The sequence below is a fragment of the Micromonospora sp. WMMD710 genome (assembly GCF_029626045.1).
Taxonomy (GTDB): Bacteria; Actinomycetota; Actinomycetes; order Mycobacteriales; family Micromonosporaceae; genus Micromonospora.
On the sequence record NZ_JARUBD010000001.1, the window covers coordinates 3765822 to 4688567 of the forward strand.

Below are 922746 nucleotides of genomic sequence, written 5' to 3' on the forward strand. Positions count from 1 at the left end.
TTCGACGGCGGCGATCGTGTTGGCCACGGCGCAGGCGGTGTCGTTCTGGGCGTGCATGCCGAACAGCTCGGGGTCGACCCCGAGCCGGTTGGTCAGGTCGAGGATCACGGCGGTCACCTGGGACGGCAGCATGCCGCCGTTGGTGTCGCAGAGCACCATGCGTTCGGCGCCGGCGGCCAGCGCGGTCTGCACCACGGAGGCCCCGTACGCGGGGTCGTGCCGGTAGCCGTCGAAGAAGTGTTCGCCGTCGACGAAGACCCGACGGCCCTCGCGGACGAGGTGGGTGACGGTGTCGTGGATCATCGCGAGGTTCTCCGCGCCGGAGGTGCGCAGCGCACGCTCAACGTGCCGGATGTCGGCCTTGGCGACCAGGGCGATCGCCGGGGTCTGCGCGTCCAGGAGGCCGCGCACCTGGGGATCGTCGGCGACGGCGACACCGGCCTTGCGGGTGGCGCCGAACGCGACGAGTACGGCGTGCCGCAGGCTCAGCTCGGTGTGTGCCCGGCGGAAGAACTCGGTGTCCTTGGGCACCGCCCCCGGCCAGCCGCCCTCGATGAAGCCGACGCCGAACTCGTCGAGCAGCCGGGCCACCGCCAGCTTGTCGACCACCGAGTAGGTGAGCCCCTCGCGCTGGGCGCCGTCACGCAACGTCGTGTCGTAGACCTGGAACGTCATCAGGATCCTTTCTCGGAGCAACAAAAAGACCCCCCGCGGATGCGGGAGGTCTGCGCGCTCGGCCGAGGGGAGGGCCGGCGCGCTAGGTCGCAATAATCAGGGCGGTGCTGGTCATGCCGTTACTCTGCCACCCCTCTCCCGGTTTTGGGAGAAACTATCCACATCGCGGGACGCTGGCTGAGGATTCGTTCATTCAGAACCATCGCTCGTGATCGGCTTCACAAGCCATCAGGCCGCGCACCGGCAGGAGCAGCCATGCGGCAGCATCTGGAACGGATCCAAGGATGGCCACCGCGCCATCCGCAAGGAGGACGTGTGCTCACCGTCAGTGACCGCTTACCTGAGCACGAACTCTTCGCCGGCGTATCGCGGGGCGCCAACAACGCGTCCGAGACGATCAACCACACGTCCCACGAGGGCACGTGGCGGCCGGTCTCCGTCGGGCCGGTGGAGCGCGCCTCCATCAGCCCGGCGGAGGCCGTCGACCGGGACGCACAGCTCCTCGGCAGCGGGGTCTGAACCATGGGCCTCGACGCGATCAGGGCGGCCCTTCCGGAGTACGCCCGGGACATCCGACTCAACCTCGACTCCACCATCGGCACCTCGGCGCTGAGCCCGGTGCAGGCGTGGGGCACGGCGCTGGCCTGCGCGGTCGCCGCCCGCAACCCGGTGGTGCTCCGCGAGATCGCCGCCGAGGCGCTCGGTCACCTCGGACCGGAGGGCGTCGAGGCCGCCAAGGGCGCCGCCGCCATCATGGCGATGAACAACATCTACTACCGGGCCACGCACCTCATCGGCGACGACCAGTACGCCTCGATGCCGGCCCGACTGCGGATGCAGATCACCGCGAGGCCGGGCGTGGACAAGGGCGACTTCAAGCTGTGGTGCCTCGCCGTGTCGGCGATCAACGGCTGCGGGATCTGCATCGAGACGCACGAGAAGAGGCTGCGTGCCACCGGCTGCACCCCGGAGCAGATCCACGAGGCGCTGCGGATCTCCGCCGTCGTGCACGCGGCGGCCGTCACGCTGGACGCCGAGGCCGCGCTGACCTGAGGCGCGCGTACGCCCGTCGCCGCTTCCGGGCCCCGACCGCCGCCTCAGGCGACGCGCTGCTCGCGATTCTCTGGATGTGGCGGCTCCGTTTTGGGCGTCATGCGCATGCCCAGCGTCGTACCGGTACGGATCAGTCCGATCGATCAGTCGCCCGGATCACGCGTACCTCCTGAACTCCGAGCAGCCCGGTGAGGAGGACTCGCCCCTCTCGCTGGGTCGGATCGACGGTAAAACCTCCGTCGCGGAGCAGGCCGAGCAGCATCTCGGCCAGCGGCATCACCATGTGCCGGCCCCAGCACCGCTCTGACACGTGGCCGAAGGGTAGGTAGCCGGGGGTGTTCTCCGGGTCCAGGTCGTTCCACCGTTCCGGGCGGAACTCGTCAGGCGCATCCCAATTTTCTGGGTCGCGATGGCTGACGAGTGGAAGCACGAGGACGTCGTCGCCTTCGCCGATACGTGAATCGATGATCGGATACTCCGGAGAGGCGTTGCGCAGCATGTTCCACGAGGGCGGGAGCAGCCGCATCGATTCCCACAGGATGTTCCGGTTGGAGACGTCCGGTCGGAACGGCGCGCCGAGCCAGAGTGCGTTGGCGACCAGGGTGGAAATTGTGAAGCACACCGGCGCGGCGGTTCGGCGGTACATGCCCATGGCGAACCGACGTTCCCGATAACCCGCAGCTTCGGCGGTCACGCTCGCCAGGTTGCCGATCGGTTCGGCGGCCTGCGGCCATCCGGGCAGCGCGGCGCCTACCGCGATGACCGCCGAGGTCAGTTTGGGGGTCAGCTCAAGCGCTCGGTTCATGAGGAGCTGAAATCGGACGGGGTCAGCGCCGAGGATCAGGTCGCGCAGGTACACGTGCCCCACGTGCGGCCAATTTCCCGAGAGGTCGACGTCCGTGGGTGCGTCATTTTTGAGCGCGACGCGTACGTCGCGGCCCACGGCCTGCATCATCGTGGCAGCCAGATTGCGGGTGATGGACCTGCCGAGCAGTGGCTTGAAGGTGGGACGTTCGACCTCCGTGGCTGGGCGGGCGCCGAGGATCCGGTCCATAAGATCAGGACCGGCGACTCCCACCGTGTCCGGCTCCAGACGAAAGACGTCTTCGCCACGATGGTCGTCAAGGAGCGCTTGGAGCCGCGGGGCGAAGGTGGTGCTCCGGCCAGATGGTCCAGCACTGGTGATGCTACGCATTGCTCCTCCACAAAGCCCCGGCCCGTGCCCTGTCACAGGGCACGGGCCGGGTTGGGGCGTCTAGTACCAGAGGTACCAGGCGTGGGCCTTGAGGCTCTTCTTTGCCGCGAGGCGACTCTTGAGAGTGAACAGCGCCTTCATGCTGCGTGATCCTTCCTTTTGGCGACTATCCCGATCGCTGATGTCGCGACCGAGGTCCACAAAAAAGACTGGATCATGGCCAAACCAGTTGGGTAGCAGAAAGGTTACAATGCGGCAAAACGCCACCTCCTCGCTGGACGTCGACGGGGGCGACGGCGGCGACGGCGGGCGCTTTTGACCTTCCGGCCGTTACCGTGTCAGCGTGGACGCCATCGACGACAACCGACACATCCCGCTGCCCGCGACCTTCAACTTCCGCGACGTCGGTGGCTATGTCGGCCACGAGGGCCGCACCGTACGCCGGGGCCGGCTCTACCGGTCCGACTCCCTCCACCGCCTCGACGAGCAGGACCGCGACGCGTTCGCCGCGATCGGCATCCGCACCGTCATCGACCTGCGCCGCCCCACCGAGGTGCAACGCGACGGTCGGGTGCCGGCGTACCAGGGGCTGGTCTACCGGCACATCCACCCGGAGCACACGGACTGGGCCGAGACGCCGCACGAGGAGGGCGCCAGCCTGGCCCGCTACCTTGCGGACCGGTACGCCGACCTGGCACAGACCGGCACCGCCGGACTGGCCGAGGCGGTCGGGCTGATCGCCGACTCCACGAACGCCCCGGTGGTGGTGCACTGCGTCGCCGGCAAGGACCGCACCGGCATCGTGTGCGCGCTGACCCTCGCCGTGCTGGGCGTCGACGACGCCGACATCACCGCGGACTACGCGCTGAGCAGCGAGGCGTCCGCCCGGTTCAGTGCCTGGCTGGCCGAGACCACGCCCGGCGGGGTGGACGTGCCGGCGCCGTTCCTGGCCTCGCCCGCTGAGGCGATGCAGATCTTCCTGGACGAGCTGCGCGCGGGGCACGGCTCGATCGAGGCGTACCTGCGGCACGCCGGGGTGACCGACGCGCAGCTCGCGGCCCTGCGCGAGCATCTGCTCGACGAGGCTTAGACCGCCGCGCTGACCGGCCCGTCCGTCCGGGACGGGCCGGTCAGCGGCGGACGTCAGAGGACCTGGTGCACCCAGCCGTGCGGGTCGGCGGCCTTGCCCCGCTGGATGTCGACCAGCTGCTGGCGCAGCGACATGGTCACCCGGCCGGGCTCGCCGCCGCCGATGAGGAACTCGCCGTCGGGGAATCGGACGCCGCCGATCGGGGTGATCACGGCGGCGGTGCCGCAGGCGAAGACCTCGCGGAGCCGGCCGCTGGCCGCGTCGGCCTGCCAGTCGGCGAACGTGACCGGCCGCTCCTCGACCCGGTGCCCGGCCTCGCCGGCCAGCGTCATGATCGCGTCGCGGGTGATGCCCGGCAGGATCGTGCCGGTCAGCGGCGGGGTGACCACCGAGTCGTCGTCGTAGACGAAGAAGACGTTCATGCCGCCCAGCTCGTCGACGAAGCGGCGCTCCACCGCGTCCAGGAAGACCACCTGGTCGCAGCCGGCCTCGATGGCCTCGGCCTGAGCGGCGAGGGACGCGGCGTAGTTGCCGCCGCACTTGGCCGCCCCGGTGCCGCCGGGCGCGGCCCGGGTGTAGTCCGGGGAGACCCACACGGTCACCGGCTTGACCCCGCCGGTGAAGTACGCCCCGACCGGCGAGGCGATCACCATGTACAGGTATTCGTTGGCCGGGCGGACGCCGAGGAAGACCTCGCTGGCGAACATGAACGGCCGCAGGTAGAGGCTGCCGTCCTCGCCGGTCGGGATCCACTCCCGGTCGATCTCGATGAGCTTGTGCAGCGAGTCGACGAAGACCTCGGGCGGCAGCGCCGGCATCGCCATCCGCTGCGCCGACGTGACGAACCGGGCGGCGTTGGCGTCCGGCCGGAACATGGTCACGCCCCCCTCGGCGGTCCGGTACGCCTTCAGCCCTTCGAAGATCTCCTGCGCGTAGTGCAGAACCGCGCTGGCCGGGTCCATCGGGATCGGCCCCCGCGCCTCCACCCGGGCGTCGTACCAGCCCTTGCCGTCGGCGTACCGGACGGTGACCATGTGGTCGGTGAACACGCGGCCGAACCCGGGGTTGGCCAGCAGGGCGGCCCGGTCGGCGGCCGATACCGGCGCGGGATTCGGACGGATCTCGAAGTCGAGCTTGTCACCACCGCTCATCGCGCTGACCTCCCTGCGGGACAACGGCATGCGGGATCGCACACCGACATGGCTGTGCCAGAAACTTACCCCGAACGGTCGTTCAGCGGGTAGCGCCGCTCGGGCGGGGCCGGGCCCGGCCGACACCTGGTCGTCGAGGGCCGGGGCGGTCAGGCTACGGCGTGGGCGGCGAGCCGGTCGCCGACCTCGGTGGTGCGCAACGATACGCCCGGCGTCCGGCCGGCCAGCTCGGCGGCGACCGCCGCGTTGACCCGGGCCGCGGCGTCGACGTGCCCGAGCTGCTCCAGCAGCAGCGCGACGGAGAGCACCGCGGCGACCGGGTCGGCGACGCCCTGGCCGGCGATGTCCGGCGCGGAGCCGTGCACCGGCTCGAACATCGAGGGGTACGCCCTCTCGGGGTTGATGCAGCCACTGGCGGCCAGCCCGATACCGCCGGTGACGGCGGCGGCGATGTCGGTGAGGATGTCGCCGAAGAGGTTGTCAGTGACCACCACGTCGTAGCGCTGGGGCTGGGTGACCAGGAACATCGCGGCGGCGTCGACGTGCTGGTACTCGGTGGCGACGTCCGGGTGCTCGGCGGCCACCGCGTCGAAGGTGCGCGCCCACAGCGACCCGGCGTGGGTGAGCACGTTGGTCTTGTGCACCAGCGTGACCTTCCGGCGCTCCCGGCGACCGGCCCGGGCGAACGCGTCGCGGATCACCCGCTCGACGCCGTGCCGGGTGTTCAGGCTCTCCTCGGTGGCGACCTCGGCGGGGGTGTCGCGGTGCAGCGAACCGCCCGCGCCCGCGTAGAGGCCCTCGGTGCCCTCGCGGACCACGACCAGGTCGACCTCGCCCGGCTTGACGTTGCCGAGCGGGCCGGCGACGCCGGGCCAGAGCCGCGACGGGCGCAGGTTGACGTACTGGTCGAAGGCGAACCGGAGCTTGAGCAGCAGTCCGCGCTCCAGCACGCCCGGCGGGACGGTCGGGTCACCGACCGCGCCGAGCAGGATCGCGTCGTGCCCGGCGAGCTCGGCCAGGACCGAGTCGGGCAGCACCTCTCCGGTACGGTGCCAGCGGGCGGCGCCGAGGTCGTACTCGGTGGCCTGCACGCCGGGCAGCACCGCGTCGAGAACCTTGCGGGCCTGCGCGACCACCTCAGGCCCGATGCCGTCTCCGGCCACCACCGCGATCCGCGCCACGCCCGCACTCCCTACGCTTCGACTGCCCGTCCGGCAACGGTACGTCCCTGTCTCGCCTCCCGGTACGATGCTTCCAATATTTGGGAATCCCGGATGCACAGCACCCTCTCAGCCAAGACTCATGGGGCGATCATCTCCGCTGCCTAGGGTGAGGGTCGGCGGGTCACGGGGGCCCGCGAACGGGCGTCGCGACGACGCGGCGCCAACTGCGAGGGGGCAGATGCCGATGCGCATCGACGAGCAGCCGCGGACCCGCTGGCCGGACCCGTCAGCGTTCCGCAACCGTCGACCGGACCTCCGGCTCGGCGGCCGGCGGCACCGGATCGACCCGGCCGGCGCCACCCCGGGCCGGATCGCCGTCCGGCACACCGTACGCACCGGCACCGCCGAGTACACCCTGATCCTCAACGCCCCCGGATGGCTCGGCCACCGGGGCGTCGGCGAGGCTCTGCGGGACAGCGTCGCCGAGTTGCGTGCCATCGACCTCACCTACGGCCCGAACCGACCGGAGAGCCTGGTCTCGCGGCTGCGCCGAGGTGAGATCAGCCCCGACTCGTACCCCCCGCTGGCCGACCTGGTGGACCGCTGCGCCGCGATGCGCGCGGCCACCGACGGATGGTTCGACGCCTGGGCGGTCCCCGGTGGCTTCGATCCGGGTGGACTGCTCGGCGGCTGGGCCGTGGAACGCGCCGCCGAGCGGCTCCGCGCCGCCGGCGTCCACGACTACGCCGTGCTCACCGGCGCCGACCTGGTGGTCCGCGGCCACGCGCCGCACGGCGGACCGTGGCGGGTGGCCGTCCACCACCCGACGGCGCCCGAGCGCGCGCCGCTGGTGCTGGAGATGACCGCCGGCGCGGTCGGCACCTCCGGCGTGACCGGGCGGCAGGGGCACGTGGTGGACCCGCACACCGGCGAGCCGGCCAACCACCTCGTCGCCGCCACCGTCGTCGGGCCTGACCTGACGGTCGCCGACGCCTACGCCACCGCGCTGTACGCGGCCGGCAGCACCGGGCTCACGTGGTTCCGGGGAAACTCCGACTACCGCGCGCTCTTCGCCCACCGGCGCTGAGCCCCACGTCGCCACACGAGCGCCGTCTCCCCGCGGCGCTCCGGCCATGACCGGCGCTCGGGCGGGTCGGGGATCGCGGCCACACCTCGGCCGGCCGGTCGGGCCTTGCGATCGGCCCCCACAGCCTCGGCAACGGCCGTGGGGGCCGGTCAGCGACGAGTGCGCGTGGCTCGCACAATCGAGGGGTGCGGACCGGTCGGGGCCGGACGTCGACCGCGCCACCCGAAGACGGGCCGGCGCCGCGAACTCGGCCAGTGACCGCAGTCGTACGCTAGCGAATCGACGCAACTCGACGCAAGAGTCTCCACAGCGGACCGTCCCGGACGGAGTGTGGCGGATCAGCGATTGGCCTGCGGCGAGGCAGTTTCGACATGGTGAACGCCGGATGGCACGCTGTCCGCCGTGAGTTTCGATCTGAGTGTGTGGGCCCTGGAGGACGGGGCGACGCCCGAGGACGTGCGGGCAGCGGTCGAGGGTTGCCGGCAGGGGCGGCACGTGGACCGTTACCCGGACCCGCGCGTGGTCGCCTTCTACCGGGCGATCACCGCCTCCTACCCGGACCGGCACCCCGGCCAGGACAGCCCGTGGGCCGTGGCACCACTGCACGCCGCCCACGACCACGTCGAGCTGAACCTGCATCCGACCTGTGCGGACCAGGTGCTGCTGGACATCGAGCGGCTGGCCGGCGAACACGGGCTGATGCTCTTCGACCCGCAGGACGGCTCGGTCTACCCGCCGCCGGCCCGGATGCCCGGCTGAGCGTACCCGGGCGGCGGGACACCCCCCCCCGGGTACGACAAGGGGCCCAGCGGATCGCCGGGCCCCCCGTGGTGCTGCCGTGTGACTACTCGTCGCGCAGGTCCGCCGCGCTGGCCGCCGTCGCGCCGATCGACTCGGCGGCGGAGGTGAGCAGGTCGGCGCCGAGCGCCTGGTCGACGGTCAGCGTCATCAGCGTCTCACCGCCCGCCTCGCGCCGGGCCACCTGCATGGCGGCGATGTTGATGCCCGACTCGCCGAGCAGGGTGCCGACGGTGCCGACGACGCCCGGCCGGTCGGCGTAGCGGAGGAAGAGCAGGATGCCCTCCGCGCCGATCTCCACGTCGAAGCCGTCCACCTCGGTCAGCTTGAGCACGTCGCGGGCACCCGAGTGGGTGACCGTGCCGGAGACGCTGACCGTCCGGCCGTCCGGCAGCGCGCCGCGCACCGTGACCAGGGTGGGCTGCTCCGCCGTCTCGGCGAGGCTGGCCAGGGCAACCTCGACGCCACGCTCGGCGGCCAGGTGCGGCGCGTTGACGTAGGTGACCTGCTCCTCGACCACCGAGCTGAACAGGCCCTTCGTCGCGGCGAGCTTGAGCACCGACACGTCGTGCGCGACGATCTCACCGCGGACCTCGACCGTGACGCTCGCGGCGACGCCGCCGGCGACGGCGGTGAACGCCCGACCGAGCTTCTCGGCCAGCGGCAGCAGCGGGCGTACGTCCTCGGCGACGACACCGCCGGCCTGCACGTTTACCGCGTCCGGAACGAACTCGCCCTGCAGCGCGAGCTTGACGCTCTTCGCCACGGCGAGACCGGCCTTGTCCTGCGCCTCATTGGTGGAGGCACCCAGGTGCGGGGTGGCCACCACGTTGTCGAAGGCGAACAGCGGCGAGGACGTGCAGGGCTCCTTGCTGTACACGTCCACGCCCGCGCCGGCGACCCGGCCCTCGGCGATGGCGTTGGCGAGCGCCTGCTCGTCGACGAGGCCACCGCGGGCGGCGTTGACGATGCGCACGCCCGGCTTGACGATCGCCAGTTCCTTCTCACCGATCAGGCCCACCGTCTCGGGGGTCTTCGGCAGGTGGATGGAGATGAAGTCGCTCTCCCGCAGCAGCTCCTCCAGCCCGACGAGACGGACGCCGAGCTGCGCGGCCCGCGCCGGCTGGATGTACGGGTCGTACGCGATCAGCCGGGTGCCGAACGCGGCGATGCGGGACGCGAAGAGCACGCCGATGCGGCCGAGCCCGACCACACCGACGGTCTTGCCCTGCACCTCGACGCCCGTGTACTTGGACCGCTTCCACTCCCCCGCCTTGAGCGCGGCGCTGGCGCTCGCGGTGTTGCGGGCCACGGCGAGCAGCAGCGCGACGGCCTGCTCGGCGGCGGAGACGATGTTCGAGGTGGGTGCGTTGACGACCATGACGCCACGGGCGGTGGCGGCCGGCACCTCGACGTTGTCCAGCCCGACGCCCGCGCGGGCGACCACCTTGAGCCGCGGCGCGGCGGCGATCGCCTCGGCGTCGATCTGGGTCGCGCTGCGCACGATGACGGCGTCGGCCTCGGAGAGCGCCGAGAGCAGGGCCGGACGGTCGGTGCCGTCGACGTGACGGACGTCGAAGTCGTGGGCGAGCACCTCGATGGCGGCGGGGGCGAGTTCTTCGGCGATCAGTACGACAGGATTCATCGGTCCTCGTAGAGGTCGTGTTTGCGATCGGCTCGGGCGGTGAGGCGCCGCACTGCGCCCTGCGCTGGTCCGTGCCGTGGCCGTCAGGTGCCGGCTCTGCGCACCTACCCGCGATCGTAGGGGCCTCGTTGGCCGGCATGTTCGGGTCTGCGGGGTGAGGGCTCTCACACGCCCGGTCGAGCGACGGACATCGGCCGTTCACCAGACCGACATGGTTGCCCGCGCACGCCACGACCGGGGGCACCCGCCCGGCGGGAGGAGCCCCCCGTGCCGTTCGTCGTGCGCCGCACGCTGCTCGAACGGCTGACCGGCGTCGATCTCGCGCGGATCGGTCCGACGCCGCCGAGGCGTTGGTCACCCGGTCCCACCAGGTGAGCATCCGGCGGTCGCGTGCTGCGCCGGATCCGGCGCGGCAGCACGACGGCCGACGGCCGGCGACCCGCGCCGGGGAGAGCGCTGGGTCGCCGGCCGTCGGTGGACCGTTGGTTCGGTGGGACGGGTCAGGCGGTCTCGGTGATCGGGCGGTCGACCCAGCTCATCATGCCGCGCAGCTTGCGACCGGTCTCCTCGATCGGGTGCGCCGCACCCTCGGCCTGCCACTTGGTGAAGTTGGGCCGGCCCGCCTCGTCCTCGGCGACCCACTCGCGGGCGAACTCGCCGGACTGGATCTCACCGAGGATCTTGCGCATCTCCTCCTTGACCCGGGCGTCGATGATGCGCGGGCCGCGGGAGAGGTCGCCGTACTCGGCGGTGTCGGAGATGCTGTACCGCATCTTCGCGATGCCGCCCTCGTACATGAGGTCGACGATCAGCTTCAGCTCGTGCAGGCACTCGAAGTAGGCCACCTCGGGGGCGTAGCCCGCCTCGGTGAGCACCTCGAAACCGGTCTGCACCAGGGCGGTTGCGCCGCCGGCGAGCACCGCCTGCTCACCGAAGAGGTCGGTCTCGGTCTCCTCGGTGAAGGTGGTCCGGATCGCGCCGGCCCGGGTGCCGCCGATCCCCTTGGCGTACGCCAGGGCGAGCGCGAACGCGGTGCCGCTGGCGTCCTGCTCGACGGCGACCAGGACCGGCACGCCCTTGCCGTCGGCGTACTGGCGGCGGACCAGGTGGCCGGGGCCCTTCGGCGCGACCATCGCCACGTCCACCTCGGCCGGCGGCTTGATCAGCCCGTAACGGATGTTGAAGCCGTGACCGAAGAAGATCGCCTTGCCGGGGGCCAGGTGCGGCTCGATCGACTCGGCGTAGATCTTGCGCTGGGCGGTGTCCGGCGCAAGCACCATGATCACGTCGGCCTCGGCGGACGCCTGCGCCGGCGTGACCACCCGCAGGCCCTGCTCCTCGGCCTTGGCGCGGCTCTTCGAACCCTCCGGCAGACCGATCACCACGTCGACGCCGGAGTCCCGCAGCGACAGCGCGTGGGCGTGGCCCTGGCTGCCGTAACCAATCACCGCGACCTTCTTGGCCTGGATCAGGCCGAGGTCGGCGTCGTCGTCGTAGTACACCTCAACACTCATGGAACTTCCCTTTCGGTACGACGGCCCGGTCGGCCCGTCGTGGTTGGTGCGGATGGGTCGGTTCAGGCGGCCCGCAGCGCGGGACCAGCGGTGATCGAACGCGAGCCGCGCCCGATCGCCACCAGCCCGGACTGGACCATTTCCTTGATGCCGAAGGGCTCGAGGTCACGCAGCAGCGCGTCGAGTTTGTCCGGGGTGCCGGTGGCCTCGATGGTCAGCGTGTCCGGTGCGACGTCGACCACCCGGGCGCGGAACAGGTTGACCGTCTCCAGCACCTGGGCTCGCGCGGACCGGTCGGCGCGGACCTTCACCAGCAGCAACTCCCGGGCCACCGAGACCTGCGGATCCAACTCGACGATCTTGATTACGTTGACCAGCTTGTTGAGCTGCTTGGTGACCTGCTCCAGGGGGGACGACTCCGCGTTGACCACGATGGTGATCCGGGAGACGTCCGGGTTCTCGGTCTCGCCGACGGCGAGGCTGTCGATGTTGAACCCGCGCCGGGAGAACAGGCCGGAGACCCGGGCGAGAACACCGGGCTTGTTCTCCACCAGCACGGACAGGGTGTGCATGGTCATGCGACGGCCTCGCTTCGCTCGGTCATGGCATGACCATGCGCGTCACTGAGCTTGATGATTCGTTCGCGTTGCTCACTCATGGTCAGATGTCATCCTCGTCGAAGACCGGGCGGACGCCGCGGGCGAACATGATCTCGTCGTTGCTGGTGCCGGCGGCGACCATCGGCCAGACCATGGCGTCCTTGCCGACCACGAAGTCGATCACCACGGGGACGTCGTTGATCTCCATGGCGGCAGCGATGGTCTTGTCCACGTCGTCGGCGGTCTCGCAGCGCAGCCCGACGCAGCCCAACGCCTCGGCGAGCTTGAGGAAGTCGGGGATGCGGTGCTTGTGGGTGCCCAACTCGGTGTTGGAGTACCGCTCGTTGTAGAACAGCGTCTGCCACTGCCGGACCATGCCGAGATTGCCGTTGTTGATCACGGCGATCTTGACCGGGATGCCCTCCAGCGCGCAGGTGGCCAACTCCTGGTTGGTCATCTGGAAGCAGCCGTCACCGTCGACCGCCCACACCACCGTGTCCGGCTTGCCGACCTTGGCACCCATCGCCGCCGGCACCGCGTAGCCCATCGTGCCGAGCCCGCCGGAATTCAACCAGGTGTACGGCTTCTCGTAGGAGATAAACTGCGACGCCCACATCTGGTGCTGACCCACACCGGCCACGAAGATCGCGTCCGGGCCGACGATCTCGCCGAGCCGCTTGATCACGTACTGCGGCGACAGGGTGCCGTCGGACGGCTCGTCGTAACCCAGCGGGTAGCGCTCACGCAGGTCGTTCAGCTGGGTCCACCAGCCCCCCAGGTCGGTGCTGCGCCCCGCCGACCGCTCGACCGTCACCGCGGCGATCAGCTCGTCGATGACGTGCTTGGCGTCGCCCACGATCGGCACGTCCGCGTGCCGGTTCTTGCCGATCTCCGCCGGGTCGATGTCGGCGTGCACCACCGTCGCGTCCGGGGCGAACGAGTCCAGCTTGCCGGTGACCCGGTCGTCGAACCGCGCGCCCAGGGCGACGATCAGATCCGCCTTCTGCAGGCCGTACACCGCGGAGACGGTGCCGTGCATGCCCGGCATCCCCAGGTGCTGCTGGTGCGAGTCGGGGAACGCGCCGAGCGCCATCAGCGTGGTGACCACCGGAATGCCGGTCAGCTCGGCCAGCCGGCGCAGCCCGTCGGTGGCGCCGGCCTTGAGCACCCCGCCACCGACGTAGAGCACCGGCCGACGGGCGGCGGCCATCAGCCGGGCCGCCTCCCGGATCTGCTTGCCGTGCGGGTGCAGGGTGGGTCGGTAGCCGGGCAGATCCAGGGTGGGCGGCCAGGAGAAGGTCGTCGGCGCCTGGAGCACGTCCTTGGGGATGTCGACCAGCACCGGACCGGGCCGCCCGGTGCTGGCCAGGTGGAACGCCTCGGCCAGCACCTGCGGGATCTCCTCGGCGGTCTGCACCAGAAAGTTGTGCTTCGTGATCGGCAGGGTGATGCCCTGGATGTCCGCCTCCTGGAAGGCGTCGGTGCCGATCGACGGGCGCGCCACCTGGCCGGTGATCGCCACCATCGGCACCGAATCCATGTACGCGTCGGCGATCGGCGTGACCAGGTTGGTCGCACCCGGCCCGGAGGTGGCCATGCAGACGCCCACCTTGCCGGTGGCCTGCGCGTACCCGGTCGCCGCGTGCCCGGCACCCTGCTCGTGGCGGACCAGGATGTGCCGGACGGTGGAGTCGTAGAGCGGGTCGTACGCCGGCAGGATCGCGCCACCCGGGATGCCGAAGACGACGTCGACGCCGAGCGCCTCGAGGGACCGCACGAGCGAGCCGGCGCCGGAGACCTGAGCCGGAGCGGTGGGGCGTACCGCCGGAGTGGCCGGAATGGCCGCGGCGCGCGTGGTGGCGGGGTCGACGTCGCTGGCCGGCTCGGCGGCCGCGCGGGCCCGCCGGGCGGTGTGGGCGAGGGTCTCGGGCGTGGGTCTCGTCATGGCGGTTCTGGCCTTCGGCTGGAGCGGCTGGGGCTGGTTCAGCGATGCGACTCGGGCGGGCGCCCGTCGCGACAGGTTCCGACGGCAATAAAAACGGCCCTCGTGCAGATGCACGGGGCCAGCGCACTCTCGATGACGGAGAGTGCGCTCAGGTAAGTACTCGCAGCGACCGGTACGACGACATGCGGCTAAGCCTGACGCATCTCACGCGATGAGTCAACTGATCTCACATGTTGGTCAACGGAGTTCGGCGAGTCGGCGTTCGACGCGCCATCACCAGCCGGTATGACCTGCGCGGACCCGCCCCCGGAGCGGCGTGGTGTGGGCAGCGGAGCGGGACGCGCACCGGGCGAGGTCGCCGCCTCCAGCATCGCCTCCAGGTGCTCGGCCGGCACACCCCAGCCGAAGAGCGCGCCCTGACCGAACCGGCACCCGGCGGCCACCACCGCGGCCAGCTCGGTCGGGGTGGTCACGCCCTCGGCGATCACCTCCAGCCCCAACTGGTGGCCCAGCCGCATCACGATGTCGACCATCGGCGCGAACGCCGGGCCGTCCTGGCCGACCGGGCGGACCGGCTCGTGCTCGGCGACCAGACTGTGATCGATCTTGAGGATGTCGATGGGCAGGCGACGCAGCTGCCCCAACGACGAATAGCCGGCGCCGAAGTCGTCCAACGCGATCCGCACACCGGTCAGCCGCAGCGCGGTCAGCCGGCGGATCAGCTCGTCCAGGTCGGTCGCGACCGCGTGCTCGGTGACCTCCAGCACCAGCCGCTGCGGCGGTACGTGGTGGGCGCGCAGCGCCTCGGCGACCTGCACCACGTACTCCGGGGCGTGCAGCTCGCGCGGGGACACGTTCACCGACACCCAGACGTCGTGCCCGTCGGCCAACCAGCGGGAGAGCTGGTAGCAGGCCTGATGCAGCACCCAGGCGCCGAGCGTGGAGATCATCCCGCACTCCTCGGCGAGCGGGATGAACTCGTCCGGGCGGATGTTGCCCAGCTCGGGATGATGCCAACGGAGCAGCGCCTCGGCGCCCACCGGACGCACCGACGGCAGCGAGGCCACCGGCTGGAAGGCCAGCCGCAGCTCGTCGCGGTCGATCGCGCCGCGCATCTCGTGCTCCAACGTCGTACGCCGGCGCAGCAACTGGTCGTAGGTGGCGTCGTAGCGCTCGATCCGGTTCTTGCCGCGCTGCTTGGCGTAGCGCAGCGCCAGGTCGGCGTGGCGCAGCAGCAGCTCCACGTCGGGCTCGCCGGCCCAACCGGCCACCCCGATGCTGACCGACAGGAAGACCGGCCCCTCCGGCTGGTCGTACGGCCGGTTGACCACCCCGAGCAGCCGCTCGGCGACCCGGTCCGCGTCGGCCGGCCGACCCGCCATGAGGACGGCGAACTCGTCGCCGCCGAGCCGGGCCGCCACGTCACCGGGACGCAGGTTGCCGCGCAGCCGGCGGCCGACCTCGGCCAGCACGGCGTCGCCCACGTCGTGGCCGCGCATGTCGTTGACGTGCTTGAAGCCGTCCAGATCCAGACCGAGCAGGACGCACGGGGTGCCCGCCGCCGCGCTGTCGTGCAGGGCGCGCAGCAGTCCCCGCCGGTTGGCCAACGAGGTCAACGGGTCGGTGTGCGCCAGCTCGCGGAAGTGCGCCTCCCGCTCGGCCAGCCGGCCGGCGTAGTCCCGGACGTCCTTGAGGGTCAGGTACTGCCGGGCCACCAGGGCGAAGCCCTCCACGCTGCCGGCCACGATGCCCGCCGCCGTGAACCGGCCGTCCTGCAGGAGGTGGTACATCGCCGAGGCGGCCATCGCCAGCATCGGGGCGAGCGCGTACTCCCCGTCGCGACCGATCAGGTCCAGTTCGACCTGCCCCGGCCGGTCGGCCCGGTACACCGCGAGCGCGACGGTCAGCAGGCCGGCGGCGAGCACCGCCGCCCCGGTCAGCGCCAGCACCGGGCCGGCCTGGCAGAGCCCCGCGCTCAGACCCAGACCGCCGCAGCTCACCCCGCTGATACCGGCGCCGAGCACGGCCAGCCGCCGGCGCGGGGCGGCGGCGCGGAAGATGACGATCACGGCGAGCCCGGCGCCGAGCGCGGCGCTCACCGTGGCGACCAGGATCGCCGGGCAGGCCATCGGGGTGGCGTCGCCGAGCAGTCGGGTGGGCTCGGAGAAGAGCACCCAGCCGACGAACCACAGCGCGGCCGCCATGGTCAGGCCGTCCAGGGCGAGGCGGGCGGTGCCCGCGCCGGTGGCGGCCACCCCCGGCAGCCGGAGCAGACCGGCCGCGAAGGCCAACCCGCTCACCGCGGTGCCGATCGCCGCGACGGTGGCCCATCCGGTGCGCTGCCCCTGCTCGTGGACCCAGTGTTCGTTCGCGGCGAGCGCCGCCACCACCCCGGTCATGAGGCTGAGCAGGGACATCCCGGCGGCCACCGCGAGCAGCACGTGCGCCGGCCGGCGCGGCCCGCTACGACGGCGGGCGACCACGGCCAGCAGGGCGGCGGCCGCTGCGGCGACGAGCCCGCTCAGCGCCGCGACCGCGACCATGCCCGGGGGGAGATGCACGTCCTCCAGAGTGCCGGATGACCGCTCGCCGTGGGGGACCAGGTGTGCATCTGTTGGGACACGGCACACACGCCCGTCGGTGGGTGCGGCGGCGGTGTCATGCTGATACGTATGCCTGAGCTGCGGTCGAAGACCTCCACGCACGGTCGGACGATGGCCGGCGCCCGGGCCCTCTGGCGGGCCACCGGGATGACCGACGACGACTTCGGTAAGCCGATCGTCGCCATCGCCAACAGTTTCACCCAGTTCGTGCCCGGTCACGTACACCTCAAGGACATGGGCGGCCTGGTCGCCGACGCGGTCGCCGAGGCCGGCGGCGTGGGTCGGGAGTTCAACACCATCGCGGTCGACGACGGCATCGCGATGGGCCACGGCGGGATGCTCTACTCGCTGCCCAGCCGCGAGCTGATCGCCGACGCCGTGGAATACATGGTCAACGCGCACTGCGCGGACGCCCTTGTCTGCATCTCCAACTGCGACAAGATCACCCCGGGGATGCTGCTGGCCGCACTGCGGCTCAACATCCCGACCGTCTTCGTCTCCGGCGGCCCGATGGAGGCCGGCAAGACGATGGCGATCGAGGGCGTCGTGCACAGCAAGATCGACCTGATCGACGCCATGATCGCCTCCTCGAACGAGTCGGTCACCGACGAGCAGCTCGGCGAGATCGAACGCTCCGCCTGCCCGACCTGCGGCTCCTGCTCCGGCATGTTCACCGCCAACTCGATGAACTGCCTCACCGAGGCGATCGGCCTGGCGCTGCCCGGCAACGGCTCGACGCTGGCCACCCACGCCGCGCGCCGGTCGCTCTTCGTCGAGGCCGGCCGCACCGTCGTCGACATCGCCAAGCGGTGGTACGACGGTGACGACGACTCGGTGCTGCCCCGCACGGTGGCCTCCAAGGCCGCGTTCGAGAACGCCGTCGCCCTCGACGTGGCGATGGGCGGCTCCACCAACACGGTGCTGCACCTGCTCGCCGCGGCCCGCGAGGCGGAACTGGACTTCGGCGTCGCCGACATCGACGCGATCTCCCGGCGGGTGCCCTGCCTCGCCAAGGTCGCGCCGAACTCGCCGAACTACCACATGGAGGACGTGCACCGGGCCGGCGGCATCCCCGCGATCCTCGGCGAACTGGACCGGGCCGGGCAGCTCAACCGGGACGTGCACGCCGTGCACTCGCCCTCGCTGGCGCAGTGGCTGACCGACTGGGACGTGCGCGGCGGTTCACCCACCCCGACCGCCGTCGAGCTGTTCCACGCCGCACCCGGCGGGGTCCGCACCACCGAACCGTTCTCCACCACCAACCGCTGGTCGTCGCTGGACACCGACGCGGCCGGCGGCTGCATCCGCGACCGCGACCACGCGTACTCCGCCGACGGCGGCCTGGCCATCCTGCACGGCAACCTCGCCCCGGACGGCTGCGTCGTGAAGACCGCCGGCGTTCCGGAGGAGTGCCTGACCTTCCGCGGACCCGCGAAGGTCTACGAGTCGCAGGACGACGCGGTGACCGCGATCCTCGCCAAGGAGATCGTCGCGGGCGACGTCGTGGTGATCCGGTACGAAGGCCCCAAGGGCGGCCCCGGCATGCAGGAGATGCTCTACCCCACCTCGTTCCTCAAGGGACGCGGACTGGGCCGGTCCTGCGCGCTGCTCACCGACGGCCGCTTCTCCGGCGGCACCTCCGGGCTCTCCATCGGCCACGCCTCCCCCGAGGCCGCCTCCGGAGGACTGATCGCCCTGGTCCGCGAGGGCGACGAGATCGTCATCGACATCCCCGGCCGGTCGATCTCCCTCAACGTCCCGCAGGACGAGCTGGAGGCGCGCCGGGTCGCCGAGGAGAAGCGCGACAAGCCGTACACCCCGACCGACCGGCAGCGCCCGGTCTCGGCGGCCCTGCGCGCGTACGCCTCGATGGCCACCTCCGCCAGCGACGGGGCCTACCGCCGCGTCCCGGAGTAGGGGCGCGCGGCCGCCGCACACGAGATCAGCGATATCGGGGTATCCCATCGACCGGACCTGGTCGGACCCCAGATGCGCCGACGAGCGTGATGCCTGTGAGTCATCATGATGACTCACAGGCATCACGCGAATTCAACTAGGCGTCGCGGCACCCTGGGCGAGGGTGCCGCGGCACCAGCCGCCGGGTAGTCGGGATCAGCAGGGACGGCCGCCTAGCTCCGCTGGATGTCGTTGACGCAGCGCAGCACCGGCCGGGAGGTGAGGACGGCAGGGTCCAGCAACCCGTCGGCCCGCACGGTGAACGTCGCGGACTCGCCCGGCAGCAGAGTGACCAGTGCGATGTCCACGGTGGCCGAGACGTCCAGCCGATCAGGGAAGAGAACAAGGTCGCGCAGCACCGTCCGGGCGGTGACCCGGACCCGCTGACCGTCGTCGGCCGGCTCGACCGTCGCGTCCCACGCCGCCGCCGGCCAGTCCACGTCCCGGTCCTCGGCGAAGAACCAGAGCGCCCGCTCGGCGCTCTCCCCCGCCTCCGCGACCAGCAGCTCACGTCGGGCCTCGTCCGGCCGGGCCAGCTCCGCCGGCAGCGCCAGCGTCACCGCCGAGTACGCGGGGACGTCGAGCTCCATCGTCGTCTTGGCCCGCGGTTCGCCGGTGAGGCTCACCCGGGTCACCGAGGCCGACGCCCGCCACGGCGTGCCACCGTCGTTGACCGCGACCAGGGCCAGGCCGCCGTCGCGGGGCTGCACGGTGAGGAGCCGATCGGCGTACGCGTGGCGCAGCGCGTACCACAGGGGTTTGCGGCGTCCGTCGCCGTCGACGGCCGACCAGGAGGTGACCGGCCAGCAGTCGTTGAGCTGCCAGACGATGGTGCCCGCGCAGACGCCGCGGTGGGAGCGGAAGTGTTCCACGCCGAGTTGGATGGCCCGGGCCTGGTTGAGCTGCGTGAGGTAGTGCCAGTCGTCGAAGTCGGCCAGCGCGGGCAGGTGCGCGTCCAGCCCGCGCTGGAGCTTCGCGTCGCCGTTGGCGGCCTTCTGGTGGTGCGCCATCCCGGGCGAGTCATGCGCCAGCGGCTCGTCGGAGATCGACCGGCGCAGCGTCGCATACGCCGGGGGCGCCTGGTAGCCGAACTCGGCGACGAAGCGCGGCACGTACTCCCGGTATCTGGTGTAGTCGTCGGTGTTCCACACGTCCCAGATGTGGGTGGTGCCGTGCGCCGGATCGTTGGGGTGGATCGTCTCGGTGCCCGACCAGGGGCTGCCCGGCCAGTACGGGCGGGTCGGGTCCAGCTCGCCGACGATGCGGGGCAGCACGTCGAGGTAGTAGCCGCGTCCCCAGGTACGCCCGGCGAGCGGCTCCTGCCAGTCCCAGTCGTGCCAGCCCCAGATGTTCTCGTTGTTGCCGGTCCAGAGCACCAGCGACGGGTGCGGTGCCAGCCGGGTCACCTGCTCGGCGGCCTCGGCGGCGACCTCGCTGCCGAACGGCTCCTCCTCCGGGTACGCGGCGCAGGCGAAGAGGAAGTCCTGCTGGACGAGCAGCCCGCGTTCGTCGGCGAGGTCGTAGAAGTCCTCCGACTCGTACCGGCCTCCGCCCCAGACGCGCAACAGGTTGACGTTGGCCTCGGCGGCCTGGTCGAAGCGTCCGGCCAGCCGGTCGCGGGTGATCCGGGTGGGGAACACGTCGTCCGGGATCCAGTTGACCCCGCGTACGAAGACCGGGACGTCGTTGACCGACAGCGCGAACGGGGTGCCGTGCTCGTCGGGCGTGGTGTCCAGTCGTACCGAGCGGAAGCCGACCTGCCGGGACCAGGTGTCCAGGGTGTCGCCGTCCGGCGCGTGCAGGGTCACCTCCAGTGGGTGGCGCGCCTGTTCGCCGTACCCCCGGGGCCACCACAGCGCGGGCTCGCGGACGGCGACGGTCAGCACGGCCGTGCGCTGCCCGGCCGGGACGACGACCTCGGCGCTGCCACCGGCGACGGCGGCCCGGACGGTCAGCGGGATGTCCGCGACCCGCTCGACCTCGACGTGCAGCTCGACCCGCCCGTCGCGGCCGTCCACGGTGACCAGTGGCCGGACGGTGGCCAGCCGGGCGGTCGACCAGGCGTGCAGGCCGATCTCCTGCCAGATGCCGGCGGTGACCAGCGTCGGGCCCCAGTCCCAGCCGAAGTTGCAGGCCATCTTGCGGATGAAGTGGAACGGCTCCGGGTAGGCGTTGGGCCGGTCACCGAGCCGCTCCTGCTGCGCCTCTGCGTAGCGGTAGGCGGAGTCGAACGTGACGATCAGGTCGTTGTCGCCGTCGCGCAGCAGCGGCCGGACGTCGAAGCGGTAACTGCGGTGCATGTTCTCGGTGCGGCCGACCTCGACACCGTTGACGCTGATGGTCGCGACGGTGTCCAGGCCGGCGCAGACCAGGTCGATCCGGTCCTCGTCACCGGTGGCGTACGCGAAGCGCGTCCGGTAGCTCCAGTCGGTGCGCCCGATCCAGGCCAGGGCCAGCTCGTTGTCGTCGAGGTACGGGTCGGGAATCAGCCCGGCGTCGAGCAGGTCGGTGTGCACGCAACCGGGCACGGTCGCCGGCACGTCCCGCCCGGCGATCTCGTCCGGCACCTGCGCTCCGGGTGCCGCCCGCAGGATCCACCCGTGCTGGAGCGCCTGTCCACTCACGACCTACCGCCCTCTCGCAGGCTTGACTGAACCGGATAAGTTCGCCCACCGTATGGTTCGATACCTGAACTGTCAACGGCCGATCGACGCCCCCAGCAGCAGAGGAGCACGCCGGTGAAGCGGCCGACCATCGCCGACGTCGCCCGACGCGCCGGAGTGTCCAAGGGTGCCGTGTCGTACGCGCTGAACGGGCAGCCCGGGGTCTCCGAGGCCACCCGGCAGCGCATCCTGGCCATCGCCACCGAGATCGGCTTCAGCCCGAGCAGCGCCGCGCGTGCCCTCTCCGGCGCCACCGCCGAGGCCGTCGGCCTGGCCCTGTGCCGGCCCGCCCGCATACTCGGCATCGAGCCGTTCTTCATGGAGCTGATCAGCGGCGTCGAGGCCGAACTCTCCGCCCGCTCGTACGCGCTGACCCTCCAGGTCGTGGCCGACCCCGACGCCGAGATCGCGGTCTACCGGCGGTGGTGGGGCGAGCGCCGGGTCGACGGGGTGCTCGTCTGCGACCTGCGCACCGACGACCGGCGCATCCCCGCACTCGAACAGCTCCCGCTGCCGGCCGTGGTGATCGGTGGACCCGGCGGCACCGGCGAGCTGGCCAGCGTCTGGTCCGACGACGCGGCCGCACTCACCGAGGCCGTGGAGTACCTGGTCGCGCTCGGGCACCGACGGATCGCCCGGGTCGGCGGCCTGCCCGACCTGCGGCACACCGAGTCCCGCACCGAGGCTTTCGCGGCTTTGTGCCGGCAACTCGGCCTGGTCGACGCGGTGACCGTCTCGTCCGACTACACCGGCGAGGAGGGCGGTCGCGCCACCCGCCGGCTGCTCAGTTCCGCCCAGCGCCCCACCGCCGTCATCTACGACAACGACGTCATGGCCATCGCGGGGCTCTCCGTGGCACAGGAGATGGGGCTCACCGTGCCGGGTGACCTGTCCATCGTGGCCTGGGACGACTCGCCGCTCTGCCGACTCGTGCACCCGCCGCTGACCGCGCTGGGCCGGGACATCCCGGCGTACGGCGCACACGCCGCCCGCCAGCTCCTCGCCGTCATCGCCGGGCAGCCCGCCAGCCGGGTGCAGGACGAGACGCCGCATCTGACCCCGCGCGGCAGTACAGCTCCGCCCCGGGAGAGGTGAACCGGTTCACCCCGGGCCGTCAGCGGGACGCCGACGGGAACTCCTCGAAGTACGCCTCGACGCGCTCGGCCGTCGCCGGGCGGGCCAGCGCGAAGCCCTGCCCGTACCGGCAGCCGGCCCGCTGCGCCCCCTCGACCTGGCTGGCCAGCTCCAACTCCTCGGCGACGATCTCCACCCCCAGCCGCTCGCCGACGTTGACCACCACGTCGATCAGCGGCGGCTGCCCGTCCGGCCGCGCGCCCACCAGCTCCGGGCCTACCTTCAGCAGGTCGATCGGCAGCCGGCGCAGCTGGGCCAGCGAGGCGTGCTCGGCCCGGAAGTCGTCCAGGGCGGTGCGGACGCCCAGCGACCGCAGCCCGGCCAACCGGGCCACCACGGTCGACAGGTCGGCGGCGATCCTCGGCTCGGACACCTCGACCACCAGCCGCTCCGGCGACACCCCGTACGCGGCCAGCACGGCCGCGGCGCGTTGCACGAAGTCGGGCGTGGTGAGCTCCCGGGTGGTGACGTTGACCGCCATCCACAACTCCCGGACACCCGCCGACCAGTTGGCCAACTGTCGACAGGCGCGGTCCAGCACCCACCACTCCAGCTCACCGATCAGATCCAGGTCCTCCGCGACCGGCAGCAGCTCGGCGGGAAGCACCGTGCCGAGCACCGGACTGCGCCACCGCAGCAGCGCCTCGGCGCCCACCGGCTGCCGGTCGGCCAGGTCGAGTACCGGCTGGTAGACCAGGTCCAGCTCGCCGCGCGCCACCGCACCGGGCAGCTCGCGTTCCAGGTCGAGCCGGCGGACCAGCTGCTCCTCCAGGAACGCGTCGTACCACTCGACCCGGTCCCGGCCCAGCTGCACGGCCCGCCGGCGCGCCAGCTCGGCCTGGCGCAGAACGTCCGCCGGCCCGGCCCCGCTCACCTCGGCCAACCCGATGCTCGCCTGCACCCGCACGGCCGAGCCGCCCAGCAGGTAGGGCGGGATGAGCGCGGCGAGCAGTCGGATGCCCAGCGCGTACGCCAGCACCGGTCCTGCGGCGGTGACCACCGCGAACCCGGCACCCGTGCACCCGGTGACCAGGTCGCCGGGGGCCACGGTCGCGCGGGCCCGGGCGACCGCTTCGGCCAGCAGGTCCTCCCGGGCCGACGGCCCGAGCACGTCGCCGCCGTGCAGGTCGACCAACAGCAGCGCGCCGGCCGGCGCCGGTACGTCGCCGATCGCGGCGAGGGCGTCCAGCAGGGCCGCCCGGTCCCCCGGTCCACCGCCACCCGCCGGAGCGGCTCGCCGGTCGAGCGTCGACCAGGTGGCGCCGCCCTCCGACGGCCAGGTCGTGTCGAGGCCGTTCGAGGCACCGTCGCGCCCGGTCGCGGTGGCGTCGCCCGGGAGCCGATCGGCACCGGGCGGAGGCGGCTGGCCCGAGGCACCCAGCCAGCGGGACTGCGCCGCCCGCCGGTGCCGGACGGCGCGACCGGCACGACGCCGGTGCGCGGCGGTTCGTTCGGGGGTGGCCGCGTCGCCGCCGCGCAGCAGCTCGCGCAGCACCAGCGGCGGCACGGCGGCCAGGGCCAGCAGCACGCTCGTCCGGTCCGGTGCCCGGCCGGCGCCCACGTGCAGGCCCGCGGCCAGCAGCACCACCGCGGCCGGGAGCACCGCCCGGGGCCACGCCGGGTCCGCCGTCGGCGGGGCGCCGGCGGCACCCACCGAGGCGGCCGCGCCGAGCGCGGTGAGCAGCATCCCGAGCACCAGCGGCGGTACGACCAGCAGTGCGGCCCGGCCGGTCACCCCCGGTGGCAGCGCCGCCAACAGGGCCAGACCGAACAGGGTGAGCAGCAGCCCACCCCGGCAGACCGCCGGACCCGATCGCCGGTCCGGGCCGGTGAACGCGCTGATCGCGGCCATCCCCAACCCGCCGAGCACCAGCGCGGTGACCAGCCGGGCCGGCACCGGCAGGTCGTCGTCGGGCAGCAGCAGCCAGCCGGCGAGGGTCAGCCCGACGGCCGGGCCGGCCGCCTCGATCAGCGAGCGCAGCCGGAGCCCGGCCGGGGGTCGCTGCCGTCCGGGGAGCCGACGCAGCCCGGCCACCGACAGCAGCGCCACCACCAGCAACCCGAGCAGTGCCGCAGTGCGGTGCCCGTCGGTGACCAGCGGCAGGACGGCGGCGGCGAGCCCGGCCACCACCACCGCCGCGTCGAGCCGCACGCCGGCCGCCCGCCCGGACGGTGGGGCGGGCATGGGGTCGGTGGGGTGCCGGATGGCCAGCCGGGAGAGTCGGACACCGGCGAGCGTGGCGCCCGCGCCGCCGGCCAGGGCGATGACCACCGAGGTCGGGACCAGATCGGCGGCACCGGCGAGGACGAGCAGCGACACCGCCGTGGAGACGGCGGCCTCCGGCACGGCGCGGCGGGGGACGTGGAGGCGGAACGGGTACGCGAGGAGCACGGCGGTCGCCTTCGTGAGGGGGCACGGGGGCGGTGCGGCGGTGCGGGGCATCGGACGTTGCGGGTCCTTTGCCCACCAGTTGGAAACGACCGGCGGTCGAATCGGTTACGCGCTGGTCATCCGGCGGGAACAATGACCTGTGTCACTGTACGGCGAACCGGGCCGCCCCGGCACCGCCCGCCGGGACCCGGATCCGCCGGGGGTGGGATCATCGCAGGGTGAGTAAGCCCGACACGGTCCGCTTCCGGTACAACCAAGCCATCCTGGTCGCCGCGGTGATCGCCTTCATCGGCGCGCTGCCGCTGGCCAACGCGCGGGGCTACCTGCTGCCGGTGCTGCTCGTCCCGCTCGGGGTCGCGGTGTGGGCCTGGCGGGCCGGCACCGACGCCGACGCCCGAGGGCTGCGCCTGCGCGCCCTGACCGGGCAGCGTCGCATCGACTGGGACCAGGTCGTCGAGCTGACCACCGACCCGCGCGGGCGGGCCGTCGCCCGGCTCGACGACGGGCGGCAGGTCACCCTGCCGGCGGTACGCGGCGTGGACCTGCCCCGGCTGGTGTCGGCCACCGGCCAGACGCTGCCGGGCGAGACAGCCGAGACGCCCGGTCAGTAACCGTCGACCACCGCGTTGATCAGCGGCTGGCCGGCGGCGAACCGGCGCACCTGATCGCCGACCAGCCGGTACGCGCGGGGTAGCAGCCCCCGCACCGAACCGGCCACGTGCGGGGTGAGCAGCACGTTCGGCATCGTCCACAGCGGCGAGTCCGCCGGTAGCGGCTCCGGATCGGTGACGTCCAGCGCGGCCGAGATCCGGCCCGTGCCCAGCTCGGCGACGAGCGCCTCGGTGCGGGCCACCGGCCCCCGGGCCGCATTGACCAGCAGCGCCCCGTCCGACATCGCGGCCAGGAACTCCTTGTCGATGAGACCGCGGGTCTGGTCGGTTAGCGGCACGATCACCACCACCACGTCCGCCTCGGGCAGCAGCCGCGGCAGCTCCTCGACACCGTGCACCCCCTGCTCGGGCCGGGCGGTGCGGGCGACCAGGGTGAAGGTCACCTCGAACGGCGCGAGCCGGTCCCGTACCGCCGTGCCGATCGAACCGGCCCCGACGATGAGGACCCGCTTGCCGGTCAGCTCGTCGGTCGGGGTGATCCCGTCGTACGCCCACCGGCGATCGGCCTGCGCCCGCACGAAGGCCGGGAACGCCCGCAGCTGGGCCAGGATCGCGGTGACGACCCACTCGGCCGTGGACGGGTCGTGCACGCCCCGGGCGTCGCAGAGCGTCACGCCCTGCGGTGTGCGTCCCGCCCACGCGTCGGCACCGGCCGAGAGCAGCTGCACCACCGACAGGTCGGGCAGCTCGCGCGCCAACGCCGTCGAGTCCGAGCCGCCCAGGAACGGCGGCACCCAGAACCGCACGTCGGCCACCGCCGAGGGCAGCCGGTCGGCGTGCTCCACGACCTCCACCGTCACGTCCGGTGGCAGCTCACCGATGAGGTCCAGGCCGGCCTGGTGCGGGATCCATACCTTCACGTCCGCCGACGATAGCCCCCGACGTGGCGACCCGCGCGGGCACCGCGGCGAACGGGCGGAGCGAGGGATGGCGCGCGACGCCGGGGCGGGCGAGACTCGGCACACCGATGTTCGGTCCTGGCCCGCACGAGGTATAACGAAGGGTCGGAGGGCCGGTCGGCCTCCACCCCGGCAGACAGGTTCTCGATGACCGACGGCTCCCCCGCCAGCCCTCGCCGTACGCCCGGCCCACCCGCGGCGCTCGGCGATCCGGCGCGGCTGCGTGCGCTCGCCGACACCGGGTTGGACGCCGCCCCGGACGAGGCGTTGGACCGCTTCGCCCGGCTGGTCAGCGACCTGCTGGACGTCCCGGTCGCGCTGGTGTCGTTGGTCTCCGCCGACCGGCAGTTCTTTCCCGGCGCGGTCGGCCTGCCGGAGCCGTGGTCGCAGCGGCGGCAGACCCCGTTGAGCCACTCGTTCTGCCAACACGTGGTGGACATCGAGGTGCCGCTGGTGCTGCCCGACGCCCGGCTCTACCCACGGGTACGGGACAACCTGGCCATCGAGGACCTCGGTGTGGTCGCGTACGCCGGCATGCCGCTGACCGACCTCTCCGGCCGGGTGCTCGGCTCGCTCTGCGCCATCGACCACAAGCCCCGCGCGTGGTCGGCCGCGCAGCTGCGGACACTCGCGGATCTGGCGGCCGCCTGCTCGTCGGAGCTGCGGCTGCGGATCGCCCTCGACGGCGCGCAGGAGGCCCGCCGACGGGTCGTGCAGGCGCACGAGCGGCTGGAACTGCTGGCCGGTGTGAGTGAGACGTTGGCGGACACGCTGGACGTGGGCGTGGCGCTGCGCCGGCTCGCCGCCACCATGGTGCCGCCGCTGGCCGACTGGTGCCTGCTCACCCTGGTCGGCCCGACCGGGCAACCCCGCGAGGTCGTCGCGGTGCACCGCGACCCGGCCCGGACGGCCGACGTCGACAGGTTCGCCGAGCTGCTGCGCACCGGCCTGAGCCCCGAGTCGATCATCCGGACGGTGCTGCGCACCGGTCAGCCCCGACTCGGCAGCGCGGCGTCCCTGGCCGACGTGTCGCGGGGCACCACGAATCCGGAGATGCGCGCCATCGCCGGGCAGCTGGGCATCGCCTCCTACCTGAGCGTGCCGGTCCGCGCGGCCGGCGGCACCGTGCTGGGAGCGATCACCCTGGTCAACTCCGTCGAACGGCAGCAGTTCGACGACCGCGACCTGCTCACCGCGATGGACATCGGCCGTCGCGCCGGCCTGGCCATCGGCAACAGCTCGATGTACGGCGAGCAGCGGCACGTCGCCGAGGTCCTGCAACACAGCATGCTGCCGAGGCTGCCGGTCGTGGCGGAGCTGGAGCTGGCGGCCCGCTACCAGCCGGCGGCCGATCGGGTGGAGGTCGGTGGCGACTGGTACGACGCCTTCGTCCAGCCCGACGGGGACCTGATCGCGGCGATCGGTGACGTGGCCGGGCACGACATCGAGGCCGCGGCGACCATGGGTCAGCTGCGTAACCTGGTACGCGGCAACGCGTACGGCCGTCCGGACGCGGTCGGGGAGCTGATGACCCATCTGGACGGCGCGATCCGTGGCCTGCGGCTGCCGATCGCGGCCACCGCGACGCTCGTGCGGATCTGCCCCCAACGCGCCGGCGTCCACGAGCTGACCTGGTCCAACGCCGGGCACCCGCCGGCCCTGCTGGTCCGCGCCGACGGCACGGTCGAGGCCCTCGCGGCGACACCGGAACCACTGCTCGGGCTCGCCCGGCCCTCGCAACGGTCCAGCCACTCGGCCAGCCTGGCCACCGGCGACACGCTGCTGCTCTACACCGACGGGCTGATCGAGCGTCGGGACCGGTCCATCGACGAGGGGTTGGCGGAGCTGGTCAACCGGGTGCGGGGCACCGCCGACGTGCCCCTCGACAAGCTGTGTGACCTGCTGCTCGACTCGATCCAGCCCCGCGAGGACGACACCGCGCTGCTCGCTGTGCGGGCCCGCTGAGCGTTCCCGCCCGGGATCCGTGGACACCTGTCGGGCCCGGTGCGGCCGTCAGGCGGGATACCCTGGGCCGGGTGAGCGCCCGTCCCCCGTACCCTCGCATCCGCCGCCTCCGGGCGGTCGTCGCGGCGTCCTGCGCGGCGCTACTGTTCACCGCGGGTTGCAGCTTCGGCGAGCCGGAGCCGGACCCGGCCGGTGAGCCGCCCAACCTGCCGACCCCGTCGACCTCCGGGAGCCCCGGCGTCGCCGGCCAGCAGGCGGTGGCGACCGTACTCGCCAAGGGGCTGCGGGTGCCCTGGGGCATCGCCTTCCTTCCGGACGGCGGCGCGCTGGTCACCGAACGGGACAACGGCCGGATCCTCCAGGTCGGCCCCGAGTCCGGGCCGGACGGGCTCCGGGTCCGGGTGGTGCAGACGATCGCCGACGTGGCGGCGGCGGGCGAGGGTGGCCTGCTCGGTATCGCCGTCTCCCCCGGCTACGCCCAGGACCGGACGCTCTTCGTCTACTACACCGCCGAGCAGGACAACCGGGTGGTCCGGCTGCAACTCGGAGGGCAGCCGACCCCGATCCTCACCGGCATCCCCAAGGCCAACGTGCACAACGGTGGCGGGCTGGGCTTCGGCCCGGACGGGCAGCTCTACGTCAGCACGGGCGACGCCGGCGAACGCCCCAACGCCCAGGACGCGAAGAGCCTCGGCGGCAAGATCCTGCGGATCACCCCGGACGGCAAACCCGCCCCGGGCAACCCGTACCCCGGCTCGCCGGTCTGGTCCCTCGGACACCGCAACGTGCAGGGTTTCGCCTGGGACGCGGGCAAGCGGATGTACGCGGTCGAGTTCGGCCAGAACACCTGGGACGAGATCAACCAGATCACCAAGGGTGGCAACTACGGCTGGCCGGAGGTCGAGGGGCGGGCGGGCGACCGGAGGTACACCGATCCGATCACCCAGTGGGCGACCTCGGACGCGTCCTGCTCCGGGCTGGCCGCCGCGGACCAACTGCTGGTCACCGCCTGCCTGCGGGGCAAGCGGCTGTGGGCGCTGGAGGTGACCGACACCGGCACGCTGCTCGGCCAGCCCAGCGAGTTGCTCACCAACCGCTACGGTCGGCTGCGCGCGGTGGCCGCCGCGCCGGACGGGTCGCTCTGGGTGAGCACCTCCAACCACGACGGGCGGGGCGATCCGGCGGCCGACGACGACCGGTTGCTGCGGGTGGTGTTCGCCGGCGGCGACGGCGGTCGCAGCTGACCTTCGTCACCATCCGTTCAGGTTTGCCAAGATCTCCGGACGGGCAGGTCAGAATCTCAGCATGGACGGGCAGCGCGACGAGCAGCACGACGACGCCGAGGGCCGGGACGACATCTCGGTCACCGGTGTGGTCCCGGCACGGCCGACGGGCCGACGGGCCGGGCCGCTGCGCCGCACCGGGGTGATCCTCGCCGTTCTCGCCGTGGGTCTGGCCGGGGCGGTGCTCGGAGTGCTGGCCGGCGGGCACGTGGACACCGACATCGGGCCGTTCCGGGCCAACCTGACCCTCGCCCCGGCCAGCGAGGGCGGGACGACGATCGACGTGCCGCCGCTCGGCGCGCTGCTGCTCGACAGCCACAGCGGGCCGACCCACCTCACCGTGCGGCTGGGTGCGCTGGACCAGGGGCGCACCGAGGCGCTGCTCGACGACCCGGCGAGCATCAGTCGAGCCAGCCAGAGCGCCGTGGAGGACGTCCGCACCGGTGTGATGCGGCTCGGCCTTCGAACCCTCGCCTCGGCGGTGCTCGTCACCCTGATCCTGGCCGGGATGATCTTCCGCGATGTGCGGCGTACCGCCTGGGCCGGCGGTCTGGCGCTGCTGGTCACCGCCGGCAGCCTCGGCACGGCGGCGGCGACCCTACGCCCGCAGGCCATCGAGGAGCCGCGCTACGAAGGTCTGCTGGTCAACGCGCCGGCCATCGTCGGTGACGCCCGGCGCATCGCCAACGACTACACGAAGTACGCCGAGCAGCTGCAACGCATCGTCGGCAACGTCAGCCAGCTCTACACGACGGTGTCGGCGCTGCCGGTGTTGGAACCGGCGCCCGGCACCACCCGGGTCCTGCACGTCTCCGACATGCACCTCAACCCGACCGGCTGGCAGCTGATCCGCACGGTGGTGGAGCAGTTCGGCATCGACGTGGTGATCGACACAGGGGACATCACCGACTGGGGCAGCGAGCCGGAGGCGTCCTTCGTCGGCTCGATCAGTCTGCTCAAGAAGCCGTACGTGTTCATCCGGGGCAACCACGACTCGGGCAAGACCAGCGCCGCCGTGGCCCGCCAGCCGAACGCGATAGTGCTGAACAACTCGACGACCACGGTCGCCGGGCTGACCATCGCCGGCATCGGTGACCCCCGCTTCACCCCGGACAAGAACACCTCACCCGCCGGCAGCGGCCTGACCCAGCAGGTCGCCGACCAGGTGATCGGTGTCGGCGAGCAGCTCGCGGCCACGGTGCGCCGCTCGCCCCAGCCGGTGAACATCGCGCTGGTGCACGACCCGGCGTCGGCCGGGCCGCTCGCCGGCACCTGCCCCCTGGTGCTGGCCGGGCACACCCACGCCCGCCAGGTCTCCAAGCTGCCGCAGGCGCCCGGCCAGCAGCAAACCGCCCTGTTCGTGGAGGGGTCCACCGGCGGGGCCGGGCTGCGCGGGCTAGAGGGTGAAAAGCCGACCCCGCTGTCGATGACGGTGCTCTACTTCGACCAGCAGAAGATGCTCCAGGCGTACGACGACATCACCGTCGGCGGCACCGGCCAGGCCCAGGTCAACCTGGAACGCCACATCGTGCAGGACCCGAACGCCGGCGCGCCCGCCTCGGTGACCCCCACCCCGACCCGCTGAGGGCCGGCCACCGCCCGCCGAGCCGGAGCCGACCGGTGTGTGCACACGGCGGGGTCACGGTCTGCACAGCGAACACCGCTGGCGCACGCCGCGCCAGCGGTGTTCGTTCGTGACGGGTCAGCCCTGGACGCCGAGGCGCTCCAGGATCAGTTCGCGGACGGTCTTCGCGTCCGCCTGACCACGGGTGGTCTTCATGACGGCACCGACCAGGGCGCCGGCGGCGGCGACCTTGCCGCTACGGATCTTGTCCGCGATGCCGGGGTTGGCGGCGATGGCCTCGTCCACGGCGGCGGTGAGCGCGCCCGTGTCCGACACGACCTCCAGGCCCCGGCTGGTCATGATCTCGGTGGGCGAACCCTCACCGTCGACCACGCCCTCCAGCACCGTACGGGCCATCTTGTCGTTGAGCTTGCCGGCATCGACCAGGCCCTGCAGCTCGGCGACCTGCGCCGGGGTGGCCCCGATGTCGGCCAACTCCACGCCGGACTCGTTGGCCCGCCGGGACAGCTCACCCAACCACCACTTGCGGGCCGCCGCCGGGGTGGTGCCGGCGGCCACGGTGGCCTCGATCAGCTCGACCGCACCGGCGTTGAGCACCGACTGCATGTCCAGGTCGGACAACCCCCACTGCTGCTGGAGCCGACGCCGGTGCACCCGGGGCAGCTCCGGCAGGGCGGCCTTCAGCTCGGCGACCCAGGCCGGGTCCGGGGCGACCGGCACCAGGTCCGGCTCCGGGAAGTACCGGTAGTCGGTGGCCGTCTCCTTCGAGCGCCCCGGCGTGGTGTCGCCGGTGTCCTCGTGGAAGTGCCGCGTCTCCTGGGTGATCCGGCCGCCCGCCTCGAGCACCGACGCCTGCCGCAGCATCTCCGAGCGGACCGCCCGCTCCACCGACCGCAGCGAGTTGACGTTCTTGGTCTCGGTGCGGGTGCCCCACTCCTGACCGGGCAGGTTGAGCGAGGTGTTCACGTCGCAGCGCAGCGAACCCTCCTCCATCCGCACATCCGAGACGCCGAGGGTGCGGATCACGTCGCGCAGCTCGGCGACGTACGCCTTGGCCACGTCGGGGGCGAGCGCGCCGGTGCCCACGACGGGCTTGGTGACGATCTCGACGAGCGGGATGCCGGCCCGGTTGTAGTCGACAAGCGACTCCGTCGCGCCGTGGATGCGGCCGGTGGCGCCACCGACGTGCAGCGTCTTGCCGGTGTCCTCCTCCAGGTGCACCCGCTCGATCTCGATCCGCACCGTCTCGCCGCCCACCTCGACGTCCAGGTACCCGTCGACGCAGATCGGCTCGTCGTACTGGCTGATCTGGAAGTTCTTTGGCATGTCCGGGTAGAAGTAGTTCTTCCGGGCGAACCGGCACCACTGCGCGATCGAGCAGTTCAGCGCCAGGCCGATCCGGATGATCGCCTCGATGGCGGCCTTGTTGGCCACCGGCAGCGACCCCGGCAGACCCAGGCACACCGGGCAGACCCGGGTGTTCGGCTCGCCGCCGAAGTCCGTCGGGCAGCCACACCACATCTTGGTGTTCGTCCCCAGCTCGACGTGGGTCTCCAGGCCGATCACCGGTTCGTAGCGTGCGACGACCTCGTCGTACGCGGGCAGCGTCGTCGTCATCTGGGCTCCTGCCTCACAGTGCCGGTGGGGTGAACGTGCCGACCGCGGACTCCAGCGCGGCCGCGACCCGGTACATCCGGTCGTCGGCCATCGTCGGCGCCATCACCTGCAGGCCGACGGGCAGCCCCTCGGAGAGACCGCAGGGCACCGAGATGCCCGGCCCGCCGTACAGGTTGGTCGGGATGGTGAACAGGTCGGCCAGGTACATCTGGTACGGGTCGGCGGTACGCGCGCCGATCGGGAAGGCCGTGAACGGGGTGGTCGGCGAGATCAACGCGTCGACCCGCTCGAACGCGGCCGTGAAGTCCCGGGTGATCAGCGTCCGGACCTTCTGCGCCTGCCCGTAGTACGCGTCGTAGTAACCCGACGACAGCGCGTACGTGCCGAGCATGATGCGCCGCTTGACCTCCGGGCCGAAACCAGCCTCCCGGGTCAGCGACATGACCTCCTCCAGCGACCGGTTGCCGTCGTCGCCGACCCGCAGGCCAAACCGGACGCCGTCGAACCGGGCCAGGTTGGAGGAGCACTCGCTCGGCGCGATCAGGTAGTACGCCGGCAGCGCGTACGCGAACGTCGGGCAGGACACCTCGACGATCTCCGCGCCCAGCTTCGCGAGGGCGTCCACCGACTCGCGGAACGCCGTCATCACGCCCGGCTCGGTGCCCTCACCGACGAACTCGCTGACGATGCCGAGCCGCACACCGGTCAGGTCGCCGGTCGCGCCGAGCTTCGCCGCCGCCACCACGTCCGGCACCGGCTGCGGGATCGAGGTCGAGTCGCGCGGGTCGTGCCCGCCGATCACCTGGTGCAGCAGGGCCGCGTCGAGGACCGTACGGGCACACGGGCCGGGCGTGTCCAGCGACGAGGAGAACGCCACCAGCCCGTAGCGGGAGGTCCCGCCGTAGGTGGGCTTCGCGCCGACGGTGCCGGTGACCGCACCGGGCTGGCGGATCGAGCCGCCGGTGTCCGAACCGATCGCCAGCGGCGCCTCGTACGCGGCCAGCGCGGCGGCGCTGCCACCACCCGAGCCACCCGGGATCCGGCTCAGGTCCCACGGGTTGTGCGTCGGTCCGTACGCCGAGTATTCGGTGGAGGAGCCCATCGCGAACTCGTCCATGTTCGTCTTGCCGAGCATCACCGTGCCGGCGTCGCGCAGCCGCTGCACGATCGTCGCGTCGTACGGCGGGCGCCAACCCTCCAGGATCTTCGAACCCACGGTGGTCGGCACGCCACGGGTGGCGAGCACGTCCTTCACCGCGACCGGCACACCGGCCAGGGGGCCCAGCTCCTCGCCGGCGGCCCGGCGCTCGTCCACGGCGCGGGCCGCGTCGAGCGCCCCGTCGGTGTCCACGTGCAGGAAGGCGTGCACCCGATCGTCGACCGCGGCGATCCGGTCCAGGTGCGCCCGGGTCACCTCGACGGCGGAGGTCTCGCCGCCGGCGACCAGGGCGGCGATCTCCGTCGCAGTCATTCTGGTCAGATCGCTCATGCCGCCACTCCGCTTCGCTCCGTGACGCCATGAGGCACCAAGGCGCTGAACTTGCCGATTCGCTCGCTGCGCTCGCTCATGCCGCCACTCCGCTTCGCTCCGTGACGCCATGAGGCACCAAGGCGCTGAACTTGCCGATTCGCTCGCTGCGCTCGCTCATGCCGCCACTCCGCTTCGCTCCGTGACACCATGAGGCACCAAGGCGCTGAACTTGCCGATTCGCTCGCTGCGCTCGCTCATGAGGCCACGTCCTCGCTCAGGATCCGCGGTACGCGGAAACGCTGGTCCTCGGAGTCGGGAGCGCCCGACAGCGCCTCCTGCGGGGTCAGGCACGGCGTGACGACGTCCTCGCGGAAGACGTTGGTCAGCGGCACCGAGTGCGAGGTCGGCGGAATGTCCGCGGCGGCGACCTCGCCGACCTGGGCGACCGCCTGGAGGATCACGTCGAGCTGGCCGGCGAAGGTGTCCAGCTCCTCCTCGGTGACGGCGAGCCGCGACAGGCGCGCCAGGTGCGCGACCTCCTCGCGGGAGATGGCGGCCATCCGTGCCCCCTTCTGATGTCCTGCTGGTCGGGCGGTGTGCCGGCCGCGCGGCGCGTGCGGCGTGACGCGCGGTGACCGGAGCGAGTCTATTGTTCCGTCCCCTCCGCCGGCTGCTCGGGTGGGTCAGCGGGTCGAGCGGCGGCCGGCCTCCGGCTCCGGGCCACCGGTCGGACGCACCGGCCGGTAGCGGGCCAGCCAGGTGACCAGCTCCTCGGCGGGCATCGGCCGGGCGTAGAACCAGCCCTGTGCCGCGTCGCAGCCGGCGGCGTGCAGCATCCGCCAGGTCCGCTCGTCCTCCACACCCTCGGCGACCACCCGCAACCCCAGCGCGCCCGCCAACTCGATCATCGACCGGACGATCGCCGCGTCGTCCGCGTCGTCGGCCATGCCGAGTACGAACGAGCGGTCCACCTTCACCTCGGACAACGGCAACCGGCGCAGGTGTTGCAGGGACGAGTAGCCGGTGCCGAAGTCGTCCAGCGCGATGGCCACCCCGATCCGGTGCAGCCGGGAGATGGTCGCCAGCACCCGACGCGGGTCGGCCATCAGGGCACCCTCGGTGATCTCCAGTTGCAGCCGCTCGGCCGGCACCCCGTAGCGGGCCAGCCGGTCGGCGATCTGGTCGGCGATCTCCCCCGTGTGCAGGTCCCGCACGCTCACGTTCAGCGCCGCGCGCAGCCCGATGCCGGCCGCCGACCACTTGGCGAGCTGCTCCACCACATCGTCGACGACCCGCCGGGTGAGCAGTCGCATCACCGCGCTCTGCTCGGCGACCCGGATCAGCTCCTCCGGGTCGACCATGCCCCGGCGTGGGTGCCGCCACCGCAGCAACGCCTCGACGCCCACCACCTCGCCGGTCGCGATGGCGATCTGCGGCTGGTAGTACATGGTGATCTCGCCGGCGTCGTCGGCCAGCTCACCGTCCGGGTGCGCCCACCCGGACGACGGGGACGGCGGCGTCCCCGAACCCGCGTCACCCCGCCGCATCGGGCCGCCGTGCTCCGGCACCGCGCCACCGTTCGGCGACCGCCGGCCAGCCCGACCCGCGGAGTGCCGGTCCCGGACCGGACCGGAGCGGGTGCCGGGGACCACGGCGCGGGTGTTGCGGCCCCGGATCGGGTCGGCGCCGGTGGCGATCCGGTTGATCAGGTCGTCGGCGTGCACCAGCTCCGTCCCGGGCCGCCGTCGGCGACCCCACCACCGGCCACCGACCGTCGGCGCCGTGGCGACCACCGGCGCGGGATCCCCGTGCGGCGCGACCTCGGCCGGCGCGCCGGTGGGCAGTGCCGCACCGTCGCCGCCGCGCACCTCCGCCGCCACATCCAGGGGTACGTCGACCGGCGCGGCGCTGCGATCGTCGCGCTCGCCCGGATCGAGGGTGCGGTCGTCCCGCCCGGTCGGGTCGGCGGTGCGCTCGTCGCGCCCGCCCGGGTCGACGGCGCGGTCACCCGGCTCGATCGCGTCGGCGGTGTGGTCGACGCGCTGGGTCGGCGCCGCCGGCTGGTCCTGCCCGGCGGGCTCGGCACCGAACATGTCGTCGGCCGACGGGCTCGACTCCAGCACCCGGCGCAGGTCGGCCAGGAGACCGAGCCGCTCGGCGGAGTTGTGGTCGGACTCCGGGGCGTACACGGCCACCGTGTCGTTGCGGTGCTTCGCGTCGTACATCGCCACGTCGGCGTGGCGCATCAGGGTGGCGAAGTCCTCGCCGTGCTCGGGGAACAGCGCGATCCCGATCGACCCGCCCACGTCCAGCGGAAGGCCGTCCAGCGGCACCGGCTCGGCCAACACATCGACCACCCGGTCAGCCAGCTCACGCGCCTGACCGACGTCGGTCAACCCGGTCATCACGATGGCGAACTCGTCCCCGCCGAGGCGAGCGATCATCTGCGGACGCGGATCCACCTCAACGAGCCGTGCGCTGACCTCGACCAACAGCCGGTCCCCCACCGCGTGCCCGAGCGCGTCGTTGACGTTCTTGAAGCGATCCAGGTCGATCAGCAGCAGCGCCAGGTGACCGTCGGGTTCGCCGCGAGCGGTCCGCTCGGCGTGCAGGTGCACCTGCTCCGCCACCTCGGCCAGCAGCGCCTTGCGGTTGGGCAGCCCGGTGAGCGGATCGGCGGCGGCGAGGTGCTGCTGCTCAACGGTCAGCCGGGCCATCCGGTACACGGCGAAGAGCGGCACCAGCACCAACGGGATCAACGCCGCGCTGACCCGGGCGGCGGCGACCAGCACCGGAGCGAGCAGCAGCAGCGAGCCGGTGGAGAGCAACTCGAACCCGAGGCCCTGCCGGAGGGTGGGCCACCACCGGTCGCCGAAGCGCAGCCGCACCGCCCAGCTGACCAGCCCGTAGTTGACCGCGAACCAGGCCGCCGTGGCACCCCCGACGGCGACCACGTCGGTCCAGTGCAACCGACCGCCAGAGAAGATCATGCCCGGCCCGAGCTGGAGGACGCCGTACGCGGCGGCGAGGGCGCAGGCGTACTGGCCGACGTTGAACGCGGTCCGCCAGGCGGCGTGCCGCATCCGCCAACCGGAGACGATCACCCCGACGGCCTGCACCGCCACCGCCGGGCCGAGCCCCCACCCGAGCAGGATCGCGAAGGTGAAGCAGGTGGACGGGAAGACCGCCGAGGTCTGCCGGCGTCCCGGCGGGACGAACGGACGGGCGTCGCACACCACGGCGAGGGCCGCCATCGTCCAGAACGCCACCGGCAGTCGGGACAGCTCGGCCGGGAGCGTCGCGAGTGGACCGGCGGCGGTCAGCGCTGCCACCGCCAGGATGCCGACGACGAAGGCGGCGAACGGCGCCACCCGACCAGGCGGGAGCGAGTTGCGCGGGTCGGCGACCTCCACCACACCTCCCGAGCGACGGTCGACGTGCCGGTGTGCACGCCGTGACCCAATGAAACGCCCTCGGCCCCAGGTTTCCCGGTATGACAGTCACGAATCGGTCGTAGTCGTAATTAAGTTGGTATACGCGGCCACCGCCCGCACCGGCCCGCGGCGAGGTCAGCCCTCGACGCGGGCGACCTCCCGGGCGGCGTCCGGACCCGCTTGCAGCAGCAGCCGGAACCCGTCCTCGTCGAGCACCGGCACCTTCAGACCGGCCGCCTTGTCGGCCTTCGACCCCGGGTTGTCCCCCACCACCACAAAGCTCGTCTTCTTGGAGACCGACCCGCTGACCTTGCCGCCCCGGCTCTGCACGGCCTCGGCGGCCTGATCCCGGGAGAAACCGGCGAGCGTGCCGGTCACCACCACGGTCAACCCCTCCAACGGGCGCGGCCCCTCGTCGACCGCCTCCTCCGCCATCCGTACGCCCGCCTCGGCCCACTTGCGGACGACCTCGCGGTGCCAGTCCACCGCGAACCACTCCCGGATGCTCGCCGCGATCGTCGGGCCCACCCCGTCGACAGACGACAGCTCCTCCTCGCTGGCCGCGTCGATGGCGTCCATCGATCGGAAGTGCCGGGCGAGCGCCTGGGCCGCGGTCGGGCCGACGTGCCGGATGGAGAGCGCCACCAGCACCCGCCACAGCTCTCGTTCGCGGGCCACCGCGAGATTGTCCAGCAACTTCACCGCGTTGCTGCCCAGGCTGCCGTCCTTGTTGACGAAGAACGGAGACCGGGACAGCTGCTCGGCGTCGAGCTGGAAGAGGTCACCCTCGTCGGTGATGATCCCCGCGTCGAGCAGGGCCGCCGCGCCCTTGTAGCCGAGCACCTCGATGTCGAAGCCGCCCCGACCGGCGAGGTGGAACACCCGCTCGCGCAGCTGCGCCGGGCAGCTGCGGGTGTTGGGGCAGCGGATGTCGACGTCGCTCTCTTTGGCCGGGGCGAGCGGCGTGCCGCAGGACGGGCAGGTGGTCGGCATCACGAAGGGGCGGGCGTCGGCGGGGCGCAGGTCGACCACCGGGCCGAGCACCTCGGGAATCACGTCGCCGGCCTTGCGCAGCACCACCGTGTCGCCGATCAGCACGCCCTTGCGCTCCACCTCACGGGCGTTGTGCAGGGTGGCCTGGGCGACCGTCGAGCCGGCCACGTGCACCGGCTCCAGCACCGCGAACGGCGTCACCCGGCCGGTGCGCCCGACGCCGACCTCGATGTCGAGCAGCTTGGTGGTGACCTCCTCCGGCGGGTACTTGAAGGCGATCGCCCAGCGCGGCGCGCGGCTGGTCGAACCGAGCCGACCCTGGATCGACACCGGGTCGACCTTGACCACCACGCCGTCGATCTCGTGCTCGACGTCGTGCCGGTGCTCGGCGTAGTAGGCGATGTATTCCGCCACGCCGGCGAGATCGGGCACCACCCGCCAGCGATCACTGGTCGGCAGCCCCCAGGCCTTGAGCGCCGCGTACGACTCGGACTGTGCCGTCGGCCGGAACCCGCGGCGGGCGCCGACGCCGTGCACCACCAGGCGCAGCGGCCGGGAGGCGGTGACCCGGGGATCCTTCTGCCGCAGGCTGCCCGCGGCGGCGTTGCGGGGGTTGGCGAACGGCGCCCGACCCTGCTCGACGAGGCTGGCGTTGAGGTCGGCGAACCCGGCGACCGGGAAGTAGATCTCGCCCCGGACCTCCAGCAACTCGGGTATGTCGGGATATTCGGCGGAGGGCGTGAGCTGGCCGGGCACGTCCCGGATGCTGCGCACGTTGGCGGTGACGTCCTCACCGGTGCGGCCGTCACCGCGGGTGGCCGCCCGGACCAGTCGGCCGGCCTCGTAGGTCAGGTTGATCGCCAGCCCGTCGACCTTCAGCTCGCACAGGTACGGCACCGGGCCGCCGGCGTCACGCTCGACCCGCTCGGCCCAGGCGGCCAACTCCTCGTCGGCGAAGGCATTGTCCAGCGAGAGCATCCGCTCGGCGTGGGTGACCGGGGTGAAGTCGGTGGAGAACGTGCCGCCGACCCGCTGCGTCGGTGAGTCGGGCGTCCGCAGCGCCGGGAACTCCTCCTCCAGCGCCTCCAGCTCACGCAACTGCTTGTCGAACTCGGCGTCGGCGATGGTCGGCGCGTCCAGCACGTAGTAGCGGTACTGGTGTTCGGTCAACTCACGGCTGAGGGTGGCGTGCCGCTCCCGCGCCTGCGGCGTCGGCTCCCCGCCGGCCGCCGCCTCCTGAGCCGGGCTGACCTGCTGACCGATCTGCTCCTCGGACACCCCGCCACCTTCGGACACGCCTGCGACCTCCCCTGATCACGCTACCTGGGCACGGTATCGGGCCGGGGCGACAATCCGCCGTCCGCCCGCGCCCGGGGTGACCTGCCCGCGCGTGGTGGCGTGATCGGCGGCCCGGGCCGTGGCGTGCGAGGATCGCCGAACGAGGCGGCCCACGTGTCGCGCAGAGGCGGAGGTACGGATGCCCGAGGTGCTGCTCTGGGCGGTGGCGATCCTGTTGGCGGTGGCCGCCGGCTGGGCGTGGAACAGCTGGCGGCACCGGGTGGCGAACCGGCGACCGGGCACCCGGCCGGGTCGGGGCGCCCCGACCGGCGGCCGTCGTTCCGCGCCGCCGAGGCCACGAGGCACCGATCGGCCGGCCACCAGGCCCCGCTCCCGCGACACCGACCGGGCGGCCGGCGCTCCCGCGGCGGGCGAGATCTGGTGGGCCGACGTGCCGTACGCCGACGGCAGCGGGTCGAAGGTGCGGCCCTGCCTGGTGCTGCGCACCGACTCCCGGGGGTCCGACGTCCTGAAGATCACCAGCCAGGACAAGAGTGACCGGGACGACCACGTCCGGATCCCCACCCGGGACTGGGACCCCGGCGCCGAGCACGACAGTTACCTGAGCCTGACCGAGCCGGTCCGGATCGGCTCGGCGGACTTCGCCGACCGCGCCGGCCGCTGCGACGCCGACCTGTGGCAGAAGGTCCGCAACCTGCGCCACCTGCCCACCAGCTGACCATCGGCGCCACCCGCTGCCCGTGATCCACTCGCTTTCCTGCAAGTCGATCACGTCGGGCGGCCAGCGCCGCCGGGCCGCGACGCCGGGCCGGAACGTCGGGCCGGAACGCCGGGCCGGGACAATGGGCCGGAACGCCGGGCCGGGACAACGGGCCGAGCCGAGCCGGGACCGCAGGCCGGGACCGCAGGCCGGGACCGCAGGCCGGGACCGCAGGCCGGGACCGCAGGCCGGGACCGCAGGCCGGGATCGCCGGGTCAGTCCCAGGCGGCGCCGAGCGTGGCGAGCTGGTCGGCGTACTCGATGCGGTCCACCCACCCGTGCGGCCAGGCGGCCATCCCGGCGGCCGCGCCCACGAACGCGCCGGCCAGTGCGGCTATCGAGTCGGAGTCGCCGGCGGTGGTGGCACCCCGGGCCAGCACGGCGACCGGGTCGTCGGCGTGCCGTACGGCGCAGAGCAACGCGGTGGCCAGTGCCTCCTCGGCAACCCAGCCCTCCCCGGTGACCCGACACGGGTCACCGCCGTCGTCGGGCTGCTCCAGGGCTGCCGTCAGCCGGCCGAGCGCGTCCAGGCACTCGTCCCAGCCCCGGGCGATGAACTCCTCCGGTGTGCCGGCACCGGCCCGCTGCCACAGGTCACCCAGCCACTGCTCCCGGTACACCCCGCGCTGGGATCGCGCCCGCCCGGTGAGGACCCGGGGAAGATCGGACAGCGTGGCACCGCCGCGCAGGGCGAACACCGCGTACGCGGTCAGCTCACTCGCGGCCAGCCCGGTCGGATGGCCGTGGGTCAACCCGGCCTGCAACTGGGCCAGACCGGCCAGCGTGTCCCCGTCGACGTCGAGCAACCCGACCGGGGTGACCCGCATGTTGGCCCCGCAGCCCTTCGAGCCGATCACCGTCGCCTCCTGCCAGGGCAGCCCTCGGCGCAGCTCGGCGCAGGCCCGCAGGCAGGTCATGCCCGGGGCGCGGTTGTTGTCCGGGCTGATCGCCCAGGCCAGGAAACGCTGCCGCAGCAGCGGCTCCACCGCCTGTGGGGTGAGCGACGGCGCCTCGTGTAGGGCCCAACCCACCGCCAACGCCATCTGGGTGTCGTCGGTGACCAGGGCCGGCTCACCGACCAGCTCACGAGGGCCGGTCGGACCGTAGCGGCGCTCGATCTCGGCGACGGTCAGGAACTCGGTGGGTTTGCCCAGCGCGTCACCGTAGGCGAGACCGAAGAGCGAGCCGGAGGCGCGCAGCGCGGAGGTGGAGATCACGGCGGCCATGATGCCCGGCCGCCGCAACCCACACCAGGCTCAGTCCCAGCAGAGGCAGAAGGGGTGGCCGACCGGATCCGCGTAGACCCGGAAACCCTCGCCCTCGCCGGGCAGCCGCCGCGCGCCCAGCGCGAGCGCGGCCTTCTCGGCGGTCTCGATGTCGTCCACCGTCACGTCGATGTGGAACTGCTGCGGACGCTCCGGATCCGGCCAGGCCGGCGGACGCAGGTTGAGCGCACGCTGGAACGCCAGCCGGGGCTGATGCCCGGGCGGACCGCCCAGCACCACCCACTCGTCGTCAGCGTCACCCTCGGCCAGAGGAATGCCGAGCAGCTCGGAGTAGAACGCGGCCAGAGCCCGCGGATCGGGGCAGTCGATCACCACTGAACGTAGCTGTCCAATCATGACCGTCATCCTGCCCGCCGGGTACGACAGAAAAACCTCAGTCCTCGGTGAACCGCCGGCCGGCGTCCCGGCACGCGGCCAGCACCGCCCGCGCGTACTGCGGGGTCGCTCCGGCCAGGCCACACGCCGGCGTGACGACCACCTGCTCGGCGAGCTGCCGGCGGGGGAAGCCGAGGCGGTCCCAGAGCTGGCGTACCCGATCGGCGACCTGCGCGGAGGTCGGCGCGCCACCGGCCGACGGCGGCCGGGTCGGCACGGCCCCGGCCAGCACCCCGAGGCCGGCGTCGATGGCCTCGCCCAGCGGGTCCAGGTCGGTCACCAGGTCGAGGTCGAGGGCCACCCCGACGGCGCCGGTGGAGCGGATCAGCTCCAGCGGTACGTCCGGAGCGCAGCAGTGCACCACCGTCGGCACGCCGACCGCCTCGACGACCGTGCGCAGCAGCGCCGCCGCATCCACCGACTCCATCGCCCGGTACGCGCCCAGCCCGCTCTCGGTCGGCACCCGGCCGGCCAGCACCGTCGGCAGCGACGGTTCGTCCAGTTGGAGCAGCACCGACGCCCGGGGCAGGACCCGGGCGACCGCCCCCACGTGGGCGCGCAGACCCTCGGCGAGGGAACCGGTCAGGTCGCGGACCGCGCCCGGGTCGCGCAGCAGCCGGCCACCGATCGGCAGTTCCAGAGCGGCGGCCAGGGTGAGCGGGCCACCGGCCTGCACCTTGATCGGGCCGGCGTACTCCTCGGCCTGCTCGGCGAGCTGATCCAGGTCGCGTTCCATGAGGTCGCGGGCCCGGCGCAGGTCCCGGCCCGGGCGGGGAGCGACCCGCCACCGGCCGGTGTACAGCTCCACGGGCAGCTCGACCAGCAGCCCGGCGGTGCGGCCGATCAGGTCCGCGCCCGGGCCGCGGGCCGGCAACTCGGGCAGGTGGGGCAGCGCGGGTAGCTCACCGAGGACCACCCGCTGGGCCTCGGCGATGTCGGTGCCGGGCAGCGAACCAATTCCGGTCGCCGCACCAGCCGGCCAGGGCCACGCCTGATCTGTCACGGGCGAAGGCTATCCCGGTGTACGCCCGGACCGTGCGGCGACCGTGCGTTCAGCCGGTAATGGTGGCGGAGCCGAGGACCACGTCGCCGGCCGGGTCCGGCCGGTACGCCACGATGGCCTGACCGGCGGCGACACCGCGTACCGGCCGGCGCAGCTCGGCGTGCAGGCGGTCACCGTCGAGGGCGACGGTCGCGGGCACCACGTCGCCGTGCGCGCGCAACTGCACCTGGCACTCCACCGGAGCGTCCGGGCGGGCGCCGCCGGTCCAGACCGGACGAACGGCCCGGACGTCGGACACCTCGAGGGCCTCCGCGGGGCCGACGGTCACCGTGTTGGTCTTCGGCGTGATGGAGAGGACGTAGCGTGGCCGCCCGTCCGGGGCCGGCCGGTCCAGGTGCAGCCCACGACGCTGACCCACCGTGTACGCGTACGCGCCGGTGTGGCTGCCCACCACCGCGCCGGTGGTCGCGTCGACCACGTCGCCGGGCGCCTCACCGAGCCGGCCGGCGAGGAAACCGCGGGTGTCGCCGTCGGCGATGAAGCAGATGTCGTGCGAGTCCGGCTTGTCGGCCACCGCCAGGCCACGCTCGGCGGCCTCCGCGCGGACCTGCGCCTTGGTCGAGTCACCGAGCGGGAACATCGACCGGTCGAGCTGGTCGCGGGTGAGCACGGCCAGCACGTACGACTGGTCCTTCGCCACGTCGACACTGCGACGCAGCAGCCCGTCCGGGCCGAGCCGGGCGTGGTGACCGGTGACGACCGCGTCGAAGCCCAGGGCCACGGCCCGGTCCAGCACCGCGGCGAACTTGATCTTCTCGTTGCAGCGCAGGCAGGGATTGGGCGTACGACCCGCGGCGTACTCGGCGACGAAGTCGTCCACGACATCCTCGTGGAACCGGTCGGCCATGTCCCAGACGTAGAACGGGATGCCGATCACGTCGGCCGCCCGCCGGGCGTCGCGGGAGTCCTCCAGGGTGCAGCAGCCGCGCGCCCCGGTGCGGTACGTCTGCGGGTTGCGCGCCAGCGCCAGGTGCACACCGGTCACGTCGTGCCCGGCCGCCACCGCCCGCGCCGCCGCCACGGCCGAGTCAACCCCGCCCGACATCGCCGCCAGAACCCTCACCAGCCCACTCCCTTCCCATCCCCCCAACCAACCCTATCCACCCACCCCACCCCAACCCCAACCCCGCACCACCCGTCCCCGTCCCCGTCCCCGTCCCCGTCCCCGTCCCACCCTTCTCCCGCACCTCCCCTCCCCACCCCTCCCCGTCGATCATGGAGTTGTGGTGGGTGACAAAAGTCGCCGATCGCCGCATCCCGGGCACCACAACTCCATGATCGACCCTCGGTCCCGGGGGCACTGTCCGGCCCACGCGCGTCCCGCCGCGATCTTGCAGTTCGGTCGTTCATTCGCGCTGTCTGCGGCATATGTCGGCACGGAAAGTGCAAGATCGCGGGGCAGAGTGCGGAGTTTTGGCCTGGCGTGCGCTGGGCTGGGCTGGGCTGGGCTGGGCTGGGCTGGGCTGGGCAGCGCTGGGCTGGGCTGGGCTGGGCTGGGCTGGGCAGGGCTGGGCTAGCGGGGGGTTCGGGGGGACGCGGCTCGGCGGGCTCGTTCCACCGCTGCGGGAAGGGCCGCGATGAGGGCGTCGACGTCGGCCTGGGTGCTGGTGTGGCCGAGGGTGAAGCGCAGCGAGGAGCGGGCGCGGTCGTCGTCGGCGCCCATCGCCAGCAGCACGTGCGAGGGCTGGGCGACGCCGGCGGAGCAGGCCGAACCTGTCGAGCAGGCGATGCCCTGGGCGTCGAGCAGCAGCAGCAGGGCGTCACCCTCGCAGCCCGGGAAGGAGAAGTGCGCGTTGCCGGGCAGCCGGTCGACCGGGTCGCCGTTGTAGATCACCTCGGGCACCGCCCGCCGGACCCGTTCGATCAGGTCGTCGCGGAGCGCGGCGACCCGGGCGGCGTACTCCTGCTGGCCCTTGACCGCGGCCTCCACGGCGACGGCGAAGGCGACGATGCCGGCGGTGTCCAGCGTGCCGGAGCGGACGTCGCGTTCCTGCCCGCCGCCGTGCAGCAGCGGGGTGGCCGCCACGTCCCGGGCGAGCAGGAGGGCGCCCGCACCGGTCGGGCCGCCCAGCTTGTGCCCGGTGACGGTGAGCGCGGCGACGCCGCTTGCGGCGAAGTCGACCGGCACCTGACCGACCGCCTGGATGGCGTCGGTGTGGAACGGCACGCCGTGTTCGGCGGCGACGGCGGCCAGCTCGGCGATCGGCTGGACGGTGCCCACCTCGTTGTTCGCCCACATGGCGGTGACCACGGCCACCCGTTCGCCGTACGCGGCCAGCTCGGCGCGCAGCGCCTCCGGGTCGAGTCGGCCGGCGTCGCTGACGGGCAGCAGACCGACCTCGGCGCGCTCGTGCTCGGCGAGCCAGTCGACCGCGTCGAGTACGGCGTGGTGTTCGACGGCGCTGGAGACCACCCGGCGGCGGTCGGTGCCGGCGTCGCGGCGGGCCCAGTAGATGCCCTTGACCGCGAGGTTGTCGCTCTCCGTGCCACCACCAGTGAAGATCACCTCGGACGGGCGGGCACCGAGGACGGCAGCCACCTGCTCACGCGACTCCTCCACGCGGCGGCGGGCACGACGACCTGCCGCGTGCAGGGAGGACGCGTTGCCGACCTCGCGGGCGGTGGCGACGTACGCCTCCAGTGCCTCGTCGAGCATCGGAGTCGTCGCCGCGTGATCCAGGTAAGCCATCACCGTCCAGCCTACGGCCGACAGGTCGGGGCCCGGAGGGCGGAGGGGACTCCGCGCCGGCCGGGGCGCGGCTTCCCACCCCGGCACGGCGCGGGCGGACCCGCTCAGGCGGGCACCGCGGTGACGACGATGTTGTCGCGGTACTTGCGGGCCTTCGCGTCGAACGGGCCGCCGCAGGTGATCAGGGTCAACCGTGGCTTGCCGTCGCGGGCGAAGTACCGGTCCAGCGGAATCTTGGTCTTGGCGTACTCCTCCCGGGCGACGACCCGGTAGCGGCGAGCCTTGCCGTCGCTGCCGATCGCGGTGAGGGTGTCACCCTGGCCCAGCTCACGCAGCCGGAAGAACGCACCCTTGCCCTGCTTGGCGCTGTCCACGTGGCCGGCGATGACCACCGAGCCGGCGGCCGTCTCCAGGCCGGGGCCGTACCGGTACCAGCCGATCTGGTTGACGCCCGGCGGCACCTCGAACTCGTTGGTGCGCTCTTTGACGCCGACCGCGTTGACCGTGGCGGTGACGTTGATCTCGGGGATCACCAGCCGTACCGGCGGGATGGTCTCCGCGTCGGCGGGCAGCTCACCGGCGGTCACCGGGACCGACGGGGCGCTGGCGGCGGCCGGTGGGGTGCTGGCCAGCGTGCTCGCCTCCTCGGCGCCCACACTCTCCGTCGGCTGGGAGCCGCACGCCACCAGGGCGGCGACGGTGAGCGCGGCGACGCCGGCGGCCATGGCCGCCAGCGCGCCGCGGTTGCGCACCGTCACTGGCGACCGGTCCGTGCGGTCGCCATCCGCACCCCGCCGCCGAGCAGCAGGAGTACGCCGGCGCCGGTGAGCACGTACCACCAGGTGTTCACGCCCGTGCCGGCCTGACCACCGTCGCCGCTGGGCACGCCGCCCGGGGCGGAGTGCAGCCCGGTGATGCTCTGCGCGACCACGTCGAGGGTCTTGCCCTCGGCGGAGCCGATCGCGTAGACGATCGTGGCGGTGCCCTCCTTGAGGTTCAGGTCGGCCGGGCCGATGGCCACGGTGTCGGTGCCGGCCAGCACCACGTCCGCCTTCACGGTGCCCGCGTCGACGTCGCCCTTGGCCTCGTTCGGGTTGGTGAGGCCCTTAAAGACCGGGGTGCCACCGGCGCGGACGTCCACCTCGGGGGCGGCGGCGGTGTGCCGGACGATCAGCCGGGCCTTGCCGGCGTCGACCTTGGAGACGTCGTTGACGAACGGCGTGATCTTCGGCTTGCCGGCGGCGTCGAGGTGCGCGGCGATGCTGATGTTCGCCCCGCCCGGTACGGCCGCGTTGTCGACCTTGAGGATCGCGCTGCCGATCGGCTCGCCGGGCTTGGTGAGCGCGATGTCGTAGTCGCCCTCCTCCAGGTTCAGCGGGCCGGCCACGTCGCCGGGCTTGAAGTTGTCCAGCGTCTTCTTGCCGTTGACGTAGACGTCGACCGGGGTGTCCGGGATGCCGTGCACGACGGAGACCTTCGACGTGGCGGCGTACGCGGGGGTGGCGGTGAACGCGGCGACGCCGGCGAAGGCCAGCGCGGCGACCGCGCCGCCTGCGGCGACCCGACGGAAGTACGAGAGCTGCATGTCTGCCTCCTGGTGATTGGTGCTGATTCGTCAGGCCTGGCGTGCAGAACGGGTTACGCCGGCTCTCCGGCGGGTGGATGCGCACCGGACGCGTTTTTCTTTTTCGGCCGCATCCGCATCCGGGTCGGGTGCGGGCGACGAAGAGCTGGTGAGATGACATCGACCGGGAAAGTGGGGCGGAGACTGTGGCAGCTACAGTCGGGCATGCCCCATCGAAGGCGAGCCGCCCGATGACGGCGCCACGACAGGAACCGGACCCCCCGGTGGACGACCTCGCTCCGCGGTTCTGCGCCGGTGACGAGGCAGCGCTGCGCGAGGCGTACGACCGGTACGGCCGCGCCGTCCTGCACCTGGCCACGTCGATGCTGGCCAACCGCAGCGACGCCGAGGACGTGACCCAGGCGACGTTCGTCGCCGCCTGGCTGGGCCGCGACACGTTCGACCCGGCCAAGGGGTCGCTGATCGGTTGGTTGCTCGGCATCGGCCGGCGCAAGGTGATCGACCGGATGCGCGCCTCGGCCCGGGAGACCCGGGTGGTGGAGACGGTCCGGCAGCTGGCCGAGCCGGCGCCGACCGGTCCGGACCCGGACCGGGTGGTGGATCGGTTGGTGATCGCCGACGAGCTGGCCCGCCTGCCGGACGACCAGCGACGCATGCTGGAGCTGGCCTTCTACGACGACCTGACACACCAGCAGATAGCCACGGTGACCGGGGTGCCGCTGGGCACCGTGAAGAGTCACATCCGGCGCGGCATGGCGAGCTTGAAACGCAGATGGGAGGTGGACGGTGCAGCACCTGGACCACGACCGGCTGGTCTTTCTGGCGCTCGGTGAGAGCGAGGCGGACAACGGGGAGAGCACCCACCTCGACAACTGCGCGCACTGTCGGGTGGAGCTGCAGGCGTTGCGGCAGGTGGCCGGCCTCGGCGTGGAGACGCAGGGTCTGGCCGACCTGCCCGACCCGCCGGAGCACATCTGGCAGGGCATCGTGGCCGAGGTCCGGGCGGCCGAGGCCGTGCCGTCGCTGACCGAGGCCCGCCGGCAGCAGGCCACCGAGCCGGTGACGATCGTGCAGCGGTCGAACGGCTCTGCGGCCAAGCCGCACACGCCGGGTGCTTCCGGCGCGGAGTCGGGCGGCAGGTCACGGGCGCGGCGGCGCGGCGGTTGGTCGCGTTGGGCGGCCAGCACGGTGGCCGCCGTGGCGGCGGCGATCGGCGTGCTGGGTACGGTCTCGGTGCTGCGCCCGGACGATCCGGAGCCCGCTCCGACGCCCGCGGTGCTGGCGAGTGCGCCGCTCGCGGCCTTCGGCTCGACGCCAAAGGCGGCCCAGGGCGACGCACGGATTCTGCAGAACGGCCAACTACATCTGCATGTGGCGAATCTCCCGCGCGTGCCGGGGTACTACGAGGTCTGGCTCATCAACCCGACGACGATGCAGATGTTCTCGGTCGGCACCCTCGGTGGCGACGCGGACGCTCTGCTGCCCCTGCCCCCGAATGTCGACCTCAAGAGCTACTCGGTGGTCGACGTTTCCGCCGAGCAGTACGACAACAAGCCCGCGCATTCCGGTGACAGCCTGCTGAGGGGCACCCTGACGGGCTGATCGGCGGGCCGGCTCAGCTCCCCGGCCCGCCGATCAGCTCCCCACGAGAAAGTGGCCGCCCGGCAACGGGCGGCCACTTTTCTCTGTGTCAGACGCTCACTTGCGCTTGCGGATCTCCTCGGCGGCCTGCGGGACGATCTTGAACAGGTCGCCCACCACGCCGAAGTCGGCCAGCTCGAAGATCGGCGCCTCGCCGTCCTTGTTGACCGCGACGATGGTCTTCGAGGTCTGCATGCCGGCCCGGTGCTGGATGGCACCGGAGATGCCGAGCGCGACATACAGCTGCGGGGAGACCGTCTTGCCGGTCTGACCCACCTGGAACTGGTGCGGGTAGAAGCCGGAGTCGACCGCCGCGCGGGACGCGCCGACGGCGCCGCCGAGCAGGTCGGCCAGTTCCTCGACCAGCTTGAAGTTGTCGGCGTTGCCGACGCCACGGCCGCCGGAGACGACCACGCCGGCCTCGGTCAGCTCGGGCCGGGAGCCCTTCTGCTCGGCGACCCGCTCGACGACTGTGGCCAGCTTGTCGGTGTCGGTGACCGAGACGGTGAGCTGCTCGATCGCCGGGGTGGCGGCGGCCGGGGCCGGGGTGACCGAGTTGGGTCGCACGGTGACCAACGGCAGGCCCTTGGTGACCTTGGACTTGACGATGGTGGAGCCGGCGAACGCGACCTGGGTGGCGGTGCCGTCGGCGGCCAGGCCGACCACGTCGGTCAGGATGCCGTTGTCCAGCTTGACGGCCAACCGGGCGGCGATCTCCTTGCCCTCCTGGGCCGACGCCAGCAGGACGGCGGCCGGCTGCACCCGCTTGACCAGCTCGGCCAGCACGGTCGCCTTGGGGGCCACCAGGTAGCCGTCGATGTCGTCACCCTCGGCGGCGTAGATCTTCTCCGCGCCGTACTCGCCCAGCTTGGCGCTCAGCGCCTCCGCGGCGCCGGTGCCGCCGAGCACCACCGCGCTCGGGGTGCCCAGCTCGCGGGCGAGGGTGAGCATCTCCAGGGTGACCTTCTTGACGCCGAATTCCTTGGTGGCTTCGACGACGACGAGAACCTCAGACATGTCCAGACCCGCTCTCACACGAACTTTTCGGTGGCGAGGAACTCGACCAGCTTGACGCCGCCCTCGCCCTCATCGGTGATCTTGGCGCCGCCGGAGCGCGGCGGACGCTTGCTGTGCTCGACCACGGCGCTGGTCGCGCCGTCGAAGCCCACCTCGGTCGGTGCGACGCCGAGGTCGGCCAGCGAGAACGTCTGCACCGGCTTCTTCTTGGCGGCCATGATGCCCTTGAACGAGGGGTACCGCGGCTCGTTGATGGTGTCCCAGACGGAGACCACGGCCGGGGTGGAGGCGGTGACGACCTCGTAGCCCTCCTCGGTCTGCCGCTCGACGGTCAGCGTCGCGCCGTCGACGGTGAGCTTGCGGGCACCGGTGAGCGCCGCGACACCGAGCCGCTCGGCGATCATGTGCGGCATGACCTGGACGCGGCCGTCGGTGGACTCGGCGCCGCAGATCACCAGGTCGGCGTTCAGCTGACCGAGCGCGGCGGCGAGCACCTTCGAGGTGGCCACGGCGCAGGACCCGTGCAGGGCGTCGTCCAGCACGTGCACGGCCTTGTCCGGGCCCATGGAGAGCGCCTTGCGGATCGACTCGGTCGCCCGGTCCGGACCCATGGTCAGGATGGTGACCTCGCCGCCGTGCGCCTCCTTGATCCTCAGCGCCTCCTCGATGGCGTACTCGTCCATCTCGTTGATCACGTTGTTCGCCGAACCGCGGTCGACGGTGTTGTCGTCATTGCGCAGGTTGCGGTCCGCGCCCGAATCAGGCACCTGCTTGACGAGTACGACGATATTCATCGCGCTTCGACGACCCTCCTGTGTGGTGATGCGATTCGCTCGCCCGGTCTGGGGCGCAGCCTCGCGCGTCGGTCGACGCCCGGTCAACCGCGGGCTGTTGTGCAGTTGCCCACGGCGCAATGTTACCTGCCAGTAGGTTGCGGCTCCCGGGCACACAGAGTGACACAGGTCACCGGCAGTGCCGCGGTCAGGCCGGTTCGGCCAGCGCACCCCGGATCCGGTCGATGACCGCCGCCTCCGCCGGCGCCACCCCGTTGTGCGCCCGGGCCGCACGGTCCGCCGCCGTCAACACCACCGACCGGTACGTCTCGACGTCCGTCGGCGCCTTTTCCCGCAGGATCCGCACCGCGCCGGTGAGCGCCGGCAGCACCACCGACTCGATCTCCAGCTCGGAATCGCGGGGCAACCAGGGCAGCGGGCCGGTGGTCAGCGCCTCCTTGACCACGCCGCTGGCGTCGGCCAACGCCCCGGAGGCGGCGAAGCTCTCCCGGAACACCCCCAGCATCCCGGGGTCGGCGTTGGAGACCAGGAGGACGGCACCGAAGGCACCGGTCTTGAGGGTCAACCGCTCCTCATCCGTCAACCGCTGCTCCATGATCACGGAGTGTAGACGTACGGCGTGGTGGTGGTGACCGGGATGAGGCCGAGCCGTTCCAGGATGGGCCGGCTGTCCTCGGAGCAGTCGACCTGCAACAGCGTCCGACCCCGCTGCTCGGCCAGCCGCGCCCGGTAGGTGACCAGCGCCCGGTAGATGCCCCGGTGCCGCCACTGCGGCAGGGTCGAGCCGCCCCACAGGGTGGCGAAACCGGTGTTCGCCGGGAACCGCACCCAGCCCGCACTCACCACCGTGTCGTTCGCCTCGGCCACCACGACGGTGATCGAGTGCGGGTCGGCGTCGATCTCCTTGGCCAGCCCCCACACGAGGTGCGAGCGGTCCTCCTGCCAGACCTCCTCCTCCATGGCGGCGATCCGCTCCAGGTCCTCCCGGGAGGTCACCTCACGCAGGCGTACCCCCTCGGGGGCGACCGGCAGCGCGGCGGCCAGCGGCGCGACCGGCCCGACCACGACGGTCTCCCGGTCCTCCGGCACGAAGCCGGCGGCGCGCAGGCGGTCCGCCAGGTCCGCCGGCTCGTCGTGCCCGTTGAGCTTCCACTCGACCGACTGGCCGCGCTCGCGGAACAGCTCCACCTGCCGGGCGATCAGCTCGTCCAGCGCCGCGCCGGTCAGCCCGCCCAGGTCGCGGTACGTGAGGAACCCTCCCGCGTCGAGCCCGATGATCCGGACCAGCGGCCCGTCCCGCTCCACCGTCACCCCGGCCGGAACCGGGTCGGGGATCTCCGGGCGGAGCTGGTTGTCGTAGGCGTTGCGCAGCGTCAGCACATCAAGATCGGTCACCGGCCCAGGCTAAGCCGGGACGGAAGCGAATAATCGACAGCGTGTGGGAGGCGATCAAGCGATGGTTCGACCCGGCGGAGGCGCGCGCGGTCGGCGAGACACCGGACTACCGGTTCTCGCTGGCCAACGAGCGGACCTTCCTGGCCTGGCTGCGCACCGCCCTGGCGCTGGTCGGCGGCGGGCTGGCCGCCGCGCAGTTCCTGCCGCCCCTGCCGATGGGCCACCTGCGCGAGGTGATCGCGATCGCGCTGCTGCTGCTCGGCGGCCTCGTCGCCGTCCGCGCCGTGGACCACTGGGCACGTACCGAACGGGCCATCCGGCTCGGCGCGGAGCTACCCGCGTCCCGGTTCCCCGCCGTCCTGGCCCTCACCGTCGGCGCCGGCGCGCTGCTGCTGGTGGTCGCCGTGCTGGTCCGGGCGGTCGGCGCAGGGTGAGTGCCGGACGCGATCCCGGGTTGCAGCCGGAGCGGACCCGGCTGGCGTGGCGGCGCACCCTGCTGGCGTTGACCGTGGTGACCGTGCTCGCCGTCCGGCTCGGGTCGACCGGCGGCCCCGTCGGCACGCTGGCCTCCGGCGTCGCCGTGCTGCTCTGGGGCGCCGCGCTGGTGCTGTGCTGGTCGCGGGGCACCGGCACCGGGCCGGCGCGCACCGGTGGCCGCACACTGCCCCTGGTCGCGTTCGGCACCGTCGGGCTCGCGCTGCTCGGTGCGCTGCTGGTGATGAGCGGACTGTGGTGACGGGACGCGGTGCGCCATGATGGGTGGATGGCCCGGCTGTACGTACTCCTCTTCCTGGCGCAGATCGTCCTCGCCGTCTGCGCGCTAATCAGTTGCCTCTCCGCCGAGGAGGGTCAGATCCGCGCCCTGCCCCGGATCGCCTGGGTGCTGATCATCCTGTTCTTCCCGCTGGTCGGGTCGATCGCCTGGTTCGTCGCCGGCCGGGAGCCCAGCTCCGGTGCCCGCAAGCCCTGGCCGACGGGCGGGGCCGCCGACCGGCGGCCGCGCCCGCTCGCGCCCGACGACGACCCCGAGTTCCTCCGCTCGGTGCAGGAACGCTCCCAGCAAGAGGACCAGGAGCTGTTCCGCCGCTGGGAGGAGGACCTGCGCCGCCGCGAGGACGACCTTCGCCACCGCGACGGTGACCCGCCGCGCGAGGGTGACCGGCCGGAGGTCTGACACGAGCCCCCGCCGCCCGTTGCGGGGCGACGGCGGCTGCGGGCGCGCCTCAGGCCAGGTTCGACGAGCGGGGGTACGCGTCGGTCGGGTCGGTGAGCACGTTGACCAGGTACGGCACGCCGGCGTCGAACGCCCGCTGCAACGCCGGGCCCAGGTCGGCGGCCTTCGCGACCGTCTCGCCCGCGCCGCCCAGCGCGCTGACCACCGTGTCGTAGCGCAACTCCGGTTGCAGGTCGGCGGCCACGTCGTAGCCGTACATGGCCTTCATCGGGTGCTTCTCCAGGCCCCAGATGCCGTTGTTGCCGACCACGATCACCACGGGCAGCTTCTGGCGGACCAGCGACTCGACGTCCATCAGCGAGAAGCCGGCGGCGCCGTCGCCCATCAGCACACAGATCTGCCGGTCCGGGTGGCTGACCCGGGCGCCCATCGCGTAGCCCATGCCGGTGCCCAGGCAGCCGTACGGGCCCGGGTCCAGCCAGGTGCCGGGCTGCGCCGGCTCCAGGTAGCGGCCGGCGTACGAGACGAAGTCGCCGCCGTCGCCGATCGTGATGGCGTCGGGGGCGAGCACCCGGCGCAGCTCGCCGTAGATCCGGGCCGGCCGGATCGGGTCGGTCTCGGCGGCCATCTCCTGCGCGTCGCGCGCCTTGGCCGCGTCCTCGGCGGCGCGCAGGTCGGCGATCCAGTCGCTGTGGTCGGCCCGGTCACCGGCGTGATCGGCCAGCGCGGAGAGGATCAGGCGCAGGTCGCCGGCGGGTGCGGCGGCCGGCTGCACGTGCCCGGCGCGCTGGCTGGGCGCGTCGACGATGTGCACCACCTTGGCGTCGCCGAAGTCACCGAAGCTGAGCCGGAAGTCCAGCGGGGTGCCGACGACCACGACCACGTCGGCGCCGGAGAGCGCCGCCCGGCGGGCCTTGGCGAAGGAGAGCGGGTGCTCCGGCGGGAGCGAGCCGCGCCCCATCCCGTTGGTGAACACCGGCACCTGCAACGCCTCGGCCGCCTCCCGCAGGGCGGCGACCGCGTCGCCGGCGTACACGTCGGAGCCGGCGATGATGACCGGGCGCTGCGCGGCGGCGATCAGCAGCGCGGCGCGGCCGACCTCCTCCGGGTCGGGCACGACCGGGTCGATGCCCTCCACGGTGGGCAGTTCGGCCTCGGCGACCGAGAAGACCGTCTCCAGCGGGAAGTCGAGGAACGCCGGCCCGCGGTGCGGGGTGAGCGCGGCGGTGAGCGCGGCACCCACCGCGCGCGGGATGTCGTCGGTGCTGAACACCGTCTCGGCGTGCTTGGTGACCGGTGCGACCAGCGGCAGGTGGTCCATCTCCTGGAGGCTGCCCGACCCCCAGCGGAACGCGGGCGCCCGGCCGCCCAGCACCAGCACCGGTGAGGCGTTGAAGGAGGCGCTGGTCATGCCGGAGATGCCGTTGGTGACGCCCGGCCCGGCGGTGAGCACGGCGAGGCCGGGGCGGCGCTGCAGCTTGGCGACCGCCTCGGCGGCGAAGACCGCGGACTGCTCGTGCCGGACGTCGTAGATCGGGAAGTCGGTCTTGTGCGCGGCGTCGTAGAGCGGGAAGACGTGCCCGCCGGACAGCGTGAACATCTCCCGTACGCCGTGCGCGCGGAGCGCCGCCAGCGCCAACTCTCCGCCGTGGCCCTCGATCCGCTCCGTCATTCGCTGCTCCCCTTCGTCCCGCATGACCGAGGCCCCACGCTACTGGCCGGTAGGAACAATGTGAACCGTTCTCGGCTAATAGTCAGCGGCCGGTGAAGTCCGGCTTGCGCTTCTCCACGAAGGCCGCCATGCCCTCGCGCCGGTCGTCGGTGGCGAACAGCGCCGCGAAGAGCTGACTCTCCCAGGCCAGGCCCGAGTTCAGGTCCATGTCCAGGCCGCCGTCGACCGCGAGCTTCGCGGCGCGCAGCGCCTGCACCGGCCCGTTCAGGTACGGCGTGATGAGCGCGACCGCCGCGTCGTACACCTCGGCGGCCGGGACGACCCGGTCGGCCAGGCCGATGCGCAGCGCCTCCTGGGCGTCCACCATCCGCCCCGACATGATCAGATCCTTGGCGCGGGCCGGGCCGACCAGCCGGGCCAGCCGTTGGGTGCCGCCCGCACCGGGGATGATGCCCAGCTTGATCTCCGGCTGCCCGAGCTTGGCGTCCTCGGCCACGACCCGCCAGTCGCAGGCCAGCGCCAGCTCGCAGCCGCCACCGAGGGCGTAGCCGGTGATCGCGGCGACCACCGGCTTGGGGATCCGGGCGATCGCGCCGAGCGCGCTGGACAGGTTCGCGGCCCGGTCGGCCATGTCCACGTAGGACATCTCGGCCATCTGCTTGATGTCCGCGCCGGCGGCGAAGACCTTCTCCCCGCCGTACACGATGACGGCGCGGACCTCGGGGTCGGCGGTGGCCGCCGTCGCGGCGGCGCGCAACTCCTCCTGCACCTGGGTGTTGAGCGCGTTCATCGGCGGCCGCTCCAGCCGGATGGTGCCGATGCCGTCCCTGGTCTCCAGCCGAACGAACTCGCCCACGCTGCCCTCACTTCCTCGTCGAAGTCGCGTGCCAACCTTACGACCCGGCTCGTTTGGGTAAGTAGTGTGGTGTCAGCCCCGCGGGCGGGAGTCCAGCCATGATCACGTATTACGACGACAGGTCGGTGCAGGTCACCTCCACCGCCGTCCGGGTGGACGGCCGGGCCTATCCGCTGGCCGAGATCACCCTGGTGTGGCACCGCCGAGGCACGCGTTCCTGGCGGGTGCTCGTGGGGCGGGGCGCGATCGGCGCCGCACTGGCCGGCCCGCTGATCGCGGCCGTGCTCGGCATCGGCGTGGCCGTCTGGCTGCACCGATCGCCCACGGTGACGATCGCCATCGTCGGCGCGTCGGTGCTCGTCGGGCTCGCCATCGGGCCGGTCGCCGACTTCCTCTTCGAACACCTGGACCGCTCGTACGCCCGGGGCAGCCGGCAGCTGGAGATCTGGGCCCGCTGGCGTGGCCAGCCGGTGCAGCTGCTGCGCACCGGCGACGCGCTGCGTTTCGGTCAGATCTACCGGGCGGTGCAGCGCGCCATGGAGCACAGCCAACCGGCCCGCCCCGTCACCCGCCGTTAGCCCTCCCGGCGCGGGCTCGGCCGACGTGGACCCGGCCGACGTGGACCCGGCCGACGTGGACCCGGCCGGCGTGAGCCCGGCCGGCAGGGGGTCGGCCATGCTCTCCGCAGAGCCCATGGAGTTGCTGTCGTCAATGCATCGGGGAATGAGGCCCTCGATGTCGCAAGCCCGTGATGTCGTTGACGACATCAACTCCCAAGGACGGCCACACCACCCGCACCCCCCAAGGGGGCTCGCCGGGCCGGGGCCGGTTTGCCTGGTGGTGGTTAGGCTTAGTGATGACCCTCTATTACCGGGACGACGCGGTGCAGGTGACCTCCGAGTCGATTCGTTCGGGTGGTCACGTGGTCGCCCTCTCCGACGTGACGTACGTCTGGCACGCGCGAGGTCCGAAGACGCTCGCGGTGCGCGGCCGGGTGCTCGGTCGCGGTGTTCTGGTGCTGCTGCTCTCGCTGCCGCCGCTGGTCGCGCTGGTCTGCGTCGTCTCGCTGGTCTGGTCGGCGCAGGATCGGGGCAACTGGAAGGTGACGCTGATCGTCCTCGCCGCGTTCGCGGTGGGCGCGTTGGCGTTGATCCCGTTCCTGGAGATCCCGCTCGGCTGGCTCGATCGCTCCTACGAGCGCGGCAGCCACGTGCACGAGCTGTGGGTGCAGCACCACGGCCGGGAGGATCTGCTGGTGCGCACACCGGACGCGCTACGGTTCGGGCAGATCTACCGGGCCGTGCAGCGCGCCGTCGAACAGCAGGGAGACCATCGATGACCACCCGCCGCGGCGAGGCCGTCGCCCTCGCCGGCCTGCTCGCCGCGGCCGGCGTCACCCATCTGGTACGCCCCGGCGTCTACGACCCGATCGTGCCGCGCGCTCTGCCCGGCCCGGCCCGCTTCTGGACGTACGCCAGTGGAGTCGCCGAGTTGGCCGTGGCGGCGGCGGTGGCGCATCCGGCCACCCGCGCTACCGGTGGTCGGGCGGCTGCCGCCCTGTTCGTCGCCGTGCTGCCGGCGAACGTGAAGATGGCGGTGGACTGGCGGCACCGCCGCCCGACGAAGCGGGCCATCGCCTACGGTCGGGTGCCGATGCAGGTACCGCTGATCTGGTGGGCGTTGCGGGTCGCCCGCGCCGGCCGTTAGGGGTCAGCTCAACGGCAGGGTGGTGGCGATCGGCCAGCCCACCAGCACGGCGCCGGGCACGGCCAGCAACCAGCGCGGGGCCGCGTACCGGCGCAGCACGGCCGCCCAGACGACGTGCCAGCCGAGCAGAAACGCGAACAGCGGGACCACCAACAGCACGAACCCGGGTGCGAGGCCGACCAGCGCCGACGCGGTCAGCACCAGCACGGTGACCGCGACGACCAGCAGGTGCCGACCGGTCCGGCCGGCGGCGACCGACTCCACGCCCAGCAGGAACACCAGGCAGGCGGCCAGCACCAGCGGGAGCAGCCACCAGCGGGCACCCACCGGCAGTGCCGAGGTCAGGCCCAGGTGGATCGGCAGCGCGACGGCGAGGACCGCGTACCCGGTCAGTGCCACCGCCGCGACGATCGTCCGGGCCGGGGCTGGCGGTGACGTCTCGCCGACGGCCGGGACCGGCGGTGACGTCGCGCCGGGCAGCCAACGGTGGCCGGCGAGCACCAGCACGCCGGTGACCAGCAGGAAGCCGGTGACATAGCCGCCGACGGCGAGCGGGAGGCGGGTCGTCGGCAGCACCGCGGCGACGGCCGCGCCGAGGCCGGCCGCCACGACCGCCAGCCCGAGCAGCGCCAGACCACCGATCGGCACCCGGTCGGTCGACCGGCCGCCGTTGGAACGTCGGGTCAGGAGCAGGGCCGCCAGCGGGACCACGCCGGCGCCGAACGCGAGCAGCAGCAGCGCCGCCCCGGCGAGCCGGACCAGCGGTCGGGGCGCGGCGTCACCGTCGACGCTGGGCAGCCAGTCGGCGATCTCCTCGTGAGTACGCGGGGCGAACAGCACCGAGATGTGCTCCACGCCCGGCACCACCACGGCCGGCCGCCGGCCCACCGCCGCACCCCGTCCGACGGCGTCGTCGGCCGCGTGCCGGAACCCCGGGAACTCCGCGCCACCGACGATGAGCAGCAGCTCCGCCGGTCGACCCGGGGGCAGCTCGCCGGCGTCGGGCAGCGAGATCGCCACGGTCCGGGCGATCTCGGAATGCCCGGCCGCGTACCGGGTCACGGCGCCGGCACCCATCGAGTGCCCGACCAGCATGATCTGGGCCGGATCCACGTCCGGGAGCGAGCGCAGGTAGCCGACGGCGTGGTCGAGGTCGGCGGCGAGCGTGTCGTTCGAGGTGTCGCCGGCGAGCCGGGCCGGGTTGGCGCCGTGCCCGGCGAAGTCGAACAGCAGGGCGACCGCTCCACGACGGGCGACGGTGTCGGCGATCGGTCGCATCAGTCGGGCCGAGCCGGCGAAGCCGTGCGCGATCACGACGCCGGGACGCCGCACGTCGGACATCGGCGGGTCGGCACGTACCTCGGTCATCGGCACGCCGCCGACGGTCACCTGCCGGGCGGTGAGGCCGGCGTCCGCCCGGCCCAGCACCTGCGCGCCGAGTGCGGCGGCGACCGCCGCGACGACGGCGAGAAGCACGGCGGTACGGGTGCTCGGCGGTTGGTGCGGCGAGGGGGCCGACATGCCGGCACCCTACCGTCGGGCGGGCCGGCCGAGGCCCCACCGGCCGCGGCGGACGAGCGGTTGTGGTGCGGGCGACGCACACTGGATCCCATGGCGATCCCCCTCCCCACACCGGCCGCGATGGTCGGTCTGACCCGATCCGCTCTCGATCAGGCCCTCGGCTCGGCCGCCTCGTTCGCCGCCGTGCCCGCCCGCGCGTTCGCGGTGCTGGACGGGGTGGAGGCGCTGCTCGCCCGGATCAACGGTGTGGTGGACCGGATCGAGACGACCCTGGACCGGACCAACCAGGTGGTCGCGAAGGCCGATGCGGTGGCCGACCGGGCCGCCGTCACCGTGGGGACCGCGGCGGAGGCGGCCGGCACGGCGGCCGAGCTGCTGGCGGCGTACGAGCCGGCGCTGCGGCGGGCCGCACCGATGGCCGAACGGTTCGTCGAGCAGCTCAGCCACGAGGAGATAACCGCCGCGATCCACCTGGTCGACGAGCTGCCCAAGCTCAAGGAGCACCTGACGGCGGACATCCTGCCGATCCTGGCCACCCTCGACCGGGTCGGGCCCGACCTGCACGATCTGCTCGACGTCACCCGCGACCTCAAGCTGGCCGTGGCCGGCATCCCGGGGCTGGGCATGCTGCGCCGGCGCGGCGAGAAGCTGGTCGACGACCCGGCCCTCTGAGCGCTCGCCCGCCAGCGAGGCCCTGCCCACCGCCGGGTCAGCAGTCGCAGGTGATCGTCGAGCGGGGCGCGGTCAGCTACCGCCACCACTTCGGTCGGGTCATGCTGACCTCGCCGTCGGCGTACCGTCGGGCCTTTCGCACCGCGACGGCGACCGGCCAGCCGGCCTGACGCGGGTGGGTCAGCCCCGCGCGTACAGCTCGTCGATCTCGGCCCGCTGCGGCAGCGCCACCGAGGCGCCGAGTCTGCGTACGCAGGCCGCGCCGGCGGCGGACGCCCAGCGCACCGCGTCGACGATGTCGCGCCCCTCACCCCAGCCGACGGCCAGCGCGGCGGTGAACGCGTCACCCGCCGCCGTGGAGTCGACCACGTCCACCTGGAACGCGGGCACGTGCGCCTCGGTGCCGTCCCGGTCGACGTACCAGGCGCCGGCACCGCCGTGGGTGAGCACGGCGCGGGGCACCAGGTCGAGCAGCGCCCGGGGCTCCTCCCGACCTCGGCCGGTGAGGGCCTGCGCCTCGCCCTCGTTGACGACCAGCAGGTCCACCGACGCGAGCAGCTCCGGCGGAAGGTCCCTCGCCGGGGCGGCGTTCAGGATGACCCGCGTGCCGGCGGCGCGGGCGGCCACCGCGGCGGCGGCCACGGTCTGCACCGGGATCTCCAACTGGGCGACCAGGACGTCGGCCCCGCGTACCGTAGCCAGCTCTTCGTCGGTGAGGCCGACCAGCGCGTCGTTCGCGCCGGGGGTGACCACGATGGCGTTCTCGCCCTGAGCGTTGACCATGACCAGGGCGACCCCGGAGGTGCCGTAGACCACCCGCAGCTGGTCGGTGTCCACGCCGGCGGCGGTGATCCGGGCCTTGAGCGTGACGCCGAACGCGTCGGAGCCGATCGCGCCGAGGAACGCGCAGGAGGCACCGGCCCGGGCGGCCGCGACGGCCTGGTTGGCGCCCTTGCCGCCGGGCACCATCACGAAGTCGGTGCCGAGCATGGTCTCGCCGAGCCGCGGCAGCGAGGGCGCCATCGCGACCAGGTCCATGTTGGCGCTGCCCACCACGGCCACGCGGGTCTGGGACACGGTCACCCTCCCTGGTCGCTCAGGCGGCGCGCGCGGTGTAGCGGCCGCCCGACCGCTCGACCACCAGCGGCAGGCCGAAGGTCTTGGAGAGGTTGTCGCCGGTCAGCGTCTCGGCGAGCAGACCCTGGGCGACCACCGCGCCCTCGCGCAGCAGCAGTGCGTGGGTGAACCCGGGCGGGATCTCCTCCACGTGGTGGGTGACCAGCACCATGGCGGGCGCGTCCGGGTCGTACGCCAGCTCGGCCAGCCGGGCCACCAGGTCCTCGCGGCCGCCCAGGTCGAGACCGGCGGTCGGCTCGTCGAGCAGCAACAGCTCCGGGTCGGTCATCAGGGCACGGGCGATCTGCACCCGCTTGCGTTCGCCCTCGGAGAGGGTGCCGTAGCGGCGTTCGGCGAGGCCGCCGACGCCGAGTTGACTGAGCAGGGCCCGTGCCCGCGCCTCGTCGCCGCGGTCGTAGCTCTCCCGCCAGCGGCCGACCACCGACCAGGCGGCCGTCACCACGACGTCGCTGACCTGCTCATCGGCGGGCACCCGCTCGGCGAGCGCGGCGGTGGAGAGCCCGATGCGGGTGCGCAGCTCGTTGACGTCGGTGCGGCCGATCCGCTCACCGAGCACGTGGGCGACACCGGTGGTGGGGTGCAGCCGCCCGGAGGCGAGGTTGAGCAGCGTCGTCTTGCCGGCCCCGTTGGGCCCGAGCACGACCCAGCGCTCGTCCAGCTCGACCCGCCACGTCAGGTCCTGCAGCAGCGCGGTGCCGGACCGGCGTACGCCGACGCCGTCGAGGCTGACCACCAGATCCGGGTCCACGGACGTGGCGGAGGAGGTGGCGTCGGCAGCGCCGGGGATCAGGTCACCAGTCACCACTCCATCCAACCACGCAACGCCGGGGCGCCCCCCACGGGCGGCGCCCCGGCCATAGGGTGGGGCACCGTGTCGTTGATCACCACACTCGGAGGACGGCCCATGCTCGATCGGGGTACGGAGCCGCGCGGATGAGCGCGGTCATCGAGATCGAAGGTCTGCGCAAGACCTTCCACAGCGTGCGCAAGGGCAGACGGGTGGCGGTCGACGGGTTCGACCTGGTGGTCGAGGCGGGTCAGATCCACGGCTTCCTGGGGCCGAACGGCTCGGGCAAGACCACCACCCTGCGCGCCCTGCTCGGGCTGGTGCGAGCCGACGGCGGGCGGATGACCGTGCTGGGTGAGCCCTCGCCGGAGTTGCTGCCCCGGGTGGCCGGCCAGGTGGGTGCCATCGTGGAGAGCCCGCAGTTCTTCGGCAACTTCAGCGGCCACCGCACGTTGCGACTGCTGGCCCGCGCCGGCGGGGTGCCGGTGTCGCGGGTGGACGAGGCGCTGGAGCTGGTGGGCCTGCGCGACCGGGGTGACGAGCGGGTGAAGGCGTACTCGCTGGGCATGAAGCAACGCCTGGCGGTGGCGTCGGCGTTGTTGAAGGATCCGCGGCTGCTGATCCTGGACGAGCCGGCGAACGGGCTGGACCCGGCCGGCATCCGGGAGATGCGGGACCTGATGCGGTCGCTGGCGGCGTCCGGGGTGACCGTGCTGGTGTCCAGCCACATCCTGGGCGAGATCCAGCTGATCTGCGACCACGTCACGATCATCTCGCGGGGGCGGCGGGTGGCGGCCGGCCGGGTGGACGAGGTGCTGGCCGGCTACGACCGGCACGAGTTCCTGGTCCGGGTGGCCGAGCCGGAACGCGCCGTCGAGCTGTTGCAGGCGGCCGAGCTGACGGCGATGGTGGACTCGGGTGCGCTGGTGGTGGGTGGGGTGACCGATTCGACGGTCATCAGCCACGTGCTCGGCGAGCAGGGGCTGTGGGTGGGCGAGCTGACGCCGCTGCGGCCGGATCTGGAGAGCGTCTTCCTGGAGCTGACGGGTGCCGGTGAGCATCCGTCGGTGCCGCGCCAGGTCGACCAGGCGGGGCCGCCGTCCGGCGCGGAGGGCGAGCCGATCGATCTCGACGTACGGGGGGTGGACGCGTGAACCTGGTCCGTGCCGAGGTGGAGCGGCTGTCCGCCCGCCGTTTCGTGCAGCTCATGGTCGTTCTGCTGGTGCTGGCGTTCGGTGTCACGGCGGCGACCACGCTGGCCGGCTCCCACAAGCCGAGCGCCGAGGAACTCTCCGTGGCGCGGGCGAAGGCCAACGAGGCGCGGCAGGGCATGGAGGTCGCCTTCCAGGAATGCCTGGCCCGGCAGAACGAGACGCCCCCGCGGGGGGACACGGAGGGCTACTACCCCAGGGACTGCTCGGAGATCGACCCGATCCGGGGCGATCGGCTCCCGATCGCGGCCGACTTCCTGGTCGGCGTGTTCAGCTTCGCCGAGCAGGCCCGCCCGCTGCTGTACTTCCTGATCGCGTTCCTGGTGTTGTTCGGGTTCCTGATCGGCGCCTCCTACATCGGCGCGGACCTGAACTCGGGCGGCGTGGTGAACCTGCTGCTGTGGCGTCCACGACGGCTGACGGTGCTCGGCACCAAGCTGGCCACCCTGCTCGGCGCGGTGCTGGTGGTGTCGTTGCTGGCCTCGGTGTTCTACCTCGCGACGTTCTGGGTGATCGGGCAGACCGCCGGGTTGGCGGGGCGGTTCAGCGATGACTTCTGGTCTTCGCTGGCCGCGGTGCACGGCCGTGGTCTGGTGCTGGTGCTGTTGGCCACCGCCCTCGGCTTCGCCATCGCGACGCTGGGCCGGCACACCTCGGCGGCGCTCGGCGCGGTTGCCGCGTACGTGGTGGTGTGGGAGCTGGGTGGCCGGCTGGTGCTGGAGATCGTCGACGCCCGGCGGCCGGATCAGCTGATGCTCTCCAGTCACATCGGGGCGTGGCTGACCGGCGAGGCCCGGTTCTGGGATCCCCAGCTCTGCGCGAACAGCCGGCCGGGCGTCTACTGCGAGGGCTTCTACAGCCTGACCTGGGTGCCCGCGCTGCTGGTGCTGCTCATGATCACCGGTGGGCTGACGGCGGCGGCGTTCGCCGTGTTCCGTCGCCGGGACCTGATCTGAGTCGCGGTCGCCGGGCCGCCCACGAAGCGGGGCGGGCGGCCCGGCGGCCGGAACCAGCACGGCAACAGCTTGCAGCTCGACTGTCGGCGGTGAAATATTCCTTCACATGACCGCCCCTGCGGGCTCAGCCGACGGTGGAGCCGAACACCTCGTCACGGACGGCGTTCAGCGCGGTGCGCAGTGCGCCGTGCAGGATCGGCTCCTCGGTCAGCCCGGTGGGCACCACCCGTGGCCGCACCAGGGTGATCGCCGCGACCTCCCGCTGCACCCGGTCGGCGAGCGCCGCCCCGCCGGCCTGGCCGACCTCGCCCGCGAGCACCACCAGCGGCGGATCGAGCACCACGCAGGTGCTGGCCACGCCGAGCGCGAGCCGGCGGGCCAACTCGTCGAGCATCGGGGCACCGTCGGCGCCGGCGGCGACGGCGGCACGGACGGCCTCGGCGGCGTCGCCGTCCGGGTATCCGTGCTCGCGGGCCACCGCCCGGACCGAATCCCCACCGATCAGCTGCTGGAAGGCCGGCTTGGCGCGGCGGGAGACGTCGCGCGGGATGGGCGCGCCGGGCACCGGCAGGTAGCCGATCTCACCGGCCGCGCCACTGCTGCCGTGGTGCAGCCGCCCACCCAGCATGATCGCGAGACCGACGCCGGCACCCACCCAGACCAGTACGAAGTCCGACAGCCCCTGCGCGGCCCCGGACTGCGCCTCCGCCACGGCGGCCAGGTTGACGTCGTTCTCGAAGACCACCGGGGTGTGCAGGTCCTCGCGCAGCGCGGCGAGCAGGCCGCTGTGCCACCGCGGCAGGTTGAAGGCGAAGGTGATGTCGCCGGTGCCGGGGTCGACCAGGCCCGGCGTGCCGAGCACGATCCGCCGTACGCTGCTCAGCTGCGCCTGGGCGCTACTCGCCGCCTGCACCACCGCGTTGTGCACCACGCCCACCGGGTCGTCGGTGTCCCGGGTGGACTGCTCCACCCTGCCGATCACGGCACCGGTGATGTCGGCGCACGCGGCCACCACCCGGTCCGGGCCGACGTCCACCCCGACCACGTGCGCGCTGGCCGGGCGTACGGCGTAGAGCTGGGCGTTCGGCCCTCGCCCGCCGGCCTGTTCACCGACCCGGCTGACCAGACCGCGCTCCTCCAGCCGCTCGACCAGTTGGGAGGCGGTGACCTTGGACAGCCCGGTCAGCTCGCCGAGTCGGGCGCGGGTCAGCGGCCCCCGTTCCAGGAGCAGTTCCAGTGCCGCACGGTCGTTGAGCGCCCGCAACAGGCGGGGGGTACCGGGCAGCCGGGTCGCACTCATGCCACGTCCTCTAGTTTTAGTAAACTTTGCTAACTGTAAACCGACCTGCGAACGGGTAGCCGTAGCGTAACGGCCACCCGCAGGCGGAGCGCTCGGCCGACCCGGCAGGGCGTAGACCACCGCCGGTACGAGGTTCGAACCCGCCGGGCACCGAAGGAGGACGATCACGTGGGGCTGGATCCAGGACTACGTCGGCTCGCGCTGGGCACGCTGCTCGCCGCGTACCCGGGACCGGTCCCGCCGGACTGGGCGGTCGACCTGGTGGCCGACGGGCTGGCCGGGCACACCCTGTTCGGCACCAACGTGCACGATCCGGCCCAGGTGGCGGCGAGCACTGCCGCCCTGCGCGCCGGCCGGGAGGACGTGCTGATCGCCATCGACGAGGAGGGCGGGGACGTGACCCGGCTGGCGCACGCCACCGGCAGCCCGTACCCCGGCAACGCCGCCCTCGGCGCGATCGGCGACGTGGCGCTGACCCGCCGCGTCTACCAGGCGATCGGCGCCGAGTTGGCCGCGCTGGGCGTCACCGTGAACCTCGCCCCGACGGTGGACGTGAACACCGCCGACGACAACCCGGTGATCGGCACCCGCTCGTTCGGCGCGGACCCGGTGCGGGTGGCCGCCCACTCGGCCGCCGCCGTGACCGGCCTCCAGGCCGCCGGGGTCGCCGCGTGTGCCAAGCACTTCCCCGGCCACGGGGCCACCGTCACCGACTCCCACCACGAGCTGCCCACCGTGGACGTCCCGCTGGGCCTTCTGCGTCAGCGCGACCTGCCGCCGTTCGCCGCGATCGTCGCCGCCGGCGCGCGCGCCGTGATGACCGCGCACATCCGCGTGCCGGCGCTGACCGGCGACGGGCCGGCCACCTTCAGCCGGGCGGTCCTGGTGGATCTGCTCCGCACCGAGTACGGCTTCACCGGCGCCATCATCACCGACGCGCTGGAGATGAAGGGCGCGGCCGTGGCGGCCGGCGGGGTCGGGCCGGCCGCGGTCCGGGCCCTGGCCGCGGGCGCCGACCTGCTGTGCATCGGCGCGAAGGTCGACGCCGACCTGGTCGAGCGGGTGGCCGCCGAGATCGTCGAGGCGCTGGGCGACGGCCGGTTGGCGACCGCCCGGGTCGAGGAGGCGGCCGGCCGCGCCGCCGCACTCGCCGCCTGGACCCGGAGCGCCGGCACGACGCCGATCACCGCCGACACCGAGTTGGGGTACGCGGCGGCGCGCCGGGCGGTCCGGGTGGACGGGGTGCTCGCCGACCTGGACCAGCCGCTGGTGGTGCAACTGCACACCGAGTCCACCATCGCCGAGGGGCGGGTGCCGTGGGGTCTCGGTCCGCACCTGGACGGGATCCAGGAGATCCGGGTGGTCGCCACCGAGACCGATCGGGCGACGTTGCGCGGACTCGCCGGCGACCGGCCGATCGTGCTGGTCGGACGGCACCTGCACCGGCTGCCCGGCGGGCCGGAGCTGATCTCCGGCCTGGCCGCCGAGCATCCGGTGACCGTGGTGGAGATGGGCTGGCCGGCACAGTGGCGTCCGGACGGCGTCCGCGCGTTCGTCACCACGTACGGCGCGAGCCACGCCAACGGCCGGGCGGCGGCCGAGGCGCTGGGTCTCGCCGGCTGAGCCGTCCGTCACACGCACCCCACTCTTGAACATGTTCAAGAGCTGTCCTACGCTGACGCCATCGGTAGTTGAACGCGTTCAAGAAAGGCGTCCGCATGGGACATCAAGGTCTGGATGTACGTGATCTACCTCGCGGTCAGCGTCGGCCTGACCATCTGGGTGGCCCGGGCGCTGTCGCGCAACGGGCAGGTCTTCCTGGAGGAGGTGTTCGCCGACGAACGACTGGCCCGCGCGGTGAACAGCCTCCTGGTGGTCGGCTTCTACCTGCTCAACCTCGGCTACGTCACGGTGGCCATGAAGCACCCCGAACCGGTGCTCTCGACCAGCCAGGCGATGGAGGAACTGTCCCTCAAGATCGGCCTGGTGCTGCTGGTGCTCGGCGCGCTGCACTTCTTCAACGTCTTCGCGCTGGGCCGCTACCGCCGCAACCGGCTCCGCCAGTTCGCCACCCACCCGCCCGTCGCCCCGATCGGCCGGCTCCCCATGCAGCCTGCGCCGCACGGTCCCTATCCCGCCGCCCCGCCCCCGACCGGCCCGCAGCCGGGCACCGGGCCGACCGGTCCAGCACCGACCCGATGACCGTGCCACCGACCGACGGCGTCGGCCGGCTCCCGGATCCCACCGCTCACGGGGGCGGTGGGATCCGGGGGTTCACGGTCCTGTTCGACGCGAGCTGCCCGCTCTGTCGGGCCGCCCGCCGATGGCTGGCGTCGCGCGCCCAGCTCGTACCCCTGGAGTTCGTGCCGGCCGGGTCGGCCGAAGCGCGGCGGCGCTTCCCCGGCCTGGACCACGACGCGACGCTGCGCGACCTCACCGTCATCGCCGACACCGGCGAGGTGTACGCGGGCGACGGCGCCTGGTTCGCCTGCCTCTGGGCGCTGGCCGACCACCGCGCCGCGGCCGAGCGGTTGGCCCGCCCCCACCTGATGCCGCTCGCCCGGCAGGTGGTGGCGGCCGCCTCGGCGATCCGGGAACGCGTTCGCGACCCGTGGGCCGAGCCGACGGACGAACTGGCGGGATACGGTGGCCCCGATGACCGACCAACCTGCGCCGACGACCACTGCGGGTGACCCTGCCACCGCCCGAGGCGAGCAGACCCGGCAGCTGATCAGGGACACCGCGATGCGGCTGTTCCGCGAGCGCGGTTACGCCCAGACCACCATGCGGGCGATCGCGCAGGAGGCCGGCGTGGCGGTCGGCAACGCCTACTACTACTTCGGCTCCAAGGACCACCTGATCCAGGAGTTCTACGCCCAGTCCCAGGTCGAGCACCGGGCCGCCGCGCAACCCGTGCTCGACCGGGAGGAGGCGTTCGGCGCCCGGCTGGCCGGGGTGCTGCACGCGGGGATCGACGTGCTCACGCCGTCGCACGAGTTCGCGGCGACCTTCTTCAGGACGGCGGCGGAGCCGACCTCCCCGCTCAGCCCGTTCTCCGCGGAGTCGTCCGGCCCCCGGCAGGCCGCCATCGACCTCTTCGCCGAGGTGCTGACGGGCTCGACCGCCAAGGTCGACGCCGATCTGCGCCCGCAGTTGCCCGAGCTGCTCTGGCTCGCGTACATGGGGGTGATCCTGTACTGGGTGCACGACCGGTCGCCCGGGCAGACCAAGACCCGGCAGTTGATCGACGGCGCCGTTCCCCTGATCGACCGACTCGTGGCGCTGTCCCGGCTCCGGCTCCTGCGCCCGGTGACCCGGCAGGCCCTCGACCTGATCCGCACGCTACGTCACTGAACCGACCGGCATCCTCTGCCAGCTCAGCCGCAGGTCAAGTCCACTATTAGACACTCCGAACCGACAGCTCGTACCTTGCACCGCGCTTGCTCGATACGTAGCGTGATCGGCACGAACCGGCCCGCCCCGTGCGTGGACGGTCGCCCGAAACCGGGACCTGGGGGGAGGTTGCGGACCGTGGATCCGGCCCGGGATCCACGGTCCGCGCCGACGAGGGTCGGGCATCAGCGCGGATAGACCCCGTACGCGCGCCAACCCCGGTCCGGGAAACCCGCCGCCTCGGCGACCCGGGCCGAGGCCACGTTGTCCCACTCGTGCAGGTAGGTGGGCACCGCGCCCTCGTCGAGCACCCGCCGCGCCGCCTGCGCCACCAACCGGCGGGCGAGGCCACGACCCCGCGCGGCCGGCACGGTGCCGATGGCCAGCTCGTGCCCGTACGCGTCGTGCCGCTTGATGCCGGCCCCGGCCAGGTAGGTGCCGTCCGCGTCGCGCACCACCAGCACCGGCCGGTCGAACAGTCGCAGCCAGGGTGGCAGTCCGGGGGCGGTGGACGCGGTCCACTCCCCCACGTCGGGCAGCGGCGCGGGTGCCACACTCCACCGGAACGGCCCGTCGTGCAGGCAGAACTCGGGCCGCCCGACGGCCTCCGGCAGCGCGGCGAGCAACCGGTCCGGTACGTCGTGCGCCAGTGCGCGGATCGCGGCCACCCGGTCCGGCGCCACGGAGAGCACCCCGCTGCGTCCGGTGTCCACGGCGAGCGCCGGGCGCAGTCGACCGTCCCAGGCCGGCCTGGCCCGGCGGTGTGAGCCGACCACGTGCAGGCCCGGCCCGGCCGGCCACTGCCCGAGCCAGGCGGCGAGGTGCAGCTGGAGCCGTCGGTCGAGCATGCACACCTCCCCGCCACCCCGGCCCGTCGTGGATCACCGTACGCCGGGCGGGCCGGGTGGGCGGACGATCCCCCGGGGCCGGAGGGCCGGGGTCAGGACGCCGTCGGGGCGGTGGGGTGCTGGCCGCCGTGGTGGTGCTGGTGCACGACCGCGTGCCCCCTCCCGCGGACGATCAGGGCGCGGTTCACCGTGGGAACCGGGTGGACCCATCGACCGTCATATGCATTTCCATACATGGACACCTTTCTTTGGGACGGTTATCGCATGCCGATTCAGCCGAACGACCGCTGCCACCAGGACCCCGCGCGACTCTGGTCAGCCACGGAGTCAGCCGACCGCCTCCCGGCCCAACCGCGCCACCGGGGACCTCGCGAGACGGGTGACGGCATGTCGTGGGCCACGGTGAACAGGCTGTCCGTCGGCAGCTCCGGCAGGCACGGCCTGAACACGCGCTGACGCACCAACGTCCCGCATCGCAGCGACCGCGGAGGAGCACGGCGCAACCGTGCTGCACTACGACGCCGACTACGACCGGATCAGCCCCGTCACCGGCCAGCCCACCGGGTGGGTGGCGCCGAAGGGCAGTCTCTGAGTTCGCGCCGGACGACACACCGGCGGAGGTCCAGCGGCGGCATTCGCACACCTGTCGGGTAATTTCTTGTGGTCCGGCATCCGGCCTACGACAGGAGAAGCTCCGCGCATGGGCAAGAAGACGATCCACGTCTCCGACTTCACCGGCACCGTTCTGCAGCAGGACGACGAGGCGGTGCGGGTCGTCGTCCTGGAGCACCCGGACCTGGTCGCCGGGCCTGTGCGGTTGGACGCCACCCCCGCCGAGGTGGAGAACATCGACGACGCGGCCCTGGACGTGGCCGTGGTCGAGATCTACGACCGCCACGGTGGTGGCGAGCCGCGTCGGGTGGTGTTGACCGCCAGCGAGTTCGACGCGATGGCCACCGACGTGCCCATGGCGCAGTTGCTGAAGACGGCCGAGCGGGTCCGCCCGCCCAAGGCCCGCAAGAGCGCAGAGAAAATCGACTACGGCACGCTGGAGCACGCCGGCAAGCCGCACCGGGGCCGGGTCACCGAGGAGGAGGCCCGGCTGGTGCGCGACCAGCTCGACGAGGTCAACAAGCGGCTCGCCGACGCGGGCGTGCGCCAGATCGACCCGGCCGATCCGGAGCACGCCCTGCGTTACGGCTTCCCCGAGGTCTCCTGACCCGACGGGTCACTTCTGCCCGACTGCGGCGGCGAGGGCGGCGGACAGGTCGGCCTCGACGGTCTCCTTGCTCAGGCCGAGGTCGGTGAGCACACCCGTGCCGTCCTCCTGCTCCAGCAGGGCGAGCAGGATGTGCTCGGTGCCGATGTAGTTGTGCCCGAGGCGCAGCGCCTCCCGGAAGGTCAGCTCCAGGGCCTTCTTGCCGCGCGCGTCGTACGGGATGAGGTCCGGGACCTGGTCGGCCGGCGGCGGGAGGGCCGCGCCCACCGCCTCCCGTACCGCCTCCGGGGTGGCGCCGCGATCGGTCATCACCCTGGCGGCCAGCCCTTCCGGCTCGGCCAGCAGGCCCAGCACCAGGTGCTCCGGGCCGATCTCGGCCTGCCCGGCGGCCCGGGCCTCCTCCTGCGAGGCCATCACCACGTTGCGGGCCCGGGGGGTGAAGCGGCCGAAGCCGGCGTTCGGGTCGAGCGCCGCCGCGTCGGTCGCCTTCGGCACGAAGCGCTTCTGGGCGGCCTGCTTGGTGACTCCCATGCTGCGGCCGATGTCGGTCCAGGAGGCGCCCGAGCGCCGCGCCTGGTCGACGAAGTGCCCGATCAGGTGGTCGGCGACCTCGCCGAGGTGATCGGCGGCGAGGACCGCGTCGGTGAGCTGGTCGAGGGCGTCGGTGTGCGCCTTCTTGATGGCCTGGATGAGGTCGTCGAGCTTGATCGTGTTGCCGATCTGGATGGGTTCCGTCATGCGTCAACCATAAGTTGACGCGTGCGCTTACGTCAACCGTAAGTTGACGATCGATCCCGCGATGATCACTTAACGCTCAGCAGCGGGGGACGGCCCGAGGGGACTGCTGAGCATGACGTGATCACGACTGGGGTTCAGGCGGCCGCGGCGTACTCCGGCAGGTGGTGCGCGACCGTCGCCGGGGAGGGCATGGCGGCGATCTCCTCGGCGAGCGCGCGGACGGCGTCGCGGTGCTCGCCGTCACGCGGCAGCAGCCTGCGCGCCTGCTCGGCCACGGCACCCGGACGCACCTCGGCAGGCAACAGCCGCAGGGCGGCGCCCGCGGCGGTCACCGCGTCGGCGTTGGCGAACTGGTCGGCGCCCTGCGGCAGCATCAGCTGCGGTACGCCCACCGCGAGCGCGCTGAGGGTCGTGCCGCTACCGCCGTGGTGCACGACGAGGTCCACCTGCGACAACAGCTCCGCCTGCGGCAGCCATCGATGCACCGTCACGTGGTCGGGAGTCTCGCCAAGCTCCTCCGGCGCCACCCGACCAGCGGCGACCACCACCTGGGCGCCCAGCGCCGCCAGTCCGGCGATGACCGTGGTCAGCAGCTCCGGCGTGCCGAACGCCGTACCGAGCGTCAGATAGACCAGCGGTCGGGAGCCGTCACGAGCGGCGGACGGGGGCAGCGGACCCGACGGCGAGAACGGGACGGGTCGCAGCTCGATGCGCCGTTGCGTGGCGACGAAGCCCTTGTCCTGCAACGAGGGAGGGCAGATGTCGAGGTGCGGTCGACCGGCGACCTCAGGGTTTTTCGTGGGCGGTTCGAGGCCGATGTCGTCGGGGAACAGCCGGCCGAACCCGTGCCAGATGCCGGGTATGCCGGCCCGCCGAGCCGCGATGGCCGCCCCCGGCAGCCCCCACTCGTGCACCACCAGATCCGGGCGCAGCCGGGCCAGTTCGGGTTCCAGATCCTCGGCGTACACCTCGTAGAAGGCGTCGCCGGGTCGGAACGGTCGCAGGCCGTTCGCGGCCAGCGGCGCGTGCACCGCCGGACCGGCGGCGAAGTGCACCTCGTGACCGGCGTCCCGAGCGGCGACCGCCAGCGGGATCAACGGATACGTGTGACCGACGGACGCGAGGCTCGCGAACAGCAGGCGCATGGCGTGCGACCCTACCTGCCGCACCGCCGCTGCCGTCGTTGCCGGCGCGCGTATACCGTGGGCTCCGGCCGGGGCCCGGTGCGGCGGAGGGAGGGCGGTCGTGCGGCTAGCCGTGGGATGCGCGATGTGGACCCACCGGGCGTGGCAGGGCCGGCTGCTGGCGCATCCGCTCGCACCGCAGGAGCGACTGCGGCACTACGCGGGCTGGTGCGACGCGGTGGAGGGAAACACCACGTTCTACGCCACACCGACCCGGGAAACCGTCGCCTCGTGGGCCGCGCAGACCGATCCGGGTTTCCGCTTCGTCCTCAAACTTCCCAGGGTCGTCACGCATGAGCGCCGGCTCGCCGGCACCGACGAGCCGCTGCGCGCGTTCCTGGACGCCATCGAGCCGCTCGGTCCGCGTACCCATGCCCTCTGGGTCCAGTTGCCCGGCTCGTTCTCTCCCGCCGACGTCCCGACCCTGAGCCGCTTCCTCGGCCAACTCCCCCGATCCCACCGGTACGCCGTGGAGGTCCGCCACCCGGCGTTCTTCACCGATTCCCGCGCGATCCGGCTCCTCGAACAGACCCTCGGCGAGGCGCACGCCGAGTGGATCCCGTTCGACACCACCGCGTTCTTCACCACCCCTCCGACCAGCGACGCGGAACGGGACGCCTGGATGAAGAAGCCGCGTGTGCCGCAGCGGTCGGTGGCGCTGACCGACCGGCCGATCGTCCGTTACCTCGGCCGCGACGACACCACCCGGACGGTCGAGGGGTGGCAGCGCTGGGTCGACGTCACCGCCGACTGGCTGCGGGAGGGGCGCTCGCCGACGGTGTTCGTGCACACCCCGGACAACGCCGACGCGCCGGTGCTCGCCCGCCGTTTCCACGACGAGGTACGGGCCCGGGTGCCCGGCCTCGACCCGCTGCCCGAGCCGGTACCGGTCGAGCCGTTGACGCTCTTCTAGGGGCGGCGCTCGTCGAGCAGTTCGTCGAGGTGGGTCGCGGTGCTGATCAGCGAGAGGTGGCTGAACGCCTGCGGGAAGTTGCTGGGTGTCATGACCAACCCGCACTACCTGGACATCCTCGCGTCCCGAACGAGCGCCTGACGGGGGCGTGGCGGGGGGCGCGATCAGGTGCCGACGTACGCCGCCAGGTGCTCGCCGGTGAGGGTGGAGCGGGCGGCGACCAGGTCGGCGGGTGTGCCCTCGAAGACGATCCGGCCGCCGTCGTGCCCGGCACCGGGACCGAGGTCGATGATCCAGTCGGCGTGCGCCATGACCGCCTGGTGATGCTCGACGACGATGACCGACTTGCCCGAGTCGACGAGCCGGTCGAGCAGACCGAGCAGCTGCTCGACGTCGGCGAGGTGCAGGCCGGTGGTCGGCTCGTCGAGGACGTAGACGCCGCCCTTCTCGGCCATGTGGGTGGCCAGCTTGAGCCGCTGCCGCTCGCCACCGGACAGCGTGGTGAGCGGCTGGCCGAGGCTGAGATACCCCAGCCCGACGTCGGCGAGCCGGTCGAGGATGGCGTGCGCGGCCGGCGTCCGCGCGTCGCCGGCGCCGAAGAACTTCTCCGCCTCCGACACCGACATCGCGAGCACCTCGCTGATGTCCCGACCGCCGAGGTGGTATTCCAGCACCGATGCCTGGAACCGCTTGCCCTCACAGTCCTCGCAGGTGGTGGCGACGCCGGCCATCATCGCCAGGTCGGTGTAGATGACGCCGGCGCCGTTGCAGGTCGGGCAGGCGCCCTCGGAGTTGGCGCTGAACAGCGCCGGCTTCACGCCGTTGGCCTTCGCGAACGCCTTGCGGATCGGATCGAGCAGACCGGTGTACGTGGCCGGGTTGCTCCGCCGTGAACCGCGGATCGCACCCTGGTCGATCGACACCACGCCCGCGCCGGCCGGGATCGAGCCGTGGATCAGTGAACTCTTGCCGGATCCGGCGACGCCGGTGACGACGCAGAGCACCCCCAGCGGAACGTCGACGTCCACGTCGCGGAGGTTGTGGGCGGTGGCGCCGCGGATCTCCAGTGCCCCGGTCGGGGTACGTACCGCCGGCTTGAGCGACGCCCGGTCGTCGAGGTGGCGACCGGTGATGGTGCCGCTGCCGCGCAGACCCTCCACGGTGCCCTCGTAGCAGACGGTGCCACCACCCGTGCCGGCGCCGGGACCGAGATCGACGATGTGGTCGGCGATCGCGATCGCCTCCGGCTTGTGCTCCACGACCAGCACGGTGTTGCCCTTGTCGCGCAACTGCAACAGCAGCTCGTTCATCCGTTGGATGTCGTGCGGGTGCAACCCGATGGTCGGCTCGTCGAAGACGTAGGTGACGTCGGTGAGCGACGAACCGAGGTGGCGGATCATCTTGGTGCGCTGCGCCTCACCACCGGACAGGGTGCCCGAGGGCCGGTCGAGCGAGAGATAGCCCAGGCCGATCTCCTCGAACGAGTCGAGGAGGTGTTGCAACCCTTTGAGGAGCGGGGCCACCGACGGCTCGTCGAGACCTCGGACCCAGGCGGCCAGGTCGCTGATCTGCATCGCGCAGACATCGGCGATGTTGCTGCCCTTGATCTTCGACGAGAGTGCTTCCCGGCTGAGCCGCGTGCCGCCACAGTCGGGGCAGGTCGTGAACGTGACCGCCCGCTGCACGAAGGCGCGGATGTGCGGCTGCAACGCGTCGACGTCCTTGGACAGGAACGACTTCTGGATCGACGGGATCAGACCGGCGTACGTCAGGTTGATCCCGTCGATCTTTATCTTGGTCGGCTCCCGGTGGAGCAGGTCGTCGAGCTCCCGCTTGGTGTACTTGGCGATCGGCTTGTCCGGATCGAAGTAGCCGCAGCCGCGGAAGATCCGGCCGTACCAGCCCTCCATGCTGTAGCCGGGGATCGTGATCGCGCCCTCGTTGAGCGACAGGGTGTCGTCGTACAGCGCGGTCAGGTCGATGTCGTTGATCGACCCCATGCCCTCGCAGCGCGGACACATGCCGCCGAGGCGGGTGAAGGTCGCCTTCTCGGTCTTCGTCCTGCCCGCGCCGCGCTCCACGGTGATCGCGCCGCTGGCCCGCACCGAGGGGACATTGAAGGAGTACGCGTTGGGCGAGCCGATCTGCGGCTGCCCGAGCCGGCTGAACAGGATGCGCAGCATCGCGTTCGCGTCGGTGGCGGTGCCCACCGTGGAACGGGAGTTCGCGCCCATCCGCTCCTGGTCCACGATGATCGCCGTGGTCAGGCCGTCCAGCAGGTCGACGTCCGGGCGCGCCAGCATCGGCATGAAGCCCTGCACGAACGAGCTGTACGTCTCGTTGATCATCCGCTGCGACTCGGCGGCGATGGTGCCGAACACCAGCGAACTCTTGCCGGAGCCGGAGACGCCCGTGAACACCGTCAGCCGGCGCTTCGGGATCTCGACGCTGACGTCTCTGAGGTTGTTGACGCGCGCACCCTGCACACGGATCAGGTCGTGACTGTCGGCTGCGTGCGTCATCGTGTCTCCATCTGTCGCCCGGCCCGGCCGACCGCTCAGCGCTTCTCCTGAATCCTGACCATGTTGCCAGCCGGGTCGCGGAAGGCGCAGTCCCGAACGCCGTACGGCTGGTCGGTCGGCTCCTGCACGACCTCCGCGCCACTGCCGGCCAGCTTGCCGAACGTGTCGTCGAGGTCGGAGGCGGCCAGGTTGACGCCGAAGTAGCTGCCCTTGGCCATCATCTCCGCGATGACGCGGCGCTCGTCGTCGGTGAGCCCGGGGGTGGCGGTCGGCGGGTGCAGGACGATCGCCGTGTCGGGCTGATCGACGGGACCGACCGTGATCCAGCGCATCCCCTGGTAACCAACGTCGTTGCGGACCTCGAAGCCGAGGACGTCGCGGTAGAAGGCCAGGGAGGCGTCCGGGTCGGTGTGCGGCAGGAAGCTGCTGTGAATGCTGATGTCCATGACAGTCAGGCTAGGTGCGGCTCGAGGTGCGCCGCTTCTCGATTCCTGATCGGTCTGGTCACCTGCTTCGCCACGCAGGAGGGCATCCCCGCCGTCGCGCGTACCGCCTCTCGTCGATAGACGCTCGGCGGGACACCCACCAGCTCGGTGAATCGGGTGCTGAAGGTGCCCAGCGACGAGCAGCCGACCGCGAAACAGACATCGGTGACGCTGAGGTCACCCCGGCGCAGCAACGCCATCGCACGCTCGATGCGCCGCGTCATCAGGTAGCTGTACGGCGACTCGCCGTACGCCTGCCGGAACTCGCGGCTGAGGTGCCCGGACGACATGTGGACGCCCCGGGCGAGCGCCTCGACGTCCAGCGGCCGCGCGTACTCCCGGTCGATCCGGTCCCGGACGCGGCGCAGCCGCGCCAGGTCGCGCAGGCGCTGATCCTCGGCAGGTGTGCTGGTCACAGGCCAAATCGTGCCACATAGCGAGGGCGGTTTGGCAAGCGGAACAATGTTCCGTATAGTTCCTAGCGGAACAGCGCTCCGCTTATCCGAATCTACCCGCTCGTGGAGGGCAGTCATGCAGTACCGCACCTTAGGTCGCACCGGCGTCCAGGTCAGCACACTCGCGCTCGGCGCGATGAACTTCGGCAGCCTGGGGCGTACCACCCAGGACGAGGTCACCACTCTGGTCGGTGCCGCCCTGGACGCCGGGATCAACCTCATCGACACCGCCGACATGTACAGCCAGGGCGAGTCGGAGGAGATGGTCGGCAAGGCCATCGCCGGTCGCCGCGACGACCTCGTGCTGGCCACGAAGGCCGGCATGCCCATGGGCGACGAGCGCAACCACCAGGGCAGCTCACGGCGCTGGCTGGTCACCGAACTGGACAACAGCCTGCGCCGCCTCGGCGTCGACCACGTCGACCTCTACCAGATCCACCGGTGGGATCCGCGCACCAGCGACGAGGAGACACTGTCGGCGCTGACCGACCTGCAACGCGCCGGGAAGATCCGCTACTTCGGCTCGTCGACGTTCCCCGCGTACCGCATCGTGCAGGCCGAGTGGGCCGCCCGGGAACACCACCTGGGCCGGTACGTCACCGAGCAGCCCAGCTATTCGATCCTGCAACGCGGCGTCGAGGCACACGTCCTGCCCGTCACCGAGCAGTACGGGCTCGGCGTGCTGGCGTGGAGCCCGCTGGCCTCCGGCTGGCTGTCGGGCGCGATCCGGGCGGGCCGGGAGATCACCACCAGCCGCTCGACGATCCTTCCGCAACGCTTCGACACCACCATCCCGGCGAACCAGGCCCGGCTCGACGCCGTCGAACGGTTGGCCACGGTCGCCGACGAGGCCGGCCTCACCATGATCCAACTCGCGCTCGGCTTCGTCACCACGCACCCCGCCGTGACCAGCGCGATCATCGGCCCCCGCACCATGGAGCATCTGCGCTCCCAACTCGACGCCGCGGACACCACACTTTCCGCCGACGTGCTCGACGCGATCGACACGATCGTCGCCCCCGGCGTCGACCTCGCCGCCCACGAGAAGTTCGACACCCCGCCCGCCCTGCTCGACGCGGCGCGACGACGTCGCTGAGGCGCCCCCTGCGCTCAGGGGAGGATCGGGATCACGTCGTCCACCCGTCCGGTCTGCGGTAACCCCGCCATCGTGGCGATGGTCTCGACGGCCCCCTCCAAGGTGGTGCTCTCCGGTAGGACGAGTTCGTCGGGCCAGCCCAGGACGTCGTGGGCGGCATAGATCCCACTCATGAATTCGGCGGTGAACTCGGTGACCTGCGGGCGGGTGAGGTGCCGGCGCAGGGTTTCGGGCAGGGACACGTCGAGGTAGCAGAACAGCGACCGTCCACGGTGGCCGTCCCGCAGAGCCGTCAGCATCGGCCGGTAGCGGCTGGAGTGCAGGATGCCCTCCAGCACCACGTGGTAGCCGTGGTCCAGCGCGAACCGGACGGTCTGCCCGATCAGCGCCGGCGCCACACCGCCGGGCCTGTCCCGCTCGCGCAGGAGGATGCGGCGCAGGTAGTCCTGCTCGACCAGCGCACACCCCCGGCCATGCCGCAGCCGCAGCTCCCGAGCGATGCTGCTCTTGCCCGAGCCCGAGTTGCCCCGGACACAGACCAGAATCGTGTCCGGGCTGCCGGTCGGGGAGGCGTCAACGGTCACGATGCCGCGTTCCGTCCTGCGGCAGCCATCGTAGTGCCGCGTCGGCGGTGTCCTCCGGGCTGCTGTTGAAGGCGATGGCCGCGCCGGGTGCATGCTGCCGGACGAGGTTGACCACGGTCTCGAAGAGCGGGAGCAGCGGCTCGTGCTTGCGGATGCCGCCGCCGACCACCACGCAGGCGTACTCCTTCCTGGTGAGTGCCTCGACGATGGCCGCCTCGGCGGTCTCGTCGGGCACCACCAGGCACAGGTCGGCCTCGATGCCGTGCTCCCCGAACCGGGCCTGACCACGCGCGATGGCGACCACGACCGGCTCCGGATCCCAACCCGGGATCCTCTCGGGATCGAGACCGACCACCAGCACAGGTCCCAACGCCATGCGTCCTCCCGCAGAAAGGCCAGCACCGTCGATGCTGCCACAGGAGGTGCCAGATTGAGTACGAGCACTCATCCCGCCGTGTTGGCTGGCCGGCATGCTCGACGCCATGGCTCTCTCCCGCCGGATCAGCGTGCTGCCGTTGGTGGTCTGTCTGCTGCTGAGCGGGTGCGCGCAGCAGCGCGACGGCGACACGCTGGCGGAAAACCACGCGGCGGCCGAGGCGAAGCGCCTCGATGATGATCTCACTCGCGACCGGGTCCGGGACGCCGAGTGGCTCGTCGCGACCCACGTCCCCAAGGCGGTGGAGGGCGACAGCTCAACCATCCGCCGCGAAGCATTCGCCTGGTCGGGGCGAACCGGCATCAACGAGCAGGCCGTCATCGACGTACGGATCACGGTGACGGTGGCGCAAGCCGACGGGGCCACCTTCGGCGACCTGGGCAACTCCGCCGGCCAGGCCACGCGGTGCTACCGCTACCGGCTCGAACTCCATCACTACCTGCCGTACCAGGAGATCGACTGCCCGTCGGGGGTCGCTCCGCCGGTGCCCAGCGCGGCACCGTTCCCGGCGCTGCCCACGGACGCGCGTGACCGGCTCAGCGCGGCGCTGCGCACCGCCACACCGGACACGCTCGCGGGCGCGGTGCGGGCCGCCTTTCCCGCGCAGTACGTCACCGTCGACACGGCCACCCACGAGGGCGTGCTCGTCGCCGCGGTGGGCGTACCCGCCGAGCGGGAATGCCTCCTGTTGATCCGGACTCCCGCCGGAACGATCGAGTCACCCGAGTACAACCTCGGGTGGCTGGAGCCGGGCGAGACGGGATGCCGGGTCGGGCTGTACGTCTCACCGCCGCGCTAGAGCTGGCCCGACCGCCCCTTGCTCACGTGGTCGAGTCACCGGCGCCGCCGGAGCGGAAAGGTTCCGGCGAGATGTCCCCCGGCGCCGCCCCTGCCGTGGTCGCCGTCGGTGGCGCACGCCTGCCCGCACGGACCAGCAGCGAGACGAGTGGCCTTGGGGAGATCGGTGCGGTGCCCGTTCTCACCGAGAGCGAAGGTAGCCGTTGACGGGGTGAGGGTTAGCCTCTTGGGCCATGTCCGCCCCTGCGCCGCGCAGCAGAATGCGGCGCAGGTAGTCCTGCTCGACCAGGGCGCAGCCCCGGCCGTGCCGGCGTCGTAGTTTGCGGGCGATGCTGCTCTTGCCGAAGCCGGAGTTGCCCCGGATGCAGACGAGGATCGTGTCCGGGCTGCCAGTTGGTTTCAGCAAGCACGATGCCTCCTCGGCTTCAACTGTTGCGGACGGTGAGATCCAGCGCAGCGACGGCCAACTGGGTGAGGTCATGAAGTTGGTCCTCGCTGAGGGCGACGCCGCGCACGTTGTCCAGCGGCGTCTTGAGGCCCTGGAGCCGGCTGCCCCGCAGATCGGTGCCGTCGAGCCTGCAAGAGTCCAACTCCAGTCCGGTGAGGTCACAAGACCGCAACGCGATGCGGAGTAGTCGGCAGGATGACCACGCGCCGTTGGTGAAAGTGCAGTCGGTGAACGCGACCGCGCCGGCGGCGACGACGCGTTGGAAGGTGGCGTAGTCGAAGCGGCAGCCGTGGAACAGGACGTCCTTGAGGCGTACGTCGGCGAGCCTTGTGCCGGTGAACCGGGAGCCGGTGAGGGCGCAACGTTCGATGGTCATGCCGGTCAGGGTCGCGCCGGAGAAGTCGGTGCGAGTGATCTCGCAGCCGTAGAGGCTGCCGGCCTCCCAGTTGCTCTCGCTCACGTCCACGCCGGTGATCAGACTGCTGCGGATGCGGGCGTCCTCCAGGTGCGAGCCTCGCCACGCTGCGCCCTCGACCAGGGCCTCGGTGAGGCCGATGCCGTTCACGAGGAGGCCCCTTCGATGCTGGCGGCCGTGGTGGTACTGACGCGGTAGGCGTGGGTGTGGCGGGCCGGCCAGCCGAGGAACCGGTCGAACATGTCGGCGGCGCTGCCCGTGACGCTCGGGTTGAGCCGATGCAGGTCGTCGATCGCGTCGTGCAGGCAGCCGGCCAGGTAGAGGAACAGGCTCACCGGCTCTTCCCGGTACTCGGCGAGGAGCGCGAGCTTCGCCGCGCCGCAGGGCCACGGCTGCCCGCACCGGCGGCACCGCCACAGCGGGCGCATCGACAGATGTTCCACCTCGGCTGGCGCGAGCCGGTTCGCCGCCAGACGGCGCTGCTGGCCGGTCACCGGCGACCGCCCTCTCGGGCCTGCTGCGCGAACAGCCGACGCCACACGAAGGTGAGCAGCGGCGGATCAGCGCGCCGCACCTGCCCCTGTGAGGACGTCCACCTGGGCGCGGGGCGCCGGGGCTGGCTGGCTATCGCGTTACGCGAGACGTACACCGTCATGCCTCCACCCCCGCCAGGATCGATGAGCGGCGGGCTCGCCGGGGGAATGGCGAGCCCGCCGCCGCATCACGGCGGCTGGGAGCAGGCCGCCGATCACCCACCCACGCAGCCCTCATGGCGGTACGCAGGCGGGGAGAACACCGAGACAGTTCGTTCCAGGACGGGCCGAGCCTGCGGCCCAAATCCGTGGTGTGGTGCGCCGCTCATCGATCCCTCCATCTGCAGCTCCCTGTTAGTCATCCCTGACACCGGCATCGACACGCGCCGGTGATCTGGGGTGAACTGAACGTAGGGGCGGTCCGTCCGGAGGACCGGGAAAATCCGTACCGGGTCCGGCGGTCTTCAGCGGGCAGGGTGATGGTGTGCGAGGGATGACGGACGACATGACGATCGGCCAGCGCGTCGCCTTCTACCGGCGTCGACGAGGGCTCTCCCAGGAGGTGCTGGCCGGTCTGGTCGGCAAGACGCAGGAGTGGTTACGCAAGGTCGAGACGAACCGGGCAGACCTCGATCGGCTGTCGGTCATCCGCGCGATCGCCAAAGCCCTCGACGTGTCCCTCGGCGACCTGATCGGTGCACCGAGCCTGTTCGAGTGGTCGGACGACTCAGGACGCGAGACCATCCCGGCCTTGCGGGCCGCGCTTCACGACTATCGTCACCTCGCGCCGACGCTGGCCAGCACGGGGGACGTCGAGGCCCCCGCCCTGCGCGAGATCGAGAACGACGTCGCCGAGATCTGGACCGCCTACCAGCACTCGCGGTACGGCACCCTCGCCCGCCGGCTGCCCTACCTCATCCACGACTGCCTCACCGCCACCGAGGCGTACGACGGAGACGATGGCCAGCGAGCGCACGCGATGACCGCCTACGCCCACCAGCTCGCCGCGTTGTTCCTCACCAAGCTCGGCGAAGGTGACCTCGCGTGGACCGCCGCCAGCCGAGGTCTGGCCGCCGCCAACGCCAGCCACGACCACGTCGTCATCGGCTCGCTCAGCCGCTCCGCCGCGCACTCGCTGGCGTCCATTGGCGAATATGCGCAGGCTCGTGGCCTCGCCGCCACGGCGGCGCAGTTCCTGGAACCACGGCTCGCCAAACCCACTCCGCAGCTGCTGTCGGTCTACGGCAGCCTGCACCTCGTCTGCGCGCTGGCCGCAGCCCGAGACGACGACCGCGCCTCCGCCGACACCCACATCGCCGAGGCCGACGCCGCCGCACAGAGACTCGGTGCCGACGGCAACCACGTGTGGACCGCGTTCGGGCCGACCAACGTGTCGATCCACAAGACGACCGTGGCGATGGAACTCGGCGACGTGCAACGCGCCATCGCCATCGGCGCCCCACTCGACACCAGCACCGTGCCCGTCGAGCGGCAGGTTCGACACGCCATCGAAACCGCCCGCGCCCTTGCCCGGTGGAACCGCATCGATGACGCGCTCGCCGCGCTCCTGAACGCAGAGATCATCGGCGCTGACCAGGTGCGCTACCACCAGCTCTCCCGCGACCTCGTTCGGGATATCCTCACCCGCCCCCGGCCGCCCCGACTGGCCGTCGAACTCAGCGACCGGATGGGCGTCCGGTCGGGAGGGCCGCGCTGGTAACTGAACTCAGATCAGCCGGCTCGTGTAGCCAGCCGCCACCAGGCGCTCAAACGCCGCCCGTACCTCGTCCGGCATCTCCTGCGGGATCGCGAAGCCGCGCTCGGCGTACACCTCGATCCGCTGCGTGTCGCCGACCAGCATGTCCACCACCCGCCGCGGGTCGCCGATGCTGCGCACGTAGTCGTTCAGTTCGAGGGGGTTCGACGCGCACACCACATCAACCTCCGGCCATATCAGCCTGCACGTGGCGTAGGCCCGACGCTGCTGGTAGGGCCGCGACATGATCAGCACCGACTGCACCGGGATCCGGTGTTCAGTCAGGATCTGACGCGAGTACTCCAGGTTTTGAGCGGTGTTCGTGGCACGCGACTCCACGAGGATTGCTTCCGCGGGTACGCCCTGCTCGATCGCGTACTCGCGGTAGTGCACCGCTTCTCCCCTAGGAAACCGTTCGACGGTCGTCGGGGCGTTCGCGCCGGTGAACACGATCCTTGGGAACAGGCCCTCGCGGAACAGTCGCGTCGCGATGACCGCGACGCCGAGGTCATGACTTCCCAGCCCGATTCCCACGGTGCACGGGCGCAACTCGTGGTGCAGGTCGTGGTAGCGCCACAGCCTCTCCACGTCCGCCCGGATCGCGTCAGGGATCACCTCGGCAGGTGCCGCCGCACGCCGGTTCATCAGCACCTACCAGTCCGGTCCGCGCTGGGTTCCCTCATGGCGCCAGCGTAGGGCAACGGCAGAGGCTGAGAGGTGGGCCCTCGCCCTACCGGCTAGCGCCCAATCCCCGCAGATGTGAAACTGTCTATGTAACTAAGTGTGTCCTGGTAGCCGCACTCTGCGACGTGGGTGGTGCCGTTGGAACAGCTTCCGTTGTGGGGACTGAGCACCGACGAAGATCCGAGACCGAAGCCGGTCCTGGCACGACCAGCAAAACTCCGCCTCCTGATCACAGTGAAGGCGGCACCCAACCTCTCCGCGCGGTACGGGGAGACGGTCTGCGTGGGGGCACTGGGCATGGACCCGCCCTGGACCGGTTGGATCCGCCTCTACCCGTTCCACTACCGAGACCTCGACGACGACGGCACGTTCCACAAGTACGACATCATCCACGTCGAGGCACTGCCAGCCAGGCAAGACCAGCGGCGCGAGAGCTGGAAACCGATCGTGGACACCATCACCACCGAGCGGCACCTTGCCAGTCGGCAGGCGCGTCGAAACCTCCTCGATCCGCTCGTCGAAGACTCCATGTGCCGGCTCAACAAACAGGCCCGCGACGACCGGAGCGCACGATCGATCGCGCTGATTCGCGTGGTCGACATCTCGGCGCTTCAGGTCAGGCGGCATCCCGGCTGGTCGGCGGAGGATCGCAAGAAGATCGCCGCGTATTTCAACCAGCTCGACCTGCTGGAACCGGCCAAGCGCAGCCCACTTCAAGCACCACGCTTCACCGGCGCCTACCGCTACCGATGCGCAGACCGTCATTGCCGCGGTCACCGGCAGACACTCTGGGACTGGGAGTTCGTCGCCCTACAACGCCGTCTGAACCAGCTCAGCGACGCGGAGGCTGCTGAGCATCTGAGAAACAAGTTCCTCAACCAGCTCAGCGCCGCTGACCGCGACGTTGCCTTCTTTGTAGGCAACCAAGCGGCAAGACCCCAGTCCTTCAGCATCGGCGGTGTCTACGCACCGAGGCGCCCAGTTGCTGGACGCCGACCGCACCTCAACCGATGATGTCGGCCAGCACGTCGGCATGACACGCATCCTCGACGCGGCACCAGCACGCCAACTGCTTCCCCGTGAGCTCTCGACGCGCCCGGTCAACCAGGGCCGGCTGCCCCACAAGCCACTGCCGATAGAGGCGTAACGCCTCCGCCCGATCATGCTTTCGCAGGCTGAACGGATTGGCCCAGGGAGAACGCCGCAACCCGAAGCCCTGCCGCCCCACATACACGGCACCGGGCGGCACCACCGGGTGATAGAGGTCCCCCTGCACGCGAACCCGCAGCTGTCCCCCCACGCCACCAGCGTAATCACCAACGACTGACTGCTCGAAGAAGCGCAGCGGATGCCTCAGCAACGCCAGCCCGGTCCAACCGCTTCCGAACTCGCGCCGAGCGACCCACCCGGCGTACGCGAAAAAGGCCCCCACCCGGGTGTGAACCACCAGGTCAGGGCCTTGATCGTTGGTGCGCCGCCAGGGACTCGAACCCCGAACCCGCGGATTAAGAGTCCGCTGCTCTGCCAGTTGAGCTAGCGGCGCTCGCTGACAACGACGAGCACGCTAACACGCCTCGGATCGCTCAGTGCGCGGGGTTCGGCGTGTGCGGCAGTCGACCGAGTTGGTGCCAGTTCGTCTCCGCGACCTCGACGCCGTAGTGCTCCGCGGCGGCGAGGATGTTCTGGAAGGCCAGGTCGCGGTCCTTGTCGGTGACGCCCTGCACCTGGTCGAAGCGGGCGATGGCGTTGCGGACGTGGCCCGCGTCGGTCATCGGCTCCTTGCGTTTACCGGGAAACGCGAAGACGGTCTCCGGCAGCTCGCGCTTGTCCTTGTCGGTCAGGCCGCCGTGCTTCTCGTGGGGCTTCCAGGTTGACTTCATCGTCCACCATTACCCACTTGTCGTCCGGTCGCACCACCGGACCCCGAGGTCGGGCCGGGTTCTTTAAGGGAGGTTTAAAGACCTGTCTCGCGCGGGCGGCGAGCGCCTACCATACGGCGGCCGTGACCGTTCGGGTCAGCCTGTCGTCTGCTCTGTGGGAGTGACCTGTGTCGTACGAAGGCCCGCCGCCGTCACGTCATCGTTCCCCGGGGTGGCTCGCCCGCAAGAAGCTGAGCGTGGCCGCGGGCGCGGCTGTCGTGCTCGTCGTCGCGGCCGGGGCCGTGTACCTGGGCAATGGCGCGGTGCAGCCCGAGCCGTCGAACGCGGCCAACGCCCTCGAATACCCATCGCCGTCGGCCGGGCAGGCTCAGTCGCCCGGAGCGGCGGTGTCGGCCGCCGCGACACCGTCGGTCTCCACGACACCATCGACCGGCGCGACGCCGACCGCTGCCGCACCGACAACCCCCAGGACCGGCTGGGTTCCCGTCGACAGTGCGGCCTGGAAGGCGCAGGCCGACGCGTACCGGGCGTTGAAGATCGACCCCGCCCCGGCCGGCGTCGGCAACCTCCCGGAGTTCCGGGCGGACTGCCAGTACAGCCACCGACTGCCGGACGACCCGATCGTCGCTCCCGGCCTCCCGGGCGCCTCACACATGCACTCGTTCGTCGGCAACAAGGCCGTCGACGCGAACACCGTCGCCGGGGACCTGACCACGTTCACGGCCACGTCCTGCAAGCCGGTCCAGGATCACTCCGCCTACTGGGTGCCCACCCTCTACGACAACGCGACCGGGAAGCCGGTCGAGACCACGGGTTTCCGGGTCTACTACCGCTCGCTCGCGAAGAACTCGACCGGCCAGATGCCGATGCCCAACGGCCTGCGCATGATCTCCGGTGACGCCAAGAAGAAGAAGCCGACACCGCGTGGCGCGACCGGCCAGTTCTACTGCGCCTTCTACGGCCCCGGCGACCTCGACGGCGTCGCCCGCAGTACCAACGGCAACTGGCCGATCTGCGGGGGCGACGCGACGCTGCACTTCATGATGCAGTTCCCCGACTGCTGGGACGGCACGCACCTGGACAGCCCCAACCACAAGGACCATGTGGCGTACGGCAGCGGCAACTCCTGCCCGACCAGCCACCCGGTGCGGATCCCGGCGATCACCTTCGACATCCAGTACCCGGCCAAGGGCACCCCGGCGGGCTACTACCTCTCCTCCGACAAGGAGGGCAAGAGCGCCTCGTCGATGCACGGCGACGCCTTCGTCATGTGGGACGTCAACACCATGAACAAGCGCACCAAGAACTGTGTCCTCGGCCGCCGGACCTGCGACAACTACGGCTACCAGAAATAGCCGGGGCCAGGCCCGTGTCGGCCTGGCCCCGCGTTCCGGTGGTGCTCAGCTACGCAACGTCCACTGCTGGTTGGTGCCTCCGTTGCAGCTCCACAGGATGAGCTTCGTGCCGTTGGCGGTGGCGGCGCCGTTGGCGTCGAGGCAGAGCCCGGACTGGGCGTTCGTCAGGGTGCCGTTGGCGTTGACGTTCCACTGCTGGTTCAGACCGCCGTGGCAGTCCCAGATGATGACCGCGGTGCCGTTTGCCGTACCCGCCCCGGAGGCGTCCAGGCACTTGTTGCCGTACACGGTCAGCTGCCTGCTGCTGGTGTGGGTCCACCGCTGGTTCGTGCCACCGGAGCAGTCGTAGAGCTGCACCTGGGTGCCGTTGGTGGTGGTGGAGTTGGGCACGTCCGCACAGCGGCCGGACTGGCCGCCGACGAGCTGCCCGCTCCCGGTACCGCTGCCGCCGCCCTGCTGCTGCCGGACGATCGAGGTCGACTCCGCCGACCGGTTGCCCTGGGCGTCGACGACGAACAGCCGGTACTCCCCCTGGTTGGTCGGCACGGCGATGGACGTGGCGGTGCCACCCGCCCTGGTCATCGTCGGCCCGGCGGTGAAGGTGGTGGTGCCGGAGGGCGCCAGCCACACCGACCTGGTGGCATCGCCGGTGCTCCGGATCGGGATCGATGCCGTGGCGCTGGCGACGAACGTGCTGGCCGGCAGGACGTAGTTCGGCGCGGAGAAGGTGCTCGCCGGGATGATGTCCCGGTAGGCGTCCTCCAGGCCGGAGTTCACCGCGATGCCGTACGCCGTCGCCGGCCAGACGTAGTCGGAGGAGACCAGGATGTCGCCGATCGTGCTGTTCGGCAGGTTCTTGTTCGAGACCTTGTTGATCGGGCCGTAGATCTGCGTGATGGTCAGATCGTGCTTCCGGCCGAAGTCGTCGGAATTGATCATCCAGGTGACGTTCTTGTCGATGCTCAGGACGTTGTCCCGGAACGTCATGAACGCCGATCCCTCATCCGGGTGCAGCCCGTACTTGTGACCGGAGGGCACGCCCTGGAGGTAGTTGTTGGTGATCGTCGTACCGGGCTGAGCGCCGAGGGTGTAGATCGGTGCCGTGTCGCTCAGGCGCTGCACCGTGTCGATGATGTGGTTGTAGCTGATGGTGTTGTTCCGGGCCGTGGTGGTCGGCCGGTTCGGTGTGATCGAACCCGACGACCCGTCGAAGTTCCACCAGCCCCAGCCGAGGGTGATGCCCGACCACGGGGCCTTCTCGATCCGGTTGCGCTGGATGGTGAGGGTGTCGGCGAAGTACGCCGAGATCGGGCTGTGCCCGTTGAACAGCACCGCGCTGTCGTAGAGGTAGTTGTTCCGGATGTCGATGTTCTTCGGCAGCCCCTCGACCTGGGCGGAGTACTTCTCGTTGTTTGTCGACGTGCCGTCTCCGATGAAGACGTGCTGGGGATGCCCCACGGTGATGGCGGACCCGGCGATGTCACTGGTGTGGTTGCCGATCAACTGCGAGCCCTGCACGTCGTTGACCATGTTGATCCCGTCCGCGCCGGTGTGCTGGATCCGGTTGCGGTGCAGGAGGATCCCGTCGGCGTTCTGCACCTGGACGATGCCGGGAGTGACGTCGACGTTGCGGTAGTAGTAGACGTGGAAGTTGCCCTTGGCGTACACCTGGGCGCCGAGGTTGCCCTGCTGCGCCTGCTTGAAGGACGAGCCGGCGACGGTGAACAGGTTCCAGTCGGAGTGCCGCACCGTCAGGCCGGAGAACGTGATGTTGCGGGCGTGGTTGCTGGTCGAGGTGCCGGCGACGCGCAGCACGGTGGTCACGTTGTTCGGCGCGTAGACCGTCGCGGTCGCCATGTTCTCGCTGCTGGCCTTGTAGTAGTAGACCGTCCGGCTGCTCTTGTCGAAGTAGAACTCACCGGGGGTGTCCAGGAACTCGTAGGCGTTCATCAGCTTGTGGGTGCCGCCGACCTGGGCGTTGCCGTTGAACGCGCCCTGGGCGATGGCCGCGCCCGGCTGCTGGAACAGGGCGACCCGGTTCGCGCCGTCGGAACTCGTGGTCACCTGCCGGACGCCCACTATCGCCGTGGTCCAGGTGGTGCCCGTCTCGATCTCGATGTCGTCGTGGTTGCGGGCGATGGCGGGAAAGTCGTTCAGGTTGTATTTGGCGCCGTCACACTGCGACCCCGACTCCCACGCCCACGAGGCCTGACCGGCGGTGATGGTGTACGTCCCGGAACAGCCCGCCGAGCTGACCGTCTTCGACGCCATATACGCGCGCTTGTCATTGACGTAGAGCGCCCGCAGCTTGTTGGCGCGGTCCAGCGGGGCCTTCCAGATGTTGCCGCTGTGCTGGGTCCATCCGGTGACCTGCACACCGCCGTCGAGGACCGGCGTCTCACCGTTGTAGGCGGCGTAGCTGACCCGGAAGCCGTTGTAGCCGGAGTCGCTGGCACCGAACTCGATGGCGCTGCCGACCGGGTAGGTGCCGCCGCGCAGATACACGTTGATGTCGCCGGTCATGCTCGCGTTCATCGTGCGAACGACGTCGCGCGCGCGTTGGATCGTCCGGAACGGGGACGCCAGCGTGCCGGCGTTGGTGTCATTACCGTCGGGGGCGACGTAGTAGGTCGCCTGCACCGCAGCCGAGGCCGGCAGCTGATTGGCCAGCACGGCCGGCACCGTGGCGGCGACGACAGCCGCCACCGCCAGCAGTGCCGTTCGAGCGGTCGACACGATTGACCTCACGGACTGTTCCTCTCAGGTGCCGTCGACAGGGGATCCCGTGCGTATCGAGCGATGAGTACGGAAACAGCGACACCATCTCGGTCGGCGTGGCTTGTCGTCGCCCAACCGCACTCTCTTGTTAATCGCCTCGAAATCTTCCCGAAGCGTAGGTCACACGTGTGATGAATGCAACCATCGATCGTGGGACGTCTATGTATTTATGTGGACGTATTGCGTGAATCACCCTTGGCAGCGGTGCCCGGCCGATCGGTCGTCGGATGAATGCGCGGACGCCGGGCACGACACCGGGCCGGGGCGCGACCTCCGCCCCGGCCCGGCCCTCCTTATCGGACGGTGAAGGTCGCCAGTCGCAGCGGGGAGTCGATCACCAGGTACACGTCGTGGGTGCCGGCCGCCCGGGCCACCTCGGCGACGCCTGTCCGGATTACTGAATTGCCGCTTCATTTCTTACCGAGGTGTTGACAGGTACTGCATTAAAGTGTCCGTCCAGTGCCGAGCACAGGCCACCTGACCAGCGCCGGAGTCCTCCCGAATAGACTTTTCGTGACCGTCGTCGCAATGCCGGTGACACCGCAGGCCGCCTGTTTAAAATCTCTCTCCGGCTGGGACTCGACGTTCGGCCGGTGCACATTTCCCCATTGTTGCGTGACGAATCCCGTCACCACGCTTCGACGAAACGAGATGCCATCATGAGTGAACCGCCCGTGACACCGGAGCCACCCGGCGCCGCGCCGCCGTCGCGCGAGGCGACCGACCGCAGCCCCTGGAACTGGCTGCTCTTCCTCCCGATCGTGGTGCCGCTGGTCCCCGCACTGTTCAACATGGACTCGCCCCGCCTGTTCGGCTTTCCCGCCTACTACTGGCTCCAGTTGGCCTTCATCGTGCTCGGTGTGGCCACCACGAGCGTTGTCTACCGGATGACCAGGGACCGGGCGGTGACGTCGTGATGTGGCGGGATCACCTCACCGAGATCATCGTCTTCACGGTGCTCTTCCTGCTGGTCAGCGGGATGGGCTTCCTGGCGGCGCGGTGGCGGGCCCCGAAGGACATGGCCCATCTCGACGAGTGGGGTCTGGGTGGGCGCACCTTCGGCGGCTGGATCACCTGGTTCCTGGTCGGCGGCGACGTCTACACGGCGTACACCTTCGTGGCGGTGCCGGCACTGCTGTTCGGTGCCGGTGCGGCGGGGTTCTTCGCCGTGCCGTACACGATCATCGTCTACCCGTTGGTCTTCCTGGTGCTGCTCCGGCTCTGGTCGGTGTCGCACCGGCACGGGTTCGTCACGCCGGCCGACTTCGTCCGGACCCGGTTCGGCTCGCCGACCCTGGCGCTGATCATCGCGATCACCGGTATCGCCGCGACCATGCCGTACATCGCGTTGCAGCTGGTCGGCATCGAGGCGGTGCTCAAGACGATGGGCGTCACCGGCGACAGCACGGTCGCCCGGCACCTGCCGATCATCATCGCGTTCGCCATCCTCGCCGCGTACACCTACCAGTCGGGGCTGCGCGCGCCCGCGTTGATCGCGTTCGTCAAGGACAGCCTGATCTACATCGTCATCCTCGTGGCGGTGATCTACCTGCCGTACAAGCTGGGCGGCTGGGGCAAGATCTTCGACGCGGCGGACGCCAAGTTCGCGGCGACGCCCGCGCCGGGTGACGGCATTCTGCTGAACCAGAACAACCAACTGCAGTACGTGACGCTGGCGCTGGGCTCGGCACTCGCGCTGTTCCTCTACCCGCACACCCAGACCGGCGTCCTGGCCAGCCGCAGCCGTGCCGTGATCAAGCGGAACATGTCGGCGCTGCCCGCGTACACCCTGCTGCTCGGGCTCATCGCGCTGCTCGGCTACATGGCCATCGCGGCCGGGGTGAAGCCGCTGCCCGGGGCCAAGGAGGGCACGGTCGACAGCAACACCGTCGTGCCGCTGCTGTTCGACCACACCTTCCCGGACTGGTTCGCCGGCGTGGCGTACGCGGCGATCGGCATCGGCGCGCTGGTCCCGGCGGCGATCATGTCGATCGCGGCGGCGAACCTGTTCACCCGCAACATCTACAAGGAGTACCTGAAGAAGGACGCCTCGGCGGCCCAGGAGGCGAAGGTCTCCAAGGTCGCCTCGCTGGTGGTGAAGGTCGGCGCGGTCGCCTGCATCGTCTTCCTCGACCCGCAGTTCTCCATCGACCTCCAGCTCATCGGCGGCGTCATCATCCTGCAGACGCTGCCGGCCGTGGCGCTGGGCCTCTACACCCGCTGGTTCCACCGCGGCGCGCTCATCGCCGGCTGGGTGGCCGGCATGGGCCTGGGCGTCTGGATGCTCTACCAGATCCCGAACGCGGCGACGAAGCGCGCGCACTTCGGCGGGTCGGCGTTCCCGCTGGAGAAGTTCGGCTTCGACACCCCGAAGACGATCTACGTCGGCATCGTCGCCGTACTGGTCAACCTGGCGGTCGCCGCACTGGCGACGCTCGCGCTGAAGGCGGGCCGGGTGCCCGACGGCACGGACGGCACCAGCCGCAGCGACTACTTCGCCGACGAGGGCGACGAGAAGCTCGTCCCGGCACCGCGCCAGGACAGCGACGAGGTGACGGTCGAGCCTGCTCCCCAGGTCTGAACCACCGATGGGGTGCCCGTGGCGTCCGCACGGGTGCCCCATCGCCCCGGCCAGGGGGCGTCGACCTGCGCGTCAGCGCGGTTTCAGCACGCTTTCAGGCCGCTCAATACGTTCGCGGCATGACAATCATGCATTCCCCGCGCGCGAGGCGCGGGACCGCGGTGGTCGCGATGATCGCGGTCACGGCGGCAGGCGTGCTGGTCGGCGGACCCGCGTGGGCCGACCCCGTCGGTGTCCCCGTCCCCCAGGCGGCGCTCACCGACCGGGCCTTCGGTCAGGTCGCCGAGATCCACATCCAGGGACCCGATCGGATCAAGGCCGTCGCGCTGTCGGCCGAGTTCGTCCAGTGGCACCGGCTGCACCCGAACGCCACGGCCGAACAGGCACAGGCCCAGCTCACCGCACGCAAGCAGCTGCTCTACAGCTCGCTGACCGCGTTCGACCTCCTGGCACCCGAACAGGATCTGCTGCTCAGGTCCGTCGACATCCTGCTCGGCACCCCCGGCGGCGACACCCGGACCGCACCGGAGATCACCGGCCTGGTCGGGTCCGTGATCGGCAGGACGGTCGAACCGTGGGACACCCGCGAGGAACTCGCATCCGGAGCGCTGCGTACCGCCCAGTGGCTGCGCGGCCGCGACGACGCTCTCGCCGCGGTGTGGTCGGCCCTCCGACAGGCGGGAGCAGCCAGCGCGCCGGTCGCCACCGCCTGGAACGCCGTACTCGGTGCGCCGTTCGGGGTGGACGTCACCAGCACCTACGAGGAACTTGAGCAGGATCCCGGGCTGTCGCACGTGGACCTCGACGCGATCCTGGCGTTGCAGGGCGACTCGGTGGCGTACGTCGCGGCGGCGAAGCAGCAGTTGGCCTCGCTGCACGCGCAACTGCTCGGCCTGAGCCTGGAGATCCGCCTCGAGATCGGCGAGAACAACCGCAAGTGCCCGCCGGAGGGTCCGCCGAGCGCCGAGTGCACCGCGGCGGCCAAGAAGGCCGCCGAGGATCGGAACAAGGACCGGCAGCAGACCATCTCCGACATCAAGGCCGGGGTCGGCATGGTGTCCACCATCATCGGGTTCGCCGACCCGGACGCCGGCAAGAAGTCCAAGGTGATCGGGGAGGCGGTCCTCAGCACGATCAGCGCGATCTCCACGTACGCGGCGGCGATCGCCGGCCGTGGCCTGGCGGGCTCGATCTTCAGCACCGCGACGTTGGCGATGACCGGCAACATCTTCGGTGCCGTGATGTCCGTCGTCGGCCTCTTCGGCAGCAGCGCGCCGTCGCTGGACGCGCAGATCCTCGCCCAGGTCAAGGCCCTGCGCGACGAGGTGCGGGCGCTCGGCGACGAGATGCGCGCCAGCTTCGCGCGGGTCGAGGCCCAGATCAACACGGTGTACGCGAACATGATGGCCCAGTTCGACAAGCTGAACGCCGCCATCGCCGGCAACACCGCGCAGATCACCCTCGTCCAGCAGCAGGTCGCCCAGCTCGGTCTGCGGCTGGAGGACATCGCCGCGACCGTTCTCGCCGCGATCGGCGACGCCACCCTGCACGACGCCCGCGCCGACATCAACAAGTACGTCGGCTACCTGGAGAACTTCGGTCAGCCGATCCCGACGTACAACGAGTTCGTCGGCCCGGAGAACGAATTCCATCTGACCGCCACGCAGCTGGCCAGCGGCGCCGCCTTCGTGGTGCCCAAAACCGACGCCGACAACCCGGCGATCGACCCGACCACCGTGCTCAACAGCTTCGGCGAGGCCCGGTCGATCAACTACCTGGGCCGGATCGCCAGCGGCCGTGACCCGTCGATGGTCGAACCGTCCACGCCGGTCGGCAACCCGACGGTGTGGAACCTCGGCGCGCAGGCGTACGCGATGGTGATGCTGCAGAACCCGACGTACGCCGCCCAGGTCAGCGCCAGCCGCGCGGCGCAGATCGAGGCGGAGGGCACCCGCATCGCCGACCTCGCGGCCAGCTTCGGTCGACCCGTCAACGGCAACGCCAACGGCCTGATCACGGGGCTGGTCGACGAGTACGTCGGCGCCACCAACGAGCTGTCGACCGCGTTGGCCGCCTTCCGGACCAACGAGGTCCAGGTCCGCTGGGAGCCGGACGCCAACGGCGTGCAGGTGAGGACGCCGAAGAACTACGACCTGTTCTGGGACGAGGACAAGCCGCTCGCTCCGGCACCGGCGAAGGCCGACGAGGCGATGGTGCCGTCGTGCAGCGGCACCAGGCAGATCGACCGGCCCAGCAACGTCCGCTACGACCTGATGTCGAACGTGGTACGGACGCTCCACTACGCGTACACGCCGCGCCTCGACGAGCCGCCGGCGGGCGTACGGGAATTGCCGGAGGTGGGGTACTGCTACACACCGAGCTGGGTCTACACGCGTACGACGGGCTACGGCACCGGAGTGATCCGCCACTACGGCAAGCTGCGGTTGCAGATCCACAGCCGGTTCCGGCTGAACTCGACCGGGACCTGGCAGAACTCGCGGACCGCCGACTACACCTGGCCCGACGAGCAGGTCTACCAGGTCGACTGCGAGCTGTTCAACTGTGACAGCGAGACCCCGCCCGAGCAGGCGCTGACCCAGAAGTGGCCGTCCGGGCGGTGGACCTTCGCGAGCGCCGCGACCGCCGTGGACAACACGGCGCTCAACGCCTCGCTGACACCGACCCTGCGCGGTTTCCTGCAGGCCCGGCAGAAGTCCATGTACGACCGGGTCCGGGACCTGAGCACCCAGGTGAGCGGGCCGGTGCCCGCCGCGCTGAAGAAGCTGAACACGGCGGCGCGGCTGCTCCAGGCGTACACCCGGTTGGGTCTGCCCAACGCCCTCGACTCGGACGACGTGCTGTCCGCGAACCTGTTCGGGCAGTACCAGATTCCGGTGAACATGCCGACCGATGCCAAGATCGGCAACGCCTACGCCAGGGCGAGCGGGAACTACACGCTCTGCGGGCCGCCCCCGTGTGCACCCGACCCCAGCCGCCCGCTACGCGACCAGGTCAGCCTCAAGCTGCCCTGCGAGCCCGCCGTCGACTCGTCCAACCTGCCCGGTGACCCCCTCGGCGACTGTCTGATCACCAGCGCGCGGTCCCGCGCCACCGCGCTGACGCAGCGGTACGAGGTCTGGGCGGACCAGATGACCGCCGGTCTGCACCACGAGCGGGTGCCGTGGATGAACGACACCCTCATGGGTCTGCGCATCACCACGCGTCTGACCCACGCCAGCTGACACCCGTGGTGCCGGCGCCTCCGGGCGCCGGCACCACTCGTGCCGACCGCCCTGCGCCCGGGTACACGAAAAAGGCCCCGGCCGGTGTGAACCACCAGGTCAGGGCCTTGCTCGTTGGTGCGCCGCCAGGGACTCGAACCCCGAACCCGCGGATTAAGAGCCAGCGTCGAATCGATGCCTCGCGTGCCCGCGCGTCCCACCAGTCCACGCATCGGCAGGTCTCGGCTGATCCCACCGGCAGCACGTACCACACAATCCATACGACGCCGACCCTGTCCACGGCGACCGAGCACCCGCCGAGCACCCGGATGTACGACCATCCGGTTTCCGGGAGTGTCAGCCATGAGCGGTCGATCAGCCGTTACGTGTACACGCCCATCGTCGGTGCCACCAACTCGAAGCGAGTAAGGTGACATCGCTCGCCAGCCCGCCAACACGATCAACAACCGAGTCGGTGGCCGGGGGTGTGCACACCATCTGGAATGTCGGACGTCGCGACGAGACCGACCCCAAGCGCCAGTCAGTCGAGGAACCCAATCACCGGACCCATACCGGTCAGAAGGCCGGCAGCACGACCGTAGCGGACCATCTCCTGGTCGAAGTTCGTGTGCTGGTCCCGCATGTGCGCGACGCCGGGGTCGTCCGGGAAGCCTCGGTAGGTGGTGAACATCGCTCCGGCGCGCTGCGCAGCCAACAACCCTGTCAGCGCCAACGCGCTCACGTCGATGACATTCGCGGACCAGGCCGCCTCGTCTCCGTGCATGCTCATGCTGTCCGACAGCCCCCAAGCGCGGGCGTGCGCAGCCCCGGACAGCAGGTCGTAGAGGGCGGGCAGGTCAGCGAACGCTTCCGTCACCAGAGTGCTGACCTTCGTGCCCGTCGAGGTCTCCTCGCCGCCGCGGACCACCCGCACGCCCTTGAGGCGTGTACCTGGCCGGTCAGCGATCGTCTCGATGCGCGCATCCTCCAGCCGGTCAAGGAGTCCCTGACGCCGCCGCTTGATGCCGTCGCCGGGCGCGGCCATGTATGCGGCTGAGGGAACCTGCTGGGCGGCCCTGATCGCGAGGGTCGCGTCCTCGACCAGGAACGCGACGCCGCGACCCAGCCGGGTGGCGAACGGCTCGCCTTCGGCGAGCAGCCACCACAGCCATGACGCCGACTCGACGGCTCCGCGCGTCAAGGCTGCGTGCGCGTAGACGGGAGCGCCCGGCTCTCGCACGTGGGTCAGCAGTAGTCCAATGGCGCGTACGTGATCGGCGACGTGCACTCCCATGCTCATCGCGGTGAGCACGCAGTCGCGCCAGATCTGCCGGCGGGCCTGGGCACGGACCATCGTGTTGAGCGCCCGGTCGTCGCGGTTACACCACGCGTCCGGCGCCGGGGTGGCGTCATGCACGCGGGTCAGGGTCTGCTGCAACGTGTCGGCCTGCTGCTGACACGCGCGGGCCGCGCTCAGCAGCAGCCGCATGGCAGGATCCCCCTCACCATCCGCCACCATGAAGGGGCGAACGAGGTAATCGTGCACCTGAGCACCGGTCTGGCGCCTGCGGTTTCTGCGCCGGGCTGATCGTGGCTTTCATCCTGAGGCGGCGAGGTAGGTAAGCAGGGTTCTGGACAGCGGGGCCGCGCATCCGGTGTCGGAGCAGGGCTGATCGCAACTCCATATCGTGAACGCGAATCATTGACGGTTCGTCGCTGCTATGCGCCGGTAATGGCCTCACGCAGTCTGCGGAGGCGATCGAGGAGCTGAGGCGGCTTGGCCCCGGGAGCATGTCTCTGCCGCGCGAATCGTTCAAGCACGGCGACCTCGGCAGCGGGGTCGGCCAGTCGGGCGAATATGATGGCGGCCCTCTCGTAGAACCAGGGAGCCACCCCGTATCCCTTGATACGTGAGTCGTTCTCTACCGCGTCGATGCATCGGACGGTCAGGAGCAGCGCCGCGTGGATGTCGTTCTTCTGCATCGTCATGATCTGGTCCACGAGGGTGTGCGGCTGCTGGCCGTCGACCAGGCCGCCCGTCGTGGGCGCGCACCAGAGCGGTAGGGCAGTGCTGTCCGACCACGTACGGCCGTCTCCGCCGCTGACCTTCTCGGTCCAGCCCTGGCCGTCCCAGAATCGGTAGGTCCACCGCCCTGACGGGTCCAGGTACCAGCCAGCGATGACCTGCGGTACACGTTGAGTGGGCACGTGCGCCGCAGCGGCCGGTGTCGGCACCGTACGGGGCCCGGTCCCTTCGGCGCCCACGGCGGCGGCTGTACTGCCGGTCTGCTGGGATGCCAGGGAAGGCGTGGCGGCGGTCCCAAGCATGTCGTCGAGGGTCAGATCGGAGCGGATAGGTATGGCGAGGATGCGTGCTCGCGCTACCTTCGTGTTGTCCTGGTCAGCGGCAGCGACAACGGCGGTAACGACGTTGCGGGTCAGGTTCAGCGCCAGGACGAAGCCAGCCTGGGTGAGGCGATCGCGGACGTCAGCGGACACGGACGGGCTACACCAGACGCGTTGTCCCCTCTGCTTGGCGGCCTGGATGCGGTCCGTGTTCTCTATCTCGGGCGCGGTGAGGTCCGCGAAGTAGTCCGGTTCACCGAGAATTCGTGCGGCCGTGACGAGCTGCCGGTACTCGGTGCTGGTCAGGATGTCGTCGGCGAGTGCCACGTCCCGCAGTCCGTCGAGGTAGCGATGATGCAAAACGCGTACCTGCTGGGCGCCCATGCCGGACTGCCCGGCCAGTCGTGCCAGCGCCTTGGCTTCGACGCCGGTCAGTTTACCGTCGCTGAGTACGCTCCCGACGGCGGCGAGGTACGCCTCGGCCGAGGCGGGGTCGGCGTCGCCAGTGGAGTAGGGCAATTTTCCTAGCAACGACTGGATCCAACCGTCCGCGCCCTTGCGCAGGCCGGTGACCCGGGTACGTGGCCGGGCATGGCGCGGGTACCGCGGCAGCGGGACAGGAGCGGACGGGAACCGCAGGGCGGGCGCGTGGGCCAGGAGTCTGGGTAGAAGTTGGGCGGTTGCCCGGGTGTCACCGAGAGCGGTGTGGGCGTCATGCAGCTCGATGCCGTACACGGTGCAGCAGGACACGAGCTGGAAGTTCGGCGCGGCCAGGACCTGTCGGGCCAGCCGCAGAGTGCACACCGCCGGCAGGGGCGCGGTGCTGATGCCGACTCGAGCGAACTCCTGCGCGATGAACCCCTCCTCGAAGCGGGCGTTATGCGCCACCGCCACAGCGCCGTCGAGCCTGGACAGGATCTCCCCCGCCACGTCCGCGAACGTCGGCGCTCCGGACAGCATGTCTGCGGTGATGTGGTGGACGAAAGTCGGACCTGGGTCGCGGCCTGGGTCGACGAGGGTGGCCCACTCATCGACCACCCGACCTCCTTCGATGCGGACCAGGGCGATCTCCACGATCCGGTCGGACGTCGATGACAGCCCGGTCGTCTCCACGTCCACCACCACGAACGGGACCTCACCCAGGTCGACACCTTCCCTTCCGCCCGCTGACCCGTAGGCGAACAGTCCGACCGACGACATGTGTACCTCTCTATCTCAGCAATTCGGCTTGATCCTGGCCAGAGCGGCTGGCCCTCCAGCGACGGATGCTCATGGGTCACCAGAACGGCCGCGTGCACGAGTGATCCGTTGGACCAACCGGCTTAGCAGGCACCCGTCATCCAAGGCCTCGGCATGTCATGTGGTCGCGACTGGTTGCTCCTGCGCCTGGTTGAGGCTCTGCCGGTACTCCAGGGCCTCCGGGACCTCCTCGTACTGCAGCAGGCTGCCGGTCAACGCCAGCAGGTGTTCCTTGGCCTCCTCCGGCGTGGCGTAGAAGAACTCGCGACGGTGGTTGACCAGGTTGACCCGCCGGTCGGCCAGCCGTGCGTGCATTTTCGCCTCGATGCCGGCGGCGTCTTCGGAGAAGAACAGGGCGTGGACGTCGAAGTTGAAGGGCACCGAGGCGTCACTGAGTTCGCGTACCCGGTCCAGCGGGTCCAGGCGACGGGTCATGCCGACCTTGACCATCTTCTCGCCGAACGCGCCGAGGTTGGAGATCACGTACACGTAGCCGGCCCGGACGTTGGCGGCCCGCCGGTCGACGTCCTGGATCGCGGTGTCGATCTGGGTCAACCGGTCCTGCATCTGGGCGGCACCGTCGGCATCGCCCTTGGCCTGCAAGGCGGCCAGGGCGTTGGCGTAGTGCTGGCGTTCCTTGTCGAGCCGAGCACGTTCGCGTTCGATCTCCTGCTGGGCACGTCGCTCTTCGCGCAGCCGGGCCTTCTCTTCCCGTTCCCGTTCCTTCTCCTCGGCCAGCTTCTCCTGGCAGTCGGCGGTGAGTTCCAACTCCTTGACCCGCAGCCGGTGGTACTCCTCGGCGATCCGAATGTTCATCGTCTTGCCGAGCTTGGCGATGGTTGCCGCCACCTTCCCCAGCCGGTCGACGGCCGAGTCGAGCTTGTACGGCTTCAAACCCCGTACAAGGTTGTCCGCCTCGGCGTTGTAGGCGCGGAGCATGAGCTTTGAGAGGGCGGTCTGAGGATGTTCGACTTGATCTATGGCTTGCGTCCAGTTGGCGATCTTTCAGCGGGTTTCGTCGTATGGCGATCGCTCGATGTTGTGAAAGGTGAATCCTGGTCGTGACCGTCGAGCGGTCGCGGCGTTAGGCCCGTCATGGGTGATCGAAAGCCGTATCCCAGTGACGTCAGTGACGAGCAGTGGGCGTTGATCGGGCCGTTCCTGCGGGCGTGGAAGGCCAGGCGTGTCTCGGTCTCGGGTCATCAGGGCGACTACGACCTGCGGGAGATCGTGAACGCGATCCTCTACCAGAACCGGACCGGCTGTCAGTGGGCGTACCTGCCGCACGACCTGCCCCCGAAGTCGGCGACCTACTACTACTTCGCCCTGTGGCGTGACGACGGCACCGACCAGACGATCCACGACCTCCTGCGCTGCCAGGCACGGGAGAAGGCCGGCCGGGCCGAGGACCCGACCGCGGTCGTACTGGACACCCAGTCGATCCGGGCCGCGAACCACGTCCCGGCCGCCACGACCGGCAAAGACGCCGCGAAGAAGGTACCCGGCCGCAAGCGGGGCCTGGCCGTGGACACGTTGGGCCTGATCATCGCGGTCGTGGTGACCGCCGCGTCGGCCACCGACAACGCCATCGGCATCCATCTGCTCGACAAGGTCGTCGAACACACACCGACGGTCACCCGCGCCTGGGTCGACGCCGGGTTCAAACAGGACTTCGCGCTGCACGGCGCCGTCCTGGGTGTCGATGTCGAGGTCGTCAAACGCGCCGACACCAGGCCCGGCTTCGTGCCGATCCGCAAACGGTGGATCGTGGAGCAGACCCACGGCACGCTCATGCTCCACCGCCGTCTCGTGCGCGAGTACGAGAGCCGACCGGAATCGGCCGTGTCCCGAACGTTGTGGGCATCCACGGCGAACATCATGCGTCGGCTGACCGGGACCAGCACACCCACCTGGCGGCACCGGTGAACCTGCCCGCGATCCTCGACCTGATCGCCGAACGCGAAACCACCGCGCGCCAGGCCGCCGACCAGCTCCGCGAGAAGATCACCACCCTCACCGCAGAACTCGCCCGCATCGACAGCGACCTGGCCGACCTGGCAACCACCCGCACCACCCTGCGCACCCTCGCCGCCACCGAGTTCACAGCCGAGGACCCGACGATAGCCAGCGCCCCCTACCAGCAGATCCTGCACGTCCTCACCACCGCGCCCACCGGCATGCGGGCAAAGGGCATCTGCCTCGCACTCGGCGTCGAACCCTCACCGAAACACGTCGAAGCCACCCGCGCGAAGCTGAAACGCATGGTCAACCACCAGGTCCTGACCGAAGACGAACCCGGAATGTTCACTCTCGCCCCGAAACGGACCTAATCTTTCGAACCACCCTCTGAGAAGTCCCGGAGCATCACCCGGCCCTCGGCGGCCGAGCCGTTGACCGTCCATCCGGTGGCAGCCTTGACCGCTCCCCCATCCTTCCTGGTCATGGCCTTGATCTGGTCCTGAAGCCGGCTGAGCTGGCTCTGGTAGGCAACCGCGTCCGACAGGGGATGCCGGTACTGATAGACACCGGCTTCCTGCAGCAGTGCCGTCTCCTCGGTGACCACGATCTGCTGACGGAGACCGCGCAGGTATCGATCGAGTTCAGCCTTTTCAGCTTCGCCCTTCGTTGTCAGGTCCGCGATCTCACGACTGAGTCGAACCCGGTGCTGCTCGAGCTCGATCGCGGACAGCACGCCGAGCCGTGACATCTCCGCCCGTAGACCCGTCAGCTCAACGCGTACTTGATTGAGCTCGCCGCGGAGCTGCGCATTCTCCACCGCTAGCTCACGCGCCTTGCCCCGGGCACCGAACAGAGGAATGTCCGGACTTGCGTTGCGCTGCTGCGAGACAACGACTGCGGGAGCACCAGCAGCCTGCGGGGCGGCCGTGACGGGCTCCGTCGGGGCCGGAGCCGGCGAATCCGGGATCCATAGCTGCCACCCCGGCGGAGGAGGGCCCCAAGCGGGATCCGGTGTCCAGCCCGAAGGCGGGACCCATCCAGCAGGCGGCGTCGGCCAGTTCGGTGGTGCGTTGAAGCGGTATCCCATTGTTCCCCCAGGCTCGACCACGGCCCGACGACGGTAGCGCCGTAGCCCTCGGGCGGACATCGACGACTCAGATCGGCTGGTCAGCCATCCAGACGGCCACGAACGCCCGAGTGGGGACTTCAGTCTGGTTACCGACAGAAATGAGCGTCGGGAGACAAGTCAGCCGGAGCGGTGCGGGACGCCGTGGGCGGCCCGGGCCCGCACACACCCATTGGCATCTATCATTTTCTCACGTAAGGTCACCACCCAGTCACGTTAAGCGCAACGGACCGGGCGGCGACTTGCGGATGATGACCAACACCCACAGAGCCAACTGCGCAAACGCCCAGAGGCCGGGCTGCACATGCTCCGGCTGCGGGGGCTCACAACACGGCTGGCAGGGATGGACGACCCTCGCCGCCGACCGACCAGAGAAGCGCGACGACCGGCGGCGCGAACTCAAGGAGAAAGCAGAAGCGGACCAACGATCCGGACGCCAGAAGTTCAACGCCCACAACCGCCAGATCTACTTCGACCTCGCACGCCTGGACATCGCCGACTACCTGTGGGCCGCCGACAGCCGAACCAAGACCAACGGCCGGCTACCACGTGATGTTGAACCAACATCGACGTCATCAGACCTTGCCCGGATGGACACCCTTGCCCACCAGGTCATGAAGAACACGTGGCCCGAGATCTCAGCCGACATAGACAGCCTCGTCCGGAACGAGTCTGACGCCAGGGAGGTCAAGAAGCGCCTGGCAGATCACACATGGTGCAGCCTGCTGGTGGCCCTGATCCAGTCGATCGAGAAGATCAACAAGGGCGTCGACCTGCTGACGGATACCGCCAAGCAGTTCATCACCGACGCGTTGTCGCGGCGGTTCGATTCGGGGCTGCCCCGGCTGGTGACCGACGCCGTCATCCGCCTTGTCGTGGACAAGGTGTGGTCAGCCCTGGCGAGGCTGCTGGAGGCTCACTTTCCCCTTCTCGGAACAGACACCCTGCGCGTCCTGAGGATGCTGGCCATCTTCACCTGCCCCTCGGTCGAACACCACCCAGAGGTCTACAGGCACGCCGTCCGGCCGCTCATGGGCGACGCGCACGAGATCATCACGGACGAGATCAAGACGCACGTGGTCACCCTCTTCAGTGCGTGGTGGCGGCGGCGCGCCCCGGAAGCTCTGGCCTGACGCGCCCCGCACACACCCGGCGCCATCAACCCCGGAGAAGACCCAGCGGTGCGCGTCGGACGTACACGAGACCCGCGTTCAGTCCGGGCAACGCCGGCCCCGTCCAACGGCCCCCGAGCACCCACCGAGCCAACACCACCGATGGCCAGACACGAAAAAGGCCCCGACCCAGTGTGAACCACCAGGTCAGAGCCTTGATCGTTGGTGCGCCGCCAGGGACTCGAACCCCGAACCCGCGGATTAAGAGTCCGCTGCTCTGCCAGTTGAGCTAGCGGCGCTCGTCGGCAACGGAGAGAACATTAGCACCCGGCTGAGCCGGGCTCCAATTCGGTTACCCGACTCCCCCCTTCGGTCGAGCTTACCGGGCATATGGCCACAAAAGGGCCGGCGTGCGGAACATGGGGGCGTGGGTCCGGGCGCCGATACGGCACGATGTCCGCCAGGTACGCGAGAACAGAGGTGGGGATGGCACGGTTCAGGCGAGCCGGGGCGGTGGTGGGCGCTCTGACCCTGGCGGCGTCGCTGGCACTGACCGGGTGCGGCGACGAGCAGAAGAAGCCGGAATTCGTGGGTGGCACGTCGTCCGACGCGAGCGCGGGCGCCGAGCCCGGCTCGGCGGCACCCGCGACGTCGGCGACGCCGAGCGGGCCGGCGCTCACGTTGAGCCCGGCCGACGGCACGAAGAACAAGCCGGTGAGTACGGAGATCAGCGCCAAGCTCCCGGACGGCACGAAGGTGTCCGCGGTGACGCTGACGGCCGACGGCGGGGGCGCGGTGGAGGGCAAGCTGCGCACCGACGGTTCCTCCTGGGTGCCGTCCGCTCCGTTGAAGTACGGGACGAAGTACACGGCCACCCTGACGGCGAGCGCGTCCGACGGCACCAGCAGTCAGGGCACCAGCAGCTTCACCACGATGGCCAAGCCGAAGTCGACCATCGGGTCCGGCCTGTACCTGTTCGACGACAAGAGCTATGGCGTGGCCATGCCGGTGGTCACCGAGTTCCACCCGGGCATCCCGAAGAAGGACCGGGCGGCGGTGCAGAAGCGGATGTTCGTCAAGACCGACCCGCCGCAGCCGGGCGCCTGGCACTGGGTGGACAACGGCACGCAGGCGTACTACCGGGCACCGGAGTACTGGAAGCCCGGTACGACCATCACGGTGCGGATCGCGCTGGCGGGGGTACCGCTGAGCAACGGCAAGTACGGCGACGTCGACCGCAAGGCCACCGCGAAGATCGGCCGTTTGTTCGAGATGAAGGTGGACAACGCCACCAAGAAGATGTCGGTGTACGAGAACGGCGCGTTGGTCCGCAGCATCCCGGTGAGCCTGGGCAAGAAGAGCACGCCGTCGTCGAGCGGGACGTTGATCGTGATGGACAAGAAGGAAGCCACTGTCTTCGACACCCGCAGCGATCCGAATCCAGTTAATCGCTACGTCACCGACATCCAGTTCGCCCAGCGGCTCACCTGGGGCGGCGAGTACATCCACGCCGCGCCCTGGTCGGACCACGTGCAGGGGCGGCAGAACGTGTCGCACGGCTGCGTCAACATGTCGACGGCGAACGCCAAGTGGCTGTTCGACAAGACCCGGATCGGTGACCCGATCACGATCAAGGGCACCGAGCGCAGGATCGCCGCCGGCAACGGTTGGACGGCGTGGAGTCTGAGCTGGTCGGAGTTCGTGAAGGGCAGCGCGCTGCCGGTACCCGAGGGTGGGTCCGGCCCGGCACTCTGAGCGTCGACGTCCTCGCGCCGGCCGCTGCGGACGCAGGGGTCGGCGCGTACTCTTGCACTGCCCGCGACGCGACGACGGCGGCGGCGACCCCTCAGTCCCCGGTACGAAGACGAGCCCCAATCACGAAACGCCGGATAGTAGCAAAATTCCGGCATCCTGGTCGGCGTGTTCCGGTTCACCCTCAGCAACCGGGACCGGTTCTGGCGCGTCAGTAGGAGACGATGGGTCAGGGACCACGACTGTGAGGACATCATGCGAGCTAGCCAGGACCAGCTGATCCGGCCCCGTGGGCGACGCCGCGTGCTCGCGGCGGGGCTTCTCGCCGTGGCGCTGGCCGTGACCTCCGCCTGCACCGACGGCAACGGCGGCAAGCCGTCCTCGTGGCAGGGCGGCGGTGAGAGCCCGCCGCCCAAGGCGGCGGCGACCATCAGCGAACCGGCGGCCGACGCCAAGGACGTGCCGGCCTCCACCGGAATCACCTTCACCACGAAGGACGCCGAGGAGACCTCGGTCGAACTCAAGGACGCGGCCGGCAAGGCGGTCGAGGGCACCCTCGCCAAGGACGGCAAGACGTGGCTCCCGGCCGGGGCGTTGGCGTACGGCACGAGCTACACCGCCACCGTGACCGCGACTGGCGACGACAACCGTCCGGCCACCGCGACCAGCACCTTCACCACCATGGCCAAGCCGGCCAAGCAGATCCGGGTGAGCAGCTTCCTCGGTGACGAGCAGGTCGTCGGCGTCGGGATGCCGCTGATCGTGAAGTTCGACCGGGACGTTCCGCAGGACTACCGCGACGACGTGCAACGCCGGATGACGGTGACCTCGACGCCGGCCCAGGAGGGCATCTGGCACTGGGTCAGCCCGACCGAGATCCGGTACCGGCCCAAGGAGTTCTGGAAGGCGAACAGCAAGGTCCGCTACCGCGTGCAGACCGGTGGCCTGCCGATGGGCAACGGCTACTACGGCCGCGCGGACCTCGCGGTGGACATCAAGATCGGCCCGTCGCTGATCATGACGGTGGACAACAAGACCAAGCGGATGACGGTGACCCGCGACGGCAAGGCGATCAAGACCATCCCGGTCAGCCTGGGCAAGAAGAGCACCCCCTCGTCCAGCGGCACGATGGTGGTCATCGAGAAGCTGCGCAAGACCGTCTTCGACACGTACGCGGAAATGGGCCCCGAGGAGGGTTACCGCACCAAGATTGACTTCGCGCAGCGCCTCACCTGGGGCGGCGAGTTCATCCACGCGGCCCCCTGGTCCGATGGCCAGCAGGGCAGCGTCAACACCTCCCACGGCTGCGTCAACGTGTCGATGGCGAACGGCGAGTGGTTGTTCAACAACACCCTGGTCGGCGACCCGATCATGGTCAAGGGCACCGAGAGCAAGCTCCAGAACGGCAACGGCTGGACCGACTGGAACATGAGCTGGGACGAGTACGTCAAGGGCAGCGCCCTGCCGTACGAGCCGCCGGCCGACCCGGACGCCTCGCCGACCCCGGACGGGGCGGACACGCCCTCTCCGACGCCGACCGCCTGAGCAACGCGGACGACGAAAGCCCCCTCCACGGAGGGGGCTTTCGCGTGAGCCCCGCAAACGACTCAGGCCCCCTCGCGTGAGGGGGCCTGAGTCTTGCTGGGGTGACTGATGGGAATTGAACCCACGACAACCGGGACCACAACCCGGTGCTCTGCCAACTGAGCTACAGCCACCATGCCGCCGTCACCCGGTCGATCGCCCCGGGCGGGGTGCGGACCAATAATAGCCACACCGCCGCCGGGGCCGTCCAGCGGGTTCCCGGCTCCGCGGACGGGGGGTGTCCCTATGGGTTTCGTCAAGCTGCGATCGGTGCGGTGGGGCGGGGTTGGTAGGGGATCTTGTCGCGGAGCATGGCGAACAGGACGTCGCAGCGGCGTCGGGCGAGGCAGATGAGGGCGGCGTTGTGGCGTTTGCCTTCGGCGCGTTTGCGGTCGTAGTAGGCCCTGTTGACGGGGTCAGCGAGGGCGGCGAACGCGGCGAGGAAGAACGCGCGTTTGAGGTTCTTGTTGCCGCCGCGGGGTGGGTGTTCGCCGCGGATGCTGCTGCCGGATCGTCGGGTGACGGGGGCAAGCCCGGCGTAGGCGGCGAGGTGCCCGGGGGTGGCGAAGGCGGTTCCGTCGCCGACTTCGAGCAGGATCCGGGCTGCGGTCCTGACGCCGATGCCGGGCATCGAGGTCAGGACCGGGGCAAGAGGGTGCGCATCAAGCATCCTCTCGACCTCGACGGCGACCTGGTCGCGTTGTCGTAGGACGTCGCGGAGGCTGTCGGCAAGGCGAGGCAGGATCGTCTCCGCCGCTGCAGTGCCGGGGACGGTGACGGTTTGCTCGTCCAGGGCGGTCATGATCTGCTCGACGAGCCGCTCTCCCATGCGGGGCGCGTGCACTGCGGCGATCGAGAGCAGCCTGCGGCGGCCGGACTTGCGCAGCCCGATCGGACCGCCGCAACGCGACAGCAGCTCCAACACGGCCTTGTGCTGGACTTTCGGGCCGAGGACCCGTTCCAGGGCGGGGTGGATCTGGGTGAGCAGTCCCCGGATGCGGTTGGACACCCGAGTGGCTTCGCCGGCGAGGTCGTCGTCGAAGCCGACCAGGACTTCCAGCTCAGCCAGAGCCTCGTCGCCGACGTCGACCCGCCGCAGCGTATGCGGCAGGGTGCGCGCCGCGTCGGCGATGACGTAAGCGTCACGCGCGTCGGTCTTCGCCGAACCGGGGTGCAGATCAGCGATCCGACGCATCGCTAGGCCGGGCAGGTAGGCAACCTGATGCCCACACGCCCGCGCCACCGCGACCGGCAAGGCGCCGATCGAGGCCGGCTGGTCGACCACCACCAGAACCGCACCGTGACGGGCGAGTTTGTCGAACAGTTGCCGCAGCCGGGCCTCGGTGTTCGGCAACGGCGCATCGTGCAGCCGCTTGCCGTCCGGGGCCAACCCGACCGCGTGGTGATCACCTTTACCGACGTCCAAACCCAGGAAGACGCCGTATCCGTCGTGCACCACACCCGCCTCCACGCATCGATCCGTGGCCCCGGCCGCTGGTCAGCGTCGGACTGCCGGCAGCCACGTTACGAAGAGACCTACCCCAACACGGGTGGCCGTGTCCCTATCAGCGGTCCGCCGACGCCACCCGACCCGGCGACAACACCCCCCGGATCATCCGAACGACAGGGGCAGGAAGTCATACCGGGCCGGGCGACCGAGGGTCCCCGGCTGGGGACGATCAAAAAGGTAACGGGTCAGAGTTCGGCGGCGATGCCCTTGGCGGTCTCGACGTCGGGGCCGGGCAGCGGGACGAAGATGGTGCGCCGGTAGTACTCCAACTCGCGGATGCTCTCCCGGATGTCGGCGAGCGCCCGGTGCGCGAGGCCCTTCTGCGGCTGCCCGAAGTACACCCGGGGGTACCAGCGGCGGCACAGCTCCTTGATCGAGGAGACGTCGATCATGCGGTAGTGCAGGTGCGCGTCGAGGCGGGGCATGTCCCGGGCGATGAAGCCCCGGTCGGTCGCGATCGAGTTGCCGCACAGCGGAGCCGTACGCGGATCCTTGACGAAGGTGCGCACGTAATCCAGCACCAGGTCCTCGGCCTCGGCCAGGGTCACCGCCGAGCGGCGGACCTCCTCGGTGAGGCCGGACCTGGCGTGCATCGTCTGGACGACCTCCGGCATCGCCTCCAGCGCGGCCTCGTCGGCGTGGATCACCACGTCGACCCCGTCGCCGAGCACGTTGAGGTTGGGGTCGGTGACGAGTGCCGCGACCTCGATCAGTTTGTCTCTGCCGAGGTCCAAACCGGTCATCTCACAGTCGATCCAGACGAGGAGTTCAGCCACCGGCACAGCCTACGCGCAGCCCACACCCCGCGGCTGCGCGCTGTCGGCGGAGCAGACCGCTAGGGTTTCGGAGTGCCAGCAGAACCCGTCGCACCGCCCGCCGTCACCGAGGACGACCCCGGCGGCCGTACGGTCCGTCGGTTGGTCACGGTGGTGGCCCTGATCGCCGTGCTGCCGGCGCTCTACCTACCAGGGCTGGTGCACAACTTCTTCGACCTGAAGATCTACATGTCCGCGATGGACTGGTGGACGGCCGGCAACCCGCTCTACGACTACGTCCAGCCGGACCGGGTGCAGGGCGAGCTGTACTTCACCTATCCGCCGTTCAGCGCGCTGCTGCTGTGGCCGTTCGGGCTGCTGAGGCTCGGCGCCACCGTGACGATCTTCACGGTGCTCACCGTGCTGGCCGTGGTGCTGACGACCCGCTGGCTGGTGACGCCGGTGATCGCCCGGCACGACCTGCCGAGGGCGTTCACGCTCACCGTCGCCGTGCTGCTGGTGCTGGCGGTGGAGAGCACCCGGGAGACGATCACCTTCGGGCAGATCAACATGCTGCTGGTCGTGCTGATCCTGGCCGACCTGCTGGTCGCCGTACCGCAGGCGCGGCGCTGGGCCGGCGTCGGTGTGGGGCTGGCGACGGCGCTCAAGCTCTTCCCCGGCATCTTCATCGTCTACCTGCTGGCCACCCGGCGGTGGCGGGCCGCGGCGGTGGCGAGTGTGACCGCCGCGGCGGCGACCCTGCTCGCGGCGGCGGTCGCTCCGCGGGACTCGTGGCGGTTCTGGACGCACGAGCTGTGGGCCACCGAGCGGGTGGGCCGGACCGACTACACCGGCAACCAGTCGTTGTTCGGGCTGCTCAGCCGCTTCACCGCGCCGGAGAAGCCGGACCGGCTGCTCTGGTTGCTGGTGGTCGCCGTGGTGGCCGGCTACGGGCTGTGGCGGGCGGTCCGCGCCGCGCGGGCCGGGGATCCGTTGACCGGTCTGACCCTGACCGGCCTGGTCGGCGCCCTGGTCAGCCCGATCACCTGGACCCACCACATCTACTGGTTCGTGCCGGCGGTGGTGCTGCTCGCCGACGCGGCGTTGCGCGCCGACCGGCCGGACGAGGTCCGCCGGCGGCGGTGGCTGGCCGCGCTCGCGGTGGCCACCGGTGCCCTGATCATCTACGGCGTCGTGTCGTTTCACGACTGGGGTGTGGCACCGGTCCGCACCGACGATCCGGTGGACTTCGTGCTGCGCAACGGGTACGTGCTGCTGAGCCTGCTGCTGCTGGCGGCCCTGCCGGTCCGCTCGGACCAGGTCGAGGAAAAGTCGCATCAAATGGACAGACTTCCCCAGTAGCGTCGATCGGGGTTAATCTGGTCTCATCTACCTCAAGCTTCGCTCGGGTAGCACCGATCCCCCGGTGAGGGCGGCCCTCCGCGTCGGCAGCGCGGAGGGCCGCTCATCGTTTGTCCTCCACCGTCACCGGCCGGGCCGTCGCCTCCGCCGCCACGGGAGGCCAGGCCAGGCTCAACGTCACCTCGGGCGGGCCGGGTTGCCCGGCTGGCGCGTCCAGGTCGGCGAGGGTGGCCGGCCGGGCCGGCTCGGCACCGATCGCCGAGCGGGGTCGCTCACCCGAGCCGACCGGGGCGAGCTGCCGCACCGTGGTCATCGGCGGGGCCGCCGCGGGATCCCGGACGCCCAGGCCACTGAGCGAGGTGACCCCCAGCCGGCCGGCGAGCACCGGCACCTGGTCCGGTTCGACCACGAAGACCACCTCGCGCGGGCGCTGCGGTCGCAGCAGCAGCAGCACCGCGCCCACCACCAACAGGACCCCAACGGTCAGCAGGCCCCAGGTGGCCGGGCCGGTCCAGGCGGCCTGCAACTCGGCGCGCAGATCCAGGGCCAGGTCGCCGCCGCCGTCCGGACGCATCACCACCAGACTCATCGGTTCGCCGGCCACGTCGTCGGCGCTCCACTCCAGCGAGCCGATGCCCTCGCGTACCCAGAACGGGCGGCCCAGCGGGCTGGCCGCGTCGGCGGCGACGGCCGGGCCGGCCGGGTCCAGCCGGACCGGCAGCGGACCCCGGGCCAGCGCGACCCGGCGGACCGTGGCGTGCGGCACCGGCTCCAGCCAGCGACGCACCTCGGCGGTGGGCGCCAGGCCCACGAACGCCGGGCCGTCGGGCGTGCGGGCGTCCACCCGCAGCCGGGTCTGCGGGGTACGCGCGAACGGCGCCTCCTCCCGCAGCAGCCGGTCGAGGTCGCCGACCACGACGGCGTGCCCCGGTGTGCGGACCGTCTCGAACCGTGCGGCGAAGGCCCCACCGGGGTCGGCGTGCCGGGTCACCAGCCAGAGCGCCCCGCCGGCGAACAGCGCCGGAATCCCGATGACCAACAGCAGCATTCCGGCGATCGCCCGCACGAACCGCATTCGCACCGTCCCCCTCCGTAGCCAGATACCCGGCCGACCTTACCGACGTACGCCGTCTGATCAGGGGATATCCACAGCACGGGCGGCTCCCGTCCCCGGAAAGCACGCTGGCCCGCCGGGTGGTCCGGCGGGCCAGCGGATGTGCGGGGGGTCAGGACTTGGCGACCGGCTCCCGACGGGTCCGGGCGAACGCCAGACCGCCCAGTGCCAGGCCGGCCAGGCCGGCGACGAGACCGGCCACGCCGAGGCCGACCGCGAGGCCGTCGCCCTCGTCGTCATCGTCGTCGTCGGTCGACGCCACGGCGGCGGCCGGCGTGGCCGACGCCGACGGTGCCGCGGCGGTGAGGGTGAGCACCGGCGCCGGCTTCTCCGGCTCCTCGCCGCCCGGCTGCGGCTCGTCGATCCAGCGCGACACGTTGCCGTCCGAGTACGTCTGGAGGGTCTTGAAGACCATCGACTCGACCTTCGGCAGCGGCCCCATCGAGACTCCGAACTCCTGGAACTGGCCGGGCTTCACCGCGACGTCGCCGGCGGCCGTCCAGGTGATCTTGGCGACCGCCTCGGTGATCTGGCTGCCGTGCACCTCGATCGGCGGGTCCACCTTGCGCTTCTCCACCGTCACCGTCCAGCCGGGCACCGGGATGGTCGACACCGAACCGACCGGGGCGTTCTCCGGCATGACCACCTCCAGCTTGGTGGTCGACGCGGTGTCGCTCTCGTTGGGCACCCGGAACGCCACCCGGGCGTAGCCACCCTGGGTCGCCTCCTTCGGGTTCACCGTGACGTGGGCGGAGGCCGGCCCGGCAAAGCCGAGGACGGCGACGGCGGTGAACGCCAGGACGGCAGCGGCGGTTGCGGTACGCCGGAGTCGGGTCATGGGTTTCGCGAACCTCTCTAACGGATGGGCACGGTGGCGGTCACCGTGGCCTGGTCGATGTCGGTCGTACGGACGGTGATCTTCAGTTGCCAGTCGCCGGCGGCCGGCAGGCTGACGTCGCCGTACGCGTGGTTGTCCACCAGTGGCAGCAACGGGACGTCGATCGGCTCGATCCCGGCCGAGGGCAGCGCCACGGTGGCCTTCCACTCCTCCACCGGCAGCGGCTGCGACTGGCCGCCCGGGGCGTACGCGTACAGGTGCACCGAGTTGTTGCCCCGCTGGGCCGGGTCCAGCTCGACCCGCAGGGAGTAGAGCGGGCTGGACAGGGTGGTGCTGAACAGGCCGGCCTGGGTGCCCGAGGGCTCCGCCACCGCGGTCCGCGCGGGTGTGGTCTGCACCAACGTCGCGGACAGCCCCAGCACCACCGCGGTGACGGCCAGCTCCACCAGGACCGCTCGGCGCACCGGCACCGGGCGCTGCGCGGCGGTGCGTCGACGCACCAACTGCCGGGAGTACGCGGCCACGGCGATCACGATCGCGAACAGGCCGATCTTGGCCAGCAGGAGCCGTCCGTAGGTGGTGCTGAACAGGGCGTCGGGGGTGGCCACCTCGATCAACGCCTGGACGGTGCCGGCCAGCAGCAGTGCCGAGACGGCGAGCGCCGCCCAGCGGGACCAGATCGGCAGGATCGCGCCCAGCTCCCGCTCGTCGGCCCGACGCAGCAGGAAGGCGCCGAGCATCAGCAGACCGCCCAGCCAGACCGCCATGCTGCCGAGGTGGACCGCGTCGACGACCACCGACACCGCCGGCGCCGGAGACGCCGCCGGGTGCCCGGCCAGTGGCCAGGTCAGCAGCGCGGCCCCGCCGAGCACGCCCAGGATGATCGCGTCGGTGCGGCCGGACGGGCGGGCCAGCATCGGCCGCAGCAGGAACGCCGAGGCCGCCAGCAGGCCGAGCCGGACCAGGTGGGCGGTGCCGAAGGCGCTGCCGAACACGCTGCCGAACCCCTCGCCGGTCACCTCGAAGAGGCCACCACCGGCGGTGTACGGCACCTGCAGCCACAGGTCGGCGAGGGTGGCGACGGCCACCAGGCCGAGGCCGGTCCAGGCCAACCGGCTCGGCCCCCGGCGGGAGAGCCGCCGCGGCCACAGCGCGGCGAGCACCAGCACCGGCCCGACCAGCAGCACCAGGCCGGCGTAGCCGAGGAAACGGGCCACCTTCACCGCGTTCTCCACCACCGGGTTCGCGCGGCTGTCGGTGCCGGAGTCGACCGGTGGGGTCGACGGTGCGCCCACCGAGTAGGTGAACGCGCCGGAGACGGGGTGGCTGTCGGCGGAGATCACCCGGAAGCTGACCAGGTAGGTGCCCCGAGCGCCGGCCGGGTCCACCGGGATGGTCACCACGGCGCCCTCGAACGACGGCTCACCCCGGTCGGCCCGGGAGCCGTCCGGCGCGATCACCCGGACCTTGCCGGGGACCTTGCGGACCGACTCGGTGAAGGTGAGAACCACCGCGGACGGCCCGCTCGGCACCACCGCCGAGGCGGCGGGGCTGCTACTCGACAGCACCGCGTGGGCGCTGGCGGGGGTGCCCGGCGCGATCAACAGGGCGACGAGGGTGACCAGGAGGCCGGCGGCTGCGGCCAGCCGGGCGATCCAACGGCGGGGGGCGACAGTCATGCCGGCCATGGTCGCCGACCGACCTGGATCTCGGCGACCCGAGGCGGGTGAACGGCTCACCTGCACCCAGCCACCAGTGCCGCGCGTACCTGGTCGCGTGTCATGAGCAGGTAGTCGGCCGGGCGCGGCGAAAAGTTCCCGACGTGGCGCAGACCATCCAAGGGCCGAAGGACCCTGACGCTGCGCCGGGCGCCGCGTAACCTGGTTTTTCGTGATCCCCGTCCCGCGTGACACCGGCGCCTCCGGTCCGGCCCAGCCGACCGGTGACGCCGTCCGGGACCCGGCGACCGAGTGGGCGCTGACCGCCCGCGACGGTGACCCCGCCGCCCAGGCCGCGTTCGTCCGGCTGACCCAGGCCGAGGTCTGGCGTTTCGCCGCGGCCCTGGTCGACACCGACAGCGCCGACGATCTGACCCAGGAGACCTACCTGCGGGCGTTCCGGGCGCTGCCGGCGTTCGAGGGTCGCTCCACCGCCCGCACCTGGCTGCTTGGCATCGCCCGGCGGGCCTGCGCCGACCACCTGCGCACCGTGGTCCGCCGTCGCCGTCTCGACGAGCGGTTGGCGGCGAACGCGTACACCGACCGGCCGCACCCCGACCCGGCCGGGCAGTTCGGCGCCGCCGACCTGGTTCGCCGGTTGAGCGCCGAGCGGCGCGCCGCGTTCGTGCTCACCCAACTGCTCGGCCTGTCGTACGCCGAGGCCGCCGCCGTCGAGGGGGTGCCGGTGGGCACCATCCGATCCCGGGTCGCCCGGGCCCGCGACGAGTTGGTCGAGGCGGTCGGCGACGCCCTGACCGGCTGAGCGCGGAACTTCCGGCGCGGACGGGACGACAAATGAGCGTGACTGCACCCCCCACCTGGGCCGGCCGCTGGCCCGGCGTCCGGCCGTGGCTCGGCGTCGCGGCCCGGCTCGGCCTCGCCGCCGTCTGGCTGATCGCCGGCGCGTCGAAGGTCGGCGACCTGGCCGCGTCCGGTCGGGCCGTCAACGCCTACCAGGTGCTGCCGTACGACGTGGCGACCGTCGTGGGCGCCGCGTTGCCCTTCGTCGAGCTGGCGCTGGGCGTTCTGCTGCTGCTCGGGCTGGCCACCCGGCTCGGCGCGGGGGTGTCCGCCGCGCTGCTGGTGGTCTTCATCGCGGGGATCGCCTCGGCCTGGGCGCGTGGGCTGTCCATCGACTGCGGCTGTTTCGGCAGTGGCGGGCAGCTGGCGCAGGGGCAGGCACCCAGTTACCTCCCGGAGATCCTGCGGGACCTGGGATTCTTGGTGCTGGCCGGATTTCTGCTGATCTGGCCACGTACGCCCGTGTCGGTGGACGGATGGCTGTCCGGCGAACCCGCTGTGGAGGACGAGGATGAGTAGTCGCAAGGGGCAGCGGGACGCGGCCCGGGTGGTCCGCGAGCAACTCGCCCGGGAACGGCGTCGCCGCCGCACGATCTGGGTCTCCGCCGCCGCCGTCGCCGTCCTGGTCATCGCCGGCGTGATCGGTTGGAGCGTCTGGTCCAGCCAGAAGTCGGACACCTTCACCACCCCGCCCGGCGCGAACGCCGACGGCACCGGCATCGTCACCGGCGGCGGGCCGGTCACCGTCGACGTCTACGAGGACTTCCTCTGCCCGGCGTGCAACCAGTTCGAGCAGACCAGCGGGGCGACCCTGGAGCAGTTGGCGGCCGGGAACAAGGCGAAGGTCGTCTACCACCCGGTGGCGTACCTCAACCGCTTCTCCACCACCGAGTACTCGACCCGCTCCTCGGCCGCCTCCGGCTGCGCCGCGGCCGGCGGCAAGTTCCGGGAGTACGCGAAGGCGCTCTTCGCGAAGCAGCCGCCGGAGGGCAGCGCCGGGCTCAGCAACGACGAGCTGATCGACATCGCTGCCGGGGTGGGGCTCGACCGGGGCTCGTTCGGTGGCTGCGTCTCCGACGGCACGTACCGGACGTGGACCGCGCACGTCACCGACGAGGCCAGCCGCAGCGACGTCACCGGCACGCCGACCATCCTGATCAACGGTCAGCCGCTCGCCGACCGCACCCCACAGGGCCTCAACGCAGCCGTGGCGGCGGCCGGCAAGTGATCCGTACCCTGCTGGCCCGCGCCGGCCTGGTCGCCACCGCCGCCGGCCTGGCGACCCTGCTCAGCGCGGCGCCCGCCGCCGCGCACGGCGCGGACGCCCCGGACGGCACCGACTACCGCACCCGGGCCACCGGCGTCACCCCGGCCCGGCCCGGCCTGGAGGTACGCGTCGTCGAGGCCGGCGCCCGCCTGGAGCTGACCAACCACACCGGCCGCCCGATCGAGGTGATCGGCTACTCCGGGGAGCCGTACCTGCGGGTCGGTCCGGACGGGGTGTACGAGAACAGCCGTTCCCCCGCCACGTACCTGAACCGCACCATCGCGGGGGACACCGCGCTCCCCACCGACGCCGACCCGGCGGCGCCTCCCTCGTGGCGGCGGATCGCCGACGGCAGCACGGCCCGCTGGCACGACCAGCGCGCCCTGTGGCAGGAGACGGCGCCGCCGGACGCGGTACGCGCCGCACCGGACCGCGAGCACCGGGTCCGGGACTGGACGGTCCCGCTGCGCGACGGCGCCGACCCGGCGCGGATCGACGGCACGTTGGACTGGTTGCCGCCGCCGGACGCGTACACCTGGTGGGCGGTGACCATCGTGGGGCTGCTCGCCGTGGGGGCGCTCGGCCTGCTCGCCGCCGCCTCCCCCGCCGGGTCCCGGGCGCTGTCCGCGCTCGGGGCGCTGCTGATCGTCGGCGGTGCGATCGCCGTGGTGTACCCGGTCGGGCGGGAGGTGGACGCCGGCGCGCGGGGCGTGGGGGGTGTGCTGATCGGGTTGCTGTCCGGGCAGGTCTGGTCGTTGCTCACCGGCCTCGGCGCGATCGCCGCCGGTTGCTACGCGCTGGCCCGCCGCCCGGGTGCCGACTTCGTGGTCGCGCTGGGCGGAGCCTGCCTGGCGCTGCTCGCCGGAACCGGCAACGCCGCGGTCTTCGCCCGCTCCATCGCCCCGGTGCCCTGGCCCCCCGAGGCCGCCCGGGTCATGGTGGCGGCGCTGCTGATCACGGGCGCGGGTGCGACCGCAGCCGGCATCCTCCGCCTGCATGCCACCTCCCGCGCCGCCGCGGCAGCCCTGACCCAGCCTCGCTGACCATCCGCGATCTTGCAGTTTGTGGTGCACTCTTGTGGCTTTCGCGGCAAAAGCGGGGACCCGGGGGGCTAGGCCGGGGGGGTGAAGCCGTGGGGGAGTTCCAGGCGGTGGCGGGCTAGCAGGGTCTCGTCGGCCAGCAACGTCGGGGTGGGGGCGTCAGCCACGATCCGGCCGTTGTCCAGGATCACCGAACGTTCGCACAGCTCCGCCGCGTACGGCAGGTCGTGGGTGACCATCAGCAGCGTCACCGGCAGGCCGCGCAGGATCTCGGCCAGCTCGCGTCGGGCCGCCGGATCCAGGTTCGACGACGGCTCGTCCAGCACCAGGATCTCCGGATGCATGGCGAGGACGGTGGCCACCGCCACCCGACGGCGCTGCCCGAACGACAGATGCTGCGGCGCCCGGTCCCGGTGCTCACCCATCCCCACCGCCGCCAGGGCCTCGTCGACCCGGGTCGACAGCTCCGCCCCACGCAGGCCCAGGTTGGCCGGCCCGAACGCCACATCCTCCGCCACCGTGGGCAGGAACAGCTGGTCGTCCGGGTCCTGGAAGACGATGCCCACGCGGCGGCGCACCTCGGACAGGGTGGCCCGGTCCGGTGTGACGGTCAGCCCGCCGACGCTCACGCTGCCCTCGGTCGGGGTGAGGATGCCGTTGAGGTGCAGCACCAGCGTGGTCTTGCCCGCGCCGTTGGGCCCGAGCAGCGCCACCCGCTCGCCGCGCGGCACCGTCAGGTCCACACCGTGCAGGGCGACGTGACCATCCGGGTACGCGTAGCGGACGCCACGAACGTCCAGCGAGACAGCGGTCTGCACGGCACCGATCATGTCAGCACGACGGCGGTGGCGGCGATGGAGGCCGCCACCACCGGTACGGTCGCCGCGACCAGCCACTGGCCGGCGGTCGCCGCGCCGTCGCCCTGCCACACGGCGGGCATCCGCCCGGTGTAACCCCGCGACAGCATCGCCAGGTAGACCCGCTCACCCCGCTCGAAGGCGCGCAGGAACAACGCCCCGATCCCGGCGGCGAAGCCACGCACCTGCCACAGGAAGCGCGGGTCGTCACCCCGGGAGATCCGGGCCACCCGCATCCGCCGCGCCTCGCCGACCAGCACGTCCAGGTAGCGCAGCATGAACGTGGCGATCTGGGTCAGCACCTGCGGGCAGTGCAGCCGGTCCAACCCCACGATCAGGTCCCGGGTGGTGGTGGTCGCGGCGAGCAGCAGCGAGGCGAGGACGCCCAGGGTGCCCTTGGCCAGGATGTTCCACGCGCCGTGCAGCCCGTCCTCGGACAACCGCAGACCCAGCACGTCGACCCGCTCGCCGGCGCCCAGGAACGGCAGCGCGACGGCGAACAGCACGAACGGCAGCTCGATCAACGCCCGGCTGAGCAGCCACCGCGGCCCCACCCGGGCCAGCGCCGCCACCACGGCCACCAGCAGGGCGTACGCGCCGAAGGCCCAGAACGCCTCGCGCGGGGTGGCCACCACGGCGATGGTGAAGACCACCATCGCCGCGATCTTGACCTCGGGCGGGAGCCGGTGCACCGGCGAGTCCGACTCGCGGTACAGCACGTGCCCGTGACCGGCACCCATCCGCGTACCCCTGCTCAGCCGTTGGCGCCGGCGTGGCGCCGCTCGTCGGTGGACTCCACGGCGTCGCCCTCGGCGGACGTCGTCGCTTCGCCGTCGGTCGGCGCGGTGCCTCGGCGGCGCAGCAGCCAGAAGCCGCCGGCGCCGATCGCGAAGGTCACCAGCACCCCGAGCACCCCGGACAGGCCGGTGGAGACGAAGCCGTTCCGCACGCCGCGGACGCCGTAGTCGGCGAGCGGGCTGCCGGCCAGCTCGTGGTCCTTCGCCTGCTGGGCCGGGCAGCTACCGGCGACGATGGTGTCGTCGGCGTCGACCGTGCAGCCCTTGAGTAGCGACGAGTCCAGCCCGTCCGGGTGGGACGAGGCGTAGTTGCTCACCACGCCGGCGAGCAGCAGGGCGACCAGCAGGCCGCCGGCCAGGAAGGCCCAGGTGCGGTTCTTCATCGGACACCTCCGGCGACCGGGACGGCGGGAGCGGCGGGCTTGCGCAGCGAACGCAGCGCGTACACCAGGTCGGGGCGCACCTTCGCGACGGTGAGCACCGTGGTCGCGGTGATCAGGCCCTCGCCGATGCCGATGAGCAGGTGGACGCCGGCCATCGTTCCGGCCAGGCCGGCAAGGTTGCCGCCCAGGTCGGTGGTGCCGCCGAGCCAGTACTGCAGGACGAAGCCCTGCGACGCGACGACCACGCTGACCATCGCGGCGACGAAGGCGGTCACCGCCAGGCCGGCGGGCGTACGGGGCAGCACCCGCAGCAGCACGGCGATCAGCAGGTACGCCGCAGCGGTGCCGAGCAGCGCCATGTTCGTGATGTTGAGACCGAGCATCGCCACGCCGCCGTCGCCGAAGATCAGTGCCTGCACGACGAGGACGACGGCCACGCAGAGCGCGCCGACCCAGGGGCCGACCAGCATCGCGGCGAGCGCGCCACCGAGCAGGTGACCACTGACCCCGGCCGTGAAGATCGGAAAGTTGAGCATCTGGACGGCGAAGATGAACGCGGCCACCAGGCCGGCCATCGGTGCCAGCCGGTCGTCCAGGTCACGTCGGCCGCGCAGGACGCAGCCGGTGAGCGCGGCGAGCGCGAGTGCTGCGAAGACCGCCGCCACGGGACCATTGATGATCCCGTTCGAGATGTGCATCGCCAGTGTGTCCACGCGACCTCCCACGCGTCAGCGGACCCGTCCGGGGCCGGCGTGGGTCAGCCTATTTCCCATGCCTCGTTGTTGCCAGATCCTGGCAACAACGGATGGCCTTGATCACCCCCGGTCGGCCCCGCTGGGCGCGTTCCGCGCTGCGGCGCGCCGGCACCGGCAGCACCGGCCGGCCCGGCGGTAGGGTCGGGCCATGACCGCGCCCGACCGCCTCTCCCCCGGCGACCCCGCCCCCGAGTGGACCCTGCCCACCGACACCGGCGACCAGCTCGCCCTCGCCGACCTGCGTGGCCGCAAGGTCGTCCTGTACGCCTACCCCGCCGCGATGACCCCCGGCTGCACCAAGCAGGCCTGCGACTTCCGCGACTCGCTCGCCTCCCTCCAGGCGGCCGGGTACGAGATCGTCGGCATCTCCCCGGACAAGCCGGAGAAGCTGGCGAAGTTCCGCGACCACGACGCGATCACCTTCCCGCTGGTGTCGGACGTGGACCGGTCGGTGCTCACCGCGTACGGCGCGTACGGCGAGAAGCAGCTCTACGGCAAGACCGTGACCGGCGTGATCCGCTCGACCTTCGTCATCGACGCCGACGGCAAGATCGAACGGGCGCTCTACAACGTCAAGGCCACCGGGCACGTCGCCAAGCTCCGCCGCGACCTCGGCCTGGACTGACCGTCGAGCTGACGGAGGCCGGGCTCGACACCGTCGGGGCCGGACGCTCTAGACTCAGCGAGTTGGCGGGAGTGGCGTAACGGCAGCCGCGATAGGTTTAGGTCCTATTGTCCGAAAGGGCGTAGGGGTTCGAATCCCCTCTCCCGCACACATCAACGAGCACCACGCGCCCGATCGGCGGTTGTCAGGCACGTCACGATCTGAGGTCGGGAGCCCGGTCACCGGGTCAGGATGGGCGCCGTGAGTCTGCGCTTCGTCCTCGACCCCGACCTGACGCCCCACCTGCGCGCCGCGATCGTCGACCTCTGGACGGACGTCAGCAATGCTGGCGGGGCGGTGGGTTTCGTGCCGCCGGTCACCGCCGCCGACGTCCGCACGATCGCCGACCCGACCTTCGCGGGCATCGCCGAGGGGCCGGACCGGCTGCTGGTCGGGTACGTGGGCGACCGGCTGGTCGCCGTGCTGGTCTTCTCCGACAACCGTTTCCCGCTGAAGGCGCACTGGTGTGTGCTGAAGCGGGTGATGGTCCACCCGGACACCCAGGGCACCGGGTACGGCGCGGCGTTGATGCGCGAGGCCGCCCGGCTGGGTGCGGAGATGGGCCACGAGGCGTTGCACGTGACGGTGCGCGACGGGCTGGGGCTGGACGGGTTCTACCGCCGCCTCGGGTACCGGGAGATCGGCCGACTCCCGGGCGCGCTGCGGGTGGCGCCCGGTGACGACCGGGACGAGATCCTGATGTGGCTCAACCTGACGGCCGACGGGCTGACCGGCCAGACAGCCCGCTGAGCGGTCAGCCGCACCAGCGGGCGGTGGCCCCGGCCGGACGGGTCGACGGCGTTTCGGCGGGCGGCGCGCTCGCCCTCGCGACCTCGACCGGGCGGGCCGGTGTCGGCGTACCGCCCGGCCGGGTGGCGGACGGCCGGGCCGAGGGGGACTTCCGCGAACTGGTCGACGCGCCCGACCCGTACATCCGGACCGCGCTGGTCTGGATCTGGCCGGGGGCCATCCGGATGCCGGCGACGGTGACCTGGTTTCCGTACACGTCAGTGACCCGGACGCGGAACGGGCCGGCCCCGGCGCCGGAGGGGATCAGCCAGTAGTTGTAGTCCTGCCGGGCGGTCAAACGCCACGGACCGCTGTCACCCTGGCGGACCTCCACGGTCCGCAACGGGTTGCCGTGATTGCCGATCCGGACGGCGAACCACCACTGCGACGCGCCCTCCTTGATCCGGAAGGTGAGGGGGCCGGGCAGCGGCGGGTTGACCACCGCGCGGTAGGTGACCGGGACGAGGCCCTGCACCGGGTTGGCGATCCGGGCGAACGCCTCCCGGGACAGGTCGAGATGCCCGGGCGCGCACTCCGGGCACTGGTCCATGATGAGGACTCGGACGGTGCCCTTCGGTCCGGTCACGTCGAGGAATCCGCCGCAGGCGGCGCCGGCCGCGTACTCGGTCGGGCCGAGCGCGACATAGAGCCGGTTGGCGGGTGCGGCGGGGTTCGAGCAGTTGCCGCCGGCGCCGTTGGAGTCGTAGAAGGTGGCCTTGCCGCTGTGCGTGGTGGTGCCGGTGGGTGGCGCGGCGAGCGTACGACCGGCGGCGCAGGCCGGGGTGGAGCCGGAGCGCAGCGCCAGGGTGAGCCCGAGTGCCGCCGCGAGGACGGTGACGCCGGTGGCGACCAGCCAGGGCAGCGGGCCGGACGAGGACGCGGGCGGGTCGTCGGGAGCCCGGTCCAGGTCGATGTCGATGTCGACGACCGCAGGAGCGCTTCCGTCCGTCACGACGGCGATGGTGCCGGACCCGCAAGTGCCCGGACAAGCGGGCTAAGCCAAAGCTAAGACAGCATCGACGGACGGTGACCGGAGCGTTCCCGCAGCGGACCGGCGGCCGGTGTGGCCGGACCGCGCGACTCGCGATGGCGGCGACCGGACCCGGCCGGTCAGGGCTCGATGACGACCTGGTCGCCCACCGTCACCGGTCCACTGTCGATCGGGACCACGTTCAGTCCGAAGAGGAGGCTCTGCCGGATGTTGCGGTAGCGCCCCAGGGTGCGCAGCGGCTCCCTGGCGCGTACCCCGGTCTCCTGGTCGGTGGTGGTCACCACGCAGCGGTCGCACGGCCCGGCGGCGCGCATCCGCAGGTCACCGACGCGCAGCGACCGGCCGGCCCAGCCGTCCTCGGCCCAGGCCGGCGCGCCGTCGACGACCAGGTTGGGCCGGAACCGGGTCATCGGCACCGGTTCCTCCCCCGCCTCGGCCAGCCAGCCGTTGAGCGCGTCGAGGGAGGCGGCGTTCGTCAGCAGCAGGGGGTAGGCGTCGGCGAAGCTGACCTGGTCGCCGGTGTCGTACTCGCGGCCCTCGACGGCCAGGTGGCGGGTCGGCCGGGCCAGCCAGACCAGCCGGACCGGCCGGCCGAGCAGCGCGCCGAGCCAGGCGTCGGCGGCCGCACCCGCCGCCACGGCGGGGACCGGCAGCTTGCGGCTGCGGAAGGTGCGCACCAGGACCGGGTCGCCGCCGACCGGTTCGGGCACGTCGAGGTCGGGCCGCCCGTCGGCGCGCAGCGTCAGGGCCCCCGGGCGCACGGTGGCGCGCAGGCCGACCAGCCGGGTCGTCTCCCGCTGGGTGACGCCGACGCCGTCGGCGTCCACCACCATCCAGCGTCGGTCGCCGGCCAGGCCCCACGGCTGCACGAACGCGCCGTCGTGGTCGAGCCGGTGACAACCCTTGACCGGGTACGTGTGGATCGAGGTCAGCCGCACCCGGCTACCATGCCACGCCGATGCCGTCGCCCGGGTACCAGTGGTTGGCCGGGCTCTCCCGGTAGGCGAGGAACCGTCGGCCGGTGCGTTCGGCGTGCTCGGCGAGCACGTTGGTGCTGGTGACGTTGTCGGTGAGCAGGATCGCGTCGGGGGCGAGGTGCGGCTCCACCGCGTCGAACTCGCGCTTCTCGTGGGCGCGGCTGTGGTCGCTGTCGTGCAGGAACAGGTCGACGGGACGGTCGAGGGCCCCGATCGAGGCGATCGAGTCGCCGATCACCAGGTCGACCACCTCGGACCAGGGTGCGCTGGCGGCGAGGTAACCGGCCTCCGGGTTGATGTCCAGCGAGGTGACCCGGCCCGGGTCGCCCTCCTGGGCGTTACGCAGCAGGGCGGCGGCCAGTACGCAGGTGCCCAACCCCTTGTCGACGCCGGTCTCCACGACGTGCGCGGGTCGGGTGGCCCGGACGATCGCGTACCAGCCGACCCGGCGGGCGTAGTGGACCCGCTTGTCGGCGAGGCCGCGGCGGGCCGCGCCGGCGGTGGACCGCTCGATGTGTTGGCGCAACACCTGGTCGGACTCGATCTCGTCGATCCACGCGCGGACCTGCTTGACCGGCCGGTCGCAGACCACGCTGACGAACCAGGCCAGGTGGTTGCGGCTGAGCGTGGTGAGCTCGTACGTGTAGTTGTGGTGCTCCCGGGAGGTCACCACCCAGCGGGCCGAGACCCGGAGCACCTTGGCGTCGTGGCGGGCGACCCGGGCGAGCCGCTTGGGGAAGGCGGCGACGGGGGCCAGGGGCGTACGGGCGATGGCCCGGCGCAGCTTCGTGGGGTCCACGGCTGCTTCATACCAGGTTCGTGCCCCCGCTCGTCAGAGAAAAGTTTCAGTCGTCAAGTGGACCCGCAGGGGCACCATCGGGGGTACGTGGCCGTAACGCGAAATCAGTAGCATCGCGAGCATGCAGTATCGCCAGGAGTACGCCGAGCCCGAGACCCAGTTCATCGCGGCGCAGTCACCATCGGAGCCGACGAAGGAGGCGCCTCCGAAGCGTCGCCGGTGGAAGAAGGTCGCCCTGATCACCCTCGTGGTGCTGGCCGTGCTCGCCGGGGGCGGCGCGGTCGCCGGCGGGCTCTACTACCGTTCCATCAACAAGGGGATCGAACGCGTCGACGCCTTCGACGGTGTGCCGGAGGCCGAGCGCCCGCCGGTGGTCGAGCAGGCCAAGGGCGCCATGAACATCATGATCCTCGGCAGTGACTCGCGTGATCCGGAGAGCGACGACGGCTCCCGCACCGACACCATCATCCTGGCCCACCTTCCGAAGGACCGCTCCAGCGCCCAGCTCATCTCGATTCCCCGGGACACCTGGGTGAACGTGCCGAAGTCGGCGCAGGGGCGGGGCGGCCGGGACGCGAAGATCAACGCGTCGTTCGCGTGGGGTGGCGTTCCGTTGATGGTCCAGACGGTCGAGAAGTTCACCGGCGTGCGGGTCGATCACGTGACGATGGTCGACTTCGGTGGGTTCCAGGAGATCGTGGACGCCCTGGGTGGCATCGACGTGAACGTGGAGAAGGGCTTCACCACGCTGTACGCGCTCAACGGCAGCCGGACGTTCAAGGCGGGCCAGCAGCGGATGGACGGTGCCGCGGCGCTCGACTACGCCCGCGAACGCCACGCCTTCGCCGACGGCGACTTCGCCCGGATCCGGCACCAGCAGCAGGTCATCAAGGCGATCCTGGACAAGGCCGCGTCCGGTGGCACGCTCGCCAACCCGGCCAAGCTCAACTCCTTCGTGAAGGCCACGGCGGACGCGGTGGCGGTGGACAAGTCACTGAACCTGCTCGATCTCGCGTCCGAGCTTCGCGACCTGCGCAGCGGCAACCTGACGTTCCTGACCTGCCCCACCAAGGGCACCGGGATGATCGGCAGCGAGAGCGTGGTCCTGGCCGACAAGGAGAAGGCCGCGCGGGTTTTCGGGGCGGTGCGCAGCGACAACGTTCCGGAGATTCTGTCCGCCGCAAAGTAGGAGAGGGAACTGGCTTGCCGGCCATGGTGGCGCGCCCCGGCCGATCGTAAAGTTCGGTCGCCCTACTGGTCGTGGTGTTCTGACCGGGGCATTCACGGGGAGGTCCACAAGTGTCAGGCCAGCAGGCGACCAGCCATTCACCGGCGCCGCAGATCGATGAAGGGCAGTTCGACCCGCCGGGCGACGGGGCCCGTCTCTACGGTGCCCCACCCGTCCCGCAAGCCCGGCAGTCGGAGTCCGAGACGCAGCCGGCCGGCCTGAGCACCACCGCCGTCCTGCCGTACGCGCGATCCCGCACGTCGTCGCGTACCCGGTGGTTGCGGGCGTGGATGATGACCGCGCCGGTCGACGCCGTGGCGCTGCTCGCGCCGCTGTTGCTGACCCACAATTACTGGCGGGGGACGCTGGCCAACGCCGTCCTGACGGTGGCCTTCTTCGCGGCCGGTGGTCTGTACCGGCCCCGCCGGCACGTGAGCATCCTGGACGAGCTGCCCGGCCTGTGCGGGCGGTTGCTGGCCTCCGCCGCGGTGGTGGCGATCATCGCGGCGGAGCGCCACTCCTCGGTGGCGTACGTGGGCGGGTTCATGCGGGGCGTCGCGCTGTCGGCGGGGCTGGTGATCCTCGGGCGGGCGGCCAGCCGGGCGTTCACCGTCCTGTCCCGCAAGCGTCGCTGGGCGGAGCACAACGCGATCATCGTCGGTGGTGGGCCGATCGGCGTCGAGCTCGCCCGCCTGCTGCGCCGCTACCCGCAGTACGGCCTGCGGTTCGTCGGCTGCGTCGACGCTCCGTCGCGCCAGGACACCGCGGCGCTCCCGTTGAGTGGCACGCTGTCCGACCTCGAACACCTCGTCCGGTTGCTGGAGTGCGAGGTGCTGGTCATCGCCGATCCGGACTGCCCCGAGTCCACGCTGATGGAGACGCTGTTGCGGCCCCGCAGCTCGCACTGTGACCTCTGGGCGGTGCCCCGCCTGTGGGGATCCCGTTCACACAGTGGCTATCCGGACCACATCGGAGCGTTCCCGATCGTCAAGATCGCGGACATCTCGCTGACCGGCCCGCGATGGGCGATCAAGCGTGCGTCCGACATGGTGTTCGCGGCGGTCGCCCTCATCCTCCTGAGCCCGCTGCTGCTGCTCTGCACGATCGCCACGTTCATCGACGGCGGTCCGGGGATCTTCTTCCACCAGGAGCGGATCGGCCGGTACGGCAAGCCGTTCAACGTCATCAAGTTCCGGTCGATGCGTCCGGTGAACGAGCACGAGTCACAGACCAACTGGTCCATCGCCCACGACCGCCGGGTCGGGCCGATCGGCCGGTTCATGCGCCGGACCTCCCTGGACGAGCTGCCCCAACTGTGGAACATCCTGCGCGGTGACATGAGCGTGGTCGGGCCGCGACCGGAGCGCCCGTACTTCGTCGAGAAGTTCTCCGCCGAGTACCCGACGTACGCGGCTCGGCACCGCGTCCCCGTGGGGCTCACCGGGCTCGCCCAGGTCAGCGGCCTGCGGGGCGACACCCCGATCTCCGACCGGGCACGCTTCGACAACTACTACATCGAGAACTGGTCGCTGTGGTTGGACGTCAAGGTGGTGCTGCGGACGGTCGCGGAGGTCTTCCGCGCCGGGGGTCGCTGACCGGACGGGCCGCAGCCGACGTCCGTCAACGACCGTTCGGTTGCCACAGAAGGGATTCGGCGGGCAGCGGCCAGCCGCCCGGGCGATTGCAGGTGAAGCAGTCGTCCGGTAGAAAACACCAGCGGCGTACGACTCGTCGTACTGCTCGTGTCGCAAAATGGGGGGCGAAACGGCGTGTCGCTGGTCAATGCTGCTCGGCCGTCGCCGGGCGCCGGCACGACACCGCCTCCCGGCCGTCGCGTGGCGGACCTGCTCCGACGGCTCATCGCACCCGAGCGTCTCTACATCGGTGCCCTCGGCCTGACCGGCCTGGCCGCGGTCCTGTCGGTGGCGCTGCCGCCGGCGGAGCGTGGTGAACTCTCCGCGAACATGGTGAGCGCGACGCTCGGCGCGGCCATCGGTGGCCTGTCGCTGGACACGTTCCTGCTCTCCCGCCCCGGGGGTTGGGTGTTCTCCCGGGGCCGGCTGTGGGTCCTCGCCATGCTGGGGGCGTCGATCCTGCTCTCCGCCGTCGCCGCCGGGCTGCTCACCGCCGTCGCCGGGATCGGCAGCTACCTGGTCGCGGTGGGGTCGGCGGCGGGCCTGACCATCTTCAACACCGTCTCGTCGATCGCGCTGCGGCAGAAGAGCTTCCTGCTCGTCTACGCGATGCGCGCGGTGAGCGGGGCGGTCCTGGTCGGCGGGTACATCGCCCTCTACCTCGCCGGGCACCTCGACGGCGGCCTGTGGAGCATGGTGTGGCTCGCCGTGCAGTGGCTCAGCGCGCTGGCCGTGTGCGCCGTGGTGCTGGGCCTGGTCCGGCGGATCGGGCCGGCACCGACGCCGGAGGCCACCGGGCCGGAGTACCGCGCCGACCTGGCCGCCGTCGGCAACCTCCACCTCGGGATCTTCGCCCAGATGATGACGCTGCGGTTCAACCAGATCCTGGTGGCCCGGTTCGTCGGCGCCGGACCACTCGGCGTCTACGCCCTGGCCGTCGCCGCGTTGGAGTTCGCACAGGCGGGTGCCGTCGTCCGCGCGCAGCGGATCCTGGCCAGCCGGGACGGCGCCGACGGGCCGGACCCCACGCGATCCGTGGTCAGGGCGGCCCTCCCGGTCGCCCTGGCGGCCGTCCTCGGGCTCGCCGTGCTGGGCTACCTGCGACCGGAGTACCGGCACGCCTGGATCCTCGGTCTTGTCCTGCTGCCCGGTTCGCTGGCCACCGCCGCCGGTAAGAGCTGGAGCGCGCTGCTGCTGAAGAGGCGGGGCGAGCGGGCGACGACCGTGGTCGCCTTGATCACGCTGGCGGTAGCCATCCCCGCGTACTTTGCGATCATCCCGTGGGCCGGTGTGATCGGCGCCGCGCTCGCCTCGACGCTCGCCTACGCCGTACACGCCTTCGCCTCCCGAGCGAGTCTGCGACGAGCGCAGTCACCGAATCATGGGACGGTTTGACATGGATGTCTCGATCGTTGTCCTCGCGTGGGAGGACTTCGAACGCACCCGCGCGTGTGTCCTGTCGCTGCCCGCGGAGGCGGAGATCGTCGTCGTGGACAACGGCAGCTCCCCGCACATCCAGGAGGCGCTGAGCGGTTTCTGCGCCGAGCAGGGCGTCCGGTACGTCCAGTCCGGCGCGAACCTCGGGTACGCGCGCGGGATGAACCTCGGCGTACGCCACACGACCCGGGCGAACGTCATCCTCTCCAACAACGACATCATCGTGCACGACGATGCCGTGCCGCGGCTGCTGGCCGCCCTCGACGACCCCACGGTGGGAGCGGCGTTCCCCGGTGTGGTCACACCGTCGGGTGTGTCGCAGACCGAGGGCGGGCGGTTCCTGAGCATGGGCGTCGGCTTCGCCCACGCCACCGGGTTGAGCTTCGTGCTGCCGAACCTGCGGATCGTCGCACCGCCGGAGAAGGCCGACTGGCTGACCGGTCCCTTCGTCGCCATGCGCCGCAGCGCCTTCGACACCATCGGCGGCGTCGACGAGACGTCCTTCTTCTACTCCGAGGACATGCGGCTGTGCTGGGCCGTGCGCCGGCACGGCATGCGGCTGGCGTACGTGCCGGAGGCCGTGATCATGCACGAGGACGACGCGACCGCCAAGCGGCGCTGGTCCGAGGAGGAGATCTCCCAGCGTCGTACCCGGGAGTTCATCCGGGCCAGTCGGGACCTGGGCGGCCGGCGCGGGCGGATTGCCACGACGGCGTACGTGTGCGGGGTACTGCTGCGCGCGGCGGTGGGCGGTAACCCGGTCCGCCGCGCCATCGCGCGTGGCGCCGTCGAGGGGCTGCGTGCCTCGTGAAGGTGTTGTTCGTCTGCACCACCGGCGGCTCCGGCCGGCGGCAGCTCGGTGGCGCCGAACGCATCCTCACCGAGATCATCCCGGCGCACGCCCGAACGGGCGTCGACGTCATGGCCGCGACCTCGGACGACGAGGTGGGCGGCGCGCTGCGCGACGCCGGGGTGCCGTGGGTCGGGCTCAGCGCGACGAGCCGCATCGACCTGGCGTACGCCCGGGAGATCCGCCGCCTCGTCAACGAGGTGCAACCGGACGTGGTCTGCGCGCACCTGCTGTCCGCCGCGATGCACTGCCGGGCCGCGCTGAGCATGGAACGCCGACGGACCCCCCTCGTCGTCACCCTGCACAACAGCCTCTGGCAGTACCGGGACACCGCCGCATCCCTGCCGCAGAAGGCCCTCATCCAGTCCAACATCACGCTGGACCTGGCCATGCGTCGCGCCCGGCCGCACGCCACCGTCGCGGTGTCCGAGTTCGAGGCCACCGAGCTGCGCGAACGCGGGCACGTCAGGAACATCCACCTGATCCCGAACCCGCTGCCCGCCACCTGGCCCGCCCCGAAGCCCGCGCACACGCCGGAGCCGGGTCGCCGGCCGGTGGTCGGTTACCTCGGCCGGTTGGAGAAGGAGAAGGGGGCCGACCTCCTCCCGGAGATCGCCGATCTCCTCCCGGACGTGGACTTCACGGTCGCCGGCGCCGGCTCACTGCCGATCGCGCCCCGGCCCAACCTCGAACTCGTCGGCCGGGTCTCGGCCGCGGATTTCCTCCAACGGATCGACTGCCTCCTGGTGCCGTCCCGGGTCGAGTCGTTCGGGCTCAGCGCGCTGGAGGCGCTGTCCCTGGGCGTACCCGTGGTGCACACCGGGGCCGGCGGTCTGGCCGAAGTCAGCCGGCACGCCACGGGCACCCTGGCGTTCCGGGCGGACCTCGCGCCCGCCGCACTGGCCGGTGCGATCCGGGAGGCCGTCGACCGCCGGTCGGTCGACGATGGACAGCGGGTGGCCGAGTGGTACGCCCAGGAGTACGCCTTCGATCGGTGTGTGGAGCGGTGGCAGAGCTTGTACAGGTCCCTTCTGTGACCACGACGACCAGGAACACCAACAGCAACCGGTACCGGACACCGGTGCTCTGGGCGGTGGCGCTGGCCGTCGTCGTGGCGATCTTCGTGTGGCACACCGGTTTCGGTGTCGCGGCCGCGTTCCTCGCGGTGGCGGCACTGATGTTCCGTGGCCACACCTGGCTCGCCATCTGCACGGCCGCGTGGGGCTTCGTCTTCCTCGCCGTGCTCACCATCCCGGGCCCGTACGACTCCCCGGCCGGTCCGGCGGCGGTGCCGATCCTGGGCATCTACGCGGCCTGCTTCCTGGCCGCCTGGTATCTCGGGCGCCGGTTGGCGGCCAGCAGGTTCAGGTCCGCCCGGTCCGTCGCGCGTCCGGCCCCGGACGCCGGGACGCCGCCACCCGGAGAGCCCTCAGCCGTCGAGTCGACGCAGGGCGAATCGGCACAGGGCGAGTCGGCGCGGGCCGAGTTGCGCTGGCCGTCGGAGAGCCGACTGCGGGTCTTCGTCCTCTTCATGCTCCTACTCGCCCTCATCGGCGCGGCGCTGAAGTTCCGTGGCGACGTGCCGCCCCTGTTCGCCGACAACCCGGACGCGGCCCGCGAGGCGCTGCGGCTGCGCTCCAACCTGGTGACCGGGCTGCTGTCGGAGTTCTGGGGTCTCGGACTGGCGATCTCGCTGCTGCGGGCGCTCACCGGCCGGGCACAGGGGCGGTGGATGTACGTCCTCCTCGTCGTCATCTTCGGGTTCGGCGCGGCCCTCGGGGCGAGCAAGAACTCGGTCCTGCTGGGAGTCGTTCCGGCGCTCGTCGCCGCTCTCTCGGTGCGCCGTTCGGCGACCATCAGCCCGAAGAACCGGCTGCGGATCTCCCTCGTGGTCGTGGTGATCGGGGCCGTCGCGGTCGGTGCCGCCGTCTTCCTCGGCGGTCAACGGACGCTCGCCGGCACCGGTCAGTTCGAGGACCAGTTCCGCGCGCAGTACGGCGCCAGCCCGCTCTACGCCAGCGTCGGCTCACTGGACCTGTCGCTGAGCTCGTCGGTCGAGACGTTCGGGCGGCTGTGGCAGGTGCGGGAGCAGCATCCGCCCACCTGGGGCCGCTACTCGGTGACGTTCACCGGCTCAGTGGGTGAGCGGCTGTTCGGGCCGGCCGACCTGTACGCCATCACCGCTGGGCTGAGCAAGCCGTTCTACATGAACACCGCGACGTTCGTGGCGATACCGCTGCTGGACTACGGGCCGATCGGGGCGGCGCTCTTCCTCGGCCTGCTGGGCCTCTGTGTCGGGGTCGTCGACCGGCGGCTCGCGTCCACCTGGAGTCCCGCGCATCACCTGGCCCGGGCGTTCGTCATCTACTTCGCCACCTTCGGCGTCTACGAGCTCTATCCGGTGGTCCAGCCGTTCTGGCTGGCTCTCGGGCCCGGCCTCGTCGCCCTGTACCTGCTGAGCGAGCCGATGAGGTGGGTCCCGGCATGGCTGAAGCGCTGACGGTCGTCACCGTTCTCTACCGGTCGGGCGACATGCTGACCCAGACGTTGCCGACCTGGGTACGCAGCGCCGAAGGGCTCCCGGTGCGGTTCATCTTCGCCGACAACTGGCCCGAGGACGGCTGCGACAAGGTCGTCGCCGGGTCGCTCGACGACGAGCGGTACGAGTACCTCCCCGACTCGTCGAATCCGGGGTTCGCGGCGGGCTGCAACCGGGCCGTGGCGGCCGCGCGGACGAGCCACGTGCTGCTGCTCAACCCGGATGTCTGGCTCCCCGAGGACGCGTTGGCCCGGGTGTGCGCGGCCATCGCCGAGGCCCCGGGCACGCCGATCGCGGTCGGCCTGGCCATGCACGGCGGGGAGTACGTCGGCATCGACGTGAATCCGATCTCGCTGTTCATCGACCGGACGGCCACCGCGACGCGGGGGCCGCTCGGCCCGTCGGGCGGTGCCTCGGTGTTCCCGACCGACCTGTTCCACCGCTTCGGCGGGTTCTACGAGCACCTCTTCGCGTGGGGCGAGGACGCCGACCTGGCGTACCGGATGTACGCCTCGGGTCTGCGGACCCGCGCGCTGGACCTCATCCTCCCGCACGCCGGTGGGCACAGCGTCGACGGCGACACCAAGCTCCAGGGCTTCCGGGCGTTCCTGCTCGCCCGTAACCGGCTCCTGGTCGCGGCACGGACCTTCACCTGGCCGCTCATGCTGCTGGCCCTGCCGGTGCTGGCCCTGGCGCATCTCGCGCTCGCGGCCCGCCGTGTCCGTCAGGGCCTGCTGGGGCCGTTCCTGCGGGGCGTCGGGCGGGGTCTCGTGGAGGGGCCGGCCGCCCGCCGGGAGTGGAACGGCGAGCGGTTCGGCTTCGCATCCCTCTACCGCTACCTGACAGTTCGGAGAGCCTGATGACCGCACAGCACTGGAGCGTCGTCACGGTCACCTACAACTCGGCGGACACCCTGCACCGGTGTTGGGCCGGCGCGGCCAAGCCGTACGAGTGGATCGTGGTGGACAACTGCTCCGCCGACGACTCCGCGGCCGTCGCCGAGGAGTTGGGCGCCCGGGTGATCCGGCTGCCGGAGAACGTCGGCTTCTCCCGGGCCAACAACGTCGGCGTACGCGAGGCGACCGGCGACTACGTCCTGTTCGCGAACCCGGATCTCGAGATCCAGCCGGACGGCCTCGACGCGCTGCGACGACACCTCGACGCGCACGGTGGCCTGGTCGCCCCTCAGCTGCTCTCCTCGGAGGGCGACGCACAGCCCAACGGCCGCGGATTCCCCTACGCCACGGCCAAGCTGGGCAACCGGAAGATCTGGCCACTGTCCAAAATACACGCGGGGTACCGGGTGGTGGCGCAGCCCGGTACGGCCGTGTACGTCGCCTGGGTGATGGGCGCCGCCGTCGCCGCCCGTACCGGGGACTTCGTCGCGATCGGCGGATGGAACGAGCGTTTCTTCCTGTACTACGAGGACCACGAACTCGGGCTGCGCGCGTGGCGGCACGGCCTTCCGGTGGCGTTGCTCGGTGACGTCCGCTGGACCCACCACTGGGCGCGGGCGACGAACACGTTCCAGTGGTCCCGGGCCCACACCCTCGAGTTGCAGAGCGCCCGGACCTTCTTCGGCTTGTTCCCCGAGTTTCTGGTCGGGTTGCCCCTGGCCGCCCGGCGTAACCGGCAGGCGGCACGCCTGATCGGGTCGCCGGTGCCGGCCCAACGGGACGCGGGCGAGCGGCCGGTGCCCTCGCCGGCCGGCTCCGCGGGAGCCAGCTAACTGAGGCGGTCGTCATTGCTCCCTCTCCTCCAGCGTGCGGCGCGCCGCGCCACGACGTCGCAGCCGTTCGGCGAGGCGTACGGCGGTCGCGCGAACAGCTTCGGCGCCCTCCGGCTCGCGTTCGCGCTCGCCGTGGTGCTGTCGCACGCCGCCGCGCTCGGCTTCGGCCGTCCACTCGTGCAGCGCTTCGACCTGGGCGCCGTGGCGGTGGCCGGCTTCTTCACCATTTCCGGGTTCCTGATCGTCCGTTCCGCCCGACGCACCTCGACACCCCGTTTCCTGTGGCACCGGGCCCTGCGGATCTGGCCCGGTCTGTGGGTGTGCCTGCTGGTCACGGGTCTGGTCGTCGCGCCCCTGCTGCACCAGGACCGGCACGGCACGCTGGACGGGTTGTGGCGCAGCCCCGGCGGCGTCCTCGACTACCTGCGGCAGAACTGGTGGGGTGGCCTCCGCCAGCTCGGGATCGGCGACCTGTTGCAGGGTGACACCCCGTACTGGCGGTGGCAGGGCGGCAACACCATCAACGGGTCGTTGTGGACCCTCGCCTACGAGCTGTTCTGCTACCTGCTGGTGGCCGCCCTGGCCGCCCTCACCATCCTGCGCCGACAGCTGCGCTGGCTCGCGCTGCTCGCCGCCGTCGCGGTGTTCGGCGTGCTCTGCTGGAACCACGTCCGGCACGGCTCCGGCGAGCAGGGCATCTGGATGACGGGGCAGGTCGGCCCGCTGCCCCTGCTCGGCGCACTGGAGCGGGACTCCCTGCTCTGGTACGGCTTCATGTTCCTCGTGGGCGGAGTCGCCGAGCTGTACAGCGATCGACTGCCGGTCAACGACCTGCTCGGGGTGCTCGCACTCGTGGTCGGCGGCGCGTTCGCCCTCACCGGCGACTTCCTCGGCCCGGGGCTGCTCGCCTACGCGTACGTCATTCTCTGGCTCGCCGTGCGGCTGCCGAAGGCCCTGCACCGGGTCGGAAACACCAACGACTACTCGTACGGGTTGTACATCTACTCGTTCGTGGTGCAGCAGGTCATGGCGAAGGCTGGGGTCCAGGCGGTCGGCCTGGTCGGCTTCTTCCTCGCCAGCGCGCTGGTCAGTACCGTGCTGGCGGTGCTGTCCTGGCATCTGGTCGAGAAGCCCGCGCTGCGGCTGAAGGACTGGACACCACGCACCCGCGGTCCCCGTACGACGCCGGACCGTTCCACACTCCCAGGATGGACATCAGCGTGGTCGCCCAGCTCGCGCGCGTGAGCCGTCGCGTCACGCGGACGGCTCCGGCAGCCCGTCGCCGCCTGCCAGGCGCCGACTGGATCGCCGTCGCCGTGCTGCTCGCGTTCCTGCCGGTCGTCCACGACATGCCGACCATGCTCGCGGCCCCCTACTGGCTCGACGAGGCGTGGGTGGCGCTCTCCGTCCGGTTCCCGCTCACCGACCTGCCGGTGGCGACCTCGTCGACCCCGCTGGGCTGGACGTTTCTCCTCCGACTCGTTCCGGGCACGGATCACCTGAGGGTGGTTCCGCTCGTCTTCCACGGGCTTTCGGTCGGCGCGGCGTACGCGCTCGGGCGGCTGCCGAGGTGGCCGAGTCTGCGGGTGGGGATCGTGGCGGGCACCGTCACCGGGGCGGCGGTGCTGCTCCTCCCGGCCCAGCAGGTCCGGCACGACCTCAAGCAGTACTCCGCCGATGCCGCTGTCGCGGTGGGCGTGCTCGCGCTGACCGCGTGGACGGAGCAGTCCTGGTCGCGCCGGAGGCTCGCGGTGGTCGCGGCCACGTTCGGCGGCGGGATGCTGTTCAGCCACGTGACCGCCATCGTCGCTCCGTGCGTGTTCGGTGGGCTGCTCCTGGTCACCGCGATCCGGCGGCAGTGGGCTCGGCTCCTCGAGGTGGCGGTGGCCGGGTTCGTCGCGGCCTGCGCGGCGACGACCATCTACCTCACCATCTCGGCGCGGGCGCGAACCGACGCGATGCGGGACTTCTGGGCCGCCAGCTTCCCCGAGGTCGACGAACTGTCCGGCTATCTCGCGGAGCGTGCCGACGACCTGACGCCGATCCTCGGTGCGCCCGTGCTGCTCATCGTCGGACTGGTCGTGGTCGGCGCCGTGACCCTCGCAAGGTGCAGTCGTCCCGCGACGGCCATCGCGGTCCTCCTGCTGCCGGTGACGGTGCTCGTCCTGGGAGTCACCGAGGTGTATCCACTGCTGGATCCACGTACGTCGCACTTCTTCTTCGTCACGGCGGCGGCGGTGGCGGGCATCGGGCTCGTCGGCGCGGCGAACTCGGCGGCCCGGCTCGTCGGCCGTGCGCTTCCCGGCACACCGTCCACCGTCGTGACCGCCGCGATCTGCGCGATCCTGCTCGGCGTGTTCGGCCTGCACAACAGCGCCTGGTACCGGTTCGACGGGAACGAGCCGGGCCTCGAGCGCACCCCGGTCACGATGATGGACGTCCGATCGGCGACGGAGTACGTGAACGCGCACCGCTCCCGAAACGACGTGGTCATCCTGAACCACTCCGCGTGGTATGGCTTCGCGTTCTATTCCAGCCGCGACGAGGTCGACCTGGTGGCGCCGTTCGGCAACACGGTCGGCTGGTGGGTCAGGATGCCCACCCGGTCGGACGTCGTCATGGCCCCTGGAACGGATGTGGCGGGCATCCGTCTCGGCGTCGACGAGGCGTTGCGGTTGGCCGGGCAGCGCGGGGGCGCGCGGATCTGGCTGATCCGGTCCTTCGTCGGTGCCGAGGAGGCCATCGCGTGGCAGACGGTGCTCGCCGACTACCGCGTGGAGCAGGTGACCGGCGGCATGGAGCCGGTCGTCGTGATCAGCGAGCGATGACAGACCCAGCGCCCCACCCTTCAGCAGTCGGAATTCGATCCATGGACGGACGCATGCAGACAGCCGAGCAGGACAGCCGCGAATCCGCCGCTGCCACGGAATCGACGCCGGCGGGGAGCGATCTTCCCCCCGAGCCGGTCGGGTCGGAGCCTGCCGGCCGGCTCCGGGTCCGGATCGAGTCGGCGTACCGGGACATGGCCGGCCGCTCGCCGCAGATGGCGGCGTTCGCGTGGTTCGGCCTCACGATGCTGATCGCGGGTGTGCCGTCCGCCCTGATGCCGACGCCGGGTTTCGATCCGAGCTGGCAGGCCGGCATCGGCTTCGCGGTCTCCGCGGACCTGCGCTTCGGCACGGACATCGTCTTCAACTACGGCCCGTGGGGTTTCCTCGACTGGCCGCAGCACGTCAGCCGACCGCAGGCCGTGCTGGGCTTCCTGTTCTCGACGACGGCGGTCCTCGCCCTCTACTGGGTCATCTACCTCTGCGTCCGCCTCCGGTGGACCGCCGGAATCGCCGGCCTGATCGCCTTCGCCGTCACGGTCGCCAGTGGTCCGGCCGGGCCGGGCGGCAGGCTCGTCTACGCCGGTCTGCTGTTCGCCCTCCTGACGCTTCACGACCGGGCCGGCAGGGCGACGAGCGGCTGGCGGGACACCATGTCGACCGTCCTCCTCACCGCCGTCGGGGCCCTGTTGCTCCAGGTCAAGTTCTCCGAGGGCGTGGTGCTGCTGGTCCTGGCCGGCCTCGTCGCGGTGAGCGTCGGGTCGGTCCGGGACCTCGTGCGCGGCGTCGGAGCGTGCCTGGCGACGTTCGTGGTGACGTTCCTGGCGCTGTGGCTCGCCGCGGGGCAGCGCATCACCGACATTTCGCCATGGGTACGCGGGTCGCAGGAAATCTCCAGCGGTTACCAGGAAGCACTCGCCATCGAACAGGGCGAGTACGTCGTCGGTTACCTGGCGGCGGGTGTCCTCGCGATCGTCGTGGGAGTCCTGGCACTGCGCCGGGCCCTGCGGCACCGTGCCGTGGCGACGGCCGGAGTCGTGGTGGTCTCGGGCGTCATGCTCGGGTTCGGATTCAAGCACGGCTTCACCCGTCACGACCCGGCGCACGAGATCTCGTTCTTCCTGGCGGCGGGGTTCCTGCTGATCGGCTTCGCCACCTGGGTGCGCCGTCCCGCGGTGGTGGTGGCGGCCGCCACGGCGGCGTTCCTGATGGCACCGTCCAGCCTCGCGAACTACGACCCGTTCCTGGCCCGCAACCAGTGGAGGACCGGTACCGAACTGCTGGTCAACAACGAGTACCGGCTCACCTCGGTCGAGGCGAGCAGGGCACGGGCCCGGGACACGTACCGGTTGCCGGAGAACGTCCTCAGCGAACTGACGGGTCGGCCCGTGCACGTCGACCCGACGGAACTGACCCTGCCGTGGGCCTACGCGCTGGACTGGCACCCGGTACCGGTGTTCCAGTCGTTCTCCGCGTACACGCCGTACCTCGACGAGATCAACGCCGAGGCGCTCGTCGCGGCGCCGGGCGACCAGGTCGTGCTGCAGGAGGCCACCGTCGGCATCGACCGCCGCAACATCCGCTGGGACACTCCCCGCTACCTGCTGGCGCTGGCCTGCAACTACCGCGCCGGTGCCCGCGCCGACCGGTGGTCGGTGCTGCACCACGGCCAGAACCGCTGCTCACCACCGCAGACGACGCTCACCCAACCGGTGACGGCGGGTACGCCCGTCGCGGTGCCGCAGGTCGGGCCGGGCGAGATCCTCGTCGCCCGCTACCGCCCGCAACCAAGCTCGATGCTGGCCTCGCTGGTCCACCTCGGTCTGAAGGACTGGTCACCGATCGAGGTCGGGACCGACGACGGGACCTTCCGGCTGCCGGAGGCACTGACCGACGGCCCGCTGCTGGTCTCTCTCCCGGCCGAGGTGGCGTGGCAGGCGCCCTTCGACGCCTTCCACTACCGCCAGCTCACCTTCAACCGTGGTGGCACCATCGAGTTCCAGGTGATCAGGGTGCAGTGAGGCGTCAGCTGCCGCGACGCCACAGATCCCGCAGCGCGTCCCAGTTGCCGGCGATGCCGTCCTGGCAGAGCGTCTCGATGTAGAGGACGCCAGGCGAGTCGTCCTGGTCCCACCAGATGCCGCACATCGTCCGGCCGTCCTGCAGCTTGAACGCGTACTCGAGATAGCTGCCGGGCGCGCCGGTCTTGTTGCCGTTGGTCCGCGTCGCCTGGCGCAGCCCCGGCGCCAACGCGCCCGCGGCGAGGTTGAGCTGGAGGCGGAACGCCCGGGCCGCGTCCTTCTCCTTGGTCGCCGGGTAGACCACGAAGTGCAGGAACGCGCCGCCGAAGTGGCAGAAGACGTGCCGCTTCTCGTCGGCCGGCAGCTTCGGGGCGCCGAGTTCGTCGTAGGCCGCGCAGCCGCCGGCCTGCGCCAGCCAGGGCTCGGCCAGCGGCGCCAACTCACCCTGGAACTTGGCCCTGTTGATGGACATCTGCGTCGTCTCGAACGGCCCGAGACTGGCCTCGACCGGCGGCGCGGGCGTGTCGTCGCCGCTGCCGCCGATGAGGAAGCCCGCGGTGCCGGCGACCAGGGCGAGCACCAGCGCACCGGCGATCAGGATCCAGTTCGGTCGCTTCGGCTTCGGTGCCACGGGGGCGATCCGCCGGCCGCCGGAGGTGGAGAACGGGTCGAACGGCGGGACCGACGGGGCGTTGTTGGCGTACGCCGCCGACTGCGGGGCGGCGGAGACCGGCTGCGGCGCGGGCGAGGCCGGCGCGGCGGAGACCGGCTGCGGGGCCGCGGACACCGGCTGCGGGGACGCCGAGACCGGCTGCCCGGAGACGGGGGCCATGTGCACCGCCCACGGAAGCTGCGGCATCTCGGACACCAGCTCGGGCGTCTGGGGCTGTGGCGGCCCGCTGGCCTGCTGCGGCACACCGGACACCGGCAGGGCGGGTGGCGCGGAGGTGGGCGGTGCCGACGTGGGCGGCGCGGAGACCGGCTGGTCGGGCACCGGCTGGTAGTCCATGCCGAGGCTCTGGAAGAGCCGCTGCGGTGCGTTGCCCTCCTGCGCTCCGTAGGCCACCCACGGGTGGGCGGCGGTCAGGTCGGCGTCCGCGTAGCGGTGACCGCCGGCCGCCTGCGCCAGCGCGTTCGCCGCGTTGCCGAAGGCCACCCGCCAGCGCTCGTCGGACGCGGCGACCCCGTCCAACACGGCCACGGTGGCGAACTGCCCCTGCCCGTCGACTGCGGCCCAGGCCTTACCAACCTGACACGCGCCCAACATGTGGGTGTACCTGTACGGGCTCTCCGGCTGCATGCCACTCCTTAGCTCACCCGCCGTGGATCCTACAGAGCCGGCGCCATCTCAGCGTCCCGCCGGTCGGCGGATCGACAGGGGGGTGGACGGGTGAACCCTTGCCCTCTGAAAGTTTTCATGCATAGAGTCGCGGTGTGAATGAAGGAGCTGCCGGAGCGCCGGTCGATCAGGTGCTCGACCTGTTCGACGGAGTGCGGCTCACCCCCACCCAGCGCCGGATCGCACACTGCCTCGTGCAGCACGCCCCGGCCGTGGCGTACCTGTCGGCGGCCGAGGTCGCCGAACTGGCCGGGGTCAGCCAGCCGTCGGTCACCCGGTTCGCCGTCGCGCTCGGCCACGACGGCTACCCGGCGCTGCGCCGTCGACTGCGCGACCTGACCGCCGCCGCCGGCCGGCCGACGGACGCCGGCAACGAACTCCAGCAGGCGGTACGCGCCGAGATGGGCAACCTGGACCGGCTGGCCGGCCAGCTCGCCGACCGGGACCGGATCGCCAGCACCGGCCGACTGCTCGCCGCCAGCCGCCCGCTGCCGGTGCTCGGCCTGCGTGCCGCCGCACCGCTGGCCGCGTACTTCGCCTACTTCGCCGCGAAGGTGCACCCGGACGTGCGGGTCCTCGACGACGGCGGCACCATGCTGACCGACCGCCTGGAGCAGGCCGCCGAGGCCGGCGCGTCCGCCGTGCTCGCCTTCGTGCTGCCCCGCTACCCCCGGGAGACCCTGGACGCGCTGCGCGAGGCACGCGCCGCCGGGCTGACCGTGGTGGCGATCACCGATTCGCCGGTGAGCCCGGCCACCGAGCACGCCGATGTGGTGCTGCCCGCCGCGGTCGGCGCCCAGCTCGTCTTCGACCTGCACACCGCACCGATGACCCTGGCCATGGTGCTGTTGCAGGCGATCTGCGACGCCGCGCCGGCCGACACCCAGCGCCGACTGGAGGCGTTCGAAGCCTCCGCGGCCCGCCGACAGTTGTTCCTCGGTTGACCGGAGGAGACCAAAGATGACCCAGCCCGTCCGTGCCGCACGGGGCAGCCAGCTCACCGCCCGGGGGTGGCCGCAGGAGGCCGCCCTGCGGATGCTCATGAACAACCTCGACCCCGAGGTGGCCGAACGCCCCGACGACCTGGTCGTCTACGGGGGCACCGGCAAGGCCGCCCGGGACTGGCCGTCGTACCACGCGTTGGTCCGCACGCTGACCGATCTGCGCGAGGACGAGACGATGCTGGTCCAGTCGGGCCGGCCGGTCGGCGTGCTGCGGACGCACGAGTGGGCGCCCCGGGTGCTGCTGGCCAACTCCAACCTGGTCGGTGACTGGGCGACCTGGCCGGAGTTCCGGCGCCTCGAACAGCTCGGCCTGACCATGTACGGGCAGATGACCGCTGGCTCCTGGATCTACATCGGCACGCAGGGCATCCTCCAGGGCACCTACGAGACGTTCGCGGCGGTCGCCGCGAAGCGGTTCCAGGCAACGCTGGCCGGCACGCTCACGCTGACCGCCGGCTGCGGCGGGATGGGCGGCGCGCAGCCACTCGCGGTGACCATGAACGGTGGCGTCTGCCTGATCGTCGACGTGGACCGCACCCGGCTGGACCGCCGGGTGCACGACCGCTACCTGGACGAGGTCGCCGACTCGTTGGACGACGCGGTGGAGCGGGTCCGCGCCGCCAAGCGGGACCGGCGCGCGCTCTCCGTCGGCGTGGTCGGCAACGCCGCCGAGGTCTTCCCCGAGCTGCTCAGCCGTGGCGTCGAGATCGACATCGTGACCGACCAGACCAGTGCCCACGACCCGCTGGCGTACCTGCCGGTGGGGGTGGAGCTGGCCGACGCCCGCGACTACGCGAAGGCCAAGCCGGCCGAGTTCACCGACCGGGCGCGGGCGTCGATGGCGCGGCACGTCGAGGCGATGGTCGGTTTCCTCGATGCCGGCGCCGAGGTCTTCGACTACGGCAACTCGATCCGCGGCGAGGCGCAGCTCGGCGGCTACCAGCGCGCCTTCGACTTCCCCGGCTTCGTGCCGGCGTACATCCGACCGTTGTTCTGCGAGGGCAGGGGGCCGTTCCGGTGGGCCGCGCTCTCCGGCGACCCGGCGGACATCGCCGCCACCGACCGGGCCATCCTGGAGTTGTTTCCGGAGAACGAGTCGCTGGCCCGATGGATCAAGCTGGCCGGCGAGCGGGTCGCCTTCCAGTGCCTGCCGGCCCGGATCTGCTGGCTCGGCCAGGGCGAGCGGGACCGGGCGGGCGTGCGGTTCAACGACATGGTCGCCTCCGGCGAGCTCTCCGCCCCGGTCGTCATCGGTCGGGACCACCTGGACACCGGCAGCGTGGCCAGCCCGTACCGGGAGACCGAGGGGATGGCCGACGGCTCCGACGCCATCGCCGACTGGCCGCTGCTCAACGCGCTGGTCAACACGGCCAGCGGCGCCTCCTGGGTGTCCATTCACCACGGCGGAGGTGTCGGCATCGGACGGTCGATCCACGCCGGGCAGGTCTGCGTGGCCGACGGCACCGCCCTGGCCGGGCAGAAGATCGAGCGGGTGCTCACCAACGACCCGGCGATGGGCGTCATCCGGCACGTCGACGCCGGCTACGACAGCGCCCGCGAGGTCGCCGAGCGCACCGGCGTCCGCATCCCGATGGCCGAGGGGGCCGCGTGAGCGCGAGGAGTGCAGCGCAGCGGAGCCCCGCAGTCGCGAACATAGGAGGTGCCGCGTGAGCGGCGACCTGGCGAGCCGTTTCCGGGCGCTGTGGGACGAGATCGCGCCGGTCGGGCGGGACGCCGGCAGCGGTGGTTATCTGCGCTACGCGCTGACCGAGCCCGAGCGGGAGCTGCGGGCCTGGTTCCGGTCGCAGGCGCAGCGGCGGGGCCTGCCGGTCACCGAGGACGGCAACGGCAACCTCTTCGCCCACTGGGGTGAGCCCGAGGGCTCCGACGCGGTGCTGACCGGCAGTCACTTCGACTCGGTGCCGCACGGCGGGGCGTACGACGGGCCGCTCGGCATCGTGAGCGCGTTCCTGGCCGTGGACGAGTTGCGTGCCGCCGGTGTGGCCCCGGACCGGCCGCTGGTGCTGGCCGCGTTCGTGGAGGAGGAGGGGGCGCGCTTCGGCGTACCCTGCCTGGGGTCGCGGCTGCTCACCGGCGCGCTGGCGGCCGACCGCGCGGCCGGGCTGCGCGACGCGGCCGGGGTGAGCTTCGCCGAGGCGTTGGGCGGGCCGCCGGCGGGCGCCCGTCCGGACCTGCTGGGCCGGTTCGGCGCGTTCGTGGAGCTGCACGTCGAGCAGGGCCGCGCACTGGTCGACGCGGACGCGCCGGTCGGGGTGGCCAGCGCGATCTGGCCGCACGGCCGCTGGCGCTTCGACGTCGTGGGCGAGGGCAACCACGCGGGCACCACCCGGATGGCCGATCGCCGCGACCCGATGCTCACCTACGCGTTCACGGTGCTGGCGGCCAACAAGGAGGCCCGGCTGCGCGGCGCGCACGCCACGGTGGGCCGGGTCTCCGTCGAACCCAACGCCACCAACGCCATTCCGTCGAAGGTGACCGGCTGGCTGGACGCCCGCGCGGCCGACCCGGAGACGCTGAGCGGGCTGGTCGACGCCGTGCGCGGCAAGCTGGCCGAGCGGGCCCGCCGCGACGGTACGGAGGTGACGGTCACCGAGGAGTCGGTGACCCCGCTGGTCACCTTCGACGGCGGGCTGGCCAAGCGGTTGGCCACGTTGCTCGACGCGCCGGTGCTGCCCACCGGTGCGGGACACGACGCCGGGGTGCTCGCCGCGCACCTGCCGACGGCCATGCTCTTCGTGCGCAACCCGACCGGGGTGTCGCACTCCCCCGCCGAGGCGGCGCGCGACGCCGACTGCGCGGCCGGGGTACGCGCGTTGGCCCGGGTGCTGGAGGAGCTGACATGCCGGTGACGCCGACCCGCTGGCTGGCCGAGTACGCCTGGTTGCCCGATCTCGCCCAACCGACCCCGGACGTGCTGATCGAGACCGACGGGGGACGGATCACCGGTGTGACCGCGTTGGCGGCCCCCGGGCGGCCGAGCGCCGGCGTGGACGTGTACGCCGACGCCGTGCCGCTGCCCGGCCTCACCCTGCCCGGCCTGTCCAATGTGCACTCGCACGCCTTCCACCGGGCGCTGCGCGGGCGTACCCACGGCGGTCGGGGTGACTTCTTCAGCTGGCGGGACCGGATGTACGCCGTCGCGGACCGGCTGGACCCGGACACCTACCTGGCCCTGGCGCGCGCCGTCTACGCCGAGATGGCGCTCGCGGGCATCACCTGCGTCGGCGAGTTCCACTACCTGCACCGTCGACCCGACGGCGGCGCGTACGACGACCCGAACGCGATGGGCGCCGCGCTGGTGGAGGCCGCCGCGCACGCCGGGATCCGGCTCACCCTGCTCGACGCCTGCTACCTGAGCGCCGGAGTGGACGGCCGGCCCCTCGCCGGACCGCAGCGGCGCTTCGGCGACGGCGACGCGGCCCGGTGGGCGCAACGGGTGTCGGCGTTGCAGCCGACCGACGCCCACGTGCGGGTCGGCGCGGCCGTGCACTCGGTACGCGCGGTGCCCGCCGACCAGCTCGGCACGGTCGCCGACTGGGCCCGCGACCGGCAGGCGCCCCTGCACGTGCACCTCTCCGAACAGCCCGCCGAGAACGACGAGTGCCGGGCCGTGCACGGCCGCACGCCCACCGCGCTGCTGGCCGAGCGTGGCGTGCTCGGGCCGGACACCACCGCCGTGCACGCCACCCATCCGACCAGCGCCGACGTGACCTCGCTCGCCGACAGCCGGACCGGGGTGTGCCTCTGCCCGACCACCGAACGGGACCTCGCCGACGGAATCGGGCCGGCCCGCCGGATGGCCGACGCGGGGATCCGGCTGAGCCTGGGCAGCGACAGTCACGCGGTGATCGACCTGTTCGAGGAGGCCCGGGCGGTGGAGTTGGACGAGCGGCTGCGCACCCGCCGCCGCGGCCACTTCACCCCGGTCGACCTGCTGACCGCGGCAACCGCCACCGGGCACGCCGCGCTGGGGTGGGCCGACGCCGGGCGGATCGCCGTCGGCGCCCGCGCCGACCTGGTGACGGTACGGCTGGACAGCGCCCGTACCGCCGGGGTGCCACCGGTCGGCGCGTTCTTCGCGGCCTCCGCCGCGGACGTCGAGCAGGTCGTGGTGGACGGCCGGATGGTGGTGGCCGAGGGCCGGCACCTGAGCGTCGACGTGCCGGCCGAGCTGGCGGCGGCCATCGAGGCGGTGACGCCCTCGTGAGCGGCAGCCTGCTGGTGGACAACATCGGGGAGCTGGTCACCAACGGCCCCGGCGAGGATCCGCTGGGCATCCGCCGGGACGCGGCCGTACTGGTCGAGGACGGCCGGGTGGCCTGGGTCGGTGCGGCCGCGTACGCGCCGGCCGCGGACCGGCGGATCGACGCCGGCGGGGCCGCCGTGCTGCCCGGCTTCGTGGACAGCCACGCTCACCTGGTCTTCGCCGGTGACCGGGCCGCCGAGTTCGCCGCGCGAATGGCCGGGCAGCCCTACACCGGCGGCGGCATCCGCACCACGGTCGGCGCGACCCGGGCCGCCACCGACGACGAGCTGCGGGCCACCGTGCGCCGGCTGCGCGGGGAGGCGCTGCGCCAGGGCACCACGACCATGGAGATCAAGAGTGGGTACGGCCTGACCGTCGCCGACGAGGCCCGCTCACTGCGGATCGCCGCCGAGACCAGCACCGAGACCACGTTCCTGGGCGCGCACGTGGTGCCGAGCGAGTACGCCGACCGCCCCGACGACTACGTCGGGCTGGTCTGCGGCCCGATGCTGGCCGCCGCCGCGCCGTACGCGAAGTGGATCGACGTGTTCTGCGAGCGGGGCGCCTTCGACGTCGACCACGCCCGCGCGATCCTGGCCTGCGGGCAGGCTGCCGGGCTGGGCGTACGGCTGCACGCCAACCAGCTCGGTCCCGGCGCGGGCGTCCAGCTTGGTGTGGAACTGGGCGCGGCGAGCGTCGACCACTGCACCCACCTGTCCGACGCGGACGTGGACGCGCTCGCGGGCGCGCACACCACCACCGTCGCGACCCTGCTGCCCGGCGCCGAGTTCTCCACCCGCTCGCCCTACCCGGACGCGCGTCGGCTGCTCGACGCCGGCGTCACCGTGGCCCTTGCCACCGACTGCAACCCCGGCTCGTCGTACACCTCGTCGATGCCGTTCTGCGTGGCCCTCGCGGTCCGCGAGATGCGGATGACCCCGGCGGAGGCGGTCTGGGCCGCGACCGCCGGCGGCGCGCGGGCGCTGCGCCGCGACGACATCGGTGTCCTCACCCCCGGCGCGCGGGCCGACCTGGTCGTCCTGGACGCGCCGTCGTACCTGCACCTGGCCTACCGGCCCGGTGTCCCCCTGATCCGCCAGGTAATACGCAACGGAGCTCCGCAATGACGACCGTGACCATCCAGCCCACCGGAATCTCCGCCGACGACGTGCTCGCGGTGGCGCGCGGCACCGCCACGGTGCTCCTCGCTCCGGCCACCCGGGAGGCGATGGCGACCAGCCGCGCCATCGTGGACGGCATCGAGGCCGCCGGGCGGCCCGTGTACGGCGTGTCGACCGGATTCGGGGCGCTGGCCAACACCTTCGTCGCCCCGGAGCGGCGGGCCGAGCTGCAACACGCGCTGATCCGCTCGCACGCCGCCGGGGTCGGCGCGCCCATGCCCCGCGAGGTCGTCCGGGCCATGATGCTGCTGCGCGTCCGGTCCCTCGCGCTGGGCCGCTCCGGGGTCCGCCCGCTCGTCGCCGAGGCGCTGGTCGACCTGCTCAACCACGACATCACCCCGTGGGTGCCGGAGCACGGCTCGCTGGGTGCCTCCGGTGACCTGGCGCCGCTGGCGCACTGCGCGCTGGTGCTGCTCGGCGAGAGCTGGGTGCTCGGCCCGGCCGGTGACCGACGCGACGCGGCCGACGTGCTGGCCGCCGCCGGGCTCAAGCCGATCGAGCTGGCGGCCAAGGAGGGGCTGGCGCTGATCAACGGCACCGACGGCATGCTCGGCATGCTGCTGCTGGCCATCCACGACGCGGAGCACCTGTTCGCGATGGCCGACGTGACCGCCGCGCTCGCCATCGAGGCGATGCTCGGCTCGGAGCGGCCGTTCCTGCCCGAGCTGCACGCGATCCGGCCGCACCCCGGGCAGGCGGCCTCGGCGGCGAACATCCACCGGCTGTTGCAGGACTCCCGCGTGATGGACTCGCACCGCGACGACCTGGCGCACGCCGTGCAGGACGCGTACTCGATGCGCTGCGCGCCGCAGGTGGCCGGCGCGGCCCGCGACACCCTGGACTTCGTGCGTACGGTCGCCGCCCGGGAGCTGGTGTCCGTTGTGGACAACCCGGTGGTGCTGCCGGACGGTCGGGTCGAGTCGACCGGCAACTTCCACGGTGCGCCGCTCGGCTTCGCCGCGGACTTCCTGGCCATCGCCGCCGCCGAGGTCGGCGCGATCGCCGAGCGGCGGGTGGACCGGCTGCTCGACGTGACCCGTTCCCGGGAACTGCCCGCGTTCCTCTCCCCCGACGCCGGGGTGAACTCCGGGCTGATGATCGCCCAGTACACGGCCGCCGGGATCGTCGCGGAGAACCGGCGGCTGGCCGCCCCCGCGTCGGTGGACTCGCTGCCCACCAGCGGCATGCAGGAGGACCACGTCTCGATGGGCTGGGCCGCGGCGAAGAAGCTGCGGACCGTCCTGGACAACCTGACCAGCCTGCTCGCTGTGGAGCTGCTGGCCGGCGTACGCGGGCTTCAACTACGCGCGCCCCTGGTGCCGTCGCCGGCCGGCCGTGCCGCCGTCGCCGCGCTGGGCGGGGCCGCTGGCGAACCCGGGCCGGACGTGTTCCTCGCCCCCGTCATGGAGGCGGCCCGCGCGGTGCTGGCCGGGCCAGAGCTGCGCGCCGCCATCGAACGGGAGGTCGGCCCGCTGGGCTGACCTCCGACGGGTGGCTGCCGTCCGCCGCGGGTCAGGCGGCGGGCGGCAGCACCCGGTTCCCGGCCGGCCTGTCGGCTGGTACTGCTAGGTTCGCCGCCGTGGAGATCGAGGAGCCGGGGCTCGACGAGCAGATCCGGGATTTCGTCCGCCGCCAGGCGGCGCTGGCCGAGTTGCCGGCGGCGGCGATCGTCGCCCAGACGATGGAGTACCTGCACGGCGAGGCGAACCCGGCGGAGGTCGAGGCCCGCGCCTGGCCTGTCGTGACCGAGGAGTTGGCCGCGCACCTCACCTTCCAGGCGCAGTGGCCGGAGGTCACCGACAACGACCGGCTCACCGCGGCGTTCCGGACGCTCTCGGCCGCTGGGCTGGTGGCCCGGGAGAACTTCAGCTGCTGCCAGAACTGCGGCGTTGCCGAGATCGGCGAAGAGGTGCCGCGTGGGCGCACGGCACGGGGGTACGCGTTCTATCACCAGCAGGATGCCGAGCGCGGTGTCGACGGCTCCGGGGTGTACCTGACGTACGGCCTCCTGGGGCAGCCCGCGACGGTCGACGTCGGTGAGGAGATCGCGGCGGCGCTGCGCGCCGAAGGGTTGACGGTGCACTGGGATGGCCACACCGGCACCCGGATCAAGGTCTCGCTGACCTGGCAGCGACGCCGGGTCGGCCGGCTGGCCGCGCTGCCCCCCACAGTCGACGACGACGTGGACATCGACGTGGAGCTGCTGAACCGGTGGACGGGGGTGTTCGCCCCAACCGAAGGGCTGTCGTCGGCCGCCCGGCTCGCCGCCCTGCACCTGCCCTGGTTGCCTGCCGGCGTGCGGATCCGGCTGGCCCACGAGGAAGCCTCCGTCCTCGTTCGGCGGGAGGGGGACGTCCTGGTGGGCGCGTACCCGGAGCAGGGCGGGCGGGAGCTGACCGTCGGCCGGTACGACGGCATGAATCTGATCTGTCGGTTGACCGGCGGGTCGGTGCCGACGGTCGCCCTGCCGGCCCCGCCCGATTTTCTTGAGGCGACCTAACAGTACCGCGGTGGCATCCATAAGGACGTGCCTCTGGACGCGGTCGAGGCATGCCTCCTGCTCCGCGCGATGCGGCCACTGAGTAGGGACTTCCTGACCGCCTTCGGCCGCTCCGGTGGCTGCGTGCAGGTCGCCTGGGAGCGCGATGGGCTGTGGCTGGAAGAGCTGAACACGGCGGGGTCCACCTCGACCGGCCGGATCGCCACCATCGCCGAGGCCGAGCGAATGCTCACCGTGCTGGCGACGGAGGACCGCGTACCGATCGACGAGCTGGGCGGTGACCTCGTGACGAAGCGCTGGTGACAGCCGACCCGCCCCCGTGTTGGCTAGGCGGCGGGCGGCAGCACCTTGGCGACCAGCTTGGCGAGCTCGCGCAGCGCCTTGCCCCGGTGGCTGATCGCGTCCTTCTCGGCCGGGGTCAGCTCGGCGTTGGTCCGGTCCTGCCCGTCGCCCAGGAAGATCGGGTCGTAGCCGAACCCACCGTCACCGCGCGGGGCGCGCAGCACCCGCCCGGACTGCCGGCCGTCGACGAGGTGTTCCTTGCCGCCGGGCAGCACGAGAGCGACCGTGCAGACGAACGAGGCCGCCCGCTGCTCGTCCGGCACGTCGGCGATCTGGTCCAGCACCAGTTGGAGGTTGGCCTGGTCGTCGCCGTGCTTACCGGACCAGCGGGCGCTGAACACGCCGGGCATGCCGTTGAGCGCGTCCACCGCGAGACCGGAGTCGTCGGCGATGGTGGGCAGCCCGCTCTGCCGGCAGCCCTCCCGCGCTTTGATCAGCGCGTTCTCGCCGAAGGTCAGGCCGGTCTCCGGCAGTTCCGCGTACTGCTCGACGTCGTCCAGGCCGAGCAGGGCGACCCGGTGCGCGCCGAGCGCGCCGTCCAGGATCCGCTGGAGTTCGACCAGCTTCTTGCGGTTACGCGTGGCCAGCAGGACCTTGTTCACGAGAGAGCCTTCCGCTGGGCTTCGGCCAACTCGGCGCACCCGGCCACGGCCAGGTCGAGCAGGCTGTCGAGCTGGTCACGGGCGAACACGCCCGCCTCACCGGTGCCCTGCACCTCGACGAAGTCACCCGCGCCGGTGCACACCACGTTCATGTCGACCTCGGCGGCGACGTCCTCCTCGTAGCAGAGGTCGAGGCGGGCCTCGCCGGCGATGATGCCGACGCTGACCGCCGCCACCGACCGGTGCATGACCTTCTCCGGCTTGCCGGCGAGGGCCTTGCGGGCGGCCAGCCAGCCCACCGCGTCGTGCAGCGCGACGTACGCGCCGGTGATCGCTGCCGTGCGGGTGCCGCCGTCGGCCTGGAGCACGTCGCAGTCGAGCACCACCGAGTTCTCGCCGAGCGCCTTGAGGTCGATGCAGGCCCGCAGGCTGCGGCCGATCAGGCGGGAGATCTCGTGGGTACGGCCACCGACCCGGCCCTTGACGCTCTCCCGATCGGAGCGGGTGTTGGTGGCTCGGGGCAGCATCGCGTACTCGGCGGTCACCCAGCCGAGCCCGGAGCCCTTGCGCCAGCGGGGCACCCCCTCGGTGACGCTCGCCGTGCAGAGCACCCGGGTGCCGCCGAACTCGACGAGCACCGAGCCCTCCGGGTGGGTGCTCCAGCCACGGGTCAGGGTCACCGGTCGAAGTTGATCGGGCCCTCGCCCGTCAGGTCGCGCCATGCCTGCACCCTATGCGGTGCGGTGATCCACCTCCGCCCGGGTGTCCCGACCAGCGTCCGCGTCGTGCACCCGGAGGAATCCGGCGACCGCCGCCGGCCAGCCGAACTCCTCGGCCCGCTCCCGGGCGGCCCGCCGCCGCTGCGTCTCCGGCCGGGCCGCCAGGCGGGTCACCGCCTGCGCCATCGACGTCGCCGAGCCGTAGGCGGCGACGCCCGCGGCGCCGACCACCTCGGGCAGGGCGCTGGCCGCGTTGACCACCACCGGGGTACCGCAGGCCAACGCCTCCAGCCCGGCCAGGCCGAAGGTCTCCACCGGGCCGGGGGCGAGCACGACGTCGGCGCTCGCCAGCAGCGCGGCCACCGCCGCGCGGTCGGGCAGGAAGCCGGTGAACGTGACCGGAAGCCCGGCGGCCTGCCGGGCCAGCGCGGCGCGCAGTGGACCGTCCCCGGCCATCACCAGGACCGCCGGTACGCCCGCGCGCCGCAGCTCGGCGAGGGCCTGCACGGCCAGCTCCGGCCGCTTCTCCGGGGACAGCCGGGCACAGTGCACCAGCAGCAGCTCCGTGGTGTCGGCGTAGCGTTCCCGCAGCCGTGGCTCGGCCCGGTCCGGGTGGAAGGTGTCCAGGTCCACCCCGAGCGGCACCAGGTCCACGTTGCCGGCGCCGACCCGGTCGAACTCCTCGGCCGCCCACCGGGTCGTGCAGACGATCCGGTCGTACGCCCGGCTGGTCGCCCGGTTGAGCCGGTCGGCGGTCGCCCGGCGCACCAGGTGCGGAACGCCCCACTGGCCGAGCAGCCCGGTCAACGACTCGTGCGACACCATCACCGACGGCACCCCGTGCTCCCGCGCCCACCGTCCCGTCCAGCGCAGCGACGACCGGTCCGAGACCTCCAGCCGGTCCGGGGCCAGCTCGGCGAGCAGGCGGGTCAACCGGCGGCGGCCGGCCAACAGCCGGTAACCGCCGCTGCCCGGCAGCTCCGGACCGGGCAGGGTGACCACCCGCCCCCACGGGTACGACTCGTCGGCGGCCCGTTCGCCGGGCACCACCAGCACCGGATCGTGCCCGGCGGCCCGGTACCCCTCGCCGAGGTGGCGCAACGCCGTGCGCAGACCACCGGAGCGGGCGGTCACGAAGTTGGCGAGCCGCACGATCCGCAGTCCGCGGGCCGTGCCGGTCATGAGGCGGCCGGCAGGCCGACGGTGGCGGTCGAGGCCCGTACCGCGTGGTAGTGCCCGATCAGCTCGTCGCCGACGGCGGCCCAGCTGCGCCGGCTGACCGCGGCCCGGGCGGCCAGGCCGTACGCCCGCCGCCGGTCGGCGTCGCCGGCCAGGTCGGCCACCGCCGCGGCCAGCGCGTCGCCGTCGTTCGGCGGCACCAGCAGCCCGGTGACGCCCTCGTCGACCAGGTCGAGCGGACCGCCGCTGGCCGGCGCCACCACCGGCACCCCGGAGGCCAGCGCCTCCTGGAGGGTCTGGCCGAACGTCTCGTGCGGCCCGGTGTGCACGAACACGTCCAGGCTGGCGTAGAGCCGGGCCAGGTCCTCGCCGTGCTGCACGCCCAGAAAGCTCACCCCGGGCAGCGTCCGGGCCAACTGGCGGCGGGCCGGGCCGTCACCGGCCACCACCACCCGCACGCCCGGCAGCCGGGATGTCGCCGCCAGCAGGTCCACCCGCTTCTCCGGAGCGAGCCGGCCGACGTAGCCGACCAGCAGCTCACCGCCGGGCGCCAGCCGTTGCCGCAGCGCCGCGCAGCGTTTCGCCGGATCGAACCGGACGGCGTCCACACCCCGACCCCACAACCAGATCCGCTGCACCCCGTTGGCGATCAGGTCGGCGGCGGCCCGGGTGGACGGGGCGAGGGTCCGGTGCGCCGAATTGTGGATCTCCCGGATCCGTCGCCACGCCGCCGCCTCACCCCAGCTCACCCGGTACGCCCGGGCGTACGCGGCGACGTCGGTCTGGTACACCGCCACGGTGGGCAGCCCGTGCCGGCTGGCCAGCGTGGCCGCCCGCGCACCGAGGATGAACGGGCTGGCCAGGTGGACGACGTCCGGTGCGGCCGACAGCAGCGCCCCGGACAACCGGGTGGTGGTCGGCACGCCCAGCCGGAAGCCCTGGTAACGCGGCAACGGCACGCTGGGGATGCGCACCACCGGGTACGGCATCCGCTCGATGTCCTGCCGTCCGGCCCCAGGCGGGGAGGGTGCGATGACGACCGGCTCGTGGCCCCGGGCGAGTAGATGCTCCGCCGTACGCACCACGGAGTGCGCGACGCCGTTCACATCCGGCGGGAACGACTCGGTCACGATGGCGATCCGCATGCCCACACCGTGCGGGTGCCATGGGTGCGGCAGACGACGGTCCGCTGACCGGCCGGCGAACAGTTCGGCACAACACCGCCGGCCGCCCCGACGGACCGGGACGCGCCGGGTCAGATGTCGTAGCTCGCGCCGGCCCGGACCACCTCGAGCGGGCCGGTGTACGCGGCGGCGGCCGAATCCAACGTGTGCGCCTCGCTGCCCCACGCGGCCACCAGGTGGGTGAGCAGCAGCCGACCCACCATCGCCTTCGTCGCCGTCTCACCGGCCTCCCGGCCCGTCAGGTGCAGATCCGGCGGATTGTCCACCCCGTCGAGGAAGCTCGCCTCGCACAGGAAGACGTCGGCGTTCTGGGCCAGCCGCAGCAACGCGTCGCAGGGCGCGGTGTCCGACGAGTAGCACAGCGACCGGCCGTTGTGCTCCAGGCGCACCCCGTACGTCTCGACGGGATGGTTGACCCGGTCGACGGTGACCGTGAACGGGCCGATCGGGAAGGTGCCCGGCTCAAGCGCGTAGAACTGGTAGACGTCGTCGATGGTGCCGTCGTCGTGGTACGCGGCACTGAGCCGGTCCGGTGCGCCGGCGGGCGCGTACACCGGCAGCGCCGGGTGGGGGCCTCCCGGGGCGTACCGGCGGACCACCACGTACGTCACGGCGTCGAGGATGTGATCGCAGTGCAGGTGGGTCAGCAGGATCGCGTCCGGGGCGTGCAGCCCCGCGTACCGCTGGAGGCTGGACATCGACCCCGAACCGAAGTCGACCAGGAGCCGGAAGCCGTCGGCCTCGACGAGGTAGGCCGAGCACGGGGACTCGGGGCCGGGAAAACTGCCGGCGCAACCCAGGACGGTCAGTCGCATCGGGTTGTCTCGCTATCACTGTCAGTAGCATCCGAGTCGGCCATCGCTCCAGCCATGATCTCTACCGACGCGTACGCCACGCTGCGCAGCCTACGCCCGGGTGCCTGGCGGCAAGAATCATCCACTGGAAGTTGTCACGAACGTGACACCCGCTCACGGCGCGCCGGGCAGCCTACGGGCCGTCGACGCGCGCATCGACGGCCCGTACACAACGACCATTCCGGTCACGCCCAGAGCTGCCCCTCCAGGGCGTCCTCGGCGTCCGCGAGGGTGCCGCCGTACGCGCCGGTGGACAGGTACTTCCAGCCACCGTCGCAGACCACGAACGCCACGTCGGCGCGACGGCCGTCGCGGACCGCCTCGTGCGCCACCGCGAGCGCGGCATGCAGGATCGCGCCGGTGGAGAACCCGGCGAAGATGCCCTCCACCTCGACGAGCTGCCGGGTGCGCAGCACCGCGTCCCGGGTGCCCACCGAGAAACGCCGGGAGAGCACCGACGCGTCGTACAGCTCCGGCACGTACCCCTCGTCGATGTTGCGCAGCCCGTAGACCACCTCGCCGTAGCGCGGCTCGGCGGCCACGACCTGGATGCCGTCGACCTTCTCCCGCAGGTAACGGCCGGTGCCCATCAGGGTGCCCGTGGTGCCCAGCCCGGCCACGAAGTGCGTGATGGTGGGCAGGTCGTGCAGCAGCTCCGGCCCGGTCGTCTCGTAGTGCGCCCGGGCGTTGGCCTCGTTGCCGTACTGGTAGAGCATCACCCAGTCCGGATGCTCGGCGGAGATCTGCTTGGCGGTGGCGACAGCCTGGTTGGAACCCCCGGCCGCCGGCGAGAAGATGATCTCGGCGCCGTACATCCGGAGCAGCTGGACCCGCTCGGTCGAGACGTTCTCCGGCATCACACAGACCAGCCGGTAGCCGCGCAACTTTGCCACCATGGCCAGCGAGATGCCGGTGTTGCCGCTGGTCGGCTCGAGGATGGTGTCACCCGTCCGGAGCCGACCGGCCTCCTCGGCGGCGCGGACCATGAACAGCGCGGCCCGGTCCTTGATGCTGCCGGTGGGGTTCCGATCCTCCAACTTGGCCCACAGCCGCACCGGTGGAGCGCCGTCGGGCACCGTCGGCGAGAGCCGGGGCAGACCGACCAGCGGCGTGCCGCCGCACGCGTCGAGCAGGCTGTCGTACCGCGCCATGGCGGCCGCCCTCAGCGGGCCGCAGCTGCGGCGCTGCGCTGGCTGGTCGCGGCTGCCGCCGCGCTGTGCGAGCTGGTCGCGGCTGCCGCCGCGCTGTGCGAGCTGATCGCGGCTGCCGCCGCGCTGTGCGAGCTGGTCGCGGCTGCCGCCGCGCTGTGCGAGCTGATCGCGGCTGCCGCCGCGAAGCCGAACGCGCCGCCGGCCACCGCCGGCAGGATGGTGACACTGTCACCGTCGGAGAGCTTGGCGTCCAGGGCGCCGAGGAAGCGGACGTCCTCGTCGTTGACGTACACGTTGACGAAGCGGTGCAGCGCGCCGGCCTCGGTGACCAGCCGGCCACGCAGCCCGGCGTGCCGGGAGTCCAGGTCGACGAGCAGGTCGCCCAGGGTGTCGCCGGCGCCGTCGACGACCTTGGCGCCGCCGGTGTAGCTGCGCAGGATGGTGGGGATGCGAACCTCAATGGCCATGATGTCGTGCTCCTCGCTCGGATGTGCCTACGGTGACGGGACGAAACGGGTGCGGACGCTGACGGGTCAGCGACCGGAACACTCGTAGTCGACCGTCGCCGGGCTCTGCCCGAACATGTACGACTGGACGGCGTGCGGGTCGACGCCGGCCTCCACGATCCGGACCGGCTCCTCGGTCACCACCCCGTCGACGATCCGGAACGACCGGATCTCCTCCGAGTCCGGCTCGCGGGTCGAGACGAGCAGGTAGTGCGCGCCCGGCTCGCCGGCGAAGGAGACGTCGGTCCGCGACGGGTACGCCTCAGTGGCGGTGTGCGAGTGGTAGATGACCACGGGTTCCTCGTCGCGGTCGTCCATGTCCCGCCAGACGCGCAACTGCTCCATCGAGTCGAACTCGTAGAAGGTCATCGACCGCGCGGCATTGTCCATCGGGATGTGCCGGGTCGGGGTGTCGCTGCCGACGGCACCGGCGACGACGCCGCACGCCTCGTCGGGGTGGTCCCGGCGCGCGTGGGCGACGATCGCGTCGATGATCGACCGGTCGATGCTCAGCACGTCCACCAGCCTAACGCCTGCCGGACAGCGCCTGAAGTGGTGCCGGTCACGCCTAGTCGATCAAGGCGTTGAGCAGCGACTCCTGCAGATAACCGAGGTACGCGTAGACCGACAGCTGGAACACCCGACTGGAACCCGGATCCTCGGTGACCGCGTCGTCCAACTCCTCGCCGAGGTCCGTGCCGTCCTTGATCTCCAGCCGGACACCCATCGCGAGCCGGGCGTCGTTCAACGCCCGCAGCCACGCCTCGGCCGCCTCCGCGTCCAGCCGCACCTCGCCACCGGCGTCGTCGGGCAGCGCGGCCAGGATCGCACCCGCCTGATCGATCTTGGCAGTCTTCAGGTCACCCTCGGTGTAGCGGCGGAACTCGGCCGAGTCGGCCGCGTCCTTCGGGTAGACGGCGGGAAAGAGCCGACCGACCACCGGATCGGTGTGGTCGAAGCCATCGGTCAACAGGCCGACCACCTCGTTGGCCACCTTGCGCAGCACCCGCACCTCGTCGACGGCGAAGGTGGCGACGTAACGGCCGGCCTGGCGACGGAACATGCTCACGAGCGATCCACCGTCGCCCACAGGCCGTACGCGTGCAGCTGCGACGCGTCGTGCTCCATCCGCTCCCGGGCACCCGTGGAGACCACGGCCCGGCCCTTGTGGTGCACGTCCAGCATGAGCTGCTCGGCCCTCTCCCGGCTGTAGCCGAAGAGCTTCTGGAAGACCCAGGTCACGTACGTCATCAGGTTGACCGGGTCGTCCCACACGATCGTCACCCATTGCCGGTCAGCCGCCGGCACGTCGTCAGTGTCCGGCGTCTCGACCGGTGCAACCTGTGGAGCCGCCATGCCCCCCATCGTGCCACCGGTTTCCCGGAACCGAGGAACCGGAACGCCGGGCGAGCGAGGATCGCCCACTCCGGCCGCGCCCGAGCCGCCCCGGACGTCGTCCGACGCGAGGGGCGATGCGAGCCCGGAGGGGGAGGCGACCACGCCGTCAGGCGAGCAGGATGCCGTGGTCGACTGCATCGGAGAGCACCGCGCCCAGCGAGAGGCGGATCACCTCGAACCGCCGGGACACCTCCCGGGACAACCCCAGCTCGACCTCCCGCAACGCCCGCTGCGACCAGGCCCGCGCGGCGTTGTGGTCGTCGTTGCCGGGCGTACGCCACTGCTGCCAGCAGCCACCGGAGAGCGCTACCGCGACCGGCGGGAGCACCTCGTCGCGGGACGCCGTCGGATAGCTGGCGAGCGCGTCGATCGCGTCCGTGCCGGTCAGGTTGGCAACCCCGGCCGTGCTGGTGATCAGGAGCACCCGGTCCAGATCGCGGCCGTTGCGGTGATCGGCGAGGCCGTACTGGATGGCGGTGGCGATCCGGCGGCGTACGCCCTCGGCCGGTGGCGCGCCGAGCACCCGGGCCGTCGCGTCCGCCACGATGCCCCGCACCGCGTGGTCGCACTGCGCGGTGGCCAACAGCGACAGCGCGGCCATCTCCCGGTCCAGGAGATCGGGCAGGCCGGCGCAGCCGACCCCGAAGACGATCTCCTGAACCGCCCGTAGGTGGATGTTGGCCAACTCCAGTGCGAGGTGCTGACGGATCCGCTGCGAGCAGGAGCGGGTCTGCCGGTCGAGCCGCTCGGACCAGTCTCCCGGGTCGGCCACGACGGCCACCCGGTCGTGCTGGCCGGGCAGCACCGGCGGATCGGCGCTCGTGCGGTGCAACCCTTCGTCCGCCGACCAGCCCACCAGCGCCCGGCGCAGGTCGGCCGCGGAGTTGGCGTCCTCGACCGGGAACCAGCGCGCGCCGGCCAACGCCGGCACGGCGGCCAGCAGCGCCGCCCGGTGCGCCGCCACGGTCACCTCGACCGGGGTCACCTCGCCCGGCCGTCCACCGGCGGGCGGGACGGACGCCCCCGCGTCCTCCGTCGTCGCCGCGCCGTCGGCCGCGGGACCCCAACCCGCCGAGCCCGGAGTGACCGCGAAGGTGACCTCGACCGCTGCCGGGGCGACCTCGGCGAGCAGGTTCAGCTCGGCGGCGGTGAACGCCTGGTCCGCCGCGATCACGAAGAGCAGCGCGCCGGCCCGGCCGACCGCGTCCAGCAGCACCCGGGCGCCGGCGACACCGAGCGCGCCCGTGTCGGGTGTGTCGATCAGCGTGAAGTGCCGCAACAGGGGCTCCGACACGCTCAACTCGACCCGTCGGGGCGGACGGGCCAGCGCCGGGCCGGCGGCGTCCCGGTCCGCTCCGTACGAGTAGGGCTGCCGGTAGCCGGGCACGAACGCGGCCCGGGTCGGCACCTTGGCGTGCCGGACCACCAACCAACTGCCCGCCGGGACGGTGAGCATCAGCGGGTCGAGCCCGAGCAGGGAGGCGAGCACGGTACGCCGCTCGGCGCCGGCCGGGCCGACGGCGATCACACCGAGCGGCTCACTGGGAGCGGGGCCGGTCACGCCGATGGGGGTGGGCAGGGGGCCGCAGCTGGGTAGATCGGTGTGGCCGGTCATGTCGTCGGACGAGTCGACCGAGGGGAGAGGGCCCTGCTTCATCGGGTGGCCTCCCATGGCAGGTGACCGGGGAACCCGGTCGCGTGGAAATTCCGGTGACGGTACCCGGATGCCGGAAGAGTACGTGTGCCCTGGTCACCGGGCGGAACACTTCGGATACTCACCGGTAATTGCGAGATTACTCAACTTCGGTGCGTGACGGTACGGGCGCGGACCGGACTCGATGGATATGCTGCGCGAATGAGTCGCTGGAAGTTCGTCGGCCGCACCGACGAGCTCAACCGCCTACTGGCGGCGGTGACCGGCGAGGCCGGGCGTGGGCTCTTCTTCAGCGGCAGCGCCGGCATCGGCAAGAGCCGGCTGCTGCGCGAGGGCATGGCCACGCTGCCCACCGACCGGTACGCGATCTGGTCCATCGCGGCGAGTGCCACCACCGCCGCGCTGCCGTTCGGCGGGCTGGTGCAGGTCCTCCCCGCCGAGCAGCCGCAGGGCCTCTCCCCCGCCGGCATCCTGCGGTGGGCACTGGACGTGCTGCAACAGCAGGCCGCCGGCCGACGGATCGTCCTCGCCATCGACGACGCGCACCTGCTCGACCCGCCGTCCGCGGCACTGGTGCACCTGGTCGCCCGCGCGGAGAACGCCACCGTGGTCGGCACCCTGCGCGACGGCGAGCAGATCCCCCTGCCAATCCGTGCACTGTGGACCGACGACCTGGTCGAGCACGTCGAGCTGACCCCGATGCCGCCGGCGGAGACCGCCGGCCTGCTGGCGGAGATCCTGGGCGGTCCGGTCGACGCCGGCTCCGCCGACCGGCTCGGCCGCCTCTCGGCCGGCAACCCGCTGCTGCTGCGCGAGCTGGTGCACGCCGCCAACGGCAGCGAGGAGCTCAAGCGCACGTACGGGATCTGGAAATGGACCGGGCGGCTGGAGCTGGCACCCAACCTGACCGACCTGATCGACACCCGGGTCGGGCAGCTCACCGACGGCGTCCGCGCCGTCGGTGAACTGGTCGCCTTCGGCGAGCCGCTCGGCCTGCACCTGCTCAACCAGGCCGCCGAGCAGGCGGACGTGGAGATGGCCGAGGAACGCGGCCTGATCACCGTGGTGCAGCACGACCGGCGCACCAACGTCCGGCTGGCCCATCCGCTCTACGGCGAGGTGCTGCGGCGGCGCTGCCCGGTCAGCCGCACCCGCCGACTCCAGGCCCGCCTCGCGGAGTTGCTGGAGCAGGTCGGCAAGCGCCGCCGCGACGACCTCCTGCGGGTGGCCGTCTGGCGCCTGGACTCGGGCACCGCACAGGACCCGGCCCTGCTGGTGGACGCCGCGGTGCAGGCGTTCACCCGCTACGACGTGCCGCTGGCGACCCGGCTGGCCCGCGCCGCGCTGAACGCCGACGGCGGCTCCGACGCGGCCGAGCTGCTGGCCACCATCCTGATGTTCGCCGACCGTCCGGAGGAGGCCATCGACGTCCTCGACGCGGTGACCCCGGAGCCGGGCGACGACCGGCGGCTCTGCCGCTGGCTGACGGTCCGGGGGATGGTCAGCTACTGGGGGCTGAGCCAGGAATCCACGGTGGAGGACATCGCGAGTCGTGCCGAGCAGCTCAGCGACTCGGCCGACCGGGCCCGGGTGCACGCGTTCGAGGCGATCATGCGTCTGCACCGGCTCGACACGACCGCCGCCGTACGCCTCAGCCAGCGGGTACTGGACCGGCCGGCGGCCGGCGTGGCCGCCCGCGAGCTGGCCCGCTCCACCATCGCGTACGTCCAGGCCGCGCAGGGCCAACTGACCCGCAGCGGCGCCGCCATCGCGCAGGTGCACTCCGCCGCGGCCAGTTGGCGCACCGACATGCCGTACCTGCAACTGGCCCTGGAGCTGGCCCGGGGCACCCGGCTCATGCTCACCGGCGACCTGGCCGGGATCGACGCGATCGTGGCCGACGAGTTCGCCGACCTCGCGGGCGCCGGCGACTTCCGGCTCGGCACCGGCTACCTGGCCATCCTCCAGGCGTACGCGGCCCGCCTGCGCGGGCAGAGCGACGCGGCGATGCGGACGTCGTTGGGCGCCTGCGCGGTGCTGGCCACCAGCCGGGTCTACGCCGGACTGGCGCAGGCCGAGCGGGCCCAGTCGGCGGCGCTGCGCGGGGACGCGGCGCAGGCCGCCGCCGCGATGGCCGAGGCGGACCGCACCCACGCGCCGGGCATGGCGGTGCTCTACCCGTGGCTGGAGCAGGCCCGCGGCGCGACGCTCGCCGTGTCCGGCGACCTGCCCGGTGCGGTCAAGCACCTCGGCGACCTGGTGGACCGGCTGCGCGCGGACGACTTCTCCGGGCACGAGGTGCACGTCCTGCACGATCTGGTGCGGCTCGACCAGGCGAGCATGCCGGTCGGACCCACCTGCTCCGACGGCGGCCGGCGTACGGTCGCGCAGCGGCTCGCCGAGTTGTCCGAACGGGTCGACGGGGTGCTGCCGCCACTGCTGGCCCGGCACGCCCGGGCCGCGGCGACCGACTCCGCCACGGATCTGCTGGCGGTCGCCGACGACTACGCCGCACTCGAGTTGACCGTGTACGCCGCCGAGGCCACCGCCCAGGCCGTGCAGCGGCTGCGCCGGCAGCACTCGACCGCGGCGAACGACGCCCGGGAGCGCCTGGCGGGTCTGCTCGGCCGCTGCGACCTGGTCCGTACGCCGGCGCTGTACGCCGGGGTGCCGGTGCTCACCGACCGGGAGTGGGAGGTGGCCCGCCTCGCCGCGCACGGCGCACCCAGCCGGGCCATCGCCGAGCGGCTCTACCTCTCGGCACGCACGGTGGAAAACCACCTCCAGCGGATCTACACCAAGTTGGGCGTGACCGGCCGGGCCGAGCTGTGGGCGGCGCTGCGGTCGATCCCGGGCCACGAGGGCGGCGCGGCGGGCTGAACCTTAGGCTGGGGCGGTGAGCACCCTCCGCCCCGCGCTGCTGACCGACCACTACGAGCTGACCATGGTCAGCGCGGCACTGAAGGACGGCACCGCCGACCGCCGCTGCGTCTTCGAGGTCTTCACCCGTCGACTGCCGTCCGGCCGCCGCTACGGCGTGGTCGCCGGCACGGCCCGGCTGATCGAGCTGATCCGTGACTTCCGGTTCGACGAGGCGGAGATCGACTTCCTGCGCCGGACCGGGGTGGTCGACGAGACGGCGGCGGCCTGGCTCGCCGACTACCGCTTCACCGGCGACATCGACGGGTACGCCGAGGGTGAGCTGTTCTTCCCCGGCTCGCCGATCCTCACCGTCTCCGGCGGCTTCGCCGAGTGCGTGGTGCTGGAGACGCTGGCGCTGTCGGTGCTCAACCACGACAGCGCGGTGGCGGCCGCGGCAGCCCGGATGGTGACCGCGGCGCGTGGTCGGGCGCTGATCGAGATGGGGTCGCGTCGGGCGCACGAGGAGTCCGCGGTGGCCGCGGCGCGGGCCGCGTACCTGGCCGGGTTCCGGTTCACCTCCAACCTCGCCGCGGGCGCGCGCTACGGCATCCCCACGGCGGGTACGGCGGCGCACGCGTTCACGCTGCTGCACGACGACGAGCGGGCCGCCTTCGCGTCGCAGGTGGCCACGCTGGGCAAGGACACCACGCTGCTGGTCGACACGTACGACATCAGCCAGGGCATCCGCAACGCGATCGCGGTGGCCGGGCCGGAGCTGCGGGCGGTCCGCATCGACTCGGGTGACCTGGCGGTCATCGCCCAGCAGTCCCGGGAGTTGCTGGACTCGCTGGGCGCCACCGAGACCAAGATCATCGTCTCGGGTGACCTCGACGAGTACTCGATCGCCGCGCTGGCCGCCGAACCGGTCGACATGTACGGCGCCGGTACGGCCGTCGTCACCGGCTCCGGGGCACCGACAGCCGGGCTGGTCTACAAGCTCGTCGAGGTCGACGGCCGGCCCGTGGTGAAGCGGTCCGAACACAAGGCGACCATCGGCGGCCGGAAGGTGGCCGTCCGCCGGCACAAGCCGACCGGCACCGCCACCGACGAGATCATCGTTCCGCAGGGCGTGCCGGACCGGCAGCCCAACGACCGGATGCTCCAGCGCTCGTACGTGGTCGACGGCGAGCCGATGGCCCTGCCGACCCTCGACCAGTCACGGGAGCACCTGCGGGAGTGCCTGATCTCCATCCCGTGGGAGGGGTTGAAGCTCTCCGCCGGCGACCCGGCCGTGCCGGTCACCGTCGTACCTGCCAGCTGAGCCGACCGCCGGCCCGACCTGAGAGGGAGACCCGATGGCCAACGCGCTGATCATCGTGGACGTGCAGAACGACTTCTGCGAGGGCGGCTCACTGGCCGTCGCGGGCGGCGCCGGGGTGGCCGCCGGCATCTCCCGTCTGCTCGCCGCCGAGCCGGACCGGTGGGCGCACGTGGTCGCCACCAAGGACTATCACGTCGACCCGGGCGCGCACTTCGGCGATCCGCCGGACTTCGTGGAGTCCTGGCCCCGGCACTGCGTGGTCGGCACCACCGGGTCGGAGTTCCACCCCGACCTGGACACCGGCCGGGTCGAGGCGATCTTTCACAAGGGCGAGCACGCGGCGGCGTACTCCGGGTTCGAGGGGCACGCCGACGACGGCGAGTGCCTGGCCGACTGGCTGCGCCGCCACGACGTGGACCGGGTCGACCTGGTCGGCATCGCGACCGACCACTGCGTCCGGGCGACCGCGCTGGACGCCGCCCGGGAGGGCTTCGCGACCACCGTGCTGCTCGAGCTGACCGCCGCCGTCGCCCCGGAGACCACCGACGTGGCCCTGCGGGCGATGGAGGGCGCGGGGGTGACGATGCACGGGGATCCTGTGATCAGGGCCGCATGAGGCGGTAATTCGTTGGTCATCGGGCCGTCGCCGGTCGAAGATGTCGCCGGAGGTACGGACCGACGTGAACATGAAGCCTTACCGGACAGCGCTCGCCCTGCCCGGCCTGCGGTCGCTGCTGCTGGTCGCCGTCCTCGCCCGCATCCCGCTCACCGCGACCGGGGTGACGCTGACCTTCCACGTGGTGCTCGACCTCGACCGCGGCTACGGCGCGGCGGGTCTGGTCGGCGCGGCCATCACGGTGGGCGCGGCGATCGGTGGTCCGCTGCTCGGTCGCCTGGTGGACCGGCGTGGTCTGCGGCCGGTCCTGGTGCTCACCGGGATCGCCGAGGCGGTGTTCTGGTCCACTGCGCCCGCACTGCCGTACGCCCTGCTGCTGCCGGCCGCCTTCGTGGCCGGCTCGTTGGCCCTGCCGATCTTCACGGTGGTCCGCCAGTCGATCGCCGCGCTGGTCCCGGAGGACCAGCGACGGCCGGCGTACGCGTTGGACTCGATGTCGGTCGAGCTGTCCTTCATGATCGGCCCGGCGCTGGCCGTGGCCCTGGTCACCGCGATCTCCGCTCAGACCACCATGTATCTGGTCGGCGGCGGCATCGTCGCCGCCGGAATCGCGCTGTGGCTGGTCAATCCCCCGATCCGGGAGGCTGCCGAGACCCCCGGGCCGCAGCGTCGGGTGCCCCGCCGCGAGTGGCTGACGCCCCGGCTGTTCGCCGTGCTGGCGCTCAGCACCGCCGCCACCCTGGTGCTCGGCGGCACCGACGTCGCGGTGGTCGCCGTACTGCGGGCCAGTGGTGAGGTCAGCTGGACCGGCGCGGTGCTGGCCATCTGGGCGGTCGCGTCGCTGGTCGGCGGCTTCGCCTACGGGGCTGTGCACCGCTCGTTCTCCCCGCTGGCGCTGACCGCGGCGCTCGCCCTGTGCACCATCCCGGTCGGGCTGGGCGGCGCGCACTGGTGGCTGCTCTGCCTGGCTCTGCTCCCGGCCGGGGCGCTCTGCGCGCCGACCATCGCGGCCTCCTCCGACGCCGTCAGCCGGCTCGTCCCGGCCGAGGTACGCGGTGAGGCGATGGGCCTACACGGCTCCGCGGTCACCGTCGGCATCGCGGTCGGCGCTCCACTCGCCGGCGCGGTGATCGACGCCAGCGCGCCGCTGTGGGGTTTCGTGGTGACCGGTGCGCTCGGCGCGCTGGTCACCCTCGTGGTGCTGCCGATCGAGCTCCGTCGCCGCCGCAACGACGCCGATCTGCCCGCGCCCGTCGAGGCGGACCTGGCCACGGCAACCCGCTGAGGGTGCGGTAAGCCGCACACCGGAATGCGGCACGCCGTTGGCGCCCCGACCGCAGCGAACCGACCGACGCGGCGCCGCCCCAGCGGTGGAGTGCCGGCCCAGGTGCGGATCGGCACCGGCACCGTCGTCGACCTCGGCGGCGTCGGCGGCGGCGTCGTCGACGGCGGCAGCGGCAGCGGCAGCGGCGGCAGCGGCATCGGCGGCGGTGGTGGCGGTGGTGGCGGTGGCGGCGGTGGCAGCGGCGGTGGCGGCTCGCACGCGATGAACCTGATGCCTGTGAGTCATATTGATGACTCACAGGCATCAGGTATATCGCTGGTCGGTGCCCCATAACCCGGGATATCGCGAGGCCGCGTGGCCGGGCCGCCCTCCAAAGCCAGGCCGCGAGGCCGGGCCGCCCCCCAAAGCCAGGCCGCCAGCGAGGCCGGGCCGCGAGGCCGAAGTCAGGCCGAAGACAGGCAGGCCGAGGACAGGCAGGCCGAACAGGCAGGCCGAGGACGGGCGGGCCGGACATGGCGACGGGCGCCGCTCCCGGTGGTCCCGGGGGCGGCGCCCGTTGTACGGCTCAGCCGGTGCGTCAGTGCCGGTCGACGTCGCTGGCGGTGTCCTCGTTGTAGCTGGCCCCACCGTCCGACTCGCTGGTGAGCGGCTTGGCGCCACCCTCCGGCGGGCCGGCCACGCTCTGGCCGGCGGCCAGCTCGGGGAACTTCGCGTCGAACGCCGGCCGCTCGGAGCGGATCCGGGGCATCCGGTCGAAGTTGCGCAGCGGCGGCGGGCTGCTGGTCGCCCACTCCAGCGAGTTGCCGTGACCCCAGGGGTCGTTCACCTCGACCACGGGGCCGGTCTTGTACGACTTCCAGCAGTTGTAGATGAACGGCAGCGTGGAGATACCGGTGATGAACGCGCCGATCGTGGAGATCGTGTTCAGCGTGGTGAAGCCGTCGCTGGGCAGGTAGTCGGCGTACCGGCGGGGCATGCCCTCGTTGCCCAGCCAGTGCTGCACCAGGAACGTGGTGTGGAAGCCGATCATGGTGAGCCAGAAGTGCACCTTGCCCAGGCGCTCGTCGAGCATCCGGCCGAACATCTTCGGGAACCAGAAGTAGATGCCGGCGAACACGGCGAACACGATCGTGCCGAAGAGCACGTAGTGGAAGTGCGCCACCACGAAGTACGAGTCCGACACGTGGAAGTCGATCGGCGGGCTGGCCAGCAGCACACCGGTGAGACCACCGAAGAGGAAGGTGACCAGGAAGCCGACCGCCCAGAGCATGGGCGTCTCGAAGCTGATCTGGCCCCGCCACATGGTGCCGATCCAGTTGAAGAACTTCATACCGGTCGGCACGGCGATCAGGTAGCTCAGGAAGCTGAAGAACGGCAGCAGCACCTGGCCGGTGGCGAACATGTGGTGCGCCCAGACGCTCATGGAGAGCGCGGCGATCGCGACGGTCGCGGCGACCAGACCCTTGTAGCCGAAGATCGGCTTGCGGGAGAAGACCGGGATGACCTCGCTGATGATGCCGAAGAACGGCAGCGCGACGATGTACACCTCGGGGTGCCCGAAGAACCAGAACAGGTGCTGCCAGAGCATCGGCCCACCGGTCGCGGGGTCGTACACGTGCGCGCCGAGGATGCGGTCCGCGGCGAGCGCGAACAGCGCGGCGGCCAGCAGCGGGAAGACCAGGATCACCAGCAGGCTGGTGACCAGGATGTTCCACGTGAAGATCGGCATCCGGAACATGGTCATGCCGGGCGCGCGCAGCGTGAGCACCGTGGTGATCATGTTCACCGCCCCGAGGATGGTGCCCAGACCGGAGATGGCCAGACCCATGATCCACATGTTGGCGCCGACGCCGGGCGAGTGCTCGACGCTGCTCAGCGGCGCGTACGCGAACCAGCCGAAGTCAGCGGCGCCACCCGGGGTGATGAAACCGGCGGTCGCCATCGTGCCGCCGAACAGGTACAGCCAGTAGGCGAAGCTGTTCAGTCGGGGGAAGGAGACGTCGGGCGCGCCGATCTGAATCGGCACGATGTAGTTCGCGAAGGCGAACACGATCGGCGTCGCGAAGAACAGCAACATGATCGTGCCGTGCATCGTGAAGAGCTGGTTGTACTGCTCGGGCGACAGGAACTGCAGCCCGGGTCGGGCCAGCTCAGCCCGCATGACCAGGGCCATCAGGCCACCGATCATGAAGAACACGAACGCGGTGACCATGTACATGATCCCGATTTGCTTCGCGTCCGTGGTACGCAGCAGCCGCGCGATGGCCGACCCCTTGACCGGCTCCCGGACCGGCCAGGGCCGGGTCACGACCGGCTTGGGTGCGACGGTGGTCACGAGTGGCCTCCGGTTCTCGGTTGTCCCGCTCGGCACACGCTGGTTATCGGCGGGCCGTCATCCGCAAGGAGGATAGTCCCCGGCAGGTCGCAGCGCCGCGTGGGGTGGCGTGACACGATCTACTACGGGCCTACAGCGGGCCGAGCAGCAGCCGGTAGTGCTCCCCGAAGATCCGGCCGCCGCGCCCGCGCAGCAACGGGTCGCGCAGCGCCGGCGGCACGTCCCTGGTCCGGTTGCGGTCGCGGGTCCGGTCGGCCACCCATCGGGTACGCGGACGGCGACGACTCTCGTACGCCACCAGGGCCGCGTCCACGCTGGTGGCGGCGCGCAGCGACTCGGCCAGCACCACGGCGTCCTCCAGCGCCATCGCCGCGCCCTGGGACAGCGTGGGCGCGGTGGCGTGCGCGGCGTCGCCGATGAGCAGCACCCTCCCCCGATGCCAGCGGCCCAGTTCCACCTCGTCGGTGATCCCGACGTGCACCGCGTCGAGCCCCGCCAGCACCTCGGGCACCGGGCCCCGGTAGTTGGCGAAGAGTTCACGCAGCCGGGCGAGGGGGTCGGTGGGCGCCTCAGTGCCGGCCTCGTCGGCGTAGCAGTGCAGCCGGCCGCCGCCGATCGGCACCATGAGGAACCCGGAGCGCTGCCCGAGCAGCGCGGTCCACTCAGTGACCGGCGGGCCGTCGCGCAGCACGGCCCGGTAGACCACCTGCCCGACCGGCCGGGGTGGCCCGCCGAGCGCGGCCAGGGCACGGACCGAGGAGCGCGGACCGTCGGCGCCGATGACCAGGTCGTACTCACCGGTGGTGCCGTCGGTGAAGGTGACGCCGACGGCGCCCGGCAGCAGGTCCAGGGTGCGGACCTCGGCGCCGTGGCGGACGGCGCCGCCGGCGCCGCTGAGCAGCACGCGGTGCAGGTCGGCCCGGGGCAGCGCCCGGCACTCGCCGACGTCGGCCCACAGGGCGTCGAGGTCGACCTCGCAGAGCGGCGCGCCGGCGGCGTCGAAGAACCGTTGCCGGCGGATCACCTGCCCGAGCGGGCGGACCGGATCGTGCAGGTCCAGCCGGTGCAGCGCGCGGGCGGCGTTGCCCGGCAGGTAGAGGCCGGCCTCGGTGGACTCCCCCGGTGGCAGCTTGTCGGTGACGTCCGGCCGGAAGCCCGCCAGGTGCAGGGCCCGGGCGACGGCCAGGCCGGCGATGCCCGCGCCGACGACGAGAATGCGCAGGGGGGAGCCACCCATGGTGGTGTACGCCTCCGGAGGGGGAGCGGCACGCGTTGGAGGCAACACGCTACTCGGAGCAATCGGTGCACACCAGGGTCGATCGGCCCGCCCGGCGACGCTCGCCGGCGGCTCGCGTCGCTTAGCTGGCCGTACGGCGAGAGCCGTCCGGAGGGGCCGTGGGAATCGTCACAATTCACCAGTTTGACGCGTACGGTTGCGCAGCAGTTTCAGGCATGTAAATGTGTCGTTGAGCGTGGGAGCGCTCCCGCATCTGCCCCGAACCCATGCCCCGACCCGTCCGGCGCTCGGGCACGCGCCGCAGTCAAGGAGTGTCATGAAACGTAAGATTCGGGCCCTGGCCGCCGCCGGGCTGCTGGTCGCCAGCTCGCTGGTCGCCGTCGCCCTCGGCGGCAACGCCTCCGCCGACACCCAGATCTGCGAACAGTACGGCTCGGCCGTGATCCAGGGCCGGTACGTCGTGCAGAACAACCGCTGGGGCACCACGGCCCAGCAGTGCATCAACGTCACCAGCAACGGCTTCGAGATCACCACCCTGAACGGCAGCAGCCCGACCAACGGCGCACCCACCGCGTACCCCTCGGTGTTCTTCGGTTGTCACTACACCAACTGCTCCCCCGGCACGAACCTGCCGATCCAGGTGTCCCAGATCAGCAGCGCCACCAGCAGCATCAGCTACCGGTACGTCAGCGGCGCCACCTACAACGCGTCGTACGACATCTGGCTGGACCCGTCACCCAAGCGGGACGGGGTGAACCAGATGGAGATCATGATCTGGCTCAACCGGCAGGGCCCGATCCAGCCCATCGGCTCGGTCGTCGGCACCACCAACCTGGCCGGCCGGACGTGGGAGGTCTGGCGGGGCAGCAACGGCTCCAACAATGTCATCTCCTACGTCGCGCCGTCGGCGATCTCCAGCCTGAACTTCAGCGTGCTGGACTTCATCAACGACGTCCGCAACCGGGGCGCGATCACCAACTCGTGGTACCTGACCAGCATCCAGGCCGGCTTCGAGCCCTGGCAGGGTGGCGTCGGCCTCGCGGTGACGTCGTTCTCGGCCACCGTCAACGGTGGCGGCAACCCGACCACGCCGCCGCCGACCACGCCGCCGCCGGGCGGTGGCGCTAGCTGCGCGGTGAAGTACACGGCGAACTCGTGGAACAACGGCTTCACCGCCGACGTGCAGATCACCAACACCGGCTCCAGCGCGATCAACGGGTGGACGATGACCTACAGCCTGCCCGGCGGGCAGGCGGTCACCAACGCGTGGAACGCCACGGTGAGCCAGAGCGGCTCCGGGGTGACCGCCCGAAACGTGGGTCACAACGGGTCCATCGCACCCGGCGGCACGACCAGCTTCGGCTACCAGGGCACGCTGAGCGGGTCGTACTCGTCCCCGACCAGCTTCACGCTGAACGGGGCAACCTGCTCCCGCACCTGAGCTGTCGTGGGGGCGTGACCATTCGGTCGCGCCCCCACCACTCAGGAGGTCCACTCGGGTTCCTTGAAGTCGGGGCATCCCCGCGATGGGGATACCCCGAGTTCAGGGAACCCAAGTCGATCAAGCCGGGACGGGCGCCGTCGGGGGTCAGACGCGGGTGAGGCGTACGGCGTCGGCGATGACCAGGCCCGACGCGTTGCTCCAGCGGCTCACCGCGACCCGGTTGGCGTCCCCGGCCGGCAGGGTGAAGGTGCCGAGGACGCGCCACTGCCCGCCGGTCACCCGCTGGTCCACGTACACCGTCTTGTTGCCCGTGGTGGTGGCGACGATGTACGGGGTGGCGCTGTTGTAGCCGCTGTTCGTCGGCCACCACGCCTCGACGCGGTAGTTGCCGGTCGCCGGGACGTTGAACCGATACCAGGCGGGGTCGCTCGCGGCGATCGGGTCGGCGTACCGGTAGTCGGCGCCGTAGCGCTGGCTGGAGAACGTCGACACGCCCCAGTTGGCGCTGGCGGTGAACCGTCCGGAGGTGGTGTTGTCGACCGTGGACGACCACGCGGTGCCGCCGCCGGCCATCTTCGCCGCGACGTCGGCGCGCATCACGTTCAGATCGATGAAGGACGGGTCGATCTTGCCGGTGGTGCTGGTCTCCCGGTGGCCCCGGGCGTAGCTGCTGTCCCGGCCGAGCCGGGTGAGCACGGCGGCGGTGGCGGCGATCGACGCGTTGTACTGCGCGGCGGTCATCTCCTGGTTGACGCCGTTGTAGTCGATCTCCCACCCGATCATGAGGGTGTTGCCGTCCCCGGAGGGGATCGGTCCGCTGCCGCCGCTGACTCCGGCGTGGTTGCAGCGGCCGGCGGAGATGACGTGGAAGACGCCGTTGTAGTCGACGAGCGCCTGGCAGAGCGGGCCGGGCAGGTCGGAGCGGCCGTTGATGCAGATGCCGAGCGCCGGGTGCGGGTTGCTGGCGCTGGAGGTCGAGGCGGTGTGGTGCCAGAGCACCCCGATCGGGTCGAAGGAGCCGGGGCGCATCCGGTTGAGCCAGTCCCCCTCGACCACGACCTGGACGCCGGCGGCGCGCAGCACGTCCACGAGCCATCCAATCGTGGCCATCAGGACTCCCCGAGCAGGTCGGCCAGGCACTCGGCCTTCGGGGCGGCGTTCGCCGGGGTGGGTCGGACGACGGTGGTCAGCGCGGCGGCCACCAGGGCAGGGATGGCGAGCACCCCGCGGCGGCGCAGACGGATGTGTGGTGACCGGGCCATGGCGATCCTCCAGCTACGGCGGGTTCACGTATCGACGTACGTGATGACGGGCAGGCTATACCGTCACGAGCGTCGATGTCGATACCCTTCACTGTCGAGACACAAGCTGAAGGAAACCGCCGGGTCAGACCTCGCCGAGCGCGTCGATGTCGCGCATCTCCTCCGCCGTCAGCGAGAAGTGGAAGACGTCGAAGTTGGCGGTGATCCGCTCCGGGGTCACCGACTTCGGGATCACCACGATCTCGTGGTCGATGTGCCAGCGCAGCACCACCTGCGCCGGGGACACGCCGTGCGCGCCGGCGATCCGGGTCAGCACCGGATCGCTCAGGTCGCTGGTCTTGAACGGGCTGTACCCCTCCAGCACCACGCCCCGATCCCGGTGTTCGGCGTGCCGCTGCCGGTCGTACAGCGACGGGCTCCACCGGATCTGGTTGACCGCCGGGTTCTCCTCGGTCGACTGGATCAGCTCGTCGATCTCCGGGGTGCTGTAGTTGCTCACCCCGACCGCCCGGGTCAGGTTCTCGTCCCGGGCGGCCAGCAGCTCCCGCCACATCGGGATGCTGTCCGTGGCGGACGGCGGCCAGTGGATCAGCCAGAGGTCCACCTGGTCGACGCCGAGCGCCTCCAGGCTGGCCTCCAACGTCTGGCGCTCGCGGCCCACCCGGTCCGGCGGGAGCTTCGTGGTGATGAAGACGTCCTCGCGGCGCAGCCCGCTCTCCCGCACCGCCCGGCCGACCTCTCGCTCGTTGCCATACATGGTGGCGGTGTCGAGGTGCCGGTAGCCGGTGTCGAGCGCGGCCAGTACGGCGTCGTAGCCGGCCTGGCCGGTGGCCTGCCAGGTGCCGAAGCCGAGCAGGGGCATCCGCACCTCACCGGGGAGCAGGACGCTGGGCTGGTCGGAGATGTCCATGACGTCCGTTGTACCCCGCCGCACCCCCGGCCGCCGAGCGAACCGGACACTCCGGCCTCCAGCGGTACGGTTTGCCGGAGCATGCGGATGTGACCGACCGGCCGGAGGCGGCCGGGTTCCGGCCGGCGCGGCGTTCCTGATCGTCGACCTGCTCTGGCTGGAGGGCGTGAGCAGCGTCGACGTGCCGTACGCGCAACGCCGTGAGCTGCTCGATGGGCTGGCGTTGACCGGTACGCACTGGCAGACTCCGCCGTGGTTTCCCGGTGCCGGCGACGAGGCTCTGCGCACCGGGCGGGAGCAGGGGCTGCCCGGTGTGGTCGCCAAGCGACTGGACTCGGTCTACGAGCCGGGCCGGCGCAGCCGACGGTGGTTGAGCATCGACGCGGTCTGACGGCGAGGAGCGACGTGTACCTGACCCATCTGGACTGCCCGCGCTGCGGCAAGGAGTACGCCGCCGACGAGTTGCACAACCTCTGCGGGTGCGGCTCGCCGCTGCTGGCCCGCTACGACCTGCCGGAGGTGGCGAAGGCGGTCGCCCCGGAGCGCTTCGGACTGCGTCCGGCCGACCTGTGGCGCTACCGGGAGCTGCTGCCGGTCGCCGACCCGCGGCACGTGACCACGCTGGGCGAGGGTTGGACGCCGCTGCTGCGCGCCCCGGCGTACGGCGCCGAGATCGGCATCGCCGACCTGATGGTCAAGGACGAGGGGTTGATCCCGACCGGCTCGTTCAAGGCACGCGGCGCGGCGGTCGGGGTGAGCCGGGCCCGTGAGCTGGGCGTCGAGCGGATCGCGATGCCCACCAACGGCAACGCCGGGTCGGCCTGGGCGACGTACGCGGCACGCGCCGGAATGGGCGCGACCATCGTCATGCCGCTGGAGGCGCCGAGCATCTGCCGGCGCGAGTGCGTGGCCGCCGGGGCCGACCTGCGTCTGGTCGACGGGCTGATCAGCGACGCCGGCCGGCGGGTGGCCGAGCTGATCGCGGAGTCCGGCGGGGCGATCTTCGACGCCGGCACGCTGCGCGAGCCCTACCGGCTGGAGGGCAAGAAGACGATGGGGTACGAGATCGTCGAGCAGCTCGGCTGGCAGGTGCCCGACGTGATCATCTACCCGACCGGCGGCGGCGTCGGCCTGATCGGCATCCACAAGGCGCTGCACGAGCTGCGTGAGCTGGGCTGGGTCGGCGACAAGCTGCCCCGGTTGGTGGCGGTGCAGTCGACCGGCTGCGCGCCGATCGTGCGGGCGTTCGCCGCCGGGGAGGACCGGGCACAGCCGTGGGTGGACGCACACACCGTGGCGTTCGGCATCACCGTGCCGGCGCCGCTGGGCGACGAGCTGATCCTGGCCGCGCTGCGGGAGTCCTCCGGCACGGCGGTCGCCGTCGACGACGCGGACATCCTGGCCGACCTGCGGGACTTCGCCGCCCGGGAAGGGCTGCTGCTCTGCCCGGAGGGTGCGGCCTGCCTGACCGCGGCACGGCAGCTGCGTGCCGGGGGCTGGATCCGGGCCGGTGAACGGGTGGTGGTGCTCAACACCGGCGCCGGGCTGAAGTATCCGGACACGGTCGACGTGTCCGGCGTACCCCTGATGGTGTGAGGAGTCGGCACCCCGCGGACCGGGCGGTCCGCGGGGTGCCGTCCTGCCGGGTCTACTGGTAGGTGATGTCCGAGGGCGAGTACAGGCAGTTCACGCCGTCGGCGCCCTCGCCGATCTCGGTGGGCTCGCTGCCCTTCGGTACGCCCTTGTACTTGACGCAGATCGAGGTCTCCCGGTCCGGGTCGCCGACGATGGTGATCCGGCTGAACCGGGCGGTGTCACCCCAGTTGGTGTTGATGCCGGCGATCGCGCAACCATCAGCGTCAATGCCTGCCGCTTGCAGGTCTGTTGCAGGATTACGGCCGGCGAATCAGTAGCTCTGCGGCTCGGTCAACCGCCAGGCCGCGTTGATCAGCCCGATGTGCGACAGCGCCTGCGGGGTGTTGCCGAGCTGCGCCCCGGTGGTCAGGTCGATCTGCTCGCTGAACACGCCCACGTCGTTGGAATATCCGGCCACCCGCTCGAACAGCTCCTCGGCCCGCCGCTGCTCACCCGCCATCACCAGGCACTCCACCAGCCAGAACGAACACAGCAGGAAGCCGGCCGGGTCGGTCGCCCAGCGCCGGACCAGTCCGTCGTCCGTGCCCAGCTCCCGCTCCACCATCGCGATGGTCGACCGCATCCGCGGGTCGGAGGCCGGCAGGAAACGCGCCACCGGCAGCACCAGCGCCGAGGCGTCCAACTCCGGCGACCCGAACGCTCCGGTGAACGCCCCGATCCGCTCGTTCCACCCCTCGCGCAGCACGGCCTCGCGGATCTCGTCCCGCACCCCGGCCCAGCGACGCGGGTCGGCCCGCTCACCGAGCCGGCTGGCGAGCCCCACCGCCCGGTCCATCGTCAGCCAGCAGGACACCTTGGACGACAGGTAGTGCCGCTCCTCGTCCCGGGTCTCCCACATCCCCCGGTCCGGCAGGTGCCACGTCGCGGCCACCTGCTCGGTCAGTCCGAGCACCATCTCCCGCAACTCGTCCTCGAACGTCGCGCCGAGGTAGTCGCGCAGCCGCCACACCGCCGATATCACCTCACCCGGCACGTCGAGCTGCCGTTGCCGCCAGGCGTCGTTGCCGATCCGGACCGGCCGGCTGTCGCGATATCCGCGCAGGTGGTGGAAGTGGTGCTCGGTCAGATCACGCTCGCCCTCCACCCCGAACAGCACCGGCACCGCCTCGTCACCGAACCGGCCGATCGAGCGGGCCGCCCAGCCGAACAGACGTGACGCCTCGTCGGGGCAGGCCGCCACCCACAGGGCGCGCATGGTGAGCGAGAAGTCCCGCAGCCAGGAGTAGCGGTAGTCGTAGTTGCGGTCGCCGCCGATCTGCTCCGGCAACGAGGTCGTCAGCGCCGCCACCACCGCGCCGCTGCGGGCGTACGTGAGGCCGGTCAGGATCGTGGCGCTGTGCCGGACCAGTTCCGGATACCGCCCCGGGTACGTGTGCGACTCCCGGTACGCCTCCCACGCCCGCGTCGTCTCGGCGAGCGCGGCCAGCGGATCCATCCGGGCGGGCGGGTCGCCGTACGTCTTGCTGGACGCCACGTCGATCCCGACCACCTGGCCGGCGGACACCTCGAACTCGTGGGTCACCCGGTCGCGATCGGCCCGCAGCGCCAGGCCCTCGGCACGCAGCACCAGCAGCGCGGGGCCGGCGGCGGCCAGCACCCCGCCGCCCGGCTGCTCGTGCAGGTACGGCGTGAGCAGGCCGTACTCCGGGCGGGGCGCGAAATCCAACACCATCCGGACCCGCCCGGACAGCCCCTCGACCACCCGGATCAGCACGGCGGGCGAATTCCTGCCCAGCTCGTGGGCGCGGGCACCGATCTCGGCGGCCAGGGCGTCGGTCACCGCCACACTGCCGTGCGGCGTGTGGTGCACCGTCCGCAACACGAGCGTGTCCGGCCGGTACGCGCGCTCCACCCGGTACCCCGGCCCGCCGACGCCGACCGGGGCCACCTGGAAGTGCCCGGCGTGCGGGTCGAGCAGCCGACCGAACACGGACGCGCCGTCGAAGCGATCCGGGCACCACCAGTCGATCGAGCCGTCCACGCCGACCAGCGCGCCGGAACGGGAATCCGAAAGGAACCCGTAGTCGGAAATCGCCGGTTGCCGCCGCATCCGCCGTGGGTACCCGGATCGGCCCCGATCAGGCCGACGCCACCAGCGTCACTCGGTCGGCGGCTCGTCCTCTCCGGCGGCCTCGGCCGCGTCTGCCTCCTCCTTGGTGTGGTGGACGGCCTGGTCGGCGTGCTCCGGCGGGCCGTACACGGTGTACAGCACCAGGGGGTTGGGGCCGGTGTTGACGAAGTTGTGCTTCGTGCCGGAAGGCACCACGACCAGGTCGCCCGAGACGACATCCCGCTTCTCACCGGCGACGCGGGCCTCACCCGTGCCGCTGACGAACGTCAGGATCTGGTCGATCCCCTCGTGCACCTCCTCGCCGATCTCCCCGCCCGGCGGGATGGTCATGATGACCAGCTGGGTGTGCTCCCCGGTCCACAGCACCCGCCGGAAGTCGGGACTCTTCTCGGCGACGGTCGCGATCGTGAAATGCTCCATGCCGCGCTCATACCCCGTTCGACGGCCCACCACGCCGGGACTCGCGAATGGCGGAATTCGCCACGCCCGGCAGGTTTGGATCCCCACCGACCGGGGATCGTGACGTTGACCGGCGCGAGCGGCCGGTCGAGCCAGGTCCCCGCCGGCGTACCGCCGAACGGCTGCGGTGGTGGGAGACGGCCAGAGCGCGGCGACGTTCCGACCACGGTCGAAGCGGCGCCGTGCGCTCGTCCACGCACCACCTCAGCGGGCGGCGCAGTCTCAGCGGTGCAGCCAGGCGAGCAGGTCGGGTGCGGCCAGGGCCGTCGTCCGCCGCTGGTAGCGGGCCAGGCCGGACGCGTCGAGCAGGTCGCGGCCCTGCCCCGAGCCCCCCCGCCGGAAGAACGCCCGGCGGTCGCGCAGCACTCCGTGGCCGTCCGGGGCCAGTTGGTCGGCGCGCTCCCGCATCCGGCCGAACGTGGCCGCCTCGACCAGCTCCGGCCAGCGCTCGGCGGGGACTTCCAGGCCCCACCGTCCGGCGAGCCGGCGCATCTCGCCCTCCAGATCGGCCAGCAGGTCGTCGTAGTGCACCAGCGCGACGTTCGACTCGTGCCGGCGGGCCCAGGCGTCGCTCAGATGCCACAGCACCCCGGGCAGCGAGTCCAAGTCGGTGCGCGGGTCCGCCTCCCGGTCGACCCAGCTCGCCAGCCACTGCTCGACCGGCCGACGCGGCGCCGGCGGCCCGGCGGGTACGGGCTGACCGGTCAGCTCGGCCACCCGCGCCCGGTCCAGGTTGCCGGCCTGGTGGTAGAGGGAGACCGCCATGTCCAGCGGGTGCCGGGCCACCACCACGTAGTGCACCCGGGGGTCGAGGGGTACGCCGTCCAGCGGGGTGTGCGTCTTGATGATCCGCCGGTGCGGCTGCGCGGCCAGCCGGCGGTACACCACGTCCCGTGGCTCGACCAGCCAGTCCAGCCAGGGTGACAGTTCGGTCAGCGGCGCCGGCAACTCCGTGGTGCCCCGCACCAGCAGCGCGCAGATCATCTGCATCCAGGTGGTGCCGCTCTTGGACCGGGTGCTGATCACGATGTCGCCGGCCCGGAACGGGAAGCCGATCCACCGGCCGCTGTCCTCGTCCTCGGATCGGTAGCGGCGGGGTGGCGTGCGCATCGGGCGAGCGTAGTCGCCGACCCGACAGCCGGGCACCCGGATTCCACCTCGACGACCTGGGAGACATGCATTTACCTGGCTAGATTGAAGTATGGTGCCCGCCCACGAAAGCCGCGCGGCGGGACCGGTCTACCGTCCCATCCTCGCCGGCCGGCGCGGAGAGCTGGAGGCACTGAACCACCTCGACCCGGCCGCAGTCCCGCTGCTCGCCCCGATCCTGGAGGTCGGTGCGGCGGTCCGATCCACAATCGACACCCTGCGCCGGCTGCCCGTCGGGCTGTTGCCGGCCGTCGACGTCACCGCCCTGGCCGACGGCCCGGACACGGAGTTGGTGCGCTGGGGCGTACCGCTGGTGCCGGTGCTGGGGCTCGCGGAGAGCGACCGCCGGCTGGTCGCGCACGGCGCGGCGGCGCGGGCGTACGGCCGGCGTGCGCTGATCCGGCTGCGAGCCGGCCAGGACCGGGCCGGGCCGGACGCGAGCACCGCCTCCGTGGAGCGGATCTGGCGGCTCACCGGGTTGGCGCCGGAGGAGTGCGACCTGCTGGTGGACGCGGGAGACGTGTGCTGCCGGGCGGACGTACGCCTCGCCGAGGCCCGGGTACGCCGGCTGTTGGAGTGGGCACGCCGGCACGCCTGGCGATCGGTGACGGTGGCTGCGGGCGGGATGCCGCCGACGCTGTCCCGCCTGCCCACCGACGAGCCGGTCCGGCTGGACCGCTGGGACTGGCAGCTCTGGCAGCGGCTGACCGACACCGGGGTCGGTTACGGCGACTACGGCGTCGGGCCGGCCGTGCCGGGCACCGGCGAGGCCGGCGACCGGCTGCCCACCGTTCGGTACACGGCCGACGGCGACTGGTGGGTCTACCGCTGGTCACGCCGGGGCGGGCGGGGGGACGGGCGGTTCGCCGACCTGTGCCGCACCCTGGTGTCGGCGCCGCACTGGCCGAGCGCCGGCGCGGCCTTCTCCTGGGGCGACCACGAGTTGCTACGTCGGGCCCGGCGCGGAGCCGGCGCCGGATCGGCCGCCAACTGGGCGGCGTGGAGCACGTCGCATCATCTGGCGCACGTGCTGACCGCCCTGCTGCGCCCGGTCGGTGACACCGGATTCCGGCACCGACCGGATTCGCCGCAGCGAGGTCGGCCGCACGGCGGAGCGACCCGCCGGACTGGCTGAGCCCGCCCTACTGCCGCTCGGTGAAGCCGAACTGGATGATGCCCTCGTCGTCGACGGTGGCATCCACGGAGGCGTCGCCGAGCAACTCGGCGGCATCCGCGTCGAGGAAGATCCGGGCACCCTGGTTGTCGACCACCCGGTCGCCCTGCTCCGGCTCGGGCACCAGTTCCACGGTGAGCGACCCGGCCTCGGCGTCGGCGGCGATCCGCACCCCGCCGTCCTCGGCGACGTCCTGTTGGTTGGCGAGGTCACGGATGACGAGCACGGCGTTGTCGGTCATGGTGAGCATTGGCGGAACTCCTCGTGGAATCTCGGCTCGCGGTCGGTTACCGCGCAGACCGGTCAGTCGGTCCGCGTACGAGCACACGTGGGAGGCGACCTGCACGACGACGATCGTCGCCGTCGCATCGCGGCATCGGGGCAGCTGACAGGCCCCGTCCTGGCCAACGGTGCCCGCTATCAGGCCATCCGTCAAATAGAGCGGGATCAGTCGAGTGCGGCGGCGGGGGCGAGCAACGCGCGGATCTCGTTGACCGCCGCGCGGCCGGCCCGGTTGGCGCCGATGGTGCTCGCCGAGGGGCCGTACCCGACGAGGTGGAGCCGCGGGTCGGCGACCACCCGGGTGCCGTCCATCGTGATTCCGCCGCCCGGTGCGCGCAGCCCCAGGGGTGCGAGATGGTCGAGGGCCGCGCGAAAGCCGGTGCACCAGAGGATCACGTCCGCCGGCACGGACCGGCCGTCGGACCAGGCGATCCCGTCGGGCGTGATCCGGTCGAACATGGGTAGTCGGTCGAGTACGCCACGCTCGCGGAGCCGACGCACCTCGGGAGTGACCGGCAGCCCGGTCACCCCCACCACGCTGCCCGGTGGGCGCCCGGCCCGTACCGCCTCGTCCACCCGGGCCACGGCGGCCCGGCCCAGCTCCGGGCCGAACTCCTCATCGCGGAACACCGGCGGTCGACGGGTCACCCAGGTGGTGGCCGCCGCGACGGTGGAGACCTCGCCGAGCAACTGCACGGCCGACGTGCCGCCGCCGACCACCACCACCCGCTGGCCGGCGAACTCGCCCGGCCCCCGGTAGTCGGCGGTGTGCAGCTGTCGCCCGCGGAACGACGACCGGCCGGGGTAGTGCGGCCAGAACGGCCTGGTCCAGGTGCCGGTGGCATTGATGAGTGCGCGCGTCGTCCACCGGTCGCGGTCGGTGTCGACGTCCAGCCAGCCGTCCGGACGGGAGTGCACCGCGCGGTCTGCCCGGCGTCGGTCGTCGTGTCGATCACAGACCAGCAATCCCGCCCAGCCTGCCCGGATTGTCCTTATGCTGGGGAAATGGAAGATTCCCGTCGCGCAGCTGCCGAGTTCCTCGGCACTCTGCTGCTGGTGTTCTTCGGCGTCGGTTCCGCCGTCGCGGCACGCGTGCAGGGCGGCGTGGTGGTGGTCGCGCTGGCCTTCGGCTTCGTCATGCTGGCCCTGGTGTACACGATCGGCCCGTTGTCCGGCAGCCACGTCAATCCGGCCGTCACGCTCGGCGTCCTACTCTCCGGCAAGATCACGGTGATCGGCGCGGTGGCGTACTGGATCGCCCAGTTCGCCGGCGCGACGGTGGCCGGCTTCGCGCTCTGGGCACTGACCCGCTGGGGCGAGGTGGCGGACCAGACCGGCGCGCTCGGCGCGAACGGGTACGGCGCGCACATCAACCGGGGCGGAGCGGCCGTACTGGAACTCATCCTGACGTTCCTCTTCGTCCTGGTCGTCCTGGTGGTGACCAGCCGCAGCGAAGATCCGGGCGTCGCCGGCGTGGCCATCGGTCTGGCCCTGGCCGCCACCCAGCTGGTCGGCGTGACGCTCACCGGCGCGGCGGTCAACCCCGCCCGCGCCTTCGGCCCGGCCGTCTTCGAGGGCGGCGTCGCCCTGCGCCAACTCTGGCTGTTCATCGTCTTTCCCCTGCTCGGCGGGGCGATCGCCGCACTGGTGGCACCGTTGATCATGGGTGCGCAGCGGCACTACTGGGGCGGGCACGACCGGTCCGTCGGACGGCCGACGTAGACAAGGTCGGCAATAACCTTCGCCAGAGGCCCTTCTCCGGCGAATACCTTCGTGGCAGCATCAGCCCATGCATCGCCGTCTCTTTCCTCGGGCGCTCGCGCTGCTCGCGCTGGTCGCCACCGCGGCCACCGCCGGCGCGCCCGGCGTCACCGCCGAGTCGCCGACCCCCGCGACGACCCAACTTCGCGCCACCATCGACACGATCCTCGCCGACACCCGACTGGGTGGCGCGCAGGCGTCCGTGGTCGTGGTCGACACCAGCACGGGCCAGACCCTCTACGACCGCAACGGGGAGCGGCGGCTGATCCCGGCCTCCAACACCAAGCTGCTGACCTCGACCGCGGCGCTCGCGCTGCTCAGCCCCGGGCACCACTTCACCACCGACGTACGGACCACCGGCACGCGTCGCGCCGGCCTGCTCTCCGGCAACCTCTACCTGCGCGGCGGCGGCGACCCGACCATGCTCGCGGCCGACTACGACGCGCTCGCCGCGCAGGTGGCCGCCGACGGCGTACGGGTCGTGACCGGCAACCTGATCGCCGATGACACCCGTTACGACCGCACCCGCCTCGGCCCCGACTGGACCTGGGACGACGAGCCCTACTACTACGCCGCGCAGGTCTCCGCGCTGACCGTCGCGCCGGACACCGACTACGACGCGGGCACCGTGATCGTGAACGCCGCGCCGGCCGCCCGGGCCGGCGCCCCGGCGGTGGTCAGCACCACCCCGGCCACCGGGTACGTCCGCATCGACAACCGCGCCGAGACGGTCGCCGAGGGCGAGACCTCGATCTCGATCGAGCGCGAGCACGGCGGGAACACGGTCGTGGTGACCGGCCAGATCGCGCTCGGCGACGACCCGGCCAGTGACTGGGTGACGGTCTGGGAACCCACCGGCTACGCGGCCGACGTGTTCCGCGCGGCCCTGAAACGACACGGCGTAAGGGTGCTCGGCCGGACCGTGCTCGGTCAGCCCACCCCGGAGGCGGCGCACCCGGTGGCCCGGCACGACTCGATGAGCCTGGGCGAGTTGATGACGCCGTTCCTCAAGCTCTCCAACAACGGGCACGCCGAGGTGTTGACCAAGGAGATCGGCCGGGTGCTGTCCGGCTCGGGCACCTGGTCCGCCGGCATCACCGCGATCAGCGAGTACGTCGCCGACACCGGCATGGACACCGGCTCGCTGCGCCAACGCGACGGCTCCGGCCTGTCCCGACGCAACCTGGTGCCGGCGGCGGAGTTCGTCGACCTGCTGGCCGCCGTCCGGGCCGAACCCTGGTTCGCCACCTGGTACGAGGCGCTGCCCATCGCCGGACAGCCGGAACGGTTCGTCGGTGGCACGTTGCGCAGCCGGATGGCCGGCACCCCGGCGGCGGGCAACGTGCACGCCAAGACCGGCAGCCTGACCGGCGTGTCCGGGCTGTCCGGCTACGTCACCAGCGCCGATGGCCACCTGCTGGCGTTCTCCATCCTGCTCAACAACTACCTGACCGCGTCGGTCAAGGCGTTGGAGGACCAGATCGCGGTGACGCTGGCCGGCTACCGCGAGGGCGCGACGACCACGGCCCGGATGGCAGCCCCGGCGGTACCGGAGACGCCGCGGACGCCGGAGGGCGTGGAGTGCTCCTGGATCAAGCCGATCACCTGCTGACCGCCCCCGCGGCCGGCGGGACGCTCAGGCCGGGCGGTCGGGTGGACGGACGACAGCCGTGGGATCGCCGCGCTCGATGAGCGCGGCGATCTCGGCGGCCCGCAGCCCGCGCAACGCCAGCACGCGGGTGCCCCAGCGGTGCAGCCGGCACGGGTGTGGGCTGGCGTCGTTGCGGCAGACCACGCCACCGGACCACCGCCGGGGCGCGTGCACCACCACCGCCCGTACCGCGAACTGGGCGTCCTCCACAGTGACGTACGGCGGCAGGGGGATGTCGCGGAGCACCTCCCCGGACGCTTCGCCGGCGCCGGACGGGGCGGCGGGACGGACGCGGTGCGCGGTACTGCTGCTCATCTGCGCTGCCTCCACAATGGATGGTTGCACGGGGACAGCAGAAAGTTACGACGCCATCGACGGTACGCGACGGACAAACTGTCCCGCGGAGCAGTCGGTCAGCGCACCGCCACGGCCTGGAGGCCAACGTTGCCGCAGTGCGGGGTGAAGGCCTTCTCCACCGTCCAGCTCAACAGCAGCCGGGCACCCTTCGGCAGCTGGAAACGGATGGTGAACTGGGCGCTCTGGCTGGTGTACGGGTCCTCCAACCGCACCTTGCTCACCGGCCCACCGGTGGACAGCCACGCGTCCAGCCGACCCCGTGCCATCCAGGTCCCGGCGTAGACCTGGACGGTGCGCGGTTCACCGCTGCCGGCGATCGCGAGGCTGAAGCCGTTGCCGGCACCGCAGGTGTAGACACCGTTCGAGCTGTCGCTCTCCGACCGCTCGGGCGTGCCGTCGCGCCAGCTGACGAGTTCCTGGTTGCCGTCCCAGCCGACCCTGGCACCCTTGCCTCCCCCGTCGACGATCTCCCCGGATCCGCCGCGTTTGCGGACCGACGACGTGCCGCCGTGCAACCCCCAGTGCATCCAGTCCCGGCTGCCCACGGCGGTGAGATCGATCTCGCCGGGAGCCTCGGCCCGGCTCACCGACAGGGTGGGCGCCGTCGACGGTGGCGGGGCCGCGGGCGCACTGGCCGACGGCGTCGGGTCGGGCGACGGTGGACGCTGGCGGGGGCGCAGGCCGGGCGTCGCCGGCCCGACGTCGCCGGTGCGTCCCTCGGCCGCGGGGAAGCCGGAGGGTCGGGTGGCCCCGGCGGGCACGCCCGAGCGACCCGCCAGGTCGTCGCCGGGCTCCGGGCCGGACCGGGTGGCCAGGTACGTGCCCAGCGCCGCTAGGCAGGCGAGGACGGCCAGCCCCTCCACCGCCCAGCGTCGGCGCTGCCGGGCGCGGGCGATTCGGCGCAGTGTGCTGCGGGTCTGCCCGGCGTTGACGGCCCGCCATCGGTGCGATGCCGGCATGTCGGACTGCTCGCCTCCGGCCCGGGAATCCGCCCGCACGCGGTCTTCGTCCGCCACCGACCCTCCACCTCCACCGCCCGGCCACCATCGACCGTCGCGGATCGCACCATCCACTGTGGGCCGTTTGACGTTTGCACCGGCGTGGACGACACGCTAGATCCGGACCGGCGGACCTGTCCAGTCCGGAACCGGACGGTATCGGACAACCGGGCCGCGCCCGGCCGCCCGCCCGCGCGCCCCGCCTCAGCCGATCCGGAAGCCGAGCGCCTGCGTGATGAGCACCGCCTGATCGGCGTCGACGATGGCACCGGCCCGCTCGACGGTCGTGGGGTCGAGCGCCGTCAGGTCGCTGCGACGCAGGTCGGCACCGCCCAGCCGGCTGTGGTGCAGCTGCGCACCGGAGAGGTCGACGCCGGTCACCGTGGCGCCGGTGAGGTTGGCCCCGGTCAGGTCGGCCTCGCGCATCCGGACGTCAGTGAAGCGGACGCCGCGCAGATCCGCGCCGGGCAGCGCGACGAAGGACCAGTCCCCGCCGTCGACCCGCAAGGGGCGCAGGTCGCACTGCGCGAAGGTGCTGCCGACCAGCTTGCAGCCGGTGAACTCGGCCTCGAAGAAGTTGCATCGCTTGAAGACGCAGCGGGTGAAGGCCGAATCGACGTGCCGGGAGGCGTTGAACCGCACGTTGCCGAACGTGCAGCCGGTGAAGACCGCACCCCGGCTCACCGCCTCGGTCAGATCCACCTGGAAGAACTCGCAGCCCACGAAGTGCCGGTCGGTCAACTCCTCGGCGTACCAGTCCTCGTGGCGGAAGGTCGCGTCCTCGGTCAGCTCCGGCATCCGGTCAGGCTAGTGGCGGCCACCGACAGCCCGTGGACGGGCAGGCTGAAGGCTGCCCCCTTCCGGTGCGGGCGTACCGGCTAGTAGGTTCGGCGACGTGAGTGTCGCTCGGAGCATGGACCCGGATCAGCTCGGTTTCGACCCGGCGCGGTTGGCGCGCATCGACGAGCACTTCGGCCGGTACGTCGACGACGGCCGGCTGGCCGGCTGGCAGGTGGTGGTCACCCGCCGCGGCGAGGTCGCGCACTCCTCGACGTACGGGCTGCGGGACCGGGAGTCGGGTGCCCCGGTCGAGGCCGACACGCTCTGGCGGATCTACTCGATGACCAAGCCGGTCACCTCGGTCGCGGCGATGATGCTGTGGGAGGAGGGCCGGTTCGAGCTGACCGACGAGATCAGCCGCTGGCTGCCGGAGTTCGCCGACCTGCGGGTCTATTCCAAGGGTTCGACGCTCAAGCCGTACACCGTGCCGGCGGTCGAGCCGATCCGGGTCTGGCACCTGCTCACCCACACCGCCGGCCTGACGTACGGCTTCATGCAGACCTCGGTGGTCGACGGGCTGTACCGGGCCGCCGGATACGACCTGTACCCGCCGGCGGACGTCGACCTGGCGGGCGCCTGCGCGGCCTTCGGTGCGCTGCCGCTGCTGTTCCAGCCGGGCACCGCCTGGGGCTACTCGGTCGCCACCGACGTGCTCGGTCGGCTGGTCGAGGTGATCTCCGGGCAGAGTCTCGACGCGTTCTTCGCCGACCGGATCTTCGGCCCGCTCGGCATGACCGACGCCCGGTGGTGGGTGGACGGCGACGAGGCGGACCGGCTGGCCGCGCTCTACGTACCGAACCCCCGCAGCGGTCAGGCGGTCCGCCACGACAGCCTCGGCGCGCTCGCGTACCGCAAGCCCGGCCTGCTCTCCGGCGGCGGTGGTCTGATCTCCAGCGCCGCCGACTACCACCGCTTCACCTCTATGCTGCTGCGCGGCGGCGAGCTGGACGGGGTCCGCCTGCTCGGGTCACGCACGGTGCGGTTCATGACCCGCAACCACCTGCCCGGCGGACAGGACCTGGGCACCCTGTCCACCGGCGGCTTCGCCGAGACGACCCTGGACGGGATCGGCTTCGGGCTCGGCTTCGCGGTCACCGGCGACCCGATCCCCAGCCGGGTCCCGAGCAGCGTCGGCGAGTACTACTGGGGTGGGGTGGCCAGCACCGCGTTCTGGGTGGATCCGACCGAGGAGATCACCGCGCTGCTGTTCACGCAGCTGATGCCGTCGAGCACGTACCCGCTGCGCTCGCACCTGCGCCAGCTCGTGTACTCCGCCCTGGTCGACTGACCGGCAGCGGTCAGTCGGCGAGGCGGGCGGGGAAGCCGCCGGTGGCGATCGGGCCCCACGAGTCGATGGTGACCCGGATCAGCGACTTGCCCTGGCGCACCATCGCCGCGCGGTAGTCGTCCCAGTCCGGGTGCTCGCCGGAGATGCTGCGGAAGTACTCGACGAGGGGCTCCAGCGCCTCGGGCAGGTCCAGCACCTCGGCGGTGCCGTCGATCTGCACCCAGGGGCCGTTCCAGTCGTCGCTGAGCACGCAGGCCGACACCCGGGGGTCGCGGCGGATGTTCGTCACCTTGGCCCGCTCGGGGTAGGTGGAGACGACCAGCCGGCCCTGCTCGTCGATGCCGGCGGAGACCGGGGACGACTGCGGGCGGCCGTCGGCCCGGGTGGTCATCAGCACGACGCGGTGTCGCGGCCGGAGGAAGTCGAGCAGGGTGTCCCGGTCTACCCGGGTGTTCTTCGCGATGCTGGGCGCCATGCCTCGTTCCTACCAGGGCGACGGCGGCCAGGTGGCGGCAGGGCGGCGGGTCAGCGGGGCGGGGCCGCCGTGCGGTGCACCGCCTGGCGGGGCACCCGGGGGCGGCCGGACGGGCGCCAGGCCCGGCCGTTGGCGTAGATCACCCGAAAGCCGAGGTACGAGGCGAGCGGCGCCCAGTGGGCCGAGCCCATCCGCAGCTCGGCGGCATTGTGTCGTTGCCCGTTGGCCAGCACGTCGAGGAGAACGGTTTCGAAGGCCGCCGATTCGACCCAGTCCACTTCTCGGGTGAAACCGCAGATCAGAGCGGCTCCGGTGACGTCCAGGAACTCGCGCAGCACGGCGTCCGAGGCGCGCAGCACGGAACAGCTGCCGAAATAGAGTCGACGCCCCTCGCACCGGCCGGCCATCAGATCGGCGACCTCGCTCAACTCCACCGACTGCCAGTCGGTGAGGCAGAGTCGGCTCGGCTCGCCGTGCATGGCGAAGAAGCCGACGCGGTGGTCCGCGTACTGCTTGAGCAGCCACCGGTCCAGGAAGTAGAACAGCTCGTCGCGGGTGGCCGCGTCCTTGTGGATGAAGCGGATCTTGCCGAGCCGCTCCAGCAACTCGAGGGTGGGCAGCACCGAGCCCCGCTCGTTGAGGTCGCGGTGCCACTGACCCTCGACACAGAAGACGCCACCGCGTGCCACGTGCACCTCCGCCAGTCCACCGCCCCGCGCTGACGGTACCGCGCTCCGCGGGCCGAGGAACATCACCCTCGGTGGGGCTGATTGTGACGTTCGGTGGCACTTGACCAACTCAGGGGTGATCGGGAGTAAATGGCTGTTTCGCAAATCAGTCGAATTCACAGCCAAGCCCCAGGAATCGCGGATCGTGAGGACAATTCTCGTTAATTGCCGCCAACCGTCGCGATCAGTGCGAGGGTGGAAATCGCGGGACGCCTCGGTGGATGTCCCGAAGCCACCCCATTCGCTCTCCTATCGGGAGGACTTCTGTGCGCGTAAAGACCTGGAAGCGAGCCGCCGTCGCATTCGCCCTGGCGCTGCCCGGGGCAGCGATCGCCGCGGTGGTCGCCGCGCCGGCGGCGCATGCGGACGGCTGCTACACGTGGAACCGCACCCTGACCCAGGGGCGCTCGGGCGACGACGTCCGCCAGCTGCAGATCCGGGTCGCCGGCTGGGCCGGCTACCGGGACATCGTGGAGAACGACGGCCGCTACGGACCCAAGACCGCCGCCGCGGTCAAACGGTTCCAGCAGGCGTACGGGCTACGCGCCGACGGGATCGCCGGCCCCCAGACCTTCGCCAAGCTGTACCAGCTACAGGACAACGACTGCACGCCCGCCCACTTCAGCTACAGCGAGCTGGACAACGGGTGCGGCGGAAGCGGGTGGAGCGGCGGCCCCCTGTCGGCGGCCCAGACCAAGCAGAACGCGCTGCGCACCATGTGGAAGCTGGAGGCGCTGCGCAAGAGCCTCGGCGACAAGCCGCTCAACGTGTCCAGCGGATTCCGTAGCCGCGCCTGCAACGACCAGGTCGGCGGGGTGTCGGACAGTCAGCACCTCTACGGCAACGCGGCCGACGTCACCTCGCGGACGTCGTCGCTGTGCCAGGTCGCCCGCGGTGCCCGCAACAACGGCTTCAGCGGCATCTACGGGCCGGGCTACCCCGACCACGACGATCACGTGCACGTCGACTCGCGGCGGGAGAACAACAGCGACCGCAGCTCGAACACCACGAGTTGGTCCGCGCCGGACTGCGGCGTCGGCAACTGAGCTGATCGGCCGGAGCGACGTCGGCCCGACGCGGAGGGGGAATCTTCGCGGCGGGCCGACGTCGTGTGCCCCGGGTCGGGCGGGCGGAGGGGTGCCGCGCTCAGCTCGCCCGGGGCCAGCGCGGCGCGGTGACGGGGGGAGTCACCGGCCGGCCAGCAGCGGTCGGTCGTACCCCGGGCGGGACGACCCGCGCGGCCTGCTGCCGCGACGGCCCGGTCGCCGTGAACGGGAAGGGTACGTGCACGAACGGGTTGCCGTGCCGGATCAGCGCCTCGATCTGCCGCTCGTTGAGCCCGTGCGTCTCCAGCACCCGCCGCCCCCAGCGGTGCAGGCGGCACGGGTAGGAGGCGCCGTCGTTGCGGCACAGCGGCCCGGTCGGCCACTCCTCGGCGGTGTGCACCACCACCGCCCGGACCGCGAGCCGAACATCCTCGGGCGTCAGCGGTGCCGGCACCGGCACCTCACCCAGTACCTGATCGATGGGATCCGTCGACTGCTCACCAACTCGCACGGCAGGCCTCCCGCAGTTCGGCAGCGGTACGGCGGACCCACCGCACCGACATCCTCTGCCATAGGTACGGCCGGCACCGGACGAAAGTTCAATTCCCCTACGCGGTAAGCAGATCCTCCGCAGCGGAATGACACGGATGAGGTTGCTCAGACGAGGCCGGCGTCGTGGACGAGCAGGGCCACCTGGACCCGGTTGTTGAGGTCGAGGCGGGTCAACAGCCGCGAGACGTACGCCTTCACGGTCGCCACGCTCATGAACAACTCCCCCGCGATCTCGGCGTTGGTACGGCCCCGACCCAGCGCGACCGCGACCTGCCGCTCCCGCTCGCTGAGCCCGCTGAGCAGCCGCGAGGCACGCTCGCGGCGCGGGTCGGGACCGGCCGGGGTGCCGGGGGCGGTCACGTGGGCGATCAGCTTCCGGGTCACCGACGGGGACAGCGTCGCCTCACCGGCGGCCACCCGACGTACCGCGTGCACGATCTCCGCCGGCGGAGTGTCCTTGAGCAGGAACCCGGCGGCGCCGGCACGCAGCGCCCGTAACACCTGCTCGTCGGCGTCGAAGGTGGTCAACACCAGCACCTCCGGTGGGTGCGGCTGGGCGCGCAGCGCCTCGGTGGCGGTCAGCCCGTCGACCCGTGGCATCCGGATGTCCATCAGCACCACGTCCGGGGCGTACGCGTCGACCGCGGTGGGCACCTCAGCGCCGTCGGCCGCCTCGCCCACCACGGTCAGGTCCGGCAGGCCGCCGAGGATCATCGAGAGCCCGGCGCGGACCAGTGCGTCGTCGTCGACGATCAGCACCCGCACCGGCGACGCGACCGGTTCCCCCGCTGGGCCGGAGGGCCCGGCCACGCCGGAAGGCCCGCCGGACGGCCCGGTCACGCCGGCCACGGCAGCGACGCGGCCAGCCGGAAGTCGCCCGCGTCGTCGCGGCCGTACGCCACCCGGCCGCCCGCGAGGGTGACCCGCTCGGTGATACCGACCAGGCCGGTGCCGGCCCCCGGGAGGGTGTCGCCGGCCGGTGCGCCCACCGGCCACCGGTTGCAGATCGCCACGGTCAGCCCGATGCCCGGCCCACCGGCCAGGTCCACCGTGACCACCGCCCCGGCCGCGTGCTTGCGGGCGTTGGTCAACCCCTCCTGCACGATCCGGTACGCGGCCCGGCCCAGCGCGGCGGGCACGTCCTGCGGCGCGACGACGCCGTCGTTCACGTTCACCCGCACCCCGGCCGCCCGCGACTCGGCGATCAGGGCCGGCAGGTCGGCGAGGGTGGGCTGCGGCGGTTCCGGGGCGTCGCCGCCGCCCTCGGCCCGGAGCACCCCGATGACCTCACGCAGGTCCTGCAGAGCGGCGTGGGCGCTGCCCCGGATCACCCCGGCGGCTCGGGCCACCTCGTCCGGCGGAGCGTCCGGACGAAACTCCAACGCGCCGGCGTGCAGGCTGAGCAGCGAGATCCGGTGGGCCAGCACGTCGTGCATCTCCCGGGCGATGCGGGTGCGTTCGAGGTGGCGGGCCTGGGCGACCCGGAGCTGCTGCTCCGCCTCGGCCCGCTCGGCGCGCTCCCGCAGCGACACGATCAACTGCCGGCGGGCCCGGACGAACATCCCCCAGGCCAGCACCGAGAGGGTGATCACCACACCCCACGACACGGTGGCCCAGTACGGCCATGCCGGGTCCGGGCGCAGCCAACTGAAGACCAGGTTGGTGAGGAGGCCGACACCGGTGATCGCGATCGCGACGGCGGTCCGCCGGTGCACCACCACGGTGAAGTACATGATCAACAGCGGGACGGCGGCGGCCAACGAGAAGAGGGTGAGCGGCAGGGTGGCCACCGCCAGCCCGAGCGGCCACCGTCGGCGCAGCCAGAGCAGCCCGCAGCAGGCCAGCCCGAGCAGCGCGTCCGCGCCGACCATCCAGTCGTGCGGCAGCGGGATCGCCGTCTCGGGAGCCGGCGACAGGCTGTCGACGGTGACGAACAGCACCCAGAGCAGCCCGAGCAGGAACGCCAGGCCGTCCACGATCCAGTCGCGGGTGGTGCGACGCGGATGGGTACGCGCACGGTCGACCGGCACGGCCAGCTCCCCTGGCAGCAGCCAGGGGTGCTCCGGGACGGCGACGCGGGTCACGCGCCCATGCTAGGCAGCACGGGCGCCGACAACCAGCTACCAAAGTCGAGACCCCGCGGTCGACCAAGGTCGGTGCGGCACCGACCGGTGGCCGCTGCAGATGGCCGGGCGGCGCGGGCACGCTCGACCGCATGATCACCGTGGAGAACCTCACCAAGCGGTACGGGCCACATCCGGTCGTCAACGACGTGTCCTTCCACTGCGAGCCGGGCACCGTCACCGGCTTCCTCGGCCCCAACGGCGCCGGCAAGTCCACCACCATGCGGATGATCACCGGGCTCACCGCGCCGACCGCCGGTCGCGCCACCGTCGCCGGCCGCCCCTACCGGGAGCTGCCCAACCCGGGACGGGAGGTCGGGGTGCTGCTGGACGCCTCCGCCCAGCACGCCGGGCGCACCGGCCGCGAGGCGTTGACGCTGTCCGCGTACACCATGGGTCTGGACCGGCGCGAGGTCGCCGCGAAGCTCGACCTGGTCGGGTTGAACGCGGTGGCCGCCAAGCGGCGGGTACGGGCGTACTCACTGGGCATGCGCCAGCGGCTCGGCCTGGCCCAGGCGCTGCTCGGCGACCCCCGGGTGCTGATCCTCGACGAGCCGGCCAACGGCCTGGACCCGGAGGGCATCTTCTGGATGCGCGGGCTGCTGCGCGACTTCGCCGACCGGGGCGGCACCGTGCTGCTCTCCTCCCACCTGCTACGCGAGGTGGAGGCGGTCGCGGACCGGCTGGTGGTGATCGGGGGCGGCCGGATCGTGGCCCAGGGCGACAAGAACGAACTGCTCGCCGGTGGCGGCACGCTCGTGCGGGCGCGCGACGGCGCGGCGCTGCGCCGGGCGTTGGACGCGGCCAACCTCAGCGCCGCCGACGGCACCGACGGCCTGCTCGTGCAGGCCGACGCCGAGACGGTCGGCCAGGCCGCCGCGGACGCCGGCGTCGCGCTGGCCGAGCTGCGGCCCGCCGGCAGCGGTGGCCTCGAACAGCTCTTCCTCACCCTGACCGCCGGCGAATCCACCAAGGAGGCCGTCCGATGACCACCACCACCGCGCCCGCCGCCGGCGCCGTCGCGCCCCGGCAGCACGCCCCGGCAGACCGGCCGTCGCTGGTCCGGCTCACCGTCGTGGAGCTGCGCAAGCTCGTCGACACCCGGGCCGGCCGCTGGCTGCTGATCACCATCGGCCTGATCGCCGCCGCGATCGTCACCCTTCAGTTGATCTACGCGAAGGACGCCGACCAGACGTTCGTCAACTTCTTCACGCCCTCGCTGCTGCCGGTCGGGGTGCTGCTGCCGGTGCTCGGCATCCTGTCGATCACCAGCGAGTGGTCGCAACGCACCGCCCTCACCACGTACGCGCTGGTGCCCCGCCGGGAACGCGTCGTGGCCGCGAAGCTGATCGCCGTGGTGCTGACCGCGCTCGCCTCGGTGCTGGCCAGCCTGGCCATCGCCGCCGCCGGGACGCTGGTCGCCGGTGCCACCGGCGGCGCCGGCACCTGGCGGGTCGAGGCCGCCCTGATCGGCAACGCGGTCATCTTCCAGGTGGCCAACGTGCTGATGGGCGCCGCCTTCGGCCTGCTCCTGCTGAACCCGCCGCTGGCCATCGTCGGCTACCTGCTGCTGCCCACCCTCTGGTCGGTGCTCAGCGAACTGGTACGCCCGCTGCGCGGCCCGGCCGGCTGGCTGGACACCAGCCGGACCATGGAACCGCTCTTCACCGACCACCTCACCGGCGGGCAGTGGGGCCGACTGGCCGTGTCGCTGCTGGTCTGGCTGGTCCTGCCGATGGCCGTTGGTCTGGTCCGGACGCTCCGTCGCGAGGTGTCCTGAGCATGGCCGGCGACGGCTACGGCCCACGCACCGTGGTCACCGGCGGGCCGCTGGAACTGGCGGTCCTGTGGGGCGGCTTCCCGCTGCTCGGCGCCGGCGCCGGATGGCTCCTCGCGGCCACGACGGGCTGGCTCGCCGGCCTGCCCTGGGTGCCGTTCCAGGATTTCATCACGCTGCTGGACCGGCTGCCCGAGCCGCAGGCCACCATCGGCACGATCGCGGTGGGCGTCCTGGGCGGTCTGGTCGTCGGCGCGATCGGCACCGCCGAGCGGCTGATCGTCACCGTCGACGCGGCGCAGGTCCGGCTGCGCCGCGCCGGCAGCGACCGGAGCGTCGCACGGGCGGAGACCCGGGTCGTCTTCGTCGACGACAAGCACCTGGTGCTGCTCGACGCCGACGACGCGGAACTGGCCCGGGAATCGACGGACCTGCCGACCGCCCAGCTCGCGGCGGCGTTCCGCACCCACGGCTGGGGCTGGGCGGACGCCGACCCACACCGGTCGGCGTACCGACTCTGGGTGCCCGACCTGCCCGGATTGCCCGCCGGCGCGGACGCCCTGCTGCGGGCCCGCGAGCGGGCACTCGGACGGGACCGCCACGACGACGCGAGGGAGCTGCGCCGCGAACTCGGCCGCATCGGGGTGGTGCTGCGCGACGAGGGCAAACGACAGTACTGGCGGGCCGTCACCCCGAGGTCGGGCCGGCCGACTTCGGCCGAGCGGGAGCCCGGAGGGCGGTAGCGTTCGTCCCAGAGATCCTGGGAGCGCGCGATGACCGAACAGCAGCCGTACCGGGTGGTGTCCCGACACCCCGGCTTCGAGCTGCGCCGTTATCCGGCCCACCTGGTCGCCGAGGTACGGGTCCAGTCGTCGTTCATCCGGGCGCCGATCGAGGCGCTGCGACCCCTGGCCGGCTACATCGGCGGCGCCAACCGGGTCCGCCAGCCGATCGGGACGACCGCCCCGGTGACGCGGGCGGCCCCCGGGACGACGAGGATCGCGATGACCGTACCGGTGGTCCAGGAGGAGGGTGAGCGGCCGGGCGCGTACCTGATCCAGTTCGTCATGCCAGCCGCCTTCACCGCCGCCACCCTGCCCGAGCCGGTGGATCCCCGGGTCCGGATCCGGGAGATCCCACCGCAGCTCGCGGCCGCGATGCGCTTCTCCGGCCGGTGGACCGAGCGGGCGTTCGGCCAGCGGGCCACCGTGCTCGGCCGGTCGGTCACCGCGGCCGGCCTGCAACCCACCGGTGCCATCCGGTACGCCCGCTACGACCCGCCGTGGAAACCGTGGTTCCTGCGCCGCAACGAGGTCGTCCTGCCGGTCGTGGAGTGAGCCGCGCTACCTCGGCGGGCCGGGCCGGTGGCCGAGCGCGGCCGGCCAGGCCAGCAGCAGCGCCATGCCGAGCCCGGCGAGCACCCCGGCCAGCGAGAGCAGCACGTCGGAATCGGCGGAGTTGATCGGGCTGTTGCCGGCCAGCGCGGTGAACGTCGGGCCGATCGGCAGCAGCCCCATCATGGCGACACCCGCGACCAGCAGCATCGGCACCGGCCCGACCAGCGAGGCGAAACCCGCCAGGGTGTGATGCCGCCAGACCGGCCGGCCTCCCGGCCAGTCCCAGGCCAGCAGGGTGACACCGGTGAGCAGCACCGCGCCGAGGGCGACCATCGGCAGGATTCGCGTGCCGGGCGGGACCGCCCGGATCAGCGCGACACCGGCGACGGCGACCGCGCCGAGCCCGGCGGCCAGCAGGCCGCGGCTCCGCGTGCGGGCCGGGGCCGCCGCCAGGGCGGCGACGACGGTCAGGGCGACCAGGAGTACGCCGGTCACGAAGGCCGCCGGGGTCAGCTCCGGCTCCCGGTCGGTCGGTGACTCGATCCCGGCGGCCACCACCGCGAGCACCCCGGCCACGCAGGCCGTGCCGGTCACCGCCCTCCGGTCGGTGCTGGGCGGCGCGCCGCGCTCCCGCCACGACAGGACCGCCACCAGCGCACCGAGCACCGCGCAGCCGCCCGCGGCGAGCAGCACCGTCGACGGCGTACCGGCCGGGTCGGACCGGTCGATCGCCACGTCGGCCGCGATCCACACACCACCGAGCACCACCGCCGGGCCGCTCCACCTCAGCTGCCCCCGACCGGCCAGCAACAGCCCGAGCACCACCGCGACGATCGCCACGAACCGCAGGTCCCGTGCCCAGTAGGCGTTGTTGCCCGGCAGCCGCTCCGACCAGGGGCCGATCGGCTCGGTCAACGGTTGCAGCACCGTCATCCCGACCGCCCAGAGCAGCACGGCGGCACCGGAGAGAAGCAGCCCGATCGGGCGCGCGGATCGCATTCCTGGACGGTAGCCGTCAGAGGCTCGGCCCGGCAGCCCGCACATCTCGGGCCGGTCGCCCTACGCTGAGCGGGTCGGCCCGCACCGAGGAGGAGCCCATGACCCGGTACGTCGCCCTGCTGCGTGGGGTCAACGTCGGCACCACCCGGCTCGCGATGGCCGACCTGCGCCGGATCGTCACCGACCTCGGGCATGACGACGTCCGGACGTACCTGCAAAGTGGCAACGTGGTGTTCGGCAGCACCGTGCGTGACGCCGAGAAGCTGGCCGGCGGGATCGAGCGGGCGCTCACCGACGAGCTGGGCCTGACCGTGCCGGTGCTGGTGCGCAGCGCCCGGGAGCTGGCGGCGGTGGCCGGCGGCAACCCGTACGCCGAGGTCGAGGCCGACCCGACGAGGTTGCTGGTGGCCTTCCTCGCGACCGCTCCGGCGAAGGCCACAGTGGACGCGCTGACCGTGCCCGGGGGCGAGAACGTGGCGTTCACGGTGACCGGCCGGGAGGTCTACCTGCATTTCCCCGACGGCGGCTACGGCCGGTCGAAGTTCACCAACGCGTACCTGGAGAAGAAGCTCGCCGTCGTGGCCACCACCCGCAACGGGAAGTCGGTGCGCACCCTGGCCGACATGGCCGCCGCCTGAGCCGGCAGCGGCCACGTCCGCCGGCACCGGTCAGAAGTGGTCCGCGGTCTCGTACTCGGGCACCAGCAGCCGACTCCGCGGTGAGATCCGGCGCACCGCCGCGATCATGTCGTCCAGGCGGGCGCGGTCGGCCGGCGCGACGACCGGCGGGTTCCGCAGCGGGGTCTCGAAGTTGTCGTAGTGCACCGGCACCACGACCTTCGGGTAGTCCAGGCCGGCCAGCAGCCGGGGCAGGTAGTCGCCGGTGGTGGTGGCGCTCTGCATGGCCACCATCGCCACGTCCGGCGCCAGCCCGGTGAGGTTGCGCTCGGCGACGTCGCTGGCGCCGGTGAAGTAGACCGACGGACCGTGCTCGACCCGCAGCAGGTAGCCCAGCGTGTCCCCCTCCGGCAGGTCCTCGATGGTCGCGGGCAGCGCCGGCTGGCTCACCCGCACCCCGGGGAACGCCACCGAGTACGACGGGTTGCGGCTGTGCAGCGAGCCGACCACCTCGATGGTGTGGTCGCCGAAGTCGAGCACCTCCCCACCCTTCACCGCGCTCGCTGCGGGCGCTGCTGGACGAACTCACCACCCGAGCTGGCCGGCCTGGACCTGGTGGCCGCGCCCCGCGCCACCGCGCCCGGCTGGCACGACCACCTGCTGGCGGTGTGCCGCCGGCAGGGCTGGCGACCGGCCCGGGTCCGACCGGCCCGCAACCCGGAGTTCCTGTTCGGGTTGGTGCTGGCCGGCGGCGCGGCGGCCGTGGAGCCGGCGACGGCCGCCCGGCGGGAACCTCGGATCGCGTGGCGACCGATCGCCGACACGCCGGTGGTCAAGCGGACGTCGGCGGCCTGGCCGCACCGGTCGGCGCATCCGGCCGCGCCGATGGTCGGGCAGCTCGCCGCCGAGGTGCTGGCCGCCGCCGAGCCCACCCCGCTCGCGCCGCCCTCCGCGGCGGGGGCGCGGCCGTGGCCGGTGCTCTTCGACACGACAGGGTGAACCGAACCGCCGTTGCGCTCGTCACCTTGATTTGGGCGGTGAATCGCCCACCCAGGCGGGTATGGATGAACAGGTAACGAAAAAAAGCGAAGGAGCCGCAGTGGCCAACACGATTCCCGACATCAGCCTGAACGACGGCACCACCATTCCGCAGCTCGGCTTCGGGGTGTTCCAGATCGAGCCGAAGGACACCGTCGCGGCGGTGACCACCGCGCTTGAGACGGGCTACCGGCACATCGACACCGCAGAGATGTACGGCAACGAGGCCGAGGTCGGCGAGGCGGTGCGCATGTCCGGCCTCGACCGGGCCTCGGTGTACGTGACCAGCAAGCTGAACAACGGCTTCCACCGCCCGGACGACGCGCGCAAGGCGTTCGACTCGACGCTCGCGGCGCTCAAGATGGACTACATCGACCTGTTCCTGATCCACTGGCCGCTGCCGACGCTGTACGACGGCGACTACGTCTCGACGTGGAAGGTGCTGGAGGAGTTCCAGCGCGACGGCCGCGCCCGCTCGATCGGTGTGTCGAACTTCCAGGTGTCGCACCTGCAGCGGCTCGCCGACGAGGCGAGCGTCGTGCCGGCGGTCAACCAGATCGAGGCGCACCCGTACTTCACCAACGACGAGGTTCGCGCGTACGGCCGCGAGCACAACATCCTGACCGAGGCGTGGTCACCCATCGCGCAGGGCAAGGTGCTGGACGACCCGACGGTGGTCGACATCGCCGAGCAGGTCGGCCGGACCCCGGCGCAGGTGGTGCTGCGCTGGCACGTGCAGCGCGGCGACATCATCTTCCCGAAGTCGACCACCCCGAAGCGGATCGAGGAGAACACCCGGATCTTCGACTTCCAGCTGGACGACGCGGCGATGGAGCGGATCACCGACCTGAACAAGGGCGAGGCCGGGCGGCAGGGCCCGAACCCGGACACCTTCGCCTACGTCCCCCGCTGACCGCTCGCTCCAATGCGTGATGCCCCACAGTCATCTTGATGACTGTGGGGCATCACGCTCGTTGCGGTGCGGCTCCCCCGGACGGCTCAGGTGCCGACGCGCTCGGCGAGCCGACGGAACACCGCCTGGGTCGGCGAGTCGGGCGCGGGCACGTAGACGATCAGCCGCTGCTCGGTCTCCGGCACCAGCAGCACGCGGCACTCGAACTCCAGCGACCCCAGGTCGGGATGCGGCACCCGCTTGACGATGGGACGGCGTTCCTCGACGTCGTGCTCCGCCCAGAGCCGGGCGAACCGGGGCGAGGTGCCCAGCAGCTCGGTGACCAGCTCACGAATCGCCGGATCGCCCGGGTAGCGGCCGTAGGCGGCCCGCAGGTCCGCCACCGTGCTGTGCACGAACCGGCGTGCGTCGGCATCGGTCCAGTGCGCGTCGGTCACCGCCTGGCGGAACGTCCAGCGAATCATGTTGCGGTCCGCGTCCGGCACGGCCGCGAGATCTCCCACGAAGTACGTGGCCAGACGGTTCCAGGCCAATACCTGGTACGCGGCGCGGCCCCCGGCCCTGCTCCAGCCCGATGTAGTAGTCGATCGACATCCCGGCGAGCTGGGCGACCTCCTGCCGACGCAGGCCGGGGGTGCGCCGACGTACCCCGTCGGGGAGGCCGACCTCGGCGGGGCGCAGGCGGACGCGACGGGTACGCAGGAACGCCGCCAGATCGTCACGCCGCAGGCCGCTGCTCGTCATGCGTCCAGCATGCCCGGGGCAGGACCACCCAGGGTGGTACCGCCGGTCCCAGCCTCGGCCGGGCCCGGCGCGGACGCCCGGTTCGTACCACTGGACGTGACCGACGCCGAGTCGGTGTCCGCCGCCGCCGACCTCAGCCCCCGGTCGGCGGGGCGGCCAGGTCGAGCTGCCAGTCGTTGGAGCGCATCATCCGCCCCGGCGGGTACTCGAAACTCGTCTCGCCGAGCAGCGTGAACCCGGCCTTGCGGCAGACCGCGTTCGAGGCGGGATTGTCGACCGACGGGTACGCGTGCGCGTAGCGCCGGTCCCGCCGGGCGCGGGCCACGTCGAGCGCCGCGCGCACCGCGACGGTGGCCAGCCCCTGCCCCCGGTACGCGGGCAGCACCGCCCAGCCCAGCTCGTACACCGGCTGGTCGCGCCACTCGCGGGCCCAGTAGCCGACGCTGCCCACCCGCGCGCCGTCCGGCAACACCAGGGTGAACATGCACCCCTGCCCGGTGTCGGCGAAATGCACGTACCGGTCGTGCCGGGCGAGCACCTGCTCGTCGGTCTCCGGGCCGCCGGTGTGCTTGCGGGTGTCCGGTGAGTTGAGCTGTCGCAGCAGGTCGAGATCGCTCTCACTCCACGGCTCGATGTGTGCCTGTGCCATCCGATTCCCCCGTCCGTCGACCCCAGTCAAGCCGATCCCACCGACATCGCGGCCCCAAAACACCGCCCGCTAGATCCGATCTAGCGGGCGGCGGCCGTCACCTCGCGCCTTCAGGAAGGGAGGAGGTGACGATGTGACACCGTTGCGGATCGCTGTGATCGTCGGCAGCACCCGGGAGGGGCGGGCCGGCGACCGGGTCGCCAACTGGTTCGTCGAGCAGGCTGAACGGCACGACGACCTGACGGTGACGGTCGTTGACCTCAGCGAGTACGACTTCCCGGCCAGCTACCCGGCCGCGCCGACCGCGTCCATCAAGGCCTTCGTGCACGAGGTGGGCCGGGCCGACGCGTTCGTCGTGGTCACCCCCGAGTACAACCACAGCTTCCCGGCACCCCTGAAACAGGCGATCGACTATGCGTACGACGAGTGGCAGGCCAAGCCGGTCGGCTTCGTGTCGTACGGCTGCCGGTCCACCGGCCTGCACGCGGTCGATCACCTGCGGACGGTCTTCACCGCGTTACACGCGATGACGGTGCGCGACGTCGTCGGTATCGACCTGCTCGCCGGCGAACCGACACCGCAGTGCACCGACGAGCTGAGCCACGACGCCGGCGTCCTGCTCGACCAGCTGCGCTGGTGGGGTCTGGCGCTGCGCGACGGGCGCGCGGCACGGCCCTACGTCTCCTGAACACGCCCGACGAAAGGTAAGGATCATGAATAGACGCACCACCGGCCTGGCCATCGAGGCCGAGGGTCTCACCCGCTCGTTCGGGGAGACCCGGGCGTTGGCTGGCATGGACCTTCAGGTCCCCGCCGGCACCGTCTACGGCCTGCTCGGCCCGAACGGGGCGGGCAAGACCACGGCCGTCCGGGTGCTCGCGACGCTGCTGCGCCCCGACGGCGGCACCGCCCGGGTCTTCGGGCACGACGTGGTCACCGAGGCCGACAAGGTCCGCAGCCGGGTCAGCCTCACCGGGCAGTACGCCTCGGTCGACGAGGACCTGACCGGTACGGAGAACCTGGTGCTCCTCGCCCGCCTCCTCGGCCTGCCCAGGGCGGCCGCCCGCGAACGCGCCGCCGCCCTGCTCGCCGCGTTCGGTCTGACCGAGGCGAGCGACCGGCAGGTGAAGAAGTACTCGGGCGGGATGCGGCGGCGCATCGACATCGCCGCGAGCATCCTCAGCACGCCCGACCTGCTCTTCCTCGACGAGCCGACGACCGGTCTGGACCCGCGCAGCCGCAACCAGGTGTGGGAGATCGTCCGGGCCGTGGTGTCGCACGGGACGACCGTGCTGCTGACCACCCAGTACCTCGACGAGGCCGACCAGCTCGCCGGGCGGATCGCGGTCGTCGACCACGGCCGGGTGATCGCGGAGGGCACCCCGGGCGAGTTGAAGTCGTCGGTCGGCTCCGGCACGGTCCACCTGCGACTGCGCGACCCCGGTCAGCGGCCCCAGGCGGAGAAGGTGCTCCGGGATGCGCTCAACGTGCCGGTGCAGCTCCCCGCGGACCCGGTGGCGTTGACCGCGCGTGTCGGCGAGGCCGGCAGCGACCTCGACGCGAGCGCGCAGGCCGCCCGCGCACTCGGCGACCTGGCCCGCGCCGGCATCGTCGTCGACGACTTCTCCCTCGGCCAGCCGAGCCTGGACGAGGTCTTCCTGGCCCTGACCGATCACCCGGCCGTGTCGGCCGACGAGCACGACGACGAGCTGGAGGCAGCCCGATGAGCAACGCGACCACCACCACGACCGAACGCGCCCCGTCGGTCTACGTCCCGTCCGCCGAGGCGCTGGCGACCGTCCTGGCACCGGGTGCCCGGCCGCCCCGACCGAGCGCGCTGGGCGCGTCGCTGACCTTCGGCTGGCGGGCCCTGCTGAAGATCAAGCACGTGCCGGAGCAGCTCTTCGACGTGACCGCGTTCCCGATCATCATGGTGCTGATGTTCACGTACCTGTTCGGTGGCGCCCTCGCCGACAGCCCGCGCGACTACCTGCAGTTCTTCCTGCCCGGCATCATGGTGACCAGCGTCGTGATGATCACCATGTACACGGGTATCGGCCTCAACACCGACATCGAGAAGGGCATCTTCGACCGCTTCCGCACGCTGCCCGTGTGGCGCCCGGCCGCCCTGGTCGGCATGATCTTCGGCGACGTGCTGCGCTACATCCTCGCCGCCCTGGTGATCCTGGGCGTCGGGCTGGCGCTCGGGTTCCGCCCCGGAGGCGGGGTCGCCGGAGTCGCCGCCGGGATCGGACTGCTGGTGATCTTCTCGTTCGCGTTCTCCTGGGTGTGGACGTTCTTCGGGCTGATCCTGCGCAGCGAGAAGTCGGTGATGGGGGTCAGCATGATGGTGCTGTTCCCGTTGACGTTCCTCAGCAACGTCTTCGTCGAGCCGAGCACCATGCCCGGCTGGCTCCAGGCGTTCGTGAAGGTCAATCCGGTCACCCAGCTGGTGGCCGCGGTCCGTGCGGTGATGGACGGCGCGTCGGACCCGTCGGCCATGATGTGGCTGCTGGCGTGGAGCGCCGGTTTCGTGCTCGTCTTCGGCACGCTGACGATGTACCGGTACAACCGCCGCTGACCCGGTCGGCGGGCTTCAGAGCTGCCAGTGCGGTGGGTTGGCGGGCAGGTAGCGGCAGGTGTTGCCGGTGGAGACGGATTCGCGCAGGTGGCCTGCGAGGGCCGGGTGCCGGTCGTCGAGCTTGCGCAGCGTGTCCCTGATCCGCGCGGTGACCGTCTTGCGGGCCCGCTCGGCCTCGTCGCCCAGCCGGCGGCTCCGGCCGGCCAGCCCCGCCGCGGCGCGCAGCTCGTCGAGCAGCGCGCCGCGCTCGGCGTCCAGTGCGGCCACCTTCCGCTCGTCGTCGCGTGCGGCGGCCCGGTCGATCTCCTCATCGAGGCGTGCCAGGTGCCGCCGGTAGCGGGCCTTCGCCTCGTCGTCGAGGATCGGGTCGCCGCCCATCCGGCGGGCGGCCACCAGCTCCGGGCCGGCGGCCGGGTCGAGCAGCTCGACCGCCGGCACGTCGCTGCCGGGGCGGCTGAGCAGCAGGTGCAGGTCGTGCAGCCCCTTGGCGTCGGGCAGGTGCACCACGACACCGGCGTACGCGAGCTGCCACACCGGCCCGTCGCGCCGAAACTCGTACCCCTCGATGGCCGGCGCGACGGCCTGCCGTGCGGGGCTGGCCTGGGCCGCGGCTGGGGTCGGGTCGGCGAGCCGGTGCGGCACCTGCGTCATGCCGAGGGCGGTGGCCTCCCGGGCGGTGGTGGCGCGCAGCTCGGCCAGCGTCGCGGCGTCGCCCGGATGGCCCCGGCCCGCCACGGCGTTGGCGAGGCCGGCCCGGGCGATGAGCGACCAGGGCCGGGAGCCCATCCGGTCGGCGGAGTCACGGGCGGCCGTGAAGCCGGCGATGGCGTCGTCCCAGCGTTCCTGGGCGGCGTCGATCAACGCCAGCCAGTGGTCGACGGGACCGCTGATGTCGCAGCCGAAGAGCCCCACCGCCCACTGGCCGCGGTGCGGGGCGAGCGCGGCCCGCACGTCGTCGCAGCGGCGCGGGTCACCGGATGCGGCGGCGACCTGCGCGCGTAACCGCAGCCAGAGCGGCGACACCGGACGCGGGTAGCGGGTGCCGGTCGCCTCGATGCCGGCGGTCAGCCGGATCGCCGTCTCGGCGTCGCCGCCTTCGGCGGCGGTGATGGCCCGCAGCAGCTCCCGGTAGGGGTAGTCGATGGGGGCCAGCGCGTCCAGCAGGGTGCCGGCCTCGGCGAACCGGCCCTGGAGCACCAGCCGGGACCAGCGCAGGTGATGACCCATGAACCCGAACTCGGCGTGGCTCGGGTCGGCGACGTCGGTGATGTCGGTGAACCGCTCGTCGGCCTCGGCGAAGTCACCTCGGAAGGCCGCGATGATCCCGCTGTCCACGGCCGCCGCCATCCGGTGTCGGGCGAGGTCGCCCTGCTCGTTGGCGGTGACGAAGGTGGTGAACTCGTCGACGAATCGGGGGTCGCCCAGCTCCAGGAGCGCCACCCAACGCAACGAGGTGGCCCACAGCTCGGTTTCCCGGTCTCCCGTACGACGGGCCACGTCCCGGATCTCGGTGGTCAGCGCGGCACGGGCCGCCGCGGTGCCCAGCCCCCAGGTGGTGTCGTGGCGGGCCCAGAGGCTGAAGGTGAGTGCCTCGTCGTCCTGCCCTCGCCGGGCGATGGTCTCGGTGGCGGTGATCAGGTCGGCGATCAGCGTGCCGACCGACGCGGTGGCGTCCGGCTCGCCGATCAGTTGCCGGTACGCCTCGCGCACCAGTTCCGCCGCCTCGACGGAGTCGGCGGTCTCGACCTGGCGGGCGCGGTTCACGATGAGGGCGACGCGGGCCAGCAGCACCGGGTCGTCGAGTGTGCGGGCCAGCGTCGCGGCCTCGGTGAGCAGCTGGCCGGCCTCGTCCCGGCCGGCGTGGTGGTATTGCGCCTCACCGAACTCGACGAGGATCCGCACCCGTTGCGCCCGGTCCTCGACGACATCCAGCGCCCGGCGGAAGTGCACGGCCGCCTCGTCGGTGGCCAGCCGGGCGAACGCGTCCCGGCCGGCGGCGACCAGCAGGGTGGCCACCCGGGCGCGGTCGAGCGCGGGGCCGGCGAGGTAGGCGTGGCGGGCGAGGTCGGCCGGGACCAGTCGATCGGTGAGTTCGCGGAGGTCGTCGACGGCCCGGACGACGTCGGCGTGCCGGGCCTGCCGGTCGTCGTCGGTCAACCCGTCGTAGAGGGTTTCCCGGACGAGGTCGTGGGCGAAGGCGAACCGGCCGCCACCTCGGGCGGCCACCAGCCGGGCGGTCACCGCCCGGTCGAGCAGCCGGTCGACCTGTGCCGCCGGGGCCGCCACGCTGGCCGCCAGGACCTGCCGGTGAAACTCGCGGCCCAGCACGGCGGCGACGGTCAGCGCCTCGACCACGGGCGCGGGCAACTGGGCCAGCCGCCGCCGCACCGCCTCCCGTACGCCGGGCGCGATGGTGCCGGTCGTGCCGTCGGCGTGCCAGAGTCGGGCGGTCTGCTCGACGAAGAACGGGTTGCCGCCGGTGCGCCGGTGCACCTCGTCGGCCAGGCCGGCGTCGGGCTCCCGTCCGGCCGTCCGTGCCATCAGGGCGGCGACCTCGTCACGGGCCAGGCCGGTGAGCGTGATCGTGGTGGACTTGGCGACCAGCGGCATGAGCAGTGGGCGCAACGGATGCTCGCCTGACTCGACCTCGGCGTCGCGGTAGGTGCCGATCAGCAGCAGCCGCTCGAACCAGGTGTGCTGGGCGGCGAACCCGAGCAGCCGCAGCGAGGCCGGGTCGGCCCAGTGCAGGTCGTCGAGCACGACCACGACCGGCCGGCGCTGGGAGACGGCGACCAGCGCGGCGGTCACCGCGTCGTACAGGGCGAACGCCTCCTGGTCGGCGACGTCCCGGCCGGCGTCCTCGGGCGCCCAGCCGTCGGCGAGCCTGCGCAGGTCGTCGGTGCTCGCCGTCTCGCCGAGCAGGGCCGCGAGGGCTGGTTCCGCGTCGGGCCGTGCGACCGCCCAGTCGTCGGCGGAGCGCCGCAGGGCGCGCAGCACCTGCACCCACGGCCAGTAGCCGGGAGCGCTGTCGGAATCCCAGCAGGCGGCGCCGAGCACGAGCGCGCCGCGCTGGCGGGCCTGCCGCGCCGCCGACGTGACGAGGGTCGTCTTGCCGATGCCGGGCTCCCCGGTGACCAGAACGAGACCCCCGTGGCTGGTGGCGGCCCGGTCCAGCTCGGCGCGCAGCAGACCCGCGGGGTGATCCCGCCCGATGATGGCGTCGCCGAGCCGCGCGTCCATGGTTTCCAGACGGTACTGGAACGCTCCGACAGCGCGGGCGCGGTTGGTTTGGCGTACCCGGCGTTCTCGGCGCGCTCGACCTCGCCGTCTCAAGGGCGGGGCGGGGGTGTTGCGGGCCCTTTGGAGTTGATGCCGTCGACGAATCAGGCCGCGTCATTACCTAAAGTTCCCTATCCGAGCTACCGTAGGGAACGATGATGGAAGACATGTACTCGGTGGAGCAGGTCGCCGACCGGCTCGGCCTACACGTGCGGACGGTGCGCGGCTACATCCGCTCGGGTCGGCTGCGGGCGGTGCGGATCGGCAAGCAGTACCGGATCGCCGCCACCGATCTCGACGCGCTCACCGGGCAGCGCCCGGCGGCGGCCAGCGTCGTCGGGCCGGCGGAGGTGTCGAGCATCGTGCAGATCGACGGGGTCGACCGGGCCGCCGCCGACCGCCTCGGCACGCTCATGCTGGCCAGCGCCAACACCGGCCACGATCAGGCCAACCCGCTGCGGGTGCAGACGGTGCACGACGAGGAGCGCCACCGCCTGAAGATCATCATCCTGGGTGCTCCCGCCGCCGCCGCCGAACTGCTGCACCTGCTCGACGCCGTCCTCAACGCCGACAACGGCCTACTCGACCGGGAGGTCCCCGATGCCTGACGAGATCCAGGAACGCGCGGGCGTGCAGGTGCTGGTCTGCGACCCGGCCGGACCGACCATCGCCACCGAGCAGGACGCGCTGGACCTGATCGGCGCGGCCTTCGCCGGCGCCCAGGTGGTTGCCGTGCCGGCTGACCGCTTCGACGAACGCTTCTTCTCGCTGGGCACCCGCTTCGCCGGCGAGGTGATGCAGAAGTTCGTCAACTACCGGCTGCGCCTGGCCGTCGTCGGTGACATCTCGGCGCGGCTGGAGGGCAGCTCGGCGCTACGCGCCCTGGTGCACGAGTCGAACAAGGCCGAGCACATCTGGTTCGTCCCCGACCTCGACGCCCTCGACGCCCGTCTCCGCGCCACGGCGTAGCGCCATCTCCACCGCGTCCGTTTCCACGCCCCGGGCCTGGCCCTGATCGGCCGCCCAGCGCAGATAGGCCAGCCACTCCTCGGCCGACCAGCCGTTCCGGCGGCCCACACCGGCGTCGGCGGGGAGGCGGCTGGCGACGACGCCATATCGCGGTATCGAGCACGCTCTGCCCGACCCGGATCCGCAGCACGGTCAGATCGGCGGGTCGAACGCACCGCCGGGTACGGGGCCGGGCAAGCTGTTCGGCGCTGGTGACTAGCCGCCCGGTGACCGGGTACGCGCGAGCGATGGGTAGCCACAAGCAGAACAAACACGACAGCGGCGGCGAGTCGGCGCGAGGCCGGCGGCATTCGGGCAGCGGCGCTCCGGGCCGCCAGGGCTCGACCATGGAACACTCGCCCGACCAACGGCACCGCCGTACCGCGACCGGCCCGGCCGGCACCGAGGGTGGCCTGGGCCGGGCCAAGGTCTCGGGCGACGGGCGGATTCAGCGCCAGGGCGGCTCCTGAGCCGATCAGTCGATGGTGCGGCCGCACCGCGCGTTCGCGGGGCGGCCGCACCGGTTGAGCAGTTTCCTACGCCGTCGCGCAGATGGCGTACGCCGTGTCGGACCAGTTGCCGGCGAACGCATCCTCCTCGTACGCGCCCGAATCGACGGTTGTCGGCGCGGTCGCGGGGCCGCCGTTGGGGCGGAAGTCGTCGACCACCGCCCCGGCCACGACGAGACCGAGCACGAGTACGGACGCTCGCCGGGTCTGCTTCTGAGCACGCATGTGTTTCTCCCGTCAGAGGCCCCGCGGCGGCCGTTGGGTCGCCGACGCCGAGGCCGTTGGTGATGACAGGGTTCACGGTGGGTAGTCGGCTGACCAGGCATTATCTTCAAGCCGACTACGTCGTGTAACGGATGAAGCCCGTCCACATATTGACATCCGGCTATGAATTAGCTCCGGATCGCCCTAGCATTCGGACCATGTCCGCTCGCCGTGTCATCGCCGCCGTCGCCGTAGCCACGGTGGCGAGCCTGCTCGCCGTCAACGCCGCACGCGCCGACGGCCCGGCGATCAGCACCCCCGGCAGCCCGACGGTGGTGGTGAACCAACCTCACCAGCTCACCCTCAGCTGGGCACCCTCCACCTGGATCGGCGATCCGGCCGCCGAGCAGCCGATCAACTACGAGGTGCAGGTCCCGCTGGGCCCCAACACGTACCGCTGGCTCGGCACCACGACCGACACCACGATCACGCTGACCGACCTGGCGCCCGGCACGACGTACCGGATCGCGGTTGCCGCCCGCGCACTCGGCGGCTACTCCGACAGCTCGCCCGCCACCACCGTGCGCACCGCCTCCGGCCGCGCCACGGTCAGCTACCTCAACCTCGACTGGGCGCCGACGAACAACCAGATCCAGCACCTCCTGCGGGTCACCAACACCGGCACCGGACCACTGGACCTGACGACGGTGCGGGTGCGCTACCACCTGCGCTTCGAGGGCGGCAACACCTCGCTGGTGCCGAACTGTGACTGGGCGACGCTGGGCTGCGACAGGATCCGGCAGACCGTGCAGTTCTTCATCCCACCGGGCGCGCCGTCGACGATGTCGACGCCAGCGCCGCCCTACCCGCCGCCGGGCACGCCCGTCCCCGGCTGGGTCGAGCTGACCTTCACCAGCGGGACGCTCGCACCGGGCGCGTCGACCGGGCCGATCCAGCTACGGCACCACCGGCACAGCTGGAGCGACATCGACGAACGCGACGACCCGAGCTGGCTCCCCGCCACCGGCCAGTGGACCGAGAACGGGCGGATCACGCTGGACGTCGACGGGGTACGCGAGTTCGGTGACACGAACGCCTGACGTACCCATTCGTCACGCCGGGCGGAGACAGCCCGCGGAGGCACCGACCCGTCCCTTGGAGTATTTCGATGACCTGGCGTCCCACCATTGCCGCGCTGGCCGGCCTGTGCGTCGCGCTCAGCACCGCGCCACTGCCCGCCGGCGCGGCCCTCGCCAATCCGCCCGGCACACCACCGGGGGTCTGCCCGACGGGGACCGGCTACGGCCCGCCGCTGCCGGGCAGTTCCGTGACGGCCACGAAGATCCAGAGTGGCTTCTCGTTCCTCGAAGGCCCGGTCTGGGTCGCCGACGGCGGCTATCTGCTGTTCTCCGACATGGCGGCCGGCACCGGGCCGTACAACGTCCAGCCGTCCACGATCCGCCGGTTCACCCCGCCGGCGACCTTCGACACGTTCCTCGCCAACGCCGGCAGCAACGGCCTGGCCCTCAGCACCGACGCCCAGCAGATCATCGCGGCCACCCACGACCAGCGCAACGTGTCCGCGTACCGGATCAGCGACCGGGCCCGCAGCACCATCGCCACGAACTACCAGGGTCGGGCGTTCAACTCGCCCAACGATGTGGCGGTCCGCTCCGACGGCGTCGCCTACTTCACCGACCCCACCTTCCAGCGCGGCAACCGCCCGGACCAATTGAGCGGGCGTACCAGCGTCTTCCGCGTCTCCGGTGGTCAGGTGTCCCTGGTCGACGACCGGTTGCGCCAGCCCAACGGCATCGCGCTCTCGCCGGACGGCACCGCGCTGTACGTGGGCGCCTACTCCGAGAACAGGATCTACCGGTACGCCGTCCAGCCCGACGGCAGCACCGGCGCCCGCAGCGTCTTCGTGAACTACCTCGGCGGGCCGGACGGCGTCACGATCGACTGCGCCGGCAACGTGTACTGGGCGTCCGGCTCGGACTCCCTGATCCACGTCTACTCCCCCACGGGCAACCCGCTCGGCACGATCCGCTCCGGCACCTCCGGTACGACAAACGTGGCGTTCGGCGGCCCCGACCGGCAGACCCTCTACATCACCTCAGGCCCGAGGAACGACTCCGGCCTGTACAGCGTGCGACTCAACGTCCCCGGCTATCCGTACTGATGAGGATGCCGATCCCCGGTCAGTGTGATCTGTGGGAACGGCATCCTCCGAACCAGCTATCGGTATTCAGGCACCCGGTAACCGAGGGTGACCTTCGGTCACAGCTCGATCGGCCAGCAGTCCTGGTTCCAGACATTGCAGGGGTAGGCCGATGGGCCGACCTCGCCGCTGGCCCCGCCACTCGGCGCACCGCGTCGAGACCCTCCGCGTGGGCAACTCGCGCTATCCCCTCGCCACGGTCGTCGGCTCCGGCGGGGTGTGCGGCCCGCTGGCCGGCCGCTCGTCGCCGTGCCCCGGCCACCACGCCTTGTGCCCGATCAGCGCGGTCAACGCCGGAACGAAGAACATCGACATGACGAACGCCGACAGCACGATGCCGATCGCCACCGCGAAGCCCATCTGCTGCAGGAACGAAATCGGCGCAAGCAGGAGCACCGCAAACGTCCCTGCCAGGATCAGTCCGGCCGCCGCGACGGTCGGGCCGGCGTGTTCCACTCCGATGGCGGCAGCCTCGTGTGGCTCGTTGCCCTCCCGCGCCTCCTCGCGTAGTCGGGCGATCATCAGGATGTTGTAGTCCGTCCCGATCGCCACCACGAAGAGGTAGAGGATGATCGGCAGCTGGAAGGTGACACCGGGCTCGCCCCGCAGCCCTTGGAAGAGGTAGACCGTGGCACCCAGCGTGGCGGCGAAGTTTAGCAGCACCGCGATCACGAGGTAGATCGGCGCGACCAGGCTGCGCAGCAACAGCGCGAGGATGAGCGCGATCAGCCCGGCCGCGACCGGCAGGATCACCGACAGGTCGCGGTTGTTCGCCGAGTTGATGTCCGCGAAGATCGCGGTGGTCCCACCGACCAGCGCCCGGGTGCCGGGCGGGGCCGCCGCGTGCACGGCACCGCGCAGGTCCTCGCGGACGAGGGTGATCGCCTCGTTGGAGACCGGGTTCTCGTTGAGCAGCAGGTTGACCCGGGCCACACTCGGGTCGGTGCTGCGCTCCGGGGGCTGCGCCTGGCCCACACCCGGGGCTTTCGATACGGCCGCGGCGAAGTCGTTGACCTGCTGCTCGGTCAGCTGTGACCCATTACTGGTGGTCAGGTAGACCTCGGTAGGGGCGAGCGCACCGGCGGCGAACCCGCGCTGCAGGTCCTGCGCGGCCTTCGCCGACTCGGTGTCCTGCGGGAAGCCGGCGCTGAAGTCGTAGTCGGCCTTGTAGCCCAGTACGCCTGCCGCAAGCGCGACCAGGAGGACGCCGGATGCCGCCGCGACGAGTGCCGGCCGGCGCCCGACGGCGGTGCCGAGCCGGTGCGAGATGGTCGCCTTGGGCGCACGCTGCCACGCCTTCGACGGCCAGAAGACGTACCGGCCGAGCAGCGAGATGACCGCCGGGACGAGAGTGAGCGAGGTGACCAGCATGACGCCGACCGCGATCGCGAGCGCCGGGCCGAGCGAGCCGAAGAAGCCCAGAGAGGCGAGGAGCAGCACGAGGAACGCGACGATGACCGCCCCGGCGGCCGACGTGATGACCTCGCCGACCCGCTGGACGGAGACGATCATCGCGGTGCGCTTGTCGTCACCGGCGCGCAGCCGCTCCCGGTAGCGGAAGAGCAGGAACAGGATGTAGTCGGTGCCGATGCCGAACAACACGATCAGCAGGATCGTTTGTAGATCCTGGCTGACACTGAGATCGAATGCCTTGCCCGCGGCGGCGACGAGACCCGTCGTGATGCTCAGAACGACGCCGACGACCACCACGGGCAGCAGCGCGGCGATGGGGCTGCGGAAGATGATCAGGATCAGTCCGATGATCAGGATGATCGTCGCGACGCCGACCACGGCGAAGGCGTTGTTGAAGGTGTCCTCGTTGTCGACGAAGCTCGCCACGTCGCCGGCCACGCCCGCGGTCAGCCCACTGTTCGCCAGCTCCGGGCCGATGTCCGCGCGCAGATCGCGTACGGCGTCGAGCAACGCCGGGTCGTCTGGGGTAGGGGCGTCGAGCCCGACGTTGACCACCTGCACCGACTTGTCCGGCGCCACAGCTGGCGGACCGGTCAGGTAGCCGGACGTGCGCGGGATGTTCTTGGCCTTGAGCGATTGGGCGAGCTGCCCCACTCTCGCCTCGTCCGCCGGCGTGAGCTTCTGACCGTCGGCGCGCTTGACCACGATGATCGCCGTCGAGGTGGCCTGCTGCGGAAACGCCTTCTGCCCGAGCTCGGTGGCCTGCACGGACTCGTACGAGCGGGGCAGGAAGCTTTCCTGATCGGCGGAGGTGATGTCGCTCAGCGATGGTGTGGTGAGGATGATGGCGGCAGCCGCGAGCACCCACCCGGCAATCACCCACCACGCCCTGCCCACAACGAATCTGCCCAGCCGCTCGAACATGGTTTCCCCCGTGTGTTCGGCACCGTCGACGTCCGGGCCCGGAGCGCCCAGGGCATCCGCCCGTCACCCAGGCGGGCTTCGCTACCCGCTGTGCAGACTACCTTCGCGTGGCACTCCTTTTGGGATGCTTCAACTCCGAGGGCGGCGTGTGTTGCCGCAGCTACAACGTCGAGGCCGTCTGCCACGTCCCAAATGATCACGCGTCCAGGTTGGCGACATGGGGCAGTGGATCAGCATGATCACCCTCGGCGTCAGCAGGTCACGCATCCGGATGTCCTGGTGAATACGGCGGGTGTGTCCTGCTGTGCCGCGACCTCGCCTGGTGGGTCTGCCAGGTGCGGAGGGCGTTCTTGATGCGGTGGTTCTCGGCTTGGGCGAGGTCGAGTTGGCGACCCCGCTCGTGCAGATCGTGGGCGAGGCGGCTAAGCAGCGCATCGGTGAACGAGCGCGCGCCGACGACCAATGTCACCCGTCGGCCGGCCGGTGCGGCGGCGACCTGCTCGACGAGGGCGCGCAGCGGCGCCAACCCGGTGCCGCCAGCGACGAGCAGCAGATCATCGGATCGTGCCGCGTCGAGGCTGAGGCCGGCGTCGTCGGGTGGGCCGAGCCAGAGCAGCTCTCCGGGGCGTACCTCACGGACCAGGCGGTGGGAGACGGCGCCGGCGGGTACGGCGCGGACGTGCAGCTCGACGGTGCCGTCGGGGCGTGGGGCGTTGGCCGGCGAGAGCCAGCGCCAATGCCCCGGCACGCGGGGTGTGCAGACCGGCACGGCCTGGCCCGGCTGGAAGGGCAGTCGCCGCCAGGGACGTACCGTCAGGATGGCGATGTCGGGCGACGGCCGGTCATGATCGATCACCTGGACGTGCCACCAGGCCGGGCCGTCGCCGACCTGCGCGGCGGCGCGACGGATCGCGCGCGTGGCGCGCTCCACGGCGGCCTTCCACAGGGCATGCGGCCCGTGGCGGGTGACGGTGGCGAGCAGCGCGTCACCTACGGCGGTGGCGTGTGGGAGCAGGTCAAAATAACGGTACGCGCGGGCGAGCACCAGCAGCAGCGCCGCCCGGCCCGCCGCATCGTCCCCGCCTGCCACGAGACTGCCCAGCGCGGCGAAGAACACCGGCGCCTCACGACTGGGCAGCAGGCCGGGCCGGCGATCTTCGAGGGCGCACCAGAAGTCGGAGGCCGCCCGGTCATCGACGAAGGCCCGCCGCACGTGGGCGACCTGCTCGTCCGGCAGGTGGTCCTGCTCCTCCGGCAGCGCCCCTACGAGGTAGTCGACGATCCGGCGGTGCTGCGCCTCCGACAACCCGAGGCCACGCCATTGGTTCGCCTCGCCGTCGAACCCGTGCGCCAGGCTCGCGGTGAGATGCGCGGCGAGCCGATCAAGGTCAACCCCGATGAGGTACGGCGACAGCTCCACGTCCGCCACGACCAGCCGCAGCCAACGGTCGACGATGGCACCTTCCGGGCTTTGCGGGGTGTTCATGGCGGCTCCGAGACGTCGACGGGGTCGGGGGACGCCGGGGCGGGTGGGTGCGGGGCTGCGCCGATGAGGGCCGGACAACTCCGGAGCCAGCACCCGCCCCGGGCCATGCGCCGACCCTCGCGGTTGACCAGGCACGACGGCATGTCATGGTGATCGTCGAGGGCATGCGCTGCGCGTATGCGGTCGACTACGTGACGGCCGGGTCGGGCAGACTGCGGGCATGACGGAACGTCCGGTGCTGCATCTGGTCGTCTGCGCAGCGGGGCCGGCGGAACACATCGACGAGCTGGTCGACCTGCTGATCGCCGACGGGTGGCAGGTGTGCATGATCGTCAGTCCCACGGCGGCCCCCTGGCTCGACCGGGCGGCGTTGCAAGACAAGACCGGCTATCTCGTACGCGTCGAGTGGCGGATGCCCGGCGACCCCGAGCCGCACCCACCGGCTGATGTGGTGGTGGCCGCGCCGCTCACGTTCAACACGGTGACGAAGTGGGCGCTGGGCATCAACGACACACTGGCGCTTGGAGTCCTCAATGAGTCACTGGGCGCGGGCCTACCGATCCTTGCCTTCCCGCACGTGAAGGCGGAGCTGGCCGCCCATCCGGCATATGCGGGCCACCTAGCGGTGCTGCGCGGCGCTGGTGTCGTCGCCGCCGACGGCAGGGCGCTGAGCCCGGCGGCCGGGCGGGAGCGCTGGAACGTGGTCATCGAGGCGGTGCAGATGTATCGCCCGTCCTGAGGTCTCCATGATCGACGGTCCTTGACGATATGCGTCGTGCGTATACCAGCGCTCCACGCACCGTGTTCAATGGATAGGTTCGATGAGGCGAACTGGACGGAGCCGCCGGTGACACACGCGAACTGCCCTCGGTGTGGCGGGCGGCTGGCCCGGGACAACGACAGCGGACGGTGCACGCCGTGCCAGGCTGCCGAGCGGGACCGGCTGAGCTCGCCGCCGATGGTGCCGGCGAGCTTCTGGGAGCACGGGCCGGTGCGGCTGGCCTTGGCCGAGCGGCATCTGGGCCGGGTGATCAGGGCTTACCGATGCCATCCGTACCACGGGCGGGTCGCGTTGCCGCAGACCGTGGTGGCGGGATGGCTCGGAATTACGCAGGCGCAGTTGAGCCGGGTGGAAAACGGACCGCCGCTGGTGCACCTGGATCGGCTGTCGCATTGGGCGCGGCTCCTCCGAGTTCCAGTGGAGAGCCTGTGGTTCCGCCTCCCAGATGCGCCTCGTTGGACCGGTGCGAGCGTCGCAAATGGCGACGATCAGGCGGCCGAACAAGGGGTGCAGGCCGCCGTGACGGTTAACGTGGACCGGGCATCAAGCCGAGGGGGTGACGCTACGGACCGCCGTCGCTTCACCGTATTGGCCGCACTCGCGGGCCTCGCCGCAGCCGGTCATCCTTACCTGCTCGCGGGTCAGGCCGACGAGCCCGGAACCATCGGCATGGAGCAGGTACGACTCGCCAGTTCGCTGGTTGGCGGTCTTCGGCAGGCGGATGCTGCGGTGGGCGCAGCCCAGCTCTGTGACGTCGCCATTCAGGTGCACACCAGGCTGTCGACCTGGGCCGCCAAGGCGAGATACAGCCGAGAGGTAGGCGATGCCCTTCAAGGCGCCCTGGCCGATCTCGGCATCCAGGCGGCGTGGCTCGCCATCGACGCCGAACGCCGGCAGGAGGCCAGACCCTTCCCTAATGAGGCCATCACCCGCGCCCGTATCGCCGACGACCCTCGGGTGGAGGTACGGGCGCTGGCCCTGCTATCGCTCCTACTCCGCGATAGTCAACCCGGCGAGGCACTGCACTGCGCCGAGGCGGCAATACGTGTCTCTGCCGGCTGGGCGACACCTCGACTCACCACGCTGCTGCACCTGCGGAGGGCACACGCGTACGCCGTCCTCAGCGATGCCAGTGGGTTCAGCCGGGAGATGACCAAGGCCTGTCGGGAGCTGGAGCGCGGGCCGCACGAAGACGATCCAGGTTTCGTCGACTTCGTGAACGAGCAAGAGCTGAACGGCATCCAGGGGCTCTCCTACCTCGCTCTGGGCAGGCCCGACCGTGCCGCTCAATCGTTCCGTGCCATCACTGCCAACCCGTCGCCGGGCCATCGGCGCAATCAGGTCCTCTACACAATCGACCTCGCCGAGGCGACCTACCAGCAGGGTGATGCCAGCGGGGCAGCGCGCATCGCTCTGGACGTCATGCCGGCGGTGACTCAGATGAACTCGGGGCGGGTGAGCAGGCATCTTGCACAGGTCCGCTCAAACCTGGCGGCACCTCGGCACGCATCCACAACGACCCGTCAGTTCATCGACGCCTACGATCGGGCGGTGACTGCGTGATCGAGGGCTTGCAGCTTCGCCATCACAACGCCGACGAGGCGCGCGGGATCCTCGATCAGCTCGTGGACTTGTACTTGGCGGTTTACTCAGATGGCGACGAGTTCCACAGCGAGGACCGCTACCGGCGTCAGCTCGACCTGCACATGCAGCGGGCTGGGTGGGAGTTGGTCACCGCGCGAGTCCACGGAATTTTGGCCGGCTACATCTATGGCTTTCCCTTACCTGCGCAGACGCGGTGGTGGGATGGCATCCACGAGCCGGTGCCGGCCGGGTTCACCGATGAGGACGGGACGCGTACCTTCGCAATCAGCGAGCTGTTGGTACATCCGGCCAGGCGACGTCAGGGCATTGCGGCGACTCTGCACACCGAACTGGTGGCGGTCCGGACGGAGCCACGAACCATCCTATTGGTTCGGCCCGAGAATGCTGCCGCTCAAAGGGCGTACCAGTCCTGGGGCTGGACGAAGGTGACCGAACTTCAGCCAAATTGGGAGAAAGCACCGATCTTTGATGTCCTGGTCCGTGCACCCGCCCACCGGAGTGAGTTGGGTTGATCTCTGGTGAATCCAATCGCGCGGCCGACACCCACCCTGATCATGCATTTCACCCACCTCGACAATCTGTCGAGGATTATCAAGACCGGCCGGTTGCTCGCGGACAGCGGCGTAGGGGCGCAGCTCGCCACGAACGTGGGCTCGGTCGAGATCAAAGCACGACGGCGGGAACGGCCCGTGCCGTGTCCTCCGGGTGGTGTCGTAGCGGATTACGTACCGTTCTACTTCGCTCCGCGCTCGCCCATGATGTTCCGCATAGCCTGCGACCATCGAGCAGGCAAGTCGGGGTGTTATCCAGGAGGAGACGATCCCCTCGTCTACCTGGTGAGCTCCGTGGAGCGGGTGCACGCGGCCGGAGTCGATTGGGTGGCAAGTGACGGGAACTGCGCGGTCGGCTTGACCAGGTTCTCGGCCGAGTTGGCCGAGCTCGACACCCTCGTGGACTGGCCCTTGCTGGGAGCCCAGATCTGGAGGGACGTTCCCGACGACATGGACCGCATGCGCCGGCGAGCTGCCGAGTTCCTGGTCCACCGTGAGTTTCCTGTTGACCTGCTCACCGGTTACGCCGTACGGACGACGGACCGACAGGAACAGGTGAGGCAGGTGTTCCGCGACGCTGGCATGATCGAGCCGTACGTTGCTGTCAGACCGGGCTGGTACTACGGGTACACACGGGGGGAGGTGCGCGAATGATCATCATCAGCCACGGGAACCTACTGACCGCTGAGGCGGACGCGCTGGTCAACACCGTCAACACGGTTGGGGTCATGGGCAAGGGCATCGCTCTACAGTTCAAGCGCGCCTACCCGGCAAACTACGCGGCCTACCGCACGGCATGCCGCGAGAACCAAGTCAACTTGGGGCGAATGTTCGTTTTCGACTCAGCGCGACTCGGTCCGCGCAGATACGTGATCAACTTTCCCACCAAGGGCCATTGGCGGGCCAACTCGAAGCTGGACGACATTCAGGCCGGACTGGCCGATCTCGTCCGCGTGGTTCGCGAGCGAAGGATCACCTCTGTGGCGATGCCCGCTCTGGGCTGCGGCAACGGTGGGCTCAACTGGGACGATGTCCGGCCCCTCATCGAAGGCGCCTTCGCCGAGACCCCCGAGGTGCGGGTCCTGCTATTTCCTCCAGAGGGAGCCCCCGACCCGGCCGACATGCCGGTAGCGACCGAAAGACCACCGCTGACCCCCGGACGCGTAACTCTCATTCAGGCCATCGACCGCTACCTGAGCCGAGCACGACGACTCGAGCCACGCGATGGCGTCACCGTCCTGGAGATTCAGAAGATCGCCTATTTCCTCCAGGTGCTGGGGCAACCGCTGCGTCTGGAGTTCAGCCGCGGCAGATACGGCCCGTACGCCGAGAGCCTCAACCACGTGCTGGACCGTCTCGAAGGGCACTACCTGACGGGCTTCGGTGACCGTTCGGCACGGGTCGAGGAGATGCAGCCCATCGGGCTGACCCCGGGCGCAGCCGACGCCGTTGCCGACTGGTCTCGAGCCCATGGCGCAGCAGCAACCGAAACGTTGGATCAACTGGCCCGGCTTACCGACGGATTCGAGGCACCATACAGCCTGGAACTGCTGGCAACCGTGCATTACGCAGCCGCATCACAGCCTCCCACCGACGACCTGGATGAGCTGACCGAGCGGGTTCGTTCGTGGAGTGGCCGCAAAGCTCGGCTCTTCACAGCCGCGCATATCGAATTGGCCTACGAACGCCTGCAGTCGGTCCGACTGCTGCCTGCATTGCCCGTTGCGTGAGTCGTCACACGGATGAGGCGACCTCGACAAATGCGTGACAACTTTTGCCTATACGACCGCCCGCCACGCCCCACCTGTAGATAGGTCGTGTGATTAGGTTGCTCGAATGACGGATCTTGAGCAGGGCGTGTACGAGCACCTGATCACCCGCGAGGTGGCCGACAGCCTCCAGCACGTTGACCCCGCCCGGATCCAGCGCCACAAGCTCGACCCCGCCGACGCCCACCACACCCTCGCACGCCACATCGCCACCCTGGCAGCGAGAGCTCTGCAAGCCGTCCCCAACGGCGACGACAAGCTGCATCACCAGGTCGAAATGGCGAATCGCATAGCCGAAGCCATCGCCACCCTGAGCCCAAGGGCAGCGACCGAACAAGACCAGGTAACCGACGCCAGGCACCTGCTCCACGCCATCGCCGCCCCACCGACGCCACCCGCACAGCCCAGCTTCCCGGAGCGCCCCAACACCCCCCTCTCCACCGGCGCGCTGCTGGTCAACGGTCGCCACCAGCCCCGCATCGGCCACGAGGTCAACCACGAGATGGCGTCGGCCGAGAGCGTCGATCTGCTCTGCGCGTTCATCAAGTGGTACGGCCTGCGCATCGTCGAGCCGGCCATCCGCGAGCTGATCGCCCGAGGCGGCAAGGTCCGCGTCATCACCACGACCTACCTCGGCGCGACCGATCAGCGAGCGTTAGACCGGCTCGCCGAGCTGGGCGCCGAGATCAAGGTGTCGTACGAGACGAGGACGACAAGGCTGCACGCCAAGGCGTGGCTGTTCCGCCGGGCCAACGGCACTACCACCGCGTACGTCGGATCGTCGAACCTGTCGAAGACCGCGCTGGTGGACGGCGTGGAGTGGAACGTCCGCATCTCGAACATCGAGCAGCCGCACGTCATCGACACGTTCACCGCGACGTTCGAGGACTACTGGAACGATCCGGCGTTCGAGGCGTACGACGCGGCCCGGGACGCCGAGCGGCTGCGGCACGCACTCACCGGGGAGCGCCGAGACCAGGCTCCAACCGAGATTTCGAACCTGGATGTGCGCCCGTACCCGTACCAGGCCGAGATCCTGGCGGATCTGGACGCCGAGCGGCTGGTGCACGGGCGCTGGCGCAACCTCGTGGTGATGGCTACCGGCACCGGCAAGACCGTCGTCGCCGCACTCGACTACCGCCGGCTGAACAAGGCAGGCCGAACAGACTCACTGCTCTTCATCGCTCATCAGGAGCAGATCCTGCGGCAGAGCCTGTCGACGTTTCGGCAGGTGATGGGCGACGGCAGCTTCGGCGAGATGCTCGTCGCAGGCGAGAAGCCGAACGGCTGGAAGAACGTCTTCGCCTCGATCCAATCGCTGCACCGCCGGGAGGTGGACCCGGAGGCGTACGACATGGTGATCGTCGACGAGTTCCACCACGCGGAGGCGCCGACGTACGCCCGGCTGTTGGAGCGGCTGCGTCCCCGCGTACTCCTGGGGCTGACGGCGACCCCCGACCGGGCCGACGGCGGCGACGTGCGCCGGTGGTTCGACGGGCGCGCGGCCGTGGAGCTGCACCTGTGGGACGCGTTGGAGCGGCAGCTGTTGGCGCCCTTTCAGTACTTCGGGCTGCACGACGACGTCGACCTGTCGCACGTCGCGTGGAAGCGCGGCCAGGGCTACGACCTGGCAGAACTCAACGGCCTCTACACCGGCAATCACGCGAGGGCGCGATCGGTGTTGCGCGCAGTCCGCGACAAGGTGGACGTCGGGCGGATGCGGGCGCTCGGGTTCTGCGTGAGCATCGGGCACGCGGAGTTCATGGCCGACTGGTTCCGGCAGCACGGTGTCGAGGCGGCGGCGGTGACCTCGCGGGCCGGCACCGATCGGGCGGGACTGTTGCGGGACTTCAAGGCCGGCAAGCTGCGGGTGCTCTTCACCGTGGACCTGTTCAACGAGGGCGTCGACCTGCCGATGGTCGACACGATCCTGATGCTGCGACCCACCGAGAGCGCAACGATCTTCCTGCAACAGCTCGGCCGTGGCCTACGCCTCGACGACGACAAACCCTGTCTCACGGTGCTCGACTTCATCGGCGGCCAGAACGCCAACTTCCGCTTCGACCTGCGGTGGCGTGCCCTGACCGGAGTCAGTCGGAGGGCGGTCACCGAGGCGGTCCGGGACGACTTCCCGAGCCTGCCGAGCGGTTGCCACGTCGAGTTGGACCGGGTCGCCAAGGAGGTGGTGCTCGCCAACCTGAGGACCGCGCTGCCCACCTCGAAGGCCGGCCTGGTGTCCGAGCTGCGGCAACTCGGCAACGTGAGCCTGGCGATGTTCCTGCGGGAGACCGGCCTGGAGATCGAGGACGTGTACCGGTCGGCCAGCATCGGTGGCTGGACCGGGCTGCGGCGGCTCGCCGGCATCGAGACGTCCACCGCCGGGGAGGATGACCGGGAGCTGGGCCGGGCAATCGGTCGCATGCTGCACACCGACGACATCGACCGGCTGGAACTGCTGACCCGGGTCGCGGCCGGACCGCCCGCGCCAGGTCAGCAGGTGTACGCGGGCAACGGCCGACTGCTGGACATGCTGCACTTCAGCCTCTGGGGGCCGAACGCCCCGCTCGCCACGCGTGACGAGCGGCTGGCACGGCTGTGGAAGGAGCCGGCGCGCTGCACCGAGTTGCGGCAGGTCGCCGAAGTGCTGCGGGACCGCATCCACCGGGTCACGCCGGCTGCCGCCTCGGGTGCCGTGCCGCTGCGGGTGCACGCCCGCTACAGCCGCAACGAGGCGTGCGCCGCCTTCGGGATGACCAACCCGGGGTCACTGCGCGAGGGAGTGAAGTGGCTCCCCGACGCCCAGGCCGACCTGTTCTTCGTCACCCTGGTCAAGTCGGAGGCTCACTACTCCCCCACCACCATGTACGCCGACCGGGCCATCACCGACACGCTGTTCCAGTGGGAGTCACAGAGCACCACCGCCGCGGCATCGGCGACGGGTCAGCGCTACACGTCGGGCGGCTCGGCCGTGCACCTCTTCGTCCGGGAAACCCGGGTCGCCGACCGGGACCTGGGCGCGCCGCCGTACCTCTACGCCGGCACCATGACGTACGAGTCGCACACCGGCGACCGGCCGATGCGCGTTCTCTGGCAGCTCGACCACGCCCTACCCGCCGACGTGTACGCCACCGCTCGCACGATCGCCGCGTAGCTCTGCCCGGTCAGGCGGCGTCCGCGTTCGGCGTGAACCTGACGTCGAGCCTCCTGTCGAGGGCGCGCGCGAGGCGTTCCAGGACCGGCAGAGTCGGCACAGTGCCGCCCGCCTCGAAGCGGGCCACCGCGGACTGGGTCATGCCAGCGGTTCGGGCCAACTGACTCTGGCTCCAGCCATGCCCCTCCCGCAGATGGCGCACCTCTTGACCAAGCTCGAAGGCGATCCGAGTGGCCTCGTAGGTCTCGGCTGCCCCTGGCTCCGCCATCCGGCGCTCACGTAGGTCGTTCCAATCCAGGCGATCAGTCATCGCTCTGCCCCCTCGTTCACGATGTGCCGCTCCGCCATGCACCGCTCGAATGCGCGGCGAGCCCGCTCGACTTCCCGGTCCTCCCGCATCCGCGTCTTCCGGAACACCGTAAGCAGGATGATCCTCCGGTCGGAGGCTATCCAGTACGTCACGCGCACCGCATCGCGCTCTAGATAAAACCGCAGCTCTCGCAACTTGCCGTCGAGTTGTCTGGTGTGCGGCTCTCCGAGCAGCGCACCTCGGCCTGCCAGAAGATCGATGTAGAACGCCGCTCGGGCGAAGTCGGCGGTTGGCAATTCCTCCAGCCAGTCTCGGACCTCTGGTTCCAGCTCCACGCTACCCCAACCCATAGCATCGATGCTATGAGTTGCTCGGTCATCCGAGAACTTCATCCGGACGTGTCGTCGATCGGCTTGGCGCCGGTCTCTCGGTGCGACGCCAGGCGCCGACCTGACGACGGCTGCCCTGAAGTACGTCGGCGAGCCTCGCCGCGCGCCTCGACGCTGGTCGAGGCGCGCGGCGATCGGGCCGAGGCCCGTACGTGGTGGTGGAAGGTGTGTCCGCGCGGTCCCGCAAGCTATCGGCGGCTCCACTGCTGGTTGGTCTGGCCGGTGCAGGTCCAGAGGACGAGCTTCGTGCCGTTGCCGGTGCCCTGGTTGACGGGGTCCAGGCAGAGGCCGGACTGCACGCCGGTGATGGTGCCGTTCGCGTTGACGTTCCACTGCTGGTTCGTCCCGCCGTGGCAGTCGTAGATGGTGACCAGGGTGCCCGGGGAGGTGCCGTAACCGGCGGCGTCGAGACACTTGTTGCCGTAGACGGTCAGCGCCTTGCCGGTCGTGTAGGTCCACTGTTGGTTCGTGCCGCCGTGGCAGTCCCACAGCTGCAGCTGGCTGCCGTTGGTGGTGGAGTACCCGGGGACGTCGACGCACCTGCCGGACAGCGTGCCCACGATGGCGGTGGTCTGTCCGCCGCCGCTGCCCGGGTTGCCGATGCTTCCGGGCACCGACTGCAACGCGCTGTACCAACGGGCGGCCATCTTGTCGTAGCCGCCGGCGGTGGGGTGGACGCCGTCGATCAGGTCGGCGGTGGTGAGAGCGCTGTGCATGTCGACCAGGTGCACCCGCTTGCCGGCGTTCACCTTGCTCTGCACGATGCCGGGTATCGCCGCGTTGAACGTGCGGACGGCCGCCTCCTGGTTGCTGTTGGAGAGCGGGATGAGCTGCGCCACGAACACCTCGGCGGTGGGCGCGGTGTTGATGATCTTGTCGATGAGCGTGGACAGGCGGTTCGGCGCGGTGCTCACGTTGTAGTTCTGCAGGATGTCGTTGGTGCCGATGTGCAGCAGGACGGTCTGCGGCCGCTGGGTGTTCAGCCAGCCGACGATGTTGGCGTCGATCTGGTCGATCCGCCAGCCGGGGTGCCCCTGATGGTCGTGATCGCCCAGGCTGGCCGGCCCGTTGAACTGCGACCCGACGAAGTCCACCGTGTACCGGCCGGCGGCGAGGCGCTGCCACAGCCCGATGCGGTACCCGCCCGGCACCTGGGTGCCCTCGGTGATGGAGTCGCCGAGCGGCATCACCCGTACCCCGCCGTTGGACTCCGCGTTGGCCGGGCCGGCGGGTGTCACCACTCCGGCGACCACGACACCGAGCGCGGCGAGCGTCGCGAGCCATCGTGCCCTCGTTCGCATGGATCTCTCCCCTGGTTGGTCGAGCTGGCCGAGGGCATGGGCCGGCCGGTACGGGCCGCCACGGGCAGTCGACAACCGTCTGGGAGCGGGGCCGGCCGGACCGAGCAGCCGCCGGCTGCCGGGCGTCACCCGGCGTGCGCCGATCGCCAGATCGGCATGGCGTTACTGCCTCAGCACTGGGACGAGTGTGAGCGTTAACAGAGATGATTGTAGATTCGTTGGTATGTTCTGGTCTACCTTCGCGGATCCCCGACTGGCCGCGCGCTAGGTTACGAAGATGGAGCAGCGGATCAGCCTGATCACCCTCGGAGTCACCGACGTGCCGCGCGCCAAAGCGTTCTACGAGCAGCTCGGCTGGCGCGGCCAGGAGGTGGAGGAGACGGTCTTCTTCCAGGCCGGCGGTCTGGCCTTGGTGCTGTGGGGCCGGGACAAGCTGGCCGACGACGCCGGCGTCCGGAATCCGGGTACTGGCGCGATGAGCCTGGCCCAGAACGTCCGTTCGCGGGAGGAGGTCGACGAGGTGATCGCCACCGCGAGCAAGGCGGGTGCCGAGGTGACCCAACCGGCGCGGGAGACGTTCTACGGCGGCTACGCCGGCTACTTCGCCGATCCGGACGGCCACCTGTGGGAGATCGCCTGGAACCCCGGCTTCCAGCTCGGCCCGGACGGCACCCTGACCCTGCCCGACTTCAGCGCCACCACCTGAGGCCGGACAACAAGACGCTCACCGCGCCGCGGACCGGCACAGCAGCGGGAGCTGAAGGGGGTCCAGGCAGACCGTCACCAGCGTGGAGTCCGACGGGGACGGCGTCGGGCTCGCGGCGGGCGCGCTCGGTGTGACCGATGCGCTGGGCGTCGGGAGCGCCGGCGTGGGCGAGGCCGTGGGAGCCGGGCCGGGGGTCGGCACCGGCGGGGGCGACGGTACGACCGCCGGGGTCGGAGCCACCGCCACCGGGCGGGCCGCCTGGACCACCGGCCGGGCGGGCGCACTCGGCGCCGCACGGCCCACCACACCGGCCGGAGGCACCACCGGCACCGGGGCGGCCGGCCCACCCGGAGCGGCCGGCCGGACCGGTGACGCCGGACCGCCAGGCAGAACCGGCCCGATGGGACGGGCCGGCACCTGGACCTGAACGGCTGCCGGCACGTCCGCGACCGGGCTCGCCTGCGCCGAGCGTCCCTGCTGTTCCGCCCCGAAGGCACCCGGCCCCAACGTCGCGATCACCACCGCCGTGACGGCGGCGACGGCGGTCATTCGTCGATCGGGGCGTACCGCGGTCGGCGGCGCCTCGTCAGGCCCCACCATCGGCAGCGGTGTGGGCCGGGCGGCCTGGTGGGCCGACAGCAGCGCGTCGAGGTGGGCGGTGAGGGCGGCGCGGTCCCCGGTGGCGGCGAGCGTGAGGTAGAAGCGGAAGTTCACCACCGCGTTGACCGGGACGAGCAGCCCGGAGAGTCCACCGTGGTCGTGCAGCAGGGTCACCGGCACGTCGGGGTGATGGGCGGCGCCGACCAGGTCCGCGTACCGCCACTCGCGCCGGCACTCGCGGCCGGCGAACGCCACCCGTCGGCTGGTCACGACGGCCAGGCCCGCGTCGACGACCCGCAGGCCCGTTGGCAGCGCTTCGCGCACAACGTCGGCGAAGGCACAGAGACCGCCCGGCGTGGGCAGCCCAGGAATATGCCGCGCCTCGGCCTCGACCAGTTCGGCGACGGGGACGACGCGGAAGACGAGTTCGTCGTCGTCGAGATCCACGGGCAGGCCGGTGCGCGGCTGCGTACACCCGAGGAAGCCGGCGGCTTCGATCCGCAGCCTGACCAGGTGGTCGTTTCGGCGCCGCCAGGAGTCGGTGGCGTCGCGGTACGCGCGCCGACGCCGGTCGTTCTCGCGTTCGGCCCAGGCGGTCCGCCACGGTGAAGATGCCAGTGAGGTCACGGTCACACGCGGTACAACCGCTCACGTACGTGACAGGGAACGCGGACGCGATCGATGCTCCCCTTTGGTCCCGAAAGGAGAGAATTACAGGCAACGACCGGCAGCGGCGGAGCTGGCCACGCTGGGCTCGGCTCCACCGCCGCGCATCACCCGCGGAGCGAGGTGAAGAACTGCCTCAGCTCACACGGTCACCCGGCGCGCCGGCGGTGCGGTAGCGGGTCGCGGGCGGGAAACCGCGACCGGGTTCGCGGCGGGTACGCCTCGCAGTGCTCCGCCCACTGCTCGGCGGCGACGGCGAGGGCGTCCGCGGAGACGGTGAGGACCAGCGGGTAGACGGCGGTGACCGGGCGGCGCATCCACGGCGGCAGCGACTCGGCGGAGAACTCGACGGTCAGCTCCAGCCGTCGACGGCGGATCATCCGGGTGCGCAGGACCAGGTTGGGTTCGGTGAAGCGGACCGTCGCGGGTGGCGAGTCGGACCCGAGCGCCGCGGATGCCTGCCCGTGCAGCCATCCGCCGAGCGCGCGGGCCTCCTCGACGAGGAGGCTCGGGTAGTGGTGCGACCAGGTCTGACCGTCCGCGGTGCGGGCGTCGACCTCAATGAGCAGCCAGTCGCGCCAGCCGGGCGCGGCCACGTCGGGGTCGTCGGGCGGGTCGATGCCGGGCTGGTAGCCGATCGGGCGGATCCGTACCCGCGCGCCGTCGTCAGACCGGATCTCCATTCGATCATTGTCGCCGACCGAAGGGGACGTTCGTCCCCAAATCGGTCACTTCGCGATGGTACGACGTACTCCCCGGTGGTCGGCGCAGGCGTTGGCCCGGCCGCCGGTCAGGCTGACCGAGCCGTCCCGGCACTGCACGAGGTACCCGCGACCGGCCCAGAAGCCGGGCACGCAGTCGAACCAGTCGCAGACCTCGGCAGCGGGCTGACGGATGCGGGTGCCGGCGCAGAAGTCGTACCCCAGGGGGTTGTCCGGGGCGCCGCAGCGCGCGTCGCGGCTCGTGCTCGGCGACGGGCGGGGCGACTTCGTCGGCTTCGGCGTCGTGCCCTGCCGGGGAGCCGCCGGGCGGATCAGCGCGGGGGCAACGCTGGGCGTGAGCGCCGGGGTGGCGGCGGCGGCGACCTCGGCGCCTCCGGTCGGGTCGGACGGGTCCGACTCGATCAGCGCCGCCGGCACCAGCAACGCGACGGCCGCGGCCACCGCGACGGTCCGCCGCCCACCGGGCACGAACGCCGTCAGCCGGGCCTGCGCCGGTGTGGCCACGGCCGGCCGGAACGGCTTGAGCTGGGCATGTTCGGCGATCAGCTCGTCGAGCTGCGCGAGCACCGCGGCGCGTTGCTCGATCGCGTCGGCGAACGCCAACGTCAGCTTGAACCGGAAATCCGGTGCCGCGTCGGTGGGCAGCAGCAGGCCGGAGGTACGCCGCCGGTCCAGCACCTGGATCAGGGTGACCGGGGCCGCCGGGTCGTGGGCCAGGCCGGTCATCCTGCCGTACGCCCAGTCGCGCCGGCCGCGTCCGCCGAGCAGCACGAGCCGGCGGCTGGTGATGACCGCCATGCCGGCGTCGGTGACGCGTACGCCGTCCGGGCGGCGCGGGCGCAGCGGCCCGGACGGCGGGGCGACCGTGAGGTCCGGGGCGGGCAGCACGGTGGTGTGCCGTACCTCGACGAGCTGCGCGGCGGGCAGCGCCCAGAGCACCACCTCGTCGGCACTCAGCTCCAGGGGCAGGCCCTCGCCGGCCGCGGCGGAGCCCGCGAAGTCGGCGGCGAGGGCGCGCAACCGGCGTAACTCGTCGTCGCGTCGCCGCCAGGCCGCCTCGGCGCCGCGGTACGTGCTGACCCGCCGCACGTTCTGCCGGTGCGCCCACCGGTACCGCCATGTGGAACCCGTCGAATCAGTCTTTGCCACGCCGACTCCTTCGCCGCGTAGGCCACCAATCTGGGTTGTCACAGTGTTAACAGGCGCGGCGTGGTGCCCGGAAACGCCAGGTACGGACGAATTACCCGATCGGCGGAGCAACCCGCACTATAGGGCGATACTGCTGCGTCGATTCACGTTTCGCTCTGTCGTGCGCGGCGGTCGCCGGCTCGGTAACGTCAGCCGCAGCCGGGTGGCGATGCCGCCGCACCGCCGTACGGAGGGGGTGAGCGTCATGTCGCAGGGCACCCGGCCGGCCGTGGTCGTCGGCGTGGACATCGGCACCACCAGCACCAAGGCCGTCGCGTACGACACCGAGGGGCGGCAGCTCGCCAGCCACTCGGTCGGCTATCCCCTCAACGACCCGCAACCCGGGTACGCCGAGCAGGACCCGCAGCTCATCCTCGAGGCGGTGCTCAAGTCGATCAGCATGGTCGTCGCGGAGCTGGTCGATCCGGTGGCCGGGCTGTCGTTCAGCTCCGCCATGCACAGCCTCATCGGGCTGGACGCGGACGGCAACCCACTCACGCCGTCGGTCACCTGGGCCGACTCCCGGTCGACCCGGCAGGCCGAGCGGCTGCGGGCGGTGCCGTCCGGCCTGGCGCTGCACCGCCGTACCGGCACGCCGATCCACCCGATGTCGCCACTGCCCAAGCTGCTGTGGTTCGCCGAGCAGGAGCCGAAGCTCTTCGAGAGCGTCGCCCACTGGGTCGGCATCAAGGACTGGGTGCTGCTGCGGCTCTGCGAGGCACTGGTCGTCGACCACTCGATCGCCTCGGCCACCGGCCTGATGGACATCCACCGGCTGGAGTGGGACAGCGAGGCGCTCCGCATCGCCGGCATCACCGAGGAGCAGCTCCCCCAGCTGGTCGCCACCACCGCCGTCCTGCCCGGGCTCACCGCGCAGGCCGCAGCCACGACCGGCCTGCCGCAGCGCACCCCGGTGGTCGTCGGCGCCGGCGACGGGCCACTGGCGAACCTGGGCCTCGGCGCGGTGCACCCCGGCATGGTGGCCTGCTCGATCGGCACCAGCGGCGCGATGCGGGTGATGGTCGAGCAGCCCGGCGTGGACCCGCTGGGCGGGGTGTTCTGCTACGCGTTGACCAAGGACCGCTGGGCGGTCGGCGGTGCCATCAACAACGGCGGCATCGTGCTCAAGTGGGCCGGCGAGGCGCTCGCCCCGGACCTGGGCGAGCACGCCGAGGAGGAGTTGGTCGCCATCGCCGCCCGTGCCCCGGCCGGCTCGGGCGGGCTCATCATGCTGCCCTACCTGCACAGCGAGCGGGCGCCACACTGGAGCGCCCTGCCGCGCGGCGCGTACGTCGGGTTGACCCACGGGCACCGCCGCGAGCACCTGGTGCGGGCCGCGCTGGAGGGGGTCTGCCAGCAGCTCGCGCTGGTGCTCAGCTCGGTACGCGCGGCCGGCAACGAGGTCCGTGAGATCCGCGCCGGTGGGGGCTTCGCCCGCAGCGGCCTGTGGCGGCAGATGCTCTCCGACGTGCTCGGCCTGCCGGTGAGCTTCCCGGCCGCGCACGAGGGGTCGAGCTTCGGCGCGGCGCTGCTCGGCATGCAGGCGCTGGGCCTGATCGCGAGCATCGACGTCGCCGCCGACCTGGTGCGGATCGAGGAGACGGTCCGGCCCGACCCGGCCGCGTCCGCCACGTACGCGGCGCTGCTGCCGCTCTTCGCTGAGCTGTACGACGCGCTGGTGCCCACGTTCACCTCGATGCGCCGGATGGCACCCGGCCTGCCCGCGGAGCCGGAGCCCTCAGCAGGACCCCCGATGTGACCCTTCGGCCGGCCCGACAAGGGTCGACCCCGTCCCGAAGGTCGTGATCCCCGTGCCGCCACCCGCCGCTCTCACCCGCACCGAACCGTTGACCATCCTCGCCGCCCCGGCCGAACCGGTGACCAGCGCCGGCGACGCCCAACTCGTCATCGCCGCCCTGCTCGGCATCGCCGCCGTGGTGCTGCTGATCGCCTGGGCGAAGGTGCACCCGTTCCTGTCGCTGATCCTCGGCGCGGCGGTGCTCGGCGTGGTCGCCAGCGTCGCCCCGGACAAGATGATCACCTCGTTCACCGCCGGTGTGGGCTCCACGGTCGGCGGCGTGGGGTTGCTGATCGCCCTCGGCGCGATGATCGGCGGCCTGCTCGCCGAGTCCGGCGGCGCGGACGGCATCGTGGGCCGGATCGTCGGCCGGGTCTCCGGCCGAGCGTTGCCCTGGGCGATGGCCGGGGTGGCCGCGCTCATCGGCCTGCCGCTCTTCTTCGAGGTCGGCGTGGTGCTGCTGGTGCCGATCGTGCTGCTCGTGTCGATGCGCACCGACGTACCGCTCACGAAGATCGGCATCCCGGCGCTGGCCGGCCTGTCGGTGCTGCACGGTCTCGTGCCGCCGCACCCCGGCCCGCTGGTGGCGATCTCCTCGCTCAACGCCGACCTGGGGCTGACGCTCGGGCTGGGCCTGCTCGTGGCGATCCCCACGGTGATCATCTCGGGGCCGGTGTTCGGCAGCATCATCGCCCGGTACGTGCCGGCGACCGCGCCCGCCGCGCTGCTGCCGACCCGGCGCGACGTCGACCGGACGGCGGGCTCGGGCGCCGAACAGCGCGATGTGGACGGTGACCTGCTCACCGACGACGACCTGGTCAACCCGGGTGGCGGCCGACCGGGTGCGCCGGTGGACGACAGCGGCACCGAGACCGCCCGGCGGACCCCGGCGTTCTGGCCGGCGGTGATCACCGTGCTGCTGCCGGTGGTGCTGATGCTGCTGCGCGCGATCGGCGAGCTGACCCTGGACGAGGGCACCACCGGTCGTCAGACGCTCGACATCATCGGTACGCCGATCGTGGCGCTGCTCGCCGGGGTGATCCTGGCGATGTTCACCCTCGGCTACCAGGCCGGGTTTAACCGGTCCCAGGTCTCCTCGGTGATCGGTGGTTCGCTGCCGCCGATCGCCGGCATCCTGCTCATCGTCGCGGCCGGCGGTGGGTTCAAGCAGGTGCTGGTGGACGCCGGGGTGGGCACCCTCGTCGCCGACGCGGCGAAGGACGCGAACCTCTCCCCGCTGCTGCTGGGCTGGCTCGTCGCGGTCGGCATCCGCGTCGCCACCGGCTCGGCGACCGTCGCCACCATCACCGCGGCCGGCATCGTGGCACCGCTCGCGGCGACGATGGACCGGCCGGCGGTGGCCCTGCTGGCCCTGGCGATCGGTTGCGGGTCGCTGTTCTTCTCCCACGTCAACGACGCCGGCTTCTGGCTGGTCAAGGAGTACTTCGGACTGACCGTCGGGCAGACCATCAAGAGCTGGTCGGTGATGGAGACGATCATCTCGGTGGTCGGCTTCCTGGGCGTTCTCCTGCTCGACCTGCTGCTGTAGCGGACCGGATCAGGCCGCCTCGAGGCCGGAGATCAGGTAATGATCAACACGGGCTTCCCTCGGGTCGGGGGGACGCTGATGCGCGTGATGCCACAGAGTCATATTTATACCCCTGAGTCATCACACCGATGGGGACATCGCCGCCCGGACGGGTGACGGCGTTCCCGGCGGCCTCAGCGACCCCTCGCGCTTCTTATCGTGCAAACGTGAGTAAAAGCGACAAACATCCCCGCGTACCCCTGAAATGGCTGACGGCGGCGGTCGCGCTCGCGGTCGTCGCGACGACCGGGCCGGCCACCGCGGACGGCCCGGGGGCCGCCGCGGAGCCGGACCACCCGAGCACACCGGGGTACGCGGCCGAGGGGCAGAGCCACGAGCCCGGCCTGGAGCCGACGCCGGAGCGGGCACCCACCAGCGAGGTGTCCTGGCTGTCGTTCCCCGGCGGCGCATTCGCCGTGGACCCGCTCGGGCACACCGTGCGCTACCGGGCGTGCGACGGGGACACCGGCCGGGTCGCCGACCCGGACCTGCGGGTCGCCGCTGGAGTGGCCAGCGGCGAGGTGACCGTCGAGGGCCGCAGCTTCCGTTACCGGGTGCCGCTCGTCGGGCGTACGCAGGGCACGGTCGTGGTGTCCGGGCCGCAGGCACAGCCGGTGGAGCTGACCGGCGTGGTGGTCACCAGCCCGCAGCCGCCCACCGACCCGGTCGCCGGAGCCCGGCTGCTCCCGCTCAGCGGGCAGCTCGCCCGGGTCGTCGCCGACGCCAGCCTCAACCCGGCCGGTGCCACCGTCCGCGACCTGTCCGGCCGGTACGGCGACCAGCAGATCGCGGTCAACGGCGCACTGCGCCCCAAGGCCGCCAGCGTGATCAAACTGTGGATCCTGGTCGAGCTGCTCCGCCGTGTCGACTGTGGACAGGTCTCGCTCGACGAGGGTGTGCTGGTCACACCGGCCGACGTGGTCGGCGGCACCGGCCAGCTCCAGTTCGAAACGTTTCCGCAGGTGGTGACCCTGCACCGGCTCGCGCAATACCTGATCAAGTACAGCGACAACATCGCCGCGAACGTGCTCATCACCTACCTGGGCGGATTCGCCCCGGTCAACGCGCTGATCGACTCGATGAACCAGCGGTCCACCATCCTGGCCCGGCGGATGCTCGACAGCGCGGCCGCCCAGCGCGGCGAGGAGAACTACACCAGTCCGGACGACGTGGTGTCCCTGCTCGGCGCGGTCTGGGACGGCGAGATCCTCACTCCCGCCTCCCGCGACCTGATGATCGGCTTCATGCGCGAGCAGACCCTGAACACCAAAATTCCGGCGGCACTGCCACCCGGGGTGCCGGTCGCGCACAAGACCGGCGACCTGCCCGACGCCTCCCACGACGTCGGCTACTACCTGATCCCCGGCACCGAGACCGCCGTCGCGTTCCTCACTGCCGGGCCGATGGCCACCGGCGACGAAACCGTCCGCCGGATGGCCCGCACCGTCTACGACTTCCTGGTCACCCCCGCCGACGGCGCGGTCGAAGAGTGAGCCGGCGTCAGGCGCCCGGGATGTTCGCCGGCGGGTCCTCGCCGATGAGGTCCGCGGCCGGCGGGTCGGCCGTCACCGACAGCCCGAAATCCGAGTACATCAGGTCGAGCTGGGCCGTCTGCGACTGCTCGCTGGCCAACTCGATGCGGTAGCGGACCAACCGCCCCTGCTCGTCGACGGACGCGGTGAACGGCACCGCGCCGGCCCGGTCACCCAGCACGGTGCCGACGCCACTGCCCAGCACCTCGCCGCTGCCCCGCAGGTCCAGGGTGCCGGCGTACTCCCGTACCCCGGTCTGCCGGACCCCCGCGGGCGCGGCCAGCGTGCCGGCCAACCGGGTGTTGTCCAGACCCTGCTTCGCGGCCGGCGCACCCGGCGCGCCCACGTGCCACCAGGTCTTGCCGTCCCAGACCGGGACACGGCGGTCCGGCGCGGTGACCCGCACGTAGACGTCCGGCCCGGTGGTCAACCGCTCGATCTTCACCGCGCCGTTGGGCACCTTCAGCGACGTGGTCTCCAGACCACGCTTCGCCTTCGGATCCCAGAGCACCACCGTGCTGTCACCCCCGTCGGCCGTCCCGCCGGTGCCCACCGTCAACTTGTACGGCTGCTCGTCGGCCTTCGCGGCGGCCGCCTTCAGCACAGCGACCGGATCGCTGGGCAGCGGTGGGGCGTCGGCCGCCGGACGACCCGCGTCCGGCTCGTCGCCGGCGGCGACCAGTGCCCACACCCCACCGCCGACCACCACGGCGAGCACGGCGACAGCGGCGATCAGCTTCGGCTTCTGCACGGTCATCTCCCCGGGGGCGGGTGCGGTCCGGCCAGACTAGCCGGACCGCCCGCACTGCTGTTCCGGGTCGGCCTCCCGGCCGATCAGGCGCGGCTGATCGCGTTGGCGTGGATCGCCTCGTTCAGGTACGCCGCCAGGCCCGGCGCGAGGTTCTCGTAGTACGCGGTGAACCGCTCATCGGCCAGGTACATGTCGGCCAGGCCGGTGTGCATCTCGTACGAGCACTCGTAGAACCAGCGGCTGATGCTCTGCCGGTGCTCCTCGGCCAGGTCCATCGCCTCCGGGCCGTCCGCCGGCGCACCCGAGGCCAGCGCGGCGACGATCCGCCGGCCCCAGTCCTCGGTCTCCGCCTTGATCCGCAGCCAGTCCTCCTTGCCGTAACGGGACGCCCGCCGGTTCGACTCCCGGTACGCGTCGGTATCACCCCACCGCTGCTCCGCCTCGGCCTCGTGCTCCTCCGGCGTGAAGTCGCCGAAGACCTCGAACCGCTCCTCGGGCGTGAGTTGGATGTTCAACTTGCTCGCCTCCATCGCGAACTCGATCGCCGTGACCATCTCCTGCAACCGTTTGATCCGGACCGTCAGCAGCTCGTGCTGACGGCGCAGGTGCGCGGCCGGATCGGCCGCCGGGTCGGCGACGATCGCGGCGATCTCCTCAAGCGGGAAACCCAGCTCCCGGTAGTACAGGACGAGTTGCAGCCGTTGCAGGTCCGCGTCGTCGTAGCGGCGGTAACCGGCCGAGGTGCGCCCGCTGGGCGAGAGCAGGCCGATCTCGTCGTAGTGGTGCAACGTCCGCACCGTCACGCCGGCGACCCGCGCCACCTGACCCACCGTGTACGCCATGGTTCCCCTCCCTTCCGGGAACCACGCTCCCGCCTGCCGCTACGTCAGGGTCAAGCCCGATTCTGACCCACCGTGGCGGCGCCGTCCGGTCGCCCGTACAGATAGCCCTGACCTCGGGGGCAGCCGATCGCGGTGACCGCCTCGTGCTGGCGTTCGGTCTCCACCCCCTCGGCGACCACCGCCAGATCGAACGCCCCGGCCAGCCGGGTGACCATCTCCACCGTGGCGTACGCCCGGTCGTCGGTCCCGAGCCGGGCCACGAACGACCGGTCGATCTTCAGCTCGGTGGCCGGGATGCGGTGCAGGTAGCTCAGCGACGAGTAGCCGGTGCCGAAGTCGTCGATGGCGATCGCGATGCCCAGCTCCCGGAGCTGGTGCAGCCGCTCCAGCACCGCGTCGGTGCCCTCGATCAGCGCCGACTCGGTCAACTCCAGGGTCAGGGCGCGCGGTGCCAACCCGGCGCCGGCGGTGGCCTCGGTGACCGTGGCGATGAGGTCCGGCCGGCGCAGGTGCGCGGCCGCGATGTTCACCGCCACGGTCGCCTCCGGTGCCCGCACCCGCCAGGTCGCCGCCGCCCGGCACGCCTCATGGATCACCCAACGGTCGATCGGCAGGATCAGCCCGGTCTCCTCGGCCAGCGGCAGGAACCTCGCCGGCGGCAGCATGCCGAGCCGGGGATGCCGCCACCGCACCAGGGCCTCCGCACTGCGGACCACGCCGGTGGTCAGGTCGACGATGGGTTGGAACTCCAGGTGCAGCTGCTCCTCGTCGACGGCCCGGCGCAGGTCGGCGATCAACTCGGCGCGGGACACGGCCGACTCGCGCAGTGCGGGCGTGCACGTCCGGTACGCGGACTTCCCGGCGGCCTTCGCCGCGTACATGGCGATGTCGGCGTCGCGTAGCAGGTCGGTGTGCGAGGTGTGCTGCGGGCCGTACTCGGCGATGCCGATGCTCGCCGACGGATGCACGCCGACGTCGTCGTCGCCGTCGGAGGGGCGCAGGGCGTCCAGCAGCCGCTCGGCGAGCCGCTCCGGCGACACCGGCCGGTCACCGTCGACCAGCACCGCGAACTCGTCCCCGCCCAGACGGGCGATCATGCCGTCGTCGTCCACGGCGGCCCGCATCCGCGCCGCCAGGCCGGTCAACAGGGTGTCGCCGGTGGCGTGCCCGAACCGGTCGTTGACCTGCTTGAACCCGTCCAGGTCGAGCAGCAGCACGGCCACCGGTCGGCCATCGCGCAGGGCCAGCCGCAGCAGCCGGTTGAACAACAGCCGGTTGGGCAGCCCGGTGAGCTGATCGCCGTACGCGAGCCGACGCAGCCGGACCACCAGGCGCAGGTTCTCGTTGGACGCCAGCCCCTGGCGCAGGGCGAGGGTGGCGAGCAACGCCATCATCGTGACGAACACCAGCTGCGGGGTCTGCCCGGTGGGCCGCCGGGCCAGCAGCACCGCGATGATCGCCCCACCCACCGGCAGGTACGGCAGGGCGACCCGCCACCAGGGCGGCAACGGCGACTCGACGGTGTCGTCGGTGCCGTCGCAGTCCGGCGGCGGCGGGTACCGGGTGGCCAGCCCGATCAGCAGGTAACTCAACGGCCAGCACAGGTCGATCGGATGCCCGGCGGCATAGTCGCCGCGCGCCACCAGCGAGACGTAGACGACGTCGGCGACCACCCGGATGGTGAGGCTCGCGGCGAGCATGCCCATGGGCCGCCACATCGGCCGCGCCGGGCCGGAGACCGCCACCAGGATGGTGAGCTGCATCAGGTCGAACATCGGGTAGAGCAACCCCAACGTGCGCGCCGGGTCGGCCAGCTCGGCGGCGGCCACCCCCTGGAACACCAGCACCCAGCCGACCGGCACCAGGGCCAGCGCGACGATCACCCCGTCCAGCAGCGTCCGGGCCCGCCCGACCCCGCTCCGTGGCGCGGAGTGTGAGCTGAGCAGCGCGGCCGTGCCGGTGAGGATGCCGGCGGTGAAGACCACACCGACCAGCGGGGTGTGCGGCAGGTCACCGCCGACGAGCCGTTGCACGGTCCAGATCGCCCGGCCACACGCGGCGAGGGCCATGGTGACGGCGAGCAGCGTCCAGAACCGGCGCAGCGGAGCCGGATGGCGACGGGCCACCCCGGCACAGGCGACGGTCGCCCAGCCGGCCACCAGCGGCGCGCCGACGTCACTGACCAGCGCGGCGCCGGGCAGGGCGGCGACCAGCCAGCCCGCCTCCAGGACGAGGACCGTGGCGGCGAGAATCGGGCCGGCGGGATGGAGCTGCCCCGCGGCCTGCTTCACGTCCTGTCGCGACACGGTCGCTCCGGCTCTTCGTCGTGTGTGCACAGTCGGGCGGACCGCTCCACGGCAAACCCCGAAAGCCTAGCTACCGCCCGGTTACGCCGCCAGGGCCGAACGTCCGCGCCGCTCCGGCCACGACCGACCGCGCCCCCGACCGGCCCGTCGGGGTACGCGTCGCGGCCGGTCGGTCAGCGGCCGGCGGAGCGGTTCCAGGGTGAGCGGGGCAGCGTGGTGCCGGCCGACGGACGGCGGGCGCGGCGGCGTCCGCGCCGGCCAGGGGTGCAGGGCGGGCGCGCCACGGTGTGCACGGCGGGGCCGGCCGACGGCGGTGGCCGACCGATCAGCCAGCAGAGGAAGCGTTCCATCGGCGGATCAGCCGACCGGGAGGCGCTCGGCGTCGGATCGGGAGATCTCGTACTCCGCCCCGCAGAACGTGCACTGCTGCGCGTACCGGGTGCGGATCGGGATGAGGGGGATGAAGAAGAGAGTGAATTTCGTCGACCGTCGCGTGATCACCTGGGCAGCCTGGTTGCCGCAGTGGCGGCAGACCTGCTGCACGACACCGGACCGGTTGACCTTGGTACGCAGACCAAAGATGAAGAACATCGCCCGCCAGTACCCACTCCACCGCGAAAAGTCACCGAATTCCGCAGGCGGATCAGCACAGCCCCGTCGCGCCGCCGACGCACGATCGTGCTCGATCCAGGATGTGGCGCTCTCGTGGTCGCAGGAGGGCACTACATCCGTGATCGAGCACGATCAAGGGGTGCGGCGCGTCAGCTGGCCGGCTCCAGGCCCGGCACCTCCTCAGCGATCCAGATCGGCTGCCAGGCCACCATCTCGTGGTAGCGGCGCAGCTCGAACAGCCCGGCGACCGACCCGCTCCAGGCCGCGTACGGCGGGTTGGCCTCGTCGAAGCCGCTCTGCACGAAGGTCAGCGTGGTCTTGCCACCGGACTCGGCCAGCTCCCACGTGCTGACGCCGGTGGGTCCCCAGTCGACGGACATCTTCCGACCCGGCTCCAGGTCGACGATCTTGGCCGCGTACCCGGCCTCGAAGCCGCCCATGGCGTACCGGCCGCCGACCCACGGCTCGATGCCGATCGGGTAGCCGAACCAGGCGCTGGCCTGCTCGGAGTCAGTCAGCGACTCCCAGACCTTGTCGGCGGGGGCGGCGATGACCAGCTCGCCGCGCAGGTCGGCGGAGGTGAAGTCGGTGCGGGGCAGCAGAGGCTGGCCCTCCAGGTGGGCGGCCAGGTTGGCGATGGACAGCGCCCAGTACGTCTGGAGCACACCCCGGATACTGGAGCCGCTCATCGCCTCGGCGAAGTCGAAGTGGCTCTGGGTCAGCGTCAGCACGGTGGCGTCCGGGCCGTCGGCGGTGAGCTGGAACTCGGTGGTGGTCTCCACGCCGTCGAGCAGCCAGCCGAAGCGCAGCGTGTCGTCGTCGGCGTGCAGCAGCCGCTGGTGCGGGGCGTCGCCCTCGGGCGTGTAGCGGCCCCAGAACTCGTACCGCTGCGGCAGCTCGACCTCGGCGTGCTCGGCCAGCCAGAGTCGCAGCGCGGCGGGGTCGGTCAGGGCCTCGCGGACGCGTCCCACCGACGCGGAGAGGCGGGCCTGCACCTTCAACGGTTCACTCATGTTCGGTCCCCTTCGGATAGCAGGCCACGGCCAGCTTGAAGGCATCTCCTTCGCGGCCGCCGTAGCGGGTGAACAGATCCTGTAGTGCGGTCTGCAGGTCGTGCAGGAACTGCTGGCGCCGCTCCGCGGGCACCCGGATCTCGCCGGACACCCCGATCGAGGGCAGCTCGGGCGCCGCCCGGTCCAGGGCGGCGATGTCGGCCTGGACCTCCTCCATCAGGTCGAGCAGGTAGCCCAGGCTCAGCTCGTCACGGGCGCGGCGCAGCCCGATCCGGCCGACCAGCCGCGGCGAGAGCCAGTACGACCGGGCGGCCGCCTGGTAGATGCCCTCGGTGATCCCGCGGACCTTGCGCTCGTTGACCAGCTCGACCAGGCCGGCCGCGACGAGTTGCTTGACGTGGTAGTAGACGCGCTGCGGCGTCTGGTCGAGTCGGGCCGCGACCTCGGTGCAGGTGCGCGGTTCGGCCAGTTGCCGCAGCACCTCGACGCGCTGCGGCTTGAGCAGGACTTCGGCCTGCTCGATCTGCTCCAGGTACAGGACATCTCTCATGGCAAAATAAGTTTGTACGTACGAAACTTGTTTGTCAATCGCTTCGCGAGAAGCCGCGCCGACTTTCTCGGCGCGGCTTCAGGCAACGGTCAGCGGATGGTCAGGGCAACCAGTCGGGACGCAGCGGGTAGCCGTTCACCCCGTCCGGGCCGTTACGGGTCGCCAGCACCTGGTGCAGCTGGATGCCGTTGCGCTCGAACGCCATCCGCGACCCGGCCATGTACAGACCCCACACCCGGGCGGTGCCCGCGCCCACCTCGGAGACGCAGAAGTCCCAGTGCTCGACCAGGTTGCGACACCAGGCGGCCAACGTCAGCGCGTAGTGCTGACGCAGGTTCTCCTCGTGGTGCACCTCCAGCCCCGCGTCGTGCACCTCACTGATCAGGCGACCCGGGCCGGCCAGCTCACCGTCCGGGAAGACGTACCGGTCGATGAACGCCCCGGAGCGGTGCGGCGCCCGATTGTCCGCCCGGGTGATGCAGTGGTTGAGCAGCCGCCCGCCCGGTCGCAGCCGGTCCCGCAGAGCCCCGAAGTACGCCGGATAGTTGCGCACCCCGATGTGCTCGGTCAGCCCGATCGACGAGATGGCGTCGAACTGCTCCGCCGGCGCGTCCCGGTAGTCCAGGTGCCGCACCTCGGCCAGCCCGGTCAGCCCCTCCCGCTCGATAGCCGCCTGCGCCCACTGCGCCTGCGCCTTCGACAGGGTCACCCCGAGCGCCTTCACCCCGTACTCGCGGGCGGCGTGCCGCACCATGCCACCCCAGCCGCAGCCCACATCCAGCAGCCGCATCCCCTGCTTGAGCGCCAACTTGGCGGCGACCAGGTCGTACTTCGCCGCCTGCGCCTGCTCCAGGGTGTCGTCCGGCGACCGGTACACCGCGCAGGTGTACGTCATCGACGGGCCGAGCACCTTCTCGTAGAAGGCGTTCGACACGTCGTAGTGGTGCGAGATGGCGGTGCTGTCGCGCACCCGCGAGTGCCGCAGCCCGTTCATCACCCGCTTCCACCGCGGCAGCGCCTCCTGCGGTGGAGCTGGCGGCGGCATCAGCCGCTCCCACCCCAACCCGCGGACCAGCGCCAGCCCGTCGGCCAGCGACGGTGGCCGCAACCGCAGCTCGTCCTTGAGCACCCGCAACGCCTCGTACGGGTCACCCGGGTGCACCCCCTGCAACGCCAGGTCGCCGCTGACGTACGCCCGGGCCATGCCCAGATCACCGGGGGCGGTGAGCAGGTAGGACAATCCCCGCTCACTACGGATCGCCAGGGTGATGCCCGCGTCGGACGGGCCGACGGCGCTGCCGTCGTACCCCGTGATCCGCACCGGCAACGGCCCGGCGGTGACCGCGCGGACGACATCCGCGACGGTCGGACCCGTGTGCCGGCCCCCCGCCGGCGGGGTGGCGGGGACGCTCGCCGCCCCCTGGTCTCGGTCGGTCAGGCTCATGCTCGTGCTACCGCCTTTTCGTACAGTCCCGTCAGCCGGTGGTCCGGGTCGTAGCGGTCCTTCACCGCCCGCCACGTGTCGCCGCCGTAGAGGCGATCGAAGGCATCCCGGTCGTAGTACGCGTCGGAGTAGAGCGACTTGTGGCCGCCCGACTCCGACACCCTGCGTTCGATCGTGCGGTTGACGTCGCCGTCGGCGGCGCCCGGCGCGATCGGCACGCTCCCCCAGAACCCAATGTTGACGTAGTCCTGACCCGCGTGGAGCGGATACAGCGGCCAGGACCGCGCGGAACCGGGACCCGCCGGTTCACGCAGTCGCAACGGACACAGCCACACCGGGTTCATCCCCACGTTGGCCGCGAACCAGCGCAGGAAGTCGGCGGTACGTTCCAGCGGGATCTCCACGTCCTGCACGACCCGTTCCCGGGCAGGCTGGCCGCGCAACCGGTCGATCCGTGCCGCCACCTGGTGCCGATGCTCCAGGCGCACCAGCCGGTGGTAGAAGTCGCTACGCCGATACCGCGACGGCCACAGCCGGCGCACCACCGGGTGCTGCGCGCCGAACGCCGCCGAACACCAGAACCAGTCGGTGTCCCAGCGCCACAGATAGTCGTACGCGGTGAGCACGTCGCGGGTGCGCTGACGCAGCGACCGGTAGTAGATCGCCTGACCGGTGTAGTCGCTCGGCGGGTCCGCCGCGTCGGTGAACGTGGCCAGCACCAGGTACGCCTCGCCGGGGCTGAACATCACCCCGTCCATCGCGTCGACCGGTTCACCGGCCCAGGCCCGGGTGGCGGTCACCTCGGCGATCGCGTCGGTGAGCGCCTCCAGCTGGGTGAACCGGATGTTGCGCAACGCCACGTACCGACCGATCGGTTGCAGCTCGATGCGCAGCCGGGTGGCGTAACCGAGGCTGCCCAGCGAGTTGGGGAACGCGGTGAACAGGTCGGCGTGCTCTCCGTCCGGGCGGGCCGTGATGATCTCGCCGGTGCCGGTGAGGATGTCCATCTCCTGGACCGACTCGTGCGGCAGACCGTTGCGGAACGAGGTCGACTCGATCCCGAGGCCGGTCACCGCGCCGCCCAGCGTGATGGTGCGCAACTGCGGCACCACCAACGGCATCAGCCCGTGCGGCAGCGTCGCGTCGACCAGATCCTCGTACGTGCACATGCCCTGCACGTCGGCGGTGCGACCGGTCGGATCGACCGAGAGCACCCGGTTGAGGCCACTGACGTCGAGGCCCGGGGTCTGCAGAGCGGACCGGGGGCGGAACAGGTTGGAGGTGCGTTTGGCGAGCCGGACAGGTTCGCCCGTGGGCACCGCGGCGTACGACCGCCGCAGCGTGTCCACCGCTTGAACATGGTCAATGGGGTGATCCACACGCTCCGCGCGCATGTGATCACCTTACGCCTGCACTCCGGAAACGGTGGGATGTCGACGGTGGCCGTTTCCCGTCCGGCAGCGGATGCGGCGGTTACCGTGGCGGGCATGCCATCGCCCGCGATCGTCGCCCTGGACTCCGCCGGACTGCCATACCGGCTGGTCAGCCACGGTGCGGTCGGCAGCCTGGCCGAGGCCGCCGCCGTCCGGGGCGTCGCCGTCGCCGACGTGGTCAAGACGATCGTGGTCCGTCGGGGTGAGGATGACCACCTGTTCGTGCTCACCCCCGGGGACCGGGTGATCTCCTGGCCGAAGCTGCGCGCCCTGCTCGGGGTGCACCGGCTCTCCATGCCCGACGCGGCCGGCGCCCTGGCCGCGACCGGGTACGAGCGCGGCACCATCACCCCGTTCGGCGCGAGCACGGCCTGGCCGGTGATCGCCGACGAACGGATTCGCGGCCGGCAGATCACCCTGGGTGCCGGCGAGCGTGGCCTCGCCGTCGCGATCGACGCGGATGCCGCGATCACCGCCCTCGATGCCACCGTGGCCGACGTCACCGATCCGCAGCCCACCCGCTGAGAGGTGCAGCCGACCCGCTGGGAGATGTCGTCGTCGGTGCGACGGCCTAGTGTTGGGGGCATGCCGAAAGCCGTGTGGAACGACCTGGTCATCGCCGAGAGCGACGACACCGTGCTGGTGGAGGGCAACCACTACTTCCCCCGCTCCGCCCTGCGCGACGACCTGATCCGCGAGTCCGCGACGCACACCGTCTGCCCGTGGAAGGGCACCGCCTCGTACTACACCCTCGCGCACGAGGGCAGCACCAGCGAGGACGCGGTCTGGTACTACCCGGAGCCCAAGCCGGACGCCGAGATGGTGCGTGACCGGGTGGCGTTCTGGAAGGACGTCCGGGTCGTCGACTGACCGCCCGGGCTGGCCGTGGCCGGCGGCGGTGGGTGAGGATGTCCCGTATGCCCGCGCCCGAGAATCGCCCCGACCCCGCCGGCACCGTCTACGGCGGCAGCCGACGGGCGGCGCGCTCCGGCCCGCTGGCCGATCCGCTGCTGCGGGTGGCGCTGGCGGTCGGGCTGGTGGGCGTACTCCTCGGGGTGGTCTTCGCCACCGGGCTGCTCGGCGGTGACGACGAGCCGGTGGTGCCGTCCACGGTCGGCGTGCCGTCCAGTGCGGCGGAGCCCACCACGCCGGCGGCCGAGCCGAGCCCGACGCCCTCGGTCGAGCCGTCGCCGACCCCCTCGGCGACCACCCCGGCCGCGCCGGCCACCGGGCCCCGGGTGCTGCGGTCGGTCTCCGGGCTCTGCCTGGGGCTCAACGGTGACGGTGAGAAGGCCGAGGCCGAGTTGGCCGTCTGCACCGGTGGCCCGGAGCAGCAGTGGGTGGTCAGCCCGATCGGCCCGGACACGGTGACGTTGACCAACGCCGCCCACGGGCAGTGCCTCGACGTCGAGGGCGGCAGCGGCGATGACGGGGCACGGTTGCAGCAGTTCCCCTGCCACGGTGAGCCCAACCAGCAGTGGCGGCTGCCCGCCACCGGCGCCGGTCCGGTGCTGCTCGTGGCGGTGCACAGCGGCAAGTGCGGGCAGGTCGACGACGACGGGGTCGAAGCCGGGGACGACGTCCGGCAGCGGCCCTGTGACGGACGGCCAGCCCAACAGTGGATCGTGGGCTGACCGCCCGCTCAGCCCCGGTAGCTCCAGGCCCGGGGTGCGGTCGCGGCGGCCAGGACGGCCTCCGTCACCGGTCGGCCCGGCCGGTGACGCAGCAGCAACGACAGACCGGCGGCACCGATCGACAGGGCGCCGGCCACGTACCAGGCCAGCGCGTAGTCGCCGAGCCGGTCCCGCACCAGCCCCGCACCCGTCGCCGCGACCGCCGCCCCGAGCTGGTGCGCGGCGAACACCCAGCCGAACACCACCGCTCCCGCGCCGCCGAAGTACTCGCGGCACAGCGCCACCGTCGGCGGCACGGTGGCCACCCAGTCCAGGCCGTAGAAGATGATGAACACCAGCATGCTCGGCCTGGCGGTGCCCGCGAACAGGCTCGGCAGCACCAGCAGCGACAGCCCGCGCAGCGCGTAGTAGGCGCCGAGCAGCAGCCGGCTGTCCACCCGGTCGGTCAGCCAGCCGGAGGCGATGGTGCCGACGATGTCGAACAACCCGACCAGCGCGAGCAGCCCCGCCGCCGTGGTCTCGGCCATGCCGTGGTCGTGCGCGGCCGGCACGAAGTGCGTACCGACGAGGCCGTTGGTGGTCGCGCCGCAGATCGCGAACCCGCCGGCCAGCAGCCAGAACGGCCGGGTCCGGGCCGCGGCGGCCAGCGCGCCCAACGCCCGGCTCGCCGCGCCGCCGGCCGGCGGCGGCGCCGCGACGACCTCGGTCGCGCCGTAGGCCGGCAGCCCGAGATCCGCCGGGTGCTCGCGCAGCAGCCACACCACCAGGGGTACGACCACCAGCGCGGCTCCGGCCACGACGAGCGCCGCCGTGCGCCAACCGTGGTCGCGCACCAGCACGGCGATCAGCGGCAGGAAGACGAGTTGCCCGGCCGCGCCGCCGGCGGTCAGCACACCGGTGACCAGGCCCCGGCGGTGCACGAACCAGCGACCGGTGATGGTGGCCACGAACGCCAGGGCCATCGAGCCGGTGCCCAGACCGACCAGCACACCCCAGCAGAGCCACAACTGCCAGCTCGCGGTCATGAAGACGGTCAACCCGCTGCCCGCGGCCACCAGCAGCAGCGCCACCGAGACCACCCGACGGATGCCGAACCGGTCCATCAGCGCGGCGGCGAACGGCGCGGTGAGCCCGTAGAGCAGCAGGTTGACCGACACGGCGGCGGAGATGGTGGCCAGTGGCCAGCCGAACTCCTCGTGCAGGGGGTGCAGCAGCACCGACGGTGTGGCGCGGAAACCGGCCGCGCCGACCAGCGCCACGAAGGCGACGGCGGCGACGAGCCAGGCGGGATGCAGGCGGCGGTTCTTGGTCACGCGACAAGTCTGGGCGGCACCGAGGACGGCGGCGAGTGGCCGGAAAGCCATCATGCGCAATAATCGGGCCATGAGCGTACGCCCGCACCGGATCGCCGTCCTCGCCCTCGACCACGTGGTCGGCCTGGACCTGGGCACTCCGTCCCAGGTCTTCAGCACCGCCCGGGGCACCGACGGGGCACCCTTCTACGACGTGCGGGTGTGCACCCCGGGCGGGCAGCCGGTCCGCAGCACCGCCGGCTTTCAGGTGGTCCCCGACCACGGTCTGGAGCTGCTCGAGACCACCGACACGGTGATCGTGCCGGGCATCCACGCCGGCAGCGCGTTGACCTCGGGCATCGTCGAGCCGGAGGTGGCCGAGGCGCTGCGCGCGGCGTACGAGCGGGGCGCCCGAATCATGTCGATCTGCACCGGTGCGTTCGTGCTGGCCGCCGCGGGCCTGCTCGACGGGCGTCGGGCGACCACCCACTGGGCGTACGCCGAGCAGTTCCGCCGCCTGCACCCGCGGGTGGACCTCGACCCGGGAGTGCTCTTCATCGTCGACGACCGGGTGCTCACCTCGGCCGGAGTGGCCGCCGGCATCGACCTCTGCCTGCACGTCATCCGCCTCGACCACGGCAGTGAGGTGGCCAACCGGGCGGCCCGCCGCTGCGTGATGCCGCCGTGGCGCGACGGCGGGCAGGCGCAGTACATCGAACAGCCGGTGCCGAAGGTCAGCGACGCCAGCACCGCGACCGCCCGCGAATGGGCCCGGCAGCGGCTGCACGAGCCGATCGCCCTGCGCGACCTGGCCGAGCAGGCCCGGATGAGCGTGCGCACCTTCACCCGGCGGTTCCGGTCGGAGACCGGGCTGAGCCCGGCACAGTGGCTGCTGCAACAGCGCACGGACCACGCGCGGCTGCTGCTGGAGACGACGGACCTCACCGTGGACCAGATCGCCCACCGCAGCGGCTTCGGCACCACGGCCGCCCTGCGCCAACAACTCCACCAGCGCATCGGCGTGGCGCCCTCGACCTACCGCCGCACCTTCCACCCCCGCGCCGAGCTGATCAACGGCTGACCCGCCACCCGCTTCCCGCTTCCCGCGACCCGCTTCCCGCGACCGTGCACATGCTGTCGCCCGGTTGCCGGGCTCCTCCGGTCGGGGGGCAGCACTACTTCGAGCGTGATGCCTGTGAGTCATCAAGATGACTCACAGGCATCACTCTCAATAGACCAGGACGGCCCCACCCGGACCGGCCGGCGCACGACCGCCGCTGCTCAGGCCCGGAGCAGGTGTAGTTGGGACTGGTGTTTGGGGAGGTGGACCCGGGCGTGCAGGTCGAGGGTGCGGGACCAGGGCAGCGGCTCGTCGACGACGAGGTCGAAGCCCTCGCGTAGATGCGTCTCGACCGGGGTTTCCACGGCCAGGCCGAGCCGGTCGACCAGGGCGCACAGGCGGTCGCTGGTGCCGTGCAGCAGCGCCGTCACGCCGCGTAGACCGCCCTGCTCAGCGACCAGCGCGTCGAGCTGCGGCCGGTGCACGTCCTCCTCCAGCTCGTAGTAGGCGAACGGCGACCCGGCCAGCAACGCCTCGGTGGCCTGGATCATCAGCTCGTCGTTGGCCACCAGATGCGCGACGATCTGCTCGGCGCTGAGCTGCCCCTCCGGCGCCACCCCGAAGGAACCCGCGTCAATCTCCGCGAACACCGCGCCGTAGGCCCGCCGCAAACCCCCGCTCTCCATCCCCCCAGTCAACCCGTCCCGGCGCGGGTTAGCGGCGGGATTGGCGGGAGCGGAGGTAGTCGCTGACCACGTACTCGCCCAGGTCGTCGGTGTCCGGGGTGAACATGCGGCCACGGCTGCGGCGGGCCACCGCGTCGACGAAGCGCCGCAGGCCCGGGTCGTCGCCGAGCATGAACAGGTTGAGCGTGGCGCCGTAGCGGCTGAGCCGGTCCACCTCACGGACCGTCGCCTCGATCGTCTCCGGCAGCGGCGGCCAGTGGAACAGCGCCTCCCCGTCGTCCGGGTCCAGGTGGGCGGTCGGTTCGCCGTCGGTGACCACCAGCACCACCGGCTCGGCGTCCGGGTGTCGACGCAGGTGCCGTCCGGCCAGCCGCAACGCATGCTGGAGGTTCGTGCCCTGCTCCATGTCCGGCTCGACGGCCGCCAACTCCTGCTGGGTGAGCGTCATCGCCTCCCGGCCGAACCCGACGATCTGCAACGCGTCCTGCGGGAAACGGGTCTCCATCAGGTGCGCCAGCGCCAGCGCCGTCTGCTTCATCGGCCCCCAACGACCCTGGGAGATCATCGAGTACGACAGGTCGACGCAGAGCACCACCGCGGCGGAGGCCCGCTTCTCGGTCTCCACCACCTCGAAGTCGTCCACGGCGAGTTGCAGCGGGACCGTCGGCCCGGCCCGGCGAACCGCCCGGGTCAGCGTGCGGACCACGTCCAGCGGCTGCTCGTCGCCGTACTCCCAGGGGCGCGACGCGCCGCTGACCTCGCCCGCCGCACCCGCCGAGCGGAGGTCGTGCTGGCCGCGTGGCCCGGCGGTCAGCTCGGCGAAGACCCGCCGCAGCGCGGTCCCGCCGAGCCGGCGCAGCGCCTTCGGGCTCAGCGTGAGCCCCTCCGCGTCCCGACTCACCCAGCCCTGCCGGCGCAGCTCGCGCTCCAGCTCGCGCAGGCGGCGGACGTCGTCGGCGGCGTCCCGGCCCAGTGTCCGGGCCACGGCGTCGACGTCCACGTCGTCGAGGGTGGCCCCGGGGTGCTCCTGGTCGAGCTGATCCAGCAGGTCGTCCAGGTCGCCGATCTCACCCAACGCGCCGGCCGCGTCGGCGTAGTCCAGCGGCTGCTCGCCGCGGACCCGCTCGCCGCGCCCCCACCGCAGATCGGGCCGCAGCGCCCGCAGGTTCGCGTCGAGCGCGGACAGCTCCCCGGCGAGGCGGTCGCCGAGCGACTGGTGCATCAGGCCGGCCAGCTCGGCCCGCTGCCGGTCGGACAGCGAGTTCATCAGCCGCTCGCCGGCCGCCGAGCGGCGGGCGAGGACGTCGATCAGCTCGTCCACGGTCTCCGGCTTCTCCGGGAAGAAGTCGCCGTGCCGGCGCATGAACTCGGCGAACGCGTCGGTGGTGTCCTCCGCGCGGGCGTGCCGGGCCAGCAGGTCGTTCAGGTCGCCCATCATCTCGGCGAGCCGCTGCTGGGCGGCCGGGTCGGCCGAGGCGCGCACCGCGTCGCGCAGCCCGGCGAACCGCTGACCGAGGACGTCGTCGCGGAGCTGGTCGAGGATCTGCTGGTACGAGCGGCGGGCATCGTCGCTGGCCCACTGGTAGCCGGACAGCTCCTCCACCGCACGAGCGGTGGAACGGGGCAGGTTGTCCAGCACCGACTCGGCGAACCGCGCGGCGTCGTCGTCGCGACCCCGCAGCTCGTCCCGCTCGGCGGCGAGGGCCTGGTCGAGCAGTGCCTGTGCGCGGGTCACCGCGCCGTCCAGATCACCCCGACTCAGCGCCTCTCGGCGTAGCCGCCGGGCCCGGGCGGCCAGGTCGTCCAGGCCACCGCGTCCCTGCGGACCACGGCGCAGCAGATCACGCAGCGCCTCCCGCAGGCTGCCGCCGGCCAGCACCTCGGCGCCGACCGCGTCCACCGCCTCACGCACGTCGTACGGGGGTGCGAGCGGGTCGGGCCCGCCGTTCCACTGCCCGTACCGGAACCGGTTGCCGGCCACGGTCAGCCCCGGCCGCCGTAGACGGTGCGCCCCGAGTCGGTGACGTCCTTGCCGAGCCGTCGGGTGAGGTGCAGTCCTTCCAGCACGAACTCGACGGCGGCGGCGGCCTCCTCCGGGGTTGGCGCGTCACCCAGGCCGAGCCGGTCCAGGACCTTCGCCAGGCCGGGTACGGTGCCGACCTGGCGCAGCAGTTCGGCGGAGCTGACCAGCTCTCCGGTCTCGATGGCGGCGCCGTCGTCGACCAGGGCGGTGAACCCGGACAGGTCCAGCCCGGCCAGGTGCGCCCGGAACGTCTCGGCGGTCGCGGTCCGCAGCAGGTGGGCGAGGATCTCGATCTCCCGCCCCTCCTCGCCGCTTTCGAACTCCACCTTGCCCCGCAACGTGCTGGTCACCGACACGGCGTCACCGACGCGCGCCACGGCGGCCTCGGGGCGGTCCTCCGGGGTGCCGACGGCGGCAAGCAGGCCGGCGCGGCGCAACGCGGCACCGGCGACGGTCTCGGCGGCGGCGATGGCGAACCGGGCGGAGACGCCGGAGCGCGGATCCACCGACGGCGACTCCCGCACCGCGCGGGCGAAGCGCGCCAGCACCTCCAGTACGTGCTCCGGCACGTCGGCGACCAGGTCAGCCTCCTGGCGGATCAGCGCCAGCTCCAACTCCAGGTCGACCGGGTAGTGGGTACGGATCTCCGCACCGAACCGGTCCTTCAGCGGGGTGATGATCCGACCCCGGTTGGTGTAGTCCTCCGGGTTGGCGCTGGCCACCAGCAGCAGGTCCAGGGGGAGGCGCAGCTGGTAGCCGCGGACCTGGATGTCCCGCTCCTCGAGCACGTTGAGCAGGGCCACCTGGATGCGTTCGGCCAGGTCGGGAAGTTCGTTGACGGCGAAGATGCCCCGGTTGGTGCGCGGCACCAGCCCGAAGTGGATCGTCTCCGGGTCACCGAGGGTACGACCCTGGGCGATCCGGATCGGGTCGACGTCACCGATCAGGTCACCGACGCTGGTGTCCGGGGTGGCCAACTTCTCGCCGTAGCGCATCGAGCGGTGCAGCCAGCCGACCGGCAGGTCGTCGCCGGCCTCCGCGACCTGGGCGCGGGACGCCGGGGTGAGCGGGTGCATCGGGTGCTCGTTGAGGACCGAGCCCGCAATCACCGGGGTCCACTCGTCGAGCAGGCCGCCGAGTGCGCGGATCAGTCGGGTCTTGCCCTGGCCGCGCTCGCCGAGCAGCACCATGTCGTGCCCGGCGAGCAGGGCCCGCTCGACCTCGGGCAGGACGCTGTCGTCGTAGCCGACGATGCCGGGAAAACGGGGCTCGCCGGAACGCATCCGGGCGAGGAGGTTGTCGCGGAGTTCCTGCTTGACGGTGCGGTACTGGTGACCGGCCGCCCGTAGCGCGCCGAGCGTGCCGGGCAGGTCGGCCGGTGGAACCGGGATTACCGGGTTAGGCGCAGTCACCCGACCCACGCTAGCTCACATTTTCCAGGGCGCCCCGGGCATCGCGGGGCGCCCCCACCGCCGGAATCACGCCCGGTCGCAGCGCCGGCACGCGCCGCGGCGACGCAGGTGGTACGCGTACGTGGCCGCACCGAGCGCCACACCCCACACCGGCCAGAGCAGCATCGGCGCCCCGGTCAGGCTGATCCCGCCGGTGAGTTCCCAGAATTTGGGGTTGCTGAGCAGTCCCAACGAGGCCGCGGTCACCGCGATGGCGACCAGCGTGGCCGGCACCACGGCCAGCGTCACCGGCACCCGGCGACCGGCGAGCCCGACCATCCAGCGGGGGGAACCGTTCGCCCCAGCTCCGCACCAGCCCGAGGGTGAGGATCGCGCCGACGGTGGCGAACGCCCCCAACCCGAACCCGGCCCACACCAGCCCGGTGTCCTGCATCTCGGTCAGGAACTCCCGGGAGATGCCCAGCGGGATGCCGGCCGCCCAGGCGAACCGGGTCGACGCGTACGCCAGTGGGATGGCCGCGGCGATGCCGGCGGCCCACCGACCCCAGCGCGCGGCGGCGGCCGGGGTGGTCCAGCCCTGGTCGGTGTCGTCGCGGCCGCACCCGACGCAGGATCCGGCGGTACGGCGCTGCCAGGCGAGCACCGCACCGGCCAGCAGCAGCCCGCCGACCAGGGCGGCGAACCGGGCGAACAGCGCCCAGGTGAAGATCTCGGAGTAGTCGACCGGCGGCCAGCCGAACGGTGCCCCGATGATCAGCATCGGCAGGTAGCCGAGGATGACCAGCACCCGGGAGTCCGGGACGACCACGGCGAGTACGAACGCCACCGCCCAGCCGTAGCCGGCGAGCAGCGCCCGCAGCGGGCCGGGTGGACGGACCGCCGGGCGGCTCATCGCCAGTGCGGCCACCGCGGCGGTGAGCAGGACGCCCGCGAAGAGCGGGGTGGCCAGGTCCACCGGCACCAGGCGCAGCAGGTTGACCTCGCCGCCGTGCGGATCGTTCGCGCCGAACGGGTAACCGGTGCCGGTGAGTGTGCCGAGCAGGGCCAGTACGCCCCACAGGCCGAGCCAGCCGGCGGCCATCGGGGCGAGCCGGTCCGGCCATCGGGAGTCGCGACGGGGCCGGGAGGCAGTGATCGTTGTCATGCTCTCAGCCTCGGCCGACGGCCGGTCGGTTCCCTCCCGGGCAGCGGTGAACCGGCTCCCCCACCGGAGGGAACGCTCAGCCCGACGGGGTGACGAAGCCGGACTCGTAGGCGGCGATGACGGCCTGCGTACGGTCCCGGACGCCCAGCTTCGCCAGCACGTTGCCGACGTGCGTCTTGACCGTCTCCACCCCCACCACGAGGTGCGCGGCGATCTCCGGGTTGGACCGGCCGGTGGACATGAGCCGCAGCACCTCGGCCTCCCGTTCGGTGAGCCGGGCGGCGCGCAGCCGGTCGCCACCGGCCGGCCCGTACGCCCCGACGAGCTGGCGGATCGCGGCCGGGAACAGCAGCGACTCCCCGGCCGCGACCACCCGGACGGCCTCCACCACCTCGGCCGGCCGGGCCCGTTTGAGCAGGAAACCGGAGGCGCCGGCGCGCAGCGCCTGGTAGACGTACTCGTCGTTGGCGAACGTGGTGACCACCAGCACCCGGGGCGGGGCGGCGGACGTGGCCAGCAGGTGCCGGGTGGCCTGGATGCCGTCGATGCCAGGCATCCGCACGTCCATCAGCACCACGTCCGGCCGGTGCCGGGCCACCAGGGGCGGCACCTCGGCGCCGTCGGCGGCCTCGGCGAGCACCCGTAGGTCGGGTTGGGCGTCGATGATGGCCCGCAGTCCGACCCGGATCAGCTCGTCGTCGTCGACGATCAGCACTCCGGTGGTCATGGCGTCTCCTCGTACGGCAGGCGGGCCCGGATCAGCCAGCGGTCACCGTCCGGCCCGACGGTGAGCCGACCGCCGAGCAGCAGGACCCGTTCCCGCATGCCGTCCAGGCCCCGACCGGACCGCCCCGTGTCGGCCCGGTCGGGGCGGCTCATCGCGTTGACCAGTTCCAGTTCCAGCGCGTCCGGCCACAGGTCCAGCCGCAGCGTCACCGGCCCGTGGCCGTACCGGGCGGCGTTGGTCAGTCCCTCCTGGACGATCCGGTAGCCCTCCCGGGAGACCGCCGCGGGCAGCCGCGCCGGGTCGCCGACGCGATGCGCGTGCACCGTCAGCCCGGCCGCGCGGGTGTCGGTGACCAGCCGGTCCAGGTCGGCGAGGGTACGCTGCGGCGCCACCCCCCGCGGGCCGCCGGCGGTCTCCCGGAGCAGCCCGAGGACGTGGTCCAGCTCGTCCATGGCGGTCCGCCCGACGTCCTCGATCGCGGTGAGCGCCCGCCGGACGAACTCCGGGTCGGTGTCGAGCACCTGGCGGGCCGCCCCGGCCTGGAGGGTGGCGACGGTCAGCGCGTGGCCGATCGAGTCGTGCAACTCCCGGGCCAGCCGGTTGCGTTCGGCGAGCCGGGTGGCCCGCGCCTCCAGGGCGGCGATCCGCTCCGCCTGGGCGGGGCCGAGCAGCACCGGCGCCATCGACACGGCGAGTGCGCCGAGGCCGGCCACGGCGTAGCCGAGGCCGATCAGCAGCGCCACCCCGGTCAGGGTCAGCCACCCGCCGTCCCGCCCGTCCAGCGGGCCGAACTGTTCCCGGCTGGTCAGTTCGACGCCGATGCCGAACTGCTGGGCGATGAACGCCAACGCCATCGGCAGGGCGCTGAACAGAGCGATCATCACCAGAGCGCCGACGATGAGGTGCGTGGCGATCCAGAGCGCGCTGCGCAGCCGGGTCTCCCGGTCGCCACGGTGGCCCGGTGCGGGTTCGGGCAGATCGACGCCGAGCAACGCCCGTACGGCGGCGATCTCCAGTGCCCGGCTGCCGTCCAGCAGCAGCGGCACCACGGCGATCAGCGCCGCGATCACCAGCAGGGCGTACACGAGGGGGCGGGGGATCTCCGAGTCGGCGAGCAGCTGGGCGAAGGTCACCGCGAGCAGCCCGTACGGCAGCGCCAGCACCCCGCCTAGCAGCAGGAACACTCCGCGCCGCCAGGTGGTGCCGGCAACCAGCGGGCCCAGCGCCGCTCGGAAGCTCATCCGGTCATTCTGCTGCCGCGTCCCGGGGTGCGACTCCCCCGCACCGGGGAGATCTCAGCGGTGGTCGGCGACGTACTCCTTCGGGTCCTTGTCGCGGAACGGCAGGTTACGGCCGTTCTTGTGCTCGCCGTAGAAGGTCAGCCAGCGTTGGCCCAGCTCGGCGCGCAGTTCGAAGCTGGCGTGCCGGCGGAAGTCGGGCAGCGCCTCGTCCTCCTCCTCGGCCAGGTGTTCGCTGTTCTCCCGGCGGGCCGTGCCGACCGCCTCCCACCAGGGCTTCGAGCCGACCGGGTGCAGCTTCGACTCGGCGATGGCGTCGCGGATCTTGTTGTGGTCGCCGATCGCGTCGGCGGTCTCGTCCTCGCCGTCGTCGCCGTGCTTCACCAGGTGCGGGTAGAGGATCGCCTCCTCCGCCTCGGCGTGGATGTCGAGGTGCAGGTTGAGGGCGTCCCAGATGGCGAGCAGTTCCTGCTCGTCGCGGGCGTCGTCGAGGCGGGCGAAGCCGCGCCGGAAGGCGGCGTGGTCGTCCAGGATCAACGCGGTGATGTCGTCCACTGTGCTCACTTTCCCCATGGCCCGGCGAGGCGGGCGAACCGCATGGCGTCGAAACTACCCCGATGTCCCGGTTCGCACACCCGATCCCCGGCACCATCGGCCGGAGCTAGGCTCATGATCGTGACCTACCTCGCCGCGGATGACCGCTACGACACCATGACCTACCGGCGCAGCGGACGCAGTGGCCTGCGGCTGCCCGCCGTCTCGCTCGGGCTGTGGCACAACTTCGGCCCGGACCGCCCGTTCGACCGGCAGCGTGACATCGTCCGGCGCGCCTTCGACCTGGGTGTCACCCACTTCGACCTGGCCAACAATTACGGGCCGCCGCCCGGCTCGGCGGAGCAGAACTTCGGCCGGCTGCTCGCCACCGACCTCAAGCCGTACCGCGACGAGCTGGTCATCTCCAGCAAGGCCGGCTACCTGATGTGGCCCGGCCCGTACGGCGAGTGGGGCTCGCGCAAGAACCTGATCTCCTCGCTGGATCAGTCGCTGGCTCGGATGGGGCTCGACTACGTCGACATCTTCTACTCGCACCGCTTCGATCCGGACACCCCGCTGGAGGAGACGATGGGCGCGTTGGACGCCGTCGTGCGCTCCGGCAAGGCGCTCTACGTGGGCATCTCGAACTACAACTCGGAGCAGACCGCCCGTGCCGCCGCGATCCTGCGTGAGCTGGGTACGCCGCTGCTGATCAACCAGCCGTCGTACTCGATGCTCAACCGCTGGACCGAGGACGACGGCCTGCTCGACACGCTGGAGCAGGTCGGGGCGGGGTGCATCGTGTACAGCCCGCTGGCCCAGGGCTTGCTGACCGACCGTTACCTGGGCGGCATCCCGGCGGACTCGCGGGTGCGCACGAGCGTCTTCCTCAACGAGAGCGACCTCAGCGAGGACAGGATGGCCACCATCCGGGGGCTCGGCGCGGTCGCCGAGCGGCGCGGCCAGTCCCTCGCGCAGCTCGCTCTCGCGTGGGCGCTGCGGGACCCGCGGATGACCAGCCTGATCATCGGGGCAAGCAGCGTGGAGCAGCTGGAGACGAACATCGCCGCGCTCGACAACCTCGACTTCACCGGCGAGGAACTGACCGAGATCGACGGCCTCCTGGGCTGATCGGTGCGGGCGGCCCGGGTCACCAGATCCGGCGCCGCCCGGCCCGGTGGTTGCGTACCTCGCACTGCCGGCCGACCGGGGCGGCGGCGCTGCGACGTCGCCGGCTCGCGCCGATCAGCAGTGCCAGCACGAGCACGACAGCGGAGCCGGCCAGCACCGGCCAGCGGGCGCTGAGGTTGGTCACCGACGCCACCGAGACGCCCGGGTCGGCCGCCGCCGCCACCGCCTGCTCGGTGGCGGGCGGCCGGCTCGCGGGGGTACGCGGAGCAGCCGGCGCGCTCTTCGCCGCGCCACTTTTCGCCGTGCCGCTCTTCGCCGTGCGGAACACCACGTCCGAGCAGGAGTAGTAGGTGTCCGGGGTGTTGGAGTTCTGCCAGATCGTGTAGATGAGGTGCCGCCCCTCGCGGCCCGCCGGCAGTCGACCCGCCAGCTGGTACGCCCCGGCCCGCACCGGCGGGTCGGTCACCGTCAGGAAGGGGCGCGCCTCCAGGTCCGCCCAGGTGAGCCGTGCGCGGGGGTCGTAGTCGGGCCGGGTGACGTAAAGCCGGAAGGCGCCCCGGTGCTCGATGGTGGTCCGGTACCGGAAGGTGAACGTCGCGCCGCTGGTCACCTCGGTGGACGGCCAGTCGGTCCGGGGCAGGTCCAGTCCCCGGTACGCGGACAGCCCGCCGCTGCACAGCTCGCCGTCCGGGATCCGTTCCCGGTCCCGGCCGTTGATCGCGGCGACCCGCACGTTGTCCCACTCGCGGACGGCGGCGCCCGCCTGGACAGCGGCCCGGCAGGCGGCGGTGGCCGCGTACCGGCCCTCGGGTCCGCAGGCCGCGGCCCGGCTGATCGGGTCGGTCGGGGCGCCGTGCGCGGCGGCGGGCGTGGCGGCCAGCGGCACCGTCGCGGCAGCGACCAGTACGGCGGCGAGCACTCGGCGCATGGTCATGACGTGACCTCCCAGCAGTGGTACGGGCGCGGGGGGCCAAAGGTTCGACGCCGGATGGCCGGGAATCCGGCGGGGGTGCCCAGCGTTTCGATACTCGGAACCGCTTGCACCGAGGAGGCAGACATGAAGGTACGTAGCTCGTTGCGTGCACTGAAGCAGAAGCCGGGTTCGGTGGTGGTCCGCCGTCGTGGCCGGGTGGTCGTGGTGAACCGCGCGAACCCGCAGTGGAAGAGCCGCCAGGGCTGATAAACCCTCAACCGGACATACAGTCGATGAACGCCCCGACCGGGTCACTCCGGTCGGGGCGTTTTCGCGTACCCGGACGCCCGTGACGACGGGGGAAAGACCACCCGGACGCCAACGCCCACCTGGTCCGCCTGGGCCAGCAGCAGGTCTCACGCCGGTCGACCCGGGCGGCCGCCGCCCACGCCCGGACGTCGCCGCCGGCCCAGGTCCCGCTGCGCATCCGGCAGCTCATCGACGGCTGGCCCAGCAACCCGGCGTACGTCCAGACCCGGTTCTTCGACGCCGTCGCGGTGAACTCCCTGGCGACGGCGCTGTCGCCGAACTAGGGTGCCTCGGAAGAGTCGGCCCGGTGAGGGGGACCTCGTGTTCATCTTGGAGCTGTCCTTCGGCGACGACCCCGACCGGCTCGCCGCCCGACCGGCGCACCGGGAGCGTCTCCAGGCCCTGCACGGGGAGGGCCTGCTCGTGATGGCCGGGCCGTTCTCCGACGATTCCGGCGCGCTGCTCGTCTTCGACGTCCCGGACGCCGAGGCGTTCGCCGCGATCGTCGCCGAGGACCCGTATTACCGCACCTCGGGAGTGACGATCGTCAGCCAGCGGGAGTGGTCACCGATCATCCGCTAGGTGCCGGCCGCGCCCGCGCGGCCTCTTCTACGGATGGTGGCCGTTCAGCGTCAACATCGCCGGCGGCACCCGCTACGACGCCAACGTCGAGCAGGACATGGTCGACGGCTTCGACCGGGTGCACGACACCCTCGTCGCCCGGGGCATCCCCGTGATCGTCGGCGAGTGGGCCCTGCTCAGCTACGACTACACCCGGCCCGGCATCATCGAACGCGGCGAACTGCTCAAGTACTTCGAGGCGGTCGGCTACCAGGCGCGGATCCGCAAGCTCACCACCATGCTCTGGGACGCCGGCTCGTTCCTCAACCGCAACGACCTGCAGTGGCGCGACCCCGGTCTGTACGCGCTGATGAAGGCGAGCTGGACCACCCGTTCGGCCACGGCGTCGTCGGACCAGATCTACGTACGCCGGCGCGGCACCATCACCAGCAGGTCCCTCACGCTGAACCTCAACGGCGCCTCGTTCCGGAGCCTGCGCCACGGCAGCACCGTCCTGACCAACGGCACCGACTACACCGTGTCCGGCAACACGTTGACCCTGACCAGCGCGGCGCTGACCCGGCTGGTCGGCAACCGCGCGCCGGGCGTCAACGCCAGCCTGGAGGCGACCTTCTCGCAGGGTGTGCCGTGGTCGATCAGCATCATCTCCTACGACCCCCCGACGCAGACCGCCGCAAACGGGACGACCAGCTCACTCGTCATCCCCACCCAGTTCCGCGGTGACCAGCTCGCCACCATGGAGGCCACGTACGCCGACGGCAGCCCCGCCGGCCCAGCCAACTGGACCTCGTACAAGGAGTTCTGGAGCAGCTTCCAACCCGACTACGGCGCGAACACGATCATCATGAAGCCGGAGTTCTTCGCCGAGGTCAACGACGGTGTGGTCACCCTGACGTTCCACTTCTGGAGCGGCACACAGATCACGTACCGCGTGACGAAGGCCGGTACGTCGGTGACCGGCAGCCCCGCCTGACCCGCAGGTCGGGTGCAGCACAGACAGCGGCCCGGTTGATGATCATCAACCGGGCCGCTGGCCTGTCTTCGCAAGGTGGAGCCGAGGGGACTCGAACCCCTGACCCCCACACTGCCAGTGTGGTGCGCTACCAGCTGCGCCACGGCCCCTTGCGGTCGTCCCGGTCGCCCGGGCACTGGGAAACTATACACAGACCGGCCGGCATGGTCATCTCGCGGGGGTCACCGCCGGGCCGGGGTCAGTTCAGCGCCACGTCCGGAGGGAAGTGGGCGACGGCGGCCATCATCCCGCCCTGCCGGCGCAGCACCATCGGCCACAGGTCGTCCGGCCGGTCGACGAAGGCGTCACCGGGCAGCGCGTCCAGCACGAACCAGGAGCCGTCCGCGATCTCCTGCTCCAACTGCCCGCTGCCCCACCCCGAGTAGCCGGCGAACACCCGGATCCCGCCGATGCTCTCCCGCAGCCGTTCCGGGTCGACCGACAGGTCGATCGTGCCGACCGCCCCGGAGACCTGGTGGAACCCCTTGACCCGGCGCATCGGGTGCCGCATCCGGGCCAGGCAGATCGCCGAGTCGGGCTGCACCGGGCCGCCCTCGAAGAGCACCGCCGGGTGGCGGGCCAGGTCGCTCCAGTCGCCGAGCACGTCGGCCACCGGCACCTCGGTGGCCCGGTTCAGCACCACGCCGAGCGCGCCGCCCGGCTCGTGGGCGACCAGCAGCACCACCGTACGGTCGAAATTCGGGTCCTTGAGCGCCGGAGTCGCGACCAGCAGTCGCCCGGTCATCGACTCCATCGCTCGTCCGCCGATCGCCTGGCCCTCTCCCTGCATCTCACACACCCGTCAACCGTGAGCCCGCACCGGGGATCCGTCACCCACCGGATCCGCACGGTGCACCGGGATCAGCCGCGCTGTCAACGCCATGCCTGGCACCATAGCCTGCGTCCCGGGCGCTGGCTAAGGTCTGACCGGCAGGTGATCGGACAGTTAAGACGGAGGGTCAATGGCACCGACGGCGGACGTGGCGGTGATCGGCGGTTCGGGCCTGTACGCGCTCCTCGACGGCACCACGCATGAGCTGGACACCCCGTACGGCCCACCGTCGGATGCGGTGACCATCGCCGAGGTCGCCGGGCGGCGGGTCGCGTTCCTGCCCCGGCACGGTCGCGACCACCGGTATCCACCGCACCTGATCCCCTACCGGGCCAATCTCTGGGCGTTGCGCTCCCTGGGCGTACGCCAGGTGCTCGCCCCGTGCGCGGTCGGCGGGCTGCGCCCTGAGCTGGGGCCGGGCACGTTCGTGGTGCCGGACCAGCTGATCGACCGGACCAGCGGTCGGGCGCAGACCTACTACGACCGGGGCGCGGTGCACGTGCCGTTCGCCGACCCGTACTGCCCGAACGGCCGGCGTTCGCTGCTCACCGCCGCGGTGGGCCGGGACGTCTCAGCCGTGGACGGCGGCACGGTGGTGGTGGTCGAGGGCCCCCGGTTCTCCACCCGGGCCGAGTCGCGTTGGTTCGCCTCGATCGGCGGCACTGTCGTCAACATGACCGGCCACCCGGAGGCGGTCCTCGCCCGGGAACTGGCCATCTGTTACTCGTCGATTGCGCTGATCACCGATCTGGACGCCGGGGTGCAGGCGGGCGAGTCGGTGACGCAGGACGAGGTGTTCCGGGTCTTCGCGGCGAACACCGACCGGCTGCGGGACGTGCTGCTGGACGCGCTGGCGGCGTTGCCGGCCGCTCAGGACTGCGCCTGTGGCCGGGCGCTGGACGGCATCACCCTGCCCTTCGCGCTGCCCTGAGTCGACGCGCCCACGAGCGCGTCGCCACGGGCGCCCGGGAAACGCCCGAAAGGTCCGTCACATCCCGATAGATTCGGTTGATCGGGAGGGCGACCACGGTCGCCCCTGCACGCGATACGGAGGCAGGCGGCGATGGCAACGGTCCGGGACGCCACGTACGACGTGCTCCGCACCCTCGGCATGACCACCGTCTTCGGCAATCCCGGCTCCACCGAGGAACCGTTCCTGCGGGACTTCCCGGCCGACTTCCACTACGTCCATGCCCTGCACGAGGCGACGGCGGTCGCCATGGCCGACGGCTACGCCCAGGCCGCCGGCGTGCCCGCGCACGTCAACCTGCACACCGCCCCGGGCACCGGCAACGGCATGGGCAACCTGGTCACCGCCTGGCACAACAAGACCCCACTGATCGTCACCGCTGGCCAGCAGACCCGGGAGATGCTGCTGCTCGAACCACGGCTGACCAGCCGCCGCGCCACCGAGCTGCCGCAGCCGTACGTCAAGTGGGCCTACGAGCCGGCCCGGGCGCAGGACATCCCGGCGGCGGTGCTGCGGGCGTACGCCACCGCGGTGCAACCGCCGGCCGGCCCGGTCTTTCTCTCGCTGCCGATGGACGACTGGGCCCAGCCGGCCGGCACGACGCCCGAGCCGCGCTCGGTGGCCACCCGGTTCGGCCCGGATCCGCAGCGGCTCGACGAGTTCGCCCGGATGCTGGCCGGCAGCCGCGACCCGGTGCTGGTGTTCGGGCCGGGAGTGGACCGTTCGGGCAGTTGGGCGAGCGCGGTCGCGCTGGCCGAGCGGCTGGCCGCACCGGTCTGGTCGGCGCCCGCACCGGAGCGGGCCGTCTTCCCGGAGGACCACCCGCACTTTCGTGGGGTGCTGCCGTTCGCGATCGGGCCGCTGGCCGAGGCGCTGAGCGGCCACGACACGGTGCTCGTCGTCGGCGCCCCGGTGTTCCGCTACTACCCGTACGTGCCGGGCGAGCACCTGCCCTCGGGCACCCGTCTGCTGCACGTCACGGACGACCCGGACGAGGCCGCCCGCGCGCCGGTCGGCGACAGCCTGCTCGGCGACCCCGGGCTGACCCTGGCCGCGCTGCTCGACCGGATACCGCAGACCGACCGGCCCGCCCCGGCACCCCGCGCCACGCCGACGGCGCCGGAGGTGACCGTGCCGTTGAGCGCCGACGCCCTGTTCGCCGCGCTGGCCGCGCACTGGCCGACCGACGGGGTGCTGGTGCAGGAGTCACCGTCCAACCTGGCCGCGCTGCGCCGCCAGCTGCGGGTCACCCGGCCCGCGTCGTACTTCACGATGGCCAGTGGTGGCCTCGGCTACGGTCTGCCGGCCGCGATCGGCGTGGCGCTGGCCGAGCGGGACACCGGGCGGGGTCGGCCGGTGGTGGCGGTTATCGGCGACGGCTCGTTCCACTACTCGGTGCAGGCGCTGTGGACGGCCGCGCGCCTGGCACTGCCGGTGGTGGTCGTCGTCCCGGTCAACCAGCAGTACGCGATCCTCAAGGCGTTCGCCGAGCTGAAGGAGACGCCCGGGGTGCCCGGCCTGGATCTGCCGGGGCTGGACATCACCGCCATCGCGGCCGGCTACGGCTGCGCCACCGAGGTGGCCGAGACACCCGACCAGCTCGGCGCGGCGCTCGCCGCCGGGCTGCGCGCCGACCGTCCCACCGTCCTGCCGGTGCCGATCAGCACCGACGTGCCCAGCATCCTCTGACCCGGTCCACCTCAGCGCGCGGCGATCGACAGCGGAGCTCCGGTGAAGGCGTCCAGCACCGGCCGGGCACCCAGTGGTGCCGCGAGGGTCACCGTGACCGGTTCGAGTTTGAGCAGGTCGATGCAGACTCCGGTGGATCGGGTGACGGCGCCACCGACCACCACGGCGTCGGGTCCTTCCCGCACCAGCGGTGTGATCCCGGTGTCGCAGGCGCCGACGCCGAGCCGGACGGTCACCCGTGCCCCGTCGACGGCCACCAGGTCCTGCGCACCGACCAGCCCGTCCGGCAGGGGCCGGGGCGGCACGGTGGGCTCGGGGACCGCCGTCACCGCCGTCGGCGCGACGGCGAGCCGGGCCACCGGGACGGCCAGTTCCTCGATCGTGAACAGCCAGGCCGGCACCTGCGCCTCGCCCCGGCTGGTGTGGACCGGCACGGCCCCCAACGTGACGCCGGTGACGGTCAGCGGCAGGCAGGCGGTCTGCGTCGTGCTGGTGGCCCAGCCGTCCGGTCCTGGTTCGACGGTGGGGCCACCGGGGCTCGGCAGGCCGGGCCGTTTCGGTCGCCCGGGGCAGGGTGGCGGATCACCCTGGTCGAGTTGCCGGTACGCCTCGACCGCGTTGACCAGCGGCACGGTGAGGCGACCGTCCGGGAACTGGATCTCCCCGCCGACCCGCATGGGCGTGATCGGGACCTGCTCGCGGTACCAGCCGGCCCGGAACGCCGCCTCGGTGTCGGGAGTGAAGCGTGGATCGCCGACGAGCACGGTCGGGCCCTGCAACGGGACGTACCCGCTTCGCCAGCTCGCGTCAGGCCGCCACGCCTGCGCGACCTCGGTGGCCCGCTGGTCGAACGCCGCCGACCGCTCTGCCGGATCGGTGGGCCCGACCGCCGGGCCGGCGCCGGTCGGGGCGCAGCCCGCGGCGAGCAGCAGCGGGAGTACGAGCAGCAGAGCCGGTCGACGCATGCCGGTTCGACGCGCCCGTCGACACCCCGGTTCCCGGGCCGACGCTCAGGTTTCGCCACCCAGATCCGTCTGGTACGCCTGCCAGAGCAGGTCGGCGCCGCGTCGCCGATGGCGGGCCAGCGTCCGCAGCAGGTACCCGGCCCGGTGCCGCACCTCGTCGGGGCTGACGTCGCAGTGCTCGGCCAGCCGTCGCACGGCCCGGAGGGCGGCGACGATCCCGGCGTGCTCCCGGGTCAACAGCCGTACCCCGTGGTGCAGGCGGGGCGAGTGGGCGAGCAGCTCCCGGTAGAGACCGGCCGGGCCCTCGGTGACCCGGACGTGCTCGGCGAAGCGTTGCTCGACCGGCCGCAGGCGGAGCAGCACGTCCTCGCGCCAGCGCGGCTCGGACGTCGCGACGGCGACCGCCCGGGCGAGGGCGTGCACGTCGCCGGCGAGCCCGGCGGGCCGGGGCTCGCCGGGAAGACCAGCGGGGTACGGATCGGGAGCGGAGAGCACGTGTGACGGCTGGTGGACCGGACCGGTGACCATGGCACCTCCCGCGCGGCGCTGCTACCCCATACCGCGATGGTGAACCCGCCCGCCGTCCCTGTCCAGGGGCTCAAGAGCCCTCATCTGCTCCTTCGGTCACCGTCCCCGCGTCCCTTCCGCCGAGCGGGTCCGGCGATGCGCTCAGTCGCCTGACGGGCGCTCCGCCAGGCGGCGCAGCTCGCCGGCCACGTCGCCATCGGGTCGGTCGTCGGGTCGGCTCGCCGCGATTCGCGTCGGCCAGCGCCCGCAACTCGGACGGCGGCAGGGTGGGCAGCAGCATCCCCGGCGGCAGGTCGCGAGCCTCCTCGTAGGAGGCGAGCGCGTCACCCGGGCCGGTCAGCCGACGCAGTAGCCCGCCAGCGATCAGGGGCAGCAGCACGAACGCCGCACCGACGCCCGCCACCAGGACGCCGACCACCATCGCGACGGCGCGCCGGCCGGGCGGAGCGCCGACCGACAGGCGCAGCTGCTGGTTCGTCACACCGGCAGCGTAGGCGAGTGAGGGCCAGCGTCCACACGACGAAGCGCCCCGGCCGTGGGGCCGGGGCGCTTCGCTCGAGGTGGTGGAGGTGCCGGGAATCGAACCCGGGTCCTTCGCCGGTTTGTCAGGGCTTCTCCGAGCGCAGCTCGCTGTGCCTCTACTCGGCCCCACCGCTCACGCGAGCAAGTTGGTGTGACGGGCCCAGTCGCTGATTGATCTCGCCGCTCGGACCCCGCGACCGGGTCCGATTGGCCAGCCTTCTAGCTGATGCCGGCTACTGGGACGAAGGCGTTCCCAGGCCGACAGACTTAGCTACTCGCCTCAGGCGGCGAGAGCGAAGTCAGCGCGATTGTTCTTGGCGCTTATAAGTTTCCGACGACCGATTCTCGAGACGACGTCGGCTTCCTCGGCTCGCTTCCCCTGTCGCTGCGTACGAAGTCGAAACCAGTCACCCCCTCGACAGGCCACCGATGTGGCGGCACTGACAAGACTAACGCCTGCCGCAACGCCTTTCATCCCGAGGCCCGGGCCGGGCGTGCCGACCAGGACAAATGGGATGAATCAGTCGTCCATTCCCTTACCGCGTCGACCGGACACCCGGGCGATCTCCCGGTCCGCGTCCCGCTTGGCGAGGTCCTGACGCTTGTCGTACGACTTCTTGCCCTTGGCCAGGGCGATCTCCACCTTGGCCCAGCCGTCGGCGAAGTACACCTGCAACGGGACGATGGTGAAACCGCCCTCGCGGGTCTTGCCGACGAGCTTGTCGATCTCGACACGGTTGAGCAGCAGCTTGCGCGTACGCCGGGGCTCATGGTTGGTCCAGGTGCCCTGCGTGTACTCCGGGATGTGCATGGCGTGCAGGTACAACTCGCCGTCGCGCTCCTGGGCGAACGCGTCGACCAGCGACGCCCGCCCGGCCCGCAGCGACTTGACCTCGGTGCCGGTCAAGGCCATGCCCGCCTCGTACGTGTCGAGGATCGAGTAGTCGTGGCGCGCCTTCTTGTTGGAGGCGACCACCTTGCGCCCCTTTTCCCGTGGCATCGGTGCCACCCCCTCTCCTGCGTCGTCCTCGGCCGGGGTCACCCCGGCCGGACAACCGATCATGTTACCTGAATGACAAGGACCCTCCCGCGCCGTTTATTTCCGGCCGCGGGAGGGTCCCCGGGAGACGACGGGACGACCCGTACGGTGCCTAGACCCGCAGGTAGAAGCGCAGGGTGATCCAGGCGGTGGCGGCGCTCACGAGGCCACCGACGCCGGCCATCAGCGGGAAGATGAACAGGATGTCACCCCAGCTGATCGGCGAGAGCAGGCCCTGCAACGCGCTGAGCGACCCGTCGAAGAGCAGATACTTCGCCGCGACGAGAGCGACCAGACCGAGCAGCGAGCCGATCAGGCCGGCCACGACAGCCTCCAGCACGAACGGCGCCTGGATGAACCAGTTGGACGCACCGACGAGCTTCATGACCGCCACCTCGCGCCGCTTGCTGTACGCGGCCACCTGAATGGTGTTCGCGACCAGCAGCAGGGCGGCGATCGCCATCACGATGGCCGCGGCCAGCGCGATGTTCTGGATCGAGGTGAGGATGTTGAAGATCTTGTCCAGCAGGCGGCTCTGGTCGACGATCTCGTCGACGCCCGCCGTGTCCTTGTACTGGTCGTAGATGTCCTTGTACTGCTCCGGGTTGTTCAGCTTGAGCCGGAACGACTCGGGCAGCTGGTCCGGCTTGACGGCGTTCACCAGGTCCGGAGCGTCCTGGTACATCTCCTTGAAGCGCTTGTACGCCTCGTCCTTGTTGACGTAAAGGACGTCCTTCACCAGAGGGTCGCCGTCGAGCTTGGTTTGCAGCTCTGTGCGCTCCTGCTCGCTCACCTCCTGGTTCAAGAAGATCGAGACTTCGATGTTCTTGTAGTAGAGGTCCTTCATGTCGTCGACCTGGCGGTACATGAGACCGCTGGCGCCGAGCATGGTCAGCGAGACCGCCATCGTGATGATCATCGCGATGGACATGGTCACGTTGCGCCACAGTCCGACCAGTACCTCGGACAGGACGTATTTCACGCGCATCGGGATTTCCTCCGGGTCTCCGGCATGTGGTGTTCGTCGTCAGGCTGCGCAGGGGTGGAGCGCCGGCTCACCCGTAGACGCCGCGGGCCTGGTCACGGACGATGCGACCGCTCTCGATCTCGACGACGCGGCGGCGCATCTGGTTCACGATGTTGGAATCGTGGGTGACCATCACGACGGTCGTGCCGGTGCGGTTGATCCGGTCCAGCAGGCGCATGATCTCGATCGAGGTGTCCGGGTCCAGGTTTCCGGTGGGCTCGTCCGCCAGCAGGATCAGCGGACGGTTCACGAACGCCCGGGCGACGGCGACCCGCTGCTGCTCACCACCGGAGAGCTCGTGCGGGTAGCGGTGCTCCTTGCCACCGAGACCGACCAGCTCCAGCACCTCCGGCACGACCCGGCGGGCAACCGCCTTGGTCTTGCCGATCACCTCGAGAGCGAACGCCACGTTCTCGTAGGCGGTGCGGTTCGGCAGAAGCCGGAAGTCCTGGAAGACACAGCCGATCGAACGCCGGAAGTGGGGTCGCTTCCACGAGCGCATCGACGTGACGTCCTTGCCGTTGACGACGACGCGGCCCTTGTTGGGGGCGACCTCGTGCAGCAGCATCTTGATGATTGTGGACTTGCCGGAGCCGGATGGACCGATGAAGAAGACGAACTCGCCCTTCTCGATCGAGACGGACACGTTGTCGAGCGAAGGCCGGGACGCCTTCGGGTACGTCTTCGTCACTTGCTCAAGCTGAATCACGGGTGGTGAGTCTACGCGGTGTAACAACTGAGCCAAGCCCCACGCCCCATAGATCCGGCGCGCGTCGTCGAATCAGGCTTCTACCTGGAGATCGACGACGCGCTCCGCCCGCGAGCCGTCACGCACCGTCGCCAGCGAGCTGACGCTGCTTGCGCCAACGGATACCCGCCTCGATGAACCCGTCCAACTCGCCGTCGAAGACCGCGCTCGGATTGCCGGTCTCCTGCTCGGTTCGGAGATCCTTCACCATCTGATACGGGTGCAGGACGTAGGAGCGCATCTGGTCGCCCCACGAGCCGGCGGCGTTCTCCTTGAGCCCCTCCAGCTTGGCCTGCTCCTCCTGGCGCTTGCGCTCCAGCAGCCGGGCCTGCAGCACCCGCAGCGCGGACGCCTTGTTCTGCAGTTGGGACTTCTCGTTCTGGCAGGTCACCACGATGCCGGTCGGGATGTGGGTGAGTCGGACCGCCGAGTCGGTGGTGTTGACGCTCTGCCCACCGGGGCCGGAGGAGCGGTAGACGTCGACCCGTACCTCGTTCTCCGGGATGTCGATGTGGTCGGTCTGCTCGGTGACCGGCAGGACCTCGACGCCCGCGAAGCTGGTCTGCCGGCGGCCCTGGTTGTCGAACGGGCTGATCCGGACCAGGCGGTGCGTCCCCGACTCGACGCTGAGCGTCCCGTACGCGTAGGGCACCTTGACCGCGAAGGTGGCCGACTTGAGGCCCGCCTCCTCGGCGTACGAGGTTTCGTAGACCTCGGTCGGGTAGCCGTGGCGCTCCGCCCAGCGCAGGTACATCCGCAGCAGCATCTCGGCGAAGTCCGCCGCGTCCACGCCACCCGCACCGGCCCGGATGGCGACCAACGCCTCCCGGGAGTCGTACTCGCCGGAGAGCAGGGTGCGGACCTCCATCTCCTGGATCGACTTGGTCAACCCGGTGATCTCCGCCTCGACCTCGGTGAGCACACCCGGGTCGGATTCGGCCTCGGCCAGCTCCAGCAGCACCCGGGCGTCGTCGAGTTGGGCGCGCAGGCTGCCCAGCTTGCTGATCTCGCCGTTGACGTACGACAGCTGCGAGGTCACCTGCTGGGCCTTGGCCTGGTCGTCCCAGAGGTCAGGGGCGGACGCCTCCTGCTCAAGGCGGGCCTTGTCCTCGTGGAGACGGTCGATGTTGAGGACGGCCTCGATGTTTCGCAGGGTCGCGTCGAGTTCCTTGAGCTGTTCGGCGTAATCGGCAGCGGTCACGACAGACAAGCGTACTGTGCCGTAGGCAGCCCAGCTCGTCGCGTATGCGGGAACCCGCCGATCGTCACCCGACGGGGGCGGTTTTCAGCCACGACAGGGCCGCCCGGTGGTAGGCGACCGCGAACTCCAGCGCGCTGGCGTCGTAGGTCTCGCCGTCCCGTTTGGCGTTTTTGACCTGTTCGCGTACCTGGGCGAGGGCCTCCGTGTGGTACTCGTTGGCGGAGGCGTACAGGCCCTTCAACTGGCTGGCGGAGTGCAGGTTGCCGAAGGCCATCCGGAGCGCTATCGGGTTGCGGATGGTGTCCCGCCCCGGGTTCTCCGCCAGCCAACGGGAAAATGTCCGTTTCCCGCTGGCGGTGAGAGCGTACGGCTGGCTCATTCGCGGCCCCGGCTTGCCGAGCCGCACGAAACCCCGCTCCGCCAGCACCGGCAACTCGCGGTAGACCTGACTGCGGGTCATCGACCAGTACGGCGCCAGTCGGCGCTCAGCGGCGGCCATCAACTGGCCGCCTGTCATCGGGCCCTCGTGGAGGAGGCCGAGAAGGGCCGCCGCCGTAGGGTTGACTCCGGATTCCGCCATGGCCACTACGCTGCCACTTTGCGCACGCGGCGTCCAGGATTTGGCAGTTTGCCACCCGACAGGACTTCCTAAGTGCACTGTCGGCGGCAGACTGTCCGTTGAGGACTATCGATGAGTTGGGACGATCGGCCGACCGCCGGCGGCGCCACGCGCGCCGCCGGCGGGTCGTCGACGGTCAGCCCATGTGGGGGTACGTGTGGTCGGTCGGCGGCACGAACGTCTCCTTGATCGTGCGCGGCGACACCCAGCGGACCAGGTTCAGCCAGGAGCCCGCCTTGTCGTTGGTGCCACTGGCCCGGGCACCGCCGAAGGGCTGCTGCCCAACCACCGCGCCGGTCGGCTTGTCGTTGATGTAGAAGTTGCCGGCCGCGTACCGCATCCGCTCGGCGACCGCGTCGACCACCTGCCGGTCGGTGGCGAACACCGACCCGGTCAGCGCGTACGGGGCGATCGACTCGGCCTGCGCCACCACCTCGTCGAAGCGGGCGTCGTCGAACACGTGCACGCCCAGGATCGGCCCGAAGTACTCGGTCGTGAACGTCTCGTGCGCGGCGTCGCCGCACTCGAAGAGGGTCGGCCGGACGAAGTAGCCGACCGAGTCGTCGGCGGTGCCGCCGGCCAGCACCCGGCAGCTGTCGTCGCCGGCGATCAACTCCAGCGCGGCGGTGTGCCGGGCGAACGCCTTGTCGTCGATCACCGCACCGCCGAAGTTGCTGAAGTCGGCGACGTCACCGTAGGTCAACGAGTCGGTGGTCGCGGCCAGCCGATCACGCAGCCCACCCTCCCAGAGCGAACGCGGCACGTACGCCCGCGAGGCCGCCGAGCACTTCTGACCCTGGTACTCGTACGCGCCGCGGATGAGCGCGGTGTGCAGGGCGTCCACGTCGGCACTGGTGTGCGCGACCACGAAGTCCTTACCGCCGGTCTCGCCGACCAGCCGGGGGTAACCCCGGTAGCGGGCGATGTTGTCGCCGACGGTCCGCCACAACTGCTGGAAGACCCTCGTCGACCCGGTGAAGTGGATGCCGGCCAGGTCCGGGTCGGCGAGCACGACGTCGGAGACCTCCTCGCCCCGGCCGGTCACCATGTTGATCACGCCGGGCGGGAGGCCGGCGGCCTCGAACAGGCGCATGGTGAAGTGCGCGGCGAACTGCTGGGTCGGGCCCGGCTTCCAGATCACCGTGTTGCCCAGCAGGGCCGGCGCCGACGGGAGGTTGCCGGCGATCGCGGTGAAGTTGAACGGGGTGACCGCGTAGACGAAGCCCTCCAGCGGGCGGTGGTCGAAGCGGTTCCAGACGCCCGGCGACGACGCCGGCTGCTCCTCGAGCAGGCGCCGGGCGAAGTGCACGTTGAACCGGAGGAAGTCGATGAACTCGCAGGCCGAGTCGATCTCCGCCTGGATCGCGGTCTTCGACTGGCCGAGCATCGTGGCGGCGTTGAGGGTGTCGCGCCACGGGCCGGCGAGCAGCTCGGCGGCGCGCAGGAAGATCGCCGCGCGCTCCTCGAACGGCAGCGCCCGCCACATCGGGGCGGCGTCCTTGGCCGCCTTGATCGCCGCGCGGGCGTCGTCGTGGGTGGCGTGCGCGGTCACGCCCAGCACGTGGGCGTGCTTGTGCGGCTGCACCACGTTGATCGGATCGCCGGCGGCCATCCGCTGCTCGCCAGCGATGGTCATCGGCAGGTCGACGCGCTCCGCGGCAAGCTCGGTCAGCCGCCGCTGGAGCCGCTCCCGGTCGGTGCTGCCCGGCTCGTAGTTGCGAACCGGCTCGTTGCGCGGCTCGGGTACGGAGAACACGGCATCCATCAAGGCTCCTGGCGATCTCGACAGCAGTGGCGAAACCGGACCCGCGGGCACCGACCGGATGGCCGGACACCGGACGCCGCACGGGAGGGCCGAGCAGCGGCGGGACCTCGCAGGATTCTCCCATGCGGGGCCGCGCGCCCCACCTGGGCCACCTCACTGGGCCAAGGACCGGCCCACCCCTTCTCTCCTTACCGATCGGGCTCGATCCGACGATCCGCCCCTGCGCCGGGTAGCCGGCCCACGCCGGACGCCGGGTGGCCCGCCCACGCCGGACGCCGGGCAGCCCGGCCGGCACGCCGAGGGCTCCCAGCCGGCGCGGACCGTCCCGGGGCGACGGACTGGCCCGCGGGCCCGCGGGCCCGCGTACCCTGAGTGGTCGGTGACCTGCCGCGTCGAAGGGAAGACGATGACCAAGCAGCCCGGCCGCGTCACGGCCGCGGAGTCGAACGAAGCGGCGGTCGATGCGGCCATCCCCAACGGCCGTCCGGCACCCGCCCCCGGCGCGGCGGTGCTCGCGCTGCTGGCGCTGGGCTGGCTGACCGCCATGCTCTGGTCGACCCGGGAGGCCATCACCTCGGCCTCGGCCGGGATCACCGCGATCAGCCTCTCCGCGTTCGCCCTGCCCGGCGTGATCTCGGCCGCGCTGGTGGCCGGGGCGGCCATGGCGCTGGCTGGCGGCAACCTGCTGGCCCGCCGCTACGGCGACTGGGTCACCCTGCGCTTCGTCGGGGCGATCGGCGTCGGAATGGTGGTCGGGCTGGCCGCCGCGCTGGCGATCAACCTGACCTACTTCGACACCTCGATCACCAACGTGATCGCCGGCACCACCGCCGCCGCCGCGGTCATCGGTGGTGCGATCGCCGGCGCGCGCTCGGCCCCGACGGTCGGCGCCGTGGTGACCGCCGCCCTGGGCACCCTGCTCTTCGTGGTGGCGTTCAGCCAGGCCCGGGATCCGCTGTTCGACCTCTTCGGCGCGGGCGACAGCCAGGAGTCGATGGTCAACGCGGCAAAGTGGGTGTCACGTACCGAATCGCTCATCGCCGGCCTGCTCGCCGGCCTGCTCGTGTTCGGCTATCTGGCCTGGGCGCGCCGGCGGGCCGTCCGCCGCGACCCGGCGACGCCCGCACTGCGCTGGCCGGCGTACCTGCTCGCCGGCGCCGGGCCGGGGCTGCTCCTGCTGGTCGCCGAGGTGATCATCCGGATCGGGGGCCGTTCGCTGCTGGACCTGGCCAGCGCGCTCAGTGAGGCGGACGCGGTGGCGCAGACCTCGCTGGGCACGTCGCGGGTGGACAACGGCATCTGGGTGCTGTTCGTGGGCGCGCTGACCGCGCTCATCGCGTTCGGCCGCACACTCGGACCGGCACACACCGACGACGACGAGCCCGACTCCCCGGCGGAGGCGGACGAGCCGGCCGACGCCGTCGAAACGGACCCGGCCCGCTGACCCACGGCCGACTCAGCCGGCCGCGCGCAGCAGCAGGTCCAGTTCCGTCACGTCGTACCACTCCAGCTCGTGGTCCTCGGCGCTGTCGACGGTGAACTGGGCGTCCGGGTCACCGGCGGCGGCCTCGGCCACCACGTCGGCCGCCGCGGCGACCTCCTCGACGGCGTCCGCGCCGTCCACGTGGATCGCCGCCACGGCACCGACCGGCACGACGTCGGCCAACGTCACCGTGCTGGATCCCAGCTCGCCGTCGCCCCGCCCGAGCGCGGCCGGCGGCAGGTCGGCCGAGACGACCACCCGGCGGCGAGGTGCGCTCGGGTCGTCCCGGAGCAGGTGCAGCGCGTCCTGGGCGGCCCGGGTGAACGCGACGTACTCCAGCTCCTCCTCGTCGCCCTCGGCGTACCACTCGCGCAGCGCCGGGGTCACGGCGTGCGCCTGGTCGGCGCTCAGGCCCTGCTCACGCAGCCGGGCCAGCATCGGTACGGTCGCCGGTACGTACACCCGCACAAGCTCGTGGTTCACCGGTCGTCTCCCCGCTCGGTCCTGCGCCGGCGGCCGCCGGCACGGGCGCAGATCATGCCGCACGCCGTGACCGTCATACACCGCACCTCCGATCGGCGGAAGCTCCCCGCCGGTGTGTCCGCCGACGCCGGTCCGGGACCGGTGCTGTTCCGGTGCTGGGCGGTCGGCGCTGTCGGTGGCAAACTGAGCCAAACGACATCAACCCCGGGAGTTTCTGTGGAGCCCAGGTTCCTGCTGCTGTCCGACGTCGCCACCGAGCTGAACGTGTCGGACTCGCAGGTCTACCACATGGTGCGCAGCGGAGAGTTGCCGGCGATCAAGATCGGTGGGCGCGGCCAGTGGCGTGTCGAGCGCGCTCGACTGGAGGAGTACATAGCCCGCAAGTACGACGAGACCGCCGAGTGGGTGCAGAGCAATCCCCTGGTCGACCGCGATCCGGAGTAAGAATCCACTCCGTCTCGCCGATGTCGCGGTATCCGCGCGGCCTGGACAACCCGCCACTGGCGAAACGGCGCGGATCACGCGTTGCGACGGCGCATCCCTCCCCACTGTTGCCATTGACCCCGGTGCCGCCATCGCTCAGAATCTATGGTGTCGGAGGCAAACGAAGGCAAACGCAAGATCGAGAGGGCTGCGATGAGTGAGCGTCCGTCCCGACCACCCGTACGGCTGCGCCCCGCCCCACCCATCGATCCGCCGTACACCGACGAGGCCGACGGGGCGTACTGGCCGGCGCCGACCCACGGCCAGCTCGCCCTCGACCTGTTCGCCGCGTCCCGACAGGACCAGGCCCGACCGCCGGAGCGCCGCCGCTCGCTGCGTCCGGTGCCCGGTCGGCCCGCCGGCCACCCGGGTGCGCCGCTGCCGTCCGCGACGGTCTCCGAGGCGACCCGGGCCGCGCACCGCTTCGTCAGCACGTGTCTGGAGGCGGTCAACGGTTACCGCTCGCCCGCACAGGTCCGGCCACTGCTCGACCCGACCCGGTCCGGCGACCTGCTGATCGAACTGGCACGGGCGTCCGGGCGGGCCGGGACGCCCCGCCGCCGCGGTACGAGGCCGCTGGCCCGGCTGCTCCGTCTTCGCGTCTGTGAACCTCGGGACGCGGCGGTGGAGGCCGCCGCCGTGTTCACCGGCGACGGCGGGCGGAGCTGGGCAATGGCGCTCCGCCTGGAGCACCGCCGAGGCCGCTGGCTCTGCACCGCCCTACACGTCCTCTGACCGCCCGTCGCCTCGGCCAGCACCCCGGCCGACAGGCCCTTCGAGAGCCCCCCGACGCGGGCACTTCTCAAGCGGCCGACACCGACGCGGGGCCAGTCGGCGAGGCCGGGCCGGGCCGGGCCGGGCCGGGCCGGGCCGGGCCGGGCCGGGCCGGGCCGGGCCGGGCCGGGCCGGGCCGGGCCGGGCCGGGCCGGGCCGGGCCGGGCCGGGCCGGGCCGGGCCGGGCCGGGCCGGGCGCGCGAGGCTGGAGACGAGACGCCGACGGGCCCCGGCCAGATCGGCCGGGGCCCGTCGGGACTGCTGTCGGTCAGTTGCCGCCGTTGGGGGCGCCGTGGCAGCGCTTGTACTTGCGGCCCGAGCCACACGGGCACGGCGCGTTGCGCGACGGGCCGTTGCCGGCGTCCGCCTGGTTCGGCGCTGGACGTCGGGAGCCGGCGGTCGGGAGCGCCGGGCCACGCAGCCCGGAGGCCGGCCGCTGCGGGGCGGACGGTGCGGTCTGCCCCGGCGCCGCCGGTGCAGCCTGGGCCGGACGGCCCACACCGAGCGCGGGCGCCTGCTGCTCGGCCTGCTCGACCGCCACCGCACCCGGGCTGGCCTCACCGTCGATGGTGGGGGCCGAGTATTGCAGGCCCTGGCGCTGCGGGGCGCGGTTGAGACCCTTGGCCCGGATCTCCACCGGCTTGTCGAGAAGCGTGACCTCCTCCGACTCCGCGGGCTCCGGCTCGGTCACCTGGACGTCCACGTTGTAGAGGAAGCCGACCGTCTCCTCCTTGATGCCGTCCATCATGGTGGCGAACATGTCGAAGCCCTCGCGCTGGTACTCCACCACGGGGTCACGCTGGGCGTACGCCCGGAGGTTGATGCCCTCCTGGAGGTAGTCCATCTCGTAGAGGTGCTCGCGCCACTTGCGGTCGATGACCTGCAGCAGCACCATCCGCTCGAGCTGGCGCACACCCTCGGTGCCGAGTTGCTCCTCGCGGCGGTCGTACGCGGCGTTCGCGTCCTCCTTGAGGCGGGCGACCAGGAAGTCGGCATCCATGCCGGCCCGGGAGCCGCCGGCGTCCTCCTCCAGCTCCTCGATCGTCACGCCGACCGGGTAGAGCTGCTTGAGGCTGGACCAGAGCTGCTCCAGGTCCCAGTCCTCGCCGTAGCCCTCGGAGGTGGCACCCCGCACGTACGCCTCGACGGTGTCGTCGATCATGTTGCGGACCTGGTCGGACAGGTCCTCACCGTTGAGCACCCGCAGCCGCTCGGCGTAGACGACCTGGCGCTGCTTGTTGAGCACCTCGTCGTACTTCAGCACGTTCTTGCGGATCTCGGCGTTCTGGCCCTCGATCTGGGCCTGGGCGCTCTTGATCTGGCGGGTGACCATCTTCGACTCGATGGGCACGTCCTCCGGGATGTTGAAGCGCTCCATCACCGCCTCGACCGCGCCGGCCCGGAAGCGCCGCATCAGCTCGTCCTGCAGCGACAGGTAGAAGCGGGACTCGCCCGGGTCGCCCTGCCGGCCGGCGCGACCGCGCAGCTGGTTGTCGATCCGACGGGACTCGTGCCGCTCGGTGCCCAGCACGTACAGGCCACCGGCGGCGGAGACCTCGTCCGCCTCGGCGTCGCAGGCCTGCTTCCAGGTGGGCAGGACCTCCTCCATCGCCTTGGCGTACTCCTCCTCGTTTTCCAGCGGGTCGAGACCGCGCTGGCGCAGGTCGTTGGCCGCGAGGAACTCGGGGTTGCCGCCGAGCAGGATGTCGGTGCCGCGGCCGGCCATGTTGGTGGCCACGGTGACCGCGCCCTTTCGCCCGGCCTGGGCGACGATCTCGGCCTCCCGGGCGTGGAACTTGGCGTTCAGCACGTTGTGCGGGATGCCGCGGCGGCGCAGCAGCTGGGAGAGGATCTCCGAGTTTTCCACCGAGACGGTGCCGACCAGCACCGGCTGGCCCAGCTGGTGCCGCTCGGCGATGTCCTCGATGACGGCGTTGAACTTGGCCTTCTCGGTCTTGTAGATGACGTCCGGCCGGTCCTCGCGGACCATCGGGCGGTGCGTCGGGATGCTCACGACGCCGACCTTGTAGACCTTGTTGAACTCGCTCGCCTCGGTCTGCGCCGTACCGGTCATCCCGGACAGCTTGTTGTAGAGGCGGAAGTAGTTCTGGAGGGTGATGGTGGCCAGGGTCTGGTTCTCCTGCTTGATCTCCACCCCCTCCTTGGCCTCGATCGCCTGGTGCATGCCCTCGTTGTAGCGACGACCGTGCAGGATGCGACCGGTGAACTCGTCGACGATCAGGACCTCACCGTCGCTGACGATGTAGTCCTTGTCGCGCTTGTACAGCTCCTTGGCCTTGATGGCGTTGTTGAGGTAGCCGACCAGCGGAGTGTTCACCGACTCGTACAGGTTGTCGATGCCGAGCCGGTCCTCGACCTTGGCGACACCGCGCTCGGTCACCGCGATGGTGCGCTTGGAGTGGTCGACCTCGTAGTCGCCCTCGCCGTCGGTGCCGGGCTGGAGCCGGGCCACCACGCCGGCGAACTCGCCGTACCAGCGGGCCGAGTGTTCGGCCGGACCGGAGATGATCAGCGGGGTACGGGCCTCGTCGATCAGGATCGAGTCGACCTCGTCGACCACCGCGAAGTTGTGGCCGCGCTGGACCAGTTCGTCCTTTGACCAGGCCATGTTGTCGCGGAGGTAGTCGAAGCCGAACTCGTTGTTGGTGCCGTAGGTGATGTCGCACTCGTAGGCGGCCTTGTGCTCGCTGGCCGGCCGGTTGGGCAGCACCACGCCGACGGTCAGCCCGAGGAACTCGTGCACCCGGCCCATCCAGGCCGCGTCGCGCTGGGCGAGGTAGTCGTTGACGGTGACCACGTGCACGCCGTCGCCGGAGAGCGCGTTGAGGTAGACGGCCATGACCGAGGTCAGCGTCTTGCCCTCACCGGTCTTCATCTCGGCGATGTTGCCGAAGTGCAGCGCCGCTCCACCCATCACCTGGACGTCGTACGGCCGCTGGCCGAGCACCCGGGCGGCCGCCTCGCGGGCCACGGCGAACGCCTCCGGCAGCAGGTCGTCGAGGGTCTCGCCGTCGGCGAGCCGCTCCCGGAACTGCTCGGTCATGCCGCGCAGCTCCTCGTCGGTGAGGTTGACGTAGTCGTCCTCGATCGAGCTGACGGCATTGGCGATGGCCTTGAGCCGGCGCACCATGCGGCCTTCGCCCGCGTTAAGGACCTTTTCCAGAATCGACACGGATCAACGCTCCCCTAGACAGTCTCGAACCATCGTAGGCGCTCCATCGGCGCCATGGTCACTGGTGGCGGTGGTCCGTCACACCGAACCCGACATAAGTCACGTCCTGGCCGTGCGCTGGACGTTATCCGGTTACGCCGTCGGCGAACGTTCCGGCACGATGCGCGAGTGGAGCCCGTGAAGATCATCGAGGACGGCGTGCTGCTGCGCCCCTGGCGGGAGGCCGACGCCGACGCCGTACACCGAGCGTGCCAGGATCCGGACATTCAGCACTGGACGAGCGTACCGCGCCCATATCGGCCCGAACACGCTCACGGCTTCGTCACCGAGCTGAGCGGACGGGCCTGGACGGAGGGCACCGGCGCACCGTTCGCGGTCTGCGATCCGGCCTCCGGCGAGCTGCTCGGCTCGTGCGGTCTGGTCTCCATCGATGGTGCCGGCACCGGCGAGGTCGGTTACTGGACGGCCCCGTGGGCGCGGGGCCGGGGGGTGAGCGTCCGGGCGACCCGGGCCGTGGCCCGCTGGTCGTTCGGGACGCTCGGGCTGAGTCGACTGCTCTGGCAGGCCGAGGTGGGTAATCACGCCTCCCGCCTGGTCGCGCTCCGGGCCGGCTTCCGGATCGACGGCCGGCTGCGGCTCTCCCCACCAGCGTCGGACGGCTGGGTCGGCTCGCTGCTGCCCGGCGAGGTGCCCGAGCCGGGGTCGACCGGGCCGGCCGGAGCGGGCACCCTGGCCGCCCGACGGGCCGCCGTCTTCGGCCGCCCGCAGCCGACCCTCTTCGCCACCGCCGGCGCCGGCGAGCTGCGGTTGCGGCCGATGGAGGCAAAGGATCTGGACGCCGTGGTGCGGGCCTGCCAGGACCCGGAGAGCGTCCGCTGGACCACCGTGCCGGACCCGTACGACCATGCCGACGCGCAGTGGTACCAGGGATACGGTCGAGAGCTCTGGGCGCGCGGCGACGCCGCGTGTTTCGCGATCGCCGACCCGGACGACCGGTACGCCGGCACCATCGACCTGCGGCTCTCCCCCGGCGATCCGTTGCTGGCCGACGTGGGGTTCATGACCTCCCCGGAGGTCCGGGGTCGGGGCTACATGCCGGCCGCGTTGCTCGCGCTGAGCGCCTGGGGCTTCACCGCCCTGGGCCTGGCCCGAATCGAGTGGAAGGCGAACGTGGGCAACACGGCCTCCCGCCGGGTCGCGGACAAGGCGGGCTTCACGTTCGAGGGGGTCGCCCGGGGTGGCGTGCCGCACCGGGGTGAGCGGGCCGACGTCTGGATCGCCGCGCTGCTGGCCGAGGATCTGGCATGACGCCGCAGGAGGTCGTCGAGGCGCACGGGGTGCGGCTGCGGCCGTTTCGCCCCGAGGACACGGCCGACGTGGTCGACGGCCTGGCCGACCCGGTCAGCCAGCGGTTCATGACGGGCCTGCCGGCCCCGTACACCGAGGTCGACGCCCGCCGGTGGATCGACGCCGGCGCCCCGGCGGCCTGGGCCGGCGGCGGCGCCGCGTACGCGGTCGCCGACCCGGCCACCGACCGCCTGCTCGGCACGGTGGGTCTCAGCAATCCGGTGCCCGCGCGAGGCCAGGCCGAGATCGGCTACTGGGTACGGCCGTCGGCGCGCGGACGCGGCGTCGCCGCGGCGGCGACCCGCGCGTTGAGCGAACACGCGTTCGCCACCGGAACCGTCCGGTTGGAGCTGCTCACCAACCCGGCGAATGCCGCCAGCCAGCGTGTCGCACTGGCCGCCGGCTTCCACTACGAGGGCTCGCGCCGGTCGGCCGGGTCCGGCCGCGGCGGCGACCGGCACGATCTGCTGGCCTGGGTACGCCTCGCCGACGATCCGCCCGGCCCGGCCGCCCGGCTGCTGCCCGACCTACCCGGCGGGGTGCTCACCGATCAGGTGGTTACCCTGCGCCGGCTGGCGCCCGAGGACGCGGAGCTGATGTACCGGCTGCACAGCCGGCCCGAGGTCGTCGCCAACCAGGCGCCGCCGGTACCGCCGACGCGGGAGGCGATCGAGCGGCGCTGCCGGCTCGCGGAGAGCGGGTGGCTGACCGGTGACATCGCCCGGTTGCTGATCACCGACGTGGCCAGCGGCGAGCCGGTGGGCAGCTGCGGGTTGTCGTACACCGACGTGGCGCGGGGCGAGGCGTCGGTGGGCTACGCGCTGCTCCCCGACTGGCGGGGCCGGGGGTACGCCACCCGGGCGGTCCGGCTGATCGCGGCCTGGGCGTTCGGCTCGGCCGGAGTCGCCCGGCTGACCGCCGGCACCGTGCCGGACAACACCGCCTCGCACCGGGTGCTGGAGCGGACCGGCTTCCACCGGGAGGCCCTGCACCGCGCGAGTCTCCCCGGCCTGGCCGGGGGCCGCCTGGACGACCTCACCTTCGCGCTGCTGCCCGCCGACCTCCGGTGACGCCGGATCATGGAGTTGTGGTGGTCGCCCACCACAACTCCATGATCGACATGGCTCCGCGACCGGTCAGGTGGCGAGGGAGATGATCCCGTAGTCGTAGGCGTGGCGCCGGTAGACGACGCTGGGGCGGCCGGACTCCTTGTCCTGGAACAGGTAGAAGTCGTGGCCGACCAGTTCCATCTCGAACAACGCGTCGTCGATCGTCATCGGCTCCGCCGGGTGCACCTTCTCCCGGGCGATGTGCCACGGCTGCCGGTCGTCGCCCTCCTCCTCGACCCGCTCCGCGACGGCGGTGCCGGCGCGGGCGCCGTCACCCGGCGCGCTGAGCGGAGCGGCCACCAGGTCCGCGACCGGTAGGCCAGCGGTGGCGGCGGCGACGGAGATCGGCGCGTGCCGACCCCGGTGTACGCGGCGGCGATCGGCCGCGCGACGCAGCCGGGTGTCGAGCTTCGCGATAGCGGCGTCGAGTGCGCTGTAGAAGTCGTTCGTGCAGGCCTCGGCCCTCATCACCGGGCCGCGGGAAATGCAGGTGATCTCCACCCGCTGGCAGTGGTCGGCTTGGCGCGGATTGCGCTCGTGAAACAGCTCGACATCGACACGAATCAGTTTGTGATCGTAGCGTTCGATCTTTGCGAGTTTCTCGGCTACGTGTACCCGGTAATGGTCCGGCACTTCGACGTTACGGCCCTTGACCACGATGTCCACGTGACCTCCCTTGTTCGGATGGTCTTCGATCCGGTAACCCGGTCGCGCGCCGTGGGAGACCCGCTGGCGTCGACCGGTCAGTACGGCTACGCCTCCTCTCACCGCCGGGGGCGGGTGGAACGACCTCCTACCCCCGACAGCAAAACGCTAACGCCTGTTTGCCCGGCAGTCACCCCATGTTGCCGAGACCGCCCAGGATTTTTCGCAGCTCATACACCAACGGGTGAAACGGAAACACGGTCGGTTACAAACGGCGTCTTTTCTCGGTCGCCGCGAGCACCGCCGCGACACTCGGTGCCGAACCGGTCGCGCCCAGCACGCGGGCCGCCGCGGCCAGCGTGACCCCGGTGGTCACGATGTCGTCCAGCAGCACCACGACCGCCGCGCCGGCACCGACCGGGGAGCGGGGTCGGAACGCCGCCTCGGCGGCCGCCGCCCGGCCCACGCTGTCCAGCGTCACCGAGTCGGGTCGGGGTAGGGCGCGCAGCGGCCGGCGTACCCGGACCGACCAGCCACCCCGGCGCAGCCGGGCCGCGCAGTGCCGCGCCAACCGGTCCAGGTGGTCGCCGTACCGGGCCCGGGCCGCCGCGGCGGTGTCGGGCACCGGCACCAGCGCCACCGGACGGCGGACGTCGCCGACCGCCGTCGCGACGACCTCCGCGAGCAGCCCGCCGAGCGGACGGGCCAACCCGTGCCGGCCGTGCTCCTTGTACGCCAGCAGGGCCTCGCGCAACGGGCCGGCGTACGGACCGAGGGCGACGCAGGGTGGCATGCCCGCCGGGACGGGGGTGGGACGCACCGGCCCGGGACGCAGCGCGTTCAGCGTCGCCACGCAGGCGGGGCAGACCCCGTGCCGCAGGCCGGACCGGCTCTCCCGGCAGCCCGCGCAGTCGGCGGGCAGCACCAGGTCGGTGAGGTCCGCCCAGAGCCCGCGCACGGCGTCAGTAGAGGAAGAACGGGGCGGACGGGTTGTTCGGCCGGACGCCGGCCGACGGTGGGGCGATGTCGCGTACCCGTTCGAGCCCGATCCGCTCCAACGGGCTGCTGCGGTACGCCACCCCGTTCGCCTCGTACATGTACGCCCCGCTGGGCAGGGGCACGCTGCGGTTCGTCGGGTACGCCGCCAGGTGGTTGACCTTGGCACCGACGTCGGTGCGCAGCGGTGTCTCCAGGACGCCGTCGACGCTGATCTCGTAGATCGCCGGCTGGCCGGCCAACCCGCCCACCACCAGCTGGTCCTCCCGACCCCAGTCCACCGTCGTGAGGCCGGACAGCGAGGTGATCAACTGCCGGGGCGGGCCGATGGAGACCCCGCCGCCGTCGAGGTTGACCGCCGCGACGTAGAGCCGGCCGCCGGCGATCAACGCGACGCGCTGACCGTCCAGCGCGGCGGCCACCGCGGTGACCGGTGCCGAGGGCAGGTTGAGCGGCACCGGGTACATCCGTGCGCCCTCGTCGAAGCGGTAGAGCTGGCCATCGGCCACCACCAGACCCCGACCGGGCCGGGAGTCGGCCATCCGCAACCAGACCGGACGACTGATCGAGGCGTACTCGCTCGTACTGCGCGTGATCGTGGTGATCGGGGCGGGCCCGGTGCCCACCGCGAGCCGCTGGCGACTCTTGCCGCCGGTCAGCACCATCGCGGCGAGGATCCGGTTGTCGGCCCGCGCCATGCTGGCCGAGACGATACCACGGTTGACCTCGGCCGCCAGCGGGACCGCGCCGCTGAGCTCGCCGACGAAGTCGAGCGGACGGATCGTGCCCTCGTACACGCAGAACCGCTGCGGGTTCTCGCTGATCGGGTAGAGCCGCTGTGCCGCCCGGCGGGCGCTCAGGTCCTGCACGGGCTGCGAGTTGTTGCGGATCTTCAACTCCAGCTCGCCCGCGAGGTCGCCCAGCGACCAGGCGAGCTGGGTGACCAGCTGGTCGATGGTGTTCTGGTCATCGCCGGACATGTCCAGGTTGACCTCCCACCGGTCGTTCGCGCCGGTGGCGTTGTTGATCAGCTCGGTGCGGTCGGGTAGCCCGACGACACCGGGGCGCAGCCAGTCGGACGGGCCGCCGACCAGCCACTTCACGACCTCGTTGACCCGGCGCTCCTCCGGCACCGCCTCGGGCAGGTAGCGCTGATCGGGCACCAGCCGGGTGCGGTCGGAACTCCAGAAGTAGATCGACTCGCTCTTGTAGTACTGCTGGAGGGCGATGTCGCTGAGCAGCAGCACGTTCGGCGGGTCGAGCACGTACAGGCCGGCCCGCTCGTCGGTGCCGGCGCCGTTGACCACACCGCTGCGCAGCCGGAACTCGTACTCCGTCTCGGTGGCCACCGGCGGGGCCAGGGTGCCGTTGGCCCGCAGCACACCGAGCTGCTGCACGGTGATCTTCACCGTGGTGGTCGAGTCGCTGTTGAGCGTGTAGACCGACTCCCGCAACCGGACCACGGTCAGCGCGACCTCGCTGCCCTTCTTGTCCTGCAGGCGGGGCCGGTCCTCCGGCAGGATGAACGCCTTGACCCGCTCGTACGCCCGGTCCGGCTCGCCGGCGGCGGCGGACAGGAAGTTGCGGACGAACGCCTCGTTGGAGCTGCCGCTGGCCGTCCGCGACGGCGGCTCGCTCCGCCGGCCGTCGACCGAGCCGGCCTCGGTCGCGGCCCCGCCCTTGCCGTCCACCCGCACGTCCGACGATGCCGGGATGCCACAGGCGGCACCGACCATCAGCACCACGCCGAGTGTTCCGAGCAGGGCCGGCCGCTTCACGAACCCACCTCCGCCCGCTGCCCGTCCCCGGCCGGTGCCGGGCCGATCGCCAACGCCCCACCGGTGCCGGGGCCGATGGCCAGCGGGCCACCGTCGCGGGGGCCGCCGAACGGCAACGCGGCGTCGGCCGGCACCAGCCGCAGCGGCGAGGTCGTCAACCGGTCGCCGGCACGGGCCGGCAGGGTGAGCCGGAACTGGGCACCCTGACCCGGAGCGCCCCACGCCTCCAGCCAGCCGCCGTGCAGCCGGGCATCCTCCACGCTGATCGACAGGCCCAGACCGGTGCCCCCGGTCTGCCGCGCCCGGGACGGGTCCGCCCGCCAGAACCGGTTGAACACCAGCTTCTCCTCGCCCGCCTTGAGGCCCACTCCGTGGTCCCGCACGGTGATCGCCACGGCGGTGTCGTCGATGCCGAGGGTGATCAGCACCGGCCGGGCCTCACCGTGCTCGACGGCGTTGCCGACCAGGTTACGCAGCACACGCTCGACCCGGCGCGGGTCGACCTCGGCAATCACCGGCGTACCCGGAAGGTCGAGTTCGATGGGTACGCCCACCCGCTCGGCCAGGCCGGCCAGCCGCTCGACCACCCGGTGCACCACCGGCACCAGGTCGGTCGGCTCCGCGTCCAGCATGGCGAAGCCCGCGTCGAACCGGCTGATCTCGAGCAGGTCGGTGAGCAGTTCCTCGAATCGGTCCAGTTCGGCCTGGAGCAGCTCGGCGCTGCGGGCCACCGCGGGGTCGAACTCGTCGCGCTCGGCGAAGATCAGGTCGGCTGCCATCCGGACCGTGGTCAACGGGGTACGCAGCTCGTGCGAGACGTCGGAGGTGAACCGACGCTGCAACCGGGACATCTCCTCCAGGCGCAGGATCTGCCGTTGCAGGTTGGTGGCCATCTGGTTGAACGAGGCGGCGAGCAGGGCCAGGTCGTCCTCGCCGTTGACCACCATCCGCTGGTCGAGCAGGCCGGCGGAGAGCCGCTGGGCGGTACGCGCGGCGACCCGGACCGGGTTGACCACCAGGCGGGTGACCAGCGCGGCGAGCAGCCCGAGCAGGATCACCAGGGCGACGCCGGTGGCCACCACGGTGGCTCGGGCGTCGGCGGCGGTGGAGTCCTGCCGGGTCAACGGCACCAGGTAGTAGAGCTCGATCTGGCCGAAGCGGGTGGGCACCGGAGAGCCGTACACCAGGTATTTGGTGCTCTGCCCGGTGAGCCGGCCGGTGCGGATCTGGCTGGCCACCTTGCCGTCGGCGACCGCGGCCCGCAGCTCCGGGCTGATCAGTGGCTGGACGTTCACCGACGGTGCCGTGCGGGTCTGGATGTCGTTGGGGTAATTGTCCGCGGTGATCGCCACCACCACGCCACTGGTCTGCTGCGGGTCGCCGCCGGCCAGGTAGTTGACCGTGCCGTCGATGGTCTCCTGGAGCTGCGCCTCCTGCGCCTGGCCGTACAGCGAGACCTGCTTGGCGGCGTAGCTGGCACCGCTGTTCACGCGCAGCCGGACGTCGGTGCGGGCGTTGTCCAGCAGGATCGTGGTGATCTTGTCGGCGATCAGGAACGCGAACCCGCCGACCAGCAGGCTGGAGGCGACCAGCGTGATGGTGACCACCCGCACCTGCAGCGAGCGACGCCACGTCTGGTGCACCCGGGCCACCACCCGGGCGGCGCGACCACTCACGGCACGCCAAAACTCCCCACCGGCGGTGGGCCGGCGGGTAGCCGTGGTCGAGGGGTGCGGGGGCGGCGAGGTCAACACAGTGTGACCAGGCTATCCGGTCCCCGCCTTGTAGCCCACGCCCCGCACGGTGAGGATGATTTCCGGTCGCTCCGGGTCCGGCTCGATCTTGGCCCGCAGTCGCTGGACGTGCACGTTGACCAGGCGGGTGTCGGCCGCGTGCCGGTAGCCCCAGACCTGCTCGAGCAGCACCTCGCGGGTGAAGACCTGACGCGGCTTGCGGGCGAGCGCGACCAGCAGGTCGAATTCCAGCGGCGTCAGCTTCACCTCCTCGTCGTTGCGGCTCACCGTGTGCGCGGGCACGTCGATGGTGATCTGGTTGCCGGGCGGGCCGATGGTCAACATCTCCGGCGCCACGTCCTCGCCCCGGCGCAGCCGGGCCCGCATCCGGGCGACCAGCTCCTTGGGCTTGAACGGCTTGACCACGTAGTCGTCGGCGCCGGACTCCAGGCCGAGCACCACGTCCACGGTGTCGCTCTTGGCCGTCAGCATGACGATCGGCACGCCGGACTCGGCCCGGATGGACCGGGCCACGTCGATACCGCTCATCCCGGGCAACATCAGGTCGAGCAGGACGATATCGGGCCGGCTGTCGCGGAACGCGGCCAACGCCCGCTCACCATCGGCCACGAACGAGGGCAGGAAACCCTCACTGCGCAGCACGATGCCGAGCATCTCGGCGAGTGCGGGGTCGTCGTCGACCACCAGTACCCGGGCTCTCATGGGATTAATATTGCATCCCCGTTCAGTTCGGTGGGACCGGCGTCGGGTGGATCCCGGGCCGGGCTGCCCCCATGATCCCCCGTCGGCGCCGCCCAGCGCCACCGCTGCCTCCAGCCGGTCGCCCTGTCGTGATCCGGACGGCGGTCAGCCGAAGAGCGCCCGCCCCCAGTGGTCGCCCCCGTCACGGACGCCGGGCGGGCAGGCGAACAGGCCGCTGGAGACGTGCCGCAGGTACTCGTTCATCACGTCGTGGCGGGCCAACTGGGTCTGGATCGGCACGAACTGCCGGCGTGGATCACGCTGGTAGGCGATGAAGAACAGGCCCGCGTCGAGGCGGCCGAGGCCGTCCGACCCGTCGACGAAGTTGTAGCCGCGACGCAACAGGTGGGCGCCGTTGTTGCGGCTCGGGTGGGCCAGTGTGACGTGGGCGTGCTCGGCGATCACCGGCTTGCCGTCCGCGCCGCGCGCCGCAAAGTCCGGCTCGTCGAACTCGTCGGTCCGGCCCAGCGGGGCACCGCTGCCCTTGGTCCGGCCGACGATCTCCTCCTGCTCGGACAACGACGTCCGGTCCCAGGTCTCCACGAGCATCCGGATCTTGCGGGTGACCAGGTACGACCCGCCGGTCATCCAGTCCGGCCCGTCGCCCGGCTGCACCCACAGCTGGTCGCGCAGCAGGGCGGTGTCCTCGGCCTTGAGGTTGGCGGTGCCGTCCTTGAAGCCGAAGAGGTTGCGCGCGGTGGCCTGGTCGCGGGAGGTCGACGAGGTCCGGCCGAAGCCGAGCTGCGACCAGCGGACGCTCACCACGCCCATGCCGATCCGGGCCAGGTTGCGGATGGCGTGCACCGCGACCTGCGGATCGTTCGCGCACGCCTGCACACAGAGGTCGCCGCCGGAGATCTGCGGCTGCAACGCGTCGCCGGGGAACCGGGGCAGCTCGGCGAGGGCGGCCGGGCGCCGGTCGGCGATGCCGAACCGGTCCCGGCCGTCGGCGTCGCGGAACAGCGTCGGCCCGAAACCGATGGTCAGGGTGAGCTGCGACGGGGGCAGGCCCAGCGCCTCGCCGGTGTCGTCCGGCGGCGCCTCCGGCATCCCACCGACCGCGCCCAGCACACCGGCGTCGCGCCCGGTGGTCATCCGGGCGGCGGCGGCGGTCCACTCCTCGAGCAGCTCGACCAGCCGGGCCCAGTCCTTCGTGATCACGTCGAAGGCGACGAAGTGCAGCCGATCCTGGGCCGGGGTGACGATGCCGGCCTGGTGTTCACCGTGGAACGGCACCGCCCCGGCCGGGTGGTCGCTCGCGGCGGCCGGCCCACGGGAGCCGCTGACCAGCGCTCCCGCACCGACCGCCACTCCGGCGACACCGGCCACCCCGGCGCCGGCGAGCGTGATCGCCCGCCGCCGGGTCACCCTGCTCCCGCTCATCGGTTTCGACTCCCCCTGAGGTCCGGTCACCGAGCGACGGCCGCGGCGACCTTGCTGATCGGCTCGGCGAGCGCGTTGATCCCGTCGGACAGGTCCTTGAGCTCGGTCTTGCTCAGCGCGGTGTGCAGCTTCCAGCCGTCGCCGTCCCGGTGCTTGCCGAGCAGCGCCTCGACGTTGGCGAACTCGGTGTCCAACTGCGTGACCAGCTCCGGGGAGCGCTGCTCCAGCGCCGGCCGGAGGGCCGACACGGCCGCCTTGGAACCTTCCAGGTTGGCGGCGAAGTCCCACAGGTCGGTGTGCGAGTAGCGGTCCTCCTCGCCGGTGATCTTGCCGCTGGCCACCTCGTCGAGCAGTTCCTTGGCACCGTTGGCGAGTTGCAGTGGGGAGAGCTTCTCGGCGTTGGCCTTGGCCACGATCTCCTTGACGTCGACCAGCAGCCGGTCGGCGATCGGACCGTCCTTGCTGATGTCGCCGGACTGCCAGAGGTCCATCTCGATCCGGTGGAAGCCGGTGAACTCCATCCCCTCCTCGATGACCTCCTCGCGGCCGTCGATCTTGGGGTCGAGGTCGCCGAAGATCTCGGCCACCGGCTCGATCCGCTCCCAGTAGGTGCGGGCGACCGGGTAGAGAGCCTTGGCCTTCGCCACGTCGCCGGCCTTCACGGCGGCGACGAACTCCTCGGTCTTGACCAGCAGGGCGTCGGTCTGGCTCTTGACGTAGCGCTGGTAGTTCTCGGTGGCGCCGGCCAGCGCGGCGTCGGCGGTCAGCGGCTGCGCCGACCCGCTGACCTTGAGCGCACCCCGGATGCCCTTGCCGCTCATCCCCGGCTTGCAGGCCGTCTCGTAGGTGCCGGCCGGCAGCTCGACGTGCAGTTCGCGGCTCAGCCCGGGGGCGATGTTCTCCACCTCGCCCATCACCCGGTCGCCGGAGGCGTACACGTAGAACTCGGTCACCTTGGCACCCGAGTTGGTGATCTTGAAGGTGGCGGTGCCGGCGTCGAGGTCGGTGGCGCCGACCTCGCAGGCCGTGTCGCTGGCCTTGACCACGATCGGGCCGCCGGCACCGGCCGCGTCACCCTTGTCGGAGTCGGAACAACCGGCCACACCGGCCGTCGCCAGCACGCCGGCGGCGGCCAGCGCGAAAAAGCGGGTGGTACGCATCTGAGCTGTCTCTCCTCGTGGGGGTCAGGCAGGCTGCGGCGTGGTCGCCGCCTCGGCCTCGGTGCCGGTGTCGGCCCCGCGCTCGGTGCCGGTGGTGGTGGTCGCGGTGGAAGTCGGCTTACGCCGGGTCGGGCGCAGGAAGAGCAGGAGGACCGGCACCGCGTACCCGACCCAGGCGATGGTCTCCAGCACGGTGGGCGCGGGCGTCACGTTGAACATCCCGGCCAGCAGTGCCGCGTACCAGGTGGTCGGGTCGAGCGCGCTGGTGATGTCGAAGGCCAGGTCATTGAGGCCCGGCAGCACGCCGGCCTCCTGGAAGTCGTGCACGCCGTACTTGAGGATGCCGGCGGCGACCAGGATCAGCAGCGCGCCGGTCCAGGTGAAGAACTTGCTGAGGTTGATCCGCAGGGCGCTGGCGTAGAGCAGCGCGCCGAGCACCACGGCGGTGACGATGCCGCCGATCAACGCGAGCAGCGGCCCGCTGTCACCGGCCGCGCCCTGGGCCGCGGAGTAGAAGATCAGCGCGGTCTCCAGGCCCTCGCGGATCACCGCGAGAAAGGCCATGCCGGCGACCGCGAGGGATCCGACGGCCAGCGCCTCGGTGAGCTTGCCGCGCAGTTCGCCGGCGATGGTCCGGGCGGCACGGCGCATCCAGAAGATCATCCAGGTGACGAAGACCACGGCGGCGACGGACGTGATCGCCTCGAACAGCTCCCGGTCCTCGGAGCGGGCCAGCAGCGAGGTCGACGTGTACTCGATCAGCCAGCCGAAGAGCACCGAGAGCGCCACGGCCAGGCCGACGCCCGCCCAGACCTGCGGCAACCGGTCCCGACGCTGCGACTTCACCAGGAACGCCACCAGGATGCTGACCACCAGGGTCGCTTCCAAGCCTTCCCGCAGGCCGATCAGGTAGGTGGCGAACATCCGGGCTCCGTGTTCGTTAGGCACGCCTCAGCTAACTTAGGGCAGCCATACCTTCCTCCCTGCTCAGGGCGCTCGTCAAGTCGTTCATGACAAGCTCACTCTCGCCGACTGTGGGAGGATCCCGCCGTGAAGGGATTCCTGCCGTGGCTGACCGTCCTGGCCGTGGTGCTGCTGCTCAGCGCGCTGCGCCTGCGGGCACTGGCCACCGTCGTGTCACTCTCGTGGCTGGCCTGGTGCGTCTGGACCTGGTTCCGGCCCGCGCGTCGCCGCCCCTGACCCGGATACGACGAAACCGGGCCGGCTGCGAACAGCCGACCCGGTCCGGAAACGTCGATCAGTAGCGGTAGTGGTCCGGCTTGAACGGACCCTCCTGGGAGACACCCAGGTACGCGGCCTGCTCCTTGGTGAGCGTGCTCAGCTTGGCGCCGAGCGCGCCCAGGTGCAGCCGGGCCACCTTCTCGTCCAGGTGCTTGGGCAGCACGTAGACGCCGATCGGGTACTCCTCGGTCTTGGTGAACAGCTCGATCTGGGCGATCGTCTGGTTGGCGAACGAGTTCGACATCACGAAGCTCGGGTGCCCGGTCGCGTTGCCCAGGTTCAGCAGGCGGCCCTCGGAGAGCACGATGATCGCGTGCCCGTCGGCGAAGCGCCACAGGTCGACCTGCGGCTTGATGTTGACCCGCTCGACGTCGGAACGCTTCGCCAGGCCGGCCATGTCGATCTCGTTGTCGAAGTGGCCGATGTTGCCGACGATGGCCTGGTGCTTCATCCGGGCCATGTGCTCGTTGGTGATGACGTCGAAGCAGCCGGTGGCGGTGATGAAGATGTCCGCCTGCTCGACCACGTCGTCCAGGGTGGCGACCTGGTAGCCGTCCATCGCGGCCTGCAACGCGCAGATCGGGTCCACCTCGGTCACCACGACCCGGGCACCCTGACCGCGCAGCGACTCGGCGCAGCCCTTGCCCACGTCGCCGTAGCCCATCACGACGGCCATCTTGCCGCCGATCAGCACGTCGGTGGCCCGGTTGAGGCCGTCGATGAGCGAGTGCCGGCAGCCGTACTTGTTGTCGAACTTGCTCTTGGTCACCGAGTCGTTGACGTTGATGGCCGGGAAGAGCAGGGTGCCGGCGCGGTGCATCTCGTAGAGCCGGTGCACGCCGGTCGTGGTCTCCTCGGTCACGCCCTTGATGTCGGCGGCGATCCGCGTCCAGCGCTGGCCGTCCTCGCCGAGCGAACGGTGCAGCAGCTCGAGGATGACCGCGTACTCCTCCGAGTCGGCGGACTCGACCGGCGGGACGACCCCCGACTTCTCGAACTCGGCGCCCTTGTGCACGAGCAGGGTGGCGTCGCCGCCATCGTCGAGGATCATGTTCGGGCCGTGGCCGTCCGGCCAGAGGAGCACCTGCTCGGTGCACCACCAGTACTCCGGAAGCGTCTCGCCCTTCCAGGCGTACACGGGGACGCCGGCGGGGGCCTCGGGGGTGCCGTCCGGGCCGACGACGATCGCCGCGGCGGCGTGGTCCTGCGTGGAGAAGATGTTGCAGGACGCCCAGCGCACCTGCGCGCCGAGGGCCACCAGCGTCTCGATCAGGACGGCGGTCTGGATGGTCATGTGCAGCGAACCGGTGATCCGCGCGCCGGCGAGCGGCTGCGCCTCGGCGAACTCCCGACGGATCGCCATCAGGCCGGGCATCTCGTGCTCGGCGAGCTGGATCTCCTTACGCCCGAACTCGGCGAGCGACAGATCCGCCACCTTGAAGTCGCCCTCGGCGAGCGTGCTCGGCCGGGCCTCGGACGGCGTACCGCTGGCGGACGCCGGGAGGGTGCTGGTCATGAAAGCTCCTGTCGAACGATGTCTGCGCCGACCTTCCACCTTACGCGCGTCGGCGACGGACATCAGGGGACGGTCCACGGACAGCGCACGGGGCGGTCGGTGGTGGACAGACATCCGCCCACGTCCCGCCCGCCCCGCGCATCCCCCCGGTTTGGTTCCCCCGCACGTCGTCGGACCATCGTCGCGATAACGCTGCGTACTCATAGAGTCACACTGAGGCAGGGATGCGTCAAGCCATTCCGGGAAAGTCGGACTTGTGTCGTAGCGACGGGCGCGCGTCAGCGCAGCCCCGACGTCGCCACATACGCCTCACCGGCGCCACCGATCCGCAACGGCTCGCCGGCCGCGTCGCCGATCGCCGCCTGACCCGAGACCAGCGTCACCGCACCCGCCCCGTCGTCCACCGTGATCGACCCCGAGGCGCAGAGCACCACCCGCGGGCCGGGCAGCGACACCGTGACCGACGGCACCGCCGACCCGACTCGGACCCGGTGCAGCGCGAAGTCGTCCACCGGCACCGGCCAACAGTCCACCCCCGGGCCGACCGGCCGCGCCGTCCGAACCGGGTCGTCGAGCACCTCGAAACGCAGCACCCGCAGCAACTCGTCGACGTCCACCCGCTTCGGTGTCAGTCCGCCGCGCAGCACGTTGTCGCTGGCCGCCATGATCTCCACGCCACAGCCGCTCAGATAGGCGTGCAGGTTGCCGGCGGGCATCCAGATCGCCTCCCCCGGCACCAGCCGCAGGTGGTGCAGCAGCAGCGCGACCAGCACACCCGGATCGCCCGGGTAGGCGACCGCCAACCGGCGGGCCAACTCAGCGTCCGGGCCGTCGGCCGGCGCCGCCACCACGGCCGACAGCAGGTCCTCGCGCTCCCCGGCCGGCCAGCAGAGCAGCGTCCGCACCGCCGTCCGCAGCCCCGCCGGCCCGGCCCGCAACGCGTCCACCACCGGCGCCAGCACCGGTACGCCGAACGCCGCGAGCGCCTCGGCCGACTCGGCCGGTGCCCGGAAGCCGCACAGCGCCTCGAACGGGGTGAGCGCCACCAGCAACTCCGGCTTGTGGTGCGGGTCGGAGTAGTTGCGTTCCGCCTCGGGGCGCTCCGCGTCCGCCGCGTACCCGGCCCGCGCCTGCTCGGCGTCCGGGTGGGCCTGCAGGCTCAGCGGGGCGTCCGCGGCGAGGACCTTGAGCAGGAACGGCAGCCGATTGCCGAACCGGTCGGACACCCGCTGGCCGAGCCACTGCCCCGGTTCGTCCCGCACCAGGTCACAGAGGCTGACCTGGAGCCCGGCGCGCGCCACCATGGCCGGGGCGCCCGGGTGGGCGCCCAGCCACAGTTCCGCCTCCGGGCCGGCGCTGGGCACCGGCCGGCCCTGCAACAGGGCGATCGCCGAGCGCGACCCCCAGGCGTAGTCCCGGATCGGTCCGTACAGGAGCTCCACCCGTCAGCCCCCGGGCCGCCCGGCCGCCTCGCCCGACACGTCCTGGGCCTGGGGCACCGCGGTGTCGGCGGCGGCACCGGTGCCGGACTCGGCGGCTGCGACGCTGTAGACGTCCGGCTCCAGGTAGATCACCCGCGCGATCGGCACGGCGGCACGGATCCGCGCCTCCACGGCGTTGATGCCGCGGGCCAGGTCGTGGGCGCTCTCGCAGGCCGGAACGCCGATCTTCGCGGCGACCATCAGCTCCTCCGGACCCAGGTAGAGCGTCTTCATGTGGATGATCCGCTCGACCTCGGGACCATCGGTGACGGCGTGCTCGATGGCGGCCAGGTCCTTCGGCTCGGCACCCTCACCGAGCAGCAGGCTCTTGGTCTCGATGGCCAGCACGACGGCGATGACCACCAGCAGTACGCCGATCATCGCGGTGCCGGCGGCATCCCACTCGCCGTTGCCGGTGATCAGCGTCATGGTGACGCCGAAGAGCGCGAACACCAGACCGACGAGCGCGCCGAAGTCCTCCAGAAGCACCACCGGCAGCTCCGGCGCCTTCGCCCGGCGGATGAAACGCACCCAGGACTGGTTGCCCCGGATGTGGTTCGACTCCTTGATCGCGGTCCGGAAGGAGAACGACTCCATCAGGATCGCCGCGACCAGCACGGTCACCGGCACCCACTGCCACTCGCTGATGCCGTGCGGATCCGACCACTTGTGCCACGCCTCGTAGAGGGCGAAGAGGCCACCGAGGCTGAACAGCACGATCGACACGATGAACGCGTAAATGTAGCGCTCCCGGCCGTACCCGAAGGGGTGTTCCGGGGTGGCCGCGCGCTTGGCCCGCTTGCCACCGAGCAGCAGCAGACCCTGGTTGCCGGAGTCGGCGACCGAGTGGATCGACTCGGCCAGCATCGACGACGACCCGGTCAGCAGGAACGCGACGAACTTGGTGACGGCGATGCCGACGTTGGCCAGCAGAGCGGCGACGATCGCCCTCGTCCCACCGTTGGCGCTCATGCCGCCGCTCCGCTTCGCCCGACGAAGCCGACCGGTCCGCGCATGACGCGCCGCCCCCTACGTTCGTTCACTGGTTCGACAGCTCCTTCATCTCGGTGATGGCCGGTACGGCCATCGGATCCAGCCCGTGGGCCAGAGCAAGGTAGATCGAGGCGAAATCCGGCACCGCGATCAGCGAGGCCAGCCGCTCCAGCGCGGAGCCGCCCTCGGCGGTCACCACGTCACACCGCACCCCGCGACGCTCGGCGAGGGTCTGCACCGCGTCCGCACGGCGCTCCTCCACGGCGAAGGGTTCGTCGGTGTCGTCCTCGGCGTTGAGCCCGCCGTCGCGCAGCAGCACCAGCCGCAGACGGGTCCCCTCGCCGTCGTCCTCCGACGGGTCGGCGAAGATGTCCCGCTCCCCCTCGGCCAGACCACCGAACACGCCGTCGAGCAGGCCGACCCGACCACGACCGGCCTCACCGAGCGCCCCGGTGACCACCGGGTAGCGGGCGTTGGCCGACAGGGTGTCACCGAACCGGCGGGCCGCCACGGTCGCCAGCGGGGACGAACCCCAGACGATCGGGATGGACCCGGCCAGGCCCATGGCCAGCGACTTCGCCGGGTTGACGAAGGACTCCGCGGCGGAACGACAGCGGTCGGCGTCCGCGTCGAGCCGGGCGGCGGTCTCCGCCAGATCCGCCTCGTTGACCTTCACCAGGCCCAGCGAGCGGGCGGCGAGCAGCACCGGCACGGTGAGCGCCCAGAGGCTGGCCCGCGCCGGCGCGCGCCGGGGCACCGGGATGAACGGCGCACGGGCCTGCTCGGCGATCGACTGCAACTGCGAATCCGGGGCACCCACCGCGACCAGCCGGGCACCCCGCCGGTGCGCCGCCTCGGCGGCGCCCAGCGCCTCCGGGCTCCGACCGGACGCACTCACCGCGATCACCACGTCGGCGGCACCCACCCAGCCGGGTACGCCCGCGCTGCGGTGCCCGATGATCGGGACCGGGCAGCGCGGGCCGGCGACCGTGGCCAGCACGTCACCGGTACGCCCCGCGGTGCCGATGCCCGCGATCACCACGGCCCGGGGCCGCCCGTCGTCGGCCAGCACCGCCAGATTCGCCTCGGCGGCCAACGCCGCGCTCTCACGTACCTGCGCGCCGGCCGACGCGGTGTGTCGGAGCATGCCGCCCGGATCGTGCTCGGCCAGCGCGTCCGGATTGTCGAGCAGGGCCTCGTCGGCTTCGCGACGACCGCTGACCCCGGCCGTACCGTCGATCATGATGCCTGCCCGGGGCCGCCACGCGCCTCGTCGAGCAGCAGCACCGGCACGTCGTCCCGGACCTCGAAGATCCGGCCGCACTGCGTGCAGGTCAACGTCTGCGCCTCGGCATCGTAGGTGAGCGGGGCGTGGTGCGTGTCCGGACAGGCGAGAATCTCGAGCAACTGCGGATCCAGGGCCATGGCACGGCTCCTTCCACGTGTGCGGCTTGACCGGCGGCGGTGCCGACCGGCGCAGGCGATCTTATCGGCGAACGCGGTTGAGCACGTCGTCCCGGAGCGAGACCATCCGTTCCCGGGTGGGTGCTTCGACGTTGAGCCGCAGCAGCGGCTCGGTGTTGGAGGCACGCAGGTTGAACCAGGCGCCGTCGGGGAAACGCAGGGTGAGCCCGTCCATCTCGTCGACGACCGCGTCGGCGTACGCGGCCCGCACGTCGGCCACCGCGGCGGCCTGGTCGGCCACCGTCGAGTTGATCTCGCCGGAGGCGACGTAGCGCTCGTACTCCCCCGCCAGCACGGACAGCGGCAGCGACTGCTCGCCCAGCGCGGCCAGGGTGTGCATCGCGGCGAGCATCCCGGTGTCGGCGAACCAGAAGTCCCGGAAGTAGTAGTGCGCCGAGTGCTCACCCCCGAAGACGGCGTTGGTCCGCGCCATCTCCGCCTTGATGAACGAGTGGCCGACCCGCGCGACGACCGGCTTGCCGCCGTGCTCGCGGATGATCTCCGGAACCGCGCTGGACGTGATGATGCCGTGGATCACCGTGGAACCCGGGTGCTTCGCCAGCTCACGCGCGGCCACCAGCGCGGTGATCGCCGACGGCGAGACCGGCTCGCCGCGCTCGTCCACCACGAAGCACCGGTCGGCGTCACCGTCGAAGGCCAGCCCGATCTCGGCGCCGTGCTCGACCACGGCGCGCTGCAGGTCAACCAGGTTCGCCGGATCCAACGGGTTGGCCTCGTGGTTGGGGAAACTGCCGTCCAACTCGAAGTAGAGCGGCACGATCTCCAACGGCAGCGCCGACAGTGCCGCGTCGCCGAGCACGGTGGGAACCGTGAACCCACCCATCCCGTTGCCCGCGTCGACCACGACCTTCAACGGCCGGATGCCGGACAGGTCAACCAGCTTGCGCAGGTACGCGGCGTAGTCGGGAAGCAGGTCACGCCGCTCGGCCGGTCGGGTCGGCTCACCCGCCGGACGGGATTCACCCGAGTCCAACAGGGCCTGCGCGCGGTCCCGGATCTCGGCGAGCCCGCTGGCCTGGCCGATCGGCCGGGCACCCGAGCGGCACATCTTGATGCCGTTGTACTGCGCCGGGTTGTGGCTGGCCGTGAACATCGCCCCGGGCAGGTCGAGCGAACCCGAGGCGAAGTAGAGCAGATCGGTGGAGGCGAGCCCGATCTCGATCACCGAACGGCCCTCGGCGCGGACGCCGGCCGCGAAGGCGGCAGCCAACCCGGGCGAGGTCGCCCGCATGTCGTACCCGACGACGACCGCGTCGCCCGGCTCGTCGGTGGAGTTGAGAAGCTGGGTGAACGCGGCTCCAAGTGCCTCGGCGACCCGCTCGTCCCACTGGTCCGGCACCGTCCCTCGGACGTCGTACGCCTTCACAATCCGGGACAGATCAGACACTAGTTTCGCTCCTTGGCCGCAGTTTCCACCGAACCTGAGCGTATCGGAGGGGAGGGGTCCGGCCCCGCTCAGCCGGGGAGCCGGGGCATGACCGTCGTGTGCTCTCCGCCGTCGGACGGATCGTCGGGCTGCCCCTTGGCACCCGGCGCACCCGGCATCGGCTGCGTCGCGTCCGGAGTCGACTCCGTCGCGGCAGGCCGCGTCCCGTAGACCCCACCGGGGGTGGGCCGCGGGACGGGCACCGTCGGGTAGCTGCCGGGCGGCGGCTGCTGGCCGTACACCGAGCCGGGGTGACCGGGCGCGGCCGGCAACCCACCGCCGGAGCGGTAGGTGGTGCCGCCGGGGTTGCCCGGAAGCGGCCCGGACGGCCGGTCGGCCGGCGGCCGGTCCTGCCGGGAGCGTCGCACCAGCAGGACGATGAGCAGCAGCCCGACCGCGACCATCGCGATACCGAAGAACATCACCGGCGAGCCACCTCCGGACGCGTCGGCGGCCGCCGACGCGTCGGGCGCGCCCGACGTCGGACCCAGCGCGACCGGGTTCACCGCCTCAGCGGCCGTCGCGGCCTCGGTCGGACTCGGGGTCGGGGTCGGCTTCTTCGACGGCGTCGGCGACGGGGTGACCCGGGCACCGGTCACCTTCGCCGTGTCGGTGCCCCGGCCCAACTCCTGGCCGGCCGCGCTGGCCCCCACGCCGGTCACCACGAGCCGGCCGCCCGGAGCGCCCGCGGCGAACGCCACCCGGTACCGCACCGTGATGCCCTTGCCCTTGCACAGGGTCGGCTTCGCCGGCGACGTCTGCGCGGTCACCGCGCTGCCGTCATTCCCGGACACCGCCACCGGGAACCAGCGCCCACCCGCGTTCACCTGCACCGCCACCTGATCCGGCTGGAGACCCTCAAGATGCAGACCCAGAGCGGTCCGCAGCACGACGCACCCGTCGGAGCGCTTGCGCACCGCGACATTCACCCCCTGGGGGGAGCCACCGGCGGCGAAACTGCTGGCCGAAGCGACCCGGACCGAGTCGTCGTCGGCCAACGCCGGCGACGCACCGAGCAGCACCAGGCCGCCCAGAACACCGCAGACCGTCGCGAGCCGCGCCGCGCGCCGACGCACCGTCATGATCACCTCACCGTTTCTCCCCGGGTGGGGTCCGCGGGTCAGGCTACTACCGGCCCACCCCCACCCCTGGTCATAGAGCGGTCCGCATGTGTGCGGCGTTACGGTTTACGGCCCCGCCCGCCCGCTCGCCGACCCCTGCGCCGCACGGCCCTTCGCCTGGCCTTTGCTCGGTCGGCTCGGTCTTCGCTCGGTCGGCCGGGCCTTCCGCCTGGCCTTTGCTCGGTCGGCTCGGTCTTCGCTCGGTCGGCCGGGCCTTCCGCCTGGCATTTGCTCGGTCGGCTCGGCCTTCGGTCGGCTCGGCCTTCGGTCGGCTCGGTCGGCCGGGCCGTGTCGACCGGTGCCGCGGTCAACGGGCGCGGGCCAGCGCCTCCCGGCACAGCCGGTCGGCGGTCCGGGTCGTCTCCGGCAGCCGGTACCGCGGCGCCAACGCGAGCACCTGAGTGGTGGCGTTGTCCAGGCTCATCCGATGCCCGACGCTGACGAAGACCGGCTTCACCCCGTCCTGCGTCCGCACCGCCCGGCCGACGACGTCACCCCCGTCCCGCAGCGGCGACCAGGAACCCCGCCCCCACTGCACCGGATCCCACTCACCGATCAGCGGCGTCTTACCCACCCCGATCGCGGGCAGCCCCGTCACCACCCCGAGATGGCAGGCGAGCCCGAACCGGCGCGGATGAGCCAACCCGTGCCCGTCGCAGACCAGCAGGTCCGGTCGGGTGGACAGCCGATCCAGCGCGGCGAGCAGCGCCGGCAACTCACGGAACGCGAACAACCCCGGCACGTACCCGAATGCCGGCCGACCCACGCTCACCGCGGAATCCACCACGGCCAGCGTCCGGGCGTCCAACACGGTCACGGCCGCCGCGAGCAGGTCGCCGCTCTGCGCGTACGCGACGTCCAGCCCGGCCACCGTCACCGGCGTGGCCGGGCCCGGCCCGACCAGGTCAACCAGCGGTCGCAACGCCTCCTGCACGCCCACCGCCTCCGCAACAGTGCGCGGCGCGGCCGTCAGGCCTGGCGCACTGCTTAATCCACTCGGCTTCGGCGAAAACGGGCTATCCCCAGGGGGCCCGGATACCCCACTTTCGGTGAACGGGAGTGGATCACCCTCGGCGCGGACCGTCGGCGCTGTCTCCGGTTGCGCTGGCGTCCGCAATGTCCGGGATGGAGGAACCCTTCGGGGGAATTGCGGTCGAGCCCCCTTCTCCGGCCGTGCCGCCTGCCGACGGGTCGCCTTCGGCCGTGTCGCCTGCGGATGGGCCGCCTTCGGACCGCTTCCCGGTCGCGCCGAAGGCGAGCGCGAAGGCAATGCCGAGGGCGACACCGAAGGCGACTCCACCCGTCGAACCGAACGAGGGGATGCCGATCACCAGACCGATCAGAATGCCGACCGGCCATGCCCAGGCGTTGGACGTGCTCTTCTCCGTCTTGGGCTCTGCCATCCCTCAATGTTATTCGCCGACCCGAACTACCCCATCAGGCTGGGCGGCGGCCCTGAAGGGCCGGCGACAAAGTTTGCGACCATCACAGGCCGACCCTTCCGTCGATCCGCTCGCGCAGCAGATCAGCGTGGCCATTGTGGCGCGCGTACTCCTCGATCATGTGCACCAACAGCTCGCGCAGCACGACGACGTTGCCCTTCCGTTGCCGCCCCTGCACCTCAAGGTCCGGAGCCTCGGCCACGAACCGCTCGGCGAACTCGACCTCGGCCCGCCAGGCGCGTCGTGCCTCGTCGACCACTGCCGGATCGGCTAACGCGCCGTCGAAGTCCCCGTCGGGATCGTCATCCGAACAGTAGATCTGGGGCGCTTCCTGGCCAGCCATCGTCCGCCGGAACCACCCCCGCTCCACCTCCGCCATGTGCCGGATCAAGCCGAGCAGCGACATCGTCGACGGCGGGACGGAACGGCGGGCCAACTGCTCGGCGTCCAAGCCGTCACATTTGCGCTCCAGCGTCAGGCGCTGGTTGCGCAGGAACTCGACGAGGACGGTCCGCTCATCGGCGAAATTGCCGCCCGAGCGCGGGTCGTCGCCCGAATGAACGAACATCGTCGACCAGCCGAAGACCCGCGTGGGTTCACCGCCGGAGATGTGAGGCTCGGCCCCGCTCTCGGCGTCCGACCCGGATCTGCGGGTCATGTCGACCTCCTCAACTCGTACTGGGCATCTGGATCGAATCGCTCGACCAGGTCGGGATCGAAAGCCCATCCTCGGCTGCGGTGCTCCCACAGGATCGCGTTACCCCAAGCCCCCATCAGTCACGAACAGTCCGGCCGGCGATATCGGGGTCCGCGCCAGGGTCGCCAGCGAGGCGCAGCTGCTCCTCGAACATCACGAACGTCCGCTGGCGGATTCCACGAATGAGGGCTCGCTCTCTGGGCGTCAGGTGGCGGTCTTCGGCCGTCGCCGCATCTCGAAGCGCCTGTATCGTCTCGTAGAGGGCGAAGATCGGCCCGTCGCCCTCGAGATAGTGCGCCCGAAAGCGTTCCACCTCCTGAACGAAGTCCTCTGGGGTGCGCCGAAAAATCTCACCCCCGACATCGAAGACAATTTCGCTGAAGAGATCGTTCTCCTCCTGCCAGCCGCCGGTGTCGATGGAAACCCGCCATGTCCTGGCACCACCCTCGGGCGTCTCCACGATCTTTACCGGCGACTGGTAGTAGAGGTAGTAAGAGGGCAGCATTAGACCTGGCATTTGAACCATCAAGCATTCCCCCTGTAGGTCGACTGCAGTGCATTCCAGAACAATTGCTGCTCGCGACGGAGGATCCCGTCTGCGATCGCTCCCTCGCGCCTCGTCAAGGCTCGGCCCTCGGCTCGGGCCAGGGCATCCACGTCACGGCGCACCTCATACAGCGCATGTTCCCAGACCGCTATCGCATCGAGCGCGGCCAGGTGCAGACGGAACTCGGCGAGGTGCCCGTTCCGCGTTCGCAGTACGAGTTGCAGGTCCCGGTAGCCGCTGTCCTCGGGAGAGATGAACCGGTCCTGGCAGCTCACAACCACGACGTCAGGGTCGTCACGTATTCGTCCGAGCGCCGCGTAGATGTCATCGAGACTACGAAACTCGACCTTGGCGGCGGCCAGGTCCAGCAGCTTCGACGCGTCGCCCTGGTGCTTGTTCACCTTGTCCTCGGCTCGGCGTCGCTGTTTCGGCTGAGACCGCCAGCCGGGCTCGCCGACCTGCTGACCGTCTACGTGTGCGAGCGAGACCGCCAATTGATTCAGCTCCGCCTGGGCGACGGCCGCCGCTGCGTAGAGGTCGTCGAGGTATTGCCGCCGATATGCCCCGTCGGCTTGACGACGCTTGTCAAAGCCCGGTTGGAAGGGCGGATCATCGGGCATCGGGATACTCCGGCTGATCCGCCGCTGATCATCCGTAAGCGGCGTCGGCTGTGGTTGGTCCACATCTCTTCTGTTGGTCGCGTTCTTCTGTCCCGCCGCCTGCAGTCCCGCAACCTCCTGCTGGGCGACATCGTCCAGGACCTCGGCGAGGACGTCGATGGCCTGCTGGTGGCTGGCCAGGTGGAAGAGGGTCAGCGGGCGAGCGGTCAACGACTTCCCGAGTTCCGGTGTGGACTCGATCATGCGGGCCAGATCGGGCCGCCGCACCAATTGCCGAACCAGGTTCTCGGCCAGGTCCGGCTCGTTCGAGGGCGGCTCCCGCCGGGCGTGGTCGAGCATGTCGCGGACCCGATCGTCGGCAAACAACCGCACGACATCCTGGGCCGACGCCTCGTCCAGCTCCGGCAGGAGCCGACGAAGGGTGGGCGGATCGACCACTGACGCGAACTCAACGGGGCTCACCCCGGCCGCGAAGACCTGGTCCAGACTTTCGGCCAGCGTGACGGCGCGGGCCGGGTCAGCGGGCGGCGAGGGCTGATCCAACGTAGCGCCGGGCGACCGATCGCCGTCCGGCGATGACGAGGCCGCGCCCGGCCCGTCCAGGAGCAGGTACATCCGGTTGATGTACGGGTCGCCGTGGCCACCGTCGTCGCGTACCGGTGGGTGGTGCGGCAGGTCGGGCCGTTCGCTGAACCGGCCTCGGGGTAGTCCGCCGAGCGGCATGGGGCGGCCGCCTCCGTCGAGCACCAGCGCGTCGATGCCGACCACGTCGGGGTACAGCGGTCGGTCGCGGATGAGGCCGGTCTGCGGGTCGACGTAGAGGACGGTGCCGTTCTGGTTGAGCGCCACCCAGGCGTGCGAGCCTCCGCCGGCCCATTCGGTGACCAGGAACGCGTAGCTGCCGTGGCCGCCGAGCAGCAACTGGTCGTGCAGGTTGCGGTAGCTGCGGTCGGCGGCCTGCCGCGCGTGTGCGGGGTGCAGCCGTTGGCCGGGCGGCGGGGCGAGGACCTGCTGGAAACGACCACCGGTGACGTCTTCCACCCGGCCGGGCCCGCCGGCCTCGCCGCGGATCGGGCGACGGGTGTCGCCGTCGAGGTAGCCGTCGAAGGTGCGCGGTGCCGACACCCGCGGCCGTCCGTGCACCCATGTCTCGAACATCGACAGGGTGCAGTCCAGGCAGTTGATGCCCCGGGTGGCGTCGGCCATCGGACCGCCGTCGTTCAAGAGCCGGAACCAGGCGCCGCGGCGGGGATCGGCGGTGCGGGTGACGTTGCCGTCCGGGTCGCGGGGCATCTGCCGTTCGACGTCGACCTGGTGCAGGGCCAGCGGCGGGCGCAGTCCGCCGGGCTGTCCGTACGGCCGGGAGTCGTCGATCGGCGGGGGTACGTCGTCGCCGGTGAGCCGGGATGGCCCGGCGGTCTCCACCGCGCCGAGGGCGAGCGCGCCCACGTCCTTGTTGGCCTGCCGGAAGGCGGCGTCGCCGATGTCGACGACCTGCGGTGCCCGGGTGCCGGCCAGCACCGCGTCGGCCAGGTCACGGCATTGGGTGTACGCGCGCGTCTCGTCGTTCGCGGCCCGCTGCCAGCCGTCGGCCCACCGGGGGTGGCCGGTCCGGTGCAGTTGCCGGGCGTAGGTGGCGTATTCGACGGCCCTGCGGTCGTGCTCGGCGGCCAGGGCGTGCAGTCGGTCGGCCTCGGCCTGCCGCCGGCTGTTCTCGAACTCGTTGCGTCGCGACTCGTAGTAGCCCCGGTAGCGTCGCCGCTCGGCGGCTTCCGCCTCGGCGGCCCACCGGGCCGCGTACCAGTCGCTGTCCTCGATCTCGGACTGCGAGGGTGCTGACAGGTCGGTGGGGATCGACGCCCGGCCGCGGGCCGGGTGGGCGGGTACGCGTCCCGGAGCGAATGCCTCCCGGATCGCGAAGGGCGAGGCCGGGCTGGCGAGCGGTGCCGGGCCGACGGTCGTGGCCGGGGTGCTGGACGTGGCCGGGGTGCTGGGCGGGCTCGTGGCCGGCGGGGACCACCCGGACGGGCCGGTGACACCCGGGGCAACCGAACCACCGTGTGGCGTGGCCTGGTCGAGAGTGCCGGCCGTGGGCGCCGCGACCGACGAGAGGGCGCCGGCCGTGGGCACCGCGACCGACGAGAGGGCGCCGGCCGTGGGCGCGGCCACCGACGAGAGGGTGGGGTCGGCGGCGATCGGGTGCGCTGGGCCGGGCCGGTCCGCGATGGCCGGGCCGTGCCCGTCCGGGGATGACACGGCCGCCTCGGTCGAGAGCACCGGACGACCCGGCGCGTCGCCGACCAGCGGCGACGCCGACGACAGGCTCAGGTCCGAGGCGGTGGGCTGGGTCGGGCCGTGCGGGACGGCGGCTTCCGCGTCGCGCACCGACCCCGCCTGGTCGTGTACCGGCGACGCGAGCGTGTCCGCCCCGCCGAGCGCCGCCTGCGCCGCAACCACCGGCGACCCGACCACCGGCCCGGCCGCCTCCACAGAGATCGACACCGACGCCGAGGAGGCCGCGCCCGAAGCGGCAGCACCCGAGGCGGCCGACACCGAAGACGCCGCATCCGTAGACGCCGACACCGTAGACGCCACCCCGGTGGACACCGAAGCCGCCGCGCCCGACGCCGAGGCAGAGCCGGATGCAGAGGCCAGAGGGGACGCCGGAGACAGCGGCTGGCCCGCGAGCGAGGCTCCCGCCAGGGCGTTGGCCTGCGCGTCCAGCTTGGCGTGCAGGGCGTGGTCGGTCTGTGCGGTGGCCGAGCCGGTGGCCCCGGAGGCGGCCGCGCGGGCGACGTCCTCGATCGAGGTCAGGCCCTGCCCGGTGGCCAGGCCGGCGGCAGCCTCGGCGAGCACCTCACCGGTCATCTCCCGGCCCAGGTGTTCACCGACCCGCGCGGCCCGACCGGTGGCGTGCCGCCCCAGGCCGGCCAGCGGTGCGACCGCCCCGCCGGCGAGGCCGCCGACGGCCGACGCGCCGAGGTCGGTCAGGTCCAGGCCGTGTGCCCGGCCGGTGGAATTCTGGTACGCCTGGGTCGCCAGGGTGACCCCGGCCTCCTCGGCCGCCTCCTCCAGTCCTTCCCGGGTGGCGCGCGTGGCCAGCCCGCGTACGCCGCCACGGGCGACCTCCTTGGCGGCCCGTTCGCCGGCCTCCTTCAGCCCGTGTCTGAGGGACTTGCTGGCCAGTTGCCCCATCAGACGTTTGAAGATCTGCTGGATCAGCAGGCGGGTCGCGGTGATCGCCGCTCCGGCGGCGGGCGACGCGGCACCGGCGGTGAGCACCGCCGCCACCGCCACCGTCAGCAGTTCGATGACCAGGATGCCCAGCTCGATCCAGACTTCGAGCTTGGCACCCTCGATGTCGCAGCCGCACTCCTCGACCAGTCGGCCCAGGTCGCTGGTGACGGCGAGCAGCACCGGCAGCGGTGCGTCGGCGCCCTCGGCGATCCCCCGCCAGGCTGCCTCGAACGCGGCGTCGACCGCACCGACGCCGCCGTATCCGGCGCGTACCTCGGTGGCGGCCGCGGCGGCGTCGCTGTGCGGCCCGGCGAGTACGGCGGCGACGGCGTACCACCGGTCGGCGACGTCCCAGACGGCCCGCTCGTCGCCCTCCGGCCACTGCACGCCGACGACCCAGTCGAGTGCCTCGTAGATCCAGCCGGGCACGTCCCAGGGTGCGTAGTCGAGCGGGTGCGGGATCGGGCTGGGGAGCACGCTCATCCGGATCGCCCCGCTGTCAGCGCCGGTCGGCGGCCCGGTCGAGCCGGGCGGCGCTGCTGCCGTCGGTCTGCACGCTCGCGTCGACCGCCTGGACCACGTCGGTGCCCAGCTCGGTGAGCCGGTGGCCGATGCCCGTCCAGGCCCGCAGGACGGTCTGCTCGAAGCCTCGATAGCTGCGCTCGAACGCGGCGCCGATGTCGTCGCGGCCCCACGGGCGGGCGCCGCTGGCGGTTTCGATCTCGCCGCCCTCCGCCGCCCGTCGGGCGGTCACGGCGTCGCCGGCGAGGGCGAGGTCGGCACCGCCCCGGCGTGCTCGGGACGGATCGAGCCAGAGCTGCCCGTCGGTCATGCCGGCCCCTCGCCCCGGCCGAGTACGGCCTCGGCGCGCCCGAGCAGCGCGCCGAAATCTCCGGTGCGCAGGAACTCGACGGGGCCGCCGGCCGGCACGTGCTCGGCCACCAACTCCCGGGTGGCGTCGCCGGCGGCGGTCGTGGCGGCCCGGATGGTCTCGGTAATTGTGCGGCTCAACGCCTCGGCGTCCCGGGCCTGATAGATGGCCGGGTCGAGGTCGACGGCCACCAACTCGCCCCGGGCACCGACGGTCGCGGTGACCTGCCCGTCGGCCGACCGCCGGGTCACCCGGACCGCGGCGAGTCGGGCTCGCAGCTCGTCCAGATTGGACCTGAGCTGCTGATACTGCCCGTACACGTCGTCGAATCGGGCCCGTAGCTCGCGATTGGCGTCCCGGTCCACGCGTTCGCTCACCGCCGCTCCTCCCGTCACCGTCGGTAGGCCGAACCATACCGGCCGCCATCGATCCGCGTAATCCGGTAGTTTCGGTGTGTGATCGACCGTCAACAGGCCGAGCAGCTCGCGGCCACCTGGGCTCGCCGTGATTCGCAGCGTCTCGGCCACGAGTGCACGCCGATGGTCGACGAGTTCGATCTCGGCTACGTCATCACGTCCATCGTGCCCACCGAGGCGCGGACGGTCCCCGGTGACCTGCCGACGACCGTCATCGACAAGCAGACCGGGAAGGTCACCACCTGGCCGCGGGTGCCGAGCGACGTGGTGGCCGACATGTACCGGCGCAGCCAGCCGACCGGGCCGACGGCCGCCCGCACGGTGGACCAGTCGAGCCTGCTGGTCCGCGAGATCAGCCGGGTCGCCACCCCGAGCACCACCGCCCATCTGACCATCGACGGTCGCATCTGGACGGCCCACGGCACGAAGGGCGACGTCCCGCTCAACCATCACCCGCTCGTGCGCACCTACCTGGATCGGCTGCCCCCGGGCGAGCTGGTCCGCGGCGGCGCGGGCCACGCCGAGCTGATCGTGGTGTCCGACGTGCTGCACGAGTACGACCACCTGCGGGCGGCCGAGGGCATCGCCCCGATGGGGCGGGCCGAGGCGGCGGCACTGCTGGACGGCGCGCGGTTCGAGATTTTCCGGGTGCGTGAGCCGGGCGATCCGGCCGGTGGCGCGGCCGATCGGCCCTGCGACTCGTGCGTCAACTTCCTGGTGCGGGCGAACGTTCTGCCGGAGTCGGCTCGGGCGTACACCGAAACCTGGCTGCCGCCGACGGCGCCCGACCCGGACCCGGGCCGTTTCCCGCGCGAGGTGGCCGACGCGCTGGTGGCGGCCGGCTGGCGTCCGCACATCGGCGACCAGATCATGGCTGCCGCCGCCGTGCGGGACGTCACCGCCGTGGCGGGGCGCTCCCACCGGCACACGGTCTTCCCGGCCGCCATCGAGGCGTTGACCGCGTTCCCCAGCCTGGTCGGCGCGCGGCGCGGCCCCGGCGAGCAGGTGTGGATCTCCCGGTTCGACATCCGCCCGCACACGATCGCGCACACCGCCGACACGCTCGCCGACTTCGGCGCGGTGCTCGGCGTCCGGCTCTTTCCGATCGGCACCGAGCAGCAGGACAGCATCCTGGCGGTGGACGAGCGCGGCCGGGTCTTCGCCCTCGATCAGGCCGGCGAGTGGTTCCTCGGCGACACGATCGACGCCGCGCTGACCACCCTGCTGCTCGGCCGTGCGCCGGCCCGGGTCCGCGACGACGGCACCTGGCAGGCCGGCTAGAGCGCGAGGCCGGTCAGCACCATGACGCGCGGCTCGGTGTAGTCGTCCATCGCACTGCGCAGTCCCTCCCGGCCGACGCCGCTGCCCTTGACGCCGCCGTACGGCATCTGGTCGGCCCGGTACGACGGCCCGTCGCCGACGATCACCCCACCCACGTCGAAGGTCCGCGCGGCGGAGAAGGCCACGTCCAGACGGTGGGAGACCTGACTGACGCCTAGCGGACGACCTCCACCGTGTTGCGGCGGACCAGGTTCTTGCCGGGTTCACGGATCTGGTCCATCGCCGCCGAGTTGAGCAGCACGCAACTGCCCGACGGGCCGGTCACCGTCACCGTGGTCGCCCGGTTGTTGTCCAGGTTGGTCACCCGCAGCCGGGTGCCCACCGGGAACTGACCGCTGGTCGCCGCCGGCCCGGCCGCCTCCTCGAAGAACGTGATCGCACCCGGGCACGCCGAGCGGGGCGCCGGGCCGGGCGCACCGGGGGACGCGGCACCGGGGCGTACCGTGCCGGCGGGCGGCGCGTCGGCGGCCGGCGGCGCGGCGTCGAGGCGTTCCACCACGTTGCGGCGGATCACGTTCTTGCCCGGCTCCCGCACGAGGTCCATGGCCGCCGCGTTGAGCAGCACACAACTGCCCGACGGACCGGTCACCGTCACCGTGGCGGCCCGGTTGTTGTCCAGGTTGGTCACCCGCAGCCGGGTACCCACCGGAAACCGGTCGCTGGTCGCCGCCGGGGCCCCGCCCTCGGCCGAGAAGGTGACCGAGCCGGAGCACACCGACGACCGTGCCGGGGCGGTGCCGGCGAACCCGAACCCGGTCCCCACCGCCACACCCGCCGTGGCGAGCACCGCCACCGTCGCCGCCAGCACGTGCTTGCGCTGCACCCTCATCGCCCGTCGCTCCCGTCCTCGATGGTGTTCTTCACCGCGTGGTACGGACGGGAGCGCCCTACCGTTCAGCCGCAGCCGACACTCTCCGCACCTCCGTCCCGCCGGACCCGACGGTTGGCGATCGAGGGTGAGCTGCGTCACGATGGGGGTCGAGGAGGTCGCCCCATGGCTGACCCGTGGCTCGCCCTGGAGTTCGGCGTCGATCCGGCCGAGCGGATCGCGCAGGTCGGTGCCGCCCACGAGGCGTTCCTCACCGCCGGCGCGGCGCCACACCGGGTCCGTGAGGTGGTCCGTCGATCCTGGGAACGCTCGGCGCGACTCGACCCGGAGGCCACCCCGCCGGTCGACCTGACCGACGACGCGCTGGCCGCGTACCGGGCCGCGCATCCGCTGGCCCGCGTGCTGCCACTCTTCCGGGACCTGCTCGGCGGCATCGCGCAGGACGGCGCGCACCTGATGGCCGTGTGCGACGCGTACGGGCGGCTGCTCTGGGTCGAGGGGCACCCGGGGGTGCTCCGGCACGCCGAGCGGATGAACTTCGTGCCCGGCGCGCGCTGGGACGAGACCCACGCCGGCACCAACGCCCCGGGCACCGCGCTGGCCGTCGACCACAGCGTGCAGATCTTCGCCACCGAGCACTTCAGCCGGCCGGTGCAGCGCTGGACCTGCGCGGCCGCGCCGATCCACGACCCGGCCACCGGGCTGCTGCTCGGCGCGGTCGACATCACCGGCGGCGACAACCTGGCCAACCCGCACAGCCTCGCGCTGGTCCGGGCCACCGCCCGCGCCGCCGAGGCGCAACTCGCCGGGGACCGACCGGTGCAGCCGGGCGTCGCCGTCGTGACCGCGCTCGGTCGCGACGAGGCGGAACTGCGCATCGACGGGCGACGCATCCGACTCGGCCGCCGACACAGCGAGCTGCTGGTGCTGCTGCTGCACCACCCCGAAGGCCGCACCGGCGAACAGCTCGGCCTCGACCTCTACGGCGACGACCGGCTGCACCCGGTCACCCTGCGCGCGGAGCTGTCCCGGTTGCGCCGGGTGCTCGGGCCGGAGCTGCTCGACTCCCGCCCGTACCGGCTGCGCGGCACCATCCGGGCCGACTTCACCACCATGGCCGCACGGCTCGACCAGGGCGATGTCGCGGGCGCGCTCGACGCGTACCCCGGGCCGTTGCTGCCCGGATCGGACGCGCCGGGAGTGACGCGACTACGCCAGCTGATCGACGGCCAGCTCCGCGCGGCCGTGCTGGCCACCGCGGACCCGGCGCTGCTCACGGCGTGGACCGCGACGCCCGCCGGCGCCGACGACCTGGCCGCCTGGCAGGTCCTGGCGCGGGCGTTGCCAGTGGGCACGCCCCGCCGGCCGCTCGCCCTGGCCCGCATTGACCAGCTTGCCGGGGAGTACGACCTCACGCGCGCAACGTGGCTGCAACGTTCTGGAAACTAGCGTCGCCGTCGGCACACCCGCACCACGACGGCGGAGGTAACCATGACGCGCTACGACGCGCCCACCCACTGGCAGTCCCGTTACGACCACTTCATCGGCGGCGAGTACGTCAAGCCGCACGGCGGTGGCTACTTCGAGAACCCCACCCCGGTCACCGGCCAAACCTTCACCGAGGTGGCCCGGGGCACCGCCCCGGACATCGAGAAGGCCCTGGACGCCGCCCACGGCGCCGCCGACGCCTGGGGGCGCACCTCGGTGGCCGAGCGGGCCCTGATCCTCAACCGGATCGCCGACCGCATGCAGGACAACCTGGAGTCCCTGGCGATCGCCGAGAGCTGGGAGAACGGCAAACCCGTCCGGGAGACCCTCGCCGCGGACATTCCGCTGGCCATCGACCACTTCCGGTACTTCGCCGGTGCGATCCGGGCCCAGGAGGGTTCGCTCGGCGAGATCGACGACGACACCGTGGCGTACCACTTCCACGAGCCGCTCGGCGTGGTCGGGCAGATCATCCCGTGGAACTTCCCGATCCTCATGGCCACCTGGAAGCTGGCGCCAGCCCTCGCGGCCGGCAACGCCGTGGTGCTCAAGCCGGCCGAGCAGACCCCGGCGTCCATCCACTACTGGCTGTCGCTGGTGGCGGACCTGCTGCCGCCGGGCGTGCTCAACATTGTCAACGGATTCGGCGTGGAGGCCGGCAAACCGCTGGCGTCCTCGGCCCGGGTGGCGAAGGTGGCGTTCACCGGTGAGACCACCACCGGGCGGCTGATCATGCAGTACGCCAGCGAGAACATCAAACCCGTCACCCTGGAGCTGGGCGGCAAGAGCCCGAACATCTTCTTCGACGACGTCAGCGCCACCTCCGACAACTTCCTGGACAAGGCCCTGGAAGGCTTCACCATGTTCGCGCTCAACCAGGGCGAGGTGTGCACGTGCCCGTCCCGGGCGCTGATCCAGCAGGGCCACTACAGCGACTTCCTCGGCGCGGCGGTCGACCGCACCAAGGCGATCGTCGCCGGGCACCCCCTGGACACCGACACGATGATCGGCGCGCAGGCCTCCAACGACCAGTTGGAGAAGATCCTGTCCTACCTGGACATCGGCCGGCAGGAGGGCGCTCGCGTGCTCACCGGCGGGTCGCGCGCCGACCTGGGCGGCGACCTGTCCGGCGGGTACTACGTCGAGCCGACCATCTTCGAGGGCGACAACTCGATGCGGATCTTCCAGGAGGAGATCTTCGGCCCGGTGGTCTCGGTGACCTCCTTCGCCGACCTCGACGACGCCGTCAAGATCGCCAACGACACCCTGTACGGGTTGGGCGCCGGCGTGTGGTCCCGGGACATGAACACCGCGTACCGGGCCGGGCGGGCCATCCAGGCCGGGCGGGTGTGGACCAACTGCTACCACGCGTACCCGGCGCACGCCGCGTTCGGCGGGTACAAGCAGTCCGGCATCGGCCGGGAGAACCACAAGATGATGCTGGAGCACTACCAGCAGACCAAGAACCTGCTGGTCAGCTACTCCACCCAGAAGCTCGGATTCTTCTGATGTCCGTCGTCTCACTCACCCCCGCAGCGGCCGAGTTGATCCGGTCGCTGCGGGGGCGGCACGGGCCGCTGATGTTCCACCAGTCCGGCGGCTGCTGCGACGGCAGCGCCCCGATGTGCTTCCCGGCAGGCGAGTTCCGCACCGGCTCGTCGGACGTGCTGCTCGCCTCGCTCTCGGTCGACGGGGTGTCCGAGCCGGTCGAGTTCTGGATGTCGACCGCCCAGTGGGAGTTGTGGAAACACACGAGACTGACCGTCGACGTGGTCCCCGGCCGAGGCAGCGGCTTCTCCCTGGAAGCCCCCGAAGGCCTCCGCTTCCTCATCCGCTCCCACCTAGCCCCCTAACAGTCCCCCACCCGCCCCACCCCACCCCACCCCACCCCGCCCCACCCCGCCGCGCCCGCCGCGCCGCGCCCGCCCCACCCCCACCCCGCCGCGTCGATCATGGAGTTGTGGTGGGGAGAAGATGCCTTAATGCACCCTTTGCGAGGCACCACAACTCCATGATCGACGGTGAGGGCTGGGCCCAGGGAGGGGTAGGGGCGGCGGGTTGGAGCAACCGGCGGGTTTAGGGGTGGAGGAGGGGGGTCAGGGTGGCGATTATGTGACTGGGGCGGCGGTAGAGGTCCACGTCGGTGAAGTGACGCATCTGCCAGCCGTGAGCGGATAACAAGTGATCCGGGATCGATCGCGGCGGAGGCGGTCACGGTCCAGGTGGGACGATCCGTCGTACTCGACACCGACTCGGCGCTTCCGATAGCCAAGGTCGAGGCGGTAGAGCGGCACCCCGTTGCTGTCCGGGACCCAGATCTGCGGCTCCGGCGCGGGCAGTCCACCGTCGATCATCACCATGCGAAGCTGACTCTCCTGCCGGCACTCCGCACGAGGGTCCGCCCGCGGCACCAGATCCCGCGCCTGGCAGATGCCACGCAGGCGCTCGTGCCGAGCGACCTCAACCAGAAGGTCCTCGGGTCGACACGCGCCTGAGCGAAGACACAGATCCAGAAGTGGCATCGCGTCCAGCCGGCACAATGATCGGGCGAGGTCGACCGCGCACCGGGCAGCGGGCGCACACGGCACTCCAGCCAGAACCACCGGGTCGCGTACCGGCAGCACCGCCTCGTGGGCGACGACCCCGCGAATATGCGGCACCCGCTCCCCTGCCGGCACGATTACGTGCACGTCGGAGCTGCGGGCGTCTCCGAAACCGTGCAGCTGCGCACCGGTGTGGAAGCCAACAACAGCGGTGTCCGGCAACCGTCGGAAGATCGCCGGCAGGTGCCGAGCCGGATCGCCCGAGGGCGCGTACACGCTCCGCGACAGTCGGTGCAGTCGGGACCGGTCAGCCAGCCTGCGCACCTGTTCCCGACTCAGGCCCGCGGCGAGTAGCTCCGAGTATCGATACAGACGCTCTGCCATGTCGCAGGAATCTGCAGCACCAAGCCGGAAGCCTGCCGCCCGCAGCCGGCGCAGCAGCGGTGGGAACGCGTTGGTGGCCAGCACGACCCGCCGGGCTCGCACGGATCCGGGCGCGGCGTCCGGCCCGCCGGCGGTCACCGCGTGCAGCGCCGCACGGTCGGCGCGCAGCCCGGTGACCCGGGTGTGCTCGTGCACCCGTACGCCGAGGTCGAGGCAGGCTCGGCGTAGACCCCACGCGAGCTTCGCCGGGTCCACCATGGCCACCCGGTCGGCGTCGATCATCCCGCCGAGGTACGTCGGCGAGTCGACCTCGGCACGCACCTCGTCGCGGTCGAGCAGCCGCACCCGGTGGCCGTACCGGCGGGCCAGGTCGGCGTCGGCGGCCAGCCCGTCGAGTTGGTACGGCTCGACGGCGACGGCCAGTTCGCCCGTGCGCTCGAAGTCGCAGTCGATGTCGAACTCCGCAACGGTGGCGGCGATGGCGTCCAGGTTTTCCCGGCCGAGGCGTTCCAGCTCGCCGACCTCGGCGGGGAACCGGTCGACGCCGTTGGCGAGGCCGTGGGTGAGGGAGGCGGCGCAGAACCCGCCGTTGCGCCCGGACGCGGCCCAGCCGCAGGTCCCGGCGTCGACGAGCAGCACGTCGCGATCGGGGTCGGCCTGCTTGGCCAGCAGTGCGGCCCAGAGCCCGCCGAACCCGCCGCCGATCACCAGCCGGTCGGCGTGCTGCGGGCCGGTGAGCGGCGGCAGCGGGTCGGGGCGTTCCGGGCGGTCCAGCCAGTACGGCACGGGCGCCGCGTCGGCCAGCGCCCGGCCGGTATGCGGGAGGTTCATGACGGCCGGCGTGCCGGACGGGCAGCGGGCGCGGCGGCCAGCAGGTTGGCCCGGCGGGCCCGCCGTCCGCGCAGCGAGCTGAGGCCCACCAGCAGCAGGGCGATCGCGAACATCGCGGTGCCGATGACGTTCACCTGCGGCGGGATGCCCCGCTGGGCAGCGCCCCAGACGTACATCGGGAACGTGACGGTGGTGCCGGCGTTGAAGTTCGTGATGATGAAGTCGTCGAAGCTCAACGAGAACGCCAGCAGCGCGGCGGCCACGATGCCGGGCAGCACCAGCGGCAGCGTGATCCTCCGGAAGGTCTGCCACTCGCTGGCGTACAGGTCCATGGCGGCCTCCTCCAGCCGCCGGTCCATCCCGACGAGGCGCGCCTTGACGGTGACCACCACGAACGACACGCAGAACATGACGTGCGCGATCACGATGGTCCAGAAGCCCTGCGGCACCCCCGCGGACACGAACAGGGCCAGCAGCGAGGTGCCCATCACCAGCTCCGGGGTGGCCATCGGCAGGAAGATCAGCACGTTGATGCCGGCCCGGCCACGGAAGCGGTGCCGGACCAGCGCGAACGCCATCAGCGTGCCGAGCACGGTGGCGACGACCGTGGCGATGAAGCCGATCTGCACGCTGCGGACGACGGCGTCGCACATGTCCGAGGTGGCGCAGGGCTGACGCCAGTTGTCCAGGGTGAACTCGTTGAAGTCGTACGACAGCCGGCTCGACGGCCGGTTGAACGACAACCCGGCCACCACCAGGATCGGCAACGCCAGGTAACCGAGCACCAGCAACGCCACGATCATCACCCAACGGTCCGCGAGCCAACGGGAGACCCTCACAGCACCTCCTCAGTGCCGGCTCGACGGAGGTAGCCGAAGACCACCGCGAGGATCGCCGCCATCAGCAGGAACGACAGCGCGGCGCCCTGCGGGTAGTCCAGCCGGACCAGGAACGCCGAGTCGATGACGTTGCCGATCATGTATTCGTTCGGGGTGCCGAGCAGTTCGGCGTTGATGTAGTCGCCACTGGCCGGGATGAAGAACAGCAGCGTGCCGGCGACCAGGCCGGGCATGGACAGCGGCAGCGTCACCCGGCGGAACGCCTGCACCGGGCTCGCGTACAGGTCGGTGGCGGCCTCCAGCAGCCGGTAGTCGAGCCGCTCCAGGCTCGCGTACAGCGGCAGCACCAGGAACGGCAGGAAGTTGTACGTCAGGCCGAGCACCACCGCGAACGGGGTGGCCAGCAGCCGGCCGTCCGGGGCGAGCAGGTGCACGTCACGCAGCAGGCCGACGAGCGCGCCGTTGTCCGACAGGATCGTCTTCCAAGCGAGGGTGCGGACCAGGAAGCTGGTGAACATCGGCGCGACCACGCACACCAGCAGCAGGTTCTTCCACCGGCCGGCCTTCTGCGCGATGGCGTACGCCAGCGGGTAGCCGAGCAGCAGCGCCAGCACCAGGGCCAGACCGGCGTAGCCGAACGAGCGCAGGAACTGCGGCCAGTACGCCTGCACCACGTCCGGATAGTTGCCGAACGCCCAGGTCAGCGCGTACCCGGTGGACAGCGACCCGCCGGGGTCGTACAGGCTGGCCGCCGCGAGCTGCACCAGCGGCACACCAAAGAAGATGAGCAGCCAGGCCGCGCCGGGCAGCAGCAGGAGGTACGGCAGGAGCCGGTGCCGCCCGGACCGGGCTGCCGGTGGCGCGGGTGGCGCCTGCCCCGATCCGGTGGGGGCCAGGAGGGTCACGACGACGCACCCACCGGCTCGTCGAGCACCGGTGCCGTCCGGTCGGTGTCGGCGGCCTCGCGGGGCAGCAGGAACGCGTGCCGTGGATCCCAGTACGCCACGGCTTCGCTGCCGACCGGCACCCGCGCCGACGTCCCGCTGTTCGCCGCGAAGACCGACAGTTCGGTGCCCCAGCCGGTGCGCAGCAGGTACTGCGTGCTGACCCCGACGTAGGAGGCGTCGCTGACCACCCCGGTGACGTGCTGATGTCCTGCGGGCACCTGGTCGGCGGAGCCGACCAGATGCAGCTTCTCCGGGCGTACCCCCAGGTGGACCGGGCCCCGGTCGGCCCGCGACCGGCCGGCGGGCACCGAGAAGCGCGCGCCGTGCGCCGTCACCGCGACCTCGCCGCCGCTCGTGCCGGCGGCCTCGCCGGCGAGCAGGTTGGACTGGCCGAGGAAGTTCGCGACGAACGCGGTGGCCGGGAACTCGTAGAGGTCGGCCGGTGCGCCGAGCTGCTCGATCCGGCCGGCGTTCATCACCGCGACGGTGTCGGCCATCGTCATGGCCTCCTCCTGGTCGTGGGTGACGTGCACGAAGGTGATGCCGACCTCGGTCTGGATCCGCTTCAGCTCGATCTGCATCTGCCGGCGCAGCTTCAGGTCGAGCGCGCCGAGCGGCTCGTCGAGCAGTAGCACCTGCGGCTGGTTGATCAGCGCGCGGGCCAGCGCGACCCGCTGCTGCTGGCCGCCGGAGAGCTGGGCCGGGCGGCGCGGGCCGAAGCCGTCGAGCTGCACGAGCGACAGCATCCGGGTGACCTCGTCGTCGACCGAGCGGATGCCGCGACGGCGCAGCCCGAAGGCCACGTTCTCGAAGATGGTGAGGTGCGGGAAGAGCGCGTAGCTCTGGAACACGGTGTTGACCGGCCGCTTGTACGGCCGCAGCCGGGCGATGTCGCGGTCGCCGAGCAGCACCTGGCCGCTTGTCGGTTCCTCCAGCCCGGCGATCATCCGCAGGGTGGTGGTCTTGCCGCAGCCGGACGCGCCCAGCAGCGCGAAGAACGAGCCCTGCGGAATCGTCAGGCTGAGGTCGTCGACAGCCGTGAAGATACCGAACCGCTTGGTGAGGTTGGCCAGGCGCAGGTCGCCGGCCGGTGTCTCGCTCGCCATTCCCGTCACGCCCCGATGACCTGCTGGAACTTGCCCTCGTACTCCCTCTCCTGCTTCTCGTCCAGGGCCATGAACACCGTGGACTTCGACAGCAGCGCCTCGTCGGGGAAGATCAGCGGGTTGGCGGCCAGCTCCGGGTCGATCTTCTCCATCTCGGCCTGGGCGCCCTTGACCGGGCAGATGTAGTTGACGTACGCGGCGAGTTTCGCGGCGACGGCCGGCTCGTAGTAGTAGTTGATCAGTGCTTCGGCGTTGCCCTTGTGGGTGGCCTTGTTGGGGACCATCATGTTGTCGCTGTAGAGCATCACGCCGGAGTCGGGCGCGACGAACTGCACCTTCTCGTTCTCACTGGAGAGCTGGATGACGTCCCCGGACCAGCCGATGCACGCGGCGATGTCGCCCTTGGCCAGGTCCGGTGCGTAGTCGTTGCCGGTGAACTTGCGGATCTGCCCGGAGTCGACGGCCTTCTTGAGCTTGTTGAGCGCGTCGTCGAACTGGGCGGCGGTGAAGTTGGCCGGGTCGTGCCCGTTGGACTGCATCAGCAGGCCCATCGTGTCGCGCATCTCGCTGAGCGCCGTCACCTTGCCCTTGAGGTCGGGGCGGGTGAGCAGCTCGTCGACCGTCCGCAGCTCCTTGGTGACGCTGCCGTTGTACGCCAACCCGGCCAGGCCGGACTGCCACGGGATCGAGATCCGGTTGTCCTTGTCGAAGGAACGGTTGAGCAGCGACGGCAGCAGGTTCGCCTGGACGTTCGGGATCTTCGCGGGGTCGAGCTTCTGGATCCAGCCGAGGCGGATCATCCGGGCCGCCATCCAGTCGGTCAGCACGATGATGTCCCGGTCGGTGCTCTGGCAGGCCGCCAGTTGGTTCTGCACCTTGCCGAAGAACTCGTTGTTGTCGTTGATGTCCTCGGTGTAGGTGACCTGAATGCCGCTCTTCGTGATGAACTCGTCCAGGCTGGGCCGCTTGGACTCGTCCTTCTCGTCCACGTCCATGTACTGCGGCCAGTTGGAGAACGCAAGCTTCTTCTCGGTGCCGGACAGGTCCTCGCTGACGCAGCCGGCCTCGGTCTGCTGCGCGCCCTTGGTGCCGCAGCCGGCGAGGCTGCCGCCCGTGGCGAGCAGAGCGGCCGAACCGAGAGTGCCGGTGAGCAGTCCACGCCGGGAGAGGGGCCGGAGGGGAGTACGCATGACGACTCCTAGGGGGTCATCGTCGGCGGGCGGGACGGGGGGAGGCGCGCCGGCGGGAATATCGGGAGGGTCAGTTGCCATGGACGACTGATCCTGACATGAGGACACCTCCCCTACAAGGGATTCCGTTGCGGGATTAGCGATGCACGACGAAATACGCCAGACTGCGCGGGGACAAACGCGCGACATCACGATTCGGGACATGGGGAGCGCACGATGACGAACCGGCAGCAGGACAGCAACAACGGCGGTCGGCGCGTCGCTGTCCGTGAAGGCGCCAATCACGCTCTGCTGGATGACGTGGCCAAGCAGATCATCGAACAGCTTCAGGAGGACGGCCGCCGACCGTACGCCACCATCGGCAAGGCGGTCGGGCTCTCCGAGGCGGCCGTCCGCCAGCGGGTGCAGCGACTACTCGACTCCGGCGTGATGCAGATCGTGGCGGTGACCGATCCGCTCCAGCTCGGCTTCCCCCGCCAGGCGATGATCGGCCTGCGTACCGACGGCGACCTGGAGGCGGTCGCGGACCGGCTCGCCGAGTTGGAGGAGGTCGACTACGTGGTCATCACCGCCGGGTCGTTCGACCTGCTCACCGAGGTGGTCTGCCGCAACGACGACCACCTGCTGGAGATCCTGCAACGACTGCGCGCGGTGCCCGGGGTGCTCTCCACCGAGGCGTTCGTCTACCTCAAGCTGCGCAAGCAGACCTACACCTGGGGTACGGCCTGACGCCCGGCGGTCGCGGTCGGCGGTCGCGGTCGGCGGTCGCGGTCGGCGGTCGCGGTCGGCGGTCGCGGTTGATCCACTCGGTTTGCAGGAAGTCGGGGTGTCCGCGCCGCGCTGACACCCCGTTTTCCGTGAACCGGAGTGGATCAGCGGCCTGCCGCGCGGACCGCGTCGACGAACGACGTCCAAGCGGTCGGCGCGAAGGTCAGGGTGCCGCCGTCACGGTCCTTGCTGTCGCGCACCAGCACCCGACCGGGCAGGTTGTCGGCCACCTCGACACAGTTGCCGCCGTTGTTGCTGCTGCGGGTCGCGGTGCGCCAGCGCGCGTCGGTCATGTCCATGCCGTGGCCACTTCCCTGATCAGCTCGATCGACTGACGTTGGGGCAACGCCTCACCGGTGACGCTCTCCCACCTGCGTCCCAGGCTAGCGACGTCGAGAGGATCGGTCACGACCTGACCACGGAGCTGGTTGTCGAGATACGCCAATTCCGTCCCCGCGGTCGGAACCACGGCAGGTCGCGGCGGCGGAACGGCTCCGGCCAGAGGTCCGCCGCGTCCCGGCGCAGGACCTCGGCCACCGCGATCCGGGTACGCGGATGCGGAATCCGTCCCGCAGCGAGCCACCGCGCCGCCGTCTTGGGGTCGACGTGGACCTTCTCGGCCAGGGACTCGACCGTCTCCCCCGCCTCGGCCATCGCCACCCGCAACGCCTCGTTCGCCACCGATCCTCCCGCCCGCCGGACGCCCCCCGCGGATTCGCCCGCTGCGGACTGCCGCTCCGCTCGGTGCACACTGCGGCGCGCGATAGCCACGCTGAGTGTCGATGTCCCCCGCCTACCGGCGTGTTGCGGTGGGACGTGTTGGCGCGCATTCAGGACGCCCCCCGACCGCCCCGAAGGTGTCCCCGCGAGCGTCCCGGGGCCGGTCCACGCCAGTCCACGCCGATCCGCACCGGCCCTGACGGTGATCCACTCGACATCGCCGAAAACGCGGTATCAACCCCCGATACCCCGACATCGTCGAACCGGAGTGGATCAACCGATAAGCGCGGCGCTAGCGGGCCAGTGCGCCAGGCGGCTGCCCCAGATCTGGGGCAGCTCTACAGCGTCGCGCCCCCTACCGACAGGGCCGCGGCGATGCGGAATCCGTTGCTGAGACCGAAACAGCTCGCTGATTCCGTTGCCTCGGCCTCACAACGCCACTGATACCACTTGCCTCCGAGCCCCGGACTGTGCGATAACCGTTGGCAGAGCGGCCGGCCTCACCCCTTGGACCGGCCCGACGGACCGATGGGGCTGACATGGCCAACGCCACCGACCACCTCTGGATGCACTTCACCCGGATGGCGAGCTACTCCGCCGGCGAGGTGCCGACCATCGTGCGCGGCGAGGGCGCGTACGTGTGGGACGCGCAGGGTCGCCGCTACCTGGACGGGCTCGCCGGGCTCTTCGTCGTCAACGCCGGCCACGGCCGCACCGAGCTGGCCGAGGCCGCCGCCAAGCAGGCCGGCGAGCTGGCCTACTTCCCGCTGTGGTCGTACGCCCACCCGAAGGCCGTGGAGTTGGCCGAGAAGATCTCCACCCTCACCCCGGGCGACCTCAACCGGGTCTTCTTCACCACCGGTGGGTCCGAGGCCGTCGAGGCGGCGTGGAAGCTGGCCCGCGCCTACTTCAAGCGCACCGGTCAGCCCAACAAGTACAAGGTGATCAGCCGGTACATCGCCTACCACGGCACCTCGATGGGCGCCCTGTCGATCACCGGCCTGCCGGGCATCAAGAGCGACTTCGAGCCGCTGGTGCCGGGCGCGATCAAGGTACCGAACACCAACTTCTACCGGGCGCCCGAGCACGGTGACGACGCCGAGGCGTTCGGCCGCTGGGCCGCCGACGAGATCGGCCGGGCCATCGAGCGGGAGGGTCCGGACACGGTCGCGGCGGTCTTCCTGGAGCCGGTGCAGAACTCCGGCGGATGTTTCCCGCCCCCGCCCGGCTACTTCGTGCGGGTCCGGGAGATCTGCGACGCGTACGACGTGCTGCTCGTCTCCGACGAGGTGATCTGCTCGTGGGGTCGGCTCGGCGAGTACTTCGGCGCCGTGCGCTACGGCTACCAACCGGACATCATCACCACCGCGAAGGGCATCACCTCCGGGTACGCCCCGCTCGGCGCGATGATCGCCAGCGACCGGCTGATGGAGCCGTTCCTCACCGAGACCGGCATGTTCGCCCACGGGGTGACCTTCGGCGGGCACCCGGTCTCCTGCGCGGTGGCCCTGGCCAACCTGGAGGTCTTCGCCCGCGAGGACCTGGTCGGGCACGTACGCGCCAACGAGGACGCCTTCCGGTCCACCCTGGAGAAGCTGTACGACCTGCCGATCGTCGGCGACGTCCGGGGCGACGGCTACTTCTACGGCATCGAGCTGGTCAAGGACAAGACGACCCGGGAGACGTTCGACGAGGCCGAGTCGGAGCGGCTGCTGCGCGGATTCCTGTCCACCGCGCTGTTCCAGGCCGGGCTCTACTGCCGGGCCGACGACCGGGGCGACCCCGTCGTGCAGCTTGCCCCGCCGCTGATCGCCGAGCAGCAGCACTTCGACGAGATCGAGCAGATCCTGCGCACGGTGCTCACCGAGGCATGGGCGCGGCTCTGAGCGGCGCCGGTCGCTACCGGGACCTGTCGTACTGGCTGTCCACGACCGGGGCAGCGGGCTGGCGTGGGCGGGCGGCTACGTCGGGGACGGGGTGGGTTCCAGCAACCTCGCTGGCCGCACCCTGGCCGACCTGATCCGCGGCGAACGCACCGAGCTAACCACCCTGCCGTGGGTCAACCACCACTCCCCGCGCTGGGAACCCGAGCCGCTGCGCTGGCTGGCGGTCAACGCCGGACTACGGATCATGACCGGCGCCGACGCGGCGGAATCCCGAACCGACCGCCCCTCCCGACGGGCGGCAGCCTTCTCCCGCCTCCTCGGCCACTGATCGGATCAGTGGTTGGGAGGGATCACCCGGAGGTGGCCGCGCCGGCCGGTCTGGTGCGGGTTGTCGTGGGTCTGGTCGGGCTCCGGAGGGCGGGGAGCGGGACGGGCGGCCTCACGGACGGCTTCGGCCAACGCGACGAGGTCGTCGGTGGTGGGCGGTGGCGGCTCGAACTCACCCTCGTGCCGGACCACGTCCCAGCCGCGGGGGGCGGTGAGGCTGCGGGCGTGCGGCTCACACAGGTCGTATGTGTGCGGCTCGGCGAACGCGGCCAGCGGACCCACCACCGCCGTCGACTCGTTGTAGACATAGGTCAATGTGGCGACCGCTTGCCGGGGGCAGCCGTTACGGGAGCAGCGCCGTGGTGACCTCACGGCGGCAGGGTATCTCCATTACCGGGTCCGGCGCATCGCTTCGCGTTGCGACACGCCCGTCGCGGTGATCACAATTCACCGGTCCGGTCCGGTCCGGTACGCGCCGCGCCACGCGGGCGGCGCTGCCGCTGACCAGCCCGCAGCGGGGGCTACGCTTCCCTCATGACGAGTCCGGAACACCGCCGCCCCGGTTCCGGTCGCCGTGCGCACCGCGACCGGCACGGGCGTGGCCTGCGCGGACGGCTGGTGCCGGCCACCGTACCGCTGGCCCGCACGAAGGCGGAGGTCTTCGACGACCTGGTCCTGGACACCGTCGAAACGCTGGAGCGGCGGTTCGCCAAGGAGCTGGCCGGCGTCGAGTTCGCGGTCGAGGACGTCCCGCCGGACCTGAACGTCTACGACTCCGACGTGCTGGAGGACGGCGAGGTCCCGTTGGCCCGGCTGCTGCCCGGCCGCCCGGGCCGGCAGGAGGTGCCGCCGCGGATCGTGCTGTACCGGCGGCCTCTGGAGTTCCGGGCGATGGACCGTGAGGACCTCGCCGACCTCGTGCATGACGTGATCATCGAACAGGTGGCGAACCTGCTCGGGGTCGACCCCGACGAGCTGGCCTGAGCCGGGCAGCCCCCACCGCCCCGACTCGCACCGCTCAGGCGGCCCGCCGCTTCAACTTGCGCCGCTCCCGCTCCGAGAGCCCACCCCAGATGCCGAACCGCTCGTCGTGCCCGAGAGCGTATTCGAGGCATTCGGTCTTGACCTCGCAGCGCGAGCAGATTCGCTTCGCCTCACGGGTCGAGCCGCCCTTCTCGGGAAAAAACGCCTCGGGGTCGGTCTGCGAGCACAGCGCCCGCTCCTGCCACTCCGGCGCGTTTCCGAGCAGGTCGGCCACCTCAAGCTGGCCGTCCATCAAATGCCTCCTTGTCGCGCACCGGCGTCATCGCCGCTGCAACCCCCCACGCGAAAGGCGTGCTTGTCCGTCCGGTCCCGTTTTGTTGCGTTCCGTGCGAACAACCCCATTCAAATTACACGCGTGTAATGCGTGCGCCGTCAAGCCAAACTTGATAATGGAGTCGCCCTCCCGACACCCCCGGCCGACCACTCGGGTCGTCCAGCCTCGCAACCTGCCCTATCGATTCAGACCCCGGCCGAGTAACGCCCTCTCCGGCGAGTTGCCCGACTTTTCTGACGTGGCGCGCCTCCGACGAGTCGTCGCCATCACGGCGCCAGACACATCGGACGACCCCCACCCGTAAAGCTGATCTTGGTGGGGGACAGGTTAACGCGACGCGGCGCAGACCGCCCGTCGAGCCGAGGACGACGTTCGCGCCCCGTCCACGATGTGGACGGGGCGCGACGGTGGAACCAGCGCGGGGAGGTCAGCCTGCAGCACCAAAACCGCTGCTGGGCCACACGAACTCGGCTATCTCTCCACCATGGACAGAAACTGTGCCGACGGACGTGTCCTCGTCCCACCAGACGGTATAGATGCCGGCGGGCAGATCCGGATAGACCGCACTGTGGAACGAGCCGTCCCGCACCCGGCGCTCCCGCACCGCCGAGTGGACCCGCCGGTCACCACCCCGGCTGATCTCGATCTCCCGGCCGTGCAGATCCCGACCGGTGTAGAGGATCAACGCGCCGGTCTCGCCGCCCAGTTCCAGGACGACGCTCGCGGTCTCCGACGCCCCGTACGCGTGCTCGTGCATCCGCTGGTCCCAGCCCCGGTCAGGACGACGCCGGCGGGTTGTTGAACCCGTCGTACGGCGTACCCAGGTAGGGGAAGTTGCCGAGGAACGGGGCGGTCACGTCGGCGGCGCTCAACCCCGGCGTGACCGCGCCGGCCGCCGCGTCCGGACGGAACGTCTTGTCCACCAGCGGGACGGTCACCCCGGCGATCGCCCGCAACGCGATGCTGACCACGTCGTCGCCGACCCGTCGCCCGTTCGGGAAGCCGGCCAGGTCGCCGCCGAGCACCCCGAACCGGTCCGGCCGTTTGGTCGGCGGGATCGCGGTGTTCAGCCGCAGCATGTCGGCCTGCACGTCGCCGGTGGCGTTGGTGAAGCCGTCGATCAGGCCCGCGGGCACGCCGGTGAGCAGGATCGCCACCAGGTCGGCGCGGGCCTTCTTCGCCTTGTTGAGCTTGTCCAGGTTGGGAAAGACGTCCGGGTAGAGCGCCGGCAGCAGCGCCGCCAACTCGGGCCGCTCGACGAACTGCGCGAACCGCTTGTCCTCCGACGGCGGCAGCGAGTTCCACAGGTCCTTCTTGGACATCGGCACGATCACCTCGTTGAACAGCGGGTTGCCCAGCCGGGAGACCTGGGTGAACGGGCCGGTCGACGTGTCCGCCGCAACCCGGTCGCCGAGCACCCGGACCTGCCGGCGCGACGCGGACGTCCACACTCCGATGATCGAAGCCGAATCAGCCGCGCCGTACCGACTGGCGCGCCGACGTACCCGGTTCAGCGGCACCTGCACCGCGATGCTGTGCACGTTCATCCGGTCGGTGGCGTTGACCGGCTCCCCCTCGGCCTTGAAGATCTTCTTGCCGGCGACGTGCAACTGCTGGAACGGCCGCAGCGTGCCCAGATCGAAGATCGCACCCAGGTCGACGAAGAAGCCGTCCGCGCGCTGCCCCGCGAAGACCCGCTCCCCGGTGGAGAGCGAGTAGGTGGCCTGCCGGACCAGATCGGCGTACTTCGGGGTGGACAGCGGGCCGACGTTGCACGGCGGGCAGGGCAGCTTGTGCGCCAGCCGATGCTCCCGGCCATCGGCCACCCGGGTCAGGCTGTAGAACTGCCGCCGGTTCCAGTTCCTGCTGTCCAGCGAATCGATCGGGCCGGTGTTGTAGAGAAAACTGTTCGGGTTCGTGATCTCGGTGGTGAATTCGAAGCGGTAGGTGACATCCGGACTGCCGTCACCGTCGTTGTCGATATGGATCTCGTACCGCACGTCGTCGCCGAACTCGAAGAAGTTCGGCCCTCCGGAGGGGAGCTGCAACGGCACGTAGTTGGCGATCAGCGTCACCGTGTCGGGCTTGTCGGGGCTCACGAACGCGTACAGGTCGGAGCTGTCGGCGACCGGATCCTTGGCTATCTCCGGTGCCTCGCGGTGGGAAGACATGGCGGACCAACCTCACTGGGCGGGGACAGATGGTGGGAATGGAGCGTCGGGTCAGCGCCGAGCGGCACGCCGCAGCCGGTCCGCCAGCCCGCGGTCACGTACCTCGATCCGGGTCTCGCCGACGAAGACGTCCATCGTCCCGGAGGCCGCGTCGCGCAGGTGCACGACGATCGGCTCGTCGGCCCGGCCAGCCGCGCCCGGCGCGTTCTGGGCGGCCGACAGACCCGGCACGGTGAGCGCGGCGGCGCCGAGGGTGGCGCTGGCCGCAGCGGTCAACGTCTGCCGGCGGGTCAGTCGCGGCCAGGGCCGCTTCCGCTGATCACTGGTCATGCCGCGTGGTACGGGCGGCGGCGGGAAAAGGTTCGACCTCAGGGCCGAACGTGACCGTACGCGGTCGATCGCTTGCGCGCCGGACGTCCGGCGGCCTTCGCGATGGCCCGCAACTGCTCCTCGGTACGCGCCGAACCGTTACCGGAGCCGGCCATCCGGGAGATGGTCTCCTCCATCAGTGTGCCGCCCAGGTCGTTGCAGCCACCCTGGAGCATCGCCACCGTGCCCTCGTCGCCGAGCTTCACCCAGGAGCACTGGATGTTGTCGATCCGGCCGTGCAGCAGCAGCCGGGACATGGCGTGCACCACCCGGTTCTCCCGCCAGGTCGGCCCGGGGCGGGCGATGCCGGCCAGGTAGATCGGGGCGTTGGTGTGCACGAACGGCAGCGCCACGAACTCGGTGAACCCACCGGTACGGTCCTGCACGCCGGCCAGCACCCGGAAGTGCGCCAGCCACTGCCCGGGATGGTCGACGTGGCCGTACATCATCGTGGAGCTGGACCGGATGCCCAACTCGTGGGCCGTGCTGACGACATCGACCCAGGCGGCGGCCGGCAGTTTGCCCTTGGTCAGCACCCAGCGCACGTCGTCGTCGAGGATCTCCGCGGCGGTGCCCGGGATGGTGTCCAGCCCTGCCTCGCGCAGCTGCGTGAGCCACTCGCGAACCGGCACGCCCGCCTTCGCGGCGGCGGTGACGATCTCCATCGGGGAGAACGCGTGCACGTGCATCCCCGGCACCCGGGCCTTGATGGCGCGGACGATGTCGGCGTACCCGGTGACCGGCATCTTCGGGTCGATGCCACCCTGGAGGCACACCTCGCTGGCACCGGCCGCCCAGGCCTCCTCGGCCCGGTCGGCGACCTGCCCGACGGAGAGCCGGTAGGCGTCGGCGTCCCGCTCACGCTGGGCGAACGCGCAGAACCGGCACCCCACGTAGCAGACGTTGCTGAAGTTGATGTTGCGGTTCACCACGTAGGTGACGTCGTCGCCGACCGTGTCGCGGCGTACGTCGTCGGCGAGCCGGCACACCTCGTCGAGCGCCGGCCCGTCCGCCGCGAACAACGCCAGCGCCGCGTCGGTGTTGGCGGGGTCGAGCAGCGCCGCCGGATCGTCGGCGGCCAGCTTGAGCCCGGCCGCCAGGTCACGGTCCGCACCGCTGCGGGCCGGCACCGGGGGTACGCCGGCCCGGCGCGCGACCGCCTCGGGGGTGACCTTGCCGGCCACCTCGGACCAGTCGCCGTAGACGCTGTCGAAGTCGCCGCGCCGGTCGTCGGTGCGCCCGGTGGTGTCGATGGTGGCGTGCAGGTCGGTCCGCCCGCCGAACACCTCCTCCGGCTCCTGCCAGGGGCGACCCTGCGGCATGGCCGACTCCACGGCCATGCCGGTACTCGGGTCGGCCAACGCGTTGACGTGCGGCAACAGCCTCGGGTCGAGCCACGGGTCGCCGGCGCGCACGTACTCGGGATAGATGGTCAGCCGCTCCCGCAGCGTGAACCCGGCCAGCTCGGTGTGCCGGGCCAGTTCCTCGATCTGCGGCCACGGACGTTCCGGGTTGACGTGGTCCGGGGTGAGCGGCGAGACGCCGCCCCAGTCGTCGATGCCGGCACGCAGCAGCAGGTCGTACTCGCCGGCGATGAGGTTCGGCGGGGCCTGGATCCGGGCCTTCGGGCCGAGCAGCAGTCGGGCCACCGCCACCGTGGCGGCCAGGTCGTGCAGCTCCGCGTCGGGCATGCCGCGCATCGCCGTGTCCGGCTTGGCGCGAAAGTTCTGCACGATCACCTCCTGGAGGTGGCCGTACTCCCGGTGGGCGCGGCGGATCGCGAAGAGCGCGTCCACCCGCTCGGCCGGCGTCTCACCGATGCCGATGAGGATGCCGGTCGTGAACGGCACCCCGACCCGGCCCGCGTCCTCCAGGACCCGCAGCCGGACCGCCGGCTCCTTGTCCGGTGAGCCGTAGTGCGGGCCGCCCGGCTCGGACCAGAGCCGCGTCGCGGTGGTCTCCAGCATCATGCCCATGCTCGGCGCGACCGGCTTGAGCCGTTGCAGCTCCGACCAGGACAGCACCCCGGGGTTGAGGTGCGGCAACAGCCCCGTCTCCTCCAGCACGGCCACCGCGCAGGCGCGCAGGTAATCCAGTGTGGAGTCGTAGCCCCGTTCGTCCAGCCAGCTCCGGGCCGCCGGCCAGCGCTCCTCCGGCCGGTCACCCAGGGTGAACAGGGCTTCCTTGCAACCCTGCGCGGCCCCCTCGCGGGCGATGGCCAGCACCTCGTCACGGTCGAGGAACGGCGCCGGCAGCCGGTGCGGCACGGTGGCGAACGTGCAGTAGTGGCAGCGGTCCCGGCAGAGCCGGGTCAGCGGGATGAAAACCTTCTTCGAGTACGTGACCACGCCCGGCCGCCCGGCCTCGCGTAGGCCGGCGTCGCGGATCCCACCGGCCACCCGGAGCAGCTCGTCGAGCGCGTCACCGCGGGCGGAGAGCAGCGCGGTCGCCTCGTCGACGTCCAGTGCCCGACCGGTCGCGGCCCGGCCCAGTGCCCGCCGCACGGCAGCGTCGCTCGGGCCGGAGTGGGTGCGATCAACCATCCGCTCACCCTATGCGCCGCGCGTGCCCGCACCACCAGGCCCGGCCCGCAGCGTGGGAAACGGCACCCGCTCCTGCTCACCCCGCTGCGTCGGTGGGGGCAGGCACCCACGCGTCGCTCCTTTGCTCTGCTTCGACGGACGTAACACCGCACGTCCGATATCCGGACACCGGGTGTTGCCTCGGTTGAAGCAGAGCAAAGGAAGACCCGGACACCGCCGTACCCCTTGGGGGTGCGGCGGTGATCGAGAAGCTCTGCTGGCGCCGGCTCAGCGCGGCTGGTCGGGGTGCTCGCCCGGGTTGATGTGCTGGGTACGGTCGGCGTCCGTGTCCGCGGGGCGGCGGATCGCCTGGGTCGGGTCGGCGGACGTCGGGTCGCCGGGCGCCGGGGCAGCGGACTGACGCGGGATGGTCTGCGTCGGGTCGGCCGACGGCGGCTGCCCGAACGGCGGGGCGGCCGGGGGCGGCGGGGCGGACTGCGGGGCGGGATTCACCGGCGGCGCCGACTGCGGAGCGGCCGGGAACGGCGGCGCGGACTGCGGGAACGGCGGCGCGGACTGGGGGTGCGGCGGCGCCGACTGCGGGAACGTCGGCGACGGCTGGCCGTACTGGCCGGCGAACTGCCCCGGCGGGTAGCCGCCCGGCTGGCCGGCCTGCGGGTAGCCGCCCGGCTGGCCGGCCTGCGGGTAGCCGCCCGGCTGGCCGGCCTGCGGGTAGCCGCCCGGCTGGCCGGGAGCGGGCCACCCGCCCTGCGGCTGGCCACCGGGCTGACCCGGCCAACCACCCTGCTGCGGCCAGCCCGGCTGGGGCTGACCGTAGACGCCCGGCTGCGGCTTCGGCCTCGGCACGTAGTAGAGGGCGCGCCAGACGGTGTAGACCACCCAGGCGGCGACCGCGAAGATCACCAGCCAGGCGAAGCGGGTGAGGACGCCGAGCAGCGCGTCGAGCACCTCGGCCTTGGCCAGCCGGCCCACCGTCCAGATCAGCATGGTCAGCGTGCCGAACAGGGCGCTGACCGCGTACTCGCCGAGCGCCACCTGCGTGATCAGCTTGGCCTTCGGCAGCACCGGCGAGACGTGGGTGGCCAACAGCACGGCCAGCAGTGGCAGGACCACCGCCTCCACCCCGATGAACGCGAAGAAGGCACCGCCCGCGCGGTCGGTGAAGTCGCTGTAGTCGTTCGGAGCGATCAGCCGGAGCAGGCCCACGAAGAGGAACACGGCGTTGGCGCCGAGCAGGGCGAGCGCGCCCAGTTCGCGTAGTGGCTTGGTCAGCTGACGGGCCTGCGTCGCATCGGTGGACGCGGGCTCGGCGGGGCTGGTCACGAGCTCCCCCTCGGGGCGTGGACGGACAGGGCGCACGTGAGCCTAGTCTCCCCGGCCACCGGCGGACCGGAGGCGTCACGTGCGCGAGGATGGTCGACATGCGCATCGTGGTTCTGGCCGGCGGCATCGGCGGCGCCCGGTTCCTGCTCGGCGTCCGGGCGTACGCCCGCGAGGTCGGCGCCGAGGTGACCGCCGTCGTCAACGTCGGCGACGACCTGTGGCTGCACGGGTTGAAGATCTGTCCCGACCTGGACAGCGTCATGTACACCCTCGGCGGCGGCGCCGACCCCGAGCGGGGCTGGGGCCGGGTCGGGGAGAGCTGGACGGTCAAGACGGAGCTGGCCGCGTACGGGGCGGAGCCGACCTGGTTCGGCCTCGGCGACAAGGACATCGCCACCCACCTGGTCCGCAGCACCATGCTCAACGCCGGTTACCCACTCAGCACGGTCACCGAGGCGCTGTCGACCCGCTGGGAGCCGGGCGTACGCCTGCTGCCGGCCACCGACGACCGCCTGGAGACCCACGCGGTGGTCGAGGACGACCAGGGCCAGCGGGCGATCCACTTCCAGGAGTGGTGGGTGCGGTACCGGGCCGACATCCTGACCCACCGTTTCGTCTTCGTCGGCGCGGAGACGGCCAAGCCGGCGCCGGGGGTGCTGGACGCCATCGGTACGGCCGATCTGGTGCTGATCGCACCGAGCAACCCGGTGGTGAGCGTCGCGCCGGTGCTGGCCGTTCCGGGCCTGCGCGAAGCGGTGGCCGACGCGCCCGCGCCGGTGGTGGGTGTCTCGCCGATCATCGGTGGCGCGCCCGTCCGGGGGATGGCCGACCGTTGCCTGGCCGTGCTCGGTGTCGAGTGCAGCGCGGCGGGGGTGGGCCGGCTCTACGGCGGCAGGCCGGCCGGTGGCCTGCTGGACGGATGGCTGGTGGCCGAGGAGGACGCGGGCACGGTGGTGCCGGAGGTGACGGTCCGCGCGGTGCCGTTGCGGATGACCGACGAGGCGGCGACGGCGGCGATGGTCCGCGCCGCGGTGGAGTTGACGTGAGGCTGGAGATCCTGCCGGTGCTGGGCATCGGCCACGTGACCGAGGGGGACGACCTGGCGGCGTTGATCGCGACCGCCGCGCCCTGGCTGCACGACGGTGATGTGCTGGTGGTCACCAGCAAGATCGTGTCGAAGGCGGAGGGGCGGCTGGTCGACGTCCCGGCGGACGGTCCCGAGCGTCTCGCCGCCCGGGACGAGGTGCTGGCCGCCGAGACGGCGCGGGTCGTCGCCAGCCGGGGGCCGACCCGGATCGTGCAGACGCATCACGGCTTCGTGATGGCCTCCGCCGGCATCGACGCGTCGAACGTGGACAAGACGCGGCTGGTGTTGCTCCCGGTGGACCCGGACGCGTCGGCCCGCGCGCTGCGCGCCGCGCTGCGGGAGCACTACGGCCTGGACGTCGCCGTGATCATCACCGACACCATGGGTCGGCCCTGGCGCAACGGGCTCACCGACGTGGCGCTCGGGGTGGCGGGGATGCCGGCCATCCGCGACCACCGGGGCGAGGTCGACCCGTACGGTAACGAGCTGCAACTGACCCAGATGGCCGTGGTGGACGAGCTGGCCGGCGCCGGTGAGCTGATCAAGGGCAAGTGTGACCAGGTCCCGGTCGCGGTGGTCCGCGGATACCTGTCCGCCACCGGCCCGGACGACGGCGGTGGCGCGCGGGTGCTGGTCCGCGACGCCGCGCAGGACCTGTTCTCGCTCGGCACCGCCGAGGCCCGGTCGGCCGGCCTGACCGACGCCGTCACGTTGACCGACGGTCCCGGCCCGACGCCGGCCGATCCGGCGGCCACGCGACGGGCGATCGAGGCGGTTGCCGGCGTGGTCGCGCCCGGCACGGTCTTCACCCTGGTCGACGAATCGGAGGTACGCGCCGGCCTGATCGCCGACGTGCCCGGCTGGCCGGACAGCGCCACCGCCCTGGTGCTCGGCGCACCGCCGGCCCCGGTGGACCCGATGGACCTGGTCCGCTTCGGCGCCGACCTGCACCGCCTGCGCGTCGCCCTGGCCGCCGAGGGCATCGGGTCGACCCTGCTCCCCCCGCCCTCCGGCAGCACGGCGAGCGCCGCGCTCGCCCTGTGACCGCCGGGCCGGGCCGGCCCGGCGTCGCGGCCGGACAAGCGGCCCGGCGTCGCGGCGGCCCGGCGTCGCGGCGGCCCGGCCTCGCGGCGGCCCGGCCTCGCGGCGACCCGGCCTCGCGGCGGGGCTGACCGGGGTCAGGCGTCGAGCATGGCCCGGCCGAGCGGGGTCAACGTGTGCAGCACCGTGTTGCGTTCGCGGTGACTGACGAGCAGACCGGCGTTGCGCAGCACGGTAGCGTGCTGACTCGCCGCCGCCGGTGAGATGTTGAGCCGACGGGCCACCTCCCCGGTGGTGCAGCCGTCGTCGCTGGCCTGCAACACCGCCGCCCGGGTGCGCCCGAGCAGCGCGGCGAGCGAGTCCCGGCCGGCACCCGGCGCGGCCGTCCCGACGCGGTCGGTCGGGGCCAACCCGCCCAGCCGGTCCACCGGATAGACGAGCACCGGCGGTAGCGCCGGATCGAGCAGGGCGACCGGGGTGGCCGCGCAAAAGAACGACGGCACCAGCAACAGTCCCCGGCCGTCCAGGTGCAGCTCCCGGCTGTGCGGGTAGGCGCGAACCTCGAGGACCCCACCCTCCCAGCGCATCGCCGGCCGGAGGCTGGTCAGCAACCCCTCCACCCCGCCGTCGAGCAGCGCCCGGGCGCGGCGGTTCCGGTCCGCCGCCACCGCCGCCTGGATCCGGTTCCAGTACGGGCTGATCGCCAGCGACCGGTACTGCTCCATCGACTCGGTGAGGTGGTACAGCGCCGCCACGTCACCCCGGGCCAGCGCGGCGGCCGACGCCGGCAGCGGCGTCTCGGCGGCCAGCACGCCCAGGTCACGTTGCAGCAGCCCGACGGGCGTGCGTTGGATCGCGTCCAGTCCGGCCTCGAGGCCGTCGACGCTGGCGTACGGGGTGAGGAAGTCGGGAAAGTAGCCACGCGGCGGGTTCAGCGCGAAGAGCAGTCTGAGCTGCTCGGAGGCAGCATCCTGGCGCAGCTCCCGGCTCACCGTGCGTCGCCACGTCGACGTCAGTGGGTCGCGGTTGCGGCTCTGCAACGCGTGCAGGCTGAGGACCAGCTCCCAGACCGGGTCCGCCGCCGGGGCCACCCGGGTCCGGAGGATGTCCTCGCCAGAAAAGTGGATTTTCAGCATGGGGCGCTCCCGTGTCGCCGGCAGGGGGATGCCGAGTGACCGTTCGACTCTACCCGGCCGGCAGTTATCTCCATCTTTAAGCCTGGGCTGAAAAAGCTCGACGCCTCCCGTGCCGGTTCGGCATGCTTCCAGTGCCCGAGCACGGTGCCGGTACGTCATGGACGCATCCGGCGCCTGGGCACCGGGACCGGGGAGGACCCGTGATCGGGCGGCACCACGAGGGTCTGCGGCCCTTGCTCCGCAGAGGTGCCGTCCGATCATCCCGCCGCCGCATCGTCGCCCCGCTCAGCCCACCCACAGCGCGACCCGGTGGTCCTCGTCCGTGACGTAGAAGAACCGCCCGTCCAGCGTGGCCAGCCCCTCGACGTGGTGGAACGGCGCCAGGTCCGCCACCACCTCCCCGTCGAGCCGGTACGTGTCCGGCACCGCGCCGCCCGACTCGACCGCGGGCAGCCGGAACCGGACGTGCCGCGACCGGACGTCACCCCCGCCCGGGTGGTCGTCGAGCAGCACCGAACCCTTGCCCAACGCGTCGATCGACCCGATCACGGCGTCGTACCCGCCGTCGACGGTCGGTGTGATCGCCCGGAACCCGGTCAACACGCCCGGCGGGGTCACCCCGGCCACCGCGTACGCTCGCAGCGCCCGAGGCCACGCCGGCTCCGCCGCGAACATGCCCGGCACGTCGGCCACCTCCACCACGATCGGCTCACCGGCCCCGCTGACCGGGTAGCGCAGCCCGAGCAGCGCCGTCCCCGCCGGGGTGAAGGCCGCCGCCTCCACGTTCAGGGGCAGGTCGTCCGGTGCCAGCCGGCTCACCCAGCTCTTCGCCCGGGCGGTCCCCCGGGCCCGGGTCTCCACGATGAACCGGTCCCGCACCCGCTCCCCCGGCGGCAGCAGACTCAGCGGCGCCGCGGCGAGGGCGTCGTTGACCGCCCGGTGCAGCCGGAACCGGTTGCGCACCACCTGCACCGGCAGCACCCCGGACGCAGCGTCGGCCTCCCGGAACCGGGCCACGAAGGCACGTCGGGGGCGCAGCGGGCCGGCCTTGGACCCGAAGTGGGAGCCGAAGACGTACACCCAGCCGTCGTGGTGGGCGAGCGCCTCGCCATCCTCGGTGCGGCCGTTCTCCAATCCGGCGTCGGCCAGGACGTGCCGTGCCGCCCATTCGCCGTCGTCCAACTCGAGCAGCAGGGCCAGGCAACGCTCCACCGGCCCCTCGTCCAGCACCGTCCAGAAGCCCCGCCGGGCGCCGTACGCGCGCAGCAGCTCGGCCGAACGCACCGGCAGCAGGTCGCTGGCCTCGTTACCGGCCACCACAAATTCAACGAGTCGCAGGGTCACCGCGCCAGGGTACGGAGCACACGCTCGTACAGTGGCGAGGTGCCCGACACCGTGCTCACCGGACCCCCCGCCCACCCGACCGACCCCGAGACGTACGCCGCGCTGCACGCCGACGCGACCGCGCTGCTCGGCGACTGGCAGCCCACCAGCCTGGACGCCGCCGCAGCACGCGACAGGACCCTGGGACTGCTCGCCGCCGGTCCGGTCGCGATGAGCCGGCAGCACCGTCCCGGTCATCTCACCGCCAGCACGCTGATCCTGGACTCGACCGGCTCGCGGGTGCTGCTCTGCCTGCACGGCAAGTTCGGCATGTGGGTGCAGCTCGGCGGCCACTGCGAGCCGACCGACGACACCCTGGTCGGCGCGGCCCTGCGGGAGGCCACCGAGGAATCCGGGATCGACGGCCTGCGCATCGACCCGGTGCCGATCGACGTGGACGTGCACACGGTGGCCTGCCAGGGCGGCTCCCTGCACTTCGACGTCCGGTTCGCCGTACTCACGCCGCCCGGCGCGGTGGAACAGGTCAGCGACGAGGCCGAGGCGCTGGGGTGGTTCCCGCCGGACGCGCTGCCCGAGCCGCTGGCCAGCGGGACCGCGCAACTCGTCGCGCCGGCCCTCGCGGCCCTCAGACGTAGCCCTCTTCGCCTCGCTCCTTGAGGTCGTCGACCAGGGCCTTGACGTCCTGGGCCCGGTCGCGGGGGCAGACCAGCACCGCGTCCGGAGTGTCCACCACGATCAGGTCCCGCAGACCGAGCACCGCCACCAACCGGCCGGACTGCGGCACGACCACCAGGTTGGCGCTGTCCCGCAGCAGCACACCCGGCTTGGCATCGGTGCCCAGCACCACGTTGCCCGCCTCGTCGGCCGGCAGCACGTCGCCGAGGGTGTGGAAGTCTCCGACGTCGTTCCAGCCGAAATCGCCCGGCACGGTGGCCACCCGACCCGCGGTGGCAGCGCCCTCCATGACTGCGTAGTCGACGGAGATCTTCGGCAGGGTCGGCCAGATCGCCCCGAGCACCTCGTCCTGCTCGGGGGTGCCCCACGCGGCGGCGATGGCGGTGACACCGGCGTGCAGGGCCGGCTGCTGGCGGGCCAGTTCGGCGAGGAACACGTCCACCCGCCACACGAACATGCTCGCGTTCCACAGGTGTCGTCCGGAACGGACGTACGCCTCGGCGACCTCGGCGGCCGGCTTCTCCTTGAACTCGGCCACCGGCCGCCACGGCGTGCCGCCGGTCTCCTCGCCGGTCTCCAGGTAGCCGTAGCCGGTCTCCGGTCGGGTCGGGGTGATCCCGACCGTCATCAACATGCCCCGCTCGGCGCCGCGGGCGGCTTCCCGAACCGTGCGCACCCAGCTCTCCGGGTCACCGATCAGGTGGTCGGCGGCGAAGCTACCCATCACCGCCTCCGGCTCCCGCAGCGCGATCACCGCCGCGGCCAGCGCGATCGCCGCGCAGGAGTCCCGGGGGGACGGCTCGACGAGGATGTTCTCCTCGGGCAGACCGGTCAGCTGCCGGGCCACTGCCGCGACGTGCGCGGCGCCGGTGACCACAAGGGTCCGCTCGACGGTGGTCAACGGCGCGAGCCGGGCCACCGTCGCCTGGAGCAGCGAGGCGTTGGTGCCGGTCAGCGGGTGGAGGAACTTGGGGTGGCCGGCGCGGGACAACGGCCACAACCTCGTGCCGCTGCCACCTGCCGGGATGACCGCATAGAGCATCCGCACATCATGCCCGACAGAGTTCCGCCCGGTGGTCGGGTCGCCCCCGGAGCCCCCGACGGTCACGACCGGGCGCGGCTCCACGCGGCGATGTGCACCTCCGCGCTGGACTCCCAGGTGAACTCCTTGGCCCGGTCGAAACCGGCCTTCGCCAGCGACAACCGGCGCTGCTCGTCGTCCAGCAGGGCCGCCAGGTCGGTGCCGATCTGCTCCGCGTCCTCCGAGGTGTACGCCACCGCGTCGCCGCCCACCTCGGGCAGCGACAGCCGGGGCGTGGTGAGTACCGGGGCGGCACATGCCATCGCCTCGAGGATCGGCAGGCCGAACCCCTCCCCGTACGACGGGTAGGCGGCGACCAGCGCGCCACCGAGGAAGCCGGGCAGGTCGGCGTAGCGCAGGTAGCCGGGGCGCAGCAGGCGCAGGTGCGACGGGACCTCGGCCACCGCCCGGTCGATGTCGTCGTCGTGCCCCTGGCCACCGGCGATCACCAGTGCCGGCGGGTCGGCCCGGTCGGCCACCGCGCGGGCCCAACCACGGATCAGGTTGGGGACGTTCTTGCGGGGCTCCTTGGCACCGAGGAAGGCGACGTAGCTGCTGTTGCCCAACCCCAGCCGGGCGCGAACCCGGGCTTTCTCCTCCTCGCTGGGCGCGTGGAAGGCGGAGTGGTCGACACCGTGGTAGGCCACGTCGATGCGGGTCGGGTCGGCGTCGAGCAGCCGGATCAGCTCGTCCCGGGTGGCCTTGCTGGGCACGATCACCCGGTCCGCTCGACGCAGCGAGGTCTTGATGGCACTGCGGAAGAACGTCCGGCGCGACTTGTCGTAGTGCTCCGGCTCGGTGAAGAACGTCGCGTCGTGCACGGTGACCGTAACCGGGCAACCGGCCCGCAGCGGGCAGGTGTAGAAGGGCGAGTGCAGCACGTGCGCGCCCACCTGCTGGGCGAGCAGCGGCAGGCCGGTCTGCTCCCAGGCGAGCCGCGCCGGACGGTGCGCCACGGCGGCCGGCGCCGGGATGATCTCCGCGCCGGGCAGCATCCGGGTGTACCGCTCCAGGTCGGTGCGGAGGCTGACCACGGCCAACTCCACCCCCGACCCGCACACCTTGCCGAGGGCACCGAGCAGACCGTCGACGTATCGACCGACACCACCACGGTCGGCGGGGACACTCGTGGCGTCGATGAGCACGCGGGGCGGGCGACCGGCGGTCACGGGGCGACTCCTTGCACTGGCGGGTCTGTGGGGAACAACACTCCGGGGGTAAAGCCTACGCCGGAGTACGGGGCCGACGCTGACTGCGACCCGACCGTACGCCGACTTGTCATCGTCTTCGAGTACGGCCCACAGGGGCGTATCGTTCGCGCCGATGGCCGACAACATTGCCCGGGTTTTCGCCGACGCGATCGCGAGTGACCCGACCCGACCGCTGCTGACCTGGTACGACGACGCCAGCGGCGACCGCACCGAACTGTCCGGCGCCACGCTGGCGAACTGGGTGGCGAAGACCGCCAATCTCCTCGTCGACGAGGTCGGCCTCGCGCCGGGCACACCGGCCGGCGTGCTGCTGCCGCCGCACTGGCAGACCGCGGCGGTGCTGCTGGGGTGTTGGTCGGCCACGTTGAGCGTCACCGACACGCCGGGCGAGGTGGAGGTGCTGTTCGCCGCCGTCGACCGGTTCGACGAGGCGCAGTCCTGGTCGGCCGACGAGCGGTACGCCCTGGGGCTGGCCCCGCTCGCCGCTCCGCTACGCCAGGTGCCGCCCGGGTTCGCCGACTACGTGGTCGAGGTACGCCGGCACGGCGACCACTTCACCCCGCAGGCCGGGCCCGGTCCCGCCGACGCGCGCCTGCTGGCCCGCGCGGAGGCTCGCGCCGCGGAGCTGGGCATCGAGCCCGGCGCTCGTGTGCTCGTCGACGCCGACCGCTACCCCGATCCGGTGGATTGGCTGCTGGCCCCGCTCACCCGGGCCGCCACCGTCGTCCTCTGCGCGAACCTCGACCAGAATCGCCTGGCCAGCCGCCAGGCCACGGAAAAAGTCACCCACACCCTCCCGTAGCCCCACTCCGGTGCCCGGTTGGGCGTCCGGCGCCGTCGAGGGCCGGTGGGTGTGTCCGCGCCCTTTGCACTGCTTCAAGGGACGCACCACCAACGGGCCCACCTGTTGCGCCCGTTGAAGCAGAGCAGAGGGTGGTGCCGGCACCTGGCCGGGACCTCGCCGAGCCTGGGCCCGCGAGCGAGCGAGTGGGCGAGTGGGCCGCCGGCAGGATCTGTCAGGCGGGCGTGTTGTCGGTGGTCCGGCGTTGGGCGAAGGCGGCGAAGGACGCCAGGGACTCGGGGTTGGCCAGGGCACCCTTGGCGGCGGCCCGATCGACCGGGACGCCGGTCAGGATCTTCTTGACCGGGACCTCCAGCTTCTTCGCCGACAGGGTGCGCGGCACCGCACGAACCTGGTGGATCTCGTCGGGGACGTGCCGGGGCGACAGCGCGGTCCGCAACTCCCGGCAGATCTTCGCGCGCAGCGGGTCGTCCAGCTCCAGGCCGTCGGCCAGCACCACGAAGAGCAACAGCTCGCCGGCGCCGCCCTCGTCGTCCTCCAGATGCACGACGACCGAGTCGACGACCTCGTCCAGCCCCTCGACCACCGAGTAGAACTCCGCGGTGCCCAACCGCACCCCGCCCCGGTTGAGGGTGGCGTCGGAGCGCCCGGTGATCACGCAACCGCCCCGGGAGTTGATGGTGATCCAGTCGCCGTGCCGCCAGACGCCCGGATAGACGTCGAAGTAGGCCTCGCGGTAGCGCCTGCCGTCCGGGTCGTTCCAGAAGCCCACCGGCATGCTCGGCATCGGCTCGGTGATCACCAGCTCGCCCAGCTCGCCGATGACCGGCGTGCCGTCGGCGGACCGGGCCTCCACCTTCGCGCCCAACGCCCGACAGGCGATCTCACCGGCGTACACGGGCAGCAGCGGCACCCCACCGACGAAACCGGTGCACACGTCGGTGCCGCCGGAGAGCGACTGGAGCTGCACGCGGTCGCTGACGGTCTCGTACACCCATCGGAAGCCCTCGGCGGGCAGCGGCGCGCCGGTGGAACCGACACCGCGCAGCGCGGACAGGTCGGCGATGTCCCGGGGCACCAGCCCGGCCTTGCGGCAGGCCAGCAGGTACGGCGCCGAGGTGCCGAAGTACGTCGTCCCGGTCTCCGCCGCCAGGCGCCACAACCCACCCAGGTCAGGGTGGCCCGGGTTGCCGTCGAAGAGCACGATGGCCGCGCCGACCGCCGGGCCGGACACCAGGAAGTTCCACATCATCCAGCCGGTGGTGGTGAACCAGAAGAACCGGTCGGACGGGCCCAGGTCGTGGTGCAGGGCGAGCATCTTCAGGTGTTCCAGCAGGATGCCGCCGTGGCCGTGCACGATCGGCTTGGGCAGCCCGGTGGTGCCCGAGGAGTACAGCACGTACAGCGGGTGGTCGAACGGCACCGGCGTGAACGTCAACGGCTCGTCGGTCGGCGCGGCCAGCTCGGCCCAGTCGAGTACGCCCTCCGGCGCGGCCCCGGGGTCGAGGTAGGCGATGCTGACGGTGTGCCGCAGCGACGGCAGGGCGGCCCGGATCGCGGCGACCTCGGCCCGGCGGTCCACCGGCTTGTCGCCGTACCGGTAGCCGTCCACGGCGACCAGCACGGTCGGCTCGATCTGCTGCCACCGGTCGGTGACACTGCGGGTGCCGAACTCCGGCGCGCAGGACGAGAAGATCGCTCCCAGGCTGGCCGTGGCGAGCAGCAGCACGTACGTCTCGGGAATGTTCGGGGCGTACGCCGCGACCCGGTCCCCGGCGGTGACGCCGAGCCGGCGCAGCCCGGCCGACACCCGGCGGACCTGCTCACGCAGTTCGGCGGCGGTCAGAGTGACCGGTGCCCGGGTCTGACCGTGCGCGATCACCACCGGGTCGTCGGCGGCGCGACCCGGCATCCGCAGCACATTCTCGGCGTAGTTGAGCGTGGCGCCGGGGAACCAGCGGGCCCCGGGCATGCCCCGCTCGGCGAGGGTGGCGGTCGGCGGGGTGTGCGCGATCACCTCGAAGTGGTCCCAGATCGAGCGCCAGAACCCGTCCAGGTCGGTGACCGACCAGTGCCACAGCGCGTCGTAGTCCGCGAAGTCCAGCCCGCGGTGCTCGCGCAGCCAGCGCAGGTAGTCGCCGATCCGGGACCGCTCCAGTACGTCCGCCGGCGGCGCCCACAGCATGTCACCCACTGGTCCACCCTCCCCTGGCCCGGCACGACACTGTGAATGGGCCGTGGCGCCATCTTGCCCTACCTCGAAGCGCCATTCTGCGCACCGGGTGCACCGACCGACGCGTGCCCGGCCCACACTCCACCCGGCCAACCCATGTGGTTCAGCCGGCGCGGTGGGCCTGGATGGCCCGGCGGCGGGCCAGCCGGTGCTCGCGGCGGATCTCCGCCTCCCGGTACCGCCGCTCGTCCTCCGGCGTCTCCGGCAGCACCGGGCGGACGACCCGTGGCGCGCCGCCGACGTCCACGCCGACGAAGACCAGGTACGCGGTGGCCACCCGCACCGGCGCGTCCTCCGCCGAGTCCCACCGCTCGGCAACCACCCGTACGCCCACCTCCATCGAGGTCTGCCCGGTCCAGTTCACCTGTGCGTGCGCGTGCACCAGGTCACCGACCCGGACCGCCTCGGAGAAGACGATCTCGTCGATCGCCGCGGTGACCGCCGTACCTCCGCTGTGGCGGGCCGCCGCCGCGCCCGCCACGTCGTCGACGAACTTCATCAGGACCCCGCCGTGCACGGTGCCGTAGAGGTTCACGTCGACGGCGGTCATGATCTTGCTGAGGGTGACGCGGGAGTACGACGTCGGCTTGCCGGTCGGAGCGGCGGAGAGGTGCTCGGTCATGCCGGAAACGGTACGGTGCGCGGATGCGACATCTCTGGAGCTTCCTCGCCGGGCTGGTGGTGGCGCCCATCACCTGGGTGCTGGTCACACTCGGGCAGGACGGGTCGAGCCGGACGGTCGACCGCTGGGTGGAGATCGGCACGTTCAACACCGCCAACCTGATCGAGCCGGCCGTCTACCTCGGTGTTGGCGGTGTTCTGCTGGGTCTGCTCGGCACGCTGCGCTTCTCGCCGCTGGGTCCACTGGTCGCCGGGCTGCTGCTGGTCACCCCGTATGTCGGGATGTTCGTCGCGCCGTTCGAGGTGCGCGACGCGGTCCCGCAGGGATGGAAGGTGTTGGGTGACCCGCTGCCGCTGCGGCTGCCGGTGGAGAACGGCACGCTCTTCCTGCTCGGCATGCTGCTGCTGATGGCGACGTTCAGCGGGCAGCGCTGGCGGCGGTGGCCACAGCCGGTAGCCGTTCCCGCTGAGACGCCGGTCCCGGCGCCCTCGGACGGCCCCCGCGGCGACAACTTCACCCTGACCGACTGGCCGCCCGCCGAGCCTGCCGAGCGGGACACCGCTCCGCTCACCCTGGGTTACCCGGCCGACCCGACGCCGACCGAGCCGCTGCCGCGCCGGGTGGGCGGCGAGTCGCCCTGGTCAGCGCCACCGCGCGGGCAGTCGCGGCCCGAGGACACCACCGAGATCCGCTGATCGTCGGGCGGGCCGGGGAACCGGCCCGCCCCTACGCGGCGTCATCAAGGGCTCGTGGTGTCGGATGATGGAGCGCGTGGTCCGTCGCTACGAGTTGTCCGACGTCGAGCAGGAAGCGCTGTCCAGGTACCTGCCGTCGGCGAAGAGGGCATGGTTGTGCATCTTCGAGGTCACGGCCTAGAGGACAAGGCTCACCTGGCGATACGCGTGATCTGATTCCGTGGCCGTCACAGTAGCCGTTAGTAGACGCATCCCCTGCTCGTAGAGGATGTAGTCCCGCTTGGCGCCCCTGACAGTCGTGACGGTATTCGCAAAAGCGTTGATGTACCTGTCTCGCGTGAGGGCCTCATTCAGCACGTCCTCGATGGGTTCGTGGTTGAGGTCGACGGCGACCACCGCCGGGCCGATCTCCTTGAGAGTCAGCATGTCCTGTGTGAGCATGTGCCATACCTCAGCAAAACCTGGGTCGGTGGCACGTGCGCCAAAGTATCGCAACGGAAAGCAGTGGCCGTTGATCAGGCCCATCTGACGGCCGCCCAGGTCTACCTGCGTGATCATATATCCCTTGTCCGCCAGCAACCATGGCTCCCCGTCAGGGCCGGTGCCAGTCAAACCGGGATTGGGGAACTGCCTGTACACCCCGTTGCCGAGCGGAAATCGGGAGAGGACCGCCAGCGTAAGGCTGGCATCTTCGGCTAGGTGCGAGGCGCTGGTCGGGAACGACAGCACGTGCGGATACCCCGCTTGGCGCGCCAGGTAGTGCGGCTGACTCTCGAAACGCCCGTGGTAGTCGTGAGCCTCCTGAAGGCAGACCACATCGGGGCCATGCCGCCGCAGTACCGATGCATAGTAGTCCGGCGAGGGGATTGCGCCATGCTGATGGGATGCGCCGAGAATCCCGCCCCCCATGTTCCAGGTCGCGAGCTTTATGAGGGATACGGGTTTCACGGCTTCGCCCATTCGTGTAGAGGAGGTGAGACCTGCTCCATGCCCCGATCTCGAATTGCTGGCCATCCGCTTTTCGACCTCTTCGACACTGGACACGTGCAGCGTGATTGCGGCCTGCATTCGAATCGTCAAAATGCGAGATCACACCAAGGGGGGATCCGCGTCGGAATGCAGGACCGTCACGAAGTTCTGCGAAATCACAAATATTCAGGATGCTATCCCGGGGGCCGTCGAGCGTCAAGAATGGAGATCACATCCACCTACGTCGCGGTGTCGCTACCCGCCGAGCAGGCCAAACCCGCCAAGTTGCGCGACCGCACCGGCTGCAGATAGCACACCCGGAGCCGCCCACATCCCAGCCGGGACGTCACGTTCCGTAAGGACCTCCACAAGCCGCGGGCAGGCATCGGACCCGCCGTCCTTACTGCCCTGCCCAACACTTCAAGCCGCTGCCCCGCACGAACGACGAGGCCAACCACCGCCCAGGCCAACCGTGCCACACGACATCATCGCCACCGTGACCAGCGCTTATCCCATTACGCATTGACCCTGGCGAGGTTCGCAGTGGGCGTTGTAGGATCGACAAGCGGGTCAGATACGACGTTTGGGAGTGTTGCCGGCTGTGGGTTCGTCAAGCCCTATGCCAGCAGGCTTCGATACCAGGTTTGTCCTGCCGGGTCAATGAAGCCTGCCGATCGACACCCACGTCACACTGAGTAAACGGTGACAGTTGAGGCGATGGAAAGGCTTCCGGGCCAACACAGTTAAAAATGGCGTGTAAACAAAAACGGGGAAGTGCTGTTCATGCCTAAGCAAACTGAATCCGACGTAGAAGTGATCGTGACCTGGCGGGGAAACTATCGCAACCCTAACGGAGTAAATCCCAAGGCGGGTCGCGTTAACCTGAAAGCCGACGATCGTCTGGAATTTGGCATATCAAGCCGCACCGGGGAATTCCAACTCAATGTTGCACCAGGTTTCGGGGCGTTCGAGGTTTCAGACAGCCATCTCCTCCTCTCGAATTTCACCGCGTGCTCGACTTTTGTCATCGAGAACCTGGAGGGGGGTGCGGAGCTGATCAAAGCCCGTCCCCGGCGATTGGGCATGGTAATTCCATTTGAAATGTCTCGAATTCTAATTCCATCAGACTCAGGAATTACCGAACTTACTGTTTTTGCTCCGCCGCCGACCATGCTTACACCTGAGCGGGCCGCTACAGCGGTCGAATCGAACATGTTCAAGCTGGACACGACAAGCAAGTACTTCGCTGTGCTCGCTGCGCTCTGTGAGCCTCGATTGCGCGGTTCATCCATGGCGGCAGTGCCCTCCGTGCACGAGGTGGTCGAGAGGCTGAGGTGCACTGACCAGTTCAGAGAAGCAAACCGCAGCAGCATCAACTATCACGTCGAATATCTCGCCGATCAGAAGCTACCGATCAGCCGTTGGGCCAAGTATGTGGACGGAGGCCGTATGCACTCCAAGCGTGAAGCATTGGTCGCATTCGCCCTCAGGTTCGACCTGGTCCGCGAGGAACACCTTTCCCTGCTTCCTGGCGTCGTTCGTGATGAACCGCTGACGGAGTCGGCGGAAAATTTCGCGTTCTGCGACTGAGACACGAAGGAACGGGGCCCAGTGCTGGGCACACCTGTGCGGAGGGGCCATGCCGCCGCAGCATCTCGCTCACCCCGCTGGGTGTGTAGTTGGCGTGCCACGTCCGTGTGATCAGCACGCCGATCCGTGCCAGCTTCCAGCACTGGTCCCCCTCGTTCCACCCCCGGTTGTGGGAGGTGAGGTGTCGCGACAGAGTGGCGGAACGATCCCTGCTCCAGTCACGTGCCGGTGTTCCGGGACCGGCTGCACGAGGAGCGCGCTCCAGCGCCTGGGCCCGACACGGCGCCGGTATACCTGAGCTGTGGAGACGGGCCACGGTTAACGCATCGGCTCTGTATACCCCGCAAAGGGAATCGAGCCCTCAGGGCACGTCGGCGATCGCAGGTGGGTCATCGAGCGGACCACGACCTAGCTCACCGGGTACTGCCGGTCAACCACCTGCGAACGCCATACCCGCACACCAACTTGACCCTTCTTGGCCTCACCTCAGCCCATCTGCCGTCACGTCATCTGAACGGCTGGAGTTCCAGGAGGGCCTCAATAGTATTGTCGTCGCAGGTCTCCCAGAAGCCGCCCACAACATCTTCGAGGTGGTCCATCGAGTCCGCCTCGAACAGGGTTTTCTGGTAGGTCGAGATGTCATAATCGACGTCGGCCAGGCTCTTCAGATCCAACGGACGGATGTCAGCGCCGCGAAAGTGGTTCAGCTCTCCGTACGAGGAAACGATCGTAGCACCGTATGCCTTGGTCGTTCCCTGCTGTCGGATCAGTCCGCACTCAAGAGTAAACCAGAACACCTTGGCAATGAACTGCAGCGCCGCCTCACTTTCGACTCGCGCGGCCGCCTCTCCAGCCAGGCGGTATAGACGGGCGAACCGCTTATCCCCCAGAACATTTCCGTGCCCGACAACATCGTGCAACATATCCGGGTCGGCAGTGTAGAAGGGCGTGCTAGGGTGCCTCAGGTATTGTGTGGAGTGGAAGACCGAACCTGCCAGGCCGTTGCAGAAATCTCGAAAAGGAACGAGCGCGGGTGCCGACCTGAACCGAAAGCCGGAAAGCGAATCGATACGTCTGCTGATGTCTCGCAGCTGCGGAATCCGTTCCCGTGGAACTGCGAGACCTTCCGCGGCTTCAAGGTACTCGTTCGAAGCGTCCGTGCGGTGGCGCGCGGCGAGTTTTTCGCACACCAGACGCCAGACCTCGTGCTCCTCCTCCGTGTACTTGATCGTGGGGATCGGATCATCCGGACCACAGCGATCCGCCAAGGTCGCTATTTCGGCACGTCGCGCGACATAGTACGGGTCGGAGGTCTCTATTGATTGTTCCTGCACGTACTTCTCAGCTCCTTAACACGGTTTATTCGAGCTCAAATATGAATCCGTTAGTCAACCCCTGCACCCGGTGCGTCTTCACCAGCCGCCAGCCGGCCTCGGGAAAGACGCCTTCCCAATCCTCCATCGTCGGCAGATAGACGCCCATGAGGTCGTGTCCGACTTCGAAGCCCAGGTTGAACATCGGGAATCGGTGGTCGGGCAGATCGGTCAACCGAGCGGTGTCCGCCAGTAGGAATCGGCGCGCGTTCGGAAATACCTCACGAAGTTTCCGGAAGGAGGAGATGCACTCCTCGCGCGGCCAGAAGTCGTGCGCCATCATGAAGCTGGTAACGAGATCGACGTCGACGAGTTCGGGACGAGGCTCGAGCGCGCGAGCATCTGCGATGCCGAACGAGATGCGATCGCCGAGCCCGGCCTCCACGGTGGAGGCCTCGGCGGCCTCCAGCGAACGGGCGGCGATGTCGAGCCCGATGCCCTGGACTCCGGCATGGCGTCGGGCGATCTGCCGCAGTCGTTCACCGCTGCCGCAACCGAGATCGGCAACCTTGGTGAAGGGGAAATCCAGACTCTCCATCACCGACCAGAAGAGAGGATCAAAGACCTCCGCATTGATTTCGCGGCAGGCATAACTGATCGCCGGCGCGTCTCGGGTGTAGAAGTCGCCGACGCGGTTGGCATTCTTCATGACCGTGGGCATCGCCGTAAACAAAGGCGCGCTACCGCGGCTGAGCCAATGAAAGAATGACTTAGTCTGGAACACTTCGTCAAACAATGAGCCAGGGAGGATGGTGTCGCCATCACGCTCGACGACGCCGACGCTGGCCAGCGCGGTGAACATGCCCCTCACCGACTGGACATGCAGGTCATGCTGCTCGGAGAAGTCGCGCGTATCGAGCTTGCCCTTCTCGCTCAGCTCATCGAGTGCGCCGATCTCCCATCCTGCGGCGATTGCCCAGGACGCGACTGCCGAGTTGAAGATGTCAGCCGCAGACTGCGAGGCGGCTCTGCGGTCTGCTTCCAGTTCAAGAGGATTCATTGTACGGCCTTCCCGTCACGCGATTAGAGAGAGTTTTGCCCGTCGCCTGGGTCCAGCGTTGTCTAGACCGGGCGGCGATCCAGAGAGGCGGGGAGGTTAGAAATGTGGCTCTTTTCCAGAAATCTAACGTGCCGTTCGTTTGCTTCGTCCCACGCCGGCGAGACAGTGAGAACCATCTCCATGGTTCCGAGATAGTAGATACGCGTTTTCGGTGGAATGACGACCAGATCCATGGCGCCCACATCCAGGGCTTCGTCGTTGAGATAGAAGGTGCCAGAGCCGCTGATGATGTAGAGCGTGTACGTGCTCTTCAGGTTGTAGAACTCTTCAAAGTGACCTTCCGCGACACGGACATGGGCGACAGTCACCGAAGAATCGGCCAGTCCGTATACGCTCAGGTCGACGCCGTGCTTGCTGAAGCGTGCGGCTGCCTCAGTTGTGTATTTGTATTGAGTCACGGCTTTGTGCTCCCGGCCTGGGGTCACAGCCAGCGGAGGAGCTGGGTCAGCTCCGCGCGCAGCTGTTGGACGGAGGGCCGCGCGACGTAGACTTGTCCGACTCCGCCCTTCTCGCTTACCGGGGTCGTGCGATAAACATTCGTCGAGTCCCGCACAGTGGGCCCTTGCAGGACGAGTGTGGCCGTCGGCCCGTCGTGCGAACGTGCGATGCTGTGGAGGACCCTGTGGTCAAGGTGGTAAATCGTGCCCGCCGGGACGATGGATTCGCACATCTGGGCCAACTGCCCGGTTCCCATGGGTTCCAGCGAGAAGAACTGGTCCGCCCGAACCGGGGTGTACTTGTAGTGGTGGTACTCCTCGCCGGGGGCGATCATGTACTCGCGGGCGTTGTACTCGCCGAGCAGCAGGGCGGTCGTGAAGTCCCAGCGATGCGAGTGGATGTCTTCCCTCGGCGGGCGATCCGACTCCGACTGTGGATGCCATACATGGAGGCGAAGCTTCCAGGCATTCTCGTCGCCGACCGCCAGGACAAGCTTGAGAAAGCTGTTGGCGTGATAATATGACCGCGCTGCGATCTCGGCGAGTTGACCGTCGTCCGATAGCGTCTGATCTATCAGATACCGCATCTCGTCGTGTTTGGCGAGGCTGCGGACCACTGCCCCGGCTCGCTCGGAGAGCTTGCCGTCGCCAAGGTGACCTGTCGTTTCCAGGTGGTCGCGCACCTCAGGCAGTAGCGTTCGCGCAAAGAGCTGTGCCATTAATCAGATCCTTCGTGCGATCGTCGGTTCCCATACGGGTTTGTCCAGTAACTGCCGCTCCCGGCCTGGCGGCTCCCCCGCGGCAGGCCGCAAAGGGAGCGCACTTAGATTTAGGCGAGCGGCGCGTCGGCCTCGCCCCAGCCGGGCTGGTGGGTAGCCGGACGACATCTCGGTCGGCAATTCTGAGTTTAACTTCACGGGCTATCACGGCCACGAGAAGGAGCCCAAAACTGGGTTTGCTCCGACGGGAGCTAGGTCGGATTGAACGTCTCCATGTGTGGCAGCCAATCTCTATCGCAGCTAGGTCATCTCCTGCCGGTTTGTGCGAGGCCCTGAGCGGGGGCATTTCATTGACTGTATGGAACTGCACACTAGCGACCCTTCGGCGGCAGGCGTACTGACATCAGTCAGGGCGATGGTGCTCCTCGTGGGGTGTGCGGGATCAGCGGCCGGGAGTGTGGGCGTTTACCTGGGCGTACTTCCACCGCTGAGACCGCTTCTCTAAACGGGAGGCGGCCCCGGACAGGGCAAATTGCATAGTCGGCAGCCGAGATGCTGACCAGGAACTTCGAGGCGATTCCGGCCTCTGTGGAGACGTCGGGAGCGCATGAGGCGGCGCCTATGATCATCGGGTTGCGGCGGTTCACGACCTGACGAGGACCCGATGTCACCTTCTCGCACACCCACACTCGTCGTAGCCGCACCCGCCTCCGTCGCTGACGCGACGCCAGTCACCGATGGGAAACACGACGGCCTAGCGCCGTCCTGACCCGGCTGGCTGGGTATCAGCACCCCTGCCGAGGTGAGCAGGCCGAGGCGGTACCGCAGGACGGGATCGGCGGTTTCAGCCTATGTCTGCCCCCAACCCGGGGAGGGCTTCATGCACGGCTCGGTAGGCTCATGGCAAAGGTATCGAGTAGTTCCGCCGGCGCATTGAGAAATTGTTGGTGTGGGCCGTTGAGGAGCACGAACTTCGTGTCCCCGCAGGCCGCCCACCCGCCCATGCTCCGATGATCGACCTCGATGTCCTCGCTCCATCCGATCGTAACGATCGGCGTCATCAGCCGCTGAGGATTCGGCATGACGTATCGTTTGTTGGTGGCGATGTCTTCTTCGAGAATGTCCAGGTAGACGTCGCTGAGCTCGGGGATCGGGGTGCCGCCCATCGCTATGGTCATCTTGTCCAGCTCGTCGTTCAACTCGGAGCGGTTCATCACGAGCCATCGCCCGGTCGGGCCGTCCTGCGGTGCGACCTGCGACGAAATGAACAGGGAGCTCGGCGTCGGCCATCCGCGCCGCTCGATCTCTGCAGATACCTCATACGCCGCGAGCGCTGAACCGCAGTGGCCGAAAAACCCATAGGGGACGTCGAGGTAGGGCTCGACGGCGTCCGCCAGCGCCGCCGCCATCTCCTGGTAGGTGGCGAAGATCGGCTCGTTGAACCGGTTCTCCCGGCCCGGCGGTTGCAGGCGGCAGAAGTCGATTCCCTGATAGGACTCCGGCCAATTCCGGTACATCATCGCCCCGCAGCCGGAGTAGGGGATGCAGAACAGGCGCGCCGACGCGTCGGCCAGCGGCACACGCGGCAACCACTTGTTCGGTTTCAGTCTCGCGTTGACATCGTTCATCGCAGGTCCTCCGAGATGGCGTCGGTCACGAGCCTCATGGCAAACGTGTCGAGGAAGTGCCCGCCCTCGATGACGTTCATGACGAACGGACCGGTGGTTTCCTTGCCCCACGGCTCGATTTGCTGCGGCGTGGATTCTTCGTCGTCCACGCCGGCGAAGGCTGTGATCGGGGTGTCGAGCAGCACGTCGGGTTGATACGTGTGCGTACTGAGCACGGTCAGGTCAGCGCGCAGGGTGGCCACGATTCCCGCCAACAGTTCGGGATCGTCGAGGAACTGGGCCGGTGTCCCTCCCAGCCTCTGCATGTACTGCACCAGGCCCTCGTCCGGGCCGTCCCAGCCGCGCACCTCGCGATCAAGGCTCGGCGCCGAGCTCGCCGAGACGTACAGCGCACGCAGCATCGGCAGCTCTCTCTCGCGCAGGGCATGTGCAAGCTGCCACCCGACCCGCGCACCCATGCTTGCCCCGAAGACGGCGACCGGCCGGTCCAACAGCGGCTCGACGGCATCGACGAGGCCGTCGACCAACTCGTCCATGGCGTGGAACGGCGGTTCGTCGATCCGGTTGGCACGGCCGGGCAGCTGCACCGCGATCGGATCGATCGACGGTGGCAGCAGCCGCGGCCACTCGCGGAACATCGCTGCGTTGCCGCCCGCGTGGTGTAGGCACAGCAGCGTGGTCGCCTCAGCTGCCGGGCTTTGAAATCGCTTGAACCAGCGATGTCCGTCGGACATGGAACCTCTTACCTTCCGGTCTTCCTCAGATACGGCGTGCCGTGATCGGCAGATGCTTGTAACCGGACACGAACGTCGAGCGCATCCGTACCGGAGTGCCAGCGAGCTCAAACCGGTGGTACGTGGTCAGCAGTTCTTCGAAAAGGATCTTCAGGGTGGTGCGGGCGAGCGAGTGGCCGACGCAGTAGTGCGGTCCCATCCCGAACGAGAGGTGCCGGTTCGGCTTGCGGCGCAGCTGGAACGTGTCGGGATCGGGAAACGCGTCCGGGTCTCGGTTCGCGGATCCGAACCAGACGACGAGCGGGTCGCCCTCCTGGACAACGGTCCCCCGCACCTCGACGTCCCTGGTGGCATGGCGCATGAAGTAGTTCACGGGCGCCGCGAGCCGCAGGGCTTCCTCGACCGCCGACCCGGTGACACTGATATCGGCGGCCCACTCGTCGAGCAGCCCGTCCCCGATGTGCTCGGACATGACGTAGTTGGGCGAGTGCGGCGTCGTCACCGACGCGCCGAGCAGCACGCTGTAGCAGTTGGACATGACCTCGCCGGGTGCCATCGGGCGACCGTCCACCTGGGTGGTCATCAAGATACTGATGAGGTCGTCTCCGAGCTTGCGCCTGCGCTCGCGGTAGACCTCTTGGAAGTAGGCGAACAGCTCCCGGTGTGCGTTGTCCACCGTCGCCACGGCATCGCCGCTGCCGGCGTCCAGATAGTCGGGATCGCTGCCCGCGATCGATGCGTTGAGCAGGTGGCACAGCCGCGGCCAGTCCTCCCGGGGCAGGTCCATCGCGACGCCGGCCACCGCCACGGGGAGCATGAGCATGGCCTGGGCGAAGTCGAACGAACCGCCGTCACCGAGCGGCGCGAACAGCTCGCGCACCAGACCCTGGATCGCCGCGTGCTGGGCCTCCAGCGACTTGGGCGTAAGCGCCCTCTGCAGTCTGGCGCGCATTCCGGTGTGTCGCGGAGGGTCGGTCACCGGAATCTGACGGCCGCCCGCGGGGTCCTGGCTACCCAGGGTGTCGAGCATCGTTCCGCGTTCAGACGTGAACGTCTCGTGGTCGCGCAGGACACGGTCAGCGTCGTCGTACTTGACCACGGACCAGAAGCCGCGCCGCTCGTCCACCTGCTGCCAGGTGAGCCGATCAAGGCCGCGCAAGTTGGCCCAGGTGGCGCGGTAGTCACCGTCGCTGAACAGCATTGGGTCGGCGGGACCAAACGCCGCCGTGTGACTCACCGGGCATCTGCCCACCAGGCGGGCAGGCGTCTCCTCCAGATCGGTCATCTTCGTCACGCCTTTCCGACCTCGGCCGCAGCGAGATCCAGCCTCTGCGAGACCTCTTCGGCCAAAGCCTCGATGGTGGGATTCAGGAACAGGGTGCGCGCGGACATGGCCACCGTGAATCGACTCTCCAGTGCGGCCAGCAGTTCGGCCGCGAGCAGTGAGTGCCCGCCCAGTTCGAAGAAGTCGTCGGTGATGCCGATCGGCTCGATCTCGAGGGCGTCACTCCAGATCTCCGCCAGCTTCCTCTGGAGATCGTTGGAGGGCTCGACGTATTCGTTCCAGACGTTGCGCGGCATCTTGGCCGCGGGCAGGGCCGAGCGATCGACCTTGCCATTCGGGTTCAGTGGGATGTCTGTGACGGGGAAGATCCCCCATGGGACGAGGTGCGCCGGCAGCTTCTTGTGCAGGTAGTCGCGCAACTCGTTGCCCAGAGTGCTCGCTTCGTCCGCCAGGAGCTCCCCGACGGCAACGGTGGCGATGAGCCGGGCGTCGCCCGCACCGTCGGTGTGAGCGAGCACCACAGCCCGCTGCACCTTCGGATGGGACATCAGTTCCATCTCCACCGTGCTCGGCTCGACGCGGTAGCCGCGGATCTTGAGCTGTCGGTCGGCACGGCCCAGGAAGTCGAGGTCGCCGGAGTCGTCGACGACCACGAGATCGCCGGTCCGGTACATTCGGGCGCCGGGACTGGAGGGGTCGATGTCGGCGACGAACTTCTCCGCGGTGGCCACCGGCCTGCGCAGGTAGCCCGTGGCGACTCCGGGGCCGCCGACCCAGAGCTCGCCGACCTCGCCCGGCTTCACCGGCCGGAGCGCGTCGTCGAGGATCATGGTCGTAGTGCCTTCAATGGCCCGCCCGATCGACACCCGGGGACCACTGGGTGGCGTTCGTGACGTCCAGCAGGTCGTGTACGTCGTGTTCTCCGTCGGGCCGTAGCCGTTGGTGAAGATGAGGTGCGGGTGTGCTTCCATGAGCTGCCGGACGTGCGACGGCGACAGGACGTCTCCGCCGGCGAGGAGGTGGCGGACCCCACCGAGGCCGTCGAGATGGTGGTCGACGATCTTGTGGAAGAGCCCGGTCGTGAGCCACAGAACGGTGATGCCCTCGTTCTGTACCGTGGCGATGAGCTCGCCGAAATCGGCGTGGCCGGTGCTGGCCAGCGCGAGCCGGTTGCCGCGGATCAGCGGGGTCCAGATCTCGAAGGTGGAGACGTCGAACCCGACGCGGGTGAGCTGGAGGAAGACGTCCTGGGGCTGGACATCGATCCAATCGGGCTTGTTGATCAGCCGGAAGACCGCGCGGTGCGGCACCACGACGCCCTTGGGCTCGCCCGTGGACCCCGAGGTGTAGCAGACGTACATGGGGGTGTCCGCCGTGATCGGCGTCTCGTCGGCCGGCTCCGGCGAGAACCGGTCGGCGGTCTCGTCGTCGACGCACAGGATCTGGCCGATCTCCGGGACCGCGTCCGCAGTCTCGCCGCTGACGACGGCGAACCGGGCGGCGGAGTCCGCCAAGATGCGACGCCGCAGGTCGGGCGATTCGGTCGGATCGAGATACAGGTACGCCCCGCCGGCCTTCAGGATGGCCAGCAGCGTTGTGATGAGCGGCAATGACCGGCCGAGAACGACAGCGACGACGGACCCGCCGCCGACGCCTGCCGAACGCAGTCGGGCGGCCAGCGACTCAGCCTGCGTGTCCAGTTCCTCGTAGGTCAACGCGGTCCCTGCGTGGTTGACAGCCACATTGTGGGGCGTACGCCTGGCCTGGTCGGCAACCATGTCGTGGATGAGCGCTACCGGGTCGTGCTCAGGCGCGGCGCCTCGGGCACTCGCTGGCCGGATGTCGGACCACGTTGATTCGATGAATGCGTGGCACTCTTCGCGAGAGCCGGTCTGCCGTGCTTCCCGCCAACCGGTCGGGTACTCCAGCTTCGACGGCCACAACGAGTACTGTTCCTCGTCATTGACCAGGACCACAAACGTGCCGTTGGGATTGTCAAATTCGTTCAAGTTGGGACACCTTCCTCTGTGAGTCCTGCCTGCGGCCAAATATGGTCAGCACACGGTATGCACCCACCCGAACTCATCTGGAATGCGTCCGTACTGAATGCCGATCAACGCTTCGCGGAGCCGCATGGTGACCGGTCCGGGGCGGCCGTCGCCGATCGTCCATCCGCCATTGGCGCCGCGCACCTGTCCAATTGGCGCGATGACTGCTGCGGTCCCGCAGGCGAAGACCTCGGTGATATTGCCGGTTTCACACTGTTTGCGCCACTGATCTACCGAAATGCGCCCCTCCTCGCAACCGAGGCCGAGTCTTTCGGCGAGCTGGAGCAGCGAGTTCCGCGTCACCCCCGGCAGTAGCGTTCCGGTCAACGCAGGTGTCATGAGCGTCTGAGAGTCACCGGCACCCTGGACGAAGCAGAGGTTCATCCCGCCCATCTCCTCGACCCACGTGTGCTCGACCGCGTCCAGCCAGACGACCTGGTCGCAGCCGTTCTTCACAGCGTTTCGCTGAGCCAGGAACGCCGCGGCGTAATTGCCGCCGGTCTTCGCGGCACCGGTTCCGCCGGGCGAGGCGCGGCTGTATTCCTCGGACAGCCAGACGGACAGCGCAGACGGCCCGGTGCGTCCGTTGAAGGGCCCGGATACCGGACTTGCGAAGACACAGAACAGATAGCTGTTGGACGGAAGCGTGAACCCCAGCGTCGGCTGGGTCGCGATCATCATCGGCCGCAGATACAGGCTGTTGCCCTCGCCGTCCGGCACCCATTCGCGGTCCTGCCGGACGAGCAGTTCAACGGCGCGGACAAACGTCTCCCGCGGGATCTCCGGCATCGCCATCCGACGGGCGGAAGCGTTGAAACGGGAGGCGTTGCGCTCCGGCCGGAAGAGGGCGATGGACCCACCTGCGTGGCGGTACGCCTTCATCCCCTCGAAGATCTCCTGCCCATAGTGGAAGACCGACGCCGACGGCAGCAGGGAGATGGGCTGAAAGGCCTCCACCCGTCCGTCGTGCCACCCGCGCTCCTCATCCCAGCGCAGAGTGATCATGTGATCGGTGAACACCTGACCGAACGCAGCGGTGTCGACCGCCGCTCGGCGCTCCGCCTCGGGCATCGGCTTCCGATTAGGCCTGATCTCGAAATCGACTATGGCTACTGCCCTCCTTCAGTAGTTCGGGTGAAAACGCTTCCTCCGACCCGAGAGCCGTCCAGGTCCGGCGTCGCGGATATAGCGCTGACCGCCGATGCGCCGGAATCGCGTTACCTGCTGCCCTGTTCCGCGGACCGCTCGCAAAGCGCGGCCGACCCAGGTTCGGCCTCGCGCGAGGACGCGAACTTGAACAGCAACTCACAGGCGCTGCCTATTCGAAGGTGGACCCTCGCGCGTCAACGGACTCTGGATCAGCAGTGCATGGCCACCCGCCAGAAGAAAGCCGGTGTCCTCGTCGTCGTCGGCGACTCAAGAACTCCACGAAATGCATGGAGTCAAGTCGAGTTGGAAGCTTCTCCACTGTCAGGCTGTGACGTGCCAGGCGTGAACACGAGGTCTCCCAGGTAAGGCGAAGGATGATGAGCAGGCATCCTTTAGGGATGGACGAAGGGAATCGTGGATCAGACTGAACGGTGCTCTAGCGGTCGGTCGCCATGAACTGAAGGGTGAGGCTATGCCACCGCCCGGACGCGTACGTACTGGCACTAGTCAGGGAGACTCCGTCGGAGGCCTTGTACCCGCAGCTCATTCGCCATGTCAGCACCTCAGGCCCAGCGAGTGCCTGGATCGTCCCTGACGCTGCCCCCGACTCCTGTTGTCTGTTAGGGCTTCAGGGGTTCGTGCACCGGTAATATGGGTCAGATTCTTCATGTGTCGGCAGAGCCGTTGTCACGGCCGAAAGGGGAATGCGTGGCAGGCAGACTCCCGTTGCTGAGCACACCTCGGCTTCGCGCTAACGGTGGAACGCTCCGGTCGACGAGTCGCCATAGACAGGCTCTTTCGTCTACCGACCTCTGCCTTGTCAGCCGTCGCTCTGAATCGGGTCCCACACTCGATCATGCTTCGAAATCCGACGCCGTCCTACGGTAACGCGTTGTCGCCCTTTTGGGCTGAGAGAAGGGTGGGGAAATGACTGTGGGCCGGGGTGAGGTCACGCGGGGTCCGACAGCGCTCGCTGAGATGGCCCGGCTGTCTGGGGAGTTCGCGGATAGGCACAATCTTGTTTATTGCGTGGCGTGGCTTGACGGGGCGTTGGACATCGGCGCCGTTCGTCAGGCGTGGCGTGGCGTCTGCCTGAGTCATGACGTGTTGCGTCGGGCGTACGTCTCGCCGGACGAAGCGTGCACGTACGACGACGTGTTGGGCGAGGTAGAGTTCTACACCGCTGATTCGGATATGGAGGCGCTTGAGACCGTACGCACGGTCACGACTCCGTTCGACCTCGCCGATGTGGGTTTGTCGCGCCTCGCGATCGTGCAGCGCGACGAGCGTAGGCACCTCCTCGCGATCGTGCTGGATCACATCATCGTCGATGAGAAGACGTGGAAGCGTTTCATGGCGGATTTCGGCGTGTTCTATGAGCGCGCCACTCGAGGGGCGAGCGTCCCCGACAAGGTCGAGAAGAACGCGTATCACGACTTCACGTTGCTTGAGCGCCGCGAGTTGTCCTCTGCCTGGGGTGCGCAGCGGAGAGCGTTCTGGCGCTCCCAGACCGAGCGGTTCGGCACGTTCCCCCCGCCCTTTCCGATCACCTTCGAATCGGAAGGCGAATCGAGGCTCACGGTGGTGACCCACGCCCTGCCGGCGGACACGAAAGCGAGAGTGTCCGACATCGCCAAGCGCGCCCGGGCGACATCGTTCGTGACGGTGGCCTCCGCTGTGCTGTCAGGTTTACAGCAGGTGAGTGGCGCCCCGACCGTGGGAGCCACCACCCCTTACCACGGGCGCGTGCTGCCGGGCACATCCGACATCGCTGGCCTGTTCGTCCAGATGGTGCCCCTGCACCTGGCTGCGGGGTCGCGCAGTCCACTGGAAACAGTTCGGGAGGTCTTCTCGCACACCCTTGACGTGTTCGAGTACATCCTCCCGCTCCGGTCCGCCGGCAGACTCTGGAACGAGGAACTGGTCTCCACCGACCGGGCAGCCGGGGTGAACGTGGTCCTCGACAAACGAACGGTGGACCTCGGAGAATCGCTTCTTCCCGGAACAACAGCCGAGATCGTCTACCTCTACGTGCCGGGCGAGGTGACCTGGCCGCGAACCATCCAATTCAGGTGGGAACTAGATGGAACAGACCCGCAGGCCGTCGTCTCATACAACGAAAACTATTTTCCGAGCGACATCGTCGAGTCGCTGATCCAGGCAGCCGACAAATTCCTGCTCTCCGCCGACAACTGACCCGATCGCCGTCGGGATCGCCGCTGGCGAAACCAACCGGTCCATCCCCCGGCGCAGACCGACGGGATCCTCGCGCGTCGCTGGGCCGGAAGGTCCGCGGTCCAGGGCTCAGGTGGTGATGCTGGTCAGGGCCGGTGGTCGGCGAGGCGGAGAATGCGGTAGCGGCTCAGGGTGACGAGCGGGGGCGCGGCTCCGAGAGACCGGCCTGGCCGGTCAGCGCGAGCATAGGCATCCGACCGAGCAACACCGAGAGGGCCAAGCCTCCGCAGCGGGCTTACTCACCTCGCATGGCGTGTCGTTGGCGTGGCACACACCTGTGCGCTCCGCGCCGACGTCCAGACTGGTCCACCTCGAAGCCGGTCGCCCCCAGACCCGCGTCCAGCGATGCCTAGATTGTCTCCCGCTGCGGCTCCGACAGGTGCTCAGGCGAAGGCGAACCGGCCGAGAGCCATGCCCCACCCTGCCGCGCCGCCACCGGCTCCGCCGGTGCTTCACCGAACGTCTGGTGACCCGCGAACCCCTCCGCGGCCCGTGACGGGGCTGTTCCCGCAGAACCCTCTCGGCAGGAGTGCGGCCTGAGCATCACGCACGGGAGACCCTGACTGGTGCCAGTACGTATGCGTCGGGGGGTGTCATAGCCTCACCCTTCAGTTCATGGTGACCAGCCGCCGATGGGTCGTTCCAGACCGCTCTACCATCCCCGCCATCCACCCTTAGAGGGTGCCTGCTCAGCATCCTTCGCCTTACCTGGGAGGCCTCGTGTTCACACCTGGCACGCCACAGCCTGGCAGTGGAGTACCGACCGACTCGGTCTGGCTCCAAGCATTTCGTGAGGTTCTTCCGTCCGAGGACATCAACGAGGACACCAATTTCTTCCAGGCGGGTGGCCACTCATTGCTGATCCCGAAGCTGTTGACTTGCTACGAATCGCGCTCGGGTTGGCGGCCGCCCGTGAGTCTCCTGTTCAAGTTCGCATCCCCGCGCGAGCTCGAGGCGGAGTCGGCCGCGCTTCGCGAGCGGACCGTGGAGCAGGGCAGCCGGTAGCGTGATTCCGGCGCATAGACGGCGACGCCCATTCCGGACCGCGGGTCTAACGGCTGTCGGATCGGGAAGAGCGTCTCACATCAACGGTTGGAAGACAGCAACAGCCGTAGTCAGGTCGAGCTCTTAGCATCGCTGGCCATGATCATGGGGATCCGTAGCTCAGATCGGCCTCGGGGAGCCAGCCGATGATCGCGTAGAGGCGATATGGGATCTGCTTGAGCCGGCGGCGGACGGGGCTTTGGACTGCTCCGATGCCGACGAGCAGGCCGTCCACGATGCCGAACTCAAGCAGGGGCAAGACTCGTCCATCTCGGGTGCCTACAGGGCAGGTGGAACACGTGCATTCAGGCGATGAGCTCGGGTGCCCTGCGGGTGGAAACGCTTCCCCGAACAGCAGGATCCGCCAACGCAAACCACATGCAGGCGCTGCGAGTCATGGCACTCAGATGTAGGCGGGGAACCTGCAAGGGCAGCGCCGGGAAATGAGTGAGCTTTCATTTATGGACGCTTGTGCAGTGCCGCAGGGTCAACGGCTAGACACACTTGGCCCGCCATCACCATTACTCATTCTGACATGCGAGGTACGATGCGGGTAGTCGAAGACGGAACGCTCAGCGCGGCTCCGCAACAACAGCACAGGCGTCAAATCCATGAACTTGCACGGCGACTCAGTGATAGTCACAACCGTAGTCGAGAGGCGTTGAGCCTGGTCCCGAGCGAGAACCGTCTCTCCCCTCTGGCACAGTTGCCCCTGCAGTTCGATTTCCACAACCGTTACTTCTTCAATGAAGACCACGACCCGGATTTCTGGCAATTCAGGGGCGGGGAAAGCATTTCAGACATCGAGACAGAGGTGGCGTACAGCAGCCTGAGGGCGCTGTCTGACGCGCCGTTCGTCAACCTCCGTCCGGTTTCCGGGCTCAGCGCGATGCTCATCGCAATTGCGGGCATGGGCGGCGACCCGGGCAGCACGGTCGTATGCATCGACCCCGCGAGCGGAGGTCACTACGCCACTGCGGCAGTGATCAAGCGTTTCGGGTTCGTTCCTGCCGCCATCTCCGTTGAGGCAGGTGCGGTGGACCTCGATGGCCTACGAAAAATCCTATCCTCACAAAACGTATCCCTGATTTTCCTCGACCTGGCTAACAGCCTGCATCTACTGGACGTCGCCGCGGTTGCCGCCTGCCTCGCTGAGCACAGCCCGCACACGTTGCTACACATCGACGCCAGCCACACCCTCGGGCTTATTCTCGGCGGTCAGGCGCCCAACCCCCTTGATCTTGGCGCCACCAGCTTCGGTGGCTCTACGCACAAGACGTTTCCCGGGCCGCACAAGGGCGTACTGTTCACCAGGCTGCCGCACGTGAGCCGGCTCATCAAGGACGCGCAGCGCGTCTTGGTAAGCAGTCACCATTTCGGCGCGACCCTGGCACTGGGTCTGGCCGCGCGCGAGTTCGAGCACTTTGGCCCGGCCTACGCTCGACAGGTCGTCGTCAATGCCAAGCGACTCGGCGCCGAGTTGGCGCAGCGAGGCTTTGATGTTGCCCGCCGCACGGACGGGTACACCGACAACCACATGGTCTGGGTTCACGTCGGGGATCACGCCGCAACCAACAAGCTCGCTGGAACCCTGGCCGAGGCTGGTATCCGGGTCAACGTCCAGACGGAGAATGAAATGCCGAACGTCTCCGGTTCCGTGTTTCGTCTGGGCACCAACGAGGTCACGTTCGAAGGCGCTTCCGAGACGTCCATGGCCCTAATTGCTGAGGCATTCGTGGCGGCCCGGGATGGCGCAGTCGATCGTGCTGCCATGAACCACTCACAGGCGCGGCAGGCGTTCGACAGTCCGTACTTCTACGCTGACGCGGGATGGCGACCCGCCGAGTCGTCCAAGCGGATCTGACTGCGACCCGGGCGTCACACCCAGGTGGTAACCAGGAACGGGGGCTTGCCGCCCTCTCAAGACACCGCCACGTTCTCAGCTGCCGATAGTGCCAACGACTCGACACCGGAGCCAAACACGCTCAACTCGAATGGAGTGTTTTTGTCGGGGTGTGCAACGGCCCGGAGCCGGACGTCCATCAGGTTGGCTTGCTCTGGCGGCCAGGTCGGATACGCGAAGAACACCAACGGTGGAGTCAGCCCGTCGTCATGCACAACACGTGTGAGCACGTCTTCGGAACCGTCGGTTCGCAGCGCGACTCGAGGTACTGGACGGAACCCCATCGACAGCTTGTATGCTGCTAGGCCAGCCTTGGCGATGTGCCCATACAGGTTGGGCTCCCACCCCGCGCTGGCTAGTGGCAACCCGTGTGCTCGGGTGACATTCATCAAGGCAAGATGAAGTACCCGGGAGAGGCTGTGGCTGCCTCGCAGGCCGTTCCGTTCGCCGTACAGCCCGGCCGTGTAGACACCGCGGCGGTGGTCGTTGAGCGTAACCATGCCGGCGCACATGTTTCCGTCGGGGTCTCGGATCACCAGCATCTCCACGTCCGGCCCGATGCCCACCACCTCTTCCGGCGAGTTCACTATGGGGGCCGCGAAGGCCATGCCGGCCAGGGACGCTCGGTACAGTGGCAGCCATTCTTCGGCCAGCGCATGCGTGATCTTCTCGACGTGCTCGAGCGTCATCGCGGAGGCCCGGAGATCCCTGAGTCCCTTTCGCACGGCGTACCGCGCTTTATGCCCTAGCCCTCCGACGTATTCCTCTTCGGATCCCTTTGGATCCGCGAGCCAGACGACATTGGTAGGTCGGAAGCGGAATCCCTCGGTCAGCCACTCGCTGCCGGATGCCGGCGGCGGCGCCACGTTGACGACGTGCAGGTCTTTGCGGAACCTGAGTGCCTTCCACGCCGAGTGGTCGTTCTCTGCAAGGGTAGCGGTGACCAGTCCCTCATGATGCTGCGGCACCCGTAGTCCTCCGGTATCTCATCGAATACATCAGGCCTCTTTTGCCGCCGTCCGTTGGCCGCCGAGTGCATACGCGATCGCCAGAGCCGCGCCGACCATCAGCACACCCCCGATGATCAGGGTTGTGCGAAGGCTCAGTTCAGCGCTGACAGGACCCACCAACACCTGTCCCAGCGGTACGCCCACAAAGGATCCGAGGGCGTCGTACGAGTACACTCGCCCTAGCTTGTCCGGTTCGATCCTGTCCTGGAGGGTCGTCTCCCAGACGGTTCCGAAGATCTCCATTGACAGGCCTCCGACGAACGCGGCCAGTAGCAACACCGCGAATATCGGATAGACGCCGAGAGTGAGCGGCAGCGCGGCACCGAGGGGAAGCGCCAGGAGGCCAAGGCGCAGCGAGATTCGCCGGCCGCTTCTCATGATCAGAGCGGCCGCTACTGTCAAGCCGAAGACTTGGGCGCCGAGCACGAGGCCCCAGAGGTGACTGCCGAAGGTTTCCTCGGCAATGATTGGCCCCAGCACCGGGATGGTGCCGGAGTAGCACAGGTTCATCAACGTTGAGCCGACGATGGCCTGCCACAACCACTTTTGCTCCGAGAAGGCTACCCAGCCCCCGCGGACCTGGCTCATCAGCGATTCCTTCTTGGACGCGGTGCTGGCTGCGACCCGAACCCTTGAGAACAGGACTCCGGCGACGGCAAAACAGAACGCGTCGAAGGCGATCAGCCAGCCAGGGGCGGCTACGAGCAGGAATAGCGCGGCGAGTGCCCCGGATGTCACGGCGCACAGATTCAGGGTCAGTCGCATGGCCGCGTTGGCCTGGGGGCGCAATTCGGACGGGACGGTCTGCGGCAGTAGCGCCGACGAGGCCGGGGACGCGAACGCCGCACAGATCCCGTTCAGCAGGGCCAGTAGGGTCAGCGGGGCCAGGGAGTTGCCACCGGATAAGACGTACCACGCCACCAACGCTTGTGTGACCGCGCTGGCTCCACTCGACCCCTCGAGGACCAACCTCCGCGGGAACCGGTCGGCGAGGATTCCTCCGGCCAGAACAAAGAGCAGGTTGCCGGCGGACCTCGCGCCGACAACGATGCCTATCGTGCCGGCACTCCCGCCGGCATCGATGATGGCGAGTGCGAGTCCGATGGGCGCAACGGTGTTGCCCAAGATCGACATCGTGCGGCCCGCGAGGAGCCATCGGAAGGCGGCGGGAAGCTCGGCGAAGAGCCGAAGTCCTGGGCGTAGACGACGCCGGCGCCCGGGCTTCCCGCGCCCCGACCCACTGGGCGGCAGCCTGGAGGGCGCGGTCGTGGGCGCCGATGAGGGACTGGTAGGTAACGTCAAGCGCCTTCTCCGTCTAGGTGCCCATCAATGACCCACAACGCCACTCCTATGCCGGTCATCGAATTCCCTCCGATGCAAATAAGGCTCGCTCAGAGCGCACAGTCATGCGAAGCCACCTTTCTGCTAGCCCGAGGTTTTGCACAGTCGCCACAGGCGCGCCATGCCGCTTCCTTGGCAATTGCACGGATGCTATCGGCAGTCTCGGGATCGAACAAGATCCAAGAGCGGCGGCGAGTGGAGAGATCTTCAGCGAGTGACGTTTGCCTGCGCCAAATACCCCGTCCAAGTGAAGGATCATGAACCTGGAGGCAGTTTGGACCGACCACTCAAAGCCCTCCGAAGGTACCCCGATTGAGGGGTCGTGGCCCGATAGATCTCACAGTCGTCTGGGATACTAAACACAGCCTCCCATAGTCGTCAATCGGCGACCGAGGCGCTGGCGATGCGGTCGGAGCCGCGCTGCCGTGCGCGGCACGCCGGCGGAACGCGCCGGTCGCGGAGGGCTTCGGGATCTCGCGGGAGGCCTGCGCAAGTGGCACGCCGGTTCGCTGCCGACCGGTGTGCGGGGCTGGCGGACACGTGGGGCTCGGGGCCCGCGGAATGCAGCTGAGCAGGTCGAGGGACGGGGCACCACAACGCTGGGGCAGAAGCCTTCGTCGGAGTTTCGCACTGGTCGACCCGGTCACCGGCCACCGCGGTCGGGATGTCGTCATCGTGGCGCGCTGAGGCTGACCAGGCTCGCCCGAGGGCGAGCGGCTCGTGTCCCGCCGGCGGAGTGGGAGCCGGAGGCTGTGGCCGGTCACTGCCATATGTCAGGGGCGACGCAGGGGCGACCCCGCTTAGACTCAGGGAGTCCGTCGATAAGTTAGTAATGCATGTCGCACCTATTGCCGCACGTCGGAGCAGTACGCCATTAGCTTCGCAAAGGGCCAACGATCCCGGCCTCCTAATAAATTGTCCGCCCGAGCGAGTCGCCGGCAGCTACTCCGTCGTGCTTACAGCGACGACCGAACGAGCTCGGCTACCACTGGATATACGGGAGACGAAAAGGAGCCGCGGCCCTGGTGGCTTTGCTTAGGCTGCGGCCACATTCGTCCCCCGGCGGCACAAGGGAAGCATCATTGCTCCAGACATGTAGCCAACCCGTTCGCATTTACTGCTTCAGTGCACGAACTGTCTCCACTTTGACGAAGGAAGCTGGCTGAGTCATGAGCGCCGCATCCATCCATATGGTTCTGCACGACCTTGCTCAGGCGGATCATGCGCGTGCTGCGTTAATCCACGGCGGTGAGGTCGTCAGTCGGGGTCAGCTCGATGCCTGGTCCGACGCTGTCGCCGACTGGCTGGCAGCGGAGGGGGTTCGAGCTGGCAGCATCGTGCCCCTTCAGCTGGAGACATCACCGGCACTGATTGCCACAGCCCTCGGTGTGCTGAAGCTCGGCGCCGCTTACGCGGTCATGGATCTGGAGTGGAACGCGCGACGCCTGCGGCGGATCGACGAGATTCTCGGCGGCGCCCTCGCGGTCGCCGCACCGGGCCGATCCAGCGGCTGCTTCGAACGTGAGGTCGAGTTGCCCGACTTCGACCCGCCCGCTGGGGACTCTGCCGAGCGCGCCTGGAAGTCGATCCCCGTTTCGGGCACCGACATCGCAACGGTCTTCTTCACCTCGGGCAGCACCGGCGAGCCGAAGGCGGTGCTCTCGACGCATGTCGCGACCCTGCGGATGTTCACCGGGGAGGGCATCGCATCCATCGACAGCGAGACCGTGCTGGCGCACCTGGGCTCCTCGAACTGGGACGCGTTTCCGTTTGAGGTCTGGGGCCCACTCCTGCGCGGCGGCGCCTCCTTGCTCCGGAAGCATCGGGCACTCACGCCCGACGAGCTACGTCACGAGATCTCGCACAACGGCCTCAACACCCTCTTCGTCACCTCTTCGCTGTTCAACGTTCTGGTCGACGAGGACGTGTCCGCATTCGAAGGCCTACGCGTGGCCATGGCCGGCGGCGAAGCCCTCTCCCCCGCGCACGTTGCGCGCTTCCTGGCCGCCCATCCGGACATTCCCTTCATCAACGGGTACGGCCCCGCCGAGTCGACGTGCATCGCTCTGATGCACCGAGTGACAGTCGACGACACCCACGACGCCATCCCCCTCGGTTATCCGATACCCCGCACCGGCGTACACGTGCTGGACGGCGAACGCGAGTGCGGCCCAGACGAGATCGGCGAGCTGTGCATCTCGGGCGACGGAGTGTCGCCTGGATACCTCGGTGACGAGGCGTTGACCGCGACCAAGTTCACCGAGGTGCTCATCGGTGGCCGACGTCTGCGGGTGTACCGCACCGGGGACTACGGCAGCAGGACCACCGATGGCTTGTTCACGTTCGAGGGGCGCCGCGATCGCGAGCTGAAGATCCGTGGACACCGGATCGACGCGCACCAGATCGAGCGGACGGCAGCCACTTTCGATGGAGTCGCGCAATGCGCCGTGGTCCCGCTGCTCGGCCTCTCCGGCCGACCGGAGTCACTCGCCCTCGCCGTGGTCTCGGCCAGCGACCACTTCGACGAGGAGAGCCTGCGGACTGCGCTGGTGGCCGACCTGCCTCCGGGGTGGGCTCCGGAGGCCGTCGTCCGACTGGCGGCGTTGCCGCTGACCAGCAACGCGAAGCTCGACACGGTCGCGCTGCAATCCGCCATCGCAGAGCTGACCTCAGCTCGCGCACAGGCCAACTCCAGCGATCCGATCGAGTCTGCGTTCAGCCGGGTTCTCGGTGGCGCACTGGTGGATCCCGACGCCTCGCTGTTCGACCTGGGCGGCACATCGCTGGGCGCGGTTCGCCTGTGCACGGCCCTGAGCAGGGTGACCGGTCTCAGCATTCCCGTGTCGGTTGTGCGCGGCCACCCCTCGGTCAACGAGATGCGCGACTGGATCGCCAAGCAGTCCGGGGCGACGCCGGGCGGGGCGAACGGGACCGACGCAGCGGACAGTGCGGACCGGGCGGACGCAACCGCGCCGTCACCGCTGACCGGGATGCAATCCGGATTTCTCCTGCCGCACCTCGACGGCAACGACACGCACAATCACCTCTACTTGGCCTGGCGCATCGCGGGCGCGCTCGACACCGACCATCTCGTGAAGGCGCTGCACGACGTCCACCACCGCCACCTGTACCTCCAGGGCCGTTACGACTTCGAGGACCTGGCTACGTGGAATCGTTCCGGCCGCCCGGTCTCGGTCGAGCACATGGAGGCCCCGGACGAGGAGACGGCCCTACCGCAGGTGAAGGCACTACTCGACAAGACCTTCTCCCTGTTCGAGGGAGAAGTCTGGCGTGCGGTGCTCTGCAAGCTCGAAGAGCCCGAGGGGTGGATCTTCGGGATGTCCGTTCACCACATCGCGTTCGACGGGTGGTCTAAGCGGATCTTCGTGGATGATCTGGCTGAGGCGTACCGCGCGCGTGGTGAGGGGCGGGAGCCACGGTTCGCGCATCCGGTGGCCGCACCATCTGAGATATACGCGGAGATGGAGCGGATCCGGGACTCGGCGGATCTCGCGGCGCAACGGGAGCACTGGGCGGAGGAACTGGCTGAGCTTCCGGTCGGCCCGGCACCGTGGGTCACGCCCGCAGAGTGCGCGGAAGCCGGCGTGACGAAGATTGACGTGCCTCTGCTGCCCGAGCAGACGGACTTCCTGAGTAGGCACTCCATCGGCGGTGGCCTTCTCCCACTCTTCATCGCCGCGCTTGGCGGAGCGCTGTCCGAGGTCACCGGTGCCGAGGACGTCATGATCGGTATCCCGGTGAACCAACGTTCCACCCCGGTTCTGCAGGACACCATCGCCTGCCTGATCGACATGATCGGTGTCAGACTGCGGAAAACCACAGCTGACGATGCCGCAGCCCGCGCCGAGAGCGCAGTTCTCGCTGCCCTGCGCAACAGCAACCTGTCCATCGCCGAGGTGGCCCGGGCCGCCGGGCTGGCAGGGCAGCAGTTGTACCACGTCATCGGCGCGGTGCAGGACTCGCCCAGCGCTGAGCTCCAGCTCGACGGCTGCGCGGTGCACGGGATCGAGCTGCCGTACATCCGCCTCCAGGCTCCACTGCTCGTCGAACTGCTCGCGGACGACGGCATCGCGTCGACGGTGCGGGTCACCTACGAGACCGCGCTGGTGACCGAGACCACGGCCCGGAGCGTCAGTGCGCGTCTGGTCTCCCGGCTCACGCAGGAGAGTGGCAGCCGAAGCGGAAGCGGATGGCCGGGTGGCACGCGAATGCCCGATGTCCGCACCCGCCCCGACGCTGTCGCATCAGCAAGCGGGCATCGAATACCTCCTCGGTAACGACAGTCAAAGGAGCTGCCAAGTATGAAGACCGAATACCAGCATGTCTCGGACCGCACCGCCGCACTCACGGAGATCTGGCGCGAGGTCCTTGGGAGGGAAGACGTCGACGAGACCTCGGACCTCGTCGAGAACGGCAGCACGTCCCTACAGCTGCTTCAGATCGTCGGCAAGATCTACGACGTCCTCGGTGTCGACGTCCGGCTGCGCGACCTCTTCACGCACGCCTCGCCGCAGACGCTGTCGGCATTCATCGACAGCTCCCAGGCTTAGCTTGGTGTTCCACCTCGGGTGTCACTCGACCTGCTCATCCTCGGTCCTTCCCCGGAACTGCCAAGACGGCCGCTCTCCGCGCGTGGAGATGTCGCGTAACGACGTCCGAGCAAATCGGCCGCCGTGCATGAATCTCCCAGTCACCGGGTGCGTCGGCGCGGCGGTTCCACAGTGATGATCAGGTGAATGTGCTGGTGACGGACGCATCGAAGCTCCGATCGACGGGGTGACCTCGACAAGTGAAGCTCCCGCCTGAGCCTGGACAGCGGGCACCAGCAGCGAAAGGAACTCCCCCATGCCCCAGAGCGAACGCCCTGTGGTTCTCGCGCTCGACTATCCCGGATACCGCAAAGAGGCCCGGATCGACGAACTGGCCCTGGAGCGGCACGGGGTGCGAGTCCACGACCTGCTGCCCTCCCCCCTGCCAAGGGCGGTGAGTGGCGCGGCGTACGCGGCCCGCCTGTTGGCGAACGTGCCGGCCGGGACGGGCCCGATCGCGGCGGTCGCCGCCTACTGTGCCTCCGCGCCGCTTGCCTTCGAGGTGGCCGCCGCCCTGGGTGGAGAGCCACCGGTGATCATGCTGTTCGACCCCCAGGTCGCGTCGCTGGAATCAATCAGGGCGGAATACCGCGCGCGGCTCGCTGAACTCGGCGTCCAGCTGAACGAACAGGAGGTGAGCGAGCGCGTCGACGCCGACACACTGGCCGCGGACCCGGAGCGCTTCGTCGCCGACCTCACCGACGAACTGGCCCGCCATGCCCTTGCGGCGCTGCGGGCGGCAGGCGCCACCGAGTCGGAGATCGCGGCAAGCGCCACGCAGATGGTCAGTGCGTACACGGACTGGTTCAGCCACCTGGTAGCGGCCCACCACGCCCGTACTCCGACCTGGGAGGGACATGTGCTGCGCGTTGACTCCGCGGACGCCGACCCGGCGGGTTACGCCTGCACTGCCGGGCACCAGCGCGCACTGCGCCTGAGCTGCGACCGGTTTGAACTGCTCAGGGCCGATGAGACGCGGGTCGCGGTCCTCGAGGCGCTGGGCCGTCCGCTTGAGTCTGGCACGAGGGAGAGGCTAGAGAGTTGCCCAGCCGAGTAGTTGAGTTGATCGCCTCCCAGGCACAACGCCGCCCTCTGGCGGCCGCCATGGTCGCACCCGACGGCAGGCTCGACTATGCCGAACTCGACCGAAGGTCAGCCGACTTGGCCGGTCGCCTGAGGCGACACGGGGTACGCCCCGGCGATGTCGTGCTTGTCCAGGCTTGCCGCGGCATCGCACTCGGCGTAGCTGTCCTTGCAATACTCCGGGCGGGCGGCGCCTTCTGCGTGGTGGATCCGGATTATCCGGCGGACCGCATCCAGCACATGTGGCAGCGTTGCGGTGCCCGGTTCGCGTTGGTCGAGCCGGGTCTGCGGCTCCCGGACGAGTCGGACGGGCCCATCGTGCTGCCGCTCCGCGAGGACCCCGCTGCCAGCACTGCGCACGATGCCCCGGCACCTGGCCGAACGGAGCCGGGCGGCGAGGATCCCGCTTACGTGGTGTTCACGTCCGGGTCCACCGGAGGGCCCAAGGCGGTTTCCCTGCCGCACCGCTGTCTGGACAATCTGATCGAGTGGACGCTGGCCAGTACGTCCCCCGAGCCACTGCGCACGCTGATGTTCGCCCCGCTCGGCTTCGACATATTCGTCCAGGAGGTGTTCACAGCCTGGTGCAGTGGCGGCTGCCTGTACACACCGTCCGACGCAGAACGCGTTGACCTGCAGCGTGTGTGGGAGCTGTGCCGTGCGTGGGAGATCGAGCGGATCTTCCTGCCGCCCGTGGCGCTGCGTCGACTCGCGGAGCTGACCGTCGAGTTCGGCATAGTTCCTGGCGCGTTGCGCGAAGTGGCAGTCGCGGGAGAGGCGCTGCAGATCACCCCTGCCGTCCGGGAACTGTTCCGACGGCTGCCCGCGGCGCGTCTGCACAACCACTACGGCCCGGTGGAGACCCACGTCGCCCTCGCCCACACGCTCACCGGCCCGTCGTACTCCTGGCCCGACCTTCCCCCCATCGGGCGGCCGCTGCCCGGCATGACGGCCCATGTCATCCCGCAGGAGGAGGGCAGCGAGTTGTGGTTGGCAGGGGTCGGCCTCGCCCGCGAGTATGTGGGTGATCCACAGCTGACGGACGCGCGGTTCCGCAGCGTACAGATCGAGGGACGGACCGTACGGGCGTACCGCACCGGTGACCTCGTGCGCGAGCGGCCCGACGGAGCCCTGGATTATCTGGGCCGGTCCGACGACCAGCTTAAGATCCGCGGATACCGGGTCGAGCCCGGTGACATCGAGGCAGCGCTGCTCCGCCACCCCGCGGTCCGGGAATGCGCCGTCGTGGCCTGGACGCCGCCCGACAGCGAGGAACGCAGGCTCGTTGCTCATGTAGTGCCTGAGCCGGGCTGCTCATTGGCGACCAGCGAACTACGCGCACATGCGGCGCAGTTGCTGCCGGACTACATGGTTCCCCACCACGTGGTCCACGCGTCCGAACTGCCGCTCTCCCCGCACGGAAAGATCGATCGCCGACGCCTGCCGGCCCCCGGCGACGCTCGTGACTACACCGGGTCACTCCCGGACCCCGGCGATCTGAAGTCGGCCGTCGCCGGCATCTTGTCGACGGTGCTCGGCGTTACCGACATACCACCCGACCGGCACTTCATGGACCTGGGCGGCACCTCGCTCTCCGCCGCGCTGGTTGTCACCCGCATCCATCAGCGCTTCCACGTCCAGGTGTCCGTGCAGGAGTTCCTGTCCGAGCCTACGGTGGAGTCGGTCACCGCACTGATCAGCGGACGAAGTGCCGCATGACTCCTCCGACCCCACACGACGGAGCGCGAACGCGCCGCCTGACTCCGCTCCTTCCACGACGCCCGCCAGGACACCCGCACGCTCGTGTGCTCTCCCCACCCAGGCGGCACCGTCCACACAGAACCGGCGAAGCGGCCAGCAGCAGTGCGGCCAGCAGCCGTGGGATCTCGTCCGCGAGCAGCGCGACGCTCTCGACGGCGCTCGGCACGGCAGTCCTGTCGCCCCGGGTACTGCACCGGCAGGATTCGGACCTTGGCGGCGAGCGCCAGCAGAGAGCGGCAGTACTGGCCCGCACAGCCTGGCGGAACAGAACCGGCGGTGACGGACACCCGAGACGACGAACTCACCCGCGGCGGCGCGCCTGACCCCAGCACACCACGGCGTCATTCCAAAACCGGGATTGCGCCGCCGGCCCTGCTATTTGGACGGCTTTTCCGCCACTGATCGTGAAGGCGATATGCACCAGGGTCGCTCGGACGGCTCGATCGCCGACACAGACCGGAATGGGCATATGAAGCTGCTGCCGGCCTCCGCCCTGCTCCTGTTGTCTGTCAGGACGTCAGAGGCACCTGCGTCAGTAATCTGAACCAGATTCTCCATGCGGTCGGCAGGGGCCGTTGTCGCGGCCGAAAGGGACACATATGGCGGACATGCTCCCGTTGCTGAGCACGCAACTCGGCTTCGCGCTGACGGCGGAACGCACCGGTCAGCGAGTCGCTATAAACAAACTCTTTCGTATGCCGCCCGCAGTCCTGTCAGCCGTCGACCTGAATCGGGTTCTACACTCGATCATGCTCAGGAATCCCACGCTGTCCTGTCGCATAGGGTTTTCCCGTGGCAAGGCGTATCAGGAGCGGTATTCCACCACGTATGACTTCGCCGAATTGCGGGCCGAGGACGAAGCGGGAGTCGTGCGACTATCCATGACGGTAGTCGATGAATTCGAAGCCTCTCTGGACGGTGTCGCGATGGCGGCACGCCTCGTACGCTCACGCGACGCCGACTATCTGCTGCTGGTTTTCGACCACGCACTTGTCGACGGCCAGTCGCAGCTCATGATGATCCAACAGTTGGCTGCCCCGGGGTCTCCCGATGACGCGCAGTGGGAGCGCTTCGAGGCCGCTGTGCGGGACAGGGCCGAGTCCGAGAGCGCGGCGGCAGGCGGGCGCGGAACCGCCTTCTGGGCGGACCGCCTGAAGAACTTCCACGGAGAGCTCCCCCAGGGGGCGGCGCAGATGCCCTCTGAAATCATCGCCGGTCTCCCGGGCGTCGCCATCCCGAGTGCCGTCCGTGGCTCCCACTTCCCATACGTCCTCTTCTCGCTCCACCGCGCTCTGCGCGACGTCACGGGGGGCGACGCAACCGTCATCGCTTACCCATGGGGACGGCGGAACGAGGCGTTCTCCGACGTCACCGGATGTTTCCTGAACACTGTCATCTCGATCGACCTGACCGGACCACGCAGCCCGCTCGATGCGATGGACGACTTCCTCGACGACTGGTGTCTGGAGATCGACCACGCGGATGTGCCGTTCGGTTCGCTCGCACGGCTCGGATCCGACCTCCCCGGCTCGGTCGCGGGGACGCTCGTCTACGCGGGGATGTTCGTCTATGAGGCCGCGACGGAGGGCAGCGTGAACGTCGCGGGGGTCGAGGCTGTCGAGGTCTCGCCGCGGTTTGGCCATAACCAGCCAATGTCGCCGTTCACGGCCGCCGCGACGGTCCGCGAACACGAGATCGGGCTTGAACTCACGGTGGACGAGGGGACCGGCTACGGGGTCCAGGACCTCGGTACCCGCTGGCGCCATCGGCTCAACGAAGTGTTCTCGCGCTTTCCCGCTCGGCAGTCCTGACGACCTGATCCGAGGAGCAGCAGCCGGTCGAGGCGGGTGAGGGGCAACGCGTGGCGGATTCCGCTGCCGGTGATCTGGGAGCTGCGGCTGTGGGGGCTGCCCTGGATGAGCCCGTGGGCGCGGAGTCCGCGTCGGTCGTCGCTGATCCCGCTGGATATGTCGCCCGCTGAACGTCCGAGGAGCGGCGCGAGGTGTTCGCGCGCAGAGTGCCGCTGCCGCGCCGGGTGGGCGGCGAGTCGCCGTGGTCCGCGCCGCCGCGTGGTCAGCCGTGCCCCGAGGACACCACCGAGATCAACTGATCGTCGGGCGGGCCGGGACACCGTTTCCCGCCCGCTAGTGCAGGGCGACAGCGAGGTCCTTCTCGATCGTGCCGAGGGTGGCGCGGGGCACGACCAGCACCATGACCGCCAGCGCCGCGGCCATGCCGCCCGCGACGACCACCGCCATCGGTACGCTCCCCGTGCCGAACAGGCCGGCGAGGGGCGCCGAGAGCGCGCCGGTGCCGAACTGCACGGCCCCGAGCAGCGCCGCGGCCGTCCCGGCGGCCTCACTGTGCCGGCTCATGGCCAGCGCCGGAGCGTTCGGCAGGGCCAGGCCGGCGGCGGCCAGGACGAGCCACAGTGACGCGAGCAGGGTGCCCAGGCCACCGAAGCCGGTGACGGCGAACAGGACCAGCAGCAGCCCGGCGGCCGTTCCGGCGATCAGGGCGCTGATGAGGATCTGCTGCGGCGTGTAGCGGCGCAGCAGCCGGACGTTGAACTGGGTGGCCGCGATGAGGCCGACGGCGCCGGCCCCGAAGGCCAGACCGAACTGCTGCTCGTCGAGGCCGTACTGGTCCTGCAGGACGAACGACGACCCGGACACGTAGGCGAACAGGGACGCCATGGCCAGTCCGGCGACCAGCACCAGACCGACGAAGGCCCGGTCGTTGAGCAGCCCCCGGTAGTCGCGCATGGTCGCCGCCACCCCGCCGTGTCGGCGTCGCGCCACCGCAAGGGTCTCCGGCAGTCGCAGCGCGGCGACGACGATCAGCAGGGCGCCCAGCACCGCCAGTGCCGCGAAGACACCGCGCCACTCGGTCCACCGCAGTAGGGCGCTGCCCAGCGTCGGCGCGAGGATCGGCGCCAACCCCATCACCAGCATCAGGCGGGAGAAGATCCGCGCGAAGGATGCGCCGCTGAACAGGTCGCGCACGACGGCCGTGGCGACCACGGTGGCGGCCGCGACGCCGAGACCCTGCAGGACGCGCAGCACGCCGAGCACGGCGATGTTGGGCGCGAAGACGCACAGCACGGAGGCCACGATGTGTGCGGCCAGGCCGGCGAGCAGCGGCAGACGCCGCCCGACCACGTCGGACAGCGGCCCGATCAGCAACTGGCCGAGCGCGAGACCGAGCAGCGTGCCCGTCAACGTCAGCTGCACGGCCGTCTCGGTGGTCTGCAGGCCGGTCGTGATGGCGGGCAGTGCCGGCAGGTACATGTCGATGGTCAGTGGGCCGATCGCGATCAGCGCGCCGAGCACGAGGACGAGCTGGACCCGTTGACGGCCGGTCATCAGGTCACCGGCCAGAACCTCGGCGTCGGCGGTGTCGGACGGGGTCGTGTCCACCTGCTGCGTCATCAATCTCGGTCTCTCTGCGGGATGGTGGCGCGCCGTCAACGAGAGCGTGACGAGGCAGGGCTGCGACGAACGTGATTCTTCTGCTGATCAACGCGGCAGAGGCGGATGTGTATCCCCGGTGTGTGGGGAGTCACCACCGCTGAGGCGTCGGCTGCCCGCACCGCGATCATCAACGCCACCGTCGGTCTCGCGAAGGCGTTCACCGTCCCGGTGGTGCTGACCACGGTGGCCGCCGAGCCGTTCTCCGGCCCGATCCTGCTCTTCGACCTGGGTGAGGGCCCCGCCGACGTGCTGCTGCGCCTGCTCATGGCCGACCAGCACCGGATGCCGATGACCCGCCTGGCCCATGACGCGGGCATGTCCAGTGGCGGGTTCACCAAGCTCGCCGACCGTCTCTGCACGGCCGGGCTGGCCGGACGCGTGGCGTGCGAGGCCGACCGGCGGGTGACCTACCTCGAACTGACCGACAAGGGCGAGGAGACCGCCGAGTCGATCGCCCGGGTCGCGACCCAGTCTCTGCGCGAACGGGTGCTCAGCGCCATCGGGCCGGAGGGCTTCGGCGTGCTCACCGACACCATGCGCAGGCCGCGCGACGCCAACGACGACCAGGGAAAGGCTCGACGGACCACGAGCCGACGTACGCCCGAGGCACCGCCGGCCCGCTGATCGCCGGGCACGCCCCCGGCCGGCCGCGCCGAGTCCCGGTCAGCCCTTCAGGAGTTGCCGCGCCATGACGATCCGCTGCACCTGGTTGGTGCCCTCGTAGATCTGAGTGATCTTGGCGTCCCGCATCATCCGCTCGACCGGGTAGTCACGGGTGTAGCCGTAGCCGCCGAGCAGCTGCACCGCGTCGGTGGTGATCTCCATGGCGGCGTCGGACGCGAAGCACTTGGCCGCCGCGCCAAAGTAGGTCAGGTCGGCGTCACCGCGCTCGGACTTGCCGGCCGCCGCGTAGGTGAGCTGCCGGGCCGCCTCCAGCTTCATGCCCATGTCGGCGAGCATGAACTGGATGCCCTGAAACTCGGCGACGGCCTTGCCGAACTGCCGGCGCTCGGCCACGTACCCCTTGGCGTAGTCGAGCGCGCCCTGCGCGATCCCGACGGCCTGCGCGGCGATGGTGACCCGGGTGTGGTCCAGGGTCTTCATGGCGGTGGCGAAGCCGGTGCCCTCCGCGCCGATGATCCGGTCGGCCGGGATCCGCACGTTGTCCAGGTAGACCTCGCGGGTGGGCGAACCCTTGATGCCGAGCTTCTTCTCCGGGGCGCCGAAGCTCACCCCGGGGTCGGACTTCTCGACCACGAAGGCCGAGATGCCCCGGGACCGGGCGGCCGGGTCGGTGACGGCGAAGACGGTGTAGAACTCCGACACGCCGGCGTTGGTGATCCAGCGCTTCACGCCGTTGAGCACCCAGTGATCCCCGTCACGTACGGCCCGGGTGGTCATCGACGCCGCGTCGCTGCCCGCCTCCGGTTCGGAGAGGCAGTACGAGAACATGGCGTCGCCGGCCGCGACCGGCGTCAGGTAGCGGCGCGTGAGCTCCTCGGAGCCGGACAACAGCAGCGGCATCGTGCCGAGCTTGTTCACCGCCGGGATCAGCGAGGAGGACGCGCAGGCGCGAGCCACCTCCTCGATCACGATGGCGGTGGCCAGCGCGTCCGCGCCCGCGCCGCCGTACTCCTCGGGGATGTGCGGTGCGTGGAAGTCGGCCGCCCGCAGTGCGTCGTACGATGCCTTGGGGAACTCTCCGGTCTCGTCGGCCTCGGCGGCGTGCGGGGCTACCTTCGCCGTGCAGACCTCACGGACCGCCTCCCGGATCGCCTCATGCTCCTCGGGCAACCGGTAGACGTCGAACGACTCGCCTGCGGCCATGTCGGCCCCTCCCCTTCACCGCTATCATGCGCAGTCTGTGACATCTCCCGACCGCCGACCGCGCAGACTGAAGACTAGCGACTGCAGTTCAGGTGATGTTACCGGCGCGTAGGCATGGGCATGACGGAGCACCCGCGCGGCTGGGCGATGATGGAAGACAGACAGTGAGCCACCCCTCCGGTGCCCGCCCAGGCGCCGCAGCAGAATGCGACGCGACGACGCGCCGCCAGCGCGAGCGGAGAAGACAGGCGTGACGATCCCCTACCCCACCATCCAGCCGACCCCCGCCATCGCCGCGGTGACGCCGCCCTCGGGCGCACCTCGGCCGCGGGTGACGTTCCTGGGGACCGGATACCTCGGTGCGACGTACGCCATCTGTTACGCCGAGCTGGGCTACGAGGTGCTCGGGTTCGACGTCGACGCCGACAAGATCGCGATGCTGAACGCCGGTCAGGTGCCGATCCACGAGCCCGGCCTGGACGAGCTGCTCAAGCGCAACCTCGCCGCCGGTCGGCTGCGGTTCTCGACCGACATCGCGGAAACCGCCGATTTCGGTGACGTGCACTTCATCTGCGTCGGCACCCCGCAGCGGGCCGACGGGATGGGCGCCGACCTGTCGTACGTCGAGGCGTCGGTCACCAGCCTCGCGCAGCACCTGACCCGCAAGGCGCTGATCGTCGGCAAGTCCACCGTGCCGGTGGGCACCGCCGAGTGGGTGGAGCAGCTGGTCGGCAAGCACACCCCCGGCGACCTGGGCGTCGAGGTGGCCTGGAGCCCGGAGTTCCTCCAGGAGGGCTTCGCCGTCGACGACGTGCTGCGCCCCAACCGGATCGTGGTCGGCGTGAAGAGCGAGTGGGCCAACGGCATGCTCTACGCCGCGCACAAGGGCGTCTTCGACCTGGCCGCCACCGAGGACCGCGAGGTGCCCCTGGTGGTCACCGACTTCGCGACCGCCGAGCTGGTCAAGGTCGCCGCGAACGCCTTCCTCGCCACCAAGATCTCCTTCATCAACGCGATGGCCGAGGTCTGCGAGGCCTCCGGCGGCGACGTCACCCAGCTGGCCCGGGCCATCGGATACGACCCGCGCATCGGCAACCGGTTCCTCCAGGCCGGCCTCGGCTTCGGCGGCGCCTGCCTGCCCAAGGACATCCGCGCCTTCCAGGCTCGGGCCCAGGAGTTGGGCGCCGGCGAGGCGCTGCGGTTCCTGCACGAGGTCGACCTGATCAACCTGCGCCGCCGGACCCGGGTCCTCCAGCTCGCCGCGGACCTGCTCGGCCGCCGCTCCGGGCCGGCCGGTCCGGACTTCTCCGGCACCCGGATCGCCGTGCTCGGCGCCACCTTCAAGCCCAACACCGACGACGTCCGCGACGCCCCGGCGCTCGCCGTCGCCGCACTGCTGCAGAAGGCCGGCGCCGACGTGCACGTGTACGACCCGCAGGGCACCGAGAACGCCCGCCGCGCCGTACCCGAGCTGACCTACGAGACCGGCATCAACGAGGCCGTCGCCGACGCCGACCTGGTCTGCGTCCTCACCGAGTGGGCCGACTTCCGCAACGCCGACCCGGTCGCCCTGGGTGAGCTGGTCGCCGGCCGCAAGGTCGTCGACGGCCGCAACTGCCTCGACTCGACACTGTGGACGCAGGCCGGCTGGGAGTACCGGGGCATGGGCCGTCCCTGACGGATCCGACGTTCACGGCCGGTCGCGGAGTCCCCTCCGCGGCCGGCCGTTGTCGTTGTTTGCCCCGGACCCGCCGACAAGTGTCGAAAAACGCGCCAGCATTGGGCATGCTGCGACAGTGGGAGTCCACAGTGCGGGCGGAGGGGTGTCGTGGCGACCTTTCAGTGCTCCTCGTGCGGTCGGGAGATCAAGCCGGCCGTGCGCTGTCCGCACTGCGGTGCCGATCAGCCGCAGTGGGTCGAGCACCTGGCGGACATCGAGCGCTCGATCGCGGAGATGAAGGCGCGCGACGCCGCCATCGCCCGGGAGCAACGGCAGATCGCCGCCAAGATGCAGGCCGCGCTCTTCCAGCGGGACATCCTCGCGCACGCCGGTGAGGAACGGATCAAGCAGGCGACCCGGCCCCGCCGGGTGCTGCGTCGCCGCCCCGGCCGACGCCCACCGACCGCCACCACCGGCGCCCCGCCGCGGGTGCCCCGCCAGGGCACACCACCCGCCCCGGAGGACCCGCCGCCGCCCCCGCCCCGGCCGTCCTGGCTGGACGCCGACGACCCGGAGCATCCACCGGAGGCGTCGTCGCGGGAGGTGCAGAACATCCCGCTCGGGCTGGGCGCGTTGCTGCTCGGCGTGGCCGCGGTGGTCTTCGCGGCGGTGGCGACCAGCTCGATGGACGCGCTGGCCCGGCTCGGCATCCTGCTCCTCGCCACCGCGCTGATGCTGCTCGCCCCACCGGCACTGGCCCGGCGCGGCCTCACCTCGACCGCCGAGACGATCTCCGCGGTCGGCCTGCTGCTGGTGCCGTTGGCCGGGAACGCGCTCTGGGCGGTGGACCGGGTCGGCGTCACCGGCGCGGTCTTCGCCGGTGTGATCTTCGCGGTCACCGCGGCCGTCGCCTTCGGGTACGCGCGCTGGACGGGCCTGCGCGTACCCCGGTTCGCCACCGTGCTCGCCGCGCAGCCGGTGCTGCCCCTGCTGGCCTACGACCGGGTCACCGGGCCGGCCGGCTGGGCCCTGGTGCTGACCCTGGTGGCCCTCTTCGACCTGTGGCTGACCCGCTCCGGGGTGGCGGTCGAGCGGCCCGTCGGGCCGGACCTGCCGGATCCGGTCCCGCCGTCGACGCCCCGCCAACGCGGCAACGAGAGCCGCCCGGAGGGTGACCCGGAGGAAGCCGGCGAGGTCGTCGACGTCGACACCGGGTCCGCCGACCCCCGCCCGACCAGCCCGGTGCCGGGGCTGCGCGAGCTGATCTGGCTGCTGCACGCGGCGGCGATCGCGGTCGCCCTCGCGTACGCGGTCACCGCCCTGCTCCGGGCGCAGACCGTGCCGACGGCTGCCGGGGCCGGGGCGGCACTCCTGCTGGCCGCCGTGGTCGGCCTGGCCGGCGCGCTGGTGCTGCGGCGCCCGCCGCTGCCCGACGTCGCGGCCGGCATCCTCACCCTGGCGGTCATCGGCGCGCTCGGCCGGATCGTCTCGGTGGCACTGCCCGGCCGGTCGCTGCTGCTGATCGCGGCGGTCATCACGGTCACCGGGCTGGCCGTGCGCGCGGTCCCCGAGGCCGCCCGGCGCGGCCCACAGATCGCCTCGGCGGTGGCGCTCACCGTCAGCGGGCTGGTGGTCGCCGGAGGCGCGCTGCGCGCCGGGGTGGCGCCGGTCCGGGCGGCACTTCCCGCCTGGGCCGCCGACCTGGAGCGGTACCCGTCCGAGCTGGCCGCCGCGGTCGGCCCCACCACCTGGCAGCTCGCCGCCGCCGCGTTCCTGCTCACCATCGCCGCCGTGCTGGCCCTGCCACCGGAGATCCGCCGCGAGTTCGCGGTCGCCGGCGCGGCGCTGACCGCGCTCGCCGTACCGGCCTCGTTCGGTCTTGGTTGGACGGTCGCGCCCTGGCCGATGGTCGTCACCGCGATCGGCATCGGGGTGATCGGCCTCTCCGCGCGTACCGGCCGGGCCGCTGTGGCGCACGGCGTCGGTGCCGCCGTGGTGGGCCTGTTCGGGGCGGGCGCCAGCCTCGCGCGGCCGACGCTCACCGCCGCCGTCCTGCTCACCCTCTTCGTGGCCGGCGCACTGGTCGCGCTGGCCTCCCGTGTCCGACTCGCCTCCGAGGCCGCCGACACGGTCACCGCGTGGGCTGCCGGTGGTGCCGCCTTCGCGCTGCCCGGCGCGGTGGCCGCGTTCGTGACCTCCACCATGCCGGTCGACCCCACCCCCACGCCGGCCAGCCTCCGCGAGGTGACCGTCCCGGTGCTCGCGGCGAGCTTCCTGGCCGTCTGCGTGACCCTCGGGTACGCCGCCGTCGTGCAGGTCTCCCAGCGGCGCATCCCCGCGCCACTGTCGGTCGGCACCGGGCTCGGCGCACTGGTCGTCACCGCCGCCGCCTTCGGCGCACCCGGCGCGACCGTCGCCGACGCGTGGGTGGGCGCGTTACTGCTGGTCGCCGCCGTGCTGCTCTTCCTCGCCCCGTCGATCGACGCCGGCCGCCGATCCGACCTCACCCTGGACGGCTCCGACCTGGCCGCGGCGGCGGTGACCACCGCCCTGATCGCGACGCTGGTACGCATCGCGGCGGTACTCACCCCGGGCGGGCAGTTGGCGGTGGCCGCCGGCCTCGTGCTCGTGGTCGCCGTGGGCGCCCGCGCCATGCCCGAGGACTGGCGGCGCGGGCCGATCCTCGGCATCGCCGTCGGCGGCGTACTCATCGGTGTGCTCGCCGGATGGACGGCGCTGCGCGGCGGGGTGGGCGTGCTGGCGACCCCCGGCCCGATCTGGGACGGCGACCTGAGCGGCTGGCCGGCCGCGCCGACCGGCGGCGCCACCTGGCAGGCCCCGGTCGCGCTGGCGCTGCTGGCCGTCGCCGCCGGCATTCTGCTCCCGCCACCCTGGCGCTGGGACGTCTCCGGCGTTGCCGTGGTGCTCGCCACGATCGGCGCACCGGCCGCGTTCGACCTGCCCTGGTGGTCGCCGGTCCTGGTCGGCGGGATGGTCGCCACCGTCTTCGGGATGGCCTCGGTGGCCACCGAGGAGGCCCGGGCCGCGCTGTCCCGGGCCACCGTCGCCGGGGTCGTGGCGCTGCACGCGGCCGGCGCCGGCCTGGTCCGGCCGTGGACGACCGCGCTGGCGCTGGGCAGCATCGCGCTGATCGGCGTGGTGGTGGCCACGCTGGCCCGCGTCCTGGCCGGGCCGCAGGTGGCCGACATCGAGACCGAGGGGATGCCGCCGCACCTGGTGCAGATCGGCGGCGCGGCGACCGGTGCCGCGCTGCTGGCCCTCCCCGGCGCGGTGGCGGCGCTGTCCGCCGAGTTCCACCATTCCGCGCAGGTGGTGCTCACCGCCGCGCTGGCCGCCACCAGCCTCGGTCTGGCCGCCGTTGCCGCCGTCCGGCGACACGTACCGCAGTATCTGCCCTGGGTCAGCGTGGCCGTGGTCGGCGGCGCCACCATCAGCGCGCTCGCGGCGATCCCCACCGGTCTCGCCGCGGGCGTCTACGCGGCCGCCGCCGCCCTGCTCGGTGTACTCGCCGAGTTGATCCGGGCCGCGACCGTGCCGCCGACCGGCTCGGCCCAACCGGTCCGCCGGTGGACGGTGCTGTTCAACGGGGCACTGCGCCGGTTGCCCGACGACCCGGAGAACCGGCGGTGGCGGGTCAGCCCGTCCGCCGGCGCCCTGGCCGCCGCTGCCCTGCCGACCGTCCTGGCGCTCGTCTCGATCGCGCCCGCCCTGATCGCCGCCCTGGTCGAGCCGCACCGGACGTTGACCAGGATCTGGCAGGGGCCACCGCCGGAGCTGCGTACCCCACCGCCGGACGTGGTCGATCCCACCCACGTGCTGACCGCGCTGCTGCTCACCGCGACCGCGGCGCTGGCCGCCACCGGGTTCAGCGGCGGACGACGGTCCCGGGCCGTGCCGGTGGTGCTGCCCGGTGCGGCCGTCACCCTGCTGATCGCGCCCATCGCGCTGGGCAGTGGCTGGCCGGCCAGCACACTCGCCGCGCTCTCCGTCTTCACCATCGCGATGCTCGGCCTCGCGCTGACCCCGCCACCACCACTTGTCGAACCGGCCCGCTCCCTGCGGCTCGCCCGGGTGCTGGTGTTCGTCATCGGGTTGGCCGCCGGAGGCGCGGGCCTGGCCGGCAGCCTCGCCACCCGGGAACTCACCCTGTTCACCCTCGGCGGCGCTGTCGGCGTGGGCGTGGTGGCGGCGCTCTTCGGCACCACCCAGCGGGCCCGCATCCTCGGCTGGCTGTTCACCTCGCTGATGGCACAGCTCTTCGTCCTCACCGCCGGCCTCGTCGTCGGCCTGGCGGAGGTCTGGTCCGCGTTCGGGGTGCTCGCCGTCGGCGCCGCCCTGCAGGTGTTCGCCGCGACCCTGCCCCGCCTGCGCCGACCCGAGGCGCAGCGCGAAGCCTCCACCGTGCAGTGGAGCGGGTACGCGGCCGCGCTCATCGCGCTGGCTCTCGCCTTCGACTCGCCCCGGCACATCGCCGCCCTGCTGGCCGCGTGGGGCGCGGTCCTCGGGGTGGCGGCCACCCGGCCCGGCCGCCGGCCGGTGGAACGACGGATCCTGTTCTGGTCGGTGGTGGCGTGCGAGATCACCGCCTGGTGGATCCTGATGCGGGTCGCCGACGTGGCGCTGCCCGAGGCGTACACGCTGCCGTTCGCCGCCCTGGCCCTGCTGGTCGGCGTACTGGAGCTACGCCACCGTCCGGACTTGAGCAGTTGGGTGGCGTACGGGCCGGCGCTGGTCGCCGCATTCGTGCCGACGCTGGCGATCGTGCTGGCCACCGAGACCAGCACGCTGCGGCAGATGCTCCTGCTGCTCGGCGCGGTCGCCGTGCTGATCTTCGGTTCGTCGAGCCGTCAACAGGCGCCGGTGATCGTCGGTGCGTCGGTCACCGCGATCGCCGCCATCCACGCCCTGTTCAGTCTCGGCCCGTGGCTGGCGCTGATCCCGGTGGGCATCCTGCTGCTGGTGCTCGGCGCCAGCAACGAACGCCGCCGCCGAGCCCAGGAACGTCTACAAACCGCCCTCCGCGGCATGAGATAGAGCCGCAGCCCCGGCGATCTTGCACTTTCTGTCGCGGCAAAAGGTGCGAATGCCGCGTAACGACGACCCAAAGTGCAAGATCGCGGGGGCGCGGCAGGGATCAGCGGAGCGTGGCCTGGAGGGCTGCTTCCTTCTGCGCCACCAGCTCTTCCAGGTCCTGCTGGTAGGTCGCCATCCGGGCACGCAGGCCCTCGTCGGTGGCGCCGAGGATCCGTACGGCCAGCAGGCCGGCGTTGCGGGCATTGCCGATCGACACCGTGGCCACCGGAACGCCGGCCGGCATCTGCACGATGGACAGCAGCGAGTCCATGCCGTCGAGGTGCTTCAGCGGCACCGGCACACCGATCACCGGCAGCGGGGTCACCGAGGCGACCATGCCCGGCAGGGCGGCGGCCCCGCCCGCACCGGCGATGATCACCTTCAGGCCCCGGTCCGCGGCGTCACGGCCGTACTCGATCATCGCCACCGGAGTCCGGTGCGCCGAGATCACCCGGACCTCGTACGACACTCCGAAGTCGTCCAGCACCTCGGCCGCCGCCCGCATGGTCGGCCAGTCCGAGTCGCTGCCCATGATCAGCCCGACCGTGCTCACGTCGACTCTCCTCGATTCGCGGCCGCGGGGGTCACTCGTGCCCCTCGCGCAGCCAGCGCACGGCGCGCGCCGCCCGCGCCCGTACGTCGTCCAGGTCGTCGCCGAGCACCGTGACGTGGCCGACCTTGCGGCCGGGGCGCACCTGCTTGCCGTAGAGGTGCACCTTCGCGCCCGGTTCGGCGGCGAAGAGGTGGTGCAGCCGCTCGTCGATCGACATTCCGCCCGGCTCGCCACCGAGCACGTTCGCCATCACGACCACCGGCGCGGTCAGCGCCGTGTCGCCCATCGGGTAGTCGAGCACCGCCCGCAGGTGCTGCTCGAACTGGGACGTCCGGGCGCCCTCGATGGTCCAGTGCCCGGAGTTGTGCGGGCGCATCGCCAGCTCGTTGACCACGATCGCCGGACGGCCGGCCGCGTCGCGCACCTCGAACAGCTCCACGGCGAGCAGGCCGACCACGCCGAGCGCGGTGGCCAGGTCGATCGCGAGCTGCTGGGTGGAGAGCGCCAGTTCCTCGTCCAGGCCGGGCGCCGGGGCGAGCACCTCGACGTTGATGCCGTCGCGCTGGACCGTCTCGACCACCGGGTACGCGGCCACCTGACCGAACGGCGAGCGGGCCACCTGCACGGCCAACTCGCGGCGCAGCGGCACCCGCTCCTCGACGATCAGCCGGGTGCCACCGGCGAGCAGCGTGCTCGCCAGCTCGGTGGCCTGGGCGGCGTCGTCGACCATCCAGACGCCCCGACCGTCGTAGCCGCCCCGGGCCGCCTTGAGCACCACCGGCCAGCCGACCTGCGTGCCGAAGTCGACCAGCTCGCCCGGCTCGCCGACGGGCCGCCACGCGGGGTTCGGTGCGCCCAGCTCGGTCAGGCGTTCCCGCATGACCTGCTTGTCCTGGGCGTGCAGCAGCGCGTCCGCCGGCGGGTACAGGGTCACGCCCTCCGCCGCGAGCGTGCGGATGTGCTCGTTGGGCACGTGCTCGTGGTCGAAGGTGACCACGTCGCAGCTCTTCGCGAAGGTGCGCAGCGCGGCGAGGTCGGTGTGATCGCCGTACTGGACGTCGGCGGCGACCAGCGCAGCGCCGTCGTCGGGGGCCGCCGCGAGCACGCGCAGTGACTGGCCGAGGGCGATCGCGGCCTGATGGGTCATCCGGGCCAACTGGCCGCCACCCACCATGCCGACAACGGGTAGACCGGTACGGGAATCCATAGCGCGGCCAGCCTATCCGGGCCTTCGACGTGGCCACCCCGGAGGGCCGGCGACCCATCCGGGCGATGCCGGAGCACCGCCCGGGTGGGCCCGCCGGTGACCACCGGGCGTATGTCGGGCTGCGCGGAGCGTGGTGCTGGTCGTGACTTACGGTCCGAACGTCCGGCCGCAACCCGGGTGCTCCGCCGGGCGTGTAACGGGCATCGACGATTCACGCTGGACCATGGGGGGAACGATGAATCTGGCAGTCCTACGCGTCCTCGCGCCGCTGACCGTCCTGGCAGGGCTGACGGCCTGCACCACCGCGTCGCCCGATCCCGTGGCCGGCTCCGGTGCCACGTCGTCCGCACCGAGCGCCACGCCCTCCGGTGCGACGCCAACCAGCGGCGCGACGCCGACCCCCGGCGCGGCACCCGCCACGTCGCCCAGCACCGAGGCCGCCTGCCCGGTGAGCGCCGCGACCCTACAGACGGCATCGGGGCTGGGCAGCACCCACCGGATCGACCCGGAGCACATCGCGTGCGCACGCCGGTGGGCGACGGCCGGAGTGATCGCTGTCGACCCGGGGCAGCAGGGCGACGGAGTGATCGTTTTCGAGTACGCCGCCGGCAGCTGGAAGAAGATCGGCGAGGGCAGCGCCCTCGAATGCAGCCCGTTCGGCATCCCGAACGAGATCGGCGACCAGATCGGCTGTCACGACGACTAGCCGACCGTCAGCGGGCCGCACGCAGCTCGGCGACCAGGTCCTCGACCGAGGTGACCGGTCGCTGGCAGACGAAGCCCCGGCAGACGTACGCGGCGGACCGCCCGTCGACCAGTGGCCGGTCGGCGAGCAGCGGCACGCCGGGCTGGTCCGGCAGGCCGGCGACCACCACCGCGCCGGGCGGGGCGTGCCGCCGGGCCGCGGCCACCAGAGGGTCGCCCGCCGGGTCGTCGGTCACCACGGCGATCTCGTACGGCCCGGAGAGCAGCGCCTCGCCGGACATGGCGGCATACCCGGTGAACCGGGCGTGCCGCGCGACGATCGGTGCCACCGTGGCCAGCGCCGCCTCGGCCGCCTCCCGGTAGCGGGTCTCCCCGGTCAGGGCCGCGTACGCGACCAGACCGGCCACCAACGCCGACCGACCGGACGGGGTGGCGTTGTCGGTCGGGTCGGCCGGCCGGGTGATCAGCCGCTCCGCGTCATCGGCCGTGTCGTAGTACGCGCCGCCGGAGGCGGCGAAGTGGGCCAGCGCGGCGTCCAGCAGCTGACCGGCCGGGGTGAGCCAGCGGCCCTCGCCGGTGAGCTGGTGCAGCGCGCAGAATGCCTCGGCCACGCAGCCGTAGTCCTCCAGTACGCCGGCCGGCTCGCCGACCTTGCCGTCCCGGGAGACGCGGCGCAGCCGGCCGTCCACCAGGTGCGCGCTCGCCAGGTGCTCGGCCGCGTCACGCATCGCGCCGTCGGCCACGATGGTGACGCCCTCCATCAGGTTGGCGTCCTCGTCCTGCCGCGACGCGTACAGCCCGGCGACCTGGAGGAACTCGGCGATGGCGGTGATCGCCAGGCCGTTCCAGGCGGCCACCACCTTGTCGTCGCGAGCCGGCTGGGGGCGGGTGTCGCGGGCCGCGAGCAGCTGCCCCACCACCTGCTGCCAGCGGGCCCGAATCTCGGGTGCGACGTCGTCGACGTCCCGGGCGAGCCGCAGCACGCTCATGCCGTGTTCGAAGGTGCCCGCCTCGGTCACGGTGAACAGGTCGACGGCGAAGCGGCCGTCGTCCTCGCCCAGCGCCTCGACGAGCTGGGCGGGCGTCCAGGCGTAGGTGAGACCCTCGACGCCCTCGGTGTCGGCGTCCAGCGCCGACGCGAAGCCCTCGCCCGGCCGGTGCAGCTCGTCGGCCAGGAACCGGGCGGTGTCCCGGGCGATCCGGCGGGCCAGCGGGTCGCCGGTGAGCCGCCACAGCTGCGTGTAGACGCGCAGCAGCAGCGCGTTGTCGTAGAGCATCTTCTCGAAGTGCGGCACCGTCCAGTGCGCGTCCACCGAGTACCGGGCGAAGCCGCCGGCGAGCTGGTCGTAGATGCCGCCCCGGGCCATCGCCTCGGCGGTGTGTCGGACGATCTCCAGGCTGCGCGGGTCGGCCGTGCGCTGGTGGTGGCGCAGCAGGAAGAGCAGGTTCATGTGCGGCGGGAACTTCGGTGCGCCCCCGAAGCCGCCGTTCGTCGCGTCGTACTCGCCGGCCAGCCCGGCCGCCGCGGCGTCGAGCAGCGTGGCGTCCAGCGGCGCGGTGGGGCCGCCCACGGCCTGCGCGCCGCCGATCGCCTCGACCACGGCGGCGCCCTGGCGCAGCACCTCCTCGCGCTGGTCGGTCCAGGCGGTGGTGACCGACTGGAGCAGCCGGACGAAGTTGGCGCGGGGGAAGTAGGTGCCGCAGAAGAACGGGGTGCCGTCGGGGGCGGCGAAGACCGTCATCGGCCAGCCGCCCTGGCCGGTCATCGCCTGCGTGGCGGTCATGTAGACCGCGTCCACGTCCGGGCGCTCCTCGCGGTCCACCTTGATCGACACGAAGCCGTCGTTCATGAGGGCGGCGACCTGCTCGTTCTCGAACGACTCGTGTGCCATCACGTGACACCAGTGGCAGGCGGCGTAGCCCACCGAAATGATCACCGGGACATCGCGCCGTTTCGCCTCGGCGAACGCCTCGTCGCACCAGGGCCACCAGTCGACCGGGTTGTCGGCGTGCTGGAGCAGGTACGGACTGGTGGCGTCGACGAGTCGGTTCACCCGACGACCATAACCAGCGCCGCCGGGTCCCGCCCGGCGGTCACCCGGCCCGGGCCGCGTGGGCCCGGGCCGGTCGCGGATCAGCCGCGCCGCACCTTGACCCGGGCGGTGTCCGTGTCAGCCACGAAGACGTCGTACGTGGTGTCGTAGGAGGTGGCGTTGGCGGTCACCTCGACGTCGCCCTTACGGAACGGGGTCTCGCTGAACGAGGGCGAACTCGACGTCCAGGCGATCGGGGTGCCCGGCGTGCAGGCCACCTCCGCCCGAACCAGACCCTCGGCGCGCCTGCCGTGCCACGTCTGGGTCAGGCCACCCTCCACGTACACGGTGGCCGGCGCCGTGCAGGTCACCGTGCCGTGCACCGTCACCTCGTCGGTCCCCGGGTCGATCGTGCCCGTCGTGGCCACCTCCACGTCGACGGCGAGCACCGGCGGCGCGGGCGGGAAGGCGACGTGCACCTCGCCCCGGGCCGAGCCCGTCGAGTAGTTGCAGCGCTGCTCGAACGTGGCGTCGAACCGCTCCAGGTAGTCGTGTGGACCCCAGGAGATGTCGGTGACGGTGAACGATCCGGTCTGCCCGAACGGACAGATCCGGTCGTTGCCGGTCAGGGCGATGCCGGGCAGCGGACTCTCGTAGAGGTATTCGGTGGCGCCGGTGTAGGTGCCCACGGTCAGCGGCTGGCCGACCGGCGCGCTCAGCTCGATCGTCCAGGGGCCGGCGGGTGGGTCGAAGACCTGGACGGTGAGGTGGTTCGGCGTGCCCCAGACGTTGAAGCCGTCCCCGGAGGCCGTGGCGAACGAGAAGCTGCCGCCCTCGGTGATCGGGTCGTCCGGATCGCCGGTGACCGTCAGCGAGGCGGACTGCGGCGCCTTGGCCTGTGCGGGTGCGGCGACGGCCAGCGTGCCGAACGCCGCGACGGTCAGCGCGAGCCCCACGGCGAGCAGAGGTCGTTTCCCGCAGAGTCGCATGGTGTCCCTTCGAGAGGAGGACAACGCAGACCGATACATCCGCGCTGTTCGATCGGCTCTAGGGCCTCACCAGGCGGGCGGCCGCCCCGTCCGAAACCGATCAGCGGGGGCGGTCAGGACGCGCCGTCGGCGCGCAGCCGGAAGACGTTCGACTCGGCCGAGTCGCGCAGCGACCCCAGCACCGCGCCGATCTTGTCCGCCGGCATCGGCTTGAAGAAGTGGTAACCCTGCGCGGAGGTGCAGCCCAGCTCGGCCAGCGCCATCCGCTGCTCGGCGGTCTCCACCCCCTCGGCGACCACCCGCAACCCCAGCTCGTGAGCGAGGCCCACGGTGGTCCGTACGATCGCCGCCGCCTCCGGCGAGTCGGCCATCCGGATCACGAACGAGCGGTCGACCTTCAACTCGTCCACCGCGATCCGGGTGAGGAAGGTCAGCGACGAGAAGCCGGTGCCGAAGTCGTCCACGGCGAGCTGCACACCCATCGACCGGAGGGTGGCCAACACCTCGTCGATGATCTCCAGCTCGCTCATCACCACCGTCTCGGTGATCTCCAGGACGAGTCGGCGCGGCGGCACCTGGTGGCGGCGCAACGCGTCGGCGATCTCCGCCGGCAGCCGGGGGTCGAGCAGGCTACGTGCCGACAGGTTGACCGAGATCGGGACGTCCAGCCCCTCCCGTGCCCATTCGGCGGCCACACCGAGCGCCTTGTCCAGCACATACCGGGTGAAGGTGCCGAGCTGCTCGCTGTTCTCCACCGGGCGGATGAAGTCGGCCGGGCCCAGCCAGCCGCGCCGGGGGTGCCGCCAGCGGATCAGCGCCTCCACCCCGGTGGGCGCGCCGGTGGCCAGGTCGACCGCCGGCTGCAACGCCAACACCAGCTGGTCGTCGACCTTCAGCGCCTCGCGCAGCTCGGCGAGGAGGGCGAGCTGGTCGGTGCTGGCCGCGTCCCGGCTGCCGTCGTACGCGGCGACGTTGCCGCCGCCCTCCTTGGCCTGGTACATCGCGATGTCGGCCCGGCGCAGTAGCTCGGTCAGGTCGGCGGTGCCGGCGTCGGCCACCACCACGCCGACGGACACCTCGATCGACATCCGCACCCCGGCCACCTCGGTCGGGGCCGCCAGCCGTTCGGCGATCTCCCGGGCCTGCCGCAGCGCGTGCGCCAACGGGGCGGCCCGGTCGCCGAGCACCGGGGCGGAGGTGAGCAGCAACGCGAACTCGTCGCCACCGAGCCGGCCGAGCAGGTCGCCGGGGCGGGCCATCGCGCTGAGCCGGTTCGCGGTCAGCCGCAGCAGTTGATCGCCGGCGGCGTGCCCGAGGGTGTCGTTGACTTCCTTGAACTGGTTGATGTCCAGCAGCAGCAGCGCCACCGGATGGTCGTGCGCGAGCTGACGCAACGACTGGTCGCCCTTGCCGAGCATGGCCGCCCGGTTGGCCAGCCCGGTGAGCGGGTCGTGCACCGCCTCGTACGACGACCGCGCGGTGACGAGCCGAAGCTCACGGTGGGTCGCGGCGTCGTGCAGCGCCGCGGCGAGCGCGTCACCGAACGCGGCCACGGCGTCGCGTTCCCGGTTGCTGGGCGGGGCGGAGCGGGGGAACCGGACCCGCAGCCGACCGACCGGCGCGGCGCCGACGGAGAGGGCGCGGACCAGCTCGTGCTCGTCCGGCTCCGACAGGTCCGGTGGGCCCACCTCCCGGTCGACCAGTTGGCCGCCCGCATCACCCCGGTAGCGGCGCCAGCGGCCGTCGGCCCGCGCCACGTCGACATCCACCAGCTCGGCGTTGAACAGCGCCAGCGCGCCGGTCACCGCCGCGCTGGCCGCGCCCCGCTCGTCGAGCTGGTTGAGGGCTGCGGTGGCCTCGGCGAAGGCCCGCCACGTCCGGCGTTCCTGGTCGGCGCGCAGACGGTAACGGTAGGTCTGCTGAAGCAGCCAGAGCAGCGGCGGAAGGAGCAACAACCAGCGCGGGTCCAGCTCCAGCAGCGCGACCACCACCAGGCCGACCGCCAGGTTGCCGACGAACATCAGCAGTTTGCCGCGCAGCGCCGCCAGCAGGGGCGGACCGATCGGCAGACCGTGCCGCAGACCCACCGTCACGCCACCGAGCCAGGCGGTCACCAGCAGGTAGGTCACCGACCCGGCGATCACGGCCAGCGCCAGCATCGGGGTGGGCGCGGCGAGCAGCGGCTGCCCCAGCGCGGTGGCCACGGACACCGCCAGCGCCGTGGCGGCGGCCAACGACGCCGCGATCCGGACGATCTCCAGCGCGGGACGACGGTCGTTGTGCAGCGACAGCACCGTCCAGGACAGCCCGGCGCCGAGCAGGGTGGCCGATGGCAGCCAGCCGGCGGGCGCGAGGTAGAGGCAGACGATCAACGCCGCCTCGCCCCAGGTGATGCTGACCATGCCGGCGGGCGAACGGAACCGCAGCCGGGCGAGCTGGGCGATGGCGATGACGGCGACGACGATGCCGAAGCGGGCCGGACCGCCGAGCGGGTCGTCGGGCGGCAGGCTGGCCGGGAGGGTCAACCCCACGGTGGCGGCGGCGAGGGCGGTCAGCGTCAGCGCGGCGGTGAGGACGAGCAGCCGTGCCGGCGTACCCCGCACCCCGAGCCGGTCGAACGGGTCGCCGGCCGGGCCGGAGGTCATCGACCTTCCCCGTCAGCCGACCGGGCGACGGTACGACGGGCGGCCGGTGCTGTCACTGTCATCGGCGCCCCCTCCCGCGCATGGCTCGGGGACTTTTGGTCCCCCCGGCGGAAGGCTAAGCCAAACCGGGTGGTCGCAACAGGGGGCGACCACCCGGTTCGGCGTGAATCATGCGGGGACTACCCGTTACGCTGCTGCTGGTGCCCGTTGGGAGCGGGCGTGGATGAATCGCCGCCCGCGGTCCCGTCTGTCGGATCAGCGACTGCCGAATCGACCCTGGTCGGGTCGGCCGGCCGCCCCTGCGGGGGGAACCGGTCAGGCAACCGACGCAGCCGGGCGTTCATGTTGCGGATCAGCAGGATGGTCGCGGTGGCCAGCAGCAGGATGAGGAAGAGGCCCATCGGGCCGGCCAGCCCGCCCGTGCGGGTGTCCCCGAAGTTGTTCTCCGCGAGCACCTGGGCAGCGGTCAGCATGGCGTTCCTCCGATGTGCGGTTGATTATCAGGGTAGCGCCGCCGGGAATCAGCGCGCGTGCACCGTCTCCCGCACACCGGCGAAAAGGTCGGACTCGGGCATCGGGCTGTCCACCATCGATCGGGCCAGCTCGTAGTCCTCGGTCGGCCAGGCACGCTGTTGCAGCTCCATCGGGACGTGGAACCAGAACCCGTCCGGGTCGACCTGGGTGGCGTGGGCACGCAACGCGTCGTCGCGGACCGGGAAGTACTCGGCGCACTCGACCCGCGTGGTGATCCGGGGGCCCTTGTCCGGGCGGTCCTCCCAGCGCGTGAGCCACTCCTCGTACGGCGACTCCTTGCCGGCGGCGAGCATGCCCTCGTGCAGAGCCATGATCTTGGCCTTGGAGAAGCCGATGTCGTAGTAGAGCTTCAACGGCTGCCACGGGGCACCCAGCTCCGGGTACCGCTCCGGGTCGCCGGCGGCCTCGAACGCGGCCACGCTCACCTTGTGACACATGATGTGGTCGGGGTGCGGGTAGCCACCCTCCTCGTCGTACGTGGTCACCACGTGCGGACGGAACTCGCGCATCAGCCGCACCAGCGGACCGGCGGCCACCTCGACGTCCTGGAGGGCGAAGCAGCCCTCCGGCAGCGGCGGCAGCGGGTCGCCCTCGGGCAGCCCGGAGTCGACGAAGCCGAGCCAGGCCTGCTCGACGCCGAGGATCGCCCGCGCGGCGTCCATCTCGGCGCGCCGGATGTCGGCGATGTTGGCCCACACGTCGGGCCGGTCGAGCTTGGGGTTGAGCACGCTGCCGCGCTCACCGCCGGTGCACGTCACCACCAGGACGTCCACCCCCTCGGCGACGTACTTTGCCGTGGTCGCCGCACCCTTGCTCGACTCGTCGTCCGGGTGCGCGTGGACGGCCATGAGACGCAGTTGCTCTGCCAACTTCGGCGCTCCTCGTCTGTGCCGGACGGTGGATCCGACCGGACTCAACCGGCGTGACCTGCCGGGGATCCTCCGCACCCCGCCACCGGTAGCACCGCGCGGGGCCCGACCTGCCATTCCTGCGGCTGCGCCGGGCTGGGAAGATGGACTCTGTCATTCTTGCCGATGCCGCCGACAACAACGCCAGGAGATACCCGCCGGTGACCGAGACGCACGCCACAATTTCACCGGGCGCGCCGGTTTTTCCCGCCGGACGCTACGGCCGCCGCCGGGCACCCGGCGGAAAGACCCGTCGTACGCTGCTGGCCGGCCTGGTGCTTCTGGTGCTGGTGACCGCGCTGACGCTGATCTCGTTCCGGCTCTACCGGCAGTACGGCGATCCGGCGTACGACGCCCAGGTGATCACGTACACCGACATCACGGACAGCCAGGTGCTGGTCGACTTCCGGGTGACCGTGCCGCCGGGCGGATCGGCGGTGTGCGTGCTGCGCGCCCGGGACCGCGCCGGGGTCGAGGTGGCCCGCGAGGAGATCACGGTGACCGCGGCCGCCGGCGATCGGCACGTCACCACCCGGCACCGCCTCGCCACCACCGCGCGGCCGTTCATCGGCGAGGTACTGCGCTGCCGACCCCCCGCCTGAGCTGCGAAAACATCTCCCTCAGCGGGTGTCTGGGGCCGACCACCTCCGGTGCTCGGTACGGGCACCGGTGGTGATGGCCGACACGCTGTGTCGTACTGCACTGGTAACTTGGTAATTCACCTGTCAGCCAGCCACGCACAACTGAGGAGACCGCCTGTGTCCACTGGCAACGAGGCGCCCGCCACCTGGCTGTCCCAGGACGCGTACGACCGCCTCCAGGCCGAGCTCGACGAGCACATCGCCAACCGCCCGGCGATCGCAGCCGAGATCAACGCCCGGCGCGAGGAGGGCGACCTGCGGGAGAACGGCGGCTACCACGCCGCCCGCGAGGAGCAGGGCAAGGCCGAGGGTCGCATCCGCTACCTCCAAGAGCTGCTGCGTACCGCCAAGGTCGGCGAGGCGCCGACGGCGGACGCGGTGTCGCCCGGCATGGTCGTGACGATCTACTTCGACGACGACACCGACGACACCGAGACGTTCCTGCTGGGCTCCCGAGAGATCGCGGCCACCACCGACCTGACCGTCTACAGCCCCGAGTCCGCGCTCGGCAAGGCGATCCTGGGCGGCCGGGCCGGGCAGACCTGCACCTACACGGCGCCCAGCGGCGCCGACATCAAGGTGACCGTGGTCAGCTTCGAGCCGTTCTCCGGCTAGTCGTCGCCGGCTCCACCGCACGATCAGACGCGCATCCGAGGCGTGGCACCCGTTGGTGTCACGCCTCGGCGGCGAACACCACCTGGTAGCCGCTGGCCCGCAGTGCGCTGATGAGCGTGTCCGAGTGCTCCACACCCCGGGTCTCCACCGACAGCGCCACCTCCACCTCGCCGAGGCTCAGGTGCGGGTTGGCCCGCTGGTGCTCCACGTCGACCACGTTCGCCCGGTGCTCGGCGATCTGGCTGAGCAGCGAGGCCAACTGTCCCGGTCGGTCCGAGCAGCGCACCGTCACCCGCAGGTAGCGTCCCGCGGCCGCCAGACCGTGCTCGATCACACGCATCATCAGCAGCGGATCGATGTTGCCGCCGGACAGCACGGCGACCACCGGTGTCTCCACCTGCACCACACCGGCCAGCAGCGCGGCCACGCCGACCGCGCCGGCCGGCTCGACCACCTGCTTGCCCCGCTCCAACAACATCAGCAGCGCCCGGGAGATGTCCTCCTCGGAGACCGTGACGACCTCGTCGACCAGCTTGCGGACGTGGTTGAAGGTGATCACCCCGGGACGGCCGACCGCGATGCCGTCCGCGATGGTGGCGAAGGCGGGCAGCCGGACCGGCTCCCCGGCCGCCAGGGAGGGCGGGAAGGCCGCCGCACCGGCCGCCTGCACCCCGATGATCCGGATGTCCGGCCGCAGCGCCTTGGCCGCCACCGCCATGCCTGAGATCAGTCCGCCGCCACCCACCCCGGTGATGATGGTCCGCACGTCCGGGCACTGTTCGAGGATCTCCAGCGCCACCGTGCCCTGCCCGGCGATCACGTCCGGGTGGTCGAACGGGTGGATCAGCACCGCTCCGGTGCGCTCGGCGTACGTCTGAGCGGCGACCAGCGCCTCGTCGACGGTGTTGCCGGCCAACTCGACCTGCGCGCCGTACCTTTTGGTGGCGGCGACCTTCGGCAGCGGCGCGTTGACCGGCATGAAGACCGTTGCGTGCGTGCCGACCAGGCCGGCCGCGAGAGCCACGCCCTGGGCGTGGTTACCGGCGCTCGCCGCGACGACGCCGCGTTCCCGCTCCTGGGCCGACAACCGGGAGATCCGCACGTACGCGCCGCGCACCTTGTACGAGCCGGCGCGCTGGACGTTCTCGCACTTGAGCCAGGTCGGCCCGCCCAGCGCCGCGCTCAACGGCCGGGAGGGCTCCAGCGGGGTGGTCCGGATGACGCCGTCGAGCAGTTTCCGCGCAGCCCGCACGTCGTCGAGGCCGACCAGTTCCGTCATGCCCCGATCGTGCCACCCGCCTCCGGCGGCCCCGGCGGCGACACCGGGCCCGGCTGAGCCGCTGGCGGGACCTGGGCCACCGGGCCCGGCTGAGCCGCTGGCGAGACCTGGGCCACCGGGCCCGGCTGGGCCACCGCCGACACGTGAACAGCCGTCGAGACCTGAGCCACCGGCGAGACCTGGGCCGGCGGCCAGACCGGGGCGGTCAGCGCGACGATGCGCGCACACCGTAGACGATCATGCAGCGGCCGGCGACCCCGTTCCGACCCGGGGATAGCCGGGGGCGTGACGCGCCCACGGAGCGGCCATCTCGAACTGACCCGCCACGCCGAGCAGCAGCAGCTCCGAGCCGGGCGGGCCGACCAACTGCACGGCCACCGGCAGGCCGTCCGGGCGGCGACCCACCGGCACGACGATCGCCGGCAGGCCGGCGATGTTCCACGGCGCCGCGTACGGGGCGTACCGGATGCTGGCCGTCATGTTCGCCCGCCACGACCGGTCTGACCACCGCGCGGCCTCCGGCGGAGCGGTGGCCAGCGCCGGGGTGAGCAGCAGGTCGACCGAGTGGTCGGTGAAGAAGTCGGTGGACCGCTGCCGCCAGGCAGCCCGGTCGGCCTCCCGGACGTACCCGCGACGCTGCGCCCACTCGCCCAACGCGACGTGTCGACGGCTGCGCCGTTGCAGGCCGCGCCGGTCCAGACCGGAGGCCCGCACATCGGCAGCGGCGGCGGCGAACCAGGTGGCGATGCCCTGCAGGCCGAGCGCGGTGGGGTAGACCGGATCGGCCGGTACGGTGTCGTGCCCGGCGGCGGCGAGCAGCCGGCCGGCAGCGGCGACCGCGTCGCGGTTGGGCCCGTCCGGTGCGACGCCACGCACCGGCGACCGCAGCGAGACACCCACGCGCAGTCGCTGCGGTGGGACCAGCTTCTCCTGCCGCCGCCCGGCGAGCACCGAGAAGCCGACCGCGGCGTCGGCGACCGTGCTGGTCAGCATGCCGTGCTCGGTGAGACCGAACCAGTCGTCCGCGCCGAGCTGGCAGGGGACCACGCCCCGACCCGGCTTCAGCCCGACCAGCCCGCAGCAGGCGGCGGGGATCCGGATCGAACCGAGACCGTCGTCGCCGTGCGCGATCGGCACCAGCCCGGCGGCCACCGCGGCGGCCGCGCCGCCGGAGGAACCGCCAGGGGTACGCGAGCTGTCCCACGGGTTGCGGGTCACCGCGCTGTCGTCGTCGGTGAGTGCCCACAGGCCTAGCTCGGGCATCCGGGTCACGCCCAGGATCACCGCGCCGGCGCCGCGTAGCCGGCGGACCACCTCATGGTCGGCCTCCGCGACGTCGGTACGGACTGCGGCCGACCCGTTCCAGGTGGGCAGGCCGGCGACCGGAGTGTTCTCCTTCACCGCCACCGGCACCCCGGCGAGGGGCAGGTTGGCCAGGTCCTCCTGCTCGTCGACCTTCTCCGCCTCGGTGATCGCCTCGCCGCCGCGAACGGCGCGGAACGCGGCCAGTTCGCGGTCGGCGGCAGCGATGTACTCGAGGTGGTCGGCGACGACCTGAGTGGCCGAGACGTCGCCCCGGCGCACCCCCCGGGCGATCTGCTTGGCGGTCGCCCCGACCCAGGTCGCCATGATGTCCTGCACGGCCATCCTCCCCAGCGGTCAGCCCAGTGCCTGCTCCAGATCGGCGAGCAGGTCGTCGACCGTCTCGATGCCGACAGACAGTCGCACGAGATCGCCGGGAACTTCAAGCGGCGAGCCGGCAGCACTTGCGTGTGTCATCCGGCCGGGGTGCTCGATCAGGGATTCCACTCCGCCGAGCGATTCGGCGAGCACGAAGAGCTTCGTGCGGTTGCAGATCTCCACGGCGTGGTCCTCGCCGCCGGACGCCCGGAACGAGATCATGCCGCCGAAGCGGCGCATCTGCTTGGCGGCCACCTCGTGACCGGGGTGCGAGGGCAGCCCCGGGTAGATCACCTCGGCCACCTTGGCGTGCCCGTCGAGGTAGCCGGCGAGCCGCTCGGCATTGTCGCAGTGCCGGTCCATCCGTACCCCGAGGGTCTTGATGCCGCGCAGGGTGAGCCAGGCGTCGAACGGGCCGTTGATCGCGCCCATCGCGTTCTGGTGGTAGCGCAGCTCCTCGCCGAGCGCGGCGTCGGCGACGACGAGTGCGCCGCCGACCACGTCGGAGTGCCCGCCGATGTACTTGGTGGTGGAGTGCACGACCACGTCCGCGCCGTACGCGATCGGCTGCTGGAGGTACGGCGAGGCGAAGGTGTTGTCGACCACCAGCAGCGCGCCCGCGTCGTGCGCGACACCGGCCAGGGCGGCGATGTCGGCGATGCCGAGCAACGGGTTGGTCGGCGTCTCCACCCAGACGATCTTCGTACGGCCGGGCTGCACGGCGGCCCGGATCGCAGCCGGGTCGGAGACCTTGGCCGGGGTGAACTCCAGGCCCCAGCGCCGGGCGACCCGGGCGAAGAGCCGGTAGGTGCCGCCGTACGCGTCGTCCGGGATGATCACGTGGTCGCCCGGCTGGCAGACGGCCCGCAGCAGGGCGTCCTCGGCCGCCAGGCCGCTGGCGAAGGCGAGCCCGACCGGGCCACCCTCCAGCGCCGCCAGGCACTCCTGCAGGGCGTCGCGGGTCGGGTTGCCGGAGCGGCTGTACTCGTAGCCGAGCCGGGGCGCGCCGACGGCGTCCTGGGCGTACGTGCTGGTCTGATAAATCGGTGGAATCACCGCGCCGGTGCGGGCCTCAGGGTCCTGACCGGCGTGGATAGCGAGCGTCTCGAAGCCGTGACTCATTCTGGTGAGGCTAGTGCCCCGCTCGGCGGGCCGGGGCGGAGCCGGGCAGGCGGCATAGCCTGGACCGATGAGCGGGTGCGTGTTCTGCGACATCGTGGCGGGTACGGTGCCGGCGTTCCGGGTCGCCGACGAGCCGGACGGGGTGGCTTTCCTGGACACCCGGCCGGTGTTCAAGGGGCACGTGCTGGTGGTCCCCCGGGTCCACCTGGTCACCCTGGCCGAACTGCCGGCCGACCTGCTGCCGGGCTACTTCGCGCTGGTTCGGCGGATGGCCGTGGCGGTCCAGACCGGTCTGGGGGCCGGCGGGACGTTCGTCGCGATGAACAACACGGTGTCCCAATCGGTGCCGCACCTGCACACCCACGTGGTACCGCGGACCAAGGGCGACGGGCTGCGCGGCTTCTTCTGGCCGCGTACCCGTTATGCCGACGACGCCGAGGCCCGCGCCCACGCCGACCGGGTGGCCGCCGCCCTCCCGGCAGGGGCCTGAGTCACACTGGCGCGGGTAAGGAAGGAAGGCCCACCGGTGTTACACGCTGGGAGAGGTATGAGAGGAGTCCCACCGTGTTCCTGCGCCGTATGAACGCCGAGATGGTCTCGCCCGACCAGGCTCTGCCCGGCCGCCCGATCGCCATGCCGGTCGCCGACCGGCACGAGGTCCTGGGCACCCCGCTCAAGGGCCCGTTCCCGGAGGGCCTGCAGGTCGCCGTCTTCGGCATGGGCTGTTTCTGGGGCGCCGAGCGGCTGTTCTGGACGCTGCCCGGCGTCTACACCACCTCCGCCGGCTACGCCGGTGGCATCACCAAGAACCCGACGTACGAGGAGACGTGTTCCGGCCGCACCGGGCACGCCGAGGTCGTCCAGGTGGTGTACGACCCCAGCAAGATCAACTATGAGGACCTGCTGAAGGTCTTCTGGGAGAACCACGACCCCACCCAGGGCATGCGCCAGGGCAACGACGTGGGCACCCAGTACCGCTCGGCGATCTACACGACCACCGACGAGCAGCGGACCATTGCGGAGTCGTCCCGGGACGCGTTCCAGCCGATCGTGACGCGGGCCGGCAAGGGTGAGATCACCACCGAGATCGCCCCGCTCGGCAGCTACTACTTCGCCGAGGACTACCACCAGCAGTACCTGGCACCCACGAAGAACCCGAACGGGTACTGCAACCACGGTCCGAACGGCCTGAGCTGCCCGGTCGGCGTGGCGCGCGTCGGCGGCTAGCCGGCGGCGGGGCCTGCTACGTCTCAGCGACGTACACGCCCGACCCCCGGACGCCAACCACGATCCCCCGCGCTTCACACCTCGTCGGGAGCCTGCGGCAGGCTCGACTGCCAGCTTTCCGGTTGTGCCATCCTGGCGAGAATCATCCCGCCACCGTTTCCGGTCAGGCGCTCCTCCTCCGGGTTACCGCCTTGGGGGCCGCACCGGGGTCGGTTCCACCCACGCGGGGAGCCTGTGTCGATGACTGGTCCCCGGAGGCGGGGGGTGTCGGCGTTTGCCGGAACCCAGGGCTGGACAGACGCGACATGTTCGCGTCGAACTCCTGCCGACCGCCGTACCCGCTATCGGGCGACGCGCGCCACGGCGACACCGGATGAGTGCTGGCGGAATGTCCCACGCGCTGACGCCATGCCTCGATGCCGGGAGCACGGGCTGCGGCAGCGGCCTGCTGGTGCTGCTGTCGCCGCGCCTCGTCGGCGTAGGCCTGAGCGTTCCGGATGCCGTGCTGCGGATCGTTCTGATCGGTGAACCCGCCTCTGTTTGCGAGTCGGAACCCGAGCGTGCCGAGCGTGTCGGCGATGAGCGCGTGGTCGACGGGACGGTTGTTTCTCATCTCGTTGTATTGCCGCTGAATCACTGCCTGCTCAGCCTGGGCACCGAGGCGGAACAGAGCGCTCGTGGCATCTGCCAAACTGCGCTCATAGGACATGGGGTGCCTGCCAACTACATCGTAACGTCCGGTCGAGGACTACAACGGGACGGAAGGCAGTCGGTTCATGGCGGTGAGCCAACCGATCGCTGATCGCGGCGCCGACCCACGAACTGGCATGGGCGGGGTGATCGTCGCAGCTGGCGCTACAGCCGACCTCCAGCGCGACGCAACGCCCGGCTGCCGCACGACCTCGAGGGCCGCTACCGACAGGTGGCCGGGCATTCCCGTTCGGCCCTGTGATCGAAATCCGTTGCCGAGCCCCGCGAGGACTCGATAACGTGGCCGTACACGCGAAAGGAGGTGGTCCAGACTTGTATAGCAATCGGACTCGTGAGGTGGCTGTCCGCTAGCCGCTGTCCTCGACAGTGATCGGTCCGCCGACAGGCGGGCACCAGCACCATCGTCGGGACCGTGTGGCAGCGGTGCGGCGAATTCCAGACAGCCACCCGACCCCCGGGGTGCCGGCCCAGTCCAGCCGGCCCGCGCGACAGCGCGGAGCGCCCCGGGGGTCGCTTCATATCCGGAGGACCGGCGATGTCGATGCGCGAACTGGTGGTGCTGGGGACGGCCAGCCAGGCGCCGACCCGGCAGCGCAACCACAACGGGTACGTGCTGCGCTGGGACGACGAGGTGATCCTCTTCGACCCGGGTGAGGGCACCCAGCGCCAGTTCCTGCACACCACGGTCACGGCCACCGACCTGACCCGGATCTGCGTCACCCACTTCCACGGCGACCACTGCCTGGGCCTGCCCGGCACCATCCAGCGACTCTCCCTGGACCGGGTGGCGCATCCGGTTGCCGTGCACTTCCCGGCCGGTGGCGCCGAGTACTTCGCCCGGCTGCGGCACGCCACCTCGTTCTACGAGACCGCCGAGCTGGCGGTGACCCCGATCGAGACCGACGGGCAGCGCATCGCGCTGGGCTGCGGCCTCCTGGAGGCACGCCGGCTACGGCACCCCATCGAGACGTACGGGTACCGGCTCGTCGAGCCGGACGGGCACCGGATGCTGCCGGAAAGGCTGGCCGCGTACGGCATCGCCGGGCCGGCCGTCGGCGAGCTGATCCGCGTGGGGCACCTCGACCTCGACGGACGCCGCGTCACCCGGGCCGAGGTGAGCGTGCCCCGGCCGGGGCAGCGGTTCGCCTTCGTGATGGACACCGGCCTCTGCGACGGGGTGTACGCCCTCGCCGAGCACGCCGACCTGCTGGTCATCGAGTCGACGTTCCTGGAGTCGGAGGCCGCGTTGGCCGCCGAGGTCGGCCACCTGACCGCGGCGCAGGCCGCCCGGGTGGCGACCGAGTCCGGGGTACGACGGCTGGTGCTCACCCATTTCTCCCAGCGGTACCCCGACCCGCGCCGGTTCCACGACGAGGCGCGCGCCCACTTCGACGGCGACCTGATCATCGCCGAGGATCTGACCACGGTGCAGGTTCCGCCCCGCCGGGTAGCCTCGGCCGAGTGACCGTCACGCTCCGTCCAGCGACCGGTGACGACCTGATGGGGGTGGGTGCGTTGCACCAACGTTCCCGGGTCGCCGCGTACTCCTCGTTCCTGCCGCCCGAGGCGCTGGTCGAGCCGACGGAAGAGGCGATGGGGTGGTACTGGACCGAGCGGTGGCGCTGGGAACGGGACGTCCACCGGATGACCGTGGCGGAGCGCGCCGGGGCGCTGGTCGGGTTCAGCTACCTGGGCCCGGATGACGAGGGTGGCCCGGCGACCGGGCTGCTCAACGCGCTCCACCTGGACCCGCGCGAGCAGGGCCGGGGCACCGGCCGCGCGCTGATGGTGGACGCCCTGGATGCGATGCGCGCCCAGGGTTGGCGCCGCGCGGTGCTGTGGGTGCTGCGGGACAACGCCCACGCCCGCGCCTTCTACGAGCGCGGCGGCTGGACCCTGACGGGCGCGCAACGCGACGAGTACATCGGCCCCGTCCCAACCCCCCAGCTCCGCTACACCCGCCCCCTGTAGCTCTTCTGCCTCCCGCCCCCACCCTCCCATTCCGTCGATCATGGAGTTGTGGTGGGCGATTAATCCGCTCATGCCGGTCTCATCCGGCACCACAACTCCATGATCGACGGGGCGGGGGGTGGGGGTGGGGGGTGGGGGGTGGGGGGTGGGGGTGGGGGTGGGGGGTGGGGCTGTTAGTGGGCGCCTAGGTGGGCCAGGAGGTCTTGACGGGTCAGGACTCCCTTGGGCTTGCCGTCGACCAGGACCAGGGCGGCGTCGGACTTCTCCAGCAGGCCGACAGCCTCGCTGACCGGCTGGCCACCACCGATCATCGGCAGCGGGTCGCCCATGTGCCGCTCGATGGTGTCGTGCAGGTGGGCCTGACCGGTGAACAGCGCGTCGAGCAGGTCCCGCTCGGCGATCGAGCCGGCGACCTCACCGGTCACCACCGGCGGCTCCGCCTTGAGCACCGGCAGTTGGGAGACGCCGTACTCGCGCATGTAGTCGATCGCGTCGCGGACCGTCTCGGTCGGGTGCACGTGCACCAGCTCGGGCAGCCCGCCCGGCTTGCTGGCCAGCGCGTCGGCCACCGTCGGCTCGGCGCCGGAGTTGTCAAGGAAGCCGTACCGGGCCATCCACGAGTCGTTGAAGATCTTCGACAGGTAACCCCGCCCGCCGTCGGGCAGCAGCACCACCACAACGTCGTCCGGGCCGGCCTTGCGCGCCACCTCCAGGGCGGCGACCACCGCCATCCCGCAGGAGCCGCCGACCAGCAGCCCCTCCTCGCGGGCCAGCCGCCGGGTCATCTCGAAGGACGCCTTGTCGGACACCTCGACGATCTCGTCGGCCACACCCCGGTCGTACGTCTCCGGCCAGAAGTCCTCGCCGACGCCCTCCACCAGGTACGGCCGGCCGGTGCCGCCGGAGTAGACCGAACCCTCCGGGTCGGCCCCGATGACCCGGACCCGGCCCTCGGACGCCTCCTTGAGGTACCGGCCGATGCCGGAGATCGTGCCGCCGGTGCCGACGCCCGTCACGAAGTGGGTCAGACCGCCCTCGGTCTGCTTCCACAGCTCCGGACCGGTGGTCTCGTAGTGCGACCGCGGGTTGGCCGGGTTGCTGTACTGGTCAGGCTTCCAGGCGCCGGGGATCTCCCGGGTGAGCCGGTCGGAGACGTTGTAGTACGAGCGCGGGTCCTCCGGAGCGACCGCGGTCGGGCAGACCACCACCTCGGCGCCGTACGCCCGGAGCACGTCCTGCTTGTCCTGGCTGACCTTGTCGGGGCAGACGAAGACACACTTGTAGCCCTTGAGCTGGGCCACCAGGGCCAGCCCGACACCGGTGTTGCCGCTGGTCGGCTCGACGATCGTGCCGCCCGGCTGGAGCAGGCCCGCCGCTTCGGCGTCCTCCACCATGCGCAGGGCGATCCGGTCCTTCACCGAGCCACCCGGATTCAGGTACTCGACCTTGGCGAGCACGGTGGCCTGGATGCCCTCGGTGACGTTACGCAGACGTACCAGCGGGGTGTTGCCGATCATGTCGACGACGTTGTCGTAGTACTGCACGGTGTGCCCTTCGTTGCGGCGCCGGCGACGGCGGCCGGGCAGACGTTTCCTCGCCGCCCAGCGTACGTGCCGTCAGGGCACCAGGCCCCCGGGGATGACCGAGCTGCGCCGCGCCTCCCACTCCAGGAAGCGGTCGGTCTCGGCGAGCACGCTACCGGCCAGCCAGGTGATCATGACGGCGTCGTCGGCCAGCCCGAAGATCGCCAGCGGGATCTCCGGGAGCAGATCGATCGGCGAGACGATGTACGCCGTCGCGGCCGTCATCAGGGCCAGGCGGAGGCCGCCGTCGTACTCGCCCCTGGTGGTGGCCCGGATCATCCGGGGCAACGCCGCCAACCGGGTGCCCAGCGACGGGCCGCCGCGCGCCCCGGCCGCCAGGGCCCGGGCCAGTGCCGTGAACGCCGCGCTGCGCTTCAGTGTCTTCCCCATCGTCGCGCTCCTCTCCGCCGGATCAGCGTGGCGGGTCGGCGCAAGTCGGCCGGCCTCCCCCGTACTGGTACCCCGTCGCGTCGGTTTCCAGGCACCCGGGTGCCGTCACGACGACAGCGGCGTGTCGGGCCGGCGCGATAATGTCGCGGTATGGGGGTGGCTGGTTCTGTCGTACCCGTTGGTCCGCGCTGGCGACACGCCCGGCGGGTCGTCCGCCTGGCGGCGATCGGGACGGTCGCCACCGCGGCGGCCGCGGTGGCGACCGGCGGGGTGCTGCTCGGCCAGGCGCGGCAGGCCCGACGCACCATCCCGATGGCCGAGGCGCCGCCGCCGCGCTGCGACGGGGTGTACGGCGCGAAGTTCCCCGGCCCCGCGCTCACCATGGTCGTGCTCGGTGACTCGTCGGCGGCCGGCTACGGGGTGCACCGCCGCCGGGAGACGCCCGGCGCGCTGCTCGCCACCGGTCTGTCGCGCCGACTGCACCGCCCGGTGCGCCTGCACCGCTTCGCGGTGGTCGGCGCCATCTCGGCGGCGCTGCGACACCAGGTGGATGCGGCGTTGGAGCACCGCCCGGACATCGCGGTGATCCTCATCGGCGGCAACGACATCACCAATCGCACGCCGCGCGGGCTGGCCGTGCGTTACCTGGTCGAGGCGGTCCACTCGCTCCGCGACGCCGGTTGCGAAGTGGTCGTCGGCACCTGCCCCGACCTGGGCGCGATCCGCCCGATCCAGCCGCCGCTGCGCTGGTTGGCGCACCGCTGGAGCCGACAGCTCGCCGCCGCCCAGACGGTGGCGGTGGTCGAGGCGGGCGGCTGGACGGTGTCCCTCGGTGACCTGCTCGGCCCGCGGTTCGCCGCCGAGCCGGCCCGGATGTTCGCCTGGGACCGGTTCCATCCCTCCGCCGAGGGGTACGCGATGGCTGCCGCCGCCCTCCTGCCGACGATGCTCTCGGCGCTCGGCGCGGGGCAGGAACGACGGGCTACACAGGCGCGGGGCGAGGGCGTACGGTCGCTGCCGGAGGCCGCGCAGGAGGCGGCCCGGCACGCCGGCACCGAGGTCAGCGGCACCCAGGTCCGGGGCCGCGACCGAGGTCCGGCCGGCCGGTGGGCGCAGCTGCGTCGCCGGGCGTTCTTCGGTGTCGGCGCGGTGCCGCAGCGCGGGTCCGCCCCGGACACCTCGACAGTGGAGGGACTGGCATGAACGAGCGCAGCGGGCGGGACGTGACCGCCGGCCTTCCCGGCCGACTAGGCCGGGCGGCGGCACTCTCGCTGCTCGCCGGCACGGTGGGCGGCGCCGCCGTCCTGGCCGGTGAGGCGTTCGTAGCCCGGCACCGGCGGTACGCCCAGCCGGAGTTGGGGCTGGCGCTGCGCGCCACGATCGGCCGGGCCGGTGCTGCGCCGCTGCGGCTGGTGCTGCTCGGCGACTCGTCGGCGCTCGGTGTGGGCGTCGACCGCCTGGAGGACACCATCGGCGGCCAGTTGGCCCATCTGCTCGCCGAGGGCCCGGCCGGCCGGCGGGTGCACCTGTCCAGCGTCGGTGTCTCCGGGTCCCGTTCGACGGATCTGGCCACCCAGGTGGCCCGGGCCCTGCTCGGTGAGCGGCCCGACGTGGCGTTGATCCTGATCGGCGCGAACGACGCCACCGGGCTGCGCCGGCCGGCCGACGCGGCCGCGTATCTGGGGGCGGCGGTGCACCGGCTGCGCGAGGCGCGGGTCGAGGTGGTGGTGGGCACGTGCCCCGATCTCGGCGCGGTGCGCGCCATCGCTCCCCCGCTGCGTCAGGTGGTCGGCTGGGCCGGCCGGCGGATGGCACGCGCGCAGACCACTGCCGTGCTGGACGCCGGTGGGGCCGTGGTCGACCTGGCCACCGAGACCGGGCCGGTGTTCCGGGCCGACGCGGGGACGCTCTGCCACGACGGTTTCCACCCCTCCGCCGACGGTTACCGGGTGTGGGCGCACGCCCTGCTGCCGGCCGTCGCGGCCGCGGCGGCGATGACCTCGCGGCGTTAGATCGGGGTGACATTTCCCGCCGCCCCGGCTTCTTCCGCGCCATGTTACCGGCGGGTTAACGTTGGTCCATGCCGATTGAGTCGTCCCGCGACGCCGTCATCGTCGCCACCGCCCGCTCCCCCATCGGCCGGGCGCACAAGGGGTCCCTGCGCGACGTCCGCTCCGACGACCTCGCCGCGACCATCGTCCAGGCCGCGTTGGACAAGATCCCCCAGCTCGATCCGACCACCGTCGACGACCTCTACCTCGGGTGCGGCCTGCCCGGCGGCGAACAGGGCTTCAACATGGCCCGGGTGGTGTCCACCCTGCTCGGGCTCGACACCGTGCCGGGTGCCACGCTGACCCGCTACTGCGCCTCCTCGTTGCAGACCACCCGGATGGCCATGCACGCGATCCGGGCCGGGGAGGGCGACGTGTTCGTCTCCGCCGGCGTCGAGATGGTCTCCCGGTACGCCCGGGGCAGTTCCGACGGTCTGCCGCCGGAGGCGCAGGCGCTGGTCGGCGGCGGCTGGGAGAACCCGCGCTTCGCGGCGGCCGGCGAACGCTCGAAGCGCCGCGCGCAGGGCGGCGCCGAGGTGTGGACCGACCCGCGTGACGCCGGTGACCTGCCGGACATCTACCTGACCATGGGGCAGACCGCGGAGAACCTGGCCCAGGTGTACGACGTCACCCGCGCCGACATGGACGAGTTCGGCGTCCGCAGCCAGAACCTCGCCGAGAAGGCCATCGCCGACGGCTTCTGGGCCCGGGAGATCACCCCGGTCACGACGCCGGACGGCACCGTGGTCAGCACCGACGACGGCCCCCGCGCCGGTGTCACCCTCGACGCGGTCGCCGGCCTGAAGCCGGTGTTCCGCCCGGACGGCCGGATCACCGCCGGCAACTGCTGCCCGCTCAACGACGGTGCCGCCGCCGTGGTCGTGATGAGCGCCCAGCGGGCCGAGGAGCTGGGGTTGACCCCGCTGGCCCGGATCGTCTCCACCGGCGTGACCGCGTTGTCGCCGGAGATCATGGGCCTCGGACCGGTCGAGGCGTCCCGGCAGGCGCTGCGCCGGGCCGGCATGGCCATCGACGACGTTGACCTCGTCGAGATCAACGAGGCGTTCGCCGCGCAGGTCATCCCCTCCTACCGCGAGCTGGGCATCCCGGAGGAGAAGCTGAACGTGATGGGGGGCGCGATCGCGGTCGGCCACCCGTTCGGCATGACCGGTGCCCGCATCACCGGCACCCTGCTCAACGCCCTGAAGTGGCACGACAAGACCATCGGTCTGGAGACCATGTGCGTCGGCGGCGGCCAGGGCATGGCGATGGTGCTGGAGCGGCTGAACTGAACTGACGCTCGCGGAAGTGGGCGTCAGAGCGCGCTGCGGGTCGCCGTCACCTCGGCGGCGGCCCGTGCCAGCACCTCGGCGTCCGTGCCGGCGGCAAACAGATCCGCCGTCACCACCCGCAACTGGTCGGGCAGCGCCACGTCGTTGTCCAGCCGGGGTACCGTCCGACGAGGTTCGCCCTCGGCGTCGGCGGCCAGATTTGCGATCTCCTGCACCAACCGGTGGACCAGGTCGGCGCGTGGCACATTGCCGGTGGCCGCGGCCGCCGCCCAGCGCGGCTGCTCCCAGTGCCCGACCTGGCGGACCAGCAGCTGCACGGCCTGATCCAATTCCGCTGCGCTCATCGTCGCGAGTCTACGGCCGGCCGGGCCGGTCAGCGACGCAGGTAGCTGAGCAGCCGCAGCAGCTGCCAGTACAGAAACACCAGCCCGGTGAGCAGGCCGAACGCGCTCAGCCACGCGTACCGGCGGGGTCGGCCGTCGCGCACCGAACGTTCGACGAGGTCGAAGTCGAGGATGAAGCTGAACGCCCCGGCGATGATCGCCACCACCGAGAAGGCGTACGGCAGCCAGCCGACCTCCCCGCTGGCGCTGTAGACCTCCAACCCCGGCCGCCCGGAGATCAGGTACGACACCAGGTTGACGACGCTGAGCACGGCGATGCCGAGCAGGGTTCCGATCACCAGGCGGGCCAGTCGGGGCGTCGCCCGGATCACCCGGGCACGGTAGAGGGCCGCCATCCCGAGGAAGACACCGAACGTGCCGGCCACCGCCTGCACCACGATGCCCGGATACACCTGCTCGAAGGCACGGCTGGCCACCCCCAGCAGCAGCCCTTGGAGCAGGGCGTAGCCGACGATGGGCACCGGGTTGGTGATCCCGCGCAGGGAGATGACCAGCACCAGCGCGATCGAGGCGAGGGCGCTGCCGGCCAGTGCGGCGCCCAGCCACACCGCGTCGGGGATCACCGCCCAGGACACCGCCGCGGCCGCACCGGTGACGAGCAGCAGCCCGACGGTACGGACCACCACGTCGTCGACGGTCATCGGCTCGACGTCACGGGTGCCGAGCACCCGGGACGCCAGGCGCCCGGTCTCGTCCAGCCGGTTGAGCACCGGGTTGTTGCTGCGCACCGCCGCCTCCTCCGCCCGCGTACCCCTGCGGTCACTCTCCCCCGGGCGGCCCGGCGGTGGCGGCGAAACGGCGCGGACGCCGGCGCCCGCCCCCACGAGAGCGGGGACGGGCGCCGTTCGGCAGAGCGGACGAGGTCAGTCGTCGCCCTGGAAGTAGCTCAGCAGGCGCAGGATCTCGATGTAGAGCCAGACCAGGCTGACCAGGATGCCGAACGCGGCCACCCAGGAGTAGCGCTGCGGGAGGCCCATCCGGACGCCGTCCTCGATCTCCTTGAAGCTGAGCACGAAGCTCAGCGAGGCGACCACGATGCAGACCAGGCTGAAGCCGATGGCCAGCGGGCTGCCGTCACGCAGGCCCGTGTTGACGCCGAACAGCGCCAGCACCAGGTTGATCAGCATGACGGCGAACAGGCCGACCATCGCCGCGATCATGCCCTTGACGAATGCCGGGGTGGCCCGGATGACCTTCGCCCGGTAGAGCATCGCCATCAGGAAGAAGATGCCGAAGCTGGCCACGGCGGCCTGGAGCACGATGCCGTCGTACGCCGACTCGAACGCCTTGCTGACCATGCCGACGAAGACGCCCTCGACGACCGCGTACGCGATGACGAGCGCGGGGTTGGCCATCCGGGAGAACGAGATGATCAAGCCGAGGACCAGGCCGACCACTGCCGCGCCGATCCAGGCGGCACCGACCAACGCGTCGGGCACGAGCACCCAGGCGGCCGCGGCGGTGATGCCGAGGATGCCGAGCAGAGCGATCGTCTTGACGACCACGTCGTCGACGGTCATCGGCGCCACGGTCGGCGGCGCGGCCGGGTAACCGGCCTGGGACGGGTACTGCTGGGGAATGCCGGGCTGTCCGTACGGCCCGGCCGGTGCGTACCCGGCGGAGCGCTCCCGCTCGGCCGCTTGGCCGAGCCGGGCGAGCACCGGGTTCGAGGTCTTCACTGTCTGGCCTCCCTCAGGGGGTCGTTTGCACGTGAACGTGCCCTCCAAGAGTAAACGGCGCAGCCAAGTCCTGGTGATCACGAATGAAATGCGGCATGCGGGCCGACTGGTGCCCGGGGCGGGGGTCGAACCCGCACGCCTTGCGGCAGCCGCTTTTAAGGCGGCCGTGTCTGCCGTTCCACCACCCGGGCGGGTGGCACCGGTGCGCCGACACGCACGGTGCAATGTCACCGTAGCCGGTCCGTGGCGACCCGGCGTACCCCGGCGGCGCGGCCACATTAGGGTCGATGCCGTGAGCAGCGCAGCCCCCACGGCCCCCGACGCCGCCCCTGAGCAGGAATTACGCCTGGCCGATCAGGTCAACCGCCGTCCTCGGGCCGTCCGGCTGCGAAGCGCCGCCCGCCGGCACCGGGTCGACCTGCTGGTCGTGATGGCCTGTGTCGCGCTGGCCGGCTGGCTCACCCACGGGCTGTGGCCCGACCCGGCCGGCCGTACGCTCGCGCTCAACCCGGAGGACCAGGCCCTCTACGAGTGGTTCCTGGCCGTCGACGCGCGAGCGCTGCTCGGCGACTTCAGCCTGCTCACCGACCGGCTCAACGCCCCGGACGGGGTCAACCTGATGGCCAACACCACGGTCATCGCGCTCGGCGTCGTCTGCGCGCCGGTCACCCTGCTGCTCGGCGCGCCGGTCACCTTCGCGCTGCTCGCCGCCGCCAACCTGGCCGGCACCGCGCTCGCCTGGTATCTGCTGTTCCACCGGACACTGGGCGCCCGCCGGTTCGCCGCCGCGCTCGGCGGCGGGCTGTGCGGTTTCGGCCCCGGAATGGTGTCGCAGACCAACAGCCACCTGCACATGACCGCCCAGTGGCTGGTGCCGGTGATCGTCTGGCTGGTGGTCCGGCTGCTGCGGGCGTCCGACCCCGGGACGACGACGCTCACCGGACCGGACCGGCGACGGATCCTCAGCTCCGCGGCCGGACTGGCCGCCGCCGTCACCGTGCAGGTCTTCGTCGGCGAGGAGGTGCTCTTCCTCGCCGCCCTCACGCTGCTCGTGATGGCGGTCAGCTACGCGGTGACCGACCGGGAGCTGGCGCGGCGGGCGCTGCCCACCGTCGCCGCCGGGCTGGCGGTCGCCGCCGGCCTGGCGCTGCTCGTGCTCGGGTACCCGCTGTGGTTCCAGTTCGACGGGCCGCAGGGCGTCGCCGACGGCATGTTCAGCCCCGCCTACTTCTCCGCCGACCTGAGCAGTTGGTGGACGATCTCCCCGCTGTCGGTGCTCGGTCGCGCCGAATCCGCGCACCTCACCACCGGGCCGGCGGAATACAACACCTTCCTCGGTTGGCCTCTGCTCCTGGCCGCCGTGGCCTGCGCGGTCTGGGCCGGGCGACGGCGACTGGTGCTGGCCTGCGTGGTCGCGGGACTGGTCATGGGTGCCCTCTCGCTCGGCCCGGAGGTGGTGCTCGGCGGCACCCGCACCGCCCTGCCCGGCCCGTACGCCCTGCTCGCCGGGCTGCCCGTGGTGGACGGCGCGCTGCCCATGCGGTTCGGCCTGGCGCTCCTGCCGATCGTCGCGACGCTGCTGGTGCTGGCCGTCGACCGGGCGCTGCGCGGCACCGGGCGGGCGCGACGGTTCGTGCCGCTGGCCGTGATCGCGGCGCTGCTGCCAATCTTCCCGACGCCGTTGCCGACCACCGAGCGGCCCGCCGTGCCGGAGTTCATCACCGGTGGGCACTGGCGGCAGTGCGTACGACCCGGCGGTGTGCTGGTTCCGGTGCCGCTGCCCACGCCCAAGGAGCCGTGGCCGATGCGCTGGGCGGCCGCCGCCGACGCCGACTTCGGGCTGCCCGAGGGGTTCTTCATCGGCCCGTACGGGCGGGACGGCACCGCCGCGATGGGCACCTTCAAGCAGCCCACCTCGGCTCTGCTGGCGGACGTCGCCCGGCGCGGGGACCAGCCGGCCATCGGCGACGAGCAGCGCCGGCAGGCCGCGAGGGACGCTGATTTCTGGGGCGCCACCTGCGTGGCCCTGCCCGACGACGCCCCCCATGTGGAGGCCCTGAAGGCCACCCTGGAGCAGCTCTACGGCCCGTCCACCCGGATCGCCGACGCCTGGATCTGGCGGGTCTGACCCGGAAACGCCGCCGATCTTGCACTTTCTGCACCGGCAAACCCCTGTGAATGGGGCGTTACGGTGACCGAAAGTGCAAGATCGGCGGGGTGGAGCGGCGGTCAGGCGCGGGGGGCGCCGACCGGCTGGGACGCCTCGATGAACTCCTCGCGCGGGTCGTGCAGCTGGCCCAGTGCGACCACCTCACGCTTGAGGAAGAAGGCCAGCGACCAGTCGACCACGACCCGGACCTTGCGGTTGAACGACGGGATCCGGCTCATGTGGTACGTCCGGTGCATGAACCACGCCGGCCAACCGGTCATCTTGATCCCGTACACCTGGGCGACGCCCTTGTGCAGGCCGAGGCTCGCCACGCTGCCGACGTGCTTGTGCCTGTAGTTGACCGGCTCGCGACCCCGGATCACGTTCGCGATGTTGTCGGCCATCCGCGCGGCCTGGCGCACCGCGTGCTGGGCGCTCGGCGAGCAGAAGTTGCCCGGCTCCTTGGTCAGGTCGGGCACCGCAGCACAGTCACCGGCGCTCCACGCGCCCTCGATGACCCGGTCGCCGTCGACCACCTGGAGGGTGGGGATGCAGGTGACCCGCCGGCGCTCGTCGCGCGGGAAGTCCGTGGCGTCCAGCATCGGCGACGGCTTCACGCCGGCCGTCCAGACGATCGTGTCGGAGCGGAAGCTGTCACCGTCGGACAGCTTGACCACGCCGTCGACGCAGGACTCCAGCCGGGTGTCCAGACGGATGTCCATGTTCCGCTTGAGTAGCTGCTGCACCGTGTAGGCGCCCATGTCCCGGTCCACCTCGGGCAGCACCCGCTGGGTGGCCTCGACGAGCACCCAGCGCATGTCCTCCGGCTTCAACTCCGGGTAGTAGCGCAGTGCGTCGCGGGCCATGTCCTCCATCTCGGCGAGCGCCTCGATGCCGGCGTAACCACCGCCGACGAAGGTGAAGGTCAGCGCCGAGCGGCGAACGTCCTCGTCCGGGGTGACGGCGGCGACGTCCAGCCGGTCCAGGACGTGGTTGCGGAGGTAGATCGCCTCGCCGATGGTCTTGAACCCGATGCCCTGCTCGTGCAGGCCGGGGATCGGCAGCGTCCGGGACACCGAGCCCGGTGCCACGATCACGTGGTCGTACGCGATCTCCCGGGCCGGGCCGATGATCGGCTGCACGGTGGCCACCTTGCGGTCGTGCTCGATGCGGGTGACCGTGCCGGCCACCACCTTGCACCGGCGCAACTCCCGCCGCAGCGGCACCACGGAGTGCCGCGGGGAGATGTTGCCCGCCGCCGCCTCGGGCAGGAACGGCTGATAGGTCATGTGCGGCTGGGGGTCCACCACGATGACCTCAGCCTCACGGGAGCTGAGCTTCTTCGACAGGCGCAGGGCGGCGTACAGACCGACGTGCCCGGCACCCACCACAAGGATCCGCTTCGGATTCACGTCATCTATCTTTCCCCGGCCTGCTCAGGTAATCCCGCCCGCGCCCCCCATCTGTGACGGAGCACAACCCCTGTGACCTGCGTAACCCTGCCGTCCCAGCGGACTACCTGCGTCGCAGCAGCCAGCCCAGCAACGCGGCCGCACCCACCGCCACCAGCAGTCCGAGCACGGTGACCCACTGGTGGCCGGTCTCGCCACCCAGGCCCGCGACCTGCAACAGCAGCACCGCGAGCACCGCGGAACCCAGCACCACCGCACCCGCCCGCAACAGCCACCGGGTGATCAACTCCGGGTCCACCACGGCGTCGTACGGCAGCAACGCGCCCAGCGCGCACAGGGTGTGCCCCAGGTAGAGCAGCGTGGCGAGGGCGAGCAGCCGCCACAGCGCCACCGGCCGGCCGTATCCGTCGGTGGCGAGCACCCAACCACCGACCATGACGAGAGCCGCGAAGGTCGGCCAGACCCGGCGAGGCCCCACGGCGGGCAGCAGCGCCGCCACCGTCAGGAAGAGCAGCGGTCGACCGGTCAGCACCTCGACGGGGAACGCCAGCGCGAACCCGGCCAGCACTGTGACGAAGATCCCACCCCGGACCAGCAACGGTGCGAGGCTGATCCGGCCGACAGCGACCTGCGCGGCCCGGACCCGCTCGACGACGGCGTTCACCGGCCACCCACCCTCGGGGCCGTGGCGAGCCGGGCCACATCCCGCAACACCTGGTCCAGGCTGCCGGCGCCGGCCCAGCGCACCACCGGCACCCCGTGCTCCCGCAACTGCCCGATCATGGTCTCCCGGTCCAACCGCCACAGCCGGTACGCCACCTCCGCCCAGCCCCGGTCCCGCGGCGGGGTCAGGTCGGTCGGCAGCGTGTCGACCGCCACCACGAACCGCCCGGCACGAGCCAGCCGGGCCAACATCTGCGCCGACCGCTCGTCCAGCAGCGGCGTGAGCACCACCACCAGCGCGTCCGAGGAGAGCAACTGCGGGCCGAAAACCTGGTCGTACGGCTCGTGCGGAGAGGAGTCGGCGCGGACGTCGAGCAGCCACTCCAACACCGTCAGGTACTGCCGACGACCGGCAGCCGGGCGCAACCGTCGCGCCCCCGGCCCGTACTCCAGCAGCGACACCCGGTCGCCGCGGTGCAGGTAGTGCTCGGCGATCGCCGCGGTGGCCCGCACGGTGGTGTCCAGCACCGAGGCAGCACCACCCACGCCACCCGAACGGCCGGCCTCGGCGAGCACGTCGAGCAGCACCACCACCTCGGCGTCCCGGTCGGAGAGGGTGGCCGCCACGTGCAGCTGCCGGGCGCGCAGCGACACCCGCCAGTCGATGCGGCGCAGCCGGTCACCGGGCGCGAAGATCCGTACGCCGGCCAGCTCGCCACCCTCGCCGGGCCGGCGGGAGTGGTGCGCCCCGACCAGGCCGGCGGCTCGGGGCATCGCCTCCACCGCCTCGAACGGCTCGGTACGCGGGTAGACCCGCACCCCGACCGGCTCGGTGATCACCGCGCGGGAGACCAGCAGGCCGCCCGCCGTGGCGACCCGGGCTCCGGCCGGGCCGACGGGATGCCGACCCCAGCGCAGGGCCCGGCCGGCGAGTTCCAGATCCACGGCCGCGCCGGTGGGCACCGAGGTCACGAACGGCCGATCGGCCACGGACCGGCCGGTGCCGCCGCCGGAGGGTGCCGCGGCATCGGCCGCCGGCGCGTCGTCGGAGGCTTCCGCACTGGCGAAGCCGGCCCGGTCGATGCGCAGCCACGGCGACACCCGGGACCGCACCACCACCAGGTCGTAGTCGACCGTGTCCGGGTTACCGACGCTCACCGCCGCCGTGACGTCGCCGCCCTCGACCAGCGGCCCCTCGTCACCGGAGCTGATCCAGACCTGCGGCAGCGCGGTGGGCCGGCGGCGCAGCGCGTACGCGGTGCCCAGCGCGAACGGCGCGGCCAGCACGATCAGGTCGGCCCGGCCCAGTAGGACCCCCGCCACCAGCAGCAGGCCGGCGAGCAGCACGGCCCGACCGAGCGCCCGGGTGGGCGCCCAGCCGGCGGCCGGCTCCGGCTCGGCAGCGTGCGGCACGGTCGATCCGGTCATCAGCGCCGGGGCCCGCCGGCGGCGTAGCTCGGCAACGCACCGCTGGCCGGCGCGGGCGTGGCATCCAGCACCTCGCCGACCACGAACGCCGGGTCGACGCGGCGCAGCCACATCTCCGGACGCAGCGTGATCCGGTGGGCGAGCGCGGGTGCCGCCACCTCCTTGACGTCCTCCGGCACGACGTAGTCCCGGCCGCCGAACACCGCGCGCACGCGGGCCAGCAGCAGCAGCGCCAACGAGCCACGGGGTGACGCGCCGACCAGCACCGACGGGTGTTCCCGGGTGGCCGCCGTGAGGGACACGATGTAGCGGCCGATGGAATCCTCCACGACCACGTCCTCCAGGGCGGCCTGCATCGCCCGCAGGGTGGCCGCGTCGACCACCGGCTTGATGTCCGCCTCCTCGCGGCGGCGGCCCATCCGGCGGCGCAGCACCTCCCACTCCTCCTCGTGCTCCGGATAACCGAAGGAGACCCGGAGCAGGAAGCGGTCCAGCTGCGCCTCGGGCAGCGGGTAGGTGCCCTCGTACTCGATGGGGTTGGCGGTCGCCAGCACGTGGAACGGCTCGTCCAGCTTGTAGGTGACGCCCTCCACCGAGACCTGCTTCTCCTGCATCGCCTCCAGCAGCGCGGACTGCGTCTTCGGCGGCGTCCGGTTGATCTCGTCGGCGAGGAGCAGGTTGGTGAACACCGGGCCGGCCCGGAAGGTGAAGTCACCGTTGCGCTGGTCGTACAGGAACGAGCCGGTGACGTCGGCGGGCAGCAGGTCGGGGGTGAACTGGAGGCGGCGGAAGTCCAGCCCGAGCGCCTGGGCGAAGGAGCGTGCGGTGAGCGTCTTGCCCAGCCCCGGCAGGTCCTCCAGGAGTACGTGCCCGCCCGCCAGAATGCCGGCGAGGACCAGCTCCAACGCGTCCCGCTTGCCGACCACGACGGTGCCGACCGCGTCCAGGACCGCCCGCGCCAGGTGGCCGACCTCGGCGGGGGGAATGCTCCGGTCCACGTCGTTCATCAGATCTTCTCCAGTTCGGCGACGATCGCCGCGACGTCGCGGGGCGACGGGGGGCGGCGGGAGGGGGTGGCGAGGAAGCTCCAGAGCTGGTCGCCGAGCAACGCTCGGGCGCGGGTCGGATCGGATTCGCGGGTGAGGCCGTGACGCTGGCGCAGCCGTTCGTCGGCCAGCTCGCCGAGGCGCGGCAGGATCCGCTCGGTGAACCGCTCACGGTGGCCCGACGACCAGTCCAGCGGCCGCTCCCAGCCGTTGATCGCCGCGCGCAGCGCGTCCCGGGAGCCCCAGCGGTAGCTGCCGTCCTCCTCGCCCGTCGCCGTCCGGCCCGCGGGCGGGGGCGGGGGTGGCGGCGCGAGCAGGGTGGTGACCCGGCGGACCGCCAGCACGGCGAGCACCCCGGCGATCAGCACGGGCAGCGAGACCTGGAGCCCGACCGCGCGGAGGCCGACGAGCAGCACGGCGACCACCGCGGCGGCCGCCGCGAGTGATCGCAGGACCGGGCGGGCCCGGGAGCCACGCTCCTGCGGGCCGGCCGGTGCCGCCTCCTCCTCGAAGGCGAGCAGGTCGTCGATGCTGGTGCTGCTCATCCGGCCACCGCCGTCGACAGTTCCTGGCGGAGCCGGCGCAGCGCGGCGCGGGCCTGGTCGCGGGTGCGTTCGTCGACCGGGCGGGTGGCGTACCGGGCCTCCCGGTAGACGTACGCGAACTCGGCCAGCACGTCGGTGCTGACGATCGCCGGCACCCCCGCCTCGGCGTCACCGCGCAGCAGCCGGCTGACCAGGTCGGTGGGGGTGTCGCCGGTACGCCGGGGCACGCCCGCCGTGGCCGCGGCCTCCTCCAGACGTACCCAGCAGGCGATCACCGCCACCCGGGGATCGGTGGCGGCGTCGTCCAGCTCCACCAGACCGGCGTCGAGGGCGGCGACCACGTCGCGGGCGGTGCCCTCGGCCGTCCGCCGGGACCGGTGCGCGGGCAGCGCGCGGGTCGCCCGGCGACGCCGCAGGCCACGCAGCAGGATCCAGCCGAGGTAGCTGAGAGCGGCGAGGATGGCCACGCCGAGCAGCACCATCGCCACCGTCGCGATCCACTGCGGGATGTGCGCCTGGGTGGCCTCTCCGGCCTCGCGCGGCTCCACCGGGATCGACGGCGGCGGCTCGGCGGTCGGATATTCGGGCACCCACGGAACGTTGTCCGCGGCCGGCGGGATCCGGCTGGCCCCGATCGACGAGTGCGCGGACGCCAACGCCGCGCCGACGAGCAGGACGGCGATCGTGCCCACCGGCCACCATCGCCGAAGCAGGCCGACCGCCGGGCGCAGCACCCCCGCCTCGGCGGCCGGGTACGGCGTGGGCGGGCGCGTACCGTCTGTCATCGCCACCGCCCCACGCGTGTCTCAGTCCACTCCGGCCAGCTGCTTGGCCCGGCCGAAGACGTCGTCCAACATCTCAGGTGTCAGCCGCCCGGTGAAGGTGTTCTGCTGGCTGACGTGGTAGCAGCCGAGCAACTCCGGTGCGTCCGTTGCGGACCAGTGTGCCCCATGGCCGAACGCCGGTCGCGGGCTGGGCGGGCGCTGCCCGTACACCCGGGTCAGCACCGGCCACCACGCGGCCCACGCGAACGCGCCCAGCGCCACCACGACGCGCAGGGTGGGCCGGATCAGGGTGACCTCGCGGTGCAGCCAGGGAGCGCAGGTGTCCCGTTCGCCGGGCGTGGGTTTGTTGTCCGGCGGCGCGCACCGGACGGCCGCGAAGATCCGGGTGTCCCGCAGGGTCAGGCCGTCGTCGCTGGCGACGCTGGTCGGCTGGTTGGCGAGCCCGGCGCGGTGCAGGGCGGCGAAGAGCACGTCGCCGGAGCGGTCACCGGTGAAGATCCGGCCGGTGCGGTTTCCGCCATGCGCGGCGGGCGCCAGCCCGAGGATGCCGATCCGCGCGTCGGCGGTGCCGAAGCCCGGCACCGGTCGACCCCAGTACTCCTGGTCGCGGAAGGCGGCCCGGCGGGTGCGCGCCACCTCCTCCCGCCACTGAACGAGCCGGGGGCAGGCGAAACAGTCGCTCACGGCCGCGTCGAGGTCGGCCAGGTCGGTCGCCCGCGCTGCGCGGGCGACCACCTGCTCGGGGGTACGCGGCTCAGCCAAGCTTGGCCCGGAAGAGTTCCAGTGTCCGGGCGAAGGCGCTGGCGGCGGACCGCTGGTCGAACGCTTCGGGACGGTCGTCGTTGAAGAACGCGTGCGAGGTGCCGGGGTAGTCGTAGAGCTGGCAGGTGCCGCCGGCCTCCTCGATGGCCCGGCGGGCGGTCTGCACACCCTCGTCGGTCGACGTGCCGTCCTCTTCGGAGCAGTGGATGACGGCGGCCTTGCCGGCGTAGTCGGCCCAGTCGGGGCGCATCGACTCCCACGGCAGCACCGGGTAGAAGCCGGCGGTGGCGACGATCCGCTCGGAGATGGTGGCCGACCAGAGGGCCAGGCTGCCGCCGGCGCAGAAGCCGACCGCACCGACCTTGCCGGTGACCTCGGGCCGCTCGGCGAGGTAGTCGGCCGCGCCCGCGATGTCCTTCGCCGCCTCGTCCATCCGCATGGCCATCAGCAGGCGCTGCGCCTCGTCCGGCTCGCTGGTGGTCTCACCGTGGTAGAAGTCGGGTGCGAGGGCGACGAAGCCGGCCTCGGCGAAGCGGTCCGCCACCGACCGGATGTGCGGGACCAGGCCCCACCACTCCTGGATGACGATGACGGCGGGGCTGGCCGTGCCGCTGGCGGGTATCGCGAGATACCCCTCGCTCGTGCCCCCGTTGCTGCGGTAGCGCACCATTTCGCCCATCGGCCGTCCTCCTAGCGGTCAGTCATCGTTGGCTGGTCGCCCAGTGGTCCTACGTGCCGGTAGCCTGCCACGCCGCGCGGCCGTCGGGAAGACGCGGAAACAGTGGCATTTACCTCCTGTTCGCCCGCCGGTGACTCCGGGTACGCCGACGGCGGCGGGGATCGTCTCCCCCGCCGCCGTCGGTACCGCGAAGGCCGGTCAGGCCTTCTTCGTCAGGCAGAGCACGTAGCCCGTCTTGCCCGGCTCGATGTTGTAGAAGACGTAGCCATCATCGCCCTGCTTGAGGAACTGGTCGCACGCGGTGCCGGCCTTGGCCTGTGCCTCGCTCTGCCCGTCCACCCGACCGACCACGTTGTACGCCGCGTCGGTGGAGGTGCAGGAGACGACCTTCGCCCCGTCGACCTTCTCCTCCTCGGTGCCGGTGATCTCGGGAAGCTCCGCGATGCAGTCACCGGCCTTGGCGTCGGCCGTCTCGTCCTTGTTCAGGTAGTTGCCGATCGCCGAGCCGATACCGAACTTCAGGCCGGCGATGACGAGGAACACGACGATCGCGCCGACGATGCCGAGCGCCTTCTTGGCACCGGACTTCTTCGCCTCCGGCTCCGCCGGCTGCGGCGTGTCGACCGCCGCCTTGGCCGTCTCGTCGACCGTCTTGGGCGTCTCGTCGGCCGGCTGGGACGGCGCTGCCTCGGGCGCGGAGGGCGGTGCGACCTGGTCTGACACGGTGGATCCTTCCGAGGGGTTGATGAGCAGACGACACCGTAACGATCATTGATTTCCGGTGCCGTCCCGCTCGCCTCGTCCGTTCAGCTATTTCCCACGTACGGCGTACCAACTGGGCACCCCGGGTCTGGGGCCCCTGGTACGTGCCGGAGGGCCCGGCTGACGCTGCCGAGCCCTCCGGTCGTGCCGCCGCGCCCGACCCGCGTCGAGGGGCACCTCCAGAGTATCGGGACGCACCGACGCCGGTCTCTACACCGGAGCACGCACGATGAGTACCCTCGATGCCGACCGGCATAATTCGACTCGGCAAGGAGAGCCCAGGTTGACCCCCAACCCGCTGGCCAAGATGAGACGGCTCGCCACCGCCCTGCATGACCTACGTACCAGCCACGGCTACAACCACGCTGAACTCGGCCGCAAGAGCGGTGTCTCCGCCTCCGTCATCTCGCGCATCGAGAACCCGGTCAACGATCTGCGCAGGGCAAACCTCCTGACCGTCCGCCGGCTCCTCGATGCGCTGGAGGTGCCACGCGGCAGCCAGGAATGGGCCGCCATCGAGAGCTACACCGAGGACGCCTCAGCCGCCCGCTGGTGGGACGCGGCACCGTACTCGCGGATGGGCGACGGGCAGCGCCTCTCCGCACTGATCGAAGCGGGCGCTTCCCAGGTTCGCGACTACGCCGGCCTGCTCCTCCCCGGCGTGGTGCAGACGGCGGCATACGCCCGTCACCGCATCCTGGCCGTGACAGGTGACGACCCGGCTGCCGACCCGGCACCGATCGTGGCTGGCCGCCTGGAGCGGCAGCGGCGAGTCGCCACCGAGGGGGCGACGGAGTACAGCCTGGTCCTGGAGGAGCAGGCCATCCGCCGTCATCCGGTCCCGGCACCGGTCATGCGGGAGCAGCTCGATCATCTGCTCTCGCTGATCGGTAAGGGCGTCAGCATTCGCGTTGTGCCGGTTGACGCCTGTCTCGATGATGGATACGCGCCCCGGGCGCCGTTCGTTTATGTGACCTACCCCGATCCAGAGGACCCGCCGATCGTGGCTGTGGACAACGCCGTGCGCGTTGCTCTTGTTACCGACCCAGCCGAGGTGGCGGGGTATGCGCAGCTGCATCTGCGGCTACGTCGTGCCGCACTGTCTGACGAGGACAGTGCGGCGCTTATCCGCGAGGTGGCCAGCTCGCTGGCCACCACGATCTGAGGAGAACCCATGTCCGACCCGCAGTTCACGAACACATCCGACCCTCGGTTTACGCAGTGGATGAAGAGCCCGGATTCGGGGCCGAACGAGGGCTGCTTGTACGTCTCCGGCTCGGCCGACGGCTCCGGTGACGTGGCCCTGGTCGAGAGCGAGGCCGGCCCCGACGCACCGATCCAGGTGGTTCCGAGGAGGTCGTGGTCCGCCTTCCTGTCTGGAGCGCGTTCGGGGGCGTTCGACCACATCTGACCTGACCCAGCTCAACCAGAGGGCCGACACCGGTTGGTGTCGGCCCTCTTCTATATTGCCGCCCGTGTTGCCCTTGTGACCTTGAGCGCAGGATGTCAGTGTGATGGATGCCGGAGCGAATTATGCCGGCGCACAGGATGCGGCCGTACGGACACCTCAGCACCCATCTCGGCTGCGGTCGCAACCACCAGCCGGGCACGGCATGAGCGACGGTCCCCCGTCCGCGAGCACCGCGCCCCGGGTAGCGGCGGCGGACACCGACCCCCGTGCGGAGCCCGCCGCCGCGCCCCACCCAGGAAGGGCGGGGGCGGCCGCGCAGAGGAGCCGGCCGCCTCAGTCCCGGAGGCGAGAGGGCACCGCGATGAGGCTCCCGTTCCGCCGGCGCCGCCGGCCCGTACAGCTCGACCAGACTGGCCCGGCCACCTGCTACCCGCAGCGCGCCGGTGCCCACCCCGCCCCCGACCGGCCGACGTGGGACGGGCCTACGCTCATCACGACACTGTCCCCGCTGATGACCCCGGGGCAGCTGCGTCGCTCCGGCGGCGGCAACCGGTGATGGGCGAGGTGCCGACGTCGGTCCGGGCCGCTCGGGCCGAGCTGGCGGTCCATTCGGTCAGCGCGTTGGAGCAACGTCTGGAGGGGCAGCACATGCCGAGCCGGCCGGCGTGGACCTGCAAGGCCTGCGACCCGAGCACCCCCTGGCCGTGCCAGCCGGCACGTGAGCGCCTGATCGAGGCGTACGGGGAAAACCGAATCAGCCTGTCCATGTACCTCGCGTCGCTGCTGACCGCCGCCCTGGTGGAGATGCCGAAGACGCCGCCGGCCGAGCTGCACGAGCGGTTCGTGGCGTGGACCCGATAAGCGCCATCACGGCCAGGAGCCGGGGCCCGCCGAGCTGCGCCGCTACACTGACCCGGCCCGTGAGCTGCCCAGATCCCGCCAACCAGATCGGAGAGCACCGTGCAGGCATCCCAGGCCCTGGACGTGATGGAGGCCCTGCTGCAGGCCTCCGACCACCCGGACATCGCCGCGATCGCGCGGTACGGCCGGGACTCCGAGGTCGGCGGTCAGTCACCTCCCGGAGTCTCGGTACTGCACCGGTCATCGGACACACGGGCCCTTCTGACCGCCTTCCCCGCACCGCGTGACGCCACGCCGGTGCCGCTGCCCACCGAGCCGATAACGATGCGGTGGCGGGCAGCTCGAATCCTCGTCTTCGCGCACCAGCTCCTCGACGCGGCCCGCCCCGAGGTCTTCGCCTCGTGGGACCTCTGCCGCCAGGAGGGAACGCACGGGCCGATCGCCGCGGCGCTCCGGATCACCGCCCGCGACGGCTCGGTGATCTATCTGCGTGGCCTGGCGGCGTCGGGCCAGGTGCGCGAGCCCGAGGCCGACCCGTACCCGGACTACCAAATCCCTCTTGAAGGAGTCCGATCATGGCACCTCAGTCCCAGTGCTCCGTCTGCGGCGCTCGTGTAGGCCCCCGGCCTGGCCAGCCCTGTCCTCCCCATCAGGCGGAGGGTAGTCGCGCTCGCTGCCCCGGTAGCGGCCAGCCCACGATGTGACAGCAACCGGCCCCGCTCTCCTGCGAGAGCGGGGCCGGTTCGCGTTCGGGGGTCAGGCGTCGGGCGCTCTCCCGGCCAGTGCACGGCCTGGCCGCCACCACCGTCCCGATCGCCGTGATCGGCGCGGTCATCCCGGTGCTGGGCAAGCTGACGTCGCAGATGGCGATGTCGACGGCCGCCGTCCGGATCTCCGACGACGCGCAGCGGAAAGTGGACCTGGTGCGGTCGCGGGGCCGCGACGCCATCGCGGTCGCCCGCGCCATCGACGAGGTGAAGGCCGCAGCCTCCGTCGCATGATCCAGTTCACATCAACACTCAGCTCGTCGGGGTCGGAGTGGGCTCGGCGCTCGGAGTGCCGGACGGTGTGACGGTCGGCTCGGGCGTCGCGGTCGGCCCGGTCGTCGCGGCAGGTGTCGGGACGGCGGTCGGTGTCGGGACGCGCCCGTTCGGGGCGCGGAATCCGAACGGCGCCTGCTCGACGCAGTACGGGTACGGGCGCAGCAGCGGGTTGCCGTACTCGTCGACGCGGCCCTCGCAGTCCGGGTAGCCCAGACGGATCGGGTTGCCGTTCTGGTCGAAGAGCCGGGCGTTCTCCACCAGCTTGCCCTCGCTGTCGTAGACGAAGACGTCACGGACCTGGCTGTACGGACTGTCGACCGAGGTCTGGTCGTAGTAGTAGCCGTCGTCGCGCCGGCCCTCCGCGTCGACCAGTGCGGCGAGCGCGAAGACGACCAGCACCAGGCTGCCGGCGTGCAGCGCCCACCGTGGCCAGCGAGTCAACCGCCCGGAACGGCGTCCGAGCCAGATCGAGGCGAGCACGAACCCGACCAACATGATCACGCCGGCCAGCAACTCGCCACCGAATCGGGGCAGCAGGCCGGATTCGCCGCCCGTGGTGATCACGGTGACCAGCATCGCCGCCAGGTAGCCGCGCAACACCCACCAGGCGGGGCGCAGCAACCGCAGGAAATCACTCGCCGTCTCGTACCCCAGAACCGGGCCAAGCCGAGAGTCGAGCACGCGCAGCCGGCCACGGACTCGGACCACCGCGGACGCGACCCGCTGGTCCAGGTTGCGTCCACCCGGCCCGGTCGCGCCGGCCGCGGCGCGCAACTCGGCGGCGTACGTCTCGGGCTCACCCAACCGCTCGACGAGAGTACCGTCGGTCTCGGCGGCGAACTCGGCGAGGTGGTCGGCGAGATCCTCGGTCAGCTCGTCACGCTGGGCGGGCGGCAGGTCGGCCAGGACGGCCCGGACCCGCGCCACGTAGTTGGTGATCTCCTGCTCCGTGACGGTCATACCGCCATCCCCCGATCGTCGAGCAGACTGTCCATGGTGGTGGCGAACGAACGCCAGAGCTTGCCGGAGCGGGTCAACTGGTCGCGCCCGGCGGCGTTGAGCGCGTAGTACTTGCGGTGCGGCCCGGACTCGCTCGGCACGACGTAGGTGGTGAGCAGGCCGGCGGCGTAGAGACGGCGCAGGGTGCCGTAGACCGAGGCGTCGCCGACCTCCTCCAGCCCGGCCTCCCGGAGCCGGCGCAGGATGTCGTAGCCGTAGCCGTCCTCCTCCCGGAGCACGGCGAGGACGGCGAGATCGAGCACGCCCTTCAGCAACTGTGTGGTGTCCACGCACTGCACACTACCGTGCAATGCGAAATAGCGTCAACGAAATCCGCCGCGACACGCCCGCACCCGCGGGGTGATCCACTCGCGTTCCTGGAAAACGGGCCATTCAAGGCGCCCGGACACCCCACCTTCACTGAAGGTGAGTCGATCACGCCTGCGCGTGCCCTACTGGAGGCTCCACGCGATGCCGTCGAGAATGTCGTGCTCCGAGGCGACCACCGACGGCATGCCGGCCCGCTCCATGATCACGCGAAGTACGAGAGCGCCCGCACCGATCACGTCCGCCCGGCCCGGGTGCATCACCGGGATCGCCAACCGCTGCGCGCTGGTGCGACCCAGCAGGTCCTCGGTGACCTGGGCCACCGCCTCGTACGACACCCGGGCGTGGTGGATGCGCTCCGGGTCGTACTCCTGAAGGTCCTGCGCGATGGCGACCACGGTCGTGACCGAGCCGGCGAGGCCGACCAGCGTGGCCGCCTCGCGGCCGGGCACCACCGCGAGCGCCCGGTCCACCGCCGCCGCGATGTCGGCCTGCGCGGCGGCGACCTGCTCCAGCGTCGGCGGGTCGCCGGCCAGGTGACGCTCGGTCATCCGAACGCAGCCGATATCCACCGAGATCGCCGCCCGCACCCCGCCGGCCCGGTCACCGACCACGAACTCGGTCGAGCCGCCACCGATGTCGACGACCAGGAACGGCTCCCGCGCGTCGGCCGGCAACCCGCGCACCGCGCCGGTGAACGACAGCCGGGCCTCCTCGTCACCGGTGACCACCTCGGGGGCGACCCCGAGGGTGGCCTGCACCATCTCGGTGAAGTCGGCGGCGTTCGCCGCGTCGCGGGAGGCCGAGGTGGCGCACATCCGCACCCGCTGGGCGCCCAGTTTCTCGATGTCGGCGGCGTACGACGCCAACGCCACCCGGGTCCGTTCGATCGCCTCCGGCGCCAGCCGACCCGTCCGGTCCACGCCCTGCCCCAGCCGGACGATCTCCATCCGCCGGGTCAGGTCGATCAGCGGCGCCTGCGACCCGGCCGACGCCTCCGGCAGGTCGGCGACCAGCAGTCGGATCGAGTTGGTCCCGCAGTCGATGGCCGCCACACGCGTCGTCACCCCGCAACCCTACGACAGCCCGGCGAGGACTCAGCTCACAGGCGCAGCAGCATCCGGGTGTTGCCCAGCGTGTTCGGTTTGACCCGCTCCAGGTTCAAAAACTCGGCGACACCCTCGTCGTACGAGCGCAGCAACTGCTCGTACACCGGCTGTGGCACCGGAGCGCCGTCGATCTCGCGGAAGCCGAACGAGTGGAAGAACCGCGTCTCGAAGGTGAGCACGAAGATCCGCGCCACGCCCACCTCGCGGGCCGCGTCGATCAGCTCACCCACCAGCCGGTGACCGATCCGCTGGCCCCGGCAGGACGGATCCACCGCCACCGTCCGGATCTCGGCCAGGTCCTCCCACATCACGTGCAGCGCGCCGCAGCCCACCACCACGCCGTCCTCGGCGCGGACCGCCACCCGGAACTCCTGCACGTCCTCGTACAGGGTCACGGTGGCCTTGCTCAGCAGCCGCCGGTCGTCGGTGTACGTGTCGACCAGCCGTCGGATGCCCCGCACATCACCGGTGCGGGCCGGCCGCACCAGGATCTGCCCCTCGGTCTGAGCTCTCATTCGGTGGGGGGCACGTCCACGCACGGCCCGGCCGTCCACCACGGCTCGACCAGCTCCAGCGTCTCGTCGCCGAACGGGTTCACGCCGGGCCCCGCGCCCAGCGCATGGCCCAGGTGCACGTGCAGGCACTTCACCCGGCCCGGCATCCCGCCGGCCGAGATGCCGGCGATCTCCGGCACCTCGCCAATCGCCTCCCGACGCGCCAGGTAGTCCTCGTGGGCCGCCCGGTAGTGCGCGGCCAGCTCGGGGTCCGTCGTCAGCCGGTCGGCCATCTCCTTCATCAACCCCGCCGACTCCAGGCGGCTGCACGCCGCCGTGGCCCGGGGGCAGGTCAGGTAGTACAGCGTCGGGAACGGGGTGCCGTCGGCGAGGCGCGGCGTCGTCTCCACCACGTCCGGCAGGCCGCACGGGCAGCGGTGCGCCACCGCCCGGGTGCCCCGGGGCGGGCGGCCGAGCTGCGCGGCCACCGCGGCCAGGTCGGCCTCCGTGGCCGGTTCCCGCTGCGGCAGAGGTACGGAATCCGCCGCCGACTCCGACGGTGGTACGACTGTCACGGTGCCCATCTCTCCTGGTGCTGGTCGGTTGGTCACTTGCCCGGCTGCTGGCTGTCCGCCGCCTGCACGCTGGACCACAGCGTGTCGTACCAGGTCACTGGACCCGCCGGGGCGGCCGGGCCGGCCGACTTCCCGGCGTCCCGGGCGGCGCCCTCCGGATCGTGTAGGACCACCATCATCTTCTCGCCCGGCCGACCCATGAAGAACCGTTCCCGGGCCTTGGTCTCGATGAACGCCTTGTCCTGCCACTTCGCGGCCTCGGCGGCGAGCTTGGCGATCTCCTCCTCCTGCACTGCCTGCGCGGCCTCCATCCGTTCGATGTCGGCCTGCTGGTCCAGGTAGACCCGCACCGGGTAGGTGTAGGCCAGGGCGAGCGCGATCAGCACCGCGAACAGCACGGTGGCCCGGCCGGTGAAGCGACGGGGATGGGGTGCGACGAGCCGTTTGACCGCACCGCCGGCGGCGGTACGCCGAGCGGCGGCCGGCCGGTTCGCGGAGCGCACGCCGTCGGCGCCCCGGGCCGCGCCCGGCGCCCGACCGGCGGCACCCCGCGGCTCGGCGCGTACCCCGGCCTCCCGGACCGACCCACGGGTGGCCCGGCCGCCACCCGGCCGGCCGGACTGACCCGGCCGGCGGGCGGGACGCTGACCACCCGGTGTGCGCCGCTGCTGCATCGTCACACCCCTCCCCCGAGGCTTCGTGCGTGACAGAGGGTGTCGGGAAGCCCCGCTCGGGGCTTCCCGACAGCGATCTCAGGCGGAACGGTAGCGCGGGAACGCACCGGCGCCGGCGTAGCGCGCCGCGTCCGCCAGCTCCTCCTCGATCCGGAGCAGCTGGTTGTACTTGGCGACCCGGTCCGAGCGGGCCGGCGCGCCGGTCTTGATCTGGCCGCAGCCGGTGGCCACCGCCAGGTCGGCGATGGTGGTGTCCTCGGTCTCGCCGGAGCGGTGGCTCATCATGCACGTGAAGCCGGCCCGGTGGGCCAGGTCCACCGCGTCCAGGGTCTCGGTCAGCGAACCGATCTGGTTGACCTTGACGAGGACGGCGTTCGCCGCCTTCTCCGCGATGCCACGGGCGATGCGCTGCGGGTTGGTGACGAACAGGTCGTCACCGACGATCTGCACCCGGTCGCCGATCGACGCGGTCAGCGTCTGCCAGCCACTCCAGTCGTCCTCGGCCAGCGGGTCCTCGATCGACACGATCGGGTACTCGTCGGCGAGCTTGGTGTAGTAGGTGCTCATCTCCTCGGCGGACTTCGCGGCACCCTCGAACGTGTAGGTGCCGTTGTCGAAGAACTCGGTCGCCGCCACGTCGAGCGCGAACACGATGTCGGTGCCGAGCCGGTAGCCGGCCTTCTCGACCGCCTCGGCGATCAGGTCCAGGGCGGCGGCGTTGGTCGGCAGGTTCGGCGCGAAGCCACCCTCGTCGCCGAGACCCGTCGACAGGCCCTTCTTCTTCAGCACCGACTTCAACGCGTGGTAGACCTCCGCGCCGGAGCGCAGCGCCTCACGGAACGTGGGCGCGCCGATCGGCGCAATCATGAATTCCTGGATGTCGACGTTGGAGTCGGCGTGCGCGCCACCGTTGAGGATGTTCATCATCGGCACCGGCAGCAGGTGCGCGTTCGGGCCGCCCAGGTAGCGGAAGAGGCTCAGCTCGGCGCTGCCGGCGGCCGCCTTCGCCACCGCGAGGGACACCCCGAGGATGGCGTTCGCGCCCAGCTCCGACTTGCTGTCGGTGCCGTCGATGTCGAGCATCTTCTGGTCGATCAGGCGCTGCTCGCTGGCCTCGTACCCGATGATCTGGTCGACGATCTTGTCTTCGACGTTGGAGACCGCCTTCTCCACGCCCTTGCCCTGGTAGCGGTCGTCGTCACCGTCGCGCAGCTCGATCGCCTCGAACGCGCCGGTGGAGGCGCCGGAGGGCACCGCGGCGCGAGCCACCGTGCCGTCGTCCAGGCCGACCTCGACCTCGACCGTCGGGTTGCCCCGCGAGTCGAGAATCTCCCGGGCGACGATTCCCTCGATGGTTGCCACTGAGTCGCTCCTCGTTGTTGTGATCCGGTCCGTGGGTGGGCCGCGACGGTGCGGCTGAGGCAGGTGTTGAACGCAGCGTATCGGGCCACGGGAACGGACACGGCGTCGCCCGCGCACCCGACTCGCCCCGCACTGACGGACATTCCCGGATTTCCGGGCGTCAACCGGCAACGAGTTTGCGCTGCGCGGACCAGATCCACCAGGCTGGTCGCCATGCCCGCCGCCTCGACCACCCTCCGCATGCTCGCCGTGTCGGTCATCGCGTCGCTCACGGTCACCGGCTGTCAGACATTCGAGGACGCCGGAGTGGCCATGGAACGCTCCGACCTCGTCAACGACCTCGCCGCCCGCCTCGACCGGGCGTTGGAGCTGACCTACTCGGCCGACTACCAACTCCCCGGTGGCCAGACCGCCGCGATCGTGCAGGCCCAGGATCCGGCCCGCTCGTCGTACACCTACCCGGGTGGGCGGCTGACCGTCACCCCGGAGGCGGTCACCCGGTGCACCGCCACCGGCAGTCACACGGAGTGCACACTCGTCGCACCGCCCACACCCGCCGGCAAGCCCACCGTGGCGCTCTTCAGCGAGGCGAACCGGCAGGGCCTGGCCACTCCACCGGTGGTGGTGGGGCTGCTGACCGCCGCGGCGCTCGACCCGCAGGCCGCCATCAAGCAGACCGACACCACCGTCGCCGGCCGCCACGCCACCTGCGTCGAGGTGCAACGCGCGGACGGCGACTTCACCGCCTGCGTCACCACGGAGGGCGTGCTGGGCAGCTTCACCGGGCCGGTCGACGGCAAGCCGATGGAACTGGCACTGAGCCGCTACTCCGAGACGGTGCAGCAGGACGCGTTCGACCCGCCGGCGGGCGCGAACGTGGTGGACCGCCGCCCCGGTCGCCCGTAACCCGCGCGGCCCGCTGCGCCCGCGCCGTCTCGCTGCGTCCGCGGCGCGTTTCGGCGCGGGCGTCGGCTGGTGAGCGGCGGTTGCTCAGATGCCCAGCAGGGTGCGCAGGTGGCGCGGGGGTGGGCAGTCGTGCGCGAGCATCGCGTCGTGCCAGTCACGCACCGGCACCCCGTCGGGGCGGGCGGCGGCGATCTCGGCCACCTCGCTGTACCCGACGAAGTAGGTGGACAGCTGCGTGGAGGTGAGCAGCGCCCGGCGCCACTTGCCGGCCGCCTCGCCCTCCTCCTGGAAGCCCCGCCCGGTCATCAACGCCATCGCCTCGGCCTCGGGCAGATCCTCGGCGTGCACCAACTGGTCGAGCAGCGCGTTGATGGTCATCCGCAGCTGCATCTTGAGCTGCTGCAACCGCACCGGCAGACCGCCGAAGCCGAGCCCGGCCATCAGCTCCTCGGCGTACACCGCCCAGCCCTCGATGAACGGGCCGGACTCGGCCAGCGCCCGCACGCGGGTGCCACCGACGTAGCGGCGGGCGTGGGCGAGCTGGAGGAAGTGCCCCGGCATCGCCTCGTGCACGGTCAGGTTGCGGATCATGTGGTCGTTGTACTCGCGGTAGAACGACTCGACCCGCTGCGCGGGCCAGTCCGACGGGGTGGGCGCGATGCAGTAGAAGGTGGGGACGTTCGCGGTCTCCAGCGGGCCGGGCGAGTCGCAGTACGCGACGGCGACGCCACGGGCGAACTCCGGCATCTCCTGGATGACGCACCGGTCGTCGACCAGGGTGACGAGGTCGTGGGCGCGGACGAAGTCGGTCTCCTCGTCCAGGGTGATGCCGGCCAGCTCGACGATGGTCGCGTCGTCGGGGTGCTCGGCGGCGAGCACGTCGAGTGCCCGGCGTACCGCCTCGTCGTCGGCCCGGCCACCGACCAGCTCGACGGCCGCCTCGCGGATCTCCGCGGTGACCCGGTCCAGGTTGGCCCACGCGCGGCGCTGGATCTCGGCGGCGCCCAGCTCGGTGTCCAGGGTGTGCCAGAGGCGTGCCTCCCACCGGCGGCGGCCCAGCCGTGGGTCGCGGCCGGGGCCGGCGTCGGCGGCGAGGCCGGCACGCAGCCAGGCGACGAACTCCTCCAGTGCGGCGATCGCGGCGGTGGCCGCCGGCTCCACCCGGTCGAGGCTGCCCGGCGCCTGGGCGATCAGCCCCGGCAGTTGGTCGCGGATCAGTGCGGCCGTGCCGGTGAACTGCCCGACCGCCGTCTCGGCGTGGATGCGCGGCATGTCCCGCAGGGTCGCGCGGGCGGTGGCGAGGGCGTCCGGTACGGCGGCGAGCCGGCCGGCCAGTTGGGTCAGTCGCACCTCGGCCGGGGCGTACGAGCGGGCCAGCAGCGGGTGCAGCAGCGGGCCGGGATTGTGCCGCAGCGGGTTCCACTCGTGCGAGCGGATCTCGGTCAGCTCGAACAGCTCCCGGTCGACGAACGAGGTGAGCAGCGCGTGGTCCACCTGGTCGTCGACGTCGAGCGAGTCCGGGTCCAGTTCGGACAGCGCGTTCGCCGCGTCGGAGAGCATCGCGAGATCGCCGGCCACCGCCCCGGCCGACAGATCCGGGAGCCGGTCGTCGAACCGGTGATCCCCCGCCGAGGTGGCAACCCCGGGCCGCGCTTCCAGTAGTGCCTCAACAACCCGCTCAGCGAGTACCCCGAACTCCTCCACCGGACCACCCTACCGACCGGCCCGCCCCGGTCGTGTTGATCAAAAGGTTTGCGTCAGTTCCGGGCAGGTTGATCAACCAGTTTCGGCGATGCGGACGGCCTCGGCGTAGGCCAGGGTCGCGCGGCGGAGGGCCTGTTCCGGATTCAGGTTCGCCTCGCGGGCCGCCGCTACCGTGGCCAGCAGGCTGGCTCCCAGTCTCGCCTCGGCGTCGACCTGGGTGGCGGCCAGCGGGGGTGGGACCGACAAACCTGCGCGGGCGGCACGGTCCAGGATCTGCGCGGCCAGGGCGAGGGCGGGCTGGCTCAGCGCCACGCCGTCCAGCACCGATTCGCGTGCCTTCTCGGCCCGCTTGATCCGCTCCCAGTTGGCGGTGATCTCCTCCAGCGTGCCCGCCTCCGCGCCGGCGAAGACGTGCGGGTTACGCCGGATCATCTTGTCGACCAGGCCACCGGCCACGTCGTCGATGGTCCACCGCTCACCCTCGGGCAACTCCTCGGCGAGCCGGGCGTGCAGCACCACCTGCAGGAGCACGTCACCCAACTCCTCACGGAGCGCGTCGGTGTCGTCGGCGTCGATCGCGTCGTACGCCTCGTAGCTCTCCTCCAGCAGGTACCCGGCGAGGCTGCGGTGCGTCTGCGCCCGCTTCCACGGGTCACCACCGGGCGAGGCCAGCCGATCCAGCACGGCCACCGCGTCCAGCAGCCGGGCGCCCGGCGGATCCCACGAGCCGTACATCAGCTCCATCTCGGCCAGCCCCGGCTCCCGGGCCAGCCGCAGACCCAACTCACGGGCCAGGGCCTCATCGCCGGCCGGGCCGGCCAACCAGACCGCCGTGCCGTGCTCGGCCACCGTGTCCAGCAGCCGCTGCGTCGCCGGGCCGTCCACCACGGTCACCTCGGCGCCCGCCTGGCGCACCGCCGTGGTCAACTCACTCTCCGCGCCGGTCAACACCGGGTGCTGGCGTACGACGTCCCAGGCGGCGGCGGTCAGCAGACCGGCCGGCAGCCGGGGCGAGGTGACCAGCAGGACGATCCGTGCCGTCATGCTCAGCTGGCCGTGCCCTCGGCGTCCGGGGACGCGTCCGACGGCACCGACTCCGGGGTGGAGATGTCGGTGACCGGGCCCTCCTCGTTGATGTACGGCAGCGAGTAGAAGACCAACGACTGCCCGGTGCTCACCACCGACGGCACGCCCACCGACCGGTAGCGCGGGTTGATCGTGACGTCGACCCGGCTCGCCTCTTCCTCCAGCGCGGCGCTGAGCGCGGTGGCGCTGCGCACGAAACCGCCGTCACCGAAGGCCCGCCGCACGTCGGCCACCGGCATCCCGCCCTGGATCGCCCCGGTCTTCGCGAGCGCGTCGTAGACGGCCATCAACGAATCGTCGCTGAGGTCGGCCGGCGGGAGCTGCTGGTTGAGCGCCTGGAGCAGGTCGATCCACTCACCCCAGAGCTTGGCGTACTCGGTGCTGGCCGGCACCCGCAGGTTCTGCTCCAACTGCTGCGGCGTGACCTCGTCGGGCACCTGGAGCTTCTTCGCCGCCGCGACCCGCTTGCCGAGATCCAGGCTGACCAGCAGGTTCACCACGTCCTGCCGGGTGACGGCGGAACGCAGCTGCTCGGGTGACGGCGTCGCGCCCGCCTGACCGGCCTCCCGGCGGACCGCGTCGCCGTACTTCGCCTGCACGTCGTCGTAGATCGCGTCGACCCGGTCGAGCGAGTACGTCGTGTCACCGACGTACGCGGCGACGTCCGGTGCGGACTTCCCGCAGGCGGCGAGGGAGAGGACACCCAGAGCCGCGACGCTGGCGGCGGCGATCACACGGCGAGCACGCATGCCCGTCACTCTCTCATGCCCTGTTCCATGCTGTGACGGCCCCCACCTCACCCGGCCGGCCTCACGTGGCCGGCCGAGTCCTGTGGCCGGCCGGCTCCCGTGGCCGGCCGGCTCCCGTGGCCGGCCGGCTCCCGTGGCCGGCCGGCTCCCGTGGCCGGCCGGCTCCCGTGGCCGGCCGGCTCCCGTGGCCGGCCGGCTCCCGTGGCCGGCCGGCTCCCGTGGCCGGCCGGCTCCCGTGGCCGGCCGGCTCCCGTGGCCGGCCGGCTCCCGTGGCCGGCCGGCTCCCGTGGCCGGCCGGCTCCCGTGGCCGGCCGGCTCCCGTGGCCGGCCGGCTCCCGTGGCCGGCCGGCTCCCGTGGCCGGCCGGCTCCCGTGGCCGGCCGGCTCCCGTGGCCGGCCGGCTCTGTGGCCGGCCGGGTCCTGGCCGGCCAGGTTCTGGCCGGCCGGGTCAGCTCGCCGCGACGGCGAGCGGGGCGGGGGCACCGAGCACATCGGAGAGCAACTGGGCGCACCACTGGAGCAGCGCCTGGTCGCGCAGCGGCTCGCCACCGACCCGACGGGTCGTCGGCCGAGGCACGCTGACCTGGTCGGTGGCCTGCTTGTAGACCGCGTCCGGGTGGTAGCGCTTGAGCCGCAACTGCTTCGAGTCGGGCAACGGCAGCGGGCCGAACCGCACGTGCTTGCCCTGCATGGACACGTCGGTGAGGCCGTACCGGCGGGCCAGCAGGCGGAACCGGGCCACCTCCACCAGGTTCTGCACGGGGGCCGGCGGCTCGCCGTACCGGTCGGTCATCTCCGCGACCACCTCACGCAGCCGCTCCTCGTCGCGCGCCTCGGCGAGCTTGCGGTACATCTCCAGGCGCAGCCGTTCCACGCTCACGTAGTCGTGCGGCAGGTGCGCGTCGATCGGCAGATCGATCTTGACGTCGGTCTCCTCCTCCGGCCGCTCACCCTTGAACGCGGACACCGCCTCGCCGACCATCCGCACGTACAGGTCGAAACCGACACCCTCGATGTGCCCGGACTGCTCGCCGCCGAGCAGGTTGCCCGCGCCCCGGATCTCCAGGTCCTTCATGGCCACGTACATACCCGCGCCCAACTCGGTGTGCTGGGCGATGGTCGCCAGCCGCTCGTGGGCGTGCTCGGTGAGCGGCTTTTCCGGCGGGTAGAGGAAGTACGCGTACGCCCGCTCCCGACCCCGGCCGACCCGGCCCCGGATCTGGTGCAGCTGGGCCAGGCCGAGCAGGTCGGCGCGCTCCACGATCAGCGTGTTGGCGTTCGGGATGTCGATGCCCGACTCGACGATCGTGGTGCAGACCAGGACGTCGAACTCCTTCTCCCAGAAGCCGACCATCACCTTCTCCAGGGCGTCCTCACCCATCTGGCCGTGCGCCACCGCGACCCGCGCCTCGGGCACCAGCTCCCGCAGCCGCCGCGCCGCCCGGTCGATCGACTCGACCCGGTTGTGCAGGTAGAAGACCTGCCCGTCGCGGAGCAGCTCCCGGTGGATGGACGCGGCGACCTGCCGGTCGTCCTGCGCGCCGACGAAGGTGAGCACCGGGTGCCGCTCCTCCGGTGGGGTGGCGATCGTGGACATCTCCCGGATGCCGGTGATCGCCATCTCCAGCGTCCGCGGGATCGGGGTGGCCGACATGCTCAGCACGTCGACCGACGCGCGCAGCGTCTTCAGGTGCTCCTTGTGCTCGACACCGAAACGCTGCTCCTCGTCGACGATCACCAGACCGAGCTGCTTGAACCGGGTCGCGGTCTGCAACAGGCGGTGGGTGCCGATGACGATGTCGACCGTGCCGGCGGCCACCATCTCCAGCGTCCGCTCGGTCTCCTTCGCGGTCTGGAACCGCGACAGCTGCCGGATCTCGACGGGGAACTGGCTCATCCGCTCGGCGAACGTGTTGAAGTGCTGCTGCACCAACAGCGTGGTCGGCACCAGCACCGCGACCTGCTTGCCGTCCTGCACGGCCTTGAACGCCGCACGGACCGCGATCTCGGTCTTGCCGTAGCCGACGTCACCGCAGATCAGTCGGTCCATCGGGACGGTCTGCTCCATGTCCCGCTTGACCTCGTCGATCGCGGCGAGCTGGTCGGGGGTCTCCTGCCAGGGGAACGCGTCCTCCAACTCCCGCTGCCAGGGCGTGTCCGGGCCGAACGAGTGCCCCTTGGACGCCTTGCGGGCCGCGTACAGCTGGATGAGCTGCGCGGCGATCTCCCGGACCGCCTTGCGGGCCCGGGCCTTCGACTTCTGCCAGTCCGAGCCGCCCATCTTGTGCAGGGTCGGCTGCTCGCCGCCCACATAACGGGAGAGCTGGTCGAGCTGGTCGGTCGGCACGAACAGCCGGTCGCCGGGTTGGCCCCGCTTGCTGGCCGCGTACTCGATGACCAGGTATTCGCGGCTGGCGCCGTTGACGGTGCGCTGCACCAGCTCGACGTAGCGGCCGATGCCGTGCTGCTCGTGCACCACGAAATCGCCGGCCTTCAGCTCCAGCGGGTCGATGGTGTTGCGCCGACGGCTCGGCATCTTGCGCATGTCCCGCGTCGAGGTGCCCCGACCGCCGGTGACGTCGTTGCCGGTCAACAGCACGAAACGGGACGCCTCGTCGACGAACCCGCTGCTCAGCGCGCCGCAGGTGACCACCAGCTCGCCCGGGACGGGCGCGGTCGGCACCTCCTCGGTCAGCCGGGCACCGAGGCCGGCGTCGCGCAGCACCTCCACCGCCCGCTGGGCGGGGCCGTGCCCCTCGAAGACCAGCGCGATCGACCAGCCCTCACCGGCCCACCGCTTGAGGTCGTCGACGACCCGGCCGGTCTCGCCGTGGTAGAGCGGCGCCGGCTGGGCGGCGAGGGTCACCGCGATGGCGTCGTCCGGGGTGACGGCGGCCCGCTCGGGCGCGTCCTCCCAGGGTTGCCGCGTCTCGGCGGTCTCCGCCGTCTCCCCTTCGACCAGGCCGAACGGGGAGAGCGTCCACCACGGCTGGCGCAACGTGGCGGCGGCGGCGCGGACCTCGCCCAGGGTGCGGAAGGCGGCGGCGCCGACGTCCACCGGGGCCTGGCCGCCGACCGCGGCGGCGGCCCAGCTGGCCTGCAAGAACTCCTCCGAGGTACGCACCAGATCGTGCGCCCTGGTGCGGATCCGCTCCGGGTCGCACAGCAGGACGTGGGTGCCGGCCGGCATCGCGTCCAGCAGCAGCTCCAGCGAGTCGGGGCCGACCAGCACCGGGGCCAGCGACTCCATGCCCTCCACCGGGATGCCTTCGGCCAGCTTGTCCAGGATCTCCGCCAGCTCCGGATGCTCCTCGGCGAGCGCGGCGGCCCGGTCGCGGACCGCCGGGGTGAGCAGCAGCTCACGGCAGGGCGGCGCCCAGAGCAGCGGAACCTGCTCGATGGTCCGCTGGTCGGCGACCGCGAAGGTGCGAATCTCCTCCACCTCGTCGCCCCAGAACTCGACCCGCGACGGGTGCTCGTCGGTGGGCGGGAAGACATCCAGGATGCCGCCGCGTACCGCGAACTCGCCGCGCTTGGTGACCAGGTCGACCCGGGCGTACGCCATGTCGACCAGACGGTGGGCGACCTCCTCCAGGTCCGCCTCCTCGCCCGCGGCGAGCTGCACCGGCTCCAGGTCACCGAGACCCTTGAGCTGCGGCTGAAGCAGCGAACGAACCGGGGCCACGACCACCCGCAGCGGCCCGGTGCCGCCGTGCGCGTCGGTCGACTCCGGGTGCGCCAGCCGGCGCAGCACCGCCAGCCGCCGGCCGACCGTGTCCGAGCGCGGGGAGAGCCGCTCGTGCGGCAGCGTCTCCCAGGAGGGGAAGACCACGACCTGCTCGGGCGGCAGCAGCCCGCCCAGCGCGGCGGCGAGGTCGTCGGCTTCGCGGGTGGTGGCGGTCACCGCCAGCACCGGCCGCCCGGCCCCTTCGTTGTCCGCGGCGACCGCCGCGACGGCGAACGGGCGCAGCGCGGCGGGGGCGGTGATGTCGAGCCCGTCGACCTGGGCGGCACCGGAGCGCGCCAGGTCACGCGCCCGGGCCAGCCCGGGGTCGGCCAGGGCGGCGGAGAACAGACCGGTGAGCATGTGATCACTTCCAGGGGAGTCGACGCACACGACGGCTGCCCCTCGTCCGGTTGGACGGGGGGTGCACGACAACAAGCCTAGCCCCGTCCACCGACAGCCACCCCCTTCCGCCCCAGGTCGCCCCCGCACCCCACGCCCCACGCCCCGTGCCCGCACGCCCCGCACCCCACGCCCCGTGCCCGCACCCGCACGCCCCATGCCGCCCGCCCCGCACCCCATGCCCCACGCCCCGCACCCGCATCCGCACGCCCCATGCCGCATGCCCCGCGCCGCGCCGCGCCGCGCCCGGATGTCACCGCCGTCACGGACGTGGCCGCAACCCGCCCGTGCTGGCCATGACACTCCCGGCAGACCAGCGTGCCTCAAGCGCGCCGGTCGCGCCGATCTTGCAGTTTCGATCGTCGACATGTGCGGTATGCCCCTTAAGCCGGGACAGAAAGTGCAAGATCGCGGAGCAGGCGGGGTCCAGCCCCGTCGATCAAGGAGTTGTGGTGCCTGGTTTGGGGCCTTGTGAGTTTTTTGTTGCCCACCACAACTCCATGATCGGCGAGGCGGCGGTGCCCCCGCCTGTTCGACTGACTCCCCCGCCTCTACCACCGCGAGATCCACTCAGTTTCAAAGAAACTGCTGCACAGGCGCGCTTTGAGGCAGCAGTTTCCCTGAAGTTGTGTGGATCTCGCGGCGGACGGGCCGCGCGGAGCCCAGCCGCGCAGGCCACGCAGAGCCCAGCCGCGCAGGCCACGCAGAGCCCAGCCCGGCGAGCAGGCGCGGAGCCCAGCCCGGCGAGCAGGCGCGGAGCCCAGCCCGGCGAGCCGGCGCGGAGCCCAGCCCGGCGAGCAGGCGCGGAGCCCAGCCCGGCGAGCCGGCGCGGAGCCCAGCCCGGCGAGCCGGCGCGGAGCCCGGCCCGGCAGGCAGGCGCGGAGCCCGGCCCGGCAGGCAGGCGCGATCTTGACCAGGTGCCTGTGGGCATGGTCGGGTCTGGGGATGGGTGATCAGTGGCGGGTGCAGTTCGACGCGGAGGTGAGCTTCGCCAACGGTGGCGGGCTGCGCACCGAGGGGTTCCGGTTGGACATCCCGGGCCGGGAGATCACCGACCAGGATCTGGCCGCGCTCCTTGTACGGCACCTCGGGCTTCTGCTGGTCGCCGACGTCCGGATCAGCGCGAAGACGATCATCGAGGAGCCACACAAGGGCGGCCGGGGTGTCGCCGCCGAGCCCCGCGCGGGCCGCCGGCTCGTCGAGCTGAGCCAGGTGATCAGCGACGGGATGACCACGCTGCCCGACTGGCCGGCCCCCCGGATCACCGACTGGCTGACCCGGGAGGCGTCCCGGGAGCGGTACGCCCCGGGCGTGGAGTTCCACGTGGCCCGGATCGACATGATCGCCAACACCGGTACGTATCTCGACGCGCCGGCACACCGCTGGGCGGACGGGCCCGATCTGACCGGTGTCCCGCTGGACCGCCTCGCCGACCTGCCCGGCGTGGTGGTCCGGGTGCCGGCCGGCGTACGGGCGGTGGATCGGCTGATGCTGGCCCCGTACGAGGTTGCGGGGCGTGCGGTGCTGCTGCACACCGGGTGGGATGCGCACTTCGGCACCGAGCGGTACGGCGCACCGGAAGCGCCGTACCTGACCGGGGACGCCGCTCAGGCACTGGTCGACGCGGGTGCCGCCCTGGTCGGGATCGACTCGATCAACATCGACGACATGAGCCCGGCCGCCGGTGGTGAGCGCCCCGCGCATAGCACGCTGCTCGCCGCCGGCATCCCGATCGTGGAGCACCTGTCCGGCCTCGCCGCGTTACCTCCGGAGGGATTCCGGTTCACCGCGGCTCCACCCCGGATCGCCGGCATGGGCACCTTCCCGGTCCGCGCGTTCGCCACCCTCGACGCCTGAAGCCACAGCCGCGGCCACGGGCCGCCGCCACGACCACGGGCCGCCGACCACTGACCATCGACCGCCGACCACCGGCCGGCCCGAGGCCCAAAGCCCGAGACCCGAAGCCCGAAGCCCGAGACCCGAGACCCGAGACCCGAAGCCCGAAGCCGAAGCCGAAGCCAAGAGCACCCACAACGCCTCAGAACCCGAGCACACCGGGGCCGAGCAGGGTCAGGCCGACGACCCCGGCCAGCCAGTCGGCACGGGTCACCTCGGACTCCCCGGGGCCGACGTGCACGAAGACGGTGTGCTCGTCGGCGGGCTCGGTGGCCCAGATGTCCGCGGCGTTGAGCACCACCTGAACGTACGCGTGCTTGAACTGTCCGGCCAGGTCCCGGCTGGGCACCGCCGGCCAGCCATGGTGCCACCACTCCAACCGCGCCGGGTCGGACCTGACGGTCTCCGCCAGTCGTCCCTCCAGCAGGCCGAGGCCGTGCACCATCACCTCGACGTCGACCAGCGGGTCGGCGGGGTCCTGCGGACCGGTCTCGCCCTCCGGGGCCTCATGCGCCCACATCCGGTCCTACCCGTCCGCACCCAGCCAGTGGCCGTACGGGTCGAGGTAGCGGGGCAGACCCGACTGCCGCCCGGTACGCGCACAGAGCTGCACCTCGGTGTCGCGCGGGTAGGCCACGCTCAGCAGGTGCCCGACGGCGTGCAGTGCGCGGTCGACGTCCGTCGTCCGCAGAATCGGGTACGCCCGCGAGTTGCTCATCAGTAGCGCACGGCGATGCGGCGCTCGACGGCGTCGACCAGGATCTCGCCGCCGTACGGGATGATCAGTTGCGGGTCGGTGTGGCCGAGGTCGACGTCGAACACGGTTACCGCATCCGGGTTGTACGGGGCGAGCGCCCGGGTGATGGCCTCCCGCTGGGCCTCACCCCACGCCAGCCGTTCAGGTACGGACAGCGGCGTGGCGAAGTCCCACGCCTTGGGTCGGCCGACGACGACCGCGGGGAAGGCGGCGAGCAGTCCCCGCTCCCCCATGTTGCGGACGATCCGGAACACCTCCTTCGCGTCGGGCATCTCCTGCGAGGTCTCGAAGACCAGCACGGACCCGGTCAGCTCGTCGATGCCCGGGACCCGGTCGGTGGCCATCAGCCAGTGCAGGATCTCCAGGCAGCCACCCCAGGTGCGCCCCCGCACCGTCCGCGCGGGCCCCTGCCAGCGCCATCCCTTGCCGGGCAGCATCTCCGGCTCGTACGCCAGCGCCTCCGGCTCGGTCCACGAGTTCGGCCGGTCACCCCACTCGGGCGCGGGTTTCAGGTCGTACCAGTCGGTGGTGAATAGCGCGGCGCGCAGCGAGTCGAACGTCAACGGGTGCGGCGCGCCGGGTCGGCCGAGGTGCACCAGCACGGATCCGCCGTGGTACGCCACGATTCCGAGCCGGTACAGGTGGTTGAGCACGTTGGTGTTGTCGGAGTAGCCGAAGTAGGGCTTCGGGTTGGCACGCAGCACGTCGTCGTCGAGGTGCGGGGTGACGGTGATCAGGTCGTTCCCGCCGACCGTGGCGAGCACGGCGGTGATGCTCGGGTCGGCGAAGGCGGCGGTGAGGTCGCGGGCCCGGTCGCGCGGGTCGGCCCCCATGACTCGGGTGGTCGGATACTCCACCGGCTCCAGGCCGAACTCCTCGCGCAGCCGGCGCAGCCCAAGGTCGTACACGTGGGGGAAGATCGCCGGCAGGCCGGCGGACGGTGAGACGACCGCGACCCGGTCTCCCGGTCGCGGTTTCGGGGGGTAACTCGGCGACACCATGATCAGACGCTAACCGGCCGGCCAAGCGGTTTCCGCCCTGCTAATCAGGAAACGGACCATAGGCTGACAACGTGGACAAAGCATCCCAGGGTAGGGTGCGCGACTGGGCGCCCCGCAGCATCGGGCTGCTCCTCGGCACCCTCGCGCTGGCCACCGCGTTCATCGCGGCCTATGTCGGAGCACTGCACCAGCCCACACCCCGGGACCTGCCGGTCGGCGTCGCCCGCGGCGACCAACGCGCCGAGGCGACACTCGCCGCCGTGCGCGGGCAGACCAACAAGATCAAAGCCATCGAGTACGACGATCAGGGCGCCGCCGAGCACGGGCTGCTCAGCCGCGCGGTGTACGCGGTGCTCAGCAGCCGGGACGACGGCCTGCTCCTCACCGTCGCCAGCGCGTCCGGCCCCTCCGCCACCAGCGCGATCCGGGAGGTGCTGGCCACCGCGGCGTCCCGGGGCGGCCCCGGACTGCAGGTCGTCGACGAGGTGCCGGTCCCCTCGACCGACCCGCGCGGGGTGGTGCCCTTCTACCTGAACGTCGGGTACGTGCTCGGCGGCTACCTCGCCTCGACCGTGCTCGGCATCTCCGCCGACACCACGCCACGGACGGCACGGCGGGCCGGGCTGCGGATCGCCGCGCTCGCGGTCTACAGCGTGCTGCTCGGCGTCGCCGGCGCGCTCGTGGTCGGACCGGGCCTGGACATCTGGCACCACGACGTGCCGACCATCGCCGCCATCGGCGCGCTGGCCGTCTTCGCCGCCGCGATGTTCGCCAGCGCCATCCAGGGGTGGCTTGGCGTCGCCGGCACCGCGCTGGTCATCCTGCTCCTCGTGGTGCTCGGCAACCCGGGCTCCGGTGGCATCTACGCGCCGGAGTTCCTGCCCACGCCGCTGCGCGACATGCACCGGTGGAACATCCCCGGGCTCGCCAACGACCTGACCAAGGCCGCGGTGTACTTCGACTGGCGTTCGGCCGGCTGGCCGGCGCTGGCGCTCGCGCTCTGGGCGGTGCTCGGCGGGTTCGGGCTGCTCACCGCCAGCCTGGTCCGGGGTCGCCGGCCCGACGCCGCATGCCCCGGCCCGACCCCGGACGGTGGTTGAGATCACGTCGGAATCACCCCTCTTGGGGCAGGAGATCTCCCGGGGCCCCTGCTGCCATCCGGGTCCGCGCGGATACCATCCAGGGAGTCGGACAGCGCTGTCCTTCGTACCAACGTAAGGAGCGCATCGTGACCGACCAGCACGACCACGACGGCCCGGACGCCGCGCTGCGCGCCGACATCCGCAGGCTCGGCACCCTGCTCGGGCAGACCCTGGCCCGCCAGGAGGGCCGCCCGCTGCTCGACCTCGTCGAGGAGATCCGCGCCCAGGTCCGCACCGATCCCCCGGCGGCCGCCCAGCGGCTCGGCGGGCTCGACGTGACCACCGGCACCAAGCTCGCGCGGGCCTTCTCCACCTACTTCCACCTGGCCAACATCACCGAGCAGGTGCACCGCGCCCGGGATCTGCGCCGCCGCCGCGCGGTGCAGGGCGGCTGGCTGGACCAGGCGGCCAAGATGATCGCCGAGCGCGGGGTGCCGGCCGAGGAGATCGCCAACGCGGCCCGACGGCTGGCCGTCCGGCCGGTCTTCACCGCGCACCCCACCGAGGCGGCCCGCCGTTCGATCCTCTCCAAGCTGCGGGCCATCGCCGACGAGTTGGACACCGAGACCGCCAACGCGATCCTCTACGGCGCCAGCGACGAGGGCCCGGCCAACCGTCGGCTGGCCGAACTGCTCGACCTGATGTGGCAGACCGACGAACTGCGGCTGGACCGACCGGACCCGACCGACGAGGCCCGCAACGCCATCTACTACCTGCGCGACCTGTACGCCGAGGCCGCACCGCAGGTGCTCGACGACCTGGCCGACACGCTGCGCACGCTCGGCGTGGAGACCTCGCCGACGGCCCGTCCGCTGAGTTTCGGCACCTGGATCGGCGGCGACCGCGACGGCAACCCGTTCGTCACCCCGGCGGTCACCCGCGAGGTGCTGACCATCCAGCACGAGCACGGCATCGCGGCCACCGAGAAGGCGATGGACCACCTCATCAACGAGGTGTCCGTCTCCCGTCGGCTGCGCGGGGTGTCCCTCGACCTGTCCGCCAGCCTCGCCGCCGACCTCGACGCGCTGCCCGAGGTGGCATCCCGGTTCCGCCGGGTCAACGCCGAGGAGCCGTACCGGCTCAAGGCGCGCTGCGTGAAGGCGAAGCTCGCCAACACCCGCCAGCGGCTGCGCCAGGGCACCGCGCACGTGCCCGGCCGGGACTACCGGGGGTCCGCCGAGCTGATCGCCGACCTGGACCTGCTGCGCGCCTCGCTGGCCCGCAACTCCGGGCAGCTCACCGCCGTCGGCCGGCTGGCCTCCACCATCCGTACGGTCTCCGCGTTCGGCCTGCACCTCGCCACGATGGACGTCCGGGAACACGCCGAGGCGCACCACGCGGTGCTCGCCCAGCTGTACGAGGCCGTCGGCGAGGTCTCCGACTACCCGGCGCTGACCCGGTTGGAACGCACCAAGCTGCTCGCCGACGAGCTGTCCGGCCGCCGCCCCCTGTCGACGCTGGACACTCCGCTGACCGAGGCGACGCGCAAGACGTTCGACGTGTTCAGCACGATCCGCGAGGCACAGGACCGGTTCGGCAACGAGGTGGTCGAGTCGTACATCATCTCGATGACCCTGGGCGTGGACGACGTGCTGGCCGCGGTGGTACTGGCCCGGGAGGCCGGCCTGGTGGACGTCCACAGCGGGCGGGCGCGGGTGGGCTTCGTGCCGCTGCTGGAGACCCCCGCCGAGCTGAACGCCGGCGGCGAACTCCTCGACGAGCTGCTGTCACTGCCCGCGTACCGGGCGATCGTGTCGGCCCGGGGCGACGTGCAGGAGGTCATGCTCGGCTACTCGGACTCCAACAAGGAGGCCGGGATCACCACCAGCCAGTGGTCGATCCACCGGGCGCAGCGCGCACTGCGGGACGTGGCCGCCCGGCACGGCGTGCACCTGCGGCTGTTCCACGGCCGCGGCGGCACCGTGGGTCGCGGCGGCGGGCCGACGCACGAGGCGATCCTCGCCCAGCCGTACGGCACGCTCGACGGCGCGATCAAGGTGACCGAGCAGGGCGAGGTGATCTCCGACAAGTACACGCTGCCCTCGCTGGCCCGGGAAAACCTGGAACTCACCCTCGCCGCGGTGCTTCAGGCGACGCTGCTGCACACGGCCCCCCGGCAACCGGCCGAGATGCTGGAACGCTGGGACGCGACGATGGACGTGGTCTCCGAGTCGGCGTTCCGGTCGTACCGGTCGCTGGTCGAGGACCCGGACCTGCCGGCGTACTTCTGGGCGTCCACCCCCACCGAGCTGCTCGGCGCACTGAACATCGGCTCCCGGCCGGCGAAGCGCCCGAACACCGGCGCGGGGCTGTCCGGCCTGCGGGCCATCCCGTGGGTGTTCGGCTGGACGCAGACCCGGCAGATCGTGCCCGGCTGGTTCGGCGTCGGCTCCGGGCTGGCCGCGGCCCGTGAGGCCGGGCTGGCCGACGTGCTCGCCGAGATGCACCGCAACTGGCACTTCTTCCGCACGTTCCTGTCGAACGTCGAGATGATGCTGACCAAGACCGATCTGAGCATCGCCCGCCGCTACGTCGAGACGCTGGTACCGAAGAAGCTGCACCCGATCTTCGAGCAGATCGAGCGGGAGTACGAGCTGACCAAGCGGGAGGTGCTGGCGGTGACCGCCTCACCCGCCCTGCTGGAGAACTCGCCGGTGCTCCAGCGCACCCTGGCCGTCCGCGACACCTACCTGGAGCCGCTGCACCACCTTCAGGTGGCGCTGCTGCAGCAGTACCGGGACTCGGGTGCCGCCGGACGGGCGGTGGCCACCGCGCCGGGTGGCCGTCGCGCGCCGAGCGACGGCACCGCCCTGGAGCGGGCGCTGCTCACCACGGTCAACGGCATCGCCGCCGGAATGCGCAACACCGGCTGATCAACAGGTCCGAGAACGGGCCCCGGTCGGGGTGACCGGGGCCCGTTGTCGTAGGTCTGCGATCGACGGTCAGAAGTCGCCGCCGCCGAAATCCCCACCACCGAAGTCGCCGCCGCCGCCGAAGTCCCCACCGGCGTAGTCGCCGCCACCGAAGTCCCCACCCTGGTCGCCGCCACCGAAGTCGCCGCCCTGGTCGCCGACGTCGCCGCCCTGGTCACCGGCGTAGTCGGCGCCGTCACCGAAGCCCTCCTGGTAGCCCTCGTCGTAGCCGTACCCCGGGTCGGCGAAGGCCGGCGAGAACAGCGCGTCGGCGATCAACATGCCGCCGAGCACGCCCGCGCCGGCGCCCAACGCCGTCTTCCACCACGGCGTCGAGTACCAGCCGGCCGGCACCGGCCGACCCTGGTAACGCCCACCGGGGTAGTAGTAGGGCGTCTCCCGGCCCGGCTGGGGGCCGGCCCGGAAGGTCTGCCCCTGCACGTCGACCTCACGTTCCTTGGTGAGCTGCCCGACGCCCCGCGCGGCGGCCAGCACCGGCACCTCGGGACCGGGGTCGATGCCCAGTGCGGTACGCGCCGCCCGGATGTACGCCAGACCCTCCAGCGCGGTTTCCCGAGCGAGCGCGTACTGGTGCGGCGTGGTCGCCTGCTCCAGCTGCGAGCCGGCCGCGTTGTACCGCTCGCCGGCGTCGGCCAGCGCCTGCCGGACCGCCGGCTCGTCGCCGTGCAGGTTGATCAACTGACCGCCGAGGCGCTCGTACCAGCGTTGCGCCTCCGCGCGGGCGTCCCCCAGCTCGGTGCGCCGACGGGCGGTGGCCTGAGCGCGGATGAGCGCCCCGGCACCCAGCGCGCCGACCAGCACGACCGCGAGGCACAGCACAAGTTCCATGGCAACGAACGTACCCCCGGGTGTCACGTCGTACCCGTCTGGCAAGCTCCGGTGATGGACGTCTCGACGCTGCTCCTGGTGATCGTGTGCCTCGGCGTCGGTGGGGCGCTGGGTTGGCTCGCGGCCCGGTCCCGTTCGGCGGCCGACATCGCCCGTCTCGACGCGACCCTGGCCGCGACCCGGGACGGCGAGGGGCGGCTGGAGCAGTCCATGCGGGCGTTGAGCTACGAGGCGACCGCCCAGTCCCAGGAGGCGGTGGCCCGCGCGGTCGCGCCGCTGCACGACACCCTGCGCCGCTACGAGCAGCGGGTGGCCGAGCTGGAGCACGACCGGGTCGACGCGTACGCCGAGCTGCGCGAGCAGGTGCGTTCGATGAGCGCGGTCTCGGGTGAGCTGCGCACCGAGACCAAGCAGTTGGTGGCGGCGCTGCGCGCACCACAGGTGCGGGGCCGGTGGGGCGAGCACCGGCTGCGCCGGATCGTCGAGGCGGCCGGCATGCTGGAGCACTGCGACTTCTCCGAGCAGGTGACCGCCGCCACCGATCAGCAGGTCGTCCGTCCGGATCTGGTGGTCCGGCTGCACGGCGGTCGGTCGGTGGTGGTGGACGCCAAGGCGCCGTTCGACGCGTACCTCACCGCGATGGAGGCTCGCGACGAGCGCGGCCGGGACACCCATCTCGACGCGCACGCCCGACACCTGCGCGGGCACGTCGACGCCCTGGCCGCCAAGTCGTACTGGTCGGCGTTCGACAACTCACCGGAGTTCGTGGTGCTGTTCGTCCCCGCCGACCCGTTCCTCGACGTCGCCCTGCAGCGTGATCCGTCGCTGCTGGAGCACGCCTTCAGCCGCAACGTGGTGCTGGCCACACCGGCCACCCTGGTCGCCCTGCTGCGGACGGTGGCCTACTCCTGGCGGCAGGAGGCGCTGGCCCGCAACGCGCTCGCCGTGCACACCCTCGCCCGCGAGTTGTACGGGCGGCTGTCCACGCTCGGCGACCACGTGGGCAAGCTCGGGTCGTCGCTGGCCGGGGCGGTGACCGCGTACAACCGGGCGGTCGGTTCGCTGGAGGCCCGGGTGCTGGTCAGCGCCCGCAAGCTCGCCGAGTTGGGCGTCTCGGACGATGAGTTGGCCACGCCGGCGCAGGTCGAGTTGACGCCGCGGCAGCCGCAGGCACCCGAGTTGGTCGACCCGGCCGACGACGGGGTGTCGGCACCGACCCATCCCTGAGATCAGGACGGTCGGGCCGTCTCCACCTGGAACGGGGTGCCCTGCTGGCAGGTGGTCATCAGCCCCGGCTCGGCCCGACCGGTGACGGTGACCTCCGCGCCGGCGTGCAGCACGTCCCGTGGACCACCCAGCAGCAGGTAGCCGTCGAGCAGCAGACAGTTCGGCTCGACTCCGGCGGTGACCGTGCCGGAGATCGAGGTGGCGGCGCCGGCCGACGGTGAGCTGGACCCGGCGGGCGGCGTCGAGGGCGGGACGGTCGGATCGGCGCTGGGCTGGCTGGGCACCGGCGACGTTCCGGTCGGGTCGGGGGTGGCGGGGCCACCCGTGTCGCCACAGGCGCTCAGCGCCAGGCACAGCACCAGGGCGGGTACGGCGAGCCGAAGGGTCCTCATACCCGGATCCGACGTACCGCGCCGCCGGGCCGTTCCCGACGACACTCAGCCACGCGCCGAGGCGGCGGCCTTCATGTCCCGCTTGAGTTCCTGCGGCAGGGAGAAGGTGAGCCGCTCGTTGGCGGTGGTGATCTCCTCGACGTCACCGAAGCCCCGCGCGGCGAGGTGGGCCAGCACCTCCTGGACCAGGCCCTCGGGGACGCTCGCGCCGGAGGTCAGGCCGACCGTGGTGGCCCCCTCCAGCCAGGCGTCGTCGATCTCGTGGGCGAAGTCGATCAGGTGACCGGCGCGGGCGCCGGCGTCCAGGGCGACCTCGACCAGGCGGACCGAGTTGGAGGAGTTCGTCGAGCCGACGACGAGCACCACGTCGCAGTCGGCGGCGATCTCCTTGACCACGTGCTGACGGTTGGAGGTGGCGTAGCAGATGTCGTCGCTGGGTGGGGACTGCAGCAGCGGCAGCCGCTGCTTGAGCCGGGCCACCGTCTCCAGCGTCTCGTCCACGGACAGGGTGGTCTGGGAGAGCCAGACGACCTTCTCCGGGTCGCGTACGGTGATCGTGTCAGCGCCGTCCGGGCCGTCCACCAACTGGATGTGCGCGGGGGCCTCACCGGCGGTGCCGATGACCTCCTCGTGCCCCTCGTGGCCGATCAGCAGGATGTCGTAGTCCTCGGCGGCGAACCGCTTGGCCTCCTGGTGCACCTTCGTGACCAGGGGGCAGGTCGCGTCGATGGCCTTGAGCGAGCGCGCCTTCGCCTGCTCGTAGACCTCCGGTGCCACGCCGTGCGCGGAGAAGATGACGGTGGCGCCCTCCGGCACCTCTTCGTTCTCCTCCACGAAGATCGCGCCCTGGGCCTCCAGGGTCTGCACGACGTGCTTGTTGTGCACGATCTGCTTGCGGACGTAGATCGGGGCGCCGTAGAGCTTCAGCGCCTCCTCGACGGTCTGCACCGCGCGGTCGACACCCGCGCAGTAGCCGCGAGGCTTGGCCAGGAGCACGCGCTTGCCAGTCCGGAGATCAGTCACCCGCCCATCGTACGTGCCAGCGCTCCCGCCGCCACCGCCCAGCAACCCCCACCCCCCCGTTGTTGATCATGAGGTTGACGGTACGACACGCCGATAAGTCACGCCGCCAACCTCATGATCAACGCTCCTGGTGGGGTGGGTCGTAGGGTGGGCGGGTGAGCGGGAGCAGCACTGCCGAGGAGCCGTGGCCGGTTCGGGTGGTCAGCCAGAAGGTGGGGGCCTGGATCGCCAAGCTGGGCTGGGTGTGGGTGGACGGGCAGGTGGCGCAGATCAGCCGCCGCCCCGGTGCCAGCACCGTCTTCCTCACCCTGCGCGACCCATCGGCGGACCTGAGCCTGACCGTCACCACCAACCGGGACGTCCTCGACGCCGGCGCGCCGGAGCTGCGCGAGGGCGCGCGGGTGGTGCTGCACGCCAAGCCGGAGTTCTACGCCGCCCGGGGCACGCTGAGCCTGCGGGCCGACGAGATCCGCCAGGTGGGGCTCGGTGAGCTGCTGGCCCGGCTGGAGAAACTCAAGAAGCTGCTCGCCGCCGAAGGGCTGTTCGACCGGGCCCGCAAACGTCGACTGCCGTTCCTGCCCGGCCGGATCGGCCTGATCACTGGCCGGGCCTCCGCCGCCGAACGGGACGTGTTGACCAACGCCCGGCGGCGCTGGCCGGCCGTGGAGTTCCGCACGGTCAACGTGGCCGTGCAGGGGCCGTCCGCGGTTCCGCAGATCATCGACGCGCTCAAGGTGCTGGACGCCGACCCGAGCATCGAGGTGATCATCATCGCCCGGGGCGGCGGTGGCATCGAGGATCTGCTGCCCTTCTCCGACGAGGCGCTCTGCCGCGCGGTGTTCGGCTGCCGTACGCCGGTGGTCAGCGCGATCGGTCACGAGACGGACGCCCCGCTGATCGACTACGTCGCCGACCTGCGCGCCTCCACCCCGACCGACGCGGCCAAGCGGGTGGTCCCCGACCTCTCCGAGGAGGTACGCCTGATCGGTCAGGCCCGGCATCGCCTCCAGCGGGCGGTACGGCACCTGGTGGACCGGGAATCCCACCGCCTCGACGGGCTGCGGTCCCGGCCGGTGCTGGCCCGCCCGCAGGTGATGGTCGAGCAGCGGGCGACCGAGCTGACCGCGCTGCGCCAGCGCGCCGGCCGCTGTCTGGAGCACCGGCTCGGCGCCGCCGACGACGAGCTGCGGCACACGTTGGCGCGGCTGCGCGCGCTGTCCCCCGCCGCCACCCTGGACCGGGGGTACGCCATCGTGCAGCGCGCCGACGGCCACGTGGTGCGCGCGGCGGCGGAGGTCGGCAAGGGCGACCCGCTGCGCGTCCGGCTGGCCGAGGGTGAACTGGCCGCCACGGTCGACGGCTGACCGGTCCGGGCGGCGGCTGCGGCCCCCCGTCACGCGAACGGCCGTCTCCACTCGCACCGCAGAGACGGCAGCAGCCATTCGGATAACACGCCTACCTCCCTGCGCCTGCGACGTGGCCGGGACCGGTGTGATGGGATGGTCCGGATGAGCGACGACACGAAGGCCGGGCCGGACGAGCGGCTCAGCTACGAGCAGGCCCGCGCCGAACTGGCCTCGGTGGTCGAACGGCTGGAGGCCGGCAGTACGTCCCTGGAGGAGTCGCTGGCGCTCTGGGAGCGCGGCGAGGCCCTCGCCGTGATCTGCCAGCGCTGGCTGGACGGTGCCCGGGCGCGGATCGACGCCGCCCGGCAGGATCCCGCCTCCTGAGCGCCCCGGGCAGGGCGGCCGGAGCCGCCCCGCCCGGTGAACGGGTCAGTTGAACAGGCTGTACAGCTCGGCCGGCGCCTCGACGACCTGGTCCGCCGGCGGCTTCTGGGCCGCGGTGGCCGCACCGTAGTCGGAGTACGTCATCCGGATCTCCTGCGCGGCGGTCTGCCCCGCGGCGGGGAGCTGCAGCACCAGCTCGCTGAGCCGGCCCTGCGTGTCCACCTTCGCGGTGAACGGGACGGTCTTCGCCTGGGTGCCGAGGGCGGCGATGGTGGCGGGGTTCAGCGAGCCGGCCTCGGCCGCCTTGGTGACGTCGATGGTGCCCGCGTACGTGCCGGTGCCGGTGCTGCGGACCTCGGTGATGCCCTGGGTCAGCACCGCGCTGCCGGCCGGGTCGACCTTGTCGAAGTCGAAGCCGAGATTGCGGTTGCCCTTGATCCGGGCCTGGTCGAGGTGCTGGTACTTGCCCAGGTTGAGCTGCTTGATGGCGGGCAGGCTGTTGGCGGTGGGGCCGGTCAGCTCCAGCTTCACCCAGCTGTCCGGCTTGAAGTGGATCACGTCGAGCTTCATGGCCAGGTCGGACGAGGGGCCACCGATGGCGATCTTCATGGCCGCGCTCTGGCTCGGCTGGTGCACCTGGCCCTCAGCGGTGGAGCCGGCGGCGGTCAGGCTGAACCGGAAGTTGCCGTTGCTGATCTCCTTGGTGGAGTCGAGCAGCGCCTGCTTGGCGTCGCCCGCCGCCGGCGCGCCGGACGGGCTCGCCGAGCCGGACGCGCTCACGGTCGGCGAGGCGGTCGATCCGGCGGTGCCGGTGCCGCCGCTGGCGCAGGCGGCCAGGGCGGGCGTGAACAGGGCGGCGGCTACCAGGCCTGCGCCGAGTCGTCGAACAGTCATGCGTGTCTCCCAAGGGGGTCACCCGACGACCAGGTCGGCGCCGGAAACCGGGCGACGCAGCAGCACCGTCGGCTGCGCCGCGCGACCCGGACCGAGCAGCGCGCCCGGATCACTCCCTCCTTGTTCCCTGCCGACACGTCGCACAATCGCCCTTCTGTCCGCTTGTCGCGTGACGACGTCGGACGGGCGACCGGTCAGCGCAGTGCGGCGGCGAGTTCGCGCAGCTCATTGTCCCGGGCGTCGCCGACGATGAGCACCGTGCGGGTCGGCTCCAGCAGGACCAGCGCCTGCTGGTTGCCCCGGGCGCTGTAGCGCTGCCAGGTGCGCCCGGCCAGCTCCGTCGGACCCTGCGGCTGGCTCTGGTCGGTCAGCTCGGCGGGGAGCAGCCGCTCGGCGGGCACGCTGCTCTGCACCAGTTGGACGCCCCGCCCCTCCGGCGTGAGGTAGCCGATCCGCAGGTTCGCGCCGCCCTCGACGCTCTGGTATCGGGCGCTGACCGTGCGCCAGTCGGAGCCGAGCCCTTGCGGCTGGCTCACCGGGAAGACGTTTGCCGAGCGGGCCTGTTCGATCGCCGGCGCCGGGTCGACCGTGCTGGCCTGGTCGCCACCGAGGAAGCCCCGGTAGAACGCCAACAGCAGCGCGATCGGGACGAGCAGCACCAGCAGCGAGATCGCCATGTCCTTCGGCGACCGCTCGGACCTGGCGGCCTCCACCCGCGGCGGCGGGGCCGGGCGCTCGCCGGTGTCCGTGGCGGCATCGCCCCGGCTCGGGTCGGGTTCGACCAGGGCCGGTTCGCCGTCCGGCGGCGTCGTCGGGGAGGTCACGGCAGGCTCACCGGCGGGGACGTCGGCCGGCGGCTGGCCGTCGGGCGGCGTGCGGTCGGCGGGTACGCGGTCGGCTGGCTGTGCGGGTTCCACCCCGTCATCTTCGCAGCCGCCCGACCGGCGGTATCCGGGCCATCACCGCCCCGCGCCGACGCTCGGTCGGCCATCGTGTGAGGATCAGCGACAAAGCCGGCAGCAGGGACCGCCCTGCCACCGGTCGTCCCCGCACCGTCGCGAGGAGGAGCCGTCATGACGAACACCAGGACGCGGATCCCACAGGATCTCGACCGCAACCTTGCCCTCGACCTGGTCCGGGTCACCGAGGCCGCGGCGATGGCCGCCGGCCGGTGGGTCGGCCGCGGCGACAAGGAGGGCGGTGACGGCGCCGCCGTCGACGCCATGCGCAAGCTGATCAACTCGATCCAGATGCGCGGTGTCGTGGTTATCGGCGAGGGCGAGAAGGACAACGCGCCGATGCTCTTCAACGGCGAACACGTCGGCGACGGCACCGGCCCGGAGGTGGACGTCGCCGTCGACCCGGTCGATGGCACCACGCTGATGAGCAAGGGCATGCCGAACGCCGTCGCGGTGCTCGCCGTCTCCGAGCGCGGCGCGATGTTCGACCCGAGCGCGGTCTTCTACATGGAGAAGCTGGCGGTCGGCCCGGCGTACGCCGACGTGATCGACATCAACGCCGGGGTGGCCGAGAACGTGCGCCGGATCGCGAAGGTCAAGGGCACCGACGTCTCCGAGGTGACGGTCTGCGTGCTGGACCGCAGCCGCCACGACGACCTGGTCACCCAGATCCGCCGGACCGGGGCCGGCATCCGGTTCATCTCCGACGGGGACATCGCCGGCTCCATCGCGGCGGCGCGGGGCGAGTCGGACGTCGACGTGCTGATGGGCATCGGCGGCACGCCCGAGGGCATCATCTCGGCCTGCGCGTTGAAGTGCATGGGCGGTGCGATGCAGGCCAAGCTCTGGCCGCGCGACGCCGAGGAGCGGGAGAAGGCGCTCGCCGCCGGGCACGACCTGGACCGGGTGCTGGGCACCGACGACCTGGTCACCGGGGACAACTGCTTCTTCGTGGCCACCGGCGTCACCTCCGGCGACCTGCTGCGCGGGGTGCGGTACCGGGCCGGCGGCGCGTACACCCAGTCGATCGTGATGCGCTCGAAGAGCGGCACGATCCGGGTCATCGACTCGTACCACCGGCTGGAGAAGCTGGCGCTCTACTCGGCGGTCGACTTCGACGGTCGGCCGCTGGCCGAGCAGGAGTGACCACCACCGGCGCCGCGGCACCGCAGGCCCTCTCCGCGACCCGTCGGATCGCCGGTGTCGCGTTGGCGTCGGTCTCCGGGGTCGCGGTGGCGGTGCAGTCCCGCATCAACGGCGAGCTGGGGGTACGCCTGGCCGACGGATTCGCCGCGGCGGTGGTCTCGTTCGGGCTGGGTCTGCTGGTGCTGCTGGTGCTGGTGCCCGCCACCCCCGGTGGGCGAAGGGGCCTGGTCGCGATGCGGCGCGCGCTCGCGACGGGCACGCTGCGGCCGTGGCAGTGCCTCGGCGGCGTGTGCGGGGCGTTCCTGGTGGCCACCCAGGGGCTCACCATCGGATCGCTCGGTGTGGCGCTCTTCACCGTGGCGGTGGTCGCCGGTCAGTCCGGCAGCAGCCTCGCGGTGGACCGGGCCGGCATCGGGCCGACCGGACGGCAGCCAATCACCCGGCAGCGGCTGGCCGGGGCGGTGCTCACCGTGCTCGCGGTCGGCCTGGCGGTCGGTGACCGGCTCGGTGACCCGGGCATGCTGGTGCTGGCCGTGCTGCCGCTGCTGGCGGGGGTCGGCATCGCCTGGCAGCAGGCCGTCAACGGGCGGGTACGGGCGGCGGCCGACAGCGCGTTGACCGCCACGCTTGTCAACTTCGCCGTGGGCACGACCACCCTGCTCGTCGCGTTCGCGATCGATACCGCCGTACGCGGTTGGCCGGCCGGCCACCTGCCGAGCGAGCCGTGGCTCTATCTGGGCGGCCCGATCGGCATCGTGTTCATCGCGGTCGCCGCCGCGATCGTGCGTTTCACGGGTGTGCTGCTGCTCGGCCTGGCCACCATCGCCGGCCAGATCGTGGGGGCGGTCCTGCTCGACCTGCTGCTGCCCACGGCGGCCTCGCACCCCGGCCTGAACACCCTGCTCGGGGCGGCGCTGACCATGGTGGCCGTGCTGATCGCCGCGCTGGCGCCACCCGCCCGCCGCTGACCGGCCGCAAGCCTCAGCGTGGCGGCCGCCGCGACAGGTAGGGCGGGTCAGGCCCCACCGGCGGGTACCGCGGACGCCACCGGCAGGTACCGCGGACGCGATCGTCAGCCGGCGTCGGAGGAGTGCCCGGGAAACAGGTGGGCGCTCGGGTCGATGGCCACCGCCGCGTTGTTGACGGCCGTGGCCGCCTCGCCGAACCCGGTGGCGATCAACCGGACCTTGCCCGGGTACTCGGTGATGTCGCCGGCCGCGAAGACCCGGGGCAGGTTCGTGGCCATCGCGCTGTCCACCAGGATGTGCCGGCGGTCCAGCCGCAGCCCCCACTCCGCGAGCGGGCCCAGGTCGGCGGTGAAGCCGAGCGCGGCGACCACGGTGTCGACCGGCAACGTCTCGGTCGCGCCACCGCGCACGGTCACCTCGGCGCCGGTCACGGCACCCTCGCCGAACAGCCGGGTGACCTCGGCGTTGACCACCACACGCACCGGCAGGGACAGCACCCGGGCGACCGTCGAGGCGTGCGCCCGGAACTTCTCCCGCCGGTGGACGAGCGTCACCGAACGGGCCAGTGGTTGCAGTGCCAACGCCCAGTCGAAGGCCGAGTCACCGCCGCCGACGATCAGCACGTCCCGGTCGGTCAACTCGGCCGGTTCGGTGACGAAGTAGACGATCCCGGTACCGGGCGCGGCGTCGGCGCAGGGCAGCGGCCGCGGGCTGAAGCTGCCCAGCCCGCCGGTGACCACCACGGCGCCGCAGCCGAGCTGCTCACCACCGGCCAGACCGAGCACCGGCCGCTCACCGGCGTAGGAGAGCTTCTCCGCCCGAGTGCCGAGCAGGTACCGCGGGGCGAACGGCGCGGCCTGGGCGACCAGGTTGGCCACCAGGCCGCGGCCCTTCACGGCGGGAAACCCGGCCACGTCCAGGATCAGCTTCTCCGGGTACATGGCGGTGACCTGACCACCGGGCTCGGGCAGCGCGTCGATCACCGCCACGGACAACCCGCGGAATCCGGCGTAGTACGCCGCGAAGAGGCCGGCCGGACCGGCCCCGATCACAGCGATGTCGACCTCGCGCATGGCGTACCGTCGCTTTCCGCTCACGGATCAACGCTTGCTGATCTCGACCGTAGGCGGGTGGCAGCGGTCGGGCAAGCATGTCCCAGAGGCGCGCCGAAGACCAGGTCAGGGCAGGCTGAGCGTGGACCCCGAGTAGTCCGGGCCGTCCACGGCCGGCCGGCGGCGGCGGAACAAGATCGCCGCGACCACCCCACCGAGCAGCCCGAAAAGGTGCCCCTGCCAGGAGATCCGCTCGTCGGTGGGGAGGATGCCGACGAGTTGCCAGCCGTAGAGCAGGCCGACCAGCAGGAAGACCGCGAAGTTCCACCAACTGCGCTCGACGATGCCCCGGGTGAGCAGGATGCCCAGGTACCCGAAGATCACCCCGCTGGCACCGACCACCACCGAGTTGGGCGAGCCGGTGAACCACACACCGAGCCCGCTGACCAGGATGATGACCAGGGTCGACCAGAGGAAGCGGCGGGCACCGGCGGCCAGCACGAAGGTGCCGAGCAGGATCAACGGGATGCTGTTGCTGTACAGGTGGTCGAAGCCGTGGTGCAGGAACGGGGAGAAGAACACCCCGTCCAGGCCGTCGATGCGGTGCGGGATGATGCCGGCCGTGGCGTCCAGGCCGAACGCGAGGCCCTGGTCGGCGGCCTCGATGAGGAAGAGGAACGGGACCACCGCGCACATGGCGACGAAGGCCCGGCCGAGCGCGGCGTAGAACGCCTCGGTGCCGAACCGGTACGGGTCGCCGCTTGGCGGGTGCAGGCTCACCCCCCAACTGCTATCAGCAAAAGGGGCCGACCGCCACTCACGTCCCGCCCGCTCGCCCAGGAGTACGCGCGACGGCGGGGCGGGTGAACCTCCACCCGCCCCGCCGTCGACACCGTCAGTAGTGCCCGTTGTTCTGGAAGTAGCTCCAGGCACCGCAGGGCGTCTTGTACCTGCCCTTGATGTAGCCCAGCCCCCACTTGATCTGGGTGGCCGGGTTCGTCTTCCAGTCGTCCGCGACCGAGCCCATCTTGCTGCCCGGCAACGCCTGCGCGATGCCGTACGCACCGGAGGAGGCGTTGCTGGCCTTGTGGTTCCAGCCGCTCTCCTTGGTCCAGAGCTTCTCCAGGCAGGGGAATTCGGCGATGCCGAAGCCCGCGTCGATCATCAACGCGCAACCGGTCTTACGGTTGCCGCTGTACTCCGCGCACGACGCCGGGATCGGGCCGTCGTACGGCTTGGCGGCCGCGTTGGCGGCGTCGCGCTCGCGCTTGCGGGATGCCGCGGCGGCCTCGGCCCGGCGAGCCCGTTCGGCGGCCTCCTTGGCTGCCTGCGCCGCCCGCAGCTTGGCCTGGTACTCGGCGGCCCGCTGCCGGGCGAACGCCACCTGGTGGGCGGCCTGCCGCTCGCGCTGGTACGCGAAGTCGGCCCGGTCGACCTCCAGGCTGACCTGCTCGGTCAGCCCCTGTTGCTGGGTTTCCCGGTCTTCGCCCAGGTAGAAGCCACCGGCAACGCCCACGGAGAGCAGCGCGACAGCGGCCGTACGGGCGCCCAACCGGCTCCACAGCCGACTCACGAAGTGGTCCCTTCGTCGGGTGCAAGGACGCGGAGCGGTGCCGGGCCACCTGGCCGTCGGCCGTTCCGCGAGCGCCCCGACCGGTTGCCGGTCGCGCCGACGCACCGACCTTCGCCACTGTCGCCCCCGCTCGGGACGAACGATCACCAGCGATGCCTGTGGTGCGTGGGCGCTCGTGGGACACCATCGCGCACAGTGAGACCGATGGGAAACCAACCGGGCTGTTTGTGATCTGCGCCACACATAAAATGCGGACAAAAGCCTATATAAGCACCGTCACAGTGGGATGTCCTCCAGAAGATCCGTCACCATCGCGGCGATCGGCGACCGCTCCGAACGGCTGAGCGTGACGTGGGCGAAGAGCGGATGGCCCTTGAGCGCCTCGATCACCGCGGTCACGCCGTCGTGGCGCCCGACGCGCAGATTGTCGCGCTGAGCCACGTCGTGGGTGAGCACGACCCGGGAACCCTGACCGATGCGGGACAGCACGGTCAGCAGGACCCCCCGCTCCAGCGACTGGGCCTCGTCCACGATCACGAAGGCGTCGTGCAGGCTGCGCCCCCGGATGTGGGTCAGTGGCAGCACCTCCAGGATTCCCCGCGAGGTGACCTCCTCCAGCACGTTCTCGTGCACCACCGCGCCGAGCGTGTCGAAGACCGCCTGGGCCCACGGCGACATCTTCTCCGACTCCGAACCGGGCAGATAGCCCAGCTCCTGACCGCCGACGGCGTACAGCGGGCGGAACACGATCACCTTCTTGTGCCGGCGACGCTCCATCACCGCCTCCAGGCCCGCGCAGAGCGCCAACGCCGACTTGCCGGTGCCGGCCCGCCCGCCCAGCGAGACGATCCCGATCGACTCGTCCAGTAGCAGGTCGAGGGCGACCCGCTGCTCGGCCGAACGGCCGTGCAGCCCGAACGCCTCCCGGTCGCCCCGGACCAACCGCACCGACTTGTCCGGCAGCACCCGGCCCAGCGCGGAGCCCCGCCCGGAGTGCAGCACCAGGCCGGTGTGGCACGGCAGCCCGGCCGCCTCGTCGACGTCGAGCGTCTCCCCGGCGTACAACGAGGAGATCTGCTCCTCACCCAGCTCCAGCTCGGACATGCCGGTCCAGGTCGGGTCGCTGGCCTGGCCGTGCCGGTACTCGTCGGCCCGCAGGCCCACCGAGGCGGCCTTGACCCGCAGCGGCATGTCCTTGCTTACCAGCGTGACGTCCCGCCCCTCCGCGGCGAGGTTGAGCGCCACGGAGAGGATCCGGGCGTCGTTGCTCTCGGTGCGGAAACCCGGCGGCAGGACCCCGTCGTCGGTGTGGTTCAGCTCCACCCGCAGCGTGCCGCCGACGTCGTTGGCGGGCACCGGCGTGTCCAGGCGGCCGTGCCGGATGCGCAGTTCGTCGAGCATCCGCAGCGACTGCCGGGCGAACCAGCCCAGCTCCGGATGGTGCCGCTTGCCCTCCAACTCGGTGATGACCACCAGCGGCAGCACCACCTCGTGCTCGGCGAACCGGTGGAACGCCGCCGGATCGGAGAGCAGCACGGACGTGTCCAGGACGAACGCCTGGCCTGCTGGTCGCGGCTCCTTGGGGTCGGCCGGCGCGGTCGCCGCCGCACGGCGGCTCCTGGTGGCACGGCGGGTCGTGGCAGTCGCGGCCGGGGTCTGATCGGCACCGGCGGTGGTACGGCGAGTCGTCACAGGCCTGCTCCGACGGATGGGCACCCGCCACCCGTGTTCCGCCTCCTCCGGTGCCCGGGGACACGGGGTCGGATGCGGAACCCCGTGTGCGAGGTCGCAGATCCGGGCGGACCGGCTGGCCCGGGAGAACCCCGTGCCATGCCTAGACGCTAGCGGCGGCGGCCCGTCGCGGCTAGAGGGCGATCGTGGATCTTCGGGAGACGAGCGGTGAACGCCGCGCACGCCGGTCGGGCGGGCGCGGCGGATCCGGCCGGGATGCATGCCCCCTGCGCGCATCCCGGCCGGTGGGGCCACCGTCACCGGTCTGACGTGACCCCGACGGTGCGTGTCCGCCGCGGACGACGCACCGTGATCATGGCGCCGGTCGGCGGGTCCGCGCTGGTGGCGGCCCGCCGGCCGGCTCAGCCGGTACGTCGAACGAGCGTGCCGGTCGGGTGCCGCCCGGTGATCGGGGCGGCCGGCGCGGTGAACGACGAGCCGGTGTAGGTGGTGCCGGGGCGGGCCACGGTGCCGGCCGAGCGCACGACACCGGCCGGGGAGACCGACAGGGCGGAGGCGATCGCCGCCTGGGCGTCGCGTCGCCGCCGGTTCCAGGCGCCCCGGTCACCGTCGAAGTAGCCCTGCCGGTAGCCGAAGCGGTAGCCGATGCGGTAGCTGAGCTGCCCGTGCAGCCGTCCGGCCGCGTAGCTGGTGGCACCGAGCACCAGGACGAGGAAGACCGCGAGGAACGGGCTCATCGGGCGGCCCCGGCCCGGCCCGGTCGCCGGATCATCGCTCCTCCGGCTCGACGGTGGTGGGGTCCGCGACCAGCAACCGGTCCAGGTCGTCGGTGCTGACCTCCTCCACCAGTTCGACGCTGATCCGGCAGCCGTCCAGCACGACCTCGGCCACCGAGGACCGGCGGATCTCGCCGCCGGCGTCGTACACGCGGACGCTCAGCTCCGGGCAGCCGAGATGGGTACGCCAGGCGTTCCACTCGGTGCGGTCGCCGACGCTCAGCGACAGATAGCGGCAGCCTCGGGCGAGGTAGAGGCGCCAGGGGGCGGTCAGCCCGGCGGCGACCCCCTCGGCGATCAGCCCGAAGGCCTGGGCGCGGGTGGCGAGCTCGGTCACCACACCCCCTCTGCACCGGGAGCGTGACGCATGTGAGCACCAGTCGTCTCATGCACGTGACACACCGTAGGTTGTCCCATGAGCGTGACAGTATCAGCTTTTCGTCCGTTTACCTTCACCACTACGGGCATCTATTCTGCCCGGGTGACACCCCTCAAGAGTGGCGCTGGATCGTTTACCGGAAACCCGAGGAACCCGTCACGTTCACGTGACAGTGACGCGCCTGGGCGCGCGCCCGCCGCCGCCTCGCCGTACCGTCACGGGGTGACCGAGACGGCCAATGCGCGGAAGATCGCCTTCGCCACCTTCGTCCGGCGCGCGCTCGACGAGGCGCGGGCGACGCGGGCCTGGAGCGGCACCGAGGTGTCGCGGCGCACCGGCGTCTCCCGGCAGACCATCAACCGGTGGGTCCGGGGCGACTGGGCCAGCGACCCGGAGGCCGAACGGGTGGTCGCCTTCTGCGAGGGCCTGGGCCTCAATCCGGCCGCCGCCTTCGCCGCGCTCGGCTGGGACCGCACCGCGACCGGCCCGCGCGCCGGCCAACCCGCCCCTCCGATGGACCCCGACGTGGAGGCGCTGCTGCGCCGGCTGGTCGACCCCGACGTGTCGGACGCGGAGAAGTTCCACATCCGCGAAACCATCAGATACCTCGCATACCGCCCAACGTTGCCGGTCGATGTCCGAAAAAGAGGGAATCAAGCAGGGTAGTTCCTCAGATGGCGAAAGAACGCCTGGTCAGGTTCATTCGTTTCGCTCCGGGGCCGGAACGGGCACGCTAGCGTCCCTACTCGTACTGCTTGGGCTCGTCATCGGCGGGGGGACGGGACAAGGCCGAACCCAGCCCTGCGGGACAGAAGGAGGGGTCTGTCCATGACCCTGAAGTGGTTGGCAGTCGTGGTCGCAACCGTGTCGATGACACTGGGGGCGACCGGCAACGTGGTGACCCTCGTGGTCAACGGCGGGCAGCTTCCGCTGCTCGTCAACCTTCTCGTGCTCACCAGCGCCAGCACGGCGGTCATCCTGGCCGTCGTCGCCGAGCTGCACGAGCGCCTCAACGACCGGATCAGCGCACTCACCGAGTTCCTGGTGGCACGACTCAACGAGATCGAGAACCACACCGGGGACCGCAACACCGGCTTCGTGGAGGGCTACCTGCTGAGCCACGGCCAGGAGGCGGCGGTGGTGCCGTTCGGGCGTCGCGGACGGGGAGCCGCCGAACGGTGACCGTGACCCGCCGAGCGCGTCCGCTCGGCCAGGAATGAGCCCCCATCGCCGGGGTACGCTGACGCGCGTGCCGCCGTTGAATCTGGGCAATCAGCAGCCGAGGACCCCGTTGAACGCCGACCAGGCCTGGCGAACCACCGCCGACCGGGCCGCCGGGACGGTCCTCTTCTTCGACTTCGACGGCACGCTCGCGCCCGTCGACGACGACCCGACCGCGGTACGCCCCGCACCGAAGGCGCTGGCCGCGATCGAGGCGCTGGCCCCGATCGTGCAACGGGTCGCGATCGTCTCCGCCCGACCGGTCGAGTTCCTCCGGGAACGCCTCGGCGGACTGGCCGGCGTGGACCTCTACGGCCTCTACGGCCTGGAGCACAGCCACTCCGGTGGCGAGACCGTCACCGAGCCCGCCGCGCTGCCCTGGGTGCCGACCATGGCCGAGCTGGCCGACCTGGCCCGTACGGAGCTGCCGCCGGGCACCCTCGTCGAGTTCAAGCGGCTCTCCGTGGCGCTGCACTGGCGTACCGCGCCGCAGCTCGGCTCGACCGTCCAGCAGTGGGGGCAGGCCCAGGCCGACCGCCTGGGGCTGCGGGTGCAGGCCGGGCGGATGGTGCTGGAGCTCAAGCCCCCGGTCGACCGGGACAAGGGCATGGTGATCGGCGAGGTCGTCCGGGACGCCACCGGCGCCTGGTATTTCGGTGACGACGTCTCGGACATCAAGGCGTTCGCCGCGCTGCGCGCCCGGGCCGCCGCCGACCCGCACTTCTTCGGCGTCTGCGTCGCGGTCGCCAACCCGGAAACCGGCCACGAGGTGGCCAACGCCGCCGACCTCACCATCGAGTCCCCGGCCGCCCTGGGTGACTTCCTCACCCAGGCGCTCACCCACCTGCCCTGACGGGCTCGGCTCAGGCCCCGTAGCGGCGCTGGCGCGTGGCGTACGAGCGCAGTGCCCGCAGAAAGTCGATGTGCCGGAAGTCCGGCCAGTTGAGTTCGCAGAAGTAGAACTCCGAGTGCGCGGACTGCCACAGCATGAAACCGGACAGCCGCTGCTCACCGCTGGTGCGGATGACCAGGTCGGGGTCGGGTTGGCCGCGCGTGTAGAGGTGCTCGGAGATGTGCTCGACGTCCAGCACCTCGGCCAGCTCCTCGATGGTGCCGCCGGAGGCCGCGTGCTCCAGCAGGAGCGAGCGGACCGCGTCGGTGATCTCCCGCCGGCCGCCGTAGCCCACCGCGATGTTGACCTCCGCGCCGCCGCTGCGCTCGCGGGTGCGCTCCTCGGCGCCCTTGAGCGCCGCCGCGGTCTGCGCCGGCAGCAGGTCGAGCGCGCCGACGATACGCAGCCGCCACGGGTTGCCGTCCTCGGCCAGCTCCACCACCAGATCCTCGATGATCTTCAGCAGTGGATCCAGTTCACTGGCCGGGCGGCGCAGGTTGTCGGTGGCCAGCAGGTAGAGGGTCACGTGCCCGATGCCGGCCTGGTCGCACCAGCCGAGCACATGCTTGATCTTCGCCGCGCCGACCCGGTGCCCGTCGTTCGGGTCGACGAAGCCCATCTCCCTCGCCCAGCGGCGGTTGCCGTCGCACATCACCCCGACGTGTCGGGGCACCGGCTTACCCGCGAGCTTCGCCGTGAGCCGGCGCTCGTACACGGAGTAGATAAGGTTCCGCAGCGTCATCACCTAGCAGCGTAGCGACCCGCCAGCCGGATCACCGCCGGGGAGGCCGATCCCCGCCGGGCAGACCGGCACCGATCATGGCCAGGGTCCGGGCGGTAAGCCGCCCGTCACCCAGCCCCAATTCGACCACGTCGTCGAATACCCGGTCGTCGCGGCGCGCCGCCCGCACCGCCGCGTCGACCACCCTCCGTCGTCGCGCCAGCCAGGCGGCCACCGAGCTGTGCCGCAGATGGGTGCCGAGACGGCGGCGCAACCCGTCGGCATAGCGGCGCGCGGCGGTCTCGGGCGCGCGGGCGGCCGCCGTACCGGCCAGCGCCCCGGAGAGCAGCGCGTAGAAGATGCCCTCGCCGGTGAACGGATTGATCAGCGACAGCGCGTCACCGGCCAGCAGCGTCCGACCCTGCCCCGGCGCCGGCCGGTGGGTGGACAGCGGCAGGTGGTGGGCGCGCAGCGCGGTCACCGTCGCCAGATCGGTGCCGGGCAGCAGCGCGGCCAGCCGATCCAGCAGGTAACCCCGGCTCAGCGGCTCGCCGCGCAGCACCTCCCCGTACCCGACGTTCGCCCGCCCGTCGCCGATCGGAAAGGACCAGGCGTACGCCGGCCAGCGCGCCTGCGACGTGACGATGAGCTGCTCGGACGGGCCGGGCAAGGCCGGCGCGTACCCCCGGATGGCCAACGCCAGGTGCCGGTCGGGGTTCGGGCGGTGGCCGAGGGCGCGACGTACCACCGATCCGGCGCCGTCCGCGCCGACCACCACCCGGCCGGACACCTCCCCGTCGAGCACCACCCGGTCCGCCCGGGGCTCGACCCGGCGCACGGAGTGCCGCCGCAACTGCGCGCCGGCGGCCACCGCAGCCGCCACCAGCCGCGCGTCGAAGACCTCCCGGGGCACGGTGTACGCCGGTCGGGGCAGCGCCCGCGCCACCGACCCGCCACCGGGGGCGACCATGCGCAGCGCGGGCAGCGGGGCGTAGCCGGCCACCGCCTCGGGCACCCCCAGCTCGGCGAGCACATCCACCGAGTGGGCCGCGATCCCGTCGCCGCACGCCTTGTCCCGGGGAAAGTCGGCCCGGTCCAGCAGCAGCACACTCGCACCGGCCCGGCGGGCCGTCAGCGCGGCTGCCGCTCCGGCCGGCCCCGCCCCCACCACCACCACATCGAACTCGTCGCCCACCGTGCGCCTCCCTCCGGCCGCCGCGACTGCTCCCGCATCGCCCCGACGATCCACCCGCACCACCCACGCCGGCCGTTGTGACCGACGCCACCCCGCCATCCTGCCCCCTGCCCGCCCGCGCAGACCGCACCGCGCGGCGCTGATGGCTCCCGGTCCTCGTCCGAGCACACCGGTCGGCAAAGGTCGGCACATCTGTCCACGCGCCTGTAGACCTGCCCCGCATCTGGGGCATCGCTCCCTGTGGTGCGCCGTCGTGTTCGTGCTGGAACCAGGAAGTAGTGGTGTCGGCGTACCGATGAGGCCACTACTTCCTGCATCGAGCACGATCTAGGCGCGGCGCGCGCCGCGCGAGGCGGTCCAAATCTGGGGCAGCTCTACAGGGCCGGACCACACGGTGCTGGGTCCGGGCCGCGAGACGGCCGACCCCTCGGGTATCGGGTCGCGCCGGTGTCAGGCCGGCACAGAGTCGTCGGCGCGGGCGGCACGGCGCAGGCCGTACAGGGCCAGTGTGGCGGCGGCCAGCAGGGGGGCGCCGTCGCGGACCAGGCCGTCCACCCCGAGGAGCCACCAGCACAGCGGCAGGTCCACCGCGAGGACGGCGACCGTGACGACGACAAGCAGGCCACGCGCCCAGTCCTTGCCGCGCATCAGGAAGGCGGTGCAGAACAGCACCGCGTAGCTGGCCGTGATGCCCGCGCCGAACCAGAGCAGCACGGCCGGCACGGCGGTCAGCCGACCGTCCAGGATGGAACCCCCGGCCACCAGGGCCGGCACCAGCATTAACGGGCTGTAGGTGAAGGCCGCCACCCGGCTGGTCAACAACCAGGCACTGGCCTGTGGTCGGCGTGGAGGGGTTTCCCGCCAGGAGATGCCGTCGCGGTCGATGACCAATCGTGGCCGGTGCCGGACGAGATGCCCGGCGAGCGCCGATGAGCGGTAGAGCAGCCAGACCACCGCCACGCAGAGCGCGGTGAGCACGGCGAAGCCGAGCAGGCCGGGCAGCGGCGGCACGCCCTGCCGGGGCACGATCAGCCGGCCGACGGCGAAGATCGTGGTGACCGCGAGGATCAGCCCGAACGGGCGGGCCACCGTCCGACCTCGTCGCACGTGCCCGATCAGCAGCAGGAAACCGAACGAGCGCAGCATCGCCCAGCCGGTCCGTACCGCCAGCCCGAAGCCCTGCTCCGGGGCGTACCACCAGTTGAGCAGCTCGACCACGACGGTGGCCGCCGCGGTCGTCGCGAGCAGGAAGGTGAGCACCCGGACGGCGGACGGCCGCCGGACTTCGGTCTCGGCGGCCGTCCTCATGGAATCCGATGATGCCCGCGAGGGGCTTCCTTCACACCTACCGCTGCGGCTGTGCGGCGTCCAGGCGGGCGCGCAGGGCGTCCAACTCGGCCCAGAGCACGCCCGGCAGCTTGTCACCGAACTTCTCGAACCACTCGTTGATCAGCGGCAGTTCGTTGCGCCACTCGTCCGGGTCGACCTTGAGCGCGATCCGGACGTCCTCCGGGGTCATGTCCAGGCCCTCGACGTCCAGCGAGTCGGGTGCCGGAACCATGCCCACCGGGGTCTCGACCGCGTCGGCGGTGCCCTCGATCCGCTCGACGACCCACTTGAGCACCCGGGAGTTCTCCCCGAAGCCCGGCCAGAGGAACGAGCCGTCCGGGTCCTTGCGGAACCAGTTGACGTAGTAGATCTTCGGCAGCTTCGCCTCGTCGCCGTCGTTGCCCTTGCCCATCTCGATCCAGTGCCGGAAGTAGTCGCCCGCGTTGTAGCCGATGAACGGCAGCATCGCCATCGGGTCGCGGCGGACCACGCCGACCGCACCGGAGGCGGCGGCCGTCGTCTCCGACGAGAGCGTCGCACCCATGTAGACGCCGTGCACCCAGTCGCGGGCCTCGGTCACCAGCGGGATGGTGTCCTTCCGGCGTCCACCGAAGAGGATCGCGTCGATCGGCACGCCGTTCGGGTCGAAGTACTCGTCGGCGAGGATCGGGCACTGGGTGATCGGGGTGCAGAACCGGCTGTTCGCGTGTGAGGAGAGGCTGTCGCTCTCCGGCGTCCAGTCGTTGCCCTTCCAGTCGATCAGGTGTGCCGGCGGATCGCCCATGCCCTCCCACCAGACGTCGCCGTCGTCGGTGAGACCCACATTGGTGAAGACCGAGTTGCCCCGGTCCAGCGTGCGCATGGCGTTGGCGTTGGTCTTCCAGTCGGTGCCGGGCGCGACGCCGAACAGGCCGTACTCCGGGTTGACCGCGTACAGGCGGCCGTCCGGGCCGAACCGCATCCAGGCGATGTCGTCGCCGATGGTCTCGACCTTCCAGCCCGGGATGGTGGGCTCCACCATGGCCAGGTTGGTCTTGCCGCAGGCCGACGGGAAGGCGCCGGCGATGTGGTGGACCTTGCCCTCCGGCGAGGTGATCTTGAGGATCAGCATGTGCTCGGCGAGCCAACCCTCGTCCCGGCCCATCACGCTGGCGATCCGCAGCGAGTAGCACTTCTTGCCGAGCAGCGAGTTGCCGCCGTAGCCGGAGCCGAACGACCAGATCTCCCGGGTCTCCGGGAAGTGCGAGATGTACTTCGTCTCGTTGCACGGCCACGGCACGTCCTGCTGACCGGGGGCGAGCGGCGCGCCGATCGAGTGCAACGCGTGCACGAAGTCCGCGTCGGTGCCCATCGCCTCGAGGATCCGGGCACCCATCCGCGTCATGATCCGCATGGACGCGACCACGTACGGGCTGTCGGTGATCTCGACGCCGAACATTGGGCTCTCGGCCTCGACCGGGCCCATGACGAACGGGATGACGTACATGGTGCGGCCCCGCATCGAGCCGCGGTACAACTCGGTCATCGTCCGCTTCATCTCGGCCGGCGCCATCCAGTTGTTGGTGGGGCCGGCGTCCGCCTCGTCGACGGAGCAGATGAAGGTGCGCTCCTCGACCCGGGCGACGTCCGTCGGGTCGGTGCGCGCGTAGAACGAGTTGGGCTTCTTCTCCGGGTTCAGTCGGATCAGCGTGCCGGCCTCGACCAGCTCATCGGTGAGGCGACGCCACTCCTCGTCGGACCCGTCCACCCAGACGACACGGTCGGGGGTTGTCAGTTCCGCGACCTCACGGACCCAGGCAAGCAGTTTCGGATGGGACGTCGGGGCCTGATCGATACCCCGAACAACAGCCGGAGCAACCATGACACATCTCCTTGTGGTCGACGCTGACCGATCTATGGGATGCACGAGTCTCAGCGGCGCGATGCGTCGCTTCGTGGAAACCTGGGATTGGGCTCAGCGTAAACCGGGCAGCCTTCCGAGTCAGTGGGACTGGTTGTGAAGAACTGCACAAGGTACGGCCACGCTGCGGTATCACGAGCTGATACCCGCTTTCCCGCGCAGTTTCACGCAAATCTTGTTGTGTACCCCGGCCGACGTGAGGTGCGGTCGGGCCGTGGACCTGCCCGCCGACCGGTTGGTGGATTCCCGTTCGGAGGCGCGTCAGTCCTCCCACTTGGTTACGCTCTGTGCAGCGGCGGCGCACCCGGCGACGGGCCGGCACGAGCGTCGACACCCGCTCGTCGTTGCTCCCCCGCTGACTGGTCACCAGCCGGTAGGCTCGGCCCGTGGCCGCCACAATGACCGGGGAGCAACCGGGCCCCCGGCAGACCCGATGGGGTCCGGTCCGCGTGCTGCTCGACCGCTTCGGTCACCTCTTCCGCGAGTTGAGCAAGTTCGCCACCGTGGGCGGGATCGCCTTCCTCATCGACTTCGCGCTGTTCAACTACCTGACCACCGTTCGCGGTGTCGAGCAGGTGACCGCCAAGACGATCTCCACGGTGATCGCGGCCACCGTCGCCTTCGTCGGCAATCGGTTCTGGACCTGGCGGCACCGCCAGCGCAGCAACCCCGCCCGCGAGTACGCGCTGTTCTTCTTCTTCAACGCGGTCGGCCTCGGCATCGCGGTGGCCTGCCTCGCGATCAGCCGGTACGGGCTGGGCAGCATCTGGCCTGCGGTGTTCCAGACGCAGCTGGCCGACAACATCGCCAGCTTCGTCGTGGGCACGGGCCTCGGCACGCTGTTCCGATTCTGGTCCTACCGGCGGTTCGTCTTCGTCGAAGCGGGAACCCGAACCGTTCCGCAGGTGAAGCACGACCGTGACCACGGGGCGTGACCTGCCGCCCACCTCGTCCAGCCGGTGATCGCCGGCCTCTCCGACTGCCCTAAGGTGTTTCGCATGCGTCTTGTCCGTCTGCTGCCTGAGCGCTGGCAGAAGTTCATCCACGAGGCGCTCAAGTTCGGCATCGTCGGCGGCATCAACACCGTCATCAATTACGCGGTGTTCAATGTCCTTGCACTTACCGTTTTCGTCAACGGTCAGTTGAAGGCGACCGTGATCGCGACCATCGTCGCCACGATCACGTCGTATCTGATGAATCGCCACTGGACGTACCGGGATCGCCCGAAATCGGCACTTCGCCGGGAGTACGTCCTGTTCTTCCTGTTCAACGGGGCCGGCCTGCTGATCGAACTCGGTGCCGTGGCGGCGGCCAAGTACGGGCTCGGCGTACACGGTCTGCTGGCACTGAACGTAGCGAAGACCGCCGGCGTCCTGCTGGCCACCCTGTTCCGATTCTGGTCCTACCGGACCTTCGTCTTCCAACCCGTCGTACCGGCCGAGGAAGAGGCGAAGCCCGAGCCCACCTGGATCGGCCTTCCGCGCGACGAGTGGGACACCATGGCCGAGATGGACCCGGTCGCCGAACTCGCCGAGTCGGTCACCGAGCTGGAGGAGGCGGAGGCCGACAAGCGACCGGACCCGAGCGCCGGTCCGACCGTCGCCGCCAACCCCGGCCCTGTCGGCGCACCCGTCCAGGGGCGTCCCACGCCGCTGCCCGCCGGCCTCACGGCCAACCTGGACGCGGAACTGGCCGCCGAACTGCACGCCGGCACGCGCCGCTCGCCCCGCCGGTGACGACGCCCGCCGCCCGCTCCGGCACCGGGGCTTCCGCCGAGCTGTTCTTCGAGGACCTCGTCCCGGGGCTCACCGTCGATCTCGGCGTGGTCACCGTGGACGGCGACGAGATGGTCGCCTTCGCCCGCCGGTTCGACCCGCAGTGGTACCACGTCGACCCGGAGCTGGCCGGTGCAAGCCGGCACGGTGGCGTGATCGCCAGCGGCTTCTACACGGTCAGCCTCTTCATGCGGGCGTACGTCGACCATCTGCTGTCCCGGGCGGCGGCGGACGCCTCCCCCGGCCTGGAGGAACTGCGCTGGCTCGCCCCGGTGCGCGCCGGGGACCGGCTCGCCGTACGGGTCGACGTGATGGGCGCCCGGCCGTCGACCGCCCGCCCCGGGCTCGGTACGGCCACCCTCACCGGCACCATGCTCCGCCTCGGCCCGGACGGTCGACCCGAGCAGGAGGTGCTGCGGACCCGGTTCCGTGGCTGGTTCGCCCTACGCCCGACCGCGACGGAGTCAGCCGAGACGGAGCCGACCGGGACTGACCCGGCCGGGACGGACGCTGCGGAACCCGACCAGACCGGACCCGCCCGGGCCGAGGCCCGCCCGACCAGGACCGAGCCGACGGGGGCCGGACCGACCGGCTGAGACCACCCCGGCGCGCGTACGCCGGAACGATCTCAGCCGTTCGGGATCAGGTCGTGGTGTCGCGCAGCGGCTTGCCCTCGCGCATGTCGGCGAGGATGTCGCGCATCTCCCCGTCGCCCAACGAGTGCTTGTCGTGCTGCGCCTCGACCAGCTCGTACAGGGTGGTCTGCACCCGGCTGACGCCCGGCACGTCGGAGAGCACCGACTGGCCGCGCTCGCCGGCCGACTCGATGGTGAGCGTGCCGCAGCCGAGCAGCCGCTCGAAGAAGTGCTGGTTCATCGAGTGGTCGTTGATCCGGGTGAGCGGGAGGTCCCGTCGATCCCGGGAGAAGACACCCTGCTGCAGCAGGACGCGCTCGTTGGTGAACAGGTAGTGGGTGGTACGCCAGACCAGGAACGGCCACAGACCGAGCCAGAGCACCGCGCCCAGGGCGATGACCCCGATCACGGCCAGGGCGATCGAACCGCCGCCACTCTCGGGCAGCAGGAGCACGCCGACCACCACCGCGGCGATGGCCAGCACCAGCACCACGATCGGCCGGATCAGGGCCTTCCAGTGCGGATGCAGGTGCAGCACGACGTGCTCGTCCTTGGTGAGCACATCTTCGGGAAACGCCACGACAACCTCCAACGCCATTTTCTCGACGCGCAGACGGTAAACCCCCCAAGCCCCACCACAACATCCGCCACGCGGCCCCCACCCTCAGGTGGAGATCACCGCAGGTGGAGGACGTCGCCGGCGGCCAGGGCGCGGTCGCCCGTCGGGGTGCTGAGGATCAGCTGGCCGTCCGGGTCCACTCCGGTGGCGGTGCCGGTCTGGGTTTCGCCGTTGGGGAGCAGGACGCGCACCTCACGGCCGACCGTGGCGCAGGCCGCCAGATAGGCGTCGCGCAGCCCGCTGGCCACGGCGTCCCCGCCGGCGACACGCCAGCGGTCGTACCAGTCGGCGACCGAGCGCAGCAGCGCCCGCAGCAGCGGATCCCGGTCGGTGGCCGCCGCGCCCGCCAGTTGCAGGGAGGTGGCCGGCAGCCCGGTCGGGTTCACCGGCAACTCGTCGGCGCGCAGCGTCACGTTGAGCCCGACGCCGAGCACGATGGCCGGCGGCTGGGCCGGCGAACGCCCGGGCACCGCCTCGGCGAGCACCCCCGCGCACTTGGCGTCGCCGATCAGCAGGTCGTTGGGCCACTTCAGGGTGGCGTCCAGCTCGGCCAGCCGTTGCACCGCCTCCACCAGCGCGACGCCGGCGAGCAGCGGCAACCAGCCGTACCCCGTGGGTGGCGCCGCCGGCCAGCCGCGGTCCGGCACGGCCTCGCCGGGCCGCAGCAGCACGCTCGTCGCGATGCCGGCGCGCGGCGGCGACTGCCACACCCGGCCGCGCCGGCCGCGCCCGGCGGTCTGCCGCTCGGCGACCACGACCAGGCCCTCCGGCTCACCCGCCGCGGCGGCCTCGGCCACGTCGGCGTTGGTGGAGCCGGTCTCGGCGTGCAACTCCAGCCGGGCCCACGGCCCGTTCGGCGCGACCAGCGCGCGCCGCAGCCGGGCCGCCGACAGCGGCGGGCGGTCCAGATCGGTGTACGGGGAGCCCGACATCCCGCCAGCCTACGGCGGTGACCGGAGCGGCACTGAGGCGTACTGCACAGCCGCGTCCACCTGAACCATCGTTATATTCCCTGGGTGACTACCGAGACCGGGACCAACATCCACAGCACTGCGGGCAAGCTGGCGGACCTGGAGCGCCGGGTCGACGAGGCGGTGCACGCCGGATCGGCGCGCGCGGTCGAGAAGCAGCACGCCCGGGGCAAGAAGACCGCCCGCGAGCGGATCGAGATGCTGCTCGACGAGGGTTCCTTCGTCGAACTCGACGAACTGGCCCGGCACCGGTCCACGGCCTTCGGGCTGGAGCGCAACCGCCCCTACGGCGACGGCGTGGTCACCGGCTACGGCACGGTCGACGGGCGGCAGGTCTGCGTGTTCGCGCAGGACTTCACGGTCTTCGGCGGCTCCCTCGGCGAGGTGTTCGGCGAGAAGATCGTCAAGGTGATGGACCTCGCCATGAAGATCGGCTGCCCGGTGGTCGGCATCAACGACTCCGGTGGCGCCCGCATCCAGGAGGGTGTCGTCTCGCTCGGCCTCTACGGCGAGATCTTCTTCCGCAACGTACGGGCCTCCGGCGTCATCCCGCAGATCTCGCTGGTGATGGGGCCCTGCGCCGGCGGCGCGGTCTACTCCCCGGCGGTCACCGACTTCACCGTCATGGTCGACCAGACCTCGCACATGTTCATCACCGGCCCGGACGTGATCAAGACGGTGACCGGCGAGGACGTCGGCATGGAGGAGTTGGGCGGCGCCCGCACCCACAACTCGCGCAGCGGCAACGCGCACTACCTCGCCACCGACGAGGAGGACGCGGTCGACTACGTCAAGGCGCTGCTGTCGTACCTGCCGTCGAACAACCTCGACGAGCCGGTCGTCTTCGAGGCACCCGCCGACCTGGAGATCACCGACGAGGACCGGGCCCTGGACACGCTGATCCCGGACTCGGCCAACCAGCCGTACGACATGCACACGGTCATCGAGCACATCCTCGACGACGGGGAGTTCCTGGAGGTCCAGCCGCTCTACGCGCAGAACATCGTGGTCGGCTACGGCCGGGTCGAGGGACGCCCGGTCGGTGTGGTCGCCAACCAGCCGATGCACTTCGCCGGCACCCTGGACATCGCCGCCTCGGAGAAGGCCGCGCGATTCGTTCGTACCTGCGACGCGTTCAACATCCCGGTGCTGACCTTCGTGGACGTGCCCGGCTTCCTGCCCGGCACCGGCCAGGAATGGGACGGCATCATCCGCCGGGGCGCCAAGCTCATCTACGCGTACGCCGAGGCGACCGTCCCGAAGGTCACCGTGATCACCCGCAAGGCGTACGGCGGGGCGTACGACGTGATGGGCTCCAAGCATCTCGGCGCCGACCTGAACTTCGCCTGGCCGACCGCGCAGATCGCGGTGATGGGCGCCCAGGGCGCGGTGAACATCCTCTACCGCTCCGAGCTGGCCGGCGCCGAGGATCCGGCTGCGGTCCGCGCCGAGAAGATCGCCGAGTACGAGGACACCCTGGCCAACCCGTACGTGGCGGCCGAACGTGGGTACATCGACTCGGTGATCCCGCCGCACGAGACGCGGACCCAGATCGTCCGGGCACTGCGCATCCTGCGTACCAAGCGGGAGACCCTGCCCCCGAAGAAGCACGGCAACATCCCGCTCTGATCCGCGACGACCCTGCTCACTTGATCCGCGCAACTATCGGGAACGTGCTGCCTCCGGGCGCCGGGAGGCAGCAACATCCGTGAAGGTGCGCGGATCATCGCCGCGGCCGAGGTCAGCAGGGCGGGTTGGCGCCGGCGCACAGTCGCTGGGCGGCGGTGCGGCCCAGGGCCTCAAGGTCCGCGTACCCCAGGGTGGATTGGCTTCCGTCGACCCGGCCCACGACGAGGCCGGGACCGGTCACCAGCACCGTGACCAGGTCGCCCACCCGGACCACAACGGTCGTCTCGGCCGGCTCCAACGTCCGTGCGTCGCCCCGGCCAGGGGTCGCGCTCGACTCGTGGCGCACGACCATCGACTCGTCGCCCGCGAAGTCGGTCGCCGGCACCATCCAGGAGTGCACGGTCTCCAGCGGCACCGACTCGCGGTCCGGCATGGTGCTCCCGACGGGCCGCCATTCACGGCAGGCGACAAGCATCGTCCTCAGCTGACCGAAGTACTGTCTGCCCACCGCCGAATCGACCCGGTACACGTCCTGGCTGAGCACCCCCTTCGCCGCCGCACCTCCGACACCCGTCGGCGACAGCAGGGTCAGCGATCGACTGTAGCGGGAGTACGAGTCGACCATCGGCAGGCCGCGCTCGCCGCCGCACCTCATGAGCAGCGGGTCCAACCGCATGACCTCGCCGAGACCGGCATCGCCGAGCTGGACGCCGCTCTCCACCGGCACGTCGGTGGCCCTCAGCAGGGAGTCCAGTGGGATATCCGCCCGGACGGAGCCGTGGGTCGGCGCCGGCAGGGCGGTAGCGGGCGAAGCCGCCGGGCGTGCCGTCATGGCGTACGCCGGGCCGGTCACCGCCACGAGCACCGCGACCGCCGCCATCGCCACCGTACGACGGCTGCGCCGCCGGGCCCTGGCCCGAATCTCCTGCGGCTCGGGCCACCGCACATCGTTGAGGTCCCGGTGGATCCGTTCGACGAATGCCAGGTCGTCATGCATCGGTAGCCTCCCCCAGATCAGAGACGGCGAGCAGGCCGGCGAGCGCGGCGCGCCCCCGGGACAGCCGGGCCTTCACCGTGCCCACCGGCGCCTCGGTCTCCCGGGCCACGTCGGCGACCGGCATGCCGACCAGGTAGTACAGGGCGATCGCGGTGCGTTGCTCCTCGGGAAGCAGGCGCAACGCGGCGACCACCTCGACGGTGTCGGTACCCGGCCCCGGAACGGTCTCGGTGGCCCCGTGCCGCAGGTACGCCCGGGCGCGGCTGCGTAGGCTGCGCCACCGGCTGACGGCGACCCGGCTGGCCACCACCCGCACCCACGCCTCCGGGTCGTCGTACCCGCTGACCGTCGACCAGCGCTGCCACGCCCGGATGTACGCCTCTTGCACGGCGTCCTGAGCCTCGACCCGGTCGCCGGTCAGGGCGTAGACGAACCCGAGCAGCCGTTGCCGGCTCCCCCGGTAGAACTCGTCGAACCCGTCGACGTCCGGCACCCGCTACCTCCCCGTGTCGGTCGCAGGGAACACGCGCCGGGCGGGGTCGTCGGTTGCCCCGGTCAGGCGATCATCTTCTCCAGCTCGGCGAGCGGGAACGCGCCGGCCGCGATCCGCTCCCGGACGGCCCGTCGGACCGCCCTCTGCACGGCCACGTTCGCGGGCGTCGGTACGCCGTGCAACCGGCCGAGCAGGGCGACCTCCCCGTTGAGGTGGTCGACCTCGGTAGAGCCCGCGCCCCGGGCCAGGCTCTGCCAGGTGGAGCCGCCGGAACGGGCCTCGCCGTCCACCGGGCGCTGCCCGACCAGGTCGCCGCGCTCAGCCTTCTCCTCCTCCGGGGAGGTGTGCGCGACACCCGCGGCGGCGAGTACGGCGACGCCCTCGGCGCGTACCCGCTCGGCCAGCGCCTCCGGGATGTCGCGGCCGAGCAGCGCCTGCAGGCCGTTGCCGAGGTTGTTGAGCAGCTTGCCGTACTTCCAGCGCAGCACGTCGTCCCGCACCGGTGCGACGAACCCGGCCTCGGTCAGGTCGTCGGCGACCGCCCGGTCGGTGTCGTCGGTGCCGCCCGGGTACCGCCCGATGTGGAGCATCCCCGGATGCGGGTAGCCGTTGGCCACCACCACGCCGGGTTTCAGGTGGGTGGCCGGCAGCCAGACGCAGACCGCGTGCACGTCGGCGAAGAGCCGCAGCGCGGCCCGCTCGTTCGCCACCCCGTTCTGCGCGGTGACCAGCGGCAGACGCTCACCCGCCGTACCGCCCCCGGCCACCGGCGCGTCCACCCAGGCGGCCAGCGCGCCGGCGGTGTCCTGCGATTTCACCGTGAGGACCAGCACCGTGTCCGCCGGCAACGGACGATCACCGGGACCGTCCACGGCGGCGAGCCGGGCGGTCACGTCACCGTCGGGCCGGCGTAGGGTCAGACCCCGCTCGCGGATCGCGTCCAAGTGGGCCCCGCGTGCCACCAGGGTCACGTCCCGACCAGCCTCAGCCAGCCGTACGCCAACCGTCCCGCCGACCGCGCCCGCCCCGATGATCACATATCGCATGGCCCCATTCTGCCCGGTGGGGTCAGAGTGTCAGGCCCGCGTCGGTGAGGATGGGGCCGGCCAGCAGGAGGGCGCCCGTGACCAGTGCGACCAGGTTGATCAGGGCGAACACCAGCACCCAGAAGAACGCCGGGAACGGGGTCAGCCCGGCCAACTGGTCAGCGTCGGAGGCGGGCATCCGGCCGCGCGAGCGCAGCCGTTGCAGCTCCACCACCGGCCGCACCCCGCCGAGCAGCAGGAACCACACCCCGGCGTACGCGAACGCGGCCTGCACCTGCGGCGTGGCGTACCAGGAGACGGCGAACACCAGCGCGCCGGTGACCAGCAACGACACCACCCCGAAGGCGTTGCGGATCATGATCAGCATGGCGAGCAGCAGCGCCACGGCCACCCAGAGCAGCAGGGTGATCCGGTTGCCGCCGAGCAGCCAGGCACCGGCCAACCCGACCAGCGGCGGGGCGACGTAGCCGGCGAGCAGGGTGAGGATCATGCCCGGACCGGTGGGTCGGCCGGCGGAGAGCGTCAACCCGGAGGTGTCCGAGTGCAGCCGGATGCCCCGCAGCTTGCGGCCGGTGAGCAGGGCGACGAGGGCGTGCCCGCCCTCGTGCGCGATGGTGATGGCGTTGCGGGCGATCCGCCAGGGCAGTCGGGTGGACACCACCACCAGCGCCACGGCGGCAGTGATCAGCACCAGCAGTGCGGGCGGGTCCGGCTGCGCGCCGAACAACGTGTCCCACAGATCGCCCAGCCCGTCGATCGACATCATGGGGCGCGAGCCTACCGGCGACGGTCCGTGTCGCTGCCGAGGCACCGGCTCGTATCCTGTGAGACTGATCGGGTGGCGAGTGAAGCGGGAGGTGAGGGCCGATGAGCACGGAACCCCTGGGACACCACGTCGGGCTCTGGACCGAGGCCGACTACTTCGCCCTGGGTGAAAGCCCGGACCGGATCGAGCTGCTCGACGGGAGCCTGATCGTGAGCCCTGCCCCGAGCAAGCGGCACCAGTTGGTGTCCTGGGAACTCGTCTACAGCCTGCGTCGAGCGGTGCGACCACAACCCCTCCTCGTCTTCGAGGCGGTCAACGTCCGGCTCGGAGTGGATCGGATCGCCATCCCCGATGTCGTTGTCGCGAACACCGACGACGAGGGCACGGCGGTGGAAGCCGCTGAGGTGGTGCTCGTCTGCGAGGTCGTCTCGCCCGGCAACGCCGCCGCCGACCGGCTGGTCACGATGCAGCTCTACGCCATCGCGCGCATCCCCTGGTACCTGCTGGTCGAGCAGGACGGCGACGGTCACTCGCTGCGGCTGTACCGGCTGGACGGCGAGCACTACGTCGAGGACCAGGTGGCGAAGCCCGGCGAGACGCTGACCGTCGTCGAGCCGTTCCGCTGGCAGCTCGACCCCGGCACCTTGCGCTGATCAGTTCGAGTCAGGCCACCGGGGCGACCGACGCCCGTCGATGAAACTTTCTTCAGCAGCCCTTGCGATCTAGGGCAGTTACCTCCAAAGATGGGCGTCAATAGAACGCCGTTCCTGGAGGCACTCATGGCCCGTACCTCATCACCGCTGCGCCGCGTGCTCGCGGCCGGCCTCACCGTCCTCGCCACCGCGGCGGCGACCCTCGTCGCGACCACCGGTCCGGCGGCTGCGGCCACCACGCCCGGCATCGACGTGTCCCACTATCAGGGCACCATCAACTGGACCAGCGTCCGCAACGCGGGCATCCAGTTCGCCTTCATCAAGGCGACCGAGGGCACCAGCGTCAAGGACTCAGCCTTCAACGCGAACTACGTCAACTCGTACAACGCCGAGGTGATCCGCGGGGCGTACCACTTCGCCCGACCGAACATCTCCGCCGGCTCCACGCAGGCCGCCTACCTGGCCTCCAACGGTGGCGCCTGGTCGGCGGACAGCCGCACCCTGCCGGCCGCGTTGGACATCGAGGGGAACCCGTACAGCGGCGGCTACTGCTACGGCCTGAGCACCACCGGGATGCGCAACTGGATCCAGGACTTCCTGAACACCTACCGCTCCCGCACCGGCCGGTACGCGGTCATCTACACCACCACCAGCTGGTGGAACCAGTGCACCGGCAGCTGGACCGGCCCGTGGGCGAACCACCCGCTCTGGCTGGCCCGCTGGTCGAGCACGCCGGGCGCCCTGCCGGCCGGCGCGTCGGTGTGGAGCTTCTGGCAGTACACCAGCACGGGAGCCGTCTCCGGGATCAGCGGCAACGTGGACCGCAACTACTGGAACGGTGACCGGAGCCGGCTGATCGCACTGGCCAACAACACCTGACCGGGCCGTTGGCGGCAGCGGGATCGACGGTCACCACACGGTCGACAATCGATCCGGCTGCCGCCACACCACCGGTACGAGTCAGGCCCTCCGCCGGCTCATCGCCGGCACTCTCGTCTCGTCCGGGACCAGCGCAGCCCGCCTGGTCAGCCGCCACGCGCCAACCCCGCAGACGGCCACGGTCACGACGCTGAGCAGTGCGATGAGCGCCGGAATGCCCGCGGCGACCAGCAGCAGGACCGCGTCGCCGAACGCGACGAGCATCCACAGTGCCAGCCGGGGCCGGGCGTCCCTCCGTCGGTAACCCATGTCGTACCTCCTTCCGTCGTCGAAGGTCAATTACCCCGGACGACGCAAGGTCATGCGAATGAGTTCAGTCTTGACGGTCAGGCACGAAACCCTTGGCGATCAGGTCGAAGTTCGGCAGGTTGGCCTGCCAGTCCTTGTCCGCGATCTCCCACCGCAGCGCGTAGCCCCGGTTGCTGGCCGTCACGAACCCGCGGTTACGGACGTGGATCCGTTGACCGTCCCGGGTCTCCAGCCACTCCCAGTCGCCGCAGGTCTTCCAGAAGTCGCAGGCCTTGATGCTGAGGTACTGGTAGTTGCTGACGAGCCTCTTGCGGTTTGGCTCCTGCTCCCGCCAGTCCGCGACCGCATCCTTCTTCGGGTTGGGGGTCCACTGCACGAGCAGCCTGCCCGGCCCGTTGGACTGATTGAAGACGACCGTAGTGCCGTCGACCTGGCTACGCACCCAACCATCCGGGATCGGCAGAGCGAAGCCGGCCGGGTCCTTGTGCAGCTTCCAGCCCGCCGGTAACGCGTTCGGGTCCACCGACGGCGTGGCCGAGGGCGTCGGTGCGCTCGTGGTGGCCGGGGGCGCCGCCGGGGCGGAGGACTGCGGTGGCCCGGACGTCGGGGCGGCAGTCGTCGGCTCGGCCTGCGGGGTCTCCTTGTCGTCGCCCTTGGTCAACAGCGGCACGATCACCACAAGACCGACCAGCAGCAGGGCCACCAGCGCCCCGATCAGCACATTCCGGCGGGTGTTGTTCGGCTTCGTACCGTCGAACGCCGGCACCGCCGCGCGCCCGGGCGGACCCACCGGCGGCATCACCGACGTGGGCGTCGAGGGCTTGCGCTGTTCCGGCGCCACCGGCGCCACCGGCGGGCCATCGACGGCCGTCGGCTCGTCGTCGGCGTCGGTCGTGCTGTCGTCGGCGGCCGCCACCGTCGCGGTCGGCTCGGCCTCGGACGGGCGGTCGATCTTCGCGGTCGGCTCGGCCGGCACCGTGGCCGTCGGCTCGACGTCCGCGCCGGCCGGCACGACCTCCGTCGGCGTCGCATCTGCCACCGCCGGCCCGGCCGCAGCAGCGGCAACCGGCGGTGGGGTACGCGGAGCAGGCGGCGACACCGGGCGGTCGGTGACCTCCTCGGCGGGTCGCGGTGCCGGCACCACCGGCAGGCGCGGCTCGCGCGGACCGTTCGGCCCGGGCCGGCGTACGCCATCAAGCAGTGAGATGCCCCGCGACCGCTTGCCTCCGGCGCGGCGCAGCAACCGCTCCGCCACCTCGGCGGTGATCCGCTCGTTCGGGTCCTTGCGCAGCAGCCCGTTGAGCACGGCCTTCAACGGGCCGGCGTTCTTCGGCGGCGGAATCGGCTCGGTGGCGAGCGCGGCCAGGGTGCCGATCGCCGACGGCCGGGCGTACGGCGACTTGCCCTCGACCGCCGCGTACAGCGTCGCGCCCAACGACCACAGGTCGGCCTCCGGACCGGCGGTGCCGTCCCGAGCCCGCTCCGGCGAGATGTACGCGGGCGAACCGAGGACCATGCCGGTGCGGGTGACGTTCGGGTCACCCGGGATGGTGGCGAGACCGAAATCGGTCAACACCACCCGGCCGTCGTCGCCGAGCAGCACATTGCCGGGCTTCACGTCGCGGTGCATGACGCCCGCCTTGTGCGCCGCGTTGAGAGCGCCCAGCACACCGAGGCCGATCTCCACCGCACGGGCCACCGGCACCGGGCCATCCTCGGCGAGCGTGTCCTGCAACGATTTCGACGCCACGTACTCCATGACGATCCACGGATCGCCGTCGGTGCGCAGCACGTCGAAGATGCGGACGACGTTGGCGTGGTTGAGCCGGGCGATGGCCCGCGCCTCCCGCAGCGAGCGTTCCCGCATCTCGCGGCGCTCCTCGTCGGTGAGACCGGGCGGCGGCACCAACTCCTTGATGGCGACGTCCCGGTGCAGCACCTCGTCGCGCGCCTTCCACACCCGACCCATGCCGCCCTGGCCGAGCGGCGACAGAAGCCGGTATCGGTCAGCGACGAGTTGGGGAAGCGCGTTCGACATCGGTGAGACGGTACCCGGACCCGCCGACGGTCACACCGCCGGCACGCCACTGTGCGTTCCCCGTAACTTCCGGCCGCGTACCCTGGCGGCATGTCTGCCGAAGAGCCGCTGTTCCGGGTCGTCCGCGGCGTACCCACCGCGGAGGAGCTGGCCGCCCTGGTGGGTGCCATCGTCGTCCGGTCCCGCCCGGCCGCCACCCCCGCTCCGACGGCCACGTCGGCCTGGGCCCGCAGCGCCCGGCCGGCCAATCGCGGCACCTGGCGCACCGCTGGCCTGCCCCGCTGACACGACCCGCCAGGCGGGGGCTGCCAGGGTCGCGGGGAGCCGTTAACCTCACTCAGGGAAGTGGTGTGGTGACGGTGAGGAGGATCGATGATCCCCGAAGAAGACGGGCCAGCGCCCTGGCTGCGCAACTACGGCGGCATCGAGGCTGACATCCGCCAACTCCGGGAGTTCGCCGACCAACTCGCCGCCGAGGTCGAACGCAACTACGCGCCGCACCTGCCGTACATCGCCGCCGACATGTCCGCCGAGATACCCAACCCCTGCGACGCCTTCGTCGAGCTGGTCACCTTCCTGCACGCGCACCACGAGACACAGCAGGCGACCGCCGACATGGTGTATGCCGTCCGAGGTGCCACCGGCCACCTCGCCGCCGCCGCCGACCGCGTCGCCACGCAGTACGCCGACACCGACGCCTTCTCCGCCGCCCGAGTGGTCGACGTCCAACAGGCCCTCGCCGACCCGGGCACGATCCTGCCCCACACACCCACGTCCACACCGATGCTCAGCGACCCCACCGGCCCGGTGGTGCTCCCATGAACGAACGGGGCAACAGCCGCACCGCCGGCACCAACTGGCAGCTGATGGACGTCAACAGCATGTGGGCATGCCTCCAGGACCACGACACCGCCAACCACTGGAAACAGGTGGCCGGCTGGCGCAAGGTCTGCGACCTCGCACAGATCCACCTCGGCCGACTCCAGGAATACCGACGCGGTCTCGCGTCGGCCTGGCCGCCGGAGACCAGCGCCGCCTCCGGCACGTACCTGGCCCAACTCGACGAACTCATCGAGAAGGTGCGGCACACCCACGACGCCGCCGCAGCCAACTACACCGCGCTGTCCGCCGCCACCCAGGCCATCGGCACCACCCGCGCCGCACTCCGCAAGATCTACGAGGAGTACGCGGCCAAACTCCAACAAAAGCAGGCGTACGACGCCACCGCCGCCGACCCTAAGGCGATCATGGGCAGCCGGGTCACCGAGCCACCTGTCTCCGACGCGGAACTGGAACGGCTGAACGTGCAGGCCCGGGGCATGATGTTCGGCCTCAGCGGCGAACTCCAGCAAGCCCAAGCAACCCTCCAAAAACCACCCTCACCACCAAAAGGAAAGCCAATCGCCGACCAGGCGAACCCAGATGTATACGGCGGAGCTATCGGCCCAATTATTCCTCCAGTCGTGCCCGTTCCGGTACGAACAACTTCCGGAAGCCGCCAGCCCATATCAACCCAACCTGTCTCCATTCCGAATGCTCCGGCATCTGGGCCTGTACTTGGCACTGCGGGTAGCGGATCACCCGGTGCATTGACGACTGCAGCAGGCCTTGGTTCCACACCGCCAGCATCAACAGGCCCGACATCCATTCTTGGACCGCAATCCCTTCCGCCTGGAGTCGCCCCCATTGCCGGCCCACCAAGAGCCGTTGATTCACACCTCTCTCCAATCAACCGTCCAACCGGCGCCGACAAACCGGCACCGCACGCGACGCCACCAACGCCACCGCGCGCAATGCCACCCGGCGGTCTGATCGGGGGGGTACCCGGTGCCGGACTTGGGCAGCCAGATGCGAGCACACCACCTCGCCGAGTCAACCCGGTCGGCGGTGTGATAGGCGGTGGAGGCGCCGGAACTGGACCTTCAGGAGGAGCGGGATCACGGCCGGGCAGCGGCCGGAATCCCGGTCTCTCAAGCGGCCTAACCCCATTCGGTGGAGCCCCAAAATTGACCAATGCAGGCGGTGGCGCTTTTCGTCCGGACCCACCAGATGTCGACCGCCACAAGAGTCGCCCTTGGGATCCTGATCACCCCTGGGAAACCGACCAGGGTGTCGAGCCAGTGGTCCGTCCGCCGGACAAGCAGGGCCCAATCGATCCGGGCCCTGCCATCGGCCTTGACCGGTAAGCCGCATGCCGCCTGGACGGCCACAGGAAGTGCGATTACCGCAGCCGCTCTGCTGATGCCTCCACTGGCGGCAAATGCCGCACCAGAGCCTAACGGAGCTGAGAGAATTCGTGCGGACCAGTGGCATCTAGGCTACCTTCACCTAGATGATGCGCAGAAGATAAGTCGAGGCGACGGGGTAATTGTGGCAGTGCCCGACACCGGCGTTGATGATCATCCAGATCTGCGGAGTAACCTTCTCACCGGCACCGACGTCACCGCCGGCGGCACTGGCGACGGGAAAGTCGATTCAAGTAGCCATGGCACCGGAATGGCGGGCCTGATTGCCGCTCATGGACGTGGCGACAATCTAGGAGCGCTTGGCGTCGCCCCAGGATCCAAGCTCCTGCCTATTCGGATTCAGGTCACAGAGGAGGAAGGTGACAGCGACGACCTTGCTGCAGGGATCGAATATGCAGTCTCCCGCGGAGCCAAAGTCATCAGCATCTCTTCAGTCACCGGGCCAAATCGAAATCTGCAAAGAGCCGTGGAAAATGCCATACAGGCAGAAGTTCTCATAATCGCGGCCGCAGGCAATAGTCCCCGTGACCGGTACGTCAGCTTTCCGGCCGCATACCCGGGTGTCGTTGCGGTCGGTGGAATCGACCGCATCGGAAACCATGCCTCCGTCTCCGTGGCCGGGCCGGAAGTTGACGTGGTTGCGCCAGCGGTAGACATCTACAGCACGAGCATCAACGGCAAGTACCGCAGAGGCACCGGCACCTCGGACGCTACGGCGATTGTGGCGGGGGCGGCGGCGTTGATCAGGTCGAAGTACCCCTACCTGCCGGCTCGGGAGGTGGCGCATCGACTCACGGCCACGGCTGTCGACAAGGGGCCGCCCGGCCGTGACGACGAGTACGGGTACGGAGTGATCGATCTTGTGGCGGCCCTGACGGCAGACGTACCTCCGCTGGGGTTTGAATCGGTTAGCGCTCCGGCCGGTGCTGGGGCGAGTACGACGGCTGGCGCCCGACCGGGCGACGACGGTGCTGGCGCGACGGCTCGTGGAGTGGTCACTCTCGCTGTGATCGTGGCCGTTGGTGTCGGTTGGGCGCTGGTGGCGCGACGTCGTCGGCGCGGTGACGATCCACCGCCCAGAATCAGCCGCTAATCGGGCCAACCGCTCTGATCAACTCGTGTTCATTGAAATCGCGCTATCCAATGCCTGCCGGATACCCCGATTTCCTTAAAGGTGAGTGGATCACGAGGGTGGGCTGCGCTGGTCGACCCGATGTCGGCAATATTGGGCTTATGTCGAGGTGCGACAGGCCGATTTCGGCGAGACGAAGTCGATCAAGGGCACCGGGAGGCACCTGACGAGACCTCGGGCGGCCTGGCGGGCACGGTGTGCGGGATGGGAGCCGGTAACGTCGAAACCGTGTCTGACTCTCTGCCGCTCCGCCTCGTGCTCGCCTCGGCGAGCCCTGCCCGCCGCAAGTCTCTGCAGGCCGCCGGGATCGAACCGGATGTCCTGGTCAGTGGGGTGGACGAATCCCTGGTGGTGACCGACCGGGCCGAGGAGTTGTGCCTGGAGTTGGCGCGGCTCAAGGCGCAGGCGGTGCTGACGCGGCTGAACCCGGCTGGCCCGGACGGCGGGCCGGCCGGCGCCGGCAGCAACCAGCGGACGCTGGTGATCGGCTGTGACTCGGTGCTGGCGTTCGACGGGGAGATCCTCGGCAAGCCGGCGGATCCGGCGGACGCGACCCGGCGTTGGCTGCGGATGCGGGGGCGCAGTGGTGTTCTGCACAGTGGCCACTGCCTGATCGATGTTGTCGCCGGCCGGCGTGCGGAGGCGGTCGCCTCGACGACCGTTCACTTCGCGGACATCAGTGACGACGAGATCGCCGCGTACGTGGCGACTGGTGAGCCGCTGGCCGTGGCCGGGGCGTTCACGATCGACGGCCTCGGTGGGCCGTTCGTGGAGCGGATCGAGGGTGACCCGGGCACGGTGGTCGGTTTGTCGATGCCGCTGCTGCGCCGTCTCCTCGCCGAGCTGGATCTGCGGATCACCGACCTGTGGACGAAGGTCGCGCCGGGCGGCCAATCTGTCGAGCCGCTCGGTAACGTCCAGTCATGACCACCAAGTCGATCCCGCTCACCGACGAACTGCACGCGTACCTGGTCGCGCACGGCGCCCCGCCGGACGAGATCATTCAGGATCTGGCCGAGGAGACCCGGTCGGTGCTGCCGGAGCACGCCACCATGCAGGTGGCACCGGAGCAGGCGGCCTTCCTGACGTTCCTCACCCGACTGCTCGACGTCCGGCAGGCCGTCGAGGTCGGCACGTTCACCGGGCTGTCGTCGCTGGCGATCGCCCGCGGGCTGCCCGAGGGCGGGCGGTTGACCTGCTTCGACATTTCCGAGGAGTTCACCGGCATCGCCCGGCGCTACTGGGCTCGGGCCGGCGTGCAGGACCGGATCGACCTGCGGATCGGCCCGGCCGGGGAGACGCTGCGGGAGCTGCCGCAGGAGCGTCACCTGGACTTCGCGTTCATCGACGCGGACAAGACGGGGTACCCGGTCTACTGGGCGGAGCTGGTGCCCCGGATGCGGCCGGGTGGGGTGATCGCGGTCGACAACGTGCTGCGCGGCGGCCGGGTCATCGCGCCGCGGGACGCCAACGATCGGGCCATCGCCGCCTTCAACGACGAGGTCCTCGCTGATGTACGGGTGGATCCGGTGATGCTGCCGATCGCGGACGGCCTCACCCTCGCCCGGGTGCGCTGAACGCCGGACACGCGACGCTGAAGAACGGCGGCCAGCGCCCGGCCGCGCACGCAGATCGGGGTGCCCCTCAGCACGAGGGACACCCCGATTTTCGTGTGCAAGCCAGCGTCAGCGGACGCTGCGGGCGAACTGGCGTGCGGCCCAGAAGACGCCCAGTGCGGCGAGGACCGCGGTGATGGTGAGACCCTGCCAGACCTTGTCGCTGCCGAGGTCGCCGGCGAACAGCGCCCGGGTGCCGTCGACCGCCCAGGAGAACGGGTTCCAGTCGGCGATGCCCTGCAACCAGCCGGGTGCGAAGGTCAGCGGCAGCAGGATGCCGGACAGCAGCAGCACCGGCTGTGCCACCGTGTTCATCAGGGGTGCCAGCGCGTCCTCGCTCTTGACCTTGAGTGCGACGCCGTACGAGACGGCCGAGGTCATGAGCGCGATGAGGGCGAGCATCAGGTACGCCAGCAGCAGGTCACCGATGAACACCCGCAGGTCGAACAGGAGCGCCAGCAGGGTGATGATGATGGCCTGCGCGATGAGCGAGACCACGTCGCGCAGTGAGCGGCCGAGCAGCAGGGCGAGCCGGCTGATCGGGGTGACCCGGGAGCGTTCGATGACCCCGGCGCGCAGTTCGGCGATCAGACCGAAACCCTGGAACAGGCCACCGAAGATGGCCAGCAGCACCAGCAGACCCGGTACGAAGATCTTGTAGGCGGCAGCCTGGGTGGGCGCGTTCAGCGCCGGCTTGAGCAGCGGGGCGAAGAGCAGCAGGTACATCACCGGCTGGAAGACGCCGACGAAGACCCAGACCGGGTTGCGCAGCAGGAGTTGGAGCTGCCGCTGGAAGATCAGCCACGTGTCACGGGCGAATTTCATGAGTCGTCTCCGGGATGGTCAGGACTCGCGCAGCGAGCGGCCGGTCTTGGTCAGGAAGACGTCGTCCAGGCTGGGCCGGTGCAGCTCGATCGAGCGCAACTCCAGCCCGGCGTGGTCGAGTCGGCGCAGCACCTGCGGAATGGCGGTGGCGCCCTCGTCGACGTAGAGACGCAGGCCGCCCTCGTCAGCGGTCTCCAACTTGTTGACGTACGGCTCGCCGTCGAGCGCCTTGGCGGCCTGCGGGGTGGCGGCCACGTCGAGGCCGACCAGCACCACGTCGCCGGAGATCTCCCGCTTCAGCGCGGCCGGGGTGCCCTCGGCCACCACCTCGCCGTTGTCCATGATCGCGATCCGGTCGCAGAGCGCGTCGGCCTCGTCGAGGTAGTGCGTGGTGATGAAGACGGTCATCCCGTCGCTGCGCAGCCGCCGGATCTCGTCCCACATGTGGGCGCGGCTCTGCGGGTCGAGGCCGGTGGTCGGCTCGTCCAGGAAGACGATCTTCGGCTCGTGGATGATGCCGAGCGCGATCTCGACCCGCCGGCGCTGACCGCCCGAGTAGGTCTTGCACTTGCGGTCGGCGTACTCGGTGAGCTGGAAGGCGTCCAGCGCGCGGGCCGCGCGCCGCTGCGCGTCGGCCTTGCCGATGCCGTACATCCGGGCGTGCAGCACCAGCTCCTCGCGGGCGGTGGACTCGTCCCAGGTGCTGCCGCCCTGCGGCACGTACCCGATGCGGCGGCGCACCTCCGCCGGGTCCTTGCGCAGGTCGGCGCCCGCGATGGTGGCATCGCCGCCGTCCGGCTCGATCAGCGTGGCGAGCATCCGCAGCGTGGTGGTCTTGCCGGCGCCGTTGGGGCCGAGGAAGCCGAAGATCTCACCCTCGGCGACCTCGAGGTTGACGCCGCGCACGGCGTCGACCGTCTTGGTTTCTCGACCCGCGCGGGAGCGGAACGACTTCCGCAGCCCCCTGGTCTCGATCATTTCTACTCCTGGTCGTTCGGGCCGGCCGGGCCGGCCGCCGGGTGGGACGACGCCGGACGGCGCACTCCCCCGCTGTGCCGACAGCAGGCTAACGCGATATAGCTTTTTTAGTCAACGTTGATTATTCCGACTCGGTGGGCTCCACGCCGTCCCGCCACCCCGGCCAACCCTGCGCTTCGTCCAGCTCAGCAGGCAGGTACGACACTCCGGAATCGATCCGCTCCGCGATCCGCTCGCACCAGCTCATCTCCGCCTCGGCCCGCGCCGACCACAGCTCAAACATCCAGCCCACGTGGGTCGGCTTGCGGTTGCGCACCCAGTCCGACTCCAGCGAGGCGCGCATCGACTCGACGCCGGCGCGCAGCAGATTGGCCCGGTTACGCAGGGCGGCGGCCGCCTCCGCGCGCGGCATGGCCGGCAGGAACGAGAAGGCCGCCACGAACGGATCGGCGGGCTCGCTGATGTTCCACCAGTGGTTGCGCAGCAGCGTCTCGAACTCGTCGTCCCCCTTGGTGGTCACCTCGTACGTGGTCCGGGCCGGACGGGCACCGACCTGCTCGGTGGCAACGGCACGGAGCAGCCCTTCCTCGGTGAGCTTGCGCAGCGCGTGGTAGATCGATCCGGGTTGCACGTTCGCCCACTTGTCGGCGCTCCAGCTCAGCAGCTCGCGGCGCACGTCATAGCCGTGCACCGGCTGCATCCAGCGCACCAGACCGAGGATCATCATTCGAGTCGACGACACCGCACAAGCGTAATAGCCAAGTTTGACTAAGCTCAGTGCCCCATCCCACACTGAGCGATCGTTAGGGCCACCACGGGTGGCCGATACACTCCCCGTCAGTAACCTGCCGGGAGGAGCCACGAAGGTGCGCAAGGTACTCATCGCCAACCGCGGCGAGATCGCCGTCCGGGTCATCCGCGCCTGCCGTGACGCCCGCCTCGCCAGCGTCGCCGTCTACGCGGACTCCGACCGCGACGCCCTGCACGCCACGCTCGCCGACGAGGCGTACGCGCTCGGCGGTGACAGCGCGACCGAGACGTACCTGCGCATCGACAAGCTGCTCGACGTGGCCGCGCGGGCCGGCGCCGACGCCGTGCACCCCGGCTACGGCTTCCTGTCCGAGAACGCCGACTTCGCCCAGGCGGTCATCGACGCCGGGCTGACCTGGATCGGCCCCACCCCGCAGGCAATCCGCGACCTGGGCGACAAGGTGACCGCCCGGCACATCGCCCAGCGCGCCGGCGCCCCGCTGGTCCCCGGCACCCCCGACCCCGTGGCCAGCCCGGACGAGGTGATGGCGTTCGCCGTCGACCACGGCCTGCCGGTCGCCATCAAGGCCGCGTTCGGCGGTGGCGGGCGCGGGCTCAAGGTGGCCCGCACGATGGAGGAGATTCCCCAGCTGTTCGAGTCGGCCACCCGGGAGGCGGTCGCGGCGTTCGGTCGGGGCGAGTGCTTCGTCGAGCGGTACCTGGACCAGCCCCGGCACGTCGAGGCGCAGGTCCTCGCCGACCAGCACGGCAACGTGATCGTGGTGGGCACCCGGGACTGCTCGTTGCAGCGGCGGCACCAGAAGCTGGTGGAGGAGGCGCCCGCGCCCTTCCTCACCGACGCCCAGCGGGCGCAGATCCACGACAGCGCCAAGGCGATCTGCCGGGAGGCGGGCTACCACGGCGCCGGCACGGTGGAGTACCTGGTCGGCAAGGACGGCACGATCTCCTTCCTGGAGGTCAACACCCGCCTGCAGGTCGAGCACCCGGTCACCGAGGAGACCGCCGGCATCGACCTGGTCCGCGAGCAGTTCCGGATCGCCGACGGCGAGAAGCTGCGAATCACCGAGGACCCGACGCCGCGCGGGCACTCCATCGAGTTCCGGATCAACGGCGAGGATCCGGGCCGTAACTTCCTGCCCGCTCCGGGCACGGTCACCGCGCTGCGGCTGCCCACCGGCCCCGGCGTCCGGGTGGACACCGGCATCTCGGCCGGCGACGTGATCGGCGGCAACTTCGACTCGCTGCTGGCCAAGGTGATCATCACCGGTGAGACACGGACCGAGGCGCTGGAGCGCGCCCGCCGCGCCCTCGACGAGATGGTCCTCGACGGGATGGCCACCGCGCTGCCGTTCCACCGGCTGGTCGTGCGGGACGAGGCGTTCACCGCCGAACCGTTCACCGTGCACACCCGGTGGATCGAGACCGAGTTCCACAACACCGTGCCGCCGTTCGCGGCCGCCGCCGGCACCGCCGAGGCGCCGGCCGAACGCGACACCGTCGTGGTCGAGGTCGGCGGCAAGCGCCTCGAGGTCAGCCTCCCCGCCGGCTTCGGCGGGAGTACGACCACCGCGGCACCCGCCTCCCGTAAGCCGACCCGGCGCGGCGGCGGGGCCAAGGCCGGTGCTCCGGTCGGCGGCGACGCGCTCACCTCACCCATGCAGGGCACGATCGTCAAGATCGCGGTGGCGGACGGCGACACCGTGGCTGAGGGCGACCTGGTGGTGGTGCTGGAGGCGATGAAGATGGAGCAGCCGCTGCACGCCCACAAGGCGGGTACGGTCAGCGGTCTCACCGCCGAGGTCGGTGCCGTGATCACCGCCGGCGCCCCCATCTGCACCATCGCGTGACCGACCGGTCGCGGGTGGTTTCGGCCACCACCGGCGGCGGGGGCGGCGCGGAGCGGGAATGATGGCCGGGTGCGGTTCCTTCACGGCGCGGCCCCCGCGCACGACCTGACCTATACCGACGTGTTCATGGCGCCGGCCCGTTCCGACCTCGGCTCCCGGCTCGACGTCGACCTGTCCACCGGCGACGGCACGGGCACCACCATCCCGCTGGTGGTGTCGAACATGACCGCGGTCGCGGGTCGGCGGATGGCCGAGACGGTGGCCCGGCGGGGCGCGATCGCGGTGATCCCGCAGGACATCCCGATCGAGGTGGTGGCGAACGTCGTCGCCTGGGTGAAGCGGCGTCACCTGGTCTACGACACGCCGATCACGCTCGGCCCGACCGAGACCGTCGGCGACGCCATCCACCTGCTGCCCAAGCGTTCGCACGGCGCGGTGATCGTGGTCGACGAGGCCGGCCGGCCGGTGGGCGTGGTCACCGAGGCGGACACCGTGGGCGTCGACCGGTTCGCCCAGCTGCGCCACGTGATGTCCACGGAGCTGCACACCGTGCCGGCGGACGCGGACCCGCGTACCGGCTTCGACCTGCTCTCCGCGGGTCGGCGCCGGCTCGCCCCGGTGGTGGACGCGGACGGCCGGCTGGTCGGGGTGCTGACCCGGCAGGGTGCGCTGCGGGCCACCCTCTACACCCCGGCGGTGGACGACCGGGGGCGGCTGCGGATCGCGGCGGCGGTCGGGATCAACGGTGACGTCACCGGCAAGGCCGCCGCGCTGCTCGAGGCGGGGGTGGACACGCTGGTCGTGGACACCGCGCACGGTCACCAGACGCGGATGATCTCGGCGTTGCAGGCGGTCCGCAAGCTGGACCCGGGCGTCCCGATCGCCGCCGGCAACGTGGTCACCGCCGAGGGCGTACGCGACCTGGTCGAGGCCGGCGCGGACATCATCAAGGTCGGCGTCGGGCCCGGCGCGATGTGCACCACCCGGATGATGACCGGCGTGGGCCGGCCGCAGTTCTCCGCCGTACTCGACTGCTCGACGGCAGCTCGCGAGCTGGGCCGGCACGTCTGGGCCGACGGCGGTGTGCGACACCCGCGCGACGTGGCGCTCGCGCTCGCCGCCGGCGCGTCGAACGTGATGATCGGCTCCTGGTTCGCCGGCACCTACGAGTCGCCCGGCGACCTGTACACCGAGCCGGACGGCCGGCGGTACAAGGAGAGCTTCGGGATGGCCTCGGCGCGGGCGGTCAGCGCCCGTACCGCCGACGACAGCCCGTACGACAGGGCCCGCAAGGCGGTGTTCGAGGAGGGAATCTCGTCGGCCCGGATGTACCTGGATCCGTCCCGGCCCGGCGTCGAGGATCTGATCGACGAGATCATCGCCGGGGTTCGCAGCGCCTTCACCTACGCCGGTGCGCGAGACCTGACGCAGTTCCACGAGCGGGCGATCGTGGGCGTGCAGAGCGCCGCCGGCTTCACCGAAGGAATGCCCCTCCCCACCAGCTGGTAACGGCACCCACCTCGCCCTACCCCCCTTCCCCCCCGGGCCCACCCACCTCAGGGTCGATCATGGAGTTGTGGTGCCCCGTAAAAGGGGTGCCGATGGGCGAACCGCCCACCACAAGTCCATGATCGACGCGTTTGGGGGCGGGCGTTGGGGGCGGGCGTTTGGGGTGATCAGGTCGCCAGGCGGCTCAGGACGTTGCGGGCTGCCTCGCGGGGGTTGTCGCCGACCCGCTCGGGCAGCGCGCCGGCCAGCCAGAGGGTCGCGAAGCCGTGCGCGATCGACCAGGCGGCGAGCGCGTCCCGGTCGGCGTCGGCGGGGACGCCGCCAACGGGTAGCGCCACCACCCCGGAGCGGAGCGCGGCGCCGGCGCGCTCGCGGGCGGCGATCAGCTCGGCGTCGTCGGCCCGGTAGAGCTCCGGACGGAACATCACCTCGAAGTACGCCCGGTGCCCGACGGCGAAGTCGACGTAGGCGACGCCGGCCTCCAGCAGGTCGTCATCCGCCTCGGTCAACGTCTGGGTCAGCAGGTCGAACCCCTGGGCGGCGAGCGCGGTGAGCAGGCCCGCCTTGTCGCCGAAGTGGTGCGCGGGCGCGGCGTGCGAGACGCCGGCCCGGCGGGCCAGGTCGCGCAGGCTCAACGCGGCCGGCCCGACCTCCTCGATCGCGTCGAGCGCGGCCGCGAGCAGAGTGCGACGGAGGTCGCCGTGGTGGTACGAGCGCGTCTCGGTCATACCGGAATCCTATCTTGCCATTGACAAGATGCCAGCGCCTGACGCAATCTTGTCACCGACAAGTTGCTGCGAGGAGGACTCCGATGGCACCCCTGATCGCCCTGGTTCTCGGCACCGCGCTGGCCCGACTCGCCGGCCTGGCCGGCATCTCCGCACTCGACGGCCGGCACCCCGCACTGCGGGTCGGGCTGGCTCTGATGTTCGTGCTGACCGGCGTCGCGCACTTCGCGGGACAGCGCCGCGCCGACCTGATCGCGATGGTTCCGCCCCGACTGCCCCGGCCGGACCTGCTGGTCACCCTCACCGGCGTACTGGAGCTGGTCGGCGCCGTCGGCCTGCTGATCCCGGCGACCGCCCGCCTGGCCGCGGCCGACCTCGGCCTGCTCATGCTCGCGATGTTTCCGGCCAACGTCTCGGCCGCTCGCCGGAGCCTGACTCTCGCCGGGCGTCCGGTCACCCCGCTCGGGCAGCGCACCGCCCTGCAGATCGTGTTCGTCGCCACTGCGGCGGTAATTTCGTTTGGCCCCTGACTATCAGGGGGCTAACCTGTGCCCGTGGAACTCGTCACCCTCCAGGACGTGCCGATCGGGCGACTGCTGGTGGTGGCCGGGCACCTCGTGGGGCAGCGTTGGAACCGCTACCTCGCCGAGGAGCACGGCCTCACCCAGGCCGGCATGGTCACCCTGATGACGCTCGCTCGTCATGGCGAGCTGCCGCACCGCGAGGTCGCCGAGAAGGGGTTCGTACGCCCGGCGACCCTGACCGGCATCGTCGACACGCTCGCCCGCGACGGTCTCGTCGAACGGCAGCGCGACGACAGCGACCGGCGCAGCATCCGACTCGCCATCACCCCCGCCGGGCGGGAGAAGGTTGCCGCGCTCAGCGCACTCATGCATACCGGACGACCGCTCACCTCGATCGACGCCGACCCGGCGAAGGCCCAGGTGATCCGGGAGTTCCTGCTGGAGGTCATCGGCAGCGGGGACGACCCGCGGATGACCGGACGCCCAACCGAACCGAAGGACCCGGCGTGCTGATCCGACTCCTGCGCGGCCAACTGCGCACCTATCAGAGACCGTTGCTGGCGGTGGTGCTGCTCCAGTTCGTGGGCACCATGGCCTCGCTCTACCTGCCCAGCCTCAACGCGGACATCATCGACCAGGGCGTGGCCCGGGGCGACACCGACTACATCGTGCGTACCGGCGGCTGGATGCTGCTGGTCAGCCTGATCCAGATCGTCTGTTCCATCGCCGCGGTCTATCTGGGCGCGCGGATCGCGATGGGCTTCGGCCGCGACGTCCGCGCCACGCTGTTCGGGCACGTCAACCGCTTCTCCGCGCGCGAGGTGGCCCGGTTCGGGGCACCCTCGCTGATCACGCGGAACACCAACGACGTGCAACAGGTGCAGATGCTGGTGCTGATGAGCTGCACGATGCTCGTCGCCGCACCGATCATGAGCGTCGGCGGCGTCTTCATGGCGCTGCGTGAGGACATCGGGCTCTCCTGGCTGATGCTGGTCAGCGTGCCGGTGCTCGCCATCACGCTCGGCGCGATCATCCGTCGGATGGTGCCGGGCTTCCGGCTGATGCAGACCCGGATCGACACCGTCAACCGGGTGCTGCGCGAGCAGATCACCGGCATCCGGGTGGTCCGCGCGTTCGTCCGCGAGCCGTACGAGACGGATCGCTTCGCCGTCGCGAACGCCGACCTGACCGCCACCGCGCTGCGGACCGGACGGCTGCTGGCGTTGATCTTCCCGGTGGTCATGCTGGTGCTGAACGTCTCCAGCGTGGCGGTGCTCTGGTTCGGCGCGCAGCGGGTGGACGCCAACGCGATCCAGGTCGGCGCGCTCACCGCGTTCCTGCAGTATCTGATGCAGATCCTGATGGCCGTGATGATGGCCACCTTCATGCTGATGATGGTGCCCCGGGCCGCGGTCTGCGCCGAGCGGATCGTCGAGGTGCTGGACACCGACTCCTCGGTGGCCCCCTCCACCGCCCCGGTCACCGAGCTGTCCAGCAGGGCCGAGCTGGAGCTGCGCGGGGTGCGCTTCCAGTACCCGGGCGCGGTCGAACCGGTGCTGCGCGACATCTCCTTCCGGGCGACGCCGGGCACCACCACGGCGATCATCGGCAGCACCGGTGCGGGCAAGACGACGCTGCTGTCACTGATCCCCCGCCTCGTCGACGTCACCGGCGGCGCGGTGCTGGTCGACGGCGTGGACGTACGCGACCTCGCACCCGACGAACTGTGGCGACGCATCGGGTTGGTGCCGCAACGGCCGTACCTGTTCACCGGCACGGTCGCCAGCAACCTGCGCTACGGCAACCCGGACGCCACCGACGAGGAACTGTGGACGGCGCTGGAGATCGCCCAGGCCCGGGACTTCGTGGCCCAGATGCCCGGCGGCCTGGACGCACCGATCGCCCAGGGCGGCAGCACCGTCTCCGGTGGTCAGCGGCAACGTCTGGCCATCGCCAGGGCCCTGGTCCGGAAACCGGAGATCTACCTGTTCGACGACTCGTTCTCCGCGCTGGACCTCGGCACCGACGCGCGGCTGCGGGCGGCACTGCGGCCGGTCACCGCACAGTCCGCCGTGGTGATCGTGGCCCAACGGGTCTCCACCATCGTGGACGCCGACCAGATCATCGTGCTCGAGAACGGAGGGGTCGTCGGAGTGGGACGACACGCGCAGTTGTTGGAGACCTGCCCGACGTACGCCGAGATCGTGGCCTCTCAGCAGACGACGGAGGTGCCGGCATGAGCGAGCCCGACGAGTCGCGGACCGCGACCGTACCCAGTCAGAAGCCCGCCGGCGACACCCCGCCGCAAGCCGGCGGCGAAGCCGCGCAGCAGCCCGGCGGCGACACGCGGACGCCGAAGCGGCTGCCGCCCGGCCGTGCGGGCGGTGGGCCGCCGTGGATGAGCGCCGGGATGCCCGCCGAGAAGTCGATGAACTTCGGACCGTCGGCCCGGCGGCTGCTCGGTCGGCTCCGCCCGCACCGGCTGCACCTGGCCGCCATCATCACCCTCGCGGTGGTGAGCGTCGGCTTCAGCGTGGCCGGGCCGAAGATCCTCGGCCACGCCACCGACCTTATCTTCACCGGGGTGATCGGTCGGCAATTGGAGCCCGGCACCACCACCGAGCAGGCCGCCGCCGCAGCGCGGGCCAGCGGCAACGGCAGCTTCGCCGACATGCTGGCCCGGATGGACGTGGTGCCCGGGGTCGGCATCGACTTCGACGCCCTGCGCCGGGTGCTGCTGCTGGCGCTCGGGCTCTACCTCGCGGCGAGCCTGCTGTCGTGGTGGCAGGGCTGGCTGCTCAACGGCGTCGTCCAGCGCACCGTGCTGCGGCTGCGCGCCGAGGTGGAGGAGAAGCTCAACCGGCTGCCGCTGCCCTACTTCGACCGGCAACCCCGAGGCGAGCTGCTCAGCCGGGTCACCAACGACATCGACAACATCTCCACCAGCCTCCAGCAGACCCTCAGCCAGCTGCTCACCTCGCTGCTGACGGTGGTCGGCGTGTTGGCCGTGATGTTCTGGATCTCGCCGCTGCTGGCCCTGGTGGCCCTGGTCGCGGTGCCGCTGTCGGTACTGGTCACCCAGCGCATCGCCAAGCGTTCGCAGAAGCAGTTCATCGCCCAGTGGACGCACACCGGCGAGCTGAACGGCCAGATCGAGGAGGCGTACACGGGCCACGAGCTGGTGAAGGTCTTCGGCCGGCAGCGCGAGGTGGAGGCGGCGTTCCACGCGAAGAACGAGGAGCTGTTCCGGGCCAGCTTCGGCGCGCAGTTCATCTCCGGGATCATCATGCCGTCGATGATGTTCATCGGAAATCTGAGCTACGTGGCGATCGCCGTGGTCGGTGGGCTGCGGGTCGCCTCCGGCTCGATGAGCCTCGGTGACGTGCAGGCGTTCATCCAGTACTCCCGCCAGTTCACCCAGCCGCTCACCCAACTCGCGTCGATGGCCAACCTGCTCCAGTCCGGAGTGGCGTCCGCCGAGCGGGTCTTCGCGGTGCTCGACGCCGACGAGCAGACACCCGACCCGGCCGAGCCGGTCCGGGTCGCCGACCCGCACGGCCGGGTCGAGTTCGAGCATGTCTCGTTCCGCTACGAGCCGGACAAGCCGCTGATCGACGACCTGTCGCTGGTCGCCGAGCCGGGGCACACGGTGGCCATCGTCGGCCCGACCGGCGCCGGCAAGACCACCCTGGTCAACCTGATCATGCGGTTCTACGAGCTGGACGCCGGCCGGATCACCCTCGACGGGGTGGACATCACCACGATGCGCCGCGACGACCTGCGCGGACGGATCGGCATGGTGCTCCAGGACACCTGGCTCTTCGGCGGCACCATCCGCGACAACATCGCCTACGGCCGGCCGGACGCGACCGAGGAGGAGATCGTCGCCGCAGCCCGTGCCACCTTCGTCGACCGGTTCGTGCGCAGCCTGCCCGACGGCTACGACACGGTCATCGACGAGGAGGGCAGCAACGTCAGCGCCGGCGAGAAGCAGCTGATCACGATCGCCCGGGCGTTCCTCGCCGAACCGTCGCTGCTCATCCTCGACGAAGCCACCAGCTCGGTGGACACCCGCACCGAGGTGCTGCTCCAGCGGGCGATGGCGGCGCTGCGCTCGGACCGCACCAGCTTCGTCATCGCCCACCGCCTCTCCACCATCCGCGACGCCGACCTGATCCTGATGATGGAGAACGGCCGGATCGTCGAGCAGGGCACCCACGAGCAGTTGCTCGCCGCCCAGGGCGCGTACCACCGGCTCTACCGGTCCCAGTTCACCGGCGCGGTGGTCGACGAGGAACCCGCCGTTCCCGCCGCCCAGCCCGCGTCGGTCTGAGGGCGGGTCAGTGCGGCGGGAGCAGGTCGGCCGCGCGGGCGGCGACCTGCCCGCCGATCAGGGCCAGCGCGGCGTCGACGGGCATCGGGGCCAGGGCGCGGCCGCCGCGCGGGCGCAACGCGAGGCGACCGTCGGCCACCTCCCGGGCGCCCAGCACCCCGAGGTACGGGACGCGGCGGCGGGCCGCGTCCCGGATCCGGGCGCCCAGCGAGCCGGCGACGTCGACCTCGACCCGCAGGCCGGCGTCGACGGCCCGCCGGGCCAGCTCCGCCGCCGCGTCGGCCTGCCCGTCGTCCACCGGCAGCACCACCAGCTGCACGGGCGCGTACCAGGCCGGGAAGGCACCCTCGTGCACCTCGATGAGGTACGCGAACAGCCGTTCCATGCTGCCGACGAGGCTGCGGTGCAGCATGACCGGCCGGTGCCGGCTGCCGTCGGGACCGGTGTACGACAGGTCGAACCGCTCCGGCTTGTCGAAGTCGAGTTGGATGGTGGAGATGGTCGACTCCCGGCCGGCCGCGTCGACGATCTGGATGTCGATCTTCGGCCCGTAGAAGGCGGCCTCACCGGGTGCCTCGACGTACTCCACCCCGGCCAGTGCTCCCCGGAGCAACTCCTCGGCGCGGGCCCACTGCGCGTCGTCGCCGACGTACTTCCCGCCCGGCCCGCGCACCGACAGCCGGAGGCCGGCCGGGCGGACGCCGAGCGCGGCGTGCGCCTCCCGGATCAGCCGCAGAACCTCCGCGACCTCCTCGCCCACCTGCTCTGGTGCGCAGAAGGTGTGCGCGTCGTTGAGCGAGATGGCGCGTACCCGGGACAGCCCGCCGAGCACTCCCGAGCGCTCCGAGCGGTACATCCCGCCCAGCTCCGCGATCCGCAGCGGCAACTCCCGGTAGGACCGGCCCCGCGCCCGGAACACCAGCGCGTGGTGCGGGCAGAGCGCCGGGCGGAGCACGAACTCGTCGTCGGCGCTCAGCCGCATCGGCGGGAACATGTCGTCGGCGAAGTAGCCGAGATGGCCGGAGAGCTCGAAGAGTTCGCGTTTGCCCAGCGGCGGCGAGTAGACGTGCTGGTGGCCGGAGCGGCGCTCCAGCTCCCGGACGTACTCCTCGACGGCGTGCCGGGCGGCGGCGCCGGCGGGCAGCCAGATCGGCAGGCCGGCGCCGGCCAGCGGATCGGAGACGAAGAGGTCCAGCTCACGGCCGAGCCTGCGGTGGTCGCTCATGTCGAGCTCCTGGATCGGGTACGACCCGGGAGCGACCTCGACACCGAACGCCGCGCGGGCCTCGGGGGCGGATCGCCCCGGGGCCTGGTCGACGGTGGTTACGTCAGAGCGGCGCGCCGGGGACACCCGGCGTCGTGGTCACCACTACCGCACTGCGCATTCCGCGACGCTACCCATCGGGCGGTCGAGGACGCACCCGGATTTACGGCGGCAAGGGAGGAGGCGGGCCGCCGGCGCGGGACCCGCCGGCGGCCCTGGCGGCCCGAAAACGTCAGGAACGGGGGACCCGACGGGCGGAGCCGCGCCGACAACGGTACGCCGACGAACGCCGATCCGCCGACCGCTCCGGCACGGGTGAAACCGTCACCCGAGGCTGGTTCGCCTCGTTGTACCTGGGTGGCCCGGTCGTGTCGACGGTCACGACGGGGTGGGGCTGTCCACGGTGACGCCGGACACGCCGTCAGGCTCGAGACACCCAATCGGCCGCATTCGGCGAGGTGGCAGGCGTGCCCGAACTACTGACTGACGTCGCATCGCCGACGTGGGCGTACCTGGTGCTGCTCGGCTTGCTGATCGCGGACGCGTTCGTACCCGTCATCCCCACCCAGATCGTCATGATCACCAGCGGTGCCCTCACCGTCTACGGCGGGCTCAGCCTGCCGGTCACCATCGCCGTCGGCGCGCTCGGCGTGTTCGCCGGGGACCTGGCCTGCTACCTGCTCGGTCGAGGTGCGCCCGACCGGCGGGCACCCCGGCACGCCGAGCCCGGCCGGGCCCGCCGGGTGGCCATCCGGGTCACCCAGGGGCTCCGGCAACCCGGGCCGCTGGTGATCCTGCTCTGCCGATTCGTGCCCGGTGGCCGGATGGCGGCCTGCTTCTCGGCCGGTCGCAGCCGCTACCCGTACCGGCTGTTCGTGCTCTACGAGGCGATCGCCGCGCTCGGCTGGGCCACGTACGGCGCGCTGGTCGGGCACCTCGGCGGCACCGCGCTCACCGAGTCGGCATGGCGGCTGGCCATCATCGCCACCGCCGCGGCGGCCAGTTTCGCGGCGGCCGGCTGGGCGATGACCCTGGTCGCTGCCCGCCACGCCCGCGCCGCAACCGACATCCCCATCGACTGAGTGTCGACAGACCTGCGGCTATAAGCCTGGCCAAACTGGCCGAGGCGGCGGGTTGACTCAGGCGCGTATCAGCCAGATTGAAAGCGGCGGGCACACCAGCCTCGAAACCCTCCGCGCCTACGTCACCGGCCTCGGCGGCCACCTTGAGGTCGTCGCCGGCATTGGGAACATCCCACTGAACGTTGCGTGATCTGGCGAGGTCACCTCCTCGGGTCCGGGTGCCTGTAGGGGTGGTCCCTGGGGACGATTTCGGTGGGCTTCCCCGATTCGGCTCGGGTACCCGCGGCGACAGGCTGAGGCATGCCTGGAACCCGGACTACCGGCCTACTGGCCCTCGGCGGGATCGCCCTGGCGGCTGTCCTCACCGTGATCGGTCACCTCGAAGTCAACGACGACCTCAACCCGTGGGCGTTGACCATCAGCGACTTCGCCGTCTCCGACCGGGGCGGCGCCATCGACGTCGCCATGGTGGTGCTGGCGTTCGCCACCGTGGCGCTGCTGTCCGGCCTGCGCCACACCGGCCCGCCCCGACGCAACGTCGGCCGGACGGCCGAGCTGCTGCTCGGCGCATGGGTGGCCGGGCTGCTGGTGGCCGCGGTGGTGCCGACGAACGAGCCGGGCACCGCCGTGACCACCACCGCGTACGTGCACCGGTACGCCTCGGTGGTCGCCTTCCTGGCGCTACCGCTCGCCGGCTGGCTGCTCGCCCGCCGACCCGACCTGACAACCGCCGCCCGGCCGCTGCGTGCCCTCGTCCTGCTCAGCCTGGCCCTGGCAGCGGCCATGATCTGGTCCGCCTACCCCGGCGACCGAATGCTCATCGGTCTGGCGGAACGCCTCCTCATCGTCACCGAGGTAGCCGTCCTCGCCACGGTAGCGATAACGCAAACCCGCGCCACCACCACCACCGCCCCCACCACCACCGCCGCCACCACCGCCACCGCCACCGCCACCACCGCCGCCACCACCGCCACCGCCACCGCTGCCGCCACCGCTGCCGTCGATCATGGAGTTGTGGTGCCTCACAAAAGGGGCTTGGCGGCATGAACCGGCCACCACAACTCCATGATCGACCGGGCGGGGGGCGGGGGCGGGGGGCGGGGGCGGGGGGCGGGGGGCGGGGGGGATTACTCCAGCTCGTGGAGCATCAGCTGGCGGGCTGCTTCGGTGATGGAACCGGAGAGACTCGGGTAGATGGTGATGGTCTGGGCCAGCTCGTTGACCGTCAGGTTGTTCTCCACGGCCATGGTGATCGGCAGAATCAGCTCGCTGGCCTTGGGGGCGACCACCACACCGCCGATGACCTGCCCGCTGGCGGGCCGGCAGAACAACTTCACGAAACCGTCGGACAGGTCGTCCATCTTGGCCCGGGCGTTGCCGGACAGCGGCAGCATCACCTGCCGGGCCGGCACCTTGCCCGCGTCCACCTCGTCCTGTGAGACGCCGACGGTGGCCAGCTCCGGGTCGGTGAAGACGTTCGCGGCGACGGTCCGCAGCCGCAGCGGGCGGACCGCCTCACCGAGGGCGTGCCACATCGCGATCCGGCCCTGCATGGCGGCGACGCTGGCCAGCAGCAGAACCCCGGTGCAGTCGCCGGCGGCGTAGATGCCGGGCACGTTGGTCCGGGAGACCCGGTCGACCGTGACGTAGCCGCCACGGCCCAGCTCCACGCCGTACTCGGTCAGGCCCAGGTTGGCGGTGTTCGGGACCGAGCCGACCGTGATCAACGCGTGCGAGCCGGTGACCTTGCGGCCGTCGGACAGCTCCACCTCGACCCCGTCGGCGGTACGCCGCACCGCGTCGGCCCGCGAGTTGTTGAGGATCTCCATGCCCCGGTTGCGGAACACCCGCTCGATGGCGGACGCCGCGTCGGCGTCCTCGTGCGGCATCACCCGGTCCCGGCTGGAGACCAGGGTGACCTCGACGCCCATGGCCAGGTACGCGCTGGCGAACTCCGCGCCGGTCACGCCGGAGCCGACCACGATCAGGTGCTCCGGCAGCTCCGGCAGGTCGTACACCTGGCGCCAGGTCAGGATGCGTTCACCGTCCGGTACGGCGGTGGGCAACTGGCGGGGTGTCGAGCCGGTGGCCACCAGCACGGTGGACGCGGCGATCGAGTATTCCTCGCCGCCGTCGGCCGGGGTGACGATCACCCGGTGCGTGTGCCCGAGGGTGTCCTCGCCGAGCCGGGCGGTGCCGGCCACGAAGGCGACCCCCGCCTTGAGCAGCTTGGCGTGGATGTCGGCGGACTGGGCCAGCGCCAACCGCTTGACCCGCTCGTGCACCGCCCGCGCGTCGACGGTGACGGCCTCCAGGCCGTCGGAGTGCACCCCGAACTCCTCGGTGTCCCGGTAGCCGGTGACCACCTCGGAGCTGGCGATGAAGGTCTTCGACGGCACGCAGTCGGAGAGCACGCACGCCCCACCCGCCCCGTCGGCCTCGACCACGGTGACATCGGCGTCCAGCTGGGCGGCGACGAGGGCCGCCTCGTACCCGGCCGGCCCCCCGCCGATGATCACGATCCGGCTCACAGCGTTCGCCCTTCGTTGATGCTCACAGTGACTTTCTTCTCCCGAACGCACCCGACACGCACAGTCGTATTCTCCCCCACCCGCCCGCCGGGCTATCGTCATCGCCGTGCGTCATCACGCCGCCTACGGCTCAAACCTTGATCCCGCCCGGATGCGCGCCTACTGCCCGCACTCGCCGATGGTGGGCACCGGCTGGCTGGAGGGGTGGCGGCTGACCTTCGCCGGGGCAGACGTGATCGGTTGGGAGGGCGCGGTGAGCACCCTCGTCGAGTCCCCCGGCGACCGGGTGTTCGTGGCGATCTACGACATCCACCCGTACGATGCCGCCCAGCTCGACGAGCTGGAGGGAGTCGCCGCCGGCACGTACCGCAAGCTGCACGTGCGGGTCTCCACCCTCGACGGCGACGTGACCGCGTGGATCTACGTGTTCGACGGGTACGAGGGCGGCCTGCCCACGTCGTGGTATCTCTCGGAGATCGCCAACGCCGCCGAGAAGGCGGGCGCGCCGGACGACTACGTCAACGAGCTGCGGTCCCGCCCCACCGGCACCGCGTCCGCGTAGCGCGTCTCCCACACCCCTCAGTCTGCAACCGTCGCCGGTCGGCGCGGGCGTCGGGCCCCGTCGGCGTCGTCAATCACACACCGTGGCCGGGACGGAAAGCTCGTACATGTCGGTCCATCGGGTCTCCCGCAGGCCCACCGACCGGTAGAGGGACAGCGGCGTGGTCGGGTTGCTGAGATCCACCCCCAGGCCGGCCGCCATCCGACCCTTCTCGGCGTAGCGGGCGAAGGCGCGGCGCAGCAGCGCCGCACCCACACCCCGCCGACGGTACGCCGGCAGCACCGACAGGCTCTTCACGAAGCCCTCCTGCTGGTCCAGGGCTTGGTCGGAGGACTGCAACGCGCCGGCCGGCACCCCGTGCACCTCGGCGACGAACCACTCGTCCCAGGCGGTCAGATCACCGATCCGGGCGCGCCACCGCTCGTACGACAGCGGCTCGTGGTCCGGGGTGTCACGGAAGGCGATGTCGTGGATCCGGTGGAACTCCCGCAGGTCGGCCTCGTCGTCGGGGCGGACCGGTCGCACCGTCACCCCGGGTCGCGGGGCCGGCGCGGCGGGCAGGTCGGCCAGCATGCGACGCATTCGGACGTACCGCTTGGCCAGGGTGAAGCCGGCAGCGCGCAGGTCGGCTTCCCAGGCGCGTTCCGGGGCGAAGACCGCGCACCGGACGGTGAGTGCGGGCAGCCCGCGCTCGGCGGCCCGTTCGGCGACCCGGTCGAGTTGGCGGGCCAGCAGCGGCGCCCGGAGCACGGCGGCCCGGCCCGGGTCGACGTACACCTCCACAAACTCCCGGCCGACGCCGCTCGGGTTGTCCACGGTCGCCCAGCCCACCACGTCGTCGTCTGGGTCCACGGCCAGCCAGGAGTCCCGTGCCGGGTCGAAGAAGGGCGCGGTGAGCGACGCCGCCACGTCCTCGGCGTCGAAGTCGGGATGGCCGATGGCGAAGGTGTCGGCGGCGTGCACCACCGCGAGGATCGCCGGAACGTCGTCGAGGGTGGGTCGGCGCGCGGTCCAACCCGCGGGGAGGGTCACGGCAGCTGATCCTGGCAGCCGGCGGGTGCCGGCGCCGCCCATTTTCCGGCCGGTCGGCCGGCTCAGGCGAGGTCGGCCCGGGTGCGGTGCAGCAGCTCCACCAGTTCGGCGCCGTCGGCGGGGCCGAGTGCCACGAACGCCGGCGCGGCCAACCGGTTGGTCACCGCCTCCGCCCACAGCCGCCGACGCACCAGCGGCCCGACCGGCGGGTACGGGGGCGGCCAGCCGCAGGCCACCGCGCCGGCCTCACCCTCCGGCCCGGCCAGCACCGCCTCCAGCGGTGTCATCCCGGCGGCCCGCACGGCCAGCAGGTACGCGCCGGTGAAGTGCTCGCGGAGCAGGCGCAGCCCGGCGGCGCAGCGGGCACCGGGGGTGTTCTCCGGCAGCGGCATGGCCCGCCACGCGGCGAAGAGCGGCATGCCGCTGGCGTCCGCCGCCGCCACCGCCCGCTCGACGAGTTCGGACAGGCGATCGGTGCCGGGGAGCGGACCCAACTGCCGGGTGCCCCACTCGCAGCACTCGGCGAGGCTCGCGGCGGCCACCTCGATCGGCCGGGTGGACCGGGCGGCGGCGTCCCACCCGTCGGCGACCGCGTCCGGGGCGACGAAACCGAGGGCGGCGGCGGCCGTCTCGGCCCGTACGTCGCCGAGCGCCCCGGCCCGGCCGCTGATGTAGAAGGCCCAGCCGGAGATGCCGAGCAGTCGAGCTCGCCGCAGGGTGGTCGGACTGCGGCTGAACGCGTCACCCAGATCGAGCACGACGGGTTTGCTGGCTGCGGCGACCTGCTCCGGCGTCATCCGATCGCCGCCCGCGCCCACCCCGGCGGGGCGGCCGTCGCGGTGCCCCGATCCGGGTGCCCGGGACGGGCCGCCCGCTGGTCGTCGTCCATCGATGGTCAGTCTGCCGCGCCACCGCCGGAGTCCGCAGTCCCCTCTTCGGCCGCCAGCGCCTCCACCGCCGCCTCCACCTCGCCGGCGCGTCGCCGGGCCACGGTGACCGCCCGCTCGGCCGCGCGCCGGGCGAGCCTGGCCCGGCTGAGATCCTGCTCGGCGACCGCCCGCCGCCGCTCCAACTCGGCCAGCTCGGTCTCGATCGCCTCCAGCGCCTCGACGCCGTCGCGTTCCTCCCCGTTCGCCTCGGCCAACTCGTCCTCGGCCCGCTGCTGGTCGGACCGGGCCCTGGCCAGCTCCCGGTCCAGCGTCCGGCGCTGCCGATCCCGTTCGGCGCGGGCCGCCCGTTCGGCGCGTTCGGCGGCCCGGTCGGTGGCCGCCTCGGGCGGCACCCGCTGGGCCCCGGGTCGGCGGGTCGGCCGTTCCGGCTCCTCATCGGTGCCGGTGACCAGCCGCAGCTGTGGCCGGGGCACCTCGCCGAAGCCGGCGTAGGTCGCCGACCGGAGCAGGCGCCCGGCCCGGACCTGCTCGGCGACCTCGGCGTCGGAGAGCGCCGCGTTGAGGGTGGCTTCCACCTCGGCCAGCGGCAGTTTGCCGGCCGGTGGGGCGTCCGGCTCCGCCGCGGCGAGCTTGCGGACCTCGGCGACGAGGGCGCCGACCACGGCCCGGCGCTGGGCGGACAACTCCCGCAGCCGGGGCCCGCGCAGTTCCCGCTGGGCGGCCCGCAGCGCGTCGGCGAGCTGCACCAGGTCGGCGACCAGCTCGGGACGGTGGATGGCGAGGAGGTTCACCAGCCAGGCGGCCACCGTGGGGCGGCGCAGTCGGGCCAGTTGCCGGGCGGTCGCCGGGTCGCCGGCGCGCCGCGCCTCGGCCACGGCGGCGTCCCGGGCGGCCACGAACCGGTCCGGTGGGATGCGGTAGAGCTGCTGCACCAGCTCCGGGGAGGGGCCGGGCATCGCTCAGACGTCCACCCGGCTACCGGGCTCCAGACGCTGGTACTCGGTGCCGGACAGCGCCGTGTACTGCCGGTCGAGCACACCCAGCCCGTTGTCGTTGAGCAGCCCGTCGTGCAACGCGTACGCCCGGCGGGGCGCGACCGCCCGGATGAAGTCGACCACCTCGGAGAACTTCGACCAGGGGGCGTGGATCGGCGCGAAGAGCGTGTCGACCGGCGTCTCGTCCGGCACCACCAGGGCGTCACCCGGGTGGTAGACCACGTCGTTGATCAGGTAACCGAGGTTGTCGACCACCGGGATGTCCGGGTGGATCACCGCGTGCCGCCCGCCGTACGCGCGGATGGCGACGCCGGCGGCGGTGAACGACTCACCGGCCGTGACCGGGTGCAACACGTCGGCCGCGTCGCCCAGGGTGCCGGCGAGCGAGGCGGGCCCGTGGATCGGGAACGGCCGCCGGTCGAGTTCCAGGCGGACCGCCGCCACGTCCAGGTGGTCGGGATGTTCGTGGGTGATCAGCACCGCGTCCGCACCGTCCAGTGCCGCCGGGTCGCTGAACACCCCGGGGTCGACGACGAGCACTCCCCCGTCGTGTTCCACCCGGAGGCAGGAGTGGGCGTACTTGGTGAGCCGCATCGTGACTCCTCGATTATCGAATCGTGACGTCCTGAGCGCAGTCTGCCGGAACCGGCCGCCGCGCGCGCCGCGTCCGAGGTATCGCCACACCGGTTGACAACGATGGGAGCGGGGATGGACGGACGAGCGGGAGGACGTCGCGGCGCACTGCTGGCGGCGACGGCACTGGCGGTGACGCTGCTGCTGACGGGTTGCGGAGCCGGCGACAGCGGATCGCAGGACACCGCGGGTTCGGCCGCCGAGGCGCCGGCGGCCAACGGGGGCGAGGCCGGCAGGGACGCCGCCGCGGGCGCACCCGAGGCGGCCGGGGCCGGCGCCCCGGACCTGCGGATCGACCAGCGGGCGATCATCTTCACCGGAACGATGCGGGTGCAGGTGGACGATGTGGACGCCGCCGCCCGCGAGGCCGCCGCCGTGGCCACCCGGGCCGGTGGCTTCATCGGCGGCGACCAGCGGCGTAGTGCCGACGCCGACGCGGTGGCGGAGTTGGAGCTGCGGGTGCCGGCGGCGAAGTTCTCCGGCGTGGTGGAGGAGATCGCCAAGCTCGGCCGGCAGCAGAGCCGGGAGATCAACACCCAGGACGTCACCGAGGAGACCGTCGACCTGGACGCCCGGATCACCAGTCAGCGTGCCCGGGTGGACAGCGCCCGCCGGTTGCTGGCCCGCGCCACCTCGATCACCGACCTGGTGTCGTTGGAGAACGAGCTGGGGCGCCGGGAGGCCGACCTGGCCTCGCTGGAGGCCAAGAAGCGACGGCTCGCCGACCTGACCGCGCTCTCCACGATCACCGTCTCGCTGGCCGGGCCGGCGGCGAAGACCGCCGAGGAGGAGGCCGAGACCGGCTTCCTGGTCGGGCTCGAGGGCGGCTGGAAGGCGTTCGTCGTCTCGATGACCGTCCTGCTCACGGTGCTGGGCGCGTTGCTGCCGTGGCTGGTGGCGCTCGGCGTGCCGCTGGCGGTGCTGCTGGTGGTGCTGCGCCGGCGGCGGAAGTCGCCGGCCCTGGTCGCACCGGTCAGCGCGCCGCCGCCAGTGCCCGCAGCGCGGTCTGCACCATGACGCGTACGCCGGCCGGGATGGCCCGCTCGTCCACGTCGAAGGATGCGCGGTGCAGGTCGACGTTGGGGCCCGAGCGGCCCACGCCGAGGCGGGCGAGGGCACCGGGGACGTACTCCAGATACCAGGAGAAGTCCTCGCCGCCCATGCTCTGGGGTGTCTCGGCGATCCCCTCCGGGCCGAGCGCGGCGGCGGTGGCGGCGGTCAGCACCTGGATGGCGCGGGAGTCGTTGCACACCGGCGGCCGGCCGCGCAGGTACTCCAGGTCGACCGTGGCGCCGGTCGGGGCGATCACGTCCCGGACCACCTGAGCGACGATCTTGGGAGCCTGCTCCCACGTGTCGCGGTCCATCACCCGGAGGGTGCCCGAGGCGCTGGCCTCGGATGGGATGACGTTGTAGCGGGTGCCGGCCGAGGCGTGGCCGAAGACCAGCAGCAGGCCGCTGTTGGCCGGCACCCGGCGGCTGACCAGCGCGGGCACCTCGGTGATCAGCCGACCGAGCGCGTCGACCAGGTCGACCGTCAGGTGCGGACGGGCGGTGTGCCCGCCGGGGCCGGAGAGCCGGACCGTGACGTTGTCGGCGGCCGCGGTGATCGGGCCGACCCGCAGGCCGACCTGGCCCACCGGCAGGTTCGGGTCGCAGTGCAGGGCGAAGATCTGCACCACATCGTCCAGGCCGCCGGCCTCGATGACCTCCAGCGAACCGCAGGGCAGGATCTCCTCGGCCGGCTGGAAGATGAGCCGGACGCGGCCGTCCAGCTCACCGAGGTCGGCCAGCTGGGCCAGCAGCATGCCGACGCCGAGCAGGATCGAGGTGTGCACGTCGTGTCCGCAGGCGTGGCAGACGCCCGCCACCGTGGACCGGTAGGGCACGTCCTTCGGGTCGTCGAGCGGCAACGCGTCGATGTCGGCGCGCAGCGCGACGACCGGGCCGTCCGGGCGGCCGTTGATGTCGCAGATCACGCCGTTGCCCTTGGGCAGCAGCCGGGGCTGCAGTCCGGCCAGGGACAGCTCCCGCGCGATCAGGGCGGCCGTCTCGAACTCCGTGCCGGACAGCTCGGGGTGCGAGTGGAGGTGACGGCGCGTGGCGATCAGCCCGGGTACCCGGAGTGCGAGCAGGTGGTCCAGTTCGCGGGGCAGGGGCTGGGACCCGGGGGGCGTCTCCAGCCAGGACGACGCCAGCTGGCCGCCGGTGGGCAGCGTCAACGCACTCGTCACGTCGAATTCTCGATCACTAGAGATGGATGGATCATCGGGGACAGCAGACAGCCTAGACCTCCGGCGGTGACGCTGCGCAACCTCGTTCCGGTAATGATCGGACCGCGTAGCGTCACGTATGCCCTGCTGAGAACGCTCGGAGAGCTGTGGGACAGCAGGTAGATCGCGGTCGAAGGCCGTCATCTGCCCCTCACCTCCTACAACGCGTAACCGATCCCGGCGGACTCGAATCTCGGTGCCGGCCGCCGGCCCCTGTTGCGAATTGTCGCATTAGTCGGGGCGATGAACTGACACTCCGACAATTAGCCGACCACGCTCCGCAACGAGCCGGAAAGACGCTCACACGCGTCCGCCCGCCGTCACCGCACAGGGTGTGCGTCCCGACGACCCGCTCGGGTTACCCGTAAACCTCGGCGGACACACCGAGGACGCCCGAAGAAGGGCCGCGCCGCCCCGGGTTGCGCCTCCCACGGTAGCTCCGCCGACCACCGCACACCCACCATGAGCTGCGAAAACAGCGAACGAGCACTCAGAAGCGATCGGTCGGCCGGTACAGCCCCCACACCTCGCGCAGCGTCCCGCAGACCTCACCCACCGTGGCCCGGGCCCGCAGCGCCTCCTTCATCGGGTACAGCACGTTCTCCGTACCGTCGGCCGCGGCCCGCAGGTCGGCGAGCGCCCGCGCCACCGCGTCGGCGTCCCGCTCGGCGCGCAGCCGCGCCAGCCGGTCGGCCTGCGCCGCCTCGATCGTCGGGTCGACCCGCAGCGGCTCGTACGGCTCCTCCTCGTCCACCGTGAACCGGTTGAGCCCGACCACCACCCGCTCACCCGAGTCGATCTCCTGGGCGATCCGGTACGCGGACTGCTCGATCTCCCGCTTCTGGAAGCCGGCCTCGATCGCGTCCACCGCGGAGCCGTGGTCGGCCACCCGCTCCATCAGCTCGACGGCGGCGGCCTCGATCTCGGCGGTCATCGCCTCCACCACGTACGAGCCGGCGAACGGGTCGACGGTGGCGGTCAGATCCGTCTCGTACGCCAGCACCTGCTGGGTACGCAGCGCGAGCCGGGCGGCCTTCTCGGTGGGCAGCGCGATGGCCTCGTCGAAGCTGTTGGTGTGCAGCGACTGGGTGCCGCCGAGCACCGCGCCCAGCCCCTGCACCGCCACCCGGACGAGGTTGACCTCGGGCTGCTGCGCGGTGAGTTGCACGCCGGCGGTCTGGGTGTGGAAACGCAGCATCATCGACTTCGGATCCTTGGCGCCGAAGTCGTCGCGCATCAGCCGGGCCCAGATCCGTCGGGCGGCACGGAACTTCGCCACCTCCTCCAGCAGCGTGGTGCGGGCCACGAAGAAGAACGACAGCCGGGGCGCGAAATCGTCCACCGCGAGCCCGGCGGCCAGCGCCGCGCGCACGTACTCCACGCCGTTGGCCAGGGTGAACGCAATCTCCTGCGCGGGCGTCGCGCCGGCCTCGGCCATGTGGTAGCCGGAGATGGAGATGGTGTTCCACTTCGGCACCTCCTTGCGGCAGTACGCGAACGTGTCGGCCACCAGGCGCAGCGACGGCTTCGGCGGGAAGATGTACGTCCCCCGGGCGATGTACTCCTTGAGGATGTCGTTCTGGATGGTGCCGTTGAGCGCCGAGCCGGGCACGCCGTTCTCCTCGGCGACGAGCTGGTAGAGCAGCAGCAGCACCGAACCGGGCGCGTTGATGGTCATCGAGGTGGACACCTTGTCCAGGGGAATGTCGGCGAACAGCAGCCGCATGTCCTCAAGGGAGTCGATGGCCACGCCCACCTTGCCGACCTCGCCGTGAGCGATCGGCTCGTCGGAGTCGTAGCCCATCTGGGTCGGCAGGTCGAAGGCCACCGAGAGGCCCATCGTGCCGGCCCGCAACAGTTGGTGGTACCGCGCGTTGGACTCGGTGGCGGTGCCGAAGCCGGCGTACTGGCGCATGGTCCACGGACGGGAGGTGTACATGGTGGGGTAGACACCCCGGGTGTACGGGAACTCGCCGGGGCCGCCCAGCCGGGAGTCCAGGTCCTCCGGAAGGTCGGCACCCGTGTAGACGCCCTTGATCGGAAAACCGGACTCGCTTGACCGCCGTTCGCTCATCCCCGGATGGTAGGACGCCTGGCCACGTCATCGGGTGAGGGATACCGCACAGTGCGTCCCGACCGGTCGACAGGAGGTGAACGACAGGGCACGTTCTGTCGACTTCGATAAACGTCCGACGCGTCGGCTTTCGCATCGGGCGTCGGAACCAGCAAGATAGGGGGGTTGTGTCCCAGCCCCCCTCGATTTCCCCCGGTGGCTTTTCTGTGACTCAGATCCCGACGTGGAGCGGCGGACCGGTCAGTCCCGCCAACGGCCGAGCGGCACCCGGCACCACCATCGGTGGCCGGTACTCGCTGCGGTCCTCGGTGGGTAACGGCGGCATGGGTACGGTGTGGCGCGCCACAGACACGCTGCTGCGCCGCGACGTGGCGGTCAAGGAGGTCGTCCTGCCCCCGGGACTGGCCCCCAGCGACCGCGACGCCATGTACGAACGCACCCTGCGCGAGGCCCGCGCCGCCGCCGCCATCCAGCACCCGGCGGTCGTGCAGGTGTACGACGTGGTCACCGAGGCCGGCCGGCCGTGGATCGTGATGGAGCTGCTGGACGCCCGCAGCCTCGCCGACATGGTGATCGAGGACGGCCCGGTCGCACCCCGCGCCGTCGCCAAGATCGGCATCGCGCTGCTCGGCGCGCTGGAGGTCGCGCACGCGATCGGCGTGCTGCACCGCGACGTCAAGCCGGCCAACGTGCTGATCTGCACCGACGGCCGCTGCGTGCTGACCGACTTCGGCGTCGCCCGGATGCCCACCGACGTGCAGCTCACCACCCCCGGCATGGTGCTGGGCTCACCGCACTTCATCTCCCCCGAGCGGGCCATGGGCCAGGAGTTCGGGCCGCCGAGCGACCTCTTCTCGCTGGGTGTGACGCTCTACACGGCCGTCGAGGGACGACCGCCGTTCGACAAGGGCGATCCGATCGAGACGATGCACGCCGTGGTCGAGGACCCGCCGGCCCCGCCGCAGCGCAGCGGCCCGTTGACCCGGGTGCTGATGGGCCTGCTGGAGAAGGATCCGGCCCGCCGGCTGGACGTGCACACCTCCCGGTCCATGCTGCGCGAGCTGCTCGCCGGCCCGCTGGGCAGCACCGCCACCGCCGTGCACTCGGTCACCGACCCGTACGCGGTGGTCCCGGTGCAGCAGCGTCCCGCGCCCATCCCGCCGGCCCAGCCGGAGCCGAAGCCGGACAGCCAGATCGGCGGCCCGGCCATGCTCGCCCCCGGCGAGTCGCTCACCGACCGGTTGGCCGCACTGCGCCGGGGCGAGCGCCCACAGCCGGCCGTCGCCGCCTCCACCGGGCTCGACGAGACGAGCGCCGACGCCCTCGCCGGCCCGCTGCACACGCCCACCGGCGCGATGCCCGCGTCCGGTCGACCCGCCACCGGGCGCACCTACGGCGGCAGCGCGGACGCGACCCAGCGCGTCGACGCCGGCGCCCACCCGGACGCCACCCAGCCGGTCAGCTACGGCAGCCGGCCCGACGCCACCCAGCAGGTCGGCTACGGCGCGCCGGAGGCCACCCAGCGCATCGGCGGCACCTACGGCGGCGGCAACCAGTGGTCGGTGCCGGGCACCGGCCTGCCCTGGACGACCCCGTCCACCGCGGCGGGCGGCGGCGCCCTGGGCAAGGTCCGCGCCACCGGGGGCCACCTCGTCAGCACGGTCAAGGGCTGGCCCCGCAAGGTGCAGCTCGCCGCTGCCGGCGGGCTGGCCGTCGTGCTGCTGCTCACCGTCGTGGCGCTCTCCGGTGGCGACGACCCCGCTCCGAGCGCCCCGCAGGCGCAGCCCAGCCCGTCCGCCGCGGCGGGCCCCGGGGTCGAGATGCAGGAGCACGCCGCCCGCGGCATCCAGGTCATGGTGCCGAAGGGCTGGAAGAAGGCCACCGGCGGCTCGTACACCGACTACATCGACCCGGAGGACAGCGGCCGCAAGGTGCGCATCATCACCGAGAAGTGGTCCAACAGCTCCGCCCGGTGGGCGGAGACCGCCGAGAACGGCCTGAGGACCAAGAGCACCTCCTGCGCCAAGCCGTACGCGCAGGTCAGCGCCACGGAGACCGAACTGGCCAGCAAGCCCGCTGCCGAATTCGAGTACACCTGCGGCGATGGCGACACGATGCGGCACGGCGTCTGGCGGGGCGTGGCACAAGGCGGCAAGGCCTACTCGTTCTACCTCACCTCCACCGACGCGAGGTTCGCCGAGAGCAAGCCGATCTTCGACGAGATGGTGAAGACGTTCCAGCTCACCGGAAACGGCTGAGCCGGAGGGAACCGACAGGTGATCCGCCGTCGTGCTATCAAGGGGCATGGCGGCGGACACGACTGACATCGACGACATTCGCGAGCAAGCCGAACGCTGGCTCGCCGACGACCCCGACCCGGCCAGCCGGGACGAGCTGACGGCGGTGCTCGACGCGCTGCCGTCGAGCGGCCCCGACCTGGCCGACCGGTTCGCCGGGCCGCTGACGTTCGGCACCGCGGGCCTGCGCGGCCCGCTGCGCGCCGGCCCCAACGGAATGAACCTCGCCGTGGTCACCCGCGCCGCCGCCGGCCTGGTCGACTGGCTCGCCGCCCAGGGCGGCACCGGCCCCCTGGTGATCGGGTACGACGCCCGGCACGGCTCCCGGCAGTTCGCCGAGCGGACCGCCCAGGTGGCCACCGGGGTCGGCCGCCCGGCGCTGCTGCTGCCCCGCCCGCTGCCCACCCCCGTCCTGGCGTACGCGGTGCGCCAACTCGGTGCGGTCGCCGGCGTGATGGTGACGGCCAGCCACAACCCGCCACAGGACAACGGCTACAAGGTCTACCTCGGCGCGGAGCTGGGCGGTGAGCTGGGCGCGGGAGCGCAGATCGTGCCGCCCGCCGACGCGGGTATCGAGGCGGCCATCCGGGCGGTCGGCCCGCTGACCGAGGTGCCGCTGGGCGCCCCCGGTCAGGTGCTCGGCGACGACCTGGTCGCCGCGTACGTCGAACGGGCGACCGCGGTGATCGACCCGGGCGGGTCGCGGGACCTGACGGTGGCGTACACCCCGCTGCACGGGGTGGGCGCCGCGGTGCTCACCGCCGCCTTCGCCCGCGCCGGGTTCCCGGTGCCCGGGGTGGTGCCCGACCAGGCCGAGCCGGACCCGGCGTTCCCCACCGTGTCGTTCCCCAACCCGGAGGAGCCGGGGGCGGTGGACCGACTGATCGCCCTGGCCGACTCGACCGGCGCGGATCTCGCCATCGCCAACGACCCGGACGCGGACCGCTGCGCCGTGGTGGTCCGCGAGGGCCACGACGGCTGGCGGATGCTGCGCGGCGACGAGGTCGGTGTGCTGCTCGCCGACCATCTGATGCGCCGCGGGGTGACCGGGCTCTACGCCACGACCATCGTCTCGTCGTCCCTGCTGCGGGCCCTGTGCGCAGCCCGGGGTCTGCCGTACGACGAGACGCTGACCGGCTTCAAGTGGATCGTCCGGGCCGGCGGCGGGAGCGCGCCGCTGGTCTTCGGCTACGAGGAGGCGCTCGGTTACTGCGTCGCCCCCGAGCACGTACGTGACAAGGACGGCATCACGGCCGCGCTGACCGTGGCCGAGCTCGCCGCCGGCCTCAAGGCGCAGGGTCGTACGCTGACCGACCGGCTGGACGAGCTTGCCGCGGAGTTCGGCGTGCACCACACCGACCAGCTCTCCGTCCGGGTGGACGACCTGCGGCTGATCGCCGACGCGATGGCGCGGATCCGGGCGGCCACCCCGACGACCCTGCTGGGGCAGCCCGTCGACAGCGTCCGGGACCTGCTCCCCGAGGCGGACGTGGTGATCCTGCGGACCGCGGCGGCGCGGGTGGTGATCCGCCCCTCCGGGACGGAGCCGAAGCTCAAGGCGTACCTCGAGGTGGTGGAACCGGTCGTGGACGGTGACGTCCCGACGGCCCGCAGCCGGGCGGCGGAGGCGGTGGCCGCCCTGCGCGGCGAGATCGCCACGGCTCTGGGGCTCTGACCGACGGGCCGCGCCGGGGTCGACCACCCGGCCGCCCGCCCCCTCGGCGTCCTTTGCTCTGCGTCAACCCACGCTACGAAAACGGGCCCGCACTGTTGCGTCCGCTGAAGCAGAGCAAAGGGCACGCAAGCAGGAGAGGCAGACCGACGCCTGGTCGCACCTCGGGAGACCTCCGCGCGCGGGGTCAGCGGCGGGGGCCGAGGGCCTGGTCGACGGCGCGGCCCAGGGCGGCGACGACCAGGCCGACCGACGGGCGGACCACCGAGTCGTCGCTGCTCACCTCGCCGGAGAAACCGGCGCCGGTGGCGATCTGCTCCAGCCTGCGGCGCGCGTCGGCGGCGGTCTCACCGTCCACCCCGAGCGCCGACTCCATCCGCAGCACCACGACCAGGGTGGCCAGCGCGGCGGTCCGCTCGTCCGGGGCCGCCGCGCCGGTCAGCGCGTCGGCCAGCCGCTGGCGGGTCTCCGCCTCGACGGACGTGTCCACGACCGGGTAGCGGTGCACGTGGATGAAGCCCAGCTCGGTCTCGTCGACGTCCCGGACCACACCCTGGGTGCACAGGTCGCCGAGGATCTTGTCGCGCAGGCCGTGCCGCAGGCGCTGCACCCAGGAGGCCGGCGTGTGGGGGGTGTCAGCGGCGATCCGACCCAGCACCTCGTCGGCGACCGGCTCGCCGGTGGGCGACGGGTCGACCACGGTCAGGGACCCGTCGGCGTACGCGATCCGGCCGGCCAGGGCCAGCTCGACCAGCACCGCCGCGGCCATACCCAGGTCGAGGCTGATCCGCGGCATCGTCGCCTTGCCGGTCGAATCGTCGTAGGCGAGGAGCAGCAACTCCTCGGCGAGCGCAACACCAGTCATGGCCGGAGACGGTAGCGGGTCCGCGCACCATCGCGCGCGAACCCGCCGTTACCCAGCACCGACCGGGTGCACGATCAGAACCGGGGCATGCCGCCGAACTGGCGGTCACCGGCGTCGCCGAGGCCGGGGACGATGAACATCCGGTCGTTGAGGCCCTCGTCGATGGCGGCGGTGACCAGTCGCAACGGCAGGCCGGAGCGTTCCAGCCGCTCGATGCCGACCGGCGCGGCGAGCACGCAGAGCACGGTGATGTCGGTGCAGCCCCGGTCGGCCAGCAGCCGGCAGCAGTGCTCCAGCGAGCCGCCGGTCGCCAACATCGGGTCGAGCACCAGCACCGGCAGGCCGGCCAGGTCCCGGGGCAGCGACTCCATGTACGCGCGCGGCTCGTAGGTCTCCTCGTCGCGGGCCAGGCCGACGAAGCCCATCGAGGATTCCGGCAGCAGGCCGAGCGCGGCGTCCGCCATGCCCAGCCCGGCCCGCAGCACCGGGACGAGCAGCGGCGGGTTGGCCAGCCGGGTGCCCTCGGTGCCGGTGACCGGCGTCTGCACCGGGTACCGCTCGACGGGGAAGGAGCGCGCCGCCTCGTACACCAGCATGGTGGTCAGTTCGTGCAGCGACGCCCGAAACGTCGACGAATCGGTGCGCGCGTCCCGCATGGCGGTCAGCCGGGCCTGGGCCAGCGGGTGGTCAATGACGTGTACGTCCACGATCGCTCAACCTACCGGTCCGTTCGGCGCTTCGGTGCGGCTGCGCGGGGAGCAGCGACGCCGCTCACGCCGGCCCCACCGTGACCAAGATCACTCGGCCGTCTCGTGCGTAGACTTCTCGGCATGACGGCGACAACGACGTCGGCCCGGTCGGAGCTCTCCGAGCTGGGACGATCCGAGACCGCTCTGCGGACCTTCCTGCACGGCCTGCCCGGCGTGGACCAGGTCGGCGCGGAGCAGCGGGCGGCACAGCTCGGCACCCGCTCCATCAAGACCACCGCCAAGGCGCAGGCGATCGACCTCGCGATCCGCATGGTCGACCTGACCACCCTGGAGGGCGCGGACACCCCGGGCAAGGTGCGCGCGCTGGCCGCGAAGGCACTCCGCCCGGACCCAGCCGACCCGTCCTGCCCGCACGTCGGCGCCGTCTGCGTCTACCCGGCGATGGTCCCGTACGTCGCCGAGGTGCTGCGCGGAAGCGGCGTCCACCTGGCCAGCGTGGCGACGGCCTTCCCGTCGGGACAGGCCCCCCTGGAGATCAAGCTCGCCGACACCCGGGCCGCCGTCGCGGCCGGCGCCGACGAGATCGACATGGTGATCAACCGGGGCGCGTTCCTGGCCGGGCGGTACAAGGAGGTCTACGACGAGATCGTCGCGGTTAAGGAAGCCTGCGGCCCTGCTGATGGCGGTCGCCAAGGGCGCCCGGCAGCCCACCTCAAGGTCATTCTGGAGACCGGCGAGCTGGCCACCTACGACAACGTGCGCCGGGCCTCCTGGCTGGCCATGCTGGCCGGCGGCGACTTCATCAAGACCTCCACCGGCAAGGTCCCGGTGGCGGCCACGCTGCCGGTGACCCTGGTGATGCTGGAGGCGGTCCGCGACTTCCGCGAGGCCACCGGCCGGCAGGTCGGTGTGAAGCCGGCCGGCGGCATCAAGACCACCAAGGACGCGATCAAGTACCTGGTGATGGTCAACGAGACCGTCGGCGCGGACTGGCTCGACCCGGACTGGTTCCGCTTCGGCGCGTCCAGCCTGCTCAACGACCTGCTGATGCAGCGCACCAAGCTGACGACCGGCACCTACTCCGGTCCCGACTACTTCACCCTGGACTGATAGCCGATGTTCGAATACGCCCCCGCCCCCGAGTCCCGCTCGGTGGTGGACCTCAAGCCCTCGTACGGGCTGTTCATCGACGGCGCGTTCGTCGACCCGACCGACGGCGGCAGCTTCAAGTCGATCAACCCCGCCTCCGAGGAGGTCCTCGCCGAGATCGCCGAGGCCGGCGCCCAGGACGTGGAGCGTGCGGTCCGCGCCGCCCGTACGGCGTACGACACGGTCTGGGGTCCGATGCCGGGCCGCGACCGGGCGAAGTACCTGTTCCGGATCGCGCGTCTCATCCAGGAGCGTTCCCGCGAGTTGGCCGTCCTGGAATCCCTGGACAACGGCAAGCCGATCAGGGAGTCCCGGGACGTCGACCTGCCGCTGGTCGCCGCGCACTTCTTCTACTACGCGGGCTGGGCCGACAAGCTGGAGCACGCCGGCTTCGGGCCGAATCCGCGGCCGATCGGTGTGGCCGCGCAGGTCATCCCGTGGAACTTCCCGCTGCTCATGCTGGCCTGGAAGATCGCCCCGGCGCTCGCCGCGGGCAACACGGTGGTGCTGAAGCCCGCCGAGACGACCCCGCTGACCGCGCTGCTGTTCGCCGAGATCTGCCAGCAGGCGGAGCTGCCCGCCGGTGTGGTCAACATCGTCACTGGCGCCGGCGACACCGGCCGGGCGCTGGTCGAGCACCCGGGCGTGGACAAGGTCGCCTTCACCGGCTCCACCGAGGTCGGCCGGGCCATCGCCCGATCCGTCGCCGGCACCCGCAAGAAGCTTGCCCTGGAGCTGGGCGGCAAGGCCGCCAACATCGTCTTCGACGACGCGCCGATCGATCAGGCCGTCGAGGGCATCGTCAACGGCATCTTCTTCAACCAGGGGCACGTCTGCTGCGCCGGCTCCCGCCTGCTCGTGCAGGAGAACGTGGCCGACCGCGTCCTGGAGTCGCTGAAACGGCGGATGGCCCAGCTGCGCGTCGGCGACCCGCTGGACAAGAACACCGACGTCGGCGCCATCAACTCGGCCGCCCAGCTGGAGCGGATCCGCAAGCTGTCCGACGCCGGGTCGGCCGAGGGCGCCGAGCGCTGGTCGCCGCCGTGCGAGCTGCCCGACCGGGGCTTCTGGTTCGCGCCGACCATCTTCACCGGCGTCACCCAGGCACACCGCATCGCCCGCGAGGAGATCTTCGGCCCGGTGCTGTCGGTGCTGACCTTCCGCACCCCGGCCGAGGCCGTGGAGAAGGCGAACAACACGCCGTTCGGCCTGTCGGCGGGGATCTGGACCGACAAGGGATCCCGGATCCTGTGGATGGCCGACCGGCTGCGCGCCGGCGTGGTGTGGGCCAACACGTTCAACAAGTTCGACCCCACCTCGCCGTTCGGTGGATACAAGGAGTCGGGTTACGGTCGCGAGGGCGGCCGGCACGGGCTGGAGGGCTACCTCAATGTCTGAGCGGGTCGCGGTACGAAAGACGTACAAGCTCTTCATCGGCGGGAAGTTCCCGCGCAGCGAGTCGGGACGGTCGTATCTCGTGCAGTCCTCGAATGTGTCACTGGCCTCCCGCAAGGACGCCCGGGACGCGGTGCTCGCCGCCCGCGCCGCCGTGAAGGGCTGGGCCGGCGCGACCGCGTACAACCGGGGTCAGATCCTCTACCGGGCCGCCGAGATGCTGGAGGGACGCCGCGAGCAGTTCGTCGCCCTGGGCGTGCCCGGCGACGAGGTGGACGCCGCCGTGGACCGCTGGGTCTGGTACGCCGGTTGGGCCGACAAGCTCGCCCAGGTGTACGGCGGCGCCAACCCGGTGGCCGGCCCGTACTTCAACATCTCCGCGCCCGAGCCGACCGGTGTGGTCGCGGTGGTCGCCCCGGAGCGTCCGGCGCTGCTCGGCCTGGTCAGCGTGATCGCCCCGGCGATCGTCACCGGCAACACGGTGGTGGTGGCGGCGTCGGCGTCCGAGCCACTGGCGGCGGTGACGCTGGCCGAGGTGCTCGCCACGTCCGACCTGCCGGGCGGCGTGGTCAACATCCTCACCGGCGCGATCACCGAGACCGCGCCGACGCTGGCCGCGCACATGGACGTCAACGCGATCGACCTGACCGGCGTGACCGACGCCTCGCTCGCCACCGACCTGGAGGTCAAGGCGGCGGAGAACCTCAAGCGGGTGCTCCGGCCGGACCCGGCCGACATCGACTGGTCCGCCGACCCGGGCGTGGCCCGGATGACCGCCCTGCTGGAGACCAAGACGGTGTGGCACCCCAAGGGGGTGTGAGTCGTTCCCGGTCTTTGGTTTTCCGGGGGAGCCCGCCCACTCCGGGCGGTCAGGCTTGATCCCTGAGTGGGCGGGCTCCCCCGGAAAACCTGACCTGGTCCGGGTTCGTCGGGTGGTCAGCTCACGGGTTCTGCCCAGCGTTGGGGTGCGCTCGGCTGGGGTGATCATGGGGTTGGCGGGGGGATCGATCTCTTCGGAGCCGGTCAACCTCATGATCGACCTGGTGGGGTGGGTGGGGGTCTACTACCGGAGGTAGGATTGGCCTGTGACTCGGTTGGGCGATCTTGAGCGTGCGGTGATGGACGTGCTGTGGGACGTGGTCCCCGGCACGTCGGACGGTGTGACCGTGCGCGAGGTGGCCGACGCGCTCGACGGGCGCGAGTTGGCGTACACGACGGTGATGACCGTTCTCGACCGACTCGCCGGCAAGGGCATGGTGCAGCGGGAGCGGGAGGGCCGGGCCTGGCGGTACCGGCCGGCAGCCAGCCGCGAGGCACACATCGCCCAGCTCATGCTCGACGCCCTCGACCTGGGCGGCAGCCGGGACGCCGCGCTGGTGCGCTTCGCCCGCTCGGTCACCGGCACCGAGGCCGAGGTGCTGCGCGCCGCCCTGGGCAGCGAGGCCGGCCTGACCGGGCCGGGCTCCACCGGCGGTGACCCGGCCGGGGCCGACACCCTGACCGACCGGGTGGACGGGCCGGCGGGCCGACGGCCGGCCGGCGAGGCAGCGGAGCGGTAGGGCGTACGCCATGGCCTACGCCGTGCACTTCGCCGCCACCATGGTGGCCTGCTACCTGACCGCTCAGGTGCTGGCCCGCTCCACCTGGACGTGGCGCAGCCCCCGGGTGGCGATCATCTGCTGGCAGGCGGCCGGTCTCGCGCTGGGCCTCTCCGCGATGGGCCTGCCGATGGCTCTCGGGCTGAGCGCGTACGACCTGCCCACCGGAAGCGCCCTGCTCGCCCTGGCCAGCGACCTCGGCCACGGCACCCTGCCGATCGGGGTGACCGCGGTGCACCTCGCCGGCGTCGGGGTGGGCTTCGGCATCGGGGCGGTGCTGGTCACCACGACCGTGCGCAGCATCCACGGCACCGTCCGCGCCCAGCGCCGCCACCGTGACCTGCTCACCCTGGTCGCCCGGGACGACCCGGCCGCACCCGGCGCGCTCGTACTGGACCATCCGAGCGCCGCCGCGTACTGCCTGCCCGGGGTGAAGCCCCAGGTGGTGGTCAGCGCGGGCACGTTGAGCCTGCTGGACCGGGCCGAGCTGGCCGCCGTCCTCAGCCACGAACGGGCACACGCCCACGAGCGGCACGATCTGGTGCTGCTGCCGTTCACCGCGCTCTGCCGGGCGTTGCCGTGGTTCGGCTGGGTCCGCGACGCGCACGAGCGGGTCGCCCTGCTGGTCGAGATGCGCGCCGACGACAAGGCGTGCGAGTTGCACGCCGAGGCGCCGCTCGCCGGCGCGCTACGCCGGTTCGCCGCCGCCGGTCACCGGATCACCCCGGCCGGCGCGCTGGGCATGGGCGACCGGGATCTGGACGTACGGGTACAGCGTCTCCTGGTCAGCGACCGGCCGCCCCGGATGCTCGGCGCCACCGCCCTCGCGGTCGCCACCACGCTTGTCGCCCTGCCGATCAGCCTCTTCCTTTCCTGAGCCGACGCACCAGCCCGCCCCACACCATCGGCGTGACGGCGTGGGTGTCGCCGGCCGGGTGGTCAGGTGGTCGAGTTTCCCTTTGCGGGCCTCCTCCTCCGGCGTTGCGTCACGGCACCTGACCCCGACAAGAACAGCTACTACGTCTCGTCGTAACATTCTCTACTACAGGATGTAGTAGAGAATGACGTGTAGCCAGGCTACGTGTAGGGTGACTACGACAAGGATGCCAACCTACGGAGGGCCGGCCATGGACACCCTGCTCCTCGCCCGCCTGCAGTTCGCCACCACCACCTCGATCCACTTCCTGTTCGTGGTGGTCACGCTCGGGCTGGTCACCCTGCTGGTCGGGATGCAGACCGCCTGGGTGCTCACGGGCAACCCGAAGTGGGAGCGGCTCACCCGGTACTGGGGCCAGCTCTACGTCATCAACTACGTGCTCGGCATCGCCACCGGCATCGTGATGGAGTTCCAGTTCGGGCTGAACTGGAGTGGCCTGTCGCGCTACGTCGGCAACGTCTTCGGCGCGCCGCTGGCCATCGAGACGCTCGTGGCGTTCTTCCTGGAGTCCACATTCCTCGGCATGTGGATCTTCGGATGGCACCGACTCCGCAAGGGCGTCCACCTCGCGCTGCTCTGGGGTGTGGCCATCACCGCGTACGCCTCGGCGTTCTGGATCATGGTGGCCAACTCCTGGCTGCAACACCCGGTCGGGTACGAGGTGCGCGACGGGATCGCCCACCTCACCGACTTCGGCGCGCTGCTCACCAACCCCAGCCTCGGCATGGCGTTCGGGCACGTGGTGTCGGCCGCGCTCCTGGTCGGCGGGATGCTCATGGCGGCCGTCAGCGCCGGGCACCTGATCCGGCGTACGCCCGACTTCGTGCTGTTCGGCACCTCGCTGCGGGTCGGCCTGGTCACCGCGGCGCTGGCGATCACGATGGTGCAGGGCTTCGGCTTCGCCCAGTTCGGCCCGGTCGGCTCGGTGCAGCCGACCAAATTCGGCGGTAACAACCCGGAGGCGCAGGCACAGATCGCCGAGTGGACCACGCGGTTCGGCCCCGGCGACTACGCGCCGCCGGTGCTGGCCAGCGTCGGGCTGGGCTTCATGATCCTGATCGGCTTCACCCTCGGTTGCGTCTGGCTGCTGCTCCCGCTGCTCTTCCGCGACTGGATCATCCGGCTGCGTTTCCCGCTCTGGCTGATCCTGCTCGCTTCGCCCCTGCCGTTCATCGCGGTGATCCTCGGCTGGATCGCCCGTGAGGTGGGCCGTCAGCCCTGGGTGGCGTACGGGCTGCTCCCCACCGAACAGGCCGTCTCCCCGGTCGGCGCACCGGTGATGCTCACCTCGCTGATCGGCTTCAGCCTGCTGCTCGGCACCCTCGCCGTCACCAATTGGGTGCTGCTCGCCCGCCACGCGGCACGCGGTGCGGCCGATCCGGCCCTCGGCCGCCCACCGGCAGCACCCGGCGAGCCGGCCCACCCCGAACCCGCCCTCGCCTGAGCGACTGAGGAGACTCACCGTGGACCTCGCCTGGTACGCCCTGCTCGGCCTCTTCTTCGGCGGCTACCTGGTGCTCGCCGGCTACGACTACGGCGTCGGGCTGCTGCTCGCCCGGGGCGGTGGACCCACCGGGCGGCGCGCCGCCCTCACCGCGCTCGGCCCGTTCTTCCTCGGCAACGAGGTCTGGCTGGTGGCCGCCGTGGGCATCCTCTTCGGCGCCTTCCCGGTGCTGGAGGGCGAACTGCTGTCCGGTTGCTATCCGGCGGTCGCCGGCGCCCTGGTCGGGGTCATCCTGGTCACCGCCGGGGTGCAGCTGCGCAGCCGGCCGGCCGACGAGCGGATCCGGGCCCGCTGGGACCGGATGGTGGTGGTCGGCAGCGCGCTCGCCGCGCTGGGCTGGGGCGTGCTGCTCGCCGCGCTCCTGCAGGGCGTACCCCGCCAGGCCGACGGGCACGTGGCCGGGGTGTCGCACCTGGCCACGCCGTTCGCGGCCGCCGCCGGGCTGGCCATGGTCGCCCTGGTCGCGGTGCACGGTGCGACCTTCCTCACCCTGCGACTGCCGGTCGCCGACGCCGCCGTGGTCGGCCGCACCGCCCGCCGGCTGGTGCCGGTGGCGCTCTGCGCGGTCGCCCTGGCCACCGTCGTGGGCCTGCTTTCCCCCCGGGTACGCGACGCTGTCGAGCGACCGGCGGTGGCCGTACTCCTGCCGGTGCTGCTGGCGGCGGCGCTGCTGGCGGCCCGCGCGGCGCTGGCGCGGCGGCGGCCGGGGTGGGCCCTGGCCGCCACCGGCGCGGCACTGGCATTGCCGGTGGCGCTGGTCGGCGCGGCCCTGTGGCCCTACGTGCTGGTGTCCACGACCGACCCGGGCGCCTCGCTGACGGTGGCCGACGCCGCCGCGAGCGCACCGACGCTACGGCTGCTCGGCTGGGTGGCGCTGCCGCTGCTGCCGGCCCTACTAGGCTTCCAGGCAATGTGCTGGTGGGTTTTCCGGGGACGGACCGACGGCAGGGCACCGGTGTACTGGTGAACCGCCGTCCCTTCGACCCGCGTCTCCTGCGCCGGGTCCCTGCGGCCCGGCGCGACCTTGCCGTGCTCGCCCTGCTCGGCGTGCTCGCCGCCGGGCTGATCGTGGCGCAGGCCACGGCGCTGGCGGCGGTGCTGGCCACCGGTATCGGCGGGCGACTGGACCGGCCGGCGCTGGCCGGGTTCCTGGTCGCGGTCGCCGCCCGGGCGGCGCTGGTCTGGGCTCAGGGGACGGTGTCGGCGCGGGTCGCCGCCACGGTCAAGGCCGCGTTGCGGGCCGACCTGCTCGGTGCGGTCGGCCGACACGGGCCGGGTTGGGTGGCCGGGCAGCGGGCCGGTCAGCTCGCCACCCTGGCCGGCCGTGGGCTGGACGCGCTGGACGCGTACTTCACCGGGTACCTGCCGCAGTTGGTGCTCAGCGTGACGGTGCCGCTGGCCGTGCTGGCCCGGATCGTCGTCGCCGACTGGAGTTCGGCGGTCATCATCGCGCTGACCCTGCCGCTGATCCCGGTCTTCGGCGCGCTGCTGGGCTGGCAGGCGCAGGCGGCCACCGAGCGGCAGTGGCGTCGGCTGTCCCTGCTGGGCGGGCACTTCCTGGACATGGTCGCCGGGCTGCCCACGCTGCGCGCGTTCGGCCGTGCCCGAGCGCAGACCGAGGTGGTCCGCCGGATGGCCGACGGGCACCGGGTCGCCACCATGAAGACGCTGCGGATCGCGTTCCTGTCCGCGCTGGTGCTGGAGCTGGTCGCCACCCTCTCGGTGGCGCTGGTCGCGGTGCCGGTCGGCATCCGCCTGCTCGGCGGGGGCCTGGCCCTGCAGACGGCGCTGCTGGTGCTGCTGCTCACCCCGGAGGCGTACCTGCCACTGCGGGCCGCCGGCAGCCGCTTCCACGCCAGCATGGAAGGGCTGGCCGCGCTCGACGAGGCGCTGACCGTCTCGGCCACGCCCGCCGCACCCCGGGCGGCCGAGGGCGCGGCCACCCCGGACGGGCGCGGTGAGATCCGGTTCGAGTCGGTCACCGTGGCGTACGAGCGGACCACCGCGCTGCGCGACGTGACGCTGACCGTCCGACCCGGCGAACGGATCGCCGTCATCGGGCCCAGCGGCGCCGGCAAGAGCACACTGCTCGGCCTGCTGCTCGGCTTCGTGACCCCGACCAGCGGTCGGATCACCGTGGACGGTGTGGACCTCGCCGCCGCCGACCCCGACGCCTGGCGTCGGCAGCTGGCCTGGGTGCCGCAGCGCGCCCACCTCTTCGCCGCCTCGCTGGCCGACAACATCCGGCTCGGCGCGCCGGACACGCCGCCCGAGGCGCTTGCCGCGGCGGTGCGCGACGCCGCCCTGGACGACGTGGTCGCCGGCCTGCCCGACGGCCTGGACACGCTGCTCGGTGAACGCGGGCACGGGCTGTCCAGCGGTCAGCGGCAACGGGTGGCCCTGGCCCGCGCGTTCCTCCGGGACGCCCCGGTGGTGCTGCTCGACGAGCCGACCGCCCGGCTGGACACCGCCTCCGAGGCGGTGGTGCTCGACGCCACCCGCCGACTGGTCACCGGGCGGACGGCGCTGCTGGTCGCGCACCGGCCGGCGCTGCTGGCCGACGCCGACCGGATCCTGCGCATCGAGGACGGCCGGGTCACCGAGCTGACGCCGACACCGAAGGTGGCCCGATGAACGCGACACCGGCCGGACGCGGGGTCGCCGAACGGGCGGTGCTGCGACTGGCCCGCCCGTACCTGGGCCGCCTGGTCGGCGCGGGGCTGCTCGCCGCCGCCACCGAGTTCGCCGGGCTGGCCCTGATGGCCACCGCGACCTGGCTGCTGATGAGCGCCGCCGGCCGGCCGCCCCTGGACCGGCTCACCGTGGCGATCGTCGCGGTCCGGGCGCTCGCGATCAGCCGGGGCGTGTTCCGCTACACCGAGCGGCTCGCCGGGCACGACGCGGTGCTCCGCATGATCACCGACGTGCGGGCTCGGGTGTTCGCCACCCTCGCGGCCCGCCGTACCGCCGGGCACCGCTCGGGGGACGTGCTGAGCCGGCTGGTCTCCGACGTCGAAGCCGTCCAGGACCTGCTGTTGCGGGTGCTGGTGCCCGGCTCGGCGGCGGTCCTCGTCGGGGTGCTGGCCGTGGGCGGTGCGGTGCTGATCTCGCCGCCGGCCGGCGCGGCGCTCGCCGTCGGGCTGCTCGTCGCCGGAGTGGCGCTGCCCGCACTGGCCGTCGTGGTCACCCGACGCAGCGCGGCCGAGGTGGCCCCACTGCGCGGCGCGCTGGCGACCGACGCGATCGACCTCACCCACGGCGCTGCCGATCTGGCCGCGTTCGGCGCGACCGACTCCGCGCTGCACGCCGCTCAGCAGCGGGCCGGCCGGTTGGCCCGGCTGGAACGCCGGCTGGCCGCGACCGGGTTCGCGGTGGACGCCGCCGGGGTGCTGGTCGGCGGGCTGACCGCCGCCGTGGTGGTGCTGGCCGCGCTGGCCGCCGACGTGTCGGGGGTGCTGGTCGGTGTGCTGGCCGTCGGCTCGCTGGCCGCCGTCGAGGTGGCGCTGGCCCTGGTCGCGGCGGCCCGACAGTGGACCCAGCTGCGGCCCGGCCTGACCCGGGTTGCCGCCCTGCTCGACGAGGGCGCGCCCACCCCCCCGCCCGCCGACGGCGGCGGGGACCTCGCCGGCCCGTACGACCTGCGCTTCGTCGGGGTGACCGTGCGGTACCGGGCCGGCGCCGCGCCCGCCCTGGACGCCGTCAGCCTGGATCTGCCCGCCGGTCGACGAATCGCGGTGGTCGGCCCGAGCGGCGCCGGCAAGAGCACCCTGGCCGCCGTGCTGACCGGGGCGGTCCGGCCCGCGTCCGGCCGGGTCGAACTGGGCGGGCGGGACCTGTCCGCGTACACCGAGCAGGAGCTGCCCCGAGTGGTCGGCGGGCTGCTCGCCGAGGCGTACGTCTTCCACGCGACCGTCCGGGAGAACCTCCTGCTCGGGCGTGCCGGGGCGGACGACGACGAGCTGGCCGCGGCCACCGCCGCCGCCGGCCTGCTGGACTGGGTACGCGCCCAGCCGGCCGGCTGGGACACCCTGGTCGGAGAGGAGGGTGGCCAGCTCTCCGGTGGCCAGCGGCAACGGCTCGCGCTCGCCCGGGCGTTGCTCGCCGCGCCGCCCGTGCTGGTGCTCGACGAGCCCACCGAAGGGCTGGATCCGACCGCCGCGGACGCCGTGCTCGCGTCCGCCCTCGCCGCCACCCCCGCCGGGCACTCGGTGCTGCTGATCAGCCACCGGCTCAGCGGGCTGGCCGAGCTGGACGAGATCGTCGTCCTCGACGGCGGGCGGGTGATCCAACGTGGCCGGCACGGCGACCTGGTTGCCACCCCCGGCTGGTACCGGGACCAGTGGCTGCTGCAGGAGGCGGCCGAACGCGGGTACCTGGCGCTCGCCCCCTGACCCGGCTCGGGGACGGACCAGGGTTCCCCCGGACGTCGGCGCGCCGAAGTCGTGGCAGGGTGGTGCCATGCCGCGCTGTGAGGACGTGTTGGTCGACGAGCACCTGCGGGAGCTGGCCGCCCGGTTGCAGGGCCCTGCGCGCCTGAAGACCGACCTGCTGACCGAGGCCCGGCACGGGCTGCTGGACGCCGTCGAGGCGTACCGCGAGAGCGGGGTGCCACCGACCGAGGCGCAGCGCCGCGCGGTAGCCGAGTTCGGCTCGCCGGCGCAGCTGCTGCCCTCCTGGCAGGCCGAGCTGGCGATGGCCGCGCTGCGCGGGTTCGCCCTGCGGATGCTCGCGATCGCCGGGGTCGGGGTGGCCGCCGGCGACCTGACCTGGCGGGGGGCGAGCTGGAGCGACGGCCCCCGCCCACCGGCCGTCTACCTGCTGCTCGCCAACTCGGTCGACTGGATCTGGATGGGCGCGCTGCTGCTGTCCGTGGCCGGTCTGCTGGTGGTCACGGCGAGCGCCCGTACGTCCCGGCCGGGCCTGGCCGTCGCGCAGCGCGCGGTGGGCGCCGGCCTGACCGCTGCGCTGGCCCTGGGCATGGTGGCCGGCGGTGCCCTCTTCACCTGGTCACTCGGCCTCTGGGACGCGGCGCTGAGCTGGCCACCGATGCTCATCGGTGTGACGGTGGCCGGCGCGGCCTACTTCTCGCTGGCCCGCGCGGCGCGCGGGTGGATGCTGGCCACCGCGCGCTGAGAGGTGCCGCCCACGGGCGGATGCGAGCTCAGGCCGGGCTGCCGGATGGGCTGCCCGGGTCGAGGAAGCGGCCGACGGTCGACTGGAACTCGTGCCAACCGGCGCGCTCCCCGGCCAGCGCCCGCCGGCCGGCGTCGGTGAGCTGGTACGTCCGTCGCTCCCGACCGTTGACGGTGCTCCACGTGCTCGCCACGTGCCCGGCCCGCTCCAGCCGCCGCAGCGCCGGATAGATGGTGCCGGTGGGCAGGTCGAGGTTGCCGTCGCTGCGCGCGCGCAGTGCCTCGATGATGGCGTAGCCGTGCAGCGCGCCCTGTTCGAGAACGGCGAGCAGCAGGGCGTCGAGGTGGCCGTGCAGCGCCTGGGCCTTCATGTGTAGCTACGCTACTTGTTCGACGGCCGGTCCGCCAGCGGCCGCGATCCGCAGGCCCGACCGGGTGCGGGGTGCCGCCACCGGGGTGCGGGCTCCGGTCTTCCCGAGCAGCCGACTAGGGTATGTGCCCAGAGTCACTCGCCGGACCGAGACGCCGGCGGGTGGGCAACCCGAAGCACACGGAGGTCAGCGTGGCCCGCCAGTCGCCCCAACGGCCCGACGCCGACGAGCCCGAGCTCGACGACACCACCGGCGCGGCCGAGCCAGATGACGTCGAGGAGACCGGCAGCGCGTCCGCCCCGGCCGACCGGACGCTCTGGGACGAGCTGCGGATCGACCCGGTGGAGATCGCCCTGCCCGCCGGCACCGGTTTCACGCTGCGCGCGTACCGGCCGGCGGGGGAGCTGACCCCGACCGACGTGACCGAGCGCGACCAGGACGACCCGTTCCTCGCGCGCCGTCAGGTGATCGAGGAGGAGGACGACGAGACCGTCGTCATCCTCGACGAGGAGCTGGCCGAGGAGTTCGCCGAAAGCGACGAGGACGAGCCGTCGCGCCGCCGGGACGCCGACGCGACCTCCGACGCCGACGACGAGGCGGACGACGAGGCCGCCACGGACGAGTCGGACGACGAGGAGGTGCCGGTCTTCCTCAGCCACCGGGGCAAGCTGCTGCTGTTCAAGACCCCCGAGTCGTTGGTCAGTTTCATCCGATCCGGCGCGCCCAACGATCTGTCCCAACTGGACAGCTGGAATGAATTGTCCGAACGGGTGGAGCCGGCCGACATCGCTCCGCTCGACGAGGACACGTACGAGCTCGACCTCGTGGTGGAGAACCTGCGCGGCGGGCACGACGCCTGGGATTCGACGCTGCTGATCGAGGCCGGTGAGGTCGCGCGTGACCTGTCGTACGCGTTGCGGCTGCCTGCGGTACTCGACATGCTGTCCGCAGGCTCCAGCCTCGACAACCTGGACGAGGCCCTGCGCTCGACCGTCAACGGCGGGATCGGCGGTTTCATGGGCCGTCGGCGGCTGAAGAAGATCGGGGCACAGACCGCGAGTTTGGGCTGGCGCACCATTGTCGGCAAGATCTCTGCGGTCGTGGACTGGCGCGACTGACCCGTACCGGGGAGCATCAGTTGCTGGCAGAGGAAAGACCTGTCCCGGGAGGAGGACGACGCCGTGGCGCTCGTGCGCGTGTACTGCGGTCTGGCCTCGGCGGATCCGGCTGACCGACCGGCCTCCGCCGGTTCGACGCTGACGTCCGCTGTGGTCGACGACGCAGGCCGTCTGCTGCATGTCAGCGAGATCGGCGACGACGCCGCTGGCTACGCCCAGCTCGTCGCGCTGCTCGTGGAGCGGTCGGGCGGGCCGAGCGGTGCGGCCATCGCCGCCGACAGCGACGACCACACGGTCACCTCGCTGTTGAGCGCGGCAGGTCGACCTCTGGCGATCGCCGACGACGACTCGGTGGACGACTTCGCTGAACGCTTCGCCGACGACGACTCACTGGAGGAGATGCAGTCACCGCCGGCCGAACGACGTGCCGTCGGCCTGGCCCGCGCGTTACAGGCGGGCGCACTCTCCGCGGTCACCCTCCCCGCACCTCGGGATCTCGCCGGCTACAAGCAGGTGCTCGCCGCGCACGCCGCGCTGGCCAGTGGTCGGCACTCTGCCGCCGTGGCGCTGCGCGAGGTGCTGCGTGAGTTGTACCCGGCCGCGCTGCGCGCGTACCCGGACCCGGCCGAGCCGGTCTCCCTGGCGGTGCTGGACGCCCTGCCCGAGCCGGGCATGCTCGGCGGCACCGTCGCCCGGGGCCGCGAGGTGTCGGTCGCGGCGGACGCCATCGCCGCGCACCTCGCCGCGGACGGGGTGGCCGACGCCGAAGAGATCAACGATGCGGTGACCGCGCTGCGGGTCGCCATCTCCGAGACACCCCGTCGTGCCGCGGTGAACCGGGCGCTCACCTCCGCGGTGGCCGAGACGGTCCGCCAGGCGGTCGCCTCGGTGCGGGCCTGCGATGCCGGCTGCGAGGCGCTGGTGAGCGCGCTCAGCTCCCGCGCGAGCACACCCGCCCCGGCCCCCGGGCGACGCGCCGCCGCCCGGCGAGGCGAGACCGTCGGCGAGCTGACCGCCAACGGCCTGAGTCACACCGCCGCCGGCCTGAGCAACACCGGCGCCGGCCTGCGCGCGGTCCGACCGACGCCGGCCGCCGCTGAGCCGGCACCCACCATGGGCCGACGCAGCCGTCCCGAGCCCGCCCCGGGCAGCGCTCCGCTGGCCACGCCCCGCCCGCTCGGTCCGCCGCCGGTCGCCCCGGCCCCGGTCACCCCACCGCCGGTCGCACCCGCGCCGGTGGCTCCGGCCGCCGTCGCCGGCCCGCCGGTGTCCGCACTGCCGGTACGCGGCGAACCCGCCCCGAGCCGGATCGACGGCCCGACCAACCGGCCGGTCTCCTCGCCACCGCCTCCGCCCCCGGGGATCACCCCCATCGCGCCGGCGCAACGTGGCACGGTACCGCCGGCCGAGGCGGGCGAGCCGTTCCGCCCGACGCTGACCACCGCCGCGATCAATCACGCGCGGGCCGAGCGGCAGCGCACGGTCATCCCGCCCCGTCCCAAGACCAACGGCGAGCCCCGGCCGAGCCACCAGCAGCGGCCGATCGACGAGGCCCCCACCGGCGGGTTCAGCGCCACCGACCTGAGCATCCCCGTGCCGACGCCACGACCTGGTCAGGAGTCGGCGCCACCGGGATCGCGGGCCAACTGGCCGCTGGTCAACAACCCGGAGGACCCGAGCGACAGCTCGGCGAACAACCCGGTCGCCTACCCGTACGGTGGTGGCCGCGGCATCGACGCCCCGACCGACCCGGGTCGGGCCGACGGCCGGGTGACCCCGCCCTGGCTGGCGGACGACCTGCCGCAGGAGCCGCCCATGCTGCGGCTGGTGGAGCCGCCGCCGCTGGCCGACCGGGCGCTGCGCGAGGGCATCAACCCGCCCAGCGACCCGCACCTGGAGACGCCACCGCTGCGGCTGGTCGACCGGGAGCAGGCAGCTCGCGGCGGCCGTCCCGTGCCGCGCGTCGAGCGTGCCGCCGAGCACCGGCCTCCGCCGCCGGTCGAGCACCGGCCCCCGCCGCCGGTCGAGCATCGGCCTCCGCCGGTGGCCGACGAGGGCGACGGCGACCTGCTGATTTTCGCGCAGGCGAAGTCGGCCTGGTTCGTCGGGCAGACCGAGGAGTCCGACCTGGACTGGTCGACCACGGCCGACACCGGGTGGCAGGCAGCCGAGCAGGCGGCCCGCCCGGCGGTGGGCGCGGAGACCAACGCCGGGCTGCCGAAGCGGGTGCCGCAGGCCAACCTGGTCCCCGGTTCCCCGCTGCGCGAGGAGCGTCCACTGCGGATAGTGCGAGACGCGGCGAGCCTCGCGGAGAACACCACCGGGTACTTCCGCGGCTGGCGCCGTGGGCAGGAGATCGGCGGGTTCGCGGTGGGCGGCCGGCCGGGTCGTGAGGCCGCCGGCGGCTGGGACTTCAGCCGCGACCACGGTGACCGCGACGACGACCGGGAGTACGAGTACCGCTCCGCCGGCTACCAGTCCTGACCGGTCTCACTCCACACGCGACAATCGCGCCCCCAGTCGGCTGACTGGGGGCGCGATTCGTAGACGGGACCGGCGGCGGGAGCTACCCGGGAGAGAGGGCCGCGCACGAGTCCGCGCCGACCGTCGGGGAGACGGCCGGCGCGGTCGACGCTGGGCAGTGTGTGGCACCCGGTGGCGGCCGGAGCCACCACCGGGTGTGAAACCGTCCCGGTCAGGCCGGGGCGACGGCGCGCGTACGGCGCATGGTGAGCACGTACTCGACCAGCGAGATCAGCACGTGCTTCGTCGACTCCCGGTTACGGGCGTCGCAGGCCACGACCGGAACGTCACTGGAGATCGCCAAGGCGTCCCGGACGTCCTGCGGATCGTGGTACTGCATCCCGTCGAAGCAGTTGATGGCCACCAGGTACGGCAGCCGCCGGTGCTCGAAGAAGTCGATCGCCGCGAAGCAGTCCGCCAGCCGGCGAGTGTCCACCAGCACCACCGCGCCGATGGCACCCCGGACCAGTTCGTCCCACATGAACCAGAACCGGGTCTGACCCGGCGTACCGAACAGGTACAGGATCAGGTCACGGTCGATCGAGATCCGGCCGAAGTCCATGGCCACGGTGGTCGTCGTCTTGCCCGGCACCTGCCGGGTGTCGTCGACGCCCACGCCGGCCGAGGTCATGATGGCCTCGGTGGTCAGCGGCGTGATCTCCGAGACCGAGCCGACCAGCGTCGTCTTACCGACGCCGAACCCACCGGCGATAACGATCTTCGCCGACGTCACGCGGCCGCTCGGATTCGGCGGGCGGTGCGACATGTCAGAGCCTGCGAAGTCCACTCAGCACCCTCTCCAGCAGTTCAGTGCCCACCGCGTCGTCGGAGTCGTCCAGGATGGTCGGCTCGTGGACCGCGACCAGGCCGTCCGTCGCCATGTCGGCGATGAGCACCCGGGCCACACCGAGCGGGAGCTGCATCCGCGCCGCGATCTCGGCGAGCGATTGCACGCGTCCGTCACACAGCGCGGCGATGTACTGGTGTTCGCGGCCCTGGCCGCCGTTGCCATTGGCAGCGGCGCGGCCGCGCACCGTCGTCTCGACGAGCGCCTCCAGCGCGATGTCAAGCCGGGGACGGGTACGACCACGGGTCACGGCGTATGGACGGACCAACGCTCCGGTCGGCTCGTCACGATCGGCCATGTCGCCGCTCACCTCCTTCGTACCCGATACCGGCTCCCACCGGTGAAACTCGTCGTTGTTGTCGTTGCAGTTTCGCCGACCTCACGGTCGGCCAGGCGTCAGCCCAGCATGCCCGCGGCCGCACGCGGCTGCGGGGTCAGCGCGTCGCCCACCCGGTCGACCAGCAGTGCCATCTCGTAGCCGACCTGGCCCACGTCGGAGCTGCGGGCGGCCAGCACGGCGAAGGACGAACCGTCCGAGATGGACATCAGGAACAGGAAGCCATTGTCCATCTCCACGACGGTCTGCAGCACAGCGCCTCCCTCGAAGCAGCGAGCCGCTCCCTGGGTCAGGCTGACCAGACCGGACGCGATCGCGGCGAGCTGGTCGGCCCGGTCCCGTGGCAGGTCCCGCGACGACGCGAGAAGCAGGCCGTCCGCCGAGACCGCGACCGCGTGTGCGACACCCGGCACCCGGTCGGCGAAGTTGGCCAGCAGCCAACCAAGATCCTGCGTAGTTGTCATCCTTCTTGCTCCTTCTGCCCGCTCCCGGCCGCTGGGCCTGAGCCAGACTGCGAGGATTGCTGCCCTCCCGGAGTCTCCTCCGGGCTGGTCGGGTTGTCCGAGGTGCTACGCCCTCGCTGCACGCCCCGGTGGTAGGCGGAGAGCAGGCCACGGACCGCCTCCGGGGAGCGCCGCTGGACCGAGGTGGTGGGCTTCTCCACCGCACCCGGCACAAGCTGCGCCATCGGCTTGCGCTTCGGCAGACCGGTCGTGGTGGTCTCGGCCACCGGCGCCGCGCTGGCCGCTGCCGAGGCGGCACGCCAGCCGTCGTCGGCGGCGGTCTGCCAGCCGTTGGTCTGCTGTTGGGGCCGGCGGTTCGGCAGGCTCTCGGCGAGGCTGGGGCGGGTGCCCCCGTTCGCTGTCGACCCGTTGTCCCGCGGCGCTCCTCCGGCCGTCGGAGTGTCTGCCATCGGTGTGTTACCTGTCGTTCCGGGTGGTGTCTTGTGGACTGCCGGAGCGCCCGCCTCGACCGTGGCGAACTGCTGGGTCGCGGCGCCGCCGTTCGCCGGCTTGGCGGCTGCCGCCTCCTCGGGACCGGGACGTCGGGTACGGAACCAGGCCGACTCGAGCTCCCGGAAGATCGGCAGCTCCATCGTCTCGTCCGCGTACCGCTGCCGGTTCTGGGCCTGCGGCTGCTGCGGTGCCGGCCGGCTCTGCGGGGCGGCAGGGGCCGGAGCCGGTGCCGGCGGCTGGGCCTCGGCGGCCGGCGGCTCGCCGGGGCGGGGCACCCGCGGCAGCTCCGTCGTCATGTCCAGGGCGGCGGCGAGCCGCTCGGGCACCGGCGGGGTCGCCGTCTCCCGGTCGCCACCTGGCACCGGCGGCCAGGCCGGGGGTGCGGGAGCGCTGGGCGCCTGGGCCGGAGGTGCGCTGGCCGCCTGGGCGGGCGGGGCGGAACGGGGCACGAAGCCGCTGAACGACTGGCCGGCGGCCGGCGGCGCCGAGTACGGCTGCCCGGAGTACGGCGACGCCGACACCGGGGACGCCGACACCGGCGGACCGGCGTACGGCTGACCGGAGGCCGGGACGGCGGACACCGGCGCACCGCCGTACGGCGCACCCGAGTAGGGCTGGCCGGAGTACGGCTGACCCGAGGCCGGCGAGGCGGACACCGGCGCACCGGAGTACGGCTGCGAGGAGACCGGCGGCACCGAGTACGGGTGTGCCTCCGGGCTGCTGGGCAGCTGCCGCGGGATGGCCTGTTGCGGGCCGGTCGTGGAGGGCTCGTCGCCCGCCCGGCGCTGCGGCAGCGGGTCGATCGGCTGGCCGTTGGCCGGCCGAGGCGTGAACCCGTCGCCGCCGTTGACGCCGTTCGTCCCGGCCGCGCCGGTCAGGTCGGACCACGCCGGCATCGAGCGGTAACCACCCGAGTTGGCGGGAGTGCCGGCACCGTTGCGCGGCGCCGGGTCGAACGGCCGGCCGCCCAGGGTGACCTGGTTGCCGGACTCGCTCGGGCGGGGGCCGTTGCCCAGCGCGGGCAGCGCGCCGAAGGCGGGAATGGGCGCACCGTTCTGTGCGCCGCCGCCGGCTGCGGGCAGGGCCGGAGGCTGCTGCACCCGGCCGGAGAGCGCCCGGGGCACCAGCACCGAGGTGGGCAGCGTCACGTCCGCGACCGTGCCCCGGTCGGCACCCGGACGCAGCTCGACCCGGACCCCGTGCCGGGACGCCAGTCGGGCGACCACGACCAGGCCCATCATCCGGGAGACGGCCACGTCCACCTGCGGCGGCGTCGCCAGCCGCTCGTTGAGGTCCTGCAACTGCTCGCGGCTGATTCCGATACCGCGGTCCTCGACGTAGAGCGAGGCGCGGTCGCCGACCCGACGGGCCTCGACCATCACCTGCGAGTCGGGCGGCGAGAACGCGGTGGCGTTGTCGAACAGCTCGGCGACGAGGTGCACCAGGTCGTTGACCGCGTGCGCGGCGACCTCGATGTCGCGGTCGATGACCCCGAACTCGATCCGGGTGTAGTGCTCGACCTCGGACTGCGCGGCGCGCAGCACGTCGATGAGGGCGGCCGGCTCGCGTTGCACACGGGTGGAGTCGGCACCGGCGAGCACCAGCAGGTTTTCGTCGTTGCGGCGCATCCGGGTGGCCAGGTGGTCGAGCTGGAACAGCTCGGCCAGGCGGTCCGGGTCCTCCTCGCCGCGCTCCAGCCGGTCGAGGTGCCCGATGAGGCGGTCGACCAGGATCTGGGAACGGCGGGCCAGGTTGACGAACATGGTGGCGACGGAGGCGCGCAGCGCGGCCTGCTCGGCGGCCGTACGGACGGCCTCCAGGTGGACCGCGTTGAACGCCTCGGTCACCTGACCGAACTCGTCCCTGCTGCGGACCGGCAGCGGCTCGGCGATCTGGTTGGCCAGCTCGACCGGGGAGAGCTGCCCGACGACCTGCGGGTCGCGCAGACGGGCCACCGCCTGCGGCAGGCCGTACTGGGCGACGGACAGGGCGCCCTGGCGCAGCTCACGCAGCGAGCGAGCCATCGAGCGGGCGACCAGGTAGGCGAAGAGGATGGCCAGCAGCAGCATGCTGAGCAGCAGGCCGGTCTCCAGGAAGACCTGACGTTGGACGTCGGAGCGCAGGTTGTCGGCCTCGGTGACCACGTCGTTGTCGAGCTTCGTCTCGACGGCGCGGATCAGCTTGGCGTTGGCCGTCATCGCGGATTCCCACTGGTCGGGGCCGAACGGCGCCCCGCGCATCTCCCCGGTGGTGTTGCCGTCGATCCAGCCGGTGTAGTTCTGCGCCTCCCGGCGGTCACCACCGGCGACCGTCTGGTCGTGGAACTTCGCCTCGTCCGGGCTGGCCACCGCCTTGAAGCTCTGCAACGCCTGCTGCTGGCCGGTGCCGCTGGCGATGTAGTCGGTACGCAGCACCGGGGTCATCCGCTGCGCGCCGAGCGCGCGGTGGACGACGACCCGGCGTACGGAGAGGAACTCCTTTTCCCGGGCGACCGCAGCGGCGGCGCGCATCCGGTCGCTCAGGTCGCTGTCACCGGCGAGCTGCGTGGCCGAGTCACGGATGGCGAGCAGGTCGCTGATCAGGCCCTCGTAGGCCTGAATGGTCTCGGTCAGCTTGAGCTTGCCGGCGAACACCTGGCTGCGAACGCCCGGCAGGTCCTTCAGGGACTGGTCGATCCCGTCGAGCTGCCCCTCCAGGCTGCTCGGCAGGTCCTCGACCTCGGCCCGCTGCTGCCGGTAGGGGCCGGTCGCCTGGTCCACCCGGGAGTTCACCCGGTTGAACGCCTCCTGGTACTGCGCCTTCGGTTGCGTCCCGGCCGCCTGTAGCAGCAGCACGGCGCTGGTCCGCTCGTCCTGCAGCGTGTCGACCAGGTCGCCCGAATAGCTCGACAGGTTTGCCAGGTCGCCAGCTCGGTTGGCATTGCTGAGCGTTTCCAGGTGGTCGACGAGACCACTGGTGCCCACGACGACCGTGGCGATGGTCGGCACGATCATGATGAGACCGAGCTTGGACCAGATCGGCATGTCCCGGAGCCGGCTGGCCGGCCGGCGCAGCCGCGACAGGAAGGAGCCCGCCGTCTTTGGCCGTTTGCTCACGTCACCGCCCTCGCGATTACAGCTTGAACGCGTTGCCCCGGGCAACGCCCAGCGACCGACCCGGCGGGTCGGACCCCCGAGATTCCATCACGACGCCCGGCAAGAAGAAAGCCCAGGTTGTCACCCGCCGAAGGTGTGATGAGATGTTGATACGATTTGATAGCAGTCTGTCTGGCCGGAGTAACTGAAGGTAATGAAACATCCGCACCGCGTTGTCCTGCTCGCTGGGCCTTCGGGCTCCGGAAAGTCGTACATAGCTCAGCAAACCGGCTTGCCGGTGCTCTGCCTGGACGACTTCTACAAAGACGGTGATGACCCTACGTTGCCGCACCGAAACGGCCAGGTCGATTGGGAATCACCCGACTCGTGGGACGCTCTGACGGCGGTCGAAACGATTGCCCAACTGGCCCGCCATGGTCGGGCCGATGTGCCGGTTTATGCGATCGGCGCGGATCGAAGGGTGGCCACCCGGCCATTTGATGTCGCCGGGTCGCCAATCTTCGTCGCGGAAGGGATCTTCGCCGCCGAGATCGTCGAGGAGTGCCGCCGCCGCGGGTTGCTCGCCGGGGCGTACGCGCTGCGACGCCCGCGCGCAGCGACCTTCGTACGCCGGCTGGCCCGTGACCTCGCCGAGCAGCGCAAGGCGCCCCGGGTGCTGGTGCGGCGCGGGGTGGCGTTGCTGCGGGCCGAACCCGCCGTGCTGCGCCGGCAGACCGGGCTCGGTGCCGAGGCGGCCCGCGCGCGGGAGGTGCTGCGCCGGGTGGCCGGCCTGCTCGCCGGCCACCCGCACCACTGACGGTCAGGCCAGCAGCTTGGCGTACGCCGGCTTGATCACCTCATCGATGATCCGCAGTCGCTCGTCGAACGGGATGAAGGCGCTCTTCATCGCGTTGATGGTGAACCACTGCAACTCCCGCCAGCCGTAGCCGAAGGTGTCCACCAGCAGCGACATCTCGCGGGACATCGACGTGCCGCTCATCAGCCGGTTGTCGGTGTTGACGGTGACCCGGAACCGCAGGTCCCGCAGCAGGCCGATCGGGTGGTCCGCGATCGAGTCCACCGCCCCGGTCTGCACGTTCGACGACGGGCACAGCTCCAGCGGGATGCGCTTGTCCCGCACGTACGCGGCCAGCCGGCCGAGCGCGCCGTCGGAGGCGATGTCGTCGACGATCCGCACCCCGTGACCGAGCCGGTCCGCGCCGCACCACTGGATCGCCTGCCAGATCGACGGCAGGCCGAACGCCTCGCCGGCGTGGATGGTGAAGTGGAAGTTCTCCCGTTGCAGGTACTCGAAGGCGTCCAGGTGCCGGGTGGGCGGGAAGCCCGCCTCGGCGCCCGCGATGTCGAAGCCGACCACCCCGGCGTCCCGGTGCCGCACCGCCAGCTCGGCGATCTCCTGCGATCGGGCGGCGTGCCGCATCGCGGTGAGCAGGGTGCCCACCCGGATGCTCAGGCCCGCCTCGACGGCCTGCGCGGTGCCCTCGGCGAACCCGGCGAGCACCGCCTCGACCACCTCGTCGAGACTCAGATCCTGTTCCAGGTGCTGCTCCGGGGCGAAACGCACCTCGGCGTAGACCACGCCGTCGGCGGCCAGGTCCAGGGCGCACTCGCGGGCCACCCGGCGCAGCGCGGGCGCGGTCTGCATGACCGCCACCGTGTGCGCGAACGTCTCGAGGTAGCGCTCCAGCGAGCCCGAGTCCGCCGCCTCGACAAACCAGCGCCCGAGCGCCTCCGGGTCGGTGGTGGGCAGCTCGTGGCCGACCTCCGCGGCCAGCTCGACGATCGTCGCCGGCCGCAGCCCGCCGTCGAGGTGGTCGTGCAGCAGCGCCTTCGGGACCTTGACGATGTCCTCGTATCGGATAGTTGCGACCATGCTCAGACCCTAGTCAGCGCGCTGCGGCCGGTAGCGCCAGCCCGCTCATCCCGGCCAGCCGTAGACGTGTGTGACGGCGAGCCGGATCACCAGTCGACCGTCGGCGACCATGGCCGACCGGTACTCCGACCAGTCGGGGTGCTCACCGCGCGGGTGCCGAACAGTTCCCACAACCGGTTCGTTGACATGTCATCGACCGTAGGGGGTGATCCGATGACATGTCAACCAAGCCGTTAGGCTGGGCGGCATGGACGCGCCACGCTGGCTGGACGCCCGGGAGGACCACGCCTGGCGGGGTTACCGCCGGATGCGACGACTGCTCGACCTGGAGCTGGCCCGGGAGCTGACCCAGGACGGCGGCCTGTCCGAGCCCGACTACGACGTGCTCTCCGACCTCTCCGAAACACCCCAGGGACGGCTGCGCCTCAGCGAACTGGCAGACCGGATGCTCTGGTCCCGCAGCCGGCTCTCGCACCACCTGACCCGGATGCAGCAGCGCGGCCTGGTCACCCGCGAGGAATGCCCCGACGATGCCCGCGGCGCGATCGTCGTGCTCACCCCCGCCGGCCGTGGCGCCATCGAGGCCGCCGCCCCCGGCCACGTGACGGCCGTCCGGCGGCACTTCCTCGACCTGCTCACCCCGGCCGAGGTCGAGGCGCTCGGCGCGTTCACCCACCGGGTCGTCGACCACCTCGCCGAGGGCCGCGCGCCCCGCCCGCGGCGCGGCACGGAGACCTGACGTGGACCCCCGGATCCTGCGACAGCTGCGCTGCCCGGTCTGCGGCGAGCCCCTGACCGAGGCGACCGCCGGCACCGCCCGGGCGCTGCGCTGCCCACGCGGGCACAGCTTCGACATCGCCCGGCAGGGGTACGTCAACCTGCTCGCCGGGCGCGCGCCGCACGTCGGGGACACCGCCGAGATGGTGGCCGCCCGAGCCGACTTCCTCGCCGCCGGGCACTACGACCTGATCTCGGGCGCCCTCGCCGACGCGGTGCCGCGGGCGGTGGCGGGCTTCGGGGCGTACCCCCTGGTGGTGGATGCTGGCGCCGGCACCGGCCGGTATCTCGGCGCGGTGCTGGCGGCGCTGCCCGACGCCGTGGGTCTGGCCCTGGACGTCTCCAAGCCGGCGCTGCGCCGCGCGGCCCGGGCGCATCCACGGGCGGCCGCGGCGCTCGCCGACACCTGGCAACGGCTGCCCCTCGCCGACGGCTCGACGGCCGTACTGCTGAACGTCTTCGCTCCGCGCAACGGGCCGGAGTTCCACCGGGTGCTCGACCCGGCCGGCACACTGCTGGTGGTCACGCCCGCCGCCGACCACCTCACCGAACTGGTGGACGCCCTCGACCTGTTGCGGGTGGACCCGGACAAGGCCGACCGGGTGGCCGCCAGCCTCGGCGGGCACTTCACCCCGGTCGGCTCGACGACGCACCGGGCCGAACTGACGCTGACCCGCGCCGGGGTGGCCACCCTGGTCGGGATGGGTCCGAGCGCCTGGCACACCGACCCCGGCGCCCTCGCCGCCCGGGTGGCCGCGCTGCCCGAACCGGTCCGGGTGACCGTGGCGGTCCGGCTCGACGCCCACCGCCCCCGCTGACCTCAGGTGGAGAGGTCGACCTCTTCCCAGCCGGGCGGCTCGTCGTGGTACGGCCCGCGCAGGATCACCGCCCACTCCAACGCCCACCGCCGCTGGCCGATCGCGTTCGCGTCGACCAGGCCCGGCGCCCGCCGGCCGCCGCGCTCCGTCTCCAGGTACGCCCAGTCCAGGCAGTAGTGCAGGTCGAGCAACGCGGCGGCGTCGGCCGGATGCTGCGGCGCGGTGAGGATCCGGGCCTGCCAGCGGGGGAACGTCTCCCCCTCCGAAATGTGCGGCAGCCGCTCCACCAGCCGCTCGTCCACGGCCAGGGTGGGGTCGAGCTGCTTGCTCAGCCCCAGCACCCAGACCAGCGCGAAGAGCGCGTCGTGGTGCAGCACGAACGAGCGGTGGTCGCCCCTGCCGCCCATCACGAACTGCCACTCCGGCGGGGTGACCATCTCGACCAGATGCGAACCGAGCAGCCAGCTCATCGCGGCCTGCGGTGGCATCCCGAAACAGCGGGCCAGGATCAGATGCAGGACGGCGATCCGCGCCTCGATCTCCGGCGTCGGACGCAACTCGATCTCGTCACCCGGCTCCCACACGAGCGGAAACTGGGCCGGGGGCAACGGCAGGCCGAGCCGGGACAGCTCGTCCAGGCTCGCCTCGCGTACCTCACGAGGATCGGGAGCAGGTACGGTCACGGGGCAAATTCCTGTCTGCTCGCGACGGCTCAAGGCCGGCTGTCCCCCCTTGGCCTGGGAGAATAGCGCTCCCAGGTGACCGGCACCACGCCACCCCGGCCTCGCGTCCGGTCAGCCGATCCGCTCGAAGACCAGCGGCGTCGTCGCCGGCGCGGTCGGCGCGATCCGTACCGCACGCGCCGCCTCCGCCAGCGCCGCCGGGATCCGCGTCGCTTCCTCGGCGCGCAACTCGTACAGCGGGTCGCCGGCCCGCACCTGGTCACCCGGACGCCGGTGCAGCACCACACCCGCCGGCACACTCACCGGGTCCTCCTTGCGGGCGCGGCCCGCGCCGAGACGCCACGCGGCAACCCCCATGGCGTACGCGTCGACGGCCGCCACGTACCCGTCCTGCTCGGCGCGGACCACCTCGACCTCGGCGGCGGTCGGCATCGGCGCGTCCGGGTCGCCGCCCTGCGCCCGGATCATCGCCCGCCACGAGTCCATCGCCCGGCCGTCGCGCAGCGCCGCCGCGGGATCGACGTCCGGCAGGCCGGCGGCGTCGAGCATCTCCCGGGCCAGGGCGACCGTCAGCTCCACCACGTCGGCCGGGCCACCACCGGCCAGCACCTCGACGGACTCGGTCACCTCGACCGCGTTGCCGATCGCCAGGCCGAGCGGGGTGGACATGTCGGTGAGCAGAGCGACCGTCCGCACCCCGTGCGCGCCGCCCAGCTCGACCATCGTCCGGGCCAGCTCGCGCGCCTGGTCGACGGACTTCATGAACGCGCCCGAGCCGACCTTGACGTCGAGGACCAGCGCACCGGTGCCCTCGGCGATCTTCTTGCTCATGATCGAGCTGGCGATCAGTGGAATCGCCTCCACCGTGCCGGTCACGTCGCGCAGCGCGTACAGCTTCCGGTCCGCCGGGGCCAGGCCGGCACCCGCCGCGCAGATCACCGCGCCGACCTCGTCGAGCTGGGCGATGAACTCGTCGTTGCTCACCGTGGCCAGCCAGCCCGGGATGGACTCCAACTTGTCGAGCGTGCCGCCGGTGTGCCCGAGGCCGCGCCCACTCAGCTGCGGTACGGCAGCGCCGCACGCCGCCACCAGCGGGGTGAGCGGCAGAGTGATCTTGTCGCCGACGCCGCCGGTGGAGTGCTTGTCGACGGTCGGCCGGCGTACCGCCGCGAGGTCCAGCCGTTCACCGCTGGCGATCATCGCAGCGGTCCACCGGGCGATCTCCGGCCCGGTCATGCCGTTGAGCAGGATCGCCATGGCCAGCGCGGACATCTGCTCGTCGGCGACCACCCCCCGGGTGTACGCGTCGACCACCCAGTCGATCTGCGCGTCGGACAGCACACCCCCGTCCCGCTTCACCCGGATAACGTCGACAGCAGCAAAAGCACTCACCGTGGGGTTCCTTCTCACATCGTTGTGGATCAGTACGGGGCCGTGCGAGCCGGCTCGGTGCCGTGGTGATCGCGCTCGATCCTGGAAGTAGTCCCCTCGCATCGGGGGTTGGGCACTACTTCCAGGATCGAGCACGATCATGGCGGGGCGGGCGGGGCGGCGTGCCCGCTTGCGGCGTTGCGGTCAGCCGGCGGACCAGCGGACCGGGATCTCCAGCGGCGGCTCACCTTCGCCGGCCCAGAAGATCGTGCCGGTCTCGTCCACCACCACCACTCGGGGCGTCCGGGCCAGGCCCCAGGTGATCGCCTCGGCCGTATCGTCCCAGCTCGGCGCCTCTTCCAGCACCCCGGTCTCGGCGCCGGCGTCGTCTCCGGCCGACCGCTCCCAGTACGCCGTCCAGACCTGCTGCCCGGCCGCGAGATCCGGATGCACGAAGACGGTGCCGCGTCCGCGCCAGGCGGCCAGCCGTTCGGGGACGACGGGCAACGGCGTCTCGCCGGTCACCGCCTCCAGGTCCTCCACGCCGAAGGCGTGCGGCAGCAACTCGGCCATCCGCAGCGGGCGGGTCTTCGACTCGATCAGGCACTCCGGCCCGCCGTGCTCCCAGAGCAGCTGCCGGCACCGGCCGCACGGCATCAACGGCTCACCGGTCGCGTCGACGCAGGAGAGCGCGACGAGCCGACCGCCACCGGTGGCGTGCAGGCTGGACACGACCCCGCACTCGGCGCAGAGCGTCACCCCGTACGCGGCGTTCTCCACGTTGCAGCCGACCACCACGCGGCCGTCGTCGACCAGCGCGGCGGCGCCGACCGGGAACGTCGAGTACGGCGCGTACGCGTGCCGCATCGCCTCGGTGGCGGCGGCCCGCAGCCGCGGCCAGTCAATGTCGGTCATGCCGCCATTCTGCCGAAGTAACCCAGCTCAGACCCCACCAGGGCACCCCACCCTGACGCCCTGACGCGGTGGGGGCGGGTCAGCCCTTGATGTAGGGCTTGCCGTCGGCGGCCGGTGCGCGAACCCGGCCGACCAGCCCGGCGACCGCCAGGATGGTGGCCAGGTAGGGCAGCATGGCCAGGAACTGGCTGGGGATCGAGCTGTTGATCGCGCTCAGGTAGGTCGCGAGCTGGTCGGCGAACCCGAAGAAGAGCGCGGCGAGCAGCGCCCCCGTCGGGTTCCACCGGCCGAAGATCAGCGCGGCCAGCGCGATGAAGCCCTTGCCGCCGATCATGTTCTTGGTGAACGAGTAGAGCGCCAGCGTGTACGACGCGCCGCCGATGCCGGCGACCACGCCGGCCAGCAGCACGTTGCGGTAGCGCACCCGCAGCACCTTGACGCCGAGCGTGTCGGCGGCGGTCGGGTGCTCGCCGACCGAGCGGGTACGCAGACCCCAGCGGGTGCGGAACAGCCCGATGTGGATCACCAGGACCAGCAGCAGGCCGACGTAGAGGAAGATGTTGCCGCGGAACAGCGCCGGACCGAGCACCGGGATGTCCTTGAGCAGCGGGATCTCCCAGTTGCTGAAGCGGGGCGCGCTGTTGTACCGCTCCGCGTCGGTCTGCATCAGCCGCTCGTAGAGGAAGCCGGTGACGCCGACCGCCAGCAGATTCAGCACGATGCCGATGACGACCTGGTCGACCAGGTAGCGGATGGCGAAGACGGCGAGCAGCAGCGAGATGAACGCCCCACCGACGGCGGCGGCGACCAGGCCCACCCAGACGCTGCCGGAGATGCTGCCGAACAGGGCGCCACTGAACGCGCCCATCAGCAGCTGACCCTCGATGGCCACGTTGACCACACCGGACCGCTCGCAGAGCACCCCGGCGAGCGCGCCGAAGATCAGCGGCAGGGCCAGGATGAACGTGCCCCGGATGATGTTGACCAGCGGCATGAAGTTCTGCCCGGTCGGCGCGGCGGAGACCTGCCAGCAGAGGAACGAGAGCACGAAGCCGACCAGCCCGACGCCGAGCACGGGCAGGAACCAGCGCTTCGGCACCCCGGCGAGCAGCGCCGCGCCCGCGGCGATCGCGATGATCCCGAACAGGATCGCGCCGATCGTGCCGTTGATCTCCAGTGCGGCACCGGCAGCGTCGTCGCTGAGGGTGAACCGGGCCTGCTGGTCGGTGGCGAGCGCCCCGAAGAGCACCGCCGCCAACAGGCCGAGCGCCAGCAGCGTGAGGCCGACCTTGCGGCTACGGGTCCAGAAGCCCTCGTCGACCGGGGCGACCGCGACGTCGGGGACAGCCATGGTGGACATGAGTTACCAGCCCTTCGCCAGGCTCGTCTGCAACCGGGCGGCACGTGCGGCCCGGAGCTGGAAAATCGCCTTCACCAGGGCCGGCGCGGCGATGAAGATGACGATCAGCGCCTGGAGCACGGTCACCAGCTCCAGCGAGATCCCCGAGTACGACTGCATCCGGTTGCCGCCGGCCTGGAGCGCACCGAACAGCAGCGCGGCGAGCAGCACCCCCCAGGGCTTCACCCGACCGAGCAGCGCCACGAGGATGCCGTCGAAGCCGATCTGCGCGACCACCAGCGGGGTCAGCGCGCTGGCCGTGGAGCCGAGCACCATGTTCGAGCCGCCGAGGCCGGCCAGGATCCCGGAGAACACCATGATCAGGATGTACGTCCGGGTGACGCTGATGCCGGCGGTCCGGGCGGCGTCCGGGTTGGCGCCGACCGCCCGCAGCTCGAAGCCGAGCGTGGAGCGGTTGAGCAGCCAGGCGACCGCCCAGGTGGCCAGCACGGCGAGCAGGATGCCGGCGTGCACCCGCAGGTTGTCGCCGAGGAGCCGGGGCAGCTGGGCGGAGGTGTCGACCGCCTTGCTGATCGCGTCGGTGCGCTTCGGGTCCTGCACGCCGTTCTGCACGATCAGCCAGGTGAGGAAGTACGTGGCGACGTAGTTGAGCATGATCGTGTTGATCACCTCGTGTGCGCCGGCGCGGGCCTTGAGGATGCCCGGGATGAACCCCCAGAGCGCACCACCCAGGGCGCCGGCCAGCACCGCCACCAGCAGGTGCAGGCCGGGCGGCAGCGGCAGCAGGAAGCCGGCCAGCGCCGCCAGGATCACGCCGATGGTGGCCTGGCCCTGCGCGCCGATGTTGAACAGGCCGCCGCGGAAGGCCAGCGCCACCGCCAGGCCGGTGAAGACCAGCGGCACGGCGTAGGTGAGCGTCTCGGAGATCGGCGCCAGCACGGCCTGCCAGCCGTTGCTGCCGTTCAACCAGCCGGCGAACGCCTCCGGGTCGAACACCGAGCCCTTGAACAGGTTCGCGTACGCCTCGCTCACCAGTGTCCAGCTGGCGCTGAACGCGTCGGAGGGACGCGCGGTGATGTACGAGTAGGTGTGCAGCACGTCCGGATCAGAAATGATCATCAGTACCGCGCCGACCACGACCGCCAGCACCAGCGACAGCAGGGTCACCGTGAAGGTGTTGGCCGCCCAGAGGTTGTCCAGGAACAGCCGGCCCAGGGACGGCTTCGGCTCCGGCTCGGACGGCTTCGGCGCGGTGGTCGTGCTGGCCCGCTCGGTGTTGCCGAGGGCGTTCTGCGCGGCCTGCGCCTCGCTCGCCGGCTCCTTGTCCGGAGAGCCCGACTGCGGGTTGGGGTTGGTCATGCCTCGTCCTCGCTCGCGGAGCCCGCGTCGGTCGCGGGGCCCCCGTCGGTCGCAGCGGCGGCGTCCGGGCTGATGCCGGCCATCAGCAGGCCGATCTCCTCGCGCGGGGTGTCCGGGCCGACGACGCCGATGATCCGGCCGCGATACATCACCGCGATCCGGTCGGCCAGCCCGATCACCTCGTCGAGTTCGCTGGAGACCACCACGACGGCGGTCCCGACGTCCCGCTCATGGATGATCCGGCTGTGGATGAACTCGATCGACCCGACGTCGACGCCGCGGGTCGGCTGGGCGGCGATGAAGAGCTTCAGCGGGCGGGACAACTCCCGCGCCACGATCACCTTCTGCTGGTTGCCGCCGGAGAGGGTGCCCACCGGCGCGTCGGCCGATGAGGTACGGACGTCGAACTGCTCGATCCGCTCCTTGGCCGAGGACGTGATGGCGTCCGGCTTCAGCGCGAGCCCGGCACCGAACGGCGGCCGGTCGTAGATGTCCAGCACCAGGTTCTCCGCGACGCTGAACTCCTTGACCAGGCCGTCCACGCTGCGGTCCTCGGGCACGTAGCCGACGCCCGCGCGGAGCACCTTCTTGGTCTTCCAGCCGTCGATCCGGTCGCCAGCCAGGCTGACCGTGCCGGCGAGCACCGGCCGCAGACCCATGATCGCCTCGATCAGCTCGGTCTGACCGTTGCCCTGTACGCCCGCCACGCCGAGCACCTCACCGGCGCGCACGGTCAGGTCCACCCCGTCGACGGCGCGGATCTGCCGGTCGTCGTCGACGACCAGCCCGGCCACCTCCAGCACCGGGTCGCCCGGCGTGGCCGGGGACTTGTCCACGGTGAGCCGGACGTTGCGCCCGACCATCAGCGCGGCCAGCTCGTCCCGGCTGGCCTCCGGCGAGGCGGTGCCGACGGTCTTCCCGCGTCGGATCACCGTGATCCGGTCGGCGATGGCCTTGACCTCGCCGAGCTTGTGGGTGATGAAGACGATCGACTTGCCGGCGGCCTTGAGCGACCGCATGACGGTCAGCAGTTCCTCGGTCTCCTGCGGGGTGAGCACGGCGGTCGGCTCGTCCAGGATGAGCAGGTCGACGTCGCGCGTGAGCGCCTTGACGATCTCGACGCGCTGTTGGATGCCGACCGGCAGGTCCTCGATCACCGCGTCCGGGTCGACCCGCAGGTTGTAGCGCTCGGACACCTCGGCGACCTCGCGCCGGGCCCGCCGCCGGTCCAGGAATCCGGCGATGCCGCCCCTGGTCTGCTCGGCGCCGAGCATGATGTTCTCGGCCACGGTGAAGACCGGCACCAGCATGAAGTGCTGGTGCACCATGCCGATCCCGGCACCGATCGCGTCGGACGGGCCCTTCAGCTTCAGCGGCTTGCCGTCGACCAGGATCTCGCCCTCGTCGGGCTGGTAGAGCCCGTAGAGCACGTTCATCAGGGTCGACTTGCCCGCGCCGTTCTCGCCGAGCAGGGCGTGGATCTCTCCAGGCTCGACCGTCAGATCGATGTGGTCGTTGGCGACCAGATCACCGAATCGTTTGGTGATGCCGCGCAGTTCGAGTCTCAGCGCAACCTCCTGGAGTGCGAGCGATGGTGCAGCGTAGCTGCCGGCGACCGGGCCGGACCGGCCGGTCGCCGTGGCGCGCGATCGGCCGCTCCGGCCCCACGGGGGTCACCCGCGGCGCCGGAGCGGCCGGATCGGTCGTACCTGTTCCCCGCCGGCCCTCCGATGATCTCACCGGAGGAGCTGGCCGGTCGTCACTTGGTCGGCTGAGCCTTCGAGGTGACGGTGATGGTGCCCGCGGCGATGTCCGCCTTGATCTTGTCGACCTCTGCCTTCAGCTCGGCCGGGACCTTGCTGTCGAAGTCGTGGAACGGGGCGATCGAGACACCGGTGTTGGCCAGGGTGCCGACGAAGCCCGGCTTGGCCTCCAGCTTCTCGCCACCGGCGGCCTTCAGCACGGCCTCCTTGACGGCCTCCGGGATGTTCTTGACGACCGTCGTGATGATCGCCGAGCAGTCCGGGGTGCTCTCGCAGCCGTCGACATCCACCCAGATGGTGCTGTACTTGCCACCCGACGCCTTGGCGGCGGCGGTGGTGCCGAGGCCGGAGCCGCCGGCGACCGGCATGATGATGTCCGCGCCCTGGGCGACCAGCGCGTCGGAGACCTTCTTGCCCTCGTCCTGCTTGGCGAAGTCGTTGGTGAAGGAGCCCTTCTGGGTCTCCTTGTTCCAACCCAGCGCCTGGACGTTCTTGCCCTTGGTGGTGTTGTAGTACGCCACGCCGTCGACGAAGCCGTCCATGAAGATGGTCACCGGCGGGATCGGCAGACCACCGTAGGTGCCCACCTTGCCGCTCTTGCTCATCCCGGCGGCCAGGTAGCCGGCCTGGAACGCGGCCTGGGCGGTGTCGAACTGCATCGGGTAGACGTTGGCGTCACCCGGGTTGGCGTCGACGATGCCGAACTGCTGGTTCGGGTTCGCCTTGGCGATCTTCGAGGTGGCGTTGGCCATCAGGCCACCGACCGCCAGGATGAAGTCGCACTTCTGGTTGACGAACTGGGTCAGGTTCGGCTCGTAGTCGGCCTCGGCCTTCGACGCCACGAACTTGATGTCGATGTTGCTGTTGGCGGCCTTGGCCTCCTGCAGGCCCTTCCAGGCCGAGGTGTTGAACGACTTGTCGTCGATGCCACCGACGTCGGTCACCATGCAGGCGCTGTACTTCTTGGCGCCACTGCCGGCGTTGTTGTCATCATCGGGGGCCTCGCCACACGCGGCGGCGGTGAGCAGAAGCCCACCCACCGCGAAGATCGAGGCGATCCGCATCCCACGCACCGAGCGCAAGACGTCTCCTTCCCATTGCACACCGCGCCTAGTGCGGTGGCAGCCCATCAGCCGACCTGCGGGTGTGCCGCCGGCTGTCCCACGTTACGGACGGGAGCGTACGCCCGCGCCCACCCACCGGCCGACAATCGTGCACGACTGTTGAACGCCTGTTACCCGGGTGTAACCCTTGCGTGGGGCAAGTCACTCTTCGTGCTGGTAACCGCGCATGGAGGCGTCCCGAACGTCCGGTTCGCGGGGGCCATCCCCTCCCCGGACGTTACCGCCAAAAGACCGCCACCGCCGCGTTGACCAGGGTCAGACCGACGATCGCGAGGAAGTGCCCGCGGTTGACCACGTCCCGCTTCCGGGAGAAGAAGACCATGACGAAGATCAGCAGCGCGATCACCAACTTCGTCACAAGCTTCGCCGGTGCCGGCTCGTCGTCACCGCCGCCGCGCAGCGGCGCGGCGAGCCCGAGGCCGGTCAGCAACTGGATCACGGCCCCCCAGAGCATGGCGGGGTTGATCCGCAGCCTGCCGCTGGCGTACTGGGCGATCGAGCCGCCGAGCAGCAGGGCGAAGCCGATCAGATGGACATAGAGGAGGATCAGTCGCAGTGCTTCCACGCCGCTCATCCTCCCCTATCAACGACGGTTTGTAGTAGGGGGTCCGGTGGTCGGCGCGTCACCACCGCTCAGCCCCACCGCCAGACCTGGAAGGTGGGGCCGTGACCGGGCAGGGTCACCGCCCCGTCCGGGCCGGGCCGCAGCGCGGGCGCTGCGCCGTACACGTTCTCGGCGGCCGGCAACCCGGCCAACCGGACCGGCACACCGGCTGCCCGCCGGGCCAGCACCAGCACCGCGCCGGTCGGCGCCTCGCGAAGGAAGACCAGCGTGTCCGGGTCGTCGTGCAGCCGGCGCAGACCGCCGTGGCGCAACGCCGGCTCACCGCGGCGCAGCGCGATCAGCGCCCGGTACGCGGCGAACGTGCCGGTGTCCCAGGCGTCCGGCCGGTGCCACGGCATCGGGGTACGCGAGGATTCGCCGTTGGTGCCGGTCAGGCCCAGCTCGTCCCCGGCAAAGATCATCGGGGTGCCCGGCATCGTGGCGAGCAGACCGGCGGCCACCTCCTGCCGGGCCGCGTCACCGACCACCGTCCGGATCCGCGCCGAGTCGTGCGAGCCGAGCAGCTGCCAGGAGTGCACGTACGAGCGCCAGGAGATCAGTGAACGGTAGGTGTCCATGGTCGCCAGCACCGTGCCCGCGTCGCGGCGGGGCACCCCGCCCGGCGTACCCAGGAAGTTCGGCACCGGCTGGTCGCCGTGCCGCAGCCAGGACCAGACGGGGTCGGTGAAGCCGACGTAGTTCATGGTGCCGTGCCAGCCGTCACGGTCCAGGTCGCCGGTGTGGTCGTGGCCGTGCTCGGCCATCAGCAGGCCGTCCGAGCGCTCGTCGACGACCACCGAACGCAGCAGCGCCGCCACCTCGTGGGTGTACGCGTCGGCGCCCCGCCGGCCGGTCATGTTCGCCACGTCGACCCGCCACCCGTCCAGCCCGTACGGCGGGCGCAGCCAGCGGCGCAGTGCCGCGTCCGGCACGGTGGCGAAGCGGCGACGCAGCTCGGCGCTGCCCCAGTTCAGCTTCGGCAGGGACTTGACGCCGTTCCAGGACTCGTAGTCCCCGGCCTCGTCGAAGTAGTACAGCTCCCGCTCGGCGGCGTGCACGTCCGAGGACGCGGCGCTGAACCAGTCGTGACCGTCCCCGGTGTGGTTGCTGGTGATGTCGCCGAGCAGCCGCCAGCCCCGGGCGCGTACCGCGTCGGCGAGCCGGGCCAGCGCGGCGTCCCCGCCGAGCAGCGGATCGACCCGGTCGAAGCTGGCGGCGTCGTAGCGGTGGTTGGACCGGGCTGGGAAGATCGGGGTCAGGTAGACCGTGTTCACGCCGAGCCGGTCCAGATGGTCCAACCGCTCGGTGATCCCGTCCAGGTCACCGCCGTAGAACTGGTGCGGGGTCTCCGGGCCCCGCCCGATCACCGGGGTGTCCCAGTCGCACGGGATCGCCCAGTCCGGCAGCGGTCGGGCGTCGGCGCCCGCGGATCGGGCGAACCGGTCCGGGAAGATCTGGTAGATGACGGCGTCCCGTGCCCAGGCTGGCGGCGCGGCGTACGTGACCAGCTTGAAGTCACCATGGTCGGGCACGTCGTGGTCGACCACGCCGGCCGCGGTCAACCAGGTGGGGCCACGCCGACCGGAGAGCAGGAAACGGTAGTTGCTCACCGGGTTGCGGGCCTCGACCTCGGCCCGCCACCAGACGGTGTCGCCCTCGACGCGGTCCACGGTGGCCTCCCGGAAGCGGGGCTCACCGTCACCGGTGGTGCGGACGTGCACCTGCCCGACGTCCGCGCCGACCGGCACCCGGACGAAGACGTCGACCGTCTCCCCCAGCACCGGCTCCTGCTGCGGGACGTAGCGGGCGGATCCGTCGTGGTGCGGCTGCCGCATGCTCATCCCTTGACCGCTCCGGCGGTCAGGCCGGACACGATGTAGCGCTGCAGGAGTTGGAAGACCAGCACGGTCGGGATCGCGGTGAGCAGGGTGCCGGCCGCGAAGATGCCGAAGTTGTTGTTGCGCTCGTTGCCCTGCAACATGCCGTACATGCCGACCGCGAGGGTCTTGGAGTCGGTGCTGGTGAGGAACACGTTGGCCATCAGGAACTCGTTGATGGTGCCGATGAACGCCAGCAGACCGGTCACCGCCAGGATCGGCGCCACCAACGGCAGCATGATCCGGAAGAAGACCTGGGCGTGCGAGGCCCCGTCCATGGTCGCCGACTCGTCCAGCTCCCGGGGCAGGGTGTCGAAGAAGCCCTTCATCAGCCAGGTGTTCACGCCGAGCGCGCCACCCATGTAGAGCAGCAGCAGGCCCCACGGGGTGTTGAAGCCGATCGACGGCCACAGGTCGGTGATCGTGCCGAAGATCAGGTAGATCGCCACGATCGCCAGGAACTGCGGGAACATCTGGATCAGCAGCAGCGAGAGCAGACCCACCCGCCGGCCGCGGAACCGCATCCGCGAGAAGGCGTACGCGGCCAGCGCGGACAGGAACACCGACGCGAACGAGGCCACCCCGGCGATCAGCAGCGAGTTGAGGAACCACCGCTCGAAGGCGGTCCGCTCGAACAGCCCGCTGAAGTTGCCGAGCGACACCCCGCCGGTCGGCACCAGCTCGGTGGTGGAGAGCGTGCCGAGCGGGTTGAGTGCGGCGGAGAGCACGAACACGATCGGGAAAAGGCTGAACAGCACGCCGAGCACGGCGACCAGGTGCCGCCAGCCGACCTGCGCGAACCAGCGGTTGCGCCGCCGGCCGGTGACGTTACGGTTGACTGCGGGCCTGTCGCCGGTACGCGCGGCCCCGCTCAGGGTGGTCACGAATACACCTCCTCCTGCTTGCGGGTCCGCCGGAAGCCGACCGTCGAAACCACGGCGACGATGGCGAAGATGAACAGCGAGATCGCTGCGGCGAAACCGAACTCCGCGCCCTGCCCGCCGAAGGCGAGCCGGTAGGTGTACGTGATCAGCAGGTCGGTGGCGCCGTTGGTCGGGTTGTCGGCCGGGAAGGGCGCACCCTCGGTGGTCAGGTAGATCGCGTTGAAGTTGTTGAAGTTGTACGCGAACGACGAGATCAGCAGCGGCGACAGCGCGACCAGCAGCAGTGGCAGGGTGACCGCGCGGAAGGACTGCCAGGGCGATGCCCCGTCGACCGAGGTGGCCTCGGTCAGCTCGCGCGGGATGGCCTGCAGCGCGCCGGTGGCCACCAGGAACATGTACGGGTAGCCGATCCAGAGCTGCACCAGGATCACCGCGAAACGGGCCGTCCACGGCTGACCGAACCAGTCCACGTCCAGCCCGAACAGGTTGTTGATCAGCCCGAAGTCGGCGTTGAACATGTCCCGCCAGGCCAGCAGCATCGCGAACGACGGCATGGCGTACGGCAGGACCAGCAGCACCCGGTAAAGGTTCGTGCCGCGCATCCGGGGCGAGTGCAGCACGAGCGCGATGAGCATGCCGAGCAGGAACGTGCCGCCGGTGGAGCCGATGGCGAAGGCGAAGTTCCAGATCAGGGTGCCGAGGAACGGGCCGGAGATGTTCTCGTCGGTGAGCACCCGGGTGAAGTTGCGCAGCCCGACGTTGATCTTCCAGCCCTGGGTCAGATGCTCGCCGTCGGCGGCGACGAAGGCGCCCACCTCCTCGTCGGCGGTCCAGGTCTGCCCGGTCGCGGTGTCCCGGACGCAGTCGCAGCCGGCCTCGTACGCCCGCACCGCCTTGCCCTCGTACGCGCGGGACAGGCCGCTGGATCGCAGTGCGCCGCCGGCGGTCGGGACCACCAGGTCGGTGATCTCCTTGCTGCGGGCGCTGGCCTGGCCGAAGTTCAGCACGGTGTAGCCGTCGGCGGCGGTGACCTTGCCGCCGGTGGCGACGGCGACGTCGTCGGCGTCGAGCCGGCGCAGCCCACCCGTGTCGCCGGCGGAGACCGTTCCGGTGGCGGGGTCGGTGACCAGGAAGACGAGCGGGCCGGTGGCCGGGTCGCCCTTGGTGGCGACCGACAGGGCGTACTCCGTGGAGCCGGGCACCTGGGTGACCGAGGAGGTCTGGATCGCGACGATCGCCTCGTCCTTGCTGCCCCGGTGCCCGTCACCGAAGTTGGTGAAGGCGGTGCTGGCCGTGTAGAGCACCGGGAAGACCTGGAAGGCGATCAGGAACAGGGTGCCCGGGACCAGGTACTTGGCCGGGATGTGCCGGCGGGTGAGGTACAGGTAGAACAGGCCGGCGGTGGTCGCCGCCAACAGGGCCAGGCCGGCCCACTTCTCGCCGTCGATGAGCGGGAAGGCCGCCCAGACCGCGATTCCGGCGGTCAGGCCGAGCAGGAGCACCTTGCCGACGAGGCCGGACAGGGTGATCGGCGCGTGGTGCGCGGCGCGGGAGCGCGGGGGCCGGGAGTCGACAGGCCCCCGGCCCGGGGTCTGCGTGGCAGACCCCGGGCCGGACAGCGGCGTACTCATTACTTGATCTGGCCGGAGATGGTCTTGCCGGCGGCGGTGATGGTGCTGGTCGGGTCGGCCCCACCGATGACGGCGGCCTCGGCCTTGCCGAACGGGTCCCAGATGGCGGCCATCGCCGGGATCGCCGGGAGCACCTGGCCGTTCCTGCCGGCCTCCTGGAACTTGGCCAGGTCCGGGTCGCTGCCCTTGACCTGGTCGAGGGCGGCGGTCAGCGCCGGCGGCCGGGGCTCGGCGTTGTACAGCGCGACGGCCAGCTCGGGAGTGGTCGTGTAGTTGGCGACGAACTCCTGCGCCAGCGCCTTGTTCTTGCCCTTGGCGGCGACGTAGAACGCCTGGACACCCACGAACGGCTGGGCCTCCTTGCCGCCGGCGAAGCCGGGGATGGCGGAGATGTCGTACTTGATGTTGGCCTTCTTGACGTCGGCGACCGCCCACGGGCCGGAGACCAGGTACGCGCACTTCTTGCCGGTGAAGGTGGCGATCGAGTTGGTGTCCGCGATGGAGCGCTTGAGCACACCCTCGCCCTTCTCGCCGAGCGCGCCGATCTTCTTGAACGCCTCGATCGACGCGGGCTTGCCCACACCGAGGTCCTTCGGGTCGTAGTCACCGTTCGCGGCGGTGCCGAAGAGGTAGCCGCCGGCCGAGGTGTAGAGGGGGTAGATGTGGTACGCGTCGCCGTTCTGGCCGACCTGGAGGCAGAGCGTCTCGGTGGCCTTCTTCTCCGCCTTGAGCTTCTTGCCGCTGGCGACCAGGTCCTCGATGGTCTTCGGCGCCTCGGGGGCCAGCTCGGTGTTGCGGATCAGCGCCAGGTTCTCCTGCGCGTACGGGACGCCGAAGAGCTGGCCGTTGAAGGTGACCGCCTTGATGGCGGTCTCGTTGAACGCGCTCTTCTGCGCGGCGGCGAGCTGCACCGGCTCGATGGCGCCGTTCTGCACCAGGTTGCCGATCCAGTCGTGCGCGCCGACCACCACGTCCGGGCCGCTGCCCTGCTGCGAGGCGGTGACGAAGTTGGTCTGCAGGTCCTTACTGACGGCCTGGACCTCCACGGTGACGCCGTTCTCGGTGCCGAACTTCTCCGCGAACGGCTTCAGGGCGGCGGTCCGCTTGTCGTCCGCCCAGATCACCAATTTGCCGCCGGCGGCCTTGGGGGACTCCTTCGCGGCCGGCTTGTCGCTGTCGCCGCCACAGCCGGAGGCGGCGAGCGCCAGGGCGAAGAGGGCGACCACACCCGCGGTACGGATGCGCATCGGTACTCCTGTCGTCATGGCGGGTCCGCCGGGGGAAGGGCGGCCCGCCAGTGGGAACCTCTGGAAGTTCTTGCCATCCGGCGCATAGAACTGCGCCGCTGCTCTCGTATGTTGCGGGGACGTTAGCAAGACGTTGCAGATAATGGAAGGGCTTGCAGAGAGCCCCGCAAGAACTTGCCGGTGGGCTAAAGTGCCGCCATGCGCGCTCGACTGTCCGACATCGCCCAGCAGGCCGAAGTCAGCGAGGCCACGGTGTCGCGGGTGCTCAACGACCGCCCCGGCGTGGCCCCGGAGACCCGGCAGGCCGTCCTCACCGCCCTCGACGTGCTCGGTTACGAGCGCCCGGCCCGGCTGCGCAAGCGCAGCGCCGGACTGGTCGGCCTGGTGGTGCCGGAGCTGGACAACCCGATCTTCCCCGCCTTCGCCCAGGTCATCGAGTCGACCCTGGCGCAGAGTGGGTTCACACCGGTGCTCTGCACGCAGACCGCCGGCGGCGTCACCGAGGACGAGTACGTGGAGATGCTGCTGGACCGGCAGGTCTCCGGCATCGTCTTCGTGTCCGGCCTGCACGCCGACACCGCCGCCAACCACGACCGCTACCGGGCGCTGATCGCCCGGCCGCTGCCGGTCGTGATGATCAACGGGTACGTGCCGGGCATCGGCGCGCCCTTCGTCTCCTGCGACGACCGGGAGGCCGCCGAGCTGGCCGTGGCCCACCTCGTCGCACTCGGACACCGGCGGATCGGCCTGATCACCGGCCCGGACCGGTTCGTCCCGGTGCAGCGCAAGGTGGCCGGCTGGCGTGCCGCGATGACCCGGTTGGCCGGCGTCGCCGAGGCCGATCTCGGCCCGCTCGCCGAGCTGTCGCTGTTTGGTGTGGAGGGTGGCGAGGCGGCGGCCGGCCGGCTGCTGGACCGGGGCGTGACCGGCGTGGTCTGCGGCTCGGACCTGATGGCGCTCGGCGCGGTCCGGGCGGCACGCCAACGGGGCCTGACCGTTCCGGGCGATCTCTCCGTCGTCGGGTACGACGACTCGCCGTTGATGGCCTTCACCGACCCGCCGCTGACCACCATGCGCCAACCGGTGATCGCGATGGCGGTGGCCGCGGTCCGGGCCCTGGTGGACGAGATCAACGGGCACGGCGCACCGCACTCCGAGTACCTGTTCCGCCCGGAGCTGGTGGTGCGCGGCTCGACCGCGGTCGCCCCGGCCGACGCCCGCCACGGCGCGGGCGGGTCGAACCGGCGCCGGGGCGGCTCGTCGGCGCTCGCCGTCTCGGCCTGACCGCCGGCCCGCCCGTCTGGTGGGACACCAGGGGCCGAACTGCGGCCGCATCGAGCCGCCATTCCTTGCGCAAGAACTGCTTGACTCTTGCAGCGCTTGGCCGGCATATTGCTGAGACACCCGCGCGGGCAGCCGGCCGCACCGCAACGGGTGCCACCGCGCCGGCCCGACACAGACGGGGAACGCCAACCGATGACCGCCAGCACCACCACCCCGCACCGCACCGCCGACGACGACTGGTGGCGCGCCGCGGTCGTCTACCAGGTGTACGTCCGCAGCTTCGCCGACAGCGACGGCGACGGTGTCGGTGACCTCCAGGGCATCCGGCAACGCCTGCCGTACCTGCACGACCTCGGGGTGGACGCGCTCTGGCTGACCCCCTTCTACACGTCCCCGATGGTCGACGGCGGCTACGACGTCGCCGACTACCGCGACGTGGACCCGATGTTCGGCACCCTCGCCGACTTCGACGCGATGATCACCGACGCGCACGCCCTCGGCCTGCGGATCATCGTCGACCTGGTGCCCAACCACACGTCCAGCGCGCACCGCTGGTTCGTCGACGCCCTCGCCGCCGGCCCCGGCTCACCGGAGCGGGCCCGCTACCTCTTCGCCGATGGCAGGGGCGCGCACGGTGAGCTGCCGCCGAACGACTGGGAGAGCATCTTCGGCGGGCCGGCCTGGACCCGCGTCGCCGACGGCCAGTGGTACCTGCACCTGTTCGACCCGGCCCAGCCGGACCTGAACTGGCGCCACCCGGAGGTCCGCGCCGAGTTCGAGGACGTGCTGCGGTTCTGGCTGGACCGGGGCGTGGACGGTTTCCGGATCGACGTGGCCCACGGCATGATCAAGGCCGAAGGGCTGCCGGACGTCGGCTTCGGCATCCTGACCACCGGCCAGCGCCAGGTCGAACTGCTCGGCAGGGGCCGGCTGCCCTACTTCGACCAGGACGAGGTGCACGAGATCTACCGCGCCTGGCGACCCATCCTGGACAGCTACCCCGGCGGCCGGATGGCGGTCGCCGAGGCGTGGGCCGAGACCCCGCAACGGCTCGCCCGCTACATCGGCCCGGACGAACTGCACCAGGCGTTCAGCTTCGACTTCCTCGACGCCACCTGGTCGGCCGACTCGTTCCGCAAGGTGATCGACACCGCGCTGGCCGAGGCGGCGGTGGTCGGCGCACCGACCACCTGGGTGCTGTCCAACCACGACAAACAGCGCCACGTCACCCGCTACGGCGACGGCCCCGAAGGGCTACGTCGGGCCCGCGCGGCCAGCCTGCTGATGCTCGCCCTGCCCGGTTGCGCGTACCTCTACCAGGGCGAGGAACTGGGCCTGCCCGAGGTGCTCGACCTCCCCGACGAGCTGCGCCAGGACCCCGCGTTCCTGCGCACCGGCGAGAGCCGCGACGGCTGCCGGGTGCCGATCCCGTGGACCGGTGAGCTGGCGCCGTACGGCTTCGGGCCGGCCGGCAGCAAGTTGAGCTGGCTGCCCGCACCCTCCACCTGGCAGGCCCTGTCCGTCGCCACGCAGACCGGCGTGCCCGGCTCGACGCTGGAGCTGTACCGGGCCGCGCTGCGCATCCGTCACGACCACCCGGCGCTGGCCGCCGACGCCGGCGGGATCACCTAACTGGAGACCGGGCCGGGCGTGCTCGCCTTCTCCCGCGCCGCCGGCGACACCGTGCTGACCTGCGTGGTCAACCTGAGCGGGGCGCCGGTCCTGATCGACGGGTACGGCCAGCCGGTCGTCGCCAGCGCGGCGCTGACCGGGGAGGGCTCCGGCCATCTGCTGCCGGTTGACGCGGCCGTCTGGTTGGAACGCCGCTGAGCGGGTAACCCGTTCTCGACCTGGTCGTCCGTCGTGCCCCGCGCCAACGGGCGACTGGGCTACCGGCCCCTTGTGGTGGGGGGTGAGGTGGTGCCGGCGCCACGCGGAGTCCGCTCCGCGCGGCGCCGGTGTCCGTCTGCGCGGCGCTGGGTGCCGACCAGCGTCACTTCGCCGTGAGCAGCGCCGCGATCCGGGTGAAGCCGGCGCGGACCTCGGCCTCGTTCGGCGGCTCGGCGGGCTCGCCGTGGCCCGCCTCGTCGGCAGCGGCGTCCAACTCCTCGTCGATCACGTCCTCGAAGTCGCCGTACAGGTCGGCTCCCTCGACCTGACGCGCCTCGTCCTCGGCGGCGACCTGCGCGGCGGCGATCTCGCTGCGGATCTCGTCGGCCGACAGCGCCGGCAGCAGCGGCTCCACCACGGCCATCAGCTGCTCATCGGCCACCACCGCCTCGGCCAGCGCCAACGCGTGCGGTCGCTCGTACGGTCCGCAGACCACGGGCTCCCACTCGTCGAGGTCACCGAGCGGACCGAAAGTGATGATCCACGGCAGGCCGAGCATCGGCGAGTCGGCCGGCAGGTCCAGTGTCATGAGTGCGCCCACCGGCTCATCATGGTCCGCAAACGCGAGTGTCGGACGCGGTTCGCGGCAGTACCGCCCGTCCGGCGGGGGTTCTCGGGCCGGTCAGCCGGGACGGGTCGCGTCCAGGGCGGCACGGACCAGGGCGAGCGCGGTGGCGGGCGGTACGCCCAGCCGGGCCGCCTCCGCCGCGTAGCCGGCCGCCGACCGGTGCAGCCGGTCGACCGCGTCGTCCCGGCCGGGCGCGACGAAGGTCCCGTTGCGCCCCCGGGTCTCCAGCAGGCCGGCCGTCTCCAACTCCCGGTACGCCCGCGCCACCGTGTTCGCGGCCAGCCGCAGGTCGGCGGCGAGCTGCCGGACGGTGGGCAGGCGGCTGCCCACCGGCAACCGGCCGTCGCCGATCAGCCCGGCGAGCTGCACCCGCACCTGCTCGTACGGGGGCACCGACGAGTCCGGGTCGACCGTGATCAGCACCTGCGCACCTTCCGCCATCAGCCCGCACCGCCCGGTGCCCCGGGGTCGGTGTCCTCGTCGAGATCCACCGGCGGGGCACCTTCCGCCAGGTCCACCACCCGCCCCTTCGTGCTGGTCGCGAGCAGCGCCGCCCCGAACAGCACCAACTGGTTGAGCAGGTAGAGGTAGAGCAGCAGACCGACCGCGCCGGCCACCACCGTGTACGCCGGGTTCCGCTCGGTGCGTACCACGTAGTACCGCCCGACCGTGTTGAGCAGCGTGATGCCGACGGCGACCAGCAGCACCACCGGGCGCAGCCGGGACCGGCTCATCCGCAGCCGGGGCACCGCGAGCAGCAGCGCGGTGGCGAGGACCGCGTTGACCAGCACGCTGAGCACGGCGCTGATCGTGGTCAGGCCGACCGACCCGGTGCTGCGCAGCAGGAAACGCAGCAACGACTCCAACGCGTCCACCGCCGCCACCGAGAGGCCGAGCAGCACGAAGACGCCGATCATCACGCCCAGGTCGACCAGCCGCCGGACCACGAGGTTGCCCGGCTGCTGGTTGAGGGCGTACATGAGCCGCTGCGAGGAGCGGATCGCCTCCACCCAACCGATGCCGGTGAAGACCAGGATGACGAGACCGACCACGCCCACGGTGCCGCTGGAGTTGGCGATCTGCTGCGCGTCCAGGAACGGCAGGTTCTCCTTCAGGAACCCGGCCGCCGCCGTACTGACCTCGTCGTTGTCCTCCAGGATCGCGCCGAAGATGGAGTACGCGACCAGAGCGAGCGCGAAGACCGCGAAGAAGCCGTAGTAGGCGATCGCCGCGGCCAGCCGCCCGGCGAGCACCTCGGCGTAGAGCGCTCCGGCGCGCCACACGTGGTCGAAGAGGCCGGATCGGCCGCGCGCGGCACTCACCCAGCGGTCGATGCCCGCCTCGATCTGGCCGATCACGTTCACGCGATCATCCTCGCCGATCTCCCACCGCCGTAGTGGCAACCGGCTTCCGATGCTCGCCGACCGGCGCGTCGCCGGCCGGTCAGTCGCCGAGCCGGAAGTCCCGACGCGGCTGCCACCGGGCCTGCCCGCTGTGCGAGAAGAGGGTGAACGCGTCGACCTCGAACATCGCCGAGAAGTCGGCGAGGTCCTCGTACGCCTTGTCCAGAGCCTCCGGCGCGACGTCCTGCGCCACGGTGACGTGCGGATGGTACGGGAAGCGGGTCTCGCGGTGCAGGCCCGGCGCGGCGGCGATGGCCGCCGCCAGCAGTTCGCACTCGCTGATCCCAGCTGCCACCGCGACGAAGACCACCTGCGTCACCGGGCGGAAGGTGCCGGTGCCCCGCAGGTGCAGCGCGAACGGCAGATGCGTGGCGGCGACGCCGGCCAGGTGCTCCTCGACGGCGGGCAGGTTGGCCGTCGGGATCTCGGTCGGCCCGAGCAGCGTCACGTGCGCGGGCACCGCGAGCGGGTCACCGGCCTCGACCCGTCGCCGGGTGAGGTGGCCACCCCACGGCTCCGGGATGTCCACCGCGATGCCGATCTGGATGGTGTCGCCGGCGGGCGGCACCCCGCCACTGCGATCCACGCTCCGCGCCGCCCTCTCGGCCACCGACCCGCCCACCTGTCCCGCGGCGCTATTCGCCGCGCACCGGCGGGAAGAACCCGACCCGCTCGTACGCCGACCGCAGCGTCGGCCCCGCCACCGCCCGGGCCTTCTCGGCGCCGGCGGCGAGCAGCTTGTCCAACTGCGCCGGGTCGTCGAGGTACGTGCGGGTGCGCTCCTGGATCGGTCGGACGAACTCCGCCACCACCTCGGCCAGGTCCTTCTTGAGGTCGCCGTAGCCGCGGCCGGCGTACGCGGCCACCAGCTCGTCGATGCCGCGCCCGCTGAGCGCCGAGTGGATGGTCAGCAGGTTGGACACGCCCGGCTTGGTCTCGGTGTCGAAGACGATCTCCCGGCCGGTGTCGGTCACCGCCGAGCGGATCTTCTTGGCCGAGCGGGCCGGATCGTCCAGGAGGTCGATGATGCCGGCCGGCGAGGACGACGACTTGGACATCTTCGCCGTCGGCTCCTGCAGGTCGGTGATCTTCGCGGTGTCCTTGACGATGTGCGGCGCCGGCACCGTGAACGTCGTGCCGAACAGCGAGTTGAACCGCTGGGCCAGGTCCCGGGAGAGCTCCAGGTGCTGGCGCTGGTCCTCGCCGACGGGCACCGCGTTGGCCTGGTAGAGCAGGATGTCGGCGGCCTGCAGGATCGGGTAGGTGAAGAGCCCGACGCTGGCCCTCTCGTTGCCCTGCTTCTGCGACTTGTCCTTGAACTGCGTCATCCGGCTGGCCTCGCCGAAGCCGGTGATGCAGCCGAGCACCCAGGCCAGCTGCGGGTGCTCGGGCACCTGCGACTGCACGAACAGGGTGCTGCGCTCCGGGTCGAGGCCGACCGCGAAGAGCTGGGCGGCGGCCACCCTGGTCCGCTGGCGCAGCAGCGCCGGGTCGTGCCCCGCGGTGATGGCGTGCAGGTCCACCACGCAGTAGAACGCGTCGTGGGTCTCCTGCAGGGCCACCCAGTGCCGTACCGCGCCGAGGTAGTTGCCGAGGTGGAACGAGTCGGCCGTCGGCTGGATGCCGGAGAAGACGCGGGGACGGGCGGGAACGTCGGACATGGCGATAATTCTGTCAGCAAGCAACCGGGTCCGTCATGACGGGCCGGCGGGTCGGCCGCGGCCCGCCGGTGTGGGCGTGTTGACCTCGTGCGGCTCCCCCGCGTCGACCCGGCGGGTCGGCCCGACCGAGGCCCGACGCCGCTGCCCGGCCAGCGGATCCCGCGGCTGGCCCACCCCGGGCTGGCGCGACGGCACGGCGGCGGGATCGGGCCGCTGCTCCGCGGTCCGTGCGGCGGACACCGCGAGGCGCGCCACCCGTCGTCCGTCCAGCGCCACCACCCGCAACGACCAGCCGGCCGGTGGGTCGGGCTCGTCGACGTCGACCGGCTCACCGGGCACCGACACCTCGTCACCGGTCACCGGCAGCCGCCCCAGCGCGGCCATCACGAACCCGCCGACCGTCTCGTACGGCCCGGCGGGCAGCACCACCCCGGTCCGCTCGGCGAAGTCGGACAGGTTGAGCCGACCGTCCACCACGGTGGGCAGGCCGGCGTGCACCGGGTCCGGAGCGGCGTCGTACTCGTCGTGGATCTCGCCGATCAACTCCTCGATCAGGTCCTCCAGGGTGACGATCCCGGCGGTGCCGCCGTACTCGTCGACCACCACCGCCAGGTGCTGGCCCTCCCGGCGCATCTCGGTCAGCGCGGGCAGCACCCGTTTGCTGCCTGGCAGCCGTTTCACCTCGCGGATCAGTTCGCCGACGGTGACGCACGGGTCGACGTCCGGGCGCAGCAGCACGTCGCGCAGGTGCACGAAACCCACCACGTCGTCGTGGGTGCCGTCGGTGACCGGGTAGCGGGTGTGCGTCTCGGCGCGGACCAGCCGGGCGGCCTCGGCGATGGTCAGCCGGGCGGGCAGGAAGACCACCTCGGTGCGGGGCATCATCACCTTGCGGACGAGGCTGGCGCCGGCCACCAGAACCTCGTCGATGATCCGCCGCTCGTCCGGGTCGAGCACCGTGTTCGCGGCGACCAGGTCCCGCAGTTCGGCTTCGGAGATGCGTTCCCGGCCGGCCGCCGGACCGGCGCCGAGCAGGTCGGTGACGAGGCGGCTGGCCCCGTCGGCGGTGCGGACCAGCACGCGGGCGACGGCCCGGGCGAGCGGGCCGGGGTCGCGGCGGGGCCGCCCCGGCGCGCGTCGCCGGAGCCCGGTACGGGCCGCTTCCCGCATGACAGAGATGGTAGACACCGTTCGCCGCCCGCACCGGGATTCGCGGACGACGGACCGTCATGTGCGGGTCTGTTTAATCATGAGAGATTATGATGGAATAGTGATGGTGGCGTGGTCGGCGAGGGTGCCCGCCGCGGCCGTAGGGTGATCACCGAAGGGCCAGTCCCGGGCGGGGTCGAAACAGGAGGCAACGACGTGAAACTGCTCGTCACCGGGGGCGCCGGCTTCATCGGCAGCGTGGTGACCCGGATGCTGCTCGACGCGGGGCACGAGGTCGTCGTCCTGGACGACCTGCGTACCGGCCACCGTGAGGCACTCGCCCCCGACGCGACCCACGTCGAGGCGTCCATCCACGACGCCGCCCGGATCGTCACCCCCGACGCCGGCTTCGACGGGGTGCTGCACTTCGCCGCCCTGATCGCCGCCGGCGAGTCGATGGTCAAGCCCGAGCTGTACTGGCAGACCAACACCGTCGGCACGCTCGCCCTGATCGACGCGGTCCGGGCCGCCGGGGTGCCCCGGATGGTGTTCTCCTCCACCGCCGCCGTCTACGGCAACCCCACCGAGCTGCCCATCCCGGAGACCGCGGTCAAGGCGCCCACCAACACGTACGGCGCCACCAAACTCGCCGTCGACATGGCGCTCACCTCCGAGGCCATCGCGCACGGGCTGGCCGCCGTCTCGCTGCGCTACTTCAACGTGGCCGGCGCGCACCTCGACGGCGACGTCTCGCTCGGCGAGCGGCACGACCCGGAGACCCACCTGATCCCGATCGCGCTGGAGGTCGCCGCCGGCCGGCGGGAGAAGCTCCAGCTCTTCGGCGACGACTACCCCACCGTGGACGGCACCTGCGTCCGTGACTACATCCACGTCGCCGACCTCGCCCGCGCGCACCTGCTGGCCCTGGACGCCGCCGCCGGCGGTCAGCACCGGATCTACAACCTGGGCAACGGCAACGGCTTCACCAACCGCCAGGTGGTCGATGTGGTCCGCGAGGTCACCGGGCGACCCGTGCCGGTCGAGGTGGCCCCGCGTCGCGAGGGCGACCCCGCCGAACTCGTCGCCTCCTCCGCACTGGCCCGCGACGAGCTGGGCTGGGTGCCCGACAAGCCGACCCTGCACGACATGGTCGGCGACGCCTGGGCCTTCTACCGCGCGCACGTCCTGGAGCAGTCATGACCAACCCCACCGGTGACGTCGCCGAGCGGGCCGCCGAGGGTTTCACCAGCCAGTACGGCGGCGACGCGGCCGGCCGCTGGGCGGCTCCCGGTCGGGTCAACCTGATCGGCGAGCACACCGACTACAACGACGGGTTCGTGCTGCCCTTCGCGCTGCCACTGCGGACCGTGGTCGCCGCCGACCGGCAGGACGGCGAGCAGTGGACGGTCTGGTCCGAGCTCTCCGGCGAGACGATCACCTTCGGCGCGGACGACGTCGCCGAGCCGGGTCGGGTCACCGGGTGGGGCGCGTACGTGGCCGGAGTGGTCTGGGCGTTGCGCGACGCGGGCCACCCGGCCCCCGGTGCCCGGCTGGCCATCGCCTCCGACGTGCCGCTGGGCGCCGGCCTGTCGTCCTCGGCCGCGCTGGAGTCGGCCGTCCTCGCCGCCCTGCTCGACCTCGGTGGGCTGGACCTGCCCGCCGAACGGCAGCCCCGGCTCGCACAGCGGGCGGAGAACGTCTACGTGGGCGCGCCGACCGGGATCATGGACCAGTCCGCCGCGATCCGCTGCCGCGCCGGGCACGCCCTCTTCCTGGACTGCCGCGACGAGTCGGTCGAGCAGATCCCGTTCGACCTGGACGCCGCCGGGCTGGCCGTGCTGGTCATCGACAGCCGGGCGCCGCACCGGCACGCCGACGGTGAGTACGCCGCCCGTCGCCGATCCTGCGAGGCGGCCGCGAAGGCGCTCGGCGTTCCCGCGCTGCGTGACGTGACCGTCGACCAACTCGACTCCGCGCTGGCCCGACTCGACGACGACGAGACCCGACGTCGGGTGCGGCACGTGGTCACCGAGGACCAGCGTGTGCTGGACACGGTGGCGCTGCTGCGCGCCGGCCGCGTCCAGGACATCGGCCCGCTGCTCACGGCCTCACACGTCTCGATGCGCGACGACTTCGAGATCACCGTCCCGGAGACCGACACGGCGGTCGAGGCGGCGCTGGAGGCCGGTGCGCTCGGCGCCCGGATGACCGGCGGCGGCTTCGGCGGCTGCGTCCTGGCCCTGGTCGGGGTCGACCGCGCCGACACGGTAGCCACCGCCGTGAAAGCGGCGTACGCCGAACGCGCTTTCACCGCCCCCACCACACTCACGGTCCTCCCCTCCCCCGGAACAACCCGCCTCCCGTAACCCCCACCCCCCACCCACCCGCACCCCCCACCCACCGCAAGTTGATCAAGAAGTTTGCGTCAATCCGAGCCCGGATTTTGACGCAAACCTCTTGATCACCGGGGCGGGGGCGGGGGGCTCGGGGCGGGGGCGCGGGGCGGGGCGGGCTCGTACATGGAAGTAGTGGCCTCGGCCGTTTGCCGAGGCCACTACTTCGTGGATCGAGCGCGATCTTGGGGCAGCAGGCGGCGCGGCCGAGGCGGCACGGACTGGCACAGCCGACGGCCGCACGAGCGCGCGGCCCAGGCGGGGCGGACTGGCACAACCGAGGGCCGCACGAGCGCACAGCCGAGGGCGGCACGGACTGGCACGGCCGGAGGCCGCCCGGGTGGGTGCCGGCTTGGGGTCAGCTGGCTTCGACGATCATGGCGGCGCCTACCGTGCGGTTGGTGGTCTCGTCGATGATGACGAAGCCGCCGGTGGTGCGGTTACGGCGGTACTCGTCGGCAAGCAGCGGCACCGTGGTCCGCAGCCGCACCCGGCCGATCTCGTTGAGCCGCAGTTCGTCCGCCGACTCGTCACGGTGCAGCGAGTTGATGTCCAGTCGGTAGTGCAGCCCGCGCACGATCGCCCGCGCCGACCGGGTGGTGTGCTTGATCGCGTACCGGCCGCCGACCCGAAGCGGGGCGGTCTCGTCCATCCAGCACACCATCGCCTCGATGTCCTGGGCCACCGCCGGAGCGTTGTTGGGACGGCAGATCAGGTCGCCCCGGGAGATGTCGATCTCGTCGGCCAGTCGTACCGTCACCGACATCGGCGGGAACGCCTCCGCGACCGGCCCCTCGGCGGTCTCCACCGCGGCGATCCGGCTGGTGAAGCCGGACGGCAGCACCATCACCTCGTCGCCCGGCTTGAGCACGCCGGAGGCGACCTGACCGGCGTAACCGCGGTAGTCGGTGACCGTCGTGGACTGCGGTCGGATCACGTACTGCACCGGGAACCGGACGTCGACCAGGTTGCGGTCGCTGGCGATGTGCACCCGCTCCAGGTGGTGCAGCAGCGACGGGCCTTCGTACCAGGGCATGTTCTCCGAGCGGGCGGCGATGTTGTCGCCGCGCAGCGCGGAGATCGGCACCACGGTCAGGTCCGGTACGTCGAGCTTCGCGGCGAACGCGGTGAACTCGTCGGCGATGCGCTCGTAGACCTCCTGCGACCAGTCGACCAGGTCCATCTTGTTGACGCACAGGACCAGGTGCGGCACCCGCAGCAGGGAGCACAGGAACGCGTGCCGGCGGGACTGCTCGACCAGGCCCTTGCGCGCGTCGACCAGGATCAGCGCCAGGTCGGCGGTGGACGCCCCGGTGACCATGTTGCGGGTGTACTGGATGTGCCCGGGGGTGTCGGCGATGATGAACTTGCGCCGGGGCGTGGCGAAGTACCGGTACGCCACGTCGATGGTGATGCCCTGCTCGCGTTCGGCGCGCAGGCCGTCGGTGAGCAGCGCCAGGTTGGTGTACTCGTCGCCACGGGCCGCGCTGACCGCCTCGACCGCGGCCAACTGATCGGTGAAGAGCGACTTGGTGTCGTAGAGAAGCCGGCCGATCAGGGTCGACTTGCCGTCGTCCACGCTGCCGGCGGTCGCGAACCGCAGCAGGTCCATCGGCCGGGCCTCCGGCCCGGCCCCGGTGACAGCCCGGGCCTCCGCATTCGCGGATGCCACGATCTCGGTGCTCATCAGAAGTAGCCCTCCCGCTTGCGGTCCTCCATGGCGGCCTCACTGACCCGGTCGTCACCACGGGTGGCGCCACGCTCGGTGATCCGGGTGGCCGCCACCTCCTCGATGACCTTCTCCACGGTGTCCGCGTCGGAGCGGACCGCCGCGGTGCAGGAGGCGTCGCCGACGGTGCGGTAGCGCACCTGCGCCTTGAACCGCTCCTCACCCGCGCGGGGCCGGAAGAACTCGTTGACCGCGTAGACCATCCCGTCCCGCTCGATCACCTCGCGCTCGTGCGCGTAGTAGATCGACGGCAGCGGGATCCGTTCCCGGGCGATGTAGTGCCACACATCCAACTCGGTCCAGTTGGACAGCGGGAAGACCCGGATCGACTCGCCCGGGTGGTGCCGGCCGTTGTACAGCGACCACAACTCCGGCCGCTGGTTCTTCGGATCCCACTGGCCGAACTCGTCGCGGAAGCTGAACACCCGCTCCTTGGCGCGGGCCTTCTCCTCGTCGCGGCGGGCGCCGCCGAACAGCGCGTCGAAGCGGTGCTTCTCCACCGCGTCCAGCAGCACCGGCGTCTGGATCCGGTTGCGCATCCCGTCGCCGGACTCCCGGACCAGCCCGCTGGCCAGGGCCTCCGGCACGCTCGCCACCACGAGCTGCAGTCCCAGCTCGGCGACCCGCTGGTCGCGGTATTCGAGCACCTCGGGGAAGTTGTGCCCGGTGTCGACGTGCATGACCGGGAAAGGAATGTTGGCCGGGGCGAACGCCTTCTGCGCCAGCCGCAGCATGACGATCGAATCCTTACCGCCGGAGAAGAGCAGCACCGGGCGTTCCATCTCGGCGACCACCTCGCGCATCACGAAGATGCTCTCCGCCTCCAGGGCGTCCAGGTGGGAGACCCGGTAGGCCGCGGGGGTGGTCATGACACCGGCTCGATTCGCTCGCTCATCCGATTTCCAGACCTTTCCGGTCGGGCATGTCAAGAAAGTCCGCTCAGGCTACCCGGAATGTCTCTGCAGCGCTGCAAGCAACCGGGTGGCGAGATCCTTGCGACAGACCAGCAGGTCAGGCAGGCGCGGATCCGCCTCGTTGTATTTCAGCGCAGAACCATCGATCCGGGAAGCGTGCAGTCCGGTGGCCGTCGCCACAGCCACCGGCGCCGCCGAGTCCCACTCGTACTGCCCGCCGGCATGGATGTAGGCGTCCACCTCGCCGGTGATCACCGCGGCGATCTTCGCTCCGGCGGAACCCATCGGCACCAGCTTCGCCCCCACGTCCTCGGCGAGGTCGGTGAGGAACACCGGCGGCCGGCTCCGGCTCGCCGCCAAACGGATCACCCGGGTACCCGCCGTCGCCGCCTCCACCGTCATCGGCGGGTACGCCGGCGGGTAGTCGGTGCCCAGCACCCGGTGCTGCGCCGGCAGCCCGACCGCCCCGGCGACCAGCCCCTGCGGGCTCGGCGCACTGCGCGCCCACAGCGCCACGTGCACGGCCCAGTCCGAGCGGCCCTCCTCGGCGAACTCCCGGGTGCCGTCCAACGGGTCGATGATCCACACCCGGTCCGCGGCCAGTCGGGACACCGCCTCGGTGTTGACCTCCGCCGCCCAGGCCAGCCGCGACCCCTCGTCCTCCTCGGAGAGCACGGCGTCGCCCGGCCGCCACTTCGCCAACTCCGTACGGATCAGGTCGTGCGACACCTTGTCCCCGGCCGACCTGAGCGCGCCGGCGTCGGTGAAACCCAACTCCGCGCGCAGATCGAGCAGCACCTGACCGGCCCGGGCCGCCAACCACCGGGCGAACGCGCCGTCGATCATCGGAGGACTGCCCATCTGCCCGCTCCCGTCACCTCGCCGCGCGCCGTGCCCGCACGCACGCTCCACCGCGGGGCACCTCGCCGGTCGCGGCCCGCCAAGAGGCGCAGACTACCGGCCCACTGCTACGGATCCGGTACGCCCCGCCCGGCTCAGGCGCCGTGGTAGAGGTTCTGGGTCGGCTCCACGCCCTTGACGATCACCGACTCCACCACGTCCGCGGCACGGTCCACCAGGAAATCCAGTTCCTTGCGCTCGGCGGCGCTGAAATCCGACAGCACATAATCCGCCGGGTCCTGCCGCCCCGGTGGCCGGCCGACGCCGAACCGCACCCGGACGTAGTCCTTCGTGCCCAACGACTTCGACATCGACCGCAGGCCGTTGTGCCCGCCCTCGCCACCGCCGCACTTGATCCGCACCTGGCCGAAGCCGATGTCCAACTCGTCATGCACCGCGACCACCTGGGCCGCCGGCACCTTGTAGAACTGCGCCAGCGCCGCCACCGGCCCACCGGACAGGTTCATGTACGTCAGTGGCTTCGCCAGCACCAGCTTCGGTCCGCCGAATCCCAGCCGTCCCTCGGCCACCTCGGCGACCGCCCGCTTGTGCCGGCCGAACCGCGCGCCCACCCGCCCGGCCAGCAGGTCGGCCACCATGAACCCGACGTTGTGCCGATTACCGGCGTACTCCCGGCCCGGGTTGCCCAGGCCGACCACCAGCCACGGCCCCGCCTCGTCCGTCACGACCCGTCCCTTCCGACGTCCGTCCCACCGACTCCCGATACGCCGGCAGGCGCCCCCGAACACTCGGGGACGCCTGCCAGCAGAGTACGAACCGATCAGGCCTCGGTGCGCGCCTCGGTGGTCTCGTCGCCCTCGGCGGCCGGGGCGTCCGCGCCCTCGGAACCCTCGGTGCCCTCGCCGACCTCAGCCTCGGCCTCCTCGGTGGCCGACTCGACCTCGGGCAGCGTCGCCTCAAGCTGCTCGGCGGTCGGCGCGGCGGTCACCGAGGCGACCATCAGCTCCGAGTCGCCCACCAGCTCGACACCGGCCGGCAGCTGCACGTCGGCGGCGGTCACCTGGGAGCCCGCCTCCAGGCCCTCGATCGAGGCCTCGAGGTGGTCGGGCACCTTGGTGGCGTCGGCGGTCACCGAGAGGGTGTCGTGGTCGTGCACGATCAGGGTGTCCCGTGCGGCCTCGCCGGTCAGCTGAACCGGAACCTCGACGGTGACCTTCTCGCCACGCCGGACCAGGAGCAGGTCGACGTGCTCGAAGGTGTCCCGGATCGGGTCACGCTGGATCGCCTTCGGCAGCGCCAGCACCTGGGTGCCGTCGGTGATGTCGATCGCGAAGAGCTGGTTGGCGCCACCCTTGCGGATCGCCGCGGCGAACTCCCGCGACGGCAGCGCGATGTGCTTGGGCTTCTCGCCGTGGCCGTACAGCACGGCGGGCACCTTGCCGGCCCGGCGGGTACGACGGGCACCACCCTTGCCGAACTCGGTGCGGGGCTCGGCGCTGATCTTTACCTCGGACACGGGGAAACTCCTGATGCTTTCGCTGCGGCGGCTTGTCGTCTGGCGGTGCTGGGGCGAGGGGCTCGCTGGGGCTCATGCGTCATGAACGACTGCCCGGAGCACCGCGTCGATGACGGTGCCTCCGTGCGGCGCTCTTCAGCGGCCCGCCGGGCACCCTCGCCGTGGCAACCGCACCAGTCTACCCGAGCTGATTCCAAGGTTTCCGGCAGTCCCCGGTCACGGCTCCGGGCCGGCGCGCCGACGGCGTTCCCGCCAGCACGCCAGCCCCCTTTTCGACCAGTTTGTCAGCCCGGCCCCCCGTCGGCGCGCCGACTGGCGGAAAAGGGGCCCAACCGCGCCCAGCTCAGCTCAGGCCCACGCTCAGCTCAGGCCGCGCTCAGCTCAGGCCGCGCTCAGCTCAGGCCGCCGAAGAGGGTGGTCACCGAGCCGTCGTCGAAGACCTCCCGGATCGCCCGCGCCAACAGCGGCGCGATCGACAGCACGGTCAGCTTGTCCAGCTGCTTCTCCGGGGGCAACGGCAGCGTGTTGGTCACCACGATCTCGCTGATCGAGCTGTTCTTCAGCCGCTCGGTCGCCGGGTCGGACAGCAGCGCGTGGGTGGACGCGACCACGATCTCCGCCGCGCCCGACTCCTTGAGGATGTCCGCAGCCTTGGCGATCGTGCCACCGGTGTCGATCATGTCGTCCACGATCAGACACACCCGGCCCTCCACCTCGCCGACGACCCGGTTCGCCACCACCTGGTTCGGCTTCATCGGGTCGCGGGTCTTGTGGATGAACGCCAGCGGGCAGCCGCCCAACCGGTCGGTCCACCGCTCGGCCACCCGCACCCGCCCCGAATCCGGTGCCACCACCGTCATCGGCCGGCCGGCGTACTTGTGCTCCACGTACTCCGCCAGGATGTCCATGGCGAAGAGGTGATCCACCGGGCCGTCGAAGAAGCCCTGGATCTGCGCGGTGTGCAGGTCGACGGTGAGGATCCGGTTCGCGCCGGCCGTCTTCAGCAGGTCCGCCACGAGCCGGGCCGAGATCGGCTCCCGACCGCGGTGCTTCTTGTCCTGCCGCGCGTACGGGTAGAACGGCAGCACCACGGTGATCCGCTTGGCGGACCCCCGCTTCAGCGCGTCCACCATGATCAGGGTCTCCATGACCCAGGTGTTCACCCCGTGCGTCACGGACTGCACCACGAAGGCGTCCGAACCACGCACCGAGTCCTTGAAGCGTACGAAGATCTCGCCGTTGGCGAACTCGTACGCGTCGGCCGGCGTCGGCGCCACGCCGAGCACCTCGCCGATCTCCTTGGCCAGCTCCGGAAAGCCCCGTCCGGAAAAGAGCATCAGGCTTTTGCGGTTTTCGGCGACGATGCTGCCCATGGGCCCGTCTGCTCCCGTTTGTCGGCGGTACCCGACCCGGTGGTGGTGGGTCGGGGACTAGTCGGTTGCAGTATCTCCCGCGCCGGACGCACCGCCCACCGTCTCGGCCTGCCCGTGCATTGCCTCACTGTCGCTTGCGGTGCCGGCCACCTCCGACGCACCCTTCGCGTCGCCGGCGCGCTGCGCGGCCTCGGCCGCCGCCGTACCGGCCCGCCGCTTCACCACCCAGCCCTCGATGTTGCGCTGGCGCGCCCGTGCGACACCCATCGCGCCCGCCGGCACGTCGTCCACGATCACCGAGCCGGCGGCCGTGTACGCGCCGTCGCCCACCTCGACCGGCGCCACGAACATGTTGTCCGCGCCCGTGCGGGCGTGGCTGCCGATCACCGTGCGGTGCTTGTTGACCCCGTCGTAGTTGACGAAGACCGAGGCCGCGCCGATGTTGGTCTGCTCACCGATCGTCGCGTCGCCGACGTACGTCAGGTGCGGCACCTTCGAGCCGGCACCGATCGCGGAGTTCTTCACCTCGACGAACGTGCCGACCTTCGCCTTGTCGGCGAGCCGCGCGGCTGGCCGCAGGTACGCGTACGGCCCGACGCTGGCGCCCTGGCCGATCTCGGCGCCGACGGCGTGGCTGCGAACCACCGACGCGCCGGGGCCGACGATCGTGTCGACAAGCGTGACGTCCGGCCCGATCAGCGCGCCCGCGCCGACCACCGTGCCGCCGCGCAGCTGGGTGTTCTGGTCCACCACCGCGTCGCGGTCCAGCGCGACCGTCACGTCGATCCAGGTGGTCGCCGGGTCGAGCAGGCTGACACCGGTGCGCATCCATGCCTCGTTGACCCGGTCGCGCAGCAGACGCCGCAGCGATGCGAGCTCCACCCGGTCGTTGCACCCCAACGTCTCGACGTGATCGACGGCCACGTGCACCGCGACCGGCTCGCCGGCCGAGCGGAGCAGGCCGAAGACGTCGGTCAGGTATTCCTCGCCCTGGTCGTTGTCGGTGGAGAGCTTGCCGAGCGCGTCGCGCAGCCGCACCGCGTCGAACGCGTAGATGCCGGCGTTGATCTCCCGGAGCGCGCGCTGCGTGGCGTCGGCGTCGCGCTCCTCGACGATCTGCTCGAGCCGCCCGTCGGCGTCCCGGACGATCCGTCCGAGGCCGGTCGGGTCGGGCACCTCGGCGGCCAGCACGGTGGCCGCCGCGGCGGCCTCCTCGTGCGCGGTCACGAGCGCACCCACCGTCTCCGGGCGCAGCAGCGGCACGTCCCCGTTGATCACCACGACGGTGCCGGCGCCCTCCGGGACGGCCTCCAACGCGATCCGGACGGCGTGCCCGGTGCCGAGCTGCTCGGCCTGGAGGACGGGGGTCGCCTCCGGGGCGACCTCGCCCAGGTGGCTCCGGACCTGGTCGGCGCCGTGCCCCACCACCACGACGGTGCGGTCCGCGGCCAGCGGCGCGGCCGCGCTCAGCACGTGGCCGAGCAGCGTACGACCGAGCAGGGGGTGCAGCACCTTGGGCAGTGTCGACTTCATCCGCTTGCCCTCACCGGCGGCGAGCACGACGACGGTACGAAGGTGGGGCTGGGGCACGATGTGGCTCCCGTCGGGACGGCGGACACTCTCGCGGTCATGCTAACCGCGGGGCCCGGCACGGTTCCCTCTTACCCCCAGTGGGACCCAAAACGGACGTTAGGGGGCAGCTCGGCCGCCAGGGTTCGAACCTGAAATACGGGTACCAAAGACCCGGGTGTTGCCAATTACACCACGGCCGATCAGCGACACAAGCGCGTCGCATCTGGGGATGGGCATCCCGCGCTATACCTTAGCGCCCCATCCGCCGGACGCCATCGCTCATCCCGCCCCGCCGGAAGACGGCGGGGCGCCCGGACGGCGTCCGGGCGGGCCGTCCAGGCCCGACCCCGAACGCCGCAGAGGCGTCGATCAGAGGTTGTACCCGCCGGCGACCTCGATGTTCTGCGCGGTGATCCAGCGCCCCTCCTCGCTGAGCAGCGTGGCGATCACCATGCCGATGTCGTCGGGCTCGCCCACCCGACCGAGGGCGGTCTTCGCGGCGAGGAGCGGGATCACCTCGGGAAACCGCTCAAAGGCGTTGTCGGCAAGGCGCGTCCGGGTGGAGCCGGGGGCAACGGAGTTGACCCTGATGCCGCGGGTGCTGAACTCCTTCGCCATGTACCGGGTCAGCACCATGAGGCCGCCCTTCATCGAGGCGTACGCGGAGTAGCCGGGCTCCAGGCCGGCGGCCAGTGCGGAGTTGCTGCTGGTGTTGACGATCGCGCCGCCGTCGGCCAGCAACGGCAGCAGGGCCTGGGTGAGGAAGAACGGCCCCTTGAGCAGCACCCGCATGAGCCGGTCGAACAGGTCCTCGGAGGTGTCCTCGAAGAGCGCCATCTGCGCGAACCCGGCGTTGTTGACGAGGGAGTCGAACGTGTCCCGCTGCCAGGTGTCGCGCAGTGCCGCGCCGACCGACTCGCGGAAGGCCGGGAAGGTTTCGCTCCGGCCGACGTCCAGCGGTAACGCGACGGCCGTGCCGCCCTCCTTCTCGATGCTCTCCACAGTCTCCAGCGCCCCCGGCTGGTTGTTGCTGTAGGTCAGGATGACTCCGGACCCGCGCTTGGCGAGCTGGATGGCAGCGCTCTGGCCGATGCCCGAGCTGGCGCCGGTGACGATAGCGACCCGCATAACTTCGCCTACCTGTTCATTCGTGGAGCCGTTGCATGCTCCTGGGGAGTTGACTGACCCCAGACAACCAGCTTGAACAGGGGGACTGATAGCTGAATGTTCTCCGCCTCTTGCCTGATCCTCTCTTTGTGGGGAATAGTGTCGGGTGCTTCAATCGACTCGTGCACCTCGACGAACTGCGCGCCCTCCTCGCCCGCCATGCCCGGCCGGACGGCGGCACCGCCATCGACGGCGTGCTGATCTCGAAAGTCGAGCGGTCGAACGCGCCGTCGGCGTCGATGTCCGGCACGGTGCTGGCGGTCATCGCGCAGGGCGCGAAGCGGCTCGCGCTGGGTGACCGCGTCTACGAGTACCGAGCCGGCCAGTACCTCGTCGCGTCGGTCGATCTGCCGGTCACCGGCCACTTCACCGAGGCCAGCCCCGACCGGCCGGCGCTCGGGTTCGGGCTCACGCTCCAGCCGGCCGCCATCGCCGAACTGCTGTTGCAGGCCGCCGGCGACATTCCCCGCAGCGGCAGCGCGTTGCCGGGCATCGCCGTCAGCGACGCCTCGGACGAGTTGCTCGACGCGGTGATCCGGCTGCTGCGACTTCTCGACCGGCCGCGCGACCTCGCGGTGCTCGCGCCCCTCACCATCCGGGAGATCCTCTGGCGACTGATCACCGGCGAACAGGGTGCCATCGTCCGTCAGTTGGGCCTCGCGGACAGCAGCCTCACCCACATCGCCCGGGCGGTCCACTGGATCCGCGACCACTACCGGCAGTCCTTCCGGGTGGAGGATGTGGCCCGACTGTCCGGGATGAGCGTGTCCGCGTTCTACCGCCACTTCCAGGCCGTCACGGCCATGAGCCCGATCCAGTTCCAGAAGCAGATTCGGCTCCAGGAGGCCCGGCTGCTGCTCGCCACCCACCCCAGCGACGTCACCGGTGTCGGTCAGCGGGTCGGCTACGACAGCCCGTCACAATTCAGTAGGGAGTACCGCCGCCAGTTCGGCGCACCGCCGAGCATCGATTCCGCTCAGCTGCGCGGCGCCGGCCGCAGCGCCGCGTCGTCGCTGCCGTGAAGGTCTGCACGCGTTGGCCGGTCCCGCATTTCAAGGCTCTGACCTGCTTGTTTTCCCGAACGGCCGTGGGTTTTCGGAACTTCCTCGTGCGATCTACGGTGCCGTAAGTTACGGTAACGTAGGCGTAGCTTCGTAATCGTTTCCGCCCCCCTCTGCGAGGTGCCATGTCCACCACCCTGCTCGAACCCAACACCGCCGGCCCCGGCCCCAAACCACTCACCGACGGCAGTCAGTCCTCCGGGATCCTGGCCGCGCTGTGGGCCTTCGTGGTGATCCCCTTCGTCGCCCTTCTGGTCGCGGTGCCGTTGGCATGGGGTGGCTGGCTGGGTTGGACCGACGTGATCATCGGACTGGTCTGGTACGTGGTCTCCGGACTCGGCATCACGGTGGGCTTCCACCGCTACTTCACCCACGGATCGTTCAAGGCGAAGCGGTGGCTGCGCGTCACGTTGGCGGTCGCGGGTTCGCTCGCGGTGCAGGGCGAGATCATCCAGTGGGTGGCCGATCACCGTCGGCACCACGCGTTCTCCGACCTGGAGGGTGACCCGCACTCGCCGTGGCGCTTCGGCACCAGCTTCTGGGCGCTGACCCGGGGCCTCTTCCACGCCCACGTGGGCTGGCTGTTCCGTCGGGAGCTGTCCAACCGGGAGCGGTTCGCGCCGGACCTCATCGCCGACCGGGACATCAGCCGGGTGGACCGGCTCTTCCCCGCGCTGGTGGCCGTCTCGCTGCTCGGCCCGGCGCTGATCGGCGGTCTGGTGACCTGGTCGTGGCAGGGCGCGCTGACCGCGTTCTTCTGGGCCGGGCTGGTCCGGATCGGCCTGCTGCACCACGTCACCTGGGCCATCAACTCGGTCTGCCACGTCTACGGCGAGCGCCCCTTCGCGATGCGCCAGGGTGACCGCGCGTCGAACTTCTGGCCGCTGGCGATCCTGTCGTTCGGCGAGAGCTGGCACAACCTGCACCACGCCGACCCGACCAGCGCCCGGCACGGTGTGCTGCGCGGTCAGGTGGACATCTCGGCCCGGGTGATCTGGCTGTTCGAGAAGTTCGGTGCGGCGTCGCAGGTGCGCTGGCCGAAGCCGGAACGGCTCGCCGCAAAGCTCGTGAAGCCGGTCGCACCCCGGTAAAACCGGGCGGTGCACCGGGAGGCCGCCTGGCAGGATGGCCGGATGACCGAGCGACGCGGGGGGACCGGACGGCTCGGCGGACGGGGAGCCGGGCCCGATCCGGGTACGGTCGGACGGCGCGGCCGGGCGGTCGGACCGCTCGCCAGTGAGGCGACGACGTGAACGGGCACGACGGAGGCACCATTCCACGGCAGGGCGTCACCGAGCGCCAGCGAGGCGGCGGCATGCCCGAGGTCAGCGACGGTGCCGGCGGTCGGCGTACGCCCCCGGCCCCGGCACCCAAACCGAAGCCCACCTCGCGGGTCCGCATGTCGGCGGCCCAGCGGCGGGAGCAGTTGATCGCGATCGGCCGGCAGCTCTTCGCCGAGCGTGGTTTCGACGCCACCTCGATCGAGGAGGTGGCGGCCCGCGCCAAGGTCTCCAAGCCGGTGGTGTACGAGCACTTCGGCGGCAAGGAGGGGCTCTACGCGGTGGTGGTGGACCGGGAGGTCCGGGCTCTGCTGGACCGGATCACCACGGCGTTGACGGCCGGGCATCCTCGGGAGTTGCTGGAGCAGGCGGCTCTGGCCCTGCTGGGTTACATCGAGGAGGAGACCAGCGGGTTCCGGGTGCTGGTCCGCGAGTCGCCGCTGATGTCGGGCACGGCCAACTTCAGCAGCGTGATGAACGACGTGGCGCACCAGGTCGAGCACATCCTCGGCGCCGAGTTCAAGAGCCGCGGGTACGACCCGAAGCTCGCCGAGCTGTACTCGCAGGCGCTGGTGGGCATGGTCGCGCTGACCGGCCGCTGGTGGCTGGAGGTGCGCAAGCCGCGTAAGGAGACGGTCGCGGCGCACCTGGTCAACCTGGCCTGGAACGGGTTGTCGCACCTGGAGGCGAAGCCGACGTTGATCACCAGCCGTCGCCGCTGACCCCCGGTCAGCGGCGGTGCACGTCGGCCACCGGGTGTTTGCGGTGCTCCAGTTCCGCCTCGGCGTGCTCCGGAGGACCCACCTTGTCGTAGAGACCGGTGCCGAGCAGGATCAGCCCGAACAGCATCGACACGATCACTGTCGACATCGAGAAGTTGAGCACGTTCGCGCCGGTCTGCAGCACCGACATCGTCAGGATGCTGGTCACCAGGAACACCACGCCGGCGGTGAGGTTCATGTAGTGGCCGAGGTTGGTGCGCCGGGACGCCCCGATGATCAGGACGATTCCGAAGACCACCGAGGCGAGTGAGAAGGCCAGGTTGGTGCGCAGCCCGAGCGCCCAGGTGCTGCTCCGATCGAACAGCGGGTCACCGATCGTCTCGGCGACACCCCAGACGCCGAAGACGAGGATGTAGACGCCGATCAGACCGGAGAGGACCCGGTACAACGGCCGAGCCGGATGGTTGACCGGAAAGTGCGGCATACCAGACCCCATCCACCTGAGTTAGACCGATTCAGGAGGATTGTCGCCCAAAGAAGAGCCAACTGTCCGAAAAACCCCAAAGCTAGAATGGTCCGCCGAATGGCAGGACCGGGTCAGGTTTTCGCCGGAGCCCGAGCTGCGCAGGGATCAGGCCTGACCGCCCGGAGCAACTCGGGCTCCGGCGAAAACCACACCAGTGACCACGGGAAGGCTCAGAGAACCAGACGAGCCTTCTGGAACGCCTCCGCCTCATCCTCCGTGCCGACCTTGCCGTACATCCCGACCATGAGCAGCACCAGGGCGACCGTCATCATCACGATGACGGTGACGATGCTGACGTTGAGGATGTTGGCGTCGGTCCGGATGAAGGCGAGGCTGGCCAGGCTGATCACCATCAGGGCGTACGCCAGCCACTGGTTGATCGCCACGTCGATGTTGCGGCCGAGCGCGGTGCCGACCAGCACGATGAGCCCGAGCAGCACGCTGAGCAGCCCGAGGGCGAGGTTGGTGCCCTGGCCGAGGACCCGGGTGTCGTCCTGGGCGAGGATCTCGTTGCCGGTGCTCGTGATGATGCTGAGCACACCGAATGCCACCAGGTACAGACCGGTCAACCCGCCGATCGCCCGGTAGATCGGCCGCGCGGGGTGGTTGACGGGGGTGTGGGCCATGTCTGAGTCTCCAACGCCGTGGGGTGAGGTGTCGCCGACGATTGTCCCGCATGTGGCGGTGTGACGCCGCACACGGCCCCCGCGCCGGCGCGCCCGGCCCGGTCAGCTCTCCGGAAGCTCCTCGGCGAGGGTCATCCAGCTCTCCTCGATCCGCTCCCGCTCGGCCCGCAGATCCTTGAGCTGGGTGTCCAGTTCGGCGACCCGGGCGTAGTCGGTGGCGTCGGCCGCGAGCTGATCGAGCAGGGTGGCCTCGCGCTGGTCGAGCTTGCCGAGCTGGCGTTCCAGGCGGGTCAGTTCCTTGCGGGCCTGACGCACCTCGGCGGCCGACATGCCGGTCGCGGTGGGTTCGCCGGACGTGACGGTCGGCGCGGCACCGGCCCGAGAAGGGCCAGCCCGCTCGGCGGTCCGGGCAAGGTACTCGTCGACCCCGCCCGGCAGGTGCACGAGCCGGCCGTCGCCGAACATCCCGTACGCCGTGTCGGTGACCCGCTCGATCAGGTAGCGGTCGTGGCTGGCCACGATGATCGTGCCCGGCCACGAGTCGAGCAGGTCCTCCAGCGCGGCCAGGGTGTCGGTGTCCAGGTCGTTGGTGGGCTCGTCGAAGAGCAGCACGTTGGGTTCGCCGGCGAGCAGCCGCAGCATCTGCAACCGGCGACGTTCACCGCCGGAGAGGTCGCTGACCGGGGTCCAGAGGCGGCGGTCGTCGAAGCCGAAGACCTCGGCGAGTTGGGCGGCGGAGACCTCCCGGTCGCCGAGCTGCACCCGGCGGGCGACCTCCTCGACCGCTTCGAGCACCCGCAGGTGCCCGGGCAGCTCGGCGAGTTCCTGGGAGAGGAACGCCGGCCGCACCGTGGAGCCGGTGCCGAGGCGGCCACCGTCGGGGCGGGTGATGCCGGCGAGCATCCGCAACAGGGTGGTCTTGCCGGCCCCGTTGGCGCCGAGGATGGCGATCCGGTCACCCGGACCGACCAGCCACGTCACGTCGCGCAGGATCTCCTTCGGGCCGGCGTGCAGCTCGACGTTCTCCAGGTCGTACACCTGCTTGCCGAGCCGGGAGGTGGCCATCCGCTGCAACGACATGGTGTCGCGGGCCGGCGGCACGTCGGCGATCAGCGCGTTCGCGGCGTCGATGCGGAACTGGGGCTTGGAGGTGCGGGCGGGCGGGCCCCGCCGCAGCCAGGCGATCTCCTTGCGGAGCAGGTTCTGCCGGCGGGCCTCGGTGGCGGCGGCGACGCGCTCACGTTCGGCGCGGGCGAGGGTCCAGGCGGCGAAGCCACCCTCGTACGCGCGGACGGTCTGGTCGGCGACCTCCCAGGTGGTGGTGCAGACCGCGTCCAGGAACCACCGGTCGTGGGTGACGACGACCAGGGCGCCCCGGCGACCGACCAGGTGCCGGGCCAGCCAGTCGACACCACCGACGTCGAGGTGGTTGGTGGGCTCGTCGAGGATGAGCAGATCCGAGTCGCGGACGAGCAGTGCGGCGAGCGCCACCCGCCGGCGTTCGCCACCGGACATCGGGCCGACCGGCTGGTCGAGGCCGAGGTGCGGCATGCCGAGGCCGTCGAGGATGTTGCGCACGCCCGCGTCGCCGGCCCACTCGTGCTCGGCGCCCATGCCCTCGCCGAGCCAGGCGGTGCCGAGCACGACGTCCCGGACGGTGGCGTCGGGGGCGAGGGTGAGCTGCTGCGGCAGCCAGAGCACGCGCAGATCGCGGCGGTGGGTGACCCGACCGTCGTCGGGCTCCTCCTGCTTGGTGAGCAGGCGCAGCAGGGTGGACTTGCCGGCACCGTTGAGGCCGACCACACCGATCCGGTCGGCGTCGTCCAGGCCGAGCGAGACGTCCGTGAGCAGCCGCCCGGCGGCGCCGTACCCCTTGGACACCCGGTCCAGATTGACGATGTTGGCCACAGTCCACCCTTCAAGATCAAGGCGTCCGGGTGCCGGCGGGCACCTCGGGACGCCGACCCCAAGGGTACGCGGACCCGCCCCCCTCCCGCGATCTTGCAGTTACTGTCGCGCCGTAAGGGGCATTCCAGTCATCTCGGCGACCAAAAGTGCAAGATCGGCGGAGCAGGGGCGGGGACGCCGGGACGCCGTGGCACGGGGGTTAGATGACGCGGGCGCCCGCTACTGGGCCGTGTGCGACCCGGGCCTGGCGGCACACGCCGGCGCTGCTCAGCTCGGCGGCGATCCGCTCGGCGTTGGCGGCGTCGGCGGCGAGGAAGACGCAGGTCGGGCCGGAGCCGGACACGATGCCGGTGAGCGCGCCCGCCGCCTCGCCGGCCTTGAGGGTGTCGGCAAGCGCCGGGCGCATGGCCAGCGCGGCGTCCTGAAGATCGTTGCCGAGCGTCCGGGCGAGGACCCGGGGGTCACGCTGACGCAGCGCGCCCAGCAGCGCGTCGGTGCTGCCCAGCGGGTCGCCGGCGGCGCCGGATTCGCGCAGCCGGTCCAACTCGCGGTACGCGGCCGGGGTGGACAGGCCCCCGTCGGCGATGGCCACCACCCAGTGCCAGGAGGTGGGGCGGACCAGCACGGGGCTGACCGCCTCGCCCCGGCCGGTGCCCAGCGCGGTGCCCCCGTAGATCAGGAACGGCACGTCGGAGCCGAGGTCGGCGGCGATCCCCGCCAGCTCGTCACGGGACAGGCCGGTGCCCCACAGCGCGTCGCAGGCCACCAGCGCGGCGGCCGCGTCGGCGCTGCCGCCGGCCAGCCCTCCGGCGAGGGGGATCTGCTTGCGCAGGTGCAGACGGGCGTGCGGCAGGACCCCGGCGTACCCGGCGAGGGCGTGCGCGGCGCGGATCACCAGGTTGGAGTCGTCCAGGGCCAGCTCGCCGGTGCCCTCTCCCTCCATGGTCAACGCCAGCGTGTCGCCCCGCCGGGCGGTCAGCTCGTCGTAGATGGAGATGGCGTGGTAGACGGTGTTCAGCTCGTGGTAGCCGTCACGGCGCAGCGGACCCACCCCGAGGTGCAGGTTGACCTTCGCGGGCACCCGCACCTTCACCGGGCCGACGGCCCCACGTCGCTCGTCCTCGTCGTCCGGTCGCCAGGCCTCGGTCACGGGGTGATGTCCCGCCCGCGCAGGCGGATGTCGAACGGCTTGGCCACGATCAGCTCCTCGGCGTCCTCGGCAGGCACGGCGTCAGCCTACTTCGCGGCCGGCGTACCGACCGGAGCCGACGCGGCGATGGCGGCGAACTGCTCGACGGTCAGTGACTCCCCCCGGGCACCGGGGTCGACGCCGGCCGCGACGAGCGCGGCGGCGGCCCGGTCGGCGCCGCCGGCCCAGCCGGCCAGCGCCGCGCGCAGGGTCTTGCGACGCTGCGCGAACGCCGCGTCCACCACGGCGAAGACCCGCTCCCGGGGTACGTCGGCGCGGGGCGGTTCGTGACAGGTGAAGGCGACCAGGCCGGAGTCGACGTTGGGCACCGGCCAGAACACGTTCGGCGGCACCCGGCCGGCGCCGCGGGCCGTCGCGTACCAGGCGAGCTTGACCGACGGGATGCCGTACACCTTGGAGCCGGGACCGGCGACCAGCCGGTCGGCCACCTCCTTCTGCACCATCACCAACCCGTGCCGCAGGCTGGGCAGCTCGGCGAGCAGGTGCAGCACCACCGGAACGGCGACGTTGTAGGGCAGGTTCGCGACCAGCGCGGTCGGTGCGGGGTCGGCCAGCTCGGCGGCGTCGACGCGCAGCGCGTCGGCCTGGTGCACGGTGAGCCGGCCGGCGTCCGCGCCGGCGTGCCGGGCGACGGTCTCCGGCAGTGCCCCGGCGAGCACCGGGTCGATCTCCACGGCGTGTACGTGCCCGGCGACCGGCAGCAGCCCCAGGGTCAGCGAGCCGAGGCCCGGGCCGACCTCCAGGGCGACGTCGTCGGGGGTCAGGCCGGCGGCGGTGACGATCCGGCGCACCGTGTTCGGGTCGTGCACGAAGTTCTGGCCCAGCTTCTTGGTGGGCGCGACGCCCAGCCGGGCGGCGAGTTCCCGGATCTCCGCCGGGCCGAGGAGGCTCACCACGGGCCGAAGGCCCGGTCGCCGGTGGCGGAGATGGCCCCGCACAGGTCGTCGAGGTCGGTGCCGGTGGTCGCGGCGAGCGCGCGGACGGTGAGCGGGATCAGGTACGACGCGTTCGGCCGGCCACGGTGCGGCGTCGGGGTGAGATACGGGGCGTCGGTCTCCACCAGGATCTGGTCCAGCGGGGTGAGCGCGGCGGCCTCGCGCAGGGCGGTGGCGCTGCCGAACGTGACGGTGCCGGCGAAGCTGAGCAGGTAGCCCCGGCGCACGCACTCGCGGGCGAACTCGGCGTCACCGGAGAAGCAGTGCAGCACCACCGTCTCCGGGGCACCCTCGTCGTCGAGGATCCGCAGCACGTCCGCGTGCGCGTCCCGGTCGTGGATGACCAGCGCCTTGTCGTACCGCTTGGCGATGGCGATGTGCGCCCGGAAGCTGGCCTCCTGCGCGGCGCGGCCCTCGTCGCCGGTACGGAAGAAGTCCATCCCGGTCTCGCCGATCCCCCGCACCCGGTCGCGGGCGGCCAGCGACTCGATCTCCCGCAGCGCCTCGTCGAGGTCGGCCAGCCGGGGCGCCTCGTTGGGATGCAGCGCCACGGTGGCCAGCACCGCGGGGTACGCGTCGGCGGTGTCCGCGCCCCACCGGGAGGAGGCGACGTCCACGCCCACCTGGACCAGCCGGTCCACGCCGACCTTCGCGGCCACCGCGACCGCCGCGGCGACCGGGTCGTCGGCCGGCCCACCGCCGGGTACGCCGGCCTCGCTGACCGTGATGTCCAGGTGGGTATGGCTGTCCAGCACCGGCCGGGGCAGCGGCTCGGGGGCGGGCGGGAACTCTCCGGCCCGCCGGGCGGCACGCTCGCGGCGGGTTTCAGTCGGCTCGCTCATCAGCGACAGCATCACACACCGGGGCTGTCCACCCGCCCGCCACCCGGCGTTCACCTCGACTACGCCGCGCGACTCTACCGTCGCCCGGTGAGCGAGCGCAGCGAGCGAACCATGAGGCACAGGAGCGAGGCGGCGGCGTGAGCGTCACCCCTCAGGCCAGCGGTGCCGCCAGCGAGCGCACCGGGCTGCGCGTGGCGTTCGGCGGCGGCGTGTACCCGGCCGAGGAGGTCGCCCGGGGCGCCGCGTACGAACTGTTCAGCGCCGACGAGGTGCCCGGCTTCGAGTGGGCGCCCCGACCGGGCAGTGCCCTGCCGTGGCGCCGATTCGTGCACGTCACCGAGGTGACCGCGGTCCACGGGGCGACGCAACCGGCCGAGGAGCCGGAGACTCCGCTGATGATGCCCGCCCACCGGGAGCGGGGTTGGGCGCAGCTGCACCAACTCAGCCAGCAGCCGGCCGCCGCGGGAGATCCCCTGCTGGTCGCGGCACGCGCATCGGCGGTCGTCCGGCGGGGCACCCGGATGGTGAAGGTGCTCTCCGCCCGCCAGCTCGCCGGGTACGTGCGGGGCTGGCTGCCGCACGGCTTCTGCTACCGGGAACACGACGTGGCGCACCTGCGTACGCAGACTGCGACCACGGTGCTGCGCACCGACGGCGACGTCGGCCGGGACGGCTCCGACGTGGCGTACGCGCTGCGCTGGCGGGCCGCCGACCCGGGCGACTACGACGTGCCTGCCGGCGAGGCGCACCGGGGACTGACCGCGTTGGCGTCCCGGGACCGGCTGGGCCCACCGGTGCTGGGCACGGGTTTCGTGCCGAGCACCGGCCAGCTCATCCCGGAGTTCATCACCCGGGACTTCGCGGACCTGCCGATGCCGGCGAACGCCGCCCTGCTCGCCTACCCGGCGGAGGGGGTGGAGGTGGTGCTCTACACCTACCAGGCCGAGCAGCGCGGTTGGCTGCGCATGGTCGGCCCGCAGTGGCGGCACCTGCTCGCCGCGGTGCCGGGTCTCTCCCCGGACCAGGAGTACGTGCCGACCGGGGACGCGCTGCGCTCCACGCAACTGGTCGGCATGCACGGTGACACCGAGTACGAGGCGGTCGCGGACCTGCCCGGCGGGTTCCGGGTGCTGGCGATGACCCGGGCGGCGCGCTACCCGGTGGACGCGGTGGCCCGCCGGCTCCGGTTCGCCCAATGGCGGGGTGTGCCCTGTCTGGTGCTGCGCGAGGAGGCCGGTTGGCTGCGGCTGCGGCTGCGCTTCCCGGACCCGGACGCGGTGATCACCACCGGCGCGCAGTGCCACGACCGCGGCGTCTACGAGACCTGGGCACCGGGCGCCGAGGTGACCGACGACCAGGTGATGGACACCCGGTACGCGATGTGACGCCGCGCGGCGGTGAGGCGTGCTTCCGCCGCGCGGCCTCGTCGGCTCAGCCGGCCAGTCGGGCCAGCTCCTCGTCGACGATCGACGGGTCGAGCTTGCGGAACACCGGCTTCGGCGCGGCCAGCGGCCGACCCGCCTCCAGCGGCACCGACTCCCAGCGCGCGCCGACCGTGTAGTCACCGGTCAGCACCGGGTACCCCGGCCCGCCGTCCAGGTCGTCGACCTGCTCGATGACCGGCATCGGCGCGTGCACACCGGTGCCGCCGAGCAGCTCGTGTACCTGCTGGGCGGAGTGCGGCAGGAACGGGGTGAGCAGCGTGTTGGCGTCGCTGACCACCTGGAGGGCGACGTGCAGGATGGTGCCCATCCGGGGCTTGTCGGCCTCGTCCTTGAGCTTCCACGGTGCCTGTTCGGACAGGTACTTGTTGGCCTCGGCGACCACCCTCATCGCCTCGCCGATCGCCTGCTTCTGCCGGTGCCGGCCGATCAGGTCACCGACGGTGGTGAAGCCGGCCCGGGCCACGGCGAGCAGCGCCTCGTCGGCCTCGGTGAGCCCGGCCGGGTCGACCGGCGGGATCGCGCCGAAGTTCTTCGCCGTCAGCGAGATGGACCGGTTGACCAGGTTGCCCCAGCCGGCGACCAGCTCGTCGTTGTTGCGCCGGAGGAACTCGGCCCAGGTGAAGTCGGTGTCGTTGCTCTCCGGACCGGCGGCGGCGATGAAGTAGCGCAGCGCGTCGGCGTCGTAGCGCTCCAGGAAGTCCCGGACGTAGATGACCACCTTGCGTGACGAGGAGAACTTGCGCCCCTCCATGGTCAGGTATTCGCTGGAGACGACCTCGGTGGGCAGGTTGAGCTGGCCCAGCTCGCCCGGCTCGCCGTCGCGGGAGCCCTCGCCGGAGTATCCGGACAGCAGCGCCGGCCAGATCACCGAGTGGAAGACGATGTTGTCCTTACCCATGAAGTAGTAGGACCGGGCGTCCTTGCCCTGCCCGTCGGCGGACCACCACCTGCGCCACGCCTCGGGGTCGCCGGAGCGCCGGGCCCACTCGATCGACGCGGACAGGTAGCCGATCACCGCGTCGAACCACACGTAGATCCGCTTGTCCGGCCGGTCCCGCCAGCCGTCCAGCGGGATCGGGACGCCCCACTCCAGGTCCCGGGTGATCGCCCGGGGCTGGAGGTCGTCGAGCAGGTTGCGGGAGAACCGCAGCACGTTGGGCCGCCACCCGTCCCGGGTGTCCAGCCACTGCCGCAGCACCTCGGCCAGGGCGGGCAGGTCCAGGAAGAAGTGCTCGGTCTCGACGAACTTCGGGGTCTCCCCGTTGATCCGCGACTTCGGGTCGATCAGGTCGATCGGGTCGAGCTGGTTGCCGCAGTTGTCGCACTGGTCGCCGCGCGCGCTGTCGTACCCGCAGATCGGGCAGGTGCCCTCGATGTACCGGTCGGGCAGGGTGCGCCCGGTGGACGGGGAGATCGCGCCCATGGTGGTCTTCGGCACGATGTAGCCGTTGCGGTACATCCCCTCGAACAGCTCCTGCACCACCGCGTAGTGGTTGCGGGTGGTGGTGCGGGTGAACAGGTCGTAGGAGAGGCCGAGGCCGTGCAGGTCCTCCACGATCACCCTGTTGTACCGGTCGGCCAGCTCGCGCGGGGTGACCCCGTCGGCGTCGGCCTGCACCTGGATGGGGGTGCCGTGCTCGTCGGTGCCGGAGACCATGAGCACGTCGTGGCCGGCCATCCGCATGTACCGGGCGAAGACGTCGGAGGGAACGCCGAAACCGGAGACGTGGCCGATGTGGCGGGGGCCGTTGGCGTACGGCCAGGCCACTGCCGCGAGAACGTGACTCATGAGCAGCAAGCCTAGTGACCCGTCCGGGGCGCCCGCGAACCAATAGGGGGTGCCGGGCCGGCGGACCGGATCGGCGACCTCGACCAATGGTCCGATTTGTCGCCGACACGCGGCCGAGCTGCCCGTTCCGCCTCCCCGACCGGTGTGCAATGAACGTCGTGACTGGCAGACGAGCGGCCCGGGACCACGACGACCGGCACACCGGGCCGGCGGTGGACGACGACGCCGGCTCCGGGGCCGGTGGATCCCGGAGCGCCGGGGTCGCGCCCCAGCCCCGGGTGGTGCCCGGCATCGACCCGGGCAGCAACGCGCGCCCGAGCCCGGCCCGCACCGGGGAACAGCGACCCACACCAGCGGGGCGGGCAGGCGCGGCGGGGCTCGCTGCGACCCCGGCCCGCCCGACACCCGCCGCGCCGGCACCCACCCCGGCCCGACCCACACCGGCGTCGCCGGTACCCAGCCCGGCCCGGCCCGCACCACCCGGCCCGGCGGCCGGCTCGGGGCCGACCGGGCATGATCCGGTGGAGGTCGTCGAGGTGGAGCCGACGACGGGGGCCCCGGTGGACGCGGTGCCCCGCCGGGTGCCGGTCCGGCAGCAGAGCCGGTGGCACCGGGGGTCCCGCCGCTCCGACGGCGACGCGCCGACCGACGACAGCGCCTTCTGGGCACCGATCGAGCAGGTGCACTGGGACGGCACCCCGGTCCGCGAGGACGCCGCGCCGGAGCGGGAGCGCGGTTCCGGGCCGGCGGGACGCCGCTCGGCGGCGCGTACCCCCCGACCGCCGGACCCGCTGCCCGGGCTGACCGTGCTGGTGCTGCTCAGTCTGGTGGTGGCCTTCTTCGCCTGGGTGAGCGCCGGCCCGTTCTGGCTCGCGGTCGGACACGCCCGCGTCGGCACGGTGCTGATCGACGACTGCACCGGCGGCGGGCTCACCCAGCGGTGCCGGGGGATCTTCACGGCCGACGACGGGCGGTTCCTGGCACACGGGGTACGGGTCAGCGGCGTACCGGACGGACGGGACGCACCCGGAACCTCGCTGCCGGCGCGGATGACCGGCCCGGACGGCGGCACCGCGTACGCCGACACCGGCGTCGGCCGGCACCTGCGCTGGCTGCCCGGCCTGCTGATGGTCATCGGCTGCGCCGCCGGCATCGCCCGATGGACCGGGTCGACCCGACTACCGGGGCGGCGACACCGTCGCTGGGCGGTGGCCGCCGCCCTCGCCGGCCCGGCGCTGATCACCCTCGGCTTCCTCGCCGCCGCCTGGTGAGCCGCCGACTCAGCGTGCTGCGGCTCGGACCGGCGAGTTTCCGTGATCGTGAGTGACCCGTGCAGGTCCCAGGTCAGCGCCCCGCGGCGGGCCGGCCGTGGGACGGCGGCCGGTGAGTGTCGCCGCTGCCGCGATGTCTCCGGCTTGTTGCGGCACAGGGGTGGAGATCCAGTTCTGCGGCCTGCCCCACGGGTGGTCCTCCCACTTGTGGGCTTCACCGACCGCCTTGGTGAGCAGGGCCAACCCCTGAATGGTGAAGCCGGCGATGCGCGCGGCGCGGTTGTCGGTGGCCGTGCCCGCGGCAATGACGCCAGCGCCCACCATCCCGAAGAAGCCACCCAGGATCTTCGGAATGTTGATTTTGCCGAGCTTGATTCCCTGGGTGAATCCGTCCGCGAAGAAACCCTTGCCGACCTCGCTGAAAAATTCACCCGCCGCAGTTGATCCGGCCATACCGGCCGAGGCCGCGGCGAAGGGAATGGGTGTTCCCACGCCGGTTTCCGCCAGCTGCCTCTGCAGCTCCACGGCCCGCTTCTGCAGGATCGGGGCGGCTACGGCGAAGAAGGCGCCAGCGGCCTTCGCGTAGTCGCCGTCCGGGATCAGTTTCCAGCCGTTCTCCGACTTCCACCACTCGCCGACCCCCTTGAGGCCGAGGCCGGCGGACTGCGTGATCAAACCGCCCGCGCGTACGACATGCATGGCCCTTTGTGCGCCTACGGCGTTGGCGACGATGCCGCCGGCGGTGACCACACCTGCGGCGATCTTCGGCACGTTGACCTCGTACCTGCTCGCGGCACGGCCCCACTTCCAGATCTCGTTGATCGCGTCCCCGACCGCCGTCGCGCTTGCCATGCCCACGGCACCGGCGACCGCGTCCCGGTCCTGACCAGCCGTCGACAGCAACGGCCCGGCAGTCGCGAGGGCGGCGAAAACGGCCTTCGGGACGTCACCGACCCTGCTCCGCGCCGCTGGTACCGGCTGACGGACTTGATTCCGCTCGAGGTCATCCGCAGCGCCGCCCTGGCGCCACGCGTGCGGGGCGTCAAGGGGTTGAAGCGCCTCGGTGGCGACGGCTGACCTCGAATCGGTGGCCTGCTCCGGCGCCCGGGTCGGTACCGGGGTTGGCGTCCGCGGCGTGGCGGGAGCCGGCGGCAGGCTCACCAGCTTCGCGGGACCGAACGTGACGGCCGCAAGCTGGTGGACCATCTCGACAGGGAACGGGGTCAGTGGTCGCGGCGGCTCCGGGGTGGACTCCCGTGACGACATGACTGCGGCAGACGCAGCGATTCCTTGGCCGTTGTTCTCGCCGATCATCCACCACACGCTAGGTACCCGGAATAAACACCCTTCGGCCTCCTGATGAACAGATCGAGACCCAGAATTCACCGCAGGATAGTCGCGTCTTTCCGGACGGCCCCAGTGCCGCCGGGCTTTGCACCATCACCCAGGACCCAACGCCGTTCAGTTAGGGCGGCGGCTGGTTCGTCAAGGTTCGTCGGTGATGACGTCAATGTTGGTGGGGGCCTGTAAGTGCGACGGTCGATGGTCGGTCTGCGGGCCTGGTACTGGGAGTTGGAGCGTTTGATCATGGGGGTTCTCGTCCGGACGCGGCGTTCCGGTAGCAGTTTCACCAGGACCTGTTCGCCGATGACGCCGACCAGGTCGAGGACGGTGTGTCCGTCCACAGGTCGGTGTCCGCCGCGACCACGCGGATCGCTCGCTTGAGCAGCGGCACCACCGCACGCAACCGCTTGTTGCAGCCGGACTGCCCGGGCAGGCATGGGAACACCCCGGGCAGATCCCCCGGGGCGAACCGCAGCCAGCGGGCTTCGGGCCGCACGCCGAGCAGAGCCTGAGCCACGGCCAGGGTGAGCAGTTCCGCGTAGACAGCCATCGACCTTCACCTACGGTGCGGTTAGAAGGGTGTTGGGGCCGGTCGTCACAAACTGGCCCTCAACACCTTCGTCTATCTCCACCACCCAGGGTCGTTAGGACTTACCCGTCCAGGCCTTATCGGCGAGTCGGATTCGAGGCCGAGGCTGACGGGTCACGAGAGACATTCGTCGCCGCTGGTTTGGGGAGTGCCGATCGTGACGAGGCCGAGGGCAGTGCCGTCGACCCGAGGGCTGCCGCTTCGCCTCGGAGTAGTCTCGCCGCACTTGCCATATGCAACCCGGCTCTGAGGGCCAGATAGGCCCTTTCCTCCTCCACACTTTCCTTGCGTCTCGCGGCAGTCCTGGCTGCTTCGTCCAGATACCTATTATCCACCCGCTCCTGGGCTGCTTTGTCCGCTTGTCTGACCAAAGACCTGGCTTGAGCCGACATATCATGCGCAAACGTACTGGCAGGCTGGCTCGGGTTCGCCCGCCCGCGTCGTTCCCGCAGGTGTAGTTCCCGCCGGCGTAGTTCCAGCTGGCGTCGTTCCAGCTCGCGTCGTTCCAGCTCGCGTCGTTCCAGCTTGTGTAACAGCACCTGCCGTAACGCCTGTACCGCCTCTTCAGGTAACGGCTTTTCACGTGCCGCCTGTTCACGTGCCGCCTGATCACGTGACGCCTGTTCCCTGGGATCCACAGTCAACGTTCCTTCCTGTCGGGAGACACCACGTACACGTCCAACGGAAATCCGCTCACGTCTGGTTCAGCAGTTGGCCTGAGAAGCGAACGGCTGGTCCCGGTCGGCACCCGACGCGGTTATTCCCGCACGCCAGCCGGGCCACCAGCCACGCGGCCGGCCTGATCCCGGAGGATCACGCCGGCCGCCGCACGGACCCGCGTCACGCTGGCGACGCGGGTCAGCTGTGCACGATCGTGTAGACGTCGCGGCGGCGCAGCGCGTACTCGGTGGCGACGTCGGTGATGGCGTCCCGGCGCGACCGGCCGGCCGCCTCCCGCTGGGCGACCGCCGCGCGCAAGGTGTCGTCGTCGGGGCGCTCCTGCGGGGTCACCGGCGCACCGGCCACCACCAGCGTGATCTCTCCACGCGGCTCCCCCTCGGCGGCCCAGCGGGCCAGGTCGCCGAGCGGGCGGCGGAGCACCTCCTCGTAGGTCTTGGTGAGCTCCCGGCAGAGCGCGGCGGGCCGGTCGGCGCCGAAAGTGTCGGCCAGGTCGGTGAGCGCCGCGCCGATCCGGTGCGGTGCCTCGAAGAAGACGAGGGTGCGCTCCTCGGCGGCGAGCGCCCGCAGTCGGGTCCGGCGGGCGCCGGGGGTGCGAGGCAGGAAACCCTCGAAGCAGAACCGGTCGCAGGGCAGCCCGGAGACGGCCAGGGCGGTGGTCACCGCGCTGGGCCCGGGTGCCACGGTGACCGGCGCGCCGACGTCGAGCGCGGCACGGACCAGCCGGTAGCCGGGGTCGGAGACGCTGGGCATCCCGCCGTCGGTGACCAGCGCGACCACGTATCCACCGAGGATGACCTCGACCAGCTCGGGGGTGCGGCGCTCCTCGTTGCCCTCGAAGTAGGAGACGATCCGGCCGCCGATGGTGATGTCGAGGTCGCGGGCCAGCCGGGTGAGGCGACGCGTGTCCTCGGCGGCCACCACGTCGGCGCTGGTGAGCACCTCCCGGAACCGGGTCGAGGCGTCGGCGGGGTTGCCGAGCGGGGCGCCGAGCAGGATCAGGCGTCCAGCTTCGGACATTTCACCCACGAATTCGTCTCCTTCATCGACAGCGGATACCGGTATCAGGGACGACGGGCGCCACCGGACACCTTGGCAGCCTACGATCGCCGGGTGACGAGTGCGTCGACAGCGCAGAGCCCGAGCGCCGACCCGGCAAAGATGGTCGAGGTGACGACCGACCACAGCCCCGATGCGGAGCCCACCACACCGCGTGCCGGCGGTGGCGGTGTGGCCGCCGTGGTCCGCAGACGGTTCGCCACCGTCGACGGCCGACTGGACCACTACTCGTGGCTCGCCACCGCCGTGGTGGTGGCCATCGCGGCGATCCTGCGCTTCGTCGGCCTGTCCAGCCCCAAGGGCAAGATCTTCGACGAGACGTACTACGCGAAGGACGCCTACGGGCTGATCAGCCGTGGTGTCGAGTGGAACTACAAGGACAACGTCCCGTCGTACGTGGTGCACCCGCCGCTGGGCAAGTGGCTGATCGGCGTCGGCGAGTGGGCCTTCGGCTACCAGGACGCCGATTCACGGGTCACCGTCCCCGGGCACCTGTTCACCACCGCGCCGGAGTTCGGCTGGCGGTTCTCGGCCGCCGTGATCGGCACGCTGTCGGTGCTGCTGCTCGTCCGCATCGGCCGGCGGATGTTCCGTTCGACGGTGCTGGGCTGCGCGGCCGGCCTGCTGCTCGCCCTGGACGGCTTCCACCTGGTGCTGTCCCGCGCGGCGCTGCTCGACATCTTCCTGCTCTTCTTCGTGCTGGCCGCCTTCGGTGCTCTGGTGCTCGACCGGGACGCCCGGCGTCGGCGCTGGGCGCGGGCACTGGACGACGGGCTCGACCCGAGCCGGCCGGGCCGCGCCGGCCGGCCACCGGGCGGCTGGCGCACCTGGCCGTGGTGGCGGCTGGCGGCCGGGGTGCTACTCGGCTGCGCCTGCGCGGTGAAGTGGAGCGGTCTGTACTTCGTGCCGGCCTTCGCACTGCTGGTGCTCCTCTGGGAGGTCGGCGTCCGCCGTTCGGCGGGGGTCCGCCGGCCCTGGCGGGACACTCTGCTCGACGAGCTGCCCTGGCTGGTGCTGGCCGGCGTGGTCATGGTGGGCACCTATCTGGCCACCTGGTCGGGCTGGCTGCTCAGCGACGACGGCTACTACCGGCTCGCGTCGTCCTACCCGAACGCCCCGCTCAGCGACGCCCCAGTGGTCGGTCCGCTGATCAACCTGTTCGAGTACCACCGGGCGGCGTACGGCTTCCACGCCCAACTCGACGACGCGCACAAGTATCAGTCGTGGCCGTGGCAGTGGCTGCTGCTGGGTCGCCCGGTGGCGTTCCACTGGTCCGGTGACGGCGCCTGCGGCGCGCCGAGCTGCGCCTCCGAGATCCTGCTGCTCGGCACCCCGCTGCTGTGGTGGTCGTTCCTGCCCGCGCTGGTGGCGCTGGTCTGGCTGGGCGTGGCCCGCCGGGACTGGCGGGCCGGCGCGATCCTCCTCAGCGTGGCGGCGGGGCTGCTGCCCTGGTTCTGGTTCGCCCTCGACGGCCGGACGATGTTCTCGTTCTACGCCGCGCCGGCGCTGCCGTTCCTGGTGCTCGCCGTGGTGTACGTGCTGGGTGCGTTGATCGCCCCGGCCGGCGGCGAGGTCGGTGAGGTGGCTCCGCTCGTCCCGGGCGACCCGGGTTACGAACGCCGGCTGGTCGGCAGCATCGCGGCCGGGGCGTACGTGCTGCTGGTGGCGCTGTGCTTCGCGTACTTCTATCCGATCTTCGTCGGCAAACTCATCCCGTACTCGGACTGGCTGGCCCGGATGTGGCTGGACGGTCGCTGGATATAAGCATCGGCAGGCGACGCGCCGCTCAGCGCGACGGAAACGGGCCCACACGCTCTGGAGCGTGTGGGCCCGTTGCACAAAGACGCGCGCCCCGATCGCCTGCCACGGGGGAAGCGGGCGATTGGGGCGCGCATGAAGAGCTTAACCACGGCGCACCACCGGCACAACGGGTCAACTTGGGTCAGATTTCCGACGGATGGCGCCCGGACCGTTAGTTGTCTTTCGGCAGTTGACCGAGGGTGACCCACCGTGGACCCAGAGCGCGGGACGCGCCGGTCCGCGCCCTGATCGGGGCACTGGTCTCGAACCCCGCCACCCCAGTGATCATCCAAAGTGGATCTCACTACACTGCGGGCCGTGATCAACTTCAGACGATCGACGGCCGTCCTCCTCGGACTGCTGGCGACCACCGCGCTGAGCGGGCCGGCCCCGGCGGCGGCCGACGACGAGGAGCCGGTGGCCGAGCCGCCCCGGGTCGAACTGGTGCTCGACGTCAGCGGCTCGATGCGGGCCGCCGACATCGACGGGCGCAGCCGGATCTCGGTCGCGCAGCAGGCGTTCAACGAGGTGGTCGACGCACTGCCGGAGGAAACCCAGCTCGGCATCCGGGTGCTCGGCGCGACCTACCGGGGCAAGGACAAGAAGGTCGGCTGCCAGGACACACAACAGATCGTGCCGGTCGGCCCGGTCGACCGGTCCGCGGCCAAGGCGGCGGTCGCGACACTGCGGCCGACCGGGTTCACACCGGTCGGGCTCGCACTGCGGTCCGCCGCGGAGGACCTGGGCACCGGCGCCACCACCCGCCGGATCGTGCTGATCACCGACGGGGAGGACACCTGCGCCCCACCGGACCCGTGCGAGGTGGCCCGGGAGCTGGCCGCCAAGGGCACCAGCCTGGTGGTCGACACGCTCGGCCTGGCGCCCGACGAGAAGGTCCGCCGGCAGCTGCTGTGCATCGCCGGCGCGACCGGCGGCACCTACACGGCCGCGCAGAGCGCCGAGGAGCTGACCGACCGGATCAAACAGCTCGTTGAGCGTGCCGGCGACACGCACACCCGCGCGCCGACCGTCGTCGGCGGTGCGAACGCCTGCGACTCGGCGCCGCTGCTCGCACCCGGCGTGTACGCCGACCGGGAGGCGTTCTCCGAGCACCGCTGGTACCGGGTGCCGGTACGCCCCGGACAGGAGCTGCGCGCGTCGGTGAGCATGGCGCTGGACCGGCCGGTGAACCGGGACTACGGCGTGCTGCTGCGGGCCACCGCCACAGACGGTCGGGAACTGGTCCGTGGCGCGGACGCCGGCAGCGGACGGGCCGACGTGCTCTCCGCCGGGCTGCGCTGGTCGGCCACCGCCGACGACGAGGACGCCGACGAGGCCGAGCAGACCTCGGCGCCGGTCGTGGAACCCACCACCGTGTGCCTGGTGGTGAGCAACTCGTTCGCCGCGCGTCCCGGCACCGCCGCGACCCCGGGCATGCCGGTGGAGCTGACCATCGACGTGGTCGCCGCCGCACCCGCACCGAACGGGCCGGACCTCGGCCGGGGCTGGGTGCTGCTCGCCCTGCTCACCGTGGCCGGACTGCTCACCGGCCTGCTCGCCGGCCTGCTCACCCGCTGGTGGGTCGCCACCTGGAGGGAGAACTGATGCGTACCGCACTGCTCCGGACGCTGGCCGCGCTGTTCGTCGCCGGCGGGTCCGCACTGCTGCCGGCGGCGGCCGTCGCCGCACCAACGCCCTCGCCGGGTGCCACGCCGGTGAACCGGGCCGGCACCTCGTTTCTCAGCGCGACCCCGATCACCGCCGGGCAGCCGGTACGGGTGGACGCCTCGATCGGCGACCATCTGTACTGGTCGTTCCCGGCGACGGCCGGGCAGGTGCACGAGATCAACGCAACCGTCACCTTCCCGAAGGCCCGAGGCGGCGCCTCCACCTGGACCGTCGACGTGTTCGACGGACTGCGCCGGCGCCAGGCGTGCACCGCCGGGGCGCAGACCCCGACGGTGGACGCGCAGGCGTCGAGCGTGACGCTGGGCTGCACGCTGCGCGAGGTACGGCCCTGGGCCGAGCCGTGGTCGGCCGATCCGCTGCCCGGCACGTACGTCATCCGGCTCTCGGTGATCGACCTGCCGGAGCCGGACCTGGGGGCGCCGATCGACGTGGACCTGCTGGTCGGCACCATCGCCGACCGGGGCGCCTCGGCCGACGACGGTGAGTTGGCCGCGCCCCTGGTGCCCAACACCAAGGCGGGCACGGTGCTCAACGCCGTACCTCCGGTGGAAGCGGAGGCGGACGAGGACAGTGACTGGCCGGCGGACTGGCTGCCGGACCTCGGCTCGCGCTGGATCTGGACCAGCGTCGGCGGCGTGCTCGCCGCCGTGGCCGGCGTGGTCGGCTTCGCCCTGACCCGGCGGCCCCGGCGCGCCTGAGCCGACCCGCCCCGCCCGGTGGCCCCGCCCGACGGCGGGGCCACCGGCGTGTTCAGACCCGTCGCGAGCCGCGTGGCAGCCAGCCGATGAACCGATCCTGCAGCGACGTCACCGGGGCGGCGCGCAGATCCTCGGTGGCGGCGGCGAGACACGAGCCCAGATAGACGCTGAGCATCGCCCGGTCGCCGCCGTACTCCGCCAGCAGCCGATCACGCTTCGTCGCGCACGGCCACTCGTCCCCGCAGGAGCCGCAGCTCCAGCCGGGGGTCGTCGGGGCGTGGTCGTCAACCCGTCCCCCCGGCGATCGGGCACCATCGGTCATCGCAGGTCCTCTCCAGACGTATACGGGGCTAGCCAGATGTTGATGGTGGTCCCCCCGGAGCCATCAGGAGAGCGCGACGCGTCCCTCCGGTGTTACATCTTTGCGGTAGCTTCTCCCGTCGTGGGAGTCGGAAATTTGACGATCGGCCGGACGCCTCCTTCCTACCCGCCAGTAGGTGGCGACCGTGCGTGACCTTTTGCCGCCGACGGTCGCCGTGGCGGTCGCCGGCCCCGACGACTGGGCCGGGGAACTGCTCGCCGCCGAACAGGCGTGCCTCGGCGAGCAGGCGGTACAGACCCGCCGACGGGACTTCACGGCCGGGCGGGTCTGCGCCCGGCGGGCCATGGCCAGCCTCGGCCTACCGCCGACGGCCGTCCCGGCCGCCGCCGACCGCGCGCCCGTCTGGCCGGCCGGGGTGATCGGCAGCATCACCCACACCACCGGCTACTGCGCCGCCGCCGCGGCGCGCCGCACCGACATCCGGTCCGTCGGGATGGACGCCGAGCAACACCGCGAGATCAACGCCGGAGTACGACGAATCGTGCTGCTGCCCGAGGAGGAGGAGACGTGCGCGCGGCTGCCCGCCGGCATCTCCTGGCCGGTCGTGCTGTTCAGTGCCAAGGAGACCGTCTACAAGGTTTGGTACCCGGTCGTCGGCAGCTGGCTGGACTTCCACGACGCCCGGCTGGAGGTGGATCCCGACGCCGGCACGTTCACGGCTCGGATCGCTCCGGCCCGGCTGGACGCGGCCGACGTCGCCGATCCGCCGTCCACGATCAGCGGTCGCTTCGTGGTCGCCGAGGGGCTGATCCGTACCGCGGCCGTCCTTCCGCTGCGCTGACGTTCCCACCGTCCACCCTGGTGGATCCCGCCGGGGGTGGACGCGATCCGGCGCGACGACAGGAGGGTGGGCGACGCACGGTAACGTCGGCGGGTTCCCGAACCGCACGTACCGAGGCGTCAAGGAGTACGGTGACCCACCCCCAGCCCCCCGTCGGGCCGCAGGACCGCCAGCAGCCGAACCCGGAACCGTCGACGCAGCCGAACCCGGCGACACCGCAGCCGCCGGTGTCCGCGCCTCCGGCCTCCGCGCCTCCGGTCTCCGCGCCTCCGGTCTCCGCGCCTCCGGTCCCGGGGTCGCCGGTGACGGCCGTACCGAGCCAGTGGGCGCCGCAGACCGTGCCACCGCCGCCGTACGCCAGCACGGCACCACCCGACCAGGCGTGGCCGCAGCCCCCGTTCTCCGGTGGCGCGTACCCGGCAGCCGGCGGGCCGGGCTATCCGCTCACGATGCCGCCGCCCGTCCAGCCGAAGAGTTCCAAGAGGACCGTCGTGGCCGTCGCGGTCACGGCTGCCGTACTCACCCTGCTCTGCTGCGCCGGCGGCATCGTCGCGGTGGTGATCGGCGCGAACCGGGCCGCGAACGAGGTGACCGACGCGCTGCCCACGCCGGGTGTCACCCGGGGTGTCGGGCAGCCGCCGGCCGCCGCGCCGAAGTCGACCCCACGCTCGGCAAACGGCGACACCCGGAACATGTCCGCCGGCGACACCCTGGTCATCGATGGTGACGACGGCACCGTCGAGATCACCGTGACGAAGTTCAGCACCGCGACCAAGCCCTGCAAGTCGTACGGTCTCAAGCCGGACGAGGGCATGTACGTGATCGCCGACGTGACGGTGACCGTGACCAAGGGCACCGCAGCGACGAACCCGCTCTCCTTCCAGTGGGTCGCCGCGGACGGCACCGAGACGAACGCGATCGGCGGAGCGTTCTCCGGCTGCGGCAAACCGATGCCCGCCGGCAACGACCTGACCGCCGGCACCCGGCAGACCGGCAGCGTCGTGTTCGACGTCCACGACACCTCGGGGGTGCTGGAGTACCAGCACCAGTTCGAGACCGCCGGTTCCTGGAAGCCGTGACCCCAGGCGTGGGGCCGACCCCTGGCGGGCCGGCCCCACGCCGTTGGTGAGTCGGGTCAGCAGCCCGTCCAGCGGACCGGGGTGACCCGGTCGCCGTTGCGGAAGCCCACGATGGTGCCCGTGTCGGAGATCGAACGCGCACCGATGGTCACCCGGTCACCGCCACCCGGCAGGACGCGGGACGTCGCGCCACGAACCACCCGGTCGCCGCCCACGACCACGCCCTTGTTGTTGACGTCCGTCACCCATTCCAGCCACGGGTCGAGTGCCGTGTAGGAGCCGTCCCGAAGGTCCCACCGCACGTCCACCGGGCCGCCCTCGCCGCCCAGATCCGCCTGGCCGACGGCCCAGTGCCCCGCCGCCGCGACGGCCACCGTCGTGCGGGCACCCGGCGCGCCGAGTGCCTCGATCCGGCCGCCCGGCCGACGGACCCAGGCGGACCAGCTACCCCACTCGCCGGCGTTGCCCACGATGGTGCCGTTCGCGGTGATCGCCACCGGTGCGGCACCGGCCGGGGCGTCGAGCACCTCGACGGTACCCGGCCGGGCGGCCGGCCAACGCAACGCGAAATACTCCCCGGTCGCGCTGTTCGAGCCGTGACCGACGATGTCGCCGGCCTTGTTGATGGCCGTGACGAAGATGCCGTCGGACGGCACCACCGGCAGCTGCTCGAACCGGCCGTCGCGGTACCTCCACGGCTGGCCGATGCCGTTGACCCAGCCGTTGCCGACGACGACGCCGTACGCGTTGACGTCGACGACGTCGCCGTCGGTCGGCGACTCGACGGTCGTGAGCTGGTCCCGGTCCCAGACCAGCAGCAGTGGCTGGTTGCCGCTGTCACTGACCCGCAGGGCGGAACCGGCGACGAAGCGTCCGGTCGGGTCGACGGCGTTCGCGTCGGCACGGTACGTGTCGGCCGGGTACGGCAGCGGGCTGATCGTGCAGGCGCCGACGGGTCCGGCGGTCGCGGCGGTCGCCGTGCCGGAGACGGCGAGGCCGAGCGAGGTGGCGAGCAGTCCGGCGGCGACGCCACCGAGGATCCTGCGTCGAGCGGTACGAGTCATTTCTACTCCCCGTGTGTGCCCGGATACTCCGGGCGTCGAAGTGGTATCCGATACACACGCCGAGCACGGCCGATGGTTGCCATGGATCGGATGAGAGACACAGTCGACGCGCCGGACCTTCGGTCTGTTATGGACGGCCGGGGTGTCACCGAGGGCGGCGTGGGCACCCTCCGGGCAGGGCTGATGCCCCGGGGGCCGTTCGGGCGATGCGGCCGACAACGAAGGGGACGAGCATCAGCCATGTCGAACACTGTCAATACCTTTCGGGGGCCCGGATGAACAGGGACCAGGACAACACCGTCGACCGCCGCCGTCTGCTGCGGCGGGCCGGAACCGTCGCCGCCGGGCTGGCCGGCGCCGGCGTGACCGCCGCGGCGACCGCCGCCTCGGCCGAGGCCGACCCGGGCGATCCCGTGCTCCAGGGTGCGGACAACGACGCCGGCAGCGCCACCACGCTCCGCAGTTCCTCCGACACCGCCACCCTGCGGCTGGCGAACGCCAAGCTGACCACCGGCCCCAACGGGAAGGCGCTGACCGCACCCACCCTGCGCCTGGCACCCAACGGGACCGGGCTCTCCGCCCAGGCCGAAATCGGCTCGATCGGCATGGACACCACCGGCACCATCTGGGCGGCCTCCGGCAACTACCGCCACTACGGCTTCGTGGACCGGGTCCACACCAGCGCCAACTCCAACCGGATCGTGCCGGTCATACCGCAACGGGTCCTCGACACCCGCACGCCACAGGGGCGCGTCAACATCCACGATCCCGGCGGCCTGGCCGCCCCGGGCGACCTGGACAGCACGGGCCGACTGCTGGGCGGTCGGACGATCGAGGTCACCCTCGCGGGCTACGTCTTCATCGCCGACGCGGTGTTCGGCAACGTGACGGTCACCGGTTCGGTCGCGGGCAGCTTCCTGCAGATCTTCCCGGCCGGCCTGCCGCGCCCGACGTCGTTCTCGACGATCAATTTCGAGACCAACCAGACCGTGTCGAACGCGTTCATGTCCGGCGTCAATTGGAGCACCGACCGCATCTCCATCTACGCCGCGCGGACCACCCACGTGATCATCGACGTGGTCGCCTTCGTGATCGGGTTCGGCGAGGTCTACCCGCAGATCCTGCTGCCGCATGAGGGATGGACCCCGCAGGCGACGAGTCAGGCGGAGGTGGCACGGCAGCGCCGGCCGAGCTGGGAGCAGGACGACTAGCCCGACGGAGGGCTACCGCGCCCACGACTCCTCGGCGGTGACGACCGGCTGACCGGTGCGTACCGACTCCTCGATGGCGAGGCTGATCAGGTGATCCTGGCAGGCTTCGGCCAGCGGGTAGGGCGCCGGACCCTCCTCCCGCGCCCAGGCGCCGGTACGCGCCATGATGTCGGCCACCGCGAGGTCGTCGTCGGACAATCCACTGCCGACGAACGGATTGCGGTAGACCACCCGGCCGTCGAAGCTGATGTGCTTCAGGTCGAGCCCTTCCAGGTTCAGGTCCAGACCGGTCTGCCGCCGCACCAGGGCGGACTCCACCGGTGTGGTCGGGTCGACCAGGCGGACGACCCGGTCGTCCACCAGCTCGCCGAGTGACCCCCGGACCACCAGCCGACGGGTACGCAGCGGATTCCACCACTGGTTGTCGGTGAAGTCGTAGAGCCCCATCCGCCCACCGAAGTCGATCGTCGCGAGGGTGGTGGTGAGCTGCTGCGGGGTGGCGTCACCGCTCCAGCCGTCCGGCGACAACGGGTTGGCCAGCGGCGCGACGAACGCCCGTGCGTTGACCTCGGCGGTGTCGTACCCGACGCCGAGCAGACCACGGATCAGCGATACCGCGTGATACAGGTGCGTCGACGACAGCTGGACGGAGGTCGGCTCGCCGAGCACCCCGGCGCGGATCACCTCCAGGCGGGCCGCGTGCCCGGGCATCAGCAGGTACTGCTCGGCCACCTGCACCAGGCCGCTGCCGCCGACGTCGGACCAGAGCGACCGCAGCCCCGCCACATCGGGCGCGGGTGGTGTCTCGGCGAGCACCGGCACGCCGGCCGCGACCAGCTCACGGGTCGCGTCGGGCGTCACCGACCAGGGCACCGACACGATGACGAAGTCCGGCCGCTCGTGGGCGAGAAGGTCGGCCGTCGTACGGAACGTTCGCACACCCCACCGGGCCGTCACGGCGTCACCGCGCGATCCGGTACGCGTGACCACGCCGGTCGCGCGGAACCGCTCCGGCAACAGCCCCGCCAGGCGGAGGAAGAACTCACCCCGCCAGCCACTGCCGACGAGGCCGAACCGGGTCTGGGTGGCGGCTGTCATCCGGGCTCCTCACGTCGAGATCCGGATGCTAGCCGTTTCTCCTCGCTAGGGTTACGGCCGTGACCGCCAACCCGTTGCGCGCGGTGCCCGTCGACGTGGCCGCCCGGCAGCCCGAGCTGGACTACTACGTGGTCCTTCCTCGACGCGCGGGCGCTGCGCCGACCGGCCAACCGGAGGGGATCCTCGTCGAGGAGTTCAGCCGCGCGCACGACTTCTCCACCACGGGCCTGAACAGCGCGGGTTGGACACGAGAGGCCGGCTGGTGGAGTTCCGCCGCGCTGAGCCGCAGCGTTCGCACCGACCCGGACACCCTGGCGAGGGTGGTTCCCAGCTCCCGCCACGAGGCCGAGGTCATCTGCCGCATGCTCGGTGGCGGAGACCTGCCGGCCGAATCGGTGCTGCGCACGTACTTCCGGGAGCACCTGGATCTCGCGTCCGCCCCGCCGCTGCGGCTCGGCCCCGCGCAGCCACCGGACGGGTTCCACGAGCGGCGCGTGTACCGCGTTCTGTTCGCCCGACAGCTCGGGGCAGACCAGGTGGCGAGCCTCAGGATGCTCTGGCGCGCGACGGACGTCGGCACCGGGTCGCTCGCCAGCGGGCAACTGGACGAGGGCGGGGACCGATTCACCTGGGATGTGCGCCCGGTCGGTCACGGCCGGGCCTGGTGCCTCGACGTGACCGTCCTGATGAGGTCCAGCGCGGCGCAGGCCGTGGTGAGTTCGACCCTGTCCGACCTGACGAACATCCTGCGGCAGCACGGCTTGGTCCCCGTGACGACCGAACGGTTCGCCTGAGGGCGTCTCCGCTCAGGACAACAACAGCGCGCCGTCCCACCTCAGCACCGGGCCGCCCGGGCTCGTACCGCCCAATGCGAGCGCGACCCCCGCCGCGCCATCGAGCAGACCAGCCCAGTCCGCGGGGACCGTTCGCACGGCGATCATGCTCTCCGGCTCGGCGAACGCGTGCAGGTGCTCGCGGAGCCGCGCGGTGAACGGTTCAGCGGCGCGACGGTCTCCGGCGAGGCCGCGGCGCGGATCACGAGGTTCAGGATGTGCAGAACCCCCGCCGAGCCGTGGCAGAAGGAGGGGTCGCGGATGCCGGTTGTCGCCCAGGGGCGGGCCAGCGCCACGCCGAGGGTGATGAGTGCCTCCCGCTCCCAGTCCGGCTCTCCGTACGCGCGAGCGGCCAACTGAAGTGCCCGCGCGATCCCCGGCGCGGCCCGACATCCGGAGCAGGTACCGGGTCAGTGAATCGGCGGCCCGATCCGCGCGGCGGTCCGGAAGATCCTGACTGTGCGCCACCTTCGCGAACGTCGCGTCCAACGACCGACTCGCGAGCCCGACCGCCTCTGAGAACGGTGCGGCCACCGGATCGGCAACCACGTTCCGCACGTCCACCGGCGCCGCGCGGGTGCCTCGGGCGGCACTGCGGGGCAGCGCCGCCGCCCTGAGCACGAACTGCTCCGTGCAGGTGAAGACGACGTCCATGCGACTCCTGACGGTGGGGCCGGCCGGACGGACGGCGATTGCCTTCCGTCCGGCCGGGACATCAGCAGATGGCGCAGGTCGTGATCGTCCGGTCGATCGTCGGGTAGGCGACGATGCCGTTCTCCACCGCCGTCTCGATCTCGGCTTCCTCGATCTCGATGTCGAACAGGTCGTCCAGCTTCTCCACCGGCATGATGGGGCTCCCTAACCTCGGGGCGGATCGGTCGTTCCGCCGTTCACCAGATGGTTGGGGAACACACGGATGGTTAGCGGAACAGCAATTCAGTCGGCGGGCGAAGTGCCGCCGCCCGGTCGACGGCCGTCAGGCCGCGCGGATGAGCACCCGGCGCTGCCACCAGGGGCCGGCGGCGGCCAGCAGGACACCGATGAACAGTCCGCCCCACAGCAGGACGTGCGGGACGCCCAGGGCGCCGGCGAGCGCGGTGCCGCCGATGAGGAGGGCCAGGATCAGCGCCGACCACATCAGGGCCGACGTGTCTGGCTGAATGCGGGGGCGCACCGGTCGGCGGAGCAGGGCACCACCCCACCGGGTGTTACTCGCCATGGCGACGAGCAGCAGCAGGATGGCGATGGTGGTGCCGTAGGTGCGTGTGAATTCCGGATACCGATCGGCGAGAACTCCGAGCGCCGCGATGAGAACCCCGGTCACGATCCAGGCCCACCACGGCCAACCGGCCGCAGCCGCGCTCTGGCCTCGCCGCCGGTGGACGTCCCGCAAGGCCCCTTCTGCCTCTTCGGGCGTGGGCGTGGTGTTCATGAGGCAGCTCCTTCACGCGACGGAAAGTACTTGCTCGTATGGAAAGTTAGCACGCGCCTCCCGGACCGGCAACCACGCCCACGGGCCCCCAGTGCAGAAAATAATCGGCTTTCAGTTCCCCGTCCGGGACAGCGCCAAACGCGCCTTTCCAATTCGTTGTCGATTAGCGGGAGCCCGCACCGAATCAAGTGGTAATCCAGTCCGCATACATTCACCGCACTAATCATCGATGGCACAGCGCACTGACCTCAAAGGAGCCTCAAGGTGGAAGAAGTGATCGCGTCCAAAATCTCTCGTCGCAGCCTCTTTGCGGCGGCCGGCGCCGGTGCCGCGCTGTCCGTGGTGACCGGCTGCACGGCGGAGAAGAGCGATGCGGCCCCGGCCGCGTCCAGCACGGCGATGCCGGCAGCCAACCGGGACGGCGCGGCGCTCGGCCTGAGGTTGCAGGGCATCCAGCACTTCGGGGTGACGGTCGACAATATGGAGCGAGCCTTCGAGTTCTACACCGAAGTGCTCGGCGGCACCGAGGTGATGCGCGACGGCGACTTCCAGGGCCAGGTCATCCACGACACGCTCCTCACCGATCAGGAGATCATCGCGACCGAGCAGAGGATCGATCCGGCGAAGATCGGTGTGCCGGATCTGGCCAGCGGAAAGCAGCGACTCGACGTGCGGTTCGTCCAATTCGACAACGTGGTGATCGAGCTCCTGCAGTATCGCGACTCGAACCAGCCGCAGGGCACCGGCCGGAGTTTCGCGCCGCCACGCGACCGCATGAGCCCGGCCTACCCGCGCTCCATGCACATCTGCTTCCACATCCGCGACGACGTCGACTTCAACAAGTTCATCGCCGACCTCGAGGCGGAGAGCGCCCGGCGCGGAATGAGCCAGGTCAAGGCAAACCGGGTCATCACCGTACGCACCGAGCAGGCACGCCTCGCCGCACCGGCGACCGCCAACACCAACAAGATCCGCGAGGGCAAGTCAAACGGGTGGGCGCTGATCTACTGCAAGGGCCCGGAGGGTGAGCAGCTCGAGTTCGTCCAGGCACTCGACCCCGTCAAGCAGGTCTTCGCCGACGCGAAGGAACGGCACCTCGCCAAGATGAAGGGCTGACGGACGGGCGGCCCCGGGCCGAGGCGGGCCCTCGCCGTCGCACCCGGGCGTGGCACACGATCGAAAAGGCCGTTTCCCACTACGGGAAACGGCCTTTGATCTGGGGTGGAGCTGAGGGGATTTGAACCCCTGACCCCCTCGATGCGAACGAGGTGCGCTACCAGTCTGCGCCACAGCCCCCCGCCGGCGAACCGGCTTCGGTCCCACCCGGCTTACACCGGGCGGGCCGGGAGCAAGGCTAACAGGTCGTCGCCCCGCACCGCGAATCCACCCCCGGCGCGGCGCTGGCCCCCGCCGGAGATCCACTCGCCTTCCTGGAAGTCGGGCCATCGAGGGCGCCCGGACACCCCGTTCTCCGGGAAGGCGAGTGGATCAACGCCGCGCGCCACGGGCCGCGCGCCACGGGCCGCGCGCCACGGGCCGCGCGCCGCGCGCCACGGGCCGCGCGCCACGGGCCGCGGGCCGCGCGGCGGGCCGTGGCCGGTCGGCGGTCAGGCGCCTCGGCCGGCCTCGTAGGGGCGGCCGCGCAGACCACCCGAACGCCGGTACGACACCGATCCTCCGTTGACGGCGGCCGGCAGGTCCCCGGGGCGGTCGAGGCCCATGGCGGCTCGGCGTACCCCCTCGCGCTGGGCGGCCAGGCGGCGCTGCGCCTCCCGGCGGGCTGCCGCCCGGCGGGCCTGTTCACGGCGCACCTCGGCCTGCCGCGCGGCCAGCCACGCCGCCTCCCGGGCCCGGGCGCGGCGGCGACGACGCCCGGCGAGGGCCTGGCCGCGCAGGTGGACGACGTAGGCGGCCAGCAGCAGGAAGGTGACCCCGAACCCGACCCAGAAGCCGGGGCTGACGAAGAGCACACCGATCAGCTCGACGACGTTGAGCAGCAGCAGGGCGGCGAGGACTCGGCGGCGGCGGTACACGGCCGGGGTGTGGTGCCGGCGCGGCGGCCGGCGGCGGGGCCGCTTCGGGGTGGCTGGCACGGCGCGTAGCCGGCCGGAGCGGCGGGCGGCCGGCGGCGCGGAGACCGGTGCCGTCAACGTTCCGGTAGCCGTGTCTTCACTGAGGGTGACGATGAGCGAGCGCGGCGGGTGAACGGGCCGCCGTCCCGGCACAGTGCGGCGCCGCCGGCGGCGCTGGAGCACCCGCGCCGTCGACTGCGCCCGCTCCGCCACCAGCCGCTCGGTGGCGTCGTACCGGCGAACCAACGCCGGGGCCAGGGCGAGCAGGCCGGCGGCGGCGAGGACGGCGAGGAGCACCGAGGTCGGCACCCTCACCCCTCCCGTCACCGAATTCGGAGCAACCGCCACCGGACCGCAGGATCTTCCACCGATCGCGCTCGGGTGCGTGGATCGTCCGGACGGGCAGCGCTTGCCGTAGCTTGCAGTTACTTGAGGTTACGGCGCGCCGACCGTCATGCCGCCGCGCCGCGCCGATCCCGTCCGTGGGACGGCTCACCGCGCGGCGGCGCGTACCCGATGCCAGCGGGCCAGCAGGCCACCCTCGACGGCGATCTCCTCACTGGTCATCGCGTATCCGATGTGGTCCCGCCAGGCGCCGTCGATGTGCATGTAGCGCACGTGGTACGACTCCTCGCGGAAGCCGAGCTTCTCCACCACCCGCCGCGACGGTCGGTTCTCCGGCCGGATGTTGACCTCCACCCGGTGCAGGCCGCCCGGCCCGAACGCGTGGTCGACGGCGAGCGCGAGCGCGGTCGGGATCACGCCCTGGCCGGCGACTCGGGCGTCGACCCAGTATCCGACGTAGCCGGAGCAGAACGCCCGCCGCACGATGCTGCCCACGTTGAGGTGCCCGACCAGCCGATCCCGGTCGGCCTCACGCAGGCAGACCGCGAACGGCATCCCCTCGCCCTCCCGCGCCGACCGTCGCTGGTCGCGGTGCACCCAGCGGAACGCGGCCGGCGAGTTCAGCTCGTCCCAACTGCCCGACAGCGACGACTCCCAGGGCGCCAGCCAGGCCCGATTGGCCCGGCGTACCTCCGACCAGGCCGCGGCGTCCGAGCGCCGGTACGGCCGCAGCAGCACCGGACCGTCGACCAGCACCGCCGGCCAGCCGGGCGCCCGCGGCGGTCCGAAGAGGCTCACCCGCACAGTCTCCCGCGCGGGACCGTGTCCCGCGCAAGTGGACCCGCGATGTGCCGGCGAGCGGGGTGACCCGTCACCGGCGACGGTCCAGCAGCAGGACGTCCACGGTGGAACCGGCGGCGGCGGTGGTGACCCGCTCACCGAGCACCAGCAGACCGTTCGCCTCGGCGAGCCCGGAGAGGGTGAACGGCCCACCGCGCAGCGGCTGCACCGTGTAGCCGCCGCCACGCCGTTCGGCGACGTGCGCGGGCCGGAACTCGCGCAGCCCGCCCGGGGACGACACGGTCTCCAGCAGGTGCGCCCGGACACTGGGCCGGAACACCGGCTCGGCGCCGGCGAGCAGTTGGATGGCGGGGCGGGCCAGCACCTCGAAGCCGATCAGCGCGGCGCCGGGGTCGCCGGGCAGGCAGACCACCGGCACCTCCTCGGCGCCCACCGTGCCGAACCCGAGCGCGGTGCCGGGGTAGAGCGCCACGTCGGTGAAGGTGACCGGCCCGGCGCGGCCCCCCTCGCGGCGGGACAGGATCCGCCGCACCATGTCGCCGGGCCCGGTGCCGGTGCCGCCGGTGGTGATGATCAGGTCGGCGCGCAGGGTCTGGTCCTCCAGCAGCCCGCGCAGCCCTTCCGGGTCGTCGTCGCAGATACCCACCCGGTACGCCAGTGCGCCCACCTCGGCCGCGGCGGCGGTCAGCGCGTGCGAGTTCGCGTCGACCACCTGCCCGGGTTGGCTGCCCCGGCCCACGTCGACCAGCTCGTCACCGGTGGCCACGATGACCACCCGAGGGCTGGGACGGACCACCACGTGCCCGATGCCGGTGGCCGCGAAGACGGCGACCAGCGCCGGGGAGACGTACGTGCCGGCGCGGGCGAGCAGGGTGCCGGCGGGCAGTTCCTCACCGGCGCGGCGTACGCCGTACCCCCGCTTGGGGGTGCGGAAGATCTCCACGGCGGCCATGCCCTGGTCGGTCCACTCCACCGGGACCACCACGTCGGCGGCGACCGGCAGTGGCGCGCCGGCGGCCACCGAGAAGCACGAACCCGGGGTGAGCCGGACCGGTCGCCAGCTCGCCGCGCCGAGGTCGCCGACCACGTTGAGCCGGATGGTCCGGCCGCCGGGAGTGCCGGAGGGGGCCGGGACGTAGCTCGGGCCCCGGCCCCCTCCGGAGATGTCCTCCCAGCGGGCCGCGTACCCGTCCACGGCCGCCTGGTCGAAGGCCGGGAACGCGTGCGGCGCGACGACGTCCTCGGCGAGGACGTTGCCGTGCGCCTGGGTGAGGTCGAGGTCGAGTGGCGGCAGCGCTCGTAACCTGCGCAGCACACTGCCCAGGTAGTCGGCGAGCGGCGTCAACTCGTTCGCGGCCGCCTCGGCGTCGGCCGTCGCGGTCATGTACCAGATCCGCCTGCCGCGTTGGCGTTGACGAACTCGGCCAGCCAGGAACGGAACTCGGCGCCGAGGTCGTCCCGGTCGGCGGCGATCTGCACCACCGTCTGCAGGTAGCCCAGCGGCATGCCGGTGTCGTAGCGGGTACCCCGGTAGACGATCGCGTGCACCGGTGTGCCCTCGGTGCGCAGCAGCTCCATGGCGTCGGTCAGCTGGATCTCGCCGCCGCTGCCCGGCTTGGTCCGCCGGATCGCGTCGAAGATCTTGCCGGGCAGCACGTACCGGCCGAGCACCGCGAGGTTGCTCGGCGCGTCCTCCGGCTGCGGCTTCTCCACCATCCCGGTCACCTTGACGACCTCGCCGATGTCGGTCAGCTCCGACTCGGCGGGTTCGACGGAGGCGATGCCGTACCGCTTGGTGTCGGCCGGGTCGACCTCGAAGAAGGCGAGCACCACACCGCCGGTGCGGGCCTGCAACTCCAGCATCGCCGGCAGCAGCGGCTCGGACGGCTTGACGAACTCGTCGCCGAGCAGCACCGCGAAGGGCTGGTCACCGACGTGCGACTCGGCGTACCCGACGGCGTGGCCGAGCCCGAGCTGCTCGGGCTGCCGCACCGTGTAGATCTTGGCCAGCTCGCTGGGCCGGCGCACGGCGGCCAGCCGCTCGGTGTCGCCCTTCTCCTCCAGCCTGGTCTCCAGGTCTGGGCGCCGGTCGAAGTGGTCCACCATCGACGTCTTACCCCGACCGGTGATCAGCAACACGTCACCGATGCCGGCCTGGGTGGCCTCCTCGACGATGTACTGCAGGACCGGCCGATCCACCACCGGCAACAGCTCCTTGGGCACCGCCTTGGTGGCCGGCAGGAACCGGGTGGCCAGTCCGGCGGCCGGGATGACGGCCTTGACCGCCAGGGGACGGCCAGTTGCGGCGACCGTCGATGAGGGGTTCGCTGAGTGCTCCGACATGCCGCGAGACTATCGGCCACGGCTCTGCCGCGGCGGGTGTGGCCCAGAAGACGCGCCGCCGCCCGGTCCCGGCCGTGCGGCGTCCGGACCGGCCCGGGCACCGTCCGGGACACCGGCCGCCGGGTTGTCGGCCGGCTCCGGCCGGGCATGTGCCGGCCCCGCCGGCGACGATTCGGGTACGCCCGCGGCCGGCTCCGACCGGGCGGGCCCGCCCGGCTCCCGGTGGGCCGGCACGGGCCGGCCGGCGCGCGGCAGTCCATCCGGTGGGCTGACCGCGCCCGCCAGCACCGGCAGCTCCCGGGTCGGCACGTCCGGGCGTACCTCGGCGACCCGGTAGGTGTCCCGGCCGGCCGCCTTCGCGCCGTAGAGGGCGTCGTCGGCGGCCTCCAGCACCTCCCGTCCGGTGCTGCCGTGGTCCGGGTAGACGGCGATGCCCACCGACACCGTCACCAGGACCGGCCCGGCGTACGCCTCGACCGCGATCGGTGTGTCCCGCACGGCCGCGCCCAACCGCTCCGCGACGATCGCCGCGCCCCGGGCGTCGGTCTCCGGCAACAGCAGGACGAACTCCTCCCCGCCCTGCCGGAAGGCCAGGTCGACCTCGCGGATCTCGCCGCGCACCCGCCGGGCGAACTCGGCCAGCACGGTGTCCCCCGCCGCGTGCCCGTACGTGTCGTTGACGTCCTTGAACCGGTCCAGGTCCAACGCGAGGACGCTGAGCATCCGGCCGAACCGGCTGGCCCGTTCCACCTCCCGCCGGATCGACTCGCGCAGGTAGCGGTAGTTCCACAGCCCGGTGAGCGGGTCGGTGAGGGACAGCCGCTGGGCCTCCTCGTGCACCCGCACGTTCTCCACCGCCACCGCCGCGTGCCCGGCGAAGGTGCGCAGCGTGACCAGGTCGTCGTCGTCGAACTCGGCCGCGCCCACCCGGTCGTAGAGGGCCAGCACACCGAGCGCCACCGCCGGCGTACCCGTGTCGTCGGCGGACCCGGGGGTGGCGGTCGGCACGGCGGACCCACCGGGGGTGGCGAACGGCACGGCGACGTAGGTGCGGCAGCGGGGCTCACCGGCGAGTACCTCGGTCGGCTCCACCCGGCCCCGCTGCGGCTCACCGGTGGCGGCCACCGCGCCGACCACGCCGACGCCCACCGGCACCCGCAGCGTCTGCGACCCGTCCGCGTCCCCCTCCGGCCAGCGGCCGTCCAGCCCTTCGGTGCACTGGGCGGCGAGCATCCCGCCGGTCTCGACCAGCAGCACCGCGCCGGCCCGGGCGCCGGTGGCCGCGATGGCGCTGTGCAGGATCACCCGCAGGATGCGTTGCAGGTCGTGCGTGCTGGCCAGGGTGTCGCCGAGCACCGCCAGATGGCCACGTAACTGGTCGCGGCTGCTGGTCAGCGCCGCGACGTACGAGCCGGTCTCGCGGGTCATCCGGTTGAACGCCTCGGCCAGCCGGCCCAGCTCGTCGTGGCTGCGCACCGGCACCCGGGCGGTCAGGTCGCCGTACGCCACCCGGTCGACGGCGCTGGCCAGCTCCGCCAGCGGTCGGGTGGTCACCCGGGCCAGCCGCCACGCGGTCAGCACGGCGAGCAGGCCGGCCAGCACGACCGCGCCGATCAACGTGACGTGCAGCCCGGGTGGCCGTTCACTCGGCACGGACAGCACCAGCGGCAGCGGCTGCCCGGTGGACGGCCCGATCCTGCGCACGTACCGGCCCTCGGTGGTCTCGGTGACCCGCTCGCTGTCGACGGCGCTGGCGGCGGCGAGCACCGCGTCGCGGACGTCCCGGGATTCGGTGGTGTGGGTGACCCGGTCGCTGCTCGCGCCGCCGAGCAGGGTGACCGCCACCCCGGTGACCGCGGCCAGCCGGGCCACGAACACCGGATCGACGAGTTGCGCGGCGGCGACCGTGCCGCGCAGGGCACCGGCGCGGTCGCGCAGGTCGACCCGGGCGGCCAGCGCCCGGACCGGCCCGGACTGCGTCTCGACCGGGCCGGAACAGTCCCGCCAGGGCATCGACGGCGCGCCGGGCGAGGCGTACGTGACCTGGCCGGTCACGTCGGTGATCTGCACGGCGGCGGCCAGCCCCCGACCCACCAGTTGGGTGGCGGCGGCGGGCGGATCGCCGGTGAGGGCCACCGCGTCGGCGGTGGCGCGCAGTTGCTGGCAGAGCGCGTCGACCGAGGTCCGCACGGTGGACGCCGCCACGGCGAGGCGCTCGGTGGAACGGCTGCGGTCGACGGCGGTGACGGTCGAGGCGACGAAGATCGCGCCGAGCAGCACCGGGCCGAGCACCACCACGAGGAAGGCTGCCGTCAACCGCCCGCGTAGCGTCACTCGGTCCCCCCGGAAGTTCCGCCTCCGTTGCTTGCGATGCTGACACAGAGCAACCGTGGGAGAGGCGTTGCGTCAGGAGTGTTGCGTGCCGGATTTTTCTTATGAAGCGGAAGTGACCCGGGTGGCGAAGCGGGACGCGCGGGCCGAACTGCTCGCCCGCCGCCGAAAGCTGTCGACACCGGCCCGGGCGGCAGCCGCCGGACGCGTCCAGGCCGAGCTGGTCGCCCTGGTCCGCCGGCTCCGTCCCCGCCGGGTGACGGCGTACGTCCCGGTCGGCTCCGAGCCGGGCGGCCCCGACCTGCCGGCGGTGCTGCGGGCGGCGCTGCCGGCCGACGCCGAGTTGCTGCTGCCGGTGCTCCTCGCCGACCTGGATCTGGACTGGGCCGCCTACACCGGGCCGGAGGGTCTACTCGCCGCCGGTCGGGGTATCCGGGAGCCGGACGGGCCCCGGCTCGGGGTGGCCGCGGTGGCCGACGCCGACCTGGTGCTCGTACCGGCGCTCGCCGTCGACCGGCACGGCCGACGGCTCGGCCGCGGTGGCGGCTCCTACGACCGGGCGCTGGCCCGGGTGCCGGTGGCGACGCTGACCGTGTGCCCGCTGCATGACGGGGAGCTGGTCGAGACGCTGCCCGTGGAGCCGCACGACCGACCGGTCCGCGCGGTGGTCACCCCCGCCGACGGGGTGCGTACGCTTGACGGCGGCCCGGGTACGGCGCGTGGTGTCGCGCCCCACACGTCCGCTGGACGAACCCGGGCCGAATGACGCACCATTGGCACTCGAATACGTCGAGTGCCAACTGGCCGAGCCCAGATCCGGAGGAGAACGTGCCCACGTACCAGTACGCCTGCACCGCGTGCGGTCACCAGCTCGAGGCGGTGCAGTCCTTCTCTGACGAGCCGTTGACCGAGTGCCCGGCGTGTCAGGGGCGGCTGCGCAAGGTCTTCAACTCGGTCGGCATCGTCTTCAAGGGCTCCGGCTTCTACCGCACCGACTCCCGCGCCTCCGGGTCCGAGACCACGGCCGGCGGCACGGCCAGCAAGCCGACCAAGTCCGAGTCGTCCTCGTCGTCCTCGGGTGGGGACTCCGGGTCGTCGTCGTCTTCGTCGTCCGGGTCGTCCTCGTCGTCGGGATCCTCGTCGTCGGGGTCGTCCTCGTCGTCCGGCGGGTCGGGTGGCGGCAAGGCCCCGGCGGCCAGTTCCGCGTCCTGACCGCGAGCCCGCAGCCTGACCGCGAGCGACCACACCTTGATCCACTCGGGATCCTGGAAATCGGCCTGTCCGCGTTCGTATGACACCCCGTTTTCCCCGAACCCGAGTGGATCGAGGCGCGCGACCCTTCCGCGTACATAGCAGCTCCGGCCGGCCGGTGGGCGTTGTCCACAGGCCCGCCGGTTGTCCACAGGCACGGTCTTACGGCCTGATGTCTGGCTCCCCACCGGCCTAACCTGCCGCCCAGGGATGTCGCTGTGGCATCCGGGACGGGAGACGGCTGATGGTGACGGGCGATCCAGACTCCGTACGGGCCCTGCGTCCACTGCGTCGGCTCGTCCTCCCCGGCGGGCGCACTCTGCTCCGGGCCGGGCTGGTCGCCGCACTGCTCGGCCTGGCCGCTGCGGTGCTGCACACCCCGACCGGCTGCCCGCCCACCAGCGGCGCCGCAGACCAAACCCCCACCGCCAGAACCGGCTCCGGCTCCGGCTCAGGGCCAGAGGCAGGCCCAGGGCCGGAGTCCGACTCGGGGCCAGGGACTGGCTCGGAGCCGAGGGCGGGCTCCGGGCCAGAGTCGGGCTCAGGGCCGGGGGCAGGCTCCGGCTCGGGGAGAGGGCCAGCCGGCGCGGCCGACGGGTCAAGATCCACCGGCACGAACCTCGGCGCCGACGCGGCACGCGGCACCTCCGGACCGCTGCCGCTACCCAGCGGCGCGGTCGGGGTGCCGGTTCGGCTGGCCGAGCCGGCCGCGCTGGCAGTGGTCCGCCCCGGCGCCCACGTCGACCTCCTGGCCGCGCCGCCGGGCGGAGCAGGCAGCTCCGAGGCGACCCTGCTGGCCCCCGCCGCGCTCGTCTTGGACGTGTTGGGCGCCGGCACAACCGACGGGTCCGCCGCGCTGTATCTCGCGCTTCGCCCAGACCAGGCACAACGCGCGGTCGGCCTGCCCGAGGGCAGCCGCTTCGCCATCGTCATCCGTGGCTGACCAGGCCGACCATGATCGACACCGTTTCGCCCATGTGGGTGGCCCACCGACCCAGACAACCCGCCCGGCGGTGCCGGGGTCAGTCCCAGTGCGGAGGGCGTTGGGAGAGCAGCCAGTCGTCGTTGCCGTCGGCCCGCTCGCCCCAGCCGTGATCGGTGTCGTCGGACGTCTGCTCGGGCAGCACCACGAAGTCGTCGCTCAGGTCGACGGTGCGGTCGTCGTCGCCGCGCGTGCCCTGCGTGCCGGGGTCCTCGGTGCTCACGAACGGCAAGACTAGCCCAGCCGACGGTGGCCGCGCCGGCCAGAAGCGACCGGGCTGTCGGCCTGGTTGGTAGCGTCGGACGGCGTGACGACGACCCCCAGCGGTGGCAGCACCCCGGACGACTACTGGCGGCGACCCGGGACCGATGCCGGTGACACGGCGGACCAACCCCCCGCCGGGCCGGCGCCCACGCCGACGGGTGGGTATGCGGGCCCTCCGCCGAGCACGCCGCCTCCGGCGGGCTGGCGTCCGCCCGTACACCTGGAGCCGACGCCGCCCCGACGGCTGCCGGCGCAGGACATGGCCGGCCTGGACGCGGCCGAGCAGCGTTCGCAACGGGTCACCTACGGTTTCGGCGCGGCGGCCGGGGTGGTCCTGGTGGTGCTGGTCTGCCTGCTGTGCTCGCGGATCATCTTCTGACCGCGTGGGTCAGAGGGTGGTGCCCCAGACCGCCTCGGCACCGGAGTGGCCGGTCAGATAGACGTAGACCAGGGCGGCGATGGAGAGGGCGACGACGACCACCGCCAGCACCGGGGTCACCAGCGCCGGCAGCCGTGGCACCCGAGGATGCCCGCTGGTCGCCACCAGCAGCAGGATGGCCGCGATGCCGAGCGGCACCACGATCCGGAACAGGATGTCGCCGTAGCGGGAGTGTTCGAAGATCTGGTCGAGGATCGGGCCTTGGAAACCTCGGGCGACCAGCGCGTCGGTGAACGCCTCGCCCGACTCGACGGCCACGAAGGTGGTCACCGGGGCGGCCACGGCGAAGAGGCCCAGCGCCCAGTCCAGCCGGTGCCGCCACCGCGGCAGACCCACGTACGCGATGGCCAGCACCGCCAGCAGCGGCACGAACACGACCACGGCGTGGATCACCAACGCATGGACCGGTAGACCCAGGATCTCCTCGAACATCGCGCCCTCCAGGTGGATCACGGTCACAGGATCGCCAGCTTACGGCCGGCCGGTCGCCCCGAGCTCTCGACCGGACACACGCGCGATGCCACGCTCGGGTTCACCGATCGATGCCCGCCTCCGGTTGTGTCCGTGGCCACCCTGGTCACACGTCGGTTGTCGATGGTGGTCGCGCGTGCTGTCATTGGCGCATGTCCGGTGCCGAGGAGCTGCTGCGATCGAGAGGGCTGCGCGTCACCCGACCGCGTCTCGCCGTGCTCGACGTGCTGGCCGGTGGTGGTCACCTGGAGGTCGACGAGATCACCCGGCGGGTCCGGGAACGCCTCGACTCGGTCTCCACCCAGGCGGTGTACGACGTGCTGGGCGCGCTGTCCCGGGCCGGACTGTCCCGCCGCATCGAGCCCGCCGGCAGTCCCGCCCGCTACGAGGCGCGTGTCGGCGACAACCATCACCACGTGGTCTGCCGGGGCTGCGGCGAGATCGCTGACATCGACTGCGCCGTCGGCGGCCCCCCCTGCCTGGAGCCGAACGTCTCCCACGGGTTCGAGGTGGACGAGGCGGAAGTGACGTTCTGGGGTCTGTGCCCGGGCTGTCAGTCCCGCCGGTCCGCCGACCACTGACGAGAAGCCGCCACTGACGAGAACGGGCGACCGGCGCGGTCGGCACGGGCGTGGCACTCTTGGGCGGTGGACTCCGATGACCTCGGCCTCTTCGGTCCGGGTTCGGTCACGTGGAAGGTGCACGAGGAGCCGATCCTGATCGTCGCCGGCCTGCGCTCGCTCTACCTTCAGGCGTTGCACCCGCGGGCGATGGCCGGGGTCGCGCAGAACAGCAACTACCGTACCGACGCCTGGGGCCGTCTGGTCCGCACCGCCACCTACGTGGCGACCACCGTCTACGGAACCACCGCCGAGGCGGAGGCGGCCGGCGCCCGGCTGCGCCGGTTGCACGCCCGCCTACGGGCCACCGACCCGTTCACCGGTACGGAGTTCCGGGTCGACGATCCGGACCTGCTGCGCTGGGTGCATGTCACGGAGGTCGAATCGTTCCTCAGCACGGCCCGACGCGCCGGGCTGCCGCTGACCGACGACGAGGTGGACGGCTACTACACCGAGCAGCGCCGCTCCGCCGAGCTGGTCGGTCTGGACCCGGCCACCGTCCCCGGCACCGCCGCCGAGGTGGCGGCGTACTACGAGGACGTACGGCCGCAGTTGCGGATGACCCGGGAGGCGGCCGAGACGGCGGTCTTCCTCACCGCTCCCCCACTGCCGTGGAAGCTCAGCCTGCCGGCCCGTCTGGGGCTCACCCTCGGCCCGCCGCGTTGGGCGTACCTGGAGATCGCCGGCACCGCGTTGGCGCTGCTGCCGGCGTGGGCGCGCCGGATGTACGGCGGGCTCGGGCTGCCCACGACCGCCCTGTCGGCGGATCTGACGGTGCGCGCCCTGCGGCTCGCGTTCGCCGCGGTGCCCCGCCGCTACCTCGAGGGGCCGTTGACGCAGGCCGCCAAGCAGCGGGCCGAACGGCACGCCGCCGCTTCGCTGGCCCGCTGAGCCGAGCCGGGTGGTGTCGGGTCAGGCATCGGCGGCGCGGTCCACGGCGGCCCACGGCCCCTTGCCGGGAGCCTGCGCGCCGGTCGGGCAGTGGCGCCGGAAGTCGCACCAGCCGCAGCGTGGGCCGGGCGCGACGGGGAACGCCTCGTCCGCGTCGCCGCCCTCGGCGACCGCCCGTTCGGCGGCCATGATGTCGCGGGCGGTCTCCTCGGCACGGGTCAACTGGCGGGCCAGCGACTCGACGGTGTGGTCGTGGCCGGCGACCGTGCCGGTGGGCAGGTGGTGCAGCTCCACCCGGCGACACGGCCGGCGGAACACCCGCTCGGCCGCGTACGCGTAGAGCGCCAACGCCTGCGAGCCCCGGGCGTCGTCCGTGTCCAGCCCGGTGCGGCCGGTCTTGTAGTCGACGATGACCAGCTCCGGGCCGGCCGGGCCGGGGCGGGAGTCGATGCGGTCGGCCCGGCCGTTGAAGGCGAGCACCGCGGTCTTGACGGCCACCACCCGCTCCACCCCCAGCGGGTCGGTCTCCGGCTCCAGCGTCTCGACGTACGCCTCCAGCCAGCCCAATGCCCGCCGGAACGCGGCGCGTTCCTGCTCGTCGTCGCGGTAGCCCTCGCGCACCCAGGTGCCCTTGAGCAGGGTGGCGAGCACCTCGGGCCGGCGTCGCTCGGTGGGCAGCGCGTACCAGTTCTTCAGGGCGGTGTGCACGCTGGCGCCGAGGGAGTTGTGCGCCCACGGCGGGCCCTTCGGGGGGCTCGGCCGGTCGACGTAGGAGTAGCGGTAGCGGCGCGGGCAGTCCGTGTACGTGCCGAGCTTGCTCGGGGTGCAGACGAACAGCCGCTCCGGCATGCCCTCGAAACCGAGCTGCTCGGCGCCACCGGCGCGTTGGTGAGGGGGCCGGCCGCCGCCGGCGGCGGGTCGTCCGGCTGAGGAGGCTCGTCGCACGCCTGCGATCCTGCCATCCACCCCCGACATCGCGGGTGCTCCGGGTCAGGCCATGTTGACGTACTGCGTGACGAAGGCGGCCACCGCGTCCGCGATGAGCTGTACGGCGATGGCGGCCAGCAGCAGGCCGGCGATCCGGGTCAGCACCTCGATGCCACCGGGGCGCAGGATCTTCACGATTCCGCCGGAGAAGCGGAGGACGATCCACACGGCGACCATCACGGCGAGGATCGCGAGGGCGATGGCGGTGAACTCGCCCAGCCCGTCGGCCTGCTGGACGAAGAGCATGGTGGCCACGATGGCGCCCGGTCCGGCCAGCAGCGGAGTGCCCAGCGGCACCAGCGCGATGTTGGAGGTGACCTGCTGGCTCGGGTCGTCGGCCTTGCCGGTCAGCAGTTCCAGGGCGACGAGCACGAGCAGCAGCCCGCCGGCGGCCTGGAGGGCCGGCAGGTCCACGTGCAGGTAGTCGAGCAGGGTCTGCCCCGCGACCGCGAAGATCACGATGACGCCGAGCGCCAGCGCGACCGCCTGCCAGGCCGCGCGGTTGCGGTCCCGGGCGGGCAGCGGGCCGGTCAGCGCCAGGAAGATCGGCATCATGCCCGGCGGGTCGGTGATCACCAGCAGGGTCACGAAAACCTCGCCGAACAGCTTCAGATCCACGTGATCAACCTAGCCGCGCCGTGGTGGGCGAAATACCCGGATCAGCCCGAAGCGACCTCGGTCACCCCGGCGGCCACGATCCGCTCGTACGCCTCGACGCCGGTGCTGAAGGCACCGAGCTGGACGGTCTTGTGGGTGCCGTGGAAGTCCGAGGAGCCGGTGACCACCAGGCCCAGCTCGGCGGCGAGGCCACGGACGTGTGCCTGCTCGGCCGGGCTGTGGTCCTCGTGGTCGGCCTCCAGCCCGGCCAGCCCCGCCGCGGCCAGCTCGACGATCAGCTCGTCGGGGACCACCCGGCCGCGCCGGGTGGCCCGGGGGTGGGCGAAGACCGGCACCCCACCGGCCGCCCGGACCAGCCGGACCGCGTGGAACACGTCGATGTCCTCCTTGGGCAGCCGGTACCGCTCGCCCAACCAGTCGGGGCCGAACGCCTCCCGGGTGCTGCCGACCAGCCCGGCCCGGATCAGCGCCTGCGCGATGTGCGGGCGGCCCACGGTGCCACCGCCCGCGCCGGCCAGGATGTCCAACCAGCTCACGTCGATGCCGTCGGCTCGCAGCAGCGCGACGATGCGTTCACCGCGCTCCTCGCGGGCCGCGCGCACCCGGGCCAGCTCGGCGACCAGCTCCGGGTGGTCCGGATCGAAGAGGTACGCCAGCAGGTGCAGTGGCACCGCCGGCTCGGTGCCGGACCAGCGGCAGGACAGTTCCGCGCCGCGGATCAGGCGCAACCCGGGCGGCAGCGCCCGCACGGCTGGCTCCCAGCCGGCGGTGGTGTCGTGGTCGGTGATCGCCAGCACGTCCAGCCCGGCGTCTGAGGCGGCGCGCACCAGCTCGGCCGGGGTCAGCGTGCCGTCGCTGGCCGTCGAGTGGGTGTGCAGGTCGATCCGCGGGCTGGGGCCGAGATGCGAGGTCACGTCACGACGCTACCGAGCGCCCGGTGGTCCGGGCCGCCGGAGGGCGACCCACGGCGGCGCCGGCGACCACACCGACGGGCCAGCACCTCGGCCGGCGCAGGTCAGGAGCCGGTCACCAGGACGGGACGGTAGCCCGGTTGGACGCCGTTGACGGGAGCCGGCGTGGCCGGCGTCCCGGCCCGTACCCGATCGACGTCGACCCGGACCAGTTGACCGGTGCCGTCGAGGTAGGAGGCCTGGGAGGTGGTCGTCCAGGCGACCGTGCCGGTCATCGGCGGGCCGGCCGGCACGGCGGCCGTGTCCGGCCCGAGCTGGCTCAGGTCGACCAGCAGGGACCGGCTGACCTTGCCGACCGATCCGTTCACCAGGAGCCACCGGCCGTCGGTCGAGATCCCGCCGACGCCGTCCCGGCTCAGCTGGAGGCCGCAGCCGGTGCGGTCCGGTTTCAGGGCGGGCGTCGGGCCGAGCACGGCCAGGCAGGTGCGGCGGGGATCGTCCGTGGCGACCTGACCGATCAGCCGGCCGTCGGGCAGCGTGCCGTAGACGTTGATGGTGCTGCGGTCGCCCCGCGCCACCAGTTGCCCGGCACCGGGCCGCCACAGGGCGTGGCCCGGGGCGGCCGGGTCGAGCCGGACCAGCACGCTGTCGCCGACGAACCGGACCGGTTCCGCCCCGGCCGGCACCGGCGTACGCGCCGACCCGATCAGCTGGGTGCCGATCACTCCCGCCACCAACAGGTCGGTGCCGTCGCGCCAGGCGACCTGACGACCGTCGGGTGCCAGGACGATCTGGCCCGCGCCGGCCAGCAGCACCTGCACCAGGCCGTCGCTCTGCGCGACCCAGAGGGAGCGGCCGGCAGTGGTCGCGGCACCCACCACCAGCAGTCCTCCGCCGCCGGGTAGCGGTCGGGCGCGTTCGGCCGGCCCGACGCCGGGCAGCTCCAGCCGCTTCCCGTCGGCGCTGATCAACGTCCCGCCAACGAGCAGGTCGGCCGGCGCTCCGGGCGAGGGCGGCGGGGCGGGCACGGTGGCGGTGGGGATCGCCCGCGCCGAGGGGTCCGGGTCGCCGATCACGACGATCGATGAGCCCTGCCGGTCGGGGTCCTGGGCGAGCTGCGCCATGCCGGTGCTGACCACGACGGTGGTGATCGCCGCGAGAGACAGGCCGACCCCGGTACGTCGGCGCCGGATCCGGTTGCCGCGGCGGATGGCCTGACCGGCCGGGTCGGCGCTCAGCGGACGGGCAACGCCGACCTGGCGCGAGAGAGTTTCCCGCACCGCACCTTCGAACTCGTCAGGCCGCACGTCGTATGGACGCGGCGGGCGGCCCGTCAGGTTGTCGGACCGGCCCGGGTACCCGCTCACTGCTGCTCTCCGGGGCCGGTACCGACGGGCACGGCCGCCGGAGCGGTGGGCAGCTCGATCGGCGGACCGATCGGGCGGGGCGCGGCCGGGCGGGGCGCGGCCGCGCCGGGCACCGACCGCTCGGACGCCGGCCGGGGTCGGGGCGTCGTGCCGGCCGGCGTCCGCCTGGTCAGGTAGCCCGCGCCGCCGGTGCGCGCGGTGCCGGCGGTGGCCGCCCGGCCCGGGGTGGCTGTATCGGCGGCCAGTTCCGGCACGGCGGAGCCCAACCGCCGGCGCAGGGTGGCCAGCGCCCGGGACGCCTGGCTCTTCACCGTGCCCGGCGAAATGTCCAACATCGCGGCGGTTTGCGCCTCGGACATGTCCTCGTAGTAGCGCAGCACCAGCACCGCCCGCTGCCGGGTGGGCAGCTCCCGCAGATGCCGCCAGAGCAGGTCGCGGTCGAGTTGTTGCTCGATCTCGTCGACACCGGCCCGCTCGGGCAGCACCTCCGTGGGGCGCTCACCGTGCCAGCGTCGCCGCCACCAACTCGTCGACGTGTTGACCATCACCCGTCGGGCGTACGGTTCGACCGCCTCGATCCCACCGAGCCGCTTCCACGCCAGGTACGTCTTGGTGAGCGCCGTCTGGAGCAGGTCCTCGGCCGTGGCCCAGTCACCGGCGAGCAGGTACGCGGTGCGCAGCAGCGCGGGTGAACGAGCCGCGACGAACTCGCGAAACTCCTCCTCCAACGAGTCCCTGCTCGCCACCGCTCACCTCCCCAGCCACCCTGCCGTGTTGGCAGAGTGCCACGTCAGGGGCCGCCTGGTCCATGACGAAAGGTGCGCACTTGCTCCGATGTTCGGACGAAAACTTTCACGCCCCGTCGTCGGCCTTGGCCTCGTCGGCCTCCTTGCCCAGCCGGGCCTCCACCGCCTGCGGCTCGTACATCTCTTCCACCACACGCAGGTAGAGCTCGTTCGGGTTGGGCAGGTTCTTGATCTCCCGCAGGGCCTGCTCCTGGCCGGCGGACTCCAGCACGAACGTGCCGTAGTTGAGCGCCCGACCGGTCGGCGTCTGCTCGTACTTCATGTCGGTGACCCGGACCAGCGGCATCATGGCGACCTTGCGGGTGACGATGCCGTTGACCACCATGACCCGCTTGTTCGTCAGGATGAAACGGTCATACCACCAGTCGGCGACCTTCCAGGCCACCCAGCCCATCACCGCGAACCACAGCAGCACGGCGATGGTCGTCAACGCACCCACGTCGTTACCGGCGAGAAAGCCGGACAGGTAGCCGAGCACGAACGTCGCCCCGATGCCGATCAGCAGCGGGTTGGTGAGGTGGATCCAGTGCCGCTTCCACTCGCCCCGGTAGCGCTCGGTGGGGAAGAGGTAACGGGCGACCAGCGAGCTGGGCTCGTCTTCCAGGGGCAACACCCGCCGAGGGGTTGCCCCGGTCGCGTCGGCGCGCAACCCGGCCAGCTCGTCCTCGGAGATCTGTGGAGGCTGGTAGCTGGCCTCCGGATCACGGATCCAGGCCCGACCGGAGCGACCCTCACCGGCATAGCCGGGCCCGTCGCCGTAGCCGACGTCGTCCGATAGGGACGGACCGTCGGACAGGCCGGGGCCGGCACCGTAGCCCGGGCCGTCATCGGGCCCGATCCGCGGTATCGGCTCGGTGTCACGCTCGCGACGTTCCCGGTCGGGGTCGTCCGGGTCGAAGGGTGGACCGGAGGGGCTACCCATCGACGGCTAGGCGACGAGACTGGTGAAGAAGTCGCCGAATCCCTGGGCGATATCCACGATGCCACCGCCGAGCGACTTGAACACATCCGCCGCAGAGTTTGGCCGGTAGGCAACGAAGAAGATCAAGAATGCGATTCCGGCCCAGGTGAGGACCTTCTTGACCATGGCGGGCCATCCTCTCGCGCGGCGCCGGGTCCCATTACCGCAGCGGCACCCAGAGTATCAGTGTGGTGTCGTACAGTGAAGATCTGCGTCCGTTCTCCGTCAATCCGGGAGGGTTGTCAAGCCCTACCTGATAGGTACGGAGATGGTGCGCCGTACACGAGCTCGGGTGGAGTCCACTCGGTCAGGTCGTGAAGCACGACATCTTCCGCGAGCAGGTGTCCCGCACTCGCCGGCCAGGCTATCGCATGCAGCCACATTCCCCGAGCCTCGCCGGCGTACGCGCTTCGATCCGTGGGTGAATTCACCACCCACAGTGGAGTCGGATGCCCGCCGACCTTGATCCTGGCCTGCCCGACGTGCTCCGGATGACCCGGTCCGGGGTCGGTCAGCGCGTCGACCAGTTGCGGTCCCGGGTCCGGGCCGGACAGGCCGGCGAGTCGCGTACCGAGGCCCACGCCCGGCTCCTCGGCCACGAAGACCAGGTCGGCCGGACCACCGCCGAGCGGCGCCGGGCCCGCGCAGGCCACGGCGGTCGCCCGCACACCGGTCCGCTCGTCCCCCGCGTACGCCACGCCGGTGAGGGTCCAGCCGGGCGGCAGCGGCCACGGGCACCAGAGCGGCGTCACCGGCGGATCCGTGGTCGCGGTGATGCGATCGACCACACTCGCCACGATCTCCGCTCCGATGTGCTCGGGCACATGCAGCGGCGGGACGGGCCCGCAGCCCAGGCATCTCGACTCGGTGTGCATCAGATCCGGCGCCCGTACCGGGCCCCCGCATCTCGGACAACTCACCGCGACACTCACATCCCCACCGTCACCCCGATCCGCCGACACGTCAAGCCGGACCGTCCGATTCGGCGCCCGGAAGGGTCAGTCCGGCGGCGGCCCGGCATGCGTACGGATCCACGCGTGCATGGCGATCCCGCTGGCCACACCCGCATTGATCGACCTCGTGGAGCCGTACTGCGCGATGGAGTAGAGCTGGTCGCACGCGGCGCGCGCCGGTTCGGACAGACCCGGCCCCTCCTGACCGAACAGCAGCACGCAGTCCCGCGGCAGGGTGCCGGTCTCCAGCGGAACCGAACCGGGCAGGTTGTCGATGCCGAACACCGGCAGCCGCCGCCCGGCCGCCCAGGCGACGAACTCCTCGATCGTCTCGTGGTGACGGACGTGCTGGTAGCGATCGGTCACCATGGCGCCGCGCCGGTTCCACCGTCGACGTCCGACGATGTGCACCTCGGCGGCGTTGAACGCGTTGGCGTTACGGACCACCGTGCCGATGTTGAAGTCGTGCTGCCAGTTCTCGATGGCGACGTGGAAGCCGTGCCGGTGCCGGTCCAGGTCGGCGACGATCGCCTCGTGCCGCCAGTAGCGGTAGCGGTCGACCACGTTGCGCCGGTCGCCCTCGGCGAGCAACTGCGGGTCGTAGCGCGGGTCGTCCGGCGGGTCGCCCGGCCAGGGGCCCACACCCACCTCAAGCTGGTCGTCGGTCACGGTCATCAGAGGGTACGGACCAGCTCGGCGCCCGCCGCGACACCCCGCCGATCTCAGCCCAACCCGAGCGCGCCGCCGAGCCGGTCGAGGAAACGCCGGTCGGCCGGGCTGGCCGGTTGTCCCGGCGGGCCGGGCACCGACCGGCAGACCCGGGCCGCGACCGACTGCACCCACTGGCGGTACGCGGCCGAGTCGGCGGGATCGGCGCGCCGGTGCATGACCCGGACCGCCGCGCGGCAGGCGGCCAGCAGGTCCACCAGATCGGTGAGCCGCTCGGCGGGCTGCGGGGTGCCGTCGTGGCGGGCGTAGATCGCGGCGACGACGGCACGGACGAGGTCGCTGTCGGACGCCCGGCCGGCGGCCACCGCGTCCAGGCCGGCGAGGTTCGCCAGGACACCCCGCTCGGGACGACCCGGGCCGGGCGCGGCGGCGGCCACGAGGACCCGACCGGGCAGGCTGGTGAGCAGGTCCCACTCGGCGGCGGAGTAGACGGCGGTGGTCAAGGGTGCGGCTCGGCGGCCGGCAGAGGGCGGCTCTCCGGCGACGGAGTGGCTCATCGGAACCTCCGGCGCCAGCATATGCCTCGAAACGGAAATAGGACCCCTACCCGAGGGAAGGAGCCCTGATCCTGCGGCGTCGACACGCCGCGCGTTCAGCGGGGCGTGGGGAAGCTGGGCCGTTCCGGGTCCACGCCGTCGGGGACGGCGCTGGCCGCGTACTCCCGCTTGGGGACCATGACCTTGCGGCGGAAGACGCAGACCATGGTGCCGTCCTGGTTGTAGCCGCGGGTCTCCACCGACACCACGCCCCGGTCGGGCTTGGAGCCGGACTCCCGCTTGTCCAGCACGGTGGTCTCGCCGTAGATGGTGTCGCCGTGGAAGGTGGGCGCCACGTGCCGCAGCGACTCGACCTCCAGGTTGGCGATCGCCTTGCCGCTGACGTCCGGCACGGACATGCCGAGCAGCAGCGAGTAGATGTAGTTGCCGACCACGACGTTGCGCTTGAACTGGCTGGCCGTCTCGGCGTAGTGCGCGTCCATGTGCAGCGGGTGGTGGTTCATGGTGAGCAGGCAGAAGAGGTGGTCGTCGTACTCGGTGACGGTCTTGCCCGGCCAGTGCCGGTAGACCGCGCCGACCTCGAACTCCTCGTAGTAGCGGCCGAACTGCATCCTGGTCCCCTTCGACGGGCGGCGATGGAGTTCGGCACAGCATGCCTTACCGGTGGTTAAGGCGACCGGCGGGGCGCGAGCCCGGCGGAAATGTCACACCGGTCACTCGAAAGAGGGGAGACGCAATGAGCGGCGGGGCCCTCCCCGGCACCCGCCGCCCACGCTCTGATGTGAGGAATTCTGCCCTACGGGTGCGTAGGTTCAACAGAGATCGAGGTCACATTTATCTTTTTGTAACACTACTCTCAGTGACGAATCATGAGTTGATCAGCGATCTCCGCAGGCCGGATACGTCCTTGTCAGGGGTCAAGTTACCGATTCGTAGCGCTCGATCGGGTGGATCTCCCTGGAAACGCTCCCATCACGGCAGGTCACGCAAGTGCGTCGTGCATTTGCGTTCCGCAGGTCGGGACGGACAGACGCGGATCGATGACGCGCGGCAGCCCTGAGCAGCCCGCAGCACGTTTCGGGCCCCACCGCCCGGGAATTCGATACGGTCAGCCCTGGTTCTACGGGACGTAGACAAACCGCGGTGATCGGAGAGTGCAATGGCAACCGTTGAGCTGACCTCGGCGAACTTCGACGAGGTGACCGGCAACGACGGCATCGTCCTGGTCGACTTCTGGGCCGACTGGTGTGGTCCGTGCAAGCGGTTCGCCCCGGTCTACGAGCGCTCCTCGGAGAAGCACCAGAACATCGTCTTCGGCAAGGTCGACACCGAGGCCCAGCAGGAGCTGGGTGCCAAGTTCGACATCCGGTCGATCCCGACGATCATGGCGATCCGCGACGGCGTCATCGTCTTCGCCCAGCCGGGCGCCCTTCCCGAGTCCGCCCTGGAGAACCTGATCGAGCAGGTCGAGGCGCTGGACATGGACGACGTCCGCAAGCAGCTGGCCGAGCACAACCACTGAGTCGTCGTACGACGGCACGCGAGGCCGGGCCCGATCGGGCCCGGCCTTCGTCGTACCCACCCGACGCCCGCTTGATCACCGACCTGGGCAGGCGGAACTGGCCGTCGGTGGGACCCGGCACGGCCGGTACATCCCGTATCGTCACGACCCGATGGAGACCCTGACCACCCGCGGGCGTGCGACCCGGCTGGGCGCGACCGCACTCGGTCTCGTCCTGCTACTGGCCGGCACCCTGTGGGGCAGCGACGACGACTTCCCGTTCGGCCCCTTCCGGATGTACGCCACCTCGAACCCGCCGAACGCGCCCGCACCGGACACCCGCGTGGAGGGGGTGGACTCGGCCGGCGTCGTGATCGACCTCGACCAGAACGCCACCGGTATCCGCCGCGCCGAGATCGAGGGCCAGCAGGCCCGGTACGCCGCCGACCCGACGCTGCTCACCGAGGTCGCCGACGCGTACGCCGAACGCCACCCCGGCGCCGCCGCGCTGGTCGAGGTCCGCATCGTCATCCGGTGGCACGGCATCCGCGCCGGCCGGCCGACCGGCCAGCACACCGACGAGACCGTGGTCAGCTGGCAGGCCCCCCGATGAGCCGCTGGCTGACCGAGGCGGTGCCGCGAGGCCGCATCGCCGCGTTCCGGACGGTGATCTACCTCTTCGTCGCCGCCGACCTGGTGATCTTCACTCCCTGGGTACGCACCCGGGTCAGTGTCCCGGGCGAGCTGTACCAACCGCTGCTGATCGGCCGTGTGCTCCCCCTGCCGACACCGACGCCGGCGCTGGTGGCCGTGATCTTCTGGGCGCTGCTGCTGCTCGCCCTGCTCGCCGCGACCGGTCGGGCGCCCCGGCTGCTCGGCTGGGCGGTCTGCGCGCTGTACCTGGAATGGATGATCATCGCGATGAGCTACGGAAAGGTCGACCACGACCGTTTCGGGCTGCTCGTCGCCCTGGCCGTCCTACCCACCGCCGGTTGGGCCCGGCACGGCGACACCACCCGAACCGAGGCCGGCGGCTGGGCGCTGCGCGTCACCCAGATCGCGGTGATCTGCACGTACTTCCTCGCCGCCTGGGCCAAGCTCCGCTTCGGCGGGCTGGACTGGCTGACCGGCTCGGTGCTGGCCAGAGCGATCATCCGGCGCGGCACCGACCTGGCGGACCTCATCGCCCAGGTGCCGTACCTGCTGATCGTCGCCCAGTTCGGCATCGTCGCCTTCGAGCTGCTCAGCCCGGTGGTCTTCCTGCTGCCGGCCCGGTGGCGGCTGGCCATGGTCGGCTTCTTCTACTCGTTCCACGCGGTCACCATCGCGACCATCACCATCTCGTTCGCGCCGCACCTGGCCGCGATGGCCAGCTTCCTGCCGTTGGAGCGGATCCGCCCGCTGCTCTGGGCCCGCTGGCTGATCGGCCGCCGTGAGCCCGCGACCACCGTGGTCCATGAGCCGTCCGGCCCCGGCACCGAGCCGACGTCGCGCGAGGATCAGGCCCCGGCGCTCGGGCGGCCAGCCGGGCCATAGAGCCGTTCCCGGGCCTCCTGCGGCAGGGAACACGCGGCCGTGCCGCCCGGCAACCGGTGCCGGTTGCGGGCCACCCAGCGGTACGCCGGCCAGGCGACGGCCCGCGCCGGTGGGAACCGCAGGCCCGCCCCGGCCACCCGCCAGAGTCGCCCACTCGCGGCGAGCAGCTTCGCGATGGCGTCCGGCCCGGCCGCGCGCGAGCCGTCCGCGCCGACCCACTGCACGGCCTCCTCGCACTCGGCGACGGTGAGGCCGAGCGCGTCGAGGTCGGCGAACTGCCAGGGCACCACCCGCGCGGTGGTGGGGATCCGGCGTTCGATGAACTCCGCACACGTCGTGCAGAACGCGCAGTCCCCGTCGTAGACGAAGGTCGACGTCTCCATGCCGTCCATCCTGCCCCGCCGGGGCGTCGATCAGTCACGGGTGTCCGGCGAGTCACTTGCGCCGACCTCGTACACGTGTTCGAATAGTGGCCATGCGCTGGGACAACCTCACCGCTCCCCCGGTCGAGGGAGACCCCGAGCGGGCAGCGCCAGCGACGCCACCCCTGCCGCTGGCGCTGCCCGGCGCCGTCGCCCGCACCTTCGACACCCCCGAGTTCGCGGGGATGACCTTCTACGAGGTGCAGGCCAAGTCCATCCTCAACCGGGTGCCCGGGCAGTCCCGCGTCCCGTTCGAATGGACGATCAACCCGTACCGTGGATGCACTCATGCGTGCCGCTACTGCTTCGCGAGAAATACTCACACATATCTGGACCTCGACGCGGGCGCGGACTTCGACCGGCAGGTGATTGTCAAGGTCAACGCCGGCGAGCTGGTGCGGCGGGAACTGGCCGCGCCGAAATGGCGGGGCGCGCACGTGGCGATGGGCACCAACGTGGACTGCTACCAGCGAGCCGAGGGCCGCTACCGCTTGATGCCACAGATCATCGCGGCCCTGCGAGACTTCACCAACCCGTTCTCGATCCTCACCAAGGGCACGCTGATCCTGCGCGACCTGCCCCTGCTGCGCCAGGCGGCCGAGGTGACCAGGGTCGGCATCTCCTTCTCGGTGGGCTTCGTCGACGACCAGCTCTGGCGTGGCGTCGAGCCGGGCACACCGCACCCGAGCCGCCGGCTCGACGCGGTCCGCCGGCTCACCGACGCCGGCTTCTCCGTCGGAGTCCTGATGGCGCCGATCCTGCCCGGCCTCAGCGACAGCGAGGAGTCGATCGACGCCACGGTCTCGGCAATCGCCGCTGCCGGAGCGACCGACGTGACTCCGTTGGCGCTGCACCTGCGGCCCGGCGCCCGGGAGTGGTACGCGCAGTGGCTCGCGCGTGAGCACCCGCACCTCGTCTCCCGCTACCGCGAGCTGTACCGCTCCGGCGCGTACGCCCCGCAGGCGTACCAGCGGGAGCTGACCGCGCGGGTGCGGATCGCGGCCCGCCGCCACGGGCTGCTCCGGGGCGAGCTGGGCGACAACCGACGCCTGCCCGAGCCGCCGCCCGCGCCGACCGCCGAGCAGCTGACCCTGCTCTAGTCTTCCTGCCAGGCGGAAAGCTCCGACCTGCGGCGACACCTCCCCCTTCCACCGCGACACGTACGACAACCCACGGAGTTACCGGTCTGCTTCGCTCCGCGCGAAGCGCCGGCCGGGCCCGACTGGCTGGTAGGGCGGCCAGTCGGGCCCGTGGGCGTCGCGTGTTCCTCGCCCGCCTTCGGCGGGGCCGGCGGAGCTACAGTCGGCGGGTGCGCACCGCTCAGCAGATCCTCGCCGACTCCGCCGTGATCGCCGTCGTGGGCGCGTCCCGCGACCCGTTCAAGGCCGCGCACGGCGTGCCGTTGCAGATGCAGCAGTACGGCTGGCGCATCATCCCGGTCAACCCGACGGTCGACGAACTGTTCGGGGAACGGGCCTACAAGACCCTTGCCGACATCCCGCACCCCGTCGACCTGGTGGACGTGTTCCGCCCGGCGGCCGACGCCGTGCAGGTGGTCCGGGACGCGGCGGCGATCGGCGCCCCGGCGGTCTGGCTGCAACTCGGCATCGTCTCGGCCGAAGCGCGACAGATCGCCGAAGAGGCGGGCATGGACTACGTGGAAGACCGCTGCCTGATCGTCGAACGCGCCGCCGCCAACCTGACCCGCCTAACCTGACCCGCCCCACCCCAGCCGCGGGACCTGGCCAGAGAGCCGGCGGGTACCAGAGACGAGGCGTGTGTCGGCGCGGACGACCTCGGTGGGAAGCGTGATGCCTGTGAGTCATATTGATGCCTCACAGTCATCACGCCCTTGAGCGACGACGCGGCCGGACCGACCGGCGACCGGCGACCGGCGACCGAATCAGCAGGCGCGGTTCAGAGCTTGTACTCCTTGAGCAGGCCACGGGAAATGATGGTCTTCTGGATCTCCGAGGTGCCCTCGCCGATGAGCAGGAACGGGGCCTCCCGCATCAGCCGCTCGATCTCGTACTCCTTGGAGTAGCCGTAGCCGCCGTGGATGCGGAACGCCTCCTGGACGACCTCGGCGCAGTATTCCGAGGCGAGCAGCTTGGCCATCCCGGCCTCGACGTCGTTGCGCTGGCCGGCGTCCTTGAGGCGGGCCGCGTTCACCATGAGGGCGTGCGCGGCCTCGATCTTGGTGCCCATCTCGGCGAGCTTGAAGGCGATGGCCTGATGCTTGGCGAGCGGCTGGCCGAAGGTCCTGCGCTGCTGGGCGTAGCCGACCGCCAGCTCGAAGGCGCGGATGGAGATGCCGCAGGCACGAGCGGCCACGTTGACGCGGCCCACCTCGATGCCGTCCATCATCTGGTAGAAGCCGCGACCCACCTTGTCGGCGCCGCCGAGGATCGCGGAGTCGGGCACGGTGACACCGTCGAGCACCATCTCGGTGGTCTCGACGCCCTTGTAACCCATCTTGTCGATCTTGCCGGGGATGGTGAGGCCGGGCGCGGTCTCGCCGAAGCCCGGCTCCTTCTCGAGCAGGAAGGTGCTCATGTTGCCGTACACCGAGTCGGCGCCGGTGTCGGTCTTGACCAGAGTGGCCACCACCGAGGAGTACGCCCCGTTGGTGAGCCACATCTTCTGCCCGTTGAGCACGTAGCGGTCGCCGTCGCGGACGGCGCGGGACGTGATCGCCGAGACGTCGGAGCCGGTCTCCGGCTCGGACATCGAGAACGCGCCACGCACCTCACCGGTGACCATCTTCGGCAGCAGCCGGGCCTTCTGCTCGGCGGAGCCGTGCTGGGAGATCAGGTACGCCACGATGAAGTGGGTGTTGACGATGCCGGAGATCGACATCCAGCCCCGGGACAGCTCCTCGACCACGAGCGCGTAGGTGAGCAGCGACTCGCCCAGCCCGCCGTACTCCTCGTCGATGGTGAGGCCGAACAGTCCCATCTCGCGCATCCCGTCGAGGATGTCGGTGGGGTACTCGTCGGCGTGCTCCAGTCGCTGGGCGTGCGGGATGATCTCCTTGTCGGCGAACTCCCGGACCGTCTCCAGGATCGACCGCTGCACATCGGTCAGGCCGGGCGTCTGGGCTAGTCGGGCCATCTCAGCCTCCGGGGATCAGCGCACTACTCATGGGTAACTGAACGCTGGCTCAGTATCGGTCTACGGGGCCGACGAGGCCAAGGTGACCAGTCCACACAACCGCTGTGAAAAGGTTCACCGCTGCGGGTAGCGTCCGGCAAGAGGGACTTTTCCGGCACCGGCAGGAGGAGCACAACTGTGAGCTACCCGCCGCCGTTGGGACCCCCGGGAGACGAGCCGCCGCCGTCACCCTACGAGCCACCCCGGGACCAGCCGCCGTACGCGCCTCCGCCGGCGGACCAACCGGCGCCGTACGGGCAGCCGGGGCCGCACCAGGCCGGACACTGGGGCCAGCAACCGCCGTACGCCCCGCAGGGCCCCTACGGCCAGTACGGTCCACCGTCACCCGGCCAGGGTCGGGGCACCAACGTACTGGCGATCCTGTCGCTGGTGTTCGCCTTCGTGTTCCCACCGGCCGGCGCCGTCCTCGGCCACGTTGCCAAACGGCAGATCCGCACCAGCGGCGAGGAGGGCGACCAGCTCGCCACGTGGGGGCTGATCCTCGGGTACGTGTTCACCGGGCTCACCGTGCTGGCCTGCTGCGGTTGGCTGGCCCTGGTGCTGTTCGGCAACACCGGCGACAGCGGCGGATACTGACCCGCCGCGCGGTCAGCGGAAGCGGGCCTCCCGAACGCTGTTGCCGCCGTCCACCACCAGCATCTGCCCGGTGATGTACGAGGCGGCCGGCGAGCACAGGAAGCTGATCGCCGCGGCGACCTCGTCCGGAGTGCCCGGTCGACCCACCGGCGTACCCAGTCCCTGCTTGATCTCGGCCATCGTGGACGCCGCGGTGTAGATGGTGCCGGGCGCCACCGCGTTGACGGTCACCCCGTCGGCGATCATCTCCATGGCCAGCGCCCGGGTCAGCCCGACCACCCCGGCCTTCGCCGCCGCGTACGCGGCCTCGGTGGGCAGCGCGTTGAGCGGGCCGGCCGTGGCCGACAGGTTGACGATCCGACCCCAGCCCCGCTCGGCCATCCCGCCGATGAACGCCCGGCTGCACAGGAAGGCGGTGGTCAGGTTGCGGTCGATCTCGCCGCGCCACTCGTCGTAGGACAACTGGGCGACCGGCCGCAGCACCTCCGGGCTGGCCCGGCTCGCCAGGCCCGCGTTGTTGACCAGCACCTCCACGTCGCCCAACTGCTCGGCGACGGCGTCCGCCAGAGCGCCGACCTCGGACTCGTCGGTCAGGTCGGCGACGAAGCCGGTCACACCCAGCTCGCCGGCCCGATCGTGGATGCGCCGCGTGGTGGAGACGATGGCGACCCGGGCACCCAGGTCGGTCAGGCGGCGGGCCGTCGCGTACCCGATGCCGTCCGCGCTGCCCGCCCCCGTCACCAGGGCGACCCGCCCGTCGAGCCGCATGGTCACCGGGTCGGCGAGCGCGACCGGTTCGTCCGGACCGGGACTGCCGGGCGGTGTGGCAGCACGGGTGCGTCGCGCCATGCCGGGGCGGCTGGCGTCCCGTCTCGGTCGGCTGCCGGAGCGGTCCGCGGCGCGCGCGTCTATTGCCATGCCAGGGATCCTGCCCCTTGCGAGGGGCCCGAGCAACGCGGCACCCGGTAGCGGGGGCGTCGTGTTTACCCGACGCTGGCTACCCTGACGGCGCACCCGACCTGACGGAGAGTTCGCATGACCAATCCCCCACCGCCCGGCGGCTGGACCGACCCCACCTGGTCGGCCCAACCGTCGAGCGCGCCACCGGACCCGACCCTCGTGGCCGGTCAGCCGGTGCCCGCCCAAGCCGGCCCCGCGGACCCGTACGCGCCGGTCGACCCCTACGCCGGCGGGCAGCCGGTGCCGGGGCAGCCGGTGCCCGGCTACGCCCCGCCCGGGTACCCCTCGCCGGGGTACGCCCCGCCGGGCTACCCGCCGCAGTACTCCGGCTACGGCTACCCGCCGCCACCGAAGACCAACGGGCTGGCCATCGCGGCGCTGGTACTGGCCCTGGTCGGCTTCGCGTCATGCATCACCGCGCCGGTCGGCGCGATCCTCGGGCACGTGGCGCAGAAGCAGATCCGGCTCAGCGGCGAGGGCGGTGAGGGGATGGCGAAGGCGGCCATCATCATCGGCTGGATCCTCACCGCGCTGCTGGTGCTGCTCATCATCTTCTACATCGTGGTGATCGTTCTGGCCATCACCACGGGTGCCAGCAGCGACAGCGGCTACTGAGCAGCGAATACCCGAGGCCGGGGTGACCACCGGCGGTGGCCACCCCGGGCCGGTCACTCGGGCGGGGTGAACGACGAGGTACGGCTCATCCCGGCGGCCCGGCCCTTGGCGGCGATGACGAGCGCCATCTTGCGGGACGCCTCGTCGATCATCTCGTCGCCGAGCATCACCGCGCCCAGCCTGCCGCCAGCCTCCGACGTGTAGTGCTCGTACGCGTCGAGGATCAGCTCGGCGTGGTCGTAGTCGGCCTGCGCCGGCTGGTACACCTCGTTGGCGGCGTCGATCTGACCCGGGTGCAGCACCCACTTGCCGTCGAAGCCCAGCGCCGCCGAGCGCTTGGCCACCTCGCGGAACGCGTCGACGTCGCGGATCTGCAGGAACGGGCCGTCGATGGCCTGCTTGTCGTGCATCCGGGCGGCCATCAGGATCCGCATCAGGATGTAGTGGTACGGGTCGCCCGGGTAGTCGGGGATCAGCGCGCCGACCACCAACGACCTCATGTTGATCGAGGCCATGAAGTCGGCGGGGCCGAAGATGATGGTCTCCACCCGGGGCGACGCCGCGGCGATGGCGTCCACGTTGACCAGACCGGCGGCGTTCTCGATCTGCGCCTCGATGCCGATCCGGCCGACCTCGAGACCGAGCGTCTTCTCGATCTGGGTGAGCGTCAGGTCCAGCCACTGCACCTGGGCGGCGGTCTGCACCTTCGGCAGCATGATGCAGTCCAGGTTCGCGCCGGCACCCTCGACGACCTCGATGACGTCCCGGTAGGTCCACGGGGTGGTCAGGTCGTTGACCCTCACCACGCGGGTCTTGCCGGCCCAGTCCCCCTCGTTGAGCGCGGCCACGATGTTCTTGCGCGCATCCGGCTTGGCCAGCGGGGCGACGGCGTCCTCCAGGTCGAGGAAGACCTGGTCGGCCGGGAGGCCCTGCGCCTTGCCGAGCATCTTGACGCTGGAACCGGGTACGGCGAGGCAGGATCGGCGGGGACGACCGACTGCGGCCATGGATGCGCTCCTTCCAGCGTCCGGCGGGCACGCCGACGCCACCTGACGACAGATCCAGAAACTTAACGATCCCAAAGGGCGTGGTGACGCCACGGTAACCTCGCGCCATGACCGGGGTGAATGGACCTGTGGAAGATCTCACTGGGCGTCGACTGGTGGTGGTGACCGGGGCCAGCTCCGGCATCGGGCTGGCCGCCGCCATCAAACTGGCGTGCCGAGGCGACCAGGTGGTGCTGGTCGGACGTGACCCGGCACGCCTGCAGTCCGCCGCGGAACGCGTACGGGAGACCTCGGGTGAGCGTCCCGAGCTGTTCCGGGCCGACTTCGCGGTGCTCGACGACGTACGCCGGCTCGCCGACCGGCTGCGCGACGCGTACGACCGGATCGACGTGCTCGCCAACAACGCCGGCGCCATCGCGCTGCAACCACTCACCACCGTCGACGGCTTCGAGCTGTCGATCCAGGCCAACCACCTGGCCCCGTTCCTGCTGACCAACCTGCTCGCCGACCGGATCGGCCGGATCGTGGTGACCGCCTCCGGCGCGCACCGCTTCGGAGCGCTCGACCCGGACGACCTGAACGGGCCGCTGCGCAGCTACCGACCGATGGGCGCGTACGGCACGAGCAAGCAGGCGAACATCCTGTTCACCGCCGAGGCGGCCCGCCGCTGGCCGGGCATCCCCGCGTACAGCTTCCACCCCGGGGTGGTGCGCACCCGGTTCGCCAACGACAGCAGGCTGGTCGCCTTCGGCATGCGCGTCCTGCCGTTCCGCAGCCCGGAAAAGGGCGCCGAGACGCTGCTCTGGTTGACCAACCAGGATCCGGCCCGCCTCGTCGACGGCGGCTACTACTACAACCGCCGGCTGCGCAGGCCGTACCGCAAGGCGGCCGACCCGCGGCTCGCCGCACGGCTCTGGACGGCCAGCGCCGCGGCCGTCGGCATCGATGGGTAGCGTCCGGCCGGCTGGAGCGGCGACTGCGCGGCACCGACGGGCGGGCCGAGGCGCACGTGATCCACTTCGAGGATCGGGCCGGGTCCGAGTCGTTCCTCGTCGACCCGGAGCGCGCCGCTCTCGGCGGGACCGCGCCGACCACCCGGGTCATCGAGGTCCACGAGGTCTGACCGGGCGCTCAGTCCCTCAGGGCGGCGGCGTCGGCGGGTAGCGGGGTGGGTGGCGTGGCACGGCGGCCGGCGCGGGCGCCGCCGAGCACCACCACCGCCACCCCGACCAGCAGCAGCGCCATCCCCAGCAGCGCGTACGGGCGGGGCAGCTGACCCAGCCAGGCCCACCCGAGCAGCGCCGCACCGGGCACCTCCAGCAGGATCAGCACGCTCACCGTGGTCGCCCGGATCTTCTGCAGGGCGTAGCTGAACATCGAGTGCCCGAGCAGTTGGGCACCCGCCACCAGGGCCAGGATGGCCAGCCAGGTGCGCCCGTCGAAACCGGTCAGCCGTACCCCGCCGACCAGGCAGATCAGCAGCAGGACCAGCGCGCAGATCCCGTAGCAGATGGTGGTGTAGGTGGTGGTGCTGATGCTCGCCCGGGCCCGCTCCCCGAAGGCGACGTAGACGGCCGCGAACATGCCACCGGTCATCGCCAGCAGGTCACCGAGGACAGCCTTGCCGGAGACACCCACGTCGGCGCCGGTGGCGACCACCGCGCCGCTGACCGCCACCGCGATGCCGATCCACACCATCGGGGGCAGCCGCCGCCCCTGGCCACGGGCGATCAGCCCCTGCCAGACCGGCTGGGTGGCGCCCAAGGCGGTGGCCGCGGCGACGGAGGTGAGCTGGGCGCTCGGCACCCAGGTCGCGAAGTGCGCGGCCAGCGCGACCCCGGAGAGGACGCAGAAGAGGCCCTCCCGCCGGCCCGCGCCGACGGCCAGCCGGCGGAACTCGGCGCGGCGCCGAGCCAGGGAGAAGGGACTCAGCACGGCGACCGCGAGCATGTTGCGCCAGAACGCGATGGCGAGCGCGGGAGCGGCCGCGTACGCGATCAACGGTGCGGACGACGACACGGCGACGACGGCCAGGCCGACCGCGCCGGTGGTCAGCGGATCCAGGGAGGGGCGGGAGTCAGGTGGTGCCACGGGAAGCAATCCTCACACGTATGACGGACAACACGGACGATCAGCGCTCCGTTACGATCACGCGGGTTCCCGTCGGTGACCCCCGACCGCCCGGAGGCGCTTTCCATGCCCAGCTACCAGGCGGTGCTGTTCGACTTCTTCGGCACGCTGACCCGTTCGGTGCAACGCGGCGTCGCGCACCTCGGCACCGCCGAACTGCTCGGATGCCACGCCGACACGTTGACCGAGGTGCTGGACCGCACCTACTACGAGCGGGCCACCGGCCAGCTCGGCGACGCGGAGGCGACACTGCGCTGGGTGTGCGCCCAGGCCGGCGTACACCCCAGTGACCATGCGCTGCGCGCGGCCGTCGCGTCCCGGCACCAGGCCGTCCGCGCGGACACCCGGCTGCGCGCCGACGCGGTGCCGGTGCTCGCGGCCCTGCGCGAGCGCGGTCTGCGCACCGGCGTGATCAGCGACTGTACGCACGAGCTGCCGGCGTTCCTCCCGCAGCTCGCCATCGCCCCGCTCCTCGACGTGCGGGTCTTCTCCGTGCAGGTCGGACAGTGCAAGCCGGCCCCGGCGCTCTACCTGACCGCCTGTCACCGGCTCGGGCTGGCGCCGGGCGACTGCCTCTACGTCGGCGACGGCGGCAGCCAGGAGTTGACCGGCGCCGAGCGGGCCGGGATGACCGCCGTCCGGCTCGCCGCACCCGACCTGAGCGACCACATGGTGTTCAACGCCGACCGGGAATGGCACGGCCCGATGCTCGGCACGCTGCGCGACGTGCTCGACCTCATCGACATCGACGCCGAGGTGGTGGGTGCGGTCTGACGACCGGCGTCAGCGGCGGCGCACCCGGTGCAGGCGGAACGGTTTGCGGGTGACACGAACCGCGGGTGTGGGCCGGGGCGGCTCGGACTGCGCGTCGGACGGCAGGTCGGCGCCGGCCAGCGGCACACCGGCCGGGGCGAGGCGGTTCACGGCGCAGTCCTCGGCGGCCCATCGGGCCACCAGATCCGCGGTCGGACCGGGCGCGTTCAGGCGCTTGCCCGCCACCAGCGGCGCGGTGGTGTCCCATGCTTCGGTGCCCGGGCGTACCCGGGTCACCCGCGCCGACCAGGTGACGATCCGGCCACCGTGGTCGCCGCGCAGGGTGACCTGCGCCTCGGTCGCGTCGGCCAGGCCCGGCGCGGCCTGTTCACCGGGGCCACTGACCACGAAGAGCGCCCCCTCCAGCGGGGCGCACCAGAGCGCGAGCGCCGGCCCGCCGGCCACGCTGACCCAGGCCACCGCCGCTTTCTTCATCGCCTCGTCGACCAGCGGCGTGCCGCCGGGGGCGTCCTCGTCCGTCACACCCGCATTCTCCCGCATGGACGCGTGCGCGCCGGTCAGCCCACGAAGGGCGGTACGGCGATCTCGCCCCGGGCCACCGCCATCACCTGGCCGGAGACGGTAGCGCCGACCACCACGCCACCTGCCGCGGTGACCGTGCAGGCCAGCTCGGACGGACGGTTCACCTCCACACCCTGGCGGACCACGTACTCCGACGTCCCCTCGCCGGGCAGCAGGCCACTCGCCACCAGCCAGACACCGAGGCCGAGCGCCGCCGAGCCGGTCGCCGGGTCCTCCGGTACGCCGAGCCCCGGCACGAAGACCCGGGCGTGCGCGGTTTGCGTGGCGGCGTCCCAGGAGAAGACGCTGACGTGCGCCACCCCGTACCGCTCCGCCACCGCCGGGTTCAGCCGTGCCCGGGCGACCGCCTCCGGCCGCACCGGCAGGTAGGGGAACTCGAGCCCACATCCGGCCACCCGGGGTGCGGGGCCGGCGTGGTCGTCCGCGCCCAGCCCGGCGATCTCCAGCAACGGCTCCGCGTCCAACTCGGGGCCGAGGGTGGGGGTGCCGCCGGTCAGCGTCGCGCCGGACGCCGTCACCTCGATCGGCAGCACCCCGGCACCACACTCCTGGGTGATCTGCCCCACACCGAACATTCCGCGCCGGCTCGCGGTCACCGCCGCGCCGACGCTGGGGTGCCCGGCGAACGGCAACTCCTCCACCGGAGTGAAGATCCGCGCCCGGTAGGTGGCGCCGACCTGCGTCGGAGGCAGCACGAACACCGTCTCGGAGAGGTTGAACTCCAGCGCGAGCGTCTGCATCTGCTCGGTCGCCAGCGCCTCCGCGCCGAACACCACGGCCAGCGGGTTGCCGGCGAACGGGCGGTCGGTGAAGACGTCCACGATCTCGTACGCCAAGGTCGACATGTTGATAAACACTAGGCGCTTAGGCTGGTGCCCGTGAGCACGCCGACCCGGGTCTACATCGCCCGCCTCGCCGGAGTCGCCGTCTTCGATCCGAACGGCGACCAGGTGGGCCGTGTTCGGGACGCCGTGGCCCGGCTCCGGGCCACCAAGCGTCCACCGGAAGTGGTGGGCCTCGTCGCCGAGATGCCGATGCGTCGACGGATCTTCCTGTCCATCAACCGGATCACGTCCATCGACCCGGACGCCGTGGTGCTCGGCTCCGGCACCCTCAACCTGCGCCGGTTCGAGAAGCGTCCCAACGAGCTGCTCGTGCTCCAGGAGCTGCTGGACCGGCGGGTGCAGCTCGAACCGGGCGGCCAGCCCGGCGCGGTGGTGGACGTCGCGATGGAGTGCAGCCGGGGCGGTGAGTGGGCACTCAGCCGGGTCGCGGTCCGCGAGCAGACCGGCCGGCTCACCCGCCGCGGCCACCTGCACCAGGTCGAATGGGACCGGGTGCGCGGGCTCAGCGGCATCGCCGACAACCGGGGTACGGCGAACCTGCTCGCCGTGCTCGAGGACATGCGCCCGGCCGACCTGGCCAACGCCCTGCAGGACCTGCCGGACGCACGACGCAACGAGGTCGCCGCGGCTTTGAACGACGAACGGTTGGCCGACGTGCTCAGCGAGCTGCCGGAACACGACCAGGTGGAGATCCTCGCCGCACTGGACCGGGAGCGGGCCGCCGACGTCCTCGAGGAGATGGACCCGGACGACGCCGCCGACCTGCTCAACGAGCTGCCCCCGCCCGAGCAGGACGTCCTGCTGGACCTGATGGAGCCGGACGAGGCGGACCCGGTGCGTCAGCTGCTCAAGTACACGCCGGGCACGGCGGGCAGCGTGATGACCTCGGAGCCGGTCATCCTGCCGCCGGACGCCACCGTCGCCGAGGCGCTCGCCCGGATCCGGGAGCCGCAGCTGTCCCCCGCCGTCGCCGCCCAGGTCTTCGTGACCCGCGCCCCGCAGAACACCCCGACGGGCCGCTACCTGGGCATGGTGCACTTCCAGGCGCTGCTGCGCGAACCACCGGCCGACCTGCTGGGCAAGGTGGTGGTCAACGACATCGACCCGCTGCGCCCCACCACTCCACTGCCGGAGATCACCCGCCGGATGGCCACGTACGACCTGGTCGCCATGCCGGTGATCGACCGGAACAACCGGCTGGTCGGCGCCGTGACGGTGGACGACGTGCTGGACCACTCGCTGCCCCGGGACTGGCGGGACCGGGACACCCTGACCGCCGCGGGTGCCTCCGACGCGGCGCTGGACGGCACGGATGGCTGACCAGCGGCGGGCCGAGCGGCTGGACCAGCCGCGCGAGCCCCGAGGCGTCAAGCTGCCCCGGTTCGACGCGGAGGCGTTCGGCCGGTGGTCGGAGGGCATCGCCCGGGGCATGGGCACCGCGAACTTCATCGTGGTCATGACGGTGGTCATCACGATCTGGTTCGTCTGGAACACTCTCGCACCGGCGAATCTGCGCTTCGACCCGTACACCTTCACGTTCCTCACGTTGGTGCTGTCGTTGCAGGCCAGCTACGCGGCGCCGCTGATCCTGCTGGCACAGAACCGGCAGGCCGACCGGGACCGGGTCGCGTTGGAGGAGGACCGGCGGCGGGCCACCGCGCAGAAGGCGGACACCGAGTACCTGGCCCGGGAGATCGCCGCGCTGCGGATCGCGCTGGGCGAGGTCGCCACCCGCGACTTCCTCCGCTCCGAGCTGACCCGGCTGGCCGAGGAGCTGGACGAGGCGGGGCAGCGCCGGCAGCGGCTGGAGCGCCGCCAGGTGGAGAAGGAGGGCCGGCAGGAGCGGCGCGCCCAGCGGGCGACCGACGGTGTGGGGCTGGACGAGCCGCGCGACGACCTGGACGGCGACCTCACCCACGACGCCCGGCCGGACGGCACCGGCCCGCGCCGGTCGGAGGGTTGACCACGGGGTCATCGATTGGCTCACACCGCTGCGGGCAGCGGCGGCAGCGGATGCCTCGCGACGTAGCATTGCGGGCATGTCAGCACCCGTCAGCACCGTCGAGGACGCGATCCAGGCCGCCCTGGCCACCGTCAACGACCCGGAGATCCGCCGGCCCATCACCGAGCTGGGCATGGTCCGCTCGGCCACGATCGCCGACAACGGGGTCGTACGGGTCGAGCTGCTGCTCACCGTCGCCGGCTGCCCGCTGAAGGACAAGCTGCGGACGGACATCACCGTCGCGGTCGCCGCGGTGCCCGGGGTGACCGGAGTGGAGATCGACTTCGGTGTGATGACGCCGGAGCAGCGGCAGTCGTTGCAGTCGCAGCTGCGCGGTGGCGGCGGCGAGGAGCCGGTCATTCCGTTCGCCCAGCCCGGCTCCCGGACCCGGGTGTACGCGGTGGCCAGCGGCAAGGGTGGCGTCGGCAAGTCCAGCGTGACGGTCAACCTGGCGGCGGCGCTCGCCGCCCGTGGGCTGTCCGTGGGTGTGGTCGACGCGGACATCTACGGCCACTCGGTGCCCCGGATGCTCGGTGCGGACGCCCGCCCCACCCGCGTCGAGGACATGATCATGCCGCCGCAGTCGCACGGCGTGAAGGTGATCTCGATCGGCATGTTCACCTCCGGCAACGCCGCCGTGGTGTGGCGTGGCCCGATGCTGCACCGGGCGTTGCAGCAGTTCCTCGCCGACGTCTACTGGGGCGACCTGGACGTGCTCCTGCTGGACCTGCCGCCGGGCACCGGCGACGTGGCCATCTCGCTGGCCCAGCTGCTGCCCAACTCGGAGATCCTGGTGGTCACCACCCCGCAGGCCGCCGCCGCCGAGGTGGCCGAGCGGGCCGGCGCGATCGCCCTGCAGACCCACCAGCGGGTCGTCGGTGTCATCGAGAACATGTCCTGGCTGGAACTGCCGGACGGCTCCCGGATGGAGATCTTCGGTGCCGGCGGTGGCGCGGCGGTCGCCGAGTCGCTGACCCGGACCATCGGCGCGCAGGTGCCGCTGCTCGGGCAGATCCCCCTGGACACCCGCGTCCGGGAAGCCGGGGACGCCGGCAACCCGATCGTGCTGGCCGAGCCGGAGTCGCCGGCCGCACAGGCGCTCGGCACGATCGCCGACCGGCTGGCGCTGCGCCGCGAGTCGCTGCTCGGCAAGCCGCTCGGCCTCAAGCCCGCCGGGCGCTGAGCACCACGATCGACGACGCCCCGCCGGCCACTCGGGCCTGCGGGGCGCGATCGTCTCCGTGCCGGGTCGCTCAGGTGGCGTCGTCGTAGCTGGCCCGGGGGGCCGGTGCCGAGGGGGCACCGGTGGCCGTGCCGGACCGGGTGCCGTTCGACCGCGGGTCCACGGCGTTGGCCACGTCCTTCAGCTCGTTGTGTACGCCACTGACGTCGGCGCGCAGATTGTCGTAGACGCCCTGCATCGGCTTGCGGATCGCCGCCTCGTCCTCCTCGCTGAGGAGGTGCTTGCGGATGAACGCCTTCGGGTGCAGGTCTTCGAGCTGAATGTCGGTGCCCAGCTCGCGGCTCAGGTCGCCGGTGGCGTTGCGGGCCATGTTGCGCAGGTTGCGCACCATCCGCAAACCGTCATTGATCACGGCGGGCAACCGGTCACCAAAGATCAACAGCGCCAGGAGCAGCAGTGCCCCGACTTCCCACATGTTCAGATTCTCGAACATCCCGCGGGCCTCCTCTCGGCGTCAGCAGCAAGACTACGCACGTGAGACGGCTTTCGGGCAGGGGGTGGGCCGCTGTTCACTTCGCATCCGCGGCGAGGGTGACGGACGTGTTCTGCCGGTCGGCGCCGCGCCGGAACTCGACGGTCACCACCGAGCCGGGCGCGAACTTGCGGACCAGGGCGATCAGGTCGGTCGGTTCGGTCATCGGCCGGCCGTTGAGCTTGAGGATCACGTCGCCGACCCGCAGCCCGGCACCGGCCGCCGGCCCGGACGGCTCGACGGCCGCCAGCCGTACGCCGCCGCCGGCACCCGCCCCCGGCCCGCCCACCTGGGCGCCGATCACCGTACGCCGGGCCTTGCCGGTGCCGATGATGTCCTGGGTCACCCGCTTGGCCTGGTTGATCGGGATGGCGAACGCGAGGCCGATGTTGCCGGCCTCCTGGCCCTCGGCGACCAGCGACTTGATCGTGGAGTTCACCCCGACCACCCGCCCGGCGCCGTCGACCAGCGGGCCACCCGAATTGCCGTGGTTGACCGCCGCGTCGGTCTGGATCGCCGCGTAGTAGCGCACCGGCCCACCCGGCTCGCCGGCCTGCATCGTCCGGTCGAGGGCGCTCACGATGCCGGCGGTGACCGTGTTGGCCAGCGAGAGCGGCGAGCCCACGGCGAGCACCGGGTCACCGACGGCCAGCGCGTCGGAGTTGCCGAACTCCACCGGCCGCAGACCCGTCCGGCTCACCTTGATCACCGCGATGTCCGACTCCGGGTCCTGACCGACCACGGTCGCGGGCGCGGTGCTGCCGTCGTTGAAGATCACCGAAGCCTTGCCACTGCCGCCGGCCAGCACGTGGTCGTTGGTGATCACATGGCCGTCGGCGCTGGCGATGAAACCGGAACCCTCACTGGTGCCGCCGAGGCTGCTCACCCGCACCGTGACCACGCTGGGCAGGACACGTTCGGCGACCCCGGCCAGTGACTCCGGTTTGCGCTGGGCCAGTGCGGGCGGCTGGGCCGGCTCAGCTCCGAGGACCGTCGCGGCAGCCCCACCACGCACCGCGAACGCGTAACCGAGCGCACCGCCGAGGGCACCCGCCAGCAGGGCGGTGATCACCGGGATGAGCAGCAGGTGACGCAACGTCGGACGACCAGGTGCGTCCGGGTCGCTGACCGGCTCCGGCTCGGTGCCGGCCGCCACCGTCGCGGGCACCACCACCGCGACCGGGGCAGCCGGATCCCGCCAGGGGTCGGCGAGCGCGTCCGACCACCAGGGCGACGGGCCGGCGGTCGACCCGGCCGGTGCCGGTGACCCGGCGTACGGGGCGGCCGCCACCGGTGGCGGGCCCCCTGCCGCCGGTACGCCGCCCGGCGACGCCACGGGCGCGCTGCCGGCCCCCGGCGTGCCTGGTGGCCCCGCAGGCGGTACCCCTGCCCCGGGCGGTCGCGCCGGTGCCGGAGTCTCACCGCTCCGGCGCCAGTCCCAGCCGTCGGTCACGTCGGTGCCTCCCAGTCCGTCCCCGGATCCCGCGCCGCGTCGCCCGGCCACGGTCCGGTGTGGGCGCGGCTGACGGGATACCGCCTCCAGGATTGCACGGATGCGCGCGGTGGAGTCAGCGGTTGCCCCCGGTGATCGCGTACGACGGAAGCCGCGGCTGCGCCGCGCGACGGTCGCCTCTACGCTCACAGTGCCAACCCGCCCCCGCACCACGCACCGCCCCCGGAGGTGCCCCATCGCCACGGTCGCCGGTTCCGGCAATTCGACGACCCAGGCTCAGCAGTTCGCCGAGTCGTACGTCACCGAGGATCTCGTCCTGCGTACCGCCCGCAGCCTGGCCCACGAGGTGGGCCTCGACGCGGTCACCCCCGGCGCTGGCGCGGCGCTGCGTCTGCTGGCCGCGGCCGGCAACGCCCGGGCGGTGGTGGAGATCGGCACCGGCACCGGCGTGAGCGGTGTGTGGCTGCTGCGCGGCATGCGCGCCGACGGGGTGCTCACCACCATCGACGTGGAGGTGGAGCACCAGCGGATCGCCCGGCGGATCTTCGCCGAGGCGGGCTTCGCCGCCGGCCGCACCCGGATCATCACCGGACGCGCCCTGGACGTGCTCCCCCGGCTCGCCGACGGCGCGTACGACCTCGTCTTCGTGGACGCCGAGGCGACCGGCTTCCACGCCTGCGTGGAGGCCGCGCTGCGACTGCTGCGCCCGGGAGGCGTGCTCGCGCTCAACGGCATGCTGGCCGGTGGCCGGATCGCCGACCCGGCCGCCCGGGACGCCGAGACGGTGACCGTCCGCGAGACGATCAAGGCGATCCGGGAGTCGGAGCACTGGATCCCGGCGCTGCTCCCGGTCGGGCACGGGGTGCTCGCCGCGGTGAAGTGCTGACCGGCGTCAGTCGACGCTGGCCAGCCAGCGCAGCAGCCAGCGCACGCCCCAGCCGGTCGCGCCGCGGCTGACCTCGGCCTGGTCGCCGTCCGCCCAGGACGGGGCCGACATGTCCAGGTGCAGCCAGCGGTCCCGTAGTTCGCCGGTGAACTCACGCAGGTAGAGCGCCGCCAGCACCGACCCGGCACCCTGGGCGGGCGCGCTGTACAGGTCGGCGATCTCGCTGCCCAGGTATTCCACGTAGTCGGTGTGCAGCGGCATCCGCCACGCCGACTCGCCGGCCGCCTCGGCCGCCGCCAGCACGCCGGCGGCCAGGTCGTCGTTCTCGGTGTAGAGGGCGGCGGTGCGCTTGCCCAGGGCCACGGCGTTGGCGCCGGTGAGCGTGGCCAGATCGAGCAGGAGGTCCGGCTTGAGCTGCTGCACCGCGTACGCCAGCGCGTCGGCGAGGACCAGCCGGCCCTCGGCGTCGGAGTTGGTCGTCTCGCTGGTCGTGCCGCCGTAGTGCCGCACGACGTCGCCGGGGCGGAACGCCGAGCCGCTGACCATGTTCTCGGCGAGCGGAGCCAGCGTGGTGACCCGGACCGGCAGCCGCAGCGTGGCGGCGCCGAGGGTGGCCGCGACGACCGCCGCCGCGCCGGCCATGTCCTTGCGCATCAGCTTCATCGCCGGGACCGGCTTGATCGAGATGCCGCCGGTGTCGAAGGTGATGCCCTTGCCGATCAGCACCACGTGGGCACGTGCGTCGGCCGGGTGCCAGTCCAGTTCGACCAGGCGGGGGCCGCTCGCCGAGCCGCCGCCCACGGCGAGGATCCCGCCGAAGCCCTCGGCGGCCAGTTCGGCCGGGCCACGGACCCGCAGGCGCAGGTCGGGGAGGTCGGCCGCAGCGGTCGCCACCTGCTCGGCGAACCACTGCGGGTTCTTCACCGAAGAGGGCATGTTGGTCAGGTCGCGGGCGAGGTGGGTCATCGCCGCGGTCGTCCGGGCCGTGGCGAGGGTCGCCTCGTACCCGGCCGGGTCGGTGAGCAGCAGGTCGATGCCGCCGAGTGCGGGCGTGTCGCCGGCCTCGGTGAGCCGGAACCGGTACGAGGCGAGCAGCAGCCCCTCGGCCAGCCCACGGACGGTCGCCGGGGTCGCCCCGGCCGGAAGCGCGATGGTGATGTGCGTCTCATCGGAGGCGGAGCGGGCCAGAGCCGCGCCGGCGGCCCGCCAGGCCGCCTCGTCGCCGTCGCCGATGCCGAGCAGCAGCAGACGCCCGGGGGTGCGCCCGGGGCGGAGCTGGGTGCGGATCTCGCCGGCCCGACCGGTCAGCCGGGCCGCCGGCGTCAGCGCGGCGGCCTCATCGGCGGTGCCGTCCGGGGGTGCCACGGCGGTCGGCACCGGCTCGGCCGACTCCGCACCCCCGAGGGCCTGGCCGGCCGGGCGGACGGGCAGGACGAGCACGTCGAGCTGGTCGGATTCGGTGACGAGTCGGATGTCGAGCACGCGGAACCGCACCTCCAGGAAAGTGTCGCGGAGCGGACCGGGCCGCCCGGTCCGCGCCGATGAAGACCCTGAGCCACCGGCGATACCGGTGGCTCAGGGTCTGGGGAACGTTCCGGGCGGAGTACACCACCCGGAGCACTCCTCACTCAGCCGGCGGCTGCCTTCAACGCGTCACCGAGCGCGTTGGCCTCGTCGGGAGTCATCTCGACGACGAGCCGGCCACCGCCCTCCAGCGGGACCCGCATGACGATGCCCCGACCCTCCTTGGTGACTTCCAGCGGACCGTCGCCCGTCCGCGGCTTCATCGCCGCCATGTTGTCTCCCCTCAGACCTACACCAGGGTCGGTGGGTTGCCCCACAGCCACTTCGTCACGACCACCCGCAACCGTCGCGGGGGTGTCGACCAACGATTTTCCCTGATGAACACCGCCGGACCCAAACCGGAGCAGCATTGATGTAACAGCATCTAGCTTATCTTGAGAAGGCCTGTCACAATGTGCGGTCATGCAGGCACGGTCGGCACTCTTCGACCTGTACGGCGACCACCTCCGACCGAGAGGTGGCCGGGCACCGGTCGCCGCCCTGGTCAAGCTACTGGCGCCGTTGGGAATTGCACCGCCGGCCGTTCGCACCGCCGTGTCCCGGATGGTGCGTCAGGGCTGGCTCGACCCGCTCCGCCTGGCCTCCGGACCGGGATATTCGATCACGCCAAAAGCTGCCCGACGACTGGACGAGGCCGCGGCCCGAATCTACCGAACCGGCCGGGTCACCTGGGACGGCCGGTTCGATCTGCTCGTCCTGGAGGCGCCGGGCTCCCGGCGGGACCGGCAGCGGCTCGCCGCCACCCTGAGCTTCCTCGGCTACGGCACCCTCGACGAACAGACCTGGGTGGCCACCCGGCCCGCCGAGGACGTCGACCTGCTGCTCGCCGAGGCCGGCATCCGGTTCGAGCGGTTCACCGCCTCGCACTACTCCGGCACACCCGGGGCGATGGGCGTGGTCCGGCGGGCCTGGAACCTCACCGAGATCGGCCGCGCCTACGAACGCTTCGTCGCCGACCAGCGTCCACTGCTCGCCGCGGTCACCGTGCGCAGCAGCGACGAGGAGGCGTACGCGGCCCGGTTCCGGCTGGTGCACGCGTGGCGTACCTTCCTGTTCCGGGACCCGCAGCTGCCCCCGGCGCTGCTGCCCGAGCGCTGGCCCGGCACCGCCGCCGCCAGCTTCTTCGACCGGCACGCGGCCCGCCTGCGTCCGGCCGCCGACCGGTACGTCGAGCAGTGCCTCGACGCCGGCAACCGCATCGTCCGACAGAAGGGTCGTTAGACACGTGACCGAGCCGTTGCTCGTCGACCGGACCGACGCCGTCGTCACCCTCACGCTGAACCGGCCGAACGCGATGAACGCGCTCGACGTGGCGCTGAAGGAGGCGCTGCGGGACGCCCTGGCGGAGCTGGAGACCGACCGGTCCTGCCGGGCGGTCGTCCTCGCCGGCGCGGGCGGGTCGTTCAGCGCCGGTCAGGATCTGCGCGAGCACGTGTCGACGCTGGAGAACAGCTCCGCCGACCCGCTGGGCACCGTGCGGGCGCACTACAACCCGATCGCCGCCCGGCTGGCCAACCTGCCCAAGCCGGTCGTCGCCGCCGTCTGCGGCATGGCCGCCGGAGCGGGCGCCTCCCTGGCGTTCCTCGCCGACATCCGCATCGGCGGTCCGAGCACCAGCTTCCTGATGGCCTTCGCCAAGGTGGGCCTCGCCGCCGACACCGGCGCCTCCTGGACACTGCCCCGGCTCGTCGGCCACGCCAAGGCGGTGGAGCTGCTGATGCTCGCCGAGCCGGTCCGCGCGGAGGAGGCCTGCCGGCTGGGCCTGCTCAACCGGCTGATGGACGACGACGAGAAGGTGCTGCCGGCCGCGCAGGAGCTGGCCGCCCGCCTCGCCGCCGGCCCCACCGTCGCGTACGGGGCGATCAAGCGGCAGCTCTCCATCGCCGATGCCGGCACCCTCGCCGACGCCCTGGCGGCCGAGGCGCAGGCACAGTCGATCTGCGGCGCCACCGATGACCACCGGGCGGCCACCCTCGCCTTCGTCGCCAAGCAGAAACCGGTCTTCGAGGGACACTGAACGCGATTCGCACCTCGGCCTTACCGTCCTCGAACACGCCCCGCCTAGCGTCGGTCCCATGAGCGATCGTGAAGCGGTGGCGCACCTGCTGCGCCGGGCCACCTTCGGGCCGACCGCCGACGAGGTGGACGCGGCCGAGCGGGCCGGGGCGGCGGCGACGCTGGACCGGCTGCTGGCCCCGGGCCGGGCCGATCGGGGTGCGGCCGCCACCCCGCCGCCGGCGCTGCCCGCCGACCCGTACGCCGCGCTGACCAAGGAGTCCACCCGCGAACAGCGGCAGAAGGCCAACGCGGAGCGCCGCAAGCAGCTCCAGCAGGTCACCGAGTGGTGGCTGGACCGGATGGTGGCCGCCGAGGACGGGCTGACCGAGAAGTTGGTCTTCTTCTGGCACGGGCACTGGGCCACCAGCGCCCAGAAGGTCAAGTCGGCACGGGTGATGCAGGGCCAGTTGGAGACGCTGCGCCGGCACGGTCGCGGGCCGTTCGGTCCGCTGGTCGCCGCGATGGTGCGCGACCCGGCCCTGATCATCTGGTTGGACGGGCAGAAGAACACCCGCAAGGCGCCGAACGAGAACCTGGCCCGCGAGCTGATGGAGCTGTTCACGCTCGGCATCGGCGCCTACACCGAGGCCGACGTGAAGGCCGGCGCGCGGGCGTTGACCGGCTGGACGGTGGACCGCGGCACCGGCACCGCCCGTTTCGAGGCACGCCGGCACGACCCCGGGGAGAAGACGATCCTCGGGCACAGCGGCCGGTTCGACGCCGAGGCGTACGCCGGGCTGCTGGCCGCCGAGCCGGCGACCGCGACGTTCGTGGCCGGGCGGCTCTGGTTCCGGTACGCCGGCACCGACGTTCCGGCGCCGGACGGCCTGGCCGGCACGGACACCACCACGACGCTACGGGCGATCTTCTCCGCGCCGGCCTTCGCCCAGACCCGGGGCACCCTGGTCAAGCAGCCGGTCGAGTGGATGGTCGGCGCGCTGCGGCAACTCGGCATCCGCCCCTCCGCCCTCCCCGAGCAGCAGCGCAAGCAACTGCTGGGCGGCCTGAACGCGCTGGACCAGGTGCCGCTGCGCCCACCCAGCGTGGGCGGCTGGCCGGCCGGGGCCGCCTGGCTGACCACCTCGTCGTTGCAGGCCCGGCTCCGGCTGGCCGGGATGCTCGCCGCCGCCACCGCGCCGGCGGTGCTGGCCCGGCTGACCGCGGCGCCCGCCGCCGGCCGGCCGGACGCGCTGGCCCGGCTGCTGGTCGTCGACGGGTGGGGTGCCCGCACCCGGGCCGCGCTCACCCCGCTGGCCGGCGAGCCCCGCAAGCTGCTGGCCGCCGGCCTGATCAGTCCCGAATACACCGTCAGCTGAGCGGAGGAGTCGAGAGATGGACACCCTGACCCGACGGAGGTTCCTGCTCACCAGCGGAGTGGTCGGCGCGGGCGCGCTGGCCGCCGGAGCCGGCGCGTACAGCCTGCGGGACCTGCTGGACACCGCCGGCGACCGAGACCCGCAGTCGCACACCCTGGTGCTGGTCACCCTGTACGGCGGCAACGACGGCCTGAACACCGTCATCCCGTACGGCGACCCGGCCTACCGGGCGGCCCGTCCCGAGCTGGCGTACCCGGACAACGAGGTACGACGGCTGGACGACGACTTCGGGCTCAACCCGGCCCTGGAGGGCCTGCACCAGCGGTGGTCCCAGGGCGGGCTGGCGATCGTGCGCGGCGTCGGCTACCCGAAGCCGGACCGCAGCCACTTCCGGTCGATGGACATCTGGCACACCGCGCAGCCGGACCGGCCGGGCACCACCGGCTGGCTGGGTCGCTGGCTGGACGGGGCGGGCGGCGACCCCCGGCTGGCGGTCTCCTTCGAACCGGCCCTGCCGCCACTCCTGGCCGGGGCGCGAAGCGCGGGCGCCGCGGTGCCGGTGGCCGACCGCAAGGCCGCCAAGGGGCTGTCGGCGGAGACGCTGAAGGCGTTCGAAGCGGCCGAGCCGGGTGAATCCGCCGCGCGGGCCCGGGCCGCCGCCTGCTTCGCCGACCTGCGGTCGGTGGACGACATGATCCGCCAGGTGCGGGACTCCGCCGAGCAGGACACGGCGGACCCGGACGGCGAGCAGGCGCCCGCGACGGCCACCGGCGGGGCGCGGACACCACTGGACGCGCAGCTGGACCTGGTCGCCCAGTGTGTCGAGGCCGGAGTGTCCACCCGGGTCTTCTCGGTGTCGCTGGGCGGCTTCGACACACACGCCGACGAGAAGCAGTTGCAGGCCGTCCTGCTGGGGCAGCTGGACCGGGCGTTGACCGGGTTCGCCGACCGGATGGGTCGCACCGACGCCGGCCGCAAGGTGGTGGTTGCGGTCTACTCCGAGTTCGGCCGACGCGTCCGGGCCAACGCCTCGGACGGCACCGACCACGGCACCGCGTCGGACGTGCTGCTGCTCGGCGCGGGCGTGCACGGCGGCTGGCACGGCGAGGCGCCCAGCCTCACCGACCTCGACGACGGCGACCTGAAATACACCACCGACTTCCGGGACGTCTACGCCACGCTGCTGGAACGGGTGCTGGACACCGACCCGGGCCCGGTGCTCGCCGACTGGCGGGGACGCGTCGACAAGCTGTTCTAGTCGTCCTCTTCCGGGTCCTGGTTGGCCTGCTCGCCCAGCACGAACGCCTGCATGGCCAGCTCGTCGCCGGACGGTGACACGAACGCGGGCAGCTCGCGAGGGCCCAACTCCTGCACGTACGACCAGAACAGGCGCACCGCCTCGGCCGGCGTGCCGGCCTCGATCGGCAGGTCGAGGCTGACCAGCCAGGTGCGCCGCGCCGGGGGCGGGCCGAGCCGGTCGGCCAACGCCCGGAAGGCCGCCGGGTCCAGTGCGGTGACCGGCCCGTCGAGGGTGAGCAGGTCGGCCGGCACCGGCTCGTCGAAGGCCCGCCGGGTGTACGCGACGACGAGCGTCCCCGGCTCGACCGGGGACTGCGGATCGTCCGGGTCCTCGGAGTGCCGCTGGGCCGGCGCCGTGACCCGGCCGAGCGCCACCAGCCTGGTCGGCGCGTCGGCGAGCACCGCCACCCGGTCACCCGACGTCGGCCGGCCGACGTCGGTCAGCCCGGTCAACTCCAGCGTGTCGTGGTGCACGAGCCGCTCGGCCTCGTACCGCTCGGCGGGCAACAGCACCGCCCAGGTGCCCGCTCCGTCGGCGTTGCCGGCCGGGCCGGCCCGGTACGCGGTCTCGGTCGTCATGCCTGCCATCCCATCATGTCGGCGGTCAGAGGGTGACGTGACAGCCGACGATGTGATCGTCGACCATCCCGGTGGCCTGCATGAGCGCGTACGCGGTGGTGGGACCGACGAACCGGAAGCCCCGTTTCTTGAGGGCCTTGGCCATCGCCGTCGACTCCGGGGTGATCGGGGCCAGCTCGGCGAACGAGGCGGGGCGGGCCGGCCGCTGCTCCGGCGCGAAGGACCAGAGCAGCGTGGACAGGCCCTCGGGCAGCTCCAGTGCCGCGCGGGCGTTGGCGATCGCCGCCTCGATCTTGGCCCGGTTGCGGACGATGCCGGCGTCGGCGAGCAGGCGGGTCACGTCGGTGTCGTCGTATCCGGCGACGGTCGGGATGTGGAACTCGTCGAAGGCCAGCCGGAACGCCGGGCGCTTACGCAGGATGGTCAGCCAGGACAGGCCGGACTGGAACGCCTCCAGGGTCATCCGCTCGTAGAGCGCGTCGTCGCCACGCAGCGGCCGCCCCCACTCGGTGTCGTGGTAGACGGCGTAGTCCGGGGTGCTCGCCCCCCAGGCGCAGCGGGCCAGCCCGTCGGCGCCGATCACCAGGTCAGTCACCTCGCACACGCTAGGCCATCGCACCGACAGCCCATTGCCACCGGCCGTCCGGCTGCCTATGGTGCTTGTTACCGACCGGTAGGTCAGGGTCACCCACCGGTGTCCCCCGGCCGGCGACGGCCACTGGAGGTGGCGCGATGAAGGAATTCCCGAACGTCATCGCCTGGTCGATCCCGGCCTTCCTGCTGCTCATCGTGCTGGAGCGGGTCTCCTACCTGCTGCACCGCGACGACGACGAGGTCGGCTACGGCGGCGCGGACACCGCGACCAGCCTGGCGATGGGACTGGGCAGCGTCTTCACCGATCTGCTCTGGAAGGTGCCGATCGCCGCCGCGTACGCGCTGCTCTACGCGCTCACTCCGCTGCGGGTGGCCGAGTTCTGGTGGACCTGGCCGCTGATCCTGCTGGCGCAGGACTTCTTCTACTACTGGTCGCACCGGGGCCACCACGTGATCCGGATCCTCTGGGCCTCGCACGTGGTGCACCACTCGTCGCAGCGGTTCAACCTCTCCACCGCGCTGCGCCAGCCGTGGACCGGCCTGACCAGCTGGATCTTCTACATCCCGTTGATCCTCGTCGGCGTACACCCGGCGGTGGTGGCTTTCTGCGGGTCGGTCAACCTGCTCTACCAGTTCTGGATCCACACCGAACGCATCGACCGGATGCCCCGCTGGTACGAGGCGGTGTTCAACACCCCGTCGCACCACCGGGTGCACCACGCCTCCCAGGGCGGCTACCTGGACCGCAACTTCGGCGGCATCCTGATCGTCTGGGACCGGCTCTTCGGCTCGTTCGCGCCGGAGCGGGAACGCTGCGTGTACGGCCTGACCACGAACGTGGGCAGCTACAACCCGGTGCGGGTGGCCTTCCACGAGTACGCGTCGATCGCCCGGGACCTGCGGTCCGCGGTGAGCTGGCGGCACCGCGCCGGGCACCTGTTCCGGGCGCCGGGCTGGCAGCCGGCACCGGGCGTGGTCAGGGCAACCGGCCCTGCTCGACCAGACGGGCGAACCTCTTCAGCGCCTGGGTGAGGCTGACCTTGGACCCGGGCCACAGCACCGGCCACGCCAACCGGCCGGCCCGACCGCCGGGCAGGTGGAACCACTCGTGCCAGACCACCTGCGTGCGGTTACGGTCCAGTTGGGTGCAGCGCAGCACACCCGGCCCGCGCAGCAGTTGACCGCAGTGCACCACACCGATCTCGTACGGCTCGTCGACCCGGACCACGCGCATCTCGTCGCGCAGCACCGCCGGGCCGAGCGACGTCACGGCCTCGATCCGGCTGCCCTCCCGCCCGTCGCCCTCGACGACCCGTACCCGGGTGAAGGGGATCCAGTCGGACTGCCGCTCCCAGGCGAGCAGCGCCGCGAAGACCCGCTCGGCCGGGGCGTCGACGATCACGGTGGCGGTCACCTCGCCGGCACCGGGTTGGGCCGCCTCGCGGAGATCGTCGGTGCCCTCCGGGCCGGTCACGCCGACTCCGACCGGACAACCGCCCCGTTCCTGCTGGTGTCGTCGTCGGCCGGGGCCACGCCGTCGGCGTCCGCCGCCGAGGAGGTGGCGTCGGCCGGGCCGGTCACGCCGGACGAACCCGGCGGCGCCGACACGGGCTCGGCGTCGTTGACCGGTGCCACGCCGTCGGCGTCCGCCGGCGACGAGGTGGCGTCGGGCTGCTCGACAGCGCCGGCCGAGCCGACCGCCGCCGCGCCGTCGGCCCGTGGCGCGTCCGTCGCCACGCCGGTCGGCTGCTCGGCCACGTCGGTCGACCGCTCGGCGGCGCTGGCCGACTGCTCGCGGGCCTGGCGCAGCGCGTCCGCGTCGGCGGTACGGCCCGCACGCAACGCGATGACCTCCGCCTCCAGCACCCCGATCAGCTCCGACTTGTAGCCGATGTCGTACGCCGCACGACGCATCGCCTGGTCGACCTGGGCCATCCGGTACCCGCGCAACCCGGTGTCGAAACGGACCGCGCCCACATCGGATTCGCGCAGCGGCCGGGTGCCCGGCAACGGCACGGCCTGCGAATCGGGCTCGACCGGCACCAGGCCGGGATCACGGCCGCTGACCAGCACCGTCACGCCGAACACCACCGCCGCGACGGTCAACGCCACGACCAGGAGGAGCAGAAGCTGACCCATGTACTGATCGTGGCACGGCGGCCGGCCGGTAGCGAGCCCACCACCCCGATCACGAGTCGTGGTCGACGGCGCGCTGCGCTGCGGTCGACCGACCGGCTAGCGTCGGGACCGGCCGACGCGGGCGGCGACGGTGCGGACTCTCAGGAGGCGGGCATGGCCGGGGCGCTGCGGCTGGGTGGGCGGACGTTCGCCCCGGACGAGCTGGTGGTGATGGCGATCGTCAACCGCACACCGGACTCGTTCTTCGACCGGGGTGCCACCTTCGCCGCCGACAGCGCGCTGCGCGCGGTCGAGCGGGCGGTGGACGAGGGCGCGGCGATCATCGACATCGGCGGGGTGAAGGCCGGCCCGGGCGCCGACGTGGACGTCGCGGAGGAGATCCGGCGCACGGTGGACACCATCGCCGCCGTCCGGGCCGCGTTCCCGGAGGTGGTGATCTCGATCGACACCTGGCGCGCCGAGGTGGCGACGGAGGCCGTAGCCGCCGGCGCGGACCTGCTCAACGACACCTGGTCGGGCGCCGACCCGGCGCTGGCTCGGGTGGCCGCGCAGACCGGCGCGGGCCTGGTCTGCTCGCACGCCGGCGGGCTGGTCCCGCGGACCCGCCCGCACCGGGCCGCGTTCGACGACGTGGTGGCCGACGTGGTCGCGACGGTGACCGGGCTCGCCGAGGGCGCGGTGGCGGCGGGGGTACGCCCCGACGGCATCCTCATCGACCCGGCGCACGACTTCGGCAAGAACACCCGGCACTCGCTGGAGATCACCCGTCGGCTGGACGAGCTGACCGGGACCGGCTGGCCGGTGCTGGTGGCGCTCTCCAACAAGGACTTCATCGGCGAGACGCTCGACCTGCCGGTGACCGAACGGTTGGAGGGGACGCTCGCCGCCACGGCGGTCTCCGCCTGGCTGGGAGCCCGGGTGTTCCGCGCCCACCAGGTCGGGCCCACCCGGCGGGTGCTGGACATGGTCGCCTCGATCCGCGGCGACCGCCCACCCGCGGCGACCCGGCGGGGTCTCGCCTGACCGGTCGTCGGCGTGACCGACCGCGAACGGCCGGACGGTCCGGCACGATCGCCGGAGGGCGCGGCGGTCAGGTCCAGCGCAGGATGTTCCTACGCCAGGCGTAGAGGATGCCGAGCGCGAGCACCGCCACGAACACCGCCATCTCCACCACCGTGACCAGGCCGAAGCCCGGGCGGTCGAAGACCACCGCCCACGGAAAGAGGAACACCGCCTCGACCGCGAACAGCACGTACAGATAGGCGTAGACGTAGTAGCGGATCTGCATCTGCGCCCAGTCCGCGCCGACGGGATCGAGCCCGCACTCGTAGCTGGTCCGCTTGCCGGGCGGGTCGGCCGGACGCGCGGGACGTAACACCCGGTTGGCCGAGAACGCCACAACAAAGAACAGGACGCTGGCGAGCAGCAGGAGCCCGAGCGTCGCGTACGAGCCCAGGTAACCGGTCACGTCCGGGAGCCTACCGCCCGCCCGGAGCGACCGTCCCAAACACGTTACGTATTTGTTTCCGGATGGGACTAGTGCACCGGGGCAACTGTTACCGAACATTGGACTCCCACCCATGTCATCCGGAGGACAGATGGCCCGCGTGAAGGTTTCGCCCGATCGCCGGGCTGCGGGGCGACGTCCCACGCCCCTGCTGGCGACCTCGCTGGCGCTCGGCCTGCTGGCCGCGCTCGCCGTGGCACCGGCATGGGCCAGCGCGGCGGTCCCGCACGCGTACCCGGCTGCGGTGGCGACCGACCCGGTGAGCGAACCCGAGACGGATCCGGATCCCGAGACCACACCCGCCGAGGAGCCCACCCCGACCGAGGAGCCGGGCGACGGCACCCCGCCGACCGAGCCGGCCCCGGAGACCACCGCGCCACCGCCGGAGACGACGCCGGCGGCACCGCCGACGACCCCGGACGTACCCCCGGCGCCGACGACCAACGCCCCCGCGCCGGGCGGCACGAACGGCCCGCCCACCCCCTGGCCCCCGGTGCCACCGGTACCCCCGGTCCATCCACCGGCACTGGGTGCGCCGGTGCCGCCGCCGAGCCCGCTCGGCGTGCAGGTCACCACCGAGGACGTCACCCTCGGCGGTGCGTACTGGAACGCGGCCAGCACGGCCGCCGCGTTGCGCGTCACGGTGGCCAACACCGGCACCACCGCGCAGCGGGTGCGGCTCTCCTACACCCTGCCCGCCGGCCTCACCGACACCGGGACGAAGGGATGCACCGCCGTCGGTGGCGGCACCTACCGGTGCGGGGCCTGGATGGCCGAGGCGGGCGCGCGGTTCAGCAGCGTGGTCCAGTTGCAGGTGACCGGCGACGCGTGGAAGCAGATGCCGCTCAGCGGCTCCGTCCAGGTCGCCGCGGACGCGCCGGGGATGACCGGCGAGGCGGTCGACAACCAGGGGTTCGCGGTGCTCTTCCCGCCCGGCCCGCCGGTGCCCGGGATCTCGCTCGCCGCCGACGAGGTGACCTTCGACATCAGTGGCGCGGCCAGCACCCTCGGGGTCCGGCTGGGCAACACCGGCACGGTGGACGCCGCCGGCGGGATCGAGGTGGTCCTGCCGCCCGGGGTGAGCGTGCCGACCCCACCGGCCGGCTGCGTGGCGGTCGACCCGACGCGGGTGCGGTGTGACGCCGGCACGGTGCCGGCGGGCGAGACCGCGGAACTGCGACTGCCGGTGGAGGCCACCCCGCAGGCCCAGCGCGAAGCGCCGCTGTCCGGCGCGGTCATCGGCAGACTCGACCCGCGCAGCGGGCCGACGCGGCAGGTGCAGATGAGCTTCCGGATCACCGCAGCGGCCGCACTGGCCACGCCGGTGTCGCCGCCCGCACCGACCGGCTCGCAGGGCGTACTCGCCGCCGGGTCCGCGACCGACGACGGCGGGATGTCCTCGGTGCAGCGCACCGCGATCATCCTGATCGCGGTCTCCGCGCTGCTGGTGGTGCTGGCCCTCACGCTCGCCACCACCTCGCTGCGGCGCCGGCTCAGCGACCCGGCGCCCGAGCCGAGCACCGCGCCCACCGACTGACGGGCGTCGACCGGCGCGCGACATCCAGGTGATCTGGATTACGGCGTGCCGGGCGAAACACCGCAATACTTCCCAACTACCTTCCGATTGCGGTCCCAGACGGCGGACCTCCGGGGAGGGTCGGGGGTCTGTTCGACGTAGGCTCTCAGGTGAGGAACGACAGCGGCCGGACCAGCCTGGGGCGGTGCGGTGCGAGGTTGCGTCAAGGAGGTCCCGTGGCCGGGCAGAGCGAGGTCACCATCATGTCGCGAACGAAGGTGGCACAGTGACCAAGCAGATCCGTCAACTCGACCGGGTGGTCATCCGGTTCGCCGGTGACTCCGGTGACGGCATGCAGCTGACCGGCGACCGGTTCACCTCGGAGACGGCGCAGCTCGGCAACGACATCTCCACGCTGCCCAACTTCCCCGCCGAGATCCGGGCCCCCGCCGGCACCCTGCCCGGCGTGTCGAGCTTCCAGGTGCACTTCGCCGACTACGACATCCTCACCCCGGGCGACGCGCCCAACGTGCTGGTGGCGATGAACCCGGCGGCCCTCAAGGCCAACCTGGCCGACCTGCCGCGCGGCGCGGACATCATCGTCAACACCGACGAGTTCACCAAGCGCAACCTGGCCAAGGTCGGCTACCAGAGCAGCCCGCTCGACGACGACACGTTGGCCGGCTACGTCGTACACCCGGTGGCGCTGACGTCGATGACGGTCGGCGCGCTCGCCGCCCACGAGGTGTCCAAGAAGGACGCCGAGCGGTCGAAGAACATGTTCGCCCTCGGCCTGCTCTCCTGGATGTACTCCCGGCCGTACGAGTCGACGCTGCGCTTCCTGGAGCGCAAGTTCGCGGCCCGTCCGGAGCTGGTCGCGGCGAACGTGGCCGCGTTCACGGCCGGCTGGAACTTCGGCGAGACCACCGAGGACTTCGCGGTCCGCTACGAGGTCAAGCCGGCGAAGATGCAGCCGGGCACCTACCGCAACATCACCGGCAACGCGGCGCTCTCGCTGGGCCTGGTCGCCGCCGGGGTCCGCTCCGGGCTGCCGGTCTTCCTGGGCGCGTACCCGATCACGCCGGCGTCGGACATCCTGCACGAGTTGAGCAAGCACAAGCGTTTCGGTGTGCTCACCATGCAGGCCGAGGACGAGATCGCGGCCGTCGGCGCGGCGCTGGGCGCGTCGTACGGCGGGTCGCTGGGTGTGACCACCACCAGCGGCCCGGGTGTGGCGCTCAAGAGCGAGACGATCTCCCTGGCGGTGGCCCTGGAGCTGCCGCTGGTGATCGTGGACGTGCAGCGCGCCGGCCCGTCGACCGGCATGCCGACCAAGACCGAGCAGGCCGACCTCAACATGGCGCTCTACGGCCGGCACGGCGAGGCGCCGGTCGCGGTGATCGCGCCCCGGTCACCGTCGGACTGCTTCTTCGCCGCGCTGGAGGCGGCCCGGATCGCGCTGACCTACCGCACGCCGGTGATCCTGCTGTCCGACAACTACGTCGCCAACGGCTCCGAGCCGTGGCTGCTGCCCGACGTGGAGTCGCTGCCGGACCTGCGGGTCGAGTTCGCCACCGAGCCCAACGGCGACGACGGCACCACCTTCCTGCCGTACCTGCGCGACCCGGAGACCCTGGCCCGCCCGTGGGCGATCCCCGGCACGGCGGGGCTGGAGCACCGCATCGGCGGTCTGGAGAAGGCCGACAAGACCGGTGACATCTCCTACGACCCGGCCAACCACGACTTCATGGTGCGCACCCGGGCCGCCCGCATCGAGACGATCCGAGTGCCGGACATCGAGGTGGAGGACCCGGACGGCGACGCCCGGGTGCTGGTCCTCGGTTGGGGCTCGACGTACGGGCCGATCGGCGCGGCGTGCCGCGGTGTGCGCCAGCGCGGCCTGTCCATCGCTCAGGCGCACCTGCGGCACCTGGCGCCGATGCCGGCCAACCTCGGTGAGGTGCTGCGCTCCTACGACAAGGTGGTCATCCCGGAGATGAACCTGGGCCAGCTCGCCCACGTCATCCGGGCCCGCTACCTGGTCGACGCGATCAGCTACAACCAGGTCCGCGGCCTGCCGTTCACGGCCGCCGAGCTGGAGACGACGCTGGAAGAGGTCCTGAAGAATGTCTGAGCCCGTCGCTCTCAAGCTCACCGCCAAGGACTTCAAGTCCGACCAGGAGGTGCGCTGGTGCCCCGGCTGCGGTGACTACGCGATCCTGGCGGCGATCCAGCAGTTCATGCCGGAGTTGAACATCCCCCGGGAACGGACCGTCTTCGTCTCCGGGATCGGCTGCTCGTCGCGCTTCCCGTACTACATGAACACGTACGGCATGCACTCGATCCACGGGCGCGCCCCGGCGATCGCGACGGGCCTGTCGGTGTCCCGGCCGGACCTGTCGGTCTGGGTGGTCACCGGCGACGGTGACGCCCTCTCCATCGGCGGCAACCACCTGATCCACGCGTTGCGGCGCAACGTCAACCTCAAGATCCTGCTGTTCAACAACCGGATCTACGGCCTGACCAAGGGTCAGTACTCGCCCACCTCCGAGGTCGGCAAGGTCACCAAGTCGACCCCGGCCGGCTCGGCGGACGCTCCGTTCAACCCGCTCTCGCTCGCCCTCGGCGCCGAGGCGAGCTTCGTCGGCCGGACCATCGACTCCGACCGCAAGCACCTGCAGTCGGTGCTGCGCGCCGCCGCCCAACACGAGGGCTCGGCGTTCGTGGAGATCTACCAGAACTGCAACATCTTCAACGACGGGGCGTTCGAGCAGCTCAAGGACCCGTCCACCCGGGACGACTACCTGATCCGCCTGGAGCACGGCCAGCCGATCACCTTCGGGGCGGACGGGCGGTTCTGCGTGGTGCACCCGCCCGGCGGCTTCGGCCTGGAGGTCCGGGAGACCAGCACGGTCCGGCCGGAGGAGATCGTCGTGCACGACGCGACGGTGGCCGACCCCGCGTACGCGTTCGCGCTGTCCCGGCTGCCCGGCCTGGACCTGCGCAACACCCCGATCGGGGTGTTCCGCTCGGTGGACCGGCCGTCGTACGACAGCGTGGTGCAGAGCCAGCTCGCCGCCGCGAAGGCGACGGTCACCGAGACCCCGGAGCAGCAGCTCGCCGGCCTGCTGGGCAGCGGCGACACCTGGACGATCATCTGATCCGTACGCACTGACGAGAGCGGCCGTCCCCGGACACGGGGACGGCCGCTCTCGTCGTACCGGCTGTTCAGCGCTGGGCGGAGGCCGGCGTCCAGAGGTTGTCGATCTCCTTCTCGGCCGCCGCGAGGCTCGCCTCGTGCAGCGGGATCAGCTCGGCCATCGCCGGCACCGAGGGTGCCAGGGTCAGCTCGGCGCTGATGAAGCGCGGCTGCATGCCGGTCATCGACAGGCCGTGCGGCAGCCACGGCTCGGCGTGGTCCCAGCCGTAGCGCGGGGTGCCCTCGCCGTAGCCGCCACCCCGGGTGGCCAGTACGACGAACTCGCGGCCGCCGAGCAGGCCCTCCTGCGTCGTCGGGTCGTACGCCAGCCCGGGGACGATCAGGTGGTCGACCCAGGACTTGACGCTGCTGGGCGCGCCGAAGTTGTAGAGCGGCAGCCCGAGCAGCACCACGTCGGCCTGCTTCACCTCGTCGACCAGACGCTCGCTGAGCTCCCAGGACTCGCGCTGCGCCGGCGTGTGCTGGTCCGGGGGTGTCATCCGGGCCAGTCCGCCGTCCGCGTCCAGGTGCGGCAGCGGTTCGGCACCCAGGTCACGGTAGGTGACCGTGCCGTCCGGGTGGGCCGCACGCCAGGTGGCGACGGCGCGGGCGGTGAGCCGCCGGCTGACCGACCAGTCGCCGCGGATGCTCGAGTCGATATGCAGCAAGTTCACTATTCCTCCTCCAGGAATCGTCTGTGAAGCACCAACTATTTATAGCAGGCAGATGTTCCGTGGGCTCGGTAGACTGGGTCACATGTCCGCCCCGCCCCTGGAGCCCTCGGAGCACCGCTCCGGGGCACTGCTGGACCACCTGGCCCGGCGGATGCGACTACGGGCGGAGTCGGTACTGGCGCCGCTGGGCCTGCGACCTCGACACCTGGTCGCGCTCACGGTGCTGCGCGCCGGCGGTGGCACCAGCCAGCAGGCGCTCGCCACCACCCTGGAAATGGACAGCACCAACATCGTCGGGCTGCTCAACGACCTGGAAGCGAAGCAGCTGATCGAGCGCCGCCGGTCGCCGCAGGACCGCCGACGGCACGTCGTCGAACTCACCGACGATGGGGCGAAAAGCCTCAAAGAGGCCGAATGTGCCCTCGCGAGCGCCGAGGACGAGGTGCTGGGGGCGTTGGGGCCAGCCGAGCGGGAGACGCTCTACGAGCTGCTCCGGCGGGCCGCCACCACGCAGGTCACCTGCACCGAGACGATCTGCGGCACGGACACCGACATCGACGCCTGCTGACGCCGCCGCGTCCGGCGTGACCTCAGGCGGTCGCGGTGGACTGCGGGCGGTCGTCGCGTACGTGCACCAGCATGTCGCCGGTCTCGATCACCGCACCCGCCCGGTCGGCCAGGGTGACCACCTTGCCCCGACGCACCAGGGCGATCACCAGCGAGTCCAGTTCGCGCGGCGAGCGACCCACCTCGTCCCGCTCCGCCGAGCGCATCGCCAACGCCATCCCCTGCCCGGGGGTCAGCAGGTCCTCCACCACGTCGATGAGCGGCGGCGCCGACGTCGACAGGCCGAGCAGTCGACCGGCGGTGGCCGAGGAGACGATCACGTGGTGCGCGCCGCTCTGCTTGAGCAGCGGAGCGTTCTCCGCCTCCCGGGCCGCCGCGATGATCCTGACCTGCCCGGCCGTGAGCTGCCGGACGGTCAGCGCCACCAGCACCGAGGCATCGTCACTGTCGGTCGCGATGATCACTGCCTTCGCGTTCTTGACATGCGCCTCGTTCAACACCGACGACCGGGTCGCCGAACCCTCGATCGCCACCAGCCCGGCGGAGGTGGCCTGCCGCAGGGCGGCGGCGCTGCGCTCGACCACCACGATGCGGGAGCGGCCCAGACCGTTCTCCATCAGCGCGGAGACCGCGCTGCGACCCTTGGTGCCGTAGCCACAGATGATGACGTGGTCCTTCACGGTTCTCCTCCACCGCGACAGGCGACGGCCGGTCCGGTACTGCTCGGTCAGAACTTCCAGAGTGGTGCCGACCAGGATGATCAGGAAGAGCACCCGGGCCGGGGTGACGAAGAGGACGTTGACCATCCGGGCCGACTGGGAGGCCGGCGTGATGTCGCCGTAACCGGTCGTGGAGAGCGACACGACCGCGTAGTAGAAGCAGTCGAGCAGGGTCAGGCCGTCCTCGTTGACGTCGCGGTAGCCGTCCCGGCCCAGATAGACCGCGGCGACCACGGCGAACACCAGGCCCAGGGCGGCGGCCAGCCGCAGGCTCAGCGCGCTGAGCGGGCCACGGCGCTGCGCGGGAAAGTGGATCACCGTCGAACCTGCCCCGCCACCGTCGCCTGCACGCCCACAACATAGCGGGTACGCCGTGCACCGCACGCCGGGGTTGCGCACAGGACAACGATCGGCCAGCTTCGGGCGGCGGTACGGGTCGGCCAGGGTGCCGATGAAAGGGCATGATGGGGGTGTCCGCCAGACGACCGCGAGAGTGAGGCCCGCATGTCGTTGCTGCGACGAGTGATCGGCGGAGTGTTGCGTCGGCTGCGCCAGAGCCAGGGCCGCACGCTGCGTGAGGTGGCCTCGGCCGCCGGCGTCTCGGTCCCCTACCTCTCCGAGGTGGAGCGGGGGCGCAAGGAAGCCTCCTCGGAGGTGCTCGCGGCGATCTGCCGCGCCCTCGGCATCCGCCTCTCCGATCTCCTCGAAGAGGCCCGCGACGACCTGCGCCGGGTCGAGCCCCGCATCCCGAGCGCGCCACGGGCCGCGCTGACCCGCCTCGAACGGGTGGAGGTGGCCCGCCGCGTCGCCGGTCAGCACACCCTGCGCACGGGCCGACCGATCCTGGACCGAGGGCCGGGGGCTGCCGGGCCGACCCTGCGCGTCGGCGCGACGGCCTCCGCTGGCGGCTCGCGCCGCGGTCCGCGTACCGCCGCCCTGCTGGGCTGCGTGCGGTCCCGGGCGGGCGCGCGGCGGTTGACCGCCGCGTAGGCCGCGCCGGTTCTGCCGTCGGCGAATCTGCCGGCGGCAGATTCGCTGAGCCGGCGACGGCCGTCGCACGCACGCTGGAGGGGCCGGTCCACCGGGCGGTCCCGCCGCCCGCCGGCACGGCGGAAGGCGACGACACATGGTCGGGTACGGCATACGGATGGTGGACGGCGCGCAGCCGACCTTCGGTGACCAGGTGTTCGAGCGGCTGTTGCGGGAGCGGATCGTCTTCCTCGGCACGGAGGTGACCGAGGAGTCGGCCAACCAGATCTGCGCGCAGATCCTGCTGCTCGCCGCCGAGGACGCCGAACGGGACATCTACCTCTACATCAACTCGCCGGGCGGGTCGGTGAGCGCCGGGATGGCCGTCTACGACACGATGCGCTACGTCCGCAACGACGTGGCCACGCTGGCGCTCGGATTCGCCGGCTCGATGGGGCAGTTCCTGCTCTGCGCGGGCGCGGCCGGTAAGCGGTACGCACTGCCGCACTCGCGGATCATGATGCACCAGCCGTCCGGCGGGATGGGCGGCACCGCCTCGGACATCACCATCCAGGCCGAGAACATGCTGCATGTGAAGCGGACCATGCAGGAGCTGATCGCCCAGCACAGTGGACGGACACTGGACGAGATCCAGCGCGACTGGGACCGGGACCGCTGGTTCACCGCCGAGCAGGCCCGGGAGTACGGCCTCATCGACCAGGTGCTCACCCGGGCCGAACAGCTACCCGGGGGTCCGGTTAGCTACTGAGAAAGTCTTCCAGGATCTCGGTGAACCACGCCGGCTGCTCCTCGGCCAGGTAATGGCCGCAATCGTGAACCGGTCACCCTGAAGCGCAGCCGCCGACCCGACGGTCCCGGATGGCTGCCACATCCCTGGCGGTGCTGAGCCGCGCCGGCTTCCCGAGCGAAGACCTGGCAACCGTCGCCGCAGCCGCCGCCCGCGTCCCCGGCAGGCACGGACACGTGGTTGAGTCCGTGCCCGCCGAGGCCACTGGTCAAGGCCAGCTGCTAGCCCTGCCAGCCGACCGTTTCCGGCAGCGGAGTGCCGAAGATGGTCGCGCCGATGTTGGCGAGACCCTTGGGTAGCGCGTAGATCGAGGGGCCGCTGTAGAGCGGGATGAAGCCGTACTGCGCGAGGCCCTCCCGCTCCAGCTCGTTGGCCTTCGCGATCTGCTCGTCGGGGTTGGCGATCTCGGCGGCAGCTTTGATCTTTTGGTCCAGCTCAGGGGTGCCGGTGCCGGTGATGTTCTCGTTGCTCGTGCTGCCGTAGAAGCCGTCGAGGTAGCGCGCGCCGAACGGGTCGAGGGACCGGTTGCCGGCCTGGAACAGATCGAACTTACGGCCGCTGATGGTCGAGTCGAAGTCGTTGTCCGAGGTCACCTTGATGGTGAGTTTGATTCCGATCGGCTTCAACTGCGCGGCGAGCGCGTTCGCGGTCGCCTTGCCGAGCGCGTCGTCGCCAGTGAGGGTGTACCCCAGCTCCAGCTTCTTGCCGTCCTTCTCCCTGATGCCGTCACTGCCGATCTTCCACCCGGCGGCGTCGAGGTCGCTCTTGGCCGCGTCGGGAGCGTACTTGATGATCTCCGAGACGTTGTCGTGGTAGCCCTTCTGGAAGGAGTAGAAGATCGCCGACCCGGGCAGAGGTTCGCTGTAGTCCAGTCCCTGCAGATTGATCTGGGCGATCTGCGGGCGATCGATGCTCTGCAGAATGGCCTTACGGACGGCGATGTCCGTGAGGAGCGGTGACTTCGCGTTCAGGAAGAGGAAGTACTCGAACGGGCTTCCGCCGCGACGGATCTCGGTGCCGTTCACGCCGGATACCTGCTTGAGCCTCTCGGCGGTGCTGGCCGAGGCGTAGTCGAGCTCACCGTTGCGGAACGCGTTGATGGCGGCCTGGGTGTCGAGGCCGACCAGGACCCGCTTGTCGAGCTTGCCCCGCTTGCCCCACCACTTCGGATTCCGCTCGAAGGTGGTGTCACCGGTGCTGGCGTTGTACTTCGTCACGACGTACGGCCCGGCACCCCACTGCGGCTGGACCTGCTTGAGGTACGCGGTGTTGAAGGTTTTCGCATCAACGGCCGCCTTGGGGTGCAGCAGGGTGGTGAAGAGTGCCGACCACCAGGCGTTCACACCGGTGAACTCGATGACCGCCTGCTTGTCGTTCGCGCCGGCGTGTACGGCGGCGATCCGCGAGTAGGGAATCGTGTCGCTGGCGTAGAAGTCCTTGTTCGAGCCGTTGCTGGCTTTCCAGGTCGCCTCGACGGACCGGAAGTCGATCGGCGTGCCGTCGTTGAAGGTCGCCTTCGGGTTTATCGTGATCGTGACCCGCTGGTTGCCACCGACGACCTCGGTCTTCACATCGGTGAAGTAGTCGGGGTTGTACTGCACCTCACCGGTCGGTGAGTAGGTGATCGCGTCAGCGTTGTACCAGAACCACAACCTGGCCGCGGTCAGGTTCGCGTCGGCGTGAAAGAAATTGCCCTGCTCGATGACCGAGCCGGGTATGCGAAGTGTGCCGCCGTCTTTGATCTTCTCGTAAGGCTGGGGGTTGTAGTCCAGGTTGGCTGGCGCCGCGTTGGGCGTCGGCCGGGTGGACCCGTTGGAGGTGGACCCTGCGGCGCAGCCCGCCAGGCCAACGGTGAGCACGGCGGCGAACGCAATCGTTCGCGCGCCCGCTCTGGCTCCGAATCGGGGCGGTCGTTCCAGCTTCGTACGCATGACGTGCCTTTCTGGGGAATCGACGCCGGACGGCGTCCAATTGAGGTATGTGGATTAGGTGGCGGTTGTCGCCGGCGCAGTCCCCGACCCTGTCAGGCCGCGTGACAGGCGACCCGGACGCCGCTCGACGACGGCTCGAGGGCTGGCATGCGACTACCGCAAAGTTCCTGCGTCTCGATGTCGAGCGTCGGACGTAGCTGGCAGCGATCTGCGAAGACACAGCCAGCCGGCGGGTTCGCCGCGCTGGGCTGCTCGCCGCTCAGCACGATCCGCTCGCGGGAACGCTCGCGAACCGGATCGGGGATGGGAATCGCCGAGATCAACGCCTGGGTGTAGGGATGTCGCGGTTCGGCGAACAGATCGTCGGCATTGCCGATCTCAACGATGTGGCCGAGATACATCACCGCGATCCGGTCAGCGACGTGGCGGACGACGGCGAGGTCGTGCGCGACCACGAGGTACGCCAGACCTAGTTCGGACTTGAGCCGCATCAGCAGGTTCAGGACACTGGCCTGAACCGAGACGTCAAGCGCTGAGACAGGCTCGTCGAGCACCAGCAGACGCGGTTTGGTCGCCAGCGCGCGAGCGATCGTCAGTCGCTGCCGCTGGCCGCCGGAGAACGCGGCCGGAAAGCGGTCCAGCGAGGAACGCGGCAGACCGACAAGGTCGAGCAGTTCGACCATCCGATCGCGGGTGGCCTGCGCCGTGTACCCGGCGGCGCGCAACGGCTCGGCGAGAAGTTCAAAGACGGGGAGCCGAGGATCGAGCGCGCCCTGTGGGTCCTGCATGACGATCTGGACGGCCTGTCGCAGCTCACGTCGTTGCTGCGCCGGAAGCGCGCTCGCCACGTCGTTTCCGAGGATCTCCACGATCCCGGCTTCAGGAGACCGCAGTCGCAAGATCTCCAGCAACGTGGTGGTCTTACCGCTGCCGGACTCCCCGACCAGGCAGAACGTCTCACCCGCGCGGATCTCGAAACTCACGTCGCTGACCGCCCGCAGCGTCCCGACCTGCCGCCGCAGGATCGCGCCCTTGGTGACAGGGAACGTCCGGGCCAGGCCGGTCAGCCGCAGGATCGGCTCGCCGGCGGAGGCGGGAGCGATCGAGGGCTCCTCGACCCTTGGGAAGACCTCCTCGGGCTGGCGTCCGACGACGTCCGCGGCTCGCAGGCAGGCGACGTCATGCCGTGGCCCGCTCTCGGCGAGGATTGGTTCCTTGTCGCGGCAGTCATCCCGGACGAGCGGGCAGCGCGGCGCGAACGGGCAGCCGGTGGGCCGCTGCGCGGGTGAGGGCGGTTCCCCCTCGATCGGGACCAGCGACGGCCTGCGGGTCGCCTCCGGCGACGGCATCGAGCCCAGCAGTCCGAGGGTGTAGGGCATAGCCGGCGTCGCGAACAGGACCTCGACCGGGGCGCGCTCGACGATGCGGCCGGCGTACATCACGGCGACGTCGTCGGCATGACCGGCCACGACGCCCAGATCATGGGTGATGAGCAGGACCCCGGCACCGGTCTCGGACTTCGCCACCTCCAGCACTTCGAGGATCTGGGCCTGCACGGTCACGTCGAGCGCCGTGGTCGGCTCATCGGCGATGATGACGTCGGGGTCGTTGGCGATCGCCAGGGCGATGATGACCCGTTGGCGCATGCCTCCGGAGAACTGGTGCGGAAAGTCCCGGGCGCGCAGATGCGGCTGTGGGATACCGACAAGGTCGAGCAGCTCGACCGCTCGCTCCCAAGCCGCCCGCTTCGACACCTTGTTGTGCACCTGGACCGCGTCAGCGACCTGGCGGCCGACCGAGAAGATCGGCGTCAGCGCCGACAGGGGGTCCTGGAAGACCATCCCGATTCGGCGCCCGCGCACGGCGGACATCTGCCGGTCGTTGAGGTCGAGGAGATTCCGACCGTCGAGCACGACCTCGCCCTGCGTCCGGGCACCCGGTGGGAGCAGACCCATGATGCTCGTGGCGACGGTCGACTTGCCCGAGCCGGACTCTCCGACCAGTGCGAGCGTCCGACCGGCGATCAGGTCGAGGTCGATGCCGCGTACCGCCTCCACCGGACCCTGCTCGGAGGGGAACGTCACAGCCAGATCGCGTACGGAAAGTATTCGGTTCGTGATGGTCGTGGTCATCCCCGGCCTCCTGCGGTTGAGGTCGGGTCGAGCGCGTCACGCAGCCCGTCCCCGATGAGAGTCACCGACACCGTCAGCAAGACGAGCAGTCCCGCGGGGAAGGCGAAGAGCCACGGCGCGGAGGTCAGCGTCTGGGAACCGTCGGCGAGTAGCGAGCCCAGCGAGACGTCGGGCGTCTTCACTCCGAAGCCGAGGAAGCTCAGCGAGGTCTCGCTCAGGACCGTCGCGACCACCCCGAGCGTGAAGTTGATAACGAGCAGGGCGCCGAGGTGGGGCACGATGTGGCGCAACACGATCCGCCAGCCGGGCACGCCCATGAACTCGGCCAACAAGACGTAGTCCCGCTCGCGTAGCGAGGTGGAGACCGACCAGATCACTCGCGCGGTGAACATCCAGCCGAAGATGGTCAGCAGCGGAATCAGGACGCGCCAGTCACCCCCCACCCGGTTCGACACCAGGGCGAGAATCAGGAACGACGGCACCACCAGCAAGAAGTGGATCAGCGCGAGGGTCCACCGCTCCACCCGGCCGCCGACGTAGGCGGCACCCGCGCCGACGATCGCCGAAATGGCGATCGTCATCAACGACACGCTCAGCGCAATAACCAATGAGCGCTGCAGGCCGTGCACAGACTGGGCGAAGGTATCGTTTCCGCCCTGGTTGGTGCCGAACCAGTGGCTGCCGCTCGGCGGCTGTGTCAACGCAAGGAAGTCCTGGTCGGACCAGTTCCACGGGACGAACAGCCCGCCGAGCACAGCGTAGGCGCCCAGGAACACGAAGATCGCCATGCCGACGACCGCCGGGCGGTTACGGGCGAACCGGCGGGCATAGAGCCTCCGGCGCCCGAGGCGTAACGGCGGTGGCGCGACGTCGGCCTGAGCCCCCTGGGACGCGTCGATCGGACCGCCCACGGAGCCGGTCGGAAGTGCCCTGGTCATCTCAACTCACCCGGACCCGGGGGTCGAGGACCGCGGTGGCGACATCGGAGAGGATCGCGCCGACCGCGGTCGCGGCGGCACCGAAGGCGGCCACCGCCACCACACCATGCACGTCGTTCTTGGCGATGGTCTCCGTGAAGTAACGCCCCATCCCCTCCCAGCCGAAGATTGTTTCGGTGATGATCGCGCCGGTGAAGACGGCCGGGATACTGAAGGCGACCGAGGTGGCGGTGGGGATCAGCGAGGCCCGCAGGGCATGGCGTCTGATCGCCTGAGCCCGGCTCAGCCCCGTCGCTCGGGCCGTCCGGACGAAGTCGGCGTTGAGCGTGTCGAGCAGTAGCGAGCGCTGAGTGAGGTGCCAGCTGACGTACCCGAGCAGGATGAGGTTGACCGTCGGCAGCACCAGGTGGTTGGCGCGGTCCAGAAGGGTCGCCCAGGTTCCCTCCACGCCGACGGTGTTGGCCCCAGCGACGTGCAGCACCGTCGTGCCGACGCGCTCGTTGAGCCAGACGGCCATCAGGACGAGCCCGAGCGCGCTGACCGCGGTCGGGACGTTGAACAGCACAACCGAGAGTGTTTGGGTGGCGCGATCCGCCAAGCCGTACTGCCGGCTGGCGGTATAGACCCCCAGCGCCACACCGACCACCACCGAGGCCACCACGCCAAGGAGGATCAGCTGACCGCTGACCAACGCCCGCTGCGGCACCTCGGTGTTGACCTGCACACCGGTCGGCGAGTGGCCCCAGTCGAAGTGCAGCACGACGTCTGATGCCCAATACCACCACCGGTGAAGGACCGACCACTGTGGTGACAATCCGTACGGCGCAAGAGCATGAGCGATCTGCTCGTCGGTGCGCACCGGTCGCAACTCCCGGTAGTTCGACCGTGGGTCCAGGAACCAGCTGGCGAGGAAGAAGGTGGCGTTGGTAGCTACGACGATCATCGCCAGCCACCCCAACGCCTTACGCACCACATGGCGGACCACTGCCACTCCGTCCTAGAATTTCCTATTAACCCGATAGATTTTACCGGCAATTCGCGTGACGTCGAAGGTGAGGAAGCACACACATCAGGAGGTCCGTCGCGACTCCACACCCCATCGAGTGGTCGCACATACCCACACTGTTGGCAAACAAGAGAATCATCGGACAACTCGGCGGTGCGACCTGCCAACAACTGAGCCCACACGCCGCGACCACAACCCACGTCAGACCGGATAGGCACACAACGGGCTGCGGCCAACACCACTCCCACACGGACCAGACCCCTGGGCCTGCATTACGGGCATCTTTCGCGCCCGCCCGGCCAATTGTTCAAAAAATTACTGCGGGCTCAACCCGCCCGAACCGTCTCGTGAATCGTTCGATCGTACACAGTCGCCGAATTCCACCGTCTCGCACCAAAGAGCGTGGTTGGCAGGGAAGTCGCTGGCTGAAGCTTGGCCGCTCGTTTCGATCACCGTCATACCCGACAGCGACTCCGCAAATGCCGCAACGGTGACGGCGATTCGCTTCGTGGTTCGCACGATCGATACCGCCTGTGGCGTTTCGGCCGATTGCGCCGTAAATATAGGCCCGACACTATGAACTCATAGTTGATATCGACTGACCACTTGCCCCTGACCCCAACCACAGGCCCTTGATGACTGAGAATCTGCAGGTGGGGCGGCTGATCCTGACGTGCGCACCAGGCCCAGCTTTCAGGGCACGTCGGGGAGAAATTCTCGAGCCTGGGATACTACTGATTTTGTATGGCTATTTAATACGCCAGCCGTGCCTTGCGGAGCCGGCGCCTTCACTGGCGGCGGCCTGTTTGGCGCGATATCGTTGCCAGCTTCACCATCGTGGCCATTGATTTGATCGAAAATTTGCGGCCACCCTACCCGGCGGCAATCTCGACATCGACTGGTTGGATGCCGCCAATGAGATGGTGCTGACCGGCCCTGCCGAACTCGTTCATCAAGGACAATTTCTTCACGTCTCTCTACGGCCCCCGCGAGTCGCCCGCTCAGCGGGGGCGCAGCCTTGCCAGACACGCGAAGACGCCGTCAACTTACGAAAGGATTTCGTCCGTTCGTGAGCGTCGGCCGTCATGGAGACCGACATACAAGATGACCAACCTGCAACAAGCGAGTTGCTGTAGCGACAAGGCTTTCCGCTACAAATCCCGTAAAGAAGGTGACCACCCAAGCTGGCGACATGGCCAGCTTCGCCACACGCAAGGCGGAGGAGATCCCTTGCCTCCCGGCGTGGCACCTGGCTGTCCCCGCAGAACGCACGCCGCCAGTGGCGGCAAGCTCGCGCCGACGCGCCTCGACTGGGTCACCCCGCACACCCCCCGCAAGACCGCCGCCACCCTGATCGACAAGGAGGCCGATGCCAAGCGCGCCGCAGCCCAACTCGGGCATGCCACGGCGCAGGTCACCAACAGGCACTACACCGTTAAATCCGCCCTCGCTACGGACAGCTCCGGCATCCTCGAACAGCTCGGCGGCGACCTGCCGACAACGAAGCCCACGCGCCGCGACCACAACCCACGTCAGACCGGATAGGCGCACGGGGACGGCAGCCGGCACCCCCTGGCGTGCCGGTCCAAACCCGGTCGCCCTGCAGCGTTATTGGGGGGTTTCTGAGGGACGATTCAAAATTACATAGATAGACATCGAGAACATGGCCTGCTTTCCGCTGGTCAGGGCCTCGCAGTGGTGCCCCCGGCAGGATTCGAACCTGCGACACACGGTTTAGGAAACCGATGCTCTATCCCCTGAGCTACGAGGGCGCGAGGGGACAGTCTAGCGACCTGGGGTTCACCTGGGGTGGCAGGGAGTGGCCCACGTTCGCCCGCGTCACCCGGACCGTCGTTCGCCCAGCCCAGGACCACAGCTCGAGCACACGAACCCCGGTTTGCGACCGGCGGTCGGCCGCGGTGACCCGCGTTGGCACCGGTTCACCCGGGTTGACATCCGCTGGAGAGCACACATCGCGCACGTCAACGAAGATCATGATGTGCGCTCCGAGCTACGGATTCGGCAGGGTTGTGCGCCAGGCGGCGGTGAGTGCTGCCACGTCGGGGTATCGGTCGGCAGGTGTCGTGGCGGTGGCGTTAACGGCTACTTGCATCTGGTGGTGGGAGCCGCGCCAGCCGGTTGGGGAGTCGAGGAGGTGGTGGACGGTGCGGCCGAGGGTGTAGACGGTGGTGCGCTGGTCGATGACGCCGCCGCGGACGAATTCTTCGGGAGCCATGTAGCGGCGGGATCCGGGGAGGCGGTCTGTGCCGAGGGTGAACGGCCCGGGCCGGTACTCGTCGAGGTCGATCAGGCGGAGTCGGCGGGCGTGGAAGTCGTAGAGGAAGCAGCCGTCGTAGAGGTCGACCGCGACATATCCGGCGGCGGTTACGGCCAGGTGTGCGTCGAGGATGGTGTTGATGGCTGTTTCAACGTCGGGCAGGGGTAGTTGCTGAAACCGGTGTAGTGCGCTGCGGTCCGAACCGTGGACGGTGGCGTGGTTAAGCACGCTGCCGTCATGCCATGGGTAGACCAGCGTCGGCCCGTCGAGGACCTGCTCGGGGCATACGATCGCCGGGTGCTGGACCGCGGCGTGGAACTGGGCGGCTCGCAGCAAGGAACGGCGACTGGGCGCGGTGGTGGCTGTCTTGACGAACCAGCGGCGCCCGGACGCCTCGACGCCGTAGGAGAGGCACCCGGAGTCCTGGGCGTCGAAGATCGCGAACGCAGAGTCCAGGGATAGTTCCACGCAGGGAGAGTAAGGCAGGTAGGCGTACGCCCTTCAGGGGTGGAGAATCCTGTCGTAGTCTTCGTCGTTCCAGCCGTCGGTGTTGTGCTTTCGAAGGCTGCCCGCGACGCGCGTCAGCATCAGCACGTCGCCGTTGAGAGTCAGGGCCGGATCCTCGGCCGTGCCGGCGAGGATCCTGGCCACCGTCGCCAGCATCTGGGGTTTACCCCTATCGACCAGGGTGTCCTTGCGCATGTAGAAGCTGACTTCGACGTAGGCCTCCGGCTCCCACTCCCACAGAGCACCACCGTCGTCCTCGGCGCTGCAGTAGCCGCGCCGGCCGCCGGTGACGTCCACGACGTACCCGTGCTCGTCGTTCAGGTCGCCGCTGAGCATCCTGCCGCCGGACGCCGTGGACGTCTCGACCGCTCCCGGAGCGGCCAGTTCCGCCAGATGCTCGAGTGGGATGTCACCCGCCAGCGTCAACCGGTACTCGACAGCCATCCGCGTCCCTTCGTTAGCCTCGCCGGAGGATCTGAATGATCGCACCGTCGCGCGTTACCGCCGCCAGTTCCTCCAGCCTGTCGTGGGCCAGTGGTGGATCTGCTTGTGCAGGGCGGCGAGGTCTCCTCGTCAGGCATGAAGGTTCAACATCACGTGTTGGGTCTGCTCGGCGTCGACCTTTCTAGCTACCGCGCTCCAGATTGCGCGGCCCGGCACGGGAAGAGAGGGGCGCGTAGCAGTCGAGACATACCCTTGGCGGACAGAGGACGACCGTTGGCTCGATCCGCCGGTCGCAGAAAGGAAGACTCCGCGCAGGCGGTCACGGGTTCGTCGGCCCGTGGGCCGGCCTACCGCACAATCATCTCCCGAACGCCGTAAAAGTCCCACCACGATTGTCGGTGTTCGCGTAGCTCTCTCGCGACTCGCGTCAGCAGGAGCCAGTTGCCATTGAGCACGAGCGCGGCATCCTCTTGCCGCCTGGCGAGAACACGGCCGACGGCCGACACCATGGTCTTGACCACGTCCTCGGGTGGGTCGTTCTTGCGCAGGTCAAAGACGACGTTGGTGTACGTGTCGGGTTCCCATTCCCATCGGGCGCCGCCGTCGACTTCGGCGTCGAAGTAGCCGTTGCTGCCTGCGTAGATGGTGACCGTATAGCCGAGTTCCTCCCGGAGGTCGGCGCTGAGCAGCCGGGGGTAGCCGGGCTGTGTCGACTCCTCGACGCCACGTGGGGCGACGAGCGGAGCGAGGTCCTCCAGCGGGATGTCGCCGGCCAGGGTTAGTCGGTACTCGATGCCCACGTGCTGCCTGCTTTCTCAGTCTCGTCGAACGATCTGAATGATCGCACCGCTTCGGGTCACCGCTGCCAGTTCTTTGAGCTGCGGAACCGGCCAGTCGTCGAACTGCTTCTGCAGGGCGGTGATGTCACCGCGCCAGTCCTGCAGGTTCAGCACCACCCGCTGGGTCTGCTGTCTCGCCACCTTCTGCGACACTTCCGTCCATACCCCGCGTACCGCTTTGTCCGGGGTGGGTGAGTAGCAGTCGAAGACGTGGCCCTCGATGAGGTAGTCGGGTTCCTTGTCCGGCTTGCCCACGTCGCCGGTGCTCTGGCGTGCATCGGCGATTTCCCGCCGTGTCGGGTTCTGGTGTACGCGGTAGCCGTCGTGGGCGAGGGTGTCGGCGCACTCGTTCTCCAACTCCAGTGAGCGCCGTACCGCTTCGTCCTCGCGCGGTGGGATCCTGGTTCGTGGTCCGGTTGGTGAGCCGCCGGGAACGCCTGTGGGTGGCCTGCTCCAGCGGGTGAAGGCCGATCCGGGGAGGTCGGGGGCTTCCTTGGCGGGTGTGGTTGCGGCCGTACTGCCGTCGGTGTCGAGGGAAGGGCTGGCCGGCGAGGAACCGCCAGCCCTCGTCAGTTTCCCGCTGATCCCAGCTGTCGTGCTTCGGCGGCTGCCGCGTCGACGAACTGCCGGGCGGTGCCGGTACGTTGAACGATGAGCACCATGACCTGCTTGACGCCGTCCAAGGCCTGCAACAGGGGTCCCGGCTGCCCGCCGAGGAGGACGGCCGTGACGAGTTGTTGCGCCGCGCCGGCCTGACTGATTACTGCGGTCGCCGCGTCGCGGGCGCCGTCCACCGCGCTGTGCACCGGCGCGAGCCCGGACATTGTCTCCTGCGGCGTGCCCTGGCGGGGCACCGCCGCGGTGGCCTGGGCCGCCTCCCCGATCGAGGCGGAGAGGCGGCCCAGACCAGCCTGGATCTCATTGATCGCGCTATGGACCCGGGCCATGCCGGCAGCCACCGCGGCGAAGCCGGCGCCCGCGGCACGAACCCCGACCTCCTGCGCCTGAGTGCCGGCTGCGGCGGTGAGGCCGCGAGCTCTGTCGACGCCGGCTGTCAGGGCACGCAGCTCGGCGTCAACCTTCTCGATGTTCGACACGTGGAGCGGTCTCCAATCGGCGATGATGTTGTCGGATCACTTACCCGTAGTGCAAGCAGTCGGTGGCCAGCCCGACGTGGTCGGCCCCTGGCACCGAACGTGACGTGCGGCTTGAACGGCGACCGACACAGCATCAGGTCGTCGCGTTCCTCAGCGGGCCGCGGCGTCAGCGCGAACGGGTGCGCCATGGACTCACCGTAGACTTTGACAGCGATCAGCATCGTTCCGATTGCCTCGTCGAGGCGTCTCTGCAAGCGGATCGACGGGTCACGGAGGAGGAAGAGCCGACCGTGGTCCCTGGTCGCAAGTCAGCGAAAATGATCATAGCGATGCCAACTTCTCGATCATGCGTCTCGCGGCCACGAGCGCACTTGGTACGCGGGCGGCAAGCCGCTCGGCCCGCTCGATGTCGCTTGCGCCTGTCCGGCGGTAGGCGTCGTAGTCGCGCAGGAGCGAAGTGAGCTCGTCGTCGGGCCGGCCGCGCAGGGCCTCGACCACGTCAGAAAGCCACATGCCAACCTCTGGCGCTCGGCTTGCAACGAGCAGCCGACCTGCACTCGACAGGACAGACAACACCTGGCGCGCGGCATTCTCGCGTTCCGATTCTGTACGGTGGCTCTCGGACAGACGGGCGACGGCGAACTCGTGCAGTACGGCAAGGTCACCAGCGAGATCGACTTGTTCTGGAGCGGCTGTGAGGGTAGGGGCGGCACCTGCGATCACGGCGGTGTCGAGCCCTACGCGGCGCAGCGCCATCCGCATCTTCATGTCGTAGAGCGGACCGAGGCGACGGGCGTCGCCCCCGTGGCTGTCCGCGAGGTGCAGTGACGCGTGAGGATCGTGGCGTTGGGCCGCTTGACTGACGATCTCGTGGAGCGACGTGGCGGCGGCCGACGTGGGGGGCAGGTTCCAAGCGATGAAGTCGACATCGCTCCAGCCCTCGATGAAGTCTCCTCGTGCGGCGGATCCGCACAGCCCCACCCCGGCATCCGGATGTCCGGCGAAGGCGGCCTCGACCTCTGCCGTCACCTGGTCGACCAGGTAACTGAGCTTCCGGCTGAACGGCAGAGGAAGAGCAGCACGCCAGGTGATGACGGCAATGGCGCGATCCAGTACCTGCTGGAACTGGGGGTGGCTGGCGGCCTGCCGGGCCGCGGAAGCCTCGAGCCAGCGGGCCTGGACGAAGCCTTCGTCCCGGGCCGGCGTCGTGGCGGTGGTGGATGTCGTGAAGAGGAACCAGTCGACGACCTTCGCCGCTGGCATGCCGTCGTTGTCGGTGAACGTGTAGGCCTCCTGCCCGAGATACGCGCTGTAGCGCGCTCTGGTGAGGCCGGCTTCCTCGGCCACTTCCCTCTTGGCTGCCTGAAGTGGCGCCTCGCCCGGCTCCAGCTGGCCTTTCGGGGCGACGGTCTGTCGTTCACCGGTCTTGCGGACCTGATCGAGGAGCAGGATCTGTGGAGAGCTGAGGTCGTCGGTCACGACAACGGCACCGGCGGAGGCAGATCGACGAGTCATGGCTGGACGCCTCCCGAGGATGTCTGCGGGGCCTGGAACGCGTCGGGGAGACGAGCCCCGGAAGGTGATGATGTCGGCAGCGTCGGCGACCCGATGATCGGTCGCCTGTCTTCAGATGGACGCCTGGCACCGCAGACAGGCCCGCTAACTTCGGTCATCTCTGCATCTGCGAACAGGTGCCGGGTGTCGTTTTGGCTGGTCAGGGTCCATCGCCAACCAGCGGAGGGTCGGGTCCAGGAGAGCGGTTGCTGCACCCAGGTCGTGACGCTCGCGTGGTACGCCGCAACAGCCGCAGTGGCCCGACCGGCGATGGGCACGGCCAGGAAGTGGTGGAAGGCGGCATCGATGGTTTCGCCGTGGCCGACGACCAGGACACGCTCACCTACATGCAGGGCCGTGATCTCACCGATGGCAGCGCTGGACCGATGCAGGTAGTCCCGCCAGGTTTCGCCGCCGGCTGCGAGCGGACGGTCCGCATCGAGAGCAGGGATGTCCCCGTACTCAGCGACAACGTCGGCCCACGGCCGCCCGTCGGCGGTGCCGTAGTCCTGCTCGGCGAGGTCGGCGACGGTCTCGGCGTCCAAGCTAAGGTACGCGCCGATGATCGCGGCACTTTCCTGGGCTCGACGCAGCGGCGTGGTGTAGATGGCGTGGATCGGGCGCTCGTGGTGCTCTTGACCGAGTCGTTGGGCTAGTCGTTCGATCTGGCGTCGGCCTCGGTCGGTCAGTCCGCGACACCCTTGCGGGCCTCCGACGAGCTGTTCGCGGTTGCAGTGGGCCTCGCCGTGGCGGGCGATGATCAGTTCAGCGGGAAGTGTCATGGTCGCTGGTCCCGTTCTCAGCGTCTGATGAGGGTGTCGTAGAACCGAAGGCACTGGGCGGCGTGGTGGACGGCGCTGAAGCGGCGGGCGTGGCACCGAGCAGCGCTGGCCAGGGTCTTGCGGTGTTGCACATCGTGGATAAAGCGATCGACCGCCTCGGCCATCGACTGGGGATTCGCGGGCTCCATGACCACTCCCGCACCGCCGATCAGTTCGGCCATGTTGGCAACGTCCGTTGCGAGGACGGGCACACCGTGTGCGAGGTAGTCGGCGATGGCACCGCTGCCCTGGAAGGTCGGCTGGGTGCGGTAGGGGAAGATCCCGAAGTCCGTCGCCGTGACGAGCGCTAACCGGGCGGCGGCGTCGAGGTACGTCGGCACGACACGCAGCTGTGTTGATCCGTGCGTGGTGCCCTTGACCTCGGCGGCGAGATCCAGTCCTGCCTGTGATGGGTCGTTCCAGAGCGGGCCGGCGACGATCATGCGGCCGGGTTCGTTCGTCCGCTTACATGCGGCGATGAGGTTCTCGCTGTCTTTCCAGGGGGCTGCGTAGCCGTAGAGGCTGCCAAGCGGCCGGGGGTCTGAGGGTTCCAGGGCTGCGGCGAGATCCTTCGGGTATCTGGGCGAGGTGCCCGATGGGATGGTGGTTGGCAGCCAGGAGACAAGGCGTGGTGCGCGGGGCCCGGCGAGGGTTTCGAGGCGCTCGGCTCCGTAGGCGCCGAAGCACACGAAGGCGTCCATTCCGGCAACTCCCCTGTTCACCGCCTCGCGTAGGTCCGGCTCGGGGATGTGGTCGGTGAACAGGGTCCAGTCGAGGCTGTGCAGGTGGTAGATGGCTGGGGGTCGGCGGGCTGGCCACAGTTGGGGTAGCAGTTGCTCGATATCGAGATTTCCGAAATGGACAGAGAGTAGGTCGTAGGCGTTCATGTCGACGCCGACGAGCATGCCCTCGACCTCCTGGCGGACGCGCCCGGCCGTCCAGAATCGGTCCTGCTCCTTGTCGTAGGGCACGCCCGACGAGCCGAGGCGGTCGACCTGCACGCCGAGGAATCGCAGTGCGGCGGTGAAGACGTCGAGGTAGGGCGGGATGCTTCCGCCGCCGTGGTGTGGGCCGATCAGCAGGATTCGCACGGGCTCACCTGCCGACGAGCGCTCGGTAGAGCCGGAGGCTTTCCGCCGCGTTGACTGCCCAGTCGAAGTGGTCGGGGAGGCGGCCGGCCGGGCGTTCGGCCCGGGTCAGGATGTCCTCGAGGTGATCGACGTCGCGGTACGTGTAACCGCCACCGGCGGCGAGCAGCTCGGGCGCGGTGCCGAGGTGCTCTGGCAGCAGGACCGGAGTGCCACAGGCGAGCGCTTCGGCGATGGCGAGGCCGAAGCCTTCCCAGCGCGACGTCGACAGCAGCCAGTCCGCCGTGCGGTAGAGGCCAGGAAGGTCGGTGTCGTCCAGATCTTGGAGGACGGTGAGTGCGCTGCTGGCTGATGTGACCGGCGCGAACGTTGGTGAGTGGCCGAGCAGCACGGAGATGGAGGCGATGTCCCGAAGCCGGGTCGCGGCGGCCTCGAGCACGTCCCAGCCCTTCATCGGCGTGATCTTCCCGACCCACACGAGCCGGAGGCGTCCCGCCGGATCGGGCGACCACGGCGAGACTGTTTCTCCGGCCGCAAGGAGGTCGGGTATCGATCTGCGGCCTGCGACGTGGCCGTCGGCCCCGAGATCGATGTAAGAGCCGCTGGCGGGCGTGGTCGGCCTCCCAGGATGGAACCGTTCCCGGTCGACTCCGTTGGCCACCGCGAGTGGCAGAGGAATGCCGTACTCCGTCGCGAGATCATGGGCCGCGTACCGGCTGACCGCGATGACCTGGTCGGCGGCTTGGACGAGTTGGTGTTCGTCGCGAGCGAGGTCGCCCGCGCCGAGGCGAGCGGCGCTGAACTCGCCGCGTACGAGGACGGGGGCTCGGCCTTCGCGAGGTCGGGCGAGATACCGCAGGGTCTCCGCCTCCCAGGTGGAACAGTCGATGACGTCGGGCCTGACCGCGTCGAGGGCGTCGGCGACGGCCTCGCGGTGTTGAACCAGGTCTTCGGTCCGGGGAAGCGGAACGACAGTGACATCCTTCGCCCGCAGTGGGTGGGGTGACTCCTGCGTGATCATGGTTACCGATGCGCCCAGGTCGGCCAGCTGCCGGGCCAGGGCGCGGTAGAGCGTGCAGATGCCGCCGCGGCTCACTTCGTGGAGGTCACGATGGACCAGGGCTACGTGGATCATGCTGGCCTCGCGGCGGCGATCCGTTGTAGGCGGGTGCTGGCCGAGGTCCAGGCGGCCTCGATGATCGGTAAACACCGCTTCCGGGTCGGGTCGTCCTCGGGCAGTTCGTGGTGTAGGCGCAGCTCGCGGGTCAGGACCACAGCGAGGTTGAGCGCGAATGCGGCCTCGATGCCCGTCTCACTCACGATCGCCTCGATACGCTCGCGGATCACTGGCGTACTTGCGCCGACCTGGGTGTGGAGCATCGCAAAGTCGAAGCCAGGAAGGAACAGCCCGGTGAACTCCCAGTCGACCAGCACCACCGTGGTCTCGGCCTCGTCATCGCTGTCGGAACGGCCGGCATTGAGGAGGATGTTGCTGGCCAGCGGGTCGCCGTGATTGAGCTGTGCCGGCGCGCCGCATCGGGCCAGCAGACTGTCCAGAGCCTCTCGCTGGCCCTCAGTGAGGTACCCCTTGGCCTGGTACCGAGCCACGCGCTCGGAGTAGTCGAAGGTGGGCGAGAACCGGGCGGCGGGGTAGGTCCACGCGTTCAACGCGGTGATGCAGTCCAGGACGGCATTGACCTCTCGGGTATCGAGCTCTCGCTGGGGGTAGCGTTCGACCGCGAGGGGCGATGCGTCGACCCATTCCAGGACCAGCAGCCGGTCACGGTCGGTATGGAGCAGCCGAGGAATGCGGACTGGCGGGGTGGTGTCACCGAAGACCTCGTACACGTTTAGCTCGTGCCGCCACCTGGCCGCCCAGAACGGATCTGGGTCGATCAGGTATTTCACGGCTGCCGGTTCGCCGCGGAACGAGCCTCGCGCCAGCAGGGTCTTGTCCGTGCGCCGTAGCACCGTGTCGATGGTCAGTCCGATCGTGGCTGCTGAGCCCGGCAGATCAGGCGGCGTGTGCGACATCGGCGGTCTCCTTGATCGAGTCGATGATCCGCTGGCGAAGGCCGGTCTCGGAGCGCTCCCCGTGCCAGACTGCGGCGATCTCTGCGACGCAGCGTTGAAAGTACTGGTCGCTGAGCGCATGACCGGCCGCCAGACGCGCGAACGAGTGCCAGTACATGACGGCGATGTACAGCCGGAAGTGCTGCACCTTGGCCGTGCGGGCGGGCCAGCGACACCACATCTGTTCGGTGAGGGCCCCGAAGTGGGCGAGGGCATGCCCGTCGCCGACCGTCGCGCCGACCATGCTGGCCTCGCTCGCGATGCGGTGGTAGACGACGGTGGGCTCCGGGACGTGCACGAACCGGTAACGATGCTCGCCGGCCAGACGCAGCCACATGTCCCAGTCCTCAAGCGCGGGAAGGTCAGGGTCGAACCGGGCCGACTCCGGTGGGCGCCGAAGCACTGCGGTGTGGACCGGCATGAAGTTGGCCACCGACAGCAGGTCCGGATCGAACGAGAATGTCGTGGGGGTGGCGAATGCCGGCGGGTTCGTGGGGTCGACGCGGGCTTCCTGGACGACGCACACCGTGTACGCGAGGTCGGCGCCCCCCGTGCTCAGCGCTGCGAGGGCTGTACTCAGGTGGCTGGGCAGGAAGATGTCATCGTCGTCGAGGAAGGCGAGGTGATCACCTCGTGCGACCTCAATGCCGACGTTGCGCGCTGCAGGAAGACCACCGTTCTGGTCCAGATCGATGAGGCGGACGACGAGGCCCTGCTCGCGGGCTGCGTTCGCGACCGTGCTCACGTCGCATCCGCCGTCATTGACGACGACTACCTCGACGGGGCCGGGTACGGCGCGCTGGGCGGCGACGCTGTCCAGGGCATGCCGCAGAGGGCCGGGTCGGTTGTACGTGGGGATTACGACGGTGACGAGGGGTTTCATGCCAGCCTCCGATTGGCGGCGAACTCCAAGATCGGGGCCGGCTCACCGCGGTGAGTCCAGCGAAGGACTGTCGACCGCTCGACCAGGGCGGTGACGATGCGGCGGGCATCAGCGAGGTACTCATCCCGGCCGCGCTCGGCCCGCGGAAGGTATCGCTGGTTGAGCGTCGGGTCGAACATCCAATCGGTACGCACGTGAGCGAGAAGCTCCGTTACGGGATCCGCGACGGGTTCGGGTTCGCCAGCGTCGCCCGGCGAGTAGCTCGCCAATACGATCAACGTCGTAATCGGGGAGCGGCGGGGGCCGAGGTCGACCGTGACCGGGTTGTCGTGACCCAGCCGGCGGTAGGTGTAGAGCACGCGCCGATCGAGCGGATAAACCTCAGATCTCGACGACGCACGATATGCCTCGACATCGAGCCCGTCACGGTCCCACGGCTCCGGCAACGCGCTCTCGAGGTCCAGAAACGTGCCGATCTTGAGCGGGATCAAAGTGGGAAGCGACGTCAACGTGAGGGTGCCCGCGCCATCAGGCCCATACATGATCAAGTGATCGTTGGACACATACCGCATCCTGTGCCGGAGAGCGGCCTTCAGAGCGAGGGTGGTCTTGCCGCTTCCCTTGTCTCCGACAACAACGATCTTGAGGGCATCATCAAGGACCGCGGAGGCGTGCAACATCGTGTACCGCCGCTGCTCGCAGTGGTCGACCAAGACTTCCCGTACGCACTTCCGGGCAGTGATCGAGAGGCTCTCGGCGGCCTCGGCGCGCAGATGGACCGTGTGGTCAGAGCGGTCTATCCGCCAGGAGACGCCCCACTGGTTGGTGCTCGCATCGGGTTCTGGCAGGCCAACCTGAGCGTCGACCGTCCAACCGTGGCCCGGCAAGGCGGCACCCGTCGCGGTGTAGAACTCGCCAAGATAGTCGAGAACCGATTCTTCATTCGAGGTCACCTGCACCTCGACCGGCCCGACCGCGAATCGACGCGCGTACCTCATGACGCCTCCTTGATGGAATCGCGCCGCCGCGCGGCCCGGACGGTAATCCGGACGCCTTCCGCGAGCGAGGTCGTGGGGTGCCAGCCGAGCAGGTCCCTCGCCCGCGAGATGTCCAGCGCCATGCGCCGCACCTCACCTGGCAGCGGATCGGCATGCCGCGGCGCTCCGGTGCCAGCTGCCTGAGAGACCAACCCAGCGATCTCGCCAACGGTCGTCTCGACGCCCGAGGCGATGTTGACCAGCCCGAGGCCGCCAGTGGTGCAGGCGGCGGTCACCGCCTCGGCAATGTCGGCGACGAACACGAAGTCTCGCGTCTGGTGGCCGTCGCCAAAGATTGCCAAGTCCGCGCCCGCCATCGCGGCCTGCGCCATCAGGCCGACGACGCCGCACATCGGGCCAACTTGGCGCGGCCCGTAGACGTTGCCCAGCACGAGCGCCGTGTAGTCGACGCTCCGGTGATCTCGGTACCAGTCGAGGTACTTCAGTGCCGTCGCCTTGCTCAGCCCGTACGGACTGGTCGGCGCGATCGGCGCGGTCTCCGCAACAGGCAGGGCGTCGCCGTCCACCGTGCCGTAGATCGCGCTGGTGGCCGCGTACACGACGAGCCCGGTCTCTGCCTCGGCGCACGAATCCAGGACGTTCACGGTTCCCCGGATGTTGATGTCCGCGTCGACGAGCGGCGACCGTGTCGAGGCTGGCAGGTTCGACTGCGCTGCGAGATGAACGACGATCTCCGGCCGCCACAGCCGTATAGCGTTGGCGGCATCGGTCGACCGCACGTCACAGATCCGAATGTCCCCATCGGTTAGGCCGGCGCCCAGGCTGTCGTGCAGGTTCTCGAGCCGGCCCGTCGAAAGATCGTCGATGACCTTCACAGCCGCGCCGGCTGCCAGCAACCGGGCGACCACGTGGCTGCCGATGAAGCCGGCGCCACCAGTCACGACGATCGTGGACTCGTTCAGCCCACCACCTGCGCCAAGCCGCAGAACGGGATCAACCATGTGCCCGCCTCAACTCCTTCGATTTGCGTCACCTCGACCGCCGGCAGGTCCGGCGTGGTCGGTCACGTTTGGGAGTTTGGGCTTGCCGACGACATCAGGAAATTGACGCGACCCGTGGTCTGAGTCCACGGGCGTCGGACAACAAAGCGGTGGGACCAGGTCACGCGAACTTCCATCGACATCCACTACCCTCTGGTCATCGCAGATCGACGACCAGTGGGGGCGGGGTGGCTCGGCGCAAGACGTTCGACGTCACCGGCGTCTCGCTCCTGTTCTGGCGGCGCGATGACGTGCGGCTCGCGCTGGCCCGCCGCGAGGTCGGGACCCTCTTCAAGATCTATCTCGAGGCACACCCGGACTGCACGCAGACCCAACTCGCGCTCCTGACCAGCCACGACCGGTCCGACGTATCGAACTTCATTCGAGGAACGCGTGGCCCGCGCGTCACTGACATCGACGTGCTCGCCCGCGTCGCCGATGGGCTCCTCATGCCCGACGAATCCCGCGTGATGCTCGGCCTCGCCCCGGTCGATGTGGCCATCTCCGCGTTCACCGCACCAAAGCAGCGCGGTGCCCCGACTGGCGACAAGGCTGCGGTGACGACCGGGTGGTTCCGGCCCACGCGATCCGAACAACCACTCCGCATCTCGATCTGCGGAAGCCGATCACCAGAAGTGGACGACAAGGCAATCGACGACTGCATCATCGCCGTGAGCCGATGGCTCATGAACCGCCACTTCGACGTCGACCATGGACCGCGAGGCGTTGGCATCGAGATCATGACCTACATCGCCAATCACTACCGCCCGCCCAGCCTCGGCGCGGCGGTCGGCGTCTTCGGCCATCCGAACGTCGTCCGCAACGCCGACTACGTCCTCGTGTTCGGTGGCGGCCAGGGCACGCTGGACGAGATCGACCTTGCCGTCTCCATGGAAAAGAAGATCATCCCTTATAGCGCCACGGGCGGAGCGGCTCGCAGCGCGCTCGACCGGATGCGGATCAATCTACGATTGCGCGAGTGGATCACGCAGGATCTGTTCGACTCGCTGAACTCATGCGCCATCGCTGACGAGTTCATAGAACTCGTCGAGCGGATCATCGCCATAGACCGTAGGAGTGACATCCGTGAGTGACCGACCGTACGTCCTGCTCAAGTGCGCCATGTCCCTCGACGGCTACATCGACACGGCCGGCCCCACGCGGCTCATTCTCTCCAACGAGCAGGACCTCGACCGGGTCGATGCGGTGCGGGCCGCCTGCGACGCGATCCTCGTCGGAGCCAACACCATCCGCCGAGACAACCCCCGGCTCATGGTGCGGTCCGAAGCCCGCCGCGAAGCCCGGACTGCAGCCGGATTCTCGGCCACGCCCGTCAAGGTCACCGTGAGCCGCGGGGGCGACCTCGATCCCACCGCGGCGTTCTTCGCCACCGGTGACATCGAGAAGATCGTGTACTGCGAGACCAGCGCGATCGCCAAGCAGCGGGAACACCTCGGGTCGGTGGCGACGGTCATCGATGGCGGCGACCCGCTTTCATTCCCGCGCGTATTGGCCGACCTTGCCGGGCGCGGTATCGCTCGACTCCTGGTCGAGGGCGGCGGCAGCGTACACACCGCACTGCTGACGGCGGATCTTGCGGACGAGCTGCACCTTGTCGTGGCGCCCTTCTTCGTTGGCGAGTCCGACGCTCCCCGGTTCGTGAACCCGGGGTCATTCTCATGGACATCAACAAGCCGGGCCCGCCTTGCCGAGGTACGACAGGTCGGAGACGTCGTGTTCCATCGCTACGCCCTCTCCGACCGCTTCGCCTCGATCGGCTGAGGCCAAGCCTCGAGTGCGTCTCGCCACCGTTGATTCCGGCTGATCACACCAAATGCGGCCCAAGACCGTTCGGGGATCCCGAGACGGGTGAGCCCTGTCGAGGGGTGGAAACAGGCATCACGGAGGTGCTGGCTCGCTGCGGTGGGCGGCGAGTACGGATCCAACAACGATCGCCGCGAGCCCGAGGACCGCCGCCATACTGATCTGCTCACGCAGGAAGGCCACACCGAAGGCGACGGCGAACGCGGGTGAGAGATAGAAGGCGAGCGCGGCGCGGGCAGGTCCGATCTGGGTGATGAGCTTGTAGAACAGCGCGAGCGTCGCGCCCGTGCAAGCGATCCCGAGCACAAGCAGGGCCGCTGTCGGTTCCAGGCCAGGCAACCTGCTCGGAATCGTCGCCGAGGCGGGCACGGCCACGGCCACGGTGGTGACGAGCATGGCGGAGGTGGCGACGCCGAGGGGCGGAGCCTCGGCATATCTGCGATGTATCAGCATCGCGCCAGCGGCATAGCAGACCGCCGCGACGAGGATGAGCGCGCCGCCGAGCAGTGCCAGTCGACCTCCACGCAGGTCGACGCCGAAGAGCAAGACCAGGCCGACCAGGCCGAGGAGCACCCCGGTCAGGCCCTTCCAGCCTTGCGGGCGCTCGTCGGGCGCGAAGCGGAGGGCGAGGAGCGCGACGAACAGTGGCTGCGCACCGACGAGGATGCCGGCGACGCTCGCCGACACGTACTGCTGACCGTAGGTGAGCAGCAGCAGCGGCGCCGTGGACTGCACCAGCACCGTCTCGATGGTCGCCCGAGGGTTACGCCAAACGGGCCGAAGCGCGTCCCGGCGTATCGCGAGGGGAAGCAGCAGAAGCGCGGCGAGGAGCACTCGGCCAAGGACGACGAGCGCTGGCGAGAGATCCCGCAGAGCGACGGTGATGAGCGGGTACACCGCGCCCCACAGGGCGGAGAGGATGACCAGTTCGATCCAGGAGCGTCGGGTCACAGCGGGTCGGAGCGGGTCGGCGTACGCACGCGCTCTAGTTAATCAGCACCTGCCGGTAGAGGCTCTGCACGCAGTCGAGCCTGGTCCAGGGCAGCAGGTCGATCAGGAGTTGCCGTAGGCGCTTGCGGTTGCGTTCGGATCCGGTCCGGCGCGCGAGGACGTCGGCCTGGGTGGCCGCGTGGCAAGCCTGCTCGATCTGGTTCATCTGCGTGTACGCGACGGCGAGGTCGATGAAGGTGCCGGAGCGTTCCCGGACGAAGTCGGCGGGCAGCAGGGTCAACGCTTCGTAGAGCGAGCGGGTCGCGTCGGTGGGCCGGCTGAGCCGGGTTAAGCACCGGCCCTTGAGTCGGGCGGCGTGGCAGTCGGCGTTGAAGAAGCTCAGCCAGGCGGGCGTGTTGGCCGCGCTGACGCCGTCGAAGATCCGCTCAGCTTCGGCCAGGGCGGTCATTCCCCGGCGAGACTCGTCAAGGAGGCCGTACGCCTCACCGATTGCCTCACTCAGCCAGGAGTTGACGGCGGCCGGCATGCCCTGTCCGCCGATGTCTCGGGCGGTGCCCAGCAGGCTGAGGGCGGTACGGCCGTCACCGCGATGCAGGTAGATCTGGCTAAGAACACCGAGACCGTACGAGTGCAGGGCTCGGTCGTTCGCCTTCTCGGCGAGCGAGATCGTGAGTCGGCAGAGGCCATGTGCCTGTTGGTAGCGCTGCGCGTCGATGGCGAACCAAGCCGCGAGCTGAGCAGCGTCGCCCGCCGCGCGCAGTAGCCGGTGATGGGTGCCGGTGTTGGTGGTGCGGTTGCTGACCTCCAGCATGCGGTGCAGGTGAGCGCCGAGATCCGCGCTTACCCGGCCTGAGCCCTCCCGGTAGTCGAGGTGCCGATAGGTGTCGGTCAGGATCTCGAAGTCCTCGACGATCCGGTCGGTGACCCGGGTCAGGACCGTGCCGGCGGGCAGCGGAGCGCCAGTGCTGTGCTCGCCGGTCGATCGGCCAGCGTGCGGCTCCGGTTCGCTCTCGCGTAGGGCCGCTGTGTCGAGGTGGCTGTGGTCCTCGCCGCCGAGCAGGTCGCCGGCCGCGCACCGGTAGAGAAACGCCAGCTTGTTCAGCGTGTCCAACGACGGGGCCCGGCCCGCCGGGCCCGGCCAGATCTCCCAGTACGAGATCTGCTTTGCGGTCTTCGGCGCGTCCGCGTCGGGCCACTGCTCGTTCCAGCGCCGCGCCACGTCAGCCTGCGTCAGGCCGTGGGCGAGGCGGAAGGCCACCCGCGGGTTGAAGCGGTACCGCTTCCGCCAGTGCGAGGCGATCTGCCGGTACGTCCAGCCGCTGGCGCGAAGCTCGTCGGCCTCCCGCTGGTAGCTACGCGCGCTCCTCGCCATCCCCGCCTCCGCCTCCGGGCCGCCGTGAGTAGCACGTTAGCGATCACCATCGCTGTGACGGAAGCCATCCGTACGAGCACTCCCCGTGATCCGTGGAGTACCGGCGGGTCGGTGATCCCCACCAGTCGGGGTCGATCTTTGCCGCTACGGACGCGACCCTCGATCACGACGCGGATCGCCTGCTCAAGGGGCATTGCCTGGCGGCATGCGATCCAGAACCGGCCGGAAGCGCGGGCGTTGATGGCGTCGCCCTCAAGCAGGGTGACCACCCCCCACCTGACGCTGCGCCCGAGCAATTGATGGGGAGAGAGGCTCGCTGATGTATGAGCAAGACGACTTAGCCCGATACGGCTATCGCCAGGAGCTGGCTCGGAGGCTCCGGTTCCGAGACTTGGTCGCGTATGGGCTGGTGTACATGGTGCCGATCGCGCCGATGGCGATCTTCGGCAGCGTGTACGCCGGCTCCGGCGGGATGGTGGCCCTGGCGTACGCGGTGGGTGTGGTGGCGTTGGTGTTCACCGCGTTCTCGTACGCGCAGATGGTCAAGGCGTTCCCGATGTCGGGCAGCGTCTACAACTACGCCGGCCGAGGCATCAGCGCGCCGGTCGGTTTCTTGGCTGGTTGGGTGATCCTGCTCGACTATGTGCTCGTACCCGGGCTGCTGTATCTGGTGGCGTCGGTGGCGATGCACTCGACCGTGCCCGCGGTGCCGGTGTGGTTGTGGCTGCTCGTCTTCGTGGCGGTCAACACGGTCGTCAACTCGGTCGGCATCCGGATGACCGCGATGGTGACCCGGGTGATGCTCGTCGGCGAGCTGATCGTCCTGGCGATCTTCCTCGCCGTCGCCGGCTGGGCCCTCGCCTCCTCAGGCAGGGGCCGGTTCAGCTGGGACGCCTTCTACAACGCCGACACGTTCACCTGGTCCCTCGTGGCCGGGGCGGTGTCGATCGCGGTGCTGTCCTTCCTCGGCTTCGACGGGATCAGCATGTTGGCCGAGGAGACCAAGGGCGGTTCCCGGCAGATCGGCCGGGCGATGGCCGCCGTGCTAATCCTCGCCGGCGTGCTGTTCATCGCTCAGACGTGGCTGGCCGCGATGCTCGTCCCGGACGCCGGCGCCCTCCTCGCGGAGGGCGACGTGAACGGCACCGCCTTTTACGACGCCGCGGCCGTGGCCGGCGGAGGATGGTTAGCGACGTTGTGCGCGGTGGCGACGGCGATAGCGTGGGGCCTGCCGAACTCGATGGTCGCCCAGGTTGCCACGTCCCGGCTGCTGTATGCGATGGCCCGGGACCGGCAGCTTCCCGCCTTCTTGGCGAAGGTGTCGATCCGCCGGAACGTGCCGATCAACGCGACCCTGCTCACCGGCGCGGTGTCCCTGGTGCTCGGCCTGTACATGGCGACCCGGGCGGACGGGATCACGCTGCTGTCGTCGCTGATCAACTTCGGGGCGATGGTTGCCTTCCTTGTCCTGCACGTCTCCGTGGTCGTGCACCACCTCATCCGCCGGCGCAGTGGCAACTGGTGGGCGCATTTGGTCATGCCCGGGATCGGGTTCGCGATCCTCGCCTACGTGGTGGTCAACGCCAACATCGCCGCGCAGCGCCTCGGCCTGGCCTGGCTCGCCCTCGGCATGGTCGTTCTCGCCAGCCTGTACCTGTCCGGCCGCCGGCCCGCGCTGTCGGGTCTGGCGCCCGCGCAGCCGCAGGCCCGCCACGTGGAACGGGTGTGACCGCCATGGACACGATCACCTACCGGCCCGCCCGCGACGAGTTGGCCTACACCTTCGGCGGGCGGATGCCGGTGGCCCACGTCCGCTCGGGCGACATCCTGCAGGTGCACACCGAGGATTGCTTCGGCGGTCTCGTGCGCGGTCCGGCGGACCTGCCGTCGCAGGTGTGCCGGATGCCGTACCTGAATCCGGTGTCCGGGCCGTTCTTCGTCGAGGACGCCGAACCCGGTGACACCCTCGCCGTCCATCTCGCCTCGATCGTCCCCGCCCGGGGCTGGGGTGTGTCATCGACGTTCCCGCACTTCGGGGCGCTGACCTCCACCGCCCAGACCGCGACGCTACAAGAGCCGCTGCAGGAGCGGGTGTGGGTGTACGACATCGACCGGCAGGCCGGCACGGTCGGCTTCCACGCCACGGCCAGCGACCATTCAGTGAAGCTGCCGCTGGACCCGATGATCGGCACGATCGGCGTCGCTCCTGGCGGGTTCGAGGCCCGCTCCACGATCGTCCCTGACTCCCATGGCGGGAACCTGGACACCCCGGAGTTGCGCGCCGGGGCCACCCTCTACCTCGGGGTGAACGTGCACGGGGCGATGCTCGCCCTCGGCGACGGACACGCACGCCAGGGCGAGGGTGAGGCCTGCGGGGTCGGGGTGGAGATCGCCACGACCACCACCCTGGTCATCGAGGTCATCAAGGGCACCCGGACGGTGTGGCCACGCCTGGAGACCGACACGTCGATCATGTCAGTCGGCTGCGCCCGGCCGCTGGAGGACGCCTACCGGATCGCCCACCGCGACCTGGTCGGCTGGACCAGCACCCTCACCGGGTTGGAAGAACTCGACGCCTACCAACTGATCTCGCAGACCGGCAGGGCACCGATCGGCAACGTGTGCGACCCCAACTACACGGTCCTGGCCGCCGTCGACAAGGCGCTGCTTCCGCACCCGAGCGCCGTCTACACGGGGGTGCACGCCCGGCTGCGCCAGCACGTCGCCGGGCTGCGGTAGGAGCTGACGAGATGACCCCGTCGATTCCTCAGCTGCCGTTGCGGGACGAGTTGTTCCTGCTCGGCCACAACGACGACACCGGCCAACCCCACATCCACCGCCAAGCCCTCGCCCTCGGCATGGCCGGCGCGGTCCTGACCGACCTCTTCCTGGCCGGACGAATCGCACTCGACGACCCGAACGACGACACCCGCCCGGCCGCCGACCAGAGGATCCGGCTCAGCCTCGATCGGCCCGTCGGTGACCTGGTCGCCGACGCCGCTATCGCCTCGGTCCGCTACGCCAACCCCGCCCCGACGCTGCGGGGCTGGCTGACATGGTTCGCCGAGGACCTGTACGAACGCACCCGCGCCGGCCTGCACGCCGGCGGGATCCTGCACCGCACCAGCCGCCGCCGGCTCGGCGGACTCGCCCGCACCGACGTCTACCTCGCCACCGACACCAAATGGGCGGTCGTGGCCCGATCCAGGCTGCGGTATCTCGCCGCCGGCCGGGAGCCGCCGGACAACCACACCGCCGCCCTCGCCGGCCTCGTCACCGTCCTCGGCCTCGCCACCCACCTCTACCTCGACGACACCAACGCCGTCGCCGCCCAGCTGCGGGCGATCGCCGAGCAGCACTACCGGCCCGTACGCGACATCACCGCCGCGGTCGACGCCGCGGTCGGTGACCTCGCCACCGCCGCATACCGCTGACCCCTGCCACAGACTCCCGGAGCCATCGACCGTGATTCACCCACCTCACCCACCCTCGACGCCCACGGATCTGCCGGCCCACTGGCGTCGGCGGCCCGCCGTCAGGATCGCTGCCGCGCTGTGCGTGCTGGGCGTGCTCGCCGCTGCCGCCCTCGTGCCCGGATGGGCCGCCACGCACACCACCCCCGCACCGGAGGGCAGCCGCTGGCCAATCACCTCGCCTGCCCGAACGAGCACTGCCCCGTGTGAGATCCCCGCGCCGCTGACCGCCGCCGAACTGCGTGCCCTCGCCGCGCGGACCTCGGCGACGCCACCCACCGCCCTACCCGCACCGCGGCCAGCCGACCACGTGCTCCCCCAGGTCGCCGCCGAGGCGCACTGCGACGTCCCGGGACGGTTCTCGTTCGTGCTGATACGGCAATGGGCCGCCGACACCCGCATCGACGCAGGACGCGCGACCAGCACCGTCGTGGTCTTCGAACAGCGGCACTGGCGAGCCGACAACGCCTCCGGACGGGCCATCAGCCTGCGCCACCCGCCCGGCCCACAACCCACCACCGACGAGACCTACCAGCCGGGCACGCTCGACGGAACCATCGGCCCCATCGCCGTCGACACCACCGGCCTCACCGCACAGATCAGCAGCATCTCGCCGCCGTTCCTCGGCGCACCGGCAGTCCTGCGCGCCATCGCCAGCCTGACGTCATGGCGCACACCCAACCAAGACGCCCGCACCGCGATCCTCACCCTGTTAAGCAACACCAACGGGCTCACCTACCACCCTGCGGTACGAGACCGCGCCGGGCGCACCGGCGCCGGCGTCAGCGCCACAAGCGACGACGGCACCACCCGCAGCCTGCTCATCCTGCACCCCAGCACCGGCGAGGTCCTCGCCTACGAACGCGCCCACTTCACGCCATCACAGCGCGGCCACCCCCGCACCGGCAACGTCGAGGACTACCTGCTGTTCACCACCCACACCCGCAAAAGCACCACCAACACACCCTGACACCGCCCCGCCAATCACACGGCAACTCCCAATCCGCCTCCGAACTGTCAAGGGATCCTCATGGACGCCACTGCTCGCATCCGCGCCGCCCGCTGGGCCGACAAGGACAAGGTCGCCGCGCTCATCGCCGACGCCCTGCACCCCGACCCGCTGGCCGCCTGGCTAGTGCCCGAGGCGACCCACCGGCGCCGCATCCTCACCGACGTGGCGGTGATCTGGGTGGAACACGCCATGTTCTACGGCGACACCCACGTCACCGACGACCTGAACGCCGCCGCAGTCGGTTTCCACCGCTACCGCAGCATCCCACCACCGGCGAACTACCGCAGCCGCCTCACCGACGCGGCCGGCGACCATGCGCAGCGGTTCGAGATCCTCGACGGGCTGCTCAGCGCACGCCGGCCCACCGAACCGCACTACCACCTGGCATTCCTCGCCGTCGCGCCCGCCGCCCAACGGCAAGGCATCGGCGCGACGATGCTCGCCCACCACCGCGACAGACTCGACCGCGTCGAACTGCCCTCCTGGACCGACACCACCGGCCAGCTCCAAGGCCTCTACACCCGCTACGGCTACACCCCGCAGCAAGCCATCCGGCTGCCCGACGGCCCGGCCGTCACCCCGATGCGCCGCACCCCTACGCCGGGCTCCCATCCCCTGGACACCATCAGCGCGGCCGGTAGCTCGCAGGCCAGAGGCCTGGGCGTTTGATCCGCACGATGGCCTCACGAACCGAACCGTGGCCGATCCTGCGCCATGTAACCCGTGGTCTCGGACGGGACCGTCCCGGTGCCGGGCGCGACGAGCGTCGCCCGCCCGCCGCGATGCCCACGCGCCCCGCTGATCCCAGAGATCAAGCCCAGGACCTACAGCGCCCCGCGTGTTCGCTCGCCTGACCGGGAGTCCAGCCGCTACCGCGTCGGTGACGGTGGGTTCACCCCGCCTTACGTGGGCCGCGGCGCCTTTTGTTGATCTTTTCTGCGACGGCGTCGGCGGCGTCCTGGCGCAGCTGCTTGGTGACGCTCTGGTAGGTGTCGCGGGTCAAGGTCGTGGTGGAGTGGCCGAGTTGGTCGGAGAGGACCTTGATGTCGACGCCGGCGTCGAGGGCGATGGTGGCGGCGCTGTGGCGCAGGTCGTGCAGCCGGATCGGCGGTAGGCCGGCCTTGCGGATGAGCCGGCGGAAGCGTTGGGTGACGGCGTTGGGGTGCCAGGGCCGCCCGTCGGGGCGGACGAAGAACAGGCCGGTGTCGGGCCACGCCGGGCCGGCGGCGAGTTGCCATTCGGCGCGGCGGGCCTTGTAGGCGGTGAGGACCTTCGCGGTGTCGGTGTCGAGGGCGACGTCACGGTTTCCGGCCCTGCTCTTCGGGGGTTTCTGCACGGGGGTGTAGCCGTGGGTGGCGATCTGGTTGTTGATGGTCGTTTCCCGGCGGTGCAGGCGGACCTCGCTGTCGCGCAGTCCGCAGGCCTCGCCACGGCGAGGTCCGCGGTAGGCCATGTAATGCCACATGGGATGCAGGTCCGGGGCGAGCCGGGCGGCGTGGTCGAGTAAGTCCACGACCTGCGCGTCGGTCCACACCATCACCGGTCCGGGCACCTCGCCGGTGTCCTTCCAACGCTGCACGCGTTCGTCCTCCCACACGATCGGCAGCGGCCGGTCACCCGGGGTCTTGACCAGCGCGGCCGGGTTGGAGCCGACGATCAGTTCGTCGGCGAGGGCATCGTTGATGGCCTTGCGCAAGCAGGCGCGGATGCGCTGGCGGGTCGTGGGGCCGGTGGGCCGTACCCCGGCGACGGACCTGCGCACCGCCGGGTCGGGGCTGGTCTTTGCGGCGCGGATGTCGTCGCTGCGGCGTTCAATAGCGGCGAACATGGCACGGACGTGGCTGGTGCGCAGTTTGTCCAGCGGAACCTCGCCGAGGTGCGGGATCAAATGCACCCGCACGATGGACTCGTAGCCGCCCAGGGTGTTGTCGTCCACGCTGAGGTGAGTCAGCCAGCCGGTGAGGTAGTCCGCGACGGTGGGCGCGTCAGCGAGGGGGCCGTCGCCGCGCAGCCGCTGGCGGATCCGGTCGACCTCGGGCAGGGACCGTTTGGTGCGCGCGGCGTTCTGGAGTAGGTCGCCGATCTCGGTCCGGCGGCGCCGGTCGCCCTTGGCGAGGGCGAGCAGTTCGCGGGCGTGGTCGAGTTCGTCGGCGGCGGCCCGGCGGGTGGGGAGGCCGGAGCGGCGTAGTTGCCGGCGCCCGCCGTCTGCGGTGGGTGGAAGTTCGAGTTGGTAGGTCCAGTGGCCGTGCTCGAAACTCCAGGAGCGGTTCGGGCGGCGCAGTTTCGGGCAGTCGTTGCCGAGTGGCTTGCCGGTGTCAGGGTGGCGGCAGCCGCAGCGCTTGAAAATGCTTCCGTCAGGCATGGCAGGTGGTGCTCCTCGATCAGGTTGGGGTGCATCGGTTTCCGCTGATCGACATCCACGCGTCATCCGCGGGCACGATCAAGTCGCCGGATCCCGTCACGACAGGGGTCCGGCTGAAGAGTGGGAGGGCTGGAGCAGAGGGCCCGCGTGGCTGTGGCACGAAGGCTGTACGGGTGGTGTCCGTCGGCACGGGAGGGCGCCTACGGCGGTGAGTCCAGGGCGTCGGGGTTTCGCTGAGGCGCGGACGTGTCGCGGTCGTTCAGGTGCAGGGTGGCCAGCAGCGGGGCCGTGGGTATCCGGTAGTGGGCGCCGACGCGGAAGTGCGGCACGGGGAACGCGTCGCGGCGGATCAGCTTGTATGCGGCGGAGCGGGACATGCCGAGCACCGCCGCGGCGGTGGCCAGGTCGGTGCTGGCGCCCAGGGCGCGGACCCGTTCGGCCGTCCACGTCGGCTCCCGCTCCCCGCCGGCCGGCCCTTCAACGGACTGAGGTGACAGGGTTCGAGTGGGTCTGGACGATCTCATCGTCATCTCCTCGGCGGTGAGTACGGGCGTACAGGCTCAGGCTCAGGCGCGGGGCGCACCGCGGCGAGGCCGGATGCGCTTCACGTCGCGCCGGTGAGGCGCTGACATCTGTAAACCCGCGCTTGTGTGCTCTGGCGAACGCCTATGTGACTCACCACCCACTCACAGAGGCTCACAGGGCTGCCCGTCCGGCCATGCGTTCCGAGCCGGCCCGATCCGACGCGGATTTGCCACCGCCTCGACGCCCACCACCCGGACAGTGGCAAGAGTCGACGACACGGTGGGTGGTGCGACGGTTCACGAATGCCGCGACACCGTGTCCACCGACGGCTCGGCCAGGGTGCCTACGTGTCACACGCCCAGCGGCGACGACCGGTCGGACACTCATGAGGATCGATGGACACGATGTCCGCGGACATGTCCTTACCCGGCAGGCGCGGACACAGCCCGCGGACGATTGACACGCTCGCCCATGCGGCGCAGGGATGTCATGCCGGTTTGACCACCGCCACCACGGGACGGACTCTCGCGGTCGGCGCCAGCGTCACTCCGGGCCAGGGACACGCGCGTGGCCAAACTGTCCCCGCCCTGCTCAGCAACCACGCCGGACACGTTGTCAACGACGAACATCGATGACATGCGCGACGCCGCGGACACTTTGGCCGGACGTTGAGGACACCGTCCTCCCGCCTTGAGGCCATGGCCGCTCGCACGGAAACGGTCAACAGATCTCGACGTCATGTGACCGCCCGCCGATCGCGTGGCCGGACAAGGTGAGACAGCGCCACAGCCGACGTTCCTGTCCCCGCGGACACGGTCACCGCCGGATGCAGGGACAAGATGTCCATCGATAACCACCGTTGACACCGGGTCGCCCGTTCCCGGACAAGGCAGCCGTCACCGGTGGAGTCCTCATTACTGGTGCCTGCACCGGCGACCGACACGGGTACGGCGCCAGGCACGATGGCCCCGCCCCGGGGACGCAGGAGGTGGCCGGGGCTCGCGCCACCACCGGCGTCGCCGTCGACATTCGGGCGCCGGCAGCGCGTGCAACGCCGCCGTGAGTCGCTGTGAGTCTTTGTGAGCGGCTGTGAGTCGCTGTGAGTGGTGGTGGGGCCCAACCATCGCAGCTTCGTCGCTGAGCCGTCTAAGTGCCGCGCTTGGCGTGCCTCAGTGGCTCACAGCCCTGCTCAGGCGTACCGCGACCCGTCCCGCATCGCCTGTCTAGTGCCGCCTCGCGTCCGGAGTTCGCGCGGGACACCGCAGCGGCTGGCTGGGCGCGAAAGCCGGCTTGACCTGCGCTGTGAGTGCCTGTGAGTCAGTCGTGGCGTAATCGGCATTCCAGCGTCGCCACAACACGGCGGCGACGCCCGATGGCCTCACTGGCCTAGGAGTACTGATCATGAGTGTGTCCGACACGGTCTTCCCTGCCGCACCCCTGGACGCCGTCGATGTCGCGTTCGCCGCGCTGACCAGCGACCCGGCGCCCCTGTCCCTCGACCTCGACGAGTTCGGTCCGGATGACGGCCTGCCAAGAGGCGTCGTGGCGCTGCCGACGCTGCGGGACTGGCTACTGGCCAACCCGCGCGCCTACACCGCTCGCGACGCGGTGTGGCGGGAGCTGATCCGTCGAGCCCGCCTGGCCGGGCCGCAGTGGGTCATCGCCGCGGTCGGCATGGCGATGCCGGCGCTACGCCGCCAGGCGAGACGGTTGTCCGACGGCTACCGCGGTGACCCCGACGACATCAGCGCGGAGATCCTCGCGGGATTCCTGGCGGCGCTGCGGGACCACGTGGATGTGACCCGCCGGGCACCGTACGCGTCGTTGTGCCGGGCCGGGTGGCGCGCCGGGCACGCGCTACGTCAGCAGGCCAACGAGTTCGTTCCGGTCGAGGACGTAGAGCGCGTAACGGGACCGCGGACCCCGCAGGTGCCCTACGGGCATCCGGACGTGCTGGTACGCCGCGCGGCACGCCTGGGGATCCTCGACGCCGACGACGAGCAGCCCTACATCGACGTACGGCTGGGACGGCGAGCCATGGAACCCATCGCGGCCCGGATGGGCATCAGCACCGACGCCCTGCGCATGCGGCTGGGGCGCATCGACACCCGCCTCGCCGAAGCCCTCGCCAACGGAATGCTGACCGGCGCGGCGTCCCCGCAGGCCGCCGAGGCGTTGGCGGCGCGAGCCGAACGCCGGGCCAGTCTGCGCGCCGCCAGCCGCCGCCTCGCCACCACTGCCGCCACGTCAACGGCGGTCGCCTAGGTCGGCTCCCTCTTCTCGCGGCGCCGTCACTTCCCCCGGTGAGGGCTCCTGGGACAGATCACCTCACCTGAGAAAACCCCTCGTTCTGAGTGGCTGTGAGTGGCTGTGAGTGAGGCAGGCGTTCGCCAGAGCACACAAACGGCGGTTCCTTAATGACGGCGCCACAAGCCGCGCTCAGATTCTCGCCGTACCGCACGACCGGCCGGTGATCCGGCCGCGCAGACCAGCCAGTTCCGTGCCCGGGCTGCCGTCCGGGCACGAAACCGGCGAGCGTTGCCCTGTCACCCGCCGCGACGCACGACCGCGGTGGCGTGATCCGCCCGAGGTGCGCCGCACCGATGCGGTCGTCCAGGCATTCATCCACCCCTGTCACCCCCTGCCGGGGTGGCGCCATCTTGGAGGTACCGGTCATGGCGACCACCTACCATCCCCAGTTCGCTGTCCCGTCCACCCGACCGATCCTGGCGGAGCTGCTCCTGGCCGAGAGCGGCCGCATGCGCCTGCCCGACTGGTGGGCCGTCGAGATGCTCGCCGAGCACCGCGTCCTGACCACCGCGCAGCTCACCGCACTCGGCTTCGCCACCACCACGGCGTCGGCCACCCGACGTCTGACGATCCTCGCCCGCCGCGGCTGGATCGACCGCCTCTGGCACACCGGCACCGCGGCCACCGCCGACACCTCGTGGTGCCTCGGCCCGATCGGCGCCCAACTCACCCCACTCGACGAAGACCTCGACGTCACACCGGCGCAGGTGTACCGGGCCCGCGACCGGCTCCGCGAACATCCGGGCCTGCACGGCCTGCTGCAGGCCAACGACTTCTTCGTCGACCTGGCCACCCGCGCGCTTACCGAACCCGGGCGCGACCTGCGCACCTGGTGGTCACCGCGCACCTGCCGATACGTCACCCGAGCGCGGCATGCCGCCTGGCACGGCGAGTACATCCACGACCGCGACCGCCACGCGTTCTGGTACCAGCCCGACGCTGCGGAGATCCGTCCCGTCGACCTCGCCGACCGCATCCACGCCTACAGGCACCTGGCCGAACAGACCGGCCTGGCGACCCTGATGTTCCACGCCGCCGACCCGCAGCGAGAGCAGGAACTGCGCCGCTACCTCGAGCGCCGCAACACGCGGCACCTCACCGTCGTCACCAGCAACCCCGAGCACGGCCATCCGGCCGACCCGGTCTGGCAGCCGATCGGCGAGACACACCGCCTCGCCCTGACCGACCTTCCCCGCACCCCCGAGCAGTGGCCGCCCGACACCGTGACCTTCAAGGAGGTACGGCCCCGAGCCCCACACCCCATCTACGACCCCGAGCGCCCCTACGACGAATCCGTCGCCGACGGCGAGTACCACTACCCGCCGCGCCCCTGACCAACCGACAACTGCTCCTCGACGGGCCCACGGGCCGGTCGAGGAGCAGCCCGGGGGCGGCCCAGCGAAGCGCTTACCCGGTGACTGTCAAGGGCTGTCGGAGGTTGCCGTTCGCTTCGAACCCGAACGGCAACGCCTGCGGCTCTCACACCGCAGGTCGCAGCCGCTGTGGCCAACTTCGGTCGAACAGGCGACTGACTGCCCGTGTCACCGGAAGTTCGCCACACGGGCAAGACCAGCGAGATTGGCACGTCCAACCAGGCTGGCGGACAGCGACTACCGACCTCCGGTTGCTCCGGCCCGCTGCGGCCGGGGGCACCAACCTCACACCTACCCGCACCTGCGACCTTGGAGCAACACCGATGATCACCGCGCACCCCGAACCCCACCAGCGTCACCGGCCCAACTCACACCTACCCCCACCGCACCTTCACGCCGAACCCGTTGTGCCCGGCGCTTCAGCAGTCAGTGCCGATCTCCGTTCTACCGTCCGTCTTGATCCTGACCCCCAACCTGGCCCCTCACGGCCGCTCACAGCCCAGGTCAGCCCCGCTGTCAGGAGTCGGGGACCGCTCCAGACAGACCCTCCGGTCTCGGGTCTCTCCCCCAGGGCTGGTGCCCATGGGTAAACACCTACCGACTGCGGACCCGCTGCTGCGGCTGCAGGCCAGCATCACCGCCCGCGACGACCGGCTCCTCGGATGGCTCTACGACCACGGCGTGCTCACCACCGACCAGATCGCCGCCGCCCTGTTCCCATCCCTGGACTTCACCCAACGCCGCCTCCGCCGCCTTACCGCTCTACGAGCGGTGGACCGATTCCGACCCAACAAAGCCGACGGCGGCTCCTACCCCTATCACTACGTCTTGGACCAACTCGGCTACGACCACGTCCACGCCCAACGCGGACTCCCACGAGGCCGCCGCGATCAAGCCCGCCGCCGCAAACACTCCCTGACCAACCGACCGGACCTGCCGCACCTGCTCGGCGGCAACCAGGTCTTCATCGACCTCGCCGCCCACGCCCGCACCCACCCCCACACCGAACTGGCCCGCTGGCAGCCCGCGTCGGCCTACCACGAACCCGGCACCCTCTACCGCAAAGGCGGCGACCCGCACATCATCATCGGCGGATCAACCGGATTCCCCCGCCCGGACGGCGCCGGGGTATGGACCGAGCGAGGACGGTCCGTGCCGTTCTTCCTCGAGTACGACACCAGCGGCGAGAACCTGCAGGTCCTCATCGACAAGGTCATCAAGTACGAGCGGCTGTACACCATGAGCACCTGGGCATGGCCGGTGCTGTTCCACCTACCCTCCGCACGACGCGAGGCGAACCTGCACCACCGCTTGGCCGGCGCCGGCCTGAAGGCGGCCATCGCCACCACTACCGCCGAACTGCGCACTGCACTCGCCGCCAGCCCCGCCCACCAGATCTGGCAACTACCCGGCCGTACCGGCCGTCACCGCCTCATCGACCTGCCCTACACCGATACCCACCACGACGACCAATACCCCACCCATCACCAGCCCACCCCGGACGAGCGGACCGCCCAATGAGGGGGGCGGAACACATGGCGTGCGCGGCGGACTGCGGGCCGCACACGCCGCCGAACCCGCCCCCACCCGCCAAGCTCGCCGGGCCGGTAACCGTCACCCGCCGTGCGGGCGCGCACCGAGTCGACCGGAGCGGACTGCGCCTCGATCAGAAGCTGTCAGAGTCTGTCAGCCACGCCGTTTCGCGACAGCTCCCGCACTCAGATGCGAGGGCGCCGAGATCCCAGAGTCCAGGTCGACACCTGCCGAAGGTAGATTGGTCAGCGCCGAGGACCGCGGCGCCCAACCCGGAGGAGGCCGCAGGTAGATCGATTGCTCTCAGCACTCAGAACGCGAGGGCTACCTGGCAGATAGAGCGAAAGTTGGCCGCCGGTGAGTGGCCCCATCGAGGTGTGCGATGACGAACTCCAGCGATGGCGGCTCTACGCCGCACGACGGTACTCATACCTGGGTGGCCACAGCCCAAGGGTCTCACCTGCGAGGACGGCGTACACGCAACACGGTGCCCGAGATGGCGCTGCGCCGTGCCGTGCACGCCCTCGGTCTCCGATTCCGCCTCGGACGAACCCTGTTCAACCGCAGCCGACCGGACCTGGTGTTTCCCGGTCCACGCGTCGCGGTATTCGTCAACGGATGCTTCTGGCACGGGTGTCCGCAGCACGGACCGTCGCGATTCCGTGGCCCCAACGCGGGCAGATGGGCAACAAAGATCTCGACGAACCAGGCTCGTGATCAACGAATCGACAACGAGCTCACCGAGGCCGGTTGGCGCGTTGTCAGAGTGTGGGAGTGTGAGGTACGTCGAGAGGTCGGCGAGGCGGCGCGCCGGGTTGCCATCGAGGTACGGGCCCGTTAATCCGGACATCATCCCCGCGCCCGGCCCGCCGGGCAGCCGCCCACGAGAGCCCTCCTCCAAACGGTCTTGGCGTCGCCGTTCCTCGAACGTTGCGCAGCGTTGCCGTCAAGCGACGGTCGGTCATGAATGAGCGGGCTTCGTCGTACCTATGTTCTAGTGTCGCTGGCGTGTCGGGCGGAACGATACCTAGGCGTCTGGAACGCTAGACGCTCCTGTCGTCGGAGTGGGTGAGCCTCGGCGCCTCATCCAGATCCGCCCACCTGACGCGTGTGTCGGCGGTTCTTGAGGCAGAAGACTGATCGCTGGCCCACACGTGTGCGTCCCGCAGGATGGGGTGCGTAGGAGTATGACATCCTGGTCCCCGTCGTCGTTTTCGAACGGAGGAGTCGTCGTGAGCGCTCGGAACCTGTACAGCGTGGCGCCATCGGCCGCGCGGTTGACCGACTCGCTGCGCGACATCGGTTACGACTTCCCGACCGCAGTAGCCGACGTCGTGGACAACAGCGTCGCCGCCGGCGCGAGTCGGGTCGAGATCGGAGTTGTGTTCGACGGTTCCGACTCGTGGGTGATGATCGCGGACGACGGCGAGGGAATGAGCGCCAATGGTCTCTTGGAGGCACTGCGCTACGGCAGTCGGCGCGACTACGGCCGTGGAGACTTGGGTCGGTACGGGCTGGGGCTGAAAACCGCATCCTTGTCGCAGTGCCGGTCCCTGACGGTGGTCAGTCGCAGGAGGGCGGCCACGGCCCGCACCGTGTCGCGGATGATCGATCTCGATCTCATCGCCGAGATGGATGACTGGGTCGTCGCCGAACCGGCGGACGACGAGCAGGTCGCCAAGGCTCGCGAGACGGTGGCGGACGCGGGGGGGACAGTGGTGCTCTGGCGCGGACTCGACCGAGTTCTGCCGGAGCGTAAGCCGGAGGGCGGTTGGGCGCGTCGCCGGTTGGAGGCGTTGGCGAGCAAAACTGCCGACCACCTGGGTACGGTTTTCCACCGCTTCCTCGAGGGTGAGGTCGGTGACGGCCTCGTGATCACCGTCAACGGCGAGAAGGTCCGGCCCTGGAACCCGTTCGCCCCGGACGAGCCGGCACGGGAGGTACTCCCCCCGCTGCGCTTCGAGGTCACCGTTGGTGAGGCTACCGGCACGGTAGGGCTACAGCGGTACGTTCTGCCGTCCCGCGATCAGTTCACGTCGCAGGCGGAGTTCGAGCGGCTGTCGGGCCCGCTGAACTGGAACCGCCAGCAGGGTCTGTACGTCTACCGCGCCCAGCGGTTGGTCCAGTGGGGCGGCTGGAACGGGATGCGGGGCATTGACGAGCACACCAAGCTCGCGCGGGTCGCGCTGGACTTCGACACAGACCTCGACGTGGTGTTCAACATCAACGTGGCGAAGATCAGGGTGGCGATGCCACCGCAGCTACGTCAGCTGATTGAACGCCCGGTGCACGAGCTGTGTATGCGTGCGGACGACGCCTACCGCAAGAACTCGCGGAGTGCCTCCGAGGGCCCGAAGGCGGCTTCCGAGCAGCTGGCCGCCCTGTCTCGTGGCGAGGCATCGGGGGCGACGCCGCCTATGCCGGTTGTCGGCTTGGCGCTGCGCGCCGCTGCTATGCGCGCCGGCGAGTACGCGGCCCTGCAGCGCATCGGTGAGACGTTGCGGGCAGAGGCCCCTGACGTCGCCGCCGCACTCGGCTTCAGGGACTGAGCGCCGGCCGCCGTCCGGTCCGACCGCTCCGTTTGGCAGCCTCGCTGCATGCCTCGTTCAGCGGGCAGCGGGGACAGGCGGGGGCGGTGGGACGGCATACGGAGGTGGCCAGCTCGATCAGACCGAGGTGCGCTCGCCGCGCGTCGGTGTCATCGCCGATCATCCGGGCGACGGCCAGACGCCCGGCGGTCATCCTGTGACTGCGCTCGACATGCTCCTGCTCGTGCGTGAAGCGGGCGGCGACGCGGTGGGTGCCCTTGGTGATTAGCACAGGTTCCTCCGCGTCGTCCTCGTCTCGGGTCGGGACTGCGAGGACGGCAAGGTCGATGACCGAGGCATCGACCCCGCGGAGACTGTGGATCTTGTCGTCGTCGAGCAGGCCCGGTTGCGACGTCAGGGTGCGCGCCAGTTCGAGCAGCCGCTCGGCGCGGTGCTCGCGGTTGATCCACCGCCCGATCTCGAGAAGTTCGTCGCCGGCGTCAACGGTGTCCTGCGGCTGGGCCCACCGTTCGAGCAGTGACCAGAGAATTCGGACCTGCTCCGGTGCTGCCCGGTCGAGGAGCATCTCGGCGGATATGACCTGCCATCGTGTCCGGGCGCGCAGCCACGGGAGGGCCGGGTCGCCGAGGTCGTCAAACCAGGTGGCGAGGGCCCGGGCTATGTCGCGACTACGGTAGGAAACCGGCCTTCGGGCGTCCAGCGCGGTCATCACGGCGCGCCCCAACTGGGTGCCGAGCGCCGGGGGGACGGCGTTACCGATTTGGCGGAACGCCGCCGACGGTGGGCCGGCGAAGCGGAACCTGTCGGGGAAGGTCTGCAACCGCGCGGCCTCACGCACGGTGAGTGTGCGGTCCTGTCGGGGATGGATGTACCAGTAACCATCCTTGGCGATGTGCGCGGTGATGGTGCGGGAGTAGGTGTCCTCGCTCAGGCGCTTGTACTTGTCGTCGAAGATGTCGTCGCGGTAGCGCTTGACGTCCTCCGGTAGGTCCGAGTATCGGGTGCCGGCGTCCATCATGTCGAAGGCGCGCAGGTCGTCCTCGCGCACGGGTCGGGTGATGTGGTCGAAGACCTTGCCCGTGTCCGCCGGTGCAACACCCTGACGCATCTGCTCTTGGAAGGCAGACACGGGGCCGGCGTAGTCTGACCAGCCATCGGCGCCACCCTGGGGCCTCCAGCCGCCCTCGACCTCGGGTAAGTCGCCGATAGCGTTCCACACCGATACCCGGTCCGGCACCTCCTGAGGCCAGTCGAAGGCTATCCCGTCTCGCAGTGCGACCAGGATCAGCCGCTGACGGAACTGGGGTACGCCATAGCGCAGGGTGTCGACCACCCGTTCCTCAACCGCGTAACCGATCGACTCCAACTCGTGCACCATGGTGCGGAGGATGAACATCTCCCGGTCGAGTGCCATGTCGGGGACGTTTTCCATGATCACGGCGGCGGGTCGGGCAACCTGGATGACCTCCAGGAACGAGCGCCAGAGGTCCCGGCGTTCGTCGTGCGCCGGGCGAAGGCCGTGGCGGACCTGGTGACGGATTAGTGAGCGGCCCGCCCGGGAGAAGGGTTGGCACGGCGGACCGCCGGTGAGCAGCTCGATCCCCGCCTCCTTGACCAGGGCGGCGATCCGCCTGACGTTGCCGGACTCTCCGAGGTCGCAGTCGAGGGTGAGGCCCGGGTAGTGGTGTCGGTGGGTCTCGACGGACTCGGGGTCGCGGTCGGCCGACAGAACCACACGGAACCCTGCTTGGGTGAGGCCCAGGCTCAAGCCGCCGGCACCGCTGAACAGGTCCGCCGCCAGCCGCTCGCCCCGCTCACGGCACGCTGCCGCGAAGCGGAGGAACTCGGCGTCGTCCTTGCACGCCTCAGGGTGTGGCGCCAGGCGTACGAACGGGCCACGCACGAGCTTGACGCCGTAACCCGCCCGACGCCGTTCGACGGCATCGTCCGTCACCCGCGTCACCTCCCCGATCAGTCAGAACGCACTGCGCAGGTTACCTCTGCGGTCCGACGCGGCGCGTCGGCCGCCCCCGCGTCGTCACGATGGATCGTCCGCCTGACGGGAGCGCACGAGACTCCTCGGGCTCCGGTCGCGCCACAGGTGGTTCGACCGACCCGGAACAGGACCGATGCGGTGATCAGGACTCAGCCCGGTGGGTCTTGTCGGTCCTGTCCTCATCAGGGAGAGTTGGTGCCATCAGCGACCGAGTCGGCGCGTACCGTCACCCGACATGCCGAACGATCCCCCGGAGAACTGCATGCCCCTCACAAGTCCGCCTGGGATGTGCGGCCCGCTGTGCCGTACCCATGTCCTGCGGCACAGGGGTGCGCGTGGCTGAGTCGGACGTCAGCGACTACGCGCACGGTCTGATCGAGGACGTCAGGGCCCAGGCTGAGATCGAGGGTTGCGACCTTCAGGAAGCCTTTACCCAGCTGATGCTCGACCAGCTGGCCGCCGACGGACACACCGAGGATGCGGTGGCGGTGCACTTCAAGGACCACGGTGTCGAGGTCAGCGGGTACGGTGCCGCATCTGACGACCGGTCGCTGGACCTGTTTCTTACCCACTACAGCCCCCGTGCCGACGACGGCCACAAGATCGGCCGTGTCGAGGTCGATGCGGCGTTCAGGCGCGTGGAGAACTTCCTGTCCCGCTGTGTCGGTGGCACCCTGACCAGGCGTGACCGCTCCTCGGACGTGGCGGGTATGTGTGCCGCCGTCAGCGAGAGATTCGGTCGGGTCGAGTCGGTACGTCTGGTGCTGGTCACCAATGCTCGCAGCGTGGTCCGCGACAGCATCGCGCCGATGCTGTTCGAGGGCCGGCACGTCAACCGCGAGTTGTGGGACCTGCGACGCCTGGCCAACTGGTCAACCTCCGGAAGCAAAGCCGAGCCGATCGTCGCGGAGTTCCCGGAAGGGCTGCCCTGCCTGGCCACTCCGCGGACCGACGAGGACTACTCGGTTCTGTTGGCCATCGTGCCTGCCAGCGGACTGGCCGAGCTGTACTCCGCCCACGGGGCTCGGTTGCTGGAGCTGAACGTGCGCTCCTTCCTGCAGGTCCGGGGCGCGGTCAATCGAGGGATCCTGGACACCCTGAAGAGCAATCCCGAGCGGTTCCTCGCCTACAACAACGGGATCGCAGCCACCGCCTCGAAAGTCGAGTTCGACGACACGGCGTCCGGCCAGCGGGTGATCCGCCGCCTCCACAACCTCCAGATCGTCAACGGAGGCCAGACCACCGCGACCATCCACCACGCCCACCGCAACAAGGTCGACGTCGGTGCCGCGCACGTGCAGATGAAGCTGACGGTTGTCTCACCGGACCGGCTCGATGACATCGTCCCGCAGATCTCCGCCTACTCCAACACCCAGAACCGCGTCACCGCCTCGGACCTGAAGGCGAACAGTGCCTTCCACGTCGATGTCGAGCGGATCATGCGGACCCTGTGGGCACCGCCCAGCCCTGCCCATCCGCACGACACCCACTGGTTCTACGAACGGGCCCGCGGACAGTACGCCAACGCTCTCACCCGTGAGGGGACACCGGCCCGGCAGAAGGTGTTCAAGGCTGCCAACCCGTCAGCTCAGAAGTTCACCAAGTCCGACCTGGCCAAGTTCGAGCACTCCTGGAGTATGGAACCGCATCTGGTCAGCCTCGGGGCGGAGAAGAACTTCACCCTGTTCTCGCAGCGGCTGGACGAGCAGCCACCGGTGGTGGACAAGCAGTACTGCCGGCACCTGGTGGCCAAGGCAATCCTGTTCAGGAAGGTCGACAAGCTCGTCGCCAGACAGAACTTCGGTGGGTACAAGGCCAACATCGTCACCTACACCATCGCGAAACTCGCCCACGCGACCAGCCAAAGGGTCGACCTCGACCGCATCTGGCGCAACCAGGACCTCACCCCCGCGCTGCAGGACGCAATAACCGACCTGTGCCCGCTCGTTCAGAAGGTCATCACGTCGCCACCCGAGGGTCGTACCAACGTGGGCGAGTGGACCAAACGACCGGAGTGCTGGACGGCGGTACGCGAACTCGACTGGGTCATCCCGCCGCAGCTGGAGACGGAACTCGCCGACGTCGACACCTACGTCGACGACCTGCAGCTGGTCCGGGATACCACCGGTGCCGATTGGAGCGACCTGACCGCCTGGGGCACCGCCACAGGGATCCTCAGCCCGGAGCAACGGCGGTCGGTGACCGAGGTCGCCCAAGCCCTGCACCAGGGTTGGGACCCCGCAGGCAAGCACCTGCGCGGCGCGCTGGAGGCCATGCGCCACGCCCGACGCCACGGCTTCCGTCCCGTCAACGGCTTCTGACAGTTCCGCCCGTCACACACCGGCCACACCCACTGGAGCGTAAATGTCCGTCTGGTCTCAGGAGGTCCCCACCGAGGGAGCGGTGCAGTTGCCGCCGGACCCGCGGGCAATGGACGCCCTGGGCCGCAACCACTCCTTGGAGACCGCCCTCGCCGACCTGGTGGACAACTCCATCGACGCCGGAGCCACCGACATCCTCGTCCGATTCGTCCAACGCGGCACCCGCCTGGTTGGGCTCTACGTCGTCGATAACGGCCGAGGCATCAAGCCCGACCACATCGACGCGGCGATGACCGTCGGCGGTAACCGCCACTACACCGGCGAGGACCTTGGGCACTTCGGCCTCGGACTCAAGGCAGCCTCGTTCAGCCAGGCCGCCAGCCTTACCGTGCTGTCCCGCGCACCCGGACACGCAGCCGTGGGAAGACGCTGGAAACTCGCCTCTGGCAAACGCGACTACACCTGCGACATCGTGGCCGGTACGTTCGCCGCCGCCGAACTCGACCGCGACTGGCAACTCCCCACCAGCGGGTCAGGCACCATCGTCCGTTGGGACCAGGTACACGGCCTACCCTCGTCCGACGACCCCGAGCAGGTCGACGAGTTCCTCAGCCGCACCATCTCGCACCTGCAGGGACACCTGGGCCTGACCTTCCACCGCATCCTCACCGAACGTGACATCCGAATCGTCATAGATGTCGAGGACATCCAGCTCGGCATCGGCGTCCGTCACCCGGTGGCGCCCACCGACCCCTTCGCCTACCCCGACACACTGCCCGGCTGGCCGAAGGACCTGAGGGTACGGACCAGCGGAACCGACCTGCTCATGCGCTGTCACATCTGGCCGCGCCGTTCCAACTCGCCCGAGTACCGACTGCCCGGCGGGGCGGAGGCCCGACAGGGCCTCTACTTCTACCGCCGTGGACGACTCCTGCACGCCGGCGGCTGGGAGGGCATCCACGCCCCCGACACCCGACTCCAGCTTGCTCGGGTCTGCATCGACATCGACGAGGACACCACCGGACTGTTCGTCATGAACCCCGAGAAGTCTCGCGTGTCGGCCGGGCCCCGGTTCGCCCACGCCGTCGCCACGGCACGCGCCGAGGACGGCACCACGATCACCGACTACCTTCAGGCCGCCGAGGCGGCATGGATCAACGCCAACCGACGGACGACCGCACGCCGTAAGGCTGTGCTACCACCCGGCAAGGGTTTCCACCCCAAGGTGTCTCGTGAGGTCCGCAACGAGCTGCCGCTACTCCCCGAGGAACCCCTCAACATCCAGTGGAAGCGCTTCACCACCGACGCGTTCCTCGAATTCGACCGCGGAACCAGGACGCTGTGGCTCAACCAGGCGTACCGGCGGGCCCTGCTCGGCGGACGACGCGGCGGCGCCAACGACGCCCCGGTTCTCAAGGCCCTGCTGTTCCTGCTCGCCGGCAACGTCTTCGAGGGTGCGCACTTCGGCGCCCGCGACAAGGACAACATCGACCTCTGGCAGGAGGTCCTCACCACCGCGGCCAAGGCAGAGAGGTCGACCTTCGAGGCCCGCTCATGACGACACCGGCAGACCGTCACCTCAGCACCGACAGCTTCAGCGACTACCTGAGAAGCAGTGTCCCGATCGACCACCCGATCACTGGGTCACCCCGACTCGTGCTCTTCGTCGACCCCCACGCCAGGCGAGTCGGGCTACGCGGACCCGCAACCTCCCACGAGGTTGTTCCAGCCGGGCTGGAGCACCTCACTGTCCGCGTCGTGCACCACGACGGGCAGCGGATGATCGAGGTTTCCGTCACCGATCCCCGGCTCTTCGTCGATGCCTATCCCCTGCTGTGCGCTGTCGCCGACCGAGTCCAACTGGACCAACAGACACTGACCGCCGCGCTGGTCGAGACCCTGCGCCGCCTCGGACATCTCCTTAAAACTGAGGACGTCCTCTCACAGGAGAAGGAGACGGGGCTCATCGGGGAACTACTCCTGTTTGCCGGCCTCGTACACGCCGCCGGACCGGACAACGCGCTCGCGTCATGGCGCGGCGGGCAGGCCGAGGAGCACGACTTCGGGCTCCCTGACCACGACGTCGAGGTCAAGACCACCGTGTCCGAACGCCGCGCCCACTGGATCTCCTCGCTGACCCAGATGGTCGAGACCGGCGGTCGGGAACTCTGGCTGGTGTCCCTGCAGATCACCGCCGCCGGCAGCGCGGGCCGCACGCTACCCAACCTCATCACCAGTGTCCGCAGCAAGCTGTCGTCCACGGCCCACCGCGCCACGTTCGACGACCTGCTCCGCGGCTCCGGATGGCGGGACCGCTACTCGGCCACCTGCCAACGCCGGTGGCGTCTACGAACTCCGGCCGAGGCGTTCCAGGTGACGGAGACGTTCCCACGCCTCACGCCCCGCCTCCTAGCCGACGCTGGCGTCGACGGCACGCACGTGACTGACGTCCGCTACCGCTTGGACCTCACCGGACGAAGCGGCGACCCGACGCCGCAGATCCTCACCGAAGCACTGACGAGGGGACAGCGGGAACTGCCATGAGCGACACCGTCACCACCGCCTACAGCGCCGCCCTCGACGCAATGCAGCGTCCCGGACCCAAGCCGCTACACGCCCTGGCAGCCATGCTGGGTGGCGACGCCCCCGGTGTCGCCGACGGGTCCGCTCTCCTCAGCCACCTCCAAGACGTCGGCCCCGAGGACGCCCTGCGCCAGCAATTCGCCCACGCGCTCGCCGCCTGGGACCACGAGCAGAGCGGCGCCCCCTGGACCGGCGGCACCAGTCACAACACCGCCGCACGTCGCGCGGCGGTGATCGCCGCCCTCGGTACTGACGAGCAGACAGCGGCTCTGTTCGCCGACCTGTTCCCCTTCGCCGCCGCCGACGGTCCCATCGTCATCGCAGACGACTGGGCGGAGTGGCGCACCCCCCAACGTCGCACCGAACGCAGCTTCTACTGGGCGCACTACCAGCGCTACCTGCTCGACAAGTGGCGCAACCCGGACGCTGTCGCCGACCTCGACAAGGCCACCGAGGAGGTCGTCCGCCGCCTCTCGGACCCGACGCGATCCGTGGCGTACCAGGCCAAGGGTCTCGTGGTCGGTTACGTCCAGAGTGGCAAGACCGCCAACTTCACCGGCGTCGTAGCCAAGGCCATCGACGCCGGCTACCGACTCGTCATCGTGCTCACCGGCACCACCAACATGCTCCGCGCCCAGACCCAGCGACGTCTCGACATCGAACTCTGCGGCCGGGAGAACATTGAGCGGGAGATTTCCCCCCACGACCAAAAGGCCCACGAGTACCAGGACGACCCGGACTGGAAACGCGACCGCTTCGTCCGCCACGGCGGACGGCCGTCCGACGCCGGGTACCCGGACATCCATCGCCTGAGCAATCACGCCGGCGACTACCGGCGGCTCAAGATGGGCTTCTCCGCGCTCGAGTTCAGGGGACGAGAGCGCAACCGGAAGTTCTTCGACCCGGCGAACCTGCACACCAGCGACGCTCGTCTCGTTGTCGCCAAGAAGAACGCCTCCGTTCTCGAGGCGCTGGTAGCAGACCTGGGCCGCATCAGCGAACGCCTCGGTGAGGTACCGGTCCTCATCATCGACGACGAGTCGGACCAGGCGTCGGTGAACACCGTCAGCCCGAAGAAGTGGAAGGAGGACAGCAAGAAGCGCACCGCGATCAACCGCCTCATCGGGCAGCTGCTGCGGATGATGCCCCGCGCCCAGTATGTCGGCTACACCGCCACCCCCTACGCCAACGTGTTCATCGACCCGTCCGACGTCGAGGACATCTTCCCCCGCGACTTCCTCATCTCCCTGCCGCGGCCCGACGGCTACATGGGCGCGGAGGACTTCCACGACTTCGACGCCGAACTACCCCTTGAGCAGCGTCCTCTCCTGACGTCGAAGGAACGGGCACACGTGCGGTACCTCGGCGACGAGCCCGACGACGGCGAACTGCGCCGCGCAATGGACATGTTCGTCCTCACCGGCGCCGTCAAGCTGTACCGACAGCGACACGGAACCACCTACCGGCACCACACGATGCTCGTCCACGAGGCCATGGGCAAGGACTCCCACCGGCAGACAGCCGAGCTGATCGGCCACCTGTGGAACACCGCCGGCTACTACCGGCCCAGCGGCTTGGCCCGGCTACGCGACCTGTACCTCACCGACATCCTGCCCGTGTCCAGCGCACAGTCACCTGCACTGCTCACTCCGGCCGACTTCGACGACCTCCGCGACGACATCGGCGAGGCACTCCGACTCGTCAGCCCTGCCGACCGTAACGGCAGCCCGGTCATCGTCGTAAACAGCGACACCGACCTTGAGAGGCAGCAGGAGAGCCTCGACTTCGACAAGCGCGAGATCTGGCGCATCCTGGTCGGCGGGAACAAGCTCGCCCGCGGTTTCACCGTGGAAGGGCTCACCGTGACCTACTACCGACGCGCCACGACACAGGTCGACACGCTCATGCAGATGGGCCGATGGTTCGGCTTCCGACCCGGCTACCGAGACCTGGTTCGCCTCTACACCACCCCAGACCTGCACGACATGTTTGAAGCCGCCTGCCGCGACGAGGACTTCCTACGACGCGAACTGCGGCAGTACGCGGCCCCGGCCGACGGGACAAAGCAGCTCACCCCACGGCAGATCCCACCCCTCATCGCCCAGCACCGACCGGACCTGCGTCCGACCGGCCGCAACAAGATGTGGAACGCCAAGCTCGTCCTGAAGAGCTCACCCGGCCAGCCCATGGAACCCGTGGCCTTCCCCTCTGTCGCAAGCAAGATGAAACACAACCTCGAACAGTGGGAACCGCTACTCGCTGCCGCAGCCCAACGGTCCGTCAAATTCGCGGTGCCGGGCGCCAAAACGACCTACGAGGCGCGGGTGGCAGTCGTCAGTCACGCAGCGCTTCTGGCCGTGCTCGGCAACCTCAAGTGGCTGGCCGACGACACCTTCCAACCCGAACTCGCCTGGCTACGCCGCCTGAGCGACGACCAACTCGCACGGTGGGTCGTGCTCCTGCCCCAGCAGACGAGGTCCACCACACGACGCCTCGTCGCCGGGCAGGGACCGTTCAGCATCTTCGAACGCCAACGCACCTCGTCCAGCGCCTCGTTCCGAGTGTTCAGCGAGGAACGACACCGAAACGCGGCAATGAGGATCGCCGGCGTAGACACAGCGACCCCAGACTCCAAAGCCGACGCGCTCGGGGACGGCTCCACCGGAGCGATCATCCTCTATCCGACTGTCGAGAAGGGCAACCTCTCCGGGAGTGAGGGCCAAGCCATCGAAGACGAAAAGACCACAATTGGGTTCCACCTAGTCACCCCCTCCACCACTGTGCCGGCCGGCGGCAAGTTGATGCACTGGGTGACGGTGGACAAGACCAATCCGTACGCCTTGCTAGTCGATACGCCATGAGATCCGCTGAGAAGCCCTTGGCGCGGTGCCTGCTGCGGACCGCCACGAGGTGAGGCCGGACGATGAGCTCCTAGACCTGATCGACCGCCGCCATCAGAGCGTTCACGACTTCCCGGGTGGCGGTCGGGGCCGGAGCGGTTGGTCACCCTGCTCCAGCGTGCGACGCGCCTGCGCGCGATGGAGATTGCCCAAGGGTTCCCTGAGCCGTTCTCACCGCGCGTAGCGGTTGGCTTCGAGGTGATGCAGGGCGAGGATGGCCTGCACGATTGCAGTGGCGCGGCGTGGGCAGCGCCGCTTGGCCAGGGTCTCCCAGGCCTTGAATGTGGCGATGGCGCGCTCGCCGCGGGCGCGGATTCTCGCGGGGGCCTGGTTGACCGCCTGTTGTCGGCGTGACAGCTTTGGCCGGAAGCGGCGGCGCTTGAACGGTGTACGTACGCCGCCGTGGCGCCTTGGTAGCCCGTGTCGACGAAGGTCATCACTTCCCTGTTGGTCAGCGCTTCGACGATGCCTTGGGCGCGGGCCGCGGTGAGGTCGTGCGCCGAGCCTGGCAGTGGTGGTGAGGCCCATACGAGCCCACTAGGGCGGCGAAGACCGCCCACAAGCAACCACAACAGCCGGCCCGGCCGACTACACCAGCGCCTCTTGCGCAAGATTTTGTCTGGAAGCCGACTATAGGCATTCGAAATTCATACCGAATGCGGGCAGAAGGTCTGCCCTAGCATGCCCCACACGCTGCCGGAGCGGCCCGCGAAGCTAGCTACGCAAGCCGTCGATTGCTAGATTGAGTGCATGGAGGTTGCTGGCGAGCGAGGGCTTCGCGCAAGTCGGCTACCTCCGGGGCCTGCACTCTCCGAATATCTGCTCATTGATCACCCGCGCCGCCCTGCATGGTTGGACGCCCGACAGGGCGGCGCGGTTCAGACCGCCTCGGAGAAGCGCCGAGGCAGAAGGGACACCCCCTCGTGAGGACTGTCAGCTCCCATGATGCCTGGCCGTTGCCCCCTCGATCCAGTAGGACCCGCGCGACGATAGCAGTGATCGTCGTCGTGATCATCTCTGCCGCCGCTCTCGCTGACCGCGGGTGGGCGTTGCTGGTGATGCTCGGCGTGGCAACTCTTACCGTCGTTGTTGAAGAGTTCGTACGGGTCAACCTCCGATACTGGTTTCGTACGGCATAGCGCTCGGGTGGGCCTCGGAGTAGGTACTGCCGAGGCCCACCCACAGGAGCGCACGCCCAGCCTCCAGCACCGAACACGACGGGAACCAGATGCGATTTCAAGAGATTACCGCTAAAGTCGGACTTCATCGGCTTAAGCATCTTGCCGACGTGGCCGCAGGGCCGTCTGGCTCACTACTGGGCAACCTGTCCAACAGGCCGGACGGCGTTCCTGTGCTATCGCCACAAGATCTCGGGGATCGCCCATACAGCGTCCGAGAGAGTGAGTTGCGGCGACTACCCTGGGCTGACTGTCAGAAGCTTCGTCGATTCACGTTACAGGAAGACGACCTGGTCCTTGTCAGGCAGGGATCGATCGGCCGATTAGCCTTGGTCACCGCTAGGCAGTCCGGATGGCTTTACGGGTCGTCATGCCTCCGTGTCAGACCAAAAAGGGAGCTCATCTCCCCACCCTTTTTGGCTTACTACTTATCGCATCCGCCAGTTCGGAAAAGCTTACTTGAGCGCGCTCTTCCGGGAACGGTCCCGTCGCTGAACACTCAGGTGCTGAATGATTTTCCCATCGCCGTTCCCTCTCTAAATCGACAGATTAAGATCGTCGAAACAATGACTGCACTGGAGGACAGCATCGCTGCTCAGCACGCAGTAGTTGAACGCCTGGAAACCCTCGGCCCAGCGGTGCTCGACGAACTCATGAGAGCTCAGAACGATGCCCATAGTGACAGTTGAGAAGCTTTCTAACGCTCTTCAAGGGGCAACCAAACTCAGTGGTCAGACCGAACCGTCAGAGCAGTTGGGCGTGATCTCCCTAATACTGACCTTGAAGTGGGCATACGAGAACTCTACGGCCTCAGCGATTCCCGAACAAGCGCAATGGCCCAACATAATGGCCGCCGCTGACGAAGATCCTCGGAGAGCCCTCGAAGTCGCCCGGCAAGCCCTACAGTACAACAAAGGTGAGGCATTAGGGCAAATTCTCGAAATCCTCGACGTGTCGAGGAGGCTGAATTCCGAAAATCTTAAGCACCTGGTCCGCTATTTCGACGAAAAAGTTCGACTCTACCCCAATATCTTGGAGTTCCCCGAAACGGCCGGCGAGGCGTACGACCAGTTTCTGAGTTGGTCGGCAGAACAAGTAGGGAAAACGGGAGGCGAATTTCATACACCACGGTCAGTTACAGACCTGCTGGTGCGGTTGACCAGCCCGAGCCGGGGGCATTCAGTGTACGACCCTTTCGCGGGGTCTGGCGGCATGCTGCTGCGCGCTCGGCAATATGTCAGCGAGGCAGATGGAGCCGAATCGGCACTTTGCCTCTTTGGACAAGAGATCAACCGATCAACATACGCCCTCGCTCGTCTGAACCTTCTGCTTCACGGCCTTGGTGACGCATCCTTGGCTCTAGGAAATACATTGACGGACCCTCGCCACGTCACTGACGGAAGGCTCTTGCGATTCGACCGGGTGATCACGAACCCTCCGATGGCCATGGAATTTTTTGACGCCGGCGTACAACATAGGGAGTGGATGAGGTACGGCGTCGCCAAAGGGCGCGGCAAGGCCGACCTGATGAACCTGCAGCACGTCGTTGGAGCTCTCAAGCCTACCGGCGTCGGCGCCATGATCGCCCCCCATGGGGCGCTTTTTCGAGGCGGCGTCGAGGGCGAGATTCGCCGGGGCATCATTGAAGATGGGCACGTCGAGGCGATTATCGGGATTGGAGCCAACGTCTTCTACGGCACCGCCATTCCTGCCTGCGTCATCGTGGTGCGCGGCACCGAAGCTCCGCGCCGGGGGCCGCGTGACGAGGTTCTTTACATCAACGCTGAGCGAGAAGTTGCCACCGGGCGGACGCAGAACTTGCTGAAACCGCAACATATCGAGAGGATCGTGCGGACGCACGAGTCCTGGTCAACGATCTCTGGCTTCTCCCGACCCGTCTCCATTTCAGAGATTGCGGATAACGGTTTCAACCTGAATATTGGGCGCTACATCGAGGCCCTGTCGAGGGAAGAGCCGCAAATCGACGTGCGCGCAACAATTGCGGGTGGCGTGCCCCGAGCAGAAGTTGAGTCGAAGGCTTCGAGGTTCCGGGTTTTCGGAATCGACGTCTTCCAGCTGTTCGAACCCGGCAGGCCCGGCTACCTGGCTTTCTTAACCGAAGGGTACAGAGAGACTGCCAATCGGATCCAACACATGGCCGCCGCACGTGAACGAGAGTTCAAGGTGGCCAGCGGAAAGGCGTGGGAGGACACCGCTGCAGCGCTTATCGATCTGGCGGCATCTGACCAAGTTCTGATGTCGAGAGACCGATTGATGGCGCAATTCTCTGCGCCTCTCGCACCCTTTGGACTTCTTGATACAGACGCCCTTGCGGGAGCCTTCGCCTCTTGGTGGAATGAATATCACGACGATCTTCGAAGTCTTGGCCACGTTGGAGTACGCGGGCTGCGCGTGCGGCGAGAGTCGGCCGACAACTTGGCTGCCGCCCTCGAGCGCCAGTCGGATGAGGACCTTGTCATAAGCCTCGGCGAGGGCCTGCTTTCGAAGCTAGAAGAACTTGTCGGAGCTGCTCGATATGAGCTGACCAGGTCTTTTCTCAGCTGGGGTAACCGGTACGCACTGTCGCTCTGGGATCTGGAGAAGAGACGTGAAGACGCCTCGGCCCACCTGCAGTCGCGACTCCGCGAAATGGGCCTTACTGATCCGGGCTACGGATCGTAGTGTTTCGCACGCATGTTAGGCGAGCGGCAGGACTGCTCTGCCTTCTGATCACGACGGGGCCTGCCCCGAATCGCCAGCAATAAGGCGAGAAGAGCAGCGCGGGGTTGCGATAGCGACGTGACGGCAGAGACGGAATGGCGCAGGCAGTGGGCCTGCGGACGCGAACCGAGCAAACGTCGTGGGAGCCTCCATCAGCTCGGTGGCCTTGATGTGCAGAGCGCTTCGGCCGACGCGACGCCGGGGTCGCGTCGGCGGTAAACGGGCTGGTTTGGGCTGCGCTGCGAAGCGCTGCGTTCACGCTCGGTTACTAACCGCCGTCCAGACGGCTCGCCAGTCTACGACCGCGACGTCGTGCGTAATGCGTCTGTGCCTAGACCTGTCGTACCGGTACGGTGCCCGTCAGAAGGCGGGTGATGGCGGAAGGAGTGGCGCGACCCGGTGAGGCCGACCGACCGCGGGTACGCCACCCCTACTCTATGGACCGCGGCGGGACCACCTTGGAGCATTCTTACGGGGCGCTGTTGCTCGCCGCGTTGCTGCTGCGGCGTCCCGTTGCTGGTCGGCGACGAATTCACCGACCGTGAGGTCCCTTCCAGCAGGGCATCACGTGCCGTGTCGACGACCTCGTCGTGCTCGCCGGCTGCACGCCGAACTCACGCACCATGTACGTCGGGGTCCGTCGAATGCCGACGGTCGGAGGTGGCAACGCCTCGTCTTTCACTTTTCTCACGAACTACCTATGAATGGTGATCGATCGGCACCCTGGGCTCGACACTGGGCGGGAACGCTTGGGCTCGCCGTCGCCGCCCCGCACACAGGTGCCGTCGAAGTAGCGCAATTGGCATTCCTGGCGCGTCGGCAGCCGGACGACCCCGCGTTCCGCCGAGCCGTGGCGGCGCCGCCGGCAACCAACGTCAAGATCTGTAACGGCGGCAGCTGTCCGCCGAGTACGCGCAGACCGCCGCGGCGTGTCCCATGAAATGCTGGTCCGCGATGTCGACACCCTGGTGTCGATCGCCCCGCTGACGCCGGCTTTCGCTCCGGCGGTCGTACGGACCGAGCAGGTATATGAGCGGCCGCAGCAATTGCCAGCACCAGCACTGCACGGCCCCCGGTTGTCTGGAGCTTGGCGCGACGACCAGACGCTGGCGTGGCGACTGATCACGGCGGTGACGGCCGTCGAGGACCGCCCGGCCGAGGTGCTGCGGCAGTGGCAGGCCAGAAGACCAGCATGGCTGGGTGTGGCATCCTGGCAGGTACAACTCGCCGCCGGTGAACTGGCCGCCTCCTATGCCTCCGGCATCCTGGCCGCGGGCCTGTTCGGGGCCGCGGCAGCCCAAGGCGCTCCGCGTAGAGCCTTATGGCTCGCTCACGCTGCCATGACCTATGACGAGAACGGCGGCGACGACAGCCGGCAGGCCTTGCGCCCCTGCCGACATCGGTGGCGGACAGCGAGCCGTTCGCCGGAGCGGATGTGGCGCTGCTCGCCAGCCCAGCATCAGCCGGAATCTGGCGGTGCACCAACTCGGGAGCCGCCCCCGATGCCGAATAGAGAAGCCGCAGCTCCGGCAATCCACCGATCCGTTGGGCCCCTCACAGGTACTCGTCCGCTAGCGAGCAGAGGTGCAGGACGCCCGGATATTTGGTGGCTTGGTCGGTGTGGGCATGTGCTCTACGCAGCAGAGACACCAGAGTGGCGAGGGCTGCCGGATCGTCATCGGGCTGTTGGTGGGCGACACAGATCTCCAGGGGCACTGGGTTCGCCGCTTGGACCGAAAAGTTGGTGTGGATGTCGGGATCGAGCTTCGTGCGGCCGTGTGGAGTTTGCATCTGGTCGGACTTTGGGTTGACCGAGTAGTAGACGCGTTCGCTGGCGCGGAATAGCCCGCTGACCCTGGGGTGGTGCTTGTCGAGGTCGTCGGCGAAGCCGCGGGGGACTTCCATGGTGCTGGAGCGGTCTCGGACGCGGACGATGCGCAGGCCCGGTGTCTTGTCGGGTCCGATGGTCTCGGGGAGGTCGGTGTCGTCATCGATGTCGACGCCGGGCAGGATCAGCTGGTCGGGGCGCAGGTGCTTGTCCTGCATCCAGTCCCAGCCCCAGTTCCGGAATCCGGCGGCTCTGGCCATGACAATGCGGTCGTGGGTTGCCGAGTCGGCGGCGCCGCCGACACCCAGGACGTTGACGAGGAAGGCTGCCAGGATCTGCTTCTGCTGCCTGCCGGGGCCGATGCGTCCCTTGCCGTCGGCGAGGAGGGCGGGTAGGTCGGCGTAGGGCACCGTGTGGGAGGGACTGCCGTCTGCGCCGGGGAGGTAGGCGGTTGCGGTGCCGTCGGGTTGTTGGCGAATGACCATCGGGATGCAGGTAGGGCCGTCGTGGTGGAGCCAGATCCCGACCTGCTCGATGTCGGGCAGTCCGACGGGCATGTGGTAGGGGCCGAAACGGCCGAGCTGGCGAAGGCAGTCGTTGATGGCGGACGCCACGCGCAGGATGGTGCCGGCCCCGAACCGGGTGCCGGGGTAGGGTTCGGGCCTTTTCCGTTTGGCGTTCTCGGGCCAGGTCTTCGGCTCGGTGAACAGCTGGGCTGGCCGCAGGCACTGCAGGCGCCGGTTGGTGCGGGCGAAGGCCTTCTTCAGGCCGGGCTTCGGGTCGATGAGCCTGGCGCGTTGGAAGAAGGCAGCGTCCTGCAGTTCGACGATGGCCCCCAGTCGGTCAGCGCTTCCGGCGAGGACCTCCCTTGCGAGCCGGTTGGTGTGCAGCTGGAGCAAGGCGTCGTCGGTCTTCTTCTTGTCCGGGTCGGGTTGGACGCCGAGGCCGACCTCGGCGCCGTTGCGCAGGCGGACGGTGATGTTGAGGTCGCCGGCGAAACGGATCACTCTGTTGTCACTCGGGTCGGACGCGGGTGCGAGGCCGAAGTGGTGTTCCAGGGTCGCGAGTACGGCCTCGTTAGTGATGTCGCTCTGCGTCCACAGTTCGATGGTGTACGTGGTGTTCGGGTCGAACGCGGCTTTGATCTTGCGGGTGGCGCGGGAGCCGACACGCTCGAGTTCGGGCAGCGGCCGGATTCCGCGCCGGGTGAGAAGGCCGCGCAGCCTGTTGTAGACGTCGACGTGGTCTCCTGGGACCAGGCCGGTGTTGGCGGCGTGAACCAGTGTCTTGGCTCGTCTGGTCCCGTTGCCGTCGGCGTCCATGCTGGGTGCGGCGTCGGTGTCCGCCGCTTGGCTCTTAGTGCCTTCGCTGTACAGGAAGTAGGCGCGGATGGCCCGTTCGTCGAGCAGGTCGGCGGCTGCCGCCGGATCGGCGAGGGTCTTCTGCGGGTCGGGGAACGAGAGTTGAGTGAGCTTCGCGAGGGCGCGGGCCAGGCCGGGGCTCCACTGCCACTGCCAGCCGCCGCCGGGAATCCGCATCTGGCGTGCCGGCGCGGACAGCAGGGTGTGGGGTTCGTCGTCGCGGCCGAGAAAGCCTTGGGGGCCGTGGAGCCAGATGGTGGCTGAGGTGGGGCCCTTGCCGCGCGACGGCACGTAGGCCACGGGCATGAGGGGAAGCGGCTGATGCTGACGTCGGCATGGATGCGCGGTACGGGAAAGTTGGGTGCGGTCTCCACGTGAAAGTCGATCTTTGCGGTGACGAGTCCGGGGCCGGCTCGGTCGTCGTCGGTTCGCTGGGGCGGCCAGAGGACGGCGCTGCGCCGGCCGTCGCTCTTCGGTGGCCCGAGGATGAAGTCGCGCCGGGCCTTGCCGAGCAGGTCGAGTTTGTTGTCGACGACCTCCTTGGCGAGGAACGAGGGCAGCATCTGGTAGACGTGCCGGGCCACCGCGGCGGTACCGTTGGCGCGGATGGCGTATTCGAGGAGATTGAAGCAGCGGCGGTCGAAGACGAAGTCGGCCGGCTTGAGCATCTGGTACCAGTCGACCTGGTCGGTGATCTCAGTGGTGGCCCAGCTGGCGATTGCATCGGCGACCACGTACGTGTCGATGCCGGGGAACGCGACGATGAAGTCGTCCGACCTCGGGTCCCAGTTGACGTACATGATCGCCGGGTCGATGCCGCAGAGGAGCTCTTTGAGGCTGCTGGTGGGTAGCGAGTGCCCAGGCCGGCCGAACGGCCGGGTGCGCCATTGCCTGTCGAGTTCGGCGAACCAGGTGGCGGGCATCGCCGCGACGTCGCACTCCACGTCCCAGCGGGCGCCTGGCTCGATGTCGAACGCGAGCAGCCGCAGGTGGTCGCCGGTGGTCCTGCGGGGCGCCTTGGCCGTGTTCTCGCTGGTCTCGGTGTCGGTCACCGGGAGGTCCTCCTCGATCCCAGGGGCTCGTTGGTGCGGACCAGGTGGCCCATCAGGCCCCACACTGCGGTGTTGACGGCGTGCTCTCGCAGGCGGTGCTGGCTTGCGCCGTCGGCGGGCGTGGCCAGCAGTTGTCCAAGGTACTGGTCGGTGGCCACGACGATGCTGGTACGCGCCGTGTCCGCGGTTTTCTCCTCGGGGTCGGCGAGTCGTTCGGCGAAGGCCGCGTCGCACAGCAGCACGTTGGTCGGCTGGTTGCCCCGGATGCTGCGTCCGATGGTCTGGCTCATGGGGACGAGGTTGTTGGCGACGAAGACGCGCCGGTCCTGCGGGTCGAGGGCACGGAACTGGATGGGGCGGCCGATGGCGTCGAACCAGACCTTGCGGGCGGTGGAGCGGAGCTGCTTCACGAGGTTGCCGACTTCGCCAGGCTCTGCGGCCGGCGGCCGTTGAAGGTGGTCCATCGCCAGCTGGCTGACCAGTGACAGGGGGAAGGCCAAGTCGAAGGGCGGCGGGTGGGAGCGGGTCAGGTAGATGACGGCGCCGAGGGCGGCGGTGTCGTTGGCGTTGAGGATGTTGTAGCCGCGTTGGATCGACATCTCGGCGGCGACGAGGATGTCCTCCTCGCCGGTGCCGAAGCGCCCGACGAGACGGCGTTGGATGCCGGCGACGCCGGGGTCGGCGGCGTCGGGTACGACGATCCGCGCGCTGAGCTGGGGTACTCGGGCGTTGATGTGGTCGCCGACGGTGCGTGCCTCGTCGCCGGAGAGGACCACGAACAGGATCTTGCGCCGGTCTGCGGGCAGCTTCGCCCGCAGCTCGTCGACGAGGCTGCGCGGGCGGCCGTCGACGGGCTGGCACAGCGCGGTGACCAGCAGCCGCAGGGCGTCGTGGCGCCGGCTGCCTGTCTTGCCGGACACGAAGATCGGGTCGGCGCCGTTCCTCTGGGCTTTGACTGCCATGTGGGATTGGCGCAGGGCAGTCTCGTCCTCGGGGGGTGGGCGCAGCACGGCGGTGGGCTCGATGGGGATGTGGTAGAACGACGAGCCGGGCGCCCAGCTGGTGGCAGAGGTCAGAACGACGTGGGGGCCCTGCACGCCCTCGCAGGCGAGGAGGTCGTGCGCGTGGTGCAGCAGCCACCGGCCGACTCCATGGACCCACAGCAGTTGCAGAGACGCGCCGCCGTTGCGGCTGTCGGCCCACCGCAGGGCGAGGATGTTGCCCATCGGGGCCTCGGGGACGATCGGCCGGTAGTCGCGTGGCGGTTGGTCGGCCCAGAAGGTTTCCTCGTCGGGCAGTTGCAGGTGTTCCCGCACCGATGGGTACATCGTCGTCATCGTGAAGAACGTCGTGGTGATGCGGCCGGCGCAGATGGCTGCCTCGACGACCAGGCGCAGCAAGCTCCGATGCTGGTCGAACCATTCGCGGCGCACGTGTCCTGCCTCGATGTTCGGTTTCAGCCACCGGTCGAGCCAGTCGTCGATGGCCAGCGCCACTGCGGCGTCCGTCCGCGGCTGGCGGGTCACTTGGGCGACGACCTCGTCGAGGCTGTGCGGCTGCTCGCTCAGCGGGCTCTCCGCGAATTCCTGCAGCTCGTGGCGGTAGAATTCGTCGGCGAGGTCCTCGACGCGCTTGTCCCCGTCACCGCGCGAGGGCAGCCCGAAGAGGGTCCGGGCGACGCGGCGCAACAGCGAGTGCGCCGTGAACGGCGCGTCGCCGAGCAACTCCTTTAGCCGCTGCCCGGGCGGCGACAGGGCCAGCCGGTTCAGGACGAAGACCGCGTTCTGGTGGATCTGCAGCTGCGTGTGCCAGCGGTCGACCTCGTCATCGGCGGCCGGCGCCATGCTCTGGTTGTCCAGGGCGGCGTTGGTGTACTGGACCATCCGGTGCGTCCAGCCCTTGCCCGCGGCCACCAAGGGCTCGGTCTGCACGAACCGGGAGTCCAGCACCTGCTGGACCGCGTCCGCTTCGTCGATGACGAGCAGGTCGGTGTGCGGCTGGAAGGCCTCGAACCAGCGCATGGACGCGTCAGCCGGTTCCGCGCGGCTGGCGATGAGGCACTGCGCGGTGGTGACCCAGACCTGCGCGGTGGCGATCTCGCGGTGGGCCTTCTGCGCCGGGCAGATCGGCAGCAGCGGGCAGTCGTAGGCGGCCGGCTCGTCTGCCTCGGCGTCGCGGAGCTTGCCGTGGCACGGGAACTCGTTCGGCTCCAGCGGCTTCCAGTCGGGGTTGGCCGAGCGCCGGAACGGTTCCAGCAGGCAGGAGGCGTTGGCGTAGGCGGCAGCCGGGTCGGCAGGGTTGTCGTCGTCGGGCACGAGGACGGGAGATTCCTCGATCGCGGAGCGCCAGTACCGGGCGGCGTGCTCGGCGCGGTTGCTGCGCCCGATGAGGGGCACGGCGTCGATGCCGATCGACCGGAGGAACGACACCTTGGCGTAGACGTCACCGACTGAGCCCAGGACCATCCCGACCCGGTTGCCGTGCTTCAGCACCCGGTTGACCGCCAACACGTCGGTGAGGGTGGTCTTGCCCGAGTTCATGAGCCCGACGATGTGGGACACGCCGTCGAGGACGAAGGTCTCGGGTCTGTCGACCAGGCCGGGGCCGTTGCGGTCGACGGAGCTGAAGTGCATGTTCTCCGTCAGGCGCTTGTGCCAGTTCCGGTTCGTGATGTGGGGCTTGTCAACGAGCCTGCGGTCGATCTCCTTCGCCGTCTCCAGCAGCTCCTTCTCGAACGACACCGTCCAGGGTTCCCGGGAGCGGCGGGGCACGAGGGGAAGCCGCGCGACGGGCGGGGCCGGCGGCAGCGTCGACGGCAGGTGCACCACCTCGACGTTGTCTCCGACGCGGAACTCGTACCGCCGCCCGGCCGGCGCTGGCGGGCGGGGCGGGGTCAGCCGGTACTGCAGCGGGTCGGCCAGCGCCCCGTCGTACGTTGCCACGCGGTCGTGGCACAACGCCGAGCCCACGACGGTGAACACGGTGTTGTCGTTGACCTGCCCGTCCGCGGCGTCCGTGCGGGCGAAGCGCCGCCATTCCTGCGGCACCCGCAGGTAGTGGTTGAGCAGCCTGCGCCAGTAGCCGCGCCGGGCCACGTCACCCATGCGGTGCCGCACCCGCCGGCACGCCGCCACGAGCTCGGGCGGCAGGTCGACGTACCCGGACAGCAGCGGCTGCAGTGCCCCCACTGGCTCGCCCGGGAAGTGCTTCGTCAGGAAGTGCAGCCCCAGCTCGACTCGGCAGAACGCGTCCCGAGCCATCACCGCTTCCGGGAACTGCTCCCGGCGCATCTGCTTCATCAAGCTGTCGCGCCACGACGAGGTCTCTCTCACGTGGCCAACTCCTTCACGCGTTCCTTGACCCGAGCCACCAGCTGGTTCTCGTCGATCACCTGCACGCCCGCGACCCGCCCGTCGAGTTCGGCCTCCAAGTCACTGATGTAGCCCGGCTGAACTGCCCGGTGAGCGGGAAGCGCCAGGTACCGCCGGCCGCACACCGGTGCCTGCGGCCAGGTGAATCCCCGGCCCAACAGCCGCGCGCTGACCTGGTCCTTCGCGTCTACGCCCCAGGTCTCGACAACCTCCGGCACACCACTCGCGCCTGGGCGCAGGAACTCGATCAACACGTCCAGCGCGTCGACTTTCGGGTACGGCGTCACCCTGACCACCGGCGCCAGCGAGTCGACCGACAGCGCGTCGATGATCCGCGCCTCCACCAGGCCCGGATCATGGATGTACTTGCGGGTCGCCCGGTGCTGCTCGTAGACCACTGCCATCGGCACGGCCGTCCACGTCTCCGGTGAACCCCCGGGACAACCCGCGGTCGCGCAGCACGCCGATGGATCGGCCAGCACGTTGCGGCACGAAGGGCACAGGATGTACTCCTGCGGCTCCCGGGTGGGCCTCGAGTGGTAGGCGAGGCCGATCAGCCGGTGGACGTGCGTCTGTCCGCTGTTGTCCGTCGCCGGGAAACGCCGCTCAAGGCCGCGAACCTCACGGTCGGCGACGACCGCGTGGTCGATGAGGTAGCGCCGAAGCTCCGCGTACGCCTCCCCGACCTCCTCGTCCGAGGAGCCGTTCGCGGCTGCGGCTTCCCGCAGCGCCAGGTGTACCTGGTTCTCGGTCCACTCGGCCTCCACGTCGTGCCGCGCGAGCCGAGAACCCTGCTCCGCGAACTCGGACAGGTCACCGTCGGCCAACAGACTGTTCTGCAGGTCAGTGATCGACAGGTCGAGCTGCACAGGCCACGTCGCCAGCGGTTGCGCACAGAGCTCCAGCAGGGCGAGGTCGCTGTCGAGCGGCTGCAGACCCTGGTCGGCAAAACGCCACCACAGACGCGAGAAGCCCGCCCGCCACGGAGCTGGCAACAACCCCGCCTCCTTCGCCGACCCGCCCGCCGCCTGTCTCCTCCGCTGAACGATGCCGGCCAGTCCAGCGGACAACATCATCACCGTCAGGTAGTCGTCATCCGGGCTCCGAACCCGCCCGGATTGCTCGCCAACGATTGGCACTTGAGCATGAACGTCCATTGGAGCCCTTCCTCACAGCTAAAGTCCGACCCGACATTCCCCGTGCAAGGGGCGGCTCCAGTAGACACCCCGCCCCTGACACTCTCAGGGCCCACACGCCCGCGGCTTCCCGTTCGGCCGCCCTCGACGGCCAGGGAACCTCAGGCCGTTCGAGGGCTGGCCCCATGTCGGACTCTGCTGGTTCACTTGGCCGCACGTGACTGACGAAAGAGGCGTGGAGTGACCGATCAGCCGGACGAACCGTGGCGGCAGCACCCGAGCCTGCTGCGGGTGGCCGCGTGGATCCCTGACGTCGACGAGAACCTGGAGAGGTGGGAGGAACTCGAGCAGATTGCGGTGCAGTGGATCGAGGAGCAGGCTGCCGCCGACGGGGTTGCCCCGGTGGTGTTCTACAACGCGGCGAAGGCGCACGGGGGCCCTGGCCCGGTCCACCGGCTGGCGAGCCGCTACCGGTTCAGCTACCCGCTCGACCGAGACCGGCCACGTGGCGCTTTGGTGGCCTACCACCCCGACGCCCGGTCCCTGCGACGAGCGGCTGACCTGGCGCGCGGATCGGCGCTGGTGGTCCTGGAGAGCGCGATGACCCCGCTGGCCGGATGGGCTGCCGGGACCGGGGCAGAGGACTTGTCCGGGGTGTATCCGCAGGTGCCGGCGCTGGACCCCGAGGCGCAGAAGGCCCTCGACCGGGCCGTGTTCTTCGGCGGGCGCAACAACTGGACCGGAAGTCACGAGCGCGAGCACGCCCGCAAGGCCTTGGACGCCGTGTTACGCGGCGGGCTGATCGACGTCGACACCGCTGTGGGGTATGCCCTGGCGCATGCCGGGGTCTCGGAGGTGGGCGCGAAGAACCTCCGCAGCAGCCTGGAACGCAAGAGGCGGTAGTTCCACCCCGGGGGGACAGAGCAGATGAAAGGTACCGAGCCGACTTCACGCTCCGAGGCCGACGCGCAGCTGCGTGACCGGGCCGAGCGCCTCGTCCGGGCCCAGCTGATGACCCGGGAGGATCAGGACTTCGCGCGCAGCCAGAAGAGCATGATCGGCCAGACGATGCGGGAGTACGGCGGCCGGTTCCTGTTCGAGCTGATCCAGAACGGGTACGACGCGCAGCCGCCGGACGCCGGCAGCGGGCGCATCGCGGTGGTGCTGGCGCGCGACGAGGGCACACACGGCACTCTCTACGTCGCCAACACCGGGCGCGGGTTCACCGCCAGCAACGCCCGGCGGATCCGCTCACTCGGGCTGAGCGACAAGCCGATCGGCGAGGGTATCGGCAACAAGGGTGTCGGCTTCAAGAGCGTGCTCCAGATATGCGCGACTCCGGAGGTCTACAGCACGCTGGACAGCGGAGATCCGGGGTTTTGCTTCCGGTTTGCTACCGAGGACGACGTGCCAGGGCTGGTCGGCGCCGATCCGCTGCTCACTCGGCAGATCATCGACGAGGTTTCGCTCTACAGCATCACGTTGCCAGCAGAGGGAACGCCCGCTCGGGTGGCCACGCTCTGGGCCGACGGCTATGCCACCGTGGTGCGGCTGCCGCTCGACGAGGGTGCCGTCGATGCGGTGGCCGAGCGTCTCGACGAGCTCGAAGCGTCAGAGGTGCCGCTCATGCTGTTCCTGAAGCGGCTGGAAAGTGTCACTGTCCGGAGAGAGGACGGTTCCGCCAGCGAAGAGCGGGTGCTGGCCCGGGTACGCAGCAGCGCGCCGGTGGCGGCCGATGACTTCACCTGCGACCTTGTGACGATGGACGAGGACGGCACATACCTGGTGCTGTCTCGGCGGGTCGATCCGGCCGCCTACCGGCGTGCGGTGCAGGAAGCGATCAACCGGCGTCAGCTCGACCCCAGGTATGCCGAGTCGACGGCGGCGGTCGAAGTCTCGGTCGCGGTGCCGTACGGGGCTGCGGACGCGCACGTCGGCCGGTGTTACACCTTCCTGCCGATGGGCCGTAAGGCGCCGTCACCGTTCGCGGGGCACCTCAACGCGCCGTTCTTCACCGACCTGTCCCGCACGGACATCGACGAGACGAACCCGCTGAACCGGCTGCTGCTCACCTCGGCGGCGGAACTCTGCCTCGACGCGGCCGAGGCGCTCACCGGCTGGCCGGACGACGCCGCCCCTGCGGCTGTGCTCGATCTTTTGTGCTGGGACAACGACCGTCTGGGGCTGCTCATCTCTCGCGCGGAGGAGCAGGGCCGGCCGCTGGGCGAGCGTCCGCTGCTGCCCGCGCAGGCGGCCGGCCGCTGGCTCACACCAGCTGCGGCATGGCGCTGGCCCGTACCCGACACAGGCATGCTGACCGCAGCGTTTGCGACAGCAGCCAGCGGCGCCGAGTTCCTGCGGGAGATGCCGACGCGCCGGCAGGCGCGGCTGAGGAGCCTGCTGTCGCAGCTCGGACTTGACGTGACGCCGGAGCCGGAGCGTCTGGCCGGCTGGGTCGAGCAGATGATGGCGGTGATGCAGCGCGACCGCCGCCCGATCAGCGACTGGGACCAGGCCTACGCGGACGTTGCGCGCCTCTTCGAAAAGGCGCCCGAGGCGTTGCGGGCGCGGCGCATTCTGTTGACCGACTCGGACGAGCTCGCGGCGTGCGCTGGCCGGCGGGCCGGCGAGACATCCGCGACCCGGGAGGCCGCGCCGTTCTTTCCGCCGACGACCCAGCGGATCGCCGACGAGGACGACGTCGACCCCGGCGCCGACCTGTCGCTGCCAGCGAGCCTGTCCAGCCGGCTGTTCTATCTGCACGGCGATCTGACCTGGCACGTCAACCGGCAACAGACCCCGGCGCGCAAGTTCCTGCAGGAGAATCGGCTCGTGCGCGGCTTCGAGACGCGGGGCATCCTCGAACACATCCGTGCCGTGCTCGCCGACAGCCGCGCGCAGCGGGTCGCCCGAGACGCGCTGACGTTCGTCTTTAACCTGAGCCGCAGCGGTGCCCGCATCAAGACCGACCTGGCCGCCTTGGGCCTGCGACTGCCGACTGCGAACGGCGTTTGGATGGCTGCCGGGGACTGTCTGTTCTCGTCCGACTGGCCGGGTACCACCGGCAAGGAGCTGTCCGCGATCGCGGCCACTCCAGAGGACCGATCGGCCGAGCTGTACTCGCTCGCGGGCCGGTTGCTGGCACCTCCGGCGCAGGTCATGCGAGCCGGCGACCCTGTTGCCGACTGGGTTGCCTTCCTGCGGCGCATCGGCGTTGGCGAGGTGGTGCCGCTCAGGTCTGTATCCGACGGGCGCGGGATCTACGGCAGCAACCTGACCCGCGATCGGCTTTCGGCCGTGCCCGGGCTGCCCGATCCGGTCCGCAACCAGTGGGCGAAGGTCCTGCCGACGACGTCCGCTGCATGGTATCCGTCCACCCCCTACGTGGTGAAAAGCCCGCTCTGGTGGATGCCGGGACAGGCCGACTGGGAACGGCTGACCGACCGGGTGCGCTCGCACCTGGCACGGCAGATCCTGCGCGGACTCAAGGGCGCCTGGTCGGCCGACGCCCTGACAACCGTCTGGGAACGCGACCGGCCCGGCGACAAGAACCCGCAACGGCGGTGCACGCCGCTCGGCGCGTTCCTGCGTACGGTGGCCTGGTTGCCGACGCAACGACCCGGCCAGAGCGGCGGGGCTTTCGCGACGCCGGCCGAGTGCTGGACGTTTCCGGTTCGCAGTGACGACGTGCCGCCGCGGTTCGCGACGCTGCTCGCCAAGCCGATGCGGGATCTGCTCGACGACGACCCGGCGGCGCTGCGGCGGCTGACCGAGCTGGGTCTGGGCGTGTGGGGCCGGGACGCCGATGCCCCGCGCCTGGTGCGCCACCTGGGCGCGCTCTTTCACGCCGGCGCGGTTACCGAGATGCACGTAGCGCAGTTCCACAACACGTACCGGGCGGCGTGGGCGGCCTGTGCCGCCCGTGGCGCCGAGGTGGAGCCGTTCCCGCCGGACACCCGGGGCTACCTCGTTGTCGACGTCGGCGGCTCGTCGACAGCCCTGCCGCTCGAGCCGGCCAGTGGCGACCAGGAGCCGCCCGACGTGGTAGTCGCGTCGCGGGACGACGAGCAGAGCCTGCTCCGGCTGATGGCCGACTTCGGGTGGCGGGTCCTCGAGGTGGACGCGCATCCGGAGACGGTCACCGCCATCTTGCGCCGCCGCCTCGGCGACCGGGTTTCACGTGCCAGCGGCGTCACGCCGGTCGTGCTGCTGGACGGACACGAGTTCGGCACGCCGGCCGTCGCCGGCGCCCGACCGATCGTTGGCATCCTGCCGTGGCTGCCGCTGTTCGTGGCGACGCTGCTTGAACACCAGCGCAGCCAGTTCAGCCGCCTCGGTCAGCGGGCGTTCGACGACACGCTCGACGCGTTGCGGCGGGTGCGGGTCGCCTTCGCTGGGACGGTCGAGGTGCGCCTCGGCGAGGAAACCCGGCGGCTCCCGGACCGGCTGCACGGGGTGCTGCCGATGCCGCACACCGCGCATCCCAACCTGATCGTCGAGGGTACCGAGACGGAGCTGGACTGGGACGTGCTGGAGGCGATGGCGGAGCCGCTGGCATACCTCATCGGCCGGCGGGACTACGCCCGCACCTTCCGGTGGGCCGCAGAGCGGACCCGGCGGGTCGGCGTTCCCGTCGCTCAGCTCGCCGACGACGACGTGGCCGAGATATGCGACGTCACGGCCGAGAACGTCCAGACGATGGCGCGCCGCATCCAGTCTTCTTTGCGGCCCCTACTACGTAGGCTCTATCCCGTCGTCGCGCATTACCTGGACGCCGAGTCAGCCGCGCCGTTCGACCCCGACTCACCGTCGATGGAAAGCGAACAGGAGGCCCGAGACCGGCTTACTGCGCTGGCCGACCGACTCGACCACGAGCCGGACGAGCTGTTTGCCGCCGCGCTCGACGCTCCGACGCTCGCGGCGCTCCAGCAGCAGCTGAAGATACCCGTACGCGAACTCAACGCCACCCTGTCCGGCATGGGCGGGCGCTATCCGCTCATCGACTACGGCGCGCAGCACTCCGAGGACTTCGCCGACTACGTACGCCACCATCGCGACTCCCTGCTTGACCGGCTGCGCTGGCATCGGTGGGACCGCTTCGCGGCCGGCGACCCCCAGCCGGACTGGCCCCAGCTCCGGCGGGTTGAGCTGCTCGCCCCGGACGCGGACTGGGGCACCACCGTCGACGTCCTCTCGACCGATCTCATGGCGGCGCGCGTCGAGGAGGAACTCACAGCGCGGCTGGGCGAACAGCCGCCAGAAAGCGGCCCCCCTCTGCCGCGCCGCAGCGACTGCGCCAAGGTCAACGCCGAGCTGGTCGACACCGCCGCCGGCAGGCTGACCAAGCTCGTGCGCGCCTGGCTCGAACGGCACAGCCGCCCGGTCCCCGCGCCGTGGACGGACGAGGCGTCGGCAGGCCCGGCGCTGCGCGCAACGCTCGACTCGGCCGGCGCGCTCGACTTCGCCATGCTGAGGCTTCCGGACGTACTCCGCTGGCTGCAAACGCTCGGCGTCTGGCCGACGGACATGCCCGCGACCGACGACGTTGACGCGCTTGGTCTCACCCCCGACGACCTCGACCGCCAGAAAGCCGAGGAGCGGCAGCAACGCGCCGAACGGGAACGGCAGCGGCGGACCGTGAACATCGACGACAAGCCATTCGACCTGGACGACGGCTTCACCTCGCTACGCGCGGCTCTCGACAATTCGCTGGACCGAACACCCGCGTTCCTGGCCACTCCACGCAGGTTCATCGGCCTCAAGGCAACCGACGCTCGGTCCGGCCCCGGCGGCCGGATCGCGGGTGGCGGCTTCGGCGGCGGTGGGTTCGCGTCCGAGCTGTCAAGCCTGCAAAAGCTGGGGGTGGGTTTCGCTGGCGAGTGGTTCGCTTATCGATGGCTGGAGCGGCAGTACGGCGCCGACTTCAGCCCGGAATGCTGGGTGTCGGGATACCGTGAGCGGGTCTTCCCCGGCACTGGTGACGACAGCCTGGGCTGGGACTTTGAAGTCCCCGGCCGGCGCGGCACCTGGTACTACGAGGTCAAGGCCACCCTCGCCGAGGGCGGTCGAATCGAGCTGGGCGAGACTCAGGTCATCGCGGCGCAGGAGAACGCCCGGAACCGGCGGTGGCGGCTCCTAGTGATCACCAACGTCATGAATGAGAACCGCCAAATCCGTATGCTCCCGAACCCGTTCGACCCGGCGAGCCGCGGCCGGTATCGCTTCGTCGGCCAGGGTCTGCGTCTGGAGTACCGCTGGTCGTGACCGCCGGCATCTACACGGGTATCCCTGAACTTCGTTGTGGCGTAGAGTTACTGAGCGGCTTCGGTTCGTGTGACCGAACGCTTCTTAACCACGCCGCCCTGCAGTAGCGGAGCCCGACATCGGCCGATGATGTCGAAGGGCTGAGACCCCGCCAGCGGCAGCGCTCACGGCTCTCCCACGCGCTCACGCATGAGCCGGTCGTTCTTGCTGTCCTTCCCGCCGCAGGCTGCCTGCCGGTCATTGACCAGGCCGTGTTGGAAGCCGCACTGGTGTGCCCTCCTGCCGAGGAGTGTCCGATGGATGTGTTCCGCCCCGGCCTCGAGCCGTTGTCGTCGAAACGGTGGCTTGCCCGCCGTTTCCCGTACCGTGAGGAGCTGATCGCCGACCTACGCCACCGCATCCGCCGCGCTCCTGCGCCGATCACCGTGTGGCCGCCGAATCCGCGACACTTCGGCCACGCTATCGAGAAGACCTTCGCACTCGACCTGTGCGACACCCCGCCGTACCCACACCTGTTCGCCAGCCTGCCCAAGACCGAGCGCCAGACCCTCCTCACCACCGCCGGATACCGGCCCGACCGCCGGAGAGGCGACGCGGCGTGGCGCAGGACCAACTCTGAAGTGCCAGGTGCCCGGCTGCTCACGGTGGGCAGCGTGCTCACCATCCTCGAACAAGCCCTGCGACAGCTTCCGATCAGCACGCCGGACGGGGTCCATGCCGCGCTGCAAGGTCCGCTGCGGCATCGCCGGACCATCGCCATCTGCGCGACCGCGACCCGTGCCGCCCGACCAGCATTTGCCGCCTTCTGGGCCAGCTACCTCAGCGGATTCCGTGCTGCGCTACGTAGCTACGGCCCCCTAACCGCCGGTCCCGCTCTACTCGATGGGCTGAGGGTCGCCGACCTACTCGCCGGCGCCACGATCGTGGAAGTCAAGACCGGCCACCTCACCGAGACCCACCAGTTCGAGGGTCTCATCGACCAGGTCCTTACCTACACACTGCTCGCCGCTGTGAGCGGTTACCAGGTCTCCGCGGTTGCGGCGTACCTGGCCCGCTACCACGTACTTGCCCGCTACCCGATTGATGCACTCACCACCGAGTTGGCCGGCGGACCTGTCGACACCACCGAAGCCGGCAACCACCTCGCCACCCTCATCCGGGCCGAGTATCCATAAGCCGCCGCAGCGCTATACGAGACGGCTGCGCAACGGTCCCACTCGGGGCGGTGAGGCGGAAGCCCGCAGGATCGTGCCGGCCCCAAACCTGATGCCGAGGCAGGGCTCGGGCTTCTTCCGTTTGGGGTTCTCGGGCCAGGCCTTTGGGCTCGGTGAACAGCTTGAGCTTCCCCCGCTTTGATGGAGGGGTGTTTACCTGCTGCCGGCCGGTGCAGGGGTGACGCTATCTGGCTCGGTCAGGTTGGTCTGTTGGTGGTGCCAGGTGGTCTCGTACTCGTCGGGGCTGAGGTCGCCCAGTTCTTTCTGGATGCGGCGGGTGTTATACCAGCCGTCGATGTAGGCGAAGATCGCGTTCTCGGCCTCGTCGCGGGTCCGCCAGCTTGTGCGGTAGACGAGTTCGATTTTCAGCGTTGACCAGAAGTTCTCCATCAGCGCGTTGTCGTAGGAGTCGCCGACGGAGCCCATCGAGGGCAGGATTCCGTTGTCCTGTAAGCGTTGCGTGAAGCGGAAAGACGTGTAGTTGGACCCGCGATCTGAGTGGTGGATCAGTTGCCCATCGCGGACATCGCGCGACCAGATGCCATATTCGAGGGCGGCGAGGATCAGGTCGGTGTCGCAGCGGTCAGACGTCTTCCACCCCACGATCCGGCGGGAGAACACGTCGCGGACCGCGGCGAGCCAGAACACGCCCTGACCGCAGGGGACGCGGGTGGCGTCGGCGACCCAGAGCCGGTTCGGCCCCGTCGCGGTGAACTGCCGGTTGACCAGGTCCGGTGCCGGCGTCGCCCGTAGGTCCTGTCGGGTGGAGCCGCCGCGCCAGCCTCGACGCAGGAACGCGCCCTGCCAACCCTGGGCGGCCATCAGCCGCTCGACGCGCTTGCGGCCGACGTGGATGCCATCACGGCGTAGCTGCCGGTGGACCCGGTCCACGCCATAGGTATGCCCGGACGTCGTCCAGATCTCGTAGATGTTCGACAGCAGGCCCAGGTCGACCACGTCGCGGTCGCAGGGCTGCTCGGCCTGCTTAACCCACGCGTAGTACGTCGAGGCGCCGATGTTCAGGACCCGTAGCAGGAGCGCGACCGCGAACTGGTCACGATGTTCATGGATGAACCTCATGACCGTCGCCGGGTCGGGTCGAGCTCCGCCGCGAAATACGCACTCGCGGCCTTCAAAATCTCATTCGCCCGGCGCAGCTCCGCGTTCTCCTTCAGCAGCCGGCGGTTCTCGGCCAGCATGTCGCTGCTGGGCCGATCGTCGCGCTCGCCCGCGTCGGCCTCGGCCTGCCGGATCCAGTTCCGCAACGCCTCGTGATGCACACCCAACTGCTCAGCCAGACGCCGGATCACGGGCTTCGGGTCCGACTCGCGGTACAAACGCACAGCGCGCTGACGCAGCTCATCGGGGTACTTCTTCGGTGCCGCCACAGAAACTTCCTCCCCATGGCCATCAGACCATGATTACGAAGCTCCATGAAAACGGGGGTAGCTCAGCTGGGCTGCCTCCAGCACTGCAGGCGCCGGTTGGTGCGGACGAAGGCCCTCTTCAGGCCAGACTGCGGGTCGATGCCTGGCAGGTTGGAAGAAGGCGACGTCCTGCAGTCCGACAATGGCGCCCAGACGGTCGTGCTCCTGCCGAGAACATCCCTTGCGAGGCGGTTGGTGTGCAACTGGAGCGTGGCGTCGCCGGTCTCCTTCTTGTCCGGGTCGGGTCGGACACCGGCCCCGACCTCGGCGCCGTTGCGCAGGCGGACGATGATGTTGAGGTCGTCGTGAAAGCGGACCACGCTGTCGTCGGCCAGGTCGGACTCGCGTGCGAGGCCGAAGTAGTGCTCCAGGGTCGCCAGGTGATTCGTAACGAGCCGGAGCACTCGGACCAGTGGTGGGCCTATGCGATGTTCGGCGGGGACAGCCTTGCTGATCCGGTGCATCACCGCAATGATGGTGGCGCTGGCCGGATGAAGCCTCTGCCCCGCAGGCTCCTTACGACCGAACCGCGACGGCCCTGCCACCTGTCTTGGCTCTAAGCTTGGTCGGCAAGTGGGGAAATCGCGAAGGTCGCGATACTCAAGATCATTTTTGGTCATGTCGCACAGGGAAGTCAGTCGTTGACGCTAGGGTCAGGTCAGCGTCTGCGGCGGCTTCATGCACGGCAGCTGGGGGAGGTGCGGCGTACGTGGCGACAGCTGATCAAGTCAAGGCCCTGGTCAGAAGTCATGGCGAGGGTGACGATGCCCGCTTCTACTCGGTAGCCCTGCAGGTAGCCGCGAAGGCCGCTCGAAGCGGTCAAGCGCACTTCGCCCAAGAGCTGCGAGATCTAGTCGATGGACTCCGAGCAACTTCTGAGAGGGCAGACAGGCCAGTTAGCCGCCCGGTTCCTGTCGCTCGACCACGAGGTGAGCTAGCTGACCTCCTGAGCGTCGCCTACCCGACCACGCGTTTGGCAGACCTCGCGCTGGAGCCGGAAGTTCGGCAACGGTTGGAGCGTGTCTTGCTTGAGCAGCGACAGCAAGACAGACTCCGAGAACACGGCTTCGACCCTCTGCGTCGCCTCCTACTAGTCGGCCCGCCCGGGACCGGAAAGACGATGACGGCGCGCAGCCTCGCCGGCGAGCTTCGACTACCACTCTTCACCATCCGCCTGGACGCCCTGATCACCAAGATGATGGGCGAGACGGCCGCAAAGCTGCGGCTTGTGTTCGATGCGCTAGCGGAGACCCGGGGAATCTACCTGTTCGATGAGGTCGACGCTCTTGGGGGAGAGCGCTCCAGGACCAACGATGTCGGTGAGATCAGACGCGTGTTGAACTCCTTCTTGCAGTTCTTAGACCAGCAGGACTCGGACAGCCTCTTGGTGGCCGCGTCGAACCACCCTCAACTGCTCGACCGCGCGCTGTTCCGGAGGTTCGACCTCGTTGTCGGGTATCCGCTACCCACGCCCGAGGTCAGCAGGGCTGTTATCCGCAATCGGTTGGCTACTATGGGGCCCAAAAAGTGGGCGTGGAGTGCTATCGACGAGGCCGCAGCAGGCCTGAGTCACGCCGAGATCACAGTCGCCTGCGAACTAGCCGCCAAGGAGGCCATCCTGTCTGGTCAGCAGCACGTCACTCCTGCCATCCTGGCGGCAGCCCTGCGAGATCGGCAGAACATGGCCCACGAGAAGCAGTAAAGATGGCCCCTCGAAACCGCCCCCATCTCCTCCTCACGCGAGCCGCCACTGCCGAGCCATACCGCCGCCCCGGAAGCGGGGGCGACAACGGCACCGTGGCGGCACCCTCGGATCGTCAGGCTCACGCGCAACGGCTCTCCGAGCAACTGAGAGAAGTCGACATAGCCGCACAGGCTAGGCGTGCGGAACGAGAGGCGACCGTCGAAGGAGCAATCGACGGCCTGTATCTAGTGTTCGAGAGCTTTCCTGGCGTCGGCCTAGCACTCCAATCGCTGGAATCGCAGCGCAGGGGTCTCCAACCAGAACTGGTCTCGGTCCATGAAGTCGAAACGCCAACAGGACCGGTGGAGCAGGCGACCGTCTTCGTCCCAGACGGCAAACTTGGTCACTTCTTCTCCAAGCTCGAGGGCTACGCTGAGACCACTAATGACGCCAAGCCGAAGAACGCCAACCTCGTCGACCGGATCGCAGCGGTTAGGCTAGCTTCAGTCGAGGCGCTATGGACCGATCCGCCAGAGCAATTTCCAGAGCCGGATGCCCGCGTCTGGTGGGAAGTGTGGCTGCGTCGCCGCGACGGCAACGAGATCGGCCGTCTTCAGCAGTTCGCCGAGCGGGCGGGAGTCCGGATGGGTCCGCGTACCCTGGGCTTCTCGGACCGAACGGTCGTCTTGGTCGAAGCGACCGCCCGGGATCTGGCAACCGCCCTAGACGTGCTCGATGACCTCGCTGAGCTACGTCAACCTCATGAACTCGCGCAACAAATTGCCTCTGAGCCCGCCAGCGAACAGCGTGAGTGGGTAGACCAACTCGTCGACCGAACAAGCGCCGCTTCAGCCGAAGCCCCCACCGTATGCATCCTCGATACCGGTGTTCACAAAAACCATGCGCTCTTGGAACACTCACTCGACCTAACCGACTGCCACTCTTGCGATCCGAATTGGCGGCTTGACGACCACGGTGGCCATGGTACAGAGATGGCCGGCCTCGCTCTCTATGGCGATCTTGGCAAGGTCATACGATCAGCGGGACCAGTAAAGCTTCGGCACCGCCTAGAGTCTGTCAAGCTGGTACCGCCGCCTCCTCAGGCGCATCCACCCGAGCTGCATGGTGCAGTTACCGCCACAGCGGCGAGCCTTGTGGAGGTTCAAGCGCCTGCGCGTCGCCGGGTATTCTCGATGGCTGTTACGGCAAAAGGAGGACCGGTCCAAGAGGACGGCAGCCGCCGTCGCGTGACGGGCGAACCGACGTCGTGGTCTGCAGCTGTCGATGCGCTCGCGGCCGGAAGAAGCATCGACGTCACCGACAACGGCTTGGTCTATCTTGACCAGGCCGAGGAGGCAGCTCGTCGCCTCTTCCTCATTAGCGCCGGGAACGTGGAGCGCACCAAGTTCCAGCAGGACTACCTGACCCGAAACGATGTCGAGCCGGTCGAGGACCCCGGACAAGCGTGGAACGCGTTGACCGTGGGGGCCTACACAAGCCTGGATAATCTCGCATCCGCAGGGCAAATGTGGGACGGCTGGATACCGCTTGCCCCCCGCGGTGAGCTATCACCACACAGCCGAACTTCCGTCCCGTTCAGCCGTAGGTGGCCGGTCAAGCCCGACATCGTGCTCGAAGGCGGCAACGTCGCCTGCTCGCCCGCGGGAACGAGCTATGACACTCCAGAGGCCCTGCAGGTGCTGACCACCCGACACCCGGGCGTCGATGCACGCCTCCTCACAACCACCTGCGCAACCAGCGCCGCCACAGCCCAGGCTGCTCACCTAGCCGCATCGATCCTTGCTGACTACCCGACACTTTGGCCTGAGACGGTTCGTGCCCTGATCGTCCATTCTGCGGAGTGGACGACTGCCATGCAGCAGCGCGTCGACCGAGCCCGCAGGGTAGGCAAGGCCGCGGTCCATCAGCTCCACAGACGATACGGAATGGGCCTACCCAGCCTAGATCGTGCGACCCGCAGCGCAAGCGACGCACTCACCCTTATCGTTCAGGACACAATCCACCCTTACCGCGACGGAACCATGAGGGAGATGCACCTTCACGACCTGCCATGGCCCACTGACGTCCTGACAGGACTCGGAGCCGCGCAGGTCAGGATGCGCGTGACATTGTCGTACTTCATCGAGCCCAACCCCGGACGCCGCGGTTGGCAACGGAGATACAGCTACGCATCCCACGGCCTTCGCTTCGACATCCGGCGGCCTACAGAGTCCACTGAACTCTTCCGCAAGCGCATTAATCAACGCGCGCTAGCCGAAGAGGAGCGCCGACCGAGTAGCACCAATGACGCCAAGCAGTGGATCTTCGGGAGTAATCAACGAACCGCAGGCTCCCTCCATACCGATATCTGGGAAGGATAAGCGGCGGATCTCGCCGGGTGCGGCGCCATAGCCATCTTCCCCGTGACTGGATGGTGGAAGGAGAACCCCAAGCGTGACGGCAGCGACTCCGGCGCACGCTACGCTCTCGCCGTATCCATCGAGACCCCGGAACAAGACGTCGACATTTGGACACCCGTCGCCCAGCAGGTCGGCGTTCCCGTCGCAATCCAAGTCTGATCGGACTCATTCCTGCCTGCGCGTCCCCCGCAAGAGCCCGCGGGCTTGACCAAGCCCGCAGCAGGAGCGCGGCCAATCGCACGCACCGCCTCGATTGCTGACCTCCTGCGAGCGAGCCCCGCCACACCACAGGACGAGTACGACCAACTCCGTGCCGCCCTGCACAACAACCGCCCAGAGCGGCCTCGCCCTGCAGAACCGGACCGGCCACCCCGACTTCGCCCAATATCTCACCGGACGAGCCCTCCGGGTCGGTCACCACCACCCGGCACGCGCAGCCAAACCCGTCACGCTGCTGGCCCCGGCTCTCTCGGCACCGTAGACTGACGCGGCGCAGCAACTTCGCCGGATTCCGGCATGAACGCGTCGGACCGACCAAAGTACGGCCTGAGCAGGACTTACGTCAGCTCTGCTGATCTTCAGCAAGCGACCACAGCAACGCGCGTGTGCGACCCACTGAAGTGAATACAAAATAGGAACCCGCAGGTCATCAGCATATGGGTTCAGATAGAGCGTCGTCTTAGGAAACCGATGCTCTATCCCCTGAGCTACGGGGGCGCGAGTGGCCAGTCTAGCGACCTGCGGGTCGACCCGCGTGGGCAGGGAGTGACCCCCGTTGACCTGCGTTGACCCGGCGGGCCGGCCCAACCGACGACCACACGCGGATCACACCGGACGGGTCTGCGACCATGATCATTGGCCCCGGTTGACCTGAAGTGGCACGGATTGACCCGGGGTGACCTCCGCTGGAGACCACACGGCGACCACATCAGCAAGATCAATAAGGGCTTACCGGCAGCATTCACCTCGCCCTCGCCTGACCACTCCCTCGTTGTGACCTCGCCACCCACGACGCCTTCGCAACAAGGGCGCTCATCCCCGCGGCCGAGGTGTCCGGCACCGGCTTCAGCACTCGGTCGCCCGCTGCAAGACGTTCTCTGGCACTGGCGTCGTGCGGCACTCGGCGGACGTATCGCCTCTCAGCCGGCTTCGGGAAAGGGGCCGATCTGCTCTTCGCTAATTTGAGCCAGTTCCGCGATCATGCGCTCAAGTCCCCAGTGAGGGTCGAGGATGGGCCGCCTCCCCCACGCATCGTGGATCTGCCTGAGTTCCTCACGAAGGTGCTCGTGGTCGTCGGCGGGCGCGAAGATCGCCACAATCCTGCTCGGGAAGCTGAGGTTGAAATCGCCAACGTGCCGCCACTCCCGTTCCCACCAGAACTCTTTGCGGCGGTACGTCGTCGGCCCCATCTGCTCGAAGAACGGGGTGACCTTGAAGATCGGCTCCTCGCTGAGTGCCTCGGGGTCAACCTTTCCATCGGTAGTGGCACGGCGTACGGCATCTTTGATCATGGCGTTTACTGAGGTAATCGGCCACGGACGGCCGGGTGTGATGTCCGAGTACCAGACCGGATTACACCCGCCCTTGCGGGCAGTGGTCTTCGTAAGGGCCAACCCGTAGGGCTGGAAACGCACGGAACGTCCATCGATGTGCTCCAACATCATCCATGCGTGTTCGAGTGGCGTTTCGGTGAAGCAGACCGCCTTCTGGGTTGCCCCGACGGCAAGGTACGGCTCCTGCGGGGCAGCAGGACCGAATGCGGTGCGAGCCTCGATAACACCGCTCCCCACCATGGCTAGGAGGTTCTGGCGCGCGGTTGCGTCGGGGCGGTCACGGGTTAGGTGTATCAGGAAAGTCGACAGGTCGGTTCGCCGGTGCAGCAGTTCCTCGATCAGAGCCACGACTCCACATTGCTACACCAGCCATCCGCCCTAGAACGGACCCCCACGGGATGGCACGCACGCCCAGCTCACCAGGGTTCGATCCAACATCACCTGCCGCGGGAGATCGCCACACCGGGCCTCCGACCGCGCACAGCCCGCAACAACGGCTGCTACGCCCACTCCGACCGCCGACGCGGAAACTCCCCGCCTATCCGGTTTCAGGCTCACGTGTCGAGGGTCCCCCTGAACTATGGCCGCATCTCCTGTCGGCCTCAGACAGGCCGCAGAGACGACCAGTGTGGCGCGACGGCGACCACAGGCGGGCGAGCGGTGAGAGCGACACACCAACGACACGCTCTCGGGAAAACACAGGAACTTGCTGGAAGAGTCCGGGGACTATAGTCTCCCGGAGTGGCCGAGCCAATGGACCTTCTTGAGCAGCGAATCGGCGCCCTCCGCGCCGAGGTGCGGCGGACCGTGATGGCCGGCGACCGCGCGCGAGCGAAGCGACTACGCGCGGAGCTGCGCGCGGTCGAAGCAGAATGGGACGTGGCCATCCTTGCCATTACCGGGCACGACCCGGGCGAGGATCTGGAAGCGAAGGCTCCAACAGCGTCGTTGCTTCCAGTACGCGAGCAGGTGCACCAGGTGCTGACATTCCTGACCGTGCCTGCGGCACCGAAGATGATCGTGGCGCTCCACGCGGCACTGTTCGCTGGGGCGCTCACCGGGACGCAGCTGACGAGCCTGCGTCGCGACGAAGCCAATTCATTCAAGGCTGCACCTTATGGCCGGCCCTACTACCTGTGCGCCGTCCTGACGGCTGATCATCTGTCGCCGGCACGCGGTCTGCTAGCGGTCTCCACCTGGCCGCTGGCCGAGAGGATTGCTGGCCCGCTGAGCCAGAGAGTTCACTTCCTTACCGCCGCCGTCCGTCTGGCGGAGCACCTGAGCCAGTCCGACTTGGCGACACTCCCAGCACAACGCCTGCTGTGGGAGTTCGCGTCCAACATCCCTGGCGGCGCCAGGTCCTTCGGAACGATGAAGCCGAACATTGTCCAACGTGCAGCGTTGGCGGAGCTTCAGGTACACCACGATGCCGATCTGTCGCACCGCGAAGCGGCTGCCCGGCGAGCACTCAATCAGCTTGACGATTCTCAGCAGATGTTCGGCGTCGCCTTGAAGCTGGCAACCGCGACCACCAAGGGCCAGTAGGTCTGCCGAATTCGCAACTCCACGCGAAGGAAGAGCACGTGAACGAACTTACGGCGCGTCTCGACGCGCTGCGGGGGTCAGGTAAACGCAAGGGCTTGGATGCCAGGGCAATCGCCGCCCTGACCGGCAATCCGGCCTGCCATCGCCGCGCGCTGCTCGACGCGGCTGGAATCAACAAAAGTGATCTTGCGGCAGCGATCGACTTTCCTATGCCGGCCGACCAGTCCCAGTTCGCGATCACTCGAGGAAACTCGTTCGAAGCCCAGGTCAAAGCCAACGGGTGCGCTCAGCTGCTGACGCTACTCCGAGCGGTCCTCGGATTCACCCTCCCTGAGGTGTCCTACGACGATCTCAAGAGTGTGGGAGGGAACGACAGCTTCTCCGTCCGCCACCGACACACCGCACAAGTGCTGATTCGGGCAGCTGCTTTAAGCGACGAAGCGGGAACCTTCTTCGACGGACCGGTACTGGAGCTTGATGTTGCCGGATACAAGGTGCACCTCGAACCTGATCTGGTTGCCTTCCGTGCTAACGGAAAGTTTCACGTGGTGGAAATCAAGTCCTTCGCGATAATCGACGGGCAGGCCGCAGACAGCAGTGTGGCGGCTGCCGAGGTGCAGGCCGCGGTCTACGTGCACGCCATGCGGGAACTGCTGCGCTCACGCGGCCTCGACGAAGGAATGGTCTCCAGCCATGCGGTCCTTGTCTGCCCTAAGGACTTCACCAACCGGCCGGTGGCCGTCAAGATCGACGTAACGAATCAGGTGGCAGCCGTGCGACGGCAGCTCACCCGGATGCGGCGTCTCGACAGCATCGTCGCTGACGTTTCTCGTGGAGCGACGCTCGACCGGTGGCGCGACCAGGACCAACTCGACCTCAGACCGGCGGCCGAACTCATACGGGCTCTGCGCGAGGTCCAGGCTCACTACGTGCCTCAGTGTTTCAGGGTGTGCGAGCTGGCGAAGTTTTGCCGCAACGATGAACGGGGCTCGACTGCCGCGCTGGGCCGGCAGGTGCGCGGAGAGCTGGGCGGCCTGGAATCGGTGGCCGAGGCGGTCGGGCTGGCCATGGGAGTTCGGCGCCCGGCCGCAGACCAGGTCGAGCAGGCGCAGATGCTCCAACTGGCAAACAGCTACCGCGCGGCGGCTCTCGGGGGTGCAGCATGACTGTGCTGACTTCCCTAGGGCGGGCCTTGGCCGTGGACCGAGGCCGTGCACAGCGACTCACCACGGTACGACACGTGCATATCGGCCGGCACCCGCTCGTCTTCATCCCGCTAGCGATGGCAGGTGAGGCCCATGCGCCTGTAGCCGCCATGATCGGTACGGACCAGAAGGATCCGCATTTGCTCGTCGTGGCGCAGCCCCGCAACCGCGATCAGCGGTTCGAGTTTGCCCACAAGCTCGCTCGGATCTTTATGAAGGAGATCCTGCAGGATGCCGAGCGGCGGATACCGAAACGTGGCGCGGGCAAGGGCGTGATGCAGTGCTCTGATGCGCCGCAAATCTGGGTGCCGAACCGGGCCGGCGCCGAGTTCGTGCGGATGCTCGGGAGGTCGACGCGCTTCCGCAAGACCACCGGGCCATGGAAGGTGCCGGCCAACGTGCCCAGGATGGGGAAGTGGTTGACGTTCTACGCCGACCGCACCCTGTACGCGGGGTCCAGTCTGCTGGTGCCAGCGACGGCAGCGCTGTCGCAGCATTGGGCAACCGGGCAGAGCGCCGAGGAGGACGAGCATCTAGGCACGCTCCTGGCGTGGATCGAACCCGGAGACGGGCTGACCGGGGTGGAAGCTGCTGATCGGATGGAGGACCCGGTCGAACATCCGCCCGCTGGCCCGTCCACCGACCCGAGCTTCGACAACACTGTCCTAGCGCCGTTAATCCAGCGCTATCACGAGACCGTCCACAACTCCCCCGCCCGTGACCACGTTCAGTCGCAGATCGAATCCGAACTACACACGCAGCTCATTGATACCTGGCACCAAGTCTGGCGGGCTATCGACCTGCTCGAAGGCTTAGATCCCGGCGACCACGTCGACCAGCGGTGGCAAGACGACTTGGCGGCCCTTACTCGGACCGCCGATTGGATCGCGACGAGCCCCGGTGCGCAGCGCAAGCGTGACCTGGCTGTGGAGGCTGCGCGCCGCCTACACGAGTTTGAGCGCCATCACGCCAGGTATGAGGCCCAGCGAGCTTTCGACGACCCGCTCGTCATGGCAGAGGCCCGGATGCTCGGCGAGGCGTTCGTCGGCATCGTGACTGCGGCACGGCCCAACCTGCGCGTCGGCGCGAGGAAGCTTCCTCGCATCATCGTTGAAACAACCGACCCGGTACGCCTGACCAGCGACGAGACTGGCCTTTGCAGCCCAGCACGGCCACGCCAAAGGGCCGAAATCAAGGACATCGTTGAGGTCGATGGCGGCCTACAGATCGAACTCGAACTGTCTGAGGGAATGGGCAACCGACGTGAACCCGCCCCGGGCACCGTTCCGAGCATAGGGGAGGAAATCTGCTACAGCTTGTTCAGCGACAACTTCCGACGGACACCCGCGCTACCCCGGATCGAGGAAACACCGTGGACGCACGGCGGCCCCCCTACGCCCTATATCCCCACTGAGGAAGACGCGGAGGAGGAGTGGGAATGAGCGACCTTGTTCCCGACCCCGTCACACAGGCTGTCGACGCCCTGCTGCATGGGTCGCAACCGGGCGTCGTCCTCGACTCTCCGCCGGGGGCGGGTAAGTCCCGGGCTGTGATCCATACCGCGTTGCACTTGGCGGCTGCCGGCGAGCCGGTGCGCGTCGTAGCGCAAACCAACTCGCAGGTTGATGACCTTGTTGACAAGATCGCGCGTCGAGCACCGGACCTACAAGTCGGACGATACACAAGCCTCAAGTACGAGCCGCACGACTCCCTTAGGCGACCGAACGTGATCATCGGCCGGAAAATTGGCGACCTGTCTCAGGTACCCGTCGTGGTGGGGACCGCCGCGAAGTGGCTCGACCCCGCAATCACCGACCAAACCCGCTGGGGGGTCATCGATGAGGCGTACCAGATGCGTTCTGACACCCTATTAGGGCTCGCTCCCATGTTTGATCGTGCCATGTTCGTCGGAGATCCCGGCCAACTGGACCCCTTCTCGGTCGTCAACGTTGAGCGGTGGACCGGGCTTCCGTGGAACCCCCTACAGAGCGCCGTTGCAGCCATGATCGCCAACAATCCCGCCATACCAGTGTTTCAACTACGCCACTCGTGGAGGCTCCCTCCGTCGGCGTCCGCACCGGTCTCGGCAGCGTTCTATCCGTTCGCGCCCTTCACGTCTGCTCCTGGGCAGGGGACGCGCCGGATGTGGTTTGCCACCAACGGCTTCGGCACCACCCTGGACCGGGCGCTGGACACCGCAGCGGGCACTGGCTGGGCCTATTACGAACTCCCGGCACGCCACACGTTGCGCACCGATGCGGAGGCAGTTGGAGCGGTCGCCGCCATGGCCGTCCGAGTGTTACAGCGTGGAGCCATGGTCGAGTCGTTGGATCAGCCTGCTGGCGCTCACGTCCGTCCTGACCGAGTCGCCGTGGGCGCGGTGCACCGCGACCAGGTGGCGGCAATCCGAAAGGAACTGGACCGTGTTGGCGGGTCGAAGATCCGCGTGGTTGACACCGCTAACCGTCTGCAAGGTGCGGAGTTCGACGTCGTGGTCGTCCTACATCCACTATCGGGACGCCGCGACGCCAGCGCTTTCCACCTCGAGTCTGGACGTCTGTGTGTCTTGACGTCTCGACACCGGCACGCCTGCATCGTCGTCGGGCGGGCCGGTATCGCTGAAATGTTGGACGCCCACCCCACCGTCGACCCTGTTCCGCTGTACACCGAGCCCAGGTTTCCGAACGGGTGGGAAGCGAATCAGTCCATGCTTGAGCACCTGAGCCACCACCTCGTCCGCGCCAGTTAGTAAGTGCCGGTCAGGCATCTGCACCACCCCGCCCTCCAAAGACTCGGCGGTCGGCCACGCCACCTGCTGCCAGTCCCTGTAAGAGGCGTCACACGATCGAGAGTCGGCGCGCAGCGTCGACCGACCTCAAAGAGGAAACGATGAAGATCGTCCACACCTCCGACTGGCATCTCGGGCGAACTGTCTGGGGCGTTAGTCGAGCACCTGACCATCAGGCGGTTCTCGCCGAAGTCATTAGGATCGCTTCCGAGCAACAACCCGACCTGATCATCCATAGCGGCGACCTTTTCGATCAGCAACGTCCTCCCGTGCATGCCCTCAGGCTTGCCACCGATGCGCTGCAGGATCTCGCTGCGATTGCGCCCGTTGTCGTCATCTGCGGCAACCATGATTCCGCTGCGCTTCTGCACTGGCTGCACGGACTCATGCGACACGGCGACCGTATACACTTCGTAGCAGACCCTGACGCCATGCGCGGTGGCACCGTCCTACGGTTTCCGGTAGGCACCGGCAGATTGCACGTCGCCGCTCTACCGTTCATCACCGCCAACCGCGTCGTCAGCGCACTGGACGACCCAGACGGACGTCGCGACAGCTACGCGAAGTTCCTCGCGCACCTGCAGCACCTACTGCTGCAAGAACTGCGTCAGGATTTTGACCAATCCACGGATGTCACCATTTTCGCGACCCACCAGTACGTCAGTGGCAGCATTCCATCCCGAACTGAGAATCCCACTCACACCAGCGACTTCTACGTGACGGATCCAGAACAAATTCCACAGGTCAACTACGCTGCATTCGGGCACATTCACAAGCCGCAGATTCTGCCAGGCAGCCGCGTCATCGGCGCCTACGCCGGCTCACCAATCCAACTCGACTTCGGTGAGACCGGCGAGGACAAGAGCATCGTCGTGGCACACATGGAGCCCAACGGGCCGACGCGGATTGACCGTGTGCCGCTGCGCGCTGGCCGACGGCTGATGAGACTCAGCGGCAGCCTCGACCAACTCCGGTCGCAGGCGGCGGCCATCACTGACGAGATCTGTCACATCACCGTCAACACCCAGACTCACGAGGCAGATCTGTCCCGCCAGGTCCGAGAGATTTTTCCGGACGCGGCCATCGTGGACATCGCCGAAGTGTGCGCCGATCGCACCTTTGACCTCGTCACCTCCGACACGCCCGCCGAGGGCGAACCAGACAACCCCACGATGTTCCGCACCTTCCTCGCCGAACGGGGAACCAACGACGCCCCAGCCGAACAGGTCGCTGAACTCTTCGACATCCTGCTCGACCACGTCGACGATGAGCAGCCGCCGAGGCTTCCCGCCGAAGACCTCCTCGCCAAGGACCCCGCCGCGTTCATCGTCCCCGACGACGAGGGGGAACTCGTCTCATGAAGCCGCACATGCTGACCTTCACCGGGATTCGCTCATACCCGGAGCAGCAAACCATCGACTTTACGGGAAAGAACTTCGTCGCGATCGTCGGCGACACCGGGTCGGGCAAATCGACCGTCCTCGACGCTATCTGCTACGCGCTCTACAACCGGTGCAGCTGGACCAGCGGCAGCGTCTCAGACCTCATCTCAGACAGCGGCAACGGCAGCATCAGCGTGGATTTCACGTTCATGGTCAACACCCAGGTGTGGCGCGTCGAACGCTCCACCGGCCCTCGAGGATCGGCGGTACACAAGCTCTTCGCGGAGGATCTCGACTCGATCGCCGCGACTGGCGCCAAGGAAGTCAACAAGGCGATCCGTCGCATCGTCGGGCTGAATTACGAGACATTCCTGCGAGCGGTCGTCCTCCCACAGGGCCGATTCGCTGAACTCCTGCACCTGAAGGTTGCCGATCGCACCAAGGCCCTTACATCCGTGCTCGGCCTCGACCAGCTGACTGCGGTGCGGGAGCACGCCCAGACTCTGCACACCCAGCTCGCGACCCGCCTGGCGGACTACGAGAAGCGCCGCGCCGCCTTCCTTCCCGACCCCGCCAAGACCCTCGCCGAGTCATCGGAGCGCCAACTCGCCGCACAGAAGCGCCTCAACGGGTTGGAGGCGGCGCGGAAGAGGATCTCGGAGGCAGCGGCATCCTCGGCCAAGGCTGGCAAGCGACGCGACACATACGAGCAAATGCGGACACGCCTGCTCAGTGCTGTGCCCAAAGGGGTTGAACCGCGTTACCAAGGACTCCACACGGCCGACATCGACATCGCCACACGCCGCCAGGTACTTAATGGACGACTTGCTGAAGCCGACCGAAAGCAGCGGGAACTACGCGACCAACTCCAACAGGCGAACCAGGAAGGCACAGGGCTTGAGGCCGCCACCTCGGCCGTCACCACTCTGGGGCTGCTCGCCGAGCAGGTGCCCCGAATCGACGCGCAAGAGGTGCGGCTAGCGAAGGTGGAAGATGAGATCCAGGTCTCTCAGATTGCCATCGACAACAAAAAGGCCATCCTGGAGGAACTGCGTGAGGCCCTCGGGCCGGCGAGTCAGGCTGCGTTCGAAGCGTCATCGCGCCTCACGGGTGCAAAGGAGCGCCACGCAGCCGCCGGCAAGGTCCTCTCGGAGTTTCGGCAGGCCAGCCAGACCCGGCGAGAGGCTGACGCGCGTCACGTCGCCGCCCTAAAAGAGGTTGAAGGCACAACAGCCGCCGCAGCCATCGCTCAAAACGAGGCCGAGAAGGCTGACAGCCAGGTGTCCGCGCGGGAGGCCGATCAGGCTCTTGCCGTGAAGTCGCATGCTGCGGCCACCGCCGCAGAAAGCTGCGCCCCAGGAGATCCTTGCCCGGTATGCAGTCGTGATCTACCGGTAGGCTTCATCGCCCCCGCTAATGCGGCTCCCCGAGCAACGGAGGCTGCCGTCAAGGCGGCCCGCAAGACCGCTAAGCAGGCCAGTGCGGACGTCGCCGCTGCGGAGGAGCGCGTCAAGCAGGCGATGAAGGAGGCTCTCGCTGCCGCGGAGCAGAGAACTCGTGCCGCAGCCAATGCGAGTCGCACCCTCACTGCTACCCAGGAGATCCTCGGCAACGTCGACCTCGACGCGCTGGATGACGACCTGCTCCGTGGTCTGTTTGAGGCGGTAGAAGCCACGCAGGCGCGGCACGACGAGATGACGCGCGCTCGGACCGATGCGCGAGAGCGTTGCCAGACGGTGGAAGATCAGCTACCTCTCATGGAACAGGCTCACGGGCAACGAGCGGCGAAGTATGACGAGGACGTAGCCGTACACGAGGACGCTTTGGTCGCCCTCGGCCAGGCACGCCGCACGATCGTTCGGGCGTATCGACCCAACAGCGACCTCGCGTTACCAGACATTAAGCAGTGCCAGCTGGCTGCCGAACGGCGTCAGCAGGAACTCAAGCGCCTGTCCGACGACCTCACCGCCGTTGATGGGCAGCACGCCGACCTCAAGGTCGCGGCCGACAGCTTGGAAGCGGAGAAACGGCTCGAGGTCGAATACCCGGCTGCCGCACTTCGCCGCGAACTCGACACCCTGCTCGACCGCGCCCAGGAAGCAGCGAGGCTCTTGGCCATCGAGCCCTATCCGGACGGTCCGATCGACGCAGCATTGAGCGCCGAGGCCTCTTGGGGTAGCGGTCTAGAACGCCACGCCATCCACCTCGCGGAGCGATGCGGCGATACTGCGAGCGAGGCTGTGCGTGCCATCACCGCCGCCCGACAGACCGCAGACGACGTACGCCGCAGCTCTCAAGTTGACGACGACGATCACCTTGAGAGCATGATCAGGCAGGCAAGCAACGTTCACTACAGCGCATCGCAAGCCGTAGTGAAAGCTAAGGCGCACCTACCTCTGGTCGAGGAACTGGAACGGCGTATCAACGGGGCCACCCCAACCGTCAAGGCTCTCGGCGAACTCGTGGCGCTCTTGGCACCGAGCAAGTTCATCTCGAATGCTGTGCAGCAGCGCCAACGCGCCCTGCTCGGTACCGCAAGTAACATCTTTCACACCATCTCAGGTGGGAAATTCGGCTTCGCACCGAACTTCCGCATCATCGATACGGACGCCGGTCAGCCCCGACCCGTCGAGACGCTTTCCGGCGGAGAGACCTTTCAGGCCAGCCTCGCTCTGGCGCTCGCCGTCGTGGAGCTTGCCAGCCGCGCTACCGGCCGTCTCGATTCCCTGTTCCTGGATGAAGGGTTCGGCTCACTGGACGCCGGCGTGCTACGCGACGCGCTGCACGCCCTCACCGCGCACAGCACCGAGGGCCGACTCGTCACCGTGATCAGCCACATGCGCGCCATCACTGAGATTGCAGACCATGTCCTGGTCGTCGAGAAGACGTTCACTGGCAGCCGTGCGCGCTGGGCCAGCCCGGAGGAACGCGATCGAATCATCAACGACGATCTTAGTCGTGGCATGTTGACATGACGACGCACGGCCGATGCCTGGCGAATTGCGTCTCGCGACCATGGTCACACCTGTCGACGTTCGGCCCACTCGCGGGCGCGCCGTGGCCGCACGTTAGGTCCCCCTGCCAGGAGCTGTAGCTTGACCTCAATCAATCGTTAGAACCCAGCCGTCGCGTTGGGGTTGTCCAGCGAGAAGATCCTGAAGGAGGTCTTCGATGAGGCTCTCCTCGTACGCGGCGGCCTTTCTCTCGCGCATCGCTGCGTGGAGGGCGGGCCTCCACGGGGTGTCCGGGAGTCGCAGAGTGTCCAGGGCGGCGTCGGTGTCGTCAGAAAGACTGGCGTGGTAGTCGCTTTCGCTCATCCGCCACGGCGTTGCCCCTGGTATGCCGGCCAGGAGGGCGTTTGTATGGTTCAAGCCGGCTTCGTCGAAGTCAGCGCGGACGGCGATGTTCCAGCCGGTGGCGGCGAGCCGTCCTAGTGCGTTGATCTCTAGGGCGGATGGGGTGCCCACGGTGCACATGACCCGCAATGGTGGTTGGCGTTCCGGTTGCTCATCGGCGACGTCCGCGGCGGCCGTCACGACGGATGGGTTTTCGGTGACGAAGACCCAACTGTTCGGGCTGGTTGGACGGGGCCAGTCGCACCGTGCGAGCACACGCGGGGTGAGCGTTGGGGTTTCAGTAGACGGTAATTGCCAGCCCGCGGGGTAGATGCCGAGTGTGGTGAGGCCTCCGGTCAGGTCGTCGCAGTTGACGCCGAGGGCTGCCCATGCGGCTCGCCTTTTCAGGGCAGGGTCGAGGGCTCCCGCGCCGGCGAGGGTGGTCAGGATGAGACCGGGCAGAGTGCCGCTGTCGAGAGCGTGTGGGGAGCCGGTGGCCGCTTCGGCGAGGCGTCGACGGTCGACGCGTTGGTCGGGGTGCGGCAGACGGGCGATGACGGCTGCGGCCTGCCGAAGGATGGCGTCGCGAGTCTCGATTTTCTCCAGCCGTCCAACAGTTCCGCGGCGCTTCAGCAGGGGCCACAATTGGTCGATGTCGGGTCGGTGGGCAGCCGTGGCGGGTATGGCGGCGAATTCGTTAACTGCGGTCTGGTGAAGTTGATCGAGCGCCGCTTCGCGTCTGGCGGTCGCCTCGGCGCTGGCTGCCAGGACGCGCTGGACAGCGTGGGCGGCGACGAGTCCGGGGGTTAGTTCGTTGTGGCGGGCGCGTAGGCGTTGCGCGAGCGAGGCGAGGTCGACGCGGATCTGCTGCCCGGGACGTGGTGTCCTTAACCTAAGCAGACCCACGGCAGCGGCACGGTGCCCAGGCTCGGCCGGCATAGTGATCCGGGTGCTGCCGTCGGTGAGGTGCCGGTCGCCGCGCTTGTCGGCGACAGCGGCGAGGTGTTTCCAGAGCCAGGTCAGGCTTGGATGAAGCAGCGGGGTGAGGTCCGTTTGACGGCACGGCGGCGCGCACCACGGCCCTGGCTTGTGGCCAATTGGGTCGGAGAGTCCCGGGGGGTTGGGGGTTGCGGTCATGCGGGCGTCTCCGTCTGGTCGCCGGGAATGTCCTCGAGGCTTCGGATCAGCATGGGGAAGCCGATGACGGTGCCGTCGGCGGCGGCTTCGAGGTCCCAGGCGTCGATTCCATCCCAGGCGCCGGGCGCGCCGTCCCACAAATAGCTGGTGCAGATGAGGTCGAGGTCAAGTTCGGCGATGAAGCGGGCCAGACCCTCGCGACCTCGTTCGTCGACTTCGGCGGGGACCTCATCGAGGGCGACCAGTCGCAGACTGGCAGCGTCGAGCCGGTCGTAGGTTGCGGCGACGGCGGCGAGCATGGGTGCGAGGACGACGAGGCGCCGTTCGCCTCCGGACAGGCCCGTCTTGCTGGTCCAACGTTGGGGTTCGGCGCCGGGTCGAGTGATCTCGTAGGTGAGGGTCACCCAGCTGCGGATGTCGATGGCATCGGTGACGCGCCCAGCCATGGTGTCGCCGTCAGCGGCGGCGATAAGTGCCTGAAGGGCGGCACCGGCCTCAGCGCGTTGTTCAGACGTGTGGTCGGTGTGGCTGGACAGGCAGCACAACTTGTGGACTGTGTACGCGGCGGCGGGCAGGTCCTTGGACAGTGCCATGCTCACTCGAACCCCGACGCCGGAGGAAGCGGACGCTCGTTTCATTTTCTTGTTCACGTCGATGACCCAGTCGTGCATGCTCTGCCAGGCGGCACCGATCGCGTGCGGCAGGCGGCCGATGACGAACTGGTCGAGAGCTGACTCCTCGGCGGCATCGAGGGCTTGCTGGGCACGTCGTCGTAGCTGCTCGGCGCGCGTCGCTGCTGCCGGTGGGGTGTAGGCGATGTTGTCGTGGATGAGGACGAAGGTGTCCAAGCCCTTGACGGTTTCGCCGGGGTCGAGGGTCCATATGCCGGCGAGCGTCGTACGGCACTGGTCGTAGCGTTCCCGCAGCATGCGGCGGGTGGTCGGCCCGAAGGCGCTGACCGCAGCAGCGACAGTCTCGAGCAGGGCATCGATGCTGTCGCTGGCGTGCGTCGGCTCCTGGATGCGTTCAACGGTGGCCGTGTCAGCCGACACAGCGTCGGCCTTTTCTGGCTCTGCGGCAGCCCGGTTGAACAGGACCTGCCGGGCCCCGGGAACGTCGAGCAGAGTCATCAGTTCCTCGCGCAGTTGGTCGACTCGTGGGCCGGCCTCGGTCAGCTTTTTATCTGCCTCATCGATACGGGCACGGGTATCGGCGCTTCGGCGGCTAGCGTCACGCAGAGCATCTTGCAGCACATCTTGGGCTGCGGCGTTGTCTGCGAGGTCGTCCTTAGCGGTGGCGTGGTCGGTCACCGCGGTTTCGGCGTCGGCTCCGACGGCGATTCTCAAAGCCTCGTATTCGGCGCCAGCGCTGTCGGCGTTGTCGGCAGCCCTCTTGGCCTGCAGGTGAAGGGTGGGCAGCTTCACCGACTCGGTGGTGTCCGCAGCGGCCTCCGCGGCGAGGCGGCGCAGGCGTGGGCGCAGCCGGTCGTCGAGCATGGTGAATAGCTCCGTGAGCCGTCGGGCGTGCTGGTCTCCGGTGTCGGCGATCTCTTCGAGTTCGGTGATGGTGACCGGAAGGCCCCGGGCTGCGGTGCGCTGCTTCCATTCCTGCTGCAGGAGGGTTGCCGTGTCGGACTTCTCGGCCGCTGCGCTCTCGGCGGCTGAGGCGGCCTTGTCGGCGTCGGTGGCTGCGGCGGCGACAGCGGCGCGTTCGGTCTCGCGGGCGCGCGCGGTGCTGCGGGCAGGAAATCGGCCGGCCGCGTTGCGCATAGCGCGCATGGTCGCGGCATGGCCGTCCGCGAGCTGCTTGCGGTGGTCCGCTTGCTGGTCGAGGTCGCCGGCTGCGCGGTCCAGCTCGTCGGCGTGTTCCAAGGCTGCCTGGCGGCGCTGACGGGCACCGACGTGCGACGCCTGCGCAAGGTCGGTGCCGACTAGTGCGGGCCGGCCGTGGAGCGGGCCGATGCGGAATGTCCCGTCCCGCCCGACGATGAGGGTGTTGGTGTCGCCGCGCTCGGCGCTGTCGGCAAGGCCGATCCGGTTGAGGACGGCCATCACGATATCGGCGTGCGGGTGGGACGGATCGACGGTCAGCACCGAGGTCAGGTTGTGCGCGACGGTGTTGCCGGTGGCCGTGACGGTCCATGCCTCGGTCCGCACGTCTGACGCGGTGATGGTGGCCCCGAGCAATCCGCTGGCCGACAGTGCGGCCTCGATCAACGCGCGCGGTGTGCCTTCGGGGACGGAATGGTGCCAATCGACGGCCATAGCGACGGTCTGATCATCGTCGCCCGGCTCGCACCAGGCAGGCCGAGGAACCGGCAGCAGCTTCCCCGCCCGCAGTTTCGCGGCATCTTCGCGCTTCTTGGTGGCATGGCCGGCGAGTTCCCTGCCCTGGGCGCGCAGCGTCTCGCCGGCAAAGTGGTGGGCCTGTGCGGCGGCGTTTGCGACAACGTTCGTCTGCGACGCCCAACGATCCATCTCAGCGATGATTTGGGCCGGTTCGGCAACGCGGAGTTCCACGAGGTCATGGGTTTCCCACAGCTCGATGTCGTCTCCGCGTACCTGCTCAGCTTGCGAGTTGGGAAGGTCGGCAGTCAGCGCGGCCAGGTCAGCTGCGGCGAGTTGCGGGAACCGCCGGGCCCACTCGTCCGCCTCTTGTAGCAATGTTTGCGCGGCTTCTGCGGCACGGCGCCGAGCCTTGCTCGCTTCGGTGGCGGTCTTCTCGGCCTGTCCGCGCAGTTCCCGGCTTTTCAGCCCGGCGGCGTCGGCGGCGTCTTGCGCCTCCTTGGCCTCCTGATGATCAATGTGTGCGAGGCGTGCGTCGTGGGCACGCGTGCGGTGCTGCTGGGCCATCTCCTTCCATCGCGCGACCGTGTCGTCGACCGCGCCGTCGTTGACGGTGATCGTGTGGTGAGGGCCGGCATCTGCGAACCGATCGCGGACCTGATACACCGCGCGGGGCTTGGTCGTACTGGTGAACGTGTCGCGGGCGTTGTCCAGGGCGCGGCCGTCGACAGCTAAAGCTTGGGCGCGAAGGTCTTCAAGGTCCTGGTGCAGTTGCGCGACGGCGTGGTGCAGTTGCTCCGCGCGGCTGGCCGCGGACCGGGCAGCCACTTCCAATAGATCCATCTGCCCGCCGGCATGGTCCTGGCGGGCCGTCCATGTGTTCTTGAGGTCAGCGAGGCGGCCAGCGTTCTTGAACGCGGCGCTATTCCCCAGTTCGGCGACGAGCGCGGTCAGCTTGCGGTGCTCGGACTTGAGGTCCTCAAGCTGCTCTCCTGCCTCCGTTTCGGAGTCCTCAGCCTCTTTCAACACTTTTTCGAGGCGTCGCAGGTTGGCCTTGACTTGCCCGAAGGTCTTTACCGCGTCATGCAGTTGCTGGTGAGCGTTGCCGACAACGTCGACGACGTGACCGCCCCACGCTTGGGCGAACTGAGTGATCGCATCAGCGGCCGTGCTGTCGTTGCGGAAGACGGTCCGGGTGGTCTCCGACTCGGCCAGAGCATCGGCGGTAGCGGCGACGACATCATCGGACACGCTGGGCAAGGAGTCCCGCAGCGCGTCGGCTGCTTCACGGGGAGACACCGCGCCCAACAGGGTGGGATTTCGTACCGCCCGCAACCGCGTGGCAAGGTCAGCCAGTTCCGGCTCACCGGTACGCCATACGCGGTTTGCCAGGTGCGTGACGTAGTCCTCCTCGTCGTCGAAGACCTGGCCGCCGAGGCTCGTGATGTGCCGCTCGAACTCGTCCGCGGCGAGCTGCTCACGGTTGGGACCGTAGAGCGGGAAGTCCTGCAGCGGCATGCCGGCAGCCATGAAGGGCGTCACCTTGACCTGCGGTGAGCTGCCCTCGGTGTACAGCAGCTTGGCCCCGTAGGACCAGATGCCCTCCTCGGCAGGGGCGGCGAAGGTCAGCCAGAGGAAACCGCAACGGCGTTTGCCGGTCGCGCCTTCGCGCATCAGTGAGGACAGCGTTGTCGGGCGTGCCTTGCCGGCGGACAGACGCTGAGCGTTGAGGTCCAGCAGGTAAGGCCACAAGCCTTCCAGCAGGGTGGTCTTGCCGGTGCCATTGGGCCCGCGCAGCAATAGGCGGCCGGTAGCGGCGTCGAGGATCAGGTCCCCGTAGCGCCACACGTTAGAGACACCGGCGGCGATCAGCCGCCAGCGTTGTGTGAACCGGTTGGGGTCGCCTGAGGGCTCCACGAGGTTGTCGGTACCGAAGAGCGTGAGTGTGGCGTCGGGGCCCACAGAGAGAGGTCCTTCCAGGTGGAGTCGAAAGGCAAGGTCACTGGTTGAACAGGTCGATCGGCGCGGCCTGGTCGAACAGGTCGGGGGTGTCCTCGGACTGGCCGGGGCGATGCGCGGGAGCGGCCTTGGCGGGGGCCGGCGGTGGCGGCGGTTCCCATCGACCTGTGGCGGGGGAAAACCACCAGGTGCCATCGTCGTCGGCTCGGAGAAGGGCAATAGCGTCGAGCAAACCTCGTACCTTGGCTGCGAGTCCGGGTAGGTCGGCAACGTCCTCGGCGGCCCAGCCACGCCCGTCGCCGAACACGGTGGCGAATCCGGCCAGCCGGTCTAGGACGTCCTCCAGGGCAAGCCCGCGCCAACCGGGTCGGCCGGGGTCGAGCATTCCGTCAGCCGATGCCACGTCGCACAGCAACAGCGCCGCGTGCGCGACAGTCCCGCCAGCAGGGAACGGCCGGTCTCCGAGATCTTTTCGAGAGCGAAAGGCGTCCTCGGGTACGACGAAGGCCGCTCCTTCCGCCCTGCGTTCCAGGTGCAACCCGAACGCGGTGGCCAGCGGCAGGCCGTCGTCGGAGCGCACTCGCCGCGACAGCCAGTCAGCCTCGGCCGGCTCCAGGTCGCTGGTGTACACAACTGTGTCGTCGATCAGCTTGCGACGCATCCGCCGGGCCGGGTCTGCTTCGCGCTCAATCTGATCCAGCCATGCCTGCGGGTCGAGCGACGGATCACCGCTTCCGAAGTTCGCGATCACGTGCGCGAGCCGGTGGTGGTGCACGGCGAGCAGGACCGGGGCATCGTTGTTGGTCAGATATTCGTTGAGGTCACCGTCGAGACGCTCGATGACGCCGCGTTCGTGCAGCATTTTCAACGCACCGATGGTGGCGTACCGCTCGGCCTGGTCGTTGGGTGCCGGCAGGCCCGCCTCCGCTGCTGCGGCTCGGGCAGCGCTCACCAGGTGGCCGATGCCAACCTTCGGCGGCATGGCCTCGGCCGCCGCGACGAGCAGAAAGAACCAGGAGCAGGTCAGCGGTTTGGGGCCGGTCGCGGCCCAGGCCTGTCGGCGCGGTGGTGGAGACTTGCGCAGTCGGACGAAGTCCCGCTCTACGATCAATACCCAACCCAGCTTGTTGATCGGGTCGCGTACCTTCTCCTCATTGCGGCGGATCGCGCCGATGGCGTCTTCATCGCGGCTGGTGATGAGCCACGGTTGGACCATCAACCGTCGCAAGGCCGCCGCGACCTCGAAGCCGGCTTCCGGGCGATGGCGCCGCGGTTTGGCCGAACTACCGGTGCCGCTGTCCGGTCCCAGGCTGTTCACGCTGCGCCCTTCCAACGGTTGATCAGCATGGTGGGTCGAGCTTCCGGGTCAGGTCGGGTATTCGCCGGCGCGGCCGGCCGTTGGCCGGGTCGGTGGAACACCGGGACGCGGCCGGGCAGCAGCACGCGCCAGGTCGGAGCGATGACAGCTCCGGTTCCCGCGCCCAGATGGAACAGCGTGCAGGACAGGCCCTCGTGCGTCGCGGAGCGCCGGTCGCGCCGTCCCGGGTGCACCCCGGTGCGAACCGCCGCCATCAACGCGTTCAGCGCCGTCCTCGCGGCGCGTGGCGACAACATCTCGCCATGCGGCGTTGCCAGAACCTCGCGCAGCGCCTCCCGATGCTCCTGCAAACGTTGCGCTCGATCGGCCTGGAGTGTGGCACGCGCTGCACTGTCATCGCGGGCCGCCGGTGGGCGCCCGGGGGAACCGGTCTTGCCGGTCGTTCGCAGCAAATCCGGCACCGGCACGGTCGGGCCAGCCCGCCAGGGCGGATTGCCGGGCAAGTCCTCGTCGTCGGCATCGTCGTAGAACTTGCGCCACTTGTGGTCGCCGACGGCGGCGAGGAAGATCGCCGTGCCATGCTTCGGGTCCGCGCAGGCGCGGGCCAGCATCAGCGCCCGGCTGCGGCCGGTCGCGTACCCGGCGGAGCTGTGCAGACGCCGGAGGTTGGCGTGCATTCCCGGCAGAGCACGAACGAGACGCAGGGCGAACCTGCCAGATCGGCCCGTCTGCGGATCGCACCAGGAGGCCAGGCCTTCCCAGTCGCCGACCTGGCCGCCCTTCGACGCCGCCAGCGCCCCTCGCTCGATCAAGGCGCGCGCCTGTGAACCTGACACCGACACCGTCGCCAGCTCGGTAAAGAAGGGGCGCAGCTTAGTCAGGGCCTTGTGTGCCAGCGCCGCGCCCTGTTCCAGTTCCCCAGCGACCTGAGTGGCGTAGTCGACCAGCAAGCCCTTAAGTTCGGCGGTCGCGTCCTGATCCAGATCGAAACGATCGGCTAGGCCCGCCAGGGCGTCCTCGGCGCCCACCAGAGCCGCATCGAGATCATCGTGGCTGGTAAACACTCGCCCGACCAACTCGGCGATCCGGCGATCATCGCGGGGCTCGAACACCAGCTTGGGGCCGAGCGCCTCCAACGACTCGACAATGCGCGCCAGACTCGAGAGTGGCACTTCCCGCATCGTCGGAGTGCTTGCCAAAACCGATGTGTAGAAGCGGTGGACCTGCCGTCCCGCAGGCGTCGCTGTCCACCGCCAGTTCCTGGACAAGATGTCGGAGTGCCGCCGGATCCTAGACGGGTCGCTACGTCCCGTCGCCGCCGTCCAACTCTTCAGCTTGTCGAGCCGAACCTGTACCTGCTTCTCTGACAATGGAGATCCGCTGACCGACACCGCCACGGATATCTCCGCCGGGGTGAGGTCCGTTACCGACGACTCCAACACGGTCATGATCCGGATGTACTCATCCGATCCAGGCGCCACCACGTACGCCATGGCCCGCCGCGAGTCAGTCACGCCGACGTCGAACCGCCGGTCCTCATCGTTTAAAGAGGACTCTTCTGGCAATGCGCCCTGCACGTTCCCTCCCCTGGCATCCGCAGCCCGCGGAGCTGGCCCAGCGGGGACGTTCACATCAGCCGTGAGCGACCCCAGATCAACTCAATCGCGGATAACAATAAAGCGGGGATACGACATGACGGTCAGTTGACCGAGCAGTACGCGCGGCAGACGCTGGTTTGGGCGCTTAGCTGCTTGACCGGCGCATCCAAATCAACCGCCCGGACCGTTGCCCACGGAGGCGGGCGTCCGTACGGTCGTCGGCATCGTCGGCAAGGGCGGCTTCCCCGGTTCCGCAGCGGCATCATCCGCAGCGCGTCCAGGACCGCCCCCTCCAGCGCCCCAGCTGCGCTCCGCGACCCGGTCCACTACCGCCTCAGCTACATCCGGCACGCCTCCAACGGGATAACCAGAATCGCCCGCGCACCCACACGCTTCAGGTCATCCATGGTGCGCTGCACACCAGCGCGCTTGACCATCGCCCGCACCGCTACCCAGCCGTCGCGCGCCAGAGGCGACACGGTCGGCCCTTCGATTCCCGGCGTCAACGCGCACGCCGCATCGAGCGCCTCACTCGGGCAGTCGTACTCGACCATCACATACCGCCGGGCCGTCAGCACACCCTCCAGCCGCTCGACGAGGGCGTCGATCGCCTCCCCTGCCCGCGACGACTGGCGGGACGTCTCGCTGCGGATCAGCACCGCCTCGGACTCCATCAACGACTCACCGAACGTCACCAGTCCACAGTTCTGCAACGAGGTGCCTGTCTCCACCACATCGGCGATCGCGTCGGCCAGCCCCAGGCTGATCGCGTTTTCCACCGCCCCGTCGAGCTTCACCAACGAGACGCTCACCCCAACATCCGCGAGGTATTTCCCGACCAGGGTCGGGTAACTCGTGGCGACGCCGAGACCCGCGAGATCAGCCAGTTGCTGCGGGCCGTCGGGGCGGGCAGCGAACTGGAACCGTGACCGCGCGAACCCCAGCCGAAGGACCTCCCGCGCTGGAGCCGCTGAATCCACCAGCAGGTCCAGACCCGTGATGCCCACGTCGAGCGCCCCCGACCCGACATAGACCGCGATGTCCCTGGGCCGCTGAAAAAAGAACTTCATATTGTTCTCAGGATCATTACATTGCAGCTCCCTGCCGCTGCCCCGATGAACCAGGTAACCGGCGTCGGTCAGCAACCTGAAAGCTGACTCACTCAATGAGCCCTTATTGGGGACAGCCACCCGCAGCGCAGAAGTAGACATGCGCCACATGATGACACGATTTCCACTCCAACCAACAACCCATTCCCCGGGCAGACGCCGCCCCGCCTCAGCGTCATCCGTAAGGATCTTGCACTGCCGATGAGGTCGCGTGACACGCCGAGCACGCCGCGACGTTTTAGCCACTGCGCCGGGGCGATCAGCTGCCCGGGGTCGCCACGCGAATATCGACACCAGCCTCACGGAATTTCCTGTGGTACTCCTCAATCCAAGTCAGGGCAGCCTTCTGCGGATCGTCCTCGTACTCGTAGATCGTCCACGTCTGCGAGCCCACCCGGACGCGCTGCACATCCATGCGCCACTGCCCGGCAGCGCGGCCAAGCGCCGGGTCGGCGTCGAGGATCTGCTGCACCCCGGCGCGCGCCTCGTCGCGGGTGAGGTAGCCCGGACCGATTGCCGGTCGGGCCAGCAGATCCTCCAACGACACATCCACGTGCAGCGTGTTCCACATGCCGATCAGGAGATCACACCGCCGCGGCACGTGAATGCACACCGAAGAGTCGGAAATCAGTCCGCGGCTCAGCGCGAGTCGATGCCGGCTGGTGCGGGTGACTGCGCGACGTCGGGCCAGCCACTCCTCAGGATGGGAGTTCATCAGTGCGCCGTCAGCCGGCGCGCGAGGTTGTCCGGCGCGCGAGTTGGTGCAAGGTGGCAAGAATGTGCTCTTTCTCGGCGGAGGTGGTGTGGGGGTCGATAAATCGGTCGCGCACGGCCATCAGGAGCACCTCCATCGCCGTCGCCGCGGGCACCTCTGGCGACGGCGGTGTCTTGTAGGTCAGCGGGGTGAGGGCGCGCAGGGCAGCACCGAGCGGGAGGTCCAAGGCCGCGCAGAACGCCCGCACCTTGGGTAGCTCTGGATGGTGCTGCCAGTCACCGGAGAGCCACCGGAAGATGGTGGAACGTCCGACGCCGCTACGTGCCGCCACCTGCGTGATCGACCAGTCATGCTCGTCATGAGCGGCGTCAACTGCGTGCCGTACGAACTGAGCGAACGCGTCCTGCGCTGCCCGTTCGGTGGCACCCATCTCCTGGCCGTCGCCATCCCCGTAGTCGGTACCCAACTGGCTTCGCCCACCCTCCCTGCTGCCGTCTGCAATGCAGTCGCACGAGTGTGCAGACCGCCATTGTGAGCGCTCGCGCCCGAGGGGCCGGGTCCGCTACCAGGTGACGGCGACCGGATCTCCGCACCAGGCACGGCAGCCATCGCCGCGCGTACTGCCGTCACAGCGCTGTCGCCTTCACCCGACGTCGAAGGCCTGCGTTCACAGTACGACTGGGGGCAAGCGAGCCGTATTGGAAGGCCTGGCATCTGACGGAGACCCCCCACCTGCATGATCAGCGGATGGTGGTGTGATCCGGTTCGGCTACCGCCCACAGCTGCTGGGCTGGGCGCGCCGCCCTCGACGCTGGACGCGAAACGTTCGGGCCTCGCGATCGCCGGGGCGGCGCGCGTCACCGTTGGTTAACGCGGTGGCTCGACGACCCTGCCGCGCCTAGGGACGTCGCCGTCGTGGGCGCCGCGGCCACGGACGTGGACGACGGTGCTTGGGATGATGACGCGCCGGTCGGGTTGGACGACTGGTTGCGCCGGCTCGACGTTGCCAAGCCACAACTAGTGCGCCAAGGGTGGTCGTAACCCGCCGAATGCTCGTTGAGGGCTGCACTCTGTCACCGCCTTCTCGCATGATGTATAGATGGCGGGTGCTCCGCGCTAACCCGGCGCTCAACCAAGCAGCACGGAGCACCCTGACCGACCAGCCAGTCAGCACCGATCGGCGCGGATAACTTTCCTCGACGTCCCTAATGTCGGGAAAGGAGTCCGGACCAACTCCCGACAACATGGACCGCTGTCGGGCCACCCTCGTGCATCAAGGACGACCGCATGAGCACCGGCCAGCACCCCGCGCCGCGCCGCAACGCCCGCCCGTACGCCGTCGACGAGGTCACCATCCGCCAGCGGTGCGCCAACCCCGACGCCGCCGAGTACACCCTCTACGTGCGCGGGCTCATCGACGCCTACCTGGGCGTCGGCGGGCAGGCGAAGATCCTCGAACACGCCCGCAACAGAGGGCTGCACTACCCCGGTCTCAACCGGCAGAAGCTGTCCGAGCAGCTCAGCCGCTACCGCCTCGGCCCGACCTGGGAGATGACCGAGCTGATCATCGCCTGCCTGCCCGACAGCTGCGACACCGCTGGCATCCGGGCCCTCGCTGCGGGCTGGTACCAGTGCGCCCGCGGCCAGCTCCCTGACGGCTATAACGGTCCGGTCAGCCGCCCGCCGGGTAAACCCGGCCAGCGCAACGTCCCGGAGAGCGAACCCTCAATTCCGGTCCTGCAACGCCGAGTCGCCCGCCTGCAGGAACGCCTCAAGGCGGAAACCGAGCGCCACGTCAGCAACCTGCGTGCCTCGGAGAACGCCCGCAACGAAGCGGTCCGCCAGGCCACCCAGCTCGAAGTGCAATTCCACCAGACACGCGATGAGCTGCTGCGCGTTCGTACCATCGCCGCGGAGGTCGCGACGCTCCGCGAGGAGTACGCCCGCCAGTGCGTCGCACTCGAACTCGTGGCCGCGCCCGGCCTGCGCTCGACGCCGGTCATCGACCTGCCGGAACTGCCCGCCACCCGCCGCCGGGTCCGCTTCGGGCTCCTCGTCGCCGGAATCGACATGCAGGCACCACCAGCGCGCCGGGCGCTGGCCCGCTATCTGTGCGTCTACGCCGAGCTCACCGGCGTCTCCCCCACCGAGCTCGCCAGCAGAGCGGACATCGCGACCACGGTGACGATGGACATCCTCGCTGGGCGCCTCGTACCCACCGCCGCCCACGCCACCCGATTGACCACCGTGCTGAACTGCGAACCAGACACCTTGCGCTACCTCATTGGCGCCGCCAGCAGCGCCACCGCCGTCGACGAACACTTCTGGAGCATCGCCGGCACCGTCGACACCACAACCTCCCCAGGCAGCACGCCGATCGTCGAACACGTTGTCGGGTTAAATCCCGACAACCATGTCGCGCATCCCCACCCCGACCCGACAACTGCACCGCCCAGCCCGATCGCCGACCGGCTCCGCCAGGTCGCCGCCGTGTATCAGCAGGGGCTGATCAGCGATGGCGAGTACGCCGAGCAACGCACTCGCATCCTCGGCGAGCTGTAAGGGGCCACTCGGGTACGAATGCGCGAGCCGACAGAACCGCTCGAAGGGGTAGACGCGGCGCGCCCTCTGACGGGATCGCGGTTCATCGCCGGCACGACCGTCATCTTCGGCCGCGCCCCGACCGAGCGCCGGGGTGATCTGGGATTCTCGGCGACCTCAGCGCCAGGGGCACGCACTTGCCCTCTCGACCCAGCTGGTTTGCGACGCCGGCGGTGCCTGCGGCCGAAAACGCGCGGGCGGCAGCGGGTAGCCGGTGTCGGACTGCTCTGGCACTCTAGTGCGGCAGTGACACAGGGCAGCCTCTTCGTTACGGAGGATCGCGGGCGTGGATGAACCGGAGGGCCGTCGGCGGCTCGGCATGGGCGCGGTGGGGCAGCTGCTGGGTGTGCCCCGGCTGAACGTGTGGTGGTGGCCATCGAAACGTGCTGAGGGCAAGCCGCCACACGTCGCGGAAGGAGTCCGGTGACCGTCCCCGATCCACTGCTCGATGCCGTGCCGGAGCACTACTACGTCGACAACGAGCACCGCGGTGAGACCCTGCACCGGTCCGCCGCGCAAGCCATCCACCGCGATGTGATCGCCCTCAACGTCGGCGACAGCGCGCGCGTGCTGGAAATCGGCACCGGCACGGGATACTCCGGCGCGTTACTCGCCGCGTATGCCGGGCCCACCGGACACGTAACCAGCATCGATATCAGCGATCACCTGGTCGGATGGGCGAACCGGCTGCATCACCAACGCGGGGTTACCACGATCACCTGCCACGTCGCCGACGGAATGGCCGGCTACCCGCCGCACGCCCCCTACCAACGACTCGTGGCCTGGTGCACACCCCCACGGCTTCCCCGAGCGTGGGTCGAACAGCTCACCCCCGACGGACGGATCGTGGCCTGCCTGCCCATCGCCGCCCAGCCCTCCACCACCCTCATCGCGACCATCACCCTCACAGCGGGGCAACCGCACATCGAGACGATCACCTTCGGCGGATACGCCCAGAGCACCGCCGTCCCCGTCGACGACGCGCTGACCATCCCCGGCCGCTGGGTGGACTACTGCATCCAGCAGCCCGAGCCAGCGTGGATATCCATCAGCTGGCGCGACCGCGACGACCAGCATCACAGCGGCGCCCGCACCGCCCTCAACCTGCTACTGAACCCTGGTCACACGGAAACCTACGCCCATGCACCGTTGGACTGGTTGTCATGGACGGCCTTCTCCGTCATCGTCGGCGGCCACCACCGCAGTATCGCCGCTCTCCGCGACGGCATACGCGGCATCGGCCACACCACCGCAACCTCAGCCGCTGTGATCCTGACCGACTCGACCATCATCGCCGACAGCCCGGACTCCGCATCCCTGACAGCGCTGCGGACGTGGCTCGGCCGATGGGAACAGGCCGCACGACCCGCCGTGGATTGGTTCACACCCACCCTCACCCTCATCGAGGATGGCGATCTTCCAGGCTGGGACCTACAGATCAAGAACCACGTCGGTACATGACGGCAGCCATGACCGGACTTGCACCACCGACAGCATCCACACTGGGCTCAGCGCACCGCATCGACAACGTCAACCCACTCACCGCCCGAGCAGGCATGGCCCAGTCCCTGAATCGGGCCATCGGCTCCGCTCGTGCAATGGACACTATGGATGACGTGTTGGCACCACCGCAGAAGGTTGCACTGTCCTGACAAATCTTCCTACGCCTGGTGCTGGCGGCCGGGCCGGTTCGGCAGGTGCTGCGGGCAAGCTCCCGCCGAACCGGGGGGTGATGGGCTGGCCCCAGCGTCTGGCAACCACGCCAAGCTCCTCAGCCGCTGGCAGCGGGGATTTGCCGCCCAGCCCGGTCGGAGACGAAAGCAGATTCGCCACCATCGTGGACCCACCGCCTGTCCCGCGAACGGTCAGGGGGTCAGCTGTGATAGTTGACCGTTAGGCGGTCCTGCCGGTTCGGCACCGATAAGCCGCCCATTGAGACGTCCAGGCCGCAAGGTCCCGCACCCAAGCCGCGGTCGACCCGGTCGACTTCGACGCCCACTTCTCCGCGCTCATCATCGCGAAGTAGTCCAATGCCTTTGGGTCGGTCAGCCCCCACGCGGGGTGTCGCGCTAGCCACTGTTCGGCCTGTTGCGGGGTGTGTCCGGCGCTGATCAGCCACTGGGTGAGCATGGCCAGCTCGACCCACGGCGCGGCCTTGGTCGCCATCGCCCAATCGACGATCCGCAGGCCGTGCGGGGTCACGATCAGGTTGGCCGGGCCGAGGTCGGTGTGAACGAGCGTGTTGCCGCCCATTGCCGGGTGCTCGAACCCGAGCCGCGCCGTCGGAGTGAACAACGGCACATCGGGTGCTGGTGTCTCACCGAGCACCGTCAGTGCTTCAGCGAGAAGATCCAGATCGGGGCTAGCCGGGGACAGGTCAGCGTGCGGGCCGTCGCAGTGCTCGAAGCCCACCACCAGCCAGCCATCTGCCTCGAAGTGCCACTCGACGGCGGGTAGGTGAGACCCGCTGACGGCCTCACTTACCCGCAGCTCGAAGCGCAGTGACCGAACACCAAAGTCGGTATGGGCGGCTTTGACGAACACCTTTCCGGTCGTTCCGGTGATGGTTGCGGCTATCTCCGTGTCAAGCCCCGGGTTTGATGGAGAGTGGGTTATCTGGTTTTCAGAGATGCGGTGACCGGGTGGGTTACCGCGTGTAGGGCCTCGTGTTCGGCGGGTGGGACGTGTCCGAGCTCGCCGTGCAGCCGCCGGTTGTTGTACCAGTCGATGTACTCGACGGTGGCCATCTCCAGGTCGTCGAGCCCACGCCACGGGCCCTTGTTCCGGACGAGTTCGGCCTTGTAGAGGGAGTTGAACGCCTCGGCCATCGCGTTGTCGTACGAGTCGCCCTTCGAGCCGACCGAGGCGACGGCGCCGGCCTCAGCGAGGCGCTGGCTGTAGCGAATCGCTCGATACTGGACTCCCCTGTCCGAGTGATGCACGAGTCCGCCCAGGTCAGCGCCTTGATTCTCGCGGCGCCAGATCGCCATCTTCAACGCGTCGAGGGCCAGATCGGTGTAGAGCGACGTCGACACCTGCCAGCCGACGATCATGCGGGAGTGCACGTCGAGGACGAACGCGGCGTACACCCAGCCCACATTCGTACGCACGTAGGTCAGGTCAGCGACCCACAGCTGGTTCGGACGCACAGCGGTGAAGTCCCGTTTGACCAGGTCAGCGGGTCGGCTGGTCTCGGCCGCCGGCCGGGTCGTGCGCGGCGTTTTGTCGCGCAGCAGCCCGCGCAGCCCGGACTCGCGCATCAGCCGCTCGACGGTGCACCGGGCCACTGGCACCCCTTGGCGGTGCAACTCGTGCCAGACCTTCCGAGCGCCGTAGACGCCGTAGTTGGCCGCATGGACCTGCTCGATCACCGCGGTCAGCTCCTCGTCGCGCCGAGATCGCGCGCTGGCGGGGCGGGCCTTGGCGGCGTAGTAGGTCGACGGTGCGATCTGTGCCGGCGTGTCTTCGAGCGCCCGCAGGACCGGCTGGACACCGTGTTCGACCCGCTGGGAGTCGACGAACTCGACCCTCATCGCGACGGACGGTCCAACTCCGCCGCGAAGAAAGACGCCGCGGACCTCAGGATCTGATTCGCCCGCCGCAGCTCACGGACCTCCCGTTCCAACGCGGCGAGGCGTTGCGCGTCGCTGCTGGTCATGCCCGGCCGCTCCCCGGCATCGGTCTCGGCCTTCTTCACCCACGTGCGCAACGCCTCCGGATGAACCCCGAGCTGACCCGCGATCCGCCGGATCGCTCCGACCGCGGACGCCGGGTCCCGACGGGCCTCGACCGCCAACCGGGTCGCACGCTCACGCAACTCATCGTTGTACTTCTTCGGTGCAGGCATCGCTGGTGTTCCTCCCAGGTTTCGATGTCTCCATCAAACCCGGTGCGGGACACCGCGTGGTCACCGGTCGTGGCAGGGGTGCTGTGAGTTCCGCCGGCTCGGGCGGCTACCTCTTTGGTGACGGCCTTGGGTAGTGCGGTCCAGTCAATGCGCATCGGTGAGGTCGCCCTTTCAGACTCCCGGGTTCGGCGGGCAGCAGGACCGCGCCTCGCCGTCTGAGAACTCGGGGTCGATGTAGTAGCCGGTCGCCTTCGAGCCTCGCGGGTGTACTCGATGGAGGAGCTGGCCGCCATGCCCTGCGTCAGGTTCGGCACGTGGTGCATGAAGCCTCCCGCAATCGGCGCAGGCGGCCCTGGTACGCCTCAGTGTGTTGCGGCGAAACGTGCCAGGCGGCGTTGAACGGCTCGGTCGGACGACCCGGTAGGACTGGCACGCCTTGCCGTGCCTCGTCGTAGTCGGCGCCCTCCAGGTGCCCGATCGGGCGCCTCACGCGGGGCAGGTGCCAGTCGGTCTACCCCGACAGTGGAGTACCCGGATGCGGCAGGATTCAGCTCATCTGAGCAGTCACCGCCGGTTGCTCCGCCGCGGCGACTGCTTGGCGAACGCTGGCGGTTTGCGATACGAGGACGGGGTGATACCCCGCCGGCCCCGCAGGCGATGCGGGTAGCCGCCGGTGCCCGTTTAGTGAACGGCCGGTCCGACGGTCAGCGTGCCGGCGGCAGTGTCGATGTTCGCTATCGTGCCGAGTGGAATCGTCGGGGGGTGCAGGCCGTGTCCGGCTGGGATCCCCCCGAGCACTGGGACGCCGAGGCGGGTCAGACGGTCACGCAGGACGTCGATAATGCCCCACCCGCCGAGCGACGGGTCGTCGGCGGCGCCTTCAAAACCAAGGAACTGCCCGAGAACGACGCCGTGCAGGCCGTTGAGCGCACGTGAGCGGGTGAGCTGGGTGAGGGCGCGGTCAACCTCGCCCAGACCAGTGCCTTTCTGGTGTTCAAGGAAAAGGATCGTCCCTCGCAGGCTCGGCAGCCCCGCGCCGGTCTCGGTACGGATCGCGTCGAGGTTCCCGCCGACCAGGACCCCTGTCGCGGTGCCGTCCACGGTGACCGGCGTGGTGACCTCGCCCCGCTGCTGTTGCAGGACGACGGATTCAGTTGTCATCAGCGCGCTACGCAGCGCCTCGGCAGACGCGGGTCCGGTCCATTCGTCGCTCCAATTGGCGAACGGGCCATGTAGGCTGGCCAGCCCGGCACGCGCCCATAGGGCGAGGTGAACATGGCTGATATCGCTGAAGCCGACCAGCGGCTTGGGGTCTCGCCGGGCGGCCACTAGGTCAAGGTCATCAACGATGCGGTACGCGCCTTTGCCACCGCGCGCCGTGAAGATGCCACGGACCCCAGGATCGCGGAACGCGGAATTCAGGTCGGCGGCTCGGTCCTCGTCTCGTCCGGCCATGTAGCCCCACCGGTCGAACACGTGGGGCCCGATCTCGACCTGAAGCCCCCACGAGGTCAACAGTTTCACGCCGCGAGCGACGCCGTCACGGGTCGGCGGGCTGGCCGGGGCGACGATGCGCACCCGATCCCCTTGGCGCAGCCGCGGGGCACGGACTCCTGCAGGCACCTCGTGGTCATTCAACGGATGTTCCCTTCGCAGACTGCAGATTAAGGGTCTTATGGAAATGTTCGGGCGGCCTTCGGGACGCGCCGAGGGTGCGCTGCGTTGCTGTAGTGCGGCGTTCCCGCCCCGTGTCGGCAGGGTGCGTAGCTCGGTGACGAGGTCATGCACGGCTGGGGAGCGCGAGGTGGCGGGGGCGAGTTCGTCGTGCAGGCGCAGCAGCAACGCCACGCTACGGGTGGAGGTTCACAGCGGGTAGGCGCCGCTCCGCCTGAAAACAGGTCCTCGCGACCTCGGCTCGTCTCGCCCACCACACGCCCTCACAGGTGATCCGACGCCGAGGAACGGCCGGACCACGCGGCGCCGACACGGCATCTCACATCACCCTGGCGTGCCGCCTAGGGCTGCGGGCGCGACCTGTCTCGCCGACGGTCGAAGGCTCGGGATGCCCCCGCCCTTCTGCCGGCGCTGAATGTTCAGCTATACCAGGCTCAGTCCGTTGAGTCCTTGCGCTGACAACCGGCCGCCTCCACCGATTGCAAGCCGGCCGTGCGCTTCGGCACGAGCCGTGGTGACGTCCTGCGGGTGAAGATCAAGCCGGACTCGGACCAAGCGGCCACGGTGCCGAACGCGACCGAACGGGCCGTCGAGCGCAGTGTCGACTTCCACCTCGGCGACCAGGGTCGGCTCTACCGGGATGAACGCCACCGGCTGCCGCTCGGCGAAGTTGCCGGTCCACGCGGCCGGCAGCGGACACGGCCACGGGTGGCCGGCGTCGGGCCCGCGGAATGGCAGGCCGCGCAGCGCACGTGCCACATCCTGACGATCCTCGGTCTTTACCGGGTGCGTCTGGCCGACGAAACGGAAAGTCCCGCGGTCGTCGAAGCGGCCGAGCAGCAACGTCACCGGCCGATCGAGGGCACCGGTCACCCCACCGATGACGAACTCCGCGGTGTCACGAGCGCGGACCTTCACCCACAACCCAGCGGCAGGGCGATACAAACTGGCGGCGGGCTTAATTACCAGGCCCTCCACTCCAGCGACGCCGAGCTCGCCCAGCCAGCCCAGCGCAACTTCCCGGTCCTGGGTCTGCGGGCAGACGGCGATTTGCGCAGGCGCGCCGCGCAGCAGCCGCTCCAGTTTCGTCCGGCGCGTCGCCAGCGGCTGAGCAAGTAATTCGACGCCACCCCCGTCGCGGAGCAGGTCAAACGCGACGAGATGAGCCGGGTGCTTCCGGACGATCTCCGGCAGCCGGTGGCCGGCCGTCAGCCGACGCTGCAGCAACGAAAAACTGGACCGGCCACGCCGGGTGTCCCAGACCAGCAGCTCCCCGTCCAGCACCGTCCTAGCCGGCAACGCACCCGCCAGCGGGGACACCAGGTCGGGGAAGAACCGGGTGAGATCAACACCTTGACGTGACTGAATCCGAACGCCACCGGCAGCGCGCCAGACCACCGCCCGGAACCCGTCCCACTTCATCTCATACAGGGACCCGCTGCGCGGCGCGGGCACTGACCGGGCCGCGACCGCGCGAACCGGGTCCACGGGCCAGCTCAGCACGACGGTCCCCCTTACGGTCGGAGCCCTCGACGCTAACCGCAGCAGAACGCCCCTGAGCTGCCAGAACACCGAATTCGCTGACCCTGAGAGGACGGCCAGCCGGCGCTGACCGCCCCAGTCGAGCAATGACAGGCACAAGGGTGCCGAAGGGGCTGACACGCCACCCGGCGAGTCACGAGGACCAGACGGCTCTCCGCTGCCCTGATCACCGGCGGATCTGGCGGCGGTCGCAAAAATTCTATGAATTACATATCCGACATGGCCCGCCTACAGAAGGTGACGAAATGCGCCGGCCGCCCTGGGCTGCAAGCGGCGCGGGACGACAGCAGCATCCGTCGGTCGCCGACCATGACTGAAAGCGATTTGCCGTGCACCTACCGATGACGATCGCACGACTCGACTCGCAATAGTCGTCACTGCCGCACCACTGCGAGGTCGCCGCAAGGGGACAGCACCCTGCTTTTACTTTCGCAGGGAGCAGTTTGCGGGTTACTGTGCTATCAGTTACCTGCCGATTCGGTTCGAAGGAGTATTGACGTGGCCAAGCAGATCATTCACAAGCTGCTCGATGACCTGGACGGCGGGGACGCCGACGAGACAGTCAGGTTCGCCCTCGATGGGGTTCATTACGAGATTGACCTCTCGAGCGCTAACGCCGGGAAATTGCGCGAGGTCTTCGGGCTGTACACCTCGAACGGGAGCAGGGTCGGCCGGGGCGGTGTCGTTGGTGGCGGACGGGCACGCGGCCCTGCAGGAGCTGGTGACGGACGAGTCACCGGGGGGCGGGTCAGCGCGGCCAGCTCCCCGGAGCAGAACAAGGCAATTCGGGTGTGGGCCAAGCGGGCCGGCAAGAACATCTCTGACCGAGGACGGATTCCCCAGGAGATCGTCATGGAGTTCCACGCACAGGCGGGTCGCTGACCTGCCGCAAGCGAACCAAGTTGTTCGCGCCACCACCACACCGACTAGCAGCGTTCCTGCCGTTGGGGCTAACTGGACGTCGCGAGTCGCCGAGCTTTGATATTCGAGTCCGGTCGCGTGGTTGGCGAGCCGGGGACGTGTTGCACTAGGCCAGTCGCTGCTAACACGGGCTGACCCTGACTGAAATCGCCTTGCCGCTGGTAGCTCGGCAATTCGATGCAAGTTTCACACGTCCCCGGGCCCCTTTGCCCCAGGGTTAGAAGCACCACGGAAAGATTGCACCACTACGGCTTCGCTGTAGTGAAACCGCGGTGCTCGGGCGCCCGCTTCCGGGTCACTCGCATCGAGGCGTTCTTAAGCTTCTCACCCGGCGGCCCTGAACAGCAGCGCCCGTCGGACCGCGATCCCGTCGCACCCCAGAGGCCCAGGTCAACCGACTGCTACAGCAGGGAGACACGGAAGCCCACTGACGTGAGCCCACCTAGGGCCAGCTGCCAGGCGTGACGCCCAAGGTTCCCATCCCCGCTGGTTACTAGGTGCGCGAGGTGCGGCACGAACCGCCACATCGTCCCACCACCCACCTCACTGTGTTCGAACGTGCGTACGATCGGGTCTGTGGATGAGGTGGTCCGGAGGTGGTGGAACGGCATTTGGGGCCGTCTCGCGCGCCGTGATGTGTGGCTGATCCGCGAGACGCGCTGGAAGGTCGTCGCACGGGCCGGGGACAGCGAAACGGGCAGGGTGCTGCGTTGGGACTTTGACACGCAAGCCGAAGCGCAGGAGGTAGTCGACCGCCTGCTGCGGGCACCCTCGCCGGGATCATGGCGCGAACACATCACACCCGACTGAGCGGCTCTCGCCGCGACGCGACCCCGGCGTTCTGCGAGCCTGTTACCTCGGCTGACGAGCCGCGGCGACCGCACCCGCAGACGGCCGACCTCTGCAAGACCGCGCGGCAGGTGGCGGTGTGCGACACAGCCAGGTAGAAGCCGTCTCCCCGAGGGAGCCTCTGCCCCTCATCCAGCTCTTCACAGGAATGCCGCCCCACCGCCATGTTCATCGAAGATGGTGTGTGCGATCGGTTGTTGATGATGACGCGGAGGTACGGCATGGCACGACCAACAGCGATAACGTCCTCACCCGCTCGACCCCGTGCGCGCACAGCGGCCCTGGCACTTGCGGCGCTCGCTGGCGCGGCCCTGTCGGTTGCCATCTCAGGGCCTGCGGCGGCATCGCCACCGGGCATCCCATCGAAGGCGACCGCGCAGTCGCAGCTGAACGCCCTCACCGTCGGCAGCGAGGGATCGACGAGCGGTGACTCCCGCGACCTGTTTCCGCACTGGATCGCCGTCAGTGGCAACTGCGACACTCGGGAGCAGGTCCTCAAGCGCGACGGCACGTCAGTGGTCGTCAACGCGTCGTGTCAGGCCACGTCTGGTCGCTGGTACAGCCCCTACGACGGGGCGACCTGGTCAGCGGCCTCAGACGTCGACATCGATCACGTCGTTCCTCTCGCGGAAGCGTGGCGCTCCGGCGCGAATTCTTGGACGACCAGTCGCCGGCAGAGCTTCGCGAACGACCTGTCGCGCCCACAGTTGATCGCGGTGACCGACAACGTTAACCAGTCCAAGGGCGACCAGGATCCGTCGTCGTGGCAGCCGGCGGTGTCGTCGTACCGGTGCACCTACAGCAAGATGTGGATCACCGTGAAGTATGCCTGGGGTCTGCGGCTGCAGTCATCGGAAAAGTCCGCCCTGCAGAGCATGCTCAACACCTGTTCCTCCTGAGCCCGAGCGGCGTTGCGGTGTCGGTGTCCTCGCTCTGGGCCGCCGACGCCGAACCGCGCCGCGGTGAGTTGCCCTCCGGTGATCACAGGCTACTGAGCGCAGCCGACAGAACCGCGCCGGCGAGCATGTAGGGGCCGAAGGCGATGTCGGGTTGGCGGCGCAGCAGGAGGCGGGTCAGCGCCTCGGGCGCAGCGAGCGCGTACGGCAGGGCAGCGCCCAGGAACACCGCCGGCCATCCGATCACGCCGAGCGAGGCGCCGAGGAGCACGGCCAGGCGAACGTCGCCGAGGCCCATCTGGCTTGTGGTGATGAGTGCCAGCAGGAGGTAGCCGCCGCCGAGTGCTCCGCCAGCGAGTGCCGCGGTGGTCAGGGGGTGTGCCTGGCCGGTGGTTAGCGCGTGGGCGGTGAGGATTATCCCGATGGCGAGCGTCGCGATGCCGATGATCGGCGTGGGGAGTCTTCTCGTTGCGACGTCGACAGCGGCGAGCAGCGTGCCGGCGTAGAGCACGGTGGCCCAGGTCGCGACCAGCAGCAACCCGTCGGGCCGTTCCCCTAGGAGCCAGGCCATGCCCGTGAACGCTGCGGCCATAGCGATCCCGCTTGCCAGCGCATTGAGCGCTTGTTGAGCCGGGCGGCTCGTACTGGGGCGGTGGTAAGTGTGGCGACTCGGGGAGGGCTGGGCGTTCGGCGCCGTCAGGGTCGTCATGATCCGGACGTAGGCGTGAGGCATTGTCAGGCCGGCCAGCGCACCGATCAGCGCGGCGCACCACAGGACCGGTTCGGTCATCGCGTACCGCACCCATCCGTCAACCACGGCAGCAGCCGGTGAACCCGGCGGCTCGTCACCAGGCCATCGAGGGCACCGCCCACAGCGAGGTCAGCGCTGCCAGTTTTCGGGCAGCGAGCTTGGTCCATGAATGCGATCTGCGTTCGACACCACACGACGCAACCATAGTTGGCTGAAGTGCAAACCGTGGTTGACGATGTGAGTGGATCCGTGCTTAGCTCGCCTCAGTGGAGCTAACTGCGGTTCGGTCAGGGCGAACCACAGTTAGCCCCGGAGTGCGCTGGGTGGCCCACGGAGTGTCGGCTCTGGAGCGTCGGTGGCGAGGCTGCTCGAGCAGTCGGCGCGCCGAAAGGGTCAGTTCGCCGGATGCCCGCGACGTTCATGATCGCGAGACCGTCGTCTCGCCGTTACCAGGAGGCAGGATCAGCAATGACGGTAGTTGTCGCGAGACGTAGGTTCCGTGCCAGGTCAGGTGGCCGGTGGGCTCGGCTGCTCGGGCTGCCAATAGTGCTCTGCCTCGCTGCCGCCGTCGGCGCCTGTGATTCAGATGGACCCGGCGAAGACGCGACACCGAGCGTCTCCGCGCCGCCGCCGGGCCAGAGCCCGCGGGCGAGCGCGGACGATGCGGCGTTGTCCGCGTATCGGGCTATGTGGCAGGCCTATGCCAAGGCCGGGCTGACCGCGAACCCGGACGACCCTGACCTCGCTCGCTTCGCGAGCGACGCCGCACTACAGACGTTGAAAAGTGGTCTGTCCTCGTACCGGAGCAAGGGCCAGATTCTCAAAGGTGATCTGGTGGTGAACCCGCAGGTGCGGCAGTCGTCGCTGGTGTCGACGCCGCCCACGGTGACGGTGACCGACTGCATCGATGACACCCGGTTTCTGGTCTACACCGCTGCCGGTTCCCCTATCAACGACGTGCCGGGTGGGCGCCGAGCCGTCGAGGCGACGGTGACTGGCGGTGGCACGCAGGGTTGGAAGGTCGTCAGCTTCGGTGTGCGGGAGGTCGGCACATGCTGACGCGGCGCGGCGGTCTGGCCGTGCCCCCCGTAATCACTGCCGCTGTTGTCCTGGCCTGCTCCGGGGTCGCTGCCGCGGACGGGGGCCTGGGCGGCGTGGACTGCCGGCAGAACCCGTCGGCGCCGCAGTGCGACATCAGCGCCGGCACCCCCGGCGATCCCGGACAGCCGGCCGGTCCATCGAATGATGGCAGCGGCGGATCGGACGACGGCGCGACGGGCCAGAAGGACCCGTGCCATTGGGCGCCGGTGGAGGGACAACGTCCGCCACCGGCGGGGAAGGGCCCGGCTGGCGGTTGGTACGCGTGGACGTGCGCGGGGGACGGTTTCGGTTCGCAGCGCACGCCGGTGTGGCTCGATCAGGCACCCGGAGTGGACTTGGCCGCGATGGCGCAGACGGCGCGCTCGCGGCTGGTGCTGCCCACGCCGCAGATCCGCACGAGCCCCGACAGGCTGCCGTTCGTGCTGGTCCGGGTTCCCGTGTGGCTGTGGGTAGATCCGCTGACGTGGGGTCCGCGATCAGCGACGGCCGCGGTGCCCGGGGTGACGGTAACGGCAACGGCGACACCGGTGCGGGTGCGGTGGTCCTTCGGGGACGGCACCGCGGACCTCACCTGCGCTGGCCCGGGTAACCCGTGGGTGCCCGGCACGGATCCTCGGACCGCCTCGTCGTGCGGGCACACCTACACCCGGTCCTCGGCCGCGACGCGCGATGAGGCGTTCGTTCTGCGGGCGACGGTGACGTGGACGGTGACCTGGTCCGGGCCGGGCGGCGGGGGCACGCTCGCGGCGCTGACGACGACCTCGGCGGCGCCCGTGCGGGTGGCCCAGTCGCAGTCCATCGTCGGGAGTACCCGATGAGCGTGATGACCGAGCGACCGCCAGCCAGCCCGGCCGTACAGAGCACGAAGGCCGGCCCGTCGCATCGGGCGGGCCAGCGCAGCGGCCGACGGGTGGCCGCCGGCGTGCTCCTGGTGCTGGCGACGGTGGTGACGTTCTGGCAGGTCGACCTGCGTCGGCACGCCGAAGAACAGGTCCTTGCCCTGACCCGAGGCGTGAACGCCGGAGCGGTGATCAGCGACGGGGACGTGCGGGTGGTGCGGGTGGCGAACCCGTCGGGCCTGGCGCTCATCAGCGCTGACCGGCGCGACGAGGTGGTGGGGCGAACGGCGGCGGTCCCGCTGGCCGCCGGCAGCTTGGTGGTGTCGTCGCAGGTGGGTCCGCCGGCGTGGCCAGCGGCCGGACAGGCGGTGATCGCGGTGCCGGTCAAGGCGGGCCGCGCCCCCGCCGCTCTCGCCGCAGGGACCCGAGTCGTGGTGCTCGTGGGTCCGCCTGCCGCGGCTCAGCAGGCCGGTGGAACCCCCACCGCTGACCAGCCTGCGGCGGGGGCGCGGCGGGCACTGGCCACCGTGGTGTCAGCGGGCGCAGGGGAACAGGCAGGCGGGCAGGTGGTGGGCCTGCTGCTGGCCGCTCAGGAGGCGGAGGCGGTGGCCTCGGCGTCGGGGGATGTGTCGCTGGTGCAACTGGGGCCAGGGCAATGAGGGACGGGACGGTGCACAGCATGTTGGTGGTGGTCGCGTCGGTGTCCGGCGCAGCAGGAGTATCGACGGCGGCGCTCGGCTTGGCCGCGCTGTGGCCCAACCGACCCGGGCTGCTGGTAGAGGCAGACCCCTGCGGAGGGGTGCTCGCCGCGCGGTTCGGCCTCCCACAGGACCCGGGCCTCGCGACGCTCGCGGCGGCGGCCCGCCACGGCCCGCCACTGAGTGGGCCGGCGCCGTTCGTGCAGTCGTTGCCACTGGGGTTGCACGCGCTCGTCGGGCCCGGCGCCGCCGAGACCGCCGCGGCGGCGTTGTCGGTCCTCGCCCACCAACCGACGGTGGAGGCGTTGGCACCGGTGGTGGTCGCGGACGTGGGCCGGCTGTATCTGGGCAGTCCGGCTCACGGGCTGCTGCCCCGCGCGCACGCGGTGGTCCTGGTGACCTCGGGGACCGTCGAGCACCTGCATCATCTCGACACCCGGCTCGCTGCGCTGCGGGTGAGCACCTCGCCCGGCGGTGTCGGCGTCGCCGTCGTCGGCAAATGCGCCTATGAGCCGCAGGAGATTAGTAACCGCCTCGGCGTGCCGGTGTGGGCACACCTGCCCAGTGACCGGTGGGGCGCGGCGGTGCTCTCGGGGCGGATGACTGGGCCGGCGTGGTCGCGGACCCGGCTGGCGCAGGCATTGCGCGCCCTGGCCGGCACCGTCGCGGGACAGCCGCGACCGCGACCAGCCCGTCCCGCGTTGGAGGTCGTGCGATGACCGCCCCACGATCCGATGGTGAAAGCCCGCTCGTGGTGGCCCCGGAGCTGGTGGCGCAGCTACGCGCCCGCGTCAGTGACCGCCTCACCGCCCACGGCGCGGACCTGCCCGACGGGCAACGTGAGGCAGTGATCGCCGGTTACATCGCCCAAGAGTTGATGGCATACGCGCAGGAGACCATCAGCAGCGGCCGGGCTCCACTGACACCGCAGGTCGAGGGGGCGTTGGCGCGGGCGCTGCGCGACGGCCTTACCGGCCTCGGCGGCCTGCAACGCCTGATTGACGACCCGCAGATCGAGGACATTTTCGCCAACGGCTGCGACAACGTGTGGGTCCGCGGGACCGACGGGCGCACCCGGCGAGTCCCGCCGGTCGCCGCGTCGGACGCAGACCTGATCGACCTGGTGCGCATCGCGGCGGCCCGAAGCGGTCTGGAAGAGCGCCGCTTCGACCGCGGCTCCCCGAGCCTGTCGCTGCGGCTGCCAGGCGGGCAGCGGCTTTTCGCGGTGATGGCCGTGTCGAAGCGCCCGTCGGTGTCGATCCGCCGCAACGTGCTACACCGGGTTACCCTCGACGACCTCGTACACCGTGCGGAAATCACCCCCGGGCTGCGGGACCTGATCACGGCCATGGTGCGGGCCCGCAAGAACCTGGTGATCTGCGGCGGCACGGGCGCCGGTAAGACCACGCTGCTGCGCGCCGCAGCCGGGGCGATCGGCGTTCACGAGCGGATCGTCACCGTCGAAGACGCGTTCGAACTCGGCCTGGACGAGGACGCCACGTCGCACCCGAACACCGCCGCGTTGCAGCAGCGCGAGCCGAACCTGGAGGGTGTCGGTGGCATTGACATGGCCGCGATGGTCCGGTGGGGGCTGCGGATGCGCCCCGACCGGGTCATCGTCGGTGAGTCCCGCGGCGCCGAGGCCGTGCCAATGCTGCTGGCGATGTCGCAGGGCAACGACGGGTCAATGTGCACCGTGCACGCCTCCTCCAGCAAACAGGCGCTGACCCGGCTGGCGATGTATGTGATGCAGGCGCCGGAGCGGTTGGCGTTCGACGCGGCGAACGTGCTCATCGGTCAAGCCGTGCATTTCGTGCTGCACCTCGACGTCGCCACCGACGGCACCCGAGTGCTCTCCTCAATCCGGGAGGTGTTGGAGACAGACGGCGAGCAGATCCCGTCCAACGAGATCTACCGGCCCGGCCCGGACCGTCGGGCGGTCCCGGCCGCGCCGATGCGCGCCGAAACCCTCGACGAGCTCATCGCCGCCGTACCCAACGTGGTCTTCCTCGCCCAGGACCGGTGGTAAGAATGCTGCCGATCCTGCTCGGTCTCGGCTGCGCCGCCGGCCTCGTTCTCATCGCCGACGGCCTACGCCGCCGGCCACCCGGCACCCCCACCCGCCGGTCGCGCCGACCCTGGACGGGCGCCGACCGCAGCCGACTGCTCGCAGCTGTGGGCGGGGGGCTCGCGGCGGCGGCGCTGACCCGATGGCCGGTGGCGGCGCTGCTGGCCGGCGCGGCCGTGTGGGCATTGCCCCGGGTGCTCGGCCCCGACCGGGAGCACACCCGAGCGGTCGCCCGCATCGAGGCGGTCGCCACCTGGGCGGAACTGCTGCGCGACACCCTGTCCTCGGCCGCCGGACTGGAGCAGGCCATCACCGCTACCGCCCCGGTCACCCCGCAGCCGATCCGCGCGCAGGTCACCGCCCTCGCGCAGGCAGTGCGCGGTGGGGCGCGGCTGCCCGACGCGCTGCGCGTGTTCGCCGCCGACCTCGCCGACCCGGTCGCCGACCTCATGGTGCGGGCGCTAACTCAGGCCGCCGGATACCACGGCGGGCAGTTGTCGCAGTGCCTGACCAGCCTCGCCGTCACCGCCCGCGAGCTGGCCGGGATCCGGATGCGGGTGGCCACGACGCGGGCGGCGACCCGCACCGCCGCGCGGGTCATCACCGGCACCTCGGTGGCGATGGTCGTCGGGCTGATCCTGCTCAACCGCGGATTCCTCGCCCCCTACCACAGCGTCAACGGTCAACTGGTCCTGCTCGTCGTGGGCGGCGTCTTCGGTGGCGGGTTCTGGTGGCTGGCCCGCGCTTCCCGTATCCCCCAGCCTCCGAGGGTGCTGGCCGAACCGGGACGGGCGTCATGAGTGTGGTGCTCGCGTGTGGGCTCATCGCCGGGCTCGGCCTGGTCCTGGCGGGATCTGGCCTGGTGCCGGCCCGGCCCGGCCTCGCTCACACCCTTGACGCGCTGCGCCGCTCACCGCAGGCACCGCCGGAGCCGATTCGGGCGCGGACCCGCCTGCTGGCCGCGCCGATGCGCGCGCTCGGCATGCCCCGCGAGCGGATGCGCGTCGACCTGGCCGTACTCGAGCGACCCGTTGCCCTGCACCTGGCCGACCAAACCGTGGCCGTCCTCGCCGGGCTGGTTCTGCCTCCGGTCGCGATGGCCGTGCTCGCCACCACAGGGGTCACCTTCGCCGCCGGAATGCCCCTGTGGGCGTGCCTCGCTGGCGCCGTTGGCGGATGGTGGCTGGCCGAGACCACGGTGCGCGGCGAGGCGCAACGCCGCCGCGACGAGCTGCGCTACGCCCTGTCCGCCGTCCTCGACCTCGCCGTCATCTCCCTCGCCGGCGGCGCCGGCCTCGAGCAGGCCATCGACGACGCCTGCGCTGACAGCCACGGCTGGGCGGCACAGCGGCTACGCCGCGCGGTCGACACCGCCCGCCTACTGCGCGTCGCACCCTGGCAAACCTTAGGCCAGCTCGGTGAGGACACCGGCGTGAGCGAGCTGCACGAGCTCGCCGCGACGATGAGCCTCGCCGGCACCGAAGGCGCACGCATCCGCGACTCCCTGACCATCCGCGCCGCCACCCTGCGCGCCCACCAGGCAGCGGCCCTCGAAGCGCAAGCGAACTCCGCCACCGAGCGTATGTCGATGCCCGTCATGCTCCTCGCCGCCGCCTACCTGCTGTTCCTGCTCTACCCGGCGATCTCTGGAATCGGCACATTTTGACCAAACCCGCGCGTGCCGCATACGACGCACCCAAGGAGGCAGACCCATGCGCCCGAGGAATTTACTCGTCCTGCTGACCCTGGCACAGCTCACGCTCACCGATCGGATCCGCCAACTGCGCCACAGCGCAGACCGAGGCAGCGAGACCGCCGAAAAGGTCATGTGGATCGCCCTGCTGGTCGGCCTCGCCCTGTCCGTCTTCGCCATCTTTCGAGACAAGATCATCGGCAAGGTCAGCGGGATCAACCTGTGACAACCATCCGGCAAACCCGCGCCAGGCGGCGCCTGCGCGTCAACGATCGGGGATCAGCGAGCACCGAGGTCGTCCTCTACGCGCCCCTGCTGTTCCTGCTCGTCCTCATCGGCGTGCAACTCGCGCTGTGGGCCCTCGCGCAGCTCGGCATCCAGCACGCCGCCAACCACGCCCTACAGACCACCAGGGTGTCCGGCGGCACCGCCGCCGCCGGCACCGCCGACGCCACCACCGTCCTGGACCAGGTCGCGGGCCGCGCCGTCGACAACCCGCAGGTGTCCGTGGCCCGTAACGCCGACACCGCGACCGTGGCCATAGCCGGTCGGGTACCGGCCGTGGTGCCGTTTCTGCGCCTGCGGGTGGAGACCCACGTCAGCGCGCCCGTCGAGCGGTTCCGACCCGAAGTCGGCTAGATCGCGTCTTGAGAAGGGAGAAGGCTGGTGAGCGACCTCGGCAGGACGAAACGTCGTCCCGGCATGCGCCGGCCGCCCGCGGGCCGGTCGCCTCGCGATCGGGGGTCGGTCAGCGTCGAGATGGCCCTCGGCTACGTGCCGCTGATGGTCCTGGCCGTCCTCGCCATCGTGGCCTGCCTGCGCCTGGCATCAGCCGCCATCGACGTACGCTCCGCAGCAGCGGCGGCGGCCCGGCAGGCATCCATCGCCCGCACGCCCACCGAAGCCCGCCTCGACGGCGCTGACGCCGCATCGATCACCCTGGCCGGACGCACCCTCCCCTGCCAACCGTCGACCATCACCGTCGAGCCCGGCGCGTTCGTCCCCGGCGGGCAGGTCACCGCAGCAGTGGCCTGCACCATGAGCCTCGAAGACCTCTACGGCCTGGGCCTGCCCGGGTCGGTGACAATTCGCGCCACCTCGCGGCAGCCCCTGGATGCGTACGGGGCACAGCCGTGACCACCCGCCCCCCCGCTAAGGCGCGTCGGGTTCGTCGCGATGATCGAGGGCAGATCACCCCATGGACCGTCGTGGGGACCCTGATCGTGCTCATCCTCGCCGGCCTGGTCTTCGACCAGGGCATGGCCATGGCCACCAAGGTGTCCGCGTACGACACCGCCCAGGCCGCCGCCCGCGCCGGTGCGGACGAGATCGACCTGGCCCTGCACCGCACGACCGGCGCGGTGCAGCTCGACCCCGCCGCAGCAAGCACCGCTGCCAGAATCTTCCTCACCCAAGCCGGCCAGGCAGGCACCGTGTCGGCCACCACCGAGCAGGTCACCGTCACGGTCACCACCCGGCATCGCACCCAACTCCTGCACCTCGTCGGAATCACCGACATCCCGGTATCCGCCACCGCCACCGCCACGCCCGCCACCGGCGTCACCACCGCCACCGAAGCCCAGATCATGCCTACGCCTGGGGAGGTGCCACTGTGATCGCGACACTGTCAAAGGTCGCCCGCCGCGCGGTCGGCGGAGCGACGCTGGCACTGCTGCTCGCTGGCGTGCCGTACGCGCTGCTGCGCTACCTCGACCCGCCGCTGCCCGACCAGCCGCCTACCTGGGACACCGTCACCACCGCGCTGACCAGCCCGCTGACCGACGAGATGATCGGCGCGGTCCTCACCGCCCTGCTCTGGGCGGCCTGGGTGTCGTTCACCTGGTCGGTGCTCGCCGAACTCGGCGCCGCTCTCACCGGCCGACGACTGCCTCAGCCCCGTGTGCTGAACCCTGGTCGTGGCCTCGCCGCGCTGCTCATCGCCATGATCACCGGCGGAGTCCTGGCCACCGCCGCGCAAGCCGCCACACCGCCCCTGACTGGTCCCGCCCACGCCCACCCGGGTGCCTCCGGCGTCGCCTCGGCCACGGCGGCTGTCGCGCACCGCGAGTCTCTCCCCAGCACCACCAGCACCCAGGTATCGCAGGCAGCCGCGACGCCCGATTGGACGCTGGCCCAAGGCGAGGTCACCCTCGTCGCGAACGGCCGCGAGTACGTACACACCGTCAAGCGCGGTGACACCCTGTCGAAGATCGCCGAGCAGTGGCTTGGCGATGCGAACCGGTGGCCGGAAATTTTCGCCCTCAACAGGGGCGCCCATTTCGCCGACGTCGGCGGCACCCTGCGCAACCCGAACGTGATCTACCCGGGCTGGGCGCTGGACCTGCCCGCCGACGCCACCCCGCCCGCCGGGCAGCAACCCCGGCCCTCAGCCCCCACGCCTGCTCCGCCGCGCACGCCGGCACCAGAGACCACACTCGGCGTTCCGCCCGCTGATCAGCCGTCCATGAGCACCGTTCCGCAGGTTCCCGTCCCGAGCGCGCCGGCTGCCAGCCCGACACCCACCGGTACTGCATCGACCCCCACCGGCGATGCGACCGCCGCCAACCCCACTGCCCCCGACAGCAGCCGAAGCGCCCGCCCCGGCCACGGTGTGCCGCTGCCGACCGGCAGCTGGATCGATGGTGGGCTGGCGCTCGCCATCGCCGCCGCGGTGGCCATCGTGTGGGCACACCGGCAGCGCCGATACCGCGCCCGCAAACCGCCGGTCCAGCGCCCTGTGACGGACCCCGACCTGGCGCCTATGCCCCACGTGGTCCGCCAGATCCGGCGTGGCCTGCGCGACGCGGCGACCCCAGCCGATGCCTCACCCCCCGACAGCCCAGCTGATGAAGAGAACGGCTCGTCACCTCGGACCGACGATGTCCTCACCGACAAAGCCGACGCCGTCCATGAAGCCAGCCCCGCGCAGGCCCCCACCGCTATTGACGACGCCCCCGACAGCGGGCCGGTGGCACCGGCACTCGCCCACCCCCTATCGGCCGTGTGGCCTCCGGCCGGCCTGGGCCTCACCGGGCCCGGCGCAGACGCCGCCGCCCGCGGCTTCCTCACCGCCGCCCTCGCCGCAGGCGCGGCGGAACACCCCGACGCTCGCACCCAAGTGGTCATCCCCGCAACCACCGCCGCGACCCTGCTGGGCGCCGCCGCCGTCAATTTGCCCCACACCCCTCGACTCACCGTCACCGCCGACCTCGACGACGCCCTGGAAATCCTCGAGGAACAAACCCTGCACCGCACCCGGCTGGCCTACCACCACGAAGTCGACACCATCGCCGAACTGCGCGCCGCCGATCCCTTCGAAGAACCCCTGGCGCCGGTGATGCTGCTCGCCGACGCGACCGGCCGCCACGAACGCGCCCGCATCGCCGCGCTCCTCGCCCAAGGCCAACGCCTGGACATCCACGGCGTGCTCCTCGGCACATGGCCCGACGGCGACACCGCCGTCGTCACCGCCGACGGCACCGTCACCCGCGCCGACGGCGACGCCCGCCACGGCCCCCATCCCGCCGACGTCGGCCGCCTCGCCATCCTCGATCCCACCGAAACCGTCGACGTGCTCGCGACCCTCGCGGAGTCCCACACCGGCCAGATGCCGGCACCCGCACCCATCGAGACGCCACCTAAGCCCAGGCCCGCGATAGCCGTGGCCCCCGCCGACGTAGCAGACGCCCCAGAGCCGGCCGGCGAGAGCACCGACCATGAGTTCGCTGACCCCGACGAACACGACTCGGAGGCCTCATCGAAGCCGCACACCGACGGCGACAGCGCACCGACCGCTGTGCGGCCTGTCGCCGAAGACCCCACGGCGCCAGCGGGTGCTGACGGGCCCGCCGGCGCAAACGCCGAGACTCATGACCACGACATCGCCCCTTCCGCGGGGCCGTTCAAGGATGACGCGTCAGGCGCTGACCCGGCCGAAGCGCACCGCAGCCGGGTCGAGGTGACGGTTCTCGGCCCGCCGGCCATCCTCGGCGCCAACCATCCGCGCGCGCTGCGCGCCAAGTCCATGGAACTGCTCGTGTACCTCGCCGTGTATGACGGCGCCGCCCCCGCCGAGACGATCATCGAAGACCTCCTGCCCGACGCCCCCACCAGCAAAGCCACACACCGTCTGCACACCTACGCCTCCGACCTACGCGCCGTGCTGCGCCACCACGCCGGACCCGGCACCTACCTCACCCGCCCTGACCACCGCTACCAGCTCAACCCCGACTCCTTCGACATCGACCTGTGGCGCCTACGCGCCGCGCTGCGCGCCACCGACAGTCGAACCGAACGGGCGCAGGCACTGCGCCGCGCCGTCGAGGGCTACCGGCCTCTGGCTGAGAGCTGCGACTACGAATGGCTCGAACCCCACCGGCACGCCGTGCAACGCGAGGCCCTCGACGCCGTCGCCGCACTCATCGAGGATCTCGCCGGCCAGCCCGAGCAGCAGGCCGCCGTCTACGACACCGCTGTGCCTCACCACCCGTACAACGAGGAGCTGTATCAGCAGGCGATGCGCGCCCACGCCGCCCTCGGTGACCTCGACGCCATCCGCGTGCTGCGCCGGACCCTGACCCAACGACTCGGTGAGATTGACGCCGAGCCCACCGACGACACGCTCGCTCTCGCCGACCGGCTCATCGCCGAGGTGCGCTCGCGGCGCGGCCCACGCTCCTCCGACGGCCGGTCGTCGGCGTGAGCAGCGCTGTTCGTCCGGCCGATGATCCGGGAACACCGATCGCGGCCGGCAGCGTCGAGGACAAGCAGCTGCGCAGGCTGCGGTGGGCGGTGCGGGCAACTCTCGCCTTGGGCGTCGCGGCGTCGGTGGCCGCGAACGTCCTGCACGCCCGACCGAACCCGATCAGCCAAATCATCGCCGCCTGGCCGCCCCTGGCGCTCCTGCTCACCGTCGAGTTGATCTCCCGCGTCCCCCACCACCGTTGGCACCTCGGCGCGATCCGCGTCACCGCCGCGGCGGTCATCGCCGTCATCGCCGCATGGGTGTCCTACTGGCACCTCGTCGGCGTCGCCGCCCGCTACGGCGAAGCCGGCTACGGCGCCGCCTATCTCCTGCCCATCTCTGTTGACGGACTCGTCATCGTCGCCAGCGTCAGCCTCGTCGAGATCAGCGCCCGAATCCGCGTCATGTCGCCGCAGGCAGCAGCCACAGCCGCCACCGAGCACCACACAACCCCGGCGCTCCCAGCTCATGCCACCGAGACCCCGACCCCGGCCTCGACACACGTCGGTCTGTCAGACAACGCAGCAAGTGGCGCAAACCTCCTCGACGCATGCCCGCTCGCGGGCGCCGGGCGCACCGTCGCGCCGACGCCGCGCACCCGAGTCTCGGGCGAGACGCCGCAGCTGGCCGTTGCCGCCGGGCCACCGAGCGCCGACGCCAACGCAGACAGACCGCCGCTGGAGCTCAATGCCGCGCAGACACCGCCCGATCCCGTCACCGTGCCTGCCGCCGGCAAGTCGGCCGGTGCGCTGTCAGAGACCGCGGGGCCCGCGGCCGAGACATCTGGTAGCCAGCCGACGTCCGCCGAAGTCGCGACGCAGCCGACGCAGGCCGCAGATACCGCTATGGGCGAACCGTCACCCGAGAGCGCCACGGGCGGTGACCGAGAAGAAGCAGATCCGCCGGGCGGCGCTGACACGTGGTTGGGCGATACCGCTGCAGCGGTGGCGTACTGGCGGCGCCGTGATCCCGCGCTGCAACCAGGCGAGGTCGCCGAACGGATCGGTAGGTCAGAGCGGACTGTGCGCCGCCATTGGCAGCCACGGCCGGGGAACCGCACCGCACGCGCCAATGGCCATCCCGCCGGCAAGCGGCGACGCTGATCGTCGTTCCTCTGGTCGGCTAGTGGCCCGGGCGGCGATTTCAACGACAAAAAGGACCCAGTTCGTGCTCTGCGGGGGGGCGGACGGCTTCAGCCCGGGGGCACACCGCGAGCGCAAGGATTGGCCGCGGCACGACGGTAGGCTGGACAGGAACGATCCTGTCCAGCCCACCGAAACCTTGCACCCTGCGGGGCGCCCGCTTCACGCTGGCCGCCCGCAGGGTGATCAGTGCCGCGACCCGGACTACCACCAGGCACCAACTGCCTGGCCAAGTAACCGCACGTCCGCACGCACCTTCCGGTGCCCGGACTGTCAGGGACGTCGCATGGTCGGCTGCGCCGACGGCGGGTAGGCGTAGCCGCCGTCCCAGGGGAAGCGGCCCTGCGGATCGGGCCACACAATCTGCTGCACCCGAACCTGCTGGCCGTATCGGGCGATCGCGGCGCCCGGGTGCAACTGTTCGGTCGGCGTGCCGTCGATGACGACCGCGTCGTAGCCGGCGATCAGGTCGCCGACGCGTTGATTATGGGTGAAGCGCTCGGCTCGGTCGTAGACACGGGCGGCGAGGTCGTTGAGCAGTTGATGCGCGATGGCGGGATCGAGTCCGGCGATCAGCAGCTCGGGATAGCCGTGAGCAGTGAGCCCGACGGTGTAGGCGAACGGGGTGCTGTCGTCGGTGTCGTCCGCGGCGGGGTGCACGAGTGTCACCACCCAGCCGACCCGGTCGATGATCTCGCTTTGGCGGCGTCGGAAGTCCTCGTTGCCGGTCACTGGTCATGTCCTTCCGCGTTGTCGTGGCGCTCGGTGAGAGAGGGTGGATCGACCTCGGTGAAGCCCCAGAGCCGGTCGATGAGCTCCAGTGCCTGGGTGCGGTAGCGGTCGGCGAAACCGCGGCAGATCGCCGGCTTTGCCTGCGGGTACTGGTAGTGCGGCAACGTGTCATGGCAGATGATGTAGGACTCTTGGTCGCGGGCGTCGGCGACGAGGGCGCGAAGCTGCCCTGACTCGAGGTGCATCCGGTTGCCGGGGGCGAAGATGCAGGTGTCGCATTGGCGCGACAGCAGCCGGGACTTGCCAAGAATCGGGTCGCCAACGCTCAGCGACGTATCTGCGTCTCTGTTGTCGGGGTCGTCGTCAAGATCGGGCACAGGCTCCACAATTGCTCCTCTGCTGATCAGACGGGGGCACCGCCTACGTTCACGGTGCCCCCGGCGTCGTGTCGCTGTCCGGCGTGACCCGACTGGAGTGAGCCAGTCGGGTTGAGCCAGGTAGGCATCGAACCAATGCGGCACCGCTGGCCGGCGAAGCGCGGACAGCCCTCGGCCTTGCCACTACTTGGCTCGTTTCCTGGTAGGGATTGGTTAACAGCTCGCGGGCGCGGCCCAGAGGTCAGATAGGGCGCGAGCGTGTCATGACAGATGTTGGCCTTCGGGGGAGGCCGACCGCTGCCCGGTCTCTCGGCGGGAGCACACGTTGAATGGGCGGACTTCGCCAAGTAGTTGCGTCATGCTTGCGCTGGCCCGCCGATGGACTGTGCAGGCGCTGTCGCGAGGTTGGCGGGCACCGAGCGATCCCGACTCCGACCGCTGGCCGCATCCCTGAAGCGCGATCGTGCGGTGGGCGGAGGTGGTGGTGTCGGTTCAGTTTTGAGTTGCGCGGGTGGATGCGAGCTAGCCGTTGGCAAGCAGGCGGGTTTTCGGTGGTGACGTGTGGGTTGTTGGGTGGTTAGGAGCGCCAGGTTGTGCTGATCGCGTCGAGTTGCGCGATCCGGTCTGCCGTGAGTTTTCCCGCCCGGAGCCTGCGGCGTTGTTCTTTGACCCAGTTGCCGAGGCGGTAGCCGTCACGGGTTTCGGCCGATTTGGGCATGCGTAGCGTGCCGTAACGGTGGTGGTATTCGTGGGCGTGGGCGAGACCGACGGCGAAGCTGTGGGTTCTGATGTCCCACATCATGTTCAAGGCGTTGAGGGCGGTGATCCGTTCGGCGGTCAGGGTGCCGCGCTTGCGGAGCATGCGTTGCGCGACGATGAACTGCCCGAGGCGGTAGCCATCCGCTTCCGTGTGGTGCTGCGGCACGTTGAGGTGCCCTTGTCGGGCGTGGAAGGCGATGGCGTGGGTGATGCCTCGCTCCCACATTGCCTGGTAGGGGTCGAATTCGATGCCGAGGTGCTCTAGAGCGGCGCTGCGATCGGGGTCGAGGCGACCGGAGCGGTGGGCACGGCGTTGGGTGCGAACCCAACTGCCGAGGGGATAGCCATGAATAGTGGTGTGGTCCGGTGGCACGCGAAGGTGTCCGTGCTGGGCGCGGTAGGCCGCGGCGTGCTGCAGTCCGGTTTCCCAGTTGGTGCTTCTGGGGTCCCAGAGCATGCCGAGGGTGTCGAGGGCCTGAACGCGTTCGGCTGCGATGGTCTTGGTGCGGCGGGCTTTGCGTTGGTGGTGGATCCATCGGCCGAGCGGGTATCCGTCGTCGGTGACGTGGTCGACGCGTGGATAGAGGTGACCGTGGGTGGCGTGGTAGCGCACGGCGGCGCCGTAGCCTTCCCACCACGGTGAGGTGGTGGCGGTGATCAGCCGGACGGTGAGGTGTTGCAGGTACTGATCGATGTCGTAGCCGTCGGGAAGTCGGACTACCACTTGCTCAGGCAACACGGGGGTGACGTCTAGGTACTGGCGCTGCCGGTTGAGGGCGATGGCCAGGGATTCGTCGTGGGCGCGCAGGGCGCGTACGACCTGCCAGATGGTGCTGTAGCCGTCGGCGTCGGCCTGAGCGTCCACGGCGGCGTCGTCACCGACGAGGACCGGGACCAGGACGGTGGCGACACCACTGCCGGTGGGGTTACGCCGCAGCCCACGCCCGACGGCTTGGACGACGTCGACGGTGGAGGTCTTGGGGTGGCTGAACACGACGGAGTCGACGGCGGGGACATCGATGCCCTCGCCGAGGCAGCGGACGTTGGACAACACCGCCCATCCATTGTCCGGCGGGTCGGCGAGGTCGCTGAGAAACGCACGCCGCGCGGCGGTGCTGTGTCGGCCATCGACGTGGTGACAGGTCAGCGCCATGTTTGGGCGTGTGGGTTCGGACAGCGCGGCGAGGGTGACGGGCAGGGCGGCGGCGAAAGCGCGTGAGTCGGCCACGCGGTGGGTGTAGACGATGGTGCGTCGCAGGTCGAATTCGGCGGCGGCGCGGGCCAGGGCTGTGGCGACCATCGCGGTGCGCAGTGGCCCGTCCGCGCCGCGGCCTGCGTCGCGAGTGCCGGTGAGGTCGCGGACCAGGGGCAGAATCTCGGCGCGGCTGACACCGACGACGGCGATGCGGTAGTCGTCAAGCCAGCCGTCGGCGATAGCCTGGGCGAAGGTGTACCGGTGCAGGACCGGCCCGAACACCTCGGTGTCATCCATCGATAGCAGGTGCTCGTCGTCGAGATCGCCCGTGCGGGGGGTGGCGCTGAGGTACAGGCGGCGGACAGCGGGCAACCCTTGATCGTGGTGCAGCAACGCTGTCAGTTTGTCGTCGGGTCCGGCGCTGTGATGGGCCTCATCGACGACGAGGACATCGGCAGCGATGCCGGTGGCGATCAGCGCTCCGCCGAGCAGGCCTGCGGAGCGATGAGTGGTGACGATCAGCCGGGCGCTGCGGCTAGGGGCACGTAGCCAGCCGGCGATCGTGGCCGGGTCGGTGGTGACGGTGACGGCGTCGGGCAGGTCGCTGGTGTGTGCGGCGGTGTCGGCAACGGTGTCATCGCCACAGACCGCGAGGGCCGTACCGTTGGAGTGCCCAAGGACTGCGAGGGTTTGAGCCACCAGCGCCACTGATGGGCACGCGATGACGACGTAGCCGCCAGGTGGGCATAGCTGTGCGGCGATGTGCGCGGCAGTGACGGTCTTCCCAGTGCCGCATGCGGCGTGGATCTGTCCCCGGCCGCCGGCCCGCAGGGCGGTGACGGCGGCGGGGATGGCGAGGCGCTGCCAGCCGACGGGATCCGGCAAATGATTGACGATCAGACCAGCGGCGACATCGCCGCCGCCGACGCTGTGGTTACTTGACCATCCGGGCGCGCTCATCGGGGTGGCGTCGGCTGGATGGCGTGCCGCGACGAGGACGTTCGACATCTGGCGTGTGGGATCGTCGCTGGGCAGCGGATTTGGTGTGGTCATGGACCTTCTCCAGAGCTCTGGCGGGCAGCCCGAGGGATCGGGACGCCGCTGGATGGGCAGGAACGTCGAGTGGTGGTGGCCCGGTAACGGACGTGGTCAGTTCGGGCGGCGGGGATCGGCGCGCGAGGGCTCGGCCGATGAAGCGGTGGCAGAAGGCTGCTCGCGAGCCAGCGGCACCATCGGCTCCAGTGGCCGGTGAAATGGGGTGCGGATGGGGCGGGTTAGTTGGCATCTCGCTCGTACGTGAGGGCTGGGTTCGTCAAGCCGCCGACACGGTGACGGTGGGCCGCAGCGGCATCGACGCTTCGGCGTTGACGGCTGGTCTGGGGCCTACGGGCTGGGTGGGTGAGAACCAGCCGGCAAATCGGGTGGCTGCGGCAGCGACCGTGGCTACCACCCGCGCACGACCTCGGGCGACCGGGGTACGGCGGGTCGCGGCACGCAGCGCCCAACGCGCATCCTGCAGAGGCGGGCACGGGTAGCTTTCCCGCCTGCAGCGCAGGTTGACGCAGCGACCAGGCCGATCGGGGTCCTGCAGGTGCTGATCGGCTACGTCGGTGGCGAGAAGCCACAACAGGGCGTCGGTCACGTTGTGCGGTAGGGCGTGACGGTGCTGCGGTGACATCAGGGCTGCCCTTCAGTGCGGAGACGACTCGGGTGGCCGCCGCCCCGACCAACAGGAGTAAAGGACCCTGTCGGATATGTCGGGGCGACGACCGCAACGAGTGACGCTCGACTTGCCCAATAGATCAAGTCGTCACGGCTACATGCCGTCGAAGGGCAGGACCGATTGCTTGTCACCGAGCGCCATAGTTGGCGATGGGGCAGGCTCCTTGGCGCACAATGCTCGACCTCGTCGTTCAACACGGGCCGGAGCTGGCACGACGATCAGCATGTTGGCGTTTCAGCAACGCTGAGCTTTACCAATACGGCTTGCCTGCTAGAAGGTGCCAAGAAATCTGCTCAACTCGGCAGCCGGTGCTGACCAACCCGGTCCGCCAACTAACCTGCTAAGTCACCGTTGAGTGTTCTGCCGGCCGAATTGGTGCCGCCCGCGTGGCGGCGGTGGCGTGTCCGTGGGACACCGCCCCCAGAGGTCTGATCGGGGCGGGGTTGGGTCAGGTGGTGCTGAGGTTGAGGCGACGGCGTTCGGCGGCCAAGAGAACGCGGGCGGGCTGGTGCCAAGTGTCGTCGTCGAGCGGAGCGGCGGTAGTGCCGTCGGCGAGAGCCTTCAGCGCGGGTACCTGCTCGGCGTAGGGACCGCCGAGTGCGGTCAGGTCGGCGCAGACGCGTGCGATATCGGCGCGGGTCTTGGGGGTCCAGGGTCCGGGTCGGCCCCACGTTTCGCGTCGACGTCCGCGAAGGGGGCCTTCACAGAGGTGGTAGCCCAGCCACACCACGGGAGGGCGCAGTCCGGCGGCTTCGGCGAGCAGCGCGACGTTGTCATAGTCGCCGGCCTGGTCACCGCGGATCGGACGGTAGCCAACGGGACGGGGGTTGGTGAGCACCCGCCAGTAGCCGGGGTACACGGCGGTGGAGGCGACGAGGTCTTTCGCGTCGCGGAAGCCGCCAGCGTTCAGGGCCTGCGGGAGTTGGTCTAGCAGCAGGTGGGCCAGTTCGCGGCGAACAGCCGGCACACTCGGGTCGTCAGCCCGCCAGTGGCGGCCCCGCCTGCCGGACGTGGTGGCCTTCGAGGTGCCGTGCTGACCATCAGCGCTGACGGACTCCGTGTCGAGAGGTGGTAGGCCATTGCCGTCGGCGAGCTGGCCCAGCAGACGGGCGGCGAAGTCGGAGAGCATCTGTTCGAAGCCGCGGCTACGGTCGTAGAAGTCCTGCACGGGTATCCAATGGCCGCCGCCGCGGTGCGCGACGCGGTGCGCGGCCTCGTGCAGGAGCACCAGCAGGGTTCGGTGCCGGTCGGTGAGCGCGTCGCGGTGGATGGCCACGTCTCCGGTCAGCGGCCGGTAGAAGCCTTCGGCGCAGGGTGACTCGTCGCTGTGGTCGTACACCTTCACCCGGTCCAGGGCGAACGGGCCGATCGCGCGGCGCACCAGCTCGCAACCCTCACGTAGCGAATCGCGCTCCACGGCGGTCAACGCCTTGAGCGTGACCCAGCTGGTGCGGTTGCGGTTGCGGGCGTAGTGGCGCTGCTGGCTGGCTCTGGCCATCTCCACGCCCAGCAGTCCCATCACGGCGGCCTGTTGGTGGCCGGCGAGGCCGGGGGTGATCAGCTCGGTGTAGCCGTTGTCCTTCAGGTCCAGTGCCGCCTCCTCACCGCCGGGGATCGTGTAGTAGGTCTGCTCGGGGAGGTGGGCGCGTCCCCAGGTCCGCCACGCGGCGCGAGGACGAGGCAAGCGCACTTCGGTGAAGAACTGCTCTTGCTCGCGGAGTTTCCCGCCGCTGAGCACGTGCCGGGCGAACATGCCGATGAGTGAGGGGTCGTCGCTGCTGGCGAGGATGTCGCGGACGGCGGTGCGCAGCGCGGCGGCCTCGACGACGGTGCGGTCGCGGTTCTGCAGCGCCTTGTGGTCCAGCGACAGATCGTAGGAGGCCAGGAGGCTGGGCATGCGGGTAACCAGCACTCCGCCGATCCACACCCGTCCTGGTTCGCCGTCGCGCACGCACACCCCGGGCGAGGCGGGTGGCTGGTAGCCGGGCTCGGCCAGGGCGCGGAACCGTCCGATGGCCTCCCGCGCCAGCTCTCGGGAGCATTCGATGGTAAACACGGTGCCGCCGGTGCGGGTGTTGGGGTGGAAATGGTAGACGAGAACCTCGCTGCCCTGCTGCGTGCGGGACGGGATGAGTCCGCCGAGGAGCTTGCGGCGCTCGACGGTGGGCACGAACCCGTAGGACACGGTCTCGCACCGCACGGCGCCGATCTCGGGGCTGCGGGCCAGCACGAGGCAGGCGAGTTTCTTGCCCTCACCGAACTGGCCGATTTGCTCGTCGGTCTTGCTGGACATGCCGAGGATGAGTCCCTCCTCGGGGATGCCGGGGCCATTGTCGGCGATGGTCAGGACGCCGTCGGCCCAGCTGGCTGCCGCGTCGGGGTCTTCGTCGAGGGCGTTGGCGATCAGTTCGGAGATCGCCCGCACAGGCGTCCACGACTTCACGTACTCCGGTGAGATGGGGTAGGCCAAGCTGTCGGCGTCCGCCGCGGTCCCATTCGATGAGGCCGCTGTCGTACCGGGGGTGCCGGTGGCGTGGGTGGGGTCGGACACGAGATTTCCTCCGCAGAAATGGGAAGATCCGCGACCGGGTTCGGTCGCGGATCAGCTAGGTGGGAAGGCTGCTGTGGTCGATGGGGACTGGTCGGTGTAGCGGCGCTGACGGCTCCGCCGCTGCTCGCGGCGGGGCCGCCGGCGGCTCGGTCAGGCGAGGCGTGGCGTGCGGGTGAACCGGTAGGTGAAGGTGCCGGTTTCGACCATCAGGTCCAGCCACTGGTAGCCCGCGGCGCGGGCGCCGTGCAGTTCCTCGATCAGCGCACCGGGCTTCTCGGTGAGGTGCAGGTGCTCGACGAAGTCGTCGCCGCCGAGGTCGGGGTCGGTGCGGCGCCCGTCGAGGCGGGGGTCCCAGCCGAGGGCGTAGACGGTGAGGTTCGCGCCGGGCCGCTCCGGCTCGGTCAGTCGGGGAAGGCCGTTGGACATGAGGTACACGCCGTCGTCGTGGACCCACTCCAACGCCCCCGGGCAGGCGACCCCGAACTCAGTCTCAGTGAGGCTGGGGATGTGCTCGCTGGCGGTGACGGCGTGTTCGGCCAGCCGCAGCGTCTCGGGCAGCGGAAAGTACAGGTGCAGTGCCATCGAAGGGCTCCTGTCGGTGCGGGTGGTTAGATTTGGGTGGTACCTAGGTGGGCGCCGAGGCGTGGCCCTTGCCGCACGGCGGCGACGACGCCGTCAAGCTGGCGGCGTTGCCAGCCGTCAAGGGCGGTGGCCAGGTCGGCACCCCACCGGTGGTGCTGGGTCAGGGCGACGGTGAGAGCGGCGGCCTGCTCGATGCCGTTGTTGGCGCCTCTGCCGGTGTGGGGGCGCACGGGGGCGAGGGCATCGCCGACCAGCACCGCCCAACCGGCGCCGACGGGCCAGACCATGCGGGTGGGCAGGTCGATGTCCATCACCGGCGCGGCCATCCGAACGGTGGTCGTGTGCACGGTCGCGGCGTGCGGGGCGGGCAGCAGCCGGGCCGCATGGGCGTCGACCAGCGCGCGGGCGGTCTCGGAGACGTGATGGGGCAGCGCGAACGCGCGCCGCTGCGGCGGCGCGCCAAAGCAGTGGGCGTAGTCGGCGGCGCTGCAGGTGAGGTACAGCGTCCAGTCCAGGCCACCGGGAATCGGGGCGACGTTGTACTGGCATCCGGGCCCGGGTTCCAGGCGCAAGAAGTTCTTCACCGCCACAAGCTGGCTGGCGGCGTGTCCGCGGTGGGCGACGTAGCCGGCGTAGCGCAGCTGCCGCGCGGGGTCGAGGAGCCGCCGTCCAGTGGAGGTGCGGCCGTCGGCGAACACCACCAGATCCGCAGGCGTGTTCGTGTCGTCGGCGAAGAGCAGGTGCGGGTGCCCGCCGCGCTCGGTGATGCCGGTGACGCGGTGTCCGGGCTGCAGGACACCTGCGGGTAGGCGGCGGGTCAGGGCGTGGTGCAGCAGCGACCAGGTGGTGTTGCGGCCCGGATATAGGCGACGGGCGGTGTGGATGGCCTGCCGGTCGCGGACGGTGACTTCCAGGACCATCTCGGAGGGGTGGGCGATGATCTCGTCCTGGCTGATGCCGATGCGGTCGAGGACGTCCAGGGCGGGGTGTTCCAGGCCGATTAGTCCGCCGCCGCGCGGCGCGGCGGCGGGGGCGGCCTCGTAGACGGTGACCGGGAAGCCGGCCCGCAGCAGGAGCAAAGCGCAGGTGGCACCGGTCAGGGAGCCACCGACGACCGCGACGCGCGGTCGCGTCCCGCCGTGGGCGGTCAATGCCCTGGGCAATTCTGCGCCAGGGGTGTTCGGCTGTGTCATCTGGGTTTCCTTCCGAAAGGAAGCCCGGACACGGCCGTACGGCCGTGCCCGGGCGGGTGCGCGTAGTGCGCGAGGTGGCCGGGCATCGGCCGTAATCGGTGCGGTTCAGGTCAGGTCAGCGCCCACGGGGCGACCTGGTGGGTGTGTCTCGCGGTGGGCGCGACGGGAGCAGGTGTACGGGACGGGTTCACCGTGAAGGGCCGCTCAGGTGTTGATGCGGATCCGCGGTGGGGTGTAGCGGCTGCCAGGGCCGCTCAGGTGCCAGGGCGCAGCATCCGTGCCAGCGAGCGCAGCAGGTCGAGCACCTCACTGGCGCCGGCCTGCGGGTCCTCCTCGATGGCGAGGAGCCCTTCGGGTTGGTCGCGGAAGCGGGTGAGGACGTAGGCGGTGCCGTCGGCGTCCACCGCCTCGACGTAGCGGACCAGTTGAGGCGGGTCCACGGCGTCGGTGACGGCTGCGTGCATGAACACCCAGGCCACGATGCGGACCGGGCCGGTGGCCGTGACGAGGTTGGCCTGCACGATTGGGCTGTGTAGCTCGGCGGCGGCGTGACGCAGCACCGCGACGGGGTCGTCGGTGTTCGCCTCGTTCGCTGCCGCGGATGGCGCGGTGGCCACGCCGACGTGCCGGGCGGTCGGGTCGGGGTGCCCGGGGACCGGGGCTTCCCGCAGCACGGCCAACACGGTCGGACCGGGCCACGGGTAGGCGCGGTCAGCGTGCTGGTCCATGCCATGCAGGCAGTACGAAATGGCTTGTTGTCGTGGGGTGAACATCTTTCTCCGATCCTGGTGACGAAATCACTGGACGTGCGGGGTCATTGAGGAGACAAAGGCGCTGGTGAGGTGGGCCGCGACTCCGTACGGGACGATCGCGGCCAGGGGCTGCACCGGGGCACCGTTTGGTGTCGTTGTCATCGCCGTCCGTGCAGGCTTGGTTGGGTGCGGTTTCGTGGCCCGTCGAGGGGTGCGGGCGGTGACCGAGGCAAGCGGCGCCGCGATCCGGTTGAGCAGCCGTTCGCGGTCGGCGTTGGCAGCCGCAGCGAGCGTTCGGTGGTTAGGCCTGTTCGAGCGCGGTGATGGCGGCGTCGGCGATGGCGTCGACGGCCTGGATCGGGTCGTCGACCAGGAGCGTGGTGGTGTGGGTGAAGGTGTGGCCGGACTGGTCGGCGGGGCGTAGCCACAGCACTGCGCAGCCGGACTGGTGCAGGGTGGTGATCAGCCGTTGCGCGGCGTCGGTGTTGGGCAGTTCGCCGTCGGAGACGACAGCGAGCATCCGCAGCCGGCCTGGTTGGCGCAGGCGCAGCACCTCATCGGCGAGTTTGACCGCGTCGAGGAACGCCGTCGTGCCTCCGAGCGCTGACATCTCCAGGACCTGGGTGGGCCGTTGGCGGGGCGACACGAGCAGGGCGGCGCTGGTGCCGAAGCCGATCATCGCGGTGCTGGCCTGGTTGCTGCCGGCCGCGCTGGCGAGGATCCAGCCGGCGGCGGACATCGGTGCGGCGTAGGCGCGCATCGAGCCTGAGGTGTCGACGAGGACGGCCAGGTGCAGGGTCGGCTTCGGCGGCGGGATCTGGGCGCGGCGCTGCCACGGGGTGGCGGTGGGCATGCTGCCCGCGGCGATCTGCGCTTTGGCGGTGATCGCGTGGCGGGTACGCAGTCGTCCGGGCGGTATCGGGCTGGGCCGGGTGTCGGGTTCGGGTTGGTGCGTACGGGCCTGGCGCAGCCGGGCGGCGAGCCGGCGGGCGGCGGCCCGCTCGGCGTCGCTCGGGTCGCGGCGCGTCCACCAGGCGGGCGCCCCGTGTCGCGCCTCGTTCTGCTGGGCGGTGTATTCGGAGGGTGTCAGGCCGGCGGTGTGCGCGAGGTAGTCGGAGAGGGCCTGGGCGAGTTGGCCAGCGAACTCGCCGGGATCGGCTTCGGGTGGCGTCGGCTGCTGGCGGGGGTCGATGCCGAGGATGCGGCACCACCGCCACGCCAGGTCGATCATCGCCGTGGCGTTGGTGTCGTCGGTGCTGTGGGCTTGGCGCCACACGTCGCGGAGCTGGCGCAGTTTCTGGCGGCCGAGGACGGCGGTGACGGCGGCGCGGACGCCTTTGATGTCCTTCGCGGTAATGATGCGCGCGTCGACCCGGGCCAGGAGCAGGGCGGCGAGGTTGCCGGCGTGCCAGGCGTCGTCCACCGGCGCGTCGCCGGGGTTCAGCAGGGCAGTCACGGTGTGGCGCAGCCACCGCCGATCCGCGCGGCGCCTGGAGCGTTGGCGGTTCTCGATGCGGGATTCCTCGAGCATGTCGGCGACTTCGGCGACAATCGGCGGCGTGCCAGCAGGGGCCGTCCACAGGCTGTGGGTGGCGTGGGCGGCTTCGTGCACGAGCAGTCCGTAGGCGGTGGGCACCAGGCGTTTGTGCGCGGCGCGACGCGGGTCGGTGATGTCGGGGGCCCCGATGTGGGTGGCGTCGACCTCGATGCGACGGGCGTCGGGGTAGAAGCAGGCGGGGGCGCCGCCGCCCGCGCCGGGGGCGACGGTGACGCTCAGGTCGGTGCGGCCGGTCAGGACCGGGACGTGCCGGGTCCAGGCGTCGCTCCAGGCAAGCCAGTCCGGGGCGTTGGCGGCTGAGGTGCCGGAGCCGGAGCCCCGGTGGGCGGAGGGTTTGGGCATTGATCTTGTCCTTTCGGTTGAGAGGTCAGCGCTGTTTGCCGAGAGTCAGCGGCGTGATCTCGGTGCCGAACTGCGCCTTGAGGGCGGCGAGGACCTGCTCGCGGTCCTCGATGGGTGCGCGGCCGATGAGGTTGGACACCGCCGCCGCGGAGCCGAGGGTCTTGCTGACGCGGGTGAAGCCGAGCAGCTCGCGTAGCTGCGGCGCCCACCCGATCCGGCCTGCGGTGAGGTCGGTGTTCAGGGCGATCGCGGCGTCGACGGCGGGTCGGGGGACGCCGAGGTGGCGGGCGAGGTCCCAGTCGGTGGTGACCTCGATGTGCACGTCGAAGCGCGACGCGAGGGCCTCGGTGAGGATGGCGCCGTGCACGCCGGGGTTGTGCCCGGCGACGAGGTAGAACCCCTCGACGGCTTCGACGCGTTCGTTACGGAACCCGGGGATGGTGATGACACGGCGGCCGTCCATGGCCGGGTAGAGCACGGCGAGGACCTTCGGCTGAATGAGGGTGGCGTCGTCGACCAGCAGCGCACGGCCCTCGCGCATCGCCTGCACAAGGGGGCCGTAGGCGAACTCGAAGCCGCCGTCGGGCAGGGGGATGAAGTTGCCGAGGAAGTCCTCCACGACGGTGTCGCCGGTGCCAGCGACGGTGAGCAGGTCCGGGAATGCCGCCTCGACCAGCGCGGTCTTGCCGGTGCCGGGCGGCCCGTAGAGCAGCACGGGGATGCGTTTGTCGCGCAACCGTCGCAGCACGTCCACGTCCGTGGCCCCGGCGAGTTTGCGGGGGAAGTACAGGTCCCCGTTGGGGCGGGTGACCGGCTGCCGCCGGCCTGACCCACCCCGGACACCTGGCGCCGATCGTGGTGCGGGCGGCGGCATGGTGCCGGCCGCGTCGATACCGGCCTGAGTGATCTGGAAACGGTGCGGGCCGGTCAGGTGGGTGGCGTACCCGGCCTTGGCCATCTTCTTCAACGCCTCGAACACCGCCCCGGTCGAGGGAACAGCGAGGGCTTTCGTCAGCTCGCCGACGGCGAACACCTGATCGGGGTGAGCGGCCAGATGCGCGGCGACCTTGTGGTACAGGTAGCCGGGACGCCGGTCACCGGTCGTCGTGGACGACGTGGGGCTGGTAGTCGGATCCATGCGGGTCCTCCCAATCGATGAGGGGTGGAGCCCGCGCACCCGTCTCCGGGATGCGCGGGCGGTGCAAATCCGCGCAGCGGAGACGGAAATCGGATGTAGCGGAGGACCGCGACAGTTAGCCGGTTCTACGCATTCGAAGAACCGGTCGTCTGCTGGTCAGAAGGGTTAGCGAGGTGGCGTGCTCAGACCGCAACCGGTCGGCGGGTCAGGCTTCGGGATGTCCGACCACCCGGTCGCAGCGCCGAGGATCTACCGGCATCCAGGGCAACCCCCAGCCGATTCGGTAGCGCCCGCCGGTGGGTTGCGCGAGGTGAACGCCGCCGCCGAGGGACAGAGGTCGGGCGATGGTGAGCACGTCGCCGTCGAAGTCGACGGTGTGCCAGTCACCGCCGACGGTCTCGGCCATCTCGGCGAACGTGCGAGCGAGTGCCCGGGCGACGTCGGCGTCGATGCTGAGCTCGCAGACGCCGTTCCACCAGCCGATCAATGTCGCGGCGTAGCCCTCCTGGTAGCGGTGCGAATGGCGACTCGTCTGGTAGCGCAGCCACGGCCCGGAGAACACGGCGGCGCTGCCGCGCGGTGGCTGGTAGTCAGGAGTGGGCATCGACGACCGCCACCGACCAATCCGCCGCACGGAACCGGACCGGGCGTCGCTGAAGGCGCCCGAGGTGTCCCGCGGGCAGGGGCCAGCCGGCCGCGGTGGGTCGGCGCACTGCGGGCAGCACCGTCGGGTCGGGGTGTCGACGTCCGTTCAGCAGGTCCCGAAAGATCGTCCGCAGACGCGGTGGCACATCACCGCCGTCGCTGCGGGTGAGGATCGCCCGGTCGGTGTCGAGCCACACGACGCCGGCCAGGTCGACCCAGGCCACCGGTGTGCGGCCGGGCGGGAACCGCCAGCCGGGATGGAGCAGCCTCGGCAGTGCCACGATGTCGCCCGGATACGGTGCCCAGTCGGTGTAGCTCCAGGGCACGACGGTGCCGGGCCGACGGCCGGCTTGCGCGGCGTCGGCGCACGCGAGGCATGTGGCCCCGCCAACCTGGGTGGTGCCACGGCAGGCGTCGCAGGTGTGCCAGTTGCTCGGGTCGGCGGCGGGGTCGTAGGTGGGGTCCCAGGCTCCGGTGACCTGCCCACCCAGCCGGTAGCCATCGATGCGGTGCTCACGGCTCACGAGCCGCATCGGCTTGACCAGGTGCGCGTCGATGCTGGCGACGGTCGCGCCGGCGCGTACCAGGACGGCGAAGAGCTGGTGTGCCATCAGCGTGTCCCCTGACCGGTCGTGCGGGCGGCAGCGGTGCGGTAGGCGTCGTAAACCGCCGGTGGGATCGGGCCGTGCCTGCGGTGCGGGGGGAGCTGCAGGGGCTTTTCGTTGGTTTCCCAGAATGCGCGGACATCGGCTGGGTAGCCGGCGCGAGGACTTGGGCCGCGTCGCTGGCTGGTGGGCCGCTTGGGCTGCCTGCGCGCTGCCTCGACGTAGGGGGACAGGGCCTCCCGCAGCCGCTGCAGGTTGTGCGGGGCCAGGTCGATCTCGTACTCGACGTCGTTGAAGGCGAGGCGATGCGTGCTGACGTCCTCGGTGCTGTGGTCGAGGTCGTCGGTGAGCACGACAACCGTCTTGGTTGCCATCAGGATGGTCCTTTCATGAGGTGACAGAGCTGCCCCCGGCGCAGGTCGATGCGCGTCCGGGGGCAGCTCTGTCACGGCTGGTGGGTAGGGGGCTGTGCACCGCAGCGGTGTTGATTACTCGTCGGCCACTCCCCCATCGCCTGGGTGGTGACCGCGGAATAGCGGTCCACTCGCCTCGGGCGAACGCGCTTGGCGTCGGGAGGGGTCTCTCGCACTCGCGGGTGTCACCCCTTGGCGGCCGGATCTTGGCTGATCACGGCCCGCCCGGCCGTCAGCCTGCGACGTACGCCGGCTCGCCGGACGCGTCGTGCACGCGCGTGATCCGCTGCGGCATCACCGGGTGGAGCTGCCCGCGATCGATGTTGGGCCACTGGTATCCGTCACCGCCGAGACGGGCGACGGTGTACAAGGGTTCGCTGAAGCCGTCGATGACGACGTACAGGTACACGCTTATCTCATCGACAAGGTCCGGTCCGACAGTCACGACTTCCCCAGCCTGCAGCGTGCGCTCCCCGTCGTCGTGGGTGCTCTCGTCAGGCATGAGGCATGCCTTCGGCAGAGGCACTAGCAGGATTGCTGGGGTGCGGCAGCGGATCCGGGATGGCGCCGACGATGCGGTCGCAGTCGTACGGGTGCACCGCGATCCACGTCCAGTTCCAACCCATCACCACGTACTGGCCGTCGTCGGTGGGGTGGATACGGTCGATCGCATCCGGGTCGTCTTGCACGCGGGTGTCGTCGGCGACGATGACGTCCCCGTCGAATGCCATCCGACCCATGGACTCGTCCACCCGAGCGTCCAGATCCGCTTCCGGCACGCCCGCGGCGGCGAGCTGCTGGCGGAACTGGTCGCGATGGGCCTGTTGGTCGGCGACGATCGCCTCGGCGACCTCCCGGGCGCAGCGGAACACCGCCCACCCATTCCAGGTGTCGATCAGGGTGCCGACGAATCCGACCCCGATGCGCATGTCCCCGGCGGCGTTGGGCGTCCACGCCCAGTCACCAGCGAACACCCCCACCCCGCCCAGCCGCACATGCTCGGGGTACACGTGGCGCAGGTCCCGCTCGTCGCCGTCCGGGTGCAGGATGATGCGGCACTGCCGGACAACGTCGGTCGTCACGGCGGTGTCGAACCCGTCGCACCATGACCACCGTGTCTGCTCCGGCTGCCACCCCAACAGGTCCTCCCACCGGGCTGCCCCGGGCGGGGCGTGCTGGGCATACCGGATGGCGTCCTGTCCCCCGTCGTACCGGTCCGGGAAAGGCAGACCTTCGATGTCTCGCCCGTCGTCGGCTTCGATGCTGGCGAGGACTTCTCGGGCGGTCGCCGTCGTGTCGCTGCTGGCCCGATGGGCGAGGGTGCACTCGACCCAGGTGCCTGCGGCGTCGTGGCCGGCCTGTGTGCCGGCGGCGCGCAGGCCGTCGAGGACCCGCTGCCAGGTGGCGTCGGGCAGCCCGCGGACGTGGTCACCCTTGTTCAGTAGCAGCGACAGCCGTGAGCCGCTGTCCCACTGCACGTCGAGCACCTGCTGGCCCGGTTCGTAGCGCCACACGCTTCCCGTGTCGCCGGGCAGCAGCCCGGTGTGCGGGTCATCGGTGTGCTCGAGCATCACCCGATCGCCCGCCTGGAACTCGGGCTGCGCCGGGTGTAGTTGAGAGTTGCCGTCATTGGGGTGGCCCCCGGTTGTGCTGTTGTCTGGACTGTTCACTGTCGTTGTCCTTAGCTCGGAAACGCTGCGGAGTCGTTGTAAGGGGGCGCGCCGACGCCGCCATGCCTTGTCACGGGTTGAAGCCCGCGACGACGGCGACATGGTCGATGCGCTCAGCGCGGTTCTGCGGCGGCGTGCCTTTCCACGGCGGGATCGCAAACGGCGCCCGGCCTCGGTTCAGGCAGACCTCGGTCGGGGTTGGTACTGGCGACGGCGGTCAGGCTCGGCCCGGCAGATGGTCGGCGCCGTCTCTCACCTGGGGTGGTTGTCGGGCTTGCCGCAGAGGTGGTGGCGTCGGCGGCGTCTAGTCCTCGCAGCCGGAGCTGCAGCCATCGGGATCGCATGGCTGGCCGTCGGCCATGCGCGCGAAGATCCGCCGGCCGTTGTCGCCGATACTTCCCAGTGGCCAATCGAGCCCATCGGCGAATGCCTTGATTTTCGGCGCGCCGTACATCGGGTAGGGGGCCGCGTCCATGGCCGCGACGACGTCGTCGTGGCCGAGCAGCCAGGCCAGTTCGTTGAGCTGGTCAACCGACCGGCCCGCCCAGCGGCTGCGATGAGCCAGGGTGTTGAGCACCGCCGACCAGAGCTGTGAGCGGGCGTACGCCTCGGGGTCACGGTGCCCACCCCACCGCTCATGGTCGAACTGCCGCGCGTCTACCCCGTCGGGGAGCAACGCTCGGGCGTCTTCGTAGCTGAGCGCCTGCAGGAGGATCTCCCGGCGGATCCCGAACGGATCCCTGCCCCGCAAGTCGCGCAGCGGATGTAGCCGATCGCCGATCTCATGCAGCGAGCGTTTGATCATGATTTGTTCTCTTTCTTCGAAATAGCCGTCATCGCCGGATCGGGGCGGCGGCGTGCCATTGACGGGAGACGTCGACGGCGTGCGGGTGCCGGCCCGTGTCCGCGGTCGGCGTCGGCGCGACGGTTTCGATCTGTCCGGGCGGCGGGTTCGCTGGCTGTCGGGTGTCCGGCGGTCAGCCTTCGAGGCGGATCTGATGCGGCCAGACCGCGGTGGGGATGCCAGGTCGGGGGCCGCGGGTGCAGTAGGCAGTCAGGGTGGGCGGGTTGGTCGCGCCGTAGACGGGCCGGTTGTCGGGACGCACGAGCACGCGTTGCCCGGCGGGGAAGTCCACCGGCGCGGCGGGGTCGTTACGCCAGTGGATATCGGCCACGACGCGGCCGAACACCCAGTCGGCGAAGTAGTCCTTCGTGTACTGGGGATATCTGCCGTAGTCGGAGGCGATGTCGGTAACACGCTCCCGCGCCTGATCCAGGCTGAACCCTTCCAGGAAGTCGTCGGGCACCGGTGGATGCGCGGCGCGGCTGACGACCTCCACATCACGACCGGCGAGCGTGCGGGGCGTGTCTCTGTCGCTGGTGATGGTGATCTGGCCGGTCTGGTGGTCGACGGCGGTGACCCGCTGTCGAGTGGCTTCGCCGACTGGTTGGACGAGGTCGCCGACGGCGATGGCGCTGCCGCTCTCGCCGCGGCCGGCCAAGCGGTATTCGACGGCGGCGCGGTCGAGGACCGGGCTACCCGGATCGTGGCTGTAGGCGTCGAGGTCTACGGGCGCTGCCGGCGGCAGGGGCGGCAGGCGCAGGATGTAGCCGGCGGGTTCAGGTGAGGGCGGCTGAGACGTCACTTCAGGTGGTCCTTTCGAAAAAGAGGGGAAACGAGATCCGGCCGCGACCCGGGTTCGGGTCGCGGCCGGTGGTGAGCCACGTGGTGAGCGGGTCGTGCCGGGGCGGGGTTACTCCTCGCATCCCCGAACGCAGCCGTCGGGGCTGCAGGGCAGGCCGGCGGCCATGCGGATGAAGGCGTCACGCCAGTCGGGGTCGTGCGCGAGGCTGTGCAGGGGCCAGCCGAGCCCATCGGCGAACACGGTGATCTTCGGGGCCCCGTACATCGGGTAGGCGGCGCTGTTCATGGCGGTCACGACGTCGTCGCGGCCGAATAGCCAGGCCAGTTCGGTGAGCTTGTTGACCGCGCGTCCTGCGGATCCACTGCGGTGATCCAGGATCTTGTGCACGGCGAACCAGAGGTAGTTGCGGCCATACTCTTCGGGGCCGGCGTGACTATCCCAGCGGTGGCGGTTCCACTGCTGCGCGGTGATGTCGGGCTGCAGGAACGGGCGGGCGTGGTCGATGTCGAGGGCGTTGATCAGCAGGTCACGGCGGAAGCCGAGCCTGTCCTCATCGGAGGTGGTGTGCTGGTCGATGCGGTGCAGGATCTGCTCCTGGGCTCGCATAATCATGAGCCTTCCCCTTCGGTTGATGGTTCTGCGCCGTTGCCCAGCGAAGTAATAGTGGGCAGCCGCCGTCGCAGGTGACGTTGAGGACCTGGCCGTCTGGGTTGTAGCGGCGCACCGTGCCCTGCGCTGCGGGATGCAGCCCGGTGTGCGGGTCGGCCAGGTGTTGCAGGGCGACGCGGGTCACCAGGCTGGTAGGTCACTGGCTCGCCCCGTTGCTCGAGGTGGGCAGGAGCCGCCACGACCAGTTGGGCACGTTGTCGAGTAACAACAGCCCGTGGGCATCGCGGCGCAGCCGGTGCCGCTGGCGCGGCCCCCACCGGTGCGGCCACATCAGGTCGAACTCGATCCCCACCCGGTGCAGCTGCGCATCGCGTGGCCCGTCCCGCCCTTCGGTCGAGGCGGTGGTGGCTGCGCAGATTTGCTGAGCGAGGGCATCGGTGAATCGCAGAACAGGCGTGGCATGCGGGTGGTGGCCGAGGCAGATCTCGGCGTCCAAGCCTTCGCGAGCGTGGGGCAGCCACAGGTGCATCCGGTCCCACTGGTGCCCGTGCCGTGCGTAGCCGCCACAGCCCAGCACCGGCTCGGCGGCGTCGGGATCGAGCGGAACGACGCTGTGTCGCAGCCACCGTCCGCGGCGGGTCGCCTCGTATACCTGTACCGAGTCGGTGGCGATATCGACGAGGTATAGCCATTCGAGACGATCTTCGACAGGTGCATCAATGTGCCCGCGGTACATGGCGTCATGCGGGTCGGCGTAGTGGTCGATGCCCGCCGCCGATTGCTTGGCGTCCGCCAACACTGCGAGGGCTGTTTGCGACTGCGGCGGAGCCCAGTCGTCGCGCAGGATCACGTCGGCCAGCGCTGCGGTGTTCCCGTCGAGGGTCGACTGCCAGACGGTGCGCAGCAGCGGTAGCACCGCATGCGGATGGTCGAGGTGCAGTAGCCGGGCGGCGAAGGCACCCTCTGGGTTGGTAACACCGATGAGAGTCGAGCGATTCACGGAGTTCCTCCACAACAGGTGATGCCGCCCGGTTGACCGGACGGCGTGAGAGTTTCTGGCGGGCGGCACGCGAGGAAGCTGGCGTGCGATCTGGGCGTCCAGCGAACCTTGAACGTGGTGGTCCTTTGGCCTGGCCGCGCAGTCCAGTGACCGGGCTGCGGGGAGAGGACGGTGGCCAGGCCGAGCGATTAGAGCGACAGCGCCCGACGGTCTGCCAGCCTGGACACCGTCGCCGTACGGGGCGATCCGTCGATGGCTTCGGGGTCGTCGGACCGGGCGCTGGTCAGCGACGATAACGTCGCCGTCGAAGGACAGGTTGGCCAGCGCGGCGTCGACCCGCCGGACCAGTTCGTCCTCCGACACGCCCTCGTCTCGCAGGCGGTGTCGGTACTGGTCGCGGTGGCGCTGCTAATCGGTGACGGTCGCCTCGGCCATTGCGCGAGTGCAGGAGAACACCGCCCACCCGTTCCAGTGCTCGATCAGGGTGCCGACGAACCGACCGTGAAACGGTCGCCGCCGTCCGGGCCATCGGTCAGCGCCCACTCGCCGCAGAACACACCGACGTCGCCGACCCGGACCCGCTCGGGTGCAGGTGGGACACGTCGGCGCCGGTGGGGCTGGTCGCGAGGTGACACAGGTCGGCGACGCGGTCGGTGGCCGCGGTGTCGAAGGCGTCGCGGTAGACCCCGATCGCCTCGTCGCGCTGCTGGATGCGCAGCCCGAACCAGCCGCAGACGTCGCCGGTGGCGTCGGCGAACAGTTGCCATCCGGCGGTGTCGACCGCCTCGCCGGCCACGGTGAAGCGGGGCAGGGCGTCGAGGACGGCGGGGTCGCCGTCCTCGATCCCGCCTAGGACCCGGCGCGCGGCCAGGCACGTGTCGCCGCTGGCACGGCCGCCGATGGTGTCCTGCGCCCACCAATCGGCGGCGGTGTAGCCGGCCTCGATGCCGGCGGCGCGCATCCGCTGCAGCGTGGCGGCCCAACCGGCGGCCTCGCAGACCAGCCCATCGGTGAGCGGGGTGGTGCTGACCGATTGGATGCGGTCGCCGGCGTCGAGGCACATCGACAGATCTGAGCCGCTGTCCCAGGTGACCTGAACGATATTCTGCTGCTGGTCGTGGCGGCGGACGGTGCCGGTGTCGCCGGGCCGCAGCCGGGTGTGCGGGTCGCTGGTGTGGACCAGGGCGACGCGCTGGCCGGGCTGGTAGGACATGGTGCTCTCCAATCGGTGAGTGGATGGGACGCGGCTGGTGGGCGGCGGCGGCATCTGGTCGGGCGTGCTCATCGGGTGCTGCCCGTCGCGTCACCCGTCGTGGGGGCGTGCGGTGGCCAGGGCTTGCGGGTGAGGCGGGCGCCGAACATCGGGTCGGTGGCGACCGAGGAGCCGCAGCGGGTGCAGCTGGTGGCGGTGTCGTGGCCGTAGCCGGCCATGGACGGGACCTCGACGTGGTCGATCTCGTCGACCGCGCCGCAGACGGTGCAGACGGTCATCTCCGGGCCGCCCTCGTCGGGGGCGGGTGCGGTGACGAACAGGTCCTCGACCGGGTCGAGGTGGTGGACGCTGTGCCGCAGCCAGCGGCCGTGGACCGTCGCCTCGTACACCACCAGCAGCCGCTGGTCGGGGCGCAGCAGGTACATCCATTCGTCGAACCCGTCGAGGTCCTCCCGCAGCGATCCCTGCCGGATCGTGTTGTTCTCGGTGACGGCCGGGTAGCCCAGCCCCGCTACAGGTGGCTGTCGGTGCCATCGCCGGGGCTTGGGGTTGACCGCGAGGCTCCACCAGTTACGGGCCAGCAGCTCGCCGGCCATGGCGCCGGTGTCGCAGCCGAACGTCTCGGTCCAGATCCGGCGCAACAGCGGCACCAGGATCTCCGGATTCTCGCCGAGCTGGATTGAGCGGGCGGTGTACCTGCCGCGGAGTGCGGCGACACCGATCAGTGCGGGTGCGCTCACGTGCCTTCCTCCTCCTTGGGGAACTGTGGGTGGGGGTTGCGGCGGGTTCGCCCGCGGTCGAGCGCTGTCGAATCGGGTGACCGTGGGTTCGCCGGCTTCGCCGCTAGGTGTCAAGCCCCGGGTTTGATGGAGAGTGGGTTATCTGGTTTTCAGAGATGCGGTGACCGGGTGGGTTACCGCGTGTAGGGCCTCGTGTTCGGCGGGTGGGACGTGTCCGAGCTCGCCGTGCAGCCGCCGGTTGTTGTACCAGTCGATGTACTCGACGGTGGCCATCTCCAGGTCGTCGAGCCCACGCCACGGGCCCTTGTTCCGGACGAGTTCGGCCTTGTAGAGGGAGTTGAACGCCTCGGCCATCGCGTTGTCGTACGAGTCGCCCTTCGAGCCGACCGAGGCGACGGCGCCGGCCTCAGCGAGGCGCTGGCTGTAGCGAATCGCTCGATACTGGACTCCCCTGTCCGAGTGATGCACGAGTCCGCCCAGGTCAGCGCCTTGATTCTCGCGGCGCCAGATCGCCATCTTCAACGCGTCGAGGGCCAGATCGGTGTAGAGCGACGTCGACACCTGCCAGCCGACGATCATGCGGGAGTGCACGTCGAGGACGAACGCGGCGTACACCCAGCCCACATTCGTACGCACGTAGGTCAGGTCAGCGACCCACAGCTGGTTCGGACGCACAGCGGTGAAGTCCCGTTTGACCAGGTCAGCGGGTCGGCTGGTCTCGGCCGCCGGCCGGGTCGTGCGCGGCGTTTTGTCGCGCAGCAGCCCGCGCAGCCCGGACTCGCGCATCAGCCGCTCGACGGTGCACCGGGCCACTGGCACCCCTTGGCGGTGCAACTCGTGCCAGACCTTCCGAGCGCCGTAGACGCCGTAGTTGGCCGCATGGACCTGCTCGATCACCGCGGTCAGCTCCTCGTCGCGCCGAGATCGCGCGCTGGCGGGGCGGGCCTTGGCGGCGTAGTAGGTCGACGGTGCGATCTGTGCCGGCGTGTCTTCGAGCGCCCGCAGGACCGGCTGGACACCGTGTTCGACCCGCTGGGAGTCGACGAACTCGACCCTCATCGCGACGGACGGTCCAACTCCGCCGCGAAGAAAGACGCCGCGGACCTCAGGATCTGATTCGCCCGCCGCAGCTCACGGACCTCCCGTTCCAACGCGGCGAGGCGTTGCGCGTCGCTGCTGGTCATGCCCGGCCGCTCCCCGGCATCGGTCTCGGCCTTCTTCACCCACGTGCGCAACGCCTCCGGATGAACCCCGAGCTGACCCGCGATCCGCCGGATCGCTCCGACCGCGGACGCCGGGTCCCGACGGGCCTCGACCGCCAACCGGGTCGCACGCTCACGCAACTCATCGTTGTACTTCTTCGGTGCAGGCATCGCTGGTGTTCCTCCCAGGTTTCGATGTCTCCATCAAACCCGGTGCGGGACAAGGGCCTGGCGGGCGGGTAAGGTGTCGCGGGTAGCCCGCTTGAGGGCTGCGTCCACGGCGCCATCGGGGATGCTCTGGGTACCGGGTAGGCATGAGGAGCGCGTCCGTCCTTTACTGGACGCTGATGTGGATGTGGTTGGTGTGCCATCCGGAGGGGTCGTTGCCACCCCATGGGTTGTTGTAGGGGTGCCAGCCTTCGGACTCGGTCCAGATCTGGCGAAACCAGATGACGTACTGGATGCCGAGACGGTCGGCGTTGGCGACGGCCCATGCGGCCATCGCGTCGCCGCGGGCTTTCTGGATGCCGGAGGCTTCCCCGCCGGAGGTCATCATCCAGTCGCAGGCGCGGCCTTTCGGGTGTTCGCCGTGGTCATCGATGCGGTAGCAACCTGGCTTTGGAAAGCCGGCAGAGGTGGTTTGTTGGACGAGATGAAGTAGGCGGGGCGTCACGCAGCCGGTGCCGGTGGTCGGATCGGGACGGATAGCGCAGTTCTCCTCCGGCCAGGAGCCATCGGAGTTGCGCGGGGCCGGTTCGGCGGTGCCGAGTGCCATGGAGGAGCAGTCGAGCTCGACGCCACCGCTTGATGTGACCTGCTCCTGTACAAGTGAGGTCGCGTCGTCCTCCCACTTCGCGTAAGCGTCGGGGTAGGCGGAGCGTTGGACTGCTTGGGCGGCCTCGGTGAGCGGCATGGTCTGCCAGCCGGTGATGGCGGCTAGCTTGTCGTAGAACTTGCCGGCGGCGTAGGTGGGGTCGCCGAGCTGGGCCGGCGTTCCCCAGCCTTGGCTGGGGCGTTGCTGGAACAGGCCGACGGAGTCGCGGTCGCCGCCGGTGAGGTTACGGAGCCCGGACTCCTGCATGGCGGTGGCGAGCGCGATGATCCAGCCGCGAGCTGGCACCTGCTGTCCGGCGCCGACGGTGATGATCGTGCGGGCGTTGGCGAGTTGTTCGCCGCTCCAGCTCCCAGCTCCGTCAGTAGGCGGGGACGCCGCGAGGGTGGGCAGCACCGGTTGTCCGTCTGGGCCAACAGCGGTGTAGCAGGCGGCTGACGCGCTGCCGCCTCCGCCGAACAGCGCGGCGATGCCGCCAGCGCAGAGCACCAGCACAGCGATCACCCCGGCGGCGACCGCACCGAGTGCGCGGGCACTCATCGCGGTGCCGATGCTGGTGGTTGCGATCCGCACCGCCGCTCGGCCGCCCCGGCGCCGTCGGTGCTCAGGCAGGTGCCCAGCGGGTAGACGGAGACGCGGGTCCCGTCGCCGGTGTGCACGACGATGGTGTCGGTGGCGGCATCGATGAGGTAAATCCACGCGACGTCGAGGTGCCCGGCGTGGCAGAGCGGGAAAACCGTGACCGGTTCCGGCGGGTCCACCGTCACGCCGTCGCTGGCGGAGGCCAGGGTGATGCCGACTCCGGGTACCGGCTTCTGGCCGGCGAAGTTCGTGTCGGTGCTGGCGGTGGTGTCCTCGTCGAGCTGCTCCCAGTCGTTGGCGAGGATCGTGGTGATCAGCGCGGCGGTGTCCTGGTGGGTGTGGGTGGCCCAGATCGCGGCCAGGGTCGGCAGCACGTTGGACGGGTATCCGTCGTAGTGCACGATTCGTGCGCGCACGAGGGTTGGGTTGTCGGGGTCGGTGGCGCCGATGCAGCAGGTGGTACTCACGGACAGGCTCCTTCGCACGCAGGTGTGGGTAGCGCTTTCACGTGGGGCACGGTCTGGGGCGGGTGGGGTGCTGGGCCTGGCGCGCCAGCCGTAGACCGGGTCGGTGGTCTCGCTCGACCCGCAGCGCAAGCAGCGGGCGGTGGTGTTCTCGCCGTAGGCGGTCATCGACGCTGGCAGTTCCGTGATGACGACCTCATCGACGGCGGAGCAGACCCGGCATTTGATAGACCCGCCGTCGGGCCCGCATCGGCTGAAGATCGGCTCGTCTGCACTGGCACCGGCGGGGTCGGCCCGGATCATGCCTTCGGCCCGGCGGACGCGGGTTGGGCATAGCGGGCGGTGGCGGCCAGCAACGCGACCAGGCCGGGGTAGGTGGCGGGCAGGTCGCGGGGGTCGGGGGTGTCGTCGACGAGCACCAGGGGGTGCTCCTCGCCGTTGAGGTGGGTGAGCTGGTAGAGCCTCCCGTCGGTGTCGACGGCGTCGACGCGGCGAATCTGTCGTGGTTCGCCGTCGAGCGTGTCGATGTCCCCGTAGCAGGCGGCCCAGGCCACAAGGCGCGTGTCCGGGGCGGCGTCGCGGATCCGGGTGATGATCGTGTCGAGGGTGCGGTGGTAAGGCGTGACCCTTGGGGTGCTGTGCAGGGTGGCCGCGAGGTGGTGCAGGAGGGCGGGTAGCCCGGCCGGGTTGTCGAGCATGTCGTCGGGGTGCGGCGGGAACTCCAGGCTGCGCATCACCGGGGCCCGCGGTGGTGCGGCGGTGATCAGCGGCCAGTCGTGGACGAGCAGCAGCGTTGGCGGCTGGTTCCAGTCGAATCGGGCTGAGTCGGTGGACGCCTCGATGAGGCAGGTGCAGAGGTGGTGGACAGTGGTGAAGGACAGCACGGGGTCTCCCATCTCGGGGTGCACGACGGCAAGGACCCCGCGGCCGGATTGGCTGCGGGGTCCTTGGCGCGTGAGGGTTTGGGCGGGGCGAGGTTCAGTGGCGCTGGCGGTCGCGGCTGCGCACCGTCGCGGTGCGGTGGGGCAGGTACTCGCGGACCCGACCGTCGGCGGTCTTGGCCTCGTACATCGCGCTGTCGGCTTGAGTCAGTAACTGCCGTGGGCTGACGTTGGGGTGGTGGGTGTGGGTGTAGCCGACCGAGGCCGTCACGGGCAGGTCGCCGTTGACCACGAGGATCGTGCCGGCGGCGATCGCTTGCCAGGCGGCGTGGGCCGCGGCTTCGGTGTCCTCGCGAGTACCACGGACGAGCAGCGCGAATTCGTCGCCGGAGAGCCTCGCGGTGATCCACACGTTCTCGGGGAGGCTGGTCAGGCGGCGGCCGACCTGGTGGAGCAGGTCGTTGCCGACTTCGTGGCCGAGGGCGTCGTTGACGCTTTTGAAGTTGTTGAGGTCCAGCAGCACGACCCCGACCGGTGTGTTGTCGGCCAGGGCGGCGCGCAGCCGGGTGTGGAACAGCCGCCGGTTGGGCAGGCCGGTGATGTCGTCGTGGTTCGCCGCCCAGCGGGCCCTGATCAGGGCCCGCTGCTGCCACGACAGCAGGGGCGCGGCGACGGCGAGACCGGCGAGGATTCCGCCGGCGCAGGTGAGCATCTGTTGCGCGGTTTGCGACACTGGTATGGCTCCTTGTCAGAGAAGGAGCACCGGGGGCGGGCGAGCAGCGACCAACTTCACGCCCGCCCTCGGGCTGCCTGATGTGAGAGGTGTGGCCGGCTACTGGGCGGCGGGGGCGAGCTGGAAGGTGACGGGCTTTTCCTCGGTCCGAATGGCCTTGCCGGCGCCGACGAGTTTGTCGGCGGCGTTGACGACCGCGCCGGCGCTGGCTTTCTTCGCGTCGGTGCCGACGTTCGCGGCGTCGATGAGCTTGCACAACTCGCTCGTCTTGTAGGCCCGGTCGGGGTGCGCTTCGAGGATGTCCAGCACCGCTGCGCGTAGAGAGCCCTTCGCCCGGTGGCTGCGCCCAGGTGCCGTGCTCGCCGCGTCCGGGGTGGCGACCGCCTCCGCTTCGCCGTCGTCGAGCGTGCCGGCCTGCGGTGGGTCGTCGTCGACCGTCGGTGTGGGGTTTTCGTCGCCTGCGGTCGGCTCGTCAGCGCGAGCGTGCGGGTCGGCGGCGGGAGGTTCGCCGTCGGCGGCATTGTCGGACGTCGGCGTGGTGGGTTTTTCGCCGGACTGCTCGGTGTCGCTGGTTGCGCCGGGATCGTCGTCAACGGCATCGGCGGTGCTTGGCGAGTCGTCGGGCGGCGACTCGGGCCCGGCGGATGAGTCCATTGGTGAGGCGGTGCGGCCGGCGCCGACGGTGGCGTGGCCGGAATCGGTCAGCCGCCACACGGCGCGCTTGTCGTCGCCTTGGACGCGTTCGGTCTGTCCGGTCCCCTCCCAGACGCGCAGCTTGGCAGTGGCGGTGGAGTAGCCGAGGCCGGCGTGCTCCGCCACGGCGGCGGCGGTGGCGTCGCCGAGATCAGCGAGGGCGGCGAGCACTTTGAATAGGGCGTGCGGTGGCACGGTTTCCGGTTGGTCGGGCATGGGCGTCTCCTTGTCGTGTGAGGTCAGCACTGATCCACGCTTCGATCGCGGGACGAATCAAGTGCGATGGCCGGATCTGCGGACGAGCGAGATTCGGCGGGGCAGGGGGCGGGGCCGCCGCCGGTTAGAACGGCGGCTCGGTGACCGCGGCGGGTTCCTCCCGAGGCGGCAGGTGGGTGGCGGTTCTGGTGCGCAGCCGACCGGCCAGAGCGGTCACGTGCAGGCGCATTCGGGCACGCTGCGGCATGGGGGTCCAGGTGTCGGCGGTCCAGAACCAGCGGTGGGCGCCGATGCTGTAGTAGCCGTCCCGATCGGGGTGGCAGCGCTCGTCGAGATCGAGGACGATCTCGCCGCTGCCGGTATCGCGTTCTTCCAGCAGCGCCGCGATGTCACCATCGAAGCGCAGCAGCGGGTATTCCCCGGGCATGCTGCCCATCCGCCACCGGCCGGTCAGGTCGTCGGCGATCCGTCGGGCGGTGCTCGGGTCGAAGCGGCAGATGAGACCGCCGGCGTTCGTGCTGCAGCCGTCAGCCACCAAGGCGGGATAGCTCTGATTGCGGACTTGCCGCGAGGAGACCATCACGGGCCGCCAGCGCGCGTCGGGTGGCGCGATGTCGATCCGGTAGTCGAAGGGCTGCAGGTGGATCGTGTTGAGAGCTGCGCCGGGCCACACCGGGGTGTCGATTGCCAGCCAGTTGCGCTCAAGGTGGCGCGCGCCGCGCAGGACATCGATCAGCCGCCGCTCGGCGGCGGTTGATGAGCCGAGCGGCATGTACAGGTGCTGTACCCGCTCGCGATCGGGGCTCGCGGCGGGGGTGCGGCGCCAGGAGGCGCTGAAGGCGATCTGCTCGTCGCCGTCGTGGGTGTGCCAAACGGGGACGCCGTTGGACCGGATGTGTGCGCGTTCGCCGGTGCGGGTGAGGCTCAGCGCTGGGCCGTTAAGCTCGCCAGCGGTGATCTGCCCTGCGGTGAGGCGGTGGGTGGGGCTGGCGAGGGCGTGTTCTGCCAGGGGCAGGACGTCCTCGATGCGGAACCACAGTCGGGACATGGTGAAGAAACCTCCAAGAGGGTTTGTTGGGCGGGAAGAGGAATAGGGCGGCCTGTCTCAGGCCGGTGCTGCGAAAGCCCCATGCCCGGGGCGCCTGGCGCAGCGGGGCGTGAGCTGCGGCGCTACCGGTGCGAGACGCGCGGGCGCCGACCTGCCGGTGCGGCGTGCTGAGGTGTGGCAGTGGCCCAGCCGCGGCGATGAGTGACCCCCGGCATCGGGCCGCATGGCGCATTCGCGTTGACTGCGACTGCTTCGGCCTGCGGTGTGAGGGTCTGCCGTGACTCTCTGCCGGACGCAGCTGCGGTGCGGCCTGAATGGCTGGAGTGCGCCGGTGGTGGAGCGGTCGGGCGTCCGCGCTGGTTGTTTGGTCGCCGCAGGTTAGGCGCGGATGGTGCTGAGCACACGGCGCAGGTCGGCCGAGATCCCGCGGTCTCGGATCTCAGCTGGCGGGTCGGGCAGCACGACGCTGGTGATGGTGGCGGTGCCGCGGTAGCGCAGGAACTGGTAGTGGCGCCCGTCGACGTCGCAGGCGGTCAGTGCCCGTACCGGGATGCCGTCGTCGGTGCTTGGTAGTCCGAGGGCGGTGGCATCGCGGCGACCGGATTCGCTGGTGTCGAGTCCTTCGCAAAGGAATGCCAGGGCGAGAATGGGCCCGATCTGGGCGCGGGTCCACGCCCGCAGTTGAGGGGCCTTGGCGGTGGTCAACACTGCGGTGATGGCGCGAAGGCCGATCCAGTAGGGCACCGTCGAGCGGGCGCCGGGCATCGCGTGCATCTGCCAAATCGACGAGTCGATGGGCAGTTCCTCGACGTAGAGGCTTCCCACGCCGGTGTGAGCGGTGGATTCGAACACGCCGATCAGCGTGGGGAAGGCGTCCCAACCCTGCTCGTCGGCGAGGGCTTCGACAGCGGTCAGCGCGGCCGTGATAGCGGCGGCGCGACGTTCTGGGTTCACGGTGTTCCTCCTTGGCATAGGCGAGTGGGGCAGGAAGCGGCACCGCCGGGCGACGCGCCTGGGGTCCCCTGGGTGCAGGGATCAGGGCGCGCCGTCCGGACGGGTGTCATGCGGTGGTGTCGAGGGCTACCGCGAGGAGCCGTTGGCCGGGCTCGAGGGTGTCGAGGTGGCGCAGGGCCTGTTCGAGGTAGGTCACCCGGTGGGTGAGGGAGTCGCTGATCGGGGCCAGTTTGTGGCCGTCGACGGTGAGCATCGCGTCGCCGACGACGGCGCTGGCTGCTCGGTGGTGCTGGTAGGCCATCTGGCCTGCCTGGTACATCTCCAGTTCTCCGACGCCGGGCTGGCCGGGGCCGGGAGTGACGGCCGCGTGCAGACGCATGGCGTTGACACGGGGCTGAGCGTGGAAGTCCGCCACCGCCGTCTCGTACGGGTACTTCTGCGGGTCGGTCAGGTGCCGGCTTTCGAAGGTCGGCCACGGGGTGGCCACCCGGGTGCCATGCACCGCCTGCTCCCAGATCTGGTAGCGAATCGCGGCGCCGATGGCGGCGGCGTGACGCATGCCGTGCAGGTCGAGCAGCCGCAACGGTCCTCCCGCGCAGGGGATGGGACGGCCCTTACGCAGGCCGATCATCTGGCTGCGCTGCCACAGCCGCAGCTGCGGTACCGCCCAGAACAGCGGGGTGAGGGTGCCGGTGACACCGAAGTGGGTGCGCAGCTGATGCGCGGTGAGCGCTTCGGCGGGCACCTCGTCGGGCAGGCAGATGACCATCGTGGCGATGGTCGGCGCCGGCGTTACGGGCGTGCGGACGACACTGCTGGCCCGTGCGGGTGCCGGTGGGCGCGCGGGCGCCGCGGTGGCCTTCGCGGGGGCCGGTCGGATGGGGATGGCGGGCACGCGGCTGCCGTGGGAGGTCAGCGGGGTGCCGTTGACAGCGGACATGGTGGGGTCCTCCTTGTTGGGTGCGGGCGGGCATGCGGAAGCGACCCACCCATTCATGGGTCGGTCAGGGCGGTCAGCGGGTTCGGCCACGTGCAGCAAGGCACGCCAGTTGGGCCAGAGCTGTGGAGGCCTGTGAATCCTGCTTTTCAGAGGGCGGTCTGAGGATGTTCGACTTGATCTATGGCTTGCGTCCAGTTGGCGATCTTTCAGCGGGTTTCGTCGTATGGCGATCGCTCGATGTTGTGAAAGGTGAATCCTGGTCGTGACCGTCGAGCGGTCGCGGCGTTAGGCCCGTCATGGGTGATCGAAAGCCGTATCCCAGTGACGTCAGTGACGAGCAGTGGGCGTTGATCGGGCCGTTCCTGCGGGCGTGGAAGGCCAGGCGTGTCTCGGTCTCGGGTCATCAGGGCGACTACGACCTGCGGGAGATCGTGAACGCGATCCTCTACCAGAACCGGACCGGCTGTCAGTGGGCGTACCTGCCGCACGACCTGCCCCCGAAGTCGGCGACCTACTACTACTTCGCCCTGTGGCGTGACGACGGCACCGACCAGACGATCCACGACCTCCTGCGCTGCCAGGCACGGGAGAAGGCCGGCCGGGCCGAGGACCCGACCGCGGTCGTACTGGACACCCAGTCGATCCGGGCCGCGAACCACGTCCCGGCCGCCACGACCGGCAAAGACGCCGCGAAGAAGGTACCCGGCCGCAAGCGGGGCCTGGCCGTGGACACGTTGGGCCTGATCATCGCGGTCGTGGTGACCGCCGCGTCGGCCACCGACAACGCCATCGGCATCCATCTGCTCGACAAGGTCGTCGAACACACACCGACGGTCACCCGCGCCTGGGTCGACGCCGGGTTCAAACAGGACTTCGCGCTGCACGGCGCCGTCCTGGGTGTCGATGTCGAGGTCGTCAAACGCGCCGACACCAGGCCCGGCTTCGTGCCGATCCGCAAACGGTGGATCGTGGAGCAGACCCACGGCACGCTCATGCTCCACCGCCGTCTCGTGCGCGAGTACGAGAGCCGACCGGAATCGGCCGTGTCCCGAACGTTGTGGGCATCCACGGCGAACATCATGCGTCGGCTGACCGGGACCAGCACACCCACCTGGCGGCACCGGTGAACCTGCCCGCGATCCTCGACCTGATCGCCGAACGCGAAACCACCGCGCGCCAGGCCGCCGACCAGCTCCGCGAGAAGATCACCACCCTCACCGCAGAACTCGCCCGCATCGACAGCGACCTGGCCGACCTGGCAACCACCCGCACCACCCTGCGCACCCTCGCCGCCACCGAGTTCACAGCCGAGGACCCGACGATAGCCAGCGCCCCCTACCAGCAGATCCTGCACGTCCTCACCACCGCGCCCACCGGCATGCGGGCAAAGGGCATCTGCCTCGCACTCGGCGTCGAACCCTCACCGAAACACGTCGAAGCCACCCGCGCGAAGCTGAAACGCATGGTCAACCACCAGGTCCTGACCGAAGACGAACCCGGAATGTTCACTCTCGCCCCGAAACGGACCTAATCTTTCGAACCACCCTCTCACAGGTGGTGGGTGTCGGCAGCGGTGGAGCCAGTCAGGCAGCAACAGGTCTCTCGGGTACGGAGAAGCTGTCGCTTACCTAGGCGGTCGGGGTGTCGTAAGTGCCGGTCAGGGGCGGTGCGGACGCGCGAGAGCGCGGACGCCGATGATCGAACCGTCCAGGTCTCGGACGGTGTCGTGGCAGACCAGCACGTCGTCGCGGTTGTACGCGGCGAGACCGACGACCAGGGACACCAAGAAGTAGGTGCCCTTGACCGGCGGTGGCAATGGCGGAACGCCACCGTCTGCCACGCCGAAGGCGACCCGTGCGACGGGAACGTCGAAGTCGAGCTCATCGGGTCCGATGACCCGTTGACCCAGCCTCACCGTTTGATGCTGCGAACTTGGTGCGATCACGCGCAACGGCGTGACGCTGCCTGGATCGATCCGATCCGGAGTACCACTCGGGAAAACATGGATAGGGTGCGGGGTCAGATTGACTATTTCCGCCATCGGGGATCCGTCGATCAAGGGTGTGCGGGCGTTGCTGTTTGGTCCTGCCGTCGGCGGGACCTGTTGGTCGGAACTGGTCATCGGCGCTCCTTGAGGGTGTGCGCGTCGGGACGCGCTGGTGTGACCGGTCCACCGGGTGCGTGGATCGGGTCCTGGAATGGGCGCTGGTGCGGGTGGTTGGTGCGACCTCGTGGGGCCGTCGCGCGGGGCGCGGGCCGACCGGCTGATGCGGGTGGGCGTCGCGTACCGCTGGGTGCGGCGGGGTGTCCCTGAGGTGGGACCGAACCGGGTGGAGCGATATGTGGGGTGTGGTAGTGACGTGAACGGTAGCTCTGGGCACTCACAACGGCGGTGGGCGTCGTGGCGGCGTGGCAGGCGGGTTGACCTGCGCTGTGAGAGATCATCGGCCGTCGCGGGCGGTTCTGGTGTGAGTTGCTGTGAGCCGCTGTGAGTGGCGGGCCCGCTCACAGCCGCTCGGCTGCGGTCGGGCGTCGCGTGCCGCTGGTGCGGCTTCGCGACGGCGGTTGACCTGCGGTGTGAGCGGCTGTGGGCGAGCCGGCGAGGGCTGTTAGGCGTCGTCGGGGTCGGTGAAGTGGTGCGGGTTGGTGGCGGTGTCGGGGCCGTGGTCGCTGGGCAGCTCGTGCAGCCAGCGGCGTGAGCCGGGGTCGAAGGCGAGGGTCCAGGCGGGGCCGGCGGGGTGCTCCTGGTGCAGGCCGGTGGCTACCGGCATGACGGTGGGCACGCCGGCGAGGGCGTCGAGCAGGTTCGCCTCACGTCGGCGGTTGGGCACGCGCAGCAGGACGGGGTAGCGGGGTCCGAACTCGGCGAGACGTTCGTAGGCGCGCAGCTTGCCCAGCACGATGCGCAGCGGCTCGGTGCCGTTGTCGTGTTCGAGGAAGAAGCCGACGGTGCGGCCGGCGGCGCGCCAGATGCCGTGGCCGTCGGGTCGCACGCCGGCGATGGCGTAGGCGGCGGTGGCGTGCTGCTCGGACCACCACCGCAGAAGTTCGGCGTCGCGGTCGGCGCGGGTGTAGGCGTGCAGGTCGATGAAGAGCTGGTTGGTGCCGAGCAGGTGGCTCATTCGGCCGCTGCCGATGATGCGGTGGGCGCGTTCCACGCTGGTGCGGGGGGCGGGGGCGTCCGGCCGCAGCGGGTCGCTGTAGGCGCGGGGGTGCACGTCGATGCCGAGCGGGCCGAGGGTGTAGAGGTACTGGTCGGTGCCGGTTCGGGTGTCACCGAAGCGGTGCACGGCCTCGTAGCGGTGCAGTGCGGCCAGGCGCAGCAGCGCGGAGCGCTTCGAGGGGAACAGGGCGGCGGCGATCTGGTCGGCGGAGAGCAGGTAATGCTCGGCGAGCCAATTCAGCAGGTCGTGGTCGCGCAGGGTCAGTAGCCGCAGGCGGGCCAGCCGCTCGTCCTTGCTGAGCCGGCGAGCGGGTGGGGTGGGTCGAGGTTCGGACGGGTCAGGTTCAGGAGTGTGTGATTGGCGGGACATGGTGATCTCCTCAGGGAGAGTGAAGAGGAATCCCCCTCCTTTCAGGAGGGAGTCTGGAACTGTCATCGCCGGTGAGCAGCAGTGGTCACCGGCGGTGTGCTGCAGTGACGGGCCGATCGGCCGGTGTGATGGCCGGCGGCGGCGGTTAGGGGTGGTGAAGGCACGGCGAAGACCGGAGCGAAGGTGCTATCGAAGCCCTTGGAGTAGCCGCAGGTGGTGCTGAGCCGAAGGCGTGCCGTGGCGATCGCTATCAGGCTCAGCGGCGTGGACGGTGAGTCCGTTCCGAGTCGCGGGTGCTGTCCTCAGGGGTCGCGGTGTCGTCCTTCTTCGGGCGGGAGTACTGCTCGACGAGGGCGTCGATGGCGCTCTTGTCCTGGGGCAGGACCTTTTCCGCGGCCACTTCTCGGATGGCGGTGGCCTCGCCGACGACGGGCTTCGGTGCGCGGGTGCGCATGGTGAACGCTGGCGTCTGGCGTCCGTCGGCGACCAGGCGGGTCGCGGTGGTATAGGCGTCGAGGTGCGTCAGGTCGTGCTCGTCGAGCTCCGGCAGGGTGTGCCGGGCCAGTACTCGCGCGTCCTCGGGCGCGCAGGAGAAGTACACCTTGTTGCGGGCGTTGGCCGACGCGGCGGCGAGCAGGTCTTTGGGGAACTGGGCGAGGTCCTGATGCGACAGGACGAGGGACAGCCGGTACTTGCGGGCCTCGGCGAGCATCGTGTCCAGGCTGTTGGCCAGGGTGAGGAAGTTCTGCGCCTCGTCAATGATCAGGGTGGCGTCACGGCGCTGGTCGGGGCTGAGGCGGGCGCGGGCGGTGGCGGCCTGCCACACCTGCGCCAGGATCAGCGACCCGAGCAGCTTGCTGGTGTCCTCCCCCAACTGCCCCTTGGGAATGCGGACGAGCAGCGCCCCGCCGTCGAGGACCTTGCCCATGTCGAAGCTGGACCGCGGGTACTGCATGGTGCGTTTGACGAAGTCACGCAGCAGGAATGAGCGCAGCCGGGCGAGGACCGGTCCGATGACTTGGGAGCGCAGGGCAGGGTTGAGCTCGTCGTACCACTGCCAGAAGCCGTGCAGCCCGGCCGGGTCGTCGAGGTCCACGGTCATCGCAGAGCGGAACTGGGCGCTGTTGAGCAGCGGCGGGATGTGTTGCAGGGTGACGTTGGCGTGCCGCAGCAGGGTCAGGCACGCCACTCGCATGACGTCGTCCATGCGGGGTCCCCACGCCTTGGCGAAGATGTTGCCGAAGATCGACACGAGGTTGTCGACGACGAGGTCGGGGTCGTCACCTTCGAGGGGATTGATCGTGGGCGGGTTGGGTTGGTCGGGGTCGAACAGCACGACCCGGTCGGCGACGTCGGCGGGCAGCCGGTCGAGGATGTCCAGGACCAGGTCGCCGTGCGGGTCGATGACCACGGTGCCGCGGCGGGCTTTGATCTCGTCGACGGCCATGTTCACCAACATGGTGGTCTTGCCCGAGCCGGTGGATCCGATCACGTGCATGTGATACCTCGAATCCGGCACGGACAGGCCGACACGGTGCCCGCCCATCTGCGCGTCGCCGAGGATTTTCTCGCCGCGCCCGCCTGCGGTCACGGCGACCGGGGCCGGCATGGACTTCGCGCGGGCCCGGTCCAGGCCTGGTACTGCCAGGTCCTGGGGTAGTGCGGCGAGCGCGGCCAGCTCGGGGACGCTGGTGAGAAACCCGGCGCCGAGACGCCGCGCAGCCAGCACCGCGGTGGGTTGGGGCATACGTGAGCGGTGGGTGAGGCGGTTGCGGGCGGAGTAGACGGCGAACGCGGAGGCGATGGTGTCGGCGAGGCCGCGCAGCCGGGGCCGCTGGTCGGTGTTGGCGCGGCCGGTGTCCTTGGCGACGGCGTAGCGCACGGCGGTCTCCCACAGCGGGTGGGCGCTCTTGTCGAGGATGGCGCGGACGTCGCGTTCCACGCTCGGGTCGCGGCGGGTCGCTGGCGCGGCCCGACCGGTGCCGGCGGTGCGCCCGGGTAGGAACGCCTCGATGAGCCACAGCAGCGGCGCGGCCGGGTTGATGCTCGGCAGGGCGGTCTTGCCGTCGCGCAGCCGGCCGGCGGCGCGGCGGGCCCGTTGTGCGCGGCGGGCGGCGGCGGGCCGGGCGAGGATCTGCACGCAGGCGTGCTCATCGGCGCGCAGGCTGGAGCCGGCCGACATCAGGGCGCGCAGCGGGTCGGTGTCGTGGTCGGTGCGCAGCGGCAGCCACTCGGCGGCGATGGGCAGCAGATGCCCGCCCACCGCCGCCGTGTCCAGGGGGATCGGGGGTTGGGGGTCCGTGTCGGTGGTGCAGGCGGCGCCGGGCCACGCGGCGCGTACGGCGGCTTCGACGGCGCCGGGTGGGACGGTGCCGGGCACCCACACGGAGATGAGTAGCCGCCGCCCGCTCCAGGTGTACTGCCACACGACGTGCGGGCTGCCGTAGCGCAGCCGGCGCCGCCGAGAGGGGGTGAGGGTGCCGGCGAGGTTGGCCCACAGCGCGGCGGCGCTGTGGGGGTCGACCTCCGGCGGTGGGGCGATGGTCACCAGCCGGGCGCCCTCGGCGTGGCGGCGGTGCCGCCACGTCGCGAGGAGGTTGCGAGCGGCCACGAAGGCGACCAGCGCGGTCGCGGCGACGGCGAGCAGCCACGGTCGCTGCCCAGCCCACGCGGCGGCGTCGAGCAGCCACCGAGTCGCACCCGTGGGGGGCGCGATGCCGGTGGGTGGGGCGATACCTGTGGGGGGTGCGCTGGGTGCGGGATCGGTGGCGAGGTGATCGGTGAGGTTCACAGGTCCTCCTCCTCCTCGTCGTCGAGGCCGACCAGGTCGCCGGGACGGGTCGTCGCGAGGCGATGTTCGGCCTCGGAGGCGATCGCCTCGAAGCCCGTCCGGTTGGTGCCGGAGATCAGCAGCCCGGTCCCGACGCGGGCGGCGAGCAGCAGCCGCCGCTCGCCGGCGGTGAGGCCGAACGCGTCGCCGATGGCGTCGATGGCCTGCGGTGCCTGCTTGAGCAGCACCTGGGTGGCAGCGTTGGCGACGACGGCCTGGCCCAGGTCGGTGCCCAGGACATCGGCGACGTCCTGAGTGATCACGGCCAAGCCGGCGTGGCGTTTACGGGCAGCCTTGGACATGCGGAACAAGAACTTCGCGCCTTCGCCGTCGCGCATCAGCAGCCACGCCTCGTCCACCACGACCAGTCGGCGCCTGGTTGCTTTGTCGGGTGCGTCGACCTGCCGCCAGATCGCATCGAGGGCCAGGAGGGTGCCGACGGTGCGCAGTTCGTCGGGCAGCTGCCGCAGCGACCACACCACTAGGTGCCCGTCCAGGCGGGTGGTGGAGGGGCCGTCGAACAGCTGGGAGAACGAGCCGTGCACCCACGGGGCGAGGCGGGCGGCGAGCTGCCCGGCGGCGGGGTCGCTGTCGTCGATGAGGCAGCCGGTGAGGTCGCGCAGCAGCGGCGCGGGCCGGTGATGGGTGGCCGGGTCGGCGGTAATGCCAGCTCGGCGGTAGACAGCGAGAATCGCCCGGTCAAGAGCGGCGCGTTCAGCCGGCGGCGGTTGGTGGCCGAGCAGGACGGCGATCAGGGTGTGCAGGAACAGCCCGCGGCGGGTCAGCACGTCGGGTCGGGCGTCTCCGGCGGGCAGATCGAGAGGATTGATCTTCACGCCGGTGGCGCCGAGGCGCACCACTGTGCCGCCGACGGCGTCGGCGAGGCGCAGGTACTCGTCTTCGGGGTCGATGACGGCGACTTGCACCTGCTGGTAGAGGTTGCGCAGGATCTCCAGCTTCACGAAGTAGCTCTTGCCGGCGCCCGAGCGGGCCAGCACGACGGAGTTGTGGTTCTCCGCCGCCCAGCGGTCCCACCACACGATGCCCTGCGAGTCGGGGTTGACCCCGTAGAGCACCCCGCCTTCGGCGGGTGGGTCGCCGGGTAGCGGCGCGGGCAGGTCGGCCGACGCGAGGGGGAACGCGGCGGCGAGGGCTTGGGTGTCCATAGTGCGGCGCATCTGCAGCGAGTCAGTGCACAGGGGCAGGGTGGTGGTCCAGCCGGCGAGGTGGCGCCAGGTCGCGGGCTGCACCTCGATGAGCGTGGACGCGGCGGCGGCCTTCACCTGCGCGCACGCCTGCAGCAGTTCGTCCTCGGTGCGGGCGTGCACGGTCAGGTAAAGCCCGACGCGGAACAGTTTCGCCGCGCCGCGGGCCAGGCGTTGGGCGAGGTCGGCGGCGTCCTCGGCCGCCGCCTCGACGTAGGGGTCGGGCAGCTTCCCGCTCTCGGCGCCAGCGCGGCGGCTGGACTCGAAGCGGGCGCGCTGGTTGCGCAGCCGAGACGCCGCGATCGGTGCGGGCAGCGGGTCGATGTGCAGGGCCAGGTCGAGGCGGCCCGGCCACGACAGGAGCGGCTCCAGCCAGGCGTGGCCGACCTCGGCGGGGTAGCCGGTGACGACGAGGGTCGCGGCGTACCCGTCGCCGACGCGCAGCATCCGCGGGGTCACCTCGACCGAGGCGGGCGCGACGGTGCCCGCCAGCGACGAGGTCTGGCGGGCGCCGGTGTCCGTGCGGGATCGGTTGCGGGTTCTCATCGGGGTCCTCTCTTTTTCTGCCGGGGTGGGGTGTCCGGGCCGGTGATGACGGCGTCGGGGGCGGCGAGTCCGCCGGGGCGCGACGGCCGGTACGGGTCGGCCGCTGCGGCGATCGCCGCGGTGACCGCCGTCCCGTCCAGGGCGCGGGTGGTCACGCCAAGGCCGGACAGAGACCGGACGGTGTCGTCGGCACGCCGCCGCGCCGCATGCTCCCCTCGTTCGCCCGCGGTGCTGCGGGTGACGATGAGGACCTGTCGGCGCAGCGGATCGCGTCGAGTCGCGAGGTCGTCGAGGAAACGGGCGTGATCGGCCGCCGCGTCTGCCAGCGCCGGGTGCGCAAGCGAGCCCACGGCCTTAGACAGGGTGGTGGCGGCGGAGTGCAGGTCGACCGGTTGCGCCGAGACCACGATCTGCGTCGGCGTGGACAGGCTGTTGAGCCAGCGGCCGAACGTGTCGACCAGGGCGGCCTGCTCGTCGGCGGTGCGCAGTGCCAGGTTGACGCTGGTCGCGGCGACCATCGCCGCCCGCGCCCCGCCCAGGCGGATCTCTCCCTCGTCGTCGATCGCGTCGGCGGGCAGCCTCAGCGGCGCTGGCACCATCACTCTGCTCTTTGGTGCCTGGACCCAGTCCGGCGTCGTCGAGGTCGTGTCCGTGGTCGAAAGCGCGCGAGGTGCCCGGGCGTGCCGGACGGCGGCGAGCAGCCACACGTCCAGCGGCAGGCCGTCGCGGCGGCCGACGGCGACACCGAACACGAGACCGCCGAGGACCACGGCGGCGCCGACGAGAACCAGCACCGGCACGAAGGGGTGCAGGACGCGCCAGGCGCCGTAGAAGGCCAGGGCGGCGACGGCGAGGATCGCCAGCTGACGGAAGGTCAGCCCATACAAAACCTTGTCCGGGGCGTCTACGTCCGATGGCATCCGCGCTCGGCCTGCCTCGGTGCGGTCGTTGGCGCTCATCGGCGTACCGCCCGCAGTCCGCGGCCGAGGCCGGGGATCGACCGGGTGGCTTGCTGCACCACGACCACCCGCACCGCCGCGCCGATCATGTTCGCGCCGCGGCCGTTGCCGGTGGAGACGAAGCTTTTCATCATCGCGGGCACCCGCAGGGTGGTCCACAGCATGACCATCACGACGAACAGGTTGATCACCCCGCCCGGGTCGACCGGTAGCCCGAGCACGGGCAGCAGGTTGTCGGGGTCGGTGAGCATCCACTGCCCGGCGTACAGGGTGAAGCCCTGCACGATCGGTACCGCGAGGGTCCCGGCGTATGCCTTCCACCAGAGTCGGGCGATCGGATCGGTTTGCGGAAGCGCGTGACACGCCAGCGCCAACGGCGCGAACGCCGTCAGGACCAGCACCGTCGCGAAGCGAACGATCACGCTGAACGCGGTGGACGCGAGCAGAACCGCGATGATCGCCACGCAGACCACGAACAGCAGCACCGCGGTCTTGTCCTGCCCCGCGCTGATGTGCGTCTTGATCGCCCGCAACGCGCCGTCGCTGTCCCCGTCGGGGGTGGTCAGGGCTGCGGTGAGGGCGTTGGCGAGGTCGATGAGCATGCGGCACCACAGCTGCGAGAAGTGCGCGGCGACGAACCCGACGATCAGCCGCGGCATGAGGTCCTTGACGGTGTACTGGGAGGCTTCGCCACCGCCGGCGGTCATGGTGAGCACGCCGGCGGCGACGAACGCGAGGACGAAGACGGTGTCGACGACCCAGATCGAGCGGCCGGTCAGGGCCTGCACCTGCGGCAGGACCGTGACGTCCGGGGTGATCAGCAGCGCGCTGCTGATCACCCCGATCAGCGCGTCGAGGGTCGCGAGGATCGCTGCCGCCATCCAGTCGAGGATTTGGCCCAGCAGATAACTCATTCCCATGGCGGCGTCAGCCTCCGACGATGCCCTGAACGATCCCGAGCAGGATCGGAGCCAGCACGGCGAGGCCGTAGCCGATCAGGGCGTTCTTCAGCGCGCTCTTGGCCTTGTCAACTTGCGCTGGGTCACCTCCGGCGGTGGCCCAGTAGACGCCGGCCAGGACGAGGAACAAGGTGGCGACGGCCGCGAGGATGCCGATCAACCACATCTGCAGGTTGAGGATGACGACCGGGAGGGAGTTCGCCGCCAGCACGGGCACGCCGGTGTCGGCGTACGCGGCGGCGGGCACGGACAGAAACAGCAGCACTTCGCCGGTGACGGCGGCGACGCGGCCGGCCTGACGGGCGGTGCGGGAGCGGGTGAGGGCACGAAGACGTGCCGGAATGCGGGACATTGAGCGTTCACCTCCGGCCCCGGCCGGGTGAGGGCGGGGCGGTTGTCGGCGGTCCGGGTGGGTGGACCGCCGCCAGAGGGGCGCGGGCGCGGACAGCGCCTCGAAGCACGACCGTCCCCGGGAGGAGCACGTCCTCCCTTGTCGGGTAGCGATCTGTTCGGTGTGGTGTCAGCGCACCAAATTGCGCGGCACCCGGAGACGTCCGGTGCGTGGGGCGGCCCGGTGTGGGCCCGGCCCTCTGGCGGCGGGCGGGACCGTCACGCCCACTTGATGGCGGGTGAAGTGGTCTCGCACTTGTAAACCGCCGCCTGTGTGCTCTGGCGAACGCCTGTCGTTCTCACAGCGACTCACAGGGACTCACAGCCGCTCACACACAGCAGGTCTTCTCGCGCCTGACCTGCACTTTGTCGGTTTCCGCTCGGAAGGCCGGTTCTCTGAGTCGAGATGATCTGGGCGCCGGTGCTTCTTCCCCGGCGCTTCATTGGGTGGAGGCGTTCCCGCGACAGGTTCTTAAGCCCAGCCCGGGAGATGCCGTCGGCGCAGCGTGGACATGGCCGCGGCGCCCGCACCGGGGATCCGGTGGGGCGCCGCGAGAACGCGTGCGGGGCGGGTCTCAGGCGGCGGCTGCCGCCTGGCTCGTGTCCTGACGGGCAGGGCGGCGGCTGGCAGCACGCAGGTTGCTGCGTCGTTCAGCCTGTGCGGCGAGGGCCTTGGCGGCCTGTGGGGATGCCGTCCCGGTGAGTAGGCCCGAGGCGAGGGCTTCGGCGATGCGGGTGTCGATGCGCCCCAGGCGCATCCGTAGGGCATCGGTGCTCAGGCCCCGCAGCGCGGCGATCGGTTCGATCGCCCGCCGGCCGAGCCGCACGTCAATGTAGGACTGCTCGTCGTCGGCGTCGAGGATGCCGAGCCGTACGGCGCGGTTGATCAGCACGTCGGGATGACCGTAGGGTATCTGCGGGGTGCGCGGGCCGATGACGTGCTCGACGTCCTCGACCGGGATGACCTCCGCCGCCTGCTGGCGCAGCTTGAACCCGGCGCGCCAGCCGGCGCGGCACAACCCGGCATACGGGGCGGGCCGGGCGAGATCCACGTGATCGCGCAGCGCTACCAGGAACCCGGAGAGGACCTCCGCCTCGATGTCGTCGGGGTCGCCGGGGTAGCCCGTGCACAACTGCCGGGTGTAGCGGCGCAGCGCTGGCAGGGCCATGCCGACCGCGCCGATGACCCACTGCGGCCCGTCCAGGCGGGCCCGGCGGATCATCTCGGCCCACACCGCGTCGCGCGCCTCGAAGGACGTGCGATGCGCCAGCAGCCAGTCGCGCACCGCCAGCACCGTCATGACACCCGCCGGTAGGCCGACGTCCGGGCCGAGCTGGTCGAGGTCGATCGACAAGGGCTCGGGGTCGCAGGTCAACGCTGTGAACGCCACCTCGGCGGCGTCCAGCGGGGACTGCGGCCACTGCGGGGAAGTCGTGCTCATGATTGCCACTCCTCGGAGTCGATCTCGGTGTCGCCGCTGATCGGGGCGGCGTCTGAGCAACCGATTACGCCATGCGTGGCTCACAGACGCTCACAGCGCAGGTCAGCGCGCTTATGCCGCTGTCAGAGGTGCCCTCACCACGGCGCGGGTGGGCTGCGCCTCGGCACCGCCTTCGGCAGTGGCGCTCGTTGTCGCGCGAGCCGCTGACCAGGGCTGTGAGCGACAATCCAACCCACGCCGGCCCGGTTTCACGGCGCTTCTCACAGCGGCCCGTCATGCCGCTCACAGCCGCTCACAGTGGCCCGTCGTGCCGCTCACAGCCGCTCACAGTGGCCCGTCGTGCCGCTCACAGCCGCTCACAGTGGCCTCCCGGGACGTGTGTACGACGACGGAGTCATCGACACGTTCGGGTGTCGCCCGAACGACGTCGGGGCGGGTCCCCGCAATCCTGTCCGGCAAGCACGCGGCTGTGGCCGAGGTGACATGACGACCGCGCGCTGGGCGTGTCATCAAGGCCATCTTGCGGGCGCCGCCGCCGCGGCCGGCGCCCCTCTGCCACAGTGACAATGTCAACGATCGCTTTCGATGCCCCTGGACAGATTGACAACGCCTACGACCAAAAGGTTGCCGCGGCGGCGCCGCGACTGTCGGCGACGACACCGTCCCATGGCAGGCGGTCATCCTGGCATAGAGCTTTGTCGTTGACATATTGTCCGTAGCTCCTTGTGAGCAGGACGTTGACATCGGTCACACGTGCGCACGGCAGGCAACGGCACGGCGCCGGACGTGGTCGCGCCCACGCCGTCGCCGGCCGGCGATGAAGCCGCCTGTGACGCTGCGGCGCGTCGGCCCCGGCCACTTTGCCGGGACAAGACAAGGCCGGCTTTCGGGCTGTCACCACGGTTCGCATCAGGGCGCTGCGGACAGTTTGTCATCGGCTCACGTCATCGCCGGCAGTCGATGGTCAGGCGCGACGCGGTGCTGCTGTGCTGTCGTGTGCCTCGCTGCCGAGTCAACCGTTCATTGGGGGCTTCTGTGCGGTGGTCGGTGAGGTATCGGCCGGCGGCGCGCAGCACGGTCGCGGTCGTGTTGTGAGCGGCTGTGAGTTTGACAGGCGTTCGCCAGAGCACACAGGCGCGGGTTTACAAGTGTCAGCGCACTGCATGCGCGGCGTGGAGCCGACACCACATGAGCGAGCACACGTCGCAGCACCACCAGCACCCTATCCACCCCGTCGACCCGCGCGTGGTCGACCCGACCCTGATCGACGTGGTCGCCGGCGACCCGCCGGTGCCTGTCACCGTGTGGCGCACCGCCCACGACCCGGCCGACGCCGGGCGTAGCCTCGGCGCCCGCCTGGCCTACCGGCTGGTCGCCGCCTACACCCGCCCCGGTGAGGTCGTGGTCGACCTCACCGCCGATCACGCCCTGAGCGCCGTGTGCGCCGCGGGCGGCCGGCGGCACCACCCGGGCTGGTTCACCGACTCGTCTAGCCTGATCATCGGACCAGCCACCCCGCCGGCGCGACCCGATCCCGCCGCCCTCGACGACGACGGCGATGGCGATGGCCTTCCGGACATGACCGTCTGGTTCGGCGACGACCTCACCGACGGGCAACCGCCCACCGATCGCACCACCGCAGCAGACGGTCTCACCTCCCTCGGCGAGGCGACAAGCCTGGTCGTGGCCTGCTGGCCGCTGGATCCCGACGGCACCACCAACCGGGTCCGGCTGGCGTGGCTGCTGAGCGCGTGCGCCCGGCTGCTGCGCCCCGGCGGCTGCCTCGTCCTGGTCGTCACCGTCCCCACCGCCGTAGCCGGCGGCCCGGAGGACTTCACCCCGGTGGCCACCGCCGCCGCGCAGGTGGGCCTGGGCTATCTGCAGCACATCGTCGCCGTCGGTGCCGACACCGACGGCGACGCGTTCGTCTACCACGTCACCGACGAGGAACTGCTCACCCTGACCCATCCGCAGTGGGTGGCGCACGTGCGGGTTCATGCGGACTTGCTGGTGTTCTCGCCCGCGAACAAGGCGCGCGAGCAGCGCCACGGCGGCGGTGAGAGCCGTGGCTGACCACACCGCTTCTCCCGCCGAGTCGCAGGAGCCGACCCGGGACTCGACACTGGGCGACAGCGCTCAGCGCCACCCTGCGCAGCCGGAAGGGCTGTCGGTGTGGGCGACCGCCCAGCGGACCGGACCGGTGCAGCGCCGCGGCCGGTACGTGCCCGAGTCGGTCAAGCACCCGGCCCGAATGCTCCCGGCGATCGCCGCCCACGCCGTACATGCCTACACCCAGCCTGGGGACCTGGTCCTCGACCCGATGTGCGGGATCGGCACCACCCTCGTCGAGGCCATCCACTTCGGCCGCGACGCCATCGGCGTGGAGTACGAACCGCGCTGGTCCAACATCGCCGACGCCAACATCTCCCACGCCCACCACCATGGCGCGACCGGCCGGGCGTCGGTGGTGCGCGGCGACGCCACCCGCCTGTCCGCCCTCCTGCCCGCCGCTTTGGCGGGACAGGTCGCTCTCGTGGTCACCTCGCCGCCGTACGGGCCGACCGTGCACGGTCTGGTCCGCCCCGGCGAGGACGGGGTGGCGAAGTTCGACAACGCCTACAACGACGGCGACCGCGGGAATCTCGCCTACCGTGACCTCACCGGCCTCGCCGACGGGTTCGAGCAGATCCTGCGCGGCTGCGCGGGCCTGCTGCGACCAGGCGGCACCGTCGTGGTCACCGCCCGACCGTGGCGCAAGCACCGGCAGCTGGTCGACCTGCCCAGCGCCGTGATCGCCGCCGGCGTCCGCGCCGGCCTGGTGCCCACCGAACGGTGCGTCGCGCTGCTCGCGGCGGTACGCGACGGGCAGCTCGTCGCCCGGCCATCGTTCTTCCAACTCCAGGCCGTGCGCAAGGCCCGCGCCGGTGGCACCCCGCTGCACCTGATCACGCATGAGGACGTGTTGATCTTCCGCCGGCCGGGCGGCGACCCGGGTTCACCGATCCTGAACACCCCCGAGGGCGGGGTGATCGCGTGAACGCACCCACCCACCGATACCTGAGCCTCGGCGCCGGAGTACAGAGCTCCACGGTCCTGCTGTTGGCCGCACGCGGTGAGATCCCTGCCTTCGACGCGGCGATTTTCGCGAACACCGGCTGGGAACCGGCCGCGGTCTACGCACATTTGCGCCGACTGGAGCAGCTGGCCACCCGATCGGGGATTCCGGTTGTCCGGGTCGCGGCGGGTGACATCCGCCGCGACGCCCTCGATCCGGACCACCGCTTCGCCTCAATGCCTCTGTTCACCTTGGGACCCAACGGCGAGCGGGGTATGGCGCGCCGCCAGTGCACGGGCGAGTACAAGATCAAACCGATCAAGGTGGAGGTGCGGCGTCGCCTCGGCTACCCGTACCCCGCGCGGGTCCCCGCTGGTGTGATCGCCGAGATGGCGATCGGCATCAGCCTGGACGAGATCGGCCGTGCCCGTGACGCCGACGTCGCCTACATGCGCAACGTCTTCCCGCTGCTCGATCTCGGCTGGCGGCGCAAGGACTGCCTCGCCTACCTCGCCGCGCACGGGTGGGCAGACACCCCGCGCAGCGCGTGCGTGGGGTGCCCGTTCCGCACCGACGCGGAATGGGAGCGGTTGCGCCGCGACGACCCCACCGGATGGGTCGACGCGGTGGCGTTCGACGCGGCGATCCGCCACGGGTCGGCGCGAGCCAACGCCGCCGGGCAGCCTTTGCGGGGGCAGTTCTTTCTGCACCGCCAGCGCGTCCCCCTCGACCAGGTCACCCTCCGCCCCAGGACTGAGGCGCAGACGGATGTGCCGGGGTGCGGGCCGTGGACCTGCCCCCACCCAGACACGGCCACCGAGCCAACGCCCGACTCATCGGTCGCGCCGGGGCAGGAGGTGCGCGATTGACCGGCACCTCCCACCCCGCATCGGATCGCTGTGCACCGGCTACGGCGGCCTCGACATGGCCGTCGAGCTGGTGCTCGGCGGCCAGCTCACCTGGTACGCCGAGACCGACCGACACGCCGCCACCGTCTGCGCCCACCACTGGCCCGGCGTCACGAACCTCGGCGACATCCGTGCCGTCGACTGGAGCACCGTCGCGCCCGTCGACATCCTCACCGCCGGATTCCCCTGCCAGGACATCTCCAACGCTGGCAAGCGAGCCGGCATCACCGGTGCGCACTCCAGTCTGTGGAGCGCTGTCGCCGACGCCGTTCGCCACCTTCGACCGCCGCTCGTTTTCGTGGAGAACGTCGCCGCGCTCCTTCGCCGCGGCTTCGACGTCGTCGAAGCCGACCTGGCCACGCTCGGGTACGACACGAGCTGGACGTGCCTACGCGCATCCGACATCGGCGCCGCGCACCGCCGCGACCGACTGTTCCTGCTGGCCACACCCGCAGAACCTCACCGAGGGGGTGCGGACGTTGCCGACACCGTGCGCCCGTGACGGAAAGGGCCCCGGGCACCAGTACGGGCTACCCGACCTGATCGAACCGTCCGGCTCCACCCACGGCCTGCTGCCCACCCCCACCGCGGTGGCATACGGGTCGAACAAGTCCCCGTCCGCCGGGGCGACCCGCCGGCCGAGCCTGGCTGGCGTCGCCGGGCAGCTCATGCCGACGCCGACGGTGGCGGACAGCCGATCCTCGGCCAACGTCACCGCCGGCCGCGTCACGCCTATCGATCACCAGGGCCGGACGCTGACCGACGCCACCCGGCTGCTGCCCACCCCGAGGGCCAGCGACACCGGCACCCCCGGACGTAAAGCGGGGGCCGGGTTCCGGCCCCCGCTGTCGCAGGTGCTGCTACCCACCCCCAGGGCCACCGACGGAGCGAAAGGTTGCCCAGGGCAGCGCGGCTCGCACGGCGATCTCACCCTGCCGTCGGCGGCGGTGCGGGTACCCAACCGCACCCTGCCCACACCCCGCGCGTCCGACGGGCGCGGCCCGGGACGCCACGGCGACGGCGGGGCGGACCTGCGCACCACCGTTGCCGGCCTCGGCGACCTCGACGAGCACCGGTGGGGCGGTTACGCCGCCGCCGTCGCCCGGTGGGAGCTGCTGCTCGGCCGAGGCGCACCGGAACCGACCCAGGCCGGGCAGCACGGCAAGCCTGTGCTCGCCCCACCGTTCGTGGAATGGCTGATGGGCCTCAACCAGGGCCACGTAACCGACCCCGCGCTGGGCTTGCCGCGCACCCTCGCGCTGCGGGTCTTGGGTAACGGCGTCGTCCCTCAGCAGGCAGCAGCCGCCCTGAGGCTGCTGCTGTGCCCGCACCGCTGGCAGGCGCCGTCATGACCGAAGATCACCGCCCGGGGGGTCTGGCTGAATACCAGTACCACCAGGAGGGGCCGGTCACCCTCTACCTCGGCGACACGCGGCAGGTGCTGACCGCCATGTCCGAGGCGTCCGTCGACTGCGTCGTCACCTCACCCCCGTTCTGGGGGCTGCGCGACTACGGCACCGGCCGGTGGAGCGGCGGCAACCCCGACTGCCCGCACGCCGCAAGCCGGCGGGTCGACGGCGCCACCTGCCGGCGATGCCCCGCCCGATGGTCCGATCCGCAGTACGGACTCGAACCCACCCTCGACAAATACATCGACCGGCTGGTCGACGTATTCCGCCAGGTGCGCAGGGTGCTCACACCCACAGGCACCTGCTGGCTCAACCTCGGCGACAGCTACAGCAGCGCCTCCGGCGGCGCACCCCAAGCAGGCCGGCCACAGCCAGGAGGCCGACGGCCGGCGGGCCCCCGCGCGCAGGACACCCTTGCGGCGAAGAACCTCATCGGTGTGCCCTGGCGGGTCGCGTTCGCGCTGCAGGCCGACGGCTGGTGGCTGCGCAACGCGATCATCTGGTCCAAGACCAACCCGATGCCCGAGTCTGTCCGCGACCGCCTCTCCACCACCTACGAACTGCTGTTCCTGCTCACCCCATCACCCACCTACTTTTTCGACCTCGACCCCATCCGGATACCGCTGGCGCACCCAGCGGCGGCCGACGGCAGCCGAGTCATCGGCGGCGCCCGCAAGGGCGCCACCGGCGGGATCGGAGCGACCGCCCGCCGCCGAGGCGCCACCGCCTACGGCAGCAAGTACGCCGCCACCGACACCGCCGAGCCACGCGCCTCGGCGGGCAACCTCAAACCGCTCGGGCATGCCCACACCGCCGCACACGTCCGGGGCCGCAACCCCGGTGACGTGTGGCGCATCGCCACCCGCCCCTACCGGGGCTCCCACGTCGCGCCGTTCCCCGTCGACCTGCCATTACGGGCGATCGCCGCCGGCTGCCCAGCCGGCGGCGTGGTCCTCGACCCGTTCTCCGGCGCCAGCACCACCGGCCTTGCCGCGATGCACCTCGGTCGGCGCTACCTCGGCATCGACATCGCCGAGCAGTTCCACCAGGAGGCCATCACCCGATTACGTCCACACCTGGCGCAGGACACGACATGAGCCTGCGCCTCGTGCCGGTCACCTTCGCTCAGGCCGGCGCGTTCATCACCGACTGGCATCGCCACCACCGCCCGCCCCGAGGACACAAGTTCTCCCTCGGCATCGCCCAGGACGACGTTCTCGTCGGGGTGGCGGTGGTCGGCCGGCCCGTCGCGCGGATGCTCGACGACGGCCAGACTCTCGAAGTCACCCGCGTCGCCGTCGCCGACACCGCTCCGAATGGCTGCAGCATGCTCTACGGCGCCGCCTGGCGAGCCGCGAAAGCGCTCGGCTACCGACGGTTGGTCACCTACACCCAACAGGGCGAGTCCGGGGCCAGCCTGCGGGCGGCCGGGTGGCGCGTCGTCGCCGCCCGGCCGCCCACGCCCGGCTGGTCCCGCGCTGCCCGACCCCGCAGCGACCACGGCGTCGACCACATCGCCCGCCTCCGCTGGCAACCGCCGCGCTGACGCCCGCCCCTCGTCACCTCGACACCGAAGCCAGCCCCCAGGGTGGGCGCCCATCAAGTTACGTCGGGCGCCCACCCGCTGCTGCAAACACAACCCACCCCACTACCGAAGGGATGTCCGCTGTCACCCTTGATCTCTGCCGGTTCCACTCGTCGGCGGCTAGCGCGGCGTGTTCTCGCCGCGCGGCCTGTGGGTGCTAAGCACCTACGCGGCTTGCAGCGGCTACAGCACCGGACACGCACAGAGCCCGACCTCGAAGCCGCCAACAGGGGCGCCTACGTAACGGCCGACTTCGCATGGACATCGGCTGTGGAGCCGGACCCGACATCAGGATGCTCGCGAAGGACGAGAAATGCCTGAGACCGACCACCCCGACGACCTGCCGCCCAGGACCGGACCATCGGCGCGGCGGGCGGGGCGCAAGCCGCGCCAACGGGACAACCTCATCTGGCCGGTCGTCACCGTACGACCGGCGGCGATCAACCTCCCCACCCTCACGGTCACCCAACGACACCGACGGCGGGTAGCGGACCTACTCGCCACCGGGCTGACCGTTGCCGCCCAGACCGGCCGGCCGAGTCTTTTCCCAGTTCTGGCCCTGACCGCTCCGGTCGACGAAATCCCCCGGATAGCCACGATCATCGACGAGGCCTTACAACTCGTCGCCGCACCGACGCCCGCTGCTATACGTGTAGGCCGGAACCTGCGCGGCGAACCCGCTGCGGTCGTACTCCACGGCGACCGGTGGAGCCTCGTCATAGAGACCCATCAAGCGGCGGCGCGCCAACCAACGGTCACCTACGCCTTCATCGACGGCTCTGGCGGACATTGTCTCGCGCTCTGCTTCGACGACCATCCCAACGCGCTCGGCGTCGCTTGGACTGAGATGACCCACCACGTCCTGGCGATGACAACCTAACCGCCCCACCGGCCGCACTAACTCGAAAATCGACCGTGACTTGACGTGCGGCAGCATCCCGCGTCGCGAAGCGGCGCGGGATGGGTGTCGTTGCGTGGTGCGTTAGGCGGCGAGGTCGAGGGTGACGCGGTAGCCGAGGGCTTCGAGTTGGTGGATGTGGTTGCGTTTGCGGCGTTCGGTGTCGGTGCGGCTGAGGTAGAAGTCGGCGCCGAGATCACGGAAGTCGGCTGTGGGGTCGGACAGCAGGTGCCAGATGATCGTCAGGACTGAGCGGCCGACCGCGACGATGGCGCGTTTGGCGCCGCGTCTTCGCGCGATGCGCCGGTAGCGTTCGCCGAGGAACGTGCTGGTGCGGGCGGCGGAGACCGCGATCTGCCCGAGAACGCGGGCGAGGTAGCGGTTGCCGTGCCCGGTCGATCCGGTGCCTTTGCGGCGGCCGGCTGATTCCTTGACACCGGGCGCGAACTTGGCCCAGCCGGCGAGGTGGGCCGGGGTCGGGAAACGGGTCATGTCCACGCCGATCTCGGCGATGATCGCGGCAGCGGCGGCCGGGCCGACCCCGGGGATCTCAAGCAGCCGGGCCGCCGCCGGGGCGAAAGGGGCCAGTTGCGCCTCGATCCGGGCGTCGACCTCGCGGATGTCGGCCTCGACCTGCTCGACCCGGGCGATCATCTTGCCCAGCAGAAACGCGTGATGGTCGGTGAAATGACCGGTGAGAGCTTCCTGCAGGGCGGGGATCTTGCGGCGCAGGCTGGAGCGGGCCAACTCAGCCAGGGTGTGTGGGTCACGCTGCCCGGCAATCAACGCCGCCATCATGGCCCGCCCCGACGTGCCGAACAGGTCGCTGACCACGACCGACAGTTTGATCTGCGCGTCTTCGAGCAACTTCTCCGCCCGGTTGCGTTCCGCCCCCGCCTCAGCGATTAGATCGACCCGGTAGCGGGTCAGGTCCCGCAGCATCCGGATCGGCGCCGGTGGCACGAAACTCGGCCGGATCATCTGCCGTTCAGCGACCTTGCACAACCACACCGCGTCCAGCTTGTCGGTCTTCGGCCGGCCCGGCAGGTGTTTGACGTCGCGGGCGTTGACCAGCCACACCTCGAACCCGTGCGCTTCCAACAGGTAGAACACCGGTTTCCAGTAGTCACTGGTGGCCTCCATGACCACCCGGGTCACCCCCAGCGCGGCCAGGCGCTCGGCCAGCCCGATCAGTGATCGGGTCATCGTCGGGTAGGTCCGCACCTCCTGCAGCCGCCGTCCGGGCTTCGTCTCGTCCGGAACCCGCACGCAGCACACCAACGACGCCTTGCCGATGTCCAACCCCGCCACACGCGTGATGATCTGCTCTTCATCCTGGGCCTGTTCCAGCAACCGAAACCCTCCCCACCAGCGCGAATATCAGGGCGGTCGCCCGCGGCAGCCACAGAACGGGTGAATCTAACTCGCGTGCTCGCAGCAACAGTGAAGGGCCCATAACGCGGCTACCAGCGTCCGACTAACCCACGACCTCACACGGACCAAGGAGCGACGACGTCAGCGAGCGACCGACACGATTTTCAGCCCGGAACGGGCCACCTCGCCAGAGGCGACAAGGACTAACCCGGCTACGCCGCCCGCCACCAGCTTCACTGCGCGCCCACAGACAGGCACTTGAAGCCGGTCGCGCGGCCAGCGCGGACTGCCGCAGAGGCGCTCGTCACCGCTCTCATTGATCTACACATCGGATTTCTGCAAGCCCCGCAGCCCCTACCGCGGGCGGCCGACCGTCCGGTCGTTAAGGCGATCAACACGCCGCGGATCGTCGGCGACCTGCCGCATCCCCGGATCAGCGGGAAGCGCATCTACGCGTCGCTCCAATCGTCCTGATCGGCGTCGCCCTCACCGCGCCGGACCGCGACCGCGCTCGCGGCGATGGCCGGAGGCGCATCTCTGCCGGACCAGTCCATGTAACGACGCCGATCGAGAGGCCGCCGTGCCGCACGCCAACTCACTGACTGACGCCATCACATCACACACTGCCGATGTCCGGCCGACGCTGACGGCAGGAATTGAAGGCCCAGTCGTAGCCTCTGCGAAATCGCCGGCAGCGCGGGTCAGGGCCAGATGGCAGGGCGTCGGTGTCGCTTGTACCGCAGCCGGTTGACCGGCGGTGCCGCTGATCTCGGGCTGGAAACTACGGCTGGGCCTTAAAGGAGGATCGAAGCCAAGGCCATACGCCAGCCGATGGTGGAGCGCTCGCGATCGCCAACTGGTGCACGCCCTGGCCGCTGTGAGGCTGTCGACTTGGGGGCGGAGCCCGTGGCACGACGCGAACGTCGAGTGGCCTGCCGCCAATTCCGAGGCAACACCTGGCGACACCCCCGGGCCTGAGGTCCGAAGGCTTCGCGAGGTGAGAGGGTAGGGCTGCGGCGACTAGCGGAGTCCGTGTACTGCGGCACGGCTTACCCCAGCCCGCCTAGAGAACGCGCAGCTGAGGCCAGCGCCGTGTCTGCTGGGCGCGTTAGACGAGGCGGTCGCCCCCGCGCGGGGCGGCTGCTAGCCCTGAGCGGTGAGAGGGAGAGGACAGCGGCATGCGGCGACGGACCTTGGTGACTGGAACGCTCGCCGGTGTCGTGCTGGGCGCGCCAGCGCAGGCAATCGGATCGGCAGCCGTCGTTGGTCATGACCGGCTGCTGTTTGAGCCCGCCGCCCCAGGCGCGGCACCCGTCACCATCGACGCCCTGCGAACGGCGATGTCGCAAGCGTCAGCCAACTTCCACGCGGTCCGCTATCGCCAACTCGCACGACAACTGCCGGAGCTACTGCGCGCCGCCGAGGCGACCCGTGACGCGGCACCGACCGACCGGGCAGGCTCAGTGCAGACAGTGCTCGCTGAGGTTTATGGCCTGGCGACGCGCCTCAGCGTGAAGTTGCACGATCCTGGCGTGGCGTGGTCGATGGCGGACCGGGCGGTGCAGGCGGCGCGGGTGTGCGACGACCTCCACGTACTCGCGGAGACATACCGGACGGCCGCCGTGGTGTTGCGCCGATCAGGCCGCCACGATGAGGCGCAGCGAATGGTCGTTCAGGCTGCGGCTCACCTCCAGGAGCACACCCGTTTGAAAGCCGGCAGGGATTTGTCCCTGTACGCGTCGATGCTGGCGACGGCCGCCTACACCGCTGCTCGCGCAGACCGACGCGACGATGCGTGGACACTGGCTGCGGAGGCAGGAGACGCGTTGGCTTCCGGCACGGCGTCCGGATTTGGATCGAACGATCTTGAGCTGTACCGGTCGGGAATCGCACGGGCGCTCGGCGACTTCGGCGCAGCCGTCGATCTCGCTCGCCGAGTGCGGATCGAACTGTTCACGACGCCGGAGCGTCGGGCCCGCTACTGGGAAGACGTCGCGCTGGCATGGATGGGTCGCGGCCGGGTCGCGGAGGCGTGGGTGGCGTTGCAGGAGGCCGAGGCGACGGCCCCCCAAGAGGTGCGGTACCGGCCTTGGGTACAGCATCTGACCGCTGACCTTCTTGCCGCCGACCGAGGGGGAATGCTGCCCGGAATCCGTCCGTTCGCCGCCCGCATCCAGGCGGCTGGACCAGCCTAGAGCTGGCCATGTCGTCGGAAAGCTATGCCTGATGTCCAACGCGTGGCGTGCCGCCTCGGTGCAGGAGTCTCTCTTCGGGGAGGGTGACCCTTTAGCCGGCCCTGAGCCCGTCCTGATGGCCCTTAATCCGGATTACTATGCACTTTTTTGGCGGCATGCGAAGGACCACGAGTTCCGTCGTAGGTTCATCCGAGGTCAAGCGACACGTTGGTTCGTTTACCTCACCGCGCCCGTGAGTCGGTTAGGGCCTGTCATCGACCTTGCGCCAGCGATCGTGGATTCTCCCGAGCGCATCGCCGAGATCGCTGAGCGGGTTCGCCAGGGCAACGGTTCAACCGTCCTCGAGTACGTCAAAGATCTTGATCAGGCTTTCGCCATTCCGGTTCGACGGATCCGTGAGTATCCGGGCCTCTCCGTGGCGGAAGTGCGCGCCGAACTCGGTCGCTTCCATCCGCCACAGGGGTATGTGCGCCTGCGTCAGCATCCTGGTCTGCTGCGGCTTTGCGAGAGGATCGCGGCTGGTGAGCCGGTTCGGGAGATGGCGATCGATGGCGAACATAGGCGTTGTGCTTGAACAGCGGTGCGTCCCGCCCCTCGTAGCGGCGGGGGCAGCACGGCGGAGCGACGGGTGGGCGGGCCTTGTCCTCGGGGCCGGTCCGAGCTGCACCCCGCGGTCCAGGCCTAGAGACCGGCGGTCATCACTCATAGCCAGAATCCAGGAAGCCGTCGCCGCCGCGCTCGTCGCTCCCGCGGGTGGACGCCGACGAGTTCGATCGGACGAGGCTCAGCAACCCTGCACCCCGTAATCGGTGTACGGAAGATGTGGCGCCTCGCCACTGGTCCACGTCTATGTCAGACGTGGTACTGCCAGCTACAGCGAGACCAGCAACGAGCTGTTGGCCCGGCAAGACACCTAGCTTGGCAGGTCCGCGGTCGGTCTGCTTGCCCGGCCGTCGACCTGCACGGGGCGATGAGGAGCGGAAGCCCTCACGCGTCAGGGCGCAGTGGCGGGTGCCCGCCACGGTGGAACTCGAACCGCTCCTGCACCAACCCGTACTGCTCGAACGTGCCGGCGAATACCGCGCCCGCCCGCGACAACAACCGCTTGGATCGATCGTTCGCTCGTTGAGTCGTAGCTATCAGCAGGTTCTCATCGAGGTTCTCGAAGAACCAGACGCGGATCAGCTCGACCGCTTCGCCGGCCAGCCCGTGCCCCCAGTACGCGCGCCGGAGCTGGTAGGACACCTCCCACGGGCCACGCTTCCGCGCGAGGCTTCCGCTTCCAACGACCTCGCCGCTCACGCGCCCGACGATCACGAACTGGCCCCACGCCTGGGCGCTGATTTTCTGCATCGCGTTGGCTGCCGCGACCGTCGGATCGATCGGACCGCCGATGTATGAACGAACGTGCGGGTCGGTAGCCATCTCGATCAAAGCTGGCTCATCGCCGTAACCCGGTGGCCTCAACCTCACCCGTTCTCCTTTAGGCGAGAACGACAGCCAATCGGTCATCGGACAAGCCTGACAGACGCACCGCCTGAGCACGATGCCGACAGGCCAGAACCGACATCATCGATGCGGCGGTTCGTTTGGGAATCACGGTGTCAGCACCGCGTGCAGGTGTTGCCGGTCCTCGACGGGCAACCCGAGTGCGTGATCAATGTTGGCCAGCAGTCGGCTGCTACGCGCGGGTCGCGTCGGGTCCAATCGACGCGCACTGCACGCCGTTGGCCCGCCGCGAGCCGCAGCGCTTGACTGGATCTACGGACGGCACCGGGCCTCGGTCGTCAGGCCGCACCCGGCGGTCCGGTAGAGCAGAGCCTGAAACAGGCCGATTTCGGACAACGGTCTCTTCAAGTATCGGTTGCTGTTCGGGTGGGCAGGGACCCGTCATTAGCCGGGCTACCTCAGGGTTGCGTGGAAGGTGTTCCGGTGTCGTTGGTGGCGTGGCCACGCTCGAGGATCAGCACGCAGGAGAACAGGCCCGGCCGGGTACCGGACACTTGTTCGCGCGCGGAGAGGAGTTCACCGGTGCCGGGGTTGATGATGAGCTGCGTCGTGGAGCCGTCGGCGGTCACCGTGAAGCCGAGGCCGGCCCGTCCGGCGAGGTCTGTTTGCTCGCCTTGATAGGCGATGTTCGGTACGGCGGCTAGGACGCGCAGAGTGGCCTGGCGCTGGTCCTGGTTGAGGTATTGATGGATGGCGAGGCCGGTGACGCCGTGGACGAGCATTCGCGGGTAGGCGGGCCTACCGGCCAGTTCGCGCGGGGCCAGCGCGCTGGCGAGCGCGGTGGCGTCGGTGGGCAGCGGTTCGGTGAGGTACGGCTTCAGGTCGCCCGCGAGGTATGGGGTGGTCGTCTTTTGGGCTGTTGCGAATTGGCCGTGCTCGGCCCGGGTCGGGCGGTGGGCGAGGCCAGGCACGTCGGGGAGCCGGCGGGTCACCTCGCGGCCGGAGTCGTCGGCGTCGCGGCGCCAGCGCCTAAGGTCGGTGCGGGTGATCTTGTTGGTGGCGCGGGTCCACGACTGGGTGTGCAGGTAGGTATAGGGCAGTCCGGTGGCGGCGTCGGCGGGTGTGCTGCCGACGTTCCCGGCGAGGGCCATCAGGCGTTGGTGCGGGGTGAGGGCGGGATCGGTGGCGGCCGTTGGAGGCGTCGTGGTGCTTTGCTGCCGTGGTGCTACGGACGCAGGTTGCGGGTGGCCTTGGCCGGCGGGGGTGCTTGATTGGCAGGCAGTAAGCAGGACTCCGAGAGCGCTCGCAGTCAGCAGGTGGGCAAAGGCAGTCCGTCGGGGCTTGGGCATCGTGGTACTGATTCCTCGCTGGATCGGTAAGTGGTCAGAGGCTGTCGCTGGCCGGCTTCGGCATTCAGACGGCCCGGCTGTGGTGTCGTCGGTGGCAGTTGGGACGTAAGCGCGCGTGCGCCGCTCGTTGTGTTTCCGTTGGCTGTAGGCGCTAGGTGGCATTGCGGAGCAGGTTGGTCAGTTCCTGTTGGCCGCGGTCGGTGAGCATGGCCGTCAGGGAACGCCGGTGTGGCACCTGCCGCAGGTGTCCGTCGGCGAGCAGCACGTTGAAGGTGTCGCGGACGGTGCCCTCTGAAGTGCCCTCTGGAGGGGTGTCCACCATGGCGGCCAGCTCACGCACCGTCCATGTCCGTGTGGGATCCTCGAGCAGCGTCGTGTAGATGCGGCGCCGCTTGCCCGCCATCGACCTACCGTCCGAGCGCAATTTCTCACCGCCTGGTCAGATTGGCCTGCCGCGCAGGACAGGGTCACGGTCACTGGGCGATGTGTCGGTCGCGATAGGCGTCTCCTCAATCGGCTGGTCGGAGACGTCGGCGGGTAAGCCGATGGTGGCCGCGGCGAGCCACCCGGCGTTATGCCGACCGGCGTGCGTGGTCGCCGGCTTCGGGGAAGTCAGCATCAGGTGGTCATGCGGGCGTGGAGGGTGACGTTGCTGCCGACGCGTAGCAGGACCCCCGGGTCCTGCATGAGTCTCTCGAATTGGTCGAGTTCGGCCTTGGTAAACCCGACAGTGCCGGTGAGCTGATCCCGCAGGTGCCGGGCGGCGTGGCGGTAGAGGGCGCATCCGGGACCGCCGCCGCGGATGGTCTCGGTGTGGGTGGTGGCGCACACCTGGTCCATGCCCAGGGCGACGAGTAGCCCGATGGTGGCGTCGGTCGAGGGAGAGGCCGCCGGAGACGGAGTGAGGGCGTGGATCGCCCGGATAACCAAGTCGATGACGGTGGTGCCACCCGGGACAGCGCTGTAGACGATCGGCGGGGCGACGATGGTGCCGGCGAGGACGAGCCAGCCTTCGGAGCGGAGCAATGCGGTCATCGGTGCGATCGCGTCGAGTTGGTCTGGCTGACGGTGGGCGAGCACAATGTCAAAGCTGCGTGGATCAGCGGGTAGATCCGTCCCGCTTGGAGCGTCGACGGCGGTGAGGTGTCCGCTCGGGCCGACCAGCCGGGACACGTGCGCGATGTCGGCGGCGCCGGTGAGGTCCAAGACTCGGTGCCCGGTGCTGACGTTGACCCGGTCTAGTTGGTCGGTCAATAGTCGCGTGAGTGTTGTTTGTGCCGCTGTGCGCCACTGCTGTCCGCCGATCGGCGCGTCGGTGTCGTTGTTGTGATCAGCGTGGCTAGTGCTGTGAGTCAAGGTGTTGAGCTCCCCTTGGTGAGTGCCGCCGCGATGTCGTGCGGCGGGTCGTCGATTCCGGCCGGGTGGCCGTGGCGTTGGTCGACGCAGGTGGCACGCATGCGGTTCAGTTCTTGGCGCAGGCGCGGGCCGTCGCGGTGGCCTGGGTGCGCGGCGCGGTGCTCGGCGGCGGCCCGGGCGAGGAGTTGGCGCGCTTGGGCGCAGTGCCCGTCTTGATAAAGGGCGAGCGCGAGAGTCGCTTGGGCGGCGAGGGTGGGCAATGCCCGGGGGCCGTCGGCGGAGGTGTGGTGGCGGATGAGATCGCGGTAGCAGTCGGCGGCTTCGGGGAGGTTGCCAGTACGGCGGTACGCGGCGGCGAGGACCTTAAGCGCGGCAGTCGCCTCCGGTGACGTGGCACCGCGCAGACGACGTAGGGATCGGTGCGCCCACCCGGCCCATGGCAACGCGGCGTTGGGGTCGCCGTCGGCGAGAGCGAGTTCTGCGAGTAACGCGGCAGAGTTGGCAGTGGCGACGTCCAGGGCGGAGCTGTCATCGGTGGGGTCGGTGTGCAGCAGGCCGGTGTGCAGAACCTCGATGGCGCGTGCACGATCACCATGATTGGCGCGAGCACGGGCATAGTTGAGCCGTTGAGCCGGGGACATCCGCGGTCCGACGAGCTGCCGCGGGTTGGACCGCCACGTGAAGTGCAGATCGCTGGGCGAGGCACCGACTGCGACCCGGTGAATGCCGCCGGGGGCGTACGCGGCAGCGGCATCGATCTTGTCCTTGGGCACGAGGTGCGGGGCGCGGTGCAGCACCGCCCGGGCGACCGCGTCGCGCAGCGACTGCGCCGGCACGGGTGTCCGGCCGCAGGCCGGCATGCATAGGTAGACCGGCGGGCACTTGGGAAGCTGCACCAGGATCATCGGGTGGTGGCAGTCATGGCAGGTCACCAGTCCCGGTGGGATTGGTGCGGCTGGCATCGCGCGGGCTCGGGCCACCCACTCGTCGATCGTGGCCTGTGACAACCCGCGCTCGCGGGCCACCTCGGTGATCGCATGGTGCAGGTCGTGCTCTGCGGCACGCTTGAGCGTCGCGGCGACCGCGTCGGCAACGAACGCCGGCGTCCATGGGGTAGCCGGTGAGGTCCGCGACGGCATGGCCTGTTCCTTCCCTGATCAGGTGGTTCTCGCGGTTGACAAGCCACTCGGTGCTGGCCATGAGGGCGTTGCCTGGGTGCAGACGGCGCGGTGGTTTTCACCGGCGGGCGTCTGAGCGATGTTCGTGACGCGGGCGCGAATGGGATCGCCTTTGCGCAGGTAGCGGCCGGCGATGGTCGTGGCGGCGGCGAGGCAGCGGTGGGCGACGTCGTGCCACCCGCAGTCGCGGTAGAGGCACGCGAGTTGTGTGAGCGTTTTCAGGCTGACCGCCGCTTCGGGTCCGTGCCGTTGTCCGGCAGCGATGTAGACATCGGCAAGGTCTCGGATTGCTTTCTCACAGTGGCCGACGCGGTGGTGTGCCTCGGCCATGCCGGCGCGGGCGTACAGGGTCCGCTCGTGGCTAGCGCCGAGTTCGGCGGTGGCGAGGTCGACCAGGTCGCGGTAGGCGGTGACGGCCTGGTCGGCGTGTCCGGTCAGCGCGGCCAGGGGTGCCATCATCGCCGTCGCGTCGAGGCGCTCCGCGGGATGATTGCTGCGGTGAGCGAGCGTGTGGGCGTAGACCGCCCACTGGTAGGCGTCATGGAGATCACCGAGCGTCTGTCGTTCGGCGGCGTGGTCGATTGCCCTGCGAGCGGGCGTCTGGGAGAGCCCTCGCGCTGGTTGCGGTGCCCGGGGCATTGTGAGGTGCACGGGTTATTCCCTTGCGTTAGTCGACGGGCTGGCGGGGACTGTGGGGCTAGGCGCGAGCCGCCGGCAGGTGCCCACTCACGTCGGTGTGCCTGCAGTGGCGGCCGGGCGCTGAGGTTTCGTTCTGGCGCGGGCGCGCTAGTGGGCGGGGGCTTGGGCGATGGTGGAGGTGAACTGGTAGGAGCGCAGCACCACCATCGGGTCGGCCATCAGCTCGGCGAAGCGGTCCAGGTCCTCTTCCGTCGCACCGTCGACCAGCAGCTGGTCGGCCAGTTGGTGGACGTTGTCGGCGTAGAGCTGGCAGCCGGGGCCGCCGCCGGTCCAGGTGCGGGCGGTGGTGCGGGCGTGTACGTGGTTCATCCCGGCGTGCAGCAGCAGGGAGGCTGCCCTGTCGCCCCAGTGCAGGTCGACGCCCTGGCTGGCGAGGACGTCGAGGACGCGGTGCACAACGGTGGCGAGTAGTTCCGCGTCTTCGGGGGAGGGCGCGCGGTGCACCCACATGCGGGAGTAGACGATGTCGCCGAGGACGAGCCATCCGCCCGGCTTCAATAGGGGCATCATCTCGTCGAGCAGATCGGTTCGGTTGGCAAGCGGCGCCAGGGCGCAGCGCGCATTGATCAGGTCGAACGGCGCGGCTTCGGCGGGTAGTTGCAGCCCGTGGCGCAGGTCGCGTTCGTAGACGTGGACGATCGCGGTGGGGTCGAGCAGTTTCGCGTTGCTGTCCACGGCGACGACACGACCCGACGATCCGACCAGGCCGGCGAGGTGACGCGTGAGCGAACCGGGTCCGGCGCCGACATCGAGGACGCGCTGCCCATCCTTGATCCCGATGCGGGTGAACTCGCGTGTCGTGATCGGGTCGAACACGTTCGGCAGGTCTCGGGGCGGCGTGCTGCTGGAGATCTGGTGGCGCTGGTGGGTGGACGTCATTGGTTCCTCCTGGGTTTAGCCCTGGTTCGCGAGAACGCTGGTGCCGTTGTGGGTCCAGCGCAGCTCGACGGATTCAGGGCTCTGGACGAGTGCCTGCTCGACAAGCCGGATCAGGTGTTGGCGTAGGTCGGCTCGGGTGGACTCCTGCCATCGCTGGTAGGTAATGAGTGGCCGGGTTGGCGCGGTGCGCCGGTCGTAGGCGGCGGCGAAGCCGACAACGAGTGCTTCCAGATGCGCCGCGTCGTACAGGACCCCAGGGCAGAAGCAGACATAGAACCGGCGACGCGGGGCAGCGGCGTAGGGCTGGAGGTACTGCTCGCAGGTGGTGCAGCGGGCCAGGTCGGTAAGCAGCCAGAGGCTGGTGTCGTCGTCGTTCACGATGTCACCGCCTTTGCCTGCTTGAAGGTGGGTGGGGTGGTCGGCGGCGCCGTTCGGGTCGGCGACGCCAACCACCCACCGCCGCCCGCGCTGGATGCTCGGACGGCGGCCCTGCACCTGGTGGGGCCGGATCCGCCGGGTGCAGGGGCGTACGCGAGGCGCGGAGGTCGCCTCGCCGGGCTGCGGACGGTGGCGCTGGCGGTCATCGTGGGGATCCCGTGGGTACGGCAAGCACGTCGTGCAGCCGGTCGGGATTGGCACGCAGGTCTGCTGTGGGGGCGTGCAGGGCGATGGTGCCCCGGTCGAGGACGGCGACGTCGTGCGCGATGTCGAGGGCGAGGGCAAGATTCTGCTCGGCGAGCAGGACAGCGCTACCGGTCGCGGCGAGGCTGGTGATGATTTCGGCGAGCTGGCCGACGATGGCGGGGGCGAGGCCTTCGGAGGGTTCGTCGAGCAGCAGCACCTGCGGCCCGGCGAGCAGGGCGCGGGCCAGGGCGAGCATTTGCTGTTCGCCGCCGGAGAGTTGGTGGGGCCGGTGGTGACGGCGCTCGGCCAGCGCGGGAAACAGGTCGAGGATCTGCCGTGCGGTGATGGTGCGGGTGCGGCCGGGCTGCGGTCGGGGCAGCGCGAGGTGCTCGGCGACGGTGAGTCCGGCGAACAGGCGGCGTCCTTGTGGAACGAGGCCGATGCCGGCGCGGCAGCGGCGGCGGGCATCGAGTCCGATTACCAGTCGGTCGTGCAGGAGGATCTCGGTGCCCGGCAGGGCGGGGTTTAGGCCAGCGATGGTGTTGATCAGAGTGGTCTTGCCGGCGCCGTTGCGGCCGACGACGGCGCTCACCCTCCCGGCCTGCACATCGAGGGTGACGCCGGTGAGCACGGGTGCGCCGTGGTGCCCGGCGCGCAGGTTGCGCACCCGCAGGACGGGCGGCGCAGCTGCGGGCGAGTCGGTGGTGACCCCCGGCGTTGTGGGCACGTGGTTGGTGGTGTCTGCCTCGGCGAGGTACACGCGGCGCACGTCGGGGTGGGCCCGCACTTCGCTGGGGGTGCCGGTGGTGAGGTGTTGGCCGTGGTGCAGGACGGTGACGGTGTCGGCGACTGCGGTGACGAAGTCGAGGTTGTGGTCGACTAGCAGCACGGCGATGTCGTTGGGCAGTGCGCGGATCAGCTCGGCGAGGCGGGTGACCTCGGTGGTGGCGAGGCCGGCGGAGGGTTCGTCGAGCAGGAGCAGTCGGGGCTGGGCGGCCAGGGCGACGGCGACTTCGAGGCGGCGTTGGTCGCCGTACGAGAGTTGGTTGGTGGTCCGCTGGGCGTGCTCGGCCAGCCCGACCTGGTCCAGGGCGTCCAGGGCCGCCGCCAATGCGCGGGGCTGCAGGCGCAGCGCGGCCAGGTGCTGCCCGGGCACGGCGAGTAGCACGTTCTGCGCGACGGTCAGCGGCCGGGCGAGGGCGGGGTGTTGCCAGGTGCGGGCGATGCCGGCGCGGGCGCGGCGGTGGGCCGGCCAGCGGTGGATGTCGTGTCCGGCGTAGTGGATGCGCCCCGACGTTGGGCGCAGGGTGCCGGCGATCAGGTGTAGCAGGGTGCTCTTGCCGGCGCCGTTGGGTCCGATGAGGGCGTGCCGGGCCCCGGGGTGCAGGTCGAGGCTGACCTCGTCGACGGCGCGGCGGGCGCCGTAGGCGCGGCTGACGGTGTCCAGTCGCAGCAGCGGTGTACTCATGTCCGCTCCCGATCGCGTCGGGTGACAAGCCCGACCAGCCGGTGTCGGGGCAGGTAGGCCAGGGCGAGGAAGCTCAGGCCGAGTAGGGTGCTCCCGTGGCCGCTGAGCAGGCCGCCAGCCCAGTCCCGGGCGGCCACGAGGAGGATCGCGGCGGCGCAGGCGCCGATCATGCTGCCGGATCCGATCAGCGCGGCGGCGAGGGCGATCGCGGATACGCCCATGGCGGCGTCGGCGGGTGAGACGTATCGGGTCACCGCAACGAGTAGTGCGCCGGCCGCGCCAGCGATGGCACCGGCGAGGGTGTAGGCGGCGAGAAGGAGTCGGCTGGTGTGGTGGCCGTTGGCTTGTACACGGGGCTCGTGGGCGGCGATGCCGCGCAGGAGCAGGGCGAAGCGAGTGCGGGTAAGGACGATGACCGCGGCGCCGATGATCAGGGTGCACGCGAGGACGTATAGGTACACCCAGCCGGGCCGGACCATCGGTGCCAGGCCGGGCAGCGCGATCACCGGTGGGGTGTGGGTGCCTTCGCTGCCACCCGGTGCCCACTGGCCGGCGGCAGCGTGCACGAGTTCACCGAGCCCGAAGGTGACCATAAGGAAAGTTGTGTTTCGGACCCGCACCGCGAGCACGCCGGTCACGGCCGCAGCGACGGCCCCGGCGGCGCTCGCCGCGAGCAACTGAACCGGACCGAGACTGGTCACCGTGGCGAGGGTCGCGGCGATGTACGCGCCGACGACGAGGTACGCGGCCTGCCCCAGCGGTGGTTGCCCGGCCAGCCCCACCAGTACTTGCGCGCTCATCGCGAGCACGGCCATGACCAGGGCGGTGGCGGCGAGCGAGACGAGGTAGGCGTTGACCATCCACGGCAGCGCCACGGCCGCCGCGATGACGATCCCCGAAGCGATGGGTACCAGGCGCGCCGCCCGGCCGACGGGTCGGTGTTCGGTCGTGGCGGTGTTGGGTGCGGGTGTGAGGGTGGTGGTCATGCGGGCCGTCCCGCAAGCGAAGGGCGGTGCCGGACGGTGAGAGCGACCAGCATCGCGGCGGCAAGGACAAACGCGGCGGCGCCAGGAACGAGAGCGACGCCAAGCGTGAGGGTTTGTCCGACGCCGAGGGCGGCGAGTAGGGCGCCGCGGATGCTGCCGAGGCCGCCGACGACGCAGACGATCAGCGAGTTGACCAGGATCGTGGTGTCCACGCCGGGGGCCGGGCCGATGACCGGGGCGCCGAGCACGCCGGCGGTGACCGCGAGGACTCCCCCACCGACCAGCACGGCGGCCCTAGTCGTGCGGGTGCGTAGTCCGGTGGCGGCGGCCATGACGGGGTCGGCGACCACGGCCCGCACGACCGCTCCGGTGCGGGAGCGCTCGATGAGCCAGATCAGCAGCACCACGATCAGGGCGGCGACTGCGATGAACGCCAGTCGGTAGACCGGGTACTGGTAGCCGCCGAGGCTGACCGACCCGGCGAGCGCGCGGGGTGGGTCGACGGAGCGCGGTTCGGCGCCGAACACGGTGCTGAACTGGTCGGCGGCGATGTACGCCACCCCGAGGGTGGCGAGCACCTGGTCCAGCGGCCGGTCCGTGAGGGGGCGCACGGCGGCGGCGAGGCCCGCGCCCCCGAGTGCGCCGATCAGGATCGCGGCGGCGAGGGCCAGGCCGAGGCCGGTCCAACCGCCATCGGCGAGGTGCCAGGCGAGGTACGCGCCCGCGAGGTAGAGGGTGCCGTGGGCCATCGAGAACACCCCGGCCACGCCGAAGATCAGCGTGAGTCCGGCTGCGATGACGAACAGCAGCAGTCCGTACGCGACTCCGTCCACCGCGGTGATCGTGTAGGGGTTGACGAGCCCGCTCAGGCCCACGGCACTCCTCCTTTCCGGACGTAGGTCAGGCGGAGGCGAGGCGCCGGCCGATGGTGGTGTGCATCAGGTAGCCCGACAGCATCAGCTGCGGGTCCATCAGCACCTGCCGCAGCTCGGCCAGGTCATGGCGGCTCATGCCGGCGGCGACCAGGTCGGCTTCGCGCTGGATGGAGTTGGAGTGGTGCAGTCGGCAGATGCCGGTGCCGCCGCGCCACGAGCGGGACTCGATGCGGCTGTCGACGTCGACCAGGCCGAGGCGCAGCATCACCTCCGGCGCCCGCTGCGCCCAGCCCATGTCCGCCCCGCGGGACTCGCCGAAGGCGAGCAGGGCGTCCTGGAACCGCTCGATCAGCTCGGTGGCCCGAGGGCTGGGGCTGCGGCGGATCATGTCCCGCCAGGTGCAGTCCCAGTCCGCTACCACCATCGCGCCGCCCGGGGCGAGAGCGCGCGTCAGGTCGGCGAGGACCTGCTCCCGTTCCGGCAGGTGCATCAGCACCAGTCGGGCGACGATCGCCTGCTGCGACCCCGCCGGCAGTTCGATGTCGCGGATGTCGCCGGCCTTGACGGTGACGTTGGGACCCTCGGGGATGTAGCGGGGGTCGAGGTCCACGGCGGTGACGTGCCCGTCTGGGGCGACCTGGTCGGCCAGCCAGGTGGTCAGCGTGCCCGCCCCGGCGCCGATGTCCGTGACCTTCCAGCCCGGCCCGACCCCAAGCTCGGACAGGGTCCGGCGGGTGCCAGCGTCGAGGATCTCAGCGAGGTGACGCAGCTGGTTGGCGGCCTCGTCGGTGGCGTTGTCGAACATGTATCCGGCATGCTGCGTAGCGGTCGTGGTCATGATTTGTCCTTCCTGATTTCAGGAGCCGAGGGTGGTGAGCGTCTGCACGGTGCGGTTGACCCACACCTGCCCGTCCTGGGCCACTTCCCGCAGGTAGTACGCCTGGACAGGGGTGTGGTTCGTCGGCCCGAACTGCCAGGCGCCCCGAGGCGAATCGATCGACCCCACCCGCGGCAAGGCCGCCGTGAGCGTCTGCGAGGTCAGCCCGGTGGCCGCCGCACTCGCGGCGGCAGATGACGCGGCCGGGCTGCTGCTCGCAGGGTTGCTGGGTACCGGTGCGGTCGCGGTGGGTGTGGCTGCGGGGGCGTCGGGCTGGGCGAGTGCTTCGGCGATGGCCCTGTCCAGTACCAGGGCCGCGTCCCAGGCGCAGACGTGGTAGACGTTCGGCAGCTTCCCCTCGTTGGCCGAGGTGAACCGGCGCACGAAGTCTCTGTTGGCCGCGTTGTCCAGCGTCGACGAGTAGTTCAGGGCGGTGTAGATGCCCTTGGCCTGCTCCTTCAACGCCGCCAGTGGTGCGCCTTCGGTGAGGAAGCCCGAGGCGTACAGCGGCGTGGTGATGCCGTATTGGCGGTACTGCTTGACGAATTCGATCGCGGACGCGCCGGCGTAGAAGGTGTAGACGGCCGCCGGCTTGGCCTCCTTGATCTTCGTCAGGTACGGGGAGAACTCGGTCGTCGGCGCCGGTGCCCATGGCGTCCACGTCGGCTCTCCACCCGGGTTCGCCAACTGCCCACCCGCCTTGCGGAAGGCGGTGACGAAGCCGCCGATCTGGTCACGGCCGCCGATGTAGTCCGGGCCGATCACCCACACGCGGCCGTTGCCGACCGTCATGCGCAGGTAGCCGGCGATCGACGCGCCGGTCTCCTGGCTCAGCCACGACGTCGACCACAGGTAGGTGGGATCGGCGATCGTGGAGGGCCGCCCGCCCATGCCGATCAGCGGCACCTTGGATTCGTTCAGCAGCGGATACAGGGTCTGCACGGTGTCGGCGGTTCCCCCGCCGACGAGGGCGAGGACTTTGTCCTGCTCGATGAGCTTGCGCGCCGAGGCGAGGGCGGTTGCTTTGCCGTCGCCCTCGTCGGCCTCGATCACCTTCACGGGTCGGCCGCCGAGCTTGCCGTCCAGCTTCTCGAGGGCAAGCCGCCACCCGGCGGCTTGGTCGTCACCGATCGCCTTGTAGGGGCCGCTCTTCGGCACGATCAAGCCGATGCGGATCTCGGTGGCGGTGGTGTCCGCGTCGCTGAGACTCGATCCGGCGCAGCCGGCGACAGCGAGGAGGGTGGTGGCAGCGATGGAGGCGGTCGCCGTTCGCCAGCGATGGTGCCGGCGGCCGTTTGGTTGAGGAGTCACGAGAGTCGACGTCCTTCCGTTCTGAGGGGATGGTGCGAGGGCCGTGCGTGGTGCTGGGGTGGTACGACAGGGCTGGCCGAGCGGTGCAGGACGGCCAGGACGGAGGCGGGTTCCGTGGCGTCGCAGGTCAGGACCGGCACCTGCGCGCTGACCTGTAGGGCATCGCGGATCTCGTGGCGGTTGCGGGTGCCGCCGAGCGGCCGGTTGATCGCGACCAGGTACGGCAGATCACGGGCGTCGAGGTAATCCATCGCCGGATAGGACACCGGCAGGCGGGTGGTGTCGACCAGCACGACCGCGCTGGTGGCGCCGAGAGCGAGGTGGTCCCACATCCACCACCAGCGCCGCAGCTCCGGCGTCACGTGCAGGACGACGGTGGCGCCGGTGGACAGGGTTGCGTAACCGATCTCTCCGACCTCTCCCGGCTGGCCGGGTAGCGTCGAGCGGCCACGCTGAGCGGCCCGCAGAAAGCAGGACTTGCCCACACCCGCGCCGCCGGTCACCAGCACCTTGACCGTCGGGGCGGCACGTCCGATCACGCCCGAGTCCGCGCTCATGCTCATCGCCGCCCGCACGCCGGCTCAGCCGGCCGTTCGCGGCCCTGGCCTGACCGCGTCGCCGATGCGCGTCGCCATGGTGGCCAGCTCGTAGGCGACCTGCGAGGGGTCGCAGTCGTTGCGAGCGAGCGCCGCCAGAGACGACCCGTCGGGCACCTGCTGCACGACGAGGATCCCATCTCGCATCGTCAGCATCTGGAAGTGCACGCCGCCGGTCTGCAGCAGGTCGGTGGCCCCGCGCGCCAGACTGACCAGGCCGGACACGATCGCCGCGAGTTGGTCACCGCGGTCGGTGTCCAGCGCATCGGTGCTGGCCAGCAGCAGGCCGTCGCCGGATACCGCGACGACGTGAGCCACTGCGGGTATCTGGTTGGCCAAATTGTTCAGAACGGTGGACAGCTGCGCATTGCGAGCAGTAGTGGCGAGGCTCATCGGCGTTCTCCTGTCGAGAGGGGAGCAGTGGACGGCGCGGCTCGCAGGCCGCGCATCGTGCCGGCGACCTGCGCCCGGATCGCCGCCGGGTCGATCTGCACGTAGGGCTCCGAGGGGGTCCGCTGCGCCGGGAGGCCACCGGGGACGACGTGCGCCTGGGGACGACGTTTAGGCAGACCGGAGGGAGTGCGTCCATCGGTTGCTGGTTCGGCGGCGGACGCCGCCGCTTGCCAGCCCGCGTCGGCATCGGTGCTGAAGCCACGCTCGTCGCTGCGGGGCGGCCACAGCCATGGCGACTGGGCTGCCATCGCCTGAAACATCGGTGGATCGGGCGGTCGCGGCGCGCCGACCGGCAATGACATCGGGCCCCGCTGGCGGGGCACGGGCGGCAGCTCCATCGTCGCGTCCGTTTGCGGGGGTGCTGGTGGCGCCGGCACCAACGGGGTCTGCCTGGTCGGACCGGTCCAGCCAGTCCCCGTCCACGGCGCCGCGACCGGATGAGCGGCCGGCGCGGGAGCCGGCCGCGTCGGGCGTTGGATCTGGCTCGGTACGACGATCTCGCGTACGTGCACCCGGGTGACGTATTCGGCCGGCACTATGACCTCGGCGGTGACGCCGGTCGGCTGGGTAGCACCTAGGCGTACCCGCACCCCGAACTCGGCCGCCAGCCGGGAAATCACGACCAAACCCATCTGGTCAGTGACCGCAACCTCCATCTCCGGGCTCGCCAACACCGCGTTGGCACGGGCGAGTTGCTCCACACCCATCCCGAGACCGGAATCGGTAACAAGGATCTGCACGTCATGTCCCAACCACCCCGCGAACACCCGCACCTGCGCGGCAGAGAACCGGGTCGCGTTGTCCAGCAGCTCCGCGAGGATCGACTTCACGGCGTCAACCGCGCGGGCGTCGACCTCGACCTCGACCAGTTGCTCCATCGTGATTCGGACGAAGCCCTCGATCTCCGACAACGCGGCGTTGACCAAGTCCGCGAGCACCACCGGATGCGGCTGTGACTGGCCTGGGCCACCACCGGCAACAATCAGGAGATTCACCCCAAAGCGACGCAGCCGGGTCGCCTGCTGGTCAGCGGCGAACACCATCTCCAACCGATCCGGGTCTTCCTCGTCACGCTCGAGACGATCGATGCTGCCGAGCAGTTGATCGGTCAGCGCCTGTACTCGCCGGCCGACAGAGGTGATCATGGCGCTGACCAAGGCGCGTCCCCGTGCCTGCCCCACCGCCGCGTCTACCGCCGCGGCCAACACCAGGTTGAACGCGTTCGCGACCTGCCCGACCTCGTCCCGGCCGACAACCGGCACCGCCACTCCATCGGTGCCCTTGGCCAGCCGCTGGGCCGCCGCCGGATCCGATGTCGCTCGGAGCCGCGCTACCAAGGCTGGCAGTTCCACGTCCGCGACTCGGCGTGCGCCCTGCTCTAGCGACGACAACTGCGCAACCAGCGAACGGGCCACGCGCACCGCCGTCACCGCGGCGACCAGCAACATCACCAACAACACCGCGGCTTGCACCGCCGCCGCGCGCACCTGGGCCGTCCACAGATCATCAGCGGCAGCTGCGATGTCAGCGTTTACCGCTGCCTGTACCTGGGCCAACAGGTCTGCCCGAGTGGTCATCACCCGGCTCCATTGCTCGGCGCCGCCCGGAAGCCGTACCGGCTCATACACGCCGGTGCCGGAGACCAGCCCGTCCAGGCGCACCGCGGCGAGGACGTCCGCGCCGGTCAACGTCCGCCCTAACCGCGCTTTCCATGACGGGCGCGCCAAGGCGTCGAACTCGCGCAGCGCCTCGTCCTGGCCGGACCGGGCGGCCACAATCTCCGCGTGCAGCGCCGGGGTCAACCGGCGCGCCGCCACTGCCTGCAACACCGCCACCTGCTGCTGACCCACCGCCTCACGGGCCCGCGACACCGCTGCCGACGCCCGCATCTCATCCGCCAACTGCGGTTCGACACCGCTCTGCGCCACCGCCGACAGCAGATCACCAAGATCAGCGAGAACGACCCGGTACCCGAATGCCACGGCGGACAGCGCCACCGGGCCGTCGCCGCGCACCCGCTGCCGCTGCGCCTGCACATCCGCCAACCCGGCGTCAGCGCGCGCCAGGACAGCGCGCACACCCCCGGGCGGGTCTTCGAGTTCTCCTCGCAGCACCCGGAATCGGGAGATCGCCTCATCGGCGCGCTGCACGGCCCGCTCGAAATCCGCTGGCGTCACCTTCGACCCCGGCAGCAGCAGACCCACTGCGGTAATCCGCTCCGCCTGCAGTCGCTGAGTCACCTCGGTCGCCGACGCACCGACGGAGAACAAGTCCCCGGCCCCCTCGGCGGTCCGGGCTTCCCCCACGGAGGACCACAGTCCGAAACCCGCCGACACCATCGCGACGAGCACAGTCGGCAGCACGATCAGCGCGGCCTTCCACCGCACCGACATATCCGCCAACCGGCGGCCCACTCTGACCCGTGAGACCCGCATCGCACCGCCACTGGCCGCGCTCACACCGCCGCCCGACTGTCCGTGGATGCGGCCCGGCAGCCACGCCTGCTCCACGCCGTGTCACGGGGCGAGCGCCGCCCGGTCGCCGACAGGGTCGCCGTAGCAAGCGCCTGCTCGTTGACGGGTCTGCCGGCGGAGAGTTGCCGGCCGGTCGACACCAGCAGCTGCGGCGCGATGGCCAAATGCGCCACCAGCGGCGTGATCAGCAGAGGCATGAACCTCCTGGCAACAGGCACGGCGAACCTTCCCTCGGTGAGTTGGTATCGCTGGCTGGTGTGTACAGCGCAGCAGCGGCGATGACGCCGGCATAGAGCGACCTAAGACGAAATCGATCAATGTCGGCCAGCCCTGCCAAGCAGTTTTGACAATCCGCCAACATTCCCGGCATCAGCAACATCCGTCGAAGATGAATGTCAGCGGATTGTCGGAACTGGATGACATCCCTTATCGACACCACCGGTGGCGCCTTTTGATGTTTGAGTCACCGCCCGCGTCGACTGAGCAGGCGATGAGGGACCGCAGCCGCGATGCGGCGCGACGGTCCGTCGTGTCCACGACCCCCTTGGGAGGGCATGCACCATGACCAGTTCATCCATGCCAGAGGTCGACGAGGTTGGCCGTCGCGCTGCCGAGATCCTCGACAAGATGCAGGAGCACCCGGCCTACGGCCGGCTGCAGAGCTCGTCGATGAAGTACTCCACCTGCTGGGCCACGTTCACCGGCTACCCGGCTATCAGCCGTTGGTCGTTGGAGCGCGATGCCGCTCCGCTGCTGGACGAAGCGCTGCGCGTGCTGGCGCTCAAAGCAGCGGTGTTCGAGCTTTCCGGGGGTGACGAGCGCGCCGCTGAACTGCTGGTGCCGGCGCCGGTGGACGAAATGATCCACGCCGTGCTGGCCCAGTTCACGCTGATGACGCGCCTGCAGCTTGACTTGGGCGTCGTGTTCCCCCATGCCACCGAGTTGGAGGAGTTCACCTATACCCGCGGCGGCATCACCGACGCCTACTACGCCGCCGCCGGGTGGGGAGAGCAACCACTGCGGTACTGGCTGGACTCGGCCGAGGTAAACCGACGTCTCAACCTGCTCAACGAGCACTACCAGGCGGCCGGCCTCGGCCGCGACGGACGCAGCCACGACTTCGACTTCGACCCCAACGAGCCGGTCGGCGCCGGGGTCAGCGGTTAGCCAACTCCACTGATAGCACCCGCCGCAGGGCCGTCACCGCCTTCTTCGCTCCGAAGCGTTCGGCGGCTAGCCGCTCGGCGCGGGCAACAGCGGCGAAGATCCCTTCGGCGGGTGCCTGCCGCAAGACGGCTACGAGCCAGCCTTCCAGGTCCACCACGTCGGCAGGCATCTCCAGCGCCGCCGCCGTCGGCGTCGGTCGGGGCGCCTGATCGGGGACTAGTTCCCCCTGCGAGGCGTACCGGCCGGCGGGAAGGCCCACCCGGAACGGATGAACGCAGACGGCGACCCCGTCCGCGGTTGCCCGCCACCCGAGCGCAGGTCGGTACGCGAATTCGGGTCCCGGCCGGTCGATGACATCGAACTGGCCCGGCCCCAACTGCTGAGCCGGACACACCACGCAGGTCTGTTCACACCACTGCGGAAGGGGCCCCGACATGCCGCCGATCGTACGGCAATCAGGAGGTACCAGGGTATGACGGTCTTATCGCCTCCCCGCCCCGCCGCCATCGCCCGCGCCCTCCGCGACGCTCGAACGTGGTGCGCGGGACACACCATCGACGACCGGCCAGCCCTGGTCCACGCGCTGCGCGTCGCAGTGACCATCGGGCAACACGTCCCCGCCCCAGCACAGGACGTCATCATCGCCGCACTCCTACACGACGCACCGGAATTCGCCCCGACAGAGCGGGACGTCTACCAGACCCTCACCGCTGGCTACGGGACCGAGGTCACCCGGATCATCGCCGCCCTTCAGGTCGAACACCGCGCCCTTGACGAACCCGACCCGCCCATCCGCGTCGACGACCAACCGGTGCTACTCGCCTCCACCGCCGACAAGATTGTCGCCCTGACCTCGCTGCTACGCCGGGCCCAAAGCACCGGCAACGCACCGGACTTCTTTGACCGGCGCCCGGTGCTATGCGGGCTACTGCCGCACTTCCGGGCCTTCCAACGCGCCGCACATCCTCGGCTGCCCGCCAGCATGTCGGCGCACCTCGACGCCGCCCTCACGCCGCTCGAGCGCGCCACTGCTGCTGCACAGCGAGTGGGTGCGCGGTGAGCAGCGACAGGCTCGACGAGCAGCTCTGCACGCAGCTACGAGGCGACCTGCTCGCCGCATCACGACGAGTACCGACGCGGCGACACATCATCCAGACATGGGAGCTGTCCTCGGTAGAGCGCTGGTTCTTCCCCGATGACAGCAGCCTGATCTGCAAAATCGCCACTACACCGTTCACCGGCGAAGCGACCGTCCTTCACGCGCTCAACAACCAGCAAGCCCCAGTCCCGCTGCTGAACGGCTACACGATGCGCCCCGACGGGGTGGGCATGCTGATGGAAGACCTGGGCGAGGCGAGCCGGACCGCGACGTTCGCGGAGGCTGCCGCCACGGCCCGATGGGTTCACGCCGCTGCGGGCATCCCCAACCTCCCGATCTTCGACGAAGCGGGCCTGGCGCGGCTACCAGAGCAAGGACTCGACGCGTTAGACCAGCTCCGTCGACAAGGGCGCTTCACCCACGACGCGGAAGGGATCGAGGCGGTGCTGCAGCGACTCGCTGCCACCGCACGACACAGAGCCGACGGTGCCGAGCGACCACCGTTCGGACTGTGCCACGGCGAATTCCACCGCACGTCGCTGCACGTCAGCCGCGCCGGCTGCCGCGTCGTCGACTGGGCCAAGGCATTCACCGGACCGGGCCTACTCGACCTGGCCACCTGGTTCGGCACCCGCACACCCACCGAACCTCGACTCCTCACCAAACTCATCCACGCCTACGTCGCCGCAGGCGGCCATCCCGACGCCGAAGCCGACCGGGGCGGGCTTCCCGCTGCCCGATGGGCGCTGGGCTGGCACCGGGTGTGGGCAGCCTGGTGGCTGCTCACTACCGCCGCCGCTGGCCACCACCCTGCCTCCGCCGATCGGGGCCATACCCAAGTCGTCCTCCGGCAGCTCCAAGGCGCCGCGGACCTGCTCGGAGCACCGCCGCCCATTAGCGCCAGCCGCCCATCACTTACTACAGGAAGATCCTCGTGAAGCGCCTCGTCGTGGACACCCACGCCTCGTCCTGCTATTTCCGCACCTCCGTCGGTGGCGACGGGCGCAAGGCGTTGGTGCAGATCACCGAACGGTGCAACCTGCACTGCGCCCACTGCTTCGTCTCGTCGACTGCCGCCGGGTCTGACCTGTCCCGGCTCGATTTCACTACCCGCGTGCTGCCGCGGCTGCTCGAGGCCCGCGTCGAACGCCTCACGCTCACCGGGGGCGAGCCCTTCGTGCACCCCGACCTGATCGCCATGTGCCAGGCAGTAGCCGACCGAGGACTACCGGTGGGCATCTGCACCAACGCGACGCTGACCCGCGACGCCGACATCGACGCCCTGGCCGCCCTCGGCAACGTACACATCAACGTGTCCTTCGACGGATTCCGGCCCGAAAGCCACGGCAAGTTCCGCGGTGACCGGTCGTCGTTCGACACTACTGTCGCGACCACCCGCAAGTTCGCCGACGCCGGGCTGCTCAAGGGCCTGCTGTCCACGCCCAACGCGCTGACCACGCCGGAGGAGTTCGCCGATCTGTGCGCGTTCGCCGTCGACGTCGGCGCCGAATACGTGCTGATGAACCCGCTCTCCTCCTTCGGACGCGGAGTGAAGAGCCGCGGCAAGCTCGCCGCGACCACGACTGCCATGAACGCGATCCGAGCGGTAACCGACCGTTTCGCTGACCAGCTCGATCTCGTGCGCATTCGCTTCCCCAACGACAACCTGCCGCTGGGTGGCTGCGACGCCGGCAAGCTGATCTACGTCTTCGTCGACGGGCAGGTCGCCGTATGCCCCTACCTGGTCTTCGCCGCCCGCACGCCCGCCTCCGCGCACCGCGACACCGAGTTCCTGACGGGCAACATCCTCGACGGGGAGGCCGCCCCCAGCCTCGACGCCTACGACTTCCACACCCGCTACCAACTCGGCGCCAACCCGACCTGCGGCTCCTGCAAGATAGCCGGGCAGTGCGGCAAGGGCTGCCCGGCCGCGGTCGTCGCCGCTGGTGGCCGCATCGGCGACGTCGACACCGAGCAGTGCCCCATCACGGCACCCAACGGCCGCAGCTTGCTGCCGCTGTCCCCATCGAAGGGGTGAGCAGTCTGTTCATCGCCGTCGAAGGGCCTAACGGAGTCGGCAAAACCACGATTGCCCGCCTCCTGGCCGACCGTCTCGCCGAACTCGGATCGGCCGGGGTCCACCTGACCGGCGAGCCCACCCGCACACCCCTGGGCCAACTCCTGCGTCGGCAGGAATCCTTCCTGCACGGCAAGGCCCTGGCCCTCGCCCTGGCCGCCGACCGCGCCGCGCACATCGAAACAGAGATCATCCCTCGCCTCGACGACGGACTGCACGTCGTCACCGACCGGTACGTCGCCTCCTCGCTAGTGCTGCAACGCATCGACGGGCTCGACCTCGGCGAGATCTGGTCCTACAACCGCTACGTCCTGCCCGCCACCGTCATCTACCTCGAAGACCACCCAGAGGTCATCCGCACCCGCCTGGCAGCCCGGCCACACCTGACCAGGCTGGAGCTCGCCGGCTCACCCGAGAAGGAACTCGCCCTCTACCGCGAGGCCGCAACCCACCTGCACCGGCAGCAGTGGCGCCAACACGTCGTCGTCTGCCACGGCCTCACCCCCGAGCAGGTCGTGGACACTATCCTCGGCCTGCTACCCGCCGACGGCCCCTGACCAGCGAGGCTCACCGTGCTGTCCATCCTGACGATCAACGTGCAAGCCGCGGCGCTCACACGCGCGCAGAACCTGCTGACCTGGCTGCTCCAGCGCGACGACCACCTGATCATCCTGACCGAAACCAGCAACGGACCCGGCACCCGCCATCTGCTCACCGGCCTTCGCGCGGCCAGGATGTTCGTCACCCACCAGCCCTCACTCGACGGCGACCGAGGCTGCGCTATCGCCAGCCGCATCCCGACCCGGCCCGCCCCAGACCTCACCGCCGGAATCAGCCTGCCCGGCCGCGCCCCCGCCGTCACCCTGGACACCCACCCCGACGTCACAATCCTCGGCCTCTACGTCCCCTCCAGCGACCGGGCACCAGCCAAACTCGCAAAAAAACGGGCCTTCCTCACCACCGTCACCGACGCCCTGACCCAGCTATCCGCCGACGACCGCGCACACCTCGTCGTCGGCGGGGACTACAACGTCATCAGCCGCGACCACCAACCCCGCTACCCCGGCTTTCGACCCTTCGAGTACGAGTTCCTCGACGCCCTCACCGCACTCGGGCTCGCCGACATCCACCGGACGTTGCACCCCGAAGTGCAGGCACACAGCTGGATAGGCCGAGCCGGCAACGGATACCGCTTCGACTACCTCCACGCCGGCCCTGGGCTACTGCCCCACCTGGTAGCCGCCGCCTACCTGAACCAACCTCGCCTTGAAGGCCTCACCGACCACTGCGCGCATAGCGCCGACATCGACACGCCGCCCGCCGGCGGGCGCGGCGCCGGCACTCGCAACACCGAGGCTCCTTTGACGTCACGCACGTATTCCCAAACGAGCGGCAGGATAGGCGGGTGACCCTCTGGACAATCGCCACGGCGGCCGACGAAGCCAGCCGCCGAGCGACGGTCGCCGTCCTCCCCATCGGCAGCTTTGAACAACACGGCCCACACCTGCCGCTCGCCACCGACACCATCGTGGCCAGCGCCATCGCCACCGCGCTCGCGGAACGCTACGGCCTGTTCCTACTTCCGCCAATCACCCTCTCCTGCTCTCACGAGCACGCCGGGTGGCGAGGAACTGTCAGTCTCAGCTCGACCACGCTCACCGCCATCGTCAACGACGTCGTGGCGTCCCTCCACGGGCAAGGAATCGACCATCTCGTGCTCGTCAACGGACACGGCGGCAACTACGTGTTGTTCAACGTCGTCCAAGAGGCCAACACCGACCGGCCACGCCTCGCGCTGTTCCCAGGTCGCCAAGACTGGGACCAAGCACGCCACGACGCCGGACTGCACAGCACCACCCACGACGACATGCACGCCGGAGAGATTGAAACGTCGATCCTTCTCCACGCCGCACCGCACACCGTCGGCCCGGACAGCGCCACGGCCGACCACCTCACGGAACGGCCTCACCTCCTGACACTCGGCATGATCGCCTACACGAGCACCGGAGTAATCGGGCAACCGTCATTGGCCACCGCGGCCAAGGGACAGGCCGTGCTCGCCAGCCTTGCCCGCAGCTTCGAGGACACCCTTGCCATGCTCACCCGTAAATAGGCGAGCAGTCGCGCCTCGCGAGACAATCCTCCCGGCGACACCCACCACTCACTGCGCGCCAGCCGAAACTCGAAGGAGCCCACATTGCGGAGCCGCGAAGTCCTTCCCGGCCGCACCATCGCCGCCGTCTTCGAGCACGGGGAAGACTTCTACGACGCCCTCGACCGCACTTGCCGCACTTACAACATCCGCCAGGGCTACATCCCCACCTTCATCGCCGGCCTCGCCACCGCAGACATCGTCGGCACCTGCGAACGCCTCGACAACCCCGACGCCCCTGTCTGGTCCAAAGTCCAACTGACCAACATCGAGGCCCTCGGCGGCGGCACCCTCGCCTACGACCCCGACACCGACACCATCCAGCCGCACATCCACATCACCGTCGGCTTGAAAGCGCACAGCGCCACCGCCCACACCAGCCACCTGACCGCCGCGACCGTCCAGTTCCTCACCGAAATGATCATCGTGGAGATCACCGAGCCATCGATGAGGCGCGTCCGCCAAACCGACCTCTACGACGTGCCACTCCTGCAGTTCCCTTAAAGACAGTCGAGCATGACGGCCCGGGATTACAGCCGGCACAGCGCCGGGGGGCGGCAACAGCCGTGGACTCGACCACCTCAGACCGGCGCCGATGTCCTAACGGCCGCCCTCGTCAGGCCCCACATCAATGTGTCGTAGGTGTCCACGACCCGCAGCACCGGCACGCCCAGTGAGCGCACCATCGCGTCGAGTCCGTGCTGCACCTGTTCGCCCGAATGCCGGGAGCTGACCACCCGTTCCACCTCGACGAACGCGCCGAGCCCCTCGACGACGTCCACGCATACCGTCGCACCCTCCCAATCGCCAGTTCGACGCTGCTTGACGATTCGCACGGTTGGCACCCAACCCATCGTCGCCAGAGCACCGTGCATCGCGTCACGGTCGAAGATCACGCATTCATGCTCCAGACACGACATCTCGTTGTCGATCGGCTTCTTCACGGTAAACAGATGGCGACCCTCCTGCGTGCGCAGACGCGCGAACGGAACACCAAGCTTCGACATTCCGTACGACCAGCCGGCCGGCGCATACGCCTGGTCATCCTGCACCGACGGCTCCGTCAACACCACCTGCCGCCGGGCGAGCGCCGTGATCAACCCTTGCAGGTCGTCGACACGATACTTGGCTTCAACCTCATGATCATTGCAGGCCGACTCGTTGGTCACGAGCAGGGAGCATACGAGAATTGCAGGTCACATAAGTTCCGAACGCCTGCGGGCGATGTCGGAACTTTGTCGGAAGAATGTTGGAAACAAGGCGCTGAGTAGCCGACGCATCACAGACCTGCACTACAGTGCTCCCACGCCACCGCGTCTCGCCTCGCGCGAGCGTTCGTAACCGTCGGGAGCTGCTGATGTCGAGCGTGCCACCACAAGACCTGGCCAAGGCATGGATCGCTCTTGGTCAGATGCTGGCACGCATCCGTAAGGCCGCTGGTTACACGCAGAAGACGTATGCGCCTCGGGTGAGCTATGGACGGAGCACGATCGCGAACGTGGAGACCGGCCGGCAGCGCGTGGGGCGCGACTTCTGGACCCGAAGCGACGATCTGTTGGGGACTGGCGGCAGACTGTCCCAGGAATACGATCGCATCCGGCTCGCCAGTTCCCGGCACGTACCCAGCGCCATGGCTGCCACTCAGACATTTCAGGTCGCTACCGAACCGTCGTCCTCCACCGCGGTGGAGATGCTCTCTCGCACGTCCGGAACCGACTACCTGATGGGCGAGTGGAACAGCTTTTCCACGCTCACCAGCATGCTGGCCCAGCAGCGTCAGGCCGTGTCACCCGACGCGCTACTCGGTCTGATCGAGGCCCACCGTGATTGCCTGTCGACGCTGTATCGCAAAGCCGGCCGTGCGCCCATCCGTACTGATATCGGAGCGATGCTCGCTGAAGCGTCAATCGTCGCCAGCCGGCTGTGGAGTGCACAGGGCAACCGTGCTCTCGCGCTCGCTCACTGTGCTTACGCTCGCCAGCTCGGCGACAGGCTCGGCAGCCGCAGGATCAGCGCGACGGCACGTATCTTCGAGAGCAACCTCCACTCGGAAGCCGCCACACTGATCGAAGCAGACGGTGACATCATGATCGGCCTGCGGCTACTCGATGAGGCCGCTCGCGCGTCCACCGATCTCAGTCCCGCCGCACGAGCTCGAGTAGCTGCCGAGCAGGCTCAAGCCTTCGCCGCCCTGCGGCTTTCACGCGAGGCCAGGGCGGCCCTGACGCGGGCGGAAGAAGCGGTCAACGACTTGTCACCTGTTGACTGCGTTGGCCTCTACAGCGACTGGAGCAGCGCCCGTCTCCACGTCTATGCGGGCACATGCCATCTTCTTCTCGGCCAGCCCCACCAGGCTGTGACTGTGCTCGAAAGTGCATTACAGATGCTGGAACCCGACCACGCCAATGTCAACGTCGCCTTGGCAGCAGCCGTAGACCTCGCCAGCGCCTATGCCGAGGCCGGAGAACTTGAACAATCCTGCACCCTGCTTGGCAACACCTACCACCAGCTGAAAGCAGGTGGAAACCATCGAGGCATCGCTCGAGCTCAACAAGCCCGACAGCGGCTGGCCCGATGGCGCGACGAGCCGGTCGTCCTCGAACTCAAGGAGCAGATGGCCGCCTAACGGGCAGCCGGCGACCCGCCCCCACTCAACAAAGAACTGACTGCAGCCACCACCGCAGTCGGGTCGAGACTGTCAAGTACCACGTCAGGTTCGTAGGATGCCAGCTCTTGACGCCCAATCCGGTGGGCGACGACAGCCACACGAAAATCGGCGTGACGTGCGCAGGCGATATCGTTGGGCGCATCCCCTATGACGATCGCTCGCGCAGAATCGAGCGGATCCCCGTAGATCGCGGAGTAGCGCTGAGCTACGACTTCCGGAAGCTGAAAGCGATCCCGAGCGTCCGACCCGAACCCGCCGATGCGAAGATCAAGAAACTCGTCCAAGCCCGCCACGTCCAGCTTTACCTCGGCAGCCGAACGCAGATTGCCAGTCAGCACGGTCTGGATGAAACCAAGGCCGTGCAACTCCGCGATGCTCGCCGCCGCACCTGGATACGGCGGCTGAACCTCAGCCAGCTCCTGCCGACCCTCTCGCATGACCGCGGCAATGGCCTGACGGAAGCCGGGTATGCCCGCCTCCGCAGCTGACGGGTCCACGCCCGATGCGATCGCCGTGTCCACGGCGATCGACTCATCCGTATACCCATGCACCTTCTTGTCAGGGAAGACAACCTCGGACTCCGCGATGCCGTACGCACGAGCGATCGCGCGTGTCAGCCAGCGCAAGTCCGCGGGGATGAGCGTCCCGTCGACGTCCCAGATGACTAAGCCGGTGCCGCTGTGGTTCATGGAAGCATCGTGACACCCTCACCACGCTGACCCAAAGTAGGCCCGCCTTGATTTGCGCCGGCAGACCACCCAGGGCCTCCTTGGGCTACCTCAGGTCACGCGACCACGCTAGTGTGATCCAAGCCGGATGAGCAGCGATAACTCTGCCCTCCGCCAGCGCCTCAACTCAGGAGCCTGTCGATGTCATTTCCAGCGGCGGACGACCCCAGTGGTGCCTGGCTAGCGCTGGGGCAAACGCTGGCGGCACTGCGCAAAGCGGCCGGCTACACCCAACACACCTTCGCCCCGCTGGCCTGCTACGGCCGCAGCACCATTGCGAACGTGGAGACCGGTCATCAGCGCGTAGACCGTGAATTCTGGGTCCGCTGCGACACGTTGCTAGGCGCCGATGGCGCTTTGATCCAAGAGTACGACCGGATGGAGCGGCTGACACGTGGCAGGCGTCGTCACCAAGCGCTCGTCGCCACCACCGCCCGCCACCGTGGGGCACACCCGTTGATGGATCATGTCATCCGGCATACTGCGGCGGTAGGTTCGGGCGACAACGCCGGGCCGAGCGTCGAAGGCTTGCGACGGCGAATTTTCGATGCGCACGAGGCCCGCGCAGGTCGGCCTGAGAGTGCTCCCGCGCTTGTTCTGATCGGAGGATACGCGGGCTCCGGGAAGACCGAACTCGGCCGGATGTTGGCCAGCATTACTGGTTGGACGTTGCTGGATAAGGACCAGATCACTCGTCCCTTGGTTGAGGACCTGTTGTCTGCGATGGATCGCGACCCCAACGATCGGCACTCGGAGGCATACCTACGCCAAGTCCGTCCGGTGGAGTATCGTTGTGTACTAAACGCGGCTTTCGCTCAACTGGATGCTGGCGGGTCCTGCATTGTCAGCGCCCCCTTCCTGCAAGAATTACCAAATCCCGGGTGGCTCCAGCGCCTCACGAATAGGTGCAGCACTCGCGGGATTGGCATCCTCTCCGTGTGGGTCGACGCGGACGTCGATTCCATGTACGACTATCTGGTGCGTCGAGACGCCGCACGCGACAGCTGGAAGCTCAACCATTGGGACACATACGCCGCCAGCGTTGACCCGACGTTGCGGCCAGCGCTGCCGCACTTCGTCGTCGACAACGCACGTCACGCGGCTGCCGGGCTCTTCGGGCACGCCGATGCGGTGGCTCGGATAGTCTCGCCCTCGTGACCACTCCGGCGATCGTCCTGTATGGCCCACCAGCGTCCGGCAAGGACACCATCACCGCAGCTCTGCATCAGCTCGATCCGCGCTACGTCGGATTCGGAAAAATCAAACTCGCCGCTGAACACGGCGATACCACAAGATATCGACTGGCTAGTGCACTGGAATTGCAGCAGCTGCGCGCTGACGGTCTCGTGGTTTACGAGAATGATCGCTACGGGAATCGATACGTCGTCGACCGGCCCGGCCTTGACGCTGCCTTCGCCGCCGGCCAGATTCCGGTCGTGCACATGGGTCAGGTCGTCGGCGTACGTGCCCTGCGCGCCTACGAGGTTGACTGGCTGCCGGTGTTGCTCTGGTGCTCCCGGGATACAACCTTCACACGTGCCCGCCTGAGGGGCAGCGTCGACGTGGACGCACGGCTGACCGTATGGGACGAGACCTTGCAGGACCTCGATACTGCTGCGCCGGACGACTTCGCGTTGCGTATCCACACAGACCACCATCAGCCGACCGAGGCCGCTCTCCTCATCGATGCCGCCCTGCGTCGGCGTACCGGTCGGATGGTGGAATGACTTTTCACGATGCTGTCGGCGTGGTCGCTGTGTATCGCTCAGCCGTAGGTGTCGATAGGACCAGCGGCTGATGCCGGCGTCAGCACACAATGCACAACAGTGGCTTCGGAACCGGGCCGGGTGAAGGTTAGCCGAGCGCAGCAATCGCCTCGTTTAGTTCGCGGCGGCCCGGCACGGTTGGGAAGCGCGCCGCTATCACGGTGTCGAGCGCGCGGAGTTCTTGGGTGATCCGGGCGGAACCCGTGAGGTGTGCCGCTGAGGCGCTGCGCATCCCCAGCGCGATCGCGCGATCCGGTTCCGGGTCTTTCGTTGCCAGGACGGTGTTGGCGAGTTTGGCCAGCAGGTGCCCTTGATCCCGCCGCAGGTGCTCGCTTGTTGCTTTGATCTTGTTCTCGAGGATGCGAACGGCTGTGGCTGCCTGTCCGCAGGCTCGGTAGCCGCCAGCGGATTGCTCTACCAGCTCGCCGAGGTTGTATTGGTACAGGTAGACCGGTGCGTCGGGATCGACGTCGGCGGGGTGGTCACGTAGGAGCGTGAAGGCGTCTTCGAGTTTCCGCTGGAATCGGGTGGCGTCGCCGTAGAGCGCCCAGCCACGGGCTTCCTGCTGCAGGGCCAGCGCGTGGAGGCGAGGGCTCGTTGCGCGGGGCACCCTACGGGCACCGGCCGCGAGCTCGATTACGTCGCGAGCATCGTTGTCGAGCAGCGCGATATTCGACTTGCGGATCATCAGGTACGCCACGGTGGCGTAGTCGCCTGTGGCCTGCGCCCATTGGCTAGCGCGGTCTGACCAGTAGCGGGCCGCGGTGGTGTCACCGAGGTCCTGGTGCAGCCAGCCGGCAAACTCGCCGTACTGTGCGAGCAGCCGGAGCACGGGTGCGGTGTTGTCGGGTAGGGCGGTGCGTCGCAGCCGGTCAAGGACTCGGATCTGGGCGAGGGTTGTTCCGATTAGCTGCCGGGGCCCGAGCATCTTGTCCGCAGTGAAGTGTTCGTTCAGCAGCCGCCCGAAGTATTCGAGCGCCTGTGAATCCACCGCGTTTTCGCCGGCGAGAACCTTGGCGACGCGGTCGACTTGATCGGGATCGGTCACGCCCGCGGGTAGGACAGTGCGGAGGAGGCCACTGGCCATGAGTTCACCGAGCTGGCGTCGGGACAGCTTCACCAGCACCGTCCTCCCGTCCGGTGTCTGCAACTCCAAGGTCACGTTATCGCCATCATCGGTGTGCAGGCCAGCCAGCGGAAGGATCGTGCGTCTCTTCGCTGGCGCCACTTCGGCCGGGGCCAGGGAGCGCAGCAGCTTCAGAAGGCCGCCGGCGTTCAGGGCGGTGTCGATGCCTTGGACCCATTCGGTGGCGGGCAGATGTTCGCCGTGCTCGGCGCGGCTGAGCCGGGTGTAGTCGTAGCGGGCCTGCGCGGCCAGGGTGCGCAGGCTCATGCCTGCTTCGGTGCGCAGGTGATGCAGGACCACGCCGAACACGTGGCGCACGGCGTCGTGGTCTGCCTCCATACGCCTGACCCTCCGATCCGAAGACGTCGATGTTGCCGCAACACCGACTCCCTTCTCAACCGTCAGCTCGGCGGTAACGCTGTGTGCATGGGCCAGATGGCCCGGGTTCGCCCGCCACAAGGAGGCAGCACATGCAAAGACTCTCTCTCGTTCGGCTCGCGGTGGCACCGATCATGGTCGCTGCCGTCCTGCTCGTGGCTTCCCCAGCCCAGGCAGCCGCTCCGGATCCGGCGCCCGCCGAGCCGACCAGCACCGCCTGGACCGCCACGACCAGCGACGCCGCAGCCAAGGCCGGTCTGGCCCTCGCCGTCGACAAGGACACCGGCCAGTGGCGCATCCAGCAGGCCACTGAGTCCGGGATAACGCCGACCTACCCGGTGTCCTACTGCTACGGGAACTTCACCAACCCGCGAATGCTCGGCTCCTCGACGCTGGAGTTCGGCGGGGCGCAGACCTGCGACTACGCCCGCGACTGGCCACACCGGATCGTGGTCGAGCTGCAGAGCACCTGCTCCGACATCTGGTGCGTCATTTTCCAGGACGAAGGGTCGATCGACTCGCAGTGGCGCACGGCCCGTGTCGCGAACGCCTTCGGGGGACTCGGCTGCGAAAACTCGGACCGCCGCAAGTACCGGCTGTCGACCGACGTGTACGCACGAGGGATCTACATCGGCAACGTGCTCAGCACGACGGAACCCATCCTGCGCTGCTCGATGTGACCGTGCGGCAGGAGGCGGGCGGCTAGCGTGACAACATGACCATCGCAGACCCCCGCCTTCTGCGCCCGCCGGCCGTGCTCAGCCGGGCCGCCGGTCTCGCCCTGCTGCACTGGGGTATCGTCGACGGCCCTCACGGGCTGTCGCTCGTCGTCGAGGTCGTCGACGAGGACGCCACCGGCACCCTGCAGACAGGGCCATGGAAAGACCCGCAGATCGACAATCTATCGATACACGTCACCACCGGCGACGCCGAGCCGATCTACCCAAAAACCATGGCCCGGTTCTCCGGACCGGCCTGGCAACGATGGATGGTCACCTTCGACCGGTACGACCGTCCGGCCCGGATCAACGCCGCCACGGCGACAATCACGATCGCGGCCCGACCTGTCGACCTGCGAGCCGCCATAGATCTCTCTGGGCGCGCCTGAAACGCCGAGGCCAAGCTAGAAAGAGCATGAGGTGCCTTACAAATTTCTTGTAAGGCACCTCATGCCTCGCTCGTAGATTCCGATGTTCCGAATGCTATCGCTGATCTGGTTCACCTGCTCGACCCTGGTCCGACGGGTGGCCGGGGCCAGTACGACCACCCTGATCACACGCGACACCTGAGACGTCAGGAGTTGACGGTGAAGTCTGCTCGCGGCACGACCCCTGACGCCAACCGCGTCCGGAGTGTCAATCATGACCGGCTATTCGGCAGGATCGTCGGCCGCCAGCACGCCCGCCTGATCCACTCGCCAGGCGCCATGCTGTCCTTCATACCGCCTCTCCGCGACAGCTCCCGCTACCGCCCCTGCTGTAGCGAACCGCTGTCCGCTAGACGGACCATCGCACGGATCATACGAAGGGGCGATTCCCCGCATCGTCAAGCGAGCGATCTCGACTAGGGTTCCGGCATGGTCGAGAAGGTACTCGTTAAGGACCGAGCATTGAACGCGGAGCGGATTGCTCGGATCGCGCGAGAGGTGAAGAGGGTCCTGCCGGCGTTTGCCGCAGAGAGTTTCATCGCCGACGTGATGGCCGACCTGCCCCGGTTGGAGCTCAAGGCACGCATAGCCCGCACCGCGAAGGGCTTACACGATCACCTGCCGGTCACCGGCACCGCGGCGCTAGACGTGCTGCTGCGCTCTCTGCCCCCCACACCGCAAGCCGCCGGCATCACCAACGACTTCGGCCTCCATCTGTACTCACCGCATTCCGACTACGTAGCGCATTACTGCCGTACCGGCAAAGACCTTGACCAGACTCTCGATGCGCTGCGCACCTTCACCTGCTACTTCTCCGCCGAAGACGCGGTTCGGTACTTCCTCAACGACTTCCCCAATCAGACAATGAACGCCGTACAAGCCTGGGCAAGGGACCACGACTACCGGGTGCGGCGCCTGGCGAGCGAGTCGACGCGACCCGCGCTCCCCTGGTCACCACGCCTCAGCCTGCCCCCCGAAGCAGGGCTGCCGGTCCTTGACCATCTGTACCTCGACAAGAGCCGATACGTGACGCGATCGGTCGCCAACCATCTACGCGACATCGCCGCCACCGACGGCGATCTCGTCATCGCCACCTTGACCCGCTGGAAAACCGACAGGCGCGTCAGGGAGCAGGAGTTCGACTTCATCGCACGCGAGGCCCTGAAAGTCGCGCTTAAAAAAGGTTGGTCGCCCGCGTACGAGTTTCTCGGCTACCCGAGCGACGTACGCGTCGAAATCTCGTTCGTCAACATCCAGCGCACCGCCCTTCGCGCAGGGGAAACCCTGGAATTCAGCGCCGAGCTGCTAGTCGATGCGACAGTACCTCTTCATATATCGTACGCAATTTCCCCGACCGCGCAGCGGGGGCCGCGCCGCGAGAAGGTCTATTTCCTCAACAGGGTGACTGCCAAACCAGGTCAAGCTGTCACCCTGTCCAAGGAGCATCCTTTGCGCTCGATCGGCACGGCGGCGGTCAAGCCCGGAGGCTTCGCATTGCAGATCCAGGTGAATGGACAGCGGTTCCCTGCGGGAGAGTTCCAGGTTGTCCAGTAGGTCACCGGGCCGCTCCACGAGGCGGGGCTCGTCCTGCTCATCCTCCGACGACCCGACCTTCAGGGATCGCACGCGGACATGGCGCCATCACGAAGCAGTCGACCAGCGTCTCCGTCCCGCACGATGCAGCACCGCCATGCCCGCCGGGGTCATCGGTCCTCACAGCGCGTGGCTTACAACCGTGTGCCACCTCTGGCGGCGCCGAGTCGTGGGTTCGCTGAAGTGGAGCATGGCCCCAGTGCGTCACCCGCCAAGGGGCGCGGTCGCCACGGTTGTCCACCGGTAATTGCGGTGTTCTCGGCGCAGCGCGATCAGCGTTGCCTGTCGGATGGTCACCCTGGCTGGTGGCGGAAGGCGTTGAGGCGGTCGCGGATTGGTGCGGTCGGTGCTTGCGAGCCGCTGTAGGCGATCGTCACGTGCGGCCGGAATCCTTCTGCGGCCTCCGGCACTGTCTGCCACACCGCGCCGATGGCATCGCGGATGGTGGCGCGGAGGTGTTCGACGCGGTCCCAGGGGCGGACGAGCATGCCGATTCCTTCGGCGTCAGGGTCGACCGGGCCAAGTGACAGCTCCAGCCACGGCAGGCTGGCGCAGCGTCGCCGGGTTGCAGCGACGACTGCTGCAAGGTCGCTATTGGCGACCTCGTCGGTGAACCCGAGACCTTGCATGGTCAGGTGGAGCCCGCTGAGTGGAACCAGGTCCAGTCCGGGCAGAGCAAGTTGGCGCTGCACGTCGGTGACGGAGGTCGTGGAGTTCAGCTTGGTGTTCGAAGGTGAGGTGCCAGGTGTAGAACTCGCGGTCGGCCCGCCAGCCCGGGCGCCAGTACCAGTGGTTGGTGAGCTCGGGCAGGTGCTGGTAGGCGGTCCAGCGTTGGTGCAGGCTGGCCAGTTCCCGGCTGCTCATAACAGCGATGGTAGAGCGGCCTGTCCGGTGGCAGCGACCTCTGTACGGTCGGCGAGCAGGTCGGCGACGTGCCGTAGCTGCGGGTGGCGGGCGAAGGGGTAGGCGGCGGCGAGGAACTGACGGGCACGTTGGTGTACCGATTCGAAACGCTGGTCCGCGGTGAGGGTGAGCGCCTCCACCGCCAGTGCGCCTGCTTCCTCGGGGTCGGGATTGTCGGCGTGCAGGTGCGCGGTGGCCAGGTCGAGGCGGCAGAGTGCACGCGGGCCAGCCAACCCTGCGGTGTCGAACGCGTTGATCAGCATCGCGCCATAAGGGCGCGCCCTCGTGACACAGGCCATCGAACCGTCACACAATCCGTGGCATGAGTGCCGACGAAATGCAGCCGCCGGTAGTCCTGCGGGTGCAGCAGCTCACCGACCCAGTCGGCGCGGTCACCGAGGACGACGCGGCACGGAGAACGGCGGCCTACCCGAAGATCCGCATCGGCGCCCCACTGTTTGGCCACGCCGTGCAGGCAGAGGGCGGGCGGTGGCAGGTCTACGCCGTCGTGTCGGACACGCCGCAGGCCGCGCGCGACAATCTTGCGCACCACGTCATGGAGCAGCTCGACGAGACCACCGACCCTCCGTTGGCTGCGGAGTTGACCACCGCGCTCGGCGTCCTGGACCGGGAGAAGGTCAACGAGGTGATGATCACCGGCCGCGTGCACCGCATCGTGCGGGTGGACACGTTCGCGCGGTTCGGCCCGGACGGGCCTGAACCGCCCCGACCCACCGACCGCGACCCCCGCGACGCCGAGGACCACGACAGCTTCCTCGCCCCAGAAATCGTCATCGACCCAGACGGGGCGACCGGCCTGAGTGAGGCAACCCTGCGGGTAGAGCTGGCGACCGCGCACTACCCCCGCGCCAAGGTGCCCGCCAACGTATACGCCGACAGCGTCGCCGCCGTCGCCTCCCACCCAGTCGGGGTCATCCTGCCGACCCGCTACGCCGCCGCCGAATCCGTCGGTGGGTCGTGGCGGCCCTACAGTCGCGCGGTGGCCACACCACAGCTGGCCCGCGACGAGGTCGCCTTCGGCCTGCGCCACATCGAACCGCGCCTACTGAGGCTGACCGATGACCAGGCAGCCGCCTACCAACACACCGCCGACACCCTCGATACCAATCCCGTCGACGACGTCACCGCGCTCGGGCGCCACTTCCGGGTCACCCGCATCGAGACCCTGCTGCGCATGGGCGCCAGCGGCCCGGAAATGCCCCGACCATCGGACACCGACCCAGACCAGCCGCCGGGCGCGGACCGCCAGCGCTAAGGCGAGCAATGGCAACACCATCGGGCCCGGACAACCACCCAACCGACCGCCACCACTAGCCCAGGCTGCCGAGCGCGTCACAGAGACTGTTCGGCGACGCCGGGCAGCGGGGTGATCTTCACCGGGAATCTTGCACCAACAGCGTGTGAGGAGCGGTACATGCGAGTGATCTGGATCAACGGTGCGTTCGGCGCGGGAAAGACGACTCTGTCGGAGAAGTTAACCGCGGAGCATCCTCGGCTGTTGATGTTCGATGCGGAGTTGCCGGGGTTCATGGTCCGCGAGATAGTTCCGCTGCCCGCGAGCGGCGATTTCCAGGATCTGCGGGTGTGGCGTCGTAGCGTTGCGGACACGGCGATAGCACTACTGGAGGAGTACGGACGCACGCTCGTGGTACCGATGACCGTGGTGGAGCCGTCGTATCTCGAGGAAATTTTCAGCCGGCTGCGCGCCCACAACGTGGGCGTCGACCATTTCTTCATCGACGTGCCCATCCGTGTCCTACAGGCTCGAATCGAGGCGCAGTCAGTCTGGCCTGATGATCCGGTTCGTGATGCGCAGGTGCGTACGTGGCGGCTGGAGCAGGTGACCCGCTGCGCTGCCGCTGTCGGCTTGTTGCCGGCTGGCACTGTGGTGCTAGATGGCGAGCTGCCGGTGGCGGAGTTGGCATCGCAGGTGTTGGCGCGGTCGACTGAATCGTGATCAGGCGCGCGGCCCAGAGGCCACGATCGCTTGGGCTGCGGCGTTGTTGGCCGCCAACCAGCCAGTGGGATTGCCGCAGTCGTGGTACTCACCGGTGACGGGGTGGATCAGTACGTCGTTGTCGCGGGCGAAAGCGATGACAGCGTCGGTGGCCTGAAACTCGCCATTCGGCGCTGGAGTCAGCTTCTGGAAGTAGGCCATGGCGTCGGCGGGTAGCAGCGTTCGGCTGATGTTGATGTACGCGGCCGGCTCGCCGTAGTCCAGCGGCTTCTCCAGCAGCTGATCGAGTAGCTGGTGGCCCCCGGCCACTCGCGGGTGGAGGATGCCGTAGCGGTGGGCCTCGGCGCCGGGCACCGTGGCGGCGGCGAGCGCGGCCGGTACTCCGGCGTTGGCCCGGGCAGCGGCGAGGTCCGCCAGGTCTGACCCGCCGTCGTGGCGGAGGAGGAGGTCGTCGCCGGCGACGAGGAGGAAGTCGTCGCCGGCGATGAAGTCAGCGGCGACGATGGCGGGCAGGGCGGTGCCGTACCGGTCGTCGCGTGGTTGTTCGATGAATGTGAAGTCGGCTTGGCTGTGCAGCTCGGCGAGGGGCGCGTACTTGTCCTGCCAGCCGCGCGCGGTGAAGTAGTCCTTCAGGTCGTGGTCTTCGGTGAAGTAATGACGCACCTGGCGGCCGATTTCGCCGGGGGCGGTGACAATCGCGATTTCGTGGGCGCCTGCGGCAACGCAGTCAGCGACCGCGTAGGCGACGACTGGCTGGTTGAGGATCGGCAGCATGCACTTGTTGATGGTTTTGCCGATGGGGAAGAAGCGGCTGCCCATGCCGGCGACAGCGATGACGGCCCTCACGCGCTTACCTTTCGGTTGGGTTGCACCGGCCGTCAGGGTGTGGCGACAGTGAGCCGGGCGGATCTGTGCAGTTTACGCATCGCACTGGTCCGATTCGGGGCACATGGTGAAGGCGCGCACGGGTGCAGGCCGCCGGCGTGTCGACGCCGGCGGCCCGCGAGGATTCGTCAGCGTGAGGTGGGCGCCTTGAGCATGGTGGTGGTTGTGGGTTCGGCGGCGGCTGCGGCCAGGGAGCCGGCCTGACGGATGCGGTCCCACGTCGGGGTCCGGCGTGTGTCGGGGACGAGGCCGTGGCGCATGGCCTGCCGGTGGACGCCGTTGAGCATGGTGTCGTAGTCGTGCGGGGTGCTCCGGTGACCTTCGGTGTACTGGTGGAGGGCGGCGACGCCGACTTCGGCCACGGTGTGTCCGCTGCGCGCGATGGCGGCGAGGAGGTCGGTGTCGAACGCCAAGCTGTGGTCGGCGGTGAGGGGCAGTGCGGTGCGCAGGGCGGTGGCCGGGAAGGCTTTGAAGCCGGCCTGCGGGTCGGTGGCGTCGAGTTGCAGCAGGTCCCGGACGGCTCGCTGGTAGAGCCGGGTGGCGGGGTTCGGGCCGCTGGGCGGGTAGTAGCCGTGGGAGTCGGGGCGGCGGCGGGAGCCGATGACGGCGCCGACGCCGGGTTGGTCGAGGGCGGCAACGTGAAGACCGAGTTGCTCCAGGGGGTAGGTGAGGTCGAGGTCGGTGTAGGCGAGGATGGTGCGGCCGGCACCGGCGAGTTCAGTGAGGCCCCAGATCACGGCGCCACCTTTTGCGCTGGTGTCGTCGGGGCGTTGGGCGACGGTCACGCGGATCTGCGGGTGGTCGACGTCGATCGCGCGGGCGGCGCGGGCGGAGGCGCCGTCGGTGCTCTCGTCGACCAGGAGGAGGTCGGCGTGGGCGTCAGGGCAGGCTTGCAGGAGCCAGCCCAGTTGGGCGACCTTGACGGTGAGCGCGTCGTCGCAGTGTGTGGTGGTGAGGCGGTGGGCTTCGGCGCGCATCGGCACGACGATGCCGAGGTCGGCGGGGACCGGCCGTGTCAGGAGGGCGGCTTTGGACCGGGCGGCCTTGATGGCGGCGATCAGGCCGTGCAGGTGTAGGTCCGCGGGGATGTTGTCGTGGCGGTTCTTGGCGAGGCCGTGCGCGAAGGCGATGAGGAGTTGGTCGGTGTAGTGCGGGAGGGGGCTGTGTGTCTGGTGGCCGGTGAGGTGGTCGGCGACCAGGTGTAGCAGCGCTCGGCCGGTGGGGTCGGCGGCCCAGTAGTGGTCGGGGGTGGGCGGGGTGTCGGGTGATCCCCAGGTGCTGCGGACGTGGTTGGCGAGCAGGTCGTAGCCGGCCACGAGGGCGCGTTGGGTGTCGTCCCACCGTGCGCCCTCGTCGGTGAACTCCGCTGCCTGCCACGCCTGCTCCCAGCCACCCGGCTGGGCTCCGGCGGCGCTCGCGGCGGCGGTGACGTGCTGCCATCGGCGACGGACGGCGGGCCAGGCGCAGGCCGGGTCTTCTCCCGAGGCGAGGCTGTTGGCTGCGTTCTCGGCCAGGGCGAGGGCCTGGCTGGCTTGCGCGGGGGTGTCGGCGGTGGCCGTGAGAGCGGAGTACCACAGCTCGGCGGCCAGCGTCAGTCCGGCGGTGTGGTCGGCGAGGTCACGAATCGTCTGTTCGCGCCGTGCGAGAAGCGCGGCGCGCACCTGCTGCTGGCGGGCGCGGTCGAGGGCGGTCGCGCCCGCTAGGTCGATGGGGGCCGTTGGGACGCGGCCTGCGCGGGCGTCGAGCAGCGCGAGCAGCCCGGTCTGGGCGGGACCGGTCAGGGTGACCCCGTCCAGGATCGGAGCCAGTAGCTGTTCCAGGACGACCGCGTCCGCTGCGGCGGCGGATGCGCGGAATCGTTCACTGTCGAGGTATGCATCGTCGACCGATGCGGGCCGGTGGACGAGCGTTGCCATGGTGCGGGCGAATCGATGACATGCACTGGGTGAGGTGCTGTCGGGGAAGAGTCTGCCGCGCAGGGCACCGTTCGCCTGCTTAGCGTCGGGGCGGTGTGCCACGAGCAGCGCGAGTGAGGTGAGGGGTAGGTCCGTTCGCTCGTCGAGCGCGTGGGCGATCCGGTCGGCGGCCGGAGCGGCGGTGATCGATAGCAGCGCCCGCACGGTCGCGGGTTCGGGGTCAGCGTTCGTGGCCAGGAGCACGGCGAGGTCGACGTCCTCGTCGCCGTGGCGCCTGAGCAACGGGGACTCGGCCAGGGGCAGGAAGATCCGCTTAGGCGTGGGGCGTGCGCCGGCGGTCATCGGGTGATCCTTCCGGCGACGAGTTCGGCGGCCTGCCGGGCGGTGTGCACCGGGAAGAGCAGGTTCTGGCGCAGGAACGTTCGTTCGAACGGGCTTAGATCGGCGTGCACGACGGTGGTGATGCCGGTGATGTCCACGCGTGCGTCAGGCCTGCCGATGCGTGCCAGGAGGTGCCGGACTGTCTCCTCGTCCGGCGGCTGGGCTGCGGCGCACACCTCGTGCTGGGCGGCGGGGCAGCGCAGTCGGCAGTTGGTGGTGGGCTGGTCGTAGTGGCCGTTGTAGTCGGGGATTTGGCTGCCGCGTTCCACCGCTCGACCGCACGAGGATCGTTTCAGGACCGCGGGGCGCCAGTCGGGGGCGACGTCGGCGTACACCTCGTCGAAGGCGGCCATGATCCGCGCTTCGGTGCTGGCGGTGAGCAGTTTCTTGCCGGGGGTGAAGGAGCCTGCGGGCAGGGGCAGCCCGTAGGACATGAAGGAGTGGACGTGGTCGTCGGCGAACTTCAGCCCGCCGAGGACGACGGTGCGGGCGTCGGCGTCCTTGAAGGTCTGCCATACGTGTCGCAGGTGGGCGTCGGTGGTGTTGAGTCCTTCGGCGATCGGCCGGTAGTACGCCAGGACGTTGATCTTCTCCGAGTGCAGGATGCGGCGGAGGAACCGCAGGCGGCGCCCACGGTTGGGTGGCTCGATCGACTCGGGCATGGCGGCGTAGCAGACGTTGATGTCGAGGTCGACGTGGACGAGGGATTCCAGGCAGTCGATCTGCTCATCGGAGAGGGTGTACTTCGTGATGCACGAGACGCGGTTGGTCAGACCGAGCTGGTCGAGCAGCTGCAACGCGCGCCAGGTTCGCGGCCACAGCTTCGGCAGGAACGCCTCGGAGGTGGACATGTGCAGGCCGATGGGCGTGTGGTGCGGGGTGAACCACGGGTGCGACAACAGCCGCGCGACGACATCCTCCGGTTCGAGGAACCCGGTCGGCTCCCAGGAGCCGAGGTAGCCGTCGACGGTGTCGCCTTCGCGCCGGTAGCAGTAGGCGCACATCAGGGGGCAGCCGATGCCGAAGTCGGCGGACATGCCGCCCTTCATCTGCGAGATCATGTAGCTGGTGTTCAACCCGTCGGGACCGGCGGTGGCCTGGCTCGCGGCGATCTGCTCGACCGTTGCTTTCGGCGCGAATCCGGCCGGGAGCACCGACTTGAGCGCGTGCGGAGCGTCCGGCGTACCGACGACGCCGGGCCACGCGAAGGCGCAGCGCAGCGCGAATCCCAGGGCGTCGCTCTGGTCCGCGTCGAGGTGGTGGATGCGGGTGAGCGCAGCGATCGTGCGGGCGGGTAGTTCCTGCAGCGGGATGCGGCGGCCGGTGGGCTCGTGCAGCAGCCGGCCCGCAACGACGTCAGCCAGGGCACGCTCCAACCGCCCAGCGGCGAGTTGGCGCGCCGCGTTCAAGACCGGGTAGGGGTCGGATAGGTCGAGGACGGCTTGCAGGCGGCGGGCGACCTCGGATCGGGCCGCACCGCGGTAGAAAGCCGGTTGGTCGGCGGCCGGTGGGCCGCCGAGGGTCGGTGTGCTGGTCGGACTGCTCACATCTGCTCCTTCTGTGATCCGGCGCTGGCTTCCAGGGGTTCGGGTTGGATCCATCCGTGGGGAGCACGGACGTTCACGCGGCGACCGGCCTCAACGAGCGCGGCGATGTCGTCGGCGTCGAGGGCGATGCCGTCCTGGCGGGCCCGGTCGCGCTGGGCCCAGGCGCGGTCCCCGGGCATCCGGGCACCCTGCTCGCGCACCGCTAGGGCGACAGCGGCTACGCCGGTGGCGAGCGACTCGGCGCCGGCGAGGCGGCGAGGGTCGACCGCTACGACGAGCAGTCCGCGGCCGTCGTCTCCTGCCGGCAAGGGGGTGCTCCCGGTCAGGGCGCCGACCAGCAGTTCCAGGACGATCGCCAGGGCTTGGCCGCGCTCGCCCACGGGCAATAGCGCCACGGCGAGGTGCGGATCGTGGACCCGATTCCCGCTCGCGTCGAGAGCGGACCCGTTGGGTAACGCCTGTCCCGAGCGGGCCAGGTGGTGCAGGCGGCCCCACGACATCGCGGCAGCGGCCAGGTCCACCAGCACCGGGCGCTGCCGGTCCGGAGCTGGAACGGCGACCGCCAGTGCGCTGCTGCCCAGGACCGGCGTGTTAGTGCCTCCGATCAGGGCCACGCTGCGCGCGGACGCCTGCGCGGCAGCGACGCCCACCAGGCCGCGCCGGGCCAGCTGCGCGGCGGGAATGCCGAGCGCGCCGACATGACCGGCCCGACGAACGGTCACAGCGGCGATGCCACAGCGCCGGGCACGGAGCATCGCCGCGGCGACCGCCAAGCGGGCGGCCACCGGTCCCGGAGCCAGGTCGGCGTCCACGACCAGGACCGCTTCCTCGTCCTGCACGATCCGAACCAGGGGACGCGCGTTCAGGCGCCCGGTGCGCAGCTTGTCCAGGTAGCCGGGGGCCAATCGGCTGCCATGGCCGGGGATGCCGCGGAGGTCAGCCTCCACGTGGGAATTGGCCATCACGCGCGCCCCGGCTCGTGTCATCCCTGCTGCTTCAAAGAGACACTGCAGGAAACTAGCGAGTTGGCCGGCTGGAACCCGGGTCACCATGACGCACCGGAGACGGGCACGACACCGTGGGCGCGGCCGTCGCCGAGCAGGATTCGGGCCACCGCCGCGACAGAGGCCCAGTGCGGGCTGAACGCGGCCACCAACACCGGCGCGGGCGAGCCGCCCAGGTCGTCCACGTCACCGATCGCGACCTGAACAACCCTCCGCCTGCACTCGACCAGCCGGGTGGCTTCCTGGACAGCTCTACTCGGACCCGCGGTCGTGGTGCCGGTGTCGTAGCCGTACACGATCACCGGACCGGCCGTCGGCACTGGAGCGCCGACCGGCACCTGCACCACACGGTGATGCGCGGCTAGCAGCGTGGGCAGATAGTCCGGCGTTAAGCGGGCACTGTCGGCGCGCCGCTGCCCCTCGTCAGGCACCCGCACCAAGGCCAGCACCTTGCCAGACGGCACATCCAGCGGGAGGAGACGGTCTCCACGCACCACCGCCACCGAACGGTCAGCGATCCGTTCCGCCGCACGCCAGGCCGCCGAGTTCGCCGACGGCCACTCCGGTCGAACCGCGCCGGGCATCAGGCCGTAGCGCCGGTGCAGCGCCTGCACACGGTCCACGGCCTCGCCGATCCGCTGGCGGTCAATCACGCCCTGCTCGACCGCCGCCGTCAGCGCCTGCACCACCTTCGCGCGCCGCCGAACCGCCGCCGTCCGTGCCGCCGACGAGCTGCGCCCCCGGGAAACCTCCGAGTCCAGCATCACGATGTCCACCCCGGCGGCCACCGCGGCGACCGCCGCCCGGGCCGGACCGCCGAGCGGCTCGTGCACCGCAGGAATCGACAAGTTCTCGCTCACCACCACACCGCCGAAGCCCAGCTCTTCGCGCAACAAATCCAGCACGCGCGGCGATGCCAACGCCGGCTTGTTGTCCACGGCGAGCACGGTGTGGCTGCCGACCATCACGCACGCCACCTGCGCGTCAATCGCCGCTCGAAACGGCAGCAACGCACCCTGGCCGAGTCGGTCGACCACCGGCGCGACGTGGTGCGGGTCCCCACCAACCCCGCCCAGACCGGGAAAGTGCTTGGCCGTCGCCGCGACGCCAGCCCCCTGCACTCCGCGCACGAACGCTGCCGCCAACAGCCCAACCCGTTCAGGATCGGAGCCGAAGGAGCGAGCGCCAACCGCAGCAGCCGCCGGCCACCCTGCGGTGTCGCACACCGGCGCCAAATTCCAGGTCAACCCCACCGCCCGGAGCTGCTCACCGATCGCCGCCCCTGCCAGCTCGGCCAGGTCCTCGTCCCCCGCCGCCCCAAGCGCCAGATTTCCCGGCAACTGAGCCACACCCGGCCAGTCCAGCGCGTTCAACCGGCCGCCCTCCTGATTCACGCTCAGCAACAGCGGCAGCGAACCGGCTGAGTTCTCGCCCGCCGTCCGAGTGACCTGGCTCAACCGCGCCGGGCCTACGACGATGGCTTTACTGATCCGGCCCGGTTCATTACCGGCCTGCTCGTGCAGTGACTGACCGCGATCGTCGGGCCGTAATGACATCCGGCCGGGACGCACCAGCAGATCAATGCCAGCGGTAAGGACGGGATCGGCTCCAACCGGCTGACCGGAAAACAGACGTGGCATGGCAGCTCTCCCTTGCGACCGCAGGTCGACTAATGGGCATCAACTGCAGGAATCCCGGGGCGACAACCGAGACCCTGACCCTGCCCACACATCGACCTTTGTCGGTTCCAAGCGCCTGGGGCAGGCATCGACGCAGTGCCATCGGTGCCCCTCGCTCGGAACCTGGTGCGGATGGTGCGCTTCGCTCCCCGCCACTGACCATGGCCGCTACTGTCAGGCCCGCGGCTGCACTACCGGCACCCGGAAGGGGGATCCCACCGTGGAAGCCGAACCCACAACATCCCGCGCCAACCAACGGCTGGCCGGCCTGCTCCGAGAGGCGCAATGGGGGCCCGAGGCCCTCGCCCGACGAATCAACTCCGCTCTGGTGGCCCGCGGCAGCACCCGCAGAGTCCACCCCAAAACCCCCTACAAATGGGTCGCGGACGGCGCTGTGCCGCACGGTGACATACCCGAACTCGTCGTCGAGGTACTTTCCGCCAAGCTCAGAATCGACCTGATGTTCGAGGACGTCTGGGGGGTAACCGCCCCACGTCCGCATCCAGCGCTGCCGGCGAATCACGCAATGGATCTACCCTGGGACAGCAACGGACTGCTCAGCCTCGTAGGAGGACCCGTGCCGACCCGTCGCACCATCATCGCTGTCACCGGCGCCGCGCTCACCGGCCACGCGTGGGCCGCGCTTCACCAGCCACATCCAGACCTGATCGCGGCTGCCGGAGACGGCGGACCGGTCACCCCACCGCTGCTCGACATGATCGACACCGTCGTCGCCCACGCACAACAACTCGACGACCACCAGGGCGGCGCCGCCCGCGGCTTCGTCAGTGACCAGTTCACCGCCGTAGCCCGGCTCCTGCGCCGAGCGTCCTACGACGCGGAGGCCGGCCGCCGCCTGGCCGGCGCACTAGCGCAGCTCGCCCAGACCGCGGGGTTCATGGCGTTCGATGCCAACGAGGACGGCCTCGCCCAACGCTGGTACCTCACTGCTCTACGCGCCGCGCACGCTGCTCGCGATCCCGGCCTAGCCGCCAGCATCTTGGCCCTCATGTCCAACCAAGCCGCCGACCGAGGCCACGCCCTCGACGCCCTGCAACTCGCCTCAGCAGCCCAAGAATCAGCGGCAAAGACCCCGCCCGCCGTCCGCTCACTGGTGGCCGCCCGCAGCACCCTCGCCCACGCCGTCGCCGGCGACCTCACCAGCTTCTTCCACATGCGCGAGAACACCCTCGCACTCCTCGACACCGCTCCCGATGCCCCATTGCCCCCGTGGGCGTCGTACATCGATCGGGTCGAGCTGGACGCGATCACCGGCCGCGGTCTTGTTGTACTGGCCGAGCAGGTGCCGATTCAACGGCCAGCACTCCTTCGCCAAGCTGAACGGCTGCTCCACGCCCGCGCGCACACCAGTCCAACCGATTCCCCGCAACGCTCCGCACTACGCCACGGCGCCTGGCTCAGCCTCGCGCACAACGCCGCCGGCGACCTCGACCTCGCGGTCAGCACAGCCCGCCTCGCCCTTGGCCGCCTACCCGCCGTCAGCTCCGTACGCAGCGTCGCACTGCTACACCGACTTCACGACGAACTCGCCCCCGCCGCACCGCGCTCACCAGCGGTCCGCGACATCCTCCGCGAACTTCGTGAGCTGCCACGGACATCACCCGCACGGTGATCACTTCGAAAGGTCTTGTGTGCCTCCTGCCCACGGCATCAGCGGTGCACACTCACCGGTCCCCAACGTGCTCGCGTCGGCCCGCGCAATGCGGCGGCCGACAAGCCGCTCGGCCTCGGCCAGCGGGTACCACGCAGCACCTCGCACCTCCGACTCCTGGATCAGACCCACATCAGCAGACGCTGTCGCAAACGGAAAACCGAAGTCGAGATGGAAGTGTGCGGGTTCCCCTCTATCGGGCCGCGCCGGAACCTGCCCGTATTCGACATAAGCCGGCACCTGCGAGGTTGGGACGATACCGGCGGGATCAACGCCGGTCTCCTCCACCAGCTCCCGCATCGCCGCACCGATCAGCGTGGCATCAGTCGGCTCGAGGTGTCCTCCAGGCTGGAGCAGTATCCCGTAGGCGAGGTGATCGACAAGCAGTACTTCAGCGCCGCCGCGCACCAGAAGCGCACCGACAGTCACGTGCATGGGCAGATAAAGCCGAGAGGTGACGTTCGCTCCTTCGGACATCAGCCGCGTCGGCGCCGCCAGCGACGCGGCTTCGTGGGGGTAGCACGTGAGGTAGTCAGACAAGGCTCCCAAGATGTCCGAGTTGTCGATCGCCATGACTCGCCTCCGCTGTCGGTGGTAGCCCGATCACACTTCTTACCGGGTCGCCTGCTGAAGGTGAGTTGACCTGCGCTCTGTCGGCTGCTTGCTATCACGGCGACGGCACCTCCGGCGGCGCGGTCAACGTCGTTTCGATCGCCGATGCGCTCGAATGCCGCGCCAGCTCGTCGATGACCACACGGATACGGTGTGAACCTTTTTTGACCTGTCTTAGGCCGCCCGCCGCATCAGTGAGGGCCTCCGGTGGATCGCTGGTGTGATTGGCAATCAGGTCCTGAGTGGCATGGGCCCAGGCCAGCACGTCGGGCTGCTCAGCGGCGACGGCCAGGTCGGACACCTCGGCGGCGTACGCGCGCGCGATGCGGAAGGCCCGCAGGTCCAGGGCGAGGGCGGTGAGCAGTCCGGACAGGTGTGCGGCGGCCATGTAGAGCCGAGCCCGTTGCGGTGGGTGTTGCGTGGCGGCCATCAGCTCGTCGACGCAGGCCCTCAGCGGACGCAGACGGGCAACCAGCGTGCTCGGCGCGAAGCGCTCGTTGTCAGTGATCGCCTGCTGGATCTCGTGTTCCAGGTGCGTCAGCCGGGCGTCATCGTCTGTGGTGCCTATCAGGGCCGACCGGCGGGCGGTGATGCATTCCTCGGGCTCCCACAGCACGTCACCGCTGGCCGTCGCGGTGTCGGCCGGCCCGGCCTGGGCGCGTTGGCGGTGCAGGTCCAGCTCGATGATGCGGTCGTGCTCGGTGGTCAGCGCGCCGCCGGTTTGCAGGATCGTGTCGCAGCGGTTCCAGAACGTTCGGTCGGGGTGCTGCCGACCGGTCTCGATGCTGGCGATGGAGCTGCGGGCGTACCGCACGAGAGGGGCGAGGCCGTGCTGCGTGAGTCCGGCAGCCTTGCGCAGGTGCGCGAGGCGACGGCCGAGCGCGCGGCGGGCAGCACTGATCTCGTCGCTGTCGCCCATCGGCCACCACCCCCGGTTGAGCACTCACGGTGAGTGGTCACCGTAGCGGCTCGCTGTGACATGTTCCGTGCCGGCAGCCGGCGCATCATGCGGTGAGGTAGCACCATCAGATGTCGCCGAACCTGGTCAAGGTGGCGGGTGTTGGAGTTGGTGTCGGGATGTGCCGACATTGTCGGTGCGTGGCGCTGCGGGCGTGTCGGCTGCCTGGAGTTCTACGGTGCCCGCATGCCCTCGGACCCCCAGGAATTCGCCGCTGGTCTCCCGCGCAAGCGGATGGCGGCCGGACTGTTGATCACCGATTCGCAGGATCGGGTTTTGCTGGTCGAGCCGGCGTACAAAACGGATTGGGAGATTCCCGGAGGCAGTGTTGAGGCCGGCGAGTCGCCGTGGCAGGCGGCGGTGCGGGAGTGCCGCGAAGAGCTCGGCGTGGGCCTGACGCCGGGTCGGCTGCTCGTCGTGGACTGGGTGCCGGCCCGTGCTGGCCGCACCGACGGTGTGATGCTCGTCTTCGACGGCGGTGTCCTGGACGCGGTTCAGGCGCAGCGGATCGTCGTGCCGCCCGCCGAGTTGAAGGGTTGGGCGTGGTCTGCCCCGCCGCAGATTCGCCAGCGGTTGCAGCCGTTGCTGGCCCGCCGCGTCAGCGAATGCCTCCAGGCGCGGGCCGACGGGTCGACCCGCTACCTCGAAGACGGCGCACCGGTTTCCTGATCTCCGACCTGCCGCATCGCAGCAACGGGATCGATGCTCGTGGCGGTCGGCCGGCTGCTCACCTGATATTCGTTCGAGGGAGGAGATGTCGTGGCACCTGGAAGCGGGACGACCGAGACGTTGACGGCGGAGGATGCTCGCCGGAAGCTGGTCGACCAGCTGCGCAGTCAGGGTTGGATTACCCGGCCGGAGGTGGCGGCGGCGTTCACCGCAGTGCCGCGGCACCTGTTCGCTCCGGCCGGTACCAGCATCGAGACCGCGTACGCGAATGATGTTGTCGTCACCCGACGCGGCTCGGACGGAAAGGCGACCAGTTCGATCTCCGCGCCGTGGTTGCAGGCGTACATGCTGGAGACCGCCGGGCTGCGGCCCGGCGCCCGGGTTCTCGAAATCGGCTCAGGAGGATACAACGCCGCACTGATCGCCGAGGTCGTCGGCCCGGCCGGAACGGTCGTCAGCGTCGACATCGACGGGCAGGTCGTCACCCACGCGCAACAGGCGCTGGCACGGGCCGGCTACCCGCAGGTCCAGGTGGTCCACGCCGATGGCGCACACGGCCATCCTGCAGACGGGTTGTGGGACGCGGTGCTCGTCACGGTCGAGGCCAGCGACCTGCCGCCCGCGTGGACCGACAAGCTCTCACCAGCCGGCAGGCTGGTGGTGCCGTTGCGGATGCGCGGCAACACCCGCTGCCTCACCCTGCAGTTTGCAGGTGACCACCTGGCCGCGACAGCGTCCGTGCAGTGCGGGTTCGTCGCGATGCAAGGCCACGGCCGGTTCCCGGCCCGCCGGGTGCCGCTGCGCGGCGACGACGCCGTTCTCACCCTGGATGACGACACCACCACCACCAACGCCGAGGCCCTCCGCGCTGCCCTTGATGGGCCACGGGTTGAGGTGTCCTCGCCGGTGACCCTGGACATGAGCATGGGCGCCTGCCTCGAGAGCCTGCACCTGTGGCTGGCCAGCCAACCTCGCCCGTACGGCGTGCTCAGAGTCGATCGGGACCGCACCGCCGGCCTGCTGGATCCACAGGACCGCTTCTTCTGCCCCACCCTGCTGACCAGCGACAGCCTCGCCTACCTGACGATGCGAAGCCACGACACGACGACGTGGCAGTTCGGCGGGCACGGCTTCGGTCCGCACGCCACCAGACTGACAAGCGATTTGCTGGAACTGATAGTGGCCTGGGATCGGCGGTTCCGGGCCGGCGCCGGCCCGGACATCACCGTGCACCCGGCCGGCACGCGACTGCCCGACACCGAGCGGTTGCGGCTGCTCGTGCCCCGCCGCCACACGCTGACCGCGATCACCTGGCCGGAGACAGACCGATGACCAACGCGGGGTCGACGATCTTGATATGCCTCCGTGGGAACTCCGGCTCCGGTAAGAGCACCATTGCCCGTGAGTTGCGGTATCGGCACGGCCGCGGCTGCGCCGTCGTCGGCCAAGATCATATTAGGCGGATCCTGCTCAGGGAACGTGACAAGCCAGGTGGTCTCGCGCCCACGCTCATGGCGCAGAACGTCCGTTTCTGTCTTGATCACGGCTACCACGTGATCCTGGAAGGGATCATGCACACCGCCCGGTACCGGAGCATGCTCACCGAGCTGCGCGACGCGCACCGCGGGCGAACGCTCTTCGTCTACCTCGACGTGTCGCTGCCCGAGACCCTGCGGCGCCACGGAACGCGTCCCATGGCGGCGGAGGTGTCGCCGGAGCACCTGCGCAGCTGGTACACCCCACAAGATGTCCTCGGCTGGCCCGACGAACTCGTCCTCCCCGAGAGCACCACGCTTGAGCACGCAATCGAGCGCATCGCGACCGCCGCCGGCCTGCCGTTGACCGGCCGCGACAATGACCTGCTCCCGGCAGTCCCATGACCGCACTACCGAGAGCAACCCCAGACCATGCCGGTCGCGTAGCGGACGGGGCGGATGACGTGTTCGCGGCGCTGGTCGCCCGTGCCGCTGCCGTACGGGTGGGCACCGGCCGGGTTGTGCACCGCACCGACAAGGCCGTCGTCGCCACCGGCCGCCGCGACGGCCAACCGGTGATCGTGAAGCTGTTGACCACCGACGACCCGTACTGGGTAGGCCGACGCCAGCACGAGCTGCGCATGTACGAGCTGTTCACCGATCAGCCGCCCCCCGTGCGCGTGCCGCGGGTCCTGTACGCCGACGCTCGCCTGACCGTCCTGACTCAGCTACCTGGGCAGCGCCTCGACGACCAGCGCCACTTCACTCACGACGTCGGCCCGGGCACCGCGAGGCTGGTCCTGGACACCCTCGACACCTTCGCCACTTGGACGCCTGCACGGCCACTGCCGCAACCTGTCGACTACCACGGCCGGATCGACGCCGATCACGCCGCCGGGCTTCTCGACGATGCCGACCAGTACCCCCTCCACTTCCTCGTCGACCAGCTCGGCTCGGGCCGGGTCACCGCACACGGTGACCCCCTACCCGCGAACCTGCTTCTCGACGGCGAGCACTGCGCCCTCGTCGACTTCGAGCACAGCGGCAGCTACCTACCCGGCTACGACCTCGCGCTGCTGCACATCGTCGGCGCTGCAGCCAGCCCGACCCTCACCGCTGCGATCGCCGAACGCGTGCACACCGCCAACATCACCACCGCCTACCACGTCAACCTGCTCCTGCTCACCTGCCGAGAGATTCGCCTACACACCGTGCTGGCAGCAGGCAACTCGACCGCGTCCCGGCTCGCGTACCTGCGACAGCTACTAAGCCGGGCACGCCACGACGTTCAGGCGCTGATGCGATGGGCTTGAACCGGACAACCGCCGGCGCACCGGTCCAGCGCGGTCTCGCGGGCGACGCACCGGCACCTGCCCCGCTTAGCGGTGACTTCCACCGCCTGTGGGGCGCCTACTCGGTCAGCCACCTGGGATCCGCCGTCGGGGCAGGCGCGCTGCCGCTGGTCGCGATCCTGCTGCTGGACTCATCGACTCTGCAGATCTCCCTGCTCGCGGTGATCTCCGGCCTCGCCTCGGCGGTCATCGTCTTACCCCTGGGCCCTTGGGTGGAGTTCCGGCGCAAACGGCCTGTGATGATCGGGGCCGACCTGCTGCGCTGCGCGGCCCTGACCAGCGTCCCCATCGCCGCCGCGCTCGGCGCCCTGACGTACGCGCACCTGTGCGTCGTCGCCGTCGTGCAGACCGCCGGCACCATCGTGTTCAGCGCCGCCAGCGGCGCACACCTGCGACACCTGGTCACCGTCGATCAACGCGTCACCGCCAACAGCCGATTCGAGACCTCGCAGTGGACGGCGAACAGCCTTGGCTCACCCATCGGCGGTGTTCTCGTGTCCTGGCTCGGCGCTACCGCGTCCATCACCGTCGACGGCGCGAGCTTCCTGATGTCCGCGCTCGGGATCCGCCGCCTCCGTAGCGCCGAACCGCCGCCACCAACGCGGCAACCCGCCCCAAACTGGGGCCGGGAAGCCATCGAAGGATGGCGGCACATTCTTCACCACGCGGGCCTGCGGGCCCTGTTCGTCAACGCCGTGATCTTCGGCGGCGCCATCACGGCCAGCACGCCCATCATCGCGGTGTTCATGCTCCGCGACCTCCACCTGGCGCCCTGGCAGTACGGCCTGGCCCTCGGACTGCCCTGCCTCGGCGGCATCCTCGGCTCCCTCACCGCCGGCCCCCTCACTACCCGATACGGCCTCCGCAGGGTCCTGCTCACCACCGGCGTCGCCCGCACCCTCTGGATGGGATTCATCCCCCTCGCCCCGCCCGGCACACCGGGCCTGATCATCATCACCCTCGCCGACACGCTCCTGCTGTTCATGGCGGGATCGTTCAATCCCACCTTTGCGGCCTACCGAATGAACCACACCAGCGAGCACTGCCTGTCCCGCGTCCTGACCGCCTGGTCCATCACCAGCAAACTCACCCAACCCATCGTCATCGCAGCCGCCGGCATCCTCGCCGCCGTCACCGGCCCCCGCACCGCCCTCACGGCAACCGCCGCCCTCACCCTCACCAGCGCCGCGTTCCTGCCGTGGAAGACAACCCCGAACAGCCCGCCCCGGTTAGCCCGCCGCCAGCGGACGTCGCCGCCTAACACGTCGTTCGGTAGCGCGAGCACCCGCCTGCCCACCGCCGTCACGGCCACCGCCACCACACCCAGGGAGAACGCAAAGTGAGTGATGACAACCCGCAGCGGCGGGCACCCCAACGGCACACCGGCACCACGACGGATTTCGTGCTGGACGGCACCACGGGACGCCTCACCACGGCCACCTCGTCCGGTCAGCTCACCCACGTCGATCTGCGCGTTGGTAAACACGGCTCCACCCTGGCCGGCCTAACTGAAGCGCTGTCCACGGCGATCACCACCGGCCTGCAAGCCGGCGCACCCCTGCCCGAGTTCGTGGCCCCACTACGGCACACCCACTACACCCCCTCCGGCGCCACCACCGACCCAGACGTACCGCACGCGACCTCGCTGACCGCCTACCTCGCACTCCGCCTCCACCAGCAACACATCAGCACCCCGCCGCATCCGGACGCCGCGCAGCTGCCTGGAGACATCCGCACCAGCATGCAGCCACAACTGCCCACGGCCAGCTGGTTGACGCACCCGCGCAGCTGACCCGACCTCGATCAACCTGGACCTGACGGAGGTGAAGAGGGCATGCGCGATGACGAGTTACGCGGTCTGGTTGGCGCGAGTCAGCCGCTGATGCGGGCGCTGCGCACCGTGCGGGAGTCGGGCCTACCGGACGCCTGGATCGGCGCTGGTGTCCTCAGGGATCTGGTGTGGGACCAACGCTACGGGCATGGATTCGACTTCTCCCAAGTCCGGGACATCGACGTGGCATTCTTCGACCCCACCGACCTGACCCGGGCCAACGACGAGCACGCCACCGGACATCTGGCGACGATGTGGCCCGGACCGCCCTGGGAGGCGAAGAACCAGGCCGCCGTGCATACCTGGTACCCCGCCCGATTCGGAGGCGACCCCGTCCCCGCGCTGCGGAGCATCGCCGACGCGGTCGCGACCTGGCCCGAATACGCCACCGCCGTCGCGATCCGTCTCGACGCCGACGGGCACATCGCTGTCTGCGCACCACACGGACTCGATCACCTTCTCGACGGCATCTGGCAACGCAACCCGGCCCGAGTCAGCCTCGCCGTGTCCGCGCAACGACTAGCGCGGCAACGCCCCGCCCACCGCTGGCCCCGAGTCCGAGTCCTCACCTGACCACCCACGATCGACGCCAGGAGGCTCACCCCGAATGCTCGACGCCCTCCGAACGGACAACCCGTCCACTCTCACGATCGCTGCCGCCCAACCACTGGTCACCTGCGACGCCACGCTCAACGGCACCGCAATCCGTGCGCTCATGCGCCGCGCGCATCAGCAGGGCGCCCACCTGGTGCAATTCCCCGAAGGAGCCCTCTCCGGCTACGCCGGGCAGGCCAAGGACCACTTCGCCGGCTGGGACGTCGACTGGGCATCTCTGCGGAGAGAATTGGACACGACCGCTGCGCTCGCGGGTGAGCTCGGCCTGTGGGTGATCCTGGGCAGCAATCACCGACTCAGCGGCGAGCACCGTCCGCACAACAGCCTGTACGTAATCTCCGACCAGGGACGCATCGTCGACCGCTACGACAAGCGCTACCTCTCCCACACGGAGATCACCCGCTTCTACACCCCCGGCTTCACATCAACCGTCCTCGACATCGCGGGGTACAAGCTGGGCCTGGCACTCTGCATCGAGATCAACTTCCCGGAGCTGTTCCTCGACTACCTCCACAGGGGCGTGGACTGCGTCCTGTTCTCCACCTTCTCCGAAGACCCGATGTTCGCCGTGATCGCCCAGGGCCACGCCGCCACCATGAGCCAGTGGGTGAGCACCTCGGTGCCCGCGCAATGCAGCACCGCCATGCCCGCCGGAATCATCGGCCCACACGGCGGTTGGCTCGCCCGTTGCGTAACCGATGGCACCGCCGACCTGGTCTGCGCAACGCTCGACCGAGATGCCCCAGAGCTGCGTATCGCCGTGCACCACGCCCGTCCCTGGCGCGTCACCGCCCGCGAAGGCACCATCTACCGACAGCGGCGCGTGGACGATCCACGCAGCCACGACCGCACCGGGAGGTGACAACGGTGCCGAACCTGCGCCGCCTGCTCAGCGGCCAACCTCAGCTCCCGCTGATGCTCGTCGGCCATGGCCGCATTGACCACGCCCACCTTCCCGGCGGGCTGCGGAAACAACTGAAGGAACTGGCCGCTACCGACACCGCAAAATGGGGACTGCTCTTCGTGCTCGACGCCCGACGGCGCCGCTGGACCCTCTACTCCCCCGACGCGGAGTACGCGGCGCTGTTCGCGCCCGCCGCCCACACCCTGAACCTCGACGTCAACATCTTCACAACAAAGTTCCCCTGCTGGAACAGCGGATGGAGGATCACATAGCTACGGCACCGGAGGGATCGCCTCGGCTGCGGAGAAGGGATCAACTCGCCCCGGACCGCCGGATCGTCGCTTGCCTGCCCATCGCCGCGCAGCCTTCCACCGCACGCTCAGGTGTGCTGTTAATCGTCCGTCCTGGTCCCGTACCCAAGTAGCTGCATCGCAGCGACGTTGTCGGGCTGGGCCCAGAAGAGCTGGTGTAGCTCGTCGGGCAACTCGTCGCGATGGGTGCCGGTGAGCCCCTTGCGGAAGAAGCGGTCGTCGGACTGCTGCAGCTCGGTGAACGACGGAATCCGCGCGTCGGCGAGGGGTCGGAGCTGGGGTACCAGGGTTGCCATGACCTGTTCAATGGCCGCTCTCGGCTCACGGGCGAGCTCCTCGTACCTGAGGACCACCCGGTGAGGTGCCGGTGGCCGCAGCCAGCTCAGCACGTTGCGTCCCCAGCTACCGGTTCCAACCTTGTCCCGCCGGGTAATCATAGCGCTCAATTCTGTTGCGAACCGTGTGGAGTCTTCCTCGCTGGCCAGGCGGGCCCACGAGACGAGTGCATCGCGGCCGTCTCGGACGAGGCAGATGGCCTTGTCCAACTCCTCGACTTGGTCGTCGCGCTGCCGGTGTGTCTTGACGAGGTGCACCTCTTCGGACTGGCGCATGGCATCGATCGCTGCAGGCCGTTCGGTGAAGCCGACCAGATCGGCGCCCAAGCGCTCAGCCACGCCGTCGACGTCATAGACGACGGATGTCCGCACGCCGTAGAGCCTGTTGAGGGCGATTCGCAGGAAGGTGTTGCCGGACCGGGGAAACGAGGACACCCAGACAATCACCGGTGCACTCTAGCGAGCGCGACCGCCCACGTGGTTCACCATGCGCCTCGGTCGAGGCCAGCGGTGAGGTGTCACCATGCGAATCCTTCACGGCATCTGGGTAGTGTCCGTAAGCATCAACACGCGTCCGAGCGGCTAACCCGCACGGTGGTTCTAGCCACGGCCATCCTGAAGCGGCGGGATCTCAACAATCACCATGCCGGTAGTCATCAACGGCACCTGCGCCACAATCTCCCCCTGTGGGCTGATGACACTGGTCGGCCCGTAGCCGACACGATGCTCGTCGCGCTCGCCGGTCACATCCGCTGACACCAACCACAGGCCATTCTCCCGCGCGCGCTCAGCCCGGATCCCGTGGTGCAGGTCCTTCCAGCGCACTGCGGCCTCCCGCCGCATCATGTTCTGAGCTGGCACGAGCAGGACATGGGCACCCTGCGCCGCCACCGCCGCGGCGGCCTCGGCGAACTGGGTGTCGTAGCAGATGTTGATGCCGTATCTGACGCCCTTCAACTCGAAGGTCGGGTAGGCATCGCCCTTGTCGAACAACGCTTCCCCGGGCAGTAGATGGGTCTTGCGGTAGACGCCCACAAGCACACCTTGCGTGACAACGACCGCAGTGTTGCAGTACCTGTCGCCATTTCGTTCGATGACGCCGAACACGAGGGTCTGCTCGATCGGGCTCAGCCGCTTGAGCACCGACGCGAACCTTGCGGAGCTGAGTTCCACCGCCTGGGTGCGCATATGGTCGTCGTTGACCAGATACCCCTGCAGGAAGCACTCCGGGAACAGCAGGAGGTCGACGTCCTGCGCATCGGCCTGCCGGGCGAAGCCCTCGATACACGTCAGCGCTGCGTCGATGTCGCCGAGGAACTCCTGGGTCTGGCATGTACCGATACGCAGCCTCTCCTGCACGCTCTGATCGTAGCGGGACGACGGCGAGGCAGCCGGCGACGACTTTTCGCGTAGTCGTCGACGCGGGTATCGCCCTTACATTGGCAGCGCCTCCCCAACGCGTCGACTGCGCCGCGGGCACACCCGTCGCGTAACGCGGGATACAGATCTCCGCAAAATGGTCGACACAGTACCGCACTGTCTACGACTTCCGATGCCGGAGCAGACCCTGCGTCGGAACCTTCCCTAGGGGCGAAGGACCTCCTTAGCCGATGCCGGCTCGCCACCGCCCCGGGATCCTCCACGCCATGGGGACGCCGCGGCGGCGAGTTCAGTGGTTGAGGCCACGCACCCCGCCCACACTGACCCACCCTGCGTAACCGGCGCCTCACCTCACTGTGCGCAGTCCGATCAAAGGGACTCCCCGGCATTGAGGATCGCCACTGGATGGTCATATCGTCGAACCAGCTACTGACGCTGCGGAGGGGGGTTGTCACCGTGTGCAAGGGCGTCGAATGGGACTAAGAACATGACCATGACCTGCTACTGTGGACGATTCGCTTCGAAGGGCTGGGGATGATCGCGGGGTACTAGTTGAAATTCATCCGGCCCGCTCGGTGGGCCCTCGCTCTGCTCACCACTTCTGGTGTTCTGGTGGCGCTCGCATGCCTCGCGTGGGCCGTGCATGAGGCACGGTGGCCAGAACCTTCGCAGCAGGTCTATGTGTGGATGGGTGCCGCGCTCATGGCGATGGGCGCGGCCTTTTCGGTTCCGTTAGCGCCTCGCAGGTCCATTCGCGTGACGTTGACACCAACGGCGTGCCTGGTGTGCGCGGCAGCGCTGCCTGCGCCCTGGGTGATTGTGTGCGCAGCGGTCGGCGTCAGTGCGGCTCGGCTGGTGACGAGATACCCACGCTCGTCCGGCGTGTACAAGGCGGTACACAACACCAGCATGGACATCATCGCCGCAGCGCTGGCCGCGTCTGCGATGTATGCCTTCGGTATCCGTCCAGCCGTTGGTGAAGCCGCGCCGGATCCCATGCTCCCGCGCTACCTGGCGGGCTTCCTTCTTGCGGCAATCGCGGTGCTGCTGTTCGAAGAATTGGTGACGACGGCGGCCGTGACGCTAGCGACCGGACGGCCGGTAATGGTCGTGCTTCGCTACCTGTGGCGCACCCGGCTGGCCGTGGCGGTTGCTGAGACGATCACCGCCGGATTGTTCACCGAGGCCACTCGGCTGGACCGGCGGACACTGATAGCACTACCTGCGGTGATGTTCGTCCTGCACCTCGTGCTGACGTATCGGTTGCGGGTTGGCGAGGAGCGGCGGACCTGGGAACGCCTGGCCGCTTTAAGTGATGCCCTGTCCGCGCGTGATCTGGACGTCGTGCTACGAACCGCGGCAGCCGGTGCGGTCGACCTGTTCGGTGCCCGTTCGGCGGACATAGAGATCGCCGACGGTCAGCGTTTGGTGCGAGCCAGCCAGCAGGCCGGCGTCGCCCGCGTGGTGTACGACGGCCTTGCCGCGAACGCCCCGAGCATTGCCACGACGCGGACGGTGCGGCATGAGGTCGGGGGCGACGCGACCGGCTTGCACGGGGCGGTTCGGCTGTATCTGCGTGGGCCGCGAGACGAATTGTCTGCTCGGGAGCAGGTGGCCCTACGAGCCTTCGCAGCAACGCTTTCTACCAGCCTGGACATCGCTCACGCCTACGGTCTGCTGGCGGTCGACGCGCATCGTCACGAAGTGGCGGCGACCACTGACGAGGACACCTCGATGCCCAATCGGGCGGCCTTGCTGAGCCGTGTCACCGAGGTGGCGGTCGGGCCGTGCTACGTAGTGGTAATCCGCTTGGAGAATTTCCACTTTCTGGCTGATGTGCTCGGCCGCGACCGGGCTTTGGCACTGCTGAATCGGCTAGCCGCTCGGCTGTGTCACGTGTCGCAGGCAGCGACATCGGCTGTGGCTCGTGTGGGCGACGTGACCTTCGCCCTCGTCATGTGGGGCGTTGAGGCGGACACCGCCTATCAGTCGGCGTGCTGGGCGGTGGCGACACTGCGTCGTGAGGTCAAGGTCGATCAGAGTCGGCTGACAGTGCGGGCGAGCGCCGGGATGACAGCGGGAGCGCCCGAGGACGCGGCCGACCTGCTCGATGCTGCCGAGAGGGTGTTGTCGAGAGCTATTAGGCGCGGCCAGGACAGATTGGTGGCGTTTCAAACCGGCCCCGTGCGTGAGTCGTCGTTGGCCCATGAGCTGTCGCGGGCGCGGTTGTCGATCTCGGTCGAGCCAGTTGTTAACCTGATCAGCGGCCGGATAACCCTCGTACAGTCGACACCGCGGTGGCTGCACTCACGCCATGACGTGCTGGCTGCCGATGAGTACGTCTACCAACTCATCGATGACCCCGACAGCCTTGAGCGGCTGGCGCGGCAGGTGTTAACGCGGTCACTGGCCGCCGCGGCGACTTGGCGTGACGCGTTGCCCGAGGTGGCGCTGGTCGTTCCGGTGCCGGTTGGCGCCCTCACGTCCACCTTCGCCGAAGCCATGCTTGACGTGCTGCGGGAGCACTCCGTCGCAGGGACATCGCTAGTGCTGGCGATCAGTCAGCCCCCGGGTCCGAAGACCCGCAAGGTGGTCGAGCAGATCGGGCAATACGGGGTGCGGCTGCTGTTGGACAACTACGGCTACAGCCGCGTTGGCATCCACTCGCTTGACGCCGCAGCGTGGAGTCTCCTGCGCCTGAATCCAACGTACGCATTGGAGGCGGGTTGGAGTCCAGCGCGGTCGGTCGTCCACGCAGCCGTGGATCTCGCCAGCGATCTCGACCTCTCCGTCATCGCCGCTGGGATCACCAGCGAGGACGAGCGCCGCGAGCTTTCCACGATCGGTTGCGCCCTGGGCAGCGGTCCGCTGTTCGGAAGTGAAATGTTCCCGAGCCAATTGCGGAGCCACGCGCGGCTGTGGCAGCCAACGGCGCTGGATGCCGGGGCCCGGGCGCTGCCACTACACCGCGCGAGCCGACCGGTCGCGCCGCGACGCGCCTAACGGAAACAGCGGTGTGTCGCCCACGGCGCTCACGCGTCCCGTCTCATCCGTGGCGGCCACCACCGGCGCCCATCGGGCGGTCTCGGCAGCGACGAGCGGGGACTCGTGCAGCGCCCGGGCCACGCGGGCCAGGCGGTGAGCTTCTACGCGTACGTCGTGCGGGCCGTGGCGCTGTGGCAGCAGAGGCGATTCGTCGGCCTCGGGTGGCAACGAGGCCTGGCGGCGGCGTAGCGCGACCGCGACGGTGGCGGCCTCTGCGACGGCCTTGACGGCGTCGTCATCGAGCCTATTGCGCTGAGCGCGTCGGGTCGCGCTGGCGTACACCTGCGGGCTACACCAAGGGCGTAGAACCCGCAGGGCCTCGTGAACCTCGATGACCGTGCGGTGGCGTTGTCGACTGCCGCCGGCTTCGACGGCAACCGGCGCGGCAGTGCTCGTACTGATAATGACCGCGTCGGGCATGCCGGTGCGGAGCGTCATCCACAGACGATGTACGTGCCAGTCAGTGCTTCGGTCGGTCCACCACGCCGATGGCCCGCAGGTGAGTCGTAAGTGTGAGATGAGCCGCCTGGCGGCATTAGAGGAGCGCGGCGTGGACGCTGCCGCTCGGTCCAACTGCTGGTACAGCACGTCGGCGGCCAGTTCGGCATCGGCCTCAACATTTGGATCGACGTGGCCTTTCACCACGTCGCCGTCGTGGTCGAGAAGGTAGTGCCCGAGTTCGTGCAGTGCGGTCTGCCTTTTGGGCAGAGCGGGCATCGCGGCGTCGACGAGGATGTAATCCACACCGTTGCGCGCGAGGATCACTCCCGGAGGCAGGTGCGCGTCCAGCCGCACCGAGCGCACCTTGAGGGGACGACCCCGGGCTTGGCCGATCGCCTCGCACCAAGCATCCACGGTGTACGGCGCGGGCGGCGGTGGCACACCTGCCTTGCGCAGGCGTCTCGCGATCCGCGTCCTGGCAAAGAGCATCTGCACCTCCTGACACTACGGTCAGTGCCGGACGAAAGATCAGAGTGTAGCCGCACGGATGCCGCGTGTGGGTACCCCGAATCTACGGGGCACAACAGCAGACGGTTGGTCGATAGGCTTCGGCCCCATGATCGATGGCAGCGATGCCGCCGATCGCCGTACGGACCTCGGGGGTGCGACCGGTGACTGAGCAGCGGACGAGCGCGCAGGGCACTACGGGTGGTCGGGCCACCGTTGCCCGGGTCTACGACTTCTTGCTGGGCGGCGAGCAGAACTTCGCGGCTGACCGGGAGGCGGCACGGCAACTCCTGCAGGCCGTGCCGGAAGCCGCGGACATGGCCCTTTCTGCCAGGCTCTTCCTGCGCCGCGCGGTGCAGACGCTCGCTGAGGACGGGATCAAGCAGTTCCTCGATCTGGGCAGCGGCATCCCCACGCAGGGCAACGTCCATGAGATCGCGCAGGCCATCGACCCGGCAATCCGCGTGGTATACGTCGATATTGATCCAGTCGCGGTTGTCGCGTCCAACCAGATCCTCATCGGCAACCCCACGTGTCGCGCCATCGAAGGCGACTTCACACGCCCCGACCTGATCCTTGACGCACTCGCCGGTAGCCACCTCTCCACCGTGATCGACCTTGAGCAGCCCACCGCGGTGCTGTACTGCTCCGTCCTACAGCAGGTCGCCGACGACCAGGTCGACGACGTTGTCGCGCCGATCCGAGACCTGCTCGCTCCCGGCAGCGCCATGGTCATCTCGCATCTGAGCGCGACCCTAACCGACAGTTTCGGCCAATCTGCCTTGGACGAAGGCAGAAGCGTGTACCGCACTCAGGCCGCCACCGAGATCACTCTGCGCACCGACGAGCAACTCACTGCCTTGTTCGGCGACCTCGCCCTCATCGAGCCAGGACTTGTTCCGCTCAACCACTGGCGGCCCGAGCTCAGCGAGCCGGACCCATACGCCACGGCGCCTACACCGTCACCGGTGCGAGGTGCTGTGGGGATCCGCTACTGAGCAGTCCGGCGATCGGCTTCGGCCTGCGGCGTTCTCATCGGTGACCATGCCGGCGGATCTACAGCTGGCCACGTTAAGGGCCATTGCCGCCACCCACGCTGCCCGCCCGGCGCCCGGCGCCCGGCGGTGGCAGCCGACTGTCTCTCGACAGCGAATCGCGCGGCCGAAGCCCTAGCGAAAGATCCGCAGGCCGACTCGTATCGCCTCGTCATCGGCTCACCCTCGGGCAGACACATGAGCACGGGCAGGGCGTCGTTTGGCACTGCTCGCACGACCTCCGGCACCCCTGGTCGGCCATACCGATGTGCATCGCGCCAGCCGTAACCTGGCCGCAAATCCCCAGGTGAGGGCGCTCCTCTGGATCTGTTGACGGCTCGGTGATGCTGCCAGACCTAGCCAGAAATATGGACACCGCGCTCGAGTACGTGCTGAATTGAACCCACTGGTGGCCGCGCCACCGACGCGAATAAGAGCAATTTCCCGAGAACCTGCCGCACATCGCGCGTAGGGCAATCACTCACGTCCGAAACAGGTAACAGAATGACGCTTCCGTCAATTCAATCTCCTATCTCGTCACGTTTGTACCGCCGCGCGTCCGCCGGGACGGTGCTCTGCGCCTTCGGCGTCGTCGGACTAATCGGAGCAGGGTGCACCGCGAAGAACGACGTACCCGCGGCCGCGACCCCGCCCGGCCAGGCGGCTCATTCGAGCGCGCCGGCCACGCCCGCACCTCCGGCAGCTTCCTACCGGCCGGTGGACGCACTGTGCACGCGCCTCGACCTGCAGGCCGTCGCCGACCTGGCCGGTGAAGTCGGCACCCCGCAGGACACCTCCCGCACCGCAGGCGGCACTTCCAACTTGGCGTGCGCGGTCACCGTCGGGCACCTCCCCGACGGCGTTGTCGTGACGGTCCGCGCGGACGTCGGCGCGCCCGAATCCGGGCAGCTGATGTACGAGGGTCTGCGCCAGGTGCAGGAGGCCATCAGTCCGGTCACCGAGCTGCCCGGCATCGGCGCCGCCGCCTACACCTACACGGACAAAGCGACTGGCACCTACGTGGTGGCCTACGACGCGAACCTGTACCTCACCGTCGGCGCGGCACCTTTACGCATCGCAGCGGCTCTGCCCGCCGACCTGGCCAAACGGCTGGGCGCCGTCGTCTCGTCCGCCCTGAAGACCCTGCGCGCCTGAGCACCCCTGCGCAGGCCGATGCCCCCTGCGCAGCAACTGACTGGAGGTTCCAGAGATGCTCACGTCACCCCTGCCGCCGGTACTGCCCGGGAGCGGCGCCGACGACTATGCCCGCTACATGCGCACCGACGAACTGCTCGCCCTGCAGAAGGGGCCGGCGGAATGGGTGCATCCTGACGAGCTGCTGTTCCAGATCGTCCATCAATCCAGCGAGCTGTGGCTCAAGCTCACGCGCTCCCACCTGTCTCGCGCGCTCACCCACGTCGGCGCTGGAGAGGTGGGAGCGGCTGAGCTGCTAATTCGCCGGGCCGCGGAGGCGCTGCGGTTGATCACCGAGCATCTGCACATCCTGCGGTCGCTGCCACCGGCGCAGTTCGCCATCATCCGCCCCGTACTCGGCGCCGGATCCGGATTCGAGTCCCCCGGCTGGCGGCTGCTACGCACCGCGAGCACCGAGCTGGACATCGCCTTCAGCCGGCTACTGTCCTCGCTGCGCCTCACCGCGACCGACCTTTACCGTGGCACAGCACCATCCGATCCGCTGTATCGCCTGGCGGAGGCGCTGGTGGGATTCGACGAGCGGATCGCGTTGTGGCGCACGGAGCACTACACCGTCGCCACCCGCGTCATCGGCCAGGGAGTGCTCGGCACCCGCCACACACCGGTCGACAGCCTGAGCAAGTTGATCAGCCACCGACGGTTCCCCACGCTGTGGGAAGCCCGTGCGGCACTGATGGACGCGTCCGCACCGGCTGCTTGCCCGGGACAGGTTCAGCGGTGACCGCAGCGACTCTCACGATGCCCGCGGCGCTGCGGCAGCGGCTGGCCGCGCCGTCCAGCGGAGCCCACCTGGCGGCATGCAGCATCGCCCCCCGCACCATTGACGTCGACCAGGCCATGGCCCACATGCTCGAGGACCTGTCCCGGCCCGGCTTCTGGGACGCGTGCGAGCAGAAAGTCGCGCAGGCTCGCCGCCTGTTCGCACAGCTCATCGGCGCTGATGTCGACCAGATCGGCATCATGCCCAACGCCAGCATCGCCGCCCACCAGGCCGTCACCGGCCGCCGCTGGCGACGACGCCGCGACATCCTCACCAGCACCGCCGAGTTCCCGGGGATCACACACGTGCTGCTGGCCCAGCCGGGAATGCGGGTGCGCTGGTGCGGCACGGTAGGCGGAGCCGTACGGACGAGCGACTACCTGTCGCAGATCACGCCGCGGACCGCCCTGGTGTCGGTGCCCGCCGTCACCTACCGCGACGCGACCCGCCTCGACGTAGCCCGGATCGCCACCGCCGCACGAGAAGCCGGCGCGGAGGTCCTCATCGACGCGTACCAGGCCGCTGGCGTGATGCCCCTGAACGTCAACACGTTGGGCTGCGACTACCTTGTCACCGGCGCCAGCAAATATCTGTTCGGGCTGCCCGGACTCGCCTTCATCTACGCCCGCCACCCAGGGGGACCGCCGCCCACGCTCACCGGGTGGCTCGGCCGCACCGACCCCCACGCGATGCGGGCGACCATCCTCGACTCGCCGATGACCGCCAGGCGCTACGAGACCGGCACCCCCGCCGCAGCCGCCGTGTACGCCGCCGTCGCCGGCCTGTCCCTGGTCGGTGACCTCGACCTGCAACGGGTGCGTCACCACACTCAGCGGCTGATCGCCACGACCGCCCAGCGCCTCGCAGCCCAAGGCGAGGTCGTCCGCCTGGCCGCCAGCGTGGACGCGCAAGGCGCCCACCTGGCGATCGTCGAGCCACGCGCCGAGGCGATGGCCGCCTGGCTCGGACACCGCGGCGTCATCACCGCACCCCGCCAAGACGTCCTGCGCCTGGCCACCCACGCCTACACCATCGACAGCGACATCGACGTCGCGTGCGAGGCGATCGCCGCCTACCGCTACCGCGCCCGGGTCCTCTCCGGTGCACGCCAATGAACGCCGACGCCCTGCGACGGTGGCTGGCTGAGCCACGAACCGCCGCGTACCGCTTCCCGGTCCACGCCGTCATCGACGCCTACCAGCACTACGGGAAGCACTCAGTCCCCGCTGAATGGACCGTGCTGCTGCGCTGCGCCCGCGATCGTCTACCCGAGGTGCCGGACCCGAACGAGCTTTTGGCCACGCTCCTGAACATCCTGCTCGACAAATCCGATGGCCGCTTCGGCTACCGCAGCTACCTGGCCTTGCCGCTGATACCCATACCCGATCCGGACGACAGCCCCCAGCCGGCCCATCGGCTGCTGGCCCGCCGCGACCGACTGCACACCCTTCTGCTGACCGACCTCATCGCCTTCGAGCTACGCGCCCTGGACACCACCAGCGCGCCCCTCCCCCTTCAGCGCCCTGACCTGGCCCTCGTCACCAAACGTCTACGCCACGCCGTGCGCGCCGCGACGCCCGCGCTGCGACGGCTCAGCTTCGTCATCCCCGACGCCGGCAGCCCGCTCGCGAATGCCCGGCGGCTGGCCGCGTCGGTGGCGGTCAGCCAGGGCACCAGCGCACAGCAGATGCTGCGGACCACCATGCTGCCGGTCTCACGAGTCCACGACGAGTGGATGTTCATCCGGGTGCTGCAGACATTCGAGTTGACCTTCGGCCTACTCGCCGTGGACCTCGCCGCGATCATCACCGCGGCGCAGGGTGGGCAGCTGCCCACCGTGGGCGTGCGCCTGTCCTTCGCCGCCGCGCTCCTGCGGGAAACAACACCGCTGTGGTCCCTGCTGGCCACCTTGCAACCGGCGGCGTTCCACAATTTCCGTGTCCACACCGACGGGGCCAGCGCCATACAGTCCCGCGCCTACAAACTGTGCGAGTCGCTGTGCCGCACACCCGACCCGGACCGCCTGCACTCCGCGGCGTACCTGTCGGTGCCCGACGTGCAGGCGCGTATCAGCAGCGGGCAGGCCACCATCGCCGACCTCCTCGCCGCCATCCACAGCGACGAGCGCACGCTCGCCGAACAGCCAGTCCTCGCCGACGGGCTCCGAGAGTTCACCGCCGCCGTCCACCAATGGCGCCGCACCCACTACCGCCTCGCCGTACGGATGCTGGGGACCGACCAACGCGGCACCGGCGACACGCCTGGAACTCCCTACCTGCTCCGCAGCCGCGACACTCCCCTGTTCGAAGGCCCCGACGCCACCGACCCGTCACAGACCAGCCGATGAGCGTGCACCCAACGCCAGCATTTCTGGCCGGCAGCACGCACCACGACCTGCTCGCCGAAGCCCACGGCTTTCTGAATCAGCGCCACGCGGAAACCGGCACGTCGGCGCTCGCACGCCGGTGGCGCGACGTTCGTGACGAGATCCGCACGACGGGAACTTGGCAGCCGACCTATGACGAGCTGGCCTACGGGGCGCGCGCCGCCTGGCGCAACTCCGGCCGCTGCATCGGCCGGCTGCGGTGGCCCAGCCTGATCGTCCGCGACCGCCGCCACGCCACCACCCTCGACGAGGCCACGCGGAAGCTCACCGCGCACCTCGACGATGCCGCCAACGGCGGACACGTCCGCTCCGTCATCACCGTCCTCGCACCCGCCACCGGCACCTCGGCCCCGCCCGTGCGCATCGTCAGCACCCAACTGGCCCGATACGCGGCATGGCGCACCAACGACGGCATCCTCGGCGATCGCGCCAACCTGCCCCTGACCAACGCCGCCTTGGACCTGGGCTGGCCGGGCCCCGCTCGGCGCGGCGCTTTTGACCTTCTGCCGTGGCTGGCCGTCACCGCTGACGGACGGCTGCACTTGCTACCGACCGACCCGGGCCGGATCCTCGAGGTGCCGATCGAGCACCCCGAGCACCCGTGGATCGCCGGCCTCGGTCTGCGGTGGCCCGCCATCCCCGTCGTCAGCAACATGATGCTGCACCTCGGCGGACTGCGGTTTCCCGCACCATTCAGCGGCACCTTCATGGCCAGCGAGATCGCCACCCGCAACCTCGCCGACCACCACCGCTACAACTTGCTCCCCACCATCATCGCCGGCCTCGGTCTGCGCCCTGGCGATCGACTACGTGCCGACAAAGCGCTGCTCACGCTCCATGAGGCGGTGCTGCACTCCTTCGATGCCGCCAGGGTGGCCATCACCGACCACCACCGCGAAAGCCGCCGCTTCGCCCGCTTCGTCGCCAACGAAGAGGCAGCGGGACGCCGCGTGACAGGCGACTGGAGCTGGCTGAACTCCTACCCCATGACTCCCCAGGACCCCTCCTGGAACCGCTACTACGACACCAGCCAACCCACCCCGGCATTCCTGCCGGACCCGCACTGCCTCGCCCTCACTGCCGGTCACCCCAACCCCGGCCAAAGACCCTCGCCGCGTCAGCACGCCGATGTCCCCCCGGCCGCTGCCGCTCTACCCAACCAATCCAGGGAGGACACGTGTCCACACGCTCATCTGCTCGAACCCACCACTGGCTGATTCGCCTGGCCGCGATCGCGGTCACGCTGCTGAGCACCACCGCCGGCCTCGTCGTCACCTCGGCACCCGCGCAAGCGGGCGGCTGCCGCGTCGCTCCGTACAGCGGCTACCCCAACTACAGCGACCTCTACATGCTCTACGACGGCGTCGAGATCATCAGTCAACCGCAGTACCCGAAATACCTCACCACGACCAGTCAGTGCAGCGACATCCAGATCCGCAACACCGGCGACAACGACTACTACGGGCCCTTCGACGCCTGCATCAACTTCTACGGACGCGCCACCTGCAACTACTGGACGCACGTGCCCGTCGGCCAGTGGCGCAACCTCGCGACGAACGTGAAGGACGGCACCAAGTTCTACATCTGGATTCGCATCGACTTGGGCAGGTGGTACGGCTTCAAGGCCGCCGGCGACTGGTGACCGATCGCTGGGGGTCGCCGCGGGCGGCCCCCAGCGTGTGGGTCGATGACGGCCCGCAGCCAACAACCGCCTTCGCGTCCGACCGCGGGGCACACCTAGTCGAGGATCTCCCAGGCCAGGGCACTTGGACGTTGCCCATCGCTCGTGAGGAACTGCCGGGCGGCTTCCCGGGCGGTCGCGTTGCTCACTCTGGTGCGCTCGGGCCACGCGTCGGTGGGGGTGCCGGCATAGTCGAACGTGAACGGCGGCCCGGCTTCGAGGTCCGGCTCGTATCCCCAGGCGCTGCTGCCATCGGCGCCGACGTGATAGACGAACGACCGTTGCGGGTGGCCGACGCAGATGTCGAGCATGACCGGGAAATCCGCTCCGCTGGGAGCGACGAGGGTAACGCAGTAAGGCAGGCGTTCGGGGTGGTCCTGAGCGACGCTGCTGAGCGTGGCGTCGAGTTCGGCGACGGTCGTCACGGACGCCGCGCCGTCACCGCGTCCCCAGGTGATGTCGATGCTCATCGCCGGATCCCTTCTCCTGTTCCGACGTACAGCTTATGGAGCCACGTCCGGTCGCCGTCGGTGAGGAACACCGTCAGGCGGGTTCCCTCCGGCAGGATCGTGGCGAGGATCTTCTCGCAGACCAAAGGTCGTACCGGGTCGTCGCATGGAGTGTGGTTGAGCACGAGGACCGCCTCCTCTGGGCCGCCGCGACGCCGGAGAACGGCGGCGGCCTGCGCCTCGGCGTGATCCATGACCGTGGCCTGGGCCAGCGGCGGCTTCAATCCCACCCCGGCGGCGGGAAGCCGGCCGACACGCAGCTGGCGGCTTCGAAGCCGCCCGTCAGGCTCCGCCGAGAAGTCAGAGTCATGGATGACCGCGCTGTCGGCGAGGAGGACCGCTTCGGTCTTGTCGTGCGCACTGGTGCGACGCGCCAGGCTCGCAGCCGCCCGAAGGACAACTTGTGGTGTGTCAGGTGATGCGGGTGGTCGACGGTTCTCGTCGCCACCCGCCGTCAATTTCCCAGCCCACCCAACCCTCTCACCCGGGTGAGGATGTCCTGCACCTTGCTGGCTGACTGCGCGACCGCCACGCTCACGCCGTCAAGCTGACGTGCGCTGCGGTCGACCATCTCCGCCGCGCTGTGGTCGGCGGCGCCGTGCAGCGCCGCTTGAATCAACGCCCGCGCTTGGTGAAGTTCAGCGCCGGCTGCCCGGATCAACTCTCGGGACCGGTCGAGATGAGCTTTCGCCTGAAGAAGCCGAGTCATCAGTTCCGCCGCGCTCACCGACACACTGTCCCAGAACATCGATGCTCATGCGATGGGCGGTCAGCGGATACGTCGGGCCGCAAGCGCGCCAAGGGCCGGCGCTATCGCGACGACGGCCAGCGCGGCGGCGGGGCCCCACGTTTGCCACAGGGTGGCGCACAGCGCGGTGCCGCAGCCGCCGCCAAGGAACGTCGCGAGGGTGAGGAGACCGCTTACGCCGCCGCGGGATTCGACGGCGGTGTGGGCGGTGACGTGGGTGGTGAGCAGCATCTGCGTGATGGCCGAGGCGGTGAACGCTGCGGTGGCCGTTGCCACGATCGTCCAGGGGCGTGGGGTGATCGCGGCGTTGAGCATCGTGGCGGCGAGGATCACGCTCACCGCGGCCAGGACGTGCCGTGCGGGCAGGCGGCGAGCGGCGAGGGCGGCGAGTCGGGCCAGCGCGGCGCCGATCACGGCGCCGGGTAGCAGGAGCACGCCAATCTGCATGGTGCTGTAGCCCTGCTGGTTGAGCAGGTGAGGTGCGGTGTAGAGCACGGCGAACAGGGCGGCGTACACGCCGGCGCCGATGATGGTGGCCTTGTGGAACCAGCCGGCGGACAGGATCCCGCGGGTGAGGAACCCGCCCGGGTGTATGCGGGTGCGCGCGGCCAGGCCCAGGGCGGCGGCTGCGGTGGCGGCGGCGAGTATCGCGGTGGTGAGCGCGCTGGTGTGGGGTGCGGTTTGGGCGGTCAGCAGCAGTCCGGCGGCGACGGCCGCGAGGAGTCCGGCGCCCGGCCAGTCGAGTCGGTCATGCTGCGTGGCTGGTGCGGTGAGGGGCCAGCATGACGGGATCGCGGCGATGGACAGCACCGGCAGGATCAGCGCCGCGCGCCATGACCAGTGCGCCGCGAGCGCGCCGGCCAGCGGGGCGGTCGCGGCGAACCCGGCCATGCAGGCGCCGAAGGTCGCCATGCTGGCCCGTCGGTGGGCGGCGGGTAGGCGGGCGGTGCTCGCGAGTGCCGCTGCCATGACCGCTCCGGACCCTGTCGCGAGCAGGACGCGGCCGATGACGACGGTGTGCAGGGTGGGGGCGACCGCGCAGATCAGGGCGCCGAGTGTCAGCAGTGCCGCGGCGCTCAGGAGTACCCGGCGGGTGCCCCACAGGTCGGTGAGGCGTCCAGCGGTGACCGCGCCGACGCCGACGCCTGCGGCGTATGCGGTCAGGATCCACGCCAGCCCCGCAGCGTTGGCGTGTAGATGGGTGGCGGCGTCGGGAAGCGCGACGGCGGCGGCGCTGACTCCGTAGACAGCGGGTCCGTACAGCACACCCAGCTGCCACCCCGCAGGCGAGCCGCTACGGACGACAGAGCTGGCCGTGGAGGTCAAGGTCAACGTGCTGGCGGGGGCCGTCATCGGATCCTCACTTCCTGAGCCGGCGCGTAGGCGTGCGCGTCATCGAATGGGTTATCCACAGGCGTCGGCGGCTGTGGATAAAGGTGTGGAGTGGGTTCCCGACGTCGGTGTGCCCAGACAGCGGCGGCCACGACGGCAGGTGCGAGCAGGAACGCCGCGCTGAGGGCGGCCACCGCCGCGACGGCGAGCGCGGCCACCGCCGCGCAGGCGCGCTGGCGTGGTGCGGGCAGCAAACGCACCGCCGCGGCGAGGCCGAGCACCGTGACGCAGGCCAGGAGCGCGGCGAACAGGCGCATCAACGTCTCCACGGTGACCACGCGCGGTGCCAGCGCGGCGGCGACCGCGACGACGGCGGCGGCGCCGGCCTGCGCCGCGACGCCGCGTCGGGGCGCGCCGTCGCTGGTCACGACCGCGAGACCGCGAGGCAGGATGCGGTGACGGGCCAGAGACACGCCCGCTCGCGCGCCGGCGGCGACGAAGGTGACGCTGGCCGCGACGGTCAGCAGCACCGCCGCGCCCGCTACCGCCCCGGGCGCCCACGGCTGACCGGAGATGGCGAGCAGACGCATCAGCGGCACCGTGGTGTCACCGGCCTGGTTGCCGAGGACTCCGACGGTGCAGATGGCCAGGCCCGCGTAGAGCACGACGATGATGGCGAGGCTCGCCGCGGCAGCGCGGCGCACCTGCCGAGGGTGGGCGAACTCGGCGCTGAGGTTGGCGGTGGCCTCCCACCCACAGATGGCGGTGAACAACACGGCGACGGCACTGCCGACCCCGGCCGCGCCGTGAGGCGCGAACGGGCCGATCCGCTGCGGGTCGACGTGCGGGCCGGCCACCATGATGACGGTGACGAGGAGCGCGACCAGGGCGCCGGTGAGCGCCAACTGCAGGCGCCCGGACACATGCAGGCCCACCATGTTGGTCAGGAACACGACGGCCAGGAGCCCGGCCGCGATCCCCACCGTCGTGGCCGGCGGGGTGTGCAGTGCGGTCGCGGTGTAATGGGCGCCCGCCACCGCGCCAGCGACCACCCCGACCGGAACCGCCGTGTACAGCCAGCAGCCAACGACCGCCGCGGCCCGGTCGCCGAACGCCCGGCCGGTGAACGCGGCGACACCGCCGGTGTCCGGGTAGCGGGCGCCGAGGTCCGCGAACGTCGTCGCGATCAACGCGGACAGGGCAAGCAGCGCCGCCCACGCCAGCAGGGACGCCGGGCCGGCGGCGCGCACCGCGACCGCTGGCAGGACGAGGACTCCGGGGCCGAGAACGGCCCCGACGCACAGGGCCGTGCCCCGCGCCACACCGATACCGCCGCTCATCGGGTGCCCCCGGCATGCGGGCCGCCGTTGGGAGGGCGGGTGCGTTGGGCAAGGAGCCTCAACGCCCGGGCGAAGTCATTCTCGCTCGGCATACCCGGTGCGGCGAAGAGGGTCGACTGCTGGGCGTCAACGCGCCGCCGCAGCTGCCCCGCAAGGTCCAGGCCTGCCCGGGTGGGACGCACGACGGTACGCCGCAGGTCATGCTCCTGCAGTTCACGCCGGACCAGGTCACGGTCGCTGAGCAGACCGAGGGCGTTGGTGAGGGTCGCCCTGGCGATCCCGATCTCCGCCGCGATAGCCGCCGGCTCCAGCACGTCACAAGCACAGACAAGGACCAGCACGTCGTAGGTGGTCCACGTCAGGTCCGCCTCCCGCAGCACAGTGCGCTCAAGGAGCGCGCGGACGGTGTTGGCGGTGCGGCACAGTTGCGCCACCGGGTCGGACTCCGGGCGGGACGCCGCGCGCCGGTTGGTCAGGTGCCGGTGCACACCTGTCACCCGCCGTGAGGTGGTGGCGCTCATCGTGACCACCTGCGCTGGCGCGCACGGCGCACGGTCTGCCGATCGCGTCGCCGTCTTTCGCGACTGCGCTTGGCGGGTGCGGGCTGCGCGAGTGAGCTCCCGCGTAGCTGCAGGAAACGTTGACTGGGCATGGTGAACCCCGTTCATCCGTGTGATGTCGACCGTCGCTGGTTCGCGGTCTCTGGCCCCATGTCAGGGCGCGCGTGATCGGCGTCTGTCAGCGGTGTCACCGCCCGTGGCGCCGCGTCAGGGCGCGGGTCAACGAGCTTGCTGCGACGCGAGACTTCTGGTGATCGCTCGGCGTTGCGGTGCGTTGCCGCAGGTGATTCGGACCGCCACCGAGGGCGTGCCGGTGCTACTGATCGCGGTCCTGTCGCAACGGCTGCAGGTCAGGCGTGCTGGGAATCATTCGCTGACGTGGGCGGGGCGCCAAGTGCGGCGTTGACCCGCTGACCGAGCAGGCGAAGTTGGTGATGGACGTCGACCAGCGCTGCCCGGCGCGACGCAGTGGGCCGACGTTCCGCGGTGTCGACGAGAGCGTCAATGTCGACGCGCAGCTGGGCGAGGCTGGCGGTGATAGCGGTCAACGGCGCCTCGAACGCGGTGGTTGAACTGGTCCGTCGCCTGGTGACACCTCGCCCGGCAGTGCGTCGCCGGACCAGCAGGTGCGGATCGTTGGCCGTTCGGGCCTGTCGTTGTCTGATCACCGCTGCCTCTTTTCCTAGTCGCCACATCAGGGCCACCGTTGCCTGGTTCCGCGCCGAGCGGGGCCTGTGGCAGCGAGACGCTGTGTGAGCGGTGGGCATGTCGTGGGGTGGAGGACCGGCGGGAAGGGCCCCTCTCCCCGCCCGCCGGCTCCCCCGGCCCATCACCTCACCGGCACGGGGGGCCCGATGAGGTGATGAGCTGGTGAGGCAGCTCCTGCTCGACCGTCTGCGCCTTCTCAGGCGCGTCGGCCCGCACGACCGGAGTCATCGCGGCTCCGCCTGTCGGTGCTGGCGCGATCCACGCGTCGACCAGTTGACCTGCCCCAACAGCGACGGCGCGTCCCCTCCGACGCCGTCGCCCGCACATCCGGGTGGCCGCATGGCGCACACCACCCCGATCCGCTACGCTCCAACCAACTTCAGTTCGACTTACGCCGAACCGTAGTTGCCGAAGCGGTACGGAGAGCTAAACACGGAACACCGAGCGCGTCAACTGTGGTTCGCTCGCAAACCAACCATAGTTGGGAGGGCTGCGTGAGCGACACGCCTGCCGAGCAAGCCGAGGACGCCACCTCCCGGCTGATCCAAAGTCGGCTTCGAGAGCTCTTCGAAGCCCGCGGCGAGGACCGGCCGCCCTACACGGAGACCGAAGTCGCCCGAGAGCTCAAGCAACGCGGATACCCGATCACCCCGGAAGGCATCCGTGTTCTCCTGCGCTCACCCAAGATCAACCCCAAGGCCACCACACTGGTCGCCCTCGCCGAGTTCTTCAGCGTCCCGGCCGGCTACCTCCTCGGCGACGACGACGTCGAACTGACAAGCCGCGAGGCACGAGTCATGGCCAGGTCCTTCGACAAGCTCCTTCCCAGAACCCGCAAGAGCCTCGCCCGGGTCATCGACGAGTTCATGCGCCTGGAGGAAGCCGCCCGCGACAAGGACCCCGACTCACCGCACCAAGAGGTGTAGTCAGGCCAACCGTTGGAACGACGTGAGGTTCGCCCGCGCGCAGCAGCCGATGGCCTCCGCTCGGAGTATGCAAGGCGACCTTGTGAAGGATGACCGCTGAGATGACGCTTCGCAGGCGAGCAGCCGCGGTGATCGTCCGCGGGAACCGGGTGTTGATGGTGCGCGAGCGGGGGCGGGGTCCGTCCGGCCGCCACGATGGCCAGGAGTACTGGACGTTGCCTGGTGGCGGCATTGCCGCCGGCGAGACAGCGGAAGACGCGGTACGGCGCGAAGTTGTCGAGGAGGTTGGCCTTCGACCCCTGGCGGTTCGCTACCTGCTCGACGTGCCGTACCCATCAGGGCTGACGTCCTGCTTCGCCGTGCAGGTCGCTGACGGCGAGCCCTCATTGGGCAAGGACACCTTGTCCTGCGACTGCCCGGTCATGGTCGGCATGGACTGGGTGCCTCTGCCGCAGCTCCACACCGAGACGCCCGGGCTGCCCATCCCGACGATGATCGTCGTCTGGGATCCCACAATGCCCCAATAGCGAACCGGGCCGCTCTAGAGAGTGAGCAGAGGCGGCATGCTCTCGGCTGCGGCGAAAGGGACGGGTGACGGGGCGGGCTAGTCGACGGAAACCGCCAAAGTGAGGAAGCCTCCCGCGCGGCTTACGGGGCTGTCGTGATCACCCGCTCGGCGAGCACGATGTCGGCGGGTGTCCGCGTACGGGTACCGATGCAGAGCCGAGTACGCCAAATGTGCACAGGTCGGGGACGCGAAGCACTCCGCACGCTGCCGATGGCGGCGGCTCGGCGAACCACGTCCGCTACTCACGATGAGTGCTCGGTGGACGAGGGCTGGGGCTCGAATCGCGGAATGAGAGTAAGTCGGCGAATTGGCTTATCACCACTAGAGTTGCTAGCCATTAGCTAGATACGCTTGATCAGCCGCCAATGCCTCGTACATGGCGTGCTGCCAGCAGTTCAACGAGTGCTCGGCCCAGCTTTCCGCACGGCTACGCAACTCTTCGGCGACGGCGTCCGGACCGGCCGCCTGGCGAAGTTTGGAGATCTGTGAGTGGATGCCGGCGAGTTCCTGAGCTGCCTGGAGGCCGTACAAGATCTCAAGCTTGAATTGCTTGAAGTGGTGGCGGATGCGGGCCTGCATTGTCGGGCCGAACGTCGCGACTGGGTCGGCATAGAAGCGCACAGTGGTGTCTTCCCCAGGTACTACCTGCGCGGCGAGCCACCGCGCTTGGTTAGCGTCGTCGAAATACGGATGCAGTGTTTGGGTTTCGCTGCTGCTCGGCGCGAGGTCGTTTTTCCGATGATTGCAGTCCGCGCAGGCTGGGACGAGATTGTCGGGCACGACCGCGAGCAGTGGGTAGGACGACTTCGGCAGCTGATGGTCGAGGGTCGAGACACGGCCATGTCCGCATAGCGGGCAGCGGCCATGCACCGCCGCAGCCAGCAAGCGATCGTAGTAGTACCGGCCGGGCTTGTTCTCGACCATCCCTGCCGTGTAAGCCTTTTTTAGTGCGGCCTGAACGTCCTTGCTTGTTGGTCGATCCGAAAAATATGTGAGAGTGTGCAGCATTGCGTTAGGACCGACAGAGGCAAAAACATAAGCGGCGAAAACGACGTCGATGTCCAGTAGGACTAAACTTTCGCGGGTCTTTTCATCGCGCAAAGAAGCGTAGCAAGCTACGTAGACTTCCCGGGCGTCGAACGACGGACGCGGAACGGTCCACATCACACCTCACCGCCCCTGTCTCTAATCGCGATCAGGGTCCGTGCGATGACCTTCGCCTCGGCGCCGAGTTGCCGGTGAAAGTGGTCGAGGACGCCCTCGAAAGTCAGATTTGCACGCACCGCCGAGCGGATCAACCGATGATATCCCGAGTCTTTCACCTCAAGTGCGAATACCTCGTGCGTTAGCGTGCCAACGTTTTCGCCGAATGTCTCCAGAGTCGGCCGTTCCGGAGTGATGAACATGCCGTCACGGCGGATTGTCCAGACGCATGACTTGGGAACCTCTTGGAGCACGACCGGTGAGTGTGTGGCGATCACGGCGACCCCGTTGCGATCAACCACTAGGTCGGACAAAGCTCGCATCAACGCCGCTAGCAGCGGCGGGTGAAGGTGCGACTCCGGTTCGTCCACCACCACCAGCGTGCGTTCGCTGACCTTCTCGACCAGGCTAGTAATAATCAGTAGGACGATCGCGTGGCCGGAGCTGAGGCTGCCAAAGAGCTGAGTGGCCATCTCGCGGCGTGCATCCGCGCTGGCATCACGGAACCGAGGCACCCACGTATCGTCTTCGAGGAATCCAGAGCCCGAGTACCGCAGAGTAGTGACGGCCCTCGTCCACCGCTCAGCGGCCCGTCCGGTCAGGCAAGCCTCCAGACTCTCAGCGAAACGCGATGCCAGTTCGTCGCGTCCGAGTGGTCTCGCCGCTGTCTCGGCTCGACTGCCAGGCGGAGAACTGGGAGGCAGTTCATCCACTGGTTCGTGGGCACCGACGTGCAAGTACGGAATGGCTTGGTACACCTCGGGGATGGCGACAAAGTCGTCGAACACGCTGAAGGAGACGGCGACAACTCCGAGGAATCCGTGAGGGCTTGATTGGTCGCGGTAGACGACCGAACCCACGTCGGCATCGCTCGCGCGTCGGTCGCAGACGGATCTGACCAGATTGCGGAGAAGATGTGATTTGCCTACATTGTTGCGACCGATGAGCACGTGAATGTTGGTCGGTGGCTGCCGATTGAGGACGATGTCGAACTCGAGTGGCCGCGCCCACACGAAGGCGTCCCACGCTCCGGCGGCCGGTCGATACTCGAACTGATACGGAGTGGTTCGGGCACCGCCGTGCGCAATGCCCCGAAGCTGCCCCTCGACCACTTCTATGGTGATATGGCGTAGCAGCGAGACCCTAGTGACTTCCTCGGATCGCGCTCGTTCCATCAAAGCCGAGTTATATGCCAGGTCCCGCAGCGCCGTCAACATCTCGACGCGGACTTCGAGGCTCTCCAGCCGCTCGTAGTACGTGTCGTCCTGGCCGAGTGAAAAGAAGCCCTCGTCGAGAACGTCAAACTCGGCCGGTAACAGTCCCGGCATCTGCTCGTCGACGCTAAGACCAAACCTCCCGATCTTGACGTTGCCGATCTCGTGACGCTGACCGGCCGCGTCGAAGACGATTAGCTGGAACTGAGTAACGAAGTGATAGTCATTCCACCAATCAATGACCAGGAACGCCTCACCCGGCCTACCCGCCTGGAATCTGGATTCGTGACCGATCAGAGTGAATCGCATCCGGTGTCCTTAGCCGCAGTACGACGAGTAAGAGGTTTTGAGCGGCACACCGTACCGTCTTGTCGGGCTCCGCCAAAAGCGGACCTTGTATAACACACGAACTCGCCTTTCGCCAGATATCACCCCCACGGGCCTCTGGCGTACTGACATCGGCTAGATCCGTTGCCCAGCAACGACCGTCGCCCCGGGCGCTCCACAACCTCGGCTACCGCCGCCCGGCCAGAGCAGTCGGGTCCGCTGCCAGCAGGAGAAGCAGAGGCCACTCCCTGAGCGGCCACGAAACCTCCAGCAAGTCGGTGTCGTCGCTGCTGGCCGAAGCCTCGGCATCAGTGCCGAGCGTGCTCCGCCGTCGGCAGTCGCCGCCCTGACCCATTTCCGATGCCGATCGCTTCGACCAATCGGGCACGACGGCGCCCCAGCCTCACACGATCCCCCCCCCCCCCCCCCCCCCCCCCCCCCAATGAGGAGACAATCATGCGACCCCACGAACACAAAGACTCAGCATCACCAGAGCAATTTCCAAACTCCACACCGGCCCACTCGCAGATCGTGTGGACCGCCGAGAGTATCCGCGCCTTGGGTGCCAGCACCGATTTGGCTACCGCTGCGTCGGTGCTCGGCATGTCCCGCTCCACGGCCTACAAGCTGATCCGGCGTGACGCGTTCCCCGTGCCGCACTTCCGCGTCGGCGCCCACTACCGGATCCCCACCACGCCGCTACTGGCCGCCCTGCACCTGCTCGACACCCCCGCCCCCGCAGAGGCCAGCGCCGCAACGGACACCTTCCCATGACCACCTGACGCGCGGCCCCTGTAGCCAATTGCGGCTACAGGGCCCGCAATCTTCCACGTCAATCCTGATTCCGCAGCCCCTGTCGGCCGGGCCCGTCCATTGGACGGGCCCGGCCGACTTGATTGTGCCCGCATGTCACGCGTCGATGTGGATCACCGAAACCGATGCACCCCCATCCGAACAAGGAGCACCACCAGCCATGCCTGCAGGAAACGTCTTCAAACGCTGCGGCTGCCGCCATCCCGACACCGGCAAGCCCTACGGAAACGACTGCCCGAAACTACGCCGACCCAACCGCGCCTGGAGCTCCGAGCACGGAAGCTGGGCCTACCAACTCGAACTCCCACCCAGCACCGACGGCCGCCGACGGCTCCTGCGACGCGCCGGCCTACCCACCAGACGAGCCGCCGCCGACGAACTCGACCTGGTGCGCGAACTCCTCGCCCTCGCACCCAAGACAGACACGCGCCGCCGCACCGAAATCGCCGACCTCATCCAGAGCGCCGTACGCGCCAAACGACCCCTGCCCGACGTCGACCGGATCCGTCAACGACTACGCGGCGACGGGGTCCTCGCCGACATGCCCACCGTCGCCGACTACCTCACCACCTGGCTGGCCCACATCAACGTCGACGCGAACACCCTGCGCGGCTACGAGTCCATCGTGCGCGTGCACCTCACCCCACACCTCGCCGACATCCCACTCGACAAGCTGCGCACCAGCCACATCCGCGCCATGTTCGCCGCCATCGAACGCCGCAACGCCGACATCATCGCCGCGAAAGCCAGCCCCGACCCCGCCGTCCGCAAAACCGTCGCCGGGGTACGGCCCACCGGCCCCAACACCCGCCAACGCATCCGCGCCTGCCTGCGCAAAGCCATCAACGACGCCCTCGCCGACGAACTCATCGTCGGCACCAACCCCGCCGCCCTGGTCAAAGTCCCCGGCGAAGCAGCCCGGCCCGTCATGTGGGAAAACGAACGCGTCCAGCAATGGAAGGAAACCGGCAAGGTCCCCGGTCCGGTGATGGTCTGGAGCGACGACCACGTCGTGGAATTCCTCGACTACGCCGCCATCCACGCACCCGACCTGTTCCCGATGTGGCACTACATGGCCTACCGCGGACCCCGCCGCGGTGAAGCCTGCGGACTACGCGACAGCGAAGTCCGACTGCACCGCCACGAAACCACCATCAACAACCAGATCGCCACCCACGGCTACACCCCCGTTCAGAAAGCCCCTAAAAGCCAAGCCGGCAACCGCGACGTCGCCCTCGACACCGACACCGTCACGATCCTCACCACCTACAAAGCGCTCCGCGCTCAGTGGCGACTCGCCGCCGGCGACGCCTGGCCCACCACCGGGCTGTTCTTCGTCCGCCCCGACGGCCACCCCTGGCATCCCAACGCCGTCACCCAACGATTCCGCCGACTCATCCGCAAGGCCGGACTACCACCAATCCGGCTGCACGACCTACGGCACAGCGCCGCGACCCTTGCCCTCGACGCTGGCGTCGACATCAAAGTCGTCTCCGAACAACTCGGCCACTCCACCACCACCCTCACCCGCGACACCTACCAAAGCGTCAGCAAACAACTCCACCGCGAAGCCGCCGACGCCGTCGCCAACAAGATCAAGAAAACACGTCCCAAGGTGGCGTGAGGGCCCGAGAGCCTCGATCGACGTCTGGACTGTCGCAGCTCCGGCTCGGCGCCTCGGTTGAGTCGGTTTTGCAAATTAGGCAGGACAGAAGGGCAGCGGGAGGGGACCGGGGGATCCTCCCCGGCGACCAGGGCCGCTGGCGTGGTCGGCAAGAAAATACGTGTCTCAACGATCCGCTAGGCTGTATTGATGCCGTACGCCACGGGGTCCCTTGCGCACTCCACCCCCATACGGCGGCTCCAACACAGGGATGCCTTCATCAACGCGGGCCTGGCCCAGCCCGAGGTGGCCCGACGGGTGGGCAACAGACTCGCCAGATATTGGGACAAGCTCACCGGCTCGGCGGCCGACGCCAGCGTTGATGCCCTCGTCTCTTCACTGCCACCCACTGAACGGTTGCTTCAACTCGCAGGCCGGACGAACCGCCGTCCCGCCCCGGATAATGCAAACCGCTTCGATGTGTCGCTCGGCGTCACCGACACGCTGGTCATCCCTGCACTCCGAGACTTGGATCAACACCGGCCGCTGCCCGAGGCCGATCGGACTTTCTCGAACCTCTTCTATTCGCTTCCGGTGAGCCGGTCGCAATCTGAGCAGACTCTGACCAGTTCGACAGCAATAGAGCACCTCCAGCGGACTTTCACGAGGCGCCGCATCTCGACACCCAGCCCTACGGCCTCGGATGTCGGTGCCGGCAAGTCGATGTTCTGGGTCACCGTCGCTCAAGTGATCATCGTTGACGATGGCGCTGAAGGCGGTCAGGTCTGGCGACATGCTGCTGTCCGGCGATTGCTGGCCCGTCACGTAAGGATTCATCTCCGACGTATCTTTGCTCCTCCTCGAACGCCTCCGAGACCAACATATGTCTATCGGACTGCGCCTGAGATCGATCACTCGCTTGAGAGTCATCGCAGCCGCGCCCCCGGTCGCGTGCGGAAGACCTTGCCAGCCCTTGTCTTCCGGGAGTTAGCGGCCATGTAGATCCGCGCTCCCTCGTCCTGTGGGAGCACACGTGCCAACCTGGCTTGCGGATCTGCTCGGTCAACTACCCCCGGCCGCCCTGGTCATCTTGGGGATTTCCTACTTATCGCATCGAACGATCCGACACTTCATCGACTCTCCTCGCTCCATCGCGACACTCTTTGGCGTACTTGGCGGCCAGGAGCGCCGTAAGGACGCGATCGAGATTCTGGGCAAGCTTTGCGCCGGAGGCGAGGACCAGGCAACGCCGCACAGCCACCCCAGGGGCCCTGACGGTCAGGCCATCCCCGACTGCGCAGGAGGCGTGACGCCACTGATATCGAACGGTGGTCCCCAGAGGCTCAGAGTGCTCGCGCCACAGCTCATCGCGAACCGAGAAGGTGAGCCCGACCATCCGGACGAGATCGACAGCCCGAGTGGCGACCCACTCTCTGAGGCGCACCACGCCGAGACAGGACAGCAGCCGTGCCACCTCAACCAAGCCAGGCGATTCAACCTTCCCCGTGGCGACACCACTGCGTAGGGTCATCAACCTAGGCGACCCGACGGCGAGGAGTAGGTGTGGAAGTTGCAGTGACACGGACGTGGATTTGTGATAGTTGCGGCGACGGCATCACCGATCCGGGCATGGCGTTGGTGGTGTGGCGGAGCGGCCCGGAGTACCGGGACTTTTTGATTGTTCACAAGTCCGTTGGCGGAAGAGATTGTGATCCGGAGGCCGGAGCTGGATACACCGGCAATCTGGAACTGAAGTTCTTTCTTGGCCTGGAAGGGCTAACCCGCCTGCTGGGCTGGTTGAGCGCAGGCCCGATTCGGAACGTGCCCGATTCGAATCGCGTCAGCGACATGGACGGTTTTGTCGATCTAGTCCGGCGAGTGCAGATCCCTTGGTACGAGCAAGCCCGATCTAGGTTCCGCGACGAACAGACACACCACTGGCTGGGTGACGCGAATGAGTACTACCCATACCAGCCAGATGTGCTGCAGCGGATAGCCCAAGAGCGGCTCGGCCATAGGTAGGCCGCCATCACGCCGGACACGCGGGCACTGACTTGTCCGTCAGTGAAAAATTCTCCTGGTCGGGGTGGAAGTTGGCTCGTCTTGCAACCCGCCGCAGAAACTGGACCGGGACGGCGACGGCATCGGCTGCGAGTAGCGGCAGGTCGCGACGAAGCCCCGACCTCGCCGGATGTCGGGGCTTCCTTCGGTCCGGCGCCCCGTCGGTACTACCGGGCGCCGGGGAGGATCGACGCGAACAGCTCGGATCCGTCAGCGAACACCACCCGCATGCCGCCCGGCTTCGTGCTGCCACCCCACTCGGCGTACGTCTGCGCCGACTTCAGACGTGGCAGACCAGCCTCCGTAACCGTGCGGGTGATCGCGTCCGCCCAGCCGGTCGGATCGGATGGCGACGCCTGAACGGCGGGGACGACACCAGCGTGCTCTGGGTCGAGCGGCGCCGCCTTTTGATCGCCGCCCACCAGTTGCAGATGCAGCCGACCGGCCAACGTCAGGCCGACTGGTTTCGGCCCGGAGCCCGTCGACCAGCGGTCAACCTGCCCCGCCCACGGCTGCGCTGCCAGCACGTCGGCAAGCCAACCCTCAAACTCGCGCACGATCATCGTCTCGGTCCGTTCAGGTTGGCAGCGACAGCGGAGCGATGCTGTTGCACGTCACCGTCCGCTCACGTTCGCGAACGAAATAGGAACACACCACAACGGCCTCATCCCGCAACGACAGCGGCACATGCCCCCACCACAGGTTGTCGAAGCCCTGTTCGCGACGCACCCCTTGGAATGGGTCTTCGAAGCGGGACAGCACCCACGCCGTCACCTGATTGATCAAGTCCTGGTCGGGCTGGAACTGAGCGATCCACAGTTCGAGGTGCTGGTCAAACCCGCGCAGCACCCACAGAGACGCGTCAGACACCCGCCGTCATCCTCGCCCGCAGGGCATCGATGCTGTCGACGTCTCCAGGCTGGTGGGCGGCAGAGGTCTCGTACAGCCAGTCGCGGACCTGCGCCGTGTCGAAGGTAGGACCGTCGGTGGCTGCCCCCGCCGTCTGGAAATAGCCCTTGATCCACTCGTGGCGGATAGCAACGCTGCCGCCTGGGGACCGGCTGGTGTTGGCGAGCTGCCACGGCGTCTCGCTGTGCGTCAGGTGTTCCAGGTCGTTGCCGGTGAGGTTGCCGTACCGGGAGATCACATACCCGATGGTGTTCAGTTCGGCCTCGCCCAGCTCCGAGTCGAAGGCGGGGATGTCGCCGTCCTTCTCCTGCCGCCACAGGGTGCCCACGACGGGGCCCATGTCCCACGCGGAGATCGTCTCGTCAAAAAGGGCGCGGTTGAAGGTCGCCAGGTGGTGCCCTTGGCAGTAGTAGAGCAGCTTGTGCAGCTTTTTCGCGCCCAGGCCGGGGAGGCGTCGGCGGAGTTCCGCGGCGATGGTGTGGGCTGTGGCGGCCATGGCCCCAGTCTACGAGCAGGGCGGACATTCGTGGCAGGGCGAAACGGTCGCGGTTGGGTCTGCCGAGTTCGACCATCAGGTTGAACCGAGAGCCCGGGGAGGATGGCCGGGAACCGCGCCGCGGCTGACATCGTCTCAGAGGTGCACGAATTGCGTGGATCAAGCACCAAGGAGCGATATGCGAGTAATCGTCAAAGCCTTTGTCGTGATAGTGGCCTTGGTCGGACTGGCCGCGTGTGGTGAGGGTGCGCCCACGATGGCCGAGGCACCGAACGACGGGCGGGAGGCGCAGCCATCCGTTGCCGTGACCGGCACACCGGTTGTCCGATCCGGGTGGACCTCCTGCGCGGTCGATGCCCCACTCGGGGACGACGGGCGTCCGCCCCATATCCGCACCCTGCCGCGCCTGGGCACCGACTTCGCGGTCGCGTCCGCGGTCCACTGCCAACTAGAGCCGAAGCGACGCGCGGACGGCGGTGAGGACCTGGTCCTTACGGAGGGCCGAGCCACCGATGTGACGGCGCTTCTTGCCGCGCTACGCCTGCCCGATGACAAGACCATCATCGAGGCCTGCACCCTGGAAATGCCGTGGGAACCGAACCTGTTGCTCTTCGACGCGCAAGGCCGATGGATCCGGCCAGGGCTGCCGATGGACACCTGCGGCAAGCCGCTCGCCGAGATACCGGAGGCGGTGCGCGGACTGCGGCTGACCACCATGTCGGAGACGGTCATACGCGAAATCCTGTCAGCCGGGGCGGCTGCGTCCGGGTGCGGCCAGGAATGGTCGGACGTGGTGGCCGCCGAAAGCAGGAATCCGTCGTCCCTGCCGAGGCCGGGCAAGGTGGCGATCCCGTCGGCCGCACAGCTGCGTCTGTGCGTATACCGGGTGCCGGCGGAGCAGCAGGCGACACCCCAACCCGCCGGGACCTTCGAACACGGGTTACTCCTGCCTCAGCAGCGTCGCGCAGCCATCGAACGCACGTTGGCGGTGCTCCCCCCGGCCAGGACGTGCTCAGGCGCGGCGGACCGGTTCGCCGTGCTGCAAAGCCCCGCCATCACGGGCGGTGAGATTTACGTTGAACTCGACCATTGCCGGCGGGTCCTGTCCACACCCATGTACGGCCCACCGATCCTGACTCAGGCCGACAACACGCTCATCGCACTGCTGAAGCAGTAGCCGCCAAGCCGGGCCAGCTTCGACGCCCTCAGGACGGAAGCCTTGCCGGGGCCGTCGCTGCCGGCGCCGGAACTGGCAGGTCAATCGCGACTGTGCGGTGAGCCGGACCCTGGCTGGGCAGCGGAACGGTAGTCAGTGTCGAGCGAGACGAGGTCGGAGTCAGCGGAAGTTGCCGATTGAGTGCCACGGGCAGTTGGCACGGACGTCGTCGCGCACAGCCGACACGTCTGCTCGCTCGGCCGCCTCCGCCACCTTCCGGCACTGCTGACGGATGTCGCCCCCGTCCATCTGCACAATCAGCGGCCACGTAGGCACTTCACGCAGCAATGCCGCAGCCGCCGCAGACCGAGGTTCATCTACTGCCGCTTGCGCGGCCAGCCAATCCGCCTTCCACGCGCAGGCCGTGCAGCGGCGTTTCGACCAGCAGACACCAGATGTCCGGACGCCTGCCTCACTCGGATCACCAGCGGGATAGCGATGGCGAGCGACCGCGTTGGGAGCACCACGGGCGCAGGGGGCTTTGGACGCTCGCGGGCTGGCTCCCGTCCGTCCCTGGCGATCCGCCCGATGCCACCGCCGACATCTTGGCTCGCCTGTCCGTGCAAACGCCGGTCGACCGGTCCCGCCTCCGCGCATTGGGTGATGACCCTGAGCTGGGGATATGGTCGGCTAATGGAGATCGAGGTCCTCCTTCGCGGTGGGCCCGGGGATGGCCAGGCAGCGGTCGCGACCGGACGGAGCGCGGTCTGGCAGTCGTGCCTGTATGAGGCAACCTCGGATCGAACGACCCGAGGCGGCGTGGACCGGCAGGTGTATCAGCACCGCTCGGACTGCTGCGAGCAGTTCGGTCGGGGCGCCGAGGACCGTTGCGAGTAGGCGTGTCTGCCCTTGCAGAACAGCAGACGAACTTCGCCTGCGCCGTAGGTGACTACACCCCGACCGCATCCCCATCGGGGAACGGCCGACTCAACTTCCGTCCTCCCACCCGCCGGATCTGCCCCGACCATCCGAACGCGCTGCGCCGGTCGAACTGGCATCCACCGGGCGGCAAGCCGTGGCGCTTCGAGTAGCTGTCCTTGCCCTACCCGTCTGCCAGAATCACCCGGTGGTGGGTGACATCGATTTCGCGGCACTACGCGAGCTTCTGCAACCCGTTACCGGAAGCCTCGCCGACCGCAACACGCGTCCGACTCTCGGTGACGCCTGTGAACGCCTTGGCCTTCCGACGCCGCCGGATGTGGGTACTAAGTCCCAGCGGGTCTCCGCGAGCTTCGCCGCCCTGCCCGACACCGACCTGCCGATGGTCGCGAGGCGTGCGCTGGCCAGCGTGGCAATGGAGGCGCGATTTCGCAACGCCATCCAGGACTTGCTGTGGGCCGGCGAAAGCCCGCTGGAGCTGCCGACACGAACTCGACGGGAAATTGCGCGTGACCTTGACCCCGAGGTTCTCGTCCACAACCCCCGCCGGTTCATGACCCTGCTCGACCGTTTGTGGGTCCTGGACGATGAATCGATTGCTTCGGTCTTCAATCCTGAGACCGGCCTGCGAAACCGCATCGAGCAGCACATGATACGTAATCCCGGCGACTGGACCATCGAGCAACTATTCGAGAATCTCGGCGTGTTCGAAGCGTCCGACAGAAGGTTCGCACTGTTTCTCGAAGGCCTGACATCCCCCGAGGTCGTCCCGGACGAACTCACTCAACGAGGCATCGTCGCTGCGGTCAACGGCCATCTGCGTACGGTCGGAGTTGAGTTGCGGGAAACTGCCACTGCTGGTGGCTACCCGGTGTTCAGTGTGGTCTCGACCAGATCACACGGCAGTCGCCGCCCAAAGAACCTGATATTCGCCTCGCAGACCAAACCCGATATTCGTTTCCGCGATGCCATCGACAACGACATTGAGATCGTCGGCAATGCGGATGAGGTCCTTGTCTACGACCGCCCCATCGGAGCGGATGGCCTCCTTTGGCGCGATCTTCAGGCGTGGTGGAAAGATGCACACGGGTTCCAGAGTGACGACAAAGCGAAGCGGACGCTTTACGCTCGGCTACACCGAAGTTTGCCCAAGAATTCACCTCCACAGACCATGCTATATAGCCTCTACCACGAAATATTCGGCGCCTCAGTGCGCGGTCTCCCGGCGCTACTGCCGGAGGTTTGGTTGCACTGGGACCCCAAGACCGTCAAGACCCGCGGCAAGGAGGCGCTGCTGAGATTCCGCATGGATTTCCTACTCCTCCTGCCAAGGGGCCAGCGCATCGTTCTGGCGGTAGACGGATCCCAGCACTATTCCACCGACGGCCGACCGGACCCGGCCGTGTACGCGGCCAACATGCGGGCCGATCGAGAACTCAAGCTCAGCGGGTACGAAGTGTTTCGCTTCGGTGCCGCAGACCTACAGGACCGGCAACAGGCGCGCGGCCCGGTCCGTCAGTTCTTCAAGGATCTGTTCCGTGTGTTCGATGTGACCGAGGCCCAGACAGACTGAGCCGTACGAAGGCATGTTCGCCTCGATTGCCCCAAACCTCCTGTGTCGGCCATCGGCGAAGCCGACGATTGGGGAGTGTGGGTGAGGATCATGGTGCCGTGCGTCGGTGGCCCGGTCAACGGCCGGTCCCTTCACGTACCGCTCGACGACGACGGCCTGCCCCCAGCGCAGATAGACCAGAATTGGCTTTGGGTCGAGTACGGGAGCGAGCTGCTCGACCTCGACACGAACGGGAAGTACGAATTAGAACCGATCGCCGGGGCCGGCCCACCGTGGGCCTACACCTGGGTCCGCGTGCCACCTGGACAAGCGCCTGCGCGCTAAGGAACGCCGAGCATGCCGCCAAGTCATCCGAGGACGACCTCGTGGCGGTGCGCCTGCACACGAGCGCCGTCGGCCAGCACGACCTCGACCCGACCAACGCTGTCCGTCTGTCCCCCATTGAGTGGATCGGCCCGCCGGACACCTCCTCCAGGCACGACGCAGCATCGTGTGCCATCCAATGCTGTCTTGCACGGTCGAGCAGAACCCTCTGCCGCCTGCTGCCGCCCACCGCTGAACCTCTCGCTGCCTATCGGCTGCCTCGCCAGCGACGACGGACCGCCGGTTTAAGAGTGCTGTCTCTCGATCCTGGCCAGCCATCCTTGCTTGGCCCTGCCCTGCTCCCCGGACGTGCTTGCGGTGCTCGTCTTGCAGCCTGTTGGGTCGCTTAGGGTCACCCTCTCGGAACATGCCGCGGCAGGCCCGGCTGGCGCTGCCTCGTCCGATAACCCTCTGACTCGTCCCACCTTGTGGCGTGCACCGGCTCGGCAGCTGGGTGAGAGCGTTGCGCGAATCCAATCCTCCCGGACCTGGGACTGCTAAGCGAGTCCGGTTGGACGTATGATTTGTCGATGCACGAGGGTCCTATAGGCGAGCCGAATCTTGGGGACGACCAACGGCTCCCCTGCCCCATCAGAGACGCGCATCGGCGGTTCATGGATTGCCATGCACACTGGCACATGACCGCAGATTCGTATATGAGCCCTGATGGGTTCCGCCTGAACCTCAATGCACTGATACAGAACCTGCGCAACATCACCTGGCTCCTTCAGAAGAGAAAAGGCGACTTTACCAATTTCCGACTTTGGTATGGGGCATGGCAGGATTCCGTAAAAGACGACTCAGTGATGAAGTGGATTGTGAAATCCCGCAATCGGATCGTGAAGGAAGCGGACCTAGAGATCCACAGTGAAGCAAAGGTCCGCATCTCACTCGACTGGACTCATGAATTCGAAAAAACTCTTCAGTTTCCCCCTCGCTTTCCTACAAGACAAATCCTCGCGGGCATACTCGTCGCGAACACCATACCGCCAACAGGCACGATCACAATCAACCGGCGTTGGATCGACCGCGCTTTGCCAGAGTGGGAGTTGCTGGAGGCAACCTCGTATGCCTATGACCGGATCGGCCAAATCATCTACACGGCCCACCAAGAGGCGGGAGTCGAAGCCTGCAACCTGCCCTCTCGGCAGACAGCGTGCGTGACCTCCGACATCCACAGTTCATTGACCTGTATGGACTCTGCCGACGACAACCGTCTACTACATGTAGATTTGCAAACGGGACAAAGAATTCGCGAGTCACGTGTGGACTTCGATGGGGACTCAGCCGAATTGACGCGGATGGCCTTCGAGAAATATGGGGGAGAACTTGACGTTGGAGCGGGTGACGCGATAAATCGCCTGCCCAACCTACTGAAGACCGCTCAAAGCGTGTTGAAAGTCGATAAATCCCACCTGACCTTCGCTTACCTTCTGATTAATGACCGCATAGTCGCACACCTACCGATTGCATTCTCCGATCAGGACGCCAAACGACTCGCGTTCCAGCGACTGGCGAACGAGATCCGCATAGCGGGAGCGAACGGGTTCATTTTTGCGGGAGAGCAGTGGGTTGCATTCGCCAAGCCTGGCGAGGATCTTCGGAATCGAGCAATCGTGCCAGCCAGAGATCGCCCAGACCGCAAGGAGGCGATCGCCGTTACCGGCATGACTAAGGATGGCCGAACGAAGCAACTGCAATCGATATTCGAATGGGACGCAGAAGGCAATATCATCTTTTGGCCAGTTGTCGAGAAGGACTACGATCACGTGCCAAACTTTCTGCTACCAATTGCGCGCGCCTGGGGAATCGGTCCCTTCCGGGACTTACCCTCCGACTCCTAGCGCCATCCCGTCCGCCGCCGACCCACGCACCGCTGAGCGGGGCCAGGGCTAGGGCTTCCGCGAACCGTTCACGCGCGCCGCTCGCTGCGGGGCGCGGTCGAGGCGGGCTCGACCGGCCAGCGGCGGGGTGAGGACGATGGGAAGGTCGAGTGTAGGGCCGTTGGGATGGTGGGCCTCTTCCACGGCTCGGCTTGTCGCGCCACACGCGTTAAGCGAGTGTCCCGGCGGGAGTACCACCGCGAGCCGACAGCGTGTGCTTCGCCAAGTCCCGGACGGAAGGGCCCCAGTGCCAAAAGCTTCCCAGGCACCCTCTACTTCAGCTAGTTGTCCTGGGTCTGGGGATGAAACGAAATGGTGTGACAACAGCCAGAGGCCGTCACGGCTCGGGAGGCGGCGAGCGCGGAACGAGAGATCACGGGCCGCCGTCGCCGATCACCCAATAGGGCGGTCACGGTCGTCTGCGGAACCTGTCAAGCGTTTGACGAAGCGGTGGGTGGGGCCGGGAGTCGGATGCCCTCCCGGCCTCACCATGGCTAGCTGCGCTGCCTGGTGGGCCGCCTTCGCAGCACCACCACGATGCCGCCGATCGCCGCACTGCCGATCGCGCCGATGGTCGGTATCGCCACGGGCGCGACCCTACCCACGTCGGCACCGCTGAGCTTGACGACGTACGCGAGTGCCCCGATGGCCAGCGCCGCGATCAGCACGAGGGCCGCGATCAGGACTTTCTCAGTGCTGTTCGTCGCGTTGCGCTGGTGATTGGTAGATGTCCTAGTACGGCAGCCGCCGTTTGAGATCTTGCTGGTGAAGTGGGGTGGACGCGAGGCGGCCACCGCGTGATCGTCTGTGCGTTGTGGACACATCATCAGATCTTGCGGTGGCCGCGTGCCACAGCGTAGCCGTTGGTCGGTGGGAGGGGGTGCTGGCCGAGGTGCTGGGCTGCTTCGCGGGCCGGTTTGGGCGGGTGGAACCGCGCCGGGCGGCGGGACAGTTCGTGACCGGGCTGCTGTCCGATTGTGAGGTCAAGACGTGTTGGCAGTTGGCTGAGCAGGCCGGATACTCCCGGCCGGATGCGATGCAGCGACTGTTGTACCGGGCGGTGTGGGACGCCGAGGCTGTCCGCGACGACCTGCGGCAGCTGATCACCGCCCGGTTCGGTGCTCCGGACGCGGTCCTGGTCGTCGACGACACCGGCGACCTGAAGAAGGGCGTGCACACGGTCGGGGTGCAACGCCAGTACACCGGCACCGCGGGGCGCATCGAGAACAGCCAGGTCGGGGTGTTCCTCGGCTACGCCGGCGTCGATGGGCACACGCTGATCGACCGGCGGGTGTATCTGCCGGCGTTGTGGACCGACGACCGGGACCGCTGCCGAGCCGCTGGCGTGCCCGACGAGGTCGAGTTCGCCACCAAACCCGAACTGGCCGCCGAGATGATCACCGCCGCACTGGTCGCCGGAGTGCCGGCGGGCTGGGCCGCCGCGGACGAGGCCTACGGCAACAGCAGTGTCTTTCGCGCTGGCCTGCGCGAACACGAGATCGGCTATGTCCTGGCGGTGTCCCGCAGTCACCTGGTGCCGCTCGACGGCGGCAAGACCCGAGTCCGGGCCGACCGGATCGCCGCTGACCTGCCGGCCTCGGCGTGGCAGCGCCGCTCAGCCGGCGCCGGGTCGAAAGGGCCGCGCTTCTACGACTGGGCCTGGCTCGATGACGTGTGCACCGACGCTGACCCCGACGACGGCGGCCGACACAGCCTGCTGATCCGCCGCAACACCACCACCGGTGAGCTGGCCTTCTACCGCTGCTGGACCCCACGCCCAGCCACTCTCGCCCAGCTCGTGCGGGTCGCGGGCATCCGCTGGACCGTCGAAGAAGCCTTCCAGGCAGCCAAGGGCCAAGTCGGCCTGGACCAGCACCAGGTCCGCCGCTGGGACTCCTGGCACCGCTTCACCACCCTCGCCCTGGCCGCCCTCGCCGTCCTGGCTATCTGCGCCGCCGACGCGACCGACGACTCCACCGACAGCCGGCTGATCAAGCTGACCGTCAACGAGATCCGCCGCCTGATCAACGCCTGCCTCATCCGCCCGATCACCGATCTCACCCACCGTTTGCACTGGTCAAGGTGGCGACGCCAGCACCAAGCCCGAGCCCGACAAGCCCACTACACACGCCGCCTCAACCTCGAACTTCAACCATGATCCCGAACGGCGGCTGCCGTACTAGGTACGGTGCACACAGGTTCTATCTGTCTTCCTACTAGGTCCTGCTGCGGACATATGGGCTAGACGAGACCGGTTAGAGACGGCCCGGGGGCTCCACCCCCCGGGCCGCCGTCTTGATCCCAACCGATCAGGTCCGGCTTGCTTGGTGCACTCTAATGGGCCAACGGGACAACTCCCGGAGGTTGCGGCGCGTCCACTGTCCGTTGTCACGCGACGGACAGTAGACACCCGGTGGGCAGGCCCTCCCGCGCACCGATGGAACATGCAGACTGGTTGGCCTGGCCGCACGCGGAAGTCGTCGAGAATCTCCTTCTCGGCGTTGATGTCCTCGTTGCGGCACGGCGGGCCACCGCCACATCAAATGGGTGTCCATCCGGGCCACTTAGAGTGGTGCCCTGCGCCGACGTTGCTGCCGGCCCGTACCGGGGGCAGCGTCACGCCGGTGCCGTAGTCACCGATGACGGCACCGGCGCGCACGCAGAATATGAGTGCGAGCCTCCAGGTTTATCGTGCCGGACCTGGATCAGATCCAGGCGGTGACGGTGCCGACCAAGAGCGCAATCAGGATTCGCCAGTAGCCAGGGAGTCTCCGTCATCGGATCACCGCCTGGATCTCCGCCATGGTGTTCACGAGTCCAGGGTCCGGGCGAAGCGGGTCGCCTGCTGGAGGATGTGATTCATCCGTTTTGAGACGGCGCTATGGTTCCGGTAGCCCATGGTCTCGGCAACGTCGGTCAGCTTGGTGAAGCCGCTACGAAGCAGCACGACGATGGTGCGGTCACGCGTGTCCAGGAGCGCAAGGAAATCTCCGATCAGGAGTTGGTCGACGACCTCTGTTTCCGGGCCGTGCACAGGGATCGTGTCAGTCAGCTCGACAAACCGGACACGAAGCTTGGCGCGCTTGTGGTACAGCTTGCGCTCGAAGTCCTCCCGAGCGCCGCTCCAGTGGGGTGAGAAGTCGTCCTCACAGCGGTGTGAGCGGACCGCGTCGAGGATGCCGCGGAGTCTTCCGGTGGCATCGGCCGCCTCAACGGTGCGCCGCACGGCCTCGGCGGCCTCCTCCTCACCACGCCAGAGGTCCCCGCCTGTCCGCGGGTTGACGGTCGTTGCCCCAGGCAGCACCGAGCCGTCCGCCAATGGCACCGGTCCCGGAACGACGTCGTTGTTCACCTCCGGGAACTCACGCAGGTAGTCCTCGAGCACCTGGGTCACAGGTGGCAGCCAGAAGTCCAAGTCGTGGGCCAGGATCCGAATCGGGTCATCCTTGGTGAACTTGGCGATGCCGGAATGTGGCTGCGGCATGAGGTGGCGCCAGACAGTGCCCGCCCAGGCCCGCGCCAGCCGATCCTGGAAATCACTCGGGAGGTAGTCGTCGATGTTCTCCAGCTGAGTGACGAAGGGCCACTGGCCGCGCTGCAGCAGCGGAAGGCCGTGCCGTTGCACGGCGGCCCCGGACAGCAGGTGAAACAGCGGCGCGTACTCGTGGTACCGCGACTCAGTGCGCGGCACGAAGATGACGTTGACGTCGCCCTGGTCAGCGATCTTGTTCAGCGAGGGCGGCAGCTCCTCATCGTCAAAGAACCGGCGGCGGAACTGCGATGCCTCCCACAGGAGGTTCCACTTGGTGATCGCGAGCGACAGTTTGAGATTCGCCTCATCCCAGAGCCCTGGCCGCAGGGGCACGGCCACGTACTCCGGCCGCGCCGGAGCGTCAGCCCGGATCACGCCCTTAACCATGTG

841 protein-coding genes, 9 tRNA genes, 1 other RNA gene and 15 pseudogenes (2 of these 866 running past the window's edge) are annotated in these 922746 nt (G+C 70.6%); 370 read left to right on the top strand and 496 right to left on the bottom strand.

The genetic code is table 11. The features are described 5' to 3' along the window. Positions 1-675: the 5' portion of a citramalate synthase gene (cimA, locus tag O7620_RS17290; RefSeq protein ID WP_278123790.1), read on the bottom strand. It extends 909 nt beyond the left edge of the window; the window shows 675 of its 1584 coding nt (coding positions 1-675); the start codon lies at positions 673-675; its stop codon lies off the left edge, out of view. A gap of 315 nt (positions 676-990) precedes the next feature. Here cimA and O7620_RS17295 point away from each other — a divergent pair, with 315 nt between their 5' ends. Both O7620_RS17295 and O7620_RS17300 read left to right on the top strand, forming a co-directional pair. Then, positions 991-1194, top strand: coding sequence for a hypothetical protein (locus O7620_RS17295; RefSeq protein ID WP_278123791.1), 204 nt, complete (start codon positions 991-993; stop codon positions 1192-1194). A gap of 3 nt (positions 1195-1197) precedes the next feature. Further along, the gene (locus O7620_RS17300) at positions 1198-1728 is read left to right on the top strand and encodes a carboxymuconolactone decarboxylase family protein (protein ID WP_278123792.1); all 531 of its coding nucleotides are present in this window, start codon (positions 1198-1200) and stop codon (positions 1726-1728) included. A gap of 130 nt (positions 1729-1858) precedes the next feature. Here the strand turns inward: O7620_RS17300 and O7620_RS17305 are convergent, their stop codons facing one another. Beyond that, positions 1859-2923: a cytochrome P450 gene (locus O7620_RS17305; protein ID WP_278123793.1), complete on the bottom strand. Its 1065-nt coding sequence runs from the start codon at positions 2921-2923 to the stop codon at positions 1859-1861. Between the two features lie 343 nt (positions 2924-3266). Here O7620_RS17305 and O7620_RS17310 point away from each other — a divergent pair, with 343 nt between their 5' ends. Next, complete coding sequence (locus tag O7620_RS17310; protein ID WP_278123795.1) at positions 3267-4013, top strand: tyrosine-protein phosphatase; 747 nt, start codon at positions 3267-3269, stop codon at positions 4011-4013. 53 nt (positions 4014-4066) lie between these two features. On the opposite strand, the gene O7620_RS17315 is transcribed toward O7620_RS17310, so the two are convergent. Both O7620_RS17315 and O7620_RS17320 read right to left on the bottom strand, forming a co-directional pair. Then, positions 4067-5164 carry a branched-chain amino acid aminotransferase gene (locus tag O7620_RS17315; protein WP_278123797.1) on the bottom strand — a complete coding sequence of 366 codons (1098 nt, stop codon included), beginning with the start codon at positions 5162-5164 and terminating at the stop codon, positions 4067-4069. A 149-nt stretch (positions 5165-5313) separates the two neighbouring features. Continuing rightward, the gene (locus O7620_RS17320; RefSeq protein ID WP_278123798.1) at positions 5314-6345 is read right to left on the bottom strand and encodes a 3-isopropylmalate dehydrogenase; all 1032 of its coding nucleotides are present in this window, start codon (positions 6343-6345) and stop codon (positions 5314-5316) included. Between the two features lie 220 nt (positions 6346-6565). Between O7620_RS17320 and O7620_RS17325 the strand changes: the two genes are divergently transcribed. Together O7620_RS17325 and O7620_RS17330 are read left to right on the top strand one after the other, a co-directional pair. Next, positions 6566-7414 carry an FAD:protein FMN transferase gene (locus O7620_RS17325; RefSeq protein ID WP_278123799.1) on the top strand — a complete coding sequence of 283 codons (849 nt, stop codon included), beginning with the start codon at positions 6566-6568 and terminating at the stop codon, positions 7412-7414. A 402-nt stretch (positions 7415-7816) separates the two neighbouring features. Beyond that, positions 7817-8173, top strand: coding sequence for a hypothetical protein (locus O7620_RS17330; RefSeq protein ID WP_278123800.1), 357 nt, complete (start codon positions 7817-7819; stop codon positions 8171-8173). Positions 8174-8258: 85 nt separating this feature from the next. Here O7620_RS17330 and serA read toward each other — a convergent pair whose 3' ends face one another. From serA to O7620_RS17355, 5 genes are all read right to left on the bottom strand, one after another. Continuing rightward, positions 8259-9857 (bottom strand): phosphoglycerate dehydrogenase, encoded by a 1599-nt coding sequence (serA, locus tag O7620_RS17335; protein WP_278123801.1) that lies wholly within the window; start codon positions 9855-9857, stop codon positions 8259-8261. Positions 9858-10357: 500 nt separating this feature from the next. Beyond that, the gene (gene ilvC / locus O7620_RS17340; RefSeq protein WP_278123802.1) at positions 10358-11371 is read right to left on the bottom strand and encodes a ketol-acid reductoisomerase; all 1014 of its coding nucleotides are present in this window, start codon (positions 11369-11371) and stop codon (positions 10358-10360) included. A gap of 62 nt (positions 11372-11433) precedes the next feature. Next, a complete protein-coding gene (gene ilvN, locus O7620_RS17345; RefSeq protein WP_278123804.1) occupies positions 11434-11949 on the bottom strand; it encodes an acetolactate synthase small subunit in 516 nt (171 codons plus the stop codon). Positions 11950-12031: 82 nt separating this feature from the next. Further along, positions 12032-13915, bottom strand: a complete 1884-nt coding sequence (locus O7620_RS17350; protein WP_278123805.1) for an acetolactate synthase large subunit — start codon at positions 13913-13915, stop codon at positions 12032-12034. A gap of 188 nt (positions 13916-14103) precedes the next feature. Beyond that, positions 14104-16476 (bottom strand): bifunctional diguanylate cyclase/phosphodiesterase, encoded by a 2373-nt coding sequence (locus O7620_RS17355; protein WP_278123807.1) that lies wholly within the window; start codon positions 16474-16476, stop codon positions 14104-14106. Positions 16477-16587: 111 nt separating this feature from the next. Here O7620_RS17355 and ilvD point away from each other — a divergent pair, with 111 nt between their 5' ends. Continuing rightward, entirely contained in the window at positions 16588-18435 is a 1848-nt protein-coding gene (gene ilvD, locus O7620_RS17360) for a dihydroxy-acid dehydratase (protein ID WP_278123808.1), read from the top strand. A gap of 212 nt (positions 18436-18647) precedes the next feature. On the opposite strand, the gene O7620_RS17365 is transcribed toward ilvD, so the two are convergent. After that, complete coding sequence (locus O7620_RS17365) at positions 18648-21098, bottom strand: glycoside hydrolase family 2 protein (RefSeq protein WP_278123810.1); 2451 nt, start codon at positions 21096-21098, stop codon at positions 18648-18650. Between the two features lie 114 nt (positions 21099-21212). On the opposite strand from O7620_RS17365, the gene O7620_RS17370 reads away from it, so the two are divergent. Continuing rightward, positions 21213-22232, top strand: coding sequence for a LacI family DNA-binding transcriptional regulator (locus tag O7620_RS17370; RefSeq protein ID WP_278123811.1), 1020 nt, complete (start codon positions 21213-21215; stop codon positions 22230-22232). Between the two features lie 19 nt (positions 22233-22251). Here O7620_RS17370 and O7620_RS17375 read toward each other — a convergent pair whose 3' ends face one another. After that, positions 22252-24663 (bottom strand): GGDEF domain-containing phosphodiesterase, encoded by a 2412-nt coding sequence (locus O7620_RS17375; protein ID WP_278123812.1) that lies wholly within the window; start codon positions 24661-24663, stop codon positions 22252-22254. Positions 24664-24881: 218 nt separating this feature from the next. On the opposite strand from O7620_RS17375, the gene O7620_RS17380 reads away from it, so the two are divergent. Next, a complete protein-coding gene (locus O7620_RS17380) occupies positions 24882-25274 on the top strand; it encodes a PH domain-containing protein (protein ID WP_151491456.1) in 393 nt (130 codons plus the stop codon). Here O7620_RS17380 and O7620_RS17385 read toward each other — a convergent pair. Continuing rightward, positions 25268-26194: a 2-hydroxyacid dehydrogenase gene (locus O7620_RS17385; RefSeq protein ID WP_278123814.1), complete on the bottom strand. Its 927-nt coding sequence runs from the start codon at positions 26192-26194 to the stop codon at positions 25268-25270. The genes O7620_RS17380 and O7620_RS17385 overlap by 7 nt on opposite strands. Before the next feature lie 186 nt (positions 26195-26380). Between O7620_RS17385 and O7620_RS17390 the strand changes: the two genes are divergently transcribed. The 3 genes from O7620_RS17390 to O7620_RS17400 all read left to right on the top strand — a co-directional run bounded on the left by O7620_RS17390 (position 26381) and on the right by O7620_RS17400 (position 31066). Beyond that, complete coding sequence (locus O7620_RS17390; RefSeq protein ID WP_278123816.1) at positions 26381-28198, top strand: SpoIIE family protein phosphatase; 1818 nt, start codon at positions 26381-26383, stop codon at positions 28196-28198. A gap of 71 nt (positions 28199-28269) precedes the next feature. After that, positions 28270-29442 (top strand): PQQ-dependent sugar dehydrogenase, encoded by a 1173-nt coding sequence (locus tag O7620_RS17395; protein ID WP_278123817.1) that lies wholly within the window; start codon positions 28270-28272, stop codon positions 29440-29442. Between the two features lie 61 nt (positions 29443-29503). Further along, positions 29504-31066 carry a metallophosphoesterase gene (locus O7620_RS17400; RefSeq protein WP_278123818.1) on the top strand — a complete coding sequence of 521 codons (1563 nt, stop codon included), beginning with the start codon at positions 29504-29506 and terminating at the stop codon, positions 31064-31066. Positions 31067-31183: 117 nt separating this feature from the next. On the opposite strand, the gene gatB is transcribed toward O7620_RS17400, so the two are convergent. From gatB to ligA, 5 genes are all read right to left on the bottom strand, one after another. Beyond that, complete coding sequence (gene gatB, locus O7620_RS17405; RefSeq protein ID WP_151491451.1) at positions 31184-32683, bottom strand: Asp-tRNA(Asn)/Glu-tRNA(Gln) amidotransferase subunit GatB; 1500 nt, start codon at positions 32681-32683, stop codon at positions 31184-31186. A 13-nt stretch (positions 32684-32696) separates the two neighbouring features. Further along, entirely contained in the window at positions 32697-34172 is a 1476-nt protein-coding gene (gene gatA / locus O7620_RS17410) for an Asp-tRNA(Asn)/Glu-tRNA(Gln) amidotransferase subunit GatA (RefSeq protein ID WP_278123820.1), read from the bottom strand. Between the two features lie 236 nt (positions 34173-34408). Then, positions 34409-34714 carry an Asp-tRNA(Asn)/Glu-tRNA(Gln) amidotransferase subunit GatC gene (gene gatC, locus O7620_RS17415; protein WP_151491449.1) on the bottom strand — a complete coding sequence of 102 codons (306 nt, stop codon included), beginning with the start codon at positions 34712-34714 and terminating at the stop codon, positions 34409-34411. Positions 34715-34837: 123 nt separating this feature from the next. After that, a complete protein-coding gene (locus O7620_RS17420; RefSeq protein WP_278123822.1) occupies positions 34838-37567 on the bottom strand; it encodes a bifunctional diguanylate cyclase/phosphodiesterase in 2730 nt (909 codons plus the stop codon). A gap of 156 nt (positions 37568-37723) precedes the next feature. Further along, a complete protein-coding gene (ligA, locus tag O7620_RS17425) occupies positions 37724-39859 on the bottom strand; it encodes an NAD-dependent DNA ligase LigA (RefSeq protein WP_278123823.1) in 2136 nt (711 codons plus the stop codon). A gap of 199 nt (positions 39860-40058) precedes the next feature. Here ligA and O7620_RS17430 point away from each other — a divergent pair, with 199 nt between their 5' ends. Further along, complete coding sequence (locus O7620_RS17430) at positions 40059-40598, top strand: type II toxin-antitoxin system PemK/MazF family toxin (RefSeq protein ID WP_278123825.1); 540 nt, start codon at positions 40059-40061, stop codon at positions 40596-40598. A gap of 257 nt (positions 40599-40855) precedes the next feature. Here the strand turns inward: O7620_RS17430 and O7620_RS17435 are convergent, their stop codons facing one another. The 7 genes from O7620_RS17435 to O7620_RS17465 all read right to left on the bottom strand — a co-directional run bounded on the left by O7620_RS17435 (position 40856) and on the right by O7620_RS17465 (position 47638). Continuing rightward, on the bottom strand, positions 40856-41866 hold the full coding sequence (locus tag O7620_RS17435; RefSeq protein ID WP_278123827.1) for an ADP-ribosylglycohydrolase family protein: 1011 nt from the start codon (positions 41864-41866) through the stop codon (positions 40856-40858). 30 nt (positions 41867-41896) lie between these two features. Beyond that, complete coding sequence (locus tag O7620_RS17440; RefSeq protein ID WP_278123828.1) at positions 41897-42262, bottom strand: VOC family protein; 366 nt, start codon at positions 42260-42262, stop codon at positions 41897-41899. 37 nt (positions 42263-42299) lie between these two features. Next, positions 42300-43304 carry a methionine synthase gene (locus O7620_RS17445; RefSeq protein WP_151491443.1) on the bottom strand — a complete coding sequence of 335 codons (1005 nt, stop codon included), beginning with the start codon at positions 43302-43304 and terminating at the stop codon, positions 42300-42302. Between the two features lie 49 nt (positions 43305-43353). Then, complete coding sequence (gene mnmA / locus O7620_RS17450; protein ID WP_151491442.1) at positions 43354-44427, bottom strand: tRNA 2-thiouridine(34) synthase MnmA; 1074 nt, start codon at positions 44425-44427, stop codon at positions 43354-43356. 450 nt (positions 44428-44877) lie between these two features. After that, entirely contained in the window at positions 44878-46053 is a 1176-nt protein-coding gene (locus O7620_RS17455; protein ID WP_278123829.1) for a cysteine desulfurase family protein, read from the bottom strand. A gap of 104 nt (positions 46054-46157) precedes the next feature. Continuing rightward, on the bottom strand, positions 46158-46811 hold the full coding sequence (locus O7620_RS17460) for a class F sortase (protein WP_278123830.1): 654 nt from the start codon (positions 46809-46811) through the stop codon (positions 46158-46160). After that, positions 46808-47638 (bottom strand): DUF4397 domain-containing protein, encoded by an 831-nt coding sequence (locus tag O7620_RS17465; RefSeq protein WP_278123831.1) that lies wholly within the window; start codon positions 47636-47638, stop codon positions 46808-46810. Before O7620_RS17465 ends, O7620_RS17460 begins: the two co-directional genes overlap by 4 nt. A 230-nt stretch (positions 47639-47868) precedes the next feature. Between O7620_RS17465 and O7620_RS17470 the strand changes: the two genes are divergently transcribed. Both O7620_RS17470 and O7620_RS17475 read left to right on the top strand, forming a co-directional pair. Continuing rightward, entirely contained in the window at positions 47869-48471 is a 603-nt protein-coding gene (locus tag O7620_RS17470) for a sigma-70 family RNA polymerase sigma factor (RefSeq protein ID WP_278123833.1), read from the top strand. After that, positions 48425-49240, top strand: a complete 816-nt coding sequence (locus O7620_RS17475) for an anti-sigma factor (RefSeq protein WP_278123834.1) — start codon at positions 48425-48427, stop codon at positions 49238-49240. Before O7620_RS17470 ends, O7620_RS17475 begins: the two co-directional genes overlap by 47 nt. Positions 49241-49336: 96 nt before the next feature. Here O7620_RS17475 and O7620_RS17480 read toward each other — a convergent pair whose 3' ends face one another. The 4 genes from O7620_RS17480 to O7620_RS17495 all read right to left on the bottom strand — a co-directional run bounded on the left by O7620_RS17480 (position 49337) and on the right by O7620_RS17495 (position 52485). After that, positions 49337-50296 carry an electron transfer flavoprotein subunit alpha/FixB family protein gene (locus O7620_RS17480; RefSeq protein WP_151490808.1) on the bottom strand — a complete coding sequence of 320 codons (960 nt, stop codon included), beginning with the start codon at positions 50294-50296 and terminating at the stop codon, positions 49337-49339. 14 nt (positions 50297-50310) lie between these two features. Further along, the gene (locus O7620_RS17485; RefSeq protein ID WP_278123835.1) at positions 50311-51090 is read right to left on the bottom strand and encodes an electron transfer flavoprotein subunit beta/FixA family protein; all 780 of its coding nucleotides are present in this window, start codon (positions 51088-51090) and stop codon (positions 50311-50313) included. A gap of 187 nt (positions 51091-51277) precedes the next feature. Next, positions 51278-51691: a hypothetical protein gene (locus O7620_RS17490; protein ID WP_151490806.1), complete on the bottom strand. Its 414-nt coding sequence runs from the start codon at positions 51689-51691 to the stop codon at positions 51278-51280. Next, positions 51688-52485 carry a GNAT family N-acetyltransferase gene (locus O7620_RS17495; protein WP_151490805.1) on the bottom strand — a complete coding sequence of 266 codons (798 nt, stop codon included), beginning with the start codon at positions 52483-52485 and terminating at the stop codon, positions 51688-51690. The genes O7620_RS17490 and O7620_RS17495 overlap by 4 nt, the downstream gene beginning before the upstream one ends. Positions 52486-52526: 41 nt before the next feature. Between O7620_RS17495 and O7620_RS17500 the strand changes: the two genes are divergently transcribed. From O7620_RS17500 to O7620_RS17510, 3 genes are read left to right on the top strand one after another with little or no spacing between them, the layout of a single operon-like run. Then, entirely contained in the window at positions 52527-52919 is a 393-nt protein-coding gene (locus O7620_RS17500) for a DUF202 domain-containing protein (RefSeq protein WP_278123838.1), read from the top strand. Beyond that, entirely contained in the window at positions 52916-53221 is a 306-nt protein-coding gene (locus tag O7620_RS17505; RefSeq protein WP_151490803.1) for a DUF202 domain-containing protein, read from the top strand. Before O7620_RS17500 ends, O7620_RS17505 begins: the two co-directional genes overlap by 4 nt. A gap of 27 nt (positions 53222-53248) precedes the next feature. Then, entirely contained in the window at positions 53249-53659 is a 411-nt protein-coding gene (locus tag O7620_RS17510) for a PLD nuclease N-terminal domain-containing protein (protein WP_278123839.1), read from the top strand. A 49-nt stretch (positions 53660-53708) separates the two neighbouring features. Here O7620_RS17510 and O7620_RS17515 read toward each other — a convergent pair whose 3' ends face one another. Together O7620_RS17515 and O7620_RS17520 are read right to left on the bottom strand one after the other, a co-directional pair. Then, a complete protein-coding gene (locus O7620_RS17515) occupies positions 53709-55331 on the bottom strand; it encodes an acetolactate synthase (RefSeq protein ID WP_151490801.1) in 1623 nt (540 codons plus the stop codon). A gap of 82 nt (positions 55332-55413) precedes the next feature. Further along, entirely contained in the window at positions 55414-56187 is a 774-nt protein-coding gene (locus O7620_RS17520; protein WP_151490800.1) for an enoyl-CoA hydratase-related protein, read from the bottom strand. Positions 56188-56285: 98 nt separating this feature from the next. Between O7620_RS17520 and O7620_RS17525 the strand changes: the two genes are divergently transcribed. The 3 genes from O7620_RS17525 (at position 56286) to O7620_RS17535 (ending at position 57894) form a co-directional block, all read left to right on the top strand. Then, the gene (locus O7620_RS17525) at positions 56286-56765 is read left to right on the top strand and encodes a DUF6232 family protein (protein ID WP_278123840.1); all 480 of its coding nucleotides are present in this window, start codon (positions 56286-56288) and stop codon (positions 56763-56765) included. 278 nt (positions 56766-57043) lie between these two features. Further along, complete coding sequence (locus O7620_RS17530) at positions 57044-57526, top strand: DUF6232 family protein (protein ID WP_278123842.1); 483 nt, start codon at positions 57044-57046, stop codon at positions 57524-57526. Then, positions 57523-57894, top strand: coding sequence for a hypothetical protein (locus tag O7620_RS17535; protein ID WP_278123843.1), 372 nt, complete (start codon positions 57523-57525; stop codon positions 57892-57894). Before O7620_RS17530 ends, O7620_RS17535 begins: the two co-directional genes overlap by 4 nt. Before the next feature lie 3 nt (positions 57895-57897). On the opposite strand, the gene O7620_RS17540 is transcribed toward O7620_RS17535, so the two are convergent. Then, positions 57898-59415: an alpha/beta fold hydrolase gene (locus O7620_RS17540; protein ID WP_278123844.1), complete on the bottom strand. Its 1518-nt coding sequence runs from the start codon at positions 59413-59415 to the stop codon at positions 57898-57900. Between the two features lie 90 nt (positions 59416-59505). Between O7620_RS17540 and O7620_RS17545 the strand changes: the two genes are divergently transcribed. After that, positions 59506-60087, top strand: a complete 582-nt coding sequence (locus O7620_RS17545; RefSeq protein WP_278123845.1) for a hypothetical protein — start codon at positions 59506-59508, stop codon at positions 60085-60087. 180 nt (positions 60088-60267) lie between these two features. On the opposite strand, the gene O7620_RS17550 is transcribed toward O7620_RS17545, so the two are convergent. Next, on the bottom strand, positions 60268-61164 hold the full coding sequence (locus O7620_RS17550; RefSeq protein ID WP_278123846.1) for a ribokinase: 897 nt from the start codon (positions 61162-61164) through the stop codon (positions 60268-60270). A gap of 19 nt (positions 61165-61183) precedes the next feature. Then, a complete protein-coding gene (locus O7620_RS17555; protein ID WP_151490791.1) occupies positions 61184-62026 on the bottom strand; it encodes an ABC transporter ATP-binding protein in 843 nt (280 codons plus the stop codon). Between the two features lie 131 nt (positions 62027-62157). On the opposite strand from O7620_RS17555, the gene O7620_RS17560 reads away from it, so the two are divergent. Both O7620_RS17560 and O7620_RS17565 read left to right on the top strand, forming a co-directional pair. Further along, positions 62158-63165, top strand: a complete 1008-nt coding sequence (locus tag O7620_RS17560; RefSeq protein ID WP_278123848.1) for an ATP-binding cassette domain-containing protein — start codon at positions 62158-62160, stop codon at positions 63163-63165. Next, positions 63162-64178 carry an ABC transporter permease subunit gene (locus O7620_RS17565; protein ID WP_278123850.1) on the top strand — a complete coding sequence of 339 codons (1017 nt, stop codon included), beginning with the start codon at positions 63162-63164 and terminating at the stop codon, positions 64176-64178. The genes O7620_RS17560 and O7620_RS17565 overlap by 4 nt, the downstream gene beginning before the upstream one ends. A gap of 124 nt (positions 64179-64302) precedes the next feature. Here O7620_RS17565 and O7620_RS17570 read toward each other — a convergent pair whose 3' ends face one another. Beyond that, the gene (locus O7620_RS17570) at positions 64303-65478 is read right to left on the bottom strand and encodes an ROK family transcriptional regulator (RefSeq protein ID WP_278123851.1); all 1176 of its coding nucleotides are present in this window, start codon (positions 65476-65478) and stop codon (positions 64303-64305) included. Positions 65479-65646: 168 nt separating this feature from the next. On the opposite strand from O7620_RS17570, the gene O7620_RS17575 reads away from it, so the two are divergent. The 4 genes from O7620_RS17575 (at position 65647) to O7620_RS17590 (ending at position 68832) form a co-directional block, all read left to right on the top strand. Next, entirely contained in the window at positions 65647-67101 is a 1455-nt protein-coding gene (locus O7620_RS17575) for a glycoside hydrolase family 3 N-terminal domain-containing protein (protein ID WP_278123852.1), read from the top strand. Between the two features lie 114 nt (positions 67102-67215). Beyond that, on the top strand, positions 67216-67680 hold the full coding sequence (locus O7620_RS17580) for a hypothetical protein (RefSeq protein WP_278123853.1): 465 nt from the start codon (positions 67216-67218) through the stop codon (positions 67678-67680). Further along, a complete protein-coding gene (locus O7620_RS17585; RefSeq protein WP_151489043.1) occupies positions 67677-68171 on the top strand; it encodes a DCC1-like thiol-disulfide oxidoreductase family protein in 495 nt (164 codons plus the stop codon). Before O7620_RS17580 ends, O7620_RS17585 begins: the two co-directional genes overlap by 4 nt. After that, the gene (locus O7620_RS17590; RefSeq protein ID WP_278123855.1) at positions 68134-68832 is read left to right on the top strand and encodes a TetR family transcriptional regulator; all 699 of its coding nucleotides are present in this window, start codon (positions 68134-68136) and stop codon (positions 68830-68832) included. Before O7620_RS17585 ends, O7620_RS17590 begins: the two co-directional genes overlap by 38 nt. A 224-nt stretch (positions 68833-69056) precedes the next feature. Here the strand turns inward: O7620_RS17590 and O7620_RS17595 are convergent, their stop codons facing one another. Then, positions 69057-69719: a GNAT family N-acetyltransferase gene (locus tag O7620_RS17595; protein ID WP_278123857.1), complete on the bottom strand. Its 663-nt coding sequence runs from the start codon at positions 69717-69719 to the stop codon at positions 69057-69059. A 700-nt stretch (positions 69720-70419) separates the two neighbouring features. Here O7620_RS17595 and O7620_RS17600 point away from each other — a divergent pair. Beyond that, positions 70420-70938 carry a hypothetical protein gene (locus O7620_RS17600; RefSeq protein WP_278123859.1) on the top strand — a complete coding sequence of 173 codons (519 nt, stop codon included), beginning with the start codon at positions 70420-70422 and terminating at the stop codon, positions 70936-70938. Between the two features lie 9 nt (positions 70939-70947). On the opposite strand, the gene O7620_RS17605 is transcribed toward O7620_RS17600, so the two are convergent. Together O7620_RS17605 and O7620_RS17610 are read right to left on the bottom strand one after the other, a co-directional pair. After that, the gene (locus O7620_RS17605; protein WP_278123861.1) at positions 70948-71676 is read right to left on the bottom strand and encodes a Clp protease N-terminal domain-containing protein; all 729 of its coding nucleotides are present in this window, start codon (positions 71674-71676) and stop codon (positions 70948-70950) included. 134 nt (positions 71677-71810) lie between these two features. After that, positions 71811-72821, bottom strand: a complete 1011-nt coding sequence (locus O7620_RS17610) for a glycosyltransferase (RefSeq protein ID WP_278123862.1) — start codon at positions 72819-72821, stop codon at positions 71811-71813. 124 nt (positions 72822-72945) lie between these two features. Here O7620_RS17610 and O7620_RS17615 point away from each other — a divergent pair, with 124 nt between their 5' ends. Beyond that, a complete protein-coding gene (locus O7620_RS17615; RefSeq protein WP_278123863.1) occupies positions 72946-73773 on the top strand; it encodes a DUF72 domain-containing protein in 828 nt (275 codons plus the stop codon). Between the two features lie 164 nt (positions 73774-73937). Here the strand turns inward: O7620_RS17615 and O7620_RS17620 are convergent, their stop codons facing one another. The 3 genes from O7620_RS17620 to O7620_RS17630 are packed head-to-tail and all read right to left on the bottom strand — an operon-like array spanning position 73938 to position 77196. Then, complete coding sequence (locus O7620_RS17620; RefSeq protein ID WP_278123864.1) at positions 73938-76295, bottom strand: excinuclease ABC subunit UvrA; 2358 nt, start codon at positions 76293-76295, stop codon at positions 73938-73940. A gap of 35 nt (positions 76296-76330) precedes the next feature. Beyond that, complete coding sequence (locus O7620_RS17625; RefSeq protein ID WP_151489033.1) at positions 76331-76741, bottom strand: VOC family protein; 411 nt, start codon at positions 76739-76741, stop codon at positions 76331-76333. A 5-nt stretch (positions 76742-76746) separates the two neighbouring features. Beyond that, positions 76747-77196 (bottom strand): helix-turn-helix transcriptional regulator, encoded by a 450-nt coding sequence (locus tag O7620_RS17630; protein WP_278123865.1) that lies wholly within the window; start codon positions 77194-77196, stop codon positions 76747-76749. Positions 77197-77311: 115 nt separating this feature from the next. On the opposite strand from O7620_RS17630, the gene O7620_RS17635 reads away from it, so the two are divergent. Continuing rightward, a complete protein-coding gene (locus O7620_RS17635; RefSeq protein ID WP_278123867.1) occupies positions 77312-78331 on the top strand; it encodes an aldo/keto reductase in 1020 nt (339 codons plus the stop codon). Positions 78332-78345: 14 nt separating this feature from the next. Here the strand turns inward: O7620_RS17635 and O7620_RS17640 are convergent, their stop codons facing one another. Together O7620_RS17640 and O7620_RS17645 are read right to left on the bottom strand one after the other, a co-directional pair. Continuing rightward, positions 78346-78915 (bottom strand): kinase, encoded by a 570-nt coding sequence (locus tag O7620_RS17640; protein WP_278123869.1) that lies wholly within the window; start codon positions 78913-78915, stop codon positions 78346-78348. Further along, entirely contained in the window at positions 78905-79291 is a 387-nt protein-coding gene (locus tag O7620_RS17645) for a hypothetical protein (protein WP_278123871.1), read from the bottom strand. The genes O7620_RS17640 and O7620_RS17645 overlap by 11 nt, the downstream gene beginning before the upstream one ends. Positions 79292-79397: 106 nt before the next feature. On the opposite strand from O7620_RS17645, the gene O7620_RS17650 reads away from it, so the two are divergent. Next, complete coding sequence (locus O7620_RS17650) at positions 79398-80150, top strand: hypothetical protein (protein WP_278123873.1); 753 nt, start codon at positions 79398-79400, stop codon at positions 80148-80150. Positions 80151-80399: 249 nt separating this feature from the next. On the opposite strand, the pseudogene O7620_RS17655 reads toward O7620_RS17650, so the two are convergent. The 4 genes and pseudogenes from O7620_RS17655 to amcA form a co-directional block, all read right to left on the bottom strand. Continuing rightward, positions 80400-80513: pseudogene (locus O7620_RS17655) on the bottom strand (kinase); the annotation flags it as partial. A 61-nt stretch (positions 80514-80574) separates the two neighbouring features. Further along, a complete protein-coding gene (locus tag O7620_RS17660) occupies positions 80575-81162 on the bottom strand; it encodes a pentapeptide repeat-containing protein (RefSeq protein WP_278123874.1) in 588 nt (195 codons plus the stop codon). Continuing rightward, on the bottom strand, positions 81159-81506 hold the full coding sequence (locus O7620_RS17665) for a hypothetical protein (RefSeq protein WP_278123875.1): 348 nt from the start codon (positions 81504-81506) through the stop codon (positions 81159-81161). Before O7620_RS17665 ends, O7620_RS17660 begins: the two co-directional genes overlap by 4 nt. Next, positions 81503-81667: a multiple cyclophane-containing RiPP AmcA gene (amcA, locus tag O7620_RS17670; protein WP_278123877.1), complete on the bottom strand. Its 165-nt coding sequence runs from the start codon at positions 81665-81667 to the stop codon at positions 81503-81505. Before amcA ends, O7620_RS17665 begins: the two co-directional genes overlap by 4 nt. 371 nt (positions 81668-82038) lie before the next feature. Between amcA and O7620_RS17675 the strand changes: the two genes are divergently transcribed. Beyond that, positions 82039-83265, top strand: a complete 1227-nt coding sequence (locus O7620_RS17675) for a helix-turn-helix transcriptional regulator (RefSeq protein ID WP_278123879.1) — start codon at positions 82039-82041, stop codon at positions 83263-83265. Between the two features lie 6 nt (positions 83266-83271). Here O7620_RS17675 and O7620_RS17680 read toward each other — a convergent pair whose 3' ends face one another. After that, entirely contained in the window at positions 83272-83952 is a 681-nt protein-coding gene (locus O7620_RS17680) for a YdcF family protein (protein WP_278123881.1), read from the bottom strand. Positions 83953-84114: 162 nt separating this feature from the next. Between O7620_RS17680 and O7620_RS17685 the strand changes: the two genes are divergently transcribed. Next, positions 84115-84999: a hypothetical protein gene (locus O7620_RS17685; protein ID WP_347403774.1), complete on the top strand. Its 885-nt coding sequence runs from the start codon at positions 84115-84117 to the stop codon at positions 84997-84999. Here the strand turns inward: O7620_RS17685 and O7620_RS17690 are convergent. The 3 genes from O7620_RS17690 to O7620_RS17700 all read right to left on the bottom strand — a co-directional run bounded on the left by O7620_RS17690 (position 84989) and on the right by O7620_RS17700 (position 85865). Then, positions 84989-85285 (bottom strand): DUF4326 domain-containing protein, encoded by a 297-nt coding sequence (locus O7620_RS17690; RefSeq protein ID WP_192580191.1) that lies wholly within the window; start codon positions 85283-85285, stop codon positions 84989-84991. The two genes, O7620_RS17685 and O7620_RS17690, sit on opposite strands and share 11 nt — an antisense overlap. 167 nt (positions 85286-85452) lie before the next feature. Continuing rightward, positions 85453-85528, bottom strand: a tRNA-Lys gene (locus O7620_RS17695). Between the two features lie 40 nt (positions 85529-85568). Beyond that, a complete protein-coding gene (locus O7620_RS17700) occupies positions 85569-85865 on the bottom strand; it encodes a DUF6582 domain-containing protein (protein ID WP_278123883.1) in 297 nt (98 codons plus the stop codon). Between the two features lie 167 nt (positions 85866-86032). Here O7620_RS17700 and O7620_RS17705 point away from each other — a divergent pair, with 167 nt between their 5' ends. Further along, positions 86033-87220, top strand: a complete 1188-nt coding sequence (locus O7620_RS17705) for a DUF1996 domain-containing protein (protein WP_278123885.1) — start codon at positions 86033-86035, stop codon at positions 87218-87220. A 45-nt stretch (positions 87221-87265) separates the two neighbouring features. Here the strand turns inward: O7620_RS17705 and O7620_RS17710 are convergent, their stop codons facing one another. Next, positions 87266-89968, bottom strand: coding sequence for a ricin-type beta-trefoil lectin domain protein (locus O7620_RS17710; RefSeq protein WP_278123886.1), 2703 nt, complete (start codon positions 89966-89968; stop codon positions 87266-87268). A gap of 689 nt (positions 89969-90657) precedes the next feature. On the opposite strand from O7620_RS17710, the gene O7620_RS17715 reads away from it, so the two are divergent. The 3 genes from O7620_RS17715 to O7620_RS17725 all read left to right on the top strand — a co-directional run bounded on the left by O7620_RS17715 (position 90658) and on the right by O7620_RS17725 (position 95821). After that, a complete protein-coding gene (locus tag O7620_RS17715) occupies positions 90658-90915 on the top strand; it encodes a DUF3311 domain-containing protein (protein ID WP_278123888.1) in 258 nt (85 codons plus the stop codon). Further along, positions 90915-92579: a sodium:solute symporter gene (locus tag O7620_RS17720; protein WP_278127044.1), complete on the top strand. Its 1665-nt coding sequence runs from the start codon at positions 90915-90917 to the stop codon at positions 92577-92579. Before O7620_RS17715 ends, O7620_RS17720 begins: the two co-directional genes overlap by 1 nt. A gap of 119 nt (positions 92580-92698) precedes the next feature. Then, positions 92699-95821, top strand: a complete 3123-nt coding sequence (locus O7620_RS17725; RefSeq protein WP_278123889.1) for a hypothetical protein — start codon at positions 92699-92701, stop codon at positions 95819-95821. Positions 95822-96341: 520 nt separating this feature from the next. Here O7620_RS17725 and O7620_RS17730 read toward each other — a convergent pair. From O7620_RS17730 to O7620_RS17740, 3 genes are all read right to left on the bottom strand, one after another. Next, on the bottom strand, positions 96342-97289 hold the full coding sequence (locus tag O7620_RS17730) for a hypothetical protein (RefSeq protein WP_278123891.1): 948 nt from the start codon (positions 97287-97289) through the stop codon (positions 96342-96344). 230 nt (positions 97290-97519) lie between these two features. Continuing rightward, positions 97520-99271 carry an exonuclease domain-containing protein gene (locus tag O7620_RS17735; protein ID WP_278123893.1) on the bottom strand — a complete coding sequence of 584 codons (1752 nt, stop codon included), beginning with the start codon at positions 99269-99271 and terminating at the stop codon, positions 97520-97522. Positions 99272-99502: 231 nt separating this feature from the next. After that, positions 99503-100324 (bottom strand): DUF4041 domain-containing protein, encoded by an 822-nt coding sequence (locus tag O7620_RS17740; protein WP_278123895.1) that lies wholly within the window; start codon positions 100322-100324, stop codon positions 99503-99505. Positions 100325-100480: 156 nt separating this feature from the next. Here O7620_RS17740 and O7620_RS17745 point away from each other — a divergent pair, with 156 nt between their 5' ends. Continuing rightward, the gene (locus O7620_RS17745; protein WP_278122041.1) at positions 100481-101311 is read left to right on the top strand and encodes an IS5 family transposase; all 831 of its coding nucleotides are present in this window, start codon (positions 100481-100483) and stop codon (positions 101309-101311) included. Further along, positions 101308-101715, top strand: a complete 408-nt coding sequence (locus O7620_RS17750) for a hypothetical protein (protein WP_278122040.1) — start codon at positions 101308-101310, stop codon at positions 101713-101715. The genes O7620_RS17745 and O7620_RS17750 overlap by 4 nt, the downstream gene beginning before the upstream one ends. Here the strand turns inward: O7620_RS17750 and O7620_RS17755 are convergent. Further along, positions 101712-102161 carry a hypothetical protein gene (locus tag O7620_RS17755; protein ID WP_278123896.1) on the bottom strand — a complete coding sequence of 150 codons (450 nt, stop codon included), beginning with the start codon at positions 102159-102161 and terminating at the stop codon, positions 101712-101714. The two genes, O7620_RS17750 and O7620_RS17755, sit on opposite strands and share 4 nt — an antisense overlap. 557 nt (positions 102162-102718) lie before the next feature. Here O7620_RS17755 and O7620_RS17760 point away from each other — a divergent pair. Then, positions 102719-103603, top strand: a complete 885-nt coding sequence (locus O7620_RS17760) for a hypothetical protein (RefSeq protein ID WP_278123897.1) — start codon at positions 102719-102721, stop codon at positions 103601-103603. Between the two features lie 202 nt (positions 103604-103805). Here O7620_RS17760 and O7620_RS17765 read toward each other — a convergent pair. Further along, a tRNA-Lys gene (locus tag O7620_RS17765) sits at positions 103806-103881 on the bottom strand. 187 nt (positions 103882-104068) lie between these two features. On the opposite strand from O7620_RS17765, the gene O7620_RS17770 reads away from it, so the two are divergent. After that, the gene (locus O7620_RS17770; RefSeq protein WP_278123899.1) at positions 104069-105337 is read left to right on the top strand and encodes an Ig-like domain-containing protein; all 1269 of its coding nucleotides are present in this window, start codon (positions 104069-104071) and stop codon (positions 105335-105337) included. Between the two features lie 252 nt (positions 105338-105589). Continuing rightward, complete coding sequence (locus O7620_RS17775) at positions 105590-106879, top strand: Ig-like domain-containing protein (RefSeq protein ID WP_278123900.1); 1290 nt, start codon at positions 105590-105592, stop codon at positions 106877-106879. A gap of 97 nt (positions 106880-106976) precedes the next feature. Here O7620_RS17775 and O7620_RS17780 read toward each other — a convergent pair. From O7620_RS17780 to orn, 3 genes are all read right to left on the bottom strand, one after another. Next, positions 106977-107052: transfer RNA gene (locus tag O7620_RS17780), tRNA-His, on the bottom strand. A 122-nt stretch (positions 107053-107174) separates the two neighbouring features. Further along, positions 107175-108374, bottom strand: coding sequence for an IS110 family transposase (locus O7620_RS17785; RefSeq protein WP_278126835.1), 1200 nt, complete (start codon positions 108372-108374; stop codon positions 107175-107177). Positions 108375-108613: 239 nt separating this feature from the next. Then, positions 108614-109210, bottom strand: coding sequence for an oligoribonuclease (gene orn / locus O7620_RS17790; RefSeq protein ID WP_151489017.1), 597 nt, complete (start codon positions 109208-109210; stop codon positions 108614-108616). 66 nt (positions 109211-109276) lie between these two features. Here orn and O7620_RS17795 point away from each other — a divergent pair, with 66 nt between their 5' ends. Beyond that, a complete protein-coding gene (locus tag O7620_RS17795) occupies positions 109277-110545 on the top strand; it encodes a glycosyltransferase 87 family protein (protein WP_278123903.1) in 1269 nt (422 codons plus the stop codon). Positions 110546-110807: 262 nt separating this feature from the next. On the opposite strand, the pseudogene O7620_RS17800 reads toward O7620_RS17795, so the two are convergent. The 3 genes and pseudogenes from O7620_RS17800 to O7620_RS17810 form a co-directional block, all read right to left on the bottom strand. Next, positions 110808-111104 (bottom strand): annotated as a pseudogene (locus O7620_RS17800) (hypothetical protein); the annotation flags it as partial. 667 nt (positions 111105-111771) lie between these two features. Beyond that, positions 111772-112497 (bottom strand): YcnI family protein, encoded by a 726-nt coding sequence (locus tag O7620_RS17805; RefSeq protein WP_278123904.1) that lies wholly within the window; start codon positions 112495-112497, stop codon positions 111772-111774. 17 nt (positions 112498-112514) lie between these two features. Then, on the bottom strand, positions 112515-114185 hold the full coding sequence (locus O7620_RS17810) for a copper resistance protein CopC (RefSeq protein WP_278123906.1): 1671 nt from the start codon (positions 114183-114185) through the stop codon (positions 112515-112517). 202 nt (positions 114186-114387) lie between these two features. On the opposite strand from O7620_RS17810, the gene O7620_RS17815 reads away from it, so the two are divergent. Genes O7620_RS17815 through O7620_RS17830 form a run of 4 tightly spaced genes read left to right on the top strand, consistent with a single transcriptional unit; the run spans position 114388 to position 117326 of the window. Next, positions 114388-114978, top strand: a complete 591-nt coding sequence (locus O7620_RS17815) for a sigma-70 family RNA polymerase sigma factor (RefSeq protein ID WP_151489013.1) — start codon at positions 114388-114390, stop codon at positions 114976-114978. A 32-nt stretch (positions 114979-115010) separates the two neighbouring features. Continuing rightward, positions 115011-115535: a MauE/DoxX family redox-associated membrane protein gene (locus O7620_RS17820; RefSeq protein ID WP_278123907.1), complete on the top strand. Its 525-nt coding sequence runs from the start codon at positions 115011-115013 to the stop codon at positions 115533-115535. After that, positions 115528-116244: a thioredoxin domain-containing protein gene (locus O7620_RS17825; protein ID WP_278123908.1), complete on the top strand. Its 717-nt coding sequence runs from the start codon at positions 115528-115530 to the stop codon at positions 116242-116244. The genes O7620_RS17820 and O7620_RS17825 overlap by 8 nt, the downstream gene beginning before the upstream one ends. Further along, positions 116241-117326: a hypothetical protein gene (locus O7620_RS17830; RefSeq protein WP_278123909.1), complete on the top strand. Its 1086-nt coding sequence runs from the start codon at positions 116241-116243 to the stop codon at positions 117324-117326. Before O7620_RS17825 ends, O7620_RS17830 begins: the two co-directional genes overlap by 4 nt. A 68-nt stretch (positions 117327-117394) precedes the next feature. Here O7620_RS17830 and O7620_RS17835 read toward each other — a convergent pair whose 3' ends face one another. Genes O7620_RS17835 through O7620_RS17850 form a run of 4 tightly spaced genes read right to left on the bottom strand, consistent with a single transcriptional unit; the run spans position 117395 to position 120073 of the window. After that, positions 117395-118153, bottom strand: a complete 759-nt coding sequence (locus tag O7620_RS17835) for an ABC transporter ATP-binding protein (RefSeq protein WP_278123911.1) — start codon at positions 118151-118153, stop codon at positions 117395-117397. Further along, entirely contained in the window at positions 118150-118920 is a 771-nt protein-coding gene (cbiQ, locus tag O7620_RS17840; protein ID WP_278123913.1) for a cobalt ECF transporter T component CbiQ, read from the bottom strand. Before cbiQ ends, O7620_RS17835 begins: the two co-directional genes overlap by 4 nt. Positions 118921-118934: 14 nt before the next feature. Beyond that, complete coding sequence (locus tag O7620_RS17845) at positions 118935-119360, bottom strand: PDGLE domain-containing protein (protein ID WP_278123914.1); 426 nt, start codon at positions 119358-119360, stop codon at positions 118935-118937. After that, positions 119357-120073 carry an energy-coupling factor ABC transporter permease gene (locus O7620_RS17850; RefSeq protein WP_278123915.1) on the bottom strand — a complete coding sequence of 239 codons (717 nt, stop codon included), beginning with the start codon at positions 120071-120073 and terminating at the stop codon, positions 119357-119359. Before O7620_RS17850 ends, O7620_RS17845 begins: the two co-directional genes overlap by 4 nt. 190 nt (positions 120074-120263) lie before the next feature. Between O7620_RS17850 and bcp the strand changes: the two genes are divergently transcribed. From bcp to O7620_RS17865, 3 genes are all read left to right on the top strand, one after another. Then, a complete protein-coding gene (bcp, locus tag O7620_RS17855) occupies positions 120264-120740 on the top strand; it encodes a thioredoxin-dependent thiol peroxidase (protein ID WP_278123916.1) in 477 nt (158 codons plus the stop codon). A 65-nt stretch (positions 120741-120805) separates the two neighbouring features. Then, a tRNA-Leu gene (locus O7620_RS17860) sits at positions 120806-120888 on the top strand. 92 nt (positions 120889-120980) lie between these two features. Next, on the top strand, positions 120981-121529 hold the full coding sequence (locus tag O7620_RS17865) for a GNAT family N-acetyltransferase (protein WP_278123918.1): 549 nt from the start codon (positions 120981-120983) through the stop codon (positions 121527-121529). A gap of 4 nt (positions 121530-121533) precedes the next feature. Here O7620_RS17865 and O7620_RS17870 read toward each other — a convergent pair whose 3' ends face one another. The 3 genes from O7620_RS17870 to O7620_RS17880 all read right to left on the bottom strand — a co-directional run bounded on the left by O7620_RS17870 (position 121534) and on the right by O7620_RS17880 (position 124335). After that, positions 121534-122520, bottom strand: coding sequence for an expansin EXLX1 family cellulose-binding protein (locus tag O7620_RS17870; RefSeq protein WP_278123920.1), 987 nt, complete (start codon positions 122518-122520; stop codon positions 121534-121536). A 158-nt stretch (positions 122521-122678) separates the two neighbouring features. Continuing rightward, positions 122679-123497 carry an MOSC N-terminal beta barrel domain-containing protein gene (locus O7620_RS17875; RefSeq protein ID WP_278123922.1) on the bottom strand — a complete coding sequence of 273 codons (819 nt, stop codon included), beginning with the start codon at positions 123495-123497 and terminating at the stop codon, positions 122679-122681. A 4-nt stretch (positions 123498-123501) separates the two neighbouring features. Further along, positions 123502-124335 (bottom strand): class I SAM-dependent methyltransferase, encoded by an 834-nt coding sequence (locus O7620_RS17880; protein ID WP_278123923.1) that lies wholly within the window; start codon positions 124333-124335, stop codon positions 123502-123504. Positions 124336-124456: 121 nt separating this feature from the next. Between O7620_RS17880 and O7620_RS17885 the strand changes: the two genes are divergently transcribed. From O7620_RS17885 to O7620_RS17935, 11 genes are all read left to right on the top strand, one after another. Beyond that, positions 124457-125524, top strand: a complete 1068-nt coding sequence (locus tag O7620_RS17885) for an LCP family protein (RefSeq protein WP_278123925.1) — start codon at positions 124457-124459, stop codon at positions 125522-125524. A gap of 329 nt (positions 125525-125853) precedes the next feature. Then, the gene (locus O7620_RS17890; RefSeq protein WP_347403799.1) at positions 125854-127158 is read left to right on the top strand and encodes a sugar transferase; all 1305 of its coding nucleotides are present in this window, start codon (positions 125854-125856) and stop codon (positions 127156-127158) included. A gap of 240 nt (positions 127159-127398) precedes the next feature. Further along, complete coding sequence (locus tag O7620_RS17895; RefSeq protein WP_278123927.1) at positions 127399-128592, top strand: hypothetical protein; 1194 nt, start codon at positions 127399-127401, stop codon at positions 128590-128592. A gap of 1 nt (position 128593) precedes the next feature. After that, a complete protein-coding gene (locus O7620_RS17900; RefSeq protein ID WP_278123928.1) occupies positions 128594-129445 on the top strand; it encodes a glycosyltransferase family 2 protein in 852 nt (283 codons plus the stop codon). Beyond that, positions 129442-130521: a glycosyltransferase family 4 protein gene (locus tag O7620_RS17905; RefSeq protein WP_278123930.1), complete on the top strand. Its 1080-nt coding sequence runs from the start codon at positions 129442-129444 to the stop codon at positions 130519-130521. Before O7620_RS17900 ends, O7620_RS17905 begins: the two co-directional genes overlap by 4 nt. Next, complete coding sequence (locus tag O7620_RS17910) at positions 130518-131984, top strand: hypothetical protein (protein ID WP_278123931.1); 1467 nt, start codon at positions 130518-130520, stop codon at positions 131982-131984. The genes O7620_RS17905 and O7620_RS17910 overlap by 4 nt, the downstream gene beginning before the upstream one ends. Beyond that, the gene (locus O7620_RS17915) at positions 131969-132883 is read left to right on the top strand and encodes a glycosyltransferase (protein ID WP_278123932.1); all 915 of its coding nucleotides are present in this window, start codon (positions 131969-131971) and stop codon (positions 132881-132883) included. Before O7620_RS17910 ends, O7620_RS17915 begins: the two co-directional genes overlap by 16 nt. Beyond that, positions 132883-133752: a glycosyltransferase family 2 protein gene (locus O7620_RS17920; protein WP_278123933.1), complete on the top strand. Its 870-nt coding sequence runs from the start codon at positions 132883-132885 to the stop codon at positions 133750-133752. The genes O7620_RS17915 and O7620_RS17920 overlap by 1 nt, the downstream gene beginning before the upstream one ends. Positions 133753-133767: 15 nt before the next feature. After that, entirely contained in the window at positions 133768-134997 is a 1230-nt protein-coding gene (locus tag O7620_RS17925) for an acyltransferase (RefSeq protein WP_278123934.1), read from the top strand. After that, positions 134961-136580, top strand: a complete 1620-nt coding sequence (locus O7620_RS17930) for a hypothetical protein (RefSeq protein WP_278123935.1) — start codon at positions 134961-134963, stop codon at positions 136578-136580. Before O7620_RS17925 ends, O7620_RS17930 begins: the two co-directional genes overlap by 37 nt. A 53-nt stretch (positions 136581-136633) precedes the next feature. Beyond that, entirely contained in the window at positions 136634-138601 is a 1968-nt protein-coding gene (locus O7620_RS17935) for a hypothetical protein (protein ID WP_278123936.1), read from the top strand. A gap of 4 nt (positions 138602-138605) precedes the next feature. Here the strand turns inward: O7620_RS17935 and O7620_RS17940 are convergent, their stop codons facing one another. Further along, positions 138606-139901, bottom strand: coding sequence for a hypothetical protein (locus O7620_RS17940; protein ID WP_278123937.1), 1296 nt, complete (start codon positions 139899-139901; stop codon positions 138606-138608). 134 nt (positions 139902-140035) lie between these two features. Here O7620_RS17940 and O7620_RS17945 point away from each other — a divergent pair, with 134 nt between their 5' ends. The 8 genes from O7620_RS17945 to O7620_RS17980 all read left to right on the top strand — a co-directional run bounded on the left by O7620_RS17945 (position 140036) and on the right by O7620_RS17980 (position 149195). Then, positions 140036-140884, top strand: coding sequence for a MurR/RpiR family transcriptional regulator (locus tag O7620_RS17945; RefSeq protein WP_278123938.1), 849 nt, complete (start codon positions 140036-140038; stop codon positions 140882-140884). Positions 140885-140900: 16 nt separating this feature from the next. After that, the gene (gene hutU / locus O7620_RS17950) at positions 140901-142556 is read left to right on the top strand and encodes a urocanate hydratase (protein ID WP_278123939.1); all 1656 of its coding nucleotides are present in this window, start codon (positions 140901-140903) and stop codon (positions 142554-142556) included. Positions 142557-142611: 55 nt separating this feature from the next. Then, positions 142612-143814 carry an allantoate amidohydrolase gene (locus O7620_RS17955; protein WP_278123940.1) on the top strand — a complete coding sequence of 401 codons (1203 nt, stop codon included), beginning with the start codon at positions 142612-142614 and terminating at the stop codon, positions 143812-143814. Then, positions 143805-145172 (top strand): formimidoylglutamate deiminase, encoded by a 1368-nt coding sequence (locus tag O7620_RS17960; RefSeq protein ID WP_278123941.1) that lies wholly within the window; start codon positions 143805-143807, stop codon positions 145170-145172. The genes O7620_RS17955 and O7620_RS17960 overlap by 10 nt, the downstream gene beginning before the upstream one ends. Beyond that, positions 145169-146338: an imidazolonepropionase gene (hutI, locus tag O7620_RS17965; protein WP_278123942.1), complete on the top strand. Its 1170-nt coding sequence runs from the start codon at positions 145169-145171 to the stop codon at positions 146336-146338. The genes O7620_RS17960 and hutI overlap by 4 nt, the downstream gene beginning before the upstream one ends. Continuing rightward, entirely contained in the window at positions 146335-147873 is a 1539-nt protein-coding gene (hutH, locus tag O7620_RS17970; protein WP_278123944.1) for a histidine ammonia-lyase, read from the top strand. Before hutI ends, hutH begins: the two co-directional genes overlap by 4 nt. 98 nt (positions 147874-147971) lie before the next feature. Further along, positions 147972-148892, top strand: coding sequence for a hypothetical protein (locus tag O7620_RS17975; RefSeq protein WP_278123945.1), 921 nt, complete (start codon positions 147972-147974; stop codon positions 148890-148892). A gap of 27 nt (positions 148893-148919) precedes the next feature. Then, on the top strand, positions 148920-149195 hold the full coding sequence (locus tag O7620_RS17980; protein ID WP_278123946.1) for a hypothetical protein: 276 nt from the start codon (positions 148920-148922) through the stop codon (positions 149193-149195). Positions 149196-149218: 23 nt separating this feature from the next. Here O7620_RS17980 and rdgB read toward each other — a convergent pair whose 3' ends face one another. From rdgB to O7620_RS18035, 11 genes and pseudogenes are all read right to left on the bottom strand, one after another. Continuing rightward, positions 149219-149836 (bottom strand): RdgB/HAM1 family non-canonical purine NTP pyrophosphatase, encoded by a 618-nt coding sequence (rdgB, locus tag O7620_RS17985; protein WP_278123947.1) that lies wholly within the window; start codon positions 149834-149836, stop codon positions 149219-149221. Further along, a complete protein-coding gene (gene rph / locus O7620_RS17990) occupies positions 149833-150558 on the bottom strand; it encodes a ribonuclease PH (protein ID WP_278123948.1) in 726 nt (241 codons plus the stop codon). Before rph ends, rdgB begins: the two co-directional genes overlap by 4 nt. 9 nt (positions 150559-150567) lie before the next feature. Continuing rightward, a complete protein-coding gene (locus tag O7620_RS17995) occupies positions 150568-151737 on the bottom strand; it encodes a glycosyltransferase (protein ID WP_278123949.1) in 1170 nt (389 codons plus the stop codon). Further along, positions 151734-152879, bottom strand: a complete 1146-nt coding sequence (locus O7620_RS18000) for a glycosyltransferase family 1 protein (RefSeq protein WP_278123950.1) — start codon at positions 152877-152879, stop codon at positions 151734-151736. Before O7620_RS18000 ends, O7620_RS17995 begins: the two co-directional genes overlap by 4 nt. Before the next feature lie 110 nt (positions 152880-152989). Continuing rightward, the gene (locus tag O7620_RS18005; protein ID WP_278123952.1) at positions 152990-153733 is read right to left on the bottom strand and encodes an MBL fold metallo-hydrolase; all 744 of its coding nucleotides are present in this window, start codon (positions 153731-153733) and stop codon (positions 152990-152992) included. Between the two features lie 224 nt (positions 153734-153957). Then, the gene (locus tag O7620_RS18010) at positions 153958-154923 is read right to left on the bottom strand and encodes a cysteine synthase (protein WP_278123953.1); all 966 of its coding nucleotides are present in this window, start codon (positions 154921-154923) and stop codon (positions 153958-153960) included. Positions 154924-155090: 167 nt separating this feature from the next. Then, positions 155091-155390 (bottom strand): annotated as a pseudogene (locus O7620_RS18015) (MoaD/ThiS family protein); the annotation flags it as partial. A gap of 66 nt (positions 155391-155456) precedes the next feature. Further along, a complete protein-coding gene (locus tag O7620_RS18020; protein WP_151487545.1) occupies positions 155457-155945 on the bottom strand; it encodes a M67 family metallopeptidase in 489 nt (162 codons plus the stop codon). A gap of 52 nt (positions 155946-155997) precedes the next feature. Then, positions 155998-156492 (bottom strand): DUF2017 domain-containing protein, encoded by a 495-nt coding sequence (locus O7620_RS18025; RefSeq protein ID WP_192580082.1) that lies wholly within the window; start codon positions 156490-156492, stop codon positions 155998-156000. A 2-nt stretch (positions 156493-156494) separates the two neighbouring features. After that, positions 156495-156785, bottom strand: a complete 291-nt coding sequence (gene clpS, locus O7620_RS18030) for an ATP-dependent Clp protease adapter ClpS (RefSeq protein ID WP_151487547.1) — start codon at positions 156783-156785, stop codon at positions 156495-156497. Positions 156786-156933: 148 nt separating this feature from the next. Next, complete coding sequence (locus O7620_RS18035; RefSeq protein ID WP_278123954.1) at positions 156934-158484, bottom strand: hypothetical protein; 1551 nt, start codon at positions 158482-158484, stop codon at positions 156934-156936. A gap of 198 nt (positions 158485-158682) precedes the next feature. Here O7620_RS18035 and O7620_RS18040 point away from each other — a divergent pair, with 198 nt between their 5' ends. The 5 genes from O7620_RS18040 (at position 158683) to O7620_RS18060 (ending at position 164898) form a co-directional block, all read left to right on the top strand. Further along, the gene (locus tag O7620_RS18040; protein WP_278123956.1) at positions 158683-161361 is read left to right on the top strand and encodes a LuxR family transcriptional regulator; all 2679 of its coding nucleotides are present in this window, start codon (positions 158683-158685) and stop codon (positions 161359-161361) included. Positions 161362-161377: 16 nt separating this feature from the next. Next, a complete protein-coding gene (locus tag O7620_RS18045; protein WP_278123958.1) occupies positions 161378-162664 on the top strand; it encodes a nicotinate phosphoribosyltransferase in 1287 nt (428 codons plus the stop codon). 34 nt (positions 162665-162698) lie between these two features. Beyond that, on the top strand, positions 162699-163280 hold the full coding sequence (locus O7620_RS18050) for an isochorismatase family protein (protein ID WP_278123959.1): 582 nt from the start codon (positions 162699-162701) through the stop codon (positions 163278-163280). A gap of 40 nt (positions 163281-163320) precedes the next feature. Further along, on the top strand, positions 163321-164565 hold the full coding sequence (locus O7620_RS18055) for an MFS transporter (RefSeq protein WP_278123960.1): 1245 nt from the start codon (positions 163321-163323) through the stop codon (positions 164563-164565). Positions 164566-164667: 102 nt separating this feature from the next. Then, a complete protein-coding gene (locus tag O7620_RS18060; RefSeq protein WP_278123962.1) occupies positions 164668-164898 on the top strand; it encodes a hypothetical protein in 231 nt (76 codons plus the stop codon). Positions 164899-165142: 244 nt separating this feature from the next. Here the strand turns inward: O7620_RS18060 and ctaD are convergent, their stop codons facing one another. Beyond that, a complete protein-coding gene (ctaD, locus tag O7620_RS18065; protein ID WP_278123963.1) occupies positions 165143-166900 on the bottom strand; it encodes a cytochrome c oxidase subunit I in 1758 nt (585 codons plus the stop codon). 130 nt (positions 166901-167030) lie between these two features. Then, on the bottom strand, positions 167031-168137 hold the full coding sequence (locus tag O7620_RS18070) for an FAD-dependent monooxygenase (protein WP_278123964.1): 1107 nt from the start codon (positions 168135-168137) through the stop codon (positions 167031-167033). Between the two features lie 316 nt (positions 168138-168453). Here O7620_RS18070 and O7620_RS18075 point away from each other — a divergent pair, with 316 nt between their 5' ends. Further along, entirely contained in the window at positions 168454-169578 is a 1125-nt protein-coding gene (locus O7620_RS18075; protein ID WP_278123965.1) for a cellulose binding domain-containing protein, read from the top strand. 147 nt (positions 169579-169725) lie between these two features. Here the strand turns inward: O7620_RS18075 and O7620_RS18080 are convergent, their stop codons facing one another. The 3 genes from O7620_RS18080 to O7620_RS18090 all read right to left on the bottom strand — a co-directional run bounded on the left by O7620_RS18080 (position 169726) and on the right by O7620_RS18090 (position 171753). After that, entirely contained in the window at positions 169726-170691 is a 966-nt protein-coding gene (locus O7620_RS18080) for an N-acetylmuramoyl-L-alanine amidase (RefSeq protein WP_278123966.1), read from the bottom strand. Continuing rightward, positions 170691-170843 (bottom strand): hypothetical protein, encoded by a 153-nt coding sequence (locus tag O7620_RS18085; protein WP_192580069.1) that lies wholly within the window; start codon positions 170841-170843, stop codon positions 170691-170693. Before O7620_RS18085 ends, O7620_RS18080 begins: the two co-directional genes overlap by 1 nt. Positions 170844-170967: 124 nt before the next feature. Beyond that, complete coding sequence (locus tag O7620_RS18090; protein ID WP_151487557.1) at positions 170968-171753, bottom strand: aldo/keto reductase; 786 nt, start codon at positions 171751-171753, stop codon at positions 170968-170970. Between the two features lie 94 nt (positions 171754-171847). Here O7620_RS18090 and O7620_RS18095 point away from each other — a divergent pair. Together O7620_RS18095 and O7620_RS18100 are read left to right on the top strand one after the other, a co-directional pair. Then, positions 171848-172144, top strand: a pseudogene (locus O7620_RS18095) (ATP-dependent DNA ligase); the annotation flags it as partial. A gap of 14 nt (positions 172145-172158) precedes the next feature. Continuing rightward, the gene (locus tag O7620_RS18100) at positions 172159-173349 is read left to right on the top strand and encodes a threonine synthase (RefSeq protein ID WP_151487558.1); all 1191 of its coding nucleotides are present in this window, start codon (positions 172159-172161) and stop codon (positions 173347-173349) included. Between the two features lie 310 nt (positions 173350-173659). Here the strand turns inward: O7620_RS18100 and O7620_RS18105 are convergent, their stop codons facing one another. From O7620_RS18105 to O7620_RS18115, 3 genes are all read right to left on the bottom strand, one after another. Then, positions 173660-175459: a glycoside hydrolase family 15 protein gene (locus O7620_RS18105; protein WP_151487559.1), complete on the bottom strand. Its 1800-nt coding sequence runs from the start codon at positions 175457-175459 to the stop codon at positions 173660-173662. A gap of 48 nt (positions 175460-175507) precedes the next feature. Beyond that, positions 175508-175900 (bottom strand): cupin domain-containing protein, encoded by a 393-nt coding sequence (locus O7620_RS18110; protein WP_151487560.1) that lies wholly within the window; start codon positions 175898-175900, stop codon positions 175508-175510. Between the two features lie 261 nt (positions 175901-176161). Then, the gene (locus O7620_RS18115; protein ID WP_278123968.1) at positions 176162-177049 is read right to left on the bottom strand and encodes a sulfotransferase domain-containing protein; all 888 of its coding nucleotides are present in this window, start codon (positions 177047-177049) and stop codon (positions 176162-176164) included. 91 nt (positions 177050-177140) lie between these two features. Between O7620_RS18115 and O7620_RS18120 the strand changes: the two genes are divergently transcribed. After that, positions 177141-178223: a hypothetical protein gene (locus O7620_RS18120; protein ID WP_278123970.1), complete on the top strand. Its 1083-nt coding sequence runs from the start codon at positions 177141-177143 to the stop codon at positions 178221-178223. 7 nt (positions 178224-178230) lie between these two features. Here O7620_RS18120 and O7620_RS18125 read toward each other — a convergent pair whose 3' ends face one another. Together O7620_RS18125 and O7620_RS18130 are read right to left on the bottom strand one after the other, a co-directional pair. Next, the gene (locus O7620_RS18125) at positions 178231-178512 is read right to left on the bottom strand and encodes an adhesin (protein ID WP_139583212.1); all 282 of its coding nucleotides are present in this window, start codon (positions 178510-178512) and stop codon (positions 178231-178233) included. 197 nt (positions 178513-178709) lie between these two features. Next, entirely contained in the window at positions 178710-179462 is a 753-nt protein-coding gene (locus O7620_RS18130) for an FAD-dependent oxidoreductase (protein WP_278123973.1), read from the bottom strand. Between the two features lie 87 nt (positions 179463-179549). Between O7620_RS18130 and O7620_RS18135 the strand changes: the two genes are divergently transcribed. Further along, positions 179550-180266, top strand: coding sequence for an aquaporin (locus O7620_RS18135; protein ID WP_151487563.1), 717 nt, complete (start codon positions 179550-179552; stop codon positions 180264-180266). A 67-nt stretch (positions 180267-180333) separates the two neighbouring features. Then, positions 180334-181917: a D-alanyl-D-alanine carboxypeptidase/D-alanyl-D-alanine-endopeptidase gene (gene dacB / locus O7620_RS18140; RefSeq protein WP_278123975.1), complete on the top strand. Its 1584-nt coding sequence runs from the start codon at positions 180334-180336 to the stop codon at positions 181915-181917. A 24-nt stretch (positions 181918-181941) separates the two neighbouring features. Here dacB and O7620_RS18145 read toward each other — a convergent pair whose 3' ends face one another. The 3 genes from O7620_RS18145 to O7620_RS18155 form a co-directional block, all read right to left on the bottom strand. After that, positions 181942-182271, bottom strand: coding sequence for a hypothetical protein (locus O7620_RS18145; RefSeq protein ID WP_192580071.1), 330 nt, complete (start codon positions 182269-182271; stop codon positions 181942-181944). A 98-nt stretch (positions 182272-182369) separates the two neighbouring features. Further along, positions 182370-183329, bottom strand: a complete 960-nt coding sequence (locus tag O7620_RS18150; protein WP_278123976.1) for a hypothetical protein — start codon at positions 183327-183329, stop codon at positions 182370-182372. Between the two features lie 186 nt (positions 183330-183515). Further along, complete coding sequence (locus tag O7620_RS18155; protein WP_278123977.1) at positions 183516-184109, bottom strand: pentapeptide repeat-containing protein; 594 nt, start codon at positions 184107-184109, stop codon at positions 183516-183518. Positions 184110-184206: 97 nt separating this feature from the next. On the opposite strand from O7620_RS18155, the gene O7620_RS18160 reads away from it, so the two are divergent. Further along, complete coding sequence (locus O7620_RS18160) at positions 184207-185439, top strand: serine hydrolase domain-containing protein (RefSeq protein WP_278123978.1); 1233 nt, start codon at positions 184207-184209, stop codon at positions 185437-185439. A 10-nt stretch (positions 185440-185449) separates the two neighbouring features. Here O7620_RS18160 and O7620_RS18165 read toward each other — a convergent pair whose 3' ends face one another. Together O7620_RS18165 and O7620_RS18170 are read right to left on the bottom strand one after the other, a co-directional pair. Beyond that, complete coding sequence (locus O7620_RS18165) at positions 185450-185914, bottom strand: PPOX class F420-dependent oxidoreductase (RefSeq protein ID WP_278123980.1); 465 nt, start codon at positions 185912-185914, stop codon at positions 185450-185452. A 50-nt stretch (positions 185915-185964) separates the two neighbouring features. Continuing rightward, entirely contained in the window at positions 185965-186603 is a 639-nt protein-coding gene (locus tag O7620_RS18170) for a DUF6642 family protein (protein WP_278123982.1), read from the bottom strand. 305 nt (positions 186604-186908) lie between these two features. On the opposite strand from O7620_RS18170, the gene O7620_RS18175 reads away from it, so the two are divergent. Then, positions 186909-187688: a D-Ala-D-Ala carboxypeptidase family metallohydrolase gene (locus tag O7620_RS18175; RefSeq protein ID WP_278123983.1), complete on the top strand. Its 780-nt coding sequence runs from the start codon at positions 186909-186911 to the stop codon at positions 187686-187688. A 100-nt stretch (positions 187689-187788) separates the two neighbouring features. Here the strand turns inward: O7620_RS18175 and O7620_RS18180 are convergent, their stop codons facing one another. From O7620_RS18180 to O7620_RS18190, 3 genes are all read right to left on the bottom strand, one after another. After that, positions 187789-188199, bottom strand: coding sequence for a hypothetical protein (locus tag O7620_RS18180; RefSeq protein WP_151487569.1), 411 nt, complete (start codon positions 188197-188199; stop codon positions 187789-187791). A 146-nt stretch (positions 188200-188345) separates the two neighbouring features. Beyond that, positions 188346-189050 carry a response regulator transcription factor gene (locus O7620_RS18185; protein WP_151487646.1) on the bottom strand — a complete coding sequence of 235 codons (705 nt, stop codon included), beginning with the start codon at positions 189048-189050 and terminating at the stop codon, positions 188346-188348. A 26-nt stretch (positions 189051-189076) separates the two neighbouring features. Beyond that, positions 189077-190324 (bottom strand): histidine kinase, encoded by a 1248-nt coding sequence (locus O7620_RS18190; protein ID WP_278123984.1) that lies wholly within the window; start codon positions 190322-190324, stop codon positions 189077-189079. Positions 190325-190455: 131 nt separating this feature from the next. Between O7620_RS18190 and O7620_RS18195 the strand changes: the two genes are divergently transcribed. From O7620_RS18195 to O7620_RS18210, 4 genes are read left to right on the top strand one after another with little or no spacing between them, the layout of a single operon-like run. Next, positions 190456-191352 (top strand): ATP-binding cassette domain-containing protein, encoded by an 897-nt coding sequence (locus O7620_RS18195; RefSeq protein ID WP_278123985.1) that lies wholly within the window; start codon positions 190456-190458, stop codon positions 191350-191352. Next, on the top strand, positions 191349-192143 hold the full coding sequence (locus tag O7620_RS18200; protein WP_278123986.1) for an ABC transporter permease: 795 nt from the start codon (positions 191349-191351) through the stop codon (positions 192141-192143). Before O7620_RS18195 ends, O7620_RS18200 begins: the two co-directional genes overlap by 4 nt. A gap of 2 nt (positions 192144-192145) precedes the next feature. Beyond that, the gene (locus O7620_RS18205; RefSeq protein WP_278123987.1) at positions 192146-192883 is read left to right on the top strand and encodes a hypothetical protein; all 738 of its coding nucleotides are present in this window, start codon (positions 192146-192148) and stop codon (positions 192881-192883) included. A gap of 30 nt (positions 192884-192913) precedes the next feature. After that, positions 192914-193477 (top strand): heme-binding protein, encoded by a 564-nt coding sequence (locus O7620_RS18210; protein ID WP_278123988.1) that lies wholly within the window; start codon positions 192914-192916, stop codon positions 193475-193477. Positions 193478-193483: 6 nt separating this feature from the next. Here O7620_RS18210 and O7620_RS18215 read toward each other — a convergent pair whose 3' ends face one another. After that, positions 193484-194476 (bottom strand): hypothetical protein, encoded by a 993-nt coding sequence (locus tag O7620_RS18215; protein WP_278123989.1) that lies wholly within the window; start codon positions 194474-194476, stop codon positions 193484-193486. A 98-nt stretch (positions 194477-194574) separates the two neighbouring features. Here O7620_RS18215 and O7620_RS18220 point away from each other — a divergent pair, with 98 nt between their 5' ends. After that, positions 194575-195114 carry a DUF1697 domain-containing protein gene (locus tag O7620_RS18220; RefSeq protein ID WP_151487576.1) on the top strand — a complete coding sequence of 180 codons (540 nt, stop codon included), beginning with the start codon at positions 194575-194577 and terminating at the stop codon, positions 195112-195114. Positions 195115-195144: 30 nt separating this feature from the next. On the opposite strand, the gene O7620_RS18225 is transcribed toward O7620_RS18220, so the two are convergent. Continuing rightward, positions 195145-195633 carry a hypothetical protein gene (locus O7620_RS18225; RefSeq protein ID WP_278123991.1) on the bottom strand — a complete coding sequence of 163 codons (489 nt, stop codon included), beginning with the start codon at positions 195631-195633 and terminating at the stop codon, positions 195145-195147. Between O7620_RS18225 and O7620_RS18230 the strand changes: the two genes are divergently transcribed. After that, on the top strand, positions 195613-196092 hold the full coding sequence (locus O7620_RS18230) for a LysR substrate-binding domain-containing protein (RefSeq protein WP_278123992.1): 480 nt from the start codon (positions 195613-195615) through the stop codon (positions 196090-196092). The genes O7620_RS18225 and O7620_RS18230 overlap by 21 nt on opposite strands. Before the next feature lie 100 nt (positions 196093-196192). Beyond that, the gene (locus O7620_RS18235) at positions 196193-197044 is read left to right on the top strand and encodes an aldo/keto reductase (protein WP_278123993.1); all 852 of its coding nucleotides are present in this window, start codon (positions 196193-196195) and stop codon (positions 197042-197044) included. Between the two features lie 86 nt (positions 197045-197130). Here the strand turns inward: O7620_RS18235 and O7620_RS18240 are convergent, their stop codons facing one another. Both O7620_RS18240 and O7620_RS18250 read right to left on the bottom strand, forming a co-directional pair. Continuing rightward, on the bottom strand, positions 197131-197529 hold the full coding sequence (locus O7620_RS18240; RefSeq protein ID WP_278127046.1) for a hypothetical protein: 399 nt from the start codon (positions 197527-197529) through the stop codon (positions 197131-197133). Positions 197530-197921: 392 nt separating this feature from the next. Continuing rightward, positions 197922-198437 carry a GNAT family N-acetyltransferase gene (locus O7620_RS18250; protein ID WP_278123995.1) on the bottom strand — a complete coding sequence of 172 codons (516 nt, stop codon included), beginning with the start codon at positions 198435-198437 and terminating at the stop codon, positions 197922-197924. A gap of 133 nt (positions 198438-198570) precedes the next feature. Here O7620_RS18250 and O7620_RS18255 point away from each other — a divergent pair, with 133 nt between their 5' ends. Genes O7620_RS18255 through O7620_RS18265 form a run of 3 tightly spaced genes read left to right on the top strand, consistent with a single transcriptional unit; the run spans position 198571 to position 201018 of the window. Further along, positions 198571-199125, top strand: coding sequence for an NAD(P)H-dependent oxidoreductase (locus tag O7620_RS18255; RefSeq protein WP_151487579.1), 555 nt, complete (start codon positions 198571-198573; stop codon positions 199123-199125). A 25-nt stretch (positions 199126-199150) separates the two neighbouring features. Further along, positions 199151-200164 carry an ATP-binding cassette domain-containing protein gene (locus O7620_RS18260; protein WP_278123997.1) on the top strand — a complete coding sequence of 338 codons (1014 nt, stop codon included), beginning with the start codon at positions 199151-199153 and terminating at the stop codon, positions 200162-200164. After that, on the top strand, positions 200161-201018 hold the full coding sequence (locus O7620_RS18265) for an ABC transporter permease (protein WP_151487581.1): 858 nt from the start codon (positions 200161-200163) through the stop codon (positions 201016-201018). The genes O7620_RS18260 and O7620_RS18265 overlap by 4 nt, the downstream gene beginning before the upstream one ends. 15 nt (positions 201019-201033) lie before the next feature. Here the strand turns inward: O7620_RS18265 and O7620_RS18270 are convergent, their stop codons facing one another. Beyond that, a complete protein-coding gene (locus O7620_RS18270) occupies positions 201034-204258 on the bottom strand; it encodes an AAA family ATPase (protein ID WP_278123999.1) in 3225 nt (1074 codons plus the stop codon). A 194-nt stretch (positions 204259-204452) separates the two neighbouring features. On the opposite strand from O7620_RS18270, the gene O7620_RS18275 reads away from it, so the two are divergent. From O7620_RS18275 to O7620_RS18285, 3 genes are all read left to right on the top strand, one after another. Continuing rightward, positions 204453-204905 (top strand): helix-turn-helix domain-containing protein, encoded by a 453-nt coding sequence (locus O7620_RS18275; protein ID WP_278124000.1) that lies wholly within the window; start codon positions 204453-204455, stop codon positions 204903-204905. Beyond that, entirely contained in the window at positions 204898-205266 is a 369-nt protein-coding gene (locus O7620_RS18280) for a DUF4180 domain-containing protein (protein ID WP_278124002.1), read from the top strand. Before O7620_RS18275 ends, O7620_RS18280 begins: the two co-directional genes overlap by 8 nt. A gap of 287 nt (positions 205267-205553) precedes the next feature. Continuing rightward, the gene (locus O7620_RS18285) at positions 205554-205775 is read left to right on the top strand and encodes a hypothetical protein (RefSeq protein ID WP_151487585.1); all 222 of its coding nucleotides are present in this window, start codon (positions 205554-205556) and stop codon (positions 205773-205775) included. 66 nt (positions 205776-205841) lie between these two features. Here O7620_RS18285 and O7620_RS18290 read toward each other — a convergent pair whose 3' ends face one another. Next, positions 205842-206039, bottom strand: a complete 198-nt coding sequence (locus O7620_RS18290; protein ID WP_278124004.1) for a hypothetical protein — start codon at positions 206037-206039, stop codon at positions 205842-205844. 197 nt (positions 206040-206236) lie between these two features. On the opposite strand from O7620_RS18290, the gene O7620_RS18295 reads away from it, so the two are divergent. Then, on the top strand, positions 206237-207118 hold the full coding sequence (locus O7620_RS18295; RefSeq protein WP_278124006.1) for a cellulose binding domain-containing protein: 882 nt from the start codon (positions 206237-206239) through the stop codon (positions 207116-207118). A gap of 68 nt (positions 207119-207186) precedes the next feature. Continuing rightward, entirely contained in the window at positions 207187-208200 is a 1014-nt protein-coding gene (locus O7620_RS18300; RefSeq protein WP_278124008.1) for an SMP-30/gluconolactonase/LRE family protein, read from the top strand. 222 nt (positions 208201-208422) lie between these two features. Here the strand turns inward: O7620_RS18300 and O7620_RS18305 are convergent, their stop codons facing one another. Both O7620_RS18305 and O7620_RS18310 read right to left on the bottom strand, forming a co-directional pair. Beyond that, positions 208423-210531, bottom strand: a complete 2109-nt coding sequence (locus O7620_RS18305; protein ID WP_278124009.1) for an MMPL family transporter — start codon at positions 210529-210531, stop codon at positions 208423-208425. Positions 210532-210835: 304 nt separating this feature from the next. After that, entirely contained in the window at positions 210836-212062 is a 1227-nt protein-coding gene (locus tag O7620_RS18310) for an FAD-binding oxidoreductase (RefSeq protein WP_278124010.1), read from the bottom strand. 220 nt (positions 212063-212282) lie between these two features. On the opposite strand from O7620_RS18310, the gene O7620_RS18315 reads away from it, so the two are divergent. From O7620_RS18315 to O7620_RS18340, 6 genes are all read left to right on the top strand, one after another. Continuing rightward, positions 212283-212801, top strand: coding sequence for a flavoprotein (locus O7620_RS18315; RefSeq protein WP_278124012.1), 519 nt, complete (start codon positions 212283-212285; stop codon positions 212799-212801). 252 nt (positions 212802-213053) lie between these two features. After that, positions 213054-214406 (top strand): hypothetical protein, encoded by a 1353-nt coding sequence (locus tag O7620_RS18320; RefSeq protein WP_278124014.1) that lies wholly within the window; start codon positions 213054-213056, stop codon positions 214404-214406. Then, the gene (locus O7620_RS18325; RefSeq protein ID WP_278124015.1) at positions 214403-214960 is read left to right on the top strand and encodes a GNAT family N-acetyltransferase; all 558 of its coding nucleotides are present in this window, start codon (positions 214403-214405) and stop codon (positions 214958-214960) included. Before O7620_RS18320 ends, O7620_RS18325 begins: the two co-directional genes overlap by 4 nt. Positions 214961-215002: 42 nt before the next feature. Further along, the gene (locus O7620_RS18330) at positions 215003-215653 is read left to right on the top strand and encodes a DUF4433 domain-containing protein (protein ID WP_278124017.1); all 651 of its coding nucleotides are present in this window, start codon (positions 215003-215005) and stop codon (positions 215651-215653) included. Next, the gene (locus O7620_RS18335) at positions 215650-216729 is read left to right on the top strand and encodes a macro domain-containing protein (protein ID WP_278124018.1); all 1080 of its coding nucleotides are present in this window, start codon (positions 215650-215652) and stop codon (positions 216727-216729) included. Before O7620_RS18330 ends, O7620_RS18335 begins: the two co-directional genes overlap by 4 nt. 106 nt (positions 216730-216835) lie before the next feature. Further along, complete coding sequence (locus O7620_RS18340; protein WP_278124019.1) at positions 216836-219919, top strand: DUF3427 domain-containing protein; 3084 nt, start codon at positions 216836-216838, stop codon at positions 219917-219919. Positions 219920-219929: 10 nt separating this feature from the next. Here the strand turns inward: O7620_RS18340 and O7620_RS18345 are convergent, their stop codons facing one another. The 3 genes from O7620_RS18345 to O7620_RS18355 all read right to left on the bottom strand — a co-directional run bounded on the left by O7620_RS18345 (position 219930) and on the right by O7620_RS18355 (position 221919). Next, a complete protein-coding gene (locus O7620_RS18345; protein WP_278124020.1) occupies positions 219930-220229 on the bottom strand; it encodes a helix-turn-helix transcriptional regulator in 300 nt (99 codons plus the stop codon). After that, the gene (locus tag O7620_RS18350; RefSeq protein WP_278124021.1) at positions 220226-220564 is read right to left on the bottom strand and encodes a type II toxin-antitoxin system RelE/ParE family toxin; all 339 of its coding nucleotides are present in this window, start codon (positions 220562-220564) and stop codon (positions 220226-220228) included. Before O7620_RS18350 ends, O7620_RS18345 begins: the two co-directional genes overlap by 4 nt. Before the next feature lie 242 nt (positions 220565-220806). Further along, on the bottom strand, positions 220807-221919 hold the full coding sequence (locus tag O7620_RS18355; RefSeq protein WP_278124022.1) for a ricin-type beta-trefoil lectin domain protein: 1113 nt from the start codon (positions 221917-221919) through the stop codon (positions 220807-220809). A 277-nt stretch (positions 221920-222196) separates the two neighbouring features. On the opposite strand from O7620_RS18355, the gene O7620_RS18360 reads away from it, so the two are divergent. Further along, positions 222197-222625, top strand: coding sequence for a VOC family protein (locus O7620_RS18360; protein WP_278124023.1), 429 nt, complete (start codon positions 222197-222199; stop codon positions 222623-222625). 18 nt (positions 222626-222643) lie between these two features. On the opposite strand, the gene O7620_RS18365 is transcribed toward O7620_RS18360, so the two are convergent. The 3 genes from O7620_RS18365 to O7620_RS18375 all read right to left on the bottom strand — a co-directional run bounded on the left by O7620_RS18365 (position 222644) and on the right by O7620_RS18375 (position 225762). Next, complete coding sequence (locus O7620_RS18365; protein ID WP_278124024.1) at positions 222644-223852, bottom strand: hypothetical protein; 1209 nt, start codon at positions 223850-223852, stop codon at positions 222644-222646. Between the two features lie 188 nt (positions 223853-224040). Then, positions 224041-224574: a hypothetical protein gene (locus tag O7620_RS18370; RefSeq protein WP_278124025.1), complete on the bottom strand. Its 534-nt coding sequence runs from the start codon at positions 224572-224574 to the stop codon at positions 224041-224043. 45 nt (positions 224575-224619) lie between these two features. Beyond that, positions 224620-225762, bottom strand: a complete 1143-nt coding sequence (locus tag O7620_RS18375) for a hypothetical protein (RefSeq protein ID WP_278124026.1) — start codon at positions 225760-225762, stop codon at positions 224620-224622. Positions 225763-226006: 244 nt separating this feature from the next. Between O7620_RS18375 and O7620_RS18380 the strand changes: the two genes are divergently transcribed. The 3 genes from O7620_RS18380 (at position 226007) to O7620_RS18390 (ending at position 230680) form a co-directional block, all read left to right on the top strand. After that, entirely contained in the window at positions 226007-227560 is a 1554-nt protein-coding gene (locus O7620_RS18380) for a gluconokinase (RefSeq protein WP_278124029.1), read from the top strand. 52 nt (positions 227561-227612) lie between these two features. Continuing rightward, complete coding sequence (locus tag O7620_RS18385) at positions 227613-229148, top strand: SLC13 family permease (protein ID WP_278124031.1); 1536 nt, start codon at positions 227613-227615, stop codon at positions 229146-229148. A gap of 206 nt (positions 229149-229354) precedes the next feature. Then, on the top strand, positions 229355-230680 hold the full coding sequence (locus O7620_RS18390) for a serine hydrolase (RefSeq protein WP_278124033.1): 1326 nt from the start codon (positions 229355-229357) through the stop codon (positions 230678-230680). A 7-nt stretch (positions 230681-230687) separates the two neighbouring features. Here the strand turns inward: O7620_RS18390 and O7620_RS18395 are convergent, their stop codons facing one another. The 8 genes from O7620_RS18395 to O7620_RS18430 form a co-directional block, all read right to left on the bottom strand. Then, on the bottom strand, positions 230688-231470 hold the full coding sequence (locus tag O7620_RS18395; protein WP_278124034.1) for a hypothetical protein: 783 nt from the start codon (positions 231468-231470) through the stop codon (positions 230688-230690). 83 nt (positions 231471-231553) lie between these two features. After that, complete coding sequence (locus tag O7620_RS18400; RefSeq protein ID WP_278124035.1) at positions 231554-232312, bottom strand: MerR family transcriptional regulator; 759 nt, start codon at positions 232310-232312, stop codon at positions 231554-231556. A gap of 50 nt (positions 232313-232362) precedes the next feature. Continuing rightward, entirely contained in the window at positions 232363-234618 is a 2256-nt protein-coding gene (locus tag O7620_RS18405) for an EAL domain-containing protein (protein WP_278124036.1), read from the bottom strand. A gap of 357 nt (positions 234619-234975) precedes the next feature. Further along, on the bottom strand, positions 234976-235209 hold the full coding sequence (locus O7620_RS18410; protein ID WP_278124037.1) for a zinc-ribbon domain-containing protein: 234 nt from the start codon (positions 235207-235209) through the stop codon (positions 234976-234978). 170 nt (positions 235210-235379) lie between these two features. After that, positions 235380-236243, bottom strand: coding sequence for an SRPBCC family protein (locus O7620_RS18415; protein WP_151487600.1), 864 nt, complete (start codon positions 236241-236243; stop codon positions 235380-235382). Beyond that, positions 236236-236793 (bottom strand): helix-turn-helix domain-containing protein, encoded by a 558-nt coding sequence (locus O7620_RS18420; protein ID WP_278124038.1) that lies wholly within the window; start codon positions 236791-236793, stop codon positions 236236-236238. Before O7620_RS18420 ends, O7620_RS18415 begins: the two co-directional genes overlap by 8 nt. A 100-nt stretch (positions 236794-236893) precedes the next feature. Continuing rightward, complete coding sequence (locus tag O7620_RS18425) at positions 236894-238237, bottom strand: class I SAM-dependent methyltransferase (protein WP_278124039.1); 1344 nt, start codon at positions 238235-238237, stop codon at positions 236894-236896. After that, a complete protein-coding gene (locus O7620_RS18430; RefSeq protein WP_278124040.1) occupies positions 238234-239631 on the bottom strand; it encodes an FAD-binding oxidoreductase in 1398 nt (465 codons plus the stop codon). Before O7620_RS18430 ends, O7620_RS18425 begins: the two co-directional genes overlap by 4 nt. Positions 239632-239724: 93 nt before the next feature. Between O7620_RS18430 and O7620_RS18435 the strand changes: the two genes are divergently transcribed. From O7620_RS18435 to O7620_RS18445, 3 genes are read left to right on the top strand one after another with little or no spacing between them, the layout of a single operon-like run. Beyond that, positions 239725-240195 (top strand): YbaK/EbsC family protein, encoded by a 471-nt coding sequence (locus O7620_RS18435; RefSeq protein ID WP_192580077.1) that lies wholly within the window; start codon positions 239725-239727, stop codon positions 240193-240195. Between the two features lie 60 nt (positions 240196-240255). Then, positions 240256-240540: a DUF427 domain-containing protein gene (locus O7620_RS18440; protein ID WP_151487605.1), complete on the top strand. Its 285-nt coding sequence runs from the start codon at positions 240256-240258 to the stop codon at positions 240538-240540. 47 nt (positions 240541-240587) lie between these two features. Next, entirely contained in the window at positions 240588-241304 is a 717-nt protein-coding gene (locus O7620_RS18445; RefSeq protein ID WP_278124043.1) for an RICIN domain-containing protein, read from the top strand. A gap of 8 nt (positions 241305-241312) precedes the next feature. Here O7620_RS18445 and O7620_RS18450 read toward each other — a convergent pair whose 3' ends face one another. Further along, positions 241313-242617, bottom strand: coding sequence for an MFS transporter (locus tag O7620_RS18450; protein ID WP_278124044.1), 1305 nt, complete (start codon positions 242615-242617; stop codon positions 241313-241315). 70 nt (positions 242618-242687) lie between these two features. Here O7620_RS18450 and O7620_RS18455 point away from each other — a divergent pair, with 70 nt between their 5' ends. After that, positions 242688-243677 carry a DJ-1/PfpI family protein gene (locus O7620_RS18455; protein WP_278124045.1) on the top strand — a complete coding sequence of 330 codons (990 nt, stop codon included), beginning with the start codon at positions 242688-242690 and terminating at the stop codon, positions 243675-243677. Between the two features lie 200 nt (positions 243678-243877). Here the strand turns inward: O7620_RS18455 and O7620_RS18460 are convergent, their stop codons facing one another. The 7 genes from O7620_RS18460 to O7620_RS18490 form a co-directional block, all read right to left on the bottom strand. Continuing rightward, positions 243878-244342: a hypothetical protein gene (locus O7620_RS18460; protein ID WP_278124046.1), complete on the bottom strand. Its 465-nt coding sequence runs from the start codon at positions 244340-244342 to the stop codon at positions 243878-243880. A 28-nt stretch (positions 244343-244370) separates the two neighbouring features. After that, positions 244371-246323 (bottom strand): VWA domain-containing protein, encoded by a 1953-nt coding sequence (locus O7620_RS18465; protein ID WP_278124047.1) that lies wholly within the window; start codon positions 246321-246323, stop codon positions 244371-244373. A 2-nt stretch (positions 246324-246325) separates the two neighbouring features. Continuing rightward, positions 246326-247786 carry a sigma 54-interacting transcriptional regulator gene (locus O7620_RS18470; protein ID WP_151487611.1) on the bottom strand — a complete coding sequence of 487 codons (1461 nt, stop codon included), beginning with the start codon at positions 247784-247786 and terminating at the stop codon, positions 246326-246328. Between the two features lies 1 nt (position 247787). Beyond that, positions 247788-248921 carry a hypothetical protein gene (locus O7620_RS18475; RefSeq protein ID WP_278124049.1) on the bottom strand — a complete coding sequence of 378 codons (1134 nt, stop codon included), beginning with the start codon at positions 248919-248921 and terminating at the stop codon, positions 247788-247790. Between the two features lie 76 nt (positions 248922-248997). Continuing rightward, positions 248998-249648: a response regulator transcription factor gene (locus O7620_RS18480; protein ID WP_278124050.1), complete on the bottom strand. Its 651-nt coding sequence runs from the start codon at positions 249646-249648 to the stop codon at positions 248998-249000. After that, positions 249645-250889 (bottom strand): histidine kinase, encoded by a 1245-nt coding sequence (locus tag O7620_RS18485; protein ID WP_278124051.1) that lies wholly within the window; start codon positions 250887-250889, stop codon positions 249645-249647. Before O7620_RS18485 ends, O7620_RS18480 begins: the two co-directional genes overlap by 4 nt. A 54-nt stretch (positions 250890-250943) precedes the next feature. Beyond that, positions 250944-251459, bottom strand: a complete 516-nt coding sequence (locus tag O7620_RS18490) for a hemerythrin domain-containing protein (RefSeq protein WP_225854078.1) — start codon at positions 251457-251459, stop codon at positions 250944-250946. A gap of 96 nt (positions 251460-251555) precedes the next feature. On the opposite strand from O7620_RS18490, the gene mgrA reads away from it, so the two are divergent. Continuing rightward, complete coding sequence (mgrA, locus tag O7620_RS18495; protein WP_278124053.1) at positions 251556-252551, top strand: L-glyceraldehyde 3-phosphate reductase; 996 nt, start codon at positions 251556-251558, stop codon at positions 252549-252551. Between the two features lie 19 nt (positions 252552-252570). Here mgrA and O7620_RS18500 read toward each other — a convergent pair whose 3' ends face one another. Then, positions 252571-253485 (bottom strand): lytic polysaccharide monooxygenase, encoded by a 915-nt coding sequence (locus O7620_RS18500; RefSeq protein WP_278124054.1) that lies wholly within the window; start codon positions 253483-253485, stop codon positions 252571-252573. Positions 253486-253608: 123 nt separating this feature from the next. On the opposite strand from O7620_RS18500, the gene O7620_RS18505 reads away from it, so the two are divergent. The 3 genes from O7620_RS18505 to O7620_RS18515 all read left to right on the top strand — a co-directional run bounded on the left by O7620_RS18505 (position 253609) and on the right by O7620_RS18515 (position 255328). Continuing rightward, complete coding sequence (locus tag O7620_RS18505; protein WP_030490864.1) at positions 253609-253731, top strand: 50S ribosomal protein L36; 123 nt, start codon at positions 253609-253611, stop codon at positions 253729-253731. Between the two features lie 363 nt (positions 253732-254094). Beyond that, positions 254095-254355 carry a YciI family protein gene (locus tag O7620_RS18510; protein WP_151487616.1) on the top strand — a complete coding sequence of 87 codons (261 nt, stop codon included), beginning with the start codon at positions 254095-254097 and terminating at the stop codon, positions 254353-254355. Between the two features lie 97 nt (positions 254356-254452). Continuing rightward, positions 254453-255328, top strand: coding sequence for a X2-like carbohydrate binding domain-containing protein (locus O7620_RS18515; RefSeq protein ID WP_278124056.1), 876 nt, complete (start codon positions 254453-254455; stop codon positions 255326-255328). A 76-nt stretch (positions 255329-255404) separates the two neighbouring features. Here O7620_RS18515 and O7620_RS18520 read toward each other — a convergent pair. Together O7620_RS18520 and O7620_RS18525 are read right to left on the bottom strand one after the other, a co-directional pair. Then, a tRNA-Ala gene (locus O7620_RS18520) sits at positions 255405-255477 on the bottom strand. A gap of 89 nt (positions 255478-255566) precedes the next feature. Beyond that, positions 255567-256157 carry a YqgE/AlgH family protein gene (locus tag O7620_RS18525; RefSeq protein WP_151487618.1) on the bottom strand — a complete coding sequence of 197 codons (591 nt, stop codon included), beginning with the start codon at positions 256155-256157 and terminating at the stop codon, positions 255567-255569. A 172-nt stretch (positions 256158-256329) separates the two neighbouring features. On the opposite strand from O7620_RS18525, the gene O7620_RS18530 reads away from it, so the two are divergent. After that, positions 256330-257130: an S-methyl-5'-thioadenosine phosphorylase gene (locus O7620_RS18530; protein WP_278124059.1), complete on the top strand. Its 801-nt coding sequence runs from the start codon at positions 256330-256332 to the stop codon at positions 257128-257130. A 132-nt stretch (positions 257131-257262) separates the two neighbouring features. After that, positions 257263-258858, top strand: a complete 1596-nt coding sequence (gene mdlC / locus O7620_RS18535; protein ID WP_278124060.1) for a benzoylformate decarboxylase — start codon at positions 257263-257265, stop codon at positions 258856-258858. A gap of 11 nt (positions 258859-258869) precedes the next feature. Here the strand turns inward: mdlC and O7620_RS18540 are convergent, their stop codons facing one another. From O7620_RS18540 to pruA, 10 genes are all read right to left on the bottom strand, one after another. After that, complete coding sequence (locus O7620_RS18540; RefSeq protein ID WP_151487621.1) at positions 258870-259823, bottom strand: hypothetical protein; 954 nt, start codon at positions 259821-259823, stop codon at positions 258870-258872. A gap of 45 nt (positions 259824-259868) precedes the next feature. Next, positions 259869-260351, bottom strand: coding sequence for a hypothetical protein (locus O7620_RS18545; RefSeq protein ID WP_278124062.1), 483 nt, complete (start codon positions 260349-260351; stop codon positions 259869-259871). Between the two features lie 70 nt (positions 260352-260421). After that, the gene (locus O7620_RS18550; RefSeq protein WP_278124063.1) at positions 260422-260832 is read right to left on the bottom strand and encodes a hypothetical protein; all 411 of its coding nucleotides are present in this window, start codon (positions 260830-260832) and stop codon (positions 260422-260424) included. 80 nt (positions 260833-260912) lie between these two features. Then, positions 260913-261288: a transfer-messenger RNA gene (ssrA, locus tag O7620_RS18555) on the bottom strand. Positions 261289-261393: 105 nt separating this feature from the next. Then, entirely contained in the window at positions 261394-261873 is a 480-nt protein-coding gene (gene smpB / locus O7620_RS18560) for an SsrA-binding protein SmpB (RefSeq protein WP_151487624.1), read from the bottom strand. A 151-nt stretch (positions 261874-262024) separates the two neighbouring features. Continuing rightward, on the bottom strand, positions 262025-262900 hold the full coding sequence (gene ftsX, locus O7620_RS18565; RefSeq protein WP_151487625.1) for a permease-like cell division protein FtsX: 876 nt from the start codon (positions 262898-262900) through the stop codon (positions 262025-262027). Between the two features lie 67 nt (positions 262901-262967). Continuing rightward, positions 262968-263648, bottom strand: coding sequence for a cell division ATP-binding protein FtsE (ftsE, locus tag O7620_RS18570; RefSeq protein ID WP_030331491.1), 681 nt, complete (start codon positions 263646-263648; stop codon positions 262968-262970). 118 nt (positions 263649-263766) lie between these two features. After that, positions 263767-264888 carry a peptide chain release factor 2 gene (gene prfB / locus O7620_RS18575; RefSeq protein ID WP_151487626.1) on the bottom strand — a complete coding sequence of 374 codons (1122 nt, stop codon included), beginning with the start codon at positions 264886-264888 and terminating at the stop codon, positions 263767-263769. 64 nt (positions 264889-264952) lie between these two features. After that, the gene (locus O7620_RS18580) at positions 264953-265468 is read right to left on the bottom strand and encodes a PadR family transcriptional regulator (protein ID WP_151487627.1); all 516 of its coding nucleotides are present in this window, start codon (positions 265466-265468) and stop codon (positions 264953-264955) included. Between the two features lie 175 nt (positions 265469-265643). After that, positions 265644-267272 carry an L-glutamate gamma-semialdehyde dehydrogenase gene (pruA, locus tag O7620_RS18585; RefSeq protein WP_278124068.1) on the bottom strand — a complete coding sequence of 543 codons (1629 nt, stop codon included), beginning with the start codon at positions 267270-267272 and terminating at the stop codon, positions 265644-265646. Between the two features lie 406 nt (positions 267273-267678). Here pruA and O7620_RS18590 point away from each other — a divergent pair, with 406 nt between their 5' ends. Next, on the top strand, positions 267679-268716 hold the full coding sequence (locus O7620_RS18590) for a hypothetical protein (protein ID WP_278124070.1): 1038 nt from the start codon (positions 267679-267681) through the stop codon (positions 268714-268716). Positions 268717-268728: 12 nt separating this feature from the next. Here O7620_RS18590 and O7620_RS18595 read toward each other — a convergent pair whose 3' ends face one another. Then, complete coding sequence (locus O7620_RS18595) at positions 268729-269238, bottom strand: hypothetical protein (protein ID WP_278124071.1); 510 nt, start codon at positions 269236-269238, stop codon at positions 268729-268731. A 216-nt stretch (positions 269239-269454) separates the two neighbouring features. On the opposite strand from O7620_RS18595, the gene O7620_RS18600 reads away from it, so the two are divergent. Next, positions 269455-269682, top strand: a complete 228-nt coding sequence (locus O7620_RS18600; RefSeq protein WP_088946326.1) for a helix-turn-helix domain-containing protein — start codon at positions 269455-269457, stop codon at positions 269680-269682. A gap of 192 nt (positions 269683-269874) precedes the next feature. Further along, positions 269875-270456, top strand: coding sequence for an Rv3235 family protein (locus O7620_RS18605; protein WP_151487631.1), 582 nt, complete (start codon positions 269875-269877; stop codon positions 270454-270456). 307 nt (positions 270457-270763) lie between these two features. Here the strand turns inward: O7620_RS18605 and secA are convergent, their stop codons facing one another. Then, a complete protein-coding gene (gene secA / locus O7620_RS18610; protein WP_151487632.1) occupies positions 270764-273688 on the bottom strand; it encodes a preprotein translocase subunit SecA in 2925 nt (974 codons plus the stop codon). A gap of 168 nt (positions 273689-273856) precedes the next feature. Here secA and O7620_RS18615 point away from each other — a divergent pair, with 168 nt between their 5' ends. Beyond that, a complete protein-coding gene (locus tag O7620_RS18615) occupies positions 273857-274996 on the top strand; it encodes a GNAT family N-acetyltransferase (RefSeq protein WP_278124075.1) in 1140 nt (379 codons plus the stop codon). Further along, positions 274993-276105, top strand: coding sequence for a GNAT family N-acetyltransferase (locus O7620_RS18620; protein ID WP_278124076.1), 1113 nt, complete (start codon positions 274993-274995; stop codon positions 276103-276105). The genes O7620_RS18615 and O7620_RS18620 overlap by 4 nt, the downstream gene beginning before the upstream one ends. Before the next feature lie 66 nt (positions 276106-276171). Here O7620_RS18620 and raiA read toward each other — a convergent pair whose 3' ends face one another. From raiA to efeU, 8 genes are all read right to left on the bottom strand, one after another. Next, positions 276172-276810 (bottom strand): ribosome-associated translation inhibitor RaiA, encoded by a 639-nt coding sequence (raiA, locus tag O7620_RS18625; RefSeq protein ID WP_278124077.1) that lies wholly within the window; start codon positions 276808-276810, stop codon positions 276172-276174. A gap of 244 nt (positions 276811-277054) precedes the next feature. Then, on the bottom strand, positions 277055-277714 hold the full coding sequence (locus tag O7620_RS18630) for a ComF family protein (RefSeq protein WP_151487649.1): 660 nt from the start codon (positions 277712-277714) through the stop codon (positions 277055-277057). 37 nt (positions 277715-277751) lie between these two features. After that, positions 277752-279563, bottom strand: a complete 1812-nt coding sequence (locus O7620_RS18635) for an LpqB family beta-propeller domain-containing protein (protein WP_278124079.1) — start codon at positions 279561-279563, stop codon at positions 277752-277754. Further along, positions 279560-281317, bottom strand: a complete 1758-nt coding sequence (mtrB, locus tag O7620_RS18640; protein ID WP_278124080.1) for an MtrAB system histidine kinase MtrB — start codon at positions 281315-281317, stop codon at positions 279560-279562. Before mtrB ends, O7620_RS18635 begins: the two co-directional genes overlap by 4 nt. A gap of 12 nt (positions 281318-281329) precedes the next feature. Continuing rightward, a complete protein-coding gene (gene mtrA, locus O7620_RS18645; RefSeq protein WP_007455837.1) occupies positions 281330-282019 on the bottom strand; it encodes an MtrAB system response regulator MtrA in 690 nt (229 codons plus the stop codon). A 144-nt stretch (positions 282020-282163) separates the two neighbouring features. Further along, complete coding sequence (efeB, locus tag O7620_RS18650; protein WP_278124081.1) at positions 282164-283441, bottom strand: iron uptake transporter deferrochelatase/peroxidase subunit; 1278 nt, start codon at positions 283439-283441, stop codon at positions 282164-282166. Between the two features lie 26 nt (positions 283442-283467). Continuing rightward, a complete protein-coding gene (gene efeO / locus O7620_RS18655) occupies positions 283468-284601 on the bottom strand; it encodes an iron uptake system protein EfeO (protein ID WP_278124082.1) in 1134 nt (377 codons plus the stop codon). A gap of 24 nt (positions 284602-284625) precedes the next feature. Further along, complete coding sequence (gene efeU, locus O7620_RS18660; RefSeq protein ID WP_278124083.1) at positions 284626-285525, bottom strand: iron uptake transporter permease EfeU; 900 nt, start codon at positions 285523-285525, stop codon at positions 284626-284628. Positions 285526-285651: 126 nt separating this feature from the next. Between efeU and O7620_RS18665 the strand changes: the two genes are divergently transcribed. Then, positions 285652-285801, top strand: coding sequence for a hypothetical protein (locus tag O7620_RS18665; protein WP_192580080.1), 150 nt, complete (start codon positions 285652-285654; stop codon positions 285799-285801). 58 nt (positions 285802-285859) lie between these two features. Here O7620_RS18665 and ahcY read toward each other — a convergent pair whose 3' ends face one another. From ahcY to O7620_RS18735, 14 genes are all read right to left on the bottom strand, one after another. Continuing rightward, on the bottom strand, positions 285860-287359 hold the full coding sequence (ahcY, locus tag O7620_RS18670; protein ID WP_151487640.1) for an adenosylhomocysteinase: 1500 nt from the start codon (positions 287357-287359) through the stop codon (positions 285860-285862). A 278-nt stretch (positions 287360-287637) separates the two neighbouring features. Continuing rightward, a complete protein-coding gene (gene manA, locus O7620_RS18675; RefSeq protein WP_278124084.1) occupies positions 287638-288801 on the bottom strand; it encodes a mannose-6-phosphate isomerase, class I in 1164 nt (387 codons plus the stop codon). Positions 288802-288804: 3 nt separating this feature from the next. Continuing rightward, positions 288805-289812: a cation diffusion facilitator family transporter gene (locus O7620_RS18680; protein WP_278124085.1), complete on the bottom strand. Its 1008-nt coding sequence runs from the start codon at positions 289810-289812 to the stop codon at positions 288805-288807. Positions 289813-289879: 67 nt separating this feature from the next. Continuing rightward, positions 289880-291076: an SIS domain-containing protein gene (locus tag O7620_RS18685; protein ID WP_151493034.1), complete on the bottom strand. Its 1197-nt coding sequence runs from the start codon at positions 291074-291076 to the stop codon at positions 289880-289882. After that, positions 291073-291258 (bottom strand): Trm112 family protein, encoded by a 186-nt coding sequence (locus O7620_RS18690; RefSeq protein WP_139585754.1) that lies wholly within the window; start codon positions 291256-291258, stop codon positions 291073-291075. The genes O7620_RS18685 and O7620_RS18690 overlap by 4 nt, the downstream gene beginning before the upstream one ends. Positions 291259-291319: 61 nt before the next feature. Further along, the gene (locus O7620_RS18695; protein WP_151493035.1) at positions 291320-292705 is read right to left on the bottom strand and encodes a phosphomannomutase/phosphoglucomutase; all 1386 of its coding nucleotides are present in this window, start codon (positions 292703-292705) and stop codon (positions 291320-291322) included. A 68-nt stretch (positions 292706-292773) separates the two neighbouring features. Continuing rightward, positions 292774-293826 carry a hypothetical protein gene (locus tag O7620_RS18700; protein ID WP_278124086.1) on the bottom strand — a complete coding sequence of 351 codons (1053 nt, stop codon included), beginning with the start codon at positions 293824-293826 and terminating at the stop codon, positions 292774-292776. Between the two features lie 346 nt (positions 293827-294172). Further along, on the bottom strand, positions 294173-294799 hold the full coding sequence (locus tag O7620_RS18705) for an endonuclease V (RefSeq protein WP_278124087.1): 627 nt from the start codon (positions 294797-294799) through the stop codon (positions 294173-294175). A 130-nt stretch (positions 294800-294929) separates the two neighbouring features. After that, entirely contained in the window at positions 294930-295268 is a 339-nt protein-coding gene (locus O7620_RS18710) for a hypothetical protein (RefSeq protein WP_151493427.1), read from the bottom strand. 82 nt (positions 295269-295350) lie between these two features. After that, on the bottom strand, positions 295351-295965 hold the full coding sequence (locus O7620_RS18715) for a DinB family protein (protein WP_278124088.1): 615 nt from the start codon (positions 295963-295965) through the stop codon (positions 295351-295353). A 115-nt stretch (positions 295966-296080) separates the two neighbouring features. Next, positions 296081-296530, bottom strand: coding sequence for a hypothetical protein (locus O7620_RS18720; RefSeq protein ID WP_151491885.1), 450 nt, complete (start codon positions 296528-296530; stop codon positions 296081-296083). Next, positions 296530-300891 (bottom strand): toxin glutamine deamidase domain-containing protein, encoded by a 4362-nt coding sequence (locus O7620_RS18725; RefSeq protein WP_278124090.1) that lies wholly within the window; start codon positions 300889-300891, stop codon positions 296530-296532. The genes O7620_RS18720 and O7620_RS18725 overlap by 1 nt, the downstream gene beginning before the upstream one ends. A 16-nt stretch (positions 300892-300907) precedes the next feature. Then, entirely contained in the window at positions 300908-301240 is a 333-nt protein-coding gene (locus tag O7620_RS18730) for a hypothetical protein (RefSeq protein ID WP_151491883.1), read from the bottom strand. After that, positions 301237-301656: a YbaB/EbfC family nucleoid-associated protein gene (locus O7620_RS18735; RefSeq protein ID WP_278124092.1), complete on the bottom strand. Its 420-nt coding sequence runs from the start codon at positions 301654-301656 to the stop codon at positions 301237-301239. The genes O7620_RS18730 and O7620_RS18735 overlap by 4 nt, the downstream gene beginning before the upstream one ends. A gap of 78 nt (positions 301657-301734) precedes the next feature. Here O7620_RS18735 and O7620_RS18740 point away from each other — a divergent pair, with 78 nt between their 5' ends. Beyond that, a complete protein-coding gene (locus O7620_RS18740; protein WP_278124094.1) occupies positions 301735-302976 on the top strand; it encodes an SUKH-3 domain-containing protein in 1242 nt (413 codons plus the stop codon). On the opposite strand, the pseudogene O7620_RS18745 reads toward O7620_RS18740, so the two are convergent. Together O7620_RS18745 and O7620_RS18750 are read right to left on the bottom strand one after the other, a co-directional pair. Next, positions 302973-303176 (bottom strand): annotated as a pseudogene (locus O7620_RS18745) (aldehyde dehydrogenase family protein); the annotation flags it as partial. The gene O7620_RS18740 and the pseudogene O7620_RS18745 sit on opposite strands and share 4 nt — an antisense overlap. Positions 303177-303190: 14 nt before the next feature. Next, entirely contained in the window at positions 303191-303865 is a 675-nt protein-coding gene (locus O7620_RS18750) for a DUF5979 domain-containing protein (protein WP_151491877.1), read from the bottom strand. Positions 303866-304030: 165 nt separating this feature from the next. Here O7620_RS18750 and O7620_RS18755 point away from each other — a divergent pair, with 165 nt between their 5' ends. Genes O7620_RS18755 through O7620_RS18765 form a run of 3 tightly spaced genes read left to right on the top strand, consistent with a single transcriptional unit; the run spans position 304031 to position 307206 of the window. Then, entirely contained in the window at positions 304031-305314 is a 1284-nt protein-coding gene (locus tag O7620_RS18755; RefSeq protein ID WP_278124096.1) for a GAF domain-containing protein, read from the top strand. A 42-nt stretch (positions 305315-305356) separates the two neighbouring features. Further along, positions 305357-306862: an aldehyde dehydrogenase gene (gene adh, locus O7620_RS18760; protein WP_278124097.1), complete on the top strand. Its 1506-nt coding sequence runs from the start codon at positions 305357-305359 to the stop codon at positions 306860-306862. Continuing rightward, a complete protein-coding gene (locus tag O7620_RS18765; RefSeq protein WP_278127048.1) occupies positions 306859-307206 on the top strand; it encodes a DUF779 domain-containing protein in 348 nt (115 codons plus the stop codon). Before adh ends, O7620_RS18765 begins: the two co-directional genes overlap by 4 nt. A gap of 255 nt (positions 307207-307461) precedes the next feature. Here the strand turns inward: O7620_RS18765 and O7620_RS18770 are convergent, their stop codons facing one another. Genes O7620_RS18770 through O7620_RS18790 form a run of 5 tightly spaced genes read right to left on the bottom strand, consistent with a single transcriptional unit; the run spans position 307462 to position 313193 of the window. Beyond that, on the bottom strand, positions 307462-309111 hold the full coding sequence (locus tag O7620_RS18770; protein WP_278124099.1) for an FAD-dependent oxidoreductase: 1650 nt from the start codon (positions 309109-309111) through the stop codon (positions 307462-307464). After that, positions 309108-309950 carry an ABC transporter permease gene (locus O7620_RS18775; protein WP_278124100.1) on the bottom strand — a complete coding sequence of 281 codons (843 nt, stop codon included), beginning with the start codon at positions 309948-309950 and terminating at the stop codon, positions 309108-309110. Before O7620_RS18775 ends, O7620_RS18770 begins: the two co-directional genes overlap by 4 nt. Then, on the bottom strand, positions 309947-310855 hold the full coding sequence (locus O7620_RS18780; protein ID WP_151492891.1) for an ABC transporter permease: 909 nt from the start codon (positions 310853-310855) through the stop codon (positions 309947-309949). Before O7620_RS18780 ends, O7620_RS18775 begins: the two co-directional genes overlap by 4 nt. Then, positions 310852-312003, bottom strand: a complete 1152-nt coding sequence (locus O7620_RS18785; RefSeq protein ID WP_278124104.1) for an ABC transporter ATP-binding protein — start codon at positions 312001-312003, stop codon at positions 310852-310854. Before O7620_RS18785 ends, O7620_RS18780 begins: the two co-directional genes overlap by 4 nt. A gap of 5 nt (positions 312004-312008) precedes the next feature. Next, on the bottom strand, positions 312009-313193 hold the full coding sequence (locus tag O7620_RS18790; RefSeq protein WP_278124106.1) for a spermidine/putrescine ABC transporter substrate-binding protein: 1185 nt from the start codon (positions 313191-313193) through the stop codon (positions 312009-312011). 216 nt (positions 313194-313409) lie between these two features. On the opposite strand from O7620_RS18790, the gene O7620_RS18795 reads away from it, so the two are divergent. After that, the gene (locus O7620_RS18795) at positions 313410-313922 is read left to right on the top strand and encodes an Lrp/AsnC family transcriptional regulator (RefSeq protein WP_151492603.1); all 513 of its coding nucleotides are present in this window, start codon (positions 313410-313412) and stop codon (positions 313920-313922) included. A gap of 143 nt (positions 313923-314065) precedes the next feature. Here the strand turns inward: O7620_RS18795 and O7620_RS18800 are convergent, their stop codons facing one another. Together O7620_RS18800 and O7620_RS18805 are read right to left on the bottom strand one after the other, a co-directional pair. Continuing rightward, positions 314066-314260 (bottom strand): DUF397 domain-containing protein, encoded by a 195-nt coding sequence (locus O7620_RS18800; RefSeq protein WP_278124109.1) that lies wholly within the window; start codon positions 314258-314260, stop codon positions 314066-314068. Then, positions 314251-314615 (bottom strand): annotated as a pseudogene (locus O7620_RS18805) (Scr1 family TA system antitoxin-like transcriptional regulator). The gene O7620_RS18800 and the pseudogene O7620_RS18805 overlap by 10 nt, the downstream one beginning before the upstream one ends. 605 nt (positions 314616-315220) lie before the next feature. Here O7620_RS18805 and O7620_RS18810 point away from each other — a divergent pair. After that, positions 315221-316567, top strand: a complete 1347-nt coding sequence (locus tag O7620_RS18810; protein ID WP_278124111.1) for an aspartate aminotransferase family protein — start codon at positions 315221-315223, stop codon at positions 316565-316567. A gap of 43 nt (positions 316568-316610) precedes the next feature. Then, positions 316611-316895: pseudogene (locus O7620_RS18815) on the top strand (FAD-dependent oxidoreductase); the annotation flags it as partial. Positions 316896-316900: 5 nt separating this feature from the next. Here the strand turns inward: O7620_RS18815 and O7620_RS18820 are convergent. Further along, entirely contained in the window at positions 316901-317266 is a 366-nt protein-coding gene (locus tag O7620_RS18820) for a DUF3499 domain-containing protein (RefSeq protein WP_151492597.1), read from the bottom strand. A 162-nt stretch (positions 317267-317428) separates the two neighbouring features. Here O7620_RS18820 and O7620_RS18825 point away from each other — a divergent pair, with 162 nt between their 5' ends. Continuing rightward, entirely contained in the window at positions 317429-317878 is a 450-nt protein-coding gene (locus O7620_RS18825; RefSeq protein ID WP_074316962.1) for a metallopeptidase family protein, read from the top strand. A gap of 34 nt (positions 317879-317912) precedes the next feature. Here O7620_RS18825 and O7620_RS18830 read toward each other — a convergent pair whose 3' ends face one another. The 6 genes from O7620_RS18830 to O7620_RS18855 all read right to left on the bottom strand — a co-directional run bounded on the left by O7620_RS18830 (position 317913) and on the right by O7620_RS18855 (position 324618). Continuing rightward, a complete protein-coding gene (locus O7620_RS18830) occupies positions 317913-318170 on the bottom strand; it encodes a WhiB family transcriptional regulator (protein ID WP_007455784.1) in 258 nt (85 codons plus the stop codon). A gap of 469 nt (positions 318171-318639) precedes the next feature. Further along, positions 318640-318969 (bottom strand): phospholipase, encoded by a 330-nt coding sequence (locus tag O7620_RS18835; protein WP_278124126.1) that lies wholly within the window; start codon positions 318967-318969, stop codon positions 318640-318642. A gap of 19 nt (positions 318970-318988) precedes the next feature. Next, positions 318989-320383: a DUF4331 domain-containing protein gene (locus O7620_RS18840; RefSeq protein ID WP_278124128.1), complete on the bottom strand. Its 1395-nt coding sequence runs from the start codon at positions 320381-320383 to the stop codon at positions 318989-318991. A 51-nt stretch (positions 320384-320434) separates the two neighbouring features. Beyond that, a complete protein-coding gene (locus O7620_RS18845) occupies positions 320435-320713 on the bottom strand; it encodes a hypothetical protein (RefSeq protein WP_151492592.1) in 279 nt (92 codons plus the stop codon). A gap of 38 nt (positions 320714-320751) precedes the next feature. Continuing rightward, complete coding sequence (locus O7620_RS18850; RefSeq protein WP_151492590.1) at positions 320752-323295, bottom strand: bifunctional FO biosynthesis protein CofGH; 2544 nt, start codon at positions 323293-323295, stop codon at positions 320752-320754. Between the two features lie 267 nt (positions 323296-323562). Beyond that, positions 323563-324618, bottom strand: a complete 1056-nt coding sequence (locus tag O7620_RS18855) for a hypothetical protein (RefSeq protein WP_278124131.1) — start codon at positions 324616-324618, stop codon at positions 323563-323565. Positions 324619-324716: 98 nt separating this feature from the next. Between O7620_RS18855 and cofD the strand changes: the two genes are divergently transcribed. Further along, positions 324717-325664, top strand: coding sequence for a 2-phospho-L-lactate transferase (cofD, locus tag O7620_RS18860; protein ID WP_278124132.1), 948 nt, complete (start codon positions 324717-324719; stop codon positions 325662-325664). Beyond that, positions 325661-326749 (top strand): coenzyme F420-0:L-glutamate ligase, encoded by a 1089-nt coding sequence (locus O7620_RS18865; protein WP_278124133.1) that lies wholly within the window; start codon positions 325661-325663, stop codon positions 326747-326749. The genes cofD and O7620_RS18865 overlap by 4 nt, the downstream gene beginning before the upstream one ends. A gap of 134 nt (positions 326750-326883) precedes the next feature. Here the strand turns inward: O7620_RS18865 and O7620_RS18870 are convergent, their stop codons facing one another. Continuing rightward, on the bottom strand, positions 326884-327882 hold the full coding sequence (locus O7620_RS18870) for a winged helix-turn-helix domain-containing protein (RefSeq protein WP_278124135.1): 999 nt from the start codon (positions 327880-327882) through the stop codon (positions 326884-326886). 285 nt (positions 327883-328167) lie between these two features. Further along, positions 328168-329226, bottom strand: coding sequence for a hypothetical protein (locus O7620_RS18875; protein ID WP_278124138.1), 1059 nt, complete (start codon positions 329224-329226; stop codon positions 328168-328170). A 39-nt stretch (positions 329227-329265) separates the two neighbouring features. Between O7620_RS18875 and O7620_RS18880 the strand changes: the two genes are divergently transcribed. Beyond that, entirely contained in the window at positions 329266-329883 is a 618-nt protein-coding gene (locus tag O7620_RS18880) for an NUDIX hydrolase (protein WP_278124139.1), read from the top strand. Here the strand turns inward: O7620_RS18880 and O7620_RS18885 are convergent. Together O7620_RS18885 and O7620_RS18890 are read right to left on the bottom strand one after the other, a co-directional pair. Continuing rightward, complete coding sequence (locus O7620_RS18885; RefSeq protein WP_278124140.1) at positions 329852-330943, bottom strand: sugar phosphate nucleotidyltransferase; 1092 nt, start codon at positions 330941-330943, stop codon at positions 329852-329854. The genes O7620_RS18880 and O7620_RS18885 overlap by 32 nt on opposite strands. 62 nt (positions 330944-331005) lie before the next feature. Continuing rightward, positions 331006-332151 carry a glycosyltransferase family 1 protein gene (locus O7620_RS18890; protein ID WP_151492283.1) on the bottom strand — a complete coding sequence of 382 codons (1146 nt, stop codon included), beginning with the start codon at positions 332149-332151 and terminating at the stop codon, positions 331006-331008. A 154-nt stretch (positions 332152-332305) separates the two neighbouring features. Between O7620_RS18890 and O7620_RS18895 the strand changes: the two genes are divergently transcribed. Continuing rightward, positions 332306-332995 (top strand): TIGR03089 family protein, encoded by a 690-nt coding sequence (locus tag O7620_RS18895; RefSeq protein WP_278124142.1) that lies wholly within the window; start codon positions 332306-332308, stop codon positions 332993-332995. 214 nt (positions 332996-333209) lie between these two features. On the opposite strand, the gene O7620_RS18900 is transcribed toward O7620_RS18895, so the two are convergent. Both O7620_RS18900 and O7620_RS18905 read right to left on the bottom strand, forming a co-directional pair. Continuing rightward, entirely contained in the window at positions 333210-335189 is a 1980-nt protein-coding gene (locus tag O7620_RS18900) for an acetoacetate--CoA ligase (protein WP_278124145.1), read from the bottom strand. A gap of 142 nt (positions 335190-335331) precedes the next feature. After that, positions 335332-335850, bottom strand: a complete 519-nt coding sequence (locus tag O7620_RS18905) for a hotdog domain-containing protein (protein ID WP_278124147.1) — start codon at positions 335848-335850, stop codon at positions 335332-335334. A 23-nt stretch (positions 335851-335873) separates the two neighbouring features. Here O7620_RS18905 and O7620_RS18910 point away from each other — a divergent pair, with 23 nt between their 5' ends. Continuing rightward, positions 335874-336545, top strand: coding sequence for a hypothetical protein (locus O7620_RS18910; RefSeq protein WP_278124149.1), 672 nt, complete (start codon positions 335874-335876; stop codon positions 336543-336545). Positions 336546-336722: 177 nt separating this feature from the next. Here the strand turns inward: O7620_RS18910 and O7620_RS18915 are convergent, their stop codons facing one another. Continuing rightward, positions 336723-337613, bottom strand: coding sequence for an endonuclease/exonuclease/phosphatase family protein (locus O7620_RS18915; protein ID WP_278124151.1), 891 nt, complete (start codon positions 337611-337613; stop codon positions 336723-336725). 675 nt (positions 337614-338288) lie between these two features. On the opposite strand from O7620_RS18915, the gene O7620_RS18920 reads away from it, so the two are divergent. Continuing rightward, the gene (locus tag O7620_RS18920; RefSeq protein WP_278124152.1) at positions 338289-339104 is read left to right on the top strand and encodes a hypothetical protein; all 816 of its coding nucleotides are present in this window, start codon (positions 338289-338291) and stop codon (positions 339102-339104) included. 506 nt (positions 339105-339610) lie between these two features. On the opposite strand, the gene O7620_RS18925 is transcribed toward O7620_RS18920, so the two are convergent. The 9 genes from O7620_RS18925 to O7620_RS18965 form a co-directional block, all read right to left on the bottom strand. Then, entirely contained in the window at positions 339611-340438 is an 828-nt protein-coding gene (locus tag O7620_RS18925; protein WP_278124154.1) for a phenylalanine 4-monooxygenase, read from the bottom strand. A gap of 25 nt (positions 340439-340463) precedes the next feature. Next, a complete protein-coding gene (locus tag O7620_RS18930; RefSeq protein ID WP_151489333.1) occupies positions 340464-341477 on the bottom strand; it encodes a class I SAM-dependent methyltransferase in 1014 nt (337 codons plus the stop codon). 62 nt (positions 341478-341539) lie between these two features. After that, positions 341540-341935: a cupin domain-containing protein gene (locus O7620_RS18935; protein ID WP_278124157.1), complete on the bottom strand. Its 396-nt coding sequence runs from the start codon at positions 341933-341935 to the stop codon at positions 341540-341542. A 23-nt stretch (positions 341936-341958) separates the two neighbouring features. Then, positions 341959-342693 carry a hypothetical protein gene (locus O7620_RS18940; protein ID WP_192580212.1) on the bottom strand — a complete coding sequence of 245 codons (735 nt, stop codon included), beginning with the start codon at positions 342691-342693 and terminating at the stop codon, positions 341959-341961. A gap of 878 nt (positions 342694-343571) precedes the next feature. Further along, complete coding sequence (locus O7620_RS18945) at positions 343572-344321, bottom strand: thioesterase domain-containing protein (RefSeq protein ID WP_151489335.1); 750 nt, start codon at positions 344319-344321, stop codon at positions 343572-343574. Beyond that, a complete protein-coding gene (locus O7620_RS18950; protein WP_278124160.1) occupies positions 344318-345055 on the bottom strand; it encodes an alpha/beta fold hydrolase in 738 nt (245 codons plus the stop codon). The genes O7620_RS18945 and O7620_RS18950 overlap by 4 nt, the downstream gene beginning before the upstream one ends. Before the next feature lie 25 nt (positions 345056-345080). Further along, a complete protein-coding gene (locus tag O7620_RS18955; RefSeq protein ID WP_278124161.1) occupies positions 345081-346340 on the bottom strand; it encodes a cytochrome P450 in 1260 nt (419 codons plus the stop codon). Positions 346341-346345: 5 nt separating this feature from the next. Beyond that, positions 346346-348388 carry an amino acid adenylation domain-containing protein gene (locus O7620_RS18960; protein ID WP_278124164.1) on the bottom strand — a complete coding sequence of 681 codons (2043 nt, stop codon included), beginning with the start codon at positions 348386-348388 and terminating at the stop codon, positions 346346-346348. Positions 348389-348394: 6 nt separating this feature from the next. After that, positions 348395-349495 carry a branched-chain amino acid aminotransferase gene (locus O7620_RS18965; RefSeq protein WP_278127050.1) on the bottom strand — a complete coding sequence of 367 codons (1101 nt, stop codon included), beginning with the start codon at positions 349493-349495 and terminating at the stop codon, positions 348395-348397. A 1071-nt stretch (positions 349496-350566) separates the two neighbouring features. Between O7620_RS18965 and O7620_RS18970 the strand changes: the two genes are divergently transcribed. After that, positions 350567-351733 carry a condensation domain-containing protein gene (locus O7620_RS18970; RefSeq protein WP_278124166.1) on the top strand — a complete coding sequence of 389 codons (1167 nt, stop codon included), beginning with the start codon at positions 350567-350569 and terminating at the stop codon, positions 351731-351733. A gap of 1186 nt (positions 351734-352919) precedes the next feature. On the opposite strand, the gene O7620_RS18975 is transcribed toward O7620_RS18970, so the two are convergent. Continuing rightward, positions 352920-353075 (bottom strand): hypothetical protein, encoded by a 156-nt coding sequence (locus O7620_RS18975; protein WP_278124168.1) that lies wholly within the window; start codon positions 353073-353075, stop codon positions 352920-352922. A 288-nt stretch (positions 353076-353363) separates the two neighbouring features. Between O7620_RS18975 and O7620_RS18980 the strand changes: the two genes are divergently transcribed. Beyond that, positions 353364-354680, top strand: a complete 1317-nt coding sequence (locus O7620_RS18980; protein WP_278124170.1) for a hypothetical protein — start codon at positions 353364-353366, stop codon at positions 354678-354680. 56 nt (positions 354681-354736) lie between these two features. Here the strand turns inward: O7620_RS18980 and O7620_RS18985 are convergent, their stop codons facing one another. Further along, the gene (locus O7620_RS18985) at positions 354737-355687 is read right to left on the bottom strand and encodes a hypothetical protein (RefSeq protein WP_278124172.1); all 951 of its coding nucleotides are present in this window, start codon (positions 355685-355687) and stop codon (positions 354737-354739) included. Positions 355688-355717: 30 nt separating this feature from the next. Next, a complete protein-coding gene (locus O7620_RS18990) occupies positions 355718-357031 on the bottom strand; it encodes an MFS transporter (protein ID WP_278124174.1) in 1314 nt (437 codons plus the stop codon). A gap of 1208 nt (positions 357032-358239) precedes the next feature. Between O7620_RS18990 and O7620_RS18995 the strand changes: the two genes are divergently transcribed. From O7620_RS18995 to O7620_RS19015, 5 genes are all read left to right on the top strand, one after another. Beyond that, complete coding sequence (locus O7620_RS18995; protein WP_278124176.1) at positions 358240-361368, top strand: AMP-binding protein; 3129 nt, start codon at positions 358240-358242, stop codon at positions 361366-361368. 24 nt (positions 361369-361392) lie between these two features. Continuing rightward, positions 361393-361641, top strand: a complete 249-nt coding sequence (locus tag O7620_RS19000) for a phosphopantetheine-binding protein (protein WP_151489346.1) — start codon at positions 361393-361395, stop codon at positions 361639-361641. A 295-nt stretch (positions 361642-361936) separates the two neighbouring features. After that, positions 361937-362737 carry a hypothetical protein gene (locus O7620_RS19005; protein ID WP_278124178.1) on the top strand — a complete coding sequence of 267 codons (801 nt, stop codon included), beginning with the start codon at positions 361937-361939 and terminating at the stop codon, positions 362735-362737. Positions 362738-362742: 5 nt separating this feature from the next. Continuing rightward, positions 362743-364482 carry a non-ribosomal peptide synthetase gene (locus tag O7620_RS19010; RefSeq protein WP_278124180.1) on the top strand — a complete coding sequence of 580 codons (1740 nt, stop codon included), beginning with the start codon at positions 362743-362745 and terminating at the stop codon, positions 364480-364482. A gap of 641 nt (positions 364483-365123) precedes the next feature. Continuing rightward, a complete protein-coding gene (locus O7620_RS19015; protein ID WP_278124182.1) occupies positions 365124-366335 on the top strand; it encodes a hypothetical protein in 1212 nt (403 codons plus the stop codon). A 333-nt stretch (positions 366336-366668) separates the two neighbouring features. Here the strand turns inward: O7620_RS19015 and O7620_RS19020 are convergent, their stop codons facing one another. Then, positions 366669-367889 carry a Bcr/CflA family efflux MFS transporter gene (locus tag O7620_RS19020; RefSeq protein WP_151489360.1) on the bottom strand — a complete coding sequence of 407 codons (1221 nt, stop codon included), beginning with the start codon at positions 367887-367889 and terminating at the stop codon, positions 366669-366671. 171 nt (positions 367890-368060) lie between these two features. Here O7620_RS19020 and O7620_RS19025 point away from each other — a divergent pair, with 171 nt between their 5' ends. Then, positions 368061-368621, top strand: coding sequence for a MarR family winged helix-turn-helix transcriptional regulator (locus O7620_RS19025; RefSeq protein WP_278124184.1), 561 nt, complete (start codon positions 368061-368063; stop codon positions 368619-368621). Between the two features lie 39 nt (positions 368622-368660). Here O7620_RS19025 and O7620_RS19030 read toward each other — a convergent pair whose 3' ends face one another. Further along, positions 368661-369824: an acyl-CoA dehydrogenase family protein gene (locus tag O7620_RS19030; RefSeq protein ID WP_278124185.1), complete on the bottom strand. Its 1164-nt coding sequence runs from the start codon at positions 369822-369824 to the stop codon at positions 368661-368663. A 250-nt stretch (positions 369825-370074) separates the two neighbouring features. Between O7620_RS19030 and O7620_RS19035 the strand changes: the two genes are divergently transcribed. After that, positions 370075-371502 (top strand): UDP-glucose/GDP-mannose dehydrogenase family protein, encoded by a 1428-nt coding sequence (locus O7620_RS19035; RefSeq protein ID WP_151489352.1) that lies wholly within the window; start codon positions 370075-370077, stop codon positions 371500-371502. Between the two features lie 150 nt (positions 371503-371652). Then, a complete protein-coding gene (locus O7620_RS19040) occupies positions 371653-376539 on the top strand; it encodes a permease (protein WP_278124186.1) in 4887 nt (1628 codons plus the stop codon). A gap of 100 nt (positions 376540-376639) precedes the next feature. Here the strand turns inward: O7620_RS19040 and purE are convergent, their stop codons facing one another. Both purE and O7620_RS19050 read right to left on the bottom strand, forming a co-directional pair. Continuing rightward, positions 376640-377131: a 5-(carboxyamino)imidazole ribonucleotide mutase gene (gene purE, locus O7620_RS19045; protein WP_151490845.1), complete on the bottom strand. Its 492-nt coding sequence runs from the start codon at positions 377129-377131 to the stop codon at positions 376640-376642. A 31-nt stretch (positions 377132-377162) separates the two neighbouring features. Next, positions 377163-378338 (bottom strand): 5-(carboxyamino)imidazole ribonucleotide synthase, encoded by a 1176-nt coding sequence (locus tag O7620_RS19050; RefSeq protein WP_278124188.1) that lies wholly within the window; start codon positions 378336-378338, stop codon positions 377163-377165. Between the two features lie 235 nt (positions 378339-378573). On the opposite strand from O7620_RS19050, the gene O7620_RS19055 reads away from it, so the two are divergent. Further along, the gene (locus O7620_RS19055; protein WP_278124190.1) at positions 378574-379044 is read left to right on the top strand and encodes a hypothetical protein; all 471 of its coding nucleotides are present in this window, start codon (positions 378574-378576) and stop codon (positions 379042-379044) included. Between the two features lie 7 nt (positions 379045-379051). Here O7620_RS19055 and O7620_RS19060 read toward each other — a convergent pair whose 3' ends face one another. From O7620_RS19060 to mca, 5 genes are all read right to left on the bottom strand, one after another. Further along, positions 379052-381097, bottom strand: coding sequence for a thioredoxin domain-containing protein (locus tag O7620_RS19060; RefSeq protein WP_278124192.1), 2046 nt, complete (start codon positions 381095-381097; stop codon positions 379052-379054). A gap of 80 nt (positions 381098-381177) precedes the next feature. Continuing rightward, entirely contained in the window at positions 381178-382065 is an 888-nt protein-coding gene (locus tag O7620_RS19065) for a hypothetical protein (RefSeq protein ID WP_278124193.1), read from the bottom strand. A 113-nt stretch (positions 382066-382178) separates the two neighbouring features. Continuing rightward, a complete protein-coding gene (locus O7620_RS19070; protein ID WP_278124194.1) occupies positions 382179-384710 on the bottom strand; it encodes a bifunctional diguanylate cyclase/phosphodiesterase in 2532 nt (843 codons plus the stop codon). A 179-nt stretch (positions 384711-384889) separates the two neighbouring features. Continuing rightward, positions 384890-385183, bottom strand: a complete 294-nt coding sequence (locus tag O7620_RS19075) for a hypothetical protein (RefSeq protein WP_151490839.1) — start codon at positions 385181-385183, stop codon at positions 384890-384892. Between the two features lie 48 nt (positions 385184-385231). Beyond that, the gene (mca, locus tag O7620_RS19080) at positions 385232-386113 is read right to left on the bottom strand and encodes a mycothiol conjugate amidase Mca (protein WP_151490838.1); all 882 of its coding nucleotides are present in this window, start codon (positions 386111-386113) and stop codon (positions 385232-385234) included. A 200-nt stretch (positions 386114-386313) separates the two neighbouring features. Here mca and O7620_RS19085 point away from each other — a divergent pair, with 200 nt between their 5' ends. Together O7620_RS19085 and greA are read left to right on the top strand one after the other, a co-directional pair. After that, entirely contained in the window at positions 386314-386754 is a 441-nt protein-coding gene (locus O7620_RS19085; RefSeq protein WP_278124195.1) for a DUF4307 domain-containing protein, read from the top strand. 156 nt (positions 386755-386910) lie between these two features. Then, positions 386911-387408, top strand: a complete 498-nt coding sequence (gene greA / locus O7620_RS19090; RefSeq protein WP_151490837.1) for a transcription elongation factor GreA — start codon at positions 386911-386913, stop codon at positions 387406-387408. A 58-nt stretch (positions 387409-387466) separates the two neighbouring features. Here the strand turns inward: greA and ilvA are convergent, their stop codons facing one another. From ilvA to O7620_RS19105, 3 genes are all read right to left on the bottom strand, one after another. After that, positions 387467-388687 (bottom strand): threonine ammonia-lyase, encoded by a 1221-nt coding sequence (gene ilvA, locus O7620_RS19095; RefSeq protein WP_151490836.1) that lies wholly within the window; start codon positions 388685-388687, stop codon positions 387467-387469. Between the two features lie 237 nt (positions 388688-388924). Further along, positions 388925-390334: an amidase family protein gene (locus O7620_RS19100; RefSeq protein ID WP_278124196.1), complete on the bottom strand. Its 1410-nt coding sequence runs from the start codon at positions 390332-390334 to the stop codon at positions 388925-388927. Between the two features lie 12 nt (positions 390335-390346). Continuing rightward, the gene (locus O7620_RS19105; RefSeq protein ID WP_151490834.1) at positions 390347-391489 is read right to left on the bottom strand and encodes a cystathionine gamma-synthase; all 1143 of its coding nucleotides are present in this window, start codon (positions 391487-391489) and stop codon (positions 390347-390349) included. Between the two features lie 67 nt (positions 391490-391556). On the opposite strand from O7620_RS19105, the gene O7620_RS19110 reads away from it, so the two are divergent. The 5 genes from O7620_RS19110 (at position 391557) to O7620_RS19130 (ending at position 395398) form a co-directional block, all read left to right on the top strand. Continuing rightward, a complete protein-coding gene (locus tag O7620_RS19110) occupies positions 391557-391979 on the top strand; it encodes an HIT family protein (protein WP_278124197.1) in 423 nt (140 codons plus the stop codon). 74 nt (positions 391980-392053) lie between these two features. Beyond that, positions 392054-392716 (top strand): peptide-methionine (S)-S-oxide reductase MsrA, encoded by a 663-nt coding sequence (gene msrA, locus O7620_RS19115; protein WP_269681088.1) that lies wholly within the window; start codon positions 392054-392056, stop codon positions 392714-392716. A 388-nt stretch (positions 392717-393104) separates the two neighbouring features. Beyond that, a complete protein-coding gene (locus O7620_RS19120; RefSeq protein WP_278124199.1) occupies positions 393105-393518 on the top strand; it encodes a hypothetical protein in 414 nt (137 codons plus the stop codon). A gap of 444 nt (positions 393519-393962) precedes the next feature. Beyond that, positions 393963-394892, top strand: a complete 930-nt coding sequence (locus tag O7620_RS19125) for a ribonuclease Z (protein ID WP_278124200.1) — start codon at positions 393963-393965, stop codon at positions 394890-394892. Then, positions 394889-395398: a GNAT family N-acetyltransferase gene (locus O7620_RS19130; RefSeq protein WP_278124202.1), complete on the top strand. Its 510-nt coding sequence runs from the start codon at positions 394889-394891 to the stop codon at positions 395396-395398. Before O7620_RS19125 ends, O7620_RS19130 begins: the two co-directional genes overlap by 4 nt. Before the next feature lie 173 nt (positions 395399-395571). Here O7620_RS19130 and O7620_RS19135 read toward each other — a convergent pair whose 3' ends face one another. Together O7620_RS19135 and O7620_RS19140 are read right to left on the bottom strand one after the other, a co-directional pair. Continuing rightward, positions 395572-396942: a cystathionine beta-synthase gene (locus tag O7620_RS19135; protein WP_278124203.1), complete on the bottom strand. Its 1371-nt coding sequence runs from the start codon at positions 396940-396942 to the stop codon at positions 395572-395574. Positions 396943-397014: 72 nt separating this feature from the next. Then, on the bottom strand, positions 397015-397371 hold the full coding sequence (locus tag O7620_RS19140; RefSeq protein WP_139584153.1) for a YkvA family protein: 357 nt from the start codon (positions 397369-397371) through the stop codon (positions 397015-397017). 150 nt (positions 397372-397521) lie between these two features. Between O7620_RS19140 and O7620_RS19145 the strand changes: the two genes are divergently transcribed. The 3 genes from O7620_RS19145 (at position 397522) to O7620_RS19155 (ending at position 400714) form a co-directional block, all read left to right on the top strand. Continuing rightward, a complete protein-coding gene (locus O7620_RS19145; RefSeq protein ID WP_278124205.1) occupies positions 397522-398574 on the top strand; it encodes an SGNH/GDSL hydrolase family protein in 1053 nt (350 codons plus the stop codon). After that, positions 398571-399383 (top strand): SGNH/GDSL hydrolase family protein, encoded by an 813-nt coding sequence (locus O7620_RS19150; RefSeq protein ID WP_278124207.1) that lies wholly within the window; start codon positions 398571-398573, stop codon positions 399381-399383. Before O7620_RS19145 ends, O7620_RS19150 begins: the two co-directional genes overlap by 4 nt. A 68-nt stretch (positions 399384-399451) precedes the next feature. Continuing rightward, positions 399452-400714 carry an acetyl-CoA C-acetyltransferase gene (locus O7620_RS19155; protein WP_278124209.1) on the top strand — a complete coding sequence of 421 codons (1263 nt, stop codon included), beginning with the start codon at positions 399452-399454 and terminating at the stop codon, positions 400712-400714. A 23-nt stretch (positions 400715-400737) separates the two neighbouring features. On the opposite strand, the gene O7620_RS19160 is transcribed toward O7620_RS19155, so the two are convergent. The 4 genes from O7620_RS19160 to O7620_RS19175 form a co-directional block, all read right to left on the bottom strand. Beyond that, on the bottom strand, positions 400738-401058 hold the full coding sequence (locus tag O7620_RS19160) for a hypothetical protein (protein WP_151492189.1): 321 nt from the start codon (positions 401056-401058) through the stop codon (positions 400738-400740). Positions 401059-401087: 29 nt separating this feature from the next. Next, positions 401088-401846, bottom strand: coding sequence for a Bax inhibitor-1/YccA family protein (locus O7620_RS19165; protein ID WP_278124212.1), 759 nt, complete (start codon positions 401844-401846; stop codon positions 401088-401090). A 135-nt stretch (positions 401847-401981) separates the two neighbouring features. Further along, on the bottom strand, positions 401982-402797 hold the full coding sequence (locus tag O7620_RS19170) for a Bax inhibitor-1/YccA family protein (RefSeq protein ID WP_278124213.1): 816 nt from the start codon (positions 402795-402797) through the stop codon (positions 401982-401984). A 107-nt stretch (positions 402798-402904) separates the two neighbouring features. Beyond that, positions 402905-402988 (bottom strand) — tRNA-Leu (locus O7620_RS19175). Positions 402989-403089: 101 nt separating this feature from the next. Between O7620_RS19175 and O7620_RS19180 the strand changes: the two genes are divergently transcribed. Continuing rightward, positions 403090-404925, top strand: coding sequence for a hypothetical protein (locus O7620_RS19180; RefSeq protein WP_278124215.1), 1836 nt, complete (start codon positions 403090-403092; stop codon positions 404923-404925). Between the two features lie 101 nt (positions 404926-405026). On the opposite strand, the gene O7620_RS19185 is transcribed toward O7620_RS19180, so the two are convergent. The 9 genes from O7620_RS19185 to O7620_RS19225 all read right to left on the bottom strand — a co-directional run bounded on the left by O7620_RS19185 (position 405027) and on the right by O7620_RS19225 (position 412989). Next, a complete protein-coding gene (locus O7620_RS19185) occupies positions 405027-406358 on the bottom strand; it encodes an NAD(P)/FAD-dependent oxidoreductase (RefSeq protein ID WP_278124217.1) in 1332 nt (443 codons plus the stop codon). Between the two features lie 103 nt (positions 406359-406461). Then, the gene (locus O7620_RS19190; protein WP_278124218.1) at positions 406462-407022 is read right to left on the bottom strand and encodes a hypothetical protein; all 561 of its coding nucleotides are present in this window, start codon (positions 407020-407022) and stop codon (positions 406462-406464) included. Then, positions 407019-408449 (bottom strand): DUF58 domain-containing protein, encoded by a 1431-nt coding sequence (locus tag O7620_RS19195; protein WP_151492184.1) that lies wholly within the window; start codon positions 408447-408449, stop codon positions 407019-407021. Before O7620_RS19195 ends, O7620_RS19190 begins: the two co-directional genes overlap by 4 nt. Continuing rightward, complete coding sequence (locus tag O7620_RS19200; RefSeq protein ID WP_151492183.1) at positions 408449-409456, bottom strand: MoxR family ATPase; 1008 nt, start codon at positions 409454-409456, stop codon at positions 408449-408451. The genes O7620_RS19195 and O7620_RS19200 overlap by 1 nt, the downstream gene beginning before the upstream one ends. Next, positions 409456-410040: a hypothetical protein gene (locus O7620_RS19205; RefSeq protein WP_278124219.1), complete on the bottom strand. Its 585-nt coding sequence runs from the start codon at positions 410038-410040 to the stop codon at positions 409456-409458. Before O7620_RS19205 ends, O7620_RS19200 begins: the two co-directional genes overlap by 1 nt. Continuing rightward, a complete protein-coding gene (locus O7620_RS19210) occupies positions 410037-410825 on the bottom strand; it encodes a DUF4129 domain-containing protein (protein WP_278124220.1) in 789 nt (262 codons plus the stop codon). The genes O7620_RS19205 and O7620_RS19210 overlap by 4 nt, the downstream gene beginning before the upstream one ends. Before the next feature lie 21 nt (positions 410826-410846). Then, positions 410847-411560 (bottom strand): uracil-DNA glycosylase, encoded by a 714-nt coding sequence (locus tag O7620_RS19215; protein WP_151491732.1) that lies wholly within the window; start codon positions 411558-411560, stop codon positions 410847-410849. Positions 411561-411579: 19 nt separating this feature from the next. Continuing rightward, positions 411580-412266, bottom strand: a complete 687-nt coding sequence (locus O7620_RS19220) for a dienelactone hydrolase family protein (RefSeq protein ID WP_278124221.1) — start codon at positions 412264-412266, stop codon at positions 411580-411582. A gap of 198 nt (positions 412267-412464) precedes the next feature. Beyond that, positions 412465-412989, bottom strand: coding sequence for a hypothetical protein (locus O7620_RS19225; protein ID WP_278124223.1), 525 nt, complete (start codon positions 412987-412989; stop codon positions 412465-412467). Positions 412990-413311: 322 nt separating this feature from the next. Here O7620_RS19225 and O7620_RS19230 point away from each other — a divergent pair, with 322 nt between their 5' ends. The 6 genes from O7620_RS19230 (at position 413312) to O7620_RS19255 (ending at position 416301) form a co-directional block, all read left to right on the top strand. Further along, positions 413312-414193, top strand: coding sequence for a helix-turn-helix transcriptional regulator (locus O7620_RS19230; protein WP_278124224.1), 882 nt, complete (start codon positions 413312-413314; stop codon positions 414191-414193). A gap of 9 nt (positions 414194-414202) precedes the next feature. After that, a complete protein-coding gene (locus tag O7620_RS19235) occupies positions 414203-414439 on the top strand; it encodes a DUF397 domain-containing protein (RefSeq protein WP_278124225.1) in 237 nt (78 codons plus the stop codon). Between the two features lie 361 nt (positions 414440-414800). Then, complete coding sequence (locus O7620_RS19240) at positions 414801-414995, top strand: hypothetical protein (RefSeq protein ID WP_278124227.1); 195 nt, start codon at positions 414801-414803, stop codon at positions 414993-414995. Then, positions 414995-415300, top strand: a complete 306-nt coding sequence (locus O7620_RS19245) for a hypothetical protein (protein WP_278124229.1) — start codon at positions 414995-414997, stop codon at positions 415298-415300. Before O7620_RS19240 ends, O7620_RS19245 begins: the two co-directional genes overlap by 1 nt. 99 nt (positions 415301-415399) lie before the next feature. Then, positions 415400-415918, top strand: coding sequence for a hypothetical protein (locus O7620_RS19250; RefSeq protein ID WP_278124231.1), 519 nt, complete (start codon positions 415400-415402; stop codon positions 415916-415918). 164 nt (positions 415919-416082) lie between these two features. Continuing rightward, positions 416083-416301 (top strand): hypothetical protein, encoded by a 219-nt coding sequence (locus O7620_RS19255; protein WP_278124232.1) that lies wholly within the window; start codon positions 416083-416085, stop codon positions 416299-416301. A gap of 18 nt (positions 416302-416319) precedes the next feature. On the opposite strand, the gene O7620_RS19260 is transcribed toward O7620_RS19255, so the two are convergent. The 7 genes from O7620_RS19260 to eno all read right to left on the bottom strand — a co-directional run bounded on the left by O7620_RS19260 (position 416320) and on the right by eno (position 421883). Then, positions 416320-417303 carry a hypothetical protein gene (locus tag O7620_RS19260; RefSeq protein ID WP_278124233.1) on the bottom strand — a complete coding sequence of 328 codons (984 nt, stop codon included), beginning with the start codon at positions 417301-417303 and terminating at the stop codon, positions 416320-416322. Continuing rightward, on the bottom strand, positions 417300-417632 hold the full coding sequence (locus O7620_RS19265) for a PadR family transcriptional regulator (RefSeq protein ID WP_278124234.1): 333 nt from the start codon (positions 417630-417632) through the stop codon (positions 417300-417302). The genes O7620_RS19260 and O7620_RS19265 overlap by 4 nt, the downstream gene beginning before the upstream one ends. 162 nt (positions 417633-417794) lie before the next feature. Then, a complete protein-coding gene (locus O7620_RS19270) occupies positions 417795-418724 on the bottom strand; it encodes a Ppx/GppA phosphatase family protein (protein WP_278127052.1) in 930 nt (309 codons plus the stop codon). 47 nt (positions 418725-418771) lie between these two features. Beyond that, positions 418772-419293 carry an amino-acid N-acetyltransferase gene (locus O7620_RS19275; protein ID WP_151491723.1) on the bottom strand — a complete coding sequence of 174 codons (522 nt, stop codon included), beginning with the start codon at positions 419291-419293 and terminating at the stop codon, positions 418772-418774. Then, positions 419290-419847 (bottom strand): DUF501 domain-containing protein, encoded by a 558-nt coding sequence (locus O7620_RS19280; protein ID WP_278124237.1) that lies wholly within the window; start codon positions 419845-419847, stop codon positions 419290-419292. Before O7620_RS19280 ends, O7620_RS19275 begins: the two co-directional genes overlap by 4 nt. Positions 419848-419879: 32 nt before the next feature. Next, positions 419880-420521, bottom strand: a complete 642-nt coding sequence (locus O7620_RS19285; protein ID WP_151491725.1) for a septum formation initiator family protein — start codon at positions 420519-420521, stop codon at positions 419880-419882. 78 nt (positions 420522-420599) lie between these two features. Continuing rightward, positions 420600-421883, bottom strand: coding sequence for a phosphopyruvate hydratase (gene eno, locus O7620_RS19290; RefSeq protein ID WP_278124239.1), 1284 nt, complete (start codon positions 421881-421883; stop codon positions 420600-420602). 213 nt (positions 421884-422096) lie between these two features. Here eno and O7620_RS19295 point away from each other — a divergent pair, with 213 nt between their 5' ends. Further along, a complete protein-coding gene (locus O7620_RS19295; RefSeq protein ID WP_278124241.1) occupies positions 422097-422789 on the top strand; it encodes a hypothetical protein in 693 nt (230 codons plus the stop codon). 84 nt (positions 422790-422873) lie between these two features. On the opposite strand, the gene O7620_RS19300 is transcribed toward O7620_RS19295, so the two are convergent. The 4 genes from O7620_RS19300 to mfd form a co-directional block, all read right to left on the bottom strand. Next, positions 422874-424493 (bottom strand): DUF885 domain-containing protein, encoded by a 1620-nt coding sequence (locus O7620_RS19300; RefSeq protein ID WP_278124243.1) that lies wholly within the window; start codon positions 424491-424493, stop codon positions 422874-422876. Positions 424494-424565: 72 nt separating this feature from the next. Beyond that, on the bottom strand, positions 424566-425537 hold the full coding sequence (locus O7620_RS19305) for a nucleoside triphosphate pyrophosphohydrolase (RefSeq protein ID WP_278124244.1): 972 nt from the start codon (positions 425535-425537) through the stop codon (positions 424566-424568). Between the two features lie 2 nt (positions 425538-425539). Next, complete coding sequence (locus tag O7620_RS19310) at positions 425540-426328, bottom strand: hypothetical protein (RefSeq protein WP_278124245.1); 789 nt, start codon at positions 426326-426328, stop codon at positions 425540-425542. Between the two features lie 447 nt (positions 426329-426775). After that, positions 426776-430414: a transcription-repair coupling factor gene (gene mfd / locus O7620_RS19315; RefSeq protein WP_278124247.1), complete on the bottom strand. Its 3639-nt coding sequence runs from the start codon at positions 430412-430414 to the stop codon at positions 426776-426778. A 984-nt stretch (positions 430415-431398) separates the two neighbouring features. Here mfd and O7620_RS19320 point away from each other — a divergent pair. After that, positions 431399-432310 (top strand): cyclase family protein, encoded by a 912-nt coding sequence (locus O7620_RS19320; protein WP_278124250.1) that lies wholly within the window; start codon positions 431399-431401, stop codon positions 432308-432310. Positions 432311-432491: 181 nt separating this feature from the next. Here the strand turns inward: O7620_RS19320 and O7620_RS19325 are convergent, their stop codons facing one another. Genes O7620_RS19325 through O7620_RS19335 form a run of 3 tightly spaced genes read right to left on the bottom strand, consistent with a single transcriptional unit; the run spans position 432492 to position 434107 of the window. After that, a complete protein-coding gene (locus tag O7620_RS19325) occupies positions 432492-432869 on the bottom strand; it encodes a hypothetical protein (protein WP_278124252.1) in 378 nt (125 codons plus the stop codon). 6 nt (positions 432870-432875) lie between these two features. Next, positions 432876-433067 carry a hypothetical protein gene (locus O7620_RS19330; RefSeq protein ID WP_278124253.1) on the bottom strand — a complete coding sequence of 64 codons (192 nt, stop codon included), beginning with the start codon at positions 433065-433067 and terminating at the stop codon, positions 432876-432878. Beyond that, positions 433067-434107 carry a S66 peptidase family protein gene (locus O7620_RS19335; protein WP_278124255.1) on the bottom strand — a complete coding sequence of 347 codons (1041 nt, stop codon included), beginning with the start codon at positions 434105-434107 and terminating at the stop codon, positions 433067-433069. Before O7620_RS19335 ends, O7620_RS19330 begins: the two co-directional genes overlap by 1 nt. Before the next feature lie 71 nt (positions 434108-434178). Here O7620_RS19335 and O7620_RS19340 point away from each other — a divergent pair, with 71 nt between their 5' ends. Both O7620_RS19340 and ppc read left to right on the top strand, forming a co-directional pair. Further along, a complete protein-coding gene (locus tag O7620_RS19340; RefSeq protein WP_278124257.1) occupies positions 434179-435207 on the top strand; it encodes a hypothetical protein in 1029 nt (342 codons plus the stop codon). A 128-nt stretch (positions 435208-435335) separates the two neighbouring features. Continuing rightward, complete coding sequence (gene ppc, locus O7620_RS19345) at positions 435336-438122, top strand: phosphoenolpyruvate carboxylase (RefSeq protein WP_278124258.1); 2787 nt, start codon at positions 435336-435338, stop codon at positions 438120-438122. 69 nt (positions 438123-438191) lie between these two features. Here the strand turns inward: ppc and O7620_RS19350 are convergent, their stop codons facing one another. Further along, positions 438192-439010, bottom strand: a complete 819-nt coding sequence (locus tag O7620_RS19350; protein ID WP_278124259.1) for a hypothetical protein — start codon at positions 439008-439010, stop codon at positions 438192-438194. A gap of 54 nt (positions 439011-439064) precedes the next feature. Between O7620_RS19350 and O7620_RS19355 the strand changes: the two genes are divergently transcribed. Next, positions 439065-440237, top strand: a complete 1173-nt coding sequence (locus O7620_RS19355) for a DNA recombination protein RmuC (RefSeq protein WP_278124260.1) — start codon at positions 439065-439067, stop codon at positions 440235-440237. Positions 440238-440239: 2 nt separating this feature from the next. On the opposite strand, the gene O7620_RS19360 is transcribed toward O7620_RS19355, so the two are convergent. Together O7620_RS19360 and O7620_RS19365 are read right to left on the bottom strand one after the other, a co-directional pair. Next, entirely contained in the window at positions 440240-440629 is a 390-nt protein-coding gene (locus O7620_RS19360; RefSeq protein ID WP_278124261.1) for a hypothetical protein, read from the bottom strand. A 45-nt stretch (positions 440630-440674) separates the two neighbouring features. After that, on the bottom strand, positions 440675-441694 hold the full coding sequence (locus tag O7620_RS19365) for a 4-hydroxy-3-methylbut-2-enyl diphosphate reductase (protein WP_278127053.1): 1020 nt from the start codon (positions 441692-441694) through the stop codon (positions 440675-440677). A gap of 113 nt (positions 441695-441807) precedes the next feature. Here O7620_RS19365 and xseA point away from each other — a divergent pair, with 113 nt between their 5' ends. Both xseA and O7620_RS19375 read left to right on the top strand, forming a co-directional pair. Further along, complete coding sequence (gene xseA, locus O7620_RS19370; RefSeq protein WP_278124262.1) at positions 441808-443016, top strand: exodeoxyribonuclease VII large subunit; 1209 nt, start codon at positions 441808-441810, stop codon at positions 443014-443016. 144 nt (positions 443017-443160) lie between these two features. Next, complete coding sequence (locus tag O7620_RS19375) at positions 443161-443382, top strand: exodeoxyribonuclease VII small subunit (RefSeq protein WP_278124263.1); 222 nt, start codon at positions 443161-443163, stop codon at positions 443380-443382. A gap of 45 nt (positions 443383-443427) precedes the next feature. Here O7620_RS19375 and O7620_RS19380 read toward each other — a convergent pair whose 3' ends face one another. Together O7620_RS19380 and O7620_RS19385 are read right to left on the bottom strand one after the other, a co-directional pair. Further along, positions 443428-444276 (bottom strand): hypothetical protein, encoded by an 849-nt coding sequence (locus tag O7620_RS19380; protein ID WP_278124265.1) that lies wholly within the window; start codon positions 444274-444276, stop codon positions 443428-443430. Between the two features lie 194 nt (positions 444277-444470). Continuing rightward, positions 444471-445193, bottom strand: a complete 723-nt coding sequence (locus O7620_RS19385; protein WP_151491816.1) for a DUF4245 domain-containing protein — start codon at positions 445191-445193, stop codon at positions 444471-444473. 156 nt (positions 445194-445349) lie between these two features. Between O7620_RS19385 and glpX the strand changes: the two genes are divergently transcribed. Both glpX and O7620_RS19395 read left to right on the top strand, forming a co-directional pair. Then, on the top strand, positions 445350-446381 hold the full coding sequence (gene glpX / locus O7620_RS19390; protein WP_278124266.1) for a class II fructose-bisphosphatase: 1032 nt from the start codon (positions 445350-445352) through the stop codon (positions 446379-446381). Further along, positions 446378-447349 (top strand): DMT family transporter, encoded by a 972-nt coding sequence (locus O7620_RS19395; protein WP_278124268.1) that lies wholly within the window; start codon positions 446378-446380, stop codon positions 447347-447349. Before glpX ends, O7620_RS19395 begins: the two co-directional genes overlap by 4 nt. A gap of 104 nt (positions 447350-447453) precedes the next feature. On the opposite strand, the gene O7620_RS19400 is transcribed toward O7620_RS19395, so the two are convergent. From O7620_RS19400 to O7620_RS19425, 6 genes are all read right to left on the bottom strand, one after another. After that, positions 447454-448422: an NAD(P)/FAD-dependent oxidoreductase gene (locus O7620_RS19400; protein ID WP_278127055.1), complete on the bottom strand. Its 969-nt coding sequence runs from the start codon at positions 448420-448422 to the stop codon at positions 447454-447456. A 105-nt stretch (positions 448423-448527) separates the two neighbouring features. Next, positions 448528-449181, bottom strand: coding sequence for a rhomboid family intramembrane serine protease (locus O7620_RS19405; RefSeq protein ID WP_151491821.1), 654 nt, complete (start codon positions 449179-449181; stop codon positions 448528-448530). A 115-nt stretch (positions 449182-449296) separates the two neighbouring features. After that, on the bottom strand, positions 449297-449974 hold the full coding sequence (locus O7620_RS19410; protein ID WP_151491822.1) for a lytic transglycosylase domain-containing protein: 678 nt from the start codon (positions 449972-449974) through the stop codon (positions 449297-449299). A gap of 276 nt (positions 449975-450250) precedes the next feature. Beyond that, positions 450251-451666 carry a PhoH family protein gene (locus O7620_RS19415; protein WP_278124271.1) on the bottom strand — a complete coding sequence of 472 codons (1416 nt, stop codon included), beginning with the start codon at positions 451664-451666 and terminating at the stop codon, positions 450251-450253. Between the two features lie 401 nt (positions 451667-452067). Next, entirely contained in the window at positions 452068-452403 is a 336-nt protein-coding gene (locus O7620_RS19420; RefSeq protein ID WP_074316807.1) for a hypothetical protein, read from the bottom strand. A gap of 31 nt (positions 452404-452434) precedes the next feature. Further along, on the bottom strand, positions 452435-452779 hold the full coding sequence (locus O7620_RS19425; protein WP_151491824.1) for a hypothetical protein: 345 nt from the start codon (positions 452777-452779) through the stop codon (positions 452435-452437). Positions 452780-453043: 264 nt separating this feature from the next. On the opposite strand from O7620_RS19425, the gene O7620_RS19430 reads away from it, so the two are divergent. The 3 genes from O7620_RS19430 to otsB all read left to right on the top strand — a co-directional run bounded on the left by O7620_RS19430 (position 453044) and on the right by otsB (position 454895). Then, the gene (locus O7620_RS19430) at positions 453044-453487 is read left to right on the top strand and encodes an XRE family transcriptional regulator (RefSeq protein WP_278124273.1); all 444 of its coding nucleotides are present in this window, start codon (positions 453044-453046) and stop codon (positions 453485-453487) included. 162 nt (positions 453488-453649) lie between these two features. Further along, positions 453650-454003: a hypothetical protein gene (locus O7620_RS19435; RefSeq protein ID WP_278124274.1), complete on the top strand. Its 354-nt coding sequence runs from the start codon at positions 453650-453652 to the stop codon at positions 454001-454003. Positions 454004-454070: 67 nt separating this feature from the next. Then, positions 454071-454895 (top strand): trehalose-phosphatase, encoded by an 825-nt coding sequence (otsB, locus tag O7620_RS19440; RefSeq protein ID WP_278124275.1) that lies wholly within the window; start codon positions 454071-454073, stop codon positions 454893-454895. Between the two features lie 10 nt (positions 454896-454905). Here otsB and O7620_RS19445 read toward each other — a convergent pair whose 3' ends face one another. The 4 genes from O7620_RS19445 to O7620_RS19460 form a co-directional block, all read right to left on the bottom strand. Then, positions 454906-455676 carry an isoprenyl transferase gene (locus O7620_RS19445; protein WP_151491828.1) on the bottom strand — a complete coding sequence of 257 codons (771 nt, stop codon included), beginning with the start codon at positions 455674-455676 and terminating at the stop codon, positions 454906-454908. Between the two features lie 31 nt (positions 455677-455707). After that, entirely contained in the window at positions 455708-456850 is a 1143-nt protein-coding gene (locus O7620_RS19450) for a geranylgeranyl reductase family protein (protein WP_278124276.1), read from the bottom strand. Between the two features lie 450 nt (positions 456851-457300). Next, the gene (locus O7620_RS19455; protein ID WP_278124278.1) at positions 457301-458158 is read right to left on the bottom strand and encodes a hypothetical protein; all 858 of its coding nucleotides are present in this window, start codon (positions 458156-458158) and stop codon (positions 457301-457303) included. 37 nt (positions 458159-458195) lie between these two features. Next, positions 458196-460040 carry a phosphoenolpyruvate carboxykinase (GTP) gene (locus tag O7620_RS19460; protein WP_151490569.1) on the bottom strand — a complete coding sequence of 615 codons (1845 nt, stop codon included), beginning with the start codon at positions 460038-460040 and terminating at the stop codon, positions 458196-458198. Between the two features lie 425 nt (positions 460041-460465). On the opposite strand from O7620_RS19460, the gene O7620_RS19465 reads away from it, so the two are divergent. The 3 genes from O7620_RS19465 to O7620_RS19475 all read left to right on the top strand — a co-directional run bounded on the left by O7620_RS19465 (position 460466) and on the right by O7620_RS19475 (position 462450). Further along, complete coding sequence (locus O7620_RS19465) at positions 460466-461014, top strand: GtrA family protein (protein WP_278124281.1); 549 nt, start codon at positions 460466-460468, stop codon at positions 461012-461014. Positions 461015-461077: 63 nt separating this feature from the next. Further along, a complete protein-coding gene (locus O7620_RS19470) occupies positions 461078-461815 on the top strand; it encodes a GtrA family protein (protein ID WP_278127057.1) in 738 nt (245 codons plus the stop codon). Beyond that, on the top strand, positions 461812-462450 hold the full coding sequence (locus O7620_RS19475; RefSeq protein WP_278124282.1) for a MaoC/PaaZ C-terminal domain-containing protein: 639 nt from the start codon (positions 461812-461814) through the stop codon (positions 462448-462450). Before O7620_RS19470 ends, O7620_RS19475 begins: the two co-directional genes overlap by 4 nt. Before the next feature lie 46 nt (positions 462451-462496). On the opposite strand, the gene O7620_RS19480 is transcribed toward O7620_RS19475, so the two are convergent. Together O7620_RS19480 and O7620_RS19485 are read right to left on the bottom strand one after the other, a co-directional pair. Continuing rightward, positions 462497-463069, bottom strand: a complete 573-nt coding sequence (locus O7620_RS19480; protein ID WP_278124283.1) for a PH domain-containing protein — start codon at positions 463067-463069, stop codon at positions 462497-462499. A 95-nt stretch (positions 463070-463164) separates the two neighbouring features. Continuing rightward, positions 463165-464040 (bottom strand): biotin--[acetyl-CoA-carboxylase] ligase, encoded by an 876-nt coding sequence (locus O7620_RS19485; RefSeq protein ID WP_278124284.1) that lies wholly within the window; start codon positions 464038-464040, stop codon positions 463165-463167. An 84-nt stretch (positions 464041-464124) separates the two neighbouring features. Here O7620_RS19485 and O7620_RS19490 point away from each other — a divergent pair, with 84 nt between their 5' ends. Beyond that, positions 464125-465708: an acyl-CoA carboxylase subunit beta gene (locus O7620_RS19490; RefSeq protein WP_151490573.1), complete on the top strand. Its 1584-nt coding sequence runs from the start codon at positions 464125-464127 to the stop codon at positions 465706-465708. A 112-nt stretch (positions 465709-465820) separates the two neighbouring features. On the opposite strand, the gene O7620_RS19495 is transcribed toward O7620_RS19490, so the two are convergent. From O7620_RS19495 to O7620_RS19510, 4 genes are all read right to left on the bottom strand, one after another. Then, on the bottom strand, positions 465821-466705 hold the full coding sequence (locus O7620_RS19495; RefSeq protein WP_278124287.1) for a hypothetical protein: 885 nt from the start codon (positions 466703-466705) through the stop codon (positions 465821-465823). Then, positions 466698-467198: a sigma factor-like helix-turn-helix DNA-binding protein gene (locus O7620_RS19500; RefSeq protein WP_151490575.1), complete on the bottom strand. Its 501-nt coding sequence runs from the start codon at positions 467196-467198 to the stop codon at positions 466698-466700. The genes O7620_RS19495 and O7620_RS19500 overlap by 8 nt, the downstream gene beginning before the upstream one ends. 62 nt (positions 467199-467260) lie before the next feature. After that, entirely contained in the window at positions 467261-468244 is a 984-nt protein-coding gene (locus O7620_RS19505) for a 2-dehydropantoate 2-reductase N-terminal domain-containing protein (protein ID WP_278124288.1), read from the bottom strand. A 22-nt stretch (positions 468245-468266) separates the two neighbouring features. Next, on the bottom strand, positions 468267-469010 hold the full coding sequence (locus O7620_RS19510; RefSeq protein ID WP_278124290.1) for a M50 family metallopeptidase: 744 nt from the start codon (positions 469008-469010) through the stop codon (positions 468267-468269). A gap of 101 nt (positions 469011-469111) precedes the next feature. Between O7620_RS19510 and O7620_RS19515 the strand changes: the two genes are divergently transcribed. Together O7620_RS19515 and O7620_RS19520 are read left to right on the top strand one after the other, a co-directional pair. Further along, positions 469112-469663 (top strand): Uma2 family endonuclease, encoded by a 552-nt coding sequence (locus O7620_RS19515; RefSeq protein ID WP_278124292.1) that lies wholly within the window; start codon positions 469112-469114, stop codon positions 469661-469663. A 126-nt stretch (positions 469664-469789) separates the two neighbouring features. Then, on the top strand, positions 469790-470542 hold the full coding sequence (locus O7620_RS19520; RefSeq protein ID WP_278127059.1) for a GH25 family lysozyme: 753 nt from the start codon (positions 469790-469792) through the stop codon (positions 470540-470542). Between the two features lie 81 nt (positions 470543-470623). Here O7620_RS19520 and O7620_RS19525 read toward each other — a convergent pair whose 3' ends face one another. Together O7620_RS19525 and O7620_RS19530 are read right to left on the bottom strand one after the other, a co-directional pair. Further along, positions 470624-470851: a hypothetical protein gene (locus O7620_RS19525; RefSeq protein ID WP_278124294.1), complete on the bottom strand. Its 228-nt coding sequence runs from the start codon at positions 470849-470851 to the stop codon at positions 470624-470626. Positions 470852-470915: 64 nt separating this feature from the next. After that, a complete protein-coding gene (locus tag O7620_RS19530) occupies positions 470916-472889 on the bottom strand; it encodes a serine/threonine protein kinase (RefSeq protein ID WP_278124295.1) in 1974 nt (657 codons plus the stop codon). Between the two features lie 90 nt (positions 472890-472979). On the opposite strand from O7620_RS19530, the gene O7620_RS19535 reads away from it, so the two are divergent. From O7620_RS19535 to O7620_RS19560, 6 genes are all read left to right on the top strand, one after another. Continuing rightward, entirely contained in the window at positions 472980-473174 is a 195-nt protein-coding gene (locus tag O7620_RS19535; protein ID WP_151490580.1) for an acyl-CoA carboxylase subunit epsilon, read from the top strand. An 87-nt stretch (positions 473175-473261) separates the two neighbouring features. Beyond that, on the top strand, positions 473262-473711 hold the full coding sequence (locus O7620_RS19540) for a hypothetical protein (RefSeq protein WP_278124297.1): 450 nt from the start codon (positions 473262-473264) through the stop codon (positions 473709-473711). Next, a complete protein-coding gene (locus tag O7620_RS19545; RefSeq protein WP_278124298.1) occupies positions 473708-475075 on the top strand; it encodes a hypothetical protein in 1368 nt (455 codons plus the stop codon). Before O7620_RS19540 ends, O7620_RS19545 begins: the two co-directional genes overlap by 4 nt. A gap of 55 nt (positions 475076-475130) precedes the next feature. Further along, positions 475131-476228, top strand: coding sequence for a type VII secretion-associated serine protease mycosin (mycP, locus tag O7620_RS19550; protein WP_278124300.1), 1098 nt, complete (start codon positions 475131-475133; stop codon positions 476226-476228). Between the two features lie 267 nt (positions 476229-476495). Then, positions 476496-477194, top strand: a complete 699-nt coding sequence (locus O7620_RS19555; RefSeq protein WP_151490584.1) for a Maf family protein — start codon at positions 476496-476498, stop codon at positions 477192-477194. Further along, positions 477191-477844 (top strand): O-methyltransferase, encoded by a 654-nt coding sequence (locus O7620_RS19560; RefSeq protein WP_151490585.1) that lies wholly within the window; start codon positions 477191-477193, stop codon positions 477842-477844. Before O7620_RS19555 ends, O7620_RS19560 begins: the two co-directional genes overlap by 4 nt. Positions 477845-477952: 108 nt before the next feature. On the opposite strand, the gene O7620_RS19565 is transcribed toward O7620_RS19560, so the two are convergent. The 3 genes from O7620_RS19565 to O7620_RS19575 all read right to left on the bottom strand — a co-directional run bounded on the left by O7620_RS19565 (position 477953) and on the right by O7620_RS19575 (position 480413). After that, positions 477953-478708, bottom strand: coding sequence for an ABC transporter permease (locus O7620_RS19565; RefSeq protein WP_151490586.1), 756 nt, complete (start codon positions 478706-478708; stop codon positions 477953-477955). 18 nt (positions 478709-478726) lie between these two features. After that, positions 478727-479686 (bottom strand): ATP-binding cassette domain-containing protein, encoded by a 960-nt coding sequence (locus O7620_RS19570; protein ID WP_151490587.1) that lies wholly within the window; start codon positions 479684-479686, stop codon positions 478727-478729. A 121-nt stretch (positions 479687-479807) separates the two neighbouring features. Further along, positions 479808-480413, bottom strand: coding sequence for a PadR family transcriptional regulator (locus O7620_RS19575; protein ID WP_278127061.1), 606 nt, complete (start codon positions 480411-480413; stop codon positions 479808-479810). A 139-nt stretch (positions 480414-480552) separates the two neighbouring features. On the opposite strand from O7620_RS19575, the gene O7620_RS19580 reads away from it, so the two are divergent. Both O7620_RS19580 and O7620_RS19585 read left to right on the top strand, forming a co-directional pair. Continuing rightward, the gene (locus O7620_RS19580; protein ID WP_151490588.1) at positions 480553-482304 is read left to right on the top strand and encodes a biotin carboxylase N-terminal domain-containing protein; all 1752 of its coding nucleotides are present in this window, start codon (positions 480553-480555) and stop codon (positions 482302-482304) included. A gap of 69 nt (positions 482305-482373) precedes the next feature. Continuing rightward, positions 482374-483813, top strand: coding sequence for a GuaB1 family IMP dehydrogenase-related protein (locus tag O7620_RS19585; RefSeq protein ID WP_151490589.1), 1440 nt, complete (start codon positions 482374-482376; stop codon positions 483811-483813). Between the two features lie 167 nt (positions 483814-483980). Here O7620_RS19585 and O7620_RS19590 read toward each other — a convergent pair whose 3' ends face one another. Next, on the bottom strand, positions 483981-484541 hold the full coding sequence (locus O7620_RS19590) for a TetR/AcrR family transcriptional regulator (protein WP_278124306.1): 561 nt from the start codon (positions 484539-484541) through the stop codon (positions 483981-483983). Positions 484542-484624: 83 nt separating this feature from the next. Between O7620_RS19590 and O7620_RS19595 the strand changes: the two genes are divergently transcribed. From O7620_RS19595 to O7620_RS19610, 4 genes are all read left to right on the top strand, one after another. Continuing rightward, positions 484625-485071 (top strand): DoxX family membrane protein, encoded by a 447-nt coding sequence (locus tag O7620_RS19595; RefSeq protein ID WP_278124308.1) that lies wholly within the window; start codon positions 484625-484627, stop codon positions 485069-485071. A 24-nt stretch (positions 485072-485095) separates the two neighbouring features. Continuing rightward, positions 485096-485578 carry a MarR family transcriptional regulator gene (locus tag O7620_RS19600; protein WP_278124310.1) on the top strand — a complete coding sequence of 161 codons (483 nt, stop codon included), beginning with the start codon at positions 485096-485098 and terminating at the stop codon, positions 485576-485578. Then, positions 485572-487305, top strand: a complete 1734-nt coding sequence (locus O7620_RS19605) for an ABC transporter ATP-binding protein (RefSeq protein WP_278124311.1) — start codon at positions 485572-485574, stop codon at positions 487303-487305. Before O7620_RS19600 ends, O7620_RS19605 begins: the two co-directional genes overlap by 7 nt. A gap of 170 nt (positions 487306-487475) precedes the next feature. Continuing rightward, the gene (locus O7620_RS19610) at positions 487476-489398 is read left to right on the top strand and encodes an ABC transporter ATP-binding protein (protein WP_225854815.1); all 1923 of its coding nucleotides are present in this window, start codon (positions 487476-487478) and stop codon (positions 489396-489398) included. Between the two features lie 7 nt (positions 489399-489405). On the opposite strand, the gene thrS is transcribed toward O7620_RS19610, so the two are convergent. Continuing rightward, positions 489406-490623, bottom strand: coding sequence for a threonine--tRNA ligase (gene thrS / locus O7620_RS19615; protein ID WP_278124312.1), 1218 nt, complete (start codon positions 490621-490623; stop codon positions 489406-489408). A gap of 506 nt (positions 490624-491129) precedes the next feature. On the opposite strand from thrS, the gene O7620_RS19620 reads away from it, so the two are divergent. From O7620_RS19620 to O7620_RS19630, 3 genes are all read left to right on the top strand, one after another. Beyond that, on the top strand, positions 491130-491744 hold the full coding sequence (locus O7620_RS19620) for a DedA family protein (RefSeq protein WP_278124313.1): 615 nt from the start codon (positions 491130-491132) through the stop codon (positions 491742-491744). Beyond that, complete coding sequence (locus O7620_RS32095; RefSeq protein ID WP_347403800.1) at positions 491701-491934, top strand: helix-turn-helix transcriptional regulator; 234 nt, start codon at positions 491701-491703, stop codon at positions 491932-491934. Before O7620_RS19620 ends, O7620_RS32095 begins: the two co-directional genes overlap by 44 nt. A 110-nt stretch (positions 491935-492044) precedes the next feature. Next, positions 492045-492791: a DUF998 domain-containing protein gene (locus tag O7620_RS19630; RefSeq protein WP_278124315.1), complete on the top strand. Its 747-nt coding sequence runs from the start codon at positions 492045-492047 to the stop codon at positions 492789-492791. Between the two features lie 80 nt (positions 492792-492871). On the opposite strand, the gene O7620_RS19635 is transcribed toward O7620_RS19630, so the two are convergent. Continuing rightward, entirely contained in the window at positions 492872-494275 is a 1404-nt protein-coding gene (locus tag O7620_RS19635; RefSeq protein ID WP_278124316.1) for an NAD(P)H-quinone dehydrogenase, read from the bottom strand. Positions 494276-494381: 106 nt separating this feature from the next. Here O7620_RS19635 and O7620_RS19640 point away from each other — a divergent pair, with 106 nt between their 5' ends. Beyond that, on the top strand, positions 494382-494837 hold the full coding sequence (locus O7620_RS19640; protein ID WP_278124317.1) for a gamma-glutamylcyclotransferase: 456 nt from the start codon (positions 494382-494384) through the stop codon (positions 494835-494837). A 69-nt stretch (positions 494838-494906) separates the two neighbouring features. On the opposite strand, the gene O7620_RS19645 is transcribed toward O7620_RS19640, so the two are convergent. The 4 genes from O7620_RS19645 to O7620_RS19660 form a co-directional block, all read right to left on the bottom strand. Next, entirely contained in the window at positions 494907-495869 is a 963-nt protein-coding gene (locus O7620_RS19645; protein ID WP_278124318.1) for a GNAT family N-acetyltransferase, read from the bottom strand. 62 nt (positions 495870-495931) lie between these two features. Beyond that, positions 495932-496666, bottom strand: a complete 735-nt coding sequence (locus O7620_RS19650; protein ID WP_278124321.1) for a hypothetical protein — start codon at positions 496664-496666, stop codon at positions 495932-495934. 98 nt (positions 496667-496764) lie between these two features. Then, on the bottom strand, positions 496765-497715 hold the full coding sequence (locus tag O7620_RS19655; RefSeq protein WP_278124323.1) for a hypothetical protein: 951 nt from the start codon (positions 497713-497715) through the stop codon (positions 496765-496767). Between the two features lie 3 nt (positions 497716-497718). Next, a complete protein-coding gene (locus O7620_RS19660; protein WP_151491533.1) occupies positions 497719-498348 on the bottom strand; it encodes an MBL fold metallo-hydrolase in 630 nt (209 codons plus the stop codon). A gap of 93 nt (positions 498349-498441) precedes the next feature. Between O7620_RS19660 and O7620_RS19665 the strand changes: the two genes are divergently transcribed. Further along, the gene (locus tag O7620_RS19665; protein ID WP_278124324.1) at positions 498442-499404 is read left to right on the top strand and encodes a DUF4349 domain-containing protein; all 963 of its coding nucleotides are present in this window, start codon (positions 498442-498444) and stop codon (positions 499402-499404) included. Here the strand turns inward: O7620_RS19665 and O7620_RS19670 are convergent. Then, entirely contained in the window at positions 499361-500620 is a 1260-nt protein-coding gene (locus tag O7620_RS19670; protein WP_151491535.1) for an amidohydrolase, read from the bottom strand. The two genes, O7620_RS19665 and O7620_RS19670, sit on opposite strands and share 44 nt — an antisense overlap. A 529-nt stretch (positions 500621-501149) precedes the next feature. Beyond that, positions 501150-502733: a methylmalonyl-CoA mutase family protein gene (locus tag O7620_RS19675; RefSeq protein ID WP_278124325.1), complete on the bottom strand. Its 1584-nt coding sequence runs from the start codon at positions 502731-502733 to the stop codon at positions 501150-501152. Between the two features lie 206 nt (positions 502734-502939). Between O7620_RS19675 and O7620_RS19680 the strand changes: the two genes are divergently transcribed. Then, complete coding sequence (locus tag O7620_RS19680; protein ID WP_278124327.1) at positions 502940-504991, top strand: serine/threonine protein kinase; 2052 nt, start codon at positions 502940-502942, stop codon at positions 504989-504991. Between the two features lie 46 nt (positions 504992-505037). Further along, on the top strand, positions 505038-506705 hold the full coding sequence (locus O7620_RS19685; protein WP_278124329.1) for a phospho-sugar mutase: 1668 nt from the start codon (positions 505038-505040) through the stop codon (positions 506703-506705). A 184-nt stretch (positions 506706-506889) separates the two neighbouring features. On the opposite strand, the gene O7620_RS19690 is transcribed toward O7620_RS19685, so the two are convergent. Beyond that, positions 506890-507567 (bottom strand): GPP34 family phosphoprotein, encoded by a 678-nt coding sequence (locus O7620_RS19690; protein WP_278124330.1) that lies wholly within the window; start codon positions 507565-507567, stop codon positions 506890-506892. Between the two features lie 74 nt (positions 507568-507641). Further along, positions 507642-508274 (bottom strand): uracil phosphoribosyltransferase, encoded by a 633-nt coding sequence (gene upp, locus O7620_RS19695; protein ID WP_151491540.1) that lies wholly within the window; start codon positions 508272-508274, stop codon positions 507642-507644. A 123-nt stretch (positions 508275-508397) separates the two neighbouring features. Between upp and deoC the strand changes: the two genes are divergently transcribed. The 10 genes from deoC (at position 508398) to O7620_RS19745 (ending at position 519993) form a co-directional block, all read left to right on the top strand. Next, positions 508398-509387: a deoxyribose-phosphate aldolase gene (gene deoC, locus O7620_RS19700; protein ID WP_278124332.1), complete on the top strand. Its 990-nt coding sequence runs from the start codon at positions 508398-508400 to the stop codon at positions 509385-509387. Positions 509388-509393: 6 nt separating this feature from the next. Beyond that, complete coding sequence (locus O7620_RS19705) at positions 509394-510824, top strand: aldehyde dehydrogenase family protein (protein ID WP_278124333.1); 1431 nt, start codon at positions 509394-509396, stop codon at positions 510822-510824. Beyond that, positions 510817-511641, top strand: a complete 825-nt coding sequence (locus tag O7620_RS19710) for an aldehyde dehydrogenase family protein (RefSeq protein ID WP_278124334.1) — start codon at positions 510817-510819, stop codon at positions 511639-511641. Before O7620_RS19705 ends, O7620_RS19710 begins: the two co-directional genes overlap by 8 nt. Positions 511642-511906: 265 nt before the next feature. Continuing rightward, positions 511907-512380 carry a BlaI/MecI/CopY family transcriptional regulator gene (locus O7620_RS19715; protein WP_151492651.1) on the top strand — a complete coding sequence of 158 codons (474 nt, stop codon included), beginning with the start codon at positions 511907-511909 and terminating at the stop codon, positions 512378-512380. Between the two features lie 10 nt (positions 512381-512390). After that, positions 512391-513296: a M56 family metallopeptidase gene (locus O7620_RS19720; RefSeq protein ID WP_278124337.1), complete on the top strand. Its 906-nt coding sequence runs from the start codon at positions 512391-512393 to the stop codon at positions 513294-513296. A 250-nt stretch (positions 513297-513546) separates the two neighbouring features. After that, positions 513547-514800 (top strand): cytochrome ubiquinol oxidase subunit I, encoded by a 1254-nt coding sequence (locus O7620_RS19725; protein WP_278124338.1) that lies wholly within the window; start codon positions 513547-513549, stop codon positions 514798-514800. Between the two features lie 19 nt (positions 514801-514819). Next, positions 514820-515827: a cytochrome d ubiquinol oxidase subunit II gene (locus tag O7620_RS19730; protein WP_151492654.1), complete on the top strand. Its 1008-nt coding sequence runs from the start codon at positions 514820-514822 to the stop codon at positions 515825-515827. Then, complete coding sequence (gene cydD / locus O7620_RS19735; RefSeq protein ID WP_278124339.1) at positions 515824-517494, top strand: thiol reductant ABC exporter subunit CydD; 1671 nt, start codon at positions 515824-515826, stop codon at positions 517492-517494. Before O7620_RS19730 ends, cydD begins: the two co-directional genes overlap by 4 nt. Further along, positions 517491-519251, top strand: a complete 1761-nt coding sequence (gene cydC, locus O7620_RS19740; protein WP_278124341.1) for a thiol reductant ABC exporter subunit CydC — start codon at positions 517491-517493, stop codon at positions 519249-519251. The genes cydD and cydC overlap by 4 nt, the downstream gene beginning before the upstream one ends. Positions 519252-519318: 67 nt before the next feature. Beyond that, positions 519319-519993 carry a permease prefix domain 1-containing protein gene (locus O7620_RS19745; RefSeq protein WP_151492657.1) on the top strand — a complete coding sequence of 225 codons (675 nt, stop codon included), beginning with the start codon at positions 519319-519321 and terminating at the stop codon, positions 519991-519993. A 28-nt stretch (positions 519994-520021) separates the two neighbouring features. Here O7620_RS19745 and O7620_RS19750 read toward each other — a convergent pair whose 3' ends face one another. Next, entirely contained in the window at positions 520022-520363 is a 342-nt protein-coding gene (locus O7620_RS19750; protein ID WP_278124343.1) for a helix-turn-helix transcriptional regulator, read from the bottom strand. A 161-nt stretch (positions 520364-520524) separates the two neighbouring features. Here O7620_RS19750 and O7620_RS19755 point away from each other — a divergent pair, with 161 nt between their 5' ends. Together O7620_RS19755 and O7620_RS19760 are read left to right on the top strand one after the other, a co-directional pair. After that, positions 520525-521481, top strand: coding sequence for a DNA primase (locus O7620_RS19755; RefSeq protein WP_278124345.1), 957 nt, complete (start codon positions 520525-520527; stop codon positions 521479-521481). A gap of 39 nt (positions 521482-521520) precedes the next feature. Then, the gene (locus tag O7620_RS19760; protein ID WP_278127063.1) at positions 521521-523965 is read left to right on the top strand and encodes a transposase; all 2445 of its coding nucleotides are present in this window, start codon (positions 521521-521523) and stop codon (positions 523963-523965) included. Positions 523966-524176: 211 nt separating this feature from the next. Here the strand turns inward: O7620_RS19760 and O7620_RS19765 are convergent, their stop codons facing one another. The 4 genes from O7620_RS19765 to O7620_RS19780 all read right to left on the bottom strand — a co-directional run bounded on the left by O7620_RS19765 (position 524177) and on the right by O7620_RS19780 (position 529239). Further along, positions 524177-524770, bottom strand: coding sequence for an ATP/GTP-binding protein (locus tag O7620_RS19765; RefSeq protein WP_007455465.1), 594 nt, complete (start codon positions 524768-524770; stop codon positions 524177-524179). Between the two features lies 1 nt (position 524771). Next, positions 524772-525149: a DUF742 domain-containing protein gene (locus O7620_RS19770; protein ID WP_030329021.1), complete on the bottom strand. Its 378-nt coding sequence runs from the start codon at positions 525147-525149 to the stop codon at positions 524772-524774. Positions 525150-525247: 98 nt separating this feature from the next. Continuing rightward, positions 525248-525652 (bottom strand): roadblock/LC7 domain-containing protein, encoded by a 405-nt coding sequence (locus tag O7620_RS19775; protein ID WP_007455462.1) that lies wholly within the window; start codon positions 525650-525652, stop codon positions 525248-525250. After that, entirely contained in the window at positions 525649-529239 is a 3591-nt protein-coding gene (locus O7620_RS19780; RefSeq protein WP_278124347.1) for a nitrate- and nitrite sensing domain-containing protein, read from the bottom strand. Before O7620_RS19780 ends, O7620_RS19775 begins: the two co-directional genes overlap by 4 nt. A gap of 460 nt (positions 529240-529699) precedes the next feature. Here O7620_RS19780 and O7620_RS19785 point away from each other — a divergent pair, with 460 nt between their 5' ends. Next, a complete protein-coding gene (locus O7620_RS19785) occupies positions 529700-530035 on the top strand; it encodes a hypothetical protein (RefSeq protein ID WP_225854347.1) in 336 nt (111 codons plus the stop codon). A 3-nt stretch (positions 530036-530038) separates the two neighbouring features. Here the strand turns inward: O7620_RS19785 and O7620_RS19790 are convergent, their stop codons facing one another. Further along, a complete protein-coding gene (locus O7620_RS19790) occupies positions 530039-531112 on the bottom strand; it encodes an adenosine deaminase (protein ID WP_151489383.1) in 1074 nt (357 codons plus the stop codon). A 45-nt stretch (positions 531113-531157) separates the two neighbouring features. Then, positions 531158-531262: pseudogene (locus O7620_RS19795) on the bottom strand (PPOX class F420-dependent oxidoreductase); the annotation flags it as partial. A 97-nt stretch (positions 531263-531359) separates the two neighbouring features. Here O7620_RS19795 and O7620_RS19800 point away from each other — a divergent pair. Both O7620_RS19800 and O7620_RS19805 read left to right on the top strand, forming a co-directional pair. Next, complete coding sequence (locus O7620_RS19800) at positions 531360-531851, top strand: MarR family transcriptional regulator (RefSeq protein WP_151489381.1); 492 nt, start codon at positions 531360-531362, stop codon at positions 531849-531851. Position 531852: 1 nt separating this feature from the next. Next, the gene (locus tag O7620_RS19805; protein WP_278124348.1) at positions 531853-532707 is read left to right on the top strand and encodes a putative RNA methyltransferase; all 855 of its coding nucleotides are present in this window, start codon (positions 531853-531855) and stop codon (positions 532705-532707) included. A 2-nt stretch (positions 532708-532709) separates the two neighbouring features. On the opposite strand, the gene O7620_RS19810 is transcribed toward O7620_RS19805, so the two are convergent. From O7620_RS19810 to O7620_RS19865, 12 genes are all read right to left on the bottom strand, one after another. Then, the gene (locus tag O7620_RS19810) at positions 532710-533390 is read right to left on the bottom strand and encodes a DUF4272 domain-containing protein (protein ID WP_278124349.1); all 681 of its coding nucleotides are present in this window, start codon (positions 533388-533390) and stop codon (positions 532710-532712) included. A 111-nt stretch (positions 533391-533501) separates the two neighbouring features. After that, a complete protein-coding gene (locus O7620_RS19815) occupies positions 533502-534782 on the bottom strand; it encodes a thymidine phosphorylase (protein ID WP_278124351.1) in 1281 nt (426 codons plus the stop codon). A gap of 183 nt (positions 534783-534965) precedes the next feature. After that, on the bottom strand, positions 534966-535676 hold the full coding sequence (locus O7620_RS19820; RefSeq protein ID WP_278124353.1) for a cytidine deaminase: 711 nt from the start codon (positions 535674-535676) through the stop codon (positions 534966-534968). A gap of 79 nt (positions 535677-535755) precedes the next feature. After that, positions 535756-537036 (bottom strand): ABC transporter permease, encoded by a 1281-nt coding sequence (locus O7620_RS19825; protein WP_278124355.1) that lies wholly within the window; start codon positions 537034-537036, stop codon positions 535756-535758. 3 nt (positions 537037-537039) lie between these two features. After that, positions 537040-538395 carry an ABC transporter permease gene (locus tag O7620_RS19830; RefSeq protein WP_278124357.1) on the bottom strand — a complete coding sequence of 452 codons (1356 nt, stop codon included), beginning with the start codon at positions 538393-538395 and terminating at the stop codon, positions 537040-537042. Further along, a complete protein-coding gene (locus O7620_RS19835; protein ID WP_278127064.1) occupies positions 538392-539963 on the bottom strand; it encodes an ABC transporter ATP-binding protein in 1572 nt (523 codons plus the stop codon). The genes O7620_RS19830 and O7620_RS19835 overlap by 4 nt, the downstream gene beginning before the upstream one ends. Before the next feature lie 191 nt (positions 539964-540154). Continuing rightward, positions 540155-541222, bottom strand: coding sequence for a BMP family ABC transporter substrate-binding protein (locus O7620_RS19840; protein ID WP_278127066.1), 1068 nt, complete (start codon positions 541220-541222; stop codon positions 540155-540157). 277 nt (positions 541223-541499) lie between these two features. Then, positions 541500-541847 carry a hypothetical protein gene (locus tag O7620_RS19845; protein ID WP_151489373.1) on the bottom strand — a complete coding sequence of 116 codons (348 nt, stop codon included), beginning with the start codon at positions 541845-541847 and terminating at the stop codon, positions 541500-541502. Positions 541848-541915: 68 nt separating this feature from the next. Then, a complete protein-coding gene (locus tag O7620_RS19850) occupies positions 541916-543727 on the bottom strand; it encodes a glycoside hydrolase family 13 protein (RefSeq protein WP_278124360.1) in 1812 nt (603 codons plus the stop codon). Continuing rightward, positions 543724-544638 carry a sugar ABC transporter permease gene (locus O7620_RS19855; protein WP_278127067.1) on the bottom strand — a complete coding sequence of 305 codons (915 nt, stop codon included), beginning with the start codon at positions 544636-544638 and terminating at the stop codon, positions 543724-543726. The genes O7620_RS19850 and O7620_RS19855 overlap by 4 nt, the downstream gene beginning before the upstream one ends. A gap of 5 nt (positions 544639-544643) precedes the next feature. Beyond that, entirely contained in the window at positions 544644-546278 is a 1635-nt protein-coding gene (locus O7620_RS19860) for an ABC transporter permease subunit (RefSeq protein WP_278124362.1), read from the bottom strand. After that, positions 546278-547525 carry a maltose ABC transporter substrate-binding protein gene (locus O7620_RS19865; RefSeq protein WP_278124363.1) on the bottom strand — a complete coding sequence of 416 codons (1248 nt, stop codon included), beginning with the start codon at positions 547523-547525 and terminating at the stop codon, positions 546278-546280. Before O7620_RS19865 ends, O7620_RS19860 begins: the two co-directional genes overlap by 1 nt. A 198-nt stretch (positions 547526-547723) precedes the next feature. Between O7620_RS19865 and O7620_RS19870 the strand changes: the two genes are divergently transcribed. After that, complete coding sequence (locus O7620_RS19870; RefSeq protein WP_151489369.1) at positions 547724-548809, top strand: LacI family DNA-binding transcriptional regulator; 1086 nt, start codon at positions 547724-547726, stop codon at positions 548807-548809. A gap of 192 nt (positions 548810-549001) precedes the next feature. Further along, a pseudogene (locus O7620_RS19875) lies at positions 549002-550639 on the top strand (glycoside hydrolase family 13 protein). Between the two features lie 163 nt (positions 550640-550802). Here the strand turns inward: O7620_RS19875 and O7620_RS19880 are convergent. The 6 genes from O7620_RS19880 to O7620_RS19905 form a co-directional block, all read right to left on the bottom strand. Further along, positions 550803-551240 carry a hypothetical protein gene (locus tag O7620_RS19880; RefSeq protein WP_278124364.1) on the bottom strand — a complete coding sequence of 146 codons (438 nt, stop codon included), beginning with the start codon at positions 551238-551240 and terminating at the stop codon, positions 550803-550805. Between the two features lie 81 nt (positions 551241-551321). Beyond that, positions 551322-551708, bottom strand: coding sequence for a GntR family transcriptional regulator (locus tag O7620_RS19885; RefSeq protein WP_278124366.1), 387 nt, complete (start codon positions 551706-551708; stop codon positions 551322-551324). Further along, the gene (locus O7620_RS19890; protein ID WP_278124367.1) at positions 551708-552631 is read right to left on the bottom strand and encodes a YhjD/YihY/BrkB family envelope integrity protein; all 924 of its coding nucleotides are present in this window, start codon (positions 552629-552631) and stop codon (positions 551708-551710) included. The genes O7620_RS19885 and O7620_RS19890 overlap by 1 nt, the downstream gene beginning before the upstream one ends. A gap of 79 nt (positions 552632-552710) precedes the next feature. Continuing rightward, positions 552711-553280 (bottom strand): 2'-5' RNA ligase family protein, encoded by a 570-nt coding sequence (locus O7620_RS19895; RefSeq protein ID WP_225854345.1) that lies wholly within the window; start codon positions 553278-553280, stop codon positions 552711-552713. A 25-nt stretch (positions 553281-553305) separates the two neighbouring features. After that, positions 553306-554331: a tryptophan--tRNA ligase gene (gene trpS, locus O7620_RS19900; protein WP_278124370.1), complete on the bottom strand. Its 1026-nt coding sequence runs from the start codon at positions 554329-554331 to the stop codon at positions 553306-553308. 33 nt (positions 554332-554364) lie between these two features. Then, positions 554365-555501: a hemolysin family protein gene (locus O7620_RS19905; protein WP_278124371.1), complete on the bottom strand. Its 1137-nt coding sequence runs from the start codon at positions 555499-555501 to the stop codon at positions 554365-554367. A 195-nt stretch (positions 555502-555696) separates the two neighbouring features. Between O7620_RS19905 and galE the strand changes: the two genes are divergently transcribed. Then, positions 555697-556680, top strand: coding sequence for a UDP-glucose 4-epimerase GalE (gene galE / locus O7620_RS19910; protein WP_278124372.1), 984 nt, complete (start codon positions 555697-555699; stop codon positions 556678-556680). Beyond that, positions 556677-557846 (top strand): galactokinase, encoded by a 1170-nt coding sequence (gene galK, locus O7620_RS19915; protein ID WP_278124373.1) that lies wholly within the window; start codon positions 556677-556679, stop codon positions 557844-557846. The genes galE and galK overlap by 4 nt, the downstream gene beginning before the upstream one ends. A 385-nt stretch (positions 557847-558231) precedes the next feature. On the opposite strand, the gene O7620_RS19920 is transcribed toward galK, so the two are convergent. The 9 genes from O7620_RS19920 to O7620_RS19960 all read right to left on the bottom strand — a co-directional run bounded on the left by O7620_RS19920 (position 558232) and on the right by O7620_RS19960 (position 566966). Then, entirely contained in the window at positions 558232-559485 is a 1254-nt protein-coding gene (locus O7620_RS19920; protein WP_278127069.1) for a GTP-binding protein, read from the bottom strand. A gap of 74 nt (positions 559486-559559) precedes the next feature. Continuing rightward, positions 559560-560471, bottom strand: coding sequence for a sulfate adenylyltransferase subunit CysD (gene cysD, locus O7620_RS19925; RefSeq protein WP_151491411.1), 912 nt, complete (start codon positions 560469-560471; stop codon positions 559560-559562). A 75-nt stretch (positions 560472-560546) separates the two neighbouring features. Further along, entirely contained in the window at positions 560547-561377 is an 831-nt protein-coding gene (locus O7620_RS19930; RefSeq protein WP_151491410.1) for an inositol monophosphatase family protein, read from the bottom strand. A 134-nt stretch (positions 561378-561511) separates the two neighbouring features. Beyond that, positions 561512-562102 (bottom strand): aminoacyl-tRNA hydrolase, encoded by a 591-nt coding sequence (gene pth / locus O7620_RS19935; protein WP_151491409.1) that lies wholly within the window; start codon positions 562100-562102, stop codon positions 561512-561514. Between the two features lie 95 nt (positions 562103-562197). Next, complete coding sequence (locus O7620_RS19940) at positions 562198-562893, bottom strand: 50S ribosomal protein L25/general stress protein Ctc (protein WP_151491408.1); 696 nt, start codon at positions 562891-562893, stop codon at positions 562198-562200. A gap of 392 nt (positions 562894-563285) precedes the next feature. Continuing rightward, positions 563286-564266, bottom strand: a complete 981-nt coding sequence (locus O7620_RS19945; RefSeq protein WP_030329105.1) for a ribose-phosphate diphosphokinase — start codon at positions 564264-564266, stop codon at positions 563286-563288. Between the two features lie 57 nt (positions 564267-564323). Further along, positions 564324-565859 carry a bifunctional UDP-N-acetylglucosamine diphosphorylase/glucosamine-1-phosphate N-acetyltransferase GlmU gene (gene glmU, locus O7620_RS19950; RefSeq protein WP_278127071.1) on the bottom strand — a complete coding sequence of 512 codons (1536 nt, stop codon included), beginning with the start codon at positions 565857-565859 and terminating at the stop codon, positions 564324-564326. A gap of 107 nt (positions 565860-565966) precedes the next feature. Next, positions 565967-566038, bottom strand: a tRNA-Gln gene (locus O7620_RS19955). A gap of 169 nt (positions 566039-566207) precedes the next feature. Continuing rightward, a complete protein-coding gene (locus O7620_RS19960; protein WP_278124375.1) occupies positions 566208-566966 on the bottom strand; it encodes an SDR family oxidoreductase in 759 nt (252 codons plus the stop codon). 161 nt (positions 566967-567127) lie between these two features. On the opposite strand from O7620_RS19960, the gene O7620_RS19965 reads away from it, so the two are divergent. The 3 genes from O7620_RS19965 (at position 567128) to O7620_RS19975 (ending at position 570068) form a co-directional block, all read left to right on the top strand. Beyond that, positions 567128-568027 (top strand): AraC family transcriptional regulator, encoded by a 900-nt coding sequence (locus O7620_RS19965; protein WP_278124377.1) that lies wholly within the window; start codon positions 567128-567130, stop codon positions 568025-568027. 164 nt (positions 568028-568191) lie between these two features. Next, positions 568192-569157 carry an acyl-CoA desaturase gene (locus O7620_RS19970; RefSeq protein ID WP_151491406.1) on the top strand — a complete coding sequence of 322 codons (966 nt, stop codon included), beginning with the start codon at positions 568192-568194 and terminating at the stop codon, positions 569155-569157. Positions 569158-569381: 224 nt separating this feature from the next. Next, complete coding sequence (locus O7620_RS19975; protein ID WP_151491413.1) at positions 569382-570068, top strand: TetR/AcrR family transcriptional regulator; 687 nt, start codon at positions 569382-569384, stop codon at positions 570066-570068. 7 nt (positions 570069-570075) lie between these two features. Here O7620_RS19975 and O7620_RS19980 read toward each other — a convergent pair whose 3' ends face one another. The 6 genes from O7620_RS19980 to O7620_RS20005 form a co-directional block, all read right to left on the bottom strand. Then, on the bottom strand, positions 570076-570552 hold the full coding sequence (locus tag O7620_RS19980; RefSeq protein WP_151491405.1) for a DUF4383 domain-containing protein: 477 nt from the start codon (positions 570550-570552) through the stop codon (positions 570076-570078). 212 nt (positions 570553-570764) lie between these two features. Further along, a complete protein-coding gene (locus O7620_RS19985) occupies positions 570765-571220 on the bottom strand; it encodes a DUF4383 domain-containing protein (protein WP_151491404.1) in 456 nt (151 codons plus the stop codon). Positions 571221-571322: 102 nt separating this feature from the next. After that, the gene (locus tag O7620_RS19990; protein ID WP_151491403.1) at positions 571323-573128 is read right to left on the bottom strand and encodes an ABC-F family ATP-binding cassette domain-containing protein; all 1806 of its coding nucleotides are present in this window, start codon (positions 573126-573128) and stop codon (positions 571323-571325) included. Positions 573129-573327: 199 nt separating this feature from the next. Next, positions 573328-574278 (bottom strand): 4-(cytidine 5'-diphospho)-2-C-methyl-D-erythritol kinase, encoded by a 951-nt coding sequence (locus O7620_RS19995; protein WP_278124382.1) that lies wholly within the window; start codon positions 574276-574278, stop codon positions 573328-573330. 86 nt (positions 574279-574364) lie between these two features. Further along, complete coding sequence (rsmA, locus tag O7620_RS20000; protein ID WP_278124383.1) at positions 574365-575234, bottom strand: 16S rRNA (adenine(1518)-N(6)/adenine(1519)-N(6))-dimethyltransferase RsmA; 870 nt, start codon at positions 575232-575234, stop codon at positions 574365-574367. Further along, positions 575228-576127: a TatD family hydrolase gene (locus O7620_RS20005; RefSeq protein ID WP_278127072.1), complete on the bottom strand. Its 900-nt coding sequence runs from the start codon at positions 576125-576127 to the stop codon at positions 575228-575230. Before O7620_RS20005 ends, rsmA begins: the two co-directional genes overlap by 7 nt. Before the next feature lie 125 nt (positions 576128-576252). Here O7620_RS20005 and O7620_RS20010 point away from each other — a divergent pair, with 125 nt between their 5' ends. Continuing rightward, positions 576253-577500: a hypothetical protein gene (locus O7620_RS20010; protein ID WP_278124384.1), complete on the top strand. Its 1248-nt coding sequence runs from the start codon at positions 576253-576255 to the stop codon at positions 577498-577500. Between the two features lie 46 nt (positions 577501-577546). Here O7620_RS20010 and metG read toward each other — a convergent pair whose 3' ends face one another. After that, entirely contained in the window at positions 577547-579349 is a 1803-nt protein-coding gene (metG, locus tag O7620_RS20015; RefSeq protein WP_278124386.1) for a methionine--tRNA ligase, read from the bottom strand. A 158-nt stretch (positions 579350-579507) separates the two neighbouring features. On the opposite strand from metG, the gene O7620_RS20020 reads away from it, so the two are divergent. Beyond that, positions 579508-580620 (top strand): hypothetical protein, encoded by a 1113-nt coding sequence (locus O7620_RS20020; protein ID WP_278124388.1) that lies wholly within the window; start codon positions 579508-579510, stop codon positions 580618-580620. A gap of 9 nt (positions 580621-580629) precedes the next feature. On the opposite strand, the gene O7620_RS20025 is transcribed toward O7620_RS20020, so the two are convergent. The 3 genes and pseudogenes from O7620_RS20025 to rsmI form a co-directional block, all read right to left on the bottom strand. Continuing rightward, positions 580630-581934, bottom strand: a complete 1305-nt coding sequence (locus O7620_RS20025) for a hypothetical protein (RefSeq protein WP_278124389.1) — start codon at positions 581932-581934, stop codon at positions 580630-580632. A 409-nt stretch (positions 581935-582343) separates the two neighbouring features. Further along, positions 582344-582502 (bottom strand): annotated as a pseudogene (locus O7620_RS20030) (IS982 family transposase); the annotation flags it as partial. Positions 582503-583411: 909 nt separating this feature from the next. Continuing rightward, positions 583412-584260, bottom strand: a complete 849-nt coding sequence (gene rsmI / locus O7620_RS20035) for a 16S rRNA (cytidine(1402)-2'-O)-methyltransferase (RefSeq protein WP_278124390.1) — start codon at positions 584258-584260, stop codon at positions 583412-583414. A 132-nt stretch (positions 584261-584392) separates the two neighbouring features. Between rsmI and O7620_RS20040 the strand changes: the two genes are divergently transcribed. From O7620_RS20040 to O7620_RS20050, 3 genes are all read left to right on the top strand, one after another. After that, complete coding sequence (locus O7620_RS20040; protein WP_278127074.1) at positions 584393-586054, top strand: phospholipid carrier-dependent glycosyltransferase; 1662 nt, start codon at positions 584393-584395, stop codon at positions 586052-586054. Between the two features lie 354 nt (positions 586055-586408). Next, positions 586409-587695 (top strand): VWA domain-containing protein, encoded by a 1287-nt coding sequence (locus O7620_RS20045; RefSeq protein WP_278124391.1) that lies wholly within the window; start codon positions 586409-586411, stop codon positions 587693-587695. Continuing rightward, positions 587695-588477 carry a peptidase gene (locus tag O7620_RS20050; protein ID WP_278124392.1) on the top strand — a complete coding sequence of 261 codons (783 nt, stop codon included), beginning with the start codon at positions 587695-587697 and terminating at the stop codon, positions 588475-588477. The genes O7620_RS20045 and O7620_RS20050 overlap by 1 nt, the downstream gene beginning before the upstream one ends. A gap of 52 nt (positions 588478-588529) precedes the next feature. Here O7620_RS20050 and O7620_RS20055 read toward each other — a convergent pair whose 3' ends face one another. Further along, positions 588530-588799: a hypothetical protein gene (locus tag O7620_RS20055; RefSeq protein WP_278124393.1), complete on the bottom strand. Its 270-nt coding sequence runs from the start codon at positions 588797-588799 to the stop codon at positions 588530-588532. 184 nt (positions 588800-588983) lie between these two features. Here O7620_RS20055 and O7620_RS20060 point away from each other — a divergent pair, with 184 nt between their 5' ends. Beyond that, positions 588984-589640 carry a 4'-phosphopantetheinyl transferase superfamily protein gene (locus O7620_RS20060; protein ID WP_278124395.1) on the top strand — a complete coding sequence of 219 codons (657 nt, stop codon included), beginning with the start codon at positions 588984-588986 and terminating at the stop codon, positions 589638-589640. 302 nt (positions 589641-589942) lie between these two features. Beyond that, positions 589943-590719 carry a DUF4352 domain-containing protein gene (locus tag O7620_RS20065; RefSeq protein WP_278124396.1) on the top strand — a complete coding sequence of 259 codons (777 nt, stop codon included), beginning with the start codon at positions 589943-589945 and terminating at the stop codon, positions 590717-590719. A 56-nt stretch (positions 590720-590775) separates the two neighbouring features. Here O7620_RS20065 and O7620_RS20070 read toward each other — a convergent pair whose 3' ends face one another. After that, entirely contained in the window at positions 590776-591783 is a 1008-nt protein-coding gene (locus O7620_RS20070; RefSeq protein WP_278124398.1) for a hypothetical protein, read from the bottom strand. A 275-nt stretch (positions 591784-592058) separates the two neighbouring features. On the opposite strand from O7620_RS20070, the gene O7620_RS20075 reads away from it, so the two are divergent. After that, the gene (locus O7620_RS20075) at positions 592059-592994 is read left to right on the top strand and encodes a hypothetical protein (RefSeq protein ID WP_278124399.1); all 936 of its coding nucleotides are present in this window, start codon (positions 592059-592061) and stop codon (positions 592992-592994) included. Between the two features lie 12 nt (positions 592995-593006). Here O7620_RS20075 and O7620_RS20080 read toward each other — a convergent pair whose 3' ends face one another. Then, entirely contained in the window at positions 593007-594092 is a 1086-nt protein-coding gene (locus O7620_RS20080; protein ID WP_151491173.1) for a Gfo/Idh/MocA family oxidoreductase, read from the bottom strand. A gap of 59 nt (positions 594093-594151) precedes the next feature. Here O7620_RS20080 and O7620_RS20085 point away from each other — a divergent pair, with 59 nt between their 5' ends. Further along, positions 594152-594886 (top strand): hypothetical protein, encoded by a 735-nt coding sequence (locus O7620_RS20085; protein ID WP_278124400.1) that lies wholly within the window; start codon positions 594152-594154, stop codon positions 594884-594886. A 12-nt stretch (positions 594887-594898) separates the two neighbouring features. On the opposite strand, the gene O7620_RS20090 is transcribed toward O7620_RS20085, so the two are convergent. The 3 genes from O7620_RS20090 to O7620_RS20100 all read right to left on the bottom strand — a co-directional run bounded on the left by O7620_RS20090 (position 594899) and on the right by O7620_RS20100 (position 596357). Further along, on the bottom strand, positions 594899-595579 hold the full coding sequence (locus tag O7620_RS20090; RefSeq protein ID WP_278124401.1) for a lantibiotic dehydratase: 681 nt from the start codon (positions 595577-595579) through the stop codon (positions 594899-594901). Positions 595580-595640: 61 nt separating this feature from the next. Next, positions 595641-595772 (bottom strand): hypothetical protein, encoded by a 132-nt coding sequence (locus O7620_RS20095; protein WP_255473710.1) that lies wholly within the window; start codon positions 595770-595772, stop codon positions 595641-595643. Between the two features lie 129 nt (positions 595773-595901). Next, positions 595902-596357, bottom strand: coding sequence for a hypothetical protein (locus O7620_RS20100; protein ID WP_278124403.1), 456 nt, complete (start codon positions 596355-596357; stop codon positions 595902-595904). Between the two features lie 273 nt (positions 596358-596630). Between O7620_RS20100 and O7620_RS20105 the strand changes: the two genes are divergently transcribed. Beyond that, positions 596631-597473: a VOC family protein gene (locus tag O7620_RS20105; protein WP_278124405.1), complete on the top strand. Its 843-nt coding sequence runs from the start codon at positions 596631-596633 to the stop codon at positions 597471-597473. A gap of 106 nt (positions 597474-597579) precedes the next feature. Here the strand turns inward: O7620_RS20105 and O7620_RS20110 are convergent. The 6 genes from O7620_RS20110 to O7620_RS20135 form a co-directional block, all read right to left on the bottom strand. Then, positions 597580-597653, bottom strand: a tRNA-Ala gene (locus tag O7620_RS20110). A 311-nt stretch (positions 597654-597964) separates the two neighbouring features. Continuing rightward, positions 597965-598744 carry a hypothetical protein gene (locus tag O7620_RS20115; RefSeq protein ID WP_278124407.1) on the bottom strand — a complete coding sequence of 260 codons (780 nt, stop codon included), beginning with the start codon at positions 598742-598744 and terminating at the stop codon, positions 597965-597967. Between the two features lie 177 nt (positions 598745-598921). Next, positions 598922-599572: a GNAT family protein gene (locus tag O7620_RS20120; RefSeq protein ID WP_278124408.1), complete on the bottom strand. Its 651-nt coding sequence runs from the start codon at positions 599570-599572 to the stop codon at positions 598922-598924. A gap of 73 nt (positions 599573-599645) precedes the next feature. Next, the gene (gene glp / locus O7620_RS20125) at positions 599646-600959 is read right to left on the bottom strand and encodes a gephyrin-like molybdotransferase Glp (protein ID WP_139582488.1); all 1314 of its coding nucleotides are present in this window, start codon (positions 600957-600959) and stop codon (positions 599646-599648) included. Further along, positions 600956-601918, bottom strand: a complete 963-nt coding sequence (locus O7620_RS20130; RefSeq protein WP_278124410.1) for a UTP--glucose-1-phosphate uridylyltransferase — start codon at positions 601916-601918, stop codon at positions 600956-600958. The genes glp and O7620_RS20130 overlap by 4 nt, the downstream gene beginning before the upstream one ends. 9 nt (positions 601919-601927) lie before the next feature. Beyond that, positions 601928-604252: a diguanylate cyclase gene (locus tag O7620_RS20135; protein WP_278124412.1), complete on the bottom strand. Its 2325-nt coding sequence runs from the start codon at positions 604250-604252 to the stop codon at positions 601928-601930. Positions 604253-604337: 85 nt separating this feature from the next. Between O7620_RS20135 and O7620_RS20140 the strand changes: the two genes are divergently transcribed. Both O7620_RS20140 and O7620_RS20145 read left to right on the top strand, forming a co-directional pair. Continuing rightward, entirely contained in the window at positions 604338-605015 is a 678-nt protein-coding gene (locus tag O7620_RS20140; protein WP_278124414.1) for a 5-formyltetrahydrofolate cyclo-ligase, read from the top strand. Beyond that, positions 605012-605218, top strand: a pseudogene (locus O7620_RS20145) (FmdB family zinc ribbon protein); the annotation flags it as partial. The gene O7620_RS20140 and the pseudogene O7620_RS20145, both read left to right, overlap by 4 nt. A gap of 14 nt (positions 605219-605232) precedes the next feature. On the opposite strand, the gene O7620_RS20150 reads toward O7620_RS20145, so the two are convergent. Further along, positions 605233-605547 carry a hypothetical protein gene (locus tag O7620_RS20150; protein WP_278127239.1) on the bottom strand — a complete coding sequence of 105 codons (315 nt, stop codon included), beginning with the start codon at positions 605545-605547 and terminating at the stop codon, positions 605233-605235. Positions 605548-606182: 635 nt separating this feature from the next. Between O7620_RS20150 and O7620_RS20155 the strand changes: the two genes are divergently transcribed. After that, positions 606183-606443 (top strand): hypothetical protein, encoded by a 261-nt coding sequence (locus tag O7620_RS20155; RefSeq protein WP_225854715.1) that lies wholly within the window; start codon positions 606183-606185, stop codon positions 606441-606443. 79 nt (positions 606444-606522) lie between these two features. Here O7620_RS20155 and O7620_RS20160 read toward each other — a convergent pair whose 3' ends face one another. After that, on the bottom strand, positions 606523-606705 hold the full coding sequence (locus tag O7620_RS20160) for a hypothetical protein (protein WP_278124417.1): 183 nt from the start codon (positions 606703-606705) through the stop codon (positions 606523-606525). Positions 606706-606789: 84 nt separating this feature from the next. Between O7620_RS20160 and O7620_RS20165 the strand changes: the two genes are divergently transcribed. Beyond that, positions 606790-607125 carry a hypothetical protein gene (locus O7620_RS20165; RefSeq protein ID WP_278124419.1) on the top strand — a complete coding sequence of 112 codons (336 nt, stop codon included), beginning with the start codon at positions 606790-606792 and terminating at the stop codon, positions 607123-607125. 9 nt (positions 607126-607134) lie between these two features. On the opposite strand, the gene O7620_RS20170 is transcribed toward O7620_RS20165, so the two are convergent. After that, positions 607135-607617, bottom strand: a complete 483-nt coding sequence (locus O7620_RS20170) for a DUF2231 domain-containing protein (RefSeq protein WP_151492033.1) — start codon at positions 607615-607617, stop codon at positions 607135-607137. A gap of 191 nt (positions 607618-607808) precedes the next feature. Here O7620_RS20170 and O7620_RS20175 point away from each other — a divergent pair, with 191 nt between their 5' ends. After that, the gene (locus O7620_RS20175; protein WP_278124421.1) at positions 607809-608237 is read left to right on the top strand and encodes a Fur family transcriptional regulator; all 429 of its coding nucleotides are present in this window, start codon (positions 607809-607811) and stop codon (positions 608235-608237) included. Positions 608238-608303: 66 nt separating this feature from the next. Beyond that, positions 608304-609167, top strand: a complete 864-nt coding sequence (locus O7620_RS20180; RefSeq protein WP_278124422.1) for an oxygenase MpaB family protein — start codon at positions 608304-608306, stop codon at positions 609165-609167. Between the two features lie 21 nt (positions 609168-609188). Here the strand turns inward: O7620_RS20180 and O7620_RS20185 are convergent, their stop codons facing one another. From O7620_RS20185 to O7620_RS20235, 11 genes are all read right to left on the bottom strand, one after another. Then, complete coding sequence (locus tag O7620_RS20185) at positions 609189-610016, bottom strand: PD-(D/E)XK nuclease family protein (protein WP_278127077.1); 828 nt, start codon at positions 610014-610016, stop codon at positions 609189-609191. A 141-nt stretch (positions 610017-610157) separates the two neighbouring features. Then, positions 610158-610772: a MarC family protein gene (locus O7620_RS20190; RefSeq protein ID WP_151492022.1), complete on the bottom strand. Its 615-nt coding sequence runs from the start codon at positions 610770-610772 to the stop codon at positions 610158-610160. Positions 610773-610813: 41 nt separating this feature from the next. After that, entirely contained in the window at positions 610814-611686 is an 873-nt protein-coding gene (locus O7620_RS20195) for a PHP domain-containing protein (protein WP_278124425.1), read from the bottom strand. Positions 611687-611787: 101 nt separating this feature from the next. Further along, entirely contained in the window at positions 611788-612963 is a 1176-nt protein-coding gene (locus O7620_RS20200) for a hypothetical protein (RefSeq protein WP_278124427.1), read from the bottom strand. 83 nt (positions 612964-613046) lie between these two features. Beyond that, positions 613047-613796 carry a SigE family RNA polymerase sigma factor gene (locus tag O7620_RS20205; protein WP_278124428.1) on the bottom strand — a complete coding sequence of 250 codons (750 nt, stop codon included), beginning with the start codon at positions 613794-613796 and terminating at the stop codon, positions 613047-613049. Positions 613797-613902: 106 nt separating this feature from the next. Further along, positions 613903-614778 carry a PH domain-containing protein gene (locus tag O7620_RS20210; protein ID WP_151489539.1) on the bottom strand — a complete coding sequence of 292 codons (876 nt, stop codon included), beginning with the start codon at positions 614776-614778 and terminating at the stop codon, positions 613903-613905. A gap of 6 nt (positions 614779-614784) precedes the next feature. Beyond that, a complete protein-coding gene (locus O7620_RS20215; protein WP_165942702.1) occupies positions 614785-614943 on the bottom strand; it encodes a hypothetical protein in 159 nt (52 codons plus the stop codon). Positions 614944-615059: 116 nt separating this feature from the next. Continuing rightward, entirely contained in the window at positions 615060-615779 is a 720-nt protein-coding gene (locus tag O7620_RS20220; protein WP_347403775.1) for a DUF6758 family protein, read from the bottom strand. Positions 615780-615815: 36 nt separating this feature from the next. After that, positions 615816-616439: an RNA methyltransferase gene (locus O7620_RS20225; RefSeq protein ID WP_278124432.1), complete on the bottom strand. Its 624-nt coding sequence runs from the start codon at positions 616437-616439 to the stop codon at positions 615816-615818. Positions 616440-616492: 53 nt separating this feature from the next. Next, a complete protein-coding gene (locus tag O7620_RS20230; protein ID WP_278124433.1) occupies positions 616493-616996 on the bottom strand; it encodes a hypothetical protein in 504 nt (167 codons plus the stop codon). Between the two features lie 95 nt (positions 616997-617091). Next, positions 617092-617607 (bottom strand): MaoC family dehydratase, encoded by a 516-nt coding sequence (locus O7620_RS20235; protein ID WP_151489542.1) that lies wholly within the window; start codon positions 617605-617607, stop codon positions 617092-617094. Between the two features lie 548 nt (positions 617608-618155). Between O7620_RS20235 and trxA the strand changes: the two genes are divergently transcribed. From trxA to O7620_RS20250, 3 genes are all read left to right on the top strand, one after another. Continuing rightward, the gene (gene trxA, locus O7620_RS20240; RefSeq protein WP_030329190.1) at positions 618156-618518 is read left to right on the top strand and encodes a thioredoxin; all 363 of its coding nucleotides are present in this window, start codon (positions 618156-618158) and stop codon (positions 618516-618518) included. Positions 618519-618669: 151 nt separating this feature from the next. Next, a complete protein-coding gene (locus tag O7620_RS20245; RefSeq protein WP_278124435.1) occupies positions 618670-619110 on the top strand; it encodes a hypothetical protein in 441 nt (146 codons plus the stop codon). After that, a complete protein-coding gene (locus tag O7620_RS20250) occupies positions 619107-620033 on the top strand; it encodes an HTTM domain-containing protein (RefSeq protein WP_278124436.1) in 927 nt (308 codons plus the stop codon). Before O7620_RS20245 ends, O7620_RS20250 begins: the two co-directional genes overlap by 4 nt. On the opposite strand, the gene O7620_RS20255 is transcribed toward O7620_RS20250, so the two are convergent. Next, the gene (locus O7620_RS20255) at positions 619997-620416 is read right to left on the bottom strand and encodes a DUF393 domain-containing protein (protein ID WP_151489545.1); all 420 of its coding nucleotides are present in this window, start codon (positions 620414-620416) and stop codon (positions 619997-619999) included. The two genes, O7620_RS20250 and O7620_RS20255, sit on opposite strands and share 37 nt — an antisense overlap. 92 nt (positions 620417-620508) lie before the next feature. Here O7620_RS20255 and O7620_RS20260 point away from each other — a divergent pair, with 92 nt between their 5' ends. Both O7620_RS20260 and O7620_RS20265 read left to right on the top strand, forming a co-directional pair. Continuing rightward, the gene (locus O7620_RS20260) at positions 620509-621555 is read left to right on the top strand and encodes an Rv2578c family radical SAM protein (protein WP_278124437.1); all 1047 of its coding nucleotides are present in this window, start codon (positions 620509-620511) and stop codon (positions 621553-621555) included. Between the two features lie 209 nt (positions 621556-621764). Beyond that, on the top strand, positions 621765-622172 hold the full coding sequence (locus O7620_RS20265) for a CoA-binding protein (RefSeq protein ID WP_151489547.1): 408 nt from the start codon (positions 621765-621767) through the stop codon (positions 622170-622172). Between the two features lie 200 nt (positions 622173-622372). Here O7620_RS20265 and O7620_RS20270 read toward each other — a convergent pair whose 3' ends face one another. Next, positions 622373-623569, bottom strand: a complete 1197-nt coding sequence (locus tag O7620_RS20270) for an acyl-CoA dehydrogenase family protein (RefSeq protein ID WP_151489548.1) — start codon at positions 623567-623569, stop codon at positions 622373-622375. A gap of 177 nt (positions 623570-623746) precedes the next feature. Between O7620_RS20270 and O7620_RS20275 the strand changes: the two genes are divergently transcribed. After that, positions 623747-624205 (top strand): DUF4190 domain-containing protein, encoded by a 459-nt coding sequence (locus O7620_RS20275; RefSeq protein WP_278124440.1) that lies wholly within the window; start codon positions 623747-623749, stop codon positions 624203-624205. 12 nt (positions 624206-624217) lie between these two features. On the opposite strand, the gene O7620_RS20280 is transcribed toward O7620_RS20275, so the two are convergent. Further along, on the bottom strand, positions 624218-625054 hold the full coding sequence (locus O7620_RS20280; RefSeq protein ID WP_192580239.1) for an SDR family NAD(P)-dependent oxidoreductase: 837 nt from the start codon (positions 625052-625054) through the stop codon (positions 624218-624220). A gap of 186 nt (positions 625055-625240) precedes the next feature. Here O7620_RS20280 and O7620_RS20285 point away from each other — a divergent pair, with 186 nt between their 5' ends. Continuing rightward, positions 625241-625780: a DUF4190 domain-containing protein gene (locus O7620_RS20285; RefSeq protein ID WP_151489551.1), complete on the top strand. Its 540-nt coding sequence runs from the start codon at positions 625241-625243 to the stop codon at positions 625778-625780. A 53-nt stretch (positions 625781-625833) separates the two neighbouring features. Here the strand turns inward: O7620_RS20285 and O7620_RS20290 are convergent, their stop codons facing one another. Further along, positions 625834-626787 carry a CoA ester lyase gene (locus O7620_RS20290; protein ID WP_151489552.1) on the bottom strand — a complete coding sequence of 318 codons (954 nt, stop codon included), beginning with the start codon at positions 626785-626787 and terminating at the stop codon, positions 625834-625836. A gap of 128 nt (positions 626788-626915) precedes the next feature. Here O7620_RS20290 and O7620_RS20295 point away from each other — a divergent pair, with 128 nt between their 5' ends. Next, positions 626916-627740 carry an SDR family NAD(P)-dependent oxidoreductase gene (locus O7620_RS20295; protein ID WP_151489553.1) on the top strand — a complete coding sequence of 275 codons (825 nt, stop codon included), beginning with the start codon at positions 626916-626918 and terminating at the stop codon, positions 627738-627740. 178 nt (positions 627741-627918) lie between these two features. Here O7620_RS20295 and O7620_RS20300 read toward each other — a convergent pair whose 3' ends face one another. After that, positions 627919-628878: a DMT family transporter gene (locus O7620_RS20300; protein WP_278124443.1), complete on the bottom strand. Its 960-nt coding sequence runs from the start codon at positions 628876-628878 to the stop codon at positions 627919-627921. A gap of 105 nt (positions 628879-628983) precedes the next feature. On the opposite strand from O7620_RS20300, the gene O7620_RS20305 reads away from it, so the two are divergent. Beyond that, complete coding sequence (locus O7620_RS20305; protein WP_278124445.1) at positions 628984-629691, top strand: HAD family hydrolase; 708 nt, start codon at positions 628984-628986, stop codon at positions 629689-629691. 9 nt (positions 629692-629700) lie between these two features. On the opposite strand, the gene O7620_RS20310 is transcribed toward O7620_RS20305, so the two are convergent. Together O7620_RS20310 and O7620_RS20315 are read right to left on the bottom strand one after the other, a co-directional pair. Then, on the bottom strand, positions 629701-630231 hold the full coding sequence (locus O7620_RS20310; RefSeq protein ID WP_278124447.1) for a hypothetical protein: 531 nt from the start codon (positions 630229-630231) through the stop codon (positions 629701-629703). Positions 630232-630248: 17 nt separating this feature from the next. Beyond that, positions 630249-631118 carry a PhzF family phenazine biosynthesis protein gene (locus O7620_RS20315; protein WP_278124448.1) on the bottom strand — a complete coding sequence of 290 codons (870 nt, stop codon included), beginning with the start codon at positions 631116-631118 and terminating at the stop codon, positions 630249-630251. A 33-nt stretch (positions 631119-631151) separates the two neighbouring features. Between O7620_RS20315 and O7620_RS20320 the strand changes: the two genes are divergently transcribed. The 3 genes from O7620_RS20320 to O7620_RS20330 all read left to right on the top strand — a co-directional run bounded on the left by O7620_RS20320 (position 631152) and on the right by O7620_RS20330 (position 634303). Continuing rightward, complete coding sequence (locus O7620_RS20320) at positions 631152-632438, top strand: CBS domain-containing protein (protein ID WP_278124450.1); 1287 nt, start codon at positions 631152-631154, stop codon at positions 632436-632438. Further along, the gene (locus tag O7620_RS20325; protein ID WP_151489558.1) at positions 632431-633081 is read left to right on the top strand and encodes a DUF1003 domain-containing protein; all 651 of its coding nucleotides are present in this window, start codon (positions 632431-632433) and stop codon (positions 633079-633081) included. Before O7620_RS20320 ends, O7620_RS20325 begins: the two co-directional genes overlap by 8 nt. Positions 633082-633157: 76 nt before the next feature. Next, positions 633158-634303 carry an Mrp/NBP35 family ATP-binding protein gene (locus O7620_RS20330; RefSeq protein ID WP_151489559.1) on the top strand — a complete coding sequence of 382 codons (1146 nt, stop codon included), beginning with the start codon at positions 633158-633160 and terminating at the stop codon, positions 634301-634303. Between the two features lie 70 nt (positions 634304-634373). On the opposite strand, the gene O7620_RS20335 is transcribed toward O7620_RS20330, so the two are convergent. Further along, complete coding sequence (locus tag O7620_RS20335; protein ID WP_151489560.1) at positions 634374-634796, bottom strand: preprotein translocase subunit TatB; 423 nt, start codon at positions 634794-634796, stop codon at positions 634374-634376. Between the two features lie 76 nt (positions 634797-634872). Further along, positions 634873-636303, bottom strand: coding sequence for a trypsin-like peptidase domain-containing protein (locus O7620_RS20340; protein ID WP_278127078.1), 1431 nt, complete (start codon positions 636301-636303; stop codon positions 634873-634875). Between the two features lie 220 nt (positions 636304-636523). Between O7620_RS20340 and O7620_RS20345 the strand changes: the two genes are divergently transcribed. Then, positions 636524-637174, top strand: a complete 651-nt coding sequence (locus tag O7620_RS20345; RefSeq protein WP_225854397.1) for an O-methyltransferase — start codon at positions 636524-636526, stop codon at positions 637172-637174. Between the two features lie 6 nt (positions 637175-637180). Here the strand turns inward: O7620_RS20345 and O7620_RS20350 are convergent, their stop codons facing one another. Beyond that, positions 637181-638656 (bottom strand): leucyl aminopeptidase family protein, encoded by a 1476-nt coding sequence (locus O7620_RS20350; RefSeq protein WP_278124452.1) that lies wholly within the window; start codon positions 638654-638656, stop codon positions 637181-637183. Between the two features lie 146 nt (positions 638657-638802). Continuing rightward, a complete protein-coding gene (locus tag O7620_RS20355) occupies positions 638803-638970 on the bottom strand; it encodes a DUF3117 domain-containing protein (protein WP_007455245.1) in 168 nt (55 codons plus the stop codon). Between the two features lie 190 nt (positions 638971-639160). On the opposite strand from O7620_RS20355, the gene O7620_RS20360 reads away from it, so the two are divergent. From O7620_RS20360 to O7620_RS20375, 4 genes are read left to right on the top strand one after another with little or no spacing between them, the layout of a single operon-like run. After that, entirely contained in the window at positions 639161-639979 is an 819-nt protein-coding gene (locus O7620_RS20360) for a PaaX family transcriptional regulator C-terminal domain-containing protein (RefSeq protein ID WP_151489561.1), read from the top strand. Between the two features lie 4 nt (positions 639980-639983). Further along, positions 639984-640775 (top strand): enoyl-CoA hydratase-related protein, encoded by a 792-nt coding sequence (locus tag O7620_RS20365; protein WP_278124453.1) that lies wholly within the window; start codon positions 639984-639986, stop codon positions 640773-640775. 58 nt (positions 640776-640833) lie between these two features. After that, positions 640834-642132 (top strand): DUF1800 domain-containing protein, encoded by a 1299-nt coding sequence (locus tag O7620_RS20370; RefSeq protein ID WP_151489563.1) that lies wholly within the window; start codon positions 640834-640836, stop codon positions 642130-642132. Positions 642133-642148: 16 nt separating this feature from the next. Continuing rightward, positions 642149-643390 (top strand): DUF1501 domain-containing protein, encoded by a 1242-nt coding sequence (locus O7620_RS20375; protein ID WP_151489564.1) that lies wholly within the window; start codon positions 642149-642151, stop codon positions 643388-643390. Here the strand turns inward: O7620_RS20375 and O7620_RS20380 are convergent. Further along, on the bottom strand, positions 643387-644010 hold the full coding sequence (locus O7620_RS20380) for a hypothetical protein (RefSeq protein WP_151489565.1): 624 nt from the start codon (positions 644008-644010) through the stop codon (positions 643387-643389). The genes O7620_RS20375 and O7620_RS20380 overlap by 4 nt on opposite strands. Positions 644011-644035: 25 nt before the next feature. Further along, positions 644036-644605: a DNA-3-methyladenine glycosylase I gene (locus tag O7620_RS20385; protein WP_151489566.1), complete on the bottom strand. Its 570-nt coding sequence runs from the start codon at positions 644603-644605 to the stop codon at positions 644036-644038. Between the two features lie 137 nt (positions 644606-644742). Between O7620_RS20385 and O7620_RS20390 the strand changes: the two genes are divergently transcribed. Further along, positions 644743-645636, top strand: coding sequence for a sterol desaturase family protein (locus O7620_RS20390; protein WP_278124456.1), 894 nt, complete (start codon positions 644743-644745; stop codon positions 645634-645636). Here the strand turns inward: O7620_RS20390 and O7620_RS20395 are convergent. Continuing rightward, positions 645581-646078: an SRPBCC family protein gene (locus O7620_RS20395; RefSeq protein ID WP_278124457.1), complete on the bottom strand. Its 498-nt coding sequence runs from the start codon at positions 646076-646078 to the stop codon at positions 645581-645583. The two genes, O7620_RS20390 and O7620_RS20395, sit on opposite strands and share 56 nt — an antisense overlap. Continuing rightward, complete coding sequence (locus tag O7620_RS20400; RefSeq protein WP_278124458.1) at positions 646075-646743, bottom strand: DivIVA domain-containing protein; 669 nt, start codon at positions 646741-646743, stop codon at positions 646075-646077. The genes O7620_RS20395 and O7620_RS20400 overlap by 4 nt, the downstream gene beginning before the upstream one ends. A 153-nt stretch (positions 646744-646896) precedes the next feature. Here O7620_RS20400 and folP point away from each other — a divergent pair, with 153 nt between their 5' ends. Then, on the top strand, positions 646897-647766 hold the full coding sequence (folP, locus tag O7620_RS20405) for a dihydropteroate synthase (RefSeq protein ID WP_278124459.1): 870 nt from the start codon (positions 646897-646899) through the stop codon (positions 647764-647766). A gap of 67 nt (positions 647767-647833) precedes the next feature. On the opposite strand, the gene ndhC is transcribed toward folP, so the two are convergent. Then, positions 647834-648211: an NADH-quinone oxidoreductase subunit A gene (gene ndhC / locus O7620_RS20410; RefSeq protein ID WP_139587019.1), complete on the bottom strand. Its 378-nt coding sequence runs from the start codon at positions 648209-648211 to the stop codon at positions 647834-647836. 130 nt (positions 648212-648341) lie between these two features. On the opposite strand from ndhC, the gene O7620_RS20415 reads away from it, so the two are divergent. The 3 genes from O7620_RS20415 to O7620_RS20425 all read left to right on the top strand — a co-directional run bounded on the left by O7620_RS20415 (position 648342) and on the right by O7620_RS20425 (position 652927). Beyond that, entirely contained in the window at positions 648342-649787 is a 1446-nt protein-coding gene (locus O7620_RS20415; protein ID WP_278124460.1) for a hypothetical protein, read from the top strand. A 265-nt stretch (positions 649788-650052) separates the two neighbouring features. After that, complete coding sequence (locus O7620_RS20420; protein WP_151492587.1) at positions 650053-651900, top strand: 2-oxoacid:acceptor oxidoreductase subunit alpha; 1848 nt, start codon at positions 650053-650055, stop codon at positions 651898-651900. Beyond that, positions 651893-652927 carry a 2-oxoacid:ferredoxin oxidoreductase subunit beta gene (locus O7620_RS20425; RefSeq protein WP_151492586.1) on the top strand — a complete coding sequence of 345 codons (1035 nt, stop codon included), beginning with the start codon at positions 651893-651895 and terminating at the stop codon, positions 652925-652927. Before O7620_RS20420 ends, O7620_RS20425 begins: the two co-directional genes overlap by 8 nt. Before the next feature lie 67 nt (positions 652928-652994). Here O7620_RS20425 and O7620_RS20430 read toward each other — a convergent pair whose 3' ends face one another. After that, the gene (locus O7620_RS20430) at positions 652995-653639 is read right to left on the bottom strand and encodes an NAD(P)H-dependent oxidoreductase (protein ID WP_225854779.1); all 645 of its coding nucleotides are present in this window, start codon (positions 653637-653639) and stop codon (positions 652995-652997) included. Positions 653640-653721: 82 nt separating this feature from the next. On the opposite strand from O7620_RS20430, the gene O7620_RS20435 reads away from it, so the two are divergent. Further along, entirely contained in the window at positions 653722-654207 is a 486-nt protein-coding gene (locus tag O7620_RS20435) for a MarR family winged helix-turn-helix transcriptional regulator (RefSeq protein WP_192580466.1), read from the top strand. Between the two features lie 22 nt (positions 654208-654229). Here O7620_RS20435 and O7620_RS20440 read toward each other — a convergent pair whose 3' ends face one another. After that, a complete protein-coding gene (locus O7620_RS20440) occupies positions 654230-655243 on the bottom strand; it encodes a potassium channel family protein (RefSeq protein ID WP_278124462.1) in 1014 nt (337 codons plus the stop codon). Between the two features lie 186 nt (positions 655244-655429). On the opposite strand from O7620_RS20440, the gene O7620_RS20445 reads away from it, so the two are divergent. Both O7620_RS20445 and O7620_RS20450 read left to right on the top strand, forming a co-directional pair. After that, complete coding sequence (locus O7620_RS20445; protein WP_278124463.1) at positions 655430-655915, top strand: helix-turn-helix domain-containing protein; 486 nt, start codon at positions 655430-655432, stop codon at positions 655913-655915. Between the two features lie 136 nt (positions 655916-656051). Further along, positions 656052-656663, top strand: coding sequence for an ATP-dependent Clp protease proteolytic subunit (locus O7620_RS20450; protein WP_278124465.1), 612 nt, complete (start codon positions 656052-656054; stop codon positions 656661-656663). A 260-nt stretch (positions 656664-656923) separates the two neighbouring features. Here O7620_RS20450 and O7620_RS20455 read toward each other — a convergent pair whose 3' ends face one another. From O7620_RS20455 to O7620_RS20470, 4 genes are all read right to left on the bottom strand, one after another. Next, a complete protein-coding gene (locus O7620_RS20455) occupies positions 656924-658561 on the bottom strand; it encodes an ABC transporter family substrate-binding protein (protein ID WP_278124466.1) in 1638 nt (545 codons plus the stop codon). Between the two features lie 164 nt (positions 658562-658725). After that, positions 658726-660765 (bottom strand): ABC transporter ATP-binding protein, encoded by a 2040-nt coding sequence (locus O7620_RS20460; protein ID WP_278124468.1) that lies wholly within the window; start codon positions 660763-660765, stop codon positions 658726-658728. After that, positions 660762-661703 carry an ABC transporter permease gene (locus O7620_RS20465; protein ID WP_278124469.1) on the bottom strand — a complete coding sequence of 314 codons (942 nt, stop codon included), beginning with the start codon at positions 661701-661703 and terminating at the stop codon, positions 660762-660764. Before O7620_RS20465 ends, O7620_RS20460 begins: the two co-directional genes overlap by 4 nt. Before the next feature lies 1 nt (position 661704). Further along, positions 661705-662646 (bottom strand): ABC transporter permease, encoded by a 942-nt coding sequence (locus O7620_RS20470; protein ID WP_278124471.1) that lies wholly within the window; start codon positions 662644-662646, stop codon positions 661705-661707. A gap of 1295 nt (positions 662647-663941) precedes the next feature. On the opposite strand from O7620_RS20470, the pseudogene O7620_RS20475 reads away from it, so the two are divergent. Then, positions 663942-664254, top strand: a pseudogene (locus O7620_RS20475) (tyrosine-type recombinase/integrase); the annotation flags it as partial. A gap of 151 nt (positions 664255-664405) precedes the next feature. Here O7620_RS20475 and O7620_RS20480 read toward each other — a convergent pair. The 14 genes from O7620_RS20480 to O7620_RS20545 all read right to left on the bottom strand — a co-directional run bounded on the left by O7620_RS20480 (position 664406) and on the right by O7620_RS20545 (position 676292). Continuing rightward, positions 664406-664481 (bottom strand) — tRNA-Arg (locus tag O7620_RS20480). Positions 664482-664720: 239 nt separating this feature from the next. Then, complete coding sequence (locus tag O7620_RS20485; protein WP_278124472.1) at positions 664721-665455, bottom strand: serine/threonine protein kinase; 735 nt, start codon at positions 665453-665455, stop codon at positions 664721-664723. A 33-nt stretch (positions 665456-665488) separates the two neighbouring features. Next, positions 665489-665938 (bottom strand): SitI3 family protein, encoded by a 450-nt coding sequence (locus tag O7620_RS20490; RefSeq protein WP_278124474.1) that lies wholly within the window; start codon positions 665936-665938, stop codon positions 665489-665491. 347 nt (positions 665939-666285) lie between these two features. Then, on the bottom strand, positions 666286-666738 hold the full coding sequence (locus tag O7620_RS20495) for a SitI3 family protein (protein ID WP_278124475.1): 453 nt from the start codon (positions 666736-666738) through the stop codon (positions 666286-666288). Positions 666739-666753: 15 nt separating this feature from the next. Further along, positions 666754-667140, bottom strand: coding sequence for a hypothetical protein (locus tag O7620_RS20500; protein WP_278127080.1), 387 nt, complete (start codon positions 667138-667140; stop codon positions 666754-666756). Positions 667141-667346: 206 nt separating this feature from the next. Then, entirely contained in the window at positions 667347-667874 is a 528-nt protein-coding gene (locus O7620_RS20505) for a DUF6244 family protein (RefSeq protein ID WP_278124477.1), read from the bottom strand. A gap of 321 nt (positions 667875-668195) precedes the next feature. Continuing rightward, positions 668196-669389: an NUDIX domain-containing protein gene (locus O7620_RS20510; protein WP_278124478.1), complete on the bottom strand. Its 1194-nt coding sequence runs from the start codon at positions 669387-669389 to the stop codon at positions 668196-668198. Continuing rightward, complete coding sequence (locus O7620_RS20515; protein ID WP_278124480.1) at positions 669386-670210, bottom strand: histidine phosphatase family protein; 825 nt, start codon at positions 670208-670210, stop codon at positions 669386-669388. Before O7620_RS20515 ends, O7620_RS20510 begins: the two co-directional genes overlap by 4 nt. Positions 670211-670227: 17 nt before the next feature. Then, positions 670228-671340, bottom strand: coding sequence for a glycosyltransferase family 4 protein (locus O7620_RS20520; RefSeq protein ID WP_278124481.1), 1113 nt, complete (start codon positions 671338-671340; stop codon positions 670228-670230). Between the two features lie 4 nt (positions 671341-671344). Continuing rightward, positions 671345-672472, bottom strand: coding sequence for a glycosyltransferase family 4 protein (locus O7620_RS20525; protein ID WP_278124482.1), 1128 nt, complete (start codon positions 672470-672472; stop codon positions 671345-671347). Further along, positions 672469-673371, bottom strand: a complete 903-nt coding sequence (locus O7620_RS20530) for a phosphotransferase (protein WP_278124483.1) — start codon at positions 673369-673371, stop codon at positions 672469-672471. The genes O7620_RS20525 and O7620_RS20530 overlap by 4 nt, the downstream gene beginning before the upstream one ends. Beyond that, positions 673352-674293, bottom strand: a complete 942-nt coding sequence (locus tag O7620_RS20535; RefSeq protein ID WP_278124484.1) for a glycosyltransferase — start codon at positions 674291-674293, stop codon at positions 673352-673354. The genes O7620_RS20530 and O7620_RS20535 overlap by 20 nt, the downstream gene beginning before the upstream one ends. Further along, positions 674290-675291 carry a hypothetical protein gene (locus O7620_RS20540; RefSeq protein WP_278124486.1) on the bottom strand — a complete coding sequence of 334 codons (1002 nt, stop codon included), beginning with the start codon at positions 675289-675291 and terminating at the stop codon, positions 674290-674292. The genes O7620_RS20535 and O7620_RS20540 overlap by 4 nt, the downstream gene beginning before the upstream one ends. Beyond that, positions 675288-676292 (bottom strand): NAD-dependent epimerase/dehydratase family protein, encoded by a 1005-nt coding sequence (locus O7620_RS20545; RefSeq protein ID WP_278124487.1) that lies wholly within the window; start codon positions 676290-676292, stop codon positions 675288-675290. Before O7620_RS20545 ends, O7620_RS20540 begins: the two co-directional genes overlap by 4 nt. Positions 676293-676519: 227 nt before the next feature. Between O7620_RS20545 and O7620_RS20550 the strand changes: the two genes are divergently transcribed. Then, positions 676520-677425: a hypothetical protein gene (locus tag O7620_RS20550; RefSeq protein WP_278124488.1), complete on the top strand. Its 906-nt coding sequence runs from the start codon at positions 676520-676522 to the stop codon at positions 677423-677425. Then, positions 677418-678113, top strand: a complete 696-nt coding sequence (locus O7620_RS20555; RefSeq protein ID WP_278124489.1) for a RibD family protein — start codon at positions 677418-677420, stop codon at positions 678111-678113. The genes O7620_RS20550 and O7620_RS20555 overlap by 8 nt, the downstream gene beginning before the upstream one ends. A gap of 117 nt (positions 678114-678230) precedes the next feature. Here O7620_RS20555 and O7620_RS20560 read toward each other — a convergent pair whose 3' ends face one another. Beyond that, a complete protein-coding gene (locus O7620_RS20560; RefSeq protein WP_278124490.1) occupies positions 678231-679106 on the bottom strand; it encodes a DMT family transporter in 876 nt (291 codons plus the stop codon). Positions 679107-679140: 34 nt separating this feature from the next. Further along, a complete protein-coding gene (locus tag O7620_RS20565) occupies positions 679141-680478 on the bottom strand; it encodes a hypothetical protein (RefSeq protein WP_278124491.1) in 1338 nt (445 codons plus the stop codon). A 319-nt stretch (positions 680479-680797) separates the two neighbouring features. Here O7620_RS20565 and O7620_RS20570 point away from each other — a divergent pair, with 319 nt between their 5' ends. The 5 genes from O7620_RS20570 to O7620_RS20590 are packed head-to-tail and all read left to right on the top strand — an operon-like array spanning position 680798 to position 685632. Continuing rightward, on the top strand, positions 680798-682207 hold the full coding sequence (locus tag O7620_RS20570) for an APC family permease (RefSeq protein ID WP_278124492.1): 1410 nt from the start codon (positions 680798-680800) through the stop codon (positions 682205-682207). Continuing rightward, the gene (locus O7620_RS20575; protein ID WP_278124493.1) at positions 682204-683217 is read left to right on the top strand and encodes an acetamidase/formamidase family protein; all 1014 of its coding nucleotides are present in this window, start codon (positions 682204-682206) and stop codon (positions 683215-683217) included. Before O7620_RS20570 ends, O7620_RS20575 begins: the two co-directional genes overlap by 4 nt. A gap of 11 nt (positions 683218-683228) precedes the next feature. Further along, positions 683229-683912 carry a GPP34 family phosphoprotein gene (locus O7620_RS20580; RefSeq protein ID WP_278124494.1) on the top strand — a complete coding sequence of 228 codons (684 nt, stop codon included), beginning with the start codon at positions 683229-683231 and terminating at the stop codon, positions 683910-683912. Between the two features lie 31 nt (positions 683913-683943). Beyond that, the gene (locus tag O7620_RS20585) at positions 683944-684921 is read left to right on the top strand and encodes a hypothetical protein (protein WP_278124496.1); all 978 of its coding nucleotides are present in this window, start codon (positions 683944-683946) and stop codon (positions 684919-684921) included. 60 nt (positions 684922-684981) lie between these two features. Beyond that, positions 684982-685632, top strand: coding sequence for a GNAT family N-acetyltransferase (locus O7620_RS20590; RefSeq protein WP_278124498.1), 651 nt, complete (start codon positions 684982-684984; stop codon positions 685630-685632). Positions 685633-685855: 223 nt separating this feature from the next. On the opposite strand, the gene O7620_RS20595 is transcribed toward O7620_RS20590, so the two are convergent. Together O7620_RS20595 and O7620_RS20600 are read right to left on the bottom strand one after the other, a co-directional pair. Beyond that, entirely contained in the window at positions 685856-687325 is a 1470-nt protein-coding gene (locus O7620_RS20595) for a site-specific integrase (RefSeq protein ID WP_278124500.1), read from the bottom strand. A 200-nt stretch (positions 687326-687525) separates the two neighbouring features. After that, entirely contained in the window at positions 687526-687849 is a 324-nt protein-coding gene (locus O7620_RS20600) for a helix-turn-helix domain-containing protein (protein WP_278124502.1), read from the bottom strand. Between the two features lie 1402 nt (positions 687850-689251). Here O7620_RS20600 and O7620_RS20605 point away from each other — a divergent pair. The 5 genes from O7620_RS20605 to O7620_RS20625 all read left to right on the top strand — a co-directional run bounded on the left by O7620_RS20605 (position 689252) and on the right by O7620_RS20625 (position 695615). Continuing rightward, entirely contained in the window at positions 689252-690115 is an 864-nt protein-coding gene (locus tag O7620_RS20605) for a hypothetical protein (protein ID WP_278124503.1), read from the top strand. Positions 690116-690525: 410 nt separating this feature from the next. Further along, entirely contained in the window at positions 690526-691494 is a 969-nt protein-coding gene (locus O7620_RS20610; protein WP_278124504.1) for a replication-relaxation family protein, read from the top strand. A 621-nt stretch (positions 691495-692115) separates the two neighbouring features. Further along, positions 692116-693054, top strand: coding sequence for a replication-relaxation family protein (locus tag O7620_RS20615; protein ID WP_278124505.1), 939 nt, complete (start codon positions 692116-692118; stop codon positions 693052-693054). A gap of 394 nt (positions 693055-693448) precedes the next feature. Continuing rightward, positions 693449-693907 carry a very short patch repair endonuclease gene (locus O7620_RS20620; protein ID WP_278124506.1) on the top strand — a complete coding sequence of 153 codons (459 nt, stop codon included), beginning with the start codon at positions 693449-693451 and terminating at the stop codon, positions 693905-693907. Between the two features lie 436 nt (positions 693908-694343). Then, the gene (locus O7620_RS20625) at positions 694344-695615 is read left to right on the top strand and encodes an ATP-binding protein (protein ID WP_278124508.1); all 1272 of its coding nucleotides are present in this window, start codon (positions 694344-694346) and stop codon (positions 695613-695615) included. Here O7620_RS20625 and dcm read toward each other — a convergent pair. Beyond that, complete coding sequence (dcm, locus tag O7620_RS20630; protein ID WP_347403776.1) at positions 695605-697578, bottom strand: DNA (cytosine-5-)-methyltransferase; 1974 nt, start codon at positions 697576-697578, stop codon at positions 695605-695607. The two genes, O7620_RS20625 and dcm, sit on opposite strands and share 11 nt — an antisense overlap. A gap of 368 nt (positions 697579-697946) precedes the next feature. Between dcm and O7620_RS20635 the strand changes: the two genes are divergently transcribed. From O7620_RS20635 to O7620_RS20650, 4 genes are all read left to right on the top strand, one after another. After that, complete coding sequence (locus O7620_RS20635; protein ID WP_278124511.1) at positions 697947-699932, top strand: AIPR family protein; 1986 nt, start codon at positions 697947-697949, stop codon at positions 699930-699932. A gap of 43 nt (positions 699933-699975) precedes the next feature. Next, positions 699976-701490 (top strand): ATP-binding protein, encoded by a 1515-nt coding sequence (locus tag O7620_RS20640; RefSeq protein ID WP_278124512.1) that lies wholly within the window; start codon positions 699976-699978, stop codon positions 701488-701490. A gap of 200 nt (positions 701491-701690) precedes the next feature. Next, positions 701691-702476 (top strand): PD-(D/E)XK motif protein, encoded by a 786-nt coding sequence (locus tag O7620_RS20645; RefSeq protein WP_278124513.1) that lies wholly within the window; start codon positions 701691-701693, stop codon positions 702474-702476. Continuing rightward, the gene (locus O7620_RS20650; RefSeq protein ID WP_278124515.1) at positions 702473-705376 is read left to right on the top strand and encodes a Z1 domain-containing protein; all 2904 of its coding nucleotides are present in this window, start codon (positions 702473-702475) and stop codon (positions 705374-705376) included. The genes O7620_RS20645 and O7620_RS20650 overlap by 4 nt, the downstream gene beginning before the upstream one ends. 210 nt (positions 705377-705586) lie before the next feature. Here O7620_RS20650 and O7620_RS20655 read toward each other — a convergent pair. Next, positions 705587-705957, bottom strand: a pseudogene (locus O7620_RS20655) (transposase family protein); the annotation flags it as partial. Positions 705958-707271: 1314 nt separating this feature from the next. Between O7620_RS20655 and O7620_RS20660 the strand changes: the two are divergent. Beyond that, the gene (locus tag O7620_RS20660) at positions 707272-709275 is read left to right on the top strand and encodes an N-6 DNA methylase (RefSeq protein ID WP_278124516.1); all 2004 of its coding nucleotides are present in this window, start codon (positions 707272-707274) and stop codon (positions 709273-709275) included. Between the two features lie 1593 nt (positions 709276-710868). On the opposite strand, the gene O7620_RS20665 is transcribed toward O7620_RS20660, so the two are convergent. Continuing rightward, entirely contained in the window at positions 710869-712803 is a 1935-nt protein-coding gene (locus O7620_RS20665; RefSeq protein WP_278124517.1) for an RNaseH domain-containing protein, read from the bottom strand. Between the two features lie 74 nt (positions 712804-712877). Here O7620_RS20665 and O7620_RS20670 point away from each other — a divergent pair, with 74 nt between their 5' ends. Continuing rightward, the gene (locus tag O7620_RS20670) at positions 712878-713354 is read left to right on the top strand and encodes a hypothetical protein (RefSeq protein ID WP_278124520.1); all 477 of its coding nucleotides are present in this window, start codon (positions 712878-712880) and stop codon (positions 713352-713354) included. 197 nt (positions 713355-713551) lie between these two features. On the opposite strand, the gene O7620_RS20675 is transcribed toward O7620_RS20670, so the two are convergent. Then, entirely contained in the window at positions 713552-716887 is a 3336-nt protein-coding gene (locus tag O7620_RS20675) for a hypothetical protein (RefSeq protein WP_278124522.1), read from the bottom strand. Then, positions 716884-718083, bottom strand: coding sequence for a hypothetical protein (locus O7620_RS20680; protein ID WP_278124524.1), 1200 nt, complete (start codon positions 718081-718083; stop codon positions 716884-716886). The genes O7620_RS20675 and O7620_RS20680 overlap by 4 nt, the downstream gene beginning before the upstream one ends. Positions 718084-718302: 219 nt before the next feature. Here O7620_RS20680 and O7620_RS20685 point away from each other — a divergent pair, with 219 nt between their 5' ends. The 3 genes from O7620_RS20685 to O7620_RS20695 all read left to right on the top strand — a co-directional run bounded on the left by O7620_RS20685 (position 718303) and on the right by O7620_RS20695 (position 725501). Beyond that, on the top strand, positions 718303-718965 hold the full coding sequence (locus O7620_RS20685; protein ID WP_278124526.1) for a hypothetical protein: 663 nt from the start codon (positions 718303-718305) through the stop codon (positions 718963-718965). A 24-nt stretch (positions 718966-718989) separates the two neighbouring features. After that, entirely contained in the window at positions 718990-724326 is a 5337-nt protein-coding gene (locus O7620_RS20690; protein WP_278124527.1) for an ATP-binding protein, read from the top strand. A gap of 296 nt (positions 724327-724622) precedes the next feature. Further along, positions 724623-725501 carry a hypothetical protein gene (locus O7620_RS20695; protein WP_278124529.1) on the top strand — a complete coding sequence of 293 codons (879 nt, stop codon included), beginning with the start codon at positions 724623-724625 and terminating at the stop codon, positions 725499-725501. A 192-nt stretch (positions 725502-725693) separates the two neighbouring features. Here the strand turns inward: O7620_RS20695 and O7620_RS20700 are convergent, their stop codons facing one another. The 3 genes from O7620_RS20700 to O7620_RS20710 form a co-directional block, all read right to left on the bottom strand. Continuing rightward, the gene (locus tag O7620_RS20700; RefSeq protein ID WP_278124530.1) at positions 725694-726620 is read right to left on the bottom strand and encodes an IS3 family transposase; all 927 of its coding nucleotides are present in this window, start codon (positions 726618-726620) and stop codon (positions 725694-725696) included. Then, on the bottom strand, positions 726617-726928 hold the full coding sequence (locus O7620_RS20705) for a transposase (RefSeq protein WP_278124533.1): 312 nt from the start codon (positions 726926-726928) through the stop codon (positions 726617-726619). Before O7620_RS20705 ends, O7620_RS20700 begins: the two co-directional genes overlap by 4 nt. Positions 726929-726990: 62 nt before the next feature. After that, the gene (locus O7620_RS20710; RefSeq protein WP_278124534.1) at positions 726991-727434 is read right to left on the bottom strand and encodes a hypothetical protein; all 444 of its coding nucleotides are present in this window, start codon (positions 727432-727434) and stop codon (positions 726991-726993) included. A 557-nt stretch (positions 727435-727991) separates the two neighbouring features. On the opposite strand from O7620_RS20710, the gene O7620_RS20715 reads away from it, so the two are divergent. After that, positions 727992-728669, top strand: coding sequence for an ATP-binding protein (locus O7620_RS20715; protein WP_278124535.1), 678 nt, complete (start codon positions 727992-727994; stop codon positions 728667-728669). 95 nt (positions 728670-728764) lie between these two features. Continuing rightward, positions 728765-731032 carry a S8 family peptidase gene (locus O7620_RS20720; RefSeq protein WP_278124536.1) on the top strand — a complete coding sequence of 756 codons (2268 nt, stop codon included), beginning with the start codon at positions 728765-728767 and terminating at the stop codon, positions 731030-731032. Positions 731033-732210: 1178 nt separating this feature from the next. Here the strand turns inward: O7620_RS20720 and O7620_RS20725 are convergent. Beyond that, positions 732211-732972: an abortive infection system antitoxin AbiGi family protein gene (locus O7620_RS20725; protein WP_278124537.1), complete on the bottom strand. Its 762-nt coding sequence runs from the start codon at positions 732970-732972 to the stop codon at positions 732211-732213. 393 nt (positions 732973-733365) lie between these two features. On the opposite strand from O7620_RS20725, the gene O7620_RS20730 reads away from it, so the two are divergent. The 6 genes from O7620_RS20730 to O7620_RS20755 all read left to right on the top strand — a co-directional run bounded on the left by O7620_RS20730 (position 733366) and on the right by O7620_RS20755 (position 742519). Beyond that, positions 733366-734169 (top strand): hypothetical protein, encoded by an 804-nt coding sequence (locus tag O7620_RS20730; RefSeq protein WP_278124538.1) that lies wholly within the window; start codon positions 733366-733368, stop codon positions 734167-734169. 38 nt (positions 734170-734207) lie between these two features. Next, on the top strand, positions 734208-735335 hold the full coding sequence (locus O7620_RS20735) for a hypothetical protein (RefSeq protein ID WP_278124540.1): 1128 nt from the start codon (positions 734208-734210) through the stop codon (positions 735333-735335). Positions 735336-735409: 74 nt separating this feature from the next. Next, entirely contained in the window at positions 735410-736816 is a 1407-nt protein-coding gene (locus O7620_RS20740; RefSeq protein WP_278124541.1) for a hypothetical protein, read from the top strand. Then, on the top strand, positions 736813-738123 hold the full coding sequence (locus O7620_RS20745) for an AAA domain-containing protein (protein ID WP_278124543.1): 1311 nt from the start codon (positions 736813-736815) through the stop codon (positions 738121-738123). Before O7620_RS20740 ends, O7620_RS20745 begins: the two co-directional genes overlap by 4 nt. Before the next feature lie 140 nt (positions 738124-738263). Next, complete coding sequence (sbcD, locus tag O7620_RS20750) at positions 738264-739523, top strand: exonuclease subunit SbcD (RefSeq protein WP_278124544.1); 1260 nt, start codon at positions 738264-738266, stop codon at positions 739521-739523. 8 nt (positions 739524-739531) lie between these two features. Further along, on the top strand, positions 739532-742519 hold the full coding sequence (locus O7620_RS20755) for an SMC family ATPase (protein ID WP_278124546.1): 2988 nt from the start codon (positions 739532-739534) through the stop codon (positions 742517-742519). A gap of 126 nt (positions 742520-742645) precedes the next feature. On the opposite strand, the gene O7620_RS20760 is transcribed toward O7620_RS20755, so the two are convergent. From O7620_RS20760 to O7620_RS20790, 7 genes are all read right to left on the bottom strand, one after another. Then, the gene (locus O7620_RS20760) at positions 742646-744016 is read right to left on the bottom strand and encodes a DUF2399 domain-containing protein (protein WP_278124547.1); all 1371 of its coding nucleotides are present in this window, start codon (positions 744014-744016) and stop codon (positions 742646-742648) included. Next, positions 744013-748263 carry an SbcC/MukB-like Walker B domain-containing protein gene (locus O7620_RS20765; RefSeq protein ID WP_278124548.1) on the bottom strand — a complete coding sequence of 1417 codons (4251 nt, stop codon included), beginning with the start codon at positions 748261-748263 and terminating at the stop codon, positions 744013-744015. The genes O7620_RS20760 and O7620_RS20765 overlap by 4 nt, the downstream gene beginning before the upstream one ends. Positions 748264-748300: 37 nt before the next feature. Then, positions 748301-749578 (bottom strand): DUF2398 family protein, encoded by a 1278-nt coding sequence (locus tag O7620_RS20770; protein ID WP_278124549.1) that lies wholly within the window; start codon positions 749576-749578, stop codon positions 748301-748303. Next, complete coding sequence (locus O7620_RS20775) at positions 749575-751155, bottom strand: DUF2397 family protein (protein ID WP_278124550.1); 1581 nt, start codon at positions 751153-751155, stop codon at positions 749575-749577. The genes O7620_RS20770 and O7620_RS20775 overlap by 4 nt, the downstream gene beginning before the upstream one ends. 359 nt (positions 751156-751514) lie before the next feature. Next, the gene (gene hisG / locus O7620_RS20780; RefSeq protein ID WP_278124551.1) at positions 751515-752387 is read right to left on the bottom strand and encodes an ATP phosphoribosyltransferase; all 873 of its coding nucleotides are present in this window, start codon (positions 752385-752387) and stop codon (positions 751515-751517) included. A 157-nt stretch (positions 752388-752544) separates the two neighbouring features. Then, positions 752545-753000 carry a hypothetical protein gene (locus O7620_RS20785; RefSeq protein ID WP_278124552.1) on the bottom strand — a complete coding sequence of 152 codons (456 nt, stop codon included), beginning with the start codon at positions 752998-753000 and terminating at the stop codon, positions 752545-752547. 10 nt (positions 753001-753010) lie between these two features. After that, positions 753011-753466 (bottom strand): helix-turn-helix transcriptional regulator, encoded by a 456-nt coding sequence (locus O7620_RS20790; protein WP_278124554.1) that lies wholly within the window; start codon positions 753464-753466, stop codon positions 753011-753013. A gap of 821 nt (positions 753467-754287) precedes the next feature. Here O7620_RS20790 and O7620_RS20795 point away from each other — a divergent pair. From O7620_RS20795 to O7620_RS20805, 3 genes are all read left to right on the top strand, one after another. Further along, a complete protein-coding gene (locus O7620_RS20795) occupies positions 754288-755562 on the top strand; it encodes a hypothetical protein (RefSeq protein ID WP_278124555.1) in 1275 nt (424 codons plus the stop codon). Between the two features lie 325 nt (positions 755563-755887). Continuing rightward, a complete protein-coding gene (locus O7620_RS20800) occupies positions 755888-756028 on the top strand; it encodes a hypothetical protein (RefSeq protein WP_278124556.1) in 141 nt (46 codons plus the stop codon). Continuing rightward, entirely contained in the window at positions 756025-757062 is a 1038-nt protein-coding gene (locus O7620_RS20805) for a methyltransferase domain-containing protein (protein ID WP_278124558.1), read from the top strand. Before O7620_RS20800 ends, O7620_RS20805 begins: the two co-directional genes overlap by 4 nt. 432 nt (positions 757063-757494) lie before the next feature. Here the strand turns inward: O7620_RS20805 and O7620_RS20810 are convergent, their stop codons facing one another. The 4 genes and pseudogenes from O7620_RS20810 to O7620_RS20825 all read right to left on the bottom strand — a co-directional run bounded on the left by O7620_RS20810 (position 757495) and on the right by O7620_RS20825 (position 762625). Further along, complete coding sequence (locus O7620_RS20810) at positions 757495-758145, bottom strand: phosphotransferase (protein WP_347403777.1); 651 nt, start codon at positions 758143-758145, stop codon at positions 757495-757497. Between the two features lie 68 nt (positions 758146-758213). After that, positions 758214-759448, bottom strand: a pseudogene (locus O7620_RS20815) (IS3 family transposase). A gap of 681 nt (positions 759449-760129) precedes the next feature. Then, a complete protein-coding gene (locus tag O7620_RS20820) occupies positions 760130-761086 on the bottom strand; it encodes an LD-carboxypeptidase (RefSeq protein ID WP_278127082.1) in 957 nt (318 codons plus the stop codon). 459 nt (positions 761087-761545) lie between these two features. Beyond that, positions 761546-762625, bottom strand: a complete 1080-nt coding sequence (locus O7620_RS20825; RefSeq protein ID WP_278124559.1) for an ATP-dependent DNA ligase — start codon at positions 762623-762625, stop codon at positions 761546-761548. 537 nt (positions 762626-763162) lie between these two features. On the opposite strand from O7620_RS20825, the gene O7620_RS20830 reads away from it, so the two are divergent. From O7620_RS20830 to O7620_RS20840, 3 genes are all read left to right on the top strand, one after another. Further along, positions 763163-763546 carry an Lsr2 family protein gene (locus O7620_RS20830; protein WP_278124560.1) on the top strand — a complete coding sequence of 128 codons (384 nt, stop codon included), beginning with the start codon at positions 763163-763165 and terminating at the stop codon, positions 763544-763546. Positions 763547-764161: 615 nt separating this feature from the next. Then, positions 764162-764395 (top strand): hypothetical protein, encoded by a 234-nt coding sequence (locus tag O7620_RS20835; RefSeq protein WP_278124562.1) that lies wholly within the window; start codon positions 764162-764164, stop codon positions 764393-764395. 260 nt (positions 764396-764655) lie between these two features. Beyond that, positions 764656-765333 (top strand): HNH endonuclease family protein, encoded by a 678-nt coding sequence (locus O7620_RS20840; RefSeq protein ID WP_278127084.1) that lies wholly within the window; start codon positions 764656-764658, stop codon positions 765331-765333. Positions 765334-765415: 82 nt separating this feature from the next. On the opposite strand, the gene O7620_RS20845 is transcribed toward O7620_RS20840, so the two are convergent. After that, entirely contained in the window at positions 765416-766120 is a 705-nt protein-coding gene (locus O7620_RS20845; protein ID WP_278124563.1) for a prepilin peptidase, read from the bottom strand. 630 nt (positions 766121-766750) lie between these two features. Here O7620_RS20845 and O7620_RS20850 point away from each other — a divergent pair. Next, complete coding sequence (locus tag O7620_RS20850; protein WP_278124565.1) at positions 766751-767140, top strand: hypothetical protein; 390 nt, start codon at positions 766751-766753, stop codon at positions 767138-767140. Positions 767141-767822: 682 nt separating this feature from the next. Here O7620_RS20850 and O7620_RS20855 read toward each other — a convergent pair. After that, positions 767823-767981 (bottom strand): hypothetical protein, encoded by a 159-nt coding sequence (locus tag O7620_RS20855; protein WP_278124566.1) that lies wholly within the window; start codon positions 767979-767981, stop codon positions 767823-767825. Positions 767982-768092: 111 nt separating this feature from the next. Here O7620_RS20855 and O7620_RS20860 point away from each other — a divergent pair, with 111 nt between their 5' ends. From O7620_RS20860 to O7620_RS20910, 11 genes are all read left to right on the top strand, one after another. Then, positions 768093-768680 carry an SAF domain-containing protein gene (locus tag O7620_RS20860; protein WP_278127085.1) on the top strand — a complete coding sequence of 196 codons (588 nt, stop codon included), beginning with the start codon at positions 768093-768095 and terminating at the stop codon, positions 768678-768680. A 20-nt stretch (positions 768681-768700) separates the two neighbouring features. Beyond that, on the top strand, positions 768701-769438 hold the full coding sequence (locus tag O7620_RS20865; RefSeq protein WP_278127087.1) for a hypothetical protein: 738 nt from the start codon (positions 768701-768703) through the stop codon (positions 769436-769438). After that, entirely contained in the window at positions 769435-770748 is a 1314-nt protein-coding gene (locus O7620_RS20870; protein WP_278124567.1) for an ATPase, T2SS/T4P/T4SS family, read from the top strand. Before O7620_RS20865 ends, O7620_RS20870 begins: the two co-directional genes overlap by 4 nt. Before the next feature lie 2 nt (positions 770749-770750). After that, positions 770751-771587 (top strand): type II secretion system F family protein, encoded by an 837-nt coding sequence (locus tag O7620_RS20875; RefSeq protein WP_278124568.1) that lies wholly within the window; start codon positions 770751-770753, stop codon positions 771585-771587. Then, a complete protein-coding gene (locus O7620_RS20880; RefSeq protein WP_278124569.1) occupies positions 771584-772453 on the top strand; it encodes a type II secretion system F family protein in 870 nt (289 codons plus the stop codon). Before O7620_RS20875 ends, O7620_RS20880 begins: the two co-directional genes overlap by 4 nt. A 46-nt stretch (positions 772454-772499) precedes the next feature. Then, on the top strand, positions 772500-772706 hold the full coding sequence (locus O7620_RS20885) for a hypothetical protein (protein ID WP_278124570.1): 207 nt from the start codon (positions 772500-772502) through the stop codon (positions 772704-772706). Between the two features lie 5 nt (positions 772707-772711). After that, positions 772712-773119 (top strand): TadE family protein, encoded by a 408-nt coding sequence (locus O7620_RS20890; protein WP_278127088.1) that lies wholly within the window; start codon positions 772712-772714, stop codon positions 773117-773119. A 63-nt stretch (positions 773120-773182) separates the two neighbouring features. Then, positions 773183-773617 (top strand): TadE/TadG family type IV pilus assembly protein, encoded by a 435-nt coding sequence (locus O7620_RS20895; protein ID WP_278127089.1) that lies wholly within the window; start codon positions 773183-773185, stop codon positions 773615-773617. Further along, a complete protein-coding gene (locus O7620_RS20900; protein ID WP_278124572.1) occupies positions 773614-774096 on the top strand; it encodes a pilus assembly protein TadG-related protein in 483 nt (160 codons plus the stop codon). The genes O7620_RS20895 and O7620_RS20900 overlap by 4 nt, the downstream gene beginning before the upstream one ends. Further along, positions 774093-777182 (top strand): BTAD domain-containing putative transcriptional regulator, encoded by a 3090-nt coding sequence (locus O7620_RS20905; protein ID WP_278124574.1) that lies wholly within the window; start codon positions 774093-774095, stop codon positions 777180-777182. Before O7620_RS20900 ends, O7620_RS20905 begins: the two co-directional genes overlap by 4 nt. Beyond that, the gene (locus O7620_RS20910; RefSeq protein WP_278124576.1) at positions 777179-778327 is read left to right on the top strand and encodes a DUF2637 domain-containing protein; all 1149 of its coding nucleotides are present in this window, start codon (positions 777179-777181) and stop codon (positions 778325-778327) included. Before O7620_RS20905 ends, O7620_RS20910 begins: the two co-directional genes overlap by 4 nt. Before the next feature lie 312 nt (positions 778328-778639). Here the strand turns inward: O7620_RS20910 and O7620_RS20915 are convergent, their stop codons facing one another. The 29 genes and pseudogenes from O7620_RS20915 to O7620_RS21055 all read right to left on the bottom strand — a co-directional run bounded on the left by O7620_RS20915 (position 778640) and on the right by O7620_RS21055 (position 808354). Further along, on the bottom strand, positions 778640-779098 hold the full coding sequence (locus O7620_RS20915; RefSeq protein WP_278124577.1) for a DUF4262 domain-containing protein: 459 nt from the start codon (positions 779096-779098) through the stop codon (positions 778640-778642). Then, positions 779095-779484, bottom strand: a complete 390-nt coding sequence (locus O7620_RS20920; RefSeq protein WP_278124579.1) for a hypothetical protein — start codon at positions 779482-779484, stop codon at positions 779095-779097. Before O7620_RS20920 ends, O7620_RS20915 begins: the two co-directional genes overlap by 4 nt. 568 nt (positions 779485-780052) lie before the next feature. Next, positions 780053-782482 (bottom strand): DEAD/DEAH box helicase, encoded by a 2430-nt coding sequence (locus O7620_RS20925; protein ID WP_278124581.1) that lies wholly within the window; start codon positions 782480-782482, stop codon positions 780053-780055. Between the two features lie 1118 nt (positions 782483-783600). Continuing rightward, positions 783601-785703 (bottom strand): ATP-binding protein, encoded by a 2103-nt coding sequence (locus tag O7620_RS20930; protein WP_278124583.1) that lies wholly within the window; start codon positions 785701-785703, stop codon positions 783601-783603. Between the two features lie 150 nt (positions 785704-785853). Beyond that, complete coding sequence (locus tag O7620_RS20935; protein ID WP_278124585.1) at positions 785854-786285, bottom strand: DUF3085 domain-containing protein; 432 nt, start codon at positions 786283-786285, stop codon at positions 785854-785856. A gap of 26 nt (positions 786286-786311) precedes the next feature. Beyond that, entirely contained in the window at positions 786312-787478 is a 1167-nt protein-coding gene (locus tag O7620_RS20940; protein WP_278124587.1) for an FAD-dependent monooxygenase, read from the bottom strand. Between the two features lie 254 nt (positions 787479-787732). Further along, on the bottom strand, positions 787733-788206 hold the full coding sequence (locus tag O7620_RS20945; protein ID WP_278124588.1) for a hypothetical protein: 474 nt from the start codon (positions 788204-788206) through the stop codon (positions 787733-787735). 325 nt (positions 788207-788531) lie between these two features. Then, positions 788532-790130, bottom strand: coding sequence for a VWA domain-containing protein (locus O7620_RS20950; RefSeq protein ID WP_278124589.1), 1599 nt, complete (start codon positions 790128-790130; stop codon positions 788532-788534). 25 nt (positions 790131-790155) lie between these two features. Continuing rightward, on the bottom strand, positions 790156-791268 hold the full coding sequence (locus tag O7620_RS20955) for an AAA family ATPase (protein WP_278124591.1): 1113 nt from the start codon (positions 791266-791268) through the stop codon (positions 790156-790158). 205 nt (positions 791269-791473) lie between these two features. Further along, positions 791474-791872: a hypothetical protein gene (locus tag O7620_RS20960; protein WP_278124592.1), complete on the bottom strand. Its 399-nt coding sequence runs from the start codon at positions 791870-791872 to the stop codon at positions 791474-791476. Then, on the bottom strand, positions 791859-792524 hold the full coding sequence (locus O7620_RS20965; RefSeq protein ID WP_278124593.1) for a hypothetical protein: 666 nt from the start codon (positions 792522-792524) through the stop codon (positions 791859-791861). The genes O7620_RS20960 and O7620_RS20965 overlap by 14 nt, the downstream gene beginning before the upstream one ends. After that, positions 792524-792892: an Lsr2 family protein gene (locus O7620_RS20970; RefSeq protein WP_278124595.1), complete on the bottom strand. Its 369-nt coding sequence runs from the start codon at positions 792890-792892 to the stop codon at positions 792524-792526. Before O7620_RS20970 ends, O7620_RS20965 begins: the two co-directional genes overlap by 1 nt. Positions 792893-793163: 271 nt before the next feature. After that, positions 793164-793433 (bottom strand): hypothetical protein, encoded by a 270-nt coding sequence (locus tag O7620_RS20975; RefSeq protein WP_278124596.1) that lies wholly within the window; start codon positions 793431-793433, stop codon positions 793164-793166. Continuing rightward, entirely contained in the window at positions 793426-794601 is a 1176-nt protein-coding gene (locus O7620_RS20980) for a DUF4314 domain-containing protein (RefSeq protein WP_278124598.1), read from the bottom strand. The genes O7620_RS20975 and O7620_RS20980 overlap by 8 nt, the downstream gene beginning before the upstream one ends. 304 nt (positions 794602-794905) lie before the next feature. Further along, a complete protein-coding gene (locus O7620_RS20985; RefSeq protein WP_278124600.1) occupies positions 794906-795406 on the bottom strand; it encodes a hypothetical protein in 501 nt (166 codons plus the stop codon). Positions 795407-795578: 172 nt separating this feature from the next. Then, the gene (locus tag O7620_RS20990; RefSeq protein ID WP_278124601.1) at positions 795579-796247 is read right to left on the bottom strand and encodes a hypothetical protein; all 669 of its coding nucleotides are present in this window, start codon (positions 796245-796247) and stop codon (positions 795579-795581) included. 108 nt (positions 796248-796355) lie between these two features. Continuing rightward, positions 796356-796853, bottom strand: a complete 498-nt coding sequence (locus O7620_RS20995; protein ID WP_278124602.1) for a hypothetical protein — start codon at positions 796851-796853, stop codon at positions 796356-796358. Positions 796854-797052: 199 nt separating this feature from the next. Then, complete coding sequence (locus O7620_RS21000; protein ID WP_278124603.1) at positions 797053-797856, bottom strand: hypothetical protein; 804 nt, start codon at positions 797854-797856, stop codon at positions 797053-797055. A 532-nt stretch (positions 797857-798388) separates the two neighbouring features. Beyond that, a complete protein-coding gene (locus tag O7620_RS21005) occupies positions 798389-799141 on the bottom strand; it encodes a DUF4314 domain-containing protein (protein ID WP_278124604.1) in 753 nt (250 codons plus the stop codon). Further along, positions 799138-799809: a hypothetical protein gene (locus O7620_RS21010; protein WP_278124605.1), complete on the bottom strand. Its 672-nt coding sequence runs from the start codon at positions 799807-799809 to the stop codon at positions 799138-799140. Before O7620_RS21010 ends, O7620_RS21005 begins: the two co-directional genes overlap by 4 nt. Before the next feature lie 138 nt (positions 799810-799947). Further along, a pseudogene (locus O7620_RS21015) lies at positions 799948-801182 on the bottom strand (IS3 family transposase). 163 nt (positions 801183-801345) lie between these two features. Next, on the bottom strand, positions 801346-802383 hold the full coding sequence (locus O7620_RS21020) for a hypothetical protein (protein ID WP_278127091.1): 1038 nt from the start codon (positions 802381-802383) through the stop codon (positions 801346-801348). After that, a complete protein-coding gene (locus O7620_RS21025) occupies positions 802380-802892 on the bottom strand; it encodes a hypothetical protein (RefSeq protein ID WP_278124606.1) in 513 nt (170 codons plus the stop codon). Before O7620_RS21025 ends, O7620_RS21020 begins: the two co-directional genes overlap by 4 nt. A 296-nt stretch (positions 802893-803188) precedes the next feature. After that, positions 803189-803773: a hypothetical protein gene (locus O7620_RS21030; protein ID WP_278124607.1), complete on the bottom strand. Its 585-nt coding sequence runs from the start codon at positions 803771-803773 to the stop codon at positions 803189-803191. A gap of 94 nt (positions 803774-803867) precedes the next feature. Beyond that, on the bottom strand, positions 803868-804503 hold the full coding sequence (locus tag O7620_RS21035) for a GGDEF domain-containing protein (protein ID WP_278124609.1): 636 nt from the start codon (positions 804501-804503) through the stop codon (positions 803868-803870). A 99-nt stretch (positions 804504-804602) separates the two neighbouring features. Next, complete coding sequence (locus O7620_RS21040) at positions 804603-805367, bottom strand: MarR family transcriptional regulator (RefSeq protein WP_278124611.1); 765 nt, start codon at positions 805365-805367, stop codon at positions 804603-804605. A 169-nt stretch (positions 805368-805536) separates the two neighbouring features. Further along, on the bottom strand, positions 805537-806460 hold the full coding sequence (locus O7620_RS21045; protein ID WP_278124612.1) for a hypothetical protein: 924 nt from the start codon (positions 806458-806460) through the stop codon (positions 805537-805539). A 378-nt stretch (positions 806461-806838) separates the two neighbouring features. Continuing rightward, positions 806839-807414: a hypothetical protein gene (locus O7620_RS21050; RefSeq protein ID WP_278124614.1), complete on the bottom strand. Its 576-nt coding sequence runs from the start codon at positions 807412-807414 to the stop codon at positions 806839-806841. 106 nt (positions 807415-807520) lie between these two features. Next, positions 807521-808354 (bottom strand): hypothetical protein, encoded by an 834-nt coding sequence (locus O7620_RS21055; protein WP_278124615.1) that lies wholly within the window; start codon positions 808352-808354, stop codon positions 807521-807523. A 296-nt stretch (positions 808355-808650) separates the two neighbouring features. On the opposite strand from O7620_RS21055, the gene O7620_RS21060 reads away from it, so the two are divergent. Both O7620_RS21060 and O7620_RS21065 read left to right on the top strand, forming a co-directional pair. Continuing rightward, positions 808651-809481: an IS5 family transposase gene (locus O7620_RS21060; RefSeq protein ID WP_278122041.1), complete on the top strand. Its 831-nt coding sequence runs from the start codon at positions 808651-808653 to the stop codon at positions 809479-809481. Then, positions 809478-809885 carry a hypothetical protein gene (locus O7620_RS21065; RefSeq protein WP_278122040.1) on the top strand — a complete coding sequence of 136 codons (408 nt, stop codon included), beginning with the start codon at positions 809478-809480 and terminating at the stop codon, positions 809883-809885. The genes O7620_RS21060 and O7620_RS21065 overlap by 4 nt, the downstream gene beginning before the upstream one ends. Positions 809886-810011: 126 nt before the next feature. Here O7620_RS21065 and O7620_RS21070 read toward each other — a convergent pair whose 3' ends face one another. The 8 genes from O7620_RS21070 to O7620_RS21105 form a co-directional block, all read right to left on the bottom strand. Further along, positions 810012-810476 carry a hypothetical protein gene (locus O7620_RS21070; protein ID WP_278124617.1) on the bottom strand — a complete coding sequence of 155 codons (465 nt, stop codon included), beginning with the start codon at positions 810474-810476 and terminating at the stop codon, positions 810012-810014. A 487-nt stretch (positions 810477-810963) separates the two neighbouring features. Beyond that, on the bottom strand, positions 810964-811887 hold the full coding sequence (locus tag O7620_RS21075; protein WP_278124619.1) for a replication-relaxation family protein: 924 nt from the start codon (positions 811885-811887) through the stop codon (positions 810964-810966). 256 nt (positions 811888-812143) lie between these two features. Continuing rightward, entirely contained in the window at positions 812144-814573 is a 2430-nt protein-coding gene (locus tag O7620_RS21080; protein WP_278127092.1) for a type IV secretion system DNA-binding domain-containing protein, read from the bottom strand. A gap of 101 nt (positions 814574-814674) precedes the next feature. Beyond that, a complete protein-coding gene (locus O7620_RS21085; RefSeq protein ID WP_278124620.1) occupies positions 814675-816468 on the bottom strand; it encodes a DUF87 domain-containing protein in 1794 nt (597 codons plus the stop codon). Continuing rightward, positions 816465-817427: a PrgI family protein gene (locus tag O7620_RS21090; protein WP_278124621.1), complete on the bottom strand. Its 963-nt coding sequence runs from the start codon at positions 817425-817427 to the stop codon at positions 816465-816467. Before O7620_RS21090 ends, O7620_RS21085 begins: the two co-directional genes overlap by 4 nt. Then, entirely contained in the window at positions 817424-818341 is a 918-nt protein-coding gene (locus tag O7620_RS21095) for a type IV secretion system protein (protein ID WP_278127093.1), read from the bottom strand. The genes O7620_RS21090 and O7620_RS21095 overlap by 4 nt, the downstream gene beginning before the upstream one ends. Positions 818342-818354: 13 nt before the next feature. Beyond that, positions 818355-818738: a pilin gene (locus tag O7620_RS21100; protein ID WP_278124622.1), complete on the bottom strand. Its 384-nt coding sequence runs from the start codon at positions 818736-818738 to the stop codon at positions 818355-818357. A 613-nt stretch (positions 818739-819351) separates the two neighbouring features. After that, positions 819352-820218: a hypothetical protein gene (locus O7620_RS21105; protein WP_278124623.1), complete on the bottom strand. Its 867-nt coding sequence runs from the start codon at positions 820216-820218 to the stop codon at positions 819352-819354. A gap of 1188 nt (positions 820219-821406) precedes the next feature. Here O7620_RS21105 and O7620_RS21110 point away from each other — a divergent pair. The 8 genes from O7620_RS21110 (at position 821407) to O7620_RS21145 (ending at position 828055) form a co-directional block, all read left to right on the top strand. Further along, a complete protein-coding gene (locus O7620_RS21110) occupies positions 821407-822291 on the top strand; it encodes a hypothetical protein (RefSeq protein ID WP_278124625.1) in 885 nt (294 codons plus the stop codon). Between the two features lie 49 nt (positions 822292-822340). Beyond that, complete coding sequence (locus O7620_RS21115; protein WP_278127095.1) at positions 822341-823255, top strand: DNA methyltransferase; 915 nt, start codon at positions 822341-822343, stop codon at positions 823253-823255. Continuing rightward, positions 823252-824142 carry a hypothetical protein gene (locus tag O7620_RS21120; protein WP_278124626.1) on the top strand — a complete coding sequence of 297 codons (891 nt, stop codon included), beginning with the start codon at positions 823252-823254 and terminating at the stop codon, positions 824140-824142. The genes O7620_RS21115 and O7620_RS21120 overlap by 4 nt, the downstream gene beginning before the upstream one ends. Before the next feature lie 28 nt (positions 824143-824170). Next, positions 824171-824683 carry a DNA cytosine methyltransferase gene (locus O7620_RS21125; protein WP_278127096.1) on the top strand — a complete coding sequence of 171 codons (513 nt, stop codon included), beginning with the start codon at positions 824171-824173 and terminating at the stop codon, positions 824681-824683. Then, a complete protein-coding gene (locus O7620_RS21130) occupies positions 824652-825533 on the top strand; it encodes a hypothetical protein (RefSeq protein WP_278124627.1) in 882 nt (293 codons plus the stop codon). The genes O7620_RS21125 and O7620_RS21130 overlap by 32 nt, the downstream gene beginning before the upstream one ends. Continuing rightward, entirely contained in the window at positions 825530-826687 is a 1158-nt protein-coding gene (locus O7620_RS21135; RefSeq protein ID WP_278124628.1) for a site-specific DNA-methyltransferase, read from the top strand. Before O7620_RS21130 ends, O7620_RS21135 begins: the two co-directional genes overlap by 4 nt. Then, complete coding sequence (locus O7620_RS21140) at positions 826684-827136, top strand: XF1762 family protein (RefSeq protein WP_278124629.1); 453 nt, start codon at positions 826684-826686, stop codon at positions 827134-827136. Before O7620_RS21135 ends, O7620_RS21140 begins: the two co-directional genes overlap by 4 nt. Positions 827137-827488: 352 nt before the next feature. Then, on the top strand, positions 827489-828055 hold the full coding sequence (locus O7620_RS21145; protein ID WP_278124631.1) for a hypothetical protein: 567 nt from the start codon (positions 827489-827491) through the stop codon (positions 828053-828055). A 102-nt stretch (positions 828056-828157) separates the two neighbouring features. Here the strand turns inward: O7620_RS21145 and O7620_RS21150 are convergent, their stop codons facing one another. After that, the gene (locus tag O7620_RS21150; protein ID WP_278124633.1) at positions 828158-829384 is read right to left on the bottom strand and encodes an IS110 family transposase; all 1227 of its coding nucleotides are present in this window, start codon (positions 829382-829384) and stop codon (positions 828158-828160) included. Between the two features lie 1241 nt (positions 829385-830625). Between O7620_RS21150 and O7620_RS21155 the strand changes: the two genes are divergently transcribed. Both O7620_RS21155 and O7620_RS21160 read left to right on the top strand, forming a co-directional pair. Then, positions 830626-831642, top strand: a complete 1017-nt coding sequence (locus O7620_RS21155; RefSeq protein ID WP_278124635.1) for a hypothetical protein — start codon at positions 830626-830628, stop codon at positions 831640-831642. A gap of 31 nt (positions 831643-831673) precedes the next feature. Further along, a complete protein-coding gene (locus O7620_RS21160; protein WP_278124636.1) occupies positions 831674-832216 on the top strand; it encodes a hypothetical protein in 543 nt (180 codons plus the stop codon). A 413-nt stretch (positions 832217-832629) separates the two neighbouring features. Here the strand turns inward: O7620_RS21160 and O7620_RS21165 are convergent, their stop codons facing one another. The 17 genes from O7620_RS21165 to O7620_RS21245 form a co-directional block, all read right to left on the bottom strand. After that, the gene (locus O7620_RS21165) at positions 832630-833154 is read right to left on the bottom strand and encodes a GNAT family N-acetyltransferase (RefSeq protein ID WP_278124637.1); all 525 of its coding nucleotides are present in this window, start codon (positions 833152-833154) and stop codon (positions 832630-832632) included. Between the two features lie 395 nt (positions 833155-833549). Further along, positions 833550-834242, bottom strand: a complete 693-nt coding sequence (locus O7620_RS21170; RefSeq protein WP_278124639.1) for a hypothetical protein — start codon at positions 834240-834242, stop codon at positions 833550-833552. Positions 834243-834591: 349 nt separating this feature from the next. Beyond that, positions 834592-834843, bottom strand: a complete 252-nt coding sequence (locus tag O7620_RS21175; RefSeq protein ID WP_278124640.1) for a hypothetical protein — start codon at positions 834841-834843, stop codon at positions 834592-834594. 215 nt (positions 834844-835058) lie between these two features. Continuing rightward, positions 835059-835475, bottom strand: a complete 417-nt coding sequence (locus O7620_RS21180; RefSeq protein ID WP_278124641.1) for a hypothetical protein — start codon at positions 835473-835475, stop codon at positions 835059-835061. Positions 835476-835792: 317 nt separating this feature from the next. Continuing rightward, the gene (locus O7620_RS21185; RefSeq protein ID WP_278124643.1) at positions 835793-836935 is read right to left on the bottom strand and encodes a tetratricopeptide repeat protein; all 1143 of its coding nucleotides are present in this window, start codon (positions 836933-836935) and stop codon (positions 835793-835795) included. Positions 836936-836953: 18 nt separating this feature from the next. Beyond that, positions 836954-837625, bottom strand: a complete 672-nt coding sequence (locus tag O7620_RS21190) for a hypothetical protein (RefSeq protein ID WP_278124644.1) — start codon at positions 837623-837625, stop codon at positions 836954-836956. Between the two features lie 135 nt (positions 837626-837760). Continuing rightward, entirely contained in the window at positions 837761-838552 is a 792-nt protein-coding gene (locus O7620_RS21195) for a methyltransferase domain-containing protein (RefSeq protein WP_278124645.1), read from the bottom strand. Between the two features lie 15 nt (positions 838553-838567). Then, positions 838568-838930 (bottom strand): hypothetical protein, encoded by a 363-nt coding sequence (locus O7620_RS21200; protein ID WP_278124646.1) that lies wholly within the window; start codon positions 838928-838930, stop codon positions 838568-838570. 202 nt (positions 838931-839132) lie between these two features. Continuing rightward, on the bottom strand, positions 839133-840644 hold the full coding sequence (locus O7620_RS21205; RefSeq protein WP_278124647.1) for an ATP-binding cassette domain-containing protein: 1512 nt from the start codon (positions 840642-840644) through the stop codon (positions 839133-839135). Further along, on the bottom strand, positions 840641-841630 hold the full coding sequence (locus tag O7620_RS21210) for a branched-chain amino acid ABC transporter permease (RefSeq protein WP_278124649.1): 990 nt from the start codon (positions 841628-841630) through the stop codon (positions 840641-840643). Before O7620_RS21210 ends, O7620_RS21205 begins: the two co-directional genes overlap by 4 nt. Further along, positions 841627-842505: a branched-chain amino acid ABC transporter permease gene (locus tag O7620_RS21215; RefSeq protein WP_278124651.1), complete on the bottom strand. Its 879-nt coding sequence runs from the start codon at positions 842503-842505 to the stop codon at positions 841627-841629. The genes O7620_RS21210 and O7620_RS21215 overlap by 4 nt, the downstream gene beginning before the upstream one ends. A 25-nt stretch (positions 842506-842530) precedes the next feature. Further along, a complete protein-coding gene (locus O7620_RS21220) occupies positions 842531-843343 on the bottom strand; it encodes a class I SAM-dependent methyltransferase (protein ID WP_278124652.1) in 813 nt (270 codons plus the stop codon). An 18-nt stretch (positions 843344-843361) separates the two neighbouring features. Beyond that, positions 843362-844693 (bottom strand): ABC transporter substrate-binding protein, encoded by a 1332-nt coding sequence (locus tag O7620_RS21225; RefSeq protein ID WP_278124654.1) that lies wholly within the window; start codon positions 844691-844693, stop codon positions 843362-843364. Next, positions 844690-845250, bottom strand: a complete 561-nt coding sequence (locus O7620_RS21230; RefSeq protein ID WP_278124655.1) for a hypothetical protein — start codon at positions 845248-845250, stop codon at positions 844690-844692. The genes O7620_RS21225 and O7620_RS21230 overlap by 4 nt, the downstream gene beginning before the upstream one ends. 24 nt (positions 845251-845274) lie before the next feature. After that, positions 845275-845682: a roadblock/LC7 domain-containing protein gene (locus tag O7620_RS21235; protein WP_203147233.1), complete on the bottom strand. Its 408-nt coding sequence runs from the start codon at positions 845680-845682 to the stop codon at positions 845275-845277. Beyond that, the gene (locus O7620_RS21240; protein WP_278127098.1) at positions 845679-848135 is read right to left on the bottom strand and encodes a nitrate- and nitrite sensing domain-containing protein; all 2457 of its coding nucleotides are present in this window, start codon (positions 848133-848135) and stop codon (positions 845679-845681) included. The genes O7620_RS21235 and O7620_RS21240 overlap by 4 nt, the downstream gene beginning before the upstream one ends. 62 nt (positions 848136-848197) lie before the next feature. Next, positions 848198-848413 carry a hypothetical protein gene (locus tag O7620_RS21245; protein WP_203147232.1) on the bottom strand — a complete coding sequence of 72 codons (216 nt, stop codon included), beginning with the start codon at positions 848411-848413 and terminating at the stop codon, positions 848198-848200. 364 nt (positions 848414-848777) lie between these two features. Between O7620_RS21245 and O7620_RS21250 the strand changes: the two genes are divergently transcribed. Then, positions 848778-849383: a hypothetical protein gene (locus O7620_RS21250; RefSeq protein ID WP_278124659.1), complete on the top strand. Its 606-nt coding sequence runs from the start codon at positions 848778-848780 to the stop codon at positions 849381-849383. On the opposite strand, the gene O7620_RS21255 is transcribed toward O7620_RS21250, so the two are convergent. Next, entirely contained in the window at positions 849373-849819 is a 447-nt protein-coding gene (locus tag O7620_RS21255) for a hypothetical protein (protein ID WP_278124660.1), read from the bottom strand. The two genes, O7620_RS21250 and O7620_RS21255, sit on opposite strands and share 11 nt — an antisense overlap. A 36-nt stretch (positions 849820-849855) precedes the next feature. Here O7620_RS21255 and O7620_RS21260 point away from each other — a divergent pair, with 36 nt between their 5' ends. The 7 genes from O7620_RS21260 (at position 849856) to O7620_RS21290 (ending at position 855215) form a co-directional block, all read left to right on the top strand. Beyond that, on the top strand, positions 849856-850443 hold the full coding sequence (locus O7620_RS21260; protein WP_278124661.1) for a metal-dependent phosphohydrolase: 588 nt from the start codon (positions 849856-849858) through the stop codon (positions 850441-850443). Continuing rightward, complete coding sequence (locus O7620_RS21265) at positions 850440-851420, top strand: aminoglycoside phosphotransferase (protein ID WP_278124663.1); 981 nt, start codon at positions 850440-850442, stop codon at positions 851418-851420. The genes O7620_RS21260 and O7620_RS21265 overlap by 4 nt, the downstream gene beginning before the upstream one ends. Next, positions 851417-852520 (top strand): radical SAM protein, encoded by a 1104-nt coding sequence (locus O7620_RS21270; protein ID WP_278124665.1) that lies wholly within the window; start codon positions 851417-851419, stop codon positions 852518-852520. Before O7620_RS21265 ends, O7620_RS21270 begins: the two co-directional genes overlap by 4 nt. Then, positions 852517-853116: a dTMP kinase gene (gene tmk, locus O7620_RS21275; protein WP_278124666.1), complete on the top strand. Its 600-nt coding sequence runs from the start codon at positions 852517-852519 to the stop codon at positions 853114-853116. The genes O7620_RS21270 and tmk overlap by 4 nt, the downstream gene beginning before the upstream one ends. Positions 853117-853131: 15 nt before the next feature. After that, positions 853132-853968: an endonuclease/exonuclease/phosphatase family protein gene (locus tag O7620_RS21280; protein ID WP_278124667.1), complete on the top strand. Its 837-nt coding sequence runs from the start codon at positions 853132-853134 to the stop codon at positions 853966-853968. Continuing rightward, complete coding sequence (locus O7620_RS21285) at positions 853965-854672, top strand: creatininase family protein (protein WP_278124668.1); 708 nt, start codon at positions 853965-853967, stop codon at positions 854670-854672. Before O7620_RS21280 ends, O7620_RS21285 begins: the two co-directional genes overlap by 4 nt. An 84-nt stretch (positions 854673-854756) precedes the next feature. Beyond that, the gene (locus O7620_RS21290) at positions 854757-855215 is read left to right on the top strand and encodes a DUF296 domain-containing protein (RefSeq protein WP_278124669.1); all 459 of its coding nucleotides are present in this window, start codon (positions 854757-854759) and stop codon (positions 855213-855215) included. Between the two features lie 77 nt (positions 855216-855292). On the opposite strand, the gene O7620_RS21295 is transcribed toward O7620_RS21290, so the two are convergent. Next, a complete protein-coding gene (locus O7620_RS21295; RefSeq protein ID WP_278124670.1) occupies positions 855293-855880 on the bottom strand; it encodes a CYTH domain-containing protein in 588 nt (195 codons plus the stop codon). Positions 855881-856068: 188 nt separating this feature from the next. Between O7620_RS21295 and O7620_RS21300 the strand changes: the two genes are divergently transcribed. Then, a complete protein-coding gene (locus O7620_RS21300) occupies positions 856069-857337 on the top strand; it encodes a helix-turn-helix transcriptional regulator (RefSeq protein WP_278124672.1) in 1269 nt (422 codons plus the stop codon). Here the strand turns inward: O7620_RS21300 and O7620_RS21305 are convergent. Continuing rightward, complete coding sequence (locus O7620_RS21305; RefSeq protein ID WP_278124673.1) at positions 857334-858068, bottom strand: haloacid dehalogenase-like hydrolase; 735 nt, start codon at positions 858066-858068, stop codon at positions 857334-857336. The two genes, O7620_RS21300 and O7620_RS21305, sit on opposite strands and share 4 nt — an antisense overlap. Before the next feature lie 180 nt (positions 858069-858248). On the opposite strand from O7620_RS21305, the gene O7620_RS21310 reads away from it, so the two are divergent. Further along, positions 858249-859265, top strand: a complete 1017-nt coding sequence (locus O7620_RS21310) for a helix-turn-helix domain-containing protein (protein ID WP_278124675.1) — start codon at positions 858249-858251, stop codon at positions 859263-859265. Beyond that, positions 859262-859834: a kinase gene (locus O7620_RS21315; RefSeq protein ID WP_278124676.1), complete on the top strand. Its 573-nt coding sequence runs from the start codon at positions 859262-859264 to the stop codon at positions 859832-859834. The genes O7620_RS21310 and O7620_RS21315 overlap by 4 nt, the downstream gene beginning before the upstream one ends. A 127-nt stretch (positions 859835-859961) precedes the next feature. On the opposite strand, the gene O7620_RS21320 is transcribed toward O7620_RS21315, so the two are convergent. Continuing rightward, a complete protein-coding gene (locus O7620_RS21320; RefSeq protein WP_278124678.1) occupies positions 859962-861338 on the bottom strand; it encodes a helix-turn-helix transcriptional regulator in 1377 nt (458 codons plus the stop codon). A gap of 131 nt (positions 861339-861469) precedes the next feature. Between O7620_RS21320 and O7620_RS21325 the strand changes: the two genes are divergently transcribed. The 3 genes from O7620_RS21325 (at position 861470) to O7620_RS21335 (ending at position 864078) form a co-directional block, all read left to right on the top strand. Beyond that, complete coding sequence (locus O7620_RS21325; protein WP_278124680.1) at positions 861470-862057, top strand: hypothetical protein; 588 nt, start codon at positions 861470-861472, stop codon at positions 862055-862057. Positions 862058-862092: 35 nt separating this feature from the next. Further along, the gene (locus O7620_RS21330; RefSeq protein ID WP_278124682.1) at positions 862093-862485 is read left to right on the top strand and encodes a hypothetical protein; all 393 of its coding nucleotides are present in this window, start codon (positions 862093-862095) and stop codon (positions 862483-862485) included. Positions 862486-862953: 468 nt separating this feature from the next. Beyond that, positions 862954-864078, top strand: a complete 1125-nt coding sequence (locus O7620_RS21335) for a hypothetical protein (protein ID WP_278124684.1) — start codon at positions 862954-862956, stop codon at positions 864076-864078. A 332-nt stretch (positions 864079-864410) separates the two neighbouring features. Here O7620_RS21335 and O7620_RS21340 read toward each other — a convergent pair whose 3' ends face one another. After that, a complete protein-coding gene (locus O7620_RS21340; protein ID WP_278124686.1) occupies positions 864411-864809 on the bottom strand; it encodes a 2'-5' RNA ligase family protein in 399 nt (132 codons plus the stop codon). A 168-nt stretch (positions 864810-864977) separates the two neighbouring features. Further along, positions 864978-865283, bottom strand: a complete 306-nt coding sequence (locus O7620_RS21345) for a hypothetical protein (protein ID WP_278124688.1) — start codon at positions 865281-865283, stop codon at positions 864978-864980. A gap of 59 nt (positions 865284-865342) precedes the next feature. Between O7620_RS21345 and O7620_RS21350 the strand changes: the two genes are divergently transcribed. Further along, positions 865343-866296, top strand: coding sequence for a DUF5954 family protein (locus tag O7620_RS21350; RefSeq protein WP_278124690.1), 954 nt, complete (start codon positions 865343-865345; stop codon positions 866294-866296). Positions 866297-866455: 159 nt separating this feature from the next. Next, entirely contained in the window at positions 866456-866998 is a 543-nt protein-coding gene (locus O7620_RS21355; RefSeq protein ID WP_278124691.1) for an AAA family ATPase, read from the top strand. On the opposite strand, the gene O7620_RS21360 is transcribed toward O7620_RS21355, so the two are convergent. From O7620_RS21360 to O7620_RS21380, 5 genes are all read right to left on the bottom strand, one after another. Next, positions 866999-867844 carry a sugar phosphate nucleotidyltransferase gene (locus O7620_RS21360; protein WP_278124692.1) on the bottom strand — a complete coding sequence of 282 codons (846 nt, stop codon included), beginning with the start codon at positions 867842-867844 and terminating at the stop codon, positions 866999-867001. 167 nt (positions 867845-868011) lie between these two features. After that, positions 868012-870141: a glycosyltransferase gene (locus O7620_RS21365; RefSeq protein WP_278124694.1), complete on the bottom strand. Its 2130-nt coding sequence runs from the start codon at positions 870139-870141 to the stop codon at positions 868012-868014. Next, positions 870138-871727 (bottom strand): hypothetical protein, encoded by a 1590-nt coding sequence (locus O7620_RS21370; RefSeq protein WP_278124695.1) that lies wholly within the window; start codon positions 871725-871727, stop codon positions 870138-870140. The genes O7620_RS21365 and O7620_RS21370 overlap by 4 nt, the downstream gene beginning before the upstream one ends. Next, entirely contained in the window at positions 871724-872779 is a 1056-nt protein-coding gene (locus O7620_RS21375; protein WP_278124696.1) for an Ldh family oxidoreductase, read from the bottom strand. Before O7620_RS21375 ends, O7620_RS21370 begins: the two co-directional genes overlap by 4 nt. Then, entirely contained in the window at positions 872773-874371 is a 1599-nt protein-coding gene (locus O7620_RS21380) for a glycoside hydrolase family 3 N-terminal domain-containing protein (protein WP_278124697.1), read from the bottom strand. Before O7620_RS21380 ends, O7620_RS21375 begins: the two co-directional genes overlap by 7 nt. A gap of 616 nt (positions 874372-874987) precedes the next feature. Here O7620_RS21380 and O7620_RS21385 point away from each other — a divergent pair. After that, on the top strand, positions 874988-876043 hold the full coding sequence (locus O7620_RS21385; RefSeq protein WP_278124698.1) for a hypothetical protein: 1056 nt from the start codon (positions 874988-874990) through the stop codon (positions 876041-876043). On the opposite strand, the gene O7620_RS21390 is transcribed toward O7620_RS21385, so the two are convergent. Both O7620_RS21390 and O7620_RS21395 read right to left on the bottom strand, forming a co-directional pair. Further along, on the bottom strand, positions 876044-876655 hold the full coding sequence (locus O7620_RS21390; protein ID WP_278124699.1) for an NUDIX domain-containing protein: 612 nt from the start codon (positions 876653-876655) through the stop codon (positions 876044-876046). It abuts the gene before it with no gap. Positions 876656-876749: 94 nt separating this feature from the next. Then, positions 876750-877613 carry a helix-turn-helix transcriptional regulator gene (locus O7620_RS21395; protein ID WP_278124701.1) on the bottom strand — a complete coding sequence of 288 codons (864 nt, stop codon included), beginning with the start codon at positions 877611-877613 and terminating at the stop codon, positions 876750-876752. A gap of 225 nt (positions 877614-877838) precedes the next feature. Here O7620_RS21395 and O7620_RS21400 point away from each other — a divergent pair, with 225 nt between their 5' ends. From O7620_RS21400 to O7620_RS21440, 9 genes are all read left to right on the top strand, one after another. Then, on the top strand, positions 877839-878321 hold the full coding sequence (locus O7620_RS21400; RefSeq protein ID WP_278124702.1) for an NUDIX hydrolase: 483 nt from the start codon (positions 877839-877841) through the stop codon (positions 878319-878321). Between the two features lie 90 nt (positions 878322-878411). Further along, on the top strand, positions 878412-879653 hold the full coding sequence (gene fxlM / locus O7620_RS21405) for a methyltransferase, FxLD system (protein WP_278124704.1): 1242 nt from the start codon (positions 878412-878414) through the stop codon (positions 879651-879653). Further along, positions 879650-880201, top strand: a complete 552-nt coding sequence (locus tag O7620_RS21410) for a kinase (protein WP_278124706.1) — start codon at positions 879650-879652, stop codon at positions 880199-880201. The genes fxlM and O7620_RS21410 overlap by 4 nt, the downstream gene beginning before the upstream one ends. Before the next feature lie 59 nt (positions 880202-880260). Then, positions 880261-881109, top strand: a complete 849-nt coding sequence (locus O7620_RS21415) for a phosphotransferase (RefSeq protein ID WP_278124707.1) — start codon at positions 880261-880263, stop codon at positions 881107-881109. Then, positions 881100-882491: an MFS transporter gene (locus O7620_RS21420; protein ID WP_278124708.1), complete on the top strand. Its 1392-nt coding sequence runs from the start codon at positions 881100-881102 to the stop codon at positions 882489-882491. Before O7620_RS21415 ends, O7620_RS21420 begins: the two co-directional genes overlap by 10 nt. Next, positions 882488-882940, top strand: a complete 453-nt coding sequence (locus tag O7620_RS21425) for a hypothetical protein (protein ID WP_278124710.1) — start codon at positions 882488-882490, stop codon at positions 882938-882940. The genes O7620_RS21420 and O7620_RS21425 overlap by 4 nt, the downstream gene beginning before the upstream one ends. A gap of 42 nt (positions 882941-882982) precedes the next feature. Further along, positions 882983-883552, top strand: coding sequence for a nucleotidyltransferase family protein (locus O7620_RS21430; protein WP_278124712.1), 570 nt, complete (start codon positions 882983-882985; stop codon positions 883550-883552). Between the two features lie 34 nt (positions 883553-883586). Further along, on the top strand, positions 883587-884456 hold the full coding sequence (locus tag O7620_RS21435) for a carbon-nitrogen hydrolase family protein (protein WP_278124714.1): 870 nt from the start codon (positions 883587-883589) through the stop codon (positions 884454-884456). A gap of 5 nt (positions 884457-884461) precedes the next feature. Next, positions 884462-884770, top strand: coding sequence for a hypothetical protein (locus O7620_RS21440; protein WP_278124716.1), 309 nt, complete (start codon positions 884462-884464; stop codon positions 884768-884770). A gap of 119 nt (positions 884771-884889) precedes the next feature. Here the strand turns inward: O7620_RS21440 and O7620_RS21445 are convergent, their stop codons facing one another. Next, positions 884890-885591, bottom strand: coding sequence for a sulfotransferase domain-containing protein (locus tag O7620_RS21445; RefSeq protein WP_278124717.1), 702 nt, complete (start codon positions 885589-885591; stop codon positions 884890-884892). A 153-nt stretch (positions 885592-885744) separates the two neighbouring features. Beyond that, positions 885745-886503 (bottom strand): carbon-nitrogen hydrolase family protein, encoded by a 759-nt coding sequence (locus O7620_RS21450; RefSeq protein WP_278124719.1) that lies wholly within the window; start codon positions 886501-886503, stop codon positions 885745-885747. Positions 886504-887406: 903 nt separating this feature from the next. Here O7620_RS21450 and O7620_RS21455 point away from each other — a divergent pair. Then, positions 887407-889527 (top strand): EAL domain-containing protein, encoded by a 2121-nt coding sequence (locus O7620_RS21455; RefSeq protein WP_278124720.1) that lies wholly within the window; start codon positions 887407-887409, stop codon positions 889525-889527. On the opposite strand, the gene O7620_RS21460 is transcribed toward O7620_RS21455, so the two are convergent. Next, entirely contained in the window at positions 889486-890499 is a 1014-nt protein-coding gene (locus O7620_RS21460; RefSeq protein ID WP_278127099.1) for a DUF6545 domain-containing protein, read from the bottom strand. The two genes, O7620_RS21455 and O7620_RS21460, sit on opposite strands and share 42 nt — an antisense overlap. Before the next feature lie 182 nt (positions 890500-890681). Between O7620_RS21460 and O7620_RS21465 the strand changes: the two genes are divergently transcribed. From O7620_RS21465 to O7620_RS21495, 7 genes are all read left to right on the top strand, one after another. Continuing rightward, positions 890682-891515 carry an SAM-dependent methyltransferase gene (locus tag O7620_RS21465; RefSeq protein ID WP_278124721.1) on the top strand — a complete coding sequence of 278 codons (834 nt, stop codon included), beginning with the start codon at positions 890682-890684 and terminating at the stop codon, positions 891513-891515. A 753-nt stretch (positions 891516-892268) separates the two neighbouring features. Then, entirely contained in the window at positions 892269-892706 is a 438-nt protein-coding gene (locus O7620_RS21470) for a hypothetical protein (protein ID WP_278124723.1), read from the top strand. Between the two features lie 55 nt (positions 892707-892761). After that, a complete protein-coding gene (locus O7620_RS21475; protein WP_278124725.1) occupies positions 892762-893487 on the top strand; it encodes a tryptophan 2,3-dioxygenase family protein in 726 nt (241 codons plus the stop codon). Beyond that, positions 893484-894641, top strand: coding sequence for an aminotransferase class V-fold PLP-dependent enzyme (locus tag O7620_RS21480; RefSeq protein WP_278124726.1), 1158 nt, complete (start codon positions 893484-893486; stop codon positions 894639-894641). Before O7620_RS21475 ends, O7620_RS21480 begins: the two co-directional genes overlap by 4 nt. Then, positions 894638-895873, top strand: a complete 1236-nt coding sequence (locus tag O7620_RS21485; RefSeq protein WP_278124728.1) for a hypothetical protein — start codon at positions 894638-894640, stop codon at positions 895871-895873. The genes O7620_RS21480 and O7620_RS21485 overlap by 4 nt, the downstream gene beginning before the upstream one ends. Next, positions 895870-897129, top strand: coding sequence for a nitric oxide synthase oxygenase (locus O7620_RS21490; protein ID WP_278124730.1), 1260 nt, complete (start codon positions 895870-895872; stop codon positions 897127-897129). The genes O7620_RS21485 and O7620_RS21490 overlap by 4 nt, the downstream gene beginning before the upstream one ends. Continuing rightward, a complete protein-coding gene (locus O7620_RS21495; RefSeq protein WP_278124731.1) occupies positions 897090-897554 on the top strand; it encodes a hypothetical protein in 465 nt (154 codons plus the stop codon). The genes O7620_RS21490 and O7620_RS21495 overlap by 40 nt, the downstream gene beginning before the upstream one ends. A gap of 95 nt (positions 897555-897649) precedes the next feature. Here O7620_RS21495 and O7620_RS21500 read toward each other — a convergent pair whose 3' ends face one another. The 7 genes from O7620_RS21500 to O7620_RS21530 all read right to left on the bottom strand — a co-directional run bounded on the left by O7620_RS21500 (position 897650) and on the right by O7620_RS21530 (position 902750). Then, complete coding sequence (locus tag O7620_RS21500) at positions 897650-898063, bottom strand: Imm1 family immunity protein (protein WP_278124732.1); 414 nt, start codon at positions 898061-898063, stop codon at positions 897650-897652. Continuing rightward, a complete protein-coding gene (locus tag O7620_RS21505) occupies positions 898060-898560 on the bottom strand; it encodes a DddA-like double-stranded DNA deaminase toxin (RefSeq protein ID WP_278124733.1) in 501 nt (166 codons plus the stop codon). Before O7620_RS21505 ends, O7620_RS21500 begins: the two co-directional genes overlap by 4 nt. Next, on the bottom strand, positions 898557-898850 hold the full coding sequence (locus O7620_RS21510; protein ID WP_278124734.1) for a hypothetical protein: 294 nt from the start codon (positions 898848-898850) through the stop codon (positions 898557-898559). Before O7620_RS21510 ends, O7620_RS21505 begins: the two co-directional genes overlap by 4 nt. 21 nt (positions 898851-898871) lie before the next feature. Continuing rightward, a complete protein-coding gene (locus O7620_RS21515) occupies positions 898872-900203 on the bottom strand; it encodes an MFS transporter (RefSeq protein WP_278124735.1) in 1332 nt (443 codons plus the stop codon). Beyond that, complete coding sequence (locus O7620_RS21520) at positions 900200-901522, bottom strand: APC family permease (protein WP_278124736.1); 1323 nt, start codon at positions 901520-901522, stop codon at positions 900200-900202. Before O7620_RS21520 ends, O7620_RS21515 begins: the two co-directional genes overlap by 4 nt. Further along, a complete protein-coding gene (locus O7620_RS21525; protein WP_278124737.1) occupies positions 901519-902043 on the bottom strand; it encodes a MarR family winged helix-turn-helix transcriptional regulator in 525 nt (174 codons plus the stop codon). The genes O7620_RS21520 and O7620_RS21525 overlap by 4 nt, the downstream gene beginning before the upstream one ends. Positions 902044-902432: 389 nt before the next feature. Continuing rightward, complete coding sequence (locus tag O7620_RS21530; protein ID WP_278124738.1) at positions 902433-902750, bottom strand: hypothetical protein; 318 nt, start codon at positions 902748-902750, stop codon at positions 902433-902435. Positions 902751-903284: 534 nt separating this feature from the next. Between O7620_RS21530 and O7620_RS21535 the strand changes: the two genes are divergently transcribed. Continuing rightward, positions 903285-903716 (top strand): hypothetical protein, encoded by a 432-nt coding sequence (locus O7620_RS21535; RefSeq protein WP_278124739.1) that lies wholly within the window; start codon positions 903285-903287, stop codon positions 903714-903716. A gap of 89 nt (positions 903717-903805) precedes the next feature. Continuing rightward, positions 903806-904243, top strand: a complete 438-nt coding sequence (locus tag O7620_RS21540) for an NUDIX hydrolase (RefSeq protein ID WP_278124740.1) — start codon at positions 903806-903808, stop codon at positions 904241-904243. A gap of 371 nt (positions 904244-904614) precedes the next feature. On the opposite strand, the gene O7620_RS21545 is transcribed toward O7620_RS21540, so the two are convergent. Continuing rightward, on the bottom strand, positions 904615-905448 hold the full coding sequence (locus O7620_RS21545) for an HNH endonuclease signature motif containing protein (RefSeq protein ID WP_278124741.1): 834 nt from the start codon (positions 905446-905448) through the stop codon (positions 904615-904617). Continuing rightward, positions 905448-907010 carry an AAA family ATPase gene (locus O7620_RS21550; RefSeq protein ID WP_278124742.1) on the bottom strand — a complete coding sequence of 521 codons (1563 nt, stop codon included), beginning with the start codon at positions 907008-907010 and terminating at the stop codon, positions 905448-905450. The genes O7620_RS21545 and O7620_RS21550 overlap by 1 nt, the downstream gene beginning before the upstream one ends. Positions 907011-907484: 474 nt before the next feature. Here O7620_RS21550 and O7620_RS21555 point away from each other — a divergent pair, with 474 nt between their 5' ends. The 4 genes from O7620_RS21555 to O7620_RS21570 all read left to right on the top strand — a co-directional run bounded on the left by O7620_RS21555 (position 907485) and on the right by O7620_RS21570 (position 911466). Further along, complete coding sequence (locus tag O7620_RS21555; RefSeq protein WP_278124743.1) at positions 907485-907802, top strand: helix-turn-helix domain-containing protein; 318 nt, start codon at positions 907485-907487, stop codon at positions 907800-907802. Between the two features lie 28 nt (positions 907803-907830). Then, positions 907831-909465 carry a site-specific integrase gene (locus tag O7620_RS21560; protein ID WP_278124744.1) on the top strand — a complete coding sequence of 545 codons (1635 nt, stop codon included), beginning with the start codon at positions 907831-907833 and terminating at the stop codon, positions 909463-909465. Between the two features lie 189 nt (positions 909466-909654). Beyond that, complete coding sequence (locus tag O7620_RS21565) at positions 909655-910446, top strand: hypothetical protein (RefSeq protein WP_278124745.1); 792 nt, start codon at positions 909655-909657, stop codon at positions 910444-910446. Between the two features lie 561 nt (positions 910447-911007). Next, positions 911008-911466, top strand: a complete 459-nt coding sequence (locus tag O7620_RS21570) for a hypothetical protein (RefSeq protein ID WP_278124746.1) — start codon at positions 911008-911010, stop codon at positions 911464-911466. Positions 911467-911672: 206 nt separating this feature from the next. Here the strand turns inward: O7620_RS21570 and O7620_RS21575 are convergent, their stop codons facing one another. From O7620_RS21575 to O7620_RS21585, 3 genes are read right to left on the bottom strand one after another with little or no spacing between them, the layout of a single operon-like run. Continuing rightward, positions 911673-912068: a hypothetical protein gene (locus O7620_RS21575; RefSeq protein WP_278124747.1), complete on the bottom strand. Its 396-nt coding sequence runs from the start codon at positions 912066-912068 to the stop codon at positions 911673-911675. 13 nt (positions 912069-912081) lie between these two features. Continuing rightward, the gene (locus tag O7620_RS21580; RefSeq protein WP_278124748.1) at positions 912082-912375 is read right to left on the bottom strand and encodes a hypothetical protein; all 294 of its coding nucleotides are present in this window, start codon (positions 912373-912375) and stop codon (positions 912082-912084) included. Next, positions 912368-912910, bottom strand: a complete 543-nt coding sequence (locus O7620_RS21585; protein WP_278124749.1) for a Panacea domain-containing protein — start codon at positions 912908-912910, stop codon at positions 912368-912370. The genes O7620_RS21580 and O7620_RS21585 overlap by 8 nt, the downstream gene beginning before the upstream one ends. 256 nt (positions 912911-913166) lie before the next feature. Here O7620_RS21585 and O7620_RS21590 point away from each other — a divergent pair, with 256 nt between their 5' ends. The 4 genes from O7620_RS21590 (at position 913167) to O7620_RS21605 (ending at position 918785) form a co-directional block, all read left to right on the top strand. After that, on the top strand, positions 913167-914087 hold the full coding sequence (locus O7620_RS21590) for a hypothetical protein (protein ID WP_278124750.1): 921 nt from the start codon (positions 913167-913169) through the stop codon (positions 914085-914087). Between the two features lie 678 nt (positions 914088-914765). Further along, on the top strand, positions 914766-914963 hold the full coding sequence (locus O7620_RS21595) for a hypothetical protein (RefSeq protein ID WP_278127101.1): 198 nt from the start codon (positions 914766-914768) through the stop codon (positions 914961-914963). 232 nt (positions 914964-915195) lie between these two features. Then, a complete protein-coding gene (locus O7620_RS21600) occupies positions 915196-916578 on the top strand; it encodes a hypothetical protein (RefSeq protein WP_278124751.1) in 1383 nt (460 codons plus the stop codon). 893 nt (positions 916579-917471) lie between these two features. Then, complete coding sequence (locus O7620_RS21605) at positions 917472-918785, top strand: hypothetical protein (RefSeq protein ID WP_278124753.1); 1314 nt, start codon at positions 917472-917474, stop codon at positions 918783-918785. 533 nt (positions 918786-919318) lie between these two features. Here O7620_RS21605 and O7620_RS21610 read toward each other — a convergent pair. Continuing rightward, on the bottom strand, positions 919319-919618 hold the full coding sequence (locus O7620_RS21610; RefSeq protein WP_278124754.1) for a hypothetical protein: 300 nt from the start codon (positions 919616-919618) through the stop codon (positions 919319-919321). Between the two features lie 101 nt (positions 919619-919719). Between O7620_RS21610 and O7620_RS21615 the strand changes: the two genes are divergently transcribed. Continuing rightward, on the top strand, positions 919720-920982 hold the full coding sequence (locus O7620_RS21615) for an IS701 family transposase (protein ID WP_278127102.1): 1263 nt from the start codon (positions 919720-919722) through the stop codon (positions 920980-920982). Between the two features lie 651 nt (positions 920983-921633). Here O7620_RS21615 and O7620_RS21620 read toward each other — a convergent pair. Then, positions 921634-922746: the 3' portion of a sigma-70 family RNA polymerase sigma factor gene (locus O7620_RS21620; RefSeq protein WP_278124755.1), read on the bottom strand. Its footprint extends 153 nt past the window's final position; the window shows 1113 of its 1266 coding nt (coding positions 154-1266); its start codon lies off the right edge, out of view; the stop codon is at positions 921634-921636.

What these genes read in the sequence shown, in the direction of transcription:
- O7620_RS17300 (WP_278123792.1), top strand. Translation starts at nt 1,198, where the DNA reads ATGGGCCTCGACGCGATCAGGGCGGCCCTTCCGGAGTACGCCCGGGAC.
- O7620_RS17305 (WP_278123793.1), bottom strand. Translation starts at nt 2,923, where the DNA reads ATGCGTAGCATCACCAGTGCTGGACCATCTGGCCGGAGCACCACCTTC.
- O7620_RS17315 (WP_278123797.1), bottom strand. Translation starts at nt 5,164, where the DNA reads ATGAGCGGTGGTGACAAGCTCGACTTCGAGATCCGTCCGAATCCCGCG.
- O7620_RS17325 (WP_278123799.1), top strand. Translation starts at nt 6,566, where the DNA reads ATGCCGATGCGCATCGACGAGCAGCCGCGGACCCGCTGGCCGGACCCG.
- serA (WP_278123801.1), bottom strand. Translation starts at nt 9,857, where the DNA reads ATGAATCCTGTCGTACTGATCGCCGAAGAACTCGCCCCCGCCGCCATC.
- ilvC (WP_278123802.1), bottom strand. Translation starts at nt 11,371, where the DNA reads ATGAGTGTTGAGGTGTACTACGACGACGACGCCGACCTCGGCCTGATC.
- ilvN (WP_278123804.1), bottom strand. Translation starts at nt 11,949, where the DNA reads ATGACCATGCACACCCTGTCCGTGCTGGTGGAGAACAAGCCCGGTGTT.
- O7620_RS17350 (WP_278123805.1), bottom strand. Translation starts at nt 13,915, where the DNA reads ATGACGAGACCCACGCCCGAGACCCTCGCCCACACCGCCCGGCGGGCC.
- ilvD (WP_278123808.1), top strand. Translation starts at nt 16,588, where the DNA reads ATGCCTGAGCTGCGGTCGAAGACCTCCACGCACGGTCGGACGATGGCC.
- O7620_RS17390 (WP_278123816.1), top strand. Translation starts at nt 26,381, where the DNA reads ATGACCGACGGCTCCCCCGCCAGCCCTCGCCGTACGCCCGGCCCACCC.
- O7620_RS17400 (WP_278123818.1), top strand. Translation starts at nt 29,504, where the DNA reads ATGGACGGGCAGCGCGACGAGCAGCACGACGACGCCGAGGGCCGGGAC.
- gatB (WP_151491451.1), bottom strand. Translation starts at nt 32,683, where the DNA reads ATGACGACGACGCTGCCCGCGTACGACGAGGTCGTCGCACGCTACGAA.
- gatA (WP_278123820.1), bottom strand. Translation starts at nt 34,172, where the DNA reads ATGAGCGATCTGACCAGAATGACTGCGACGGAGATCGCCGCCCTGGTC.
- gatC (WP_151491449.1), bottom strand. Translation starts at nt 34,714, where the DNA reads ATGGCCGCCATCTCCCGCGAGGAGGTCGCGCACCTGGCGCGCCTGTCG.
- O7620_RS17430 (WP_278123825.1), top strand. Translation starts at nt 40,059, where the DNA reads ATGCCCGAGGTGCTGCTCTGGGCGGTGGCGATCCTGTTGGCGGTGGCC.
- O7620_RS17435 (WP_278123827.1), bottom strand. Translation starts at nt 41,866, where the DNA reads ATGGCCGCCGTGATCTCCACCTCCGCGCTGCGCGCCTCCGGCTCGCTC.
- O7620_RS17440 (WP_278123828.1), bottom strand. Translation starts at nt 42,262, where the DNA reads ATGATTGGACAGCTACGTTCAGTGGTGATCGACTGCCCCGATCCGCGG.
- O7620_RS17455 (WP_278123829.1), bottom strand. Translation starts at nt 46,053, where the DNA reads ATGGCTTACCTGGATCACGCGGCGACGACTCCGATGCTCGACGAGGCA.
- O7620_RS17465 (WP_278123831.1), bottom strand. Translation starts at nt 47,638, where the DNA reads ATGCAGCTCTCGTACTTCCGTCGGGTCGCCGCAGGCGGCGCGGTCGCC.
- O7620_RS17470 (WP_278123833.1), top strand. Translation starts at nt 47,869, where the DNA reads ATGACGGCGCCACGACAGGAACCGGACCCCCCGGTGGACGACCTCGCT.
- O7620_RS17480 (WP_151490808.1), bottom strand. Translation starts at nt 50,296, where the DNA reads ATGTCTGAGGTTCTCGTCGTCGTCGAAGCCACCAAGGAATTCGGCGTC.
- O7620_RS17485 (WP_278123835.1), bottom strand. Translation starts at nt 51,090, where the DNA reads ATGAATATCGTCGTACTCGTCAAGCAGGTGCCTGATTCGGGCGCGGAC.
- O7620_RS17510 (WP_278123839.1), top strand. Translation starts at nt 53,249, where the DNA reads ATGGCCCGGCTGTACGTACTCCTCTTCCTGGCGCAGATCGTCCTCGCC.
- O7620_RS17515 (WP_151490801.1), bottom strand. Translation starts at nt 55,331, where the DNA reads ATGACGGAGCGGATCGAGGGCCACGGCGGAGAGTTGGCGCTGGCGGCG.
- O7620_RS17525 (WP_278123840.1), top strand. Translation starts at nt 56,286, where the DNA reads ATGATCACGTATTACGACGACAGGTCGGTGCAGGTCACCTCCACCGCC.
- O7620_RS17530 (WP_278123842.1), top strand. Translation starts at nt 57,044, where the DNA reads ATGACCCTCTATTACCGGGACGACGCGGTGCAGGTGACCTCCGAGTCG.
- O7620_RS17535 (WP_278123843.1), top strand. Translation starts at nt 57,523, where the DNA reads ATGACCACCCGCCGCGGCGAGGCCGTCGCCCTCGCCGGCCTGCTCGCC.
- O7620_RS17540 (WP_278123844.1), bottom strand. Translation starts at nt 59,415, where the DNA reads ATGTCGGCCCCCTCGCCGCACCAACCGCCGAGCACCCGTACCGCCGTG.
- O7620_RS17545 (WP_278123845.1), top strand. Translation starts at nt 59,506, where the DNA reads ATGGCGATCCCCCTCCCCACACCGGCCGCGATGGTCGGTCTGACCCGA.
- O7620_RS17560 (WP_278123848.1), top strand. Translation starts at nt 62,158, where the DNA reads ATGAGCGCGGTCATCGAGATCGAAGGTCTGCGCAAGACCTTCCACAGC.
- O7620_RS17570 (WP_278123851.1), bottom strand. Translation starts at nt 65,478, where the DNA reads ATGAGTGCGACCCGGCTGCCCGGTACCCCCCGCCTGTTGCGGGCGCTC.
- O7620_RS17580 (WP_278123853.1), top strand. Translation starts at nt 67,216, where the DNA reads ATGTACGTGATCTACCTCGCGGTCAGCGTCGGCCTGACCATCTGGGTG.
- O7620_RS17585 (WP_151489043.1), top strand. Translation starts at nt 67,677, where the DNA reads ATGACCGTGCCACCGACCGACGGCGTCGGCCGGCTCCCGGATCCCACC.
- O7620_RS17590 (WP_278123855.1), top strand. Translation starts at nt 68,134, where the DNA reads ATGACCGACCAACCTGCGCCGACGACCACTGCGGGTGACCCTGCCACC.
- O7620_RS17595 (WP_278123857.1), bottom strand. Translation starts at nt 69,719, where the DNA reads ATGCTCGACCGACGGCTCCAGCTGCACCTCGCCGCCTGGCTCGGGCAG.
- O7620_RS17600 (WP_278123859.1), top strand. Translation starts at nt 70,420, where the DNA reads ATGGGCAAGAAGACGATCCACGTCTCCGACTTCACCGGCACCGTTCTG.
- O7620_RS17605 (WP_278123861.1), bottom strand. Translation starts at nt 71,676, where the DNA reads ATGACGGAACCCATCCAGATCGGCAACACGATCAAGCTCGACGACCTC.
- O7620_RS17610 (WP_278123862.1), bottom strand. Translation starts at nt 72,821, where the DNA reads ATGCGCCTGCTGTTCGCGAGCCTCGCGTCCGTCGGTCACACGTATCCG.
- O7620_RS17615 (WP_278123863.1), top strand. Translation starts at nt 72,946, where the DNA reads ATGTGGACCCACCGGGCGTGGCAGGGCCGGCTGCTGGCGCATCCGCTC.
- O7620_RS17620 (WP_278123864.1), bottom strand. Translation starts at nt 76,295, where the DNA reads ATGACGCACGCAGCCGACAGTCACGACCTGATCCGTGTGCAGGGTGCG.
- O7620_RS17625 (WP_151489033.1), bottom strand. Translation starts at nt 76,741, where the DNA reads ATGGACATCAGCATTCACAGCAGCTTCCTGCCGCACACCGACCCGGAC.
- O7620_RS17635 (WP_278123867.1), top strand. Translation starts at nt 77,312, where the DNA reads ATGCAGTACCGCACCTTAGGTCGCACCGGCGTCCAGGTCAGCACACTC.
- O7620_RS17645 (WP_278123871.1), bottom strand. Translation starts at nt 79,291, where the DNA reads ATGGCGTTGGGACCTGTGCTGGTGGTCGGTCTCGATCCCGAGAGGATC.
- O7620_RS17650 (WP_278123873.1), top strand. Translation starts at nt 79,398, where the DNA reads ATGGCTCTCTCCCGCCGGATCAGCGTGCTGCCGTTGGTGGTCTGTCTG.
- amcA (WP_278123877.1), bottom strand. Translation starts at nt 81,667, where the DNA reads ATGACGGTGTACGTCTCGCGTAACGCGATAGCCAGCCAGCCCCGGCGC.
- O7620_RS17675 (WP_278123879.1), top strand. Translation starts at nt 82,039, where the DNA reads ATGACGGACGACATGACGATCGGCCAGCGCGTCGCCTTCTACCGGCGT.
- O7620_RS17700 (WP_278123883.1), bottom strand. Translation starts at nt 85,865, where the DNA reads ATGAAGTCAACCTGGAAGCCCCACGAGAAGCACGGCGGCCTGACCGAC.
- O7620_RS17715 (WP_278123888.1), top strand. Translation starts at nt 90,658, where the DNA reads ATGAGTGAACCGCCCGTGACACCGGAGCCACCCGGCGCCGCGCCGCCG.
- O7620_RS17720 (WP_278127044.1), top strand. Translation starts at nt 90,915, where the DNA reads ATGTGGCGGGATCACCTCACCGAGATCATCGTCTTCACGGTGCTCTTC.
- O7620_RS17725 (WP_278123889.1), top strand. Translation starts at nt 92,699, where the DNA reads ATGACAATCATGCATTCCCCGCGCGCGAGGCGCGGGACCGCGGTGGTC.
- O7620_RS17730 (WP_278123891.1), bottom strand. Translation starts at nt 97,289, where the DNA reads ATGCGGCTGCTGCTGAGCGCGGCCCGCGCGTGTCAGCAGCAGGCCGAC.
- O7620_RS17740 (WP_278123895.1), bottom strand. Translation starts at nt 100,324, where the DNA reads ATGCTCCGCGCCTACAACGCCGAGGCGGACAACCTTGTACGGGGTTTG.
- O7620_RS17745 (WP_278122041.1), top strand. Translation starts at nt 100,481, where the DNA reads ATGGGTGATCGAAAGCCGTATCCCAGTGACGTCAGTGACGAGCAGTGG.
- O7620_RS17760 (WP_278123897.1), top strand. Translation starts at nt 102,719, where the DNA reads ATGATGACCAACACCCACAGAGCCAACTGCGCAAACGCCCAGAGGCCG.
- O7620_RS17770 (WP_278123899.1), top strand. Translation starts at nt 104,069, where the DNA reads ATGGCACGGTTCAGGCGAGCCGGGGCGGTGGTGGGCGCTCTGACCCTG.
- O7620_RS17775 (WP_278123900.1), top strand. Translation starts at nt 105,590, where the DNA reads ATGCGAGCTAGCCAGGACCAGCTGATCCGGCCCCGTGGGCGACGCCGC.
- O7620_RS17805 (WP_278123904.1), bottom strand. Translation starts at nt 112,497, where the DNA reads ATGACCCGACTCCGGCGTACCGCAACCGCCGCTGCCGTCCTGGCGTTC.
- O7620_RS17810 (WP_278123906.1), bottom strand. Translation starts at nt 114,185, where the DNA reads ATGGCCGGCATGACTGTCGCCCCCCGCCGTTGGATCGCCCGGCTGGCC.
- O7620_RS17820 (WP_278123907.1), top strand. Translation starts at nt 115,011, where the DNA reads ATGAGCGTGACTGCACCCCCCACCTGGGCCGGCCGCTGGCCCGGCGTC.
- O7620_RS17825 (WP_278123908.1), top strand. Translation starts at nt 115,528, where the DNA reads ATGAGTAGTCGCAAGGGGCAGCGGGACGCGGCCCGGGTGGTCCGCGAG.
- O7620_RS17835 (WP_278123911.1), bottom strand. Translation starts at nt 118,153, where the DNA reads ATGATCGGTGCCGTGCAGACCGCTGTCTCGCTGGACGTTCGTGGCGTC.
- cbiQ (WP_278123913.1), bottom strand. Translation starts at nt 118,920, where the DNA reads ATGGGTGCCGGTCACGGGCACGTGCTGTACCGCGAGTCGGACTCGCCG.
- O7620_RS17845 (WP_278123914.1), bottom strand. Translation starts at nt 119,360, where the DNA reads ATGAAGAACCGCACCTGGGCCTTCCTGGCCGGCGGCCTGCTGGTCGCC.
- bcp (WP_278123916.1), top strand. Translation starts at nt 120,264, where the DNA reads ATGACCGCGCCCGACCGCCTCTCCCCCGGCGACCCCGCCCCCGAGTGG.
- O7620_RS17885 (WP_278123925.1), top strand. Translation starts at nt 124,457, where the DNA reads ATGCAGTATCGCCAGGAGTACGCCGAGCCCGAGACCCAGTTCATCGCG.
- O7620_RS17890 (WP_347403799.1), top strand. Translation starts at nt 125,854, where the DNA reads ATGATGACCGCGCCGGTCGACGCCGTGGCGCTGCTCGCGCCGCTGTTG.
- O7620_RS17900 (WP_278123928.1), top strand. Translation starts at nt 128,594, where the DNA reads ATGGATGTCTCGATCGTTGTCCTCGCGTGGGAGGACTTCGAACGCACC.
- O7620_RS17915 (WP_278123932.1), top strand. Translation starts at nt 131,969, where the DNA reads ATGGCTGAAGCGCTGACGGTCGTCACCGTTCTCTACCGGTCGGGCGAC.
- O7620_RS17920 (WP_278123933.1), top strand. Translation starts at nt 132,883, where the DNA reads ATGACCGCACAGCACTGGAGCGTCGTCACGGTCACCTACAACTCGGCG.
- O7620_RS17930 (WP_278123935.1), top strand. Translation starts at nt 134,961, where the DNA reads ATGGACATCAGCGTGGTCGCCCAGCTCGCGCGCGTGAGCCGTCGCGTC.
- O7620_RS17935 (WP_278123936.1), top strand. Translation starts at nt 136,634, where the DNA reads ATGCAGACAGCCGAGCAGGACAGCCGCGAATCCGCCGCTGCCACGGAA.
- O7620_RS17940 (WP_278123937.1), bottom strand. Translation starts at nt 139,901, where the DNA reads ATGCAGCCGGAGAGCCCGTACAGGTACACCCACATGTTGGGCGCGTGT.
- hutU (WP_278123939.1), top strand. Translation starts at nt 140,901, where the DNA reads ATGACCCAGCCCGTCCGTGCCGCACGGGGCAGCCAGCTCACCGCCCGG.
- O7620_RS17960 (WP_278123941.1), top strand. Translation starts at nt 143,805, where the DNA reads ATGCCGGTGACGCCGACCCGCTGGCTGGCCGAGTACGCCTGGTTGCCC.
- hutH (WP_278123944.1), top strand. Translation starts at nt 146,335, where the DNA reads ATGACGACCGTGACCATCCAGCCCACCGGAATCTCCGCCGACGACGTG.
- rph (WP_278123948.1), bottom strand. Translation starts at nt 150,558, where the DNA reads ATGGCGCGACCTGACGGGCGAGGGCCCGATCAACTTCGACCGGTGACC.
- O7620_RS17995 (WP_278123949.1), bottom strand. Translation starts at nt 151,737, where the DNA reads ATGACCGGCACGGCCCGCGGACTGCGGATCGTGCGGCTCGCCAACTTC.
- O7620_RS18000 (WP_278123950.1), bottom strand. Translation starts at nt 152,879, where the DNA reads ATGCGGATCGCCATCGTGACCGAGTCGTTCCCGCCGGATGTGAACGGC.
- O7620_RS18005 (WP_278123952.1), bottom strand. Translation starts at nt 153,733, where the DNA reads ATGCGACTGACCGTCCTGGGTTGCGCCGGCAGTTTTCCCGGCCCCGAG.
- O7620_RS18010 (WP_278123953.1), bottom strand. Translation starts at nt 154,923, where the DNA reads ATGGCGCGGTACGACAGCCTGCTCGACGCGTGCGGCGGCACGCCGCTG.
- O7620_RS18025 (WP_192580082.1), bottom strand. Translation starts at nt 156,492, where the DNA reads ATGTTCCGTCGCCAGGCCGGCCGTTACGTCGCCACCTTCGCCGTCGAC.
- clpS (WP_151487547.1), bottom strand. Translation starts at nt 156,785, where the DNA reads ATGGCGGCTCCACAGGTTGCACCGGTCGAGACGCCGGACACTGACGAC.
- O7620_RS18035 (WP_278123954.1), bottom strand. Translation starts at nt 158,484, where the DNA reads ATGAAGCAGGGCCCTCTCCCCTCGGTCGACTCGTCCGACGACATGACC.
- O7620_RS18040 (WP_278123956.1), top strand. Translation starts at nt 158,683, where the DNA reads ATGAGTCGCTGGAAGTTCGTCGGCCGCACCGACGAGCTCAACCGCCTA.
- O7620_RS18050 (WP_278123959.1), top strand. Translation starts at nt 162,699, where the DNA reads ATGGCCAACGCGCTGATCATCGTGGACGTGCAGAACGACTTCTGCGAG.
- O7620_RS18055 (WP_278123960.1), top strand. Translation starts at nt 163,321, where the DNA reads ATGTCGCCGGAGGTACGGACCGACGTGAACATGAAGCCTTACCGGACA.
- O7620_RS18070 (WP_278123964.1), bottom strand. Translation starts at nt 168,137, where the DNA reads ATGGGTGGCTCCCCCCTGCGCATTCTCGTCGTCGGCGCGGGCATCGCC.
- O7620_RS18075 (WP_278123965.1), top strand. Translation starts at nt 168,454, where the DNA reads ATGAAACGTAAGATTCGGGCCCTGGCCGCCGCCGGGCTGCTGGTCGCC.
- O7620_RS18080 (WP_278123966.1), bottom strand. Translation starts at nt 170,691, where the DNA reads ATGGCCACGATTGGATGGCTCGTGGACGTGCTGCGCGCCGCCGGCGTC.
- O7620_RS18085 (WP_192580069.1), bottom strand. Translation starts at nt 170,843, where the DNA reads ATGGCCCGGTCACCACACATCCGTCTGCGCCGCCGCGGGGTGCTCGCC.
- O7620_RS18090 (WP_151487557.1), bottom strand. Translation starts at nt 171,753, where the DNA reads ATGGACATCTCCGACCAGCCCAGCGTCCTGCTCCCCGGTGAGGTGCGG.
- O7620_RS18105 (WP_151487559.1), bottom strand. Translation starts at nt 175,459, where the DNA reads ATGCGGCGGCAACCGGCGATTTCCGACTACGGGTTCCTTTCGGATTCC.
- O7620_RS18110 (WP_151487560.1), bottom strand. Translation starts at nt 175,900, where the DNA reads ATGGAGCATTTCACGATCGCGACCGTCGCCGAGAAGAGTCCCGACTTC.
- O7620_RS18115 (WP_278123968.1), bottom strand. Translation starts at nt 177,049, where the DNA reads ATGCGCACGCCACCCCGCCGCTACCGATCCGAGGACGAGGACAGCGGC.
- O7620_RS18120 (WP_278123970.1), top strand. Translation starts at nt 177,141, where the DNA reads ATGGTGCCCGCCCACGAAAGCCGCGCGGCGGGACCGGTCTACCGTCCC.
- O7620_RS18125 (WP_139583212.1), bottom strand. Translation starts at nt 178,512, where the DNA reads ATGCTCACCATGACCGACAACGCCGTGCTCGTCATCCGTGACCTCGCC.
- O7620_RS18135 (WP_151487563.1), top strand. Translation starts at nt 179,550, where the DNA reads ATGGAAGATTCCCGTCGCGCAGCTGCCGAGTTCCTCGGCACTCTGCTG.
- dacB (WP_278123975.1), top strand. Translation starts at nt 180,334, where the DNA reads ATGCATCGCCGTCTCTTTCCTCGGGCGCTCGCGCTGCTCGCGCTGGTC.
- O7620_RS18145 (WP_192580071.1), bottom strand. Translation starts at nt 182,271, where the DNA reads ATGAGCAGCAGTACCGCGCACCGCGTCCGTCCCGCCGCCCCGTCCGGC.
- O7620_RS18155 (WP_278123977.1), bottom strand. Translation starts at nt 184,109, where the DNA reads ATGCCGGAGCTGACCGAGGACGCGACCTTCCGCCACGAGGACTGGTAC.
- O7620_RS18165 (WP_278123980.1), bottom strand. Translation starts at nt 185,914, where the DNA reads ATGGCGCCCAGCATCGCGAAGAACACCCGGGTAGACCGGGACACCCTG.
- O7620_RS18195 (WP_278123985.1), top strand. Translation starts at nt 190,456, where the DNA reads ATGATCACCGTGGAGAACCTCACCAAGCGGTACGGGCCACATCCGGTC.
- O7620_RS18200 (WP_278123986.1), top strand. Translation starts at nt 191,349, where the DNA reads ATGACCACCACCACCGCGCCCGCCGCCGGCGCCGTCGCGCCCCGGCAG.
- O7620_RS18205 (WP_278123987.1), top strand. Translation starts at nt 192,146, where the DNA reads ATGGCCGGCGACGGCTACGGCCCACGCACCGTGGTCACCGGCGGGCCG.
- O7620_RS18210 (WP_278123988.1), top strand. Translation starts at nt 192,914, where the DNA reads ATGACCGAACAGCAGCCGTACCGGGTGGTGTCCCGACACCCCGGCTTC.
- O7620_RS18215 (WP_278123989.1), bottom strand. Translation starts at nt 194,476, where the DNA reads ATGCGATCCGCGCGCCCGATCGGGCTGCTTCTCTCCGGTGCCGCCGTG.
- O7620_RS18220 (WP_151487576.1), top strand. Translation starts at nt 194,575, where the DNA reads ATGACCCGGTACGTCGCCCTGCTGCGTGGGGTCAACGTCGGCACCACC.
- O7620_RS18250 (WP_278123995.1), bottom strand. Translation starts at nt 198,437, where the DNA reads ATGGCACAGGCACACATCGAGCCGTGGAGTGAGAGCGATCTCGACCTG.
- O7620_RS18260 (WP_278123997.1), top strand. Translation starts at nt 199,151, where the DNA reads ATGAATAGACGCACCACCGGCCTGGCCATCGAGGCCGAGGGTCTCACC.
- O7620_RS18265 (WP_151487581.1), top strand. Translation starts at nt 200,161, where the DNA reads ATGAGCAACGCGACCACCACCACGACCGAACGCGCCCCGTCGGTCTAC.
- O7620_RS18270 (WP_278123999.1), bottom strand. Translation starts at nt 204,258, where the DNA reads ATGGACGCGCGGCTCGGCGACGCCATCATCGGGCGGGATCACCCCGCG.
- O7620_RS18275 (WP_278124000.1), top strand. Translation starts at nt 204,453, where the DNA reads ATGATGGAAGACATGTACTCGGTGGAGCAGGTCGCCGACCGGCTCGGC.
- O7620_RS18280 (WP_278124002.1), top strand. Translation starts at nt 204,898, where the DNA reads ATGCCTGACGAGATCCAGGAACGCGCGGGCGTGCAGGTGCTGGTCTGC.
- O7620_RS18285 (WP_151487585.1), top strand. Translation starts at nt 205,554, where the DNA reads ATGGGTAGCCACAAGCAGAACAAACACGACAGCGGCGGCGAGTCGGCG.
- O7620_RS18290 (WP_278124004.1), bottom strand. Translation starts at nt 206,039, where the DNA reads ATGCGTGCTCAGAAGCAGACCCGGCGAGCGTCCGTACTCGTGCTCGGT.
- O7620_RS18295 (WP_278124006.1), top strand. Translation starts at nt 206,237, where the DNA reads ATGTCCGCTCGCCGTGTCATCGCCGCCGTCGCCGTAGCCACGGTGGCG.
- O7620_RS18300 (WP_278124008.1), top strand. Translation starts at nt 207,187, where the DNA reads ATGACCTGGCGTCCCACCATTGCCGCGCTGGCCGGCCTGTGCGTCGCG.
- O7620_RS18310 (WP_278124010.1), bottom strand. Translation starts at nt 212,062, where the DNA reads ATGAACACCCCGCAAAGCCCGGAAGGTGCCATCGTCGACCGTTGGCTG.
- O7620_RS18315 (WP_278124012.1), top strand. Translation starts at nt 212,283, where the DNA reads ATGACGGAACGTCCGGTGCTGCATCTGGTCGTCTGCGCAGCGGGGCCG.
- O7620_RS18330 (WP_278124017.1), top strand. Translation starts at nt 215,003, where the DNA reads ATGCATTTCACCCACCTCGACAATCTGTCGAGGATTATCAAGACCGGC.
- O7620_RS18335 (WP_278124018.1), top strand. Translation starts at nt 215,650, where the DNA reads ATGATCATCATCAGCCACGGGAACCTACTGACCGCTGAGGCGGACGCG.
- O7620_RS18340 (WP_278124019.1), top strand. Translation starts at nt 216,836, where the DNA reads ATGACGGATCTTGAGCAGGGCGTGTACGAGCACCTGATCACCCGCGAG.
- O7620_RS18345 (WP_278124020.1), bottom strand. Translation starts at nt 220,229, where the DNA reads ATGACTGATCGCCTGGATTGGAACGACCTACGTGAGCGCCGGATGGCG.
- O7620_RS18355 (WP_278124022.1), bottom strand. Translation starts at nt 221,919, where the DNA reads ATGCGAACGAGGGCACGATGGCTCGCGACGCTCGCCGCGCTCGGTGTC.
- O7620_RS18360 (WP_278124023.1), top strand. Translation starts at nt 222,197, where the DNA reads ATGGAGCAGCGGATCAGCCTGATCACCCTCGGAGTCACCGACGTGCCG.
- O7620_RS18370 (WP_278124025.1), bottom strand. Translation starts at nt 224,574, where the DNA reads ATGGAGATCCGGTCTGACGACGGCGCGCGGGTACGGATCCGCCCGATC.
- O7620_RS18380 (WP_278124029.1), top strand. Translation starts at nt 226,007, where the DNA reads ATGTCGCAGGGCACCCGGCCGGCCGTGGTCGTCGGCGTGGACATCGGC.
- O7620_RS18400 (WP_278124035.1), bottom strand. Translation starts at nt 232,312, where the DNA reads ATGGCGTACACGGTGGGTCAGGTGGCGCGGGTCGCCGGCGTGACGGTG.
- O7620_RS18410 (WP_278124037.1), bottom strand. Translation starts at nt 235,209, where the DNA reads ATGTTCTTCATCTTTGGTCTGCGTACCAAGGTCAACCGGTCCGGTGTC.
- O7620_RS18415 (WP_151487600.1), bottom strand. Translation starts at nt 236,243, where the DNA reads ATGAGTGAACCGTTGAAGGTGCAGGCCCGCCTCTCCGCGTCGGTGGGA.
- O7620_RS18420 (WP_278124038.1), bottom strand. Translation starts at nt 236,793, where the DNA reads ATGAGAGATGTCCTGTACCTGGAGCAGATCGAGCAGGCCGAAGTCCTG.
- O7620_RS18425 (WP_278124039.1), bottom strand. Translation starts at nt 238,237, where the DNA reads ATGAGCCTGACCGACCGAGACCAGGGGGCGGCGAGCGTCCCCGCCACC.
- O7620_RS18430 (WP_278124040.1), bottom strand. Translation starts at nt 239,631, where the DNA reads ATGCGCGCGGAGCGTGTGGATCACCCCATTGACCATGTTCAAGCGGTG.
- O7620_RS18435 (WP_192580077.1), top strand. Translation starts at nt 239,725, where the DNA reads ATGCCATCGCCCGCGATCGTCGCCCTGGACTCCGCCGGACTGCCATAC.
- O7620_RS18440 (WP_151487605.1), top strand. Translation starts at nt 240,256, where the DNA reads ATGCCGAAAGCCGTGTGGAACGACCTGGTCATCGCCGAGAGCGACGAC.
- O7620_RS18445 (WP_278124043.1), top strand. Translation starts at nt 240,588, where the DNA reads ATGCCCGCGCCCGAGAATCGCCCCGACCCCGCCGGCACCGTCTACGGC.
- O7620_RS18455 (WP_278124045.1), top strand. Translation starts at nt 242,688, where the DNA reads ATGAGCGTACGCCCGCACCGGATCGCCGTCCTCGCCCTCGACCACGTG.
- O7620_RS18460 (WP_278124046.1), bottom strand. Translation starts at nt 244,342, where the DNA reads ATGGAGAGCGGGGGTTTGCGGCGGGCCTACGGCGCGGTGTTCGCGGAG.
- O7620_RS18475 (WP_278124049.1), bottom strand. Translation starts at nt 248,921, where the DNA reads ATGACAACGATCACTGCCTCCCGGCCCCGTCGCGACTCCCGATGGCCG.
- O7620_RS18480 (WP_278124050.1), bottom strand. Translation starts at nt 249,648, where the DNA reads ATGACCACCGGAGTGCTGATCGTCGACGACGACGAGCTGATCCGGGTC.
- O7620_RS18485 (WP_278124051.1), bottom strand. Translation starts at nt 250,889, where the DNA reads ATGAGCTTCCGAGCGGCGCTGGGCCCGCTGGTTGCCGGCACCACCTGG.
- O7620_RS18490 (WP_225854078.1), bottom strand. Translation starts at nt 251,459, where the DNA reads ATGGGGAAAGTGAGCACAGTGGACGACATCACCGCGTTGATCCTGGAC.
- mgrA (WP_278124053.1), top strand. Translation starts at nt 251,556, where the DNA reads ATGATCGTGACCTACCTCGCCGCGGATGACCGCTACGACACCATGACC.
- O7620_RS18500 (WP_278124054.1), bottom strand. Translation starts at nt 253,485, where the DNA reads ATGACCATGCGCCGAGTGCTCGCCGCCGTACTGGTCGCTGCCGCGACG.
- O7620_RS18505 (WP_030490864.1), top strand. Translation starts at nt 253,609, where the DNA reads ATGAAGGTACGTAGCTCGTTGCGTGCACTGAAGCAGAAGCCGGGTTCG.
- O7620_RS18515 (WP_278124056.1), top strand. Translation starts at nt 254,453, where the DNA reads ATGGTCGACGGCTTCGACCGGGTGCACGACACCCTCGTCGCCCGGGGC.
- O7620_RS18525 (WP_151487618.1), bottom strand. Translation starts at nt 256,157, where the DNA reads ATGCAGGGAGAGGGCCAGGCGATCGGCGGACGAGCGATGGAGTCGATG.
- O7620_RS18530 (WP_278124059.1), top strand. Translation starts at nt 256,330, where the DNA reads ATGGCACCGACGGCGGACGTGGCGGTGATCGGCGGTTCGGGCCTGTAC.
- mdlC (WP_278124060.1), top strand. Translation starts at nt 257,263, where the DNA reads ATGGCAACGGTCCGGGACGCCACGTACGACGTGCTCCGCACCCTCGGC.
- O7620_RS18540 (WP_151487621.1), bottom strand. Translation starts at nt 259,823, where the DNA reads ATGCGTCGACCGGCTCTGCTGCTCGTACTCCCGCTGCTGCTCGCCGCG.
- O7620_RS18545 (WP_278124062.1), bottom strand. Translation starts at nt 260,351, where the DNA reads ATGGTCACCGGTCCGGTCCACCAGCCGTCACACGTGCTCTCCGCTCCC.
- smpB (WP_151487624.1), bottom strand. Translation starts at nt 261,873, where the DNA reads ATGCCACGGGAAAAGGGGCGCAAGGTGGTCGCCTCCAACAAGAAGGCG.
- ftsX (WP_151487625.1), bottom strand. Translation starts at nt 262,900, where the DNA reads ATGCGCGTGAAATACGTCCTGTCCGAGGTACTGGTCGGACTGTGGCGC.
- O7620_RS18580 (WP_151487627.1), bottom strand. Translation starts at nt 265,468, where the DNA reads ATGGCGGAATCCGGAGTCAACCCTACGGCGGCGGCCCTTCTCGGCCTC.
- pruA (WP_278124068.1), bottom strand. Translation starts at nt 267,272, where the DNA reads ATGGATGCCGTGTTCTCCGTACCCGAGCCGCGCAACGAGCCGGTTCGC.
- O7620_RS18590 (WP_278124070.1), top strand. Translation starts at nt 267,679, where the DNA reads ATGACCAAGCAGCCCGGCCGCGTCACGGCCGCGGAGTCGAACGAAGCG.
- O7620_RS18605 (WP_151487631.1), top strand. Translation starts at nt 269,875, where the DNA reads ATGAGTGAGCGTCCGTCCCGACCACCCGTACGGCTGCGCCCCGCCCCA.
- O7620_RS18620 (WP_278124076.1), top strand. Translation starts at nt 274,993, where the DNA reads ATGACGCCGCAGGAGGTCGTCGAGGCGCACGGGGTGCGGCTGCGGCCG.
- mtrA (WP_007455837.1), bottom strand. Translation starts at nt 282,019, where the DNA reads ATGAGAGCCCGGGTACTGGTGGTCGACGACGACCCCGCACTCGCCGAG.
- efeB (WP_278124081.1), bottom strand. Translation starts at nt 283,441, where the DNA reads ATGAGCGGGAGCAGGGTGACCCGGCGGCGGGCGATCACGCTCGCCGGC.
- efeO (WP_278124082.1), bottom strand. Translation starts at nt 284,601, where the DNA reads ATGCGTACCACCCGCTTTTTCGCGCTGGCCGCCGCCGGCGTGCTGGCG.
- efeU (WP_278124083.1), bottom strand. Translation starts at nt 285,525, where the DNA reads ATGTTCGCCACCTACCTGATCGGCCTGCGGGAAGGCTTGGAAGCGACC.
- ahcY (WP_151487640.1), bottom strand. Translation starts at nt 287,359, where the DNA reads ATGACCAGCACCCTCCCGGCGTCCGCCAGCGGTACGCCGTCCGAGGCC.
- O7620_RS18680 (WP_278124085.1), bottom strand. Translation starts at nt 289,812, where the DNA reads ATGAGCGCCAACGGTGGGACGAGGGCGATCGTCGCCGCTCTGCTGGCC.
- O7620_RS18685 (WP_151493034.1), bottom strand. Translation starts at nt 291,076, where the DNA reads ATGATCGACGGTACGGCCGGGGTCAGCGGTCGTCGCGAAGCCGACGAG.
- O7620_RS18690 (WP_139585754.1), bottom strand. Translation starts at nt 291,258, where the DNA reads ATGGCCCTGGATCCGCAGTTGCTCGAGATTCTCGCCTGTCCGGACACG.
- O7620_RS18700 (WP_278124086.1), bottom strand. Translation starts at nt 293,826, where the DNA reads ATGACGGTGCGTCGGCGCGCGGCGCGGCTCGCGACGGTCTGCGGTGTT.
- O7620_RS18710 (WP_151493427.1), bottom strand. Translation starts at nt 295,268, where the DNA reads ATGGCAGAGCCCAAGACGGAGAAGAGCACGTCCAACGCCTGGGCATGG.
- O7620_RS18715 (WP_278124088.1), bottom strand. Translation starts at nt 295,965, where the DNA reads ATGACCCGCAGATCCGGGTCGGACGCCGAGAGCGGGGCCGAGCCTCAC.
- O7620_RS18720 (WP_151491885.1), bottom strand. Translation starts at nt 296,530, where the DNA reads ATGGTTCAAATGCCAGGTCTAATGCTGCCCTCTTACTACCTCTACTAC.
- O7620_RS18725 (WP_278124090.1), bottom strand. Translation starts at nt 300,891, where the DNA reads ATGAGCGTGCTCCCCAGCCCGATCCCGCACCCGCTCGACTACGCACCC.
- O7620_RS18730 (WP_151491883.1), bottom strand. Translation starts at nt 301,240, where the DNA reads ATGACCGACGGGCAGCTCTGGCTCGATCCGTCCCGAGCACGCCGGGGC.
- O7620_RS18750 (WP_151491877.1), bottom strand. Translation starts at nt 303,865, where the DNA reads ATGAGGGTGCAGCGCAAGCACGTGCTGGCGGCGACGGTGGCGGTGCTC.
- O7620_RS18755 (WP_278124096.1), top strand. Translation starts at nt 304,031, where the DNA reads ATGGCTGACCCGTGGCTCGCCCTGGAGTTCGGCGTCGATCCGGCCGAG.
- adh (WP_278124097.1), top strand. Translation starts at nt 305,357, where the DNA reads ATGACGCGCTACGACGCGCCCACCCACTGGCAGTCCCGTTACGACCAC.
- O7620_RS18770 (WP_278124099.1), bottom strand. Translation starts at nt 309,111, where the DNA reads ATGAACCTCCCGCATACCGGCCGGGCGCTGGCCGACGCGGCGCCCGTG.
- O7620_RS18785 (WP_278124104.1), bottom strand. Translation starts at nt 312,003, where the DNA reads ATGGCGAGCGAGACACCGGCCGGCGACCTGCGCCTGGCCAACCTCACC.
- O7620_RS18790 (WP_278124106.1), bottom strand. Translation starts at nt 313,193, where the DNA reads ATGCGTACTCCCCTCCGGCCCCTCTCCCGGCGTGGACTGCTCACCGGC.
- O7620_RS18795 (WP_151492603.1), top strand. Translation starts at nt 313,410, where the DNA reads ATGACGAACCGGCAGCAGGACAGCAACAACGGCGGTCGGCGCGTCGCT.
- O7620_RS18800 (WP_278124109.1), bottom strand. Translation starts at nt 314,260, where the DNA reads ATGGACATGACCGACGCGCGCTGGCGCACCGCGACCCGCAGCAGCAAC.
- O7620_RS18810 (WP_278124111.1), top strand. Translation starts at nt 315,221, where the DNA reads ATGGCCAACGCCACCGACCACCTCTGGATGCACTTCACCCGGATGGCG.
- O7620_RS18825 (WP_074316962.1), top strand. Translation starts at nt 317,429, where the DNA reads ATGACGAGTCCGGAACACCGCCGCCCCGGTTCCGGTCGCCGTGCGCAC.
- O7620_RS18830 (WP_007455784.1), bottom strand. Translation starts at nt 318,170, where the DNA reads ATGGACGGCCAGCTTGAGGTGGCCGACCTGCTCGGAAACGCGCCGGAG.
- O7620_RS18835 (WP_278124126.1), bottom strand. Translation starts at nt 318,969, where the DNA reads ATGCACGAGCACGCGTACGGGGCGTCGGAGACCGCGAGCGTCGTCCTG.
- O7620_RS18840 (WP_278124128.1), bottom strand. Translation starts at nt 320,383, where the DNA reads ATGTCTTCCCACCGCGAGGCACCGGAGATAGCCAAGGATCCGGTCGCC.
- O7620_RS18845 (WP_151492592.1), bottom strand. Translation starts at nt 320,713, where the DNA reads ATGACCAGTGATCAGCGGAAGCGGCCCTGGCCGCGACTGACCCGCCGG.
- O7620_RS18850 (WP_151492590.1), bottom strand. Translation starts at nt 323,295, where the DNA reads ATGGTTGATCGCACCCACTCCGGCCCGAGCGACGCTGCCGTGCGGCGG.
- cofD (WP_278124132.1), top strand. Translation starts at nt 324,717, where the DNA reads ATGCGCATCGTGGTTCTGGCCGGCGGCATCGGCGGCGCCCGGTTCCTG.
- O7620_RS18870 (WP_278124135.1), bottom strand. Translation starts at nt 327,882, where the DNA reads ATGCTGAAAATCCACTTTTCTGGCGAGGACATCCTCCGGACCCGGGTG.
- O7620_RS18885 (WP_278124140.1), bottom strand. Translation starts at nt 330,943, where the DNA reads ATGCTCTATGCGGTCATCCCGGCAGGTGGCAGCGGCACGAGGTTGTGG.
- O7620_RS18895 (WP_278124142.1), top strand. Translation starts at nt 332,306, where the DNA reads ATGGCCGACAACATTGCCCGGGTTTTCGCCGACGCGATCGCGAGTGAC.
- O7620_RS18905 (WP_278124147.1), bottom strand. Translation starts at nt 335,850, where the DNA reads ATGACCGAGCACCTCTCCGCCGCTCCGACCGGCAAGCCGACGTCGTAC.
- O7620_RS18910 (WP_278124149.1), top strand. Translation starts at nt 335,874, where the DNA reads ATGCGACATCTCTGGAGCTTCCTCGCCGGGCTGGTGGTGGCGCCCATC.
- O7620_RS18915 (WP_278124151.1), bottom strand. Translation starts at nt 337,613, where the DNA reads ATGCAGGCCGCAATCACGCTGCACGTGTCCAGTGTCGAAGAGGTCGAA.
- O7620_RS18930 (WP_151489333.1), bottom strand. Translation starts at nt 341,477, where the DNA reads ATGAATCCTCTTGAACTGGAAGCAGACCGCAGAGCCGCCTCGCAGTCT.
- O7620_RS18940 (WP_192580212.1), bottom strand. Translation starts at nt 342,693, where the DNA reads ATGGCACAGCTCTTTGCGCGAACGCTACTGCCTGAGGTGCGCGACCAC.
- O7620_RS18945 (WP_151489335.1), bottom strand. Translation starts at nt 344,321, where the DNA reads ATGAACGATGTCAACGCGAGACTGAAACCGAACAAGTGGTTGCCGCGT.
- O7620_RS18950 (WP_278124160.1), bottom strand. Translation starts at nt 345,055, where the DNA reads ATGTCCGACGGACATCGCTGGTTCAAGCGATTTCAAAGCCCGGCAGCT.
- O7620_RS18955 (WP_278124161.1), bottom strand. Translation starts at nt 346,340, where the DNA reads ATGACCGATCTGGAGGAGACGCCTGCCCGCCTGGTGGGCAGATGCCCG.
- O7620_RS18980 (WP_278124170.1), top strand. Translation starts at nt 353,364, where the DNA reads ATGCGGGTAGTCGAAGACGGAACGCTCAGCGCGGCTCCGCAACAACAG.
- O7620_RS18995 (WP_278124176.1), top strand. Translation starts at nt 358,240, where the DNA reads ATGAGCGCCGCATCCATCCATATGGTTCTGCACGACCTTGCTCAGGCG.
- O7620_RS19000 (WP_151489346.1), top strand. Translation starts at nt 361,393, where the DNA reads ATGAAGACCGAATACCAGCATGTCTCGGACCGCACCGCCGCACTCACG.
- O7620_RS19005 (WP_278124178.1), top strand. Translation starts at nt 361,937, where the DNA reads ATGCCCCAGAGCGAACGCCCTGTGGTTCTCGCGCTCGACTATCCCGGA.
- O7620_RS19015 (WP_278124182.1), top strand. Translation starts at nt 365,124, where the DNA reads ATGGCGGACATGCTCCCGTTGCTGAGCACGCAACTCGGCTTCGCGCTG.
- O7620_RS19020 (WP_151489360.1), bottom strand. Translation starts at nt 367,889, where the DNA reads ATGACCGGCCGTCAACGGGTCCAGCTCGTCCTCGTGCTCGGCGCGCTG.
- O7620_RS19025 (WP_278124184.1), top strand. Translation starts at nt 368,061, where the DNA reads ATGTGTATCCCCGGTGTGTGGGGAGTCACCACCGCTGAGGCGTCGGCT.
- O7620_RS19030 (WP_278124185.1), bottom strand. Translation starts at nt 369,824, where the DNA reads ATGGCCGCAGGCGAGTCGTTCGACGTCTACCGGTTGCCCGAGGAGCAT.
- O7620_RS19050 (WP_278124188.1), bottom strand. Translation starts at nt 378,338, where the DNA reads ATGGATTCCCGTACCGGTCTACCCGTTGTCGGCATGGTGGGTGGCGGC.
- O7620_RS19055 (WP_278124190.1), top strand. Translation starts at nt 378,574, where the DNA reads ATGAATCTGGCAGTCCTACGCGTCCTCGCGCCGCTGACCGTCCTGGCA.
- O7620_RS19065 (WP_278124193.1), bottom strand. Translation starts at nt 382,065, where the DNA reads ATGCGACTCTGCGGGAAACGACCTCTGCTCGCCGTGGGGCTCGCGCTG.
- O7620_RS19070 (WP_278124194.1), bottom strand. Translation starts at nt 384,710, where the DNA reads ATGACCTCCGGCCCGGCCGGCGACCCGTTCGACCGGCTCGGGGTGCGG.
- O7620_RS19075 (WP_151490839.1), bottom strand. Translation starts at nt 385,183, where the DNA reads ATGCTGACCGCTGCCCAGGTGCTCGCGGAGAACAACTTCGGGGACACC.
- ilvA (WP_151490836.1), bottom strand. Translation starts at nt 388,687, where the DNA reads ATGACGGAACTGGTCGGCCTCGACGACGTGCGGGCTGCGCGGAAACTG.
- O7620_RS19100 (WP_278124196.1), bottom strand. Translation starts at nt 390,334, where the DNA reads ATGGCCGTGCAGGACATCATGGCGACCTGGGTCGGGGCGACCGCCAAG.
- O7620_RS19105 (WP_151490834.1), bottom strand. Translation starts at nt 391,489, where the DNA reads ATGAGTCACGGCTTCGAGACGCTCGCTATCCACGCCGGTCAGGACCCT.
- O7620_RS19110 (WP_278124197.1), top strand. Translation starts at nt 391,557, where the DNA reads ATGAGCGGGTGCGTGTTCTGCGACATCGTGGCGGGTACGGTGCCGGCG.
- O7620_RS19120 (WP_278124199.1), top strand. Translation starts at nt 393,105, where the DNA reads ATGTCCCACGCGCTGACGCCATGCCTCGATGCCGGGAGCACGGGCTGC.
- O7620_RS19125 (WP_278124200.1), top strand. Translation starts at nt 393,963, where the DNA reads ATGTCGATGCGCGAACTGGTGGTGCTGGGGACGGCCAGCCAGGCGCCG.
- O7620_RS19140 (WP_139584153.1), bottom strand. Translation starts at nt 397,371, where the DNA reads ATGGGGAAGACACTGAAGCGCAGCGCGGCGTTCACGGCACTGGCCCGG.
- O7620_RS19145 (WP_278124205.1), top strand. Translation starts at nt 397,522, where the DNA reads ATGGGGGTGGCTGGTTCTGTCGTACCCGTTGGTCCGCGCTGGCGACAC.
- O7620_RS19150 (WP_278124207.1), top strand. Translation starts at nt 398,571, where the DNA reads ATGAACGAGCGCAGCGGGCGGGACGTGACCGCCGGCCTTCCCGGCCGA.
- O7620_RS19155 (WP_278124209.1), top strand. Translation starts at nt 399,452, where the DNA reads ATGCCGATTGAGTCGTCCCGCGACGCCGTCATCGTCGCCACCGCCCGC.
- O7620_RS19160 (WP_151492189.1), bottom strand. Translation starts at nt 401,058, where the DNA reads ATGAGCGCAGCGGAATTGGATCAGGCCGTGCAGCTGCTGGTCCGCCAG.
- O7620_RS19195 (WP_151492184.1), bottom strand. Translation starts at nt 408,449, where the DNA reads ATGACCGGATCGACCGTGCCGCACGCTGCCGAGCCGGAGCCGGCCGCC.
- O7620_RS19200 (WP_151492183.1), bottom strand. Translation starts at nt 409,456, where the DNA reads ATGAACGACGTGGACCGGAGCATTCCCCCCGCCGAGGTCGGCCACCTG.
- O7620_RS19205 (WP_278124219.1), bottom strand. Translation starts at nt 410,040, where the DNA reads ATGAGCAGCACCAGCATCGACGACCTGCTCGCCTTCGAGGAGGAGGCG.
- O7620_RS19210 (WP_278124220.1), bottom strand. Translation starts at nt 410,825, where the DNA reads ATGACAGACGGTACGCGCCCGCCCACGCCGTACCCGGCCGCCGAGGCG.
- O7620_RS19220 (WP_278124221.1), bottom strand. Translation starts at nt 412,266, where the DNA reads ATGGGCGAAATGGTGCGCTACCGCAGCAACGGGGGCACGAGCGAGGGG.
- O7620_RS19235 (WP_278124225.1), top strand. Translation starts at nt 414,203, where the DNA reads ATGTCCGACCCGCAGTTCACGAACACATCCGACCCTCGGTTTACGCAG.
- O7620_RS19240 (WP_278124227.1), top strand. Translation starts at nt 414,801, where the DNA reads ATGAGGCTCCCGTTCCGCCGGCGCCGCCGGCCCGTACAGCTCGACCAG.
- O7620_RS19245 (WP_278124229.1), top strand. Translation starts at nt 414,995, where the DNA reads ATGGGCGAGGTGCCGACGTCGGTCCGGGCCGCTCGGGCCGAGCTGGCG.
- O7620_RS19260 (WP_278124233.1), bottom strand. Translation starts at nt 417,303, where the DNA reads ATGACCGTCACGGAGCAGGAGATCACCAACTACGTGGCGCGGGTCCGG.
- O7620_RS19275 (WP_151491723.1), bottom strand. Translation starts at nt 419,293, where the DNA reads ATGAGAGCTCAGACCGAGGGGCAGATCCTGGTGCGGCCGGCCCGCACC.
- O7620_RS19285 (WP_151491725.1), bottom strand. Translation starts at nt 420,521, where the DNA reads ATGCAGCAGCGGCGCACACCGGGTGGTCAGCGTCCCGCCCGCCGGCCG.
- O7620_RS19295 (WP_278124241.1), top strand. Translation starts at nt 422,097, where the DNA reads ATGCCCGCCGCCTCGACCACCCTCCGCATGCTCGCCGTGTCGGTCATC.
- O7620_RS19305 (WP_278124244.1), bottom strand. Translation starts at nt 425,537, where the DNA reads ATGACGGCACGGATCGTCCTGCTGGTCACCTCGCCCCGGCTGCCGGCC.
- O7620_RS19310 (WP_278124245.1), bottom strand. Translation starts at nt 426,328, where the DNA reads ATGCGTGCTCGCCGTGTGATCGCCGCCGCCAGCGTCGCGGCTCTGGGT.
- mfd (WP_278124247.1), bottom strand. Translation starts at nt 430,414, where the DNA reads ATGCTCACCGGTCTGTTCTCCGCCGCCCTGGCCGACCCCGGGCTGGCC.
- O7620_RS19320 (WP_278124250.1), top strand. Translation starts at nt 431,399, where the DNA reads ATGGGTGATCAGTGGCGGGTGCAGTTCGACGCGGAGGTGAGCTTCGCC.
- O7620_RS19325 (WP_278124252.1), bottom strand. Translation starts at nt 432,869, where the DNA reads ATGTGGGCGCATGAGGCCCCGGAGGGCGAGACCGGTCCGCAGGACCCC.
- O7620_RS19330 (WP_278124253.1), bottom strand. Translation starts at nt 433,067, where the DNA reads ATGAGCAACTCGCGGGCGTACCCGATTCTGCGGACGACGGACGTCGAC.
- O7620_RS19335 (WP_278124255.1), bottom strand. Translation starts at nt 434,107, where the DNA reads ATGGTGTCGCCGAGTTACCCCCCGAAACCGCGACCGGGAGACCGGGTC.
- O7620_RS19350 (WP_278124259.1), bottom strand. Translation starts at nt 439,010, where the DNA reads ATGGAACTTGTGCTGTGCCTCGCGGTCGTGCTGGTCGGCGCGCTGGGT.
- O7620_RS19355 (WP_278124260.1), top strand. Translation starts at nt 439,065, where the DNA reads ATGGACGTCTCGACGCTGCTCCTGGTGATCGTGTGCCTCGGCGTCGGT.
- O7620_RS19360 (WP_278124261.1), bottom strand. Translation starts at nt 440,629, where the DNA reads ATGAGGACCCTTCGGCTCGCCGTACCCGCCCTGGTGCTGTGCCTGGCG.
- O7620_RS19375 (WP_278124263.1), top strand. Translation starts at nt 443,161, where the DNA reads ATGAGCGACGACACGAAGGCCGGGCCGGACGAGCGGCTCAGCTACGAG.
- O7620_RS19380 (WP_278124265.1), bottom strand. Translation starts at nt 444,276, where the DNA reads ATGACTGTTCGACGACTCGGCGCAGGCCTGGTAGCCGCCGCCCTGTTC.
- glpX (WP_278124266.1), top strand. Translation starts at nt 445,350, where the DNA reads ATGACGAACACCAGGACGCGGATCCCACAGGATCTCGACCGCAACCTT.
- O7620_RS19400 (WP_278127055.1), bottom strand. Translation starts at nt 448,422, where the DNA reads ATGCGCGAGGTCGACATCGCTGTGATCGGGGCCGGTCCGGCCGGCCTC.
- O7620_RS19420 (WP_074316807.1), bottom strand. Translation starts at nt 452,403, where the DNA reads ATGAGCCCGTTCCTCGCGGTCTTCCTCGTCCTGGTGCTCGGTGCCACC.
- O7620_RS19435 (WP_278124274.1), top strand. Translation starts at nt 453,650, where the DNA reads ATGACCCTGAAGTGGTTGGCAGTCGTGGTCGCAACCGTGTCGATGACA.
- O7620_RS19445 (WP_151491828.1), bottom strand. Translation starts at nt 455,676, where the DNA reads ATGACGCTGCGGAACCTTATCTACTCCGTGTACGAGCGCCGGCTCACG.
- O7620_RS19455 (WP_278124278.1), bottom strand. Translation starts at nt 458,158, where the DNA reads ATGAGGACGGCCGCCGAGACCGAAGTCCGGCGGCCGTCCGCCGTCCGG.
- O7620_RS19460 (WP_151490569.1), bottom strand. Translation starts at nt 460,040, where the DNA reads ATGGTTGCTCCGGCTGTTGTTCGGGGTATCGATCAGGCCCCGACGTCC.
- O7620_RS19470 (WP_278127057.1), top strand. Translation starts at nt 461,078, where the DNA reads ATGCGTCTTGTCCGTCTGCTGCCTGAGCGCTGGCAGAAGTTCATCCAC.
- O7620_RS19485 (WP_278124284.1), bottom strand. Translation starts at nt 464,040, where the DNA reads ATGTCGGGCTCCCCGTACACCGATCTGGACCGCCCGCCGCTGTCGGCG.
- O7620_RS19495 (WP_278124287.1), bottom strand. Translation starts at nt 466,705, where the DNA reads ATGCATGACGACCTGGCATTCGTCGAACGGATCCACCGGGACCTCAAC.
- O7620_RS19505 (WP_278124288.1), bottom strand. Translation starts at nt 468,244, where the DNA reads ATGCGATATGTGATCATCGGGGCGGGCGCGGTCGGCGGGACGGTTGGC.
- O7620_RS19510 (WP_278124290.1), bottom strand. Translation starts at nt 469,010, where the DNA reads ATGATGTCGATCGACGGGCTGGGCGATCTGTGGGACACGTTGTTCGGC.
- O7620_RS19515 (WP_278124292.1), top strand. Translation starts at nt 469,112, where the DNA reads ATGAGCACGGAACCCCTGGGACACCACGTCGGGCTCTGGACCGAGGCC.
- O7620_RS19520 (WP_278127059.1), top strand. Translation starts at nt 469,790, where the DNA reads ATGGCCCGTACCTCATCACCGCTGCGCCGCGTGCTCGCGGCCGGCCTC.
- O7620_RS19525 (WP_278124294.1), bottom strand. Translation starts at nt 470,851, where the DNA reads ATGGGTTACCGACGGAGGGACGCCCGGCCCCGGCTGGCACTGTGGATG.
- O7620_RS19530 (WP_278124295.1), bottom strand. Translation starts at nt 472,889, where the DNA reads ATGTCGAACGCGCTTCCCCAACTCGTCGCTGACCGATACCGGCTTCTG.
- O7620_RS19535 (WP_151490580.1), top strand. Translation starts at nt 472,980, where the DNA reads ATGTCTGCCGAAGAGCCGCTGTTCCGGGTCGTCCGCGGCGTACCCACC.
- O7620_RS19540 (WP_278124297.1), top strand. Translation starts at nt 473,262, where the DNA reads ATGATCCCCGAAGAAGACGGGCCAGCGCCCTGGCTGCGCAACTACGGC.
- O7620_RS19545 (WP_278124298.1), top strand. Translation starts at nt 473,708, where the DNA reads ATGAACGAACGGGGCAACAGCCGCACCGCCGGCACCAACTGGCAGCTG.
- mycP (WP_278124300.1), top strand. Translation starts at nt 475,131, where the DNA reads ATGCCTCCACTGGCGGCAAATGCCGCACCAGAGCCTAACGGAGCTGAG.
- O7620_RS19560 (WP_151490585.1), top strand. Translation starts at nt 477,191, where the DNA reads ATGACCACCAAGTCGATCCCGCTCACCGACGAACTGCACGCGTACCTG.
- O7620_RS19565 (WP_151490586.1), bottom strand. Translation starts at nt 478,708, where the DNA reads ATGAAATTCGCCCGTGACACGTGGCTGATCTTCCAGCGGCAGCTCCAA.
- O7620_RS19570 (WP_151490587.1), bottom strand. Translation starts at nt 479,686, where the DNA reads ATGATCGAGACCAGGGGGCTGCGGAAGTCGTTCCGCTCCCGCGCGGGT.
- O7620_RS19575 (WP_278127061.1), bottom strand. Translation starts at nt 480,413, where the DNA reads ATGATGATCCTCGGTCTGGTGCGCTGGATGCAGCCGGTGCACGGCTAT.
- O7620_RS19590 (WP_278124306.1), bottom strand. Translation starts at nt 484,541, where the DNA reads ATGACCGAGACGCGCTCGTACCACCACGGCGACCTCCGTCGCACTCTG.
- O7620_RS19595 (WP_278124308.1), top strand. Translation starts at nt 484,625, where the DNA reads ATGGCACCCCTGATCGCCCTGGTTCTCGGCACCGCGCTGGCCCGACTC.
- O7620_RS19610 (WP_225854815.1), top strand. Translation starts at nt 487,476, where the DNA reads ATGCCCGCCGAGAAGTCGATGAACTTCGGACCGTCGGCCCGGCGGCTG.
- thrS (WP_278124312.1), bottom strand. Translation starts at nt 490,623, where the DNA reads ATGAGCGACCACCGCAGGCTCGGCCGTGAGCTGGACCTCTTCGTCTCC.
- O7620_RS19630 (WP_278124315.1), top strand. Translation starts at nt 492,045, where the DNA reads ATGCCTGGAACCCGGACTACCGGCCTACTGGCCCTCGGCGGGATCGCC.
- O7620_RS19650 (WP_278124321.1), bottom strand. Translation starts at nt 496,666, where the DNA reads ATGACGCCGGAGCAGGTCGCCGCAGCCAGCAAACCCGTCGTGCTCGAT.
- O7620_RS19655 (WP_278124323.1), bottom strand. Translation starts at nt 497,715, where the DNA reads ATGCCCGGCCCCTCCCCGGAGCTGGTGCAGCAGCTCTACCGCATCCCA.
- O7620_RS19660 (WP_151491533.1), bottom strand. Translation starts at nt 498,348, where the DNA reads ATGCGGCTCACCAAGTACGCCCACTCCTGCCTCCGGGTGGAACACGAC.
- O7620_RS19675 (WP_278124325.1), bottom strand. Translation starts at nt 502,733, where the DNA reads ATGAGCGAACGGCGGTCAAGCGAGTCCGGTTTTCCGATCAAGGGCGTC.
- O7620_RS19685 (WP_278124329.1), top strand. Translation starts at nt 505,038, where the DNA reads ATGGCGGCGGACACGACTGACATCGACGACATTCGCGAGCAAGCCGAA.
- O7620_RS19690 (WP_278124330.1), bottom strand. Translation starts at nt 507,567, where the DNA reads ATGACTGGTGTTGCGCTCGCCGAGGAGTTGCTGCTCCTCGCCTACGAC.
- deoC (WP_278124332.1), top strand. Translation starts at nt 508,398, where the DNA reads ATGACGGCGACAACGACGTCGGCCCGGTCGGAGCTCTCCGAGCTGGGA.
- O7620_RS19705 (WP_278124333.1), top strand. Translation starts at nt 509,394, where the DNA reads ATGTTCGAATACGCCCCCGCCCCCGAGTCCCGCTCGGTGGTGGACCTC.
- O7620_RS19710 (WP_278124334.1), top strand. Translation starts at nt 510,817, where the DNA reads ATGTCTGAGCGGGTCGCGGTACGAAAGACGTACAAGCTCTTCATCGGC.
- O7620_RS19720 (WP_278124337.1), top strand. Translation starts at nt 512,391, where the DNA reads ATGGCCTACGCCGTGCACTTCGCCGCCACCATGGTGGCCTGCTACCTG.
- O7620_RS19725 (WP_278124338.1), top strand. Translation starts at nt 513,547, where the DNA reads ATGGACACCCTGCTCCTCGCCCGCCTGCAGTTCGCCACCACCACCTCG.
- cydC (WP_278124341.1), top strand. Translation starts at nt 517,491, where the DNA reads ATGAACGCGACACCGGCCGGACGCGGGGTCGCCGAACGGGCGGTGCTG.
- O7620_RS19745 (WP_151492657.1), top strand. Translation starts at nt 519,319, where the DNA reads ATGCCGCGCTGTGAGGACGTGTTGGTCGACGAGCACCTGCGGGAGCTG.
- O7620_RS19750 (WP_278124343.1), bottom strand. Translation starts at nt 520,363, where the DNA reads ATGAAGGCCCAGGCGCTGCACGGCCACCTCGACGCCCTGCTGCTCGCC.
- O7620_RS19765 (WP_007455465.1), bottom strand. Translation starts at nt 524,770, where the DNA reads ATGTCGCACCGCCCGCCGAATCCGAGCGGCCGCGTGACGTCGGCGAAG.
- O7620_RS19770 (WP_030329021.1), bottom strand. Translation starts at nt 525,149, where the DNA reads ATGGCCGATCGTGACGAGCCGACCGGAGCGTTGGTCCGTCCATACGCC.
- O7620_RS19775 (WP_007455462.1), bottom strand. Translation starts at nt 525,652, where the DNA reads ATGACAACTACGCAGGATCTTGGTTGGCTGCTGGCCAACTTCGCCGAC.
- O7620_RS19790 (WP_151489383.1), bottom strand. Translation starts at nt 531,112, where the DNA reads ATGGTCGCAACTATCCGATACGAGGACATCGTCAAGGTCCCGAAGGCG.
- O7620_RS19800 (WP_151489381.1), top strand. Translation starts at nt 531,360, where the DNA reads ATGGACGCGCCACGCTGGCTGGACGCCCGGGAGGACCACGCCTGGCGG.
- O7620_RS19820 (WP_278124353.1), bottom strand. Translation starts at nt 535,676, where the DNA reads ATGACCGACATTGACTGGCCGCGGCTGCGGGCCGCCGCCACCGAGGCG.
- O7620_RS19825 (WP_278124355.1), bottom strand. Translation starts at nt 537,036, where the DNA reads ATGTCCACCATGGCTGTCCCCGACGTCGCGGTCGCCCCGGTCGACGAG.
- O7620_RS19830 (WP_278124357.1), bottom strand. Translation starts at nt 538,395, where the DNA reads ATGACCAACCCCAACCCGCAGTCGGGCTCTCCGGACAAGGAGCCGGCG.
- O7620_RS19840 (WP_278127066.1), bottom strand. Translation starts at nt 541,222, where the DNA reads ATGCGGATCGCCTCGATCTTCGCGGTGGGTGGGCTTCTGCTCACCGCC.
- O7620_RS19850 (WP_278124360.1), bottom strand. Translation starts at nt 543,727, where the DNA reads ATGAGCATGCGGCAGCCGCACCACGACGGATCCGCCCGCTACGTCCCG.
- O7620_RS19860 (WP_278124362.1), bottom strand. Translation starts at nt 546,278, where the DNA reads ATGAGTACGCCGCTGTCCGGCCCGGGGTCTGCCACGCAGACCCCGGGC.
- O7620_RS19865 (WP_278124363.1), bottom strand. Translation starts at nt 547,525, where the DNA reads ATGCGCATCCGTACCGCGGGTGTGGTCGCCCTCTTCGCCCTGGCGCTC.
- O7620_RS19870 (WP_151489369.1), top strand. Translation starts at nt 547,724, where the DNA reads ATGCGCGCTCGACTGTCCGACATCGCCCAGCAGGCCGAAGTCAGCGAG.
- O7620_RS19885 (WP_278124366.1), bottom strand. Translation starts at nt 551,708, where the DNA reads ATGGCGGAAGGTGCGCAGGTGCTGATCACGGTCGACCCGGACTCGTCG.
- trpS (WP_278124370.1), bottom strand. Translation starts at nt 554,331, where the DNA reads ATGTCCGACGTTCCCGCCCGTCCCCGCGTCTTCTCCGGCATCCAGCCG.
- O7620_RS19905 (WP_278124371.1), bottom strand. Translation starts at nt 555,501, where the DNA reads ATGCGGGAAGCGGCCCGTACCGGGCTCCGGCGACGCGCGCCGGGGCGG.
- galK (WP_278124373.1), top strand. Translation starts at nt 556,677, where the DNA reads ATGACCAACCCCACCGGTGACGTCGCCGAGCGGGCCGCCGAGGGTTTC.
- O7620_RS19920 (WP_278127069.1), bottom strand. Translation starts at nt 559,485, where the DNA reads ATGGACCTGCTGCGGTTCGCGACCGCCGGCAGCGTGGACGACGGCAAG.
- cysD (WP_151491411.1), bottom strand. Translation starts at nt 560,471, where the DNA reads ATGACCACCCCCGCGGCCTACCGGGTCTCCCACCTGGACGCCCTGGAG.
- O7620_RS19930 (WP_151491410.1), bottom strand. Translation starts at nt 561,377, where the DNA reads ATGGGCAGTCCTCCGATGATCGACGGCGCGTTCGCCCGGTGGTTGGCG.
- O7620_RS19945 (WP_030329105.1), bottom strand. Translation starts at nt 564,266, where the DNA reads ATGGGCAGCATCGTCGCCGAAAACCGCAAAAGCCTGATGCTCTTTTCC.
- O7620_RS19960 (WP_278124375.1), bottom strand. Translation starts at nt 566,966, where the DNA reads ATGCGGGTCGCTATCGTCACCGGCGCCAGCTCGGGCATCGGCCAGAGC.
- O7620_RS19970 (WP_151491406.1), top strand. Translation starts at nt 568,192, where the DNA reads ATGTCCACCACCCTGCTCGAACCCAACACCGCCGGCCCCGGCCCCAAA.
- O7620_RS19975 (WP_151491413.1), top strand. Translation starts at nt 569,382, where the DNA reads ATGCCCGAGGTCAGCGACGGTGCCGGCGGTCGGCGTACGCCCCCGGCC.
- O7620_RS19980 (WP_151491405.1), bottom strand. Translation starts at nt 570,552, where the DNA reads ATGCCGCACTTTCCGGTCAACCATCCGGCTCGGCCGTTGTACCGGGTC.
- O7620_RS19985 (WP_151491404.1), bottom strand. Translation starts at nt 571,220, where the DNA reads ATGGCCCACACCCCCGTCAACCACCCCGCGCGGCCGATCTACCGGGCG.
- O7620_RS20005 (WP_278127072.1), bottom strand. Translation starts at nt 576,127, where the DNA reads ATGCTGTCGCTGATGAGCGAGCCGACTGAAACCCGCCGCGAGCGTGCC.
- metG (WP_278124386.1), bottom strand. Translation starts at nt 579,349, where the DNA reads ATGAGTCACGTTCTCGCGGCAGTGGCCTGGCCGTACGCCAACGGCCCC.
- O7620_RS20025 (WP_278124389.1), bottom strand. Translation starts at nt 581,934, where the DNA reads ATGATCGGCGAGAACAACGGCCAAGGAATCGCTGCGTCTGCCGCAGTC.
- O7620_RS20040 (WP_278127074.1), top strand. Translation starts at nt 584,393, where the DNA reads ATGGTCGAGGTGACGACCGACCACAGCCCCGATGCGGAGCCCACCACA.
- O7620_RS20050 (WP_278124392.1), top strand. Translation starts at nt 587,695, where the DNA reads ATGCGTACCGCACTGCTCCGGACGCTGGCCGCGCTGTTCGTCGCCGGC.
- O7620_RS20055 (WP_278124393.1), bottom strand. Translation starts at nt 588,799, where the DNA reads ATGACCGATGGTGCCCGATCGCCGGGGGGACGGGTTGACGACCACGCC.
- O7620_RS20070 (WP_278124398.1), bottom strand. Translation starts at nt 591,783, where the DNA reads ATGACTCGTACCGCTCGACGCAGGATCCTCGGTGGCGTCGCCGCCGGA.
- O7620_RS20075 (WP_278124399.1), top strand. Translation starts at nt 592,059, where the DNA reads ATGAACAGGGACCAGGACAACACCGTCGACCGCCGCCGTCTGCTGCGG.
- O7620_RS20080 (WP_151491173.1), bottom strand. Translation starts at nt 594,092, where the DNA reads ATGACAGCCGCCACCCAGACCCGGTTCGGCCTCGTCGGCAGTGGCTGG.
- O7620_RS20090 (WP_278124401.1), bottom strand. Translation starts at nt 595,579, where the DNA reads ATGGACGTCGTCTTCACCTGCACGGAGCAGTTCGTGCTCAGGGCGGCG.
- O7620_RS20095 (WP_255473710.1), bottom strand. Translation starts at nt 595,772, where the DNA reads ATGCCGGTGGAGAAGCTGGACGACCTGTTCGACATCGAGATCGAGGAA.
- O7620_RS20100 (WP_278124403.1), bottom strand. Translation starts at nt 596,357, where the DNA reads ATGAACACCACGCCCACGCCCGAAGAGGCAGAAGGGGCCTTGCGGGAC.
- glp (WP_139582488.1), bottom strand. Translation starts at nt 600,959, where the DNA reads ATGACCGCGACGGCCGACGCCGAGGCGGCCGCGAACGAGTTGACGCCG.
- O7620_RS20130 (WP_278124410.1), bottom strand. Translation starts at nt 601,918, where the DNA reads ATGTCGGAGCACTCAGCGAACCCCTCATCGACGGTCGCCGCAACTGGC.
- O7620_RS20170 (WP_151492033.1), bottom strand. Translation starts at nt 607,617, where the DNA reads ATGTTCGAGGAGATCCTGGGTCTACCGGTCCATGCGTTGGTGATCCAC.
- O7620_RS20175 (WP_278124421.1), top strand. Translation starts at nt 607,809, where the DNA reads ATGTCCGGTGCCGAGGAGCTGCTGCGATCGAGAGGGCTGCGCGTCACC.
- O7620_RS20185 (WP_278127077.1), bottom strand. Translation starts at nt 610,016, where the DNA reads ATGCCGGAGCGGCTGTTCGTCTGCACCCCGAGCAAGCTCGGCACGTAC.
- O7620_RS20210 (WP_151489539.1), bottom strand. Translation starts at nt 614,778, where the DNA reads ATGGGTAGCCCCTCCGGTCCACCCTTCGACCCGGACGACCCCGACCGG.
- O7620_RS20215 (WP_165942702.1), bottom strand. Translation starts at nt 614,943, where the DNA reads ATGGTCAAGAAGGTCCTCACCTGGGCCGGAATCGCATTCTTGATCTTC.
- O7620_RS20230 (WP_278124433.1), bottom strand. Translation starts at nt 616,996, where the DNA reads ATGAGCCACTCCGTCGCCGGAGAGCCGCCCTCTGCCGGCCGCCGAGCC.
- O7620_RS20235 (WP_151489542.1), bottom strand. Translation starts at nt 617,607, where the DNA reads ATGCAGTTCGGCCGCTACTACGAGGAGTTCGAGGTCGGCGCGGTCTAC.
- trxA (WP_030329190.1), top strand. Translation starts at nt 618,156, where the DNA reads ATGGCAACCGTTGAGCTGACCTCGGCGAACTTCGACGAGGTGACCGGC.
- O7620_RS20245 (WP_278124435.1), top strand. Translation starts at nt 618,670, where the DNA reads ATGGAGACCCTGACCACCCGCGGGCGTGCGACCCGGCTGGGCGCGACC.
- O7620_RS20250 (WP_278124436.1), top strand. Translation starts at nt 619,107, where the DNA reads ATGAGCCGCTGGCTGACCGAGGCGGTGCCGCGAGGCCGCATCGCCGCG.
- O7620_RS20255 (WP_151489545.1), bottom strand. Translation starts at nt 620,416, where the DNA reads ATGGAGACGTCGACCTTCGTCTACGACGGGGACTGCGCGTTCTGCACG.
- O7620_RS20260 (WP_278124437.1), top strand. Translation starts at nt 620,509, where the DNA reads ATGCGCTGGGACAACCTCACCGCTCCCCCGGTCGAGGGAGACCCCGAG.
- O7620_RS20270 (WP_151489548.1), bottom strand. Translation starts at nt 623,569, where the DNA reads ATGGCCCGACTAGCCCAGACGCCCGGCCTGACCGATGTGCAGCGGTCG.
- O7620_RS20280 (WP_192580239.1), bottom strand. Translation starts at nt 625,054, where the DNA reads ATGGCGCGACGCACCCGTGCTGCCACACCGCCCGGCAGTCCCGGTCCG.
- O7620_RS20285 (WP_151489551.1), top strand. Translation starts at nt 625,241, where the DNA reads ATGACCAATCCCCCACCGCCCGGCGGCTGGACCGACCCCACCTGGTCG.
- O7620_RS20290 (WP_151489552.1), bottom strand. Translation starts at nt 626,787, where the DNA reads ATGGCCGCAGTCGGTCGTCCCCGCCGATCCTGCCTCGCCGTACCCGGT.
- O7620_RS20305 (WP_278124445.1), top strand. Translation starts at nt 628,984, where the DNA reads ATGCCCAGCTACCAGGCGGTGCTGTTCGACTTCTTCGGCACGCTGACC.
- O7620_RS20310 (WP_278124447.1), bottom strand. Translation starts at nt 630,231, where the DNA reads ATGCGGGAGAATGCGGGTGTGACGGACGAGGACGCCCCCGGCGGCACG.
- O7620_RS20315 (WP_278124448.1), bottom strand. Translation starts at nt 631,118, where the DNA reads ATGTCGACCTTGGCGTACGAGATCGTGGACGTCTTCACCGACCGCCCG.
- O7620_RS20325 (WP_151489558.1), top strand. Translation starts at nt 632,431, where the DNA reads ATGGCTGACCAGCGGCGGGCCGAGCGGCTGGACCAGCCGCGCGAGCCC.
- O7620_RS20330 (WP_151489559.1), top strand. Translation starts at nt 633,158, where the DNA reads ATGTCAGCACCCGTCAGCACCGTCGAGGACGCGATCCAGGCCGCCCTG.
- O7620_RS20335 (WP_151489560.1), bottom strand. Translation starts at nt 634,796, where the DNA reads ATGTTCGAGAATCTGAACATGTGGGAAGTCGGGGCACTGCTGCTCCTG.
- O7620_RS20355 (WP_007455245.1), bottom strand. Translation starts at nt 638,970, where the DNA reads ATGGCGGCGATGAAGCCGCGGACGGGCGACGGTCCGCTGGAAGTCACC.
- O7620_RS20360 (WP_151489561.1), top strand. Translation starts at nt 639,161, where the DNA reads ATGCAGGCACGGTCGGCACTCTTCGACCTGTACGGCGACCACCTCCGA.
- O7620_RS20370 (WP_151489563.1), top strand. Translation starts at nt 640,834, where the DNA reads ATGAGCGATCGTGAAGCGGTGGCGCACCTGCTGCGCCGGGCCACCTTC.
- O7620_RS20375 (WP_151489564.1), top strand. Translation starts at nt 642,149, where the DNA reads ATGGACACCCTGACCCGACGGAGGTTCCTGCTCACCAGCGGAGTGGTC.
- O7620_RS20380 (WP_151489565.1), bottom strand. Translation starts at nt 644,010, where the DNA reads ATGACGACCGAGACCGCGTACCGGGCCGGCCCGGCCGGCAACGCCGAC.
- O7620_RS20390 (WP_278124456.1), top strand. Translation starts at nt 644,743, where the DNA reads ATGAAGGAATTCCCGAACGTCATCGCCTGGTCGATCCCGGCCTTCCTG.
- O7620_RS20400 (WP_278124458.1), bottom strand. Translation starts at nt 646,743, where the DNA reads ATGGGTCAGCTTCTGCTCCTCCTGGTCGTGGCGTTGACCGTCGCGGCG.
- folP (WP_278124459.1), top strand. Translation starts at nt 646,897, where the DNA reads ATGGCCGGGGCGCTGCGGCTGGGTGGGCGGACGTTCGCCCCGGACGAG.
- O7620_RS20415 (WP_278124460.1), top strand. Translation starts at nt 648,342, where the DNA reads ATGGCCCGCGTGAAGGTTTCGCCCGATCGCCGGGCTGCGGGGCGACGT.
- O7620_RS20425 (WP_151492586.1), top strand. Translation starts at nt 651,893, where the DNA reads ATGTCTGAGCCCGTCGCTCTCAAGCTCACCGCCAAGGACTTCAAGTCC.
- O7620_RS20435 (WP_192580466.1), top strand. Translation starts at nt 653,722, where the DNA reads ATGTCCGCCCCGCCCCTGGAGCCCTCGGAGCACCGCTCCGGGGCACTG.
- O7620_RS20445 (WP_278124463.1), top strand. Translation starts at nt 655,430, where the DNA reads ATGTCGTTGCTGCGACGAGTGATCGGCGGAGTGTTGCGTCGGCTGCGC.
- O7620_RS20450 (WP_278124465.1), top strand. Translation starts at nt 656,052, where the DNA reads ATGGTCGGGTACGGCATACGGATGGTGGACGGCGCGCAGCCGACCTTC.
- O7620_RS20460 (WP_278124468.1), bottom strand. Translation starts at nt 660,765, where the DNA reads ATGACCACGACCATCACGAACCGAATACTTTCCGTACGCGATCTGGCT.
- O7620_RS20465 (WP_278124469.1), bottom strand. Translation starts at nt 661,703, where the DNA reads ATGACCAGGGCACTTCCGACCGGCTCCGTGGGCGGTCCGATCGACGCG.
- O7620_RS20470 (WP_278124471.1), bottom strand. Translation starts at nt 662,646, where the DNA reads ATGATCGTCGTAGCTACCAACGCCACCTTCTTCCTCGCCAGCTGGTTC.
- O7620_RS20490 (WP_278124474.1), bottom strand. Translation starts at nt 665,938, where the DNA reads ATGGCTGTCGAGTACCGGTTGACGCTGGCGGGTGACATCCCACTCGAG.
- O7620_RS20510 (WP_278124478.1), bottom strand. Translation starts at nt 669,389, where the DNA reads ATGACTCGTCGATCTGCCTCCGCCGGTGCCGTTGTCGTGACCGACGAC.
- O7620_RS20515 (WP_278124480.1), bottom strand. Translation starts at nt 670,210, where the DNA reads ATGACACTTCCCGCTGAACTGATCATCGCCCGCCACGGCGAGGCCCAC.
- O7620_RS20525 (WP_278124482.1), bottom strand. Translation starts at nt 672,472, where the DNA reads ATGATCCACGTAGCCCTGGTCCATCGTGACCTCCACGAAGTGAGCCGC.
- O7620_RS20530 (WP_278124483.1), bottom strand. Translation starts at nt 673,371, where the DNA reads ATGTCGCACACGCCGCCTGATCTGCCGGGCTCAGCAGCCACGATCGGA.
- O7620_RS20535 (WP_278124484.1), bottom strand. Translation starts at nt 674,293, where the DNA reads ATGAAACCCCTCGTCACCGTCGTAATCCCCACGTACAACCGACCCGGC.
- O7620_RS20540 (WP_278124486.1), bottom strand. Translation starts at nt 675,291, where the DNA reads ATGAGGTACGCGCGTCGATTCGCGGTCGGGCCGGTCGAGGTGCAGGTG.
- O7620_RS20545 (WP_278124487.1), bottom strand. Translation starts at nt 676,292, where the DNA reads ATGGTTGATCCCGTTCTGCGGCTTGGCGCAGGTGGTGGGCTGAACGAG.
- O7620_RS20565 (WP_278124491.1), bottom strand. Translation starts at nt 680,478, where the DNA reads ATGGCGAGGAGCGCGCGTAGCTACCAGCGGGAGGCCGACGAGCTTCGC.
- O7620_RS20570 (WP_278124492.1), top strand. Translation starts at nt 680,798, where the DNA reads ATGTATGAGCAAGACGACTTAGCCCGATACGGCTATCGCCAGGAGCTG.
- O7620_RS20580 (WP_278124494.1), top strand. Translation starts at nt 683,229, where the DNA reads ATGACCCCGTCGATTCCTCAGCTGCCGTTGCGGGACGAGTTGTTCCTG.
- O7620_RS20590 (WP_278124498.1), top strand. Translation starts at nt 684,982, where the DNA reads ATGGACGCCACTGCTCGCATCCGCGCCGCCCGCTGGGCCGACAAGGAC.
- O7620_RS20595 (WP_278124500.1), bottom strand. Translation starts at nt 687,325, where the DNA reads ATGCCTGACGGAAGCATTTTCAAGCGCTGCGGCTGCCGCCACCCTGAC.
- O7620_RS20600 (WP_278124502.1), bottom strand. Translation starts at nt 687,849, where the DNA reads ATGAGATCGTCCAGACCCACTCGAACCCTGTCACCTCAGTCCGTTGAA.
- O7620_RS20605 (WP_278124503.1), top strand. Translation starts at nt 689,252, where the DNA reads ATGAGTGTGTCCGACACGGTCTTCCCTGCCGCACCCCTGGACGCCGTC.
- O7620_RS20610 (WP_278124504.1), top strand. Translation starts at nt 690,526, where the DNA reads ATGGCGACCACCTACCATCCCCAGTTCGCTGTCCCGTCCACCCGACCG.
- O7620_RS20615 (WP_278124505.1), top strand. Translation starts at nt 692,116, where the DNA reads ATGGGTAAACACCTACCGACTGCGGACCCGCTGCTGCGGCTGCAGGCC.
- O7620_RS20620 (WP_278124506.1), top strand. Translation starts at nt 693,449, where the DNA reads ATGACGAACTCCAGCGATGGCGGCTCTACGCCGCACGACGGTACTCAT.
- O7620_RS20640 (WP_278124512.1), top strand. Translation starts at nt 699,976, where the DNA reads ATGTCCGTCTGGTCTCAGGAGGTCCCCACCGAGGGAGCGGTGCAGTTG.
- O7620_RS20650 (WP_278124515.1), top strand. Translation starts at nt 702,473, where the DNA reads ATGAGCGACACCGTCACCACCGCCTACAGCGCCGCCCTCGACGCAATG.
- O7620_RS20680 (WP_278124524.1), bottom strand. Translation starts at nt 718,083, where the DNA reads ATGGACGTTCATGCTCAAGTGCCAATCGTTGGCGAGCAATCCGGGCGG.
- O7620_RS20690 (WP_278124527.1), top strand. Translation starts at nt 718,990, where the DNA reads ATGAAAGGTACCGAGCCGACTTCACGCTCCGAGGCCGACGCGCAGCTG.
- O7620_RS20695 (WP_278124529.1), top strand. Translation starts at nt 724,623, where the DNA reads ATGGATGTGTTCCGCCCCGGCCTCGAGCCGTTGTCGTCGAAACGGTGG.
- O7620_RS20700 (WP_278124530.1), bottom strand. Translation starts at nt 726,620, where the DNA reads ATGAGGTTCATCCATGAACATCGTGACCAGTTCGCGGTCGCGCTCCTG.
- O7620_RS20745 (WP_278124543.1), top strand. Translation starts at nt 736,813, where the DNA reads ATGAGCGACCTTGTTCCCGACCCCGTCACACAGGCTGTCGACGCCCTG.
- sbcD (WP_278124544.1), top strand. Translation starts at nt 738,264, where the DNA reads ATGAAGATCGTCCACACCTCCGACTGGCATCTCGGGCGAACTGTCTGG.
- O7620_RS20755 (WP_278124546.1), top strand. Translation starts at nt 739,532, where the DNA reads ATGCTGACCTTCACCGGGATTCGCTCATACCCGGAGCAGCAAACCATC.
- O7620_RS20760 (WP_278124547.1), bottom strand. Translation starts at nt 744,016, where the DNA reads ATGACCGCAACCCCCAACCCCCCGGGACTCTCCGACCCAATTGGCCAC.
- hisG (WP_278124551.1), bottom strand. Translation starts at nt 752,387, where the DNA reads ATGTCTACTTCTGCGCTGCGGGTGGCTGTCCCCAATAAGGGCTCATTG.
- O7620_RS20785 (WP_278124552.1), bottom strand. Translation starts at nt 753,000, where the DNA reads ATGAACTCCCATCCTGAGGAGTGGCTGGCCCGACGTCGCGCAGTCACC.
- O7620_RS20795 (WP_278124555.1), top strand. Translation starts at nt 754,288, where the DNA reads ATGAGCACCGGCCAGCACCCCGCGCCGCGCCGCAACGCCCGCCCGTAC.
- O7620_RS20840 (WP_278127084.1), top strand. Translation starts at nt 764,656, where the DNA reads ATGGCACGACCAACAGCGATAACGTCCTCACCCGCTCGACCCCGTGCG.
- O7620_RS20845 (WP_278124563.1), bottom strand. Translation starts at nt 766,120, where the DNA reads ATGACCGAACCGGTCCTGTGGTGCGCCGCGCTGATCGGTGCGCTGGCC.
- O7620_RS20855 (WP_278124566.1), bottom strand. Translation starts at nt 767,981, where the DNA reads ATGGACTGCGACTGGGCCACCCGCACGGGCGCCGCCGAGGTCGTCGTC.
- O7620_RS20865 (WP_278127087.1), top strand. Translation starts at nt 768,701, where the DNA reads ATGTTGGTGGTGGTCGCGTCGGTGTCCGGCGCAGCAGGAGTATCGACG.
- O7620_RS20870 (WP_278124567.1), top strand. Translation starts at nt 769,435, where the DNA reads ATGACCGCCCCACGATCCGATGGTGAAAGCCCGCTCGTGGTGGCCCCG.
- O7620_RS20875 (WP_278124568.1), top strand. Translation starts at nt 770,751, where the DNA reads ATGCTGCCGATCCTGCTCGGTCTCGGCTGCGCCGCCGGCCTCGTTCTC.
- O7620_RS20880 (WP_278124569.1), top strand. Translation starts at nt 771,584, where the DNA reads ATGAGTGTGGTGCTCGCGTGTGGGCTCATCGCCGGGCTCGGCCTGGTC.
- O7620_RS20885 (WP_278124570.1), top strand. Translation starts at nt 772,500, where the DNA reads ATGCGCCCGAGGAATTTACTCGTCCTGCTGACCCTGGCACAGCTCACG.
- O7620_RS20895 (WP_278127089.1), top strand. Translation starts at nt 773,183, where the DNA reads ATGCGCCGGCCGCCCGCGGGCCGGTCGCCTCGCGATCGGGGGTCGGTC.
- O7620_RS20925 (WP_278124581.1), bottom strand. Translation starts at nt 782,482, where the DNA reads ATGACCACACCAAATCCGCTGCCCAGCGACGATCCCACACGCCAGATG.
- O7620_RS20935 (WP_278124585.1), bottom strand. Translation starts at nt 786,285, where the DNA reads ATGGCACTGCACCTGTACTTTCCGCTGCCCGAGACGCTGCGGCTGGCC.
- O7620_RS20940 (WP_278124587.1), bottom strand. Translation starts at nt 787,478, where the DNA reads ATGACACAGCCGAACACCCCTGGCGCAGAATTGCCCAGGGCATTGACC.
- O7620_RS20945 (WP_278124588.1), bottom strand. Translation starts at nt 788,206, where the DNA reads ATGGACCAGCACGCTGACCGCGCCTACCCGTGGCCCGGTCCGACCGTG.
- O7620_RS20950 (WP_278124589.1), bottom strand. Translation starts at nt 790,130, where the DNA reads ATGCCCAAACCCTCCGCCCACCGGGGCTCCGGCTCCGGCACCTCAGCC.
- O7620_RS20955 (WP_278124591.1), bottom strand. Translation starts at nt 791,268, where the DNA reads ATGGATCCGACTACCAGCCCCACGTCGTCCACGACGACCGGTGACCGG.
- O7620_RS20960 (WP_278124592.1), bottom strand. Translation starts at nt 791,872, where the DNA reads ATGCCCACTCCTGACTACCAGCCACCGCGCGGCAGCGCCGCCGTGTTC.
- O7620_RS20965 (WP_278124593.1), bottom strand. Translation starts at nt 792,524, where the DNA reads ATGGCACACCAGCTCTTCGCCGTCCTGGTACGCGCCGGCGCGACCGTC.
- O7620_RS20970 (WP_278124595.1), bottom strand. Translation starts at nt 792,892, where the DNA reads ATGGCAACCAAGACGGTTGTCGTGCTCACCGACGACCTCGACCACAGC.
- O7620_RS20975 (WP_278124596.1), bottom strand. Translation starts at nt 793,433, where the DNA reads ATGCCTGACGAGAGCACCCACGACGACGGGGAGCGCACGCTGCAGGCT.
- O7620_RS20985 (WP_278124600.1), bottom strand. Translation starts at nt 795,406, where the DNA reads ATGATCAAACGCTCGCTGCATGAGATCGGCGATCGGCTACATCCGCTG.
- O7620_RS20995 (WP_278124602.1), bottom strand. Translation starts at nt 796,853, where the DNA reads ATGCGAGCCCAGGAGCAGATCCTGCACCGCATCGACCAGCACACCACC.
- O7620_RS21005 (WP_278124604.1), bottom strand. Translation starts at nt 799,141, where the DNA reads ATGAGCACGCCCGACCAGATGCCGCCGCCGCCCACCAGCCGCGTCCCA.
- O7620_RS21020 (WP_278127091.1), bottom strand. Translation starts at nt 802,383, where the DNA reads ATGAGTGCCCGCGCACTCGGTGCGGTCGCCGCCGGGGTGATCGCTGTG.
- O7620_RS21045 (WP_278124612.1), bottom strand. Translation starts at nt 806,460, where the DNA reads ATGTCCCGACTGTGGTTCCGCATCGAGGACGTCCTGCCCCTGGCAGAA.
- O7620_RS21055 (WP_278124615.1), bottom strand. Translation starts at nt 808,354, where the DNA reads ATGTCCGCTGTCAACGGCACCCCGCTGACCTCCCACGGCAGCCGCGTG.
- O7620_RS21060 (WP_278122041.1), top strand. Translation starts at nt 808,651, where the DNA reads ATGGGTGATCGAAAGCCGTATCCCAGTGACGTCAGTGACGAGCAGTGG.
- O7620_RS21070 (WP_278124617.1), bottom strand. Translation starts at nt 810,476, where the DNA reads ATGACCAGTTCCGACCAACAGGTCCCGCCGACGGCAGGACCAAACAGC.
- O7620_RS21075 (WP_278124619.1), bottom strand. Translation starts at nt 811,887, where the DNA reads ATGTCCCGCCAATCACACACTCCTGAACCTGACCCGTCCGAACCTCGA.
- O7620_RS21085 (WP_278124620.1), bottom strand. Translation starts at nt 816,468, where the DNA reads ATGAGAACCCGCAACCGATCCCGCACGGACACCGGCGCCCGCCAGACC.
- O7620_RS21090 (WP_278124621.1), bottom strand. Translation starts at nt 817,427, where the DNA reads ATGAGCGCCAACGACCGCACCGAGGCAGGCCGAGCGCGGATGCCATCG.
- O7620_RS21095 (WP_278127093.1), bottom strand. Translation starts at nt 818,341, where the DNA reads ATGAGTTATCTGCTGGGCCAAATCCTCGACTGGATGGCGGCAGCGATC.
- O7620_RS21100 (WP_278124622.1), bottom strand. Translation starts at nt 818,738, where the DNA reads ATGTCCCGCATTCCGGCACGTCTTCGTGCCCTCACCCGCTCCCGCACC.
- O7620_RS21105 (WP_278124623.1), bottom strand. Translation starts at nt 820,218, where the DNA reads ATGAGCACGACTTCCCCGCAGTGGCCGCAGTCCCCGCTGGACGCCGCC.
- O7620_RS21110 (WP_278124625.1), top strand. Translation starts at nt 821,407, where the DNA reads ATGAGCGAGCACACGTCGCAGCACCACCAGCACCCTATCCACCCCGTC.
- O7620_RS21135 (WP_278124628.1), top strand. Translation starts at nt 825,530, where the DNA reads ATGACCGAAGATCACCGCCCGGGGGGTCTGGCTGAATACCAGTACCAC.
- O7620_RS21140 (WP_278124629.1), top strand. Translation starts at nt 826,684, where the DNA reads ATGAGCCTGCGCCTCGTGCCGGTCACCTTCGCTCAGGCCGGCGCGTTC.
- O7620_RS21145 (WP_278124631.1), top strand. Translation starts at nt 827,489, where the DNA reads ATGCCTGAGACCGACCACCCCGACGACCTGCCGCCCAGGACCGGACCA.
- O7620_RS21155 (WP_278124635.1), top strand. Translation starts at nt 830,626, where the DNA reads ATGCGGCGACGGACCTTGGTGACTGGAACGCTCGCCGGTGTCGTGCTG.
- O7620_RS21160 (WP_278124636.1), top strand. Translation starts at nt 831,674, where the DNA reads ATGTCCAACGCGTGGCGTGCCGCCTCGGTGCAGGAGTCTCTCTTCGGG.
- O7620_RS21165 (WP_278124637.1), bottom strand. Translation starts at nt 833,154, where the DNA reads ATGACCGATTGGCTGTCGTTCTCGCCTAAAGGAGAACGGGTGAGGTTG.
- O7620_RS21170 (WP_278124639.1), bottom strand. Translation starts at nt 834,242, where the DNA reads ATGGCCCTCGCCGGGAACGTCGGCAGCACACCCGCCGACGCCGCCACC.
- O7620_RS21175 (WP_278124640.1), bottom strand. Translation starts at nt 834,843, where the DNA reads ATGGCGGGCAAGCGGCGCCGCATCTACACGACGCTGCTCGAGGATCCC.
- O7620_RS21180 (WP_278124641.1), bottom strand. Translation starts at nt 835,475, where the DNA reads ATGACCGCATTGCTCCGCTCCGAAGGCTGGCTCGTCCTCGCCGGCACC.
- O7620_RS21185 (WP_278124643.1), bottom strand. Translation starts at nt 836,935, where the DNA reads ATGCCGTCGCGGACCTCACCGGCTACCCCATGGACGCCGGCGTTCGTT.
- O7620_RS21195 (WP_278124645.1), bottom strand. Translation starts at nt 838,552, where the DNA reads ATGACGTCCACCCACCAGCGCCACCAGATCTCCAGCAGCACGCCGCCC.
- O7620_RS21205 (WP_278124647.1), bottom strand. Translation starts at nt 840,644, where the DNA reads ATGAGTACACCGCTGCTGCGACTGGACACCGTCAGCCGCGCCTACGGC.
- O7620_RS21210 (WP_278124649.1), bottom strand. Translation starts at nt 841,630, where the DNA reads ATGACCACCACCCTCACACCCGCACCCAACACCGCCACGACCGAACAC.
- O7620_RS21220 (WP_278124652.1), bottom strand. Translation starts at nt 843,343, where the DNA reads ATGACCACGACCGCTACGCAGCATGCCGGATACATGTTCGACAACGCC.
- O7620_RS21230 (WP_278124655.1), bottom strand. Translation starts at nt 845,250, where the DNA reads ATGAGCGCGGACTCGGGCGTGATCGGACGTGCCGCCCCGACGGTCAAG.
- O7620_RS21235 (WP_203147233.1), bottom strand. Translation starts at nt 845,682, where the DNA reads ATGAGCCTCGCCACTACTGCTCGCAATGCGCAGCTGTCCACCGTTCTG.
- O7620_RS21240 (WP_278127098.1), bottom strand. Translation starts at nt 848,135, where the DNA reads ATGTCGGTGCGGTGGAAGGCCGCGCTGATCGTGCTGCCGACTGTGCTC.
- O7620_RS21245 (WP_203147232.1), bottom strand. Translation starts at nt 848,413, where the DNA reads ATGCCTCTGCTGATCACGCCGCTGGTGGCGCATTTGGCCATCGCGCCG.
- O7620_RS21250 (WP_278124659.1), top strand. Translation starts at nt 848,778, where the DNA reads ATGACCAGTTCATCCATGCCAGAGGTCGACGAGGTTGGCCGTCGCGCT.
- O7620_RS21255 (WP_278124660.1), bottom strand. Translation starts at nt 849,819, where the DNA reads ATGTCGGGGCCCCTTCCGCAGTGGTGTGAACAGACCTGCGTGGTGTGT.
- O7620_RS21260 (WP_278124661.1), top strand. Translation starts at nt 849,856, where the DNA reads ATGACGGTCTTATCGCCTCCCCGCCCCGCCGCCATCGCCCGCGCCCTC.
- O7620_RS21300 (WP_278124672.1), top strand. Translation starts at nt 856,069, where the DNA reads ATGTCGAGCGTGCCACCACAAGACCTGGCCAAGGCATGGATCGCTCTT.
- O7620_RS21305 (WP_278124673.1), bottom strand. Translation starts at nt 858,068, where the DNA reads ATGAACCACAGCGGCACCGGCTTAGTCATCTGGGACGTCGACGGGACG.
- O7620_RS21310 (WP_278124675.1), top strand. Translation starts at nt 858,249, where the DNA reads ATGTCATTTCCAGCGGCGGACGACCCCAGTGGTGCCTGGCTAGCGCTG.
- O7620_RS21320 (WP_278124678.1), bottom strand. Translation starts at nt 861,338, where the DNA reads ATGGAGGCAGACCACGACGCCGTGCGCCACGTGTTCGGCGTGGTCCTG.
- O7620_RS21325 (WP_278124680.1), top strand. Translation starts at nt 861,470, where the DNA reads ATGCAAAGACTCTCTCTCGTTCGGCTCGCGGTGGCACCGATCATGGTC.
- O7620_RS21330 (WP_278124682.1), top strand. Translation starts at nt 862,093, where the DNA reads ATGACCATCGCAGACCCCCGCCTTCTGCGCCCGCCGGCCGTGCTCAGC.
- O7620_RS21335 (WP_278124684.1), top strand. Translation starts at nt 862,954, where the DNA reads ATGGTCGAGAAGGTACTCGTTAAGGACCGAGCATTGAACGCGGAGCGG.
- O7620_RS21345 (WP_278124688.1), bottom strand. Translation starts at nt 865,283, where the DNA reads ATGCTGATCAACGCGTTCGACACCGCAGGGTTGGCTGGCCCGCGTGCA.
- O7620_RS21350 (WP_278124690.1), top strand. Translation starts at nt 865,343, where the DNA reads ATGAGTGCCGACGAAATGCAGCCGCCGGTAGTCCTGCGGGTGCAGCAG.
- O7620_RS21355 (WP_278124691.1), top strand. Translation starts at nt 866,456, where the DNA reads ATGCGAGTGATCTGGATCAACGGTGCGTTCGGCGCGGGAAAGACGACT.
- O7620_RS21365 (WP_278124694.1), bottom strand. Translation starts at nt 870,141, where the DNA reads ATGACCGCCGGCGCACGCCCCACGCCTAAGCGGATCTTCCTGCCCCTG.
- O7620_RS21375 (WP_278124696.1), bottom strand. Translation starts at nt 872,779, where the DNA reads ATGGTGACCCGGGTTCCAGCCGGCCAACTCGCTAGTTTCCTGCAGTGT.
- O7620_RS21380 (WP_278124697.1), bottom strand. Translation starts at nt 874,371, where the DNA reads ATGCCACGTCTGTTTTCCGGTCAGCCGGTTGGAGCCGATCCCGTCCTT.
- O7620_RS21390 (WP_278124699.1), bottom strand. Translation starts at nt 876,655, where the DNA reads ATGGCGATCGACAACTCGGACATCTTGGGAGCCTTGTCTGACTACCTC.
- O7620_RS21395 (WP_278124701.1), bottom strand. Translation starts at nt 877,613, where the DNA reads ATGGGCGACAGCGACGAGATCAGTGCTGCCCGCCGCGCGCTCGGCCGT.
- O7620_RS21400 (WP_278124702.1), top strand. Translation starts at nt 877,839, where the DNA reads ATGCCCTCGGACCCCCAGGAATTCGCCGCTGGTCTCCCGCGCAAGCGG.
- O7620_RS21410 (WP_278124706.1), top strand. Translation starts at nt 879,650, where the DNA reads ATGACCAACGCGGGGTCGACGATCTTGATATGCCTCCGTGGGAACTCC.
- O7620_RS21420 (WP_278124708.1), top strand. Translation starts at nt 881,100, where the DNA reads ATGGGCTTGAACCGGACAACCGCCGGCGCACCGGTCCAGCGCGGTCTC.
- O7620_RS21430 (WP_278124712.1), top strand. Translation starts at nt 882,983, where the DNA reads ATGCGCGATGACGAGTTACGCGGTCTGGTTGGCGCGAGTCAGCCGCTG.
- O7620_RS21435 (WP_278124714.1), top strand. Translation starts at nt 883,587, where the DNA reads ATGCTCGACGCCCTCCGAACGGACAACCCGTCCACTCTCACGATCGCT.
- O7620_RS21460 (WP_278127099.1), bottom strand. Translation starts at nt 890,499, where the DNA reads ATGCTCTTTGCCAGGACGCGGATCGCGAGACGCCTGCGCAAGGCAGGT.
- O7620_RS21475 (WP_278124725.1), top strand. Translation starts at nt 892,762, where the DNA reads ATGCTCACGTCACCCCTGCCGCCGGTACTGCCCGGGAGCGGCGCCGAC.
- O7620_RS21485 (WP_278124728.1), top strand. Translation starts at nt 894,638, where the DNA reads ATGAACGCCGACGCCCTGCGACGGTGGCTGGCTGAGCCACGAACCGCC.
- O7620_RS21490 (WP_278124730.1), top strand. Translation starts at nt 895,870, where the DNA reads ATGAGCGTGCACCCAACGCCAGCATTTCTGGCCGGCAGCACGCACCAC.
- O7620_RS21500 (WP_278124732.1), bottom strand. Translation starts at nt 898,063, where the DNA reads ATGAGCATCGACATCACCTGGGGACGCGGTGACGGCGCGGCGTCCGTG.
- O7620_RS21510 (WP_278124734.1), bottom strand. Translation starts at nt 898,850, where the DNA reads ATGTTCTGGGACAGTGTGTCGGTGAGCGCGGCGGAACTGATGACTCGG.
- O7620_RS21515 (WP_278124735.1), bottom strand. Translation starts at nt 900,203, where the DNA reads ATGACGGCCCCCGCCAGCACGTTGACCTTGACCTCCACGGCCAGCTCT.
- O7620_RS21520 (WP_278124736.1), bottom strand. Translation starts at nt 901,522, where the DNA reads ATGAGCGGCGGTATCGGTGTGGCGCGGGGCACGGCCCTGTGCGTCGGG.
- O7620_RS21525 (WP_278124737.1), bottom strand. Translation starts at nt 902,043, where the DNA reads ATGAGCGCCACCACCTCACGGCGGGTGACAGGTGTGCACCGGCACCTG.
- O7620_RS21540 (WP_278124740.1), top strand. Translation starts at nt 903,806, where the DNA reads ATGACCGCTGAGATGACGCTTCGCAGGCGAGCAGCCGCGGTGATCGTC.
- O7620_RS21545 (WP_278124741.1), bottom strand. Translation starts at nt 905,448, where the DNA reads ATGTGGACCGTTCCGCGTCCGTCGTTCGACGCCCGGGAAGTCTACGTA.
- O7620_RS21550 (WP_278124742.1), bottom strand. Translation starts at nt 907,010, where the DNA reads ATGCGATTCACTCTGATCGGTCACGAATCCAGATTCCAGGCGGGTAGG.
- O7620_RS21555 (WP_278124743.1), top strand. Translation starts at nt 907,485, where the DNA reads ATGCGACCCCACGAACACAAAGACTCAGCATCACCAGAGCAATTTCCA.
- O7620_RS21565 (WP_278124745.1), top strand. Translation starts at nt 909,655, where the DNA reads ATGCCGTACGCCACGGGGTCCCTTGCGCACTCCACCCCCATACGGCGG.
- O7620_RS21575 (WP_278124747.1), bottom strand. Translation starts at nt 912,068, where the DNA reads ATGATCGTGCGCGAGTTTGAGGGTTGGCTTGCCGACGTGCTGGCAGCG.
- O7620_RS21585 (WP_278124749.1), bottom strand. Translation starts at nt 912,910, where the DNA reads ATGGCCGCCACAGCCCACACCATCGCCGCGGAACTCCGCCGACGCCTC.
- O7620_RS21590 (WP_278124750.1), top strand. Translation starts at nt 913,167, where the DNA reads ATGGCCGAGGCACCGAACGACGGGCGGGAGGCGCAGCCATCCGTTGCC.
- O7620_RS21605 (WP_278124753.1), top strand. Translation starts at nt 917,472, where the DNA reads ATGCACGAGGGTCCTATAGGCGAGCCGAATCTTGGGGACGACCAACGG.